This is a genomic window from Leclercia adecarboxylata, from assembly GCF_006171285.1.
Lineage (GTDB): Bacteria > Pseudomonadota > Gammaproteobacteria > Enterobacterales > Enterobacteriaceae > Enterobacter > Enterobacter barmai.
The window spans coordinates 1,952,226-2,874,971 of record NZ_CP040889.1; the positions used below are offsets into that span (position 1 = coordinate 1,952,226).

Annotated in this window: 830 protein-coding genes, 17 tRNA genes, 6 rRNA genes, 1 other RNA gene, 15 pseudogenes, 2 riboswitches and 1 other annotated feature (2 of these 872 running past the window's edge); of the genes and pseudogenes, 463 read left to right on the forward strand and 406 right to left on the reverse strand. The window is 56.0% G+C overall.

Translation table 11 applies throughout. From position 1 onward, the window contains the following. The 5 genes from FHN83_RS11125 to cpxP form a co-directional block, all read right to left on the reverse strand. Positions 1 to 739, reverse strand: the 5' portion of a protein-coding gene (locus FHN83_RS11125; protein ID WP_138370893.1) for a CDP-diacylglycerol diphosphatase. 5 nt of this gene lie to the left of the window's left edge; only the first 739 of its 744 coding nucleotides appear in the window; its start codon is at positions 737 to 739; its stop codon lies off the left edge, out of view. Positions 740 to 850: 111 nt separating this feature from the next. Further along, a complete protein-coding gene (locus FHN83_RS11130; protein WP_138370894.1) occupies positions 851 to 1,840 on the reverse strand; it encodes a sulfate ABC transporter substrate-binding protein in 990 nt (329 codons plus the stop codon). Positions 1,841 to 2,054: 214 nt separating this feature from the next. After that, the gene (gene pfkA / locus FHN83_RS11135; RefSeq protein ID WP_039032141.1) at positions 2,055 to 3,017 is read right to left on the reverse strand and encodes a 6-phosphofructokinase; all 963 of its coding nucleotides are present in this window, start codon (positions 3,015 to 3,017) and stop codon (positions 2,055 to 2,057) included. Between the two features lie 174 nt (positions 3,018 to 3,191). After that, complete coding sequence (fieF, locus tag FHN83_RS11140) at positions 3,192 to 4,097, reverse strand: CDF family cation-efflux transporter FieF (RefSeq protein WP_138370895.1); 906 nt, start codon at positions 4,095 to 4,097, stop codon at positions 3,192 to 3,194. A 153-nt stretch (positions 4,098 to 4,250) separates the two neighbouring features. Beyond that, on the reverse strand, positions 4,251 to 4,751 hold the full coding sequence (cpxP, locus tag FHN83_RS11145) for a cell-envelope stress modulator CpxP (RefSeq protein WP_138370896.1): 501 nt from the start codon (positions 4,749 to 4,751) through the stop codon (positions 4,251 to 4,253). Between the two features lie 150 nt (positions 4,752 to 4,901). On the opposite strand from cpxP, the gene cpxR reads away from it, so the two are divergent. Next, positions 4,902 to 5,600, forward strand: a complete 699-nt coding sequence (cpxR, locus tag FHN83_RS11150; RefSeq protein WP_039032144.1) for an envelope stress response regulator transcription factor CpxR — start codon at positions 4,902 to 4,904, stop codon at positions 5,598 to 5,600. Then, on the forward strand, positions 5,597 to 6,970 hold the full coding sequence (cpxA, locus tag FHN83_RS11155; RefSeq protein WP_039032145.1) for an envelope stress sensor histidine kinase CpxA: 1,374 nt from the start codon (positions 5,597 to 5,599) through the stop codon (positions 6,968 to 6,970). The genes cpxR and cpxA overlap by 4 nt, the downstream gene beginning before the upstream one ends. 25 nt (positions 6,971 to 6,995) lie before the next feature. On the opposite strand, the gene yiiM is transcribed toward cpxA, so the two are convergent. From yiiM to rhaS (FHN83_RS11175), 4 genes are all read right to left on the reverse strand, one after another. Further along, positions 6,996 to 7,679 (reverse strand): 6-hydroxyaminopurine reductase, encoded by a 684-nt coding sequence (gene yiiM / locus FHN83_RS11160; RefSeq protein ID WP_139563837.1) that lies wholly within the window; start codon positions 7,677 to 7,679, stop codon positions 6,996 to 6,998. Positions 7,680 to 7,755: 76 nt separating this feature from the next. Next, positions 7,756 to 8,376, reverse strand: a complete 621-nt coding sequence (gene sodA, locus FHN83_RS11165; protein ID WP_139563838.1) for a superoxide dismutase [Mn] — start codon at positions 8,374 to 8,376, stop codon at positions 7,756 to 7,758. 185 nt (positions 8,377 to 8,561) lie between these two features. Next, entirely contained in the window at positions 8,562 to 9,410 is an 849-nt protein-coding gene (rhaR, locus tag FHN83_RS11170) for an HTH-type transcriptional activator RhaR (RefSeq protein ID WP_139563839.1), read from the reverse strand. Between the two features lie 74 nt (positions 9,411 to 9,484). Further along, entirely contained in the window at positions 9,485 to 10,321 is an 837-nt protein-coding gene (gene rhaS / locus FHN83_RS11175) for an HTH-type transcriptional activator RhaS (RefSeq protein ID WP_139563840.1), read from the reverse strand. A gap of 303 nt (positions 10,322 to 10,624) precedes the next feature. On the opposite strand from rhaS (FHN83_RS11175), the gene rhaB reads away from it, so the two are divergent. The 9 genes from rhaB to rhaM all read left to right on the forward strand — a co-directional run bounded on the left by rhaB (position 10,625) and on the right by rhaM (position 20,475). Continuing rightward, positions 10,625 to 12,094 (forward strand): rhamnulokinase, encoded by a 1,470-nt coding sequence (gene rhaB, locus FHN83_RS11180; RefSeq protein WP_139563841.1) that lies wholly within the window; start codon positions 10,625 to 10,627, stop codon positions 12,092 to 12,094. After that, positions 12,091 to 13,350, forward strand: a complete 1,260-nt coding sequence (gene rhaA / locus FHN83_RS11185) for an L-rhamnose isomerase (RefSeq protein ID WP_139563842.1) — start codon at positions 12,091 to 12,093, stop codon at positions 13,348 to 13,350. The genes rhaB and rhaA overlap by 4 nt, the downstream gene beginning before the upstream one ends. A 96-nt stretch (positions 13,351 to 13,446) precedes the next feature. Next, positions 13,447 to 14,277, forward strand: coding sequence for a rhamnulose-1-phosphate aldolase (gene rhaD / locus FHN83_RS11190; protein WP_138370902.1), 831 nt, complete (start codon positions 13,447 to 13,449; stop codon positions 14,275 to 14,277). Between the two features lie 81 nt (positions 14,278 to 14,358). Beyond that, complete coding sequence (gene rhaS / locus FHN83_RS11195; protein WP_032615332.1) at positions 14,359 to 15,345, forward strand: rhamnose ABC transporter substrate-binding protein; 987 nt, start codon at positions 14,359 to 14,361, stop codon at positions 15,343 to 15,345. A 114-nt stretch (positions 15,346 to 15,459) separates the two neighbouring features. Further along, complete coding sequence (locus FHN83_RS11200) at positions 15,460 to 16,962, forward strand: sugar ABC transporter ATP-binding protein (protein ID WP_139563843.1); 1,503 nt, start codon at positions 15,460 to 15,462, stop codon at positions 16,960 to 16,962. Then, positions 16,962 to 17,966 (forward strand): ABC transporter permease, encoded by a 1,005-nt coding sequence (locus FHN83_RS11205; protein ID WP_039032157.1) that lies wholly within the window; start codon positions 16,962 to 16,964, stop codon positions 17,964 to 17,966. The genes FHN83_RS11200 and FHN83_RS11205 overlap by 1 nt, the downstream gene beginning before the upstream one ends. Continuing rightward, on the forward strand, positions 17,963 to 18,967 hold the full coding sequence (locus tag FHN83_RS11210) for an ABC transporter permease (protein ID WP_139563844.1): 1,005 nt from the start codon (positions 17,963 to 17,965) through the stop codon (positions 18,965 to 18,967). The genes FHN83_RS11205 and FHN83_RS11210 overlap by 4 nt, the downstream gene beginning before the upstream one ends. A gap of 99 nt (positions 18,968 to 19,066) precedes the next feature. Beyond that, on the forward strand, positions 19,067 to 20,164 hold the full coding sequence (gene fucO / locus FHN83_RS11215) for a lactaldehyde reductase (RefSeq protein ID WP_139563845.1): 1,098 nt from the start codon (positions 19,067 to 19,069) through the stop codon (positions 20,162 to 20,164). Continuing rightward, positions 20,161 to 20,475 carry an L-rhamnose mutarotase gene (gene rhaM / locus FHN83_RS11220; RefSeq protein WP_039032160.1) on the forward strand — a complete coding sequence of 105 codons (315 nt, stop codon included), beginning with the start codon at positions 20,161 to 20,163 and terminating at the stop codon, positions 20,473 to 20,475. The genes fucO and rhaM overlap by 4 nt, the downstream gene beginning before the upstream one ends. Here rhaM and FHN83_RS11225 read toward each other — a convergent pair. From FHN83_RS11225 to FHN83_RS11240, 4 genes are all read right to left on the reverse strand, one after another. After that, the gene (locus FHN83_RS11225; protein WP_139563846.1) at positions 20,463 to 21,737 is read right to left on the reverse strand and encodes an MFS transporter; all 1,275 of its coding nucleotides are present in this window, start codon (positions 21,735 to 21,737) and stop codon (positions 20,463 to 20,465) included. The genes rhaM and FHN83_RS11225 overlap by 13 nt on opposite strands. Before the next feature lie 44 nt (positions 21,738 to 21,781). Further along, on the reverse strand, positions 21,782 to 23,905 hold the full coding sequence (locus FHN83_RS11230; RefSeq protein WP_138370905.1) for an alpha-galactosidase: 2,124 nt from the start codon (positions 23,903 to 23,905) through the stop codon (positions 21,782 to 21,784). Positions 23,906 to 24,009: 104 nt separating this feature from the next. Further along, a complete protein-coding gene (locus FHN83_RS11235) occupies positions 24,010 to 25,005 on the reverse strand; it encodes a LacI family DNA-binding transcriptional regulator (protein WP_138370906.1) in 996 nt (331 codons plus the stop codon). A gap of 21 nt (positions 25,006 to 25,026) precedes the next feature. Continuing rightward, a complete protein-coding gene (locus FHN83_RS11240) occupies positions 25,027 to 25,575 on the reverse strand; it encodes a helix-turn-helix domain-containing protein (RefSeq protein ID WP_039032164.1) in 549 nt (182 codons plus the stop codon). 103 nt (positions 25,576 to 25,678) lie between these two features. On the opposite strand from FHN83_RS11240, the gene FHN83_RS11245 reads away from it, so the two are divergent. Further along, on the forward strand, positions 25,679 to 26,338 hold the full coding sequence (locus FHN83_RS11245) for an AzlC family ABC transporter permease (protein ID WP_139563847.1): 660 nt from the start codon (positions 25,679 to 25,681) through the stop codon (positions 26,336 to 26,338). After that, positions 26,338 to 26,661: an AzlD domain-containing protein gene (locus FHN83_RS11250; RefSeq protein WP_103825275.1), complete on the forward strand. Its 324-nt coding sequence runs from the start codon at positions 26,338 to 26,340 to the stop codon at positions 26,659 to 26,661. Before FHN83_RS11245 ends, FHN83_RS11250 begins: the two co-directional genes overlap by 1 nt. Positions 26,662 to 26,702: 41 nt before the next feature. Here FHN83_RS11250 and FHN83_RS11255 read toward each other — a convergent pair whose 3' ends face one another. Then, positions 26,703 to 26,915, reverse strand: coding sequence for a YdgH/BhsA/McbA-like domain containing protein (locus FHN83_RS11255; protein ID WP_039032168.1), 213 nt, complete (start codon positions 26,913 to 26,915; stop codon positions 26,703 to 26,705). A gap of 302 nt (positions 26,916 to 27,217) precedes the next feature. Between FHN83_RS11255 and FHN83_RS11260 the strand changes: the two genes are divergently transcribed. The 7 genes from FHN83_RS11260 to FHN83_RS11290 all read left to right on the forward strand — a co-directional run bounded on the left by FHN83_RS11260 (position 27,218) and on the right by FHN83_RS11290 (position 35,081). After that, entirely contained in the window at positions 27,218 to 29,821 is a 2,604-nt protein-coding gene (locus FHN83_RS11260) for a sigma 54-interacting transcriptional regulator (protein ID WP_139563848.1), read from the forward strand. A 175-nt stretch (positions 29,822 to 29,996) separates the two neighbouring features. After that, on the forward strand, positions 29,997 to 30,479 hold the full coding sequence (locus FHN83_RS11265; protein WP_139563849.1) for a PTS sugar transporter subunit IIA: 483 nt from the start codon (positions 29,997 to 29,999) through the stop codon (positions 30,477 to 30,479). Continuing rightward, entirely contained in the window at positions 30,476 to 31,654 is a 1,179-nt protein-coding gene (locus tag FHN83_RS11270; RefSeq protein WP_139563850.1) for a glycoside hydrolase family 88 protein, read from the forward strand. The genes FHN83_RS11265 and FHN83_RS11270 overlap by 4 nt, the downstream gene beginning before the upstream one ends. Before the next feature lie 14 nt (positions 31,655 to 31,668). After that, positions 31,669 to 32,166 carry a PTS system mannose/fructose/N-acetylgalactosamine-transporter subunit IIB gene (locus FHN83_RS11275; RefSeq protein ID WP_139563851.1) on the forward strand — a complete coding sequence of 166 codons (498 nt, stop codon included), beginning with the start codon at positions 31,669 to 31,671 and terminating at the stop codon, positions 32,164 to 32,166. A gap of 11 nt (positions 32,167 to 32,177) precedes the next feature. Next, on the forward strand, positions 32,178 to 32,978 hold the full coding sequence (locus FHN83_RS11280; RefSeq protein ID WP_139563852.1) for a PTS mannose/fructose/sorbose/N-acetylgalactosamine transporter subunit IIC: 801 nt from the start codon (positions 32,178 to 32,180) through the stop codon (positions 32,976 to 32,978). Then, positions 32,971 to 33,813 (forward strand): PTS system mannose/fructose/sorbose family transporter subunit IID, encoded by an 843-nt coding sequence (locus FHN83_RS11285; RefSeq protein ID WP_139563853.1) that lies wholly within the window; start codon positions 32,971 to 32,973, stop codon positions 33,811 to 33,813. The genes FHN83_RS11280 and FHN83_RS11285 overlap by 8 nt, the downstream gene beginning before the upstream one ends. Before the next feature lie 569 nt (positions 33,814 to 34,382). Further along, the gene (locus FHN83_RS11290; RefSeq protein ID WP_139563854.1) at positions 34,383 to 35,081 is read left to right on the forward strand and encodes an oligogalacturonate-specific porin KdgM family protein; all 699 of its coding nucleotides are present in this window, start codon (positions 34,383 to 34,385) and stop codon (positions 35,079 to 35,081) included. Positions 35,082 to 35,111: 30 nt separating this feature from the next. Here the strand turns inward: FHN83_RS11290 and FHN83_RS11295 are convergent, their stop codons facing one another. The 3 genes from FHN83_RS11295 to fdhD all read right to left on the reverse strand — a co-directional run bounded on the left by FHN83_RS11295 (position 35,112) and on the right by fdhD (position 37,923). Continuing rightward, on the reverse strand, positions 35,112 to 36,623 hold the full coding sequence (locus FHN83_RS11295) for a glycoside hydrolase 43 family protein (protein WP_139563855.1): 1,512 nt from the start codon (positions 36,621 to 36,623) through the stop codon (positions 35,112 to 35,114). A gap of 141 nt (positions 36,624 to 36,764) precedes the next feature. Then, on the reverse strand, positions 36,765 to 36,977 hold the full coding sequence (locus FHN83_RS11300; protein WP_139563856.1) for a YdgH/BhsA/McbA-like domain containing protein: 213 nt from the start codon (positions 36,975 to 36,977) through the stop codon (positions 36,765 to 36,767). A 115-nt stretch (positions 36,978 to 37,092) separates the two neighbouring features. Beyond that, complete coding sequence (gene fdhD, locus FHN83_RS11305) at positions 37,093 to 37,923, reverse strand: formate dehydrogenase accessory sulfurtransferase FdhD (RefSeq protein WP_139563857.1); 831 nt, start codon at positions 37,921 to 37,923, stop codon at positions 37,093 to 37,095. A 441-nt stretch (positions 37,924 to 38,364) separates the two neighbouring features. Between fdhD and fdnG the strand changes: the two genes are divergently transcribed. Genes fdnG through fdhE form a run of 4 tightly spaced genes read left to right on the forward strand, consistent with a single transcriptional unit; the run spans position 38,365 to position 43,888 of the window. Then, positions 38,365 to 41,415, forward strand: a complete 3,051-nt coding sequence (gene fdnG / locus FHN83_RS11310; RefSeq protein ID WP_139563858.1) for a formate dehydrogenase-N subunit alpha — start codon at positions 38,365 to 38,367, stop codon at positions 41,413 to 41,415. 12 nt (positions 41,416 to 41,427) lie between these two features. Continuing rightward, positions 41,428 to 42,330, forward strand: coding sequence for a formate dehydrogenase subunit beta (fdxH, locus tag FHN83_RS11315; RefSeq protein WP_039032172.1), 903 nt, complete (start codon positions 41,428 to 41,430; stop codon positions 42,328 to 42,330). Continuing rightward, entirely contained in the window at positions 42,327 to 42,962 is a 636-nt protein-coding gene (fdoI, locus tag FHN83_RS11320) for a formate dehydrogenase cytochrome b556 subunit (RefSeq protein ID WP_039032173.1), read from the forward strand. The genes fdxH and fdoI overlap by 4 nt, the downstream gene beginning before the upstream one ends. Next, entirely contained in the window at positions 42,959 to 43,888 is a 930-nt protein-coding gene (gene fdhE, locus FHN83_RS11325; protein ID WP_039032174.1) for a formate dehydrogenase accessory protein FdhE, read from the forward strand. The genes fdoI and fdhE overlap by 4 nt, the downstream gene beginning before the upstream one ends. Before the next feature lie 39 nt (positions 43,889 to 43,927). On the opposite strand, the pseudogene FHN83_RS28580 reads toward fdhE, so the two are convergent. Together FHN83_RS28580 and FHN83_RS11335 are read right to left on the reverse strand one after the other, a co-directional pair. Beyond that, a pseudogene (locus tag FHN83_RS28580) lies at positions 43,928 to 44,056 on the reverse strand (PIN domain-containing protein); the annotation flags it as partial. Then, complete coding sequence (locus FHN83_RS11335) at positions 44,055 to 44,297, reverse strand: CopG family transcriptional regulator (RefSeq protein WP_139563859.1); 243 nt, start codon at positions 44,295 to 44,297, stop codon at positions 44,055 to 44,057. The gene FHN83_RS11335 and the pseudogene FHN83_RS28580, both read right to left, overlap by 2 nt. 200 nt (positions 44,298 to 44,497) lie before the next feature. On the opposite strand from FHN83_RS11335, the pseudogene FHN83_RS11340 reads away from it, so the two are divergent. After that, positions 44,498 to 44,759, forward strand: a pseudogene (locus tag FHN83_RS11340) (alpha/beta hydrolase); the annotation flags it as partial. 172 nt (positions 44,760 to 44,931) lie between these two features. Further along, positions 44,932 to 45,492: an Ail/Lom family outer membrane beta-barrel protein gene (locus FHN83_RS11345; RefSeq protein ID WP_139563860.1), complete on the forward strand. Its 561-nt coding sequence runs from the start codon at positions 44,932 to 44,934 to the stop codon at positions 45,490 to 45,492. A gap of 63 nt (positions 45,493 to 45,555) precedes the next feature. On the opposite strand, the gene fabY is transcribed toward FHN83_RS11345, so the two are convergent. The 5 genes from fabY to typA form a co-directional block, all read right to left on the reverse strand. Further along, the gene (fabY, locus tag FHN83_RS11350) at positions 45,556 to 46,497 is read right to left on the reverse strand and encodes a fatty acid biosynthesis protein FabY (protein WP_039032178.1); all 942 of its coding nucleotides are present in this window, start codon (positions 46,495 to 46,497) and stop codon (positions 45,556 to 45,558) included. A gap of 44 nt (positions 46,498 to 46,541) precedes the next feature. Next, a complete protein-coding gene (gene dtd, locus FHN83_RS11355) occupies positions 46,542 to 46,979 on the reverse strand; it encodes a D-aminoacyl-tRNA deacylase (protein ID WP_138370912.1) in 438 nt (145 codons plus the stop codon). Next, complete coding sequence (locus FHN83_RS11360) at positions 46,976 to 47,857, reverse strand: virulence factor BrkB family protein (RefSeq protein ID WP_039032180.1); 882 nt, start codon at positions 47,855 to 47,857, stop codon at positions 46,976 to 46,978. Before FHN83_RS11360 ends, dtd begins: the two co-directional genes overlap by 4 nt. Next, positions 47,851 to 48,450 carry a glucose-1-phosphatase gene (gene yihX, locus FHN83_RS11365; protein ID WP_139563861.1) on the reverse strand — a complete coding sequence of 200 codons (600 nt, stop codon included), beginning with the start codon at positions 48,448 to 48,450 and terminating at the stop codon, positions 47,851 to 47,853. Before yihX ends, FHN83_RS11360 begins: the two co-directional genes overlap by 7 nt. Before the next feature lie 130 nt (positions 48,451 to 48,580). Beyond that, positions 48,581 to 50,404 (reverse strand): ribosome-dependent GTPase TypA, encoded by a 1,824-nt coding sequence (gene typA, locus FHN83_RS11370; protein WP_039032182.1) that lies wholly within the window; start codon positions 50,402 to 50,404, stop codon positions 48,581 to 48,583. A gap of 388 nt (positions 50,405 to 50,792) precedes the next feature. Between typA and glnA the strand changes: the two genes are divergently transcribed. The 4 genes from glnA (at position 50,793) to FHN83_RS11390 (ending at position 55,086) form a co-directional block, all read left to right on the forward strand. Continuing rightward, positions 50,793 to 52,202 (forward strand): glutamate--ammonia ligase, encoded by a 1,410-nt coding sequence (gene glnA / locus FHN83_RS11375; protein WP_039032183.1) that lies wholly within the window; start codon positions 50,793 to 50,795, stop codon positions 52,200 to 52,202. 188 nt (positions 52,203 to 52,390) lie between these two features. Continuing rightward, positions 52,391 to 53,440 (forward strand): nitrogen regulation protein NR(II), encoded by a 1,050-nt coding sequence (gene glnL, locus FHN83_RS11380; protein ID WP_139563862.1) that lies wholly within the window; start codon positions 52,391 to 52,393, stop codon positions 53,438 to 53,440. Between the two features lie 11 nt (positions 53,441 to 53,451). Next, complete coding sequence (glnG, locus tag FHN83_RS11385) at positions 53,452 to 54,864, forward strand: nitrogen regulation protein NR(I) (protein WP_139563863.1); 1,413 nt, start codon at positions 53,452 to 53,454, stop codon at positions 54,862 to 54,864. 111 nt (positions 54,865 to 54,975) lie between these two features. Continuing rightward, complete coding sequence (locus tag FHN83_RS11390; RefSeq protein ID WP_072036742.1) at positions 54,976 to 55,086, forward strand: YshB family small membrane protein; 111 nt, start codon at positions 54,976 to 54,978, stop codon at positions 55,084 to 55,086. Between the two features lie 75 nt (positions 55,087 to 55,161). Here FHN83_RS11390 and hemN read toward each other — a convergent pair whose 3' ends face one another. Together hemN and yihI are read right to left on the reverse strand one after the other, a co-directional pair. Beyond that, positions 55,162 to 56,535: an oxygen-independent coproporphyrinogen III oxidase gene (gene hemN, locus FHN83_RS11395; RefSeq protein WP_139563864.1), complete on the reverse strand. Its 1,374-nt coding sequence runs from the start codon at positions 56,533 to 56,535 to the stop codon at positions 55,162 to 55,164. A gap of 188 nt (positions 56,536 to 56,723) precedes the next feature. After that, on the reverse strand, positions 56,724 to 57,236 hold the full coding sequence (yihI, locus tag FHN83_RS11405; RefSeq protein ID WP_139563865.1) for a Der GTPase-activating protein YihI: 513 nt from the start codon (positions 57,234 to 57,236) through the stop codon (positions 56,724 to 56,726). A 581-nt stretch (positions 57,237 to 57,817) separates the two neighbouring features. Between yihI and yihA the strand changes: the two genes are divergently transcribed. Then, positions 57,818 to 58,444 (forward strand): ribosome biogenesis GTP-binding protein YihA/YsxC, encoded by a 627-nt coding sequence (gene yihA, locus FHN83_RS11410; RefSeq protein WP_139563866.1) that lies wholly within the window; start codon positions 57,818 to 57,820, stop codon positions 58,442 to 58,444. 312 nt (positions 58,445 to 58,756) lie between these two features. On the opposite strand, the gene polA is transcribed toward yihA, so the two are convergent. Further along, a complete protein-coding gene (gene polA / locus FHN83_RS11415; RefSeq protein WP_139563867.1) occupies positions 58,757 to 61,549 on the reverse strand; it encodes a DNA polymerase I in 2,793 nt (930 codons plus the stop codon). Between the two features lie 436 nt (positions 61,550 to 61,985). Between polA and FHN83_RS11420 the strand changes: the two genes are divergently transcribed. Beyond that, positions 61,986 to 62,894, forward strand: coding sequence for an acyltransferase (locus FHN83_RS11420; RefSeq protein ID WP_139563868.1), 909 nt, complete (start codon positions 61,986 to 61,988; stop codon positions 62,892 to 62,894). 15 nt (positions 62,895 to 62,909) lie between these two features. On the opposite strand, the gene dsbA is transcribed toward FHN83_RS11420, so the two are convergent. From dsbA to FHN83_RS11435, 3 genes are all read right to left on the reverse strand, one after another. Next, entirely contained in the window at positions 62,910 to 63,533 is a 624-nt protein-coding gene (gene dsbA / locus FHN83_RS11425; RefSeq protein WP_039032191.1) for a thiol:disulfide interchange protein DsbA, read from the reverse strand. A 27-nt stretch (positions 63,534 to 63,560) separates the two neighbouring features. Next, positions 63,561 to 64,547 carry a serine/threonine protein kinase gene (locus FHN83_RS11430; protein ID WP_139563869.1) on the reverse strand — a complete coding sequence of 329 codons (987 nt, stop codon included), beginning with the start codon at positions 64,545 to 64,547 and terminating at the stop codon, positions 63,561 to 63,563. A 75-nt stretch (positions 64,548 to 64,622) separates the two neighbouring features. Continuing rightward, positions 64,623 to 64,892: a YihD family protein gene (locus FHN83_RS11435; RefSeq protein WP_039032193.1), complete on the reverse strand. Its 270-nt coding sequence runs from the start codon at positions 64,890 to 64,892 to the stop codon at positions 64,623 to 64,625. A gap of 68 nt (positions 64,893 to 64,960) precedes the next feature. Between FHN83_RS11435 and mobA the strand changes: the two genes are divergently transcribed. Both mobA and mobB read left to right on the forward strand, forming a co-directional pair. Further along, positions 64,961 to 65,545 (forward strand): molybdenum cofactor guanylyltransferase MobA, encoded by a 585-nt coding sequence (mobA, locus tag FHN83_RS11440; RefSeq protein WP_139563870.1) that lies wholly within the window; start codon positions 64,961 to 64,963, stop codon positions 65,543 to 65,545. Next, positions 65,542 to 66,057, forward strand: coding sequence for a molybdopterin-guanine dinucleotide biosynthesis protein MobB (mobB, locus tag FHN83_RS11445; protein ID WP_138370918.1), 516 nt, complete (start codon positions 65,542 to 65,544; stop codon positions 66,055 to 66,057). Before mobA ends, mobB begins: the two co-directional genes overlap by 4 nt. A gap of 78 nt (positions 66,058 to 66,135) precedes the next feature. Here the strand turns inward: mobB and rrf (FHN83_RS11450) are convergent. The 5 genes from rrf (FHN83_RS11450) to FHN83_RS11470 all read right to left on the reverse strand — a co-directional run bounded on the left by rrf (FHN83_RS11450) (position 66,136) and on the right by FHN83_RS11470 (position 71,281). Further along, a 5S ribosomal RNA gene (rrf, locus tag FHN83_RS11450) occupies positions 66,136 to 66,251 on the reverse strand. Between the two features lie 65 nt (positions 66,252 to 66,316). Then, positions 66,317 to 69,218: ribosomal RNA gene (locus FHN83_RS11455) — 23S ribosomal RNA — on the reverse strand. Between the two features lie 196 nt (positions 69,219 to 69,414). Beyond that, positions 69,415 to 69,490: transfer RNA gene (locus tag FHN83_RS11460), tRNA-Ala, on the reverse strand. 105 nt (positions 69,491 to 69,595) lie between these two features. Further along, positions 69,596 to 69,672: transfer RNA gene (locus FHN83_RS11465), tRNA-Ile, on the reverse strand. Between the two features lie 70 nt (positions 69,673 to 69,742). Next, positions 69,743 to 71,281 (reverse strand): 16S ribosomal RNA (locus FHN83_RS11470). A 479-nt stretch (positions 71,282 to 71,760) separates the two neighbouring features. Here FHN83_RS11470 and FHN83_RS11475 point away from each other — a divergent pair. Both FHN83_RS11475 and mdtD read left to right on the forward strand, forming a co-directional pair. Further along, complete coding sequence (locus FHN83_RS11475) at positions 71,761 to 72,453, forward strand: FadR/GntR family transcriptional regulator (protein WP_039032197.1); 693 nt, start codon at positions 71,761 to 71,763, stop codon at positions 72,451 to 72,453. A 20-nt stretch (positions 72,454 to 72,473) separates the two neighbouring features. Further along, entirely contained in the window at positions 72,474 to 73,901 is a 1,428-nt protein-coding gene (mdtD, locus tag FHN83_RS11480; protein WP_139563871.1) for a multidrug transporter subunit MdtD, read from the forward strand. On the opposite strand, the gene rbsR is transcribed toward mdtD, so the two are convergent. The 7 genes from rbsR to kup form a co-directional block, all read right to left on the reverse strand. After that, positions 73,867 to 74,859, reverse strand: coding sequence for a ribose operon transcriptional repressor RbsR (gene rbsR, locus FHN83_RS11485; RefSeq protein ID WP_138370950.1), 993 nt, complete (start codon positions 74,857 to 74,859; stop codon positions 73,867 to 73,869). The genes mdtD and rbsR overlap by 35 nt on opposite strands. A gap of 3 nt (positions 74,860 to 74,862) precedes the next feature. Further along, positions 74,863 to 75,792, reverse strand: coding sequence for a ribokinase (gene rbsK / locus FHN83_RS11490; RefSeq protein ID WP_139565434.1), 930 nt, complete (start codon positions 75,790 to 75,792; stop codon positions 74,863 to 74,865). A 107-nt stretch (positions 75,793 to 75,899) separates the two neighbouring features. Continuing rightward, positions 75,900 to 76,790 (reverse strand): ribose ABC transporter substrate-binding protein RbsB, encoded by an 891-nt coding sequence (rbsB, locus tag FHN83_RS11495; RefSeq protein ID WP_039032200.1) that lies wholly within the window; start codon positions 76,788 to 76,790, stop codon positions 75,900 to 75,902. A gap of 27 nt (positions 76,791 to 76,817) precedes the next feature. After that, the gene (gene rbsC, locus FHN83_RS11500) at positions 76,818 to 77,783 is read right to left on the reverse strand and encodes a ribose ABC transporter permease (protein ID WP_039032201.1); all 966 of its coding nucleotides are present in this window, start codon (positions 77,781 to 77,783) and stop codon (positions 76,818 to 76,820) included. A gap of 4 nt (positions 77,784 to 77,787) precedes the next feature. Further along, positions 77,788 to 79,293: a ribose ABC transporter ATP-binding protein RbsA gene (rbsA, locus tag FHN83_RS11505; RefSeq protein WP_139563872.1), complete on the reverse strand. Its 1,506-nt coding sequence runs from the start codon at positions 79,291 to 79,293 to the stop codon at positions 77,788 to 77,790. A 7-nt stretch (positions 79,294 to 79,300) separates the two neighbouring features. Then, entirely contained in the window at positions 79,301 to 79,720 is a 420-nt protein-coding gene (gene rbsD / locus FHN83_RS11510) for a D-ribose pyranase (protein ID WP_039032203.1), read from the reverse strand. 213 nt (positions 79,721 to 79,933) lie between these two features. Beyond that, positions 79,934 to 81,802 (reverse strand): low affinity potassium transporter Kup, encoded by a 1,869-nt coding sequence (gene kup, locus FHN83_RS11515; protein ID WP_039032204.1) that lies wholly within the window; start codon positions 81,800 to 81,802, stop codon positions 79,934 to 79,936. Between the two features lie 222 nt (positions 81,803 to 82,024). Here kup and ravA point away from each other — a divergent pair, with 222 nt between their 5' ends. Then, a complete protein-coding gene (gene ravA, locus FHN83_RS11520) occupies positions 82,025 to 83,521 on the forward strand; it encodes an ATPase RavA (RefSeq protein WP_139563873.1) in 1,497 nt (498 codons plus the stop codon). Then, positions 83,515 to 84,966: an ATPase RavA stimulator ViaA gene (gene viaA, locus FHN83_RS11525; protein WP_139563874.1), complete on the forward strand. Its 1,452-nt coding sequence runs from the start codon at positions 83,515 to 83,517 to the stop codon at positions 84,964 to 84,966. Before ravA ends, viaA begins: the two co-directional genes overlap by 7 nt. Here the strand turns inward: viaA and asnA are convergent, their stop codons facing one another. Then, on the reverse strand, positions 84,967 to 85,959 hold the full coding sequence (gene asnA / locus FHN83_RS11530; protein WP_139563875.1) for an aspartate--ammonia ligase: 993 nt from the start codon (positions 85,957 to 85,959) through the stop codon (positions 84,967 to 84,969). A 150-nt stretch (positions 85,960 to 86,109) separates the two neighbouring features. Between asnA and asnC the strand changes: the two genes are divergently transcribed. The 13 genes from asnC (at position 86,110) to FHN83_RS11595 (ending at position 97,597) form a co-directional block, all read left to right on the forward strand. Continuing rightward, a complete protein-coding gene (gene asnC / locus FHN83_RS11535; protein ID WP_032615488.1) occupies positions 86,110 to 86,568 on the forward strand; it encodes a transcriptional regulator AsnC in 459 nt (152 codons plus the stop codon). Between the two features lie 90 nt (positions 86,569 to 86,658). Next, positions 86,659 to 87,108: an FMN-binding protein MioC gene (mioC, locus tag FHN83_RS11540; protein ID WP_039032208.1), complete on the forward strand. Its 450-nt coding sequence runs from the start codon at positions 86,659 to 86,661 to the stop codon at positions 87,106 to 87,108. A gap of 373 nt (positions 87,109 to 87,481) precedes the next feature. After that, a complete protein-coding gene (gene mnmG, locus FHN83_RS11545; protein ID WP_138370945.1) occupies positions 87,482 to 89,371 on the forward strand; it encodes a tRNA uridine-5-carboxymethylaminomethyl(34) synthesis enzyme MnmG in 1,890 nt (629 codons plus the stop codon). Positions 89,372 to 89,476: 105 nt separating this feature from the next. Next, positions 89,477 to 90,100 (forward strand): 16S rRNA (guanine(527)-N(7))-methyltransferase RsmG, encoded by a 624-nt coding sequence (rsmG, locus tag FHN83_RS11550; protein ID WP_139563876.1) that lies wholly within the window; start codon positions 89,477 to 89,479, stop codon positions 90,098 to 90,100. A 615-nt stretch (positions 90,101 to 90,715) separates the two neighbouring features. After that, positions 90,716 to 91,096: a F0F1 ATP synthase subunit I gene (gene atpI, locus FHN83_RS11555; protein WP_139563877.1), complete on the forward strand. Its 381-nt coding sequence runs from the start codon at positions 90,716 to 90,718 to the stop codon at positions 91,094 to 91,096. 8 nt (positions 91,097 to 91,104) lie between these two features. Further along, the gene (gene atpB / locus FHN83_RS11560; RefSeq protein WP_039032212.1) at positions 91,105 to 91,920 is read left to right on the forward strand and encodes a F0F1 ATP synthase subunit A; all 816 of its coding nucleotides are present in this window, start codon (positions 91,105 to 91,107) and stop codon (positions 91,918 to 91,920) included. A gap of 49 nt (positions 91,921 to 91,969) precedes the next feature. After that, positions 91,970 to 92,209: a F0F1 ATP synthase subunit C gene (gene atpE / locus FHN83_RS11565; protein ID WP_000429386.1), complete on the forward strand. Its 240-nt coding sequence runs from the start codon at positions 91,970 to 91,972 to the stop codon at positions 92,207 to 92,209. Positions 92,210 to 92,261: 52 nt separating this feature from the next. Then, positions 92,262 to 92,732 (forward strand): F0F1 ATP synthase subunit B, encoded by a 471-nt coding sequence (atpF, locus tag FHN83_RS11570; protein WP_032615498.1) that lies wholly within the window; start codon positions 92,262 to 92,264, stop codon positions 92,730 to 92,732. Between the two features lie 14 nt (positions 92,733 to 92,746). Further along, complete coding sequence (gene atpH, locus FHN83_RS11575; RefSeq protein WP_039032213.1) at positions 92,747 to 93,280, forward strand: F0F1 ATP synthase subunit delta; 534 nt, start codon at positions 92,747 to 92,749, stop codon at positions 93,278 to 93,280. 12 nt (positions 93,281 to 93,292) lie between these two features. After that, the gene (gene atpA / locus FHN83_RS11580; RefSeq protein WP_139563878.1) at positions 93,293 to 94,834 is read left to right on the forward strand and encodes a F0F1 ATP synthase subunit alpha; all 1,542 of its coding nucleotides are present in this window, start codon (positions 93,293 to 93,295) and stop codon (positions 94,832 to 94,834) included. Between the two features lie 50 nt (positions 94,835 to 94,884). Beyond that, entirely contained in the window at positions 94,885 to 95,748 is an 864-nt protein-coding gene (gene atpG / locus FHN83_RS11585) for a F0F1 ATP synthase subunit gamma (RefSeq protein ID WP_139563879.1), read from the forward strand. Between the two features lie 26 nt (positions 95,749 to 95,774). After that, positions 95,775 to 97,157: a F0F1 ATP synthase subunit beta gene (atpD, locus tag FHN83_RS11590; RefSeq protein ID WP_039032216.1), complete on the forward strand. Its 1,383-nt coding sequence runs from the start codon at positions 95,775 to 95,777 to the stop codon at positions 97,155 to 97,157. A 20-nt stretch (positions 97,158 to 97,177) separates the two neighbouring features. Then, positions 97,178 to 97,597, forward strand: a complete 420-nt coding sequence (locus tag FHN83_RS11595) for a F0F1 ATP synthase subunit epsilon (protein WP_039032217.1) — start codon at positions 97,178 to 97,180, stop codon at positions 97,595 to 97,597. Positions 97,598 to 97,937: 340 nt separating this feature from the next. Here the strand turns inward: FHN83_RS11595 and FHN83_RS11605 are convergent, their stop codons facing one another. After that, positions 97,938 to 100,028 carry a right-handed parallel beta-helix repeat-containing protein gene (locus FHN83_RS11605; RefSeq protein ID WP_139563881.1) on the reverse strand — a complete coding sequence of 697 codons (2,091 nt, stop codon included), beginning with the start codon at positions 100,026 to 100,028 and terminating at the stop codon, positions 97,938 to 97,940. 343 nt (positions 100,029 to 100,371) lie between these two features. On the opposite strand from FHN83_RS11605, the gene glmU reads away from it, so the two are divergent. The 7 genes from glmU (at position 100,372) to phoU (ending at position 108,638) form a co-directional block, all read left to right on the forward strand. Next, complete coding sequence (glmU, locus tag FHN83_RS11610; RefSeq protein WP_139563882.1) at positions 100,372 to 101,739, forward strand: bifunctional UDP-N-acetylglucosamine diphosphorylase/glucosamine-1-phosphate N-acetyltransferase GlmU; 1,368 nt, start codon at positions 100,372 to 100,374, stop codon at positions 101,737 to 101,739. Between the two features lie 189 nt (positions 101,740 to 101,928). Beyond that, a complete protein-coding gene (glmS, locus tag FHN83_RS11615) occupies positions 101,929 to 103,758 on the forward strand; it encodes a glutamine--fructose-6-phosphate transaminase (isomerizing) (RefSeq protein ID WP_139563883.1) in 1,830 nt (609 codons plus the stop codon). Positions 103,759 to 104,058: 300 nt separating this feature from the next. Continuing rightward, complete coding sequence (gene pstS, locus FHN83_RS11620; RefSeq protein ID WP_039032221.1) at positions 104,059 to 105,099, forward strand: phosphate ABC transporter substrate-binding protein PstS; 1,041 nt, start codon at positions 104,059 to 104,061, stop codon at positions 105,097 to 105,099. 128 nt (positions 105,100 to 105,227) lie between these two features. Further along, positions 105,228 to 106,187: a phosphate ABC transporter permease PstC gene (pstC, locus tag FHN83_RS11625; RefSeq protein WP_032615515.1), complete on the forward strand. Its 960-nt coding sequence runs from the start codon at positions 105,228 to 105,230 to the stop codon at positions 106,185 to 106,187. Further along, positions 106,187 to 107,077, forward strand: a complete 891-nt coding sequence (gene pstA / locus FHN83_RS11630; RefSeq protein WP_039032222.1) for a phosphate ABC transporter permease PstA — start codon at positions 106,187 to 106,189, stop codon at positions 107,075 to 107,077. Before pstC ends, pstA begins: the two co-directional genes overlap by 1 nt. A 47-nt stretch (positions 107,078 to 107,124) precedes the next feature. Continuing rightward, positions 107,125 to 107,898, forward strand: a complete 774-nt coding sequence (pstB, locus tag FHN83_RS11635; protein ID WP_039032223.1) for a phosphate ABC transporter ATP-binding protein PstB — start codon at positions 107,125 to 107,127, stop codon at positions 107,896 to 107,898. 14 nt (positions 107,899 to 107,912) lie between these two features. Then, entirely contained in the window at positions 107,913 to 108,638 is a 726-nt protein-coding gene (gene phoU / locus FHN83_RS11640; RefSeq protein ID WP_039032224.1) for a phosphate signaling complex protein PhoU, read from the forward strand. Between the two features lie 90 nt (positions 108,639 to 108,728). Here phoU and yieH read toward each other — a convergent pair whose 3' ends face one another. Further along, positions 108,729 to 109,394: a 6-phosphogluconate phosphatase gene (yieH, locus tag FHN83_RS11645; protein WP_039032225.1), complete on the reverse strand. Its 666-nt coding sequence runs from the start codon at positions 109,392 to 109,394 to the stop codon at positions 108,729 to 108,731. A 169-nt stretch (positions 109,395 to 109,563) separates the two neighbouring features. Here yieH and adeP point away from each other — a divergent pair, with 169 nt between their 5' ends. After that, entirely contained in the window at positions 109,564 to 110,898 is a 1,335-nt protein-coding gene (gene adeP, locus FHN83_RS11650) for an adenine permease AdeP (protein WP_138370942.1), read from the forward strand. A 114-nt stretch (positions 110,899 to 111,012) separates the two neighbouring features. Here adeP and FHN83_RS11655 read toward each other — a convergent pair whose 3' ends face one another. The 13 genes and pseudogenes from FHN83_RS11655 to FHN83_RS28980 form a co-directional block, all read right to left on the reverse strand. Further along, positions 111,013 to 111,579, reverse strand: a complete 567-nt coding sequence (locus FHN83_RS11655) for an NADPH-dependent FMN reductase (protein ID WP_139563884.1) — start codon at positions 111,577 to 111,579, stop codon at positions 111,013 to 111,015. A 38-nt stretch (positions 111,580 to 111,617) separates the two neighbouring features. Beyond that, on the reverse strand, positions 111,618 to 112,364 hold the full coding sequence (locus tag FHN83_RS11660; RefSeq protein ID WP_039032228.1) for a 4'-phosphopantetheinyl transferase family protein: 747 nt from the start codon (positions 112,362 to 112,364) through the stop codon (positions 111,618 to 111,620). Between the two features lie 143 nt (positions 112,365 to 112,507). Continuing rightward, positions 112,508 to 113,457, reverse strand: a pseudogene (yidZ, locus tag FHN83_RS11665) (HTH-type transcriptional regulator YidZ). Beyond that, entirely contained in the window at positions 113,426 to 114,601 is a 1,176-nt protein-coding gene (locus FHN83_RS11670; protein ID WP_139563885.1) for an MFS transporter, read from the reverse strand. The pseudogene yidZ and the gene FHN83_RS11670 overlap by 32 nt, the downstream one beginning before the upstream one ends. Positions 114,602 to 114,714: 113 nt before the next feature. Next, positions 114,715 to 115,972, reverse strand: a pseudogene (gene tnaB / locus FHN83_RS11675) (low affinity tryptophan permease TnaB). Between the two features lie 85 nt (positions 115,973 to 116,057). Then, complete coding sequence (gene tnaA, locus FHN83_RS11680) at positions 116,058 to 117,473, reverse strand: tryptophanase (protein ID WP_139563886.1); 1,416 nt, start codon at positions 117,471 to 117,473, stop codon at positions 116,058 to 116,060. 229 nt (positions 117,474 to 117,702) lie between these two features. Further along, complete coding sequence (tnaC, locus tag FHN83_RS28975) at positions 117,703 to 117,780, reverse strand: tryptophanase leader peptide (protein WP_138370951.1); 78 nt, start codon at positions 117,778 to 117,780, stop codon at positions 117,703 to 117,705. A gap of 194 nt (positions 117,781 to 117,974) precedes the next feature. After that, the gene (mnmE, locus tag FHN83_RS11690; RefSeq protein WP_039032233.1) at positions 117,975 to 119,339 is read right to left on the reverse strand and encodes a tRNA uridine-5-carboxymethylaminomethyl(34) synthesis GTPase MnmE; all 1,365 of its coding nucleotides are present in this window, start codon (positions 119,337 to 119,339) and stop codon (positions 117,975 to 117,977) included. A gap of 103 nt (positions 119,340 to 119,442) precedes the next feature. Continuing rightward, positions 119,443 to 120,812: pseudogene (gene yidC / locus FHN83_RS11695) on the reverse strand (membrane protein insertase YidC). A 2-nt stretch (positions 120,813 to 120,814) separates the two neighbouring features. Continuing rightward, positions 120,815 to 121,072, reverse strand: coding sequence for a membrane protein insertion efficiency factor YidD (yidD, locus tag FHN83_RS11700; RefSeq protein WP_072036746.1), 258 nt, complete (start codon positions 121,070 to 121,072; stop codon positions 120,815 to 120,817). Beyond that, positions 121,036 to 121,395 (reverse strand): ribonuclease P protein component, encoded by a 360-nt coding sequence (gene rnpA / locus FHN83_RS11705; RefSeq protein ID WP_014072458.1) that lies wholly within the window; start codon positions 121,393 to 121,395, stop codon positions 121,036 to 121,038. Before rnpA ends, yidD begins: the two co-directional genes overlap by 37 nt. A 16-nt stretch (positions 121,396 to 121,411) precedes the next feature. Then, positions 121,412 to 121,552: a 50S ribosomal protein L34 gene (gene rpmH / locus FHN83_RS11710; RefSeq protein ID WP_003849659.1), complete on the reverse strand. Its 141-nt coding sequence runs from the start codon at positions 121,550 to 121,552 to the stop codon at positions 121,412 to 121,414. 230 nt (positions 121,553 to 121,782) lie between these two features. Next, positions 121,783 to 121,833: pseudogene (locus FHN83_RS28980) on the reverse strand (hypothetical protein); the annotation flags it as partial. A gap of 323 nt (positions 121,834 to 122,156) precedes the next feature. On the opposite strand from FHN83_RS28980, the gene dnaA reads away from it, so the two are divergent. From dnaA to FHN83_RS11765, 11 genes are all read left to right on the forward strand, one after another. Next, positions 122,157 to 123,557 carry a chromosomal replication initiator protein DnaA gene (dnaA, locus tag FHN83_RS11715; protein ID WP_039032235.1) on the forward strand — a complete coding sequence of 467 codons (1,401 nt, stop codon included), beginning with the start codon at positions 122,157 to 122,159 and terminating at the stop codon, positions 123,555 to 123,557. Positions 123,558 to 123,561: 4 nt separating this feature from the next. Next, on the forward strand, positions 123,562 to 124,665 hold the full coding sequence (dnaN, locus tag FHN83_RS11720; protein ID WP_103177630.1) for a DNA polymerase III subunit beta: 1,104 nt from the start codon (positions 123,562 to 123,564) through the stop codon (positions 124,663 to 124,665). After that, a complete protein-coding gene (recF, locus tag FHN83_RS11725) occupies positions 124,665 to 125,738 on the forward strand; it encodes a DNA replication/repair protein RecF (protein WP_139563887.1) in 1,074 nt (357 codons plus the stop codon). Before dnaN ends, recF begins: the two co-directional genes overlap by 1 nt. A gap of 28 nt (positions 125,739 to 125,766) precedes the next feature. Continuing rightward, entirely contained in the window at positions 125,767 to 128,181 is a 2,415-nt protein-coding gene (gene gyrB / locus FHN83_RS11730; RefSeq protein ID WP_039032238.1) for a DNA topoisomerase (ATP-hydrolyzing) subunit B, read from the forward strand. 218 nt (positions 128,182 to 128,399) lie between these two features. Continuing rightward, positions 128,400 to 129,212, forward strand: coding sequence for a sugar-phosphatase (gene yidA / locus FHN83_RS11735; RefSeq protein ID WP_138370938.1), 813 nt, complete (start codon positions 128,400 to 128,402; stop codon positions 129,210 to 129,212). Positions 129,213 to 129,462: 250 nt separating this feature from the next. Further along, entirely contained in the window at positions 129,463 to 130,152 is a 690-nt protein-coding gene (dgoR, locus tag FHN83_RS11740) for a D-galactonate utilization transcriptional regulator DgoR (RefSeq protein ID WP_064324218.1), read from the forward strand. Further along, complete coding sequence (locus FHN83_RS11745) at positions 130,149 to 131,027, forward strand: 2-dehydro-3-deoxygalactonokinase (protein ID WP_139563888.1); 879 nt, start codon at positions 130,149 to 130,151, stop codon at positions 131,025 to 131,027. The genes dgoR and FHN83_RS11745 overlap by 4 nt, the downstream gene beginning before the upstream one ends. After that, positions 131,011 to 131,628: a 2-dehydro-3-deoxy-6-phosphogalactonate aldolase gene (locus FHN83_RS11750; protein WP_139563889.1), complete on the forward strand. Its 618-nt coding sequence runs from the start codon at positions 131,011 to 131,013 to the stop codon at positions 131,626 to 131,628. Before FHN83_RS11745 ends, FHN83_RS11750 begins: the two co-directional genes overlap by 17 nt. Next, positions 131,625 to 132,773 (forward strand): galactonate dehydratase, encoded by a 1,149-nt coding sequence (gene dgoD / locus FHN83_RS11755; protein ID WP_138370936.1) that lies wholly within the window; start codon positions 131,625 to 131,627, stop codon positions 132,771 to 132,773. Before FHN83_RS11750 ends, dgoD begins: the two co-directional genes overlap by 4 nt. 179 nt (positions 132,774 to 132,952) lie before the next feature. Further along, complete coding sequence (locus FHN83_RS11760) at positions 132,953 to 134,290, forward strand: MFS transporter (protein WP_039032244.1); 1,338 nt, start codon at positions 132,953 to 132,955, stop codon at positions 134,288 to 134,290. Positions 134,291 to 134,341: 51 nt separating this feature from the next. After that, positions 134,342 to 135,568, forward strand: coding sequence for a DUF3748 domain-containing protein (locus FHN83_RS11765; RefSeq protein WP_176556490.1), 1,227 nt, complete (start codon positions 134,342 to 134,344; stop codon positions 135,566 to 135,568). Here the strand turns inward: FHN83_RS11765 and FHN83_RS11770 are convergent, their stop codons facing one another. After that, entirely contained in the window at positions 135,569 to 135,901 is a 333-nt protein-coding gene (locus FHN83_RS11770; protein ID WP_039032246.1) for a YceK/YidQ family lipoprotein, read from the reverse strand. 308 nt (positions 135,902 to 136,209) lie between these two features. On the opposite strand from FHN83_RS11770, the gene ibpA reads away from it, so the two are divergent. The 6 genes from ibpA to FHN83_RS11800 all read left to right on the forward strand — a co-directional run bounded on the left by ibpA (position 136,210) and on the right by FHN83_RS11800 (position 140,305). Further along, positions 136,210 to 136,620: a small heat shock chaperone IbpA gene (gene ibpA / locus FHN83_RS11775; protein ID WP_039032247.1), complete on the forward strand. Its 411-nt coding sequence runs from the start codon at positions 136,210 to 136,212 to the stop codon at positions 136,618 to 136,620. Positions 136,621 to 136,757: 137 nt separating this feature from the next. Further along, positions 136,758 to 137,186: a small heat shock chaperone IbpB gene (gene ibpB, locus FHN83_RS11780; RefSeq protein WP_039032248.1), complete on the forward strand. Its 429-nt coding sequence runs from the start codon at positions 136,758 to 136,760 to the stop codon at positions 137,184 to 137,186. 194 nt (positions 137,187 to 137,380) lie between these two features. Next, positions 137,381 to 139,042, forward strand: coding sequence for a putative transporter (locus FHN83_RS11785; protein WP_039032249.1), 1,662 nt, complete (start codon positions 137,381 to 137,383; stop codon positions 139,040 to 139,042). A 72-nt stretch (positions 139,043 to 139,114) separates the two neighbouring features. Then, the gene (locus FHN83_RS11790) at positions 139,115 to 139,462 is read left to right on the forward strand and encodes a YidH family protein (RefSeq protein ID WP_039032250.1); all 348 of its coding nucleotides are present in this window, start codon (positions 139,115 to 139,117) and stop codon (positions 139,460 to 139,462) included. Then, positions 139,452 to 139,814: a DUF202 domain-containing protein gene (locus tag FHN83_RS11795; protein ID WP_039032251.1), complete on the forward strand. Its 363-nt coding sequence runs from the start codon at positions 139,452 to 139,454 to the stop codon at positions 139,812 to 139,814. The genes FHN83_RS11790 and FHN83_RS11795 overlap by 11 nt, the downstream gene beginning before the upstream one ends. Continuing rightward, the gene (locus tag FHN83_RS11800) at positions 139,811 to 140,305 is read left to right on the forward strand and encodes a radical SAM protein (RefSeq protein WP_039032252.1); all 495 of its coding nucleotides are present in this window, start codon (positions 139,811 to 139,813) and stop codon (positions 140,303 to 140,305) included. The genes FHN83_RS11795 and FHN83_RS11800 overlap by 4 nt, the downstream gene beginning before the upstream one ends. Position 140,306: 1 nt before the next feature. On the opposite strand, the gene dsdA is transcribed toward FHN83_RS11800, so the two are convergent. After that, positions 140,307 to 141,608 carry a D-serine ammonia-lyase gene (gene dsdA / locus FHN83_RS11805; protein ID WP_139563891.1) on the reverse strand — a complete coding sequence of 434 codons (1,302 nt, stop codon included), beginning with the start codon at positions 141,606 to 141,608 and terminating at the stop codon, positions 140,307 to 140,309. 211 nt (positions 141,609 to 141,819) lie between these two features. Here dsdA and dsdC point away from each other — a divergent pair, with 211 nt between their 5' ends. Next, complete coding sequence (gene dsdC / locus FHN83_RS11810; RefSeq protein ID WP_139563892.1) at positions 141,820 to 142,746, forward strand: DNA-binding transcriptional regulator DsdC; 927 nt, start codon at positions 141,820 to 141,822, stop codon at positions 142,744 to 142,746. Here dsdC and emrD read toward each other — a convergent pair whose 3' ends face one another. The 4 genes and pseudogenes from emrD to tisB form a co-directional block, all read right to left on the reverse strand. Beyond that, on the reverse strand, positions 142,747 to 143,931 hold the full coding sequence (gene emrD, locus FHN83_RS11815) for a multidrug efflux MFS transporter EmrD (RefSeq protein WP_138370930.1): 1,185 nt from the start codon (positions 143,929 to 143,931) through the stop codon (positions 142,747 to 142,749). 175 nt (positions 143,932 to 144,106) lie between these two features. Next, positions 144,107 to 144,940, reverse strand: a pseudogene (locus FHN83_RS11820) (EamA family transporter). A gap of 62 nt (positions 144,941 to 145,002) precedes the next feature. Further along, positions 145,003 to 145,449 (reverse strand): GNAT family N-acetyltransferase, encoded by a 447-nt coding sequence (locus FHN83_RS11825; protein WP_139563893.1) that lies wholly within the window; start codon positions 145,447 to 145,449, stop codon positions 145,003 to 145,005. A gap of 66 nt (positions 145,450 to 145,515) precedes the next feature. Continuing rightward, the gene (gene tisB / locus FHN83_RS11830) at positions 145,516 to 145,605 is read right to left on the reverse strand and encodes a type I toxin-antitoxin system toxin TisB (RefSeq protein ID WP_039032257.1); all 90 of its coding nucleotides are present in this window, start codon (positions 145,603 to 145,605) and stop codon (positions 145,516 to 145,518) included. A gap of 524 nt (positions 145,606 to 146,129) precedes the next feature. Here tisB and ivbL point away from each other — a divergent pair. The 3 genes from ivbL to ilvN (FHN83_RS11845) all read left to right on the forward strand — a co-directional run bounded on the left by ivbL (position 146,130) and on the right by ilvN (FHN83_RS11845) (position 148,307). Next, on the forward strand, positions 146,130 to 146,228 hold the full coding sequence (gene ivbL, locus FHN83_RS11835) for an ilvB operon leader peptide IvbL (RefSeq protein WP_138370925.1): 99 nt from the start codon (positions 146,130 to 146,132) through the stop codon (positions 146,226 to 146,228). A gap of 99 nt (positions 146,229 to 146,327) precedes the next feature. After that, the gene (ilvB, locus tag FHN83_RS11840) at positions 146,328 to 148,016 is read left to right on the forward strand and encodes an acetolactate synthase large subunit (protein ID WP_139563894.1); all 1,689 of its coding nucleotides are present in this window, start codon (positions 146,328 to 146,330) and stop codon (positions 148,014 to 148,016) included. Between the two features lie 3 nt (positions 148,017 to 148,019). After that, entirely contained in the window at positions 148,020 to 148,307 is a 288-nt protein-coding gene (gene ilvN / locus FHN83_RS11845; RefSeq protein ID WP_039032259.1) for an acetolactate synthase small subunit, read from the forward strand. Between the two features lies 1 nt (position 148,308). Here the strand turns inward: ilvN (FHN83_RS11845) and FHN83_RS11850 are convergent, their stop codons facing one another. Further along, entirely contained in the window at positions 148,309 to 149,100 is a 792-nt protein-coding gene (locus FHN83_RS11850) for a DeoR family transcriptional regulator (protein ID WP_139563895.1), read from the reverse strand. 323 nt (positions 149,101 to 149,423) lie between these two features. Here FHN83_RS11850 and rbsK (FHN83_RS11855) point away from each other — a divergent pair, with 323 nt between their 5' ends. From rbsK (FHN83_RS11855) to nepI, 7 genes are all read left to right on the forward strand, one after another. Then, positions 149,424 to 150,344 carry a ribokinase gene (gene rbsK / locus FHN83_RS11855; protein WP_039032261.1) on the forward strand — a complete coding sequence of 307 codons (921 nt, stop codon included), beginning with the start codon at positions 149,424 to 149,426 and terminating at the stop codon, positions 150,342 to 150,344. A gap of 29 nt (positions 150,345 to 150,373) precedes the next feature. Then, entirely contained in the window at positions 150,374 to 151,690 is a 1,317-nt protein-coding gene (fucP, locus tag FHN83_RS11860; protein ID WP_039032262.1) for an L-fucose:H+ symporter permease, read from the forward strand. 11 nt (positions 151,691 to 151,701) lie between these two features. Next, a complete protein-coding gene (locus FHN83_RS11865; protein ID WP_139563896.1) occupies positions 151,702 to 152,712 on the forward strand; it encodes an aldose 1-epimerase family protein in 1,011 nt (336 codons plus the stop codon). A 160-nt stretch (positions 152,713 to 152,872) separates the two neighbouring features. Beyond that, positions 152,873 to 153,877, forward strand: coding sequence for an alpha/beta fold hydrolase (locus FHN83_RS11870; protein ID WP_138370922.1), 1,005 nt, complete (start codon positions 152,873 to 152,875; stop codon positions 153,875 to 153,877). Between the two features lie 182 nt (positions 153,878 to 154,059). Beyond that, positions 154,060 to 154,512, forward strand: coding sequence for a DUF1198 domain-containing protein (locus FHN83_RS11875; RefSeq protein ID WP_139563897.1), 453 nt, complete (start codon positions 154,060 to 154,062; stop codon positions 154,510 to 154,512). Between the two features lie 97 nt (positions 154,513 to 154,609). Beyond that, the gene (locus tag FHN83_RS11880; RefSeq protein ID WP_039032267.1) at positions 154,610 to 155,119 is read left to right on the forward strand and encodes an SRPBCC domain-containing protein; all 510 of its coding nucleotides are present in this window, start codon (positions 154,610 to 154,612) and stop codon (positions 155,117 to 155,119) included. 168 nt (positions 155,120 to 155,287) lie between these two features. After that, positions 155,288 to 156,478, forward strand: a complete 1,191-nt coding sequence (nepI, locus tag FHN83_RS11885) for a purine ribonucleoside efflux pump NepI (RefSeq protein WP_039032268.1) — start codon at positions 155,288 to 155,290, stop codon at positions 156,476 to 156,478. A 99-nt stretch (positions 156,479 to 156,577) separates the two neighbouring features. Here nepI and FHN83_RS11890 read toward each other — a convergent pair whose 3' ends face one another. From FHN83_RS11890 to FHN83_RS11915, 6 genes are all read right to left on the reverse strand, one after another. Further along, complete coding sequence (locus tag FHN83_RS11890; RefSeq protein WP_139563898.1) at positions 156,578 to 157,483, reverse strand: DMT family transporter; 906 nt, start codon at positions 157,481 to 157,483, stop codon at positions 156,578 to 156,580. A 223-nt stretch (positions 157,484 to 157,706) separates the two neighbouring features. Continuing rightward, the gene (locus FHN83_RS11895) at positions 157,707 to 159,086 is read right to left on the reverse strand and encodes a carbohydrate porin (protein ID WP_139563899.1); all 1,380 of its coding nucleotides are present in this window, start codon (positions 159,084 to 159,086) and stop codon (positions 157,707 to 157,709) included. Positions 159,087 to 159,246: 160 nt separating this feature from the next. Next, positions 159,247 to 159,549: a PTS lactose/cellobiose transporter subunit IIA gene (locus tag FHN83_RS11900; protein ID WP_072250852.1), complete on the reverse strand. Its 303-nt coding sequence runs from the start codon at positions 159,547 to 159,549 to the stop codon at positions 159,247 to 159,249. A gap of 11 nt (positions 159,550 to 159,560) precedes the next feature. Beyond that, positions 159,561 to 160,946 carry a glycoside hydrolase family 1 protein gene (locus tag FHN83_RS11905; RefSeq protein WP_039030208.1) on the reverse strand — a complete coding sequence of 462 codons (1,386 nt, stop codon included), beginning with the start codon at positions 160,944 to 160,946 and terminating at the stop codon, positions 159,561 to 159,563. A 17-nt stretch (positions 160,947 to 160,963) separates the two neighbouring features. Continuing rightward, positions 160,964 to 162,289 (reverse strand): PTS sugar transporter subunit IIC, encoded by a 1,326-nt coding sequence (locus tag FHN83_RS11910; RefSeq protein WP_039030207.1) that lies wholly within the window; start codon positions 162,287 to 162,289, stop codon positions 160,964 to 160,966. 12 nt (positions 162,290 to 162,301) lie between these two features. Next, on the reverse strand, positions 162,302 to 162,616 hold the full coding sequence (locus FHN83_RS11915) for a PTS sugar transporter subunit IIB (protein WP_039030206.1): 315 nt from the start codon (positions 162,614 to 162,616) through the stop codon (positions 162,302 to 162,304). 294 nt (positions 162,617 to 162,910) lie between these two features. Here FHN83_RS11915 and FHN83_RS11920 point away from each other — a divergent pair, with 294 nt between their 5' ends. Then, on the forward strand, positions 162,911 to 163,858 hold the full coding sequence (locus tag FHN83_RS11920) for a LacI family DNA-binding transcriptional regulator (RefSeq protein ID WP_039030205.1): 948 nt from the start codon (positions 162,911 to 162,913) through the stop codon (positions 163,856 to 163,858). 36 nt (positions 163,859 to 163,894) lie between these two features. Here FHN83_RS11920 and FHN83_RS11925 read toward each other — a convergent pair whose 3' ends face one another. Continuing rightward, a complete protein-coding gene (locus FHN83_RS11925; protein WP_039030204.1) occupies positions 163,895 to 164,191 on the reverse strand; it encodes a YicS family protein in 297 nt (98 codons plus the stop codon). 322 nt (positions 164,192 to 164,513) lie between these two features. On the opposite strand from FHN83_RS11925, the gene FHN83_RS11930 reads away from it, so the two are divergent. Beyond that, positions 164,514 to 164,933, forward strand: coding sequence for a GNAT family N-acetyltransferase (locus tag FHN83_RS11930; RefSeq protein ID WP_139563900.1), 420 nt, complete (start codon positions 164,514 to 164,516; stop codon positions 164,931 to 164,933). Here the strand turns inward: FHN83_RS11930 and FHN83_RS11935 are convergent. Beyond that, on the reverse strand, positions 164,930 to 165,589 hold the full coding sequence (locus tag FHN83_RS11935) for a TetR/AcrR family transcriptional regulator (protein WP_139563901.1): 660 nt from the start codon (positions 165,587 to 165,589) through the stop codon (positions 164,930 to 164,932). The two genes, FHN83_RS11930 and FHN83_RS11935, sit on opposite strands and share 4 nt — an antisense overlap. 78 nt (positions 165,590 to 165,667) lie before the next feature. On the opposite strand from FHN83_RS11935, the gene FHN83_RS11940 reads away from it, so the two are divergent. The 4 genes from FHN83_RS11940 to nlpA all read left to right on the forward strand — a co-directional run bounded on the left by FHN83_RS11940 (position 165,668) and on the right by nlpA (position 168,919). Further along, positions 165,668 to 167,173: an MDR family MFS transporter gene (locus tag FHN83_RS11940; protein ID WP_139563902.1), complete on the forward strand. Its 1,506-nt coding sequence runs from the start codon at positions 165,668 to 165,670 to the stop codon at positions 167,171 to 167,173. 111 nt (positions 167,174 to 167,284) lie between these two features. Then, complete coding sequence (locus tag FHN83_RS11945) at positions 167,285 to 167,551, forward strand: antitoxin (RefSeq protein WP_139563903.1); 267 nt, start codon at positions 167,285 to 167,287, stop codon at positions 167,549 to 167,551. Then, on the forward strand, positions 167,548 to 167,946 hold the full coding sequence (locus FHN83_RS11950; protein ID WP_139563904.1) for a type II toxin-antitoxin system VapC family toxin: 399 nt from the start codon (positions 167,548 to 167,550) through the stop codon (positions 167,944 to 167,946). The genes FHN83_RS11945 and FHN83_RS11950 overlap by 4 nt, the downstream gene beginning before the upstream one ends. 169 nt (positions 167,947 to 168,115) lie before the next feature. Next, positions 168,116 to 168,919 (forward strand): lipoprotein NlpA, encoded by an 804-nt coding sequence (gene nlpA / locus FHN83_RS11955; RefSeq protein ID WP_039030200.1) that lies wholly within the window; start codon positions 168,116 to 168,118, stop codon positions 168,917 to 168,919. A gap of 14 nt (positions 168,920 to 168,933) precedes the next feature. Here nlpA and FHN83_RS11960 read toward each other — a convergent pair whose 3' ends face one another. Further along, positions 168,934 to 169,209, reverse strand: coding sequence for a type II toxin-antitoxin system RelE/ParE family toxin (locus tag FHN83_RS11960; protein ID WP_138370791.1), 276 nt, complete (start codon positions 169,207 to 169,209; stop codon positions 168,934 to 168,936). Between the two features lie 3 nt (positions 169,210 to 169,212). Further along, entirely contained in the window at positions 169,213 to 169,461 is a 249-nt protein-coding gene (locus FHN83_RS11965; RefSeq protein WP_138370792.1) for a CopG family ribbon-helix-helix protein, read from the reverse strand. A gap of 182 nt (positions 169,462 to 169,643) precedes the next feature. Between FHN83_RS11965 and FHN83_RS11970 the strand changes: the two genes are divergently transcribed. Both FHN83_RS11970 and FHN83_RS11975 read left to right on the forward strand, forming a co-directional pair. Further along, positions 169,644 to 170,423, forward strand: coding sequence for an MBL fold metallo-hydrolase (locus tag FHN83_RS11970; protein WP_139563905.1), 780 nt, complete (start codon positions 169,644 to 169,646; stop codon positions 170,421 to 170,423). 25 nt (positions 170,424 to 170,448) lie between these two features. Then, positions 170,449 to 171,402 carry a GlxA family transcriptional regulator gene (locus tag FHN83_RS11975; RefSeq protein ID WP_139563906.1) on the forward strand — a complete coding sequence of 318 codons (954 nt, stop codon included), beginning with the start codon at positions 170,449 to 170,451 and terminating at the stop codon, positions 171,400 to 171,402. Positions 171,403 to 171,430: 28 nt separating this feature from the next. On the opposite strand, the gene FHN83_RS11980 is transcribed toward FHN83_RS11975, so the two are convergent. The 4 genes from FHN83_RS11980 to FHN83_RS11995 all read right to left on the reverse strand — a co-directional run bounded on the left by FHN83_RS11980 (position 171,431) and on the right by FHN83_RS11995 (position 174,961). Next, positions 171,431 to 172,519: an AAA family ATPase gene (locus FHN83_RS11980; protein ID WP_139563907.1), complete on the reverse strand. Its 1,089-nt coding sequence runs from the start codon at positions 172,517 to 172,519 to the stop codon at positions 171,431 to 171,433. Between the two features lie 144 nt (positions 172,520 to 172,663). Beyond that, entirely contained in the window at positions 172,664 to 173,623 is a 960-nt protein-coding gene (locus FHN83_RS11985; RefSeq protein ID WP_139563908.1) for a YbgA family protein, read from the reverse strand. 102 nt (positions 173,624 to 173,725) lie between these two features. Further along, on the reverse strand, positions 173,726 to 174,136 hold the full coding sequence (gene uraH, locus FHN83_RS11990) for a hydroxyisourate hydrolase (protein WP_138370797.1): 411 nt from the start codon (positions 174,134 to 174,136) through the stop codon (positions 173,726 to 173,728). A gap of 99 nt (positions 174,137 to 174,235) precedes the next feature. After that, a complete protein-coding gene (locus FHN83_RS11995; RefSeq protein ID WP_039030195.1) occupies positions 174,236 to 174,961 on the reverse strand; it encodes a MerR family transcriptional regulator in 726 nt (241 codons plus the stop codon). Between the two features lie 117 nt (positions 174,962 to 175,078). Between FHN83_RS11995 and FHN83_RS12000 the strand changes: the two genes are divergently transcribed. Together FHN83_RS12000 and FHN83_RS12005 are read left to right on the forward strand one after the other, a co-directional pair. Further along, a complete protein-coding gene (locus tag FHN83_RS12000; RefSeq protein ID WP_138370799.1) occupies positions 175,079 to 175,603 on the forward strand; it encodes a lipocalin family protein in 525 nt (174 codons plus the stop codon). A 76-nt stretch (positions 175,604 to 175,679) separates the two neighbouring features. Further along, positions 175,680 to 176,678 (forward strand): class I SAM-dependent methyltransferase, encoded by a 999-nt coding sequence (locus FHN83_RS12005; RefSeq protein WP_139563909.1) that lies wholly within the window; start codon positions 175,680 to 175,682, stop codon positions 176,676 to 176,678. A gap of 66 nt (positions 176,679 to 176,744) precedes the next feature. On the opposite strand, the gene FHN83_RS12010 is transcribed toward FHN83_RS12005, so the two are convergent. The 6 genes from FHN83_RS12010 to FHN83_RS12045 form a co-directional block, all read right to left on the reverse strand. Beyond that, on the reverse strand, positions 176,745 to 177,044 hold the full coding sequence (locus FHN83_RS12010) for a helix-turn-helix domain-containing protein (RefSeq protein ID WP_139563910.1): 300 nt from the start codon (positions 177,042 to 177,044) through the stop codon (positions 176,745 to 176,747). Then, the gene (locus FHN83_RS12015; protein WP_139563911.1) at positions 177,041 to 177,391 is read right to left on the reverse strand and encodes a type II toxin-antitoxin system RelE/ParE family toxin; all 351 of its coding nucleotides are present in this window, start codon (positions 177,389 to 177,391) and stop codon (positions 177,041 to 177,043) included. The genes FHN83_RS12010 and FHN83_RS12015 overlap by 4 nt, the downstream gene beginning before the upstream one ends. Before the next feature lie 324 nt (positions 177,392 to 177,715). Continuing rightward, complete coding sequence (locus FHN83_RS12025; protein WP_138370801.1) at positions 177,716 to 179,017, reverse strand: TRAP transporter large permease; 1,302 nt, start codon at positions 179,015 to 179,017, stop codon at positions 177,716 to 177,718. Further along, on the reverse strand, positions 179,017 to 179,520 hold the full coding sequence (locus FHN83_RS12030; RefSeq protein WP_039030191.1) for a TRAP transporter small permease: 504 nt from the start codon (positions 179,518 to 179,520) through the stop codon (positions 179,017 to 179,019). Before FHN83_RS12030 ends, FHN83_RS12025 begins: the two co-directional genes overlap by 1 nt. A 47-nt stretch (positions 179,521 to 179,567) precedes the next feature. Continuing rightward, positions 179,568 to 180,554: a TRAP transporter substrate-binding protein gene (locus FHN83_RS12035; protein ID WP_139563912.1), complete on the reverse strand. Its 987-nt coding sequence runs from the start codon at positions 180,552 to 180,554 to the stop codon at positions 179,568 to 179,570. Between the two features lie 750 nt (positions 180,555 to 181,304). Next, on the reverse strand, positions 181,305 to 181,592 hold the full coding sequence (locus FHN83_RS12045; RefSeq protein ID WP_139563914.1) for a SymE family type I addiction module toxin: 288 nt from the start codon (positions 181,590 to 181,592) through the stop codon (positions 181,305 to 181,307). 135 nt (positions 181,593 to 181,727) lie between these two features. Between FHN83_RS12045 and FHN83_RS12050 the strand changes: the two genes are divergently transcribed. Continuing rightward, positions 181,728 to 181,919, forward strand: a complete 192-nt coding sequence (locus FHN83_RS12050; RefSeq protein WP_039030188.1) for a toxin-antitoxin system HicB family antitoxin — start codon at positions 181,728 to 181,730, stop codon at positions 181,917 to 181,919. Positions 181,920 to 182,260: 341 nt separating this feature from the next. Here FHN83_RS12050 and FHN83_RS12055 read toward each other — a convergent pair. Beyond that, positions 182,261 to 182,355 (reverse strand) — tRNA-Sec (locus tag FHN83_RS12055). A 283-nt stretch (positions 182,356 to 182,638) separates the two neighbouring features. Here FHN83_RS12055 and FHN83_RS12060 point away from each other — a divergent pair. Both FHN83_RS12060 and yicI read left to right on the forward strand, forming a co-directional pair. Next, the gene (locus tag FHN83_RS12060; protein WP_039030187.1) at positions 182,639 to 184,033 is read left to right on the forward strand and encodes a glycoside-pentoside-hexuronide family transporter; all 1,395 of its coding nucleotides are present in this window, start codon (positions 182,639 to 182,641) and stop codon (positions 184,031 to 184,033) included. Between the two features lie 12 nt (positions 184,034 to 184,045). Continuing rightward, positions 184,046 to 186,364: an alpha-xylosidase gene (yicI, locus tag FHN83_RS12065; protein ID WP_139563915.1), complete on the forward strand. Its 2,319-nt coding sequence runs from the start codon at positions 184,046 to 184,048 to the stop codon at positions 186,362 to 186,364. Between the two features lie 92 nt (positions 186,365 to 186,456). Here the strand turns inward: yicI and FHN83_RS12070 are convergent, their stop codons facing one another. Beyond that, positions 186,457 to 188,166: an AsmA family protein gene (locus tag FHN83_RS12070; RefSeq protein ID WP_139563916.1), complete on the reverse strand. Its 1,710-nt coding sequence runs from the start codon at positions 188,164 to 188,166 to the stop codon at positions 186,457 to 186,459. A 119-nt stretch (positions 188,167 to 188,285) separates the two neighbouring features. Further along, a complete protein-coding gene (locus FHN83_RS12075; protein WP_138370809.1) occupies positions 188,286 to 189,677 on the reverse strand; it encodes a nucleobase:cation symporter-2 family protein in 1,392 nt (463 codons plus the stop codon). Positions 189,678 to 189,901: 224 nt separating this feature from the next. Here FHN83_RS12075 and gltS point away from each other — a divergent pair, with 224 nt between their 5' ends. Continuing rightward, positions 189,902 to 191,104 (forward strand): sodium/glutamate symporter, encoded by a 1,203-nt coding sequence (gene gltS / locus FHN83_RS12080; RefSeq protein WP_039030183.1) that lies wholly within the window; start codon positions 189,902 to 189,904, stop codon positions 191,102 to 191,104. Here the strand turns inward: gltS and recG are convergent, their stop codons facing one another. From recG to gmk, 5 genes are read right to left on the reverse strand one after another with little or no spacing between them, the layout of a single operon-like run. After that, positions 191,105 to 193,186, reverse strand: a complete 2,082-nt coding sequence (gene recG / locus FHN83_RS12085; RefSeq protein WP_139563917.1) for an ATP-dependent DNA helicase RecG — start codon at positions 193,184 to 193,186, stop codon at positions 191,105 to 191,107. Between the two features lie 3 nt (positions 193,187 to 193,189). Beyond that, positions 193,190 to 193,879, reverse strand: a complete 690-nt coding sequence (gene trmH / locus FHN83_RS12090; RefSeq protein ID WP_039030181.1) for a tRNA (guanosine(18)-2'-O)-methyltransferase TrmH — start codon at positions 193,877 to 193,879, stop codon at positions 193,190 to 193,192. 4 nt (positions 193,880 to 193,883) lie between these two features. Continuing rightward, on the reverse strand, positions 193,884 to 195,995 hold the full coding sequence (gene spoT / locus FHN83_RS12095) for a bifunctional GTP diphosphokinase/guanosine-3',5'-bis pyrophosphate 3'-pyrophosphohydrolase (protein WP_039030180.1): 2,112 nt from the start codon (positions 195,993 to 195,995) through the stop codon (positions 193,884 to 193,886). Between the two features lie 19 nt (positions 195,996 to 196,014). After that, positions 196,015 to 196,290, reverse strand: a complete 276-nt coding sequence (rpoZ, locus tag FHN83_RS12100; RefSeq protein WP_039030179.1) for a DNA-directed RNA polymerase subunit omega — start codon at positions 196,288 to 196,290, stop codon at positions 196,015 to 196,017. Between the two features lie 54 nt (positions 196,291 to 196,344). Beyond that, complete coding sequence (gene gmk, locus FHN83_RS12105) at positions 196,345 to 196,968, reverse strand: guanylate kinase (RefSeq protein ID WP_039030178.1); 624 nt, start codon at positions 196,966 to 196,968, stop codon at positions 196,345 to 196,347. Positions 196,969 to 197,219: 251 nt separating this feature from the next. On the opposite strand from gmk, the gene ligB reads away from it, so the two are divergent. Beyond that, positions 197,220 to 198,890 (forward strand): NAD-dependent DNA ligase LigB, encoded by a 1,671-nt coding sequence (gene ligB, locus FHN83_RS12110; protein ID WP_139563918.1) that lies wholly within the window; start codon positions 197,220 to 197,222, stop codon positions 198,888 to 198,890. Here the strand turns inward: ligB and FHN83_RS12115 are convergent. The 3 genes from FHN83_RS12115 to FHN83_RS12125 form a co-directional block, all read right to left on the reverse strand. Next, entirely contained in the window at positions 198,887 to 199,504 is a 618-nt protein-coding gene (locus tag FHN83_RS12115) for a trimeric intracellular cation channel family protein (RefSeq protein ID WP_039030176.1), read from the reverse strand. The genes ligB and FHN83_RS12115 overlap by 4 nt on opposite strands. Before the next feature lie 165 nt (positions 199,505 to 199,669). Continuing rightward, a complete protein-coding gene (locus tag FHN83_RS12120) occupies positions 199,670 to 201,100 on the reverse strand; it encodes an acyltransferase family protein (RefSeq protein ID WP_139563919.1) in 1,431 nt (476 codons plus the stop codon). Then, positions 201,084 to 202,352, reverse strand: a complete 1,269-nt coding sequence (locus FHN83_RS12125) for an IS4-like element ISAeme4 family transposase (protein ID WP_110820574.1) — start codon at positions 202,350 to 202,352, stop codon at positions 201,084 to 201,086. The genes FHN83_RS12120 and FHN83_RS12125 overlap by 17 nt, the downstream gene beginning before the upstream one ends. 239 nt (positions 202,353 to 202,591) lie before the next feature. On the opposite strand from FHN83_RS12125, the gene FHN83_RS12130 reads away from it, so the two are divergent. Further along, positions 202,592 to 203,050, forward strand: a complete 459-nt coding sequence (locus tag FHN83_RS12130; protein WP_110820915.1) for a lysozyme — start codon at positions 202,592 to 202,594, stop codon at positions 203,048 to 203,050. Positions 203,051 to 203,060: 10 nt separating this feature from the next. Here FHN83_RS12130 and cadR read toward each other — a convergent pair whose 3' ends face one another. Beyond that, on the reverse strand, positions 203,061 to 203,525 hold the full coding sequence (gene cadR / locus FHN83_RS12135) for a Cd(II)/Pb(II)-responsive transcriptional regulator (RefSeq protein ID WP_110820914.1): 465 nt from the start codon (positions 203,523 to 203,525) through the stop codon (positions 203,061 to 203,063). Between the two features lie 243 nt (positions 203,526 to 203,768). Here cadR and FHN83_RS12140 point away from each other — a divergent pair, with 243 nt between their 5' ends. The 10 genes from FHN83_RS12140 (at position 203,769) to FHN83_RS12180 (ending at position 217,359) form a co-directional block, all read left to right on the forward strand. Next, positions 203,769 to 205,865 (forward strand): heavy metal translocating P-type ATPase, encoded by a 2,097-nt coding sequence (locus FHN83_RS12140; RefSeq protein WP_213014370.1) that lies wholly within the window; start codon positions 203,769 to 203,771, stop codon positions 205,863 to 205,865. 7 nt (positions 205,866 to 205,872) lie between these two features. Then, positions 205,873 to 206,307 carry a transglutaminase-like domain-containing protein gene (locus FHN83_RS28590; protein ID WP_244637377.1) on the forward strand — a complete coding sequence of 145 codons (435 nt, stop codon included), beginning with the start codon at positions 205,873 to 205,875 and terminating at the stop codon, positions 206,305 to 206,307. Next, positions 206,241 to 206,582 (forward strand): hypothetical protein, encoded by a 342-nt coding sequence (locus FHN83_RS28595; RefSeq protein ID WP_244637375.1) that lies wholly within the window; start codon positions 206,241 to 206,243, stop codon positions 206,580 to 206,582. Before FHN83_RS28590 ends, FHN83_RS28595 begins: the two co-directional genes overlap by 67 nt. A 948-nt stretch (positions 206,583 to 207,530) precedes the next feature. Beyond that, complete coding sequence (locus FHN83_RS12155) at positions 207,531 to 208,724, forward strand: TolC family protein (protein ID WP_213014369.1); 1,194 nt, start codon at positions 207,531 to 207,533, stop codon at positions 208,722 to 208,724. A gap of 2 nt (positions 208,725 to 208,726) precedes the next feature. Continuing rightward, a complete protein-coding gene (locus FHN83_RS12160) occupies positions 208,727 to 210,325 on the forward strand; it encodes an efflux RND transporter periplasmic adaptor subunit (protein ID WP_110820910.1) in 1,599 nt (532 codons plus the stop codon). A gap of 16 nt (positions 210,326 to 210,341) precedes the next feature. After that, the gene (locus FHN83_RS12165) at positions 210,342 to 213,536 is read left to right on the forward strand and encodes a CusA/CzcA family heavy metal efflux RND transporter (protein ID WP_110820909.1); all 3,195 of its coding nucleotides are present in this window, start codon (positions 210,342 to 210,344) and stop codon (positions 213,534 to 213,536) included. Between the two features lie 49 nt (positions 213,537 to 213,585). Beyond that, positions 213,586 to 213,969 carry a hypothetical protein gene (locus tag FHN83_RS12170; protein WP_110820908.1) on the forward strand — a complete coding sequence of 128 codons (384 nt, stop codon included), beginning with the start codon at positions 213,586 to 213,588 and terminating at the stop codon, positions 213,967 to 213,969. 416 nt (positions 213,970 to 214,385) lie between these two features. Then, positions 214,386 to 214,529, forward strand: a complete 144-nt coding sequence (locus FHN83_RS28220) for a hypothetical protein (RefSeq protein ID WP_176556491.1) — start codon at positions 214,386 to 214,388, stop codon at positions 214,527 to 214,529. A gap of 284 nt (positions 214,530 to 214,813) precedes the next feature. Then, entirely contained in the window at positions 214,814 to 216,010 is a 1,197-nt protein-coding gene (locus FHN83_RS12175) for an integrase domain-containing protein (RefSeq protein ID WP_111969658.1), read from the forward strand. Positions 216,011 to 216,093: 83 nt separating this feature from the next. Next, complete coding sequence (locus FHN83_RS12180; RefSeq protein ID WP_139563921.1) at positions 216,094 to 217,359, forward strand: IS4 family transposase; 1,266 nt, start codon at positions 216,094 to 216,096, stop codon at positions 217,357 to 217,359. On the opposite strand, the gene FHN83_RS12185 is transcribed toward FHN83_RS12180, so the two are convergent. Continuing rightward, entirely contained in the window at positions 217,356 to 217,919 is a 564-nt protein-coding gene (locus tag FHN83_RS12185) for an acyltransferase family protein (protein ID WP_139563922.1), read from the reverse strand. The genes FHN83_RS12180 and FHN83_RS12185 overlap by 4 nt on opposite strands. A gap of 173 nt (positions 217,920 to 218,092) precedes the next feature. Next, complete coding sequence (locus tag FHN83_RS12190) at positions 218,093 to 218,956, reverse strand: YicC/YloC family endoribonuclease (protein WP_139563923.1); 864 nt, start codon at positions 218,954 to 218,956, stop codon at positions 218,093 to 218,095. Between the two features lie 471 nt (positions 218,957 to 219,427). Here FHN83_RS12190 and FHN83_RS12195 point away from each other — a divergent pair, with 471 nt between their 5' ends. From FHN83_RS12195 to pyrE, 6 genes are all read left to right on the forward strand, one after another. Then, positions 219,428 to 221,128: a lysophospholipid acyltransferase family protein gene (locus FHN83_RS12195; protein ID WP_139563924.1), complete on the forward strand. Its 1,701-nt coding sequence runs from the start codon at positions 219,428 to 219,430 to the stop codon at positions 221,126 to 221,128. Positions 221,129 to 221,174: 46 nt separating this feature from the next. Further along, positions 221,175 to 222,140 (forward strand): HlyD family secretion protein, encoded by a 966-nt coding sequence (locus tag FHN83_RS12200; protein WP_138370867.1) that lies wholly within the window; start codon positions 221,175 to 221,177, stop codon positions 222,138 to 222,140. After that, the gene (locus tag FHN83_RS12205; protein ID WP_138370815.1) at positions 222,133 to 223,050 is read left to right on the forward strand and encodes an ABC transporter ATP-binding protein; all 918 of its coding nucleotides are present in this window, start codon (positions 222,133 to 222,135) and stop codon (positions 223,048 to 223,050) included. Before FHN83_RS12200 ends, FHN83_RS12205 begins: the two co-directional genes overlap by 8 nt. Continuing rightward, positions 223,037 to 224,176, forward strand: coding sequence for an ABC transporter permease (locus tag FHN83_RS12210; protein ID WP_138370816.1), 1,140 nt, complete (start codon positions 223,037 to 223,039; stop codon positions 224,174 to 224,176). Before FHN83_RS12205 ends, FHN83_RS12210 begins: the two co-directional genes overlap by 14 nt. A 96-nt stretch (positions 224,177 to 224,272) precedes the next feature. Next, entirely contained in the window at positions 224,273 to 224,989 is a 717-nt protein-coding gene (gene rph, locus FHN83_RS12215) for a ribonuclease PH (protein ID WP_039030171.1), read from the forward strand. 71 nt (positions 224,990 to 225,060) lie between these two features. Continuing rightward, the gene (gene pyrE, locus FHN83_RS12220; protein ID WP_138370817.1) at positions 225,061 to 225,702 is read left to right on the forward strand and encodes an orotate phosphoribosyltransferase; all 642 of its coding nucleotides are present in this window, start codon (positions 225,061 to 225,063) and stop codon (positions 225,700 to 225,702) included. Positions 225,703 to 225,743: 41 nt separating this feature from the next. Here pyrE and slmA read toward each other — a convergent pair whose 3' ends face one another. The 3 genes from slmA to coaBC form a co-directional block, all read right to left on the reverse strand. Next, on the reverse strand, positions 225,744 to 226,340 hold the full coding sequence (gene slmA / locus FHN83_RS12225) for a nucleoid occlusion factor SlmA (RefSeq protein ID WP_039030169.1): 597 nt from the start codon (positions 226,338 to 226,340) through the stop codon (positions 225,744 to 225,746). 116 nt (positions 226,341 to 226,456) lie between these two features. Beyond that, positions 226,457 to 226,915, reverse strand: a complete 459-nt coding sequence (gene dut, locus FHN83_RS12230) for a dUTP diphosphatase (protein WP_139563925.1) — start codon at positions 226,913 to 226,915, stop codon at positions 226,457 to 226,459. Continuing rightward, on the reverse strand, positions 226,893 to 228,104 hold the full coding sequence (coaBC, locus tag FHN83_RS12235) for a bifunctional phosphopantothenoylcysteine decarboxylase/phosphopantothenate--cysteine ligase CoaBC (RefSeq protein WP_139565435.1): 1,212 nt from the start codon (positions 228,102 to 228,104) through the stop codon (positions 226,893 to 226,895). Before coaBC ends, dut begins: the two co-directional genes overlap by 23 nt. A gap of 174 nt (positions 228,105 to 228,278) precedes the next feature. Here coaBC and radC point away from each other — a divergent pair, with 174 nt between their 5' ends. From radC to mutM, 4 genes are all read left to right on the forward strand, one after another. Continuing rightward, positions 228,279 to 228,944, forward strand: a complete 666-nt coding sequence (radC, locus tag FHN83_RS12240; protein ID WP_039030166.1) for a RadC family protein — start codon at positions 228,279 to 228,281, stop codon at positions 228,942 to 228,944. Between the two features lie 216 nt (positions 228,945 to 229,160). Further along, the gene (rpmB, locus tag FHN83_RS12245) at positions 229,161 to 229,397 is read left to right on the forward strand and encodes a 50S ribosomal protein L28 (protein ID WP_002436699.1); all 237 of its coding nucleotides are present in this window, start codon (positions 229,161 to 229,163) and stop codon (positions 229,395 to 229,397) included. A 22-nt stretch (positions 229,398 to 229,419) separates the two neighbouring features. Next, positions 229,420 to 229,587, forward strand: a complete 168-nt coding sequence (rpmG, locus tag FHN83_RS12250) for a 50S ribosomal protein L33 (protein ID WP_003024094.1) — start codon at positions 229,420 to 229,422, stop codon at positions 229,585 to 229,587. Positions 229,588 to 229,659: 72 nt separating this feature from the next. Beyond that, complete coding sequence (mutM, locus tag FHN83_RS12255; RefSeq protein WP_138370819.1) at positions 229,660 to 230,469, forward strand: bifunctional DNA-formamidopyrimidine glycosylase/DNA-(apurinic or apyrimidinic site) lyase; 810 nt, start codon at positions 229,660 to 229,662, stop codon at positions 230,467 to 230,469. 41 nt (positions 230,470 to 230,510) lie between these two features. Here mutM and coaD read toward each other — a convergent pair whose 3' ends face one another. The 7 genes from coaD to FHN83_RS12290 all read right to left on the reverse strand — a co-directional run bounded on the left by coaD (position 230,511) and on the right by FHN83_RS12290 (position 238,305). Beyond that, on the reverse strand, positions 230,511 to 230,990 hold the full coding sequence (gene coaD, locus FHN83_RS12260; RefSeq protein WP_139563926.1) for a pantetheine-phosphate adenylyltransferase: 480 nt from the start codon (positions 230,988 to 230,990) through the stop codon (positions 230,511 to 230,513). A gap of 3 nt (positions 230,991 to 230,993) precedes the next feature. Then, on the reverse strand, positions 230,994 to 231,764 hold the full coding sequence (locus FHN83_RS12265) for a glycosyltransferase family 2 protein (RefSeq protein WP_139563927.1): 771 nt from the start codon (positions 231,762 to 231,764) through the stop codon (positions 230,994 to 230,996). Then, positions 231,764 to 233,038, reverse strand: a complete 1,275-nt coding sequence (gene waaA, locus FHN83_RS12270) for a lipid IV(A) 3-deoxy-D-manno-octulosonic acid transferase (protein WP_039030212.1) — start codon at positions 233,036 to 233,038, stop codon at positions 231,764 to 231,766. The genes FHN83_RS12265 and waaA overlap by 1 nt, the downstream gene beginning before the upstream one ends. Before the next feature lie 154 nt (positions 233,039 to 233,192). After that, on the reverse strand, positions 233,193 to 234,827 hold the full coding sequence (locus tag FHN83_RS12275; RefSeq protein WP_138370822.1) for a sulfatase-like hydrolase/transferase: 1,635 nt from the start codon (positions 234,825 to 234,827) through the stop codon (positions 233,193 to 233,195). Positions 234,828 to 234,845: 18 nt separating this feature from the next. Next, complete coding sequence (locus tag FHN83_RS12280; RefSeq protein ID WP_039030161.1) at positions 234,846 to 235,817, reverse strand: glycosyltransferase; 972 nt, start codon at positions 235,815 to 235,817, stop codon at positions 234,846 to 234,848. 8 nt (positions 235,818 to 235,825) lie between these two features. After that, positions 235,826 to 236,809, reverse strand: a complete 984-nt coding sequence (locus tag FHN83_RS12285) for a glycosyltransferase (RefSeq protein ID WP_139563928.1) — start codon at positions 236,807 to 236,809, stop codon at positions 235,826 to 235,828. A 125-nt stretch (positions 236,810 to 236,934) separates the two neighbouring features. Further along, entirely contained in the window at positions 236,935 to 238,305 is a 1,371-nt protein-coding gene (locus FHN83_RS12290) for an O-antigen ligase family protein (RefSeq protein WP_139563929.1), read from the reverse strand. Between the two features lie 254 nt (positions 238,306 to 238,559). On the opposite strand from FHN83_RS12290, the gene FHN83_RS12295 reads away from it, so the two are divergent. Next, a complete protein-coding gene (locus tag FHN83_RS12295; RefSeq protein WP_139563930.1) occupies positions 238,560 to 239,663 on the forward strand; it encodes a glycosyltransferase family 4 protein in 1,104 nt (367 codons plus the stop codon). Here FHN83_RS12295 and FHN83_RS12300 read toward each other — a convergent pair. Genes FHN83_RS12300 through rfaD form a run of 5 tightly spaced genes read right to left on the reverse strand, consistent with a single transcriptional unit; the run spans position 239,642 to position 244,819 of the window. Next, positions 239,642 to 240,751: a glycosyltransferase family 4 protein gene (locus tag FHN83_RS12300; RefSeq protein WP_039030158.1), complete on the reverse strand. Its 1,110-nt coding sequence runs from the start codon at positions 240,749 to 240,751 to the stop codon at positions 239,642 to 239,644. The genes FHN83_RS12295 and FHN83_RS12300 overlap by 22 nt on opposite strands. Next, positions 240,748 to 241,851: a putative lipopolysaccharide heptosyltransferase III gene (rfaQ, locus tag FHN83_RS12305; RefSeq protein ID WP_139563931.1), complete on the reverse strand. Its 1,104-nt coding sequence runs from the start codon at positions 241,849 to 241,851 to the stop codon at positions 240,748 to 240,750. The genes FHN83_RS12300 and rfaQ overlap by 4 nt, the downstream gene beginning before the upstream one ends. Next, entirely contained in the window at positions 241,844 to 242,827 is a 984-nt protein-coding gene (gene rfaC, locus FHN83_RS12310) for a lipopolysaccharide heptosyltransferase RfaC (RefSeq protein WP_039030156.1), read from the reverse strand. The genes rfaQ and rfaC overlap by 8 nt, the downstream gene beginning before the upstream one ends. Before the next feature lie 3 nt (positions 242,828 to 242,830). Continuing rightward, the gene (gene rfaF, locus FHN83_RS12315; protein WP_139563932.1) at positions 242,831 to 243,877 is read right to left on the reverse strand and encodes an ADP-heptose--LPS heptosyltransferase RfaF; all 1,047 of its coding nucleotides are present in this window, start codon (positions 243,875 to 243,877) and stop codon (positions 242,831 to 242,833) included. Between the two features lie 9 nt (positions 243,878 to 243,886). Continuing rightward, a complete protein-coding gene (gene rfaD / locus FHN83_RS12320; RefSeq protein WP_039030154.1) occupies positions 243,887 to 244,819 on the reverse strand; it encodes an ADP-glyceromanno-heptose 6-epimerase in 933 nt (310 codons plus the stop codon). A 215-nt stretch (positions 244,820 to 245,034) separates the two neighbouring features. Between rfaD and kbl the strand changes: the two genes are divergently transcribed. The 3 genes from kbl to FHN83_RS12335 all read left to right on the forward strand — a co-directional run bounded on the left by kbl (position 245,035) and on the right by FHN83_RS12335 (position 248,210). Then, positions 245,035 to 246,231, forward strand: coding sequence for a glycine C-acetyltransferase (kbl, locus tag FHN83_RS12325; protein ID WP_039030153.1), 1,197 nt, complete (start codon positions 245,035 to 245,037; stop codon positions 246,229 to 246,231). A 9-nt stretch (positions 246,232 to 246,240) separates the two neighbouring features. After that, on the forward strand, positions 246,241 to 247,266 hold the full coding sequence (tdh, locus tag FHN83_RS12330; protein ID WP_039030152.1) for an L-threonine 3-dehydrogenase: 1,026 nt from the start codon (positions 246,241 to 246,243) through the stop codon (positions 247,264 to 247,266). A gap of 140 nt (positions 247,267 to 247,406) precedes the next feature. Beyond that, on the forward strand, positions 247,407 to 248,210 hold the full coding sequence (locus FHN83_RS12335; RefSeq protein WP_139563933.1) for a glycosyltransferase family 2 protein: 804 nt from the start codon (positions 247,407 to 247,409) through the stop codon (positions 248,208 to 248,210). Between the two features lie 21 nt (positions 248,211 to 248,231). Here the strand turns inward: FHN83_RS12335 and FHN83_RS12340 are convergent, their stop codons facing one another. The 3 genes from FHN83_RS12340 to gpmM are packed head-to-tail and all read right to left on the reverse strand — an operon-like array spanning position 248,232 to position 252,020. Continuing rightward, a complete protein-coding gene (locus FHN83_RS12340; protein WP_039030150.1) occupies positions 248,232 to 249,176 on the reverse strand; it encodes a divergent polysaccharide deacetylase family protein in 945 nt (314 codons plus the stop codon). Positions 249,177 to 249,179: 3 nt separating this feature from the next. After that, entirely contained in the window at positions 249,180 to 250,439 is a 1,260-nt protein-coding gene (gene envC / locus FHN83_RS12345) for a murein hydrolase activator EnvC (RefSeq protein ID WP_231568135.1), read from the reverse strand. Positions 250,440 to 250,472: 33 nt separating this feature from the next. After that, positions 250,473 to 252,020 (reverse strand): 2,3-bisphosphoglycerate-independent phosphoglycerate mutase, encoded by a 1,548-nt coding sequence (gene gpmM, locus FHN83_RS12350; protein ID WP_139563934.1) that lies wholly within the window; start codon positions 252,018 to 252,020, stop codon positions 250,473 to 250,475. 248 nt (positions 252,021 to 252,268) lie between these two features. Between gpmM and FHN83_RS12355 the strand changes: the two genes are divergently transcribed. The 5 genes from FHN83_RS12355 to cysE all read left to right on the forward strand — a co-directional run bounded on the left by FHN83_RS12355 (position 252,269) and on the right by cysE (position 255,386). Continuing rightward, the gene (locus tag FHN83_RS12355; RefSeq protein ID WP_039030147.1) at positions 252,269 to 252,700 is read left to right on the forward strand and encodes a rhodanese-like domain-containing protein; all 432 of its coding nucleotides are present in this window, start codon (positions 252,269 to 252,271) and stop codon (positions 252,698 to 252,700) included. Between the two features lie 14 nt (positions 252,701 to 252,714). Further along, positions 252,715 to 252,966, forward strand: a complete 252-nt coding sequence (grxC, locus tag FHN83_RS12360) for a glutaredoxin 3 (protein WP_032615744.1) — start codon at positions 252,715 to 252,717, stop codon at positions 252,964 to 252,966. A 32-nt stretch (positions 252,967 to 252,998) separates the two neighbouring features. Next, complete coding sequence (gene secB / locus FHN83_RS12365; protein WP_039030146.1) at positions 252,999 to 253,466, forward strand: protein-export chaperone SecB; 468 nt, start codon at positions 252,999 to 253,001, stop codon at positions 253,464 to 253,466. Beyond that, positions 253,466 to 254,485, forward strand: a complete 1,020-nt coding sequence (gpsA, locus tag FHN83_RS12370; RefSeq protein ID WP_039030145.1) for an NAD(P)H-dependent glycerol-3-phosphate dehydrogenase — start codon at positions 253,466 to 253,468, stop codon at positions 254,483 to 254,485. Before secB ends, gpsA begins: the two co-directional genes overlap by 1 nt. Before the next feature lie 79 nt (positions 254,486 to 254,564). Further along, complete coding sequence (cysE, locus tag FHN83_RS12375; protein ID WP_039030144.1) at positions 254,565 to 255,386, forward strand: serine O-acetyltransferase; 822 nt, start codon at positions 254,565 to 254,567, stop codon at positions 255,384 to 255,386. Here the strand turns inward: cysE and trmL are convergent. From trmL to FHN83_RS12415, 8 genes are all read right to left on the reverse strand, one after another. After that, a complete protein-coding gene (gene trmL, locus FHN83_RS12380; protein WP_139563935.1) occupies positions 255,383 to 255,856 on the reverse strand; it encodes a tRNA (uridine(34)/cytosine(34)/5-carboxymethylaminomethyluridine(34)-2'-O)-methyltransferase TrmL in 474 nt (157 codons plus the stop codon). The genes cysE and trmL overlap by 4 nt on opposite strands. A gap of 101 nt (positions 255,857 to 255,957) precedes the next feature. Continuing rightward, positions 255,958 to 257,145 (reverse strand): FMN-dependent L-lactate dehydrogenase LldD, encoded by a 1,188-nt coding sequence (lldD, locus tag FHN83_RS12385; RefSeq protein ID WP_039030143.1) that lies wholly within the window; start codon positions 257,143 to 257,145, stop codon positions 255,958 to 255,960. After that, the gene (gene lldR / locus FHN83_RS12390) at positions 257,142 to 257,915 is read right to left on the reverse strand and encodes a transcriptional regulator LldR (protein WP_139563936.1); all 774 of its coding nucleotides are present in this window, start codon (positions 257,913 to 257,915) and stop codon (positions 257,142 to 257,144) included. The genes lldD and lldR overlap by 4 nt, the downstream gene beginning before the upstream one ends. After that, positions 257,912 to 259,567: an L-lactate permease gene (lldP, locus tag FHN83_RS12395; RefSeq protein WP_039030141.1), complete on the reverse strand. Its 1,656-nt coding sequence runs from the start codon at positions 259,565 to 259,567 to the stop codon at positions 257,912 to 257,914. Before lldP ends, lldR begins: the two co-directional genes overlap by 4 nt. A 269-nt stretch (positions 259,568 to 259,836) precedes the next feature. Then, complete coding sequence (locus FHN83_RS12400; protein ID WP_039030140.1) at positions 259,837 to 260,199, reverse strand: YibL family ribosome-associated protein; 363 nt, start codon at positions 260,197 to 260,199, stop codon at positions 259,837 to 259,839. Positions 260,200 to 260,258: 59 nt separating this feature from the next. Next, entirely contained in the window at positions 260,259 to 260,849 is a 591-nt protein-coding gene (gene mtlR / locus FHN83_RS12405) for a mannitol operon repressor MtlR (protein ID WP_139563937.1), read from the reverse strand. Beyond that, positions 260,846 to 261,994: a mannitol-1-phosphate 5-dehydrogenase gene (mtlD, locus tag FHN83_RS12410; RefSeq protein WP_072036667.1), complete on the reverse strand. Its 1,149-nt coding sequence runs from the start codon at positions 261,992 to 261,994 to the stop codon at positions 260,846 to 260,848. The genes mtlR and mtlD overlap by 4 nt, the downstream gene beginning before the upstream one ends. A gap of 108 nt (positions 261,995 to 262,102) precedes the next feature. Next, positions 262,103 to 264,016, reverse strand: coding sequence for a PTS mannitol transporter subunit IICBA (locus FHN83_RS12415; RefSeq protein ID WP_139563938.1), 1,914 nt, complete (start codon positions 264,014 to 264,016; stop codon positions 262,103 to 262,105). 653 nt (positions 264,017 to 264,669) lie between these two features. On the opposite strand from FHN83_RS12415, the gene FHN83_RS12425 reads away from it, so the two are divergent. The 5 genes from FHN83_RS12425 (at position 264,670) to selB (ending at position 270,210) form a co-directional block, all read left to right on the forward strand. Next, positions 264,670 to 265,029, forward strand: a complete 360-nt coding sequence (locus FHN83_RS12425) for a DUF3302 domain-containing protein (RefSeq protein ID WP_139563940.1) — start codon at positions 264,670 to 264,672, stop codon at positions 265,027 to 265,029. Between the two features lie 2 nt (positions 265,030 to 265,031). Next, positions 265,032 to 266,168, forward strand: coding sequence for an HlyD family secretion protein (locus tag FHN83_RS12430; protein WP_139563941.1), 1,137 nt, complete (start codon positions 265,032 to 265,034; stop codon positions 266,166 to 266,168). Positions 266,169 to 266,261: 93 nt separating this feature from the next. After that, positions 266,262 to 266,870 (forward strand): glutathione S-transferase, encoded by a 609-nt coding sequence (locus FHN83_RS12435; protein WP_138370838.1) that lies wholly within the window; start codon positions 266,262 to 266,264, stop codon positions 266,868 to 266,870. 104 nt (positions 266,871 to 266,974) lie between these two features. After that, complete coding sequence (selA, locus tag FHN83_RS12440) at positions 266,975 to 268,360, forward strand: L-seryl-tRNA(Sec) selenium transferase (RefSeq protein ID WP_139563942.1); 1,386 nt, start codon at positions 266,975 to 266,977, stop codon at positions 268,358 to 268,360. Next, a complete protein-coding gene (selB, locus tag FHN83_RS12445) occupies positions 268,357 to 270,210 on the forward strand; it encodes a selenocysteine-specific translation elongation factor (RefSeq protein ID WP_139563943.1) in 1,854 nt (617 codons plus the stop codon). The genes selA and selB overlap by 4 nt, the downstream gene beginning before the upstream one ends. On the opposite strand, the gene FHN83_RS12450 is transcribed toward selB, so the two are convergent. Then, positions 270,207 to 271,094 (reverse strand): ROK family protein, encoded by an 888-nt coding sequence (locus FHN83_RS12450; RefSeq protein WP_039030131.1) that lies wholly within the window; start codon positions 271,092 to 271,094, stop codon positions 270,207 to 270,209. The two genes, selB and FHN83_RS12450, sit on opposite strands and share 4 nt — an antisense overlap. 166 nt (positions 271,095 to 271,260) lie before the next feature. On the opposite strand from FHN83_RS12450, the gene aldB reads away from it, so the two are divergent. After that, on the forward strand, positions 271,261 to 272,799 hold the full coding sequence (aldB, locus tag FHN83_RS12455) for an aldehyde dehydrogenase AldB (protein WP_139563944.1): 1,539 nt from the start codon (positions 271,261 to 271,263) through the stop codon (positions 272,797 to 272,799). Here the strand turns inward: aldB and FHN83_RS12460 are convergent. After that, on the reverse strand, positions 272,796 to 273,758 hold the full coding sequence (locus tag FHN83_RS12460; protein WP_139563945.1) for a LysR family transcriptional regulator: 963 nt from the start codon (positions 273,756 to 273,758) through the stop codon (positions 272,796 to 272,798). The genes aldB and FHN83_RS12460 overlap by 4 nt on opposite strands. A 119-nt stretch (positions 273,759 to 273,877) precedes the next feature. Between FHN83_RS12460 and FHN83_RS12465 the strand changes: the two genes are divergently transcribed. Then, a complete protein-coding gene (locus FHN83_RS12465) occupies positions 273,878 to 274,618 on the forward strand; it encodes a MipA/OmpV family protein (RefSeq protein ID WP_139563946.1) in 741 nt (246 codons plus the stop codon). Between the two features lie 50 nt (positions 274,619 to 274,668). Here FHN83_RS12465 and FHN83_RS12470 read toward each other — a convergent pair whose 3' ends face one another. Both FHN83_RS12470 and FHN83_RS12475 read right to left on the reverse strand, forming a co-directional pair. Continuing rightward, entirely contained in the window at positions 274,669 to 276,624 is a 1,956-nt protein-coding gene (locus FHN83_RS12470; protein WP_139563947.1) for a glycoside hydrolase family 127 protein, read from the reverse strand. A gap of 10 nt (positions 276,625 to 276,634) precedes the next feature. Then, positions 276,635 to 278,035: an MFS transporter gene (locus FHN83_RS12475; protein ID WP_139563948.1), complete on the reverse strand. Its 1,401-nt coding sequence runs from the start codon at positions 278,033 to 278,035 to the stop codon at positions 276,635 to 276,637. 226 nt (positions 278,036 to 278,261) lie between these two features. Here FHN83_RS12475 and FHN83_RS12480 point away from each other — a divergent pair, with 226 nt between their 5' ends. Both FHN83_RS12480 and FHN83_RS12485 read left to right on the forward strand, forming a co-directional pair. Beyond that, positions 278,262 to 279,080 (forward strand): helix-turn-helix domain-containing protein, encoded by an 819-nt coding sequence (locus FHN83_RS12480; protein ID WP_139563949.1) that lies wholly within the window; start codon positions 278,262 to 278,264, stop codon positions 279,078 to 279,080. Positions 279,081 to 279,206: 126 nt separating this feature from the next. After that, positions 279,207 to 279,677 (forward strand): 4Fe-4S dicluster domain-containing protein, encoded by a 471-nt coding sequence (locus tag FHN83_RS12485; RefSeq protein WP_139563950.1) that lies wholly within the window; start codon positions 279,207 to 279,209, stop codon positions 279,675 to 279,677. Positions 279,678 to 279,681: 4 nt separating this feature from the next. On the opposite strand, the gene avtA is transcribed toward FHN83_RS12485, so the two are convergent. Both avtA and FHN83_RS12495 read right to left on the reverse strand, forming a co-directional pair. After that, the gene (avtA, locus tag FHN83_RS12490; protein WP_138370852.1) at positions 279,682 to 280,938 is read right to left on the reverse strand and encodes a valine--pyruvate transaminase; all 1,257 of its coding nucleotides are present in this window, start codon (positions 280,936 to 280,938) and stop codon (positions 279,682 to 279,684) included. A gap of 174 nt (positions 280,939 to 281,112) precedes the next feature. Beyond that, positions 281,113 to 283,143 carry an alpha-amylase gene (locus tag FHN83_RS12495; RefSeq protein WP_139563951.1) on the reverse strand — a complete coding sequence of 677 codons (2,031 nt, stop codon included), beginning with the start codon at positions 283,141 to 283,143 and terminating at the stop codon, positions 281,113 to 281,115. A 313-nt stretch (positions 283,144 to 283,456) separates the two neighbouring features. On the opposite strand from FHN83_RS12495, the gene FHN83_RS12500 reads away from it, so the two are divergent. Further along, entirely contained in the window at positions 283,457 to 284,281 is an 825-nt protein-coding gene (locus FHN83_RS12500; protein ID WP_139563952.1) for a protein bax, read from the forward strand. Between the two features lie 35 nt (positions 284,282 to 284,316). On the opposite strand, the gene xylR is transcribed toward FHN83_RS12500, so the two are convergent. The 4 genes from xylR to xylF all read right to left on the reverse strand — a co-directional run bounded on the left by xylR (position 284,317) and on the right by xylF (position 289,301). Continuing rightward, positions 284,317 to 285,495 (reverse strand): D-xylose utilization transcriptional activator XylR, encoded by a 1,179-nt coding sequence (gene xylR / locus FHN83_RS12505; protein WP_039031153.1) that lies wholly within the window; start codon positions 285,493 to 285,495, stop codon positions 284,317 to 284,319. A 42-nt stretch (positions 285,496 to 285,537) separates the two neighbouring features. Beyond that, positions 285,538 to 286,719: a xylose ABC transporter permease XylH gene (gene xylH / locus FHN83_RS12510; RefSeq protein WP_039031152.1), complete on the reverse strand. Its 1,182-nt coding sequence runs from the start codon at positions 286,717 to 286,719 to the stop codon at positions 285,538 to 285,540. Continuing rightward, on the reverse strand, positions 286,697 to 288,238 hold the full coding sequence (locus FHN83_RS12515; RefSeq protein WP_139563953.1) for a xylose ABC transporter ATP-binding protein: 1,542 nt from the start codon (positions 288,236 to 288,238) through the stop codon (positions 286,697 to 286,699). The genes xylH and FHN83_RS12515 overlap by 23 nt, the downstream gene beginning before the upstream one ends. A 70-nt stretch (positions 288,239 to 288,308) precedes the next feature. Continuing rightward, the gene (xylF, locus tag FHN83_RS12520) at positions 288,309 to 289,301 is read right to left on the reverse strand and encodes a D-xylose ABC transporter substrate-binding protein (protein ID WP_039031150.1); all 993 of its coding nucleotides are present in this window, start codon (positions 289,299 to 289,301) and stop codon (positions 288,309 to 288,311) included. A gap of 371 nt (positions 289,302 to 289,672) precedes the next feature. Between xylF and xylA the strand changes: the two genes are divergently transcribed. Together xylA and xylB are read left to right on the forward strand one after the other, a co-directional pair. Beyond that, positions 289,673 to 290,995, forward strand: coding sequence for a xylose isomerase (gene xylA, locus FHN83_RS12525; RefSeq protein ID WP_139563954.1), 1,323 nt, complete (start codon positions 289,673 to 289,675; stop codon positions 290,993 to 290,995). Positions 290,996 to 291,054: 59 nt separating this feature from the next. After that, positions 291,055 to 292,509: a xylulokinase gene (gene xylB, locus FHN83_RS12530; protein WP_139563955.1), complete on the forward strand. Its 1,455-nt coding sequence runs from the start codon at positions 291,055 to 291,057 to the stop codon at positions 292,507 to 292,509. A 111-nt stretch (positions 292,510 to 292,620) separates the two neighbouring features. Here xylB and FHN83_RS12535 read toward each other — a convergent pair whose 3' ends face one another. Beyond that, positions 292,621 to 293,616 carry an acyltransferase gene (locus tag FHN83_RS12535; RefSeq protein WP_139563956.1) on the reverse strand — a complete coding sequence of 332 codons (996 nt, stop codon included), beginning with the start codon at positions 293,614 to 293,616 and terminating at the stop codon, positions 292,621 to 292,623. 198 nt (positions 293,617 to 293,814) lie between these two features. Between FHN83_RS12535 and FHN83_RS12540 the strand changes: the two genes are divergently transcribed. The 4 genes from FHN83_RS12540 to FHN83_RS12555 all read left to right on the forward strand — a co-directional run bounded on the left by FHN83_RS12540 (position 293,815) and on the right by FHN83_RS12555 (position 299,104). After that, a complete protein-coding gene (locus FHN83_RS12540) occupies positions 293,815 to 294,102 on the forward strand; it encodes a YsaB family lipoprotein (RefSeq protein ID WP_375540655.1) in 288 nt (95 codons plus the stop codon). 159 nt (positions 294,103 to 294,261) lie between these two features. Next, the gene (glyQ, locus tag FHN83_RS12545) at positions 294,262 to 295,173 is read left to right on the forward strand and encodes a glycine--tRNA ligase subunit alpha (protein WP_003860141.1); all 912 of its coding nucleotides are present in this window, start codon (positions 294,262 to 294,264) and stop codon (positions 295,171 to 295,173) included. A 9-nt stretch (positions 295,174 to 295,182) separates the two neighbouring features. Continuing rightward, on the forward strand, positions 295,183 to 297,252 hold the full coding sequence (glyS, locus tag FHN83_RS12550) for a glycine--tRNA ligase subunit beta (RefSeq protein WP_139563957.1): 2,070 nt from the start codon (positions 295,183 to 295,185) through the stop codon (positions 297,250 to 297,252). A 232-nt stretch (positions 297,253 to 297,484) separates the two neighbouring features. Then, entirely contained in the window at positions 297,485 to 299,104 is a 1,620-nt protein-coding gene (locus FHN83_RS12555) for an ABC-F family ATP-binding cassette domain-containing protein (RefSeq protein ID WP_139563958.1), read from the forward strand. 36 nt (positions 299,105 to 299,140) lie between these two features. Here FHN83_RS12555 and FHN83_RS12560 read toward each other — a convergent pair whose 3' ends face one another. Further along, positions 299,141 to 299,431 (reverse strand): HTH-type transcriptional regulator, encoded by a 291-nt coding sequence (locus tag FHN83_RS12560; RefSeq protein WP_039031143.1) that lies wholly within the window; start codon positions 299,429 to 299,431, stop codon positions 299,141 to 299,143. A 332-nt stretch (positions 299,432 to 299,763) separates the two neighbouring features. Between FHN83_RS12560 and FHN83_RS12565 the strand changes: the two genes are divergently transcribed. Continuing rightward, on the forward strand, positions 299,764 to 300,474 hold the full coding sequence (locus FHN83_RS12565) for a DUF3053 domain-containing protein (protein ID WP_039031142.1): 711 nt from the start codon (positions 299,764 to 299,766) through the stop codon (positions 300,472 to 300,474). 269 nt (positions 300,475 to 300,743) lie between these two features. Continuing rightward, entirely contained in the window at positions 300,744 to 300,956 is a 213-nt protein-coding gene (cspA, locus tag FHN83_RS12570; protein ID WP_032615822.1) for an RNA chaperone/antiterminator CspA, read from the forward strand. A gap of 55 nt (positions 300,957 to 301,011) precedes the next feature. On the opposite strand, the gene ghrB is transcribed toward cspA, so the two are convergent. The 6 genes from ghrB to FHN83_RS12600 form a co-directional block, all read right to left on the reverse strand. After that, a complete protein-coding gene (gene ghrB, locus FHN83_RS12575; protein ID WP_139563959.1) occupies positions 301,012 to 301,986 on the reverse strand; it encodes a glyoxylate/hydroxypyruvate reductase GhrB in 975 nt (324 codons plus the stop codon). 27 nt (positions 301,987 to 302,013) lie between these two features. Next, positions 302,014 to 303,294, reverse strand: coding sequence for an MFS transporter (locus FHN83_RS12580; RefSeq protein ID WP_139563960.1), 1,281 nt, complete (start codon positions 303,292 to 303,294; stop codon positions 302,014 to 302,016). A gap of 83 nt (positions 303,295 to 303,377) precedes the next feature. Beyond that, positions 303,378 to 304,316, reverse strand: coding sequence for a sugar kinase (locus FHN83_RS12585; RefSeq protein WP_139563961.1), 939 nt, complete (start codon positions 304,314 to 304,316; stop codon positions 303,378 to 303,380). Positions 304,317 to 304,320: 4 nt separating this feature from the next. Next, on the reverse strand, positions 304,321 to 305,070 hold the full coding sequence (locus FHN83_RS12590) for a sugar phosphate isomerase/epimerase family protein (protein ID WP_139563962.1): 750 nt from the start codon (positions 305,068 to 305,070) through the stop codon (positions 304,321 to 304,323). 102 nt (positions 305,071 to 305,172) lie between these two features. Next, positions 305,173 to 306,189 (reverse strand): LacI family DNA-binding transcriptional regulator, encoded by a 1,017-nt coding sequence (locus FHN83_RS12595; RefSeq protein ID WP_139563963.1) that lies wholly within the window; start codon positions 306,187 to 306,189, stop codon positions 305,173 to 305,175. A gap of 169 nt (positions 306,190 to 306,358) precedes the next feature. Then, positions 306,359 to 307,021, reverse strand: a complete 663-nt coding sequence (locus FHN83_RS12600) for an OmpA family lipoprotein (RefSeq protein WP_139563964.1) — start codon at positions 307,019 to 307,021, stop codon at positions 306,359 to 306,361. Positions 307,022 to 307,189: 168 nt separating this feature from the next. Here FHN83_RS12600 and FHN83_RS12605 point away from each other — a divergent pair, with 168 nt between their 5' ends. Beyond that, positions 307,190 to 309,517 carry a molybdopterin guanine dinucleotide-containing S/N-oxide reductase gene (locus FHN83_RS12605; RefSeq protein ID WP_139563965.1) on the forward strand — a complete coding sequence of 776 codons (2,328 nt, stop codon included), beginning with the start codon at positions 307,190 to 307,192 and terminating at the stop codon, positions 309,515 to 309,517. Here the strand turns inward: FHN83_RS12605 and FHN83_RS12610 are convergent. Both FHN83_RS12610 and tag read right to left on the reverse strand, forming a co-directional pair. Then, positions 309,480 to 309,926 (reverse strand): N-acetyltransferase, encoded by a 447-nt coding sequence (locus FHN83_RS12610; protein WP_139563966.1) that lies wholly within the window; start codon positions 309,924 to 309,926, stop codon positions 309,480 to 309,482. The two genes, FHN83_RS12605 and FHN83_RS12610, sit on opposite strands and share 38 nt — an antisense overlap. Further along, entirely contained in the window at positions 309,923 to 310,486 is a 564-nt protein-coding gene (gene tag, locus FHN83_RS12615; protein WP_139563967.1) for a DNA-3-methyladenine glycosylase I, read from the reverse strand. The genes FHN83_RS12610 and tag overlap by 4 nt, the downstream gene beginning before the upstream one ends. A gap of 178 nt (positions 310,487 to 310,664) precedes the next feature. Between tag and FHN83_RS12620 the strand changes: the two genes are divergently transcribed. The 10 genes from FHN83_RS12620 (at position 310,665) to dppF (ending at position 321,430) form a co-directional block, all read left to right on the forward strand. Continuing rightward, complete coding sequence (locus FHN83_RS12620) at positions 310,665 to 311,369, forward strand: autotransporter domain-containing protein (protein ID WP_139563968.1); 705 nt, start codon at positions 310,665 to 310,667, stop codon at positions 311,367 to 311,369. Between the two features lie 205 nt (positions 311,370 to 311,574). Next, a complete protein-coding gene (locus FHN83_RS12625; protein ID WP_139563969.1) occupies positions 311,575 to 312,777 on the forward strand; it encodes an MFS transporter in 1,203 nt (400 codons plus the stop codon). A 266-nt stretch (positions 312,778 to 313,043) separates the two neighbouring features. After that, positions 313,044 to 314,735: a kdo(2)-lipid A phosphoethanolamine 7''-transferase gene (gene eptB / locus FHN83_RS12630; protein ID WP_039031130.1), complete on the forward strand. Its 1,692-nt coding sequence runs from the start codon at positions 313,044 to 313,046 to the stop codon at positions 314,733 to 314,735. Between the two features lie 91 nt (positions 314,736 to 314,826). Further along, positions 314,827 to 314,903: transfer RNA gene (locus tag FHN83_RS12635), tRNA-Pro, on the forward strand. A gap of 35 nt (positions 314,904 to 314,938) precedes the next feature. Further along, positions 314,939 to 315,070, forward strand: a non-coding RNA gene (locus tag FHN83_RS12640) — RtT sRNA. Between the two features lie 645 nt (positions 315,071 to 315,715). Then, positions 315,716 to 317,323, forward strand: coding sequence for a dipeptide ABC transporter periplasmic-binding protein DppA (gene dppA, locus FHN83_RS12645; protein ID WP_039031129.1), 1,608 nt, complete (start codon positions 315,716 to 315,718; stop codon positions 317,321 to 317,323). Positions 317,324 to 317,500: 177 nt separating this feature from the next. Continuing rightward, positions 317,501 to 318,520, forward strand: coding sequence for a dipeptide ABC transporter permease DppB (gene dppB / locus FHN83_RS12655; RefSeq protein WP_039031128.1), 1,020 nt, complete (start codon positions 317,501 to 317,503; stop codon positions 318,518 to 318,520). A gap of 9 nt (positions 318,521 to 318,529) precedes the next feature. Further along, positions 318,530 to 319,426, forward strand: coding sequence for a dipeptide ABC transporter permease DppC (gene dppC / locus FHN83_RS12660; protein WP_139563970.1), 897 nt, complete (start codon positions 318,530 to 318,532; stop codon positions 319,424 to 319,426). 10 nt (positions 319,427 to 319,436) lie between these two features. Then, entirely contained in the window at positions 319,437 to 320,420 is a 984-nt protein-coding gene (dppD, locus tag FHN83_RS12665; protein ID WP_039031126.1) for a dipeptide ABC transporter ATP-binding protein, read from the forward strand. After that, positions 320,417 to 321,430 carry a dipeptide ABC transporter ATP-binding subunit DppF gene (gene dppF / locus FHN83_RS12670; RefSeq protein WP_139563971.1) on the forward strand — a complete coding sequence of 338 codons (1,014 nt, stop codon included), beginning with the start codon at positions 320,417 to 320,419 and terminating at the stop codon, positions 321,428 to 321,430. Before dppD ends, dppF begins: the two co-directional genes overlap by 4 nt. Positions 321,431 to 321,479: 49 nt before the next feature. On the opposite strand, the gene coaA is transcribed toward dppF, so the two are convergent. Continuing rightward, complete coding sequence (coaA, locus tag FHN83_RS12675) at positions 321,480 to 322,430, reverse strand: type I pantothenate kinase (protein ID WP_039031124.1); 951 nt, start codon at positions 322,428 to 322,430, stop codon at positions 321,480 to 321,482. Between the two features lie 337 nt (positions 322,431 to 322,767). Between coaA and FHN83_RS12680 the strand changes: the two genes are divergently transcribed. The 13 genes from FHN83_RS12680 (at position 322,768) to rpoC (ending at position 336,833) form a co-directional block, all read left to right on the forward strand. Further along, positions 322,768 to 322,843 (forward strand) — tRNA-Thr (locus FHN83_RS12680). Between the two features lie 8 nt (positions 322,844 to 322,851). Continuing rightward, positions 322,852 to 322,936, forward strand: a tRNA-Tyr gene (locus FHN83_RS12685). A gap of 117 nt (positions 322,937 to 323,053) precedes the next feature. After that, positions 323,054 to 323,128 (forward strand) — tRNA-Gly (locus tag FHN83_RS12690). Between the two features lie 6 nt (positions 323,129 to 323,134). Next, positions 323,135 to 323,210 (forward strand) — tRNA-Thr (locus tag FHN83_RS12695). Between the two features lie 118 nt (positions 323,211 to 323,328). Further along, positions 323,329 to 324,513 carry an elongation factor Tu gene (tuf, locus tag FHN83_RS12700; protein WP_114316183.1) on the forward strand — a complete coding sequence of 395 codons (1,185 nt, stop codon included), beginning with the start codon at positions 323,329 to 323,331 and terminating at the stop codon, positions 324,511 to 324,513. A 229-nt stretch (positions 324,514 to 324,742) separates the two neighbouring features. After that, a complete protein-coding gene (gene secE, locus FHN83_RS12705) occupies positions 324,743 to 325,126 on the forward strand; it encodes a preprotein translocase subunit SecE (RefSeq protein WP_003862342.1) in 384 nt (127 codons plus the stop codon). A gap of 1 nt (position 325,127) precedes the next feature. Beyond that, positions 325,128 to 325,673: a transcription termination/antitermination protein NusG gene (gene nusG / locus FHN83_RS12710; protein WP_003862341.1), complete on the forward strand. Its 546-nt coding sequence runs from the start codon at positions 325,128 to 325,130 to the stop codon at positions 325,671 to 325,673. Between the two features lie 155 nt (positions 325,674 to 325,828). Then, entirely contained in the window at positions 325,829 to 326,257 is a 429-nt protein-coding gene (gene rplK, locus FHN83_RS12715) for a 50S ribosomal protein L11 (protein ID WP_032615878.1), read from the forward strand. 3 nt (positions 326,258 to 326,260) lie between these two features. Then, the gene (rplA, locus tag FHN83_RS12720; RefSeq protein ID WP_006176745.1) at positions 326,261 to 326,965 is read left to right on the forward strand and encodes a 50S ribosomal protein L1; all 705 of its coding nucleotides are present in this window, start codon (positions 326,261 to 326,263) and stop codon (positions 326,963 to 326,965) included. Between the two features lie 291 nt (positions 326,966 to 327,256). Beyond that, a complete protein-coding gene (gene rplJ, locus FHN83_RS12725) occupies positions 327,257 to 327,754 on the forward strand; it encodes a 50S ribosomal protein L10 (protein WP_001207203.1) in 498 nt (165 codons plus the stop codon). A gap of 66 nt (positions 327,755 to 327,820) precedes the next feature. Next, complete coding sequence (gene rplL, locus FHN83_RS12730) at positions 327,821 to 328,186, forward strand: 50S ribosomal protein L7/L12 (protein WP_039028882.1); 366 nt, start codon at positions 327,821 to 327,823, stop codon at positions 328,184 to 328,186. A gap of 318 nt (positions 328,187 to 328,504) precedes the next feature. Beyond that, entirely contained in the window at positions 328,505 to 332,533 is a 4,029-nt protein-coding gene (gene rpoB, locus FHN83_RS12735; RefSeq protein WP_039028900.1) for a DNA-directed RNA polymerase subunit beta, read from the forward strand. A gap of 76 nt (positions 332,534 to 332,609) precedes the next feature. Continuing rightward, positions 332,610 to 336,833: a DNA-directed RNA polymerase subunit beta' gene (gene rpoC, locus FHN83_RS12740; RefSeq protein ID WP_039028883.1), complete on the forward strand. Its 4,224-nt coding sequence runs from the start codon at positions 332,610 to 332,612 to the stop codon at positions 336,831 to 336,833. 115 nt (positions 336,834 to 336,948) lie between these two features. Here the strand turns inward: rpoC and FHN83_RS12745 are convergent, their stop codons facing one another. From FHN83_RS12745 to FHN83_RS12785, 9 genes are all read right to left on the reverse strand, one after another. After that, positions 336,949 to 337,266 carry a PTS lactose/cellobiose transporter subunit IIA gene (locus tag FHN83_RS12745; RefSeq protein ID WP_039028884.1) on the reverse strand — a complete coding sequence of 106 codons (318 nt, stop codon included), beginning with the start codon at positions 337,264 to 337,266 and terminating at the stop codon, positions 336,949 to 336,951. Between the two features lie 3 nt (positions 337,267 to 337,269). After that, positions 337,270 to 337,575 carry a PTS sugar transporter subunit IIB gene (locus FHN83_RS12750; protein WP_039028885.1) on the reverse strand — a complete coding sequence of 102 codons (306 nt, stop codon included), beginning with the start codon at positions 337,573 to 337,575 and terminating at the stop codon, positions 337,270 to 337,272. 292 nt (positions 337,576 to 337,867) lie between these two features. Beyond that, complete coding sequence (thiH, locus tag FHN83_RS12755) at positions 337,868 to 339,001, reverse strand: 2-iminoacetate synthase ThiH (protein ID WP_139563972.1); 1,134 nt, start codon at positions 338,999 to 339,001, stop codon at positions 337,868 to 337,870. Continuing rightward, a complete protein-coding gene (thiG, locus tag FHN83_RS12760) occupies positions 338,998 to 339,768 on the reverse strand; it encodes a thiazole synthase (RefSeq protein WP_139563973.1) in 771 nt (256 codons plus the stop codon). The genes thiH and thiG overlap by 4 nt, the downstream gene beginning before the upstream one ends. Before the next feature lies 1 nt (position 339,769). Further along, positions 339,770 to 339,970 (reverse strand): sulfur carrier protein ThiS, encoded by a 201-nt coding sequence (thiS, locus tag FHN83_RS12765; RefSeq protein ID WP_139563974.1) that lies wholly within the window; start codon positions 339,968 to 339,970, stop codon positions 339,770 to 339,772. Beyond that, a complete protein-coding gene (gene thiF, locus FHN83_RS12770; RefSeq protein WP_139563975.1) occupies positions 339,954 to 340,709 on the reverse strand; it encodes a thiazole biosynthesis adenylyltransferase ThiF in 756 nt (251 codons plus the stop codon). The genes thiS and thiF overlap by 17 nt, the downstream gene beginning before the upstream one ends. Further along, a complete protein-coding gene (gene thiE / locus FHN83_RS12775) occupies positions 340,702 to 341,337 on the reverse strand; it encodes a thiamine phosphate synthase (protein WP_139563976.1) in 636 nt (211 codons plus the stop codon). The genes thiF and thiE overlap by 8 nt, the downstream gene beginning before the upstream one ends. Beyond that, a complete protein-coding gene (gene thiC / locus FHN83_RS12780; protein ID WP_139563977.1) occupies positions 341,337 to 343,232 on the reverse strand; it encodes a phosphomethylpyrimidine synthase ThiC in 1,896 nt (631 codons plus the stop codon). The genes thiE and thiC overlap by 1 nt, the downstream gene beginning before the upstream one ends. A gap of 76 nt (positions 343,233 to 343,308) precedes the next feature. Continuing rightward, positions 343,309 to 343,417, reverse strand: a riboswitch (TPP riboswitch). A gap of 53 nt (positions 343,418 to 343,470) precedes the next feature. Then, positions 343,471 to 343,968, reverse strand: a complete 498-nt coding sequence (locus FHN83_RS12785) for an Rsd/AlgQ family anti-sigma factor (protein ID WP_039028892.1) — start codon at positions 343,966 to 343,968, stop codon at positions 343,471 to 343,473. 95 nt (positions 343,969 to 344,063) lie between these two features. Here FHN83_RS12785 and nudC point away from each other — a divergent pair, with 95 nt between their 5' ends. The 6 genes from nudC (at position 344,064) to FHN83_RS12815 (ending at position 348,420) form a co-directional block, all read left to right on the forward strand. Then, a complete protein-coding gene (nudC, locus tag FHN83_RS12790; protein ID WP_138371052.1) occupies positions 344,064 to 344,837 on the forward strand; it encodes an NAD(+) diphosphatase in 774 nt (257 codons plus the stop codon). A gap of 42 nt (positions 344,838 to 344,879) precedes the next feature. Further along, complete coding sequence (hemE, locus tag FHN83_RS12795) at positions 344,880 to 345,944, forward strand: uroporphyrinogen decarboxylase (RefSeq protein WP_039028894.1); 1,065 nt, start codon at positions 344,880 to 344,882, stop codon at positions 345,942 to 345,944. Between the two features lie 9 nt (positions 345,945 to 345,953). Continuing rightward, the gene (gene nfi, locus FHN83_RS12800; RefSeq protein WP_039028895.1) at positions 345,954 to 346,625 is read left to right on the forward strand and encodes a deoxyribonuclease V; all 672 of its coding nucleotides are present in this window, start codon (positions 345,954 to 345,956) and stop codon (positions 346,623 to 346,625) included. A 41-nt stretch (positions 346,626 to 346,666) separates the two neighbouring features. After that, a complete protein-coding gene (locus FHN83_RS12805) occupies positions 346,667 to 347,257 on the forward strand; it encodes a YjaG family protein (protein WP_039028896.1) in 591 nt (196 codons plus the stop codon). Between the two features lie 186 nt (positions 347,258 to 347,443). Continuing rightward, positions 347,444 to 347,716 carry a nucleoid-associated protein HU-alpha gene (gene hupA, locus FHN83_RS12810; protein ID WP_002445246.1) on the forward strand — a complete coding sequence of 91 codons (273 nt, stop codon included), beginning with the start codon at positions 347,444 to 347,446 and terminating at the stop codon, positions 347,714 to 347,716. A gap of 11 nt (positions 347,717 to 347,727) precedes the next feature. Then, complete coding sequence (locus FHN83_RS12815; RefSeq protein WP_039028897.1) at positions 347,728 to 348,420, forward strand: DUF1481 domain-containing protein; 693 nt, start codon at positions 347,728 to 347,730, stop codon at positions 348,418 to 348,420. 44 nt (positions 348,421 to 348,464) lie between these two features. Here FHN83_RS12815 and purD read toward each other — a convergent pair whose 3' ends face one another. Both purD and purH read right to left on the reverse strand, forming a co-directional pair. Continuing rightward, positions 348,465 to 349,757, reverse strand: coding sequence for a phosphoribosylamine--glycine ligase (gene purD / locus FHN83_RS12820; RefSeq protein WP_138371050.1), 1,293 nt, complete (start codon positions 349,755 to 349,757; stop codon positions 348,465 to 348,467). 15 nt (positions 349,758 to 349,772) lie between these two features. Continuing rightward, entirely contained in the window at positions 349,773 to 351,362 is a 1,590-nt protein-coding gene (gene purH / locus FHN83_RS12825) for a bifunctional phosphoribosylaminoimidazolecarboxamide formyltransferase/IMP cyclohydrolase (RefSeq protein WP_039028899.1), read from the reverse strand. Between the two features lie 560 nt (positions 351,363 to 351,922). On the opposite strand from purH, the gene FHN83_RS12830 reads away from it, so the two are divergent. The 8 genes from FHN83_RS12830 to aceK all read left to right on the forward strand — a co-directional run bounded on the left by FHN83_RS12830 (position 351,923) and on the right by aceK (position 363,047). After that, positions 351,923 to 353,463 (forward strand): 16S ribosomal RNA (locus tag FHN83_RS12830). Positions 353,464 to 353,550: 87 nt separating this feature from the next. Continuing rightward, positions 353,551 to 353,625, forward strand: a tRNA-Glu gene (locus FHN83_RS12835). Between the two features lie 209 nt (positions 353,626 to 353,834). Then, a 23S ribosomal RNA gene (locus FHN83_RS12840) occupies positions 353,835 to 356,738 on the forward strand. A 64-nt stretch (positions 356,739 to 356,802) separates the two neighbouring features. Then, positions 356,803 to 356,918 (forward strand): 5S ribosomal RNA (rrf, locus tag FHN83_RS12845). Positions 356,919 to 357,132: 214 nt separating this feature from the next. Continuing rightward, positions 357,133 to 358,062 (forward strand): homoserine O-acetyltransferase MetA, encoded by a 930-nt coding sequence (gene metA, locus FHN83_RS12850; RefSeq protein ID WP_039031905.1) that lies wholly within the window; start codon positions 357,133 to 357,135, stop codon positions 358,060 to 358,062. A 270-nt stretch (positions 358,063 to 358,332) separates the two neighbouring features. Continuing rightward, the gene (aceB, locus tag FHN83_RS12855; RefSeq protein WP_139563978.1) at positions 358,333 to 359,934 is read left to right on the forward strand and encodes a malate synthase A; all 1,602 of its coding nucleotides are present in this window, start codon (positions 358,333 to 358,335) and stop codon (positions 359,932 to 359,934) included. Positions 359,935 to 359,966: 32 nt separating this feature from the next. Continuing rightward, the gene (gene aceA, locus FHN83_RS12860; RefSeq protein ID WP_039031907.1) at positions 359,967 to 361,271 is read left to right on the forward strand and encodes an isocitrate lyase; all 1,305 of its coding nucleotides are present in this window, start codon (positions 359,967 to 359,969) and stop codon (positions 361,269 to 361,271) included. 48 nt (positions 361,272 to 361,319) lie between these two features. Next, positions 361,320 to 363,047: a bifunctional isocitrate dehydrogenase kinase/phosphatase gene (gene aceK, locus FHN83_RS12865; protein ID WP_139563979.1), complete on the forward strand. Its 1,728-nt coding sequence runs from the start codon at positions 361,320 to 361,322 to the stop codon at positions 363,045 to 363,047. Between the two features lie 86 nt (positions 363,048 to 363,133). On the opposite strand, the gene iclR is transcribed toward aceK, so the two are convergent. Beyond that, complete coding sequence (gene iclR / locus FHN83_RS12870; protein WP_039031909.1) at positions 363,134 to 363,958, reverse strand: glyoxylate bypass operon transcriptional repressor IclR; 825 nt, start codon at positions 363,956 to 363,958, stop codon at positions 363,134 to 363,136. Between the two features lie 195 nt (positions 363,959 to 364,153). Here iclR and metH point away from each other — a divergent pair, with 195 nt between their 5' ends. Together metH and FHN83_RS12885 are read left to right on the forward strand one after the other, a co-directional pair. Continuing rightward, entirely contained in the window at positions 364,154 to 367,837 is a 3,684-nt protein-coding gene (metH, locus tag FHN83_RS12880; RefSeq protein WP_139563980.1) for a methionine synthase, read from the forward strand. A gap of 320 nt (positions 367,838 to 368,157) precedes the next feature. After that, positions 368,158 to 369,789 (forward strand): Na/Pi cotransporter family protein, encoded by a 1,632-nt coding sequence (locus FHN83_RS12885; protein ID WP_139563981.1) that lies wholly within the window; start codon positions 368,158 to 368,160, stop codon positions 369,787 to 369,789. Here FHN83_RS12885 and FHN83_RS12890 read toward each other — a convergent pair. After that, positions 369,786 to 370,073 carry an addiction module antidote protein gene (locus tag FHN83_RS12890; RefSeq protein ID WP_039031912.1) on the reverse strand — a complete coding sequence of 96 codons (288 nt, stop codon included), beginning with the start codon at positions 370,071 to 370,073 and terminating at the stop codon, positions 369,786 to 369,788. The two genes, FHN83_RS12885 and FHN83_RS12890, sit on opposite strands and share 4 nt — an antisense overlap. A gap of 6 nt (positions 370,074 to 370,079) precedes the next feature. Continuing rightward, on the reverse strand, positions 370,080 to 370,382 hold the full coding sequence (locus FHN83_RS12895) for a type II toxin-antitoxin system RelE/ParE family toxin (RefSeq protein WP_039031913.1): 303 nt from the start codon (positions 370,380 to 370,382) through the stop codon (positions 370,080 to 370,082). Positions 370,383 to 370,578: 196 nt separating this feature from the next. On the opposite strand from FHN83_RS12895, the gene rluF reads away from it, so the two are divergent. Next, a complete protein-coding gene (rluF, locus tag FHN83_RS12900; protein WP_039031914.1) occupies positions 370,579 to 371,454 on the forward strand; it encodes a 23S rRNA pseudouridine(2604) synthase RluF in 876 nt (291 codons plus the stop codon). Here rluF and FHN83_RS12905 read toward each other — a convergent pair whose 3' ends face one another. The 3 genes from FHN83_RS12905 to rtcR all read right to left on the reverse strand — a co-directional run bounded on the left by FHN83_RS12905 (position 371,455) and on the right by rtcR (position 374,420). Next, positions 371,455 to 371,727: a DUF3811 domain-containing protein gene (locus FHN83_RS12905; RefSeq protein WP_103177828.1), complete on the reverse strand. Its 273-nt coding sequence runs from the start codon at positions 371,725 to 371,727 to the stop codon at positions 371,455 to 371,457. It lies immediately after the preceding gene. A 63-nt stretch (positions 371,728 to 371,790) separates the two neighbouring features. Beyond that, positions 371,791 to 372,735 carry a ketopantoate/pantoate/pantothenate transporter PanS gene (panS, locus tag FHN83_RS12910; RefSeq protein ID WP_139563982.1) on the reverse strand — a complete coding sequence of 315 codons (945 nt, stop codon included), beginning with the start codon at positions 372,733 to 372,735 and terminating at the stop codon, positions 371,791 to 371,793. Between the two features lie 110 nt (positions 372,736 to 372,845). Beyond that, on the reverse strand, positions 372,846 to 374,420 hold the full coding sequence (gene rtcR / locus FHN83_RS12915; RefSeq protein WP_139563983.1) for an RNA repair transcriptional activator RtcR: 1,575 nt from the start codon (positions 374,418 to 374,420) through the stop codon (positions 372,846 to 372,848). 185 nt (positions 374,421 to 374,605) lie between these two features. On the opposite strand from rtcR, the gene FHN83_RS12920 reads away from it, so the two are divergent. Together FHN83_RS12920 and FHN83_RS12925 are read left to right on the forward strand one after the other, a co-directional pair. Further along, positions 374,606 to 375,832 carry an RtcB family protein gene (locus tag FHN83_RS12920; protein ID WP_139563984.1) on the forward strand — a complete coding sequence of 409 codons (1,227 nt, stop codon included), beginning with the start codon at positions 374,606 to 374,608 and terminating at the stop codon, positions 375,830 to 375,832. A gap of 4 nt (positions 375,833 to 375,836) precedes the next feature. After that, the gene (locus tag FHN83_RS12925) at positions 375,837 to 376,625 is read left to right on the forward strand and encodes a DNA polymerase beta superfamily protein (protein ID WP_139563985.1); all 789 of its coding nucleotides are present in this window, start codon (positions 375,837 to 375,839) and stop codon (positions 376,623 to 376,625) included. Positions 376,626 to 376,658: 33 nt separating this feature from the next. Here the strand turns inward: FHN83_RS12925 and lysC are convergent, their stop codons facing one another. Beyond that, positions 376,659 to 378,008, reverse strand: a complete 1,350-nt coding sequence (gene lysC / locus FHN83_RS12930; protein WP_039031920.1) for a lysine-sensitive aspartokinase 3 — start codon at positions 378,006 to 378,008, stop codon at positions 376,659 to 376,661. A gap of 304 nt (positions 378,009 to 378,312) precedes the next feature. Between lysC and pgi the strand changes: the two genes are divergently transcribed. Together pgi and psiE are read left to right on the forward strand one after the other, a co-directional pair. Next, on the forward strand, positions 378,313 to 379,962 hold the full coding sequence (gene pgi, locus FHN83_RS12935; protein ID WP_138370018.1) for a glucose-6-phosphate isomerase: 1,650 nt from the start codon (positions 378,313 to 378,315) through the stop codon (positions 379,960 to 379,962). Positions 379,963 to 380,137: 175 nt separating this feature from the next. After that, on the forward strand, positions 380,138 to 380,548 hold the full coding sequence (psiE, locus tag FHN83_RS12940) for a phosphate-starvation-inducible protein PsiE (RefSeq protein ID WP_103825384.1): 411 nt from the start codon (positions 380,138 to 380,140) through the stop codon (positions 380,546 to 380,548). Positions 380,549 to 380,642: 94 nt separating this feature from the next. Here the strand turns inward: psiE and malG are convergent, their stop codons facing one another. The 3 genes from malG to malE form a co-directional block, all read right to left on the reverse strand. After that, entirely contained in the window at positions 380,643 to 381,533 is an 891-nt protein-coding gene (gene malG, locus FHN83_RS12945) for a maltose ABC transporter permease MalG (RefSeq protein WP_039031923.1), read from the reverse strand. A gap of 14 nt (positions 381,534 to 381,547) precedes the next feature. After that, entirely contained in the window at positions 381,548 to 383,092 is a 1,545-nt protein-coding gene (malF, locus tag FHN83_RS12950; protein WP_039031924.1) for a maltose ABC transporter permease MalF, read from the reverse strand. Positions 383,093 to 383,209: 117 nt separating this feature from the next. Continuing rightward, positions 383,210 to 384,400 (reverse strand): maltose/maltodextrin ABC transporter substrate-binding protein MalE, encoded by a 1,191-nt coding sequence (gene malE / locus FHN83_RS12955; RefSeq protein WP_039031925.1) that lies wholly within the window; start codon positions 384,398 to 384,400, stop codon positions 383,210 to 383,212. Between the two features lie 369 nt (positions 384,401 to 384,769). Between malE and malK the strand changes: the two genes are divergently transcribed. The 5 genes from malK (at position 384,770) to ubiA (ending at position 389,896) form a co-directional block, all read left to right on the forward strand. Then, a complete protein-coding gene (gene malK / locus FHN83_RS12960; protein ID WP_039031926.1) occupies positions 384,770 to 385,879 on the forward strand; it encodes a maltose/maltodextrin ABC transporter ATP-binding protein MalK in 1,110 nt (369 codons plus the stop codon). A 71-nt stretch (positions 385,880 to 385,950) separates the two neighbouring features. After that, on the forward strand, positions 385,951 to 387,258 hold the full coding sequence (locus tag FHN83_RS12965; RefSeq protein WP_138370158.1) for a maltoporin: 1,308 nt from the start codon (positions 385,951 to 385,953) through the stop codon (positions 387,256 to 387,258). 102 nt (positions 387,259 to 387,360) lie between these two features. Then, a complete protein-coding gene (malM, locus tag FHN83_RS12970; protein WP_138370020.1) occupies positions 387,361 to 388,335 on the forward strand; it encodes a maltose operon protein MalM in 975 nt (324 codons plus the stop codon). Between the two features lie 181 nt (positions 388,336 to 388,516). After that, positions 388,517 to 389,014, forward strand: coding sequence for a chorismate lyase (ubiC, locus tag FHN83_RS12975; protein WP_039031929.1), 498 nt, complete (start codon positions 388,517 to 388,519; stop codon positions 389,012 to 389,014). Positions 389,015 to 389,026: 12 nt separating this feature from the next. Next, positions 389,027 to 389,896: a 4-hydroxybenzoate octaprenyltransferase gene (ubiA, locus tag FHN83_RS12980; protein ID WP_039031930.1), complete on the forward strand. Its 870-nt coding sequence runs from the start codon at positions 389,027 to 389,029 to the stop codon at positions 389,894 to 389,896. Positions 389,897 to 389,987: 91 nt separating this feature from the next. On the opposite strand, the gene plsB is transcribed toward ubiA, so the two are convergent. Next, positions 389,988 to 392,408 carry a glycerol-3-phosphate 1-O-acyltransferase PlsB gene (gene plsB, locus FHN83_RS12985; RefSeq protein ID WP_138370022.1) on the reverse strand — a complete coding sequence of 807 codons (2,421 nt, stop codon included), beginning with the start codon at positions 392,406 to 392,408 and terminating at the stop codon, positions 389,988 to 389,990. A 155-nt stretch (positions 392,409 to 392,563) separates the two neighbouring features. On the opposite strand from plsB, the gene FHN83_RS12990 reads away from it, so the two are divergent. The 4 genes from FHN83_RS12990 (at position 392,564) to FHN83_RS13005 (ending at position 395,384) form a co-directional block, all read left to right on the forward strand. Then, positions 392,564 to 392,932, forward strand: coding sequence for a diacylglycerol kinase (locus tag FHN83_RS12990; RefSeq protein ID WP_039031932.1), 369 nt, complete (start codon positions 392,564 to 392,566; stop codon positions 392,930 to 392,932). A 109-nt stretch (positions 392,933 to 393,041) separates the two neighbouring features. Next, positions 393,042 to 393,650, forward strand: coding sequence for a transcriptional repressor LexA (gene lexA / locus FHN83_RS12995; protein WP_039031933.1), 609 nt, complete (start codon positions 393,042 to 393,044; stop codon positions 393,648 to 393,650). Between the two features lie 63 nt (positions 393,651 to 393,713). Beyond that, positions 393,714 to 395,033 carry an MATE family efflux transporter DinF gene (dinF, locus tag FHN83_RS13000; protein WP_139563986.1) on the forward strand — a complete coding sequence of 440 codons (1,320 nt, stop codon included), beginning with the start codon at positions 393,714 to 393,716 and terminating at the stop codon, positions 395,031 to 395,033. A gap of 141 nt (positions 395,034 to 395,174) precedes the next feature. Continuing rightward, positions 395,175 to 395,384 carry a CsbD family protein gene (locus FHN83_RS13005; RefSeq protein WP_032615972.1) on the forward strand — a complete coding sequence of 70 codons (210 nt, stop codon included), beginning with the start codon at positions 395,175 to 395,177 and terminating at the stop codon, positions 395,382 to 395,384. Between the two features lie 68 nt (positions 395,385 to 395,452). Here the strand turns inward: FHN83_RS13005 and zur are convergent, their stop codons facing one another. Then, on the reverse strand, positions 395,453 to 395,968 hold the full coding sequence (zur, locus tag FHN83_RS13010) for a zinc uptake transcriptional repressor Zur (RefSeq protein ID WP_039031935.1): 516 nt from the start codon (positions 395,966 to 395,968) through the stop codon (positions 395,453 to 395,455). 114 nt (positions 395,969 to 396,082) lie between these two features. Between zur and FHN83_RS13015 the strand changes: the two genes are divergently transcribed. The 4 genes from FHN83_RS13015 to pspG all read left to right on the forward strand — a co-directional run bounded on the left by FHN83_RS13015 (position 396,083) and on the right by pspG (position 399,509). Continuing rightward, a complete protein-coding gene (locus tag FHN83_RS13015) occupies positions 396,083 to 396,571 on the forward strand; it encodes a cupin domain-containing protein (RefSeq protein ID WP_039031936.1) in 489 nt (162 codons plus the stop codon). A 165-nt stretch (positions 396,572 to 396,736) separates the two neighbouring features. Next, a complete protein-coding gene (locus FHN83_RS13020) occupies positions 396,737 to 398,047 on the forward strand; it encodes a conjugal transfer protein TraF (protein WP_255296732.1) in 1,311 nt (436 codons plus the stop codon). An 81-nt stretch (positions 398,048 to 398,128) separates the two neighbouring features. Beyond that, complete coding sequence (dusA, locus tag FHN83_RS13025; RefSeq protein WP_139563987.1) at positions 398,129 to 399,124, forward strand: tRNA dihydrouridine(20/20a) synthase DusA; 996 nt, start codon at positions 398,129 to 398,131, stop codon at positions 399,122 to 399,124. 142 nt (positions 399,125 to 399,266) lie between these two features. After that, a complete protein-coding gene (gene pspG / locus FHN83_RS13030; RefSeq protein WP_039031939.1) occupies positions 399,267 to 399,509 on the forward strand; it encodes an envelope stress response protein PspG in 243 nt (80 codons plus the stop codon). A gap of 182 nt (positions 399,510 to 399,691) precedes the next feature. On the opposite strand, the gene FHN83_RS13035 is transcribed toward pspG, so the two are convergent. Continuing rightward, positions 399,692 to 400,675 (reverse strand): quinone oxidoreductase, encoded by a 984-nt coding sequence (locus tag FHN83_RS13035; protein WP_039031940.1) that lies wholly within the window; start codon positions 400,673 to 400,675, stop codon positions 399,692 to 399,694. Positions 400,676 to 400,746: 71 nt separating this feature from the next. Between FHN83_RS13035 and dnaB the strand changes: the two genes are divergently transcribed. The 6 genes from dnaB to FHN83_RS13065 all read left to right on the forward strand — a co-directional run bounded on the left by dnaB (position 400,747) and on the right by FHN83_RS13065 (position 406,462). Continuing rightward, positions 400,747 to 402,159, forward strand: coding sequence for a replicative DNA helicase (dnaB, locus tag FHN83_RS13040; protein WP_032615986.1), 1,413 nt, complete (start codon positions 400,747 to 400,749; stop codon positions 402,157 to 402,159). A 68-nt stretch (positions 402,160 to 402,227) separates the two neighbouring features. Continuing rightward, on the forward strand, positions 402,228 to 403,307 hold the full coding sequence (gene alr, locus FHN83_RS13045) for an alanine racemase (RefSeq protein WP_139563988.1): 1,080 nt from the start codon (positions 402,228 to 402,230) through the stop codon (positions 403,305 to 403,307). A gap of 168 nt (positions 403,308 to 403,475) precedes the next feature. Further along, positions 403,476 to 404,669 (forward strand): aromatic amino acid transaminase, encoded by a 1,194-nt coding sequence (gene tyrB / locus FHN83_RS13050; protein ID WP_138370028.1) that lies wholly within the window; start codon positions 403,476 to 403,478, stop codon positions 404,667 to 404,669. Positions 404,670 to 404,860: 191 nt separating this feature from the next. Continuing rightward, positions 404,861 to 405,574 carry an acid phosphatase AphA gene (aphA, locus tag FHN83_RS13055; protein ID WP_039031943.1) on the forward strand — a complete coding sequence of 238 codons (714 nt, stop codon included), beginning with the start codon at positions 404,861 to 404,863 and terminating at the stop codon, positions 405,572 to 405,574. Between the two features lie 115 nt (positions 405,575 to 405,689). After that, positions 405,690 to 406,106, forward strand: a complete 417-nt coding sequence (locus FHN83_RS13060) for a secondary thiamine-phosphate synthase enzyme YjbQ (RefSeq protein ID WP_138370029.1) — start codon at positions 405,690 to 405,692, stop codon at positions 406,104 to 406,106. A 2-nt stretch (positions 406,107 to 406,108) separates the two neighbouring features. Then, complete coding sequence (locus FHN83_RS13065) at positions 406,109 to 406,462, forward strand: MmcQ/YjbR family DNA-binding protein (protein ID WP_039031945.1); 354 nt, start codon at positions 406,109 to 406,111, stop codon at positions 406,460 to 406,462. Here FHN83_RS13065 and uvrA read toward each other — a convergent pair whose 3' ends face one another. Further along, positions 406,463 to 409,288, reverse strand: a complete 2,826-nt coding sequence (uvrA, locus tag FHN83_RS13070) for an excinuclease ABC subunit UvrA (RefSeq protein WP_138370030.1) — start codon at positions 409,286 to 409,288, stop codon at positions 406,463 to 406,465. Between the two features lie 249 nt (positions 409,289 to 409,537). On the opposite strand from uvrA, the gene ssb1 reads away from it, so the two are divergent. Beyond that, a complete protein-coding gene (gene ssb1, locus FHN83_RS13075) occupies positions 409,538 to 410,065 on the forward strand; it encodes a single-stranded DNA-binding protein SSB1 (protein WP_039031947.1) in 528 nt (175 codons plus the stop codon). A gap of 84 nt (positions 410,066 to 410,149) precedes the next feature. On the opposite strand, the gene FHN83_RS13080 is transcribed toward ssb1, so the two are convergent. Beyond that, complete coding sequence (locus tag FHN83_RS13080; RefSeq protein WP_039031948.1) at positions 410,150 to 410,431, reverse strand: YjcB family protein; 282 nt, start codon at positions 410,429 to 410,431, stop codon at positions 410,150 to 410,152. A 547-nt stretch (positions 410,432 to 410,978) separates the two neighbouring features. Between FHN83_RS13080 and FHN83_RS13085 the strand changes: the two genes are divergently transcribed. Beyond that, the gene (locus FHN83_RS13085; protein WP_139563989.1) at positions 410,979 to 412,382 is read left to right on the forward strand and encodes a sensor domain-containing diguanylate cyclase; all 1,404 of its coding nucleotides are present in this window, start codon (positions 410,979 to 410,981) and stop codon (positions 412,380 to 412,382) included. Positions 412,383 to 412,721: 339 nt separating this feature from the next. Next, positions 412,722 to 414,308: an EAL domain-containing protein gene (locus tag FHN83_RS13090; protein WP_139563990.1), complete on the forward strand. Its 1,587-nt coding sequence runs from the start codon at positions 412,722 to 412,724 to the stop codon at positions 414,306 to 414,308. Here FHN83_RS13090 and soxS read toward each other — a convergent pair. After that, on the reverse strand, positions 414,305 to 414,631 hold the full coding sequence (gene soxS, locus FHN83_RS13095) for a superoxide response transcriptional regulator SoxS (protein ID WP_039031951.1): 327 nt from the start codon (positions 414,629 to 414,631) through the stop codon (positions 414,305 to 414,307). The genes FHN83_RS13090 and soxS overlap by 4 nt on opposite strands. Positions 414,632 to 414,729: 98 nt before the next feature. Here soxS and soxR point away from each other — a divergent pair, with 98 nt between their 5' ends. From soxR to FHN83_RS13115, 4 genes are all read left to right on the forward strand, one after another. Then, positions 414,730 to 415,188 (forward strand): redox-sensitive transcriptional activator SoxR, encoded by a 459-nt coding sequence (gene soxR / locus FHN83_RS13100; protein WP_039031952.1) that lies wholly within the window; start codon positions 414,730 to 414,732, stop codon positions 415,186 to 415,188. A gap of 275 nt (positions 415,189 to 415,463) precedes the next feature. After that, on the forward strand, positions 415,464 to 416,135 hold the full coding sequence (locus FHN83_RS13105; RefSeq protein WP_039031953.1) for a glutathione S-transferase family protein: 672 nt from the start codon (positions 415,464 to 415,466) through the stop codon (positions 416,133 to 416,135). Positions 416,136 to 416,433: 298 nt separating this feature from the next. Continuing rightward, on the forward strand, positions 416,434 to 417,783 hold the full coding sequence (gene ghxP, locus FHN83_RS13110) for a guanine/hypoxanthine transporter GhxP (RefSeq protein WP_039031954.1): 1,350 nt from the start codon (positions 416,434 to 416,436) through the stop codon (positions 417,781 to 417,783). A 151-nt stretch (positions 417,784 to 417,934) separates the two neighbouring features. Next, entirely contained in the window at positions 417,935 to 419,581 is a 1,647-nt protein-coding gene (locus FHN83_RS13115) for a Na+/H+ antiporter (RefSeq protein WP_039031955.1), read from the forward strand. A gap of 95 nt (positions 419,582 to 419,676) precedes the next feature. Here FHN83_RS13115 and FHN83_RS13120 read toward each other — a convergent pair whose 3' ends face one another. Further along, positions 419,677 to 420,564 (reverse strand): LysR family transcriptional regulator, encoded by an 888-nt coding sequence (locus tag FHN83_RS13120; protein ID WP_139563991.1) that lies wholly within the window; start codon positions 420,562 to 420,564, stop codon positions 419,677 to 419,679. Positions 420,565 to 420,665: 101 nt separating this feature from the next. On the opposite strand from FHN83_RS13120, the gene FHN83_RS13125 reads away from it, so the two are divergent. Beyond that, on the forward strand, positions 420,666 to 421,076 hold the full coding sequence (locus tag FHN83_RS13125; RefSeq protein ID WP_138370033.1) for a CidA/LrgA family protein: 411 nt from the start codon (positions 420,666 to 420,668) through the stop codon (positions 421,074 to 421,076). After that, positions 421,069 to 421,758 (forward strand): LrgB family protein, encoded by a 690-nt coding sequence (locus tag FHN83_RS13130; protein ID WP_039031958.1) that lies wholly within the window; start codon positions 421,069 to 421,071, stop codon positions 421,756 to 421,758. Before FHN83_RS13125 ends, FHN83_RS13130 begins: the two co-directional genes overlap by 8 nt. An 83-nt stretch (positions 421,759 to 421,841) precedes the next feature. Here the strand turns inward: FHN83_RS13130 and FHN83_RS13135 are convergent, their stop codons facing one another. Further along, the gene (locus tag FHN83_RS13135) at positions 421,842 to 423,122 is read right to left on the reverse strand and encodes an ABC transporter substrate-binding protein (protein WP_255296761.1); all 1,281 of its coding nucleotides are present in this window, start codon (positions 423,120 to 423,122) and stop codon (positions 421,842 to 421,844) included. A 71-nt stretch (positions 423,123 to 423,193) separates the two neighbouring features. After that, positions 423,194 to 424,489, reverse strand: coding sequence for a Gfo/Idh/MocA family protein (locus FHN83_RS13140; RefSeq protein ID WP_139563993.1), 1,296 nt, complete (start codon positions 424,487 to 424,489; stop codon positions 423,194 to 423,196). A gap of 46 nt (positions 424,490 to 424,535) precedes the next feature. Here FHN83_RS13140 and FHN83_RS13145 point away from each other — a divergent pair, with 46 nt between their 5' ends. After that, positions 424,536 to 426,113, forward strand: a complete 1,578-nt coding sequence (locus FHN83_RS13145; RefSeq protein WP_139563994.1) for a hypothetical protein — start codon at positions 424,536 to 424,538, stop codon at positions 426,111 to 426,113. A gap of 210 nt (positions 426,114 to 426,323) precedes the next feature. Here the strand turns inward: FHN83_RS13145 and actP are convergent, their stop codons facing one another. The 3 genes from actP to acs form a co-directional block, all read right to left on the reverse strand. Then, positions 426,324 to 427,973, reverse strand: a complete 1,650-nt coding sequence (gene actP / locus FHN83_RS13150) for a cation/acetate symporter ActP (protein WP_039031962.1) — start codon at positions 427,971 to 427,973, stop codon at positions 426,324 to 426,326. Beyond that, a complete protein-coding gene (locus FHN83_RS13155) occupies positions 427,970 to 428,284 on the reverse strand; it encodes a DUF485 domain-containing protein (protein WP_138370037.1) in 315 nt (104 codons plus the stop codon). The genes actP and FHN83_RS13155 overlap by 4 nt, the downstream gene beginning before the upstream one ends. Before the next feature lie 90 nt (positions 428,285 to 428,374). Then, positions 428,375 to 430,333, reverse strand: coding sequence for an acetate--CoA ligase (gene acs, locus FHN83_RS13160; RefSeq protein ID WP_139563995.1), 1,959 nt, complete (start codon positions 430,331 to 430,333; stop codon positions 428,375 to 428,377). A gap of 420 nt (positions 430,334 to 430,753) precedes the next feature. Here acs and gltP point away from each other — a divergent pair, with 420 nt between their 5' ends. After that, the gene (gene gltP / locus FHN83_RS13165; protein ID WP_139563996.1) at positions 430,754 to 432,067 is read left to right on the forward strand and encodes a glutamate/aspartate:proton symporter GltP; all 1,314 of its coding nucleotides are present in this window, start codon (positions 430,754 to 430,756) and stop codon (positions 432,065 to 432,067) included. Between the two features lie 89 nt (positions 432,068 to 432,156). Here gltP and FHN83_RS13170 read toward each other — a convergent pair whose 3' ends face one another. From FHN83_RS13170 to fdhF, 3 genes are all read right to left on the reverse strand, one after another. After that, positions 432,157 to 432,831 carry a tetratricopeptide repeat protein gene (locus FHN83_RS13170; RefSeq protein ID WP_039031965.1) on the reverse strand — a complete coding sequence of 225 codons (675 nt, stop codon included), beginning with the start codon at positions 432,829 to 432,831 and terminating at the stop codon, positions 432,157 to 432,159. Between the two features lie 117 nt (positions 432,832 to 432,948). Beyond that, complete coding sequence (locus tag FHN83_RS13175; protein ID WP_139563997.1) at positions 432,949 to 433,101, reverse strand: Hok/Gef family protein; 153 nt, start codon at positions 433,099 to 433,101, stop codon at positions 432,949 to 432,951. Between the two features lie 319 nt (positions 433,102 to 433,420). Continuing rightward, complete coding sequence (gene fdhF / locus FHN83_RS13180) at positions 433,421 to 435,568, reverse strand: formate dehydrogenase subunit alpha (protein WP_139563998.1); 2,148 nt, start codon at positions 435,566 to 435,568, stop codon at positions 433,421 to 433,423. 264 nt (positions 435,569 to 435,832) lie between these two features. Here fdhF and FHN83_RS13185 point away from each other — a divergent pair, with 264 nt between their 5' ends. Continuing rightward, positions 435,833 to 436,564: a response regulator gene (locus FHN83_RS13185; RefSeq protein WP_139563999.1), complete on the forward strand. Its 732-nt coding sequence runs from the start codon at positions 435,833 to 435,835 to the stop codon at positions 436,562 to 436,564. Here the strand turns inward: FHN83_RS13185 and FHN83_RS13190 are convergent. Genes FHN83_RS13190 through FHN83_RS13215 form a run of 6 tightly spaced genes read right to left on the reverse strand, consistent with a single transcriptional unit; the run spans position 436,561 to position 442,663 of the window. Beyond that, positions 436,561 to 437,574 carry a carbohydrate kinase family protein gene (locus FHN83_RS13190; RefSeq protein WP_138370043.1) on the reverse strand — a complete coding sequence of 338 codons (1,014 nt, stop codon included), beginning with the start codon at positions 437,572 to 437,574 and terminating at the stop codon, positions 436,561 to 436,563. The two genes, FHN83_RS13185 and FHN83_RS13190, sit on opposite strands and share 4 nt — an antisense overlap. Continuing rightward, entirely contained in the window at positions 437,571 to 438,431 is an 861-nt protein-coding gene (locus FHN83_RS13195; protein WP_039031971.1) for a ketose 1,6-bisphosphate aldolase, read from the reverse strand. Before FHN83_RS13195 ends, FHN83_RS13190 begins: the two co-directional genes overlap by 4 nt. A gap of 10 nt (positions 438,432 to 438,441) precedes the next feature. Continuing rightward, positions 438,442 to 439,128: a D-lyxose/D-mannose family sugar isomerase gene (locus FHN83_RS13200; RefSeq protein WP_139564000.1), complete on the reverse strand. Its 687-nt coding sequence runs from the start codon at positions 439,126 to 439,128 to the stop codon at positions 438,442 to 438,444. A 52-nt stretch (positions 439,129 to 439,180) separates the two neighbouring features. After that, complete coding sequence (locus FHN83_RS13205) at positions 439,181 to 440,122, reverse strand: ABC transporter substrate-binding protein (RefSeq protein WP_039031973.1); 942 nt, start codon at positions 440,120 to 440,122, stop codon at positions 439,181 to 439,183. 28 nt (positions 440,123 to 440,150) lie between these two features. Beyond that, complete coding sequence (locus FHN83_RS13210; protein ID WP_039031974.1) at positions 440,151 to 441,146, reverse strand: ABC transporter permease subunit; 996 nt, start codon at positions 441,144 to 441,146, stop codon at positions 440,151 to 440,153. Continuing rightward, positions 441,143 to 442,663, reverse strand: coding sequence for a sugar ABC transporter ATP-binding protein (locus FHN83_RS13215; protein ID WP_039031975.1), 1,521 nt, complete (start codon positions 442,661 to 442,663; stop codon positions 441,143 to 441,145). Before FHN83_RS13215 ends, FHN83_RS13210 begins: the two co-directional genes overlap by 4 nt. 232 nt (positions 442,664 to 442,895) lie before the next feature. On the opposite strand from FHN83_RS13215, the gene FHN83_RS13220 reads away from it, so the two are divergent. Continuing rightward, positions 442,896 to 445,178, forward strand: a complete 2,283-nt coding sequence (locus tag FHN83_RS13220) for a hybrid sensor histidine kinase/response regulator (protein WP_139564001.1) — start codon at positions 442,896 to 442,898, stop codon at positions 445,176 to 445,178. Between the two features lie 69 nt (positions 445,179 to 445,247). Further along, positions 445,248 to 445,574 carry a DDRRRQL repeat protein YjdP gene (gene yjdP, locus FHN83_RS13225; RefSeq protein ID WP_139564002.1) on the forward strand — a complete coding sequence of 109 codons (327 nt, stop codon included), beginning with the start codon at positions 445,248 to 445,250 and terminating at the stop codon, positions 445,572 to 445,574. Positions 445,575 to 445,653: 79 nt separating this feature from the next. On the opposite strand, the gene phnP is transcribed toward yjdP, so the two are convergent. The 16 genes from phnP to FHN83_RS13305 form a co-directional block, all read right to left on the reverse strand. After that, the gene (gene phnP / locus FHN83_RS13230; protein WP_139564003.1) at positions 445,654 to 446,412 is read right to left on the reverse strand and encodes a phosphonate metabolism protein PhnP; all 759 of its coding nucleotides are present in this window, start codon (positions 446,410 to 446,412) and stop codon (positions 445,654 to 445,656) included. 9 nt (positions 446,413 to 446,421) lie between these two features. Continuing rightward, positions 446,422 to 446,856 (reverse strand): aminoalkylphosphonate N-acetyltransferase, encoded by a 435-nt coding sequence (gene phnO / locus FHN83_RS13235; protein ID WP_039028371.1) that lies wholly within the window; start codon positions 446,854 to 446,856, stop codon positions 446,422 to 446,424. After that, positions 446,849 to 447,400 (reverse strand): ribose 1,5-bisphosphokinase, encoded by a 552-nt coding sequence (phnN, locus tag FHN83_RS13240; RefSeq protein ID WP_138370049.1) that lies wholly within the window; start codon positions 447,398 to 447,400, stop codon positions 446,849 to 446,851. The genes phnO and phnN overlap by 8 nt, the downstream gene beginning before the upstream one ends. After that, positions 447,397 to 448,533, reverse strand: a complete 1,137-nt coding sequence (gene phnM, locus FHN83_RS13245) for an alpha-D-ribose 1-methylphosphonate 5-triphosphate diphosphatase (protein ID WP_139564004.1) — start codon at positions 448,531 to 448,533, stop codon at positions 447,397 to 447,399. The genes phnN and phnM overlap by 4 nt, the downstream gene beginning before the upstream one ends. Beyond that, positions 448,530 to 449,210: a phosphonate C-P lyase system protein PhnL gene (phnL, locus tag FHN83_RS13250; RefSeq protein ID WP_139564005.1), complete on the reverse strand. Its 681-nt coding sequence runs from the start codon at positions 449,208 to 449,210 to the stop codon at positions 448,530 to 448,532. The genes phnM and phnL overlap by 4 nt, the downstream gene beginning before the upstream one ends. A 245-nt stretch (positions 449,211 to 449,455) precedes the next feature. Beyond that, positions 449,456 to 450,211: a phosphonate C-P lyase system protein PhnK gene (gene phnK, locus FHN83_RS13255; RefSeq protein ID WP_139564006.1), complete on the reverse strand. Its 756-nt coding sequence runs from the start codon at positions 450,209 to 450,211 to the stop codon at positions 449,456 to 449,458. Continuing rightward, the gene (gene phnJ / locus FHN83_RS13260) at positions 450,208 to 451,053 is read right to left on the reverse strand and encodes an alpha-D-ribose 1-methylphosphonate 5-phosphate C-P-lyase PhnJ (protein ID WP_039028376.1); all 846 of its coding nucleotides are present in this window, start codon (positions 451,051 to 451,053) and stop codon (positions 450,208 to 450,210) included. The genes phnK and phnJ overlap by 4 nt, the downstream gene beginning before the upstream one ends. Next, positions 451,046 to 452,110 (reverse strand): carbon-phosphorus lyase complex subunit PhnI, encoded by a 1,065-nt coding sequence (locus FHN83_RS13265; RefSeq protein ID WP_139564007.1) that lies wholly within the window; start codon positions 452,108 to 452,110, stop codon positions 451,046 to 451,048. Before FHN83_RS13265 ends, phnJ begins: the two co-directional genes overlap by 8 nt. After that, entirely contained in the window at positions 452,110 to 452,694 is a 585-nt protein-coding gene (phnH, locus tag FHN83_RS13270; RefSeq protein ID WP_139564008.1) for a phosphonate C-P lyase system protein PhnH, read from the reverse strand. Before phnH ends, FHN83_RS13265 begins: the two co-directional genes overlap by 1 nt. Then, entirely contained in the window at positions 452,691 to 453,143 is a 453-nt protein-coding gene (gene phnG, locus FHN83_RS13275) for a phosphonate C-P lyase system protein PhnG (protein ID WP_039028379.1), read from the reverse strand. Before phnG ends, phnH begins: the two co-directional genes overlap by 4 nt. After that, positions 453,144 to 453,869, reverse strand: coding sequence for a phosphonate metabolism transcriptional regulator PhnF (phnF, locus tag FHN83_RS13280; protein ID WP_039028380.1), 726 nt, complete (start codon positions 453,867 to 453,869; stop codon positions 453,144 to 453,146). Between the two features lie 20 nt (positions 453,870 to 453,889). Beyond that, positions 453,890 to 454,669 carry a phosphonate ABC transporter, permease protein PhnE gene (phnE, locus tag FHN83_RS13285; protein WP_139564009.1) on the reverse strand — a complete coding sequence of 260 codons (780 nt, stop codon included), beginning with the start codon at positions 454,667 to 454,669 and terminating at the stop codon, positions 453,890 to 453,892. Positions 454,670 to 454,769: 100 nt separating this feature from the next. After that, complete coding sequence (gene phnD, locus FHN83_RS13290) at positions 454,770 to 455,786, reverse strand: phosphonate ABC transporter substrate-binding protein (protein ID WP_139564010.1); 1,017 nt, start codon at positions 455,784 to 455,786, stop codon at positions 454,770 to 454,772. Positions 455,787 to 455,809: 23 nt separating this feature from the next. After that, positions 455,810 to 456,598, reverse strand: coding sequence for a phosphonate ABC transporter ATP-binding protein (gene phnC / locus FHN83_RS13295; RefSeq protein ID WP_139564011.1), 789 nt, complete (start codon positions 456,596 to 456,598; stop codon positions 455,810 to 455,812). A gap of 134 nt (positions 456,599 to 456,732) precedes the next feature. Beyond that, complete coding sequence (gene yjdN, locus FHN83_RS13300) at positions 456,733 to 457,164, reverse strand: VOC family metalloprotein YjdN (RefSeq protein ID WP_139564012.1); 432 nt, start codon at positions 457,162 to 457,164, stop codon at positions 456,733 to 456,735. A gap of 124 nt (positions 457,165 to 457,288) precedes the next feature. Next, entirely contained in the window at positions 457,289 to 457,624 is a 336-nt protein-coding gene (locus FHN83_RS13305; protein WP_039028385.1) for a zinc ribbon domain-containing protein YjdM, read from the reverse strand. Between the two features lie 207 nt (positions 457,625 to 457,831). Here FHN83_RS13305 and FHN83_RS13310 point away from each other — a divergent pair, with 207 nt between their 5' ends. The 3 genes from FHN83_RS13310 to FHN83_RS13320 all read left to right on the forward strand — a co-directional run bounded on the left by FHN83_RS13310 (position 457,832) and on the right by FHN83_RS13320 (position 461,447). Further along, on the forward strand, positions 457,832 to 458,017 hold the full coding sequence (locus FHN83_RS13310) for a hypothetical protein (RefSeq protein WP_039028386.1): 186 nt from the start codon (positions 457,832 to 457,834) through the stop codon (positions 458,015 to 458,017). A gap of 197 nt (positions 458,018 to 458,214) precedes the next feature. After that, positions 458,215 to 460,572, forward strand: a complete 2,358-nt coding sequence (crfC, locus tag FHN83_RS13315) for a clamp-binding protein CrfC (protein ID WP_139564013.1) — start codon at positions 458,215 to 458,217, stop codon at positions 460,570 to 460,572. Beyond that, positions 460,569 to 461,447 carry a diguanylate cyclase regulator RdcB family protein gene (locus FHN83_RS13320; RefSeq protein ID WP_039028388.1) on the forward strand — a complete coding sequence of 293 codons (879 nt, stop codon included), beginning with the start codon at positions 460,569 to 460,571 and terminating at the stop codon, positions 461,445 to 461,447. The genes crfC and FHN83_RS13320 overlap by 4 nt, the downstream gene beginning before the upstream one ends. A gap of 426 nt (positions 461,448 to 461,873) precedes the next feature. Here the strand turns inward: FHN83_RS13320 and kdgT are convergent, their stop codons facing one another. Continuing rightward, a complete protein-coding gene (gene kdgT, locus FHN83_RS13330; RefSeq protein ID WP_039028389.1) occupies positions 461,874 to 462,869 on the reverse strand; it encodes a 2-keto-3-deoxygluconate transporter in 996 nt (331 codons plus the stop codon). Positions 462,870 to 463,528: 659 nt separating this feature from the next. On the opposite strand from kdgT, the gene proP reads away from it, so the two are divergent. The 11 genes from proP (at position 463,529) to FHN83_RS13385 (ending at position 477,063) form a co-directional block, all read left to right on the forward strand. After that, positions 463,529 to 465,031, forward strand: a complete 1,503-nt coding sequence (gene proP / locus FHN83_RS13335) for a glycine betaine/L-proline transporter ProP (RefSeq protein ID WP_039028390.1) — start codon at positions 463,529 to 463,531, stop codon at positions 465,029 to 465,031. Positions 465,032 to 465,378: 347 nt separating this feature from the next. Then, positions 465,379 to 466,794, forward strand: a complete 1,416-nt coding sequence (locus FHN83_RS13340) for an undecaprenyl-phosphate glucose phosphotransferase (protein WP_139564015.1) — start codon at positions 465,379 to 465,381, stop codon at positions 466,792 to 466,794. After that, positions 466,784 to 468,070: an outer membrane beta-barrel protein gene (locus FHN83_RS13345; RefSeq protein WP_139564016.1), complete on the forward strand. Its 1,287-nt coding sequence runs from the start codon at positions 466,784 to 466,786 to the stop codon at positions 468,068 to 468,070. The genes FHN83_RS13340 and FHN83_RS13345 overlap by 11 nt, the downstream gene beginning before the upstream one ends. Position 468,071: 1 nt before the next feature. Then, positions 468,072 to 468,629 carry a polysaccharide biosynthesis/export family protein gene (locus FHN83_RS13350; protein ID WP_039028393.1) on the forward strand — a complete coding sequence of 186 codons (558 nt, stop codon included), beginning with the start codon at positions 468,072 to 468,074 and terminating at the stop codon, positions 468,627 to 468,629. Between the two features lie 2 nt (positions 468,630 to 468,631). Beyond that, positions 468,632 to 470,752, forward strand: a complete 2,121-nt coding sequence (locus FHN83_RS13355) for a GumC family protein (protein WP_139564017.1) — start codon at positions 468,632 to 468,634, stop codon at positions 470,750 to 470,752. After that, a complete protein-coding gene (locus FHN83_RS13360; RefSeq protein WP_139564018.1) occupies positions 470,749 to 471,960 on the forward strand; it encodes a lipopolysaccharide biosynthesis protein in 1,212 nt (403 codons plus the stop codon). The genes FHN83_RS13355 and FHN83_RS13360 overlap by 4 nt, the downstream gene beginning before the upstream one ends. After that, positions 471,957 to 473,333 carry a hypothetical protein gene (locus FHN83_RS13365; RefSeq protein ID WP_039028396.1) on the forward strand — a complete coding sequence of 459 codons (1,377 nt, stop codon included), beginning with the start codon at positions 471,957 to 471,959 and terminating at the stop codon, positions 473,331 to 473,333. Before FHN83_RS13360 ends, FHN83_RS13365 begins: the two co-directional genes overlap by 4 nt. After that, positions 473,330 to 474,328: a glycosyltransferase gene (locus tag FHN83_RS13370; RefSeq protein WP_138370061.1), complete on the forward strand. Its 999-nt coding sequence runs from the start codon at positions 473,330 to 473,332 to the stop codon at positions 474,326 to 474,328. Before FHN83_RS13365 ends, FHN83_RS13370 begins: the two co-directional genes overlap by 4 nt. Continuing rightward, positions 474,328 to 475,539 (forward strand): glycosyltransferase family 4 protein, encoded by a 1,212-nt coding sequence (locus tag FHN83_RS13375; RefSeq protein WP_139564019.1) that lies wholly within the window; start codon positions 474,328 to 474,330, stop codon positions 475,537 to 475,539. The genes FHN83_RS13370 and FHN83_RS13375 overlap by 1 nt, the downstream gene beginning before the upstream one ends. A gap of 1 nt (position 475,540) precedes the next feature. After that, complete coding sequence (locus FHN83_RS13380) at positions 475,541 to 476,653, forward strand: glycosyltransferase family 4 protein (RefSeq protein WP_138370063.1); 1,113 nt, start codon at positions 475,541 to 475,543, stop codon at positions 476,651 to 476,653. 2 nt (positions 476,654 to 476,655) lie between these two features. Beyond that, on the forward strand, positions 476,656 to 477,063 hold the full coding sequence (locus FHN83_RS13385; RefSeq protein ID WP_039028400.1) for a hypothetical protein: 408 nt from the start codon (positions 476,656 to 476,658) through the stop codon (positions 477,061 to 477,063). A gap of 41 nt (positions 477,064 to 477,104) precedes the next feature. Here the strand turns inward: FHN83_RS13385 and galE are convergent, their stop codons facing one another. Together galE and FHN83_RS13395 are read right to left on the reverse strand one after the other, a co-directional pair. Beyond that, positions 477,105 to 478,121, reverse strand: coding sequence for a UDP-glucose 4-epimerase GalE (gene galE, locus FHN83_RS13390; protein ID WP_138370064.1), 1,017 nt, complete (start codon positions 478,119 to 478,121; stop codon positions 477,105 to 477,107). Positions 478,122 to 478,242: 121 nt separating this feature from the next. Beyond that, entirely contained in the window at positions 478,243 to 479,169 is a 927-nt protein-coding gene (locus FHN83_RS13395) for a hypothetical protein (RefSeq protein ID WP_138370065.1), read from the reverse strand. Positions 479,170 to 479,397: 228 nt separating this feature from the next. Here FHN83_RS13395 and FHN83_RS13400 point away from each other — a divergent pair, with 228 nt between their 5' ends. Then, positions 479,398 to 480,822: a DUF4832 domain-containing protein gene (locus FHN83_RS13400; protein WP_419146412.1), complete on the forward strand. Its 1,425-nt coding sequence runs from the start codon at positions 479,398 to 479,400 to the stop codon at positions 480,820 to 480,822. Between the two features lie 120 nt (positions 480,823 to 480,942). Here FHN83_RS13400 and FHN83_RS13405 read toward each other — a convergent pair. Further along, positions 480,943 to 481,018 (reverse strand) — tRNA-Phe (locus tag FHN83_RS13405). Between the two features lie 171 nt (positions 481,019 to 481,189). On the opposite strand from FHN83_RS13405, the gene FHN83_RS13410 reads away from it, so the two are divergent. Together FHN83_RS13410 and FHN83_RS13415 are read left to right on the forward strand one after the other, a co-directional pair. Further along, a complete protein-coding gene (locus tag FHN83_RS13410) occupies positions 481,190 to 482,032 on the forward strand; it encodes an AraC family transcriptional regulator (RefSeq protein WP_039028403.1) in 843 nt (280 codons plus the stop codon). A 36-nt stretch (positions 482,033 to 482,068) separates the two neighbouring features. After that, entirely contained in the window at positions 482,069 to 482,659 is a 591-nt protein-coding gene (locus FHN83_RS13415) for a LysE family translocator (protein ID WP_139564020.1), read from the forward strand. Here the strand turns inward: FHN83_RS13415 and FHN83_RS13420 are convergent. The 5 genes from FHN83_RS13420 to aspA all read right to left on the reverse strand — a co-directional run bounded on the left by FHN83_RS13420 (position 482,656) and on the right by aspA (position 488,241). Further along, positions 482,656 to 483,231 (reverse strand): transcriptional regulator, encoded by a 576-nt coding sequence (locus FHN83_RS13420; protein ID WP_039028483.1) that lies wholly within the window; start codon positions 483,229 to 483,231, stop codon positions 482,656 to 482,658. The two genes, FHN83_RS13415 and FHN83_RS13420, sit on opposite strands and share 4 nt — an antisense overlap. 46 nt (positions 483,232 to 483,277) lie before the next feature. After that, positions 483,278 to 484,975, reverse strand: a complete 1,698-nt coding sequence (locus FHN83_RS13425) for a protein-disulfide reductase DsbD (protein ID WP_139564021.1) — start codon at positions 484,973 to 484,975, stop codon at positions 483,278 to 483,280. Further along, a complete protein-coding gene (cutA, locus tag FHN83_RS13430) occupies positions 484,951 to 485,274 on the reverse strand; it encodes a divalent cation tolerance protein CutA (RefSeq protein WP_039028406.1) in 324 nt (107 codons plus the stop codon). Before cutA ends, FHN83_RS13425 begins: the two co-directional genes overlap by 25 nt. A 114-nt stretch (positions 485,275 to 485,388) precedes the next feature. Continuing rightward, positions 485,389 to 486,690: an anaerobic C4-dicarboxylate transporter gene (locus FHN83_RS13435; protein WP_039028407.1), complete on the reverse strand. Its 1,302-nt coding sequence runs from the start codon at positions 486,688 to 486,690 to the stop codon at positions 485,389 to 485,391. Between the two features lie 114 nt (positions 486,691 to 486,804). After that, positions 486,805 to 488,241, reverse strand: a complete 1,437-nt coding sequence (aspA, locus tag FHN83_RS13440) for an aspartate ammonia-lyase (protein ID WP_039028408.1) — start codon at positions 488,239 to 488,241, stop codon at positions 486,805 to 486,807. Between the two features lie 335 nt (positions 488,242 to 488,576). Here aspA and FHN83_RS13445 point away from each other — a divergent pair, with 335 nt between their 5' ends. Beyond that, entirely contained in the window at positions 488,577 to 489,047 is a 471-nt protein-coding gene (locus FHN83_RS13445; protein WP_139564022.1) for an FxsA family protein, read from the forward strand. A gap of 78 nt (positions 489,048 to 489,125) precedes the next feature. Here FHN83_RS13445 and yjeH read toward each other — a convergent pair whose 3' ends face one another. After that, entirely contained in the window at positions 489,126 to 490,364 is a 1,239-nt protein-coding gene (gene yjeH, locus FHN83_RS13450) for an L-methionine/branched-chain amino acid transporter (protein WP_039028410.1), read from the reverse strand. 177 nt (positions 490,365 to 490,541) lie between these two features. Between yjeH and FHN83_RS13455 the strand changes: the two genes are divergently transcribed. The 3 genes from FHN83_RS13455 (at position 490,542) to FHN83_RS13465 (ending at position 493,017) form a co-directional block, all read left to right on the forward strand. Then, on the forward strand, positions 490,542 to 490,835 hold the full coding sequence (locus tag FHN83_RS13455; protein ID WP_032616151.1) for a co-chaperone GroES: 294 nt from the start codon (positions 490,542 to 490,544) through the stop codon (positions 490,833 to 490,835). Between the two features lie 44 nt (positions 490,836 to 490,879). Continuing rightward, the gene (groL, locus tag FHN83_RS13460) at positions 490,880 to 492,526 is read left to right on the forward strand and encodes a chaperonin GroEL (RefSeq protein ID WP_039028411.1); all 1,647 of its coding nucleotides are present in this window, start codon (positions 490,880 to 490,882) and stop codon (positions 492,524 to 492,526) included. A gap of 137 nt (positions 492,527 to 492,663) precedes the next feature. Beyond that, positions 492,664 to 493,017 (forward strand): DUF4156 domain-containing protein, encoded by a 354-nt coding sequence (locus tag FHN83_RS13465; RefSeq protein WP_039028412.1) that lies wholly within the window; start codon positions 492,664 to 492,666, stop codon positions 493,015 to 493,017. 45 nt (positions 493,018 to 493,062) lie between these two features. On the opposite strand, the gene yjeJ is transcribed toward FHN83_RS13465, so the two are convergent. The 5 genes and pseudogenes from yjeJ to FHN83_RS13490 form a co-directional block, all read right to left on the reverse strand. Further along, entirely contained in the window at positions 493,063 to 493,926 is an 864-nt protein-coding gene (yjeJ, locus tag FHN83_RS13470; RefSeq protein ID WP_138370069.1) for a YjeJ family protein, read from the reverse strand. Positions 493,927 to 493,949: 23 nt separating this feature from the next. Continuing rightward, positions 493,950 to 496,073 (reverse strand): peptidase domain-containing ABC transporter, encoded by a 2,124-nt coding sequence (locus tag FHN83_RS13475; RefSeq protein ID WP_139564023.1) that lies wholly within the window; start codon positions 496,071 to 496,073, stop codon positions 493,950 to 493,952. Then, positions 496,066 to 497,351 (reverse strand): annotated as a pseudogene (locus FHN83_RS13480) (HlyD family secretion protein). The gene FHN83_RS13475 and the pseudogene FHN83_RS13480 overlap by 8 nt, the downstream one beginning before the upstream one ends. Before the next feature lie 117 nt (positions 497,352 to 497,468). Beyond that, a complete protein-coding gene (locus tag FHN83_RS13485; protein ID WP_138370072.1) occupies positions 497,469 to 497,837 on the reverse strand; it encodes a hypothetical protein in 369 nt (122 codons plus the stop codon). 194 nt (positions 497,838 to 498,031) lie between these two features. Continuing rightward, positions 498,032 to 498,673, reverse strand: coding sequence for a fimbrial protein (locus tag FHN83_RS13490; RefSeq protein ID WP_255296733.1), 642 nt, complete (start codon positions 498,671 to 498,673; stop codon positions 498,032 to 498,034). Between the two features lie 88 nt (positions 498,674 to 498,761). Between FHN83_RS13490 and FHN83_RS13495 the strand changes: the two genes are divergently transcribed. After that, positions 498,762 to 499,679 (forward strand): IS5-like element ISEc35 family transposase, encoded by a 918-nt coding sequence (locus tag FHN83_RS13495; protein ID WP_072657383.1) that lies wholly within the window; start codon positions 498,762 to 498,764, stop codon positions 499,677 to 499,679. 45 nt (positions 499,680 to 499,724) lie between these two features. Here the strand turns inward: FHN83_RS13495 and FHN83_RS13500 are convergent, their stop codons facing one another. The 4 genes from FHN83_RS13500 to FHN83_RS13515 are packed head-to-tail and all read right to left on the reverse strand — an operon-like array spanning position 499,725 to position 504,015. Continuing rightward, complete coding sequence (locus tag FHN83_RS13500; RefSeq protein WP_139564025.1) at positions 499,725 to 500,111, reverse strand: hypothetical protein; 387 nt, start codon at positions 500,109 to 500,111, stop codon at positions 499,725 to 499,727. Positions 500,112 to 500,132: 21 nt separating this feature from the next. Then, positions 500,133 to 502,676, reverse strand: coding sequence for a fimbria/pilus outer membrane usher protein (locus FHN83_RS13505; RefSeq protein WP_139564026.1), 2,544 nt, complete (start codon positions 502,674 to 502,676; stop codon positions 500,133 to 500,135). Positions 502,677 to 502,706: 30 nt separating this feature from the next. Next, positions 502,707 to 503,390, reverse strand: coding sequence for a molecular chaperone (locus FHN83_RS13510; RefSeq protein WP_139564027.1), 684 nt, complete (start codon positions 503,388 to 503,390; stop codon positions 502,707 to 502,709). A 55-nt stretch (positions 503,391 to 503,445) separates the two neighbouring features. Continuing rightward, positions 503,446 to 504,015, reverse strand: a complete 570-nt coding sequence (locus FHN83_RS13515; RefSeq protein ID WP_138370075.1) for a fimbrial protein — start codon at positions 504,013 to 504,015, stop codon at positions 503,446 to 503,448. 261 nt (positions 504,016 to 504,276) lie between these two features. Between FHN83_RS13515 and FHN83_RS13525 the strand changes: the two genes are divergently transcribed. Further along, positions 504,277 to 505,308: an IS630-like element ISEc33 family transposase gene (locus FHN83_RS13525; protein ID WP_003033020.1), complete on the forward strand. Its 1,032-nt coding sequence runs from the start codon at positions 504,277 to 504,279 to the stop codon at positions 505,306 to 505,308. A 341-nt stretch (positions 505,309 to 505,649) separates the two neighbouring features. Next, entirely contained in the window at positions 505,650 to 506,192 is a 543-nt protein-coding gene (locus FHN83_RS13530; protein ID WP_139564029.1) for a transcriptional regulator, read from the forward strand. A 206-nt stretch (positions 506,193 to 506,398) separates the two neighbouring features. Here FHN83_RS13530 and epmB read toward each other — a convergent pair whose 3' ends face one another. Then, positions 506,399 to 507,427: an EF-P beta-lysylation protein EpmB gene (epmB, locus tag FHN83_RS13535; protein WP_139564030.1), complete on the reverse strand. Its 1,029-nt coding sequence runs from the start codon at positions 507,425 to 507,427 to the stop codon at positions 506,399 to 506,401. A gap of 40 nt (positions 507,428 to 507,467) precedes the next feature. Here epmB and efp point away from each other — a divergent pair, with 40 nt between their 5' ends. From efp to ecnB, 3 genes are all read left to right on the forward strand, one after another. Next, positions 507,468 to 508,034, forward strand: a complete 567-nt coding sequence (gene efp / locus FHN83_RS13540) for an elongation factor P (protein ID WP_010427766.1) — start codon at positions 507,468 to 507,470, stop codon at positions 508,032 to 508,034. Between the two features lie 94 nt (positions 508,035 to 508,128). Then, complete coding sequence (locus tag FHN83_RS13545; RefSeq protein WP_375540637.1) at positions 508,129 to 508,233, forward strand: entericidin A/B family lipoprotein; 105 nt, start codon at positions 508,129 to 508,131, stop codon at positions 508,231 to 508,233. A 107-nt stretch (positions 508,234 to 508,340) separates the two neighbouring features. Further along, positions 508,341 to 508,487: a lipoprotein toxin entericidin B gene (gene ecnB, locus FHN83_RS13550; protein ID WP_072036606.1), complete on the forward strand. Its 147-nt coding sequence runs from the start codon at positions 508,341 to 508,343 to the stop codon at positions 508,485 to 508,487. A gap of 66 nt (positions 508,488 to 508,553) precedes the next feature. On the opposite strand, the gene FHN83_RS13555 is transcribed toward ecnB, so the two are convergent. Continuing rightward, on the reverse strand, positions 508,554 to 509,132 hold the full coding sequence (locus tag FHN83_RS13555; RefSeq protein ID WP_139564031.1) for a LuxR C-terminal-related transcriptional regulator: 579 nt from the start codon (positions 509,130 to 509,132) through the stop codon (positions 508,554 to 508,556). Between the two features lie 271 nt (positions 509,133 to 509,403). On the opposite strand from FHN83_RS13555, the gene sugE reads away from it, so the two are divergent. Then, on the forward strand, positions 509,404 to 509,721 hold the full coding sequence (gene sugE, locus FHN83_RS13560; protein ID WP_032616159.1) for a quaternary ammonium compound efflux SMR transporter SugE: 318 nt from the start codon (positions 509,404 to 509,406) through the stop codon (positions 509,719 to 509,721). On the opposite strand, the gene FHN83_RS13565 is transcribed toward sugE, so the two are convergent. The 5 genes from FHN83_RS13565 to frdA all read right to left on the reverse strand — a co-directional run bounded on the left by FHN83_RS13565 (position 509,718) and on the right by frdA (position 513,628). Beyond that, on the reverse strand, positions 509,718 to 510,248 hold the full coding sequence (locus FHN83_RS13565; RefSeq protein ID WP_139564032.1) for a lipocalin family protein: 531 nt from the start codon (positions 510,246 to 510,248) through the stop codon (positions 509,718 to 509,720). The two genes, sugE and FHN83_RS13565, sit on opposite strands and share 4 nt — an antisense overlap. Before the next feature lie 86 nt (positions 510,249 to 510,334). Continuing rightward, positions 510,335 to 510,694 (reverse strand): fumarate reductase subunit FrdD, encoded by a 360-nt coding sequence (frdD, locus tag FHN83_RS13570; protein ID WP_039028426.1) that lies wholly within the window; start codon positions 510,692 to 510,694, stop codon positions 510,335 to 510,337. Between the two features lie 10 nt (positions 510,695 to 510,704). After that, positions 510,705 to 511,100 (reverse strand): fumarate reductase subunit FrdC, encoded by a 396-nt coding sequence (frdC, locus tag FHN83_RS13575; RefSeq protein WP_139564033.1) that lies wholly within the window; start codon positions 511,098 to 511,100, stop codon positions 510,705 to 510,707. A 10-nt stretch (positions 511,101 to 511,110) separates the two neighbouring features. Then, positions 511,111 to 511,845 carry a succinate dehydrogenase/fumarate reductase iron-sulfur subunit gene (locus tag FHN83_RS13580; protein ID WP_039028428.1) on the reverse strand — a complete coding sequence of 245 codons (735 nt, stop codon included), beginning with the start codon at positions 511,843 to 511,845 and terminating at the stop codon, positions 511,111 to 511,113. After that, complete coding sequence (gene frdA / locus FHN83_RS13585) at positions 511,838 to 513,628, reverse strand: fumarate reductase (quinol) flavoprotein subunit (protein WP_139564034.1); 1,791 nt, start codon at positions 513,626 to 513,628, stop codon at positions 511,838 to 511,840. Before frdA ends, FHN83_RS13580 begins: the two co-directional genes overlap by 8 nt. Positions 513,629 to 513,937: 309 nt before the next feature. Between frdA and epmA the strand changes: the two genes are divergently transcribed. After that, positions 513,938 to 514,915 (forward strand): elongation factor P--(R)-beta-lysine ligase, encoded by a 978-nt coding sequence (epmA, locus tag FHN83_RS13590; protein ID WP_138370079.1) that lies wholly within the window; start codon positions 513,938 to 513,940, stop codon positions 514,913 to 514,915. Between the two features lie 85 nt (positions 514,916 to 515,000). On the opposite strand, the gene mscM is transcribed toward epmA, so the two are convergent. The 3 genes from mscM to rsgA all read right to left on the reverse strand — a co-directional run bounded on the left by mscM (position 515,001) and on the right by rsgA (position 520,460). After that, positions 515,001 to 518,324, reverse strand: a complete 3,324-nt coding sequence (gene mscM / locus FHN83_RS13595) for a miniconductance mechanosensitive channel MscM (protein WP_138370080.1) — start codon at positions 518,322 to 518,324, stop codon at positions 515,001 to 515,003. 16 nt (positions 518,325 to 518,340) lie between these two features. After that, positions 518,341 to 519,309, reverse strand: coding sequence for an archaetidylserine decarboxylase (asd, locus tag FHN83_RS13600; RefSeq protein ID WP_139564035.1), 969 nt, complete (start codon positions 519,307 to 519,309; stop codon positions 518,341 to 518,343). Between the two features lie 98 nt (positions 519,310 to 519,407). Continuing rightward, positions 519,408 to 520,460 carry a small ribosomal subunit biogenesis GTPase RsgA gene (gene rsgA / locus FHN83_RS13605; protein WP_176556493.1) on the reverse strand — a complete coding sequence of 351 codons (1,053 nt, stop codon included), beginning with the start codon at positions 520,458 to 520,460 and terminating at the stop codon, positions 519,408 to 519,410. Between the two features lie 107 nt (positions 520,461 to 520,567). Here rsgA and orn point away from each other — a divergent pair, with 107 nt between their 5' ends. The 4 genes from orn to FHN83_RS13625 all read left to right on the forward strand — a co-directional run bounded on the left by orn (position 520,568) and on the right by FHN83_RS13625 (position 521,693). Next, on the forward strand, positions 520,568 to 521,113 hold the full coding sequence (orn, locus tag FHN83_RS13610; protein ID WP_039028434.1) for an oligoribonuclease: 546 nt from the start codon (positions 520,568 to 520,570) through the stop codon (positions 521,111 to 521,113). A 189-nt stretch (positions 521,114 to 521,302) separates the two neighbouring features. Next, a tRNA-Gly gene (locus FHN83_RS13615) sits at positions 521,303 to 521,378 on the forward strand. A 78-nt stretch (positions 521,379 to 521,456) separates the two neighbouring features. Further along, positions 521,457 to 521,532, forward strand: a tRNA-Gly gene (locus tag FHN83_RS13620). Positions 521,533 to 521,617: 85 nt separating this feature from the next. Continuing rightward, a tRNA-Gly gene (locus tag FHN83_RS13625) sits at positions 521,618 to 521,693 on the forward strand. Between the two features lie 270 nt (positions 521,694 to 521,963). On the opposite strand, the gene queG is transcribed toward FHN83_RS13625, so the two are convergent. Continuing rightward, positions 521,964 to 523,103, reverse strand: coding sequence for a tRNA epoxyqueuosine(34) reductase QueG (gene queG, locus FHN83_RS13630; RefSeq protein WP_139564037.1), 1,140 nt, complete (start codon positions 523,101 to 523,103; stop codon positions 521,964 to 521,966). Between queG and nnr the strand changes: the two genes are divergently transcribed. From nnr to hflC, 9 genes are all read left to right on the forward strand, one after another. Next, positions 523,102 to 524,628, forward strand: coding sequence for a bifunctional ADP-dependent NAD(P)H-hydrate dehydratase/NAD(P)H-hydrate epimerase (gene nnr / locus FHN83_RS13635; protein ID WP_139564038.1), 1,527 nt, complete (start codon positions 523,102 to 523,104; stop codon positions 524,626 to 524,628). The genes queG and nnr overlap by 2 nt on opposite strands. Beyond that, complete coding sequence (gene tsaE / locus FHN83_RS13640) at positions 524,621 to 525,082, forward strand: tRNA (adenosine(37)-N6)-threonylcarbamoyltransferase complex ATPase subunit type 1 TsaE (RefSeq protein WP_039028437.1); 462 nt, start codon at positions 524,621 to 524,623, stop codon at positions 525,080 to 525,082. The genes nnr and tsaE overlap by 8 nt, the downstream gene beginning before the upstream one ends. 16 nt (positions 525,083 to 525,098) lie before the next feature. Then, complete coding sequence (gene amiB / locus FHN83_RS13645; RefSeq protein ID WP_039028438.1) at positions 525,099 to 526,430, forward strand: N-acetylmuramoyl-L-alanine amidase AmiB; 1,332 nt, start codon at positions 525,099 to 525,101, stop codon at positions 526,428 to 526,430. 9 nt (positions 526,431 to 526,439) lie between these two features. Beyond that, positions 526,440 to 528,287 carry a DNA mismatch repair endonuclease MutL gene (gene mutL / locus FHN83_RS13650; RefSeq protein WP_139564039.1) on the forward strand — a complete coding sequence of 616 codons (1,848 nt, stop codon included), beginning with the start codon at positions 526,440 to 526,442 and terminating at the stop codon, positions 528,285 to 528,287. Next, positions 528,280 to 529,230 (forward strand): tRNA (adenosine(37)-N6)-dimethylallyltransferase MiaA, encoded by a 951-nt coding sequence (miaA, locus tag FHN83_RS13655; RefSeq protein ID WP_139564040.1) that lies wholly within the window; start codon positions 528,280 to 528,282, stop codon positions 529,228 to 529,230. Before mutL ends, miaA begins: the two co-directional genes overlap by 8 nt. 85 nt (positions 529,231 to 529,315) lie before the next feature. After that, positions 529,316 to 529,624, forward strand: coding sequence for an RNA chaperone Hfq (gene hfq, locus FHN83_RS13660; RefSeq protein WP_032616179.1), 309 nt, complete (start codon positions 529,316 to 529,318; stop codon positions 529,622 to 529,624). Positions 529,625 to 529,701: 77 nt separating this feature from the next. After that, positions 529,702 to 530,982, forward strand: a complete 1,281-nt coding sequence (gene hflX, locus FHN83_RS13665) for a ribosome rescue GTPase HflX (RefSeq protein WP_039028441.1) — start codon at positions 529,702 to 529,704, stop codon at positions 530,980 to 530,982. 101 nt (positions 530,983 to 531,083) lie between these two features. Further along, positions 531,084 to 532,340 carry an FtsH protease activity modulator HflK gene (hflK, locus tag FHN83_RS13670; protein ID WP_039028442.1) on the forward strand — a complete coding sequence of 419 codons (1,257 nt, stop codon included), beginning with the start codon at positions 531,084 to 531,086 and terminating at the stop codon, positions 532,338 to 532,340. 2 nt (positions 532,341 to 532,342) lie between these two features. Then, the gene (gene hflC, locus FHN83_RS13675; protein ID WP_139564041.1) at positions 532,343 to 533,344 is read left to right on the forward strand and encodes a protease modulator HflC; all 1,002 of its coding nucleotides are present in this window, start codon (positions 532,343 to 532,345) and stop codon (positions 533,342 to 533,344) included. Between the two features lie 69 nt (positions 533,345 to 533,413). Here hflC and FHN83_RS13680 read toward each other — a convergent pair whose 3' ends face one another. Continuing rightward, positions 533,414 to 533,704 (reverse strand): hypothetical protein, encoded by a 291-nt coding sequence (locus FHN83_RS13680; protein WP_139564042.1) that lies wholly within the window; start codon positions 533,702 to 533,704, stop codon positions 533,414 to 533,416. A gap of 368 nt (positions 533,705 to 534,072) precedes the next feature. Here FHN83_RS13680 and FHN83_RS13685 point away from each other — a divergent pair, with 368 nt between their 5' ends. The 4 genes from FHN83_RS13685 to rlmB all read left to right on the forward strand — a co-directional run bounded on the left by FHN83_RS13685 (position 534,073) and on the right by rlmB (position 539,264). Beyond that, positions 534,073 to 535,371, forward strand: coding sequence for an adenylosuccinate synthase (locus FHN83_RS13685; RefSeq protein ID WP_039028486.1), 1,299 nt, complete (start codon positions 534,073 to 534,075; stop codon positions 535,369 to 535,371). A gap of 191 nt (positions 535,372 to 535,562) precedes the next feature. After that, positions 535,563 to 535,988 carry a nitric oxide-sensing transcriptional repressor NsrR gene (gene nsrR, locus FHN83_RS13690; protein WP_039028444.1) on the forward strand — a complete coding sequence of 142 codons (426 nt, stop codon included), beginning with the start codon at positions 535,563 to 535,565 and terminating at the stop codon, positions 535,986 to 535,988. Positions 535,989 to 536,026: 38 nt separating this feature from the next. Further along, positions 536,027 to 538,468, forward strand: a complete 2,442-nt coding sequence (gene rnr / locus FHN83_RS13695) for a ribonuclease R (RefSeq protein WP_139564043.1) — start codon at positions 536,027 to 536,029, stop codon at positions 538,466 to 538,468. Between the two features lie 64 nt (positions 538,469 to 538,532). Then, complete coding sequence (rlmB, locus tag FHN83_RS13700) at positions 538,533 to 539,264, forward strand: 23S rRNA (guanosine(2251)-2'-O)-methyltransferase RlmB (protein ID WP_139564044.1); 732 nt, start codon at positions 538,533 to 538,535, stop codon at positions 539,262 to 539,264. Positions 539,265 to 539,380: 116 nt separating this feature from the next. Here the strand turns inward: rlmB and FHN83_RS13705 are convergent. Then, a pseudogene (locus FHN83_RS13705) lies at positions 539,381 to 540,670 on the reverse strand (MFS transporter). Between the two features lie 160 nt (positions 540,671 to 540,830). On the opposite strand from FHN83_RS13705, the gene FHN83_RS13710 reads away from it, so the two are divergent. Continuing rightward, complete coding sequence (locus FHN83_RS13710) at positions 540,831 to 542,453, forward strand: isovaleryl-CoA dehydrogenase (protein ID WP_139564045.1); 1,623 nt, start codon at positions 540,831 to 540,833, stop codon at positions 542,451 to 542,453. A 3-nt stretch (positions 542,454 to 542,456) separates the two neighbouring features. Here the strand turns inward: FHN83_RS13710 and FHN83_RS13715 are convergent, their stop codons facing one another. The 3 genes from FHN83_RS13715 to bsmA all read right to left on the reverse strand — a co-directional run bounded on the left by FHN83_RS13715 (position 542,457) and on the right by bsmA (position 545,308). Next, positions 542,457 to 544,382, reverse strand: a complete 1,926-nt coding sequence (locus tag FHN83_RS13715; RefSeq protein WP_139564046.1) for a methyl-accepting chemotaxis protein — start codon at positions 544,380 to 544,382, stop codon at positions 542,457 to 542,459. A gap of 172 nt (positions 544,383 to 544,554) precedes the next feature. Continuing rightward, positions 544,555 to 544,842 carry a DUF1471 family protease activator YjfN gene (gene yjfN / locus FHN83_RS13720; protein WP_039028450.1) on the reverse strand — a complete coding sequence of 96 codons (288 nt, stop codon included), beginning with the start codon at positions 544,840 to 544,842 and terminating at the stop codon, positions 544,555 to 544,557. A 136-nt stretch (positions 544,843 to 544,978) separates the two neighbouring features. Then, the gene (gene bsmA / locus FHN83_RS13725; RefSeq protein ID WP_072036607.1) at positions 544,979 to 545,308 is read right to left on the reverse strand and encodes a biofilm peroxide resistance protein BsmA; all 330 of its coding nucleotides are present in this window, start codon (positions 545,306 to 545,308) and stop codon (positions 544,979 to 544,981) included. A gap of 138 nt (positions 545,309 to 545,446) precedes the next feature. On the opposite strand from bsmA, the gene yjfP reads away from it, so the two are divergent. Then, positions 545,447 to 546,178 (forward strand): esterase, encoded by a 732-nt coding sequence (gene yjfP, locus FHN83_RS13730; protein ID WP_139564047.1) that lies wholly within the window; start codon positions 545,447 to 545,449, stop codon positions 546,176 to 546,178. Here the strand turns inward: yjfP and ulaR are convergent. Then, positions 546,175 to 546,930: an HTH-type transcriptional regulator UlaR gene (gene ulaR, locus FHN83_RS13735; protein ID WP_039028453.1), complete on the reverse strand. Its 756-nt coding sequence runs from the start codon at positions 546,928 to 546,930 to the stop codon at positions 546,175 to 546,177. The two genes, yjfP and ulaR, sit on opposite strands and share 4 nt — an antisense overlap. A gap of 109 nt (positions 546,931 to 547,039) precedes the next feature. Then, positions 547,040 to 548,104 (reverse strand): L-ascorbate 6-phosphate lactonase, encoded by a 1,065-nt coding sequence (gene ulaG / locus FHN83_RS13740; RefSeq protein WP_039028454.1) that lies wholly within the window; start codon positions 548,102 to 548,104, stop codon positions 547,040 to 547,042. Between the two features lie 353 nt (positions 548,105 to 548,457). Between ulaG and ulaA the strand changes: the two genes are divergently transcribed. Genes ulaA through FHN83_RS13770 form a run of 6 tightly spaced genes read left to right on the forward strand, consistent with a single transcriptional unit; the run spans position 548,458 to position 552,866 of the window. After that, complete coding sequence (ulaA, locus tag FHN83_RS13745; protein WP_138370092.1) at positions 548,458 to 549,858, forward strand: PTS ascorbate transporter subunit IIC; 1,401 nt, start codon at positions 548,458 to 548,460, stop codon at positions 549,856 to 549,858. A 12-nt stretch (positions 549,859 to 549,870) separates the two neighbouring features. Then, the gene (ulaB, locus tag FHN83_RS13750) at positions 549,871 to 550,176 is read left to right on the forward strand and encodes a PTS ascorbate transporter subunit IIB (protein WP_138370093.1); all 306 of its coding nucleotides are present in this window, start codon (positions 549,871 to 549,873) and stop codon (positions 550,174 to 550,176) included. 9 nt (positions 550,177 to 550,185) lie between these two features. Beyond that, a complete protein-coding gene (gene ulaC, locus FHN83_RS13755) occupies positions 550,186 to 550,653 on the forward strand; it encodes a PTS ascorbate transporter subunit IIA (RefSeq protein WP_139564048.1) in 468 nt (155 codons plus the stop codon). 13 nt (positions 550,654 to 550,666) lie between these two features. Then, positions 550,667 to 551,317: a 3-keto-L-gulonate-6-phosphate decarboxylase UlaD gene (locus FHN83_RS13760; protein WP_039028458.1), complete on the forward strand. Its 651-nt coding sequence runs from the start codon at positions 550,667 to 550,669 to the stop codon at positions 551,315 to 551,317. A 9-nt stretch (positions 551,318 to 551,326) separates the two neighbouring features. After that, positions 551,327 to 552,193: an L-ribulose-5-phosphate 3-epimerase gene (locus tag FHN83_RS13765; RefSeq protein ID WP_139564049.1), complete on the forward strand. Its 867-nt coding sequence runs from the start codon at positions 551,327 to 551,329 to the stop codon at positions 552,191 to 552,193. Then, positions 552,180 to 552,866 (forward strand): L-ribulose-5-phosphate 4-epimerase, encoded by a 687-nt coding sequence (locus tag FHN83_RS13770; protein WP_139564050.1) that lies wholly within the window; start codon positions 552,180 to 552,182, stop codon positions 552,864 to 552,866. The genes FHN83_RS13765 and FHN83_RS13770 overlap by 14 nt, the downstream gene beginning before the upstream one ends. A gap of 96 nt (positions 552,867 to 552,962) precedes the next feature. On the opposite strand, the gene yjfY is transcribed toward FHN83_RS13770, so the two are convergent. Next, entirely contained in the window at positions 552,963 to 553,238 is a 276-nt protein-coding gene (gene yjfY, locus FHN83_RS13775; RefSeq protein WP_039028461.1) for a DUF1471 family protein YjfY, read from the reverse strand. Positions 553,239 to 553,582: 344 nt separating this feature from the next. On the opposite strand from yjfY, the gene rpsF reads away from it, so the two are divergent. The 5 genes from rpsF to FHN83_RS13800 all read left to right on the forward strand — a co-directional run bounded on the left by rpsF (position 553,583) and on the right by FHN83_RS13800 (position 556,117). Further along, positions 553,583 to 553,978, forward strand: a complete 396-nt coding sequence (gene rpsF / locus FHN83_RS13780) for a 30S ribosomal protein S6 (protein WP_011915632.1) — start codon at positions 553,583 to 553,585, stop codon at positions 553,976 to 553,978. Between the two features lie 6 nt (positions 553,979 to 553,984). After that, positions 553,985 to 554,299, forward strand: coding sequence for a primosomal replication protein N (gene priB, locus FHN83_RS13785; RefSeq protein WP_039028462.1), 315 nt, complete (start codon positions 553,985 to 553,987; stop codon positions 554,297 to 554,299). Positions 554,300 to 554,303: 4 nt separating this feature from the next. After that, a complete protein-coding gene (gene rpsR / locus FHN83_RS13790; protein WP_000135199.1) occupies positions 554,304 to 554,531 on the forward strand; it encodes a 30S ribosomal protein S18 in 228 nt (75 codons plus the stop codon). A gap of 41 nt (positions 554,532 to 554,572) precedes the next feature. Further along, positions 554,573 to 555,022: a 50S ribosomal protein L9 gene (gene rplI / locus FHN83_RS13795; protein WP_032616202.1), complete on the forward strand. Its 450-nt coding sequence runs from the start codon at positions 554,573 to 554,575 to the stop codon at positions 555,020 to 555,022. A gap of 153 nt (positions 555,023 to 555,175) precedes the next feature. Next, positions 555,176 to 556,117 carry a DMT family transporter gene (locus tag FHN83_RS13800; protein ID WP_139564051.1) on the forward strand — a complete coding sequence of 314 codons (942 nt, stop codon included), beginning with the start codon at positions 555,176 to 555,178 and terminating at the stop codon, positions 556,115 to 556,117. A 23-nt stretch (positions 556,118 to 556,140) separates the two neighbouring features. Here FHN83_RS13800 and FHN83_RS13805 read toward each other — a convergent pair whose 3' ends face one another. Beyond that, complete coding sequence (locus tag FHN83_RS13805) at positions 556,141 to 556,782, reverse strand: OapA family protein (RefSeq protein WP_039028464.1); 642 nt, start codon at positions 556,780 to 556,782, stop codon at positions 556,141 to 556,143. A 231-nt stretch (positions 556,783 to 557,013) separates the two neighbouring features. Between FHN83_RS13805 and fklB the strand changes: the two genes are divergently transcribed. Next, a complete protein-coding gene (fklB, locus tag FHN83_RS13810; protein ID WP_039028465.1) occupies positions 557,014 to 557,634 on the forward strand; it encodes an FKBP-type peptidyl-prolyl cis-trans isomerase in 621 nt (206 codons plus the stop codon). A 308-nt stretch (positions 557,635 to 557,942) separates the two neighbouring features. Then, positions 557,943 to 559,352 carry a D-serine/D-alanine/glycine transporter gene (gene cycA, locus FHN83_RS13815; RefSeq protein ID WP_039028466.1) on the forward strand — a complete coding sequence of 470 codons (1,410 nt, stop codon included), beginning with the start codon at positions 557,943 to 557,945 and terminating at the stop codon, positions 559,350 to 559,352. 64 nt (positions 559,353 to 559,416) lie between these two features. Here cycA and ytfE read toward each other — a convergent pair whose 3' ends face one another. Continuing rightward, on the reverse strand, positions 559,417 to 560,079 hold the full coding sequence (gene ytfE / locus FHN83_RS13820) for an iron-sulfur cluster repair protein YtfE (RefSeq protein ID WP_103823313.1): 663 nt from the start codon (positions 560,077 to 560,079) through the stop codon (positions 559,417 to 559,419). Positions 560,080 to 560,321: 242 nt separating this feature from the next. Between ytfE and FHN83_RS13825 the strand changes: the two genes are divergently transcribed. Continuing rightward, on the forward strand, positions 560,322 to 561,971 hold the full coding sequence (locus FHN83_RS13825) for a methyl-accepting chemotaxis protein (protein WP_139564052.1): 1,650 nt from the start codon (positions 560,322 to 560,324) through the stop codon (positions 561,969 to 561,971). A 152-nt stretch (positions 561,972 to 562,123) separates the two neighbouring features. On the opposite strand, the gene FHN83_RS13830 is transcribed toward FHN83_RS13825, so the two are convergent. From FHN83_RS13830 to FHN83_RS13840, 3 genes are all read right to left on the reverse strand, one after another. Beyond that, a complete protein-coding gene (locus FHN83_RS13830; protein ID WP_139564053.1) occupies positions 562,124 to 563,089 on the reverse strand; it encodes a DMT family transporter in 966 nt (321 codons plus the stop codon). A gap of 76 nt (positions 563,090 to 563,165) precedes the next feature. Continuing rightward, positions 563,166 to 563,990 carry an AraC family transcriptional regulator gene (locus FHN83_RS13835; RefSeq protein WP_139564054.1) on the reverse strand — a complete coding sequence of 275 codons (825 nt, stop codon included), beginning with the start codon at positions 563,988 to 563,990 and terminating at the stop codon, positions 563,166 to 563,168. An 81-nt stretch (positions 563,991 to 564,071) separates the two neighbouring features. Beyond that, complete coding sequence (locus FHN83_RS13840; RefSeq protein ID WP_138370099.1) at positions 564,072 to 564,920, reverse strand: SDR family oxidoreductase; 849 nt, start codon at positions 564,918 to 564,920, stop codon at positions 564,072 to 564,074. 89 nt (positions 564,921 to 565,009) lie between these two features. Between FHN83_RS13840 and FHN83_RS13845 the strand changes: the two genes are divergently transcribed. Next, positions 565,010 to 565,390, forward strand: a complete 381-nt coding sequence (locus FHN83_RS13845) for a winged helix-turn-helix transcriptional regulator (RefSeq protein WP_039028470.1) — start codon at positions 565,010 to 565,012, stop codon at positions 565,388 to 565,390. Between the two features lie 130 nt (positions 565,391 to 565,520). Here FHN83_RS13845 and FHN83_RS13850 read toward each other — a convergent pair whose 3' ends face one another. Continuing rightward, the gene (locus FHN83_RS13850; RefSeq protein WP_139564055.1) at positions 565,521 to 567,464 is read right to left on the reverse strand and encodes a bifunctional 2',3'-cyclic-nucleotide 2'-phosphodiesterase/3'-nucleotidase; all 1,944 of its coding nucleotides are present in this window, start codon (positions 567,462 to 567,464) and stop codon (positions 565,521 to 565,523) included. 190 nt (positions 567,465 to 567,654) lie between these two features. Here FHN83_RS13850 and cysQ point away from each other — a divergent pair, with 190 nt between their 5' ends. Further along, positions 567,655 to 568,395: a 3'(2'),5'-bisphosphate nucleotidase CysQ gene (gene cysQ, locus FHN83_RS13855; protein WP_039028472.1), complete on the forward strand. Its 741-nt coding sequence runs from the start codon at positions 567,655 to 567,657 to the stop codon at positions 568,393 to 568,395. Here the strand turns inward: cysQ and FHN83_RS13860 are convergent. Then, positions 568,389 to 568,946, reverse strand: coding sequence for a YtfJ family protein (locus FHN83_RS13860; protein WP_039028473.1), 558 nt, complete (start codon positions 568,944 to 568,946; stop codon positions 568,389 to 568,391). The two genes, cysQ and FHN83_RS13860, sit on opposite strands and share 7 nt — an antisense overlap. Before the next feature lie 327 nt (positions 568,947 to 569,273). On the opposite strand from FHN83_RS13860, the gene FHN83_RS13865 reads away from it, so the two are divergent. After that, a complete protein-coding gene (locus FHN83_RS13865; protein ID WP_032616223.1) occupies positions 569,274 to 569,480 on the forward strand; it encodes a DUF1107 domain-containing protein in 207 nt (68 codons plus the stop codon). A gap of 58 nt (positions 569,481 to 569,538) precedes the next feature. On the opposite strand, the gene FHN83_RS13870 is transcribed toward FHN83_RS13865, so the two are convergent. Together FHN83_RS13870 and msrA are read right to left on the reverse strand one after the other, a co-directional pair. After that, a complete protein-coding gene (locus FHN83_RS13870; RefSeq protein ID WP_039028475.1) occupies positions 569,539 to 570,876 on the reverse strand; it encodes a hemolysin family protein in 1,338 nt (445 codons plus the stop codon). Between the two features lie 188 nt (positions 570,877 to 571,064). Further along, positions 571,065 to 571,706, reverse strand: coding sequence for a peptide-methionine (S)-S-oxide reductase MsrA (msrA, locus tag FHN83_RS13875; RefSeq protein ID WP_139564056.1), 642 nt, complete (start codon positions 571,704 to 571,706; stop codon positions 571,065 to 571,067). Positions 571,707 to 571,930: 224 nt separating this feature from the next. On the opposite strand from msrA, the gene tamA reads away from it, so the two are divergent. From tamA to FHN83_RS13900, 5 genes are all read left to right on the forward strand, one after another. Further along, positions 571,931 to 573,664: an autotransporter assembly complex protein TamA gene (gene tamA, locus FHN83_RS13880; RefSeq protein WP_139564057.1), complete on the forward strand. Its 1,734-nt coding sequence runs from the start codon at positions 571,931 to 571,933 to the stop codon at positions 573,662 to 573,664. Continuing rightward, positions 573,661 to 577,437: an autotransporter assembly complex protein TamB gene (tamB, locus tag FHN83_RS13885; protein WP_139564058.1), complete on the forward strand. Its 3,777-nt coding sequence runs from the start codon at positions 573,661 to 573,663 to the stop codon at positions 577,435 to 577,437. Before tamA ends, tamB begins: the two co-directional genes overlap by 4 nt. Before the next feature lie 2 nt (positions 577,438 to 577,439). Then, positions 577,440 to 577,784: a gamma-glutamylcyclotransferase family protein gene (locus tag FHN83_RS13890; protein ID WP_039028479.1), complete on the forward strand. Its 345-nt coding sequence runs from the start codon at positions 577,440 to 577,442 to the stop codon at positions 577,782 to 577,784. 210 nt (positions 577,785 to 577,994) lie between these two features. Continuing rightward, on the forward strand, positions 577,995 to 578,246 hold the full coding sequence (locus tag FHN83_RS13895) for an AbrB/MazE/SpoVT family DNA-binding domain-containing protein (protein ID WP_139564059.1): 252 nt from the start codon (positions 577,995 to 577,997) through the stop codon (positions 578,244 to 578,246). Then, positions 578,240 to 578,590 (forward strand): type II toxin-antitoxin system ChpB family toxin, encoded by a 351-nt coding sequence (locus FHN83_RS13900; protein ID WP_139564060.1) that lies wholly within the window; start codon positions 578,240 to 578,242, stop codon positions 578,588 to 578,590. The genes FHN83_RS13895 and FHN83_RS13900 overlap by 7 nt, the downstream gene beginning before the upstream one ends. 94 nt (positions 578,591 to 578,684) lie before the next feature. Here FHN83_RS13900 and ppa read toward each other — a convergent pair whose 3' ends face one another. Continuing rightward, entirely contained in the window at positions 578,685 to 579,212 is a 528-nt protein-coding gene (gene ppa, locus FHN83_RS13905; protein ID WP_032616230.1) for an inorganic diphosphatase, read from the reverse strand. Between the two features lie 309 nt (positions 579,213 to 579,521). Between ppa and ytfQ the strand changes: the two genes are divergently transcribed. From ytfQ to FHN83_RS13930, 5 genes are all read left to right on the forward strand, one after another. Beyond that, on the forward strand, positions 579,522 to 580,478 hold the full coding sequence (gene ytfQ / locus FHN83_RS13910; RefSeq protein WP_032616231.1) for a galactofuranose ABC transporter substrate-binding protein YtfQ: 957 nt from the start codon (positions 579,522 to 579,524) through the stop codon (positions 580,476 to 580,478). Between the two features lie 130 nt (positions 580,479 to 580,608). Next, positions 580,609 to 582,111, forward strand: a complete 1,503-nt coding sequence (ytfR, locus tag FHN83_RS13915; RefSeq protein WP_139564061.1) for a galactofuranose ABC transporter, ATP-binding protein YtfR — start codon at positions 580,609 to 580,611, stop codon at positions 582,109 to 582,111. A gap of 10 nt (positions 582,112 to 582,121) precedes the next feature. After that, positions 582,122 to 583,147: a galactofuranose ABC transporter, ATP-binding protein YtfT gene (gene ytfT, locus FHN83_RS13920; RefSeq protein WP_139564062.1), complete on the forward strand. Its 1,026-nt coding sequence runs from the start codon at positions 582,122 to 582,124 to the stop codon at positions 583,145 to 583,147. Next, a complete protein-coding gene (yjfF, locus tag FHN83_RS13925; RefSeq protein ID WP_039030620.1) occupies positions 583,134 to 584,135 on the forward strand; it encodes a galactofuranose ABC transporter, permease protein YjfF in 1,002 nt (333 codons plus the stop codon). The genes ytfT and yjfF overlap by 14 nt, the downstream gene beginning before the upstream one ends. Positions 584,136 to 584,228: 93 nt before the next feature. Then, a complete protein-coding gene (locus FHN83_RS13930) occupies positions 584,229 to 585,797 on the forward strand; it encodes a methyl-accepting chemotaxis protein (RefSeq protein ID WP_139564063.1) in 1,569 nt (522 codons plus the stop codon). On the opposite strand, the gene FHN83_RS13935 is transcribed toward FHN83_RS13930, so the two are convergent. Both FHN83_RS13935 and fbp read right to left on the reverse strand, forming a co-directional pair. Beyond that, positions 585,772 to 586,125 carry a LysR family transcriptional regulator gene (locus tag FHN83_RS13935; RefSeq protein ID WP_039030618.1) on the reverse strand — a complete coding sequence of 118 codons (354 nt, stop codon included), beginning with the start codon at positions 586,123 to 586,125 and terminating at the stop codon, positions 585,772 to 585,774. The genes FHN83_RS13930 and FHN83_RS13935 overlap by 26 nt on opposite strands. 150 nt (positions 586,126 to 586,275) lie before the next feature. Beyond that, positions 586,276 to 587,274, reverse strand: a complete 999-nt coding sequence (fbp, locus tag FHN83_RS13940; protein WP_039030617.1) for a class 1 fructose-bisphosphatase — start codon at positions 587,272 to 587,274, stop codon at positions 586,276 to 586,278. A gap of 179 nt (positions 587,275 to 587,453) precedes the next feature. On the opposite strand from fbp, the gene mpl reads away from it, so the two are divergent. Further along, positions 587,454 to 588,827: a UDP-N-acetylmuramate:L-alanyl-gamma-D-glutamyl-meso-diaminopimelate ligase gene (gene mpl, locus FHN83_RS13945; protein ID WP_139564064.1), complete on the forward strand. Its 1,374-nt coding sequence runs from the start codon at positions 587,454 to 587,456 to the stop codon at positions 588,825 to 588,827. 99 nt (positions 588,828 to 588,926) lie between these two features. On the opposite strand, the gene yjgA is transcribed toward mpl, so the two are convergent. After that, on the reverse strand, positions 588,927 to 589,478 hold the full coding sequence (gene yjgA / locus FHN83_RS13950; protein ID WP_138370108.1) for a ribosome biogenesis factor YjgA: 552 nt from the start codon (positions 589,476 to 589,478) through the stop codon (positions 588,927 to 588,929). Positions 589,479 to 589,573: 95 nt separating this feature from the next. Here yjgA and pmbA point away from each other — a divergent pair, with 95 nt between their 5' ends. Together pmbA and cybC are read left to right on the forward strand one after the other, a co-directional pair. Beyond that, the gene (gene pmbA, locus FHN83_RS13955; RefSeq protein ID WP_139564065.1) at positions 589,574 to 590,926 is read left to right on the forward strand and encodes a metalloprotease PmbA; all 1,353 of its coding nucleotides are present in this window, start codon (positions 589,574 to 589,576) and stop codon (positions 590,924 to 590,926) included. Positions 590,927 to 590,980: 54 nt separating this feature from the next. Further along, positions 590,981 to 591,364, forward strand: coding sequence for a cytochrome b562 (cybC, locus tag FHN83_RS13960; RefSeq protein ID WP_039030613.1), 384 nt, complete (start codon positions 590,981 to 590,983; stop codon positions 591,362 to 591,364). 68 nt (positions 591,365 to 591,432) lie between these two features. On the opposite strand, the gene FHN83_RS13965 is transcribed toward cybC, so the two are convergent. Beyond that, positions 591,433 to 591,588 (reverse strand): Hok/Gef family protein, encoded by a 156-nt coding sequence (locus FHN83_RS13965; RefSeq protein ID WP_039030612.1) that lies wholly within the window; start codon positions 591,586 to 591,588, stop codon positions 591,433 to 591,435. A gap of 419 nt (positions 591,589 to 592,007) precedes the next feature. Between FHN83_RS13965 and FHN83_RS13970 the strand changes: the two genes are divergently transcribed. The 12 genes from FHN83_RS13970 to FHN83_RS14025 all read left to right on the forward strand — a co-directional run bounded on the left by FHN83_RS13970 (position 592,008) and on the right by FHN83_RS14025 (position 601,203). Further along, positions 592,008 to 592,346, forward strand: a complete 339-nt coding sequence (locus FHN83_RS13970; RefSeq protein ID WP_039030611.1) for a glycine dehydrogenase — start codon at positions 592,008 to 592,010, stop codon at positions 592,344 to 592,346. 10 nt (positions 592,347 to 592,356) lie between these two features. Further along, positions 592,357 to 592,719 (forward strand): SFCGS family glycine-rich protein, encoded by a 363-nt coding sequence (locus tag FHN83_RS13975; RefSeq protein ID WP_032616243.1) that lies wholly within the window; start codon positions 592,357 to 592,359, stop codon positions 592,717 to 592,719. A gap of 2 nt (positions 592,720 to 592,721) precedes the next feature. Continuing rightward, positions 592,722 to 593,021, forward strand: coding sequence for a DUF4312 family protein (locus FHN83_RS13980; protein WP_006810338.1), 300 nt, complete (start codon positions 592,722 to 592,724; stop codon positions 593,019 to 593,021). A gap of 22 nt (positions 593,022 to 593,043) precedes the next feature. Beyond that, a complete protein-coding gene (locus tag FHN83_RS13985; RefSeq protein WP_039030609.1) occupies positions 593,044 to 593,820 on the forward strand; it encodes a DUF4311 domain-containing protein in 777 nt (258 codons plus the stop codon). Positions 593,821 to 593,833: 13 nt separating this feature from the next. Beyond that, entirely contained in the window at positions 593,834 to 594,475 is a 642-nt protein-coding gene (locus FHN83_RS13990) for a DUF4310 family protein (protein WP_039030608.1), read from the forward strand. A gap of 42 nt (positions 594,476 to 594,517) precedes the next feature. Further along, the gene (locus FHN83_RS13995) at positions 594,518 to 595,651 is read left to right on the forward strand and encodes an amidohydrolase/deacetylase family metallohydrolase (protein ID WP_139564066.1); all 1,134 of its coding nucleotides are present in this window, start codon (positions 594,518 to 594,520) and stop codon (positions 595,649 to 595,651) included. Further along, a complete protein-coding gene (locus tag FHN83_RS14000; protein WP_039030606.1) occupies positions 595,635 to 596,753 on the forward strand; it encodes a DgaE family pyridoxal phosphate-dependent ammonia lyase in 1,119 nt (372 codons plus the stop codon). Before FHN83_RS13995 ends, FHN83_RS14000 begins: the two co-directional genes overlap by 17 nt. Further along, on the forward strand, positions 596,750 to 597,490 hold the full coding sequence (dagF, locus tag FHN83_RS14005) for a 2-dehydro-3-deoxy-phosphogluconate aldolase (RefSeq protein ID WP_138370111.1): 741 nt from the start codon (positions 596,750 to 596,752) through the stop codon (positions 597,488 to 597,490). Before FHN83_RS14000 ends, dagF begins: the two co-directional genes overlap by 4 nt. A gap of 100 nt (positions 597,491 to 597,590) precedes the next feature. Further along, a complete protein-coding gene (locus FHN83_RS14010) occupies positions 597,591 to 598,679 on the forward strand; it encodes a lactonase family protein (protein WP_139564067.1) in 1,089 nt (362 codons plus the stop codon). A 19-nt stretch (positions 598,680 to 598,698) separates the two neighbouring features. Beyond that, the gene (locus FHN83_RS14015; protein WP_139564068.1) at positions 598,699 to 600,609 is read left to right on the forward strand and encodes a BglG family transcription antiterminator; all 1,911 of its coding nucleotides are present in this window, start codon (positions 598,699 to 598,701) and stop codon (positions 600,607 to 600,609) included. 77 nt (positions 600,610 to 600,686) lie between these two features. Continuing rightward, positions 600,687 to 600,929 (forward strand): type II toxin-antitoxin system RelB/DinJ family antitoxin, encoded by a 243-nt coding sequence (locus tag FHN83_RS14020; protein WP_039030603.1) that lies wholly within the window; start codon positions 600,687 to 600,689, stop codon positions 600,927 to 600,929. Next, entirely contained in the window at positions 600,919 to 601,203 is a 285-nt protein-coding gene (locus FHN83_RS14025) for a type II toxin-antitoxin system RelE family toxin (RefSeq protein ID WP_139564069.1), read from the forward strand. The genes FHN83_RS14020 and FHN83_RS14025 overlap by 11 nt, the downstream gene beginning before the upstream one ends. 3 nt (positions 601,204 to 601,206) lie before the next feature. Here FHN83_RS14025 and nrdG read toward each other — a convergent pair whose 3' ends face one another. From nrdG to treR, 5 genes are all read right to left on the reverse strand, one after another. Further along, on the reverse strand, positions 601,207 to 601,671 hold the full coding sequence (nrdG, locus tag FHN83_RS14030; RefSeq protein WP_139564070.1) for an anaerobic ribonucleoside-triphosphate reductase-activating protein: 465 nt from the start codon (positions 601,669 to 601,671) through the stop codon (positions 601,207 to 601,209). A 174-nt stretch (positions 601,672 to 601,845) separates the two neighbouring features. Next, positions 601,846 to 603,984: an anaerobic ribonucleoside-triphosphate reductase gene (nrdD, locus tag FHN83_RS14035; RefSeq protein ID WP_139564071.1), complete on the reverse strand. Its 2,139-nt coding sequence runs from the start codon at positions 603,982 to 603,984 to the stop codon at positions 601,846 to 601,848. Between the two features lie 372 nt (positions 603,985 to 604,356). Next, positions 604,357 to 606,012, reverse strand: a complete 1,656-nt coding sequence (treC, locus tag FHN83_RS14040) for an alpha,alpha-phosphotrehalase (RefSeq protein WP_139564072.1) — start codon at positions 606,010 to 606,012, stop codon at positions 604,357 to 604,359. Positions 606,013 to 606,061: 49 nt separating this feature from the next. Next, positions 606,062 to 607,480, reverse strand: coding sequence for a PTS trehalose transporter subunit IIBC (treB, locus tag FHN83_RS14045; protein ID WP_176556540.1), 1,419 nt, complete (start codon positions 607,478 to 607,480; stop codon positions 606,062 to 606,064). 130 nt (positions 607,481 to 607,610) lie between these two features. After that, positions 607,611 to 608,558: a trehalose operon repressor TreR gene (gene treR / locus FHN83_RS14050; RefSeq protein ID WP_139564074.1), complete on the reverse strand. Its 948-nt coding sequence runs from the start codon at positions 608,556 to 608,558 to the stop codon at positions 607,611 to 607,613. A 387-nt stretch (positions 608,559 to 608,945) separates the two neighbouring features. Here treR and mgtA point away from each other — a divergent pair, with 387 nt between their 5' ends. Next, the gene (mgtA, locus tag FHN83_RS14055) at positions 608,946 to 611,648 is read left to right on the forward strand and encodes a magnesium-translocating P-type ATPase (RefSeq protein WP_139564075.1); all 2,703 of its coding nucleotides are present in this window, start codon (positions 608,946 to 608,948) and stop codon (positions 611,646 to 611,648) included. 211 nt (positions 611,649 to 611,859) lie between these two features. Next, positions 611,860 to 614,244 (forward strand): beta-N-acetylhexosaminidase, encoded by a 2,385-nt coding sequence (locus tag FHN83_RS14060; protein WP_139564076.1) that lies wholly within the window; start codon positions 611,860 to 611,862, stop codon positions 614,242 to 614,244. 107 nt (positions 614,245 to 614,351) lie between these two features. Here the strand turns inward: FHN83_RS14060 and gbpA are convergent, their stop codons facing one another. From gbpA to FHN83_RS14085, 5 genes are all read right to left on the reverse strand, one after another. Further along, a complete protein-coding gene (gene gbpA / locus FHN83_RS14065; protein WP_138370118.1) occupies positions 614,352 to 615,803 on the reverse strand; it encodes an N-acetylglucosamine-binding protein GbpA in 1,452 nt (483 codons plus the stop codon). A 184-nt stretch (positions 615,804 to 615,987) separates the two neighbouring features. Then, a complete protein-coding gene (gene ridA, locus FHN83_RS14070; protein WP_039030594.1) occupies positions 615,988 to 616,374 on the reverse strand; it encodes a 2-iminobutanoate/2-iminopropanoate deaminase in 387 nt (128 codons plus the stop codon). 72 nt (positions 616,375 to 616,446) lie between these two features. Beyond that, positions 616,447 to 616,908 carry an aspartate carbamoyltransferase regulatory subunit gene (gene pyrI, locus FHN83_RS14075; protein ID WP_039030593.1) on the reverse strand — a complete coding sequence of 154 codons (462 nt, stop codon included), beginning with the start codon at positions 616,906 to 616,908 and terminating at the stop codon, positions 616,447 to 616,449. A 12-nt stretch (positions 616,909 to 616,920) separates the two neighbouring features. After that, positions 616,921 to 617,853, reverse strand: a complete 933-nt coding sequence (gene pyrB / locus FHN83_RS14080) for an aspartate carbamoyltransferase (protein WP_139564077.1) — start codon at positions 617,851 to 617,853, stop codon at positions 616,921 to 616,923. 34 nt (positions 617,854 to 617,887) lie between these two features. Beyond that, on the reverse strand, positions 617,888 to 617,992 hold the full coding sequence (locus FHN83_RS14085; RefSeq protein ID WP_138370120.1) for a pyrBI operon leader peptide: 105 nt from the start codon (positions 617,990 to 617,992) through the stop codon (positions 617,888 to 617,890). A 203-nt stretch (positions 617,993 to 618,195) separates the two neighbouring features. Between FHN83_RS14085 and FHN83_RS14090 the strand changes: the two genes are divergently transcribed. The 5 genes from FHN83_RS14090 to FHN83_RS14110 all read left to right on the forward strand — a co-directional run bounded on the left by FHN83_RS14090 (position 618,196) and on the right by FHN83_RS14110 (position 625,125). Continuing rightward, the gene (locus FHN83_RS14090; RefSeq protein WP_039030591.1) at positions 618,196 to 618,648 is read left to right on the forward strand and encodes a YhcH/YjgK/YiaL family protein; all 453 of its coding nucleotides are present in this window, start codon (positions 618,196 to 618,198) and stop codon (positions 618,646 to 618,648) included. A gap of 348 nt (positions 618,649 to 618,996) precedes the next feature. Then, positions 618,997 to 619,905, forward strand: coding sequence for a dihydrodipicolinate synthase family protein (locus FHN83_RS14095; RefSeq protein WP_039030590.1), 909 nt, complete (start codon positions 618,997 to 618,999; stop codon positions 619,903 to 619,905). A 15-nt stretch (positions 619,906 to 619,920) separates the two neighbouring features. After that, positions 619,921 to 621,888, forward strand: a complete 1,968-nt coding sequence (gene yagF / locus FHN83_RS14100) for a xylonate dehydratase YagF (protein ID WP_139564078.1) — start codon at positions 619,921 to 619,923, stop codon at positions 621,886 to 621,888. A gap of 228 nt (positions 621,889 to 622,116) precedes the next feature. Beyond that, a complete protein-coding gene (locus FHN83_RS14105; RefSeq protein WP_139564079.1) occupies positions 622,117 to 623,499 on the forward strand; it encodes an MFS transporter in 1,383 nt (460 codons plus the stop codon). 12 nt (positions 623,500 to 623,511) lie between these two features. Continuing rightward, positions 623,512 to 625,125 carry a glycoside hydrolase family 43 protein gene (locus FHN83_RS14110; RefSeq protein ID WP_139564080.1) on the forward strand — a complete coding sequence of 538 codons (1,614 nt, stop codon included), beginning with the start codon at positions 623,512 to 623,514 and terminating at the stop codon, positions 625,123 to 625,125. 4 nt (positions 625,126 to 625,129) lie between these two features. On the opposite strand, the gene FHN83_RS14115 is transcribed toward FHN83_RS14110, so the two are convergent. The 3 genes from FHN83_RS14115 to argL all read right to left on the reverse strand — a co-directional run bounded on the left by FHN83_RS14115 (position 625,130) and on the right by argL (position 627,361). After that, positions 625,130 to 625,888 (reverse strand): IclR family transcriptional regulator, encoded by a 759-nt coding sequence (locus FHN83_RS14115; protein ID WP_139564081.1) that lies wholly within the window; start codon positions 625,886 to 625,888, stop codon positions 625,130 to 625,132. 193 nt (positions 625,889 to 626,081) lie between these two features. Next, complete coding sequence (argF, locus tag FHN83_RS14120; protein ID WP_139564082.1) at positions 626,082 to 627,086, reverse strand: ornithine carbamoyltransferase; 1,005 nt, start codon at positions 627,084 to 627,086, stop codon at positions 626,082 to 626,084. Beyond that, positions 627,056 to 627,361 carry a putative translational regulatory protein ArgL gene (gene argL / locus FHN83_RS28985; RefSeq protein WP_405023070.1) on the reverse strand — a complete coding sequence of 102 codons (306 nt, stop codon included), beginning with the start codon at positions 627,359 to 627,361 and terminating at the stop codon, positions 627,056 to 627,058. Before argL ends, argF begins: the two co-directional genes overlap by 31 nt. Between argL and rraB the strand changes: the two genes are divergently transcribed. The 5 genes from rraB (at position 627,251) to FHN83_RS14145 (ending at position 630,862) form a co-directional block, all read left to right on the forward strand. After that, entirely contained in the window at positions 627,251 to 627,676 is a 426-nt protein-coding gene (gene rraB / locus FHN83_RS14125) for a ribonuclease E inhibitor RraB (protein WP_139564083.1), read from the forward strand. The genes argL and rraB overlap by 111 nt on opposite strands. 45 nt (positions 627,677 to 627,721) lie before the next feature. Then, positions 627,722 to 628,480: a tRNA isopentenyl-2-thiomethyl-A-37 hydroxylase MiaE gene (gene miaE / locus FHN83_RS14130; protein ID WP_139564084.1), complete on the forward strand. Its 759-nt coding sequence runs from the start codon at positions 627,722 to 627,724 to the stop codon at positions 628,478 to 628,480. Between the two features lie 16 nt (positions 628,481 to 628,496). Beyond that, positions 628,497 to 629,216 carry a topoisomerase II gene (locus tag FHN83_RS14135; protein ID WP_139564085.1) on the forward strand — a complete coding sequence of 240 codons (720 nt, stop codon included), beginning with the start codon at positions 628,497 to 628,499 and terminating at the stop codon, positions 629,214 to 629,216. A gap of 114 nt (positions 629,217 to 629,330) precedes the next feature. Further along, positions 629,331 to 629,415, forward strand: a tRNA-Leu gene (locus tag FHN83_RS14140). Positions 629,416 to 629,614: 199 nt separating this feature from the next. Continuing rightward, on the forward strand, positions 629,615 to 630,862 hold the full coding sequence (locus tag FHN83_RS14145; RefSeq protein ID WP_139564087.1) for a tyrosine-type recombinase/integrase: 1,248 nt from the start codon (positions 629,615 to 629,617) through the stop codon (positions 630,860 to 630,862). 173 nt (positions 630,863 to 631,035) lie between these two features. On the opposite strand, the gene FHN83_RS14150 is transcribed toward FHN83_RS14145, so the two are convergent. From FHN83_RS14150 to FHN83_RS14160, 3 genes are all read right to left on the reverse strand, one after another. Next, positions 631,036 to 633,528 carry a DEAD/DEAH box helicase gene (locus FHN83_RS14150; RefSeq protein ID WP_139564089.1) on the reverse strand — a complete coding sequence of 831 codons (2,493 nt, stop codon included), beginning with the start codon at positions 633,526 to 633,528 and terminating at the stop codon, positions 631,036 to 631,038. A 58-nt stretch (positions 633,529 to 633,586) separates the two neighbouring features. After that, complete coding sequence (locus FHN83_RS14155) at positions 633,587 to 634,822, reverse strand: type II restriction endonuclease (protein ID WP_139564091.1); 1,236 nt, start codon at positions 634,820 to 634,822, stop codon at positions 633,587 to 633,589. A gap of 94 nt (positions 634,823 to 634,916) precedes the next feature. Continuing rightward, positions 634,917 to 636,353, reverse strand: a complete 1,437-nt coding sequence (locus FHN83_RS14160; RefSeq protein WP_139564093.1) for a DNA cytosine methyltransferase — start codon at positions 636,351 to 636,353, stop codon at positions 634,917 to 634,919. Between the two features lie 949 nt (positions 636,354 to 637,302). Between FHN83_RS14160 and FHN83_RS14165 the strand changes: the two genes are divergently transcribed. The 3 genes from FHN83_RS14165 (at position 637,303) to FHN83_RS14175 (ending at position 639,598) form a co-directional block, all read left to right on the forward strand. Then, entirely contained in the window at positions 637,303 to 637,968 is a 666-nt protein-coding gene (locus FHN83_RS14165; protein ID WP_139564095.1) for a hypothetical protein, read from the forward strand. Further along, complete coding sequence (locus tag FHN83_RS14170; RefSeq protein WP_139564097.1) at positions 637,955 to 639,076, forward strand: helix-turn-helix domain-containing protein; 1,122 nt, start codon at positions 637,955 to 637,957, stop codon at positions 639,074 to 639,076. Before FHN83_RS14165 ends, FHN83_RS14170 begins: the two co-directional genes overlap by 14 nt. A 213-nt stretch (positions 639,077 to 639,289) precedes the next feature. Next, complete coding sequence (locus tag FHN83_RS14175; protein ID WP_139564099.1) at positions 639,290 to 639,598, forward strand: hypothetical protein; 309 nt, start codon at positions 639,290 to 639,292, stop codon at positions 639,596 to 639,598. Between the two features lie 72 nt (positions 639,599 to 639,670). On the opposite strand, the gene FHN83_RS14180 is transcribed toward FHN83_RS14175, so the two are convergent. From FHN83_RS14180 to FHN83_RS14220, 10 genes and pseudogenes are all read right to left on the reverse strand, one after another. After that, complete coding sequence (locus FHN83_RS14180; protein ID WP_139564101.1) at positions 639,671 to 640,243, reverse strand: inovirus-type Gp2 protein; 573 nt, start codon at positions 640,241 to 640,243, stop codon at positions 639,671 to 639,673. A gap of 175 nt (positions 640,244 to 640,418) precedes the next feature. Next, positions 640,419 to 641,506, reverse strand: a protein-coding gene (locus tag FHN83_RS14185; protein ID WP_088569307.1) for an IS3 family transposase whose coding sequence is annotated in 2 segments (ribosomal slippage) — positions 640,419 to 641,254 and positions 641,254 to 641,506 — 1,089 coding nt in all. Because the reading frame shifts where the segments join, the coding sequence is not laid out codon by codon here. Between the two features lie 65 nt (positions 641,507 to 641,571). Next, positions 641,572 to 641,994, reverse strand: coding sequence for a restriction endonuclease subunit S (locus FHN83_RS14190; protein ID WP_255296382.1), 423 nt, complete (start codon positions 641,992 to 641,994; stop codon positions 641,572 to 641,574). Next, positions 641,991 to 643,580, reverse strand: a complete 1,590-nt coding sequence (gene hsdM / locus FHN83_RS14195) for a type I restriction-modification system methyltransferase (RefSeq protein WP_139564103.1) — start codon at positions 643,578 to 643,580, stop codon at positions 641,991 to 641,993. Before hsdM ends, FHN83_RS14190 begins: the two co-directional genes overlap by 4 nt. Positions 643,581 to 643,651: 71 nt before the next feature. Next, positions 643,652 to 646,924 (reverse strand): annotated as a pseudogene (gene hsdR / locus FHN83_RS14200) (type I restriction-modification system endonuclease); the annotation flags it as partial. A 256-nt stretch (positions 646,925 to 647,180) separates the two neighbouring features. Further along, positions 647,181 to 648,185, reverse strand: coding sequence for an IS110-like element IS4321 family transposase (locus FHN83_RS14205; RefSeq protein ID WP_000427620.1), 1,005 nt, complete (start codon positions 648,183 to 648,185; stop codon positions 647,181 to 647,183). A gap of 63 nt (positions 648,186 to 648,248) precedes the next feature. Further along, positions 648,249 to 648,488: pseudogene (locus tag FHN83_RS28225) on the reverse strand (hypothetical protein); the annotation flags it as partial. Between the two features lie 217 nt (positions 648,489 to 648,705). After that, complete coding sequence (locus FHN83_RS14210; protein WP_139564105.1) at positions 648,706 to 649,284, reverse strand: class I SAM-dependent methyltransferase; 579 nt, start codon at positions 649,282 to 649,284, stop codon at positions 648,706 to 648,708. After that, the gene (locus tag FHN83_RS14215; RefSeq protein WP_139564107.1) at positions 649,284 to 650,297 is read right to left on the reverse strand and encodes an HNH endonuclease domain-containing protein; all 1,014 of its coding nucleotides are present in this window, start codon (positions 650,295 to 650,297) and stop codon (positions 649,284 to 649,286) included. Before FHN83_RS14215 ends, FHN83_RS14210 begins: the two co-directional genes overlap by 1 nt. A gap of 427 nt (positions 650,298 to 650,724) precedes the next feature. Then, positions 650,725 to 651,872, reverse strand: a protein-coding gene (locus FHN83_RS14220) for an IS3 family transposase (RefSeq protein WP_087794475.1) whose coding sequence is annotated in 2 segments (ribosomal slippage) — positions 650,725 to 651,635 and positions 651,635 to 651,872 — 1,149 coding nt in all. Because the reading frame shifts where the segments join, the coding sequence is not laid out codon by codon here. A gap of 134 nt (positions 651,873 to 652,006) precedes the next feature. On the opposite strand from FHN83_RS14220, the gene FHN83_RS14225 reads away from it, so the two are divergent. After that, positions 652,007 to 653,668: a DnaJ-like cysteine-rich domain-containing protein gene (locus tag FHN83_RS14225; protein ID WP_139564109.1), complete on the forward strand. Its 1,662-nt coding sequence runs from the start codon at positions 652,007 to 652,009 to the stop codon at positions 653,666 to 653,668. On the opposite strand, the gene FHN83_RS14230 is transcribed toward FHN83_RS14225, so the two are convergent. Together FHN83_RS14230 and symE are read right to left on the reverse strand one after the other, a co-directional pair. After that, a protein-coding gene (locus tag FHN83_RS14230; RefSeq protein WP_103255452.1) for an IS3-like element ISEc52 family transposase occupies positions 653,661 to 654,829 on the reverse strand; the annotation gives its coding sequence in 2 pieces (ribosomal slippage) (positions 653,661 to 654,580 and positions 654,580 to 654,829; 1,170 coding nt in all). The two genes, FHN83_RS14225 and FHN83_RS14230, sit on opposite strands and share 8 nt — an antisense overlap. A gap of 187 nt (positions 654,830 to 655,016) precedes the next feature. Next, positions 655,017 to 655,352 (reverse strand): endoribonuclease SymE, encoded by a 336-nt coding sequence (gene symE, locus FHN83_RS14235; RefSeq protein WP_138370140.1) that lies wholly within the window; start codon positions 655,350 to 655,352, stop codon positions 655,017 to 655,019. A 218-nt stretch (positions 655,353 to 655,570) separates the two neighbouring features. Here symE and FHN83_RS14240 point away from each other — a divergent pair, with 218 nt between their 5' ends. From FHN83_RS14240 to FHN83_RS14255, 4 genes are all read left to right on the forward strand, one after another. Continuing rightward, the gene (locus FHN83_RS14240; RefSeq protein WP_139564111.1) at positions 655,571 to 655,948 is read left to right on the forward strand and encodes a DUF1493 family protein; all 378 of its coding nucleotides are present in this window, start codon (positions 655,571 to 655,573) and stop codon (positions 655,946 to 655,948) included. A 29-nt stretch (positions 655,949 to 655,977) separates the two neighbouring features. Continuing rightward, complete coding sequence (locus FHN83_RS14245) at positions 655,978 to 656,895, forward strand: IS5-like element ISEc35 family transposase (protein WP_072657383.1); 918 nt, start codon at positions 655,978 to 655,980, stop codon at positions 656,893 to 656,895. A 168-nt stretch (positions 656,896 to 657,063) separates the two neighbouring features. Beyond that, complete coding sequence (locus FHN83_RS14250; protein ID WP_139564113.1) at positions 657,064 to 657,402, forward strand: helix-turn-helix domain-containing protein; 339 nt, start codon at positions 657,064 to 657,066, stop codon at positions 657,400 to 657,402. Continuing rightward, complete coding sequence (locus FHN83_RS14255; protein ID WP_327062086.1) at positions 657,389 to 657,655, forward strand: hypothetical protein; 267 nt, start codon at positions 657,389 to 657,391, stop codon at positions 657,653 to 657,655. Before FHN83_RS14250 ends, FHN83_RS14255 begins: the two co-directional genes overlap by 14 nt. Positions 657,656 to 658,616: 961 nt before the next feature. Here FHN83_RS14255 and FHN83_RS14270 read toward each other — a convergent pair. The 7 genes from FHN83_RS14270 to glaH form a co-directional block, all read right to left on the reverse strand. Continuing rightward, the gene (locus tag FHN83_RS14270; protein ID WP_139564118.1) at positions 658,617 to 659,756 is read right to left on the reverse strand and encodes a PAAR domain-containing protein; all 1,140 of its coding nucleotides are present in this window, start codon (positions 659,754 to 659,756) and stop codon (positions 658,617 to 658,619) included. Next, the gene (locus FHN83_RS28230; protein ID WP_176556495.1) at positions 659,753 to 659,917 is read right to left on the reverse strand and encodes a hypothetical protein; all 165 of its coding nucleotides are present in this window, start codon (positions 659,915 to 659,917) and stop codon (positions 659,753 to 659,755) included. The genes FHN83_RS14270 and FHN83_RS28230 overlap by 4 nt, the downstream gene beginning before the upstream one ends. Before the next feature lie 125 nt (positions 659,918 to 660,042). Then, positions 660,043 to 660,735, reverse strand: a complete 693-nt coding sequence (gene csiR / locus FHN83_RS14275; RefSeq protein ID WP_139564120.1) for a DNA-binding transcriptional regulator CsiR — start codon at positions 660,733 to 660,735, stop codon at positions 660,043 to 660,045. Positions 660,736 to 660,780: 45 nt separating this feature from the next. Beyond that, entirely contained in the window at positions 660,781 to 662,064 is a 1,284-nt protein-coding gene (gene gabT / locus FHN83_RS14280) for a 4-aminobutyrate--2-oxoglutarate transaminase (RefSeq protein ID WP_139564122.1), read from the reverse strand. Between the two features lie 23 nt (positions 662,065 to 662,087). Beyond that, complete coding sequence (gene gabD / locus FHN83_RS14285; RefSeq protein ID WP_139564124.1) at positions 662,088 to 663,536, reverse strand: NADP-dependent succinate-semialdehyde dehydrogenase; 1,449 nt, start codon at positions 663,534 to 663,536, stop codon at positions 662,088 to 662,090. 23 nt (positions 663,537 to 663,559) lie between these two features. Next, positions 663,560 to 664,828, reverse strand: coding sequence for an L-2-hydroxyglutarate oxidase (gene lhgO / locus FHN83_RS14290; protein ID WP_139564126.1), 1,269 nt, complete (start codon positions 664,826 to 664,828; stop codon positions 663,560 to 663,562). Positions 664,829 to 664,839: 11 nt separating this feature from the next. Then, complete coding sequence (glaH, locus tag FHN83_RS14295; RefSeq protein ID WP_139564128.1) at positions 664,840 to 665,817, reverse strand: glutarate dioxygenase GlaH; 978 nt, start codon at positions 665,815 to 665,817, stop codon at positions 664,840 to 664,842. Positions 665,818 to 666,164: 347 nt separating this feature from the next. Here glaH and FHN83_RS14300 point away from each other — a divergent pair, with 347 nt between their 5' ends. Both FHN83_RS14300 and patD read left to right on the forward strand, forming a co-directional pair. Continuing rightward, positions 666,165 to 667,646 carry an APC family permease gene (locus tag FHN83_RS14300; protein ID WP_139564130.1) on the forward strand — a complete coding sequence of 494 codons (1,482 nt, stop codon included), beginning with the start codon at positions 666,165 to 666,167 and terminating at the stop codon, positions 667,644 to 667,646. 32 nt (positions 667,647 to 667,678) lie between these two features. Then, complete coding sequence (gene patD, locus FHN83_RS14305) at positions 667,679 to 669,103, forward strand: aminobutyraldehyde dehydrogenase (protein ID WP_139564132.1); 1,425 nt, start codon at positions 667,679 to 667,681, stop codon at positions 669,101 to 669,103. A 70-nt stretch (positions 669,104 to 669,173) separates the two neighbouring features. On the opposite strand, the gene mcrC is transcribed toward patD, so the two are convergent. Both mcrC and FHN83_RS14315 read right to left on the reverse strand, forming a co-directional pair. After that, positions 669,174 to 670,277 (reverse strand): 5-methylcytosine-specific restriction endonuclease system specificity protein McrC, encoded by a 1,104-nt coding sequence (mcrC, locus tag FHN83_RS14310; protein WP_139565439.1) that lies wholly within the window; start codon positions 670,275 to 670,277, stop codon positions 669,174 to 669,176. Continuing rightward, positions 670,274 to 672,247, reverse strand: a complete 1,974-nt coding sequence (locus FHN83_RS14315; RefSeq protein WP_139564134.1) for an AAA family ATPase — start codon at positions 672,245 to 672,247, stop codon at positions 670,274 to 670,276. The genes mcrC and FHN83_RS14315 overlap by 4 nt, the downstream gene beginning before the upstream one ends. 179 nt (positions 672,248 to 672,426) lie before the next feature. Between FHN83_RS14315 and FHN83_RS14320 the strand changes: the two genes are divergently transcribed. The 10 genes from FHN83_RS14320 (at position 672,427) to FHN83_RS14365 (ending at position 679,816) form a co-directional block, all read left to right on the forward strand. Next, positions 672,427 to 672,711, forward strand: a complete 285-nt coding sequence (locus FHN83_RS14320; RefSeq protein ID WP_138370150.1) for a hypothetical protein — start codon at positions 672,427 to 672,429, stop codon at positions 672,709 to 672,711. Between the two features lie 11 nt (positions 672,712 to 672,722). Next, complete coding sequence (locus tag FHN83_RS14325) at positions 672,723 to 673,115, forward strand: hypothetical protein (protein ID WP_039030567.1); 393 nt, start codon at positions 672,723 to 672,725, stop codon at positions 673,113 to 673,115. 149 nt (positions 673,116 to 673,264) lie between these two features. After that, complete coding sequence (locus FHN83_RS14330) at positions 673,265 to 673,690, forward strand: FosA8 family fosfomycin resistance glutathione transferase (protein WP_139564136.1); 426 nt, start codon at positions 673,265 to 673,267, stop codon at positions 673,688 to 673,690. A 256-nt stretch (positions 673,691 to 673,946) separates the two neighbouring features. Then, on the forward strand, positions 673,947 to 674,189 hold the full coding sequence (locus FHN83_RS14335; RefSeq protein ID WP_139564137.1) for a hypothetical protein: 243 nt from the start codon (positions 673,947 to 673,949) through the stop codon (positions 674,187 to 674,189). Continuing rightward, positions 674,186 to 674,614 (forward strand): hypothetical protein, encoded by a 429-nt coding sequence (locus FHN83_RS14340; RefSeq protein ID WP_139564139.1) that lies wholly within the window; start codon positions 674,186 to 674,188, stop codon positions 674,612 to 674,614. The genes FHN83_RS14335 and FHN83_RS14340 overlap by 4 nt, the downstream gene beginning before the upstream one ends. Before the next feature lie 381 nt (positions 674,615 to 674,995). Continuing rightward, positions 674,996 to 676,237, forward strand: a complete 1,242-nt coding sequence (locus FHN83_RS14345; RefSeq protein ID WP_419146418.1) for an MFS transporter — start codon at positions 674,996 to 674,998, stop codon at positions 676,235 to 676,237. Between the two features lie 16 nt (positions 676,238 to 676,253). Beyond that, positions 676,254 to 677,405: a mandelate racemase/muconate lactonizing enzyme family protein gene (locus FHN83_RS14350; protein WP_139564142.1), complete on the forward strand. Its 1,152-nt coding sequence runs from the start codon at positions 676,254 to 676,256 to the stop codon at positions 677,403 to 677,405. Further along, the gene (locus FHN83_RS14355) at positions 677,399 to 678,295 is read left to right on the forward strand and encodes a dihydrodipicolinate synthase family protein (RefSeq protein ID WP_139564144.1); all 897 of its coding nucleotides are present in this window, start codon (positions 677,399 to 677,401) and stop codon (positions 678,293 to 678,295) included. Before FHN83_RS14350 ends, FHN83_RS14355 begins: the two co-directional genes overlap by 7 nt. Next, positions 678,292 to 679,185 carry a 2-dehydro-3-deoxygalactonokinase gene (locus tag FHN83_RS14360; RefSeq protein WP_139564146.1) on the forward strand — a complete coding sequence of 298 codons (894 nt, stop codon included), beginning with the start codon at positions 678,292 to 678,294 and terminating at the stop codon, positions 679,183 to 679,185. The genes FHN83_RS14355 and FHN83_RS14360 overlap by 4 nt, the downstream gene beginning before the upstream one ends. Further along, a complete protein-coding gene (locus tag FHN83_RS14365; RefSeq protein WP_139564148.1) occupies positions 679,175 to 679,816 on the forward strand; it encodes a 2-dehydro-3-deoxyphosphogluconate aldolase in 642 nt (213 codons plus the stop codon). Before FHN83_RS14360 ends, FHN83_RS14365 begins: the two co-directional genes overlap by 11 nt. Here FHN83_RS14365 and FHN83_RS14370 read toward each other — a convergent pair. The 5 genes from FHN83_RS14370 to FHN83_RS14390 form a co-directional block, all read right to left on the reverse strand. After that, a complete protein-coding gene (locus FHN83_RS14370; protein ID WP_139564150.1) occupies positions 679,748 to 680,443 on the reverse strand; it encodes a helix-turn-helix domain-containing protein in 696 nt (231 codons plus the stop codon). The genes FHN83_RS14365 and FHN83_RS14370 overlap by 69 nt on opposite strands. 134 nt (positions 680,444 to 680,577) lie before the next feature. Further along, positions 680,578 to 681,399, reverse strand: a complete 822-nt coding sequence (locus FHN83_RS14375; RefSeq protein ID WP_039030563.1) for an alpha/beta fold hydrolase — start codon at positions 681,397 to 681,399, stop codon at positions 680,578 to 680,580. Positions 681,400 to 681,429: 30 nt separating this feature from the next. Then, positions 681,430 to 683,040, reverse strand: a complete 1,611-nt coding sequence (locus tag FHN83_RS14380; protein ID WP_139564152.1) for an MFS transporter — start codon at positions 683,038 to 683,040, stop codon at positions 681,430 to 681,432. Beyond that, positions 683,037 to 683,444, reverse strand: coding sequence for a DoxX family protein (locus FHN83_RS14385; protein WP_419146419.1), 408 nt, complete (start codon positions 683,442 to 683,444; stop codon positions 683,037 to 683,039). The genes FHN83_RS14380 and FHN83_RS14385 overlap by 4 nt, the downstream gene beginning before the upstream one ends. 5 nt (positions 683,445 to 683,449) lie before the next feature. Continuing rightward, a complete protein-coding gene (locus FHN83_RS14390) occupies positions 683,450 to 685,321 on the reverse strand; it encodes an amidohydrolase (RefSeq protein WP_039030560.1) in 1,872 nt (623 codons plus the stop codon). Between the two features lie 236 nt (positions 685,322 to 685,557). On the opposite strand from FHN83_RS14390, the gene FHN83_RS14395 reads away from it, so the two are divergent. The 5 genes and pseudogenes from FHN83_RS14395 to FHN83_RS14415 all read left to right on the forward strand — a co-directional run bounded on the left by FHN83_RS14395 (position 685,558) and on the right by FHN83_RS14415 (position 692,829). Further along, positions 685,558 to 686,250 (forward strand): hydrolase, encoded by a 693-nt coding sequence (locus FHN83_RS14395; RefSeq protein WP_039030559.1) that lies wholly within the window; start codon positions 685,558 to 685,560, stop codon positions 686,248 to 686,250. Between the two features lie 59 nt (positions 686,251 to 686,309). Beyond that, positions 686,310 to 686,519, forward strand: coding sequence for a DUF1427 family protein (locus tag FHN83_RS14400; RefSeq protein WP_032616311.1), 210 nt, complete (start codon positions 686,310 to 686,312; stop codon positions 686,517 to 686,519). Then, positions 686,516 to 686,773 (forward strand): DUF1427 family protein, encoded by a 258-nt coding sequence (locus FHN83_RS14405; protein ID WP_139564154.1) that lies wholly within the window; start codon positions 686,516 to 686,518, stop codon positions 686,771 to 686,773. The genes FHN83_RS14400 and FHN83_RS14405 overlap by 4 nt, the downstream gene beginning before the upstream one ends. 26 nt (positions 686,774 to 686,799) lie before the next feature. Further along, on the forward strand, positions 686,800 to 687,168 hold the full coding sequence (locus FHN83_RS14410) for a response regulator (RefSeq protein WP_039030556.1): 369 nt from the start codon (positions 686,800 to 686,802) through the stop codon (positions 687,166 to 687,168). A 57-nt stretch (positions 687,169 to 687,225) separates the two neighbouring features. Next, positions 687,226 to 692,829, forward strand: a pseudogene (locus tag FHN83_RS14415) (trifunctional serine/threonine-protein kinase/ATP-binding protein/sensor histidine kinase). Here the strand turns inward: FHN83_RS14415 and FHN83_RS14420 are convergent. The 4 genes from FHN83_RS14420 to FHN83_RS28235 all read right to left on the reverse strand — a co-directional run bounded on the left by FHN83_RS14420 (position 692,821) and on the right by FHN83_RS28235 (position 695,540). Beyond that, positions 692,821 to 693,438, reverse strand: coding sequence for a response regulator transcription factor (locus tag FHN83_RS14420; RefSeq protein ID WP_139564156.1), 618 nt, complete (start codon positions 693,436 to 693,438; stop codon positions 692,821 to 692,823). The pseudogene FHN83_RS14415 and the gene FHN83_RS14420 overlap by 9 nt on opposite strands. Before the next feature lie 401 nt (positions 693,439 to 693,839). Continuing rightward, positions 693,840 to 694,226 carry a VOC family protein gene (locus FHN83_RS14430; RefSeq protein WP_139564158.1) on the reverse strand — a complete coding sequence of 129 codons (387 nt, stop codon included), beginning with the start codon at positions 694,224 to 694,226 and terminating at the stop codon, positions 693,840 to 693,842. Position 694,227: 1 nt separating this feature from the next. After that, positions 694,228 to 695,385: an MFS transporter gene (locus FHN83_RS14435; protein WP_139564159.1), complete on the reverse strand. Its 1,158-nt coding sequence runs from the start codon at positions 695,383 to 695,385 to the stop codon at positions 694,228 to 694,230. Further along, positions 695,382 to 695,540, reverse strand: coding sequence for a hypothetical protein (locus FHN83_RS28235; RefSeq protein ID WP_176556496.1), 159 nt, complete (start codon positions 695,538 to 695,540; stop codon positions 695,382 to 695,384). The genes FHN83_RS14435 and FHN83_RS28235 overlap by 4 nt, the downstream gene beginning before the upstream one ends. A 97-nt stretch (positions 695,541 to 695,637) precedes the next feature. Between FHN83_RS28235 and FHN83_RS14440 the strand changes: the two genes are divergently transcribed. Further along, positions 695,638 to 696,408 carry a DeoR/GlpR family DNA-binding transcription regulator gene (locus FHN83_RS14440; protein ID WP_139564161.1) on the forward strand — a complete coding sequence of 257 codons (771 nt, stop codon included), beginning with the start codon at positions 695,638 to 695,640 and terminating at the stop codon, positions 696,406 to 696,408. Here FHN83_RS14440 and FHN83_RS14445 read toward each other — a convergent pair. Then, positions 696,405 to 696,701, reverse strand: coding sequence for an SH3 domain-containing protein (locus FHN83_RS14445; protein WP_138370167.1), 297 nt, complete (start codon positions 696,699 to 696,701; stop codon positions 696,405 to 696,407). The two genes, FHN83_RS14440 and FHN83_RS14445, sit on opposite strands and share 4 nt — an antisense overlap. 208 nt (positions 696,702 to 696,909) lie before the next feature. Here FHN83_RS14445 and FHN83_RS14450 point away from each other — a divergent pair, with 208 nt between their 5' ends. From FHN83_RS14450 to FHN83_RS14490, 9 genes and pseudogenes are all read left to right on the forward strand, one after another. Next, positions 696,910 to 698,031 (forward strand): cupin domain-containing protein, encoded by a 1,122-nt coding sequence (locus FHN83_RS14450; RefSeq protein ID WP_139564163.1) that lies wholly within the window; start codon positions 696,910 to 696,912, stop codon positions 698,029 to 698,031. Between the two features lie 226 nt (positions 698,032 to 698,257). Further along, on the forward strand, positions 698,258 to 698,623 hold the full coding sequence (locus FHN83_RS14455) for a DUF3944 domain-containing protein (RefSeq protein ID WP_255296383.1): 366 nt from the start codon (positions 698,258 to 698,260) through the stop codon (positions 698,621 to 698,623). 21 nt (positions 698,624 to 698,644) lie between these two features. Next, positions 698,645 to 699,560 (forward strand): annotated as a pseudogene (locus FHN83_RS14460) (IS5-like element ISEc35 family transposase). A 73-nt stretch (positions 699,561 to 699,633) separates the two neighbouring features. Beyond that, positions 699,634 to 700,053: a ubiquinol-cytochrome C chaperone family protein gene (locus tag FHN83_RS14465; RefSeq protein WP_255296384.1), complete on the forward strand. Its 420-nt coding sequence runs from the start codon at positions 699,634 to 699,636 to the stop codon at positions 700,051 to 700,053. Beyond that, on the forward strand, positions 700,050 to 700,934 hold the full coding sequence (locus tag FHN83_RS14470) for a hypothetical protein (protein WP_139564164.1): 885 nt from the start codon (positions 700,050 to 700,052) through the stop codon (positions 700,932 to 700,934). Before FHN83_RS14465 ends, FHN83_RS14470 begins: the two co-directional genes overlap by 4 nt. A gap of 229 nt (positions 700,935 to 701,163) precedes the next feature. Continuing rightward, positions 701,164 to 702,096 (forward strand): ATP-binding protein, encoded by a 933-nt coding sequence (locus tag FHN83_RS14475; RefSeq protein ID WP_139564166.1) that lies wholly within the window; start codon positions 701,164 to 701,166, stop codon positions 702,094 to 702,096. 127 nt (positions 702,097 to 702,223) lie between these two features. Further along, entirely contained in the window at positions 702,224 to 703,372 is a 1,149-nt protein-coding gene (locus tag FHN83_RS14480; RefSeq protein ID WP_255296385.1) for a hypothetical protein, read from the forward strand. Further along, positions 703,369 to 705,003 carry a hypothetical protein gene (locus tag FHN83_RS14485; protein WP_139564168.1) on the forward strand — a complete coding sequence of 545 codons (1,635 nt, stop codon included), beginning with the start codon at positions 703,369 to 703,371 and terminating at the stop codon, positions 705,001 to 705,003. The genes FHN83_RS14480 and FHN83_RS14485 overlap by 4 nt, the downstream gene beginning before the upstream one ends. A gap of 8 nt (positions 705,004 to 705,011) precedes the next feature. After that, positions 705,012 to 705,680, forward strand: coding sequence for an OmpA/MotB family protein (locus FHN83_RS14490; RefSeq protein WP_139564170.1), 669 nt, complete (start codon positions 705,012 to 705,014; stop codon positions 705,678 to 705,680). A gap of 71 nt (positions 705,681 to 705,751) precedes the next feature. Here FHN83_RS14490 and FHN83_RS14495 read toward each other — a convergent pair whose 3' ends face one another. Further along, positions 705,752 to 705,937, reverse strand: a complete 186-nt coding sequence (locus tag FHN83_RS14495) for a DUF2767 family protein (protein ID WP_039030548.1) — start codon at positions 705,935 to 705,937, stop codon at positions 705,752 to 705,754. A gap of 210 nt (positions 705,938 to 706,147) precedes the next feature. Here FHN83_RS14495 and FHN83_RS14500 point away from each other — a divergent pair, with 210 nt between their 5' ends. The 3 genes from FHN83_RS14500 to foxA all read left to right on the forward strand — a co-directional run bounded on the left by FHN83_RS14500 (position 706,148) and on the right by foxA (position 709,728). Beyond that, a complete protein-coding gene (locus tag FHN83_RS14500) occupies positions 706,148 to 706,381 on the forward strand; it encodes a DUF2171 domain-containing protein (RefSeq protein ID WP_039030547.1) in 234 nt (77 codons plus the stop codon). A 137-nt stretch (positions 706,382 to 706,518) separates the two neighbouring features. Continuing rightward, on the forward strand, positions 706,519 to 707,499 hold the full coding sequence (locus FHN83_RS14505; RefSeq protein WP_255296386.1) for a helix-turn-helix domain-containing protein: 981 nt from the start codon (positions 706,519 to 706,521) through the stop codon (positions 707,497 to 707,499). Positions 707,500 to 707,619: 120 nt separating this feature from the next. Continuing rightward, the gene (foxA, locus tag FHN83_RS14510) at positions 707,620 to 709,728 is read left to right on the forward strand and encodes a ferrioxamine B receptor FoxA (protein WP_139564172.1); all 2,109 of its coding nucleotides are present in this window, start codon (positions 707,620 to 707,622) and stop codon (positions 709,726 to 709,728) included. Between the two features lie 94 nt (positions 709,729 to 709,822). Here foxA and FHN83_RS14515 read toward each other — a convergent pair whose 3' ends face one another. Then, positions 709,823 to 711,238 (reverse strand): PLP-dependent aminotransferase family protein, encoded by a 1,416-nt coding sequence (locus tag FHN83_RS14515; protein ID WP_139564173.1) that lies wholly within the window; start codon positions 711,236 to 711,238, stop codon positions 709,823 to 709,825. Positions 711,239 to 711,414: 176 nt separating this feature from the next. Here FHN83_RS14515 and FHN83_RS14520 point away from each other — a divergent pair, with 176 nt between their 5' ends. After that, positions 711,415 to 711,576, forward strand: a complete 162-nt coding sequence (locus tag FHN83_RS14520) for a DUF1127 domain-containing protein (RefSeq protein ID WP_139564175.1) — start codon at positions 711,415 to 711,417, stop codon at positions 711,574 to 711,576. Positions 711,577 to 711,679: 103 nt separating this feature from the next. Here FHN83_RS14520 and FHN83_RS14525 read toward each other — a convergent pair whose 3' ends face one another. After that, entirely contained in the window at positions 711,680 to 713,071 is a 1,392-nt protein-coding gene (locus FHN83_RS14525) for a PLP-dependent aminotransferase family protein (RefSeq protein ID WP_139564177.1), read from the reverse strand. Between the two features lie 101 nt (positions 713,072 to 713,172). On the opposite strand from FHN83_RS14525, the gene FHN83_RS14530 reads away from it, so the two are divergent. Next, a complete protein-coding gene (locus FHN83_RS14530; RefSeq protein ID WP_139564178.1) occupies positions 713,173 to 713,652 on the forward strand; it encodes a carboxymuconolactone decarboxylase family protein in 480 nt (159 codons plus the stop codon). On the opposite strand, the gene FHN83_RS14535 is transcribed toward FHN83_RS14530, so the two are convergent. Then, the gene (locus FHN83_RS14535; RefSeq protein WP_139564180.1) at positions 713,639 to 714,541 is read right to left on the reverse strand and encodes a LysR family transcriptional regulator; all 903 of its coding nucleotides are present in this window, start codon (positions 714,539 to 714,541) and stop codon (positions 713,639 to 713,641) included. The genes FHN83_RS14530 and FHN83_RS14535 overlap by 14 nt on opposite strands. A gap of 100 nt (positions 714,542 to 714,641) precedes the next feature. On the opposite strand from FHN83_RS14535, the gene FHN83_RS14540 reads away from it, so the two are divergent. The 4 genes from FHN83_RS14540 (at position 714,642) to FHN83_RS14555 (ending at position 717,608) form a co-directional block, all read left to right on the forward strand. After that, entirely contained in the window at positions 714,642 to 716,057 is a 1,416-nt protein-coding gene (locus tag FHN83_RS14540; protein WP_139564181.1) for an aldehyde dehydrogenase family protein, read from the forward strand. Between the two features lie 169 nt (positions 716,058 to 716,226). Beyond that, on the forward strand, positions 716,227 to 716,550 hold the full coding sequence (locus tag FHN83_RS14545) for an antibiotic biosynthesis monooxygenase family protein (protein ID WP_138370180.1): 324 nt from the start codon (positions 716,227 to 716,229) through the stop codon (positions 716,548 to 716,550). Then, entirely contained in the window at positions 716,543 to 716,938 is a 396-nt protein-coding gene (locus tag FHN83_RS14550; protein ID WP_039030539.1) for an amino acid-binding protein, read from the forward strand. The genes FHN83_RS14545 and FHN83_RS14550 overlap by 8 nt, the downstream gene beginning before the upstream one ends. Beyond that, entirely contained in the window at positions 716,913 to 717,608 is a 696-nt protein-coding gene (locus FHN83_RS14555; RefSeq protein ID WP_139564183.1) for an ArsR/SmtB family transcription factor, read from the forward strand. Before FHN83_RS14550 ends, FHN83_RS14555 begins: the two co-directional genes overlap by 26 nt. 83 nt (positions 717,609 to 717,691) lie before the next feature. Here FHN83_RS14555 and FHN83_RS14560 read toward each other — a convergent pair whose 3' ends face one another. Next, positions 717,692 to 718,213 (reverse strand): GNAT family N-acetyltransferase, encoded by a 522-nt coding sequence (locus tag FHN83_RS14560; protein WP_039030537.1) that lies wholly within the window; start codon positions 718,211 to 718,213, stop codon positions 717,692 to 717,694. Positions 718,214 to 718,216: 3 nt separating this feature from the next. Further along, on the reverse strand, positions 718,217 to 718,486 hold the full coding sequence (locus FHN83_RS14565; RefSeq protein WP_039030536.1) for a DUF1778 domain-containing protein: 270 nt from the start codon (positions 718,484 to 718,486) through the stop codon (positions 718,217 to 718,219). Between the two features lie 313 nt (positions 718,487 to 718,799). Between FHN83_RS14565 and FHN83_RS14570 the strand changes: the two genes are divergently transcribed. From FHN83_RS14570 to FHN83_RS14585, 4 genes are all read left to right on the forward strand, one after another. Further along, entirely contained in the window at positions 718,800 to 719,189 is a 390-nt protein-coding gene (locus FHN83_RS14570; RefSeq protein WP_139564185.1) for a hypothetical protein, read from the forward strand. Between the two features lie 96 nt (positions 719,190 to 719,285). Beyond that, positions 719,286 to 719,753 carry a MarR family winged helix-turn-helix transcriptional regulator gene (locus FHN83_RS14575; RefSeq protein WP_039030534.1) on the forward strand — a complete coding sequence of 156 codons (468 nt, stop codon included), beginning with the start codon at positions 719,286 to 719,288 and terminating at the stop codon, positions 719,751 to 719,753. Next, a complete protein-coding gene (locus FHN83_RS14580) occupies positions 719,753 to 720,820 on the forward strand; it encodes an HlyD family secretion protein (protein ID WP_139564186.1) in 1,068 nt (355 codons plus the stop codon). The genes FHN83_RS14575 and FHN83_RS14580 overlap by 1 nt, the downstream gene beginning before the upstream one ends. Beyond that, positions 720,810 to 721,907 (forward strand): DUF2955 domain-containing protein, encoded by a 1,098-nt coding sequence (locus tag FHN83_RS14585; RefSeq protein WP_139564187.1) that lies wholly within the window; start codon positions 720,810 to 720,812, stop codon positions 721,905 to 721,907. Before FHN83_RS14580 ends, FHN83_RS14585 begins: the two co-directional genes overlap by 11 nt. Here the strand turns inward: FHN83_RS14585 and FHN83_RS14590 are convergent. Genes FHN83_RS14590 through FHN83_RS14600 form a run of 3 tightly spaced genes read right to left on the reverse strand, consistent with a single transcriptional unit; the run spans position 721,881 to position 724,607 of the window. Next, positions 721,881 to 723,149, reverse strand: a complete 1,269-nt coding sequence (locus FHN83_RS14590) for a DUF445 domain-containing protein (protein WP_139564188.1) — start codon at positions 723,147 to 723,149, stop codon at positions 721,881 to 721,883. The genes FHN83_RS14585 and FHN83_RS14590 overlap by 27 nt on opposite strands. A 4-nt stretch (positions 723,150 to 723,153) precedes the next feature. Continuing rightward, positions 723,154 to 723,816, reverse strand: coding sequence for a LysE family translocator (locus FHN83_RS14595; protein ID WP_139564190.1), 663 nt, complete (start codon positions 723,814 to 723,816; stop codon positions 723,154 to 723,156). Between the two features lie 47 nt (positions 723,817 to 723,863). Then, a complete protein-coding gene (locus tag FHN83_RS14600) occupies positions 723,864 to 724,607 on the reverse strand; it encodes an AraC family transcriptional regulator (RefSeq protein ID WP_139564191.1) in 744 nt (247 codons plus the stop codon). Positions 724,608 to 725,229: 622 nt separating this feature from the next. Between FHN83_RS14600 and FHN83_RS14605 the strand changes: the two genes are divergently transcribed. From FHN83_RS14605 to FHN83_RS14625, 4 genes are all read left to right on the forward strand, one after another. Then, positions 725,230 to 725,922 (forward strand): hypothetical protein, encoded by a 693-nt coding sequence (locus tag FHN83_RS14605; RefSeq protein WP_139564193.1) that lies wholly within the window; start codon positions 725,230 to 725,232, stop codon positions 725,920 to 725,922. A gap of 244 nt (positions 725,923 to 726,166) precedes the next feature. Next, positions 726,167 to 726,646 (forward strand): Hcp family type VI secretion system effector, encoded by a 480-nt coding sequence (locus tag FHN83_RS14615; RefSeq protein WP_139564197.1) that lies wholly within the window; start codon positions 726,167 to 726,169, stop codon positions 726,644 to 726,646. A gap of 125 nt (positions 726,647 to 726,771) precedes the next feature. Beyond that, entirely contained in the window at positions 726,772 to 728,142 is a 1,371-nt protein-coding gene (locus FHN83_RS14620; protein ID WP_139564199.1) for an NAD-dependent succinate-semialdehyde dehydrogenase, read from the forward strand. Between the two features lie 205 nt (positions 728,143 to 728,347). Beyond that, entirely contained in the window at positions 728,348 to 730,885 is a 2,538-nt protein-coding gene (locus tag FHN83_RS14625; RefSeq protein ID WP_139564201.1) for a penicillin G acylase, read from the forward strand. Positions 730,886 to 730,972: 87 nt separating this feature from the next. On the opposite strand, the gene FHN83_RS14630 is transcribed toward FHN83_RS14625, so the two are convergent. From FHN83_RS14630 to hpaG, 37 genes are all read right to left on the reverse strand, one after another. Then, positions 730,973 to 731,518, reverse strand: a complete 546-nt coding sequence (locus tag FHN83_RS14630; protein ID WP_039030524.1) for a YfaZ family outer membrane protein — start codon at positions 731,516 to 731,518, stop codon at positions 730,973 to 730,975. A gap of 458 nt (positions 731,519 to 731,976) precedes the next feature. Then, entirely contained in the window at positions 731,977 to 732,930 is a 954-nt protein-coding gene (yjiA, locus tag FHN83_RS14635; RefSeq protein WP_139564203.1) for a GTPase, read from the reverse strand. A 10-nt stretch (positions 732,931 to 732,940) separates the two neighbouring features. Beyond that, positions 732,941 to 733,144, reverse strand: coding sequence for a YbdD/YjiX family protein (locus FHN83_RS14640; protein WP_032616354.1), 204 nt, complete (start codon positions 733,142 to 733,144; stop codon positions 732,941 to 732,943). 102 nt (positions 733,145 to 733,246) lie between these two features. Next, complete coding sequence (locus FHN83_RS14645; protein ID WP_138370339.1) at positions 733,247 to 735,400, reverse strand: carbon starvation CstA family protein; 2,154 nt, start codon at positions 735,398 to 735,400, stop codon at positions 733,247 to 733,249. Positions 735,401 to 735,608: 208 nt separating this feature from the next. Then, positions 735,609 to 736,505: a helix-turn-helix transcriptional regulator gene (locus FHN83_RS14650; protein WP_138370340.1), complete on the reverse strand. Its 897-nt coding sequence runs from the start codon at positions 736,503 to 736,505 to the stop codon at positions 735,609 to 735,611. Positions 736,506 to 736,709: 204 nt separating this feature from the next. Next, a complete protein-coding gene (locus FHN83_RS14655) occupies positions 736,710 to 737,954 on the reverse strand; it encodes a capsule biosynthesis protein (protein WP_039030520.1) in 1,245 nt (414 codons plus the stop codon). Between the two features lie 85 nt (positions 737,955 to 738,039). Then, complete coding sequence (locus FHN83_RS14660) at positions 738,040 to 740,043, reverse strand: capsular polysaccharide biosynthesis protein (protein WP_139564205.1); 2,004 nt, start codon at positions 740,041 to 740,043, stop codon at positions 738,040 to 738,042. A gap of 46 nt (positions 740,044 to 740,089) precedes the next feature. Beyond that, the gene (gene rfbC, locus FHN83_RS14665) at positions 740,090 to 740,638 is read right to left on the reverse strand and encodes a dTDP-4-dehydrorhamnose 3,5-epimerase (RefSeq protein WP_039030518.1); all 549 of its coding nucleotides are present in this window, start codon (positions 740,636 to 740,638) and stop codon (positions 740,090 to 740,092) included. A gap of 52 nt (positions 740,639 to 740,690) precedes the next feature. Then, positions 740,691 to 741,563, reverse strand: a complete 873-nt coding sequence (gene rfbA, locus FHN83_RS14670; RefSeq protein ID WP_138370342.1) for a glucose-1-phosphate thymidylyltransferase RfbA — start codon at positions 741,561 to 741,563, stop codon at positions 740,691 to 740,693. A gap of 149 nt (positions 741,564 to 741,712) precedes the next feature. Continuing rightward, positions 741,713 to 742,600 carry a dTDP-4-dehydrorhamnose reductase gene (gene rfbD / locus FHN83_RS14675; RefSeq protein ID WP_138370343.1) on the reverse strand — a complete coding sequence of 296 codons (888 nt, stop codon included), beginning with the start codon at positions 742,598 to 742,600 and terminating at the stop codon, positions 741,713 to 741,715. Next, the gene (gene rfbB, locus FHN83_RS14680; RefSeq protein WP_139564206.1) at positions 742,600 to 743,685 is read right to left on the reverse strand and encodes a dTDP-glucose 4,6-dehydratase; all 1,086 of its coding nucleotides are present in this window, start codon (positions 743,683 to 743,685) and stop codon (positions 742,600 to 742,602) included. The genes rfbD and rfbB overlap by 1 nt, the downstream gene beginning before the upstream one ends. An 89-nt stretch (positions 743,686 to 743,774) precedes the next feature. After that, on the reverse strand, positions 743,775 to 744,800 hold the full coding sequence (locus FHN83_RS14685) for a glycosyltransferase family 4 protein (protein WP_139564208.1): 1,026 nt from the start codon (positions 744,798 to 744,800) through the stop codon (positions 743,775 to 743,777). Next, on the reverse strand, positions 744,788 to 746,797 hold the full coding sequence (locus FHN83_RS14690; protein ID WP_139564210.1) for a glycosyltransferase family 2 protein: 2,010 nt from the start codon (positions 746,795 to 746,797) through the stop codon (positions 744,788 to 744,790). Before FHN83_RS14690 ends, FHN83_RS14685 begins: the two co-directional genes overlap by 13 nt. Positions 746,798 to 746,867: 70 nt before the next feature. After that, on the reverse strand, positions 746,868 to 747,776 hold the full coding sequence (locus FHN83_RS14695; protein ID WP_139565442.1) for a glycosyltransferase family 92 protein: 909 nt from the start codon (positions 747,774 to 747,776) through the stop codon (positions 746,868 to 746,870). A gap of 78 nt (positions 747,777 to 747,854) precedes the next feature. Further along, complete coding sequence (locus FHN83_RS14700; RefSeq protein ID WP_139564213.1) at positions 747,855 to 748,232, reverse strand: hypothetical protein; 378 nt, start codon at positions 748,230 to 748,232, stop codon at positions 747,855 to 747,857. Between the two features lie 130 nt (positions 748,233 to 748,362). Next, positions 748,363 to 749,907: an N-acetylneuraminate synthase family protein gene (locus tag FHN83_RS14705; RefSeq protein ID WP_139564215.1), complete on the reverse strand. Its 1,545-nt coding sequence runs from the start codon at positions 749,905 to 749,907 to the stop codon at positions 748,363 to 748,365. Next, the gene (locus FHN83_RS14710) at positions 749,904 to 750,602 is read right to left on the reverse strand and encodes an inositol monophosphatase family protein (protein WP_255296388.1); all 699 of its coding nucleotides are present in this window, start codon (positions 750,600 to 750,602) and stop codon (positions 749,904 to 749,906) included. The genes FHN83_RS14705 and FHN83_RS14710 overlap by 4 nt, the downstream gene beginning before the upstream one ends. After that, on the reverse strand, positions 750,589 to 751,293 hold the full coding sequence (locus FHN83_RS14715) for a cytidylyltransferase domain-containing protein (RefSeq protein ID WP_176556497.1): 705 nt from the start codon (positions 751,291 to 751,293) through the stop codon (positions 750,589 to 750,591). Before FHN83_RS14715 ends, FHN83_RS14710 begins: the two co-directional genes overlap by 14 nt. Before the next feature lie 37 nt (positions 751,294 to 751,330). Further along, positions 751,331 to 752,350, reverse strand: coding sequence for a hypothetical protein (locus FHN83_RS14720; RefSeq protein ID WP_139564218.1), 1,020 nt, complete (start codon positions 752,348 to 752,350; stop codon positions 751,331 to 751,333). Positions 752,351 to 752,399: 49 nt separating this feature from the next. Next, on the reverse strand, positions 752,400 to 753,905 hold the full coding sequence (locus tag FHN83_RS14725) for a glycosyltransferase 61 family protein (RefSeq protein ID WP_139564220.1): 1,506 nt from the start codon (positions 753,903 to 753,905) through the stop codon (positions 752,400 to 752,402). A gap of 15 nt (positions 753,906 to 753,920) precedes the next feature. Then, the gene (locus tag FHN83_RS14730; RefSeq protein ID WP_139564222.1) at positions 753,921 to 756,335 is read right to left on the reverse strand and encodes a glycosyltransferase family 2 protein; all 2,415 of its coding nucleotides are present in this window, start codon (positions 756,333 to 756,335) and stop codon (positions 753,921 to 753,923) included. A 2-nt stretch (positions 756,336 to 756,337) separates the two neighbouring features. Further along, on the reverse strand, positions 756,338 to 758,980 hold the full coding sequence (locus FHN83_RS14735; protein WP_139564223.1) for a class I SAM-dependent methyltransferase: 2,643 nt from the start codon (positions 758,978 to 758,980) through the stop codon (positions 756,338 to 756,340). A gap of 121 nt (positions 758,981 to 759,101) precedes the next feature. After that, entirely contained in the window at positions 759,102 to 760,346 is a 1,245-nt protein-coding gene (locus tag FHN83_RS14740) for a sugar transporter (protein ID WP_255296389.1), read from the reverse strand. Further along, positions 760,318 to 760,968 (reverse strand): ABC transporter ATP-binding protein, encoded by a 651-nt coding sequence (locus tag FHN83_RS14745; RefSeq protein WP_139564225.1) that lies wholly within the window; start codon positions 760,966 to 760,968, stop codon positions 760,318 to 760,320. The genes FHN83_RS14740 and FHN83_RS14745 overlap by 29 nt, the downstream gene beginning before the upstream one ends. Positions 760,969 to 760,980: 12 nt before the next feature. Then, entirely contained in the window at positions 760,981 to 761,781 is an 801-nt protein-coding gene (locus FHN83_RS14750) for an ABC transporter permease (protein WP_139564227.1), read from the reverse strand. Positions 761,782 to 761,835: 54 nt separating this feature from the next. Further along, complete coding sequence (locus tag FHN83_RS14755) at positions 761,836 to 763,599, reverse strand: polysaccharide biosynthesis/export family protein (RefSeq protein WP_039030505.1); 1,764 nt, start codon at positions 763,597 to 763,599, stop codon at positions 761,836 to 761,838. Positions 763,600 to 763,616: 17 nt separating this feature from the next. Then, a complete protein-coding gene (locus FHN83_RS14760) occupies positions 763,617 to 763,895 on the reverse strand; it encodes a hypothetical protein (RefSeq protein WP_251929681.1) in 279 nt (92 codons plus the stop codon). A gap of 581 nt (positions 763,896 to 764,476) precedes the next feature. Further along, complete coding sequence (locus FHN83_RS14765) at positions 764,477 to 764,989, reverse strand: 4-hydroxyphenylacetate 3-monooxygenase reductase subunit (protein ID WP_139564229.1); 513 nt, start codon at positions 764,987 to 764,989, stop codon at positions 764,477 to 764,479. A gap of 17 nt (positions 764,990 to 765,006) precedes the next feature. Next, the gene (gene hpaB, locus FHN83_RS14770) at positions 765,007 to 766,569 is read right to left on the reverse strand and encodes a 4-hydroxyphenylacetate 3-monooxygenase, oxygenase component (protein ID WP_039030502.1); all 1,563 of its coding nucleotides are present in this window, start codon (positions 766,567 to 766,569) and stop codon (positions 765,007 to 765,009) included. Positions 766,570 to 767,862: 1,293 nt separating this feature from the next. Continuing rightward, positions 767,863 to 768,753 (reverse strand): 4-hydroxyphenylacetate catabolism regulatory protein HpaA, encoded by an 891-nt coding sequence (gene hpaA / locus FHN83_RS14775; RefSeq protein ID WP_139564231.1) that lies wholly within the window; start codon positions 768,751 to 768,753, stop codon positions 767,863 to 767,865. Positions 768,754 to 768,762: 9 nt separating this feature from the next. Next, entirely contained in the window at positions 768,763 to 770,109 is a 1,347-nt protein-coding gene (gene hpaX, locus FHN83_RS14780) for a 4-hydroxyphenylacetate permease (protein WP_139564233.1), read from the reverse strand. 21 nt (positions 770,110 to 770,130) lie between these two features. Continuing rightward, complete coding sequence (gene hpaI / locus FHN83_RS14785) at positions 770,131 to 770,928, reverse strand: 4-hydroxy-2-oxoheptanedioate aldolase (RefSeq protein WP_139564235.1); 798 nt, start codon at positions 770,926 to 770,928, stop codon at positions 770,131 to 770,133. A 10-nt stretch (positions 770,929 to 770,938) separates the two neighbouring features. Then, positions 770,939 to 771,742 carry a 2-oxo-hept-4-ene-1,7-dioate hydratase gene (gene hpaH, locus FHN83_RS14790; RefSeq protein WP_039030498.1) on the reverse strand — a complete coding sequence of 268 codons (804 nt, stop codon included), beginning with the start codon at positions 771,740 to 771,742 and terminating at the stop codon, positions 770,939 to 770,941. A 72-nt stretch (positions 771,743 to 771,814) separates the two neighbouring features. After that, complete coding sequence (locus FHN83_RS14795; RefSeq protein ID WP_139564237.1) at positions 771,815 to 772,195, reverse strand: 5-carboxymethyl-2-hydroxymuconate Delta-isomerase; 381 nt, start codon at positions 772,193 to 772,195, stop codon at positions 771,815 to 771,817. A 9-nt stretch (positions 772,196 to 772,204) separates the two neighbouring features. Continuing rightward, entirely contained in the window at positions 772,205 to 773,056 is an 852-nt protein-coding gene (hpaD, locus tag FHN83_RS14800) for a 3,4-dihydroxyphenylacetate 2,3-dioxygenase (protein WP_039030496.1), read from the reverse strand. Between the two features lies 1 nt (position 773,057). Next, positions 773,058 to 774,524, reverse strand: a complete 1,467-nt coding sequence (gene hpaE, locus FHN83_RS14805; RefSeq protein ID WP_039030495.1) for a 5-carboxymethyl-2-hydroxymuconate semialdehyde dehydrogenase — start codon at positions 774,522 to 774,524, stop codon at positions 773,058 to 773,060. Continuing rightward, the gene (gene hpaG / locus FHN83_RS14810) at positions 774,524 to 775,810 is read right to left on the reverse strand and encodes a 4-hydroxyphenylacetate degradation bifunctional isomerase/decarboxylase (protein ID WP_139564239.1); all 1,287 of its coding nucleotides are present in this window, start codon (positions 775,808 to 775,810) and stop codon (positions 774,524 to 774,526) included. The genes hpaE and hpaG overlap by 1 nt, the downstream gene beginning before the upstream one ends. A 272-nt stretch (positions 775,811 to 776,082) precedes the next feature. On the opposite strand from hpaG, the gene hpaR reads away from it, so the two are divergent. Both hpaR and tsr read left to right on the forward strand, forming a co-directional pair. Further along, the gene (gene hpaR, locus FHN83_RS14815) at positions 776,083 to 776,523 is read left to right on the forward strand and encodes a homoprotocatechuate degradation operon regulator HpaR (RefSeq protein WP_139564241.1); all 441 of its coding nucleotides are present in this window, start codon (positions 776,083 to 776,085) and stop codon (positions 776,521 to 776,523) included. Between the two features lie 86 nt (positions 776,524 to 776,609). Next, entirely contained in the window at positions 776,610 to 778,274 is a 1,665-nt protein-coding gene (tsr, locus tag FHN83_RS14820) for a methyl-accepting chemotaxis protein (RefSeq protein ID WP_039030492.1), read from the forward strand. 117 nt (positions 778,275 to 778,391) lie between these two features. On the opposite strand, the gene opgB is transcribed toward tsr, so the two are convergent. From opgB to FHN83_RS14860, 8 genes are all read right to left on the reverse strand, one after another. Then, complete coding sequence (gene opgB, locus FHN83_RS14825; protein ID WP_138370368.1) at positions 778,392 to 780,683, reverse strand: phosphatidylglycerol--membrane-oligosaccharide glycerophosphotransferase; 2,292 nt, start codon at positions 780,681 to 780,683, stop codon at positions 778,392 to 778,394. A gap of 216 nt (positions 780,684 to 780,899) precedes the next feature. Then, positions 780,900 to 781,391, reverse strand: a complete 492-nt coding sequence (locus FHN83_RS14830; protein ID WP_139564243.1) for a DUF2501 domain-containing protein — start codon at positions 781,389 to 781,391, stop codon at positions 780,900 to 780,902. Positions 781,392 to 781,473: 82 nt separating this feature from the next. After that, positions 781,474 to 782,211, reverse strand: a complete 738-nt coding sequence (gene dnaC / locus FHN83_RS14835) for a DNA replication protein DnaC (RefSeq protein WP_039030489.1) — start codon at positions 782,209 to 782,211, stop codon at positions 781,474 to 781,476. After that, on the reverse strand, positions 782,208 to 782,753 hold the full coding sequence (gene dnaT / locus FHN83_RS14840) for a primosomal protein DnaT (protein WP_138370369.1): 546 nt from the start codon (positions 782,751 to 782,753) through the stop codon (positions 782,208 to 782,210). Before dnaT ends, dnaC begins: the two co-directional genes overlap by 4 nt. A 105-nt stretch (positions 782,754 to 782,858) precedes the next feature. Further along, a complete protein-coding gene (locus FHN83_RS14845; RefSeq protein ID WP_039030487.1) occupies positions 782,859 to 783,287 on the reverse strand; it encodes an organic hydroperoxide resistance protein in 429 nt (142 codons plus the stop codon). 30 nt (positions 783,288 to 783,317) lie between these two features. Beyond that, a complete protein-coding gene (locus FHN83_RS14850) occupies positions 783,318 to 783,959 on the reverse strand; it encodes a TetR family transcriptional regulator (RefSeq protein ID WP_139564245.1) in 642 nt (213 codons plus the stop codon). Between the two features lie 66 nt (positions 783,960 to 784,025). Beyond that, positions 784,026 to 784,499 carry a threonine/serine exporter gene (locus FHN83_RS14855; RefSeq protein WP_039030485.1) on the reverse strand — a complete coding sequence of 158 codons (474 nt, stop codon included), beginning with the start codon at positions 784,497 to 784,499 and terminating at the stop codon, positions 784,026 to 784,028. Further along, entirely contained in the window at positions 784,490 to 785,266 is a 777-nt protein-coding gene (locus tag FHN83_RS14860; protein ID WP_039030484.1) for a threonine/serine ThrE exporter family protein, read from the reverse strand. The genes FHN83_RS14855 and FHN83_RS14860 overlap by 10 nt, the downstream gene beginning before the upstream one ends. 485 nt (positions 785,267 to 785,751) lie before the next feature. Here FHN83_RS14860 and FHN83_RS14865 point away from each other — a divergent pair, with 485 nt between their 5' ends. Then, the gene (locus FHN83_RS14865) at positions 785,752 to 786,432 is read left to right on the forward strand and encodes a helix-turn-helix transcriptional regulator (RefSeq protein WP_052246196.1); all 681 of its coding nucleotides are present in this window, start codon (positions 785,752 to 785,754) and stop codon (positions 786,430 to 786,432) included. Further along, positions 786,432 to 787,067: a DNA-binding transcriptional activator BglJ gene (bglJ, locus tag FHN83_RS14870; RefSeq protein ID WP_039030483.1), complete on the forward strand. Its 636-nt coding sequence runs from the start codon at positions 786,432 to 786,434 to the stop codon at positions 787,065 to 787,067. The genes FHN83_RS14865 and bglJ overlap by 1 nt, the downstream gene beginning before the upstream one ends. Before the next feature lie 42 nt (positions 787,068 to 787,109). Here the strand turns inward: bglJ and FHN83_RS14875 are convergent, their stop codons facing one another. Further along, positions 787,110 to 787,568: a YbaK/EbsC family protein gene (locus tag FHN83_RS14875; protein ID WP_139564247.1), complete on the reverse strand. Its 459-nt coding sequence runs from the start codon at positions 787,566 to 787,568 to the stop codon at positions 787,110 to 787,112. 328 nt (positions 787,569 to 787,896) lie between these two features. Between FHN83_RS14875 and FHN83_RS14880 the strand changes: the two genes are divergently transcribed. Further along, positions 787,897 to 789,240: a PTS sugar transporter subunit IIC gene (locus FHN83_RS14880; RefSeq protein ID WP_039030481.1), complete on the forward strand. Its 1,344-nt coding sequence runs from the start codon at positions 787,897 to 787,899 to the stop codon at positions 789,238 to 789,240. Positions 789,241 to 789,760: 520 nt separating this feature from the next. On the opposite strand, the gene fhuF is transcribed toward FHN83_RS14880, so the two are convergent. Then, a complete protein-coding gene (fhuF, locus tag FHN83_RS14885; protein ID WP_139564249.1) occupies positions 789,761 to 790,549 on the reverse strand; it encodes a siderophore-iron reductase FhuF in 789 nt (262 codons plus the stop codon). A 156-nt stretch (positions 790,550 to 790,705) separates the two neighbouring features. Between fhuF and FHN83_RS14890 the strand changes: the two genes are divergently transcribed. Continuing rightward, on the forward strand, positions 790,706 to 790,936 hold the full coding sequence (locus FHN83_RS14890; RefSeq protein WP_039030479.1) for a DUF1435 domain-containing protein: 231 nt from the start codon (positions 790,706 to 790,708) through the stop codon (positions 790,934 to 790,936). A gap of 39 nt (positions 790,937 to 790,975) precedes the next feature. Here the strand turns inward: FHN83_RS14890 and FHN83_RS14895 are convergent. From FHN83_RS14895 to rsmC, 4 genes are all read right to left on the reverse strand, one after another. After that, positions 790,976 to 791,061 (reverse strand) — tRNA-Leu (locus FHN83_RS14895). Between the two features lie 32 nt (positions 791,062 to 791,093). Next, a tRNA-Leu gene (locus tag FHN83_RS14900) sits at positions 791,094 to 791,180 on the reverse strand. Positions 791,181 to 791,209: 29 nt separating this feature from the next. Continuing rightward, a tRNA-Leu gene (locus FHN83_RS14905) sits at positions 791,210 to 791,295 on the reverse strand. Between the two features lie 139 nt (positions 791,296 to 791,434). After that, complete coding sequence (gene rsmC / locus FHN83_RS14910) at positions 791,435 to 792,463, reverse strand: 16S rRNA (guanine(1207)-N(2))-methyltransferase RsmC (RefSeq protein ID WP_139564251.1); 1,029 nt, start codon at positions 792,461 to 792,463, stop codon at positions 791,435 to 791,437. A 102-nt stretch (positions 792,464 to 792,565) separates the two neighbouring features. Here rsmC and FHN83_RS14915 point away from each other — a divergent pair, with 102 nt between their 5' ends. The 8 genes from FHN83_RS14915 (at position 792,566) to FHN83_RS14950 (ending at position 798,975) form a co-directional block, all read left to right on the forward strand. After that, a complete protein-coding gene (locus FHN83_RS14915) occupies positions 792,566 to 792,979 on the forward strand; it encodes a DNA polymerase III subunit psi (RefSeq protein WP_039030477.1) in 414 nt (137 codons plus the stop codon). After that, a complete protein-coding gene (gene rimI, locus FHN83_RS14920; protein WP_139564253.1) occupies positions 792,948 to 793,391 on the forward strand; it encodes a ribosomal protein S18-alanine N-acetyltransferase in 444 nt (147 codons plus the stop codon). Before FHN83_RS14915 ends, rimI begins: the two co-directional genes overlap by 32 nt. Before the next feature lie 18 nt (positions 793,392 to 793,409). Continuing rightward, positions 793,410 to 794,087 (forward strand): pyrimidine 5'-nucleotidase, encoded by a 678-nt coding sequence (gene yjjG, locus FHN83_RS14925; protein WP_138370375.1) that lies wholly within the window; start codon positions 793,410 to 793,412, stop codon positions 794,085 to 794,087. 90 nt (positions 794,088 to 794,177) lie between these two features. Next, a complete protein-coding gene (prfC, locus tag FHN83_RS14930; protein WP_039030474.1) occupies positions 794,178 to 795,767 on the forward strand; it encodes a peptide chain release factor 3 in 1,590 nt (529 codons plus the stop codon). A gap of 314 nt (positions 795,768 to 796,081) precedes the next feature. After that, positions 796,082 to 796,699, forward strand: coding sequence for a molecular chaperone OsmY (gene osmY, locus FHN83_RS14935; protein WP_039030473.1), 618 nt, complete (start codon positions 796,082 to 796,084; stop codon positions 796,697 to 796,699). Between the two features lie 127 nt (positions 796,700 to 796,826). Next, positions 796,827 to 796,988: a DUF1328 domain-containing protein gene (locus FHN83_RS14940; RefSeq protein ID WP_002887716.1), complete on the forward strand. Its 162-nt coding sequence runs from the start codon at positions 796,827 to 796,829 to the stop codon at positions 796,986 to 796,988. 137 nt (positions 796,989 to 797,125) lie between these two features. Then, positions 797,126 to 798,196, forward strand: a complete 1,071-nt coding sequence (locus FHN83_RS14945; protein ID WP_139564255.1) for a patatin-like phospholipase family protein — start codon at positions 797,126 to 797,128, stop codon at positions 798,194 to 798,196. Then, entirely contained in the window at positions 798,193 to 798,975 is a 783-nt protein-coding gene (locus FHN83_RS14950; protein WP_139564257.1) for a metal-dependent hydrolase, read from the forward strand. The genes FHN83_RS14945 and FHN83_RS14950 overlap by 4 nt, the downstream gene beginning before the upstream one ends. Here FHN83_RS14950 and FHN83_RS14955 read toward each other — a convergent pair. Next, a complete protein-coding gene (locus FHN83_RS14955) occupies positions 798,970 to 799,830 on the reverse strand; it encodes a YjjW family glycine radical enzyme activase (protein WP_039030470.1) in 861 nt (286 codons plus the stop codon). The genes FHN83_RS14950 and FHN83_RS14955 overlap by 6 nt on opposite strands. Next, a complete protein-coding gene (locus tag FHN83_RS14960) occupies positions 799,802 to 801,352 on the reverse strand; it encodes a YjjI family glycine radical enzyme (RefSeq protein ID WP_139564258.1) in 1,551 nt (516 codons plus the stop codon). Before FHN83_RS14960 ends, FHN83_RS14955 begins: the two co-directional genes overlap by 29 nt. Before the next feature lie 261 nt (positions 801,353 to 801,613). On the opposite strand from FHN83_RS14960, the gene deoC reads away from it, so the two are divergent. From deoC to yjjJ, 5 genes are all read left to right on the forward strand, one after another. Beyond that, positions 801,614 to 802,393: a deoxyribose-phosphate aldolase gene (gene deoC, locus FHN83_RS14965; RefSeq protein ID WP_218015334.1), complete on the forward strand. Its 780-nt coding sequence runs from the start codon at positions 801,614 to 801,616 to the stop codon at positions 802,391 to 802,393. A 124-nt stretch (positions 802,394 to 802,517) separates the two neighbouring features. Then, on the forward strand, positions 802,518 to 803,840 hold the full coding sequence (deoA, locus tag FHN83_RS14970) for a thymidine phosphorylase (RefSeq protein ID WP_139564262.1): 1,323 nt from the start codon (positions 802,518 to 802,520) through the stop codon (positions 803,838 to 803,840). Positions 803,841 to 803,891: 51 nt separating this feature from the next. Then, positions 803,892 to 805,115, forward strand: coding sequence for a phosphopentomutase (gene deoB / locus FHN83_RS14975; RefSeq protein ID WP_139564264.1), 1,224 nt, complete (start codon positions 803,892 to 803,894; stop codon positions 805,113 to 805,115). Positions 805,116 to 805,204: 89 nt separating this feature from the next. Continuing rightward, positions 805,205 to 805,927 (forward strand): purine-nucleoside phosphorylase, encoded by a 723-nt coding sequence (gene deoD, locus FHN83_RS14980; RefSeq protein WP_014068806.1) that lies wholly within the window; start codon positions 805,205 to 805,207, stop codon positions 805,925 to 805,927. Positions 805,928 to 806,064: 137 nt separating this feature from the next. After that, positions 806,065 to 807,393: a type II toxin-antitoxin system HipA family toxin YjjJ gene (gene yjjJ / locus FHN83_RS14985; RefSeq protein WP_139564266.1), complete on the forward strand. Its 1,329-nt coding sequence runs from the start codon at positions 806,065 to 806,067 to the stop codon at positions 807,391 to 807,393. 60 nt (positions 807,394 to 807,453) lie between these two features. Here the strand turns inward: yjjJ and lplA are convergent, their stop codons facing one another. Together lplA and FHN83_RS14995 are read right to left on the reverse strand one after the other, a co-directional pair. Then, positions 807,454 to 808,470 (reverse strand): lipoate--protein ligase LplA, encoded by a 1,017-nt coding sequence (lplA, locus tag FHN83_RS14990; protein ID WP_139564267.1) that lies wholly within the window; start codon positions 808,468 to 808,470, stop codon positions 807,454 to 807,456. Between the two features lie 38 nt (positions 808,471 to 808,508). Further along, positions 808,509 to 809,153 (reverse strand): YtjB family periplasmic protein, encoded by a 645-nt coding sequence (locus FHN83_RS14995; RefSeq protein ID WP_039030464.1) that lies wholly within the window; start codon positions 809,151 to 809,153, stop codon positions 808,509 to 808,511. 121 nt (positions 809,154 to 809,274) lie between these two features. On the opposite strand from FHN83_RS14995, the gene serB reads away from it, so the two are divergent. The 3 genes from serB (at position 809,275) to nadR (ending at position 812,972) form a co-directional block, all read left to right on the forward strand. Beyond that, positions 809,275 to 810,243, forward strand: coding sequence for a phosphoserine phosphatase (gene serB, locus FHN83_RS15000; RefSeq protein ID WP_139564269.1), 969 nt, complete (start codon positions 809,275 to 809,277; stop codon positions 810,241 to 810,243). A 75-nt stretch (positions 810,244 to 810,318) separates the two neighbouring features. Next, positions 810,319 to 811,704, forward strand: coding sequence for a DNA repair protein RadA (gene radA / locus FHN83_RS15005; RefSeq protein WP_039030462.1), 1,386 nt, complete (start codon positions 810,319 to 810,321; stop codon positions 811,702 to 811,704). A gap of 35 nt (positions 811,705 to 811,739) precedes the next feature. Continuing rightward, on the forward strand, positions 811,740 to 812,972 hold the full coding sequence (gene nadR / locus FHN83_RS15010; protein WP_039030461.1) for a multifunctional transcriptional regulator/nicotinamide-nucleotide adenylyltransferase/ribosylnicotinamide kinase NadR: 1,233 nt from the start codon (positions 811,740 to 811,742) through the stop codon (positions 812,970 to 812,972). A 91-nt stretch (positions 812,973 to 813,063) separates the two neighbouring features. On the opposite strand, the gene ettA is transcribed toward nadR, so the two are convergent. Beyond that, complete coding sequence (gene ettA, locus FHN83_RS15015; RefSeq protein ID WP_039030460.1) at positions 813,064 to 814,731, reverse strand: energy-dependent translational throttle protein EttA; 1,668 nt, start codon at positions 814,729 to 814,731, stop codon at positions 813,064 to 813,066. Between the two features lie 220 nt (positions 814,732 to 814,951). Between ettA and sltY the strand changes: the two genes are divergently transcribed. Together sltY and trpR are read left to right on the forward strand one after the other, a co-directional pair. Then, complete coding sequence (gene sltY, locus FHN83_RS15020; protein WP_139564271.1) at positions 814,952 to 816,889, forward strand: murein transglycosylase; 1,938 nt, start codon at positions 814,952 to 814,954, stop codon at positions 816,887 to 816,889. A gap of 56 nt (positions 816,890 to 816,945) precedes the next feature. After that, positions 816,946 to 817,272, forward strand: coding sequence for a trp operon repressor (gene trpR, locus FHN83_RS15025; protein ID WP_039030458.1), 327 nt, complete (start codon positions 816,946 to 816,948; stop codon positions 817,270 to 817,272). A 61-nt stretch (positions 817,273 to 817,333) separates the two neighbouring features. Here the strand turns inward: trpR and yjjX are convergent, their stop codons facing one another. Beyond that, positions 817,334 to 817,849 carry an inosine/xanthosine triphosphatase gene (gene yjjX / locus FHN83_RS15035; RefSeq protein ID WP_039030628.1) on the reverse strand — a complete coding sequence of 172 codons (516 nt, stop codon included), beginning with the start codon at positions 817,847 to 817,849 and terminating at the stop codon, positions 817,334 to 817,336. Positions 817,850 to 817,898: 49 nt separating this feature from the next. Between yjjX and gpmB the strand changes: the two genes are divergently transcribed. Beyond that, positions 817,899 to 818,546 (forward strand): 2,3-diphosphoglycerate-dependent phosphoglycerate mutase GpmB, encoded by a 648-nt coding sequence (gene gpmB / locus FHN83_RS15040; protein WP_139564272.1) that lies wholly within the window; start codon positions 817,899 to 817,901, stop codon positions 818,544 to 818,546. Here gpmB and robA read toward each other — a convergent pair. Next, positions 818,543 to 819,412, reverse strand: coding sequence for an MDR efflux pump AcrAB transcriptional activator RobA (gene robA, locus FHN83_RS15045; RefSeq protein WP_039030456.1), 870 nt, complete (start codon positions 819,410 to 819,412; stop codon positions 818,543 to 818,545). The genes gpmB and robA overlap by 4 nt on opposite strands. A 212-nt stretch (positions 819,413 to 819,624) precedes the next feature. Here robA and creA point away from each other — a divergent pair, with 212 nt between their 5' ends. Genes creA through creD form a run of 4 tightly spaced genes read left to right on the forward strand, consistent with a single transcriptional unit; the run spans position 819,625 to position 823,631 of the window. Next, positions 819,625 to 820,095 (forward strand): protein CreA, encoded by a 471-nt coding sequence (gene creA, locus FHN83_RS15050; RefSeq protein WP_039030455.1) that lies wholly within the window; start codon positions 819,625 to 819,627, stop codon positions 820,093 to 820,095. Positions 820,096 to 820,109: 14 nt separating this feature from the next. Next, positions 820,110 to 820,799, forward strand: coding sequence for a two-component system response regulator CreB (creB, locus tag FHN83_RS15055; protein ID WP_139564274.1), 690 nt, complete (start codon positions 820,110 to 820,112; stop codon positions 820,797 to 820,799). After that, positions 820,799 to 822,223: a two-component system sensor histidine kinase CreC gene (gene creC, locus FHN83_RS15060; RefSeq protein WP_139564275.1), complete on the forward strand. Its 1,425-nt coding sequence runs from the start codon at positions 820,799 to 820,801 to the stop codon at positions 822,221 to 822,223. The genes creB and creC overlap by 1 nt, the downstream gene beginning before the upstream one ends. A 58-nt stretch (positions 822,224 to 822,281) precedes the next feature. Beyond that, positions 822,282 to 823,631 (forward strand): cell envelope integrity protein CreD, encoded by a 1,350-nt coding sequence (gene creD, locus FHN83_RS15065; RefSeq protein ID WP_139564277.1) that lies wholly within the window; start codon positions 822,282 to 822,284, stop codon positions 823,629 to 823,631. Between the two features lie 44 nt (positions 823,632 to 823,675). Here the strand turns inward: creD and arcA are convergent, their stop codons facing one another. Then, complete coding sequence (gene arcA / locus FHN83_RS15070) at positions 823,676 to 824,392, reverse strand: two-component system response regulator ArcA (protein WP_039030451.1); 717 nt, start codon at positions 824,390 to 824,392, stop codon at positions 823,676 to 823,678. Positions 824,393 to 824,487: 95 nt separating this feature from the next. Here arcA and yjjY point away from each other — a divergent pair, with 95 nt between their 5' ends. The 7 genes from yjjY to FHN83_RS15105 all read left to right on the forward strand — a co-directional run bounded on the left by yjjY (position 824,488) and on the right by FHN83_RS15105 (position 831,341). Then, positions 824,488 to 824,628 carry a protein YjjY gene (gene yjjY / locus FHN83_RS15075; RefSeq protein ID WP_001541509.1) on the forward strand — a complete coding sequence of 47 codons (141 nt, stop codon included), beginning with the start codon at positions 824,488 to 824,490 and terminating at the stop codon, positions 824,626 to 824,628. Between the two features lie 399 nt (positions 824,629 to 825,027). Next, a complete protein-coding gene (locus FHN83_RS15080; RefSeq protein WP_039030450.1) occupies positions 825,028 to 825,714 on the forward strand; it encodes a tRNA/rRNA methyltransferase in 687 nt (228 codons plus the stop codon). A gap of 212 nt (positions 825,715 to 825,926) precedes the next feature. Next, on the forward strand, positions 825,927 to 825,995 hold the full coding sequence (thrL, locus tag FHN83_RS15085) for a thr operon leader peptide (RefSeq protein WP_072036686.1): 69 nt from the start codon (positions 825,927 to 825,929) through the stop codon (positions 825,993 to 825,995). Next, positions 825,934 to 826,051, forward strand: a sequence feature (Thr leader region). It overlaps the preceding gene by 62 nt. Before the next feature lie 25 nt (positions 826,052 to 826,076). After that, positions 826,077 to 828,539, forward strand: a complete 2,463-nt coding sequence (gene thrA, locus FHN83_RS15090) for a bifunctional aspartate kinase/homoserine dehydrogenase I (protein ID WP_139564279.1) — start codon at positions 826,077 to 826,079, stop codon at positions 828,537 to 828,539. A 1-nt stretch (position 828,540) separates the two neighbouring features. Continuing rightward, entirely contained in the window at positions 828,541 to 829,470 is a 930-nt protein-coding gene (thrB, locus tag FHN83_RS15095; RefSeq protein ID WP_039030449.1) for a homoserine kinase, read from the forward strand. Between the two features lie 3 nt (positions 829,471 to 829,473). Next, positions 829,474 to 830,760, forward strand: coding sequence for a threonine synthase (thrC, locus tag FHN83_RS15100; protein WP_139564281.1), 1,287 nt, complete (start codon positions 829,474 to 829,476; stop codon positions 830,758 to 830,760). A gap of 293 nt (positions 830,761 to 831,053) precedes the next feature. After that, positions 831,054 to 831,341: a DUF2502 domain-containing protein gene (locus tag FHN83_RS15105; RefSeq protein WP_139564283.1), complete on the forward strand. Its 288-nt coding sequence runs from the start codon at positions 831,054 to 831,056 to the stop codon at positions 831,339 to 831,341. A gap of 30 nt (positions 831,342 to 831,371) precedes the next feature. On the opposite strand, the gene yaaA is transcribed toward FHN83_RS15105, so the two are convergent. Both yaaA and FHN83_RS15115 read right to left on the reverse strand, forming a co-directional pair. Continuing rightward, the gene (yaaA, locus tag FHN83_RS15110) at positions 831,372 to 832,145 is read right to left on the reverse strand and encodes a peroxide stress protein YaaA (protein WP_139564284.1); all 774 of its coding nucleotides are present in this window, start codon (positions 832,143 to 832,145) and stop codon (positions 831,372 to 831,374) included. Positions 832,146 to 832,211: 66 nt separating this feature from the next. Next, complete coding sequence (locus tag FHN83_RS15115) at positions 832,212 to 833,642, reverse strand: alanine/glycine:cation symporter family protein (protein WP_139564286.1); 1,431 nt, start codon at positions 833,640 to 833,642, stop codon at positions 832,212 to 832,214. A gap of 261 nt (positions 833,643 to 833,903) precedes the next feature. On the opposite strand from FHN83_RS15115, the gene tal reads away from it, so the two are divergent. From tal to FHN83_RS15130, 3 genes are all read left to right on the forward strand, one after another. Beyond that, on the forward strand, positions 833,904 to 834,857 hold the full coding sequence (tal, locus tag FHN83_RS15120; RefSeq protein ID WP_039030444.1) for a transaldolase: 954 nt from the start codon (positions 833,904 to 833,906) through the stop codon (positions 834,855 to 834,857). Between the two features lie 111 nt (positions 834,858 to 834,968). Further along, positions 834,969 to 835,556 (forward strand): molybdopterin adenylyltransferase, encoded by a 588-nt coding sequence (gene mog, locus FHN83_RS15125; RefSeq protein WP_139564288.1) that lies wholly within the window; start codon positions 834,969 to 834,971, stop codon positions 835,554 to 835,556. Positions 835,557 to 835,679: 123 nt separating this feature from the next. Next, complete coding sequence (locus tag FHN83_RS15130) at positions 835,680 to 836,969, forward strand: MFS transporter (RefSeq protein WP_139564289.1); 1,290 nt, start codon at positions 835,680 to 835,682, stop codon at positions 836,967 to 836,969. Positions 836,970 to 836,998: 29 nt separating this feature from the next. Here FHN83_RS15130 and FHN83_RS15135 read toward each other — a convergent pair whose 3' ends face one another. From FHN83_RS15135 to satP, 4 genes are all read right to left on the reverse strand, one after another. Next, positions 836,999 to 838,135 (reverse strand): ABC transporter substrate-binding protein, encoded by a 1,137-nt coding sequence (locus FHN83_RS15135; RefSeq protein WP_139564291.1) that lies wholly within the window; start codon positions 838,133 to 838,135, stop codon positions 836,999 to 837,001. A gap of 18 nt (positions 838,136 to 838,153) precedes the next feature. Then, positions 838,154 to 838,930 carry an ABC transporter ATP-binding protein gene (locus tag FHN83_RS15140; protein ID WP_139564293.1) on the reverse strand — a complete coding sequence of 259 codons (777 nt, stop codon included), beginning with the start codon at positions 838,928 to 838,930 and terminating at the stop codon, positions 838,154 to 838,156. Beyond that, positions 838,927 to 840,000, reverse strand: coding sequence for a FecCD family ABC transporter permease (locus FHN83_RS15145; protein WP_039030439.1), 1,074 nt, complete (start codon positions 839,998 to 840,000; stop codon positions 838,927 to 838,929). The genes FHN83_RS15140 and FHN83_RS15145 overlap by 4 nt, the downstream gene beginning before the upstream one ends. Before the next feature lie 252 nt (positions 840,001 to 840,252). Further along, positions 840,253 to 840,822 carry an acetate uptake transporter gene (satP, locus tag FHN83_RS15150; RefSeq protein WP_138370397.1) on the reverse strand — a complete coding sequence of 190 codons (570 nt, stop codon included), beginning with the start codon at positions 840,820 to 840,822 and terminating at the stop codon, positions 840,253 to 840,255. 296 nt (positions 840,823 to 841,118) lie between these two features. Here satP and dnaK point away from each other — a divergent pair, with 296 nt between their 5' ends. From dnaK to nhaR, 4 genes are all read left to right on the forward strand, one after another. Then, the gene (dnaK, locus tag FHN83_RS15155) at positions 841,119 to 843,038 is read left to right on the forward strand and encodes a molecular chaperone DnaK (protein WP_039030437.1); all 1,920 of its coding nucleotides are present in this window, start codon (positions 841,119 to 841,121) and stop codon (positions 843,036 to 843,038) included. A gap of 86 nt (positions 843,039 to 843,124) precedes the next feature. Continuing rightward, positions 843,125 to 844,258: a molecular chaperone DnaJ gene (dnaJ, locus tag FHN83_RS15160; RefSeq protein WP_039030436.1), complete on the forward strand. Its 1,134-nt coding sequence runs from the start codon at positions 843,125 to 843,127 to the stop codon at positions 844,256 to 844,258. Between the two features lie 172 nt (positions 844,259 to 844,430). Further along, positions 844,431 to 845,606, forward strand: a complete 1,176-nt coding sequence (nhaA, locus tag FHN83_RS15165; RefSeq protein ID WP_139564295.1) for a Na+/H+ antiporter NhaA — start codon at positions 844,431 to 844,433, stop codon at positions 845,604 to 845,606. A gap of 58 nt (positions 845,607 to 845,664) precedes the next feature. Beyond that, positions 845,665 to 846,564 (forward strand): transcriptional activator NhaR, encoded by a 900-nt coding sequence (gene nhaR, locus FHN83_RS15170; protein ID WP_039030434.1) that lies wholly within the window; start codon positions 845,665 to 845,667, stop codon positions 846,562 to 846,564. A 57-nt stretch (positions 846,565 to 846,621) separates the two neighbouring features. On the opposite strand, the gene rpsT is transcribed toward nhaR, so the two are convergent. Then, positions 846,622 to 846,885, reverse strand: coding sequence for a 30S ribosomal protein S20 (gene rpsT, locus FHN83_RS15175; protein ID WP_012015991.1), 264 nt, complete (start codon positions 846,883 to 846,885; stop codon positions 846,622 to 846,624). 101 nt (positions 846,886 to 846,986) lie between these two features. On the opposite strand from rpsT, the pseudogene FHN83_RS28605 reads away from it, so the two are divergent. The 6 genes and pseudogenes from FHN83_RS28605 to ispH all read left to right on the forward strand — a co-directional run bounded on the left by FHN83_RS28605 (position 846,987) and on the right by ispH (position 852,997). Further along, positions 846,987 to 847,205, forward strand: a pseudogene (locus tag FHN83_RS28605) (DUF2575 domain-containing protein). Positions 847,206 to 847,212: 7 nt separating this feature from the next. After that, complete coding sequence (gene ribF, locus FHN83_RS15190; RefSeq protein ID WP_138370399.1) at positions 847,213 to 848,151, forward strand: bifunctional riboflavin kinase/FAD synthetase; 939 nt, start codon at positions 847,213 to 847,215, stop codon at positions 848,149 to 848,151. A 33-nt stretch (positions 848,152 to 848,184) separates the two neighbouring features. Continuing rightward, complete coding sequence (gene ileS, locus FHN83_RS15195) at positions 848,185 to 851,001, forward strand: isoleucine--tRNA ligase (RefSeq protein ID WP_139564297.1); 2,817 nt, start codon at positions 848,185 to 848,187, stop codon at positions 850,999 to 851,001. Continuing rightward, on the forward strand, positions 851,001 to 851,501 hold the full coding sequence (lspA, locus tag FHN83_RS15200) for a signal peptidase II (RefSeq protein ID WP_039030431.1): 501 nt from the start codon (positions 851,001 to 851,003) through the stop codon (positions 851,499 to 851,501). Before ileS ends, lspA begins: the two co-directional genes overlap by 1 nt. A 94-nt stretch (positions 851,502 to 851,595) precedes the next feature. Then, a complete protein-coding gene (fkpB, locus tag FHN83_RS15205) occupies positions 851,596 to 852,066 on the forward strand; it encodes an FKBP-type peptidyl-prolyl cis-trans isomerase (RefSeq protein WP_138370401.1) in 471 nt (156 codons plus the stop codon). Next, positions 852,047 to 852,997: a 4-hydroxy-3-methylbut-2-enyl diphosphate reductase gene (gene ispH, locus FHN83_RS15210; RefSeq protein ID WP_039030429.1), complete on the forward strand. Its 951-nt coding sequence runs from the start codon at positions 852,047 to 852,049 to the stop codon at positions 852,995 to 852,997. Before fkpB ends, ispH begins: the two co-directional genes overlap by 20 nt. Positions 852,998 to 853,014: 17 nt before the next feature. On the opposite strand, the gene FHN83_RS15215 is transcribed toward ispH, so the two are convergent. Beyond that, positions 853,015 to 853,920 (reverse strand): LysR family transcriptional regulator, encoded by a 906-nt coding sequence (locus tag FHN83_RS15215; protein WP_139564299.1) that lies wholly within the window; start codon positions 853,918 to 853,920, stop codon positions 853,015 to 853,017. 92 nt (positions 853,921 to 854,012) lie between these two features. Between FHN83_RS15215 and FHN83_RS15220 the strand changes: the two genes are divergently transcribed. From FHN83_RS15220 to FHN83_RS15230, 3 genes and pseudogenes are all read left to right on the forward strand, one after another. Beyond that, entirely contained in the window at positions 854,013 to 854,657 is a 645-nt protein-coding gene (locus FHN83_RS15220) for an alanyl-tRNA editing protein (protein ID WP_138370403.1), read from the forward strand. Positions 854,658 to 854,757: 100 nt separating this feature from the next. Further along, a pseudogene (locus tag FHN83_RS15225) lies at positions 854,758 to 855,320 on the forward strand (glucose-6-phosphate isomerase family protein). Then, positions 855,313 to 856,083, forward strand: a complete 771-nt coding sequence (locus tag FHN83_RS15230) for a glucose-6-phosphate isomerase family protein (protein WP_138370405.1) — start codon at positions 855,313 to 855,315, stop codon at positions 856,081 to 856,083. Before FHN83_RS15225 ends, FHN83_RS15230 begins: the two are co-directional and overlap by 8 nt. 27 nt (positions 856,084 to 856,110) lie before the next feature. Here the strand turns inward: FHN83_RS15230 and FHN83_RS15235 are convergent, their stop codons facing one another. From FHN83_RS15235 to FHN83_RS15255, 5 genes are read right to left on the reverse strand one after another with little or no spacing between them, the layout of a single operon-like run. After that, positions 856,111 to 856,929 (reverse strand): PTS system mannose/fructose/sorbose family transporter subunit IID, encoded by an 819-nt coding sequence (locus tag FHN83_RS15235; protein ID WP_138370406.1) that lies wholly within the window; start codon positions 856,927 to 856,929, stop codon positions 856,111 to 856,113. Next, a complete protein-coding gene (locus FHN83_RS15240) occupies positions 856,929 to 857,726 on the reverse strand; it encodes a PTS mannose/fructose/sorbose/N-acetylgalactosamine transporter subunit IIC (protein ID WP_039030423.1) in 798 nt (265 codons plus the stop codon). The genes FHN83_RS15235 and FHN83_RS15240 overlap by 1 nt, the downstream gene beginning before the upstream one ends. A gap of 10 nt (positions 857,727 to 857,736) precedes the next feature. Beyond that, complete coding sequence (locus FHN83_RS15245) at positions 857,737 to 858,231, reverse strand: PTS system mannose/fructose/N-acetylgalactosamine-transporter subunit IIB (protein ID WP_039030422.1); 495 nt, start codon at positions 858,229 to 858,231, stop codon at positions 857,737 to 857,739. Between the two features lie 10 nt (positions 858,232 to 858,241). Further along, a complete protein-coding gene (locus tag FHN83_RS15250) occupies positions 858,242 to 858,670 on the reverse strand; it encodes a PTS sugar transporter subunit IIA (protein WP_139564300.1) in 429 nt (142 codons plus the stop codon). A gap of 2 nt (positions 858,671 to 858,672) precedes the next feature. Continuing rightward, positions 858,673 to 860,415: a class I mannose-6-phosphate isomerase gene (locus tag FHN83_RS15255; protein WP_139564302.1), complete on the reverse strand. Its 1,743-nt coding sequence runs from the start codon at positions 860,413 to 860,415 to the stop codon at positions 858,673 to 858,675. Positions 860,416 to 860,602: 187 nt separating this feature from the next. On the opposite strand from FHN83_RS15255, the gene FHN83_RS15260 reads away from it, so the two are divergent. From FHN83_RS15260 to FHN83_RS15285, 6 genes are all read left to right on the forward strand, one after another. Next, on the forward strand, positions 860,603 to 861,610 hold the full coding sequence (locus FHN83_RS15260; RefSeq protein WP_139564304.1) for a LacI family DNA-binding transcriptional regulator: 1,008 nt from the start codon (positions 860,603 to 860,605) through the stop codon (positions 861,608 to 861,610). A 132-nt stretch (positions 861,611 to 861,742) separates the two neighbouring features. Continuing rightward, on the forward strand, positions 861,743 to 862,564 hold the full coding sequence (dapB, locus tag FHN83_RS15265) for a 4-hydroxy-tetrahydrodipicolinate reductase (RefSeq protein WP_139564305.1): 822 nt from the start codon (positions 861,743 to 861,745) through the stop codon (positions 862,562 to 862,564). A 454-nt stretch (positions 862,565 to 863,018) separates the two neighbouring features. Then, positions 863,019 to 864,167, forward strand: a complete 1,149-nt coding sequence (carA, locus tag FHN83_RS15270; RefSeq protein WP_139564307.1) for a glutamine-hydrolyzing carbamoyl-phosphate synthase small subunit — start codon at positions 863,019 to 863,021, stop codon at positions 864,165 to 864,167. Positions 864,168 to 864,185: 18 nt separating this feature from the next. Next, positions 864,186 to 867,410: a carbamoyl-phosphate synthase large subunit gene (gene carB, locus FHN83_RS15275; RefSeq protein WP_039030416.1), complete on the forward strand. Its 3,225-nt coding sequence runs from the start codon at positions 864,186 to 864,188 to the stop codon at positions 867,408 to 867,410. A 126-nt stretch (positions 867,411 to 867,536) separates the two neighbouring features. Further along, positions 867,537 to 868,025: a toxin-antitoxin system YwqK family antitoxin gene (locus tag FHN83_RS15280; protein ID WP_039030415.1), complete on the forward strand. Its 489-nt coding sequence runs from the start codon at positions 867,537 to 867,539 to the stop codon at positions 868,023 to 868,025. 93 nt (positions 868,026 to 868,118) lie between these two features. After that, on the forward strand, positions 868,119 to 868,352 hold the full coding sequence (locus tag FHN83_RS15285; protein WP_039030414.1) for a YgdI/YgdR family lipoprotein: 234 nt from the start codon (positions 868,119 to 868,121) through the stop codon (positions 868,350 to 868,352). Positions 868,353 to 868,404: 52 nt separating this feature from the next. Here FHN83_RS15285 and FHN83_RS15290 read toward each other — a convergent pair whose 3' ends face one another. After that, positions 868,405 to 870,411: an autotransporter outer membrane beta-barrel domain-containing protein gene (locus tag FHN83_RS15290; RefSeq protein ID WP_255296413.1), complete on the reverse strand. Its 2,007-nt coding sequence runs from the start codon at positions 870,409 to 870,411 to the stop codon at positions 868,405 to 868,407. A 316-nt stretch (positions 870,412 to 870,727) separates the two neighbouring features. Here FHN83_RS15290 and FHN83_RS28610 point away from each other — a divergent pair, with 316 nt between their 5' ends. From FHN83_RS28610 to folA, 4 genes are all read left to right on the forward strand, one after another. After that, the gene (locus tag FHN83_RS28610; RefSeq protein ID WP_231568137.1) at positions 870,728 to 871,267 is read left to right on the forward strand and encodes a hypothetical protein; all 540 of its coding nucleotides are present in this window, start codon (positions 870,728 to 870,730) and stop codon (positions 871,265 to 871,267) included. Positions 871,268 to 871,668: 401 nt separating this feature from the next. Further along, the gene (kefF, locus tag FHN83_RS15295) at positions 871,669 to 872,199 is read left to right on the forward strand and encodes a glutathione-regulated potassium-efflux system oxidoreductase KefF (protein WP_039030413.1); all 531 of its coding nucleotides are present in this window, start codon (positions 871,669 to 871,671) and stop codon (positions 872,197 to 872,199) included. Further along, positions 872,192 to 874,057 (forward strand): glutathione-regulated potassium-efflux system protein KefC, encoded by a 1,866-nt coding sequence (kefC, locus tag FHN83_RS15300; protein ID WP_139564311.1) that lies wholly within the window; start codon positions 872,192 to 872,194, stop codon positions 874,055 to 874,057. Before kefF ends, kefC begins: the two co-directional genes overlap by 8 nt. A 114-nt stretch (positions 874,058 to 874,171) precedes the next feature. Beyond that, positions 874,172 to 874,651 (forward strand): type 3 dihydrofolate reductase, encoded by a 480-nt coding sequence (gene folA / locus FHN83_RS15305; RefSeq protein ID WP_039030411.1) that lies wholly within the window; start codon positions 874,172 to 874,174, stop codon positions 874,649 to 874,651. A 44-nt stretch (positions 874,652 to 874,695) separates the two neighbouring features. On the opposite strand, the gene apaH is transcribed toward folA, so the two are convergent. Genes apaH through lptD form a run of 6 tightly spaced genes read right to left on the reverse strand, consistent with a single transcriptional unit; the run spans position 874,696 to position 881,420 of the window. Continuing rightward, complete coding sequence (gene apaH / locus FHN83_RS15310; protein WP_039030410.1) at positions 874,696 to 875,544, reverse strand: bis(5'-nucleosyl)-tetraphosphatase (symmetrical) ApaH; 849 nt, start codon at positions 875,542 to 875,544, stop codon at positions 874,696 to 874,698. 2 nt (positions 875,545 to 875,546) lie between these two features. Further along, entirely contained in the window at positions 875,547 to 875,924 is a 378-nt protein-coding gene (gene apaG / locus FHN83_RS15315; protein ID WP_039030409.1) for a Co2+/Mg2+ efflux protein ApaG, read from the reverse strand. Positions 875,925 to 875,927: 3 nt separating this feature from the next. Then, the gene (rsmA, locus tag FHN83_RS15320) at positions 875,928 to 876,749 is read right to left on the reverse strand and encodes a 16S rRNA (adenine(1518)-N(6)/adenine(1519)-N(6))-dimethyltransferase RsmA (protein WP_039030408.1); all 822 of its coding nucleotides are present in this window, start codon (positions 876,747 to 876,749) and stop codon (positions 875,928 to 875,930) included. Then, positions 876,746 to 877,732, reverse strand: a complete 987-nt coding sequence (gene pdxA / locus FHN83_RS15325; RefSeq protein WP_139564313.1) for a 4-hydroxythreonine-4-phosphate dehydrogenase PdxA — start codon at positions 877,730 to 877,732, stop codon at positions 876,746 to 876,748. The genes rsmA and pdxA overlap by 4 nt, the downstream gene beginning before the upstream one ends. Further along, positions 877,732 to 879,018: a peptidylprolyl isomerase SurA gene (gene surA / locus FHN83_RS15330; RefSeq protein ID WP_139564315.1), complete on the reverse strand. Its 1,287-nt coding sequence runs from the start codon at positions 879,016 to 879,018 to the stop codon at positions 877,732 to 877,734. The genes pdxA and surA overlap by 1 nt, the downstream gene beginning before the upstream one ends. Before the next feature lie 53 nt (positions 879,019 to 879,071). After that, positions 879,072 to 881,420: an LPS assembly protein LptD gene (gene lptD / locus FHN83_RS15335; RefSeq protein WP_139564316.1), complete on the reverse strand. Its 2,349-nt coding sequence runs from the start codon at positions 881,418 to 881,420 to the stop codon at positions 879,072 to 879,074. A gap of 240 nt (positions 881,421 to 881,660) precedes the next feature. Here lptD and djlA point away from each other — a divergent pair, with 240 nt between their 5' ends. Beyond that, positions 881,661 to 882,479 (forward strand): co-chaperone DjlA, encoded by an 819-nt coding sequence (gene djlA, locus FHN83_RS15340; protein ID WP_039030404.1) that lies wholly within the window; start codon positions 881,661 to 881,663, stop codon positions 882,477 to 882,479. Between the two features lie 40 nt (positions 882,480 to 882,519). Here djlA and rluA read toward each other — a convergent pair whose 3' ends face one another. From rluA to araB, 6 genes are all read right to left on the reverse strand, one after another. Beyond that, entirely contained in the window at positions 882,520 to 883,179 is a 660-nt protein-coding gene (gene rluA / locus FHN83_RS15345; protein WP_039030403.1) for a bifunctional tRNA pseudouridine(32) synthase/23S rRNA pseudouridine(746) synthase RluA, read from the reverse strand. Positions 883,180 to 883,191: 12 nt separating this feature from the next. Further along, positions 883,192 to 886,098 (reverse strand): RNA polymerase-associated protein RapA, encoded by a 2,907-nt coding sequence (gene rapA / locus FHN83_RS15350; RefSeq protein WP_139564317.1) that lies wholly within the window; start codon positions 886,096 to 886,098, stop codon positions 883,192 to 883,194. A 129-nt stretch (positions 886,099 to 886,227) separates the two neighbouring features. After that, positions 886,228 to 888,585 (reverse strand): DNA polymerase II, encoded by a 2,358-nt coding sequence (polB, locus tag FHN83_RS15355; protein ID WP_139564318.1) that lies wholly within the window; start codon positions 888,583 to 888,585, stop codon positions 886,228 to 886,230. Positions 888,586 to 888,749: 164 nt separating this feature from the next. After that, on the reverse strand, positions 888,750 to 889,445 hold the full coding sequence (gene araD, locus FHN83_RS15360) for an L-ribulose-5-phosphate 4-epimerase (RefSeq protein ID WP_139564319.1): 696 nt from the start codon (positions 889,443 to 889,445) through the stop codon (positions 888,750 to 888,752). 51 nt (positions 889,446 to 889,496) lie between these two features. Then, positions 889,497 to 890,999, reverse strand: coding sequence for an L-arabinose isomerase (gene araA, locus FHN83_RS15365; protein WP_039030399.1), 1,503 nt, complete (start codon positions 890,997 to 890,999; stop codon positions 889,497 to 889,499). 10 nt (positions 891,000 to 891,009) lie between these two features. After that, entirely contained in the window at positions 891,010 to 892,719 is a 1,710-nt protein-coding gene (gene araB / locus FHN83_RS15370) for a ribulokinase (protein ID WP_139564320.1), read from the reverse strand. A gap of 336 nt (positions 892,720 to 893,055) precedes the next feature. Between araB and araC the strand changes: the two genes are divergently transcribed. After that, positions 893,056 to 893,901: an arabinose operon transcriptional regulator AraC gene (gene araC / locus FHN83_RS15375; protein ID WP_039030397.1), complete on the forward strand. Its 846-nt coding sequence runs from the start codon at positions 893,056 to 893,058 to the stop codon at positions 893,899 to 893,901. 129 nt (positions 893,902 to 894,030) lie between these two features. Next, on the forward strand, positions 894,031 to 894,798 hold the full coding sequence (locus FHN83_RS15380; protein WP_139564321.1) for a DedA family protein: 768 nt from the start codon (positions 894,031 to 894,033) through the stop codon (positions 894,796 to 894,798). 6 nt (positions 894,799 to 894,804) lie between these two features. Here FHN83_RS15380 and thiQ read toward each other — a convergent pair whose 3' ends face one another. The 4 genes from thiQ to sgrR all read right to left on the reverse strand — a co-directional run bounded on the left by thiQ (position 894,805) and on the right by sgrR (position 899,879). Further along, positions 894,805 to 895,500, reverse strand: coding sequence for a thiamine ABC transporter ATP-binding protein ThiQ (gene thiQ / locus FHN83_RS15385; protein WP_139564322.1), 696 nt, complete (start codon positions 895,498 to 895,500; stop codon positions 894,805 to 894,807). Then, positions 895,484 to 897,094, reverse strand: coding sequence for a thiamine/thiamine pyrophosphate ABC transporter permease ThiP (gene thiP, locus FHN83_RS15390; RefSeq protein ID WP_139564323.1), 1,611 nt, complete (start codon positions 897,092 to 897,094; stop codon positions 895,484 to 895,486). The genes thiQ and thiP overlap by 17 nt, the downstream gene beginning before the upstream one ends. Further along, on the reverse strand, positions 897,070 to 898,053 hold the full coding sequence (gene thiB, locus FHN83_RS15395; RefSeq protein ID WP_139564324.1) for a thiamine ABC transporter substrate binding subunit: 984 nt from the start codon (positions 898,051 to 898,053) through the stop codon (positions 897,070 to 897,072). Before thiB ends, thiP begins: the two co-directional genes overlap by 25 nt. Before the next feature lie 34 nt (positions 898,054 to 898,087). Beyond that, positions 898,088 to 898,187: riboswitch (TPP riboswitch) on the reverse strand. 36 nt (positions 898,188 to 898,223) lie between these two features. Beyond that, on the reverse strand, positions 898,224 to 899,879 hold the full coding sequence (sgrR, locus tag FHN83_RS15400; protein WP_139564325.1) for an HTH-type transcriptional regulator SgrR: 1,656 nt from the start codon (positions 899,877 to 899,879) through the stop codon (positions 898,224 to 898,226). An 87-nt stretch (positions 899,880 to 899,966) separates the two neighbouring features. Here sgrR and sgrT point away from each other — a divergent pair, with 87 nt between their 5' ends. Continuing rightward, positions 899,967 to 900,119: a glucose uptake inhibitor SgrT gene (sgrT, locus tag FHN83_RS15405; protein ID WP_139564326.1), complete on the forward strand. Its 153-nt coding sequence runs from the start codon at positions 899,967 to 899,969 to the stop codon at positions 900,117 to 900,119. A 103-nt stretch (positions 900,120 to 900,222) separates the two neighbouring features. Continuing rightward, complete coding sequence (locus tag FHN83_RS15410) at positions 900,223 to 901,401, forward strand: sugar efflux transporter (RefSeq protein ID WP_039030391.1); 1,179 nt, start codon at positions 900,223 to 900,225, stop codon at positions 901,399 to 901,401. Positions 901,402 to 901,456: 55 nt separating this feature from the next. On the opposite strand, the gene leuD is transcribed toward FHN83_RS15410, so the two are convergent. The 5 genes from leuD to leuL all read right to left on the reverse strand — a co-directional run bounded on the left by leuD (position 901,457) and on the right by leuL (position 906,319). Beyond that, on the reverse strand, positions 901,457 to 902,062 hold the full coding sequence (gene leuD / locus FHN83_RS15415) for a 3-isopropylmalate dehydratase small subunit (protein ID WP_139564327.1): 606 nt from the start codon (positions 902,060 to 902,062) through the stop codon (positions 901,457 to 901,459). 10 nt (positions 902,063 to 902,072) lie between these two features. Next, on the reverse strand, positions 902,073 to 903,473 hold the full coding sequence (leuC, locus tag FHN83_RS15420; RefSeq protein ID WP_039030389.1) for a 3-isopropylmalate dehydratase large subunit: 1,401 nt from the start codon (positions 903,471 to 903,473) through the stop codon (positions 902,073 to 902,075). Between the two features lie 2 nt (positions 903,474 to 903,475). Next, positions 903,476 to 904,567, reverse strand: coding sequence for a 3-isopropylmalate dehydrogenase (gene leuB, locus FHN83_RS15425; protein ID WP_039030388.1), 1,092 nt, complete (start codon positions 904,565 to 904,567; stop codon positions 903,476 to 903,478). After that, positions 904,567 to 906,138: a 2-isopropylmalate synthase gene (gene leuA / locus FHN83_RS15430; RefSeq protein ID WP_039030387.1), complete on the reverse strand. Its 1,572-nt coding sequence runs from the start codon at positions 906,136 to 906,138 to the stop codon at positions 904,567 to 904,569. The genes leuB and leuA overlap by 1 nt, the downstream gene beginning before the upstream one ends. A gap of 94 nt (positions 906,139 to 906,232) precedes the next feature. After that, positions 906,233 to 906,319 (reverse strand): leu operon leader peptide, encoded by an 87-nt coding sequence (gene leuL / locus FHN83_RS28990; RefSeq protein ID WP_139565444.1) that lies wholly within the window; start codon positions 906,317 to 906,319, stop codon positions 906,233 to 906,235. Between the two features lie 635 nt (positions 906,320 to 906,954). Between leuL and leuO the strand changes: the two genes are divergently transcribed. From leuO to murG, 14 genes are all read left to right on the forward strand, one after another. After that, on the forward strand, positions 906,955 to 907,899 hold the full coding sequence (gene leuO / locus FHN83_RS15440) for a transcriptional regulator LeuO (protein WP_039030386.1): 945 nt from the start codon (positions 906,955 to 906,957) through the stop codon (positions 907,897 to 907,899). A 385-nt stretch (positions 907,900 to 908,284) separates the two neighbouring features. After that, positions 908,285 to 910,009, forward strand: a complete 1,725-nt coding sequence (ilvI, locus tag FHN83_RS15445; protein WP_139564328.1) for an acetolactate synthase 3 large subunit — start codon at positions 908,285 to 908,287, stop codon at positions 910,007 to 910,009. Position 910,010: 1 nt separating this feature from the next. Continuing rightward, positions 910,011 to 910,502: an acetolactate synthase small subunit gene (gene ilvN, locus FHN83_RS15450; RefSeq protein WP_032616525.1), complete on the forward strand. Its 492-nt coding sequence runs from the start codon at positions 910,011 to 910,013 to the stop codon at positions 910,500 to 910,502. 179 nt (positions 910,503 to 910,681) lie between these two features. Beyond that, positions 910,682 to 911,686: a catabolite repressor/activator gene (cra, locus tag FHN83_RS15455; protein ID WP_039030384.1), complete on the forward strand. Its 1,005-nt coding sequence runs from the start codon at positions 910,682 to 910,684 to the stop codon at positions 911,684 to 911,686. A 599-nt stretch (positions 911,687 to 912,285) separates the two neighbouring features. Further along, positions 912,286 to 912,744: a division/cell wall cluster transcriptional repressor MraZ gene (gene mraZ / locus FHN83_RS15460; RefSeq protein ID WP_039030383.1), complete on the forward strand. Its 459-nt coding sequence runs from the start codon at positions 912,286 to 912,288 to the stop codon at positions 912,742 to 912,744. 2 nt (positions 912,745 to 912,746) lie between these two features. Continuing rightward, a complete protein-coding gene (gene rsmH, locus FHN83_RS15465) occupies positions 912,747 to 913,688 on the forward strand; it encodes a 16S rRNA (cytosine(1402)-N(4))-methyltransferase RsmH (protein ID WP_139564329.1) in 942 nt (313 codons plus the stop codon). Continuing rightward, positions 913,685 to 914,050, forward strand: coding sequence for a cell division protein FtsL (gene ftsL / locus FHN83_RS15470; RefSeq protein ID WP_039030381.1), 366 nt, complete (start codon positions 913,685 to 913,687; stop codon positions 914,048 to 914,050). Before rsmH ends, ftsL begins: the two co-directional genes overlap by 4 nt. Positions 914,051 to 914,065: 15 nt before the next feature. Next, on the forward strand, positions 914,066 to 915,832 hold the full coding sequence (locus FHN83_RS15475) for a peptidoglycan glycosyltransferase FtsI (RefSeq protein WP_039030380.1): 1,767 nt from the start codon (positions 914,066 to 914,068) through the stop codon (positions 915,830 to 915,832). Further along, on the forward strand, positions 915,819 to 917,306 hold the full coding sequence (gene murE / locus FHN83_RS15480) for a UDP-N-acetylmuramoyl-L-alanyl-D-glutamate--2,6-diaminopimelate ligase (RefSeq protein ID WP_139564330.1): 1,488 nt from the start codon (positions 915,819 to 915,821) through the stop codon (positions 917,304 to 917,306). The genes FHN83_RS15475 and murE overlap by 14 nt, the downstream gene beginning before the upstream one ends. Continuing rightward, positions 917,303 to 918,661, forward strand: coding sequence for a UDP-N-acetylmuramoyl-tripeptide--D-alanyl-D-alanine ligase (gene murF / locus FHN83_RS15485; protein ID WP_139564331.1), 1,359 nt, complete (start codon positions 917,303 to 917,305; stop codon positions 918,659 to 918,661). Before murE ends, murF begins: the two co-directional genes overlap by 4 nt. Beyond that, complete coding sequence (gene mraY, locus FHN83_RS15490; RefSeq protein ID WP_039030377.1) at positions 918,655 to 919,737, forward strand: phospho-N-acetylmuramoyl-pentapeptide-transferase; 1,083 nt, start codon at positions 918,655 to 918,657, stop codon at positions 919,735 to 919,737. Before murF ends, mraY begins: the two co-directional genes overlap by 7 nt. Before the next feature lie 2 nt (positions 919,738 to 919,739). After that, complete coding sequence (gene murD, locus FHN83_RS15495; RefSeq protein WP_139564332.1) at positions 919,740 to 921,056, forward strand: UDP-N-acetylmuramoyl-L-alanine--D-glutamate ligase; 1,317 nt, start codon at positions 919,740 to 919,742, stop codon at positions 921,054 to 921,056. After that, positions 921,056 to 922,300, forward strand: a complete 1,245-nt coding sequence (ftsW, locus tag FHN83_RS15500) for a cell division protein FtsW (RefSeq protein WP_039030375.1) — start codon at positions 921,056 to 921,058, stop codon at positions 922,298 to 922,300. Before murD ends, ftsW begins: the two co-directional genes overlap by 1 nt. Then, positions 922,297 to 922,746, forward strand: partial view of an undecaprenyldiphospho-muramoylpentapeptide beta-N-acetylglucosaminyltransferase gene (gene murG / locus FHN83_RS15505; protein WP_139564333.1) — the 5' portion only. 615 nt of this gene lie beyond the right edge of the window; 450 of the gene's 1,065 nt are visible here — the first part of the coding sequence; its start codon is at positions 922,297 to 922,299; its stop codon lies beyond the right edge, outside the window. Before ftsW ends, murG begins: the two co-directional genes overlap by 4 nt.

Genomic DNA, 922,746 nt, shown 5'->3' on the forward strand with positions numbered 1-922,746 from the left:
TCAGGATATCGCATTGATGATCCTGCAATTCCTCAGCAGATGCGCGGTTAAGCGTCAGCAGATTTCGCTCGGTTGCCAGCAGCACAAACGACCCGTCGGACTGCTGCGCCATCGCCAGCGCAAAACGCCCCATATGGTCGCGCGCTTCCGGCAGCTCTTCTGCCAGCATCATAAACGGACTGCGCTTCACCAGCTCAGCCTCCGTTACCCGACGCGCCAGATACTCATGCCCTTCCAGCCCGCCGGGGAACGGCAGCCACTGGGTGCTGATTTGGCCCTGATTCGCATTGAGCTTCTCGCGCACGTCCGGGTGCAGGCAGGAGATGTGGATATGAAAATGGTTTTGCGTGCGCCCGGTCGGGGAGTTGATGGTCAGCGAAACCGCGCTGTCAGGCACGCTGCTCCCCCGCTTCATGCTCATAAAGTTGCGCGACTGCCACGCCAGCCAGAAGAAATTCGGCGTATGAGCCTCGATCAGAAGCGGGCTTTCGGTACCGTTGATGCGGTACGTTGGCATCAGCAGATACTGCAGCGGCCCGTTGCGGTCTTTAAACACCACATATCCCGCATCCGTCTTAACCTGCGCGCAGGGTGCCGGGTTACGGTTTTGCATCTGATTGGGCACACACTGGTCAAGAACAATATGCCGTAGCGCATTTGGGTTACCCGTTTTCATCCACAGCCAGCCGCCCGCAGCGAGTACGATGATAACCAGCACCAGCACGATTATTTTTTTCACAGCGCGTTACCTGTATCCATTTGAAGTGAAAGAGTAACGCATAAAGATGACCAAATAAAAAACCCGGCGGATTTCTCGCACCGGGTCACCGTGTCGTTCTTTAAGAGACGATTAACGCTGGTTGATCTGATCGAAGGTGCCGCCATTCGAGAAGTGATCTTTCTGCGCTTTCGTCCAGCCGCCGAAGACCTGATCGATAGTGAACAGCTTCAGTTTCGGGAACGCGTTCTCATATTTCTTCGCCACCGCCTCATCACGAGGACGGTAGAAGTTCTTCGCGGCGATCTCCTGGCCTTCCGGGGTGTAAAGGTACTTCAGGTAGGCTTCAGCCACGGCCTGGGTGCCTTTCTTGTCCACTACTTTGTCGACAACGGAGACGGTTGGCTCAGCCAGAATGGATTCGCTTGGAGTGACGATTTCAAACTTGTCTTTGCCCAGCTCGTTGGTTGCCAGCAGCGCTTCGTTTTCCCACGCAATCAGCACATCGCCAATGCCGCGTTCAACGAAGGTGTTAGTCGCGCCGCGCGCACCGGAATCCAGCACTTCGACGTTCTTAAACAGCGCTTTTACGAACTCCTGAGCCTTGGCCTGATCCCCATTGTTATGGTGCAGGGCGTAACCCCATGCCGCCAGATAGTTCCAGCGTGCGCCGCCAGAGCTTTTTGGGTTCGGGGTGATGACCGACACGCCCGGCTTAACCAGATCGTTCCAGTCATGGATCTGTTTCGGGTTGCCTTTGCGCACCAGGAACACGATGGTGGAGGTATAAGGTGCAGAGTTGTCCGGCAGGCGTTTGATCCAGTTTTTATCGATACGGCCGCGTTCTGCAATGGCATCCACGTCATACGCCAGCGCCAGGGTCACGACGTCGGCTTCGATACCGTTAATCACCGAGGTCGCCTGCTTGCCGGAGCCGCCGTGAGACTGGCGGATCACGACGTTATCGCCGGTTTCCTGTTTCCAGTGTGCGGCGAACGCTTTGTTGTACTGGTCGTACAGCTCACGCGTCGGATCGTAAGACACGTTCAGTAACTGGATATCCTTTGCCAGAACGCTGGTCGATGCCAGCAATAAAGTTAACCCCACGCCCCATTTGTTCATCGTCCAACTCTCTTAATGTTGTGTTTGATGAATGCAGCGTGCCAGAAAGCAAACCAATGATTAAAGAATAAAAAAAGATTGGCTATAACTTGCGGGAATAAAAAGCAGTATTGTGCACAGAAAAAAGCCCGGTGGCGCACAGCGATCCGGGCCTACGAACCCTGCTTTTGTAGGCCGGGTAAGGCGCAGCCGCCACCCGGCAACAAGAGGCTGATTAGTAAAGCTTTTTCGCGCAGTCTAGCCAGTCACCTTTGAACGGACGCTTCATGTTTTCGATAGCGTCGATGATGTCATGGTGAACCAGTTTTTCGTTCTGAATACCGACGCAACGACCGCCGAAGCCCTGCTGCAGCAGCTCAATCGCGTAGGCACCCATACGGGAAGCCAGGATACGGTCGTAAGGACCCGGTGAGCCGCCGCGCTGGATGTGGCCGAGAACGGTAGCGCGGGTTTCGCGTTTGGTTTCGGTTTCGATGTACTTCGCCAGCTCGTCCACGTCGCAGATGTGCTCGGTGATGGCAACGATAGCGTGTTTCTTACCTTTGGCGATACCGGCTTTGATTTCTGCCACCAGGTCTTCACGGCTGAATTCCACTTCCGGAACCACCACGAACTCACAGCCACCAGCAATGGCTGCCGCCAGGGTCAGGTCGCCACAGTAGCGGCCCATTACTTCAACGATAGAGATACGCTGGTGAGAAGAAGAGGTGTCGCGCAGACGGTCAATCGCTTCAACAACGGTACCCAGCGCAGTGAAGTAACCGATGGTGTAGTCGGTACCTTTGATGTCGTTGTCGATGGTGCCTGGCAGACCGATGCACGGGAAGCCCATTTCAGTCAGGCGTTTTGCACCCATGTAGGAGCCGTCGCCGCCGATAACAACCAGCGCGTCCAGACCACGTTTTTTCATGTTCTCGATAGCCACTTCACGGATGCGCTCGTCGCGGAATTCCGGGAAGCGTGCGGAGCCCAGGAAGGTGCCGCCACGGTTAATCATGTCGGAAACACTGTAGCGGTCGAGCTGCACCATACGATCTTCATACAGGCCCAGATAACCGTCATAGATACCAAAAACTTCCAGACCTTCCGTCAACGCAGCACGAACCACGCCACGAATTGCTGCGTTCATGCCGGGCGCATCACCGCCGCTTGTCAACACACCGATTTTCTTAATCATGACTACCTCTGAACTTAGGAATGCAAAAATGAAATCTGTTGCCGGAAGACGTCTATCGACCAACGAATACTGCAAATAGTATATCAACCACTTCCAGCTGAATTGATTCAGGTCAGACCAAATGGCGGTTATTTTTCCACAAAATGCTGCCCTGGTTCACTTTTTTACAACGAATTACGAAAGCTCAAAATGTCCATTGCCTGGCTTAGGTACGACTGAGCAGGGATCCTGGTGAATAATGACGTCTGACCCCGGGAAACGCTGCAAAATCGCCTGCTCAACCTGTTCAGCCACCAGATGTGCCTGAACGAGCGGCAGGTTATCTTCCATTTCTAAATGAATCTGAATAAAGCGGGTCGGCCCTGACTGCCGCGTGCGAAGATCGTGAGCGCCACTGACGCCTGGCCAGGAGGTCACAATTTCAAAGATATCATGCCGTTCTGCGTCTGGCAGTGCGCGATCGAGCAGCGATTGCACCGCATCGTACCCCATACGTAACGCACTGTATAAAATATAGAATCCAATCCCTAACGCAAACAGCGCATCGGCCCGGTGCCAGCCATACCAGGCCAGACCGAGCGCAATAAGAATCGCGCCGTTCATCATAACATCAGACTGATAATGAAGCATATCCGCCCGTACCGCCTGACTTTGGGTTTTGCGTACCACCCAGCGCTGGAACGTTACCAGAACTAATGTGCTTATAAGTGCAATTATTGTCACCACTACGCCAACGCCGGGATCTTTCATTGGCGACGGGGTATACAGGTGCTGAATACCGGTCAAAAAGAGAAACAGCGCCGAACCGGAGATAAACATACTTTGCGCCAGCGCCGCCAGCGACTCCGCTTTGCCATGGCCAAAGGTATGCTCTTCATCTGCCGGCTGCAGAGAGTAGCGCACCACCCAGAGGTTAGTGACCGAGGCGGCAATATCCACCAGGGAGTCGACCAGCGCCGCCAGAATACTGACCGAACCGGTATACCACCACGCGAAGATTTTAATCACTAACAGGCACGACGCCATGATCGTCGCGGCGATTGCGGCCCGGCTGACCAGCCGTCCATAGGATTGATTCATAAACACTCCTGTCATGCTATGCCGCTAGTATAACGGATGCAGGGGAGTCAATAAGATGAATAAAGGGTTAACGCATTTTAATGATGGGCAAAAAAAACCCCCTCATCATGAGGGGGAAGACAGGGATGGTGTCTATGGCAAGGAAAACAGGGTCTACTGGTTACTACGGGTATTGCTACTAAAAAGCGTCGATTCGGCGTTCTTCTGCATCCGTGCAACCTCGCGCAACTGATCCATACGTTGCTGGTGTTTCTGGTTCAAAACCGCTTGCTGCTCTGGCGTTAGCAGGTGAAACATCTGGTTGCGGACCCGGGCCATCTCGACCTGGCGGGCAACCTGTTCCTGCGCCATCTTATCTGCCTGAGCGCGTACAGCGTTTTCGTCAAAATTTTCTGCGGTGACAAGGCGATGCATTGTCTCCATTTCGCTAACATTAACAGGGGGCTGGTCATGCCGGGCCCGCTGCATCAGATCTCGCATCTGTTGACGCTGATGTTCGGTTAAACTTATGCCGTCAAACATATGGCCCTGGCCGCTTTGCTGCGCAATCCCCTCTGCTGAGGAACGGTTATCGCCGGTGATAGCTCCAGCAGCCTGGCTAAATGCACTAAACGCCAGCGTTGAGGCCATGACGGCAGCGGTAACTATGCGCATCACTTACTCCCAAAATCTTTCGTGTCGCGATTCAACGAGAGACAGTCTACGATTCAGGCTGCAAACATGCGTCAGGGGGTGTAAAACAACGTAAAGTCATGGATTAGAGAGCCTTGATGACGTAATTTCTGCCTCGGAGGTATTTAAACAATGAATAAAATCCTGTTAGTTGATGATGACCGAGAGCTGACATCCCTTTTAAAGGAGTTGCTCGACATGGAAGGCTTTGACGTGTCGGTTGCCCATGATGGGGAACAGGCGCTGAGTCTACTCGACGATAGCATCGACTTGCTTTTGCTCGACGTCATGATGCCGAAGAAAAACGGTATCGACACCCTTAAAGAGCTACGCCAGACACACCAGACACCTGTCATTATGCTGACCGCACGCGGCAGCGAACTTGACCGCGTACTCGGCCTTGAGCTGGGCGCGGATGACTATCTGCCTAAACCTTTTAACGACCGCGAACTGGTTGCCCGTATTCGTGCGATCCTGCGCCGTTCCCACTGGAGCGAGCAGCAGCAGAACACCGACAACGGCTCACCTACGCTCGAAGTGGACTCCCTGAGCCTGAACCCAGGCCGCCAGGAAGCCAGCTTTGACGGCCAGGCGCTGGAGCTGACCGGCACCGAATTCACCCTGCTCTACCTGCTGGCACAGCATCTCGGCCAGGTGGTATCACGTGAACATCTGAGCCAGGAAGTGCTGGGTAAACGCCTGACGCCGTTCGACCGCGCCATTGATATGCACATTTCCAACCTGCGCCGTAAATTGCCGGAACGCAAAGACGGTCACCCGTGGTTTAAAACCCTGCGTGGACGCGGTTATCTGATGGTTTCCGCTTCATGATAGGCAGCTTAACCGCCCGCATCTTCGCCATTTTCTGGCTGACGCTGGCACTGGTTTTAATGCTGGTTTTGATGTTGCCAAAACTCGACTCACGCCAGATGACGGAGCTCCTTGATAGCGAGCAACGTCAGGGTGTGATGATCGAGCAACACGTAGAAGCAGAGCTGGCCATCGATCCGCCCAACGATTTGATGTGGTGGCGCAGGCTGTTTCGCGCGATTGAAAAATGGGCGCCTCCCGGGCAGCGCCTTCTGTTGGTCACCAGCGAAGGCCGCGTGATTGGTGCGGACCGCAATGAAATGCAGATCATCCGTAACTTCATTGGCCAGGCCGATAATGCCGATCATCCGCAGAAGAAGAAATACGGTCGTGTGGAGATGGTGGGGCCGTTCTCCGTCAATGACGGGGAGGATAATTACCAGCTCTACCTGATTCGCCCGGCGAGCAGTTCCCAGTCCGACTTTATCAACCTGCTGTTCGACCGCCCGCTGTTGCTGCTGATTGTCACCATGCTGGTGAGTTCACCGCTGTTGTTATGGCTCGCCTGGAGTCTGGCGAAGCCGGCTCGCAAACTGAAAAACGCTGCGGATGAAGTGGCACAGGGCAACCTGCGACAGCATCCTGAGCTGGAAGCCGGGCCGCAGGAGTTCCTGGCGGCGGGTGCCAGCTTTAATCAGATGGTAACGGCGCTGGAGCGGATGATGACCACCCAGCAGCGCCTGCTCTCGGATATCTCCCACGAACTGCGCACTCCGCTGACGCGCCTGCAGCTGGGTACCGCCCTGCTGCGTCGTCGCAGCGGTGAGAGCAAGGAGCTGGAGCGTATCGAAACGGAAGCGCACCGTCTGGACAGCATGATCAACGACCTGCTGGTGATGTCGCGCAATCAGCAGAAAAACGCCCTGGTCAGCGAAACGGTGAAAGCCAACCACCTGTGGCATGAGGTGCTGGATAACGCGGCATTCGAAGCGGAGCAGATGGGGAAATCCTTCACCGTCAACTTCCCGCCGGGCCCGTGGCCGCTGTACGGTAACCCCAACACGCTGGAAAGCGCGCTGGAGAATATCGTCCGTAACGCCCTGCGCTATTCGCATACCAAAATCGAGGTGGCGTTCTCGGTGGATAAAGACGGCATCACCATTAACGTGGATGACGATGGTCCTGGCGTCAGCCCGGAAGATCGTGAGCAGATTTTCCGTCCGTTCTACCGTACCGACGAAGCCCGCGACCGTGAATCTGGCGGCACCGGGCTGGGTCTGGCGATTGTCGAGACCGCCATGCAGCAGCATCGCGGCTGGGTCAAAGCGGACGACAGCCCGCTCGGTGGGCTGCGGTTAACCCTCTGGCTGCCGCTCTACAAACGTTCGTAACTGTTGTGCCGGGTAGCGGCTTCGCTTACCCGGCCTGGTTTCCCCACAATCTCCGGGAATTGTCTTCAATCTTGTTGCTAAGACGCCGCTTCTGCATGGTTCGCGTCCAGCTGGTCGACAGGCCCGCCGCAGACAGCAGGCGCTGATACTGTTCGTCGTCAAAGGGCATATGCCAGGCGATGGCGCAGGCGTCATGCACCGAAACGTCGCTCAGGCGGGAGACGAGCGTCAGCGGCGCATCCGCCGATACCTGCCCTGCCAGCACCACGCGATAGAGCCAGCCGGTTTTCGCCGCGTTCTGCATTTGCGTGGCCATGTCGTTAATGCCGAAATGGAAGTTGAGCTTGAAGCAAGGGGAACGCGGCTGGGTCACCTGGATCAGGGCCTCGCCCCAGCGAAAGATATCGCCGATAAAGACGTTCTTCTCCGTCAGCCCCTCGGTTGACAGGTTTTCGCCAAACGCCGGAGCGACGAACAGATCGGCCTGAGCGGGATATTCGCTCGCCCAGTGCTGATAATGCTCGCGCGGATAGTGACACAGCGCGCGCTCTGGCCCGCCGTGGATTTTCTTTTCCGCCTGCTCATCGCCCGCCAGACCCAGCTCGGTTAACGTCAGTTCGCCATCAACCTGCAGTTTGGCAATCGCGCTCGGGCGGCTACCCTCGTAGTCCCTTATTTTTCCGGTGAATACATTAACGTGATAGTCCATCGCGGCTCCTTGTGCAGATTGTGGGTATAAAAAAAGCGAGTCATCAGACTCGCTTCTCACAGAAGGCTTTGCAACCTTATTTTTTAGCAGCGAAACGTGCCGCAGCTTCGTCCCAGTTTACAACGTCCCAGAAGGCTTTGATGTAGTCCGGGCGACGGTTCTGGAATTTCAGGTAGTAAGCGTGTTCCCATACGTCCAGGCCCAGGATTGGGAAGCCGGATGCGCCAGAGATCGCTTCACCCATCAGCGGGGAGTCCTGGTTAGCAGTAGAAACTACCGCCAGCTTGTCGCCTTTCAGAACCAGCCACGCCCAGCCAGAGCCGAAACGGGTAGCAGCCGCTTTTTCGAACTCAGCTTTGAAGTTCTCAACGGAGCCGAAGTCGCGCTCGATAGCGGATTTCAGGTCGCCCTGCAGGGTGGTGCCGGTTTTCAGGCCTTTCCAGAAGAAGCTGTGGTTAGCGTGGCCGCCCGCGTTGTTACGCAGTACGGTTTTCTTGTCAGCTGGCAGCTGATCCAGTTTGGTGATCAGCTCTTCAGCAGACAGGTTGGCGAATTCTGGCAGGCTTTCCAGCGCCGCGTTGGCGTTGTTAACGTAAGTCTGGTGGTGTTTGGTGTGATGGATCTCCATCGTCTGCTTGTCGAAATGCGGCTCAAGGGCGTCGTAAGCGTACGGCAGGGATGGCAGGGTATAGCTCATAATCATCTCCATTATTGTCGGGCGGCAAACGTGTTAATGCCGCGTAAGCAGTTGGTTCATTATAGTTAATTAAATGATATTGAAAATGTTTATCAATGCCGTAGTTTTAATAAGGTTATAACTTTTCGTTATGTCACTGATCTGGCGGGGCGTGTGGAGAACTCAGGGGGTTGGTGAATATTCTATTACGCTGCGTTATGGCTGCGATGCCGCCACTGAACCGGCGTCATCCCCACCTCGCGGTTAAACACCACCGAGAAGTAGTTGCTGTCCTCAAAGCCGCACTGCATGGCCACTTCGCTGACCATCAGCTCGGTATGCTGCAGCAGATACTGCGCATGGCAGATGCGCAGCTGGCGCAGATAGTGGTTGACCGTCATGCCGGTCTGGGTACGAAACTGCTGGCGCAGGGCGCGCTCGCTGCACTGCTCCTGCTCGCAAAACTTCTCCAATACAAAGCTGCGGTTCAGGCTGCCGGAAAGGGCGGTGATGAGCTTATCCAGCAGCGCTTCCGGCTCGCTGGCTTCGGGGTTGTCCGGGGCGTAGCGGTAGCGTCTGAGCATGATCGTCAGCTGGGCAAACAGCAGTTCCGCCAGTTCAAACGCATGAGGGTCGTCCTTCAGGCTCTCCTGCTCCAGCTGGGCGATGACCTGGCGCACCTGAGCCATGCCGTTGCTGCCGAGCCGCCAGTGCGCCGCGCCGCGGGCATTCAGAAAGCCGGGGATGTTGGCCCCCCAGTCCACGTTGAGCTTCAGCCGGTCGGGGCAGTAGATGATGTTCTGCAGCACCAGATCGTTCACCGAGGCGTAGGAGTGTTTGTCCTCGGCGCGGATATAAAACAGGTCGCCGCGGGTGATGCGATAAGGGCGATCGTTGAGGATATGCAGGCCGTTGCCGCGCCACACCAGCACCAGCTCGCAGAAATCATGGGTGTGTTCGGCAAAGACATTTTGCGGATAGCGGTCCGCCACCGCGACGGCCTGAGCAGCGGATGCAAAAAAATCGGCTCTGCGAAGAATCAACTGTCCTGCCACGTCACAACCTCTACCGGGGAATAACCTGACATTATTACCCGCTTTGCGGCAATAAAACGGTGATTTTCCTCGCGTTACTGAAGGGAGGCATCCCGGCCCTGGCGAATATCGCGCGGCGACCAGTTGAACTCACGGCGAAACAGGGTCGAAAAGTGGTTACTGTCGCCAAAACCGCAGCGATAAGCGATATCCGTGACGCTGTCATCGGTATGGCGCAGCAAATGGCGGGCTTTGATCAGCCGCAGACGGTTCAGGTAGCGCTGGGGCGTCTGACCGGTGTGCTGCTTCAGCTGACGATGCAGGGTGCGCAGCGACAGCGAGAAGTTATCCGCCAGCGTCTCCCAGCAGACATCTTCCGCATAGTGATCTTCCAGCCAGGCCATCAGCTGATTGAGCCGGGCGTCGTTATTCGCGGCCCCTTCCACCAGACTGCCCCGGCGCAGCAGCACCAGCAGCTGCATAAACAGGATTTCGCGGCTGGCGAGAGCGTGGGTCTCCTGGCCCTCTTCCGACTGCTCCATCTGGCTTACCAGCTGGCGCACCTGTTGCAGCGTGGACTGGTTTACCCGCCAGTGTGACGGGTAGTGGCCATCCTGCTCCTGAGGCAACAGCTGGTTCAATCCCGACAAAAACTGGAACGCTTCCGGAGAGCGATAGAGCACATTTGTCAGGCACAGGTTGTCGGTATGTTCGTACATGTGCCGGTCGTGATCGCGCACAAAGCACACCGTCCCGCCGCTGATGGTGTACGGCTGCCCGTTAAAGACATGGATGCCCGTCCCGTGCTCCACGATCACAATCTCATGAAAATCATGATGATGTTCCGGAAACGCAGCCTGGGGCAGCCGCGGCTCAATCGCCACAGGCGAGTGGCCTGAAGGGAAAAAATCCACGCTGTGCAGTACGGTCATAACGGGTCACCACCAGATGATAAGAGTTCTCAAAATAGTAATTTAGGGTTCCCCGGCTCACCTTAAATTTTCGACAGCAAATGGCGCAAACCCTGTCGCTTTTTCAAGAAACGGCGGGAAAGATCCGGAAATGCGGACACCGTCACACCGCCTGTTTTTGCCGCTAAAAACCGAAATTGTGAACTCTCTCACGTTCATCTTTGAATTCTTGCCAGCGCCTGAAATGCGCTGTCACTGGCAAGAAGGTCGCTTTCCCTTCCCTTTTTTACACTCACCGGCAATGACTTCAATAAGGATCGGACCATGACTTTCCGCCATTGTGTGGCTGTCGATTTAGGAGCCTCCAGCGGCCGGGTGATGCTGGCAAGCTACCACCGCGAGGAGCGCACGCTTGTGCTTCGCGAAATCCACCGTTTCATTAACTGCCTGCAGAAGCAGGATGGTTTTGACTGCTGGGATATCGACACTCTGGAAGCGGAGATCCGCGCCGGGCTGAATAAGGTATGTGAAGAGGGCATTCGCATCGACAGCATCGGGATTGACACCTGGGGCGTGGATTACGTGCTGCTGGACAGCAACGGCCAGCGCGTGGGCCTGCCGGTCTCCTACCGTGATGACCGCACCGACGGAGTGATGACCCACGCCCTGGAGCAGCTCGGCAAAGCGGAGATCTATGGCCGCAGCGGCATTCAGTTCCTGCCCTTTAACACGCTCTATCAGCTGCGCGCCCTGGTGGAACAGCAGCCGGAACTGGTGGCGAACGTCGCCCACGCCCTGCTGATCCCGGACTACTTTAGCTACCGCCTCACCGGCCAGATGAACTGGGAATATACCAACGCCACCACTACCCAGCTGGTGAACATCAATTCCGATAACTGGGACGAGAACCTGCTCCGCTGGACCGGCGCGCCGCGCGACTGGTTTGGCACCCCGACCCATCCCGGCAATGTGATCGGTCACTGGATCTGCCCGCAGAAGCATGCCATCCCGGTGGTGGCCGTGGCCAGTCACGATACCGCCAGCGCGGTGATTGCCGCGCCGCTGGCCTCAAAGGATGCGGCGTATCTCTCCTCCGGCACCTGGTCGCTGATGGGCTTTGAGAGCAAAACCCCCTACACCAGCGATAGGGCCCTGGCAGCCAACATCACCAATGAGGGCGGCGCAGAGGGTCGCTACCGGGTGCTGAAAAATATTATGGGCCTGTGGCTGCTGCAGCGGGTGCTGAAGGAGCATCGCATCAGCGACCTGGCGACCCTGATTAGCGAGACGGAAGCCCTGCCGGCGTGCCGTTTCCTGATCAACCCTAACGACGACCGCTTTATCAACCCGGCCAACATGAGCGCCGAGATCCAGGCCGCCTGCCGCGACACCGCCCAGCCGGTGCCGGAGAGCGCCGCCGAACTGGCGCGCTGCATCTTCGACAGCCTCGCCCTGCTGTATGCCGAGGTGCTGCACGAGCTGGCGACCCTGCGCGGGAAGCCGTTCAGCGAGCTGCACATTGTCGGCGGCGGCTGCCAGAACCAGCTGCTCAACCAGCTGTGCGCCGACGCCTGCGGCATTCCTGTGTTAGCCGGGCCGGTTGAGGCCTCGACCCTCGGCAATATCGGCATCCAGCTGATGACTCTCGATGAATTGACCAACGTCGACCAGTTCCGCCAGGTGGTGACCGGCAACTACGGCCTGACCACCTTTAACCCGAATCCCGATCATGAGATTGCCCGCTACCAGGCGCAGTTTCAGCAACAACGACCGACTAAGGAGCTTTGCGCATGACCACTCAACTTGAACAAGCCTGGGAACTGGCTAAACAGCGTTTCGCCGCCGTGGGCGTGGATGTCGAGGAGGCTCTGCGTCAACTCGACCGTCTGCCCGTCTCTATGCACTGCTGGCAGGGCGACGACGTCGCCGGTTTTGAGAACCCGGGCGGCGCGCTGACCGGCGGGATCCAGGCCACCGGTAACTATCCGGGCAAGGCGCGTAACGCCGCCGAACTGCGTGCCGATCTGGAGCTGGCCCTGAGCCTGATCCCGGGCCCGAAACGCCTGAACCTGCACGCCATCTATCTGGAGTCCGACGAGCCCGTCGAGCGTAATGCCATCAAGCCGGAACATTTTAAGAACTGGGTTGAATGGGCGAAAACCAACAAGCTGGGGCTGGATTTTAACCCCTCCTGCTTCTCGCATCCCCTGAGCGCCGACGGGTTCACCCTCGCCCACGCCGATGAAGAGATCCGCCAGTTCTGGATTGACCACGTGAAGGCCAGCCGTCGCGTGTCGGCGTACTTTGGTGAGCAGCTGGGCACCCCGTCGGTGATGAACATCTGGATCCCGGACGGAATGAAAGACATTACCGTTGACCGTCTCGCCCCGCGTCAGCGTCTGCTGGCGGCGCTGGATGAAATCATCAGCGAAAAACTCAACCCGGCGCACCACATCGACGCCGTGGAGAGCAAGCTGTTCGGCATTGGCGCCGAAAGCTACACCGTCGGCTCTAACGAGTTCTACATGGGTTACGCCACCAGCCGCCAGACCGCGCTGTGCCTGGATGCGGGTCACTTCCATCCAACCGAAGTGATTTCCGACAAGATCTCCGCCGCGATGCTGTACGTGCCGCACCTGCTGCTGCACGTCAGCCGCCCGGTGCGCTGGGACAGCGACCACGTGGTGCTGCTGGATGACGAAACCCAGGCCATCGCCAGCGAGATTATCCGCCATGACCTGTTCGACCGGGTGCACATCGGCCTCGACTTCTTCGACGCCTCCATCAACCGCATCGCGGCATGGGTTATCGGCACCCGCAACATGAAAAAAGCCCTGCTGCGCGCCCTGCTGGAGCCTACCGCCGAGCTGCGCGCGCTGGAAGCCGCAGGGGATTACACCTCGCGCCTGGCCCTGCTGGAAGAGCAAAAATCACTGCCGTGGCAGGCGGTATGGGAGATGTACTGCCAGCGTAACGATGCCCCGGCGGGCAGCCAGTGGCTGGATAACGTCCGGGCGTACGAGCAGGACGTTCTCAGAATTCGCAAGTAAACAACATTGCCGGGTGGCGCTTCGCTTACCCGGCCTACGTTTAGCTGTAGGCCCGGCAAGCGAAGCGCCGCCGGGCATTTTCAAAGGAAACACAGAATGCAGACCATCACTCAATCCTGGTTCGTCCAGGGCATGATCAAAGCCACCTCCGACGCCTGGCTGAAAGGCTGGGACGAGCGCAACGGCGGCAACCTGACGCTGCGCCTGGATGAAGCGGATATCGCCCCGTTTGAGGCGGATTTCCACGCCAAACCGCGCTACATCGCCCTGAGCCAGCCGATGCCGCTGCTCGCCAACACGCCGTTTATCGTCACCGGTTCCGGCAAATTCTTCCGCAACGTGCAGCTCGACCCCACCGCGAATTTAGGGGTGGTAAAAGTGGACAGCGACGGCGCGGGCTACCACATTCTTTGGGGGCTGACTGACGAAGCGGTACCAACCTCTGAACTGCCGGCCCACTTCCTCTCCCACTGCGAGCGTATCAAGGCCACCAATGGGAAAGATCGCGTGATCATGCACTGTCACGCCACCAACCTGATCGCCCTGACTTTTGTACTGGAGAACAACTCAGACGTCATCACCCGCCAGCTGTGGGAAGGCAGCACCGAGTGTCTGGTGGTGTTCCCGGATGGCGTAGGCATTCTGCCGTGGATGGTGCCGGGTACCGACGAAATCGGCGAAGCCACGGCGGCCGAGATGCAAAAACGCTCCCTGGTGCTGTGGCCGTTCCACGGCGTGTTCGGCAGCGGCCCGACGCTGGATGAGACCTTTGGTCTGATCGACACTGCCGAGAAATCTGCCGAAGTGCTGGTAAAAGTCTATTCGATGGGTGGCATGAAGCAGACCATCACCCGGGAAGAACTGATTGCGCTGGGCAAACGCTTTGGCGTTAACCCTGTGCAGTCAGCGTTAGATCTGTACAAATAAGAACATCGCGCCCCGCTCATCGGGACGGGGCGAACCTACACCTGCAAACCCTACAAAACTCAATTAAGTGGAGTAAAAGCAATGAAAATAAAGACAAGCTTGATCCTCACCGTTGCCGCCCTGGCGTTGTCCGGTTCTGCTTTAGCTGAAGTGAAAATCGCCCTGGTGGCGAAATCGTTAGGTAATGGCTTCTTCGAAGCGGCAAACGTGGGTGCCCAGGAGGCAGCCAAAGAGTTGGGTGATGTAAAAGTGATCTATACCGGCCCGACCACCACCACCGCCGAAGCCCAGATCGAAGTGCTGAACGGGTTGATCGCCCAGGGCGTGGATGCGATCGCCATCTCCGCCAACGATCCTGATGCCGTGGTGCCGGTGCTGAAAAAAGCGATGCAGCGCGGGATCAAAGTGGTGTCGTGGGATTCCGGCGTGGCGAAAGCCGGTCGCCAGATCCATCTCAATCCGTCTAACAACGCGCTGATTGGCGAGACCAACGTCAAGCTGGCAGCTGAGGCGCTGAAAGCGCTGAACGTGGAGAAAGGCGACGTGGCGGTGCTGAGCGCCACGCCAACCTCAACCAACCAGAACACCTGGATTGCCGAGATGAAAAAGGTGCTGCCGCAGTACCCGTCCGTCAATCTGGTGACCGTGGCCTATGGCGACGATCTCTCTGACAAGAGCTACCGCGAAGCGGTAGGCCTGCTGAAAACCTACCCGGATCTGAAAGTGATCGTCTCGCCATCGTCGGTGGGCATCGTGGCGGCGGCGCAGGCGGTGAAAGATCAGGGCAAAATCGGCAAGGTGTATGTCACCGGCTTAGGGCTGCCGTCTGAAATGGCCGGCGCGGTGAAATCCGGCGCCAGCAAGAGCTTCGCCATCTGGAACCCGATCGACCTCGGGTATGCCGCTACCTACTTAGCGGATGACCTGGTGAAAGGCACGGCAACCAAAGAGGAAGCCAGCATGGGTAAACTGGGCAAAGTGAAGCTGGATGCCGACGGCAGCGGCGCCATGGCTGAGCCGTTTGTTTACGATGCCAGCAATATTGATAAGTTCTCGAAAATCTTCTAACAACTTCGCCCCTCACCCCGGCCCTCTCCCCATAGGGGAGAGGGTGTAATTGTTCCCTCTCCCCTTTGGGGAGAGGGTTAGGGTGAGGGGTAATGGAATTTCCGGAGAACTATCATGACCCCATTATTGGCGCTCAACGGCATTACTAAGGTTTTCCCTGGTGTGCGCGCCCTTGAGAACGTGCAGCTTGAGCTCTGGCCCGGCAAAGTCACCGCATTGATCGGTGAAAACGGCGCGGGCAAATCGACGCTGGTCAAAGTGATGACCGGCATCTACCAGCCCGACGCGGGCGAAATCCTCTATAAAGCGATCCCCATTCAGCTGCCAACCCCCGACTCGGCGCATAAGGTGGGCATTACCGCCATTCACCAGGAGACCGTGCTGTTCGATGAGCTGTCGGTCACCGAAAACATTTTTGTCGGCCAGTACCTCTATAAAGGCATTTTCAAAAAGCTCGACTGGCCGGAGATGCACCGCCGGGCGCAGGCGATCCTCACCCGTCTGGAGGTGCAGATTGATCCGCGCGCGACGCTGAAAACCCTGAGCATCGCCCAGCGGCATATGGTGGCGATCGCCCGGGCGCTGTCGTTTGACGCCCAGGTGGTGATCCTCGATGAACCCACCGCCGCCCTGTCCCAGCACGAAATCCTCGAGTTCTACCAGATCGTCGAACGCTTAAAGCAGGAGGGAAAAGCCATCCTGTTTATCTCCCACAAGTTCGACGAGATTTTTGAGCTGGCGGATCACTACACCATCCTGCGCGACGGCGTGTTTGTCGGCGCCGGGGCCATCAACGACATCACCGAAGAGCGGATGGTGGCGATGATGGTGGGCCGCGCGATAACCCAGACCTTCCCGAAAGTGGAATGCGAAAAAGGCGACATCGTGCTGGAGGTGAAGGATCTCTGCCACCCGACCGAGTTCGCCAACATCTCCTTTACCCTGCGCAAAGGCGAAATCCTCGGCTTCTACGGGCTGGTGGGCGCCGGACGTACCGAACTGATGCAGGCGCTCTCCGGCGTTTCGCGTCCCTCTTCCGGCAGCATTGTGCTGAACGGTAAAGAACAGCATTTCCGCCAGCCGGCGGACGCCATCAAAGCCGGGATCGTCTGCGTGCCGGAAGAGCGCCAGAAGCAGGGGGCGATTATTGAGCTGTCGATTGCGCAGAACATCAGCCTGCCGCAGCTCAGCAAGCTCAACGCCAACGGCGTGCTGAACGACGATCGCGAGTGGCAGCTGGCAGACGAATACGCAAAACGCCTGCAGGTGAAAGCCTTTAGCTGGAAACAGGCGGTGGAGACCCTTTCCGGCGGCAACCAGCAGAAAGTGGTGATCGGCAAATGGCTGGCGACCCACCCGGACGTCATCATTCTCGATGAACCGACCAAAGGGATCGATATCGGCTCCAAGGCGGCGGTGCACCAGTTTATGTCCGAGCTGGTGGGTCAGGGGCTGGCGGTGATCATGGTCTCCTCCGAACTGCCGGAAGTGATGGGCATGGCCGACAGAATTATCGTCATGCATGAAGGGTTAATGGTGGCGGAATACCAGGCGGGGGGCGCGACGGCGGAAACCATCGTCAGCGCCGCCAGCGGTGCCAGACAGGAGGCCGCATAATGGTGCAACAACTGCTTAAACACCGCGAAGCGCTGCTGGCGGCGGTGATCGTGCTGATGGTCATCGCCATCGGCACCCGCGTCCCGTCGTTTATCGCCCCGGGCAACCTGGTAGAGATGTTCAACGACACCTCGATTCTGGTCATTCTCGCTCTCGGGCAGATGATGGTGCTGCTGACCAAAGGCATCGACCTGTCGATGGCGGCAAACCTGGCCCTGACCGGGATGATTGTCGCCCTGATCAACTTTAACTATCCCGAGGTGCCGGTCTGGGTGCTGCTGATCCTGGCCACCGCCTTAGGGCTGCTGATGGGGGTCATCAACGGCCTGCTGGTGTGGAAGATGGGCATTCCGGCGATTGTGGTGACGCTCGGCACCATGAGCATCTACCGCGGGATCATCTTTTTGCTCTCCGGCGGCGGCTGGGTCAACTCTAACCAGATGGGGGCTGATTTTCTCGGCTTGCCGCGTGCGTCGGTGCTGGGGTTACCGGTACTGAGCTGGTGCGCCATTGCCGCCCTGCTGCTGGTGGGCTATTTCCTGCGCTACAGCCGTACCGGACGCGCGCTCTACACCGCGGGCGGTAACGCCACGGCGGCGTACTACACCGGGATCAACGCCGGCAAAATGCAGTTCGTCAGCTTCTGCCTCTCCGGGGCGCTGGCCGGGTTCTGCGGCTATCTGTGGATCTCGCGCTTCGCGGTGGCCTATGTCGATGTGGCGAACGGCTTCGAGCTTCAGGTGGTGGCGGCCTGCGTGATTGGCGGCATCAGCACCATGGGCGGTACGGGCCGGGTGTTAGGTTGCCTGTGCGGCGCGCTGTTCCTCGGGGTCATCAACAATGCCCTGCCGGTGATCGGCGTGTCGCCGTTCTGGCAGATGGCGATTTCCGGGACGGTGATTGTGATTGCGGTGCTGCTCAATGAACGCGGCAACAAACGCAAAGGACGGCTGATCCTGCGCGATGCGGCGCTGGCACGTCAAAAACAGGCGGTGAGATCATGAGTAAAATTATGACGTCTGAAGAGATCAAAAATACGCCCGCTGCGTCGGGCATTTTCCAGCGCCTGCTGTGCTGGGAAGGTTTTCTGCTGGCGGTCACCCTGGCCGTGTTCGTGGTCAACGCGCTGGCCTCCCCCTACTTCCTTAATATCTGGAACCTGTCGGACGCCACGTTCAACTTCACCGAGAAAGCGATCATCGTGCTGCCCATGGCGATGCTGATTATCGCCCGTGAAATTGACCTGTCGGTGGCCTCCACCATCGCGCTCAGCTCCACGGTGATGGGCTTTTGCGCGGCCGCCGGGCTGGATACGCCGTTGCTGGTCTGCGTGGGATTAGGCGTGGGCCTGCTGTGCGGGCTGTTCAACGGTCTGCTGGTGACCCGCTTCAACCTGTCGTCGATTGTCATCACCATCGGCACCATGAGCCTCTATCGCGGCATCACCTACATCCTTTTGGGCGATCAGGCGTTAAACACCTGGCCGGAGAGCTTCGCCTGGTTTGGCCAGGGGTACGTCTGGGGTGCGCTGTCGTTTGAGTTCGCGCTGTTTATCGTGCTGGGGGTGGTGTTTGCCTTCGTGCTGCACAAAACCAACTTCGGGCGTCGCACCTACGCCATCGGCAATAACCCGACCGGAGCATGGTATTCCGGCATCAACGTCAAGCGTCACAACCTGATCCTCTTTGCCCTGGTGGGGCTGATGGCCGGGCTGGCCTCGGTGCTGCTCACCTCGCGTCTGGGCAGTACCCGCCCGACCATTGCGATGGGCTGGGAGCTGGCGGTGGTGACCATGGCGGTGCTCGGCGGGGTCAATATTCTCGGCGGTTCCGGCAGCATGGTGGGCGTGATTATCGCCGCCTTCCTGATGGGGCTGGTCACCTTCGGCCTGAGCCTGCTCAACGTGCCGGGCATCGTGATGTCGGTGATTATCGGCGCGATGCTGATTGTGGTGATCTCCCTGCCGATTATCACCCGCCGGATTATGCAGCGAAGACGGATCTAAATGCCGGGTGGCACTGCGTTTACCCGGCCTACGAACCGTAGGCCCGCGCAAGCGCAGCGCCGCCGGGCATAAAAATCACCGTAATTAAGGAGAATTATCATGAGCTTTATGTTGGCGCTGCCGAAAATCAGCCTGCACGGCGCAGGCGCAATCGGCGATATGGTCAAGCTGGTGGCGAACAAACAGTGGGGCACCGCGCTGATTGTCACCGACGGTCAGCTGGTGAAAATGGGCCTGTTCGACGCGGTGTTCCCGAACCCGACGGAAGCGCTGGTGCAGCAGGGCTTTGCCGCGTTCCAGGATGGGCAGTGTGATTACATTATTGCCTTCGGCGGCGGCAGCCCGATCGACACCGCCAAGGCGATTAAGATCCTCACCGCCAATCCTGGCCCGTCTACTGCTTACTCCGGCGTCGGCAAAGTGCTCAACCCCGGCGTGCCGCTGGTAGCGATCAACACCACCGCAGGCACGGCGGCAGAAATGACCAGCAACGCGGTGATCATCGATTCGGCGCGTCAGGTCAAAGAGGTGATCATCGACCCGAACATTATCCCGGACATTGCCGTGGATGACGCCAGCGTGATGCTCGATATTCCGGCCGCCGTGACGGCAGCCACCGGCATGGATGCCCTGACCCACGCCATCGAGGCCTATGTCTCCGTCGGCGCCCACCCGCTCACCGACGCCAACGCGCTGGAGGCGATTCGCCTGATCGCCCATTGGCTGCCGGAGGCGGTCAGCAACGGCCACAACCTCGTGGCGCGGGAGCAGATGGCCTTCGGCCAGTATCTGGCGGGGATGGCCTTTAACAGCGCCGGTCTGGGGCTGGTGCATGCCCTGGCCCACCAGCCGGGAGCCACGCACAACCTGCCGCACGGCGTCTGCAACGCCATCCTGCTGCCGATCATCGAAAACTTTAACCGCCCGAACGCCGTGGAACGCTTTGCCCGCGTGGCGCAGGCGATGGGCGTGGATACCCGCGACATGAGCGACGAAACCGCCAGCATGGAGGCGATCAACGCCATTCGCGCCCTGAGCACCCGCGTCGGGATCCCGTCCGGCTTCAGCAAGCTGGGCGTGACCAAAGCCGACATCGAAAGCTGGCTCGACAAAGCCCTCGCCGATCCTTGCGCCCCCTGCAACCCGCGCAGCGCCAGCCGCGACGAGGTGCGCGAACTCTATCTGGAGGCATTATGATCCGCAAAGCCTTTGTGATGCAGGTAAACCCTGACGCACACGAGGAGTACGAACGTCGCCACAATCCGATCTGGCCCGAACTGGAAGCGGTGCTGAAAGACCACGGCGCGCACCATTACGCCATCTGGCTCGATAAAGAGCGTAACCTGCTGTTTGCCACGGTGGAGATTGAATCGGAAGAGCGCTGGAATGCGGTGGCCAACACCGACGTCTGCCAGCGCTGGTGGAAATATATGGGAGAAGTGATGCCCTCTAACCCGGATAACAGCCCGGTGAGCGCCGGGCTGAAAGAGGTGTTTTACCTGGCCTGATGTGTTAACGCTGCCGCGCTCGCGGCAGCGATCTCCCGCCTACCGCTCAACGTAAACGCCGACACCAGCGTAATCGCCAGCACAAAACAGCCCAGCATCAGATAGGTATCCTGGAAGCCGATCCGGTCATACATATTCCCGGCAAAAGCGGAGAGGAAAATCGCCGCCAGCTGCTTGGCAAAGTTAAAGCCAATCAGGTAGATGGTCGCTGACAGCCGGGTATCGAACACCCCGGTGATGTACTTAAATGCGCCCACCAGCAGGAACGGCACTTCCAGCGCGTGCAGCATCTTCAGGGCTACCACTTCCATGGCGGTGGTGGCAAATGACGACCCGATAATGCGCGTCGCCATAATCAGCCCCGCAATCAGCAGCGTATTTTTCGCGCCAATGCGGTTAATGATCCACGGCGAGCAGAACATGATGATGGCGTTGCAGATTTCGCCCGCGGTGGTCGCAAAACCAAACGCCCGTGTGCCCGCCTCCGGTGTGGCGAAGAAGGTTTTAAAGAAGGTGGCGAACTGCTGATCGAAGACGTCATACACGCAGGCCACGCCAATCACGTACAGAATGAACATCCACATTTTGCGCTGGCGGAACAGGTTAATCACCGTTCTGACGGTGATCTGCGGCTGGTTAGCGCCTAATGCGTTCATCACCTGGGCGGTCTGGTTGGGCTTCGGTTTTGCCACCACTAACAGCACCATCAGCACCAGCGCCGCGGCGGACCCCATCCAGAACACATACGAGGGATCAATGCCGAACAGGATGCCGCCCGTCGAGGCGCACAGCCCCCACCCCAGGCAGCCGAACATGCGCGCCTTGCCGTATTCAAAGTAGCTGTTGCGGCTTACGCGCTCGATGTAGGCCTCAATAGCCCCCGATCCCGCCGAGAAGACAAAGCCGATATAGAGCCCGCCACTCAGCGCCCCGAGCCAGATGTTGGTTTTCAGCAGCGGAGCGAAAACGTAGAGGAAGAACGGCGCGAAAAGAAACAGCAGCACCGCGATTATCCACAGCAGGTGTTTTTTCAGCCCCAGCTTGTCGGACACCACGCCCAGCACCGGCTGGAACGAGATGGCGGAGAGCGAGATGCAGGAGAAGACAATCCCGGTATGGGTTTTATTCAGGCCGATGATATCCGACAGCCAGATCGGCAGGAACGGAAAGCAGGTGGCCATGATGAAGAAGTAGAGAAAGAAGAACGATCCGAAGATCCAGAAGTTCGGATTGTCTTTGTGGGTACAGGCAGTCGTGTTCATTATTTTTATCCTCAACTCAGGGCCGCTTGCCCGGCCCATTGCCCTTATACGCGTTCAACGCCAATCAGAATGGCGGTTTCCGGATCCAGAACCGGCAGCGCCAGCCCCGCCTGCATCAGCCATTCGCCGCTCACCGTTTGCGGTGCCTCCATCCAGGCCGGCAGCTTGCGCATGGTATGTCCCCCTTCGCCGGTCAGGCGGATATTGGGGTGATCCAGCAGCGTGATGCGGTACCGGGCGTTGGCCGCCAGTCCCGGCATGCGCAGCGGCATCATCAGGGTGTAATCCGGCATCGCCATCTGAGTGACAATAAACAGCCCCTGGGCCTGATCCTGGCTCACAATCCCCTGCGCCAGGGTGGTGCTGTCGGGCATGTCCACGCGCCACTGGGTGCCGCGATGGATCACCTCGCGCCACTGCTTATGCAGCGCCGCATAGTGCCGGTAGCCCTCGCGCTCCTGCTCGTCCACGGCCAGCGGGTCCAGCTCCAGCCCCATATGCCCGAACAATGCCGTCAGGCCGCGGAAGGCGATGCTGTGCTGGCGGAAGGTGGCGTGGCATTTATGATGACCGATATGCGCGCCCATCACCTCCGGTGGGAAGAAGTAGCTCATGCCGCGCTGGATAGTATTCCGTTCCAGGGCGTCGTTGTTGTCGGACGCCCAGAAGCGATGGCAGCGGGTCAGCACTTCATAGTCGATACGTCCCCCGCCGGAGGAGCAGGACTCAAACTCCACGTGCGGGAAGCGCTCGCCCAGAGCATCCAGCAGGCGGTAGAACTGTCGGGTCTGGGCGTCGGCGGCGGCCTTGCCGTTATGCCCCGGCTGCACCAGCTCGCGGTTCATGTCCCACTTCACATAGTCAATCTTATGCTCACCCAGCAGCCAGCTCATCCGCTCCAGAAGGTAGTTGAAGGCGGCAGGAATGTTAAGGTTCAGCACCCACTGATGGCGTCCGGTGGCCTGTTCGTACCCCGGTAGGGCCAGCACCCAGTCCGGGTGTGCGCGGTAGAGATCGGAGTTGGGGTTAATCATCTCCGGCTCGACCCAGATACCAAACTCCATCCCGAGATCTTTCACGTGGTTAATCACCGGCGTTAAGCCGTTGGGGTATTTTTGCTCGTCGAGATACCAGTCGCCCAGCGCGGCCTGGTCATTGTTACGCCCCTTGAACCAGCCATCATCAATGATAAAGCGCTCGACGCCCAGCGAAGCCGCCTCGGTGGCCATGCGCATGATGTACTCAGGATCGTGGTTGAAGTAGATCCCCTCCCAGGTGTTGAGATGCACCGGGCGCGGTTTGTTCTCCGGGAAGCGAATGATGTTGCTGCGCAGATAGCGGTGGAACTGCTGGCTCATGCCGTTCAGCCCTTGCGCGGAGTAGCTGGCGTAGAGGCGTGGCGTCCAGAGGGTTTCGCCCTCGCTAATCGCCATCTCACCCGGCAGATAAAGCGCTTCGGCCTGCAGATAACGACGGCCATCGGTTTTGGCCTCGGCGCGCAGGCGATGGTTGCCGCTCCAGCCCAGATGCACGCCCCAGACGTCGCCCTGCATTTCGCTAAAGCCCGGCGTGCCGCTAATCAGCGCCGGGAAATGTTCGTGGGAGGTTTTCCCCCGGCGGTTTTCGAGAACAAAGCTGTCGTGCTCCAGCAGCAGGCGATGCGGCTGGAACTCGCGGATCCAGCGGCCATGAAACGCCATCACTTCTCGGGCACGTTCCGCCAGCGGCAGGGTGACGGCCAGGCGCTCAACCTGCCACGGCTGGCTTTTGAGATTGGTCAGGCCGTGGCGAACGGCCAGCACGCCGCTGTCATCAAGGGCAATCTCGCTGGTCAGACGCAGACCGGCATTTTGGTCTTCGGCGGTTAGGGTCAGGGTTTGCCCCTGCTGCGATACCGCAACGGTACTGAACTTCGGCGAACCATCCAGCCCCTGGCGGTGGCCTTCAATGCCCGGCGCGCCAAACAGGCCGTGGGCCAGCTCCGCCATCAGTGTAACCGGCGAGTCAACGTCCAGTCTGCCGTTGGCAACCGGGCGGGAAAGCGTGGCCGCATCCTGCGGCGAAAAGTGGCGAAGGTGGGGTCCCCAGTAAAGAATTTCGGCGAACGGGTGGGTTTTGATCACCACATCCACCGTTTCGCTCGCCAGTCGTAAAATAGCCTCTTGCATCGGACATCTCCTGTCATCGGGATATCCTGAGTTTTGATCCGAAACGTTTCGGATACAAACCAAAACGTTTCGGTTTTGTGATCGGCTTTAGAAATTGGGGAAAATTATGCCGTCTGGCCCGGAGAGAATTCCGGCTGCCACAGCACCTGCAGCTGGCTGAGTTCGCCGCCGTTAATCAGCTGCAGCACCATGTCGGCAATCTGCTTGCCCACCCCCTGACGAGTGGACTGGATCACCGCCGCCACGTCGATATCGACAATGCTGTCCTGCGGCAGGCCATCGTAGACCACCAGCGATACGGCGTGCTCGCCGGTTAAACGCCCCATCTGCGCCAGCGCCATCGCCGCGCCATCGCCGTGGGTGTTGCAGTCGGTGACGATCGCCGTCGGCGGGACATCCAGCGCCAGCAGTTCCTGCGTGGTGGTGTAGCCCGCGCGGCGTGAAGGCGGCATGGTGCGCAGCCATTCGCTGGAGAGTCCCGCCTCTTTCAGGGCAGCAAGGTAGCCCTGACGGCGCTGGGTGATGAACGCCTGATTGTGGCTTTCCCCCAGGTAGGCGATGCGCTGATGCCCGCGCGCAATCAGACGCTGGGCGGCGGTGTGGGTGCCCGCATAGTTATCAAAATCAAACCAGGCGTAGGGCTCCGGCAGATGGCTACGACCGAGCGCCAGGAAGGGGAACCCGGCGGCCTGCAGCTGTTCGAGACGCGGATCGTTATCGAGCGTGTGCGCCACAATCAGCGCATCCACGCGACGGCTTTGCACCATGCGCATATAGCTGTGCTTGTCGGCCAGGTCGTCGTCGGCAATCAGCAGTAAGTCGATCTCATGACGCGCTAACTCGTGGCTAATTTCGCCGACCATCTCCATAAAAACGCTGTTATTGAGCGGAACGGGATGCACCGGAAAGACCAGACCCACGGCGTCGATTTTGCCCATCTTCAGGCGGCGGGCAAGGGTGTTCGGCCGATAGCCACGTCGCTGCGCTTCGGCCTCCACGCGGGCGCGCGTCTCGCTGGAAACGTCAAAATAGCCGTTGAGGGCGCGGCTTACCGTCGTTACCGACAGTCCCAGTTCTTTAGCAATGGCTTTAAGCGACATGATTATCCGTGTCTTTGGGTATTAGTTTTGTTCCGACACCATGAGCGCATAGGTATCGGGCTCAAGGGCTTTGAAGATGTGCGCCTGGTCGGCAGGATAGCAAATATAGTCCCCCTGCCCCAGTTCCTCGGGTGCGTCGATCAGGCCAATCAGCGCCCGCCCCTTCATCACAATAATATGTTCGACCGAACCCGGCGGGTGCGGATGCGAGATACGGTCGGCGCCGGGCTGGGCCATCAGGATGTAGATATCGCGTCGGGCCCCCGGCGGGCAGGCCGCCAGTAAAATTGCCTCATAGTTTGCCTGTTCAGCCACCACTTTGGTGCCTTCGCCGAGGCGGATAACCTGGGTGGCAGGCTGATGAGGTTCAAGCAAACGGGCAAAGGGGATATCCAGCGCCACGCACAGCGACCACAGGGTTTCGAGGCTGGGATTGCCGTTGCCGGACTCCAGCTGCGAGAGTGTGGATTTGGCGATCCCGGCACGACGGGCAATTTCCGCCAGTGAAAGCCCGGTTCGCATGCGTTCTCGCACCAGACTTTTCGCGATCACGCTAATTGGCTGCGTCATAAAACGGTCTCTTTTACTGTTATATCGAACGAATCGTTCATCTTGATAAACGAATTTATTGCGTTCATTATAATGGATACTCGTTCGATATGGCTAAATTTGTATGAAACACTCTCTCTCAAGTCTTAAAGGCGACACCATCAAAGCGATTATTCTGGTGTGCCTGGCGGTGGGGGTCGTGGGAATGTCCTACGGCTCGCTGGCGATGGCGTATGGCTTTCCGCTGTGGGTGCCGTTTGTGCTCTCCATTTCGGTGCTGGCGGGCGCGTCGGAATTTATGTTTATCGGCATTGTTGCCAGCGGCGGCAATCCGCTTGCCGCTGCGGCCGCCGGGCTACTGGTTAATGCCCGCCATATGCCCTTTGGCGTAACGGTGCGCGAGCTGGTCGGCAAGCGCGGCGCCAGTTTGCTGGGCTGCCACATTATGAACGACGAAAGCGTGGTGTTTGGCCTGTCGCAAAAAACGCCGGAACAGCGCAAAGCCGCCTACTGGCTCTGCGGTCTGGGCGTGGCAATCATCTGGCCGCTGGGCACCCTGCTGGGGGCGATGGTCGGCAAGCTGCTGCCCGACCCGGAAACCATCGGGCTGGATGCGGTATTCCCGGCCATTTTGCTGGCCTTAGTGGTGCCCGCCTTTAAGAACCGCACGACGCTTATCCGCGCCTGTAGCGGTGCGGCGCTGTCGCTGGCCGCGGTTCCCTTTGCGCCGGTGGGCCTGCCGGTGTTGCTCTCTCTGCTTGGCCTTGCGACGAGGAAGAAATAATGGAAAACATGACCGTCTTTATTCTCGGCATTGCCCTGCTCTCTGCGGGCACCTATCTGATGCGTCTCGGTGGAGCAAAACTGGGCAGCCGGTTAGCGCTGTCGGAACGCTCCCAGGCGCTGCTCTCGGATGCGGCAACGGTATTGTTGTTTTCGGTGGCGCTGGCGACCACCTTCTACGAAGGGGAACATTTTGCCGGAATGGCGCGGGTGTTGGGCGTGGCGTTTGCGGTATTCCTCGCCTGGCGCAAGGTGCCGTTGATTTTCGTGATCGTGGCGGCGGCAGTGGTGACGGCGCTGTTACGCCTGGCGGGCATAAACTAAAAAAGCGCCCCGGGGGCGCTCTTTCGACAGATGCTTTGTGCTTATTTGCTCAGTTCAGCGGTCATGTGCACACGGTTACCGGTGAAAGCCTGAGTAATGGTGTAAGACGATGCGCCCGCCTGCTGAGCCTGAGCGGCAATTTTCGCTTCGGCGCCGTCAATGGTGCTGGCAGATGCGGTGACAGTCTGAGCAGCGAAAGAACCGAAAGAAGTAGCCAGAGCGATAACAGCGACAAAAGTTTTGATGTTTTTCATGATAGAGACCCTTGCGATAAGTTGTTTGTTGTAAGGCGTTGTGCCTTGATGTGATAAATAATAGGCCTCATCACCGACAACTGAAAGCGGAAGGATTTGCTAATATCATTCAAAATTACTGATTTAAATTCCTGCTTTTAATCCCATACAAAATTCCCGGCGATCGGGATCACATTCCAGTCAAAACAGGGTTTCATTTTCACGTCACGACGGGGAAAGTAATCAGTGTCGAATCATAAAGTTAGTGTCTAGCGTCTAACTACTTTCGACACTTTTTTCTACTCTACGCAGGACGATAACTGATGGCTCTGTCAGCGAAAGAAAAGTTATTCCACAAAATTTTAACGCATTATGCTGCCAGCCCTTCTGGTTTCACGGCTCAGGACTGCGCTGACTTTATGCCGGTTAACCGCAGCGTTCTGAGTCATTACCTGAACAGACTGTGCGATGACGGTCAGTTAAGTAAGGAAAATACCCGTCCCGTACGCTTCTATGTGCGCCAGAACCCCTCCGAAATGTCATCGACTTCGCATTTAGTGTCGAAAAGAGAGGACGTATTCCAGAATCTGATTGGTGCGCAAGGGAGCCTGGCAGAGGCAGTGGCGCTCTGTCGTTCTGCAGTTGATTACCCGGGTGAAGGTTTGCCGGTTTTGATCTCAGGTGAAAGCGGTGTGGGAAAAAGCCATCTGGCGATGCTCATTCATCGTTATGCGGTGGAGCGTAGCGTCGTTGCTGCGGAGAAACCTTTTGTTGAGCTTAACTGCGCAGATTACGCCAATAATCCTGAGTTACTGTCAGCCACCCTTTTTGGCTATACCCGTGGTGCTTTTACGGGGGCCGATCGTGAGAAGCGCGGCGCCTTTGATGAGGCCGACGGTGGTTTTCTGTTTCTGGATGAAGTACATCGCCTGTCGGCGGAGAATCAGGAGAAGCTCTTCCTGTTCATGGATAAAGGTTATTTCTATCGTCTGGGGGATAACCGAACCCGCCACCCCGCCTCGCTGCGTTTTATCTTCGCCACCACTGAAAACATCGATACGGTATTACTCAATACCTTCCGCCGACGGATCCCGGTACGCGTGACGCTACCCAACTACCTGTCGCGTTCGCTAACCGAACGGGTTGCCCACGTTAGCCATTTTTTACAGCAGGAAGCACGCAGCTTGCGGCGGGATATTCACCTCGATAATTCACTTATGCACCAGTTGGTGACCTCCCCGGTACGCGGGAATATCGGCGAGCTTAAAAACCAGATCAAAGTGATGTGCGCCAGCGCGTGGAGCGATCGTCGCGAGGCGGAGGTCATCTCGCTACGGAGCGCACAGACCAGCGGCGAAACCCTGGTGATTTCTGCCCGCCAGCCTGGTAATGCGCCTGATGCCAGCATAGTGATCCCGAAAGCCATGCACGATGCGGTGATCTTTCGCGAGTTCTGCCATAGCGGCAACGTCCTGTTATTGAACCGTAAGATGGAACAGTTGCTGACCTCGGTGAGCGGTATCATGGCGCCGGATGCCATTTATAGCGGCTATTTGTGGCAAAACACTATGCACGCAATAAATGAACTGGAAATCCAGACCGGTATTCCGTGCGGGCAGGAGATCCGTAAAGCGGTCTGGCTCTGTATGAGCTATGCGTTAAATACGCCCCATCAGCCAGACGCGGTCAGTGAGCTGCTAAACATATCAGATTACGTCTCAGGCAAAGCCCGACTGCTGGCCGAAGAGTGCCTCGCGCTGCTGGCAAAGCATGTAGTTAATCAGCCTCTGCCCTTGCTGATGCCGCTTCTGAGCTGCGCGTTTCACACCCAGGCCGGAGAAGATGACCTTATCCAGGGCATTATTGTCTCGCATGGCCGTTCTACCGCCTCCAGTATTGCTGGCATAGCCAACCAGCTTACCGGCGGCTATTACTTCAAAGCGTTTGATATGCCCAATGCGACATCTACACGGGAAATTATCGATTTATTGATCACGCATCTTTCCCGCCTCAGGCAAGGAGCGGGATTAATCATCCTGGTGGATATGGGGTCGCTGAAGGAGATCTACGAAGAGATTAAGCTTCATCTGCACGGCGAGCTGCTGGTGATTAATAACGTCAGCACCGCAATGGCGCTGGATATTGCCTCCAGAATTCAGGAGCAGCAGTCGATGGAAGCCATTATCGAAGAGACGAAAGGCGCTTATGAGGTGGAAGCACGCTACTACGCGGGGATGCAGCCCGGCAATAAAATCATCATTTCCTGCATCTCTGGTGAAGGCATCTCACGAAAGTTAAAAGATATTGTCCAGCGTTACCTCGTTCAGGAAAGCATCGACATCATCACGATGGAATATGACGACCTGAAATGGAAAATTACCCGCGCCGACCCGGCGCTGAACGGCACGCGCCTGATCATTACCACCACCGATCTGGAAGCGGGCTACATCCCGCTGATCAGCGTCGAGCAATTGATTAAAGAGAAGACCCAGGTCCTGAAACGCGACTACTTTCACGGGCTGCTGACGGACGGCGGACTTGAGCCGATGGTGGAAGAGGTGGTGAAACTCTTTACCGTAGAAGGCGTGGCCAGCCGGCTGAACTTCCTCAATCCCGTCGTCATCATCGATGAAGTGGAAGCGGTGATTAAACAGTACGAAGCATTCTATAAAATCCATTTCGAGAGCTATCTGCGCATCAACCTCTTTATGCACATTGCGCTGATGATTGAACGGGTCATGGTCAATAACGGCGTACGCCAGCGCGAAGAGGCGCAACTCACGCCAGAGCAGACAGCCTTCGTTGCCGTGCATGACACCTTTTTCCAGGCGCTGAATCGCAAATACAACATCACCCTCCCTCTCACTGAAGTGCTGATGATTTACGAAATTATGGAACCGTGGATCGCCCCCGATGCTCTTTCGTGATACGTGTCGCCAGCGCAGGCTGGCGCATGCTTCGACACTGCGTTAACACCTCTTTCCGACACTAAAATCAGCGTCCAGAAATGCAAATTAAATCATATATATCAATAAATTGAAAATATGGCACAGGGTTTGCACATCCATCATCAGATACCCTGGAAAGCGTAAGGAATACCCCATGCGAGAGATGTATGTCGCAACCCATGGCCGCTATGCCGAAGGCATTATTTCGGCTCTGAATTTGTTAATTGGCGACGATCATGGCATCACACCGGTTTGTGCATACTGCGGCGAGATTGGATCCACAGCAGAGCTGGCCGTTCGCTTTGATGCGATGGCCCGGCAGGCAGCCAGTCGAGGCAACGAGCTGGTGCTGTTTACCGATATGCCTGGCGGCAGCGTCAACAACACGGCCGTACAGATGATGATCAAATATCCCCACGTGCAGGTCGTCAGCGGGGCAAACCTGATCATGCTGATGGAATTCTGCATGTCCGAACATGACGAAACGGCTCTGCGCCTCCAGGACGCGATAGCGGCGGCCAGCGGGGCAATGCAATACATGAACGTCTTACCTGAGATCGCTTCGGCCCGTCAGGCGCAACATGCAGATGCCCGGGATGGCATTGACGATTTCTTTACCCTGGAGGATAGCCAGTGAAGGTCGCACTCGAAACGCTGGATACGCGATATAGCCTGCCGCAACCCGGTCTGGATCCTCGCTGGTTACAGGACGTGCTTGCTCAGGTTATTCGTCAGGTAGATGTGATGCTGCCACGATTTACAACCACCTTCCCTGCCGCCAGCGCGACGGAGGGCCGCTATCCGGCTGTCGAAAAGGTCGACTGGACGGAAGGATTCTGGACCGGAATGCTGTGGCTGGCCTGGGAAGTCACCGGCGATAACAAATATCGCGCGGTGGCAGAGGGCCTGCTCGACAGCTTCGAAGAGCGCCTCGATCGCAGAATTAAAGTTGATACTCACGACCTGGGTTTCCTGTATTCGCTCTCCTGCGTGAACGCCTGGAAACTCACTGGCAATACCCGCGCCCGCAACCTGGCATTACGCGCCGCAGAGTTGCTGTACCAGCGCTTTAACGCCACGGCAGGCGTGATTCAGGCATGGGGTGATCTGAGCGATCCGGCGCGCCAGGGCCGGATGATTATCGACTGCAATCTCAATGTTCCCCTGCTGTTCTGGGCTGCCGACGAGACGGGTAACCAGGCCTGGCGTGAAGCAGCCACCCGGCACCTGGCGCAGGCGGCACGCTACCTGGTGCGCGATGACGCTTCAACGTTTCACACCTTTTATATGGATATCCACAGCGGCAAGCCGCTGCGCGGAGATACCCATCAGGGCTTTAGCGACAGCTCGTGCTGGGCTCGCGGCCAGGCGTGGGGCATTTATGGTTTTGCCCTGAGCTTCACCCACACCGGCGACACCACCCAGCCGGAGCTTTCTCGCCGCCTGGCTCACTATTTCCTCAACCGCTTGCCCGAGGATTTCGTCTGCTACTGGGATCTGATCTTCACGCCCGACGATAAGGCCTGGCGCGATACTTCAGCAGCAGCGATTGCCGTTTGTGGGCTGGCTGAGTTGCTTAAACAGCTTCCCCTGACGGATCCGCTACGGCCTGCGTATGGCAATGCTATCACGCTGATTATGCAAAATTTACATCAACATTACTTCGCGGATCCGCAAGACGGCCTGCTTCGCGAAGGCGTTTATAACTTTGGCCGCAATATGGGGATTAACGAACCTAACCTGTGGGGCGACTACTTCTATTTTGAAGCCCTGGTTCGCCTTTCCCGCGTCTGGACACCCTACTTCTGCTAAACCGGAGCTATACCATGATTTCTTTAGTTCGTATTGATGATCGTTTGATACACGGCCAGGTTGCCGTGGTCTGGACCAAACATCTGGGCGTAAACCGCATTCTTGTTGCCAACGACCAGATCGTGAATAACGACGTGCAGAAAATGTCGCTACGCATGGCGGCACCCGACACGGCCAAATGCGCCATTATGGCGGTCAAAGACGCAGGTGATGTGCTGAACGATCCGCGTTCAGAAAGCATGAAAATAATGGTGATCGTGAATAACGCTGCGGATGCGCGCCGTCTGGTGGAGCAGGTTCCCGGTATTAAAACACTGAACGTCGCCAATTTCGGGCGTATTACTGACAACCTTGCTGCGAAAACACGTATCAGCGATACCGTCTATGTCACGCCAGAAGATGTGGCTGACTTTCAGGCTATTGCCGCACGCCATGTCGCTGTTGAATATCAGGTTCTGCCCTCTCATCCGGTGAAAAACCTGATTGAGATGCTGGCAAGCGCCGTCAATTAATCGAGGTCGCTATGTTAACGTCTGCATTTCTTGTCGCGTTGATCATGTTTCTGGTTAAAACCGCTGACCATACGCTGGGCCAGCCTCTGATTGAGCGTCCACTTGTCTGTGGCGCGCTGGTCGGCCTGGTACTGGGCGATCTTGAGCAGGGTATTATTATCGGGGCCACGCTGGAGCTAATTTTCCTGGGCACCATCACCATTGGTGGCTCTGTTCCGGCCGATCTGGCCGTGGGCTCCGTACTGGCGACGGCCTTTACTATCCTCACCCACGCCGAACCCCCGGTCGCCGTGGCGCTGGCGTTACCTATCAGTCTGCTGGCGGTCTTCGTTTATCAGGTGCTGAAGCTGGTCTATACCGGACTGGTCGAAAAATATGACGCCTTACTCGATCAAGGCCGGGACCGTACCGCCCTGGCGCTAACGCTGGGCATGACGTTGTTTTACGGTGTCCCCTTCGCCCTGATCGCCTTCTTTGGCATTCTGTTTGGCACCGATGTCATTCGTAGCCTGGTCGAAAGCATTCCGGGCACCGTAATGCGCGGTATGACGGCTGTTGGCGGCATTTTGCCCGCACTGGGTTTTGCCATTCTGTTGAAAGCGCTGTGGAACAGAAATATTGCCGCCTTCTTCTTTATTGGTTTCGCCATGGCAGCTTATTTGAAACTGCCGATTATGGGCATCGCCATTATTGCCGCCTCTGTCGCAGTCTATCTCTGCTTCAACGAGTTCAACCAGCTAAAAGCAAACAAACAGGCAGGGGTAGCCGCACCAGCTTCTGTTGATGATAAGGATGGGTTCTTCAATGACTGATATCCAGATGAAAGACGTTACTGATAGTCGCGAGGACAGAAGCGAGAAACAATTATTCCGTCAGCTTTTTATTCGTCAGTTCCCGCTGCTGGGAACCATGAATTTTACCCGTATGGAAGGGTTAAGCTACGGCTGGGCGCTGGCACCGATGTTGAAAAAAATCTATGCCAACGATCCCCATCGCTATCTTGAGGCGCTTAAACGCAACAGCCAGTTTTTCAATACCAACCAGCATCTGGCGCCGTTTATTATGGGCCTGACGCTGTCGATGGAAAAAGAGAACGCGGCTAATCCCAACTTTGATACCTCCAGTATTAACGGGATCAAAGTGGCGCTGATGGGTCCTTTTGCCGGTGTGGGCGACTCCTTCTTCTATGGTGTGCTGCGTATTATTGCCACCGGCATTGCAATCGGCCTGGCATCTCAGGGGAATCCGCTGGGTCCCTTACTGTTCCTGTTGCTTTATAACATTCCAAGCTATCTGCTGCGTTATTACGGCGGCGTAATGGGTTATCGTCTCGGCTCAAAATATATTGCCGAAGCGACGCAGTCGGGATTATTAAGTTGCATTACCAAAGCCTCATCGATAATGGGATTAATGATGGTGGGCGCAATGAGCGCCAGCATGGTGAAGTTCACCACCACCTTTCAGACCACCATTGCCGGGCAGCCTTTTGTCTTACAGGATATTCTCGATAAAATTTGTGTAGGCTTAATACCGCTGATATTGGTTCTGGGATGCCTGAAACTTCTCAATAAGAAAGTCAGCCCAAATAAAGTGCTACTGCTGTTAATCGCCCTTGGCTTTGCCGCTGCGGGGATTGGAATAATCTAAAATCCTCAGCCCCTTTCTCAGGAAGGGGCTAATTATCTGGAGTGAAAATGACCTGACAAGCCGCTTGCTTTTCAAATCAGCCTGAGAAGTTTCATCAGGTTTACCTTCCTCTTCGTATCGATCACATCAGCTCCCGTATCAACTTCTTACCGGATCTTATTTCAATAGAAAACATCGACACTTTTTCCTGCGCTACGGCGCCATATTTATCAATACCGGCTGTCACTAAGCCAGAACCACCAGTAGCATCTTCACTTCTCTATGCTCTGCCAAATGTCCATCTCATCAGCCATATTTTAGGTTCTCAGATTAATGAAACGCGTCGCCTGGTTAATTATATTTTTGACCAGTTTCTGCTGTGGCTAAAAAACTCATTGTCTCAATTAAATGTGATGACATTCTCAAAGAGTGTTTGTATTGCGTCTAAAAAAAATGAAAATCGCGACTTTATTTATAAAGTGTCTAACTGTCAGCCATAACCCCCTATAAACAATAGAAATAATTTCCTGGCATGCTCCTTGCTATTTATTCAGAGCATTACCCTATTTTAAATAACGACAGGAATAAAAATGAAAAAGTCACATGCGTTAGTGCTTGGATTTCCGCTTGCCTGTTTTTCACTGAACACGCTGGCAGCCGCTACCTGGATTGATAATCGATATGCCCATACAACCGCCTCAGAAAAGAATCAATATAAAGTCGGTCTTGGGCATATTTTTGATAATGGTGCAGGCGTTTTAGCCTCCGCTATGTACGATTTAGGCCAGGACTTTGATCAAATGAAAAGCACCTTTCAGGAATTTGAGGGCTGGTACCCCTTACCATTAAATGAAAAATGGTCCGTGACACCTGGCGGCTTGACGGATATTGATTCAAACGGAACTAAACTGGCTCCATATATCAGTCTGGATTATAAGTTCAGCAAACAGTTAAGCTTCAGCGGTCGTTATCGTTATAACCATATGACCCATAAAGAACGCGATTTTAAAGGTGAGATGGATTATAACGACAGCCACCAGTTCGATTTATTTATGAACTATCAGGCAACCGAGAAATTATGGTTACAACTCAACCCGGAATTTTTCGTTAATACCAATGATTTTAATGCTGCCAACGGCCAAAAAACCCACTGGGAGCCGAGTATTGTTGCCCGCTATCGCATGGATAAACACTGGCTACCTTATGCGGAAATCGCCTGGCTGGATCAGGATCAGAACCATGACGATCAGGTTCGCTTCCGCCTCGGTATTCGCTATTACCTGGACTAAATATTTTGGGGCAGCAATGCTGCCCCTGTTTCAACGCATAGCCACCGTAAAGCGGGAAAAGCGCACGTAGCCAGGGCGATCGCTGTTCTGACCGCGGGCGTAAATGCCCATCCTGGCACCAATCCATTTCCCTGCCGCTGCTGAAAATTGTGGGGCGACTTCATTCCATTCCGCGCCTGGCAGTTGATAGCCGAAATGCACGATGCCGTCATAATCAACCCGTAAACCAAGCACAACCTGCTTTTCATCAAACATATCGACGATGGGTATAGACGTCGAATTCAGCTCGCCTTTATCGTCTATCCAGCCGTGATCCAGACAAAGTTGCGCCCCTGTTTTGCCATTCACGGCACGCAGGGCAGCAAAGCGCTGACCGTATACCACCAGCCCGCCCTCCTCCATATCATGACAAAACTCAAGCGACAGGGGAGTTCGCACCGAAAAACGTTCGGCCGGGAAGTTTTGCAATAAAAGCTGTGGAAGATGATAAATAGCGTGATTGTTTTCTGACGAGGTACAGGTTAAATGCAGACCTTTCTCCCCCTCGGTTAACCACTCCTTTTGGGGGTTCGCCTGCCACTGCCACTGTAGCCCAGGCTGCCCGTTAGCAAAATCATCACTGGTTTGTAGCGAACAGGGTGACAGCGGAAGCTGAGGCACCAGATGAACACCGACGGGCTGCCCTTTATGCATGCCATCAAGACATTCCCCAATCTGTGGCCAACCGTCGCTCATCCAGCGCAGCGGCTGAAGGTGAATAATGCGCCCGTAGACCCCCTTATCCTGAAAGTGGAAAAACCAGTTTTCGCCATTTTCCAGTTCGATCCAGGCACCCTGATGCGGACCGTTAACGGCACTATTTCCCTGATGCAGCACATCACGACTTTCCCATGGTCCCTCCAGGGTGGCAGCACGTAGCACCGTCTGCCAGCCACGTTTCACGCCGCCTGCCGGTGCAAATATCCAGTACTCGCCGTTACGCTTATACAGCTTCGGCCCTTCCAGGGTAGGAAGCGAGGGTGTGCCATCAAAAATAATGCGACCATCGTCGAGCAGCCTGGTCGCATCGGGTGACATTTCGAAAAGCTGCAGCTTGTTTTTCACGCCGCTGCGGCTGAAAGCAAATGCATGGATCAGCCATGCGCGGCCATCATCGTCCCAGAACGGACAGGGATCTATCCAGCCCGGGGCCGCTTTAAGGCAATAAGGTTCACTCCACTCACCCAGCGGATCATCAGCATGTGAAACATAGATCCCTTCATCCGGTAGACTGTAAAACACCCAATAACGGCTGTTATGAAAGCGGATCGCCGGAGCCCAGACGCCTTTGCCCGGCTGGGGGGCATCGTATTCAGGCGACTGGAGTCTTTTTACAATGTGGTTGACGATTCTCCAGTGAATGAGATCGCGTGAATGGAGCAGCGGTAAACCAGGCAACAGATGAAAACTGGACGTCACCATCCAGAAGTCGTCCCCCTGTCGAATGACATCAGGGTCGGCAAAATCGGCATGAATAATCGGATTTTGGTAGAGCAGCGGCATATCGGAACCTTATGTTAGTTAATCTTCCCTGCGCTGCAATTTTCAGACCATCAAAAAATAACATTACTAAACAATGGATTAACCATGATTTAGACACAAAAAAAGCGCCCCTGGGGCGCTCTTTCGACAGATGCTTTGTGCTTATTTGCTCAGTTCAGCGGTCATGTGCACACGGTTACCGGTGAAAGCCTGAGTAATAGTGTAAGACGATGCGCCAGCCTGCTGAGCCTGAGCGGCAATTTTCGCTTCTGCGCCGTCAATGGTGCTGGCAGATGCGGTGACAGACTGAGCAGCGAAAGAACCGAAAGAAGTAGCCAGAGCGATAACAGCGACAAAATTTTTGATGTTTTTCATGATAGAAACCCTTGCGATAAGTTGTTTGTTGTAAGGCGTTTTGCCTTGATGTGATAAATAATAGGCCTCATCACCGACAACTGATAGCGGAAGGATTTGCTAATATCATTCAAAATTACTGATCAATAATCAGGCGTTGCGGATGGGTATATACCGTGGCTTTTCCTGGCTTACAGAAACCCACCAACGTCAGGTTGCAGCGCTCGGCCACCTCAACCGCCAGGGTGGTGGCTGCGGATACCGCAAACAGGATCTCCACGCCGCACATCGCCGCTTTTTGCACCATCTCATAGCTTGCCCGGCTGGAGACCAGCGCGGCCCCCTGCTGCCAGACGGCGCTTTCGCCAGCCCGACGGCCCAGCAGCTTATCCAGCGCCACGTGGCGTCCGACATCTTCATGCCCGCCCGCAATTTCGCCCGACGGTAGTACCCAGGCGGCGGCGTGGGTACACCCGCTCAGGTTCCCTACCGGCTGTACCGAGTTAAGATTTTGCAGCGCAATATTGAGGTTGGTCAGGGTAAAGGTCTGGGTGAAGGGCAGCGGCGAGATGGGTTTGCCGATGTCGTTCAACTGCTCCACACCGCAAACACCGCAGCCGGTCCGCCCGGCCAGCGCGCGGCGGCGCTCCTTGAGGGCCATAAAGCGTCGGCTAGAGAGCTCGATTTGCACTTCCATGCCGTTGCAGACCGGGACCACATCCATCCCGTAGATCTCCTGCGGGTGGTCGATAATCCCTTCCGAGAGGGAAAAACCGAGGGCAAACAGGGGCAGATCTTTTGGCGAAGCCATCATCACGACGTGCGAGATACCGTTATAAACCAGCGCCACGGGCACTTCCTGCGCCAGCCAGTCCGCAACGGGCTGGTTGAGCTGCGGGGGTCTGCGCACCTCACAGGTCACAACGCCGACGGGCTGGGAGGGGGTATCTCGGTTCTCTTTTGACACGACTTCATTCCTGGGCAACTTCGCAAGTAAGGGCGCTATTGCACCATAAATAGCGGGACTTCGCGCCGGAGATGGATCAATTTTTCAGTAGAGCAACTGTCAGGCGGCGTTACTCCCTGTGGGGGAGCCCCTCGCGCGGGTTGCTACAGCCTTGTAACACGCAGGGTTAATAAAGTGATTTAGTTCACATTTTTAAATTAGCACGCTTAGATTTCGTTCACGTTGTTTTAACTCCATTCAAACAAGCCTACCGACAATGTGGTATTCTGAGCCATATCCCTCGCGGAATTGAGGGAATAAAAGATCCCATCCCTTTCCGGTTATTTTGTAACCGTAAAGTAAAACTATATGCACCTGAATAATGCGCGTTGCAGGTAAGCAGCAAAACGCACCTGCGACACGCCCTGTAAAAGGTGGCAATGTCGAAACAAGGAGTGACCCATGCAGGTCAGCAGAAGGCAGTTCTTTAAGATCTGCGCTGGCGGTATGGCAGGCACCACGGCAGCAGCACTGGGCTTTGCGCCCGGCGTCGCGCTGGCGGAAACACGGCAGTACAAACTGCTGCGCACCCGCGAAACCCGTAATACCTGTACGTACTGCTCCGTCGGTTGTGGGCTGTTAATGTATAGCCTCGGCGACGGTGCGAAAAACGCCAAAGCATTTATTTTCCATATCGAAGGCGACCCGGATCACCCGGTTAACCGCGGCGCGCTGTGCCCGAAAGGGGCAGGTCTGGTGGACTTCATCCACTCGGAAAGTCGTCTGAAATTCCCGGAATATCGCGCTCCTGGCTCCGACAAATGGCAGCAAATTAGCTGGGAAGAGGCGTTCGATCGCATTGCTAAGCTCATGAAGCAAGACCGCGATGCTAACTTTATAGCGCAAAACGCCGAAGGCACCACCGTCAACCGCTGGCTCTCCACCGGCATGCTGTGTGCGTCTGCCTCCAGTAACGAAACCGGCTATTTAACGCAGAAATTCACGCGCGCACTCGGTATGCTCGCGGTCGACAACCAGGCGCGTGTCTGACACGGACCAACGGTAGCAAGTCTTGCTCCAACATTTGGTCGCGGTGCGATGACCAACCACTGGGTCGACATGAAAAACGCCAACCTCATCGTTGTGATGGGTGGGAACGCGGCAGAAGCGCATCCGGTGGGGTTCCGCTGGGCGATGGAAGCCAAAATCCACAATGGCGCGAAGCTGATTGTCGTCGATCCGCGTTTCACGCGTACGGCGTCGGTTGCCGACTTCTATGCTCCAATTCGTTCCGGTACTGACATTACCTTCCTGTCAGGGGTATTGCTGTACCTGCTGACTAACGAAAAATATAACCGTGAATACACCGAGGCCTACACCAACGCCAGCCTGATCGTGCGTGAGGATTACAGCTTCGACGACGGCCTTTTCAGCGGCTATGACGCGCAGGCACGCAAGTACGACAGAACCAGCTGGAACTACGAGCTGGATGAAAACGGCTTTGCGAAACGCGATACCACCCTGCAACATCCGCGCTGCGTGTGGAACCTGCTGAAAACGCACGTCTCCCGCTATACGCCGGAGATGGTCGAGACCATCTGTGGTACGCCGAAGGCCGACTTCCTGAAGGTGTGCGAGTACATCGCCGAAACCAGCGCTCACGACAAAACCGCGTCGTTCCTCTATGCCCTGGGCTGGACGCAGCACTCCGTCGGCGCGCAGAACATCCGTACCATGGCGATGGTGCAGCTGCTGCTCGGCAACATGGGGATGGCAGGCGGCGGCGTTAACGCCCTGCGCGGTCACTCCAACATTCAGGGCCTGACCGACCTCGGCCTGCTGTCGCAAAGCCTGCCGGGCTATATGAACCTGCCGAGCGAGAAACAGACCGATCTTCAGACCTACCTGACGGCCAGCACGCCTAAGCCGCTGCTGGAAGGCCAGGTTAACTACTGGAGCAACTACCCGAAATTCTTCGTCTCGATGATGAAGGCTTTCTATGGGGATAAAGCCACAGCCGAGAACAGCTGGGGCTTTGACTGGTTGCCGAAGTGGGACAAGGGTTACGACGTCCTGCAGTACTTCGAGATGATGAACCAGGGCAAGGTCAACGGCTATCTGTGCCAGGGCTTTAACCCGGTGGCCTCGTTCCCGAACAAGAACAAGGTTGTGGCGTCGCTGTCGAAGCTGAAGTTCCTGGTGACCATTGACCCGCTCAACACCGAAACCTCGACCTTCTGGCAGAACCACGGCGAGTCGAACGACGTTGATCCGTCGAAGATTCAGACCGAAGTGTTCCGTCTGCCCTCCACCTGCTTCGCGGAAGAGAACGGCTCTATCGTTAACTCCGGTCGCTGGCTACAGTGGCACTGGAAAGGTGCGGACGCCCCGGGTATCGCCATGAACGACGGCGAGATCCTGGCCGGTATCTTCTTGCGTATGCGTAAGATGTACGCGGCTGAAGGCGGCGCTAATCCGGAGCCGGTGCTGAACATGACCTGGAACTACGCGACGCCGGAAAATCCGCAGCCAGAAGAAGTGGCGATGGAGAGCAACGGCAAGGCGCTGGCGGACGTGATCGACCCGGCCACCGGCACCGTGCTGGCGAAGAAAGGCGATCAGCTCAACACCTTCGCCCACCTGCGCGATGACGGCACCACCTCCAGCGGCTGCTGGATCTTCGCCGGTAGCTGGACGCCGAAAGGCAACCAGATGGCCAACCGCGATAACGCCGACCCGTCGGGCCTCGGCAATACGCTGGGCTGGGCATGGGCGTGGCCGCTGAACCGCCGCATTCTCTATAACCGTGCCTCCGCAGACCCACAGGGCAAGCCGTGGGATCCGAAGCGTCAGCTGCTGAAGTGGGACGGCGCGAAGTGGGGCGGCGTGGATATTCCGGACTACAGCGCCGCCGCACCGGGCAGCGATGTCGGGCCGTTTATCATGCAGCCGGAAGGGATGGGCCGCCTGTTTGCCATCGATAAGATGGCGGAAGGGCCGTTCCCGGAACACTACGAGCCGTTTGAGACGCCACTGGGCACTAACCCGCTGCACCCGAACGTGATCTCTAACCCGGCAGCCCGTATCTTTAAGGGCGATCTTGAAGCGCTGGGTAAAAAGGACAAGTTCCCGTACGTGGGCACCACCTACCGTCTGACCGAGCACTTCCACTACTGGACCAAGCACGCGCTGCTCAACGCTATCGCGCAGCCGGAACAGTTCGTGGAGATCGGCGAGAAGCTGGCGAACAAGCTTGGCATCGTTCAGGGCGATACCGTGAAGGTCTCCTCCAACCGCGGCTATATCAAGGCCAAAGCGGTGGTGACCAAGCGTATTCGTACCCTGAACGTTCACGGACAGCAGGTGGATACCATCGGTATCCCGATCCACTGGGGTTACGAAGGGGTGGCGAAGAAAGGGTTTATTGCCAACACCCTGACGCCTTTCGTCGGCGATGCGAACACGCAGACGCCGGAGTTTAAGGCCTTCCTCGTGAACGTGGAAAAGGTGTAACGGAGACGACTTATGGCTTATCAATCGCAAGACATTATTCGTCGTTCCGCGACTAACGGTCTTACCCCCGCGCCTCAGGCGCGGGACCACCAGCAGGAAGTGGCGAAGCTTATCGACGTGACCACCTGTATCGGCTGTAAAGCCTGTCAGGTGGCCTGTTCGGAGTGGAACGATCTGCGTGATGAAGTGGGTCACAACGTCGGGGTTTACGATAACCCTGCCGATCTGACCGCCAAATCCTGGACGGTAATGCGCTTCTCGGAAGTGGAGCAGAACGACAAACTGGAATGGCTGATCCGCAAGGATGGCTGTATGCACTGCGCCGATCCGGGCTGCCTGAAGGCCTGTCCGTCTGAAGGCGCTATCATTCAGTATGCCAACGGTATCGTCGACTTCCAGTCTGAGCAATGCATTGGCTGCGGCTACTGCATCGCCGGCTGTCCGTTTGACGTGCCGCGACTGAACCCGGAAGACAACCGCGTCTACAAATGTACGCTGTGCGTCGACCGCGTGAACGTCGGCCAGGAGCCGGCCTGCGTGAAGACCTGCCCAACCGGCGCTATCCACTTTGGCTCCAAAGAGGATATGAAAACGCTGGCGGGCGAGCGCGTAGCCGAGCTGAAAACCCGTGGTTACGACAACGCAGGCCTGTACGATCCGGCCGGTGTTGGCGGTACGCACGTGATGTACGTGCTGCACCACGCCGACAAGCCGAATCTCTATCACGGCCTGCCGGAGAACCCGGAAATCAGCGCCACGGTTAAATTCTGGAAAGGCATCTGGAAACCTCTGGCCGCCGTTGGCTTTGCGGCAACCTTCGCTGCCAGCATCTTCCACTATGTCGGTGTCGGTCCGAACCGTGCAGACGAGGATGAAGACAACCTGCATGAAGAGAAAGACGAGGTGCGCAAATGAAAAGACGTGACACCATCGTGCGCTACACGGCGCCGGAACGTATCAACCACTGGGTCACCGCCTTCTGCTTCATGCTGGCGGCGATAAGCGGACTGGGGTTCTTCTTCCCCTCCTTCAACTGGTTGATGCAGATCCTGGGTACGCCGCAGCTGGCGCGCATCCTGCACCCGTTCGTCGGGGTGGTGATGTTCGCTTCATTCATCATCATGTTTTTCCGCTACTGGCACCACAACCTAATCAATCGGGATGATATCTTTTGGGCGAAGAATATTCGTAAGATCGTCGTCAACGAGGAAGTGGGTGATACCGGGCGCTATAACTTCGGCCAGAAATGCGTATTCTGGGCGGCGATTATCTTCCTGGTACTGCTGCTGGTGAGTGGCGTGATCATCTGGCGTCCGTATTTCGCACCTGCTTTCTCAATCCCGGTGATCCGATTTGCGTTAATGCTGCATTCATTTGCAGCAGTGGCGTTAATTGTGGTTATCATGGTGCATATTTACGCCGCCCTCTGGGTGAAAGGCACCATTACCGCGATGGTGGAAGGCTGGGTAACCAAGACGTGGGCGAAGAAACATCACCCACGCTGGTACCGGGAAGTCCGCCAGAAACAGGAAAAGCCATCTGAATGAGTATTCGCATAATCCCGCAAGATGAGCTGGGTTCGAGCGAGAAACGCACGGCGGAAGTGATTCCGCCGTTACTGTTCCCCAGACTTAAAAACCTCTACAACCGCCGCGCGGAACGCCTGCGCGAGCTGGCTGAGAGCAACCCACTCGGCGACTATCTGCGCTTTGCGGCGCTGATCGCCCACGCCCAGGAAGTGGTGCTGTACGACCATCCGCTGCAGATGGACCTGACCGCGCGCATCAAAGAGGCGAACGCGCAGGGCAAACCGCCGCTGGATATCCACGTTCTGCCGCGCGATAAACACTGGCACAAGCTACTGCACTCCCTGATTGCCGAGCTGAAGCCAGAGATGAGCGGCCCGGCGCTGGCGGTGATCGAGAACCTCGAAAAAGCCTCTGAGCAGGAGCTGGAGCTGATGGCGAGCGCGCTGTTTGCCTCAGATTTTGCCTCCGTCAGCAGCGACAAGGCCCCGTTCATCTGGGCGGCGCTGTCGCTCTACTGGGCGCAAATGGCCAGCCTGATCCCCGGAAAAGCTCGTGCTGAGTACGGCGAAGCGCGTCAGTTCTGCCCGGTGTGCGGTTCGATGCCGGTGTCGAGCATGGTGCAAATCGGTACCACCCAGGGCCTGCGCTATCTGCACTGCAACCTGTGTGAAACCGAGTGGCACGTGGTGCGCATCAAATGCAGCAACTGCGAGCAGACCCGCGACCTGCACTACTGGTCGCTGGAAAACGAACAGTCTGCGGTGAAAGCCGAAAGCTGCGGCGATTGCGGCACCTACCTGAAGATTCTTTATCAGGAAAAAGACCCGAAGGTGGAGGCCGTCGCCGACGATCTCGCCACGCTGATTCTGGACGCAAAAATGGAGCAGGAAGGCTTTGCCCGCAGCTCTATCAACCCGTTCCTGTTCCCGGGTGAAGGGGAGTAATTTCCTGTAATCGTGCCGGGCGGCGCAGGCTTGCCCGGCCTACAGTTGATAAGGCGAAACGACCCCTGCTATCCCGGCGAAATCTTTTGTATTTCGTGAGATTAATGGGCAATTTCTGCTTTGAGCTGTAGCCAGAATGATGGCATCCGGCAGTTTCATTCCATGCTCACCACTCATCACGCAGTTTACGCTCGTACTCAAGCCCGTCTTCTTGCTCATTACCCCAAAGACCCAGCGCATCACGAATAACTGAAGAACTTTGCTGGTCGAGATACTGCTCTATTGCTTCTCGTAGCAACTCAGCGCGAGGCTGGTTTCGCAGTTGTTTGAGGTTATCGAGTCGCTGAATGACGTTATCCGACAAATCGATCAGTATTCTGCCCATTTCAAGTTTCGCCAATAGAGTCATATATCATCCCAGCATCTCGTCAACGGTTAATTTTCAGGCAAAATACACGTTATTAATTTGTGGTTAAAGCGAATTATTGAGGCAGCGCGCGCTTTTGCGAGCCGCTTTCCAGATTTAAATCCCCACCAAAATCCTCTGTTATCATCTGCATAAAACCAGGCTATAAAACTGTTTATTCATACAGGTAAAGGAAAGCACTCATGGCACTGGAAAAAGGTATTGATCAACTGGTTCAGGAGTTTATCGCCGCAGGGAAACCCTCTTCGCGTAGCCAGAGTATTGATGACCGGAGAGCAGGCTACGTTGCCAGTACGGTGCTTGCCGGGGAGAGTGAAACTCGTGTTCAGGCAACAACGCAGGAGCTCGACGGAATCACTTTTCGCATTTTTTTCGCCGCTCAACGCACCTGAAAGGCTGCCCGCCATTATCTATTATCACGGCGGGTGTTTTGTCAGTAAGGGGAATAAATTAAGAATAACCATAATGACGATAAAGTAATTAAAGTTTGCACCGCCAAAATCTGCACAGCAGAATAAATCGCCCAAAGCAATGTGATAAAGGAAGAATAATCATCACATTCCCCTCCCACCATTATTGTTAATTATCTAACTTCTTTGATTAATGGATTATATCAATGAATAAATTTTCTCTGGCGATTTTACTGACAGCCTCCCTCACCAGCAGTATGGCACTGGCAAATAATCACACTTTTTCTGTTGGTTTTGCGCACAGCGAAGTGCACGGCTTTGACAACCTGAACGGCGTAAATGCCCAGTACCGCTATGAATTCAGCTCACCATTTAGCCTGCTTGGCTCGTTCTCCTGGATGAAAGCGCACGCTAAGCAGGCATATTTAACGGGCAGCGATATTGTTCATAATGATATAGATCTGAATTATTACTCTTTGCTGGCAGGCCCGGCGTATCGTTTAAATGATTACGTCTCTTTCTATGCCGTTGGCGGCACAGCCTGGGTGAAGGCAACCGGAAATACTCGCTGGATGACTTACGGTAATAATGAAGTGAACCATAACGGTATTTCTGAAAAATCAGCGTCTTTTGCGTGGGGCGTCGGAATGGTAATGAACCCGTTCAACGCGCTCTCTATTAATCTCGGCTATGAAGGCACGAAAGCAAATCTGGATCGCAACAAAGCAATAAATGGTTTCAACGTCGGCATGGGCTACCGTTTTTAAACCAGCGGGCTGGCTTTAAACGAGAGTTACCCGTTTCACCTGGGTAACTCTCAACGCTGGATATTACTCTTCCTCGTTCCCGCCCTCTTCATAGGCGCCAAACGGCTTCGCGGGCAGCACGATATAGGTTCCTTCAAACACCGCGCCTGAGGTCTCGTCGCCGAACAGCTCCACCAGCATCTGCACGCGGGCTTTGCGACCGCGCGCCAGGCGATCGAGATCGCCGCTCAGGGAGCCTAAATCAGCCACGGCACTCGGTTTACCGGTGATGGGACGACTGTAGCGGATATGGGCGTCGGCCAGAATGATGGTGCCGCCAAGGTGGCGCTCACGCAGCATCAGCCAGATAAGCCCCCAGCCGGTAAGCGTGGCCAGCGAGAACAGGCTGCCGGCAAACAGCGTGTGGTGCGGATTCTGGTTGCCGATTTCCGGCATGGTGGTGATAAATTTCTGCCCGGTATACTGCTGAATGCGCACACCCATCTTTTCACTCAGGGGAATGTGCTGATACCAGGCCTGCTGCAGCTGACCGCACCAGTCGGCGCGATGGAGAATATCATCCAGCGAGGCGATAGGTTTGATCATCAAAAAGTGACGAATCGGGGTGGTTTGCGGCGCGGTGATTTCGCCCTGATTAATGAAACCCAGCTTGGCAAAGAACTCCACCGCGTCTTCACGCGCGCTACAGGTGACGCGCTTCACGCCCTCCTGACGGGCCACGGACTCCAGCGTCATCGCCATCAGCGTGCCGAGACCTTTATCCTGCACGGAAGGGTGCACCGCCATAAAGCGGATAGAGGCTTCATTATCGGCATTGATATACAGCCGTCCTACGGCGACAAGGTTGCCCTCTTCATCCATCACCATCTGGTGATGCGCCATGGCGTCCCAGGCGTCGCGTTCCGACCCTTTCGGCTGATGTAATGGCTTACGCAGCATCTCCCAGCGGAACTGGTAGTAAAGCGCTAACTCTTCTTCTGTTTGCGGTACTCGAAGGTGATACATAGCTGTACTCTCTCTGGTTACCCGCGGCCATACCGTCAGCTCACTCATATCTGGAGCCAGAAAGTGACAGGGCCATCATTGACCAGCGAAACCTGCATATCTGCAGCGAATCGTCCGGTCTGTGTATGCATCTCTTGCTGGCGGCAACGCCCGACAAAATAGTCATAAAGCGCTTCTGCCCGATCCGGCGCAGCCCCTTTAGAGAAGCCCGGGCGCATGCCGCGCTCGGTATCGGCTGCCAGCGTAAACTGTGACACCACCAGCACGCTGCCACCCGCCTGCTGGACGTTAAGGTTCATTTTGCCATCCGCATCGCTGAAGATGCGGTAACCCAACACGCGCTCGCACAGGCGGTTGGCTTTTTGCTCGTCGTCATCCCTTTCGACACCCAACAGGACTAAAAGTCCCGGACCAATTTCGCCCGTCACGTCCCCCTCCACGGTGACGCTGGCACGGGTTACGCGCTGAATCAATGCAATCATGGTTGGTCTGCTTCTCGTTGTTTTTCGGCTTCTGCTGCTTTTTTTAGCTCGCGGTATACCCCGAGAGTGACAGTAATTTCCGCGCCAAGCAAGACGATACACCAGGTCCAGTATACCCAGACGAATAAAATGGGGATCACCGCCAGCACGCCATAAATCAGCTGATAGGAGGGGAACATGGTGATGTAAAGCGCGAACCCTTTCTTGCCCAGTTCAAACAGCAGAGCGGCAACCAGCGCCCCTGTCATCGCATCCCGGTTAGGCACGCGCGTCGTCGGAACAATGCTGTAAAGCAGCCAGAAAGAGAGCCACGAGAGGAGAAGCGGGAAGATACGCAGCACATCGTCAATCACGCTGTTGAGTTCGCTGGCCCAGCGTAACGAGAGCAGATAGGAGCTGATCGCCAGGCTGGCCCCGGCCAGCAGCGGCCCCAGGGTCAGGATCATCCAGTAAACCGCAAACGAATACACTTTCGGACGCGCGCGGGTGCTGCGCCAGATAGTATTCAGCGCACTGTCAATGGCATACATCAGCAGCAGCGCGGTGACGATAAGCCCGCAGGCACCTACCGCCGTCATCTTGCTGGAGTTAGCAACAAACTGCTCAATGTAATTCTGGATGACATCACCGGTTGCCGGCATGAAATTAGCAAACACAAAATGCCGCAGCTGCAGGCTGACATCAGAAAACATCGGAAAGGCGGCAAAAAGGGCAAAGATGACAGCCACCAGCGGCACAAGGGAGAGCAGCGACACGTAGGCAAGATTGCCTGCCAGCGTCGTCATGTTGTCCTCGTCGATGCGGTGCCAGAGAAGTTTTAGCCACGCACGAAACGGCCTGGTGTGGTGGCTTGCTTTTTGATGAACGTTTTTTAGCATAACTGCTTCGCAAAGTAGTCGGGTATCGTCTGTTTTCCGGTCACCAGAATTGACGTGATACCCAACTGGTTAGCTCCCTCTATATTATCGACGTTATCGTCAAAAAAGACGGCATCCCCGGCAGAGAATCCTTCAGCCTGTAGAACGGCCTGGTAGATGCGCGCTTCCGGCTTACGCATTCCCATCTCCTGGGAGAGATAGATCTTGTCCGCTGCTGCCTTCACTTCTGGATACTCTTCCGGCCAGAAGGTAGTGTGCAGACGATTGGTATTGGAGAGCACCACCACCCGATGCCCCTGCTCGCGCAGTTTGTGCATGATGGCAATCACGTCAGGGCGGATACCGACAAAGATAGCCTGCCAGCCGTGGGAAAATTGTTCGTAACTGAGCGAAAGCTCCATCTCCTGACAGAGCTTTTCGGCAAAGACTTCATCGGATATCTCCCCGCGCTCATGCTGATGGAAAGCCTCGCCCATGGTAAAACTTTGCTTTAGCGTGGCCAGCGGAACGCGGCTGAAATTACTCCATGCACCCAGCACACGATTGAAGTCGATATCGACGATTACGTTTCCTAAATCAAAGATATAGAGCATGTATTTCTCCTTTTCGCCGTGAAAAGTAACTGTAGCGGGAAAGAAGATGTTTGGCTATGAGGCGCGGAGCACCCCTGAAAAGAAAAAACCCCGCCAGAAGGCGGGGTTTCAGAGGACGGAGAGAAGAAAATTAATCTTCTTTCGGACCGCGCATTGCGCGTTTACGATCGTTCTCAGTCAGGTGACGTTTACGGATACGGATAGACTGTGGAGTCACTTCTACCAGTTCGTCGTCATCGATGAATTCCAGAGCCTGTTCCAGAGTCATCTTAACCGGTGGAACCAGAACCGTTGCTTCGTCAGTACCGGACGCACGCATGTTGGTCAGTTTCTTACCGGTCAGGCAGTTTACAGTCAGGTCGTTAGAACGGCTGTGAATACCGATGATCTGGCCTTCATAAACTTCTGCACCGTGACCCAGGAACAGCTTACCGCGATCCTGCAGGCTGAACAGGGCGAACGCAACCGCTTTACCCTGACCGTTGGAGATCAGAACGCCGTTGTTACGCTGGCCAACTTCGCCCGGACGAACGTCGTCGTAGTGGCTGAAGGTGGAGTACAGCAGACCAGTACCGGAAGTCATGGTCATGAACTCTGAACGGAAGCCGATCAGACCACGGCTTGGGATCACGTAGTCGAGACGTACGCGGCCTTTGCCATCTGGATTCATGTTTTTCAGGTCGCCTTTACGCTCACCCAGTGCCTGCATTACAGAACCCTGGTGCTGCTCTTCGACGTCCAGCGTTACGTTTTCGAACGGCTCTTGTTTACGGCCGTCGATTTCGCGGAAGATAACTTTCGGACGGGAAACCGCCATCTCGAAACCTTCACGACGCATGTTTTCGATCAGAACTGACAGGTGCAGCTCACCACGACCGGAAACACGGAATGCGTCAGCATCCGGCGTTTCTTCAACACGCAGCGCAACGTTGTGCACCAGCTCTTTGTTCAGGCGGTCAAGGATCTGACGGGAGGTAACGAACTTACCTTCTTTACCACAGAACGGAGAGGTGTTGACGTTGAAGAACATGGATACGGTTGGTTCATCAACGGACAGGGCCGGCAGCGCTTCGACGTTCTGCGGATCGCAGATGGTGTCGGAGATGTTCAGCTCACCCAGACCGGTGATGGCGATGATGTCGCCCGCTTCAGCGATGTCGCTATCGATACGCTCCAGACCCAGGTGAGTCAGAACTTTACCGACTTTACCGTTACGGGTTTTGCCTTCGCTATCGATGATAGTAACCTGCTGGTTAGGCTTCACTTTACCGCGCTTGATACGACCAATGCCGATTACACCAACGTAGTTGTTGTAGTCGAGCTGAGAGATCTGCATCTGCAGGGTACCGTCGAGATCGACGTTTGGCGCAGGAACACGGTCAACAATCGCCTGGTACAGCGGGGTCATGTCTTCAGCCATGTCTTCGTGGTCCAGACCTGCGATACCGTTCAGCGCAGAAGCGTAAACGATCGGGAAGTCCAGCTGTTCGTCGGTGGCGTCCAGGTTTACGAACAGGTCGAAGACCTGATCAACAACCCAGTCAGGACGCGCGCCAGGGCGGTCAACTTTGTTGATAACCACGATTGGCTTCAGACCATGGGCAAATGCCTTTTTGGTTACGAAGCGCGTCTGCGGCATTGGGCCATCCATTGCGTCAACGACCAGCAGCACGGAATCGACCATGGACATTACACGTTCAACTTCACCACCGAAGTCGGCGTGCCCCGGGGTATCAACGATGTTGATACGGTAGTCATTCCATTTGATAGCGGTGTTTTTAGCGAGGATGGTAATCCCACGCTCTTTCTCCAAATCGTTGGAGTCCATCACGCGTTCTTGAGTTTCGGCACGCGCATCGAACGTACCGGATTGCTGCAGCAGCTTATCAACCAGGGTAGTTTTTCCATGGTCAACGTGCGCGATGATGGCGATATTACGCAGATTTTCGATCACAACTTTGCCTCAGGCATTTAGAAATAGCGCGTTATTGTACACGGATTAATCGCACTACAAAACAGGATCACAAACATCCCCCGCAAACAAGTATCGCAGAGATGCTTTGTGATCGCTTTCACGGAGCGGTAAAGGGGCACTTTAACGTAAATTGCACCAATATGGTGCTCAATGTTCACATTGAAGCACTATACTGGTGCAACAAAACCATCCTGGTGCAGCCCTTTTGCACTATGGTGCGCATGATAACGCCTTTTTGGGGTGTTTTAAAAGTTGGCACAGATTTCGCTTAGTAAAAATACGGCAACAAAAGGCAACATCGCCTGCCTTACACAGAATTTGAAGACCTCGTTACCACGACGACAATGACCAATCTGGAGAGTTAAGTATGTCCGCTGAACACGTTTTGACGATGCTGAACGAACATGAAGTGAAGTTTGTTGATCTGCGCTTCACCGATACCAAAGGTAAAGAACAGCACGTCACTATTCCTGCTCATCAGGTGAATGCCGAATTCTTTGAAGAAGGCAAAATGTTTGACGGCTCCTCGATTGGTGGCTGGAAAGGTATCAACGAATCCGACATGGTACTGATGCCTGACGCATCTACCGCGCTCATTGACCCGTTCTTCGAAGAGTCTACCCTTATCATCCGTTGCGACATCCTCGAGCCAGGCACCCTGCAGGGCTACGACCGCGACCCACGCTCCATCGCTAAACGCGCTGAAGAGTACCTGCGCTCCACCGGCATCGCAGACACCGTTCTGTTCGGGCCAGAGCCAGAGTTCTTCCTGTTCGACGACATCCGTTTTGGTGCGACCACGTCCGGTTCCCACGTTGCTATCGATGATATCGAAGGCGCATGGAACTCCTCCACCAAATACGAAGGCGGTAACAAAGGTCACCGTCCAGCAGTCAAAGGCGGTTACTTCCCGGTTCCACCGGTTGACTCTTCACAGGACATCCGTTCTACCATGTGTCTGATCATGGAAGAGATGGGCCTGGTTGTTGAAGCGCACCACCATGAAGTTGCAACTGCTGGCCAGAACGAAATCGCCACCCGTTTCAACACCATGACCAAAAAAGCGGACGAAATTCAGATCTACAAATACGTTGTTCACAACGTTGCGCACCGCTTCGGTAAAACCGCGACCTTCATGCCAAAACCAATGTTTGGCGACAACGGTTCCGGTATGCACTGCCACATGTCCCTGTCCAAGAACGGGACTAACCTGTTCGCTGGTGACAAGTATGCGGGTCTGTCCGAGCAGGCTCTGCACTACATTGGCGGCGTAATCAAACACGCTAAAGCGATCAACGCCCTGGCGAACCCAACCACTAACTCCTACAAGCGTCTGGTCCCAGGCTACGAAGCTCCAGTTATGCTGGCGTACTCTGCCCGTAACCGTTCTGCTTCTATCCGTATTCCAGTGGTTGCTTCCCCGAAAGCGCGTCGTATCGAAGTGCGCTTCCCGGACCCGGCTGCTAACCCATACCTGTGCTTCGCAGCGCTGCTGATGGCTGGTCTTGACGGTATCAAGAACAAGATCCACCCGGGCGAAGCAATGGACAAAAACCTGTACGACCTGCCGCCAGAAGAAGCGAAAGAGATCCCACAGGTTGCAGGTTCTCTGGAAGAAGCCCTGCTGGAGCTGGACAAAGACCGTGAGTTCCTGACTGCAGGCGGCGTGTTCACTGACGAAGCGATCGACGCTTACATCGCCCTGCGTATGGAAGAGAACGACCGCGTTCGCATGACTCCGCACCCGGTTGAGTTCGAACTGTACTACAGCGTCTAATCATTAATCCCTGTCGCGCGGCCTTTTTCCGCGCGAGATTGATAGCCGTTTTTTTGTTGCCGTGGAAACTTTTCAGCCCATCTTCGGATGGGCTTTTTTCACCGTCAACAAGCTGATCTCACGCGCTTTTTACCGCGGAAACGCTATACTGCACTAAAATGGTGCAAACGACTCCAGGAGACTGCTGAATGGCAACTGGCACGCTGCCCGATGCTGGGCAGATCCTCAATTCTCTCATCAACAGCATATTACTGGTCGACGACGAGCTGGCGGTGCATTACGCCAATCCCGCGGCCCAGCAGTTGCTGGCGCAAAGCTCGCGCAAACTGTTTGGCGCGCCGCTGCCCGAGCTGTTGAGTTATTTTTCCCTGAACATCGGCCTGATGCAGGAGAGCCTGCAGGCAGGACAGGGCTTTACCGATAACGAAGTTACGCTGGTGATCGACGGGCGCTCGCATATTCTGTCCCTGACCGCGCAGCGGCTGCCGGAAGGGCTGATTCTGCTGGAAATGGCGCCCATGGATAACCAGCGCCGCCTGAGCCAGGAGCAGCTTCAGCATGCCCAGCAGATTGCGGCCCGCGATCTGGTGCGTGGCCTCGCCCATGAGATTAAAAATCCGCTTGGCGGCCTGCGCGGTGCGGCACAGCTGCTCACCAAAGCCCTGCCCGACCCGGCGCTGGCGGAATACACCAACGTTATTATTGAGCAGGCCGATCGCCTGCGTAACCTGGTGGACCGCCTGTTAGGGCCGCAGCAGCCCGGCATGCACGTTACCGAAAGCATTCACAAAGTGGCCGAGCGCGTCGTGAAGCTGGTGTCGATGGAGTTGCCGGACAACGTCAGGCTGATTCGCGATTACGATCCCAGCCTGCCGGAACTGCCGCACGATCCCGACCAGATTGAGCAGGTATTGCTGAATATCGTGCGCAATGCCCTGCAGGCATTAGGCGCGGAAGGCGGAGAAATTATTCTGCGCACCCGCACCGCGTTCCAGCTGACGCTGCACGGCACGCGCTACCGCCTGGCGGCACGTATCGACGTTGAAGATAACGGTCCGGGCATCCCTTCCCATTTACAGGACACGCTGTTTTACCCGATGGTCAGCGGCCGTGAAGGCGGGACCGGGCTTGGCTTATCGATTGCCCGTAATTTGATAGATCAGCATTCCGGCAAAATTGAATTTACCAGTTGGCCGGGTCATACCGAGTTTTCGGTTTACCTGCCAATCAGGAAATAGAGGGTTAGGTTATGCAACGAGGGATAGTCTGGGTAGTTGATGACGATAGCTCCATCCGCTGGGTGCTCGAACGGGCGCTTACCGGAGCAGGTTTAAGCTGCACCGCGTTTGAAAGTGGCGCTGAGGTGCTTGATGCCCTCACCACCAAAACCCCGGATGTGCTGCTGTCCGATATCCGTATGCCGGGGATGGACGGGCTGGCGCTGTTAAAACAGATCAAGCAGCGCCATCCGATGCTTCCGGTCATCATAATGACCGCCCACTCCGATCTGGATGCGGCCGTCAGCGCCTATCAGCAGGGGGCGTTCGATTATCTGCCAAAACCGTTCGATATTGACGAAGCGGTGGCGCTGGTTGAGCGCGCCATTAGCCACTATCAGGAGCAGCAGCAGCCGCGCAATGCCCCGGTTTTCGGCCCCACCACCGACATCATTGGCGAAGCGCCGGCAATGCAGGATGTGTTTCGCATCATTGGCCGCCTGTCGCGCTCGTCCATCAGCGTATTGATTAACGGTGAGTCAGGTACCGGTAAGGAGCTGGTCGCGCATGCCCTGCATCGCCACAGTCCGCGTGCCAAAGCCCCGTTTATCGCCCTGAATATGGCGGCGATCCCCAAGGATTTGATTGAGTCCGAACTGTTCGGCCATGAAAAAGGCGCCTTTACCGGGGCCAATACCATCCGTCAGGGTCGCTTTGAGCAGGCCGACGGCGGGACGCTGTTCCTGGATGAGATTGGGGATATGCCCCTCGACGTCCAGACACGTCTGCTGCGCGTGCTGGCGGACGGACAGTTTTACCGCGTGGGCGGCTATGCGCCGGTTAAAGTGGATGTGCGCATTATTGCCGCCACCCACCAGAACCTCGAACTGCGCGTCCAGGAGGGGAAATTCCGTGAAGATTTATTCCACCGCCTGAACGTCATTCGCGTTCACCTCCCGCCGCTGCGTGAGCGTCGTGAAGATATTCCGCGTCTGGCGCGCCATTTCCTGCAGGATGCCGCCCGCGAACTGGGTGTCGAAGCCAAACTGCTGCACCCGGAAACCGAAGCGGCGCTGACGCGTCTGGCCTGGCCGGGCAACGTGCGTCAGCTGGAGAATACCTGTCGCTGGCTGACGGTGATGGCTGCCGGTCAGGAAGTATTGATTCAGGATCTCCCGCCAGAGCTTTTCGAAACCCATGTTCCGGAAAGCAGCACCGGGCAGAGCCTGCCCGACAGCTGGGCGACGCTGCTGGCGCAATGGGCCGATCGCGCCCTGCGTTCCGGTCATCAAAACCTGCTTTCTGAGGCACAGCCCGAGATGGAACGCACGCTGCTTATCACCGCGCTGCGCCATACTCAGGGCCATAAACAAGAGGCAGCACGCCTGCTTGGTTGGGGTCGCAATACCCTGACGCGTAAGTTAAAAGAGCTGGGGATGGAGTGATGCTCTCTTGCAGTGTAAAGAGAGTTAATCGAACGCAAACTGGTGTTATTTTGCGCTTTACTGTTCCGATGAGTTAAGTATGATCTCGCCCGGGAAAACGGGGGGATCATCATGCTGGAATCAATCGTGAATATGTTGTCTGGCGCAGCAGTCGAAAGCCATACGCCGCAAACGGCCGTTGCCGCGGTATTGTGTGCGGCGCTGGTTGGGCTGTTTAGTTAGATGCTTCGCTTACCCGGCCTGCATTTCGCGCTTTTGTAGGCCGGGTAAGGCGAGGCCGCCACCCGACAGTACGGCTTAAATCACGCGCGAGAACTGCTGCATACGGGCTTTCTGCCGCAGATAGGCGTCAAAGCACATACAGATATTACGAATCAACAGGCGTCCTTTCGGCGTCACCTCAATCGCACTCTCCGTCACATCCACCAGCCCGTCTTTCGCCAGCGGCGCCAGCAGCTTCATGTCTTCCACAAAGTAATCGGTAAAGTTGAGATCCCACTGCGCTTCGACCGCGCTGAAGTCGAGACGGAAGTTGCAGATCAGCGCTTTGATCACGTCCCGGCGAATGCAGTCGTCGCGGGTTAGCGCGATGCCGCGCCACAGGGCGTTGCCGGTCGCATCCACCTGCTGGTAGTAGAGCTTCAGCTCTTTCTGGTTTTGCGCATAGCAGTCGCCAATCATACTGATGGCCGAGACGCCCATCCCCAGCAGATCCGTATCGCCCTGAGTGGTATAACCCTGGAAGTTGCGGTGCAGGACACCTTCGCGCTGGGCAATGGCCAGTTCGTCATCCGGACGGGCGAAGTGATCCATACCGATAAACTGGTAGCCGGTCTGGGTCAACGAGGTGATGGTTTCCTGCAGGATATCCAGCTTTTGCTGGGCGGAAGGCAGGTCGGCATCCTTGATTTTACGTTGGGCAGCAAACAGCGTCGGCAGATGTGCATAGTTAAACACGCTCAGGCGATCCGGATTCAGCTCCGCCACGCGCTTCAGCGTAAAGGCAAAGCTCTCAGGCGTCTGCTTCGGCAGGCCATAAATCAGGTCAATATTGGTGGAGGTGAAGCCAATCTCCCGGGCATGATTCAACAGGGCAAAGATAAACTCTTCATCCTGCTCGCGGTTGACCAGGCGCTGGACCTCTTTGTTAAAGTCCTGCACGCCCATACTCAGGCGGTTAAAACCTTCGGCACGCAGATGATCGAGCACATCCAGCTCGATTTCGCGCGGATCCACTTCGATAGAGATCTCAGCATCCGCATTGAAACGGAAGTTATCCCGCAGCAGGGTCATCAGGCGGCTGATTTGCGCTTTATTCAGATAGGTTGGCGTACCGCCGCCCCAGTGCAGTTGGCTGACATGACGGCCGGCAAACTGCGGCGCACGATGCAGGATCTCCTGTTCAAGCGCATCCAGATATTGGTCCGCCTTATGCTGCTGACGGGTCACAATTTTATTGCAGCCACAGAAATAGCAGAGCTTGTGACAGAACGGGATATGAACGTACAGAGAAAGCGGGCGGTCAGGATAACGCGCCACGGCCTGCTGAAATTGGCTATCACCGAAGGCGTCGGAAAACTCCAGCGCAGTAGGATAAGAGGTATAACGCGGCCCGGAATAGTTATATTTCTGGATGAGGGCCAGATCCCAGTCGATGGTTGGTACAGACATGCTCACTCCTTCCGTTGGTGTCGCGTTCGTATACGGCGGCCCGTTCTGACCCCTGTGCGGGCCACGAATCGGGTGCGCAGCCACTTCTGTCGCCGCGACAACCGCCGTAGTTTAACGAATAACCACACCAGATAACATATAACCGGAAGGGTTATAAGCAGGACGAGTGAGCCTGCCGGGTGCAAATGTTAGTTTCCACCTTTCAACAGGCGCATCATATCTTCCTGTTTCTCTTCTTCTTCATCTTCGTCTTCATCATCATAGGAGAGACCCAACTGTTGCATCAGTTCATCGATACGATCCAGTTTGGCATCAACCCATGATTGCTCTTCAGCATTCAGGGCTTCGCCCTCTTCAAGACGTTCCAGCAGCGCGTCCAGGCGCTCATCGTTCTCCAGCATATCCAGCTCGGCCTGCGGTGAAAGCATAGGTTTCTCGCTCTTCGGTTTGTGCTGCCTGGTGACCGGGGCATCGGTCACGCCTAATGGAACAGGTGTTTTACTGCCGATACGCGGGTCTTTCTGCTGTTTGTTCTTCGCAGACGCGCCCGAAGTACCGCCACTCGCGCGGCTACCCGCAGCATGACCACGATGCTTTTTATCGCGTTTGCGATCGCGCGCTTCCTGATTCAGTTCTTCGCGCGTTTTGCGGCGTGCTTTTGCAGGACGTTTAGCGCCTGCAGCGGAGGTCGGTTTTTTCATGTTGTTTTGTCTTTAAGTCGTTTTCTTCAGTATAGAATTGCGGCGAAATCTAGCAGAAAGCAAGCAAAGAAAAAAGGCGACAGAGCAATCTGTCGCCTTTTTTCCTGACTCATAACCCATTACGGGTCTGACAATCCCTGTTTGCTTACAACTCACCCTGTTTGTCCGTTAGCAGGTACCGTCCGTGATATGTTCCGTTTCCCTTTAAAACGCCTCCAGGCGTACGTCTTCCTGACTGTCCTGTGTCTTCGCCTCCTGGCGCTCCTGACCCTCATCCTTGAGTCCGGTTCCTGTCGGCATCCTCGCCGTTGAGCGCTACTTTACCGTTTCCAGCTGTACGCACAAGCCACAAAGGCCGTTTATCCACGACTTTCAGACTAAGACTAAACGTTAATAGATTGATTTTAATGGTTTTGAAATTTTAGAGCTCTGCGATTTTTCTTAAATCTCCCATAGTTCAAATGGCAGATCTCTCACAAAGCCAGGGGTTTTTACTTACAGCCGTATTGCCGATGGGAAAAGCCTTTTCTCTCTGTTCAGGTATAATCCCCCCAACGTTACGAATTTCTGGAGACAACCACGTGACCAACCTGAATTATCACCAGACGCATTTTGTTCTTAGTGCGCCTGATATTCGCCATTTACCCGCCGATACGGGTCTCGAAGTGGCATTTGCTGGCCGGTCTAACGCGGGGAAATCCAGCGCTCTGAATACCCTGACCAATCAGAAAAGCCTGGCCCGTATCTCTAAAACGCCTGGCCGTACCCAGCTAATCAACCTGTTCGAAGTCGCGCCGGGCAAGCGCCTGGTGGACCTGCCAGGTTACGGCTATGCAGAAGTTCCGGAAGAGATGAAGCTCAAGTGGCAGCGCGCCCTGGGTGAATATCTGGAAAAACGCCTGTGCCTGAAGGGCCTGGTTGTCCTGATGGATATTCGTCATCCGCTTAAAGATCTCGATCAGCAGATGATCTACTGGGCCGTCGAAAGCGGGATCCAGGTGCTGGTGTTGCTCACCAAAGCCGACAAGCTGGCCAGCGGCGCGCGTAAAGCGCAGGTAAACATGGTGCGCGAAGCGGTTCTGGCGTTTAACGGTGACATCCAGGTCGAAGCGTTTTCTTCGCTGAAGAAGCAGGGCGTGGATAAACTGCGTGAGAAACTGGATACGTGGTATAGCGAACTGGAACCCGCTACAAAAGGGGATCAGTAAAGATGAGCGCGGCGATGTCCGCGCTTTTTTTTGCGCTGTTATTTTCTTTGCCGCAATAAAAAACGCCCCAGTCATTACTGACTGGGGCGGCTAAAATATTCAGCCAAATCCGATTACGTGAAGTAAAAGGTCTGAAAGATAGAACATCTTACCTCTGTACCCTACGTGAATAACTCTACCCTTTTTTAGACTACAGACAAAGCACTTTTTGTAGTTTTTTTTCATTCTTTACATAGGGAATTCTAATGATCATCACAAAACGTTCATGGATATGTTGCTTACTTACAGAAACAGTTGATATGCCATAAACACTTAGTGAGCTTGATCCCAGTTTTCTCCGTGACCCACTTCCACCAGCAACGGCACGTCCAGTTTCACGCTGTTCTCCATCAATTCGTGGATCTTTTTCGACACGGATTCCAGATCGTCTTTATGCACTTCGAACACCAGTTCATCGTGAACCTGCATGATCATCCGCACCCGCGGCTGCTCTTTCTCCAGCCAGGCGTCAACAGCGATCATTGCACGTTTAATGATGTCCGCAGCCGTTCCCTGCATTGGGGCGTTGATTGCAGCACGCTCAGCGCCGGCACGTCGGGCAGCATTGCTGGATTTGATGTCCGGCAGATAGAGGCGACGCCCTTCCAGGGTCTCGACATAGCCTTTTTCTTTCGCCTGAGCACGCGTATTTTCCATATATTGCAGAACGCCCGGATATCGCTCGAAATAGAGATCCATATACTTCTGCGACTCTTTACGCGGAATGTTGAGCTGGCGGGAGAGACCAAAGGCGCTCATGCCGTAGATCAGACCAAAGTTGATCGCTTTAGCACTGCGACGCTGTTCGCCGGTAACGCTCTCCAGCGACATACCAAATACTTCCGCCGCCGTTGCCCGGTGAATGTCCTGCCCTTCAGCAAAGGCGGTCAACAGGCCTTTATCCCGGGAGAGGTGCGCCATGATGCGCAGCTCAATCTGTGAATAGTCAGCAGAGACAATGATGTAATCCTCTGGCGCAATAAACGCCTGACGAATACGACGCCCTTCTTCATTACGCACCGGAATGTTTTGCAGGTTAGGATCGGTTGAGGACAGGCGCCCGGTGGCCGCCACGGCCTGATGATAAGAAGTATGCACGCGGCCCGTCTTCGGGTTGATCATCAGCGGCAGCTTATCGGTGTAGGTCGATTTCAGCTTTGCCAGGCCACGGTACTGAAGGATCACTTTTGGCAGCGGATAGTCCAGCGCCAGCTCCTCAAGCACCTCTTCTGAGGTGGACGGCGCGCCGCCAGGGGTTTTCTTCAGCGGCTTGATACCCTGCTTTTCAAACAGGATGGTCTGCAGTTGTTTGGTGGACGAGAGGTTGAACGGCTCGCCGGCAATCTCATGCGCTTTTTGCTCCAGCTCGTTCAGGCGCAGGGCGATCTCCTCCGAGTGCTTATGCAATACAGCCGGATCGATCTTAACGCCGTTGCGCTCGATGCGGGACAGCACCGGCACCAGCGGCATCTCGATATTCTGGAACACGTTCAGCGGCCCGGCGTCTTTTTCGAGCTTAGGCCACATCTTCAAATGCAGTTGCAGGGTGACATCGGCATCTTCCGCAGCATAGTGTCCGGCCTCTTCCAGCGCGATCTGGTTAAAGGTCAGCTGATTCTTGCCCTTACCCGCGATCTGTTCAAAGGTAACGGTTTTATGCTTTAGCCAGCGGTCAGAGAGGGAATCCATATCGTGACGACCGGCTACGCTGTCGAGGATATAAGACTCCAGCATGGTATCGAACGCAATACCGCGCAGCTCGATGCCGTAGTTTTGCAGGATACCGCGATCGAACTTCAGGTTTTGCCCAACCTTCAGTGCTTTTTCATCTTCAAGGAGCGGCTTGAGGAGTTCGAGCACGCGTTCACGTGTGAGCTGCACAGGTGCGTCGAGATAGTCGTGAGCCACCGGCACATAGGCGGCGACGCCAGGTTCTGTTGCAAATGAGAGGCCCACCATATTGGCGGAGACGTTATCAAGGCTGTCGGTTTCGGTATCAAACGCGAATACCGGCGCCTGCTTTAATTTTTCGATCCAGCCCAACAGCTGCGCTTCATCAAGGACGGTTTCGTAATGCTCGGAAGAGAGAATGCTGGCGGCTTCTTCTACCGCATCTTCTGCATCAATCACCAGGGTCTCTTTTGGCTTGATCGCCGGTTTAGCCCCTTTCGCCTGCAGCCATTTCCCCGCTTCAACATCGGTGATCCAGCGTTTGAACTCATATTGCTTAAACAGACCCAGCAGCTCTTCGGCAGCAGGTTGCTGCACTTCAAGCTGATCGCAGGTCAGTTCCAGTTCGACGTCCGTTTTGATGGTTGCCAGCTGATAGGAGAGGTATGCCACCTCTTTGTTCTGCTCAAGCTTCGCGGCCATGGTTTTTGCACCGCGGAAGGTCAACCCGGCAATTTTATCCTGCTCGCTGTACAGCGTATCCAGCCCGCCCAGCCCCTGCAGCAGCGCCTGAGCCGTCTTCTCACCCACGCCCGGCACGCCAGGAATGTTATCGGAGGAGTCGCCCATCAATGCGAGGAAATCGATGATCAGTTCTGGCGGCACGCCATACTTCGCCACCACCTCTTCCGGTCCAAGAATGGTGTTGGTCATGGTATTAATCAGGGTGATCCCCGGCGTGACCAGCTGCGCCATGTCTTTATCGCCAGTACTGATCAGTACCGGACGGCCCATCTTCTCGGCTTCTCGCGCCAGCGTACCGATAACGTCGTCAGCCTCTACGCCCGAGACGGCCATTAAAGGCAGCCCCATCGCTTTTACCATCTTATGCAAGGGTTCAATCTGCGCGCGCAGATCGTCCGGCATCGGCGGACGATGGGATTTGTAATGCTCGAACAGCTCATCCCGGAAAGTTTTGCCTTTCGCATCGAAGACTACGGCAGCATGGCTCGGCTGATACTGCATGATCAGACTACGCAGCATATTCAGCACGCCATACATTGCGCCCGTAGGCTCTCCTGCGCTGTTAGTCAGCGGAGGAAACGCATGATACGCCCGGTAGAGGTAAGACGAACCGTCGACGAGAATAAGCGGATTTTCGGGGATCTGAACCATAATGTCCGTGCCTTTAAGGAATTTATGGATAAAGGATGCCACAGAAGGATGAAAACATCAGTTTTTCACGGTCAATACAGCCAAAGATTTTGTGATCCTCAGGATCGCTCGCAAATCAAATCTGTGGATAAGTTTGTGAATACTTTCTAACACCTGGATTAATTGTGCTGAAAGTGGATCGTTTATCTAAATATTATTATTAATAATCAGATAATTATCATTCGATCGCGATCTCATATTTTCGGTTGATGACAATTTACTCCATGTGGATATAAGCCACGCCATTTTGGCGACACAGGATTTTTCTCCACAACGCGTGCAAATCATTCGTCCCGCCAAGTTAAAGCGCCATCATTTGGCAGTTTTCTGGTAAAATCAGCGCCCGGTGTCTGTTTATCAGGCGCTTACCATAGCTAACTACCTGAAAACATTCATCATGCCTAGACTGCTGGCTGCGATCATACTCCTGTTAAGCATCGCATTAACTATTCTGGTCACCATTGCCTGTTCTGTGCCGATCATCATCGCCGGAATAATTAAACTGCTTTTACCCATTCCCGTCGTCTGGCGTGCTGTATCTGCATTCTGCAACTTTATGATGTACTGCTGGTGTGAAGGCCTGGCGGTACTGCTCCGCCTTAACCCGCATCTGAAATGGGACGTTCAGGGTCTGGATGGTCTCAACAAGAAAAACTGGTATTTGCTCATCTGCAACCACCACAGCTGGGCCGATATCGTGGTGTTATGCGTGCTGTTCCGCAAACATATTCCGATGAACAAGTATTTCCTCAAGCAGCAGCTTGCCTGGGTACCCTTTATTGGACTGGCCTGTTGGGCGCTGGATATGCCTTTCATGAAGCGCTACTCCCGCAGCTATCTGATTCGCCATCCTGAACGCCGCGGCAAAGATGTTGAAACAACCCGTCGCTCTTGCGAGAAGTTTCGCGCGCACCCCACCACCATCGTCAATTTTGTTGAAGGCTCTCGCTTTACCGAAGAGAAAAAGCAGCAGACCCGCTCATCCTATAGCAACCTCCTGCCACCAAAAGCGGCCGGCATCGCCATGGCGCTGAACGTACTGGGTCAACAGTTCGATAAATTACTGGACGTGACGCTGTGTTATCCGGAAAACGATAAGACCCCGTTTTACGATATGCTCAGCGGTAAGTTAACGCGGATCGTGGTGCGTATTAATCTGGTGCCAGTGGCGGAAGAGTTACATGGGGATTATGTTAACGATAAAAACTTTAAGCGACGTTTCCAGCTCTGGCTGAATACGCTATGGACGGAAAAAGACGCGCTAATCACCAGGATTAAAGCCCAATACAAAAACGCCGGTCATTGACCGGCGTTTTCTTTATTACTTCTTCTCAACCAGATATTTCACGGTGTCAGCATACTGCTGCACGAAGATGTCCATGCTGCTGGTATCCATACCCTGCATATTCAGCTGGTATTTACCGTTAACGTACATGGCCGGAACACCACGCAGTTGCAGATCGGCCGCCGCTTTTTCCTGCTGCGCGACCAGGGATTTCACCACAAAGCTATTCCAGGCTGCATCGTATTCTTCACCCTTCACACCCGCATCGACAAATACTTTACGGATATCGGCAGTGGTTTGTACGGCCTGAGTTTTCTGCACGGCTTCAAACATTGGCGCAGTGATTTTGTCTTCCACACCCAGGGCCATCGCTACCGCCCACGCCTGCGTTAAGTCTTTACCCAGCGGGCCAAGGAACTCAACGTGATACTTGGTCATTTTGGTGCCTTCTGGCAGCTTTTTCTTCACGTTATCGGAAACATGAAGAACCTGCTCGAACTCATAGCAGTGCGGGCAATAGAATGAGAAGAACTCGAGAACCTGAGGTTCTCCGGCAACAGGTTTGTCGAGGGTAATGTACTGCTTACCATCGGTGAACTGTGCAGCCGAAGCGCTAAATGCCAGAATCATACCTGCCAGCGCCAGCCATATTTTTTTCATGATCAACTCTCTCCTGGATGTGTTCGATTAATACATTGGCGTTAATTGCAAAGGGGGTTCCTGCAGAACCTTTACCTGTTCAATAAATGTGGATATCTGGTTACGCCAGTAATCTTCCCCGGTAAGCCACGGGAAGTTTCTGGGGAACGCGGGGTCGTCCCAACGCCTGATTAACCATGCAAGATAATAAACAAAACGCATGGCGCGTAAAGGTTCGATTAATGCAATTTCGTCTGAATTAAAGGGGCTGAACTCTTCATAAGCTTCGATAATCGTCTCAAGCTGCATCCGCTGCTCGGCTTTATCGCCATTCAGCAGCATCCAGAGATCCTGAATAGCAGGTCCCATTCTCGCATCATCGAGATCGACAAATAATGGCCCGTCACGCCAGAGGATATTTCCGGCATGGCAATCGCCGTGCAGGCGCAGCGTTTTGACGTTGTTATCCCAGCGCGCGATAACGGCATTAATTAAGCCGTCCGTCGCGGCAAGAAAATCAGCTTTCAGACCTGAAGGGATAAGCGAGGATGTTTCAAATACCTGACGCGGTTCGAGGAGATATTCCTGTATCCCGATGGTGGGGCGTGAGGTAAAGGCGCTTTTCTTTCCCGTCTGGTGAATGCGCCCTAAATAACGGGCAACCCATTCCATCTGATCGATATTATCGGCTTCAAATTGTCGGCCACCGAGGCTTGGGAATACAGAAAAATAAAATCCCTGGTGCGACAGCAGCGTCTGGTCATTGAATTTAATGGGTGCAGCAACGGGAACATCATCGGCGACCATGTCGAGCGCGAACTGATGCTCTTCCTGAATCTGATCGGCTGACCAACGCTGCGGGCGATAAAATTTCACGACGAAGCGCTGACGATCCTCATCCTGAAACTGGTAGACGCGGTTTTCATAGCTGTTTAATGGGGTCAGACCTGAGTCCACCCGGATGCCCTGCTCAAACAGAGCATCCATAATGGTATCCGGGTGTAAGGTCTGGAAAGTAAAGGCCTGGTCGTTCATCCGATCATCCGGAAATTATACGAATGATTCAGGATATCATTTAACGGCGATTACGGTGGCGCCTCTTACAAGCTTTTACTCTTTAATTACGCCACGCGCGCGCAGCAGGGCTGTTTTGAAATCCTCTTCATAATCTTTCTGAATACCGGGGATCACGGCATCTTTGCCGGAATCGCGCATTTTCAGGTGATAGATCAGGATGTCATCAGAAAGGTCGGCCAGTTCACCCTCGTAGCCTGACTCCTGCGCCAGTTTCTGTAAGAATTGCACCAGGTTAAGTTCTGGCTCTTTTTGCCAGGCTGGCTGGAGAAGTTCGATAACTTCATTCAGACGTTTACATTTCATGGTAATACTCCTTTCATTTAGAGTGACACGTTATCAGGGTCAATCCCACAAGAAAAGAGGCGATATTCGTGAGCCAGATAAGCACGATCACCGGTGTGATTTTAGCCGGCGGCAAGGCGTCCCGTATGGGCGGAGTTGATAAAGGTCTGCAGGAGCTGAACGGCATACCGTTATGGCAGCATGTTGCACAGAGGCTAAGTAAACAAGTGAGCTCACTCGCTATTAGTGCCAACAAAAATCTCGCCGTTTATCAGGCAAGTGGATATCCCGTCTATCCCGATTTGCTGGCAGATTTCCCCGGGCCGCTGGCTGGCATGCTTTCCGTTATGCAGCAGTGTGACGCGGAGTGGTTTCTGTTTTGCCCCTGCGATACGCCGTTCATTCCTGATTATCTGGCTGAACGCTTTGTTCAACAGAGGGAAGCGGCAGCCGTTGTCTGGGCGCATGACGGCGAGCGCGATCATCCAACCATCGCGCTAATGCACCGTAGGCTGATGCCAGAATTACAGAACTACCTGGCTGCGGGAGAGCGTCGGGTGATGGTCTTCATGCGGCAGGCTGGCGGACATCCTGTCGATTTTAGCGAGATGAAACAGGCATTTATTAATATAAATACCCTCGAACAGATAGACACTATGCAGAGGCACCAATGATACCTGTTTTAGCGATCGCCGCCTGGAGCGGTACGGGTAAAACCACCCTTCTAAAAGCCATTATTCCGGCACTTTGTGCCAGGGGCGTGCGTCCGGGGCTTATCAAACATACCCACCACAATATGGATGTCGATATTCCCGGTAAAGACAGTTATGAACTACGCAAAGCTGGCGCGGCACAAACTATTGTCGCCAGCAGTCAGCGTTGGGCATTGATGACCGAGACGCCGGATGAAAGGGACGTTGATCTTCCTTATCTCATTAGCCGGATGGATCATTCGACGCTGGATCTGGTTCTGGTTGAAGGTTTTAAGCATGAGCCCGTGGCAAAGATCCTGCTGTTTCGCAGCGATACAGGGCATGACATTAATGAATTAACGCTTGATGAACATGTTATCGCGGTAGCCAGCGACATTTCACTGTCGCTTCAGGTACCGGTATTAGATATCAATGATGTGGAGGGCGTTGTCGATTTCATTCAACAATGGATGAGGTCTTTCCAGGCCGGGTAAGGCGGAGCCGCCACCCGGCTTTTCCGCGCATACGGCAAAAAACCCCGCACCTTGCGGTACGGGGTTTCTTTAATTGATGCCTGGCAGTTCCCTACTCTCGCATGGGGAGACCCCACACTACCATCGGCGCTACGGCGTTTCACTTCTGAGTTCGGCATGGGGTCAGGTGGGACCACCGCGCTACAGCCGCCAGGCAAATTCTGTAATCTGTATCAGCTGAAAATCGTCTCAAATCCCACCGAAACAGCTTCGGCGTTGTAAGGTTAAGCCTCACGGTTCATTAGTACCGGTTAGCTCAACGCATCGCTGCGCTTACACACCCGGCCTATCAACGTCGTCGTCTTCAACGTTCCTTCAGGACCCTTGAAGGGTCAGGGAGAACTCATCTCGGGGCAAGTTTCGTGCTTAGATGCTTTCAGCACTTATCTCTTCCGCATTTAGCTACCGGGCAGTGCCATTGGCATGACAACCCGAACACCAGTGATGCGTCCACTCCGGTCCTCTCGTACTAGGAGCAGCCCCCCTCAATTCTCCAGCGCCCACGGCAGATAGGGACCGAACTGTCTCACGACGTTCTAAACCCAGCTCGCGTACCACTTTAAATGGCGAACAGCCATACCCTTGGGACCTACTTCAGCCCCAGGATGTGATGAGCCGACATCGAGGTGCCAAACACCGCCGTCGATATGAACTCTTGGGCGGTATCAGCCTGTTATCCCCGGAGTACCTTTTATCCGTTGAGCGATGGCCCTTCCATACAGAACCACCGGATCACTATGACCTGCTTTCGCACCTGCTCGAGCCGTCACTCTCGCAGTCAAGCTAGCTTATGCCATTGCACTAACCTCCTGATGTCCGACCGATTAGCTAACCTTCGTGCTCCTCCGTTACTCTTTAGGAGGAGACCGCCCCAGTCAAACTACCCACCAGACACTGTCCGCAACCCGGATTACGGGTCCACGTTAGAACACCAGCCATTAAAGGGTGGTATTTCAAGGATGGCTCCACGCAGACTGGCGTCCACGCTTCAAAGCCTCCCACCTATCCTACACATCAAGGACCAGTGTTCAGTGTCAAGCTATAGTAAAGGTTCACGGGGTCTTTCCGTCTTGCCGCGGGTACACTGCATCTTCACAGCGATTTCAATTTCACTGAGTCTCGGGTGGAGACAGCCTGGCCATCATTACGCCATTCGTGCAGGTCGGAACTTACCCGACAAGGAATTTCGCTACCTTAGGACCGTTATAGTTACGGCCGCCGTTTACCGGGGCTTCGATCAAGAGCTTCTCCTTACGGATAACCCCATCAATTAACCTTCCGGCACCGGGCAGGCGTCACACCGTATACGTCCACTTTCGTGTTTGCACAGTGCTGTGTTTTTAATAAACAGTTGCAGCCAGCTGGTATCTTCGACTGATTTCAGCTCCACCCGCAGGGGCTTCACCTACATATCAGCGTGCCTTCTCCCGAAGTTACGGCACCATTTTGCCTAGTTCCTTCACCCGAGTTCTCTCAAGCGCCTTGGTATTCTCTACCTGACCACCTGTGTCGGTTTGGGGTACGATTTGATGTTACCTGATGCTTAGAGGCTTTTCCTGGAAGCAGGGCATTTGTTGCTTCAGCACCGTAGTGCCTCGTCATCACACCTCAGCGTTAACAAGGTACCGGATTTACCTGGAACCTCCGCCTACATGCTTAAACCGGGACAACCGTCGCCCGGCCAACATAGCCTTCTCCGTCCCCCCTTCGCAGTAACACCGAGTACAGGAATATTAACCTGTTTCCCATCGACTACGCCTTTCGGCCTCGCCTTAGGGGTCGACTCACCCTGCCCCGATTAACGTTGGACAGGAACCCTTGGTCTTCCGGCGAGCGGGCTTTTCACCCGCTTTATCGTTACTTATGTCAGCATTCGCACTTCTGATACCTCCAGCAAACCTCACAGTTCACCTTCAACGGCTTACAGAACGCTCCCCTACCCAACAACGCATAGCGTCGCTGCCGCAGCTTCGGTGCATGGTTTAGCCCCGTTACATCTTCCGCGCAGGCCGACTCGACCAGTGAGCTATTACGCTTTCTTTAAATGATGGCTGCTTCTAAGCCAACATCCTGGCTGTCTGTGCCTTCCCACATCGTTTCCCACTTAACCATGACTTTGGGACCTTAGCTGGCGGTCTGGGTTGTTTCCCTCTTCACGACGGACGTTAGCACCCGCCGTGTGTCTCCCGTGATAACATTCTCCGGTATTCGCAGTTTGCATCGGGTTGGTAAGCCGGGATGGCCCCCTAGCCGAAACAGTGCTCTACCCCCGGAGATGAGTTCACGAGGCGCTACCTAAATAGCTTTCGGGGAGAACCAGCTATCTCCCGGTTTGATTGGCCTTTCACCCCCAGCCACAAGTCATCCGCTAATTTTTCAACATTAGTCGGTTCGGTCCTCCAGTTAGTGTTACCCAACCTTCAACCTGCCCATGGCTAGATCACCGGGTTTCGGGTCTATACCCTGCAACTTAACGCCCAGTTAAGACTCGGTTTCCCTTCGGCTCCCCTATACGGTTAACCTTGCTACAGAATATAAGTCGCTGACCCATTATACAAAAGGTACGCAGTCACACCACAAGGGTGCTCCCACTGCTTGTACGTACACGGTTTCAGGTTCTTTTCACTCCCCTCGCCGGGGTTCTTTTCGCCTTTCCCTCACGGTACTGGTTCACTATCGGTCAGTCAGGAGTATTTAGCCTTGGAGGATGGTCCCCCCATATTCAGACAGGATACCACGTGTCCCGCCCTACTCTTCGAGTTCACAGCAAGTGTGCTTTCATGTACGGGACTATCACCCTGTACCGTCGGACTTTCCAGACCGTTCCACTAACACACAAGCTGATTCAGACTCCGGGCTGCTCCCCGTTCGCTCGCCGCTACTGGGGGAATCTCGGTTGATTTCTTTTCCTCGGGGTACTTAGATGTTTCAGTTCCCCCGGTTCGCCTCGTTAACCTATGTATTCAGTTAACGATAGTGCAACGGATTGCACTGGGTTTCCCCATTCGGACATCGCCGGGTCAAAGGTTCATATCACCTCGCCGGCGCTTTTCGCAGATTAGCACGTCCTTCATCGCCTCTGACTGCCAGGGCATCCACCGTGTACGCTTAGTCGCTTAACCTCACAACCCGAAGCTGTTTCACTTCGCGTTGTGAAAATTTGAGAGACTCGAACACACTTACCATCTGTTCTTATTACGGAGAACAGACACAGTGTGTCGTTTCAATTTTCAGCTTGATCCAGATTTTTAAAGAGCAAAACTTCGCAGCGCACCTTCGCAGGTACACTCTGAAGTTTTCATGTTGTCGCAGTAAAGATGGTGGAGCTATGCGGGATCGAACCGCAGACCTCCTGCGTGCAAGGCAGGCGCTCTCCCAGCTGAGCTATAGCCCCATCGTGGTCATCTCTGTACCGGTAATTTTTTCTGAGGCAAGGCGTGGTGACACGAAGCATACTGAAGTATGTGAGTGTCGCCGCAACGCAGCATCAGTAAAAATTTGGTAGGCCTGAGTGGACTTGAACCACCGACCTCACCCTTATCAGGGGTGCGCTCTAACCACCTGAGCTACAAGCCTGCAGAGATTTTTTACTGCTAATTTTCATCAGACAATCTGTGTGAGCACTGCAAAGGCAGGTTCTTTAAGGTAAGGAGGTGATCCAACCGCAGGTTCCCCTACGGTTACCTTGTTACGACTTCACCCCAGTCATGAATCACAAAGTGGTAAGCGCCCTCCCGAAGGTTAAGCTACCTACTTCTTTTGCAACCCACTCCCATGGTGTGACGGGCGGTGTGTACAAGGCCCGGGAACGTATTCACCGTAGCATTCTGATCTACGATTACTAGCGATTCCGACTTCATGGAGTCGAGTTGCAGACTCAATCCGGACTACGACGCACTTTATGAGGTCCGCTTGCTCTCGCGAGGTCGCTTCTCTTTGTATGCGCCATTGTAGCACGTGTGTAGCCCTACTCGTAAGGGCCATGATGACTTGACGTCATCCCCACCTTCCTCCAGTTTATCACTGGCAGTCTCCTTTGAGTTCCCGGCCTAACCGCTGGCAACAAAGGATAAGGGTTGCGCTCGTTGCGGGACTTAACCCAACATTTCACAACACGAGCTGACGACAGCCATGCAGCACCTGTCTCAGAGTTCCCGAAGGCACCAAAGCATCTCTGCTAAGTTCTCTGGATGTCAAGAGTAGGTAAGGTTCTTCGCGTTGCATCGAATTAAACCACATGCTCCACCGCTTGTGCGGGCCCCCGTCAATTCATTTGAGTTTTAACCTTGCGGCCGTACTCCCCAGGCGGTCGACTTAACGCGTTAGCTCCGGAAGCCACGCCTCAAGGGCACAACCTCCAAGTCGACATCGTTTACGGCGTGGACTACCAGGGTATCTAATCCTGTTTGCTCCCCACGCTTTCGCACCTGAGCGTCAGTCTTTGTCCAGGGGGCCGCCTTCGCCACCGGTATTCCTCCAGATCTCTACGCATTTCACCGCTACACCTGGAATTCTACCCCCCTCTACAAGACTCTAGCCTGCCAGTTTCGAATGCAGTTCCCAGGTTGAGCCCGGGGATTTCACATCCGACTTGACAGACCGCCTGCGTGCGCTTTACGCCCAGTAATTCCGATTAACGCTTGCACCCTCCGTATTACCGCGGCTGCTGGCACGGAGTTAGCCGGTGCTTCTTCTGCGAGTAACGTCAATTGCTGAGGTTATTAACCTCAACACCTTCCTCCTCGCTGAAAGTACTTTACAACCCGAAGGCCTTCTTCATACACGCGGCATGGCTGCATCAGGCTTGCGCCCATTGTGCAATATTCCCCACTGCTGCCTCCCGTAGGAGTCTGGACCGTGTCTCAGTTCCAGTGTGGCTGGTCATCCTCTCAGACCAGCTAGGGATCGTCGCCTAGGTGAGCCGTTACCCCACCTACTAGCTAATCCCATCTGGGCACATCTGATGGCAAGAGGCCCGAAGGTCCCCCTCTTTGGTCTTGCGACGTTATGCGGTATTAGCTACCGTTTCCAGTAGTTATCCCCCTCCATCAGGCAGTTTCCCAGACATTACTCACCCGTCCGCCACTCGTCACCCGAGAGCAAGCTCTCTGTGCTACCGTTCGACTTGCATGTGTTAGGCCTGCCGCCAGCGTTCAATCTGAGCCATGATCAAACTCTTCAATTTAAGTTTGATGCTCGTGAATTAAACTTCGTAATGAATTACGTATGTTCACTCAGAGACTTGGTATTCATTTATTGTCCGGAGACATTAAGAATCCATGTCACTTTGAGTGCCCACACAGATTGTCTGATAAATTGTTAAAGAGCAGTGCAACGCGGCTTTCGCTCACCGTTGCGAGGTCCCGTATATTACGTTTTCCTCATTCAGAGTCAAGCGATTATTTTCACTTTTCTCTGCCGGCGTTCATCGCTGAACCCCGCTGACCCGGCGGCTTGCGTGCCGTTGTTCCGTGTCAGTGGAGGCGCATTATAGGGAGTTCTCCGGCGCTGACAAGAGCAAAATTAAAATAAATTACCGACCGTGCTTTTTTTCACCAAAAGCCTCATCTTTTAGCCAGAAATCACCCTAATTGTCGTTTTAGCAACCACAACCCGCCTGCAGGTGGCATACTTACTGGCATCAAGACTTAAGGAATCTGCGTTATGCCTTTAAGCGCGCAACAGCTGGCGGCCCAAAAAAACCTCTCTTATGTGCTGGCAGAAAAGCTGGCCCAGCGGATCCTGGAAGGTGTTTACGCACCAGGTAGCATCCTGCCGGGCGAGCTGGAACTGGGTGAACAGTTTGGCGTGAGCCGAACCGCCGTCCGTGAAGCCGTGAAAACCCTGACTGCGAAAGGGATGGTACTTCCCCGTCCGCGCATCGGTACACGCGTCATGCCCCAGGGTAACTGGAACTTCCTCGATCAGGAGCTGCTCTCCTGGTGGATGACAGAAGATAACTTCCAGCAGGTCATAGAGCATTTCCTTGTCATGCGCAGCAGCCTCGAGCCGCAGGCCTGCCTGCTGGCCGCCACGCTCGGAACGGCTGAGCAGAAGGCCCGCTTAAATACCCTGATGGATGAGATGGTTCATCTGAAGAAGAACTTCAATCGGGAACGCTGGATAGATGTGGATATGGCCTGGCACGAACATATCTATGAGATGAGCGGTAATCCGTTCCTGACCTCTTTTGCCTCGCTCTTTCACTCTGTTTATCACACCTACTTTACCTCTATTACTCAGGATGAGGTAGTGAAGCTGGATTTACACCAAGCAATTGTCGACGCCATTCAGGACAGTGATGGGCTACGCGCTATGGCAGCCAGCCAGGCACTGCTTGCCCCACCAGCACGGTAGCAATAACAACAGGAATACGAATGACAGTAAAAAAAGCACGCAGTATGGCGGGCCTGCCGTGGATAGCGGCGATGGCCTTCTTTATGCAGGCGCTTGATGCGACCATCCTTAACACCGCCCTTCCGGCAATAGCCCAAAGCCTGAACCGTTCTCCGCTGGCCATGCAGTCGGCCATCATCAGTTATACCCTGACCGTGGCGATGCTGATCCCGGTTAGCGGCTGGCTGGCCGATCGTTTCGGCACCCGCCGTGTCTTTATGATGGCGGTATCCCTGTTTACGCTGGGTTCACTGGCCTGCGCCCTTTCCAGTTCGTTGGGCGAGCTGGTTGTCTTTCGTGTGATTCAGGGGATTGGCGGCGCGATGATGATGCCGGTCGCGCGTCTGGCGTTGTTACGTGCTTATCCACGCAGCGAGCTGTTGCCGGTGCTTAACTTTGTCACCATGCCGGGCCTGGTCGGGCCGATCCTCGGGCCGGTGCTGGGCGGGGTGCTGGTTACCTGGGCCAGCTGGCACTGGATATTCCTGATTAATATTCCCATTGGGGTTGCCGGGATTTTCTATGCCCGCAAATTTATGCCGAACTTCACCACCCCGCGGCGTAAATTCGATATGGGCGGGTTCTTCCTGTTTGGCCTAAGCCTGGTGCTGTTCTCCAGCGGTATGGAACTGTTCGGTGAGAAGGTGGTGGCGACCTGGCTGGCCATCTCCATTATCTTCAGCGGCATTCTTCTTTTTCTTCTCTATATACGTCATGCACGCCGCCACCCGACGCCGCTCATTTCCCTCTCGCTGTTTAACACCCGCACCTTCTCGGTAGGTATTGCCGGCAACATCGCTTCGCGGCTGGGCACTGGCTGTGTTCCTTTCCTGATGCCGCTGATGCTGCAGGTCGGGTTTGGTTATCCGGCGCTGATTGCGGGCTGCATGATGGCACCTACGGCGGTGGGTTCGATCCTGGCCAAGTCCGGCGTGACGCAGCTGTTACGCCGGATGGGCTACCGCAGGACGCTGGTTGGGGTGACGATATTTATCGGGGTGATGATTGCGCAGTTCTCACTGCAGTCGGCTGCACTGCCGGTGTGGATGCTGATCCTGCCGCTGTTTGTGCTGGGGATGGCGATGTCGATCCAGTTCACCTCGATGAACACTATTACCCTTGCCGATCTCAACGATGAGAATGCCAGCGGCGGTAACAGCGTCCTGGCGGTCACGCAGCAGCTGTCGATCAGTCTGGGGGTGGCGGTGAGTGCGGCGGTCCTGCGTTTTTACGAAGGGTTCGACAGCACGAATACTGTCGAACAGTTTCACTCGACCTTTATCACCATGGGCGTACTGACGGTTGTCTCTGCCCTTGTGTTTATGCTGTTAAAGCCGAAGGACGGTCGCAACCTCATTAAAGAGCGCCACAAAACTAAACAGACCCCCGTTCCATCAGAACAGGAGTAAGCTGCAGCCGCTGCTGTTGCAGGGCGGGCTGGGCGATACGGTGGATCAGCACATCAATCGCCAGCTCGCCCAGTTCATCTTTAGGCTGATGAATGGTGGTGAGCGGCGGCGTCATATACTGCGCCAGTTCGATATCGTCATAACCCACCACGGCGATATCGTCCGGAATACGCAGTCCCGCCTGATATAGCGCCTTATAAGCGCCCACTGCCATGGCATCATTACCAATAAAGACCGCCTGCGGGCGCTCTTTCTGCGCCAGTAGCGCCTGCATCGCCTCATACCCGCCGCTAAATTCGAAGTCACCGGTAATTTGATACCCTTCAGGCACCGGCAAACCGGCGCGCGCCATAGCAACCAAAAAACCTTCCAGCCGCAGGCGGGCGGGGGTTTTATCCAGCGGACCGGTAATGCAGGCGATGCGGGTGTGGCCTTTATCAATCAGATGCTGCGTCGCCATGTCTCCGCCCAGCAGCGAGTTATCCTGGATCAGATCGCTGGTACCGTCGAACGGCGCCCAGTCCATCATCACCGTGGGAACAGAAGGGTAGCGCTGCATAATCTCGGGGGAGGGTTGATGCGTTTCGGTGCACAGTAACAGCAATCCGTCGACGCGCTTTTGCATCAGCGTCTCCAGATTGCGGTTCATACGCTGTTCGTCACCTTCAGTATTGCATAACACCAGGCTGTAGCCGCGCTCAAAACAGCTGCGCTCCACGCCGCGCACCAGCTCGGAGTAAAAGGGGTTAGTACTGGCGGTAATGAGCATGCCAATGGTGCGCGTCTGGTTGAGCTTCAGACTGCGTGCCAGGGCGGAAGGCGCATAATTGAGGGATTTAACGGCAGCCTCGACCTTCTCCCGGATCGCGTCGCTGACGAAGCGATCGTTATTGATGACGTGGGAGACCGTCGAAGTAGAGACGCCCGCCATGCGGGCGACATCTTTCATTGTGGCCAAGCGTTACCTCTGCTGACTTAAAAATTCATCGATCTCATTGCGCCATGGAACAGAAGGCTGCGCGCCCGGGCGGGTGACCGCAATGGCTGCCGCCGCATGGGCAAAGCGAATCGCGGTATCCAGCTGCTCACCTTCCAGCAGCGCCGTCACCAGCGCGCCATTAAAGGTATCGCCCGCGGCAATGGTATCGACCGCTTTCACCTTAAAGCCAGGAACGCGGCGACCTTCTCCCTCGACGCTGGCCCATACGCCACGGCTGCCAAGGGTGATGATAACGGTATTGATGCCTTTATCGTGCAGGGCTTTCGCCGCGCGCGCCGCATCCTCATCGTTTTCAACGCGAATGCCCGTCAGCTTTTCGGCTTCGGTTTCATTCGGGGTGATGATGTCCACCAGCGCCAGAAGCTCGTCTGATAATACACGGGCCGGCGCAGGATTTAGTACGACAGTGGTATGATTTTTATGCGCAATTTTAGCTGCCGCCAGCACGCTTTCTACCGGCGATTCCAGCTGCATCAGCAGGGCATCGGCACCGGCGATAAGCGCCTTTTGCGCCACCACACGATCTGGCGTCAGCGCCGCGTTTGCTCCCGCATGAATACCGATGACATTCTCACCTTCCGCGTTGACAAAAATCAGTGCCACGCCGGTTGATTCGCCTTCGACCACGCTCACTGGCGCAATGTCGATGTTGTCGCTTGCCAGCTGGTTGCGAACGCGCTCCCCGGTATCGTCATCACCCGTACAGGCGATAAAGGCGATGTTTGCCCCGCTGCGCCCGGCGGCGACCGCCTGGTTAGCGCCTTTGCCGCCAAAGGCGACCTGGTAGCGATTGCCGGTTACGGTTTCGCCCGGGGTAGGGAAAGTATCAAGGTTGAGAATGTGATCGGCATTAATACTGCCAAGGACGACGAGCTTGCCTGCGGTTTTCATATTGGAGATGTCCATCAGAGAGTGCCACCGGGATGCCCCGGTGGCGTATGCCACTCTTTTCTTTATATGTTGTCCTTCAGGCAGCTAACGACCGCCTGAATCGCATATTACTGCTTGATGACCAGCTTCAGGTCAACAGGGTATTTAGCCTGAACTTTCTCGCCCTTCAGCACTTTGTCAGCAGTCTGCACGCCAGTCGCGCCGATCTGCTCCGGCAGCTGAGCAATGGTCGCAGCCAGTTTGCCATCGTTTACGGCTTTTTCACCATCAGGCGTGCCGTCAAATCCAACCACCATCACATCAGATTTACCCGCAGTCTGCAGGGCACGCAGCGCGCCCAGCGCCATTTCGTCGTTCTGGGCGAATACTGCTTTAACGTCCGGATGCGCGGTCAGCAGGTTCTGCATAACGTTCAGACCTTTAGTACGGTCGAAGTCTGCCGGCTGGCTGGCCAGTACGTTGAATTTGTGAGCCGCAACGGCCTGCTGGAAGCCTTCGCCACGCTCACGCGCTGCGGAAGTCCCGGCGATGCCCTGCAGTTCGATAACTTTGGCGCCTTCGCCCGCTTTCTTGGCGATGTAGTCACCGGCGATTTTGCCGCCCAGCACGTTGTCAGACGCAATGTGGCTGACCACTTCGCCTTTGTTCGCCTGACGGTCCAGGGTGATCACCGGGATGTTCGCCTGGTTCGCCATCTTCACGGCGTTACCTACCGCATCGGAATCGGTCGGGTTGATCAGCAGAATTTTGGTGCCGCGAACGGTTAAGTCCTGCACGTTAGCCAGCTCTTTGGCCGGGTTGTTCTGGGAGTCGAGGATCACCAGGTTGTAGCCCAGTTTGTCGGCTTCTTTCTGCGCGCCATCCTTCAGGGAGACGAAGAACGGATTGTTCAGGGTAGAAACCACCAGCGCGATGGTGTCTTTCGCCATGGCGTTTGCACTCACAGTTGCGCTCAGCGCGACAGCAGAAACCAGGGTAGCCAGTTTTTTCATGTTCATATCAAAGATGTCCTGTAGTGTCGTCAGTTACTGTTTTTTGTTGTCTACCAGTACCGCCAGCAAAATCACTACCGCTTTGACGATCATCTGGTAATAGGAAGAAACACCTAACAAATTCAAACCATTGTTCAGGAAGCCGAGGATCAGCGCACCGATCAGCGTCCCCACGATACGACCTTTACCGCCTGCCAGGCTGGTGCCGCCCAGCACGACCGCGGCGATGGCATCCAGTTCATAGCCTGTACCCGCCGTCGGTTGCGCAGAGGAGAGACGCGCCACTTCGATAATCCCCGCCAGCGAAGCCAGCAGGCCGCACAGGGAGTAGACGATAATTTTGACTTTATTGACGCTGATGCCGGACAGACGCGTCGCCGCTTCGTTACCGCCCAGGGCATAGACATAGCGACCCAGACGGGTGTGATGCAACATGTACCACGCCGCCAGGAAGACCAGACCCATGATCCAGACCGGCGTCGGAATTCCCAGCGGGCGGCCGATACCAAACCAGCCAAACAGATCGGCGTTGTCGGTAAAGCCGGTGTTGACCGGGCTGCCGTTGGTATACACCATCGTCACACCGCGCAGCAGCAGCATCATCACCAGGGTGGCGATAAAGGCCTGAACGCGGCCTTTCGCCACGATCATCCCGGTGACCGCACCGATCGCCGCGCCCAGCGCCAGCGCAGCTGCAACGGCCACCAGCGCGTTGACTTCAATCCCGACGATCGAAGCGGCCACCGCGCCGGTGAGCGCCAGCAGGGAACCGACGGACAGGTCGATACCCGAGGTCAGGATCACCAGCGTCATGCCCACCGCCATAATGGCGTTCACGGACGTCTGCTGGAGGATGTTGAACAGGTTATTAACGGTAAAAAAGTTCGGGCTCATGGTGGAAACAATCGCGATCAGCACCAGCAGGGCAATCAGCGATTTTTGTTCCATCAACCATGCCTTAGTGAAATAACGGCGTCCAGAAACAGCCTGGGTAGTCATCTTCTTACTCCTGATCCACGCGATTAAGCTTGCCCACAGCGGCAGCCATCAGAATTTCCTGGGTGGCCTGCTCGCGACTGAATTCACCGCCGAGATGCCCTTCATGCATGACGATAATGCGATCGCTCATGCCTAATACTTCTGGCATCTCGGAAGAGACCAGAATGATGCTCAGCCCGTCAGCCTTAAACTGGTTAATGAGCTGATAAATCTCTTTTTTGGCGCCAACATCCACGCCGCGCGTCGGTTCATCGAGGATCAGCACCTTCGGACGGGTCATCAGACCGCGGGCAATCGCCACCTTCTGCTGGTTGCCGCCGGAGAGCAGCCCGATGGCCTGTTCCATCGACGGCGTTTTGACGTTAAACAGGCGGATAAAATCGCTGACGGCCTGCTGTTCGTCTTTGTGCTTCAGGCTTCCGCCGCTGCGGCTGAAGTAGCGCAGCGCGGTTAAGGACATGTTCTCTTTCACCGACATGCCCAGCACCAGGCCATCGCGCTTACGGTCTTCGGAGATATAGACGATGCCGTTCGCCAGACCATCCTGCGGAGAGCGGGTGACAACTTCGTGACCATCGAGGGTGACATAGCCGCTGGTGCGTGGATACGCACCATACAGCACCTTCATCAGCTCGGTACGTCCGGCCCCCATCAGCCCGGCCACGCCGAGGATCTCCCCCTGGCGCAGGGTAAAGCTGACATCATTCACCCCAGGACCACACAGGTTATCGACCTTCAGGCGGATATCGCCCGGGGCTTTATCGATGCGTGGATACTGGTCTTCCAGCTTACGTCCCACCATCATCTCAATCAGCGTGTCTTCGGTCAGCGTCGCCACTTCACGCTCGGCAATAAACTGCCCGTCGCGGAAAACAGTGACATCATCGCAAATCTCGAAGATCTCTTTCATGCGGTGAGAGATATAGACAATGCCGCGCCCCTGCGCTTTCAGCTCACGGATGACGCGGAACAGGGAGTCGGTTTCGGTATCGGTGAGGGCGTCGGTCGGTTCATCCATCACGATAACCCGGGATTCAAAACTCAGGACCTTGGCGATTTCGACCATCTGCTGATCGCCGATAGAGAGTTCGCCCACCAGACGATCGCTTTTAAAGCGTAGGTTCAGCTTCGCCAGCAGTTTGTCGGCTTCGGCATACATCTGCTTCCAGTCGATTTTGCCGAAGCGGTTCACGAACTCGCGCCCCAGGAAGATGTTCTCCGCGACGGACAGCTGCGGGATCAGGTTCAGCTCCTGGTGGATGATGCCGATCCCGGCTTCCTGAGAGGATTTCGGGCCGTTAAAGGTGGTCTCTTTTCCCAGCCACAGCAGCGAACCGGCATCGCGTTGATAGATACCGGTAAGCACTTTCATCATCGTGGATTTGCCAGCGCCGTTTTCGCCCACCAGCGCCATGACGCGTCCGGGGTAGACATTCAGCGCTGCGCCGGAGAGGGCTTTGACGCCCGGGAACGATTTATCGATCCCTTTCAGTTGCAGTAGTGCGTCCATGGTGGCCTCAGAAGGTGACGCCAGCACAGAGAATGATATTCGCATACGGGGAACACTCCCCGCTGCGGATAACCGCCTGGCTGTCAGCGGTGTTTTTCTTGAACTGCTCGTGCGTTATGTAACTTATTTTTATGGTGTTTCCCTGGTGTTGTTGCAGTTGCTTGATATGGCCAAGCAACGTTTCGTGGAGCTGCGGATTATGTTGTTGGATTTCCGTAGCGAGAATGGCTTCCTCAACCTGCATCTCGGTTGTCACCACATCCAGCACCTGCATAAACGTGGGCACGCCCTGCGTTAATGCCAGATCGATACGCGTTGTGCTGTGGGGAATGGGTAAACCCGCATCACATACCACCAGCGTATCGGTATGCCCGAGACGGGAGATGACCGATGAGACTTCAGAGTTGAGTACTGTGCCTTTCTTCATATTCTTGCTCCACTAGCGAAACGTTTCGCTGACGTCAGTTTAATCTTACCGATGCGCAGAAAACCACCATGGCGTTGCAGATTTGTGATCGTCGTCGAAACGTTTCGCTAAGTGAAATGCGGACCGGAGAATTTGCCCGGCGGCGCTCCGCTTGCGCGGGCCTACGGGTATGGTAGGCCGGGTAAGCGAAGCGCCACCCGGCATGTTGAAAGGTTAAATCTCGACCTGGGTTCCTAACTCGATCACGCGGTTAGGCGGGATTTCGAACTGGTCGGGCGCACGCAGGGCGTTACGCTGGAGGATAAGATAGAGCTTACCGCGCAGGCGTAGATACCACGGCCGTTTGCCGACAATCAGCGACTCGTGCGACATGAAGAACGAGGTCTCCATCATCCGGCAGCTTAAGCCCTCAAGACCGCAGCGGTGGAATACCTCTTCCACGTTCGGAGTCTCACGCCAGCCGTAGCTGGCCACCACGCGCCAGAAGGTAGGCGACAGCTGCTCTATCTGCACGCGACGGACGTTATGCACATACGGCGCATCTTCGGTGCGCAGGGTCAGCAGGATCACCCGCTCGTGCAGCACCTTGTTGTGCTTGAGGTTATGCATCAGGGCAAACGGGATCACGTTCAGCGCGCGGGACATATAGACAGCGGTGCCCGGCACGCGTACCGGCGGCGATTTCTCCAGCGAGGCAATCATCGCCTCCAGAGAGTTACCGTGCTCGTGCATCCGGCGCAGCAGGCGGAAACGCTCGCTCTTCCAGGTGGTCATCACAATGAACATCACCAGACCCAGCGTCAGCGGCAGCCAGCCGCCGGAGACAATCTTGTCGAGATTGGCGGAGAACAACGGCACGTCAATACAGAGGAAGCCGACCAGAATCATCGCCACGAGGAATTTATTCCAGTGCCAGTTCCGGTACGCCACCGTGGTAGAGAGGATTGAGGTCAGCACCATGGTACCGGTGACGGCAATACCGTACGCCGCCGCCAGGTTGCTGGAGTGCTCGAAGCTGACGATAACAATCACTACCGCGAAGTAGAGCAGCCAGTTAACGAAAGGTATGTAGATCTGGCCCGACTCCATCTCGGAGGTGTGGATGATGCGCATCGGCGACAGATAGCCCAGGCGCACCGCCTGACGGGTAAGGGAGAAGACCCCGGAAATGACCGCCTGGGAGGCGATCACCGTTGCCAGCGTGGCGAGGATAAGCATCGGTACCAGCGCCCAGTCCGGCGCCAGCAGGAAGAACGGGTTTTTAATCGCTTCCGGGTGTTTGAGCAGCAGCGCGCCCTGGCCAAAGTAGTTCAGCACCAGCGACGGCAGCACCACAATAAACCACGCCACGCGGATAGGCAGCTTGCCGAAGTGGCCCATATCCGCATACAGCGCTTCAACGCCGGTAATAGAGAGCACGACCGCGCCCAGCGCCACAAACGACACGACTTTATATTCAAGGAAGAAGTGCACCGCCCACATTGGATTGAGCGCGTGCAGCACGTCCGGGTTAGCAATAATGCTGCGTAACCCCAGCGCCGCCAGGATCAGGAACCAGGAGAGCATAATCGGGGCGAAGAGTTTGCCCACCAGCCCGGTCCCGTGTTTCTGGATGACAAACAGCAGGGTCAGAACGATGATGGCCAGCGGGACCACCCATTCATCGAGCTGCGGCGCGATAATCTCAAGCCCCTCTATCGCCGAGAGTACCGAGATGGCCGGAGTGATCACCACTTCACCATAGAAGAAGCTGCCCCCTACCAGGCCAATAATCACCAGGAACGAGGTCATCCTGGCGGACGTATTGCGTCCGGCAAGCGACATCAGGGTCAGGATCCCACCTTCACCGGCGTTATCTGCGCGCATGACGAAGGAGAGATATTTAACGGAAACCACCAGGATCAGCAGCCAGAAAATCAGGGACAGAAAACCAAACACCGCGTCGCGTTCAACGCCAAAACCAAACTGGCCGGACAGACATTCACGCAACGTATAAAGCGGGCTGGTGCCGATATCACCGTAGACAACCCCGATCGCCGCGAGCGTAACTGCGGGTAATGATTGCTTATTATCAGTGCTCATAGACTAGTCTTTTCGTTTGAATAACAAATGTGTGCTTAGTCCCTTGGCCCACAAAAAGCGCACAGTATGCACGATTAATCTTAGAATCGTACCCCTAAATGCAACCTCATTAACGTAGCGCAAAGAAAATAGCACCGCAGTTCAGTCTATTACCAGCCCGGAACGAAACGTCTATACTCGCTTCAATTAGCCGGGGTTACGGCGAAAGGATGCAAAACAATTATGGCTCACACTCATTTATTAGCAGAAAGAATTTCCCGCCTCAGCGGCGCACTGGAGAAAGGGCTCTACGAACGTAGCCACGCCATTCGCCTCTGTTTACTGGCGGCCCTGAGCGGCGAAAGCGTATTTCTGCTGGGGCCGCCCGGCATCGCAAAAAGTCTGATTGCCCGCAGGCTGAAGTTCGCCTTTCAGCACGCCAGAGCGTTTGAATACCTGATGACCCGCTTTTCCACGCCGGAAGAGGTCTTTGGCCCGCTCTCTATTCAGGCGTTAAAAGATGAAGGGCGGTACGAACGTTTAACCGCAGGCTATCTGCCGGAGGCGGAAATCGTCTTTCTCGATGAGATCTGGAAAGCCGGCCCGGCGATCCTCAATACCCTGCTCACCGCCATTAACGAACGCCGGTTTCGCAACGGGGCGCATGAGGGGAAAATCCCGATGCGCCTGCTGGTGGCGGCCTCCAACGAACTGCCTGAAGCCGACAGCAGCCTGGAGGCGCTTTACGACCGCATGTTGATTCGCCTGTGGCTCGACAAGGTGCAGGACAAAGCCAATTTCCGCTCTCTGCTGATAAGCCAGCAGGATGAGAACGATAACCCGGTGCCTGCCGGGCTGCAGGTCACCGACGAGGAGTATCAGCAGTGGCAGCAGGACATCGGCAAAATCAAACTGCCGGATGCGGTGTTCGATCTGGTGTTCATGCTACGCCAGCAGCTGGATGCCCTGCCGGGTGCGCCTTACGTCTCCGATCGCCGCTGGAAGAAAGCCATTCGCCTGCTGCAGGCCAGCGCCCTGTTCAGCGGTCGCGACGCGGTTGCCCCAATCGATCTGATTCTGCTGAAAGATTGCCTCTGGCATGACGCCAGCGGCATGAATCTGATGCAGCAGCAGCTGGAAGTATTGATGACCGGGCACGCATGGGGGCAGCAGGAGATGCTGAACCAGCTCGGGGCCATTACCCAGCGCCGTCTTCAGCTCCAGCAGCAGCAAAGCGATAAAACCGCCCTGCGCGTCAATCGTCAGAGCGGCATGTTCGCCCGTCGTCCGCACTACGAATTACCGGCCGAACTGAGCGATACCACCCTGACGCTGCTTCTCCAGCAGCCGCTTAAGCTCCATGATATGCAGGTTATTCACATCACCATCGAGCGTGAAGCCCTGGCGCAGTGGCTGAGCAAAGGCGGTGAGATCCGCGGCAAACTCAACGGCATCGGTTTTGCCCAGCAGCTTAATATGGAGGTAGACGGCAGCCTGCATCTGGTTATCCGCGACGTCAGCCTGCAGGGATCGCGCCTTGCCCTGCCCGGCACCGCCTCTGAAAGCGTGCCGGAAGAGATCAAACAGCAGCTGGAAGCGCTGGATAACCAGTGGCATCTGCAGCACACGCGCTTCAGCGAGCAGCAAAAATGCCTGTTTATCCACAGCGACTGGCTGGGGCGAATTGAATCCAGCCTGCAGGATGTGAGCGCGCAGATCAAACAGGCGCGTCAATGCTGACGCTGGATACCCTCAATGTGATGCTTGCCGTCGGCGAGGAGGGGTTGATCGAAGAGATCATCCTCACCCTGCTGGCCTCGCCGCAGCTGGCGATCTTTTTCGAAAAATTCCCCCGGCTTAAAACGGCCATTACCGACGATCTCCCGCGCTGGCGGGAGAATTTACGCAAAAGGCTGAAAGATACCCGCGTGCCGCCGGAGCTCACCGAGGAGGTGATGTGCTATCAGCAGAGCCAGCTGCTCTCCACGCCCCAGCTGATCGTCCAGCTGCCGCAGATTTTAACCCTGCTGGATAAGGTACACTCCCCGTTCGCCAGCCAGGCGCGGCAGCTGGTGGTGGATAACGCCACCTTTACTCCCGCCCTGCATACCCTGTTTTTACAGCGCTGGCGGCTGAGCCTGGTGGTACAGGCCACGTCGCTTAATCAGCAGCTGCTGGAAGAGGAGCGCGAACAGCTGCTCAGCGAAGTGCAGGAGCGCATGACCCTGGCCGGGGCGCTGGAGCCGGTGCTGGTGGAGAACGAAAACGCCGCTGGCCGCCTCTGGGATATGAGCGCCGGCCAGCTTAAGCGGGGGGATTATCAGCTTATCGTTCGCTATGGCGATTTTCTGGCGCAGCAGCCGGAGCTGATGCAGCTGGCGGAACAGCTGGGCCGTTCGCGGGAGGCGAAGTCGGTGCCAAAAAAGGATGCCCCGCTTGAAACCTTCCGCACCCTGGTGCGCGAACCGGCGACGGTACCGGAGCAGGTAGACGGCCTGCAGCAGAGCGATGACATTCTGCGCCTGTTGCCGCCCGAGCTGGCCACCCTCGGCATAACGGAACTTGAGTACGAATTTTACCGTCGGCTGGTGGAGAAACAGCTTCTTACCTACCGTCTGCACGGCGATGCCTGGCGCGAGAAGGTGAGCCAGCGCCCGGCGGTGCATCAGGATTTCGACGAACAGCCCCGCGGGCCGTTTATCGTCTGCGTGGATACATCCGGTTCGATGGGCGGTTTCAATGAGCAGTGCGCCAAAGCCTTTTGTCTGGCGCTGATGCGCGTGGCGCTCGCCGACAGGCGGCGCTGCTTTATCATGCTGTTTTCCAGCGAGGTGGTGGGCTACGAACTCTCGGGCCAGCACGGTCTAGAGCAGGCGATCCGCTTCCTGAGCCAGCGCTTTCGTGGCGGCACCGATCTCGCCAGCTGTTTTCGCGCCATTATCGAGCGGATGCAGGGTGGGGAGTGGTATGACGCCGACGCGGTGGTGATCTCAGACTTTATTGCCCAGCGGCTGCCGGATGAGGTGGTGAGCAAGGTAAAGGTGCTGCAGCAGGTCCATCAGCATCGTTTTCATGCCGTGGCGATGTCCACACATGGAAAACCCGGCATCATGCGCATCTTCGATCATATCTGGCGCTTTGATACCGGGTTGCGTAGCCGCCTGCTGCGGCGCTGGAAACGCTAATTACAGCAGGGCGTCGACGCTGTCACGAACCTGCTGCGGCCATACGCCACACTGAACCTGGCCGATATGAGAGAGCTGCAGCAGTAACATGGTCAGACGAGACTGGCCGATACCGCCGCCGATGGTCTGCGGCATCTCGCCACGCAGCAGCGCCTGGTGCCACTCCAGCTTGAGACGATCTTCGTCACCGGTGATCCCCAGCTGACGCTGCAGCGCGTCGGCATCCACGCGGATCCCCATAGAAGAGAGCTCAAACGCATCTTCCAGAACCGGGTTCCAGACCAGAATATCGCCGTTCAGGCCCGCCAGGCCGCTTTCACCTTCGCTGCTCCAGTCATCATAATCCGGCGCACGAACGTCGTGGCGCTGACCGTGAGACAGCTGGCCGCCGATCCCAATCAGGAATACGGCGCCCAGCTCTTTGGCGATCGTACGTTCACGGCCTTTGGCATCCAGATCCGGGAAGCGGCTCAGCAGCTCCTGGCTGTGGACAAAGTGGATCGTCTCCGGCAGGAACGGGGTCAGACCAAACTCTTTGCTGACCGCCGCTTCGGTTTCTTTGATCCCGGCATAAATGGCTTCTACCGTCGCTTTCAGCGTACCGGTATGACGTTCGCCATCACCCATTACGCGTTCCCAGTCCCACTGGTCAACGTAGACAGAGTGAATAGCGGTAAGGCGGTCTTCATCGGGGCGAAGAGCTTTCATGTGCGTGTAAAGCCCTTCGCCCGCGCTGAAGTCGTGTTGTCCCAGGGTTTGACGCTTCCACTTCGCCAGGGAATGAACCACTTCGAACTGGGCGTCTGGCAGTGTTTTCACTTTCACCTGTACCGCTTTTTCGCAACCAGACAGGTTGTCCTGCGTCCCGTCGCCCACGCGGCTTAAGATAGGAGCCTGGACTTCAATCAGGCCCAGCTTCTCTTCCAGCTGGCGGGAAAAGTGGGATTTTACGAAACTGATCTGGCGTTGTTGTGCGATGTAAGCGGTTTTCATTATTTATACTCCTGCGTCCTGTTGGCATTGATTAAGCAACAAAAAAGAGTCTCTTTCAATAATCCAACAATAAAACTCCCACCTCACTTTTAAATCGATAAAATTACCCGCTAAAATAGAGTGATTCATTAATCTTCATAAGAAAAAGCTATGGAAAATTATCAGATCGACAATCTGGACCGCGGCATTCTTGAGGCCCTGATGGCCAATGCGCGTACGGCCTACGCCGAACTGGCCAAACAGTTTGGCGTCAGCCCGGGAACCATTCACGTGCGCGTAGAGAAGATGAAGCAGGCGGGAATCATCACCGGTGCCCATATCGACGTCAGCCCGAAACAGCTGGGTTACGATGTCTGCTGCTTTATTGGCATTATCCTCAAGAGCGCCAAAGACTATCCTTCCGCGCTGGCAAAGCTGAACGCCCTGGATGAAGTGACCGAGGCTTACTACACCACCGGCCACTACAGCATCTTTATTAAGGTGATGTGCCGATCGATCGACGCCCTGCAGCAGGTACTTATCAACAAGATCCAAACAATCGATGAAATTCAGTCCACCGAGACGTTGATCTCCCTGCAGAACCCGATCATGCGTACCATCCGCCCGTAACAGGGCAAAATAATTACCACATTTTCCACAGGTAGATCCCAGCTCGCTCACAGCGTACAATGTTCGCCTGTTTATCTGAGCGAGCGATCAATGGCGGACATTACTCTTATTAGCGGCAGCACCCTTGGCGGCGCTGAATATGTCGCGGAACACCTGGCCGAAAAGCTGGAAGACGCAGGCTTTTCTACTGAAACGCTGCACGGACCGTTATTAGAGGATCTCCCGCTCGACGGGATCTGGCTGTTGATCACCTCCACGCACGGCGCGGGCGATCTTCCGGATAACCTTCTTCCTTTATATGAAGAGTTAAAAGAGCAGCAGCCTGACCTGGCGAACGTCCGCTTCGGCGCCATCGGCATTGGCAGCCGGGAGTACGATACCTTCTGCGGTGCGGTTGAGAAGGTTGAGACCGAACTGAAGTCCTGTGGGGCTCAACAGATCGGTGAAACGCTGAAGATCAACATCCTCGATCATGATATTCCGGAAGATCCAGCGGAACTTTGGCTGGCTGAATGGAAAAATTTACTCAAAAACGATTAAAGATCGTGCGATCAGATGTGGATAACTCTGGTTAAAACCTTGGATCAACCGGTAGTTATCCCAAGAACAACCCTTGATGACTTTTTGTGCTGTGTATAACATCGCGATCTGATCCCAGCTTATACGTTGCAGGATCACCGATCATTCACAGCAAACGATCCTCTCTAAGCACATGATCTTCTTTGGGAGATCCGGCTTATCCACAGAAACCCGCGATCCTAATAAGAGATCACAATAAAACAGATCTCTAAATAAAAAGATCTTCTTTTTAATAGCCAGGATCCCAGTGCTTTCTCGATCGACTAAAGTTGAGTAGAATCCACGGCCCGGGCTTCAATCCATTTTCTTACCGCTTTACGCGAGGCAGACCACCATGTTTTATCAGGATCCTTTTGACGTCATTATCATTGGCGGGGGTCATGCAGGCACCGAGGCCGCAATGGCCGCGGCGCGAATGGGTCAACAGACCCTGCTTTTGACACACAATATCGACACGCTAGGACAGATGTCCTGTAATCCGGCGATTGGCGGCATTGGGAAAGGACACCTGGTAAAAGAAGTGGATGCACTTGGCGGCCTGATGGCAACCGCGATCGATCATGCGGGCATCCAGTTTAGGATACTAAACGCGAGCAAAGGCCCCGCCGTTCGTGCGACCCGGGCTCAGGCCGACCGCGTGCTCTATCGCCAGGCCGTACGTACCGCACTGGAGAACCAGCCTAACCTGATGATCTTCCAGCAGGCGGTTGAGGATCTGATTGTTGAAAACGATCGTGTTGTCGGCGCCGTGACCCAGATGGGTCTGAAGTTCCGTGCCAAAGCCGTCGTGCTGACCGTCGGGACTTTCCTCGATGGCAAAATTCATATTGGACTGGACAACTACAGCGGTGGCCGTGCTGGCGATCCGCCGTCTATTCCGCTTTCGCGCCGTCTGCGCGAGCTGCCGCTGCGCGTCAGCCGCCTGAAAACCGGTACGCCGCCGCGTATCGACGCCCGTACTATCGATTTCAGCGTGCTGGCTCAACAGCACGGTGATAACCCGATGCCGGTCTTCTCGTTCATGGGCAACGTGGATCAACACCCGCGCCAGGTGCCGTGCTATGTCACGCACACCAACGAGAAAACCCATGACGTGATCCGCAGTAACCTCGATCGCAGCCCGATGTATGCCGGTGTGATCGAAGGGATCGGCCCACGTTACTGCCCGTCGATCGAAGACAAAGTGATGCGCTTTGCCGATCGTAACCAGCACCAGATTTTCCTGGAGCCGGAAGGGCTGACCTCCAACGAGATCTACCCGAACGGTATCTCCACCAGCCTGCCGTTCGACGTGCAGATGCAGATCGTCCGCTCCATGCAGGGGATGGAAAATGCGAAGATCGTCCGTCCGGGCTATGCCATTGAGTATGACTTCTTCGATCCGCGCGACCTGAAGCCGACCCTGGAGAGCAAATTTATCCAGGGGCTGTTCTTCGCGGGCCAGATCAACGGCACCACCGGTTACGAAGAGGCCGCCGCGCAGGGACTGCTGGCCGGTCTGAACGCCGCGCGCTTCTCTGCCGAGAAAGAGGGCTGGGCGCCGGGTCGTTCTCAGGCTTATCTGGGCGTGCTGGTGGATGACCTCTGCACCCTGGGTACCAAAGAGCCGTACCGCATGTTTACCTCTCGCGCGGAATATCGTCTGATGCTGCGTGAAGATAACGCCGACCTGCGCCTGACCGAAATCGGTCGCGAGCTGGGTCTGGTGGACGATGCCCGCTGGGCGCGCTTCAACGAGAAGCTGGAGAACATCGAGCGCGAACGTCAGCGCCTGAAGTCGACCTGGGTCAACCCAACTGCCGAGTCTGTAGACGAAGTGAATGCTCACCTGTCTGCGCCGCTGTCGCGTGAAGCCAGCGGGGAAGATCTGCTCCGTCGTCCGGAAATGACCTACGACCAGCTGATCCAGATGACGCCATTCGCGCCGGGTCTGGAGGACGTTCAGGCTGCTGAGCAGGTTGAAATCCAGGTGAAATACGAAGGCTATATCGCCCGTCAGCAGGATGAGATCGAGAAACAGCAGCGTAACGAGAGCACGATCCTGCCGGCCACGCTGGATTACCGCCTGGTTAACGGCCTCTCTAACGAGGTGATCGCCAAGCTGAATGACCATAAACCGTCGTCCATCGGTCAGGCATCGCGTATTTCAGGCGTCACGCCTGCGGCTATCTCCATTCTGCTGGTGTGGCTGAAAAAACAGGGTATGCTGCGCCGCAGCGCATAATGTGTAAAATTGCCCGGTGGCGCTGAGCTTACCGGGCCAACAGAACTCCGTAGGGCGGGTCTGCGTAGCGCCACCCGCCAACACCTATCTCAACAGGTATTCACCGTGCTCAACAAACTCACTCGACTGCTGGATCAAGCCGGTATTTCGCTCACCGATCACCAGAAAAATCAGCTGGTGGGGTATGTCGACATGCTGAACAAATGGAACAAGGCCTACAACCTTACTTCGGTTCGTGACCCGAACGAGATGCTGATTCGTCACATCCTCGACAGCATCGTGGTGGCGCCGCATCTCAAAGGTGAGCGTTTTATTGATGTGGGTACTGGTCCGGGCCTGCCTGGCATTCCGCTCTCTATCGTGCGTCCTGAGAGCCATTTCACGCTGCTGGACAGCCTGGGTAAGCGCGTACGCTTCCTGCGCCAGGTTCAGCATGAGCTGAAGCTGGAAAATATTCATCCGGTGCAGAGCAGGGTAGAGGAGTTTCCCGCCGAGCCGCCGTTTGACGGCGTGATCAGCCGGGCCTTTGCCTCACTTGATGACATGATTAGCTGGTGTAAGCACCTGCCTGCGGAAAATGGTCGCTTTTATGCCCTGAAAGGCGTGTTACCGGAAGATGAGATTGCGCAGATGCCTGAAGGCTTTGTGGTTGAGGACGCGATCAAATTGCACGTTCCGCAGCTGGAAGGTGAGCGTCATCTGGTGATAGTTAAGCCAAACAATTTTTAAAAATATAATAAAAAATGTGGAATTTGTGCTGTTCTTAGTATGTTAAAAATTACGCGGCAGGCTAAGAAATAAACAGCACTAATTTAACCGCTTTTTTACTATGGATTTTCTTTGGGTTAACCAGGGCCTGTAGTTAACCCAAAATATAATAAACCATGAAAATATCAGCTTGCTAAAAGTAGGTCAGAGTAACCAGATTGTAATGTTAAATATTTATTAAAAATGTCAATAAAAGGTTTTTGTTGTATACAGGGCTGTTTTGAGAATAGTTGCTGAAATTAATCTTTAATATCAAAAAGATGAAATATAAAGATTTACTGCTTTGATTTATTCGACCTTATCGTAAATGTGTATTTTGTGATCTCGTGCACGCTTTATCGTCAACGTTTCCGCGTTGTTTGCAGTTTTCACGTCTCATTCTTCGTTTGTCGAAAAGTTAAGAAATAGCGCCGGGGAAAAATATTTAAACATTTATTCACCTTTTCGCTACTTATTGTTTGAAATCACGGGGACGCACCGTATAATTTGTCCGCTTTTTGCTGCTTGACTCTGAGCCCTAAAGGACGTTTTATACGACACGCGACATACCTCGAAGTGAGCAGGAGTAAAAACGTGATGTCAGTGTCGCTCTTGAGTCGAAACGTTGCTCGTAAGCTTCTGTTCATTCAGTTTCTGGCGGTGATAGCAAGCGGATTGCTGTTCTGCCTCAAAGACCCCTTCTGGGGCATCTCTGCGGTAAGCGGAGGTTTGGCAGTGGTTGTGCCAAACATGTTGTTTATGATTTTTGCCTGGCGTCATCAGGCGCATACACCTGCCAAAGGCCGCGTGGCCTGGTCCTTCGCCCTCGGCGAAGTGTGTAAGGTGTTGCTGACCTTTGCCCTTCTGGTGGTGGTGCTGGCGGTTTTTAAAGTGGTATTTTTGCCGCTGATAGTGACGTGGGTTTTGGTGCTGGTGGTACAAATTCTGGCGCCAGCTGTAATCAATAACAAAGGGTAAAAGGCATCATGGCTTCAGAAAATATGACGCCGCAGGATTACATAAGTCACCATCTGAACAACCTTCAGTTGGACTTACGTACATTCTCGCTGGTGGATCCGCATAACCCCCCAGCCACCTTCTGGACGATTAATATCGACTCCATGTTCTTCTCGGTGGTACTGGGTCTGTTGTTCCTGGCCATTTTCCGCGGCGTTGCGAAACGTGCGACCAGCGGCGTTCCAGGGAAATTCCAGACGTTCATCGAAATGATCATTGGCTTCGTCCACGGTAGCGTCAAAGACATGTACCACGGCAAGAGCAAGGTGATTGCACCGCTGGCGCTGACCGTCTTTGTCTGGGTCTTCCTGATGAACCTGATGGACCTGCTGCCGATCGACCTGCTGCCGTTTATCGGCGAGCATATCTTCGGTCTGCCTGCCCTGCGTGTGGTGCCGTCTGCTGACGTGAACATCACCCTGTCTATGGCACTGGGCGTATTCATCCTGATTCTTTTCTACAGCATCAAAATGAAAGGCGTAGGCGGCTTCGTGAAAGAGCTTACCTTGCAGCCGTTCAACCACTGGGCGTTTATTCCGGTCAACCTGATCCTGGAAGGCGTTAGCCTGCTGTCCAAACCGATTTCCCTCGGTCTGCGACTGTTCGGCAACATGTATGCGGGTGAGCTGATTTTCATTCTGATCGCGGGTCTTCTGCCGTGGTGGTCACAGTGGGTTCTGAATGTGCCATGGGCCATTTTCCACATCCTGATCATTACGCTGCAAGCCTTTATCTTCATGGTTCTGACGATCGTCTATCTGTCGATGGCGTCTGAAGAGCACTGATTCTTTACCAACACTACTACGTTTTAACTGAAACAAACTGGAGACTGTCATGGAAAACCTGAATATGGATCTGCTGTACATGGCTGCCGCTGTGATGATGGGTCTGGCGGCTATCGGTGCTGCGATCGGTATCGGCATCCTCGGGGGCAAATTCCTGGAAGGCGCAGCGCGTCAACCGGATCTGATTCCTCTGCTGCGTACTCAGTTCTTTATCGTTATGGGTCTGGTGGATGCTATCCCGATGATCGCTGTAGGTCTGGGTCTGTACGTGATGTTTGCTGTCGCGTAGTAAGTCGTTTAAACCCTAAGCCACAGTTGTAAATTTAAAGAGGTATTGTGCTGTGAACATGAACGCAACAATCCTCGGCCAGGCCATCGCGTTTGTTATCTTTGTCTGGTTCTGCATGAAGTATGTATGGCCGCCTTTAATGGCTGCCATCGAAAAACGTCAGAAAGAAATTTCTGACGGTCTGGCTTCTGCAGAACGCGCTAAGAAAGATTTGGACCTTGCACAGGCCAACGCGACCGACCAGCTGAAAAAAGCGAAAGCGGAAGCCCAGGTAATCATCGAGCAGGCGAACAAACGTCGTTCTCAGATCCTGGACGAAGCGAAAGCTGAAGCAGAACAGGAACGTACTAAAATCGTGACACAAGCGCAGGCAGAAATTGATGCCGAGCGTAAACGTGCTCGCGAAGAGCTGCGTAAGCAGGTCGCGATTCTGGCTGTTGCTGGCGCCGAGAAGATCATCGAACGTTCCGTGGATGAAGCTGCTAACAGCGACATCGTGGACAAACTTGTCGCTGAACTGTAAGGAGGGAGGGGCTGATGTCTGAATTTGTTACGGTAGCTCGCCCCTACGCCAAAGCAGCTTTTGACTTTGCTATCGAACACCAAAATGTCGATCGCTGGCAGAACATGCTGGCGTTTGCCGCTGAGGTAACGAAAAACGAACACATGGCTGAGATGCTTTCTGGCGCCCTGGCGCCTGTAACCCTCGCCGATTCGTTCATCGCCATTTGCGGTGAGCAGCTGGACGCCAACGGCCAGAACCTGATTCGGGTAATGGCTGAAAATGGTCGTCTGAAAGCGCTCCCGGATGTTCTCGAGCAGTTCGAGCACCTGCGTGCCCTCAGTGAAGCCACCGTTGAAGTTGATGTAACTTCTGCGACTGAACTGAGTAACGAACAGCTTGCGAAAATCACCGCCGCGATGGAAAAACGTCTGTCACGCAAAGTGAAGCTGAATTGCAATATCGATAAGTCTGTAATGGCGGGCGTAATCATCCGAGCGGGTGATATGGTCATTGATGGCAGCGTACGCGGCCGTCTTGAGCGCCTTGCAGACGTCTTGCAGTCTTAAGGGGACTGGAGCATGCAACTGAATTCCACCGAAATCAGCGAACTGATCAAGCAGCGCATTGCTCAGTTCAGTATTGTGAGTGAAGCTCACAACGAAGGTACTATTGTTTCTGTAAGCGACGGTGTTATCCGCATCCACGGCCTGGCCGATTGTATGCAGGGTGAAATGATCTCCCTGCCGGGTAACCGTTACGCTATCGCACTGAACCTGGAGCGCGACTCCGTAGGTGCAGTTGTGATGGGTCCGTATGCTGACCTCGCCGAAGGCATGAAGGTTAAGTGTACTGGCCGTATTCTTGAAGTTCCAGTTGGCCGTGGCCTGCTGGGTCGCGTGGTGAACACCCTGGGTGCGCCAATCGACGGTAAAGGCCCGGTTGATAACGATGGCTTCTCGCCAATCGAAGTTATCGCACCAGGCGTAATCGACCGTCAGTCCGTCGACCAGCCGGTTCAGACCGGTTATAAATCCGTCGACGCCATGATCCCAATCGGCCGTGGCCAGCGTGAGCTGATCATCGGTGACCGTCAGACCGGTAAAACCGCGATGGCAATCGATGCGATCATCAACCAGCGCGATTCCGGCATCAAATGTGTGTACGTGGCTATCGGCCAGAAAGCGTCCACCATTTCTAACGTGGTTCGTAAACTGGAAGAGCACGGCGCGCTGTCCAACACCATCGTTGTTGTGGCGACCGCTTCTGAATCTGCTGCACTGCAATACCTGGCACCGTATGCCGGTTGCGCAATGGGCGAATACTTCCGTGACCGCGGTGAAGATGCACTGATCGTTTATGATGACCTGTCTAAACAGGCCGTTGCTTACCGTCAGGTTTCCCTGCTGCTCCGTCGTCCACCAGGACGTGAAGCATTCCCGGGCGACGTATTCTATCTGCACTCCCGTCTGCTGGAGCGTGCATCCCGCGTTAACGCGGAATACGTTGAGAACTTCACCAAAGGTGCAGTGAAAGGCCAAACCGGTTCTCTGACCGCGCTGCCAATCATTGAAACCCAGGCGGGTGACGTTTCTGCGTTCGTTCCGACCAACGTAATCTCCATTACCGATGGTCAGATCTTCCTGGAAACCAACCTGTTTAACTCCGGTATTCGTCCGGCGGTTAACCCGGGTATCTCCGTATCCCGTGTTGGTGGTGCAGCGCAGACCAAGATCATCAAGAAACTGTCCGGTGGTATCCGTACCGCGCTGGCACAGTATCGTGAACTGGCAGCGTTCTCCCAGTTTGCATCCGACCTTGACGATGCAACCCGTAAACAGCTTGACCACGGTCAGAAAGTGACCGAACTGCTGAAACAGAAACAGTATGCCCCGATGTCAGTCGCACAGCAGGGTCTGGTACTGTTCGCAGCAGAACGTGGTTATCTGGGGGATGTAGAACTGGCGAAAATCGGTAGCTTCGAAGCCGCTCTGCTGGCTTACGCTGACCGTGACCATGCTTCACTGATGCAAGAGATTAACCAGTCCGGTGGCTATAACGACGAAATCGAAGGCAAGCTGAAGAGCCTGCTCGATTCCTTCAAAGCAACCCAGTCCTGGTAACGTCTGGCGGTCTGTCTTAGGGCAGACCGCAAGGCATTGAGGAGAAGCTCATGGCCGGCGCAAAAGAGATACGTAGTAAGATCGCAAGCGTCCAGAACACGCAAAAGATCACTAAAGCGATGGAGATGGTCGCCGCTTCCAAAATGCGTAAATCGCAGGAGCGTATGGCGGCCAGCCGTCCTTATGCAGATACCATGCGCAAAGTGATTGGTCACCTTGCGAGCGGTAATCTGGAATATAAGCACCCTTACCTGGAAGAACGCGACGTTAAGCGCGTGGGCTACCTGGTGGTGTCGACCGACAGTGGTTTGTGCGGCGGCTTGAACATTAACCTGTTCAAAAAGCTGCTGGCGGATATGAAAGCTTGGTCCGATAAAGGCGTTCAGAGCGATATCGCGATGATCGGCTCTAAGGGCGTCTCTTTCTTTAATTCCGTAGGTGGCAATATTGTCGCCCAGGTGACCGGTATGGGTGATAACCCGTCCCTGTCCGAACTGATCGGCCCGGTTAAAGTGATGTTGCAGGCCTATGATGAAGGCCGTCTGGACAGGCTGTACGTTGTCAGCAACAAATTTATTAACACCATGTCTCAGGCTCCGACCCTCACTCAGCTGCTGCCGTTACCGGCGTCAGACGAGCCAGAGTTGAAGCATAAATCCTGGGATTACCTGTATGAACCGGATCCAAAACCGCTGCTGGATACCCTGCTGCGTCGTTATGTTGAATCCCAGGTTTATCAGGGCGTGGTAGAAAACCTGGCCAGCGAGCAGGCCGCACGTATGGTGGCGATGAAAGCCGCGACCGACAATGGCGGCAGCCTGATTAAAGAGCTGCAGTTGGTATACAACAAAGCTCGTCAGGCCAGCATTACTCAGGAACTCACCGAGATCGTCGGTGGTGCATCCGCGGTATAACCAGGTTAATTCGTAGAGGATTCAAGATGGCTACTGGAAAAATTGTCCAGGTAATCGGCGCCGTGGTTGACGTCGAATTCCCTCAGGATGCCGTACCGCGCGTGTACGATGCTCTTGAGGTTCAGAATGGTAATGAGAGCCTGGTGCTGGAAGTTCAGCAGCAGCTCGGCGGCGGTATCGTGCGTACCATCGCCATGGGTTCTTCCGACGGTCTGCGTCGTGGTCTGGAAGTTAAAGACCTCGAACACCCAATCGAAGTACCAGTAGGTAAAGCAACCCTGGGTCGTATCATGAACGTCCTGGGTCAGCCGATCGACATGAAAGGCGATATCGGCGAAGAAGAGCGTTGGGCTATCCACCGCGCAGCACCTTCCTACGAAGAGCTGTCAAGCTCTCAGGAACTGCTGGAAACCGGCATCAAAGTTATCGACCTGATGTGTCCGTTTGCGAAGGGCGGTAAAGTTGGTCTGTTCGGTGGTGCGGGTGTAGGTAAAACCGTAAACATGATGGAGCTGATCCGTAACATCGCGATCGAGCACTCCGGTTACTCCGTGTTTGCAGGCGTGGGTGAGCGTACTCGTGAGGGTAACGACTTCTACCACGAAATGACCGACTCCAACGTTCTGGACAAAGTATCCCTGGTTTACGGCCAGATGAACGAGCCACCTGGAAACCGTCTGCGCGTTGCGCTGACCGGTCTGACCATGGCTGAGAAGTTCCGTGACGAAGGTCGTGACGTACTGCTGTTCGTTGACAACATCTACCGTTATACCCTGGCCGGTACGGAAGTATCCGCACTGCTGGGTCGTATGCCTTCTGCGGTAGGTTATCAGCCAACGCTGGCGGAAGAGATGGGTGTTCTTCAGGAACGTATCACCTCTACTAAAACCGGTTCTATTACCTCCGTTCAGGCGGTATACGTACCTGCGGATGACCTGACTGACCCATCTCCAGCAACCACCTTTGCTCACTTAGATGCAACCGTGGTACTGAGCCGTCAGATCGCGTCTCTGGGTATCTACCCGGCCGTTGACCCGCTGGACTCCACCAGCCGTCAGCTGGATCCTCTGGTTGTTGGTCAGGAACACTACGACACCGCGCGTGGCGTACAGTCCCTGCTGCAGCGTTATCAGGAACTGAAAGACATCATCGCCATCCTGGGTATGGATGAACTGTCTGAAGAAGACAAACTGGTGGTAGCACGTGCGCGTAAGATCCAGCGCTTCCTGTCCCAGCCGTTCTTCGTAGCAGAAGTATTTACCGGTTCCCCGGGCAAATACGTTGCGCTGAAAGACACCATCCGTGGCTTTAAAGGCATCATGGAAGGCGAATACGATCACCTGCCGGAGCAGGCGTTCTATATGGTGGGTTCCATCGACGAAGCCGTGGAAAAAGCCAAAAAACTTTAACGCCTTAATCGGAGGGTGATATGGCAATGACTTACCACCTGGACGTCGTCAGCGCAGAGCAACAAATGTTCTCTGGTCTGGTCGAGAAAATCCAGGTAACGGGTAGCGAAGGTGAACTGGGTATTTTCCCGGGTCACGCCCCGCTGCTCACCGCCATTAAGCCTGGTATGATCCGCATCGTTAAACAGTTCGGTCATGAAGAGTTTATCTATCTGTCTGGCGGCATTATTGAAGTGCAGCCTGGCAGCGTGACCGTACTGGCTGATACCGCAATTCGTGGCCAGGATCTCGACGAAGCGCGAGCTCTGGAATCGAAGCGTAAAGCAGAAGAGCACATTAAGAGCTCTCATGGCGACGTGGATTACGCTCAGGCGTCTGCAGAGCTGGCCAAAGCGATCGCGAAACTGCGCGTTATCGAGTTGACCAAAAAAGCGATGTAACACCGGCTTGAAAGTACGAAAGCCAGTCTGGTCTCCAGACTGGCTTTTTTTATGGTTCCGTTTCACTAAATCTGAAACTAAAACGATGTTTTATTATTTTGTGATTTACGTCACAAAAAGATTGATCGGCGAAATGGTCAGGAGTAGACTTCGTTTTGTGATGAATATCACAAAACTGAACTCCAAAAATATCAGGATGCCATCATGAAAACCATCAACAAAATCATCGCCCTTTTCAGCAACATGAACGTCTCTTTCGGTACGTTCAATAACTAAGTGCTGATATGCCGGGTGGCGCCACGCTTACCGTAGTGTGATAAGCGAAGCGCCTCTCTGGCGATTACATTTTTACCTGCGTTTTATCCAGTTCCTTCCCGTCACTGTTCACGCTTTTACCCTTCGCAATAAAGTAGTTGGTGTTATCAACGGTTCCCACCACCGCATCGTCATACTCGCCTGGCTTATTACGAATCGACAGGTTGCCGGTAAAGATTCCCTGGGTTGAGACATCTCCGTACGGGCTCGGGCGGAAGATATAGTTGAAGCGCTGGTTATCCACAGCGATGTTGTTCTCCACCACCAGCTTGCCGGGGTTAAAGTTATCGGTGAAACCGTCCAGGTGATTGCCCGTGGCTTTGCTGTTGCGGATCTGGTGCGCCACCGGCTGCCCTTCCCCGCCGAGCTTAAAGCCGTTACTGGTGTTATTGCTGGCCACCGAGTTCTCGATCACCACCACGCCGTTTGCGCCATCTTCAATCTTGTTGAACAGATCAAAACCGTCGTCGATATTATCGTGGGCATAGCAATGCTCCAGCCGGTTACCTTCCCCGACCCGCATCTTCACCGCAAAGCCATCGGCGTTAATCTTGCCGGGATCCTCATTGGCATAAGATTCGGAATCCACGACCCGGTTGTAGCTCGCCCATAGTGGCCGGCCGATCTTCTCCGGAGAGGAGATCTGGATCCCGGTGTCGTCATTGCGGTATGCCGTGACGCGCTCGATCAGGTTATGGCTGCCCTGGACGCGCAGGCTTTTCCCGGTGACGTCGATACCCTTGATATGCCAGTAGCTGGCATCCAGCAGCAGACCGTGGATCACCACTTTCCCGTCAGCCTCCAGCGTTTTGAGCTTGTCGTGGGTGCCGCTGGCAGAGAGCGGGATTTCGCTGCGCGGGTAATCGCCGCTTTTTAGCATCAGTTTGCCGCCGGGTGCCACCAGCGTGATGGCGGTGGCGAGATCCAGTGGCGCATCGGCTGTGCCTTTCGCATCTGCTTTTCCTTCCGGGGCGACGTACAGCAGCGCCGTATCTCTGTCCGCAACGCGTTCCACGGTAAGTTGCTGATTTACGGATTTTCCGTCAGCAGGGGTGAAGGTCAGCGTAAAGGTGCTGGTCTGCTCGACGCGGGCTGGCAGGGTATACATCTCACCCGCTTTCACCGCTTTCTCATTACCGATCACCACTTCGTTTTGTCTTACGCTGAATACCCCGTCCTCATTGGCCCGGGCCTGCAGCAGATAATCTGACGAAGTACTCACGGTGCCGGACGCCAGCTGCACCACGACCGGCAGCGGCTCTGCCTGCCAGGGCGCGGAAGGCACGGTATGGGCGCTGGTGGTGGTCAGCGAGGCGTTAGTCACCGTAATTTTGGCATTGCGGGACGCAAAGAAGCCGACGTAATAGTGATCCTTGTTTTGCACCGAAATCAGGTCGGCGCGCGGCACGCTCTTGCTGACCCAGGCGTCGCTGTCCAGCGGAGCCCAGGCGGTAATAAACCCGTCGTCGGTTCGCTGGAGTTTGAGACGAAACTCTGGTGTCTGGCTCAGGTCCACCTCTTCCTTGTAACTCTGTTTTTTAATCGCGGCCCCGGCATCTCCCCAGGGATGGCTGATCCCCTCCCGGGTGATGGCCTGCAGCTTCACCCGCTGATGATCTTTTTTATCCTGGGTCATGATGGCGTTCATCACCTGGTTCGATGCCGCCGGGAACTCTTCATAGCCGGTTTTCAGCGGCTCCTGACGCGGGTTGCCGAGGACATCGCGTACCAGCAGCCCGGCGCCTTCCTGCGCGGCGGGTTTTGCGCCGTTCTCCGGTCCAAACTGGTCGACCCGAATATTGGCCTGCAACACGAAATTCTCGCTCGCAGGTAACTCGGTATAGAAAAAGGTTAATCCGTCGTGGGAGTTGGCGATTTTGCCGCCCCGACTTTCCAGGGTAATGGCTTTTGTCAGATCGGCGCTCTCCTGCACGGAAAGCTTTTTCCCGTCGATGGTGACATCGTTAGTGCCGATTTTTTCGGGCAGGACGTTCGAGGAAAAATTCAGATCCGTTGATTGCCCAAAGGCAATGGCTTTCCAGACATGCGGTTGTTCCGTTGCCATCGCGGAAAAGGCGCTACACATCATCAGGGCCAGAGGTATTGTAGACTTCATCTTATTCTCCTGAGTAATAATTGAGCGCTATTATTATCAGAATAAAACGGTGTTTCTTTTTTACGCGTCACACATTTCGATAATTAAAACAGCGTTTTGGTTACGGAAGGCTTTATTTCTGCAGCGAAAAAATCACTAACGTGTTGTGAGGGCTGGAGACTTCGCTAAAGGAGGCTATATTTCACAGGCAAAGCCCCTTAATTTGCGGTAAAAAGAACCTTTATAACGCCCGAAGCAGGCGACATTGCGCGCTTTACCACCACTCCATTTTATGGCGCAAAATATGTAGAATTTTCAACGCCAAAGGGTTTTACTTTTCACTCAAATTACAGTCAGGACGTGTATGTTGAACACTGCAATGAGCGTGGTCATTCTTGCCGCAGGCAAAGGCACCCGCATGTATTCCGATCTTCCTAAAGTGCTGCACACCCTGGCAGGGAAAGCGATGGTGCAGCATGTTATTGATGCCGCTAATGAAATGGGCGCGAGCCAGGTGCATCTGGTTTACGGCCACGGCGGCGATCTGCTGAAGCAGACGCTGCGTGATGACAAGCTCAATTGGGTGCTGCAGGCTGAACAGCTGGGTACCGGCCACGCCATGCAGCAGGCTGCCCCGTTCTTCTCCGACGACGAAGACATTCTGATGCTCTACGGCGACGTGCCGCTGATCTCCGTCGAGACGCTGGTTCGCCTGCGTGCCGCGAAGCCGCAGGGCGGCATTGGTCTGCTGACCGTCAAGCTGGACGATCCGTCCGGGTATGGCCGTATCACGCGTGAAAACGGCAAAGTGACGGGCATTGTCGAGCATAAAGATGCCACCGATGCGCAGCGTGAAATCCAGGAAATTAACACCGGTATACTGATCGCCAACGGCGCAGACATGAAGCGCTGGCTGTCGCAGTTGAACAATAACAACGCCCAGGGCGAGTTCTACATCACCGATATCATCGCGATGGCGTATCAGGAAGGGCGTGAGATCGTTGCCGTTCATCCGGCGCGCATCAGCGAAACGGACGGCGTGAATAACCGCCTCCAGCTTTCCCGTCTTGAACGTATTTACCAGTCCGAGCAGGCTGAAAAACTGCTGCTGGCTGGGGTTATGCTGCGCGATCCGTCGCGTTTCGATCTGCGTGGGGTGCTTAACCACGGGCGCGACGTCGAAATCGATACTAACGTTATTCTGGAAGGCAACGTAACGCTGGGTAACCGCGTCAAAATCGGTACTGGTTGCGTGATCAAAAACAGCGTGATTGGCGATGACTGCGAAATCAGCCCGTACAGCGTGGTGGAAGATGCCCATCTGGAAGCCGCCTGCACCATCGGGCCTTTTGCCCGTCTGCGTCCGGGCGCTGAGCTGCTGGAAGGCGCACACGTCGGCAACTTCGTTGAAATGAAAAAAGCGCGTCTGGGCAAAGGCTCCAAAGCCGGGCACCTGACCTATCTGGGTGATGCGGAGATCGGCGACAACGTCAATATTGGCGCGGGTACCATCACCTGTAACTACGATGGCGCAAACAAGTTTAAAACCATCATCGGTGACGATGTGTTTGTAGGTTCAGATTCCCAGCTGGTGGCGCCAGTGACCATCGGTAAAGGGGTCACCATTGCCGCCGGGACCACCGTCACCCGCAATGTGGCGGATAACGAGCTGGTGATCAGCCGTGTGCCGCAGGTGCACAAGCAGGGCTGGAAACGTCCGGTGAAGAAGTAAGATTTTTGTAGGCCTGATAAGGCGTAGCTGCATCAGGCAGACAGGGTTGAGGGGATAACATAATCCCCCGCCCAAAGGCAGTAACTAAAAATATAACCCCACTCTCTACAAGGCTCGGGGCGCCCGTAAAAAGGGCAAAACAGGTCAGCGACAACGCATGGCATAATGCCAAAATCAGGAAATCTAACTATGTGTGGAATTGTTGGCGCAGTCGCGCAGCGTGATATTGCTGAAATCCTTCTCGAAGGGTTACGTCGTCTGGAGTACCGTGGTTATGACTCTGCCGGTCTGGCAGTGGTGGATGCCGAAGGGAATATGGCCCGTCTGCGTCGTCTCGGTAAAGTAAACATGCTGGCGCAGGCCGCAGAAGAGAACCCGCTGCACGGTGGTACAGGCATTGCCCATACCCGCTGGGCGACCCACGGTGAACCTTCGGAAGGCAACGCGCACCCGCACGTCTCTGAACACATTGTGGTGGTGCATAACGGCATCATTGAAAACCACGAACCGCTGCGCGAAGCGCTTACCGAGCGTGGTTATACCTTCGTCTCTGAAACCGACACCGAAGTGATCGCCCACCTGGTTCACTGGGAGCTGGAGCAGGGCGGTACGCTGCGTGAAGCCGTCCTGCGCGCCATCCCACAGCTTCGCGGCGCCTACGGCACCGTGATCATGGACAGCCGCGATCCGTCCACCCTGCTGGCAGCCCGCTCTGGCAGCCCGATGGTGATTGGTCTGGGGATGGGTGAGAACTTTATCGCTTCCGATCAGCTGGCGCTGCTGCCGGTAACCCGTCGCTTCATCTTCATGGAAGAGGGTGATATTGCGGAAGTGACCCGTCGCGACGTTAAAATCTTTGATAAATCTGGCGCGCCGGTAAAACGTCAGGATATCGAATCCAACCTGCAGTACGACGCGGGCGACAAAGGCGCTTACCGTCACTACATGCAGAAAGAGATTTACGAACAGCCGAACGCCATCAAAAACACCCTGACCGGGCGCATCAGCCACGGTGAAGTGGATCTGAGCGAGCTGGGCGCTAACGCCAACGAAATGCTGGCAAACGTTGAGCACATTCAGATCGTGGCCTGCGGCACCTCCTACAACTCCGGTATGGTTTCCCGCTACTGGTTCGAAGCCCTGGCAGGCGTACCCTGTGATGTGGAGATCGCCTCCGAATTCCGCTATCGCAAATCGGCCGTGCGTCGTAACAGCCTGATGATCACCCTGTCCCAGTCCGGCGAAACGGCTGATACCCTGGCGGCGCTGCGTCTGTCTAAAGAGCTGGGTTATCTGGGCTCGCTGGCAATCTGTAACGTGCCGGGCTCCTCGCTGGTGCGTGAATCCGACCTGGCGCTGATGACCAAAGCCGGCACCGAAATCGGCGTGGCCTCCACCAAAGCGTTCACCACCCAGCTGACGGTACTGCTGATGCTGGTGGCGAAACTGGCCCGTCTGAAAGGCCAGGATGCGGCGATTGAGCATGACATCGTTCATGGTCTCCAGGCGCTGCCAAGCCGTATTGAGCAGATGCTCTCCCAGGACAAGCGCATTGAAGCTCTGGCGGAAGATTTCTCCGACAAGCATCACGCTCTGTTCCTCGGACGTGGCGATCAGTATCCGATTGCCCTGGAAGGCGCGCTGAAGCTCAAAGAGATCTCCTATATCCACGCAGAAGCCTATGCGGCAGGCGAGCTGAAGCACGGCCCGCTGGCGCTGATCGACGCGGATATGCCGGTTATTGTTGTGGCACCGAATAACGAACTGCTGGAAAAACTGAAGTCCAACATCGAAGAAGTGCGTGCCCGTGGCGGTGTGCTGTATGTCTTCGCCGATAGCGATGCCGGCTTTACCAGCAGCGACAACATGCACATCATCGAGATGCCGCATGTGGAAGAGGTGATTGCGCCAATCTTCTATACCGTTCCGCTGCAGCTGCTGGCCTACCACGTCGCGCTGATCAAAGGCACCGACGTCGACCAGCCGCGTAACCTGGCGAAGTCCGTGACCGTAGAGTAATCCCTTCAGGCTCCACCTTCGGGTGGAGCTTTTTTATCCGCTTTATCCCGCCTTTTTTAATGACAAACTGTCATCTTCAGCTAACTTTTTCAGTGTCACAGAAAGAAAATTTTTCTGAAATCTTAATGTCATAATGATGCTCAAGATACTGATATTAAAGAGTTATTTTAATATTCCCAAAGCGAAATTCTCGCTGTCATAAAACTGTCATAATTCGTACATTTATCTGTCACCTCTTTGTCCTATTTTGCTCATCGTAGCCACTAAACAACGATTTACGAAAATCTTGCAGGAGACATTATGAAAGTTATGCGTACCACTGTCGCAACTGTTGTCGCCGCGACCTTATCGATGAGCGCGTTCTCTGTGTTTGCAGAGGCAAGCCTGACTGGCGCTGGTGCAACCTTCCCTGCGCCGGTGTATGCCAAATGGGCTGATACCTACCAGAAAGAGACTGGTAACAAGGTGAACTACCAGGGTATCGGCTCCTCCGGTGGCGTTAAACAAATTACCGCAAATACCGTTGATTTCGGCGCATCTGACGCTCCGCTGTCTGATGAAAAACTGACGCAGGAAGGCCTGTTCCAGTTCCCGACCGTTATCGGTGGTGTTGTGCTGGCGGTGAATATCCCTGGCCTGAAGTCCGGCGAACTGGTGCTCGATGGCAAAACCCTGGGTGATATCTACCTCGGCAAAATCAAAAAATGGGATGACGAAGCCATCACTAAACTGAACCCGGGCGTGAAACTGCCTTCGCAGAACATCGCTGTGGTTCGTCGTGCTGACGGCTCCGGTACCTCCTTCGTCTTCACCAGCTACCTGGCGAAAGTGAACGAAGAGTGGAAATCCAAAGTCGGTTCTGGCTCTACCGTTAACTGGCCAACCGGTCTGGGCGGTAAAGGTAACGACGGTATCGCCGCGTTCGTACAGCGTCTGCCTGGCTCAATCGGCTACGTAGAATACGCTTACGCCAAGCAGAACAACCTGGCCTACACCAAACTGGTTTCTGCCGACGGCAAACCTGTCAGCCCGACCGAAGAGAACTTTGCTAACGCTGCCAAAGGCGCTGACTGGAGCAAATCTTTCGCTCAGGATCTGACGAACCAGAAAGGCGAAGACGCATGGCCAATCACCTCTACCACCTTCATCCTGGTCCACAAAGATCAGAAGAAGCCAGAGCAGGGCGCTGAAGTGCTGAAGTTCTTCGACTGGGCATACAAAAACGGCGGCAAACAGGCTAACGACCTGGATTACGCCAGCCTGCCGGACAGCGTGGTTGAGCAGATTCGTGCTGCATGGAAAACCAACGTGAAAGACAGCAGCGGTAAAGCGCTGTACTAACAGGATATTTTTGACGAAGATGGCGGGTGGCGCTAACGCTAACCCGCCCTACGGTTCCGACTGTAGGCCCGGTAAGCGCCAGCGCCGCCGGGCATATTCGTAAGACGTCTCAAACAGAAGAGTAATTTATGGCTGCAACCAAGCCTGCATTTAACCCTCCGGGTAAAAAAGGTGACATGATTTTCAGCGCGCTGGTAAAACTGGCTGCGCTGATTGTGCTATTGCTGCTGGGTGGCATTATCGTGTCCCTGATTTTCTCCTCCTGGCCGAGCATCCAGAAATTTGGTTTCTCCTTCCTGTGGACCAAAGAGTGGGATGCGCCGAACGATATCTACGGTGCGCTGGTACCGATCTACGGCACTCTGGTCACCTCGTTTATCGCCCTGCTGATTGCAGTGCCGGTGAGCTTCGGTATCGCCCTGTTCCTGACCGAACTGGCGCCGAACTGGCTGAAGCGTCCGCTCGGTATCGCCATTGAGCTGCTGGCGGCGATCCCAAGTATCGTTTACGGCATGTGGGGCCTGTTTATTTTTGCCCCGCTGTTTGCGACCTACTTCCAGGAGCCTGTGGGCAACGTCCTTTCCGCTATCCCGTTCGTGGGCGCCCTGTTCTCCGGTCCGGCTTTCGGTATCGGCATCCTGGCGGCAGGCGTGATCCTCGCCATCATGATTATTCCGTACATTGCGGCGGTTATGCGCGATGTCTTTGAACAGACCCCGGTGATGATGAAAGAGTCGGCCTACGGTATCGGCTGCACCACCTGGGAAGTTATCTGGCGTATCGTCCTGCCGTTCACCAAAAATGGGGTGATCGGCGGCATTATGCTGGGTCTGGGTCGGGCGCTGGGTGAAACCATGGCGGTGACCTTTATCATCGGTAATACCTACCAGCTCGACAGCGCCTCGCTCTATATGCCGGGTAACAGCATCACCTCTGCGCTGGCTAACGAATTCGCCGAAGCGGAATCCGGCCTGCACGTTGCTGCGCTGATGGAACTGGGCTTAATTCTGTTTGTTATCACCTTCATCGTTCTGGCGATCTCTAAAGTGATGATCATGCGCCTGGCGAAAAATGAGGGGGCACGCTGATGGCTACGCTCGAAATGCAAAATACCGTGGCGCTGGCGGAATCCCGCCGCAAAATGCAGGCAAAACGCCGCATGAAAAACCGCCTCGCCCTGACGCTCTCCATGGCAACCATGGCATTTGGTCTGTTCTGGCTGATCTGGATTTTGTTCTCCACGGTGACGCGCGGTATCGACGGTATGTCCCTGGCGCTGTTCACCGAGATGACGCCGCCGCCAAATACGGCGGGTGGCGGTCTGGCTAACGCCCTGGCGGGCAGCGGCCTGCTGATCCTCTGGGCGACCGTCTTCGGCACGCCGCTTGGCATCATGGCGGGGATTTATCTGGCGGAGTACGGCCGTAAATCCTGGATTGCGGAGGTGATTCGTTTTATCAACGACATCCTGCTCTCTGCCCCATCGATTGTGGTCGGCCTGTTCGTTTACACCATCGTAGTGGCGCAGATGGAACATTTCTCCGGCTGGGCGGGCGTGATTGCGCTGGCGCTGCTGCAGGTGCCTATCGTCATCCGTACCACCGAGAACATGCTGAAACTGGTGCCGGACAGCCTGCGTGAAGCGGCCTACGCTCTGGGCACGCCAAAGTGGAAGATGATTTCTGCCATCACCCTGAAAGCCTCCGTCTCGGGGATCCTGACAGGCGTGCTGCTGGCCGTTGCCCGTATCGCCGGTGAAACGGCCCCGCTGCTCTTCACCGCGCTCTCCAACCAGTTCTGGAGCACGGACATGATGCAGCCGATCGCCAACCTGCCGGTGACGATCTTTAAATTTGCGATGAGCCCGTTTGCCGAATGGCAGTCACTGGCCTGGGCCGGGGTACTGATTATTACCCTGTGCGTACTGTTACTGAACATTCTGGCGCGCGTTATTTTCGCGAAGAAGAAACACGGTTAATTATTGACGGCGTGGCACTCTGCGGCGCCGGATGAGGAAATGAGTCAATGAGTATGGTTGATACTGCCCCGGGTATTCTTTCGGTTCGTGATCTGAACTTTTACTACGGTAAGTTCCATGCCCTGAAGAACATCAATCTGGATATTGCCAAAAACCAGGTAACGGCGTTTATCGGTCCGTCTGGCTGCGGTAAGTCCACGCTGCTGCGTACCTTTAACAAAATGTATTCGCTCTATCCGGAGCAGCGTGCCGAAGGCGAAATCCTGCTGGATGGCGACAACATTCTCACCAATACCCAGGATATCGCCCTGCTGCGCGCGAAAGTGGGTATGGTGTTCCAGAAACCGACGCCGTTCCCGATGTCCATTTATGACAACATCGCTTTTGGTGTGCGCCTGTTTGAGAAGCTCTCCCGCGCCGATATGGATGAGCGCGTGCAGTGGGCATTGACCAAGGCCGCATTATGGAACGAAACCAAAGATAAACTTCACCAGAGCGGGTACTCTCTCTCCGGTGGTCAGCAGCAGCGTCTGTGCATTGCGCGCGGTATCGCTATCCGTCCTGAAGTGTTGCTGCTGGATGAGCCGTGCTCAGCGCTGGACCCGATCTCCACCGGGCGTATCGAAGAGCTGATCACCGAGCTGAAAGCGGATTACACCGTGGTGATCGTGACGCACAACATGCAGCAGGCTGCCCGTTGTTCCGACCACACTGCATTTATGTACCTGGGCGAGTTGATTGAGTTCAGTAAAACGGACGACCTGTTCACCAAGCCTGCGAAGAAACAAACAGAAGACTACATCACCGGACGCTACGGCTGATTCAGGAGTGCGCAATGGATAATCTCAATCTTAATAAACACATTTCCGGCCAGTTTAACGCCGAGCTGGAAAGTATCCGCACCCAGGTGATGACCATGGGCGGTATGGTAGAGCAGCAGCTCTCTGACGCGATCACCGCGATGCACAACCAGGACAGCGAGCTGGCGAAGCGCGTGGTGGAAGGCGACAAAAACGTCAACATGATGGAAGTCGCTATCGATGAGGCCTGCGTGCGCATTATCGCCAAGCGTCAGCCAACGGCGAGCGACCTGCGTCTGGTTATGGCGATCATCAAAACCATCGCCGAGCTGGAACGTATTGGCGACGTGGCGGACAAAATCTGCCGTACTGCGCTGGAAAAATTCTCCCAGCAGCACCAGCCGCTGCTGGTGAGCCTGGAGTCGCTGGGCCGCCACACCGTGCAGATGCTGCATGACGTGCTGGATGCCTTTGCGCGTATGGATCTGGATGAAGCGGTGCGTATTTACCGCGAAGACAAGAAAGTCGACCAGGAATATGAAGGCATTGTGCGTCAGCTGATGACCTACATGATGGAAGACACGCGTACCATTCCAAGCGTACTGACCGCGCTGTTCTGCGCTCGCTCTATCGAGCGTATCGGTGACCGTTGCCAGAACATCTGCGAATACATCTTCTACTTCGTGAAGGGGCAGGATTTCCGTCACGTCGGCGGGGATGAACTGGATAAAATGCTCGCGGGTAAAGATCCGAAAGAGTAACTTGCTTTAACATGCCCGGTGGCGCTGCGCTAACCGGGCTGACATCATTCACAGGCCGGATAAGCGCTAACGCTATCCGGCTTTGTTTTTTTAGCGGGTGATATTCCAGCCGCGCGCTTTCCACAGTTCCGGCAGCTGCGCCAGCTCGGTGAAGACAGTGACCTTTGGATGGTCGAGCGGCGGGTTGTGCGGATCGGCACAGAAGTAGAATACCTCCATGCCTGCGGCGATCCCCGCCTGCGCGCCTGCGCTGGAGTCATCCACCAGGATGCAGTTCTCCACGTTGACGTTCATCGCTTTCGCCGCATGGAACATCATCGCCGGATCCGGCTTCCAGCGCTGGATATCGTAACCGCTGAACAGTTTTTCCGGGAAATGGTGCAGCATCTGCAGCTTGCCAAGGGAGTGCTGCATTTTGCTGACCGGGCCGTTAGAGACCACGCACATCGGCACCGCCATGGCATCCAGCAGGGTGTTCGCACCTGCGATGACTTCCAGTTCGGAGTCGAAAAGGCGTGCGACCTCGGCGCGGTAAACAGGCTCCAGATCCGCTTTCGCGAGGCTAACGCCGTGTTCAGCGTTGATGATGTCGATGATCTCGTAGAGCTTCACGCCCTTAAAGCGTTTGAACGTCTCTTCGAGATCGAGCGTGATACCAAATTCCTGGAACATGGTGACATACGCCCGGGAACAGATGACCTCACTGTCGACCAGCGTACCGTCGCAGTCGAAAAATACCGCTTCAATCTGAGACATGCATTTCCCTTTTTTTAACAAGTTTAACGTTTACGTACTACATAACGTTGAGACGCAATCGTTGCCGTATAAGCAAATTCAATGAAAAAAAGTGCCTCTCAACCGCCCTTATTGTCGCATTTTGGTATAGGATAGCGACGGATTTTCCCTCCTTGTTCGGAAATAGATGATGAGTCAACAACACACTACCCAGTCTTCTGGCGCGGGTTTGCTTGAGCGCGTGTTTAAACTGCGCGAACACGGCACGACGGCACGCACCGAAGTGATCGCCGGTTTCACTACCTTCCTGACGATGGTCTATATCGTTTTCGTGAACCCACAAATTCTGGGCGTTGCTGGCATGGATACCAGCGCCGTCTTTGTTACTACCTGTCTTATCGCCGCCTTCGGCAGCATCCTGATGGGGCTGTTCGCTAACCTGCCGGTTGCTCTGGCACCGGCGATGGGTCTGAACGCCTTCTTCGCCTTCGTCGTGGTTCAGGCGATGGGCCTGCCGTGGCAGGTGGGCATGGGGGCTATCTTCTGGGGTGCCGTCGGTCTGCTGATCCTGACCATTTTCCGCGTGCGTTACTGGATGATTGCCAATATCCCGGTCAGCCTGCGCGTGGGCATCACCAGCGGTATCGGCCTGTTCATCGGCATGATGGGGCTGAAAAACGCCGGTGTGATCGTGGCGAACCCGGAAACGCTGGTCAGCATCGGTAAACTGACCTCCCACAGCGTGCTGCTGGGGGTGCTGGGCTTCTTCATCATCGCTATTCTGGCCTCGCGTAATATCCACGCGGCGGTGCTGGTGTCGATCATCGTCACCACCCTGCTGGGCTGGATGCTGGGCGACGTGCACTATAACGGCATCGTCTCCGCGCCGCCGAGCGTCACCACGGTGATTGGCCATGTCGATCTGGCGGGCTCGCTGAACCTGGGTCTGGCTGGAGTGATCTTCTCCTTCATGCTGGTGAACCTGTTTGACTCCTCCGGTACGCTGATTGGCGTGACTGACAAAGCCGGTCTGGCAGATGAAAAAGGCAAATTCCCGCGCATGAAGCAGGCGCTGTTCGTGGACAGTATCTCCTCCGTGACCGGCTCCTTTATCGGTACATCCTCTGTAACCGCCTACATCGAATCTTCTTCCGGGGTTTCTGTCGGTGGCCGTACCGGTCTGACCGCGGTGGTTGTCGGCCTGCTGTTCCTGCTGGTGATCTTCCTCTCCCCGCTGGCCGGTATGGTGCCGCCATACGCCGCCGCCGGTGCGCTGATCTACGTGGGCGTGCTGATGACCTCCAGCCTGGCGCGCGTGAAGTGGGATGACCTGACCGAAGCGGTTCCGGCCTTTATTACCGCAGTGATGATGCCGTTCAGCTTCTCCATTACCGAAGGGATTGCGCTGGGCTTTATCTCTTACTGTGTGATGAAGGCGGGTACCGGACGCTGGCGTGAGATCAGCCCGTGCGTGATGGTCGTTGCGCTGCTGTTCATTCTGAAGATTGCGTTTATTGATGCTTAACAAAAGCAAAACAGCAACGTAAGTTGCTGTTTTTAGTGTTTGCACCCTCTCCCTGTGGGAGAGGGCCGAGGGTGAGGGCATCAGGCCGCACCCACCCCTTACCTCGAACCCACCTTACGCTTTAACCCGCTGAATATACTTCCCGAATGCGCTCAGCTGGCCGCTCAGATGATCCAGCGTGCTCTGGTCAACAACTTCACCCGTCTGTGGGTCGACCTTGTTCTGAATCACACCGCCCATAAACTCCGGCTTGTTCATCACCATCGCATCCATGAACACCAGGATCTGACGCAGGTGATACTGGCAACGCGCGCCGCCGATAGCCCCCATTGAGCTGGTCTGGATCAGCACCGGTTTACCCGCCAGCGGCTGTTCCGGCAGGCGAGAGAGCCAGTCAATGGCGTTCTTCAGGCCACCCGGCACGGAATAGTTGTATTCCGGGGTGACAATCACCACGCCGTCTGCCTGACGGATCTGCTCTGCCAGCGCTTCTACCGCAGCCGGGAATCCCTCTTCCTGCTGCACATCCGCGTCGTACAGCGGAATATCACCGATCGACGGCAGGGCGGTAATTTCCATCCCCTCAGGTGCCAGCTTCGGCAGGGTGCGGGCAACCATCCCGTTAAATGAACCCTTGCGCAGGCTTCCCAGTAACGTAACAACATTCAACGTATCAGACATCACTACTCCTTCTTCATCATGATGGCCCTGCTGAAGGGTCAGGTGAGGATAATCGCTTTTTCCGCCGGTAGACTGGTCAGCCGCATCAGGCGAGCCGCCGGTTCGTTGGCGCGGGCGGGAACGTCCGGCAGGCTTTGCCATCCAAGGCGGCCGTCGAACTCCCAGATTTTTAGCCTTTCAATGGCCGGGGTGACGGCAATCGACCAGATCAGCACGTCTTCGGCGTCGCTTAAGGCTTCGACCTGCGCGGCTCTGGAGGCCCGCAGACGACCGGAGCCCGGTAACAGTTGCAGCAGGCTGGCGCAGTCGTTGGCCTCGCCTGACAGCTTACGGATGCACTGGCGCAGGGTAATCAGCTGCGCTCTGGCTTCATTGGGGTCGTTCTGATTACGCACCCATAAGTTCTCGTTGCTGGACAGCGGGTAGGTGTCATGCGCGTGGGTACCATCCAGGCTGCGAATGGTTCGCTGCAGCTCCATATCCAGACCGCAGTCGCCCTCGGTGGTCAGCACCAGGCCCACGATATTGCCGGCGTAGGCAATGGAAAAACGGGGAAGCTCTGGATCGGCAAACACCGGGCGACCCTCAGGTTCGGTAATCACTTCCGGCAGCTCGCTGGTGCCGTAAAGCATAAACATCAGCTCCGCGAGCAGCGCCCGGGAGGCCAAAAAACGTATTCGACGATGTTCAGGAAGCTTTCGCGCTTCGTTGTGGCAGGATGGCGAGAGCCTGGTCGAAACCACCCATCCCTCGGTCAGCGTCCCTCTTGCAAAATGCGTAGCCATTTTTCACTCCATGATAATGGTTAGTCGTCAGGTTAAACGGTTACATGATTATCGCTTAACTTGCTTACTGTTTTAATGGCTAAATGGGGGTAATGGAAGTTTTGCGGCGGAACTTTACATTTTCTTAGCCAAAAACCAGACATTTAGCGCAACGGCGAACCATACAGCGCCTTAATGGTTTCTCTCAGCCAGAGGGTTTTGGGGTTGTGGCTGTTACGCTTATGCCAGATCAGGGTAAAAGGCACGGTGAGCTTTTGCGCCTGCGCTTCATCAATGGGGATCGGCAGGGTAACCAGCTTACGCTGGTGAAGCTGATTATAGTGATGGCAGTAGTGCGGTGCCGTCGCAATGTAGTTATGACCCGGCTGCGCCGCCATAAACATCGACTGCTCGAATCCGGGCAAGCTCATGGCGATATTACGCGTCCGCCCCATCTCTCTCAGCACCTCATCCAGCGCCCAGGTGTCGCTACGCTCCCAGAAAATGCTGATATGCGGATAGCGCAGGAACGTCTCCAGGTTCCACTCTTCCTGGAGGGCCGGGTGATCCTCGCGCAGATAGACGCACGGACGGTCGCTGAACAGAATTTCGACGGCATCAGCTTCAGCAATTCGCGGGAGCGGGGGTGCGTTTCACGGCCGGTAAAACCGAGGTCGACCTCTCCGCGGGTAATAGCGTCCAGCGAATCGTAATCCCAGTGGCGCATCTTCACGGTCGCCTGGGGATAACGCTGATTCACCTGCTCCAGCAGGGCGTTAAAGCGGATCAGCATTAGCGGCGTTTCTGCCGCCAGCTCAAAGGTCAGGCCGCCGGGGGAGTCATGGTGGAATTTATCGAGGATCTGGTTGCCAATCTGCATCCAGTCGGCCAGATCCTGCTCCAGACTCACCGTCAGCGGGGTTGGCAGCAGCCCCAGCGGGGTCTTCACAAACAGCGGATCGTCGAACCAGTCGCGCAGCTTCGCCAGCGATTTACTCACCGCGGACGGCGTGACGTTCATCCGTTTCGCGGCTTTGGTGACGCTGCGCTCCTGTAGCAAAAGCTGCAGGCACAACAACAGGTTAAGATCGAGATTGCTGAGGGGCTTCTTCATGTTGCGCTGCGGGCCGAATGACCATAAGTAGGATGATGCAGAGCATGCTACAGCCAATCAGAACCCCGATCAGCATATTCAATGCATTCAGCCCAATTATTGCTGCCAGCCAAATCCACAGCGATGAGCCGCAAACCTGAGTGATGCCCAGCACCGAACTGGCCACGCCCGCGCGCAGCGCAAACGGGCCTAACGCCTGGCTCATCGCCACGCCAAAGCCCACCGAGAACCCGGCGCAAATCAGGGTGATACCTGCCAGCATCAGGGCTGATGAGCTGGCGGTCGCCAGAAGCATGCCTGCCGCCAGGAACAGCACCTGAGAGGTGAGCATCAGCGTGCGCTGGCTGAAGATATTCAGCGCAAACGGCGTCGAGAAGGATACGGCCATGCTGACCAGGGCGGTTAACGCCATCACCGTGGAATATTCCCCGCGATCAAAACCCATGATTTCCATTAATAACACCGGGGAAACGTTTACATAGGTCAGGATCACCGCCACGCTCAGGGTGGTGATCAGCAACCGGCTGATGAAGAAGCGGTTGAGCAGCTTCTCTTCCGGCGGCACCGACGCGGTATGACCCCGGTTTTGTGCCCCGGGATGGGTCTCTTTCAGCACCGCGATCGACAGGATAAAGACCAGCATCCCCATTGCCGCCATCGTCCAGAACAGGCTCTGCCACGGAAATTGCAGCATGATCAGGTAGCCCACCACCGGCGCCAGCACCGGGATAATGCAGGTGATGCCGTTCATCATGGAGAGCACTTTGGCGCGGCGCTGGGTGCTTAAGGTATCGCGCAAAATCGCAAAGGCCACCACGTAGCAACCGCCCGCGCCGATGCCCTGGATAAAGCGCCCGGACAGGAACAGGGTGCTCTCCTGCGCCATTGAACAGAGCACCGAGGCGAGGGCGAAAATCACGGCACCGGTAATGGCGATGGGCTGTCGCCCGGCTTTGTCGGCAATCTTTCCGGCAAACACCATCGATGACGCCATCCCCGCAAGGTAGGCTGAAAACGCGATATGCAGCTGCGCTTCGCTGGCGCCCAGATCCCGGGCGATGTGCGGCAGCCCCACCAGATACATATCGATGCCTGATGGATAAAGCAGCACCAGCGCAAAACTACAAAACAGAAAACGAGCCATAAAACCCCCATAAATGCAGGCAAGAAGAATAGGGGGAGAGAGCGTTATTAGCGAGTTGCCATTTGGACAAAGGTGATTTCCTCGCAGGAAATCACCTCAGAAAAGGGGCGGGCTCAACCAAAGCGCGGCAGGAAATTAAAGACATTGCCGAACCAGCAAACAATGACCGCGACCCCGAACAGGATCACCAGCGAGGGGATCATCATCCCGCCCCAGACGGTAAACATCTTATTCGGGAACTTCTTTCGCGCTTTCAACGCCAGAACCGCTGGGATAATCACCGCCCAGATGGTCGCACACAACCCTGCGCCGCCAATACCGTAGATAAACCCGTTCGGGAAGATCAGGTACAGAATCGTAGGGGGCAGGAAGGTCAGCATGACTGTTTTCAGACGACCTGACGGGGAATTGTCGAGCTTAAAGAGGTCGGCAAGATAGTCGAATAACCCCAATGTAACGCCAAAGAAGGAGCTGGCTACGGCCAAATTGGAGAATACCAGTAAGCAAAATTCGATAACCCCGTGCTGCCGGGTACCGAGGAAGGATTTCACCAGTGAATCGACGTTGCCCCCTGACGAGATGATCTCGTTGAAGCTGTCGCGGGTAATATTCCCCATCGTGCAGTACAGCCAGAACAGGTAGATAAACAGCGCCAGCAGCGAGCCGAACACCAGGCTTTTGATCAGCTTATCTTTCCGCTTGCCATAGCAGATGATGAGACTGGGAATGTTGCCATGAAAACCAAAGGACGCCAGACAGACGGGCAGGGCCATAAAGATATAGGGGAAGTAGGAGTTGTTGCTGGCTGAGGTGACGTTGATATCTCTTAATATCGAGTAGTCAACCTGGAAGAAAAAGGAGCCAAATACAACGATAAAGGCGATGATCTTAATGCCTAAAAACAGCGAGGTAATTCTACTGGCGGCTAATGAGCTAAACCACAATACGGCAGCGACGAAGAGCGCTGTACTGACACCCACAATGCGGGGATTGACGTGCGTCCCCTGATTCATGGCGATGGTTTCGCTGATTATTGCGCCGTTGGCGGAAATATAGGCATACGTCAGGATATAAAGAACAAATGCAACCGTTAAACCGCTGACTATATTCCACTTGTTACCAATCAGATCTTTGGTGACCGTATTAAAACTTGAGCCGACAGGATAATTTAAATTTGCTTCCAGTAATAACAGCCCGGAGTGAAGCATCGAAAACCAGGCAATAATTAAAATAAACGCGCCCCAAAAAAACCACGCCCCTGCCAAATCCACGGGTAAAGCAAACATCCCCCCCGCCAATAACCGTACCTGCTATAACCATGACACCCCACACCGAGGAGTGTTTAGTCTCTAACTCTAAAGTCTGTTCCATGGTGCCCCCATCAATGTGGCAAGCTTGACGTTGTTAATCGTTTTTTGCGGGTGGCTAACGTTATTTAGCCACCCGGGGAGAGACGTTAAACTTCTTTGAGTTTTGCAGTGAAGTGGCGCAATACTTTCGGTTCGTAGGTAAAGGTTAATCCCTTAATATTCATCGCATTTTCTTTAACGTGCTTAAAGGCTTCGACGATGAAATCCATATGGGATTGCGTGTAGGTTGCGCGCGGAATGGTTAAACGCAGCAACTCTGCCGGGCAGGGTAACTGTTTGCCGGTTTTCGGATCGCGGCCTAACAGGAACGAACCGATTTCAACTGCGCGAATACCTGCGACTTTATAGAGCTCACAGGCCAGCGCCTGCGCCGGGAACTGCTCTGCCGGAATATGCGGCAACAGCTTGCCCGCATCCACAAAGGCAGCATGGCCGCCCGCCTGCTGGCAAACCACGCCGATGGCTTCCAGACCGTCGACCAGGTATTGCACCTGATTAATGCGGTATGCCAGCCAGTCCTGGCCCATGCCGTCATGCAGGCCGACAGCCAGACGCTCCATGGCGCCCCCTTCAAGGCCGCCGTAAGTCGGGAAGCCTTCCTGAACGACGCACAAGGTTCTGCATTCGGTATAGACGTCGAAGTAGTCGTCATTCTTGATGCACAGCAGCCCACCCATCGGCACCATGGCATCTTTTTTCGCCGACATGGCCAGCATATCCGCATACTTGTAGGTTTCGCGGGTAATTTCCGCGATGGTCCAGTCTTTATATTCCGCCTCACGTTTCTGAATAAAGTACGCGTTTTCAGCGAAGCGCGCGGAATCCATGACCACCGGGATATCGTATTTTCTGGCAATCGCATACATCGCCTTCAGGTTTGCCAGCGACACCGGCTGCCCACCGGCGGAGTTGCTGGTGATGGTCGCGACAATATAAGGCACATTGCTCGCACCCACTTCCTCGATGCCGTTTTCCAGACCCTGCAGGTCAAAGTTGCCTTTAAAATCGTAACGGATGCCGGTATCAAAGGCTTCCTTGATATAGACGTTGCGCACGGTGCAGCCGTTTATCTGGCTGTGGCCCTGGGTGGTATCAAAGAAGTAATTTGAGAAGGCGACCATCTTCGAGCGGTCTAACCCCTTTTCCTGCTCGCGTTTTTTGATTAAGACAGGAATATAAATCTGCTCAGCGCCGCGACCCTGGTGGGTTGGGATAGTATATTGATAGCCGAAAATCTCATTCACGGCGTTGGACAGCGCATAGTAGCTGCGGCTTCCGCTATAGGCTTCGTCACCGCGCAGCATGGCGGCCTGCATATTTTGGGTGACCGCGCCGGTGCCGCTGTCGGTCAGTAAATCAATAAACACGTCTTCGCTATCCAGCAGGAACGGGTTCATGCCTGATTTAATAATAGCGTTTTCGCGATGCTCCCTTGTGGTACGTTTAACCGGCTCAATAACTCTGATGCGAAATGGCTCTGGTAAATGTTTGAAGTTTTCCATTATATAATTCCTGTTTTTATCGCAGCGGTGCTGGTGGTTATTTTAAATAACCATAAATAGCGGCAAGCCTGAGCTGGATATAACGCCACGCAGTAGGGAGAATAATTCTCACCAACACAGACGTGCAGAGGCGCTATTGCGGTTCTACAAGCGCAATGATTTCAGGCATACCGGATAAATAGAGTGTTAGTCTATTCAGGTTGCATAGAGAAAATGAGGCGAAGGGAGATTACGGATGGTGATTGACAATTTTATTGTCAATATTGAACCACTTAGAGGTGATGTATGTATTTAAGATAATCGTCATTGATTTATCCTCATTAGACACGCTACTACATTATTCGAATGAGAATATTTGTCTATGTGCAGAGATATTAATTGTGATTGTAATCACAGAGAATATAGCTGATATATTTGGTATTTATTCGGGTAATACAGAAAAGAAAAAAGCCGCAATAACATGAACGTTATGCGGCTTTTTAACAGAGGGCTGAAACGGACTTATTTCCCGATACAGAAGCTGGAGAAGATCCGCCCCAGCAAATCATCCGAGGTAAACTCCCCGGTGATTTCGCTTAACGCCTGCTGGGCCAGACGCAGCTCTTCCGCCAGCAGTTCTCCGGCCCAGGCGCCGAGCAGCTGCGCTTTGCCCTGATCCAGATGCTGTGCCGCCTCTTCCAGCGCCTGCAGATGGCGACGACGGGCGAGGAAGCCGCCCTCCATGCTGGTATCGAAGCCCATGCTCTGCTTCAGATGGTTGCGCAGCTCATCCACACCCTCGCCGGTACGCGCCGACAGGCGAATGAGTGAGTGACCGTTCACATCGCTGAGGCCCAGCGTTTCACCGGTCACGTCCGCTTTGTTACGCACCACGGTGATCGGCAGTTTTGCCGGCAGGCGGGCGATAAAGTCCGGCCAGATCTCTGCCGGGTCGACGGCGGCGGTGGTGGTACCGTCCACCATAAACAGCACCCGATCGGCCTGCTCGATCTCCTGCCAGGCGCGCTCGATACCGATGCGCTCCACTTCGTCGCTGGCATCACGCAGTCCCGCGGTGTCGATGATATGCAGCGGCATACCGTCGATATGAATATGTTCCCGCAGCACGTCGCGGGTAGTACCGGCTATGTCGGTCACAATCGCCGCTTCACGCCCCGCCAGGGCATTCAGCAGGCTCGATTTCCCGGCGTTCGGACGTCCGGCAATTACCACCTTCATCCCTTCACGCAGCAGGCTGCCCTGACGCGCCTCGGCGCGCACCGCGTCGAGATCGGCCATCACGTCGTTAAGCTGGGCTTCGATTTTGCCGTCGGAGAGGAAGTCGATCTCCTCATCCGGGAAATCAATGGCCGCTTCCACGTAGATCCGTAGGTGAGTGAGTGCTTCCACAAGATGGTTTACGCGAGCGGAGAACGCCCCCTGCAGCGAGTTCAGCGCGGAGCGCGCGGCCTGCTCGGAGCTGGCGTCGATCAAATCGGCAATCGCTTCAGCCTGGGCCAGATCCAGCTTGTCGTTGAGAAACGCCCGCTCGGAGAACTCGCCCGGTTTGGCGATGCGCACGCCCGGCAGGGTCAGAATGCGTTTCAGCAGCAGGTCGAGGATCACCGGCCCGCCGTGGCCCTGCAGTTCGAGCACGTCTTCACCGGTGAAGGAGTTCGGGCCCGGGAACCACAGCGCGATACCCTGATCCAGCGCCGTACCGTCGTTATCCTTGAAAGGCAGATAGTCGGCGTAGCGTGGCTTTGGCAGTTTGCCCAGCACCGCTTCTGCCACCTCGCGCGCCTTCAGGCCGGAGATACGCAGAATACCCACACCACCGCGTCCCGGTGGGGTTGCCTGGGCGACGATAGTGTCGTTATGGCTCATGGTTTGTCTCTTCTTAATGCAATAAAAAAGGCGGTCAATAGACCGCCCTGTCATCACTGTTCTTTATGCCGGGTGGCGCTTCGCTTACCCGGCCTACTGAGGATCAGGAATTTTTCTTTTCGCGGCTATGCAGGCCACGTTTTTCCAGACCACGGTAGATCAGCTGCTGCTGAAGGATGGTCACCAGGTTGCTGACGATATAGTACAGCACCAGACCTGACGGGAACCACAGGAAGAACACGGTGAAGATGACCGGCATAAAGGTCATGATCTTCTGCTGCATCGGGTCGGTCACGGTGGTTGGCGACATCTTCTGGATGAAGAACATCGTCACGCCCATCAGGATCGGCAGGATGTAGTACGGGTCCTGTGCGGACAGGTCATGGATCCACAGAGCGAACGGCGCATGGCGCAGCTCAACGGAGCCCATCAGCATGTAGTACAGCGCAAGGAAGATTGGCATCTGGATCAGCAGCGGGAAGCAGCCACCCAGTGGGTTCACTTTCTCGGCTTTGTACAGGGCCATCATCTCCTGGCTCTGACGCTGTTTGTCATCGCCCAGACGCTCACGCATCGCCGCAATCTTCGGCTGCAGCATACGCATCTTCGCCATGGAGGTGTACTGCGCTTTGGTCAGCGGGTACATGATGCCACGAACGATAAAGGTGATAACGATGATGGAGAAGCCCCAGTTACCCAGGAAGCTGTGGATCCACTTCAGCAGTTTGAACAGCGGCTGAGAGATGAACCACAACCAACCGTAGTCTACGGTCAGATCCAGGTGCGGTGCCACGGCAGCCATTTTGTCCTGGATTTCCGGACCAACCCACAGGGTGCTGGCCAGGCTACCGGTTTGACCCGGCTGAACCAGAACCGGCTCAGACTTATAGCCGATCGCGGCAATACCGTTACCGAGGTTCGCAGTGTAGAAATTATTGGAACCCGCGTTATTCGGTACCCATGCGGTCGCGAAATACTGTTGCAGCATCGCCACCCAACCGCCTTTCGAGCTGACGTTCAGGTTTTCGTTATCGGCGATGGTGTCGAATTTGTATTTCTCGTACTTGGTATCTGGCGTGGAGTACGCCGCGCCACGGAAGGTGTGCAGCGCGAAGTTGCTGCATCACGACCGGTCAGGCCGCTCTGTGCCTGGTAGATAAACTGCGGCGTGGTTTCCAGTAACTGGAACGGCTCGTTAGAACCGAGCTCTTTCGGGTAAGTCACCAGCTGCGCCTGCTCAACATCACCACCACGGGTGTTGATAGTCAGCTCAAGCACATCGGTCTTAACCGTAATCAGTTTACCCTGGCCACTGGCCGGTACGCCCTGGTCGGCGGCGCTACCCGCTGCGGTGGTCGTTGTCTGCGTGACCTGCTGCTGAGGTTGAGGATTTTTGTCCTGCTCCCAAGCCTGGAAGATCATGAAAGACACGAACAACAAAGCGATGATAAGAAGATTGCGTTGCGAATCCATCGTTAGTGTTCTCTGGTATCAAAAGGTCCTGGAGGGACGGGATCGTCTCCACCTGGGTGTAAAGGGTGGCATTTTAATACGCGTTTCACCGTCAACCAACTGCCTTTTATCACTCCAAACCTGCGCAATGCCTCAATTCCGTATTGCGAACAGGTCGGTCTGAAACGGCAGTGTGGCCCGAGTAGCGGACTAATCAGGCGTTGATAGACCCGGATAAGGCCGATCAGGACCCGTGAGCCAGGCGACAGTGGCGGCGCCATAATTTTTCCAACGCTTCCGAGAGAGCACGGTTATCGAGGTCGGCAACCCCTTTTTTAGCCACCACCACGAAATCCATTGAAGGCAGTTCATGTTGACGTAAACGGAAGCTTTCACGCGTCAGACGTTTAATCCGGTTGCGTTCATGCGCACGCTTAACGTTTTTCTTGGCGACAGTGAGACCGATACGGGGATGCCCCAGCGAATTTTGGCGGCCGAGGATGGTGATTTGCGGCGTGCCAGCCCGTTGTGGCTGCTGGAAGACGAAAGTGAAATGAGTGGGAGTTAACAAACGTAACTCCCTGGGAAATGCTAGCTTAACCACTCAGGGGTTAGCTTAATTACTTGGAAACGGTCAGACGTGAACGGCCTTTAGCACGACGACGTGCCAGAACCTGACGACCATTTTTAGTAGCCATACGAGCACGGAAGCCGTGAGAACGGTTGCGCTTCAGTACAGACGGTTGAAAAGTGCGTTTCATGGCGATTTCTACCTAAACTTGAATAAATTCAATGACTTTTTATGGAGTCCGAACGAATAACGAACGATGGACGCCGAAGCCATGGGTGATTAAAGAGGCCGGATTGTAATAATTGTACACTCCGGAGTCAATTCTCTTTCCTTATTTCCCGCGTCTTTCCGCACGTTTTTAGCGTGCAAATTGAGCTGCGTCAGACGCAGGAAATCGAGTCCCACGCGCCGGGTGGGGAATTATACGGGCTCCAGGGCAAATCGCAAGGATCGTCCAGGATCTTCGTTAGATCATTTAAGCAAAAAATTGTCGTTACTCATTAATTTTTCCAATATGCGGCCTAAATCGCGGGGTCGCTTCGCCAGGATCGTTTACACTTACCCGGTTTCGGATCCTCCTGTGGATAAATCTGGAAGAAACTGTGAGAAACAGAAGATCTCTGGCGCAGTTTAGGCTATGATCCGCGGTCCTGATCGCGATCCCAGGATCCAGAGCAGGTAAAAAAACCGCAGATAGCGGTTCGCACGTCCCCCTTAACGCCGGGTTCTTTCGACGTGTGTCTACAATCACGACTATTCAATAGCTTTCTTTTTATGTTCGAGTGGAGTCCGCCGTGTCACTTTCGCTTTGGCAGCAGTGTCTTGCCCGATTGCAGGATGAGTTACCAGCCACAGAATTCAGTATGTGGATCCGCCCGTTGCAGGCGGAACTGAGCGATAACACGCTGGCTTTGTATGCGCCAAACCGTTTTGTGCTCGATTGGGTCAGGGACAAATACCTCAATAACATCAATGGACTGCTAAACGAATTTTGCGGTGCCGATGCCCCACAGCTGCGTTTTGAAGTGGGCACTAAACCGGTCACCCAAACTCTCAAAGAGACCGTTAACGTCGCCGCTGCACCCGCGCAAACCGCGCAGGTTCATATGCCGCGCGTCGCGCCTGCGCCGCGGGCTGGCTGGGATAACGTCCCGGCACCGGCAGAGCCGACCTACCGCTCTAACGTTAACGTCAAACACACCTTTGATAACTTCGTCGAAGGTAAATCGAACCAGCTGGCCCGCGCGGCCGCCCGTCAGGTAGCGGATAACCCGGGCGGCGCCTATAACCCGCTGTTCCTTTATGGCGGAACCGGTCTGGGTAAAACGCACCTGCTGCACGCGGTGGGCAACGGCATCATGGCGCGCAAGCCTAATGCCAAAGTGGTGTATATGCACTCCGAGCGCTTCGTTCAGGACATGGTAAAAGCCCTGCAAAACAACGCGATCGAAGAGTTTAAACGCTACTACCGTTCCGTTGATGCGCTGCTGATCGATGACATTCAGTTCTTTGCTAATAAGGAACGATCCCAGGAAGAGTTTTTCCACACCTTCAATGCGCTGCTGGAAGGCAATCAGCAGATCATTTTGACCTCGGATCGCTATCCAAAAGAGATCAACGGCGTTGAAGATCGTCTCAAATCCCGCTTCGGCTGGGGTCTGACCGTGGCGATCGAGCCGCCGGAGCTGGAAACCCGCGTGGCGATCCTGATGAAAAAAGCGGACGAGAACGACATTCGCCTGCCGGGCGAGGTAGCGTTCTTTATCGCCAAGCGTCTGCGTTCCAACGTTCGTGAGCTGGAAGGCGCGCTGAACCGCGTCATCGCTAACGCCAACTTCACCGGACGGGCGATCACCATCGATTTCGTGCGTGAAGCGCTGCGCGATCTGCTGGCGCTGCAGGAAAAATTGGTCACCATCGACAATATTCAGAAGACGGTGGCGGAGTATTACAAAATTAAAGTGGCAGATTTGCTGTCGAAACGCCGTTCCCGCTCGGTAGCGAGACCGCGTCAGATGGCGATGGCGCTGGCAAAGGAATTAACCAACCACAGTCTGCCGGAGATCGGCGATGCGTTTGGTGGCCGTGACCACACCACCGTGCTGCACGCCTGCCGTAAGATTGAGCAGCTGCGTGAAGAAAGCCACGACATAAAAGAAGACTTCTCCAATTTAATCAGAACATTATCATCGTGATGCTATGAAATTTACCGTTGAACGTGAACACTTATTAAAACCGCTGCAACAGGTGAGTGGCCCCTTAGGCGGCCGCCCGACGCTGCCAATCCTCGGTAACCTGCTGCTGCAGGTCGCAGACGGCACGCTGTCGCTGACCGGCACCGACCTCGAGATGGAGATGGTCGCACGCGTGACGCTTTCCCAGCCTCACGAAGCGGGCGCAACCACCGTTCCGGCGCGTAAGTTCTTTGATATCTGCCGTGGCCTGCCTGAAGGGGCAGAAATTGCCGTGCAGCTGGAAGGCGACCGCATGCTGGTGCGCTCCGGCCGCAGCCGTTTCTCGCTCTCCACGCTGCCTGCTGCTGATTTCCCGAACCTGGACGACTGGCAGAGTGAAGTCGAATTCACCCTGCCGCAGGCCACCATGAAACGCCTGATCGAAGCCACTCAGTTCTCCATGGCGCATCAGGACGTTCGTTACTACTTAAACGGCATGCTGTTCGAAACCGAAGGGGAAGAGCTGCGTACCGTGGCCACCGACGGCCACCGCCTGGCGGTCTGCTCCATGCCGGTTGGCGTGACGCTGCCGAACCATTCGGTGATCGTACCGCGTAAAGGCGTGATTGAGCTGATGCGTATGCTCGACGGCGGCGAAACCCCGCTGCGCGTGCAGATTGGCAGCAACAACATCCGCGCCCATGTCGGTGATTTCATCTTTACCTCTAAGCTGGTGGACGGTCGCTTCCCGGATTATCGCCGCGTATTGCCGAAGAACCCGGACAAAACGCTGGAAGCGGGCTGCGATATCCTCAAGCAGGCGTTTGCCCGTGCGGCGATCCTCTCCAACGAGAAGTTCCGCGGCGTGCGTCTGTACGTGAGCGAAAACCAGTTGAAAATCACGGCGAACAACCCGGAGCAGGAAGAGGCCGAAGAGATCCTCGATGTCACCTACGCGGCGGGCACCGAAATGGAAATCGGCTTTAACGTCAGTTACGTGCTGGATGTGCTGAACGCGCTGAAGTGCGAGAACGTACGTATTCTGCTGACCGACTCCGTGTCGAGCGTACAAATTGAAGATGCGGCCAGCCAAAGCGCGGCTTATGTTGTCATGCCAATGAGACTGTAATGTCGCTCACCCGCCTGTTGATCCGCGACTTTCGCAATATCGAAAGCGCGGATCTTGCTTTATCCCCCGGCTTTAATTTTCTGGTTGGCGCCAACGGCAGCGGCAAAACCAGCGTGCTGGAAGCCATCTATACGCTCGGCCATGGCCGGGCGTTTCGCAGTTTGCAGATTGGTCGCGTTATTCGCCACGAGCAGGAAGCGTTCGTGCTTCATGGTCGATTGCACGGCGAAGAGCACGAGACGGCCATCGGGCTGACCAAAGACAAGCATGGCGACAGCAAGGTGCGCATCGACGGCACCGACGGCCACAAAGTGGCGGAGCTGGCGCTGCTGATGCCGATGCAGCTAATCACTCCCGAGGGGTTTACTTTACTCAACGGCGGCCCCAAATACAGAAGAGCCTTCCTCGACTGGGGATGCTTCCATAACGAAGCTGGCTTCTTCACCGCCTGGAGCAACCTGAAACGGCTGCTGAAGCAGCGCAATGCCGCACTGCGCCAGGTGACCCGCTACGCCCAACTGCGGGCGTGGGACAAAGAACTTATCCCGCTGGCGGAGCAGATCAGCCGCTGGCGTGCGGAATACAGCGCCGGGATCGCGGAAGACATGGCGGATACCTGCCAGCAGTTTTTACCCGAGTTCTCCCTGAGCTTCTCCTTCCAGCGCGGCTGGGAGAAAGAGACGGATTATGCCGAGGTGCTGGAGCGAAGCTTCGAGCGCGATCGCATGCTGACCTACACCGCGCACGGCCCGCACAAGGCGGATTTCCGCATTCGTGCCGACGGTGCGCCGGTAGAGGACACCTTATCACGCGGGCAGCTCAAGCTCCTGATGTGCGCGCTGCGCCTGGCGCAGGGCGAGTACTTAACCCGTGAAAGCGGGCGACGCTGTCTGTATCTGATTGATGATTTTGCCTCGGAACTTGACGACGCGCGGCGCGGACTGCTTGCCAGCCGCTTAAAAGCCACACAGTCGCAGGTTTTCGTCAGCGCGATTAGCGCTGAACACGTAATGGACATGTCGGACGAAAATTCGAAGATGTTTAACGTGGAAAAGGGTAAAATAACGGATTAACCCAAGAATAAATGAGCGAGAAACGTTGATGTCGAATTCTTATGACTCCTCCAGTATCAAAGTCCTGAAAGGGCTGGATGCGGTGCGTAAGCGCCCGGGTATGTATATCGGCGACACGGATGACGGCACCGGTCTGCACCACATGGTATTTGAGGTGGTAGATAACGCTATCGACGAAGCGCTCGCGGGTCACTGTAAAGACATCGTGGTGACCATCCACGCCGACAACTCCGTCTCCGTTACCGATGATGGCCGTGGCATCCCGACCGGTATTCACCCGGAAGAGGGCGTCTCTGCGGCGGAAGTGATCATGACCGTCCTGCACGCAGGCGGTAAGTTCGATGATAACTCCTATAAAGTGTCCGGCGGCCTGCACGGCGTGGGCGTCTCTGTGGTTAACGCCCTGTCGCAGAAGCTGGAGCTGCTGATCCGCCGCGAAGGCAAAGTGCATCAGCAAACCTACGTCCACGGCGTACCTCAGGCTCCGCTGGCGGTTACCGGTGAAACTGACGTGACCGGGACTCAGGTCCGTTTCTGGCCAAGCCTCGAAACCTTCACCAACGTCACCGAGTTTGAATATGACATTCTGGCCAAGCGTCTGCGCGAGCTGTCATTCCTGAACTCCGGCGTCTCTATCCGCCTGCGCGACAAGCGCGACGGCAAAGAAGACCACTTCCATTACGAAGGTGGTATCAAGGCGTTCGTTGAGTACCTGAACAAGAACAAAACGCCCATTCACCCGAACATCTTCTATTTCTCCACCGAGAAAGACGGTATCGGCGTGGAAGTGGCGCTGCAGTGGAACGACGGTTTCCAGGAAAACATCTACTGCTTCACCAATAACATCCCGCAGCGCGACGGCGGTACGCACCTGGTGGGCTTCCGTACGGCGATGACCCGTACCCTGAACGCCTACATGGACAAAGAAGGCTACAGCAAAAAAGCGAAAGTCAGCGCCACCGGTGACGATGCCCGTGAAGGCCTGATCGCTGTGGTCTCGGTAAAAGTGCCGGATCCGAAGTTCTCCTCTCAGACCAAAGACAAGCTGGTCTCCTCAGAGGTGAAATCGGCGGTTGAGCAGCAGATGAACGAACTGCTGAGCGAATACCTGCTGGAAAACCCGTCCGACGCCAAAATCGTGGTTGGCAAAATTATCGATGCGGCGCGTGCCCGTGAAGCGGCGCGTAAAGCCCGTGAAATGACCCGTCGTAAAGGCGCGCTGGACTTAGCAGGCCTGCCGGGCAAACTGGCAGACTGCCAGGAACGCGACCCGGCGCTGTCCGAACTGTACCTCGTGGAAGGGGACTCCGCGGGCGGTTCTGCGAAGCAGGGCCGTAACCGTAAGAACCAGGCGATCCTGCCGCTGAAGGGTAAAATCCTCAACGTTGAGAAAGCGCGCTTCGACAAGATGCTCTCTTCTCAGGAAGTGGCGACGCTGATCACCGCTCTGGGCTGCGGCATTGGCCGTGACGAGTACAACCCGGACAAGCTGCGCTATCACAGCATCATCATCATGACCGATGCGGACGTCGACGGCTCGCACATTCGTACGCTGCTGTTGACCTTCTTCTACCGTCAGATGCCGGAAATCGTCGAGCGTGGCCACGTCTACATCGCCCAGCCGCCGCTGTACAAAGTGAAGAAAGGCAAGCAGGAGCAGTACATCAAAGACGACGAAGCGATGGATCAGTACCAGATCGCTATCGCCCTGGATGGCGCGACGCTGCACGCCAACTCAAGCGCCCCGGCGCTGGCGGGTGAACCGCTGGAGCGTCTGGTGTCTGAGTACAACGCGACCCAGAAGATGATTGGCCGCATGGAGCGTCGCTTCCCGCGCACGCTGCTGAAAGCGCTGGTCTATCAGCCGACGCTGTCCGAAGCCGATCTCGGTAACGAGCAGGCCGTGACCCGTTGGGTGAACACCCTGGTGACCGATCTGAACGAGAACGAGCAGCACGGCAGCCAGTGGAAGTTCGATATCAACGAGAACACCGAGCTGCAGCAGTTCGAGCCGGTGATCCGCGTGCGCACCCACGGTGTGGATACCGACTACCCGCTGGATCACGAGTTTGTGACCGGTGCGGAGTACCGTCGTATCTGTACGCTCGGCGAGAAGCTGCGCGGCCTGATCGAAGACGATGCCTTCATCGAGCGTGGCGAACGCCGTCAGCCGGTTGCCAGCTTCGAGCAGGCGCTGGAGTGGCTGGTGAAAGAGTCCCGTCGTGGCCTCTCCATTCAGCGTTATAAAGGTCTGGGCGAAATGAACCCGGATCAGCTGTGGGAAACCACCATGGATCCGGAAAGCCGCCGCATGCTGCGCGTGACCGTGAAAGACGCCATTGCTGCGGATCAGCTGTTCACCACCCTGATGGGCGATGCGGTTGAACCACGTCGTGCCTTCATTGAAGAGAACGCCCTGAAAGCGGCGAATATCGACATCTAAGTCGTTTGTTCCCCTCACCCTAACCCTCTCCCATAGGGGAGAGGGGACTGCCCGGTGCGGTCTTTGCTCTCTCGCCCCTATGGGGAGAGGGCCGGGGTGAAGGGAATAATGCTGCGCAAAAGAGGAATCCTCCTCTGAACCCCATCCCCCTTTTCTTTACTGTTTTTTGAGCGGAATCGCGTTAGCATGAGGAAAGACTCATTCCAACCGGGGATCCCATGGCTATCAAACTCATTGCAATCGATATGGACGGCACCCTGCTGCTGCCGGACCACACCATCTCTCCCGCCGTTAAAAGCGCGATTGCCGCAGCCCGTGCCAAGGGCGTGAACGTGGTGCTGTGCACCGGTCGTCCGTACGCAGGTGTTCATAACTACCTCAAAGAGCTGCACATGAATGAACCGGGTGATTACTGCATTACCTACAACGGCGCGCTGGTGCAGAAAGCGGCCGACGGTAGCACCGTGGCGCAAACGGCGCTGAGCTATGACGATTACCGCTATCTGGAACAACTCTCCCGCGAGGTGGGCTCACACTTCCACGCGCTTGATCGCAACACGCTCTACACCGCTAACCGCGACATCAGCTACTACACGGTGCATGAATCCTTCGTTGCCACCATCCCGCTGGTGTTCTGCGAAGCAGAGAAGATGGACCCGGCCACCCAGTTCCTGAAAGTGATGATGATTGATGAGCCAGAGATCCTCGACAAAGCTATCGCCCGTATCCCGGAAGAAGTCAAAGAGAAGTACACCGTGCTGAAAAGTGCGCCGTACTTCCTCGAAATCCTCGATAAACGCGTCAATAAAGGCACCGGCGTGAAGTCGCTGGCCGAAACGCTGGGGATCAAGCCGGAAGAGATCATGACCCTGGGCGATCAGGAAAACGACATTGCGATGCTGGAATATGCTGGCTTAGGTGTGGCGATGGAAAACGCAATCCCGTCGGTGAAAGAGGTGGCTAACTTCGTTACCAAATCTAACCTCGAGGACGGCGTGGCGTATGCCATTGAGAAGTTTGTTCTGAATTAAGACCCCGCAAAATGCGCGTCCCATAACCCGCACCCGTTGCGGGTTTTTTTATCCCCGCAGGAACCTTTCTTTAACATTCCTTTCACTGATTGTTCTTTTTGTGATCCAGATTGTAGTACAACACAATGTGATTGTACTACATTACAACCACGGCAATGACGAATGGCATCACGTTTGTACTGCAAAATTGAGGCGAAATTCAGCGGTCGCGGTAAAGTAGTGGTGGACCTACAGAGCACAAGGACTCTCCATGACTCTCAATAAAACCGATCGCATCGTCATCACGCTGGGCACCCAAATTGTGGGTGGCAAGTACGTTCCCGGGTCACCGCTGCCCGCAGAGGCCGAGCTGTGCGAAGAGTTTGAAACCTCGCGCAACATCATCCGGGAAGTGTTCCGCTCGCTGATGGCGAAGCGGCTGATTGAAATGAAGCGTTATCGCGGTGCCTTTGTCGCCCCGCGTAACCAGTGGAACTACCTCGATACCGACGTCCTGCAGTGGGTGCTGGAAAACGACTATGACCCGCGACTCATCGGGGCGATGAGTGAGGTACGAAACCTGGTAGAGCCCGCGATAGCCCGCTGGGCGGCAGAACGCGCCACCTCAGGCGACCTGGCGCAGATTGAGTCGGCCCTGAACGACATGATCGCCAACAACCAGGACCGGGATGCCTTTAACGAGGCGGATATCCGTTACCACGAAGCGGTGCTGCAGTCGGTGCATAACCCGGTGTTACAGCAGCTGAGCGTGGCGATCAGCTCGCTACAGCGAGCAGTATTTGAACGAACCTGGATGGGTGATGAGGCCAACATGCCGAAGACGCTCCAGGAACATAAAGCGCTGTTCGATGCGATACGCCATCAGGACAGCGATGCGGCAGAGCAGGCGGCGCTCACCATGATCGCCAGCTCGACACGAAGGTTGAAGGAAATCACATGACATCTCGCTACATCGCAATTGACTGGGGATCGACCAATCTGCGCGCCTGGCTGTACCAGGGCGAGCAGTGCCTGGAGAGCAGGCAATCAGAAGCAGGCGTCACGCGCCTGAACGGCAGATCCCCTGAAGCGGTGTTAGCAGAGGTGACACAAAACTGGCGCGACAGCGCCACGCCGGTGGTGATGGCGGGGATGGTTGGCAGCAACGTGGGCTGGAAGGTTGCTCCTTATCTGCCGGTTCCTGCCCATTTCTCTGCCATTGGCGAACAGTTAACGTCCGTTGGCGACAATATCTGGATCGTGCCAGGGCTGTGTGTCTCCCGCGACGATAACCACAACGTGATGCGCGGCGAAGAGACCCAGCTACTCGGCGCACGCACGCTCTCTCCTTCTTCTGTCTACGTCATGCCCGGTACACACTGCAAATGGGTGCAGGCCGATACTGAGCAGATCGTTGATTTTCGCACCGTGATGACCGGCGAACTGCACCATTTGCTGCTTAAGCACTCGCTGGTGGGTGCCGGTCTGCCGGAGCAGTCAGCCTCACCGGAAGCATTTGCCGCCGGGCTTGAGCGCGGGATCGCATCCCCTGCCGTTTTGCCGCAGCTTTTTGAGGTTCGCGCCTCGCACGTGCTGGGAAACCTTCCCCGCGAGCAGGTGAGCGAATTTTTATCGGGCCTGCTGATTGGCGCAGAAGTCGCCACCCTGAGCGAGCAGTTCGCCGGGCAGCAGGCCATCACCCTCGTCGCGGGTTCATCGCTGACCGCACGCTACCGCCAGGCGTTCCACGCCATCGGCCGGGACGTGCAGGCGGTGGAGGGCGACACGGCATTTCAGGCTGGTATAAGGAGCATCGCTCATGCAGTGGCAAACTAATCTTCCCCTTATCGCGATCCTGCGCGGCATCACCCCTGACGAGGCCTTAGCCCACGTTGGCGCGGTGATTGACGCCGGATTCGACGCGGTGGAAATCCCGCTCAACTCCCCGGAGTGGGAAAAAAGCATTCCGGCGGTTGTGGACGCGTATGGCGACAGAGCGCTGATCGGCGCGGGCACCGTGCTGAAACCGGAGCAGGTGGACCGCCTGGCGAAGATGGGCTGCAGGCTTATCGTCACGCCTAATATCAACCCTGAGGTGATCCGCCGCGCGGTGGGCTACGGCATGACCGTCTGCCCGGGATGCGCCACGGCGACAGAGGCCTTTACTGCCCTCGATGCGGGCGCGCAGTCGCTGAAAATTTTCCCGTCGTCGGCCTTTGGCCCGGATTACATCAAAGCGCTGAAAGCGGTGTTACCCGCCAGCGTACCAGTCTTTGCCGTGGGCGGCGTCACGCCAGAAAACCTGGCCCGGTGGATGAAAGCCGGCTGTGTGGGCGCGGGCCTTGGCAGCGATCTCTATCGCGCCGGGCAGTCCGTTGAACGTACCGCGCAGCAGGCGGCAGCATTTGTAAAAGCGTATCGAGAGGCAATGCAATGAAAATAACCAAACTCACCACCTACCGTTTACCGCCGCGTTGGATGTTCCTGAAAATCGAAACCGACGAAGGGGTGGTTGGCTGGGGCGAGCCGGTGATTGAGGGCCGCGCGCGCACCGTGGAAGCGGCGGTGCATGAGCTGGGCGAATACCTGATTGGTCAGGATCCGGCGCGCATTAACGACCTGTGGCAGGTGATGTACCGTGCGGGCTTCTACCGCGGCGGCCCGATCCTGATGAGCGCCATCGCCGGTATCGACCAGGCGCTGTGGGACATTAAAGGCAAAGTGCTGAATGCCCCGGTCTGGCAGCTGATGGGTGGCCTGGTACGCGACAAGATTAAAGCCTACAGCTGGGTGGGCGGTGACCGTCCGGCAGAGGTGATCGACGGTATCAACAAGCTGCGCGGCATCGGTTTCGACACCTTCAAGCTCAACGGCTGCGAAGAGATGGGCGTTATCGACAATTCGCGGGCGGTGGATCGGGCGGTGAATACCGTAGCGCAAATCCGCGAAGCCTTCGGCAATGAGATTGAGTTTGGACTCGATTTCCACGGTCGCGTCAGCGCGCCGATGGCGAAAGTGCTGATCAAAGAGCTGGAGCAGTATCGGCCGCTGTTTATCGAGGAGCCGGTGCTGGCCGAGCAGGCCGAGTACTATCCGAAACTGGCGGAACAGACCCATATTCCTATCGCAGCGGGTGAACGTATGTTCTCGCGCTTCGAGTTCAAACGCGTACTGGAAGCGGGCGGGATTGCCATCCTGCAGCCGGATCTCTCCCACGCGGGCGGCATCACCGAATGCTACAAAATTGCCGGGATGGCAGAAGCCTATGACGTGGCGCTGGCGCCGCACTGCCCGCTGGGCCCGATTGCGCTGGCAGCCTGTCTGCACGTGGACTTTGTCTCGCGCAACGCGGTGTTCCAGGAGCAGAGCATGGGCATTCACTACAACAAGGGCGCGGAGCTGCTCGACTTTGTGAAGAACAAAGAAGATTTCAACATGGAGGGCGGTTTCTTTAGACCGTTAACGAAGCCGGGCCTTGGCGTGGACATCGACGAAGCCAAAGTCATTGAGCTGAGTAAAAATGCGCCGGACTGGCGTAACCCTTTATGGCGTCATGAAGACGGCTCCGTAGCCGAGTGGTAATGCGCGTCATACTTCGCGCCGGTGGTGCGTTGGCTGCGTTTTCTTACCCCGGTCACATACTTTTGTATGCTCCCGGGGATGCGAAAACTTGCCGCCTTCCCCCGATACGAATTATTTAGCGCATTCCGGTTACGTTTTTAATTAAAAAAATCAAACACACCCTCTGTAAATTACAGGGCATGGTGAGCGGCTTCGCTATGCCCAAAATCTGGAGACAGATTGCGATGGATATTCCAGTTACAGCTACCAAAACCGGGCGTCGCCGTTACCTGACGCTGATTATGATCTTTATTACCGTGGTCATCTGCTATGTCGACCGTGCCAACCTCGCCGTGGCATCGGCCCATATTCAGGAAGAGTTCGGTATTACCAAAGCGGAGATGGGCTACGTCTTCTCGGCGTTTGCCTGGCTCTATACGCTGTGCCAGATCCCGGGCGGCTGGTTCCTCGACCGCGTCGGCTCGCGCCTGACCTACTTTATCGCCATTTTCGGCTGGTCCGTGGCGACCCTGTTCCAGGGGTTTGCTACCGGCTTAATGTCGCTGATTGGCCTGCGCGCCATCACCGGGATTTTTGAGGCACCGGCGTTCCCGACCAATAACCGCATGGTGACCAGCTGGTTCCCGGAACATGAGCGCGCCTCTGCCGTCGGGTTCTATACCTCCGGCCAGTTTGTGGGCCTCGCGTTCCTGACCCCGCTGCTGATCTGGATCCAGGAGCTGCTGAGCTGGCACTGGGTGTTTATCGTCACCGGTGGGATCGGCATCATCTGGTCGTTTATCTGGATTAAGGTCTATCAGCCGCCCCGTCTGACCAAAAGCATCAGCAAAGCCGAGCTGGATTACATCCGCGACGGCGGCGGCCTGGTAGATGGCGATGCGCCGGTGAAAAAAGAGGCGCGTCAGCCGCTGACCAAAGCTGACTGGAAGCTGGTGTTCCACCGTAAGCTGGTGGGCGTGTACCTGGGCCAGTTCGCCGTGACCTCCACGCTGTGGTTCTTCCTCACCTGGTTCCCGAACTATCTGACCCAGGAGAAAGGCATCACCGCGCTGAAGGCGGGCTTCATGACCACCGTGCCGTTCCTGGCGGCCTTCTTTGGCGTGCTGCTCTCCGGCTGGCTGGCGGACAAGCTGGTGAAAAAAGGTTACTCCCTCGGCGTGGCGCGTAAAACGCCGATCATCTGCGGGCTGCTGATCTCCACCTGCATCATGGGCGCAAACTACACCAACGATCCGGTGTGGATTATGACCCTGATGGCGGTCGCCTTCTTTGGTAATGGCTTTGCCTCTATTACCTGGTCGCTGGTGTCGTCCCTGGCGCCGATGCGTCTGATCGGCCTGACCGGTGGCGTGTTTAACTTCGTTGGCGGCCTGGGCGGGATCACCGTTCCGCTGGTGATTGGCTATCTGGCGCAGGACTATGGTTTCGGTCCGGCGCTGGTCTATATCTCTGCGGTAGCCCTGATCGGCGCGCTCTCCTACATCCTGCTGGTGGGCGACGTGAAACGGGTAGGCTAATCCCCGGCAATGCTATACCCTGATGCGACATCCGCGCATCAGGGTATCCTCATGAAACAAATCACTTTCGCACCCCGCAACCATCAGCTCACCAACACCCGCACCTGGAGTGCAGACAGCCAGTGGCTGGCCTTTGACGTCCGTCCTTCCGGGGCGTCATTTACCGGCGAAACCATTGAGCGGGTTAATGTTAAAACCGGCGAAGTCGAGGTGATTTATCGCGCCAGCAACGGCGCCCATGTGGGGGTTGTCACTGTCCATCCAACGGACAATAAGTATGTTTTCATCCACGGCCCCCAGCATCCGGATGCCCACTGGCAGTACGATTTTCACCACCGCCAGGGGGTGATTGCAGCGCACGGGCAGGTGAGCAATCTCGATGCGATGGATATCACCGCGCCCTTTACCCCCGGCGCGCTGCGCGGCGGCAGCCATGTCCATGTGTACAGCCCGGACGGGCAGTTCGTCAGCTTTACCTATAACGACCATGTGCTGCATGAGCGCGATCCGAAGCTGGATTTACGCAACGTGGGGGTGGCCGCGCCTTTTGGTCCGGTGACGCCTGCGGGCCACCATCCGCGAGAATATGCCGGAACGCACTGGAGCGTGCTGGTCAGCAGCACCACGCCTGTGCCGCAGCCGGGCAGCGATGAGATAAACCGCGCCTATGAGGAAGGCTGGGTGGGTAACAGCCGTCTGGCCTTTATCGGCGATACCCTTTCCACCAGCGGCGACAAAGTGCCAGAGCTGTTTATCGTCGATCTGCCAAAAGACGAACAGGGCTGGAAACAGGCGGGCGAGACACCGCTTCAGGGCACAGCGGATCGTATGCCCGCTCCCCCTGCCGGGGTGATGCAGCGCCGGTTAACCTTTACCCACGACAGCCGCTATCCGGGGCTGGTGAACGTGCCGCGCCACTGGGTGCGCAGCAATACGCAGGCGACGCAAATCGCGTTTCTGATGCGGGATGATAACGGCGTGGTGCAGCTGTGGCTGATTGCGCCAGAAGGGGGAGAGCCCCGTCAGCTCACCCATAACGCAAGTGATATCCAGTCGGCCTTTAACTGGCATCCGGCGGGTCATTCGCTGGGGTTTGTGCTGGAAGATCGCATTGCGACCTGTGATGCGGCGTCCGGCGCGGTGACGTTTTTGACGTCCGATCACGGCAATCCGCCGTCGGGCGATGCGGTGGTTTACTCCCCGGACGGGCACACCATTGCCTGGATGGAAGAGACAGACGGTTTCCGGCAGCTGTGGGTAACAGAGACCGGACGCTAATCAGCGCGCGGGCATTCCGGCGGGCGGGATCACGGCGTTGGTCGCCAGCGTCTCCTGCTCGCTCTGCTCCACGCGGGAACGAACGGAACTATCGGTACGGAAGAAGTCCCACGGCAGCAGCAGGGTATCAACAACCGCCGTAAACGGCATATCCAGCACTACCAGGGATTTGGTGCCCCAGTTGGTGTCGTCATCGGCCAGCATGTTCGCGCTGGCTCGGGTCCCGGGATAGGTTCCTTCTTTACCGCCGGTGTGAGACATCACGCTCGAACACCCGCAAAGTAAAACCACCGTACTGAACGTCGTCAGCTTTATCAGAACATTTTTCATCATTAGTCAGTCATCATTAATGGCAGTAAGACCTGCAACCCGGTTTATAACGGGCCATTCTTAAAATGAATAGTTGAAAAGTACCGCTCTGTGGCACCTATCGCAATTTAACCTTACGTGCTGTGGACTCAGTCTATTCCAGTACCCGCAAAGTGCAAAAAAATCTCGCATCGGCACGCTTGAAAAGGCCACAAGCGGACCCATTTTAAGAGTGTATCGATGAACAAGCGTGCCTGAGGGGCGTTTGTGATACCCCAGCCTGTCCACGGTGGAAGGCGACAATTCTTGCTGATTTCAGGAGTTTTAACTGTATGCGTAACTTTGATCTTTCTCCGCTTTATCGTTCAGCCATTGGTTTCGACCGTCTGTTCAGTCATTTAGAAAACAACCAAAGCCAGAGCAATGGCTACCCTCCATACAATGTTGAGCTGGTTGATGAAAACCACTACCGCATTGCGATTGCCGTGGCCGGTTTCGCGGAAAGCGAACTGGAGATCACCGCCCAGGACAACCTGCTGGTGGTGAAAGGCGCGCATGCGGGCGAGCAGAAAGAACGTACCTACCTGTATCAGGGCATCGCGGAACGTAACTTTGAACGTAAGTTCCAGTTAGCTGAGAACATTCACGTTCACGGCGCGAACCTGGTTAACGGCCTGCTGTATATCGATCTGGAACGTGTGATTCCGGAAGCGAAAAAACCGCGCCGTATCGAAATTAATTAATTATCCGGGTCGCCGCTGCGGCCCAAACAGGAATGCTTGCCGATATCGGGAGCATATGTGAATCCATTCGGATTTGCAGGAACAACTGCGTACAAAAATAAATTGTACGGAACTCGCTTCTCAGAAGGAGATTTAGTATGCGTAATTACGATTTATCCCCGCTGCTGCGTCAGTGGATCGGTTTTGACAAACTGGCCTCCGCGCTGCAAAGCACCACCGAAAGCCAGACCTTCCCGCCGTATAACATTGAAAAGAGCGACGATAACCACTATCGCATTACGCTCGCGGTGGCCGGCTTCAGCCAGCAAAACCTCGATATTCAGCTGGAAGGCACGCGCCTGACGGTGAAAGGCACTCCGGAAAAACCGGAAACCGAAACCAAATGGCTGCACCAGGGGCTGGTGACCCAGCCGTTTAGCCTGAGCTTTACCCTTGCTGAACATATGGAAGTGACGGGCGCCACCTTCACCAACGGGCTGCTGCATATCGATATCACCCGTAACGTGCCGGATGAGGTTGCTCCGCAGCGGATCGCCATCAGCGAACGCCCGGCGTTGAACAGTTAATTTGGGTTTGTGCGGCCTGATGCCCTCACCCCAACCCTCTCCCACAGGGAGAGGGCGCAAACACCAAAAACGGCCACCTTCGGGTGGCCGTTTTGCTTTTACCTCGGGCTTTTTTGTGCGCCATCGCCCATACAACCCGCCTGTGCTCTGCGAGAATCCCTGCTAATAATAATGTTATTCACAGGGATGCCGTCATGAGTGATATAGCGTTAACTGTCAGTATTCTGGCGTTGGTTGCGGTGGTCGGGCTGTGGATAGGCAATGTCAAAATCCGGGGCGTCGGCTTTGGCATTGGCGGCGTGCTGTTTGGCGGAATTTTTGTCGGCCACTTTGCCGACCAGTTGGGCATCACGCTCAGCGCGGAAATGCTGCACTTCATTCAGGAATTTGGCCTGATCCTCTTCGTTTACACCATCGGCATTCAGGTCGGGCCCGGCTTTTTCGCCTCGCTTCGCGTCTCCGGCCTGCGCCTGAACCTTTTCGCGATGGGCATTGTGGTGATGGGCGGGCTGGTCACCGCCCTGCTGCACAAACTCTTCGCCATCCCGCTCCCGGTGGTGCTTGGCATCTTCTCCGGGGCGGTAACCAACACGCCCGCGCTGGGTGCCGGGCAGCAAATCCTGCGCGATCTGGGCATCGCGCCCGACATTGTGGATCAGATGGGCATGAGCTACGCCATGGCCTACCCGTTCGGCATCTGCGGCATCCTGCTCACCATGTGGCTGATGCGCATCTTCTTTCGCGTGGACGTCGAGCAGGAAGCCCGGGAACACGAATCTACTCTCACCCAGGGACAGGCGCTGATTAAGACCATCAACATCCGCGTTGAAAACCCCAATCTGAACAACATGCCGATCCAGGATGTGCCGATCCTCAACAGCGCCAACATTATCTGCTCGCGGCTGAAGCGGGAGGAGACGCTGATGGTGCCCCTGCCCGGCACGGTGATCCAGACGGGAGACCTGCTGCACCTGGTGGGGCAGCCGGCAGACCTGCACAATGCACAGCTGGTAATTGGTCAGGAGGTCGATACCTCGCTTTCCACCCGCGGCACCGATATGCGCGTCGAGCGCGTAGTGGTCACCAATGAGAAGGTTTTAGGCAAGAAAATCCGCGAACTGCAGGTAAAAGAGCGTTATGACGTGGTGATCTCCCGCCTGAACCGCGCCGGGATCGAGCTGGTGGCAAGCCCGGATGCCAGCCTGCAGTTTGGCGACATTCTCAACCTCGTCGGACGCCCGGCCTCCATCGACGCCGTCGCCAATATGGTGGGCAACGCGCAACAAAAACTGCAGCAGGTGCAGATGCTGCCGGTGTTTATCGGCATCGGGCTCGGCGTCCTGCTCGGCTCCATCCCGCTCTACGTGCCCGGATTCCCGGTGGCGCTCAAGCTGGGGCTGGCTGGCGGACCGCTGATTATGGCGCTGATCCTCGGACGTATCGGCTGCGTGGGTAAGCTCTACTGGTTTATGCCCCCGAGCGCTAACCTTGCCCTGCGCGAGCTGGGGATTGTGCTGTTTCTGGCGGTGGTGGGGCTCAAATCGGGCGGCGATTTTGTCGAGACGCTGGCCCGCGGCGACGGGGTGAGCTGGATTGGCTACGGTATCCTCATTACCGCCGTCCCGCTGATCACCATGGGGCTTCTGGCGCGGCTGCTCGCGAAGATGAACTACCTGACCCTGTGCGGCATGCTGGCCGGTTCGATGACCGATCCCCCGGCGCTGGCCTTCGCCAACAACCTGCATGCCACCAGCGGCGCGGCGGCGCTCTCCTACGCCACGGTCTATCCGCTGGTGATGTTTATGCGCATTATCACCCCGCAACTGCTGGCGGTGCTGTTCTGGGGGATGGGTTAGGGCAGGCATTACGCGCCTGGATGCGTTAACATTGCCGGAGTTTTGTACGATGTTAGCCAGACAGGAGTAGTCATGAAAATTTCCCGCCTCGGCGAAGCGCCGGATTATCGCTTCTCGCTGGCAAACGAGCGTACCTTCCTGGCGTGGATCCGCACCGCGCTGGGTTTCCTGGCGGCCGGCGTGGGTCTTGACCAACTGGCCCCCGATTTCGCAACGCCTGTGATCCGCCAGCTGCTGGCGCTGCTGCTGTGTCTCTTTTCCGGTGGGCTGGCAATTTACGGCTACCTGCGCTGGCTGCGTAACGAAAAGGCGATGCGCCTGAAGGAAGATCTGCCCTATACCCGCAGCCTGCTGATTATCAGCCTGATCCTGATGGTGGTCGCGGGGGTTGCGATGGGCCTGGTGCTGTATGGCGGATAGCCGTAAAGCCCGCCGTCTGGCCGATCCGGGGCTACAGCCGGAACGCACTTCGCTGGCCTGGCTGCGCACGTTGCTGGGCTACGGTGCGCTGATGGTGCTGGCGGTCAGGCATAACTGGCAGCAGGCGGGCCCGCTGTTCTGGGTGGCGCTGGGCGTACTGGCGACGGTGGCGCTACTGCTCTGGCATTACACCCGCAGCCGCGCAAAGATGGACGTCTCGCTGTACGATTTTTCAGCATCCCGACCCGTACGTATTAAATTTATGATCTCCCTCGCAGTGTTATCCCTCGCATTACTGTTTGCTGCCAGTCATGTTCACCATCTCATTATCTTTATCAGGGATATTGCATGATCGGATGTCAGGCCAGAGTGCTCGTCACGGTTATTAACCGCCATAACTGTCATCAGCCGGAGCAGATGTACCGCTATCTGCGCGATCTGGGCACGCCGTACCTGCATTTTATTCCGTTACAGGCGGGCGATAACCCGGAATCGATCACCGATCGGCAGTGGGGCGATTTTCTCACAGGCGTGTTTGATGTCTGGGTGCGGGAAGATATTGGCCGCGTCTTTGTGCAACCCTTTGATTCGACGCTGGGAATATGGCGAGGCCAGCCACCACAGCCGGATGATTTCTCCCCGCCTGACGAATGCCGGGCCTGCCCGGTGCGGTATCTGTGCTGCGGCGACGGCTCAACGGCTGAAGAAGGCAAAAGCGCGCTCTGTGCGGGGTATCAGGCATTTTTCCGCCACTCAGCCCCGCATATGCGGGTGATGCGCGATCTGCTTAGCCATCACCGCTCGCCCATGGAACTCATGGCCCTGTTACGCCAGAGCCAGTAAGTTACCGCCCCTTCGCCAGATACGTCGCCATCTCCTCTTCCGGCACCATGCCGCCGCCGGTCGCCCATACGAGGTGGGTGGCATTATCCAGCGCATAGTGTCCGGATGCGGCGAGGCGTACCTGCCCGGCCATGCCCGCCAGCGCGGATGGTTCAAGACGGATATTCTCCTCCTGCGCCAGCCAGCCCAGCATGTCGTACATGCTCCGATCCGAGAGGGTGTAGAACCCGTCGAGCAGGCGCTCCATGGCGCGGCCGACAAAACCGGATGCGCGGCCTACCGCCAGACCATCCGCTGCCGTCACGTTATCAATGCCGAGATCCTGCACCGCAATCTGGTCATGCAGCCCGGTATAGACCCCCAGCAGCATGCACGGCGAGTGGGTCGGTTCGGCAAAGAAGCAGTGAACGTGGTCGCCAAAGGCCAGCTTCAACCCAAACGCCACCCCGCCAGGGCCGCCGCCCACGCCGCACGGCAGATAGACAAACAGGGGATGATCCGCATCCACCACGCGGCCCTGCGCTGAAAACTGCGCTTTCAGTCGCGCGCCTGCCACGGCATAGCCTAAAAACAGGGTGCGGGAGTTTTCGTCGTCAATGAAAAAGCAGTTGGCATCGCTCTCTGCCGCTTTGCGTCCTTGCTCCACCGCCACGCCGTAATCTTGCTCATATTCCACCACCGTCACGCCGTGGCTGCGCAGTTTGGCCTTTTTCCATTCACGGGCGTCGGCGGACATATGCACCGTCACCTTAAAGCCGAGGCGGGCGCTCATAATGCCGATGGACATCCCCAGGTTACCGGTCGAGCCTACGGCGATGCTGTACTGGCTGAAGAAGTCTTTAAAGCGCGGCTCCAGCAGAATGCTGTAATCGTCGTCGACGCTGAGCAACCCGGCGGCCAGGGCCAGTTTCTCCGCGTGGGTCAGCACTTCATAAATCCCACCGCGAGCTTTAATGGAGCCGGAGATCGGCAGATGGCTGTCTTTTTTCAGCAGCAGCGTGCCGGGAAGGGGGGTATCGAACTCCGCTTCCAGCCGTTTATGCATTGCCGGGATAGCCACCAGCTCAGACTCAATAATCCCCTGAGTGGCCGCCGTTTCCGGGAACGCCTTCGCCAGATACGGCGCAAAGCGCGCCAGGCGCGCGTGGGCATCATCCACATCGGCCTGGGTCAGGCCGACATGCGGCAGCCCTTCGGCCAGGGTAGTGGCTTTCGGGTTAAGCCAGGTGGTCTCTTTCAGGGCGATCAGATCCTCAACCAGAGGATACTGTGCGATTAAGGTGGTGATGTTTGCGTTTTCCATACGAGATCTCTTCGCGCCAGAAAATGAAAGCAGGATCGTGCAGCCAATGGCACCGGGATGACAAACGATATTAATGGCGGTTCACATGAGCCAGATTGAATCAAAAGAATAACACTGCGATAAAAAATGTATTTTTATCGTCGCTGGGTCACATTTTTTCACCCTGAACCGCTATTCTGGGCGCGATAAAGAGAGGAAGGAGGGCGGCGTGATGAACGAGGGGAGAGAGGCGAAGAATCGCTTACTGAACGGCTGGCAGCTGTCGAAGATGCATACCTTTGAGGTGGCGGCACGCCATGAGTCGTTCGCGCTGGCGGCGGAAGAGCTTTCCCTCAGCCCGAGCGCGGTAAGCCACCGAATCAACCTGCTGGAAGAGGAGTTGGGGATTGCGTTGTTTATTCGCTCGCACCGCAAAGTGGAGCTGACCCAGGAGGGAAAACGCATTTACTGGACCCTGAAATCGTCGCTGGATACGCTGAATCAGGAGATCCTCGACATCAGGAACCAGGCCCTGTCCGGCAGCCTGACCGTCTACTCACGTCCGTCACTCGCCCAGTGGTGGCTGGTGCCCATGCTGGGAGACTTCACCCGCAGCTATCCGTCGATCTCTCTCACGCTGTTGACCGGCAATGATTACGTCAATATGCAGCGAACCGGCGTCGACCTGGCGATTTATTTCGACGATATGCCGCCAAACCAGCTCTCCCATCACTTTTTGATGGACGAGGAAATCCTGCCGGTCTGCTCACCGGAGTATGCCCGGGAGCGTCAGCTGCCCGCCAGCCTGGATAATCTACGTCACTGCACTCTGCTGCATGACCGACAGGCATGGAGCAACGATTCCGGTACGGACGAGTGGTGTAGCTGGGCGCGTCATTATGCGGTGAATTTGCCGCCATCATCGGGGATGGGTTTCGATCGTTCCGATTTGGCGGTAAATGCGGCGATAAATCATGTCGGGGTGGCGATGGGGCGCAAGCGGCTGGTGCAAAAGCTTCTTGAGCGCGGGGAACTGATTGCGCCCTTTGGCGAGAAGACGCTGAAATGCCACCAGCACTATTACGTCTCCACGCTCCCCGGGCGCCAGTGGCCAAAGATTGATGCCTTTATCCACTGGCTCAAGGAAAAAGCTGGCTGATCACACCGCCTGCTCGTGGTGCGAGGCGCGGGAGGCCAGCGGCAGCCAGCAGAGCACAATCAGCAGGCCCATAAGCAACATTAGCAGCCCGAGGCTCGCCTGGCCGTTTTGCGGCATCATCGCCGAGAGCCAGGCCAGCGCGCCGGAGCCGATATTCTGCAAACCCCCCACCAGCGCCCCGGCGGTGCCGGCGAGGTACGGGAACGGCTCCATCGCGCCGCTGGTCGCCAGCGGGAACAGCATCCCCGCGCCAAAGAAGAACAGCGCGGCCGGGATCAGCAGGGTCCAGACGTTCATTACCCCGAACAGCCCCGGGATCCACATCATCAGCCCCGCCAGCAGGCAGCTCAGCACCGACTGCCACATCAGGGTGGAGAACCTTTTGTTGGCGCGACCGGCAAACCAGGCGCCGAAAAACGCCGCCGGGATCGGCAGGATAAACAGAATGCTCACCACCATACTGCTGAGACCGAGCCCGGCACCCAGCAACACGCCCGAACTGGCTTCGAATACCGCGATACCCGCCAGGCCCCCCACCAGCATCAGCACGTAGCAGTTAAACGCCCCGTTGCCGAAGAGGATTTTGTAGCTGGTGAGAAGCTTTGTGCGCGGCGCTTCGGCGGGCCGGGTTTCCGGCATCCAGCGCGCCATGCTGAAGGTGACGATGACGCACAGCACCAGCAGAAAACCATAGCAGGCGCGCCAGGACCAGGCGGTATCCAGCAGGCCGCCAATCAGCGGGGCCAGCAGCGGGCTGACCAGAATGCCCATGTTCAGCAGGCTGTTGGCATGACGCAGCTGGCTGCCTTCATAGAGATCGCGCGGCAGGGTGCGCGCCATCACGCCGCCGACGCCGGTGCCAACGCCCTGCAGCGCGCTGGCGGCAATCAGCACGCTCAGGCTGTGGGTGGTCATGGCGATGACCGTAGCTACCATAAAAATGGTCATCCCGACCAGGATCACCGGACGGCGGCCGACGCGATCCGAGAGCGGGCCGTAAAAGAGCTGCGACACGCCATAGGTCAGCAGATAGGCGCCCATCACGCTCTGGACCGCCCCTTCACGCACCTGGAGTTCCTTCGCCATGTCCGCAATGGCCGGGATATAGATGGTTTGCGCCATCTGACCGACGGCCACCAGCAAGATCAACATCAAGAGTAAATTAACGTTCCGCTGCCTTTTCATGTCGCTGAATACTTTTGCCAAAAGTGAGAAATAAAGAATAAGTGACTGCGCATTCCCATAAATGCGCGAGGAATCTACCACAGTGAGATGACAAGTTAAGCCTTGCGGTGGTGAATGGAGGAGGGCAGAAAGGCAGGATAAGTAAACAAGAACGGCAACTAATGTTGCCAGCGGATCAGGCCAGGCGCAGCAATATTGCGCCAGCGGCAATGCCCACCGCGGCCGCGATGCGCAGTGCGGCAACCAGCTCTTTTAAAAGTATAAAAGCGATAAGCGCGCCAAAGAGAATAGAGGTTTCACGCAAAGCCGCCACTACCGCCAGCGGTGCCTGAGTCATCGCCCAGAGCGCCAGCCCTTAGGAGCCCATGGTGGCCACGCCGCCGAGCAGCCCCTTTTTCCAGTGCAGGCGCAGGTAGCCGGACGCCTCCCGGCGGTGCGTCACCATCGCCCAGCACAGCAGGCAGAAGCCGTTCATAAAGAAGGTCCAGAACGTGTAGCCCAGGGCGGTATTCGATAACCGTACTCCGGTGCCGTCCACCAGGGTATATCCGGCGATAAAGCAGGCGTTAATCAGCGCCAGCCAGATCCCCTTGCGCGATTGCATTCGGCCGTTTATCGCCATCACCAGAATCGACAGACAGATAACGGCGATGCCAGCCCATGCCAGCCCGGATAACGTATCGCCCAGGGTGAACACGCTAATCAAGGCCACCAGCAGCGGCGCGGTGCCGCGCATCAGCGGGTAGGTCTGGCTCATATCGGAGACCTGATAGGTCTTCGCCACCAGCACCGTGTAGACCACCTGCAGTGCACAGGAGACGATCAAATAAGGCCAGCTGGCCGCCGAGGGCTGGGGCGAGAAAGGGAGGCAGATCAGGGCGATAAGCGTTGCGGAGCCGCTCACACTGATGGCGGAGTAGAGTTTGTCCGTCCCGGCTTTGACGATGGCGTTCCAGCTGGCGTGCAGCAGCGCGGCAAAAAGCAGAATGCAGAAAACGGTCAGGGTCATGGCGTGTCTGGTGATGTATTGTCACCAGAACTTAACATTCATGGCTGAGGTGTGCCAGCCAGTTACACCGCGCAGAACAGGCGGTGCGTCACGCGCGGCTCATCCACGACCAGCGTAAAGCCAGCCCGCTGGTAGAAGGCCCAGGCGGTCTGGGGCGCATGGGTATTGAGAAAATCGAACCAGACGCTGGCATCGGCCATCACCACGGCGAGCAGCTGTTTGCCGATACCCAGCCCCCGGCAGCTTTCGCTGATATAGAGATGGCGGATACGACCAGCCCGCGGCTGCTGGCTGAACGGATCGCGGTTTAGCCCGCAAATTCCCACCAGTTTGCCGTTCAGAAACGCCCCCAGCAGCTTTTCACCCGGGGCGTTAAAGCGATTTTCACCCCGTTCCCAGTTCTCTTCGAGCCTGCGCAACATATTGAAGTTGCGCGCGGTGCTCTCGGTTTTCAGCGCGATATACCCCGGTTCGTCCGGCGTAACGGGCTCAATTAACAAACGCAACATAGCGCATTCCCTCGTTATTAAAGAGGGGCGGTTTCCCGCCCCTCTTCGGTGCGGCTTGAACCTGAATCACTTAACGTATTTCAGGACAGCATCAAGCAGTTGCAGTGCTGCAACAATGAGTTTGAGGATAAGTACAACCATATCCACTACGCTCATACGCGTCTCCTCTGGTTAAGGAGCACGATGCTGGCGTACCTTTCCGCCGCCTGTGACCAGCACCTTTGTTGACGTAACACAGTGTGCTCAGGTGGGGAGTGGAGGCGCTGACGGCACCACCCGTTTCAGCCAGGACTTCGTTGCGCCGGTGTACTACGAGCGGCTCCCCTCACACCCTGTGAACACACCCAGTATAGATAAATACTGTATATATGAACAGTAATTTATGGACAAAACGTGAAGAGCGATCCATACTCAAATGCGTCAAAATTCGTGCCGAAAATTGCGCGTTCCTGTGCGATCGCGTATACTTCGTGCGTTGACGTAACACAGTGTGCTCTGCGGTCACCAGCCGCAAACGCTGTAAAAAAAACCTCGCTCCGGCGGGGTTTTTTGTTTTCATCACCCGACAAACGAAACGTGATCCCTGACACATTTTCAGGCAGATGAAAATAATTCCATTGTCTCGTCTGTAAACCTGTGCTTGTATAAATCCACTCAATGATTCCAGAGACAGGTTCCTAATGACCTCTTCCATGCTGACCTCGACCCTACTAAAAACTGCGCACCCAGCCGCAGTGGTCGTCGTGCGTGTGGTGGTCGTCGTCGGCAATGCGCCGTAGGGACTGGATCAACACACGATTCCAAACCCCGCCGGCGCAAACCGGCGGGGTTTTTGTTTAAAGCCTCCCGGAAAGTCGGCCCATAAGAAGGACTGGAGCATGGCAAGTTCGGGCACAACATCACACAAGACGCGTTTCACAGGCGCGCAGTTAATCGTTCATCTGCTGGAACGTCAGGGCATTACCACGGTTGCGGGTATTCCTGGCGGGACGGTACTCCCGCTGTATGACGCTTTAAGCCAGAGCACGCAGATCCGCCACGTGCTGGCGCGACACGAGCAGGGCGCAGGCTTTATCGCCCAGGGCATGGCGCGTACGCAGGGCAAACCGGCGGTCTGTATGGCCTGTAGCGGGCCAGGGGCCACCAATCTGGTGACCGCCATCGCCGATGCGCGCCTCGACTCCATCCCGTTAGTCTGCATTACCGGCCAGGTGCCCGCCTCGATGATCGGCACCGACGCATTTCAGGAAGTAGACACCTACGGCATCTCTATCCCCATCACCAAGCACAACTACTTAGTGCGTGATATCAGCGAATTACCGCAGGTTATCAGCGATGCGTTCCGCATCGCCCAGTCCGGTCGTCCGGGTCCGGTGTGGATAGACATTCCTAAGGATGTGCAGACCGCTGAAATTGAGATCGACGTGCTGCCTGAGCCGGGCACCCGCGCGCCATCGCCGGAATTCAGCGCTGACAGCGTGCGCGAAGCCGCAGCCATGATTAACGCCGCGCAGCGCCCGGTGCTCTATCTGGGCGGCGGGGTGATTGATGCGCCTGACGCGGTGCGCAGCCTGGCTGAAAAAGCGAATCTGCCGACCACCATGACCCTGATGGCGCTGGGCATGCTGCCAAAAGCGCACCCGCTGTCGCTGGGCATGCTCGGGATGCACGGCGCGCGCAGCACCAACTTTATTCTGCAGGAAGCCGATCTGCTGATCGTTCTCGGGGCGCGTTTTGATGACCGGGCGATTGGCAAAACCGAGCAGTTCTGCCCGAACGCCAAAATCATTCACGTGGATATCGACCGCGCGGAGCTGGGTAAAATCAAGCAGCCGCACGTCGCGATTCAGGGCGATGTTAACGAGGTGCTGGCGCAGCTGCTGCCGCACATTGACGCCACTCCGCGCACCGCGTGGCGTGAGCAGGTGACCGGCCTGCAGCAGGAGTTCCCGGGGGCCATCCCGACTGAAGGCGATCCACTCAGCCACTACGGGCTGATTAACGCCGTAGCCGCCTGCGTGGACGACAGCGCCATCATCACCACCGACGTGGGCCAGCATCAGATGTGGACCGCCCAGGCCTATCCGCTGAACCGTCCGCGCCAGTGGCTGACCTCCGGCGGTCTGGGCACCATGGGCTTTGGCCTGCCTGCGGCGGTGGGTGCGGCGCTGGCGAACCCGGATCGCAAGGTGATCTGCTTCTCCGGCGACGGCAGCCTGATGATGAACATTCAGGAGATGGCCACCGCGGCGGAAAACCAGCTGGATGTGAAAATCATCCTGATGAATAACGAGGCGCTGGGCCTGGTGCATCAGCAGCAGAGCCTGTTCTACAAGCAGGGGGTGTTTGCCGCCACCTATCCGGGCACGATCAACTTTATGCAGATTGCCGCCGGGTTTGGCCTTTACACCTGCGATCTGAACGCCGAAGCGGATGCGCAGGCCGCGCTGCAGGAGGCGATTTCACGTCCGGGCCCGGCCCTGATCCACGTGCGTATCGATCCACTACAAAAAGTTTATCCGATGGTACCGCCGGGTGCGGCCAATACAGAAATGGTGGGGGAATAAGCCATGCAGAAGCAAAATGATAACGTCATTCTGGAACTCACCGTCCGCAACCACCCTGGCGTCATGACCCACGTCTGCGGGCTGTTTGCCCGCCGGGCGTTCAACGTGGAAGGCATTCTTTGTTTGCCCATTCAGGGCAGCGAGCACAGTCGCATCTGGCTGCTGGTGAATGACGATCAGCGTCTGGAGCAGATGATGGCGCAGATCGACAAGCTGGAAGACGTGGTGAAAGTGGTGCGTAACCAGTCCGATCCGACCATGTTTAACAAAATTGCGGTGTTCTTCGAGTAACTTACTCCCCGGCGGCGTCCGGGGTAATAATCTTCACAAAACCGTTCCGGCAGTGGGCCGGATAGTCTGCCGGAAGCGGGCGGTCGCTGATCAGCACGTCAAACGCCGACAGCGGCCCGATGCTGGCGGGCGCCACTTCATCAAACAGGGCGTAGCGGGCCAGCAGGATCTTACGGATACCGTGCTGAATGGCTTTGCGCTTGGTGGCCAGGTCGTCAAGGTTAAACCAGGTCACGCCGTAGTGCTCATGCACGCCGCTGGCCGAGATAAACACCTTGCGCGGGTTGAGGGAGTCCAGCACCGACGGGTTGCTGGTGTCGTAAAACGCATCGCTTTTTGCCCGGTAGGTGCCGCCGCACAGGATCGCGGTGGCGTTCGGTTTCTCATTGAGCGCCATAAACACGCGATGGGAATAGCAGATGCCGGTAAAGGTGATGTCGTCGGGGATCATGCTGATGACCAGCGGCATTTCCGGGCCATTATCGAAAAACACTAAATCGTTTTCCGCCACCATGCCGGCCGCCAGAATGGCGATCGGCAGGTCGTCGGGATGATGCGTCTGGCTGCGCATCACGGGTGCTGTGGGGGCGGTGGCCGGTTTATTGACCATCACGATATAGCCGCCCAGCAGGGTGAGGGGCAGGACGGTATCATGGTTGTCCGGGCTGAGATCGCGTCGGATGGTCATGACGGAGACTTCCAGCATCCGGGCGGCATCTTTCAGGTGAATGCGGTCGGTTTTCTTTAACAGCTCAACCAGACGCCGGATTCGTTCTTTTTGCTTCGTCTCCATTCACCCTCTCCGCACGGTGTGATGTTCCTTAAAACACATTGATGATGCGTCAGGAACATTTTTGTTGCGTCATACTATACTGCCGCCCGGCCGGAAAGAAAAGTCACTTCTCAAACTGCGTTTACCACTCAATCTATTGTAATTAATGGTTTAATTTTGAATTCCCGTCGTTCCATCTCACTTTCTACTCCGCGAGTTGATTAATCATTAAACAGCGTTAATGGATCTGCTAATCGCGATCGCAGTCACAAATGATACGGAAATAACATGATAATGTTACGATAATATCATTGTTATGTGATTGTTTCAGAGAGGTAGTAAACATGGATATCGCGGTTATCGGCTCCAACATGGTGGATCTCATCACCTACATTAATCAGATGCCGAAAGAGGGCGAAACCCTCGAAGCCCCGGCCTTTAAGATTGGCTGTGGCGGCAAAGGGGCGAATCAGGCGGTGGCAGCGGCCAAGCTCAACTCAAAAGTGATGATGCTCACCAAAGTCGGTGACGATATCTTTGCCGATAACACCATCCGTAACCTGGAATCCTGGGGCATCAATACCACCTATGTGGAAAAAGTGCCGTGCACCAGCAGCGGCGTGGCGCCCATCTTTGTGAACGCCAACTCCAGCAACAGCATTCTGATTGTGAAGGGTGCCAATAAATTCCTCTCGCCGGAAGATATCGACCGCGCGGCAGACGATCTGAAAAAGTGTCAGCTTATTGTCCTGCAGCTCGAAGTGCAGCTTGAGACGGTTTATCACGCCATTGAGTTTGGTAAAAAGCACGGTATTCAGGTTTTATTAAATCCGGCCCCGGCGCTGCGTGAATTAGACATGTCCTACGCCTGTAAATGTGATTTCTTTGTGCCGAATGAAACCGAGCTGGAAATTCTGACCGGTATGCCGGTAAACACTTACGAGAATATTTGCCTGGCTGCCCGCTCGCTGGTGGATAAAGGGCTGAACAATATTATCGTCACCATGGGTGAAAAAGGGGCGCTGTGGCTCACCCGTGATAAAGAAGTCGTGGTCCCGGCCTTTAAAGTGAATGCCGTTGACACCAGCGGAGCGGGCGATGCCTTTATTGGCTGCTTTGCCCACTATTACGTCCAGAGCGGCAACGTCGAAGCCGCCATGAAAAAAGCCGCTCTCTTTGCCGCGTTCAGCGTCACCGGGAAAGGTACTCAGTCGTCTTACCCCAGCATTGAACAATTCAATGAGTTCCTGGCATTGAACGAATAATAAAACCCTGCGAAATAAAAGGTAGCACTATGAACGATAAAAACATCATTCAGATGCCTGACGGCTATCTGAATAAAACCCCTCTGTTCCAGTTTATTTTGTTATCCTGCTTATTCCCGTTATGGGGATGCGCTGCTGCTTTAAATGATATTTTAATTACGCAATTTAAAAGCGTCTTTGCACTGAGTAATTTTGCTTCAGCGCTGGTGCAAAGCGCGTTTTATGGCGGCTATTTCCTTATTGCTATTCCTGCCTCTCTGGTCATTAAAAAGACCAGCTATAAAGTGGCGATCTTAATCGGCTTAACGCTTTATATTGTGGGCTGCACGCTCTTTTTCCCCGCCTCGCACATGGCAACCTACACCATGTTCCTGGCGGCGATATTTGCCATCGCTATCGGTCTGAGCTTCCTCGAAACGGCGGCTAACACCTATAGCTCGATGATCGGCCCGAAAGCCTACGCCACGCTGCGCCTGAACGTCAGCCAGACCTTCTACCCGATTGGCGCTGCCGCCGGCATCCTGCTGGGTAAATATCTGGTCTTCTCCGAAGGCGACAGCCTGGAAAAACAGATGGCGGGCATGAACGCCGAGCAGATCCACAACTTTAAGATTTTGATGCTGGAGAACACCCTGGAGCCCTACAGGTACATGATTATGGTCCTGGTGGTGGTGATGGTTCTGTTCCTGTTAACCCGCTTTCCGACCTGCAAAGTGGCACAAACCGCGGAGCATAAACGCCCGTCGGCGATGGATACCCTGCGCTACCTCGCCACCAATGCCCGCTTCCGTCGCGGTATTGTGGCGCAGTTCCTCTATGTGGGCATGCAGGTGGCGGTGTGGTCGTTCACCATCCGTCTGGCGCTGGAGCTGGGCGATATCAACGAGCGCGACGCCTCTAACTTCATGGTCTACAGCTTTGCCTGCTTCTTCATCGGCAAGTTTGTCGCCAACATTCTGATGACCCGCTTTAACCCGGCGAAGGTGCTGATCATGTACTCGGTGATCGGCGCGCTGTTCCTGGCTTACGTGGCGCTGGCCCCGAGCTTCAGCGCGGTCTATGTCGCGGTGCTGGTGAGCATTCTCTTCGGGCCATGCTGGGCAACCATCTACGCCGGTACCCTTGATACCGTGGACAACGAGCATACCGAAATGGCCGGGGCGGTGATCGTGATGGCGATTGTCGGCGCGGCGGTAGTGCCAGCGGTTCAGGGCTACGTGGCCGATCTGTTCCACTCCCTGCAGGCCTCGTTCCTGGTATCAATGCTGTGCTTTGTTTATGTGGGCTTCTACTTCTGGCGTGAGAGCAAAGTGCGCCGCGAGCTGACCGAAGCCACCGCTTCCTGAGGAGGATCACCATGACGCAACTTCCCCTGTGGCGCGCGCTCTTTACCGAACAGCCGCGCACCCTGCTGCAAAACGATGACTTCACGGTAACGGCGTTTCGCTACGCCAGCGGCGTGGAGGGGCTGCGGGTGCAAAACCGCCGTGGACATCTGGTGATCCTGCCCTGGCTGGGGCAGATGATCTGGGATGCGGAGTTCGACGGTCACGACCTGACGATGCGCAATATGTTCAGCCAGCCCAAAGCGGCAAAAGAGGTGGTCGAAACCTATGGCTGCTTCGCCTTCCACTCTGGCCTGCTGGCAAACGGCTGCCCGTCGCCGGAGGACAGCCATCCGCTGCACGGCGAAATGCCCTGTGCGCCCATGGATGAAGCCTGGCTGGTGCTGACCGACGACAGCCTGACGGTGACCGGGCGCTATGAGTATGTGATGGGATTTGGTCATCACTACCAGGCGCAGCCCGCCGTCACGCTGCGCAAGGACAGCGCTCTGTTCGATATCGCCATGTCGGTAACCAACCTGGCGTCGGTGCCGATGCCGCTCCAGTACATGTGCCACATGAACTATGCCTACGTGGCGGGGGCGACCTTCAGCCAGAACGTGCCGGATGAGGCGATCGCGCTGCGGGAGTCGGTTCCGGCACACGTGAAGCCCACAGAACAGTGGCTGGCGTTCAATCAGCGTTTGCAGCAGGGCGAAGCCTCCCTGAAGGCGCTGGACGAGCCGCACTATTACGATCCGGAAATCGTCTTTTTTGCCGACAGGCTCGATCGCTACACCGCACAACCGGAGTTTCGCATGACCGCCCCGGATGGCGTCACGTTCGTGACCCGCTTTGCCAGCGCGGAGTTGAATTACGCCACCCGCTGGATCCTCTACAACAGCGACCAGCAGGTGGCGGCCTTTGTGCTTCCCGCCACCTGTCGCCCGGAAGGGTTCCTCGCGGCCCGGCGCAGCGGCAGCCTTATTGAACTGGCTCCGGCTGAAACCCGCCGTTTTACGGTGACAACCGGGATCCTCTGACGGCGACAGTGCCGGATGGCGTTACGCCGCCATCCGGCGCTTTCACACCCTTGCCCTGGCTTTACCCCGCTTTACACACCCGCCCCGCCTCATGCTCTACAGTTTTATTTTGCTGCCGCCTTTCGCGCAGCCTTAGCCCCTTTGCTAATGGAGAGCTTGCATGTTGACCCGACGATTGTCCTGCCTGGCGCTGCTGGTGGCGCTTGCCTCACCCGCGATGGCTGCGGATACCCCCGCCTACGGCGAGAAGCTGGAAGGTTTTGACTACGCCTGGCCGGTGAAACACTTCACCTTTACCTCGCAAAACCAGTCTCTGGATATGGCTTATCTGGACGTGAAGCCGGAAAAAGCCAACGGCCGCACCGTAGTGCTGATGCACGGTAAAAACTTCTGCGCCGGTACCTGGGATGCCACCATCCGGGCCCTTACCGCCAGCGGCTACCGCGTGGTGGCTCCCGATCAGATCGGTTTTTGCAAATCCACCAAGCCCGAGCGGTATCAGTACACTTTCCAGCAGTTGGCGGATAACACCCATGCCTTGCTGAAAGAGCTGGGTATCGATCGTGTCACCGTCATCGGGCACTCCACTGGCGGCATGCTGGCCACCCGCTATGCGCTGATGTGGCCGCAGCAGGTAGAGCAACTGGTGATGGTCAACCCGATTGGCCTTGAGGACTGGAAGGCGCGCGGCGTGCCGCATATCACCGTTGACCAGTGGTATCAGCGCGAGCTGAAAACCAGCGCCGACGGCATCCGCCAGTACGAGAAAAACACCTACTACGCCGGGGAGTGGAAGCCGGAATATGAACGCTGGGTCACTATGCTCGCCGGGCTGAATAACGGGCCGGGCAAAGAGCGCGTGGCCTGGAACTCGGCGCTGCTCTACGACATGATCTACACCCAGCCGGTTATCTATGAATTCAGCGAGCTGAAGATGCCGGTGTTATTGATGATCGGCACGAAGGACAATACCGCCATCGGAAAAGATCTCGCCCCGCCTGAGATCCGCAAAACCCTTGGCAACTACGCGGTGCTGGGCAAAGAGACGGCGAAGCGGATCCCACAGGCCACGCTTGTCGAGTTTAACGATATGGGTCACGCCCCGCAGATGCAGGATCCTTCGCGTTTCCATGAGGCGCTGCTGAAGGGGCTTCAGACGCGCTGACTGGTCTCCAGCAGCAACCCGCGCAGCCACGCCTGCGCGGGATTGCGGTGCGTTCTTCCAGGGTGCGGATATCCGTTTTCATCGCCTTGTACCACCTGTTTTGTGCGCATTAATACGACTTTGTACGCTGTCGACGCGCTGCGTTTCCCGATATTATGCTCGCCTAATCGTAAGGAGAGTGCATGGTCTGGATAATGCTGGCTACGCTTGCCGTGGTGTTTATGGTGGGCTTTCGCGTAATGACGTCGGGTTCCCGGCGCGCCATTCGTCGTCTCAGCGAACGTCTGGGGATCACCCCTGTGCCGCTGGAGTCGATGATCGACCAGTTTGGCAAAAGCGCCGGCAATGAGTTTATCCGCTACCTTGAACGCCCCGACGAAGCGCATCTGCAAAATGCCGCCCAGGTGCTGCTGATCTGGCAGGTGTGCATTGTCGACAGCAGCGAAAATAATCTTCTTACCTGGTATCGCCTGCTGCGCAAGGCGCGTCTCGCCGCGCCCATCACCGATGCCCAGGTTCGCCTGGCGCTCGGCTTTATGCGCGAAATGGAGCCCGATCCGTACGACCTTAACGCCTTCCAGCTGCGCTATAACCAGCTCTTCCTGCCGGAAGAGGGGGTCTTTTTCCTGCACTGATATCACCAACCGTGATGAGGATTATAAATCATCGTCATTAGATTTATACCACTGCCCGGCGCACCATTGCCTCATCAACAACAGGATGAGGTGAACCATGAAACAATCAGCCATTATCTGGCCGCAGGACTTCCTGCCAGGCACGACCGACAACTTTGCATCCAACGAAATCATCGTCGCCGGGCTGACCGCCCAGGCAGTCTGGGATCAGCTCAATGACACCTCCCGGTGGCCGGGATACTACAGCAATGCCGAAGACATTCGCTTTCACGACGGCAGCGGCCCGGCGTTAAGCGCCAACGCCCGCTTTCGCTTCACTACCTTTGGCTTCCCGGTAGAAGCGCAGATCACTGAATACGTGCCGCCGGTGGCAGGGCAGGCCGCGCGTATTGCCTGGCACGGCTGGGTGGAAGGGGATGCGAATTCGCGCCTCGACGTTATCCACGCCTGGCTGTTTGAAGACTTGCCCGGCAACCGGGTACGCATCCTGACCCAGGAGTCGCAGAAAGGCGTTCCGGCGCAGGAGTTGGCGCGCACCGTGCCGAATCCGATGATCAACGGCCATCAGGAGTGGATTGTCGGGCTGGCGAAGGCGGCGCGAGGGTAATTTTTTGCCCGGTGGCGCTACGCTTACCGGGCCTACGAGACCTGTAGGCCGGTGCAAGCGCAGCGCCGCCCGGCAAAAAGTGCCAAAAGTTGTCTAAACGTTAAATAGATCACACTTTAACTGTTAAACTGCACGGCTTTCCCGCTCGTTTTCTCCTCAGGTGATGCCATGACAGAACAGATCCAATCCGCCCCTTCGCCCCATGCCAAAGCGGTCTCCCGCCCAAACTGGTCGGCGGTTTTTTCCGTGGCGTTTTGCGTCGCCTGCCTGATTACCGTGGAGTTTTTGCCGGTCAGCCTGCTGACGCCGATGGCGCAGGATCTGGGCATTTCCGAAGGGTTGGCGGGTCAGTCCGTCACCGTTACCGCGTTTGTCGCCATGTTTGCCAGCCTGTTCATCACTCAGGCGATTGGCACCACCGATCGCCGCAAGGTGGTGATCCTCTTTTCTGTCCTGCTGACGCTCTCCTGTCTGCTGGTCTCGTTTGCCGATAACTTCACCCTGCTGCTGTTAGGGCGTGCCTGCCTCGGGCTGGGACTCGGTGGGTTCTGGGCGATGTCCGCCTCGCTCACCATGCGCCTGGTGCCGGCGCGTACCGTGCCAAAAGCGCTGTCGGTGATCTTCGGTGCTGTTTCCATCGCGCTGGTGATTGCCGCGCCGCTGGGCAGTTTCCTCGGGGGCATCATCGGCTGGCGCAACGTCTTTAACGGCGCGGCGGTGATGGGCGTGCTCTGTATTCTGTGGGTGTGGAAAGCGCTGCCGTCGCTGCCGGGCGAAGCCGCGCATCACAAGCAGAACATGTTCAGCCTGCTGAAACGCCCCGGCGTGCTGGCGGGGATGACCGCCATCTTTATGGCCTTCGCCGGGCAGTTCGCCTTCTTTACCTATATCCGTCCGGTGTTTACGACCCTGGCCGGATTTAATGTCGACGGCCTGACGCTGGTGCTTTTAAGCTTCGGTATCGCCAGCTTTGTCGGCACTTCGCTCTCGGCGCAGTTCCTGAAACGTTCCCTGAAAGTGGCGCTGGCGGGCGCACCGCTGGTACTGGCCATTAGCGCTGCCGTGCTGATCCTGTGGGGGAGTGACAAGTGGGTGGCCTCGGCGATTGCCATTATTTGGGGCTTTGCCTTTGCGCTGATCCCGGTGGGCTGGTCGACGTGGATCACCCGTTCCCTTGCCGATCAGGCCGAAAAAGCCGGTTCCATTCAGGTGGCGGTGATCCAGCTGGCGAACACCTGCGGCGCGGCGGTGGGCGGTATCGCGCTGGATAATTTGGGGCTGACATCACCGCTGGTGATTTCCGGTACGCTGATGCTGCTGACGGCCCTGCTGGTGGCGGGGAAAGTGAAGGCGCAGTAGGTAATTTTCCCCTCACCCCGGCCCTCTCCCCAACGGGGCGAGGGAGAAAAGACAGTTCCCTCTCCCCTGTGGGGAGAGGGTTAGGGTGAGGGGTAATGGCTACCCAGACTTCTGAACCCGTCTTCTCGAATCCATCGAAATCAGCACCACCGACGACACAATCAGCAGCGTGCCCAGCCAGTCCGGCAGGGTAAACGCCACCCCCAGTAAAATCACTGACAGCAGAGCGCTGCTCAGCGGCTCGGCGCAGCTCAGAATGCTCGCTTTCGGCCCGCCAATCATCTGGGCGCCTTTCAGATACAGGCTGAAGGTCACCGCCGTGCCGATCACCACCAGATAGAAGAACGCCAGCAGTATGCTGCCGTCGATGACGAAGCTGGTGCCGCGCCCGGCGTAGAACGGCGTCAGCATTAATCCGGCCAGCAGCATACTCCAGCCGACAATCGGCAGCGTGCCGTAGCGGGCGATCAGCGTGGACGGGTAGGTGGTGTAAAACGCTGCGGCGAAGGCGGAGGCGATACCCCAGGCCAGCGCGGCCGGAGAGATGGTCAGCGAGGTGGGATCGCCGTGGGTGACCAGTAAAAAGGTGCCGATAAGCGAGGTCATGATCGCCGCCAGCACAAAGATGCCCGGTCGCTTTTTGCGCGCCAGCGCGAACCACGCCACGATAATGGTCGGCGACAGGAACTGCAGCACGGTGGCGGTAGCGGCGTTGGATTTTTCAATCGTCACCAGGAAGGTGAGCTGGACGATAAGCGCCCCGAACAGGGAAAAAATCAGCAGGCTGAGGGCGTCTTTGCGATTTTTGATGACCGTGAAAATCTTGTCACCGTGGACGAATGAGAGTGTCAGCAGGATCACGCCGGCAAACAGCAGGCGGATCATGGTCAGATACGGCGAAGGGATCTGACTTTTCTCCATGATGTACTGCGCGCAAACCCCCGAACTGCCCCATAAAATGGCGGCGATCAGGACGTTCAGCATCCCTTTTTTTGTGGCACCCATGTTCTCCCCTGCAATATTGGCTTTTCAAAGGCCAGCAGCATAACACGGGTCTTGCCGGGTGGCGCTACGCTTACCCGGCCTACGAATTTAGTAGGCCCGTGCAAGCGCAGCGCCGCCGGGTGCAATGGGGGTGTGCGGCCTGATGCCCTCACCCCGGCCCTCTCCCACCGGGAGAGGGTGCAAACACTAAAAACGGCAACCTGGTTGCCGTTTTGCTTTTACCTCAGAACCACGCCTCCCACATCGCGCCGACGTTGAAGTCGTCGAGGGTTTCGTCTTTGGTGTTGTTCACGCGGGCGGTGCGTTCGTTATCCACCTTGCCGCCGGTGACGTAGAAGCGCAGCATCGGGCGGAATTCCGGGCCCATGGCGATGGACATGTTCTGCGACAGGGTCAGCTTCCAGCCCTTGTTGTCGCCGCCGTTGTCGTAATCAACATGCTGCCAGCCCGCTTCCAGCCAGGTGGAGTGCACGTCGTTCCACCAGTGCATCGGGCGCACGATGGCATTGTAGTTCTTGCGGTTGTCGGTCTTGTCGCGGCTGTTATCAAAGTCGTGGAAGGCCAGAATGTACTCCACCTGGGTCGCCTGGGTGAACTTGTGCAGCCCTTCGAAGCTGGCGTACACCGTGGTCAGATCCTCGGTTTTGTTGAACACGCTGTTGTCCGAGTTATCGGAGTAGCGGGCGATCACCTTGTTCACGCCGCTGTCGTTGGTGTGGCTCAGCACCACGCCGCCCTGCCAGGCGTTGGTCCGCTCTTCGGTGTCGATGGCCTTCGAGTCAAAGCCGTAGTTGGCGTACAGCTCGAGGTCGATCGGGCCGAGCTTCATGCCGTGAATTTTGGAGGTGGCCGCGTAGTTGCCCTTGTCCCCGGTGCCGGAGCCGCCGGTACAGGTGATGCGCGACGGGTTGGCCTCATCGTCCATCACTTCCGGGCTGCAGGATTCGACCGCCGCCACGGTGGCCACGTCAAACTGCACGCCGCCGATGTCGAAGTTCTTCACCCCGGCGCCCTGGCCGTCGTGGTTCATCCAGAAGTAGTCGTTGATGCCCTGCTGCGGACGCTGGTGGAAGTCACGCCCCGCCCAGATATAGGCGTTCGGGTTGGATTCCAGAATGTTGGTCACCCCCGCGTAGGCTTTTTTCAGGTTAACTTCGTCGCCCCAGTGGTCGATCATCACGTTGACGTCCCAGATGGCGCCGTTTTCGCCCTTGAAGGCCTTGGAGAGCTGGAACTCACCGCCGTTGCCTTCGTTACCCAGACGGCCGATTGCCGAGGCGCCGTTGTAGGAGCCGTCCACCGCCACGTACTTCTGATCCGCAGCCTGGAAGTGCGCCCCGTAGCGGGCATAGCCGGTAAATTTAATCCCGAACGGAATAGCCATATCCGGGGACTGGGCGGCGCTCTGCGGCTCGTTAATAACGTCGGCTTTTTTCGCCACCGCGGCATCCATTTTCGCCTGGCGTTCTGCCAGGGCTTTATCCACCGCTTTGGCCACAATGGCGTCGATTTGCTCCTGAGTAAATTCTTGGGCGAGGACAGAAATCGGGCAAAGCGCGGCGATAACCGCCATTGTTAATGGAAGTTTTTTAATCATATTCATGGTTATCTCAATATATTTAAATTTTATTCAGACAATAACCACCCCGTTCCGGATTGACAGAATATGTCGCTATCATCAGAACAAGTTGATTTTATATTTTATGGGTACAGAGGCTTTACACTATTATCGTAAGACTATCTCCATCACTGATATTTAAATATTAGCGCTGATATAAATGAATAATCTCTTCGGATAATTCACGGGCCAGCAGCGAGTTCATTAAATGATCCTGAGCGTGCACCATAATTAAGGTCATCGGCTGACGGGCTTCGCCCGCGTCCTGCTCGATGAGTTTGGTCTGCATATGGTGCGCCTGGCGCGCGTAACCATCGGCTTCGCGCAGCAGGCTTTTCGCTTCGTCAAAGTTGCCCTGCCGCGCAGCATGCAGTGCTTCAAAGCACAGGCTGCGCGACTGACCAGCATTGACGATGATTTCCATTACGGCTTCTTCTAAGGCAATCATCATCTCTTACTCTATTTATCGAAACTATTATTCAGAGAGGTTTGGGCAAACCATTCTCCGCTCTTTTTAATGGTGCGCTGCTGCGTCTCTAAATCGAGCTGGACAAAACCATAGCGGTTTTTATATGCGTTGCACCACGACCAGTTATCAATAAATGTCCACATATGGTAGCCAAGACAATTACTGCCTTCGCTAATACCTTTATGCAGCCATTTAAGATGTTCAGAAATAAAGTCGATACGATATTGGTCGTTAATCTGGCCGTTCTCAATAAAACGCTGCTCGTTTTCGACGCCCATTCCATTTTCAGAAATAAAACAGCGTGGGTTGCCGTAATTATCGCGCAGGTTAATGAGAATATCGTAAATACCCGGCTCGTAGATTTCCCAGCCGCGATACGGGTTCATCTTGCGTCCCGGCATCTCGTAGCTGTCGAAGAACCATTCCGGCATAAACGGCGCGTTCGGATTAATGGCCGTATCACGACACTTCACCCGACGCGGCTGGTAGTAGTTAATGCCCAGCAGGTCGATTTTACCGTCAGCAATCAGCGCGCTGTCTTCTGGCAAACAGGCTGGCAGCTGATCGTGCGCTTTCAGCATCGCCACCAGGTCCGCCGGGTATTCACCGCACAGCACCGGGTCGAGGAAGCTGCGGTTAAACAGCAGATCGCAATGGTGCGCGGCTTTCACGTCCGCCGGGTTCTGTGAACGCGGATAGGACGGGGTCAGGTTCAGCACGATGCCAATCTCACCGGGGTGATGCCCGGCGCGAAAGGCGCGAACCGCCTGCGCATGGGCCAGTACGGTGTGATAAGCCACCGTGGCCGCACGACGGAAATCGACCACGTTCGGGTAGTGGAAATCATACAGATACCCGCCCTCTACCGGCACAATCGGCTCGTTAAAGGTAAACCAGTGCATTACCCGATCGCCAAAAAGCTTAAAGCAGGTTTCTGCGTAACGACCGTAGGCCGCCACTACATCCCGGTTTTCCCAGCCGCCAATCTCCTGCATCGCCATCGGCATGTCGAAGTGGAACAGGGTGATAAACGGCTTGATGCCCTGGGCGATCAGTTCGTCGATCACCTGGTTGTAGAAGGCCACCGCCTCCTGATTCACTTCCCCGGTGCCGTCCGGGATCAGGCGCGCCCAGCTTATCGAGGTGCGAAAGCTATTGTGGTTCAGCTGCTTTAACAGCTGAATGTCGGCTTTCCAGTGCTGATAAAACGTGGACGTATTCTGCGGCCCCACCCCGTTGTGAAAGCGATTCGGCTCTGTGGCAAACCAGTGATCCCAGATGGATAATCCTTTACCACTGCTTTGGCTTTCCCCTTCGGTTTGAGTTGCAGAACAGGCGCTACCCCACCAGAAGTTCTCGGGAAATGCATATTTCATAAATCGTCCTCTTTGACTTAATTGCCGACGGTCTCTGCTGCACCTACGGTCGCCTGCGCTTTCTGCTCTTCGGTTTTCACCAGAGAACGCTCATAAGCACGCAGGAACGGTAAATACATCAGCGCCGACATCACCATACAAATGACGCACATCACCACCGGACTCAGGGCCCAGTTTGCCGCCCAGGAGGCACCAATCGGAGCCGGGGTCGTCCACGGCGTCAGCGACACAACCTGTGCCAGCCAGCCGAGTTTGGTGGCGGTATACGCCAGACAAGCGTTGATCATCGGAACGAACACGAACGGAATAAACAGCATCGGGTTCATGATGATCGGCGCACCGAACAGAATAGGCTCGTTGATGTTAAAGAAACTTGGCACCACGCCCATTTTACCAATGGTACGCAGGTGCGTTACGCGGCTACGCAGCAGCAGGAAGGCCAGCGGCAGGGTAGAGCCAACGCCGCCGATCAGCAGGTAGTGGTCCCAGAAGCCCTGCAGATAGACGTGCGGCAGCGCAGCGCCGGCAGCCAGCGCGGCCTGGTTGGCGGAGAGGTTAGCCATCCAGAATGGGTTCATAATCCCGGTCACGATCAGCGCGCCGTGGATGCCAGCGAACCAGAAGATCTGGCACAGCAGCACGGAGAGCAGGATAGCGGGCAGGGAATCCGAAGCGGAAACCAGCGGCTCCAGCAGGTGCATAATCGCCTGCGGGATGATCATACCGGTCTGGGCTTCGATAAACAGGTTCAGCGGGTGCAGGGTACCGATAATGACCACGACCGGGATCAGGATCTCAAACGAACGCGCCACGCCGGTCGGCACTTCCTTCGGCAGACGGATGGTGACTTTGTGATCCTTCAGCCACGCGTAAACGCGGGTGGCATAGATAGAGGTGATAAGCGCGGTGAAGATCCCCTGGCCCGACAGATACTGGGTGGAGATTTTGCCGTCGGCATACGGGGCGGCCACCAGCAGGAACGCCATAAACGCCAGCAGGCCGGACATCACCGGATCCAGGTTAAACTGACGCCCGAGGCTCGCACCAATGCCCACGGAGATAAAGAAGGTCATCACGCCCATGCTGAGGTTAAACGGCAGCATCAGCTGTTCACGGTAGGTCTCAGAAAAGTCCAGCCAGCCGCGGGCAAAGCTGTTGGTGGTATCCGCGGAGAACGGCGGGAAGATGAACACCAGCATAAACGAGCCGATGATCATGAACGGCAGCGCGGCGGTAAAACCGTCGCGGATGGCAATCACGTACTTCTGCTGGCCCAGCTTGCCCGCCAGCGGCGCGATGGACTGCTCAATGACGGCAACCATAGATTGATATAACGAACTCATGAGAACACCTTCTTAGTGTGCCGCTTCAATGAGCGACAGAGCATAGTCCAGCACCTTATCACCACGTTGCATACCGTAGTCCATCATATCAATGGCTTGTACCGGCACACCTTGCGTAGCAGCCTTGTCTGAGAGCGTTTTTAACATGTATTTGACTTGCGGTCCGAGAAGCACGACCTGGTATTGCGGAAACTGTGTATCAAATTCTGCAACACCGTAAGCATCGATTTTGACAGGTAAACCGCGTTCGTCCGCGGCTTCGACCATTTTCCGTACCAGCAGACTGGTGGACATCCCGGCAGAACAGCACAGCATAATCTTGAACATCGACAACCATCCTCAAAATGTAAATAGTTATTGCGGAGATGATTGGATAACATATGGAAACCGGTTTCCATCCATATAAGACAGAAGTGTGACAGCCATCAAGATCCATTACTTATGGGGCCTGTTAATCGGATTTGGGTCACATATTTTGGCTGCTTTTGCATCAGTTAGAGTGGAAACGGAAAATCGGTTTCCATGGAAAACGGAAACAGATATACTCCTGAATGGCTATAATATGAGCCGAAGTGGGATCGGGAATTACAGGGGCCAGGAGAGACCTGTCAGGGGAAAAAGATGTCTACAATCAACGATGTATCACGTCTGGCCGGGGTGTCTAAAGCCACGGTATCACGGGTGTTGAGCGGGTCGCGCGGCGTGAAGGAAGCCAGCCGCCAGGCCGTACTGAAAGCAGTGGAAGAGCTGAACTATCGGCCAAACGTGATTGCCCAGTCGCTGCTCAGCCAGTCAACCGGCTGTATCGGGGTGATCTGCGCCCAGGACAACATTAATCAGACCACCGGTTATCTGTACGCGCTGGAAAAACATCTCAGCCAGCACCAGAAGCACCTGCTGCTTCGCTTCGCCAATTCCAAAGCCGACGTCATGAACGCGCTGGAAGAGCTCTCCTGCGGGTTATGCGATGACATTCTGATTATCGGCGCCCGTTTCCCGCTGCACATCGATCAGGAGAACGTCATCCTGGTGGACTGCATGGAAACCAACAACGTCAACAGCATCCAGTACGACCATGCTTTTGCCGCGGAAACCGCCTGTAACTTTCTCGCCAGCCAGGGGCGCCGTCAGATTGCCCTGATCCACCCGCACGGCAGCGGTTTTGCCGATCAGGTGCTGCTGGGCTACAAGCATGGGCTGGAGAAAAACTTCCTGCCGTTTAATCGCAACCTGGTCTTTATGGACGCCACCTCCTCCTCCGTGGCGCTGCAGGAGCTGCTCAACAACGCCAGTACGGTCAATTTCAACGCCTTACTGGTGGCCGACGAGCAGGAAGCACAGCGGGTGATCCCGCAGCTGCAGGCTTTCAACCGGTCCGTACCGGGGGACATCATGGTGTTCAGCCTTGCGGGATCGCTGCATCTGCCGGGTATTCCGACCATTCCGGCGATTGAGTACTCGATGGATGCCATGGCGGCACGGATCGTCAGCTGGCTGAATGAGAAGACCCAGATGCTCGGGTCGTATGTGCTGCGCGGGGATTTAATTATTCCGGATGTGCGGCGCTAAAAAACTAAGGGGGCTTAATGGCCCCTTTATGCGTAATCAGTAATCCTCCATGCAGTCCACCTGATTGACGGCATCCCAGTAACCTTCCTGATTGTTCCGCTCCATCGCCACCACCGCGTTTTTGACCAGCATCTGATTCGCCTCAGAAGCCATGATCATCGCCTGCCACTCTTTATCGGTTTGCTTGCGTTGCGGGGAACAGGCTTTCTTCACATCCTTTAAAACCGCCTGTTTCATCTGCTCTAATTTTACCGGGTCGTTCATCTCCTGAGCATGAACGAAGGCGGCGAAAAGCAGGCAGACGATGAGGCAAAACAGGTGCGCTGACTTCATGGAAACCTCCGGAAAAAAACACACACGTTTATGAAATATATCGTTACATCCGCCTTTGCGACCCAAGCCGAAAGTATTAATTTTGCCAATAGTTGCGCAGGGGTACGACTAAGCGTAGCCGCAGAATTTGGGGTACAGGCAAGCCCGGAAGAAAAATTTGTGACGGCGGGGGACGGACAGCGAACAAAGGGTGATGCTGCTCGCAAAGGGGGTTTTACGTTGATTGCACTTACATTTTTTTGCCAGCACAACGCCAGAATTTAGCGATTGTATCCTGGGCTCAGTGTGCGATAGTCGATGTGCAACGTAACGGGGGAATGATATGCAACTGAGTATTACCGACACCATTACTGAACATGAACAGGAAGAGTTACTGCAGGGACTGCGGATCTATAACAGCCAGTTTATTAGTTTCTCCCGCGTGGCGAGTGATATCGCCGTTTATGCCCGTGATGAGAACGGAAAAATGCGCGGGGGTCTGATCGGCAACCGTCAGGGCGAGTGGCTGAACATTAAATATCTGTGGGTTAGCGACGAAATACGCGGCAACGGGCTTGGGGGCCAGCTGATGCAGGTCGCCGAAGACGAAGCGCGGAAACAGGGATGCCGGCATGCGCTGGTGGATACCTTCAGTTTCCAGGCGCGTCCGTTTTATGAAAAGCAGGGCTATCAGGTGACCATGACGCTGGAAGATTTTCCGTACGAGGGAATACAGAGCCATTACCTGTCGAAGGCGCTTTAAGCGCCAATACCGCTACCGATCACCGCCAGCGCATGACGTACGATCTGCTCAGGCGAGAGGACGCGTAACCTCTCGTCATTGCGCATCCGCGAAAAGGGCACCAGCACCAGGCTTAACAGGGTGGTGAACAGCAGCTCCGGCGCCAGGTCGCGGTTCAGTTTGCCCTCCTGCTGCCAGCGGGCGACGGTTTCGAGCGTCGCCTGATATTTCTCATCGCCAAACCGGGCCTGCAGATGCGCACGCAGCACCGGCATTTCACCAATCACCTCCTGCATCCACAGCGGTGCGAACCAGTGGTGTTCCACGGCCAGTTCGGCCAGCTTTTCAACCATTAACGTTAGGGCAGTCACCGGATCGTCCGGGTGGGCGCTGAAAAGCGTGGCGATGGCGCTGCGCAGCGGCAAAAAGCGCTCCTCGATCATTGCGTCGAGCAGTTGCTCCCGGGAGTTAAAGTAGTAGTGGAGCATCGCGGGCGTCACACCGGCCTCTCTGGCAATGGCGTTGAGTGACGTGCGGGCAATCCCCTGACGGGCAAAGAGATCCAGGGCGATATCCAGCAGCTGTTCCCGGCTGGTGGCGGTGGGTTTGCTCCCGCGCGGACGACCGGGGCGGCGGGCCTGTGGCGTGGGCTCAGAATTATCTTTATGTGCTGACATGCGCGGAGGATCCCTTGACCTGATTCATAACTTCATTAAATATTAATTATCCAATTAATTAATTTCAAGCGGTGTTTCATGGTGTCCGATTCGACAACGCAAACCAAAAACGCGCCCTCGGTGCGGCTGCTGTTCAGCGCGCTGCTGCTGGTGATGCTGCTCTCGGCCCTCGATCAGACCATCGTCTCCACGGCGCTGCCCACCATTGTGGGTGAGCTGGGAGGGCTGGATAAGCTCTCCTGGGTCGTTACGGCCTATATTCTGAGTTCCACGATAGTGGTGCCGCTATACGGCAAGTTTGGCGATCTCTTTGGCCGCAAAATTGTCCTGCAGATCGCCATTGTCCTGTTTCTGGTGGGCTCAGCCCTGTGCGGGCTGGCGCAGAACATGACCCAGCTGGTGCTGATGCGCGCCCTGCAAGGGCTGGGCGGCGGCGGGCTGATGGTGATCAGCATGGCGGCGGTGGCCGACGTGATCCCCCCTGCGGAGCGCGGTCGTTATCAGGGTTTATTCGGCGGGGTCTTTGGTCTCGCGACGGTGATCGGCCCGCTGGTGGGCGGCTTTCTGGTGCAGCATGCCTCCTGGCGCTGGATCTTCTACATCAACCTGCCGCTGGGGCTGTTTGCCCTGCTGGTGATCGGCGCGGTATTCCACGGCAGCGCGAAGCGCAACAAGCATGAGATCGACTATCTGGGGGCGATTTACCTCAGCATGGCGCTGCTGTGCATCATCCTGTTTACCAGCGAAGGGGGCACGGTACGCGAGTGGAGCGACCCGCAGCTGTGGTGCATTCTGGCCTTTGGCCTGACGGGGATCGCCGGGTTTATCTATGAGGAGCGGCTGGCCTGGGAGCCGATTATTCCGCTGTCGCTCTTCCGGGATCGCAGCTTCCTGCTCTGCAGCCTGATTGGCTTTATCATCGGTATGTCGCTGTTTGGCTCGGTGACCTTCCTCCCGCTCTATCTGCAGATTGTCAAAGAGGCCACCCCGACCGAGGCCGGTCTACAGCTCATCCCTCTAATGGGTGGGCTGTTGCTGACCTCGATTATCAGCGGGCGCATTATCAGCCGCACCGGGAAATACCGCCTGTTCCCGATCCTCGGCACGCTGCTGGGTGTGGTGGGCATGGCCTTGCTTACGCGGATCACTATTGCGTCGCCTGTCTGGCAGCTGTACCTGTTTACCGGCGTACTGGGGGCGGGGCTGGGCCTGGTAATGCAGGTGCTGGTGCTGGCGGTGCAGAACAGCGTGTCTGCGGATCAGTACGGAGTGGCGACGTCCGGCGTGACCCTGTTCCGCTCCATCGGCGGGGCAATTGGCGTGGCGCTGTTTGGCGCGGTCTTCACCCACGTGTTGCAGTCGGGCCTGATGGCGCGCATTCCCGAGGGCACCGAGTTGCCGCGGGAGATGAACCCGACTGCCATCCATCACCTGCCGGATGCTCTGCGCCTGGACTATCTGGACGCCTTTGGCTCCGCCATTCATGCGGTGTTCCTGATGGCTGCCGGGATTATGGTGCTGGCTTTTGTGCTGTCGTGGTTTTTGCGCGAGGCGCCGCTGCGCAAGGGAGAAGCAAGGAGTTAGCGATTCGGCTATTTGTTGCGAGTCGCTTTCCGAATTTGAACGCTGCGGCTTGTCTTCCTTCCCTGTGCTGGCGCATGCTTTGGCTTGGTCAATAAAGCAGCAGAGGTGGCAATGGAACGCAAAGCAAAAGTGATCAAAAAGGGACGCAATCAGGCGGTGCTCCTGCCTGATGAATTCGCCTTTGAGACGGAGAGTGTGTACATCCGGCGGGATGAAGAGGGGAATGTTGTTTTGGCTGCAGAACCTGCTCAGGAAAAAAGCTGGGATAAGTTTTTCAGGTTGTTGGAAAACCTAACCGTACCCGATTCATTTTTGAGTCCAGAGGAGAGAAATCAGAGCATTACAAAGAGGGACCCTCTGGATGGAGTTCAGGTATGAGGCATATGCTGGATACGAATATTGTGAGCCATTTATTTAGAAGGCATCCCGGTGTCGTAAACAGAATGGCCAACCTGGCACCTGCAGACGTGTGTATTTCAAGCATCACAGAAGCGGAATTGCTGTATGGTGCAGATAAAAAACAAAGCGGTGAGTTAAAAAAGACTATAAGGGAATTTCTTAGCACTATCACCATCTGTGACTGGGACAGTGACGCCGCGGCAATATACGGCAAGCTACGTGCCGATATGGAAAAGCGCGGGAAAGTCATGGGCGATCTCGATCAGTTGATCGCAGCGCATGCGCTCAGTCGGGGAACGACGATTGTGACTAACGATCAGGCCTTTGGGATGGTGCAGGAACTGACAGTCGAAGACTGGACTACCGCAGCATGACGTACCACGCCCGGTGGCGCTACGCTTACCGGGCCTACAAAACCCCGGCACGCAGTCACCCGGCAAAACCTGCATATAACTTATCCTTCTTATTGATTCCTTTTCGTTTTTTAACCTGCCGCTGGGTTGCCGATATAGTCGATAAAACATTTATCAAAAGGACTGACCGGTGAAACTTCGATTGGGTGCGCTTCTTCTCGCTGGCCTGCTGCTGGCGGGCTGTGACCAAAGCAGCAGCGATGCTAAACACATTAAAGTCGGCGTGATTAACGGCGCCGAGCAGGACGTGGCGGAAGTCGCCAAAAAAGTGGCGAAAGAGAAGTTCGGCCTCGACGTCGAGCTGGTGGGGTTTAGCGGCTCGCTGCTGCCAAACGACGCGACCAACCACGGCGAGCTGGATGCCAACGTGTTCCAGCATCGCCCATTCCTGGCGGAAGACAACAAAGCGCACGGCTACAAGCTGGTGGCCGTCGGTAATACCTTTGTCTTCCCGATGGCGGGCTATTCCCGCAAGATCAAATCGGTGTCTGAGCTCAAAGATGGCGCAACCATCGCCATCCCCAACGACCCCACCAACCTGGGCCGCGCGCTGTTGCTGCTGCAAAACGAAAAGCTGATCGCCCTGAAGCCGGACGTGGGTCTGCTGCCGACAGCGCTGGACATCACCGCTAACCCAAAAAACCTGAAAATCATGGAGCTGGAAGGGGCGCAACTGCCGCGCGTGCTGGACGATCCGAAAGTGGATGTGGCGATTATCAGCACCACCTATCTCCAGCAAACCGGGCTGTCGCCGGTGCATGACAGCGTCTTTATCGAAGATAAAAACTCGCCGTACGTGAACATCGTGGTGACGCGGGAAGACAATAAAGATGCGGAAAACGTGAAGGAGTTTATCCAGTCTTATCAGTCACCTGAGGTGGCGAAGGCCGCAGAGACCATCTTTAACGGCGGCGCTGTGCCGGGCTGGGAATAAAATAATGCAGGGCGCTAGCGATCTTCCCGACGATGCCAGAGGTCGAGAATATAGAGTGCAGTGCCCTGTATTTCATAATGCACTTCATATTCATCAAAAAGCATTTTTCTGACTTCACGCGGTGCATAGCGGGGTTGATAAACACCCATAGCAGGGCACTCTCCGAGGTTCGTTGTTCCTTCCATAAGCCTGTCGAGTACGTTATTGGCGTGTTGACGACTGTACTGAAGTGCAAACTGGTAAATCCTTTCAAGATCGTCCTGAGCTTTCCGTGTCCAGAATATTTCCATGAATTACTCTTTTTTCAGGCGTGCCGCAAAATCCAGAATTTCTGAGTGGCTGACTACCCGCCCGGCATCGACATCGGCCATTCCGGACAGAATATCGTTATGGCGGCGTTCCCGTTCAGCGAGCATAAACGTCAGCGCCTCTTTGATGATCCAGCTTTTTGAGCGATCCAGCTCCTGAGCCAGCTTTTCGATAGCCAGCGCCAGCTCTACAGGAATTTGGGCGCTGATGGTCTGTTTAGCATGCGAAGGCATGATTGACCTCACTTAATAACAGTTAATAACTTTTATTAATTTAGCATAGCTTTGGCGGGAATCGCAGCATGAACATAGTTCAGTAACTTTTGGCCCAATCCCATCGCTTAATGCCCTTTAGCCCACATCCTGCTGTTGGCCCTCCAGCTATTCTTTTTGCATCACAGACCGGAGAACAGCCCATGAACATCACCCACATTCGTAACGCGACACAGCTCATTACCTACGCCGGAAAGCGCTTTCTGGTTGACCCGATGCTGGCACCCAAAGACGCATACCCTGGTTTCCCCGGCACCGCGCGGGAGGAGATTCGCAACCCGATGGTAGAGCTGCCCTGCGCGGTTGAGACCCTGCTGGATGTCGATGCCGTTATCGTGACCCATACCCACCCCGATCACTGGGATCAGTATGCGATTGAGCAGATCGCCAAAGACAAGCCGATCTTCGTGCAGAACGATGAGGACGCGCAGCTGCTGCGCAGCCAGGGTTTTACCAAACTGACGGTGCTGACGGACAACAGCCGGTTTGGCGACATCCAGCTCAGTAAAACCGACGGCGGTCAGCACGGTACCGATCGCGCCTATGCGGTGCCGGAGCTGGCGGAGCGGCTGGGCGAAGCCTGCGGTGTGGTGTTTCGTCACCCTGACGAAAAGACGCTCTGCATTGCCGGGGATACCATCTGGCGCGAGGCGGTGGCGACCGATCTGCAAAAGCATCAGCCGGATGTGGTGGTAATCAATGCCGGTTATGCCCATGTCATCGGTTTTGGGCCGATCATTATGGGTCAGGAGGATGTGCTCAACGTCCACTTCCTGTTACCGCAGGCGAAAATTGTGGCGGTCCACATGGAGGCCATCAACCACTGCCTGCTGACCCGCAGCGCGTTGCGCCAGTACGCAGAGGACAACCAGGTCAGCGAGGTGCTGACCATTCCCCAGGACGGCGAAACCGTTATATTCTGAGGTTTTCAGGGGAAAGGAGAGAACAATGCCGCTTACAAAGGTCGCGATTGTCGCCGTGGACGGCTTTAGCCCGTTCCACTACTCCGTCCCCTGCATTCTGTTTGGTGATTCGGTTTCGGGTGAAAAGCGCTTTAATGTCACGATCTGCGCCGAAAAACCGGGATTACTGACTTCGCCAGACGGCTTCGCACTCAACGCCACGCAGGATTATTCTGCGATTGGGCAGGCGGATATCGTGGTGGTGCCTTACTGGCAACACGTGCTGGAGCGTCCGCCGCAGGCGCTGCTCGACAGCCTGGTGCAGGCTAGGGACAACGGGGCGGAGATTGTCGGGCTCTGTCTGGGGTCGTTTGTTCTCGGATACGCAGGCATTCTCGACGGTAAACGCGCGGCTACACACTGGGAGTTCGAGCGCCAGTTTCAGACGCTTTTCCCGGACGTGCAGCTCGATATCAACGCCCTTTACGTCGACGACGACCGTATCATTACCTCTGCCGGCACCGCCGCCGCGCTGGACTGCTGCCTGTATCTCATCCGTCAGCGCTTTGGCGGCGCGGTGGCAAACCAGATCGCCCGGCGGATGATCGTGCCGCCGCACCGCGAGGGCGGGCAGGCGCAGTTTATTGCCCAGCCGGTGCCGGAAACGACCCGGGATGTGCGGATTAACAACCTGATCGACTATCTCCAGCGTAATATCAGCCAGCCGCTCAGTCTGGATGTCCTGGCAGACAGCGTGGCGATGAGCCGCCGCACGCTGACCCGCCATTTTATGAAAGCCACCGGGATGAGCGTCATCGAGTGGATCACCGCCGAACGCCTGCGGCGTAGCCAGCTGCTGCTGGAGAGCAGCAATCTGCCGATGGAAGCAGTGGCAGAGCAGGTGGGATATCTTTCAGCAGTGACCTGGCGTCAGCAGTTTAAGGCCCGCTTTGGCGTCAGCCCGGCGGAGTGGCGCAAAACCTTTCGTATGCGATCGTAGGCCGGGTAAGCGTAGCGCCACCCGGCATTTACCCCAGCCGCGCCATCTTCGTCTCTCCCTCCACCATCGAGAGCTGATAGAGCGAAAACGACCGGTGCTTCTCGATCAGGTTCGCCAGCTCCGGCGAGTGGCTGGTAAGCCAGATCTGCGAATAGCGGCTGGCCTCGGCAATCAGGCTCGCCAGGGCAGGCAGCATCTGCGGGTGCAGGCTGTTTTCCGGTTCGTTGAGGGCGATAAAGGCGGGCGGACGCGGGCTGAGCAGCGCCACCGCCAGGCACAGAAAACGCAGCGTGCCGTCGGAAAACTCCGCAGGCTCCAGCGGTCGGCTTAAACCTTCGCGCTGCATCATCATGCGAAAGCGCCCCCCGGTGTTGTCGCTGTAAAACACGCAGCCCGGGAACGCCTGGTCGAGAATGCGCATCAGCAGCAGCTCGTCGCCAATCTCGACGATGGTCTGAAACGCGGCCGCCAGGTTTGCGCCGTCGCTTGCCAGCACCGGCGAGCGGAACCCCACCTGCGGGGCGCGCATGGCCGAACCGGACGCGACGGAAAACTCATGATAAAAGCGCCAGTTACGCAGGGACTCGCGCATCTGCGACACCTCCGGGTAGAGGTGCGGCTCGCCGAGCTGCCCGAACACCGATTCGTTTTCATAGAGGGTGCCGCTGTGGGTCACCTTCTCGTGGTGAACGTTATTGAGAAACACCGTCTGGTTTTTACGTTGCATCAGGCGCGCAGAGGGGCGGCGCTGATGGCCGCTCAGCCAGATGGACTCCTCTTTGATCACCGGATCGAGTTGAAACTGCGAGGGATAGGGCAGCTTCTCAACAAAGCCCACCTGCAGTTCGTATTCCCAGGTCTCGGTTTCCACCGCTAGGTTCATGCGCCGCAGCTGGTCGCTGCGGGTTTTGCCCGCCCAGAACACCTTAAGAATGCCGCCTTCGTTCGCCAGCGCCTGGGAAAACTGCCCCTGCGCCGCGCTGTGCATCAGGTGGATCGCCTTATAGATGTTGGATTTTCCGGTGCCGTTCGGGCCGAAAACGATGTTGAGCTGCTCCAGATCCAGCGACATGTCGCGGATCGAGCGATAGTTTTGAATGTGCAGGGTGTTGATCATCAGCGTACCCCTTTGCGGTCTTAGAACTGTATAAAGTTACAGTATTTTAAGTAAACTGCAAAAAAAAGACGACAGTGAGGGTGTCGTCTAAAAGGGGTATTGTTCGGGCCTCTGTGGGTCAACGGGGCCTTCGCATTTTTATCTTCATGTCACGGCCAGACGCAGACCCAAATCATCAGGATAGGGATCAAAGTAGTTTTGCGTCATCAGATAGCGGTCGGGGTATTCCGCCAGGTAGTGCTTCAGCAGCGTGAGCGGGGCGAGAATGGGCAGCAGCCCGTCGCGATAGTGCAGGATCACGTCCCGGAGTTCGCCGCGCTGACGGCTGTTCAGCTGATTACGGAAATAGCCCTGAATATGCATCAGCACGTTGGTGTGATTTTTCCGCGAGGCGGGCTGCTTAAGGATCGCCATCAGCTTTTCGCGGTACGCCTCGAAGAACGCGTCCAGGTCTTCCCACTCGTGCAGCGAGGCGACAAACGGGCCAATCTCACGATAGCCTGCCTGATGGTGGGCCAGCAGCTGGAGTTTGTAACGGCTGTGGAAATCCAGCAGCGCGCGGCGCGTCAGTCCCTGGGCGCGCAAGGTATTCAGTTCGTGAAGGGCGAAGACGCGCTCCACGAAGTTCTCCCGCAGCACCGGATCGTGCAGGCGTCCATCTTCCTCCACGGGGAGCCACGGCCAGGTTTCAAGAAGGGCGGCGGTGAACAGCCCGACCCCCTCCTTGCGGCCCCGGTTGCCGTTTTCATCATACAGCCGCACGCGCTCCATGCCGCAGCTTGGGGATTTGGCACAAACGATAAATCCGTCCAGATCGCCGATCTTCGGCAGATAACCCGCCGCAAAGTCGGCCATCTTTTGCGTAACGTCTTCATGAGGTGCTTTGCTGAACCGCATCTGCGTCTCACCGCTGTCGGTCAGCGTCAGGCGCAGCGCCGGACGCGGCGTCGGCAGGCCAATGGCCATTTCCGGACAGACGGGCCTGAAGGTGACCCACTGGGCCAGCTCGTCCATGACAAAGCCCATACGCTTATGCCCGCCGTCGAAGCGAACGGCGGAACCGGTCAAACATCCGCTAATACCCAGCACAGGTTTCGTTGTCATGGTGTGTACCTCCAGAGCCGATATCTAAAAGTTACACAAATTGACTATTTTGTCCAAGTATTGGCAGGGTTATTTTTTATTACCGATAAATATCAATGGCTTTTAACTGCCCTTATAGGTCGAATAACCGTACTGGCTGAGCAGCAGCGGAATGTGCAGCTTTTCGTTGGTGCGGGTCACGGTAAACAGCACAGGGATCTCCGGGAAGAACGAGGTCAGCTTGTTCGCCTGGAAGTAGTCGGCGGTTTTAAAGGTCACTTTATAGACGCCAGGCTGCATATCCTGATCTTCGGGATAGAGCGACTTGATGCGGCCGTCCTGGTCGGTTTTACCGCTGGCGACGGTGGTCCATTTGTCCTGCTGCTGTTTTTCCAGCGTGACGCTGACGCCCGGCGGCGGCGTGCCGGTTTGCTGGTCAAGAATATGCACGCTCAGCGTGCCGACAGGGGCACTAAAGGCGACAGGGGCGAAGGCCAGAGAGGCCAGGATCAGCAGAGGGGCAGTCTTTTTCATTGGGTTTTCCTGTGGAGTGGTTAGTCACAGGAAAACGTTAGCATCTGCCGCGCGGGAAAATATTCAACTTTTCGTGAAGATTCCCACAGGAGAAAATCATCAGAGGATAATCACCTCAAGGGAAACCTGCTGCTGCCACTGCTCAACCTGCTTTTTGCGCGCGGCGTTGAGTTTACCGCTGGTGACCAGCAGCCACTGGCGGTCCGGGAAAATCTCCGGGGCCAGCGCGGCAGGGGGAATGGGCAGGATGTTGATCCGATGGCCCTGACCGGTACGGCTTAAGGCCTCGAGCCAGATTTCGCACGGGTCGTTCAGGTGCCAGCCGCTGAGCAGAAGGTTATCGCCCGGCGCTTTCTTATCGCCCTCAAGACAAAACGAGGTGTAGGCGATGATGATGCCGTCGAGGATCTCGCGCAGGGTCATGGCGGCGGCAACGTTGGCCGAGACCTGGCTGCGCAGGGGGCGTAACACCTTCGCCACCAGTTCCGGCCGCGGATATTCGCGACCGGCGTCGTAAATCATCTGGCGCAGGGATTCTATTTTCCCTTCCTGCAGACGTTGCAGCATGCTCATTTGCAGCGTCAGCCAGTTGTTGGTGCGGTTCGGGGAAGGGCGCTCCAGCAGCGGCTTCACCTGACCAATGGGGACGCCTTTTTTCACCCAGTCGAGGATCTTCAGCGCCTGCTGGACGTCCTCTTCGCTGTACTGGCGATGGCCGCCCTCGGTGCGCTGCGGCTTGAGTAAACCGTAGCGGCGCTGCCACGCGCGCAGGGTGGTGGCGGTGATGCCGCTGAGTCTGGCGAATTCGCCGATGGAGTAGGCCATGTCTGCGTCCGAAGGGATGGAATAATCTCAATATACTACGAATATTTGCCTGCGGGATGAAGCACCAGACCGGTGCACTACACTTTACTTCCATACGCGCAAATGAAAGGAGTTCTCATGAAACTATGGCCTGTTGTGACCGGTGTCGCCATTGCGCTGACTCTGGTTGCCTGCAAATCCCCAACGCCGCCGAAAGGCGTGCAGCCGATCACCAATTTTGACGCCAGCCGCTATCTCGGCAAATGGTATGAAATCGCCCGTCTCGAAAACCGCTTCGAGCGTGGGATGGAGCAGGTGACCGCCACCTACGGCAAGCGCAGCGACGGCGGGATCAGCGTGCTCAACCGGGGATACGATCCGGTGAAGCGCAAATGGAATGAGAGCGAGGGGAAAGCCTATTACACCGGTGCGCCAACGACCGCCGCGCTGAAGGTCTCGTTCTTCGGCCCGTTCTACGGCGGATATAACGTGATCAAGCTGGACGACGACTACCAGTACGCGCTGGTCAGCGGCCCGAACCGCGACTACCTGTGGATCCTGTCGCGTACGCCGACCATTCCGGACGCAGTGAAACAGGATTACCTGAACACCGCGCGCAGCCTGGGCTTCCGGGTCGATCAGCTGGTATGGGTGAAGCACTAAAGATCGTGCTTTCTTCCTGGGGCGGTGAGCGAACAGGGAAGTAGACTTCCGTCATGGGCACATGGGAGATGAACTTATGCACTGGCAACCCTTTCGCGGCACCGCGCCGTCCACCATGACCATCCACAGCGCGTCGTTTCCCGATATCAGCGATAACTGGCCGATGAAAGACGAGGTGACGCGCGAACTCAACGCCTTCGACCGGGCGTTAAAAGCGGACCCGCAGCTGATGCCGCCCATCGTGGAAAAGGATGCCCGCGGAGAGAAAACCCTCAAATGCCAGCACAGCTGGTCTGAAAAGGCTTTTACCAATCGCCCCGCCGTTGTGGCCTGGCGCACCCGGCTGGTGCCCACGGCGCTGGCTCTGTACGCCATCCAGAACCCGCTGGACGAACACCTTCCCGACGGCACCCGGATGGACAGCAACAGCCGCCAGTGGTTTATTCACGCCAACGACGCTATCGGCATCCGCTCCCGCGCGAAGGTGATGGCCGTGCTGGCGGAACAGTACCTGCGTAACGATATCGACAACGTCTGGGTCAGCCTCGCCAGCGGGGCGGCCGTTCCGGTGCTGGAGGCGCTGCGCGGCGCGCATCTCGACGGGCAAAAGGTGCATCTAACCCTGGTGGACTACGATCCCGTCTCCCTGAAATGGGCGGAGAAAATGACCGCCGCCGAGGGGCTGAGCGTCGGAGAGCAGGTCACGATATTGCAGCGCGATCTGAAAGATTGCCTGATCCACAGCGACAAACTGGTGCAGGAATTGGGCGAAGGCCACGTCGAGCTGGTGGATGCGCTGGGGATCTTCGAATATTTCAACGACACCGAGGCGGTGACCTTCCTGAAACACGTCCTGCGGCTGGTGAAACCCGGCGGGGCGATCATCGTCTCGAACATGCTGACCAGCAGCCCGCAGATCGATTTTGCCCTGCGCTGTATCGGCTGGACGCCAATATTTCCCCGTACTCTGCAACAGCTCCAGGATATCCACCTGGCGGCGGGCATTCCGGCGGAAAACGTCACGGTGATCGTGCCGAAGGATGGGGTGTATGCGGTGATGGAGGTGCGGGTTTAGATTCCCTCTCCCGTTGGAGAGAGGGGCTGGGTGAGGGTCAAAAAGGGCAAGTTCACCAATGATTTCCTAAATGTGAAAAGCCACGCGTTTTCCGGTCGGGAGTTCAACATCCAGGCTTAATTTACCGCCCATTGCCTCGATGTAGCGTTTCAGCGTGGCGATTTTGAGCTCATTGCCACGCTGCTCAAGCTGTGTGATAGCGGGCTGGCTGATCCCCATCACCTCCGCAACGTGTTTTTGAGACAGCTTCAGTTCTTCGCGCATCATTTGCAGACCCGTTTCCAGAATCATTTCGTCAGCCATTTCTTTGATACGTTTTTGGCTTTCCGGTGAACGAGAAGCGATCGCTTCATTCAGACTTTTCAATTTCTTGTCTCCATTGCTGCCAGATGAGCTGAAAATTCATCATCTGCGATACGGATGAGTCGCTCATAGAATTTTTTGTCGTTACTTTTATCGCCAGCGCAAAGCACAATAGCCTGGCGAACGGTATCGAAGGCAAAGAGTGCACGAATCGGACGGCCAGCATATTGAATACGTAATTCTTTCATATTGTTATGTCGTGATCCTCTGATTGTGTCGGCATAGGGGCGTGAAAGACTGGGCCCATAGGTTTGCAGGTTAATGAGATCTGCGAATACCTTTTCCTGAACGCCTTCTTCCTGGTCCTGCAGCCACGTTTCAAACACTTTTCCTAAGAGTACCGTCCACATGATGTCATCCTTGATAAGTTGTAGCTTATACCAGGAATCGTATAAGCTACAACTTATCAATGCACGTACTAACACCTGAATGAGATCCTTTTTACGACCATGCTCGCATCATGAAAATCGAACCCTCAGGGCGTTGGGTTCTATCGTCCTATGGGGTTTGAGCAGACTGGTCGCTTAGAGCTGGACGGGTAGGGTAATCCATTTCCATTACTGCGTATGCGGTACGAGGGCTAATTCCCGCCCAACGCCGGGTGGCGGCTTCGCCTTACCCGGCCTACAAAAACCAAAACCGTAGGCCGGGTAAGCATCGTGCCAGCGCGAACGTTACATCAGCCCCAGCGTCCGGGGAATAAACAGGGAAATCTGCGGGATGTAGGTGATCAGCATCAGCGCGATCAGCAGTGCGGCATAGAACGGCAGCAGCGGCTTGATCAGGTGCTGGATTTTCACCCCTGAAATCGAACAGCCGACGAACAGGGCGCTGCCCACCGGCGGCGTCAGCAGGCCGATACACAGGTTCGCCACCATCATGATGCCGAAGTGGACCGGGTCCATCCCCAGCTCCTGAGCAATAGGCAGGAAAATCGGGGTGAAGATCAGCACCGCAGGCGTCATATCCATGAAGATGCCGACAATTAACAGCACGATGTTGATCAGCAGCAGGATGATCAGTGGGTTATCCGAAATCCCCATCAGCGTGTCGCTGATCATGTACGGGATATCGGCATTGGTCATCGCCCATGACATACCTACCGAAAAACCAATCAGCAACAACACGATGGACGTGGTGACCACCGATTCCAGAATCAGCTTCGGCAGCTGATGCCACTTCACTTCACGGTAGATCAACACCGACAGGATGAAGGTATACACCACCGCAATCGCCGAGGCTTCCGTGGCGGTAAACACGCCGCCCAGAATGCCGCCCATCACGATGACCACCAGCAGCAGGCTTGGCAGGGCGTCCAGCAGCGCTTTCGCCGCCTGGGCGCAGGTCGGGCGTTCGGAGAGGGGGTAATTGCGTCGTTTGGCGATGATGGCGCAGACCACCATGATGGCCAGCCCCATCAGAATGCCTGGCAGATAGCCCGCCATAAACAGGGACGCGACCGACACGCCACCCGCCGTCAGCGAGAAGACAATCAGCACGTTTGACGGTGGGATCAGCAGCCCGGTAATACAGGAAGAGACGTTCACCGCCGTTGAGAATGCCGGATCGTAGCCCTGCTTTGTCTGGATTGGGTTGAGCGTCCCGCCCACTGCCGCCGCGGCGGCAACGGCTGAACCTGAGATTGAGCCGAACATCATATTCGCCAGCACGTTTACGTGGCCCAGCGAACCCGGCACGCGGCCGACCATCACCTGCGCCAGGTTAATCAGCCGTATCGCTATTCCCCCACTGTTCATCAGCGTCCCGGCGAAAATAAAGAACGGGATCGCCAGCAGGGCGAAGTTATCCAGCCCGTTTGCCAGACGCTGGGAGACGGTGATCACCGCGATGTCCCACGGGAACATCAACAGCATCGAGGCGAAGGTGGCAATGCCGATAGAAAACGAAATAGGCAAGCCGATAAACACCAGCACAAAGAAAGTGCCGAACAGTGTTAATGCGATCGTTCCATCCATCAGTGAACTCCTTCCTGCGGCCGGGACAGGCCGCGAATGCCGGTAGCGATAAAGTACAGGGCGTAGAACATCATTACCGCGCCGCACAGGGGCAGGATGACGTAGACGTAACCCATCGGGATTTGCATGGCGGCGGAGACCTGGGATGTCGCCAGGGTTTTATCAATCAGCTTCAGGCCGCCGGTAACGATAACCAATCCTGAGAAGAGGAAAATCAGCACGTTAATGACAATATTCAGAAGCGCCTGCTTTGGGCCTTTCAGCATCATGGCGAACAGATCGATAGAGAGATGCCGCTGCGCCCCGACGGTATACGCCGCGCCCAGGAGCCCTACCCAAATCATCAGGTAGCGGGCCAGTTCATCGGTCATCGTGCTTGGCTTGTTCAGCACATAGCGGCTGAACACCTGCCACACCACGCAGACCACCAGCGCGATCATCACTGCGACGGAAAAGGCCGCAATAGTGCGATCAACCAGCGTTTTTATGCGGTCAATTATCATAGGTTATTCCCTGGAGAAGCGGGCCTGCAGGCAGGCCCGGAGGTGCGTTATTCAGCGGCTTGTTCGAATTTTGCGAGCAGGGCGGCCTGCTTAGGATCTTTTTTGAAGTCGTCGTACAGCGGCTGTACGGCTGCGCGGAACGGCGCTTTATCGACCGTAACAAACTTACCGCCCATCGCTGTGGCCTGCGCACGCGTTTCTGCTTCGATCTTATCCCAGGCTTTCTGCTGCCAGGCCTCAGAGTCCTTCGCGGCTTTAGTAAGGACCTGCTGCTGCTCCGGCGTCAGCTTGTTCCAGGTTTTCGTGGAGATAACCAGGAAGTCCGGAATGGAAGCATGCTCGTCTTCGGAAAAGACGTTAGCGATTTCAATGTGACGGGTCTGCACCCAGGACGGGACGTTATTTTCAGCGCCATCCACCACACCCTGCTGCATGGCGGTATAGACTTCGCCGAACGAGATTGGCGTCGGGGAACCGCCCATCAGCTCAACCATTTTCAGGGTCGTCGGGCTTGCCTGAACACGAATTTTCAGCCCTTTTAAATCGGCTGGCGTGGTAATGGGTTTTTTAGCATAGAAGCTGCGGGTCCCGGCGACATAGGCGGAAAGCGCAAAGAAACCTTTATCTTTACTGGCATCCATAATTTCTTTGCCGACGCTGCCAAAGACCACTTTATTAAAATGCGCCTGATCCTTAAACAGGTACGGCAAATTATAAATGGCATACGTATTATCAAATGACTCCAGATCGCTGGCGGAGCCTTTGGTCATATCCAGCGCGCCGTTTTGCAGTAATTCCATGGTTTCTCGGGCGCTGCCCATTTGACTGCTCGGATAAATACGCAGCGTCATATTGCCATTGGAAAGTTGTTTGACCTCTTTAGCCATCTGCTCAAAGGCCTGATGAACGACGTGGCTGCGTTCAAGATTATGTGCCAGTTTTAACGTGACTTTTTCTGCTGCACTCGCCCCGGTAGCCAGCAGTGCAAACAGAGATGCGCCCAGAAGAGTTCGGGTGAATAAAGGTGATTTCATGATGTGCTCCATGCTGAAATTATATACGTTTGGTTTATATCTGGTGGCTATTAAACTATTTCTGTATGACATCTTATCCTGGTTGTCAGACAGCAATGGATAATCTGCGTCACACTTTTTCCGCAGACGATGAATTTGTGTCGCTTTTTGTGCGCTGGGTTAAATTTATTTAAGAAGCATGATGTGCGAATTATTAATAGTGGAAATATAACGGATGAAATACACAGGTAATATCGATGGGTTGATTCATTATTAACGAGGTTAAATATTTTTTGGTGGTGGTATAGGAAATACCGAATATTTAATCAGGAATTACTGGGGGTGATGCCTGAGCATTGGCACGATCGGCTCCCTCTCCTCTTTGGGGAGAGGGATGGGGTGAGGGGGAGCATGCCGCACCGGAGGTTATGGGGTTCAGTGCGTATCGCGCCCCCTTTACAATCCCGGCTCCCGGCAAAGAAAATCGCCGCTTCGCGGATTGTTCGCCCCACCCCTGGGGCTCACCCCTTTGGGGCCAGCGCAAGCGCTGTCCAAAATTGCTCCCGGAAATTTTGTCCTCAGCTTATTCCCTCCGGCTTTCGGGTCGGGCGTGATCCTGGATCCATCCAGGTCACGCCCTCTCGGCGCGTCCCTGCGCCTCGCCCCGGCCTACAGGAAACGCTTCGGCGATTTTCAGTCGGACCATGGCGCCGCGGTTAGTTTTTTGATTTATTGTGGTTTATTCGTTGCTGTGAGTTCGTTATCAGGTATTTAAGCCAGAGCCAGCGCTCCTTCAATGCCTTTTAATTTCTGCTGCGCCTGTTTTAATTCGCTCAGCAGCATCTTTTCATATGGGTTGTGCGCCATCACGACGATACAGCCATCCATGACTTTTAACGTCACCTTATCGCCAGTATCAAACCCCGCCGCACGCAGCCATTTGCCGGAAAGGATCAGGTTTGGCGTACTGCGATCGCGACCTTGCGGGCGATATCCCACTATTAATGTACGCTCAGTTCCGGTTGCGGTGGTGTCTGGGGTAGAATGCGAATCAGCCATAATCAACTCCTTGATAGTTGGTGAGGTTAGCTCTCGTCGGGTATTGCAACTACCGGACGAGGGCGTTTCGACTCAGGTTATACTGTGATAAGGTACGTACCTGAATGGTTAGATATTGCTCTTACAGGTACGTACATGTCAACAGCTAAACGCGATCCAAATCAGTCAAAATCCGGTAAGGCACCGACTTTTCAGATTCGAATTACGCCAGAGTTGAAGGCGCAGTTTGAGGCGGCGGCTAAGGCGGAGGGGATGAGTTTGGGGAATTGGCTAAAGACCTTGGGACGAAAAGAATTAAATAATTTAGGCATTGAGCCAAAATCTTAAATTAATTATCCATCAGTTACATTTTATTATGATGGTTTTCATAATAGAATCAACATCCATTTTTTAAGTTATTCATAGAATGCGAAGGGAGTAATATTAAAAGCCCTGGCATGATCTTTAAGAAAGAGAGATACATTTTCTCAAGTAACGCTTAACCTACTAAAAATAAAGATTTTAAGCTTCTTTTTTTAGAAATGTTTTCCAAAATTTTTTTGTATTCTTACAGCGAGAAACGGGTGCAATAAAATAGCAAAAAAATTATCTTCATTGCATATCATTTTATGCATCAGGAAATTTAGGACTAGAGAGATAAAAATCGAATATGGGATAAATAGAAATTTTGGCGGAAGATCACAGGAGTCGAACCTGCCCAGGACCGCTGGCGGCCCCAACTGGATTTGAAGTCCAGCCACCTCACCGGAGATGACGATCTTCCGCGCCTCGATTGCTACATGGAGGCGGGGCGCATTATATCTACTTTCAATCATTTACCCCAACCTTTCGCACACATTTTTTAGTCCTCTTTTGACCTGCATCCCCCCTTTTAAGGCAATTCTTAAGAAAATCCTCAGGTTACATTTTCCTTCCACGCACTTTTAACGCGATCACAAAAAACAAGAATCGTAAAAACGTAACCAGAAAACGCAATACCTGACGGGCGGGGCATGGTTTACAAAACATGTAACCGGTCTCAGCGCCCTACGCGTGAAGGAAAAATAATGAAAAGCGAAGTCTTATCCGTCAAAGAGAAAATTGGTTACGGCATGGGTGACGCCGCAAGTCACATCATCTTCGACAACGTCATGCTCTACATGATGTTCTTCTACACCGATATCTTCGGTATTCCCGCCGGGTTTGTCGGCACCATGTTCCTGCTGGCGCGCGCGCTGGATGCCATATCCGACCCGTGCATGGGGCTGATTGCCGACCGCACCCGCAGCCGCTGGGGTAAGTTCCGCCCGTGGATATTGTTCGGTGCCATCCCGTTTGGCCTGGTCTGCGTGCTGGCCTACACCACGCCGGACCTCAGCCTGAACGGCAAAATGATCTACGCCGCCGTCACCTACACCCTGCTGACCCTGCTCTATACCGTGGTCAACATCCCTTACTGCGCGCTGGGCGGGGTGATCACCAACGACCCGACGCAGCGTATCTCCCTCCAGTCATGGCGCTTTGTGCTGGCGACGGCGGGCGGCATGCTCTCCACAGTGCTGATGATGCCGCTGGTGAATATGATTGGCGGCGAGGATAAAGCGTTCGGCTTCCAGGGCGGCATCGCGGTGCTGTCGGTGGTGGCATTCCTGATGCTGGCGTTCTGCTTCTTCACCACCAAAGAGCGCATCCAGGTGCCGCCGAGCACCACCTCCATGCGTGAAGATCTGCGCGACATCTGGCACAACGACCAGTGGCGCATCGTCGGGCTGCTCACCATCCTCAACATTCTGGCGGTGTGCGTGCGCGGCGGCGCGATGATGTATTACGTCACCTGGATCATGGGCTCGCCGGAGCTGTTCGTCGCCTTCCTCACCACCTACTGCGTCGGCAACCTGATTGGCTCCGCGCTGGCGAAACCCCTCACCGACTGGAAGTGCAAAGTCAGCGTCTTCTGGTGGACCAACGCCCTGCTGGCGGTGGCAAGCGTGGCGATGTTCTTCGTGCCGATGCAGGCCAGCATCACCATGTTCGGCTTTATCTTCGTGATTGGCGTGCTGCACCAGCTGGTGACGCCGATCCAGTGGGTAATGATGTCCGATACCGTCGATTATGGCGAGTGGACCAACGGCAAACGCCTCACCGGCATCAGCTTCGCGGGGACGCTGTTCGTGCTGAAGCTGGGCCTGGCGCTGGGCGGGGCGTTAATCGGCTGGATGCTGGCAGGCGGCGGCTACGATGCCGCAGCCAAAACCCAGAACAGCGCCACCATCAGCATCATCATCGCTCTGTTCACCCTGGTACCGGCCGCGTGCTACCTGCTGAGCGCGGTGATCGCCAAACGCTACTACAGCCTGAAAACGCCATTCCTGGTCAAAATCATGAGCGATCTGGCGCAGGGCGCGCGTCGTAATGAGCAGGAGTTTAATACCCTGCCGGTCAGCAAAGAATTGCAGAACTAAGAGGACGAAAGCATGAAAATCAGTGACGGAAACTGGCTCATTCAACCGGGCCTGAACGTAACCTGTCCGGTTCAGGTGTTTGATGTGGAACAGCAGGGCAACGATCTGGTGGTCTATGTCGCCCCGCGCGACGTGCGTGAGCGCACCTGGCAGCTGGATACCCTGATGTTCACGGTGCGCCTGTTCTCGCCGCAGGAGGGGATTGTCGGGGTGAGGATCGAGCACTTCCAGGGCGCGCTCAATAACGGCCCGCACTACCCGCTCAACGTTCTGAAAGACGTTAACGTGCAGATTGAAAACAACGCGGAGTTGGCTGAGCTGAAAAGCGGCAACGTCAGCGTGCGCGTCACCAAAGGCGAGTTCTGGTCGCTGGATTTCTTCAGGAACGGGCAGCGCATCACCGGCAGCCAGCTGAAAAACAACGGCTACGTGCAGGACGGCAACACCGATCGCAACTACATGTTTGAGCGTCTGGATCTGGGCGTGGGCGAAACCGTCTACGGCCTCGGCGAGCGCTTTACCGCCCTGGTGCGCAACGGCCAGACGGTCGAAACCTGGAACCGCGACGGCGGCACCAGCACCGAGCAGTCGTACAAGAATATCCCGTTCTATCTCACCAACCGCGGCTACGGCGTGCTGGTGAACCATCCGGAAAACGTCTCGTTTGAAATCGGCTCCGAGAAGGTGTCGAAGGTGCAGTTCAGCGTCGAGGGCGAGTATCTGGAGTATTTCGTCATCGACGGCCCGACGCCGAAAGAGGTCCTGAACCGCTATACGCAGTTCACCGGCCGTCCGGCGCTGCCGCCTGCGTGGTCGTTCGGCCTGTGGCTCACTACCTCATTCACCACCAACTACGACGAAGCGACGGTGAACAGCTTTATCGACGGCATGGCCGAGCGCGACCTGCCCCTGCACGTCTTCCACTTCGACTGCTTCTGGATGAAGGCCTTCCAGTGGTGCGACTTCGAGTGGGACCCGGTGACCTTCCCGGACCCGGAAGGGATGATCCGCCGCCTGAAGGAGAAAGGGCTGAAGGTCTGCGTGTGGATCAACCCGTACATCGGGCAGAAATCGCCCGTCTTTAAAGAGTTGAAAGAGAAGGGCTATCTGCTGAAACGCCCGGACGGCTCCCTGTGGCAGTGGGATAAATGGCAGCCGGGGCTGGCGATCTACGACTTCACTAACCCCGAAGCCTGCAAATGGTACGCCGACAAGCTGAAAGGCCTGGTGGATATTGGCGTCGACTGCTTCAAAACCGACTTCGGCGAGCGCATCCCGACGGACGTGCAGTGGTTCGACGGCTCCGATCCGCAGAAGATGCACAACCACTACGCCTACATCTACAACGAACTGGTGTGGAACGTGCTGAAAGAGACGGTAGGCGAGGAAGAGGCGGTGCTGTTTGCCCGTTCGGCGTCGGTGGGTGCGCAACAGTTCCCGGTGCACTGGGGCGGCGACTGCTACGCCAACTATGAGTCGATGGCCGAAAGCCTGCGCGGCGGGCTGTCGATCGGGCTCTCCGGGTTCGGGTTCTGGAGCCACGATATCGGCGGGTTCGAGAACACCGCTCCGGCACACGTCTATAAACGCTGGTGCGCGTTCGGGCTGTTCTCCAGCCACAGCCGCCTGCACGGCAGCAAATCCTACCGCGTGCCGTGGGCGTATGACGACGAGTCCTGCGACGTGGTGCGTCACTTCACCCAGCTGAAATGCCGGATGATGCCGTACCTCTATCGCCAGGCGGCGCTGGCCCGTGAGTTCGGCACGCCGATGCTGCGGGCGATGATGCTGGAGTTCCCGGACGATCCGGCCTGCGACTACCTCGACCGCCAGTACATGCTGGGGGATTCAGTGCTGGTTGCACCGGTGTTCAGCGAGGCGGGGGACGTGCAGTTTTACCTGCCGGAAGGGCGCTGGACGCACCTGTGGCATAACGACGAAATCCAGGGCAGCCGCTGGCACAAACAGCAGCATGATTTCCAGAGCCTGCCGGTCTACGTGCGGGACAACACCCTGCTGGCGTTGGGCAATAACGACCAGAAGCCGGACTATGCCTGGAACGAAGGCACCGCCTTCCAGCTGTTTAACCTGGCCGATGGCGCTACGGCGGTGAGTGAAGTCCCTGCGGCAAACGGTGCCGTCGCCTTTACGCTTACCGCAACGCGTAGCGGCGATACCCTGACGCTAAAAGGGAGCGGCGAGGCGCGGGGCTGGTCGGTCTGTTTGCGCAATGTGCAGCAGATCGGCGGGGTGAAAGGGGCGTCAAACGTCGGCAGCGAGTGGGGGGTGGTGGTGAAAGCGGAGGGGAACGAGGTGGTGGTTCACCTCTGAGTCCCCTCACCCTAACCCTCTCCCCATAGGGGAGAGGGAATAGTGAGTGCTCATCTTTAAGCGGGTGAGGACGGGTTTTCTCCCTCTCCCTTTTAGGGAGAGGGCAGGGGTGAGGGTTCTGCAACCGTGCTCACCGCTCCGCCCGTCATCGTCTGCGTCACCTGCTGTTTATCCATATTTACTGCGCTAAGTCTGCCGTTGACCGTCGGTTTCAGCGGGGAATCCTTCTGCACGTTGCCGCTGGCGGTGAGCTGAATATTGCCATCGCCTGCGATCGGCAGCGCTGGCCAGCCCCACTGCTGGATCACATTCAGCGGCACGCCGCGCCCGGTCAGGTTGACGGTGGTCTGGCGCACCGGCGTCTGCGATACCGTCGCTTTCGCTTCCAGAATGCCTTTTTCGGTAAAGGCGCTCAGTTCATTGATAGAAATTGTCGAAGCGTTGGCTGACAAGGAGAGCGACGGACGGCGCACGTCCACGCGGTTAAAGGTGGCGGCCGCGCCGTTCAGCGTGGCGGTACCCGCCCATACGCCCCACTGGCGATCTTTCGCCAGCTGCAGGTTGGTGCCGTAGCCGTCCAGGGCGGTGATCTGCCACGGGAACAGGGTGTCGACGTCGATCACCAGGTTACGGCTCAGGCCAAACTTGCGCAGCGTGACGCTGTTCAGCCACTCCGGCAGGGTATCCAGCCACTGCGTTTTCCAGTTTTCCGGCAGGGTGTATTCCAGCCCGGCGACGGCGACATCATCCAGCACCAGCGCTTTACCGCTGCGCAACCAGTTGCCGGAAGTGCGCACCATCCCGCCTTCCCAGCGCGAGGTGAACTGACGCAGGGCAATCCCCTGCGGGGAGAATTCGGCGTTCAGGATCGGGTCGAACAGGTGCAGGGAACCATAGATAAATTCGCTGGCGTTCATCGACAGGCGACCGTCCTCGCTCTGCCAGTCGCCCTGGCTCAACGTAAGGTTGCGCAGGCTTAAATCGAGATCGGTGACCGCCCAGTCCGGACCCTGCAGGCGGGCGTCGGTCACGTCCAGGCGACCAATCTGCAATGACGGCAGGGTGGTGATGGGGGCAAAGAAGTCGGCCAGGGATTTATCGCTCTGCAGGCGGATATCGTTCAGGCGCATGTTGTCCACCTTCCAGCCGCCGTTGGCGTCGCGCCGCGCGGTGCCGGTGAGCGAGCCCCGGGCCATATCTGCGCCGATGGTGGTCAGCACCACCTCTTTATCACTCAGCTCGCCTTCAATCAGCACGTTGCTGGCCGGTACGCCATTCAGCGTCAGCGACCCGGCGCTGATCTGGATCTGCGCTTTTTTGCCCAGTACGTTACCCGCTTCAGGGTCCCAGGGACGCACGCCGCCGGTCACCTTCTGGGCGCTCAGATCCCACGCGGTATTCGGGCTGTTGAACGCCATGTTATTCAGCAGCAGGCGATCGGCCTGGAAGGGAAGAGGGGCGGTCTGCGGCGAGAGGTTCAGCGTGCCGTCAAACAGGGTGATGGTATCCATGTGCAGCGGATCGGTGAGCTGGCGGCTGCTCACGCCAATATCGACCATTTTTGCGACCAGCGTCGCGGGCTGGCCGTCGCGCCCGAAGGTGACATTTTTCAGTACCAGGTGCGTGGGCGACGAGAAGCGGTGATCCATCAGGTCGAAGTTGAGTTCGTAATCGGTGTTTACCGTGATCCAGCTGCTGACCTGCGCTGCGCCCCAGCGCGTCTGGACAAGGATATAGAGCGCGAGGATCGCAATAAGCAGAACGGCCAGAATACCGACGAGAAGCTTTCCAATAAATTTCATGGTCTTCCATCACGTAAAACGCACATAAAGGAGTTATGCACGATTTATGCGCAATGCTCAAGGCGGGAATGGTGTAATTACGTGTCACGGCAGCAGTTGCCTGCTGCCGTAAAAGGGGATCAGTTCTTTTCTGGCGGGAAAATCAGGTTCAGGACGATAGCGGTGATCCCACCGGCGGCGATGCCGGAAGAGAGCAGGTTCTTCACCCAGTCCGGGGCGAACTGCAGGATCAGCGGCTGCTGAGACACACCCAGACCCACCGCCAGCGACAGGGCGATGATCATGATGGCGCGGCGGTTCAGCGGCTCGCGGGAGACGATACGCACGCCCGATGCCGCGATGGTGCCGAACATCACCAGCGTTGCGCCGCCCAGGACCGGCTCAGGGATGTGCTGCACAAAGCCGCTCACCGCCGGGAAAAGACCGAGCACGATCAGCATCAGCGCCACGACAAAGCCCACGTAGCGGCTGGCAACGCCGGTCAGCTGGATCACGCCGTTGTTCTGGCCGAAGCAGGAGTTCGGGAAGGTGTTGAACACGCCGGATACAAAGGAGTTCAGGCCGTTTGCCAGTACGCCGCCCTTCAGGCGCTTCATGTACAGCGGGCCAGAGACCGGTTGTTCAGAAACGTCAGACGTTGCGGTGATGTCGCCGATAGTTTCCAGGGAGGTGATCATGAATACCAGCATCAGCGGCAGGAGCAGGTTCCAGTCAATGCCCAGGCCGTAGTAAAGCGGCGTCGGGACCATAATCAGCGGGCTGTCGGTCGGTGCGCCGGACTGCGGCAGCATGCCCATCGCCCAGGCTGCCAGGTAGCCTGCGGCCATGGCAATCACCAGCGACGCGACGCGCAGGTACGGGTTACGCTGACGGTTGAGCAGAATAATGATCGCCAGCACGATACCCGCCAGCAGCAGGTTTTTCGGCGCGCCGAAGGTGTGATCATTCATCGCCGCATAGCCGCCGCCGATGGAGGTCAGGCCCACCTGAATCAGCGACAGGCCGATAATCATCACCACTACGCCGGAGACCAGCGGGGTAATGATGCGGCGCGCCAGGTGCAGAACGCGAGAGATGACCATCTCGGTGCAGCTCGCCAGCATCAGGGTGCCGAACAGCGCCGCCATCATCGTTGGCACATCCGCGCCGCCGGTTTTCAGCGCCGTACCGCCCATGATCAGCGGGGCGACAAAGTTAAAGCTGGTGCCCTGGATCGACAGCAAACCGGAACCCACCGGGCCCCAGGCTTTAATCTGAATGATGGACGCCACGCCCGAGGCAAACAGCGACATGCTGATGATGTGTTGCGTGTCCTGCGCCGGTAAACCGAGCGCCTGGCAGATCAGCAGAGCGGGAGTAATCACGGCCACAAACATGGCCAGCAGATGCTGACAGGCGGCGAACAAGGTCTGCGCCAGCGGCGGACGGTCTTCAAGACGGTAAATCAGTTCACTGTTTTGCGTCTGCGCAATCGGTTGCGCATCCTGCTGTTCAACGGCGTTAACGGACATCTGCTGCGACCCCTGGAGGAAAAGCGGGCATTTTAGCCGAGTGGATGAGAAAAGCAAACGATTGCCAACAAAAAACGCAGAGAAATTCTACTGCAAAATACGCCTTTTTCTGTCCCGGGGCGGCAAAGTTCATTACACTCCTGCTCCCGATTGTGGTTATAACGCGCAATCGTTACAGGAAAACGCGCATGTTGATGGAGCACGTGCCTTTAAAGGAGCCCACTATGATTCATCTCGATACGTTGTCGACCCTCGTTGCGGCAACACTCGTTTTACTGCTTGGCCGTAAACTGGTTCACAGCGTCCCTTTTCTCAAAAAATACACCATCCCGGAGCCCGTCGCGGGCGGATTACTGGCAGCCATTGCGCTGCTGGTGCTGAAAAAAAGCATGGGTTGGGAAATCAACTTCGATATGACCTTAAAAGACCCGCTGATGCTGGCCTTTTTCGCCACTATCGGCCTGAACGCCAACCTTGCCAGCCTGAGATCTGGCGGTAAGGTGCTGGGGGTGTTCTTAATTGTGGTGGTTGGACTGCTGGTAATGCAGAACGCCATCGGTATCGGTATGGCGTCGCTGCTGGGACTGGATCCGCTGATGGGTCTGCTGGCCGGTTCGATCACCCTGTCGGGCGGTCACGGTACCGGCGCGGCCTGGAGCAAGCTGTTTACTGAACGCTACGGCTTCCAGAATGCCACTGAAGTAGCTATGGCCTGCGCCACCTTCGGGCTGGTGCTGGGCGGCCTGATTGGCGGGCCGGTGGCTCGCTATCTGGTGAAACACTCCACCACGCCGGACGGCAGGCCGGATGACGAAATGGTGCCGTCGGCATTTGAAAAACCGGACGTCGGGCGCATGATCACCTCTCTGGTGCTGATTGAAACCATTGCGCTGATCGCCATCTGCCTGACGGTAGGTAAAGTGATTGCACAATTGCTGGCGGGTTCCGCGCTGGAGCTGCCGGTCTTTGTTTGTGTGCTCTTTGTCGGGGTGATCCTCAGCAACAGTCTCTCACTGCTGGGCTTTTATCGCGTCTTTGAGCGGGCGGTATCGGTATTGGGTAACGTTTGCCTGTCGCTGTTCCTGGCGATGGCGCTGATGAGCCTCAAGCTGTGGGAGCTGGCGTCGCTGGCCCTGCCAATGCTGGCGATTCTGGGGGTACAAACCCTGTTTATGGCACTCTACGCTGTCTTCGTCACCTGGCGACTGATGGGTAAAAACTACGATGCGGCAGTGCTGGCGGCAGGACACTGTGGCTTTGGTATGGGGGCAACGCCGACGGCGATCGCCAACATGCAGGCCATTACCGAGCGCTTTGGCCCGTCGCATATGGCGTTTCTGGTGGTGCCGATGGTGGGGGCGTTCTTTATTGATATCGTCAACGCGCTGGTCATCAAACTCTATCTGATGCTGCCGATGTTTGGCTGATCAGGCGTTCGAGTAACGCCCGGTCTCTGGCATCCAGCGGTCGATTAACGCTGCCGCCTGTTCGAGGTAGCGTTCATGAATATGGCGTGCCAGACGCTGAACTTCAGGGATCATGCCCTGATCGCGCAGTAAATCTGCCACTTTAAACTCGGCGTTACCGGTCTGACGGGTGCCGAGTAGCTCACCCGGCCCGCGGATCTCCAGATCCTGTTGCGCAATCACAAAGCCGTCGTTGCTGTCGCGCAATACCTGCAGGCGCTTCTGTGCCGTTTTCGACAGCGGTGCTTTGTAGAGCAGCACGCAGTGAGAGGCCACCGCGCCACGTCCGACGCGACCACGCAACTGGTGCAGCTGGGCCAGACCCAGACGCTCCGGGTTCTCGATGATCATCAGGCTGGCGTTAGGCACGTCTACCCCCACTTCAATTACCGTGGTGGCGATCAGCAGATGCAGTTCGCCCTGCTTGAAGGCCTGCATTACCGCCTGTTTCTCCGCAGGCTTCATGCGGCCATGCACCAGCCCGACGTTCAGCTCCGGCAGGGCCAGCTTAAGCTCTTCCCAGGTGGCTTCCGCCGCCTGCGCTTCCAGCAGGTCGGACTCCTCAATCAGCGTGCAGACCCAGTAAGCCTGACGGCCTTCCTGCAGACAGGCGTTGCGCACGCGCTCGATGATGTCGCTGCGGCGCGTGTCCGGGATAGCGACGGTGGTTACCGGCGTACGCCCCGGAGGCAGTTCGTCGATGACGGAGGTGTCGAGATCGGCATAGGCGGTCATCGCCAGGGTGCGCGGGATTGGCGTCGCGGTCATGATCAGCTGATGCGGATGGTATCCCTGCTGGAGCCCTTTCTCCCACAGCGCCAGACGTTGATGCACGCCGAAGCGGTGCTGCTCATCAATGATCACCAGCGCCAGCCCGTGAAACTGCACCTGCTCCTGGAAGATGGCATGGGTGCCGACAATCATCTGCACCTGACCGCTGGCAATCGCCTCCTGCTGCGCCTGTCGCGCCTTGCCTTTTTGCTTCCCGGCCAGCCAGCCCACTTCAACGCCCAGCGGCGCAAACCAGTTGCGGAAATTGTTCGCGTGCTGCTCGGCCAGCAGTTCGGTCGGCGCCATCAGGGCCACCTGTCTGCCGTGAGCAATGGCGCGCAGAGCGGCCAGGGCGGCCACCAGCGTTTTGCCCGAGCCCACATCGCCCTGAACCAGGCGCATCATCGGCACGTCCAGCGCCATATCGCGCTCGATCTCGGCGGTGACGCGGGCCTGGGCCCCGGTGGGTTTAAACGGCAGCGAGGCCAGCAGTTTATCTTTTAAATCATTACGGGCCGGGAGCGGCAGGGCATGAAAACGCTGTGCGCCGGCGCGTAACGCCAGCATGCTCAGGTTATGCGCCAGCAGCTCTTCGAGGATAAGGCGTCGCTGTGCCGGATGCTGCCCGCTCTCTAAATCGCTGAGCTGCAGCGTCGGCGGTGGTCGGTGCAGGGTGCGCAACGCGTCCGGCAGACTCATCATCCCCTGTGCCAGCTCGGGCGGCAGCAGTTCGGCTATGGCGCAGGTGTCGAGCAGCTCCAGCGCCTGATCGGTCAGCTTGCGCAGCGTCGCCTGCTTCACGCCTTCAGTCGTCGGGTAGACCGGGGTCAGCGTCTCCTGCAGCTCCGGCGTGCTGAGATCGCCCTGTACGCGGTACTCCGGGTGGATCATCTCCGCGCCGTATTTGCCGCGTTTGGCTTCGCCGTAGGCCAGCACCCGTCGCCCGGTAGCGAGGCTGTTTTTCATTGCCGCGCTGAAGTTAAAGAAACGCATCGTCAGAATGCCGGAGCCGTCGCTGATCTGGCAGGTCATCATCCGGCGGCCGCCGAAGGTGATGTTGCAGTTGAGGACTTCGCCTTCAACGGTGGCGTAAATGCCAGGCAGAAGTTCGCCAATCTGATAAAGCTGGGTACGGTCTTCGTAACGCAGGGGGAGGTGCAGGAGGAGATCCTGCACGGTATGCAGGCCAATTTTTGCCAGTTTGCTGCTCTGGGCCGCGCCAACGCCCGTCAGGGAATTGAGCGGCACAGCATCCAGCAGGCGGCCTTGCATGATTTACTTCGCCGCCTGCATGGTGGCCCACCACGTCGCATCGGCTTCAATTTCGCCCTGCAGATTCACGTGGGGGTAGGGTAATTTTTTCTGCTTCGCCACTCTGGCCAGCACCGGATAACCGCCTTCAAACAGCAGGCGCTGCTGTTCGTCCTCCGGCAGCATGCTGTTCTCGCGTTCGTACATCCCGGCATTTTGTCGCTGACGCTGGGCTTCATACAGAATGAGCGCCGAGGCCACGGAAACGTTCAGGGACTGCACCATGCCGATCATCGGAATGATGATGTCCTGATCCGCCAGATCTAACGCTTCCCGGGTGATCCCCGTTTTCTCCTGACCCATCAGAATGCAGGTCGGGCGGGTGTAATCAATTTCGCGGAAATCGACGGCTTTGTCGGAAAGATGCGTCGCCAGTACCTGCATGCCGCGCCCTTTCAGATGCGAAATAGCTTCGCCAATGGTGTCGTGGGCTTTGACCTGTACCCAACTGTTGCTGCCTGCGGCAGCCGAGGCCATAGGACGCATTCGCGTCCCCTTCCAGACGGCGTGCACTTCATGCACACCGACGGCGTCTGCGGTACGGACGATAGCAGCGACGTTATGAGGTTTATGGACCTGCTCCATGCAGACCGTAAGATCGGGCTGACGCCTGGCGAGCATCTCACAGATACGTGCATAACGCGTTGCATTCATAACACTAGTTTCGGTTACGGGTGACTTTAATGACGTCGGCCATCACGCGGATTTTGCGCATGATATTCGCCAGATGCACGCGGTCCCGCGCCGTCAGACGAATAAAGGCGCTGTACACACGGCCATCCTTCTCTTCGGTATTCAGGCTATGAATATTGGAAGAGGCGGTATTGATTGCCGCCGTCAGGTTCGCCAGTGCGCCCTGGTGGTTGAACATATCCACCTTGATCTCGGTGATAAATTCCTGCTCGGTCTCTTTATCCCACTCGACCGCCATAAACTTCTCGGGCTCTTTCTGGTAGCCGCGAATGTTACGACAGGATTCGTGATGGATAACCAGACCTTTACCCGGGCTGACGTGGGCAATAATCGGGTCGCCAGGGATAGGGCGGCAGCACTTGGCAAAGGTGATCAGCACGCCGTCGGCGCCCTTGATCGGCAGATGCCCGTGGCTGGTGGACGACGGCTGCGGTACAGAGGTTTCACCCTGCTGCAGGTTCTTCGCCACCACGACGCTCATTGCATTACCAAGACCGATCTCCGCCAGCAGATCGTCAAGCGTGGCGAGCTTCATACGCTCGATTTCACGCTGCACGTTCTCTTTCGGGATCTCGGCCAGCTTGCGGCTTCCGCCAAGTGCATGGTTGAGCAGACGGCGGCCCAGGCTAACGGAGTCGTCGCGTTTGAGGTTTTTCAGCAGCTGGCGGATCTTGGCGCGAGCTTTTGAGCTCACAACAAAGTTGAGCCACGCCGCGTTCGGACGTGCGCCAGGCGCCGTAATAATTTCTACTGTCTGGCCGCTGGTCAGCGGCTGTGACAGCGGGTACGGCTGGCGGTCGACACGTGCCCCCACGCAGGCATGACCGATATCGGTATGCACGGCGTAGGCGAAGTCGACCGGCGTGGCACCAGCAGGCAGTTCAACAATGCGCCCTTCTGGTGTGAAAACGTAAATCTCATCCGGGAAGAGATCGGATTTAACGCTCTCGATAAATTCAAACGAGCTACCGGCGCTCTGCTGCAGTTCCAGCAGGCTTTGCATCCAGCGCTGGGCGCGGATCTGCGCGGTGGTGCTGGTTTCACCGTGCTCTTTATAGGCCCAGTGCGCGGCAACACCCATCTCGGCCATCTGATCCATATCTTCGGTACGGATTTGCACTTCAACCGGCACGCCGTGCGGGCCAATCATTGAGGTGTGCAGAGACTGATATCCGTTCGCTTTTGGAATAGCGATGTAATCTTTCATCCGACCTGGACGCGGTTTGTACAGGCTGTGCATCTGACCGAGTACGCGATAGCAGGTGTCGGAGTCGTGGACGATCACGCGAAACGCGTAGATATCCATGATCGAGTGAAAACGCTGCTCTTTGAGCACCATTTTGCAGTAGATCGAGTACAAATGCTTTTCGCGACCGCTGACGCGGCAGGGGATACCGGCTTCCTGCAACCGTCCTTCGATTTCTGAGAGGATCTTCTGAATCATCTCTTTACGGTTGCCACGCGCGGCTTTCACCACCTCTTTAATCACGCGGAAGCGGTTCGGGTACAACGCTTCAAAACCCAGCTCTTCCAGCTCGGTTTTAATGTGATGAATACCTAAACGGTGCGCCAGCGGGCTATAGATTTCGAGGGTTTCACGGGCAATGCGACGACGTTTGTCCGGGCGAAGAGAGCCCAGCGTGCGCATATTGTGGGTACGGTCGGCGAGTTTGATCAGAATGACGCGGATATCCTGCACCATCGCCATGATCATCTTGCGGAAGTTTTCGGCCTGCGCCTCTTTCTTGTCGCGGAAATTCAGCTTATCAAGTTTAGAGACCCCTTCCACCAGCTCGGCAACGCTTTTGCCAAACAGCTGTTCCATATCCTGGTAGGTGGCAGGGGTATCTTCGATCACGTCATGCAGCAGGGCGGCCATCAGCGTTTCATAGTCGAGTTTCATCTCGGCCAGAATACAGGCCACCGCTACCGGGTGCGTGATATAGGGTTCACCGCTTGAACGTGTCTGGCCCTCGTGAGCGTCACGTGCAACGAGATACGCCTGCTGGAGACGTTTAATCTGATCTACCGGCAGGTAGGTTTGAATCAGTTGATTCAGGCTTTCAAACAGATACAAGGGCGACCCGCAGGTTTAACTAACGACGACCTTCAGCAATGGCGGTAACGGCCTGCAGTTCTGCGGCTTCCTGCTCTTGCTGCTCCTGGCGCTCACGAACATCGAGGATCTGGCTGTTGATCAGGCCTTCTTCGATTTCGCGCAGTGCGATAACGGTAGTTTTATCGTTTTCTTCCGGTACCAGTGGATCTTTACCGCCTGACTGCATCTGACGAGCGCGACGCGCGGCGACCAGCACCAGGTCAAAACGGTTACCAATTTTCTCTACAGCGTCCTGAACAGTTACGCGTGCCATACTTAAAATGCTCCACAGATGAAGAAATGACTGGGCATGATACTGAATGTGGGTTCAGTCTGCCAACAGTTTGGTGATTAATGCGTCATGTCGCTGCTTCTGGCGGCACATGCGCAGACGTTCGGCGCGAAGGATAGTTTTGAGATCGCTCAGGGCGGCATCAAAATCATCATTCACAATCAGGTAATCATATTCGGCGTAATGGCTCATTTCCGCAACTGCCTGGGCCATACGTTTTGCGATAACCTCTTCGCTATCCTGACCGCGGCCGCGGAGACGACGATCCAGCTCATCTTTTGACGGCGGTAAAATAAAGATGCTGCGTGAATCAGGCATTTTCTTGCGGATCTGCTGTGCGCCCTGCCAGTCGATATCAAGGAACACGTTTACGCCGGTCGATAATACCTGCTCAATGGTTTCACGCGAGGTGCCGTAATAGTTCCCGAAGACCTCAGCGTGTTCAAGAAACGCGTCTCTGCCAATCATCGTTCTGAATTCGTCGTGATCGACAAAGAAATAATGTTCACCGTGTACCTCACCCGGACGCGGCGCGCGCGTGGTGTGAGAAACAGAAACCTGCGTATCATACAACGGTTGGGTTTTTAACAGCGCCTGAATCAGGCTGGATTTACCCGCGCCACTTGGGGCAGAAACAATATAAAGCGTGCCTTGAGCCATGAGAGTCTTTTGTATGTGTTAGCGAAGAAAGTCCTACATACGGGCTTATTATACACGTCGCCGCTGCGTGACGTAGCCTTTGTCACACTTTTTCCACGCTTTGGTTGATTTTTGCGAGCCTTTTTCCTGTTTTCTGTGGTGTTTGCTGCAACAAAAATTCAATTCTGATGTTGCCTCGTAAAGTCGGGTTTTGGGTGTCGCCTGCGGCGGCGCATCGCGTTATATCCCTTGTAAAATAGGGAGGGATAACGATGTGGCGATATGTTGGCGTGCTGTTGTGGATCTGGAGCAGCGTGGGGCTGGCGGTATGCCCGGTCTGGTCTCCAATGCAGGCAGAACAGGAGATAGCCAGGCTTAGCGCGCAAATCGCCCGCTGGGATAAGGCGTACTGGCAGCAGGGCGTCAGCGACGTGAATGACGAAGTGTATGACCAGCTGGCGGCGAGGCTGAAACAGTGGCGGCACTGCTTTGGCGATGAGCAAGCGTCAGAGGCGCTGGCGGGTGTGGGGGGCGCGGTTAAACACCCGGTAAGCCATACCGGGGTTCCAAAGATAGCCGATAAAGCGGCACTCCGGCAGTGGATACAGGCGCGCCGTGACCTGTGGATCCAGCCGAAAGTGGATGGCGTGGCGGTGACGCTGGTCTACCGGCAGGGGCAGCTTGTGCAGGCGACAAGCCGGGGTAACGGCCTGAAAGGTGAAGACTGGACGGAGAAGGTCAAACGTATCGCCTCGGTGCCCGGGCAGGTAAAAGGCCCGCTCGCAAATAGCGTGCTGCAGGGCGAACTCTTCCTGATGCGCGATAACCATATCCAGCAACAGATGGGGGGAATGAATGCCCGGGCAAAAGTCGCCGGGACGATGATGCGACACGACACCGGCGCAGGGCTGGATAACATCGGTATCTTCATCTGGGCGTGGCCGGATGGCCCCGCCTCGATGCCTGAACGTCTGCAGGCGTTAACCCGGGCGGGCTTCACCCTTACCGGTCAGTGGACGCATAAAGTCAGTTCGGTAGAGGAGGCTGAAAAATTACGTGACCGCTGGCATAAGTCACCGCTGCCCTTTGTGACCGATGGCATTGTGATCCGCGCGGCGCAGGAGCCCGCAGGCAACCGCTGGCTGCCCGGTGAAGGCAGCTGGGTGGTGGCATGGAAATATGCGCCGGTCGCGCGGGTTGCTGAGGTTCGGGCCATCCATTTTACCGTGGGGCGTACCGGCAGGATTGCGGTGGTCGCCACTCTTGAGCCCGTGCAGCTTGATGATAAAAGGGTGCAACGCGTCAACCTGGGATCGGTGAGGCGCTGGCAGACGCTGGATATTGCGCCGGGGGATCAGATTCAGGTCAGCCTGGCCGGGCAGGGGATACCGCGCGTCGATAAAGTCGTCTGGCGAGGGAGCGAACGACGCAAACCCGTGCCGCCCGAAACGCGCTTTACGCCGCTCACCTGTTTTTATGCCACGCCGGAATGTCACGGGCAGTTTATGGCCCGGCTGACGTGGTTGAGTTCATCGTCAGTGTTGAATATCGAAGGGCTGAGTGAGGCTGGCTGGCAGTCGCTGCATCAGGCGCACCATTTTGATCACCTTTTTTCATGGCTGGCGCTCAGTCAGGAACAGTTGCAGCAGACGCCCGGTATAACGTCGCAGCGCGGCCTGCGGCTCTGGCATCAGTTCAATCTGGCCCGTCGCCAACCTTTTACTCGCTGGCTTGATGCGCTGGGCGTTCCCCTGCCGCGCATGGCCATGCGCGCGCTCAGCGATCGGCACTGGCAGCAGTTGCAGAGCAGGGATGCGTTACGCTGGCATCAGGTTCCGGGCGTCGGCCCGGAAAAGGCGCGCAGGCTGGTGGAGTTTGTGCATCATCCCACCGTGAATGCCCTGACGTCCTGGCTGGGCGAGCAGGGCGTGCAGGGTTTTTAATGGCTGTCGTGTGTGTAATAAAACACGGGTAATCCCAGCTTCAAACGCAGCGCCAGCAGGCGGGCGGTAAAGCCAAACAACAGCGTGGAGATGATCACCACGTCCTGATTGCTCACGTAGTGCTGAAGTGCGACGTACAGCACGGCGGAGGCAAAGGAAACGCCAGCATAGAGCTCTTTCTGGAAGACCAGCGGAATACGCTTGCAGAACATGTCGCGCAGCACACCGCCAAATACGCCGGTGATCACCGCCGCGATAGTGGCGATGACCGGGCCATGACCCATATCCAGCGCGACCTGGGCGCCAATAATGGAGAATACGATCAGACCGAGGGCATCCAGCACCAGAAACAGACGGCGCAGATGGGGCATAACCGGGGCGGCAATGGTTGTCAGCACGGCGGCGACGGCCACGATAATCACGTATTCAGGGTGTTGTACCCAGCCGAGCGGATAGTGGCCCAGCAGGATATCCCGGACAGACCCGCCGCCCAGCGCCGTGGCGGTGGCAATAATAATGACGCCAAAGGTATCCATACGACGACGCCCGGCGGCCAGGGCACCGGTCATGGCTTCAGCGGTAATACCGATCAGATACAGGATATGCAGCAGCATGTTACCCCCAGAGTTAAGGCCGTCAGGGTAACGTTTTGTGCTCTGGCTCACGATTTAGATTTTCTTGTGCGAGTGGTTAAGCCTTATTTTATCTAATGACACTTTGGCTTAAATAGAGCGATTCGGGGTTTTTACTTCAGAAATAGCATTAGATTTATTTAGCTTTTAATCCCGTTGGCGGGTAAAAACCTGCCGGAACATCGGCACCAGAACTTTATTACCGGTTTCGCTGAGGTGGTTATCATCGAAATACCACGGCTGTAAGTTTTTGCTGCCCATACAGCGGCTCGCCGTACAGAGCCATGCGGTGGGATCGAGAACCTGAACGCCACACTGTTTAGCTGCACGTGCCTGTGCCTGCAGAATGACCGCGTTTTGTTTAGTGTAAGTCGCAGTGGGGATGGATAAGTCGTGCGTGGTTCTGCCGGTCATCAGCCGATGAGATAACGTGCGAGGCACATTCTGCGCCATTTCCGGGATCGGGTTGACCAGATATACGGGGCGCGTGCTGTTAAGCGAGCATGCCATGTCCACTATCGCATCCGAATACTGACGCAGGTAGTCCTGCTGGTTTTGCGACCCGGTACCGAAGTTGACGAGGCGCTTTTCGGCATAGTGCGTGAGTCGGTTCACAATCACCACCGGCACGTCAGGCGGGTAATCCTTCAGCCTTGAAGGAAGAGAGCGGTTAAATGCCCCGCAGCGATTTTGTTCTCCCAGTTCGCCTCTCGCCAGCGTCGGACAACCAGAGGAGGTGATCCCGATAACCGAACCTTTATCTTTTGCTGCTTCTGCCAGCGCGGTGGCGGTAGCTTCCGCATGGCTGTCACCAACGATGATGGCCACAGGCTGACCTGTACCGTAAGTGCTCAGGTGCGTTTTAGGGTTGGCAGCGTAGTTTTTATTGGTGGCTTCCAGCGCGATTTTGTTCACCAGCGGGTCGGGCTGGCTGACAACAATCTGGTTTTTCACCAGATAACTAAACAGCCAGGCGACACCCACGCAGGCAAACAGGATCAGCCAGAAGGCGCGAGTTGAACGCTGGCTAAGGTAATTTTTGCCGGGTTGCTCGATAAGCACCCACGACAGCCAGCCGGCAGCAAAGGAGAGCGCAATCGCGCTCATGACCCACAGCCCGTTATGCTGCTTTCCGCAGTAGAGCAGAAACACCGCAACAGGCCAGTGCCATAAATAGACGGAATACGAGCTCAGCCCCGCCCAGCGAAAATTGCGGTCAAACAGACTCACCAACGGCTGGTAGTCACTGTAGATCACCAGCATCGCGCCCATGACGGGCAGTAAGGTCAGGGGCCCCGGCCAGGCTTGCTCAGCGGTGATGAAAAAGAGAGAAAACAGGATCAGTGCGTAGCCCGCAAGCGCCGCAACCGGGCGAAGCATAAACGGCATGACAAAGCGCTGAGCGGCGTACCACACCAGTCCACCACACAGCATCTCCCAGGCGCGATAAGGCATCAGGTAAAAGCTGGTGGCCGCATTGGTGGGCGTGTGCGTAATACTCACGATAAACGCCGCGATGGTGAGCACCGCCAGGCATAAGCCGGTGTTCATATACAGGACCTTAAGAAAACACTTCATTTGAAACTCCTTCTAAGGTCCTGTTCTGTATCGATTTTCGCTGCTTGGTTCGACGGGCATTTTTCGCCAAGTAAACGGCAGCCCATTCCAGACGCTCTCTTATTTCCTCCAACGCCCGATGAGCAACCGCTTCCAATAACGGGAACCACCAGGTTCCGCTATTTTTCGCCGCTTTCAGTGTGGATAAACCGTCCCCCATCAGCGTCTGAGCTACCCGTCTTTTCATCACCAGCGACAACAGGCTGGCCCACACCAGCCCCTCGGCAATGGCTTTCTGACCTGTCACAAAGCCCTTGAGCCGGTTGTGCGACTTCCACTCCTTAAACAGCAGCTCCACCTGCCAACGACAGCGGTACAGGCTCATCACCCGCTCTGCTGGCCATGCCTCTCGTGGCAGATTGGTCATCCAGATACAGAACCGTTTCTCCTCGGCAAACCAGCGTCGGATCAGCCGATACTCGAACTTGCCCGATTTCACCACCATATCCAGTACCTCTGCCCGACAGTGCCGCCGTCCAGCATCCTTGAGTGACAGGCCCGCCAGCTTCGGCACTTCCCGTTCGGCACCGCGCCATGCCCGGATAATCTTCGGGTTCAGGCTCTTACTACCCCTGACCAGATAGAAACCGCCCGCCTCGTTTACCTTCGCAAAGTAGGCCATATCGATGTAACCCGCGTCCGCCAACAGCAGGCTGTTATTGAGCCGCTCGGGCTCAGGCAGGAACTGGCGCTCTGACGCCGTATCGGCAGAGACCTGCATGCAAACTGGACGCTGCTCCAATAGAGACATGAGCATATGACACTCGATTGCCGCCGGGCTAATGGTCTTGAACCTTCCCGGAAACACTTCGGCCAGGCTTTTGTGGACGGCAAAGGAAGTACCATCCTGCAACAACACCTGTTTGAATGCGCCAAGGGATGCAGTCTTCATCTGTTGGCCGATACGCAAGGCGATAGCCCGTTCAACCAGCGCCTTCATGAACAGGGCGAACGACGCTTTGCGCAACTGGTTGTGAAAGGGCTTGTAGGAAACCTGATGGGCATCAACCAGTTGCAAGGCATTGAAATGATGGTGCAATCCAGCGATACCATCGACCTGGTCGCAGCCAAGTGCCCGCAAGAGTGCAGTCACCAGCATGGCAGGCGTAATGGCTCGTTTGCGCAAGCAAAATTGGCAGTCACGGGCAATGCGGTCGAGTTCGGCAGGAGAGAGAAGTTGCTCAAGATAGTGGTTGGCATCGATAATGGTCATGGCTTCGTGCGTGGCGGTTTTGTTTGGCGATAAAATCAGATCACAATCGAAGCCATTTTTATATCTATTTCAATTTGTTGCTGCTAAAGATCCTGTACATGAACAGTCGCTGCCGCCGTGACAGGGGGCGCAGGATGGGGTGTGGCCATCCTGTATGCCTGGACGGAGGCAGACCAAGCCCTATGGGCCGGGGTGCTGAACTTCTGGTTCCTCGGGCGCGTGTTCGACCGGGTGCGTTCGTGAGCGAGGTGCCGAAAGCGGCCATCGAGCTGGCCAAACGCTTCGAGGGGTTCCACCGCGTGCCGAAGGCCGATCCTGGACGGGCACACCCGTACATCTGTCCTGCAGGGTACTGGACGATTGGGTACGGCCATCTGTGTGATCCGAAGCATCCGCCGATCACGGAAACCGAAGCCGAGGTCTATCTGGCCCGCGACCTGCAAACAGCGCTCGCCGCGACGCTGCGCTACTGCCCGGTGTTGGCTACCGAACCCGAGGGACGACTCGCGGCCATCGTTGATTTCACCTTCAACCTTGGTGCGGGGCGGCTACAGACATCGACGCTTCGGCAACGAGTGAATCAACGAGACTGGCCGAGCGTAACGCACGAGCTGCAGCGCTGGATCTATGGTGGCGGACGTGTGCTGCCAGGACTTGTCTCCCGACGTGACGCCGAGGTACGACTACTACTTGGCTGACGCTGTTCGTTCAACGCTTTCCTTTGAGGCTGTGTGCCCCGTGAACATGCACTCTGCTGGTAGCTGACTCGCAATCGCTGCGTGATGCTGTGGACAATTCGGTCAAAATTCCGCATTGGCTGGCCTGTTGAGACTCACGGCAGTTTTCTCTCAACGCCTTAAGTTGTCGTTCCAGCGCTTTCAACTCTTTGATGCGGGAGGCCACATGGCCAATGTGTTCGTCAAGCAGGTCGTTTACCTGAGCACAGTTCTCGTGAGGCGAGTCCTTGAAGCGCAGTAGGACTCGGATTTCATCCAGCGTCATATCCAACCCTCGGCAGTGCCGAATGAAGGATAGCCGGTCAACGTGTTCGCTGCCGTATACCCGATAGTTTCCTTCAGTGCGAGCCGTTTCTGGCAGCAATCCTTCGCGTTCGTAATACCGGATAGTCTCAACCTGAGTGTGAGCAGCCTTGGCCAGTTCGCCGATTTTCATATCTTCACCTTGCGCAGTGGCAGGAAAGTTGCATAGTCTTATTTTGTAGGCGCTTGACATTGTAGTGGCTACAGGTTTTTTAATCCATCCTACAAGGAGAAGATCATGAACCCTACTCACCAATCCCAACAAGTTGACACTGCCTGCGGTTGTGGGAGTGGATGCGCTGCATCGCCTGCTGTGGGTGGGCCAGTGGCGTCTGCTGCAACGGCTGTTGAGTCACGGCGATTCCGGATCGCAAACATGGACTGCGCGTCGGAAGAGTCAGAAATCCGTCGAGCGCTGGATGGCGTGGCAGGTATTCACGGCTTGCAGTTCGACTTGGGCAACCGCGAGTTGGGCATCGCTGCTGAGGATCATGCTCTGCGGTTGGCACTGGATGCGATTCGCAAGGCAGGCTTCAAACCAGAACCTATCAAGGTCAAAGACAAATCCGAGGGTGCTAATAAGGCACCGCCAACAGGTTTCTGGGCCTCATGGGGCAAATTGATTGCTGCATTGGGACTGGCCGTGGCGGCTGAAGGCTTGGCCTTCGCTTTTCCAGATAGTTGGTCAGGAAAAGCCCTTGGAATGGGGCTGGCCGCAGTGGCCATCGCCCTGGCGGGCTTTTCTGTCTACGGTAAAGGGCTTTCCGCACTGCGGCAAGGTCGCTTGAACATCAACGCCCTGATGACGGTGGCCGTGACAGGCGCCTTTTTGATAGGCCAGTGGCCAGAAGCTGCCATGGTGATGGCCTTGTATGCCATAGCCGAGGCCATCGAGGCTCGAGCGGTGGATCGGGCGCGTAACGCCATCAAGAGCTTGTTGGCGCTGGCACCGGAGCAAGCCGAGGTGCGTCAAGGTGACGGCAGTTGGACGCGCGTCGGCGTCAAAGGGGTCGCCGTCGATGCGATAGTGCGCATCCGTCCAGGAGAGCGCGTTCCGCTCGATGGCGTCGTGACGCTTGGACAGAGTGCCATCGACCAGTCTCCCGTGACTGGGGAAAGCCTGCCTGTAGACAAGGTTCCTGGCGACGAAGTGTACGCAGGCACCATCAACCAGTCTGCCGCCTTGGAATTCCGGGTTACCGCGCCCGCTTCGGACAGTACCCTGGCTCGCATCATTCACGCGGTCGAGCAAGCGCAGTCGTCACGCGCGCCAACTCAGCGCTTTGTAGATCGGTTTGCCGCGATCTACACCCCGGCAGTGTTCATCCTGGCTGTCTCCGTCGCGCTGTTAGCACCGTGGATCACGGATTTAACCTGGATGCAGGCTGTTTACAAAGCCTTGGTGTTGTTGGTCATCGCCTGCCCCTGTGCCCTGGTTATTTCCACGCCTGTCACGGTCGTCAGTGGCTTGGCGGCCGGGGCAAGACGGGGGATTTTGATCAAAGGCGGCGTTTACTTGGAGGATGCGCGAAAGATCAAAGCTGTGGCCCTGGACAAGACAGGCACGATCACGGAAGGTAAGCCCAAACTGGTGGCCTTCGAGCCCGTAGATACAGGTCTTGATCAACGGGTGCTGGAGGGTCTTGCAAAGAGTCTCGCGGGCCGGTCGGATCACCCAGTATCCAAAGCCATCGCAGAGGGGCTGTCAACCATCGCTCAAGAAGTAGGAGAGTTTCAAGCCGTTGCAGGGCGTGGAGTGCAAGGTGTCATCGGCAATCATTCCTATGCGCTGGCCAACCACCGTTGGATCGAGGAGCGTGGGCAATGTTCGACTGAACTCGAAACCCGCCTCGCAGTTCATGAGAAGGCAGGTCGCACGGTCACACTCCTTGCTAACAGCGAACGTGTTATGGCGATCTGTGCGGTGGCGGACACCATCAAGCCAACATCCGCGCAAGCCGTAGCCGACCTGAAGTTGCTTGGTGTGACACCGGTCATGCTGACAGGGGACAACATCGCGACTGCGCGCACCGTCGGCTCACAGGCGGGCATAGGCGAGGTGCGAGGCAACTTGCTACCCGAAGACAAGTTGCAGGCCATCGGCGAACTTCAACAACGCCTGGGCATCACGGCGATGACAGGTGATGGCATCAATGATGCGCCAGCACTTGCTAAGGCCGACATCGGATTCGCAATGGGCGGCGCGGGCACCCACACGGCGATGGAGGCTGCCGACGTGGTGGTCATGAATGACGATCTGCGCCGCCTGCCGGAAACGATTCGACTCTCGAAGCGCACCCACGCTGTTCTGTGGCAGAACATCAGTCTCGCGCTAGGCATCAAGTTGGTGTTCTTACTTCTGGCCATCTTCGACAATGCCTCCATGTGGATGGCCGTCTTCGCCGACATGGGGGCCAGTCTGCTGGTGGTCTTCAACGGCCTGCGCCTGCTGCGCAGCGCCCAACGAAACTGAGTCGATCATGGACACCGAACCGCGCCTGCTGCAGCCCACCCGACTTCTCGACTTCACGCACCCTGCCATCGATACCCTGGTCGAGAGGCGGGGCTGGCGACAGCTGCCCGCGTTCGATCGGATCGGTGCGGTCTACGACTTCGTGCGCAACGAGATCGCCTTTGGCTACAACGCCCGCGACGAACTGCCTGCCTCGGCCGTGCTCGCCGACGGAGTCGGCCAGTGCAACACGAAGAGCACGCTGCTGATGGCCCTGATGCGCGCCGTCGGCATCCGCTGCCGATACCACGGCTTCACCATCGACAAGCCGCTGCAGAAGGGCGCGATCACCGGCATCGCCTACGCGCTGGCCCCCCGCGGATCATCCACAGTTGGGTGGAAGTCGACTTCGACGGGCGCTGGGTCAACCTCGAAGGCTTCATCCTGGACGCACCCTACTTAACCAGCCTCCAGCGGCGGTTTCCGGACCGCCGGCGCTTCTGCGGCTACGGGGCCGCCACGCCCGACCTGTCCGCGCCCGCGGTCGAGTGGCGCGGCCAGGACACTTACATCCAGAGGGACGGCATTGCCGACGACTTCGGTGTCTTCGACAGTCCCGACGAGTTCTATGCCCGGCACGGCTCGAACCTCTCCGGGCTTAAGCGATGGCTGTACTCGCATGTGATCCGGCACCGCATGAACGCTCAGGTTCGGCGCATCCGTGTCGAAAAGTGGTGATGCCGGTCACGGCGATCAGCTAGTGACCCATGCCCGAACCCTGTAGCGGCTAGACTCTTCCACATGCGCAGCCCGCTTGCCATCCTCATGCTCGCTGTGTTGCCGCTTCAGTTCGACAACGCCTCCATGTGGATGGCGGTGTTTGCGGACATGGGGGCAAGCTTACTGGTGGTCTTCAATGGGCTAAGGTTGCTTGGAAAGCAATCGAGCAAGTAGAAAAGATGGACGGGGAAGTCTATAGCTGCTACACTGTTTCACATATGCGTAAATGGTTGGCAATCCTTTTGTTGGTATTTATGCCGCTTCAGCTTAGCTGGGCGGCTGCAGCCAGCTATTGCCAGCACGAAAGCGGAACCGCAGCCAAGCACTTTGGTCACCATGACCACCAGCACAAGACTGCGGATGGCAAAGACGCATCCTCCGATCCAGCCAAGACCACCGGTGGTGATCCTGATTGCGCGTCCTGTCACGCGGGATGTTTGTCAGCCTTGCCTGGGGCAGTCACGATTGCAGCGCTGGCAGACTCGTCTCTGGGCGCAGCAGATTATTGGGCTCGTCTCACGTCGCCCCCTTTTGAACGCCTCGAACGCCCTCAGTGGCGTGTCCTCGCCTGATCGGCGGGGAGCGCGTTCCTTTCCCTTCGTCATCACCAATGCATGGATACGCCTAGCGCGTGACCGTGTCAAGCCGACTTCGTGCGGTTGATGTGATGGCGTCGTAGGCGATCATTTGGATCGCTCTCCGCCGATTCCCTCGTGTATTTGAATATCACTGGAGAATCGGATGTTGAAGAGTCATTACAATTACAAACGACGGAAGTCAGTTTCCGTCCTCTGCACATTAAGAGTTGCGGCTGCTACGAGTTTGCTCGTAGCGCTCACTGCAGGGGCAGCTTTCGCTCAGGCGCTGCCAGCAGCACGAGACAATCATCCAGCCGTCAGAAGCGGCTTGCAGAGCGAAGCGGCAACCATCCTGACGCTGCAAAAGGCCATCGATTTAGCCCTGGACAGCAATCTTGATCTGGCTGTCGCAAGGCGGGAAATCGAGGCAACGCAAGGTCAGGTGATCCAGGGGCAAGCGCATCCCAATCCCGAACTGGCGTACTCACTGGAAGACCAACGGGCACCGACCCGGACACAAAGCGTGCAGATCAATCTGCCGGTCGAAATGGGTGGCAAGCGCGCTGCCCGTATCACGGCGGCAGAGCGAGGACGTGACATTGCGGTCGAAGAACTTAACGTGCGCCGCGTCGAAATTCGTGCCGCCGTGGTCGCTGCCTTCTTCGACACTTTGGCGGCACAGGAACGCGCTGCATTGGCTCAAGCCAGCGTCGAACTGGCACAGCGCGCCACGGACGCCGTTGCCAAACGCGTGGCAGCTGGCAAGGTTTCGCCGGTCGTAGAAACCAAGGCACGGGTAGCCGAAGCAGGTGTGCGAGTCGAATTGGCACAGGCCCAGAGCGAGCAACGCAATGCTCGGGCACGCTTGGCCAGTTTGCTAGGGGCCAACCCACCGCGATTTACTCTCGTGTCGGGCAACGTGGAAGAGCTTCCGGCTGTCCCTTCGCTCGACAACGTCCAGCAGCGCCTGTCCACTTCGCCAACGCTGCGCCGTATGCAGCTGGAGGTTGAGCGCCGCAGGTCGTTGGTCGATGTAGAGCGCAGCAAACAGATACCCGACGTCACATTCAGCCTAGGGGTGAAACGCCCCACCGAACTGCAGCGCGATCAACTGCTGTTCGGTGTTTCCGTCCCCTTGCCGCTGTTTGATCGCAATCAGGGGAACTTGTTGGAAGCGTTGAAGCGCGAAGACAAGGCGCGGGACGAACTCCAAGCTTTGAACATACGAGTCAGCACGGACGTATTGCAAGCCCGCGAGCGGCTGGAATCCATTCGTAGGGAAGTCGACGTCTTGCAACAAGATGTTTTACCTGGGGCCAAAAGTGCCTACGACGCGGCCACCGTCGGATTTGAAAACGGCAAGTTCAACTTCTTGGAAGTGCTGGACGCACAGCGCACCTACTTTGCCGCCAAGTCTCAATACCTCAAAGCATTGGCTGAGGCGCATCGCACGGCTGCGGACATTGACCGCGTGCTCGGCGAATCTGGCGCAAATGCTACCCAGCCAGCGAATAAGGAATAAACATGAAAATCGATACCAACAAACTGAATGTCAGCAAGAAGCATCTGATCGCCATTGCCGTGATCGTTGCGACGGGCGTTGTACTGGGCAGCGCCATTCTCGGCGGCAAAGCAACCAAGACAGCCGAAGATGACGGCCACGGTCACGGCAGCCACGTTGAAGCCAAGGCACACAGTGATGGTGAGCATCACGGCAAGGAGAGTGGAGACAAACACGACCACGACAAGGGTCATGCGGACGGCGAACACCACGAGGCCCCGACCAAGGGGCCGCATGGAGGCAAGCTGTTCAAGGAGGGGGATTTCGGGCTGGAAGCGTTACTCGCTGAGGAAGGCGGTGAGCCTCGTTTGCGAGTCTGGTTGTATGACAAAGGCAAGCCTCTTCCCACCAGCGCTGCAAAGGTCAGCGCGACCATCACGCGTTTGACCGGAGAGAAACAGACACTCAATTTCGCGACTGAAAAAGACAGCCTGTTGAGCCGGGAGGTCGTGCCGGAGCCGCACGCGTTCGAGATCAGCATCGTTGCCCAGACAGCCAACGAACCCTTCATGTTCGTTCTCAAACAAGAAGAGGGGAAAGTCGAACTCAGTGATGCGCAAATTAAAGCGGCATCTATTGGCATCGACACAGCAGGTGCTGCACGAATCAAGACAGCCCTGCTAATGCCGGGGGAAATTCGCTTGAACGAAGACCGGACGTCCCACGTTGTCCCACGCATTGCGGGTGTGGTCGAGAGCGTGCAGGCCAGCTTGGGACAAGCCGTCAAGAAGGGGCAGGTCCTGGCCGTCATTGCCAGCCCGGCTGCGTCTGAGCAGCGCAGCGAGTTGCAAACAGCGCAAAAGCGCCTGACCTTGGCCAGTACCACGTTTGAGCGTGAAAAGCGGCTCTGGGAGCAAAAGATTTCCGCAGAGCAGGACTACCAGCAAGCAGGGCAAGCGCTGCACGAGGCTGAAGTAGCTGTGGCCAACGCTCAACAGAAGCTCTCCGCTTTGGGCCTAGCCACCGTTTCTAAGGGGGGGCTTAACCGCTTTGAATTGCGTGCGCCCTTCGATGGCTTAGTGATTGAAAAGCATCTCAGCCTCGGCGAAGCCGTCAAGGAGGATGCTGCCGTGTTTACCGTCTCCGATCTGGGGCAGGTTTGGGCTGAAATCAACGTGCCAGCCAAGGACTTGCCGCTGGTCAGAGTCGGCGAAAAAGTGACCATCAAGGCCACTGCATTCGATGCCAGCGCTACTGGCGTTATCACCTTTGTTGGGTCGCTGATTGGCGAACAAACCCGTATGGCCAAAGCCCGAGTGGTCTTGTCCAACCCGAAAGGTGCTTGGCGTCCTGGGCTGTTTGTCAACGTGGAAGTGACCTCCTTAGAGGCTGACGTACCCGTGACAGTGGCCAGTGACGCCATTCAGACCGTTGGCGACAAGCCGGTCGTATTCCTGAAGGTGAATGGGGGATTCATCGCTCAGCCTGTGCAGTTGGGCCGCAGTGATGGCAAGCGTGTCGAGGTGTTGCAAGGGCTCAGAGCCGGGGCACCTTATGCGTCGGCAGGCAGTTTTGTCGTGAAGTCAGAGCTTGGCAAAGCCTCTGCCGAACACACCCATTGATACCGGAGCGACATACATGTTTGAAAAACTTATTCGCGCAGCCATTGAGCACCGATGGTTGGTGTTGCTGGCGGTCTTTGGTATGGCTGCCATCGGCGTGTTCAACTACCAAAAGTTACCTATCGATGCCGTCCCGGACATCACCAATGTCCAAGTGCAGATTAACACCCAAGCGCCGGGATATTCCCCTATGGAAACCGAGCAGCGGGTGACTTACCCGATTGAAACCGTGATGGCGGGTCTTCCCAATCTGGAGCAGACCCGTTCCTTGTCTCGCTACGGGCTGTCGCAAGTGACTGTGATCTTCAAGGACGGCACCGACATCTACTTCGCGCGCCAGTTGGTCAATGAACGCATCCAGGAGGCCCGCGACAAACTGCCTCCCGGAATCACTCCTGCGATGGGGCCCATATCGACAGGCTTGGGTGAGATTTACCTCTGGACAGTCGAGGCCAAGGATGGTGCGAAAAAACCTGATGGCCAGCCCTACACGGCCACCGATCTGCGCGAGATTCAAGACTGGATCATCAAGCCACAGTTGCGCAATGTGCCCGGCGTGACGGAAATCAATTCGATTGGTGGTTTTGCAAAGGAATACCAAATCTCACCGATACCCGAGCGACTGGCCTCGTTGGGCGTCACCCTGCAGGACATTGTGACGGCTCTGGATCGCAACAACGGCAACGTGGGCGCAGGTTATATCGAAAAGCGAGGTGAGCAGTACCTAATTCGAGCCCCCGGGCAGGTTAAGACACTTGAGGACATCGGCAATGTCATCCTCAGCAGTGCGGGTGGCGTGCCGATTCGGGTGCGTGATGTTGCCGAGGTCGGCATCGGACGTGAACTTCGCACCGGTGCTGCTACTGACAACGGCCGTGAAGTGGTGCTGGGTACCGTCTTCATGCTCATCGGTCAAAACAGCCGAACGGTATCAACAGCCGTCGACAAGAAGATGATCGAGGTCAACCGCAGCCTGCCCGAGGGTGTACATGCGGTGACCGTATACGACCGCACCGTCCTAGTGGATAAGGCCATCAACACGGTCAAAAAGAACTTGTTAGAAGGCGCGATCCTGGTGATCGTGATCCTGTTCTTGTTCCTCGGCAACATCCGCGCCGCCATCATCACGGCCACCGTGATTCCCTTATCGATGCTGTTCACCTTCACAGGAATGGTGAGCTACAAGGTCAGCGCTAATTTAATGAGCCTCGGCGCACTGGACTTCGGCATCATCATTGATGGTGCGGTGGTGATCGTCGAAAACTGTGTTCGCCGTCTTGCCCATGCGCAAGCTCACTACGGCAGGCCATTGACTCGGGCGGAACGTTTTCACGAGGTTTTCCTTGCATCCAAGGAATCACGTCGCCCGCTGCTATTTGGGCAGTTGATCATCATGGTGGTGTACTTGCCCATCTTTGCCCTGACCGGCGTCGAAGGGAAGATGTTTCATCCGATGGCGTTCACGGTGGTGGCGGCGCTTGTGGGAGCCATGATTTTGTCGGTGACCTTCATTCCGGCTGCGGTCGCACTGTTCATTGACAACCGTGTCAGCGAAAAGGAAAACTTCTTGATGGTGCAAGCCAAGCGCTGGTTCGGTCCCTTGCTAGATCGCGTGATGGCAGCCAAGGCTGTTGTGTTGGCTGCCGCAGCCGTGGCAGTGGTGTTGTGCGGTTTGATCGCAACGCGCATGGGCAGTGAGTTCGTGCCCAGCTTGAACGAAGGAGACTTCGCCATTCAGGCCTTGCGCATTCCTGGCACCAGTTTGTCGCAATCGGTGGCGATGCAGCAGCAACTGGAAGCAACGCTGAAAGCCAAATTTCCAGAGATCGACCGTGTCTTTGCGCGCACTGGAACGGCGGAAATTGCCTCCGACCCCATGCCGCCGAACATTTCTGATGGCTACATCATGCTCAAGCCAATGTCTGAGTGGCCCGAGCCGCGGAAGTCTCGTGACGAGTTGCTGGCCGCCGTGCAGGAGGTCGTGGGCAAGATACCGGGTAACAACTACGAGTTCTCCCAGCCGATCCAACTTCGATTCAACGAACTGATCTCGGGTGTGCGAAGCGATGTGGCGGTGAAGATTTTCGGGGACGACATGGATGTCTTGAACAAAACAGCCGAAGAAGTCTCGTCCAAGTTGGAAAAAATCCCTGGTGCGTCAGAGGTCAAGGTGGAGCAGACCACCGGATTGCCGATGCTCACGGTCAACATTGATCGTCAGAAGTCTGCGCGCTACGGGCTCAATGTGGCTGACATCCAAGATGCTGTGGCCACGGCTATCGGAGGGCGTGAAGCCGGTACCCTGTTTGAAGGCGACCGTCGATTCGACATCCTGGTTCGCTTGCCAGAGTCCCTGCGCAACGACCTGGAGAGCATGAAACGTTTGCCGATTCCTTTGCAACGCGGTTCGGGCGGCGTCGAAGGACGAACCAATTTCATCCAACTGGCCGAAGTGGCTAGCTTCGAGCTGGCACCGGGGCCTAATCAGGTTAGCCGCGAGAACGGCAAGCGTCGCATTGTGGTGAGTGCAAACGTGCGTGGCCGTGATGTCGGTTCCTTTGTGGCCGACGCGGAAGCTGCTTTGGCGCAGGTCAAGATTCCCGCAGGCTACTGGACGAGCTGGGGTGGCACATTTGAAAACCTGCAGTCCGCGACACAGCGATTGCAAATCGTCGTCCCTGTGTCGTTGCTCCTGGTCTTCGTGTTGCTGTTTGCAATGTTCGGCAACGTCAAGGATGGCCTGCTGGTATTTACCGGCATTCCATTTGCGTTGACCGGCGGCATTTTGGCGCTGTGGCTGCGTGACATTCCAATGTCGATTTCCGCCGCAGTGGGTTTTATCGCCCTGTCAGGTGTTGCAGTGCTCAATGGCCTCGTGATGATTTCTTACATCCGCAGCTTGCGAGAAGAGGGAGCCCAATTGGACGCAGCCATCCGTGAGGGAGCGTTGACTCGTTTGCGCCCTGTATTGATGACAGCCTTGGTGGCATCGTTGGGCTTCATTCCAATGGCAATCGCCACGGGAACCGGCGCGGAGGTACAGCGTCCTTTGGCCACCGTGGTGATTGGCGGCATCCTGTCCTCCACATTGCTGACGCTGCTCGTGCTTCCGATTCTGTATCGGCTGGCCCATCGTCCGGACGAGGAATTGGAGGACGTCACTGCCGAACCGGTGCATCCGCAGGCTGCGGCTGCTTCGCAGAATTCATAAGCCAGTCTTTAGATCTGATTCTTAACCTGTACTTTTGAAAGGAAAACTCATGAAACTGATCTCCACCACACTGGCGTTAATGTTGATGACATCTGGCACCGCATTCGCTGCAGACAAACATGCTCATGGCCATGAGGACAAGCCCCTCCACGGAGGCTTGATCACGGAAATCAAGGATGTGGACTACGAGCTTGTAGCCAAACCCGATGTGCTGCAGCTGTACGTGCGCGATCACGGGAAACCGGTTGATGTCAGCAAGGCAACAGCAAAAATCACTTTGCTCTCAGGCAGCGACAAGCAAGAGATTGATTTGAAACCATCGGGTGACAAGCTTGAAGCAAAAGGCAGTTTCAAAGTCGCGCCCGGCACGAAGGTTGTCGCGCAGGTGAATCTTGCAAGCAAGGCAGCGACGGCACGATTTGTTCTGAAATGAATTCAGGGCCGAGAACGGCCTTCTCGGCATTTCTTTCCAACGCTCTTGAGAGGCAACTATGAAAACGCTTGTTAAAGGTATTTTTTTATCACTCGCAATACTTGCTTTGGCTGGCTGTGCGACGCCGGTTGATCGGTATGCTGAGAAACCCTACTGTCACACAGACCGTGGCAGAAACGCCTACTGCACCAAGGAAAATGCACCGAGTCTCAGCAAAGACGAGGAGGCAAAGCTATTTCCCTCTGATCCTGGCGCACTCACCGTATATGTCGTTCGTTACTGGGGTGACGGACACCATCCTTTGGACATATTGATCGATGGTGCGACGTCGATGGAGACTGTCCCAAACTCAATGATTCGGTTGCGACTAAGGCCGGGAAGCCATCGAATTTCCTTTGCGGTGGCCGGGAAATCCTATGACCGAACAGTCAATGGGCTTACGGGGGACGTCAAACTTCTCGGTGTCACTGGCACTGATTGGTCTTGGGGAAGTTCTCCCCATGCATGGGCTGACGATTCTGATGATCAAGTCAAGCGGCAAGCTCGCCGATCTCGTTTGATCAAAGACGTTTCGCTTCTGTGACCAATTCGGCCAAATCGTCAAATCCATGCTCTCAAGGCCTAAGTGTTACCATTCAGCTCTGAAAGCGGACGCGGGTTCGGTTCCGTGTTCCACCACCAAATACCGGTCCGATGAGGACCAAAGCGATACGAAAACCCGCATGGCATAAGGCCTTGCGGGTTTTTTCTTATCCGGTACTGTCCGATGACATCCATTGCGAACCAACCCTTTTAGGCATATCGTTAGGCATATAGCACTGTATGCCTTCAGGAGCGTATGCCTATGCCTCGAGTCACTCGTCCACTCAGTACAACAGAGATCAAAGCTGCTAAGCCAAAGGAAAAGGACTATTCCCTCTGTGATGGTGGTGGTCTGGAGATCTGCATCAAGGCTAATGGCTCCAAGCTATGGCGGTTCCGTTACTACCGCCCAGTCTCCAAACAGCGGAACATGATCAGCTTTGGCTCATGGCCAGAGATGGGCCTATCAGAAGCCAGAGATGCCCGCAGTAAAGCGAAGTCACTCTTGCAGCAAGATATAGATCCGCAATCGCATCGCGAAGAAAAACTGGCGGCAGTCAAAGCTGAGACCGAAAATACTTTTTTTGCTGTTGCCGAACGCTGGTTCAACGTCAAGAGGTCATCGGTTACACCAGCTTATGCTGAAGATCTATGGCGCTCGCTTGAGCTATATCTATTTCCTGATATCGGCCAAAAACCAATCACTGAGGTTAAAGCCCAAACGACTATTCAGATCATCCAGCCGATTGCCGCTGCAGGCAAACTGGAAACCGTCCGGCGTTTAGCCCAGAGAGTAAATGAGATCATGACGTATGCCGTGAACTCAGGGCTGATAGATGCCAATCCCTGCGCGGGGATCAGCAAGGTTTTTCAAAAACCCGAGAAAAACCACATGCCAACGCTGACCCCTAATCAGTTACCAGAACTAATGAACAAACTTGCCAAGGCCAGTATCAGTCTGCAGACAAGGCTGCTGATCGAATGGAGTCTGCATACTCTCGTCCGGCCAAGCGAAGCGGCAGGAGCCAGCTGGAAGGAAATTGACTTCGAAAACAAACTTTGGCGGATCCCTGCCGAGCGGATGAAGAAACGCAAGTCGCACAATATTCCTCTTACCGAACAGAGCTTGGCACTACTGGAGTTGTTACGGCCAATCAGCGGTCATCGCGAATTTCTCTTTCCTGGGCAACGAGATCCGAAGACCCATACCAATGAACAGACAGCTAATGCCGCGCTTAAGCGTATGGGGCTAAAAGGGCAGCTGGTTGCTCACGGTCTACGAGCTTTGGGCAGTACAACCCTCAACGAGAAGGGGTTTGATGCGGATGTTATCGAAGCTGCGCTGGCACACTCAGATAAAGACGAAGTGCGTAGCGCCTACAACCGCACAGATTATCTGGAACGACGCCGAGAGATGATGGCATGGTGGTCTAAACACATTCATGTACAGGATCTTTAGCAGCAACAAATTGAAATAGATATAAAAATGGCTTCGATTGTGATCTGATTTTATCGCCAAACAAAACCGCCACGCACGAAGCCATGACCATTATCGATGCCAACCACTATCTTGAGCAACTTCTCTCTCCTGCCGAACTCGACCGCATTGCCCGTGACTGCCAATTTTGCTTGCGCAAACGAGCCATTACGCCTGCCATGCTGGTGACTGCACTCTTGCGGGCACTTGGCTGCGACCAGGTCGATGGTATCGCTGGATTGCACCATCATTTCAATGCCTTGCAACTGGTTGATGCCCATCAGGTTTCCTACAAGCCCTTTCACAACCAGTTGCGCAAAGCGTCGTTCGCCCTGTTCATGAAGGCGCTGGTTGAACGGGCTATCGCCTTGCGTATCGGCCAACAGATGAAGACTGCATCCCTTGGCGCATTCAAACAGGTGTTGTTGCAGGATGGTACTTCCTTTGCCGTCCACAAAAGCGGCCGAAGTGTTTCCGGAAGGTTCAAGACCATTAGCCCGGCGGCAATCGAGTGTCATATGCTCATGTCTCTATTGGAGCAGCGTCCAGTTTGCATGCAGGTCTCTGCCGATACGGCGTCAGAGCGCCAGTTCCTGCCTGAGCCCGAGCGGCTCAATAACAGCCTGCTGTTGGCGGACGCGGGTTACATCGATATGGCCTACTTTGCGAAGGTAAACGAGGCGGGCGGTTTCTATCTGGTCAGGGGTAGTAAGAGCCTGAACCCGAAGATTATCCGGGCATGGCGCGGTGCCGAACGGGAAGTGCCGAAGCTGGCGGGCCTGTCACTCAAGGATGCTGGACGGCGGCACTGTCGGGCAGAGGTACTGGATATGGTGGTGAAATCGGGCAAGTTCGAGTATCGGCTGATCCGACGCTGGTTTGCCGAGGAGAAACGGTTCTGTATCTGGATGACCAATCTGCCACGAGAGGCATGGCCAGCAGAGCGGGTGATGAGCCTGTACCGCTGTCGTTGGCAGGTGGAGCTGCTGTTTAAGGAGTGGAAGTCGCACAACCGGCTCAAGGGCTTTGTGACAGGTCAGAAAGCCATTGCCGAGGGGCTGGTGTGGGCCAGCCTGTTGTCGCTGGTGATGAAAAGACGGGTAGCTCAGACGCTGATGGGGGACGGTTTATCCACACTGAAAGCGGCGAAAAATAGCGGAACCTGGTGGTTCCCGTTATTGGAAGCGGTTGCTCATCGGGCGTTGGAGGAAATAAGAGAGCGTCTGGAATGGGCTGCCGTTTACTTGGCGAAAAATGCCCGTCGAACCAAGCAGCGAAAATCGATACAGAACAGGACCTTAGAAGGAGTTTCAAATGAAGTGTTTTCTTAAGGTCCTGTATATGAGCCGGTGTTCAGCTTTTTTCGCAGGGGATAGAGCGCCATCATAATGAAAGGCAATACCAGATAAAATTGCCATTCAACGGACAAAGACCAGGTATGTAAAAACCAGTTCTCATGGGAGTCGAGGGCAAAATAGTCCCCGGACTCTTTATTCAGTTTCAAATTGGAAATAAATAAGGCGGCATAGCCAATGTAATTTCCGAGCTTCTGATACTCATTTGTCGGTAACCAGAAAAACGTCGTAACGGCGACAATCAGGCACATCGCCAGCAGCGCGGGAATTATTCTTTTGCAGCGGGCGGCATAAAACTGAAGAAGATTAAAGCTGTTTCGTTCCAGTCCGGTAGCGATGATTTTGGTCATCAAAAAGCCGGAGATAACGAAAAACACATCCACGCCAGCGAAGCCGCCGGGCAGCAGCGTGGCGGTAAAGTGGTAAAACACGACAGATAGAATGGCTATTCCGCGCAGCAGGTTAATGTCCTGCCGGAAATCGCGGTCAACTGAGAGGCTTGAGGCTTCCTCTAAGGATAAGTTGATGTTTGCCATTATGATTCCTGAAGGGAGAGATCAGAATAGTGAATGCGGGATGCATTCTAACAAAAACAGTAAAAGAGTTCTTATGTTCTGATGCGCAGGTGGGATTCAGGACATACTCAAGCCAGTAATTGACAATGGTCCCTTAGCGGGACCATTAATAAAACAATAACGCACGTTACGGTTTATTCGATGTTCTGGATCTGCTCGCGCATTTGTTCAATCAGCACTTTCAGTTCAATCGCAGAGTTGGTTACTTCGGCATTGATTGACTTAGACGCCAGGGTGTTCGACTCACGGTTGAACTCCTGCATCATAAAGTCGAGACGACGACCGACGGCCTCTTTCTTCTTCAGAATGTTGTAGGTCTCTTTGACGTGCGCTTCCAGACGGTCGAGCTCTTCCGCAACATCGATACGCTGAGCCATCAACACCAGCTCCTGCTCGAGGCGGTTGTTCTCCAACTGGACTTCGGCATCTTCCAGCTTGGCAACCAGACGCTCGCGCTGCCACTGGAGGATCTCCGGCATGTGGGCGCGGACTTTCGCCACTTCGCCGCTAACGCCTTCCAGACGCTGCTCGATGAGCGTTTTCAACGCCTGACCTTCGGTTTCACGGGCGAGGATGAAATCGTCCAGCGTGCTGTCCAGCGCGCTAAGGATCTCGGCGGTAATTGCATCCAGATCCTGTTCGCCTGCGGCCATCACGCCAGGCCAGCGCAGAATATCCACCGGGTTGATTTCGCCTTCGTCGCTCTGCATTTTGACCCAGTTAGCCGCATTCACCAGCTGTTTAGCCAGCTTCTCGTTGAGGATCAGTTCCCCTTGTGCGCTCGCATCGGGCTCAAAACGCAGATTGCATTCAATCTTTCCGCGGGTCAGGCGAGCGCGAATACGCTCACGCACCACCGGCTCAAGGCTGCGGAACTGCTCTGGCATACGGAAATAGGTTTCAAGATAGCGTTGGTTTACCGAGCGCATTTCCCAGGTAGCGCTGCCCCAGCTACCCTTGATTTCACGGCGGGCGTAGGCGGTCATACTGCGGATCATAGATGTTCCTGTTTTCGTAATAATGAATGCAGAGGATTATAGCTATGCGAACGAGGACTTAACAGGAATAGTGATGAAATACTTGGATATGAATTCTTTTCTACCGCAAGGGTATAATGTGCTTAAAAGTAGCTGCTTAAAGTTTAGCGATATTTGATATGCTAAATAACAGGTTAATGTTTTTATTCTATTATTCATGCTTGTTGCAAATATATTTCGTTACTCACAATCAAAACATAATCTTGAAAAATGAAATGGGGGTTTGCATTAAGCATTTTATATATATTGTTCAAAACTATTCATACAAGTGAAATTAAGTCGCGCATTAATTTTATTTCCTTTATGAATACTATCAATTTAATTATAAGTATGATTTTGCATAAGGTTTTTTTAAGTTTTCGTAGTATTGCTCGCAGATAGGATACCGGGTATAGTCCCTGTCAGGAAAGTTATTATAAAAAGGATTTTAAGATGGATGTTATTTTTAACAAAGTCATCAGGGAATTCTTCCCCGATACTAAACTACCTTTTTGGAAAAATTGGCTTTTCAGACGAGCATTTTGTAATAAAGCGTTTTCACGTTTGATTCATGATGATCAAATTTTTAATAAAAAAGGGATCTCCTGGGTTAATTCAGTTATTGATTTTTTCAAAGTAAATTGTGTAACGGATATCTGCGATTACAATAACATCCCTCGACATGGTGCTGCGGTTGTTATTTCAAACCATCCCACCGTTATGGATGGTTTGTCCTTAATACATACTGTGTCCAGGGTCCGTAAAGATATAAAAATAGTTGCGAACCACATTTTACCTATTATCTTCCCACAGGTATCAGAGCTTAAGATTGGAATTAAAAATATGGCTGGAAAAATGAGTCATAAGAAGTTCCGAGAGATGAACGACCATCTAAAAAATGGTGGTGTATTAATTATTTGTCCCGCTGGCAAATTGGCCAGTTGGTCACTTTCTGGATTACAAGAGCATGCATGGAATCCTGGTTTTTTACAGTTGGCGATGCGAAATGATGCGGCGCTAGTGCCTGTTCATATTACTGGTGCGAATAGTAAAACCTATTATTTTATGGCAACAATCTGGCGACAGTTATCCAACCTTATGATTATTCGCGAGTCTTTACGCCATCGCGGAAAAACCATTAAGGTTAAAATAGGACAGCAAATTTGCTTATCGTCCTTCGAGAAATATAACAAAGATCTCTCTGCAGCAGCCAATGCGTGTTCAATGCATCTCCAGAGCACCGGTAAGAATGGACCTGCGCTACTGGATACTGTCTCCCCGCAAGAACATATCGAAAGCAAAAGTGCATTAATCAATGCGATAAATGAGTGCGAAATCCTGAGACAGTTTAATGATGGTAAAAAGTTACTGATTTATCGTCGCAACACTGCCGGTAACTCGCCAATTATTGATGAATTAGGGCGCTTACGTGAACGCTGTTACCGCGATATTGGATCAGGTTCTGGTAAAGATAAAGATAACGATATTTTTGATGATAGCTATTTTCATGTCATTTTATGGGACCCCTCTGACACAGAAATCCTCGGTGCGTATCGAGTGATACCCGTCGGCGAGCAATTAGCCCGTAAGGGAGTCACAGGTCTCTACAGCAATAGCTTGTTTGAATATCACGAAGGGGCCTACACCTGCTTAGAAAAATCTGTGGAAATTGGTCGTGGATTTATCCAGAAACCCTATCAAAAAAGTATCGCACTTGATTATTTATGGCGAGGAATTTTTGATTTTGTTAAAAAATATCCTGTCTATAAATATTTGTTAGGTGTTTTGACGATTCCAGGATCTTTTCCAGAAGATATACAAAAGCTCATCGTGAACTTTTATAACATATATTTTTCAACGACAAATCAATTTTGCACGCCTGTAGATTTGTTTACGGCAGACGAGCCTCAGTTCTCTAACCATTTCTCCGGTAAAGATTTCAAAAATGACTGGATCATGCTCAACAATCTCCTGAGAGAAAGAGGTTATGAACTGCCATGGCCTTTCAAGCAGTGTGCTAAGTGGTTTTCGCCTGGAGGATCGGCGGTCATATGTTTTACAAAAGACGTCTCTTTTAACTCCATAGCAGGATTGAACCTTAGCGATATTGAAAAGCTAAATCAAATTTATTTCAAACATTATTTTAAGGATTAAATTATACATCACTGTATAAATATTATAGGCATATGGATGTGTGATGATGCAAAAGCCAAAAAAGACATTTTTAGCGCTGATAGCGGTACTGGTAATAACAGGCTGTGATAGCAAACCAGACAACATTTTCTCTGGATATTCACATGGAGAATTTGTATACCTCTCTTATTCTGGTACTGCGAGAATTGAACGGTTGTTAGTAAACAAAGGAGATGAAGTCACAAGCGGGCAAGAGTTGGTTAAGATTGAGTCATTTGATGCCCAAAATACTCTCTTGCAGGTTGAGGAAAAGCTGTCAGCTGAAAACGCATTATTGCGAAATTTAGCATCGGGAGAACGGCCTGAAGAGTTAGATATAATACGTGCTCAGATTAAAAAATCACGATCTTCAGAATCACAGGTTAAGCGCCAGCTTGAACGTTATCGTGATCTTTATGCCAAACAAGCCATATCACGGGCGGAATGGGAAGATATCAGCGATGAATTAACGCAAAAAGGCGCACAGGTTGAAGAGTTAATTAACCAGTTAAAAGCGCGCCAGCTGCCTGCCCGTCAGGATGAGATTAATAAACAGCTTGCGCAGGTAGAAGCCGTCAGGCTTGAACGGGATAAGGCTCTTTGGGATGTTCAGCAGACTACAATTGTTTCTCCGGTTAATGCCAGGGTCTTTGATACCATTTATCGAGCCGGGGAACGCCCTTCTGCGGGCAGCCCAATAATCAGCCTGCTACCGCCCGATAATATCAAGGTACGCTTCTTTATACCCGAAGCGATGCTCGGTAAATTTAAAGTCGGAACGAAAGTTAAGCTTTCATGTGATGGCTGTTCAGAGGCAATCCCTGGCATAATTAATTATATAAATCCTGAAGCCGAATTTACGCCCCCCGTTATTTACAGCACGAAACGCCGCGAGAAACTCATTTTCATGGCTGAGGCTATTCCTGCCCGGGAACAGGCTGCGCGTATGAAAATCGGTCAACCGTTTGATGTGGAAATCATTCCGGATGCATAATCTTTGTATTGATGTAAAAAACCTCAATAAGCATTTTGGCGAGCATCATGCCGTAAAAGATTTTTCTCTTCAGGTGGCAAAAGGGGAAATTTATGGTTTCCTCGGCCCAAACGGTAGCGGAAAAACAACGTCTATCCGGATGATGTGCGGTTTGATCACCCCAGATTCAGGAGAAGGCTCTTGTCTGGATATGGACATTTTTACCCAACGGGAAGAAATCAAAAGAAATATTGGCTACATGACCCAGTATTTCTCCATGTGGGGAAGTTTGACTATTCGGGAAAACTTACTTTTTATCGCCCGGTTATATAGTCTCGACCAACCTAAAGCACGGGTTGAACGCGCACTTTCAGAGTTAGGTCTTACCTCCCGACAGCATCAACTGGCGAAGGTCCTTTCTGGCGGCTGGAAGCAGAGAATGGCCCTTGCGGCATGCATGCTGCATGAGCCTGTTTTGCTGTTTCTGGATGAACCTACCGCTGGCGTGGATCCAAAGGCGCGACGCGAGTTCTGGCAGATGCTGCATCAGCTATCTGACAGGGGAATATCGATACTGGTCAGCACGCACTATATGGATGAGGCTGAGCGCTGCCATAAGGTTGCCTATCTGTCTTATGGCCGATTACTGGCGAATGGGACTATTCCTTCCATTATCGCGGCGCAGAATCTGATTACCGTGAGAACCAGCGGTGCCGGATTGACGGCACTTGAAAGCCAGTTGCAGCGTCTACCGGAGATTGAACAAACCGTTATTTTTGGCAATCAGCTTTATATTACCTCCACAGATGAGGCGAAGTTAAAAGCCACGCTTTTTGCATTTACCCAAAAGGGCTATGAGTTCTGCCAGGTTGATACCAATCTGGAAGATGCATTTACCTATTTAATGAAAAGTGACTGTGAAAAAAATTAATATAAACTTCTCCATAACCCGCTGGATTGGCGTGGTTATCAAGGAAATTCACGAATTGCGTCGTGATAAAGTCAGTATCGGCATGGTGATCCTTACGCCTATTTTTCAGCTGATTATCCTTGGCTATGCAATAAATATGGATCCCCATAATTTGCCAACTGCGTTATTAAATTACGATACCGAACGCATGAGCCAGGTTTTTGTGACGAGTGCGCAAAATACCGGATACTTTTCGATGATACCTGTTGAGTCTGAAGAGGCTGCGCATAAAGCGTTTGTCCGGGGAGACGTCACCTTTATCGTGACTATTCCGGAAGGGTTTACACGTAACCTGCTCCGCGGCGACAAGCCTCAACTGTTAATTCAGGGCGATGCTATCGACCCAATGACAACGGGGAATGCGCTAAGCGCGCTGGTACAGGTTGCAAAATCGGCATTTCGGCAAGATTTGCCGGGAAACATGCGCGTAGCGCAAAAAGAGGATGATTTCGATCTGGTTATACATCGAATGTTTAACCCAGAAGGAATTACCCAGTTTAATACTATACCCGGTATTATGGGGTCGATACTCAGCACGACATTGATTCTCATGACAGCCTTGTCTATTACGCGTGAACGAGAAAACGGCGCGTTAGAAAATTTGCTGGTCTCTCCGTTGACCGGGTTGGAAGTGATTGTTGGGAAAATAACGCCTTTTGTTATCATTGGCCTTTTTCAGGCGACGTTAATACTGATCGCCGCCGTTCTGTTGTTCGATATCCCTCTTCACGGCAGCGTTTTCCTGCTGTTTATGGTGTTATTGATTTATGTTTTTCTTTGCCTTTCCATTGGCATTGGCATTTCTGGCCTGGCGCAAAATCAGTTGCAGGCGCTGCAAATGTCGTCCTTTTACTTTATCCCTTCAATCATGCTTTCCGGCTTTATCAGCCCCTTTATTAGTATGCCGGATTGGGCGAAAGCGATTGGCTCCTGTTTACCGCTGACCTATTTTATCCGGCTGGTTAAGGGCATTATGCTGAAAGGATATTCTGCAGCGGCATTGCTACCCGATCTTTTGCCGCTGATTGGCCTTGCGGTGGGTGTGATTGCCATAGGCTTGAAATCCTATCGCAAAACGCTGGACTGACATTATGTGTGTGCCCGGCAGGGGTTGGCATAGGCTTTTAGCCATGAAATTCGTATAATGCCGCCCACACATTCGTTTCAAGCCGGAGATATCATCATGCGTCCATCAGGCCGTAGCGCTAATCAGGTGCGCCCCGTCACCCTGACCCGTAACTATACAAAACACGCTGAAGGCTCCGTGCTGGTTGAATTTGGTGATACCAAAGTGCTGTGCACCGCCTCCATCGAAGAGGGCGTGCCGCGCTTTCTGAAAGGCCAGGGTCAGGGCTGGATCACTGCCGAATACGGCATGCTGCCGCGTTCCACCCACACCCGTAACGCTCGCGAAGCGGCGAAGGGTAAGCAGGGTGGCCGTACCATGGAGATCCAGCGTCTGATCGCACGTGCCCTGCGCGCCGCGGTTGATCTGAAAACCCTGGGCGAGTTTACCATTACCCTGGACTGCGACGTGATCCAGGCGGACGGCGGCACCCGAACTGCCTCTATTACCGGTGCCTGTGTGGCGCTGGCCGATGCCCTGAACAAGCTGGTTGCAGCCGGTAAGCTGAAAGCGAACCCGATGAAAGGCATGGTTGCGGCGGTGTCTGTGGGTATCGTCAACGGCGAAGCGCTGTGCGATCTGGAGTACGTTGAAGACTCGGCGGCAGAAACCGACATGAACGTGGTGATGACCGAAGACGGTCGTATCATCGAGGTTCAGGGCACCGCAGAAGGTGAGCCGTTTACCCACGAAGAGCTGCTCTCCCTGCTGGCGCTAGCCCGAGGGGGAATCGAATCTATCGTAACGACGCAGAAGGCGGCGTTAGAAAATTGATTTTAAAGGCGACTGATGAGTCGCCTTTTTTTTGTCCGTAGAAAAGCAAAAGTAAGATGAGGAGCGAATCCATGAAACCGTATCAGCGCCAGTTTATTGAGTTTGCGCTTAGCAAGCAGGTACTTAAGTTTGGCGAATTCACGCTGAAATCCGGGCGCAAGAGCCCCTATTTCTTTAACGCCGGGCTGTTTAATACCGGGCGCGATCTGGCACTGTTAGGCCGCTTCTACGCCGAAGCGCTGGTGGATTCCGGAATTGAGTTCGATCTGCTGTTTGGCCCGGCGTATAAGGGCATCCCGATTGCAACCACCACCGCCGTGGCGCTGGCGGAGCATCACGATCGCGACGTGCCGTACTGCTTTAACCGTAAAGAGGCCAAAACCCACGGTGAAGGCGGTAACCTGGTCGGTAGCGCGCTGCAGGGCCGTGTGATGCTGGTAGACGACGTGATCACCGCCGGTACCGCTATCCGAGAATCCATGGAGATTATTCAGGCCAACAATGCCACGCTTGCGGGCGTGCTGATCTCGCTGGACCGCCAGGAGCGCGGACGTGGCGACATCTCCGCTATCCAGGAAGTGGAGCGCGACTACAACTGCAAAGTGACCTCAATCATCACCCTGAAAGACCTGATTGCCTATCTGGAGGAGAAGCCGGAGATGGCTGACAGCCTGACGGCGGTGCGTGCGTATCGCGAAGAGTTCGGCGTCTGAGTTAATTGCCCGGTGGCGTTTCGCTTACCGGGCCTGCAATGTTATTGCAGCTGGGCCGCCACTAACGGCCAGCGAGCATCGAAATCGTCCGTTGGACGATATTTGAATTCGCTGCGCACAAAGCGAGAGAGCATCCCTTCACAGAACGCCAGTACTTGTCCCGCAAGCAGCGATTCATCTGTGCTGAAACCTTCGCCTTCGCGCATCTTCTTTTCGCGTAATACCTGGCGCAGCTGCGCTTCAATACGTTCGAAAAGCTGGTTGATACGCCCCTGCAGTCTGTCCTGTTCAAACATCAGCGCGTGGCCGGTCAGGATACGGGTTAAACCCGGATTGCGCTCGCCGAAACCGAGGATCAGCAGGACAATCAGACGCAGCCGTGCGGTGGTGTCTTTTTCATCCTTCAGGATCAGGTTGATACGCGTGATCAGGCTATCTTCGATAAACTCGATCAGGCTGTCGAACATCCGCGTTTTGCTGGGAAAATGACGGTAAAGCGCCGCTTCTGACACGCCCACTGAGGCGGCCAGTTTTGCGGTGGTGATGCGTTGACTACCATCGCTGGATTCAAGCATCAGAGCCAGAGATTGAAGTATTTCTTCGCGACGATTCCTTTTCGCTGTTTGTTTTTCTGCCATGTTACAAAATACCCCTGAAAATAAGCACCTGTCAGGCTGGCATCCACACAACGACCGCAAACGGATGTTTGCGGTTTGTTATTACGTTATGCGTTGTGGAATGCGTATAGCCGGGTTTATTTACGCCCGGAATGGCCAAAGCCGCCTTCGCCGCGATCGGTCGCGTCGAAATCTTCTACCAGATTAAATTCAGCCTGTACCACCGGGACGAACACCATCTGGGCGACACGCTCGCCGGGCTGAATGGTGAAGCTGTCCTGGCCACGGTTCCAGACGGAAACCATCAGCTGACCCTGATAGTCAGAATCGATAAGTCCCACCAGGTTGCCCAGCACGATACCATGCTTATGGCCCAGGCCGGAACGCGGCAGGATCACCGCTGCCAGAGAGGCATCGGCAATGTGGATCGCAAGGCCGGTCGGCAGCAGCGTGGTGGCGCCCGGTGCCAGCTCTACGGCGTCGTCGAGGCAGGCACGCAGGTCAAGACCGGCAGAGCCGGAAGTGGCATAGGTCGGCAGTGGAAATTGCTGACCAACACGCGGGTCCAGAATCTTAACGTCGATTTTTTTCATCATAACGGGTAACGATCTCGTCCAGTAATTGTTGGCCCAGGAGTTCCTTGCGCTCAAGCGGTAAGACTTTATCTCCATCCTGCCAGAAAAGGTGCAATGCGTTGCTGTCGCTGTTGAATCCTTGTGAGGCCAGCGATACGTCGTTCGCGCAAATCAAATCGAGGTTTTTGCGGGTACGTTTTTGCCGGGCATATTCTTCCACATTATTCGTTTCAGCGGCAAACCCAACGACGTAAGGGCGACGATCTTTTAGTGCGGCGACCCCGGCAACAATATCGGGATTTTTCACCATTTTCAGTGTGATTTCATCGCCTTGCTTTTTGATTTTCTCATCCGCTATGGCGGCAGCGCGGTAGTCCGCCACGGCGGCACAGCCAATAAAAATCTGCTGCTGTTGCGCCTGGGCCTGCACTGCGGCTTCCATTTCCAGCGCGGTGGTAACGTCGATGCGCTGCACGCCCGGCGGTGTAGGTAGCGACACCGGGCCGCTCACCAGCGTGACCTTTGCCCCGCGCAGTGCGGCGGCGGCGGCAATCGCAAAGCCCATCTTGCCGGAGCTCTGGTTGGTGATATAGCGCACCGGATCCAGCGGTTCACGCGTCGGACCCGCGGTAATCATGATGCTGAGATGTTGCAGATCGTTGACAGGTGAAAAATGGCTGGCGGCCAGATCCACAATTGCCAGCGGATCCAGCATGCGGCCCGGGCCGATGTCGCCACAGGCCTGGCTGCCGCTGTCCGGCCCCCAAATCAGCAGTCCGCGAGAGGCGAGGGTCGCCAGGTTATGCTGGGTTGCGGCGTTGCGGTACATCTGCTGGTTCATGGCAGGGACCACGGCGACAGGCGCCGGCGTGGCCAGGCAGATAGTGGAAACCAGGTCGTTGGCCATGCCGGCGGCAACGCGGGCGATGAGATCGGCGGTAGCCGGGGCGAGGATGACTAAATCGGCCCACTTACCCAGCTCGATGTGGCCCATCGCGGCCTCTGCCGCAGGATCGAGCAGGCTGTCCGAGACCGGGTAGCCTGAAACGGCCTGCAGGCTCATTGGCGTAATAAACGCTTTGCCCCCTTCGGTTATTGCCACCCGCACGTCCGCCCCGCGCTCGCGTAAACGGCGCACCAGTTCTGGCGCTTTGTAGGCTGCAATGCCGCCGCTCACGCCAAGAACGATTTTTTTACCGGCCAGGCTCATCATGATTCTTTCCTGTTGGGTTCACCTGAGAGGCGGGCATTTTATCACAATCCGAAAAGCATCGTGATGTTGTCCATCCGCCACTTTGCGAGGCGTTACGCAAGACGAGAAATCCGTCGTCGTGAGGCGTCGGGGTCTGTGGCAGCATAGCCTGGTCATGGAGGAGGAGAGAGTATGGAGACGTTATCCCCGCTGTTGCCGCGGGAAAAACTGCTGCGCGATGGCGCGATGCTGCTGACGGACGAAGAGCTGCTGGCGCTGTTCCTGCGTACCGGGACCCGGAGTAAAAATGTGTTTGCCCTTGCCAGAGATCTTTTGCAGCATTTCGGCTCTCTGCATGGTTTGTTGTCCGCAGAGATGAAGGATTTCCGGCGGGTAGAGGGTATTGGTCTGGCGACATTCGCTCAGCTGAAAGGCATTGCTGAGCTTGCTCAACGCTACTACTGCTCGGGGATACGAGGCATCAACCCGCTGAAAGATCCGCAGATGACCCGGGAGTTTGTGCGCAGCCAGCTGGCGGAAGAGGAGCGCGAGATCTTTATGGTTATCTTCCTCGATAATCAAAATCGGGTACTGAGCCACAGCCGCTTATTTTCAGGAACCCTGAGCCATGTTGAGGTGCATCCACGGGAAATTGCACGCGAAGCGATAAAAGTGAATGCCGCGGGCGTGATCCTCGCGCATAATCACCCCTCAGGGCGCGCCGAACCGAGCAAAGCCGACAGAGACGTGACCGCACGCATCATCAAATGCTGTCAATTCATGGACATTCGTGTTCTTGATCATCTGGTCATTGGCCGCGGAGAGTACGTTTCGTTTGCTGAACGTGGGTGGATTTAAGCCATTTCTCGCGATCCATCGGGATCTTTGTCTGTTCGGGACTTGAGCACATCCTCGAGTCAGCGTATACTACGCCACCTTTGAGAATCTCGGGTTTGGCATTTGGGCCTGGCAATCGATGGTTCACTTAGAATCGCGATGACTGGGCTGTAAAGCCTGACGAGGCGCCGATACCCCATACGAAGCTCGAGCTAATTTGATTTTTGGAGAATAGACATGTCCCGAGTCTGCCAAGTTACTGGCAAGCGTCCGGTGACCGGTAACAACCGTTCCCACGCACTGAACGCGACTAAACGCCGTTTCCTGCCGAACCTGCACTCTCACCGTTTCTGGGTTGAGAGCGAGAAGCGTTTTGTCACCCTGCGTGTATCTGCTAAAGGTATGCGTGTTATTGATAAGAAAGGCATCGATACAGTTCTGTCCGAACTGCGTGCCCGTGGCGAAAAGTACTAAGTACTTAAAGAGGAAATAAATCATGGCTAAAGGTATTCGCGAGAAAATCAAGCTGGTTTCTTCTGCTGGTACAGGTCACTTCTACACCACCACGAAGAACAAACGTACTAAGCCGGAAAAACTGGAACTGAAAAAATTCGATCCAGTTGTACGCCAGCACGTACTGTACAAAGAAGCTAAAATTAAATAATTTTAGAATCCTTGTATTGAAAAACCCCGCATCTGCGGGGTTTTTTGCATTCTGCATCCCAACGGAGGAACCATGCCTGAATTACCTGAGGTAGAGACCAGCCGCCGTGGCATTGAGCCTCACCTGGTCGGTGCGACCATTCTTCATGCTGTTGTCCGCAACGGTCGTCTGCGCTGGCCGGTGTCTGATGAGATCCACGCCCTGAGCGATAAACCCGTCCTTAGCGTGCAGCGCCGTGCAAAATACCTGCTGCTGGAGCTGCCCGACGGCTGGATCATCATTCACCTGGGGATGTCCGGGAGCCTGCGCATCCTCAGCGAAGAACTGCCTGCTGAAAAGCACGACCACGTCGATCTGGTGATGAGCAACGGCAAAGTGCTGCGCTATACCGATCCGCGCCGCTTCGGGGCCTGGCTGTGGACGAAGGAGCTGGAAGGGCATAACGTGCTGGCGCACCTGGGGCCGGAGCCGCTCTCAGACGCGTTCAACGCGGAGTACCTGAAGGCGAAGTGCGCAAAGAAGAAAACCCCTATCAAACCCTGGCTGATGGATAACAAGCTGGTGGTCGGCGTGGGGAATATCTACGCCAGCGAATCGCTGTTTGCCGCCGGGATCCATCCCGATCGGTTAGCCTCATCGCTTTCCGCCCAGGAGTGCGAACTGCTGGTCAGGGTAATTAAGGCGGTGCTGCTGCGCTCAATTGAGCAGGGCGGAACCACCCTGAAGGATTTCCTGCAAAGCGACGGCAAGCCGGGCTACTTTGCCCAGGAGCTGCAGGTCTATGGCCGTAAAGATGAGCCGTGCCGGGTGTGCGGTACGCCGATTGTGGCAACGAAGCACGCCCAGCGCGCCACGTTCTATTGCCGTCAGTGTCAGAAGTGATGAGCAGGCCGGGCAAGCGCAGCGCCGCCCGGCAAGAAGAGTTATTTCAGCTTATCCATCAGCGCCTGATGCACGCTGGCCGGTAAGAAATGGGTGACATCGCCCTCGTGGCGCGCCACCTCTTTCACCAGGGACGAAGAGATAAACGACCACTCTTTGGATGGCATCAGGAAGACGCTTTCCAGCTCGGGCATCAGGTGGCGGTTCATGTGCGCCAGCTGCATCTCATATTCAAAGTCGGCCACCGCGCGCAGCCCACGAATTAAGATATTGGCCTGCTGAGCGCGGGCAAAATTCGCCATCAGATCGCTAAAGCCCACCACGTCCACATTGGGCAGGTGCGCCGTTGCGGCTTTTGCCAGCGCAACGCGCTCATCGAGATCAAACAGCGGCTTTTTGCTGGGGCTGGCGGCAATCGCCAGGATCACCGTATCAAACATGCTGGCGGCACGGGTGACGATATCAATATGGCCGTTGGTGATGGGATCGAAGGTACCCGGATAAATCGCTTTTGTGCTCATGGCTCACGCTTTCTCTGAGTAGCCGCGGCTCAGCGCCCACAGCTCGGTGTATTTATTAAAAGTATACTGGGCGTTAACCACCGCCAGTAACCAGCCCTGTTTCCCGTCCAGCACGCCACCACGCAGCACCAGCGTCTTCAGAAACGCCCCTGCGGTGTGGCTGAAAATTCCTGCCAGTGAGGTTCTCTTGCCGCGCTGGTGACGCTCCTGGGCCCACGCCGTGGCGTAATTAAGCTGTTTACGCTGGAAGCTGGCGAAATCACGGCAGGTGAGATGCAGCAGATCGCCGTCGAGGGCAATCACGGTCGAACCGTCGCAGGCCAGCGATTCATGAACCAGGTTATCGTTGTACTGATAGCGCGTGCGCGGGTAAAGGCGCATCACGCGATCGGGATACCAGCCGCTGTGTCGCATAAAGCGGCCGAGGAAGTAGTTGCGCCGGGCGATGCTGTAGACGGCGTCGGGCTGAGGGGCAGCCAGTACGCGCTGGATGGCCTGTTGAAGCTCAGGCGTGACGCGCTCGTCGGTGTCGATCATCAGGACGTAATCGCCGGTGGCGAACTGCTGCGCCCGCTGGCGCTGGATGCCATAACCCTGCCAGTCGGTATTAACATGCACCTGTACACCGGCGGCGCGGGCGACGTTAACCGTGTCGTCGGTACTGCCGGAATCAAGCAGGACAATCTCATCGGCCCATGCCACGGAGGCAAGGCAGTCCGGCAGCAGGTCAGCGGCGTTTTTGGCGATCATGACCACCGAAAGACGCGCAGGCATCAATGGCTCCGCACGGGCAGGTAAGGCTGCAGAAGTTGCAGCAGGCGGGTCAGCGCCCCCTGGTTCTGATGAAGCACTTCAACGGCGTGGCGGCCATACCACAGACGATAGTCTTCGTCGGTCAGCAGGGTGGAAATTTCCTTCACGACAGAGTTCGCATCGGTGACCGTAATCAGCCCGTCAGCCTGCTGCAGTTTGGCGCAGATATCTTTGAAGTTGAAAGTATGCGGCCCCATCAGCACCGGAATGGCGTGGGCTGCGGGCTCCAGCGGGTTATGCCCGCCACGCTCCACGAGGCTGCCGCCAACAAACGCCAGGTCGGCAATACCGTACAGCAGCATCAGTTCACCCATGGTATCGCCAATCACCACCTGGGTGCTGGCGGACGGGATTTCACCGCTGCTGCGCATCGTGAAGCTGAACCCGCCCTTTTGCACCATCTCGCGGGCGTCTTTAAATCGCTCAGGATGACGTGGCACCAGAATTAACAGCAGATCCGGGAAGGTTTCCAGAAGCTGGCGATGCGCCTGCAGGATAATCTCTTCTTCACCGTCGTGGGTGCTGGTGGCGATCCACACTTTGCGGCGCGGTGCCCACTGGCGACGCAGGGTCACTGCACGGGCTGCCAGCTCCGGCGTAACCGAAATATCAAACTTCAGGCTGCCGGTGACCGCCAGCTGGTTGCGCTTCAGGCCCAGCGACAGGAACCGGGCGCCATCTTCTTCATTTTGTGCCGCAATCAGGGTGATTTTGCTCAGCAGGCGGCGCATAAAGTTGCCCAGCTTGCCGTACCCCTTCGCGGAGCGCTCCGACAGACGGGCGTTGGCTACCACCAGCGGAATTTTGCGGGCGTGCAGGGCGGAAATCATATTCGGCCACAGCTCGGTTTCCATCACGATCACAAGCTTAGGGCGCACGGTGTTGAGGAAACGGTTCATGGCGCAGGGTAAATCATACGGCAGATAGACGTGATGCACGTCTTTGCCAAAGGCGGACATGGCGCGTTCGGAACCGGTTGGCGTCATGGTGGTGACGGTGATCGGCAAAGACGGATAGCGGTGGCGCAGGGCGCGGACCAGCGGAATAGCGGCCAGCGTTTCGCCCACCGAAACGGAGTGGAGCAGGATACCGTCCGGCGCAACTTTGTTGCGGCAATAACCATAGCGTTCAGCCCAGCGTTTACGGTAGGCAGGCGCTTTACGGCTACGCAGTAGCAGTCGTAGCCACACCAGTGGCTGAATAATATAGAGCAGAGCGGTATACAACAATTCCAAGCGATTATCCGTTTTTTCAGTTTCGGCGGGCAAATTCTAAGCATTTAGGCCGTTTAAAGCTATCCCTTTGGCGCTTTTGCTCAGCCATTTGCCTGTGTTACGTGCGTTCACAGATAAAAAAACGGGCATTAGCTGCCCGTTTAATTATTTCTGCTTAACGTTCCGCTTCCGGCAGCTCGTTCAGGTGATAGGTGACGCGCTCCGACAGTCCCCGAATATCACCCCCGGTGATGTAGTAGCTGTCGTCTTTCTGGTTCGGGTTACTGACCGCATACCCCAGCATCTTGTTGATCAGCGTCGCCATCTGGTAATGGTTGAGCGGGACCTGCGGGCTAATGTCGCTCATCGTATACGCCGGGTCGTTGCTGAAGTAGAGGAACGGCACCTGGGCAATGGGCATCTCGACGATGGAGTGACCGAACAGACCGCCATCGCCCACGCGTTCGCCGTGATCCGAGGTAATAAAGACCAGTACCGGCAGTTTGGATTTTGCCATCGCAGTCCGGATCGCCGACGCCAGCTCTTTGTCATACAGGCGCACGGCATCATCGTACTCGTTCTTCTTCTGCGCCACGTCATCACTCAGGCGTGGGGTAGAGAATTTGGCAAAGCCCTGCGGGATATTGCGCTCGTAAGGGATGTGCGGCGCACGGCTGTTCAGCACCATCAGGAAGGGTTTGTTCCAGTCCAGCTTCGCCTGCTCAACGGAAGGGGTCAGCACCACATCGGCACCCACGTCCGGCGCCGGGCGGATCTGCGTATCTTCCCACAGGTCGATATCGTGGATGCCAATCCAGTTGCTCAGCCCTTCCAGGCCCTGGGCGGAGATAAACGCCGTCTGGTAGCCCTGCTTTTTGGCATTGGTGAAGATGTTGGTCGACTTCGACTTATAGGCGGCGTAGTTGTCCGGCTCGCGCAGGTTGTTGACCAGCATCGGGATCGCCACACGTGTGGAGACCGCGTTCGAGACGATCAGACGGCCGGTCCCCTGATACTGCTGCATCAGCGCGTTCAGCTCAGGCGTGGTGTCGCGCTCATAGCCCAGCGCGCTGACGTGGTGCGGATTCAGGCTCTCGCCAATCGCCAGGATGATGGAGTATTTCCCGACCTGGCTGCCTTCAACCGGCTTAACCTCATAGGGCTCATAGTGCGCGATGTTCTGGTTCTCACCGGAAAGGGCTTCCGGGATCAGGCGAATGGCGCTGTAGCTCATGGCCGACAAACCGTTACGCAGCAGGGAGTGGCGCAGATCCGGGTTGAATTTGTACATCTGCCCGTCGATGGCTTTGTAGAACTGACCGGCAAACATCACCACGATAGCCAGCAGGCACGGCATAGCCACCCACTTATGCCACTGCGGCGCAAGGCGACGGGTAAAGACCAGCGCGAAGATCACCGCGACGGCCATGATGATAAAGTAGATCCCAAGCGATCCCAGACTGTCCGTAATGCCGCTGGCGATATCTTTGGTTTCGACAAAGGCCAGCCACACTTCGCTCGGGCCATAAAACTGGCCGTAGAACTGGTAATAGACCGCTTCCGATATCTGCACGATAAAGGTGACCGCCAGCAGGAGCCGGGTCAGGAAGTAACGGGCGCTGACGGCCGCCAGCAGGGAGATAATCAGGTACAGCGACATGTCGCTGGATTTCGGCTGGTACACATGGTCTTTCAGCAGGATGATGATTTCACACAGTGAAAACAGCACCAGGAATACCAGGGTTAATATCAGAGTACGCAGAATATTGCGGCGTGGCGTCAATGACGATCGTAAGGATGCTTTAAACATAAATGGACTCAAAGTAACTCAAAACTTCTTAGTCAGCGGGCGAATGGCTTTACCGAAACCAAAACGCAGTGCACGAACCAGGGTAGGGCGTTTATGCAGTCCTTTACGCCAGATATCTTCAAACAGGCTGAACCAGCGCGCGGCGACCGCTTCGCGGGAGTAGACCTGCAGACGCTTGTCACCCTGCTCACGCATCTGACGATAGAGTTCAGGGTGGTTTTTCAGCCGCATAATGGCATCGAAGGCTTCATCAGGCGTTTTGGCGATCAGGTAATCGAGTTCGCTTTCGCGAATAGCGCGATAGGACGGTTCATCGTCGCAGATCATCACCGTTTTGCCGAGCCAGTTGTTAATCAGCTTGCTGGCAGGTTTGCGGGCCAGTTTGTGGTCATGTGATTTACGGAAACTGATACAGACGTCGACGTCCTGGTAGTTGGTCCAGTTATCGAAGGAGATACGCAGGTCTATGCCTTGCTCAGCCAGACGCTGTTTGAAAGCCTCGCTGCGGAACGCCTCCGGGAAGCTGTCCACGCGGCCAAAAAAGGCCACGGTTTTAATGGTTTCATCGGTACGTTCGCGCGGTTTCACCCCCGGCTGCGGCCAGTAGGGGACGAAAACGCCGTTGCTGCGGTTGCCGGCTTCCGGGTTCTGATCCACCACCACGTCAGCGCCAATCACCGGTGGGCGGTCAGCACGGGCCACGACGGTCACGCCACGCCAGGGTTTAACGCGCGAGCCAAAATCATCGTTGTGCATCAGGTTGATGGCATCCGGGCGACACTCTGATCCAAAAGAACACTCAATGTCATCGCCGTAATAGTGCTTCAGCGCCAGGGTGGTCTGGAACGTCCAGCCGCCGCGCCCGCCACAGTAAAAACGCTCCGGAATGGTGTCCGGGTTTACGCGGTTATCCAGCAGCGTCTGGAAATCTGCATAGTTTTTAGCGATGAAATCAGCGCGGGAGACTGCGTGTAATTTAAGTTTGCTCATAATATCCGTTAGCCGATGATTTTCTTAAGACGGAAGTAACGACGCCCCAGGCGCCAGCGCTGACGCAAACCACGCGCGTTTTGCCAGATCATCGACCAGATGCCGCGATCGAACAGTTCCTGGGTGATTTCACGTTTTTTCGCGCTGTCTTCGATGTTGTTAATGCTGTGCAGAATACCCAGACCCTCTTTGGCGATTTGCCACTGACAGGCCGGGACACGCTTCACCTGTTCCGGGTGGCGCTTATTAATGGCGTCCAGCATTTCGAGGATCTTCATATAGTGACGTGACGAACGCATACGGGTGTCGTCGGTGCCAGGCGTATGGGAGACCGATGCAGAGTGGATCAGATAGTCGTAATAGACTTCGTCAATATACTGAACGCGTTTCGCGGTAAGCAGCACTTCTGTAGTCCAGGGAATATCCTGATGGCGCAGGCCATGCTCGAAGGTAAAACCCTGGGCTTTGATAAAGGCGTGGCGATAAATATTCAGCCAGGTGACATGCAGGAATTTGCGCGAGGCCAGCGCCATCTGCAGCCATTCGGGGCCGTCCAGTACGCCGGTTGAGGCCAGTTTGTCGGATGGGAAAATCTTTTTCGACGGGCGGCCATCGTCATAAATATAGGTGCCGTTGCAGGTCGCGACATCCAGCTGGCCCGCAAAGGCGATCTCCAGCAGGCGCGGATACATGCCAGGGTAAATAACGTCATCAATATCCGGGAACGCAACGTATTCGCCGGTAGCCACGGCAAGGCCGGTATTGCGCGCGGCTGATACGCCGCCATTAGGCTGGTTAATGACCTGAAAATGGGTAAATTCGTCGGCATAGCGGGAAATAATTTCAGCTGAGCGATCCGTCGAGCCGTCATTAACAATAATCAGTTCCAGACTCGGTAAATTCTGCTGTTTAATGCTGTCAAAAAAAGCGCTCAGGAATTTTTCGCCATTATAAACGGCAACGATGAGGCTTAATTGAGGCGTTTCAGACATGCTTTCTCCGTAAAAATACGCAGCAATTAAAAGGGTATAACCATTACATTCAACGGCATTTCGACAGCCGACAGGCTAAAGCGTTCCGCGCCAGAGTGTTAAACACCTCTGGCGCGGATAAATTATCAGGATGTTAGCTTTTCAGTCGGCGCAGGGCGTAGCGCGCACATGCCAACCAGCAGGCCGGTCAGTAACATATACTGCTCAAGATAGTGATCTTTGAGGTTATGGTCGACCATGGTTCGGCAGAAGAAGCCGACGGTAAAGAGCAGCAGGAACATCCCTACCATCATTTTACCGCGACGGAACTCCCGCCAACCGATATACCAGCAGCCCACCAGCAGGAGCAGCCAGCCCGCGATGCCGACAACACCGTTCTGAATACCGAATTCAATCAGGCCGTAGTGGCTGTGGGGAATGTTAATGCGGTTATCCTGGGTATCCCGGCGCAGCACATAGCGGAAGGCCTCTTTTTTGGCTCCTACGCCTGCCGGGTGTTCGGCAATTAACATCCAGCCCTGGTGGAAGAAGCTGGCCCGACAGCCATTAGAATGGTTCATCGGTACACCCAGACTGTTTACCGGTACGGCACCGTCTGTTTTGTTATAGCAAAAGCTGGTGAAAGGAGCATTCCAGCCAGCAATGGCATCACTTTCAAGGGTTTGCCAGCGTGGGTCAGTTTTCCAGGAGGCATAGCCGAGCAGCGCAGAGGCAACAATAAGGCCAACCAGAATACCACCGGTGACGATAACCCGGCTGCGGCGCATGCTGTGCAGGCTCAGCAGGATAAATGTAGAGAAAAGGCTACCGACCAGACCGATGGTGCCCCAGCGGGTATCCACCAGCGCGGTACAGACCAGGTTGCTCAACAGGATCAGCGTCAGGAACGGGGTTTTCAGGCGCAGGAAGCGTTGTTTTAACAGACCGCGCGCCAGCAACTCCGCAAGGATAAAGCCGGTGATCATGTTGATCTGGAAGCTCATGCGGGTGCGGTTATAGACAATCCGCGTTTCGCCCCAGTGAATAAAGCCGTCACGCCAGTAGAGCCAGAGAGTATCAAGCAGATGGACGCAGACCACGCCCCAGAAAAAGAGGATCACCAGCGTAAAGTAGCGCGCGGCGGTCACGGAAGGGTATGTCCTTTGGATCGCCGGTAATAGTACCAGGCCCGCACAGAACAGTAATACCGGACGTAACCACTGGCCGCTCCAGGCAGAAACCATCTCTTTTATGTCTGGCGCGACAAAAAAACCATTAATCAGAATAAAGAAAGTTAACGCCCATATAACAATAAGAACGAACTTAATTTTGCTTAAATCCAGCCGTTGTCTGGTAGTGCTTTTGCTAAAAAACAGACCAAGGGCGACAGCAACAATGGGATAAATCAAACCATTGCGGTGAAACGGCAGCTGATCGTTGGGAATAGGCCAGACAAAACATAAAGCCAGTACAGCAAGGACTAACAGACCTGTCAGAATGTTACGAGTATTTGTCATATATTTTGGGCTGGTTAAGGATTTTCGGTTCTTACCGGCTAATTAACAATGCAGTGAGCGATTTCCACGGTTTTTCAGTGGGAAATAAAAAGCCAAAGAAAACTATCACAAATACCTGACCTACAGAAGGACAATGTTTGTAAGCAAGAATAATCCCTATCGCGCCTTCAGGTACCGGGAGTTTATGTATTACCGGGGCCGTAACGGTTATAATTTGTTGTTATGCCAGCTATTGCACAATAACCAGGAAAAGTATGCATATTGTTCACACTGAAGCAGACGGGGGTAAGGGCGGCCAGCCGTTACGCATTATTAATGAATCTCTTGGGATGATTCAGCACGGCCATCAGGTGACCATACTTTGCCCGGAAAGTGCCCCGCTGCACGCCCTGGCACGCGATGCCGGGTTAACGGTGGTCACCATGCCGTTAAGGCGTAAAAATCTTCATAGCCTGCAGCAGCTGCGCGGCTGGCTGAAAGCGAACCGCCACTCTGTTGATGTCATAAACAGTCACAATTCTGCCGATACCTGGCTGGTGGCGCTGGCTAATCTCACCCTGTCGAATCCGGTCCCGCTGGTGCGTACCCGTCATGCCTCCGGCGTCCCGCGCAATAACTGGACCACCCGCTGGCTGTTTCGTAAAGCCTGCGCCCATATCGTGACCACCGGAGAGGCGCTGCGTCAGCAAATGGCGGACATCGGCGTGCCGATGGCCCAGAGCACGTCAGTACCCAGCGGCGTGGATACGCAGCGTTTTCATCCGGCGGATAAACAGCAGGCCCGGGCGCACTGCGGTCTGTCGCAGGAGGATTTCTGGCTGGGGGTAGTGTCGCATCTGCGTCCAAACAAAGGCCATAGCGTGCTGTTACGCGCTCTCGCTGCCATTGATAACCCGCACATTAAGCTGGCGATTGTCGGTGAAGGGCCGCATAAAGCGACGCTGGAGCAGGAGATCGTGGCGCAGGGGTTACAGGAGCGGGTGGTGATGGCGGGGCACCGCAGCGATCCGGAGCGCTGGTTCCCGGCGTTTGATATCGCGCTCAGTCCTTCGCACGATATGGAGGGCGTTCCGCAGGGGGTACTGCAATCGCTGGCCTCGCGGATCGCGACCATTGCCACCGACGCAGGCGGCACGGCAGATGCGGTGATTAACGGCCAGACCGGGATGTTGATTGCGCAGCGCGACGAAGCGGCGCTGCGCGAGGCGATTGTGAAGCTGTATGAGGACGCTTTGCTGCGCGAAACGCTGGCGCAGCAGGGTTACGATTACCTGTGCAGCCATTTTACCCGGGAGTGCATGCTTGAGTCGATGGAGAAGGTCTTCTCCACCGCGGCTCAGCGCAGCAGTTCGCGATAGAGTGCCTGCAGCTCTTTCGCCATTCGCTCCAGGGTATAAGGCTCAGCAGTCGCGCGTGCTGCTGCTGAGTAATCAGTGCCCTGCCTGCGTCCTTCAAGCCAGAGTCCGATTGTCTGCTGATAACCGTCGCTGTCGAGCGCGTCGCGTACCCAGCCGTTTACCCCCTCTTCAATCCACTCCGCCGCACCGCAGCCATGGCTGGTGAGCAGCGGCAGGCCGCAGGCCAGCGCTTCGACACAGACGTTCGGGAAGGGATCGTAAAGCGTCGGCAGGATCAGCGCGTCGGCGGTGCCGTAAACCTGGCGCACGTCGGCAACCGGCCCCAGAAAACGTACCCGGGATGCCACACCGAGCGTCTGCGCCAGCTTTTCAAATTTGCGGGCGTGCTTGTCGCGCCCGGCAATCAGCAGCCAGACGTCAGGATGCGGCACAATGGCCCGCAGCGCCGTCGCCACCCCTTTACGGCTGAAGCCGGAACCCACATAGGCCAGAACAGGCGCATTCTGTGGGATCCCCTGCGCATCGCGCAGAGAGTGCGTGCGCACCGCCGGGCTGAAGTGGTTGGTATCCACACCGTTGTAGATCACCGTCAGCTTGTCATCCGTCAGGCCAAAGCGGCGGGCAATATCGTCCCGCACCATCTTCGAGTTGCAGATCACTTTGCGCAGTGCAGGGTGAGTAAACATCTGCGCTTCCGCCCGCAAAATATAGCGATGGTAGCGGCTCAGGGACTGCGCCCAGCGCGCCAGCGGCGACTGGATGCGGTTGTACTGCTCAAGCCAGGTGGCGTGTACGCCGTCACCGGCCCGGAAGATGGTTGCCCCCGGAATGCGCTCGTGGCTCTGCACGATATCGAACTGCGCAAACTGCGCCGCCGCGGCGTCGGCAAAGCCCGATTCGCGGTCAAGGCGGTTACGGAATGAGGGATTAACGGTCAGCGTTTTCCAGCCAGCGGCATCTTCCCACTGGCGGGCGATCAGCGTGACGTCCAGGGCCGTATCCTGAGCCAGGACGTTCAGCGCGCGGGAGACGAAGCGCTCCGCGCCGCCGTTAGGGTTATAGGTCTGTCGGACGATAGCCAGCTTCATGCCGGATTTTCCAGCAGCAGGGTATCAATGGCGCTCAGCACCATTTGCGGGGTGATGGCCGTAATACAGTCGGAGACGCCGCTGTCGCCGCAGCCCGCTTTACCGCAGGGCTGACAGGTAAATCCGGCGGTGATGACGCGGTAGTTCACCCCCCACGGCGCCCATTTGATCGCCCCGGTCGGGCCGAAGATGGCGACGGTCGGGGTGCCCACGGCGCTGGCGAGGTGCATCGGCATAGAGTCGACGCCGAAATAGATCCGTGCATGCTTCATCAGCGCACCCAGCTCTTTCAGGTTCAGCTGGCCGCTCAAATCAAACACCGGCTGGGTGAGCGCGGCGCGCAGCTCATCCATATAGGCGGTCTCTTCTTTTGACGGCGCGGCGGAGAGGATAATGGGCAGGCCGCGGGCCGCCAGCGTATCGATGGTCGCCGCCAGCTTGTTGATATCCCAGGCCTTAAACATCCAGCGCGACGTGGGATGGACCAGAATATAAGAGCCGCTGCTCAGCCCGAATCCGGCCAGTTTCTCCGCAATCGACGCTTCTGCCGCGTCGCCCGGCACAAACAGGGTATGTTTGTCGGCATCGGTCTGCGGATGAATGCCGATCCGCCGCAGCGCATCCAGGTTCACCTCCACCATATGGCGGCTGTTATCCTGGATCGCCGGATAGAGGGTGGTAAAGGATTTCACCCAGCGACGACGCGCCAGCCCGCCACGCTTATCAGGCTTAAAGCCGACGGAGACGCGGGGCTTCAGCCGACGCGCCAGACGGGCGCCGTGCCAGTGTTCGGTCAGGTTGATCAGCACGTCGTAGTCACGCCCTTTCAGGGTGTTCAGCAACGCACGGTACAGCCGGAACTGCGCGAACCAGCCTTTTTTACGCCAGTTACGCCCGATGGTGTGCACCTGGTCGATAAACGGATGGCTGGTGAGCATCGCCTGGGTGTCGTCATACACCAGGGCATCCACTTCGACGTTGGGATAGTTAGTTTTCAACACCGTAAAGACCGGCGAGGTCAGCAGAACGTCACCGTGATGACGCAGCTTAACGATCAGCACGCGCTTCGGTGGGCGCTCCGCTGAGAAAAAATCAGACATAGGCTCTCTCTGCTGCCAGCAAAGGCTCTAATTGCGCAAATACCGCAGTGGCGGACAGGTCGCTCAGCTGCGATGAATGTTCCGGGCGGCAGATATATTGATTTTTGCCGTAGCCGCCAATCAGACCCGGATCCGTCGGGCCGTAAAGCGTAATATTAGGACGATCCAGCGCCGCCGTCAGGTGGCTGAGTCCGGTATCAACCGAGACGACTGCCGTTGCTCCCGCCAGCTCCTGCGCGACGCCATCCAGCTTCATGCGGGGCAGCACGTCCACGTATGCAAACCCTTCTGCCAGACGTTTCGCCCTCGCCTCTTCGTGCGGGGCGCCCCATGGCAGCCGGATGCGCAGGCCCGCGTTGCCCAGCAGGCCGATAAGCTCACGCCAGTGCGCTTCCGGCCAGTGTTTATCATCCCGGGTGGTGGCGTGCAGGAAGATGAGATAAGGCGCGTCTGGTTTTGCATCGTGCAGGAAATGCTGCGAAATCGCATAGTCGCCCTGCATCTCTGGTCTGGCATAACCCAGGCTTTTGGCGAACAGCTCCCGGGTGCGTTCTACCGCGTGCTGCTGTTTAGCGATGGCGTGACGGCGGTTGTAGAACAGGCTGGCCAGCGGTTCGCGGGCGCTCTGCCAGTCCATGCCGTGCTTCACGCCGTGCGCCAGCCGGGTGACCAGCGCCGCGCTTTTCACCAGCCCCTGGGCATCGATAATGGCGTCGTAACGCTGCGCCTGCACCGCGTCGCGAAAGGCCTTACGCTCGGCCTTGATCGGGGCGGAGAACCAGGCTTTGCGCCAGCGACGGATCGCCACCGGGATCACCCGGTCGACGGCGGCATGCCAGGTGGGGATCTGCGCGAAGCCTTCTTCAACTACCCAGTCAAAACGGATGCCCGGAATCGCCTGCATGGCGTCAGTGAGCGCGGGCAGGGTGTGCAGCACATCGCCCATGGAGGAGGTTTTAACGATCAGTACCCGCATCCGTTACCCTTCTTCGCTCAACAGCAGTTCGTTGAGCTCGTCGAGGACACGCTGCGGGGTAATGTCGATCAGGCTCTGGTGATAGCCTTCGGCGGCGTCACCTTTACGCACTTTGTGGTAGCCGGTGATTAGACGAATGACGCGCGCCTTACTGGACAGCGGCGGCGTGAAGTCCGGGCTGCTCGGGCCGTACAGCGCCACCAGCGGGCGATTCAGCGCCGCGGCTACGTGCATCAGGCCGGAGTCGTTTGTCACCACCGCCTTACAGGCGGCGAGCAGGATCACCGCCTGCTCCAGCTGGGTCTCCCCGGCCAGGTTACGGCACCAGGCCTGCTGCTCGATGCTCAGGGCGGCGAGAATTTCATTGCCCGCCTCGTGATCTTTCGCCGAGCCGAACAGGACAATCTGATAGCCTTCATCGATCAGCTGCTTCGCCAGATCGGCATAGTGATAGTGCGGCCAGCGCTTCGCCGGGCCGAACTCCGCGCCGGGGCAGAAGCCAATCATCGGGCGATCGGCCAGCAGGCCAAAGGTGTTGCAGGTGTGGGATTTCTCACCCTCGTTGACCTGAAGCTGCGGCCAGAGCAGCGGCTGCGGCAGATCTTTCGCGCTGCGCATCACCCCTTTGTCGTAGGCCAGCGCCACGTAGCGCTCTACCATCAGCGGCCAGGCCTCTTTATCCAGTACGCGGGCGTCATTCAGCAGGCCGTAGCGCATCTCGCCGCGCCAGCCGGTGCGGTGCGGCACCCCCGCAAAGAACGGGACAAGGGCAGACTTAAAGGAGTTAGGCAGCACGAAGGCGCGGTCGTAGCGTTTGTCGCGCAGGTTATGGCCGAGCTTGCGGCGCTCTGCGAGCTCCAGCGCCCCGTGGCCGAGCGGCATCGGGATCGCCTCGTTAACTTCTGGCATCCGCGATAACAGCGGACGGCACCACGCGGGTGCCATCACGTCAATTATCGCCTGGGGATAGCGCGCCTTGAGCGTGCGATAGAGACTTTGCGACATCATCATGTCGCCCACCCATGACGGGCCGATCACCAGTATCTTCATGCTTATTTCTTACGCCTTGCGGTTCAGCCAGGCCATATATTCCGTTACCCCTTCGGCAACGGTCTTGAACGGCTTGTCATAGCCCGCAGCGCGCAGGTTGGTCAGATCTGCCTGAGTAAATGCCTGATAGCGGCCTTTCAGCTTATCCGGGAACGGGATGTACTCAATGCTGCCTTTCTGGTGGTACGCCAGGGTTGCGTCAGCCACCGCCTGGAAGGACTCTGCGCGACCGGTCCCCAGGTTGAAAATGCCGGAAACGCCGTTTTCCCAGAACCACAGGTTAACTGCCGCCACGTCACCCACGTAGACGAAGTCACGCTTGAAGCCATCGCTGCCTTCGAACAGTTTCGGGGTTTCGCCGTTGTTCAACTGGGTATTGAGGTGGAAGGCCACGCTCGCCATGCTGCCTTTGTGGCCTTCGCGCGGTCCGTAGACGTTGAAGTAGCGGAAGCCGACAATCTGGGAGTTCGCTTCTGGCAGCACCTGGCGCACGTATTCGTCGAACAGGAACTTGGAGTAGCCATAAACGTTCAGCGGCTGCTCGTATTCGCGGGATTCGATGAAGTCGGAGGTGCGTCCGCCGTAGGTCGCCGCAGAAGAGGCGTACAGGAACGGAATTTCGCGCTCCAGGCAGTAGTGCAGGATCTCTTTAGAGTACTGGTAGTTATTGTCCATCATATACTTGCCGTCCCACTCGGTGGTGGAGGAGCAAGCACCTTCATGGAAGATTGCGTCGATATCGCCGAACTCTTCGCCCGCCATAATCTGGATCAGAAAGTCTTCTTTATCCATGTAGTCGGCAATGTTCAGATCCACCAGGTTTACGAACTTGGTGCCGTCTTTCAGGTTGTCCACCACCAGAATGTCGGTGATGCCTTTGTCATTGAGGGCCTTGATAATGTTGCTGCCGATAAAGCCCGCGCCGCCGGTAACGATGATCATAACTGTAACCTTTGAAGTGTGGAGCCCGGGGACAATCCCGGGCACTAATATTCATATCATATCATTAGTATGACCACCCTTCAGCCATTCACCGACTTAGCGCAGGGGTACACGTGATTTATGCTGCAAAAACGATAACAGTTAAAGCGTCATCTCGTATCAACGTATAGCTTTGGGTAATATGTGCCAAAATTTGTTGAGTCTGGAGAATTGCAATGCGTGGTGATTTTTACAAACAGTTAACCAGTGACCTGGAAACCGCGCGGGCGGAAGGGTTGTTCAAAGAAGAGCGAATCATTACTTCCGCTCAGCAGGCGGATATCACCGTTGCCGACGGCAGCCAGGTGATTAACTTCTGCGCCAACAACTACCTGGGTCTTGCGAATCACCCTGAGCTGATTGCCGCTGCGAAAGCGGGCATGGACACCCACGGTTTTGGCATGGCCTCCGTGCGTTTCATCTGCGGTACCCAGGACAGCCACAAGGCGCTGGAGAGCAAGCTGGCCGCCTTCCTCGGGATGGAAGACGCCATTCTGTACTCGTCCTGCTTTGACGCCAACGGCGGTCTGTTCGAGACCCTGCTCGGCGCGGAAGATGCGATTATTTCCGATGCCCTGAACCACGCGTCGATCATCGACGGCGTGCGTCTGTGTAAAGCGAAGCGTTTCCGCTACGCCAATAACGACATGGTTGAGCTGGAAGCGCGTCTGAAAGAGGCCCGTGAAGCCGGTGCGCGTCACGTGCTGATCGCCACCGACGGCGTGTTCTCCATGGACGGCGTGATCGCCAACCTGAAAGGCGTCTGCGACCTGGCGGACAAATACGATGCGCTGGTGATGGTTGATGACTCCCACGCCGTCGGCTTTGTCGGCGAAAACGGCCGTGGATCCCACGAATACTGCGACGTGATGGGCCGCGTGGACATCATCACCGGCACCCTGGGGAAAGCCCTCGGCGGCGCGTCTGGCGGCTATACCGCGGCGCGCAAAGAGGTGGTGGAGTGGCTGCGTCAGCGTTCCCGTCCGTATCTCTTCTCCAACTCCCTGGCCCCGGCCATCGTTTCCGCCTCCATTAAAGTGCTGGAGATGGTGGAATCGGGTGCCGATCTGCGCGACAAACTGTGGGCCAACGCCCGTCTGTTCCGCGAAAAAATGACCGCCGCAGGCTTTACGCTGGCCGGTGCCGATCACGCCATTATCCCGGTCATGCTGGGTGACGCCGTGGTGGCGCAGAACTTCGCCCGCGAACTGCAGAAAGAGGGTATTTACGTCACCGGTTTCTTCTTCCCGGTGGTGCCAAAAGGTCAGGCGCGTATCCGCACCCAGATGTCTGCGGCGCATTCCCCTGAACAAATTGAGCGTGCGGTGGAAGCCTTTACCCGCATCGGCAAACAACTGGGCGTGATTGCCTGAGGACGTGTGATGAAAGCGTTATCCAAACTGAAAGCGGAAGAAGGCATCTGGATGACCGACGTTCCGGAGCCGGAAGTCGGTCATAACGATCTGCTGATTAAAATTCGTAAAACCGCCATCTGCGGTACTGACGTACATATCTACAACTGGGACCAGTGGTCGCAGAAAACCATTCCGGTCCCGATGGTGGTCGGTCACGAATACGTCGGCGAAGTGGTTGGCATCGGTCAGGAAGTGAAAGGCTTTAAAATTGGCGATCGCGTCTCCGGCGAAGGCCATATCACCTGCGGCCACTGCCGTAACTGCCGCGGCGGACGCACCCACCTGTGCCGCAACACCGTCGGCGTGGGCGTTAACCGCCCGGGCTGCTTCGCAGAATACCTGGTGATCCCGGCGTTCAACGCCTTCAAAATCCCGGACAACATCTCTGACGATCTGGCCTCCATCTTCGACCCATTTGGTAATGCGGTGCACACCGCGCTGTCGTTCGATCTGGTGGGCGAAGACGTACTGGTTTCCGGTGCAGGCCCAATCGGCATCATGGCGGCTGCCGTGGCGAAACACGTCGGTGCGCGTAACGTGGTGATCACCGATGTGAACGAATACCGTCTGTCCCTGGCGCGCAAAATGGGCGTTACCCGTGCGGTGGACGTCTCTAAAGAGAACCTGAACGACGTGATGGAAGAGCTGGGCATGACCGAGGGCTTTGACGTCGGTCTGGAGATGTCCGGTGCGCCGCCGGCGTTCCGCACTATGCTCGACACCATGAACCACGGCGGACGTATTGCAATGTTAGGTATTCCGCCGTCGGACATGTCCATCGACTGGAACAAAGTCATCTTCAAGGGTCTGTTCATCAAGGGTATTTACGGCCGCGAGATGTTCGAAACCTGGTACAAGATGGCGGCGCTGATCCAGTCTGGTCTGGATCTCTCCCCAATCATTACTCATCGCTTCTCCATCGATGAGTTCCAGCAGGGCTTTGACGCGATGCGTTCAGGCCAGTCAGGGAAAGTTATCCTGAGCTGGAATTAAGTAAAAAAGCGCCTGCGGGCGCTTTTTTTTCGCTGGCCTCACGTTTTTTAGTCCACAACCGGAATGCCACCAACTTTTCTTCGCTTTTTTCCCCCTGCGCTTATAGAGTCTTTGGAAGTTTACTCAACTTTACAGCGCCTATGTTCAAGCTCACCGTTTGTTTATTGACCTGTAACTCAGCGCGACTGCTGCGAGAGGTATTGCCTCCGTTGATGGTGGTCGCCGATGAGATCGTTGTCCTCGACTCCGGCAGTCACGACGGCACGTTAGCCATTTGCCAGGAGTACGGCATCAGCACCCATCATCACCCTTATGCCATGCATGGCGTACAGATGAATCACGCCATCGATCTGGCGAGCAACGACTGGGTGTTATGCATGGACAGCGATGAGATTCTGGATGCGGAAACCGTGGATTTCATCCTGCAGCTGAAGGCGGGCGAGGAACCTCATCCGCAGCTGGCGTGGCGCATCTCCCGCTACTGGCACGTGCTGGGGGAAGAGGTACGCACTATTTATCCCATCTCTTCACCTGACTTCCCGGTACGGCTGTTTAACCGCACCCAGGCGCGCTTTAATCAGCGGCCGGTGGATGACAAAGTGGAAGGGGCGATCCAGTCGGTAAAAATCCCGGGCCGCGTGCGCCATGACACCTTCTATTCCCTGCATGAAGTGTTCAACAAGCTCAACAGCTACACCACTCGCCTGGTGAAGTACCAGACCATCAGGCCGTCGATTGCGCGCGGTGCAATCAGCGCCATCGGCGCGTTCTTCAAGTGGTATCTGTTCAGCGGCGCGTGGCGCCAGGGGAGAGTCGGCGTAGTGACTGGTCTTTACGCCACCTTTTACAGCTTTCTGAAATATTTCAAAGCCTGGTATCAGCATAAGGAACAAAAGGCGTCCGCGAGCAAAAAAAAGCACGCGGACTCCCACGTCATTGAGTAAGCCATCCCGCCTGAGGTGGAATTAACTTTTCTTACCCCATCCCTGCCACTGCAGCTGAACATATTTCACCAGCGTGCTCTGGCTGATGCTTTCACCAATCACCGAGAAGTAGCGGGTAACGTAGACCGGCTCCGGCGGCTGTTTAGGTGCGCAAAGCGTCACGCCACGGAAAGGGTTACGCGGTTTTGTGCCAGGCGCAGCGCCGGCGGGCGGCGGGCTGACCGGCCGGGAGGTATCCACCTGCGGCTCGTTGAGCAGGCTGCTCGCCGGAACCAGGGTGATATCCGCAGGCAGGGATGGCAGCATCTGCTGCAATACGCGAACGGTGGACGGATGCGGGTGACCAATAGCGATAGCCGAACCTGAGCGACGGGCTACCTGCACGGCGCGGTTAAACTGGAAGCGGATATCGGCTTCGTTCTGCGTGTCATCGAGGAACACTTTGCGCTTAATCACCTTCACGCCGGTGCCCTGGGCAGCGCGCATCGCCTGGCTGTTGCCGATGGTCATGCTGTCCAGAAAGTAGAGGTTATAGCGCGCCAGGGACTGCATCACCTTCTGCATGCCAAACAGGCTGGAGGTCATGGCGCTGCCCATATGGTTGTTCAACCCTACCGCGTAAGGCACTTTGTTGTACGCCTCGCGGATGATGCGGTCGATCTCGTCACTGCTCATCTCCGGGCGCAGCGTGTCTTTTTCCAGCGGCTGTTTACTGAGCGGCGCCATCGGCAGATGGATCAACACTTCGTGCCCGCTGTTATGGGCTTTGGTGGCCATTTCATGCGCGTGAGGCGCGTTTGGCAGGACGGCGACAGAGACGGCGGACGGCATCGCCAGGACCTGATTTTCTGTGTGTGGACGATAACCGAAGTCATCAATAACGATAGCGAGTTTACCTGCGTAAACCGGCATCGCCAGCGCCAGTGCGCTGACGAGGGGAAAAACCATACGACGAAATTGAAGCAAAACTTATCTTCCCAACCACGGCTGTGGATTGACCGCCTGACCCTGGCGACGAATTTCGAAATAGAGTGACGGGCGGCCCTGACCGCCACTGCTGCCCACAAGGGCGATAGCCTGACCGGCCCGCACCTGGGTACCAACGCTGACCAGCGCGCTCTGGTTGTAGCCGTAAAGACTCATGTCGCCTTTACCGTGCTCAACCACGACCACCAGGCCGTAACCCTGCAGCCAGTCGGCGAGGATCACCCGGCCATCGGCGATAGCTTTCACTTCGCTGCCTTCCGATGCGCCGATTACAATCCCCTTCCAACGTAGCTCACCCTGCAGCTGTTCGCCATAGCGATGCAGAATTGAGCCCCGTACCGGCCAGTAGGCCTGACCACGCGGAGAGCCCAGACCGCCGGTGCGGGACATCAGCGAGCGTTCGTTTTCGGTGGGTTTGTAGGTGGTGCCTTTGCGGGAGGCTTCCTGCTGCTTGTCGCGCACGGCCTGCGCTTCACGGGCCTCTTTCTCGGCGCGCGCTTTGGCGGCCGCTGCCGCGCGGGCGATGCTGTTGCGCAGTTTAGATTCGTTAGCGCGCATTTCGCTCAGCTGGCTCTGGCCTTCCTGAATGGAGGACTCCAGCCCGGCAAGGGTTTTCTTACGCTCGTTGCGCGCCTGCTCGAGTTTGGCCTGCTGGGCCTGCTGATCGTAAAGCAGAGTTTGCTGCTGGCTCTGCTTCTCTTCCAGCTCCGCTTTTTGCGTGGTGACCTCTTCCCGCGTCTGCTTCAGCTGGGCGATGGTCTCCTGGCGGGACTGGTTGAGATAGCCGAAATAGGCCTGCAGGCGCTGACCGCGCTGGCTCTCTTCGCCGCTGAGGATCAACTGAACGCCGGTGTGTTCACCCTGGCGAAAGGCCGCGTCTAACTGGGCGGCAAGGCTGCGCTCCTGAGCCGCACGCTGGCGCTCAAGTTTGGCGATAGACGCATTCATCTCGTCTATTTGTTTATTCAACTGGGCGAGGGTGTTCTGGGTTTCTCGTAGCTGACGTGCGGCGGCGGAGATGGCCTCTTCCTGCTTTTTAAGCTGGGCAAGCAGGGAGGAGCGCTGCTGCTGCTGCTGGCGTACCGCGCGCTCTTTGGCGGCGATATCGGCCTGAATGGTTTTGAGCTGATCGCGCTCGTCCGCGTGTACGGATGCAGCGCACAACAATACGCCAGCGCTGAGTGCGCTGGCGTACAGTAAAGGCCTGACTGATAACCGTAACGGCTTCACGACCCATGTGATTGAAACAATCGCCTTTCCCCTCATGGGGAGGGATTATTCCACGATGAACAGCGGCTTACCAGTCATCTCTTGCGGGATTTCCATGCCCATCAGGGCCAGCATGGTCGGGGCAACGTCCGAAAGCTTACCGCCATCCACTGCTTTGACTGATTTATCACCGACATAAATCATTGGTACCGGCAGGTTAGTATGCGCAGTGTGCGCCTGGCCGGTGGCCGGGTCGCGCATCTGTTCGGCGTTTCCGTGGTCGGCGGTGATCAGCATCTGGCCGCCCGCCGCTTCTACTGCTTTGGTCACCTTCGCAATGCACTCGTCCAGCGCTTCAATGGCTTTGATTGCCGCTTCCATCACACCGGTGTGGCCAACCATGTCGCCGTTCGGGTAGTTACAGATGATGGTGTCATATTTGCCGCTTTCGATAGCCGCGATCAGCTTCTCGGTCAGCTCGGCAGAGCTCATCTCTGGCTGCAGATCGTAGGTCGCTACTTTCGGCGAGTTGATCAGAATGCGATCTTCGCCTTTGAACGACTCTTCAACGCCGCCGTTAAAGAAGAAGGTAACGTGAGCATATTTCTCGGTTTCGGAGATGCGCAGCTGGGTCTTGTCGTGCTTCGCCATCCACTCGCCGAAGGTGTTCGCCAGGGAAGACGGCGGATAGGCGCATGGCGCTTTGATGTCGGCCGCGTATTCGGTCAGCATCACGAAATCGCCGAGCTTAACCTCTTTTTTACGGGCGAAGCCGTCGAAGTCGGCATTCACGAAGGCGCGGGTAATTTCGCGGGCGCGGTCGGCGCGGAAGTTCATGAAGATCAGCGCATCGCCATCTTCCATCGCGGCATCGGCCTGGCCTTCAGCACGGATGACGGTCGCTTTCACGAATTCGTCGTTTTCATCGCGGGCGTAAGCGGCTTCCAGCGCGGCAACGGCGGTGTCTGCCTGGAACTCGCCTTTGGCTTCAACCAGCAGGTTGTAGGCCTGCTCAACGCGATCCCAACGGTTGTCGCGGTCCATGGCATAGTAGCGGCCAATGATGGAGGCCACGCGGCCTTTGCCCAGCGCGGCAAACTTCTCTTCAAAAGCTTTCAGGGAAGATTCAGCGCTGCGCGGCGGGGTATCGCGGCCATCGAGGAAGGCGTGCAGATAGATTTTGTCCGCCCCTTTTTCCGCAGCCAGCTCCACCATCGCCATGATGTGATCTTCGTGGCTGTGAACGCCGCCCGCAGAGAGCAGGCCCATAATGTGCACGGCTTTGCCCGCTGCCGCCGCTTTCTCAACCGCGCCGGTCAGGACCGGGTTAGCAAAGAAGGTACGTTCTTTAATTTCAACATCCAGACGGGTCAGATCCTGATAAACAATGCGGCCCGCGCCCAGGTTGACGTGTCCAACTTCGGAGTTGCCCATCTGGCGATCCGGCAGACCCACTTCCAGGCCGGAAGCATCGATCAGCGTATGTGGACGTTTTGCCCACAGCGCATCCATGACCGGGGTTTTAGCGTTGAAAATGGCGTTATCCTGCTGATCTTCGCGATAGCCATAGCCGTCCAGAATCATCAGTACCATAGGTTTTTTAGAAACCGACATTGCGACAACCTCTTTGCTCAAAAGACAAAAAATTTGCGTAATTTTACTACAGCTGAATCGATCAAATAGCCGCAGAAGATCAAAGAAACCGCCGGGCCAAGGGTAAGGATAGGGGAATTTTGGTCTTTTTTTTCGTGGCAGTACGCAGAAAATGGATTAGCTTATTGTCGCTGGCTGTATTTGCCACAACGCACAGGTATACTCCTGTCCTGGTTTTTTATTCACTCAGTCGGGAGTCGTTACCCCCCATGCAAGAAATTATGCAATTTGTCAGCCGCCACCCCATACTTTGTATCGCGTGGATTGGTCTACTGGCAGCAGTACTGTTCACCACTTTTAAAGGCCTCACTTCGAAAGTGAAGGTGATCAACCGCGGCGAAGCAACGCGTCTCATCAATAAAGAAGAGGCCGTCGTTGTCGACCTGCGTCAGCGCGACGATTTCCGTAAAGGTCACATTGCAGGCGCCATTAACCTGCTGCCGACCGAAATCAAAGCCAATAACCTTGGCGAACTGGAAAAGCATAAAGATAAACCCGTTATTGTCGTTGATGGCACCGGTATGCAGGCTCAGGAGCCGGCAAATAACCTCGTCAAAGCAGGCTTTGCTAACGTCACTGTCCTGAAAGACGGCATCTCTGGCTGGAGCGGCGAGAATCTGCCTCTGGTTCGCGGTAAATAAACAGGAGTTGAGTCATGGCCAATATCGAGATCTACACCAAAGCGACCTGCCCGTTCTGCCATCGTGCAAAAGCGCTGCTGGACAGCAAAGGCGTTGCTTTTCAGGAGTTGCCTATTGATGGCGATGCTGCAAAGCGTGAAGAGATGATTAAACGTAGTGGCCGTACGACGGTTCCGCAGATTTTTATCGATGCGCAGCACATTGGTGGCTGTGATGACTTGTATGCGCTTGATGCGCGTGGTGGACTTGATCCCCTGCTGCGCTAAGGCGTTTTAGGACAATTAAAAAGGGTTTTTCCATGTCAGAACAAAACAATACCGAAATGACTTTCCAGATCCAGCGCATCTACACCAAAGATGTCTCCTACGAAGCACCTAATGCGCCGCACGTTTTCCAGAAAGACTGGCAGCCAGAGGTTAAACTTGATCTGGATACCGCTTCCACCCAGCTGGCGGAAGATGTGTATGAAGTCGTGCTGCGTGTTACCGTAACCGCCTCTCTGGGCGAAGAGACTGCATTCCTGTGTGAAGTACAGCAGGGCGGCATCTTCTCCATCGGCGGCATCGAAGGTAATCAGATGGCGCATTGCCTGGGCGCATACTGCCCGAACATCCTGTTCCCGTATGCCCGTGAATGCATCACCAGCCTGGTTTCCCGCGGTACGTTCCCGCAACTGAACCTTGCGCCGGTGAACTTCGATGCGCTGTTTATGAACTATCTGCAGCAGCAAGCTGGCGAAGGTACTGACCAACATCAGGATGCCTGATGAGTACTGTCAATGCGTCAATGACTGTGATCGGTGCCGGCTCTTACGGCACCGCTCTTGCTATCACCCTGGCAAGAAATGGTCACGAAGTGGTTCTCTGGGGCCACAATCCTGAACATATCGCGACGTTAGAAGCCGATCGCTGCAACGTTGCGTTTCTCCCCGATGTGCCTTTCCCTGACTCACTACATCTTGAAAGCGACCTTGCGACTGCGCTTGCTGCCAGCCGTAATATTCTGATCGTGGTGCCGAGCCATGTCTTTGGCGAAGTGCTGCGTCAGATTAAACCGCTGATGCGTGATGATGCCCGCGTGGTCTGGGCGACCAAAGGGCTGGAAGCCGAGACTGGCCGCCTGCTGCAGGATGTCGCCCGTGAAGCGCTTGGGGATGCTATTCCGCTGGCGGTGATCTCCGGCCCGACCTTTGCGAAAGAGCTGGCGGCAGGGCTGCCAACGGCTATCTCGCTGGCGTCCACCGACGAGACCTTCGCTGACGATCTGCAGCAGCTGCTGCACTGCGGTAAAAGCTTCCGCGTCTACAGCAACCCCGATTTTATCGGCGTCCAGCTTGGCGGCGCGGTGAAGAACGTGATCGCTATCGGCGCGGGCATGTCCGACGGCATCGGCTTTGGCGCGAACGCGCGTACCGCCCTGATCACCCGCGGGCTGACTGAAATGTCCCGCCTTGGCGCGGCGCTCGGTGCCGATCCGGCCACCTTTATGGGGATGGCAGGGTTAGGCGATCTGGTGCTGACTTGTACCGACAACCAGTCCCGTAACCGTCGTTTCGGCATGATGCTCGGCCAGGGCATGGACGTGATCGGCGCGCAGGAGAAGATCGGCCAGGTGGTGGAAGGCTACCGCAATACCAAAGAAGTCCGCGAGCTGGCACACCGTTTTGGTGTCGAAATGCCAATAACCGAGGAAATTTATCAGGTATTGTATTGCGGAAAAAATGCGCGCGAGGCAGCATTGACCTTATTAGGTCGTGCACGCAAGGACGAGCGTAGCAGCAGTTAACTGCAGGAAAGCGTTGTCACCTGAATGACCCGGCTGGCAAAGAACTGGCCGGTCATTATCATTACGTCTGGAGTAAGCAATGCCGTGTGAAGAACTGGATATCGTCTGGAACAATATTAAAGCCGAAGCCCGGGCTCTGGCTGACTGTGAGCCTATGCTGGCCAGCTTCTACCACGCGACGCTACTCAAGCACGAAAACCTCGGCAGCGCCCTGAGCTATATGCTCGCCAATAAACTGGCTTCACCGATCATGCCCGCTATCGCCATTCGCGAAGTAGTGGAAGAGGCCTATGCGGCAGACCCGGAGATGATCGCCTCCGCCGCCTGTGATATTCAGGCGGTACGCAACCGCGACCCGGCGGTGGATAAATACTCCACGCCGCTGCTCTATCTGAAAGGTTTTCACGCCCTGCAGTCCTACCGTATCGGCCACTGGCTGTGGAACGAAGGTCGCCGCGCGCTGGCCATCTTCCTGCAAAACCAGGTTTCCGTGACCTTCCAGGTGGATATCCACCCGGCGGCGAAAATTGGTCGTGGCATCATGCTCGACCACGCGACCGGTATTGTGGTGGGTGAAACGGCGGTGATTGAAAACGACGTCTCGATCCTGCAGTCCGTAACCCTCGGCGGGACCGGGAAAACCAGTGGCGACCGTCACCCGAAAATTCGTGAAGGGGTGATGATTGGCGCAGGCGCGAAGATCCTCGGCAATATCGAAGTGGGACGCGGCGCGAAGATTGGCGCCGGTTCAGTCGTGCTGCAACCTGTGCCCCCGCATACCACCGCCGCAGGCGTTCCGGCGCGTATCGTCGGCAAGCCGGACAGCGATAAACCGGCGATGGATATGGATCAGTTCTTCAACGGCATCCACCATACCTTTGAGTATGGTGACGGGATTTAACGTCTGAGAATGGCGCCAGGGTATCCCAGCTGGCGCCAGGCCTCATACACCACCACCGACACCGCGTTCGACAGGTTCATGCTGCGGCTGTCCGGCATCATCGGAATACGGATTTTTTGTTCAGCGGGCAGGGCATCAAGAATGGTGGCCGGCAGGCCGCGCGTTTCCGGGCCAAACAGCAGATAGTCGCCTTCCTGATAGCTAACCGCGCTGTGGGCAGGCGTGCCTTTAGTGGTCAGGGCAAAGATCCGTTCCGGCTTTTCCGCTTCCATAAATGCGGCCTGATCCTTATGGCGGATCACGGCGGTAAACTCATGATAATCCAGCCCGGCGCGGCGCAGACGCTTGTCGTCCCACGTAAAGCCCATCGGCTCGATGATGTGCAGACGAAAACCGGTGTTGGCGCACAGGCGGATAATATTGCCGGTATTAGGCGGAATTTCTGGTTCGAATAAGACGATGTTAAGCATGCTGCCCCATTTCATTAGGCTCTGAAATTGCGGGGGGCAGCTTACCATCCCCTCTCCCCTTTGGGGAGAGGGTCAGGGTGAGGGGATCAGACCGCATCAACCTAAGCCGCATTTCCCTGCGCCAGCGGTGCCAGCCCGGCAGGGATCTTACTCAACTCCTGCACCAGCATCTCCTTGCTGATTTCCGGGATGGTTTTCGCGCCGGTCAGCGTCATCGCCACCTTCATCTCTTTCTCGATCAGATTCAGCAGATTCGCTACTCCCGCCTGACCGTGGGTCGCCAGAGCGTACAGATACGCCCGGCCCAGCAGGACGGTGTCGGCCCCGAGGGCAATCATGCGCACCACGTCCAGACCGTTGCGGATCCCGGAATCTGCCAGAATGGCGATATCGCCCTTAACCGCATCGGCAATGGCGGGCAGGGCGCGGGCCGAGGAGAGCACGCCGTCGAGCTGGCGACCGCCGTGATTCGACACCACAATCCCGTCCGCGCCAAAGCGCACCGCATCCCGGGCATCTTCCGGATCGAGGATCCCTTTGATCACCATTGGGCCATCCCAGAACTCGCGGATCCACTCCAGGTCTTTCCACGAGATCGACGGATCGAAGTTATTCGCCAGCCAGCCAATGTAATCTTCCAGTCCCGTCGGTTTACCCAGATAGGCGGAGATATTCCCCAGGTCATGCGGGCGACCGTTCACCCCCACATCCCAGGCCCATTGCGGATGCGTCACCGCCTGCCAGTAGCGGCGCATCGCTGCGTTCGCACCGCTCATCCCGGAGTGGGCATCGCGGTAACGTGCGCCGGGCGTCGGCATATCCACGGTAAAGACCAGGGTCGAACAGCCTGCCGCTTTGGCGCGCTCCAGGGCATTGCGCATAAACCCGCGATCGCGCAGGACGTAAAGCTGGAACCACATCGGGCGCTTGATGGTCGGGGCGACCTCTTCAATCGGGCAGACCGAGACGGTGGAGAGGGTAAAGGGAATGCCTTTCGCATCCGCCGCCGCTGCGGCCTGCACTTCACCGCGGCGGGCGTACATGCCGCACAGCCCGACCGGGGCGAGGGCCACCGGCATGGAGAGCGTTTCGTTGAACAGTTTTGTCTCAAGGCTCAGGTCAGACATATTCTTCAGCACGCGCTGACGCAGGGCCACTTCCGACAGGTCTTCCACGTTGCGACGCAGGGTGTATTCGGAATAGGCTCCGCCGTCGATATAGTGAAACAGGAACGGCGGCAGAATGCGCTGGGCGGCGGCGCGATAATCACTGGCTGCGGAAATGATCATGGATTGTTCTCCCTGGAAATAGCGTTGTCGCCAGGCAGACGGGTAATACGCGCCTGCCGGGCCTGATCTTCATCGAATCGTTTAATGGTGGTGTGGACGAAGCCCAGATGCGCCATCATCGCTGCGCGTGCGGCTTCGGCATCACCGGCAAGAATGGCGTTGAGTACCGCCTCGTGCTGCTCGGTCAGCCTGGCAAAAACGGGGGGCACCAGGTACATGCGCTGGCGGCTCTGCTTAACGGAGGATTGCAGCAGGTCGAAGAAGCCGCGCATGGTCTGGAGCAGAACGACGTTGTGCGAGGCCTCGGCGATGGCCAGATGAAAACGCACGTCCGCCTGCGAGGCGATATCCGGATCGCTGCTTTGCGTGGCGTCAAAGCAGGCCTTGAGCTTCTCTTTATCCGCCTCGGTCGCCCGCATGGCCGCATGCCAGGCGGTGCTGGTTTCGATGGCGTGGCGGGCTTCGAGGATATCGAAGCTGTAGTCCGGGTCGTTCTCCATCAGGGTTTTCAACGGCTGAACAATGTTCTGTCCGGACCAGTCATCATGCTGCCAGCGCACAAAGGTGCCGCCACCGCGGCGGCTCACCAGAACCCCTTCGCTGACCAGGGTCGCTAAGGCTTCGCGCAGCGAGTTGCGCGACACGCCAAGCTGGGTGGCAAGCTGGCGCTCGGCGGGCAACTTCATGCCCGCCTCCAGCTGCATCTCTTCAATCAGCGCCCGCACGCGAGAAGCGATCTCGTCGGACAGGCGTCTGGGCATCACTATCATGGGATCATCCAGGTTAAGACATAGGCCTGCAGGGTGGTGATCACCCCGACCATGCAGGTAAATATCAGGCTGTGTTTAACGGTAAAGCGGAACAGATCCGACTCTTTGCCCACCAGGCCTACCGCCGCACAGGCAATGGCGATGGACTGAGGCGAGATCATCTTGCCGGTCACGCCGCCGGTGGTGTTGGCCGCCACCAGCAGCACATCCGACACGCCAATCTGCTGGGCGGCCGTGGCCTGCAGGGCCGCAAACAGGGCGTTCGACGAGGTATCTGACCCGGTCAGGAACACCCCCAACCAGCCGAGGAACGGCGAGAAGAAGGTAAACGCGGAGCCGGTATGGGCCAGCGCCAGCGCCAGCGTCGATGACAGGCCGGAATAGTTCGAGATAAACGCGAACGCCAGCACCATGCCGATGGAGTAGATCGGCAGCATCAGCTCTTTAAGGGTAGCGGCAAACGTCTGCACCGCAGCAGCCGGCTTCATGCGCAGCCACACCACGGAAAGGAGAGCGGCAAACAGGATTGCCGTGCCGGTGGCAGAGAACCAGTCGAACTTGAATACCGCCGCGTACGGCGTGGCGTCGTGCACCACCGGCGGCATACGCGCGACCATCTTGTCGAGGAACGGCACGGAGATATTCACCACCATGTCGTACAGCGCGCCGTTCGGAGCGAACAGGGCTTTAAACGGCGGAATACTCCACAGGGTAACGGTCGCGGTCAGGAACAGGAACGGCGACCAGGCGCGGACAATCTGTCCCGGCGTGTAGCCGGTGCGGGCCAGGGTCTGATCGACCTGCGAGGCGCCCATATCGGCAAAGCGGAAGATACGCACCGGCTGCCAGCGTTTCAGGAACAGCGTCAGGCAGACCAGAGAAACCAGGGACGAGATAATGTCCGGCAGTTCCGGGCCGAGGAAGTTGGAGCTCAGGTACTGGGCGATAGCGAACGAGCCACCGGCGACCATCACCGCAGGCCAGGTCTCCTTCACGCCGCGCCAGCCGTCCATAATCGCCATGATCCAGAACAGCACGATAATGGTCAGGAACGGCAGCTGACGGCCCACCATCTGGCCAATCTCAAAGCTGTCCAGCCCGGTCACCTGCCCGGCGACCAGAATCGGAATGCCCATCGCACCAAACGCCACCGGCGCGGTGTTAACGATCAGACACAGCCCGGCGGCATACAGCGGGTTAAAGCCCAGCCCGACCAGCAGGGCGGCGGTGATGGCCACCGGCGCACCGAATCCGGCGGCCCCTTCAAGGAACGCGCCGAAGGAGAAGCCGACGATCAGCATCTGCAGGCGCTGGTCCGGCGTAATGGAAAGAATCGACGAGCGGATAATGTCGAACTGCCCGGTCTTGACCGAGATTTTATAGACGAAGACCGCAGCAATGATTATCCAGGCGATCGGCCACAGGCCGTAGAAGAAGCCATAGACGACAGAGGCCAGCGCGCGATCGACCGGCATTTTGTAGAAGAACAGCGCGACCATCAGGGCAATAGCGACGGTGTACGTCGCGGCAAGGTATCCCTTCAGCTTGAGTTTAATCAGGGCGAAGAAGAAAAACAGGATAGGAAGCGAGGCGATCAGGCTCGACAGCCAGATGTTTCCTGCCGGATCGTAGTTTTGTTGCCAGAGGCTCATTGCAGGTCTCCTGAGGACCACACCCGTTGTGAGGCGGTGAGTCTGTGCTCATCTCTGCGTCACATTCAGTGTAAAAGTGGTCCTGCCAATAGTATGATGTAGGGTTAATGACAACAAATGGTTAACCAAATGTTATTGGTCGGCAATGATTTTGTAAGTGAAGATTATGGAAGTGTGAACCAGGGAAGGGTTGGTTGCGGAATTGGTTGGGCCAATTTTAGACGTGACAGAAAGGTAGGCCGGGTAAGCGCAGCGCCACCCGGCAAAAATCAGAACTCAGTCTTGCAAAAACCGGTCATCTCTTTCAGACCCATTTCACGACCCAGCTCGGTCATCGGGTGTACAACCACCAGGCCACGCACGCTTTTCTTCAGCTTGCCCATATCGGCCTGCTCTTTTTTGGTGATGGCACGGCGGAAAGGCAGTTTGGACAACTTCTGCGCTTCTTTGCTCAGCTTCTGCTCTTTCACGCCGCGCAGGCGCTCGATTTCGGTTTCCAGCGTCGCTTTCTCTTTTTCCAGCTCGGCGTACTTCTCGGCGGCGTCAACCAGCGACAGGCTGGCCTGCTGGTGGCGGATCAGATCCAGGCGATCGCTCAGGCGTTTGATTTCACTCTTTTCGACTTCTTTCATGACAAATGGCTCTAAAAACAGGGGGAATTACTACAAATGATACACGAATGTGCGCAGGCTTACTTCTGAAACGCTTTTTTTAAGCTGATTCGGGAAATCAGCTCGGTCAGGGAGAGTACCATCGTGGAGCGAACGATCTGCTGGTAACGCTGTTTCTGCATGGCGTACAGCTCAGGATCGCTGGTATCAAAATGCGGTGCCGGGGGCAGGGAGGTGACGCAGTGCAACTCGCCCAGCGGGCCGAGGATCTCATCGTCGGTAAAGGCATACTCGTTGCCGTCGTGATTCAGCTCTTCACGCAATGCCATCAGCAGTTCGGCATCTTCATACTCGTGACGGCTGATGACGCCCAGGCCATAGATCAGTTTCATACGCACGGATAAATCGCCCAAGGGGCCGTCACCGTCGAGCAACGGTTCAACTGCGTATTTCACCGCGTAGTCGTCTTTGCGAAACACCTGAAGCACCAGGATATTCACCGCCTCGGTTAATAACTCGACGGCGGATATCAGGAAGCTTCGTACGGTTTTGCCAGCATTCAGACGCTCCAGCACACGGTTTTCAAAGGCCTGGGTTTGTTCCATTATTGCCTGCATATCTGACAATCTATCTTCCGGGCGCAGGATGACCTGCGCCAGTTCCTGCATCATTTGGTTGCGTTATAAACGTTCACCGCCTCCACAACCACGTTGCTGTTGGCATCCAGACCGGATACCTGCGCCAGCGCGGCCTGTGGACCTTTCTCGGCAATTAGCTGCGCCAGCTCCTGCGCCTGCGGATCTTCTTCGCTGCGGTAGTGCATCGCGGCGGCAATGCCCTGAACCAGGTTGCTGTGCGGCAGACCGTATTCCAGGGTGCCAAGCAGCGGTTTGATCAGGCGATCGCCCGCACTCAGTTTGCGCAGCGGCTGACGGCCAACGCGCTCAACGTCATCTTTCAGATACGGGTTTTCAAAACGACCGAGGATTTTCTGAATATATGCCGCATGCTTATCGGCATCAAAACCGTAGCGTTTAATCAGTACCGCGCCGCTCTCATCCATTGCACCTTTTACCACGGCGCGGACGTTCTCATCGAGAATGGCGTCACGAATGGTCTGATGACCGGCTAATTTACCGAGGTAGGCGGTTATAGCATGCCCGGTGTTCAGCGTGAAGAGCTTACGCTCGACAAATGCCATCAGGTTATCAGTTAATTCCATCCCGGCGATCTCAGGCAGCGCGCCCTTGAACTGGGTTTTATCGACGATCCACTCGCTGAAGGTCTCAACGGTCACTTCCAGCGGATCGTTAGTGGCGGATTCTGACGGGGGAACGATGCGGTCCACGGCGGAATCGACAAAGCCGACATGCTCTTCAACCCAGGCTTTATCTTCTTCAGCCACTGCGGCCATGACGTGGCCTTTCAGTTGGGTGGTGCCGCGCACCATGTTTTCACAGGCGATGATGTTCAGCGGGGCCTCGTTGCCCTGAGCTTTACGTTTTGCCAGACCTTTCGCCACCGCCGGCGCGATACGCTCCAGAACCACCGGACCGACGGCGGTGGTGACCAGGTCAACCCCGGCAATCAGATCGATAACGTCGTCGCCAATGCTGCTAACCGCGTTCACGCCGCTTACGGTTTCGACCTGCTCGTTTTCACCTACCACATGCACCTGATAGCTATGACGTGCATTCAGGGCATCAAGTACCGTCTGATTTACATCGGCGAATGTCAGCGTAATGCCCGCGTCTGCCAGCAGTTTGCCGATAAAGCCACGACCGATGTTACCTGCGCCAAAATGTAATGCTTTCATAGTATTAACCTTCATCAATGTTTTTACCCGAGAGGGCTGGGGTGAGGAACCACGTTAATTTCCCCTCACCCTAGCCCTCTCCCCAACGGGGAGAGGGAGGTACAGAACTTACTTGTTCAGCAGCGCCAGAACTTCTTCGACGCTGGAGGTGTTAGCAAGACGTTCGATAACGGTCTCGTCGTCCAGGGCATTGGTCAGGCTGGTAATCACCTGGATGTGCTCGTTGTTACGGGCCGCGATACCAATCACCAGACGGGCGATGTCGTCTTCTTCTTCACCGAAGCGCACGCCTGCCGGGTACTGACAGAACACCACGCCGGTTTTCAGGACGCGATCTTTCGCTTCAACCGTACCGTGCGGCACCGCAATGGATTCGCCCAGGTAGGTCGGGGTCAGTTTTTCACGTTCCAGCATCGCTTCAACATATTCTGGCTGAACGTAGCCGCCTTTCACCAGCTGCTCACCGGCGAAGCGAATCGCTTCTTCTTTATGACTCGCGGTACGGCCAAGGAAGATGTTCTCCGCACCCAGCTTGAACAGGTGGCTGTTGCTCTCGTCGAAGCTGTCCTGCAGGCTGGTACGCACTTTCACTTCGTTATCTTCGTGGCGCTGCGCCGCAACCAGACGTTCGGTCAGGCTGGTGTACAGGCCGCTGTCGAGGAAGTTGGTCAGAGAAATATGCTGCGCCTGCGGTACCTGACGCATCGCACGCTCGGTCAGATCGCGGTGGGTGATGACCAGGTCAACATCCGGCGGCAGGCTGTTAATCGCGCTGTTGGTTACGGAGATCTGGGTCAGACCCGCATCCGCCACTTTCTTACGCAGGACGCCTGCACCCATGGCGCTGGAACCCATACCGGCGTCGCAGGCGACGATGATTTTACGTACGTGGCTCAGGTCGTTAGAGACATCGCCCGCCGCCAGCGGCGTTGCAGCAACACCTTTAGACTGGGATTTCATGTCCTGCATACGACGGGTTGCCGCTTCGATATCGTCTTCTTCTTTCACCTTGCTGGTTTTCAGCAGGATTGCAGAGACCACGAAGGAGACCGCCATGGCCGCGAAGATTGCCGCCAGGTTAGCGAAGTAAGCGCCTTTCGGGGTCATCGCCAGTACCGCCAGGATAGAACCCGGGGATGCCGGAGAAACCAGGCCGCCACCCAGCACGCTCAGGGTGAACACGCCAGTCATACCGCCGAGGATAACGGCGAGGATCAGACGTGGGTTCATCAGCACGTACGGGAAGTAAATTTCGTGGATACCGCCCAGGAAGTGGATGATTGCCGCACCGCCCGCAGACTGTTTAGCGCTACCGCGACCGAAGAAGATGTACGCCAGCAGGACGCCCATACCCGGACCCGGGTTAGCTTCGATCAGGAAGAAGATAGACTTGCCGAGATCGTGAGACTGCTGAATACCCAGCGGTGAGAAGATACCGTGGTTAATGGCGTTGTTCAGGAACAGGATTTTCGCCGGTTCAACAAAGATGGACGCCAGCGGCAGCATGTCGTGGGCAACCATGAAGTTAACGCCCGCCGCCAGAATTTTGGAGAGCACTTCAACTGCCGGGCCAATGCCGAGGAACGCCAGAATCGCCAGGATCATACCGATGATGCCGGCAGAGAAGTTGTTCACCAGCATTTCGAAGCCGGATTTGATCTTGCCATCAACCCAGACGTCAAATTTCTTAATGGCCCAGCCGCCCAGAGGACCGGCAATCATTGCGCCGAGGAACATCGGCATATCCGCACCGACGATAACACCCATGGTGGTGATCGCACCGACCACGCCGCCACGGTCACCGCCTACCAGACGACCACCGGTATAACCGATGAGCAGCGGCAGCAGATAGGTGATCATTGGGCCAACAAGTTTCGCCAGCGTTTCGTTAGGCAACCACCCTGTCGGAATAAATAACGCGGTGATGATACCCCACGCGATAAACGCGCCGATATTTGGCATCACCATGTTGCTGAGGAATCGACCAAAGCTTTGTACTTTGATCTTAAAATCGGATGACATAAAACACCCCTTCTTCTGTTTACGCAGGCCTTGAGCCCGAGGTTTGTTGTTAATGCGGCGGCAGAGGTTGCCCTGTTCTGATGCGTGAAATCTGGCACTTAATTGTTTAGCTGTCCAGACAGGCCAAATTTGTGTGATCTGAGTCACGTAAATGTAGGGGGTGTGGTGAGAAATGAAGTGATCAATATCACAAAACGGACGTGTAAAAAAAATACAATGCGCGTAAAAGCGGCACTTCAGGTCATTAAATGTGAAATAAATCACATTTCGTCGTCGCGAGTTTGTTTCCGGAGTGTGATCAATTCCACAAAATATTTTTATGCGGATTTCTCTGGATGTGATCGCTGGCAACATCTGCTCTTGCAATCGACGCCAGGCTGTAACTCAGCAACACGTATCGCTAAAAAAGCGTAGCCTTAATGTGGTATGGCGAAAAGTTCTAAGCTGGATTAAGCTCAACTGTAAACTTAAGTCTATTATTATTCAGGATATATTTTGTCACGCTTCTAAACTTGCATGGAGATATAAGAAAAAACCATACTCCCCGGCTCTGAAATTAATGAGTTTAAGCTCTTGTTCTTACCAATGAATTAATGTGGCTGCTTACCATTTTATTAATTTAATGAGTTTACGTTTTATTTAGTGAGGCAAATATGTTTCTCAACTATTTTGCGCTGGGTGTGTTGATCTTTGTCTTCGTGGTTCTTTTTTATGGGATCATCGCTATCCATGATATTCCGTATAACATGGCCAAAAAGCGCAATCATCCCCATGCTGATGCTATTCATACGGCGGGGTGGATTAGCCTGTTTACGCTCCATGCTATCTGGCCGTTTCTGTGGATTTGGGCAACGCTCTATCAGCCAGAGCGCGGCTGGGGTATGCAAAACCACATCCAACCGCCGCCGGACCGCAGCCCGGACGTTGATGCGCTGGCGAAGCGCGTAGCCGAGCTGGAACAAAAACTGGCCGCAGTGCCCCCCACTGCTGATAAGAATACGCCGGAGCACTAATCATGGATCTGTTGATCGTATTGACCTATGTCGCGTTTGCATGGGCCATCTTTAAAATATTCCGAATCCCGGTAAACCAGTGGACGCTGGCAACTGCAACCCTGGGCGGGGTATTTCTCGTGGCCGGGCTTATTTTATTAATGAACTATAACCACCCGTATACGTTCACGGCGCAGAAAGCGGTTATCTCTATTCCGATTACGCCGCAGGTAACGGGAGTTGTTACGGAAGTCACGGATAAAAATAACCAGCTTATTAAAAAAGGCGAAGTGTTATTTAAAATCGATCCGGGCAGGTATAAAGCCCGCGTCGATCGCCTGCAGGCGGACCTGGTGACGGCGACACACAATATTGATGTCCTGAAAGCTCAGCTGGCGGAAGCCCAATCGAATACCACCCGCGTGTCGGCCGAACGCGATCGTCTGTTAAAAGACTATCAGCGTTATGTAAAAGGCAGCCAGGCGAAGGTGAATCCCTTCTCAGAAAGCGATATTGATAACGCGCGGCAAAATTACCTGGCGCAGGACGCCATGGTGAAAGCGTCGGTGGCGGAACAGGTTCAGATCCAGAGCCAGTTAGAGAGCATGTCTAACGGTGAGCAGTCGCAGATTGCCTCCCTGCGCGCCCAGTTAGCGGAAGCGCAATACAACCTGGACCAGACCGTCATCCGTGCGCCGAGCAACGGCTACATCACCCAGGTGCTGATTCGCCCAGGTACCTACGCGGCTTCACTGCCGCTGCGTCCGGTGATGGTCTTTATCCCTGAGCAGAAACGCCAGATTGTGGCGCAGTTCCGCCAGAACTCGTTACTGCGTCTGAAACCAGGCGATGAAGCCGAAGTGGTATTTAATGCCCTGCCGGGCCAGGTCTTCTCCGGTAAGCTGACCAGCATTCTGCCGGTGGTGCCCGGCGGTTCCTACCAAGCGCAGGGGGTGCTGCAGGCGCTGACGGTGGTGCCGGGTACCGACGGTGTGATTGGTACCATCGAACTGGATCCGAACGCCGACGTGGACGCCCTGCCTGACGGCATTTACGCCCAGGTGGCGGTCTATTCCGATCACTTCGCCCACGTTTCCGTGATGCGTAAAGTCCTGCTGCGTATGACCAGCTGGATGCACTACCTCTATCTCGACCATTAATCCCCAAAAAGGCAGGTATGCGATCCGCGTCCCTGCCTTTTTTTCTATGCCTGGGCCATACTTATCCTTTTGTTGGCGGATAAGGAGCAGGCAATGAAACTCATCGGCAGTTATACCAGTCCCTTCGTGCGTAAAATCTCCATTCTCCTGCTGGAGAAAGGCATCACTTTTGAATTTATTAATGAACAGCCCTATCAGGCTGAAAGCGGTGTCGCGCAGTACAATCCCCTGGGTAAAGTCCCGGCCCTGGTCACCGACGAGGGTGAGCACTGGTTCGACTCGCCGATCATTGCCAGCTACATCGAACTGCTGGATATCGCCCCGGCTATGATCCCCCGTGAACCCAAAGCGGCGCTCGTTATCCGGCAAATTGAGGCGCTGGCGGACGGGATTATGGATGCGGCGCTGGCTTCCGTGCGTGAACAGGCCCGTCCGGCGGCACAGCAGTCTGAAACGGAGCTGCTGCGCCAGCGCGAAAAAATTGTCCGCAGTCTCGACCACTGTGAACAGCTGATCCGCGAGGGGAAAATTGCCACCGACAGCGTCAATCTGGCGACCATCGCTATCGCCTGCGCCATCGGCTACCTCAATTTCCGCCGCGTTTCGCCGGGCTGGTGCGTCGATCGTCCGCTGCTGGTTAAGCTGGCGGAAACCCTCTTCCAGCGCGAAAGTTTCGCCCGTACCGAACCGCCAAAGGCTTGACGTAGCCCGTTAACACTTCCCTGCCGGACGCGCTACAATCGCACCTGACATTGACTCCCTCTCCCGTCGGGAGGGGGGAAGATACCTAACCGTCAGGCGCATTCATGACTATTCAGCACGCTCTCTACAGCCAACTCCCCGCGACCGATCGTCTGCTTCGCGATGCCCGTCTTACTCCCGTTATTGCCCGCTTTGGTCACAGCCGAACGGTGGAGACCTTGCGCCTGCTCCAGGACGAAGCCCGCGCCGGGATCCGCGCCGACAATCACCTGCCGGCCTGGTGTGACGACTGGGCGCAGGAGACCGAAAAACGGCTGGCGCAGGATGAAGCCCAGGGGCTGCGGCAGGTGCTGAACCTGACGGGTACGGTGCTGCATACCAATCTGGGGCGCGCGCTGCTGCCTGAGGAAGCGGTTGCCGCCGTTACCCAGGCGATGCAGGTCCCGGTGACCCTGGAGTACGATCTCGACGGCGCCGGACGCGGCCACCGCGACCGGGCCCTGGCGGCGCTGCTGTGCCAGCTCACCGGGGCGGAAGATGCCTGCATCGTGAATAATAACGCCGCGGCGGTGCTGCTGATGCTGGCTGCCACCGCGAGCGGTAAAGAGGTGGTGGTCTCGCGCGGTGAGCTGGTGGAGATTGGCGGCGCGTTTCGCATCCCGGATGTGATGACCCAGGCCGGGTGCCAGCTTCGGGAGGTGGGCACCACCAACCGCACCCACGACCGGGATTACGCCGCAGCCATCAATGAAAATACCGCCCTGCTGATGAAGGTCCATACCAGTAATTACCAGATCGAAGGCTTCACCCATGCCGTCGACGAGGCGGAGCTGGTGCGTATCGGGCAGGAGAAGAGCGTGCCGGTGATTGTCGATCTGGGCAGCGGTTCGCTGGTGGATCTCACCCGCTACGGCCTGCCAAAAGAGCCGATGCCGCAGGCGCTGATTGCCGCAGGCGTCAGCCTGGTGAGCTTCTCGGGGGACAAATTACTGGGCGGTCCGCAGGCCGGGATTATCGTGGGCAAGCGCGATCTGATTGCCAGATTGCAACAGCACCCACTGAAACGCGCCCTGCGGGCGGATAAAATGACCCTCGCCGCGCTGGAGGCGACCTTGCGCCTCTATCTCCACCCGGAGACGCTGGCCGAACGGCTGCCGACGCTGCGCCTGCTGAGTCGCGATGCCGCCGCTATTCACCGTCAGGGGGAGCGGCTGCTGACGCAGGTCGCCGCCCACTACCCGGATTTTGAGGTTCGTGTGGAAGAGTGCCTGTCCCAGCCGGGCAGCGGGTCGCTGCCGGTGGATCGTCTGTCGGGCGCCGCTCTGACCTTCACCCCGCGCGACGGGCGCGGCGGTCAGCTGGATGCGCTGGCGTTGCGCTGGCGATCGCTGCCCGTGCCGGTGCTGGGGCGGATCAAGGACGGGCGACTGTGGCTGGATTTACGCTGTCTGGAAGATGAAGCACTGTTTCTGGAGATGTTGTTGAAATGATTATTGCCACTGCCGGTCACGTTGACCACGGCAAAACGACGTTGTTGCAGGCGATCACCGGCGTCAACGCCGACCGCCTGCCGGAAGAGAAAAAGCGCGGCATGACCATCGATCTGGGTTATGCCTACTGGCCGCAGCCGGATGGCCGGGTGCTGGGGTTTATCGACGTGCCGGGGCACGAAAAGTTTCTGTCCAACATGCTGGCGGGGGTGGGCGGTATCGATCACGCCCTGCTGGTGGTGGCCTGCGATGACGGGGTGATGGCGCAGACGCGCGAGCACCTGCAGATCCTCAATCTCACCGGCAATCCGCAGCTGACGGTGGCGCTGACAAAAGCCGACCGCGTTGATGACGCCCGGGTGGAGGAGGTGCGCGAAGAGGTGCTGGCCACCCTGCGCGACTATGGCTTCGCGGATGCCACACTGTTTGTCACCGTCGCCACCGAAGGGCGGGGCATTGATGCCCTGCGCACCCATCTGCAACAGCTTCCTGACCGCGCCCATGCGGATCATCACCGTTTTCGCCTGGCTATCGACCGCGCCTTCACCGTTAAAGGGGCGGGGCTGGTGGTGACCGGTACGGCGCTCTCTGGCGAAGTGCGCGTGGGCGACAGCCTGTGGCTGACCGGAGTTAATAAGCCGGTGCGTATTCGTGGCCTTCACGCGCAGAATCAGCCTGTGGAACAGGCCCACGCCGGGCAGCGCATCGCCCTGAACCTGGTGGGTGATACGGAAAAAGCCGAGCTTAACCGCGGCGACTGGCTGCTGGCCGACGCACCACCAGAGCCGACCACGCGCGTGATTGTCACCCTGCAGAGCGACGTGCCGCTCACCCAGTGGCAGCCGCTGCATATTCACCATGCCGCCAGCCACGTTACCGGCCGCGTCTCGCTGCTGGAAGGCCGTCTTGCGGAGCTGGTCTTCGATACCCCGTTGTGGCTGGCCGACAACGATCGTCTGGTGCTGCGCGATATCTCTGCCCGCGTCACCCTGGCCGGGGCGCGGGTCGTGACACTCAATCCACCGCGTCGCGGGAAGCGTAAGCCGGAGTACCTGAGCTGGCTGGCGACGCTGGCAACGGCGACGGATGACCACGACGCGCTGCTGGCGCATCTGGCGCGCGGGGCGGTTAATCTGGATGAGTTTGGCTGGGCACGCCAGCTCAGCGGGGAAGGTCTGCGCCAGCTGGTCCAGCAGCCGGGTTTTATCCAGGCCGGTTCCAGCCTGCTCAATACCCCTGTTGCCGCCCGCTGGCAGCGTAAAATTCTGGATGTGCTGGCGACCTACCATCAGCAGCATCAGGATGAGCCCGGACCCGGACGTGAGCGCCTGCGTCGCATGGCGCTGCCGATGGAAGATGAAGCCCTGGTGCTGCTGCTGATCGAGCGGATGCGCGAGAGCGGGGAGCTGCACAGCTACCACGGCTGGCTGCATCTGCCGGATCATAAAGCAGGCTTTACCCCGGAGCAGCAGGCCATCTGGCAAAAAGCGGAGGCGCTGTTTGGGGACGAACCCTGGTGGGTACGCGACCTGGCGCGTGAAACCGCCACCGATGAGCAGACCATGCGTCAGGTGTTGAAGCATGCGGCGCAGCAGGGGCTGATCACGGCGATCGTCAAAGATCGCTACTACCGCCACGATCGCATCGTCACCTTCGCCAACCTGATCCGGGAGCTGGACAGCGAGCGCGGCTCCACCTGCGCGGCGGATTTCCGCGATCGGCTTAACGTCGGGCGCAAGCTGGCGATCCAGATCCTCGAGTACTTCAACCGCATTGGCTTCACCCGCCGCCGAGGCAACGATCACCTCCTGCGTGACGCGCTGCTCTTTAGCGGGGAGGCACAGCCTTAAGTCTCGCTTCTGGCAAGCTTCTGTTTTGCCAGCCACACGGCGCCCAGCCTGCCCGCCTGGTTACCCAACTGGCAGGGCAGGATCGGCACCTGCAGCGATTCCCACTCTTCAAAGGTTCGCAGGTGCCTGTCGAGCAGCTGATAAATTTTCTCCTGCTCGCTGATACCGCCGCCAATCAGCACTACCTGCGGGTCGAACATCGAAATCACGCTGTAGACCCCGCGCGCCAGAAACAGCGCCCACTCTTCAACGGCTTCGCGCAGGTGCAGGTCGTTCTCCATGCGCTCGAACAGCTCTTCGCCTTTCGGCATATCATCCCCGGAAACCCCCAGCGCCCGGCGGCAGGTCTCCATCAGCCCTTTGGCCGAGGCGACCTCATGCATCCCTTCGCCGTTCTTACCGACCGGTATCACCCCGAACTCCCCGGCGCGGTAGTGCGAGCCGCGGTAGAGATCGCCCCCGAGCACAATGCCGCCGCCGATCCCGGTACCGAGCGTCATGCAGACAAAATTCTCATACTCACGCCCCGCGCCGCGCCAGCGCTCACCCAGGGCGGCGCAGCTGGCGTCATTGTCGGCCACCAGCGGCAGATCGGTCAGCTCTGCGAAAAGGTCATACAGGTTGACGTTATCCAGGTACTCCAGCGCGCCCGCCTTCGCGGCCTCGCCGGTATGGGTATTGATGTGCCCCGGGATGCTCACTCCGATCGCCACGATCTCATGTTCGTCCTGGTAAGCTTTGACCACCTCACGCCACTGTTTTTTGAAACTCTCTTCATCCTCTGGCGTATCAAACTGATCGGTGGTGAGTTCGTTGCCGTCCTCGTCGATCACGCCGTGTTTAATGTGGGTTCCGCCCACGTCAAAGCCGATAAAAAGCCGCATTTATCCTTACCTCCGCCCGGTTTATGCGCTTTAAGTATGGCTCAGCGCCGGAAACCAAACGTAAAGTAAGGTAATGCGTGAAGGGGCTCGCAAAGCAGATGACAACTGGCGATATTTTCACCGTCGCGGTCTACCTTTGAATGACACTACACACAAGGAGACAGTCATGACGAACAACCCTCCATCAGCACGTATCCTGCCTGGCGAATATGGTTTTCCTCTCAAGCTTAAAGCCCGTTATGACAACTTTATCGGCGGCGACTGGGTTCCTCCGGCCGACGGCGATTACTACCAGAACCTCACCCCGGTGACCGGCCAGCCGCTGTGCGAAATCGCCAGTTCCGGTAAGCGCGATATCGATCTGGCGCTGGACGCCGCCCATAAAGCGAAAGAGAAATGGGCGCACACCTCGGTGCAGGATCGCGCCGCGGTATTGTTCAAAATCGCCGATCGCATGGAGCAGAATCTGGAGTTGCTGGCGACGGCAGAAACCTGGGACAACGGGAAACCGATCCGTGAAACCATGGCCGCCGACGTGCCGCTGGCTATCGACCATTTCCGCTATTTCGCCTCCTGTATTCGTGCCCAGGAAGGGGGGATCAGTGAGGTGGATAAAGACACCGTGGCCTATCACTTCCATGAGCCGCTGGGCGTGGTCGGGCAGATCATCCCCTGGAACTTCCCGCTGCTGATGGCCGCCTGGAAAATGGCCCCCGCGCTGGCGGCAGGGAACTGCGTGGTGCTGAAGCCGGCGCGCTTGACGCCGCTGTCGATACTGCTGCTGATGGAAGTGGTGGGCGACCTGCTCCCGCCGGGCGTGGTGAACGTGGTGAACGGCGCGGGTGGCGAAATCGGTGAATATCTGGCGACCTCCAAACGGATTGCCAAGGTGGCGTTTACCGGCTCCACCGAAGTGGGCCAGCAGATCATGCAGTACGCCACCCAGAACATCATCCCGGTGACGCTGGAGCTGGGCGGTAAATCGCCGAATATCTTCTTCGCCGACGTGATGGACGAAGAGGACGCCTTCTTTGATAAGGCGCTGGAAGGCTTTGCGCTCTTTGCCTTCAACCAGGGCGAAGTCTGTACCTGTCCAAGCCGGGCGCTGGTACAGGAGTCCATTTACGAGCGCTTTATGGAGCGCGCCATTCGCCGCGTGGAGTCGATCCTCAGCGGCAACCCGCTGGATAACGTCACCCAGATGGGGGCGCAGGTCTCCCACGGGCAGCTGGAGACGATCCTCAACTACATCGATATCGGCAAGAAAGAGGGGGCGGATATCCTGACCGGCGGACGGCGCAAGATGCTGGCCGGTGAGCTGAAAGAGGGGTACTACCTCGAGCCGACCATCCTCTCCGGTAAAAACAACATGCGCGTTTTCCAGGAGGAGATCTTTGGCCCGGTGCTGGCGGTAACCACCTTCAAAACCATGGAGGAGGCGCTGGAGCTGGCTAACGATACGCAGTATGGCCTGGGGGCGGGCGTCTGGAGCCGTAACGGCAATCTGGCGTATCAGATGGGGCGCGGGATCCAGGCGGGTCGCGTGTGGACCAACTGCTATCACGCTTACCCTGCCCATGCCGCGTTTGGCGGGTATAAGCAGTCGGGTATTGGCCGTGAAACGCACAAGATGATGCTGGAACACTACCAGCAGACCAAGTGCCTGCTGGTCAGCTACTCCGATAAACCGCTCGGCCTGTTCTAACCTTTCAGCGCAGGCCGCCCATGGGTGGCCTGCTCAATCTGCTTACGCAGGGTATTCAGCACGCCATCCAGCACAAACTGCACCCGCCACGGCTGATAGTCACGTTTACGGAAGATAGCCACCAGATCCAGCCACCACTCCTCCTGATGGGTGAAGCAGGGCACCATCAAGCCCTGTTCAATCTCCTTGTTCAGGCTCTCTTTGGGCGCAAAGACGATCCCCAGATGATTGCGCGCCAGTTCCAGCGCCGTCTGGGTGTTGTCGCAAATATAGTTTCCGGTGACTTTATAATCCTGGACCTGCTTGCTGTGATTCGAGCGAAAACGCCAGATGTTAGCGTCATCGACGATCATTGAATCAATAAGAATGCAGGAGTGGTTAATTAAATCGTCAGGGTGATTAATAGGGTGCTTCTTAATATATTCTGGGGTGGCAAAAGCGGTAACAGAATATTTCGTTAAGGTCGTGGCAACCAGGTTTTCATCTTTCGGTTGAGCATAGGAAATTAAAATATCGCAATCGTCGGGAAAAATGACGCCTTCGAAATATTCATTCCGGTCGAGGTTGCAGGTTTTCAGGCTAATGCGAATATCGCCGATATTTTCGATCTCATGAATCACGTGGCGGGCCAGATAGGTAATGATCCCCGTCGGCCCATAAATGGTCACCTTGCCGCGTTTTTCATGCTTATAATCTGCAATAAAATTAACCAGTTGGTCGTTCTTTTCCAGCGAGGCGTTGATGAAGGGCAGCAGTGCCTCGCCGAACTGGGTAAGCGCCAGATGGCGGGTGGTGCGCTCAAACACCTTCAGCCCAACGCGGGTCTCAAAATCAGAGAGATATTTACTCACATTGGCCTGGGCCATGCCTAACAATGCGGCAGCGTCACCGATACTGTGCGTCGCGGCAATGACGGAAACAATTTTTAATTCTCTCGGTTTGATTTGCAGCTTGTTCATTGCCTGACGCTCATCTATATGAATTTATATATAATATTATACAAATATCAAAATTGCATTGCGATTTTTGTAACCATTATTATGCGCCGGGTCGTATGACATTTAATGGATTACAAACAATGAAGTTAAAAAATAATTTACTTATCGCGGCCGCTTTATTTACGGCGACGTCCGCAATGGCCGATGATTTTTCAATTGGCGCGGGCGCCGTGTTTAATGAGTCACCTTATAAAGGCTATAACGAGAATGTCTCCGCGGTTCCGTTAATTAGCTACGAAGGGGAACACTTCTACGTGCGTCAGGCTACCGGCGGCTGGATCGTCTGGAAAGATGCCAAAAACGAATTCAGCCTCACCGCCTCCTGGATGCCGCTGAGCTTCGACCCGGAAGATAACGACGACCATGCCATGAAGCAGCTGGACGAGCGCAAAGCCTCCGCGATGCTGGGCGGTGCGTACTACCATCACGAAAGCTGGGGTAGCCTGAAGTTTGCGCTTGCCGCCGATGCGATGGATGAGAGCGGTGGCGTGATGGGTGAAATGTCTTACTTCCGTCCGTTCCGCATGGAGCGCCTGACCCTGACGCCATCGGTGGGCGTGCTCTTCCACGATGAGAGCTTCAACGACTATTACTACGGCGTCTCTGCGAAAGAGTCCCGTCGCAGCGGTCTGCAGCAGTACACCGCAGGTGAAACCGTCACCCCGTACCTGGGCGTAGCGGCGAAATACCAGCTGACGCAGAACCTCTGGCTGAACGCCAGCGCCGTCTATACCGTGCTGCCTGACGACGTGAAAAACAGCCCGATGATCGACCGTGACGACAGCTTCGCGCTGATGACCGGGCTTAGCTGGAAATTCTGAGTTTCCAAAAATCAGCCCTCAGGGACGAGGGCTGCCTCAGCGGTTACTGCTTACGCCTCATCCACCCAGATCCGCATCTCCCCTTCGCCACGGTTCGCCCAGCTAAACCACGGAATAAAGGTCAGGGTCTGCGCCTGTTGCGTGGTGGGTGCCCTGTCGTACTGCCACAGCGGCTGTTGTTCAGCGTCCGCGGCATGGCGGGTAAAGCCTTGCGTCTGGATCAGCATCTTGTGAGCAAAAATCCCTTTGCCTTCAAACAGCTTAAATTCGCTGTCCGCCGGAAGCGCCAGGTTGTGCAGCCCCGCGCCGTTATCCGCTTCTTCAAGACAGTAAACCAGCGGTCCGCGCTGCAGGGCCACTTTCCCGGCCTGCTGGCGCACCTGCGGATTACCGTAAACCCGGCGGACCGGCATCGGCAGGGTTAAGAGCAGCGTATCGCCCTCCTGCCAGCGGCGGGTCAGGTAGAGATAGCCCTGACGCACTTCTCCCGTGACGGCTTCGCCATTCAGCGTGAGCCGTGGCGCGTCGCACCAGTCCGGCAGACGCAGGGCCAGGGTATGGTCGATGGCCACAGGTGAGACGATCTCAATTTTGACCTGCTCCTGCCACGGATAATTCCCGCTAATCCGCACCTGCAACTCCTCCTCGCCCACCGGGAACGCCATGCTGTTGCCGATGTAGAGGTTAATAAACAGGGCGTCGTCGCGAAGGGTATAGATGTAGTGACCAATCGAGGTCAGGACGCGGGCGATGTTCGGCGGACAGCAGGCGCAGCCGAACCAGCGCTGGCGAACCGGCTTCACGTGATCGTAGATATGGTTAAACTTCAGCGTCTTCGGATGCACTTCCAGCGGATTGACGTAGAAGAAGTGCTTGCCGTCCAGCGCCATGCCGCCGAGAACGGTGTTGTAGAGCGCGCGCTCCATCACGTCGGCGTACTGGCTGTTGGCCTCCATCTCCAGCATCCGGCGGGCAAACATCATCAGGCCGATCGAGGCGCAGCTTTCGGCATACACGGTGTCGTTGGGCAGATCGTAATCGCTGCTGAAGGCCTCGCCGCTGCTCTGGGAACCAATCCCGCCGGTGATATACAGCTGGCGTCGGGCCATATTGTTCCACAGGCGCAGGCAGTCCTGGCGTTTGCCTTCGTCCTGGCTCAGACGGGCCAGGTGCGCGACGCCGGTCATCAGATAGACGAAGCGCACCGCATGGCCGATCGCCGTTTGCTGTTCGGCCAGCGGCTGATGCGCCTGGCTGTAGGCTTTATCCTGCACCATCCACGCCGGGCCGTAGGTGTTCCAGTAGGAGGTTTTGCCCCGCTTCTCATATTCAATGTCGTAGAAGTGCGGCTGGGTGCCGCGCTCCTCGACGAAATACTTCACCAGCGCCAGATAGCGCGGCTCCTGGGTGACATCGAACAGGCGCATCAGCGCCAGCTCGATCTCCGGGTGGCCGGGATAGCCGTGCAGCTGCTGCTCGCCCGGGCCAAAGACGCTGTCGATATGGTCGGCCAGCCTGCACACCACCTCCAGCAGACGGCGTTTGCCGGTGCCCTGGAAGTAGGCCACGCCTGCTTCAATCATGTGTCCGGCGCAGTAAAGTTCATGGCACTCCGCCAGATTGGTCCAGCGTTCTTCCGGCGCTTTTACCGTGAAGTAGGTGTTCAGATAGCCATCGTCGCACTGCGCGGCGGCCACCAGCTCGATCACCTCATCGGCGGTCTTTTCCAGTTCCGCGTCGGGCTTCTGGCACAGCGACCAGGCGACCGCCTCCAGCCATTTCGCCACGTCGCTGTCCTGAAAGACCATTCCGTAAAACTCACCGCTCTGCTGGCCTGCCGCGATGCGAAAGTTGCTGATGGCATGGCTCGGTTCGGCCTCCTCGATGCGATCGTTCAGGGCATCCCACTGGTAGGGAATAACGACGTCGCGCACCAGCTGTTGATACTGCCCCAGAAACGGGTCGCTGATTTTCAGTTTATGCAGGTCGGGTTCCATTATGGACATCATGTTCTCCTCAGGAGTGAGCGTGACGCTGGCGCAGGTCGGTGGCAATGCGCGCCATCATCGGGTTATCGAGTCGGCACTTGCGGATCGCCAGCGCCAGCAGCAGATGGAAAAGGGCAGGCAGCAGGGTTTCCATGGCGGTGATGCCCTGCAACGAAGCGGGAGTCTGGTTGCCCGCGCCCGGCTGGTAGGCCACGAAGATAAACACCAGGCTGATGATCCCGGCGCTGGAGGCCCATGCCAGCTTGATAAAGAACAGGTTAAAGGCGAAGTTCATGCCGGAGGAACGCACGCGGGTTTTCCACTCGCCGTAGTCATCGGCAAAGGCCATCAGCGCGAAGTGCAGCGGCAGGGTAAAGCCGAGGATCACGCCGTTCGCCAGAATAACCACCAGCCACAGGGTCTGATGCGCCGGGCCGCCGGGCAGGAACCACATCCCCAGCGCCAGTACTGCCAGCACCAGGTTGGTGTAGTAGTAGAGTTTGACGGTATCGCTGCGGCGCGACAGCAGGTTAACGATCACCGCCCCCAGAATGGCGGCAAAGGTCACCATGGTGAAGAACAGCGAGGTGTAGGCGGTGCTGCCTTCCAGCACGTAGGTGATGAAATACATATAGCCGCCGCCGCGAATGTTAAAGACGTTGATCAGCAGGAAGGACATCACCAGCATCAGCAGCAGCTGGTCGTTCTGACGCAGACCGGCGAGGTGCTCCCTGAGCGTAAATCTTCCCATCATCGCCAGCGGTACCCGCTCGCGCACCCAGAAGAAGCAGCACAGGAACATCACCACCGCAATGGCGCACAGCACCCCGACGCCCAGCTGATACCCCTGCGCCACGTTGCCCTTGCCGAGCAGATCAACCAGCCAAGGCAGGCCGACGGAGACCAGGAAACCGGCCACGCCGCACAGCACAAAGCGCCAGGACTGGCAGGAGAGCACTTCGCTGTGGCGGGTGGTCATGGTGTTGATCAGCGCGCAGTAGGGCACGTTGATGGCGGTATAACCCACCGAGAGCAGCAGATAGGTGCCGAAGGCCCAGGCGATTTTGACCCCCATGCCCGCGTCCGGCACGGTGAAGGTCAGCACGCCGATAATGCCAATCGGCAGGGCGACCCAGAGCTGCCACGGGCGAAAGCGCCCCCAGCGGCTTTGGGTCCGGTCGGCGATGACCCCCATTACCGGATCGGATATCGCATCAAACACGCGCAGGGCGATAAACAGCGTACCGACCAGCGCCGGGGTTAAGCCAAAGACATCGGTATAGAAAAAGGTCAGGAAGTTCATGATCAGACAGGTGATCACCGTTCCGCCGGCATCGCCCAGGCCGTAACCGATTTTTTCTCGCACCGTCAGGCGATCGTTGACGGTCTGTTGGGCAAGCTCTGTCTGTGTAATCGGAGTAGAAGTCATGAGGTAACTCCTCGGGTTATCGGATTTTTTATGTTGTTTTGCAGAGTACCCGATTAATTTTGCACTCTTCCCCGGGTCCAACAAGGTAAGGGAAAAGTATAAAAAGATAAGGATTCCGACCTTGTTCGCAAAATGTGATTTAGATCGGGAAGAAGGGGAAATAGCTGTTAATAATCAGGGATAAAGAAAAATAAATCGTTCATTAATAGCGAGAAAGTGAATAACCATGCTCGAATTATCCATAGCGCTTCCGCTTCAGGTGCAAAACGGCGGCTACTTCATCTCCCGTGGCGTAGGGCGACACCCGGCGCGCAGGCTCGACTCGTGGGAAGTCATCTTTGTGGAAAAGGGGACGTTAACGATCCAGGAGGAGACAACGGTTTTTGAGGTCCATGCGGGGGAAAGTTTGCTCCTCTGGCCTCATCGTCGGCATAAAGGTATCGAGGATTTTCCCGCCGACTTACGCTTTTACTGGCTGCATTTTGAGGTGCAGGAACAGGCCTCAGCGTCACCCTGGAGCACGCTGCTGTCGGTGCAGCAGCATGGTAAAACCAGCGATCCGCAGGCGATGACCGCGCTTTTCCGCCAGTTTCTGAGCGAACAGGAGAAACTTCAGCGCAGCCCGGCGCTGGAGTTTATTTTGCTGCTGATCCTCCAGCAGCTCTCCCTCACGGCCGGGCAGGAGCCGTCGCCGGATGAAGCGGGCGTCAACCTGGCGTGGAAGGCGCGGCAGCTGATCGGCACCCAGTTTCACCTGCCGCTGTCGACGTCGCAGCTCGCCCGGGAGCTGCACTGCAACGCCGACTATCTCGGGCGGGTGTTTCGTCGGGTCTTTCATCTGACGCTGACCGAGGCGATCCACCGTCAGCGGGTCAGGGCTGCGGAAAAGTTACTCCTCAACGACGCCGTGTCGCTCAAGGAGGTCGCGATGCGCTGCGGGTTTAACGATGTAGGCTATTTCCGGCAGATCTTTCGCAAACACACGGGGCTAACGCCCGGCGTCTGGAAGCGTCGCTACTGCAAGGAGCACATTAATTCCACCTGATTTCTGGGGCAGATGGCCAGTTTTCGCGGCAGGGTGCACAAAAGTGGTCTTTTTCCCTGTCTGATCAAAGCGCACTCCCTGAACACTCTGGCAACCTGCATTTTTTCAGCAAGGATGGAGCAGGCGATGAACCCGTTTATTGTTGCGGACCCGGCAAAATGTATTGGCTGTCGCACCTGCGAAGTGGCCTGCGTGGTGTCCCATCAGGAGAGTCAGAATTGTGCGGCAGTGACGGCAAGGACGTTCAGCTCCCGCATTCGGGTGGTGAAAGGCGGAACTTTTACTACGGCGGTTACCTGTCACCAGTGTGAAGATGCCCCCTGTGCTAACGTCTGCCCGACCCAGGCGATTCAGCGTGAGAAGGGCGTCTGGCAGGTAGATCAGCAACGCTGTATCGGCTGTAAAAGCTGTATGGTTGCCTGCCCGTTCGGGGCGATGCAGGTGACGGCGGATGCGGGGCGGGTTCAGGCCCTGAAGTGCGACCGCTGCTCGCACCGCGAAGGCGGACCCGCCTGTGTGGAGGCGTGCCCGACCCGCGCGTTAAGCTGCGTCGATCCTGCCAGATTACGCGCCGAACGGCTGCGTTATCTGGCGTAAATCGCTACTGACCGTTTTCCCGCCAGGCGATGTCGATCTCTTCTGCAAGGATCTTCACACCGGCTTCGATTTTCTCCGGGTCTGGGACGTAATTCATGCGCATGCACTGGTGAGTGTGCGGCCACGGCTTATCCAGCCCCGGGAAGAAGTAATCTCCCGGCACCATCAATACCCCACGCTTTTTCAGGCGCTGGTACAGCAGCTCGGTGGTGATGGGTAGATCCTTAAACCACAGCCAGAGGAAAATCGCCCCTTCGGGTTTGTGGATCAGGCAGCGCTCTTCCGGCAGATAGCGGCGGATGGTCGCGATGGTCTCGTGGACGCGCTGATAATAGAACGGCTTAATCACCTCGTTGGACAGGCGCAGCAGGTCGTTGCGCTTAATCATCTCGCACATCATTGCCGGACCAATCCCGCCAGGGGAGAGGCTGATGATACCGTTCATATTGGTGATGGCGGTGATGATTTTCTCGTTGGCGATGATGATCCCGCAGCGACTGCCCGGCAGCCCCAGCTTGGACAGGCTCATGCACAGCACAATGTTCGGGTTCCACAGCGGGCGCGCTTCGCTGAAGATGATGCCCGGGAAGGGCACGCCATAAGCGTTATCAATCACCAGCGGAATACCGTGCTGGTTCGCCAGCGCATCCAGCTTGATCAGCTCTTCATCGGTGATGACGTTGCCGGTCGGGTTGGTTGGGCGCGAGACGCAGATCATCCCGGTCTCTTCGCCAATATGCAGATGCTCAAAATCGACGTGATACTTGAACTGGCCTTCCGGCAACAGCTCAATGTTCGGACGCGCGGAGACGAAAAGATCGTCCTCCAGGCCGGAATCGGCATAGCCGATATACTCCGGCGTCAGCGGGAACAGCACCTTTTTGGTGGTGCCGTCGGCGCGCCGGCCCGCGAAGAGGTTAAATAAGTAGAAAAACGCGCTCTGGCTGCCGTTTGTCAGTGCAATGTTCTGTGGTTCGATCTCCCAGCCGAGGGTGTCGCGCAGCATCTCCGCCAGCGTGGCAAGCAGCTCGGTTTTGCCCTGCGGGCCGTCGTAATTGCACAGCGCATCAGTGGCTTTGCCATTTTCCAGCATATCCGCGAGGAGCGTCTGAAAATAGGCGTTCATCTCGGGGATTTGTGCCGGATTACCGCCGCCGAGCATGATGGCGCCCGGTGTGCGCAGCCCGTCGTTGAGATCCTCCATCAGGCGGGTGATGCCTGAATGGCGGGTGAATTTGTCGCCGAAAAGTGAAAAAGTCATAGCAGGTGTTCTGTCGAGCCTATTCTAAGTGTGGCTCACCATAACGCTACAACTGCGCGGGTGCAAATCAGCGTCGAAACGAAGAAGGGTGGCTTTGTGTTGCCAGTTTGCCATCAGGTAGCGAATTATCCTGTAACCCCCTCTCCTGATGGTAGAGGGGGTTATCGATGACGATCAGCGATTGCCCGCCCACACCACCATCACCTTATCGCCCTGATGCTCACGCACAAAGCCGTAGCCCTGCGGCATCGTCAGCGTGGTTTGTGTGCCTGCGCCCACCGCCGGATGGCGGGCCCGGAACTGGCCGAGCCTTTGCCAGTGGGCGACGGTTTCTGCCTGCGAACCGCTGATATCCTGCCAGTTCATGTCCGAGCGCGTACCCTGTAAGGGGTCGGAGCCCGTTGGGCCAAAGGGTCTTGCTGATTCATCCCCGTAATAGATCTGCACACTACCCGGCGCCAGTAACAGCAGCTCGGCCGCACGCTGGTCGCCCTCGCGGAACAGGCGGGTATCGTGGGAGGAGAGGTAGCTCAGGACGTTAAAGCTCTGCAGCTTCTCTGCCATCTGCTGCCAGGTGAGGTCCATACTGGACAGGCAATCCACCGCTTTGGCCGCCTGCTCCTGATAATCAAAATTGATCATCGCATCGAAGCCATGACGGTAGTAATCGCTCTGCATTACCCCGTGCCCCCAGGATTCACCGGTCATCCAGAACGGCGCATCGTCGAGTTTTTTATCCGGGTTGGCCGCTTTCCATGCCTTTAGCGCCTCACTGGCCCGATCCTTCAGCTGCTGCCAGCCGGCCAGCTCAACGTGCTTCGCGGTATCGACCCGGAAACCGTCAATACCGTATTCACGCACCCATTGGCTCAGCCAGTGGGTAAGGTAATCCCTGGGCGTGTAGCCGTCGATGGCTTTTGCACCGGTATCAGGTTTATGGCGATAGAAATTCGGCAGGCCCGATGGGGTGGTGGATTCCGTTTTCAGATCCGGCAGGAAGGCCAGCGACATGGTCAGATCGTCAAAGCCGGGGTTGTCGTAATCGCCAATGTCGGTGCGCACCCACTTCTTGCCCCACCACTTTTCCCAGCCCGCTTTATCGCTGAAGTTGATGTAGTCGTTAAAGCTGTGCCAGCTCTGTCCGGCGGCCGGTTTCCAGTCGGTCCAGCGTTCACCGAGGGTTTTCTTCAGCTCGTCGCCCTGCAGATAGAGGGCACCGAACTGATACTCCTGCATGTCTGCCAGCGTCGCATAACCGGTGTGGTTCATCACCACGTCAAACAGGATACGGATCCCCCGGCGATGGGCTTCATCCACCAGCTTGCGTAAATCGTCCTCGGTGCCCATGTTGGCATCGAGCCGGGTCCAGTCCTGGGTGTAGTAACCGTGATAGGCGTAATGGGGGAAATCCCCCTTTGTGCCGCCGCCGACCCAGCCGTGGATCTGCTCCAGCGGGGAGCTGATCCACAGGGCGTTAACCCCGAGCTGTTGCAGGTAATCCAGCTTGCTGGTGAGCCCTTTCAGATCGCCGCCATGGAAGGTGCCGATCTCCTGCATGCCGTCCTTATGGCGTCCATAACTATTGTCGTTAGACGGGTCGCCATTCTCAAACCGGTCGGTAAGGACAAAATAGACGGTGGCGTTTTGCCAGCTGAACGGGGCAGGCTTGTCTGTCTCTGCACGCTCGAGTAACAGCAGGCCGTTGCTGCCCGGTGCAGGTTGCAGGGTGATTTTGCCCTGCTGCACGGTGGCGGTCTGTTTGCTGTAGAAATCCCGCACCACGCTCCCTTCCGGGAAGGTATTGCCGACGTCGAGCGTTAAGGGTTTGCCATCCCATTTGGGGCACTGGCGAACCACCGAGGTCACCGCTTTTTCGCTTGTGCTGGCGACGGTCAACATCAGCGTTGGCGTGCCGGAACGGGTATCAATCCGTGCCTGATAATCACCATCGCGGAAGATGCGCCACTGCACCGGATCGCCTTCGCACGGCTTCAGGGACATCATCTCGTTGAGTTTAATGGCGTTTGTGGGCTGCCAGCACGCCTTGTCAAGATTCAGCGTGAGCGGCCGGGTACCCTTCGTCAGCTTTGCCTGTGACGTGAAAATCCCCGAACCTTCAGCGGTAAAGGCCAGAAAACCCGGGACGGACCAGTCGGCGCTGGCTATTGCAGGCAAGAACAGAAGAGCGAGAGCAGAACGTTTCATACCATTTTCCTGTCACAGCATTTTGCTCAGTTTGCCATCTATTTTAGTGGGCAGACTCATCCCCTGGCACTAACGCGCAGGGAGGAGCAAAGAGGGTGAGTGATCTCACGCTAAATACGCAGATTAACTGCGATATTGAGCACATTTTGATGAAAATGATGCTTAAGCGAGCGAATTTCAGGTGACAGGGTTTCGGATTTGGACTATTTATTTGGATGCTCTTCTCGACTATTTTTGCTAGGATCTGAGATTCGCCTCTCATTTTACGAAAAAAATAAGGTGTTGGAATGTTTCTATCCGACCAGGAGACCTAATGATATCGACTCCCATTCGACGATATGGGGCCGCGATACTCATGTTACTCACCATGGCAATTTCTGGTGAGGTGCTTGCGAAGACGCACACGGATACAACGAGTAAGAAAGCCCACGTCATAAAGACGACAAGTAGTAAGGTTAGCAGTAAACAAGAGTATTCTCGCAATAGTGCAAAGAGTAGTTCACTTCCTGATTTGCGAAAATACCCTTCCGGGACACCAAGGAAAAAAGCGTTTCTCCGGACGGTAATGCCTTACATAACAAGTCAAAATGCCGCGATTACTGCGGATCGTAATTGGTTGATCTCCAAACAGTACGATAGCCGCTGGTCGCCATCAGAACGCACGCGTCTGAAAGAAATATCAAAACGCTATAAGGTGAGCTGGAACGGAAACACGCGTCGTGTGCCGTGGAACTCACTGTTAGAGCGCGTAGATATTATTCCAGGCAGCATGGTCGCAACGATGGCTGCAGCCGAAAGTGGCTGGGGCACCTCGAAGCTCGCACGCAGTAATAACAACCTCTTCGGCATGAAATGTGCGAAAGGTCGTTGTAACAATGCGCCGGGCAAAGTGAAAGGCTACTCACAGTTTGAATCGGTAAAAGATTCCGTGAGTGCGTATGTTGTGAACCTGAACACGCACCCCGCTTACAAATCCTTCCGTAAGTCTCGTGCGCAGCTGCGTAAAGCAGACCAGGAAGTGACGGCGAGCAACATGATCCATAAGCTGAAAGGTTACTCAACCCAGGGCCAGCGCTATAACAACTATCTGTTTGCGATGTACCAGGATAACCAGCGCTTAATTGCCGCACATATGTAATCGTAAAAAAGGCCTTCCATCCGGAAGGCCTTTTTTTATATCAGCACTTCACTGTAGCGGTCGCGATACTCTTTCGGCGTGGTGTCATACTCTTTTTTAAACACCGAATAGAAATACTGCAGCGATGGATAACCGCACATCTGTGAAATCTCGTTAATAGACAGCGACGTCGAAATCAGCAGGCTGCGGGCTTTCTCCAGTTTCTCCGCATGAATAACCGCATGAATCGTCTCCCCCACCTCTTCTTTAAAGCGCTTCTCCAGGTTTGAACGAGAAATGCCTACCGCATCCAGCACCTGATCCACTTTGATGCCTTTGCAGGCGTGGTTACGAATGTAATGCATCGCCTGAATGACGGCCGGATCGTTCAGCGAACGGTAATCGGTTGAGCGCCGCTCCACAACGCGGACCGGCGGCACCAGCAGACGCTGCAGAGGCAGATTTTCGTTATCCAGCAGTCGGTGCAGCAGCTTGGCTGCCTGATAGCCCATCTGACGTGTTCCCTGGGCTACGGACGACAGCGCCACGCGTGACAGGTAGCGGGTGAGCTCTTCATTATCGATCCCAATGACGCACAGCTTTTCCGGCACCGGGATATGCAGATGTTCGCATACCTGCAGCACGTGACGGGCACGGGCATCGGTCACGGCGATAATACCGGTCTGCGGCGGCAGGGTTTGCAGCCAGTCGGCGAGACGATTCTGCGCGTGTTGCCAGTTTTCCGGTGCCGTTTCCAGCCCCTGATAAACCACGCCGCGATACTTCTCCTTTGCCACCAGCTGGCAGAAGGCATACTCCCGTTCCGCAGCCCAGCGTTTACCGCTGGACGCGGGCAGGCCATAAAAGGCGAAGCGGTGAACCCCTTTTTCTTTGAGATGAAGAAACGCGCTCTCTACCAGGGCGTGGTTGTCGGTCGCGATATAGTGAACGGCAGGGTAGTTATCCGGCTTGTGGTAAGAGCCGCCGACGCCGACGATGGGGACGTCGACATCGACCAGCATTTGCTGGATAACGGCGTCGTCAAAATCCGCAATGACGCCGTCACCCAGCCAGTCTTTGATATTTTCGATTCGCGTGCGGAAATCTTCTTCGACGAAAATATCCCACTCGGATTGCGACGCCTGCAAATATTCTCCAACGCCTTCGACTACCTGGCGGTCGTAAGCTTTGTTGGCATTGAATAACAACGTAATGCGGTGACGCTTCTCAAACATGGCGCTATTTTTCCAGAATCAGTGACAGATGATAGGGCATCCTCAGGCGCGCCGTTTGGTTGCGGAATCCATCCATACCGCCAGCAGCAAAATGGCACCCTTGACGATATATTGCCAGAATGTCGGGACGTCCATCATACTCATTCCGTTATCCAGCGACGCCATTATAAATGCCCCCATGACCGCCCCGGCGACGCTGCCGATCCCCCCGGCAAGACTGGTTCCGCCGATGACGCAGGCGGCGATGGCGTCGAGTTCGGCAATATTCCCTGCAGACGGTGAACCCGCACCCAGACGCGAGCTTAAGATCAGACCCGCCACGGCAACCATCAGGCCATTGATAGCAAAGACAGCCAGCTTGGTGCGTTCAACATTGATACCGGACAGACGTGCGGCTTCGAGGTTGCCCCCAATGGCATAGATCCGACGACCAAAGGCGGTGCGGGTAGCCATAAACATCCCCGCCAGCAGCAGCAGAACCAGTAGCAGCACCGGGGTCGGCACGCCACGGTAGTCGTTCAGCAGCCAGATCGCCCCAAGAACAATCACCGCCGTTAACGCCTGACGCCCGACGACAGAGGTGGAAGGGGTGGTGGCTAAACCTAACGTCTGACGGCGCATTCTGCCGCGCCACTGCCAGGCGACAAATGCCATCAGGCCAATCGCGCCCAGGGTAAAACCGACGCCGCCGGAGAGATAACTCTGACCAATCTGCGACATGGATGCGCTGGTAGGAGAGACGGTGGTACCGTTGGTGATGCCGATCAGGATGCCGCGGAAGGCCAGCATCCCCGCCAGCGTGACGATAAACGACGGCACCTTGCGGTAGGCCACCCACCAGCCGTTCCAGGTGCCGAGCAGTAAACCAAGCAGCAAGGTGACTACGATAGTCAGCGGTAGCGGCCAGCCCAGCCAGACGTCGAAAATCGCCGCCACGCCGCCAAGCAAGCCCATCATCGAGCCCACGGAGAGGTCGATTTCCGCAGAGATAATTACAAACACCATCCCGACCGCCAGAATGCCGGTAATGGCGGTCTGGCGGAGCAGGTTGGAGACGTTACGCGCGCTGAGGTAAGAGCCATCGGTCATCCAGGTGAAGAACAGCATGATCGCCACAATGGCGGCAATCATGACGAATACCTGCAGATTGAGCGATTTCAGCCCGGAAAACAGGCCCGGCGCGGGTGCCGTAACCTTTAACTCAGAGGGGTTGCTTTTCGACATGGCGTTCGCTCCTTAGTGCGGCTTCCATCACCTGTTCCTGCGTCAGGTTCTGGTTTATCAGGTTGGCTTTCAGTTTTCCTTCGTGCATCACCAGTACCCGGTCGCTCAGACCCAGCACTTCGGGCAGCTCCGAGGAGATGACAATCACGGCGATACCCTGCTGGACCAGCTGGTTGATCAGCTTATAGATTTCATATTTGGCACCGATATCGATCCCGCGGGTGGGTTCATCGAGGATCAGGATGCGCGGGTTGAGCAGCAGGCAGCGGGCGAGGATCGCCTTCTGCTGATTACCGCCGCTCAGACGCCCAATCGCCAGCTCCGGCGAGGACGTTTTGACTTTCAGCCGCTGTAAAGACTGCAGAATGCAGTGTTGTTCCGCAGCGTCATCGAGGCTGCTCAACTTGCCGCTGAACTGATCTAAGGCGGCAAGGGTGATATTTTTGCCCACCGCCATGACCGGCACGATGCCATCTTTTTTCCTGTCTTCCGGCACCATCGCGATCCCCTGGGCAATGGCCTGCTGACAGTTTTTAATCTCAACCGGCTTGCCATCAATAAAGATGCTGCCTTCCCAGCGACCGGGCCAGACGCCGAACAGGCACTGTACGGCCTCGGTGCGTCCGGCACCGACCAGCCCGGCCACGCCAAGGATTTCCCCGCGATGCAGCGAGAAGGAGACGTCATTCACCCGTTTGATATGGCGGTTCACCGGATGCCAGGCGGTAAGATGCTCCACGCGCAGCACCTCTTCCCCCAGGGTATGGGGTTCGTTCGGGTAGAGCGCGGTCAGCTCACGTCCCACCATCATGGTGATAATGTCGTCCTCGCTCATCCCCTGCGCTTCGCGGGTGCCGATATGCTGCCCGTCGCGAATGACGCACACCGTGTCCGAAATCGCTTTCACTTCGTTGAGCTTGTGGGAGATATAGATGCAGGCAATCCCGTGGTGTTGCAGGTCACGAATGATGTCCAGCAATACCGCGGTTTCCTGTTCCGTCAGCGAGGCTGTCGGCTCATCGAGGATCAGCAGGCGCACCTGCTTATTCAGCGCTTTGGCGATCTCCACCAGCTGCTGCTGCCCCAGGCCTAAATCGCCCACCCGGGTATCGGGGGAGATCGCCAGGCTCACCTGCGCCAGCAGCTTTTCACAGCGCAGGGTCATGGTGTCGTAATCCAGCACGCCATGACGGGCGATCTCCGCGCCGAGGAAGATATTCTCCAGCACGGTCAGATGCTTCACCAGCGCCAGCTCCTGGTGAATGATGGCGATCCCTTTGCGCTCGGTGTCGCGAATGTGCGTGGCCTGCAGCGTTTCGCCAGCAAAAACAATCTCACCCTCGTAGCTGCCGTGAGGATAGATGCCGCACAGCACCTTCATTAGGGTGGATTTGCCCGAGCCATTTTCGCCGCACAGCGACACGATCTCGCCGGGGTTTAAGCGCAGGCTGACGTTGTCGACGGCTTTCACCGCGCCAAACGCTTTGGTGATACTTTTCATTTCAAGTAAATAAGACATAACTGCCCCGCATGACCCGGTGAAAACGGTACAAGTCGATGCGCCCCCGCAAGGCAGGGGCGATAATGGATTACAGTTCGCTCTTTTTGTGGAAACCGTCTTTCACAACGGTGGCGTCAATATTCTCTTTATTGACTTCGATAGGGGTGAGCAGACGGGATGGTACATCCTTCAGGCCATTGTTTAAGCTGGCGTCTGCTTTAGGCTGTTGGCCATTGCCCAGCTCAACGGCAATTTCCGCCGCGGTGGTGGCAAGTTCGGTGATCGGCTTATACACGGTCATGGTCTGGGTGCCCGCCACGATGCGTTTCACCCCGGCCAGGTCTGCATCCTGCCCGGAGATCGCCACTTTTCCGGCCAGCCCTTGGGCGCTGAGTGCCTGAATGGCGCCGCCAGCGGTTGCATCGTTAGAAGCCACCACGGCATCGATTTTGTTATTGTTAGCTGTTAAGGCGTTTTCCATAATTTTCAACGCGTTTTCAGGTAACCAGCCGTCCGCCCACTGGTCGCCAACGATCTTGATTTTGCCCTCATCAACATAGGGCTTCAGCACCTTCATCTGTCCGGCGCGGAAGAGTTTGGCGTTGTTATCTACCGGCGAGCCGCCCATCAGGAAGTAATTACCCTGCGGCACTTTTGCGACCAGGCTTTGCGCCTGTAATTCACCGACTTTTTCATTGTCGAAGGAAATATAATAATCGATATCCGCATTATTAATCATGCGGTCATAGGCCAGCACTTTAATGCCTTCTTGTTTGGCCTCTTTTACCACGTTACTTAAAACCTGGCCGTTATAGGGAATAATAACCAGCACATCGACGCCACGGTTTATCATATTTTCGATTTGCGACATCTGCGTTTCTTCATTGCCATTGGCAGATTGTACAAAAACTTTTGCACCTAATGCCTCTGCCTTATTGACAAAAATATCGCGATCTTTTTGCCAGCGCTCCAGACGGAGGTCATCAATCGCCATGCCGATTTTTACTTCTTTTGCATGACTCGCCGTACTCGCCAGCAGCAGCGATGCACAAAGAGTGAGGCACAGGTTCTTTATCTTCATAATTGTATTGCCTTTTTGTAGGGTTAGGTTGCTGAGATAAAAGAAACAATCATTGCAAGAGACGTAGCAAATTCTTAACGGGGAATGGCAGGCTGGCAATTACAGATTTTTATCTTCTCGTTATGATATTTGGTTTATTTTCGAATTTATGACCGCGATCGAATTTTAAATTACATAACTTCTTAATTACACATGATTATGGAATTTGCGCTGTGAAATTCGTTTGTCTACAAATTGATTTTGCGAGCCAGCGCACGTTTGTGCATTCTCTCAATAGCAGTGTGAAATAACGTAATTGAGCAACCTGCGATCACTATTCACTATTACTCCAGTATCTACTTTTCGCCGCACCCCTTATTATGGAGCTCAATATGCAAGCTTATTTCGATCAACTCGAGCGCGTTCGTTATGAAGGCCCGAAATCCTCTAATCCTTTAGCGTTTCGTCATTACAACCCGGACGAGCTGGTGCTGGGCAAGCGCATGGAAGATCACCTGCGTTTCGCTGCCTGCTACTGGCACACCTTCTGCTGGAACGGTGCCGACATGTTTGGCGCGGGCTCGTTCGACCGTCCATGGCAGCAGCCAGGCGAAGCGCTGGAGCTGGCGAAACGTAAAGCGGATGTCGCCTTTGAGTTCTTCCATAAGCTGAACGTGCCTTACTACTGCTTCCACGACGTGGACGTCTCACCGGAAGGCGCATCGCTGAAAGAGTATCTGAATAACTTTGCGCAGATGGTCGATGTGCTGGGCGAAAAACAGCAGCAGAGCGGCGTGAAGCTGCTGTGGGGTACCGCCAACTGCTTTACCCATCCACGCTATGGTGCAGGCGCTGCCACTAACCCGGACCCGGAAGTGTTCAGCTGGGCGGCCACCCAGGTGGTGACGGCGATGAACGCCACCCACAAGCTGGGCGGTGAAAACTACGTGCTGTGGGGCGGACGTGAAGGTTACGAAACGCTGCTGAACACCGACTTGCGCCAGGAGCGTGAGCAGATTGGCCGCTTCATGCAGATGGTGGTGGAGCATAAACACAAGATCGGTTTCCAGGGCACGCTGCTGATCGAGCCGAAACCGCAGGAGCCGACCAAGCATCAGTACGACTACGACGTGGCGACGGTGTACGGCTTCCTGAAGCAGTTCGGGCTGGAAAAAGAGATCAAAGTGAATATCGAAGCCAACCACGCGACCCTGGCTGGTCACTCGTTCCATCACGAGATCGCCTCCGCTATCGCGCTGGGCATTTTCGGCTCCGTGGATGCCAACCGCGGCGATCCGCAGCTGGGCTGGGATACCGACCAGTTCCCGGTCAGCGTGGAAGAGAATGCGCTGGTGATGTACGAAATTATCAAAGCGGGCGGCTTTACCACCGGTGGCCTGAACTTTGACGCCAAAGTGCGTCGTCAGAGTACCGATAAGTACGATCTCTTCTATGGTCATATTGGGGCCATGGACACCATGGCGCTGTCGCTGAAAGTGGCTGCCCGCATGATTGAAGATGGTGAGCTGGATAAGCGCGTGGCGAAACGCTACGGCGGCTGGAACAGTGAGCTGGGCCAGCAAATTTTGAAAGGCCAGTTATCGCTTACCGAGCTGGCGAAGTACGCTGAACAGCATAACCTGGCGCCGCAGCACCAGAGCGGTCATCAGGAGCTGCTGGAAAACCTGGTGAATCATTACCTGTTTGATAAGTAATAGGTATTGCCGGGCGGCGCTTCGCTTGCCCGGCCTACATTTTTTAAGGAGCCCAGGGCATGTATATCGGGATCGATCTTGGCACGTCGGGTGTGAAAGCCATTCTGTTAAATGAACAGGGCGAGGTGCTGGCAACGCAAACAGAAAAACTGCACGTTTCACGGCCACATCCGCTCTGGTCTGAACAGGATCCTGAAGCCTGGTGGCTGGCCACGGATCGCGCCCTGAAAGCGCTTGGCGAGAAACACTCCCTGCGCGAAGTGAAAGCGCTGGGGATTGCCGGACAGATGCATGGCGCCACGCTGCTGGATAAGGACAACCGCGTCCTGCGCCCGGCGATTCTATGGAACGATGGCCGCTGCGCTGAAGAGTGCGCCCTGCTGGAAGAGCGGGTGCCGACCTCGCGTGAGATCACCGGCAACCTGATGATGCCGGGCTTTACCGCCCCGAAATTGCTGTGGGTCCAGCGTCATGAACCCGAGATTTTTAGCCAGGTGGCGAAGGTGCTGCTGCCAAAAGATTATCTGCGTCTGCGTATCACCGGCGAGTACGCCAGCGATATGTCCGATGCCGCAGGCACGATGTGGCTCGACGTGGCAAAACGCGACTGGAGCGAGACGATGCTCGAAGCCTGCCATCTCACCCGCGACCATATGCCCGCGCTGTTCGAAGGCTGTGAGAAGACCGGTACGCTGCTGCCGTCGGTGGCTGAACAGTGGAATATGCCCGCCGTTCCGGTCGTGGCCGGTGGCGGAGATAACGCTGCGGGCGCGGTTGGCGTGGGCATGGCCGATGCCGGACAGGCGATGCTGTCGCTGGGCACCTCCGGCGTCTATTTCGCCGTGAGCGACGGCTATCGCAGTAATCCTGACAGCGCGGTACACAGCTTCTGCCATGCGTTGCCGGGGAAATGGCATCTGATGTCGGTGATGCTCAGCGCGGCGTCCTGTCTGGACTGGGCGGCTAAGCTGACCGGGCTAGAGAGCGTGCCGGCTCTGCTCGATGCCGCGCAGCAGGCCGATGAAAACGCGGGTACCCTCTGGTTCCTGCCTTATCTTTCCGGCGAGCGCACGCCGCATAACAACCCCCAGGCAAAAGGGGTATTTTTTGGCTTAACCCATCAGCACGGCCCGGCCGAACTGGCGCGCGCCGTCCTCGAAGGGGTGGGCTATGCGTTGGCCGATGGCATGGATGTGGTGCATGAGTGCGGGCTACAGCCGACCAGCATTACGCTGATTGGCGGGGGGGCACGCAGCCCTTACTGGCGGCAGATGCTCGCGGATATCAGCGGGCAGAAGCTGGATTACCGTACCGGCGGGGATGTCGGGCCTGCGCTCGGAGCTGCACGTCTGGCGCAGATTGCGATGAATCCGGGTAAGCCGCTGTCAGAGCTGTTGCCACAGCTGGCGCTGGAACAGCAGCACACCCCGGACCCGGTCAGGCATGCTCGCTATGCCGAACGTCGCGAAGTGTTCCGCAAGATCTATCAGCAGCTTCTGCCACTGATGTCGTGAAACAGCGCCGGGTGGCGGCTTCGCCTTACCCGGCCTACGATCGTTGCTTGCCCGGCAAGCGAGGTTTTGTAGGCCCGGCAAGCGAAGCGCCGCCGGGCAAGCAGGCCGCATCTAACTGACAAACCTGCGCGTATCAATCCGCTGCAGCAGCATCGACAGCAGCAGGCTAACCGCCACCGTAATCGAGAAGATCCAGACGATATCTAACAGCGGCCAGCTTTTTAACTCCACGCCACGGGTGCGCAGGGCGTGGATCACCAGCGCATGAAAACCGTAGATCCCAAGCGAGTTACGTGAAATTAACCCCAGCAGCGGCAGCGGGCGTGTATTCAGGGTGTTTTTCACCAGCGTGAACAGCGAAACGGCGCAGATAAAGACCATCGGGCCGCAGTAGAGATACCAGGTGTCAGCGAAGGTGCCGCGCCACTGCAGTTCATGCAGCGTACCGCGGGAGATAACGGCGACCGCAGCAATAAACAGGGCGGCGCAAAGAACATTCATCCAGCGTCTGCGGGTATCCATCATGCCCAGCGCGCGGCCCAGCATGCCGTAAAGCACGTAATAAAAGGTGTCGCCGTTGATATAGAGATTGATCGGCAGCCACTCAAATCCGCCAATTTTTTGCGAGACCGTGTTGGGATTTGCCACGATGCCGATAACGATCATTAGCGCCAACAGCATTTTGCCGCTCGCGCTTTTTACCTGCAGCAGCGGGGAGAGCAGGTAAATCACGATAATGGCGAAGAAAAACCACAGGTGATAGAACACCGGTTTTTGCAGCAGGTATTTCAGCGACAGCTCGCTGTTAATGGACGTGAACAGCACGATATAGAGAAACGCCACGGTGCTGTAAAACAGCAGACAGAGGGCGATACGTAAAAAGTGGCGCGGCTGCGCGCTCCGTTCGCCAAAAAAGAGATAGCCGGAGATCATGAAAAACAGCGGTACGCTCACACGCGAGGCAGAGTTGAGAACGTTGGCAACATCCCAGTTAACGAGGCTGATGCTCGGGGCATTAGTAATGTACCAGGTGGTGGTATGGATCATTACCACCATCAAACAGGCGATCCCCCGCAAATTATCAATCCAGTTAATTTTGTCCTGCATCCATCCCTCTGTTTACGCATTAAAAAGAGTCTGACCGTGATATTGATTCAGACGCTCGTTGGAAAATTCTGAGTTTGCATCGTCCTGCTTGTGCCGGAACGGTGAGATTCGCAGAATGCCGGGCCATACTCTATAAAGTTTAGATATTAAAAATAACAGCCACAGCACAGGGCGGTAATATAAATGATGATACGCGCGATGTTGCTTCTGCTTCCGGCGTTACTGGCCGGTTGCGCGGCTCAGGAGACGTCCCCGGCGCAAAAAGCGCAAACCAAAAAAGTCAGTCCGGTGCGTTCGCTGGATATGGAACAGCTGTGTAAGGATCGGGCGGCGCAGCGCTACAATACCGGCGCGCAAAAGATAGACGTCACTGCCTTCGAGCAGTTTCAGGGCAGCTATGAAATGCAGGGCTTTACTGCCCGCAATGAGAGTTTCATCTGTTCTTTCGACGCAGACGGCCATTTTTTACACCTTTCGATGCGTTAATAGCGCCGCGTAACGAGCTGGCTGCGTCTGCAGGGCGCTGTCAGCTATGCTTATTTCCCAATTTTCCCTAAACAACCCCGTTTCGTACTGTATATCTTGCACTCAGCGGGTATACTGAACCCTTCCATTTAAAACCACACGTATCCAGCACGAAATCCTATGCAAAAGTTTGATACTAAGACCTTCCAGGGCCTGATCCTGACCTTACAGGATTACTGGGCTCGCCAGGGCTGCACCATCGTTCAACCATTGGACATGGAAGTGGGCGCCGGCACCTCACACCCGATGACCAGCCTGCGTGCACTGGGGCCAGAGCCGATGGCAACCGCCTATGTACAGCCATCCCGCCGCCCGACCGATGGTCGCTACGGTGAAAACCCGAACCGCTTACAGCACTACTATCAGTTCCAGGTGGTGATTAAGCCGTCTCCGGACAATATTCAGGAGTTGTACCTCGGGTCGCTGAAAGAGCTGGGTATGGATCCGACCATTCACGACATTCGTTTCGTGGAAGATAACTGGGAAAACCCGACGCTGGGTGCCTGGGGTCTGGGTTGGGAAGTGTGGCTGAACGGTATGGAAGTGACGCAGTTCACCTACTTCCAGCAGGTTGGCGGTCTTGAATGTAAACCGATCACCGGTGAAATCACCTACGGTCTGGAACGTCTGGCCATGTACATTCAGGGCGTAGACAGCGTTTACGACCTGGTCTGGAGCGACGGCCCGCTGGGTAAAACCACCTACGGCGACGTGTTCCATCAGAACGAAGTGGAGCAATCCACCTATAACTTCGAATACGCGGACGTGGACTTCCTGTTCACCTGCTTCGAGCAGTACGAGAAAGAAGCCCAGCAGCTGCTGGCGCTGGAAACTCCACTGCCGCTGCCAGCCTACGAGCGTATTCTGAAGGCCGCCCACAGCTTCAACCTGCTGGACGCCCGTAAAGCGATCTCTGTCACTGAACGTCAGCGCTACATTCTGCGTATTCGTACCCTGACCAAAGCCGTTGCAGAAGCTTACTACGCGTCCCGTGAAGCCCTTGGCTTCCCGATGTGCAACCGAAACAAATAAGAGGCGGCCATGTCTGAGAAAACTTTCCTGGTGGAAATCGGCACCGAAGAGCTGCCACCAAAAGCCCTGCGCAGCCTGGCGGAATCCTTTGCTGCGAACGTCACCGCGGAGCTGGACAATGCTGGCCTCGCACACGGCAAAATTGAATGGTTTGCTGCTCCGCGTCGTCTGGCGCTGAAAGTGGCAAATCTGGCCGCTTCCCAGCCCGATCGCGAAGTAGAAAAGCGCGGCCCGGCGATTGCCCAGGCGTTTGACGCCGAAGGTAAACCGAGCAAAGCGGCAGAAGGCTGGGCGCGTGGCTGCGGGATCACCGTTGACCAGGCCGAGCGTCTGACCACCGACAAAGGCGAATGGCTGCTCTATCGCGCCCACGTGAAAGGCGAAAGCGCAGAAGCGCTGCTGCCAAACATGATCGCCACATCGCTGGCGAAGCTGCCAATTCCAAAACTGATGCGCTGGGGCGCAAGCGACGTGCACTTCGTGCGTCCGGTTCACACCGTGACCCTGCTGCTGGGTGATACCGTTATTCCTGCCACCATTCTGGGTGTCGCATCCGATCGCGTGATCCGCGGCCACCGCTTTATGGGCGAGCCGGAGTTCACCATCGATAACGCCGATCAGTACCCTGAAATCCTGCTGGAACGCGGTAAAGTCATTGCTGACTACGAACAGCGTAAAGCCCGTATTAAAGCGGACGCGGAAGAAGCGGCACGTAAGATTGGCGGTAACGCTGACCTGAGCGACAGCCTGCTGGAAGAAGTGACCTCGCTGGTAGAGTGGCCAGTCGTGCTGACCGCGAAGTTCGAAGAGAAATTCCTCGCCGTTCCGGCCGAAGCGCTGGTTCACACCATGAAGGGCGACCAGAAGTACTTCCCGGTCTATGCTAACGACGGCAAGCTGCTGCCGAACTTCATCTTCGTGGCGAACATCGAATCCAAAGATCCGATCCAGATCATCTCCGGTAACGAGAAAGTGGTTCGCCCGCGTCTGGCGGATGCGGAGTTCTTCTTTAATACCGACCGTAAAAAGCGCCTGGAAGATCACCTCCCGCGCCTGCAGACCGTGCTGTTCCAGCAACAGCTGGGAACGCTGCGCGACAAGACCGATCGTATCGCGGAGCTGTCCGGCTGGATCGCCCGTGAAATCGGGGCTGACGTTAACCACGCTACCCGCGCAGGCCTGCTCTCCAAGTGCGACCTGATGACCAACATGGTGTTCGAATTTACCGACACCCAGGGTGTGATGGGCATGCACTACGCGCGTCACGATGGCGAAGCGGAAGACGTCGCCGTGGCCCTGAATGAGCAGTATCAGCCGCGCTTTGCCGGTGACGATCTGCCGTCCAACCCGGTTGCCTGTGCGGTGGCGATTGCCGATAAGATGGACACCCTGGCGGGTATCTTCGGTATCGGACAGCATCCGAAAGGCGACAAAGACCCGTTCGCGCTGCGTCGTGCTGCGCTGGGCGTGCTGCGTATCATCGTTGAGAAGAACCTGAACCTGGATCTGCAGACCCTGACTGAAGAAGCGGTGCGTCTGTACGGTGAGAAGCTGACCAACGCCAGGGTGGTGGATGACGTCATCGACTTTATGCTGGGCCGTTTCCGTGCCTGGTATCAGGACGAAGGCTATACCGTCGACACCATTCAGGCCGTTCTGGCGCGTCGTCCGACCCGTCCGGCAGACTTCGATGCACGTATGAAGGCGGTGTCCCACTTCCGTACCCTGGAAGCGGCATCGGCGCTGGCTGCGGCCAACAAGCGTGTCTCCAACATCCTGGCCAAGTCCGATGAGAAGCTGAACGAGCGCGTTAACGCCGCGACGCTGAAAGAGCCGGAAGAGATCGCCCTGGCGATGCAGGTTGTGGTGCTGCGCGACAAGCTGGAGCCGGTCTTCGCGGAAGGTCGCTACCAGGAAGCGCTGGTGGAACTGGCCGAACTGCGTGATGTCATCGACGCCTTCTTCGAGAAAGTGATGGTAAACGTAGAGGATAAAGATCTGCGTATTAACCGTCTCTCCATGCTCGAAAAACTGCGCGAGCTGTTCCTGCGCGTGGCGGATATTTCGCTGCTGCAGTAAGGTGCGAATGCCCGGCGGCGCTATGCCTGCACGGGCCTACAGATGCTTAAACCCGCTTCGGCGGGTTTTTTTATGGTTGAAACGGTCAATAAAAAACCGTTATTCTGGTCCCCGTTAACTTTCTCTCCCTGGAGCGCCCCCCAAAAATGAACAACCACGACTGATGAATTTCGATCCTTGCTAAACGCCACCGCGTCGGCAGGGGATGTTTTGATTTCATTCAGGAGTGCTTATGGCTCATTTTGCGCAGTCCCCTTCTTTTATTTTGCATCAGGTCACCTGCCAGTTTCCGACAGGCGATACCCTTTTTGGTCCGCTGAATTTATCACTTGAGCCGGCGCTGTGCGCGCTGGTGGGCCGTAACGGCAGCGGCAAGACCCGTCTCCTGCGTCTGCTGGCCGGTCTGGACACACCCGCCAGCGGCCATATCGAACGCTTCGGCACGCACAGCTATGTGGCGCAACAGCACGATATCTCCCCGCACACCACGCTGGCGCAACTGCTTGGCTACGAGGCTATCTTCGCGGCCCGCAAACGCATCGACAGCGGGGAGTATCTGCCTGAGGATCTGGAGTGCCTGGACGGTTACTGGGACTTAGCCGAACGGCTGAGCGAGGCATTTATCAGTGCCGGACTTCCGGCGTTTGAGCCCGACAGGCTGGCCTCTGAACTGAGCGGCGGCGAGCGGGTCCGCGCTCTGCTGTGCGGCGCGTTTACGGCGAATGCGGATTATCTTCTGCTGGATGAGCCCACCAACCACCTCGACCGGCAGGGGCGGGCGTGGTTTTACGCCCAGCTTGCCCGGCAGACCGGCGGCGTGCTGATCGCGTCACACGATCGTGAGTTGCTGACTCAGGTGCCGCGCATTCTGGAACTCAGCGCGTCCGGTTTGCACAGCTACGGCGGAAACTACGCGGACTATCAGCGCCAGCGGAATGCGGAGCAGCAGGCCGCCCGCGCGGCGCTGGAGCATGCAACGACCGAGCGTAAACGCACCCGCGCACGTCAGCAAAAGGAGCATGACGACAGCCTGCGCCGTTCGGCGAAAACCCTGCGTACGGTCGATACGCTCAATATCGCCTCCTTTGAGCGCGTCAAATATAAAGGGGCGGCAAAGGAGCGCCCGGGTGCGTGGCGCAAACAGCATCATGACCAGCAGGATGCGCTGAACGCGGCGGTTAACCAGGCGCGGGATCGGGTGGAGGAGGATAACCCGGTGATGTTTACCCTGCCGGGCAGCCAGATAGCAGAGGGCAAGCAGGTGCTGGTGCTTGAAGAGATGGTGCTGCAGCACGTCACGATGGCGCCGCTCAACTGGCGCATGGATGGGCCGATGCGGGTGGCGTTGCGCGGGCCTAACGGCTGCGGGAAATCTACCCTGCTGAAAGCGATCCTCGGCGAGTGCCAGCCCATCGCCGGTTCCTGCCGGGTGTCGGTCAACGTGGCGTACCTCGACCAGCATTTATCCCAGCTGGATCTGACGCAATCCGTTATCTCCCATCTCAATCTGCATAACACGCCGCTGGAGGAGGGGGTACTGCGCAGTCGCCTGGCTCAGCTTCAACTGGGTGCCGATCGGGTTACGCTTCCGCTCTCAGCGCTCAGCGGCGGCGAGCGCTTAAAAGCGGCGCTGGCCTGCGTGCTGTGGCGGGAAGAGGCGACGCAGCTCCTGCTGCTTGATGAACCCACCAATCACCTGGATCTGGCATCCACAACGGCTATCGAGGCGGCGCTGGCAGGCTTTGCAGGCGCACTGCTGGTGGTGTCCCATGACGAGGCTTTTCTGGATGGATTGAAGCTGACGCATGAACTGGTGTGGCTGGACGGGGAGTGGCGCGGTGAAAGACGGTAAACACAAACCCCCGCAAATGCGGGGGCTAAATCAAAACTATTCAGTCAACTGCTTGCGGAGTGCCGGGTTAGCCTGAATCAGACTCATCAGCTTCAGCTCGGTCATGGAGGGCTTCACTCTTTTCGATTCCCACTCCTGAACCATCGCTACGCTGACACCCATTGCTCGGGCGAAATCATCAGTTTTCATCCCTGTCCCTTTGCGTAAGCGCTCAAATTCCGTAAAGGGGTTAGACTTTTGCTTAAGGGCAACCGTCTGCGGTACATCTTTAAAAACAATCTGCTCCAGACTGCTTAACAGATCGAACATAGGATCTTTTAATTCCATTGAGAACTCCTCTTAAATCACACTGCGGGATCGTGAACATAGAGAGCAATTTAAGAATAGTCGCTAAAACTCACAGGAGATCGTAACGTGCGTGATTAATTGTCAGAGATACGTTTCGCTGGCGGGTTTTTCGAAGCGATTAACTATGCTAATGACTTGATTATTCAGTAGCGCCATAGCACCAGGTATTTTTTTGTAAATCGTAAGAATTTATATGGCAATAGTCGTTTTACATGAAAAGAGTATCTTGCCGGCCTGACCTGGACTATTCTTGTCACCGTTGGGCACGCGTGTGCCGGTGTGCGCTTTTTTGGGTGAAAGGAGTAATAACAATGGCGACAGGAAAGCCCTGCTCTCGCTGGTTTGCGCCGCTTGCGGCGTTGTTAATGGTAGTGAGCCTGAGTGGGTGTTTCGATAAGGAAGGCGATCAACGCAAAGCGTTTATCGATTTCCTGCAAAATACTGCGATGCGCAGCGGCGAGCGTTTGCCAACGTTGACTGCGGATCAGAAAAAACAGTTTGGTCCCTTCGTTTCTGACTATGCGATTTTGTATGGCTATTCACAGCAGGTGAATCAGGCGATGGACGCCGGTCTGCGTCCGGTGGTGGACAGCGTGAATGCGATTCGCGTGCCGCAGGATTATGTGACCCAGCGTGAGCCGCTGAGCCAGTCAAACGGCGCACTGGGTGTGCTGGGCCAGCAGCTGCAAAACGCCAAAATGCAGGCTGATGGCGCGCACTCCGCGCTGAAGCAGGGCGACGATCTGAAACCTGTGTTCGACAAAGTGTATGACAAGGTCGTGACCAAACCTGCCGATGCGCTGCAGCCGCTGATTCCGGCCGCGCAGATCTTCACGCAGCAGCTGGTGCAGGTGGCGGACTTTATTTCGCAGCAAGGCACCCAGGTGAGCTTTGTCTCTAACGGCATTCAGTTCCCGACCTCGCAGCAGGCCAGCCAGTACAATGCGCTGATTGGGCCGCTGGCAGCGCAGCACCAGGCGTTCAGCCAGGCGTGGGGCGCGGCGATGGCCGCCACGGAATAACGTCAGACGTCCAGATTGCATGAATAAAAACCCCGCTGAAAAGCGGGTTTTTTATGTTCTCAGAAAATAAAGCTTGTCTTTGATCCGCTAACTATGTCTTAATACACCCCGTCGGTTTGTTACACAGACCTAAAGCAGTTTAGTAAAGCAGTCCAGATGCGTTATCCTTAGATACCCTTCGTAGTGACCCTTCCTTCATCGCTTAAAAATCTGTAACACATTCCATCATCGCGCCGGAAGGCAAAACAAATTTTTAAAAGGTAATCTCTATGTCTGGTAAAATGACTGGTCTGGTAAAATGGTTCAACGCTGATAAAGGTTTCGGCTTCATCACTCCTGACGATGGCTCAAAAGACGTGTTCGTACACTTCTCTGCTATCCAGAACGATGGCTACAAATCTCTGGACGAAGGTCAGAAAGTTTCCTTCACCATCGAAAGCGGCGCTAAAGGCCCAGCAGCTGGTAACGTTGTAAGCCTGTAAGCTTCCAACTCAGCTACAAGAATTTAAAAACCCGCCTCTGGCGGGTTTTTTTCGTTCAGGGTTTTGCCTGCGGATTGACGCAGTTTTTATCGACCTTGCCCTGCAGGGCGTCGATCAGGTTATCCACCGCACAGGCCGCCATGTTGTAGCGTGTTTCGTGCGTGGCAGAGCCAATGTGCGGCAGCGCCACCACGTTAGGCAGCTTCAGCAGCTCTGAGCTGGCCGGCAGCGGCTCCTGCTCGAACACATCCAGCCCCGCCGCGTGGATCTCGCCGTTTTTCAGCGCCGCAATCAGCGCCCCCTCATCCACTACCGGCCCGCGTCCCGCATTAATAAAGATGGCGGACTTCTTCATCTTCTCAAACTGCGCTTTGCCGATCATATGGTGCGTTTCATCCGTCAGCGGCAGGATCAGGCAGACAAAGTCCGCTTCCTGCAACAGGGTATCCAGGTCACAGTGGCGGGCGTTAAAACGTTCCTCGGCTTCTTTATGCTGGCGGCGCGCGTTATACAGAATCGGCATGTTGAAACCAAAGTGGGCGCGCTGGGCCAGCGCCAGGCCGATGCGGCCCATGCCAACGATACCCAGCGTTTTGCCATGCACGTCGGTGCCGAACCAGTCCGGACCAATGCTTTTGGTCCATTCGCCGGCTTTGACGCGTTCGGCCACTTCCACCACGCGACGCGCGGTGCTGAGCACCAGCGCCATCAGCGTATCCGCCACGGTTTCGGTGAGTACGGTTGGCGTATGCATCAGCACGACATTGCGGGCATTCAGCGCATCGACGTCGAAGTTGTCATAGCCCACCGAAATGGTTGAGGTTGCACGCAGCGCAGGCATTTTCTCCAGCAGCGCGGCATCCACTTTTTCGCTGGAGCCGAGCAGCCCGACAGCACCGGCGAACGCCTCAGCATGCTGCTGCACCGTCTCCGGGCTCAGGTTGTTGACCCGGGTAACAGTGAAATGATCTTCAAGGCGCTGCTGTAACGCATCAGGCAGGGCTTTATACAAAATGACGGACGGCTTCATGCTAATCTCCGTTGATTTTAAAAGGATTCAGGCGTGGCGTGCGCCGACGGGAATGTTTTGATTATTAGCAGGCTTAACAATTAAAGTAAGCCACACTGAGGCAAAAAGCGCCACCCCCATAAAGATGTACGAGGCCGACGGGCCGCCGGTCACACCGTTCAGATACCCCACAAACCATGAACCAAAGAATGAACCCAGCGCACCCATGCTGTTGATCAGCGCCATCGCGCCGCCCGCCACGTTACGCGGCAGCATTTCCGGGATGATGGCAAAGAACGGACCGTACGGGGCGTACATGGCAGCACCGGCGATCACCAGCAGGGTGTAAGAGACCCAGAAGTGGTTTGCGCCCACCGCCCAGGAACCAATAAAGGCACAGGCAGCAATCAACAGCAGCGGCCAGACGAACAGCTTGCGGTTTTGCAGTTTATCCGACGCCCAGGAGACCACAATCATGGCGATGGTTGCCGCCAGATACGGCACGGAAGAGAGCCAGCCCACCTCGACCATACCGAGGTTGTCGCCCGCGCTACGGATGATGGACGGCAGCCACAGCACAAAACCGTAAACCCCGATGCTCCAGGTGAAGTATTGCATGCACAGCAGCACCACGTTACGGGAGCGGAAGGCTTCGCCGTAGTTACGCACCGCTTTCAGACCCTGCTGCTCTTTATCCAGTTGCGCCTGCAGGGCTGCTTTTTCATCTTCCGAAAGCCATTTGGCCTGGGCCGGTTTGTCTTTGACCAGCACCCACCAGCAGAAGGCCCAGATCACCGCCGGCACGCCTTCAATAATGAACATTTCGCGCCAGCCGAAGGACTGGATCAGATATCCGGAGACCACCGACATCCACAGCACCGTGACCGGGTTGCCAAGAATAAGGAAGGTGTTGGCACGCGAACGTTCGGATTTGGTAAACCAGTTGCTGATGTAGATCAGCATCGCCGGCATTACCGCCGCTTCCACCACGCCGAGAATAAAGCGAATGGCCGCCAGCGCCGGGATGTTATTCACCACCCCGGTGAGTGACGCACAGGCACCCCAGAGGATCAGGCAGATGAAGATCAGCTTGCGGACGCTGCGGCGTTCGGCATAAATCGCGCCGGGGATCTGGAAAAAGAAGTAACCGAGGAAGAAGAGGGCGCCCAGCAGCGAGGAGACGCCTTTGGTGATCCCCAAATCTTCCGTAATGCCTGCGGCAGACGCGAAGCTGAAGTTCGCACGATCAAGATATGCCAGACTGTACGTGATAAACACGACGGGCATGATGTACCACCAGCGTTTTACTGCGTTTGTTGCACTGTTCATAGGCTTGCCTCTGTGGTTGAGGATATGACCGCCGCTGTCTGTAGGGTACAGGGTAGTCTGTATGTTTATTCCCGAGAGGGGATTTATTCCCCTAACTGTTCCCGGGTGGGGAGTCCTTCGCTGTCGCCCTGAACCTGAATCGCCAGCGAACCAATAACATTGCCGCGCGTGACGGCCTGATGCAGCGTTTTGCCTTCCAGCAGAGCGCTGACCACGCCCACCGCGAAGCCGTCACCCGCGCCGACGGTATCGACAACGTTCTCGACCTTCACCGCCGCCACCGCACCCTGCTCGCCGTCGGCGGTTTTATACCAGGCTCCATCGGCACCGGTTTTCAGGATCACGGCTTTCACGCCCTTGTTCAGATAAAAATCAGCGATCCCTTCCGGGGTTTTTTCCCCGGTCAGGATGAAACCCTCTTTCAGGCCGGGTAACACCCAGTCGGCCTGGAAGGCGAGATGGTTCAGCTTTTCCACCATCTCCGCTTCGCTCTTCCACAGCACCGGACGCAGGTTCGGATCGAATGAGATGGTTTTACCTGCGGCTTTCATCGCGCCCGCCGCGTGATCGAGCAGGGCGTAAGAGCTGGTGGACAACGCCGCCGCCACGCCGCTCAGGTGCAGATGCCTTGCGGCGGTAAACCAGATCGGATTGAAATCTTCTACGGACAGATGGCTGGCAGCAGAGCCTTTGCGGAAATACTCCACAGTGGGATCGGTTCCATCGGTGACTTTCGATTTCAGCTGAAAACCGGTGGGGTAGCGTCCATCCAGGGTCACGCCTGCGGTGTCGATACCCTCTTTTTTCAGGGTGTCGAGCACGAACTGGCCGAAGCTGTCATTGCCGACGCGGCTCACCCAGCCCACCTTCAGGCCAAGGCGTGCCAGCCCGGTGGCAACGTTCAATTCCGCACCCGCAACGCGCTTCATAAAGTGGTCGACTTCGCTTAAGTCGCCGGTGTTGGTAGCCACAAACATGGCCATAGCTTCACCAATGGTGATGACATCCAGAGCATTCGGCATCGCGTTACTCCTCACGCAGCAAATTGACGTAGTGACGGGTGACAGCCGTCAGGTCTGGCCCTTCAAGAGGAAATTCGATCCCACGCGGCACATCGGCGGGGAGTTGCTCCAGCAGGGCCTGCCAGCGGGTGCTGTCGTTGTCCGGCGGCACGGCGCGATACTGCTGCTTATGCGGGACGGCAGCCTTAACGTGAATGTAGCTCACCGCAGGAGCCAGATGCTTCGCGGCCTCTTCCGGAGATTCGCCCACCCACAGCCAGTTGCCCATATCAAACGTCAGCGTGACCGGTAGGCTCATCACCCGGCAGGCCGCTTTGAAGCGCTGCATCGGTGCCAGCTGGCCGCAACGGGTCTGGTCGTTTTCTACCACCAGCGTCATACCGGTTTCATCCAGCAGGGCACGGAGCGCGTCAAGCTGCTGCTTGTCGCTGAAGTTACCAAGGGAGACTTTCAGCCACAGGGCGTTGAGTGTCGCGGCTTCGGCAAGGTAGCGGGGCAGCATCGGGTTGAGAGCGCCATCCGGGGTAAACAGGGCATCCGGGGCGGAATAGCAGGCCAGCAGGCCGAGCAGTTCAATGGATCCGGCAAGCGTGGGTAAGGATGCCAGTTCGGCATCGCTGAATAACTCCCGGCGGATCTCGACGCCATCGGCGCCTGCTCCGGCGATCACGTGCAGCATGGCGCGCTGGCCCCCTGCTTCACGTACCTTGTCAGCGCCATAGGCGGCGGTGACGACAATAATTTTTCTGCCCATCGGCGGACTCCATCACGTAGCTGATACTCTTTACGCTAGATGGAACCGGTTCCAAAGAAAAGTTCAGGATGCTGGATTTATGATCGCCATCACGAAGGGGGGTTAACGGGCCGTGGAGCCGCGGACGATTAGCTCGCCGGAGAAGACCTGCTCGCGGACGGCATCATCGGCACCGTTGATCCGGCGCACGACCTGCTCGACGGCGGCGAAGCCAATCTGCCAGGTGGGCTGTTTGAGGGTGGTAATGCCGACACCGGCCAGCTCGGCCCACTCCAGCTCGTCAAAGCCCAGCAGACCGATATCGCTGCCCCAGTGCAGGCCAATGCGCTTGAGCGATCGGGCAACCTGCAGCGTCAATGCGCCGTTGGCGGAGATGACCGCCTTGCGCATCCCGCGGTGGCGGGTATGGAACTGGCGCAGGGCGTTGTCCAGTTGCTCAGACTCATGAAGCGGGATTTCGACGTTCTCGGCGACCACGCCAGCATAGCGGGCGAGGGTGGCGCGGAATGCGCTCAGGCGTTCGCGGCGGGTATTGACCATTCCCAGCGGCTCGCTCAGGAACAGAATCGCTTCAAAGCCTTGTTCTATCAAGTGTTCGGTGGCGGTGGTAGCGGCCTGAGTATTATCCAGCCCGACCACATCACAGGCGAAGTCCGGGATTTTGCGGTCAATCAGCACCATCGGCAGGGCGGACTGTTGCAGGCGGTTCAGCCCCTCTTCGCGCATTCCCACGGCGTTAACCACGATGCCCTCTACCTGATAGCTGCGCAGCAGATCGAGGTAGTGCAGCTCCTGGTCGAGTTCGTTGTTGGTGTTACATACCAGTGGGGTGAAGCCTTTTTCCCGGCAGGCCGCTTCGATGCCGCTGAGGACGTTAACAGAGTAGGGGTTGGTGATGTCGGCGATGATGAGCCCGATCAGGCGGGTACGGCCACGCTTCAGGCCCCGGGCCATCAGGCTTGGGCGATAGTCGAGGTCGGCGATAGCCTGTTCAATGCGGGCCAGCAGCGCGTCGGAAAGCAGGTTTTTTTCACCGTTGAGGTAACGGGAAATACTGGTTTTACCGGTTTTTGCGGCTTTCGCTACGTCGCTGATGGTGGGCCGTGTTGATTTGCTCATCGCTGATTTCCTTGCCTTGGTTGAGCATACCTTAGCGCGAAAATGCCCGGTGGCGCTACGCTTACCGGGCCTGGGGTTTGTGCGGCCTGATGCCCTCACCCCGACCCTCTCCCACGGGGAGAGGGCGCAAACACTAAAAACGGCAAACAGGTTGCCGTTTTGCTTTTACCTACTGCACCGGACTTAAAGTGATCTCAACGCGGCGGTTCTGCGCTTTGCCTTCCGCCGTGCTGTTGCTGGCGATCGGATTCGCCGGGCCCATGCCGCTGGTGCGAATGCGGTTCACCGCCACGCCCTGGGTGATGAGCGAGCTGGCCACCGCGTCAGCACGCTGCTGGGAGAGACGCATGTTCAGATCCTGGCTGCCGGTGCTGTCGGTATAGCCCAGCACGTTCACCGCGGTTTTTTCGTACTCTTTCAGCACCATCGCCACGCCGGTCAGGGTGTTGGCACCCGCCGGTTTCAGCGTTGCGCTGCTGCTGTCGAAGGTAACGTTGTTTGGCATGTTCAGAATGATGTTATCGCCGCTGCGGGTCACGCTTACGCCGGTACCCTGCATTTTGTCGCGCAGCTTCGCTTCCTGCACGTCCATGTAATAACCCGCGCCGCCGCCCAGCGCTGCGCCTGCTGCGGCACCAATCAGGGCGCCTTTGCCGCGATCTTTCTTCGAGGAGGAGAGCGCGCCAACACCTGCGCCCACCAGGGAGCCGATGCCTGCGCCAATGCCTGATTTACCCGCTTCGCGTTCGCCGGTGTAAGGGTTCGTTGTGCAGCCTGAAACAGCCAGGGCGCCGCTCACTACGGCGGCAATCATAAGTGCGCTTTTTTTCATCTTCTTTCCTTAAGCTTTTTTATTCTTTGCCACGACGGGCGTGGCGGTTGATTATGACGTCCAGTTACGGAGAAAATTCCGGGGATAACTCTTAAATTTGTGTCAAATCATAAACAGTCTCAATGAAGGCTGAGAAAACCTGCAACCGGCAATCCAGGAGCACACGCTGTGACCACTTCAACAAAAACCATTCTGACTGCAGCCCACTGGGGGCCCATGCTGGTCGATACCGACGGCGACAGGGTGCTCTCTTCCCGTGGCGCGTTGCCGACAAAGCATCCGAATTCCCTGCAGACCGCGGTGCGCGACCAGGTGCACAGCAAAACACGCGTGCGCTGGCCGATGGTGCGTAAAGGCTTTCTCGCCTCGCCGGATAATCCACAAGGGGTGCGCGGACAGGATGAATTCGTGCGCGTCAGCTGGGACGAGGCGCTGACGCTTATCGATGCGCAGCATAAACGCATTCGCCAGAGCTATGGTCCATCGTCCATTTTCGCCGGTTCGTACGGCTGGCGCTCCAACGGCGTGCTGCACAAAGCGGCCACCCTGCTTCAGCGCTATATGAGCCTGGCGGGCGGCTACACCGGCCATCTGGGGGATTACTCAACCGGCGCGGCGCAGGCCATCATGCCGTATGTGGTGGGCGGCAACGAAGTCTATCAGCAGCAGACCAGCTGGCCGCTGGTGCTGGAGCACGCCGAGGTGGTGGTGCTGTGGAGCGCTAACCCGCTCAACACCCTCAAGATTGCGTGGAACGCCAGCGACGAGCAGGGAATACCGTATTTTGACGCGCTGCGTAAAAGCGGCAAGCGCCTGATCTGCATCGATCCGATGCGCTCCGAAACCATGGATTTCTTTGGCGACAGCGCCGAGTGGATCGCCCCGCACATGGGCACCGATGTGGCAATGATGCTCGGTATCGCCCATACGCTGGTAGAAAACGGCTGGCAGGATGAAGCCTTCCTGGCGCGCTGCACCTCTGGCTATGAAAAGTTTGCCGACTACCTGACCGGGGCGACAGACGGTATCGCCAAAACCGCCGAATGGGCTGCCGACATCTGTGGCGTTCCGGCCGATAAAATTCGAGAACTGGCGGCGTTGTTCCACCATAACACCACGATGCTGATGTCCGGCTGGGGCATGCAGCGTCAGCAGTTTGGCGAGCAGAAACACTGGATGCTGGTTACGCTTGCGGCAATGCTCGGCCAGATTGGTACGCCCGGCGGCGGATTTGGGCTTTCGTATCACTTTGCCAACGGCGGTAACCCGACGCGTCGCGCGGCGGTGCTGGCCTCGATGCAGGGTTCGGTCAAGGGCGGTACCGACGCGGTGGATAAATTCCCGGTCGCCCGCATTGTTGAAGCCCTGGAAAATCCCGGCGGTTTTTATCAGCACAACGGTCTGGATCGCCATTTCCCGGATATTCGCTTTGTCTGGTGGGCGGGCGGTGCCAACTTTACTCACCATCAGGACACCAACCGCCTGATCCGCGCCTGGCAAAAACCGGAGCTGGTGGTCATCTCCGAGTGCTTCTGGACGGCGGCGGCGAAGCATGCCGATATCGTGCTGCCGGCCACCACCTCGTTTGAGCGCAACGACATGACCATGACCGGGGACTACAGCAACCAGCATATGGTGCCGATGAAGCGGGTTGTGGCCCCGCGCGATGAAGCGCGTGACGATCTTGATGTGTTTGCCGAGCTGAGCGAACGCTGGGAGCAGGGCGGCGGCGAGCGTTTCACCGAAGGCAAAACCGATCTGGAGTGGCTGGAAACGTTTTATGAGATTGCCGGGCAGCGCGGTGCGGCTCAGGGCGTGACCTTAGCGCCCTTTGCCGAATTCTGGGAGGCCAATGCCATCGTCGAAATGCCGGAATCCGAGGACAACGCGAAATTCGTGCGCTTCGCTGATTTTCGTCGCGATCCTGAAAGTCATCCGCTTAAAACCGAGAGCGGCAAACTCGTGATTTATTCAGATCGCATTGCCGGCTTCGGCTACGCCGACTGTCCGCCTCACCCGATGTGGCTGGAGCCGGACGAGTGGCATGGCAACGCCGAGCCGGGGCAACTGCAAATTCTTTCTGCTCACCCGGCGCACCGTCTGCACAGCCAGCTTAACTACTCTTCCCTGCGCGAGCAGTACGCGGTGGCCGGGCGCGAGCCGGTGACGCTGCACCCGGATGATGCGAAGGCGCGCGGCATTGCCGACGGCGACGTGGTTCGCGTCTGGAACCATCGCGGCCAGGTGCTGGCAGGCGCGGTGGTCAGCGAGGGCATCAAGCCGGGGGTGATCTGCATTCACCAGGGGGCATGGCCAGACCTGGATCCTGATAACGACGGGATTTGTAAGAACGGGGCGGTCAACGTGCTGACCAAAGATCTCCCCAGCTCGAAGCTGGGGAATGGCTGCGCGGGGAATACCGCGCTGGCGTGGCTGGAAAAATACCAGGGGCCGACGCTTACGCTGACGGCGTTTGATCCGCCTGCCAGCTCATAAGCCAGGTTGGGTGCTGGGTATCTTCCTGCCAGGCGCTGTCTTCAATGCGAAAGCCCTGAGCATGATAGAAATTCACCGCCCGATTGTTCTTCTGGTAGACCTCAAGGCTTAAATACGGGTGGCGCTGCTGAACATGGTTTATCAGCGCATGCCCGATGCCCTGGCCGGCCCAGGCGGGATCGACAAACAGCGCCCCGATGAACTTTGACTCCATCACGCTGATAAACCCGCGAAGCGCGCCTTCCTCTTCCCATACCCATGTCTCGGCCGAAGGCAGGTAAACTTCTCGCACCACCTCCTCGCTCTCTACCCAGTACTGCGCATCGATAAACGGATGGGCGACGGTGGTGCTCTCCAGCCAGAGCGTCAGCAGGGGCTCGACGTCGTCGCTGAGCCATTTGCGGATCATGTATGACCTCCCGGGTAGCAGTGGCAGGTGGTGACGTGATCGTTGACCAGCCCGCAGGCCTGCATAAAGGAGTAACAGATGGTGGTGCCGACGAACTTGAAGCCGCGCTTTTTCAGCGCCTTAGAGAGGGCGTCCGAGGCGGGCGTCGAGGTAGGGATCTCCGCCAGCGTTGCCGCCCGGGTCACCTGCGGGGTGTTATCAACAAAGGACCAGACAAAATCGGAGAACCGCTCGCCGTTCTCTTCCATTGCCAGATAAGCCCGGGCGTTGCCGATAATGGCTTCGATTTTACCCCGGTGGCGAATAATGCCGGCATCCAGCACTAACCTGTCGACATCGGCAGTTGTCATCCCGGCGACCAGAGCCGGATCGAACTGGTGAAAAGCCTGACGATAATTTTCCCGCTTTTTAAGCACGGTGATCCAGGATAAACCGGCCTGCTGGCCCTCGAGACAGATCATCTCGAATAAATGTTTTCCGTCAGTTTCCGGCACTCCCCACTCTTTATCGTGATAGGCGATATAAAGCGGATCCTGGCTAACCCAGCCACAACGTTGCATCGGTTCTCTCCCTTTTGCTACTGAAATGACAAAAATTTCAATCGACCCGGCTTGACGTGTCATCTAAAGAGACAATAGTTAATACAGGCTGATACGCAACATCCCTCATGTCGCAACCTGGCCTCAATTATACAATCACAAATATCGCCGAATTCGGCTCTTCTCTGGAGTCGCTTTGATGATTATAAAAAAAATAAGTGGCCGCCATGCCGTTACCGGTCTGGTGAGTTTCCTCGCCTGTCTGCTGACAGGCAACACAGCAAACGCCTGGCAACAGGAATATATCGTTTCGGATACAAAAAGTAATACCACTGAGCGTTATACATGGGACGACGATCACCAACCGCGTTATGAGGACATTCTCAAAGAGCGGATCCTCTCTTCGCAGAATACGTCCGGTTTAGCGCTGAATTTACCAGATGCGTCGCCCGTGGAAGCGACCAGCTCCATGAGCGTGGGCTGGAGTATTCCCGTGGCCCGCCGTTTTACCACCGGACCGGTTGCCGCCTGGCACTATGACGGCTCCACGCCCAATATGTACAACGAGTTTGGCGATAGCGTGAACACGCAGTCGCTAATCGATCCGCTATGGCATGCCAGCGTCAGTACGCTCGGCTGGCGCGTTGATACGCGCGTGGGCGATCTGCGACCCTGGGCGCAAATCAGCTATAACCAGCAGTTCGGCGATAATCAGTGGAAAATGCAGTCCGGCCTGGGACGCCTGGCACCGTCCACGCAATATGGTAACTGGATGGATGTCACCGTCGGGGCCGACATGCTGATCAACCCGTATATGGCGGCCTATGCTTCCATGTCGCAGGCCGAAAATATGACCACCGGCGAAGATTATCTTTATACCCTCGGCGTTAGCGCCAGGTTCTGAATTGAGCGCATAAGTGACCTGTGCAGCACCGGAAGTTAGCCTTCTCCGGTGCGGTTCAGACGGGAGTCCAGGTCATTCATTCCTGATTTTCGGCATTTCATTCCACGCCCTCTGCATTTCATGCCGTTTTACCCCTGGTAAGTTGGGGTTTTAGTTATCGTTGTCAGCAGTGAATTTCCCTTTCTTCTGCTGCAGGACAACTGCCATGAACACATCATCTTACAACCGCACTCGCTGGCTGACCCTTATCGGCACCATCGTGACCCAGTTTGCGCTGGGTTCGGTCTACACCTGGAGCCTGTTTAACAGCGCGCTCTCCGATAAACTCGATGCACCGGTCAGCCAGGTGGCTTTCTCCTTTGGCTTGCTGAGCCTGGGCCTGGCGCTCTCCTCGTCCATTGCCGGTAAATTACAGGAGCGCTTCGGCGTTAAGCGCGTCACCATGGCCTCCGGGATTTTACTGGGGGTTGGCTTCTTCCTGATCGCGCACTCCAGCAATCTGATGATGCTGTGGCTGAGCGCCGGGGTGCTGGTAGGGCTGGCGGATGGCGCGGGCTATCTGTTAACCCTGTCGAACTGTGTGAAATGGTTCCCGGAACGTAAAGGGCTGATCTCCGCCTTTGCCATTGGTTCTTACGGTCTTGGCAGCCTGGGCTTCAAATTTATCGACAGCCATTTGCTCGCCACCGTCGGCCTTGAAAAGACCTTTATGATCTGGGGCGCCATCGTGCTGGTGATGATCCTGTTCGGTGCCACCCTGATGAAAGATGCCCCGCAGCAGGAAGTGAAATCCGTTAACGGTGTGGTCGAGAACGACTTTACGCTGGCCCAGTCAATGCGTAAGCCGCAGTACTGGATGCTGGCAGTGATGTTCCTGACCGCCTGCATGAGTGGTTTGTATGTGATTGGCGTGGCAAAAGATATCGCCCAGGGGATGGTAAAACTGGACGCGGCAACAGCGGCCAACGCGGTGACCATTATCTCTATCGCCAACCTTTCTGGCCGCCTGGTGCTGGGGATCCTGTCTGATAAAATTGCCCGAATCCGCGTCATTACTATCGGCCAGGTGGTTTCGCTGGTGGGGATGGCGGCACTGCTCTTCGCCCCGCTCAACGAAGTGACCTTCTTTGCGGCTATTGCCTGCGTCGCGTTTAACTTTGGCGGCACCATCACCGTCTTCCCGTCGCTGGTGAGTGAGTTCTTCGGCCTTAATAACCTGGCGAAAAACTACGGCGTTATTTATTTAGGCTTTGGTATCGGCAGTATTTGCGGTTCGCTTATTGCTTCGCTGTTCGGCGGCTTTTATGTGACCTTCTGCGTAATATTCGCCCTGCTTATCCTTTCCTTGGCGCTTTCCACCACCATTCGCCAACCGCAGCGCGAAATATTTAAACAAGCGCATGCCTGAGTAAATTCCCTCTAAGGGCCGGATATTCCGGCCTTTTTTTTTCGCTGCACTCCGTAAAAAACAGGCCGGTGGTATGTCATCGGACTTGTTTTTTTGTAAATATTTGCAGGGATCACATTCTCTGCTGCCACTTTTTCTTTTCCCTGTGGTCTACTTACCGCGCTTACAGACGTTTCCTATAACGTACTCCCAGGCAATGAAATATGTTGTTCACTTTTTAACCAAGAGTGAGACGGCTCTACATTATCTTTTTCCAGGTTGCATTAATGAAATATATCAAAGCGATGACGCAACAAAAGCTCAGCTTTTTGCTCGCGTTGTACATCGGTCTGTTTATGAATGGCGCGGTTTTTTTCCGTCGGTTTGACGGTTATGCGCAAGACTTTACCGCCTGGAAAGGAATCGCTGCGGTCGTTGAACTGGTTGCCACTGTGCTGGTCACCTTCTTTTTACTGCGTTTGCTGTCGCTGTTTGGCCGCCGGATATGGCGCGTTCTCGCCACGCTGGTGGTGCTGTGCTCGGCGGGTGCCAGCTATTACATGACTTTTATGAACGTGGTGATCGGCTACGGCATTATTGCCTCGGTGATGACCACGGATATTGACCTCTCGAAAGAGGTGGTCGGTATCCACTTTGTTCTCTGGCTGGTTTGCGTCAGCATCCTGCCGCTGCTGCTTATCTGGAACAACCGCTGCCGCTATACGCTGTTGCGCCAGCTGCGTACCCCAGGGCAGCGCATCAGAAGCGCCGCGGTGGTCGTCCTGGCGGGACTGATGGTCTGGGGACCTATCCGCCTGCTGGATTTACAGCAGAAGAACGTTGAACGTACCTCCGGCGTGGATATGCCGAGCTACGGCGGCGTGGTGGCGAACTCCTATCTGCCGTCCAACTGGATCTCCGCGCTGGGGTTATACGCCTGGGCGCAGGTGGACGAGTCGTCCGACAACAAATCGCTGATGAACCCGGCGAAGAAATTTACCTATCAGGCGCCTGCGGATATTGATGACACCTATGTGATCTTCATTATTGGTGAAACCACGCGCTGGGATCATATGGGTATGCTGGGCTATGAACGGGATACTACGCCGAAGCTGGCGCAGGAGAAAAACCTCGTCGCCTTCCGCGGTTACTCCTGCGATACCGCCACCAAGCTCTCGCTGCGCTGCATGTTCGTGCGTGAGGGTGGGGCAAGCGATAATCCACAGCGTACGTTGAAAGAGCAGAATGTCTTCGCGGTGCTGCGCCAGCTGGGCTTTAGCTCCGACCTCTACGCGATGCAAAGCGAGATGTGGTTCTACAGCAACACCATGGCCAACAACATCGCCTATCGTGAGCAGATTGGCGCTGAGCCGCGTAACCGCGGTAAGAGCGTGGACGATATGCTGCTGATCGACGAGATGCAGCGCTCCCTGCAGGGCAACCAGGACGGTAAGCATATGATCATCCTGCATACCAAAGGGTCGCACTTTAACTATACCCAGCGTTATCCGCGCAGCTTTGCGAAATGGACGCCGGAGTGTAAGGGTGTGGATAAAGACTGCAGCAAACAGCAGCTGATTAACTCCTATGACAACTCGGTGACCTATGTGGATCACTTTATCGACAGCGTGATTGACCAGGTGCGTGATAAGAAAGCCATTGTCTTCTACGCCGCCGATCACGGTGAGTCGATTAACGAGAAAGAGCACCTGCACGGTACGCCGCGCAAGATGGCGCCGCCGGAGCAGTTCCGCGTCCCGATGATGGTATGGATGTCTGACAAGTATCTGGAGAACCCGGAGAAAGCTAAAATGTTTGCCCACCTCAAAGAGCAGGCGGATATGAAAGTGGCGCGTCGTCATGTGGAGCTGTATGACACCATTCTCGGTTGCCTCGGTTATACCTCGCCAGACGGTGGGATTAACGAGAATAACAACTGGTGTAAAGTGCCGGACAGCGCTGCGAAAGCCGCGAAGTAACGGGCCTGGCGACTTTATAGCCGATCGAATGGCTTTTTCAGAATAAGGGATTGACGGGGTTGCAGCGTAGCAGTAAGATGCGCTCCGCATTCGGCGAGTAGCGCAGCTTGGTAGCGCAACTGGTTTGGGACCAGTGGGTCGGAGGTTCGAATCCTCTCTCGCCGACCACATTCGAAACCCCTGCTCTTTGAGCAGGGGTTTTTTGCATCTGAAGGTTATGAGGATGAGGACCTCCGGGGCAGGAGGTTCGACTCGAGCGAAGCGAGAGAACGTTGCTTCAGCAACGGCCCGAAGGGCGAGTCACGAAGTGACGAGTTATCCTCTCTCGCCGACCACATTCGAAAACCCCGCTTTTTGAGCGGGGTTTTTTGCATTTATCACCCGCAGAAATTACTTCCTCAAAAGACTTAATTCTCTTAATTAGCCAAAATACGCTTTACCTTAGTTTCACTCTGCCTGGTAACGATTATGTGACATATTCCATTGTATTTTTTTATATATGGAATGATCTTTTTTCGCGTTGCTTATACATAACCTCAGCATTTTCCCCTGTGCGTTTTAACGTTCACGGCATTTAGTGCGCAGATAATCGCCATTCTGTAAGAAAATTTACGCGGGTTGGATAAATGTTAATCACTGGTTGTAGGAGAATGCGCAGAGAGTTGTGCTGCATCATGGCGGGTAGCATAAATTTCCCTGCTGAAAATACGCCCCGGTAGTTTTTTTAATCTTTGTTTGCCGATTCTCACACTTAGCGTAAATCCCCGTCACCTGTATTGACGTTTTCACATTCTGTTGACAGATTGTAGGGCACGAGGGGCAATTCAGGGAGGATCTGCGCTGCAACTCAGTCGCTCTTCTGAAAGGAATCTCCATCCCTTATAACGCCTTAGGGCAGCACCGACCGGACCGGGTAAAAAATAAATTAAAGGTCAGGCGGAGTAACACAACAAAAAACATCACATTGGAGCAGAATAACAATGAGTATTTCCTTGAAGAAGTCAGGGATGCTGAAGCTTGGTCTGAGCCTGGTAGCCATGACTGTCGCAGCAAGCGTACAGGCAAAAACCCTGGTCTACTGTTCTGAAGGCTCGCCGGAAGGCTTTAACCCACAGCTCTTTACCTCTGGTACAACGTACGATGCAAGCTCTGTACCTATCTATAACCGTCTGGTTGAATTCAAAACCGGTACCACGGAAGTTATTCCGGGTCTGGCAGAGAAGTGGGAAGTCAGCGAAGACGGTAAAACCTATACCTTCCACCTGCGTCAGGGCGTGAAGTGGCAGGACAGCAAAGAATTCAAACCTACGCGCGATCTGAATGCAGACGACGTGGTGTTCTCCTTCGACCGCCAGAAAAATGCCCAGAACCCGTACCACAAAGTCTCCGGCGGCAGCTATGAGTACTTCGAAGGTATGGGTCTGCCGGATCTGATCAGCGAAATCAAAAAAGTGGACGACAAAACCGTTCAGTTCGTGCTGACCCGTCCGGAAGCGCCATTCCTGGCTGACCTGGCCATGGACTTCGCCTCTATTCTCTCTAAAGAGTATGCGGACAACATGCTGAAAGCCGGCACCCCGGAAAAAGTTGACCTGAACCCAATCGGTACCGGTCCGTTCCAGCTGTTGCAGTACCAGAAAGACTCCCGCATCCTGTACAAAGCGTTCGAAGGCTACTGGGGCACCAAGCCGCAGATCGACCGTCTGGTCTTCTCCATCACGCCTGACGCCTCCGTGCGTTACGCCAAGCTGCAGAAGAACGAATGCCAGGTTATGCCGTACCCGAACCCGGCAGACATCGCGCGCATGAAGCAGGACAAAAACATCAACCTGCTGGAGCAGGCGGGTCTGAACGTTGGCTATCTCTCCTTCAACACCGAGAAGAAACCGTTTGATGACGTGAAAGTGCGTCAGGCGCTGACCTACGCGGTGAACAAAGAAGCGATCATTAAAGCGGTTTACCAGGGCGCTGGCGTTGCTGCCAAGAACCTGATCCCACCAACCATGTGGGGCTACAACGACGACGTTAAGGATTACACCTATGACGTTGAGAAAGCGAAAGCGCTGCTGAAAGAAGCAGGCCAGGATAAAGGCTTCACCGTTGAGCTGTGGGCAATGCCAGTCCAGCGTCCATACAACCCGAACGCTCGCCGTATGGCCGAGATGGTTCAGGCTGACTGGGCTAAGATCGGCGTCCAGGCCAAGATCGTGACCTACGAGTGGGGCGAGTACCTGAAGCGTGCTAAAGCCGGTGAACACCAGGCTGTGATGATGGGCTGGACCGGTGACAACGGGGATCCGGATAACTTCTTCGCAACCCTGTTCAGCTGCGCCGCGGCGAAAGACGGTTCTAACTACTCTCGCTGGTGCTACAAGCCGTTTGAAGACCTGATTCAGCCGGCACGTGCTGCAGAAGATCACAACAAGCGTATCGAGCTGTACAAACAGGCTCAGGTTGTGATGCATGACCAGGCTCCGGCGCTGATCGTGGCTCACTCCACCGTATATGAGCCAGTGCGTAAAGAAGTTAAAGGCTACGTGGTTGACCCACTGGGTAAACACCACTTCGAAAACGTCTCTGTTGAATAATTAAAAGCAACGCCAGGCGGCGCTGCGCTTGCACTGGCCTACGGCATGTAGGCCGGGTAAGCGTAGCGCCACCCGGCAGCAGTGCTTTATTCCCTCTCTGAAAGGGGAGGGAATAAGATTTGTGAGCAATACAGACGTCACGCCTTCCGGCGAGCGTCATTAGAGAGAATCCGGGTTATGTTGCAGTTCATCCTCCGACGTCTGGGACTTGTTATCCCCACGTTTATCGGTATCACCCTTCTCACCTTCGCTTTTGTCCATATGATCCCCGGTGACCCGGTAATGATTATGGCGGGCGAGCGTGGCATTTCTCCTGAACGTCATGCACAGCTGTTGGCCGAACTGGGGCTGGATAAGCCGATGTGGCAGCAGTATCTCCACTATATCTGGGGTGTGATGCATGGTGATTTAGGTATCTCGCTGAAAAGCCGTCTTCCGGTGTGGGAAGAGTTCGTACCACGATTTAAAGCGACGCTGGAACTCGGTGTCTGCGCCATGATTTTTGCCGTCGCCGTGGGTATCCCGGTGGGCGTGCTGGCTGCAGTAAAACGTGGCTCTATCTTTGATCACACCGCCGTTGGCCTGGCGCTGACCGGTTACTCCATGCCTATCTTCTGGTGGGGCATGATGCTGATCATGCTGGTATCGGTGCAGTTGAACCTGACTCCGGTCTCAGGGCGCGTCAGCGATATGGTCTTCCTTGATGACACCAACCCGCTGACCGGCTTTATGCTGATCGACACGGCTATCTGGGGCGAAGAGGGCAACTTTATTGATGCGCTGGCGCACATGATCCTGCCTGCGATGGTGCTCGGGACAATCCCGCTGGCGGTTATCGTGCGTATGACCCGTTCGTCGATGCTGGAAGTGCTGGGCGAGGATTATATCCGTACTGCCCGCGCCAAAGGGCTGACCCGCATGCGCGTGATTATCGTCCATGCGCTGCGTAACGCCATGCTGCCGGTGGTAACGGTTATCGGCCTGCAGGTGGGTACGCTGCTGGCAGGGGCGATCCTGACCGAAACTATTTTCTCCTGGCCGGGCCTGGGTCGCTGGCTGATTGACGCACTGCAGCGCCGTGACTATCCGGTTGTGCAGGGCGGTGTGCTGCTGGTGGCGACGATGATTATCCTCGTTAACCTGCTGGTCGATTTGCTGTACGGCGTGGTGAACCCGCGTATTCGTCATAAGAAGTAAGGGGCCATCATGTCACAAGTTACTGCAAATAAAGCTGCACCGGTGCCAATGACGCCGCTGCAGGAGTTCTGGCACTACTTCAAGCGCAACAAAGGCGCAGTGGTGGGGCTGGTTTACGTTTCCATCATGATTTTGATTGCGGTGTTTGCGAACGTGCTGGCGCCGTATAACCCGGCGGATCAGTTCCGCGACGTGCTGCTGGCCCCGCCAGCCTGGCAGGAGGGTGGAACATTTGCCCACCTGCTGGGGACCGACGACGTGGGCCGCGACGTGCTCTCCCGTCTGATGTACGGTGCACGTTTGTCACTGCTGGTTGGCTGTCTGGTGGTGGTACTCTCGCTGATCCTCGGCGTGGTGCTGGGCCTGATCGCCGGTTACTTTGGCGGCCTGATTGATAACACCATTATGCGTGTTGTCGACATCATGCTGGCCCTGCCAAGCTTGCTGCTGGCGCTGGTGCTGGTGGCGATCTTCGGCCCGTCAATCGGCAACGCCGCGCTCGCCCTGACGTTCGTTGCGCTCCCACACTACGTGCGATTAACCCGTGCGGCGGTGCTGGTGGAAGTGAACCGCGACTACGTCACCGCGTCTCGCGTGGCGGGTGCCGGTGCGATGCGCCAGATGTTCGTCAACATTCTTCCTAACTGCCTTGCGCCGCTGATTGTCCAGGCGTCGCTCGGTTTCTCTAACGCCATTCTCGATATGGCCGCTCTTGGCTTCCTTGGCATGGGTGCGCAGCCGCCAACACCGGAGTGGGGCACCATGCTCTCCGACGTGTTGCAGTTCGCGCAAAGCGCCTGGTGGGTCGTGACCTTCCCGGGTCTGGCGATCCTGCTGACGGTGCTGGCATTTAACCTGATGGGTGATGGTCTGCGTGATGCACTTGATCCCAAACTGAAGCAGTAAGAGGCACGAGATGGCGTTATTAAATGTAGATAAATTATCGGTGCACTTCGGTGACGTAGGCTCCGAGTTTCGCGCCGTAGACCGTGTTAGCTACAGCGTAAATCAGGGTGAAGTGGTCGGCATTGTTGGTGAGTCTGGTTCCGGTAAGTCGGTGAGCTCATTGGCTATCATGGGACTGATTGATTTTCCCGGCCGCGTGATGGCGGAAAACCTGGAATTTAACGGGCAGGATCTGAAGCGCATTTCTGAAAAAGAGCGCCGCAATCTGGTCGGCGCCGAAGTGGCGATGATCTTCCAGGATCCGATGACCAGCCTTAATCCGTGCTACACCGTCGGCTTCCAGATCATGGAAGCGATCAAGGTGCATCAGGGCGGTAACAAGAAAACCCGTCGCCAGCGGGCGATCGACCTGCTGAACCAGGTGGGTATTCCTGACCCGGCCTCGCGTCTGGATGTCTATCCGCACCAGCTCTCCGGCGGGATGAGCCAGCGTGTGATGATCGCTATGGCGATCGCCTGCCGTCCAAAACTGCTGATTGCCGATGAACCGACAACCGCGCTGGACGTGACCATTCAGGCACAGATCATCGAGCTGCTGCTGGAGTTACAGCAGAAAGAGAACATGGCGCTGATCCTGATCACCCATGACCTGGCGTTAGTGGCCGAAGCGGCGCATAAGATCATCGTGATGTATGCCGGGCAGGTAGTGGAAACCGGCAGTTCGCACGATATCTTCCGCGCGCCGCGTCACCCCTATACCCAGGCGCTGCTGCGTGCCTTGCCGGAGTTTGCCCAGGATAAGGCGCGTCTGGCGTCACTGCCGGGCGTGGTACCGGGGAAATACGACCGCCCGACCGGCTGTCTGCTGAACCCGCGTTGCCCGTATGCCACGGACAAATGCCGCACCGATGAGCCGGATCTCTATACGCTCAGCGACGGTCGTCAGTCTAAATGTCACTACCCACTCGATGATGCCGGGAGGCCCACACTATGAGTACGCAAGAGGCCACCATGCAACAGCCGCTGTTGCAGGCTATCGATCTGAAAAAACACTATCCGGTGAAGAAGGGGATGTTTGCCCCTGAGCGCCTGGTGAAAGCGCTGGATGGCGTCTCCTTTACCCTCGAGCGCGGTAAAACGCTGGCGGTGGTGGGGGAGTCCGGCTGTGGGAAATCCACGCTGGGCCGTCTGCTGACCATGATTGAAACCCCGACTGGGGGCGAGCTTTACTATCAGGGGCAGGATCTGCTCAAGCACGATCCTAACGCGCAGAAACTGCGTCGCCAGAAAATCCAGATTGTGTTCCAGAACCCGTATGGTTCGCTGAACCCGCGTAAAAAGGTGGGGCAGATTCTGGAGGAGCCACTGCAGATCAACTCTACGCTGAGCAAAGAGCAGCGTCGCGAGAAGGCGCTGGCGATGATGGCCAAGGTGGGGCTCAAGACCGAGCACTACGATCGCTATCCGCATATGTTCTCCGGCGGCCAGCGTCAGCGTATCGCTATCGCCCGTGGTCTGATGCTCGACCCGGACGTGGTGATCGCCGATGAACCGGTCTCCGCGCTGGACGTTTCCGTCCGTGCGCAGGTGCTGAACCTGATGATGGATCTGCAGCAGGATTTAGGTCTGTCGTACGTCTTCATCTCTCACGACCTGTCGGTGGTGGAACACATTGCGGATGAAGTGATGGTGATGTATCTGGGCCGCTGCGTGGAGAAGGGAACCAAGGATCAGATCTTTAATAACCCGCGCCATCCGTATACGCAGGCGTTGCTCTCTGCGACGCCACGTCTGAACCCGGATGCACGTCTGGAGCGCATTAAGCTGACCGGCGAGCTGCCAAGCCCGCTTAATCCGCCGCCGGGTTGTGCCTTCAACGCCCGCTGCCGTCGTCGCTTTGGGCCGTGCACCCAGCTGCAACCGCAGTTAAAAGACTACGGCGGACAACTGGTAGCCTGCTTTGCGGTCGACCAGGACGAAAACGGGGAGAAGCCTCAGGCGTAAGTCATAAAAAAACCGGCGAATTCGCCGGTTTTTTATTGGATGCGCGACACTATTTTCGTAATCGGATCTGGTCGACAGCGTGTTTTTCACTTTTGGTGAGGATCAGGCTGGCGCGCTCACGCGTCGGGAGAATGTTCTCTTTCAGGTTCACGTAGTTGATCTCATTCCACAGTGCGGTCGCCACATTAACAGCCTCTTCTTTTGAGAGCTGGGCGTAGTTGTGGAAATAAGAGTCAGGATCGGTGAACGCCCCTTCGCGGAACTTCAGGAAGCGGTTGATGTACCAGTTTTGCAATAAGTCTTCCGGGGCATCGACATAAATAGAGAAGTCGACAAAGTCAGAGACAAAGACATGATGCGGGTCATGAGGGTAGTCCATCCCGCTTTGCAGAACATTTAACCCTTCCAGAATCAGAATGTCCGGCTGCACCACCGTTTTGTCCCCGTCCGGGATGCGGTCGTAGATCAGATGCGAATAGACCGGAGCCGTAACGTTCGGCGCGCCGGATTTCAAATCTGAAACGAATTTCACCAGACGATGCATATCATAAGAGAGCGGGAAGCCTTTCTTCTTCATCAGGCCGCGTTCTTTTAACACTTCGTTGGGGTGCAGGAAGCCGTCGGTGGTGATCAGCTCAACGCTGCGATGCTCCGGCCAACGGCTCAGCAGCGCCTGCAGCACGCGCGCGGTGGTGCTTTTACCCACGGCCACGCTGCCGGCGATACTGATGATATAAGGAATGCGCTGCCCATTAGTCCCGAGGAACTGCTCCAGGACGGCCTGTCGACGAAGGTTGGAACTGATATAGAAATTCAGCAAACGCGACAGAGGCAAATAAATTTCGGCGACTTCTTCAAGCGACAGGTCTTCGTTTATCCCTTTTAACCGTGCGATTTCGCCTTCCGTTAAGGTCATCGGGACGGAATCACGCAGAGCAGCCCACTGGCTGCGGCTAAACTGGAGATAAGGCGTCATTAACGTTTGCTCTTTTTTGCTCATAAGCATGCTTGAGTGAGGCGTCTCATCCCACAACAGAGGCTAGCCATGCGGGGTATGGCGCATCACATAATAGTTAATTTTGGACAATGGGCAGGAGGGTAACACCAGATGAGCCGAATAATAAGAAAAAATATGGCTCCATGTTACGTTAAGCGGGAATCGTCACAGACCGGGTTTGGGCCCCTTTCACGGCAGTATATGGTGAATATTTGCGCGTGCTTGCCTGAAAATACAGCGTTATTCTCTCTTCTCGCACAAAATGTGAGCGAAAGAACAATTTATGCAAATTTTTAGTTGCATGACTGCCCATGTCTCCATAGAATGCGCGCTACTTGATGCCGACTTAGCTCAGTAGGTAGAGCAACTGACTTGTAATCAGTAGGTCACCAGTTCGATTCCGGTAGTCGGCACCATCAAGTCCGGTGGGGTTCCCGAGCGGCCAAAGGGAGCAGACTGTAAATCTGCCGTCACAGACTTCGAAGGTTCGAATCCTTCCCCCACCACCACTTTCTGGCAGCGTTAACGCCGCCGGAGTTGGTTGAAAAAATTAACCAGCTCGAACTTAAAAAGAGAGAAATCTCTTTTTTTGTTACAGAAAGAACTGGGTAGCCGAGTTTCAGGATGCGGGCATCGTATAATGGCTATTACCTCAGCCTTCCAAGCTGATGATGCGGGTTCGATTCCCGCTGCCCGCTCCAATACGTGCTGATATGGCTCAGTTGGTAGAGCGCACCCTTGGTAAGGGTGAGGTCCCCAGTTCGACTCTGGGTATCAGCACCACTTCACTTCTCCCTCCCGTTTCTCTCTGTTTCAATTTAAATGTATTCAACAGTTCAGGCATTTCGCCTGGTTGATGTGGTGATATCACCGATTTATCCGTGTCTTAGAGGGACAATCGATGTCTAAAGAAAAGTTTGAACGTACAAAACCGCACGTTAACGTCGGTACTATCGGCCACGTTGACCATGGTAAAACAACGCTGACCGCTGCAATCACTACCGTTCTGGCAAAAACCTACGGTGGTTCTGCTCGTGCATTCGACCAGATCGATAACGCACCAGAAGAAAAAGCTCGTGGTATCACCATCAACACTTCCCACGTTGAATACGACACCCCGACTCGCCACTACGCACACGTAGACTGCCCGGGCCACGCCGACTATGTTAAAAACATGATCACCGGTGCTGCGCAGATGGACGGCGCGATCCTGGTTGTTGCTGCGACTGACGGCCCGATGCCTCAGACCCGTGAGCACATCCTGCTGGGTCGTCAGGTAGGCGTTCCTTTCATCATCGTGTTCCTGAACAAATGCGACATGGTTGATGACGAAGAGCTGCTGGAACTGGTAGAAATGGAAGTTCGTGAACTTCTGTCCCAGTACGACTTCCCGGGCGACGACACTCCAATCGTTCGTGGTTCTGCTCTGAAAGCGCTGGAAGGCGAAGCTGAGTGGGAAGAGAAAATCATCGAACTGGCTGGCTACCTGGATTCTTACATCCCGGAACCAGAGCGTGCGATTGACAAGCCATTCCTGCTGCCAATCGAAGACGTATTCTCCATCTCCGGTCGTGGTACCGTTGTTACCGGTCGTGTAGAGCGCGGTATCATCAAGGTTGGTGAAGAAGTTGAAATCGTTGGTATCAAAGAGACTGCGAAGTCTACCTGTACCGGCGTTGAAATGTTCCGCAAACTGCTGGACGAAGGCCGTGCCGGTGAGAACGTTGGTGTTCTGCTGCGTGGTATCAAACGTGAAGAAATCGAACGTGGTCAGGTTCTGGCTAAGCCAGGCTCAATCAAGCCACACACCAAGTTCGAATCTGAAGTGTACATTCTGTCCAAAGACGAAGGCGGCCGTCATACTCCGTTCTTCAAAGGCTACCGTCCACAGTTCTACTTCCGTACTACTGACGTGACCGGTACCATCGAACTGCCAGAAGGCGTTGAGATGGTAATGCCAGGCGACAACATCAAAATGGTTGTTACCCTGATCCACCCAATCGCGATGGACGACGGTCTGCGTTTCGCAATCCGTGAAGGTGGCCGTACCGTTGGCGCGGGCGTGGTTGCTAAAGTTCTCGGCTAATTGCTGATAACATTTGACGCAATGCGCATGAAAAGGGCATCATTTGATGCCCTTTTTGCACGCTTTCACATCAGAACCTGGCTCATCAGTGATTATTTTTGTCATAATCATTGCTGAGACAGGCTCTGCAGAGAGCGTATAATCCGAAAAGCGATTAAGCGTTTCGATTTGGTTTGCCTCGCGCTCGCGGGGTGAAAATGTTTGTAGAATACTTCTGACAGGTTGGTTTATGAGTGCGAATACCGAAGCTCAAGGGAGCGGGCGCGGCCTGGAAGCGATGAAATGGGTAGTGGTAGCCGTATTGTTGATCGTGGCAATCGTTGGCAACTACCTGTATCGCGACATGATGCTGCCGCTACGCGCGCTTGCAGTGGTAATTCTGATTGCTGCAGCGGGTGGTGTCGCGCTGTTGACGACCAAAGGTAAAGCGACCGTCGCTTTTGCCCGCGAAGCGAGAACGGAAGTCCGTAAGGTCATTTGGCCGACTCGCCAGGAAACATTGCACACCACGCTGATCGTAGCTGCGGTTACCGCTGTAATGTCACTGATCCTGTGGGGACTGGATGGTATTCTGGTTCGCCTGGTATCCTTTATCACTGGCCTGAGGTTCTGAGATGTCTGAAGCCCCTAAAAAGCGCTGGTACGTCGTTCAGGCGTTTTCCGGTTTTGAAGGCCGCGTAGCAACGTCGCTGCGTGAGCATATCAAATTACACAACATGGAAGAGTTGTTTGGTGAAGTTATGGTTCCGACCGAAGAAGTGGTCGAGATCCGTGGCGGCCAGCGTCGCAAAAGCGAGCGCAAATTCTTCCCGGGTTACGTGCTTGTTCAGATGGTGATGAACGATGCAAGCTGGCACTTAGTGCGCAGCGTCCCGCGCGTAATGGGCTTTATCGGCGGCACGTCTGACCGTCCGGCGCCAATCAGCGATAAAGAAGTTGATGCGATTATGAACCGCCTGCAGCAGGTTGGTGATAAGCCGCGTCCGAAAACGCTGTTTGAACCGGGTGAAATGGTACGTGTTAATGACGGTCCGTTTGCTGACTTTAACGGCGTGGTTGAAGAAGTGGACTACGAAAAGTCCCGCCTGAAAGTTTCTGTTTCTATCTTCGGTCGTGCGACCCCGGTAGAACTGGACTTTGCCCAGGTAGAAAAAGCCTAAGAAGCCGATCAAAAAAGCGACGATTTAAACGTTGCACAGGGCGCGAGATTGGAATACAATTTCGCGCCTTTTGTTTTTATGGATCGTATCCGTAAAACGAATTTTATCACGGGGAGCCTCCTTGAGGCGCTATAACCCAATCAGAGGATTTTAGAATGGCTAAGAAAGTACAAGCCTACGTCAAGCTGCAGGTTGCAGCTGGTATGGCGAACCCAAGTCCACCAGTTGGTCCAGCTCTGGGTCAGCAGGGTGTGAACATCATGGAATTCTGTAAAGCGTTCAACGCGAAAACCGAATCCCTGGAAAAAGGTCTGCCAATCCCAGTTGTAATCACTGTTTACGCTGACCGTTCTTTCACTTTCGTTACCAAGACCCCGCCGGCAGCAGTTCTGCTGAAAAAAGCGGCTGGTATCAAGTCTGGTTCCGGCAAGCCGAACAAAGACAAAGTTGGTAAAATTTCCCGCGCTCAGCTGCAGGAAATCGCGCAGACCAAAGCTGCCGACATGACTGGTTCCGACGTTGAAGCGATGACTCGCTCCATCGAAGGTACTGCACGTTCCATGGGCCTGGTAGTGGAGGACTAAGAAATGGCTAAACTGACCAAGCGCATGTCCGTGATCCGTGACAAAGTTGATGCGACCAAACAGTACGACATCAACGAAGCTATCGCTCTGCTGAAAGAACTGGCTACCGCTAAGTTCGTTGAAAGCGTTGACGTTGCCGTTAACCTGGGCATCGACGCTCGTAAATCCGATCAGAACGTTCGTGGCGCAACTGTACTGCCACACGGTACTGGCCGTTCCGTTCGCGTAGCTGTATTTGCTCAGGGTGCAAACGCTGAAGCTGCTAAAGCTGCCGGCGCTGAACTGGTAGGTATGGAAGATCTGGCCGATCAGATCAAGAAAGGCGAAATGAACTTTGACGTTGTTATTGCATCTCCAGATGCAATGCGCGTTGTTGGCCAGCTGGGCCAGGTTCTGGGTCCACGCGGCCTGATGCCAAACCCGAAAGTTGGTACTGTAACCCCTAACGTTGCTGAAGCGGTTAAGAACGCTAAAGCAGGTCAGGTTCGTTATCGTAACGACAAAAACGGCATCATCCACACCACCATCGGTAAAGTGGACTTTGACGCTGACAAACTGAAAGAAAACCTGGAATCTCTGCTGGTTGCGCTGAAAAAAGCTAAACCAACTCAGGCGAAAGGCGTGTACATCAAGAAAGTTAGCATCTCCACCACCATGGGTGCAGGTGTTGCAGTTGACCAGGCTGGCCTGAGCGCTGCTGCAAACTAATGCCTTTACGTGGGCGGTGGATTTGTCTACAATCTTACCCCCACGTTTGCTAACAATAGTTAGCGGCTAAAAGATTTGTTCGTTGGAGCCTGGCCTAATCCAGGCCTCCGTCGAAGACCGCAGGTGTTTCGTAAGAGACTTAATCCCCTGCGTAGACGGTGACAGAACGCTAAGATTATTTTTGGATACTCTGGCTTGTTTCTGCTCACCGTATTAAGACGCTCCTCCCGTTGGGAAGAGTGAAGTGAGTTCCGGAACATGAGTTCCGGCAAACATCCAGGAGCAAAGCTAATGGCTTTAAATCTTCAAGACAAACAAGCGATTGTTGCTGAAGTCAGCGAAGTAGCCAAAGGCGCGCTGTCTGCAGTAGTTGCGGATTCCCGTGGCGTTACTGTAGATAAAATGACTGAACTGCGTAAAGCAGGTCGTGAAGCTGGCGTTTACATGCGTGTTGTTCGTAACACCCTGCTGCGCCGCGTAGTTGAAGGTACTCAGTTCGAGTGCCTGAAAGACACGTTTGTTGGTCCAACCTTGATTGCATACTCTATGGAACACCCGGGCGCTGCTGCTCGTCTGTTCAAAGAGTTCGCGAAAGCGAATGCAAAATTCGAGGTTAAAGCTGCAGCCTTTGAAGGTGAGTTGATCCCGGCATCGCAAATCGATCGCCTGGCAACCCTGCCGACCTACGAAGAAGCAATTGCACGCCTGATGGCAACCATGAAAGAAGCTTCGGCTGGCAAACTGGTTCGCACTCTGGCTGCTGTTCGCGATGCGAAAGAAGCTGCTTAATAGCAGTCATCTTTATCAAGTATTCGCTTACGTATAAACTTATTCTGATTTTCAGGAACAATTTAAATGTCTATCACTAAAGATCAAATCATTGAAGCAGTTGCAGCTATGTCCGTAATGGACGTTGTAGAACTGATTTCTGCAATGGAAGAAAAATTCGGTGTTTCTGCTGCTGCTGCTGTAGCTGTAGCTGCTGGCCCGGCTGAAGCTGCTGAAGAAAAAACTGAATTCGACGTAATTCTGAAAGCTGCTGGCGCTAACAAAGTTGCCGTAATCAAAGCAGTACGTGCTGCAACTGGCCTGGGTCTGAAAGAAGCTAAAGACCTGGTAGAATCTGCTCCAGCTGCGCTGAAAGAAGGCGTGAGCAAAGACGACGCAGAAGCACTGAAAAAATCTCTGGAAGAAGCTGGCGCTGAAGTTGAAGTTAAATAAGCCAACCCTTCCGGTTGCAGCCTGAGAAATTAGGCTGATGGCTGGTGACTTTTTAGTCACCAGCCTTTTTGCGCTGTAAGGCGCCAGTAGCGTTTCACACTGTTTGACTGCTGGTTGTCCTGACAATGCTTGTTTCTATCGACGTCTTAATATACTGCGACAGGGTGCTCGCTCTGGGTAAATCGCAATGAAATGGTTTAAGCGTGATAGCAACAGGCATTGCGGAAAGTGTTCGATTTTCCGATCAACAAAATGGTGTTGCACAAACTGTCCGCCAATGGACAGATGGGTCGACTTGTCAGCGAGCTGAGGAACCCTATGGTTTACTCCTATACCGAGAAAAAACGTATTCGTAAGGATTTTGGTAAACGTCCACAAGTTCTGGACATTCCATATCTCCTTTCTATCCAGCTTGACTCGTTCCAGAAGTTTATCGAGCAAGATCCTGAAGGGCAGTACGGCCTGGAAGCAGCCTTCCGTTCCGTGTTCCCGATTAAAAGCTACAGCGGTAATTCCGAGCTGCAATACGTCAGCTACCGCCTTGGCGAACCGGTATTTGACGTTCAGGAATGTCAAATCCGTGGCGTGACCTACTCGGCACCGCTGCGCGTTAAACTGCGTCTGGTGATCTACGAGCGCGAAGCGCCGGAAGGCACCGTTAAAGACATTAAAGAACAAGAAGTCTATATGGGCGAAATCCCGCTCATGACTGACAACGGTACTTTCGTTATCAACGGTACTGAGCGTGTTATCGTTTCCCAGCTGCACCGTAGCCCGGGCGTCTTCTTCGACAGCGATAAAGGTAAAACGCACTCATCCGGTAAAGTACTCTATAACGCGCGTATCATTCCTTACCGTGGTTCCTGGCTGGACTTCGAGTTCGATCCGAAAGACAACCTGTTTGTCCGTATCGACCGTCGTCGTAAACTGCCTGCGACCATCATTCTGCGTGCACTGAACTACACCACTGAGCAGATCCTTGACCTGTTCTTTGAGAAAGTTGTCTTTGAAATTCGCGACAACAAGCTGCAAATGGAGCTGGTGCCAGAGCGTCTGCGTGGTGATACCGCGTCGTTCGACATCGAAGCCGACGGCAAAGTGTATGTGGAAAAAGGCCGCCGTATTACTGCGCGCCACATCCGTCAGCTGGAAAAAGATGAAATCAAACACATCGAAGTTCCGGTTGAATACATTGCTGGCAAAGTTGCAGCAAAAGACTACGTTGATGCATCAACTGGCGAGCTGATCTGCCCGGCTAACATGGAGCTGAGCCTGGATCTGCTGGCTAAGCTGAGCCAGTCTGGCCACAAGCGTATCGAAACGCTGTTCACCAACGATCTGGACCACGGTCCGTACATGTCCGAAACCGTACGTGTCGACCCAACCACAGATCGTCTGAGCGCGCTGGTAGAAATCTACCGCATGATGCGCCCGGGTGAGCCACCAACTCGCGAAGCGGCTGAAAGCCTGTTCGAGAACCTGTTCTTCTCCGAAGACCGCTACGATCTGTCCGCGGTTGGTCGTATGAAGTTCAACCGTTCTCTGCTGCGTGACGCGATCGAAGGTTCCGGTATCCTGAGCAAAGAAGACATCATCGAAGTGATGAAGAAGCTCATCGATATCCGTAACGGTAAAGGCGAAGTGGACGATATCGACCACCTCGGCAACCGTCGTATCCGTTCCGTAGGCGAAATGGCGGAAAACCAGTTCCGCGTTGGCCTGGTACGTGTTGAGCGTGCGGTTAAAGAGCGTCTGTCTCTGGGCGATCTGGATACCCTGATGCCTCAGGATATGATCAACGCCAAGCCGATCTCCGCAGCAGTGAAAGAGTTCTTTGGTTCCAGCCAGCTGTCTCAGTTTATGGACCAGAACAACCCGCTGTCTGAGATCACGCACAAGCGTCGTATCTCTGCACTTGGCCCAGGCGGTCTGACCCGTGAACGCGCAGGCTTCGAAGTACGAGACGTACATCCGACTCACTACGGTCGCGTATGTCCAATCGAAACGCCTGAAGGTCCAAACATCGGTCTGATCAACTCCCTGTCCGTGTACGCACAGACTAACGAATACGGTTTCCTTGAGACCCCGTATCGTAAAGTGACTGACGGTGTTGTAACCGACGAAATTCACTACCTGTCTGCTATCGAAGAAGGTAACTACGTTATCGCCCAGGCGAACACCAACCTGGACGAAGAAGGTCGCTTTGTTGATGACCTCGTTACCTGCCGTAGCAAAGGTGAATCCAGCTTGTTCAGCAACGACCAGGTTGACTACATGGACGTTTCCACCCAGCAGGTGGTTTCCGTCGGTGCGTCCCTGATCCCGTTCCTGGAACACGATGACGCCAACCGTGCATTGATGGGTGCGAACATGCAACGTCAGGCGGTTCCAACTCTGCGCGCTGATAAGCCGCTGGTTGGTACCGGTATGGAACGTGCTGTTGCCGTTGACTCCGGTGTAACTGCAGTTGCTAAACGTGGCGGTACCGTTCAGTACGTGGATGCTTCCCGTATCGTTATCAAAGTTAACGAAGACGAAATGTACCCAGGCGAAGCGGGTATCGACATCTATAACCTGACCAAATACACCCGTTCTAACCAGAACACCTGTATCAACCAGATGCCATGTGTGTCTCTGGGCGAGCCAGTTGAGCGCGGCGACGTGCTGGCAGACGGTCCGTCCACCGACCTCGGTGAACTGGCGCTCGGTCAGAACATGCGCGTAGCGTTCATGCCGTGGAACGGTTACAACTTCGAAGACTCCATTCTTGTCTCCGAGCGTGTGGTTCAGGAAGATCGTTTCACCACTATTCACATCCAGGAACTGGCCTGTGTGTCCCGTGACACCAAGCTGGGGCCAGAAGAGATCACTGCTGACATCCCTAACGTGGGTGAAGCTGCGCTCTCCAAACTGGATGAATCCGGTATCGTTTACATCGGTGCGGAAGTGACCGGCGGCGACATTCTGGTTGGTAAGGTAACGCCGAAAGGTGAAACCCAACTGACGCCAGAAGAGAAACTGCTGCGCGCGATCTTCGGTGAGAAAGCGTCTGACGTTAAGGACTCTTCTCTGCGCGTACCAAACGGTGTTTCCGGTACGGTTATCGACGTTCAGGTCTTTACTCGCGATGGCGTAGAAAAAGACAAACGTGCGCTGGAAATCGAAGAGATGCAGCTGAAGCAGGCTAAGAAAGACCTGTCTGAAGAGCTGCAGATCCTTGAAGCTGGCCTGTTTGGTCGTATCTACGCGGTGCTGGTTTCCGGTGGTGTTGAAGCTGAGAAGCTCGACAAGCTGCCGCGTGACCGCTGGCTGGAACTGGGCCTGGCCGACGAAGAGAAACAGAATCAGCTGGAACAGCTGGCTGAGCAGTATGACGAACTGAAACACGAGTTCGAGAAAAAACTCGAAGCGAAACGCCGCAAAATCACTCAGGGCGACGATCTGGCACCGGGCGTGCTGAAGATTGTTAAGGTCTATCTGGCCGTTAAACGTCAGATCCAGCCTGGTGATAAGATGGCAGGTCGTCACGGTAACAAGGGTGTTATCTCTAAGATCAACCCGATCGAAGATATGCCGCACGATGCTAACGGTACGCCGGTAGATATCGTACTGAACCCGCTGGGCGTACCGTCTCGTATGAACATTGGTCAGATCCTTGAAACCCACCTGGGTATGGCTGCTAAAGGTATCGGCGACAAGATCAACGCCATGCTGAAACAGCAGCAGGAAGTCGCGAAACTGCGCGAATTCATCCAGCGTGCGTATGATCTGGGTACTGATGTTCGTCAGAAAGTCGACCTGAACACCTTCAGCGATGAAGAAGTGCTGCGTCTGGCAGAGAACCTGAAAAAAGGTATGCCAATCGCAACGCCTGTCTTCGATGGTGCGAAAGAGTCTGAAATCAAGGAACTGTTACAGCTGGGTGGCCTGCCAAGTTCTGGCCAGATCACTCTGTTCGACGGTCGTACCGGTGAGCAATTCGAGCGCCAGGTTACCGTTGGCTACATGTATATGCTGAAACTGAACCACCTGGTTGATGACAAGATGCACGCGCGTTCTACCGGTTCTTATAGCCTGGTTACTCAGCAGCCGCTGGGTGGTAAGGCGCAGTTCGGTGGTCAGCGCTTCGGGGAGATGGAAGTGTGGGCGCTTGAAGCATACGGCGCGGCATACACCCTGCAGGAAATGCTCACCGTTAAGTCTGATGACGTGAACGGTCGTACCAAGATGTATAAAAACATCGTGGACGGCAACCATCAGATGGAACCGGGCATGCCAGAGTCCTTCAACGTACTGTTGAAAGAGATTCGTTCGCTGGGTATCAACATCGAACTGGAAGACGAGTAACTCTCGCTCAAACAGGTCACTGGTGCCGGAGTCATTTCCGGCATCAGATTGTGCTAACTCCGACGGGAGCAAATCCGTGAAAGACTTATTAAAGTTTCTGAAAGCGCAAACTAAAACCGAAGAGTTTGATGCGATCAAAATTGCTCTGGCCTCGCCAGACATGATCCGTTCATGGTCTTTTGGTGAAGTTAAAAAGCCAGAAACCATCAACTACCGTACGTTCAAACCTGAGCGTGACGGCCTTTTCTGTGCGCGTATTTTCGGGCCAGTAAAAGATTACGAGTGCCTGTGCGGTAAGTACAAGCGCCTGAAACACCGTGGTGTGATCTGTGAGAAGTGCGGCGTTGAAGTGACCCAGACTAAAGTGCGTCGTGAGCGCATGGGCCACATCGAGCTGGCGTCTCCGACTGCCCACATCTGGTTCCTGAAATCTCTGCCGTCCCGTATCGGTCTGCTGCTGGATATGCCGCTGCGCGATATCGAACGTGTTCTGTACTTCGAATCTTATGTTGTTATCGAAGGCGGGATGACGAACCTGGAACGTAACCAGATTCTGACCGAAGAACAGTATCTGGACGCGCTGGAAGAGTTCGGTGACGAATTCGACGCGAAGATGGGTGCGGAAGCTATCCAGGCCCTGCTGAAAAGCATGGATCTGGAGCAAGAGTGCGAGCAGCTGCGCGAAGAGCTGAACGAAACCAACTCCGAAACCAAGCGTAAAAAGCTGACCAAGCGTATCAAACTGCTGGAAGCGTTCGTTCAGTCTGGTAACAAACCAGAGTGGATGATCCTGACCGTTCTGCCGGTTCTGCCGCCAGATCTGCGTCCGCTGGTTCCACTGGATGGTGGTCGTTTCGCGACTTCTGACCTGAACGATCTCTATCGTCGCGTCATTAACCGTAACAACCGTCTGAAACGTCTGCTGGATCTGGCTGCGCCGGACATCATCGTACGCAACGAAAAACGTATGCTGCAGGAAGCGGTAGATGCCCTGCTGGATAACGGTCGTCGCGGTCGTGCGATCACCGGTTCTAACAAACGTCCTCTGAAATCTTTGGCCGATATGATCAAAGGTAAACAGGGTCGTTTCCGTCAGAACCTGCTCGGTAAACGTGTTGACTACTCCGGTCGTTCTGTAATCACCGTAGGTCCATACCTGCGTCTGCATCAGTGCGGTCTGCCGAAGAAAATGGCACTGGAGCTGTTCAAACCGTTCATCTACGGCAAGCTGGAACTGCGTGGTCTCGCCACCACCATCAAAGCCGCTAAGAAAATGGTTGAGCGTGAAGAAGCTGTCGTTTGGGATATCCTGGACGAAGTTATCCGCGAACACCCGGTACTGCTGAACCGTGCACCAACCCTGCACCGTCTGGGTATTCAGGCCTTTGAGCCAGTCCTGATCGAAGGTAAAGCTATCCAGCTGCACCCGCTGGTTTGTGCGGCATATAACGCCGACTTCGATGGTGACCAGATGGCTGTTCACGTACCGCTGACGCTGGAAGCCCAGCTCGAAGCGCGTGCGCTGATGATGTCTACCAACAACATCCTGTCTCCAGCGAACGGTGAACCAATCATCGTTCCTTCTCAGGACGTTGTACTGGGTCTGTACTACATGACCCGTGACTGTGTTAACGCCAAAGGCGAAGGCATGGTGCTGACTGGCCCGAAAGAAGCTGAGCGTATTTATCGCGCTGGCCTGGCCTCTCTGCATGCGCGCGTTAAAGTGCGTATCACCGAATATGAAAAAGATGAAAACGGCGAATTCGTGGCGAAAACCAGCCTGAAAGACACGACTATTGGCCGTGCCATTCTGTGGATGATCGTACCGAAAGGTCTGCCTTTCTCCATCGTCAACCAGGCGCTGGGCAAGAAAGCTATCTCCAAAATGCTGAACACCTGTTACCGCATTCTGGGCCTGAAGCCGACCGTTATCTTCGCTGACCAGACAATGTACACCGGCTTTGCTTATGCAGCGCGTTCAGGTGCCTCTGTTGGTATTGATGACATGGTCATCCCAGAGAAGAAACACGAGATCATCTCTGAAGCAGAAGCTGAAGTTGCCGAGATCCAGGAGCAGTTCCAGTCTGGTCTGGTAACCGCGGGCGAACGCTATAACAAAGTTATCGATATCTGGGCTGCGGCGAACGATCGTGTATCCAAAGCGATGATGGATAACCTGCAGACCGAAACCGTTATTAACCGTGACGGCGTCGAAGAGCAGCAGGTCTCCTTCAACAGCATCTACATGATGGCCGACTCCGGTGCGCGTGGTTCCGCAGCACAGATTCGTCAGCTGGCAGGTATGCGTGGTCTGATGGCGAAGCCAGATGGCTCCATCATCGAAACGCCAATCACCGCGAACTTCCGTGAAGGTCTGAACGTACTCCAGTACTTCATCTCCACTCACGGTGCGCGTAAAGGTCTGGCGGATACCGCACTGAAAACAGCTAACTCCGGTTATCTGACGCGTCGTCTGGTAGACGTTGCGCAGGATCTGGTTGTTACCGAAGACGATTGTGGCACCCTCGAAGGTATCACCATGACCCCAGTTATCGAGGGTGGTGATGTTAAAGAGCCGCTGCGCGATCGCGTACTGGGTCGTGTGACCGCTGAAGACGTTCTGAAGCCGGGTACTGCAGACATTCTGGTTCCGCGTAACACCCTGCTGAACGAGCAGTGGTGTGATCTGCTGGAAGTGAACTCTGTTGACTCCGTGAAGGTACGTTCCGTTGTATCTTGTGACACCGACTTTGGTGTATGTGCGCACTGCTATGGTCGTGACCTGGCGCGTGGCCACATCATCAACAAAGGTGAAGCAATCGGTGTTATCGCGGCACAGTCCATCGGTGAACCGGGTACACAGCTGACGATGCGTACGTTCCACATCGGTGGTGCGGCATCTCGTGCGGCTGCTGAATCCAGCATCCAGGTGAAAAACAAAGGTAGCATCAAGCTCAGCAACGCGAAGTCGGTTGTGAACTCCAGCGGTAAACTGGTTATCACCTCCCGTAACACCGAGCTGAAGCTGATCGACGAATTCGGCCGTACCAAAGAGAGCTATAAAGTGCCTTACGGCGCCGTAATGGCGAAAGGCGACGGCGAGCAGGTTGCAGGCGGCGAAACCGTAGCAAACTGGGATCCGCACACCATGCCGGTTATCACCGAAGTGGCGGGCTTCATTCGCTTTACCGATATGATCGACGGCCAGACGATTACTCGTCAGACCGACGAACTGACCGGTCTCTCTTCCCTGGTGGTTCTGGATTCTGCAGAACGTACCGCGGGTGGTAAAGATCTGCGTCCAGCACTGAAAATCGTTGATGCTAACGGCAACGACGTTCTGATCCCTGGCACCGATATGCCGGCTCAGTACTTCCTGCCAGGTAAAGCGATTGTTCAGCTGGAAGATGGTATTCAGATCGGTGCGGGTGATGCCCTGGCGCGTATTCCTCAGGAATCCAGCGGTACCAAGGATATTACCGGTGGTCTGCCACGCGTTGCGGACCTGTTCGAAGCACGTCGTCCGAAAGAGCCGGCAATCCTGGCTGAAATCAGCGGTATCATTTCCTTCGGTAAAGAGACCAAAGGGAAGCGCCGTCTGGTGATCACGCCGCTGGATGGCAGCGATCCGTACGAAGAGATGATTCCAAAATGGCGTCAGCTCAACGTGTTTGAAGGTGAACGTGTAGAACGTGGTGACGTGGTTTCCGACGGTCCGGAAGCGCCACACGACATTCTGCGTCTTCGTGGCGTCCACGCGGTAACGCGTTACATCACCAACGAAGTACAGGACGTTTACCGTCTGCAAGGCGTTAAGATCAACGATAAGCACATCGAAGTTATCGTTCGTCAGATGCTGCGTAAAGCCACCATCGTGAATGCCGGTAGCTCCGACTTCCTCGAAGGTGAGCAGGTTGAATACTCTCGCGTTAAGATTGCTAACCGCGATCTGGAAGCGAACGGCAAACTCAGTGCGACCTTCGCACGTGACCTGCTGGGTATCACCAAAGCGTCTCTGGCAACCGAGTCCTTCATCTCCGCGGCATCGTTCCAGGAGACCACTCGTGTGCTTACCGAAGCAGCCGTTGCGGGCAAACGCGACGAACTGCGTGGTCTGAAAGAGAACGTTATCGTGGGTCGTCTGATCCCGGCTGGTACCGGTTATGCGTACCACCAGGATCGTATGCGCCGTCGCGCAGCAGGCGAAATCCCAGCTGCACCGCAGGTTACTGCTGAAGATGCATCTGCCAGCCTGGCAGAGCTGCTGAACGCAGGCCTGGGCGGTTCTGACAACGAGTAATCGTATCGTCAGCCCATAAAAAAACCCGCTTCGGCGGGTTTTTTTTTGCTTAACTGATACGGCTGTTGCCGGGTGGCGCTGCGCTTACCCGACCTACGGTTCGGGTCGGGGCGTTTTAGTTCACCAGCGGCAAGCGGCGATAAAGCTCGATCATATCTCCCGCCAGATCCTGAATCACCATCGCGTTCATCAGGTGATCCTGCGAGTGAACGGTGATCAGGTTTACCGGCAACTTACCGGTACCTTCATCAAGACCAATCAGTTTCGTCTGGATAGAGTGCGCCTGCTTAACGAATTCCCGTGACTCTTCCATCGCTTTTTCAGCTTCGGCAAAATCACCTTTACGCGCCATCTGCAGCGCGGTTAATGCTGAGCTACGGGCTGCACCGGCGTTGACCAGCAGCTCCATAATGATCGTTTCTAAATCTTCCACGGGTCACTCCAGCAGTTTGAGGGCTTTTTCCAGTACGGCATCACCTTTCATCATGCCGTAATCCATCATGTCGATAACCGCGACCTTTTTACCCAGCGGTTCAGCCTGAGCCTGAAGATTATTAAGTTCGTATTTGACCTGCGGGCCAAGCAACACAATGTCGGCTGCGGCGATTTCATCTTTAAACTCAGCAACCGGTACGGCTTTAATGGTTACTTCGACCCCTTTTTTCTGCGCGGCGTCTTTCATGCGTTGAACCAGCATGCTGGTGGACATTCCCGCTGCACAGCATAAAACGATGTTCTTCATAGTCAGCCTCAATGTACATGTGTTTATTGATAATTATCCTGCACCGTCCGCTTCGACAACCGCGTTACCGCGATTGTGTGTGAGTCATCACAAAGAAACCTGCATTTTCTGAAACCGGTTACAACTGTAACAGCATGGGGAAAGGCAGGGCGAAACGAGGAAGAAGCTTTCCGCCCTGGTCAGCATCCCCTGCTGACGAAATAAGCGTAAAAAAAACGGGCGCGTTATGACAATGGCCCGTTGATAAGGTTACGTGACGCCTCGTAATAACTTCTCTGCGTTACCGCTTTTTTCAGCCATGTTGCGAGGCGCGTCCCAGCCAGCTGTCCCAGTCTTTCCAGACGGGCTGCAATCCCTGATGGCTGAGCGCTGCGGCAACGTCTTCCGGACGGCGGTTGTCGTGCGGCGCAAACTGCTCCAGCTCGGGATGGTCATCGGCATAGCCGCCAGGCTGAGTTTTTGAAAATGCGCTGACGTTGTTGATGGCCAGAGGAATGACGCGATCGCGAAACGCGGGAGATTCCCGGGTCGACAGCGACAGCTCCACCTCCTGTGCCAGCAGACGAAACGCGCAGATGGTCTGCACCAGCTGGCGTTCATCCATGATCGACGCGGGCTGGATCCCTCCGGCGCAGGGGCGCAGCCGGGGAAAAGAGATCGAGTACCGGCTCTGCCAGTAGTGCTGCTGTAGCCACAGCAGATGCTCCGCCACCATAAAGTTATCCACCCGCCAGCTGTCAGAAAGCCCGGTCAGCGCCCCGAGGCCGATCTTGTCGATCCCGGCGCGGCCCAGCCGATCCGGGGTCTCCAGCCGCCAGAAGAAGTCCTGTTTTTTACCTTTCAGATGGTGCCGGGCATACACCGCTTCGTGGTAGGTCTCCTGATAGACCAGCACGCCATCCAGCCCCAGCGTTTTCAGCTCGCCATACTCTGCCTCTGAAAGCGGTTGAACTTCCATCTGTAAAGAGGCGAACCGGCGGCGAATGGCTGGCATATGACGGCGAAAATAGTCCATCCCGACTTTAGTCTGATGTTCGCCGGTGACCAGCAACAGATGCTCAAAACCCATCTCGCGGATCGCGGTGCACTCCCGGGCAATCTCGTTTTCATCCAGCGTTTTGCGCTTGATGTGGTTGCTCATTGAGAAGCCACAGTAGGTGCAGTCGTTGGCGCACAGATTGGAGAGATAGAGCGGGACATAAAAGCTCACCGTGTTGCCAAAGCGCTGGCGGGTAAGGCGCTGCGCCCGCTGCGCCATCTGCTCCAGATAGCCGCTGGCGGCAGGGGAGAGCAGGGCCATCATATCCTCCCGGGTCGGCTGACGGGCGTTTAATGCCCGCTCCACGTCCACAGGCGTTTTTGCGTTGATGCGCAGGCGAATATCGTCCCAGTCGAGCTGGCGCCAGCGATCGGTAAAGGTTTTCATGATAACGCCTCCAGAAACCCGGTTAACGGGCTGGTGGCATGGGCTTCAACGCTCCGGGCGCCGGGACCAGACTGGCGAGCCAGTAGGCCAGCCTCTACCGCCAGACGAAACGCCCGCGCCATGGTGACCGGATCGTCCGCGACCGCCATGGCGGTATTCACCAGCACGGCGTCGGCGCCCATTTCCAGCGCCTGAGCGGCATGGCTGGGCACGCCGATCCCGGCATCCACGATCACCGGCACGGTCGCCTGCTGGATGATAATCTCCAGCATCGCCCGGGTTTCCAGCCCCTGATTGGAGCCTATCGGCGCGCCGAGGGGCATTACCGCCGCACAGCCAGCCTCTTCTAGCCGCTTGCACAGCACCGGATCGGCACCACAGTAGGGCAACACCGTGAACCCTTCTTTAACCAGTATCTCCGCCGCTCTCAGCGTCTCGATGGGATCGGGCAGCAGCCAGCGGGCATCGGGATGGATCTCCAGCTTGAGCCAGTGCGTGCCCAGCGCCTCGCGCGCCAGCCGGGCAGCGAACACCGCCTCTTCCGCAGTTTTGGCCCCGGAGGTGTTGGGCAGCAGGCTCACGCCCGCGTCCAGCAGCGGTGCCAGGATAGCGTCGTTGTGATTACGCAGATCGACCCGCTTCATAGCCAGCGTCACCAGCTGGCTGCCGCTCTCCCGGATCGCGCCTACCATCAGCTGCGGCGAGGCAAATTTGCCGGTACCGGTAAACAGATGTGAATCAAAGGTTTTATCAGCAATACGTAACATCTCAGCCTCCGGCAATCACCTGAAAGAGCAGGATCTGATCGCCTTCGCGTACCTGCTGTTTTTCCCACTGCTCGCGCGGCAGGATCTGTTGATTCAGGGCCAGCGCGACCCCGGGTTTTAACTGGCGCAGCTGGGAGAGCAGGGTGGCGACGGTGATGCCTTCCACGCACTGCATCGGTTCGTCGTTAAACTGGATCCGCATGCTGCCCCCCACATACCTGACAGCCGCTGGCGCGCTGCAAAGCCAGCTGCCGCCAGCTTCCTGCCCGGGCGTCGAACAGACGTAGCGCATTGCGCGGGGCCTCGATGCCGCTGAGCAGCTTGATCGCCTCCAGCGCCTGCAGGGTGCCCATCACGCCAACCACCGGCCCGACAACACCGGCGGTGCGGCAGTTGCGCTGCGGCTCGTCATCATCCGGCCAAAGGCAGCGGTAGCAGCCCTGCGTCCAGGGAGGCGTCAGCACCATCATCTGTCCGCCAAAGCCCACGGCGCTGGCGGTGATAAGCGGAGTGTTGAGCATCACGCAGGCGGCGTTGATCGCCTGGCGGGTGGCCATGTTGTCGGTGCAGTCCAGCACCACGTCGGCGCGGGCGATCTCCTCCTGCAGCGCGTTGCCTTCCAGCCGGGTCTGCAGGGCAATCAGCCGGATATCGGGGTTGAGCTGCTGCAGGCGACGCTGCGTTACCTGCGCTTTCGGCTGGGCAATATCGTCGGTGGTGAAGAGGATCTGCCGCTGCAAATTGCTCAGATGAACCTCGTCATCGTCGGCCAGCACCAGCGTGCCGATCCCGGCTCCGGCCAGGTATAGCGCCGCCGGGGCGCCCAGTCCACCGAGGCCGATCAGCAACACCCGGCTGGCGAGCAGCTTTTGCTGCCCGTCGATGGCGATATCGTCCAGCAGGATCTGGCGGCTGTAGCGCATAAAGTCACGGTCATTCATCGCCTGTCCCCGCCAGTTGCAGCAGCTGCGCCGTCGCTGCCTGCCAGTCCCCGGCCTGGGTGATGGCGCTCACCACCGCGATGCTTCCCACGCCGGTCGCCAGGACCGCAGGCGCGCGTTCGAGGCTTATACCGCCGATGGCGACGGTGGGATAATCCCCGAGCCGTTCGATATGACGGGCCAGCTGTTCAAGCCCTTGCGGAGCTGAAGGCATCTGCTTGGTCTGGGTCGGAAAAACGTGTCCCAGGGCGATGTAAGACGGACGTGCCGCCAGCGCCACGTCGATCTCCATGTCGTCATGCGTCGACACGCCAAGACGCAAGCCGGCGCGACGAATGGCTTCCAGATCGGTGGTCTCCAGATCCTCCTGACCCAGATGCACGCCGTAAGCCTGGTGCTTAATCGCCAGACGCCAGTAGTCATTGATAAACAGGCGGGCGTCATAGCGACGCCCCAGGGCAATGGCCGCCACAATATCGGCCTCAACCTCATCATCCTGCTTATCCTTGATGCGCAGCTGCAGGGTTTTTACCCCGGCGGTCAGCAGACGCTCAAGCCACGCCACGCTGTCGACCACCGGGTAAAGCCCCAGACGAAACGGCACTGGCGGAAAGTTGGGCTGATACATTACGCCTCCTCTTTTTTGAGGTAGATTTCGCCGCCCCGGGCGCGGAAGGTCTCTGACATATCGGCCATTCCCACTTCGATAGTCTGCGCCGCGGCGTAATCACGCACCTCCTGGCTGATTTTCATCGAGCAGAATTTCGGCCCGCACATGGAGCAGAAGTGCGCCACTTTACCGGACTCCTGCGGCAGGGTTTCGTCGTGATAGGCGCGGGCGGTGAACGGGTCGAGGGCGAGGTTGAACTGATCTTCCCAGCGGAATTCGAAGCGCGCTTTCGACATGGCGTTATCGCGGATCTGCGCCCCCGGATGGCCCTTCGCCAGGTCGGCGGCGTGGGCGGCAATTTTGTAGGTGATCAGCCCCTGCTTCACGTCCTCTTTGTTCGGCAGACCGAGATGCTCTTTCGGCGTCACGTAGCAAAGCATCGCGCAGCCGAACCAGCCAATCATCGCCGCGCCAATGCCGGAGGTGAAGTGGTCGTAACCCGGTGCGATATCGGTGGTCAACGGCCCCAGGGTATAGAACGGCGCTTCGTGGCAGTGCTCAAGCTCTTCGGTCATGTTGCGGCGGATCATCTGCATCGGCACATGGCCCGGGCCTTCAATCATCACCTGAACGTCATACTCCCAGGCAATTTTGGTCAGCTCGCCCAAAGTGTGCAGTTCGGCAAACTGCGCTTCGTCGTTGGCGTCGCGAATGGAGCCCGGACGCAGGCCATCGCCCAGCGACAGCGAAACGTCGTAGGCGGCGCAGATCTCGCAGATTTCGCGGAAGTGCTCATACAGGAAGTTCTCCTGATGATGGGACAGGCACCATTTCGCCATGATAGAACCGCCACGTGAGACGATGCCGGTCAGGCGTTTAGCGGTCATCGGCACGTAGCGCAGCAGCACGCCCGCATGGATGGTGAAGTAATCCACACCCTGTTCGGCCTGCTCCAGCAGGGTATCCCGGAAAGCCTCCCAGGTGAGGTCTTCCGCGATGCCGTTCACCTTCTCCAGCGCCTGGTAGATGGGGACGGTACCAATCGGCACCGGGCTGTTACGCAGGATCCACTCACGGGTCTCGTGAATATAGCGACCGGTGGAGAGGTCCATGACGGTGTCCGCCCCCCAGCGCGTCGACCAGACCAGTTTTTCCACCTCTTCTTCGATGGAGGAGGTGACCGCTGAGTTACCGATATTGGCATTCACTTTCACCAGGAAGTTACGCCCGATGATCATCGGCTCCGATTCCGGATGGTTGATGTTGGCGGGGATGATGGCGCGGCCGGCGGCCACTTCGTCACGCACAAACTCCGGGGTGATGTTCTCCGGCAGACGAGCCCCAAAGCCTTCACCCGGATGCTGGTGGCGCAGCACCTCGCCACGGATGCGCTCGCGGCCCATGTTTTCGCGAATGGCGATAAACTCCATCTCCGGCGTGACGATCCCCTGACGGGCGTAGTGCAGCTGGGTGACGCATTTGCCCACCCTGGCACGCTTCGGCGTGAGAAGACCGGTGAAGCGCAGCTCGTCCAGGCCATCATCGGCCAGGCGTTCGCGGGTATAAGCCGAGCTTTGCTCGTTCAGCGCTTCGCTGTCGTCACGCGCGTCAATCCACGGCTGGCGCAGTTTCGCCAGCCCCTGCTGGACATTAATGGCCACCGCCGGATCGCCGTAAGGCCCGGAGGTGTCGTAGACCGGCACCGCTTCGTTCTCTTCAAACTGCGGGTTTTCTTTACTGCCGCCGATGAGCGTCGGGCTGAGCTGGATCTCGCGCATCGGTACGCGGATATCATCCCGGGAGCCGGTCAGATAGATGCGTTTAGAGTTTGGGAAAGCGGTGCCTTCCAGGGTATCGATGAAGTGTTGGGCGTGTGCGCGCTGTTCGCGGCGGGTCATTTTTGTGGCAGACATAGCTCGTTCCAGTAAGTTCAGGAAGTGGCTTGTCAGACGACGGATGAAGCAAGAGAGGATCGCCCGGGGGCGATACAGTAAATTGACTCTTGTTCCCTTCGCAGGTCTTAACCTGATCAGGTTCCGCGGATCCCGAATTAACGGTCTCAGCCCGGCTTTCGCACTGGGCACTCCGACAAGAATTTGCTCCCCTACAGCGGGAGCAGTAAATGTAAATTACGCGTTAACGATAAATAACTCAAGCCGGTCGGGCGACGTTATCTTCGTTGCTGGCTTTCAGATTGTGATCCAGCGCGAGGGCGATCAGGTTGTCTTCCAGCGTAAATCGTTGCTCCAGCGCCTCGCCGATATCAGAAAGTGCCTGCTGAAATTCCAGATAGTTGTCCTGATCGATGGCATTTTCGAGCGTGGAGTCGTAATAATCCATGATCTGCTGAGTGTTGGCTTCCAGCAGAGGGTAGAGTTTGGTGGCCGCTAAAAACGGGCTGTTACCTTCCATTTCACCGATAATGCGTTCATAAATATTGAAATGACCATTGGAAAGGTAGTCGACCAGGCTCTGGCAAAAATCGTCCAGCGCTTTTTCATTCAGGCGCATGTAGGACTCTTTACCCGGCTTAATGCCAACGAGATTGTAGTAGGCAACGAGCAGATGTTTACGTACGTGCAGCCAGCGATCGACCAGTTTGTTACTTCCGCCAACGCGCTCTGTCAGGTTTTCTAGCTGGTTTAGCATGTTTGACTCCGCAAGGTTAAGATTAAAAGCTGCCCACCCAAAATGTAATAGTATTGTTACCAACATGCCTGTGAAGCAAAGGTAGTGCAATAGATATGGATCGTATAATTGAAAAATCGGATCGCGGCTGGTGGTTAGTCAGCCATGAACAAAAATTATGGTTGCCCGGTGGTGAATTACCACATGGCGAAGCCGGAAATTTCGATCTTGCGGGTCAACCCGCACTAAACATTGGCGAGTGGCAGGGCGATTCTGTGTGGTTGATCCAACAAAATCGTCGCCACGATATGGGATCGGTTCGCCAGGTGCTCGATCTCGATGTCGGCCTGTTCCAGCTGGCCGGCCGCGCTGTGCAGTTGGCCGAGTTTTATCGCTCGCATAAATACTGCGGCTACTGCGGCCACACCATGCACCCAAGCAAAACCGAATGGGCCATGCTCTGCAGCCACTGCCGCGAACGCTACTATCCGCAAATCGCGCCGTGCATCATCGTCGCTATCCGTCGTGAAGACACCATCCTGCTGGCGCAACATACCCGTCATCGCAACGGGGTGCATACCGTGCTGGCCGGGTTTGTGGAAGTGGGCGAAACGCTGGAGCAGGCCGTTGCGCGTGAAGTGATGGAAGAGAGCGGTATCAAAGTGAAGAACCTGCGCTACGTCACCTCCCAGCCGTGGCCGTTCCCGCAATCGCTGATGACCGCCTTTATGGCCGAGTACGACAGCGGCGAGATCGTCATCGACCCGAAAGAGTTGCTGTCAGCCGACTGGTATCGTTACGACGATTTACCGCTGCTCCCACCGCCCGGCACCGTGGCGCGCCGCCTGATAGAAGATACCGTGGCAATGTGTCGGGCTGACGATATCTGAGACGTGATACACTGGGAATAAGACGCTTAAGGAACTGCAAAAATGACCGAACTGAAGAACGATCGTTATCTGCGTGCGCTGCTGCGCCAACCCGTTGATATCACCCCGGTATGGATGATGCGCCAGGCGGGCCGCTATTTGCCGGAATATAAAGCCACGCGTGCGCAGGCGGGCGATTTTATGTCGCTGTGCAAAAATGCGGAGCTGGCCTGCGAAGTGACCCTTCAGCCGCTGCGCCGCTATCCGCTGGACGCGGCGATCCTCTTCTCAGATATCCTGACCATCCCGGATGCGATGGGGCTTGGTCTGTACTTTGAAACCGGCGAAGGTCCGCGCTTCTCTTCTCCCATCAAGAGCAAAGCGGACATCGACAACCTGCCGATCCCGGACCCGGAGCAGGAACTCGGTTATGTGATGAACGCGGTGCGCACTATTCGCCGCGAGCTGAAAGGCGAAGTACCGCTGATTGGTTTCTCCGGCAGTCCGTGGACGCTGGCGACCTACATGGTCGAAGGCGGCAGCAGCAAAGCCTTTACCGTTATCAAGAAGATGATGTACGCCGATCCGCTGGCGCTCCATGCCCTGCTCGAAAAGCTGGCGAAAAGCGTCACCCTCTATCTGAACGCGCAGATCAAAGCGGGCGCGCAGTCGGTGATGATCTTCGACACCTGGGGCGGAGTGCTGACGGGCCGCGATTATCAGCAGTTCTCGCTCTACTACATGCATAAAATCGTCGATGGCCTGCTGCGTGAAAACGAAGGGCGCCGCGTGCCGGTAACGCTGTTCACCAAAGGCGGAGGCCAGTGGCTGGAAGCGATGGCAGAGACCGGCTGTGATGCGCTGGGCCTCGACTGGACCACCGATATCGCCGATGCGCGCCGTCGCGTGGGGGACAAAGTCGCCCTGCAGGGCAACATGGATCCGTCTATGCTGTATGCTCCGGCCGCCCGTATTGAAGAAGAAGTCTCGACCATTCTGGCAGGCTTCGGTCAGGGCGAGGGCCATGTCTTTAACCTGGGGCACGGTATTCATCAGGATGTTCCGCCAGAGCATGCAGGCGTGTTTGTGGAGGCGGTACACCGACTTTCTGCCCAGTATCACCCGTAAGGAGTCGTTATGGATCTTGCGTCACTTCGCGCTCAACAACTTAAACTCGCTGCGTCTGTATCCCGTGAGGATCGTCTGGATAAAGACCCGCCCACGCTGATTGCGGGGGCCGATGTCGGGTTTGAGCAGGGCGGAGAGGTGACGCGGGCGGCGATAGTGCTCCTGACGTACCCCGGGCTGGAGCTGGTCGAATACCAGGTGGCGCGCATCGCCACGACCATGCCCTATATTCCCGGCTTCCTCTCATTTCGTGAGTATCCCGCGCTGCTGGCCGCGTGGGATCAGCTCTCGCAAAGGCCCGATCTGCTGTTCGTTGACGGGCATGGGATCTCCCATCCGCGCCGTCTCGGCGTCGCCAGCCATTTTGGCCTGCTGGTGGATGTGCCGACCATCGGCGTGGCGAAGAAACGCCTCTGCGGCAAGTTTGAGCCTCTGTCGCCCGAACCCGGGGCGCTGGCGCCATTGATGGATAAAGGCGAGCAGCTGGCTTGGGTCTGGCGCAGCAAAGCCCGCTGCAATCCGCTGTTCATCGCCACCGGTCATCGCGTCAGTACCGACAGCGCCCTGGCGTGGGTCCAGCGCTGTATGCGGGGCTATCGGCTGCCGGAACCGACCCGCTGGGCCGATGCGGTGGCTTCCGGGCGTCCGGCTTTTGTTCGTTGGCAGGAAATTCAGCGCTGATTCAGGTAAACTGCGGCCAATTTTCGATTCGAGACATCATCATGTTACAAAACCCGATTCATCTGCGCCTTGAGAAGCTGGAAAGCTGGCAGCACGTCACTTTTATGGCCTGTCTGTGCGAACGTATGTATCCGAACTACGCCATGTTCTGCAAGCAGACTGAATTTGGTGATGGTCAACTGTATCGCCGTATTCTCGATCTGGTGTGGGAAACGCTGACGGTCAAAGATGCCAAGGTGAACTTCGACTCCCAGCTCGATAAGCTGGAAGAGGCGATCCCGGTTGCTGATGACTATGATGTCTATGGCGTCTACCCGGCCATTGATGCCTGTGTGGCCTTAAGTGAACTGATTCACTCGCGTCTGAGTGGCGAAACTCTGGAACATGCCATCGAAGTCAGCAAGGCCTCTATCACCACTGTGGCGATGCTGGAGATGACTCAGGCAGAGCGTGAAATGACCGATGAAGAGCTCCGTCTGAACCCGGCCGTTGAGCAGGAATGGGATATCCAGTGGGAAATTTTCCGTTTGCTGGCCGAGTGTGAAGAACGCGATATCGAACTGATTAAAGGTCTGCGTGCAGACTTGCGTGAGGCAGGCGAGAGTAACATTGGTATAAATCTTAACCAGTGAGACAACAAAACGTGATTTAACGCCTGATTTGTCATGCCTCTACTCTTCCCTTCTGCCCCCCGTCTGGTCTACATTTGGGGGGCGAAAATAAGTGGCTATCGGTGCGTGTATGCAGGAGAGTGCTTTTTTGGCATTTTCGTCGCACTCGATGCTTAGCAAGCGATAAACACATTGAAAGGATAACTTATGAACAAGACTCAACTGATTGATGTAATTGCGGACAAAGCTGACCTGTCTAAAGTACAGGCTAAAGCTGCTCTGGAATCCACCCTGGCTGCAATTACTGAGTCTCTGAAAGAAGGCGATGCTGTACAACTGGTAGGTTTCGGTACCTTCAAAGTGAACCACCGCGCTGAGCGTACTGGCCGCAACCCGCAGACCGGTAAAGAAATCAAAATCGCTGCAGCTAACGTGCCAGCATTTGTTTCTGGCAAAGCACTGAAAGACGCAGTTAAGTAAGCCGCGTAGCAGTGAACAGTTTTATCGAGGGGGCGGTTTCGCCCCTTTTGTCTGTCTGGCGCCAGGCACTGGCGCTGGCGGGCGTGCTTGTACTGACCGCCTGCAGTCATGACTCCTCCCTGCCGGCTTTTACTGCCAGCGGCTACGCTGACAATCAGGGCGCGGTACGCGTCTGGCGTAAAGACTCAGACGACGAAGTGCATCTCCTCTCCGCTTTTAGCCCCTGGCATAGCGGAAGTACTACTACCAGTGAATACCGCTGGCAGGGCGATACGCTCGCTTATATCGACGTAAACATCTACAGCAAAGTCCCCGAGCATGTGCGGGTACGTTTTGACGACCACGGTGAGCTGAGCTTTATGCAGCGCGAAATCGGCGGTCTTAAACAGCAGCTTTCTACCGATCAAATCGAACTTTACCGCTACCGGGCCGATCAAATTCGCCAGACCAGCGATGCGCTGCGACAGGGAAGGGTGGTGCTGCATCAGGGGCGCTGGCATGCCGACGGCACCGTCACTACGTGCGAAGGCCAGACCCTGAAACCGGATCTCGATAGCTGGGCAACGGAACACATTGCACGCCGTCAGAGCCACTCCTCTATGGAAGTGAGCGTGGCGTGGCTGGAAGCGCCTGAAGGGTCACAGCTGCTGCTGGTGGCTAACGAAGATTTCTGTACCTGGCAGCCGACAGAGAAGAGTTTTTAAGTTCCCTCCCCCCGATGGGGAGAGGGTCAGGGTGAGGAGAAAAATTACTTCCCCTGCTCGCGCGCAATCGCACGATAACCAATATCATTACGGCTGAAGCTGCCGTTCCAGTGAATATCCGCCATCAGCGCATAGGCGCGTTGCTGCGCTTCTGCAACGGTATTGCCCAGCGCCGTGGCGCACAGGACGCGTCCACCGTTGGTCAGCACAAGTTCGTCATCAGAGAGCCTGGTGCCTGCGTGGAACACTTTCGCACCATCGATTTCTTCCAGCGGCAGGCCGTGGATTTGATCGCCGGTGTTGTAGTTGCCCGGATAACCGCCCGCAGCAATCACCACGCCCAGAGACGCGCGCTCATCCCACTCAGAGGTTTTCTGGTCCAGCTTGCCTTCGCAGGCGGCCAGGCACAGCTCCACCAGATCGGATTTCATGCGCAGCATGATCGGCTGAGTTTCCGGATCGCCAAAGCGGCAGTTGAACTCGATAACCTTAGGGTTGCCCTGTTTGTCGATCATCAGGCCCGCGTACAGGAAGCCGGTGTAGGTGTTACCTTCCGCAGCCATTCCTTTCACGGTTGGCCAGATGATGCGATCCATGGTGCGCTGGTGTACTTCGTCGGTGACCACCGGAGCAGGGGAGTATGCGCCCATGCCGCCGGTATTCGGGCCGGTATCGGCATCGCCGACGCGCTTATGATCCTGACTGGTGGCCATCGGCAGGACGTGCTCGCCGTCGACCATGACGATAAAGCTCGCCTCTTCCCCGTCGAGGAACTCTTCGATCACGATACGGTGGCCCGCATCGCCAAAAGCGTTCCCTGCCAGCATGTCCTGGACAGCGGCTTCTGCTTCTTCGAGAGTCATCGCCACGATAACGCCTTTACCGGCGGCCAGGCCGTCGGCCTTGATCACAATCGGCGCGCCTTTTTCACGTAAGTAAGCCAGCGCTGGCTCCACTTCGGTGAAGTTCTGGTATTCCGCGGTCGGAATGTTATGACGCGCCAGGAAATCTTTGGTGAAGGCCTTCGAGCCCTCGAGCTGCGCGGCGCCTTCGGTCGGCCCGAAGATGGTCAGGCCCGCCGCGCGGAACGCGTCAACCACGCCAATCACCAGCGGCGCTTCCGGGCCGACGATGGTCAGGTCGATTTTCTCGTTCCGGGCGAAGTTCAGCAGCGCCGGGATATCGGTTACGCCGATAGCCACGTTCTGCAGGGCAGGCTCGAGAGCCGTACCGGCGTTACCCGGCGCCACAAAGACGGTTTTTACCTGCGGAGACTGCGCCGCTTTCCACGCCAGGGCGTGCTCACGCCCGCCGTTACCAATCACTAATACTTTCATTCTCTGCTCCGGAAATTAATGGCGGAAATGACGCATGTCGGTGAAGATCATCGCGATGCCGTGTTCATCAGCGGCAGCAATCACTTCGTCATCACGGATAGAGCCGCCAGGCTGGATCACACAGGTGATACCCACAGCGGCAGCCGCGTCGATGCCGTCACGGAACGGGAAGAAGGCGTCAGAGGCCATAGCAGACCCTTTCACTTCCAGACCTTCATCGCCCGCTTTAATACCGGCGATTTTCGCGGAGTAGACGCGGCTCATCTGGCCTGCGCCTATGCCGATAGTCATGTTCTCTTTGGCATATACGATGGCGTTGGATTTCACGAACTTAGCCACTTTCCAGCAGAACAGCGCATCACGCAGCTCCTGCTCGCTCGGCTGACGCTTAGTAACCACGCGCAGGTCGGCTTCTGTCACCATACCCAGGTCACGATCCTGAACCAGCAGACCGCCGTTCACACGCTTGAAGTCCAGGCCCGGAACGCGTTCCGCCCACTGACCGCAAACCAGTACGCGCACGTTCTGTTTTGCCGCAGTGATTTTCAGCGCTTCTTCGGTGGCAGAAGGGGCGATGATCACTTCAACGAACTGGCGGGAGATGATCGCCTGGGCGGTTTCGGCATCCAGCTCGCGGTTAAAGGCAATAATGCCGCCAAACGCAGAGGTCGGGTCGGTTTTATAAGCGCGATCGTAAGCATCCAGAATAGAGGTGCTTACCGCCACGCCGCATGGGTTTGCATGCTTAACGATAACGCATGCTGGCTCGCTGAACTCTTTCACGCACTCCAGCGCCGCGTCGGTGTCAGCGATGTTGTTATAGGAGAGCGCCTTGCCCTGAACCTGCTGTGCCGTGGCAACGGAGGCTTCTTTTACCTCTTCTTCTATATAGAAGGCTGCCTGCTGGTGGCTGTTCTCACCGTAGCGCATATCCTGCTTCTTGATGAAGTTCAGGTTTAAGGTGCGGGAGAAGCGGCCGGAAGGTTCGTTGCTTTCGCCGTGATAGGCAGGTACCAGGCTACCGAAGTAGTTGGCGATCATGCTGTCGTACGCGGCGGTATGTTCGAAGGCCTTAATGGCGAGGTCGAAACGGGTCCCGAGATCCAGCGAACCTTCGTTGGCATCCATCTCTTTAATAATGGCATCGTAGTCACTGCTCTTTACGACGATGGCGACATCTTTATGGTTCTTCGCCGCGGAGCGCACCATGGTTGGGCCGCCGATATCGATGTTCTCTACCGCATCTTCCAGAGAGCAGCCTTCACGGGCAACGGTCTGGGCGAACGGATAAAGGTTAACAACGACCATGTCGATCGGCGCGATCCCATGTTGCTCCATAATTCCGTCGTCCTGACCGCGACGACCCAGAATGCCGCCGTGAACTTTCGGGTGCAGGGTTTTGACGCGTCCATCCATCATTTCCGGGAAACCGGTGTAATCGGACACTTCGGTTACCGGCAGGCCTTTATCTGCTAACAGGCGAGCAGTGCCACCCGTAGACAGCAGCTCTACGCCACGTGCAGAAAGTGCCTGAGCGAATTCGACGATACCGGCTTTATCAGAAACACTGAGCAGAGCGCGGCGGACTGGACGACGTTGTTGCATGGTAAATCCCCTGGATTTGACGATTACAGAGAGCGTTAGGTGAATTTTCCTCATAAAAACTCAACTAACACACCTGGCGGGGTCGCTTTATTAAGCGCGAGCATTTTAACGAAAACGTTTGCGCAACGCTCGCACATTTTCACTTTTTCGTCGCATTGTGGATAAGTCTGTGTGTAAACAGGTATAAGGCGGGGTTTTGCTGGGGAATGCAGCAGTCAGTCATTTTTCTGTCATTTAAGGGTTGCGGCCTGAAGAGAACTCCCTATAATGCGCCTCCATCGACACGGCGGATGTGAATCACTTCACACAAACAGCCGGGCCGGTTGAGGAGAAAAGCGTGAAATAATCGCTTGACTCTGAAAGAGGAAGGCGTAATATACGCCACCTCGCAACGGTGAGCGAAAGCCGCGTTGCACTGCTCTTTAACAATTTATCAGACAATCTGTGTGGGCACTCAAAGTGACATGGATTCTTAATGTCTCCGGACAATAAATGAATACCAAGTCTCTGAGTGAACATACGTAATTCATTACGAAGTTTAATTCATGAGCATCAAACTTAAATTGAAGAGTTTGATCATGGCTCAGATTGAACGCTGGCGGCAGGCCTAACACATGCAAGTCGAACGGTAGCACAGAAGAGCTTGCTCTTCGGGTGACGAGTGGCGGACGGGTGAGTAATGTCTGGGAAACTGCCTGATGGAGGGGGATAACTACTGGAAACGGTAGCTAATACCGCATAACGTCGCAAGACCAAAGAGGGGACCTTCGGGCCTCTTGCCATCAGATGTGCCCAGATGGGATTAGCTAGTAGGTGGGGTAACGGCTCACCTAGGCGACGATCCCTAGCTGGTCTGAGAGGATGACCAGCCACACTGGAACTGAGACACGGTCCAGACTCCTACGGGAGGCAGCAGTGGGGAATATTGCACAATGGGCGCAAGCCTGATGCAGCCATGCCGCGTGTATGAAGAAGGCCTTCGGGTTGTAAAGTACTTTCAGCGAGGAGGAAGGTGTTGAGGTTAATAACCTCAGCAATTGACGTTACTCGCAGAAGAAGCACCGGCTAACTCCGTGCCAGCAGCCGCGGTAATACGGAGGGTGCAAGCGTTAATCGGAATTACTGGGCGTAAAGCGCACGCAGGCGGTCTGTCAAGTCGGATGTGAAATCCCCGGGCTCAACCTGGGAACTGCATTCGAAACTGGCAGGCTAGAGTCTTGTAGAGGGGGGTAGAATTCCAGGTGTAGCGGTGAAATGCGTAGAGATCTGGAGGAATACCGGTGGCGAAGGCGGCCCCCTGGACAAAGACTGACGCTCAGGTGCGAAAGCGTGGGGAGCAAACAGGATTAGATACCCTGGTAGTCCACGCCGTAAACGATGTCGACTTGGAGGTTGTGCCCTTGAGGCGTGGCTTCCGGAGCTAACGCGTTAAGTCGACCGCCTGGGGAGTACGGCCGCAAGGTTAAAACTCAAATGAATTGACGGGGGCCCGCACAAGCGGTGGAGCATGTGGTTTAATTCGATGCAACGCGAAGAACCTTACCTACTCTTGACATCCAGAGAACTTAGCAGAGATGCTTTGGTGCCTTCGGGAACTCTGAGACAGGTGCTGCATGGCTGTCGTCAGCTCGTGTTGTGAAATGTTGGGTTAAGTCCCGCAACGAGCGCAACCCTTATCCTTTGTTGCCAGCGGTTAGGCCGGGAACTCAAAGGAGACTGCCAGTGATAAACTGGAGGAAGGTGGGGATGACGTCAAGTCATCATGGCCCTTACGAGTAGGGCTACACACGTGCTACAATGGCGCATACAAAGAGAAGCGACCTCGCGAGAGCAAGCGGACCTCATAAAGTGCGTCGTAGTCCGGATTGGAGTCTGCAACTCGACTCCATGAAGTCGGAATCGCTAGTAATCGTAGATCAGAATGCTACGGTGAATACGTTCCCGGGCCTTGTACACACCGCCCGTCACACCATGGGAGTGGGTTGCAAAAGAAGTAGGTAGCTTAACCTTCGGGAGGGCGCTTACCACTTTGTGATTCATGACTGGGGTGAAGTCGTAACAAGGTAACCGTAGGGGAACCTGCGGTTGGATCACCTCCTTACCTTAAAGAACCTGCCTTTGTAGTGTCCACACAGATTGTCTGATGAAAAGTAACGAGCAAGACGGCTGCGAAGTCGTGACACATCGTGTCCCCTTCGTCTAGCGGTTAGGACTCCGCCCTTTCACGGCGGCAACAGGGGTTCGAATCCCCTAGGGGACGCCACTTGCTGGGTGTGAGTGAAAGGCACAACCAATCAGTATCTCAAAACTGACTCTCTGAGTTATGTTTGAGATATTTGCTCTTTAAAAATCTGGATCAAGCTGAAAATTGAAACGACACACTGTGTCTGTTCTCCGTAACAGGAACAGATGAAGGTGTGTTCGAGTCTCTCAAATTTTCACAACGCGAAGTGAAACAGCTTCGAGTTGTGAGGTTAAGCGACTAAGCGTACACGGTGGATGCCCTGGCAGTCAGAGGCGATGAAGGACGTGCTAATCTGCGAAAAGCGCCGGCGAGGTGATATGAACCTTTGACCCGGCGATGTCCGAATGGGGAAACCCAGTGTGTTCCGACACACTATCGTTAACTGAATACATAGGTTAACGAGGCGAACCGGGGGAACTGAAACATCTAAGTACCCCGAGGAAAAGAAATCAACCGAGATTCCCCCAGTAGCGGCGAGCGAACGGGGAGCAGCCCGGAGTCTGAATCAGCTTGTGTGTTAGTGGAACGGTCTGGAAAGTCCGACGGTACAGGGTGATAGTCCCGTACATGAAAGCACACTTGCTGTGAACTCGAAGAGTAGGGCGGGACACGTGGTATCCTGTCTGAATATGGGGGGACCATCCTCCAAGGCTAAATACTCCTGACTGACCGATAGTGAACCAGTACCGTGAGGGAAAGGCGAAAAGAACCCCGGCGAGGGGAGTGAAAAGAACCTGAAACCGTGTACGTACAAGCAGTGGGAGCACCCTTGTGGTGTGACTGCGTACCTTTTGTATAATGGGTCAGCGACTTATATTCTGTAGCAAGGTTAACCGTATAGGGGAGCCGCAGGGAAACCGAGTCTTAACTGGGCGTTAAGTTGCAGGGTATAGACCCGAAACCCGGTGATCTAGCCATGGGCAGGTTGAAGGTTGGGTAACACTAACTGGAGGACCGAACCGACTAATGTTGAAAAATTAGCGGATGACTTGTGGCTGGGGGTGAAAGGCCAATCAAACCGGGAGATAGCTGGTTCTCCCCGAAAGCTATTTAGGTAGCGCCTCGTGAACTCATCTCCGGGGGTAGAGCACTGTTTCGGCTAGGGGGCCATCCCGGCTTACCAACCCGATGCAAACTGCGAATACCGGAGAATGTTATCACGGGAGACACACGGCGGGTGCTAACGTCCGTCGTGAAGAGGGAAACAACCCAGACCGCCAGCTAAGGTCCCAAAGTCATGGTTAAGTGGGAAACGATGTGGGAAGGCACAGACAGCCAGGATGTTGGCTTAGAAGCAGCCATCATTTAAAGAAAGCGTAATAGCTCACTGGTCGAGTCGGCCTGCGCGGAAGATGTAACGGGGCTAAACCATGCACCGAAGCTGCGGCAGCGACACTATGTGTTGTTGGGTAGGGGAGCGTTCTGTAAGCCGTTGAAGGTGAACTGTGAGGTTTGCTGGAGGTATCAGAAGTGCGAATGCTGACATAAGTAACGATAAAGCGGGTGAAAAGCCCGCTCGCCGGAAGACCAAGGGTTCCTGTCCAACGTTAATCGGGGCAGGGTGAGTCGACCCCTAAGGCGAGGCCGAAAGGCGTAGTCGATGGGAAACAGGTTAATATTCCTGTACTCGGTGTTACTGCGAAGGGGGGACGGAGAAGGCTATGTTGGCCGGGCGACGGTTGTCCCGGTTTAAGCATGTAGGCGGAGGTTCCAGGTAAATCCGGTACCTTATTAACGCTGAGGTGTGATGACGAGGCACTACGGTGCTGAAGCAACAAATGCCCTGCTTCCAGGAAAAGCCTCTAAGCATCAGGTAACATCAAATCGTACCCCAAACCGACACAGGTGGTCAGGTAGAGAATACCAAGGCGCTTGAGAGAACTCGGGTGAAGGAACTAGGCAAAATGGTGCCGTAACTTCGGGAGAAGGCACGCTGATATGTAGGTGAAGCCCCTGCGGGTGGAGCTGAAATCAGTCGAAGATACCAGCTGGCTGCAACTGTTTATTAAAAACACAGCACTGTGCAAACACGAAAGTGGACGTATACGGTGTGACGCCTGCCCGGTGCCGGAAGGTTAATTGATGGGGTTATCCGTAAGGAGAAGCTCTTGATCGAAGCCCCGGTAAACGGCGGCCGTAACTATAACGGTCCTAAGGTAGCGAAATTCCTTGTCGGGTAAGTTCCGACCTGCACGAATGGCGTAATGATGGCCAGGCTGTCTCCACCCGAGACTCAGTGAAATTGAAATCGCTGTGAAGATGCAGTGTACCCGCGGCAAGACGGAAAGACCCCGTGAACCTTTACTATAGCTTGACACTGAACACTGGTCCTTGATGTGTAGGATAGGTGGGAGGCTTTGAAGCGTGGACGCCAGTCTGCGTGGAGCCATCCTTGAAATACCACCCTTTAATGGCTGGTGTTCTAACGTGGACCCGTAATCCGGGTTGCGGACAGTGTCTGGTGGGTAGTTTGACTGGGGCGGTCTCCTCCTAAAGAGTAACGGAGGAGCACGAAGGTTAGCTAATCCTGGTCGGACATCAGGAGGTTAGTGCAATGGCATAAGCTAGCTTGACTGCGAGAGTGACGGCTCGAGCAGGTGCGAAAGCAGGTCATAGTGATCCGGTGGTTCTGTATGGAAGGGCCATCGCTCAACGGATAAAAGGTACTCCGGGGATAACAGGCTGATACCGCCCAAGAGTTCATATCGACGGCGGTGTTTGGCACCTCGATGTCGGCTCATCACATCCTGGGGCTGAAGTAGGTCCCAAGGGTATGGCTGTTCGCCATTTAAAGTGGTACGCGAGCTGGGTTTAGAACGTCGTGAGACAGTTCGGTCCCTATCTGCCGTGGGCGCTGGAGAATTGAGGGGGGCTGCTCCTAGTACGAGAGGACCGGAGTGGACGCATCACTGGTGTTCGGGTTGTCATGCCAATGGCACTGCCCGGTAGCTAAATGCGGAAGAGATAAGTGCTGAAAGCATCTAAGCACGAAACTTGCCCCGAGATGAGTTCTCCCTGACCCTTCAAGGGTCCTGAAGGAACGTTGAAGACGACGACGTTGATAGGCCGGGTGTGTAAGCGCAGCGATGCGTTGAGCTAACCGGTACTAATGAACCGTGAGGCTTAACCTTACAACGCCGAAGCTGTTTCGGTGGATTTGAGACGATTTTCAGCTGATACAGATTACAGAATTTGCCTGGCGGCTGTAGCGCGGTGGTCCCACCTGACCCCATGCCGAACTCAGAAGTGAAACGCCGTAGCGCCGATGGTAGTGTGGGGCCTCCCCATGCGAGAGTAGGGAACTGCCAGGCATCAATTAAAAAAACCCCGTACCGCAAGGTACGGGGTTTTTTGCCGTATGCGCGGAAAAGCCGGGTGGCGGCTCCGCCTTACCCGGCCTACGATCTACCTTCCTTGAAACTTTCTCACCTTTCGTCTGCGTACTCGACATTTGCCTGATTCCTGGTTATTGTCAGCTATCTGGATGTCTAAACGTTTATACGTATGCTGTGAGGATATAAGGTTATGCCGATTCGGGTGCAGGACGAGCTACCAGCCGTCAATTTCTTGCGTGAAGAAAACGTCTTTGTCATGACGGCTTCGCGCGCTACAGGTCAGGAAATTCGTCCTCTGAAGGTGCTTATCCTTAACCTGATGCCAAAGAAGATCGAGACGGAAAATCAGTTCCTCCGCTTGCTGTCGAACTCTCCATTGCAGGTCGATATACAGCTGCTGCGTATTGATGCGCGCGAGTCCCGCAATACGCCCTCAGAGCATCTCAATAACTTCTACTGTAATTTTGACGACATCCGTAACGAGAACTTCGATGGACTGATCGTGACCGGCGCACCGCTTGGCCTGGTGGAATTCAACGACGTTGCCTACTGGCCGCAGATCAAGCAGGTGCTGGAGTGGGCCAAAGATCATGTTACCTCGACGCTGTTCGTCTGTTGGGCTGTCCAGGCGGCACTCAACATTCTGTACGGCATCCCTAAGCAAACCCGCACCGAAAAGCTCTCTGGCGTCTACGAGCACCATATTCTGCATCCTCATGCGCTGCTGACCCGGGGTTTTGATGACTCCTTCCTCGCCCCTCACTCGCGCTATGCCGATTTCCCGGCGGCATTGATTCGTGACTACACCGATCTGGAGATCCTGGCGGAAAGCGAAGAGGGCGATGCCTATCTGTTTGCCAGCAAAGACAAGCGCATTGCCTTCGTCACCGGCCATCCGGAATACGATCCTGATACCCTGGCGAGCGAATATTTCCGTGATGAAGAGGCGGGTTTAAATCCGGACATACCGTACAACTATTTCCCGCAAAACGATCCGCAGAACAAACCGCGTGCGACCTGGCGCAGCCATGGCAACCTGCTGTTTACTAACTGGCTCAACTACTACGTCTACCAGATCACACCATACGATCTGCGCCACATGAATCCAACGCTGGATTAATCCTCTGACGATCTTCGTCCTGTAGCGTTTCAGCTCTCCAGTTAAGGCACCTTCGGGTGCCTTTTTTATTTCCGAAATTCACTCCGTCTCAATAAATATTTTTAATTTCATTTATATCAATAGGTTAATTGCTATTTAAATTAAAAATGGAAATAGTTTTTGATTTTGACGCAAAGCAAGATAGTCTTAATTTTGCTGAACGAAAACTACACAACGATCTTTCGTTCGCGTGGGGGAAATGAATTCGGATCAACGACGAGGAGCAGTGCAATGAATCAACAGGCAATCATTATCGATGAACTGGCCTTTACTCAACCTCATGGCGAGCAGGAAAAGCAGATCCTGACCGCCGAAGCCGTTGAGTTCCTTACCGAGCTGGTGACCCGCTTCACGCCAAAACGTAATAAATTACTGGCGGCACGTATCCAGCAGCAGCAAGACATTGATAACGGAAAGCTGCCTGATTTTATTTCGGAAACCGCTTCCATTCGTGAAGGTGACTGGACGATCCGTGGTATTCCGCAGGATCTGCAGGACCGACGCGTCGAGATCACCGGCCCGGTAGAGCGCAAAATGGTGATCAACGCCCTGAATGCCAATGTGAAGGTCTTTATGGCGGACTTTGAGGATTCACTGGCGCCAGACTGGAACAAAGTGATTGAAGGCCAGATCAACCTGCGTGATGCGGTTGACGGCACCATCAGCCACACCAATGAAGCCGGGAAAATCTATCAGCTTAAGCCCAACCCGGCGGTACTGGTCTGCCGCGTGCGTGGCCTGCATTTACCGGAAAAACATGTCACCTGGAACGGTGAAGCGATCCCCGGCAGCCTGTTCGACTTTGCGTTGTACTTCTTCCATAACCACAAAAACCTGCTGGCAAAAGGCAGCGGGCCTTACTTCTATCTGCCCAAAACGCAGTCCTGGCAGGAAGCGGCCTGGTGGAGTGAGGTGTTCAGTTATACCGAGGATCGTTTTGAACTGCCGCGCGGCACCATCAAGGCCACGCTGCTGATTGAAACCCTGCCGGCGGTTTTCCAGATGGACGAAATTCTGCATGCCCTGCGTGACCATATTGTGGGCCTGAACTGTGGTCGCTGGGATTACATTTTCAGCTATATCAAGACGCTGAAGAATCACTCGGATCGCGTTCTGCCGGATCGTCAGGTGGTGACAATGGACAAATCCTTCCTGAATGCCTACTCGCGCCTGCTGATCAAAACCTGCCACAAACGCGGCGCCTTTGCGATGGGGGGAATGGCGGCGTTTATTCCCAGCAAAGACAGCGAACGTAACGCCCAGGTGCTGAATAAAGTGAAGGCCGATAAAGAGCTGGAAGCCAGCAACGGCCATGACGGCACCTGGGTGGCTCATCCGGGGCTGGCAGATACCGCTATGGAGGTGTTTAACCGCATCCTGGGCGATAACAAAAACCAGCTCCACGTGACCCGCGAAGAAGACGTCCCCGTCACCGCAGCACAGCTCCTGGAGCCCTGCCAGGGCGAGCGCACCGAAGAGGGGATGCGCGCCAATATCCGCGTGGCCGTGCAGTACATCGAAGCGTGGATCTCCGGTAACGGCTGTGTGCCGATTTACGGTCTGATGGAAGATGCCGCTACCGCCGAGATTTCCCGTACCTCTATCTGGCAGTGGATCCATCATCAGAAAACGCTCAGCAACGGCAAGCCCGTTACCAAAGCCCTGTTCCGCCAGATGCTTTCGGAAGAGATGCTGAACATTCAGGAGGAGCTGGGCGAGCACCGCTTCAGCAGTGGTCGCTTCGACGCCGCCGCGCGCCTGATGGAACAGATAACCACTTCAGATGACTTAATCGACTTCCTGACGCTGCCTGGCTACCGCCTGCTGGCCTGATTTCACCACATAACAATATGGAGCATCTGCACATGAAAACCCGTACCCAACAAATCGAAGCATTACAAAACGAGTGGACTCAACCGCGCTGGGAGGGCATTGAACGTCCTTATAGCGCCGAGGACGTGGTGAAATTACGCGGTTCGGTTAATCCGGAATGCACCCTGGCCCAGTTGGGTGCCGCCAAAATGTGGCGTCTGCTGCACGGTGAGTCGAAGAAAGGCTACATCAACAGCCTCGGCGCGCTGACGGGCGGCCAGGCGCTGCAGCAGGCGAAAGCGGGGATTGAGGCGGTCTATCTGTCTGGCTGGCAGGTAGCGGCCGACGCTAACCTGGCTTCCAGCATGTACCCGGATCAGTCGCTCTATCCGGCAAACTCGGTCCCGGCAGTGGTGGAGCGGATCAACAACACCTTCCGCCGAGCGGATCAGATCCAGTGGGCATCCGGCATCGAGCCGCAGGATCCGCGCTTTGTGGACTACTTCCTGCCGATTGTGGCCGACGCCGAGGCGGGCTTTGGTGGGGTGCTGAACGCCTTTGAGCTGATGAAATCGATGATTGAAGCCGGTGCAGCGGCCGTACACTTCGAAGATCAGCTGGCATCCGTGAAGAAGTGCGGGCATATGGGCGGCAAAGTGCTGGTCCCGACGCAGGAAGCGATCCAGAAACTGGTGGCTGCGCGCCTGGCTGCTGACGTGATGGGTGTCCCTACGCTGGTAATTGCGCGTACCGACGCCGATGCCGCAGACCTGATCACCTCCGATTGCGATCCCTACGACAGCCAGTTCATTACCGGCGAACGCACCAGCGAAGGGTTCTATCGTACCCATGCCGGCATCGAGCAGGCGATCAGTCGCGGCCTGGCCTACGCTCCGTATGCTGACCTGGTGTGGTGTGAAACCTCCACCCCGGACCTGGCGCTGGCGAAACGCTTTGCTGATGCCATCCATGCCAAATACCCGGGCAAACTGCTGGCCTACAACTGCTCGCCATCCTTCAACTGGCAGAAAAATCTGGACGATAAAACTATCGCCAGCTTCCAGCAGGAGCTGTCGGACATGGGCTACAAGTATCAGTTCATCACCCTCGCGGGCATTCACAGCATGTGGTTCAACATGTTCGACCTGGCGCACGCCTACGCCCAGGGCGAGGGCATGAAGCACTACGTCGAGAAAGTCCAGCAGCCGGAGTTCTCGGCCAGCCAGAAGGGCTATACCTTCGCCTCACACCAGCAGGAAGTGGGAACGGGCTACTTCGATAAAGTGACCACCATCATCCAGGGCGGCGCTTCCTCTGTGACGGCCCTGACCGGGTCGACCGAAGAAGCGCAGTTTTAATCTTTTTCCCCTCTCCCCCAGGGGAGAGGGTCAGGGTGAGGGGAATCTATGTCGCGTGGTCTGGAATTACTGATTGCCCAAACCATCCTGCAGGGCTTCGACGCGCAGTATGGCCGTTTTCTGGAAGTGACGGGCGGGGCGCAGCAGCGCTTCGAGCAGGCGGACTGGCACGCCGTGCAGCAGGCCATGAAACAGCGTATTCACCTCTACGATCACCATGTGGGCCTCGTGGTGGAACAACTGCGCTGCATTACAGGCAGCATCACTATTGATGCTGCTTTTTTGCTGCGGGTGAAAACCCATTACACCCAGTTGCTGCCGGATTACCCGCGTTATGAGATTGCGGAAAGCTTTTTCAATTCCGTTTACTGTCGGCTGTTTGATCACCGCTCGCTGTCACCGGAGCGGCTCTTTATTTTCAGCTCTCAGCCCGGACAACGTTTTCGTACCCTGCCGCGTCCGCTGGCGAAAGACTTCTTTCCCGATCAGGGCTGGGAGGCGTTGTTAACCAAAGTGTTGGCCGATCTGCCCTTGCGTCTGCCCTGGCAAAACCGTCCGCGTGATGTCGGGTATATCATCGCCCATCTGTCTGAAACGCTCGGTGCGGATAAGCTGCAAAATTGCCATCTGCAGGTCGCGAACGAGCTGTTTTACCGCAACAAAGCCGCCTGGCTGGTCGGGAAACTGATAACCCCGGACGCCACGCTGCCATTTTTACTGCCCATTCACCGCAGCGATGAAGGGGAACTGGCGGTAGATACCTGCCTGACCACCAGCGCCGAAGCCAGCATTGTTTTCGGCTTCGCCCGTTCCTATTTTATGGTTTATGCCCCGCTGCCGGGCGCGCTGGTGGAGTGGCTGCGCGAGATCCTGCCCGGTAAAACCACCGCCGAGTTGTATATGGCGATAGGGTGTCAGAAGCACGCCAAAACTGAGAGCTATCGGGAATACCTGCACTATATCGCCCATGCGGATGAGCAGTTTATCGAGGCGCCAGGCATTCGCGGCATGGTGATGCTGGTCTTTACCCTGCCGGGTTTTGACCGGGTCTTTAAGGTGATTAAGGATAAATTCGCCCCGCAGAAAGAGATGTCTGCCGCCCACGTGCGCGCCTGCTATCAACTGGTTAAGGAGCACGATCGCGTCGGGCGCATGGCGGATACCCAGGAGTTTGAAAACTTCGTTCTCGATAAGCGGCAGATCGCGCCAGAACTGATGGCGCTGCTGCTCCAGGAAGCGCCAGAAAAAATCAGCGATCTGGGGGACAAAATCGTCATCAGCCATCTCTACATTGAACGGCGGATGGTGCCGCTCAACATCTGGCTGGCGCAGTCGGAAGGGCAGGCGCTGCACGATGCGATAGAAGAGTACGGCAACGCTATCCGTCAGCTGGCGGCAGCCAATATCTTCCCGGGGGACATGCTGTTCAAGAACTTCGGCGTCACCCGGCACGGGCGGGTCGTGTTCTACGATTACGACGAAATCTGCTACATGACGGAGGTGAATTTCCGCGAGATCCCGCCGCCGCGTTATCCGGAAGATGAACTCGCCAGCGAGCCGTGGTACAGCGTTTCGCCGGGGGATGTCTTTCCGGAGGAGTTTCGCCACTGGCTATGCGCTGACCCGCGCATTGGAAGGCTGTTTGAAGAGATGCACGCCGATCTGTTTCGCGCCGATTACTGGCGTGGCCTGCAGACGCGGATCAAGAACGGCCATGTGGAAGATGTCTACGCTTACCGGCGTAAGCAGCGGTTTAGCATCAGATTTGGCATTTAACGCCCGGTGGCGCTGCGCTTACCGGGCCTACGGTTCGAATGTAGTTGTAGGCCCGTGCAAGCGCAGCGCCGCCGGGCATTAAAGACTTAACGCAACCCACCATACGCCAGCGTCACCTCTTTCGCCGCCTTAATCACCAGCGCCCCCAGTTCGGTCACACGGTCATCGGTCATGCGTGAGATAGGGCCGGAGATGGAGATGGCGGCGAACGGCTCGCGGTGCTCGTCAAAAATGCAGGCGGCAAGACAGCGCAGACCGAGCGCATGCTCTTCGTCATCAAAGGAGTAGCCGCGCTTACGCGTCAGAGCCAAATCCTCTTTCAGATGGACCGGGGAAACCAGCGTCGCGTGGGTGTAGGCGTGTAAACCTTTGCGGTGCAGCAGACCCGTGACCTGCTCTTCGCTGAGCTGGGACAGGAACGCTTTCCCCGCCCCGGAGGCGTGCATCGGCAGTTTGCCGCCAATCGGGGCAGACATGCGCATCAGCTGCGTGCACTGGACCTGGTCGATAATAATCGCCTGATGATCGCTCTGGTCGAGCACCGCCAGGTTAACCGTCTCGCCGGAGTCTTCCATCAGCTTGCGCAGGATCGGGTGGACGATAGCGAGCAGATTTCGGCTCTGTAAAAAGCTGCTGCCGACGATAAATGCATGGGCACCTACGGACCAGTGGCCCAGCTCGCCCACCTGACGGACAAAGCCCAGCTGCTGCATGGTGGTCAGCAGGCGGTGGGTGGTGGAGTTCGGCAGGCCTGCCTGCTGGGCCAGCTCGGTCAGCGCCACGCTGCTGTGCGACTCGGCTATCCATTCAAGGAGCTTTAATCCCCGGGTCAGGGACTGAACTTGACCGCCCGCCTGGGCGGTCGCGGCGGCGGGTTTTCTGCCGCGTTTAGCGGGAACGGTGGCGACCATGGCGAGCTCCTTTTTTCTGTATCGTGGAAATCATTTTCGTTTTATTTGGCTGTTTTGCAACCGCTATCCGCACTGATCGGAGGAGTTATGGTGAACATGTCTCATGTTACCCTGGTGTGACTTTTCCCCTTTGCAAGATTATGCCAGTATGGTCTGCTGGCCTTTTGGCCTGGTTGAGCGTTGTCGGGAGCAAGTGTGAGCAGCAAAGTAGATCAACTGCGTGCGCAGTTAAATGAACGCATTCTGGTGCTGGATGGCGGTATGGGCACCATGATCCAGAGCTATCGTCTGAGTGAAGACGACTTTCGCGGCGACCGCTTCGCCGACTGGCCCTGCGATCTGAAAGGTAACAATGACCTGCTGGTGCTCAGCAAGCCAGAGATTATCGCCGCCATTCACTACGCCTACTTCGAGGCGGGCGCGGATATCGTTGAGACCAACACCTTTAACTCGACAACCATCGCCATGGCGGATTACGAGATGGAATCCCTCTCGGCGGAGATCAACTACGAGGCGGCCAGACTCGCGCGTGCCTGTGCCGATGAGTGGACGGCCCGCACGCCAGAGAAACCACGTTACGTGGCGGGCGTGCTCGGCCCGACCAACCGCACCGCCTCTATCTCACCGGACGTAAACGATCCGGCTTTTCGAAATATCACCTTTGACCAGCTGGTGGCCGCGTACCGCGAATCCACAAAAGCGCTGGTAGAAGGCGGTTCCGATCTGATCATGATTGAAACGGTCTTCGATACCCTCAACGCCAAAGCTGCCATCTATGCGGTAAAAGAGGAGTTCGAAGCCCTGGGTGTCGATCTGCCGATCATGATCTCCGGCACCATCACCGATGCCTCTGGCCGTACGCTATCCGGCCAGACGACCGAAGCATTTTATAACTCCCTGCGCCACGCCGATGCCCTGACCTTTGGCCTGAACTGTGCCCTGGGGCCGGATGAACTGCGCCAGTATGTGCAGGAGCTGTCGCGCATTGCGGAATGCTACGTCACCGCTCACCCGAACGCCGGCCTGCCGAACGCCTTTGGTGAGTACGATCTCGACGCCGCGACCATGGCGGCGCAGATCCGCGAGTGGGCCGAATCCGGGTTCCTGAATATCGTCGGCGGCTGCTGCGGCACCACGCCGGAGCACATCGCTGCCATGAGCAATGCAGTCGCGGGCCTGGCGCCACGCAAGCTACCTGAGCTACCGGTGGCCTGCCGACTGGCCGGTCTCGAGCCGCTGAACATCGGCGATGACAGCCTGTTTGTGAACGTCGGTGAACGTACCAACGTGACCGGCTCCGCGAAGTTCAAGCGCCTGATCAAAGAAGAGAAGTACAGCGAAGCGCTGGACGTTGCCCGCCAGCAGGTGGAGAGCGGCGCGCAGATCATTGATATCAACATGGACGAGGGGATGCTCGACGCCGAAGCGGCGATGGTGCGTTTCCTCAACCTGATTGCCGGTGAGCCGGACATTGCCCGCGTGCCGATTATGATCGACTCCTCGAAATGGGAAGTGATCGAAAAAGGGCTGAAGTGCATTCAGGGCAAGGGCATCGTTAACTCCATCTCGATGAAAGAGGGGGTTGAGCCTTTCATCCATCACGCGAAGATGGTGCGCCGCTACGGTGCCGCCGTGGTGGTAATGGCCTTTGACGAGGTCGGGCAGGCGGATACCCGCGAGCGCAAAATAGAGATTTGCCGCCGCGCGTATCAGATTCTGACCGAAGAGGTCGGCTTCCCGCCGGAAGACATTATCTTTGACCCGAACATCTTTGCTGTCGCCACCGGTATCGAGGAGCACAACAACTACGCCCAGGACTTTATCGGCGCCTGTGAAGACATCAAACGCGAATTGCCGCACGCGCTGATCTCCGGCGGGGTTTCCAACGTCTCGTTCTCGTTCCGCGGCAACGACCCGGTGCGTGAGGCGATCCACGCGGTGTTCCTCTATTACGCCATTCGTAACGGGATGGACATGGGGATCGTTAACGCCGGTCAGCTGGCGATTTATGACGACCTGCCGGCGGAGCTGCGCGACGCGGTGGAGGATGTGATCCTGAACCGCCGCGACGATGCTACCGAGCGCATGCTGGAACTGGCTGAAAAGTATCGCGGCAGCAAATCCGATGACAGCGCCAACGTGCAGCAGGCGGAATGGCGCTCCTGGGACGTGAAAAAACGCCTCGAATACTCGCTGGTAAAAGGCATCACCGAGTTTATCGAACTGGATACCGAAGAGGCACGCCAGCAGGCCGCGCGTCCGATTGAAGTGATCGAAGGGCCGCTAATGGACGGCATGAACGTGGTCGGCGACCTGTTCGGCGAAGGCAAAATGTTCCTGCCGCAGGTGGTGAAATCCGCCCGCGTAATGAAGCAGGCGGTGGCCTATCTGGAACCCTATATTGAAGCCAGCAAAGAAAAAGGCTCCAGTAACGGCAAGATGGTGATCGCCACCGTGAAAGGCGACGTGCATGACATCGGCAAAAACATCGTCGGCGTGGTGCTGCAGTGTAATAACTACGAGATTATCGATCTTGGCGTGATGGTGCCGGCGGAGAAAATCCTCAAAACCGCGCGCGAAGTGAATGCCGACCTGATTGGCCTCTCGGGGCTCATCACCCCGTCGCTGGATGAGATGGTTAACGTGGCGAAAGAGATGGAGCGTCAGGGCTTTACCCTGCCGCTGCTGATTGGCGGCGCAACCACCTCGAAAGCGCATACGGCGGTGAAGATCGAGCAAAACTACAGCGGGCCGACGGTGTACGTGCAGAACGCCTCACGCACGGTTGGCGTGGTCTCAGCGCTGCTGTCAGCGACCCAGCGCGACGACTTTGTCGCCAGAACCCGCAAAGAGTATGAAACGGTGCGCATTCAGCACGGGCGCAAAAAGCCGCGCACCCCGCCGGTGACCCTGGCGGCGGCGCGGGATAACGATCTGGCCTTTGACTGGTCAAGCTATACGCCGCCGGTCGCCCATCGCCTGGGCGTTCAGGCGGTGACGGCCAGCATCGAAACCCTGCGTAACTACATCGACTGGACGCCGTTCTTTATGACCTGGTCGCTGGCCGGGAAATACCCGCGCATTCTGGAAGATGAAGTGGTAGGTGAAGAGGCGCAGCGCCTGTTCAAGGATGCCAACGATCTGCTCGACAAGCTCAGCGAGGAGAAGACTCTAAACCCGCGCGGCGTGGTGGGGCTGTTCCCGGCGAACCGGGTGGGCGATGACATCGAAATCTACCGGGATGAAACCCGCACGCACGTGCTGGCGGTCAGCCATCACTTGCGTCAGCAGACCGAGAAGATTGGCTTTGCTAACTACTGTCTGGCGGATTTCGTCGCGCCGAAGCTGAGCGGTAAAGCCGACTACATCGGCGCGTTTGCCGTGACCGGCGGGCTGGAGGAGGACGCGCTGGCGGACGCCTTCGAAGCGCAGCATGATGATTACAACAAAATCATGATCAAGGCGATTGCCGACCGTCTGGCAGAAGCCTTTGCTGAATACCTGCATGAGCGGGTGCGTAAGGTGCACTGGGGCTACGCGGCCAATGAGAACCTCAGCAATGAGGAGCTGATCCGCGAGAACTACCAGGGCATTCGCCCGGCACCAGGCTACCCGGCCTGCCCGGAGCATACCGAGAAAGGCACCATCTGGCAGCTTCTGGATGTCGAGGCCCATACCGGCATGAAGCTCACCGAGTCTTTCGCCATGTGGCCGGGCGCCTCGGTTTCCGGCTGGTATTTCAGCCATCCAGACAGCAAGTACTACGCTGTGGCGCAGATCCAGCGCGATCAGGTGGAAGATTATGCCCTGCGTAAAGGGATGAGCGTGGCAGAAGTGGAGCGCTGGCTGGCACCTAACCTCGGCTACGACGCAGACTGACCTGGCTTACTTGCCAGCTTACACCAGGGCTGTCCTCACTCGGGTCACGTACTTTGTGTACGCTCCCCTCACTGCGGGCAGTCCGTGTGCAATCTGACTGCGCCGCCGACGGTCAGTGTCTGGTTCACGTCACGTTTCCTTACAACAAACAGGGCACCCAATGGGTGCCCTGTCTCTTTATTACATTTAAGCCCTTATACTGGAAGAAGGTTCAGCAATCTGCGCTACAACCCAGGCCGGATAAGGCGTAGCCGCCATCCGGCAATACCGCGCGCAACGAACCTCAGGAAAACGTATGACGAAAAGGAGAACCTGTATCCGTGCTGACTCTGCTACATCTGCTTTCTGCCGTGGCGCTGCTGGTCTGGGGCACTCATATTGTCCGTACCGGCGTAATGCGCGTTTTTGGCGCCCGCTTACGTACCGTTCTCAGCCGCAGCGTTGAGAAAAAACCGCTCGCGTTCTGTTCCGGCATTGGCGTAACCGCGCTGGTGCAAAGCAGCAACGCCACGACTATGCTGGTCACCTCGTTTGTGGCCCAGGATCTGGTGGCGCTGACGCCTGCGCTGGTGATTGTTCTCGGTGCCGATGTAGGGACCGCGCTGATGGCGCGGGTGTTAACCTTCGATCTCTCCTGGCTGTCGCCGCTGCTAATCTTCATCGGCGTGATATTTTTCCTTGGCCGGAAACAGACCCGGGCCGGACAGCTCGGGCGCGTCGGGATCGGCCTGGGGCTGATTCTGCTGGCGCTGGAACTGATCGTCCAGGCCGTCACCCCCATTACGCAGGCGAGCGGCGTGCAGGTGATTTTCGCCTCGCTGACCGGCGACATCATGCTGGATGCGTTGATTGGTGCGGTGTTTGCGCTTATCAGCTACTCCAGCCTGGCGGCGGTGCTGTTAACCGCGACGCTGACCGCGGCGGGGATTATCTCCTTCCCGGTAGCCCTCTGTCTGGTGATTGGCGCGAACCTTGGCTCCGGCCTGCTGGCGATGCTCAATAACAGCGCCGCCAACGCCGCAGCCCGTCGCGTGGCGCTCGGCAGCCTGCTGTTTAAGCTGGTGGGGAGCCTGATCATTCTGCCGTTCGTTAACCCGCTGGCGAATCTGATGGATAACCTGTCGCTGCCGGAATCGGAGATGGTGATCTACTTCCACGTCTTCTACAACCTGGTGCGCTGCGTGGCGATGGTGCCTTTTGCCGGGCCGATGGCGCGCTTTTGTGAACGTATTATCCGCGACCAGCCTGAGCTGGATATGCGACTCAAGCCAAAACATCTGGACTCATCCGCCCTTGATACGCCGGCGCTGGCGCTGGCCAATGCCGCCCGCGAAACGCTGCGCATGGGCGATGCGATGGAGCTGATGCTGGAAGGGCTGAAAAAGGTGATGCATGGCGAGCCGCGGGAAGAGAAAGATCTGCGTAAGCTCGCCGACGATATCAACGTGCTTTATACCGCCATCAAACTCTATCTGGCGCGGATGCCGAAAGACGAGCTGGCGGAAGAGGAGTCCCGCCGCTGGGCGGAGATCATCGAGATGTCCCTCAACCTTGAGCAGGCCTCCGATATCGTCGAGCGCATGGGAAGTGAAATCGCCGACAAATCGCTGGCGGCCCGCCGGGCGTTCTCCCTTGAGGGCGTCAAAGAGCTGGATGCACTGCACGATCAGCTGCTTGCTAACCTGAAGCTGGCGATGTCGGTCTTTTTCTCCGGGGATCTGCCCAGCGCCCGTCGTCTGCGCCGCAACAAACACCGGTTCCGTATCCTCAACCGCCGCTATTCCCACGCGCACGTTGACCGACTGCACCAGCAGAACGTGCAGAGCATCGAGACCAGTTCCCTGCACCTGGGGCTGCTGGGCGACATGAAACGCCTCAACTCCCTGTTCTGCGCGGTGGCGTACAGCGTGATGGAGCAGCCGGATGAGGACGACGATCGGGATGAGTATTAACTGTTCACATGTTTGATGGTTAAGCCAAGGCCCAGCGCTTTCATCACGGCGAGCGTGGTTTTAAGCGTTGGGTTGCCTTTTTCACTGAACGAGCGGTAGAGCTGCTCTCGTGATAATCCCGTTTGTTCTGCAATGGTCGACATGCCTTTAGCGCGAGCAACCACTCCCAGTGCCTCAGCGATAAAGGCAGGATCGCCAGTTTCGAGCGCGTCAGTTATAAAGATGGCGATCTGCTCATCGTCTATCAGAGCATTCGCGGGATCGTAGGAGGTTAATTTATTCATGGAGGATTACTCCTGCAGTTTTAAGGTTCTGGCAAGCACCCTGGCCAGAAGGATATCTTTGTCCTGACTACTTTTGTCGCCGCCGCATAACAGCAGAATGATGCGCTTGCCATGCTGTTTGAAGTAGATCCTGTAACCAGGACCGACGTGGATCCTAAGCTCGCTTACGCCTTCACCTACAGGTTTCACGTCACCCGGTAATCCGTTTGCCAGCCGGAACAGGCGGGCTGCTATCACTGTTTTCGCACGTCGGTCTTTTAAATTTTGCTCCCAGCAGCGAAAGGGTTCTGTCTGAACGAGCTCTTTCATACTACTCCCTGTTGTTTATAAACTACAAAACTATATGCACAGGGAATGAAAATAAAAGTGATAGGGTGAACCCGTAAAGCCTCAAACTTCAAATGCTGAAAGCGCTTCGCAAACAACTCAACCTCGCTTTTTCGCCAGCGGCTGATCTTTTTACCAGCCCAAACCTAAGGTATATTTCGCCTCTACAGGAGAAATTATGCTGCCAACTCAATCCACCCGATTAAACAAATATATTAGCGAGAGCGGGATCTGCTCGCGTCGCGAGGCTGACCGTTATATCGAACAGGGCAACGTGTTTATCAACGGTAAACGCGCCACCATTGGCGATCAGGTCGCCCCTGGCGACGTGGTCAAAGTAAATGGTCAGGCGATCGAGCCGCGTAACGCAGAAGACCTGGTATTTATCGCGCTGAATAAACCGGTTGGCATTGTCAGTACCACGGAAGATGGCGAGCGCGACAACATCGTTGATTTCGTTAACCACAGCAGCCGTATTTTCCCGATTGGCCGCCTGGACAAAGACTCTCAGGGGCTGATTTTCCTCACCAACCACGGCGATCTGGTGAACAAAATCCTGCGGGCCGGTAACGACCACGAGAAAGAGTACATCGTCACGGTCAACAAACCGGTAACTGACGAATTCATTCGCGGGATGGGGGCGGGAGTACCGATCCTCGGCACGGTGACGAAAAAGTGCAAGGTGAAGAAAGAGGCGCCGTTCGCGTTCCGCATCACCCTCGTTCAGGGGTTAAACCGCCAGATCCGCCGCATGTGCGAGCATTTCGGTTTTGAAGTGACGAAGCTGGAACGCACGCGCATCATGAACGTCAGCCTTACCGGCATCCCGCTGGGCGAGTGGCGCGATCTGACCGATGACGAACTGATTGAGCTGTTTAAGCTGATTGAGAACTCATCCTCTGAAGCGAAGCCAAAAGCCAAAGCGAAACCGAAAACCCAGGGCATCAAACGCCCGGTGGTTAAAGCGCCGCAATCAGAAGAGAAAAGCCGGGCGAAGCCTGCCGGAAACGGAAAACGCTTTACTTCGCCAGGACGCAAAAAGAAAGGGCGCTGATCAGCGCCTTCCACGGGTTGGAGTATTGGCCGACCAGGAAAACGTCGCCTCTTTATCCACCTTATAAGCCTGCTCTTTGCGAAGTTTGCGGGCTTTTTTAGCGTCCAGCTCACGCTGCGCCATCAGTTTGTCGATGTACTCTTTTTTGAGGTGATTGGTTTCGGCGTTGGTCAGCAGACGGCCATGGGCGATACGCGCGCGATCGAGCAGGGTTTTCAGTTCGCGCTGCTCGCTTTCCGTCATCTCTTTCTGGGTCAATCTTGGTGTGGACATACCTGAAGCCTCCTGTGAAAGAGGCTTCAGTGTAAAGCATGCCTTCGCTGCGGCGAAGCTGAATTAACCTTCCTTCACCACATCGCTTTTCTTTTGTTCATCGAGGGGCTTACCCGACCAGTAACCCGCCAGCAGGGAGCCGGAAAGGTTATGCCATACCGAGAACAGCGCGCCAGGCAGAGCCGCCAGCGGTGAGAAGTAAATTTTGCCCAGCGCAGCGGCCAGACCCGAGTTCTGCATCCCGACCTCAATCGCCAGCGTGCGGCAGGTGGATTCGTCAAAGCCGAACAGCTTCCCGCCCCAGTAACCGCCCAGCAGACCGATTGTGTTATGCAGCACCACGGCGATAATCACCACGAAGCCCACAGAGGCGATATGCGCCGCAGAACCGGCCACCACCGCGCTGATGATTGCCAGAATACAGATCATGGAAAACGCTGGCAGGTACGGCTCAACGGCTTTCACTACCCGCGGGAACAGGTGATGGATAACCAGCCCCAGCGCAATCGGGATCACCACGATTTGCAGAATGCTCAGCAGCATCCCCATCACGTCCACCTGAATGTGGGCATCCACATACAGACGCGTCAGCAGCGGGGTGGCAACCACGCCCACCAGGGTGGAGACGGAGGAGATGGTCACCGACAGCGCCACATCCCCTTTTGCCAGATAGATCATCACGTTGGAGGCGGTGCCGCTGGCCACGCTGCCCACCAGCACCATGCCTGCGGAGAGGTCAGGCGGCATCTTAAAGGCGATAGCCAGCGCCCATGCCGCCAGCGGCATCACCAGATAGTGCAGGAAAATACCTGCCGCCACCGGGGCCGGACGCGACAGCACGCGTTTGAAGTCGTCGATCTTCAGGTGCACGCCCATGCCGAACATGATCAGCATCAGCAGCGTGGTGACCCACGGACCGATAGCGGTAAAGGTGGATGGCGTATAATAGGCTAAAACAGAGAGCAGCAGCGCCCATAACGGGAACAGCCGGGTGATGGCGGATAACATACGGATTCCTTGCGATTTGTTGTGTCATGTAGTTATAAAAAAGCCGGGATCGAGCCCGGCTTAGAGATAGTGTTTATCCTGCTAATGAATTTTGTTCAACCAAATTTTCTTCATGATCCCGGATGGAGGCCTTCCCAGCTCAGGCCAAAACGGGTGAGATATTTGCGCAGCCTGTCGGCATCGTTAGGCACGGCCTTTTTCATTCGGGAGACGGCAAAGAGCTCGCGTCCTGCCTCGGATAATGAGGCGCTACGGCGACACACCTCCAGCACGGTTTCCAGCTGTCGCTGGTCAAAGAGATCCAGCGCCATCGCCGCTAACGGTGTGGCGGTTTGCCAGCTCTCCTGCAGCCTGAGGATCTCTTCCTCAACAAGCGCTAAGGTGATGCGCCCCTGTTCGGCAAGCGTGGCCATTCGCGCCACGGAGGAACCCAGTTCACGAAAGTTACCGCGCCATAACGCCTGAGGCGAGTCAGCAAAACGCAGATAGCGCTCTCGTGCCTCTTTATCGAAGCGAACCTGAGATTGCGCTTCGGCCGCAAAGCGCTGCAGTTCGTACTCCACGTTCGGGGCGATATCTTCCCGGCGCTGCGCCAGGCCGGGCAGGGCAAAACTCCACATATTGATCCGGGCGTAGAGATCTTCGCGGAAGCGACCTTCCGCCACCCACTGGCGCATATCCCGGTGCGTGCCGGCAATCAGCTGAAAATCGCTCCTGACCTCTTTATCGGAGCCAAACGGAAAGAAGGTTTTTTCTTCGATAGCTTTCAACAGCATGGCTTGTTCGTCGAGGCCAAGCTCGGCTATTTCATCTAAAAATAGCACGCCGCCGTCCGCCTCGCGTAGCAGCCCGGCGCGGGCCGTGGCTGCCCCGGTAAATGCCCCTTTGACATGGCCGAAAAGTGTCGACATGGCGTTATCACCCCGCAGCGTGGCGCAGTTTACCGCGACCAGCCTGCCAGCCAGCTGATGGCGGGATTGCTTCAGCTGATAGATGCGGTTTGCGAGAAAGGATTTTCCGGCCCCCGTTGGGCCAGTCAGCAGAACCGGGGCGGTCGAGCGCAGCGCCACACGCTCAATCTGATCGATCAGGGCGTTGAAAGTGGCATTGCGGGTATCAATTCCGGCTTTCAGGAACGAAACGGATTCCTGCTGTTCGCGCTGAAAGCGGCTGGTCAATGTGGCGTAGCGGCTTAAATCCAGGTCGATGATTGAGTAACGTCCGACGGGGACGGCCTCTTCGGGCGCATCCCTGCTGGCGGGACCGGTCTGGATCAGGCTGGCGGGGAGATACCGCGCTTCGGTTAACAAAAACCAGCAGATCTGCGCCACGTGGGTGCCGGTGGTGATATGCACCAGGTACTCTTCATGTTCGGTGTCAAACTTGTAGTGTGTGGCGAAGTCGAGAAACGCGGCGTAGACCTCTTCAAAATCCCAGGGATCGGCAATAGTAACGGGATACGGGCGCACAGTGGTATGGGGTGAAAGCAGCCTGATATCTTCCGTTATCTGTTCCGCCATCCCCCGATCCTGGGGCTGGTGGAGCAGTTCAAGCCGGTCGACAGGGAGATCGGGCTGCTGGCAAAGCCCGACCGTCGGGCGCCATTTGCGCAGGCGGTTGGCCCGCTTCCCGCGTTTGTCCATCACCGTGCCCAGTACCCCAATCACTACCCGCCGCTTTTTCATGTTTATCCTGCAAGATAAAGTTCGATACTAAAAGATAAAAATAATCTGTAGGTTAAGCAATCTCCGGCGAAAGAGATAAAATAAATAGCAATATAATCATACGGATAGATTTTTTTATGCAGTATGAAGATTCTGGCACGCTTCTGGCAATACTACTGGTAACAGACCGCCCTGAGGATGAGCAAATGAAACAGAACGATTTTGACGTTTTAACGGCGCAGCACAGCGCACCGGTAAAAATGTGGACGCACGGGGTGCCCGTTGAGCCAGAGGCGCGTGAGCAACTGCTGAATACCGCAAAGATGCCCTTTATTTTTAAACATCTGGCGGTGATGCCGGATGTGCATCTCGGCAAAGGTTCCACCATTGGCAGCGTGATCCCCACCAAAGGGGCCATTATTCCCGCGGCGGTGGGTGTAGATATCGGCTGCGGGATGATCGCCGTGCGGACATCGCTGCTGGCAGGCGATCTGCCGGACAACCTCCACGGATTGCGCAGCGCCATTGAACAGGCGGTGCCGCATGGGCGCACCAGTACCCGCTCCCGTCGAGACAAAGGGGCGTGGGAAAAGACCCCGGATGTTGTGGATAGCCACTGGGCGCAGCTGGCCCCGCGCTTTAAACGGCTGACGGATAAATATCCCCAGCTGCTGAAAACCAATAACCATCAGCATCTGGGAACGCTGGGGACCGGTAACCACTTTATTGAAATCTGTCTGGACGAAGCGGATCGCGTCTGGGTCATGCTGCACAGCGGCTCGCGTGGTGTGGGCAATGCGATCGGCAATGTGTTTATCGCCCTGGCGCAGCAGGATATGCAGCAGCACATCGCCAACCTGCCTGACAGAAATCTGGCCTATTTCCAGGAGGGAAGCCGGCACTACAACGACTACATCGAAGCCGTGGAGTGGGCGCAGGATTTTGCCCGCCATAACCGCGAGGTGATGATGTCGCGCGTGCTGGCCGCGCTCTCGCGCAGTGTGCCAAAGCCGTTCCTGACCCAGCAGGAGGCGGTGAATTGCCATCACAACTATGTGCAGAAAGAGCGTCATTTTGGTGAGGACGTACTCGTCACGCGCAAAGGGGCGGTGTCGGCGCAGAAGGGCGAGATGGGGATCATCCCCGGCTCGATGGGGGCGAAGAGCTTTATCGTGCGCGGCCTGGGCAATGAAGAGAGCTTCTGCTCCTGCAGTCACGGCGCAGGGCGGGTGATGAGCCGCACGGCGGCCAAAAAACGCTTCACCGTTGCGGATCAGATCCGCGCCACGGCCCACGTCGAGTGCAGAAAAGACAGCGAGGTCATCGATGAGATCCCGATGGCCTATAAAGACATCGATGCCGTCATGGCGGCGCAAGCTTCACTGGTCGAAATCGTCCATACCTTGCGCCAGGTGGTCTGTGTAAAAGGATAAAAAGATGGCTAATAACGGTGTAGATGCCGCCATGCGCGAGCGCGTGCGGCAGCAGCTCAATGAAATAGAGCAACGATTCAATGTGACCGTGCTGTACGCCTGTGAATCGGGCAGCCGGGGCTGGGGCTTTGCGTCGCCGGACAGCGATTATGACGTGCGATTCCTGTATGTGCATAAACCGGACTGGTACTTGCGCGTGGAGCCGCAGCGGGACGTCATCGAACTGCCCATCGATGACGAACTGGACGTGAGCGGCTGGGAGTGGCGTAAGGCGCTTGGCTTGCTGAAAGCGGCCAACCCCACGCTTATCGAGTGGCTGGATTCGCCGGTTGTCTATCAGCAGAACGAAACGGTGGTAACGCAGTTACGCGCGCAGGTGCCCGCCTGGTTTTCCCCGGTGCGCGCGCGCTGGCACTACTACTCTATGGCGCGCAAAAACTTCCGTGGATACTTACAGGGGGAAGAGGTTAGGCTGAAGAAGTACTTTTACGTCTTACGTCCACTGTTAGCGGTGCGGTGGGTGGAAGCCGGGAAAGGTGTGCCGCCGATGCGCTTTGCCGAACTGCTGGCGGGAAGTGGGCTTGATGCGCCGTTACGTCAGGAAATCGATGACTTAGTGGCGATAAAGCAGCGTGCCGGAGAAGCGCAATACGGCTCCAGACGCCCTTTGTTGCATGCTTTCATCACCCGGGAGCTGGCGCGAGGCGAAAACCCGCCGACGCTGCCTGACAGCCGCGACGGTGATATCAGATCGCTGGATTCGCTCCTGATGAGAACGGTGCTGGCAGAATAAAAAAATGGCCCGGATATCCGGGCCATTTTTCTGTTATTCGAACAGATTATGATGCAGTTTCTGCACAACCTGCTCCGCTTCGGCGCCCGGCACCAGGAAGCACAGGTTGTAGCTGGATGCGCCGTAGCAAATCATGCGGATGTTGAACGGCTCCAGCACGCCAAACACCTCTTTGCCCACGCCGCTGGCGCGGGACAGTTCGTTACCGATGATTGCCACCAGGGCGAGATCTTCTTCCACCTCAACGCGGCACAGCTCAGAGAGCTCCATCAGCAGGGACTGCGTCAGCAGGGTGTCGCCGGTGGAGGTTGAGCCGGTGGTATCCAGCGTCAGGGCGATGTTCACTTCTGAGGTGGTTACCAGGTCCACGGAGATGCTATGGCGCGCCAGAATGCTGAACACTTCGGCCAGGAAGCCGCGGGAGTGGAGCATGCTCAGGCTATGCAGGGTGAGCAGGGTCTGCTTGCGGCGCAGCGCCAGGGCGCGGAACAGCGGTGGGTTTTCGGTGGTATTGCACACCATGGTGCCGCCCGCTTTTGGATCTTTACTGGAGCCGACGAACACCGGAATGTCGCTGCGCACTGCCGGCAGCAACGTCGCCGGGTGCAGCACTTTCGCGCCAAAGGTCGCCATCTCGGCGGCTTCTTCAAAGGCGATCACGTCAATACGTTTTGCGGTAGGCACCACGCGTGGATCGGTGGTGTAGATACCCGGCACGTCCGTCCAGATATCCACGCGGGAGGCCTGCAGCGCTTCGCCCAGCAGGGCGGCGGTGTAGTCGCTGCCGCCACGGCCCAGGGTGGTGGTACGGCCTTTCGCTTCGCTACCGATAAAGCCCTGGGTGATGACAATCCCTTCCGCCAGACGCGGTGCCAGCTGTTGGGTGGTCAGTTCGGCGATGGCGGCAACGTCCGGCTCGGCGCGACCAAAACGGTCGCTGGTGCGCAGCACTTTACGCGCGTCGAACCACAGCGACTGCACGTTACGCTCGCGCAGCACTTCAACAAACAGCAGGGTGGACATCAGCTCACCGTGGCTGACCAGCTCGTCGGTCAGGGCGGTGGAGGTGGCCAGAGAGGCGGCTTCGGCCAGGGTGATGATATTTTCCAGCAGGCGCTCAATCTCTTCGCTGATCACGCTCGGATCGCGCAGACGGCCAAGGATGTCGAACTGAATTTTGTGCAGGGCAGCCAGCTTCTCCTGGCGCTCGCTCGCTTCCAGCCCTTCTGCCAGGGCAACCAGCAGATTAGTGACGCCAGCCGAAGCGGACAACACCACCAGCCGGGTATCAGGATCGGCCAGCACCACATCGGCGCTGCGGTTCATGGCATCAAAATCGGCCACGCTGGTACCGCCAAATTTGGCGACAACAAAACTCGTCATAACAACCTCGTGTCAGGGAAGGAAAAGAGCGACCATGGCACAAGGACAAAATAGCTTTATCGGTGCAGGCGCAAATACCGTGTGTATAAATAAAATGTGTGAAGGATCCTGTCAACGCCGGGATTATGCGGATTTTTCATGCTGCATTCCATATGAGAAACAGGACTTATAACAGCTATACTTTTGGAGCTTTTGCGCTGCACTTGATGCAGGCCAGGCCAATGGCATAAAAACCATCACAATTTTTAGCGACAGAGGCTACAATCGACCGAGGTCACAATTCTCAATTCAGAAGAGTATTGCTATGAAAAATATCAATCCAACGCAGACTGCAGCCTGGCAGGCATTACAGAAACACTTTGATGAGATGAAAGACGTCACTATCGCGGAGCTGTTCGCGAAAGACGGCGATCGTTTCAATAAGTTCTCCGCGACCTTCGACGATCGGATGCTGGTGGATTTTTCCAAAAACCGCATCACCGAAGAGACGCTGGCAAAACTGCAGGATCTGGCGAAAGAGACCGATCTGAGCGGTGCCATCAAGTCCATGTTCTCCGGCGAGAAGATCAACCGCACCGAAGATCGTGCCGTGCTGCATGTGGCACTGCGTAACCGTAGCAATACTCCGATTATCGTTGACGGCAAAGACGTGATGCCGGAAGTCAACGCCGTGCTGGAAAAGATGAAAACCTTCTCTGAAGCAATCATCTCAGGCCAGTGGAAAGGCTACACCGGCAAACCGATCACCGACGTGGTGAACATCGGTATCGGCGGCTCCGACCTCGGCCCCTTCATGGTGACCGAAGCGCTGCGTCCGTACAAAAACCACCTCAACATGCACTTTGTCTCTAACGTTGATGGTACCCACATCGCCGAAGTGCTGAAAAAAGTGAACCCGGAAAGCACCCTGTTCCTGGTGGCGTCCAAAACCTTCACCACCCAGGAAACCATGACCAACGCCCACAGCGCGCGCGACTGGTTCCTGAAAACGGCCGGTGACGAGCAGCACGTGGCGAAACACTTCGCGGCGCTCTCCACCAACGCTAAAGCCGTAGGCGAGTTCGGTATCGACACCGCCAACATGTTTGAATTCTGGGACTGGGTTGGCGGTCGCTACTCCCTGTGGTCCGCAATCGGCCTGTCCATCATCCTCTCCGTGGGCTACGACAACTTTGTTGAGCTGCTCTCCGGCGCGCATGCGATGGATAAGCACTTCTCCACCACCGCCCCCGAGAAAAACCTGCCGGTGCTGCTGGCGCTGATCGGGATCTGGTACAACAACTTCTTTGGTGCAGAAACCGAAGCGATCCTGCCGTACGACCAGTACATGCACCGTTTCGCAGCCTACTTCCAGCAGGGCAACATGGAATCCAACGGCAAATACGTTGACCGTAACGGCAACGCCGTGGATTACCAGACTGGCCCAATCATCTGGGGTGAGCCAGGCACCAACGGCCAGCACGCGTTCTACCAGCTGATCCACCAGGGCACCAAAATGGTACCTTGCGATTTCATCGCCCCGGCCATCACCCATAACGCGCTGTCTGACCACCATCCGAAGCTGCTGTCGAACTTCTTCGCGCAAACTGAAGCGCTGGCGTTCGGGAAAGCGCGTGATGTGGTTGAGCAGGAGTATCGCGATCAGGGTAAAGATCCGGCAACCCTGGATCACGTGGTGCCGTTCAAAGTGTTCGAAGGTAACCGTCCAACCAACTCCATCCTGCTGCGTGAGATCACCCCGTTCAGCCTGGGCGCGCTGATTGCCCTGTATGAGCACAAAATCTTCACCCAGGGCGCAATCCTGAATATCTTCACCTTTGACCAGTGGGGCGTAGAGCTGGGCAAACAGCTGGCGAACCGCATTCTGCCGGAGCTGGGTGACGATAAGGACATCAATAGCCATGACAGCTCTACTAACGGTCTGATTAACCGTTATAAAGCCTGGCGCGCATAATTTTGCGGTTGTGAACAACGCCGGGCGGCACTCCGTTTGCCCGGCCTACAGGTCTTGTAGGCCCGGTAAGCGCAGCGCCACCGGGCTTTTTTGCACAAAATATAAACAAAAAATATAGATCCCCGTCACATTTTTGCGTTATACAGGAACCTCGCCCCGGAGAATGAGGTGCTGTATGACATCCCTGACTCGCCCGCGTGTTGAGTTCATCTCAACCATTCTGCAGACCGTGCTGAACCTGGGTCTGCTGAGCCTTGGCCTGATCCTGGTCGTCTTCCTCGGTAAAGAGACGGTGCATCTGGCTGATGTGCTTTTTGCCCCTGAGCAAACCAGCAAATACGAGCTGGTTGAAGGGCTGGTGGTCTACTTCCTCTACTTTGAATTTATCGCCTTGATCGTGAAGTACTTTCAGTCTGGCTTTCACTTCCCGCTGCGTTACTTTGTCTACATTGGCATTACCGCGATTGTGCGACTGATTATCGTCGATCATAAATCGCCCCTCGACGTGTTGCTCTATTCGGCGGCGATCCTGCTGCTGGTAGTGACGCTCTGGCTGTGCAACTCGAAGCGACTGAAACGGGAATAAAAAAGGGCGGCCCGAGGGCCGCCGAAAACAGTCACAAGTTTTGGATTAATACATCAAGGCAAAGTTGAGGGTTGCAGTGGAATAACAATGAAACTTAACCTTTCACGCCCCCCGCCGTCAGGCCGTTCACCAGCCAGCGCTGGGCCAGCAGGAACACGACGGTGATCGGGATAGCAGAGAGCACGGCGGCTGCGGCAAAGTCGCCCCACAGGTAGTTTTGCGGGTTGAGGTATTGCTGCATCCCTACCGCCAGCGTGTAGCTGTTCACATCACGCAGCAGCAGCGAGGCCACCGGCACTTCGGTGATGGCGGCGATAAACGACAGAATAAACACCACCGCCAGAATCGGGACCGAGAGCGGCAGCAGCACCAGACGGAACGCCTGCCACGGCGTCGCGCCATCCAGCGAGGCCGCTTCTTCCAGCGAGTTGTCGATGGTTTCGAAATAGCCTTTGATGGTCCAGACGTGCAGCGCAATCCCGCCGAGGTAGGCGAAGATCACCCCGCCGTGGGTGTTCAGACCGATAAACGGCACGTACTGGCCGAGGCGGTCAAACAACGCGTACAGGGCCACCAGCGACAGCACCGCAGGGAACATCTGGAAAATCAGCATCCCTTTCAGCAGCGTCGCTTTACCCGGGAAGCGCATACGGGCAAAGGCGTAGGCGCAGGTGGTGGAGAGCGTCACGATACCGATCGCGGTAATGGTGGCGACTTTCACCGAGTTCCACAGCCACAGCAGCACCGGGAACGGCGGCGGCGTGACGCGGCCGTCGGCGTGCTCAACGCTGAAGCCCAGCGCCAGCTTCCAGTGCTCCCAGGAGATTTCGTCCGGGATCAGGCTGCCGGTGGCGAAGTTCCCCGAACGCAGGGAGATGGCGATAACCATCAGCAGCGGGAACATGATCGCCGCGATAAAAATCAGCAGCCCTAAGTGCGTCACGAGGAGGCGCAGTTTCTGAGATTTGGGTTGTACCATAGCCATAATATGTGCCCTCCTTAGTCAAATTTCATGCGGGTGGCTTTCAGGTTCACGATAGCCAGCGCGCCTACCAGCAGGAAGATCAGGGTGGCGATGGCCGCCGCCAGACCGAAGTCCTGACCACCGCCGCCTTCGAAGGCGATACGGTAGGTGTAGCTGACGAGCAGGTCGGTGTAGCCTGCTGGCGTGGTGGTGCCGAGACGGTCCGGGCCACCGTTGGTCAACAGCTGAATCAGCACGAAGTTGTTAAAGTTAAAGGCGAAGCTGGCGATCATCAGCGGCGTCAGCGGCTTGATCAGCAGCGGAAGCGTAATCTTGAAGAAGTTCTGGAACGGGGTCGCACCGTCCATGGCCGAGGCTTCGTACAGGTCATCCGGGATCGCCTTCAGCAGCCCCATGCACAGGATCATCATGTACGGATAGCCGAGCCAGGTGTTAACGATGACGATCATGCTGCGGGCGGTGGTCGGGTCGCTGAACCACGCCGGTTTGATGCCAAACAGGCTGCTCAGCATCATGTTGATCTCACCAAAGCTCTGGTTGAACAGCCCTTTGAAAATCAGAATCGAGATGAACGACGGTACGGCGTACGGCAGGATCAGCAGGACGCGATAGATCGCTTTGCCTTTCAGGGACTCCCACTGCACCAGGCAGGCCAGCACCATGCCCACCGCCACGGTCAGGATCACGGTGAGTACCGAGAAGACCACGGTCCAGACAAAGATAGCGAAGAACGGTTTCTGGATGCCTTCGTCGGTAAAGACGCGGGTGAAGTTGTCCCAGCCGATGGTCACGGTGTAGCCCGGGCTGAGCTTATCGTCACCCCAGTTGCCGTCGGCATTCACGGACTGGTAGAAGCCGATGTCGTTATTCGGGCGGTACTTCACGCCGGTCTGGTTGTTGGTAAGCGTGCTGTCATCGCCCAGCGTATACAGCGGGCGGGTGCCGGAGAACTGGCGCAGCGAGCTCATAATGACTTTGCTTTCGTCCGGCAGCTCAGCGGTCAGCTGGGTCAGCGCCTGACGATTCTGGGTGATGATACGCAGGTTGGCGCGTTCGCCTTCCGGCAGCGCGTCGGCTTCTTTCAGCGCCAGTTTCTGCTCGCCGCCAAATTTAAAGGCGTCGGAGACGTAGTATTTGCCCGCGGCATCGTCGGTCAGCGCCAGCTTCCACTCGTCGCCAGCAGGGTAGAGACCAAAGTTAAAGGTCTTACCGGCCTGATAGGAGCGATCCATCAGCACCTGCTGGGCGCGCTCCTGAGCGAGCTGGTTGGTGCTGCTGTAGTTGGTAAAGGCGATGGCGATGGTGCAAATGAGGGGGAACAGGACAAACAGCCCCATCCCGGCCACACCCGGATAAACATAGCGCCAGGCATAGGCTTTGCGGTTAGCAAAAATATAGAGGCCGATTGAGCTTAAAATCAGCGTCATCGCGGCAAACAGGTACTCCCCCTGGGCGTACATCAAAACAACAAGGTAACCCACCAGCAAGCCCAGCAGACCAATCACTGACCATTTCAGCGTGTCGCTTTGCCACCAGTGTTTCTTTTTAACGACATCCATGGGGTTCTTCCTCTACAACTGTGAAAACTTATTGTCAGGTGGCGCTCCGCTTACCTGACCTACGGTCCGAGCCGTAGTTGTAGGGCGGGTAAGCGAAGCGCCACCCGCCACTGTGACTTACTTGGTAATACGGCCCTGTGCATCTTTCAGCGCGGCATCCACGGTCTGACGACCGCTTGCTGCGTTGATGACCGCAGTACGGGTGGCATACCAGAAGGCAGCCATCTGCGGGATGTTCGGCATGATTTCGCCTTTCTCGGCGTTGCTCATGGTTGCCGCGATACGTGGATCTTTCGCCAGGGTTTCCTGGAAGGATTTCAGCGCGACAGCGCCCAGCGGTTTGTCCTTGTTAACTTCTTCCAGACCCTGATCGGTCAGCAGGTAGTTTTCGAGGAACTCTTTCGCCAGCTCTTTGTTCGGGCTGGCGGCGTTGATACCGGCACTCAGCACGCCAACGAATGGTTTAGACGGCTTGCCTTTGAAGGTTGGCAGCACCGCGACGCCGTAGTTGATTTTGCTCTTGTCGATGTTGGACCACGCCCACGGACCGTTGATGGTCATCGCGGTTTCGCCCTTGTTGAAGGCCGCTTCGGCGATGGAGTAATCGGTATCCGCGTTCATCTGTTTGTTCTTGATCAGGTCAACCAGGAAGGTCAGACCCGCTTTCGCGCCTGCGCTGTCCACGCCGACGTCTTTCACGTCGTATTTGCCGTTTTCAAACTTGAACGCATAACCGCCGTCGGCAGCAATCAGCGGCCAGGTGAAGTACGGCTCCTGCAGGTTGAACATCAGCGCGCTCTTACCTTTCGCCTTCAGCTCTTTATCCAGCGCCGGGATCTCTTCCCAGGTTTTTGGCGGGTTCGGTACCAGGTCTTTGTTGTAGATCAGGGAGAGCGATTCAACCGCGACCGGGTAAGCAATCAGCTTGCCGTTGTAACGCACGGCGTCCCAGGTGAACGGGAACAGCTTGTCCTGGAAGGCTTTATCCGGAGACACTTCCGCCAGCAGGCCAGACTGCGCGTAGCCGCCGAAACGGTCATGCGCCCAGAAGATAATGTCCGGGCCGTCGCCGGTGGCCGCAACCTGCGGGAATTTCTCTTCCAGCTTGTCCGGGTGCTCAACGGTGACTTTGATGCCGGTATCTTTCTCGAATTTTTTACCCACTTCGGCCAGACCGTTATAGCCTTTGTCGCCGTTAATCCAGATTACCAGCTTACCTTCTTCAATTTTGGCGAGCGCCGGAGCGGAAATCATCATTGCTGCCAGGGCGGACAATGCGAAAACGCGTGCGCCAGTCTTGATATTCATATCTGCCATCCTTTTTGGTGATGTGCTGTGGATACATTAAGGTGGTTCAACGTCGCTCAGTCTCCTTATTTGACATCCTCTTTCCATCCTCCTGTCCCCTACGCCCCACCCCCTCTTTATGTGATCTGCGTTGCATAACTTTCAGTTATGTGTCCCAGCGCACATAAAACCGCGGTCAATTTTGCCAGTGACATCACGAATTTAGCCTCAGCCCCCTGGGCGCGCTGTCTGAGTCCACTCTCTCATCCTCCCGCCTCCTCCCCCATAAAAAAGGCTGGGGGTGGAGGATTCGCGAGGCGGCCCGATACCGCATAGTCAGCCCATATTGAATGTTTCTGTTGATGACAGGCTGTAACAAGGGAGTAGGGCATGGCGAGCGTAGAACTGCGTAACGTAACGAAAGCCTGGGGCGACGTGGTGGTATCGAAAGATATCAATCTCGATATCCAGGAAGGTGAATTCGTGGTTTTTGTTGGCCCGTCAGGCTGTGGTAAATCCACGCTGCTGCGCATGATTGCCGGTCTGGAGACCATCACCAGCGGCGATCTGATGATTGGCGATACCCGGATGAACGATATCCCGCCTGCGGAGCGCGGCGTCGGGATGGTATTCCAGTCTTACGCACTTTATCCCCATCTCTCCGTTGCCGAGAACATGTCGTTCGGCCTCAAGCTGGCTGGCGCAAAAAAAGAGACCATTAACCAGCGCGTGACCCAGGTTGCCGAAGTGCTGCAGCTGGCGCACCTGCTGGAGCGTAAGCCGAAGGCGCTCTCCGGTGGTCAGCGTCAGCGTGTGGCGATTGGCCGTACGCTGGTGGCAGAGCCGCGCGTGTTCCTGCTCGATGAGCCGCTGTCGAACCTCGACGCCGCGCTGCGCGTGCAGATGCGTATTGAGATCTCCCGTCTGCACAAACGCCTTGGGCGCACCATGATTTACGTCACCCACGATCAGGTCGAAGCGATGACCCTGGCCGACAAGATTGTGGTGCTGGATGCCGGTCGCGTGGCGCAGGTCGGTAAACCGCTGGAGCTCTATCACTACCCGGCAGACCGCTTTGTTGCGGGCTTTATTGGCTCGCCAAAGATGAACTTCCTGCCGGTGAAAGTCACCGCGACCGCCATCGATCAGGTTCAGGTCGAACTGCCTAACCGCCAGCAGGTGTGGTTACCGGTAGACAGCGCGAACGTCAACGTAGGGGCCAACATGTCCCTTGGTATCCGCCCTGAGCATCTGCTGCCAAGCCACATCGCCGATGTGACTCTTGAAGGCGAGGTTCAGGTGGTTGAGCAGTTAGGTCATGAAACACAGATTCATATCCAGATCCCAGCCATTCGTCAGAACCTGGTCTACCGCCAGAACGACGTGGTGTTGGTAAAAGAGGGTGCCACATTCGCTATCGGCTTGCCGCCAGAGCGCTGCCATCTGTTCCGTGAGGATGGCACCGCATGTCGTCGGCTGCATCAGGAGCCCGGCGTTTAAGCAATCCCAATAATAAGCACGAAACCATCAGGTGAAGTGTTCAAAGAAAAGCAATGATCTCAGGAGATAGAATAATGATTACTCTGCGCAAAGTCCCTCTGGCACTCGCCATTGCGGCAGGCATCATGTCTGCCCAGGCCGGCGCTGTAGACTTTAAAGGTTATGCTCGTTCCGGCATTGGCTGGACCGGGAGTGGTGGCGAACAGCAGTGTTTCCAGGCAACAGGTGCACAAAGTAAATACCGTCTCGGTAACGAATGTGAAACCTATGCTGAGATTAAACTGGGCCAGGAAGTGTGGAAAGAGGGCGACAAGAGCTTCTACTTCGACACCAACGTAGCCTACTCCGTTGCACAGCAGAATGACTGGGAAGCGACCAGCCCGGCCTTCCGTGAAGCAAACGTGCAGGGTAAAAACCTGATCGAATGGCTGCCAGGCTCCACTATCTGGGCCGGTAAGCGCTTCTATCAGCGTCATGACGTTCACATGATCGACTTCTACTACTGGGATATCTCCGGTCCTGGTGCAGGTATCGAAAACATCGATCTGGGCTTCGGTAAACTGTCTCTGGCAGCGACCCGTTCTTCTGAGTCCGGCGGCTCTTCCGCGTTCTCAGACTTCGATACTGATGGCAACCGCGTTTACGACAATATCGTGCCAAACGACGTCTTTGACGTTCGTTTAGCGGGCATGGAAATCAACCCGGGCGGTACCCTGGAGCTGGGCGTTGACTACGGTCACACCAACATTCCTGACGACTACTACCTGCAGCCTGGCGCCTCTAAAGATGGCTGGATGTTCACCGCTGAACACACCCAGAGCATGCTGAAAGGCTTTAACAAGTTTGTGGTTCAGTACGCAACGGACTCTATGACCTCCAACGGTAAAGGTATCCCGCAGGGTGCGAGCCTGAACAACGACGGTTCTCTGATCCGCGTTCTCGACCACGGTGCGATCACCCTGGCTGACCAGTGGGATCTGATGTACGTCGGTATGTACCAGAACATCGACCGCGACAACAACAACGGTACCGAATGGTGGACCGTGGGTGTTCGTCCGATGTTCAAATGGACACCAATCATGTCCACCCTGCTGGAAGTTGGCTACGACAACGTCAAGTCTCAGAAAACTGACGACACCAACAGCCAGTACAAAATCACCCTGGCGCAACAGTGGCAGGCAGGCGACAGCATCTGGTCCCGTCCGGCTATCCGCGTCTTCGCAACCTACGCCAAGTGGGATGAGAAATGGGGTTACGCAGACAACGGTGACACTGGCTACACCTCTGGCGTAGCGTATAACGACACCTCTGCGAAAACCTTCAGCCGTGGCGACAACGATGAGTGGACCTTCGGTGCCCAGATGGAAATCTGGTGGTAATACGTAACTGACCTAAAAGAGGGGCGCAAGCCCCTCTCTTCTTAGGGTACTGCGCGCTATTGCCTGGCCAACGCAGTGCTAACGCAATCTGAGGTAATAACAATGAAAATGAAAAAAAGTCTCGTCGCGCTGTGCCTCTCTGCAGGGCTGCTGGCAAGCGTTCCAGCCGTTACCCTCGCCAGCGTCAATTTCGTACCGCAAAACACCAGCGCCGCGCCTGCTATTCCGGGAGCCGCGCTCCAGCAGCTGGTCTGGACGCCTGTTGATCAGTCCAAAGCCCAGACAACCCAACTCTCTACCGGTGGCCAGACCTTAAACGTGGCGGGGATCGCCGGTCCGGTGGCTGCCTACAGCGTGCCGGCTAACATTGGCGAAATCACTCTGACGCTGACAAGCGTTGTGGATAAACAGACCAGCGTATTTGCACCGAACGTGCTGATTCTGGACCAGAATCTGACACCATCGGCCTACTTCCCGAGCGAATACTTCACCTACCAGGAACCGGGCGTGATGAGCGCCGATCGCCTGGAAGGGGTGATGCGCCTGACGCCAGCGCTGGGCCAGCAGAAATTGTATGTGCTGGTGTTCACCACCGATAAAGATCTGCAGCAAACCACCAAACTTCTCGATCCGGCTAAAGCCTATGCCAAAGGCACCGGCAACGCCGTACCGGATATCCCGGACCCGATTGCCCGTCACGTGACGGATGGCCAGCTGAAGCTGAAAGTGTCTACCAATAACGCCTCCAGCGTGCTGGTTGGCCCACTGTTTGGCTCTTCCGGCCCGGGCCCGGTCACGGTCGGTAATACCGCCGCACCTGCACCTGTATATGCCGCACCGGCCCCAGCGCAAGCCGCCGCCCCGGTTGCCGCGCCAGCCGTTGCCCCGACTCCGGCTCCGGCGAAGAAGAGCGAGCCGGTACTGAACGATACCGAAACCTACTTCAATCAGGCCATTAAACAGGCAGTCGCAAAAGGTGACGTCGATAAAGCGCTGAAACTGCTTGATGAAGCAGAGCGTTTAGGCTCAACCACTGCCCGTTCCACCTTTATCAGCAGTGTAAAAGGCAAGGGGTGACCGTCTCCCCACAGTGCTGATTTTGTCAGTAGTTTGGTGCGCCCTTCCGGGCGCACTTTTTTTGCGCGGGATGCTGCTGTTGCATCTCTGTTGCGATAATGATCGCTAACTTGCGTTTGCCCGCCCTCATTGCCCGTTTCTGCGATACAATAGCTTTACGTTATGTATCGGAGAGTCTGGCATGTCACACCCCGCGCTTTTGCTCCTGCGTGCGCTGCGCTATTTCGACGAAATCCCCGCGCTGGAACCGGAGCAGCTCGACTGGCTGCTGCTGGAAGATTCCATGACCAAACGTTTTGAGCAGCAGGGCAAGAAAGTCACCGTTACCCTCATTCAGGAGGGGTTTGTCACGCCTGACGCGGTTGCGGATGAACTGCCGTTACTGCCGAAAGAGGCGCGCTACTGGCTGCGGGAGATCCTGCTGTGTGCCGACGGCGAGCCGTGGCTGGCCGGGCGCACCGTGGTGCCAGAGTCCACCCTCACCGGGCCGGAGATGGCGCTGCAGCAGATGGGCAAAACCCCGCTGGGACGTTATCTGTTCACCTCCTCCGAGCTGACCCGTGATTTTATTGAAATTGGGCGCGATGCCGGGCTGTGGGGACGCCGTTCCCGCCTGCGCTTAAGTGGTAAACCCTTGATGCTGACCGAGCTGTTTTTACCGGCGTCACCGTTGTATTAAGAGGAAGAGAAAATGGAGTGGAGTCTGAAGCAGAACAAGCTGCTGGCGTACCACCGCCTGATGCGAACGGATAAGCCGATCGGTGCCTTATTGCTGCTGTGGCCGACCTTGTGGGCGCTGTGGGTGGCTACCCCCGGGCTGCCGCCGCTGTGGATCCTGGCGGTATTCGTGGCGGGCGTCTGGCTGATGCGTGCCGCAGGCTGTGTGGTTAACGACTATGCCGATCGCAAATTTGACGGCCACGTGAAACGCACGGCCAACCGCCCGCTGCCGAGCGGCGACGTCACCGAGAAAGAGGCGCGCACGCTGTTTGTGGTGCTGGTCCTGCTCTCGTTCCTGCTGGTGTTAACCCTGAACACCATGACTATTCTGCTCTCCGTGGCAGCGCTGGCTCTGGCCTGGGTCTATCCGTTTATGAAGCGCTACACCCATCTGCCGCAGGTGGTGCTGGGAGCCGCCTTTGGCTGGTCGATTCCGATGGCGTTTGCCGCCGTCAGCGAAAGTGTGCCGCTGAGCTGCTGGCTGATGTTCCTGGCTAACATCCTCTGGGCGGTGGCCTACGACACCCAGTACGCGATGGTGGATCGCGACGACGATCTGAAGATTGGCATCAAATCGACCGCCATTCTGTTTGGTCGTCAGGACAAACTGATTATCGGGATTTTGCAGGTGGCGGTGCTGGCGCTGATGGTGGCGATTGGCTACCTGAACCAGCTTGGCGGAGCGTTCTACGCGGCGGTTGCGGCGGCGGGCGTGCTGTTTATCTACCAGCAAAAGCTGATTGCCAACCGCGAGCGCGAAGCCTGTTTTAAAGCGTTTTTGAATAACAACTATGTGGGGCTGGTGTTGTTTGTCGGGTTAGCGATTAGCTACTGGGCATAAAAAAGCCCGGTGGCGCTAGCGCTTACCGGGCCTACAGGTTCTGTATCGTAGGCCGGGTAAGGCGAAGCCGCCACCCGGCATTTTTTATGCACTACTCGCCCTGCGTCGCGCTCTCAATCGTTAAGCGCACATCGGAGGTAATCAGGTCCGCCAGCATCTGGTAAACCTTCATTGTCTCTTCCGGCTCGGCATCGCCGCTGTCACTGATATAACCCTCGTCACGCAGCGTCAACACCAGTGAACTGAAGACCGCTTTGTCGAAGAACTCCGGTGCGTTGATGCCGTGCAGCATCGACAGGCGCTGTGCCAGCGTGCGGCTCTCTTTCTCCAGCGTCCCGCGGTTGATCGACGGGTTGGCGCTCAGCAGCCAGAAGGTAATGGCGTAGCGCTGGACGGTTTCGCGTGCACCCGCTGCCAGCAGCTGCAGCGTACGTGAGTGGGCGGTGTTGATCACCAGCACGTCATCTTTCAGCGTTATCAGCCCCTGGCGAACCAGCTCTTCGATATGCTTATCCAGCACCTCAGCCAGCTCGTCGCTGTTCCAGCGCAGGAACAGTTCGGCTTTCAGCATCGGATAGAGCGTCGTGACATTATCCAGCAGCGCCTGACGGGTGATCTGGCGATGTTGGGTCACGATGGCCGCCATCAGCGATGGCACCATCAGCATATGGGCGATGTTGTTGCGGTAGTAGGTCATCAGTACCGCCTGCTCGCGCGGCAGAATGATGATATCGCCGATGGTGTCTTTCTCGACCTCGAACTTGTTCATCTGCAGGGCGTGATCGATGAGCTCGCTGGCGCTGGCGGTGGGTACCGTGGCGTCTGAGGCATAGGGCACGTTGCGCATCAGGTTCAGGTAGCAGTCGATCTGCTCGGTCAGCTGCTCGCGGGTGAGCGAACGCTGGCGCGAGGCAAGCAGGGCGGTGCAGCACAGGTTCATGGCGTTGGCCGCCCCGGCGTTGTTAATCCGCACCATCAGATCGGCAGCAATGGCGTTAACCGTCGGCGTCAGCCAGGCCGGACGCACCGCTTCGATGGGATCGATAGACTCGCGCCACTCCGGTACCCGGTTGTTAAGGTAGGTCATCAGCGGCATCGGTTCGCCGAAGTTAACATACCCCTGGCCGAGGTTACGCAGCTTGCTTAAGCCGCGCAGCATCTGCAGCAGGCTCTCTTTTTCTTTGGTAGCACCGCGCAGCTCTTTGGCGTAAGTGCCCACTTCCATCACGTGCTCGTAACCGATGTAAATCGGCACCAGGGTGATAGGGCGCGTGCCGCCGCGCAGCATCGCCTGAATGGTCATCGACAGGGTGCCAGTCTTCGGATCGAGCAGACGCCCGGTACGGGAACGGCCGCCCTCCACGAAGTACTCGACGGAATAGCCGCGGCTGAACAGCTCACCAAGGTATTCACGGAACACGGTGGAGTAGAGCTTGTTGCCTTTGAAGGTACGACGAATAAAGAACGCACCCAGTCGACGGAAGATCGGGCCTGCTGGCCAGAAGTTGAGGTTAATGCCCGCCGCAATGTGCGGTGGCACCAGCCCCTGATGGTAGAGCACGTACGAGAGCAGCAGATAGTCCATGTGGCTGCGGTGGCAGGGCACGTAGACGATCTCATGGCCGTCGTGGGCCAGCTGGCGCACGCGCTCGGCGTTGTGCACGTTGATGCCCTGATAGAGACGGTTCCAGGTGAAGCTCAGGATACGGTCGCTCAGGCGGATCATCTCGTAGGAGAAGTTGGCGGCAATCTCTTCCATCAGGGCGATGGCGTTTTGTTGCGCCTTCTCATGGGAGATCTTTTTGCTGCGCGCTTCGTCTTCGACGGCACGGGCGATGGCTTTTGACGCCAGCAGTTTGTTGAACAGATCCTGGCGAGCAGGCAGGCGCGGGCCTACCGCGGCAAGACGCTGACGGGCAAAGTGCATACGCGCCACGCGGGCCAGCTTCTGGGCGATGGTTTTATCCGTACCGTGCTCATCGGCCATGCGGCGCAGTGAAACCGACGGTGAAAAACGGACAAAGCTGTCGCGGCCCAGCCAGTTGACGGCGAAAAACTTCTGTACCCCGTTAAGCATGCGCAACGGCGGGTTCTCTTCGCCTTTGTCGCGCCCCGGGCGACGGCCAAACATCACTGATACCGGCACCATCTGCACATCCAGCAGCGGATTGCTGCGGTGCAGGTCGAGGTAGTCATGGAACAGCTTGATCGACTCTTCTTTCGGCGTGTACCAGGTGAAGACGCGAGGACCGCCGTGGATAAAGATGTAGCGTGGCAGCAGGGTGCCGTCGATCTCCAGCGGCTCCAGCGGATCCGGGAGATCGTGCGCCAGGCACTGGGCGCGCAGCGTCAGCAAGTCGGCCTTCGAGTTGTAAGGCAAAACGTACATAATAGGACGCGAGGTATCGAGTCCCAATTCCAGGGTTGGAACCGCCGGAATAGACTTGCTTTTTACCAGGACGCTTAATGGTAAATTAAGTAATTTGTAGTAAATTCGTGGCCAGCCAGACATAAACGATGTAAAGCCTCTGGTTAAAAATGCAATTGCGGCGCAAGGATAACAGAAAGCGCGCAAAATTTCTGTTGTTACCCGTCATACTTCCGGTGGCTGCGCCAGGCGCTTAAACCACCGTTTCTGACGCTATTTTCGAAGAAAGGTTTCTTTTAATGGCCAACAATACCACTGGGTTAACCCGAATTATTAAAGCTGCCGGCTATTCATGGAAAGGCATTCGTGCTGCCTGGATCAATGAAGCCGCTTTTCGCCAGGAGGGGGTTGCTGTCATCGCGGCGATTATTATTGCCTGCTGGCTGGACGTTGATCCCATCACCCGCGTACTGCTGATTGGCTCGGTGATGTTGGTGATGATAGTCGAAATTCTGAACAGCGCGATCGAGGCGGTGGTCGATCGTATTGGTAGTGACTACCACGAGCTGTCGGGGCGGGCGAAAGACATGGGCTCCGCCGCTGTGCTGATGGCGATTATCGTTGCCCTGTTTACCTGGGTCACGCTGCTTTGGGGACATTTGCGATAAGCCTTCAGAAACCGAACAAGTCTCTGGTTTTTTATGCGGTTTGTGGTTCCAAAATCACCTTTAGCTGTATATACTCACAGCATAACTGTATATACACCCAGGGGGCGGAATGAAAGCGTTAACGACCAGGCAGCAAGAGGTGTTTGATCTCATTCGGGATCATATCGGCCAGACGGGAATGCCGCCGACGCGTGCAGAAATTGCGCAGCGTCTGGGCTTCCGTTCTCCAAACGCCGCTGAAGAGCACCTTAAAGCCCTGGCGCGTAAGGGTGTGCTTGAGATTGTGTCCGGCGCTTCGCGTGGTATCCGTCTGCTGGTTGAAGCAGAAGAGGGCCTTCCGCTCGTCGGTCGCGTCGCTGCGGGGGAACCGCTGCTGGCGCAACAGCACATTGAAGGCCACTATCAGGTCGATCCTGGCATGTTCAAACCGAGCGCGGACTTCTTGCTGCGCGTCAGCGGGATGTCCATGAAGGATATCGGGATTCTGGACGGCGATCTGCTGGCGGTACATAAAACGCAGGACGTGCGCAACGGCCAGGTCGTTGTGGCGCGCATCGATGACGAAGTCACCGTTAAGCGCCTGAAGAAACAGGGCAACACGGTGCAGCTCCTGCCGGAAAACAACGAGTTTTCCCCGATTGTTGTCGATCTGCGTGAACATAACTTCTCCATCGAAGGGCTGGCGGTAGGCGTCATCCGCAACGGTGAATGGTTATAACGTCTTCCTGACAGACTGCGGCAACGCCGCAGTCTGCTTTTCCCGTCTCTCCCGGTCATACACATGTCTCTGCTGACTGCTTCAGACAAGGCGTTATGGCGTCTTGCCCTCCCGATGATCGTCTCCAATATCAGCGTCCCTCTGCTGGGGCTGGTGGACACTGCCGTCATCGGTCATCTGGATTCTCCTGTCTATCTTGGCGGTGTCGCCATCGGTGCGACGGCGACCAGCTTCCTGTTTATGCTGCTGCTCTTTTTGCGCATGAGCACCACCGGCCTGACTGCCCAGGCGTATGGCGCGAAAGATCCGCTGCGTCTGGCCCGGGCGCTGGTGCAGCCGCTGATCCTGGCTCTCGGTGCCGGGCTGCTGATTGTGCTGCTGCGCACGCCGCTTATCGACCTGGCGCTGCATATCGTAGGCGGCAGCGAGGATGTACTGCATCAGGCGCGACGCTTCCTTGAGATCCGCTGGCTCAGCGCCCCGGCATCGCTGGCTAATCTGGTGCTGCTCGGCTGGCTGCTGGGGGTCCAGTATGCCCGCGCGCCGGTGATCCTGCTGGTGGTGGGGAACCTGCTCAATATCGTGCTGGATCTGTGGCTGGTGATGGGGCTACAGATGAACGTCCAGGGCGCAGCCCTGGCGACCGCTATCGCCGAATACGCCACTTTGCTCATAGGCCTGTGGATGGTCTGGCGGGTACTGGCCCTGCGCGGTATTTCGCTGGCGCTGCTGAAGGCGAGCTGGCGCGGGAATATCCGCAAGCTGCTGGCCCTCAATCGCGACATCATGCTGCGCTCGCTGTTGCTACAACTCTGCTTCGGGGCGCTGACGGTGCTGGGCGCGCGGCTGGGGCCGGAGATTATCGCCGTCAACGCCGTTCTGATGACGCTGTTGACCTTTACCGCCTACGCGCTGGATGGCTTTGCCTATGCGGTTGAGGCGCACTCCGGGCAGGCCTATGGCGCACGCGAAAGCGGCCAGCTGCGCGAGGTGTGGCGGGCAGCCTGCCGTCAGTCTGGTATGGTGGCGCTGGCCTTCGCCCTTGTCTATGCTCTGGCTGGCAACCAAATCGTTGCGCTGCTGACCTCTTTGCCCGAGCTGCGGGCGCTGGCGAGCCATTACCTTATCTGGCAGGTGGTTCTGCCGATGGTGGGCGTCTGGTGCTATCTGCTGGATGGCATGTTTATCGGCGCAACCCGGGGAGCCGAGATGCGCAACAGCATGGCCGTCGCGGCCGCCGGTTTTGGCCTCACGCTCTTTACCCTGCCGTGGCTCGGCAACCACGGCCTGTGGTTGGCGTTGAGCGTCTTCCTGGCCCTGCGGGGCCTGTCTCTGGCCTGGATCTGGCGGCGTCACTGGCGCAACGGCACCTGGTTTCAGTAGCGGCTTCGTCTGACGAAATGGTAAAAGATTCCGAATAACAAACCCAACGCCGCAGGCTTATCTATAATTATTATCACGTCCAGCACGAAATGAACTTCAGGACGAACTTAACCTTAACGACCGAACGAAGAGGAATCGATGATGAATAAAGACCAAGTCGGCGGTAACTGGAAGCAATTCAAAGGTAAAGTAAAAGAACAGTGGGGTGACCTGACTGACGATGACATGACCGTTATCGAAGGTAAACGTGACCAGCTGGTGGGTAAAATTCAGGAACGCTATGGATACGAGAAAGACCAGGCGGAGAAAGAAGTTGGTGACTGGGAAACCCGTAACAACTACCGCTGGTAAGTAACTACTACCCGCAGGTACATGGATGTGCGCCCAGGGCGACCTTAAGGTCGCCCGTTTTTTTGTGCTCAGCGCGGCTTCTTTTTCAGCTGGATAGAGTGATCGTGTTGACAATTTTCCTGATGGCGGCAGGCCTCGACTTCAACGCAGTTGCGGCACAGGCCGTGCGCTTCAATCACGTTGTGGCGTAGGGCAAAGCCCATCTTTGCCGCCAGAGTATGCATAATATCTTCCACCCCTTCGGCACCTTCTTCCTTCACGCTGCCGCAGCGATCGCAGATAAACATCGCTGAGGTGTGGGTCGGCTGATCGAACAGGTGACACAGCACGTAGCTGTTGGTCGATTCCACCTTATGCACAAAGCCCTGCTCGAGTAAAAAATCGAGCGCCCGATAAACGGTTGGAGGCTTCGCCTGCGGCTCGCTTTCGCGCAGCAGGTCGAGCAGATCGTAGGCGCTGATGGCCCCGTTCTGCAGGCTCAACAGACGCAACACTTCAAGGCGCTGCGGAGTCAGGCGCACATTGCGTTGCGCGCAGAGCTTTTCGGCTTGCGCTAACAGTGCCTGCATTGTGGTCGTTTCCATTTTGCACCTCGAATAACGTCGAATGAGAAACCCTCACTTTATCATGTTCTGGTCCAAACGCCGAGATCCACCGGGTATGCTATACCTGACGAAAACCCGCAGGAGAATAAAACCATGAAAAGACCTGACTGCATTCGACACTGGCGCGACGTCGAAGGCCCGGACAACTCCACCTATCCCGACAGCACAGAGCATTTTTCCATTGGTGCGCCGCTGGCCCGCGCGCTGGGGCTCAGCCGTCTCGGTATCCACCACGAACGTCTGCCGCCGGGACGTCGCACCTCCTATCCGCATGCCGAAAGCGATGAAGAAGAATTTATCTTTGTACTGGAGGGTTATCCTGAAGCCTGGATCAACGGTTATTTATGGAAACTTGAACCGGGAGACAGCGTGGGATTTCCGGCCGGAACGGGCGTCTGCCACACCTTTATTAATAACACCACGGAAGAAGTGCGGTTATTAGTCGTGGGCGAAGCGAATAAAAAATATAACCGAATTTATTATCCGCTGAATGCGGTATATGCCGCTACTCGGGAAGATCGCTGGATAGATCATCCGCCACAATTTTTTGGTCCTCATGATGGAAAACCAGGGCGAAATTAATTTCTTGTTCTATACCTACTTAAAGCCATAAGGAAATCAACAGCTTAATCTAATACGAAAGTTTAAGATATATTCGGCTCCTAATACTTTTTTCACAGAGGACGTATTCCCCTGCGCGGCATATAGCCGCGGGGGTTAATTCACCCAAAATAAGTCAGGTGTCCTGTGAAAATAAAATTCAAACTTTCTGTGGCTGGAATTGCCACCACCTTTCTATTGGCTAATCAGGCTGGAGCAGCCAATACCTGGACGGAAGCACGTGGTGATGCAATGGGCGGGACAGGCGTTGCGTCGGCGCATTATAGCAGCGGGGTATTAATTAATCCGGCCCTGCTGGCAAAATCGAAAGATGAAGATGATATTGCGATTATTTTCCCCTCGGTGGGGGCGCAAATAAGCGATAAAGATAATTTGCAGGATAAGATCGACGAAATCAGCGATGAGATCAGCGAGGATCGGCAGATGATCGACGATCTCACCGTGGCGGGGATCCTGGCCGATCCTCAGGGCACGCTCAGGGAGCTGCAGGGGGCTGCAGGCAACCTGGCCGACCAGCTGGAGTTTCTCGAAGGTAAAACCGCCCACGCCAACGCCGGAGGTGGGATAGCCGTCAGTATACCGGGCTCGGGACTGTCGATGGCGTTTGTCGCCAAGGCCAATGCCCACGGGCGTGTCAGCTCGGAGATCGATCGGCAGGATATCGATTTTTTGCGCCGACTGCAGGGTAGCCCGGTGATGACTAACCAGATGGCGCTCGGGGCGGCGCGAAACGGCAGTGACGTGATTACCCGCAATCTTAACTCTGTCGCCATGGGCCGGGGGGCTATCGTCTCCGACTACGGTGTGGCAATCGCCCGTCAGTTTGAATTCAACGACCTGCCGGTTTCGGTGGGCGTGACGCCAAAGCTGCAGCAAACCTGGCTCTGGAACTACACCACCTCCATTTATACCTACGACAGCAGCGACTTTAGCAGCAGCCGCTACCGTAATGACGATACCAGCTTTAACGTCGATGTCGGCGTCGCGGTGGACTTCGGTGAAAACTGGACGGTGGGCCTGAGCGGGCAAAACCTCTTCTCGCGTGATATCGATACCAAAGACATCCGCATTCTCAACGGTCGTACCGGGCAGGAGGTGAGCTATCAGGACACCTACCAGATCCGCCCTCTGGTTACGGCCGGCGTGGCCTGGCACACCGGTCTGCTCACCCTCAGCGCCGATGGCGATCTGACCGAAACCAAAGGCTTCAAAAGTGAAGATAACGCCCAGTACGTCGGCGTGGGGGCGGAAATCACCCCACTGGGCTGGCTGGCGGTGCGCGGCGGCTTTCGCGCTGACGTGAGGGGCAACGACAGTAACGTCTTTACCGGCGGGTTAGGCTTTGCGCCCTTTAATACGGTCCATATCGATCTGACCGGCATTTACGGCGAAGACGAAACCTGGGGCGCCGGAGCGCAGTTCAGCGTGTCCTTCTGACGGGATCCGGAGGCGCTCTGCCTCCGGCGAAGTATGTGCTATAGTAGCGCCCCATTTTCACCAGATGCTTAAAACTTCGCCATGTCGTCAGAAAACTCGTCCATCTACCTAGCCCACCGTTTTTCCATCGCGCCGATGCTCGACTGGACAGACAGACATTGCCGCTACTTCCTGCGCCAGCTGTCGCGCCACACCCTGCTCTATACCGAGATGGTGACCACCGGGGCAATTATTCATGGCAAGGGCGACTATCTCGCCTACAGCGAAGAGGAACATCCGGTGGCGTTGCAGCTGGGCGGCAGCGATCCGGCCGCGCTGGCGCACTGCGCGAAGCTGGCAGAGGAGCGGGGTTACGACGAGATCAACCTCAACGTCGGCTGTCCTTCCGACCGCGTGCAGAACGGCATGTTTGGCGCCTGCCTGATGGGCAATGCGCAGCTGGTGGCCGACTGCGTGAAAGCGATGCGCGACGTGGTCTCCATTCCGGTGACGGTCAAAACCCGTATCGGCATCGACGACCAGGACAGCTACGAGTTTCTCTGTGATTTCATCGGCACGGTGGCCGGGAAGGGCGAGTGCGAGATGTTTATCATTCATGCCCGTAAAGCCTGGCTCTCTGGCCTGAGCCCGAAAGAGAACCGTGAGATCCCGCCTCTGGACTACCCCCGCGTCTATCAGCTGAAGCGCGATTTCCCGCAGCTGACGATGTCCATTAACGGCGGCATCAAGTCGCTGGAAGAGGCGAAAGCGCACCTGCAGCATATGGATGGCGTGATGGTGGGCCGTGAGGCGTACCAGAATCCGGGCGTGCTGGCGGCGGTGGACCGTGAAATCTTTGGTATGGATGTTGCCGATCGCGATCCGGTGGCGGTGGTACGGGCGATGTTCCCTTACATCGAGCGCGAGCTGAGCAACGGAACCTATCTGGGCCATATCACCCGCCATATGCTGGGCCTGTTCCAGGGTATACCGGGCGCGCGCCAGTGGCGACGTTACCTGAGTGAAAATGCCCATAAAGCGGGTGCCGATATCGAGGTGCTGGAGCAGGCGCTGCGTCTGGTGGCAGACAAGCGATAATTTTCACCAAAACTTCGTCAAATTCACCACGCCCGGCGCCGCATCGCCGGGCGTTTTGCTTTCATATCAATATCTTATTTTTGGCATGGATCTTGTAATGGTCATAGCAGCGTATCGTTGTGATGCATTTGGGGAGAGAGCCATGCTGGAACTACTTTTTGTGATTGGATTTTTTGTCATGCTGTTGGCAACCGGCGTCTCGCTGTTAGGGATCATTGCCGCACTGGTGGTCGCCACTGTGGTGATGTTTATCGGGGGATTATTTGCCCTGATGCTGAAACTGTTGCCGTGGCTACTGCTGGCAGTGGCGGTGGTGTGGGCGATACGGGCGATTAAATCGCCAAAACTCCCACGCTATCAGCGCAATAACCGTTTTCGTTACTAAGGTATTGAGCGGTTCGTCACATCCTTGCAACTTTTACGGCAGCATTCCTTAGAACAGAATAGGATTTAGTTATCGAATCTGTCACTATGACCGCCGTTAAAGAATTCATCGAGCTGTACCCTACATACAGCCGAACAAAAAAAGAAAAGAAAAGGGCTTCCCACGGGAAGCCCAATTTCTTATTAGGGGATCAGTAAACTCGACCCCTGTGTCGCCCGGCTCTCCAGCACTTCATGCGCACGTTGCGCATCGCTCAGCGGATACTTCTGCGCCTCTGCCACATCCACCTTTATCACCCCGCTGGCAATCAGCGAGAACAGCTCGTTGCTGGCCTCAACCAGTTCGTCGTGGTTGGTGATATAGCCCTGCAGCGAAGGGCGGGTGGCGAACAGCGAACCCTTCTGGTTCAGAATGCCCAGGTTCACCCCGGTCACCGGGCCGGAGGCGTTGCCGAAGCTGACCATCAGCCCGCGGCGTTGCAGACAGTCCAGCGAGGCTTCCCAGGTGTCTTTCCCCACCGAGTCATACACCACGCGCACCTTCTTGCCGCCGGTGATCTCTTTCACGCGTTCGACAATGCTCTCTTCGCGGTAGTTAATCACCTGCCAGGCACCCGCCTGCAGCGCCCGCTGGGCCTTTTGCGCATTGCCGACCGTACCGATCAGTTTTGCCCCCAGCGCTTTGGCCCACTGGCAGGCGATGAGGCCCACACCACCGGCGGCGGCGTGGAACAGGAACTGTTCGTCAGGTTTGATCTCATAGGTTTTGCGCAGCAGGTAGAAGACCGTCAGCCCCTTCAGGAAGGAAGCTGCTGCCTGCTCATACGAGATGGCGCCGGGGAGGATCGCGGCTTTGTCAGCCGGGACGTTGTGAACGGAGCTGTAGGCCCCGAGAGCCGATTGCGCATACACCACGCGATCGCCCTCTTTAATATGTTTTACCGCGCTGCCGACTTTAACCACCACGCCCGCCGCCTCGGTGCCCAGACCGCTTGGCAGAGCAGGGGGCGGATAGAGCCCGCTGCGGATGTAGGTGTCGATATAGTTAATACCAATGGCTTTGTTTTCGACCTGGATTTCGTTATCACCAGGCGCGGCAGGAGTGAACTCTACTGCCCTGAGAACGTCCGGGCCACCGTGCTTATGAAATTCAATACGCGTTGCCATGCTCCCTCCATTAGAATTAGAAAATATGGTAATCTTTCGACCCACTCTCTATCTCGGTAACTCCATTCACTATGGCAGGAAACAAACCCTTCAACAAACAGACTGAACCCCGTGAACGCGATCCGCAGTTAGCCGGGTTAAAGGTCCCGCCGCACTCGATTGAAGCGGAACAGTCGGTGTTGGGCGGTTTAATGCTGGATAATGAGCGCTGGGACGACGTCGCCGAGCGCGTGGTCACCGACGATTTCTATACCCGTCCGCACCGCCATATCTTTACCGAAATGGCGCGACTGCAGGAATCCGGCAGCCCCATCGACCTGATCACGCTCGCGGAATCGCTGGAGCGTCAGGGGCAACTGGAGTCAGTCGGCGGCTTTGCCTATCTGGCTGAACTGTCGAAAAACACGCCAAGTGCGGCGAACATCAGCGCCTATGCCGATATCGTGCGCGAACGTGCCGTCGTGCGCGACATGATCTCCGTTGCCAACGAAATCGCCGAAGCCGGTTTCGATCCCCAGGGCCGAAACAGCGACGAACTGCTCGACCTGGCCGAGTCCCGGGTGTTTAAAATCGCCGAAAGCCGCGCCAATAAGGACGAAGGGCCGAAGAACATCGCCGAAGTGCTGGACGCCACCGTCTCGCGTATCGAACAGTTGTTCCAGCAACCGCATGACGGCGTGACCGGGGTTAACACCGGCTATGACGATCTGAATAAAAAGACCGCGGGACTGCAGCCCTCGGATCTGATTATCGTCGCTGCGCGTCCATCGATGGGTAAAACGACATTTGCGATGAACCTCGTCGAAAACGCGGCGATGTTGCAGGATAAGCCGGTACTCATCTTTAGTCTGGAGATGCCCTCCGAGCAGATCATGATGCGTTCTCTGGCCTCGCTGTCGCGCGTGGACCAGACCCGGATCCGTACCGGCCAGCTGGACGACGAAGACTGGGCGCGGATCTCCGGCACCATGGGCATTCTGCTGGAAAAACGGAACATCTATATCGATGACTCCTCCGGCCTGACGCCAACGGAAGTGCGCTCCCGCGCGCGCCGTATTGCCCGTGAACATGGCGGCATCGGCCTTATCATGATCGACTACCTCCAGCTGATGCGCGTCCCGTCTCTCTCTGACAACCGTACGCTGGAGATCGCCGAAATCTCCCGCTCGCTGAAAGCGCTGGCGAAAGAGCTGCAGGTGCCGGTCGTGGCGCTGTCGCAGCTTAACCGCTCCCTGGAACAGCGCGCCGACAAGCGTCCGGTCAACTCCGACCTGCGTGAATCCGGCTCCATCGAGCAGGATGCCGACTTGATCATGTTCATCTACCGTGACGAGGTTTATCACGAGAACAGCGACCTGAAAGGTATCGCGGAAATTATTATCGGTAAGCAGCGTAACGGCCCAATCGGTACGGTGCGTCTGACCTTTAACGGACAGTGGTCGCGTTTCGACAACTATGCCGGTCCTCAATATGATGATGAGTAACTCTCCGTCATCCTTCACGTCCCTGCAACGCGAATGATTTTGGTGAGTCTTTTTATTAAGGAAATCAAATGCAAGCGGCAACAGTAGTTATTAACCGCCGCGCTCTGCGTCACAACCTGCAACGCCTGCGTGAACTGGCGCCCGCCAGCAAACTGGTTGCAGTCGTGAAAGCGAACGCTTACGGACACGGTCTCATCGAGACCGCGCGAACGCTCCCCGATGCCGACGCCTTTGGCGTCGCCCGTCTCGAAGAAGCCCTGCGCCTGCGCGAAGGGGGAATCACCCAGCCGATCCTGCTGCTCGAAGGCTTCTTCAATGCCGCCGATCTGCCGACCATTGCAGTGCAAAAGCTGCATACCGCCGTGCACAATAGGGAACAGCTCGAGGCGCTGGAAAACGCCGCGCTCAGCGAGCCCGTTACCGTGTGGATGAAGCTCGACACCGGCATGCACCGTCTGGGCGTGCGCCCGGAGCAGGCAGAGGCGTTTTATCAGCGCTTGAGCCAGTGCAAAAACGTTCGCCAGCCGGTCAATATCGTCAGCCATTTTGCCCGCGCCGATGAGCCCGAATGCGGTGCCACCGAGCAGCAGCTCGATATCTTCAACACCTTCTGCGAAGGCAAGCCAGGGAAGCGCTCTATCGCGGCATCCGGCGGCATTTTGCTCTGGCCGCAGTCCCATTTCGACTGGGCGCGTCCGGGCATTATTCTCTACGGCGTCTCGCCGCTGGAGGGTAAACCCTGGGGGCAAGATTTCGGTTTTCAGCCGGTGATGTCGCTCACCTCCAGCCTGATTGCGGTGCGCGAGCACAAAGCCGGGGAGCCGGTCGGCTACGGCGGAACCTGGATCAGCGAGCGCGACACCCGTCTGGGCGTGGTGGCGATGGGCTACGGCGACGGCTATCCCCGCGCGGCGCCATCCGGTACCCCGGTACTGGTGAATGGCCGTGAAGTTACGATTGTTGGGCGCGTGGCGATGGACATGATCTGCGTTGACCTCGGGCCAGAGGCGCAGGAGAAAGCGGGCGATCCGGTGACCCTGTGGGGCGAAGGTTTACCCGTCGAACGGATTGCAGAAATCACAAAAGTAAGTGCTTACGAACTTATCACGCGACTGACGTCGCGGGTCGCGATGCACTATCTCGACTGATGGCTATGTTCCCTCTCCCCTGTGGGGAGAGGGTCAGGCTGAGGGGAAACAGACCGCACCGCAGGTTCTGTCGCCCACACCCCATCTTCCTTAACATCCTCTCGATCTTCTGCCGCTTCCGGTTTATTGTTGAATTCCCTGCCTCATTATTATCCGGAGAACCATCGCGTGTTCCAGAAAGTCGACGCCTATGCTGGCGACCCCATCCTCTCCTTAATGGAGCGTTTCAAAGAAGATCCGCGCAGCGATAAAGTTAACCTCAGCATCGGTCTGTACTACAACGAAGCGGGCATTATTCCGCAGCTGCAGGCGGTGGCCAAAGCCGAAGCGCGTCTGAACGCCACGCCGCACGGCGCGTCGCTCTATCTGCCGATGGAAGGGCTTAACAGCTACCGTCACACCATTGCCCCGCTGCTGTTTGGTGCAGACCATCCGGTGCTGGCACAGAAGCGTGTCGCCACTATCCAGACCCTGGGCGGTTCCGGTGCGCTGAAAGTCGGTGCCGACTTCCTGCACAAGTATTTTCCGGAATCCGGCGTCTGGGTAAGCGATCCGACCTGGGAAAACCATGTTGCCATCTTTGAAGGCGCAGGTTTTACGGTGAACACCTATCCGTGGTTCGACGACCAGACCAACGGCGTGCGCGTGGCCGCGCTGCTGGAAAAACTGAACACCCTGCCGGAGCGCAGCATTGTGCTGCTCCATCCGTGCTGCCATAACCCGACCGGGGCCGACCTGACTAACGATCAGTGGGATGCGGTTATCGAGGTGCTGAAAGCCCGCAACCTGATCCCGTTCCTCGACATTGCCTATCAGGGCTTTGGCGCCGGGATGGAAGAGGATGCCTACGCCATTCGCGCCATCGCCAGCGCAGGCCTGCCGGCGCTGGTCAGCAACTCCTTCTCCAAAATTTTCTCGCTGTACGGCGAACGTGTCGGTGGCCTGTCCGTGGTCTGCGAAGATCAGGAAGCCGCCGGGCGCGTGCTCGGCCAGCTGAAAGCCACCGTACGCCGCATCTACTCCAGCCCGCCAAACTTTGGTGCGCAGGTGGTGGCGACCGTACTGGGCGATGACGAACTCAAAGCCGAGTGGCTGGCAGAGGTGGAAGCGATGCGTACCCGCATTCTGGCCATGCGTCAGACGCTGGTGGATGTGCTGAAGGACGCCGTTCCGGGGCACAATTTCGACTACCTGCTGCAGCAGCGCGGCATGTTCAGCTATACCGGCTTCAGCGCGCAGCAGGTGGATCGCCTGCGCGAGGAGTTTGGCGTCTATCTGATAGCCAGCGGGCGTATGTGCGTTGCCGGCCTGAACAGCAGCAACGTTCAACGCGTGGCGAAGGCCTTTGCTGCTGTAATGTAAGCACTTACTCACGGCCTCCTTCCTTCAGTGAAGGAGGCTGTAATGGGTCAAACCGCGCGTTGTTATACTCCTCTTTTATTGCGGCTTAGATAAAAATTCTTCTTTCATTCCCCTCCCTCAGCGGTTATTTTCGATGAGGTTTTGACCATCCATTCAAAATAAAATAACGGTTTGAATATTCAGGGGAAAATATGCGCAAGATCACACTGGCGCTCAGCGCTGCCTGCTTATTGCTCTCGCTCAGTCATCCGGTCGCGGCTCGTCCCTCTTCACCTCCACCGTTATATCCCGGCACGACCGTTGCCCGACTGGCTGAGCAGGCCCCCATTCATTGGGTTTCCATCGCGCAAATTGAGAACAGCCTGACGGGCCGCCCGCCCATGTCGGTGGGGTTTGATATTGATGACACCGTGTTGTTCTCCAGCCCCGGCTTCTGGCGGGGTAAAAAAACCTGGTCACCGGATAGCGAGGATTACCTGAAAAACCCGGCCTTCTGGCAGCAGATGAACAACGGCTGGGATGAGTTCAGCATTCCCAAAGAGGTTGCCCGGGCGCTGATTGCCCTTCATCTGAAGCGCGGCGACAACATCTGGTTTATTACCGGGCGTCATCCCACTAAAACCGAAACCCTCACCAAAACCCTGCAGCAGGCTTTTCTGATCCCTGCGGCGCAGATGAATCCGGTGATTTTTGCCGGGGAGAAGTCCGGCAAGAATAACAAAACCCCGTGGATCGAACAGAAACAGATCAAGATTTACTACGGCGATGCGGATAGCGACATTACTGCCGCCCGCGAAGCCGGGGCCAGAGGTATTCGGGTGCTGCGCGCCTCCAACTCAACGTATAAACCGCTGCCGCAGGCGGGGGCGTTTGGGGAAGAGGTGATCGTTAATTCAGAATACTGAATGCCTGTTTGGTGCAGGAAAGAACACTTTTTAAGCAGATTTACCCGCTACGGGTTTTACCTTTCGTCGTATTGCTGCACACTTAGAAGGATTATCCTGCAAAACGGAGCAGCACATGTGGTATCAGCAAACCCTGACCCTGCGCGCCAGGTCTCGCGGTTTTCATCTGGTGACGGACGAGGTCATTGGACAGATCCGCGATCTTCCCCGCATCAACGTCGGTTTACTGCATCTGTTGCTGCAACACACGTCAGCCTCTCTCACGCTTAATGAGAATTGCGATCCTACCGTCCGTTCCGATATGGAACAGCATTTTCTCAAATCCGTTCCCGATAATGCCCGCTGGGAACATGATGACGAGGGGCCAGACGACATGCCTTCCCATATTAAATCCTCCATGCTGGGCGTCTCTTTGCTGCTGCCGGTGAATCACGGGCGCGTGCAGCTCGGCACCTGGCAGGGGATCTGGCTGGGAGAACATCGTATCCACGGCGGGTCGCGCAAAATCATCGCCACGCTACAAGGGGAATAATGATGACAATTTCGGAGATACTTCAGTACTGCATGAACAAGCCAGGTGCGGAGCAAAGCGTGCACAGCGACTGGAAGGCCACCCAGATTAAGGTCGCAGATGTGCTGTTTGCGATGGTGAAAGATGTGGAGGGGCGTCCGGCGGCCTCGCTAAAAACCAGCCCTGAACTGGCGGATCTGCTGCGCCAGCAGCACAACGACGTGCGTCCCAGCAAGCACCTGAATAAAGCGCACTGGAGCACGGTCTATCTGGACGGGTCGATTCCGGATTCGCAGATTTACTATCTGGTGGATGCGTCTTACAAGCAGGCGGTGGAACTGCTGCCGGAGATGACCCGGCAGCAGCTGTCAGTGTAACTACTTCAGAAGAGGTTTAAGGAAGCGGGCGGTGTGCGAGGCTTCGCACTCCGCGACGGTTTCCGGGGTGCCGGAAACCAGGATTTCGCCGCCACCGCTGCCGCCTTCCGGGCCGAGATCGACAATCCAGTCCGCGGTTTTAATCACGTCCAGGTTATGCTCAATCACCACGATGGTGTTGCCCTGATCGCGCAGCTGGTGCAGCACGTCAAGCAGCTGCTGGATATCGGCAAAGTGCAGACCGGTGGTCGGTTCATCCAGAATGTACAGCGTCTGACCGGTGCCGCGTTTGGAGAGCTCACGCGCCAGCTTCACGCGCTGCGCCTCCCCGCCCGACAGCGTGGTCGCCGACTGGCCCAGACGAATGTAGGTCAGACCGACATCCATCAGGGTCTGGAGCTTACGCGCCAGCGCCGGGACGGCATCAAAGAACTCGCGTGCTTCTTCGATGGTCATATCCAGCACTTCGTGGATGGTCTTGCCTTTGTACTTAATCTCCAGCGTTTCGCGGTTATAGCGCTTGCCTTTGCACTGGTCGCACGGCACGTAGATATCCGGCAGGAAGTGCATCTCAACTTTGATCACCCCATCGCCCTGACAGGCTTCACAGCGTCCGCCGCGCACGTTAAAGCTGAAGCGGCCCGGCGTATAGCCGCGTGAACGCGATTCCGGCACGCCGGCAAAAAGTTCACGTACTGGCGTAAACACGCCGGTATAGGTGGCCGGGTTGGAGCGCGGGGTGCGGCCAATCGGGCTCTGATCGATATCGATCACCTTGTCGAAATGCTCCAGGCCGTGGATCTCGCGATACGGCGCCGGTTCAGCCAGGGTTGCGCCGTTAAGCTGAGTCTGCGCAATCGGGAACAGGGTGTCGTTAATCAGCGTTGATTTACCGGAACCCGACACCCCGGTAATGCAGGTGAACAGGCCGACCGGCAGGGTGAGCGTGACGTCTTTCAGGTTGTTGCCGCGCGCGCCGGTCAGTTTCAGCACTTTTTCCGGGTCGGCAGGGACACGCTGTTTCGGCACTTCAATCTTCCGCTTGCCGCTCATGTACTGGCCGGTAAGGGATTCCGGTACCGCCATAATGGCGTCCAGAGGCCCTTCCGCCACCACCTCACCACCATGGACGCCAGCGCCCGGACCGATGTCGATCACGTGGTCTGCCGCGCGGATGGCGTCTTCATCGTGCTCAACCACAATCACCGTGTTGCCAAGGTTACGCAGGTGGATCAGCGTCCCGAGCAGGCGCTCGTTGTCGCGCTGGTGCAGACCGATAGAGGGTTCATCCAGCACGTACATGACGCCCACCAGACCCGCACCAATCTGGCTCGCCAGACGGATACGCTGGGCTTCGCCGCCGGAGAGCGTTTCTGCGGAGCGGGAAAGCGTCAGGTAGTTCAGGCCGACGTTGACCAGGAACTTGAGGCGATCGCCGATCTCTTTCAGCACTTTCTCGGCGATTTTAGCCCGCTGGCCGGAGAGCTTCAGGTTGTTGAAGAAGTCCATCGCGTGGCCGATGCTCATGTCTGAGATGGTCGGCAGCGGCGTGTTTTCTACATACACGTGACGCGCTTCGCGACGCAGGCGGGTGCCGTCACAGGTGGCGCAGGAGCGGTTGCTGATGAACTTCGCCAGCTCTTCACGCACCGCGCTGGATTCCGTCTCTTTGTAACGACGCTCCATATTGTGCAGCACGCCTTCGAACGGATGACGGCGCACCGACGTATCGCCGCGATCGTTCATGTATTTGAACTCGATGTTCTCTTTGCCGGAACCGGACAGGATCACTTTGTGCACGGTTGGGCTCAGGCTGCCCCACGGCGCTTCGACGTCGAACTTATAGTGTTCCGCCAGCGACTTCAGCATCTGGAAATAGTAGAAGTTACGCTTATCCCAGCCGCGGATCGCGCCGCCAGCCAGCGACAGTTCCGGGTTCTGGATCACCCGGTCAGGATCGAAGTACTGCTGCACGCCCAGGCCATCACAGGTCGGGCAGGCGCCCGCCGGGTTGTTGAACGAGAACAGACGTGGTTCCAGCTCGCGCATGCTGTAGCCGCAAATCGGGCAGGCGAAGTTGGCGGAAAAGAGCAGCTCTTCCGCTTTCGGATCGTCCATATCGGCGACCACCGCCGTACCGCCGGAGAGATCCAGCGCGGTTTCGAACGACTCCGCCAGGCGCTGGGTCATGTCGTCACGCACCTTGAAGCGGTCGATCACCACCTCGATAGTGTGTTTCTTTTGCAGCTCCAGCTTCGGCGGATCGGAGAGATCGCACACTTCGCCGTCGATACGGGCGCGGATATAACCCTGGCTTGCCAGGTTCTCCAGCGTTTTGGTGTGCTCGCCCTTACGCTCTTTAATGATTGGCGCAAGCAGCATCAGGCGTCGGCCTTCCGGCTGCGCCAGCACGTTATCCACCATCTGGCTGACGGTCTGCGCCGCCAGCGGGACGTCGTGGTCCGGACAGCGCGGCTCGCCTACGCGGGCATAGAGCAGACGCAGGTAGTCATGGATTTCGGTGATGGTACCGACGGTGGAGCGCGGGTTATGGGAGGTCGACTTCTGCTCAATAGAGATAGCCGGCGACAACCCTTCGATATGGTCGACGTCCGGTTTTTCCATCAGCGACAGGAACTGACGCGCATAAGCAGAGAGCGATTCAACGTAACGACGCTGTCCTTCGGCATACAGCGTGTCGAAAGCCAGAGAAGATTTGCCTGAGCCTGACAGCCCGGTCACGACGATCAGTTTGTCGCGAGGGATGACGAGGTTGATATTCTTGAGATTGTGGGTGCGGGCGCCCCGAACTTCGATCTTATCCATTCACCTTTCCCGGTAGGTAGATACACGGAATGCCTGGTTTGTTTGAAGGACAACCGGCAGAAACGGCTAATTATGACACAAATTGAACTGGCTGGATATACAGTATTGGAATGCAAACTCTGATTAAGTGTGCAACAATGTACAGTTCGTGAGAACTCTGGAAGATGCTCCGCAACTATCGGAAGACCACGTGGAAATGGTACACTCGCGCGCTTACACTATTCAGAAATGTTTTCAGGAGACACGATCATGGCCAGCAGAGGCGTAAACAAGGTGATTCTCGTCGGTAATCTGGGCCAGGACCCGGAAGTACGCTATATGCCGAGTGGTGGTGCAGTGGCCAACATTACGCTGGCTACTTCCGAATCCTGGCGTGATAAAGCGACCGGTGAGATGAAAGAGCAGACCGAATGGCACCGCGTTGTGCTGTTTGGCAAACTGGCCGAGGTGGCCGGTGAGTATCTGCGTAAAGGTTCTCAGGTCTATATCGAAGGCCAGCTGCGTACCCGTAAATGGACCGATCAGTCCGGCGCAGAAAAATACACCACCGAAGTGGTGGTCAACGTCGGCGGCACCATGCAGATGCTGGGTGGCCGTCAGGGCGGCGGCGCACCGGCAGGTGGCGGCCAGCAGCAGCAGGGCGGTTGGGGTCAGCCTCAGCAGCCACAGGGCGGCAACCAGTTCAGCGGCGGCGCGCAGTCTCGTCCGCAGCAGCCGTCTGCGCCAGCGCAGTCCAACGAACCGCCAATGGATTTCGACGACGATATCCCGTTCTGATCGCCAGAACCTGCGATTCGCAAAAACAAAAAACCCAGACAAGCGTCTGGGTTTTTTTATATTCAGCGTAAATGCCCGCAGGCATCAGGTGTACATCATCGGCCAGTCCGGCGGGGTGTGGCTCATCGCCTCTACCATGATCGTTTTGACGTTATTCCAGACCGCAGCCATATCCAGCAGGGTAATGCCCAGCAGGCCGGTGGCAAACCAGCATGCCGCCGCCAGCCCCAGACAGGTGCTGATCACCGCCAGCGCCGCGTAATCTGATTTTTTAAACTGAATGTTCAGCGTGCTGGCCAGAAACATCAGCACAGCGCTCAACAACTCCCAGCGTGCCAGGACAACACCGGTGGTAATAGCTGCCATAAAACGATCCTCAAAGATAACCGCCGCCGGGTATAGCGCGACGTTGCCCGGACATGGCAAACTGGCTATCGGCAAGCTCAGACTCATCAAAATGAAACGATGTTTTGTGTTACATCGGAATGTGTGAACTATATCACACTTGTTCTTTTATTCGCCAGTGGGCAAACGCACGAAAAAAGCGTTTTTTAACCACTCGATGATTGTGGATATATCGCCGAAGAATATATCTTTAGTCTGCTAAGTGCCGTAGTCGCGATAACTTCATTGATAATTCATTGAGATAAGAAAACATGTACAGGCCACGGGGCGATGTACAATATTTACAGCCTCAGGGCTATAGATTATGCTTCATCCGGTTACTTAATTTGCCCGTAATAAATAAATCAGGTTTTAACTGGTTATTATTTTTCTGTACTTTTAATTTTACACACGCGTTCTTATTCGACAGGCCTACAGCCGCATTAATTGATGCTGACTGAATTACCCTGCACCCCTGATTTATTCGTTGCGACATTTTTTATCTCGTTAACGAGCTACGAATAAAACGATGAAGCAAGCAAATCGAGAGAATATAAATGACAGTGCACGGGCCCTGCACGCATTAGCTAAATTAATGCCAAAACTATCGTCGCAGCGGACCTTAATGGATCTCCTGCAGACGATTAATCATACCTTTGGCGCCCAGCTCAGTTGGGTAATGATGGAGGATGAAGCAGGCCAGCAGCAGTTTGTCAGTACTGGTGAATTAACCTGTTATCCAACGGAAATTAAAGCCTTTCTCGCCAGCACGTTATTGCAGCGTCATCACCAGGCGTGGCGGGTAATCTGCTGGAAAGAAAATTCAGGCACGCTGATATTCCCTCCCTCGCATCCGGGACATACGCAATTACAGTGCGGCGTGCTGTATAAATTGTCCCCGCAACATGACCCGTGCAACGGCTACTTCTTCCTCGGTTTTACGCAACCGCAAGAGAGCATCACCGTGCTGAAAGAGGTGGTGGTAATTCTGGTTGAAAAGCTGAAGGACTATCTGACCGGTCTCGTTGCCCGCGAGCGCACGGCCAAAGAGATGCAGCGAGTGATCACCCAGTATAAAACGCTGTTTGAACGGGCACCGGTGCTGATGAACTCGTTTGACCGGCACAGCCGCTGCGTATTATGGAATGCCGAGTGCGAAAAGGTATTTGGCTGGACGATGGCGGAAATCAACGCCCATACCGATCCGCTGGCGCTCTTTTATCCTGACCCTGAGGTGCGCCGCCGGGTGCGCGAGTCGGTCAATACCACGCCCCTGAACGACATGTACGAATGGCATCCGGTGCGGCGGGACGGCGTGCAGCTGACGATCCTCTGGTCGAACATCTCCCTGCCGGACGGCTCCATCCTTAATATCGGGCTCGATATTACTGCGCGTAAGAAAGCGGAGCAGCAGCTGCATATGAAGGCCACCACCGACGATCTGACGCGCTGCCTGAACCGCTTTGCCATCCTGCAGCAGATTGGCGCGGCGCTGGAGGCCTGCCGACGCGAGGAGGCCGACAGCCACTTCTGCGTTATGATGCTCGACCTGGATTTCTTCAAACAGATTAACGACAAGTGGGGCCATCTGGTGGGCGATGCCGCGCTGGTCCATTTTTGCGACTGCCTGCGGGCGCTGATGCCGCCGGGCTCGGCGTTGGGTCGGGTTGGCGGCGAGGAGTTTCTACTGCTGCTGCCCAAAACCCGCAGCGACGCGGCGGTGCAGCTCTCAATAGCGCTGCGCCAGGCGCTCTCGCTTACGCCGCTTAAGGTCGGCAGCCGATCCTTAACCCTCTCTTTCAGCGCTGGCGTGGTGGAGGTGTGCGGAAAACCGCGCGATACCTCATCGCTACTCATTAGCGCAGATAAGGCACTTTACGATGCCAAGCGCGGCGGAAGAGGAAAAACAATCGTCGCGGTTGATTATTTATAAATCACTTTAATGAGGCTCACGGGATAAATAGCACAAAATTTCATGATGAAGTTGCGCTTCTTTCACTCTCCCGGTAGTTTGCCTTAATCAACAACGTTCTGTTGAGTAATCCGGGAGCTTGGCTTTGTCGTCCGATAATTATTTTTCTGAATAAAGACGAAACGAATACTTTCAGTTTGGCTTACGGACAAATATTATCGGCATAACTAAATATTAGGTTATTGGCGTTAAAAGTCAGTTGCTAACTTCGCATGATTCATGCAACGTAATCACCTGTTTAGCAAAGCATCCGGCCTTCATGACTACAGGCACATAAAAAGCAGGGATAATAGGGCGGAAATGAATCGTAACGCACGGGACAAGGTGCTGAAGATAGTCGGGGTTATCATGGTAGTTTTGCTACCTGTGATGCTTGCGCTATGGTTTGCTCAGCAACGCGCGGTCAACGAAACAGGCAGTCAACTTCGCTCATTTGCTGCCCTTGCTTTAGACAAAACTGAACTGGTTATTCAGCAGGTTGAACTGGCCCGTCATGAGGCGGAAAAATACTCGGGTGATATTTGCACACCGGAACACCGGCAATATATGTTAAATGTTGTCCGTGGACGACTCTACATTGCCGACCTGGTGTATGCCCAGGGTAAAGAGTTTCTCTGTTCAACGACCAGCACCCCTGAAAACCCCTATATAATTTCTGCTGCCAATTACCAACGCGCGCCTGACGTCTCTATCTATTATTATCGCGATACGCCGTTTTACGCGGGATATAAAATGACCTATATGCAGGTCGGTAATTATGTGGTGGTGGTTAATCCCCTGACCTATAGCGAAGTGATGTCATCAGACCGTTCCCTGGCATGGGGCGTATTTGACACGGTGAATAACGATTTTTTCTCTATCAGCGAACAGGCCAATGAGAATGAATTAAAAAAGCTGACTGGTGATAATGACGCTATTTTCCAGAACGAAGGCCGCTTTTACACCATCGTTCGCTCGGACAAACGTCCGATTGCCGCGATTGTTTCCACCACCAGTCAGCGCTTTTATGAAGTGCTTTATCATCAGGCAACATTAACTCTGCCGCTGGGGATGATCAGCAGCATTATTATTTTACTGATGTGGTCGCGAACGCGACGCGAATTTAATTCGCCGGGTCGCTTATTGCATCGGGCACTAAATAAGAGACAGCTTTGTCTGCATTACCAGCCGATTATCGACATCAAAACCAATGAGTGTGTAGGGGCAGAAGCGCTGTTACGCTGGCCGGGGTTTAACGGCCCGGTAATGAGTCCGGTAGAGTTTATCCCGCTGGCAGAAAAAGAGGGGATGAGTGAACGCATCACCGACTACGTCGTAGAAGAAGTATTCAACGACCTGGGCCATTTCCTGGCCTGTAACCCGCATCTCTATATCTCCATTAACCTCTCGGCGACGGACTTCCACTCTTCACGCCTGATTGCGATGATCACCGATAAGGCCCGGCACTACAACGTGCGGGCGCAGCAGATTAAGATCGAAGTAACGGAGCGCGGTTTTATCGACGTCCCCAAAACCACGCCGGTGATTCAGGCCTTCCGCCAGGCGGGATACGAAGTAGCGATTGATGATTTTGGTACCGGCTATTCCAACCTGCACAACCTCTACTCGCTGAACGTGGACATCCTGAAGATCGACAAGACCTTTATCGATACGCTGACCACCAACAGCACCAGCCATCTCATCGTCGAGCACATTATCGAAATGGCCCAGAGCCTGCGCCTGAAAACCATCGCGGAAGGGGTGGAAACCGTTGAGCAGGTAATGTGGCTGAACAAGCGCGGCGTGCAGTATTGCCAGGGCTGGCACTTTGCCAGGGCGATGTCACCGCAGGATTTCATGACCTGGCAACATCAGCCCGTCGCGGCAGCCCTTGCCCATAGCCACTAGTTGAGCTGATGGCGATAGTCGCTGGGGGTGCGATCAAACTCGCGGCGGAAGACGCGGGAGAAGGTCTGCTGGGAGACATAGCCTAAATCCATCGCGATATCAAAAATGGGCCGCTGGGTGGTGCGTAGCGCCTGGGCAGCCAGCAATAATCTGCGCTGACGAATGTACTCGCCCAGCGTCTGGTGCATGACCGCGCGGAACATTCTCTGTAAATACCACTTCGAGTAACCCGACTTCTTAGCCACCACATCGATACTCAAAGGTTGATCGATATGGTCATCCATCCATTCAATAAGTGTCTGAATAATTTGTTGATGCGACATAGAGTAGCCTCTCTCTGGATACACCTGTATCGGTTGATTCGTGGTTTTGTCTGCGGGCGAGTATAATTCCTCAAGTTAACTTGAGGTAAAGAGGTTTTATGGAAAAGAAATTACCGCGGATTAAACCGCTGCTGTCCCCGGGCGAGGTGGCAAGGCGTAGCGGCGTGGCGGTCTCCGCACTGCATTTCTATGAAAGCAAAGGGTTAATTAAGAGCATCCGCAACACCGGCAACCAGCGGCGCTATACCCGCGACGTGCTGCGCTATGTCGCCATCATTAAGATCGCCCAGCGCATTGGCATTCCGCTGGCGACCATCGGCGAGGCGTTCGGCATTTTGCCGGAGGGGCATACCCTGAGCGCGAAGGAGTGGAAAGCCTTGTCCTCCCAGTGGCGCGATGAGCTGGACCGGCGTATTCATACCCTGGTGGCGCTGCGTGATGAACTGGACGGCTGCATCGGCTGCGGATGCCTGTCGCGCAGCGACTGCCCGCTGCGTAACCCGGGGGATAAGCTGGGCGAACAGGGAACCGGCGCGCGACTGCTGGAAGAGGATTAGCCCGGCGCATAAAAAACTAAAGCGCCACAACAGGGCGCTTTAGTTTATTCCCGGTCTTTGTCTTTCTCTCTATCCCGCTGGTTCACAGGAGGGTTTCCCCCGACATCAACACCCCTCAGTCGAGCATCTGGTGGAGGTTCCGGTTTGTGCTGACAATTTAAGTCTAGGCCGCAGCATCAGGTTTTCCAGCCTCATCGCGCAAAATCTCGGCAAAATTTTTTCGCCGGGTTGTGCAATTTTCTATAGTTAGTGAGTACATCTAACTGGAGATAACGATGATTACGGTCCACCACCTCAATCAGTCCCGATCGCAGCGCGTGCTCTGGGCGCTGGAAGAGCTCTCTCTGCCTTACCAGATCGTTCGTTATCAGCGCGATAAAACCATGATGGCCCCCGCCACGCTGCGCAAAGTCCATCCGCTGGGGAAATCCCCGGTGCTGGAGGACAACGGCCTGATCCTGGCGGAATCGGGCGCTATCCTCGAATATTTGCAGGAGACTTACGACCACGGTTCTCAGTTAAAGCCGCAGGATCGCGAGCTGAAGCTGCAATACCGTTTCTGGCTCCATTACGCGGAAGGCTCGCTGATGCCGCTGCTGCTGATGAAGCTGGTCTTTGCCAGCCTCGGTAAACCGCCCATCCCGTTTGGCCTGCGTTCGCTTGGCAAGGTGCTGGGGCAGGGGGTGCAGAAGGCGTATCTCAACCGTCAGCTGGAAACCCACGCCCGTTTTCTGGAGTCCTCACTTGCGGATCACCGCTGGTTCGCCGGGGATCATCTCAGCATGGCGGACGTGCAGATGAGCTTTCCCGTTTTCGCCCTGCTTGAACGTGGCGGTATAGAGGATCTGCCTCGCCTGCAAGCCTGGAAGAAAAACGTCGAAATGCGTCCCGCCTGGCAGCGGGCGATCCAGCAGGGCGGTCCGTTCGAAATCCCTGGCGAACCATGAAAATGTTATCAAATTGCGCATTCACGATAACGTTTGCGCATACTCTGCTCACTTCTTCACCGCCTCGCACGCAATTTGGCGAAAAACGTCAAAGTTAAGTTGAAAAGGCCCGCGTTTAGACCGGATAATCGTTTGCCTTCATTTTTACACCCGTTTTGTCAGCGCAAAGCTAAACGTTTGCTTTTTTTATGACGCCCCTATTTGTCATAAACGCAGCACATGGATATGACGTTTTGCCGGTCGTGGAGTGTCCGTCACGCTGACAGACGACAATTATAATTTTCAGGGGATGTTTTCTATGTCTACGCCATCTGCGCGTACCGGCGGTTCACTCGACGCCTTCTTTAAAATTTCTGCCCGCGGCAGTACCCCACGTCAGGAGATCGTTGCCGGTCTGACGACCTTCCTGGCCATGGTCTACTCGGTGATCGTCGTGCCGGGCATGCTGGGCAAAGCCGGTTTCCCACCGGCGGCAGTCTTTGTCGCTACCTGTCTGGTTGCCGGTGTCGGCTCTATCGTGATGGGTCTGTGGGCTAACCTGCCGCTGGCGATCGGCTGTGCTATCTCGCTGACTGCCTTCACCGCTTTCAGCCTGGTGCTGGGCCAGCAGATCAGCGTCCCGGTTGCGCTGGGCGCCGTGTTCCTGATGGGTGTGCTCTTTACCATCATCTCTGCCACCGGTATCCGCAGCTGGATCCTCCGCAATCTGCCGCAGGGCGTTGCGCACGGAACGGGGATCGGTATCGGCCTGTTCCTGCTGCTGATTGCCGCTAACGGCGTGGGCCTGGTTATCAAAAACCCGCTGGACGGTCTGCCGGTTGCGCTGGGTAATTTCGCCAGCTTCCCGGTGATCATGTCGCTGATTGGCCTCGCGGTCATCATCGGTCTGGAAAAACTGAAAGTGCCGGGCGGCATCCTGCTGACCATCATTGGCGTCTCTATTGTTGGCCTGATTTTCGATCCTGCCGTGCACTTCTCCGGCGTGTTCGCGATGCCTTCCCTGAGTGATGAAAACGGCAAATCGCTGATCGGCAGCCTGGATATCATGGGCGCGCTGAATCCCGTGGTGCTGCCAAGCGTGCTGGCGCTGGTGATGACCGCGGTCTTCGATGCCACCGGCACCATCCGCGCGGTAGCCGGTCAGGCTAACCTGCTGGATAAAGATGGTCAGATTATCGATGGCGGCAAAGCGCTGACCACCGACTCCCTGAGCAGCGTCTTCTCGGGCCTGGTGGGTGCAGCCCCGGCGGCGGTATACATCGAATCGGCGGCGGGTACAGCGGCAGGCGGTAAAACCGGTCTGACGGCTGTCACCATTGGCGTGCTGTTCCTGCTGATCCTGTTCCTTGCTCCGCTTTCGTATCTGGTGCCGGCCTACGCTACCGCCCCTGCGCTGATGTACGTTGGCCTGCTGATGCTGAGCAACGTGGCGAAAATTGATTTTGCCGACTTCGTTGATGCGATGGCTGGCCTCATCACGGCGGTCTTCATCGTGCTGACCTGTAACATCGTTACCGGCATCATGATCGGTTTCGCCTCCCTGGTGATTGGCCGTGTGGTTTCAGGCGAATGGCGCAAGCTGAACATCGGTACGGTGGTGATTGCCGTCGCGCTGGTGGCGTTCTACGCGGGCGGCTGGGCGATCTAAGCTGTCAACTGCATAAAAAGACGGGTGGCTCAGGCCGCCCGTTTTTATTTTCAGGACACATCTCGTTGTCTTATGCGTTACTCTGGGAAAGGTACATTAAGGCAAGATGCCCATGGCCTAAACGAACCGAATCATCGCAAACAGGGAACGCATGGAAATTTTCTTCACAATACTCATCATGACCCTTGTGGTCTCACTTTCCGGGGTAGTCACCCGCGTACTGCCCTTTCAGCTACCGCTGCCGCTCATGCAGATTGCCATCGGTGCTCTGCTGGCGTGGCCGACGTTCGGATTGCATGTCGAGTTTGATCCGGAACTGTTTCTGGTGCTGTTTATTCCTCCTTTGCTGTTTGCCGACGGCTGGAAAACGCCCACGCGCGAGTTTCTCGAACACGGGCGCGAGATCTTCGGCCTGGCGCTGGCGCTGGTGGTTGTCACCGTGGTGGGGATCGGTTTTCTCATCTACTGGGTGGTGCCGGGTATCCCGCTGATACCTGCCTTTGCGCTGGCGGCGGTGCTGTCGCCAACCGATGCCGTGGCGCTGTCCGGCATCGTCGGTGAAGGACGGATGCCGAAAAAAATCATGGGGATTTTGCAGGGCGAGGCGCTGATGAACGACGCCTCCGGCCTGGTGGCCCTGAAGTTTGCCGTCGCCGTGGCGATGGGCACCATGATCTTTACCGTCGGCGGCGCCACCGTCGAGTTCTTCAAAGTGGCAATCGGCGGCATCCTCGCCGGGTTTGTGGTGAGCTGGCTGTACGGCCGTTCGCTGCGCTTCCTCAGCCGCTGGGGCGGCGATGAACCCGCTACGCAGATTGTCCTGCTGTTCCTGCTGCCGTTCGCCTCTTATCTGATTGCGGAACATATTGGCGTGTCGGGCATTCTGGCCGCGGTGGCGGCGGGGATGACCATCACCCGTTCCGGCGTGATGCGTACCGCGCCGCTGGCGATGCGCCTGCGCGCCAACAGCACCTGGGCGATGCTGGAGTTTGTCTTTAACGGCATGGTGTTCCTGCTGTTGGGCCTGCAGCTGCCGGGCATTCTCGAATCCTCGCTGGTGGCGGCAGAGGCCGACCCGAACGTCGAAACCTGGATGCTGTTTGCCGACATCGTGCTGATTTACGCCGCGCTGATGCTGGTGCGCTTCGGCTGGCTGTGGACGATGAAAAACTTCAGCGTGCGTTTCCTGAAAAAGAAACCGATGGAGTTTGGCTCCTGGACCACGCGCGAGCTGCTGATCTCGACCTTTGCGGGTGTGCGTGGGGCGATCACCCTGGCCGGTGTGCTCTCCATTCCGCTGCTGCTGCCGACCGGCGACGTCTTCCCGGCGCGCTACGAGCTGGTGTTCCTGGCGGCGGGGGTGATCCTGTTCTCACTGTTTGTCGGCGTGGTGATGCTGCCGATCCTGATGCAACACATGGAGGTGGCCGACCACGTCCAGCAGCATAAAGAGGCGCGCATTGCCCGGGCAGCGACCGCTGAGGTGGCGATTGTCACCATTCAGAAGATGGAGGAGCGTCTGGCGGCCGATACCGAAGAGAACATCGATACCCAGCTACTGAAAGAGGTGAGCTCGCGGGTGATTGGTAACCTGCGCCGCCGTGCGGATGGCCGCAATGACGTTGAGAGCTCGCTGCAGGAGGAGAACCTCGAACGCCGCTTCCGCCTGGCCGCGCTGCGCGCTGAACGCGCGGAGCTGTACCACCTGCGCGCCACCCGGGAGATCAGCAACGAGACGCTGCAAAAACTGCTGCACGATCTCGATTTGATGGAAGCATTGCTGATAGAGAAGCAGTAGCCGCGAATACCCCTCACCCTGACCCTCTCCCCATAGAGGAGAGGGGATAATCGGGCACGGTGCGGCTTTTTTCCCTCTCCCCTATGGGGAGAGGGCTAGGGTGAGGGGCCCCAAAACCCCTCACAACATTTTAACCACGCCTGGGCGCTGTGCGACAGGTACACCCCTTCCCGCCAGATCATCCCCAGCTGCCAGTGCAGATCGCTCTGCAGGGGGATCCAGCGCAGCGTGTTTTTATCCAGCCGCTCGCAGATGGGCTGGGGCAATATCGCAATCCCGACTCCCGCCTGCACCATCGCCGCCAGAAAATCCCACTGCCCGCTGCGCACCGCGATGCGCGGCTTGACGCCGTGCTGGTTGAACAGCTGCATCAGCTGACGGCTGAGGGCAAAATCTTCGTTGTAGATCAGCAAAGGATGCTCGGCCAGCAGTTCAGGATTGATGGCGTCAAGCTTCAGCCAGTTGCCGGAGCGCGGCACCAGCACACACAGCGGATGGCTGAACAGCGGCAGGGCGGTCAGGCCGCTATCCTCCTCCACCGGCAGGGCGGTCATTGCCAGATCCAGCTCGCCGTTGATCACCGCCTGCTGGACGGTTAAGCCGCCAAATTCAGAAATTTTCAGCTCCACGCCGGGATAGCGCTGGCGAAACAGGCTGATGGGCCCGGCCATCATCATGCCCACCATCGGCGGGATGCCGAGGCGCAGGACGCCTTTGTTCAGATGGTTGATGTCACCAAGCTCCGCCTCCAGCTGGCGAAACTCCGCCAGGATCGCCAGCCCGCGCTCAAACACCACGCGCCCGGTGTCGGTTAAGAGCAGCTTGCGGCCGTCGCGGATCAGCAGGGTACAGTTCAGTTCATCTTCGAGGTTTTTTAGCATTTTGCTGATGGTGGGCTGGGTGACAAAGAGCTTCTCCGCGGCGCGGGTAAAACTCTGCTGGCGGACCACTTCGACAAAGTAACGCAACGTGCGTATGTCCATGACTATTCCTCGAAACTATACCTTTGATGATTTTAATTCATTTCAGTGAATTACGGGCGCTGACTATACTGGCGCTTCATCTCATTTTGAGGAAATCTCCCATGACCGTGGCGCTAAGTCGCGTTACGCCTGCCGTCGTGCAACGACTCCAGGTACCGGTTCAGGTACTGCTTTATGCGGGTCTGTTTGTCTTCGCTGAATATCTTGTGAGCTGGCTGCACCTGCCGCTGCCGGCCAATCTGGTCGGGATGGTGCTGATGTTCAGCCTGATCCTCTGTCGCGTTATTCCTCTCAACTGGGTGCGGGCGGGCTCGCGCTGGCTGCTGGCCGAGATGCTGCTGTTTTTCGTTCCGGCGGTGGTGGCGGTGGTCAATTACGTTCAGCTGCTGATGGTGGATGGCTGGCGCATCTTTGCGGTGATCGCCCTGAGCACCCTGATGGTGCTGGGTGCGACCGCGTGGGTGGTGGATAAAGTGTACCGCTTCGAAATCAGCAGGCAGAAACATGACTAACTTTCAGGTCAGCGTCCTCTGCCTGGTGGTGACGCTGGCGATCTACTTCGCCAACAAACGCCTCTATCGCCGCTTTCGCAAACTGCCCCTGATGCCGCTGGTTTTCACCCCGATTTTGCTGGTGATGATGCTGGTGTGGGGCCATATCTCCTGGCAGAACTATATCGGTGAAGCGCACTGGCTGCTGTGGCTGCTGGGCCCGGCGACCATCGCCTTTGCGGTGCCGGTGTACGACAATCTCGCGGTGATCAAACGCCACTGGATGTCGCTCTCCGCCGGGGTGATCACCGCCACGGTGGTGGCCGTCACCAGCTCCGTCTGGCTGGCGCGGTTATTTACCCTGTCGGATGAGATCCAGCGCAGCCTGGCGGTACGCTCCGTCACCACGCCCTTTGCCCTGGCGGCGGCAAAACCGCTCGGCGGACAGCCGGATCTGGTGGCGCTGTTCGTGGTGGTGACCGGGGTGTTTGGCATGGCGGTAGGGGACATGCTTTTTCTGCGCCTCTCCATCCGCGAAGGGATGGCGAAAGGGGCCGGATTTGGCGCGGCATCCCACGGCGCAGGCACCGCCCGCTCTTACGAGCTGGGCCAGCAGGAGGGCGTTGTCGCCAGCCTGGTGATGATGCTCTCCGGCGTGGTGATGGTGCTGGTGGCGCCATTGGTGGGCTGGTTGATGTTCTGAGACTTTTATTGCCGGGTGGCGCTGCGCTTACCCGGCCTACAGAACCGTAGGCCCGTGCAAGCGCAGCGCCGCCGGGCAATACGCTAACGGTTAAGTCTGCGCACAATCCGCTCCACCTTCTGGCGGAAATCTGCCGCGACCTGGGCGGGCGGCTGACCCTGCTCCAGCTTTTCCCGCGCCGAGGTGAACTGGTCGATCACCTGCAAATCTTCGATGTAGGGCGTGGCGACGACCGTGGTGTGCAGGGACTGCGCCTGACGCAGGCCCGCAATTACCGGATCGCCCGGGTCAATCACCCCTTTCTCCGTTAGCTGCGTTTTTGCCGCCTTGTTGAGCGGAATGCCCCGTTCCAGCCCCAGAGCCTGCACCGACTGCGGATCGTTGAGCAGGTAGTTCACCAGAATGGCCGCCTCTTTCGGGTGTTTAGTGGATTTCGCCACCGACAGCATCTGCGCCGTTTTGAAGTATACCCCGGACTCCTGCGTGCCGGGCTGCATCACGTAGTCGCCCAGCACCAGCTTCGCCGGTGGCGTCATGTTGTTGGCAAACATGCGGATGGTGATGTTCCAGGTGAACAGGCCGCCCCACTCGCCGTTGATCCACGGCTTCATTTCATAGAGGTTGCCTTTGCCGTAGGAGGAGAGGGTTTTTGGCGACGGCAGAATGTGGTCGTCGCTCAGGCGCTTCACAAAGCCGAAGGCCTCGACCCACTGGGCGTCGTTCCAGGCGAAGGTGCCGTCGCTGTTGAACATCGGCTTCTGATGGATCTGCATCATGTATGCATTGAGCAGCAGAATGACATCCTGATCGACCATGGCGTAGGGGTAGTAGTTGTTGCCCAGCTTCTGCTGGAAGATCTTCCCGGCGGCGAAGAAGTCATCCCAGGTTTTAGGATACGCCAGCCCGGCTTTCTGCCAGGTAACGTCGTTATAATAAAAGACCGGAGCGTTGACCGAAATCGGCAGGCCGTTGAGCTTGCCTTTCACCGTGGTCGACTGCAGATCCTGCGCCTGGTACTGACTTAAATCGAGCTCCGCTTTCAGCTTATCCAGGTCGTAATACCCTTCGCCGTTTTTGGAAAAAATAATCAGCCACGGCCAGTTGGTCTGCATCACATCCGGCTCGGTGCCGCTCGCCATCTGGGTGGTCAGGCGCGAAAGATGTCCGTCCCAGCCGGTGTATTCGGCCTTCACTTTGATCTCCGGATGAGCTTTCTCAAAGGCTTCCAGCGCCTTTAATGTGGCCTGGTGACGGCTGTTGCCACCCCACCACGACATGCGTAATTCAACGGGCGACTGCGCCCAGACAGAGGTACAGGAAAATAACAGCGATGCGATGACACCTGACAGGAGTTTATTCATTATTTTTCTCCGGGACTTTTATTCGTAAACAGGTGAGTAACGGCGCAGCCTTCTGCCGCGCCTTTGTCATGCTCTTAACGTTTCGTCAGACGGGAAACCAGCTCAAACTCCTTGAAGTTCACCGGGCGCTGCTGCTGCATGGAGAGGTTGCCCGCAATCCCGGTAAGGATAGACATGGCACCGGCGCGATGGTCGGCCGCGCGCTGGAGCGGATCCTCTCCCGGCGTGCCAAACAGGTCGGCCAGCATGGCATTGTCGCCGCCGCCGTGGCCCCCTTCACCGAGGCTGAACTCCGCTTTCCACGGTTCGGCGAACATCGGGAAGACGGTGAGATCGCACTGCTCGAGGCTGCCCTCGTTTTCCCGTTCGCCCCCGGCGTTGACGTAGGACTTCTCAACGATTTTCATCTCCAGTCGCCCTTCGGTGCCGTTAAAGACCACGTTCAGCCCTTCCCACGGCAGATAGGCGTTGAGGGAGTAGGTGAGCTGGACCTGGTTCTGGTATTTCACCAGCACCGATAGGGTGTCTTCGATGGTGATCCCGTCGCTGAACACGCTCTGGTCGCGGAAGTAATTATCTTCATGCTCGGCATCCAGATAGAGCGCCTTAAGCTGCGCGTTCTCTGCCATATTCAGCGCAAAAGGATCGTCTTTGGCTTCGGCAAAGCCGTGGGCGCGCGGGTAGAACTGCGTCACGCCGCGCTGCTCAGCATTCTCCCTGCCGTAGAACTGCAGGCTGCCCTCGGCGTAAACCCGCTCCGGGTAGCTGCCGAGCCAGAAGTTCATCAGGTCGAAGTGGTGGGTGGATTTATGCACCAGCAGGCCGCCGCTGTTGCGTTTTTCCCGGTGCCAGCGGCGGAAGTAATCCGCGCCGTGTTCGGTGTTGAGCAGCCACTCAAAGTGAACGGAGGTCACCTTGCCAATCACCCCCTGCATCAGCAGTTCGCGCACTTTGCTGTGGTGCGGGGCGTAGCGGTAGTTGAAGGCCACGCGCACGGTGCGGCCGGTCTCTTCGATGGCGTCGAGAATGCGCAGGGCGCGCTGCTCGTCGATGGTCATCGGCTTTTCGGTGATCACATCGCATCCGGCGTGCAGCGCGCGCACGATGTAATCATCGTGGGTGCGGTCCATGGTGGTGACAATAACCACATCGGGACGCGTCTCGCGGATCATCTCTTCAAACTGGGTTGCCTGCCAGGTGGAAACCGGCGCCGCCCCTTCGTTTTTTAATAACTGGTTGGCGTAGTGCATGCGCGTCTTGTTAGTATCACAGAACGCGACCAGTCTGGCATTTTCCCGCCAGGCGCCACCGATGGCGGAAATATATAAACCCGCGCGACCGCCGGTTCCGACCAGAGCATATTTTTTCATGGCATCCTCGATTGAATAGCGAAATAAATATCAGCAAGGTGACGCAATGAAACGTATTCCCCATCAACTGATGGAGCTGAACAGCACTTTTATCTGGCACTGGCCCTGGTTTATTCAGGGCGTAAAAAGCGCGAAACAGCACGGCTTCACCGGCATCATCCTGCACCAACAGGAACTGCTTTCAGTACTTGCGACGCCCTCGCCGTTAAGCCAGAAACTCAACGTCGAGAACCTTATTCATCAGCAACATTACGCCCTGCACTATTTAAAGCGGGTCGACAGTTATCTGGCGGAAAATAATTTATCGTTCTGGCTTCAGGGTGAGGCCGCGCCCAATGACGACATTATTAAGCGTAAATTTCCTGAACTGACCTTCGACGAAAAAAGCGCGCCCGATTTCTGGCAGCATTTTTATGCCGCGATATTGCATCCGTTATTACCTGCGCTGCCCCATCTCGGCGGAATTATTCTCAGCCTGACGACGCCGGACTTTCAGACCAGCCGCTGGCAGCAAAGCCTGCATGATGTCTGGAGCCTGCTGCGCGCCCGGGGAAAGAAGCTCATCCTGCGCGACTTTATCGACAACAGCTGGCCGCGGCAGCAGCTCTCAAACATGCTGGCGACGCTCCCGGACGACGTGCGCGCATCGGTAAAAGCCACCGAGCTGGATTACCATCCCGGCTTTGCCAACCACCCGCACATCGCTACCCTGCCGGGGCATAAAAAGTGGATCGAGTACGATCTCTTCGGCACCGGCTACGGCTGGACCGCGCTGCCGTGCTATCTGGCCGATGAGATCGGCGGCCGCTTAAGCTGGGCGCTCAGCGCCGCAGAGAACGAAATCGAAGCCATCACCTCCCGGGTGAGCTGGCAGTGGCTGCCCGACAGCCGGGTGATGGACTCCGTCAACGCCATCAACCTCTTCGGCCTCTCTGCCGCCAACCAGGCCGCCGATGCGGCGCTGCCGGGTACTTTCACGCGCTGGGCCGAGCATCATCAGCTGGGCTTTCGCTCCCTGCAGGACAAGCATCAGCTCGCGACTATCCTCCACGCCAGCTACGACTGGCTGTGTAAAACGCCAAACTTTCTTGGCCGACGGCTGCACTACCAGAGCCAGATCCCGGAGAGCATTGCCCAGGCGCAGCAGCTGCTGCATATGGATACCCGCAGCGCCAACTGGCTGCACGCCTGGCAGCCGCTGATGCCCGCTGACGATCCTGCGGCTGGCAAAGAGCAGCGTGAGCGGGTGGCGCTGGAAAAAGAGGCCGCCTGCTTCCTCGCATCACGCACGCTGCAAAACCTGCGGGAGCTGATGCCGCGCATGACCTGCCCGGACGACACCCTGGAGATCCTGCTGGCCGCCTGGCGCAGCGCGGAGATCTACAGCCAGATGTTTTCCCATGTGGCCGCCGCCGTTACCGACGTGCTGTGGCTTGACCACTACGGCGCAAGCAGCCTGCCCGCTGATACCCTGCAGAAGCATCAGCAGCGCCTGCTGCACTACGCCCATACCCTGGAACGCTGGCTGGCGAACCCGCCCGGCAGCGGCCCTTTGTTCCTGCCGCTGCTGCTGAGCCCGGAGCGCCTGCAGCGCTTTGCCAGAAGCCTCAGCGAGTCGCGGTAACTAAAGCATAAAAACTGCGGCCAGGGTTGTCTGTATTGCGCGCGGAGGGAAAGCGGAGGAACGGCATGAAATCGGGAAAAGTGTGATGGTCTTAGCGGATTGCAGATAAAGCCTGTGATGCGCGTCGGCTTTTTCTGTTTTGGTGACGTGATTAACGTCACCTGAAGGGGGAAAAAATGTGATCCCCGACCAGCGGCCGGGGAGGGGATTTTAGTGCGCGCGGCCCTGCTCAACGCCGAGGCCAGTCTGGGAACGGATAAACTGGGCGCGGAACTTCTCACGCTCCAGATTCCCTTCCGCCGAGTTATCCGTGGCGGAGAAGATCCAGATCCCAATGAACGCCACCGCGATGGAGAACAGCGCCGGGTATTCGTAAGGGAAGATGGCTTTTTCGTGACCGAGGATCTGCACCCAGATGGTCGGGCCGAGGATCATCAGGATCACCGCCGTCAGCAGGCCCAGCCAGCCGCCAACCATCGCACCACGGGTGGTCAGTTTTGACCAGTACATGGAGAGCAGAATGATCGGGAAGTTACAGCTCGCCGCAATCGAGAAGGCCAGTCCCACCATAAAGGCGATGTTCTGGTTTTCGAACAGGATACCCAACAGGATCGCCACCACACCCAGCACCAGGACGGTGATTTTGGAGACTTTCAGCTCATCGCGCTCGGAAGCGCCTTTACGCCAGACGTTGGCATAGAGGTCGTGGGAGACCGCAGAGGCTCCGGCCAGGGTCAGGCCCGCCACCACCGCCAGGATGGTGGCGAAGGCCACGGCGGAGATAAAGCCGAGGAACAGGTTGCCGCCCACCGCGTCAGCCAGGTGCACCGCCGCCATGTTGTTGCCGCCAATCAGCGCGCCCGCCGCATCCTTGAAGGCCGGGTTTGCACCCACCAGCATGATGGCGCCGAAGCCGATGATAAAGGTCAGGATATAGAAGTAACCCATAAAGCCGGTGGCATAGAGCACGCTCTTACGCGCTTCACGCGCATCTGACACGGTGAAGAAACGCATCAGAATGTGCGGCAGGCCCGCAGTACCAAACATCAGGCCGAGGCCTAACGACAGCGCCGAGATCGGATCTTTCACCAGCCCGCCCGGGCTCATGATGGCTTCGCCTTTCGGGTGAACCGCCATTGCTTCGCTGAACAGGTTATTGAAGCTGAAGCCGACGTGCTTCATCACCATAAAGGCCATAAAGCTGGCACCGAACAGCAGCAGCACAGCTTTGATGATCTGCACCCAGGTGGTGGCGAGCATGCCGCCAAACAGGACGTACATCACCATCAGCACGCCCACCAGCACCACCGCGACATGGTAGTTCAGGCCGAACAGCAGCTGGATCAGCTTACCGGCACCTACCATCTGGGCGATCAGGTACAGGGCCACCACCACCAGCGAGCCGCAGGCGGAAAGGGTACGGATCGGCCCCTGCTTCAGGCGATAGGAGGCCACGTCGGCAAAGGTGTAGCGCCCGAGGTTACGCAGACGTTCGGCGATCAGGAACAGAATAATTGGCCAGCCGACGAGGAAGCCGAGGGAGTAAATCAGCCCGTCGTAGCCGGAGGTGTAGACCAGCGCGGAGATGCCAAGGAACGAGGCCGCCGACATAAAGTCACCGGCAATCGCCAGCCCGTTCTGGAAACCGGTAATGTTGCCGCCCGCGGTATAGTAATCGTTGCGGGAGCGCACGCGTTTTGACGCCCAGTAAGTAATGTACAGCGTCAGCACCACGAAGATCAGGAACATCACAATCGCCTGCCAGTTGGTTGGCTGGCGTTCCACCGCGCCGCCAATGGCATCGGCGGCATTTGCCGCAAAGGGGAGGGTGGCGGCAAGCGCCGTCAGGACTCTCTTCATGATGCTTTTACCTCACGCAGAACCGCTTTATTCAGACGGTCGAACTCACCGTTAGCACGAATGACATACACCGCGGTCAGCACGAACGAAATCACGATCACGCCGATACCGATAGGGATGCCGCGGGTCACGCTGGTACCCGCATGTAATGGGGTACCGAGCCAGTGTGGGGCGAAGGCAATAAGCAGAATAAAGCCAACGTAAATGATTAACATGATGATAGATAACATGAAGGCAAACCGTTGCCGTTTATCCACGAGCTCCCTGTAGTGCGCACTGTTCTCTATCTGCTGACAAATATTTTCATTCATCACAGAATCTCCAAAGGTAAGGTTGGTTTTTTTTAGTCCCCTCTCCCCTTTGGGGAGAGGGTTAGGGTGAGGGGAGAGGGAGAAAACAAATTACGATGGCATTGCGATGGCCTGCTTCTCTTCGAGCAGCTTGTCCACCACGCCAGGATCGGCGAGCGTTGATGTGTCGCCTAAATTGCTGGTATCGCCCGCCGCAATCTTGCGCAGAATACGGCGCATGATCTTGCCGGAGCGGGTTTTCGGCAGCGAGTCGGTCCAGTGCAGCACGTCCGGGGTGGCAAGCGGGCCAATCTCTTTACGCACCCAGTTACGCACTTCGGTATACAGCTCCGGCGACGGCTCTTCGCCGTGGTTCAGCGTGACGTAGGCGTAGATCGCCTGGCCTTTGATGTTGTGCGGAATACCGACCACGGCCGCTTCGGCAATCTTCGGATGCGACACCAGCGCCGATTCAATCTCTGCGGTACCCAGACGGTGGCCGGAGACGTTGAGCACGTCGTCCACGCGACCGGTGATCCAGTAGTAACCATCTTCATCACGGCGCGCGCCGTCGCCGCTGAAGTACATGTTTTTGAAGGTGGAGAAGTAGGTCTGCTCAAAGCGATCGTGATCGCCAAACAGGGTACGCGCCTGGCCAGGCCAGGAGTCGACGATCACCAGGTTGCCCTCGGTGGCACCTTCCAGCGGTGTGCCTTCGTTATCTACCAGCGCAGGCTGGACGCCAAAGAACGGACGGGTCGCAGAGCCGGCTTTCAGCCGGGTCGCCCCCGGCAGCGGGGTGATCATGAACCCGCCGGTTTCGGTCTGCCACCAGGTGTCGACCACCGGGCACTTCTCATTACCGATCTTCTTCCAGTACCACTCCCAGGCTTCCGGGTTGATCGGCTCGCCCACGGACCCGAGGATGCGCAGGGAGGAGCGGTCGGTGCCTTCGATCGCCTTGTCGCCTTCCGCCATCAGGGCGCGAATAGCGGTCGGGGCGGTGTAGAGAATATTGACCTGATGTTTGTCCACCACCTGGCTCATACGCGCCGGGGTCGGCCAGTTTGGTACGCCTTCGAACATCAGGGTGGTAGCGCCACACGCCAGCGGGCCGTAGAGCAGGTAGCTGTGACCGGTGACCCAGCCCACGTCGGCGGTGCACCAGTAGATATCGCCCTGATGATAATCAAAGACATACTTAAAGGTGGTGGCCGCATAGACCAGATAGCCGCCGGTGGTGTGCAGCACGCCCTTCGGCTTGCCGGTAGAGCCGGAGGTATAAAGGATAAACAGCGGATCTTCGGCGTTCATCGCTTCCGGCTGGTGCTGGTCGCTGGCCTGCTCAATCAGGTCGCTCCACCACAGGTCGCGGCCTTCATGCCATTCAATGGCATTGCCGGTGCGCTTCAGCACAATCACGCTGTTAACGCTGTTCACATTCGGGTTTTTCAGCGCGTCATCGACGTTCTTTTTCAGCGGAACGGCACGGCCTGCACGCACGCCTTCGTCGGCGGTGATCACCAGTTTTGAACTGGAGTCGATAATACGTCCGGCCACCGCTTCCGGTGAAAAGCCGCCAAAGATTACGGAATGCACCGCACCGATGCGGGCGCAGGCCAGCATCGCCACGGCCGCTTCCGGCACCATCGGCATATAGATAGCCACCACGTCGCCTTTCCGGATGCCCTGGGCCAACAGCACGTTGGCAAAGCGGCAGACGTCGCGGTGCAGTTCGCGGTAGGTGATATTTTTGCTCTGGGTGGCGTCGTCGCCTTCCCAGATGATTGCCGTCTGGTCCCCGCGCTCGGCAAGATGGCGATCCAGGCAGTTAGCGGCCAGGTTCAGGGTGCCGTCTTCATACCATTTAATCGAGACGTTGCCTGGGGCAAAAGAGGTGTTCTTGACCGTCTGGTACGGGGTGATCCAGTCAAGGATTTTGCCCTGCTCGCCCCAGAAGGCGTCAGGGTTGGTGATGGACTGCTGATACTTCTCCTGGTACTGCTCCGGGTTAATCAGGCAGCGGTCCGCAATATTTGCGGGAATGTCGTGTTTATGGACTTGGCTCATGGTTTTTGTTCTCCTTGTAGGATGTTAATAATATGTCGCAAAAACGTTAATTGTAGGGGCTTTGCCAGCTTTGTTTACTTTTTGGGCGACAGATCACGCAAATGTTACAGAGTACAAAAAACGAGCAAATGACACTTTGAAGAAAAATAATTGCTCTTAAGGATTATTTGCTTTTATGGATAAAAAAGTTTTTTTATAACAAAAGGTTATTTTTCATCATCAACACAAATTAGCGTAACAACCTCTTTTGTCAGTCAAATGCCTTGTTCTGAAAGGCTTGCGCAGCATGCCGTGCAAGTGGTACTGATACCGCGCGTTAAAAAACCCCATAAATGAACGCAACACAATTCATACCCTTTCAGTATGTGTCGTCCCCTTCGTTTTACGAGTACGAACACTTCATTGAGGAAGTTTCTTGTCATGAAAAATTTGAAAGTCAGCCTGGCCTGGCAAATTTTGCTGGCCCTTGTGCTGGGTATCTTGCTGGGTAGTTATCTGCATTATCACAGTGACAGCCGCGAATGGCTGATCGCCAACCTCCTGTCGCCTGCCGGTGATATCTTTATTCATCTGATCAAGATGATTGTGGTGCCGATTGTCATCTCGACGCTGGTGGTAGGGATTGCCGGGGTCGGTGACGCGAAGCAACTGGGTCGCATCGGCGCAAAAACCATCCTTTATTTCGAAGTGATCACTACGGTGGCCATCATTCTTGGTATCACGCTGGCGAATGTGTTCCAGCCTGGCGCTGGCATTGATATGTCGCAGCTGGCGACGGTGGATATTTCGAAATACCAAAGCACGACCGCCGATGTGCAAAGCCATTCTCATGGCCTGATGGGCACTATCCTGTCGCTGGTGCCGACCAATATCGTGGCGTCGATGGCGAAGGGCGAAATGCTGCCGATCATCTTCTTCTCGGTGCTGTTCGGTCTGGGGCTGGCGTCGCTGCCGTCCACCCACCGCGAGCCGCTGGTGACCGTGTTCCGCTCCATCTCTGAAACCATGTTCAAAGTGACCCACATGGTGATGCGCTATGCCCCGGTCGGCGTCTTTGCGCTGATCTCGGTGACGGTGGCGAACTTCGGTTTTGCCTCCCTGTGGCCGCTGGCGAAGCTGGTGATCCTGGTTCACTTCGCGATTATCTTCTTCGCGCTGGTGGTGCTGGGGCTGGTGGCGCGCATGTGCGGGCTGAGCATCTGGATCCTGATCCGCATCCTGAAAGACGAGCTGATTCTGGCGTACTCTACCGCCAGCTCCGAAAGCGTACTGCCGCGTATTATCGAGAAGATGGAAGCCTACGGGGCACCGGCGTCGATCACCAGCTTCGTGGTGCCGACCGGGTACTCCTTTAACCTCGACGGTTCGACGCTGTACCAGAGTATCGCCGCTATCTTCATCGCCCAGCTGTACGGGATCGACCTCTCCCTGTGGCAGGAGATCGTGCTGGTGCTGACCCTGATGGTGACCTCAAAAGGGATTGCCGGCGTGCCGGGCGTGTCCTTTGTGGTGCTGCTGGCGACCCTGGGAAGCGTGGGTATTCCGCTGGAAGGTCTGGCGTTTATTGCCGGTGTTGACCGTATCCTCGACATGGCGCGTACCGCGCTGAACGTGGTGGGTAATGCCCTGGCAGTGCTGGTGATTGCCAAGTGGGAACACAAATTCGACCGTAAGAAAGCGCTGGCGTACGAGCGCGAAGTGCTGGGTCGTTTTGATAAGACCGCTGACCAGTAAATAAAAAAGCCGGGTGGCGCTAGCGCTAACCCGGCCTACGGTCCTGTAGGCCGGGCAAGCGAAGCGCCCCCGGCAGACAGACCGCACGGTTACTCCCCGCTTAACGCATCAAACTCCTCGCATCCGGTATCAAACCCTTCGCTACAGCTCAGATTTAACCAGTACAGCGCCTTCTGTTTATTTGGAGTGATAAACCCGGCCTCGCCCTGCTGAAACACCTGACCCGCCCAGTATTCCGCGTAGCCCGTACGCGAGAGGGTAGAGCTCTGCTTAAACCACTGCGCGGCCTGCACGTCATCCTGCGCCACCTCCACGCCGTTGGCGTAGATCAGCCCCAGCAGCAACCGGGCATCGACGGCGGCGTCATCTTCGGTATTCTCTGCGACTTTATGCAGCAAGCTCAGCGCCTGCGGATAGTCGGTTTTCCCCGCCCTGGTATTGACCAGCAGCCGCGCCAGCATCACGGCCCCCGGCGAACTGTCCGCCACGGTGGCCTGCTGCGCCAGCCCTTTCGCCTGCGCCAGATCGCCGTGCTTAAACTTAATCTGTGACAGCAGCGCCATGGCGTCCACGTCGCCGCCTTTGGCCGCTTTTTCGGCCCACATTTCGGCCTGCTTATCATCGCCCGAACTGTAATACGTTTCGGCAAGATAATACTGGGCACGGCTGTCGCCCGCCTCGGCCTGCTTCAGGTACTGACCGCCAATCTCCTCGGCGTTCGCAAGTGAAGTAAAAAGTATCAACAACAGATAAAGGTGTTTCATGCGTTATTTTCTTAGGGGTACATAGCGGGCAGTATAAGCGCGCTATGTGAAGAAAAAAATGGGTGCATTAAGACCTCAACCTCCCACAAGCCGGGCGGGTTTCCCCGCCCACTAAAGTTAGCCTGCAGCGCAGGCTAATTTAGCCGCCACTTCATGGTGTTCGCTCTTTATTGTCAGTTCGCATAACGTACCGCGATTAATAAAGGCGAATATCACTATGGTCAGGCAGACAATAATAACGATGCCTAACGTAGTTTTTAATGGCGTCATGCCTTTTACTCCTTGCTAATAAAAGAATAAGAGGCTACTCTCAACTTGTTGGTGTTGAGGGGTAGCCTCGGTTAATGGAAACATTACCGGGGCTTTCCACTTTCTGTCCCTCAACACGGCTTAAGACAGAAAGTCTTAAGCACCCGCCGTTAATCTTATCCTCATGAAGTAAAAAGAAAAGATGTAATCCACTTTGTGCGAAATTACATTTCTCTGGAATCATGCTCGCAAAATAATATTCGTTTTTTAAATTCTAAAAGCCCAAATAAAAAAGGAGTGAATATTTCACCCCCTTTTATTCGTGGTTCCGTTAATTAAATTAACCCATTGCGGTTTCCCGTAACCGTTTTTTCAGCGCGTTATATTCATCGATAACATACTGCTCGGCGGCAGCCTGATCCGCTATCGGCTCGACGCGTACGGCACAATATTTATATTCCGGCGTTTTGGTTATCGGGCTCAGGTTTTCCGTCACCAGCTCGTTGCAGGCGCCAATCCACCACTGGTAGGTCATATAGACCGCACCTTTGTTGGGACGATCGCTCACCTGCGCCCGGGTGATCACCCGGCCCTTGCAGGAGTTAACCCATACCAGCGCCTCATCCTCAATGCCCAGCTGTTTGGCATCTTCAGTGTTGATTTGCACATAGCCGGGCTCATCGGCCAGCGCCGACAGCGCCGCACAGTTGCCGGTCATGGAGCGGCAGGAGTAATGGCCCACTTCGCGCACGGTGGAGAGCACCATCGGATACTCCGGCGAGAGCTTGTCCATCGGCGCCATCCAGTCGCAGGTGAAGAACTGCGCCAGCCCGTTCGGGGTATCAAATTTCTCCGCGAACAGGTACGAGGTGCCCTGGTCCTCCGGGGACTCGTCCCGGCACGGCCACTGGATATAACCCAGCTCGCCCATCTTCTCGTAGGTCGCCCCTTTGAAGCCCGGACAGAGCTGGCGCAGCTCATCCCAGATCTGCTGCGTGTTGTCGTAGTGCATCGGATAACCCATCCGGGTCGCGATCTCGCTGATAATCTGCCAGTCGGTTTTCAGATCCCACTTCGGATCCACCGCTTTGAAGAAGCGCTGGAAGCCGCGATCGGCTGCGGTGTAGACCCCTTCATGCTCGCCCCAGGAGGTGGACGGCAGGATAACATCCGCCGCCGCCGCGGTTTTGGTCATAAAGATATCCTGGACAATCACCAGCTCCAGATCGTCAAAGGCCTTACGCACCGCCGACAGTTCGGCATCCGTTTGCAGCGGATCTTCACCCATGATGTACGCCGCCCGCACCTCTTTGTGGGCAGCGCGGTGTGGCAGTTCGCTGATACGGTAGCCGGTGTGCGCAGGCAGGCTCTCCACGCCCCAGGCTTTGGCGAATTTCTCGCGGTTTTCCGGAAACTTAACGTACTGATAGCCTGGATAGGTATCCGGCAGGGCTCCCATATCGCAGGCCCCCTGAACGTTATTCTGCCCGCGCACCGGGTTGACCCCGACATGGGCTTTGCCAAGATTACCGGTCAGCATGGCGAGGCTGGTCAGCGCCCGCACCGTCTCCACACCCTGCCAGAACTGGGTGACGCCCATTCCCCACAGCAGGGTGGCCGTTTCCGCCCCGGCATACAGGCGCGCGGCCTGACGGATCTCCCGGGCGCTTACGCCGGTAATGGCTTCCACCGACTCCGGCGTATAGCTTTCGACGATTTTTCTGTATTCCTCAAAGCCTTCCGTGCGGGTGGCAACGAAAGCCCGATCGTAGAGATCCTCTGCAATAATCACCTGCCCGATGGCATTGAGCAGGGCGATATTCGAGCCGTTTCGCAACGCGATATGCATATCGGCAATGCGCGCGGTTTCAATGCGCCGCGGATCGCAGACGATAATTTTCGCCCCGTTCTGCTTTGCGCGCAGAATGTGATTCGCAACGATGGGGTGCGAATCCGCCGGGTTATAGCCGAAAATAAACACTAACGCAGTATTATCAATCTCGTTGATGGCATTGCTCATGGCGCCATTACCGACCGACTGGTGCAGACCTGCAACCGAGGGGCCGTGTCAGACGCGCGCGCAGCAGTCGACGTTATTGGTGCCGATAACGGCGCGGGCAAACTTCTGCATCAGGTAGTTGGTTTCATTCCCGGTGCCGCGTGAGGAGCCGGTGGTCTGGATCGCGTCGGGGCCGTGCTTTGCTTTGATAGCGCTGAGACGGCTGGCGACATAATCCAGCGCGTCATCCCAGGAGACGGCTTCCAGCTTGCCGCCGCGTTTTCTGCGGATCATCGGGGTTTTCAGGCGCGGGGTCAGGATTTGGGTATCGTTGATAAAATCCCAGCCAAAGTAGCCCTTCAGGCACAGCTTGCCCTGGTTGGTTTTGCCGTCGGCGGCCTCCGCCCGGACAATATTGCCGTTATCGACCACCAGGTTGATCTTGCAACCTGATGCACAATAGGGGCAAACCGTGATGACGTTTTTCATCGCTCTCGCTCCATGTCAAATGATGCTGATGTGTCGGTGTAGTATGCAGCTTCTATGCCACATCCTTGTTGTGGTTTTTCCCAGACTTTACGGGGGAATCCTGGTCAAAACCCTGACCAGAAGCAGGCGAGCTGCAAAAAATGTCGCAGCGGAAGTGACGGGGATGTGACGGCGGTTGAAGATCCGAGACGGAAAGGGCGTTTGGGCTGGAGCCTTGCACAGAATGGGCCAGACTGATTGTTATCTTCTCTATGGGATCCCGTGATGAAACCAGCAATTCTGGTGGTCGATGACGACACCGCGGTCTGCGAACTGTTGCAGGACGTCCTCAACGAGCACGTCTTTACCGTCCATGTGTGCCACAACGGTCAGGATGCCCTGCGTCTGGCCCGGCAGCCGGATATTGCCCTGGTGCTGCTGGATATGATGCTGCCGGATATCAACGGCCTGCAGGTGTTGCAGCAGCTGCAAAAGCAGCGTCCTGAGCTGCCGGTGATCATGCTCACGGGCCTTGGCAGCGAGTCGGATGTGGTGGTGGGCCTTGAGATGGGGGCCGACGATTATATCGGTAAACCCTTCAACCCCCGGGTGGTGGTGGCCCGCGTCAAAGCCGTGCTGCGCCGCACCGGCGCGCTGGCGGCGGAACCCGCGGCCGTCGCCCGGGCGGGAGGGATCAGCTTTAACGGCTGGACGCTGGATACCGCCCGCTGTGAGCTGATTGACGCCGCGCGCAGCGTGGTCCCCCTGACCCAGGGTGAATACGGTCTGCTGCTGGCGCTGACGCAAAACGCCCGTCGGGTGCTGAGCCGGGAACAGCTTCTGGAGCTGACCCACAGCGAAAGCGCGGAGGTGTTTGACCGCACCATTGATGTGTTGATCATGCGCCTGCGCCGCAAAATCGAAATCAACCCCCACCAGCCGCTGTTGATTAAAACCATCCGCGGGCTGGGTTACGTGTTTGCCGCCGACGTCCAGCATGGCGACAGGGCGGCCTAAACCAGACGGTTTTCGGCGATAAACAGCTGTAATTCCTGCAACGTTTTCGCCCCGTCGATGGCGTTAGCCGCCAAAAGGCTCGCCCGCGCGCAGGCGTGCGCCAGCTGAATACTCTCCGTCAGCGACATCGACTCGTGACAGCCATATAAAAAACCGGCGCAGAAGGCATCGCCCGCGCCGACGCTGCCGACAATCTCCGCCTGCGTCAGCCGCCACGAGGGGATCCAGCTCCCTTCCTGGCCCGGCTCCTGACCCCATGCCCCTTCCGGACAGTGGATCACCACCCTGGCGTTGACCCCCGCCTTCAGCAGTTGCTCTGCGGCAGTGGCGATGTGGGCGATCGCCGGGGCATCGTTATCGTCACGCATGTGCAGGCCGCTGAATTCGCCCGCCTCCAGCTCGTTGATCACCAGATAGTCGAGATGACGCAGGGCAGGGAGCACCAGCGGCTGATAGCGCGGATCGCCCTTGCGCGACACCAGGTCGAGAGAGGTCTTAAACCCCGCAGCGCGCATCTGGGCCAGCAGCCGCGCGCTGCGGGTGCCGAACTCCTCGTCCGGCATATCCAGGCTGTCGAGCAGCAGCAGATAGCCCAGATGGAAAATCTTCATGCTGAGATCGAGCCGGTCAAAGGCGGGCAGATCCAGCAGGCGGTTGGCCCCCGGCGAGTGGAAAAAGGTGCGCTGGCCGCTGGGGTCGGTCATCACCTGCGACATGGAGGTCGGGGCGAAGGTGGTGCGCTGCACCCGCTGGCGGTTGACGTGATACTGGTCGAGCATGGCGAGAATATAATCCCCGTCGTGATCGTCTCCTACCAGCCCGACCGCCTGCAGTGGCATCCCGGCGTGCATTTTCGCCAGGGTTAACAGCACGTTGAGCGGTGCGCCGCCGGTAGCGCGCTCGCTGTGGGTGATCTCCGCCAGCCAGCCGCGCTCCGGCCACTGCACAATCTGGTGGACGTGATCCACCAGCATATTCCCCGCTGCGATAATCCCCCGGCGTTCCATCAGGCAAACCCCGCGCTGCCAAAGGTTCGCATCTGCGCGGCGACGGTGTCGGTAATGGCCTCTTCGATGCCCAGCAGCAGTTCGGCAAACTCATCGTACAGCGGCTGTCGGTTGGCCATGCGCTGTTCCACCGCCGCCAGCGCCGCCTGGGACATGCCGGTGTAGAAGTTGATTTTGTGGATCCCGAGCTCAATGGCGCGGCGGAAATCGGCGTCGCTGATCCCGGAGCCGCCGTGGAGTACCAGCGGCAGGCCGGTCTGCTGGCGGATGGCGTCAAGGCGCGCAAAATCGAGTTTTGGCTCGCCCTTGTACTTGCCGTGGGCATTGCCGATGGCCACCGCCAGGGCGTCGATGCCGGTCTGGTCGACATACTCCCGCGCCAGGGCAGGGTCGGTGAAAAAGGCTTCGTCGGCGTGGCCGTACAGGGCACCGCCCTCATCGCCACCTACCGCGCCCAGCTCCGCCTCCACCGACACGCCAACCGCGTGGCACATCTTCACTACCTCCCGCGTCTGGCGAATATTCTCCTCGTAGCTGAGCGCTGAGCCATCGAACATCACCGAGCTGAACCCTAAGCGCAGCGCCCGTACCACCGCCTCGAAATGCAGGCCGTGATCGAGATTGAGCACCACCGGAATGTCATGCCGGGCGGCTTCGAACTTCACCGCCTCCACCAGGGAGTCGAGCGAGACGTACTTAAAATGCACTTCGGCAATGTTGATGATAAAAGGCGAGTTCTCCTGGCGGGCCGCGGCAAACAGCGCGCGCAGGAAGTGAGAGTCGAGGACGTTAAAGGCCCCCAGCGCGTAACGGTGTTCCCGGGCGTGCGCCAGCCCTTCAGCAAGAGAGATAAGCGGCATCAGTGACTCCTTACGGGCGAAACAGGCTGTACTCGTTACACAACACCAGCACGGCCGGTTCGTCTTCATCAATGTGGTTATAGCGGGCGGTGGGTTGCAGGAAGTGGTTGTCGGTGTCGTCGTCATTCACCGAAGAGACCTCTCCCACCAGCACATCACCAAAGCCCGCTTCACCCCAGAAGCTGTGGTACAAACCGGGCGGCAGGCAGATGCTCTCTCCCGGTGTGAGACGGATATGGCTGCCCGCGACGTGGGTCTGCTGGCATCCGTCGACGGAGACGATGATATCGCCATCCTCTTTCTGCTCGTTCTCATCGGCGTTCCACAACTCCACAATCAGATTGCCGCCGCCGCGGTTAATGATGTCCTCGCGCTTGCGCCAGTGGAAGTGCAGGGGCGTTACCTGGCCGTCGCGCACGTGCATGATCTTTTCCGCGTAGCATCTGGCCCACGGCTTGCCGCCGGGCGAACCGTTACGCAGGGTAAACAGGGTCAGCCCCTGCGCCGCAAAATTGTCCCCGCCGAAGGCGGTCACGTCCCAGCCGAGACGTAGCTCGAACACTTCGCGCCAGGCGTCAGCCTCAAGCTGCTGCCAGCGGGCAGGGGGAAAGCTGGCAAAAGGGGGCAGATGCACATCGTGCATGGAGAAAAACTGCCGCGTGTGGCCGAGGATTTCGTTGATTTCGGAGCGTTTCATAAAGACCCCTCACCCTGACCCTCTCCCCACAGGGGAGAGGGAACGTGAACATTTACTTCACCGTCCAGCCCTTATAGGTGCCGACGCTGCTCTTATCGATCATCGTCACCGGGATCAGAACCGGCTCTTTCGGCGCAGGTTTGCCCTGCAGAATGTCGTAGCCGATCTCCACCGCTTTCGCCGCCATCACCTGCGGATCCTGGGCAGGTGTTGCGATAAATAGAGAGTTTTCACGCTTCAGGGCCTCTTCGGCATCCGGTGAGCCATCCACGCCAACGATAAAGAACTCGCTACGTTGCGCCTGTTTGGCTGCCAGATCGGCACCGATCGCCGTTGGATCGTTGATCGCAAACACGCCGTCGATCTTCGGATTGGCCGCCAGCAGGGAGGTCATGACTTCCAGCCCGCCTTCGCGGCTGCCTTTGGCGTTCTGGTTATCCGAGAGCACCTTGATATCCGGATGCTTTTTGAACTCATTCTGGCACCCTTCCACACGGTTCTGTACCGCAGAGACCGGCGGTCCGTTGATGATCACCACGTTGCCTTTGCCTTTCAGACGGTCGGTAATCAGCTTACAGGCTATCTCACCGGCCTGGGTGTTGTTGGAGGTGATAGTGGCATCGGCACCTTCTGCCGCCACGTCAACCGCCACCACCACAATCCCGGCATCTTTCGCGCGCTTCACCGCCGGGCCGATCCCTTTCGAGTCTGCGGCGTTGAGAATTATCATATCGACCTTCGCCGCGATAAAATTATCAATCTGAGAAACCTGCTGGCCGAGATCGTAACCGCTGGAGACCAGGGTCACTTTTACGTTATCGCCTGCCAGCTTGCGCGCTTCCAGCTCCGCCCCCTTGGTGATCTGCACAAAGAACGGGTTCGCCAGATCGCCCACCGTCACGCCGATGGATTTCAGCTCTTTGGCCTGGACAAACGGGCTTGCTGCAAGCAGTGCGCCAGCGCAGAGCGCGGTAACTAAGGGCTTCAATTTCATGCTGTATTCCTCACGTAGGGTATTGTTGTTATGCACTTTGATGGTGTCGGGTACGGTATTTGTCGATCAGTACCGCAATGATGATCACCGCCCCTTTGATCACCAGTTGCCAGAAGTAGGAGACGCCCATCAGCGTCATGCCGTTGTTGAGGGTAGCGATGATCAGCGCCCCCACCAGCGTGCCGGTGATGGTGCCGATGCCGCCGACGAAGCTGGTGCCGCCGAGGATCACCGCCGCGATGGCGTCCAGCTCATAGCCGGTGCCCAGGTTGCCGTTGGCGCTGTAGAGCCTGGAGGCGCTCATCACCCCGCCGAGACCCGACAGCAGGCCGCTCATGCCGTAGACAAACAGCAGCACCAGCCAGACCTTAATCCCCGTTAAGCGCGCGGCCTGCATGTTGCCGCCCACCGCGTAGATATGTACTCCAAGGGTGGTGCGGCGCAGGATGAACCAGCAGACGGCAATCACCGCCAGGGCAATCACCACCAGCCACGGCACCGGCCCGAGGTAGTTATTGCCGATCCACTCAAAGCTGATGCTGGAGTTGATAACCGTCGTGCCATCGGCCAGCAGGTAGGCCGCCCCGCGCAGCGCCGTATAGGTGCCGAGCGTGACGATAAAGGGCGGTAGCCCGGCAAAGGCCACCAGCGCCCCGTTGAACAGCCCCAGCACCATACCGAGCATCAGTGCCGCCGGGACCGAGAGCATGGACAGCTCCGGCATCAGCGACACCACCATCGCCGCCACCGCCGTGGTGCCCAGAATCGACCCCACCGAGAGGTCAATGCCGCCGGTCAGAATGATGAAGGTCATCCCCGCCGCCAACACGATGTTGATCGACGCCTGACGGGTGATGTTCAGCAGGTTGCTTTCGGTAAAGAAGTTAGGCGCGATAAAGCCAAATACCGCGACAATCAGGATCAATATCGGCAGGATACCGATGGTTTGCATCAGATCGCCCATCAGCATTTTTTTAGCGGAGGCCGCTTTGGCCACCTGTTGCGGACTGTTTTGTTGGCTCATGATTTTACCGCCTGGTGATGAGAGTCGTTCACGCCGGTTGCCAGCGTCATTATATTTTCCTGAGAGATATCGCTCCGGTGCAGCTCCCCGGCAATGCTCCCTTCGCGCATCACATACACGCGATCGCTCATGCCGACCACTTCCGGCAGTTCGCTGGAGATCATCAGGATCGCCACCCCTTTGCGCGCCATCTGGTTCATGATCCGGTAGATCTCGCTTTTGGCGCCGACGTCCACGCCGCGGGTCGGTTCATCGAGGATCAGAATGCGCGGGCCAATCGCCACCCAGCGGGAGATAAGCAGCTTTTGCTGATTGCCGCCGGAGAGCCCGCCCGCCCGCACCTGGGAATGCGGCACGCGAATATTGAGCAGGGCGATGGCGTCATCGGAGATCGACTGCGCTTTTTTGCGGTTGAGCCAGCCGAAAGTGGCGTCACGCTCCAGCGTCGCCATGGTGATGTTCTCCTGCGCCGCCAGCTCGAGAAACAGCCCCTGCTCCTTGCGGTTCTCGGTTAAAAAACCGATCCCGTGGTCGATGGCGGCGCGCGGGGAGTGGATCACCACCGGTTCGCCATCCACCTCTATCATGCCGCCCGTCGCTTTGCGCACGCCGAAAATCAGCTGGGCCAGCTCCGAACGCCCGGCCCCCACCAGCCCGGCGAGGCCGACGATTTCGCCGGAGCGCACCAGCAGGCTGCAGGGCTGAACTTTGCTGCCGTCGGTGAGGTGATGGACGTTAAGACGCGGGCTGCCGAGCGGGATATCGCGCTCCTTGTTAAACAGATCGCTTAAGGGCCGTCCGACCATCATCCGCACCAGCTCGGAGGCGTTGAGCTTGTCGCGGGTCAGGCTGCCGACATACTGGCCGTCACGCAGCACGCTGACGCGGTCCGACAGTTCATAGACCTCCGCCATACGGTGGCTGATATAGATAATCGCCATCCCCTCATCGCGCAGACGCATAATCAGCTCAAACAGACGGTGGGTTTCGCGTGACGAGAGGGCGGCGGTGGGTTCATCCATCACCAGAATGCGGCTGTTGCGGTGCAGCGCCCGGGCAATCTCCACCTGCTGCTGCTCGGCGATGGTCAGTTTCATCACCAGGTCGGTGGCCTTAAAGTGAGCGCCGAGGCGGTCAATCACCGCCTGGGCCTGGGCCGCCATCTCTCTGCGCTGCACCAGCCCGCCGCGCGACAGCTCGCTGCCGAGGAAGATGTTTTCGGCCACGGTGAGATTCGGTGCCAGCTGCATCTCCTGATAAATCAGGGTGATGCCCGCCGCCAGCGCGTCCTTCGGGCCTTTGATGTGAAACGGCTTGCCGTCGATCAGGATCTCGCCGCTGGTGGCGATGTAAGCCCCGGCGAGAATTTTCATCAGCGTGCTTTTTCCGGCGCCGTTTTCACCCATTAAAGCGTGGATCTCACCGGGAAAGACCGTCAGATCCACACCCTTCAGCGCGTGGAAGCTGCCAAAGGTTTTGGCAATGTTGCGCATCTCTAAAACCGGGGTCCTGCTCATGGCGGATCTCCTGTGACGTTCGATATCCGCACTTCATCACAGCCCGGTAAATGCAAAATGTCAGAAGTCGTTCATATTTGTCATAGTTCTGAATAGTTAACCGCCGTCACAATTCCCCGCTTTTTCCCCCTCTCCCTGTGGGAGAGGGTGTTCAAGTTCCCTCTCCCCTATGCGGAGAGGGCTAGGGTGAGGGGTGAGGGGAAAATACATGCTTACAGCGGAGCTAAAATTAATGCCCTCACGCCGTCCCCCCTTCTTCGCCAGCGCCCGTGGCCGCCTGCTGATCTTTAATCTGCTGGTGGTGGCGGTGACGTTAATGGTCAGCGGCGTGGCAGTGCTGGGCTTTCGCCACGCCAGCCATATTCAGGAGGAGGTGCAGCGCCAGACCCTGGACGACATGAACGGCAGCATGAACCTGGCGCGGGAAACCGCCAACGTGGCGACGGCGGCGGTGCGGCTGTCGCAGGTGGTGGGGGCGCTGGAGTATAAAGACGAAGCCAACCGGCTCAAGCAGACCCAGACCGCGCTGGGCCATTCGCTGGAGCAGCTTGCCTGGGCTCCTCTGGCGCAGCAGGAGCCGGCGCTGGTGGCGCGGATCATCCGGCGCAGCAACGAGCTGCAGCGAAGCGTAACCGGGATGCTGGAGCGCGGGCAGCGTCGCCATCTGGAGCGTAACGCCCTGCTGAGCTCGCTCTACCAGAGCCAGAGCTATCTCCGTCATCTGCAGGACATCAACCGTCGCTTCGCCAGCAACGTCCCCGACGCCCGGTTGCTCAGCGAGATGGACCGCCTTATCGTCGCCGCCATCGAAACCCCCTCGCCGCGGGCGACCATTCAGCAGCTGGACAGGGTGACGGCGATGTTGCCTCAGGGGGTCACGCAGCCGGTGGTGAGCCTCGTCCTGCCTGATTTTAACGCCGAGCTGAACAAGCTCGGCCCGCTCTCCAGGCAGCTGGAGGAGAGCGATCTCTCCATCAGCTGGTATATGTTCCACATCAAAGCGCTGGTGGCGATCCTCAACAGCGACATCAATCAGTACGTGGAGCAGGTGGCGCAGGCCTCGCAGCTGCGCACCGCCGAGAGCTATCAGGAGCTGCGCTCCATCAGCGTCTTTATCACTGTTTTTGCCGTGCTGGCGCTGATCATCACCGCCTTTGCCTGCTGGTACATCTACCGCAACCTGGGCACCAACCTGACCGCCATCTCCCGGGCGATGTCGCGGCTGGCTCACGGCGAGCAGGATGTCTCGGTGCCTGCGCTGCAGCGCCGGGATGAGCTGGGCGAGCTGGCGAGGGCGTTCAACGTCTTTGCCCGCAATACCGCGTCGCTGGAGCACACCACCCGGCTGTTAAAAGAGAAGACTTCGCAGATGGAGGTGGATCGCATTGAACGTCAGGGGCTGGAAGAGGCGCTGCTGCACAGCCAGAAGATGAAGGCGGTGGGCCAGCTGACGGGCGGGCTGGCGCATGATTTCAACAATCTGCTGGCGGTGATCATCGGCAGCCTGGAGCTTGCCGATCCCCATTCGCCGGACGCGCCGCGCATCAGCCGGGCGCTGAAGGCCGCCGAGCGCGGGGCGCTGTTAACCCAGCGCCTGCTGGCCTTCTCCCGCAAGCAGTCCCTGAACCCGCACGCGGTGGAGATGAAGCCCCTGCTGGAGAACCTGGCCGAGCTGATGCGCCACTCTCTGCCCGCCACTATCGCCCTGGAGATCGAAGCGCAAACCCCGGCGTGGCCAGCGTGGATTGACGTCAGCCAACTCGAGAACGCCATTATCAACCTGGTGATGAACGCCCGCGATGCGATGGAAGGGCACGCCGGCACCATCAAAATCCGCACCTGGAACCAGCGCGTCACCCGCAGCGACGGCCGCAGGCAGGATATGGTGGCGCTGGAGGTGATCGACCACGGCAGCGGCATGTCGCAGGCCATCAAATCCCGGGTCTTTGAACCCTTCTTCACCACCAAGCAGACCGGGAGCGGCAGCGGGCTGGGGCTGTCGATGGTATATGGTTTCGTGCGCCAGTCCGGCGGGCGGGTGGAGATCGAAAGCGCTCCCGGACAGGGCACCACCGTGCGGCTGCATCTGCCTCGCGCCACGCAGCAGGCGCTTCCCCAGCCGGAAACGCTGGCGGCAGCCGCAGCGGCGCAAAGCGACCGGCTGGTACTGGTGCTGGACGATCAGAGCGATGTCCGCCAGACCCTGTGCGAACAGCTGCACCAGCTGGGCTATCTGACGCTGGAGGCCGAAACCGGCGAGCAAGCATTACAGATGCTGAGCGCCTCGGCGGATATCGAGATGTTTATCAGCGACTTAATGCTACCCGGCACGCTGAGCGGCGCGGAGGTGATCCAGCAGGTCCGCCAGCAGTTCCCGCATCTGCCGGCGCTGTTGATGAGCGGCCAGGATCTGCGTCCGGCTCACAACCCGCAGCTCCCGGACGTGGAGCTGCTGCGCAAACCCTTTACCCGGGCGCAGCTGGCGCAGGCGCTACAAAAAGCGATGAGAATTTGAGATTCCTCCGCTACTCGCTCCACCCGCCGTTTATTACCGTAAAGCCAGCCCCCCTGCGAGACTGGCTTTATGAAACGTTACTCTACCGCTCTGTTATTTGGTCTGCTCTCTTTAACCAGCCATCTGGCTCATGCCGATATCGTTGACGATACGATCGGCAATATTCAGCAGGCCATCAACGACGCTTACAATCCTGACAGCAATAATCGTAATTCCGACGACGATCGCTACGAAGATAGCCGTCGCAGTAATGACAGCCGACAGTATGAAGATCGTCGCAGACAGCTTGAGGACCGGCGCCGTCAGCTGGACGATCGTCAGCGGCAGTTGGATGAAGAGCGACGTCGTTTAGAAGATGACGAGCGTCGTTTGGAGGATGATTACGATCGGCGGTAACGCCCGGCGGCGCTTCGCTTGCACGGGCCTACAAAACCGTAGGCCGGGTAAGCGCAGCGCCACCCGGCGATGCGATGCCTCAATCCAGCATCAATACCATCCCGTCATACCCCGCCTCAAACCCCTCCGGCAGCGGGTTGTCCATCATCCAGACGTCAAACTCATGGCTGATATGGGTCAGGATCACCTGCGGACAGCCAATCACCTGATTGAGCGCGATAACCGTATTCAGGTCGCAATGGTTGCGCGGCGTCTCTTCCCGCGGCGGGTGGCTGCAGTCAATCACGATGGCCTGCGGCTGGTTGTTGAGTAAAAACTTCACCGTTTTATCCGGCAGTCCGGCGGTATCGGACAGCCAGGCCACTCGGCTGTGGGCGCTCTCCAGCAGATAGCCAAAGGTCAGCTTCGAATGGTTGAGCGGCAGCGGCGTTACCCGCAGGCCCTGCAGTTCAAACACCACAAAGGGCTCCAGGGTGTGGCTAAAGTCGAGGATGCCGGGATGCTTAAACAGATCGTCGCAGCCGCTGTCGTCCGGTGGGCCGTACACCGGAATGGTCGCTCCCACGCCCCAGCGCAGCGGGAACAGCCCCTGGACATGATCCATGTGGTAATGGGTGAGCAAAATCTGCTGAAAACTGCCCGCTGGCCAGTCGTCCATCAGGTGCGGGATCCCCGCATCGAGCAGCGTCACCGCATCATTGAATTTGACCACCGCGCTACAGGGGCGACGGCGATGATCCTCCTGCAAACGCGCCCGGCGACAGGCCGGACAGTCGCAGCCAAAGGCGGGCACCAGCTGGGCGCCACCGGTTCCTGTTAACGTAATGGTCAGACTCATAGCGCCCCCTTACAGCGGTTTGGTAAAGCGGAAATGGCTCTGTGTGTACCCTTCACGAAGATAAAAACGGTGCGCGTCGAGGCGCCTGACGCTGGTGGAAAGCTCGGTCATCTCCGCCCCGGCATGGCGGGCCTCCTCTTCCGCCCAGGCCAGCAGCTGGCTGCCAACCTTCAGGCCGCGCGCCTGGGGCATCACCACCAGCTCCTGGATTTCACCGATCCAGTTGGCGTGATGGAGATGAAACTGCATGTGCAGGCCGATCATCCCGATGATGTGTCCATCCCGTTCGGCCAGCTGGTAACGCATATTGTGATCCTGCAGATTGGCCGCGAACCCGGCATGAAACGCCGACCGATCAAGCTCCGCCTGTTTTAATTCGCAGATCAGGCCATAGACCGCATCGACGTCCTCCGGGGTGGCGGGACGCAACTCACACTCAGGCATGGTTTTTCTCCTTCTGGCTAATGAGTGACAGGAAGTTATCGACAGACTGATGCAAACTTCCGTCGTTATTCAGAACAGGGCAGTGGGAGGGCGTATAGCGGGCGGCGCGCTCCAGCCGCTGGTCGATCTCTTTTGCGCTCTCCCGACCCCGGTCCTGCAGGCGTTGACGCAGGATCTCCGGCGACACCTGCAGGCAGATCGGCAGCAATGCCTGCGCATACCGCGCCTGCGCCTGGGGCAGATGGGCGCGCGAGCCGTTTACCACCACGTCAAACCCGGCATGCAGCCACAGGTCGATCTCCAGGCCCACCCCATAATAATAGCCGTTGGCGTGCCAGCTCAGGGCAAACAGCTGCTGCCCGGCGCGGGTAAAAAACTCGGGCTCGCTGAGGGCGATATGGTTTTCGCTCCCGGCGCTGGCGGGGCGGGTAATGTAGCGATGCGCCACCAGCATCTGCGGCTGTGACTGCTGGCGCAACGCCGCCAGCAGGCTATCCTTTCCGGAGCCGGACGGCCCCATTAACCAGATCACTCTTCCCATCAGAACACCCGTTTTCCCTGACGCCAGACGTGGTCGATATGAATGTGCTCGCCTTTACGGTGCGCCAGCACCAGGTCGGCCCGCTTGCCTTCGCCAATCACCCCGCGATCGTGCAGGTTCAGCGCCTGCGCCGGGTTTCGGGTCACCAGGCGGATCGCCTGCGGCAGGGTAAATCCGTTGCCTTCGTCATCCGCCACGCCGAACGCGGCATCCAGCAGGCTGGCGGGGTAGTAATCGGACGACAGGATATCCAGCAGGCCGAGGGACGCCAGCCTGCTTGCCGCCACGTTGCCGGAGTGCGATCCGCCGCGCACGATGTTCGGGGCGCCCATCAGCACGTTCATTCCGTGCTGGCGCGAAGCCTCTGCGGCCTCGAACGTGGTGGGAAATTCGGCGATAACGCTGCCAAGCTGGTGGGATTCCCGGACATGATCCGCCGTGGCGTCGTCATGGCTGGCAAGAGCGATATTGCGCTCCCGGCACAGCGCGGCAATGGCCTGACGATTGGGCTGCGACCAGCGGGCGGCAAGCGCCAGCTGCTCCTCTTCGTAGCGCGCCATCTGCGCGTCGTTGAGGGAGTACTTGCCCTGATAGTATTCGCGATACTTTTCGATGTTGGCGAACTGGCGCTGACCCGGGGAGTGGTCCATCAGCGATACCAGGGTCACCGGCTCGCGGCCCGCCAGCTTTTCGAACAGCGGCAGGGTGGTGTGATGGGGCAGTTCGCAGCGCAGGTGCAGACGGTGCTCGGCGCGGTTGAGGCCGCGCTTCTGCGTCTCTTCCACGGCGTTGATCATCTTCTCCAGATTCTCCAGACGGTCGCCGCCGTCGCGCACGTCGCCAATCGCCACCGCGTCCAGCACGGTGGTGATGCCGCTGGCGACCATCATCCCGTCGTGGCTGCTCATCGCCGAATGGGCGGGCCAGTCAACTTTGGGGCGCGGGGTGAAGAACTTGTCCATGTTGTCGGTGTGCAGCTCGATCAGCCCCGGTAGCAGCCAGCCGCCTTCACCGTCCATCGCCTCGGGCAGGCGGCTCTGGGTTTCGGCAAAGGCGCGAATGACGCCGTCCTGAACGTCGATGGAGCCGTCAACGACTTCGTTTTCCAGCACCAGTTTTACGTTGTTTACGATCATGCTGTGATCCCCATCGGGTGCAGACGATCCGCCACGCGATCCCGCACGGCGTCGTCGTGGAAGATCCCGACGATCGCCGCGCCGCGCGCTTTGGCTTCTTCGATCAGTTCAATCACCGCGGCGCTGTTTTTCGCATCCAGCGAGGCGGTCGGTTCATCGAGCAGTAAAATCGGGTAATCGACGATAAAGCCGCGGGCGATGTTCACCCGCTGCTGCTCCCCGCCGGAGAAGGTGGAGGGGGCGAGATGCCACAGGCGATCCGGCACGTTCAGGCGCGTCAGCAGGCTGGCGGCCTTGGCGGCGCAGGTGTCGCGCGGCACGCCGAGATCCAGCAGGGGCTGCATCACCACTTCCAGGGCCGGAACGCGCGGGATCACCCGTAAAAACTGGCTGACCCAGCCGATGGTGGTACGGCGCACATCGCGCACCTTGCGCGCCGGGGCCTGCACCAGATCCACCCATTCGTCGCCGTGGCGGATATGGATATGGCCTTCGTCCGGCAGATAGTTGGCGTACAGCGAGCGCAGCAGGGTCGATTTGCCGCTGCCGGAGTGGCCGTGCAGCACCACGCATTCGCCATTTTTTACCTCAAGGGAGGCGTTTTGCAGCACCGGCAGGCGGACGCCGTTTTGCTGGTGGAGCACAAAGGTTTTACTGACGTTTTCAACGCGGATCATGTTGGCCTCGTGGTTCGGGATGCCGGGTGGCGCTTCGCTTACCCGGCCTACAAGGAGCTGGATTTATTGCCGGGTGGCGGCTGCGCCTTACCCGGCCTACAAGGTGCTGGATTCATTGCCGGGTGGCGGCTGCGCCTTACCCGGCCTACAAGGTGCTGGATTAATTGCCGGGTGGCGGCTAGGCCTTACCCGGCCTACAAAATCGTAGGCCCGTGCAAGCGAAGCGCCGCCGGGCAACAGCAATCTCAATTCTGCAAAACGGACGACACCAGCAGCTGGGTGTAAGGGTGATGCGGGTCGTCGAGTACCCGGTCGGTCAGCCCACTTTCCACCACCTCGCCGCTCTTCATCACCAGCAGACGGTCCGCCAGCAGGCGGGCGACGCCCAGATCGTGGGTGACAATCACCACCGCCAGGTTCAGCTCCACCACCAGACCACGCAGCAGATCCAGCAGACGGGCCTGCACCGAGACGTCGAGCCCGCCGGTGGGTTCGTCCATAAACACCAGCTTCGGATGGGTGACCAGGTTGCGGGCGATCTGCAGACGCTGCTGCATGCCGCCGGAGAAGGTGGTGGGCAGGTCGTCGATGCGCGAGGACGGGATCTCCACCTCCTCGAGCCAGTGTTTCGCCGTCGCGCGGATCTCACCGTAATGGCGCGCGCCGGTGGCCATCAACCGTTCGCCGATATTGCCCCCCGCCGACACCTGGCGGCGCAGGCCGTCCATCGGGTGCTGGTGCACCACGCCCCATTCGGTGCGCAGCAGGCGGCGGCGCTCCGCCTCGCTCATGCCGTACAGCGAATCGCCGTCATAGAGAATCTCGCCGTTCTGCGGGGCCAGACGGGCGGAGATGGACTTCAGCAGGGTGGTTTTGCCGGAGCCGGACTCGCCGACAATCCCCAGCACTTCGCCCGGCCACAGGTCGAACGACACGTCGCTGAAGCCTTTGCCCGGCGCATAAAGGTGGGTCAGGTTATTGACCGAAAGCAGCGGTTTCATTGGCTGTTGGCCTCGCTCTGTTGGCGGCAAAAATCGGTGTCGGAGCAGACAAACATCCGCTTGCCGGTGTCATCCAGCACCACTTCATCCAGATAGCTGTGTTTCGATCCGCAGATGGCGCAGGGCTCGTCCCACTCCTGCACGGTAAACGGGTGGTCGTCGAAATCGAGGCTTTCGACACGCGTGTAGGGCGGCACGGCGTAGATGCGTTTCTCGCGCCCGGCACCGAACAGCTGCAGTGCAGGCATCATGTCCATCTTCGGGTTATCGAATTTCGGGATCGGCGACGGGTCCATGACGTAGCGGCCGTTGACCTTCACCGGGTAGGCGTAGGTGGTGGCGATATGGCCGAAGCGGGCGATGTCCTCGTACAGCTTCACCTGCATCACGCCGTACTCTTCCAGGGCGTGCATGGTGCGGGTTTCGGTCTCGCGCGGCTCGATAAAGCGCAGCGGCTCCGGGATCGGCACCTGGAAAATCAAAATCTGATCTTCGGTGAGCGGGGTTTCCGGGATGCGGTGGCGGGTCTGGATCAGGGTGGCGTCTTCGGTGCGCTCGGTGGTGTTCACCCCGGTCACGCGCTGAAAGAACTGGCGGATCGACACGGCGTTGGTGGTGTCGTCGGCCCCCTGGTCGATGACCTTCAGCACGTCCGCCTCGCCAATCACGCTGGCGGTGATTTGAATGCCGCCGGTGCCCCAGCCGTAAGGCATCGGCATTTCACGGCCACCGAACGGCACCTGATAGCCGGGGATGGCTACCGCTTTTAAAATGGCGCGGCGGATCATGCGTTTGGTTTGCTCATCCAGATAAGCAAAGTTGTAGCCGCTGAGGTTAGCCATTTTTGCGCTCCTGTTGCAGACGTTTAAGCAGCTCCAGTTCAGCCTGGAAATCGACGTAGTGCGGCAGCTTGAGGTGCGAGACGAACCCGGCAGCCTCGACGTTATCCGCGTGGGCCAGCACGAACTCCTCGTCCTGCGCGGGGCCTGCGAGGTTCTCGTCGTAGTCCGGCGCCTGGAGGGCGCGGTCAACCAGCGCCATCGCCATCGCCTTGCGCTCGCCCATGCCAAACACCAGCCCGTAGCCGCGGGTAAAGTGCGGCGCGTTGTTGTCCGGGGTGACGAAGCCGTTAACCATTTCGCACTCGGTCACCAGCAGTTCGCCGACGTTCACCGCAAAACCCAGCTCTTCCGGCACAATGTTGATATCGATGTGGCCGCTGCGAATTTCACCGGCAAAGGGGTGATTGCGTCCGTAGCCGCGCTGGGTGGAGTAGGCCAGCGCCAGCAGGTAGCCCTCGTCGCCGCGCATCAGCTGCTGCAGGCGCGAGGCGCGGGAGCAGGGGTAGACTGGCGGGGTGCGGGTGATGTCGTCCGGCTCCTCGCCGCTGTCCTCTTCCGCCTTCGCCAGCCCCTGGCTGGCCAGCAGGCTAAAGACGTGCGGGGCGGCGTCCTGCTGCGGCTCTGCCCTGTTCAGTTCCGGCGTTTCACCGTTTGCCAGCAGGGTGAAATCGAGCAGGCGATGGGTGTAGTCGTAGGTCGGGCCGAGCAGCTGGCCGCCGGGGATGTCTTTATAGACGGCAGAAATCCGGCGCTCGAGGCGCATCTCTGCGGTATTCACCGGCTCGCTCACCGCCAGCTTTGCCAGGGTGGTGCGGTAGGCGCGCAGCAGGAAGATGGCTTCGACGTTATCGCCGCTGGCCTGCTTCAGCGCCAGCGCCGCCAGCTCGCGGTCGGCAATGCCGCCTTCGGTCATTACCCGGTCGACGGCGAGGTTCAACTGTTGTTCAATCTGGGCCACGCTCAGCTCGGGAAGCTGGTCATCCCCCCGGCGTCGGTGCTCCTGCAGCGCGTGGGCGGCGGCGATCGCCTTCTCGCCCCCTTTGACGGCAACGTACATCAGCACACCTCCACGTGGGTGGTACGCGGGATCGCCAGCAGGCGCTCGCCGCAGGTCAGCAGCAGGTCGATCCCCAGCGGGAACGGGTGCGGGCGCTCGGTCAGCTCATGAATGATGCACTCCGGCAGCTGCGGGGCGACCATCCGTTCTTCGGCGATCCCGGCGCCGGTCAGGCGCAGCATGCGTCCGCCGCTCAGGCTGGAGACCTGCAAAATCAGGGTGGCGCTGGTCACGGGGGCCACGGCGGTGCCTTCGCTCAGGGCGTTGAGCTGCTCGTGGCTGATGTGCTCGTCGGCGACGGCGAACACCGCCTGCTGGGGCTGATCCACCAGCGGGGCGCTGGTATGAAAACGCAGGTTGCTGCTGACGATATCGTTGCTGACGGCGCCCGACAGCCACACCGGGGTGTCGTTATCGGCCAGGGTCAGCAGCACGCTGGTGGTGGCAAGGTTCAGCGGCTGCCAGCCATGCTTGAGCTGATGCAGCGAGACGATGACGCCCGGTTCGCTCATGGCTTTCAGCAGACGACGAAAACTGTGCTGGGCATCCTGCACGGCGAGGGTAAAAGCGGGATGAAGGGTCATGCGTTGTCTCCGCGAACGAGCGTAAAGAAGTCGACCCGGCTGGTGTTCACTTCGGCCTGACGGGCAGCAAGGCGTGCGGCGCGATCGGCTTCCAGCGGGGCAATAACGGTTTCCATCAGGGCCTGAAAATGGGGGGCTTCCTGCAGCAGGGCGTCCACGACGGCGCACTGCTCGGCGTGGGTTTTGTTGCGCCCGAGCAGGTAGCTGTAGCCGAGCGTGCCGCTGGCGAGGCGCACCACGGCGCGGGTCAGGGTGGCGTCGCCGGCAAAGTAGCGTGCGCCGGTGCCGCCCATCCGGGCCTGGATCTGCACCAGCCCGCTCTGTGGGGCGCGGATCAGCTCATAAACCGGGGTCAGGCTCAGGGCCGACATCCGCGCCGCAAGTGCCGCAGGCTGGCTGTGGGCGAGCACGGCCATCCAGTGCTGACGGGTGGAGGTATCGAAGTGCATTCAGTGCTCCATGGTGAATTCAATCATGTCGGCGCGGGTCAGGCTGACGGAGTACTCCGTCGCGTTCACCTCGTCGTCACGGTGGTTAAGGGTGCGCACGCAGAGCAGGGGCGCCATGTTGGGGATCTCCAGCACCTTGCTCTCTTTAGCCTGGGCGCGGCGGGCGCTGATCCGCGTCTGGGTACGCTTCAGGGCGATCCCGGTGGCGTCGAACAGAAAGTCGTGCAGCGAGCCGCTGGTGAAATTTTGCAGCACCGGCCAGAGGGCCAGGTCCGCGAAGTAGTGGTCGATCTGGCAGACCGCCACGCCGTTGACCCGGCGCAGGGTGCGCAGGTGAACGACGTTGTCGCCCTCCGAAATCCCCAGCGCGTCGGCGACGTGGCTGGAGGCCGGACGCAGCACCGAGAGCAGTTTTTCGCTGGTGGGGTGGCTGCCCTGATCGAGCAGGTTCTGGCTGAAGCGCGCCTGGGCGTTGAGCGGGTAGTCGAACGGACGCATCAGCACCAGCACGCCGATGCCCTGACGGCGCTGGACCCAGCCGCGCTCCACCAGCTGGTCAATGGCGCGGCGCAGAGTATGGCGGTTGACCTCATAGCGGTCGGCAAGCTGCTGTTCCGCAGGCAGGTAGTCGCCGCAGCGGTAGTGGGTACGCAGCTCCACTTCAAGCTTCGCGGCGATCTCTTGCCAGCGGGTCGGGTAACTGGTCGGATGTCTGGATAAGTGCATATAAAACAATGCCTCGCTACTCAGATGAAGTGCTTACGCAAACGTTGAGAGAGGAAGTCCAGCAGGCTGACGGTGATGATGATGAGCACCATCAGGGCGCAGGTTTGCTGGAACTGGAAGCCGCGAATCGCTTCCCACAGGGTGACGCCAATTCCGCCCGCGCCCACCATGCCGACCACCGTCGCCGAGCGGACGTTGGACTCAAAGCGGTAGAGGGAGTAGGAGATGAGCAGCGGCATGACCTGCGGCAGGACGCCGTAGAGGATCTCTTCCAGCTTGTTGGCGCCGGTGGCGCGAATGCCTTCGACCGGGCCGGGCTCGATGGCTTCCACCGCTTCCGAAAGCAGTTTGGAGAGCACGCCGGTGGTGTGAATAAAAAGCGCCAGCACCCCGGCGAAGGGACCGAGACCGACGGCGACCACGAACAGCATCGCAAAGACCATTTCGTTGATGGCGCGGCAGGCGTCCATCAGGCGACGCACCGGCTGGTAAATCCACCAGGGCACAATGTTATCGGCGCTCATCAGGCCAAACGGAATGGAGAGCACCACGGCCAGGGCGGTGCCCCAGACGGCGATTTGCAGGGTGACGGCCATTTCGCCGAGGTAGTCCTGCCACTGGCTGAAGTCCGGCGGGAAGAAGTCGGCGGCGAAGGTCGCCATGTTGCCGGAGTCACGTACCAGCGTCAGCGGGTCCATTTCCGCGCCTTTCCAGGAGACGACGAGCACCGCCAGCAGAACGGCCCAGCCGATCAGCGAAAACCAGCCGCGCTTTGGCGGTGGGAGAGTGATGGTTTGCATGTGTTATTCCGTGGCTCTTTGTGTGCCGGATGGCGCTACGCTTATCCGGCCTACGATCCGTAACGTAGGCCCGGTAAGCGAAGCGCCACCGGGCAAGGGGTTATTGCACCGCTTTACTTACGCTTGTCATGGCGCCCAGCGCGGCGGTCAGGCGGTCGAGATCGTCCAGCTGGGCCTGAATTTCAGACATCTTGCTGCTCTTCTCTTCCTCTTTCAGACCCTTGTTGTCCTTCACGCCCTGGATCTGTTTGAACAGCGCCAGCTGGCGGATAGGTACCAGCTGAAGGTCGCTGGAGGCGCGGAACGGTGCCCAGCCCAGACGTTCCAGCACGGTTTTCTCTTCCGGCGTTTTGCCGTAGTTCATAAAGAAGTCGTACACCTTGTCCTTGGTGCTTTCGGAGAGGTTTTTACGCCACACAATCGGGTCGCCCGGGATCAGCGGAGATTTCCAGATTACCTTCAGCTCTTTCAGCTTGTCCGGAGCGGACGTCTTCAGCTTGTCGAGGTTTTCGGTGTTGTTGGTGGCCACATCCACCTGCTTGTTGGCGACGGCCAGGGCATTGGTTTCATGCCCGGCGTTGACCGTGCGTTTGAATTCGCTGGTGGAGACGTTGTTTTTGGCGAAGACGTAGTAGCCAGGGACCAGGAAGCCCGAGGTGGAGTTCGGGTCGCCGTTGCCAAAGGTGAGCTCTTTACGTTTTGCGAGCATGTCCTGAAGGTTGTTGATCGGGCTGTCTTTGTTGACGATCAGCACGCTCCAGTAACCCGGGGAGCCGTCGGCGGCGACGGTTTGCGCAAAGACCTGACCGTTAGCGCGATCCACCGCTTCCATGGCGGAGAGGTTGCCGTACCAGGCGATGTCCACTTTGTTAAAGCGCATTCCCTGGATGATGCCCGCGTAGTCCGGGGCGAAGAAGGCGTTCACTTTGATCCCCAGTTTGGTTTCCATATCCTTCAGGAAAGGTTCCCACTGTGGCTTCAGGTTCTGCTGTGATTCCGTCGAAATGATGCCGAAGTTCAGCGCTTTTTCCTGCTCCTCAGCGAACGCCGGGCTTAACAGGGTGCTGATGCTGAACATGCTGGTGAAGGCCAGCGCGGCAACCGTTTTATAGCTCATTTCCATTCCTCATTGTGGGGACGTTAAGCAGCCTGCGCGCTCTCTTCGACGCGATTTATGCTGCGGTAGAGATGGTCAAAACGTTCGTTATCAAACTGATGGCTGGCGCCATCGAAGAAGACGTGGTCCTGACGCAGGGCGACGATGCGCTCGCAGTAGCGCAGGGCGTAATCCACCTGATGCAGCGTCACCACGATGGTGATGCCGTCTTTCTGGTTGATGTCGCGCAGGGTCTCCATGACGATGCGCGCCGACTCCGGATCCAGCGAGGCAATCGGCTCATCGGCGAGAATGATTTTGGCTTTCTGCATCAGCGCCCGGGCAATTGCCACGCGCTGCTGTTGTCCACCGGACAGGGTGGAGACGCGCTGGTGGGCGAAATGGGCCATGCCGACGCGGGCCAGCGCCTGCAGCGCCTCCTGCTTCTGGGCTGGGGAGAACCAGCGCAGGCAGGTGCGCCAGAACGGGGTGCTGCCGAGGGCGCCGATCAGCACGTTCTCCAGCACCGTCAGGCGATTCACCAGGTTGAACTGCTGGAAGATGTAGCCGGTCTGGGCGCGGCTTTTACGGATATCACTCGCCAGACGGCCCGCGCGCTGCACGGTGTTGCCCAGCAGCTCTACAAAGCTTTCCGACGTTTTATCGCAGGTGATAAGGCCGCTTAGGTGGCGCAGAAGGGTGGATTTACCGGAACCGGACGGCCCGAGCAGCGCTACCATTTCGCCCTGATGGACGGTCAGATCAACGGCATGCAGAGCCTTGTTATGATGGAAGGTCTTGCTCAGCTTCTCGACGCGGATGACAGTGTGCATGGGTGAGGCCTCGATTCGAATGTGGCCTCATGCTGGCGGATCAATGTGACATTTAGGTTAAGTGTTAGTTGCGGGAGTTTGAAGAGTTGAGGTGAAAGCGATGACAGGCGGAGGCATGGCCCCCGCCGACGGGATCACGGTTGTTTAACGACGTTGATCATCCAGGGAACGCCGAACTTATCGGTCACTTTACCGAAACCGTGCGCCCAGAAGGTCTCCTGCCAGGCCATATCAACCGTGCCGCCTGCGGCAAGGCTGTCGAACCAGCGTTTGCCCTCGGCCACGTCCTGGGTATCAAGTACCAGGGTAAACCCGGCGTAGGTGCCATTACCGCTGAGCGTGCCGTCGCTCATCATGATGTCGCTGCCGGCGATGCGGACGTTGGAGTGGGCGATAGCGGAGTCGGGGAACTGCATGCCGGACGGACAGCCCTCTTCGCTGTTGTCGTCTTTGGGCATGTCACCGAAGGTCATTTTATAAAGGAGTTCTGCGCCAATGGCCTGCTGGTAGAAGGCGATGGCCTCTTCGCAGTTGCCGGCGAAAGAGATGTAGGGACTTAACGGCATAATCGTTACCTCAGGTAAGAGAAGCTCAGTAAGTCTAGTCATTGTAGGCCCGGATCGCTGCGCGCCACCGGGCGCTTTTGCCGGATGCGCTACGCTTATCCGGCCTACAAAACTACAAAACAAATCAGTTCTTTTTCACGAACTCGGATTTGAGCTTCATTGGGCCGAAGCCGTCAATTTTGCAGTCTATGTTGTGATCGCCCTCGACCAGACGAATGCCTTTCACTTTGGTGCCGATCTTCAGCATTGACGAGCTGCCTTTTACCTTCAGATCTTTAATGACGGTGACGTTATCGCCATCCGCCAGCAGATTGCCGTTGGCATCTTTGACGATCAGTTCGTCGCTCTCTGCTGCGGGCTCTGCGTTATTCCATTCGTAAGCGCATTCCGGGCAGATAAACATACCGTTATCTTCGTAGGTGTATTCAGAGTTGCATTTTGGACAGTGTGGAAGCTGCATGGTGTTCTCCTCAAAATAGTGCGAACCGGCGGCAATAAGGCCCGCCAAAAATCGACAGGTTGTCGAAAAAGGCGGCAAGTATAGCGCATGTCCTTACTGTTGTCGGTGATATTATTTTTCGCTTTTGTCCAAAAAAGCGTTTTCAGTGACATTGTTTGTCAGTGACTCAGGTAATGATAAGTCTCAGGCACAGGAGGAGAAACTCTTATGAATGAAAGCAATAATATTTATTGCGGCAAATTGATACGCCGTACTATTTCAGATAAGGTTAAGGTGCTAATGATATTCACCGTAAATGTTTTTAAAGCCATCCCCGATCCACAAAGGGGTGAATTACCCCTCATTTTTGGTGGGCGATTAAAGATGGTTTATCCTGAAATTTCGTCAATTTGAGCTACGCTCTTTATCTTTCGGTTTCCCTGACCGAAGGAGCGTGCTCCGCTGCTTTACGCGCCGGAAGAATATATTTTATTGCCATCAAGCAATTATATTGCGTCGAACATATTTGCTACACGGAATCATATAAGCCGATCCTTCATTCTTAAAATAATTCGGTTATATAAAATTTGTGTTAAGGGAAGGCTTTTACCATGCACACACAAACAATATTTGAGTTAAGCCAGGAAGCAGAAAGGCTGCTGCAACTCTCCTTGCAGAATCTCGATGCGCTGAGCGCCATGCCTGTTGCGATGCTGGACAACGCGACGTCGGCCCTTACCGGCGAAACCAGTAACATATTACCTCTGCACTTTAGTGCCCGTGGCTTAGAAGCGCAGCAGTCGATGCTGAATAATGAGCTGCGCAAAATTACCCGTCTGGAGATGGTGCTGGCGATCGTGGGCACCATGAAAGCCGGGAAGTCCACCACCATCAACGCCATCGTGGGCACCGAGGTGTTGCCCAACCGCAACCGCCCGATGACCGCGTTGCCGACGCTGATCCGCCATACCCCGGGCCAGAAAGAGCCGGTGCTGCATTTTTCTCACGTGGCGCCGATCGATACATTAATAAAACAGATGCAAAAGAAGCTCGCCAATTTCGATCGTGGCAAGCTGGCCCAGCAACTTGAAATTGATAAAGATATGAATGCGCTGCTGGGGCGCATTGAATCCGGCGAGGCATTTGAAAAACATTATTTGGGTGCGCAGCCAATATTTAACTGTTTAAAAAACCTTAACGATTTAGTGCGCCTTTCCCAGGCGCTGGGAACCGATTTTCCGTTTTCGGCCTATGCCGCAATTGAAAATATCCCGGTTATTGAAGTGGAATTTGTTCATCTGGCCGGGCTGGACGCGCATCTGGGGCAATTAACCCTGCTGGACACCCCGGGGCCGAACGAGGCCGGGCAGCCTCATCTGCAAAAAATGCTCACCGAGCAGCTCTCACGTGCCTCGGCGGTGCTGGCGGTGATGGACTATACGCAGCTGAAGTCGATTTCGGATGCCGAAGTGCGGCTGGCTATTTCTGCCGTCAGCAAATCGGTCCCGCTGTATGCGCTGGTCAATAAATTCGATCAGAAAGACCGTAACAGCGACGATGAAGAGCAGGTGCGGGCGATGATATCCGGCACCCTGATGAAAGGCCACATCTCTCCGGGCCAGATCTTCCCGGTGTCGTCGATGTGGGGATACCTGGCGAACCGCGCCCGTCATGAGCTGACGCAGCACGGTAAGCTGCCGGATCACCAGGAGCAGCGCTGGGTGCAGGATTTTGCCGAAGCCGCGCTGGGCCGCCGCTGGCGGACTGCCGATCTGGACGATATTGAACATGTTCGCCACTCCGCCGATCTGCTGTGGGAGGACTCCCTCTTCGAGCAGCCGATCCGCAAGCTGATTCACGCCGCCTACGCTAACGCCTCGCTCTACGCGCTACGTTCGGCGTCGCATAAGCTGCTGAACTATGCCCAGAACGCCCGCGAATATCTGGATTTCCGCTATCAGGGGCTGACGGTGGCCTTTGAGGAGCTGGAGCTAAATATCGCCCGGCTGGAAGAGGATATGGCGCTGCTGCAGTCCCGCCAGGCGTCGGTGAGCGATGAGGTGAGGCATGAGGTTAGCCAGGCGCTGACGGCAACCGATCTGTTTATCAGCACCCAGCAGAGCGATATCAAACTTGCGGTAAAGCACATCTTCAACCCGGACAATTTGCTGGATCTGGCCGGGTTTAATCCGCATACGCTGCATGCCGATGCGTTAGCGACGCCCGGCCAGCTGGTGCTTGAGGATGAAGGCCAGGCGCAGATCCTGCTGAGCAAAATCCGCTCCTCCTGCGAAATGATCATGCTGGATGCGCAGGCCAAAATCGGCCGCGAGCTGGCGCTGCGGTTTGACCAGCTGGAAACCACTCTGGCCCGCTCGCTGAACGACGCCATGCGTCCGATTGAGACGCGCATTAAAGAGGAGTTAAGCCACGCCGGTTTCCGCGCGCGGATCAGCTTCCCGGCGTTTCAGGCGAACCAGCTTAACTTCAACACCCGGAGCCTGTTCAGCGACGCTATCGCCCAGGAGAGTCAGCCCGCCAGCCAGGCGCAGGGAGCCAGCAGCGCGTTGCGCGAGACGGTCTCCCGCTGGTTGAACAATCCGGGCTGGGGCTGGGAAGATTACGTGATGACGCGGACGCGATACGTTATCAACGTGTCACAGCTTCATGAAAAATTTAAACAGCATATAGATCACTTTTGTGAACAAATTCGTAAAGCTTTGGCGGCGCAGGTCGATGTCTCTGTTACAGCAGGTATGGCAACATTCTTTGCGGAATTCTCGTTATGCCTTGCTGGGTTACAGGAAAGCTTGCGTGATAGCCTCGCAGTGCGCCAGCAAAATGAGCATGCCACACGGGCGCTCAGCCAGCTGCTGCAGCAATGTATTACCACTGCGACGTGGATTCAGGAAGATACCCGACTGTTACGCGATGATATTCAAACGCTATTCGCGGCAGAGCAACCATGACAAAACACTTACTGGACGGTCCCGGACGGACGCTGGAATGTATCCATCCTAAATTTATGGTCGACCTGGTACAGGGGGCTGACGCGCAGCGTCATACCTCTGTGGCGTCGCAACAGCAGCACTTTCGTGAACGTTTAACCCAGGAGATCATGGCGCAGACTCAGCTTCGCCAGTGGGCCATGGGGGGAATGTTCAGCGAAAATGCTGTGCTGCGGCTCGGGCTGGCAGAGAAGCTGGCGGGGATGTTTGACCCCGGCCATCTGGCATTGACCCGGATGACGCAAATCCTCACCACCCTGCGCCAGCAGGCCAGCCTGCGTAATCAGCCAGCCATCGGGCTGGTGCATCAGTACGAGACCCTCGCTGCCCATTTCCAGCAACGTGCACAGTTTAAAGAGAAAGCCTTAACCCAGCGCGGATTAACGGTGCAGGCCGGCGTTCACAGCGAGCAGATTTTTACCCGCTGGCGGGCCGGACACTATGACGGCTGGTCGCTGGCCGGGCGCGGTTATGTGGCGCTGGAGGAGCTGCGCTGGGGAGCGTTTGGTGACGCCTGCCGGCTGGCGAATGCGGACGTCAGCGCCATGCTGAAAGATAACCTGTGCAGCATGGTGGCGAACTATCTGGCACAGGGGATCAACGCCGCGCCCAACACCCGTCATTTCTATCACCAGTGGCTGACCACGCCCGGTACGCCGGGGATTATCGATCATAAAGACATGCTGGGCTGGCTGGGGGACTGGTGTGATACCGACAGGCATCCGGTGTGCTGGTCGGTGACGCAGAGCTGGCAGAACGTGGCATTGGGGATGCCGAGGCTGTGTTCGGCGGCCAGGCTGGCAAAAGCGATGGTGGGTGAGGTGTTTGGGGAGTAAGGGTTGGCACGGTTAGCCCCCTCTCCCTTGAGGGAGAGGGTTGGGGTGAGGGGGAATATGCGGCACCGATGGTTTTTCCGTTCACTTCCAGAGCAGCGCTCCTTTGTAAACAACGTCAACTGTGAACGTGTTAAGGGGGCTATCGCGCCCCTTAACAATCCCGGCTCCCGGCAAGAAAATCGCCGCTTCGCGGTACCCTCAGCTTATTCCCGCAGGCTTAGGGTCGGGCGTGATCCTACATCCCTGTAGGTCACGCCCTCTCGGCGCATCCATGCGCCTCGCCCCGGCCTGCGGTCAACGCTTCGGCGATTTTCAGCCGGACCAGGGCGCCGCTGTAAGTCATTTATTATCCTGTAATGACTTCCTTGCTACAAATACAAAGCCCCCTCCCTGTAGGGGAGAGGGCTAACGTTTAGGGTTTACCTGTTAGTGGTGCAGTGACTCCACCGCTTGCGGTTCTTCGGCTTTTGCCGGGACCTGACCAAAGCGTTTGGCATACAGCGCGGTAATAATCGGAACCAGAATCGCGGTGACGATGACGCTTGCGGCAACCAGTGCGGTAGCGGAAGCGGCAACCGGTTCGAACGCCGGGTTAATCTGGGCGATAATCACCGGGTTTGCCACCGCAGCGCCTGCTGCTGAAGAGGCGGCCACACCCGCAGTACCGTTCCCCCCACCGATAACACGGTCGGCAATAATCAGCGGAATACCGGTGATAACGATAACCGCCACACCCAGAACAATACCCAGCAGGCCAGTGTCGAGGATCACGTTCAGGTTGATGGTGTTACCCAGCGCGAAGCCGAAGAACGGGATCAGAACCGGTGTTGCTTTGCTGAAGAAGTCGCGCAGATCGTGGTCGAGGTTGCCGAGGGCAAAACCGATCAGGAACGGCAGGACGGCGCCAACAAAGTGGTGTGGTTCAAAGGACGCCAGACCTGCGGAGCCGAGGATCAGCATGGTCATCAGCGGGCCGGACTCCAGAGACATCAGAACGAAAGCACCGGACTCTTCTTTGGTGCCGTACTGGTTCATCAGGCTGGCGTACAGACCGCCGTTGGTCATGTCCATTGCAGAGACAATCGCCAGCACCGAGAGGCCCGCGAAGAAGCCGGTCTGAATGCCGTTTTCCGGAATAAACATCGCGCAAACCATCGCCACAATCCACGCCACGGCAATTTTGGTAATAACCAGCGTACCGGATTTACGTAATACCGTACCCGTTGCACGTAAATTAATGGAGGCGCCGATACAGAAGAACCATACCGCAAGAATTGGAACTGTGCCGGTAATCATACCTTTGGTGAACCCACCAAAATAGGCCCCGGTATTTGGTGCTAAGGTATTTAAAATTGCGCCCAGAACCAGCGGAACCAGCATCATCCCACCGGGGATGCGTTCAATCGCGGCTTTAATCTTCATCATCAACCCTCACATCTCATCGCGCATCGCCGGCGGACAAGTCATAATTAATAATCTAATGAATACAACGAATTGCTGCTCATTGACGTCAGGCGATTCGTTATTCATACAGCAGATATAAAACAGTTCGGCTCATTAAACCTTCATTTGAAGGAGGCCTGACTCGTTCTGACGGACTTATGATGCGATCGTTGGAATGATGATTCAATCAAAATAAAACACCGTTTTAGTTATCTTCATCACATATTTTAAGGAAACAGGATATTTGCCTCTTGATTATTAAAGCGGCTGTGAATGTCTTGTAAAAAAATGTCGTTCTTTTTTAATTTCACCGCAAATAATAACGCGCGGAAGGGTATTTACAGAGGCAGACATAAGAAACAACTAATGGTCATGGTTTTACAGTTTTTACACTTCTGGTGATAAACTGAAAAATATATGTGAAGTTGATCACACATATAAACGCTGGTAGGGTATTGAGGTCATCAACAAGCCCAGACAGGCGTCAACAGGTTCGGTTGTACCGGTCAAAAAAGGTCAGTGTAAGTAAACCTGCTACGCTTGAGTGAGGAGAATGCGCATGAGGCGCTTCCCGGGTTCCACAGAGTGCTTTTTTTGAGCGCTGTGGGGAGAGCTGGGCTCAGTCTACGAGGATAGCAATGCTTAAAAGGAAAAAAGTTAAACCGATCACCCTGCGCGACGTCACCATTATTGATGACGGCAAACTGCGCAAAGCGATCACCGCCGCCTCGCTCGGTAATGCGATGGAGTGGTTCGATTTTGGCGTGTATGGCTTTGTGGCCTATGCGCTGGGTAAAGTCTTCTTCCCCGGTGCCGATCCCAGCGTGCAGATGATTGCCGCCCTCGGGACCTTCTCTGTGCCTTTCCTTATTCGTCCGCTGGGCGGCCTGTTCTTCGGGATGCTGGGGGACAAGTACGGACGTCAGAAAATCCTCGCGATAACCATTGTGATTATGTCGGTCAGTACCTTCTGTATCGGCCTGATCCCGTCGTATGAGAGCATTGGTATCTGGGCGCCGATCCTGCTGCTGCTGTGTAAGATGGCTCAGGGCTTCTCGGTTGGGGGCGAGTACACCGGTGCGTCGATCTTCGTCGCCGAGTACTCTCCGGACCGTAAGCGCGGCTTTATGGGCAGCTGGCTCGACTTTGGCTCCATTGCCGGGTTCGTGCTCGGCGCGGGCGTGGTGGTGTTACTCTCCACCGTGGTGGGCGAAGAGAACTTCCTCTCCTGGGGCTGGCGTATTCCGTTCTTCCTGGCGCTGCCGTTAGGCATCATCGGCCTCTATCTGCGCCACGCGTTAGAAGAGACCCCGGCGTTCCAGCAGCACGTTGATAAGCTGGAGCAGGGCGATCGCGAAGGTCTGCAGGAAGGGCCTAAAGTCTCGTTCAAAGAGATTGCCACCCGTCACTGGCGCAGCCTGCTGACCTGTATCGGTCTGGTGATCTCCACCAACGTGACCTATTACATGCTGCTCACCTACATGCCGAGCTACCTGTCGCATAACCTGCACTACTCAGAAGATCACGGCGTGCTAATCATCATCGCTATCATGGTCGGGATGCTGTTTGTGCAGCCGATTATGGGCCTGCTGAGCGACCGCTTCGGCCGTCGTCCCTTCATTATTTTCGGCAGTGTCGCGCTGTTCGTGCTGGCTATCCCGGCCTTCATTATGATCAACAGTAATGTGATCGGCCTGATTTTTGCCGGTCTGCTGATGCTGGCGGTGATCCTCAACTGCTTTATCGGCGTGATGGCCTCGACCCTGCCAGCGATGTTCCCGACGCACATTCGCTACAGTGCGCTGGCAGCGGCGTTTAATATCTCGGTGCTGATTGCCGGTATTACCCCTACGCTGGCGGCATCGCTGGTAGAGAGTACCCAGAACCTGATGATGCCCGCGTACTACCTGATGGTGATTGCGGTCATCGGCCTGGTTACCGGCATTTATATGAAAGAGACGGCGAACCTGCCGCTGAAAGGGGCGACGCCTGCTGCGTCTGACCTCCAGGAAGCGAAGGAGATCCTGCGTGAGCATCACGACAATATCGAGCAGAAGATTGAAGATATCGATGCTGAAATCGCGGAGCTGCAGGCGAAGCGGTCCCGGCTGGTGGACCAACACCCCCGCATAAACGAGTAAATTAAAAACCCGGCCTCGGCCGGGTTTTTTTATGCCTTTAGTTTGCGTAATCGCTTTTTTCATTCCTGAACGGAATACAACTAAAGTTTGTTGGCGGTTTTATTGAATAGTGCTTACGCTGTATATAAACAGATGTCTCTATAACACCGACGCTTCAGCGCTATAAGGGATGTGTATGCCGAGTCTTACACCGACATAGCAGTGAACCCAGCCAGACCCTAAAATGCTGACTCATTTAGGTTGCGCCTCCCTGCGCGGACCCGTGTTTTATTATTTTACTACGCTTACCGGTGCAATTAGCACAACAAAAAAATAATACCGATGCTTAATTATAAGTAGGTCAGGACATGCTGAGAAATTCGCAAAAGATCACCCATGGAGGTTACTCAGTATTCATTAAATTAATTGATTTCTTCTCAATTAATTTAATTCTGATGCTCAGTGGTTGGTGGTTGAAAATGGAGTCTTTCGACACTGTAATTTTGATCAGCCTATTATACTCCACCGCATTTTTACTGTTTGGCGAGTACACGCAGTGTTATTTGTATCGACCTAAAAACAACAAGTTACGCAACCAACGGCGGCTTTTCCTGACGGCTTTTTTCGCCATTCTGTTTATCGGCATGGTACGCATTCTCGTTGCCAAATTATATTCGTTGGGCTACTTAACCTTTATCGACGTGCGCAACATTCCCGCGATGCCGTTATGGTATGCCTCGCCAATCCCTTTTCTTTATGTCGTCCGCCTGATTATTTTCAAACTTTCCGCTAAAAAGCGCATCAGAGTTGCCATTATCGGGATTACCGATAACGGCCTGGCCGCGGAAAAGGCGTTGCGTCTGGAATATGCGGACGTGCAGCTGGAGCTGGCCTTCTACGATGAACGCGGCCCGGAGCGACTGGGCGAACTGGCGAAAAGAATTACCAGTCCTTATAACGGGCCCGTAATTAAACTGGTCGAAGAAGCCAAGGCTGGCAGGGTCGACGAAATCTACATTGCCCTGCCGATGGTGGCGCTGGAGCGCATACGCCATTTCCTGGCCATGATGTCCGATACCACGGTAAATACCTGGATCGTGCCGGACTTTTACGCCTACAGCACCAATACCTCGCAGATACGCTCCATCCATAACTTACAAACCATCGGTATTTTTACCTCGCCTCTGGATGGCGGAGGGGCGTTTATAAAACGCGCAGAAGATCTGGTGCTCGGCAGCGCGATTATGGTAATGATTGTCTCGTTAATGATCGTCATTGCCATTGGTATCAAGCTCACCTCACGCGGGCCGGTTTTCTTCAAACAGGATCGCTATGGTCTGAGCGGGCAGAAGATCAAAGTCTGGAAGTTCCGGACCATGAAAGTTATGGAAAATACCGACACGGTGAAACAGGCGACACGAGATGACCCCCGGGTCACGCGCTTTGGAGCATTCTTACGTCGGACATCTCTGGATGAGCTACCGCAGTTCATCAATGTTATTCAGGGAAATATGTCGATTGTCGGCCCACGGCCCCATGCCGTGGCGCACAACGAGCTTTACCGTAAGCAGGTCGAGAACTACATGATTCGCCATAAAGTGAAGCCTGGGATCACAGGTTTAGCGCAAATTAATGGCTATCGTGGCGAAATTGATGCGCTATATAAAATGGAAAAGCGAGTCCAGTACGACATTGAATATATTCAGAACTGGTCCTTTTGGTTAGATATAAAAATCATCATCAAAACCATTTTTAAGGGATTTGTCGGTAAGAATGCATACTAAAATTATTATTATCGCTGGGATTATGGCGTCTCCGGTCGCGTTAGCAGAATTAACGCCAAAATCACACATTGGCTGGGCGGGTATCGACTTTCAAAGCAATGTCGGGGTGAACTATGGGCATAACGATAATGTGACCTTCCAGCCTCAGGATAGCGACGCGAAAGGCTCCGACTTTCAGAGCCTCAAGCCGGTCTTGTCCCTGAACGGCGAGCGTGGCCAGGACAAGTATCTGCTGATGTACACGGGGGATTATCGTCACTACTCCAGCGATTCTGCGGATGATTATGACGATCACTTTTTCCGCTTCAAGGGCGACTGGCGTTATGGTCTGATGCATGGCCTGAGCCTGACGCTGGAAGATTCCCTCGGCCATGAGGAGCGCGGGCGTGGCGTGACGGAAGGGTTCCTGCCGGAACAGTTCCGGGAATTTGGCGTAACGTCGCCGTTAACCACCAATTTGTTCAACAGCGAGCTGCGCTATAGTTATGGTGCACCCGACGGACGGGGAAGGGCTGACCTGGCGTTAATGCACCGCAGATGGTCTTTTGGTAATACCGGCCAGGTTGAAAGCAAGGATGAGGACTTTGCACAATATATCCGCGAGCAGGAGTGGACCGAAAATACCCTGATTGCAGAAATTTTCGATCAGTACACATCTAAGACGCGTTTTCGCTATAGTTTTATTACTAACCAGTTTCATTACGATCATGACTCACAAAAAGACAGTAATGAATATTATTTGCGTTACGGCATTCAGTCCCAGCTTACGGGCAAAACGAATGTTGATATGAACGTGTCGTGGCTCTATAAAACTTTTGAGAATAACCCCGGTTCGAAGGATTTCAACGGGATTAACTGGGATATATTGGGTGAGTGGAGACCGCTTCAGCAGTCGCTGTTTACGTTAAGAACATCACAAAGTATTAAGGATCCTTCCGAAGCGGGCGGATATAATTTACTTACTGAGTACGGCATTTCCTACAAACATTTATGGATGAACGACCGGTTAACGACGTTGCTTGATTACGCATATATTACAGAGGATTACAAAGATCAGAACAAGGACCGCCACGACAAAAATAGCGTGTTTTCAATTATCGTAGGTTATGACTTCACCCCATCGTTTAACGTTGGTGTGGAATATCATTTTGATACGCTTAAGTCTAATAAAGATACAGATACGTTTACCATCGGCCCCAACGACGATCGCATCGTGACTGAAACGTTGGGCTATGATCAATCTTTGATTATGCTTACAGCTAAGGTTCAGATTTAAAATGAAAATAATGAAACTGTGCGCATTTTTACTCCTCAGCCTTGTTTTCGCTGGCTGCAAATCACCGCAGCCGACGTTAATGGACAATAGCGTAGTGGATTCAGGAAATTATTTACTGGGCTCGGGTGATATCGTCAACATTAACGTTGCCGGGCAGCCTGACCTGACCATGAAAGTAGTACTTGATAACAGTGGGGCTATTAATTACCCCTATATTGGCAAGCTGGAATTAAAGGGCAAAACCGCCAGCCAGGTGGATGCGGAAATTACGCAACGCCTGCGCAAAGGTTTTGTGCTTAATCCCATGGTGACGGTCAATATCGCTGAATTCCGTAAGTTTTATATCTCTGGTGAAGTTGAGAACCCGAATGGCTATTCCTACGAGCCAGGTATGACCGTGGAGAAATCCATCGCCCTTGCTGGGGGTTATACCGATCGTGCAGACCGTACGGATCTCAAAATTCGTCAATCATCCACCGGTGAGTTACTCGAAAATGTTGATGTTACGCACTCCGTACTCCCGGGCGATCTCGTCATTATTGGCACAGGATTCTTCTGACCATGAAACTATCAATAGTGGAAAATGGCAAAAAGCGAGAAAGCGCTATCGATATCGCAAGATTTGCCAGAGAAATTAAAAAGAACTCCTGGAAAATCCTTCTCTCCGGCATCGTTGCCGGAGCGATTGCCTGGCCACTAATGAGTTTGATGTCATCGAAGTACGTTTCCACCGCCACGGTACTGATCAAAGCTCAGCCGGACAATGTTTCACCATTCCAGAAAGTGGAAGGCTATGACTCCACCCGTAACGGATATTACGAAACGCAAACCGCGCTGATGCAGTCGCGCGTGGTGCTTGAGCAGGCCATTCGCACGCTGAAACTCGATCAGAACCCCGCGTTTAACGGCGAGGGGGCGGGCATTGGCGCAACCCCTGAGAACGAACAGCAGCGGGTAGATCATGCCCTGAAAACGCTGATGAAAGATCTCACCATCAGCAACGTGCGCACCACCCATCTGTCCACCGTCTCCTATGAATCCACGTCGCCGCAGCTGGCGGCGGATGTGGCTAACGGCGTCGCCGAGTCGTTTATCAATTACACCCTGGCCCTCAAGCAGCAAAAAACGGCGAAGGCGAGAGATGATAACCAGCAGAAGCTGCAGGAACTTCAGCAGCAGATGGCGCAACAAAAGTCCGCTCTGGATGGCTATCTGGCGAAAGAGGGGTTATTGACCTTCCGCGGCGTGGATGGTTTTGAGACGGAACAGATGGGCATTATTACCAACCGTCTGGCGAATGCGACCGAGCGCCGGGTGGCGGCTGAATCTGTCTATAACGAGATTCGTTCCGGCGGGGGGAGAGCCATCTCGCTGCCGTCGATTTCAAACCATGCCCAGATCCAGGATTTACGCATCGCCCTGATCCAGGCCAACAGCGAGCTTTCGCAGCTGGAAAAAACCTACGGGCCCCAGTACGACAAAGTGATCCAGGCCCGGGCCCGTATCAGCGCGATCCAGGCGCAAACGGCGATGACGCTCAGGGAGCAGGAAGCCGGATTACGCCAGAACTACGAGGCGGCGCTGGCGGACGAAAGAAATTATCAGAAGCAGCTGGAAGAACAGAAAGCGAACTTCCAGAAGTTGTCTATGAAACGTGATGGATACAACGACCTGAAGCTGGCGCTGGATAAAACGGAAGAGATGTACAAGATGGCCTATCAGCGCACGCAGGAGCTGGCGTTACCCGGCTCTTATTCCGATGCCGATGCGGAGATCTACGATCCGGCCGTACCCGCTGCGCTTCCGGCCAAACCGAATAAGCCGCTGCTGATGTTGATGATTGTGCTGCTGGTGATGCTTTTCTACACGATGTACATCATGGTGAAAACCGCCACGGACAAATCGGTGAATACCCTCAGCCAGATGCAGAAACGACTGAATCTGCTGCCGCTGGGTGAGATCCGCCGCTTTAAAGGGGTGGGCGGGCGCAGCAAAATCCGCGATCTGATCGCCAGCGATCCGCTGAATGCCGACATCATTCACAGCATGCGCACGCAGATCATGCTGAACAGCCATCCGCTGCAGGTCATTGCCGTGACGTCGGCGGAAGGCGGAGAGGGGCGGACGCTGCTGGCGAACCTGCTGGCCAACTCCTTCAGCTTCGACCAGAAAACGCTGCTTATCGATATGGATTTCTTCAACAGCGACGGTCTGTCGGGCGAGCTGGGCTCACCGAAGGCGCCGGGCGTGGCAGAAGTGCTGCGCGGCGACAGTGCGACCGAAAACGTGCTGGTGAAGATGAGCGAGAATCTCGACTTCCTGCCGCGCGGCAATACCCCGGTCTCGGCGCTGCTGCTGCTGTCGCCTGAACGGCTGAAACCGCTGATCGATTCGCTGCGTGGCCGCTACCAGCGCATTATCGTCGATGTGGCGGCGGTGAATCAGAGCCAGGAAGTCCAGCTGGTGAGCCAGGTGACGGATGGCCTGATCTTTGTCCTGAAAGCGGGTCTGAACGCGGCCGACACGATTGGACCAGCCATTGAGAAAGCGACCAACGACCACAACGTGATTATCGGCGGGGTGCTGAATCAGGTGGTGGATAAAAATCTGGAGAGCAAAGAGGGGCTGCGTTCGCTGAATTACCATACCCACGAACTGATGAATAACACAGGCCAGGCATGAGTCTCCTTAAGAGCGCCTCCACGATCGCGGGGTCATCAGTCATATCACAACTGATTGGTGCCCTGTCGATCTGGCTCATTTCGCATAAGTACGATCTTGGCGAGGTGGGGCTCTACGCGCTCAACTACAGCATTGCCCTGATCGGGGCCCAGGTCTGTACCTTTGCCTCGCAGCTGTTGATCCCCAGGCAACAGGATGACGAGCTGGCCCAGAACGTGGTCTTTTGTCTCCTGCAAAGCCTGACCGTCGCCATTCCGTATGCCGTACTGACGGGCTGGCTGTTTCATCAGAATATCCTTTTCCTCTACCTGCTCACGCTCTCGAATACCTGGGTGCTGATAGCCGAGAACCTGTCGCTGCGCACGGCGAACTTTCGCTTTCTGGTGGTGCAACGCATCTCCGTCTCGGTGGTGGTGGTGGTGTCCGTGCTGCTCACCCACCAGGTGATGGCGTTTTACTGGATGTGGGCGATCCTGATGATGGCGCTGACCAGCGCCTGCATCCTGCGGGCATTTGATATTCGCACCGTCGCGCTGCATCACCTGTCGCCCTCCAGTAACCTGGCGTTCCTGCAAAAAAATATCCACCACATCACCAAAGTGGGCAGTGCCGAAGTGCTGGCGATGGCTAACAACAACCTGCCGATCATGCTGATCAACTTCTGGTTCTCAGCCTTAACGGCGGGCTACTTCTCGGTGGTCAGCCGCTTCTGCCTGGCCCCGGTGGTGATTGTCGGCAATGCGGTGCGCAATACCATTTTCTCGAAATGGTCGATTGATTTCAGAAACAACGTCTTCAACTACGAAGAGTACACAAAGGTCCGCCTGCTGCTGTTGGTGCTGGGCGTGATCTGCACCCTGGGCGTCTTTATCTTCTATCCGATTGTGATGAATCTCGGTTTCAGCGAGGAGTGGATCGCCTCCGTACCCACCTCGCGCTACATGCTGCCGTACCTGTTCCCGGCGCTGGCGGTCTGTCCGCTGACGGTAATCGAGCTGATTTTCGGCTCGCACCGCTACTTCCTGCGGATCCAGCTCGAACAACTGGCGATCGTGGGGATCGCGTTTGTCGTTGTCCCGTACTTCTACAATGACTATGCGACCTCCATCATCATATTTTCGATTCTGACGTTCATTCGCTACGCCTTCATCTATCTGAAGGTGAATAAGCGCGCCGATATTCTGAAAAACGGGTCAGTGGCATCATGAATCTTAATACCGGACATTACCTACAAACGTTCACCCTGCTGACACTCATCTTCTGCGGGCTGGTGCAGTATTTTACCGGTGAGCTGACGGTGCTGTGGCTGCCCTTCTTCTTAACGATGCTGATGGCGGCTTTCCTGCTTCTGCAGACCCGTCACGAACCCGTGCGCCTCGATGCGCAGGAAGCCATTGTCCTGACGCTGTATCTCTCTTTTATCCTGCTCGCAGGGATCTCGACCCTGTTTCAGGGCGGGGCGCTCATCACCCTTATCGGGTTTAAGAATGAGATTGCCCTCTCGCTGGTGATGCTCTGCCTGCTGCTGGGGTTCTGCCGGGAATCGCAGATCTACCAGGTCACGCGCGGCCTGTACTGGATTTTTTATCTCCAGTTCCCGGTTGCGCTCTACCAGCTCATCTTTGTGGTGCCGCAGCGCGTGGCGTTGCATGGCGAAGAGGAAAAATGGGACTCCGTGGTGGGAACGTTCGGGGGCGACCCGATGGGTGGGGGAAACACCGCAGCGATGGGCTTGTTCTGCCTGCTGATCATGCTGCTGAAAGTCTCGGAGTATAAGCATGGGCTGACCAGCTTTAAAAACATGGCCTTGCATATCATCCTGGGTTTTGTGATGTGCATTATTGGTGAAGTGAAGTTCGTGATCCTGCTGTCGCCGTTATTGCTGGGGTGGGTGTGGATCATGCCTTCCTGGGTCAAAGAGGCGAGCAAGGTGAATCTGGCCGTGCTGCTGTCTATTCTGGTGTCGATGGTGCTGTTGATCGGCCTGGCCATTGTCATCCTGGCCTACAGCTATAGCGCCGCCTATGGCATCGACACGTCGGAAAACCCCTTCGCCGTGTTCTTTGACTCACTGGGCTACATTTTCGACCCGAACTTCATCCTGCCGGGCGGGGAGATAGGGCGTTTTACCACCCTGACGTTCTGGTTACAGCATAACGACCTGTCGGGGTTGCCGGGCACGCTGTTCGGCTACGGGCTGAATGCCACCAACAGCGGCAGCTTCCTCTCGCCGGGTTTCCTGAACCAGATCTACAACCTGACCCTCGACAGTACCGCCATGAGTATGCTGCTCTGGGAAGTCGGGGTGGTGGGGACCGTCATCTTTATCGGGCTGTTTGTCTATATTCTGAAAGTGGTTCAGCCTGAACCGCTGCTGTCGGTTGACCAGATTGATGAGCAGGATCTCCGGCTGCTGAGCTTTGCGCCGGCCTTTAACGTTTTTTCAATCGCCTGTCTGCTCAGTATTCCCTACAGCCAGATACTGATGATCGTGCCAATGCTGCAATTCTTGTTCTATTTATCATTAGGTTCCAGCTTGATCATTCGCCGGACCGTACGCCGTTATACGGGGCTCTATTGATGTACAAACCGTTTATTACCGTAAGTATTAAGACGTTTAACGAAGCCGAATGTATAGAGAAAACCATCGACAGTATTCGCAGCCAGATTGCTGAGTATCCGCATAAAATTATCGTTGCCGACAGTCTTTCGACGGATAACACCCAGCAGTTGGCCAGCGATAAAGGAGTGATGGTGGTGTCGTTAACCGAACCGGCAGACCGCTGCTGCGGCGTCGGGCATCAGCTGGGCTACCTTCACAGCGAAGGTGAGTTCATCCTGCTGATGGATGGCGATATGGAGCTGGAGCCGGGGTTCATCGATCGGGCGGTGGCGTTTCTGCAGGAAAATCCTGGGTACGCTGGCGTGGCCGGAACGGTGGAGATGGACGACGCTTCAAACTATGAATTCACCTCCCGCAAGCAGCGCATCAATAAGATCTACCCCCTGGGCGACTGCGACCATCTGGGCGGCGGCGGACTGTACCGCCTGTCGGCGATTGCCGATATTGGCTACTTAACCAACCGCAGCCTGCACGCCTATGAAGAGGCGGAGCTGGGGATCCGCCTGTTGACTGCGGGTTACAAACTGCATCGCCTGAACGTGCCCTATTTCCGGCACACCTCCTACACAATGCCGACCTTCAAAATGCTGCGCTATCGCTGGAAGAGCGGTTTCCATCAGGCGCCGGGGGAGCTGCTGCGCAGCGCGTGGGGTAAACCCTGGTTCCGCGACGCGCTGATGCTGGTGAAAAACGAAGTCATCTTCGCAAGTTACATTCTTATCGTGCTGATTGTGTTCTTTACCTTCGACGTCAGCCTGATCGATATCGCGCTGTTGCCGCTGCTGGCCTTTATCCTGCTGAAAACCATTCGCAACCGCTCATTAAAAAACGGCCTCAACAGCGTAATCAATCTGGCGGTGCTCTCTGCCGGGCTGGTCAAAGGGCTTTTTCATCCGCTCCGCGACCCCAGGGTGCCACCGGGCAATAAAGTTATTCGTGAGCAGGGAGAGTAATGAAAGTCTTACTGGTGAATAAGTTCTTCTTTATCAAAGGAGGAGCTGAAACGGTCTATTTTCAGGAACGCAACATGCTGAAAGAGGCCGGCGTGGAGGTGATCGATTTCTCGATGCAGCATGAGAAAAACTTTCCCTCTGACTATGCGGACTACTTTGTCACCAACGTGGATTACCATACAGAGGGTGGTCTGCTGGCGGGGGCTAAAACCGCCATCAACTTTATTCACAACCGGGAAGCCTGCAAAAAAATGCGGGCGCTGCTGGAGCAGACGCGCCCGGAGATCGTCCACTTCCACAATATCTATCACCAGCTGACGCCAGCGCTGATCAAGGTCGCCCGGGATTTTGGCTGTAAGACGGTGTTAACCGCCCACGACTATAAAATTATGTGCCCGTCGTACTCCATGCTGCGCGACGGCAAGGTGTGCGATGCCTGCGTGACCGGCACCGTGTTCAATGCGTTTCGCTATCGCTGCCAGGAGGGTTCGGCGGCGAAGAGCCTGCTGCTCTCCTTAGAGGCCACCTGGCAGTACATCGCGCAAAATTACCAGGCGCTGGACGTGATTGTCTCCCCGAGCGAATTTTTGCGTAACGAGCTGAAGCGCTCGCTGCCGAAGTCCCGTATCGAGGTCATTGTGAACGGCATCGACGACGGTAAGCCGCCAGAAGAGAGCCCCGATGAGTCGTATCTGCTCTACGTCGGGCGCCTGAGCCGCGAAAAAGGGGTGCCGACGCTGACCCGGGCGCATCAGCTTATGCGCAACAAAATGCCGTTAAAAGTGGTCGGCCACGGGCCGCTGCATGACGACATGGTTAAGAACTTCCCCGATGCGGAATTCCTGGGCTATGTGCAGCAGGGACCGGGGCTGGATGCGTTGATTAAAAACGCCCGGGCGGTGGTGCTGCCCTCAGAATGTTATGAGAACTGCTCGATGGCGGTGCTGGAGGCGATGTCGTTCGCCCGGCCGGTGGTGGGGGCCCGCATTGGCGGCATCCCGGAGCAGATTCGACACGGTGTGGAAGGATTGCTGTTTGAACCTGGCAACGCTCAGGATCTGGCCGATGCGCTGGACGTGATAGCGGAAAACCCGCAGCAGGCCCGGGAGATGGGGCTGAGAGGCCGGGAACGGCTTTGCCAGAAATACTCACTGCGTAAGCACATGGAAACGTTGCAGTCGCTGTACCGCGAGCTGCTCGACGGGCGATAACATGGCAAAAAAAATCACGGTGTTGGGTACCCGCGGGATCCCCGATGTATTGGGCGGCGTCGAAACCCACTGTCAGCATCTCTATCCGGCTATTCGCCAGCAGTATGACGTGGAGATTTGCGTCATTGCCCGGTCTCCCTATGTACCTTACCGGCGCTCGAGCTACAAAAACGTCGAGACGCTGGCGCTGTGGGCACCTAAAAAACGCAGTTTTGAGGCCATCGTGCACTCTGTTATCGCTGCGTTGAGGACATTCTTCGATCGATCCGATATTGTTCATGTTCACGCCATCGGACCCGGCCTCGTGGTGCCGCTGTTACGCCTGCTGGGCAAACGCGTGGTCTTTACCCATCATGGGCCGGACTACGATCGCCAGAAGTGGGGCAAGACGGCGAAAAAAATCCTGATGCTCGGTGAGAAAGTGGCGGTGAAGTACGCCAGTGAAGTGATTGTGATTTCCGAGGTGATCAACCAGCTGATCCAGCAGAAATACTACCGCTATGATGCGCATCTGATTTATAACGGCGTGAAGGTGCCAGAACCGCTGGATAACGAGACGATTGACAGGATCCTCGGGCGGTATGATCTGCAGCCCGGGGGCTATATCGTGATGGTCGGGCGATTCGTTGAAGAGAAGGGGATGCATGACGCCATCGCCGCGTATCAACAGTCGGGCCTGACGTTGCCGCTGGTGCTGGTGGGGGATTCGGATCACCCCTCGGAATACAGTTTGCGTCTGAAGCAGCTCGCGTTTGAGACGCCGGGCGTGGTGATGACGGGATTTTTAAAAGGTGAGGAGTTGCAGGTTGTCTTCTCTCAGGCTTCACTCTTTGTGATGCCGTCGTACCATGAGGGGCTGCCCATTGCGCTACTGGAGGCGATGTCCTACTCGCTCCCGGTGGTGGTAAGCGATATTCTGCCCAATCTCGAGGTCGGCTTACCGGATGAGACCAGCTTTAAGCTGGGGAACATCGCGGATTTAGCCCGGAAAATGGCAAGCCAGGCGAACCTGCCGCGCGTGGATTACGGTGATTTTCTGAAGCGTTACAACTGGGACGAAATCGCCAGAAAAACCGTCTCTGTCTACCATAAAATAGATAAAACAATAGGTTAAAATTGACCAGTAAGCCCAGAAACCCGATAGTTATCGATCGTTTTTATGAAGTGCTTGATAAGAACGTTGCCGCTCAGCTGACCCCAGAGCAAAAAGAGGAGATTGAGGACGCCATCGTTTCGATTACCCTGGCATCGCGGCATAGGATCGATTTCCGTAAAAGTTTTCCTTTCTTCGGCAAACGCCTCTATATGGTGTTCTTACTGGGACGGGACCTCCGCGCGCGTTCCCGCCCGGAGTCAAAACTGTCACGCATCGTGGTGACCTTCCTCATCCTGTTCGCCACGCTGTTCCTGCTGTGCTGCGTGCTGCTGACGCTGTACATGATCAAATCGGCGCTGGGAATAGACGTCTTCCAGAACTTCCACGTCGGGATCTGGGACTGGTGGCTCAGTCTTAAATATCAGTAAAAAAACAGGTGCCTGATGGCACCTGTTTGCTCAGCTGAACGTCAGGCGTTGTAACCCCCGGGATTGTTCTTCTGCCAGTTCCAGGCGTCGCGCATCATCTCGTCCAGGTTGCGCGTGGCCTGCCATCCCAGCTGCTGGCGCGCCAGCGACGAATCCGACCAGCACTCTGCCACGTCGCCGGAACGCCTGCCGACGATGCGGTAATTGATCCTGGTCTGGGCGGCTTTTTCGAATGCCTTGATCAGGTCAATTACCGAATACCCGACGCCGGTGCCGAGGTTGATGACCTTGAACGCCTCGCCTTCGTCTTTATGATCCAGCGCGGCCAGATGGCCGTGGGCCAGATCCATCACATGAATGTAATCCCGAACGCCGGTTCCGTCAGGCGTCGGATAGTCGTCGCCGAAGACGGTCAGGCACTCCAGCTTGCCGATAGCAACCTGAGAAATATAGGGCACAAGATTATTGGGAATACCGTTCGGATCTTCTCCCAGGCGCCCGGAAGGGTGCGCACCCACCGGATTAAAATAGCGCAGACAGGTGATCCTGAATTGCGGTTGCGCGGCCGCGAAATCCCGCAAAATCTGCTCTACCATCAGCTTGGAGGTGCCGTACGGGTTCGTGGTACCGCCGGTGCGGGACTTCTCGCTCAGGGGAACGGCGTCAGGATTGCCATAAACCGTGGCCGACGAGCTGAATATTAAACTGGTCACGCCTGCCCGCTGCATTTCATCCAGAAGGACCATCGTCCCGACCACATTGTTTTCATAATAGGCGAGCGGCTGGGCGATAGATTCGGAAACAGATTTAAGGCCCGCGAAGTGGATAACGTCGGTAATGGTATGTTGAGTGAAAAGCGTTTTTAACGCGTCGCGATCGAGAATATCAGCGATATGAACCACCGGCTGTTTTCCCGTTAATTCTGCAACCCGGATTAACGACTCCTGCGAAGCATTAGAGAGATTATCTATGACAACGACCTCTTCTCCTCGCTCCAGTAATGTCAGCACCGTATGTGAACCAATATAGCCTGCACCGCCCGTAACCAGAATTGCCATAATAAATCCCCCAAAAAGCCCGCATCCGTCCGCGCACCGGGGTGGCGGAATATAGACGCTCTTTTGCAGTTTTTTATCCTGTGACACTGGTTAGGTTAGTGCTAATTCCCCATATTGTCACTTAGCTAAAAAGACGCTTTCGGTGATTAACCATAACTTTATACGTCAGCTTTTTAAGCGTGGAGAGCAGGCTGAAGGTCAGGTGTTTTGTATCGTAGACAATATAGTTATCGGTAAAGTTTAAGGTGTGAATACCGTCACTGTTATTAATCGACGAACTTATTTTGCCTACCAGTTTCTCTTCATATTTATGCGGAGTCAGGCTGGTCAATTCCTTGATGAAGATAGACTTTCCATAAAAGCCAGGATTGCACTCCTGGGTAAAGAGGTAGGTTTTGTCGTTGATCGAGTACGGCTTGCCGGCACCTCTGGCATGAACATTACAGATATCCAGGGCCGGGGAGATTTGCTTCCAGTCGCCGAGAATGCCCTCTGAGGTGTGGATCACCAGCTCGTTATCCAGCGTGGTGGAGACCAGGTAGTTCACGCCGTTCAGCTCAAAGACCACGTTATCCGTCACGGCTATATCGGAGACCAGCACTTTGACCTTTTCCCAGCGCGCGGGGAAATCGACGGACTGGAAAAGAATGACCTCTTTTCTCTCTGACGACTCGGGGATCATGAACAGTTTACCCTCGAGTTCAAACAGGAACGGAAAAGAGAGATGGCATTTTAAGTCGTCAAAGCCTTCAAGCTTAACGTCGTCCATCTCCTGAAGGTCTTTATTCAGGATACGGCAACGCAGAATGCCCTTAGAGTTGAGGAAGGAGAAAGCTTCATAAAAAACATACAGTCGATCGCCTTTATCTATAATAAAAGGATCGGCCTGGAAGATATATTTTTTATCAAGCTGCTGTGCTTTAGCGTTACAAAGAATATCCAGCGTGTTTTCCGGGAAAACATGCTGGCCGTGGCTGTTTATGACCATGATGTCCCAGGACTCATGGAAGAACAGCTTTTTGATTAGCTTGTTATTTTTATTGAACATTTCACCATGCTACTCATGATAAAAATTGATAAAACCAGAAATAAGCGGTGTCTGTTAGCCCAGAGGTATGATAGATGAATCCTGACACTCACTTTTCCCGCGCAGTAACATATCAACATTAGTTCCTTTCAGGTTTATGGAAATAGTCAATTCGTGTGAGTCCGGGAATATATTCTGTGAAATAAAATGTTATTTATAAGAAGTAAGTCACTGTAAAAAGGGGATTCAATGCGCTTAAACGATCTGCCATGCAGTAAAAATGGGTTGTTACTGCTTATCGCCGGAGCGCTGATGTTCTCTTCGGGTTGGGCCTGCGCTGAAAGTGCAGAAACCTTGCAGACGGTGAATCCGCCCGCCATTAGCGGCCCCCTGGCTAATCCCGGGAACGGCGTGGCCCGTTTTCACGATCAGGACTTAAACCTTGCGGATTATCCGGCGACGGGCCTCGAATATCGGCGCTATTACTGGAGCGAGGTTGAACCGCGAGAAGGGCAGTACAATTTTGCGCTGGTGGATGAGGGGTTTGCGGCGGCGGCTGCGCATCAACCGCCCATGAACGTCGGGCTGCGCTTTATGATCCTCGATGGGCCGGAGTCAGGCTCTGAGATCCCCCAGTGGCTGATCGACAAAGGGATTAAAGGCACCTGGACGCCGGATCATAAAACCTTTGCCCCCGATCTGGACGATCCTACCTATATTGCCTACGCCCGGCGGCTTCTGCAGGCGTTTGGCGCGCGGTACAACAATAACCCGGAGCTGGCTTTCATCGACATTGGGATGGTGGGCGCCTGGGGGGAGTGGCATAACAGCAACTTCCCGAACCTGCCGCCGTTGCAGGAGCGCTATTCCCCCGCGCTGCTCAACCGTTACGTTGATATGCATTTCAGTGCCTTCCCTGACACGCCTAAGATCATGCTGATCAACGGCTATGATTCCGTCGCCTATGCAGCGAAAAAAGGGGCGGGCTGGCGGGCGGACTGCTGGGGAGACTGGCGCAACTTCAGCCCTACCTGGAGCCATATGGCCAATGATTACCCGGAGCGTATTACGGCGGCGCAGGCGGCCTGGCCGGGATTCAACGACGCCTGGAAAAAAGCGCCCGTCAGCCTGGAGATTTGCGGCCATATGGCGGAATGGCTGACCGAGCAAAAGTACTCTCGCGAAGAGGTACAGGCGACCTTTGACTGGGCGCTGGCGCAGCATGCCAGCACCCTGAATATCAAATCCACTGAAATACCGAAGGTGTATCGCGATATCGTCGACAAGGCGCTGACTAAAATAGGTTACCGCTTCCGGGTGGTGTCGCTGACGCATCCGGCGAGTGCGCGTGCGGGGCAGGCCCTGTCGCTCACCAGTCAATGGTCAAACGATGGCGTGGCGCCGATTTATCTGCGTTATACCCTCGCCTGGCGCCTGCAGGACCAGCGCGGGAGCACGGTCGCCCAGGGCAGCGCCGGGGATGATATCCGCCAGTGGCTGCCGGGCAGGCACAGTTCGGCTTATCAGCTGGCAACGCCGCGTAACCTTTCGGCCGGACGCTATCAGCTGGACGTGGCGCTGGTGGATAAAAACAACACAGCGCGGATCCAGCTCGCTAACGAGGGGAAACTGAGTGATGGCTGGTATCGGCTGTCGTCGGTCGTGATTAACTGAAGGATTTGGCTGAAAGCTGAAAAGCAAAAAACCAGCCCTAAGGCTGGTTTTTCTAAATAGTGGTGCCAGTCCGGCTCTGTAAAAGCAAAAACCCGCCTAAAAGGCGGGTTCTTTAAATAGTGGTGCCCGGACTCGGAATCGAACCAAGGACACGGGGATTTTCAATCCCCTGCTCTACCGACTGAGCTATCCGGGCAACGAGGCGCATTAAACCGTAATCGCGTACGGTCGTCAACCTTATTTCGGGAAACCCTGTTCAACTGCTTAAGATTGCGGCAATCTGTCGGTTTGCGCGGCGATTTTGCACAAATCTTCCAGACAGAAAGATACGCTCGGGCAATGCTGGCAGCGAAAAAGGGGAGCGACAGTGAACGACTGGCTTGAACTGCGACAGCATGCGGATACAGGAATTGAAACGATCAAGGCGCACTTTGAAGGGCATGCCTACGATCCGCACTGGCACGACAGCTATCTGGTGGGCATCACCCTGAGCGGTACCCAGCAGTTCCATTGCCGTCGTGAGCGCCATCGTAGCCATCCGGGTGATGCGTTTCTGCTTGAGCCGGGTGAGATCCACGACGGCGACGCTCCTGTCGCAGGCGGCTTCACCTATCTGACCTTCTACCTCGACGAGCGCTGGCTGACCGATACCCTGCATGGCCTGTATGAATCCACCCCCGGCAGTTATTCCCTGCATTTCACGCAAACCTTGACCCGCGAGCCGCAGCTTGTGCGTATCATTGGCGACACCTTTGCCACGCTGCACAACGACGAGATGAAAATCGTGCAGCAAAGCACGATGGATAATCTGCTGGCCCAGCTCACGTCACACTGCTACTGGCGCAAAAAACTCCCCTCGCAACTGCAGAGCGCGGCGGTAGCGCACCGGGCGCGGGACTATCTCTATGCGCATCTGGGCGACAATATTGGTCTTTCCGATCTGGCACGGGAGACCGGCACCGATCGCTTTACGCTTACCCGCTGCTTCAAGCGCGAGTTTCATCTGGCGCCCCATGCCTGGCTCATTCAGCTGCGGCTGGCAAAAGCACGGCAGCTTCTGGCGCGTGGGGATCAGCCTGTCGATGTGGCGGCGGCGCTGGGGTTTGCCGATCAAAGCCATTTAGGGCGCTGGTTCCAGCGTGCCTATCGCATTACGCCCGCCCACTACCGGCGGTTATGCACAAACCTTCCAGACGTTTCCAGAAAATAGCGGCAATGTCAGGGCTCTTATCAAAAGGAGCCACCTGTGAATCTGATCCCGTTTCTGCTGTTTGCTTTTGTCGCCTCGATAACGCCGGGCCCTACCAATATCCTGATTCTGACCAACAGTCAGCACCACGGTGTGAAGGCAACCCTGCCTGCGCTGGTTAGCGCCTGCGCGGCAGCCAGTGCCATTGTGCTGATTTCGGGGGCCGGAGCGGGTGAGCTGCTGCATCAGTATCCGCTGGTGCGTCAGGGGATGAGCTGGGCCGGGGTGTTGTGGTTGAGCTGGATGAGCTGGCAGTTGTTTTGCGCACCCGCGGCTAACTTATCCGGTAATACGCCTACCCGGTTTACCGCGCGTGCGGCGGCACTCTTGCAGGTGATCAATCCTAAAACCTGGATGATGGCGCTGGCGGTAGTCAGCCTGTTTGCTCCTGCGGGGGGGCATGTATTACGGGACGTCGCGCTGATGGCGCTCTGGTTTTTACTGATTTCAGTGGCCTGCCTGCTGTGCTGGGCATGGCTGGGAAAAGCAGTGAACAGGCTGTTTCGCACCACTGCGGCAATGGTGCGTTTCCAGCGCCTGATGGCGCTGTGCCTCTTTATTTCTGCCTGGGCGGGAATGCTGGCTTAAGTCAGCGCCCCCCCTTTACGACATTGTGCGAAGTGCAGAATGTCCTCCGCCAGTCGCTGGGCGGTGTCGACATCTGCCTGGCTGCGGTTCACCAGCATCCGGCTGAGGCAGCCCTCCAGGATTAGATCCATCTGCTTTGCCACCATCGCCGGGTCGTCCACTTCAAGCGTGGTCAGCAGCTCATGGGTAAAGTCATGTGAGGCGCGTTTTTGCTGGTCGGCAAGCTGGTGAATAGGGTGGCCCGGATCCGGGAAAAAGGTACAGGCGGCAATAAACAGACAGCCTGGGTAGCGGTGATTGCGCACGCAGTCGGTGAGCGCGGAATAGCGCGCCATTAACTTTTGTTCCGCCGAGAGGTCAGGGTTAAGCATCAGCTGCCTGCGCCAGATGTCCACCTGCTGGCTGAGGTAGCGCAGGGCATCGTACAGCAGAGCCTCTTTATCGGGCCAGAAACGGCGGAGTTCATCCAGAGGATAATTAATACGTTCAGCGACCATTTCCAGCGAGGTACTGGCTATCCCTTGAATTTCAAGCAATTGCAGGGTTGCGCCCAGAACATCTTCACGTTGCACGGTTTTCTCCTCCGTTACTTTCGTACTTTCCCGCTTAAAGTGTCGTTTACGGTTGGCGATCGCGCAAATGCGCGCTGAATGCGGCGGCATCCATAAAGCCCGTTACCCGTTGAGCGGACTGCTCCTTACCCTGAGCATTAAAAAACAGGATGGTAGGCAGGCCGAGCACCTTAAGCTCATTCAGCAGGACCTTATCCTCCGGGCCGTTCGCCGTGACGTTAGCCTGCAGGAGGACGGTATCTTTCAGCGCGTTTTGCACCTGTGGGTCGCTAAAGGTGTATTTTTCAAACTCTTTGCAGGCGACGCACCAGTCGGCGTAGAGGTCGAGCATCACCGGTTTGCCCTGCGCCTGCGCCAGCGCGTGATGTAATTCGTCGACGTTCCTGACCGGCGTGAAATTCAGGTGCGCCTGGCTTTGCGCGGCCGGCGCGCCAAACACCCAGTCCTGTAGCGGGCGCACGCTAACCAGCGCGGCAGCCAGCAGCAGGATCTGCACAACGCGGACCCACGGCTTGCGGGCACTGAGGCTGCTGATAAATGCCCAACTAAAGAATGCCACCCCCAGCATGGCCCACAGGCGCATCCCCCAGACATCGCCGATCACGCGTTCCAGCAGGAACACCGGCAGCGCCAGGATCACAAAGCCAAACGCGGTTTTGACCGTTTCCATCCACGGGCCACTTTTGGGCAGCAGGCGGTTGCCGAATACCGTCACCAGAATCAGCGGCAGACCCATTCCCAAGGCGTAAAGATAGAGCGTGCCGCCGCCGAGCCACATATTACCGCTCTGGGCGATATAGAGCAGGATCGCGCTGAGCGGGGCGGTGGTGCAGGGCGAACAGATCAGCCCGGCGATAGCGCCCATCGCAAATACCCCGCTCATGGAACCACCCTGCTGACGGTTACTCATCAGGGTTAAGCGGGTTTGCAGGGAAGAGGGCAGCTGCAGGCTGAAGAGGCCAAACATGGAGATCGCCAGCAGGATAAACACCACTGACAGCCCGATAAGCACCCACGGATGCTGCAGTGCGGCCTGGAACTGGAGCCCGGCTGCCGCCACGATCAGGCCAAGCGCGGTATAGGTAAGCGCCATCCCCTGTACGTAGATAAACGCCAGCAGCAGCGCGCGGGCGGTGGAGAGACGTTGCTTGCCCCCGAGCACGATGCCGGAGATAAGCGGATACATCGGCAATACGCAGGGGGTGAAGGCGATGCCGATGCCGATCAGAAGGGCCCAGAGGGCGGAGAAGGGCAGTTCACTGCCGCTTTCGCCCGTCACCCCTGAGGGGAGAGGGGAAACTGCCGGTTGGTCAGTTGCGGTAACTTCGCTCAGCGGCACGACTTTGGTTTCTGGCGGATAGCATAAGCCCGCGTCGGCACAGCCCTGATAGGTGACCGTCAGGGTGGCACCTTTATCAGCCTGAGTGACCGTTACCGGGACAGACAGCTGGCCGCGGTAGATTTCGCTTTTACCGTAAAATTCGTCTTCGTGCGCCACGCCTGCGGGCAGCTGGAGCTCACCGACCTGTGCCTGAGCGGGCGTAATGCTGATCTGTTTGCGATAGAGGTAGTAACCCTCCTTCACAGTCCAGTTGAGATTCAGTTCATGTTGGTTTTGCTGAAAGTCGAACACGAAAGCCTGATCGGCTGGCGTGAAGTTCGAGCGGCCGGGTGCATCAAACAACCCGGCAAAAACTGATGTGCTGCACAGCAGCAGGATCAGCGTAAGGACGCGTTGAGCCATGAGAGATAGTCGTTATCACCGTGGAGCACTGGCAGCACCAGCAGTTCCGGGGTCTGGTAAGGATGATGCGATTTGAGGCAGTCGAGGAGTGCTTGCTGATGGGCCACGCTGGATTTAAGCAGCATCTGCACTTCATACTCCTGTTCCAGCTTGCCTTCCCAGTAGTAAAGGGAGGTGGCGCCGGGGAGGATGGTCACGCAGGCCGCGAGCTTTTCTGCCAGGACTTTGGCAGCCAGATCCTGAGCGGTAGCTTCATCAGGGGCGGTACAGAGTACAACAACAGTGTCAGGCATATTCACAGGTCGACCTCGTTATCGCGAAAAAAAATCACTATATCACGACGGGCCGCTGCTCATTAATGAATCGGGCCGCTAAGCGGCCCGACTTTAACTCTTTTTACAGCCAAAAAAGGTTTACAGCACAATCCCGCCGATGATGAAGCCGAGGATCACGCACAGGGTAATAGCAATCACGCCCGGGATCAGGAAGGCGTGGTTAAACACGTATTTACCAATGCGGGTCGAGCCGGTGTCATCCATTTCGACGGCTGCAAGCAGGGTCGGGTAGGTTGGCAGCACAAACAGCGCGGAAACGGCAGCAAACGAGGCGATTGCAGTCAGCGGAGAAACGCCCAGCATCAGTGCCGCAGGCATCAGCGCCTTGGTGGTGGCCGCCTGAGAGTAGAGCAGGGTAGCCGCAAAGAACAGCACCACCGCCAGCAACCACGGGTAGTTATGCAGCAGGTCGCCCGCAACGGTCTGGATATCGGTGATGTGGGCTTTGACGAAGGTATCGCCCAGCCAGGCCACGCCCAGTACGCACACGCAGGCGCTCATACCGGATTTGAAGGTGCTGGCATTAAGCACTTCGCTGGTGTCGATTTTACAGGTGATGCTAATCAGCGTAGCGATGGTCAGCATGAACACCACGATGGCTTCGTTACGCGGCAGGACCGGATTCTGGATCAGCCCAACGGTATCGCTGATGGCGGTTGCATAGAACATCACCGCGACGATGCCGATCAGGAACAGCAGCACGGAGCGTTTAGCGTGTGGCTTCAGGATAAACGCCTGGCTACCGCGCAGTTTCACTTCACCTTTTGCCAGACGCTCCTGATAAACCGGATCGTCTTTCAGTTCGGCGCCGAGGAAGTTACAGACCACTGCGGTGATCATCACCGCAATCAGGGTCACCGGAATACAGATCGCCAGCAGCGTCAGGTAGCTCACGCCCAGCGGTTCAAGAATACCGGCAAAGAACACCACTGCCGCCGAGATTGGCGAGGCGGTAATCGCAATCTGCGAGGCGACAACGGCAATAGAAAGCGGACGGGACGGACGGATGCCCTGCTCTTTCGCCACTTCGGTAATCACCGGCAGGGTAGAGAACGCGGTATGGCCGGTACCGGCCAGGATGGTCATAAACCAGGTGACCAGCGGAGCAAGGAAGGTGATGTATTTCGGGTGGCGGCGCAGCATACGCTCCGCCAGGCTCACCAGGTAATCCATACCGCCTGCAACCTGCATGGCTGCGATAGCGGCGATAACCGCCATGATGATTTCAATAACGTCAAACGGGATAGCGCCTGGTTTAATTTGAAAAAAGAGAGTGAGGACAAGCACGCCGAGGCCGCCGGCGAAACCGATACCGATCCCTCCGAGCCTTGCGCCTAAGTATATCGCCAACAAGACGATGACGAGTTCTGCTCCGAACATAAGTGCCTACCTTGCTTATTAACAAGTTGATATTAAATTGTTGTGTTTTGGTAACGCCTAAAAAGAAAAAAGGCACGTCATCTGACGTGCCTTCATGAAGTTTAACCTGAACTGTTATTGTTCACTTTCATCCGTATATCTTTTTGCTTTATAGGCCGGGTGCATTAAGTTTTGCGCCGAGAAGATATCATCCAGCTCGGCTTCTGTCAGCAGTCCGCGCTCAAGTACGACCTCTCGTACGCTCTTACCGGTTTCAGCACAGATTTTACCGACGATGTCGCCGTTGTGGTGACCGATGAACGGGTTAAGGTAAGTCACGATACCGATAGAGTTATATACATAACTTTCACAAACCGCTTTGTTGGCCGTGATGCCGTTAACGCATTTTTCCAGCAGGTTGTAGCAGGCGTTAGTCAGGATGTGGATGGATTCGAACATCGCCTGGCCAATCACTGGCTCCATTACGTTCAGCTGCAGCTGGCCCGCTTCGGAGGCCATGGTAACGGTAATGTCGTTGCCGATGACTTTAAAGCACACCTGGTTTACCACTTCCGGCACGACCGGGTTCACTTTGGCTGGCATGATGGACGAGCCCGCCTGCAGTTCCGGCAGGTTGATTTCGTTCAGACCGGCACGTGGCCCGGAAGAGAGCAGACGCAGGTCATTACAGATTTTGGACAGTTTCACCGCCAGGCGTTTCAGCGCGCTGTGCACCATTACGTAGGCACCGCAGTCGGAGGTGGCTTCAATCAGGTCTTCCGCCGGCACAACGGCCAGGTTGGAGACTTCGGCCAGCTTCTGCACCGCCAGCTGCTGATAGCCATCCGGGGTATTCAGGCGCGTACCAATCGCCGTTGCCCCAAGGTTCACCTCAAGCAGCAGTTCAGAGGTGCGCATCAGGTTGCGGGTCTCTTCATTCAGCAGCACGTTAAACGCGTGGAACTCCTGACCGAGGGTCATTGGTACCGCGTCCTGCAGCTGGGTACGCCCCATTTTCAGGATGTCCTGGAATTCGACAGCCTTGTTCTGGAAACCTTCCCCCAGCTGGTTAATCGCATCAACCAGCTTCACGACAGAGGCGTACACGGCGATACGGAAACCGGTCGGGTAGGCGTCGTTGGTGGACTGGCATTTATTGACGTGATCGTTCGGGTTCAGGTACTGGTACTCACCTTTCTGGTGGCCCATCAGCTCAAGGCCGATGTTTGCCAGTACCTCGTTGGTATTCATGTTCACTGATGTACCCGCGCCGCCCTGATAGACGTCGACCGGGAATTGGTCCATGCACTTGCCGTTGTTCAGCACTTCATCGCAGGCGGCGATGATGGTATTGGCGATGTTTTTAGGAATGGTTTGCAGCTCTTTGTTCGCCATGGCTGCCGCTTTCTTCACCATCACCATGCCACGGACAAACTCAGGGATGTCGCTGATTTTGCTGTTGCTGATGTAGAAGTTTTCAATCGCTCTCAGAGTGTGAACACCATAGTAGGCATCCGCTGGAACTTCCCTGGTACCCAACAAATCTTCTTCGATACGAATGTTGTTTAACATGTGAACCTTCTTTTCAAGCTGCCGATTGATGTACTAAACACACAGTACATATGTGGTTATGTCTATTTTCTGACCGACGATTATCCCCTGAATCGACCAGATACCCGGAATGATATGCTGATGATAGCGAAATGCCGTAACCTGGATCACTTATTATGGAGCCCGCGACATGATATTTATTAATCTGTGAAATGAATCACCGCTTTAATATTTCCAGAAAAAATATCCGTGCAAACCGATTGAATTTTGACTAAACGCCTCCATTTCTGACAGACGCGAATCGCAAATTGATACCGACAGGGGCCATAAAGGCGTCTGCCACACAGGAGAAGCCAGTGCGCTGGATACCGTTAGCTGCAATCTTTCTCTATGTTTACATAGAGATTTCTATTTTTATTCAGGTCGCCCACGTATTGGGCGTCCTGCTGACGCTGATACTGGTGATTTTTACCTCGGTAATTGGCATGTCGCTGGTGCGCAATCAGGGTTTCAAAAACTTCCTGTTAATGCAGCAGAAGATGGCCGCAGGGGAGAGTCCGGCTGCGGAGATGATCAAAAGCGTATCGCTGATTATCGGCGGTATTTTGCTGATTATTCCCGGATTTTTCACCGACTTCCTCGGCCTGCTGCTGCTTGTCCCGCCAGTGCAAAAGCTCCTGACGCTGAAGCTGATGCCGCATTTGCGTTTTAACCGTATGCCGGGCGGTGGTTTCAGCACCGGTACGGGCGGTGGCGAGACGTTTGACGGGGAATATCACCGTAAGGATGATCAGCGCGACCGTCTGGACCATAAAGACGACCGTTGATTTTTTGCCGGATGGCGCTGCGCTTATCCGGCCTGGGGAATCTGTAGGCCCGGTAAGCGAAGCGCCACCGGGCGTAACTTACACCGCACTCCGCTTCGGCAAAAACAGCCACAATCCCGCCAGCATCACGATAGCGTAGAGACTCTTCCATCCCACCATCGCCAGCAGCAGCAAACAGAGTACTCCGCCAATCACCGCCAGCGCTTTATAGCGGCCTTTCAGCAGACGACATCCCGCCAGCATGCACAGCAGGTAGATCATAATGAAAATGCCGTTGGCATAGACGATAAGCGCGTCGAGGTTGATGTCCAGCCAGTAGATAGCCAGCGTACTTAGCACACAGCAGCCCAGCACCGTATTCAGGGCGTTGAGCGGCAGCTGACGTTTCGACAGTCGTGCGAGACGGCTTTCCGGCTTGTATAGGGCCTGGGACCAGACCAGTCGGGCAAAGCTCTGGATGTAAATATTCAGGCTGGCAAAGCAGGCCAGATAGCCAATGACGCAGGCAATCCACAGCGCCTTCACGCCAAACAACTGTACCACGATGGCAGGAAGCGAAGCCGCTGCCGCCATCTCGGCACCGTAGGCGGTAAAGTGGAGTACCAGCACCGTACAGGCCCAGTAGACCGTGCCTGCCAGCAGCAGACCGATCATCAGGGCGCGCGGAAAATCCCGTTCCGGCTGTTTAAATTCGGAAGCCAGATGGGCAAAAGCCTCGAGGCCGACAAAACACCAGAACATCACAGAAAGCGCCGCGAAAAGCTGCGAGTGGTTGATATCTGTGACCGCAGGGAAGGGGATCTTTGAAACTTCAATATCTCCCGCCCACCAGATGGCGGCAATCAGCGCCACAATCAGAATGGCGACCAGGGTTTGCAGGTTGGCGCTGGAGCTGGCTCCACGTGAGCCAACCCACCAGACGATGGCCAGGGTGCCCAACTCGGCCAGTAACAGCTGCGCGTCGTGCCAGCCAAAGAGGGCCTGACCGAAGCCCGTCGCGATATGCAGAGCGGCAGGCAAACCCACGGGAATGACGGAAAGGAACAGCCAGCCGGTGACGCGCTCCAGACGCGGGCCAAACGCCATCCCGACAAAGTGCGCTACACCACCCGCGCTCGGGAAGTGACGCCCGAGAATGGCAAAGACAATTGCCACCGGGAAGACCAGCACGATGAGCACCGGCCACGCCCACAGGCTGTTATCACCCGCCACCAGGGCTGCCAGCGCAGGCACGGCAAAAACCCCCGTACCTAATAAAGACGTTGAAAGTAAGCCAACACCCTGCGCGAGTCCCAGCTCCTGTTTGAGTCCACTCATTCCATTGTCCTGCCGCCAACAAAAGAGAGGCGATGGTAACACTTTCACAAATTTTTTTTCGACTACCCCTTGAAGGGGTAAAACCCCATCCCCATCTCTCAGGGCACTAGCCGGAAAACCGCTTACGGCCCGGCGTCACCCATAACTGATAATGACTTTCTCAAAGGAGAGCTATCAATGAGTATTCGTCCGTTACATGATCGTGTGATCGTCAAACGTAAAGAAGTTGAAACCAAATCTGCGGGCGGCATCGTTCTGACCGGTTCTGCAGCAGCAAAATCAACTCGTGGCGAAATCATCGCTGTCGGTAAAGGTCGCATTCTGGAAAACGGTAATGTGCAGCCGCTGGACGTTAAAGTTGGTGACATCGTCATTTTCAACGATGGCTACGGTGTTAAGTCCGAGAAGATCGACAACGAAGAAGTGCTGATCATGTCCGAAAGCGACATTCTGGCAATTGTTGAAGCGTAATCCGCGAACGACACTGAACATACGAATTTAAGGGAAAGATTAAAATGGCAGCTAAAGACGTAAAATTCGGTAACGACGCTCGTGTGAAAATGCTGCGCGGCGTAAACGTACTGGCAGACGCAGTTAAAGTAACCCTGGGCCCGAAAGGCCGTAACGTGGTTCTGGACAAATCCTTCGGCGCACCGACCATCACCAAAGATGGCGTTTCCGTAGCGCGTGAAATCGAACTGGAAGACAAGTTCGAAAACATGGGTGCCCAGATGGTGAAAGAAGTTGCCTCTAAAGCGAACGACGCTGCAGGCGACGGCACCACTACTGCAACCGTACTGGCGCAGGCAATCATCACCGAAGGTCTGAAAGCCGTTGCTGCGGGCATGAACCCGATGGATCTGAAACGTGGTATCGACAAAGCTGTCCTTGCTGCTGTTGAAGAGCTGAAAGCGCTGTCCGTACCGTGCTCTGACTCTAAAGCCATTGCTCAGGTTGGTACTATCTCCGCTAACTCCGACGAAACCGTAGGTAAACTGATCGCAGAAGCGATGGATAAAGTCGGTAAAGAAGGCGTGATCACCGTTGAAGACGGTACCGGTCTGGAAGACGAACTGGACGTGGTTGAAGGTATGCAGTTCGACCGCGGCTACCTGTCCCCATACTTCATCAACAAGCCAGAAACTGGCGCTGTTGAGCTGGAAAGCCCGTTCATCCTGCTGGCTGACAAAAAAATCTCCAACATCCGCGAAATGCTGCCAGTTCTGGAAGCCGTTGCGAAAGCAGGCAAGCCGCTGGTTATTATCGCTGAAGACGTTGAAGGCGAAGCGCTGGCGACCCTGGTGGTTAACACCATGCGTGGCATCGTGAAAGTGGCTGCGGTTAAAGCACCTGGCTTCGGCGATCGTCGTAAAGCTATGCTGCAGGATATCGCGACCCTGACTGGCGGTACCGTGATCTCTGAAGAGATCGGTATGGAGCTGGAAAAAGCGACCCTGGAAGACCTGGGTCAGGCGAAACGTGTTGTTATCAACAAAGACACCACCACCATCATCGATGGCGTGGGTGAAGAAGATGCAATCCAGGGCCGTGTGACTCAGATCCGTAAGCAGATCGAAGAAGCGACCTCTGACTATGACCGTGAAAAACTGCAGGAACGTGTTGCTAAACTGGCAGGCGGCGTTGCAGTTATCAAAGTCGGTGCAGCTACCGAAGTTGAAATGAAAGAGAAGAAAGCACGCGTTGACGATGCCCTGCACGCGACCCGTGCTGCGGTAGAAGAAGGCGTGGTTGCTGGTGGTGGCGTTGCTCTGGTTCGCGTTGCAGCGAAACTGGCTGGCCTGACCGCTCAGAACGAAGACCAGAACGTGGGTATCAAAGTTGCGCTGCGCGCAATGGAAGCTCCACTGCGTCAGATCGTTTCCAACGCCGGTGAAGAGCCGTCTGTTGTGGCAAACATGGTGAAAGCGGGCGAAGGTAACTACGGTTACAACGCTGCTACCGAAGAGTACGGCAACATGATCGACTTCGGTATCCTGGACCCAACTAAAGTGACCCGTTCTGCTCTGCAGTACGCGGCATCTGTTGCTGGCCTGATGATCACCACCGAGTGCATGGTCACTGACCTGCCGAAAGGCGATGCGCCTGACTTAGGTGCTGCTGGTGGTATGGGCGGCATGGGTGGTATGGGCGGCATGATGTAATCATGTTGTTCTGCACCTCGCAGAAATGAATAAACCCCCGGTCAGAAATGATCGGGGGTTTTTCTTTTGGTCATCTTTTTAGTATAAGGTTTAGACGCGGGCAGCACGTGCCCAGCTTATTGAAAACGAGGAATAACATGCGCGTTAAAGTGGGTGCAGGGATAGTAGCAGCAGCGTTGCTGCTGGCGGGTTGTAGTTCCGGTAACGAACTGTCTGCTGGTGGGCAGAGCGTTCGCTTTGTGGAAGATAAGCCGGGCAGTGAATGTCAGCTGGTCGGTACCGCAACCGGTAAACAAAGTAACTGGCTCTCAGGGCAGCATGGCGAAGAGGGCGGTTCGATGCGCGGCGCGGCAAACGCGCTGCGTAATCAGGCGGCAGAGATGGGCGGAAACGTGATTTATGGCGTGAGCAGTCCGACACAAGGGATGTTGTCGAGCTTTGTCCCGACCGCCAGCGAGATGCAGGGTCAGGTTTATAAGTGCCCGAACTAAGGTGATACTCCTCTCTCCGTTTGAGTAGAGAGAGGAGTATGGCTATCATGAATTAAGCGTAGCTTGTGTTTCAAGGTAGAAAGCGTGAAGAGGCCGCAGGCACTCTTCCAGGGTCAGCATTTTTCCGGAATGTGAAGAAATAATTCTGCTAAATATCTGGCAGGGTTCAGCGTCGTTATGCATTGATTTTAGTTTAGGGCTTTTGTCGATTAAACTCATTACAATACTATTTTCAGTTTCAGATAAATGCGGGGCACTAGTTTTGATCACTGCACCAGAAATTATCTTTTTACCGGCTGTTGTTTCACAACAGAATAATACTCCAAGGTAATGGGTAAATAAGTTAAGTTTCCAACTATCCTGCGTATACTGCTGATAATCAATATTTGGGACTTTTGTTAAATCCACTGCATATAACATCAGAAATTCAAGATTTGAACTTAGGTATTTAATTATATTATTATCTTCAGAATTTTCTAATGCCTGCCGAATACCTACCAACAATGCTTCCACCTGCATATCATCAATACGTAATGATACGACTTCTTCATTTTGTAAAACCAAAATAATGGTGCACCATGTTTCAGCAGGTTTCAGAGTAATAGACATAATACGCTGAGCAGGATTTGGTTGCTCAATTTCAGACATATCAATCAATGGGGTATGTGTTACAAAATCTTCATTATAGGTAATCAGTTCAGATTTATAATCATCACCTTTATGTTCAAGGCGCTGAATAATAATCTGAAGGCGGCTTTGCAAAATTAATAGAAGATCCGAAAGAATATTTGCCTGTAAATAATATGTCTGGCAAAATTGGTTATTAAGCTTGATTTTTAACATTAACGCTAGAAAATTTCCAGCATGCGTAATACTTGCAGTATTGAATCCGATAAATTTTTCTTGCATGGGCTTTTCCTTTTTCCCGATAACTATACTGTTAACAGCGAATGAGCTTTAGACAGATCGATAATACGATCAGCTGAAGCAATAGTTGATGGTCTATGGGCTACAATGATCCTGGTAATACTTAAAGAGGATATGGATTCATTGATTACAGACTCATTACTAAGATCGAGATGACTGGTTGCTTCATCCATAAATAAAATACTTGGTTTACGGTAGAGCGCTCGAGCAATTAGTATGCGTTGCTTTTGACCACCAGAAATCCCCAGGCCTAACTCACCAACAATGGTTTCATAACCCATTGGCATTTTCATGATTTCTTCATGAATATTGCAGCGTTGGGCACACTCAATAATAAAATCAAGATCAGCATTATCTTCAAAACCGCTAATATTATCAATAAGCGAACCGGAGAATAAGCGATCCTCTTGAAGTACGCAGGCCGTTCCTAGTCGATAGTTATTAAGACCAATTTTAGTAATGTCCAGATTATCCGCCATTATATCGCCACTCGTCGGAGTGAGCAGGCCACACATCACTTTCAGGAGTGTTGTTTTACCCACACCAGAGGGACCAATAAGTGCTACGGATTCGCCCGGCTCAACAGTAATATTTAAATTAGAAAATATCGGCTGAGAAAATGGATCATATTGATAAGTTAAATTTTTAACTTCAAGCTTTGCACCTTTATTCTCATCGAATACCTTGCGGAAAGGAAGTTCTTTTTCTGGCTCGCTAAAAACAATTTCAGAAAGACGTTCATTATGCAAGGAAAGCATTCGCAATTGCATTATCAAATCGATTGAACTTGATGCTCGCTGAGAAAATTGACCACGATATGCATTAAAGGCCATAAACATCCCGAGGGTCATCTCATTATCAATAACCATAATGGCACCCAACCATAAAACCGCGACCTGATCGATTGAAGTAATAAAGGTATTAATACCACCAAACATCATATCGAAACGGGTTTGTTTTATACCGGCGTTACAGGCATCAATATTTATATTAAGCCAATGTTTAGATCGACGTTCTTTTAAGTTTAATGCCTTAATGGTTGAAATACCGTACAGAGATTCCATGAAATGCGAACCGGAACGTGCACCTTTTACTACTTGCTCTTCGGCCACCTGGCGATAGAAACGATAGGTAATCAGACGCATGATTGCGTAACATAAGGTGAAGCCTACCACTACCCACACTAACCAGCCACCGTAAAGGGTGAGCATCACCAGCAAACCAATCGTCATTATAGAGTCTATAATGCCGCTAACTATACTGTTGGTAAAGATTGAGCGAATAGTATCCAACGACGAAAAACGAGATTGAATATCGCCCAAATGCCGCTTCTCGAAAAAAGATAACGGTAAGCTACTTAAATGGTCAAAGAGAGTCGTTTTCCATTGGATATCGGTCAACGTATTTAGGGTGAGAGATGTCCAGGCACGTAGCATGCTGATAAAAGTGCGAAACAGGGTAAAAATCACCAGGCCAATACAAATAACTGAAAGCAGGCTCTGGTCATGAGCCATAATGACATGGTCCGTTACCAGTTGGGTGCCAATAGGCATTAGTAAGCCGATAGTTTCAATGACCACGGAAAAGGCGAATATTTTTACCAGAGCAGATTTCAAGCCCACAATATTACGCATCAAATCGATTAGGCGCAGGCGGGATTTAGCTTGCTCTTGCTGAAAACTGTGATCGGGCCATAGCTCTAAGGCTACACCAGTGAAATTATTAGACATTTCCTGCAGACTAATGATGCGTTTACCAAGTGCCGGATCGTGTACGATGAAGCTGGATTTACGCACCTTAGTCAGGACCACAAAGTGGTTCATACCCCAGTGAAGAATGCACGGCAACTTAAGCTGGTTTATTTCATCCAGATCAAGAGCAAGGGCACGGCTTTTTAAGCCAGCATTCTCTGCAGTTTTACTCAGAGATACTAATGTCGTTCCTTGAGATGGGCTGCCGAAGCGTTGGCGAAAGTTAAACAGGTCAATATCTAGCCCATAAAAGCTACAAATCATCGCCAAACTGGCTATTCCGCATTCGGTAGCTTCTGCTTGCAGAATGACCGGTATTTTCTTTGTAAATGAAAAATTAAGTTTGGCTACAATAGATTCAAAAAGATCTTTAGTCATGAATAGGTCCGCTTACGCTCTGGGCAATTTTATAAAATGGGGTAAACATCCACATATAAAGAGGACGCTCTTCAAGAAATACTATCGCCCGTGCTTTTAATCCGTTCGATAAATTGAGGTTTTTTCCATTATAACTAAATGTCTTATTTTTAATTTTTACTATTGTTTTATAAAGAGCAAATTCTTGCTGATTAGTACCATTGTTGACATTAGTGTATTCAGACATCTCTTGACGAGAAGTCGGCACGGAAGATATAGAAAGTATCTCTCCTGGGAATTGTCCAAATTTATCCGATGGAAATGCGTCATAACGGATGTTAATAGTGTCTCCAGGCTTAACGTAAGGTATAGTGTTATTTGGTAGCCATAAAACAAGAAAATATTCAACGTTACCGGTTGGTTTTATTTGTGCCAAACTACTGCCATTTTCTACCATTTGACCTTTTGTGACTGAAAGCGATTCGATGCGACCATCGATAGTTGCTTTGATAACTAAATTACCATTCGCATTGGACTCAACGAGTTGATTTTTATAGTCATTTGTTTGATTGAGCTGGCTGGAAATTTGGTTATCAAAATCGGCATTCTTAGTTATTTTGTCGCTATTAAGCTGTGTGATCTGTGATTCAAGCTGTAACTTCTGGCTCACCAGTGACTGGTACGCACTTTGTTGTTGAAAGTAAAGTGAGTGTTGATAATTATATTGGTCTTTGTTAATTAAACCCCGTTTTAGATAATCATTATAACTAGATAAGTTATCCTGCATTTTTTTTAACCCAGATTGGGTGTTTTTCAGCATGCGGTTGGTTTCATTAAGCGAATCACTGACTGTTTTAAGTTGCTTATCTAATGCCTTTATTGTTTCAAGCTTATTGTGCTGTAATTTTGAAATTATGTCTTGAGAGTTGTTGATTTTTTCATTGATAACAGCAGTCTGTGCTTTGCTTACGTTTCCGGTTATCGTTGAACGTGAAACATCGATTTCATATAAAGGCTGTCCTTTTTTTACTAATGCTCCAATCTGGACATGCTGATTAACGACAAATCCATGCTGTGGAGCAAACACGTTAACAGAATGAGGTAAAGTAATCACTTCTCCACTGACGTCTATACGTTGAGTGAATGTGCAAAAAATAAGCGCAGAAAGAAGTAAAATAAAAAAACACTTGCGATGAGGCAAATTAGCCATACAGGTAATCCGGCTAATAAGAGAGCTTTTCCCTTCCAGTGGGCTCTTTTATAATCAATCGCTTCCTTGCGATAAATATTTTTCAACATTTTCACTTACTTTTAATAAAAAGATAGAAATTTGGGAACCAAATTTCTATCTTAAATAATTTAGAATAAACCTAATTCAAATTCTAACCATGAGAATTTATAGTTAGATTTTAAGTATTAGGACCAGAAGTTAATGGTGCCGTTGATACCACCTTCGAGAGCCATCGTACCGTATTTATAAACATCATCGAAGCCGATTAAAGCGCCACAGACTCCGCCACCGATAATGCCGACAACCAGGCCCCAAATCATGCCTACACCCTGACCGATGCTACCAACACCCAGAAGTCCACCGCCTGCACCACCCCAACGACCACCGATAATAGAACCGATCATGCCTGCAGCAGCAGCTCCACCAATGGCACCAGTTGTAGCAGAGATTGCATTACCAGCCAGGGTAGATAGTGTGCTGCTGACAGAAGAAAAATCCCAAGTATAGGCGCCACCAGCGATTGATTCCATTTCAAATACAGTTAATTGTTTCATGTTTAATCCTTTAATGAAATATATTATTAATTAATAGACCATGACGTTTGGTCCGCCGATAAGATAACGGTTGTAGTAAGTATTGGCAACTGAATTAATTATGAAGAAACATTGAAAAGTAACAGTCAGAGTATTTTTTCTTTTTATAAAAAAAAGAGTGGCGTGAATACCACTCTCTGAAATTTAGGATAGCACTACTCCTCCTGAATAATGACTTCCATCATTGCCTTGACATTCCCTGATGTTATTTCTGATGCATTATCACTAAGTTTGTAATAATCCGCAGTAAAATTTATCGATTGAGAGTTTTTTAAGCTGTCAATACGATATTTATCCGTATCGTAAAAGACTATCGGATTGTTATCTTTTTTAAAGATAATACCAACCATGGTAGCTGCCGTCGCTCCTGTTAGCATATTTTCTATTATGCCATTTCCTGATGAACTGCTTCCTGATATTGGGTTGAACCAATAACTTAAGGTATTGCCAATTGAGTTCATTGGGCAAATTATATTCATTGTAATTGTTTTCTGCGATGGTGTAGCTGCACCCCGAGAAACTGATAAAAGAACATTCTTTTCAATTTTGTTTAAGGTTATTTGTTTAGGGCCTGAAACTGAGATATCACAAGAACTATCCTGAAAGTTTATACTCTGAAACTTTACATTTGCAGTTAGTAGCAACCTATCACTGGGTCTCGGGTTGGTGTTTAAATTTCCCGCAGAAAATTTTATATAGGGATTCGATGACGTTCCTGCTGTATCGATTACTGCTTTCGTTTTTACCAGCCATAGTGTGATAAATTTGTAATCGTTATCAGATTTCTCTTTCGGCACCAATACTGAACGGCGTTGTTGCTCAAATCAGGGAACTATCCCGCAGTTTGGTGATCTGATCTCTTAGGTTCACCACCGGGAGCGCCAGATGGGCAAGTCCAAGCACAAGATCAGCAACTGGAAACAGTACAACCAAGCCTTGGTGCAACGTGGTTCGTTGACCGTCTGGATGGATGAGCAAGCCATCCAGCAGTGGCATTGCCAGACCCATCATGGCCGCCGAGGGCGAGGCTTCCATTACAGCGACTCCGCCATTGAAACCGCGCTGATGCTCAAGGCGGTATTCAAGCTACCGCTGCGTGCCTTGGAAGGCTTCATCAACTCGCTGTTCCAGCTGATGAATGTGCCCTTACAGTCGCCGGACTACAGCTGTATCAGCAAGCGCGCCAAGACGGTCGAAATCAAGTACCGCCTACCGAGCCATGGCCCAGTAGCTCACCTGGTCATCGATGCCACCGGACTCAAGGTCTATGGCGAGGGCGAATGGAAAATTCGCAAGCACGGCAAGGAGAAACGCCGCGTCTGGCGCAAGCTTCACCTGGCCGTAGATGCGGCGACCCATGCCATCGTCGCAGCCGAAGTCAGCCTGGAAACGGTGGGCGATAACGAGGTGCTGCCCACGCTGCTCAACCCCTTGCGCCGCAAGATAGAACAAGTCAGCGCCGATGGTGCCTATGACACCAAAGCCTGTTATGCCCTACTACAAAAGAAGGGCGCCAAGGCCACCATACCGCCGAGAAAAAATGCGGCATTCTGGAAGACAGGCCATCCACGCAACGAGGCGGTTGCCGCGCTCAAGGCAGGAGAGCTGGAGCAATGGAAAAAGGACTCTGGCTATCATCAGCGCTCGATAGCTGAGACCGCCATGTATCGCTTCAAGCAGCTCATCGGTCCGAAACTGAGTCTGCGGAGCTACAACGCCCAGGTGGGTGAGATCCTGGCTGGGGTAAAAGTCATGAACAAGGTCATAGGGCTTGGTATGCCCATTCGGCAGGCCGTCAACTAAGCCCGCCCGGCGGGTTGGGGAGCGAGTATCCGACTTTGGATTTGATCAACAAGGCCATACTGAACCCGCAACTGCGGGAGTAAGTGAGCCATTTTTGCTGGTTAAAATATCAGACACTTGAAAACCGAGACCATCTATACCAGTTTCATACACAGGTTTTCCTTGAATACCGGTTACTCCAGCTACTACAGGTGTGGAGGATTCAATAATGTACTGATCGCTCATAATTTTTTTGCATTCAAAAGTTTTATAAGGACCGGTAGTTATTTTTTTTGTATAAAGTATTGAACCCACAGGAATAGTGGGGTCGGTTGCTATTTTAGGGGATAAAGATATAGTGACAATTTCGGAAGTGCCATTGTAAGTACACTTCGCTACAGCTTCGCCGTAGTAACAGACTAGCCCTAATATAAAGACGATCTTGTTAATCATTTGTAATTCCTTGACTAATGATTAGCGACAAATTGCTTCGGTTTGGATGATGCCGGTAGCTGTGTCTTCCCTTAACGGTAACTTAAAGGGGGCCCGGCATTGCTGATTTTCGTTTTTTCCCCATTGCACATTAAGAATACCGGTCTGTTTTAAGCCGGACATATAGACTATTCCGGCATCACTGACGATATTCGTTTTTTTGGTTAAGTCGGCATCAAGCAATACTGTGGCTCCAAATGGAATATCTTTTCCTTCAGAATTTTTGAGATGAATAAAGGCGCGCTGGCCGATACTTCCTGCATAATTCGCGCGCACAATAGCACCGCGAGTTGGAACGACAGACTGTGTAGTTTGAGGTAACTCCATGTTATCGCTAAGGGTAGCGCTATCCAGAGTAATATCTGTCCGGCGGTATGGAGTGACATACGGAACGATGGCATAGCCGCGATGATCTGTAGAGATCGAATTATCCGTTACTAATCTGACATCATTTAATCCAGGTGCTTTAACCAGTACCGCCGCATCGGTAATATCCTGACCAAAGGTAATGCCGTCCCTATGAGCGATCAGACTTCCACTCGCACCGTAATCAATACGCTGGCTATCACGATCATAGCTATACCCTGCATTAATACTGCCTCGAGAGCCATTATAGGTTGCGCGCATATCTCCACTGTAGTATTCACGGTTGCTGTATCCCTGTTGAATACTCCAGTCCAGGCTATCGTTTTCAAGAGCAACACCTCCAATGGCAACTGATTGATCGGTAGCCCCCGGATTACTGTTTGTAAGCTGATAACTGGTATAGGTGCTAGGTAGCCAGTTACTCATCGGAACTGTAAGAGTAAAACTGATACGCTGGTCGTCCTGGGCTGTCTTGTCTGAATTACTGCTGTTCCAGGTGTAGCGGTTGTAGCTGTAGCCGATATAGTAATTTATATTTCTCCAGCCACCGTTATAACCGATGCTAATAGACTTGTTGGTTCGCTTGTTATCCCAATAATCTTCAATCAGTCCGCTAACCGATATGCTTCCAAGACCGTAACCCAAGCTTTGGTTTACGGTAAGATTTGTTCTGTTACGTAATGAACGACTAGTAGCATTGCTGCCGTCGTTCGAATAAGTATCAAGTACATCGCTAAGCGAATTAAAGCCCTTTGTAGAGTAGCGATAACCAGCGATGGTCACGTTAGTTCCTGTTTCTAATATATTTTTACCATAGCGAATTCGCCAAGATTGACCCGACGTTTTATCTTGATCTTGTTTTTTGGACCATGCTTGAATGACATCCGCAGAAATCGCACCTAAATCACCTAAGTTATAGCCCAGGCCTGCTGACAGTGATTGGTAGTGCGAAGAAAACTGTGTGCCGCCATAGACAGTCGTGCTACTGGTAGCACCATAGCTCGCTGTCGCCTGTGTGAATGGCGTTTCATCGACTTTGTTATCGTATGGACGATATTTACCCGAGGTAACTTCATACTCAAATTGGTTCTCTCTGAGCATGAGCGGTAGTGTGGCGAATGGGACGATAAAGTTCTGAGTCGTCCCGTCGGTTTCCTCGACTGAAACGTAGAGATCGCCGCTACCCCCACTTGGATACATGTCTGTTATTTCAAAAGCACCCGGAGCGACATAGGTCTGATAGACCTGATAGCCGTTTTGTTTAATAACCACCCGGGCATTTGTTTTTGCAATACCGCGCACAACTGGAGCGTAGCCACGCATACTTTCTGGCAGCATGGAGGTATCTGTCGCCAGTTGAATACCAGTAAATGGCACACTGTCAAAAATACTTGATAAGGATGAGCTTTCACCTAAAACGAGATTACTATTAAGCTTGTGAATACTACGCTGCATATAAAGATAGGCAGAATCCCACTTTCCAGAATCACTTTGACTTTTATTCCAGGTGCTTAAATTACGTACGCGCCACGGTCCGATGTTTAGACCAGACTGAAGATTCAAACTGTAATACTCATCTTTGGCTTCATAATCCTCTGAGCCGCTGAACTGGTAGTTCACCATTAAGGCATTTATACCATCATCAAATTGCTCGGGAGGAATGTATCCCTGCGCAATATTCAATAAGGCAGCCTGAGGAATAGAGATGCTCAGTCGTTGTGTTGTAAAGTCAAATACAGCTTTGGTATCCGGGATAGCATTTAGTCTGGCGCAACCTTGCGAATTTTCTTTTAACATAGTAAAAGAATTTACCTTAACGCCATATTCAGATAGCGTCTGCAGACTTATACAAGGGGCAAGTTTGATTTGATCATCACTTTTATTATCTTCTTCATCAATAATGAAGGTGATGTTCTTCGTCTCCAGATATCGACCGTTTAAAATGATATCAACACGGTACTCGCCTGGTGCTTGGGCATATTTTGTCTGGAATACTGATAAGTCTAGCGTATCAGATGAATTATTATTTACAGCATTAATGAATGCCGGGTCAAAAAAATCGCGCGCATGTACTTTGTTATTCAGATCAGGATATAATGCGGAGATCGTTGCCAGACAAAGGGTCGATAATCTTAACAGATCTTTTTTTCTATGTTGCATAGATACATCCCTTATATATACAAGCCGCTATCACAGCGAAGAAGAATATAGAGAGCCAGCACCGCCATAATCGTTCACTATTTTCCAAGTGATTTTAGATTCGTTACTTTGTTTAACGGTGATTTCTTGTGTTGTAAATGGTGGAATTGTTTTGATATCTTTTTTTATTTCCATGTTCCCTAGTTTTACAGTATTAAAGTAAAAAAAGAATGGTGTAGGGTTTTTCAGGATTATTTTATTACCAGTTTTACGCCACTCAAGTTTTTTAGCTTCTATGTTAGGGGTTAAGCTAAGAAGCGATTTCGGGCGAAAAATCAAACGCATACGATGTCGAACTGCAAGTTGAATGGTATTGTTTCTTGCCTGCGCTTCATCTGATGGTGGGATCGCCATGACATTAAAATAGAATAATGACTCACGGTCCTTTGGAGCGTTAATATTACCGGCTGAAAAAATACGTACCGTGTTTTGCTGCTTAGCTTCCAGGCGAAATAGTGGAGGTGTAGCCGTAAATGCTGGTGAGCTTCCAAGGTTAGTTTCTACCCAAGATTTTATTAAATAGGGCATATCATCTTTATTTTCAATTTGTGAGGTAATTTCCCTCGCGCCTTCTTTATAAAGATAACGGGTTGATTCAATCACAATTCCCGCATGAGCGAGGCTACCTGCCAGCAGTATATATGCAATGGTGGCATTAAATAGTGTCCTAAACATATGTGTTTCTCAAAAATAAAGAGAGCCCGAGCATTGCCCAGGCTCTCGGGTGTCATTACTTGGTGGTGTAATCAATGGTGAAGGTTGCTACAGCTTTAACCGGGCCTTCGGTCACTGGAGTCGCAGCATTTACTTTGACATAGCCAGCCAGGTATTCCAGCGCAGTCACATTGCCTACGGTGTATGTTTCTGACATTGAAGTGCCATCGAAAGAGATACGACTAGCATCACTGACCTTCTGCATGCCAATGCCGATACCTTCAGCTCCGCTTTCAGCTGTGTTATCAAGAATATTATTGTTGGCGCTGCTGGTGCCATTAACTGCTACAGTCAGGCCGTTAACGTTAGCGGCATTGGTGCTACCCAGAGCACAATCCTTAACTTCAAAACCGAACTTCTGTGGTTTAAAGAGAGTGTTAGCTGCCTGAGAGTTTGCTTCGCTGGTTGTTACGGTTGCCAGGCGTACAACGCCATTATTGAGGGTACCAGTCGGAGTAACAACGCAGGAAGTGGCGGAGTCGGATACTTCACCCAGAACAGTCACTTCAGCGGTATTGTTTGCCAGTGCTTGTGCGCTTAATACTGCAGATGCAGCGACCATTACAGCTACAATTGATTTTTTCATTTTAGTATTCCATATATTGAAGTTACATTGTCCTTAAAATGCTATGTACCACGATTACAGTCTTACTAAAGGTTGTAATAATACCGTTCGACATGGACATGACATTTTCAACTTGCAGGGATTAGGTTAAGCGCATTGTAGTTTGCTGCATAAACATCTAAATAGCTGCGCGGAATAGTAGATCACTGAAAGGGAACTCAGCCCGGATTGCGCGATCTGATCATTCGCCAAACCAACCAAAACCACCAACCGGACTGAGCGATGCCGATCATAGCACCAATACCCCGTGGCGAACGACGCCTGATGCAGAAAGCTATTCATAAAACGCGCGATAAAAATCATGCCCGCAGACTCACGGCCATGCTGATGCTTCATCGGGGTGAACGGGTCAGCGATGTTGCCAGAACTCTCTGTTGTGCCCGTTCATCCGTTGGTCGCTGGATTAACTGGTTTACGCACTCAGGTATTGAAGGCCTGAAATCCTTACCCGCAGGGCGCTCCCGACGCTGGCCTTTTGAACATATCTGCACCCTGTTACGTGAGCTGATAAAGCATTCTCCCGGCGATTTTGGTTATCAACGTTCACGCTGGAGCACCGAATTACTGGCAATAAAAATCAATGAGATAACCGGTTGCCAGTTACATGCAGGAACCGTTCGCCGCTGGTTGCCATCTGCGGGGCTTGTATGGCGCAGGGCCGCGCCAACTCTGCGCATCCGTGACCCACATAAAGATGAAAAGATGGCGGTAATCCACAAAGCGCTGGATGAATGCAACGCAGAGCATCCGGTATTTTATGAAGATGAAGTGGATATTCACCTTAATCCTAAAATCGGTGCGGACTGGCAGTTGCGCGGACAGCAGAAACGGGTAGTGACGCCGGGGCAGAACGAAAAATACTATCTGGCCGGCGCACTGCACAGTGGCACGGGTAAAGTCAGCTACGTGGGCGGCAACAGCAAAAGTTCAGCGCTGTTTATCGCTCTGCTGAAGCACCTGAAAGCCACTTACCGGCGGGCGAAAACAATCACGCTGATCGTTGATAACTACATTATCCATAAAAGCCGCGAAACACAGCGCTGGTTGAAAGCAAATCCCAAGTTCAGGGTAATTTACCAGCCGGTTTACTCGCCGTGGGTGAATCATGTGGAACGGCTATGGCAGGCACTTCATGACACGATAACCCGTAATCATCAGTGCCGCTCAATGTGGCAGTTACTGAAAAAGGTCCGCCATTTTATGGAAACCGCCAGCCCATTCCCCGGAGGAAAACATGGTCAGGCAAAAGTGTAGCGGTATTAGGCGCAGCTATTTAGCCCCCTTAAGAGCGAAGATAATATAATGCAATAACTTGGTGGGTGTTTGTGAATTATGTTGAATGTTCTATTCAGGTGTGGGTTTTGGTTGCATTAAGAATTTCTTAAACTAATTTTAAGCGTGGTGTAATGTTAATATATATGATTATGTTAATCTCATGTGGCCGTGATATTCTAATTTTAACAAAGATCACGGCTGTTTGCTTTTAAAAAGTGCTGCGCTTAACTCTTTGTATAATTTGGATTTTTATCGCGCCATTTGATGAAGTAGTTTGCTTTTTTATTTGCGTGATTCAGTATGGATAACTGAGGGGATATATGGCATTCAAGAAATTTATGATTAATGGTGAAGTTATTTTTGATGCTGATTCAAATGAGTTGAAATCAATCATCGGAAATGAAGAATGCATCATGCTGAATGCACCAACAGCGCGTTGCTTACAGTTATTATTGGAAAGGCGAGATCAAGTGATTTCCCGTGAGGTCTTTCTTGAGGAGGTGTGGCGCTCAAGAGGTATCGTAGTATCTGAAAATACTTTTTATCAGAATATATCCTTACTAAGGAAGTCGTTAATAAGGGTGGGGATAACAGAAGATATTATCGTTACAATCAGACAAAAAGGTTTCATCATTTCTGAAAGTTCTAATATCACTCCCATTGCTCATGAGAAAACGGAATATTCCTTGTCTACATATCATGAGCAAATTGAAGATGATGCATCTGAGATATTATCAAATAATAATTTTAAGGGGGAGATGAAAAATAGGGAAACATTTAACACTTTCCGCTTATCTAAATGGATATTAATTGCCTGTTTTATATTGATTATTATCGATATTTTTACTTTATTTTTCAAATAATTCATTATGAGGGCGATTTGTAGTGTTGCTTATAGCGATTGCTTTAAGTTGATATAATATTGACGGAAGAGCAGGACGTGCTTGCACAGGCTGGCACTCTTGCTCGTTAGTAAAATAGTGAGCATCTATCCCCTTAAAACATACTTTGATTTCATAGATGCTCACCAAATCACTAGCGCTCGCGAAAATCTTTTATAAATAATGAGTTAGCGTTGTGTTAAATGAAGGTCTAATGGTGTTTTGCTCGGCTCCCCGCCAATTTCACGTGCCAGCTTCGGCACCATGTAACCGGATACCAGGGTAAGCAGTTCGCGCATAATGGCGCGAGCTTCATCATCACCCACCATAAAGTGCGCAGCACCCTGTACTTTATCCAGCACGTGGATGTAGTAGGGCATTACTCCGGCATCAAACAGCGCATTACTCAGATCGGCTAACGTCGCGGCATTGTCATTCACACCACGCAGCAGGACGCTTTGGTTGAGCAGGGTCACGCCGGCCCGGCGCAGACGACCCATTGCGTCCCGGAACGCCTCATCAATCTCGTTGGCATGGTTGATATGGTTCACCAACAGGATTTGTAGTGATGACTGTTCCAGGCGATGGGCCAGCTCATCGGTAATACGCGCCGGGATAACAATCGGTAAACGGCTATGAATTCGTAACCGTTTAATATGCGGGATCGCTTCCAGCTCTGTAATCAGCCAGTCCAGTTCGTGATCTTTCGCCATCAATGGATCGCCACCGGAGAAGATGATCTCATCCAGCTCAGGATGGGAGGCAATGTAATCAAGCGCCGTCTGCCAGTTACGTTTGTTGCCCTGATTATCGGCGTAGGGGAAGTGGCGACGGAAACAGTACCGGCAATTTACCGCACAACCGCCTTTAACCAGCAGCAGGGCGCGATTGCGGTACTTGTGCAGTAAACCGGGCACCACGCTGTTCTGCTCTTCAAGGGGATCGGTGCTGAAACCGGGGGCGGCGATAAACTCTTCCTGCGAAGTAAGCACCTGTTTTAAGAGTGGATCCTCAGGATTACCTTTCTCCATACGTGCAACAAAAGCACGTGGAACACGCAGCGCAAAGAGGCGCTTCGCTTCTCGTCCTGCAAGAAGTTTTTCGTCAGCGTCTACATTTAAGAGACGCAGCAGTTCATCCGGACTGGTGATTACATCTGCAAGTTGCAATAACCAATCTTCTCTGGATGGGGTGTTTAGGGTTACAATATGCGCCATTTTGTGGCTTAGCTACCAGTTAACAATTTCAGAGGGCCTTATGGCGACTTACTATAGCAACGATTTTCGTGCCGGTCTTAAAATCATGATGGACGGCGAACCGTACGCGGTTGAAGCCAGTGAATTCGTGAAACCAGGTAAAGGCCAGGCTTTCGCACGCGTTAAGCTGCGCCGCCTGCTGACCGGTACCCGTGTTGAGAAAACCTTCAAATCCACCGACTCCGCTGAAGGCGCAGACGTAGTGGATATGAACCTCACCTACCTGTACAACGACGGTGAGTTCTATCACTTCATGAACAACTCTACTTTCGAACAGCTCTCCGCTGATGAGAAAGCGGTCGGTGACAGCGCTAAATGGCTGCTGGATCAGGCTGAGTGCATCGTGACTCTGTGGAACGGCCAGCCTATCGCTGTGACCCCGCCAAACTTCGTTGAGCTGGAAATCGTTGAAACCGATCCAGGTCTGAAAGGTGATACCGCAGGTACTGGCGGCAAGCCAGCTAAGCTGTCTACCGGTGCAGTGGTTAAAGTTCCACTGTTCGTACAGACTGGCGAAGTGATCAAAGTAGACACCCGCTCTGGTGAATACGTTTCTCGCGTGAAGTAATTCATCTCGGGATGCAGGGCGCAGCACTTTTGCTGCGCCTTTCCGACCTTAAAAAGGCTCATGGACGATGCAGCGCACAATCAAAATTGTTCTGATGATGGTTATTGCCAGCACAATGCTTTCCGGATGCAACACGGCCCGTGGCGTTGGGGAAGACATTAAAAGCCTGGGCAATGCTATTTCGCACGCCGCCTCCTGATACTTTCTACTTTTCTTAAAAATTCTTCCTTTTCCGTCATCTGACGAAATCCTGTCCTATGCTTATGTGGCTGTACACAATAACTTTGGCTAAAAAAGGAAGACATTATGCTTAAGAAAACATTTGTAGCGATCTTTTCTGTCCTCGTGCTTTCTTCAGTTTTAACCGCCTGTAACACCACCCGTGGTGTTGGTGAGGATATCTCTCAGGGTGGTAGCGCAATCTCTGGCGCAGCAACTAAAGCACAGAACTAAAGCACAGGCATAATTTTGGGCGGTACGGTGCTAAATATCGAGTCGCCGTACCCTCAGTTTTGCTCATCACGGTAGCGACAGAAACGGCGAGTACCGCGTATCCATGTGCAATTTCATCCTGATATTGCGCTTGTAGGTATAAACCGTTTTTCCATGAATACTCAGCTTGCTGGCAATTTTCTGGTTGCTGGCTCCATCCATCCACAGCGTTAACACTTTTTCCTCCTGACGCGTCAATAATGGCGTAGCGACAGGCCCGGATTCACTACCCTCATGTGCTGCCAGCGCCTCATTAATCACCTTTGCAAGCGCCTCCAGCGGGGTCGTTTTAGGTAACGATGCGCATAAAGGAAATGTGCCCGTGAAGGCTGACATTTCAGGCGTCTCATCTGTGTGAAGCAAAATGAAAGGCACGGTTTCGCTGGCGTTCATCACTGAAGAGAGTTGCTGGATGTCGGAGGCGAACCCCTGAAAATCTGCGATAACTAACGCTGGTTTCCACTGCAGGATATGCTCTTTGGCAAGAAAGAGGTTATTAAGGCCTGTCACCAACACAGGTGAAGGAAACAGCCCTGAATGATTGATCCACATTTCCAGGCCCATGCGGGTGTAATGACACCGGTCAATCAAGAGAATTTTGAACATGTTATTTCGCAATCGGCAAAGTGTAGTCGCTTCCTGCTATCAGGAAGAGCCTCATCATAAAGAAGTCGGATGAGTAATAAATGACTGAATTTCGCTTCGAATTGCGCCTATTTCTGGGCTTCAATGCCGCAACTGCTACCTTAAACAAACAAGTTGAAAAAAGAGTTCATGCTCTTCACAATAAGTAATTCATATATCTTGCAGGACGACCTGTAAGCATTTCTCTCACCGGGGACGGCCCCAGACTGTTATTTAAGTTAAGGAGCCTGATATGTCCTGGATCATTCTTTTTATTGCCGGTTTACTCGAAGTGGTATGGGCCATCGGCCTGAAATATACCCACGGGTTTACGCGTCTTACGCCCAGCATCATTACCGTTTCCGCCATGATTGTAAGCATTGTGCTGCTCTCGTGGGCGATGCGTTCGCTGCCTGTAGGAACGGCTTATGCCGTTTGGACGGGGATTGGTGCGGTAGGCGCAGCCATTACCGGCATTTTACTGCTGGGCGAATCTGCAAGCCTGGCGCGTATTGCCAGTCTCGCGTTGATTGTTGCCGGTATTATCGGGCTGAAGCTCAGCACCCATTAATGGGTCTGCTCAACCCAGATGAGTTTGCTGACATCAAATCCCTGACGCGTTGCAGAATTCAGTAACGTCTGTTTCATCTCATCTGAAATCGTCGGTGTGCGGGAGAGGATCCACAGGTAATCGCGATCCGGCCCGCACACCAGCGCATGGCGGTAATTTTTATCCAGCCCAATCACGTTATAGCTGCCATAAAAGGGGCCAATGAAAGAGACTTTCAGCGCTGCAGTATCAGACGCGCCGGTAAAGTACGCTTTTCCCGTCACCTTTTGCCACATGCCACGTTCAGGATTATAACCCCGGTTGATAACCTGAATGCCGCCGTCGTTCATCTGGCTGTAATTCGCTGTCACTTTTTCCAGACCACGCTCAAAACGGTGGTCAAAGCGGGCAATTTCATACCATGTGCCCAGATATCGCTGGACGTCGAAGGGATGGACAACCGTCACGCCCCGGGGTGGGATAGGGGAGCTGCAGGCAACAACCAGAAACGCAACGGTAACTGCGGCGATGACAGGCAGGATGCGCATAGGATTATCCTTACAGGATTTTTGTTAAGTGTAGAACCTGTCAGGAATTTTGCTCTCCCACCGGTGGGCGGGAGAGCGAGGAAGCATTACATAAAGACTACGGCAACCAGCGTAACCACGCTCAGGATAGCCGCCAGACCGTAGAACACCCATTTACCGTTAGGAACGTGGATCTTCAGGTCATGCATGGCGTGATGAATACGGTGCAAACCACACCACAGCGGCAGAACAATCATCAGAAAGATGAATACCCTGCCAATAAAGCTGTGGGCAAAGGCCAGCACCCGCTCGTAGCTCAGCGCATCCCCGGGATAGAGCCCCAGCGGCAGCATAATGCCCACCAGCAGAATGATGACCGGCGCGATAATGGCGCACCACATGCCGCCTGCCCCAAAGAGCCCCCAGAAGACGGGCTCATCGGAACGTTTTGGATTTGGATTAATCACAGTGGTCTCCTTACCAGAACAGGGCTACGCCGAGCATTACCACGGTCACCACCGCAGTCACCACCCAGAGTCCTTTGATAATTGGCTCTGGCCCAAGTTTTTCGTTTTTCACGATAATATTTGCTGCTTTTGGCGCGAGTTCAAACCAGGTTTTGGTATGCAACAGCGCCGCTGCCAGCACGATGATGTTCAGGATCACCACAATCGGGTTCTGCAGGAACCCGACAAAACCGGCCCAGGTTTCAGGGCCGTGTTTGAGGGCAAACAGGCCGTACATCAGTTCAATACTGAACCACACCGCCGGTACTGCCGTGCCTTCACGCAGCATATAGAAGCGATAAAACGGCAGATTTTTCCACCAGGTGGACGGCATCGGCCGCACATAGGCTTTGCGTTTAGTCGTCATCATGCACTCCTTAGCGTGGTTTCAGGGTGGCAATAAGAAAGTCTTTCGAGCTTTCCACTTTACCCTGCTGGATCGCGGCGGCCGGGTCGACGTGCTTCGGACAGACTTCCGAGCAGTAGCCGACAAAGGTACAGGTCCATACGCCGTTCTGACCGTTCAGCTGCGCCATACGTTCTTTCTTACCGTGATCGCGGCTGTCTTCGTTGTAGCGATGCGCCAGGGTAATGGCTGCCGGTCCGATAAACTCCGGATTCAGACCAAACTGCGGGCAGGCGGCATAGCACAGGCCGCAGTTAATACAGCCGGAGAACTGGTGATACTTGGCCATCTGCGCCGGGGTCTGCTTGTTAGGCCCTTGATCCGGCGTGCGCGGGTTACCAATGATGTACGGCTTAATGGCTTCCAGACTTTCGATAAAGTGGGTCATGTCGACCACCAGATCGCGCTCAATCGGGAAATTGGCCAGGGCTTCGACTTTCATCCCCTTCGGGTATTCACGCAGGAAGGTTTTACAGGCCAGCTTAGGCACCTTGTTGACCATCATCCCGCAGGAGCCGCAGATCGCCATACGGCAGGACCAGCGGTAGCTCAGATCCGGTGCCAGGTTGTCTTTGATGTAACCCAGCGCATCCAGCAGGGAGGTCTGCTCATCGTAAGGGACTTCATAGAAAGTGCTGTGCGGAGCGCTGTCCACTTCCGGGTTATAGCGCACCACTTCAACTTTCAGAGTTTGCATCTCAGCCATTCGCCGTCTCCTTCTTATCGGCTGCTTCCGCTTCTGCACCGTAAACGCGTTTCGCCGGTGGCAGCGTGGTGATCTTCACGTCGCTGTAGTCCAGACGGGTTGAGCCGTCCGCGTCGCGATAAGCGAGGGTATGCTTGAGGAAGTTAACGTCGTCACGCTCCGTGCAGCCTTCGTCCAGACGCTGGTGTGCACCGCGTGATTCTTTACGCGCCATGGCGGAGTGCGCCATACATTCGGCAACGTTCAGACCGTGGCCCAACTCAATGGTGTAGAGCAGATCGGTGTTGAACACGCTGGAGGTGTCGGTCACCCGCACGCGTTTGAAGCGCTCCTGCAGCTCGGCCAGCTTATCGATGGTTTTCTGCATCAGCTCCGGCGTACGGTAGATCCCGCAGCCTTCCTCCATGGAAAGACCCATCTCATCGCGGATCTTCGCCCAGTTTTCACTGCCTTCCTGATTAACCAGTTTTTTCAGACCCTGCTCGACATCTGCTGCCTGCGCATCGAGCGCGGCATCGTTCGCTACCCCGGCAGTCGCGGCGCGCGCCATGGCCTGCTCACCGGCCAGACGACCAAATACCACGAGCTCCGCGAGCGAGTTTGAACCCAGGCGGTTAGCCCCGTGCAGGCCGACGGAGGAACATTCGCCCACCGCAAACAGGCCCTGAATTCGGGTTTCACACTGCTGATCGGTTTCGATACCGCCCATGGTGTAGTGCGCGGTTGGGCGTACAGGAATTGGCTCTTTAACCGGGTCGACGCCGACATAGGCCCTGGACAGCTCGCAGATGAACGGCAGACGCTCCAGCAGCTTTTTCTCACCCAGGTGACGCAGATCGAGGTAGACCACATCGCCGCGTGGAGTTGGGATAGTGTTGCCTTTGCGCCACTCATGCCAGAAGGCCTGAGAGACTTTATCGCGCGGGCCAAGCTCCATGTATTTGTTCTTCGGCTCGCCGAGCGGGGTTTCAGGGCCCATGCCGTAATCCTGCAGATAGCGGTAGCCGTCTTTATTGACCAGAATACCGCCTTCACCGCGGCAGCCTTCGGTCATCAGAATGCCGGAACCCGGCAGACCGGTTGGATGATACTGCACAAACTCCATATCGCGCAGCGGTACGCCGTGGCTGAGCGCCATACCCATTCCGTCGCCCGTTACGATGCCGCCGTTGGTGTTGTAGCGATAGACACGTCCGGCCCCGCCGGTCGCCATCACCACAGCATTGGCGCGGATCTGGACCAGCGTACCTTCCATCATGTTCATGGCCACCAGGCCGCGAGCCTGACCGTCATCAACCAGAATATCGAGGACGAAGTGCTCGTCGAAGCGCTGGATCTGGGGGAACTGCAGTGAAGTCTGGAACAGGGTGTGGAGCATATGGAAGCCGGTCTTATCGGCGGCAAACCAGGTACGCTCAATCTTCATACCGCCGAAGCGACGCACGTTGACGCTGCCGTCATCCCGGCGGCTCCACGGGCAACCCCACTGCTCCAGCTGGGTCATTTCCGTCGGGCAATGGTGGACGAAATAATCGACGACATCCTGTTCGCACAGCCAGTCACCGCCGGCCACTGTGTCGTGAAAGTGATAATCAAAGCTGTCATGATCCTGCGCAACGGCGGCGGATCCCCCCTCAGCGGCAACCGTATGGCTGCGCATAGGGTATACTTTTGAAATCAGGGCGATTTTAGCGTTTGGATTAGCCTGGGCTGCAGCTATTGCTGCGCGTAATCCTGCTCCGCCAGCGCCAATTATGGCAAGATCGGCTTGAAAGGTATGCACGACATTCCTCCAGATTTTTGATATTTCGCATCGTAACGACCTAAGGTAGTGCACGGCCCGGGAGGGCGAATGCGAAAGCGATTCCACTGCTCCTTTATGGGTAACGCAGTATAGCCGCAGGGAAAGAAGGGAAATTTGACGTGTTCGATTTTTTTGCGGTTATTTCTCTGGATTTATCACCGCAATTGATGAATTGCGTCACGTAATTATTGTCGGTTATGAAAACCCCAAAATTCACTGTGCAAAATTTGTCTCCGCCATGGGTTACGAGTAGACTTCGTCCCCTTGTCTGAAATCGGAGAAATTCTCATGAGCGAAACGGCCACCTGGCAGCCGAGCGCATCCATCCCCAATCTGTTAAAACGCGCAGCAATTATGGCGGAGATCCGCCGCTTCTTTGCCGACCGCGGTGTGCTGGAGGTGGAAACGCCCTGCATGAGTCAGGCGACGGTGACCGACATTCATCTTGTGCCGTTTGAAACCCGTTTTGTTGGCCCTGGTCACTCCCAGGGGATGAATCTCTACCTGATGACCAGCCCGGAATACCACATGAAGCGCCTGCTGGCAGCGGGGTGTGGACCGGTTTATCAGCTGTGCCGCAGCTTCCGTAATGAAGAGATGGGACGTCATCACAACCCGGAATTCACCATGCTGGAGTGGTACCGCCCGCATTATGATATGTATCGCCTGATGAACGAGGTGGACGATCTGCTGCAGCAGGTGCTGGAGTGCCCGGAAGCCGAGACGCTCTCTTATCAGCAGGCTTTCCAGCGCTATCTGGAGATTGATCCGCTCTCTGCGGACAAAACCCAGCTGCGTGAAGCGGCAGCGAAGCTGGATCTCAGCAATATTGCCGATACCGAAGAAGATCGCGACACGCTGCTGACGATGCTCTTTACCTTTGGCGTTGAGCCGCAGATTGGCAAAGATCGCCCGACCTTCGTCTATCACTTCCCGGCAAGTCAGGCGTCACTGGCGCAGATCAGCACGGAAGACCACCGCGTGGCGGAGCGTTTCGAGGTTTACTTTAAAGGTATTGAACTGGCGAATGGTTTCCATGAGCTGACCGATGCCCGTGAACAGCAGCAGCGTTTCGATCAGGATAACCGCAAGCGTGCCGCGCGCGGCCTGCCGCAGCAGCCAATCGACCACAATTTGCTGGGCGCGTTAAAAGCCGGCCTGCCGGACTGCTCCGGCGTGGCGCTGGGTGTCGATCGTCTGGTGATGCTGGCGCTGGGCGCCGAGCAGCTGGGTGATGTGATTGCGTTTACTGTAGATCGCGCCTGACGGTTTTTTTGCCCGGCGGCGCTGCGTTTGCACGGGCTTACTATTTTCGTAGGCCGGGTAAGCGAGGCGCCACCCGGCATTTGCACTACAAACTCCCCGCCGGGCGCGTCTTCGCCGCTGACGTCAAGGTTCTTCCCGTCTTACGTCCGTCCAGACTTTCCAGACGCATCTGGAACGGTGGGAACGGCAAATCAATACCGTGTTCACGGAAGCCCGCCAGAATCAGCTGGTGGATTTCATGACGCAGCGGCATACGATGCCCCATTTCCGCAGCATAAATACGCAGCTCGAAAATCTGGATCCCCTGCTGTAAATCTACCAGGAACACTTCCGGCTCTGGTGTGCTGATCACCAGCGAGCAGCGCTCCGCCGCCGTGTAAAGGATCTGCGTCACCTCTTCGCTGTTGGCATCCGACGGGGCAGGTACGGTCAGGACCACACGCGTGACGGAGTCGGACAGCGACCAGTTAATAAACTGCTCGGTGATAAACGCCTTATTAGGGACGATGATCTCTTTACGGTCCCAGTCACTAATGGTGGTGGCACGGGTGTTGATTTTGGAGATGCTCCCGGTCAGATCGCGGATCGTCACGGTATCGCCGATACGGATCGGCTTTTCAAACAGGATAATCAGGCCAGAGATAAAGTTGGCGAAGATCTCCTGCAGCCCAAACCCGAGCCCGACACCCAGTGCGGCAACCAGCCACTGCAGCTTCGACCACTCAATCCCGATCATCGAGAAGCCCACCAGCCCGCCAAACAGCATCAGCAGGTATTTGGTGATGGTGGTGATGGCGTATCCGGTTCCGGGGGTTAAATCCAGGTGCTGCAACAGGGCCAGCTCCAGCAGCGCCGGGAAGTTACGGATCAGCTGAGTAGTGATGATGAACACCAGAATCGCAATCAGTACGGCCCCGAGCGTAATAGGTTCCAGGCTCTCCACGCCCTGTACCGTCGAGGTCACATCCCAGAGGGTGATGTTCTCGAGGAAGCCAAACGCCGAGTGAATTTCCGACCACAGCACGATAACGGAGAGCAGGGCGACCAGCATCAGGATGGAGCGCACCAGGCGCAGTGACTGGGTACTGATGGCATCCAGATCCAGCTCGGTTTCATCGACCTCTATCGCCCCTTCGGTGCTGAGCGTATGGGCCGGCTCTTCTTCACCGCGCGCACGCTGGGCGAGTATTTCGGCCCGGCGGTTCTTGGCCCGATCAAAGGCCAGACGACGGCGCTGAATCAGCATCCAGCGGCGAATGACGTGATAGACCACCAGCAGCAGGAACCAGATCGCCACCGATGTCTCGAGGCGCGCCAGCAGCGCCTGGGCGGTGGCCAGATAGCCAACGGCCGCCGCGAGAATCGCCGCCAGCGGGGCGCTGAGCAGCAGGTTCCACAGCATACGGTTAAGCATGTTATCGCCGCTGCCCTCTTTGTCGAGGTAGAGCGGGATCCCGGCCTTCTTCAGGCTCAGCGTCACCACCGCCAGCGCACCGCAAATCAGCATAAAGCAGAGGCGACCGAGCGAGCCGGAAAACTCCCGGTCGTTCAGGTTATCGAACATGATCAGCGCCATAATCAGCGGCACGATCAGCCCGATGCTCATCAGGTAGTAGCGCATGGCTCGCGCCACGCGATTACGCGGCCAGCCAAAGTGGGCGACGAACAGCCCGTTAGGACGGGCGAAGGTGGCACAGATCATCACCACCCACAGCAGCGGCACGGTGGCCGTCACCCCGGCGCCAATGGCCACCGCCAGCGGATAAGGCCAGGCTTCGCGCAGGCCATAACCCAGCGTCATCCACAGTACCGGCAGCGGGGAGGCGACCAGAATCGACCAGAAGACCGTGCGCAGCGTGAGCCAGAAATGATCTTGGGTCACTTTGCCGACCCGCGCGCTGGAACGGTCAAGGAAGCGGGTGAAGTGGCGGCGCGAGTAAATGCTGAACCCCACCAGAATCAGTGCCCCCAGCAGCGGGAAAATCGTCTCCTTGCTGGTGAGCATCATGACGCTGGCTTTGCCGAGCTGGCTGAAGGTATCCAGCGAAATTAAGCGCCGCAGATCCTGAACAATATCAATCGGCCAGGAGAAGGAGACCGGCCGCACGTCCGAGGTCCAGAACAGATAGCGGTGCGTCGCCTCGTTGACCTCTTTTAACGCATCTTCCAGCTGGCTGTTGGAGACTTTCAGTTTGGTCAGCTCAAGCAGGAGGGTATCGCCGCCCTGCAGCAGAGAGTTCAGCAGCTCGCGCTGCGTTCGTAACTGGGCTTCCAGGATCCGGTTTTGCTCGGCGGTCAGCGGTTTGCCGTCCGGCTGGTGGACTTGTCGCAGCTGAGGCTGCTTGTTGAGCAGATCTTCAAAGTGCAGGCGCTGGACGCGAAGCTGCGCCATTTCGGTGTCGAGCTGCTGGGGTTTAGGCATCTCGGGCAGACGAGCCACCTGTGCGCGCAGCGCTTCGCCGAGCAGATTCGACGAACCCAGCCACTGGGACTGTTCGCGCAGGGTGTTCAGTGCCTGACGCACCTGCAGGGTCTGGTTCGTGGCCTGGCGTTGCTGCGAGGCCACCAGATCCATGCGCTGCGCCTGCTGGTTCAGCGCGGCCGAAAGCTCACGGTTAACCTTGAATTGCTCAACGATGCCGGCCGGCAGGTTCTCGCTGTTTTCCGCCAGCAACTCGGTGCTTTCCAGCGCCCGTTCTGCTTCGCGCTGGCGCTGGCTGTTCAACTGATTGCGCAGCGCCTGGAGATAAGCATCCAGCTGTTCACCCTGCTTCTTCGCCAGCTCAGAGCGCATACGCGCCAGCTCCTGACGGTTGTTGGCCGACAGTTGCGCCAGCTCCAGCTCATCCACAAGGGCTTTTAACCTGGCGGATTCCGCCTGCATGCCGAGACTCTGCGCCTGGTTAAGAGGCGTATTGCCGGTTTGCGCCCCGGCCCGGCGTTCTACCTCATTAAGCTGACGACGGGCATCGGTTTGCTGCTGGGGCAGCTGGCTCAGGGAGTCGGCGATATCACGGGCACGTTCCTGCTCCTGCTGCGCCTGGCGGGTTTTTTCCAGTAACTGGCTGCTGACCTGCAGGATCTCCTGATTGAGTGCGTCTGAGGTCAGGCCCGCAGGCACCTGGCGCGGCTCTTCACGAATATCGCTCAGCTGCGTGCGCAGGGTCTGTGAAAGTTTGGGGAAATTATCGATAACTTGCTGATACTGCGTGGCGCGCTCAAGGGAGCCTTTCCGCTCCTCAAGGGCGTTCAGCGCAGCCTGGAGCGCCTCGACGGCTTCCGGCTGGGCGGGTTTTGCCGCCTTCGCCTGCTCCAGTTCTTGGGTGATTTGTTTGGTATCGGGGGCCGTCGCTGCGTACGCCCCCATGCTGAGGCACCAGGCCATCAGAAAAGTGATAATCAGGCGCACGTCAGTTTACCTTTACTTAGCTTTCGTCTTTCTTGTCGTCAACCAGCGGGCTGGCGTCGAGTTCGGCGGCAATTTCTTCTTCTGACAGCGGCGCAGGCTCTGCATCCGGCGTGACGAAGGGTTCCGTCGATACCGCCAGCGGCTGGCCGAGTTTGGTCACGGAGAGGCTTTCGAGCTGCTCTGCCAGCTGCACTTTGCCTGGGGCAAACAGGTTGATAACGGTGGAGCCGAGCTTGAAGCGTCCCATCTCCTGGCCTTTCAGCAACGCCACCGAGCCTTCGCTTTCGCCCGCAGGCCACGTCCAGCGTTTGATCACGCCTTCACGCGGTGGCGTAATGGTGCCAGCCCAGACCGTTTCAATGCTGCCAACAATGGTCGCACCCACCAGAATCTGCGCCATCGGGCCAAACTCGGTATCGAACAGGCAGATAACGCGCTCGTTACGGGCGAACAGGTTCGGTACGTTTTGCGCCGTCAGGTGGTTAACCGAGAACAGGTCGCCCGGCACGTAGATCATCTCGCGCAGGATGCCGTTGCACGGCATATGCACGCGGTGATAGTCGCGCGGCGACAGGTAGGTGGTGGCAAACGTACCGTTGCGGAACAGATCCGCCATTATGTAGTTACCGGCCAGCAGGGCTTCGAGGCTGTAGTTGTGGCCTTTAGCCTGCAAAATCTTGTCGTTTTCGATAGCGCCCAGCTGGCTGATCACGCCGTCGGCAGGCATCACCAGCACGTTCGGGTCAGTATTCAGGGGACGCACTTCGTCGCGCAGTGGGCGGACAAAGAAATCATTGAAGGTGCGGTAGCTGGCAGTATCCGGCTTCTGCGCTTCCTTCATATCGACCTTGTAGTATTTCACGAACAGATCGATTACCAGCTTCGTCAGCCAGCCCGCTCGTTTGCTCGCGCCCCAGCCCGCCAGGCGAGTGAGCCACAGTTTCGGCAGAATGTATTGAAGCGAAAGTTTAAATGAGTTTAACAAGGTAGCCTCCAGGCCATTGTTTTGTCGTTCCTGATCCGGCCGTCAGACAGCCGGAACCTGAAAAAAGGGGACGATTTTAGCGACGCTTAGCTTAGTTGTCAGTCATCAGATTCAGAAAAGCTTTTACGCGTTTTTACCTGCGCCATGCTTTCTAGAATATGGTGATAATTCGCAAAGCGGGTTTCCGCAATTTCACCGTTTTCAACCGCGGCACGAATGGCGCAGCCGGGGTCGTTATCATGCTTACAGTCGCGGTATTTACACGCGCCTAGATAGTCGAGGAATTCGACAAAGCCGTTAAAGATCTGATCGGGTTCGAGATGCCACAGACCAAATTCACGCACCCCCGGGGAGTCGATCACGTCCCCGCCGTGCGGGAAGTGATACAGACGTGAGGCGGTAGTGGTGTGCTGACCCAGACCCGAGTTATCAGAAACGTCGTTAGTCAGGATTTCTTGCTGCAAGCCGAGCAGGTTGTTCAGCAGGCTGGATTTACCCACCCCGGACTGGCCGGCAAAAATGCTGATGCGGTCGGTCAACGCCTCTTCGAGCGGCGTCAGCCCATCCTGCGTACGGCTTGAAACCATCAGCACGCGGTAGCCAATCTTGCGATAGATATCCATCTGCTCGTTAACGAAGCTCATGCCGTCGTCGTCGAGTAAATCAATCTTGTTCAGCACGATCAACGGTTCTACCTGCAGAGTTTCACAGGCGACGAGATAACGGTCGATAATGTTCAGCGACAGTTCCGGCAAAATGGCAGAGACAATCACGATCTGATTGATATTGGCGGCAATCGGTTTTACGCCGTCGTAGAAGTCAGGGCGCGTTAATACCGACGTGCGCTCATGCACGGCTTCCACGATCCCTTTCACCGCTACGCCTTCTGCGGCAGCTTTGCCCGGACGCCATACCACGCGGTCACCGGTGACCAGCGAGCGGATGGTGCGGCGAATGTTACAGCGGTGAACGTCGCCATCGGCAGACTCCACGTCGGCATGCATACCGAAGCGGCTAATCACGACGCCTTCCGCGGGCTCGCCAAACAGGTTGTCGTCGTAGTCGACCTTCTCCGAAGTGGTTTTAAGGCGGCGCTGATGATTGGCTTTTACGCGGCGCTGCTGCCCTTTGGAGAGTTTATTTTTACTCAATCGTGCTGGCTCCTGGTCGCCCATATTGGGCAAAACCTCTATGATACACACTAATTAATACTAGTTAACCTGCCACGGCCGGTTATGCGAGAAGGGTGGAAAATAACATGAGTGCAGATGAAAACAATCTGATTTGGATCGATCTGGAGATGACCGGACTGGATCCCGAGCGCGATCGCATTATCGAGATCGCCACGCTGGTGACCGACGCGAACCTGAATATCCTGGCGGAAGGGCCAACCATTGCCGTACATCAGTCCGACGAACAGCTGGCGCTGATGGATGACTGGAACGTGCGTACCCACACCGGCAGCGGGCTGGTGGATCGCGTGAAAGCCAGTACCCAGGGCGACCGCGAAGCTGAGCTGGCAACAATCGAATTTCTGAAGCAGTGGGTGCCGCAGGGCAAGTCGCCGATTTGTGGCAACAGCATCGGCCAGGATCGCCGCTTCCTGTTTAAGTACATGCCGGAGCTGGAGGCTTATTTCCACTACCGTTATCTTGATGTCAGCACCCTGAAAGAGCTGGCGCGTCGCTGGAAACCAGAAATCCTCGACGGCTTTAAGAAGCAGGGCACCCATCAGGCCATGGACGACATCCGTGAGTCTGTGGCGGAACTGGCTTACTACCGCGAACATTTTATTAATTTATAAGCACTCTTCCCGGCAGCACTGCGCCTGCCGGGTCATAATGCTTTAAAACTGCGCAATGTGATGAATATTGCAGCACTTGAACTAAATTTATAAAAAAACGCTTTTTGGGGGGTTGCAGCAGAAAGGATTTCTCGTATAATGCGCCTCCCGTAACGACAGAGAATTCATCGTTACGACAGCACAGATTTTGCGGGAATAGCTCAGTTGGTAGAGCACGACCTTGCCAAGGTCGGGGTCGCGAGTTCGAGTCTCGTTTCCCGCTCCAAATCTGTTTGCTGCGCAGTAAGACCACCAATCGCAGGATTTCGAGTTGCAACAAGGCGGCTTGAAAGACGAAGATTAAGCGGGAATAGCTCAGTTGGTAGAGCACGACCTTGCCAAGGTCGGGGTCGCGAGTTCGAGTCTCGTTTCCCGCTCCAAAATTTAAAAGGTATCGCAAGATACACACCACCAAAATCGCAGGATTTCGAGTTGCAACAAGGCGGCTTGAAAGACGAAGATTAAGCGGGAATAGCTCAGTTGGTAGAGCACGACCTTGCCAAGGTCGGGGTCGCGAGTTCGAGTCTCGTTTCCCGCTCCAAATTTTATCTCCTCCTCCAGATATCCACAGCGGAAAGCCCCGCCAGGGATGATTTGTTTCATTTCTGACAAACTCTTCTTAACAGACTTATCCACAGCTTTGTCTTTTTCTGACGATTACTCAATTACTTCGCCTGATGAATAGTAACTTTATAATTCCTTGAAAATTATAAATAAAATTTCATTTCAAATTGTTAAGCCGATCACTTGACCTGTAGCCGCACCCAGAGTACTTCTGGCTTTTAATTTTTATTCACAGCCTGTGGAAACATCATGCATCGCGCGGCAGCCCTTTTTCGATCACGCGTACCAGCCTGATTTTCTGCGGTAATTGCACCTCCACCACACAGGCGTTTCGCTTGTCTATTTGCTGCGCAACCGCCCACTCTATGTGCTCATCGAGAAGTGGGTGCTCACCCCGGCGACTTTCCAGCGCCTGAATATTGGCCTCATCCCAGGGGGCATTTCCCAGCGCAACGGCGACATTACGCAGCCAGCGCAGGTGACCAATACGGCGAATCGCCGATCCTTCTGTCACTTTCAGGAACCAGGCTTCGCTCCAGGCGAACAGTTCGATCAGCGGAGGCGCGTGCAATGCCTTGCGGGGGCTGAAGTCGTCCTCTTCCGTTAACTGCGAGTAACGGTTCCACGGGCAGATCAACTGACAGTCATCGCAACCGTAGATGCGATTGCCGATTAAGGGACGAAACTCTTCCGGGATGGCCCCTTCAAGTTCAATGGTCAGGTACGAGATGCAGCGGCGGGCATCGACGGTATACGGCTCGACAATGGCCCCGGTGGGGCAGATAGTCATACAGGCCACGCAGCGGCCGCAGCCTTCTTCGACCGGTTTATCCACCGGTAAAGGGATATCAACCAGCAACTCGCCAAGGAAGAAGAAAGAGCCGGCGTCGCGGCTGAGGATAAGTGAGTGCTTACCTGTCCAGCCGAGCCCGGCTTTTTCAGCCAGCGGGCGCTCGAGAACAGGCGCAGAATCGACAAAGGGTCTAAAATTCAGCGTGGCGCACTGCTCCTGAATCCTTTCCCCAAGCTTTTTGAGTCGGTTACGCAAAAGTTTATGATAATCACGCCCCAGGGCATAACGGCTGACATAGCCCAGCGACGGATTTTTCAGCGTACTGGCAAAAGCAGCCCCGGTGGGAAGGTAGTTCATACGCACGCTGATCACGCGCAGGGTTCCCGGCAAGAGTTCATGCGGGCGGGCGCGCATCATGCCGTGGCGCGCCATCCACTCCATCTCGCCGTGGTATTGATTATCCAGCCATGCCTGCAGCTTTGGCTCGCTGGCAGAGAGATCGGTATCGGTGATACCCACGTGTTGAAAACTAAGCTCAGCGCCCCACTGTTTAATGTTTTGCGCTAACTGATTGAGATCGAGGGGCTGTGACATGACGGACCATACTGTGAAGAAAAACCCTGCAAGTATACCACACTCTGTCTGGCCCGCGGATGACCTGCGGCGCGCCGAAAAAGAGGCGGCAGACAGTCTCGGCATAACCCTTTACGAACTGATGCAGCGCGCGGGCGAGGCGGCTTTTACCGTTGCCCGCACGGCATACCCGCAGTCCCGCCACTGGCTGATCCTGTGCGGTCATGGCAATAACGGCGGCGATGGCTATGTGGTTGCCCGCCTGGCGCTTGCCGCAGGCATTACCGTCACGCTGCTGGCGCTGGAAAGCGACAAACCCCTTCCGGAAGAGGCAACCAACGCGCGGCAAGCCTGGCTGGACGCGGCGGGAGTGATCCACGCTGCGGATACGCCCTGGCCGGAAGGTATCGACCTGATCGTCGACGGCCTGCTGGGAACCGGTTTACACAGCGCACCTCGCGATGAGGTCGCCGGATTAATCACCCATGCAAACCAACATAAAGCGCCCATCGTGGCGCTGGATATTCCCTCCGGGCTGGTTGCCCAGACGGGCACCACGCCGGGTGCGGTCATACAAGCCGACCATACGGTGACCTTTATCGCCCTTAAACCCGGCCTGCTGACCGGTAAAGCGCGCGATGTGGTCGGGACGTTGCATCATAACGCCCTTGGACTGGAGGGGTGGCTCGCCGGGCAGGAGACGGGTATTACGCGCTTTGATGCCTCGCATCTGGCGCAGTGGCTGCCGCCACGCCGTCCCACATCCCATAAGGGCGATCACGGCAGGCTGGTGATTATCGGCGGCGACCACGGCACTGCGGGCGCTATCCGCATGACCGGCGAAGCGGCACTGCGTACGGGGGCGGGGCTGGTGCGCGTGCTGACGCGCAGCGAAAATATCGCGCCGATCGTCACCGCCCGGCCTGAACTTATGGTGCATGAGCTGACGCCAGAGTCGCTGGACGACAGCCTGGATTGGGCCGATGTGGTGGTGATTGGACCTGGTCTGGGGCAGGAGTCATGGGGGAAAGAGGCATTACGCAAGGTCGGGAATTTCCGGCATGCGATGCTGTGGGACGCTGACGCGCTGAACCTTCTGGCAATCAACCCGGATAAACGTCACAATCGCATCCTGACGCCGCACCCCGGCGAAGCCGCGCGGCTGCTTAACTGCAGCGTTGCAGAAATTGAAAGCGATCGCTTACATTCTGCCCAGCGTCTGGTAAAACGTTACGGTGGTGTTGTGGTTCTGAAAGGCGCCGGTACCGTCGTCGCCAGCGAGAGCGGAGTGGCAGGCATCGTGGATGTCGGCAATGCCGGAATGGCGAGCGGCGGAATGGGCGACGTGCTCTCGGGTATTATCGGAGCGTTGCTCGGACAGAAACTGGCGCTTTATGATGCCGCCTGCGCAGGCTGCGTCGCGCATGGTGCAGCTGCCGACAGGCTGGCGGACCAGTACGGCACGCGCGGCATGCTGGCAACCGATCTTTTTGACGCGCTGCGGCGTGTCGTTAACCCAAGAATAATTGACGTAGAAAATGATTAATCGAGTGATCCCTTTACCCGACGAACAGGCAACTTTAGATCTCGGCCAGCGCGTGGCGCAGGCCTGCGAGGGCGCAACCGTCATCTATCTGTATGGCGATCTTGGTGCGGGTAAGACCACCTTTAGCCGGGGCTTCTTGCAGGCGCTGGGGCATCAGGGAAATGTGAAAAGCCCAACCTACACGCTGGTTGAGCCCTACACCCTGGAAAACCTGATGGTGTACCACTTCGATCTCTATCGCCTTGCCGATCCTGAAGAGCTGGAATTTATGGGGATCCGTGACTACTTCGCCAACGATGCCATTTGCCTCGTCGAATGGCCGCAGCAGGGTACCGGCGTCTTGCCTGAACCCGACGTTGAAATTCACCTGGAGTATCAGGCGCAAGGGCGTGAGGCCCGCGTGACTGCTGTCTCTGCATCAGGAAAATCGATACTGGCGCGTTTAGCCGGTTAAGTTAAGAGATAACGGGATGATTAATCGCGTTAAAAGTTGGTTGATAGCAGCAACGGTGCTGTTTTGTGCACAGGCCGGGGCGGCAACATTGTCCGATATTCAGGTTTCCAACGGAGACAATCAGGCCCGGATCACCTTCAGCTTTATGGGCGATCCTGAGTATGCGTTTTCGCAGGTCGATAAGCGCAGCGTTGCGCTGGATATCAAACAGACCGGCGTCATCAAAGGGCTGCCGCTCCAGTTCAGCGGCAATAACCTGGTGCAAAGCATCCGTTCAGGTACGCCAAAAGACGCGCAGTCCCTGCGTCTGGTGGTCGATTTAACCCAAAACGGCAAGACCCGGGCGGTGAAGCAGCAGAACGGTGCGAACTACATGGTGGTCTTTACCATCAACGCCGATGCGCCACCGCCGCCTCCTCCGCCACCGGTGGTGGTGAAGCGTATGGAGGAGCCTGTCGTTGCGCCGCGCCCTTCAGAGCCAGCGCGAAATCCGTTTAAATCCGGCAGCGATCGTATTACCAGCGTCACCAGCAGCAACACGGTGACCCGTCCGGCAGCGCAGGCGCGCCGTCAGGTAAACGGCGATAAAGTCATTATTGCGATTGATGCCGGACACGGTGGCGATGATCCTGGCGCCATCGGACCGGGTGGTACGCGTGAGAAGAACGTGACCATTGCCATTGCCCGTAAGCTGCGGACCTTGCTGAACGACGACCCGATGTTTAAAGGTGTGTTAACCCGTGACGGCGATTATTTTATCTCGGTCATGGGCCGCTCAGACGTGGCGCGCCAGCAGAACGCTAATTTCCTCGTCTCTGTGCACGCCGATGCCGCTCCCAACCGCAACGCGACGGGGGCATCCGTATGGGTGCTTTCCAACCGTCGTGCTAACAGCGAAATGGCAAACTGGCTTGAGGAACATGAAAAGCAATCCGAGCTGTTAGGCGGGGCAGGTGACGTACTGGCGAACAGCCAGTCGGATCCCTACCTGAGCCAGGCGGTGCTGGATTTACAGTTCGGCCATTCCCAGCGCGTCGGGTATGATGTGGCGACTAACGTCCTGAGCCAACTGCAAAGCGTGGGTTCCCTGCATAAGCGCCGTCCGGAACATGCCAGCCTGGGCGTGCTGCGCTCTCCGGATATCCCGTCCATCCTGGTGGAGACGGGCTTTATCAGTAATAACGGTGAAGAGCGCCTGCTGGCCAGCGACAGCTATCAGCAGCAGATTGCCGAAGCGATTTACAAGGGCCTGCGTAAGTACTTTGATGCGCATCCGCTCCAGTCTGCACCACAGGGTGGCGCGGAGCAGACCGCCATGTTACCGGGCGAGTCGTCCTCGACCCATTAAGGAGATTTCATGCCGATTCAGGTTCTGCCGCCGCAGCTTGCGAACCAAATCGCCGCCGGTGAGGTGGTGGAACGTCCTGCATCGGTCGTGAAAGAACTGGTGGAAAACAGTCTCGATGCGGGCGCGACCCGCATCGATATTGATATCGAACGCGGCGGTGCGAAACTCATTCGAATTCGCGATAACGGCTGCGGTATTAAAAAAGAGGAGCTGGCACTGGCGCTGGCTCGCCACGCCACCAGTAAAATTGCCTCCCTCGACGACCTTGAAGCCATCATCAGCCTCGGTTTTCGCGGCGAAGCGCTGGCCAGTATTAGCTCTGTCTCCCGCCTGACGCTCACCTCCCGCACCGCTGAACAGCAGGAAGCCTGGCAGGCTTACGCCGAAGGCCGGGATATGGACGTGACGGTGAAACCTGCCGCGCACCCGGTGGGTACAACGCTGGAAGTGCTGGATCTCTTCTATAACACCCCCGCGCGGCGCAAGTTTATGCGTACCGAGAAAACCGAATTCGGCCACATCGACGAGATCATTCGCCGTATCGCCCTGGCGCGCTTCGATGTCACCATCAATTTGAGCCACAACGGCAAGGTGATGCGTCAGTACCGCGCCGTGGCGCAGGGCGGGCAGAAAGAGCGTCGGCTTGGCGCCATCTGCGGAACCCCGTTCCTGGAACAGGCGCTGGCCATTGAGTGGCAGCATGGCGATCTGACCCTGCGCGGCTGGGTAGCGGATCCGAAAGCGAACAGTTCCGCATTTGCCGAGATCCAGTATTGCTACGTGAACGGCCGCATGATGCGTGACCGTCTCATCAACCATGCGATCCGCCAGGCGTGCGAGGATAAACTGGGCGCCGGCGAGCAGCCCGCTTTTGTGCTGTATCTGGAGATCGACCCGCATCAGGTGGACGTCAACGTCCATCCGGCGAAACATGAAGTGCGTTTTCATCAGTCGCGGCTGGTACATGACTTTATCTATCAGGGCGTGCTGAGCGTATTGCAGCAGCAGGCCGAGCCGGGCTTGCCGTTGAGCGAAGAGGTGCCCGCTCCACGTCCGATCCCGGAGAACCGTGTTGCGGCGGGCAGAAACCAGTTTGCTGAACCCGCGGTGGCGCGGGAACCTGCCGCCCCGCGTTTTTCGTCTGGCGGCTCAGCCCCCCGGGCGTCTGGCGCGAATTATCCTCATGCCCAGCCGGGCTACCAGAAGCAGGCGGGAGCGGTATATCGCACCTTGCTCGACACTCCTGCTCCGGCGCAAAAAGCGGATGAGGTCGTCCCCACGACGCCAGCGCTGGCGAGCCATAGCCAGAGTTTTGGCCGGGTGCTGACCATCGTCGCGCCCGATGCGGCGCTGCTGGAGCGTGACGGTCAGCTGGCGCTGCTCTCCCTGCCGGTCGCCGAACGCTGGCTGAAACAGGCGCAGCTGGCGCCGGGTCCGCATCAGGCCTGCGCACAGCCGTTGCTGATCCCGGTGCGGATAAAAATCTCACCGCAGGAGACGCAGGTTGTGCAGCGTCATCAGGCTGCCCTTGCTGAAATGGGTATTGAAATGGTGCAGGAGTCGCATCATGTCACGCTTCGTGCCGTGCCTTTACCCTTACGCCAACAAAATTTACAAAACTTGATTCCTGAACTGATAGGCTACCTGGCGCAGCAGACAACGTTTGATGCCGCCAATACCGCGCAGTGGATCGCCCGCCAGCTGGCAAGCGACCACCTGACGTGGAGCATGGCGCAGGCTATCACCGTGCTGGCAGAGGTCGAACGTCTCTGTCCGCATCTGGTGAAAGCGCCGCCGGGTGGTTTGTTGCAACTTATAGATTTACAACCGGCAAAGACCGCCCTTAAAAATGAGTAACTTGAGTAATACCAGCCTGCCAAAGGCGATATTTTTGATGGGGCCAACGGCCTCGGGCAAAACTGCGTTAGCCATTGAGTTACGTAAAGTTTTGCCAGTAGAGTTGATTAGCGTTGATTCCGCCCTTATTTATCAGGGGATGGATATTGGTACGGCAAAGCCTAACGCAGACGAGTTACGCGCGGCACCGCACCGATTACTGGACATTCTCGACCCGGCGCAGGCTTATTCGGCGGCTGATTTTCGTCGCGATGCGCTGGCGCATATGGCTGAGATCACAGCAGCAGGACGTATCCCGCTGCTGGTGGGCGGAACAATGCTGTATTTCAAAGCCTTACTGGAAGGGCTGTCACCGTTACCTTCGGCCGATCCCGCAGTAAGAGCAAAGATTGAGCATCAGGCAGCAGAGCAGGGGTGGGGTGCGCTGCATGAGCAACTGGCAGAGATCGATCCGGTTGCTGCAGCACGTATTCATCCAAATGATCCGCAAAGGCTTTCCCGGGCACTGGAAGTTTTTTTCATTTCGGGTAAAACTTTAACGGAACTGACGCAAACGTCAGGAGAGGCTCTGCCGTATCAGGTGCATCAGTTCGCCATCGCCCCGGCGAGCCGTGAACTGCTCCATCAGCGAATTGAGCAGCGTTTTCATCAGATGTTGGCTTCAGATTTTGAAGCAGAAGTGCGGGCGCTATTTGCCCGTGGAGATTTGCATACGGACATGCCTTCCATTCGTTGTGTGGGTTATCGCCAGATGTGGTCATACATTGAAGGTGAAATATCACATGATGAAATGGTTTATCGAGGTATTTGCGCCACGAGACAGTTGGCGAAGCGCCAGATAACCTGGTTGCGCGGTTGGGACGGGGTTCACTGGTTAGACAGTGAAAAGCCGCAACAGGCGTTACACGATGTATTACAGGTTGTTGGTGATATCGCAGACTGAATGTGTACAATTAAGCCGTATCGTGCGCAATTTTTCAGAATCGCAAGGTTCTAAGTACAAAACAAGCATATAAGGAAAAGATAGAATGGCTAAGGGGCAATCTTTACAAGATCCGTTCTTGAACGCACTGCGTCGGGAACGTGTTCCAGTTTCTATTTATTTGGTGAATGGTATTAAGCTGCAAGGTCAGATTGAATCTTTCGATCAGTTCGTGATCCTGTTGAAAAACACGGTCAGCCAGATGGTCTACAAGCACGCGATTTCTACTGTTGTTCCGTCTCGCCCGGTATCTCATCACAGCAATAACGCTGGCGGCGGCTCCAGTAACTACCATCACGGCAGCAACGCACAGGGCTCTTCAGCGCCTGCGCAGGACAGCGAAGAAACCGAATAAGGTTACTGGCTGTTATTTCCATATCGGGGAGCCAGGTTTTCTGCGTTCCCCGCTGATCTTTTTTGAGGGGTTTACGCTTGTTTGACCGTTACGATGCCGGTGAGCAGGCGGTGCTGGTACACATCTATTTTTCGCAAGACAAAGATATGGAAGATCTCCAGGAGTTTGAATCTCTGGTCTCTTCCGCCGGTGTCGAAGCAATGCAGGTGATTACCGGTAGCCGTAAAGCGCCGCACCCAAAGTATTTTGTTGGTGAAGGTAAAGCAGTAGAGATTGCGGATGCCGTTAAAGCGACTGGCGCATCAGTCGTGCTGTTCGATCACGCGTTGACACCGGCCCAGGAACGCAACCTGGAACGTCTGTGCGAATGCCGGGTTATCGATCGGACGGGTTTGATTTTAGACATTTTTGCCCAACGTGCACGTACCCATGAAGGGAAACTGCAGGTTGAGCTGGCGCAGCTGCGCCATCTGGCGACGCGCCTGGTGCGTGGCTGGACACACCTTGAACGACAAAAGGGCGGGATTGGTTTGCGCGGCCCGGGTGAAACCCAGCTCGAAACCGACCGTCGCTTGCTGCGCGGCCGTATTACCCAGATCCTCTCACGACTGGAAAAAGTTGAGAAGCAACGCGAGCAGGGGCGCCGCTCCCGACAGAAAGCTGACATCCCGACGGTGTCGCTGGTCGGTTATACCAACGCCGGTAAATCCACCCTGTTTAACCAGATAACCGAAGCCCAGGTTTACGCCGCAGACCAGCTGTTTGCGACCCTGGATCCGACGCTGCGCCGCATAGACGTGACGGACGTCGGTGAAACTGTGCTGGCGGATACCGTTGGGTTTATCCGTCATCTGCCGCACGATCTGGTGGCCGCGTTTAAAGCGACTTTGCAGGAGACCCGTCAGGCGACGTTGCTGTTACACGTCATTGACGCTGCGGATGTCCGCCTGCAGGAAAATATTGATGCAGTGAATATCGTGCTGGAAGAGATTGATGCCCACGAGATCCCGACGCTGCTGGTAATGAACAAGATCGATATGCTGGACGGTTTTGAGCCACGTATCGACAGGAATGAAGAGAACATACCGATTCGGGTCTGGCTATCTGCTCAGACCGGTGTTGGTGTACCACTGCTTTTCCAGGCCTTAACAGAACGTCTTTCTGGTGAAGTGGCTCAGCACACGCTGCGTCTCCCGCCAGAAGAAGGCCGACTGCGCAGCCGTTTTTATCAGCTTCAGGCGATAGAAAAAGAGTGGATGGAGGATGACGGCAGCGTGGGGTTGCAGGTACGTATGCCAATCGTTGACTGGCGTCGCCTCTGTAAACAAGAACCTGCGCTGGTCGACTACGTCGTCTGACCGGAAAGGAGATGCCTGAAGGATTTTGCCCTTTGGGATACCCGCATCGCTGCACAGGCGTTTGAGGGTATATCACCGCATAACAAATATGGAGCACATACATGGCGTGGAATCAGCCCGGTAATAACGGACAAGACCGCGACCCGTGGGGGAGCAGCAATAATCAAGGCGGCAACTCCGGGGGAAATGGCAACAAAGGTGGTCGCGAGCAGGGGCCACCCGATCTGGATGATATCTTCCGCAAGCTGAGTAAAAAGCTGGGCGGACTTGGCGGTGGTAAAGGCACTGGCGGTGGTACTGGCCAGGGGCCGCGTCCTCATATGGGCGGTCGCGTGGTGGGCATTGTTGCAGCAGCAGCGGTGATCATCTGGGCAGCCAGCGGATTCTACACAATCAAAGAAGCCGAGCGCGGTGTTGTCACCCGTTTTGGTAAATTCAGCCATCTGGTTGAGCCTGGCCTGAACTGGAAGCCAACCTTTATCGATGACGTCACGGCGGTGAACGTTGAATCGGTACGTGAACTGGCGGCTTCTGGCGTGATGCTGACGTCCGATGAGAACGTCGTGCGCGTTGAGATGAACGTGCAGTATCGCGTAACCGATCCGCAACACTATCTGTTCAGCGTGACCAGCGCAGATGACAGCCTGCGTCAGGCTACCGACAGCGCCCTGCGTGGCGTAATCGGCAAATACACCATGGATCGCATTCTGACCGAAGGTCGTACCGTTATTCGTAGCGATACCCAGCGCGAGCTGGAAGAGACCATTCGTCCGTACAACATGGGTATCACCCTGCTGGACGTCAACTTCCAGGCCGCTCGTCCGCCGGAAGAGGTGAAGGCCGCGTTTGATGATGCGATTGCTGCACGTGAAAACGAACAGCAGTACATCCGTGAAGCGGAAGCGTACATCAACGAAGTACAGCCGCGTGCTAACGGTCAGGCACAGCGTATCCTCGAAGAGGCGCGCGCCTACAAGACTCAGACCATCCTCGAAGCACAGGGTGAAGTGGCGCGTTTTGCGAAGCTGCTGCCTGAATATAAAGCCGCACCGGAAATTACCCGTGAGCGTCTGTATATCGAGACCATGGAGAAAGTGCTGAGCCACACCCGTAAGGTGCTGGTCAATGACAGCAAAAATGGCAACCTGATGGTTCTGCCGCTGGATCAGATGCTGAAAGGCGGTAACGCCGCGGGCGCGAAGAACGACAACAGCGGGGCGAATAACCTGCTGCGTCTGCCACCTGCGTCAACGGGTAATTCCAGCGCCAACACCAGCTCTTCTTCAAGCGATGGTGACATCATGGACCAACGCCGCGCCAACGCGCAGCGTAACGACTACCAGCGTCAGGGGGAATAACGATGCGTAAGTCAGTTATTGCGATCATCATCATCGTGCTGGTCGTGCTTTATACCTCTATTTTTGTCGTAAAAGAGGGTGAGCGCGGTATTACCCTGCGTTTTGGCAAAGTTCTGCGTGACAACGAAAACAAACCGCTGGTTTACGAGCCGGGTCTGCACTTTAAGATCCCAATGATCGAATCGGTAAAAACCTTGGATGCCCGTATCCAGACTATGGATAACCAGGCCGATCGCTTTGTGACCAAAGAGAAGAAAGACCTGATCGTCGACTCCTATATCAAATGGCGTATCAGCGACTTCAGCCGTTACTACCTGGCGACAGGCGGTGGCGATGTTTCACAGGCAGAAGTGCTGCTGAAACGTAAGTTCTCTGACCGTCTGCGTTCTGAAATCGGCCGTCTGGACGTGAAAGACATCGTCACCGACTCCCGCGGCCGTCTGACCCTGGAAGTGCGCGATGCACTGAACTCCGGCTCTGCGGGCACGGAAGATGAAGTGACAACGCCAGCGGCTGACGATGCGATTGCGAAAGCGGCTGAGCGTGTTCAGGCTGAAACCAACGGTAAAGTCGCGGTCATTAACCCGAACAGTATGGCGGCGTTAGGTATTGAAGTGGTTGACGTGCGTATCAAGCAGATCAACCTGCCGACTGAAGTGTCTGAAGCGATCTACAACCGTATGCGTGCAGAACGTGAAGCGGTAGCGCGTCGGCATCGTTCACAAGGTCAGGAAGAGGCAGAGAAACTGCGTGCGACCGCGGACTATGAAGTGACCAAAACGCTGGCAGAAGCGGAGCGTCAGGGTCGTATCCAGCGTGGTGAAGGCGATGCCGAAGCCGCGAAACTGTTCGCCGATGCGTTCAGCCAGGATCCGGACTTCTACGCCTTTATCCGTAGCCTGCGTGCTTATGAGAGCAGCTTTAAGAGCAATCAGGACGTGATGGTTCTAAGCCCGGACAGCGATTTCTTCCGCTATATGAAGTCACCGACAACCACTCGCTGATTTCCCGGCTTCAAAAAATGATAATGGCGCCTCTCTAAGGCGCCATTTTTTTGCATGCTACTGTGTCACTCAGTTGCCAAGCCATTTATTCAGCAGGTTACCGACAACCGGAAGATTTGCCAGGGTAGATTCAATGGTTCCGCCCACGGTTTTGCCAACAGAAGTACCCAAGTTTTTGCCCAGATCCGGGGCAAGAGTGGCAAGATTGATGGTACCAAACAGCGGCAGCTCAACTGTCAGCTGATCAGAGCCCATTGACCACGCTTTTTCACCAATTTTACCGCCCAGAGATGCCAGTCCATCCTGCAGCCAGCCCGCACCACCAACGTATTCCATTTCTACGATTGTTAATTCTTTCATTTTAATCATCCTAATTAATGAGTTTATGCCGCCCCCTCATGGGGCGCGAAAGGATCCTGACAACCTTTTAAATATTCAGCAATACCAGTGGTTTATGAATTTTATTTCATCTCGTTAAATCACATTTACTCATAACAGGAAGCGGTAACGTCTAACGATGAAACAAAAGCGGTTATCACTTCATCCTGTTTTTATGCGGTCTGTACCGCACCGCTTGTGATGAAAATCGGCACGTCACACAAGATATTGAGGTAATCGTTTAACTGGCGAGGAACCCGCCAATTTCGCCGAAATTTGTATACAAAAAAAGCTGAACATCATCAAAACCGATGGTAGAATCCATTTTTAAGCAATCGGTGATTTTGAAAATGGGTAACAACGTCGTCGTACTGGGCACCCAATGGGGTGACGAAGGTAAAGGGAAGATCGTCGATCTTCTGACTGAACGTGCTAAATTTGTTGTACGCTATCAGGGTGGTCATAACGCTGGCCATACTCTCGTAATCAACGGTGAAAAAACCGTCCTCCATCTTATTCCATCAGGTATTCTTCGTGACAATGTGACCAGCATCATCGGTAACGGTGTTGTGCTGTCTCCTGCTGCGCTGATGAAAGAGATGAAAGGCCTGGAAGACCGTGGCATCCCGGTTCGCGAGCGTCTGCTGCTCTCCGAAGCCTGTCCGCTGATCCTCGACTACCACGTTGCGCTGGACCTGGCGCGTGAAAAAGCGCGCGGCGCGAAAGCGATCGGTACAACCGGTCGTGGTATTGGCCCGGCTTACGAAGATAAAGTTGCCCGTCGCGGCCTGCGCGTTGGCGACCTGTTCGACAAAGCCACTTTTGCTGAAAAACTGAAAGAAGTGATGGAATATCACAACTTCCAGCTGGTGAATTTCTACAAAGTTGACGCTGTTGACTACCAGAAAGTGCTGGATGATGTCATGGCAATCGCTGACATCCTGACCGGTATGGTTGTTGATGTGTCCGATCTGCTGGACCAGGCGCGCAAACGTGGCGATTTCGTCATGTTCGAAGGTGCGCAGGGTACGCTGCTGGATATCGACCACGGTACCTATCCCTACGTAACCTCCTCTAACACCACCGCAGGTGGCGTGGCAACCGGCTCTGGCCTGGGTCCGCGTTATGTGGATTACGTTCTGGGGATCATCAAAGCTTACTCCACTCGCGTGGGTGCCGGTCCATTCCCGACCGAGCTGTTTGATGAAACCGGCGAGTTCCTGTGCAAGCAAGGTAACGAGTTTGGCGCGACCACCGGTCGTCGTCGTCGTACCGGCTGGCTGGATGCAGTTGCTGTGCGCCGTGCGGTGCAGATCAACTCCCTGTCTGGCTTCTGCCTGACCAAGCTGGACGTGCTGGACGGCCTGAAAGAAGTGAAAATCTGTGTTGCCTACCGTATGCCGGATGGCCGCGAAGTGACGACCACTCCGCTGGCTGCAGACGACTGGCAGGGTATTGAGCCAATCTACGAAACCATGCCAGGCTGGTCTGAGACCACCTTTGGCGTGAAAGAGCGTAGCGGCCTGCCGCAGGCGGCGCTGGACTACATCCAGCGTATTGAAGAACTGACCGGTGTGCCGATTGATATTATCTCTACCGGCCCGGATCGTTCTGAAACGATGATCCTGCGCGACCCGTTCGACGCATAATCTTCGTGAATACTGGCCTGCGGGGTGACCCGTAGGCCGGATAAGCGTAGCGCCATCCGGCGACCGCTTCTGGATCCCCGCTTTTTCGCCCCGTCTGTCAAATAAATTCGCCGTTGACTATCTGGCTGGTTTATCATCATTAATGAATATCTCTGCGGAACTCCCGCGTTTTACCCTTTCCTGAGGTTGATGTGCAGTTAACAAGTTTCACCGATTACGGATTACGCGCGCTGATCTACATGGCGTCGTTACCCGATGGGAAAATGACCAGTATCTCTGAGGTGACAGAGGTGTACGGTGTGTCCCGTAATCATATGGTCAAAATAATCAATCAACTTAGCCGTGCCGGATACGTTGCTGCCGTCCGCGGGAAAAATGGCGGCATTCGCCTGGGTAAACCGGCACAGAGTATTCGTGTTGGTGATGTGGTGCGCGAACTGGAGCCATTGTCTCTGGTGAACTGCAGCAGCGCGTTCTGCCACATTACCCCCGCCTGTCGACTGAAACAGGCGCTTTCTAAGGCCGTGCAAAGTTTTCTCATGGAGCTGGATAACTACACGCTGGCCGATTTGGTTGAAGAGAATCAACCGCTGTATAAATTATTGCTGGTGGAATGAAGAAAACGTCCACCGGAGATGACAACGGAGGAACCGATATGTCACAAGATCCTTTCCAGGAACGCGAAGCTGAAAAATACGCGAACCCTATCCCCAGCCGCGAGTTCATCATTGAACACCTCACAAAACGCGAAAAGCCTGCCAACCGTGAAGAACTTGCCGTTGAATTAAACATTGAAGGCGAAGAGCAAATCGAAGCCCTTCGCCGTCGTCTGCGCGCAATGGAGCGCGATGGGCAACTCGTCTTTACCCGCCGCCAGTGCTATGCCCTGCCAGAACGTCTCGATCTGCTGAAAGGCATGGTGATTGGCCACCGTGATGGTTTCGGTTTCCTGCGCGTCGAAGGTCGCAAGGACGACCTGTACCTCTCCTCTGAACAGATGAAGATGTGCATTCACGGCGACCAGATCCTGGCCCAGCCGCTGGGTGCAGACCGCAAAGGCCGTCGTGAAGCGCGCGTCGTGCGCGTGCTGGTGCCAAAAACCAGCCAGATTGTGGGCCGCTACTTCACCGATGCCGGTGTAGGTTTTGTGGTACCGGACGACAGCCGCCTGAGCTTTGACATCCTTATTCCACCTGAAGAGGTGATGGGCGCGCGAATGGGCTTTGTGGTGGTCGTTGAACTGACCCAGCGTCCAACCCGCCGCACCAAAGCGATCGGTAAGATTGTCGAGGTGCTGGGCGATAACATGGGTACCGGCATGGCCGTGGATATGGCGCTTCGCACCCATGAAATCCCACACGTCTGGCCAAAAGCGGTTGAAGAGCAGGTTGAAGGCCTGAAAGAGCAGGTGCCGGAGTCGGCAAAAGCGGGCCGCGTGGATCTGCGCAGCCTGCCGCTGGTTACCATTGATGGCGAAGACGCCCGCGACTTTGATGACGCCGTGTACTGCGAGAAAAAACGCGGTGGCGGCTGGCGTCTGTGGGTAGCCATTGCCGATGTGAGCTACTACGTCCGTACCGGTACGCCGCTGGACGGTGAAGCGCGTAACCGCGGCACCTCGGTTTACTTCCCGTCGCAGGTAGTGCCGATGCTGCCGGAAGTGCTCTCTAACGGTCTGTGCTCGCTCAACCCGCAGGTTGACCGTCTGTGCATGGTTTGTGAAATGACCATCTCCAACAAAGGGCGTTTAACCGGTTACAAATTCTATGAAGCGGTGATGAGTTCACATGCGCGTCTGACCTACACCAAAGTGTGGCATATGCTGCAGGGTGACCAGGATCTGCGTGAGCAGTATGCTCCGCTGGTGAAGCACATCGAGGAGTTGCACAACCTCTATAAGGTGCTGGATCAGGCACGTGAAGAGCGCGGCGGTATCTCATTTGAGAGTGAAGAGGCGAAGTTCATCTTTAACGCCGAGCGTCGTATTGAGCGTATCGAACAGACCCAGCGTAACGATGCTCACAAGCTGATTGAAGAGTGCATGATCCTGGCGAACATCTCTGCGGCACGCTTTGTTGAGAAAGCCAAAGAGGCTGCGCTGTTCCGTATTCACGATAAACCGACCACCGAGGCAATCACCTCCTTCCGCACCGTACTGGCGGAGCTGGGCCTTGAGCTGCCCGGCGGCAATAAGCCGGAGCCGCGCGATTACGCCGAGCTGCTGGAATCTATCGCCGATCGTCCTGACGCAGAAATGCTGCAAACCATGCTGCTGCGCTCTATGAAGCAGGCGATTTACGATCCTGAAAACCGCGGTCACTTTGGTCTGGCGCTGCAGTCGTATGCGCACTTCACCTCGCCTATCCGTCGCTATCCGGATCTCTCCCTGCACCGTGCCATTAAGTATCTGCTGGCGCATGAGCAGGGGCATAAGGGCAACACCACGGAGACCGGTGGTTACCACTACTCCATGGAAGAGATGCTGCAGCTGGGCCAGCACTGTTCAATGACCGAACGCCGTGCTGATGAAGCGACGCGCGACGTTGCTGACTGGCTGAAGTGTGACTTCATGTTGGATCAGGTTGGAAACGTGTTTAAAGGCGTGATTGCCAGCGTCACCGGCTTTGGCTTCTTTGTCCGCCTTGATGAACTGTTTATTGATGGCCTGGTTCATGTTTCATCCCTGGACAACGACTACTACCGGTTTGACCAGGTCGGTCAGCGCCTGATTGGTGAATCTGGCGGTCAAACGTATCGCCTGGGCGATCGCGTTGAAGTGAAGGTTGAAGCCGTCAACATGGACGAGCGTAAAATCGACTTTAGCCTGATCTCCAGCGAACGTGCGCCGCGCAACGTGGGTAAAACCGAGCGCGAGAAAGCGAAGAAAGGCGCTGCCGGTAAAACCAGCGGCAAACGCCGTCAGGCCGGTAAGAGAGTAAACTTCGAGCCGGATAGTGCGTTCCGCGGTGAGAAAAAACAGAAGCCGAAGGCCGCGAAGAAAGAGGCCAGAGCGGCGAAAAAGCCGTCGGCAAAGACCCAGAAAATAGCTGCCGCGACCAAAGCGAAGCGGGCAGCGAAGAAAAAAGTGGCGGAGTAATTCTCCCCTGACCATGATCCTCTCCCGGCAGGGAGAGGTGAACAGTAATTAATGAGAACCATCAATGAGTGAAATGATTTACGGCATCCACGCGGTGCAGGCCCTGCTGGAGCGCGCACCGGAGCGTTTTCAGGAAGTATTTATTCTGAAAGGGCGTGAAGACAAACGCCTGATGCCGCTGATCCACGCGCTGGAAGTGCAGGGCGTGGTGATCCAGCTGGCGAACCGTCAGTATCTGGATGAGAAAAGCGAAGGCGCGGTACACCAGGGGATCATCGCCCGCGTGAAGCCGGGCCGCCAGTATCAGGAGAACGATCTGCCGGATCTCATTGCCGCGCTGGATAACCCGTTCTTCCTGATCCTCGACGGCGTGACCGATCCGCACAACCTCGGTGCCTGCCTGCGTAGCGCCGATGCGGCGGGCGTCCATGCGGTGATCGTGCCGAAAGACCGCTCCGCGCAGCTCAACGCGACGGCCAAAAAAGTGGCCTGCGGCGCGGCGGAGAACGTGCCGCTGATCCGCGTGACCAACCTGGCGCGCACCATGCGTCAGCTGCAGGAAGAGAACATCTGGATTGTCGGCACCGCGGGTGAAGCGGACCATACCCTGTTCCAGAGCAAAATGACCGGCCGTCTGGCGCTGGTGATGGGTGCTGAAGGGGAAGGCATGCGCCGCCTGACGCGCGAGCACTGCGACGAGCTGATCAGCATTCCGATGGCGGGCAGCGTCTCGTCCCTGAACGTCTCCGTAGCAACCGGCATCTGCCTGTTTGAAGCGGTGCGCCAGCGCGGGTAAGGCTTTGTGGTTTTGCCGGGTGGCGGCTACGCCTTACCCGGCCTACAAAACATAAACCCGGCACAACAATATGCACGGTCCCGTAGGCTGGGTAAGCGCAGCGCCACCCGGCACTGTCACTCCTCCAGCGACCGCAAATGGTCATCCTTCTTCAGCGTCATCAGCGCAAAAATACTTACCACCGCCGTCGCCATTACGTAATACGCCGGAATATCCAGGTTCCCCGTCTCTTTAATCAGCCCGGTAATGATTAACCCCGCACAGCCCGAGAAAATAGCGTTCGACAGGGAATAGGCCAGCCCCAGCCCGGTATAGCGCACCCGCGTCGGGAACATCTCTGACAGCATGGCCGGTCCTGGTCCTGCCAGCATCCCCACCAGACCACCGGCAATGAGCACCACTATCGCTTTCACCGCCAGCGTGCTGGACTCCGCCTGCAGAATTTTCAGCAGCGGCAGGGCGAGGATCAGCAGCAACGCGGCGGCAATCACCATTACCGTCCGGCGTCCGATGCGGTCGCTGAGCATGCCCGACGGGATAATGGTCAGCGCAAAGCCGATATTCGAGATCACCGCAATCAGCAGCGCCTGGTTAAAGCCGGTATGCAGGGCTGATTGCAGGTAGGCGGGCATGATCACCAGATAGGTATAGCCCGCGGCGGATCACACCATCACCCGGCCGATGCCCATGACAATGGCCTTCAGCGTGTCGCGGGTGCGCGCCTTTACGGCCACCGGTTTGGTTTGCTGCTTCACGAAGCTCGGCGTCTCTTCCATGCTCACCCGCAGCCACAGGGCCACCGCCCCCAGCGGCAGGGCGATAAAGAACGGAATGCGCCAGCCCCAGTCGTGCAGAGCTTCTGGCGTCAGCAGCGCAGAGAGCAGCGCCACGATGCCCGCTCCGGCCAGCAGGCCCAGCGCAACGGTAAAGGACTGCCAGGCGCCGTACAGCCCGCGCTTACCGCGCGGGGCGAACTCGGTCATCAGCGACACCGCACCGCCATATTCGCCGCCAGCGAAAAGCCCCTGCAGGATCCGCAGGCCGGTGATAATCAGCGGTGCGGCAATGCCGATGCTGGCATACACCGGCACGAGGCCGATTGCCGCCGTTGCCAGCGTCATCATCACCAGCACGATAATCAGCGTGGGCTTGCGCCCGATGCGATCGCCAATCCGGCCAAATACGATGGCACCCAGCGGGCGGAAGAAAAAGGCGATGGCGAACGAGGCGTAGGTGAGGATCAGGCTGGTCAGCCCCGCTTCACCGCTGAGCTGAAAGAAGTTTTTCGCAATCACGGTGGCCAGAAAACCGTACACCGCAAATTCGTACCATTCTATGAAGTTGCCGATGGAGCCAGCAATCAAAGCGCGTTTGTGGGCATCCGGCGCCCGTTGTGTGTTGTGCATTGTTATTCTCTCCATGAGTCGAGAATAAATTATTCACCATAACATCCGATAAGAAATTTATTATTCGCTCATTGTGTGACCATGTTCACGCTTGAGAGTGGCGGTAATGTGGCCCGGTCTGTCCATACTTACTCCGTTGCCACAGATGGAGGGATACACTATGCACTGGCAGACACACACTGTTTTTAATCAGCCTGCGCCACTCACCAACAGCAACCTTTTTCTTTCCGATCGTGCCCTGTGTGAAGCGGTCAATCGTGAAGGTGCCGACTGGGACGCTGACCTGCTCGCCAGCATCGGCCAACAGCTGGGGACGGCAGAATCTCTGGAGCTTGGTCGCCTGGCTAACGTCAATCCGCCCGAACTGCTGCGCTATGATGCCAGCGGAACCCGGCTGGACGATGTGCGCTTTCACCCCGCCTGGCACCTGCTGATGCAGGGGCTCTGCGCCAACCGGGTACATAACCTGGCGTGGGAAGAGGAGGCGCGAAAAGGGGCCTTCGTGGCCCGGGCGGCACGTTTTATTCTGCATGCCCAGGTGGAAGCCGGCACGCTCTGCCCGATCACCATGACCCATGCCGCCACGCCGCTGTTGCAGCAGGCCCTACCGCGGGCGTTTCACGACTGGCTGACGCCGTTGCTGAGCGACCGCTACGACTCGCATCTCGCGCCGGGCAACCAGAAGCGCGGCCTGTTAATCGGGATGGGGATGACGGAGAAGCAGGGCGGGTCGGATGTCCTGAGCAACACCACCCGGGCAGAGCGCTGCAGCGACGGTAGCTACCGGCTGGTGGGGCATAAGTGGTTTTTCTCGGTGCCGCAAAGCGATGCGCACCTGGTGCTGGCCCAGGCCAAAGGCGGCCTGTCGTGCTTCTTCGTTCCCCGTTTTCTGCCCGACGGCCTGCGCAATGCCGTGCATCTGGAGCGTCTGAAAGACAAGCTGGGAAACCGCTCGAACGCCAGCAGCGAAGCCGAGTTTCTCGACGCCACCGGCTGGCTGCTGGGGGAAGAGGGGGAAGGGGTGCGCCAGATCCTGAAGATGGGCGGCCTCACCCGTTTCGACTGCGCCCTCGGCAGCCACGGCCTGATGCGCCGGGCCTTCTCAGTGGCGTTGTACCACGCCCACCAGCGACAGACCTTTGGTAAAAACCTGATCGATCAGCCGCTGATGCGCGACGTGTTAAGCCGCATGGCGCTGCAACTGGAAGGCCAGACGGCGTTTCTGTTCCGCCTGGCGCGGGCCTGGGATCGCCGGGATAACGAGCACGAGGCGCTGTGGGCGCGGCTGTTTACCCCGGCCGCGAAGCTGGCGATCTGTAAAGCGGGCATCCCGTTCGTAGCGGAAGCGATGGAGGTGTTAGGGGGGATCGGCTATTGCGAAGAGAGCGAATTGCCGCGCCTGTACCGCGAAATGCCGGTCAACAGCATCTGGGAAGGCTCGGGCAACATTATGGGGCTGGACGTGCTGCGGGTGCTGGCCAAGCAGCCAGGTGTGCTCGATCTGCTCGCGGCGGATTTTGCCGAGGTCAAAGGCCAGGATCGCCATTTCGATCGCAGCTGGCGGCAGCTCCAGCAGAAACTGCGCAAACCGCAGGAGGCGCAGGGCAGGGAGATCGCCCGGCAGATATACCTGCTGGGCGCGGGCGCGCAGATGCTGCGCCATGCCTCCCCGCCGCTGGCGCAGGCCTGGTGCCGTGAAATGCTCGACGCCCGGGGCAGATCCCTGCTCAGCGAGCAGATACAGGACGACCTGCTGCTGCGCGCCACGGGCGGCGTGGCCTGAGTTTTACAGGCGGAACAGACTGACCAGATCGGTCAGGTGCGAACCCTTCTCCCGCAGGGTTTGCGCCGTCTGTTCGCTGCGCGAGACGCGGTCGGCGTTGATGTGCGACGCTTCGCCGATGTGCGTCATCGCCAGATTCACCTGACCGATACCTGCCGACTGCTCGCGGGAGGCGTGGTTAATTTCCGTGACCAGCTGGTTGATGTTGTCGATGTGCTCGATGATGCTCTCCATCGCCTGACGGGTCTGCTCCGACAGGGCGTGGCCCTCGCTCACCTTACTGAGCGTATCGCCAATCAGCTGTTCAATCTCCTTCACCGCGTTGGCGCTGCGTGCCGCCAGGGCGCGAACTTCCTGGGCGACCACGGCGAAGCCTTTACCGTGCTCACCTGCCCGGGCCGCTTCTACGGCGGCGTTCAGCGCCAGAATATTGGTCTGGAAGGCAATGCTCTCAATCACCCGCGTGATGGCTTCGATACGTTTCGATGCCTCGCGAATATCATCCATGGTGGAGACAGCATTGCTGACGGTCTCCCCGCCCTGATGCACCGCCCGGGAGGTTTCGCCCACCAGCTGCTGAGTCTGCTCCATATTGGCCGCGTTCTGCTGCACGGTGGCCGCCAGCTGCTCCATACTGGCAGAAGTCTCTTCCACGCTGCTGGCCTGCTTGTTGATCTGCTCGGAGATCTCGCCGGTATCCGCCGCCAGGGCGTTGGTTCCCAGATGAATATCCCCCGCGGCTTCCCGCACCTGCAGCACGATTTTTTGCAGGCCGCCGCCAATGCCGTTGATGGCGTTGATCAGCTGGCCAACCTCATCCTGACGGGTGGCAGGCAGGGTGGCGCGCAGATCGCCTGCGGCATACTGTTCCGCCAGACCAATGACATCGCGCAGCGGGCGTGACAGCCAGCGGCGGATAATAAACACGAACAGCATGGCAAAGAGCGCCGACAGCGCCACACCCGCCAGCAGGAAGCGATCGCGCAGGCGGGTCACGTCGGCCAGCAGTACGCTTTTATCCACTTCTCCCACTATCGTCCAGTTCCAGCCCGGCAGCGGCGTCCAGGCCATAATCAGCGTGCTGCCATCAGCGCTCTTGCGCTCCAGGGTACCGGAGTGATCCCCCAGCAGCTGTTGCTGAACGGCGTTATCCCACTTCGGCAGTTGCCCCTCTTCGGCGCTGTGGAACAGATATTGGCCGTGATTTTTGCCATTGCTGCGGTCCAGCACAAAGAAGTGACCGCTTTCGCCCAGACGGCGGCTGAGGATCTTCTCGCGCATGACGTTCCACGAGTGGGTAATGTCGACGCCGACGAAGATAATGGCGATCACCTGTCCGCCCGCGTCTTTTACCGGCTGATACTGGGTGATATAGCGTTTGCCGAACAGCAGGGCGAGGCCGCGATAGACCTCGCCTGTGTTGACCACCGCCCAGGCCGGGCTGGCACGATCGAGAACGGTGCCGATAGCCCGGTCGCCGTTCTCTTTACGCAGCGAGGTCGCCACGCGGACAAAATCGTCGCCGCTGCGAACAAACAGGGTCGAGATGGCCCCGGTGTGATTCTGAAAATCATCCGGCGTGGCGTTGTTCTCGTGGAGTTCCGTCTCGCCGCCCTTCAGCAGCGGAACGTTCTGACCGTTAATCGCGCGGGTCTGGCTGGCATCAAGGTTCAGCGGCTGCGGCAAGAAGGTGGTGAACAGACGGGTATAGCTCTCCACCTCTTCGGTGAGGCTGGCATTGAACATCTGCACCATATCCATCACGCCGGTGGATTGATTATGCAGGTCTTCAATGGCCAGCGATTCGAGTTTTTGACTGGTGTTGTAGCTAAGGAGAAAAGTGAAAAGCAGAAAGAGCGTGGCAACGCTCAAGCCGGTAAGCAGCGACAGCTTAGTGCCCAGACCTGCACGGCGAAAAAAATTGATCATAAATTGCTCATTGTTAAAAAGGTATCGCTTTTCAACGGCAGAGCGGGGATAACATTTATTTGGTTTATGTAACAAAATGTTACAAAGATATCTCTGGGCAGTAACGGCAAGGATAATAAAATTGTAAATATTAAAAAGCCACTCCTTTTTAGTGGCTTTTTATTGGCGCTTTTCAGGCATAGATAATGGCCTGTGCCCGCCAGCGATCGACATGGCTCTCTTCCTGCATTTTAATGATGCGATACCAGGAGGCACCCTGCTCATCAGCTTTTAGCGCAATCATGCGCTCTACGTCCTGCGGGCTCCCTGAGATATCACTCACGGAGATCAATCCAATTTCATTTAAACCTGTCACACAATCCGCGCTGGCAAATTCAGCTGACTGTGCAGCCGTACTCAGCAGACCCGCTGAGAGCAGCAGTGAGGTCAAAGCAAGAGATCGTTTCATCGTTAGCTCCATTTTACGTATCCCCGGAATCCGCCGGGCAATCCTTCGCTAATAAACTCACTTCCATTGTCACAGGCATGGAGTTTATTGTGGACAGGAAAACGTCTATGGACGCAAAGCAGTGTAAATGTCGTTTAAATACCGCGCGTTATTTACGGTATAAAATGGCCTGCGAATACCACTGCCCTGTTACGATAGTTTCATCGATAAGGGTAATGACGTAATAATCTGCATTCGCGGCGACAGCTTTTGCTTTAATGGCATCTTCCACATCGTCGGGAGAGCCGCGCTCAAGTGCGGTCACGGTACCCATTCGCTGTAATCCTTCCGTCTGATTGCGACGAATTTCCTGGGGGTGATCGGCGACCGGTGGTGCGGGCTGTGGCGTACCTTCCAGCACGCTACATCCGGCTAACAGCAGCATCAGCGTTAAAGCAGCAACCCTTCGCATAACCATATCTCGTTTCCTGATAGCCATAGTGTAGATCTCTGTTGATTTGACATTGGGGGAATGTTCCCAAATTGTTATCTGAGACGTAAATTTCGAATGAAAATTGTGTGAAAACGTAAGCCAGTTCTCAACATTATGATTCACCCTAAAGTATGAGGCTCACTGATGATTGAAATTGAAGTCCGGCAGCTTGGCGACCATGAGATTGTACATGCCGTTCCGGCGGGAAAACGGACTGAACCGTTGCCGGTTGTTATTTTTTATCATGGCTTTACCTCATCAAAGCTGGTCTACAGCTATTTTGCGGTGGCGCTGGCACAGGCAGGTTTCAGAGTGGTGATGCCGGATGCGCCCGACCACGGCGCGCGCTTTACGGGTGATGAGCAGGCCCGTCTGGGGCAGTTCTGGCCGATCCTGCATGGCAGCCTCACCGAGTTTGCCGCGCTGCGGGATGCCCTGTATCAGGCCGGGCTGGTGGCCGATGAACGCCTTGCGGTGGCCGGGGCCTCGATGGGCGGCATGACCGCGCTGGGGATTATGACGCGCCACCCTGAGGTGAAGTGTGTGGCAAGCCTGATGGGCTCTGGCTACTTTACGTCGCTGGCCCGGACGCTGTTTCCGCCGCTGCAGCCTGAGGCATTCGCGGCGATGGTCTCTCCGCTTGCCGACTGGGAAGTGACAACCGCGCTACCGCGTCTGGCCGACCGCCCGCTGCTGCTGTGGCATGGTGAGGAAGATGATGTAGTGCCTGCCGGAGGAACATTCCGTCTGCAGCAGGCGTTACGGCAGGAAGGGCTGGATAAAAATCTGACCTGCCTGTGGGAGGCGGGGGTGAAACACCGCATTACCCCGACCGCGCTCGACGCCACGGTGGCGTTTTTCCGCCAGCACCTTTAAACGCGCAGGATCGTCACGCCCTGATCTTCCAGTTTCTGGAGGATCTGCGGGTTGGCATTTTTGCCGGTGATCACCATGTCTATCTGCTCGGCACGGCTGAACAGCATGCCCGCACGCTCGCCGACCTTGCTGCTGTCCACCAGCACCACCAGCTTGCCGACCACGTTCAGCATGTTCTGCTCCGCCATCGCCGTCAGCATATCGGTTTTATACAGCCCTTCGGCGGTGAGCCCTTTGCCGCTGGTAAACATCCAGTGCCCGGCATAGAGCGTGTTCTCGCTGTCCTGCGGGCTTAAGGTGATGGACTGGCTCTTATTGTACTGGCCGCCCATGATCACCACGCTTTCATGCTCCTGATCGATCAGGTAGTTGGCCAGCGGCAGGTAGTTAGTGATGATCTGCACCGGTTTGCCGCACATTTCACGGCCCAGCAGGAAAGCGGTGGAACCGCAGTTAATCACCACGCTTTCGCCGGGATTGACCAGCTGGGAGGCGGCTCTGGCGATACGCACTTTCTCGTCGTGGTTCTGCGCCTGATGAATATTCATCGGCGACCAGCGTGGGCGCTGCTGGCTGATCCCTTCGGCGCCGTTACGCACCTTTTTCAGCTTGCCGCTTTCATCAAGTTTGTTGATATCCCGGCGCGCGGTGGCGGGAGAAACGCCCAGCCGGGCAATCACCTGCTCAACGGTGACAAACCCGGTTTGCGCCAGGAGATCCAGTAAAATTTGATGCCGCTGTGCTTCCGTCATGAGCTATTCCGAAATAAATTGATGTTAAAAGATGATATTTGAAATAGCCTGAAAATACTAAGCAAAATGTTCTATCGCCAGGCAAGGCGCCTGGCGATCGCCTGAAAGATTACAGGAAAGATTTAAATGGCAGGTCGGGCTCAATGGTGAAGCAATCATCAAAGCCGCGCGGGTAGTGATACTCAAAATTGTCTTTATCCAGCGGCCAGGTAAATTTGCCGCCCACCTGCCAGATAAACGGCTTAAAGCCATACTTCAGCCGGTCTTTTTTCATCTCCCACAGCACGCGGATCTCCTGCGGATCGGCCTGGAAATTTGACCAGATATCGTGATGGAACGGGATCACCACCTGGGTGTTCAGGGCTTCCGCCATGCGCAGAATGTCGGCGCTGGTCATCTTGTCGGTGATGCCGCGCGGGTTCTCGCCGTAAGAGCCCAGCGCCACGTCGATATGGTGCTCATTACCGTGTTTGGCGTAATAGTTGGAGTAGTGTGAGTCACCGCTGTGGTACAGCGTGCCGCCCGGGGTCTTGAACAGATAGTTCACCGCGCGCTCGTCCATCCCGTCCGGTAACACGCCGGCTGCCTTCCGATCGGCCGGCAGGGTAATCAGTGCGGTGCGGTCAAACGCGTCAAGGGCATGAATTTCGATGTCTTTGATTTTTACCACGTCACCCGGTTTCATGACGATGCAGCGCTCTTTTGGCACGCCCCAGCCGATCCATAAATCGACACAGGTTTGTGGCCCGATAAAGGGCACGTCTTGCGGACAGTTCTGCATTACCGCTGCCGCAACGTTGACGTCGATATGATCGTTATGATCGTGGGTCGAAAGAACGGCGTCGATCTGACGAATCGCAAAAGGATCGAGGACAAACGGCGTGGTGCGAAGGTTCGGCTGCAGTTTCTCGACACCTGCCATACGCTGCATCTGATGGCCTTTTTTCATCAGCGGGTTGCCATGGCTCTGTTTGCCGGTGCCGCACCAGAAATCAACGCAGACATTGGCGCCGCCCTGAGACTTCAGCCAGATGCCGGTACAGCCCAGCCACCACATCGCGAATGTGCCCGGCGCGACCTGCTCCTGTTCGATCTCTTCATTCAGCCAGCTACCCCATTCCGGGAAAGTGCTCAGGATCCATGATTCGCGGGTAATGGTATTCACTTTACTCATTGTCAGACTCCCTATCTATCAAAAGTAATCATTTGGTGATGTGTTTTGATTTATAGTGTCACCGATGAATCAGCAATGCAATGCCGTTTTGCGAGGGTTGCGGCAAACTCAGGCGACTACCCTGAAAATTCCTGAATGTGATTTTGTTACTTATATTTATATAATTTATTGATTTACAATGAATTTATAGAGTGGCTGTGAATGCATATAAAGGCATTAATCTTTACGGGGAAATAATTTGCGTGATGCGTCACAAATAATCAAAATCAATCTTGTGGTGATTATTTGTGATTAATAGAGTGGGGGCTGTTGTACGAGCATTACGCATCGTACTGCCTTTACCGGAGAGTGTTATGGAGATCCTCTACAGCGTCTTTACCGTCTTTTTTAATCAGGTAATGACCAATGCCCCGCTGCTGCTGGGTATCGTGACCTGCCTGGGTTATATCCTGCTGCGTAAAAGCGTGAGCGTGATAATCAAAGGCACCATCAAAACCATCATCGGTTTTATGCTGCTTCAGGCGGGTTCAGGCATTTTAACCAGCACCTTTAAGCCCGTTGTCGCCAAAATGTCGGAAGTTTATGGCATTAACGGCGCGATTTCAGACACCTACGCCTCAATGATGGCCACCATCGAACGCATGGGCGATGCCTATAGCTGGGTGGGATACGCCGTCCTGCTCGCCCTGGCGTTGAACATCATTTACGTTCTGCTGCGTCGGATCACCGGCATCCGCACCATCATGCTGACCGGCCACATCATGTTCCAGCAGGCCGGGTTGATTGCGGTTTCCCTCTATATTTTCGGCTATTCGATGTGGACCACCATTATCTGTACGGCGGTGCTGGTCTCACTCTATTGGGGGATCACCTCCAATATGATGTACAAACCCACACAGGAAGTGACCGACGGCTGCGGTTTCTCCATCGGCCACCAGCAGCAGTTTGCCTCATGGATTGCCTATAAGGTTGCCCCGTATCTGGGTAAAAAAGAGGAGAGCGTTGAGGATCTGAAGCTGCCCGGCTGGCTGAATATCTTCCACGACAACATCGTCTCTACGGCGATCGTGATGACCATCTTCTTTGGCGCCATCCTGCTCTCCTTCGGCATTGACGTTGTGCAGGCCATGGCGGGTAAAACCCACTGGACCATCTACATCCTGCAAACCGGCTTCTCCTTCGCCGTGGCGATTTTCATCATCACCCAGGGCGTCCGCATGTTCGTAGCGGAGCTGTCTGAGGCCTTCAACGGTATCTCTCAGCGTCTGATTCCCGGCGCGGTGTTAGCGATTGACTGTGCGGCGATTTATAGCTTCGCGCCGAACGCGGTGGTGTGGGGCTTTATGTGGGGCACCATCGGCCAGCTGATTGCGGTTGGCATCCTGGTGGGCTGCGGCTCGTCCATCCTGATTATTCCTGGCTTTATCCCGATGTTCTTCTCAAACGCCACCATCGGCGTGTTTGCTAACCACTTCGGCGGCTGGCGCGCGGCGCTCAAGATCTGCCTGGTGATGGGCATGATTGAAATCTTCGGCTGCGTGTGGGCGGTCAAGCTCACCGGTATGAGCGCCTGGATGGGGATGGCGGACTGGTCGATTCTGGCGCCGCCGATGATGCAGGGCTTCGCCTCTGTCGGCCTGATCTTTATGGGCGTCATCATTCTGATTGCACTGGCTTATATGTTCTTCGCTGGCCGTTCGCTGCGGGCTGAAGAAGATGCGGAACAACAAACAGCAGAAGTTTCTGCTCACTAAGGAGTTTTGATTATGACCGTACGTATCCTGGCCGTGTGTGGCAATGGGCAAGGGAGCTCCATGATCATGAAGATGAAAGTGGACCAGTTTTTAACCCAGTCAAAAATTGACCACACGGTGAACAGCTGCGCGGTGGGTGAATACAAAAGTGAACTGAACGGCGCGGACATCATCATCGCCTCAACCCACATCGCCGGTGAGATTAACGTTACTGGCAATAAATACGTGGTGGGCGTGCGCAACATGCTGTCGCCTGCGGACTTTGGCCCAAAACTGCTGGAAGTGATCAAAGCGCATTTCCCGCAAGACGTGAAGTAAAGAGGCTTTATGAAACTACGTGATTCGCTGGCAGAGAATAACTCCATCCTTTTACAGGCCGAGGCCAGTACCTGGCAGGAGGCGGTAAAGCTGAGCGTCGATCTGCTGGTTAAGGCTGACGTTGTAGAGCCGCGCTATTACCAGGCCATTCTTGATGGCGTCGAGCAGTTCGGGCCGTACTTTGTGATTGCCCCGGGGCTGGCCATGCCGCATGGCCGTCCGGAAGAGGGCGTCAAAAAAACCGGTTTCGCCCTGGTCACCCTGAAAACGCCGCTGATGTTTAACCATGACGATAACGACCCGGTGGACATCCTGATCACCATGGCCGCCGTGGATGCCAACACCCATCAGGAAGTGGGCATTATGCAGATCGTCAATCTGTTTGAAGATGAAGCCAATTTTGACCGTTTACGCGCCTGCCGCACCGCGCAGGAAGTGCTGGATTTAATCGACAACGCCACAGCGGCGGCAGTTTAAGAGGGATTTGAAAATGTCATTACCTATGTTGCAGGTTGCCCTGGATAACCAGACCCTGAACCACGCTTACGAAACCACGCGTCTTATCGCCGAAGAAGTAGACATCATCGAAGTGGGCACCATCCTGTGTGTCGGCGAGGGGGTTCGCGCCGTCCGCGACCTGAAAGCCCTCTATCCGCATAAAATTGTGCTGGCCGACGCCAAAATTGCCGATGCGGGCAAAATCCTGTCGCGGATGTGCTTCGAAGCCAACGCCGACTGGGTCACGGTGATCTGTTGCGCGGATATCAACACCGCCAAAGGCGCGCTGGAAGTGGCAAAAGAGTTTAACGGTGACGTGCAGATCGAACTTACCGGCTTCTGGACCTGGGAGCAGGCCGAAGAGTGGCGCGCCGCAGGCATTCAGCAGGTGGTCTATCACCGCAGCCGCGATGCGCAGGCCGCGGGCGTTGCCTGGGGCGAAGCGGATATTAGCGCCGTTAAGCGTCTGGCGGAGATGGGCTTTAAGGTGACGGTTACCGGCGGACTGGCGCTGGAAGATCTGCCGCTGTTCGCGGGGATTCCGATTCACGTCTTTATTGCCGGTCGCAGCATCCGCGATGCCGCCTCGCCGGTAGAAGCGGCACGCCAGTTCAAACGTTCCATCGCCCAACTGTGGGGATAAGGAGCGGCTATGTTAAGCAAACAGGTGCCGCTTGGCATCTATGAAAAGGCGCTCCCCTCGGGGGAGTGCTGGCTCGAACGACTGAAACTGGCGCAGTCGCTGGGGTTCGATTTCGTCGAGATGTCGGTGGATGAGACGGACGAGCGCCTCTCCCGTCTCGACTGGAGCCGCGAACAGCGTCTGGCGCTGGTGAACGCCGTCGCCGAAACCGGCGTGCGCGTGCCATCCATGTGCCTTAGCGCCCACCGTCGCTTCCCGCTCGGCAGTGAAGATGACGCCGTGCGGGCAGAGGGCCTTGAGATCATGCGTAAAGCGATTCGCTTTGCCCAGGACGTAGGGATCCGCGTTATCCAGCTGGCCGGTTATGACGTCTACTATCAGGAAGCCAATGACGAAACGCGCCGCCGTTTCCGGGATGGGCTGAAAGAGAGCGTGGAAATGGCCAGCCGTGCGCAGGTGACGCTGGCGATGGAGATCATGGATTACCCGCTGATGAACTCCATCAGCAAGGCGCTGGGCTATGCCCACTACCTGAATAATCCGTGGTTCCAGCTCTATCCCGATATCGGCAATCTCTCGGCGTGGGATAACGACGTGCAGATGGAACTGCAGGCAGGCATCGGCCATATCGTGGCGGTCCATGTGAAAGACACCCGCCCCGGCGTCTTCAAAAACGTGCCTTTCGGCAGCGGGATAGTCGATTTTGAACGCTGCTTCCAGACGCTAAAACAGAGCGGCTACTGCGGGCCTTATCTGATCGAAATGTGGAGCGAAACCTCAGCCGATCCGGTTCGCGAAGTGGCGCTGGCGCGCGACTGGGTGCGTGAGCGGATGGCGCGAGCCGGGCTCGGAGAGGATCAGCATGAAGCAGCTTAAACAGCAGGTATTTGAGGCAAACATGGATTTGCCTCACTACGGTCTGGTCACTTTCACCTGGGGAAACGTCAGCGCCATCGATCGGGAGCGTGGGCTGGTGGCGATCAAACCCAGCGGGGTCGCCTACGAGACCATGCGCGTCGATGACATGGTGGTGGTGGACCTCAGCGGCAACGTGGTGGAAGGGCAATGGCGCCCTTCGTCTGATACCGCGACCCATCTGGCGCTGTACCGGCGTTACCCCTCTCTTGGCGGGGTGGTGCATACCCACTCGACCCATGCGACCGCCTGGGCGCAGGCAGGGCTGGCGATCCCGGCGCTCGGCACTACCCATGCCGACTACTTCTTTGGCGATATCCCCTGTACCCGGGCCCTAACCGAAGCAGAAGTGCAGGGCGAGTACGAGCTCAACACCGGCAAGGTGATCATTGAAACGCTGGGAGAGGGTGAACCGCTGCACAGACCGGGCATTGTGGTGTATCAGCATGGCCCCTTTGCCTGGGGAAGCGATGCTCACGATGCCGTGCATAATGCCGTAGTCATGGAAGAGGTTGCGAAAATGGCGTGGATAGCTCGCGGCATTAATCCGCACCTGAAGCCCGTCGACAGCTATCTGATGAACAAACATTTTATGCGCAAGCATGGTGCCAATGCCTATTACGGCCAGAAGTAAGAGAAGTAAAAGAAGAAAAAAAGCCCCCGGGCAGGGGGCTAATCAGACTATGACAATTTTTTCGTTGTTGGCTTTCCTGGTGCTAGCGTCAAAGCGTTACCGATAGATATCTGCGCTGACGTGCATATTGCCGTTGCTGCCCGGTTCACGGGTGAGCATGACGTGATAGTAGCGGGCATCCCGCGCATCGGCTTCTGCATTAATGGCTTCAGTCGCTTCACTTTCCGTGGCGAAGTTATGGTTGATATAAATGACGCCCAGGCTTTGCACATCATCCATATTTCTGGCCTGTCGGCCGTCAACCTGAATGGCTGCAGTCGCGTTTGCACTCAGCAAAAGCGCAGCCAGAAGGGCAATGGTGATCTTTTTCATGATATGCGCTCCACGACAAACTACGGTGCGACGATATTCACGGCTGTCTTTTGTCCTGAGACAGGGTCTGATTAAAGTGTAAGCATGAATCTCACAGGCTATGGCGACCATTTCTGATGCTGTTGTTCAAAAAAACGCCGCGATCGTCCGTGAGCAATGGTAAATCACCCACTTAGACCCGCTTTGCGCTTTGTGCGAATTATTTGCGCAATCAGCTTGAGTTTCCTGGGGTGCGCAAGTATTATGACGCGTCAATTTTTCAGCCGACCTTTAACACGTTCCTTGCCTCCCCGGGCCTCGGCTGACCCAGACAGGAGGCTGAATAATCCGTAAGGAGCAATTCGATGCGTCATTACGAAATCGTTTTTATGGTCCATCCTGACCAGAGCGAACAGGTTCCGGGTATGATCGAGCGCTACACTGGTGCAATCACTGCAGCAGAAGGCACGATCCACCGTCTGGAAGACTGGGGCCGCCGTCAGCTGGCTTATCCGATCAACAAACTGCACAAAGCTCACTACGTTCTGCTGAACGTTGAAGCGCCGCAGGAAGCGATCGATGAGCTGGAAACTAACTTCCGCTTCAACGATGCCGTTATCCGCAGCATGGTTATGCGTACCAAAAACGCAGTGACCGAAGCATCTCCGATGGTTAAAGCGAAAGACGAGCGCCGTGAGCGTCGCGATGATTTCGCAAACGAAACCGCAGATGATTCTGATGCTGGGGATTCTGAAGAGTAATTTCTGATGACCAACCGTCTGGTGTTGTCCGGTACCGTGTGCAGGACCCCACTTCGCAAGGTCAGCCCATCAGGAATTCCTCACTGCCAGTTCGTGCTTGAGCATCGTTCAGTGCAGGAGGAAGCCGGGTTTCACCGGCAGGCGTGGTGCCAAATGCCCGTTATTATTAGCGGACACGAAAACCAGGCCATTACTCACAGTATAACGGTCGGTAGTGCAGTAACGGTTCAGGGGTTCATCTCTTGCCACAAGGCAAAGAACGGCCTGAGCAAACTAGTTCTGCATGCCGAGCAGATTGATTTGATAGATTCTGGAGACTAGCCAAATGGCACGTTATTTCCGTCGTCGCAAGTTCTGCCGTTTCACCGCGGAAGGCGTTCAAGAGATCGACTATAAAGATATCGCAACGCTGAAAAACTACATCACCGAAAGCGGTAAGATTGTCCCAAGCCGTATCACCGGTACTCGTGCAAAATACCAGCGTCAGCTGGCTCGCGCTATCAAACGCGCTCGCTACCTGTCCCTGCTGCCGTACACTGATCGTCATCAGTAATCGGGCACGGTCCATTAATACGACTTTAAGAGGATAAGGTAATGCAAGTTATTCTGCTTGATAAAGTAGCAAACCTGGGCAGCCTGGGTGATCAGGTAAACGTTAAAGCGGGCTACGCTCGTAACTTCCTGGTTCCACAGGGTAAAGCTGTTCCTGCTACCAAGAAAAACGTAGAGTTTTTCGAAGCACGTCGTGCTGAACTGGAAGCCAAACTGGCTGACGTTCTGGCGGCTGCTAACGCTCGCGCTGAAGAAATCAACGCACTGGGCACCGTTACTATCGCGTCTAAATCAGGCGACGAAGGTAAACTGTTCGGTTCCATCGGTACCCGCGATATCGCTGATGCAGTAACTGCAGCTGGCGTTAAAGTGGCTAAGAGCGAAGTTCGTATGCCGAACGGCGTTCTGCGTACCACCGGTGAGCACGAAGTGGACTTCCAGGTTCACAGCGAAGTATTCGCGAAACTGGTTGTTAACGTTGTTGCTGAGTAAGTAATTACTCTTCACCACGTCGAAGCGCCGGCCTTGTGCCGGCGTTTTGCTTTTTAACGCGACCTGCCCCCCTCTTTGTGACTTGTATGGTGGCTATTCCTTGCGCATTCCCTGATAATAAAATGAAACGACATTTTATCTTTGGGATTTGTCATGGACACCGCTCTGCCTGCACCGCTTTTCTCTCGTAAAAACATCGTCTTCGCCAGCGCGACGCTGTGCTGCCTGTTATGGGGTAGCTCCTATCCCGCCATTAAGAGTGGCTATGAACTCTTTCAGATCGCCGCCAACGACATTCCGTCAAAAGTGGTCTTTGCCGGTTATCGCTTTGTTTTTGCAGGCCTGCTATTGCTGCTGTTAGCCCTGGCTCAGCGCAAGCCGATTGGTCGGCTCAGCCCGCGACAGTTCGGACAGCTGACGGCCCTTGGCCTGACGCAGACTGCCATTCAGTACACCTTCTTTTATATCGGCCTCGCCTACACAACGGGTGCTAAAGGCTCGATCATGAACGCGACCGCCACCTTCTTCAGCGTTTTGCTGGCGCACTTCATCTATCAGAACGACAGGATCAGCTACAACAAGGCCCTCGGGTGTATCCTCGGTTTTGCCGGGGTGATGATCGTGAACTTTAACAGCGGCTTGCAGGACTTCCACTTTGTCTGGAACGGGGACGGTTTTGTGGTGCTGGCGGCGTTTATTCTCTCTGCCGCCACGCTCTACGGTAAACGCATTTCTCAGACGGTCGACCCGATGGTGATGACCGGCTGGCAGCTGGCGATTGGCGGGGTGATGCTGGTGGTGGGCGGTTACATCACCGGCGGAACGCTGGCCGTCCCCAGCTTCAAGGCGGCGGCTATCCTCGGCTATCTGACCCTGCTCTCCTCGGTGGCGTTTGCTCTGTGGAGTTTGCTGCTGAAACATAACCGCGTAAGCATGATCGCCCCATTCAACTTTTTAGTGCCGGTCGCCGGAACCGTGCTCTCGGCCATTTTCCTCGGTGAAAATATCCTCGAGATCAAATATGCCGTGGCGCTGGTGCTGGTCTGCTCAGGGATCTGGTGGGTCAATAAAGAGAGTGGAAAGCAGGCCCGGTAAGCCTTACGCCACCGGGCGAACTGCTATTTAGCGCGGATAAAGCTGCCGTCAGACTGACGGGTAAACAGCACCTGCTGGCCGTTTCCGCTGTCAATGGTCAGCCCGGTTACCACGCCGCTCGCATTCTGGCGGATCTGCACCATCTGGCCGTTTTGCAGATTGCTCAGCGGCTTGCCAGCACCTTCAACCTGCGCCATGGCATAGACATCGGTCGGCGGCAGGTTATGATCGCGGAACAGCTGCGCCAGGGTTTTCCCCGGCTCTACCCGATAGGTCCGCCACTGCTGCTCAATACCGGGAGGGGATTGCCGGGACTGGACAGGCGCGGCGGCCTGCTCCTGGGGTTGATCCTCCTGAATCGGCTCCGGCTCAACAGGGGCGATCTGGCCGGGATCGTTAGACGGGGCCACCAGCTGCGTCTGCATCGGCTGTGCGTCGGGCTGCGGCTGCGTCTGCGAACGAATATCCAGTTCGGCATCGCGACGAACCGGCGTCGTCGCGCTGTCGTCCGCGCCGCCTGGCAGCAGAAATCCGACAATCACCATCAACGCACCAATAATAATGCCTCTGCGGTGCAGGGGCGGCAGCGGGTCCATGATGCGAAAGTTATCCGGCGCATGCCAGATTTTCGTCAGGGTAGGTTTTAGTTCAAATGGCCCGGGCATGGCTCTCCTCCTGCTCCGCGTCTTTTTTCCTGTCCCGAGAAGTATAGTTTGCTAACTGCCTGATGAGCGTAACAAAGCCGGCTTCCGTGACACGCATTCGGGAAAAATCCAGATAGTCTCTATTGTTTCCGTTTCGTCGCAATTTGTCATCTTTCCATAAGACAAAGTTTTACCGGATGGAAGGTGGCTGTTATGCTGCCCGCTACTTTAAATGTGATGGAAGGAAATCCCATGACCACCCCGACTTTTGACACAATCGAAGCGCAAGCAAGCTACGGCATTGGTTTGCAGGTAGGACAGCAGCTGAGCGAATCAGGTCTGCAGGGTCTGCTACCTGAAGCGCTGGTGGCGGGTATCGCCGATGCGCTGGAAGGTAAACAACCGGCGGTTCCGGTAGATGTGGTTCACCGCGCGCTGCGTGAAATCCACGAACGTGCTGACTCCGTGCGTCGCGCTCGTTTCGAAGAGATGGCTGCGGCAGGCGAAAAATTCCTCGAAGAGAACCGTGAGCGTGAAGGCGTGAACAGCACCGAAACCGGCCTGCAGTTCCGCGTACTGACTCAGGGTGAAGGCCCAATCCCGGCGCGTACCGACCACGTCCGCGTGCATTACACCGGTAAACTGATCGACGGTACCGTGTTCGACAGCTCCGTTGCCCGCGGCGAACCGGCAGAATTCCCGGTAAATGGCGTGATCCCAGGCTGGATCGAAGCCCTGACCCTGATGCCGGTTGGCTCTAAATGGGAACTGACTATTCCGCAGAACCTGGCCTACGGCGAGCGCGGCGCTGGCGCGTCCATCCCGCCATTCAGCACCCTGGTCTTCGAAGTTGAGCTGCTGGAAATCCTGTAAGCGACCTGCCTCTTCCTCTCCCCGACAGGGGAGGGGAAATCAGTTAAAAAACCTATAGTTACGCGCCAATCAACAGATTATCTTGCAAAAGGTCACAGTAAGTGTATTTTTGTGAGCTGTTTTGCGTTGTTTAAGTGATATGACACTCAGTTTCAACATGTTGTTAACATAATATTTAAATCATAGTATTCATCCCGCCGATTCTTACCTAATATCGATGAGTCCTTAATCGGGGCCGTCGCTTTTCGATGTAATAAAGGGCCAGAAGAGCCTGAACAACACAGGTAGTCACAACAGGAAAACATCACATGGTAGATCAGGTAAAAGTCGTTGCCGACGAAGAGGCACCGTCTGAACAGTCGCTACGGCGCAATCTCACAAACCGTCATATTCAGCTTATCGCCATCGGCGGTGCTATCGGCACCGGGCTGTTTATGGGGTCAGGTAAAACCATTAGCCTTGCCGGTCCGTCGATCATTTTTGTCTATATGATCATCGGCTTCATGCTCTTTTTCGTGATGCGTGCAATGGGAGAGCTGCTGCTCTCGAATCTCGAATACAAATCCTTCAGCGACTTTGCCTCCGACCTGCTCGGGCCGTGGGCGGGTTACTTTACCGGCTGGACCTACTGGTTCTGCTGGGTTGTTACCGGCATGGCCGACGTGGTCGCCATTACGGCCTATGCGCAGTTCTGGTTCCCGGGGCTGTCTGACTGGGTAGCCTCGCTGGCGGTCATCGTCCTGCTGCTGAGCCTTAACCTCGCCACCGTGAAAATGTTCGGTGAAATGGAGTTCTGGTTCGCGATGATCAAAATTGTCGCCATCGTTGGCCTGATCGTGGTCGGCCTGGTGATGGTGATGACGCACTTCACCTCTCCGAGCGGCGTGCAGGCTTCGTTTACCCATCTGTGGAATGACGGCGGCTGGTTCCCGAAAGGGCTGAGCGGATTCTTCGCCGGCTTCCAGATTGCGGTCTTTGCCTTCGTGGGGATTGAGCTGGTGGGCACCACTGCCGCAGAAACCAAAGATCCTGAGAAGTCGCTGCCACGGGCAATTAACTCCATTCCCGTGCGTATCATCATGTTCTACGTCTTCGCGCTGATCGTCATTATGTCGGTTACGCCGTGGAGCTCCGTCGTCCCTACCAAGAGCCCGTTCGTTGAGCTGTTTGTGCTGGTAGGCCTGCCGGCTGCGGCGAGCCTGATTAACTTCGTGGTGCTGACGTCAGCGGCCTCTTCGGCCAACAGCGGCGTGTTCTCCACCAGCCGTATGCTGTTTGGTCTGGCCCAGGAAGGCGTAGCGCCGAGCGCGTTCGCGAAGCTCTCTAAGCGTGCAGTTCCGGCGAAAGGGCTGACCTTCTCCTGTATCTGCCTGCTGGGCGGCGTGGTGATGCTCTACGTGAACCCAAGCGTGATTGGCGCGTTCACCATGATCACCACCGTCTCTGCGATCCTGTTCATGTTCGTCTGGACCATCATCCTGTGCTCGTACCTGGTGTACCGCAAACAGCGTCCGCACCTGCATGAAAAATCGATCTACAAGATGCCGCTTGGCAAGCTGATGTGCTGGGTCTGCATGGCATTCTTCGTGTTCGTACTGGTTCTGCTGACGCTGGAAGAGGATACCCGTCAGGCGCTGATCGTTACGCCGCTGTGGTTTATCGCGCTGGGGCTGGGCTGGCTGTTTATCGGTAAGAAACGTATGGCAGGTGTAAGGTAAAAGCAAAACGGCAACTTCGGTTGCCGTTTATAGGCCCGGTAAGCGTTAGCGCTACCGGGCTTTTTTATTCCCCGGCAAGCGCCCGCGGGAACAGCACGTTATTCTCAAGACTAATGTGTTCCATCAGGTCGTCAATCATCTCGTTAATCCCGTTATACATCGCGCGCCAGGTGGTGCAGGCATCCGCAGGCGGGGTCACGTTATGGGTGATGTGCTTAATCACTTCGACCAGTTCACCGGCGTCGTCGTGTTCGCTTTCCATCACGCTGATAGGCCCCATCGCCTGGCTACCCATCCCCTGTTTGATCATCGGGAACAGGATCTGCTCCTCTTTCATCATGTGGCTGGAGAGCTCTTCATGCAGCAGGGTCAGGTTTTTCGCCAGGCCGCGCGGAACGGAGGCTTTTTCGGCATGGACGCGCTCAACCTTGGTGGCCTGCAGGATCAGCTCCGGCAGCTGTTCGCGGTGGCGGTCATGGAAACGCACGATGATGTGGTCGATGATCTCTGCCAGCGCCACGCTGCGCCAGTCTTTTTCCAGCGGCTGCTCGGCCAGTTTTGCCAGTTCAGCTTCGATGAGGTCCAGATCCAGTTCCTTGCGCGATGCGGCACGCGCCAGGGTCTGCTTACCGCCGCAGCAGTAATCCATATCGTATTTACGAAACAGCGCGGAAGCGCGTGGGATGGAGAGCGCCAGCTCGCCTAAAGGTTGGTCGCGGAAGGCCATGGTCGTTACCTCATCGTTACTTGATAAGATGTATTTTAAATGCATCTTTAAGGTGAAGATATAACCCTTTAGGAGCAGAGGATTAAAAAGGGGGCAATTCACAAAAGTTTCTTATGATTTAACTTGCTGAATGGATTTGATAATTTCCAAATAATAGGGGTGGTTAGACCACGATTTGTTAAATAACACGCCCTCCCTGCCGATATACCCCTCAGACAATATCCTGCTAAAGAAGACTGAGAATGTTTAAACGTATTAAAGTAATCACCCTGTTAGTCTCGGTGCTGCTGGTGCTGGGGGTGATGCAAATCATCGCGGCGTCGGTATTTATCAATGCCCTGAATAACGATAAGGACAATTTCACCGTCTCCCAGCTCTCAAGCCAGAACGTGGCGGAGTTTACCGACGCGTGGATCAGCCTGAACCAGGCGCGCGTCACCCTTAACCGCGGCATGCTCCGTCTGCAGAGCAGCACGGCGAGCGAAATCAACGGCGGCCAGTTGGGCGAGCTGGTGACGGCGGGCAAAAACCTGCTGGCAGAAGCCCAGGGACACTACGACAAATATTACGCCCTGCCGGAAACGCCGGGTCTGGATGAGAAGCTGGCCGATCGGCTGGAAGAGCAGTACCGCGCTTACCACACCACGCTGACAAAAATGAACGAGCTGCTGGCCCAGGGCAACCTAGACGACATGTTCAGGCAGAATGCCGAGCAGAAGCAGGTGGCAATGCAGGCTGTTTATCGTGAATGGCGTGAAGCCCAGGCGAAGCTGGCCAGCGCAGGCATTGTCGACAACGAGAACGACTACCAGCGGATTCTGTGGATCCTGACGGCAATTATGGTGATTGTGGTGGCGGTGATTGTCGCCAGCTGGATCGCCATGCGCAACGTGCTGCTGAAGCCGCTGCACGAGGTGATTGCCCATATTCGCGCCATTGCCGCAGGGGATCTGACCCAGCCCGTTAACGCCGAAGGTCACAATGAAATGGCGATGCTGGCGCATAACGTACACGAGATGCAGAAGGCGCTGGCTAACACCGTGGGCGTGGTTCGCGATGGGGCAGATACCATCTATACCGGTGCCGGTGAAATCTCCGCAGGCAGCAACGACCTCTCTTCCCGTACCGAGCAGCAGGCGGCCTCGCTGGAAGAGACCGCCGCCAGCATGGAACAGCTGACCGCCACCGTGAAGCAGAACGCCGATAACGCCCGTCAGGCGTCACGCCTGGCGCTGGATGCCTCCAGTACCGCGAAGAAGGGCGGGAACGTGGTTGAAGGCGTAGTGCGCACCATGGACGAGATTGCCAACAGCTCCAGCAAAATCGCCCAGATCACCAACGTGATTGACGGTATCGCCTTCCAGACCAACATCCTGGCGCTGAACGCGGCGGTAGAAGCGGCGCGTGCCGGAGAGCAGGGACGCGGGTTTGCGGTGGTGGCTGGGGAAGTGCGTACGCTGGCCCAGCGCAGCGCCCAGGCGGCGAAAGAGATTAAAGGGCTGATCGACGACTCTGGCGCGCGCGTCAGCGCCGGTTCCGCGCTGGTGAACGAAGCCGGGGAGACGATGGCGGAGATCGTCAGCGCCGTTACCCGCGTTACCGATATCATGGGCGAAATTGCTTCCGCTTCTGATGAGCAGAGCCGGGGTATCGATCAGGTCGGTCAGGCGGTGGCCGAGATGGATCGCGTGACCCAGCAGAACGCCTCGCTGGTTGAGGAGTCTGCGGCGGCGGCGGCGGCGCTGGAAGAGCAGGCAGCGCGCCTGAACGAGGCGGTGGCGGTGTTTAAGATTACGAAGAGCCAGACGGCGAAGGCCGCGCCGGTGAAAACCTATACCGCAAAAGCGAAGCCGGTGCTGGCGACGACGGACGCGAACTGGGAAACCTTCTAAAACCTGCCGGGTGGCGCTTCGCCTTACCCGGCCTGGGAAGTGTGCGGCCTGTTGCCCTCACCCCAACCCTCTCCCACCGGGAGAGGGAGCACACATTAAAAACGGCAACCCCGGGGTTGCCGTTTTGCTTTTACCTCGCCGCCGGGCGATACCTACAGCTCCGAAGCCGGAACAACCAGGGGTTTTTCCGGTTTCGCGCTCACCGCAATCACCACGCCTACCACCAGCAACACAATCCCCGTGCCGGTTAACAGCGGCGGCAGACTCTGGCGCATCAGGAAGGTATACAGCAGCCCGGCCAGGGTTTCGAAGACAATCAGCGGCCCTAAAACCACCGTCGGTAATTTCTGGCTGGCAACGTTCCAGCATAGCGCACCCACCCACGAGCAACAGACGGCAATCGCAACCATCAGCCCAAGGAAGACCCACGGGCGCGGCCCCAGCGGAAGCGCAAAGTCCGGCTGCTGCACGTTCAGCCATGCGCAGGCGGCGAGATACCCCACCACCGAGACCGGCAGCGTCACCAGCGCCTGGGCGGTGGCCCACATCATCGGATGCTTGTCGGGGTTTTCCCGCAGCCAGCGGGCGTTACGCAGGGCATACCATGCCCAGCAGACCACCGACACCGACGCCAGCAGGATCCCGGACACATAGCGCCAGCCGCTGCCCCCGGCCACACCATGACGCAGCTCGGCGATATTCACGCACACCAGCCCCAGCGCAATGGCAAGCAGTCCGGGGACCATCTTCGACCACGGCAGTTTACCGTCGCGCTGGCTGTAGAGCAGATTGGCGAACACCGGGATCACCACCGGCAGGGTGCCAATGATCATCGTCGAGACGGGTGCCCCGGTACGCTGGATTGCGCTTGCCAGGCAGATGTAATAGATCACATTGCCCATCATGGTCAGCGACAGCGCGGTCAGCCAGTCCCGGCCTTTAAGCTGGCGCAACCGTACCCGGCCCAGCCAGGCGATTGGCAGGGCGATAAGCCCCAGCGCCAGATAGCGTCCCATCGACTGCAACGCCGCCGGGTATTCCGGGACGATCAGCGGACCAACAAAAATCAGCCCCCACATCAACCCTGCAAGCAGGGCATACAACACGCCGCTAATCATTTTTCCATCCATCTTATTTGAACCTACTGGCAGTGTAGAAAGACAAAAGGGGGGACGTATTGTATGAGATTGCGCATTAGCGCTGCGTTACCTGTTTCTGGTAGCGCACGGGAGTGATGCCGTACCGACGCGTAAACGCCCGGGTCAGGTGCGACTGATCGGTCAGGCCCGTCGCAGCGGCAACTTCTGCCGCAGGCAGTCCCTGGGTGAGAAAGGCTTTGGCGCGCCACAGGCGGATGGCCATCAGCATCTGATGGGGTGTGACGTGAAAATGGGCCTTGAACTGGCGCTGGAAATGGTACGGACTGAGCGACACCACCTGCGCCAGCTCATCGAGGGTCAGGGAGTGCATATAGTTGTCATGCAGATAGTCGCGCACCCGCTCGAAGCGATGTGCCCCTTCGTGCAGGACAGGCGCATGGCGCGCCAGCGGTTTAAAGGTATCAATCAGGTCCAGCAGCAAGCCTTTTTGCGCCAGCGGATCGTCGGTGTGCCACAGGCCATAAATGAGCTGGCAAATCTGCTGCGAACGGCGGGGATCGTGGCGGGTTACGTCGCTGAACCACCAGTGGCGGATGCCGGTCACCTCTTCAAGCAGATCCGGTTCGAGATAGATCATCCGGTAGCGCCAGCCGTCGGCGGTCTCGGCCTCGCCGGTGTGAAGTTCATCAGGGTTCATGGTGACGACGGAGTGGACCGGGGCGACATACTGCGTCCCGCGATAGCGAAAGCGTTCGGCACCGGCTTCAATGGCGCCGATCCCGAAGGCCTCGTGGGTATGGGGCTCAAACGCGTAGCGGGAGATATGGGCGTGATACAGTTCGACGCCAGGCACCTGCGCCAGATGGCGAAAGCGCGCGCTGTCTCTCTCATCGAAGAACTGTTCGGGTACGCCTTGCACGGTGAGCCTCCTCGCGGGTCAGACTGTCATTATCAGAGATGACCCGCGGGGATGCCACACTAATTAACGACATTTTAACAATTACAGGATGCCCTTCACGCTCTCAGCAAGCGTTGTGGTCGGGCGACCCAGCAGCGCGCTCAGGGTGCGGCTTTCATCAAACAGACCGCCTTTCGAGGCGCCCACGTCGGAGTCGGCCAGCATATCCGCCAGGCCCGCCGGTAAGCCAACGCCCTTCAGCGCGGCGGCAAAATCGGCTTCGCTCAGGTTCTGATAGACCACGTTTTTACCGCTCTGGCGGCTGAGTTCGGCTGCAAGTTCTCCTAATGTCCACGCGTGGTCGCCCGCCAGCTCATATACTTTACCGGCATGGCCCTCTTCGCTGATGACGCGGGCGGCGGCAGCGGCATAGTCGGCGCGGGTGGCAGAGGCGATTTTGCCTTCACCGGCGGCACCGATGAAGACGCCGTGCTCCAGTGCAGGCGGGGCGCTGGCGAGATAGTTTTCGGTATACCAGCCGTTACGCAGCAGGGCATAAGGAATGCCCGACTCTGCCAGGGCGCGTTCGGTGGCGACATGCTCCACGTGCAGGCCCAGCGGCGAGGTATCGGCATGCAGCAGGCTGGTATAGGCGATGAACTTCACGTCCGCCGCTTTTGCCGCGTTAATAACGTTCTGATGCTGCGGGGCGCGCTGGCCCACTTCGCTGGAGGAGATGAGCAGCAGCTTATCCACCCCTGCGAGCGCACGGGTGAAGGCGGCCTGGTCGGTGTAATCGGCCTGACGCACGGTCACGCCCTGCTGGCTCAACGCCTCAGCCTTTGCCGGGTTGCGTACAATGGCGACCAGTTGGCTGGCCGGAACGGTTTTCAGGAGCTGTTCAATAACGAGTTGGCCGAGCTGGCCGGTAGCGCCGGTGATTGCGATCATGATGATTATCCTTCGTATCGGGTGACTGTTGTGGCACACTATCACTCAAACTAACTTTTAGTAAGTACGCACAAAAAGGTAAGTATCAAATGACGAATCAGACCCTCAGCGAGCAGCTGCGCGACGGCAACCTGTTTGCCGAGCAGTGTCCTTCCCGGGATGTGCTCAAGCATGTGACCAGCCGCTGGGGCGTGCTGATTCTGGTGGCGCTGCGTGATGGAACGCATCGCTTCAGCGATCTGCGTCGCAAGATGGGTGGGGTGAGCGAGAAGATGCTGGCCCAGTCGCTGCAGGCGCTGGAGCAGGATGGCTTTATCAACCGGGTGTCGTATCCGGTGGTGCCCCCGCACGTGGAGTACAGCCTGACCCCGCTGGGGGAAGAGGTAAGCGAGAAGGTGGCGGCGCTGGCCGACTGGATAGAGCTGAACTTACCGCAGGTGATGAGTAACAGGGGGGAGCGGGCGGCGTGATTATATAAAATTGTGCGGCCTGATGCCCTCACCCCAACCCTCTCCTTTGGTCCGAGGGCGCAAACACTAAAAACGGCAACTTGCGTTGCCGTTTTGCTTTTACCTCGCCTTACCCGGCCTACATAAACGACTATTTGCTCAAATCTAATTGATAAATCGCAAATCCGATCTCATCGGTGGCGACCTGCTGCATCGGGTACTGCGCTTTCTCTTTGATAAACGCCGCCGCTTTTTCCGTTGGCGCGGTCTCAAAGCGAACATCCAGCTTCACGTCGCTGTGGATGGGGGCCAGACGCCAGTTGTTGTCCGCTGCCGGATGGATTTCGCCACGCTTCTTCGACTGCTCGCCAATCCACGCCGCCAGCACCGAGCGGTTCTCATCCGGTGAGGCGAAGGCGATATGGCTGTCGCCGGTTCCGGCAAACTTCCCGCCGTAGGCGCGGTAGTTGTTGGTCGCCACCAGGAAGGTCGCTTTCGGGTCGATCGGCTTGCCGTTAAAGGTCAGGTTCCTGATGCGCTCGGCCTGGGCATTCACCACCTGGCATTCGCCGTCATATTTCGCCGGCTGCGACACGTCAATCTGGTACTCCACGCCGTCGATCACGTCGAAGTTATAGGTGCGGAAACCGTCCCAGTTAATCAGCGACTGCGGTTTGCTGCTGTGGGTATCGATCTGGTTGAACTGTCCGGCGGAACACTCCAGCCACTCCTTCACCTCCTGGCCTGTGGCTTTGACCACCACCAGGGTGTTCGGATAGAGATAGAGATCGGCGGCGTTACGGAAGGTCAGCTGGCCTTTCTCCACTTCGACGTAGCTGGCCGGATCGTTTTTACGTCCACCCACCTTAAACGGCGCGGCGGCGGAGAGCACCGGCAGTTTCGCCAGGTCCGGGTCGCCCTGAATATATTTCTCCACGTAGGCTTTCTGCGCCATGTTCACAACCTGTACGGTAGGATCGTCCTGCACCAGTGACAGGTAGCTGTACATGTTGTCGGCGGATTTACCGATCGGTTTGCTGACAAACTCGCGGGTGGCGTCGTGATCGTGCTTCAGCACCTCAACGATGTGCTTATCCTCGGCCACCAGCGCTTTTTTGGCGGCCAGATCGTAAATCGGTCGGGCTTCGGCTTTCGACTGCGTGACCTGCCATTTCCCGGCGTCGTTATTCAGCACCAGATCGACCACCCCAAGGTGATCCCCCCACATGCCCGGCATCACCGCTGGCACGCCGTTCAGGGTTCCTTTCGCAATGTCGGCCCCTTTGATGCTGGCGAAATCTTTGCCCGGGAACACCGCGTGGGCGTGGCCGAAGAGAATGGCGTCCACCCCTTTGACTTCGCTGAGGTAGTAGACCGAGTTTTCCGCCATCGCCTGGTATGGGTCGGCAGAGAGACCCGAGTGCGCCACCACTACCACCAGATCGGCGCCTTTCTCGCGCATCTCCGGCACATACTTGCGGGCGGTTTCGGTGATGTCGTTGACCGTCACTTTGCCGCTCAGGTTAGCCTTATCCCAGGTCATGATCTGCGGCGGGACAAAACCGATATAGCCGATCTTCAGGGTCTGCTGTTTGCCATCCTGATCGACGACTGTCGTTTCTTTAATTAAGTAAGGCGTAAACAGCGGTTTGTTGGTCTTAACGTCGATGATATTGGCGTTAACGTACGGGAATTTGGCCCCGGAGAGCGCCATGTGCAGATAATCCAGCCCGTAGTTAAACTCGTGGTTACCGAGGTTGCCCACTGCGTAATCCAGGGTGTTCAGCGCCTTATAAACCGGATGCACATCGCCCTTTTTCAGACCTTTCGCCGCCATGTAATCCCCAAGCGGACTACCCTGAATTAAATCGCCGTTATCGACCAGCACGCTGTTTTTCACTTCGCTACGGGCGGCATTAATCAGGCTGGCGGTGCGCACCAGGCCAAACTTTTCCGTCGGGGCGTCTTTGTAGTAGTCGAAGTCCATCATATTGCTGTGCAGGTCGGTGGTTTCCATTATGCGGAGATCGACCGTCGCCGCCTGTACGCTCGCTGCAATCAGCGTCGCCAGGAGCGTTGCGCTAAACTTAATCATCAGAGGAGTCCTTTTTTAGATCCAGGCCACAAAAGAATATGTATCTATATTTTTTTGCTTACAGAATTGTGAATCCTGCCAGAAAAAAGGGCCCTGAAACCGGAATTGCTTCACAGATAGCGGATTTATTCACAATGCGATATAAATAAAACAAAGAGTTAAACCCACTGTGTTAACAAAGAGGTGGAGAATGTTAGATAAAATTTGTCAGCTCGCACGGGATGCGGGCGATGCCATTATGCAGGTCTACGATGGCAAGATCCCAATGGACACGATCCGTAAAATCGACGACTCCCCGGTCACTGCAGCCGATCTCGCGGCGCACGGGGTGATCCTGCAGGGTCTGCAGGCGTTGACGCCCGATATTCCGGTGCTGTCCGAAGAAGATCCTCAGCCCTGGGACCTGCGCCAGCACTGGCAGCGTTACTGGCTGGTGGATCCGCTGGACGGCACCAAGGAGTTCATCAAACGTAACGGTGAATTCACGGTAAACATTGCTCTGATTGATAAGGGCAAAGCGGTGCTGGGCGTGGTCTATGCCCCGGTGCTGAAGGTGATGTACAGCGCCGCAGAAGGAAAAGCGTGGAAAGAAGAGTGCGGGGTGCGCAAGCAGATCCAGGTCCGTGACGCCCGGCCACCGCTGGTGGTGATCAGCCGCTCGCATTCGGATAATGAGCTGGAGGAGTATCTGCATCAGCTGGGTGAGCACCAGACGACGTCCATCGGCTCATCGCTGAAGTTCTGCCTGGTGGCAGAAGGGCAGGCGCAGCTTTACCCGCGCTTCGGGCCGACCAACGTCTGGGATACGGCGGCAGGCCATGCCGTTGCCGCCGCTGCGGGTGCACACGTTCACGACTGGCAGGGCAAGCCGCTCGACTATACCCCGCGTGAATCTTTCCTCAATCCGGGCTTCCGGGTCTCGCTTTACTGACCGAGCAGCTTGTGCAGCAGGGCAACCACCTGCTGCACCTCTTCCTGGGTCAGGGCACCGTCTTTCGCCCACTGCACGTTACCGTTTTTATCCAGCACCACGACTGCCGAACTCTCTTCTTCCAGCTGCCAGGCACTGCGCGCGGCACCGTTGCTGTCGACGATGAACTGTGACCACGGATAGAGCTTTTTATTGCTCTCGAGGCTACTGCGCACGAACATGCCGGAGCCCGGGATCGCATCATCGGTGTTCACGACGGTAGTGGTCTGATAAGTATCTTTTGGTAAATGTGCCGCCTTGATCGCTTCAATCAGGGTTGCGTTTTTCTCTTTTGCCGATGTGCGACCGGCAATATGTAGCACCACTCGCACTTTGCCCACGAGCTGCGCGCTATTCCAGGTTTTATAGCTAAACTCATTATTGTCGAGGATCAATTCTCCCCGGTCGGCAATGCCCACCGGCGGCACACGTTGTCCCTTCTCAAAATTATGTGCGGAAGCCATCAGTGGCAGCATCAGGCAGGCAGTTGCCAGGATGTTACGTAAGGTCATGGTGTTTTCCTTTTTGTTTTTAGCAGGTGATCCGACCACTTGGTCTGACGTTTTAATCATAAGTGCGATCGCGGCGCTTTACCCGCAATCCCGGTGCCAGAGTGAGGGGGAACGCACATATCTGCACAAAAACGATGGCTTATACTGCCTGAAAGTTACGTTTGCAAAGAATATTCTGATTATTTGTCATCAAAAGGTAAATAAACTTATGCAGACTGGGTATCACCTTTTTTCTCGTCTATAGTCATTGGGCAACAAAATTTGCGCTCCAGAGGGTCGGCCCGATTGTGGTGCCGCAAGAGCGTATGATTCGCAGGAGATAATAGAATGAAAATTTTCCAACGCTACAATCCGCTTCAGGTAGCTAAATACGTAAAAATCCTGTTCCGTGGACGGTTGTATATCAAGGATGTTGGCGCTTTTGAGTTTGATAAGGGCAAAATCCTTGTCCCAAAAGTGAAGGATAAACAGCACTTTTCTGTGATGTCCGAAGTCAACCGTCAGGTTATGCGTCTGCAAACTGAGATGGCTTAACCAACGTGCTATGCAGTAAAAGAAACGGCTCCCGATGGGAGCCGTTGATGTTTCTGGCTTAGGCCGATACGTTCTCTTCGGCGTCCGGCAGTTTTGGTACCAGCACCGTCGGCTTGTTGTCGATGCGGGTCACCAGCAGCTGGTCGATGCGGTAGTTGTCGATATCCACCACCTCGAACTTGTAGCCCGAGAACTTCACCGAGTCGGTGCGTTTCGGGATCTTACGCAGCATGAACATCATAAAGCCGCCGATGGTCTCGTAGTTGCCCGACTGCGGGAACTCGTCGATATCCAGCACGCGCATGACGTCGTCGATAGGCGTGCCGCCGTCCACCAGCCATGAGTTCTCATCGCGGGCCACAATCTGCTCTTCCAGACCCTGGCCCACCAGATCGCCCATCAGGGTGGTCATCACGTCATTCAGGGTGATGATACCCACCACCAGCGCGTATTCGTTCATGATCACCGCGAAGTCTTCCCCGGCGGTTTTGAAACTTTCCAGCGCTTCGGAGAGCGTCAGGGTGTCCGGGACAATCAGGGTATTGCGGATCTGCACGCCGCTGTTCAGCGCCAGGCTCTGGTTTGCCAGCACGCGGTTGAGCAGGTCTTTGGAGTCGACATAGCCGATGATGTGGTCGATATCTTCATTACACACCAGGAACTTGGAGTGCGGATGTTCCGCCACCTTGGTCTTCAGGCTCTGCTCGTCTTCGTGCAGATCGAACCAGATCACGTTCTCACGCCCGGTCATGGATGACGGCACGGTACGGGATTCCAGCTCAAACACGTTCTCGATCAGCTCATGCTCCTGCTTACGCAGCACCCCCGCCAGCGCGCCGGCTTCGAATACCGCGTAAACGTCATCAGAGGTGATGTCATCTTTACGCACCATCGGCAGCTTAAACAGGCGGAATATGGTATTGGCCAGGCCGTTAAAGAACCACACCAGCGGGCGGAACACGAACAGACAGAAGCGCATCGGGTTGATGATGCGCAAAGCCACGGCTTCGGGCGCAATCATACCGATGCGTTTCGGGGTCAGGTCGGCAAACAGAATGAACAGGCCCGTCACCAGCGAGAAGGAGAGAATAAAGCTCAGCTGCTCGGAAAGCTCCGGAGAGAAGTACTTTGAGAAAAGGGCGTGGAATACCGGCGAGAAAGCAGCATCACCGACAATACCGCCAAGTATGGCGACCGCGTTGAGGCCGATCTGCACCACGGTAAAGAACATCCCCGGGTTTTCCTGCATTTTCAGGACGCGTTGGGCATTCAGGTCGCCATCATCGGCGAGCAGTTTAAGTTTGATTTTACGGGATGCGGCCAGCGAGATTTCTGAAATTGAGAAAAATGCACTGACGGCAATGAGACAAAGTATTACTAAAATACTGTTTAACATATCTTATCCAGCTTATCGCCGGATCCTCGGAGGGAAGTTGGTCATACAGGTGTGTAGAGATTTTGAACACCGGTCCGAAGCAGTAGGCCGGTTATTTCAGCGGCTAGTATAGCGTAAATGTCTGTAAACCCGCCAGAGATCACTTTTTGAGCCGGTTTTGCTCGTAAACGGGCAAAACCGGCTTACTGTTATGCCAGTTGAGGTGGCAGGCAAACGCCGATGCCGCCGATACCGCAGTAGCCGTACGGATTTTTATGCAGATACTGCTGGTGGTCGTCTTCCGCGTAGTAGAACGGCAGCGCGCTGGCGATCTCAGTGGTCACAGGGCGATCGTCACCGGAAGCATGCATCGCCTGCTGGAAACGCGCCAGGCTGTCGCGGGCGGCGGCATCCTGCTCTGGCGTGAGCGGATAGATCGCCGAGCGGTACTGGGTACCGTGGTCGTTGCCCTGACGCATACCCTGCGCCGGGTCGTGGTTTTCCCAGAACACCTGCAGCAGCTGTTCGTAGCTGATGACGTTCGGGTCATACACCACGCGTACCGCCTCGGCGTGGCCGGTCTGGCCGGAGCAGACTTCACGGTAGGTCGGGTTCGGGGTATAACCGCCGGTGTAGCCGGCCGCGGTGCTGTAGACGCCCGGCAGCTGCCAGAACAGGCGCTCGACGCCCCAGAAGCAGCCCATCGCGAACAGGGCGACCGCCATACCGTCCGGAACGTTGGTCATGGAGTGTCCGTTAACCGCGTGCAGGGTGGCGACTGGCATAGGGGTGTTACGTCCCGGTAATGCATCCGCCTGAGCAACAAGGTTTTTTTTATCAAATAAACTCACGGTGTGGCCTCCGGGTAGGTGATGTTTGGGTTAAGGTTGTCACGACGCGTTTAATTGAACACAATAAATGCGGTGAATGAGTCTAGATTTAAACATAAGAAATATTAGGTTGTTTAACCATTTTTCAACCCGTCTATTGGGTTTTGGGCTTAATGCCGTGATTTGCTGCGGAGCGGCACTTCATATGCTTCCAGGGGTGGAAACAAGGATATTCAGGAGAAAACGTGCCAAAAATCCGCCAGTTATGTTTAGTCAGTGTCTTGCTGACAAGCGGAGTCGCCAGCGCGGCGAATGTTCGTTTGCAGGTTGAGGGGCTATCCGGGGCGCTGGAAAAAAACGTACGCGCACAGCTCTCCACGATCCAGAGCGACGAAGTGACGCCAGACCGTCGCTTTCGCGCGCGCGTGGACGACGCCATCCGCGGCGGTTTAAAAGCGCTCGGCTATTACGAACCGACCATCGACTTCGATCTGCGTCCACCTCCTGCCAAAGGGCGGCAGGTGTTGATTGCCCGCGTCAAGCCGGGCGTACCGGTACTGATCGGCGGCACGGACGTGGTGCTGCGCGGCGGCGCGCGCACGGATCATGACTATCTGGATCTGCTGAACACGCGGCCAAAAAACGGCACCGTGCTCAACCACAGCGACTATGACGGCTTCAAAAAAGATCTGACTAAGGTCGCGCTGCGCAAAGGTTACTTCGACAGCCAGTTCAATAAAAGCCAGCTCGGCATCGCCCTCGACAGGCATCAGGCGTTCTGGGATATCGACTACGACAGCGGGGAACGCTACCGCTTTGGCGACGTCACCTTCGAAGGCTCGCAGATCCGCGACGAGTACCTGCAAAGCCTGATCCCCTTTGAAGAGGGGGATTACTATGAATCAAAAGATCTGGCGGAGCTGAACCGCCGTCTGTCAGCCACCGGCTGGTTTAATTCGGTGGTCGTGGCGCCGGAGTTTGATAAGTCGCGGCAGACAAAAGTGCTGCCGCTGCACGGCGTGGTTTCGCCGCGCACCGAGAACACCATCGAGACCGGGGTGGGCTACTCCACCGACGTCGGCCCGCGCGTAAAAGCGTCGTGGAAAAAGCCGTGGATGAACTCCTACGGCCACAGCCTGACCAGCAACCTCAGCCTTTCCGCGCCGGAACAGCAGCTCGATTTCAGCTATAAAATGCCGCTGCTGAAAAACCCGCTTGAGCAATATTACCTGGTGCAGGGCGGCTTTAAGCGCACCGATCTTAACGATACCGAAGCGGACTCCACGACCCTCGCCGTGTCGCGCTACTGGGATCTCTCCAGCGGCTGGCAGCGCGCCATTAACCTGCGCTGGAGCCTCGACCACTTTACCCAGGCCAACGTCACCAACACCACCATGCTGCTCTATCCGGGGGTGATGATCAGCCGGACCCGCTCCCGCGGCGGGCTGATGCCGGACTGGGGCGACTCCCAGCGCTATTCGATAGACTACTCCAATACCGCCTGGGGCTCGGATGTGGATTTCTCCGTGGTACAGGCGCAGAACGTCTGGATCCGCACCTTCTATGACCGCCATCGCTTTGTGGTGCGCGGCAACCTCGGCTGGATCGAAACCGGTGATTTTGAAAAAGTGCCGCCGGATCTGCGCTTCTTCGCCGGGGGCGATCGCAGCATTCGTGGTTATAAATACAAATCCATCGCGCCAAAAGATGACGACGGCAAGCTGATCGGGGCCTCGAAGCTGGCCACCGGCTCGCTGGAGTATCAGTACAACGTCACCGGAAAGTGGTGGGGTGCGACCTTTATCGACAGCGGAGAGGCGGTGAGCGATATCCGCCGCAGCGACTTTAAAACCGGCGCGGGCGTCGGGGTGCGCTGGGAATCACCGGTCGGGCCAATCAAGCTCGATTTCGCCGTGCCGGTGGGCGACAAAGAGGAACACGGTTTGCAGTTCTACATCGGTCTGGGGCCTGAATTATGAGTTTATGGAAGAAAATCAGCCTCGGCGTACTGGTGTTTATCCTGCTGCTGCTGGCTGCGGTGGCTTATCTGGTGGGGACCACCAGCGGCCTGCATCTGCTGTTTAAGGCGGCAGACCGCTGGGTGCCGGGGCTGGAGATCGGCCAGGTCACCGGCGGCTGGCGCGACCTGCATCTGAAAAACGTCCGCTACGACCAGCCGGGCGTGGCGGTGAATGCCGGGGATCTGCATCTGGCGGTGAAGCTCGGCTGCCTGCGCGACAGCAGCCTGTGCATTAACGATCTGTCGTTAAAAGATGTATTTGTGACGATAGATTCGAAAAAAATGCCGCCGTCGGCGCCGGTCGCCGAAGAGGAGAGCGGGCCGCTGGATCTCTCCACGCCGTACCCGATTGCGCTCTACCGGGTGGCGCTGAATAACGTCAACGTCAAAATCGACGACACCACCGTATCGGTGATGGATTTCACCTCCGGCCTGCGCTGGCAGGAGAAAAACCTGACCTTAACCCCGACCAACCTGCAGGGGCTGCTGATTGCCCTGCCGAAAGTGGCGGAAGTGGCGCAGGAGGAGATCGTCGAGCCAAAAATTCAGAACCCGCAGCCGGAAGAGAAACCGCTCGGCGAAACTCTGAAAGATCTCTTCTCTAAACCGGTCCTGCCGGAGATGACCGACGTCCATCTGCCGCTGAACCTCAATATCGAAGAGTTCAAGGGCGAGCAGCTGCGCCTGACCGGTGACACCGATCTGACGGTCTTCAACATGCTGCTGAAAGTGAGCAGCATCGACGGCAACATGAAGCTCGACGCGCTGGATATCGACACCAACCAGGGCAGCGTCAACGCCACCGGCAATGCACTTCTGAAGGATAACTGGCCGGTCGATATCACTCTCAACAGCACCCTGAACATCGACCCGATTAAAGGCGAGAAGGTGAAGCTGAAGGTTGGCGGCGCCCTGCGCGACCAGCTGGAGTTTGGCGTTAACCTCTCCGGCCCCGTAGACGTGGTGCTGCGCGGCCAGACCCGGCTGGCGGAGGCGGGCCTGCCGCTCAACCTGGAGGTGGTCAGCGAGCAGCTGTACTGGCCGTTTACCGGCGAGAAGCAGTACCAGGCCGATGACGTGAAGCTGAAGCTCACCGGCAAGATGACCGACTACACCCTGTCGTTCCGCACGTCAGTGAAGGGGGAGGGGCTGCCGCCTGCGGGTATCACCCTGGATGCGAAAGGCAACGAGCAGCAGATTAACCTCGATAAGCTGACGGTCGCGGCGCTGGAGGGCAAAACCGAGCTGACGGCGCTGCTCGACTGGCAGAAAGCGATCAGCTGGCGCGGCGAGCTGAAGCTCACCGGGATCAACACCGCCAAAGAGGTGCCGGACTGGCCTTCGAAGCTCGACGGCCTGATTAAGACGCGCGGCAGTCTGTACGGCGGCAGCTGGCAGATGGAGGTGCCGGAGCTGAAAATCACCGGCAACGTGAAGCAGAATAAAGTGGATGTGAACGGCTCGCTGAGGGGCAACAGCTACCTGCAGTGGGTGATCCCGGGCCTGCACGTCGCGCTCGGTCGCAACACCGCCGACATCAAGGGCGAGCTGGGGGTGAAAGATCTCGATCTCGACGCCACCATCGACGCGCCGAATCTTGATAATGCCCTGCCTGGACTGGGCGGCACCGCGAAAGGACTGGTTAAGGTGCGCGGTACGGTCGAAGCGCCACAGCTGCTGGCGGATATCACCGCCAACAGCCTGCGCTGGCAGGAGCTCACCATCGCCCGCGTGCGGGTGGACGGCGACGTGAAATCCACCGACCAGATCGCCGGGCATTTGAACCTGCGGGTGGATCGGATTTCCCAGCCGGGCGTTAACCTTGACCAGGTGACGCTGGAGGCCAAGGGCAGCGAGAAGCAGCACGACCTGCAGCTGCGCATTCAGGGTGAACCGGTTTCCGGCCAGCTGCATCTGGCGGGCAGTTTTGACCGCAAAGAGACGCGCTGGAAAGGGACTCTGGATAACACCCGCTTCGCCACCCCGGTGGGGCCGTGGTCGTTAACCCGGTCGATTGCCCTGGATTACCGCAACGCGGAGCAGAAAATCAGCATCGGGCCACACTGCTGGACCAACCCGAACGCCGAGCTGTGCGTGCCTCAGACCATTGACGCGGGCGCAGAAGGGCGGGCGGTGGTTAACCTCAACCGCTTCGATCTGGCGATGCTCAAGCCGTTCATGCCGGACACCACCCAGGCGAGCGGCGTCTTCAGCGGCAAGGCGGATGTCTCCTGGGATGCCACCAAACCGGGGCTGCCGGAGGGTAACGTCACGCTCGCCGGGCGTAACGTGAAGGTGACCCAGGTGGTGAACGATGCGCCGCTACCGCTGGCGTTCGATACCCTGAATCTCACCGCCGATCTGCATAACAACCGCGCCGAGCTGGGCTGGCTGATCCGTCTTGCCAACAACGGCCAACTGGACGGCCAGATCCAGGTGACCGATCCGCAGGGACGGCGCAATCTGGGCGGCAACGTTAATATCCGCAATCTCAACCTGGCGATGGCCAACGCCATCTTCTCCCGCGGTGAGAAGGCGGCAGGCATGCTGAATGCCAACTTACGTCTGGCGTGCAGCGCGCAAAGCCCGCAGCTGTTTGGTCAGTTGCAGCTGAACGGGGTGGATATCGACGGCAACTTTATGCCGTTCGATATGCTGCCGAGCCAGCTGGCGATGAACTTCAACGGCATGAGCTCGACCCTGGCGGGCACCGTGCGCACCCAGCAAGGGCAGATCAACCTCAGCGGCGATGCGGACTGGAGCCAGCTTGATAACTGGCGCGCGCGCGTCGCGGCCAAAGGCAGCAAGGTGCGTATCACCGTGCCGCCGATGGTGCGTTTAGACGTCTCGCCGGACGTGGTCTTTGAGGCCACGCCACAGCTGTTCACCCTTGATGGCCGCGTTGATGTGCCGTGGGCGCGTATCGTGGTGCATGAGCTGCCGGAAAGCGCGGTGGGCGTCTCCAGCGATGAGGTGATGCTCAACAACAACCTGCAGCCGGAGGAGCCGCAGAGCGCCTCTATCCCGATCAACAGCAACCTGATTGTGCACGTGGGCAACAACGTCCGTCTGGATGCGTTTGGGCTGAAGGCAAGGCTGACCGGCGATCTGAAAGTCGCGCAGGATAAGCAGGGTCTGGGCCTGAACGGGCAGATCAACATCCCGGAAGGGCGCTTCCATGCCTACGGCCAGGATTTGATTGTGCGTAAAGGCGAGCTGCTGTTCTCCGGTCCGCCGGACCAGCCGCTGCTGAATATCGAAGCGATCCGTAATCCTGAGGCCACCGAAAATGACGTGATCGCCGGGGTGCGCGTGACCGGCACCGCGGATGAACCGAAAGCGGAAATTTTCTCCGACCCGGCAATGTCCCAGCAGGAAGCGCTCTCATACCTGCTGCGCGGGCAGGGGCTGGACAGCAATCAGAGCGACAGCGCGGCGATGACCTCAATGTTAGTCGGCCTGGGGGTTGCACAAAGTGGTCAGGTTGTGGGTAAAATCGGCGAGACCTTTGGCGTAAGCAACCTGGCGCTGGACACCCAGGGGGTCGGTGACTCCTCTCAGGTGGTGGTCAGCGGTTATGTACTGCCGGGTCTGCAGGTGAAATATGGTGTGGGGATCTTTGACTCGCTGGCGACGCTCACGTTACGCTATCGCCTGATGCCTAAGCTATATCTGGAAGCGGTGTCTGGCGTAGACCAGGCACTCGATTTGCTCTATCAGTTTGAGTTTTAGCAATGCGAATATTTGTCTACGGCAGTTTAAGAACGAAGCAGGGCAACAGCCACTGGATGACCAACGCCCAGTTGCTGGGTGATTACAGTATCGAAAACTACCAGCTGTACAGCCTGGGCCACTATCCAGGCGCCGTTCCGGGGGAAGGAGCAGTACAGGGTGAGGTTTATCGTATTGATAATGCCACGCTGGCCGAACTTGATGCCTTGCGCACCAAAGGCGGGGAATACGCTCGCCGGTTGATCCAGACGCCCTACGGCAGTGCATGGATGTACGTGTACCAACGTTCGGTGGAAGGTTTAACGCTGATTGAAAGCGGTAACTGGTTAGACAGAGACCAGTACTGATACGGATAACGCCACCTTCGGGTGGCGTTGTTTTTTGCGCGTTACCTCGTATTTTGCCCTGCAAGTTTTGGCTTTCTCTCATTTTTCTTTGCCGCGCTTTCCTGAATCACTCTGCAAATAAATTTTGTGCTGGCCTGCAAATCTGCACTGGCGTAAAACAGTCATCGCACCTTTTTGAGTTATACTTTGTATAACTCTGGAGGAGCTGTGATGCGTATTACAATCAAAAAATGGGGCAACAGTGCGGGTGTGGTCATTCCCGGCGTTGTCATGCAGGAACTCAATATGCAGGTGGGCCAAAGTATGGATGCTCAGGTGGTAGACAATCAGCTGGTGCTGACGCCGGTAAGTAAAGGTTATTCTCTGGAGGCGTTGCTGGCGCAATGCGATATGACTGCGCCAGAGATTGGCGAAGAAGCGCTGTGGGGCAAGTCAGACCCGACAGGCAATGAAGTATGGTAAAGGCCCGTGGTTTTGAGCGGGGCGATATCGTCCGGGTCAGGTTTTCACCTTCATCGGGCCATGAGCAGCAAGGCGAAGGCCGTCCGGCGCTGGTGCTTTCCGTCAGCGCATTCAATCAGCTCGGCATGGTGCTCGTCGCGCCCATTACCCAGGGCGGGAATTTTGCCCGCTACGCTGGGTTTTGTGTGCCCGTCAGCTGTGAGGAGGGAGACGTGCAGGGCGTCATTATGGTCAATCAGATCCGCATGATGGACCTGAAGGCCCGGCAGGCCATAAAGATTGCGGTTGCGACGGATGACGTCGTGCAGGATGCGCTTATGCGCCTGCAGGCAATCGTTGATTAATGGTTGGTAGGCCGGGTAAGGCGCAGCCGCCACCCGGCAACCGACAGGCACAAAAAAGCCCCGGCTCGCGGGGCTTTATTAGCAGCGGTAAGAATTACTTCTTAGCGCGCTCGAAGGAGGCAATGATTTCGGCTTTCGCCGCTTCTGCATTGTCCCAGCCTTCCACTTTCACCCATTTGCCTTTCTCGAGATCTTTATAGTGCTCGAAGAAGTGGGCGATCTGCGCTTTCAGCAGCTCTGGCAGGTCGTTCACATCTTTGATGTGATCGTACTCTTTGCTCAGCTTGGTGTGCGGTACCGCAACCAGTTTCGCATCTTCACCGGCTTCGTCGGTCATTTTCAGCACGCCAACTGGACGGCAGCGAATGACGGAGCCCGGCTGCAGTGGGTACGGCGTTGGGACCAGAACGTCTACCGGGTCACCGTCCAGAGACAGGGTGTGGTTGATGTAACCGTAGTTGCACGGATAGAACATCGCGGTAGACATGAAACGGTCAACGAACAGTGCGCCGGTGTCTTTGTCGATTTCGTATTTGATAGGATCAGCGTTCGCCGGGATTTCGATAACTACGTAGATGTCTTCCGGCAGTTCTTTACCCGCTGGGACGTTGAGTAAGCTCATGTCTGTGTCCTTTAAAATGATTGGTAATCAAGTGGCGAGTATTATAGCCAACTGGCGCGGAATGTCTCCGCCTGTTTTCGCCATTCCCTTCACCTGAAGGCCACTATCAGCCCATTCTCATGACAAGATAATCCATAAACTCAGCCGCTTTTTTCATGGGTGAGTGAAAGCGATTACAAACTTGTGATTAACGTTTTATTCACTTTTCCGAAGTGTGATGTAACACACTCCGTTACATCTCGCATTGTCTATAGTTTGGTCGCAGAACATCTTTTACCCAACAATAAACTACCCTACGAGGACGCACTTATGTGGAAGCGCTTACTTCTTGTCACAGCAGTTTCGGCAGCCATGTCGTCTATGGCGATGGCCGCCCCTTTAACCGTAGGATTTGCGCAGGTCGGCTCCGAGTCCGGCTGGCGCGCCGCTGAGACCAACGTCGCGAAGAGCGAGGCCGAAAAGCGCGGTATCACGCTGAAAATCGCCGATGGTCAGCAAAAACAGGAAAACCAGATCAAAGCGGTACGCTCTTTTATCGCCCAGGGCGTTGACGCCATCTTCATTGCCCCGGTCGTGGCGACGGGCTGGGAACCGGTCCTGAAAGAAGCGAAAGATGCTGAAATTCCGGTCTTCCTGCTCGATCGTTCCATCGATGTAAAAGACAAATCTCTCTATATGACCACCGTCACCGCCGACAACGTGCTGGAAGGCAAATTGATCGGTGAGTGGCTGGTGAAACAGGTGGATGGCAAGCCGTGTAACGTGGTTGAGCTGCAGGGCACCGTCGGCGCCAGCGTGGCTATCGACCGTAAGAAAGGCTTTGCCGACGCCATCTCCAAAGCGTCAAACATCAAAATCATCCGCTCCCAGTCCGGCGACTTTACCCGCAGTAAAGGTAAAGAGGTTATGGAAAGCTTTATCAAAGCTGAGAACAACGGCAAGAACATCTGCATGGTTTACGCCCATAACGACGACATGGTGATCGGTGCCATCCAGGCCATTAAAGAAGCGGGCCTGAAGCCGGGTACCGACATCCTGACCGGCTCCATCGACGGCGTTCCGGATATCTATAAAGCGATGATCGACAAAGAGGCCAACGCCAGCGTTGAGCTGACGCCAAACATGGCAGGCCCGGCCTTCGACGCGCTGGAGAAATTCAAGAAAGACGGCACCATGCCGGAGAAAGTCACCATCACCAAATCCACGCTCTATCTGCCTGATACGGCTAAAGAAGAGTTAGAGAAAAAGAAAAATATGGGCTACTGATCCCTTGCCCCTCACCCCGCCCTCTCCCCAGAGGGGAGAGGGAGAAAGGCAGGGCGGAGCTGGAAATTAACAATTGGCACGATCAATCCCCTCTCCCCTCCGGGGAGAGGGTTAGGGTGAGGGGGAAATCATGACCACCAACCAACACCAGGAAATCCTCCGCACAGAAGGATTGAGCAAGTACTTTCCCGGCGTAAAAGCGCTGGATAGCGTCGATTTCAGTCTGCGCCGTGGCGAGATCATGGCCCTGCTGGGAGAGAACGGCGCCGGGAAATCGACCCTGATTAAAGCCCTGACCGGCGTGTATCACGCCGATCGCGGCACTATCTGGCTGGAAGGCCATGCTATATCGCCAAGAAATACCGCCCATGCCCAGCAGCTGGGGATCGGGACGGTCTACCAGGAAGTGAACCTGCTGCCGAACATGTCGGTAGCGGATAACCTGTTTATCGGCCGCGAGCCGCGACGTTTTGGCTTTTTGCGCCGCAAAGAGATGGAAGCCCGCGCCACCAGGCTGATGGAGTCTTACGGCTTCTCCCTCGACGTGCGCGAGCCGCTGAACCGTTTTTCGGTGGCGATGCAGCAGATCGTCGCCATCTGCCGCGCCATCGATCTCTCCGCCAAAGTGCTGATCCTCGATGAACCCACCGCCAGCCTGGATACCCAGGAGGTGGAGATGCTTTTCACCCTGATGCGCCAGCTGCGCGACCAGGGGGTAAGCCTGATTTTCGTCACTCATTTCCTCGATCAGGTGTATGAGGTGAGCGACCGCATTACCGTCCTGCGTAACGGCAGTTTTGTCGGCTGCCGCGAAACCCGCGAGCTGCCGCAGATCGAGCTGGTCAAAATGATGCTCGGCCGCGAGCTGGAGACCAACGCCCTGCAACGGGCGGGCCGCACGCTGCTTAGCGAGAAACCTATTGCGGCGTTCAAGGATTACGGCAGGAAGGGCACCATCGCGCCCTTTGACCTTGAGGTGCGTCCGGGCGAGATTGTCGGTCTGGCGGGTCTGTTAGGCTCAGGCCGTACCGAAACGGCGGAGGTGATCTTCGGGATCAAACCTGCCGACAGCGGCACGGCGATGATCAAAGGCAAACCCCAGGCGCTGCGCTCTCCGCATCAGGCTTCCAGCCTCGGGATCGGCTTCTGCCCGGAAGACCGTAAAACCGACGGTATTATTGCCGCCGCCTCGGTGCGCGAGAACATCATTCTGGCCCTGCAGGCCCAGCGCGGCTGGCTGCGGCCCATTCCGCGTAAAGAGCAAAACGCCATTGCCGAGCGCTTCATTCGCCAGCTCGGTATTCGTACCCCGAGCGCGGAGCAGCCTATCGAGTTCCTCTCCGGCGGTAACCAGCAGAAGGTGCTGCTGTCGCGCTGGCTGCTGACCAAACCGCAGTTCCTGATCCTCGACGAACCGACCCGTGGTATCGACGTGGGGGCGCACGCGGAAATTATCCGCCTGATCGAAACCCTCTGCGCCGACGGTCTGGCGCTGCTGGTTATCTCCTCGGAGCTGGAGGAGCTGGTGGGGTATGCCGATCGGGTGATCATCATGCGCGACCGTCAGCAGGTGGCCGAGATCCCGCTGGACGCGCTCTCCGTTCCGGCCATCATGAACGCCATTGCGGCATAAGGAGTAGATCGTGATGCCACGTTCACTTTCTCAAACCGGCGAGCCGAAGCGCCGCTTCAGCTGGCCCACCGGCACGCCGCAAATCATTGCCCTGGTGCTGGTATTGCTGGTGGATAGCCTCGTTTCGCCGCATTTTTATCAGATTATCCTCCAGGATGGCCGCCTGTTCGGCAGTCCGATTGATATCTTAAACCGCGCCGCGCCGGTGGCCCTGCTGGCGATCGGCATGACGCTGGTGATTGCCACCGGCGGTATCGACCTGTCGGTGGGGGCGGTGATGGCCATTGCGGGCGCGACGGCGGCGTCGATGACCGTGGCTGGACACAGCCTGCCGGTGGTGCTGCTGGTAACCCTCGGCACCGGGGTGCTGGCGGGACTATGGAACGGCATCCTGGTGGCGCTCCTCAAGATACAGCCCTTCGTTGCGACCCTGATTTTAATGGTCGCCGGACGCGGGGTGGCGCAGCTGATCACCTCCGGGCAGATCGTCACCTTTAACGCCCCTAATCTGGCGTGGATCGGCAGCGGTTCGCTGCTGTTCTTCCCGACGCCGGTGATTATCGTGGTGGTCACGCTGATCGCCTTCTGGCTCTTTACCCGCAAAACCGCCCTCGGGATGTTTATCGAAGCGGTAGGGATCAACATACGCGCCGCGAAAAACGCCGGGGTCAGCACCCGCCTGATGGTGATGCTGACCTACGTCTTAAGCGGGGTGTGCGCCGCCATTGCCGGGGTGATTGTCGCGGCCGATATTCGCGGGGCGGATGCCAATAACGCCGGTCTGTGGCTGGAGCTGGACGCGATCCTCGCGGTGGTGATTGGCGGCGGCTCGCTGATGGGCGGGCGCTTCAACCTGCTGCTGTCGGTGGTGGGGGCGCTGATTATCCAGGGGATGAACACCGGTATTCTGCTGTCTGGCTTCCCGCCGGAACTCAACCAGGTGGTGAAAGCGGTGGTGGTGCTCTGCGTGCTCATCGTGCAGTCGCCGCGCTTTATCAGTCTCATTAAGGGGATGCGTGGTCATGATAAAACGTAATTTACCGCTCATGATAACCCTGGGCGTGTTTGTGCTGGGGTATCTCTACTGTCTGACGCAGTTCCCCGGCTTTGCCTCAACGCGGGTGATCTGCAATATCCTGACCGATAACGCCTTTCTGGGGATCATCGCCGTCGGCATGACCTTCGTGATCCTCTCCGGCGGGATCGACCTCTCCGTCGGGTCGGTCATCGCCTTTACCGGCGTCTTTCTGGCAAAAGCGATTGGCTACTGGGGGATCTCCCCGCTGCTGGCCTTCCCGCTGGTGCTGGCGATGGGCTGCGCCTTTGGCGCCTTTATGGGGCTGCTGATCGACGCCCTGAAAATTCCGGCATTCATTATCACCCTCGCCGGGATGTTCTTCCTGCGCGGCGTCAGCTATCTGGTGTCGGAGGAGTCGATCCCGATTAACCATCCGGTATACGACACCCTCTCCAGCCTGGCGTGGAAAATCCCCGGCGGCGGCCGTCTGAGTATTCTCGGTCTGGTGATGCTGGGCGTGGTGGTGATCGGTATTTTCCTCGCTCACCGCACCCGTTTCGGCAACGAAGTGTATGCCATAGGCGGCAGCGCCACCTCGGCTAATCTGATGGGGATCTCCACCCGCAGCACCACCATCCGGATCTACATGCTCTCTACCGGGCTGGCGACGCTGGCGGGGATTGTCTTCTCTATCTATACCCAGGCGGGCTACGCCCTGGCAGGGGTTGGCGTGGAGCTGGACGCGATTGCCTCGGTGGTGATTGGCGGCACGCTGCTCAGCGGCGGGGTCGGCACGGTGCTGGGCACGCTGTTCGGGGTGGCGATCCAGGGGCTGATCCAGACCTATATCAACTTCGACGGCACGCTCAGCTCGTGGTGGACCAAGATTGCGATTGGCATTCTGCTGTTCATCTTTATCGCCCTGCAGCGCGGCCTGACCGTACTCTGGGAGAACCGCCAGAGCTCGCCTGTCACCCGGGTGAGCATCACCACCAGTAAGGGATAACTCCCTGAATTTGCGTAAAGTCTAAATCTTTTCCGGTAGCGGCCGATAACCCTTAATTCTGTCCAGATTTATCTCGCTACCGGAAATTACATCATGCTTAAAACGCTATCGATTCGTACCGGCTTGCTTTCATTACTGGCCGTCATGACCCTCCTGCTGCTGCTCGTCAGCGGTATTGGCATTTATGCCCTCACGCAGAGTTCCTCCTCCCTGCAGCGCATTAATCACCTTCAGGGTGAACAGCTGGTGCAGCTCAATTCGGGCTACACCCTGATTTTGCGCGCGCGCAACGAGGCGGGGCAGGCCGTCCGCATGATGGAGGTGGGCCTGCTGGATGACGCCGCCAAATCGGTGAAGAACATCAATGACGAAATCAAACAGGCGCAAGCCACGCTGAAAAGCGTGATCGATGGCGGCGTGAACGATCCCGAAGGGGAGCAGCTGCTGAAGAAGGTGGCGGAGAGCCTGGCGGCATACAACGCCCAGGGGATTGTGCCGATGCAGAACGCCCTGAATGCGCAGAATGCGGATGACTATTACGATCTGCTGGAGAACCGTCTGGTGCCGGTAGCGCGTCAGTTTGACAACGACATGCAGGCCTTCCAGATCTGGAGCGACGCCCGGGGCAAAGCCGAAGTCGCCGCGGTGCAGGCGAGTAAAGACCGGGTGATGATGCTGATTATCGTCGCCGCGCTGCTGACCGCCGGCATTATCGTGCTGGCCTGGCTGGCGCTGCGCCATATGTTGCTCAAGCCACTCTCCACCTCTATCGCCCAGCTTGAACACGTGGCCGCCGGGGATCTGACCCACGCCCTGACCCGCCCCGCCAGCCAGGAGTTTAATCGTCTGAATGCCGCCATCGAGGAGATGCGCCAGTCGCTGATGGGCTCGGTGCTGCGGGTGCGCGACGCCAGCTCGCAAATCGACACCGGCAGCCGGGAGCTGACCGCAGGCAACATGCACCTTGCCCAGCGGACCGAATCCACCGCCACTTCCCTTGAGCAGACTGCCGCCAGCATGGAAGAGCTCACCGCCACGGTGAAACAGAACGCCCACAACGCCGAGCAGGCGCATCAGGTGGCGAAGACGATGTCCGATACTGCCGACCGCGGCAGCGAAATGGTGTGCTACGTGATTGAGAAGATGCGCGACATCTCCGGCAGCGCCGACCGCATCGCCGACATTCTCAGCGTCATTGACGGCATTGCCTTCCAGACCAATATTCTGGCGCTGAACGCCTCGGTCGAGGCCGCCCGCGCGGGTGAGCAGGGGCGCGGTTTTGCGGTCGTCGCCGGGGAAGTACGTATCCTCGCCAGCCGCAGCGCCGATGCGGCAAAAGAGATCCGCACCCTGATTAGCGATTCACAGGCACACGTCAGCGAAGGCAGCGAGCTGGCCCAGCAGGCGGGTGAAACGATGGACGAGATCGCGACCGAGGTGATGCGCATGACCCGCCTGATGCGTGAGATCGCCAACGCGTCGCACGAGCAGAGTCGCGGTATTGAGCAGGTGAATATCGCGGTCAATCAGATGGATGAAACCGCGCAGCAAAACGCGGCGCTGGTCCAGCAATCCTCCGCCGCGACGCGCTCGCTGGAAGAACAATCCCGCGAGCTCATCGAGGCGATGTCATCGTTTAAGCTGTCGTTACAGCAGGCGTAGCCTTATCACGTTCCGGCGCCGCTGGCGTCGGGACGCTCTCCGCGTTCTCCGGGGTGCTGGCGATATGATCGTGAATTGAAGCCAGCAGCTTTTCCATCTCGGCGGTCAGCTTCAGCGCGTGTGGCGTTGGCTCCAGGAACAGCCCCTTGCGGGTAAACAGCGGCTCATTAAACAGCATACCAAAGCGTTTCAGCGCCAGGCTCACGGCGGGCCTGGACATATCTAGACGTAAAGAGGCTTTGGCCATGCTCCCGCATCTGACGACTTCAATAAATACCGGAATAAGATTGAGATCGATTCCAGTGGATGAGCGAGAGTAGTTTTTCATTTCTGCTGATTCCCGTTGAACACTATTTGAACGCCGTAATGATGACGGATAGCGCCGGAGGGTTACAGCAGCATTTTTATATAGTGTTATACCGACACAGGTATAAATCTTTGGAAAAACAAAAGGGCCTGGCGGCCCTTTTGGTCAAACTCAGGCGTCCGGGTATTCGCGGATCAAACGTTCGACGTCTTCAACCATATGATCGTTGCCGACGAAGAACGAGCGGCGCTGGTGCAGGCTTTCAGGAATGATATCCATAATCCGCTCTTTGCCGTCGCTGGCTTTACCACCCGCCTGCTCGGCGAGGAAGGCCATCGGGTTGCACTCGTACAGCAGGCGCAGCTTGCCTTCCGGGTGGCTGGCGGTGCTTGGGTAGAGGTAGATACCGCCCTTCAGCAGGTTGCGGTGGAAATCCGCCACCAGGGAGCCGATATAGCGCGAGGTATAAGGGCGCTGGGTGGCTTTATCCTCTTCCTGGCAGAATTTAATGTACTTCTTCACGCCCGACGGGAATTTAATGTAGTTCCCTTCGTTGATGGAGTAAGTGCTGCCTTTCTGCGGATAGCGCATGCGCTCCTGACACAGGCAGAACACGCCCAGCGACGGATCGTAGGTGAAGGCATGTACGCCGCAGCCGGTGGTGTAGACCAGCATGGTGGAGGAGCCGTAAACCACATAGCCCGCAGCAACCTGCTTGTTGCCCGGCTGCAGGAAATCTTCTTCGGTTACCGGCGTGCCGACAGGGGTAACGCGACGGTAAATGGAGAAGATCGTGCCGACAGAGACGTTAACGTCGATGTTGGAGGAGCCATCCAGCGGATCCATCAGTACGACATACTTCGCGTGTTCACACCCTTCAAAGACGACGATTTCATCTTCTTCTTCCGAGGCGATCCCCGCAACGATGTCGCGTGCGCGCAGTGCAGCTTTCAGTTTTTCGTTCGCGAACAGATCGAGTTTCTGTTGAACTTCGCCCTGCACGTTCTCAGCACCGCTGGCACCCAGGATATCGACCAGACCGGCCTTGTTGATATCGCGATGGATGATCTTGGCGCCCAGCTTTATTGCCGACAACAAAGCAGTGAGCTCACCGGTAGCATGCGAGAACTCGTGCTGCTTTTCGACAATAAATTCACCTAACGTTTTCATAACACTTTCCCTGCATTGGATGTTGAGTAAAGTTGTTGATGCCCAACAATCTTAACAAACTTTCAAATAGTGTCGCAGAGGTGAATCGCGCCAGCTTGCTACAGATTTTCCTGAAATGCGTTTCTCTGCTGCTGACATATGCGTAAAATGTGCGCCACATTGAAGAAGGATAGTGACGTATGCGCATTCATATATTGGGGATTTGTGGCACTTTCATGGGCGGCCTGGCTATGCTGGCGCGCGCTCTTGGCCATGAGGTGACAGGTTCGGACGCCAATGTGTATCCGCCGATGAGCACGCTGCTGGAAAACCAGGGCATCGATTTGATTCAGGGTTACGACGCCAGCCAGCTGGAGCCGCAGCCGGATCTGGTGATCATCGGTAACGCCATGACCCGTGGTAATCCCTGCGTAGAAGCCGTGCTGGAAAGGAATATTCCCTACATGTCAGGCCCGCAGTGGCTGCATGATTTTGTCCTGCGCGATCGCTGGGTTGTTGCTGTTGCGGGGACGCACGGTAAAACCACCACCGCCGGAATGGCGACCTGGATCCTCGAAGCCTGTGGCTACAAGCCGGGCTTTGTGATCGGCGGCGTACCGGGTAATTTCGACGTCTCTGCCCGCCTGGGCGAGAGCCCGTTCTTTGTCATTGAAGCAGACGAATACGACTGCGCGTTCTTTGATAAACGCTCCAAATTTGTCCACTACTGCCCGCGCACGCTGATCCTCAACAACCTTGAGTTCGATCACGCGGACATTTTCGACGACCTGAAAGCGATCCAGAAACAGTTCCACCACCTGGTGCGCATCGTGCCGGGACAGGGGCGGATCATCCTGCCGGAAAACGACATCAACCTGAAGCAGACCATGGCGATGGGTTGCTGGAGCGAGCAGGAACTGGTGGGCGAGCAGGGCCACTGGCAGGCGAAAAAGATGACCAACGATGCCTCTCAGTGGGAAGTGCTGCTGGAAGGCGAAAAGGTCGGGGAAGTGAACTGGGCGCTGGTGGGCGAACACAACATGCATAACGGCCTGATGGCGATTGCCGCTGCCCGTCATGTGGGCGTGCTGCCTGCCGATGCGGCCAATGCGCTGGGCTCCTTTATCAACGCCCGTCGCCGTCTTGAGCTGCGCGGCGAAGCTCATGGCGTCACGGTGTATGACGATTTTGCCCATCACCCGACCGCGATCCTGGCGACCCTGGCTGCCCTGCGCGGCAAAGTGGGCGGCACGGCACGCATCCTGGCCGTACTGGAACCGCGCTCAAACACCATGAAAATGGGCGTCTGCAAAGACGATCTGGCGCCTTCTCTGGGCCGTGCGGATGAGGTCTTCCTCCTGCAGCCGCAGCACATTCCGTGGCAGGTGGCGGAAGTGGCGGAAGCCTGCGTCCAGCCAGCGCACTGGAGCGCCGATGTGGATACCTTAGCGGAGATGGTGGTGAAGACCGCGCAGCCGGGCGATCACATTCTGGTGATGAGCAACGGCGGGTTTGGTGGGATCCATCAGAAGCTGCTGGACGGTCTGGCGAAGAAAGCACAGGCCGCAGAATAACCCTCACCCTAACCCTCTCCCTAAAAGGGAGAGGGAACAATTCCTCCCTCGCCCCTTTGGGGAGAGGGCCGGGGTGAGGGGAAACAAACGGCTCGGTTCTTAACCTTCCGCTTCCGCCAGTTCGCGCAGATACTGGAAAATCAGACGCGCAGATTTCGGCGGCTTGTTTCCCTCTTTCTCTTTCTTCGCGTTGCGGATAAGCGTTCGCAGCTGCTGGCGGTCGGCGTCCGGCCACAGGTTCAGCACTTCTGCCAGGGCATCATCACCATTATCAATAAGGCGATCGCGGATCTGCTCCAGCTTATGGAACAGCGCAACCTGCTGGTTGTGGCGGTTTTTCAGCTTATCCAGCGCCTGGCGGATCGGATCCACATCGCGCTGACGCAGCAATTTACCAATCAACTGAAGCTGGCGACGGCGGCCCTCTTTCTTGATGCGTTGTGCCAGTTCGATGGCGGCACGCAGATCGGGATCGAGCGGGATTTTGTCCAGCGCGTTTTTACCCAGCTCTACCATTTCCGCACCAAGCTGTTTTAACTCTTCGGCGTCGCGTTTAATTTCACTTTTACTGACCCAGATGATCTCATCATCTTCGTCTTCGATGTCATCACCGGGAACGTCGTCGAGCCAGTCTTCGGGCTGCTTAGTCATGTCAGGCTCCTTAAAAAAAGAGGCTAATGTTACCAGTTTAGACGCGTACTGAGAAACGGTTCTCTGTTAGACTTCAGCTAACTACACCTTACATTATGGCATTTACGATGAAAGTGATCTCACAAGTTGCAGCGCAGCGTAAAGCACTGGAAGAGGCCGTCTCCATGGCCCTGGAGCTGGCGTCAGCGAAATCCGACGGGGCAGAAGTCGCCGTCAGCAAGACCACCGGCCTGAGCGTCAGCACCCGCTATGGTGAAGTGGAAACCGTTGAATTTAATAGCGATGGCGCGTTAGGGATTACTGTTTATCACCAGAACCGTAAAGGCAGCGCCTCCTCGACCGACTTAAGCCCGGACGCTATTGCCCGCACCGTGCAGGCGGCGCTGGATATCGCCAGCTATACCTCCCCGGACCCTTACGCTGGCGTCGCAGATCGGGAATTGTTGGCTTTCGAGGCCCCGGATCTGGATCTGTTCCACCCGGCGGAAGTGACCCCGGACGAAGCCATTGAGTTTGCGGCCCGCGCGGAACAGGCCTCCCTTAACGCCGATAAGCGCATCACCAACACCGAAGGCGGCAGCTTTAACAGCCACTACGGCATCAAAGTCTTCGGCAACAGCCACGGCATGCTGCAGGGCTACAGCTCAACCCGTCACTCGCTCTCCAGCTGCGTGATTGCCGAAGAGAACGGCGACATGGAGCGCGACTACGCCTACACCATTGGCCGCGCGATGGGCGATTTGCAGTCGCCTGAGTGGGTTGGGATGGAGTGCGCAAAACGCACATTATCCCGCCTCGCTCCGCGAAAACTGTCTACCATGAAAGCACCGGTGATCTTCGCCAATGAAGTGGCGACCGGGCTGTTCGGACATCTGGTGGGCGCCATTGCGGGTGGAGCGGTGTACCGTAAATCTACCTTCCTCCTCGATGCGCTGGGCACGCAGATCCTGCCGGAGTGGCTGACCATTGAAGAGCACCCGCACCTGCTGAAAGGGCTGGCCTCCACGCCGTTCGACAGCGAAGGCGTGCGCACGGAGCGTCGCGATATCATCAAAGACGGCATCCTGACCCAGTGGCTGCTGACCAGCTATTCCGCGCGCAAACTGGGTCTTAAGAGCACCGGCCATGCGGGCGGGATCCACAACTGGCGCATTCCGGGCCGTGGCCTGAGCTTTGAGCAGATGCTCAAAGAGATGGGCACCGGGCTGGTGGTGACCGAGTTGATGGGCCAGGGCGTCAGCGGCGTGACCGGCGACTACTCGCGCGGGGCGTCTGGCTTCTGGGTGGAAAACGGTGAGATTCAGTATCCGGTGAGCGAAATTACCATCGCCGGTAACTTAAAGGATATGTGGCGCAATATCGTGACCGTGGGCAACGATATCGAGACGCGCAGTAATATTCAGTGCGGATCCGTACTGTTACCGGAGATGAAGATCGCCGGTCAGTAACATTCAAGCGCACTCCGGTGCGCTTTTTTTTGATAATAAAAAAGGAAGTGAGCAATGCGTAAAACCCTGTTAGCTATCCTCGCAGCGTCATCGCTGGTAATGAGTACGTCGGTCTTTGCCGACCTGGAAGACAATATGGACACCCTCAGCGAAAACCTGAAGGTGGTGCAAAAAACCGATAATGCCGGAGAGATGAAAGAGGCGTTAACCAAAATGCGTACCGCGGCGGTGGATGCGCAGAAAGAGACCCCGCCGAAGCTGGAAGGCAAAGCGGAAGACAGCCCGGAGATGAAAGATTTCCGCCACGGTCTTGAGACGCTGGTGGGCCAGATCGACGGCGCGCTGAAGCTGGCGAACGAAGGCAAAGTGAAAGAGGCCCAGGCGGCAGCCGACGGGTTTGTCACCACGCGCAATACCTATCACAAAAAATACCGTTAATGGGTGCCTGAGCCTTACGCCCTGTCCCCGTGTGCGGAGGCGCACTAAACGCCTCCGCCTGTTTGCTCCTACGATCCGGAGCGACACTCCATTTGCGCAATCACTTCAAGCGAACCGTTTCGAAAACGGATCTCGCACAGCGTTTTCCGCGTCACCAGAGTTAAGATGATTATCGTCAAAGAAATAATCATCAAAACCCCGATACTGGGATCTCTGCGTTTCATGGATGCCTCCTTGCTTTAAAAGCGGGCGAGGTAGCGAACTCCACGTGGTTGGACGTGTCGTTTCGAGCCCCCGCCCTGATTTTTAGTCAGGCGGGGCTTTCCACTTTCCGTCCCATGCAAGAGACGGTCAGTCTCAAGCACCCAGGGCCACTCTACCCAATCCGCATAAGAAAACCTTATCCAGCTCACATTTCTACGAGTCTGCTCGTAAACTTTTCCACTTCCAGACCGCCGTATTCGCCGTTCAGATGCGTGATATTCGTCACGTAAATCCAGTTCAAAATCATTATTCAGAGCAATTATGTGGCACAGATCACTGGTGCCGCTCTCCTTTCCACTTCGAAGTGGAAAATAACTCGCTACAAACCCATAACAGCTGGCGTTAGTTTTATCCCAGAGCCAATAACGGGGTAAGACGAGTGATTAACGGAACGGTAATAAACGACACTGGAGACCAGGCGGCACAAACTGAACAGCTCGCCGACAGCATGCTCAGGCAGACTTTCGCGCTGCTTAGTCATCACAACATTATCCCCAATGCCGTTCAGGAGCAGATGCTGACCTCCCACGTTCGCGCCATGGCGCACCGGTCAGTTACCGGCGAACCCTTGCCGGAGGTCGAAGCTGACCTGTTTGACGAAATCTCACCAGAATCCATGCGGCTTGCCCGTGAAGTGGTCGCGCAGTTTGGCAATCTTCCTGATGAAGAGGCCTGGCTGCTCTCCGTTCACTTCGAAGTCGCAAAAGACAACCTTTAAGGAGCACATCATGGAACAAATTACAGTTGTCATCGGCGATCGCCTGGGCAAAGGCCAGAAGGTTGCAGCAGGGGTTGAAAAAGCAGGTGGCCGCGCGGTCGTGGTCCCTGGCATGGCGGCGGATATGAAGCTCGGCGACGTGATGAAAGCGGAAAACGCCACCTTCGGTATCTCTTTCTGCGGCAGCGGCGGCGCGGGTGCTATCACCGCCCAGACCAAATATGGCTACAAAGCGAAGTACGGCATGCGTTCGGTGGAAGAGGGCGTGACCGCCATCAACGAAGGCTGCAACGTGCTGGGCTTTGGCTTTATGGATAAAGAAGAGCTTGGCGAGCGTCTGGTTCAGGCGTGGCAGAAGAAGCACGGCGCATAAGCATGAAAGAACAGTTCACCACCACGGTGAGAGTGAAAGGCAAAGGTGACGCCAAAGCGCGCGCCTTTGCCGACGCGCTGAACCACGTTCAGGCCGCGGTGATGAAAGCATCGCCGCATATCTTACTGCGTATTGAGCCACAGGATGTGCAGGTTGTTCAGGCGCAAGAAGCGGTGCGTAAAGAGGCGTTTCTGTTCTTCTTTTTGCGCCGGGAAAGACGCACCTACAGCGTGGAGCTGGACGTGACCGTCAACGTGACTGCCATCAATCTCGACCAGGTGGACTTTGTCACGCAACGCTGATTCTTACTAATAGGGCAGACTAATGTTCCTGATAATTTTAATAAAATCGCTCATCATCGGCGGCCTGGTTGGCGTCGGCGTTGGTGCCGGGGCTGCACGCATGTTTCATGCGCCTACCACACAAGGTATGGGCGCGTTTCGTACGTTGGGGGAGCTGAACTCCTGTGAAGGGGATCCGGCGTCCCACTTCTCCTTTGGGTTAGGCTTCTTCTTTAACGCCTGGGCGTCGTCAGTGGCGGCCGGTTCCTTCACCCAGGACGTAGACCACCGCATCATCCCTAACTGGGGTGCCGCGGCATTGATGATCAAAAACCGCAACGTCGGCGAGACCCTGCACGATCCCCGCAAAATGGCGATTGCCTGCGGGGTGATCGGCATGATTGTCGTCACCTTCCTGAACCTCACCGCCTCGTCCGTTCCGGCCGCGCTGCAGGTAACCGCCGTTAAGGTGCTGGTGCCGGCGGCTAACCTGCTGGTCAACACCGTGATGCCGGTGATCTTCTGGCTGGCGGCCATCGACGCGGGCAAAAAATCGGGCTTCTGGGCCACCGTCTTTGGCGGCGCGGCGCAGCTGATTATGGGTAACGCCGTACCGGGTCTGGTGCTGGGCATCCTGATCGGCAAGGGCGTGGAAGAGAGCGGCTGGAACCACGTCACCAAAGTGATGATGGCGGCCATCGTTCTGCTGTTCGTGCTGAGCGGTTTCTTCCGCGGCTTCGACATGAAGATGATTGAATCCTTCCATCTGACCGTGCCGAACTGGCTCGACATGATCCACAACTCGCTCAGCGGCAAGTAACAGGAGCCTCTAAATGGAACAGAATAAAGGTTTTTGGTATGCCGACTGGTCGTTCCCGATCTTCGTTGGCCTGCTCTCCTCCGGCGTGTTCGCCGGGACGCACATGTACTACCTCTACGGCATCGGTGCCTTTAACGAAGTGGCCTTCGTGGCGATGCTGAAAGCGGGGATCGATACCGGGGCTTACGGCGCGGTGGCGGCGTTTGGCGCCAGTTTCCTGTTCGCCCGTATTATCGAAGGTTCGCTGGTGGGGATCCTCGATATCGGCGGCGCGATCCAGACCGGCGTGGGCTTAGGCGTTCCGGCGCTGCTGCTGGGCGCGGGCATCATGTTCCCGGTGACCAACTTTGCCGCCTCGCTGGCAACCGGCCTGGTGATTGGCCTGGCGATTGGTTACGTCATCATCCTGGCGCGTAAGTTCACCATCAACCAGAGCAACTCCACCTACGGGGCAGACGTGATGATGGGGGCCGGTAACGCCTCCGGCCGCTTCCTCGGGCCGTTGATTATCCTCAGCGCGATGACCGCGTCGATTCCTATCGGCATTGGTTCGCTGGCGGGCGCACTGCTGTTCTATATCTGGCAGAAGCCGATCACCGGCGGCGCCATCCTCGGTGCAATGCTGTTGGGCTGGCTGTTCCCGGTCGCCCTTTAATACCCGCGGGCGCTCAGGCGCCCGACTTATCAGGAGAACCCCATGTTTGATTTACTCCTGCGCCGTGCGCGCCTCACCGACGATACCCTGACCGATATCGCCATTCAGGACGGGAAGATCGCGGCGACGGGCGACATCACCGAGCCCGCCCACCGCACCGTTGAGCTTAACGGCGACACTTACGTCAGCGCAGGCTGGATCGACTCCCACGTCCACTGCTACCCGAACTCGCCGATTTACCACGACGAGCCTGACAGCGTCGGCATCGCCACCGGCGTCACCTCCGTGGTCGACGCGGGCAGCACCGGGGCGGACGACGTGGACGATTTCTACGCCATCACCCGCAAAGCCTCCACCGAGGTCTTTGCCCTGCTGAACATCTCCCGCGTGGGGCTGATTGCCCAGAACGAGCTGGCGAACATGGCCAACATCGACGCCGACGCGGTGAAGCAGGCGGTACAACGCCACCCGAATTTTATCGTCGGCCTGAAAGCGCGCATGAGCAGCAGCGTGGTGGGCGAGAACGGCATTACGCCGCTGGAGCGCGCCAAAACCATCCAGAAAGAGAACGGCGACCTGCCGCTGATGGTCCACATCGGCAACAACCCGCCGAACCTCGATGAGATTGCCGACCTGCTGAGTTCCGGGGACATCATTACCCACTGCTACAACGGCAAACCGAACCGCATTCTGACGCCATCCGGCGAACTGCGCGCCTCCATCACCTCCGCCCTGAAGCGCGGCGTGCGTCTGGACGTGGGCCACGGCACGGCGAGCTTCAGCTTTGAAGTGGCGAAACGCGCCATCGCGATGGGCATTCTGCCGCACACCATCAGCTCGGATATCTACTGCCGCAACCGCATCAACGGTCCGGTGGGCTCGCTGGCAAGCGTGATGTCGAAATTCCTCGCCATCGGCATGTCGCTGCCGCAGGTGATTGAGTGCGTGACCGCCAACGCCGCCGACGGCCTGCGTCTGACGCAGAAAGGGCGCATTCAGCCGGGTCTCGATGCTGACCTGACGCTGTTCACCCTTAAGCGCCAGCCGACGGTGCTGGTGGATGCCGAAAACGACAGCCTGCAGGCTGAACACATTCTGGTGCCGCTTGCCGCGATCCGCGCGGGCAAGGGCTACATGACCGAACAAGGGAGCACGGAACATGCCTTCAATTTTTGAGAAATACAATTTAAAACAGGTGATTAACACCTCCGGACGCATGACCGCGCTCGGCGTCTCCACCCCGCGCCCGGAAGTGGTGCAGGCGGCAATGGACGGCATGAACCAGTACTTCGAGATGAAGGATCTGGTGAACAAAACCGGCGAATACATCGCGAAACTGCTGGATGTGGAAGGGGCGACCGTCGTCTCCTGCGCCTCGGCGGGCATCGCCCAGTCGGTGGCGGCCGTGCTGGTAAAAGACAGCGACTGGCTGCTGGAAAACCTGCACGTCACCCCGATTGAGAACAACGAGATCGTCCTGCCGAAGGGCCATAACGTCAACTTTGGTGCCCCGGTCGGCACCATGGTGGCGCTGGGCGGCGGCAAACTGGTGGAAGCGGGCTATGCCAACGAATGCTCCGCCGATCAGCTGGCGGCGGCGATCACTCCGCGCACCGCGGCGATCCTCTACATCAAATCTCACCACTGCGTGCAGAAGAGCATGCTCAGCGTGGAGCAGGCGGCCGTGGTGGCGCGTAAGCACGACCTGCCGCTGATCGTCGATGCGGCGGCGGAAGAGGATCTGCATACCTACTACCGCTCCGGCGCGGACCTGGTGATTTACAGCGGCGCAAAGGCCATTGAAGGCCCAACCAGCGGCCTGGTGATCGGCAGGACCCAGTACGTGGAGTGGGTGAAGCGCCAGACGGCGGGCATTGGCCGCGCCATGAAGGTGGGCAAAGAGGGGATTCTCGGCCTGACCTGCGCCATCGAACACTACCTGACGGCCACCAAAGAGAGCGGTGCTGAGATGGTGGCGAAGATGACCCCGTTTATTGACGCGCTCAACACCCTGAACGGCGTCACCGCCCGCGTGGTCTGGGACAGCGCCGGTCGCGATATCGCCCGTACCGAAATCAAGTTCGACGAAGCCGCCACCGGCGTCGGCACCGGCGACCTGGTGCACGCCCTGAAGCAGGGCGAATACGCCATCTATTTCCGTGGCTACAAGGCCAACGAAGGGATCATCGAAGCGGACGTGCGCAGCGTCAGCGCCGACCAACTGAATATTGTCTATCGCCGCATCAGCGAAGTATTAGGCCAGGAGAAAAAGGCATGAAACTGACCCCCAATTTTTACCGTGACCGCGTCTGCCTGAACGTGCTGGCCGGATCGAAAGCCAACGCCAGCGCCATCTATGAAGCGGCAGAAGGCCATGTGCTGGTGGGCGTGCTCTCCAAAAACTACCCGGACGTCGACAGCGCCGTGGCCGATATGCGCGAGTATGCCGCGCTAATCGATAACGCGCTCTCCGTGGGCCTGGGCGCGGGCGATCCGAACCAGTCGGCGATGGTGAGCGAAATCTCCCGCCAGGTACAGCCGCAGCACGTCAACCAGGTCTTTACCGGCGTGGCGACCAGCCGCGCGCTGCTGGGGCAGAGCGAGTCCGTGGTCAACGGTCTGGTCTCGCCGACCGGCACCGTCGGCATGGTGAAAATCTCCACCGGCCCGCTGAGCAGCGCGTCGCCGGACGGCATTGTCCCTGTAGAGACGGCGATTGCCCTGCTGAAGGATTTCGGCGGCAGCTCGATCAAATACTTCCCGATGGGCGGCCTGAAGTGCCGTGACGAATACAAAGCGGTGGCGGAAGCCTGCGCCCGTCACGATTTCTGGCTGGAGCCGACCGGCGGCATCGATCTGGAAAACTACGAAGAGATTCTGCAGATCGCCCTGGATGCGGGCGTGAGCAAGATCATCCCGCATATCTACAGTTCGATCATCGACAAAGCCAGCGGCGACACGCGTCCGGAAGACGTGCGCACGCTGCTGGAAATGACGAAGAAACTGGTTAAATAGAGCGAAACTTACCCCTCACCCCAGCGGTGTAATCGTCCCCTCTCCCCTGTGGGGAGAGGGTTAGGGTGAGGGGAACAAACCGCACAATCTCAGGATCCCCATGCATACCCAACATCAGCAATACGCCTGGGTCGGCACTTACCATACCCACGGCGAAGGCTTATACCGCTTTACCCTCGACCCCATCACCGGCGCGCTCAGCAACAAAACCCTGGCGCATACCCTGACAAACGCCGCGCAGCTGGCTATTGCGCCGGATGGCAATACGCTCTATCTGGCAAGCGAAGTAGAGCAGGGCGTTGTTCAGGCGCTGCGTATTGATGACGCCGGAGAATTGCATCTGCTGAACGAGGTGGCGTCCGGCGGCGCAGGCCCGGTATCCCTGTCGTTGACCCCTACCGGACGTTACCTGCTGGTGGCCAACTACGGGAGCGGGTCGGTGGCCGTTCTGCCGGTGAAGGCAGATGGCAGCCTGAGTGAGGCCAGCGACGTTCATCTGCATCGGGGCGAACCGGGTGTGGCAAAACCGGAAGCCGCCGTGGAGGGCAGTTTTGCCATCTGCGGGCATAGCGGCCCGCATGCCCACATGATCGCCGCCGATCCGCGCGGGAAGTTCGTTTTTTCAACCGATCTGGGGCTGGATCGCATCCATCAGTACCGTTTTGACGATCAAAGCGGCAAGCTCACCCCGAACGATCCGCCGTTTATCAGCGCCTCCTCGAAAGGGGCTGGGCCGCGCCATTTCGTCTTTACGCCAAAAGGTGATGCCCTGTGGCTGATTAACGAAGAGGCGTCTACGCTGACCCATTATGCCGTGGATGCCAGGGGCACGCTGAAAGAGGGCAAAACGGTCTCCGCGCTGCCGGAAGGTTACAAAGGCACCAGTTTTGCCGCCGGGCTGGCATTAAGCACCGATGGAAAACAGCTGTATGTTGCTAACCGTTTGCATAACAGCATCGGGCACTTTACCGTAACGGCGGACGGCATCCTGACCCATCAGGACGATGTCTGGACGCGGGGCGATTACCCGCGCACCCTGACGCTGGATAAAGAGGGACGCTGGCTGTACGTCATGAACCAGCGCAGCGACAACATCACCCGTTTTCGCGTGGCGCAGGACGGCAGGCTGAGCTTTGAGCCAGACTACACCCCGGTAGGCAGTCCATCCCAGATGGTCATTTCACCCTGAGCAGTAAGAGGACAACCCCGTGCGATTTCCCAACCAACGTTTAGCGCAACTGTTCGAGATGTTGCAAAACGAAACGCTGCCGCAGGATGAACTGGCGCAGCGGTTGTCGGTATCCACGCGTACCGTCCGGGCGGACATTTCCGCGCTCAACGCGCTGCTGGCGGGGAACGGGGCGCAGTTTATCCTCAGCCGCGGGAACGGCTACCAGCTGAAGATCGACGATCCGGCGCGCTATCAGCTGCTGCAGGATTCCCACCCACGGATGCTGCGTATTCCGCGCACCGGCCCGGAGCGGGTGCACTACCTGGTGGTGCGTTTTCTCACCTCGGCGTTCTCCCTCAAGCTGGAAGATCTGGCCGACGAGTGGTTCGTCAGCCGCGCTACGCTGCAGAGCGATATGGCGGAGGTGCGGGAGTGGTTTCACCGCTACCGCCTGACCCTGGAGACCCGTCCGCGTCACGGCATGAAGCTGTTTGGCAGCGAGATGGCGATCCGCGCCTGCCTGACCGATCTGCTGTGGCAGCTGGCGCAGCAGGACAATCTCAACCCGCTGGTGACGGAGGTGGCGCTGAATGCGGGCGTGCCGGAGCAGCTTGCCGCCGTCCTGCATGAGACCTTTACCCGGCACCATATTCGCCTCACCGATGAGGGCGAGCTGTTTTTACGCCTCTACGGCGCGGTGACGGTGCGGCGCATCAGCGAAGGCTATCCGCTGCCGGAATTTAACGCCGAAGAGGTGGCCGAGAACGTGCGCGACGCCGCGCGGGATATCGCCAGCGCCATCGCCCGGCTGGCAGATAAAACGCTGGCACCGTCGGAAGTGACCTGGCTGGGGGTGCATATCGCCGCGCGCCAGGTGCAGGAGATCTCCCCCAGCGCCATCAACGCCGATGATGAAGAGGCGCTGGTGAACTACATCCTGCGCTATATCAACACCCACTATAACTACAACCTGCTCGACGACGCCCAGCTGCACGCGGATCTGCTGACCCACATTAAGACCATGATTACCCGGGTGCGCTACCAGATCATGATCCCCAATCCGCTGCTGGATAACATCAAGCAGCACTACCCGATGGCCTGGGACATGACCCTCGCGGCGGTCTCCAGCTGGGGCAAATACACTCCGTATGCGATCAGCGAAAACGAGATTGGCTTCCTGGTGCTGCATATCGGCGTCGGGCTGGAGCGCCACTACAACATCGGCTATCAGCGCCAGCCGCGGGTGATGCTGGTGTGCGACGCGGGCAACGCCATGGTGCGGATGATCGAGGCGGTGTTGCAGCGCAAGTATCCGCAAATCGAGGTCACCCGCGTTCTGACGCTGCGGGAATATGAGCAGTGCGAAAGCATCAGCGAAGATTTTGTCATTTCCACCGCGCGCGTCGGCGAAAAAGCCAAGCCGGTGGTGATGATCGCCCCGTTCCCAACCGACTATCAGTTAGAGCAGATTGGCAAGCTGGTGCTGGTGGACAGAACCCGCCCGTGGATGCTGGAGAAGTATTTCGACGCCAGCCACTTCCGCGTGATTGAAAAACCCATCGACCAGCAGACGCTGTTCCAGGAGCTGTGCGGCCAGCTGCAGGAGGAGGGGTTCGTCGATGCGGAGTTTCTCGACTCGGTGGTCGAGCGTGAGGCCATCGTCAGCACCCTGCTCGGCGACGGCATCGCCCTGCCGCACTCCCTCGGTTTGCTGGCGCAAAAGACCGTGGTTTACACCGTGCTGGCCCCACAGGGCATCCAGTGGGGGGATGAAACCGCGCACGTCATCTTCCTGCTTGCCATCAGCAAAAGCGAGTATGAAGAGGCAATGGCCATCTACGATATCTTCGTCACCTTCCTGCGCGAACGGGCAATGACCCGGCTGTGCGGCTGCCAAGACTTTGCGGAATTTAAATCCGTGGCAATGGAGTGTTTGAGCCGGTTTTGAGAGGCACTATCCAGAATTCGATGTAATGCGAATGTAATGCTAAACTGCATTACAATTTCGCTTTTACCGGAGGCATAATGGCCACACTTAACGTCCGTCTGGATGACACGCTCAAAAACGAGGCTTATGCCGTGCTGGAAAAACTGAATATTACCCCGACGGAAGCCGTCCGGCTTCTGTTCCAGTATGTCGCGGAAAATGGCCGTATGCCGGTTAAAACCGTAACGGTGAGCGACAGCGAAGATCAACTGCTCAGGACGGTCAGGGAGCGGCTGGCGGATCCGCAAAAAGGGATCAAGGTTAGTCTGGATGATCTATGAGCTGGAATTCGATCCGCGTGCGCTAAAGGAGTGGCAGAAGCTGGGCGAAACCGTTAAGAGCCAGTTTAAAAAGAAACTGGCTCTTATACTGTCCAACCCGCGGATAGAATCTTCCAGACTCCATGATTTACCTGACTGCTACAAAATAAAGCTCAAATCGTCCGGCTATCGGCTGGTATATCAGGTCAGAGATAAGATCGTGACCGTTTACGTGGTGGCGATAGGTAAGCGTGAAAGATCCGCCGTCTATCAGGACGCCGACAGACGTCTCTGACACTCAACGCAAATGATGCACCACCTGGTTACTGCTGCCGCGCCAGATAAGCATCGGATCTTTCAGATCCTGCACGAACTTGCCGTCGATCAGCACGTTGATGAGATCCACCACCTGCAGCTGGGCGTCGTTCAGTTCGTCCAGCTTGTAGCCGGTCCACATCCAGATATCTTTTCCCGGGCATTCGGCGCGGATGCGCTGTACCAGTTTTAAGATATCCGGCACGTTTTGCGGATGCAGCGGATCGCCGCCGGATAACGAAATGCCCTGACGTTTAATGCGCGTGTCGTTGAGATCGTCGATGATCCGCTGCTCCATCTCTGCGGTAAACGGCATCCCGGAGTTCAGCCGCCAGGTGCTTTTGTTGTAGCAGCCGGGGCATTCGTGGATGCAGCCCGAAACAAACAGAGTGCAGCGGGTGCCGGGGCCGTTGACGATGTCGACGGGGTAGTATTGGTGGAAGTTCATTTTCGCTTCTCAATTAACGCCATTACTGCGTTGGCTGCACTCGCTTGCCGCCTTGTCCTGGCGCGAGCTGCTTTGCGAAAACGCCGGGTGGCGCTACGCTTACCCGGCCTACAAAAGAGCGCGGTCCGTAGGCCCGGTAAGCGCAGCGCCACCGGGCATGAAGGCGGCAGCGAATTACCCGATCTGCCCATTCCCTAAATGCTTAACCCGGCGCTTCACCTCTTCCTGCTTACCGGCGTTGAACGGACGGGCGTCCGGGCTACCCAGATAACCGCACACGCGGCGGGTCACGGAGACGCGGGCGGCGTCGTGGTTACCGCATTTCGGGCAGGTGAAGCCTTTGCTGGTGCATTCGAACTCACCGGTAAAGCCGCACTCGTAGCACTCGTCGATTGGCGTGTTGGTGCCGTAATAAGGCACGTGCTGATAGCTGTAATCCCACACGTCTTCCAGCGCCTTCAGGTTGTGCTGGATGTTCGGGTATTCGCCGTAACAGATAAATCCGCCGCTCGCCACCGGTGGGTAGGCCGCTTCGAAATCGATCTTGTCGTACGGGTTCACCTTCTTCTCCACGTCGAGGTGGAAGCTGTTGGTGTAGTAGCCTTTATCGGTCACACCCTCCACCACGCCAAACTCGGCGGTATCCAGACGGCAGAAGCGGTCGCACAGGTTTTCGCTCGGGGTGCTGTAGAGGCTGAAGCCGTAGCCGGTTTCGTCTTTCCACCGATCCACCGCGTCGCGAAGGCGCTGCACGATAGCGATGCCTTTCTCACGCAGGGCTTCGCTGTCATAGATGTGCTTGTCACCACAGAGCGCATTAATGGTTTCATGAATGCCGATATAGCCCAGCGAAATGGACGCCCGGCCATTCTTGAAGATCTCAGACACATCGTCGTCGGCCTTCAGACGCACGCCACAGGCCCCTTCCATATACAGAATTGGCGCGACGCGGGCCTTGACCCCTTCCAGACGGGCGATACGGGTCATCAGCGCTTTACGCGCCAGCACCAGACGCTCGTCCAGCAGTTTCCAGAAGGCCGCTTCGTCGCCTTTGGCTTCCAGCGCGATGCGCGGCAGGTTGAGGCTGATGACGCCCAGGTTGTTACGCCCGTCGTGGATCTGCTCGCCGTTTTCATCTTCGTAGACGCCGAGGAAGCTGCGGCAGCCCATCGGGGTTTTGAACGAGCCGGTGACTTTCACCACCTGGTCATGGTTCAGAATGTCCGGGTACATGCGCTTGCTCGCGCACTCCAGCGCCAGCTGCTTGATGTCGTAGTTGGCATCGCCGAACTTGTGGTTCAGGCCGTCGCGGATGGCGAACACCAGCTTCGGGAACACCGCGGTTTTGCGGTTTTTGCCGAGGCCGGAGATACGGTTGCGCAGAATAGACTGCTGGATCAGGCGCGACTCCCAGCTGGTGCCCAGGCCAAAGCCAAAGGTGACAAACGGCGTCTGGCCGTTGGCGGTGTGCAGGGTGTTCACTTCGTATTCCAGCGACTGGAAGGCGTCGTAGCACTCTTTCTCGGTGCGGGAGCGGGCATAGCCGTCCGCATCCGGGATCTGCCACTCTTCTGCCACCTGACGGTGCTTGTTAAAGCTGGCGGTCACAAACGGGGCCAGCACTTCGTCGATACGGTTGATGGTGGTCCCGCCATAAATATGGCTGGCAACCTGGGCGATGATCTGCGCGGTTACCGCAGTGGCGGTGGAGATCGACTTTGGCGGCTCAATCTCTGCGTTGCCCATCTTAAAGCCGTGGGTCAGCATGCCTTTCAGGTCGATCAGCATGCAGTTGAACATCGGGAAGAACGGGGAGTAGTCGAGATCGTGATAGTGAATATCCCCGCGCTCGTGGGCCTGCACCACGTCGCGCGGCAGCAGGTGCTGACGGGCATAGTGTTTGGCGACGATACCCGCCAGCAGGTCGCGCTGGGTCGGGATCACCTTGCTGTCTTTGTTGGCGTTTTCGTTGAGCAGCGCGGAGTTGGTCTGTTCGACCAGGCCACGGATCTCCTGGTTCAGACGACCGCGTTTTTCACGTTCGATATCCCGGTCGTGACGGTATTCAATGTAGGCGCGCGCCAGCTGCTTGTACGGGCCAGACATCAGCTGGTTTTCCACCGCGGTCTGGATCTCGTTGATGTCGACCTTGCTGCGGTCATGCATCTGATTGCTGACGACTTCTGCGACGGTGGCGCAATAGTCTGCGTCATCGACTCCCGCTGCTTTAGCTGCACGCAGAATCGCTTCCTTGATGCGCTCTGATTTGAAAGGCACGTTACAGCCATCTCGTTTCATCACATGCGGTGTCATGATCACTCCATTTTAAGAACAGGTTATCCACAGAAGCAGGGAAAAGGGTCGGGGCCGTAACTGCCGACGCGCGCGCGATTTCTCCTGATATCGACCCTTTTTATCCACAAACGGGTGCAGTCTGGGTTGCAAAGTCTTGTGGCAATAATAGACGATGAATACAACATCTTGGGTCGGCGAGCATTCTAAGTTCTATATGTAGTGATTTGCATCAAACTTGTTTGCGATTTATTTGATTCAGGACAAGGTAAAAAACGAAGTGTACAGATGACGGGCGATCCGGGATTTGTAAATTCTTCAAGCGCTAATCTGGTTGATTTTCCACCAAAAAAAGCGTGCGCCGGGCAAGGGTGCGCTGCCCGGCGGATAACATCAGTTTTGCAGCCACCACACCGCTTCAAAGGGACGCAGGGTCATGGCGCCAGGCTGCCGGGACACCTCGGCATAGTTGCTCATCGCCACCTGCCATTTGCCGTCCACCGAATGCGGCTGCCACGGCTGGCACTCGCGGCTCAGGTTCGCGACCACCATTAGCGTCTGGCCCTGCCACTGGCGGCGATAGCACCACAGCGACGGGTGATCCGGGAGCAGATCCTGATAATCCCCCCAGGTCAGCACCGGCAGGGTTTTACGCAGCTGGATAAGCGCCTGGTAGGTGTAAAACACCGAGTCGGGATCGGCCAGCGCCGCGTCAACGTTGATCGCCTCTGCGTTATCGCCCAGCCCAATCCACGGCTCGCCGGTGGTGAATCCGGCGTTGGGGGAGGCATCCCACTGCATCGGCGTGCGGCTGTTATCCCGGGACTTACTTGCGAGGATCGCCAGCAGGTCGTCGGCATCCCGTCCCTGGTTGCGCAGTTCGGCGAACATGTTGTGGCTCTCCACGTCGCGATAATCGGTGATGCGGCTGAAGTGCGGGTTGGTCATGCCAATCTCTTCACCCTGGTAGATGTAGGGCGTGCCCTGCATCCCGTGCAGCACCATCGCCAGCATCTTCGCCGCCGGGACGCGGTACTCTCCCTCATCGCCAAAGCGCGAGACGATGCGCGGCTGATCGTGGTTACACCAGAACAGCGCGTTCCACGCCCGGTTGTGCATCCCCTGCTGCCAGTGGCTGAACAGGCTTTTCAGCGCCACATAGTCCGGCTTTGCCAGGGTCCACTTCTCGCCGTTGGGATAATCTACCTTCAGATGATGGAAGTTAAAGGTCATCGACAGCTCGCGCCCGTCCAGCGCCGCGTACTGCTGGCAGTGTTCCAGGCTGGTAGAGGACATCTCGCCCACCGTCATCAGGTTGCGCGGGATGAAGACGTCCCGGCTCATCTCCTGCAGGTAGTTGTGAATGCGCGGCCCGTCGGTATAGAAGCGGCGACCGTCGCCGATGTTGTCTTCCGGGAAATCCTGATCTTTTGAAATCAGGTTGATCACGTCGAGGCGCAGGCCGTCCACGCCGCGATCGGCCCAGAACTCGCACACCTTTTTCAGCTCGGCGCGCACCTCGGGGTTCTCCCAGTTCAGGTCCGCCTGTTCCGGGGCAAAAAGGTGCAGATAGTACTGCTCGCTCTCGGCATGCCAGCGCCAGGCGTTGCCGCCAAACTTGGAGCGCCAGTTATTAGGCGCCTGCTCCGGGGTGCCGTCGCGCCAGATATAGAACTCGCGGTACGGGCTTTGCGGGTTCAGCGACTCGCGGAACCACGCGTGCTGGGTGGAGGTGTGGTTAAACACCATATCCAGCACGATGCGCATTCCGCGGCGATGGGCTTCGGCCACCAGCTCGTCGAAGTCGTCCAGCGTGCCGTAGGCCGGATCGATGCTGATGTAGTTCGCCACGTCGTAGCCGTTATCCACCTGCGGAGAGATATAGAACGGCGTCAGCCAGAGGGCATCAATGCCGAGGGTTTTGAGGTAGTCGAGACGCGACGTCACGCCGCGCAGATCCCCGGTGCCGCGCCCGGTGGTGTCCTGGAAGCTCTTCGGGTAGATCTGATAGATGACGCCGTTTTGCCACCAGTGAGGAAGGGTATTCATTATGCGTTCCTGCAAATGCGAAGGGGGCGCAACTGCGCCCCGAAGAAGATTAAACCGCCTGTAACGCGCCCTGACGGTACTTGCGCTGATAGACAACGGTGGTCAGCGCCATCGGAACGATGATCGCTACGGCCATTGCCAGGGAGAACACCTGCCAGTAGGTCGGCTGGATGGAGAGGATGCCCGGCAGGCCGCCGACGCCAATGCCGTTGGCCATCACGCCGTTCAGTCCGCACAGCAGGCCCGCCAGCCCGGAGCCGATCATCGCGCACAGCATCGGGAAGCGGTACTTCAGGTTGATACCGTACATCGCCGGTTCGGTGACCCCGAGGTAGGCGGAGATGGCCGCCGGAACCGAGATTTCACGCTCGTTATGCTTGCGGCTGACGATGATGATGCCGGTGACCGCCGAGGCCTGGGCAATGTTCGACAGGGCAATCAGCGGCCACACCGGGGTACCGCCGAGGCTCTGGATCATCTGCATATCAATGGCCAGGGTGGTCTGATGCACGCCGGTGATCACCAGCGGGGCATACAGGAAGCCAAACAGCGCGGCGCCAATCGGGGCGAAGCTGCCGGTCATCAGGTGACGCACCGCGTAAGCAACGCCGTCGCCAATCATGCGGCCAAACGGACCTATAAAGGCGTGGGCGAGGAACACCGCGAGGATCAGGGAGCAGACCGGCACCACCACCAGATAGAGATAGTCCGGCACCATGCGCTTGAGGCGGGTTTCAATCATCCCCAGCGCCAGGCCAGCCAGCAGGGCCGGGATCACCTGCGCCTGATAGCCCACTTTGGCGATGGTAAACAGGCCGAAGTTCCACACCTCAGGCACCTGCTGTCCAAGTAAGTAAGCGTTCATTAACTGCGGAGAGACCAGCGTCACGCCCAGCACGATACCCAGGATCGGCGTACCGCCCATTTTGCGCACCGCCGACCAGCAGATGCCCACCGGCAGATAGAAGAAGATGGCCTCGCCAATCAGCCACAGGAAGTCATAGATGCTCTGTAGAGCCGGATACATCTGGGCCAGGGTTTTGCCGTCGCTCATCGGCACATCGCCAATCACGTTACGGAAGCCGAGGATCAGGCCTCCGCTGATCAGCGCCGGCAGCAGCGGGAAGAAAATCTCTGCGAAATGTGAAATGAGCTGTTCATGCCACTTCATGTTCTGGCGCGCCGCTTTCTTGGCCTGCTCTTTATCAGCCGAGGAGTGGCCGGTGGTCGCCAGCAGCGCCTTGTAGTAGTCGCCCACTTCGGTGCCGATCACGACCTGGAACTGTCCGGCATTGGTGAAGCAGCCTTTTACCATCGACAGATCTTCGATGGCTTTGGGGTCGGCTTTGGCCGGGTCGTTTAACACAAAACGCAGGCGGGTAATGCAATGGCTGACCGTGGCGATATTGTCACGTCCGCCAACCAGCACGATCAGCTGGTCGATATCCGTTTGTTTTACTTTGCTCATCATGAAACCTCATGACACTCGTTCAGGGGGAGGAAGATAACTGGTGGCAAGCCTACTCTTAACCTCAATTAACGAAAATGGGAACGTTCCCGAAATCGGGCGAGGATCACAATAAAGCGTCTTTTGACGCTCAGGAAAGGGTGGCGGGAATGACGATCTGGCGTGGTTTGCTGCGGCCGTTGATCTGCTCGATCAGTTGCAGAGCGGCCTGACGGCCGGAGTCGGCGTAGCCGGGATCGACGGTGATGATCTCCGGGTGCAGGAACTTCATCAGCGGCGTGTTGCCCACGCTTGCCAGTTGCAGGCTGTCGATGCGCTGTTCTTGTAAGTACTTACTTGCGCCCAGAGCCAGTGTATCCGTGGCACAGACCAGCGCGGTGGTCTGCGGGGTCAGCACGTCGGCTACCTTCTCATAGCCCTGTTTCATCCCCAGACCGGGTAAGGCGGCGACCGCAGGCAGCGCGTGCTGTTTGCAGAATTCCAGATACGCAGCATGGCGGCGCTGGCCGGTGGTGACGTCGCTGTGGGGCACGCCAAGATAGCTGATATGGCGATGGCCGCTCTCATACAGGCGCTGCATCAGGATGTGGATCGCCCCTTCATCGTCATAGCATACCGAGGCAAACCCGCGGGCATCGCGCGCCAGCAGTACCAGCGAGGACTGCCACGGGGTGAGCATCTCTTCACTGATGCCGGTAAAGCCAAACAGCACCACGCCGTCGATATTGCGGCGCTTGAGCATCCCGAGATGCTCTTCCACCATCTGCGGCGAGAACTTACTCTCCATCATGATCGGATCGTAGCCCTGTTCGTAGAAGGCGGGCAGCATGGTCTGGACGGCCAGGTTTTCCGACAGCGAATCCAGACGGGTGACGATGATTGCCACCACCTTGTCGCTCTGGCCACGCATGGCGCGCGCCGAGCGGGAAGGGGAAAAGCCGTGCTGATCCATTACCGCCTCGACGCGCTCGCGCGTGCGCTGGCTGACACCACTTTCGTTATTCAGCACCCGCGAGACGGTGGATTTACCCACGCCGCTCAGACGGGCAATGTCTTTAATGGTGAGGCGGTTCTGCATGCTTTATATCCTGTTATGCATCAATGAAATAATCAGTAAGCCTAAATCGGGTATCGCGATGTGCAATGGGCAATGTCTGGTTTACGTTTGGTTTAATGCCAGGGCGGTATCATACCGCCCGAATTGTCACTCACGGTATGGTTAAAACACTATACTGCGCGCCGACTTACCTTTTTTTACTTACCGGAGGCCGTATGGATCCCGATCCCACCCCTCTCCCGACAGGGAGAACCCTTTTACTCCGGTAAGTCTCTTCCTGCCTTACCGGATGCGTAAGGCAGTGACGTTTTATCCGTCCCTGCATAATTGATATCGCCGCTCAGGCGTGGCTTTGTCACGTCTGATGGCAAGACTGCGCCCGTTTTTTACGGGTGCGGGGGACTTATTATGTTCAAAAATTTCACCCAACAGCTGTTCACCCGGCTGAGCCGCCATCTGCCGCGTCGTCTGGTGCAGCGTGCGCCAATGGCAACCGGTAAAACCGATGCCGCCGTTCCCGGCGCGCTTGCCGCCCACTGCCTGCGGGTCGCCGCAATGAAAGAGAATGCGCTCTGGCACGCATTCGCCAGCCACCCGGAAGGGTTGAATGCCACAGAGGTGGGGATCGCCCGCGCCCGCCATGGCAAGAATGAAATCCCGGCGCAAAAGCCGGCCCGCTGGTGGGTTCATCTCTGGACCTGCTACCGCAATCCCTTCAACCTGCTGCTGACGGTGCTGGGGGTTATCTCCTATGCCACCGAAGACCTGTTTGCCGCCGGGGTGATCGCCCTGATGGTGGGCATCTCCACGCTGCTGAACTTCATTCAGGAAGCCCGCTCAACCCGCGCGGCGGATGCCCTCAAGGCGATGGTCAGCAACACCGCCACCGTCCTGCGCACCCTCAACGACAAAGGCGAAAGCGGCTGGCAGGAGATACCCATCGATCAGCTGGTGCCAGGGGATCTGGTCAAGCTGGCGGCCGGGGACATGATCCCGGCGGACCTGCGTATCCTCCAGGCACGCGACCTGTTCGTGGCGCAGGCCTCGCTGACCGGCGAATCCCTGCCGGTGGAGAAAGTGGCCCACAGCCGCGATCCGCAGCAGAGCAACCCGCTGGAGTGCGACACCCTGTGCTTTATGGGCACCACGGTGGTGAGCGGTACGGCGCAGGCAATGGTGATCGCCACCGGGGGCAACACCTGGTTTGGACAGCTGGCCGGGCGGGTCAGCGAGCAGGAGAGCGAGCCGAACGCCTTCCAGCAGGGGATTGGCCGCGTCAGCATGCTGCTGATCCGCTTTATGCTGGCGATGACCCCCATCGTGCTGCTGATTAACGGCTACACCAAAGGCGACTGGTGGGAAGCGGCGCTGTTTGCCCTCTCGGTGGCGGTGGGGCTCACCCCGGAGATGCTGCCGATGATTGTCACCTCGACCCTGGCGCGCGGGGCGGTAAAACTCTCGAAGCAAAAGGTGATCGTCAAACACCTCGACGCCATTCAGAACTTTGGCGCGATGGACATCCTCTGCACCGACAAAACCGGGACCCTGACCCAGGACAAGATCGTGCTGGAGCACCACACCGACGTTTCGGGCAAGATTTGCGAGCGGGTGCTGGAAACCGCGTGGCTGAACAGCCACTACCAGACCGGGCTGAAAAACCTGCTCGACGTTGCGGTGCTGGAAGGGGTGGACGAAGCCGCCGCCCGCACCCTCTCGACCCGCTGGCAAAAAGTGGATGAGATCCCCTTTGACTTCGAGCGTCGCCGCATGTCGGTGGTGGTGAGTGAAGAGCAGGGCGTGCATCTGCTGCTCTGCAAAGGGGCGCTGCAGGAGATCCTGAATGTCTCTACCCAGGTACGGCATCACGGGGAGATTGTCCCGCTGGACGAGAGCATGCTGCGGCGCATCCGGCGCGTGACCGACAACCTCAACCGCCAGGGGCTGCGCGTGGTGGCGGTGGCCAGCAAGTTTCTGCCGGCCCGCGAGGGCGATTACCAGCGCATCGATGAATCGGATCTGATCCTCGAGGGCTACATCGCCTTCCTCGATCCGCCGAAAGAGACCACGGCGCCAGCGTTAAAGGCGCTGAAAGAGAGCGGCATCACGGTGAAAATCCTCACCGGCGACAGCGAGCTGGTGGCAGCGAAAGTGTGCCGCGAAGTGGGTCTGGATGCGGGCGAGGTGGTGACGGGCAGCGAGATTGAAGCGCTGACTGACGACGCGCTGGCACTGCTGGCGAAGCGCACCACGCTGTTTGCGCGCCTGACCCCGATGCACAAAGAGCGCATCGTCACCCTGCTGAAGCGCGAGGGGCACGTGGTGGGCTTTATGGGGGATGGCATCAACGATGCCCCCGCGCTGCGTGCGGCGGATATCGGTATTTCGGTGGACGGGGCGGTGGATATCGCCCGGGAAGCGGCGGATATCATTCTGCTGGAGAAGAGCCTGATGGTGCTGGAAGAGGGGGTGATCGAAGGCCGCCGCACCTTCGCCAACATGCTCAAGTACATCAAAATGACCGCCAGCTCCAACTTCGGCAACGTCTTCAGCGTGCTGGTGGCGAGCGCGTTCCTGCCGTTCCTGCCGATGCTGCCGCTGCATCTGCTGATCCAGAACCTGATGTACGACATCTCCCAGGTAGCGATCCCGTTTGATAACGTCGACGAGGATCAGATCCAGAAGCCGCAGCGCTGGGATCCGGCAGAACTGGGCCGTTTCATGCTCTTTTTCGGCCCGATCAGCTCCATCTTCGACATTCTGACCTTCTGCCTGATGTGGTTTGTGTTCCACGCTAATACCCCGGAACAGCAGACCCTGTTCCAGTCCGGCTGGTTCGTGGTCGGGCTGCTGTCGCAAACGCTGATTGTGCATATGATCCGCACCCGCCGCATTCCGTTCCTCCAGAGCCGTGCCGCCTGGCCGCTGATCCTGATGACCGGCCTGGTGATGGTGCTCGGCATCGCGCTGCCGTTCTCGCCGCTGGCGGGCTATCTGCAACTGCAGGCGCTGCCGCTCAGCTACTTCCCGTGGCTGGTGGCGATCCTCGCCGGGTATATGGTGCTGACGCAGCTGGTGAAAGGATTCTATAGCCGCCGGTACGGGTGGCAGTGAAAAATCTACCCCTCACCCTAACCCTCTCCCCATAGGGGAGAGGGGACGATTACACCCTCGCCCCTTTGGGGAGAGGGCCGGGGTGAGGGGCTCCGTTTTCTCCCAAATTCAACAACCTGTGATCTCCGTCATCCGCCGTGCTTGACGCTAATTTGCACACATGTTAACAGAATGTTTTGCCTTTTTTCGGCCCGTCAAATAAGGAACATTCATGTTACGGTACAGCCTCTTAACCGCCGGGCTTATGCTCGGCTTTTCTGCGTTTGCCGCCCCGGCAGGCGATCTCCCCCTGATGCCCTGGCCTGCAAAGGTTGAACGTCCTGCGACCCAGGGGGCGCTGGTCATCAACAATAATTTCCAGGTCAGCGTTTCCGGGGACGATCTCGGCGATGCGGTTGCCCGTCTGCGCCAGCGCTTGGCGCTGCAAACCGGCTGGACGCTCCAGCCTCAGGCGGATAAGCCGGAAAAACCGACCGTCACCATCGCCATCGCCCGTAAGGTGGCCCCGCTGCCGAAACCGGACAGCGATGAAAGCTATAAGCTCACCGTCGACGCCAGCGGAGTTTCCATTACTGCCAACACACGTTTCGGCGCGCTGCGGGGGATGGAAACCCTGCTCCAGCTGATCCAGAACGGGCCTGAAAATACCTTTCTGCCGTGGGTCGCCATTGAGGATGCCCCACGCTTCCCGTGGCGCGGCCTGCTGCTCGACTCCGCCCGCCACTTTATTCCGCTGGATGACATCAAACGCCAGATCGACGGCATGGCGGCGGCGAAGCTCAACGTGCTGCACTGGCATTTAACCGACGATCAGGGCTGGCGATTTGCCTCGAAGCGCTACCCGAAACTGACCGAACTTGCCAGCGACGGACTGTTCTACACCCAGGATCAGATGCGCGACGTGGTGCGCTACGCCGCCGCGCGTGGCGTTCGCGTGGTGCCGGAAATTGACATGCCCGGCCACGCCTCGGCCATTGCGGTGGCCTATCCGGAGCTGATGAGCGCCACGGGGCCGTATCAGATGGAGCGCCACTGGGGCGTGCTCAAGCCGGTGATGGATCCCACCAAAGAGGCCACCTACGCCTTTGCCGGGGCGATGATCGCCGAACTGGCGGCGATCTTCCCGGATCCCTATCTGCACATCGGCGGCGATGAGGTGGACGATACTCAGTGGAAAGCCAACCCGGCCATCCAGCAGTTTATGCGCGAAAACAAGCTGGCCGACAGCCACGCACTGCAGGCGTACTTCAACCGCAAGCTGGAGACGATCCTCGAGAAAAACCAGCGCCAGATGGTGGGCTGGGATGAGATCTACCACCCGGATCTGCCGAAAAGCATTCTGATCCAGTCCTGGCAGGGGCAGGACGCGCTGGGCGAGGTGGCAAAAAAAGGCTACAAGGGGATCCTCTCGACGGGCTTTTACCTCGATCAGCCCCAGTACACGGCCTATCACTACCGCAATGAGATCGTGCCGCAGGGGCTGAACAATGTGGACGTCATTACCGACAGCGACAGCGCCCAGAGCTGGTCATTCACCCTGCCGCGCCTGAAGGGCAAGCCGGTGGAGGGCAGCTTTACGCTGGTGAAAGGCGAGGCGGGCTGGCGCGGCTTTATCGATTTCAGCGGCAAATCCCGGCGGGCGGTGCAGGATATTGAATGGCGCAGCGACAACCAGGTGAGCTTCACCGTGGACACCTGGATGGGGGAGACCCGTCCGGTGGTGACGGTGAAAGACGACAAGATTGAGGGCTATTTCCTGCTGGGCAACAGCCGTTACCCGGTGACGGGCCAGCGGCTGGACGCGGTGCCGGAAGGGATCGCCCCGGCGGTGCCGGATGCCAGCCAGCAGGCCAATCTGCTGGGCGGCGAGGCGGCGCTGTGGGCGGAAAACGTCTCTGCACCGGTGCTGGATATCAAGCTCTGGCCGCGGGCGTTTGCGGTGGCGGAGCGGCTGTGGTCGGCCCAGGAGGTGAACGATATCGACAACATGTACACCCGCCTGCAGGCGATGGACAGCTGGTCGACAGTGTCGGTGGGGCTGCAGCAGCATGCCCGCCAGCAGGTGCAGTTCACGCGGCTCGGCAACACCACCGACACGCTGGCGCTGACGATCCTCGCCCAGGCGCTGGAGCCTGCGCAGTATTACACCCGTAACCATCTCAAGTTCCAGGCCGGGAATTACGATCTGTTTGAGCCGCTGAACCGCCTGGCCGACGCGCTATCGCCCGAGAGCAATACGGTGCGGCAGATGAACCACTGGGTGGAACGGCTGGTGAGCGATGCCGAAGACAGCGAAAGCGCGGAGTCGCTGCGCCATCTCTTTACCCGCTGGCAGACCAACACTCCGGACGCGCTGGCGCTGGCTGAAAACAGCTATCAGCTGAAAGCGATCAAACCGGTGATTCAGACGGTGGATAAGCTGGCAACAATTGGGCTGCGCTTAACGGATCTGGTGGCGCGTCAGGGCACGCTGGATGATACGGAGATTGCGTCGATTCAGGGGGAGCTGGATAAAGCGGCGCAGATTCAGGATGAAGTGGTGATCGCGGCGGTCTATCCGCTGGAGAAACTGCTGCGCGCAACGCGCAATCAGTGAAAAACGCCCGGTGGCGGCTTCGCCTTACCGGGCCTGGAAAAGCGCAGTCACGTAGGCCGGGCAAGCGAAGCGCCGCCCGGCACACAGACCGCACAATCCTCAACGTATTACTTCAGAGTCCACGCCATCTGCCAGTGAGAACCGACACCCGGTTCGAACTGGTTAGAACCAGCGGAATACTGCACGCAGTAGCCGCTGTATGGCGCTTTCTTACACTGGTACGTTTTGCCATTTTTCGGCTGCAGTACCACGGTGCCTGCCTTGTAGGAAGAGAGGTTCTGCGGGAAGGTATAGTCGTATTTACCCGCGGTATCGGATGACGCTTCGTTTTCCAGCATCATATCGATCACATCCTGCGCGAACAGCACGCCATCTTTGTTGGTGGCGAAGTATTTCAGCATGTGGTGTCCGGCAGTCACGTCAGTCAGGTTCATGGTCACGTCCTGGTTGGCGTTGTTCATGTCCTGCTTCAGGTAGCCTTTTTCCGCACCCGCGTGGTTTAACGCACTGGCTTCCAGGCTGACATCACCCTGGGTGTTCACGTGGAAGGTTACGGTTGCTGCGCCGTTCTTGATTTTGGAGAACTGCACGTTGGTGACGGCGATGTTTTCGCTCACCTGCGCCTGCTGCTCTTCATAGGAGATCGCCACGGATTTCAGCGTGCTGCCATCTTTCACATAGACGTTGTTCGCGCCGTGAACCGGGTTCACCACGCCGCTTTCGTCCTTCACACCGACACGGACATCGCTGTGCGCGGCGTTAATCGCCTGCGCCAGATCGAAGGACCACTGGCTTGCCTGACCCTGGGATGCAGAAGCCACGGTCAGTTCGGTACGCATGGAGGCGACTTCGCCGTTAGCATCGAAGAAGCGGGCAATGATTTTATCGCCTGCATTCACGTTATTCCCGGCGATCTGGCCGTCCAGGGTTTTCGTCCACTCGGATACCTGAGCCGGAGTCTCATCGTCAGGGATCACGTTGCCGCCGTTACCGAAATCAACGTCGATAGCCTGATAGAAGCTGTTAGTGGTATCTGCAATTTCCCATACCGCGTAAATAACCTGGTAGCCGGTACGCTGTGGCACGTTACAGGTCATATCCTGACGAACAGCTGGCGTCTGGCCATTACCGTTAACGGTACAGAATGGTGTGGATTCAAATTGATCGCGGGTCAGCGGTTTATTAGGATTCCAGTCTTGTTTGGTAATATACCAGCGCCAGTTGGTGGTTTTATGCGGAGCGGTGTGATACCAGGTAAATTTATTCGCACCCGCAGTAATAGGCGTTTTAGTCCAGGCGTTCATGCTCTGACGATCGAGCTGGGAATACTGGGAGATACCGGCGCTGGCCAGCTGACCATCTGGCGGCAGTGCGCCCGTCGGGAAGCCAGATGTGCGTTCAACACTCTGTGGTTCATATTGTACAGAACCGCAATCGATATTCTTACCGAGCTTACACATATAGGCACGGCTGGCCGGAGTATCAACATAACCATGCGCTAAAGCCGATGAAGCAACCGTGAGTGTGGCAAGTGCCAACGCAATTTTAGACAGTTTCATTTTTATTCCATTAAAGAGGGGATTAATTATTTAGGCAGGGCTAGTCTCCTCTGGAATAAAAAATTAATCATTTCAAGCGGCGGCGAAAAATAACGGTGAAAATGCTTGAAGAATATTATTTGCTGTGTATTCAGAAAATAAAAAAGGCAGCGCAGGCTGCCTTTTTATTCATCAAAATCAATAATTAGCGGCGCACGGCGATCGCTTCGATTTCGATTTTCACGTCTTTTGGCAGACGCGCCACTTCCACGCAGGAGCGCGCCGGGAAGCTGGCGTTATGCTCGGTGAAGAAGGCTTCGTATGTAGCGTTAACGGTGGCGAAGTCGTTGAGATCTTTTACGAATACCGTTGTTTTAACGATATCGCCCACTTTCAGGCCAGCGGATTCGACGATCGCTTTGACGTTTTCCAGCGACTGACGCGCCTGAGCGGAGACGTCTTCCGGCACTTCACCGGTTTTTGGGTTTACCGGGATCTGGCCGGAGGTGATGATCATGCTGCCAAGATCAACGCCCTGAACGTATGGGCCGATAGCTGCAGGTGCATTTTCCGTCGCGAGTACTTTGGTCATGATTTCTCCTGAATAACAGCGTTATGAATGTCCCGGCCATTATAAAGAGCCGGGAAGGCATTACCACCGGGATTAGTTGGCCAGCACCACATTGTGGGAAAACTCTTTTTCACAGTATTTGCATTTGAGCGCGATGTCATCGGCGCGTTTTTTCACTGCAAAACTGGAATTTACCGGCTCAGCGTGGCTGATGCAGTTGCTGTTCGGGCACACCAGCACGCTCTCAATGCGCTCCGGCAGGCTCGGGCGGGATTTACCCACCACTTCGTAGTCGTCGATGCGGTTGACGGTGGCTTCCGGGGCGTACAGCGACAGCTGGTTTACCTGCTCGTCGGTCAGGAAGGTGTTTTCGATTTTAATCAGGTCCTTACGGCCCATCTCGCCGGAAGGCAGGTTCAGGCCGATGGTGATACGCTGGTCGGTTTCGGTCAGTTTGAACAGGGTCAGCAGCTTAAAGCCCACCTGCGCGGGGATGTGGTCAATTACGGTGCCGCGTTTGATGGCTTCGACCTGGAGTTTGTTATCGTGTGTCATTGTCATTTCCCCTTACAGAGCTAAATCGCGATTCAGAACCAGTGCCAGTAACGCCTGGCGGGCGAAGATGCCGTTCCCGGCCTGCTGGAAGTACCAGGCGTGCGGCGTCTTATCCACGTCGGTGGTGATCTCATCGATACGCGGCAGCGGGTGCAGCACCTTCATGTTGTTGCGTGCGCCTTCGAGGTCGCTGGCGCGCAGAACGAACTGCGCCTTGACGTTGGCGTACTCCGACGGATCCAGACGCTCTTTCTGCACGCGGGTCATATAGAGAATATCCACGTCGCCCATCACCTCTTCGATGCTGGCGTGCAGGCTCCACGGGATCCCTTTCTCATCCAGCATATCGAGGATGTATTGCGGCATCGCCAGCGCGTCCGGGGCGATAAAGTAAAAGCGGTTGCCGTTGAACTTCGCCAGCGCCTGGGTCAGGGAGTGCACGGTCCGGCCATATTTCAGGTCGCCGACCATGGCGATGTTCAGGTTCTCAAGCGTGCCCTGGGTCTCCTGAATGGTGAACAGATCCAGCAGGGTCTGGGTCGGATGCTGGTTAGCCCCGTCACCGGCGTTCAGCACTGGAATACCGCCGGAAAACTCGGTCGCCAGACGGGCCGCGCCCTCCTGCGGGTGACGCATCACGATAGCGTCGACGTAGGTGCTGATCACCGAGATGGTGTCCGCCAGGGTTTCGCCTTTTTTACCGAGCGACGTGTTGCTGCTGTCGGAGAAGCCCACGACGCTTGCGCCCAGACGGTGAATGGAGGTCTCAAACGACAGGCGGGTACGGGTGGAGGCTTCGAAGAAGCAGCTGGCGATCACCTTGTGCTTCAGCAGCTCCGGTTGCGGATTGGCTTTCAGTTTTGCCGCGGTTGCCAGAACCAGCTCCAGCTCTTCACGGCTGAGGTCGTTGATGGAAATGATGTGTTTTTGATAAAGCGGATTCATTTTTCTCTCCTGACGCCGGGCAAAAAAAAGCCCCTCAAATGAGGGGCTTCTGGAATAGGGATTGCAACGGGAAGAAAAACGGCAGGCCAGCGTCTGATTTAAGACGCGCTGGGGCACTCTGTCGAACATGTTTGAGCATGCTTCCTCCTGGCAAATTGTGGGGCATTATACGCAGCCTGAATCATCGATCAAGCGAATAATGCACACTTTACGCAACGTAAAGGTTTCCGCATGCATGGTTATGCGCAAGAGCAAATCCCCACTAAAAAGTGGTGGTATGGCAGCTGAAATTCTCGTATAAAAGTTGAAAATGAAACGGTGTTTTATATTGAGGATTTAAACATGATCGTTGGCAACATCCACAACCTCCAGTCCTGGCTGCCGCAAGCGCTGCGTCAGGCGATCGAACACGTTAAAGCGCATGTGACAGACGCCACCCCGACCGGCAAACACGACATCGACGGCAACAACCTGTTCTATCTGGTCTCCGAAGACATGACCCAGCCGTTCGCCGAGCGTCGCGCGGAGTATCACGCCCGCTATCTGGACATTCAGATCGTGCTGAAAGGCCAGGAAGGGATGACCTTCAGCACCTTGCCAAACGGCACGCCGGACACCGACTGGCTGGCGGACAAAGACATCGCGTTCCTGCCGGAAGGCGAGCAGGAGAAAACCCTGGTGCTGAGCGAAGGCGATTTTGTGGTCTTCTACCCGGGCGAAGTTCACAAGCCGCTGTGCGCGGTGGGCAACCCGGCGCAGGTGCGCAAGGTGGTGGTGAAGATGTTGGTAGGGTAAATACCCTTCACCATCACCCCTCACCCTAACCCTCTCCCCAGAGGGGAGAGGGGACTGCACGATGCGGTCTTTTCCCCTCGGCCCTTTGGGGAGAAGGGACTGCACGGTGCGGTCTTTTCCCCCTCACCCCTTTGGGGAAAGGGGACTGCACGGTGCGGTCTTTTCCCCCTCGCCCCTATGGGGAGAGGGCCGGGGTGAGGGGAAAAAAAATTTGTGATCCAGCTTAAATTTCCCGCACTCCCTGTTCTCCTCTCATTTACCTGCGCTTTTTCTGCGTCATAGTATGATCGTTAAATAAACGAACGCTGTTCTATAATGTAGAACAAAATGATTCAGCAAGGAGATCTCATGCAGCAGACCGTGCAGTTCTCGGGGATTATCCCCCCTGTCTCCACCATCTTCACCGCCGACGGTAAGCTGGATAAACCGGGCAGCGCCGCGCTCATCGACCATATGATCGACGCCGGTGTCGATGGCCTGTTCTTCCTGGGCAGCGGCGGCGAGTTTTCGCAGCTCAACACCGCCGAGCGCAAAGCGATTGCTGAATTTGCCATCGCCCACGTGAACCGTCGCGTGCCGGTGCTGATCGGCACCGGAGGCACTAACGCCCGGGAGACTATCGAGCTGAGCCAGCACGCCCAGCAGGCGGGTGCCGACGGCATCGTGGTGATCAACCCCTACTACTGGAAAGTCTCTGAAGCGAACCTGATCCGCTACTTTGAACAGGTGGCCGACAGCGTGACCCTGCCGGTGATCCTCTATAACTTCCCGGCGCTGACCGGGCAGGATCTGACCCCGCAGCTGGTCAAAACCCTGGTGGACGCCCGCGCCAATATCGTCGGGATCAAAGACACCATCGATTCCGTGGCTCATCTGCGCAGCATGGTCCTCACCGTTAAAGCGGCGCATCCGCACTTTGTGGTGCTGTGCGGCTACGACGATCACCTGTTCAACACCCTGCTGCTGGGCGGCGACGGGGCGATCTCCGCCAGCGGTAACTTCGCGCCGCAGGTGTCGGTCAAACTGCTGCAGGCGTTCCGCGACGGCGACCTGGCCCGGGCGGCGCAGTATCATCAAACCATGCTGCAAATTCCGCAGATGTATCAGCTGGATACACCGTTTGTGAACGTGATCAAAGAGGCGATTGCCCTCTGCGTACGCCCGGTCTCCACCCACGTGCTGCCGCCAGCCGGTCCGCTGAACGACGCGCGCAAGGCGCAGCTGAAAACGCTGCTGCAACAGCTCAAGCTCTGCTGAAGCCGGAAGGTCACGATGTCGATAGAAACCATTTTTACCCCGCAGGATGACGCCTTCTATTCGGTGATCACCCACGCGGCCGGGCCGCAGGGGGCGCTGCCCCTGACCCCGCAGATGCTGATGGAATCCCCCAGCGGCAATCTGTTTGGCATGACGCAAAACGCCGGAATGGGCTGGGATGCGAATAAGCTCACCGGCAAAGAGGTGCTGATTATCGGCACCCAGGGCGGGATCCGCGCGGGAGATGGCCGCCCCGTCGCGCTGGGTTACCACACCGGACACTGGGAGATTGGCCTGCAGATGCAGGCGGCGGCAAAAGAGATCACCCGCAACGGCGGTATCCCCTTTGCCGCCTTCGTCAGCGATCCGTGCGACGGCCGCTCCCAGGGCACCCACGGGATGTTTGACTCCCTGCCGTACCGCAACGATGCGGCAATCGTGTTTCGCCGCCTGATCCGCTCCCTGCCCACGCGCCGGGCGGTGATTGGCGTCGCCACCTGCGACAAAGGCCTGCCCGCCACCATGATCGCCCTGGCCGCGATGCACAACCTGCCGACCATTCTGGTGCTGGGTGGCGCCACGCTGCCGCCGACGTTCGGCGAAGATGCGGGTAAAGTGCAGACCATCGGCGCGCGCTACGCCAACCATGAACTCTCTTTGCAGGAGGCCGCCGAACTGGGCTGCCGCGCCTGCGCCTCGCCGGGCGGCGGCTGTCAGTTCCTCGGCACCGCAGGCACCTCACAGGTGGTGGCCGAAGCCTTAGGCCTGGCGCTGCCGCACTCGGCGCTGGCGCCGTCAGGCCAGGACGTGTGGCTGGAGATCTCCCGCCAGTCCGCCCGGGCGGTATTTGAGCTGGATAACCGCGGCATCACCACCCGGGATATTCTCACCGATAAAGCGATTGAGAACGCGATGGTGATCCACGCCGCGTTCGGGGGCTCCACCAACCTGCTGCTGCACATACCGGCCATCGCCCACGCGGCGGGCTGCACCATTCCTGACGTGGAGCACTGGACGCGGATCAACCGCAAGGTGCCGCGGCTGGTGAGCGTCCTGCCGAACGGGCCGGATTATCACCCGACGGTGCGGGCGTTCCTCGCGGGCGGCGTGCCGGAGGTGATGCTCCATCTGCGCGATCTCGGCCTGCTGCATCTGGATGCCATGACCGTTACCGGCCAGACGGTGGGGGAAAACCTCGACTGGTGGCAGGGCTCTGAACGGCGGGAACGCTTCCGCCAGTGCCTGCGCGAGCAGGACGGCGTCGAACCGGATGATGTGATCCTGCCGCCGGAGCGCGCTAAAGCCCGCGGGCTCACCTCCACGGTGGCCTTCCCGATGGGCAACATCGCCCCGGAAGGCTCGGTGATCAAGGCCACGGCCATCGACCCGTCGGTGGTGGGTGAGGACGGCGTCTACCGTCACACCGGCCGGGCGCGGGTGTTTGTCTCGGAAGCCCGGGCGATCAAGGCGATCAAAAGCGGCGAGATTGAGCAGGGCGACATCATGGTGGTGATCGGCGGCGGGCCGTCCGGTACTGGCATGGAAGAGACCTACCAGCTGACCTCGGCGCTGAAACACATCTCCTGGGGTAAAACGGTGTCGCTGATCACCGATGCCCGCTTCTCGGGCGTCTCCACCGGCGCCTGTTTTGGTCACGTCGCCCCCGAAGCGCTGGCCGGCGGGCCGATTGGCAAGCTGCGGGACAACGACATTATCGAAATCGCGGTGGACCGTCTGGCCCTGACCGGCAGCGTGAATTTTATCGGCACGGCACAGGTACCGCTCACCCCGCTGGAGGGGGCGATGGAGCTGGCCCGTCGTGAGCCACACCCTGAACTGCACGCCCATGAATTTTTACCGGACGATACGCGCCTGTGGGCCGCATTACAGTCGGTCAGCGGCGGCACCTGGAAAGGCTGTATTTACGACACCGATAAAATCATTGAGGTAATTAACGCCGGCAAAAAAGCGCTCGGACTTTAATTATATTTATCACTTTTGTCGTCTGCGGAAATATTCCGCGGACGGCTTTGTTGTGTCTGTCGTTAATTACATAAAAACAGTCATTTATCTTATTTCGAGGAGTATCACAAAAGCAAAATAACATAATTCAGAAACAAGATATGACCATTGCTGGTTAATTGAACAGCTCATTACACTCTATTAACACGATGTTGTGAATTCAGCACACTAAATAAGGGTGTATTTCTGATGATGCAATTAACCATGAAAGATAAAATTGGCTACGGGCTGGGTGACACCGCCTGCGGCTTTGTCTGGCAGGCGACCATGTTCCTGCTCGCCTATTTCTACACCGATGTGTTTGGCCTGTCGGCCGGGATTATGGGCACGCTGTTTTTGGTCTCCCGCGTGCTGGATGCGGTGACCGACCCGCTGATGGGGCTGCTGGTGGACCGCACCCGCACCCGCCACGGCCAGTTCCGCCCGTTCCTGCTGTGGGGGGCGATCCCGTTTGGCATCGTCTGCATGCTCACCTTCTACACCCCGGATTTCTCCGCCAACGGCAAAATTATCTACGCCTGCGTCACCTACATCCTGCTGACCCTGGTTTATACCTTCGTTAACGTGCCGTACTGCGCCATGCCGGGGGTGATCACCGCCGATCCGAAAGAGCGTCACGCTATGCAGTCGTGGCGATTCTTCCTTGCGGCAGCCGGATCGCTGGCGATCAGCGGCATTGCCCTGCCGCTGGTGGGGATCATCGGTAAAGGCAACGAACAGCTCGGCTACTTTGGCGCGATGTGCGTGCTGGGGCTCTGTGGCGTGGTGCTGCTCTACGTCTGCTTCTTCACCACCAAAGAGCGCTACACCTTTGAGGTACAGCCGGGCTCGTCGGTCAAAAAAGATCTCAAGCTGCTGCTCGGCAACAGCCAGTGGCGGATCATGTGCGCCTTCAAGATGATGGCGACCTGTTCCAACGTGGTGCGCGGCGGGGCGACGCTCTACTTCGTGAAATACGTGATGGATCACCCGGAGATGGCGACCCAGTTCCTGCTCTACGGCAGCATCGCCACCATGTTTGGCTCGCTCTGCTCCTCGCGCCTGCTGGGCCGTTTCGACCGGGTGAAGGCCTTCAAGTGGATCATCGTCATTTACTCCCTGATCAGCCTGCTGATCTTCTTCACCCCGGCCGAACACATGGCCCTGATTTTTGCCCTCAACATCCTGTTCCTGTTCGTCTTTAACACCACCACGCCGCTGCAGTGGCTGATGGCCTCCGACGTGGTGGATTACGAAGAGAGCCGCAGCGGCCGTCGTCTGGACGGGCTGGTGTTCTCCACCTATCTGTTCAGCCTGAAGATTGGCCTGGCTATTGGCGGCGCGGTGGTGGGTTGGATTCTGGCGTACGTGAACTACTCCGCCAGCAACAGCGTGCAGCCGGTTGAGGTGCTAACCACCATCAAAATTCTGTTCTGCGTGGTGCCGGTGGTGCTCTACGTGGGCATGTTCACCATGCTGTCGTTCTATAAGCTCTCGGATGCGCGGGTCGAAGCCATCAGCAAGCAGTTACTTAAGCATCGCGCGGCACAGGGGGATGCGATCCCTGACGCGGCGACGGCGGCATCTCATTAAGCAGGAGGCACTATGTACACCATTACCAACCCGATCCTGACCGGCTTCAACCCGGACCCGTCGATGTGCCGTCAGGGCGAGGATTACTTCATCGCCACCTCGACCTTTGAGTGGTTTCCGGGCGTGCGTATTTACCACTCCCGCGACCTGAAAAACTGGCGGCTGGTGAGCACCCCGCTGGATCGCGTATCGATGCTGGATATGAAGGGCAACCCGGACTCCGGTGGGATCTGGGCCCCGTGCCTGAGCTACGCCGACGGGCAGTTCTGGCTGCTCTACACTGATGTGAAAATTGTCGATTCCCCGTGGAAAAACGGGCGCAACTTCCTTGTGACCGCTCCCTCCATTGAGGGGCCGTGGAGCGAGCCGATCCCGATGGGCAACGGCGGGTTCGATCCGTCTCTGTTCCATGACGACGATGGCCGCAAATACTACCTCTACCGCCCGTGGGGGCCGCGCCACCACAGCAATCCGCATAACACCATCGTGATGCAGGAGTTTGATCCGCAGACCCGCACGCTGTCGCCCGAGCGGAAAACCCTCTTCACCGGCACGCCGCTGTGCTACACCGAAGGGGCGCATCTCTACCGCAAGGAGGGCTGGTACTATCTGCTGGTCGCCGAGGGGGGCACCAGCTACGAGCACGCAGTGGTGGTGCTGCGGGCCAGAAACATCGACGGGCCTTATGAGCTGCACCCCGATGTGACGATGATGACCAGCTGGCACCTGCCGGAAAATCCGCTGCAAAAAAGCGGCCACGGCTCGCTTCTGGAAACCCACACCGGCGAGTGGTATATGGCGTATCTCACCAGCCGCCCCCAGCGCCTGCCGGGCATTCCGCTGCTGGCCTCCGGCGGGCGGGGCTACTGCTCCCTGGGGCGTGAGACGGGGATCGCGCGCATCGAATGGCGCGACGGCTGGCCATACGTCGAAGGGGGTAAACATGCTCAGGTGACGGTGCCGGGCCCGCAGATGACCGAGAGCGCAGCCGTGACGCAGGACGCCTGGCGGGACGACTTCGACGGCGAGCGCCTCGACCCGGAGCTGCAGACGTTGCGTATTCCGTTCGACGACTCACTTGGCTCGCTGCGGGCGCGTAAAGGCTTCCTGCGGCTGTACGGCAACGACTCGCTTAACTCGACCTTTACCCAGTCCACCGTGGCGCGCCGCTGGCAGCACGTCGCCTTTCGCGCCGAGACGCGCATGGCGTTTTCGCCGCGTCACTTCCAGCAGAGCGCCGGGTTAACCTGCTACTACAACAGCAAAAACTGGAGCTACTGCTTTGTCGATTATGAGGAGGGGAAGGGCAGAACCCTGAAGGTTATCCAGCTCGACCACAACGTGCCGTCATGGCCGCTGCACGAGCAGCCGATCCCGGTACCGGATGAGGCGCAAAGTGTGTGGCTGCGGGTGGATGTCGATCGTCTGGTCTACCGCTACAGCTACTCCTTTGACGGCGAGACGTGGCAGACCGTGCCGGTCACGTATGAGGCGTGGAAGCTGTCGGATGACTATATCGGCGGGCGTGGATTCTTTACCGGGGCCTTTGTCGGGCTGCACTGCGAAGATATCAGCGGCGACGGGTGTCACGCCGACTTCGACTACTTCACCTACGAGCCGGTATAACGGCTCAGGCCGGGTAGCCCAGCGCGCGTGAGAGCTGGCGCCCGGCCTCCTGCAGCTGCTCGCGAAAGCGGGCCAGTTCGTCGTCGTCCACGCGGGAGGTTAAGGTCGACAGGCTCAGGGCGGCGATGACCCGGGACTCATGGTTACGCACCGGGACCGACACGCAGCGCACCCCCTGTTCGTTCTCTTCGCTGTCCAGGGCATAACCCTGCTCGCGGGTTTGCGCCAGCGCGGCCAGCAGCGCCTCGCGGGAGGCCAGCGTCGCCGGAGTAAAGGTGGTGTACTGATAGCCTTCCAGCAGGGTGTTCAGCTCAGCGTCGCTCAGCCAGGCGATCAGCACTTTGCCGATGGCGGTGGCATGTACCGGCAGGCGACGGCCAATGCGCGAATAGGCGATGGCCGCCAGCTTGCCTTCAATCTTTTCGATATAGACCCCTTCGCGCCCGTCCAGAATGCCCAGATGGGTGGTCTGCCCGGTGCGCTCCGACAGCTCGGTCAGAAAATGCTTCGCCTTCTGGCGAATATCCATGGTGCTCACCACGAAGTGACCGCGCTCGACCAGCTTCATGCCCGGGCGATATTTGCCGTTCTCCGGGTTCTGATCGATATAGCCGTGCAGCTGCAGCGTTTTGAGCAGCGAGTGAAGGGTGCTTTTACTCAGGCCCATCTGTTTACTGATGTCGGTGATTTTAAGTTCCGTCGCCTGTTCGTTAAACAGATCGAGGATCTGCAAGGCACGTTCAACAGATTGAATAATAGGCATGAGATCGGCTTATCTGCGCTGGAATTAAGGCGAAAACGTACCTTTTTTGGGCAGGAAAATCAATTGAGTGGCACGATCTGCCCCTGTACCTGTGCAAGGTAAACGCAAAACGGCAACATCGTTGCCGTTTTTAGTGTTTATTCCCTCTCCCTGTGGGAGAGGGTCAGGGTGAGGGCACCAGACCGCAGAGGACTTAACCCCCAAGCGTCGCTACCATCACTGCCTTAATGGTGTGCATGCGGTTTTCAGCCTGATCAAATACCACGCTTGCCGCAGATTCAAATACCTCGTCCGTCACTTCCATCCCGCCGTGCAGATCGAACTCTTTCGCCATCTGCTTGCCGAGCGTCGTCTGATCGTCGTGGAACGCTGGCAGACAGTGCAGGAACTTGACGTCCGGGTTGCCGGTGAGCGCCATCATTTGGGCATTCACCTGATAGCCACGCAGCAGGGCGATACGTTCAGCCCACTTCTCTTTGGGCTCGCCCATCGACACCCACACGTCGGTGTAGATAAAGTCCGCGCCCTTCACACCTGCCGCCACGTCTTCCGTCAGGGTGATTTTGCCGCCGTTCTTTTCTGCCAGCGCGCTGCACTCTGCTACCAGGCTCGCTTCCGGCCAGCAGGCTTGTGGCGCAACCAGACGCAGATCCAGCCCGGTGAGCGCCGCCGCTTCCAGCATCGAGTTACCCATGTTGTTACGCGCATCGCCGGTATAGACCAGCACCATCTCGTTAAACGCCTTGCCCGGCAGATGCTCCTGCATGGTGAGCAGGTCCGCCAGCAGCTGGGTCGGATGGAACTCGTTGGTCAGCCCGTTCCACACCGGCACACCGGCAAATTCCGCCAGGGTTTCGACCACTTCCTGACCATGACCGCGATACTGAATGCCGTCGTACATCCGGCCCAGCACGCGAGCGGTATCTTTAATTGATTCTTTATGCCCAATCTGGCTGCCGCTCGGCCCGAGATAAGTGACGCGTGCGCCCTGGTCAAATGCGGCAACTTCGAAAGAGCATCGGGTACGGGTCGAGTCTTTTTCGAAGATGAGCGCGATGTTTTTGCCAGTAAGTTTCTGTACTTCAGTGCCTTTTTTCTTATCGGACTTCAGCTGTGCCGCCAGCGCAAGAAGAGACGTGAGTTGTGCAGGGGTAAAATCGAGCAATTTCAGGAAGTGTTTTTTATACAGTTCAGACATTTTATCCTCACATGGCAAAGGCCACTTATTGAATTAAAATTCACTTTATAAGTATTAATATTCACTTGCAACCCCGTTTCACAAATCTTTCTTACAAAGGTGGAGGCAAACACATCCGTGTGTGAAAATAGAAGTATCTGCCGCACTTTAAAGAGGAACGAGCCATGGCAAACCCAGAACTGCTGGAAGAACAGCGCGAAGAGACGCGACTGATTATTGAAGAACTGCTGGAAGACGGCAGCGATCCGGATGCGCTGTACACCATCGAGCATCATTTCTCTGCGGATGATTTCGAAGCGCTGGAAAAGCTGGCGGTTGAAGCGTTCCGCCTGGGTTACGAAGTGACGGAGCCGGAAGAGCTGGAAGTGGAAGAGGGCGATACCGTCATCTGCTGCGATATCCTGAGCGAAGGCGCGCTGAAGGCAGAGCTGATCGACGCCCAGGTTGAACAGCTGATGGACCTGGCCGAACGTTTTGAAGTGGAATACGACGGCTGGGGCACCTACTTCGAAGATCCGAACGGCGAAGAGGGTGACGAGGAAGACGACGAAGATTTCATCGACGAAGATGACGACGGCGTGCGTCACTAAGTGTTATTTGCGGCAGCTTCGGCTGCCGCTATCTTAAGGCAGAAAATGGATTACCCGCAGATACTCGCCCCTGTTTTAAACTTCCTCCAGTGTCCGACCCCGCCAGCGTGGATTGATAAAGCCCGCGACCCGGCGAACCTGCCGCTGCTGCTCACCGACCACATGGTGTGCGAGCTCAAAGCCGCCCAGACCGCGCTGCTATTAGTGCGAAAATACGTCGCCGATGAGAGCGGAGCCGACGCACTGCTCGAGTGGCTCAGACCCTACGAAGCTTTTACCTTCCGCGAAGGTCCGGAACCGGATTTTGTCGCCCTGCACAAGCAGATTGGCAAAAGCGTGATGCCCAAGACCGACGATCCCTGGGGCCAGGCGCTCATCGACAGCATGGTGCTGTTGATTAAAGAGGAGCTGCACCATTTCTGGCAGGTGCGGGAGGCGATGCTGATGCGTAACATTCCCTACATCAAAATCACCGCCAGCCGCTACGCTAAAGGGATGCTGAAAGCCGTGCGCACCCACGAGCCGCTGACGCTAATCGACAAGCTGATTTGCGGCGCCTATATCGAAGCGCGCTCCTGTGAACGCTTCGCCGCGCTGGCGCCGTTCCTCGACGAGGATCTGCAGAAGTTTTATCTGTCGCTGCTGCGCTCCGAGGCGCGGCACTATCAGGACTATTTGCGTCTGGCGCAGCAGGTCAGCGATGACGACATCACCCCACGCGTGAAGCTGTTTGGCGAGGTGGAGGCGGAACTTATCTTATCGCCCGATACCGAGTTCCGCTTCCACAGCGGGGTGCCGGTTTAATAACAAAAGGCAGGGAATGATGAAAAAGGGTTTACGTATCGCCATCGCCGTCGTGGTGGGTATGGTGGCAGCAGGTTGGTTTTATCGCGACAACGCGCCCAGCACCGAACAGCAGCTGGATACCGCGCTCAGCAGCATGCCGGTGTGGCAGGTGATCAAGGAGCAGGAGCCGGCCTTCCGCAAACAGGTGCAGGACGAGATGCTGGCTCTACAGAAAGCGGGTAAAAATGAGCAGCAGATTATCGACACCCTGCAGCCAAAGATTCTGAAGCTGCAGATGGCGCGCCTGCAAACCGCTCCGGACGCCAACGTGGTGGCGTATATGAAGCTCAACATGGAGCAGACCGCCGCCATGCAGAAGGTGAGCGATGACAGCTGCTTCCGCTTCCTCTACCCGGAGGTGAAGGGCGGCGTCAACCCGATGCGTCTGCTGGATAAGGATCTGATGCAACGCCGCATGCAGGCCGACGTCGACATGATGCGCGCCGCCGTTGGGCCGCATAAACACACGGTGACGCCGCAGGAGATTAAACAGGCCGAGACGGATGTGGTACCGATTGTCCAGAAGCTGACGACGAAGTACGGCGACGATATCGAGCTGCTGCAGGCCCCGCAAAAAGGGCAGGGCAAAGAGAAGCAGAGCTGCGACCTGGTGCAGGATCTGTGGAACAACGTGCTGGCCCTGCCGGAACCGAACGCCGCCGGGCTGATACGCTATGCGGTGTCGGACCTGTAAGGGCAAGATAGGTTACGCTGGTTTTTTGGACACTTAGCGAAACAACCGTACGTCGCCGCTTGCATGGCGGCGTGCGACAGGTATAATCCACAACGTTTCCGCATCCCCTTCAGTGCCGAAGTGGCGAAATCGGTAGACGCAGTTGATTCAAAATCAACCGTAGAAATACGTGCCGGTTCGAGTCCGGCCTTCGGCACCATCGGAACATCAATAGACGTCAACGGACGTCTTTTTTTGTGCCTGAAATCCGCGCCACACAAGGCTTTCCGCGATTTTCCTTTCAACAGAAGTCAATCTGAGTCAACCCACATCAAGTCGCTTGTGAGTATAGAACCGAGTATATATGCTGGTTCGATAATGGTTGTATACTCACATCAGTACATGGAAGGATAACTTTTATGGCTCTGACAGATATCAAAGTGCGTTCTGCGAAACCGCAGGAAAAGGAGTACACCCTTGTCGATGGGGATGGCATGTTTTTGCTTATTCACCCTAACGGCTCAAAATACTGGCGGTTCCGCTTTCGCTTTGGTGGAAAGCAGCATCTGATGGCGTTTGGGGTTTATCCTGAAACGTCATTAGCTGATGCTCGCCAAAAGAGGGAAGAGGCCAGAAAGCTTGTTGCTGCAGGCATCGATCCCCGTCAACACAAACGTGCGGTGAAAGAAGAGCAGGCGAAAGAAGCCATTACCTTTGAGTCAGTTGCCAGAGAGTGGCATGCAACTAACAAGAAATGGTCAGAGGAACACAGTCGACGGGTGCTTAAAAGTCTTGAAGATAATCTGTTCCATGCAATTGGCAAATGTAGTATTGAGAAGCTGAGAACCCGCGATCTGCTTGCTCCTATTAAAGTTGTAGAAACTACAGGCCGTTTTGAAGTTGCTTCTCGTCTTCAGCAACGGACAACTGCCATCATGCGGTATGCAGTTCAAAGTGGCTTGATTGATTACAACCCGGCCCAAGAGATGGCTGGAGCAGTTGTTTCTAGTAACCGTGTCCATCGCCCTGCACTTGAGCTGAAACGCCTACCTGAACTGCTCCACCGAATTGACGGTTACACGGGACGAGCTATGACCCGCTTGGCCGTTGAGCTCACCTTGTTGATCTTTATTCGTTCCAGTGAATTGCGCTTTGCGCGTTGGTCTGAAATCGATTTTGAAACGGCAATGTGGACTATACCGGCAGAACGAGAAGCTATCGAAGGAGTGAAGCATTCACAACGAGGGTCTAAAATGCGCACACCTCATCTTGTGCCGTTATCTCGGCAAGCACTGGACATCCTCAAACAGGTTCATAAGCTCAGTGGAAATCGTGATTTTGTTTTTGTTGGCGATCATAACCCTCGTAAGCCCATGAGTGAAAATACGGTCAATAAGGCACTGCGCGTTATGGGATATGACACTAAGGTAGAGGTTTGTGGGCATGGATTCAGGACAATGGCCTGTAGCTCGCTGATTGAGTCAGGGCTTTGGTCGAGAGATGCAGTTGAACGGCAGATGAGCCATATGGAACGTAACTCAGTGCGGGCTGCTTACATTCATAAGGCGGAGCACTTAGATGAGCGAAGATTGATGTTGCAATGGTGGGCTGATTATTTAGATGCAAACCGAACAAAGGAAGTTAGCCCATTTAGTTTTGAAAAGTAGGATATTGATTTGTTTCAATCGTTAAGATACAAGTGTTATTTAATAAAGAAAAAGTTTTGTAATATTACGACAAGAAATTTCTAGAAATGCGGTTAAATCCTTAATTAGTATCTCAAGGCTTCTTCATGTAGTTTAATACCCCTCCCTCCCAAACAATAGGAGGGAGGGTATTACTATCTTTGATTGAATGGTTTTGTATATTGTTCAACAAGATCCGTTGATTGCAATTTAAAGAAAGCCAGTTTTTGTCTTATTGCATCAATATTACCGAGTTCGCTATTGGCTACAAGAGCATTAAAGAAAGATTGGATATTGCTTTTAAAATAGCTCAGTTTTTCAGCGTCCATGATTCTAGAGTTTGGTTCCAAAGATGCGGCTGACTCGATATTTATGGATGGATGGATTAATATTGGAGTCATTTTGCTAAAATGATCATAATTATTTTTAAACCAAATTCCTGAGCCATTAAGTTGATTGCAATAATACTTTGAAATGGTTTCATTAGTAGCTTCATTTTTACATTCAATAACCAGATACTCTCCTTTATTAATTGCCCAAAGGTTATCGGGGCCTTCCTTGTATTTCTCTTCAGGTCTTTCACTTTCATAACCGATTAGCTTTCCAATCTCATAAATAGCAGCTTCAAATCGATTAGATGAGCTAGGTTTGAATTGAAGATCATCTAATATAGAATTTAAATGAATGAGAAGGTTGTTGCTTGAATTATATCGTTCTTGTACGTAATTATTTAGTTTCAACGCTTGAACTTGTAATTCTTGATCGATTTTATTGAATTGTATACCTTGAATAGGTTTTAGAAGTCTTTGATTTAATTCATTAGCCGACTTTAATATTTTTTGTGATTCGCTTGGGTCGTAAAAATTAGTATATTCAGCTAGTATTTGTTTAGCATATCCCTTTAGCTTTTTATCTGAACAAGAGTTACAATAGTCTTCAATTATTCTGCATGCGGCTGGGTAACTATTTCTGCTAGCTAAGGAAAAAGCCTTAAACAGCATGTTATTAAAGTTATTTTCGTTTAGTGGCTGTTGGTATGTTAATTTAGATAGGACACCTTTACTTGCTGCCATCCATTGTTCATTACGTGATAAACAATAATCCATAACTTGGATTATTTCATCTGGACTAGGAGATGTTAATTGCTGTGCAATTTGTTCAGATAATTCAATTTGAGATTTAGTGGCAGGTGAAAAATAATTTTTAGCATCATTAACATATAATAAATTAGCTAGTTGCGGTCCTAACAACATCACAACACAATAGTCATCATTAGATCTAACCCCTCTCCCCATACCCTGCTCAATCCGCTGAATGGTTCTAATACTTCCTTCTTTGCTTCCTAACAATATACCATTTTTAATTTTTTCAATGTTATTTCCGTCATTAGGTAACCCATCGACGACAAGTAAACGGCAAGCATCTTTAGGTAAATCAATTCCATCATAGCGATTTATTAAAACGGTTAAGCCAACATGACTAGTTTTTAGTTTATGGATTCCATCATTTAAATTTTCTCCTTTCAGTGTTTGGTGTGAAATATCAGCCCACTCTTTTGCTCTATATTCAGAAGGGCAAATAACGACAACATTATGCCTTGATGAAATTTTCTGACATATTTCTTTAATATCTTTATCATATATTTTAGGGTTGAGGACTTGAGGTAAGATGATTAGGCGTTCACCAATATCACCTGCTCTTTCTGGAGTTATACAATTTTTTACCTCATTAGGCTGCACTCCGAAATGTGTTGATAAGATACTATCGTCTGCGAGTGTTGCTGTCATATATATTTTTCGGTAGGCATTCTCTAGAGAAGGAAAAATATCAATAGGTACAATATGAGGAGTGATTTCTATACTTTTAGCACTAATTACACATTTGCAAAGGCTAAGTTTTTCTTTTATGAGGGGTAATGAAAATAAAAGGTCTTCGCATTTATTATGCTGGACTAATAACTGGGTGACTTCCTCTATTTTTTGTTGCCAAGCCCAAAATGAAATTTCCTGCAGTGCAGCATAATCATCATTTAGTATCTCACTATATTTTACATAATTTTGATTTGCCATGTCATGTGAGAAAATAGATAGTAGTTGATGATATAAATCACCTTTCTCTCTTTTAATTATGCGGGCTGTAAATTGAGATTCAACAGTGTTGAGGCAAGCATGCGCATCATCAATAATAATGCTACCAATTGGGATCTTAATTCCTTCGCTACCAACTCCGAACCTGCTTTTTCCATTTACTAACTTATAAATGTTCGCTACTAAAATATCATTTCCGGCTAAAAAACCTACAGATGTCTCATCGGTTGTAACTGATATTCCTAGCTTATTTGCTTCATTAATAACTTGTTGAACTAGATAATTGTCTGGAACTAAATAGACAGCAGGCCCTTTTTTTTCATTTAAGCAACTTTTTAGGATTATTAGGCCAACAACTGTTTTCCCACCTCCTGTATTCATTTTTATAATAGTATTCGTTGAATCCCTGCTGTCCTGCCATTTAGTCCATACTTCCGATTGAACATCTCTTGGGTATTGAAAGTTTGCATTATCCTTTTTAGGTAATGCTTGAAATATCTCACGTGGTGAATATGATGTGTTTACTACATTGCCAACACCTATTTTATCAAAGTTTAACATTATGCCTCCAGTGCAGTTTGTTTGTAATGGTCTTTACTTTGTTAAGTCAATTCTGTACTTAATTTTTGGCTAAAACTAAAGCTATGAATTGCTTTAAACTAATTAGTTCAACCCTTACGCTCTCAGGGTAGGACTCCCATAATTGATATGGAACAACGAGTTGAAGAGATTTACTCTTCATTTCTGATAATTGTGAGTGACTTATGCCTGGCTGTATTGTTACAAGATGCTTGTTGGGCACTCGATCGCCTTCAGCTAAAACTTGCCTCCATCTATCTTTACATGTTGTCTTTGCACCAAGTAAAATAAGTTTCTCAGGAGGATAAGATATATCATGGTATGCCTTAAATGATGGAAAAAGGAAATCAGGTTTTGACTTGTTTTCAGTTGTATTTTTTGATGAACCTTTTTCAAACGTTAAGCCGTGTAATTTGAATAAATGGCTTAAATGGTTTTCGAAGGCAAAACCAACTCGTGATTTTCTTCGATTTTGAACGCTTAAAGAGAAATCGACGAACGCATCAACATCACCCCCATCATGCCCAAATCCTTGGAGTAATCGATTGCGAACAAGATACCGCTCATAAGTCCTAAATAGAAGTTCTTCTTCTGCTAACCAGGTCATTAATGCTTCATCGGGGTGGGCTAATGGACTTGCTGGTCGACGACTCCTCGCCAGTTCTGAAAATTCATGTGATTTAGGTAAACCTTGTGGAAAGAGCTCAAGTAAAGTTCCTAGTAAAACTTCATTTTCTTCATGTTCTAGTTCAAAGTTTATACCTACCTGCTCCAGTAAAAGCTGTACTGGAAGAAGAAGTTGCTTGTCGCTAATTTTAGAAGATTGAAATTTTTCTTCAAGCTGGTTAGTAAGTCCGAATAGATTCCTTAGCTGAGCTTCTATGCTTGTGTCAGCAGGGGCAAAACACATCAAGAAATTACCATTTGTTTGCTGAGCGATTAGGAAAAAGTCCCCTTCTTGTATTAGTTCAGTGACAGAATTGTCATGATAGTAAAGCCTGTATTCAGGAGAACGGTGGGGGGATTTACGTCGAGAATCATACCAAGTGACATGATCGTCTTCTATCAGTGGTTCTTCCATTTCATCAGTGATGTAAACCATCTTACAGGCAAATCTAAATGCTTCTTCTTTCCCTGGCCTGCCGAGCACCTCACCAAAACCGACTTTTACAAGCCCTCCTATCTCATGTTGATGAGATCGAGAAAGATCAGCATCCACAGCACTTAAATGCTTGCCTGCAGCGACTCGAAAAATATCTCTTAGCCTGTGATCCATAAGGATTTATCCTCTAACAGAAGAAATACTAATCTAACCTTTTAGAAAAAAAAATGAAATGCAATGTGCCTGCATTTTGCAGGCACATTGCATGTTATCCTGCTTTTTTTAGATCTTTATCGGTTTTGTTGACCGCTTTTAGAATGTAGGGTTCAAGTAACTTAGCTACAGCCTCAAAGACAGGGACTACGACTGAATTACCAAACTGGCGATAGGCTTGTGTATCAGATACTGGGATACGAAATTTGCACTCACCTGGTTTTTCAAATCCCATTAACCGAGCACATTCGCGTGGTGTTAAACGGCGTGGTCTCTTAACAAGGTTATCTTCATCATGAAAGTTTTGTTCACCTATAGCTTTATTCCATCCTCTATCAATGAGGATTTCTGAACCATCTTTATGATATCGGGCAGAAAGCGTTCTAGCTACGGCCTGTTCATCTTCTGGAGATACCAAACCGAAACCAAAGCCATTTCCTTTCGCTTGATGTTTTTTAGCGTAATTATAAAGGTATTCCCAGAGTTTAACTGTCAGGACGTACTTATTATCAACATCATCATCAAGCAGTTCCTTAAACATTGGCCTATTTTGAGGATAGAAGCTTTTTATATTTTGTAGAGTGAAATTCTCAGCTAATTCAAGATCTCTACGAAAACCAACTAGAACAATTCGCTCACGATGTTGAGGAAGAAAATGTTTACCATCAATTATTTTAGGGTCTGCAGAGCCGGTACAATCTACATCGGCTATATCGTAGCCCAGTTCATCTAATGTTTCTTGAATCACTTTAAAAGTCTTACCTTTATCATGGCTTTTTAGATTTTTTACATTTTCAAGGACGAAGATTGATGGTTTTTTAACTGCTATTATTCGAGCTACATCGAAGAATAGCGTACCTTGAGTCTCACATTCGAATCCGTGAGCCCTTCCTAAAGAATTTTTTTTACTAACGCCTGCGAGACTAAATGGTTGGCAAGGGAACCCCGCAAGCAGCACATCATGCTGAGGAATATTTTTATCAATATTCTCATAAGCTTCTTGTTCTGGAACGTCACTCTTGTCACTCAGCGTAATTTCGCGGATATCGGAGTTGAAAATATGCTCCTGAGGGTCACTATACCAGTTCGCTTTGTATGTCCTGACCGCTTGCTCATTCCATTCACTGGTAAACACACACTGTCCTCCTATAGATTCAAATCCGCTACGAATACCTCCAATTCCAGCGAATAGATCAATAAAGCGAAATTGGTAATTAGGATGACAAGAGGGCGGCTGAGGTAGCAGGTTACGTAGCATTTTTATTTCAACTTCAATGAGCTGCTTGGGAGCCACTTTCCCATTTATCCATCGATTAATGGATTCCCTTGTCCAATCATTACCGCTGACAGAGCGTAAGCATTCTGCGACAGTTTTTTGATCATAGATTTCAAGAACTTGCTTGAGAAGCGCGAAATCTTCTGCCATACGTGCTTGGGAGGCTTGCTGAGATTCTTCCATCAACTGTTTGACGATTGGCTGCAATTCTTTCATTTTATTCATCTTCTGGGTTAAATTAGTGACATGATATCACAAAAACAAACCCTGTACATGCATACATGATCTATTGTAAATAACTATTGTTGGTGCGTTCTATAAAAGTAGATTGCATCAAAAGTGTGACAGAAGAAGAACTCATACTACTTTACAAGTTATTGTCACGACGGCACTGTATGTTGCCTTATTGAGCTGACCAGCCCCCACAGAACGTTTTAATAAGTGTGATGCATCCATCAAATGAACTCACGGCGAAAAGCGGATATTAACCGAGAGAGTAAGAGGCCGTCATCTGAGCAAGGACACGGCACTTACCGAGCTAAGGTAAACTGTCGGAAAATATTTTTATAGGTTAGTGGGTGCGTATTGATAAGCATTCTTTTTCAGGATGTTAGATATCTATTGTTTCCGCATATGGCTGGTAATATGCTCTAAAAAATGCGCGTTTTCGTCGGAATCAGCCTGCCCGGTGGCACAATGATGTAGGCTCCACCTTTCTGATTTCTCTACCAGTTTAGAAGAGCCCGTTAAAGTTTTCTCTCGCGCAGTTCGGCTGCCGTTAGCCATTCCGGTACCAGCGCAGTGCTTAGTCCGTCTAGGGTTACCTACAAAAAAAGCGTCTGAATTATCCGACTGCAATGGCTATTTGGTCTTGGGGGCGCGCTTGCTGAATCGTTGGTTAGTATCCATTCAGGCCTGTCGGTGTTGCTGCTAGATTTCAGATAGCTATAAGCACTTAAACCTTTCGGTCGCAGGAGAGCAGATTTGTATGAGGCAATCTGACGAGGCGACCTGCTTAGTCGATGCTGTATCTCCCTGTGAGAAAAGCTTTTAAGGCTAATCCTGAAAGATTCTACGCGGTAGACAAGTCAAAAATGACTAGTTGACAAACCAAGAAAAAAACGAAAAGATATGGTTTACTAATTCACGATATGGCGAAAAGATTATGTCAGCGTATTCGAAAAATTTGAAGCCTTGCTTTGCTATCAATACTAATTTAGACCAAATATCTGTTGATATCTTACTGTCGAACATCGCTGATGTACTTGGGCAACTTTGGGCCAACAAGCACAAGCTCGATTCAAATTGGATTACAGGCTGCCGTGCGTATGGTTGGGTAAAAGAGTATATCGAACAAAATCACCTTAGTTTACCTGGAGTTAAGGTTGTCAGTACTTCTATGGATTTTGTCTTTTCGCTTAATGAGGTTCCATTGCAGTTTGTCACTGATAGACTGGATCGTCCAAGAAAGCTCCACCGCCTTCTTCGTAATGAAAAAGAACAGCGCCAGATATCCATTTTCGATGAGGAAGATACCAGCAATAGTTTAATTTGGCGCGTTTATGCTGAAAGGTTTATCGATGATGTTACGGACAAAGATGCACCTCCTACTTGGATAATTACTATGGTTGGCTTAGATGAAACGGGCCGCAAGGTTAGTCTTTATGAGCATATATCTAAAGTAATTACGCCTATATCTTCTGCATCTGAAGATATAAATTCAGATCAAATTAATCAGCTTCCAGCGCCTAATGAAATACCTCCTACTAAACTCAAACGTAGAAGCATAAAAGACGACAAAGACCAAAGTGGTAAAAATGGGACTCTTTGACTCTCTAACTCAGTACCGGGGCGACCGCGTGAAATTAGCCAGGTTAGCTAAGGGCATGTCCGGAGAGGATGTGGCTAACGCCCTCGGTGTTACCAAGCAATTTATTTCGAAACTTGAAAGAGGCTACCCGCCTGCGGATGCCATGTTGTCGCAACTTGCTAATGTTTTGGGCGTATATGATTCATTTTTCTTTACGCCTCGCCCCCATCCTCTGGATGGGGAGCATTGTCATTTTCGCAGTAAACGCTCAAGAACTCAGACATTGGCGAATACTGTCATGGCTAGGGCGGAGATACTGGATGAATTTATTCGCAGGTTAGAGATTGAAGTTGAGTTTCCGGTTCTAGATTTACCAGATGTCTCAGAATTGCCGTTGCAGTCACCTTCTGATATTGAACGTATCGCTGAGGAGTGTCGACGTTATTGGGGGTTGGGCTTAGGCCCGATTAACTCAATGTCTAATTTCGTCGAAAGCATAGGTATTGTAATTGCTCATGTTTCAGATGTTGATGACAGAATTGATGCTTTTACCGTTAACAACGTTCGTCCAATCATAATTCGTAACAACGCAAAAAAGAGCATTTGTCGTTACCGGTCAGATATTGGGCATGAGTTAGGTCACCTAGTTCTGCATGAGGGGGTAATTACTGGCGATAAAGTAACCGAGAACCAAGCTGACCATTTTTCAAGTGCTTTCATGATTCCAAGGGTTTCATTTATCAATGAGTTTCCCAAAATGCGAGGGTCTCATTTGGATTGGAACGCTCTGGAGGATTTCAAAGTTCGTTGGAAAATAAGCTTGCGTATGTCCCTATATCGCGCCTGTTTGTTAGGGTTAATAACCCCAGAAAAAATGAGGACGGGGTTTATTCATCTCAACTCTAAAGGTTTTGTATCTACAGAGAAAGGGGACGATCGCATCACTGGGGACTCTCCAGGGATGATACAACAAGCTATCAGTATGCTTGATGATTATTCTTGGGAAGCTGTATTGGAAGATGCAATGATTAAGCCCGAATTTGTACGTGACAACTTCGATATTAACAGACCGATAGTTCCTCAGGGCGGCAACTTGGTTTCAATTTATAAGTATAAAAATTTTGGCTAATATGCGTCATCATACAAACAAACACTGCTGTGATTTGACTAATAACTAGTTAAACACCTCCGTAGCTACTTAATATATAAGCCCCGCTAATATGCGGGGTTTTATTTAGATATTGGGAATTCTCCTCCCATTGCCCTTATGGGGAATATCATAAGGTATTGATTTATAGCAAGTTGTAGCCATGCGATCATCGGAAAACCCAGTTTCAGTAGTATGTCGAAATATTCATCTACTGATTTTTGGAGGTCTTTAGATGGCTCGCTGATTTTGGACTATGGCTTTACCGAAAAGACCAAAAAGCGGTCGTGGGGGCAGATGCAACATTATCACGGTAACCAGTTCGCTCGCGGGCAAATAACACTCGTTCTGGCCGTAGTAACGGGAGGTAACATGTTATCAATTCTGGCTTTCAACCGGCTAAATGGCACTGTAAAAGCGTTCTTATCTGAACGGCTGATGATGAAAGATGACATGCTGGTAACGTTATCATCCGCTCCTGCCACTGTCCACCACGCATTGTGAGTTCAACGGGGCGATGCAACGCTAGCCTTAATCGAAGGAGAACGTTGCCATGAAACGAAGAACGCATATCAATTACATAGTCGGACAACTCTTGGCAAAAGCAACAGGTGAGGTTATTTGCAATGCTGCATCTCGTAACTCTGCATAACGTTTATCGAAAGCTGTTGGCATCGTTCTCTCTACCCGATGTGCTTTTATTTCCGTTAATTCCCCGCCCGGTTCTGCTTCACGCCATGCAGCCACCAGCAACGACATGACTTCCTGAATTCCATCCGATGCAGAAGAGTCATGTCGGGGATGACTGCAAACAGTCTGATTGAATAGCATCATCATCCGACATGTTGAAATACTTTCAGCCTCCCACAACCAGCGAAGAAGCGTAGGCTGAGACGGTTTACCCGCTTCAATACGTATCTTTGAATAATCGCCAATTCTGCAATAGGCTTCAGCGTGAAAACGTAGCAACTGGGCATTACTTTGTTGTTCGTTGTCGCAGGAGTGGCAATTCGCATACTGTAGAGTAAACCCCAGCGCAGCCAGTCGTGGGTAATGATCAGTCGCCTGCTGCAACACTCTACGAATAAGCATGACATTGTTACCATCAGAGTTCGTCTTTAACGCTTCATTTTCAGCGCAATTGTTCATCGGTTTCTCTTTCAATAATGGAAATAAGGGGCGTGTGTAAAAGGGGACGTTGTGGCCGAATAAGTCGTTTTCTGCTTTTGACGCGGGTTACTGCGGTTAGGAACATTCCACGTTCGGGCATGCCATGAAATCGGCTGGTAATCCCCCCATTTTTAGCAGAGGTCAATAGTAGAACTTAGGCTGTGCGCAGCTCATGTTGTCTTGGCGTATAACCACCCAGTGCCATATTCGGCCTTTCGTGATTATAAAACCACTGCCATTCTGTCGCGTAGCGTTGTAATTCATCCAGCGAACAAAATAAATACTGCCCCAGCCAGTCATAACGCACTGTCCGGTTATAGCGCTCAATATAAGCGTTTTGTTGCGGATTTCCCGGCTGAATAAAGTTGAGTTTTATTCCGTTATCCTCCGCCCAGTTTATTAATTCGTGGCTCGTGTATTCCGGGCCGTTGTCACATCTGATTGCGGCGGGTTTACCTCGCCATTCAATGATCTGCTCAAGTGTGCGTTTTACCCGACTGGACGGCAGCGAGAAGTCCACTTCTATTGCCAGGGCTTCCCGGTTGAAGTCATCAATAATGTTCAAAAGCCGAACTGAACGGCCATCTGAAAGCTGATCATGCATGAAGTCCATTGACCAGCATTCGTTGCTGTATTCCGGCACCGCAAGCGGCTCTGGCTTATCACGCTTCAGCCTCTTTTTAGGTTTGATCCGCATATTCAGTGATAATTCGCAGTAAATTCGATAAACGCGTTTATGGTTCCAGCGAAAACCTTTCACATTACGCAGGTACAAAAAGCACAAACCAAAACCCCAGTTCCGCTGGCTGCCTGTAATGCGCAGTAGCCAGCCAGCAATACGCTGATTTTCTACAGAAAGACGTGGCAGATATCGATAGCACGTTTCACTGACAGAAAAAATCTGGCAGGCCAGGCGGATACTGATTTGCTGCGTGCTGACGGCGTGTCTGGCCATCTGTCGGCGTTGAGATGGCCTCACCACTTTTTTGACATAGCTTCCTGAATAACTTCAGCTTTAAGTCGCTCTTCGGCATACATTTTCTTAAGACGCCGATTTTCATCTTCCAGTTCTTTGAGACGCGCCATCAGAGAGGCATCCATCCCGCCAAACTTTGACCGCCATTTATAGAAGCTGGCGCTGCTGAAGCCATGTTCCCGGCACAGCTCAGGGACCGGTGTTCCGGCTTCAGCCTGTTTCAGAATGGTCATGATTTGGCTGTCGGTGAAACGTGATTTTTTCATAGAGATCTCCTCAGTTGAGATTACGAGAAAATTCTACTTATGAACACACTGCTTTTTCGGGAGGATTACCGAGGGAGATCTATTTCCCAAGCCTCCATTCCTGCTTTAGTTATATGCGGCATGGCTACGCCATGAGCTGATGCCTTAAGTGCTTCTGTAATATTCCACAATGCATAATAAGCAAATTGCTTATATAGTACTGAGGATGTTTCAATTTTCCAGATATGGTAATGGTAAATTAGTTTGTGATCCCACTTCGACCAATATGGACCAAATGTAGCGGACCAAGCATAAAGAAGATCATCTTTGTAGCAATATTTATCTTCCGCTAGGTCTAAGTTAGAGTAAAACCATTTATTTCCTCCATTCAAATTTTGAATTCTGAGAATAGGCACACCTTCAGTGAGCATCTCTTCTTTCTTATATGCTCGGCCATTGATGAGTTTTAAAACATCACCCAACTGGCATCTTTGCCAATTTTTACTCATGCCTTCACCTCACCAAACGCTTCACTCAGTAACTGGCGTTGTGCATCCGCTTCATCGCCCGCACCCAGCTCGCGCATCAGCGCATCCAGCTCACCCAGCGCCTGCACTAGCTCACCCATCGCTTCTGCTGCCAGCACGTCCGGCTCCGGCAGATTATCGGCATCGATGCTGTCCTTATCCTTCAGCCAGGAGATATCTAGCGAATCGGATTTTGCCGTGCGGATCCATTCGCGACTGAACTTACGCCAGCGGCTGGTGGCCTGATGCTGGTCAGTGTTTTTATTCTCTTCACTGTCGGCGACTTCGCTCTCTTCGGCGTTAAAGCTCCACTCGCCCTCGGTACGCGGGCTTAAGCCGTGCGGATCTTCACCGTAGACGGTTTCAAACGGCTGCAGGTGCAGTTCGGTAAACGGCGTACGTTTGCCGAAGCTCGGCATATTGGTACGCAGGTCATACACCCACACGTCATCGGTGCAGTTTTTATCCTGATGCGGATTAGCGACCGTGCCTTTGGTAAAGAACAGCACGTTGGTTTTGACGCCCTGGGCGTAAAAGATGCCGGTCGGCAGCCGCAGGATGGTATGCAAATGGCACTTGTCCATCAGGTCGCGACGAATGTCGGTGCCTCTGCCGCCTTCAAACAGGACGTTATCCGGCACAACCACCGCCGCACGGCCGCCGGGGTGCAGAGTTTCAACAATATGCTGCATAAAGCACAGCTGTTTGTTGCTGGTCGGATGCACGAAGGTGCGGGTAATGTTGGTGCCTGCGGCGCTGCCAAAAGGTGGGTTGGTAGCGACAATATGCGCTTTCGGCAGATTTTCGCCGTCGCTGCCCAGTGTGTTGCCCAGACGGATGGCACCGCCGTGGTCGAGGTTACCTTCAATATCGTGCAGCAGGCAGTTCATCAGTGCCAGACGACGAGTGCCGGGCACCAGTTCGAGGCCGACAAAGGCGCGGTGGATCTGAAAATCCTGAGTATCGCCATCAAGGTCATCGAGATCGTTGGTCTGTGATTTTACGTAGCGGTCGGCTTCAATCAAAAAGCCCGCGGTTCCGGCGGCCGGATCCTGCACCACTTCGCGTGGCTGCGGCTTCAGCAGATGGATAATGGTTTTAATCAGCGGACGTGGGGTGAAGTACTGGCCCGCGCCGGATTTTGTTTCGTTGGCGTTCTTCTGCAGCAGCCCTTCGTACATATCGCCGAAGTCGTCGCGGGACTTACCGTGACTTCCGTTATACCAGTCCAGCGAGTCCATATAGCTGACCAGTTCAGTCAGCTGTTTTGGATGTTCAATGGTGGTGCTGACATTATGAAATACCGCCTGCACCAGCTTTTTGTCGTCTGCGCCAAGCTGAACCAGCAGGTTACGGTAGAACTGCATCTGATCCTGACCAATGCGCGATTTCAGATCATCCCAGCGGTAGCCTTCCGGGAGGTAGTCCGCTTCCTGGCCGGTCTCTTTACACATTTTCAAAAACAGCAGCGAGGCGAGTTCATTGACGTAGTTTTGATAGGAGACGCCGCCGTCGCGCAGGTTGTCGCACAGTTTCCACAGTTTGGCGACCAGATCGTTATTGTTCATTGAAGATCCCATGTAAAACAGCGGCCCTTATCGGGGCCGCAGAAGAAGAAATAGCCGGGGATGATAACGCGTCAGGCGAGCTCATCCCAGATGTAATCGCTGAACTTATCCAGCACACTGTCGAGATTGTCGTCAAAGGTGCGCTGTAACATTGGCTTACCGCCGCGGCGGTGGAAATTGCCGGTTTTGAAAACTTCGTCGTCGAGCACCACTTTCTCTTTCAGCGCCTGCGCTAAGCGGTCGAGCCAGCTTAACTGTTCGTCGCTCCAGTCGTTCTCGCCTTTGATGCGCGCCAGCGCGTGGTCGACACGCTCGTCGAACTGTTTGAGCGCATCGCCCACCGCCGCGCGGCGGATGTGGCCGATCAACCTAGCGGCGATATCCTGATTGCGCGTCGCTTTCCACGCGCTGCGCAGGGAGGACTCTTCAAAATGCTGGCGGTCAAACCACTCCTGCAATTCTACCAGCCCCTTACGGGTAAGATCGCGCGGGCGATTGATTACCGCCTGCAGTGCGGGCTGGGCGTTCGGGGCGCGCTGCACCAGCGCATCGAACGCTTCGAGGAAATCCTGCGGCGTGTCGTAGTCACCGTACAGCGATTTGACGCTCACCACCTCATCGTCAATGTCGAGGAAGATCGGCGCATCGCGCAGGGCGTTGATATCGGTTTTCAGCCTTTCGAGGCGGGCGATAAAGCCGGGAAGCTTATTGAAAATCTCGGCGCTCCAGTGCGGCCCTTTTTCCCGCAGGCGCGAAGCCAGACCGCCAAAGTTGACGCCCGCAGCATCCAGGCACAGCTCGTCTAGGCGGCGAACCTGCTTATCTACCGCTTCGCTACGGTCGCGGTTAAAAGTGGCGAGGCCGATGATCCGCTGCAGCTTGGCGACCAGCTGTTCATGGCTGTGTTCGGCAAAGCTGCGGCCATCCGCTTCGATGGTTTTATACGTTTCTGAGTCGGTAATTTCATTGACCAGCGTTTGCAGCTCAACCTGCGGACGCACAACCACCGGGCGCATGGTATCGACGCTTTCCAGCGAGCTGTAGATATCGACACAGTCGAAAATCTTAAAGCTGGTTTTCCCTACTGACGGGCACAGACGCGTGGCGCGGCCCTTCATCTGCTCGTAGAGAATGCGGCTTTTGACTTTGCGCAGGAACACAATATTGCAGATAGACGGAATATCCACACCGGTGGTCAGCAGATCGACGGTGACCACAATATTGGGCAACCGCTCTTTGTTGAAGCGAACGATCATGCTTTGCACTTTCTTCGCGTCTTTATCGGCATCGCCAGTAATCTTGATAATAGCGTCGTGCTCAAGCTGCGGATACTTTTTCTTAAACGCGGTGCGCAGCTCGTCAACCACCATGTCGGCATGGGCGTTGGTGACGCAGAACACCAGCGTTTTTTGCTGTCCGGTGGGATCTAGGTATTTAGTGAGCTCACCGCATACCGCACGGTTAAACGCCGGGATCACCAGGCCGCGGTTAAAATCGGCGACCTCAAAATCCTGATCGTCGGCCAGCGTGTCGTTGATCAGCTCGCCCTGTGGGTTCAGGCGTTCCACCTGCTCGCCTTCAGAAAGATAAACTCCGTCCTGCGCGTTGCGGGTCACGATCTGAATCGGCGGATCTTGATCAATTAAGAAGCCGTCGATAACCGCCGTACGGTAGGTGTAGCGATAAACCGGTTCGCCGAAAATATCCACCGTATGCAGGGCTGGCGTGGCGGTCAGCGCAATCTTCACCGCATCAAAATGATCAAGAATGCGGCGGTAAGCGGAAACATAATCCAGCTGGCTGCGGAACTGCAGCTCACCTTCAGTCTGCTCTTTATCGAGAATGTAGCCGCGGTGTGCTTCGTCGACGACAATACAGTCGTAGCGGCCGACCGGCATCGGTTCATCGGATTGCAGCGTGCGTTTGACCAGCGACTGAACCGTGGCGACATGAATTTTGGTGCTGTCTTCCGGGAATTTATCGGTCAAGCCTTTGATATCGAAAATGCTATTAAAGGTATCACCATTAATTCGCGTGTCTTCAAACGCACCCAGCGCCTGCTCGCCAAGTGAGCGGCGATCGACCAGGAACAGGACGCGCTTGAAACGCTGAGACTGGATAAGGCGGAACATCATGGCGATGGCGGTACGGGTTTTACCGGTACCGGTCGCCATCGCCAGCAGGATTTCTTGCTGGCCGTTAACAATAGCGTTCTCTACCGCGCGGACGGCATCTTCCTGATAATAGCGCAAGCCCAGCTCGCTCATATCAGGGTTATCTGTGAACCATTGGTTCTGAAGCTGAGGATCGCTACCCAGCATGGTGACTAACTCTTCAGGGCGATGCCATTCTGGCAGCGCTTTCGACATGTTGGTCGCGTGGCGTACGTCGCGATACCAGATACCGCTTTTGGTCTTCATCGCCGCGCGATATTCGCGCCCGTTGGTGGAGTAGCAAAAGGGGATTTTAAAACGCTGTGTGCCGCTGGTGTCCTGCCAGCTAATTTCGTAAGCAGGTACCGCTTCATGTACTTCATCAGGAGAGTAGTGTTCTAACAGCGTGTCGCGTAAGAACGCGTTATCGAAGTATTTACTGTAGCGATACGATTCGTTGAGTTTGCCGGGAATATCGATATTTTTACGTTTTGCTTCGACCACTGCGATAGGCTTAAGGCCCACGAACAGAACATAATCCGCAAAACCTTGCTTCCCGGTTTCATCTTTGCCAGTTGGCCATTCGGCAATGGCTTTATTTACACCCGGTTCTGGACGCTCGCCTTTGGAGAAACGTAACGTTTTACTATCGGCCTGCCAGCCCGCTTTACGCAGTTGGGCATCAATCAGGAAGCGGCTTTCTTCCTCGCTGAGATTAAGGGTGCGCTTAACGGCCTGGTCTGTAATTTCTTTATGATATGCTTTGCGCTCACGTTCAGTCTGTTTCGCCAGTTCTGCATCTTTTACCGCAAGTTGAGCTTCCAGCGCGGCAACACGAGCTTTGGTTTGCGCCTCGGTTTCCTGCTGTTTGCCTTCTAGAATGGCAATATAGCCATTGAGCGCAACTAGCCTCTGTTGCTGAGCTTCCAGTTCAGCCTGACTATGCGCTTTTTCCTGGGCTTGTTGTTCCAGTTGCTGTTTGAGCATGAGGACTTCTGCATGATAAAGATTCTCGCCATGTTCAGGCAGAACAAAGACCGGAACCGGGAAATCGTAGTCCTTGGTCACCAGTCGGTAGTACCAGACGCCAAGACGAAAACCGAGACGTAGGCACATCTGGGCATCGTCAAGATCGTTATGATATTCGTGAACGGCTTGATTACCGATACGGCGCAGCTTATGGAAAACGGAATCTATGGTCACTCCCGTTTTTGCAACACCGATTTTGACGATAAATTGGCTTGCTTGAATCTATCCGGCGTCTGAATGGGATTTTATTCCCGCGCCTCGATGAGTTCCGCGCCTGATGAACCTCCAGAAAATATACGGCTTCAATGAGCCTTTCCGTTTTACAGGTTCCTCAACAGGCCGGTGGGCCGTTAGTATCATCAATATCAGTATTCGCAAAACCAGATCAGTGATTCTTTAAACCGGTGTATTTCTGCCGTTATGCTACATAAGTTTGCTGTCGTGCCGTTAGGGCCCAGGCTATTCTGGCCAGCTTGTTTGCCAGAGCACAAGTGACGACAAAGTTGCTTTTCCTACACAGTAGATCCCTGACCCAATCGGCCAATTTGCCAGACTGGTGTTCCAGTTTTTGTATGAATACCCTGGCACATTGAACCAACAAAGTTCGGATCTTTTTGTTACCTCGCTTACTAATTCCCAGCAATGTCGTCCGACCTCCCGTGCTGTACTGTCGAGGCACTAGCCCTGTTGCCGCCGCAAAGTCACGACTGCTGGCGTACTGCTTCCCGTCGCCAATCTCAGTTGAAATAGTACTCGCTGTCAGTGTTCCGACGCAGGGAATGCTCAGCAAGCGCTGTCCAATCTCATCTTCGTCCAACTTTCGTTTCAACTGGGATTCCAAATCTTTAATCTGCTCAACAAGATAGTGATAATGCTGTTGTAATTTCAGCAATAACTGGCTGAGGTATAGAGGCAAACTATTGTCCTCAAGAAGGGTACTCAGTCGGCTAATAACGGCAGCTCCTCGTGGAACGCTGATGCCAAATTCCAGCAGAAAAGCATGCATCTGATTGGTTGTTTTTACCTTATCCTGAACCAAGGATTCACGGACACGATGCAGCGCACGCATTGCCTGCTGAGATTCAGTTCTGGGCTGTACAAAACGCATAGACGGACGCGATGCAGCTTCACAAATAGCTTCGGCGTCGACAAAGTCGTTTTTGTTACTTTTAACGAATGGACGGACAAATTGTGGTGATATCAGCTTAGGAAAATGCCCCAACTCTTCCAACTTGCGTGCCATAAAGTGAGAGCCACCACAGGCTTCCATTGCGATGGTTGTAGCGGGGCATGTCGCCAAAAATTCGATTAACTTTGGCCGTGTAAATTTTTTACGGTAAACAGCCTTGCCGCGACGATCTTGGCAATGAATATGGAAAGAGTTTTTACCCAGATCGATACCAATGAGCGCAATGTTTTCCATGATAGTTCTCCGAATGAAAGCCTATCCTCAGCATAGTACCGGGAAGGAGGGAGTGACCATCTCATTAAGGATGCTGTCATCAACGAAGGCGATTTTACCGAGTTCGCGCAGGAGATCGTGTTGATTCTCGCAGGAGGGAATATCCAGTAGCTGACCCAGATGTTTAGCCGTCGCTTCGCCAAACATACGCATTTTTACAAGTGTTGTATTAGGATCATCCGGATAGTTGTTTTCAGCGGCGCAGGCGATGGCGTAAATAAAGTCGTTTGCGCCTTTCAGGAAATCGAAATTGGATTTATTCATTATTTTTAATCCACAGCTTTGCGGTAAAAATGGCGTTATTATCCTATACACTAAAAGGATTTAAAGTTTTCACATCTTAACTTTCGATTACGAAATAGACAAGCTTATAACTTATTAATCTATTTAAAATTTAATGAGTTATCAAAAATTACGTAGTGTTTTTTGCAAATGCAGAAGATACTGATTCTTGGAATGATGACACTGAGTAAATATGTCATTACTCCTTTCTCAGCACACCATTAATCCAAACCTCATCCCTCAAAGGGCGTTTGTCTTGAGTGGCCCAGAGTGAAATCACGTCTATCATCGCAACAGTGTTCAAAAGCGCTCGTAACCTTCCCTCATCCATATCCGTAAACCTCCTTCCATCGACCTCCCGCTCTCCCTCCCCATACTTAAACGACACATACCAAACCCCACCCGGCTTCAGCGCATCCGCAAGCCTCTTCATTACCACGGGAAGCTCAAGCGAGGGAACATGCAACAACGACGCACAGCACCAAATCCCGTCAAACTCTTCCTTCCAGTCCACATCTGCAAAGGTCATCAGCTGAACAGGCAACCCGGTATGCTCCCGCGCCAGTTCAACCATCGCAGAGGATGCATCAAAAGCCTCGACCTGATATCCCATCACTTTGAACGCCTTTGCATCGCGTCCTGAACCGCACCCTGCATCCAGTACCCGAGCTCCAGGTGCAAGATGGCGAGTAAAGGTCTCGTAGAGCGACGACATATCGACATTCACTGTCCCGTCGAAGAAGGTTTGCGCATTGTCCTGATAGTATTTAAGCGTCATTAGAATGTGGCCTCGCCTTCAGCTTTAGGTTCCCAGGTATGGAATAGCCTCACTTTGGCAGTGTTCCAGTTATTTTCAAGAAAGTTTTTCCGCGTGGCGGGCTGCTTTCCGGTCTGCTGGACAATGGTTTCATGCAGTGGAAGTTTGCTCTGGATGAAATACTCGTTGCGCGCATTTAACCGTCCCAGCAGTCTGCTTCCCGGCAGGCGAGCGGATTTGCCCTCAACGCCGCGATTGCAGCATTTGCAGGCCAGCACAAGATTCCACACACCATTGATATTGGCGACTTCATCGCGTGCCGCCCACGGAATGAAGTGGTCAACATCAGCCAGTTCAGGATCGCCCGGTATCAGGCTGATGGGTTTGAAACAGTAGAAGCAGCGTCCTTTCTGGTAGCCGTTGAGACTATCGCGACAGCTGGTGATATCAACCCGACGCGCATTCACGCGGCTAAACAGCAACTGATTGTCTACATCGAACTCAACGCCAACAAGGTTGCGGGAAACGCCCATCGCCCAGGCCTGTTCAACCATGTTCCAGCGCGCAGTGGTTTCAAAAGCCAGGTTCTGATACTGCAGACGCTCGCCCAGATGGAAGAAATTATCCGTCAGGCGGATGCCGTTATGGGTTTTACGCTCATCAATGAAAAACCGTTTTTCGATCTCGCCGCCATTCACATTGTGGAAGGCATCAATCACGTTGACAAAGCCGCGCCGTACCGTGGTTTCAATCAGCTGGTTATGAGAAATTTCATTGTTATTAAACTGCACGCAGGTTTCCAAAAACTGGCTGCGGCTCGAGGTGATCTGCTTTGGAGCGTGTTTCAGGTGCTCGCAAAGATGGCGGCTGAACGGCACGGCGAGTTCGTCGAGGGTGATGATGTCGCTGCCCGACTTATCGATCTCATACAGAGCATGGGCAAGCGCGAACTTGTAGGATGCGACGTTCTTTCCAAAAAGAATCACCCCGCGCCAGTAGTTCTCCAGCGTTGGGTCAGCCTGGTAAAATTCCATCAATGAAATCCTGTTACGGTGGGAGAGGTAGCTAACTACCGAAACCTGTAACGGGATCACATAACAAATGAAAGGTGATGTAAACCGTGAATCAATGGATTTGATGAATTTGTGACCGGGTGCAGTGGAAAAGTGATGCACCGGACGAGTGGCACACTGGAAAGGCGACCATCGGCGTCTTACGCGACATTAGTTGCATGCAGCCTTCACCCATGCTGTCGTTCTCGTATTAAATGGCTGAAGCAGTAAGAGTGCACTAACAACAATTCATATTTACAAGGCTTTTTTCAGTCTAATCAAACGCACGGCCAAATTAATTCTTAACGCTAAACAACTAGTATTTCATATCCATTCCAACGCATTTTATATACGCTAAACACCCCATATTTACTCCCCAACTCCGTTTATTTGAATCGCCACGGATAATCTAGACACTTCCTAGCCGTTGATAATACTGGTTTTCATATTCGGTCGGTGACATCTGATCGCTGGAACCATGCCGACGCTTACTGTTATAAAACATTTCGATGTAATCAAAAATATCGCTGCGGGCTTCTTCCCGCGTTCCGTAGATCTTTTTCTTTATCCGTTCGCGTTTCAACAACTGGAAAAAGCTTTCTGCAACCGCATTATCATGGCAGTTACCGCGACGGCTCATGCTGCCCTCCAGGCCGTGTGATTTCAGGAACGACTGCCACTCATGGCTTGTGTACTGACTGCCCTGATCCGAATGAACCAGCACCTGTTTTTGGGGATTACGGCGCCATACAGCCATCAGCAGTGCGTTCAGGACAATGTCCTTTGTCATCCGGGATTGCATGGACCAGCCGATAATTTTGCGTGAGAACAGATCAACAACCACGGCAAGATACAGCCAGCCTTCGTGGGTCCTGATGTAGGTTATGTCCGTTACCCAACGCTTATCCGGAGCATCCGGATTGAACTGTCGCTGGAGCCTGTTGGGCGACACGATACTGGCCTCGCCTTTACGTGCCCGCGGGCTCCGGTATCCGACCTGAGCCTTTATCCCGACACGTTTCATCAGTCGCCAGACTCTGTTCACTCCGCACTGTTGCCCGCTGTCCCGCAGATCCAGATGGATTTTGCGATAACCATAGACGCATCCCGATTCCAGCCAGAACTGTTTAATCTGTCCTGTCAGTCTCAGGTCTGCCTGATGGCGTTGTGAATGCGGCTGCTGAAGCCAGGCGTAAAAACCACTGGGATGAACATCCAGCACCCGACAGAGCAGGCGAACAGGCCAGCAACAGGTGTTGTCACGGATAAAGGCGTACCTCAGTCGGACAGCTTTGCGAAGTACGCCGCGGCTTTTTTTAATATGTCCCGTTCGTCGGTAACCCGCTTCAGCTCTTTCTGGAGACGGCGGATCTCGGCCTGAGCATCTGACTGTTCTTTATTAGCGGAAGAATCCGGACCGTACTTCTTTATCCAGGCATAAAGGCTGTGGGTGGTGATATCGAGACGTGTTGCAACGCTGGCAACAGAATAACCGCGATCAACAACCTGTTTGACTGCTTCAGTTTTAAACTCTTCGGGATAACGCTTACCGCTCATGGGCACCTCTCTTTAAGCCATCTTAAATGACTCTGAGGTGTCTGTTAAACCCGTGGCGATTCAATTAGTAGTTGCCTGACGTATGCAAAACCCTATCATTCTGCTGATAACAAATCTCACTCCAGGTAATAAAGATGAAAGACGCGTGGCTGGATACGTGCTCTACAACCATTCAAAACTTCGTGGAACGCTCGACGAGGCTACAGCCAGATAATCTTGAACTGGACCTGGTCGAAAAAATCGATTTTGACTACCAGATTAACTTAAGTCTCCATTTTCGTATTGAGACGACAGATCACACTCAGGTGGGAAGAGTCAGCGCCGGAAGCGGCACCCGCGTTTTTACCAGTACTTTCCAGTACGCCGAGGCTCTCCAGGCTGAAACCAGCGCTGTTTTATCTCGAGCAGAAACACTTCGTGAAGCTCAGGCACTGGTGCTTTCCCACCCTTACGGTGCGCTTCAAAAAGAGCAAGAAATCTATTCCCATCCTACGCGCCTCTGTTTAACTGAAAACTGCACTAACTGTAATGGACGCGGACAGGTCAATTGCTCCTGGTGCTATGGCTCTGGTCGCGTGAGCTGCACAACCTGTGGAGGAAGTGGACAGGTACTGGAACAGCGAAGCCATTTCGATCACTACACCAATCAGTACCGCACGGAGAGCCATTACCGGATGTGTTACACCTGCACAGGCGGTAGGGTGAACTGCAACCACTGTAGCGGTTCGGGAAACCAGCGCTGTTCACCCTGTGAGGGAACGGGCGAAACAACCCGCATTACCCGGCTTTCCAGTGTTGCCGTGCCTCATTACCAGTTGATCTACCATCGTGAGGATGTGCCGACGTTCATTAAAGATGGCCTCTACAAAGCGGGCATCCCGGAACTGGCAAGTTATGGTGCCGTTGAGCTGGCAGATTCCAGTATTGATGAGGGGTTGCGTAACGTTAACTTTATCTACAGCGCCAGCGTACCCTTTGCCCGATTTACGAGTCAGCTGCGCCAGGCTCAGCTTGCTGAACAACCTGTTAACTGGATCGTTTACGGTCGTCATCCGCAGATACTGGATGCGGGACATGTCGTTGAGTTGATGCTGAAAAACGATCTCAATGAGCTTGTCTATCGAAGCACAAAAGGAAAGTTGCTGAACCCGCTTGTTGCTGCGTGTAGCCGTAAAACGGTGGCCACATTTATGGAATCGGAAGCCCATCAGGAGATGCTGGATGCGAACCGCAAGGGTAAATCCGGGGAGATGCTCCGCGAAGCGATGAATCGTGGGGTCACTACGACCTATATTGATGAAGCCCTGACCAGCCTGAAAGCCATTACGCAGGCGGTCCAGAACTGGTCGGTGGTGAAGTGGGCAATCTTCAGCGCGGTCATTATCTATCTATTTATGCCTCTGTACACGGCCTATGGCGACTTCTGGTTCAACGACATGACAGGACGGGTCTATCTTACCCCGCTCCTGCGCTGGGATAACCAGCATAATTTACTCGCTTCCCTGGAGGTGCTGGCGCGTTACTGTGGCTTGTTTATTGCTATCGCTGCCGTTGTTATCTCTTTCCTGGGGTATTTATGGCGCAGGGGCTGGGTCCGCTGGCGAATGGGCCAGCATCTGGCTAGCTGGGCGGTGAATAAAAAGATTTTACGTAGCGGTTGGTTTATGAGCCTTCTTCTGACCAGCTTGCTTACTGTTTGTCTGTTACTCTTTTTCCCGATCTGGGTGACAAATGAGGGAGAACTCTTTGGACAGTATTCCTTAATTGAATTACTTCGCTGTGTTGTGGTCAACTAAAACTGGCCACCGCGTTAGAGTTTTTCCAGTATCGGTTTTCTGATTCGTTTGGTGGTAACCCACCATTATATTCGTGCGGTCTTAGTGCGCTGTAATATCCAACGATATAGTCCGTTATTGCGTGAGCTGCATCGCTGAAGCTTACATAGCCCGTCGCTGGCACCCATTCGTTCTTCAGACTCCTGAAGAAGCGCTCCATTGGGCTGTTATCCCAGCAGTTTCCACGCCGACTCATACTCTGCCTGATCCGGTATCGCCACAGTAACTGCCGGAACTGCCTGCTCGTATAATGACTGCCTTGATCGCTGTGGAACATCACCCCGACGGGCTTACCACGGGTTTCCCATGCCATTTCCAGTGCTTTCATGGTAAGCCTGCTGTCCGGCGAGAACGACATGGCCCAGCCCACTGGTTTTCTTGCGAACAGGTCGAGAACAACGGCGAGGTACGCCCAGCGCTTACCCGTCCAGATATAGGTCACATCACCGCACCACACCTGATTTGGTTCCGTTACGGCGAACTGTCGCTCAAGATGATTCGGGATAGCAACGTGCTCATGACCGCCACGCTTATACCGGTGAGTCGGCTGCTGGCAACTGACCAGCCCCAGCTCTTTCATGAGTCTGCCAGCAAGCCAGCGCCCCATCTGGTAGCCTCTCTGGGTTGCCATTGTGGCGATGCTTCTTGCTCCGGCAGAGCCGTGGCTGATGCCATGCAGTTCAAGTACCTGGCTGCGTAATACAGCCCGTCTGCCGTCTGGCTTTTCAGGACGGTTTTTCCAGTATTTGTAGCTGCTGCGATGGACCCCGAACACATGGCAGAGAGTGGCCACAGGATAACGCGCCCTGAGTTTCCCGATTATCGAGAACTGTTCAGGGAGTCTGACATCAAGAGCGCGGTAGCCTTTTTTAATATTTCATTTTCCATTTCAATACGTTGTAGCTTTTTCCTGAGCTCACGGATTTCAATTTGTTCCGGGGTAATGGGGGAGGCTTTTGGTGTTTTTCCCTGCCGCTCATCACGTAATTGTTTCACCCATCGCGTCATTGTGGAAAGGCCGACATCCATAGCGCTGGCTGCATCTGCCACGGTGTAATTCTGGTCAACGACCAGTTGAGCGGATTCGCGTTTAAACTCTGCGCTGAAATTTCTTTTTTTCATTATGGCACCTGTGTTGTTCTGAGGTGAGCATATCACCTCTGTTCAGGTGGCCAAATTCAGTAAACCACTTCAGCTGGGTTGCTCAGTTCATAAGATAATAATACGACCATGGCTCCCGGTATGTTTTCAGGGAGCTTTTCGCAACCAACAAAAAAGGCGCCCATCGGCGCCTTAGTCATTCAATCTTTTATTCAGCCTTTCGAAGCTGCCCCGATATCACCCCAACAAAGTCCATCACCTGTTTCTGCTTACTCGCGGACAGCTGGCTCACCTCGCGCATCAGCGTCTCAATCTCCGGTTCGGACTCCCGGGACGTCAGTATCATGCAGCCCTTCATCACCTTCACGTCCACCTTCGTTCCGGTGCTGAATCCGGCTTCATTTAGCCACAGGCCTTTCATGATGAAGGCGGGTATGCGGGTGTAATCCCCATAGCGCGTCGCATAACTTACGGTAAAAACGCGGTCGTCAGCGGCAAAGACTTCTGGTTGCAGTGATTCTGCAATACAATCGATATTAGTCATGGTTACTATTCTCTCTAAATAGTGATTGTGATGAGCGATACGGGCATGTTGGCGCATGCCCGTATTGCGTTAAATTAGCCTGTGAATCTAACCAGTAAATATAAATAAGTCCAGATTAATATAAAACGTAATAAGCGTTATTCGGCTGTTTTCGAATGTCCATTAAATATATTAATTCGCTGTGATTTATAATTTGACGCATAAGGAAATGATAAGTTATGACCGGGAATATCGAACAACGTATCTATGCGCTTGCCAGACGTTATAACGGCGTGTACCTCATTAATAACGAGAAAAACCAACAATTACTCAATGCCAGTATAGACCTCGATACGGATATGTTGCTGGATGTCGACGAAGCTGAAGAACTTATGGAGGAATTTTTTAGAGAATTTGACGTTAATAGAGGGAGCTTTAATATAAAAAGCTATTATCCCGACGTGCCTTTTTCCTGGAATCCATTCAAGAAATCAGCCCATGTTCCTGTTCCCGATTTTACGATTAGCATGTTGATCGAATCAGCTAAAGCCGGGAAATGGTTGTTCGACGGCGTTGTTGCTCAAATCAGGGAACTATCCCGCAGTTTGGTGATCTGATCTCTTAGGTTCACCACCGGGAGCGCCAGATGGGCAAGTCCAAGCACAAGATCAGCAACTGGAAACAGTACAACCAAGCCTTGGTGCAACGTGGTTCGTTGACCGTCTGGATGGATGAGCAAGCCATCCAGCAGTGGCATTGCCAGACCCATCATGGCCGCCGAGGGCGAGGCTTCCATTACAGCGACTCCGCCATTGAAACCGCGCTGATGCTCAAGGCGGTATTCAAGCTACCGCTGCGTGCCTTGGAAGGCTTCATCAACTCGCTGTTCCAGCTGATGAATGTGCCCTTACAGTCGCCGGACTACAGCTGTATCAGCAAGCGCGCCAAGACGGTCGAAATCAAGTACCGCCTACCGAGCCATGGCCCAGTAGCTCACCTGGTCATCGATGCCACCGGACTCAAGGTCTATGGCGAGGGCGAATGGAAAATTCGCAAGCACGGCAAGGAGAAACGCCGCGTCTGGCGCAAGCTTCACCTGGCCGTAGATGCGGCGACCCATGCCATCGTCGCAGCCGAAGTCAGCCTGGAAACGGTGGGCGATAACGAGGTGCTGCCCACGCTGCTCAACCCCTTGCGCCGCAAGATAGAACAAGTCAGCGCCGATGGTGCCTATGACACCAAAGCCTGTTATGCCCTACTACAAAAGAAGGGCGCCAAGGCCACCATACCGCCGAGAAAAAATGCGGCATTCTGGAAGACAGGCCATCCACGCAACGAGGCGGTTGCCGCGCTCAAGGCAGGAGAGCTGGAGCAATGGAAAAAGGACTCTGGCTATCATCAGCGCTCGATAGCTGAGACCGCCATGTATCGCTTCAAGCAGCTCATCGGTCCGAAACTGAGTCTGCGGAGCTACAACGCCCAGGTGGGTGAGATCCTGGCTGGGGTAAAAGTCATGAACAAGGTCATAGGGCTTGGTATGCCCATTCGGCAGGCCGTCAACTAAGCCCGCCCGGCGGGTTGGGGAGCGAGTATCCGACTTTGGATTTGATCAACAAGGCCTTGTTCGACTAATCACAACCCAAAGGTACCGTGAAAGCGAAGGAGTTTTATTGTTCCATAAACGGATTATAACTACCTCAAATGACCTGTTAATGGAACAAAGAGGCCTGTGATGGCAAAACCCTCTACCCGAAATTATTCCCGCCATAGCCGCGACGCTGCACGACTGCTGGGGTTAATGCTTCGTACTGCGCGTATTGAACGTCAGCTCACGGTTGAAGGGCTTGCTGAACGTGCAGGCGTCTCAAGCGGGCTTGTTTATCGTGCTGAAGAAGGTGACATGGGGTGTGCAATTGGCGCGGTGTTCGAGCTGGCGACCATTTTAGGCGTTCCACTTTTTATCCCTGACCCGGCATCAATGGCATTACATACCGCAAATGCAGAGAAAACATTATCTCTGATGCCACGTTCAGTGCATCGCTTCAGGAAGGTGATAGATGATGATTTCTGATAACAATTCTGACCGCGCCTATGTATGGATCTGGTTGCCTGGTGCAACGCAGCCGGTTGTTGCGGGGGTGCTTAACCGGGATGGTGACAGGTTTATATTTAACTACGGGCGCAGCTATCTGGAAAGGGAGGATGCGATCCCTGTCTATGAACCGGAACTCCCGCTGGTCCGGGGCGCGATTTTCACGGCACCGGGTCTGCAACAGGCGAGTGCATTACGTGATGCTGCCCCGGACGCCTGGGGCTGCGGATAGTCTTCGCCGCCCGCGTCGGGCACGGCCATTGAGTAACAAGGAACTGAAAGAATATGATTTTTTAGAACATCCGGGTGGAGCGGAACCGGGAATGAGTTAATTGCACCTGAAAAAGCGCTTTAACTGGATAATGTCTTTTTTAAGGTGCATTCTCCTCTTCGGCTCGCCAATCTAACACTCACTTTATAACCAGAATTAGCGCTAAAAAAGGCCAGTATTCACCAGCCTTATCAGAACCTAAATATAAGATGACTCTAAAATTTTACTTGCATGTGGTATTCCATATCATCTTACCTTTTTGAAGATAAAAATGATCAAAGGAACGCACACAGCAAATCCCAGAGAAGACGCTAATGCAGAGTCATTATGGTTTTGAAGAAGTGTTTTCACGAGCCAGGCACATTGCGAGGACCTTAAATCCCCTCCCTGGCTCATGGTTTCAGAAAAGTTAACAGCGAAGACCAGATCGTAATAAAAGACGACAAGGTAGTACACCGCGCAGATCAGCAGGATGCTGACCCATCTGAACCAAAATTTTTTATTCATTATCATAAGTACTACCTAATGAGCCACCTACTGCCCCGCCTGAATAGGGTGAAGCTGAACCCACAACAGCAGAAGCATTAGCAGTTGCTTGTTGAGGCTGCACACTTGCGCGATCGATGGTGACTCTATAATTTTACTTTCATGCGATATCCCACATCATCTTACCTTTTTAAAAATAAGCAGAATGAGGGGTACGCAAATCACAAACCCGTAAATCGCTGCATTAAAAACTATATCCGTAGCTTGCAGGATAGAATCAACAGAAGCATGGTATTCATTCAATGGCACTGGATTAGAAAAGCGCATACTTTCCCTTTCACTAAAAGCAGAAAATGAGAATGTAGCCAGCGCCAACCCGATAAAGTAGCAAAGCGATACGAGGCAAATTCCGCCCCATCGGAGCACAGTTTTAGTTCTACTTGTCATTGTCATAGGATCCACCTAATACGCCGCCCACTGTACCGCCTGAATAGGGAGATAATGAATCTCCTGCAGCTGCACCATCCGCAACGATATGCTGAAATTTACCACCGGGATTTTCCTGGAAAGGTTGCAAGTTTCCTGAATTTGGATATTGCTCTTTGAATGCATTCGTCATTTCAACGACAAGCATTGATGACATATCACTACCCCTAGCGGCGAGGAATTTTTGCAGAGAGACCGGAACGGTGAAGTCTTCTTCGGCTTCGACAGAAAGTTGTGTAGTCATTGACGTGTAGCCGTGTTCGAATACTGCCGAACCAGCAAATTTAATGCCTGCAACTGAATGAGTGGTGCAGTTACTACCAGTCACATCATACCCGTTAATAGTACGGCCTCTTCTTCGGGTCGTTTCAGGCATATTTGCCGTTTGGATAGCTGGCTTGCCGTTGTTCCACAGGTTTTCAAAAAACTGTCTTGTCCTCACCGGATCTGCGTCGTTTATGCGAAATACACGGGCACCCATTTGATACAATTCACCACGATAATAAACCCTTGCGTCTTCATCCTGCAGGAAGTTAAGAATACCATCCCCGGTAAACCCTCCAGGATCGGTTCTTCCGTAACGCCCGTATGTGTAGAGAGATATATTGTTATTCTCATGCACCGAAACAAAAGCGTGACCTGCATTTTTGGTTTCAGTCCAGATATACACGCCGTTCAACAGCGCGTTATCTTCTGGCTTGCAAGTGCCAGCAAAATGATTTTGCTTATTCATCGTTTGAGCATGCTGTTCCGGTTCAACAGATATATCAGCCCATGAAGGAGAATTAACTTCAACTGTGGCTGGAGCAATCAGGAAGTTTGTTCCGGCAGGGCAACCGCAGGCAACAGGGGAACCATCTACGGCAACTTCTATCCCCATATTAGACTGTCTTACATCACCTGCTGCTATGACTCCAGGTTCTCCACATTTGGGGCAGGGGGAAGTTTTGTCGCCGATATAGAGTTGTAGTTTTCCCATCACTGAAAACCCGGTTCGGCTTGCGTAACACGTTGCGCCCGTCGACGTTTTATCACCATCAAGGCCAGCGTTTTTATCATGAACAATACAGCCTCTATTTACCGTTATCATCGCAGAGCTCCTTTATTTCCTGCGATGAGGTCGAAAGCATTTATTTGAGCGCAAAGAGGTCTGAATTTTTCGCTCGTAATTGTAAGAGAGGCGATGGTGAAAGGAGTCAGGTCAAATCCAACCAGCATATTGGAAGAAAGTTTATCGATATATTGCTGCATAAGTCCCTCTGCGTATTGTTAATGTTATCCTGATGGTCATTTTACAATCATTAACCATAAGAACAATACGCATTAAACTTAAGTGAAAATGTATCAGGCAGTTCTCGTCATTCAAGAAATATATATTACCCAGGTAAGATATATGTACTGTCCCCCATCGCCCCCCTGATTATAGGAATCGGCGTCAGCAAATGCTGATACATCAATTCCCCCGCCTTATCCGCATCCCGCGCCAGCACCGCGTCCATCAGCTTCTGATGCTCCACATGCTTCTCTTCTAACATCGCCACCGACAGCACCGTCTTCCGCAACCACACATACCGATACCTTGCCGCCAGATCGAACAATCTTTCCCGCATCTGCATCAAATACTGCGATCCACACCCCGCCACAATGGCGGTATGAAACGCCTGATGCCGCTGGTCCCACTCGTCCAGCATGGTCTCGCTGGCGTCGCGGGATTCCAGCTTGTTCAGCAGATGCATGCGGGCCAGGAGGTCGGCTTCCCACTCTTCGCCGCCGCGTTCGATGGCGAGGCGGACCAGCATCGCCTCCATGTTGGCGCGCGCGTCAAAGATATCGAGCAGCTCCTGTTCGGACATCGGCGCCACCCGGTAGCCTTTCTGGTTGATGACCGTGACCAGCCCTTCGGCAACCAGCTGCGACAGCGCTTCACGCAGCGGGCCGACGCCCAGCTCATAGCGGGAGGTCAGCAGGCTCATGCGCAGCTTCTCATCCGGCTGATAAACGCCGCGGATAATGTCGTTTTTCAGCCAGCGGTATCCGTCTATGGCCGTCGCCTGGGAAATGATGGTCATGGTCCTGCTCCTTAAAAACTGCCCGGCTTACACCGGGCGTAAAATCTAACCCTGCTTCGCCTCGTCAAAACACGCGGCGATGATCGCCAGCCCCTGCTGAAGCTGCGCCTCTTCCACGGTCAGCGGCACCAGGATGCGCAGCACGTTGTAGTATGGGCCGCAGGAGAGCAGGATCAACCCTTTATCCCGCGCCCGGGCGACAATCTGCGCCGTCAGGGCAGCGTTCGGTTTATTGTGGTCGCCGTCTTCAAACAGCTCGATGGCGATCATCGCCCCCAGGCCGCGCACGTCGCCGATCTCAGAGTGTTTTTCGGCGATAGCCAGCAGTCCCTCGCGCAGGGTGTTGCCCAGCTTATTGGCTTTGCCCAGCAGATCTTCCTGCTCGAACACCTTCATCACCGCCAGCGCGGCGGCACAGGCGATGGGGCTCCCGGCGTAGGTACCGCCCAGCCCGCCCGGGGCGATGGCGTCCATCACGTCGGCGCGTCCGGTGACGCCCGCCAGCGGGAAGCCGCCGGCAATGGATTTAGCGAAGGTGGTGATATCCGCCGCCACGCCCATCTGCTCCATAGCGAAGAAGGTCCCGGTCCGGCCCGCGCCGCTCTGCACTTCGTCGGCGATCAGCATAATGCCGTGCTCGTCGCATAGATCGCGCAGGCGTTGCATAAAGGCAGGGGAGGCGGCATAGAATCCGCCTTCACCCTGCACGGGTTCGATCACGATGGCGGCGATATCTTCTGGCGCGGCATCGTTTTTAAAGATGCGGTGGATGCTGGCGATGGCGTCGTCATCGCTCACGCCGTGCAGGGCGCACGGATAGAGCGCGCGATAGACGTGGCCCGGCATCAGCCCCATGCCCGCTGAGTAAGGGTTCACTTTCCCGGTCAGCGAGAGGGTGTAGTGGGTGCGGCCGTGATAGGCCCCGGTAAAGGCGATGGTGCCGTTGCGCTTCGTGGCGGCGCGGGCAATTTTCACCGCGTTCTCCACCGCTTCGGAGCCGGTGGTCACCAGCAGGGTTTTTTTCGGGAAATCGCCCGGCACTTTCTGGTTCAGGGTTTCGCAAAGCTCCAGATAGGGCTCGTAGGCCAGCACCTGGAAGCAGGTATGCGTCAGCTTTTTCAGCTGCTCTTCCACGGCGCTGACCACCTCCGGGTGCAAGTGCCCGGTGTTCAGCACCGCGATGCCGCCGGCGAAATCAAGATATTCACGGCCTTCAACGTCCCACACCCGGCTGTTCTCGGCGCGGGCGGCAAAAATCGGGTGGATCTGGCCCACGCCGCGGGGAATGGCATTGCTACGACGCTGCATTAACTCTTTATTGCTGCTCATTGAAATCTCCTGAATCACATAAGTTAAAGGCCGATGCACATATATTTGATTTCTAAGTAATCTTCGATGCCGTATTTAGAACCTTCCCGACCCAGACCGGAGGCTTTGATCCCGCCGAACGGGGCCACTTCGTTAGAGATAATGCCGGTGTTAATGCCGACGATGCCGTACTCCAGCGACTCGCCGACGCGGAACACGCGGCTCAAATCGCGGGCATAGAAATAGGCGGCGAGGCCGAACTCGGTATCGTTGGCCATCGCGATAACGTCCGCCTCATCCTGAAAACGGAACAGCGGGGCCAGCGGGCCGAAGGTCTCCTCTTTCGCCACTTTGGCATCACCGGGCACATCTACAAGAATAGTCGGCTGGAAGAAGTTGCCGCCCAGTTTATGCAGCGATCCGCCGGTAATTACCCGCGCGCCTTTATCCACCGCGTCAGCAATGTGTTCTTCAACTTTCGCCACCGCCTTGCTGTCGATCAGCGGCCCGGTGGTCACACCCGGCGTCATGCCGTCGCCGAGCTGGAGTTTATTCACCGCCTGCTGGAGTTTTTCGGCAAAGCGATCGTAAACGCCGTCCTGTACGTACAGGCGGTTGGCGCACACGCAGGTCTGCCCGGCGTTGCGGAACTTGGAGGCCAGCGCCCCTTCCACGGCTTTGTCCAGGTCGGCATCGTCAAAGACGATAAAGGGCGCGTTGCCGCCCAGTTCCAGCGACACTTTTTTGATGTCTTTTGCGCACTGGGCCATCAGCTGGCGACCAATCTCGGTCGAGCCGGTAAAGGAGAGCTTGCGTACCAGCGGGTTGCTGGTCAGCTCGTTACCGATGTCCGACGCTGAGCCGGTCACCACGTTGAACACCCCTTCGGGGATGCCCGCGCGGCTCGCCAGTTCGGCCAGCGCCAGGGCGGAGTAGGGGGTCTGGCTGGCGGGTTTGAGCACCATGGTGCAGCCTGCCGCCAGCGCCGGGCCCGCCTTGCGGGTGATCATCGCCGCCGGGAAGTTCCACGGGGTGATGGCGGCGGTGACGCCAATCGGCTGCTTTATCACAATCAAGCGCTTGTCCGCCTGATGGCCGGGAATGGTGTCGCCGTAGACGCGTTTTCCCTCTTCGGCGAACCACTCTATAAAGGAGGCGGCATAGCTGATTTCACCTTTCGCTTCCGCCAGCGGTTTGCCCTGTTCGAGGGTCATCAGCTGAGCCAGATCGTCCTGGTTGGCCATCATCAACTCGAACCAGCGGCGCAGGATGTTGGCGCGTTCTTTGGCAGTGAGCGCTCGCCAGGCGGGCAGGGCGCGGTTCGCCGCCTCAATCGCGGTGCGGGTTTCATCGGCGCCCATCTTCGGCACGCTGCCCAGGGTCTGGCCGTTTGCCGGGTTGGAGACGGTAATCGCCTCGCCGCGGTGCGCGTCGCACCACTTTCCTTCTATATAGGCCTGCTGGCGGAATAAGCTGGGATCGTTGAGTTGCATGATGGCTTCCTGTCTCAGAATGTTTAACGGGTACAGGCGGCGTGGAGTGTGTCCACGCTTCTGGCTGCCCGCAGTGCGCGGCCGGGGTTGTGTTGACTGGCGAGCAGGGTCTGAACCTTGCTGACAATATGCGCGCCAATGGGGATCGCCGAGGTCGCCGCCGGTGAGGGCGCATTACAGGTATGAATGGTTCGCGGCGTGGTGACAAATAAAAAGTCGTCGATGAGCTTCCCGTCTGGCGAAACTGCTTGCGCCCTCACACCCGCAGGCCAGGGGTGCAGATCTTTCACCGTCAGGCTCGGGCAATATTTTTGCACCAGCCGCAGGTAGCCGCTTTTGCACAGGGAGTTTTTCATCTCGCTTAAGCCCGAGCGCAGGTTGTTTTGCAGCACCCGGCGAATGCCGGAGGAGCCGATAATTTCCAGCATATCGGTTAAGGAGATATCCCCCTTGCGATAGCCCTCGCGCTTAAAAGCCAGCACCGCGTTGGGCCCCACCGTGACGCTGCCGTCGATCATGCGGGTGAGATGCACGCCCAAAAACGGCATGGCCGGATCGGGGATCGGGTAGATCAGGTGGTTAACGATCTGATTATGTTCCGGCGCGAGGCGGAAATACTCCCCCCGGAACGGGCAGATAATAAAGCCCGGATCGATGCCGAGCATGTTGACCAGCCTGTCGGCCATCAGCCCGGCGCAGGCAATCATGGTCATAGTTTCAAACTCGCGCCCGTCGCGGGTGTGGATGACTACGCCGCTGGCGTGCTCCTTCAGGGCGCTGACCTCGGCGTTGAAAATCACCTCGCCGCCTTTCGCCTGGAAGCGTTTTGCCATCGCCGCTGTCACCTCGCGATAGCTGACAATCCCGCTGGAGGGGACAAAAATCCCGCCCAGCCCGGTGATGTTAGGCTCGCGCTCGCGCAGTTCGGCGGCGCTCAGCCACTCGCGCTCGATCCCGTTGGCGGCGGTGCGATCCCACAGGGCCTGCATCCGTTCCATCTCAAGCGCAGAGGTGGCAACCAGCATCTTGCCGCAGGTGTCATAGCGAATCTGGTTCTCATCGCAAAAGGCTTTGGTGGCCCGGTTCCCGGCCAGGCAAAACTGCGCCTTCAGGCTGCCGGGGGTGTAATAGACCCCGGCATGGATCACGCCGCTGTTGCGCCCGGTCTGGTGGCAGGCCGGGCCTGCCTCCTTTTCCAGCAGCGCGATGCGGGCGTCCGGGTAGAGCTCCATCAGCTGCATGGCGGTCGACATGCCGATGATGCCGCCGCCGGTAATCACGAAATCATACATCCGCGCAATCCCTACTGATGAGTCTGATAGTGGCTGGTGGCGTAACTGATATACCCCCGCTGGCGCATCAGCTCCCGACGCAGATCCGGGTGCGGGGTGAAGCGGTCCCGGCCGTGCAGCCAGAACATGTTGTTGATCAGCAGGAATTTACCCACCGGCACCGGAATGGAAATGATGTGTTTACTGCTCTCCAGTGCGTCAGAAAGTTCGCTCAGCCACACCCCCTCTTCAAAATCTTTCGGCTGCACGAACTGGTCGATATAGCGCATTACCGGGCGGCCCTGCTGGTCGACGTCGAACACCGGATGAAACACATCCTGCGCGACGTTTTTGCTTGGCGGTGCCGTCCAGCGTAACGGGCGGCGGGCCAGCGGATGGCTGAAGAATTTTTCCAGCGACTCCCAGTCATCAAGGTGCAGCAGCAGAGAGTTGCCGCCCTGCATGTTCTGCTCGTCGATTTTCATCATCAGCACGTAGTCGGTCACTTCATCGACGAAGGTGCCGTCGTTGTGCAGCTCCAGCACGCGATGGGGCTGGCGCAGATAGCTGTCTGAGTTATCGACGTTTTTCACCGTAAAGCGGGCATAATACTGGCCGCTCATGGCGTCATAGTTCGAGCGTCCGATCAGGTGCGCCACGGCGGTGGCGATCTTCACCATCTCGTCGGCCAGGGCGACGTTATCCACTCCCTCGGCGTCAATCAGCAGGGCACCCTCGCTGCGGCTGAGGATCGTGTTCAGCAGCAGGGGCTGGAGCTGGTTGCCGCACAGGTCATCGAGGATCTTCGCCACCCGAAAGCGCAGGAAGGATTTGTACTCCAGCGCCTGGATGGGCCACTGCTCCACCTCCCGCAGGAACTGCTGCGTGACGTCCGCTGAGAACGTCAGCTCCAGCAGGCGCGGAGACTGCACGGAGGGCGCGATACGAAAACCGGTGATGGTGCGGGATAACGCCTCGTCGGGCTGTTTTACGGCGGTCAGTGCATTCATCAGAATCAATCCTCTCAGAAAGTATTCAGGGAACGGGGTGTTTCGTAGCCATAAATTAAAAATATCTACATTTTGGATAAATGGGCACATACCAGGCAGATTGTTTAGATTTTGTGATGCAGGCGTAAAAATTGACCGAATTGAGCGGAAAAAACGGGAAAAGAGGGGGATGTGAACCTGGCGCAGTGATGGCGCTCACGGAAAATGCGGTGTGACCTTAACAAAAACGTGACATATCCATACAAATCTTAACAAATCGCGAGGGCGGTGCTGTACGGCGTTCAGGCGCTCTTCTATACCTTGATTCGTGTTACCTGCGACACCAACTCAACACAGAGAATAAACGTATGGAACAGACTTCTGGCAAGAAAAGTGAAGCAATTCATAGCGATACTACACAGCAATTTAACCGCTCCATCGGTCTCATCTCTAACTTTTCGCTTGGGTTCACCTACCTCTCGCCGCTGACGGCGGTCTACTCCCTGTTTGCGCTGGCGGTGACGCTGGCGGGGCCTCCGGCCATCTGGTGGATCCCGATTGTCGCCTGCGGGCAACTGCTGGTGGCGCTGGTGTTTGGCGAAGTGGCGTCGCAGTACCCCATTACCGGCGGGTTGTACCCCTGGGCGCGCCGTCTGTGGGGCAAAAAATATGCGTGGATCGCCGCCTGGATCTACCTCTGGGCGCTGGTGGTGACCATCACCTCGGTCGCGGAATACACCGCCACCTTCGTCGGCTCCCTGTTCGGCTTTGAAATCTCGCCCGGTAACATGCTGATCACCTCGGTCGTGCTGCTGCTGATGATGATGGCGATAAACATGTCGGGCACTAAAAACCTCGCCCGGGTCGCCAGGATTGGCTTTTGGTGCGAGATCGTCAGCGTGATTGCGCTCGGGATCTACCTGCTGATTTTCCACCGCGCCCAGCCGTTCTCGGTGGTGTTTGATTCGATGGGGGTGATTGCCAAAGACGGTAGCTACCAGCCGGCGTTTATGGCGGCGGCGCTGATCGGCCTGTTCATGTTCTTCGGCTTTGAGGCCTGCGGCAACGTGGCGGAAGAGGTGAAAAACCCGAGCAGGAAGATCCCGGTGGCGATGATCCTCAGCATCGTGTTTGGCGCTATCTCGGCGATTATCTCGATCCTCGGCTACCTGCTGGCCTCCCCGAATCTGATGAACATCGTCAACGGTAAGATTGCCGATCCGATCCCGGCGATCCTCAACGAGGCCCTGGGGGAAACCGGCGCCACGGTGTTTATCATCATCGCGGTGATCGCCATGCTGTCGTGCATTCTCTCCCTGCAGGCCGCGCTGAGCCGCCTGATCTTCTCCTTCTCCCGCGACCAGATGCTGCCGGGCAGCGCCTGGATGTCGAAGCTGTCGAAAAACAGCGTTCCTGACAACGCGATGATCGTCAGCTGCCTGCTGCCGGTGCTTATCTGCGTGTGGGTTTACTTCCAGCCGGATAACCTGGCGCGCATCACCGCCTTTGCGGTTATCGGCATCTACATTTCGTTCCAGATGGTGGTGCTGGCGGCGCTGCGCCAGCGTCTGAAAGGCTGGAAACCGGCCGGGGAGTGGAGCGTCGGTGGCTGGGGAATGCTGGTTAACGTGCTGGCGCTGGCCTATGGCCTGTGCGGCATCTGGCTGCTGGCACAACCTGCCGAGAGCAGCGACTTTATCGACCGCTGGACGGTGCTGGTGGGGCTGTCGGTGGTGGTGATTTCCGGGCTGGTGTACATGGCGCTGGCCCGACCGTTCGGACGCTCAAACGCGCCGGAAAACGACGCGATCGAGCATGCAAAACGCCTGAACGCGGGACAATCTCTCTAATCACTCAGAACATAAAAACAATGGAGTCGGCTATGCAACACAACTTACTGATTAATGGCGAACTGGTTGCGGGTTCAGGTGAGATGCAACCCGTGTACAACCCGACCACCGGCGAGGTGCTGCTGGAGATCGCCGAAGCCAGCCCGGAGCAGGTAGACGCCGCGGTGCAGGCCGCCGATCGCGCTTTCCGCACCTGGGGTCAGACCACGCCAAAAGCGCGTGCCGAATGCCTGCTGAAGCTGGCGGACGTGATTGAGCAGAACGCCGACAGCTTCGCCCGCCTGGAGTCGCAGAACTGCGGCAAACCGCTGCACTGCGTGCTGAACGACGAGATCCCGGCCATTGTCGATGTGTTCCGCTTCTTCGCGGGGGCAACCCGCTGCCTGAACGGCCTGGCCGCCGGGGAGTATATGGAGGGACACACCTCGATGATCCGCCGCGACCCGGTGGGCGTCGTCGCCTCTATCGCCCCCTGGAACTACCCGCTGATGATGGCGGCCTGGAAGCTGGGCCCGGCGCTGGCGGCGGGCAACTGCGTGGTGCTCAAACCCTCTGAAATCACCCCACTCACCGCCCTGAAGCTGGCCGAACTGGCGAAAGATATCTTCCCGGCCGGGGTGATTAACGTGCTGTTTGGCAGGGGTAAAACCGTCGGCGACCCGCTGACCGGCCACGACAAAGTGCGCATGGTCTCCCTGACCGGCTCCATCGCCACCGGGGAGCATATTATTGCCCACACCGCGCCGTCGATTAAGCGCACCCATATGGAGCTGGGCGGTAAAGCGCCGGTGATCGTCTTTAACGACGCCGACATCGATGCGGTGGTGGAGGGCGTGCGCACCTTTGGCTTCTACAACGCCGGGCAGGACTGCACCGCCGCCTGCCGGATCTACGCGCAAAAAGAGGTCTATAACGCGCTGGTCGAAAAACTGGGCGTCGCCGTCGCCAGCCTGAAAATGGGCGCTCCGGATGATGAAACCACCGAGCTTGGCCCGGTCAGTTCCGCCGCCCATCTGACCCGCGTCAGCGAGGCGGTCGAGCGCGCGAAAGCCCTGCCGCACATTCACGTGGTCACCGGCGGCAACAAGGCCGAAGGTAAGGGGTATTACTATCAGCCGACCCTGCTGGCCGGGGCGAAGCAGGGGGATGAGATCATCCAGCGCGAAGTCTTCGGCCCGGTGGTGAGCGTCAGCGTGTTCGACGACGAAGAGCAGGTTCTGGAGTGGGCCAATGACTCCCAGTACGGCCTGGCCTCATCGGTCTGGACCCAGGACGTTGGCCGGGCACACCGCATGAGCGCCCGCCTGCAGTACGGCTGCACCTGGGTGAACACGCACTTTATGCTGGTAAGCGAAATGCCGCACGGCGGGCAGAAGCTCTCCGGTTACGGCAAGGATATGTCGATGTACGGGCTGGAAGATTACACCGTGGTACGGCATGTGATGGTGAAGCACTAACGGCATTGCCCGGCGCTACGGTTTTGTCCTTTCGTAGGCCGGGTAAGCGCAGCGCCACCCGGCGTAAAGGTCATGACTGTGCGCAACGATGAACCAAATCCAGTAACTGGTTTTTTATCGATTGTGCATCCGCCGCCATATCGACTGTCGCAAAATGGATCTTATGTCCTTGCGTGACGATAAATTCATGCAGCATATACCCAACGGCAGGGTGCAACAGCATGCCTGCAGCCTGAAGGGATAACGGATCGTCATTGTTCTCCTGCGTGCGCAGATAAGTATACAGCTGATAAATATAGCCACTGCGCAACGTGGTATCACGGTGCCAGCCCTTCGTGAGGATCGCATTAAATTTGGTATCAATAATGATGCGTTTCTCATTCACCCGGTGTTCAAGAACGATATCTGACTGCATCGTCGGAAAGATATCGGCGCTCCGCGCGCTTTGATCGCTCAATGCCCATTTCAGCTCTTTCCCGGCCGCGACATGCCAGATCGCTTTTTCCAGATGGACGCGATAAAAGCCCGCAATACCTTTCTCAAATAGTCTTCTCATCCAGGCCTGATTATTTGAAGGGGCGGGTAAAAGGTGTAGCCCTTGATCCTCGGTAGGTAACAGCAACTGAAAGGCCAGCTGCGCGGCATCTACCATCGGTTTATCGGCCGCGTCATGGCGACCAAAGCGCGTCACCGAGGGCAGTTCACGGTTGTCAGGGTACTCACCGTTTATACCTTCCCGGCGCAGCGCCATTGCCGCAAAGCGGCAATCTGCGGCCAGTGCAGGTTTGGTAATGAGCGAGGTGAGGCGTTCTAACGCACAGCGAACGAAGCGATTTCGTGGGGTATCGAGCGTCATCTCCTGGAACTCACAGGCGACCCGGCCCCGATCTAACAGCTGATGGCTGGCCGTATGCAAAATATCAATGCGTCCCCGCACCCGGTTCAGAGAGGCATGCCGGGTTTGATAACCCATGCTTAAATTACGACGGCGGCGCAGCGCAATTTCATGAAGCAGGATCTTCGCCACCAGATCGGGGATCTCATCCGGGTTATCTTCCACGGCCACATTGCGCCGCCCCAGCTCCCGAAACAAGTCGGAAGCGTACAGCATCAGTAGCCAGAGATTACGCACGGGAATGCGTGCCGTCTTATGTTGCTCGCTCCCGGAAGTCATGGTGCTAATAATACTTTTCTTGCGTCGTTGACCTTGCTCGGAGCATCGAACCAGTATTCGGCGAGTAACGGGCAAATCTCCGTCTCGACTACCTGTTCATACCAGGCAAGGGCTTCACCAATCTTCTGGCCGGTTGCCGGGGTGACATAGCTGTGTCCGATACAGAATTGTGGCCCCAGGGCGACGTCATCTGCCAGTTTCTCGTTTAATGCTGTCAGTCGCGATTCGATTAAATTTAAAACGTCTAAGTCGACCGCAAATTTTTGGTTTACCCATTTTTTCCACGCATCGTTAAACATTGGCTTCAGGTCGATAAACGCGAAACGACGGCGCAAGGCTAAATCGAGTAACGCCAGAGAACGGTCGGCTATATTCATCGTGCCGATGATGTATAAGTTTTCGGGAATATAGATTTTTTCATCCGGCTCCTTGCGATAGGAGAGCTCAAGCGCCTCAGTCGGGGTGCGTTTATCGGCCTCCATCAGGGTGAGCGTTTCACCGAAAATTTGCGCCGGATTGCCGCGATTGATCTCTTCAATAATCACCACATATTTCGCTGCAGGATTATTAAGCGCTTTGTTAATAGCGTTCACGAAGGGTCCATCGATCAGCTCCAGGCGCCCCTCTTTTCCCGGGCGCCAGCCGCGAATAAAGTCTTCATAAGAGAGGTTTGGATGGAACTGCACCGCGCTAATCCGCTCGGGGGCTTGCTCACCCATCAGGCAGTACGCCAGACGGCGCGCCAGCCAGGTTTTTCCGGTGCCAGGGGGACCTTGCAGGATCAGGTTCTTTTTGTCTTTTAACCGTTGAAGGGTGAATTGAATCTTCTCTTCATCCAGGAAGCAGCCTTCTTCCAGCAGTTTACTAGTGTCGTAAGGTAAATGAGGGTTTTTAGGGGGCGGCGCGCTCTCTTCGACCGTATCCTCGGTAATATTCTGCGTCTCGGTTTTATCAAAGTTCAGGTATTCATAATTGCCAGCATTGAGGAACTTTAATTCATCATCCTTACGTAATATCTGCAGATAATAATAAATAGAATTTTCAACCGTATTGTTATTCGGATGATCGGCTTTTATTTCGTCCAGATAGTTTTCTTTGAGTTCCTGATAGGTGAAATAAGGGCTGTCTTTTTTCAGGCATAACGCCTTAATTTTGTTGAGCAGATAAACTTTCCATGTCCGATTTTCTACCTCATCTTTTGACTGGGTGACATCCGTATTCCACGCGGTCAACGAGAGTTCCGGGAAACTATGCACAGGGAAATTTGGCTGGGTAAAGGCCTGTTTAAGCGCACGTGTAATGTTCAGATAGTCATGCGCGCTACAGCGGCCTTTTACGCCGTTTTTGAGGATCTGGATGTTTAAAACTTTCTGGATGTACTTCTGCGACTGGCTATCTAACGTGGGGTAGAACCACGGACGAGCCCAGTATAAACCCATCGTCAGGTTCCAGCCGACGTTGTGTATATTTGACGTGGCATCATATACGATTGAAAAACCTTTAGTTTTATCATCCTCATTCTCTGCTGCATCTATATTATCCGCTAGCCTGATAGCCAGCGAAAACATTGCCCAGAGAATATCGATGTCATCAGTGGTACGGGTTCTCTCATACGCAAAAAACCACGACTTTTGGTTATTGAGCACGGGGATGCCGTCAAATGAATCGGGTACAGGTTCGTCTACGCCCAGCAAATCCGCCAGCCTGGCGGCAATAATTTGTCGATTACCAACGGTGAGATTGCGATTGAATAACCCCATCGTGGTGAAGGGGCAAATATCTTTTAGAGGATGAGGTTCGCCCTCAGCAGGCTTATCCTGCAGATGGGACATGCCGCCGACGTCAGCGGCAATCCGATGAATACCTGCGACCAGCTCTTCTCTTCGGTCTTGCCAGGTCAGCAGTTTACTCGCAAAAGCCTGATAAAAAGCCGCCCAGGCAAACCGGGTATCATGTTCAGCCGCGTCCATATGCTCTCCAGTAAATTTTATGTACTTATCATTCTGTTGCCGGAATTTTACGGGATCATAAGACACAATGCCTAACTACCGAAAACAGGGATCATCGATAGGGTTATATACATTCTATATGGATCATTTTTTCACCTCTCTATATACTTTGCATATAGCGGTAAAGAAGAGAGGTTATCATGCCCACCCCAACACGCACTGCACCTAAAAAATTCCTGTTCCAGCTCCGTTCCGTTGACAACGAATTCGGCGTAAGTGAAGAGACGTTTGCCCGCCTGATGGCTGAGCTATCCCTGAACCAGACTGAGTTAGTCCACAAGGCGTTACGCAACCTCGCCAAAGAGGTGTTGCCCGCCTACGAACAGGACGATGGCCCGTTGACCGAAGCGCAACACAACGCGGTCAGAAAAATGTCAGGCCTCGATATCTCAGAGGACGATCTGGACTCTCCATTATTTAAATAAGCAGGACGCTTATGACTAATAATTACAACCCGTTACCGGCAATCGGTGACATCATCTGGTGTCGATTTCCTCAACATGAGGATCTGGGGCATCCGGGGCCGAAAGCGCGTCCCGGACTGATTTTGAACGTCTTTCCGGATCTGCATGCCGTCCTGATTGTCTATGGAACCTCCCGGACGGACCACGTCTATCAGGGCGAATTTGTCATCGACGATCAGCTTGATACGGCAGGGCTAAGCTGGCCGACAAAGTTTGATCTTAATCGCCTGCAAAAATTGCCTTTTAATACCGAGTGGTTTGCGGTGGCACCAGGCGTGGAGATTGCTTCACCGTTGCCCAAAATGGGCGTCATTCCACCGGTGTTTATTCCCGTAATGCGTGCCGCCTGGTCTAAAAGACGGTAGCAGCCATTGCCCGGCGGCGCTTCGCTTGCACGGGCCTACGGTTTTGTCATTTCGTAGGCCGGGTAAGCGCAGCGACACCCGGCGCTTCTGTTTATACGTCAATAAACATGCTAAAGAAGTGAGGTTAACCTCTATACGGAACTGACCTCATGCTCAACGCCCTTAACCATCTGACCCTTGCCGTCAGCAACCTGCCTGCCAGCATCGCATTCTGGCGCGATCTTCTCGGCCTGCGGCTGCACGCCGAATGGCACACCGGGGCTTACCTTACCTGCGGCGATCTCTGGCTCTGCCTGTCTTATGACGAAACACGAACATTCATCCCGCCGCAAAACAGCGACTACACCCACTACGCCTTCTCAGTTGCACCGGAAAACTTCGAAGTTGTCGCGCAAAAGCTGATAGACGCTGGCGTAACGGTCTGGAAAGAGAACAAAAGCGAAGGGGCGTCGTTCTATTTTCTCGACCCGGACGGGCACAAGCTGGAATTGCACGTGGGGGATCTGGCCGCGCGGCTGGCGGCGTGTCGGGATAAGCCTTATGCGGGGATGGTTTTTACGTCGGATAAGGGTTAAGAGGGAGAGTAGGCCGGGTAAGCGCAGCGACACCCGGCGTGAAGACTGATGAGTAGTAGAAAGATATTTTCCCTTCCTCCATAACCCCGAAATAATTAAGAAAACTATGGTAACTGTATATTCCGCCTTAAGCAGACGTTATAAACGATCAATTATCTTTATCGGGTTAAATTCCGAATGATTAAGTCTGATATAGACAATTCCAAAATAGAGTACGTACTATCAGACCTGATTCTATTCCCATCAGGTGAAACCAGTGAGTCATGAGTCTGCGTTACGGCGTTGGGATTATTATGGCGCTGTCGGTTCTTTTAAAAATCCAGGTTTTAAACCCATTATTTTTCCCGATCTGGACGACCCCTGCGTTAAGCATGAGCCATACATCGCTGAACTCCCAATGTTTATGAAATGGTTGTATCCCTGGGATGACTTTACCTCTGGCATCGTTAATGTTCTTACCGAAAATGGTACATCATTTGGGTATACAGGGATAAGATGATGCTCTCTAAATTTATCCGCTACCTCATAGCTCTATCCCTCACAGCCTTAATTCTCTGCTTTCTGTTCATCTACCTCATCGCATCTGACATTAACGAGATGATGGTCTACAAAGAAACCGACCGCTACCGCTATTACTCGCTCACCGACAAAGAAATTAAAAACGCACCGAGAATATCGCAAAACTATTATTTCGAATCTCAACCCGGCGATGGATATGCGCCTTCAAATGCCATTATTTTCAAGGACGCCACTAACCCCGGACTGCTTCGGGATTATCTTGCTGGTTCAGGTTACGTCCGGGAGCAACGAAAGGCGCGTGAAATGGAAGTGTGGTGCCAGCCCAAAAACGCGTGCAGGTCCCGCTTCTATATATACGTCGATAAACATGCTAAAGAAGTGAGGTTAACCTCTATACGGAACTGAACCTCATGCTTAACGCCCTTCTGGCGGCGTGTCGGGATAAGCCTTATGCGGGGATGGTTTTTACCTCAGACGACACATAATTTGCCCGGCGGCGCTTCGCTTGCACGGGCCTACGGTTTTGTAGGCCAGCGACCACTTTTCTCCCACTGTTTCACTATGTGAAACATTTCCCGCAACGCTTCTTTGATACCCCTCACGCATCCCGAACCCCCGCTCGTCAGCCTCTGCGAATTCCTTACACTCAGCTTCATAACAAACACGTCACATTCGTTGACACCTTTCCTGGCCTCAGGAGGTTACATGGCTAATACCGACTCTGAATTCGCGGGTGATTACGCATCTGCCGGGCAGCACGCGCCAGCCCAAACCAGAACCAAAATGATGCTCTCGGCGGGCATCGGCCATTTTATCGAGTGGTTTGATTTCGGTCTTTACGGCACGCTGGCGGCGATTATCGCCACTAACTTTTTCGCCAGCGGCGATCCGGTTATCGGACTGCTGAAATCCTTCGCGGTCTTCGGCTCCGGCTTTCTGATGCGTCCCCTGGGCGGGCTCTTCTTTGGCTCGATGGGCGATCGCTTAGGGCGGCGCAAAGTGCTGGTGACCGTCATCGTCATCACCTCCTGCTCCACCTTCGTGATGGGCATTTTGCCCACCTGGCATCAGGTGGGGATCCTTGCCCCGGTGCTGTTGGTCATCACCCGCCTGGTGCAGGGCTTTGCCGCTGGCGGTGAAAGTTCTGGCGTCATTACCTATCTGGCCGAAAGCGCCAAACCCAGCCGTCGCGCCACGCTGACCTGCTGGAGCGAAAACTTCAGTTTTATGGCCTTCGTCTGTGGCTCGGGGCTGGTGCTGTTTCTCACCCATACGCTCGGCGAAAGCGCCATGAACGACTGGGGCTGGCGCATTCCGTTCCTGCTGGCGGCCCCGCTGGGATTAGGCGGGCTCTATATGCGCCGCAATATGGAAGACTCCAGCGAATTTAAAAAGCTCAAACAGACCGGCAAGCTGGAGAAATCCCCCCTGCGCAAATCGCTCGCCACCTCTTCACGCGCCCTGTTGTTCTGCACCGGCTTCGTGGTGGTAAAAGCGGTCAGCAGCTGGGTATTGCAGTCCTTTATGCCGGGCTATCTCTCCACCCATTTGCACTACAGCAAAACCGACTCGTATCTCATTACCACCCTCGGCTTACTGAGCGTCGCGGTCTGTATGCCGATCACCGGCTACCTCTCCGATATCTGGGGGCGCCGCCCGCTGATGCTGATGGGGTGCGGCGGTTTCATTCTGCTGACCTACCCGGCGATGCTGGTGATGAGCCAGGGCTCGGTGGGCACCTCTATCGCGGCGATGAGCATGCTGGGCGTCTTTGTCGCCATGTTTAACGGCGGCTGCGGTGCGGCGATGGTTGAACTGTTCCCGACCGCCATTCGCTACGGCAGCATCGCCATCGCCTACAACCTCACGGTGGCGATCTTCGGTGGCGTTACGCCACTGGCCTCTGCCAGCCTGATCTCGTTAACCGGCGATCCGCTCTCGCCTGCGTGGTACGTGATGATCACCGCGCTTATCTCATTCATTGCCGTGTGGCTGGCGAAAGAGACCGCCGGCAAAGTGCTGGATTAACCGTCCCGGAGTTATTATGAAAATTAGTCGCGTTGAATGTTTTCCGCTGAAGATCACCCCAAAGCAGGCCTATCTGGGGGGCAGCGTCGAAGGGCATGAGAGTGATTACTACTATCGCCCGGAGTACCGCTGCGTCTACTCGCGCAAAATGGAGACCTGCCTGGTCAAAATCACCACCGACGACGGCTGCGTCGGCTGGGGTGAAGCGCTGGCCCCGGTAGTGCCGCAGGTGATTGCGGAGCTGATAACCCAGCTCTTCGCACCGCTGCTGAAAGGGCAATCGCCTCTCTCAAGCGGCGTGCTGAACGCCCGCATGTACGACGCAATGCGCGATCGCGGCCATATCACCGGCTACCACATCGACGCCCTTGCGGCCGTGGATATCGCCCTGTGGGATCTCAAAGGCAAGCTGCTCGGCCAGCCGGTCTGGCAACTGCTGGGCGGCGCGTACCGTGACACCATTCCTTGCTACGTTTCAGGCCTGCCTGAGCCCGACCTGCCTGCGCGTTGCCAGCTGGCGAAACGCTGGCAGGAGAAAGGCTTTAACGCCGTCAAGCTGGCGCTTGGCTACGGCGTGCGGGAAGACATTGCCAACGTGCGGGCCATTCGTGAAACCCTGGGCGACGAGGCGAAAATCTTCCTCGATGCCCACTGGAATTACAGCGTGGCGGACGCCGCAGAGCTGGCCACGGCGCTGCGCGAATTCGGCGTCGGTTTCCTTGAAGCACCGCTGTTGCCGGAGGACGTGGCAGGGCACCGCGAGCTGCGCAGCAAAAGCCCGGTGGCGATCGCGCTGGGCGAAACCGAGCGCACCCGCTACCAGTTCAAACCCTTTATCGAACAGCGTGCGGCCGACATTTTGCAGCCGGACGTGGGCCGCACCGGCATCAGCGAGCTAATGCACATCGCCTCGCTGGCGGAGACCTGGAACCTGTTGGTCGCCCCGCATCTGAGCGTCGGGCTTGCGCCCTGTATCGCCGCCTCGCTGCACGTCGCGGCCGCCATCCCCAATCTCTACATGCTGGAGTATCAGCCCCCGGTCTTTGAGATTGCCAACCAGCTTCTCACCACGCCGCTCGTCTGCCAGCAGGGGGCGTATCAGCTGCCGCAGGGGCCGGGGCTGGGTATTGAAATCAATGAAGACGCCGTCATGGAGGCAACATGTTAAAAGGCAACGTACCGATTCTGGCCACCGCGTTTGATGCTGAAGGCGAGGTGGATTTCGCCTCGATTGAGCGGCTGGTGAAATTCCTGCTGCAACAGGGCATAGATGGCCTGGCGCTGTTCGGCAATGCCTCCGAAGGCTATGCCCTGACCCAGGGTGAAAAAGAGGCGCTGTTCGCCTGCGTCAGGAGGCTGACCGGCGATCTGCCGCTGGTGGCCGCCGCCGGGGGCGCTGCCTCTGGGGTGGCGATTGAAGAGATCACCCGGGTACAGCGCTGGGGGGCTCAGGTCGCGATGGTGAATCCCCCGTCGGTGGTAAAGCCGGGCCCTGAGGAGATCGTCAGTTTTTACCGGGATATCTGCGAGGCCTGCGACATTGAGATCATGATTCAGGATGCGCCACTGATGACCGGGGTCAACATCCCGGTGGCCACGCTGGTTAAGCTCTGCCAGTCGTTTCCGGCCATCAAGTACATCAAAGTGGAGCAACCGCCTACCACGTTGAAAATCTCCGCCCTGAAGCAGGCTCTGGGCGACAGCGTGGGCTTGTTCGGCGGCCTGAACGCCGGTTTTCTCTACGAAGAGCTGCGTCGCGGCGTGATCGGCACCATGCCCGCCTGCGAATTCCCGGACGTCATCAACATGATTTTGCAGGCCTGGCAGCACAACCCGCGGGAAGCACAGTCGCTCTTCTACCGCTATCTGCCGTTCCTGCGCTACGGCGTGCAGCCGGGGATCGGCGTGGCGATCCACAAAACCGTCCTGCACCGGGCGGGGATCTTCACAACCGACGTGGTGCGCGAACCGGCCAAACGGCTGGACGCGGTCACCCGCGACGAGTTGCAGGATCTCACTGACGCGCTGCCGCTGGCGGTGTTCGGAGCGCGGGTATGAATTACATCGCCGTTGACTGGGGAACCAGCAATTTTCGGGCAATCAGCGTGCGTGACGGCCAGGTGATCCGCACCGTGCAGGACACCTGCGGCGTGGCAACCTGCGAGCGCGGCGAATTACCGGCGATTTTGCGCCAGCAGCTGTTGCGGCTGGAAGAGGCCTGGGACCCGCATCTGCCCGTGCTGCTATGCGGCATGATTGGCAGCAATATTGGTATTGCCGATGCGGGCTATATGACCTTACCGCTCAGCTTCCGCGAGCTGCTGGGCAAGGGACGCGAACTGCCCGGCATCCTCAAAAACCCGCTGACCCTGCGGCCAGGCATCTGCGATCCGCAGGCCAACGAGATCTGCCGGGGCGAAGAGATGCAGCTAGCCGGGGCCATCGCCCTGACGGACGCCAGCACCTTTGCCGCAGTGGGCACCCACAGCAAATGGATGACCATCGATCGCCCGCAGCAGCGCGTGACGGGTCTGCGTACCCTGATGACCGGCGAGCTCTATCACCTGGTGCTCAATCACTCGGTGGTGGGCAAAGGCCTTCCTCCACAGGTTACTTCCGCCAGCGCCTTCAGCGAGGGGGTTGGCGTGGCGCAATCGACAGAGGCCGGACAGGGCGATCTGGTGAGCGAGCTGTTTCGCTGTCGGGGGCGGTACATTCTGGGGAAACTCGACCCGGCTTTCGCCGCAAGCTGGCTCTCCGGCCTGCTGATAGGCCACGAGGTTCTGCGCGGTCATCCGGTGAAAGAGAAGGTCTGTTTTATCGGCAGCCAGGCCCTGCTTCCTCTCTACCAGCAAGCCTGCGAGCAAATCGGGCTGCCCTGCGCCACGCTGGGGGCGGAAACCGCGCTGATTGCCGGGCTGAACGAGGTATTCCGCCATGATCGCTAACGCCGACATTATTGCCATTTTACGTGGCATCACCCCTGCCGAGTGCGTGGAGCAGGTGGCCTGCCTGCGGCATCATGGCCTCACCACCGTTGAGATCACCACCAACTCGCCGGAGTGGATCGCCAGCCTGCGACGGCTGCGTGCCGCCTTTGGCGATGAGGTGACGGTGGGGGCGGGAACGGTCTTAACCCCGGAACATGTTGCCGCCAGCGCCGCCGCCGGGGCGCGGTTTATCCTCACTCCCAATCTTGATCCGGAGGTGATCCACGCGGCAAAACGTCACGATCTGGGGGTGTGCGCAGGGGTGATGACCCCCAGCGAGATTTTCAGCGCCTGCGAGGCGGGGGCCGACGTGCTGAAGATTTTTCCGGCCAGCGTCATGCCGCAAAACTATCCGCAATTGATCAAGGGCCCGCTCTCCGCGCCGGTACGCTTTTCGGCGGTAGGCGGGGTGGACGTTAATAACGCCGCCGACTACCTGCGCTACTACGACAGCGTCGGGATCGGCAGCGCGCTCTACAAGCCCGGGCAGACAGTGGCGATCACCGCAGCGCGTTGCGCGCTACTGCTGGAGCGCCGGGAGCGCGGAGCCGCTGATTTTACGCGCGGCAGAGATCAGGAAATGGCGTAGTTTGTCGATGTCCAGCTTATCGCCCTGAATGTTCGACAGGGCGATGGCGGCCTGCATGCCCGGAATAATGCAGGCCATGCGGTAATCTGTTTCGTTAAAGGTTTTACCAAACACCTGATGACGCCGGGCTTCTTCGATATCGCGCCTGAGCAACTGGTAATCGTGTACGCCGAGGCGAGCCACGATCTCCTCGTCACTCATCGCCGACAGCAATTTGATGCCAATCACCGAGTCATGCACCGGAAAAGATTCGTAGTTTCCGATGGCCCTGGCGATGCTTTTGCCGCCGCGAGTGTGGATGAGATAGACCACGTTTTTGCCGCTCAGCACCCCCACGACAATCGACACCGAGTGGCTGCCGGTCTCCTCCAGCATCTCCAGCACGGCGGTATAAAACGCCGAATTATGGATCGCGTTCGCCGAGAGCCGGTGGATACCCATTCCCAGGCTGTACTTGCGTCTGGCGTCCTGCTGCACCATCTCCAGCGCCAGCAGGGTTTGCATCAGGCGGGAGACTTTCGCCGGATCCAGCCCCATCTCACGGCCAATTTCGCGAATACCAAAAGCGCGATTACCCGTCGCCAGCAGATTAAGGCAACGAAATGCGTCAAAGACAGTGCTGTTCATCTCACCTTCCGGGAATGTATTCAGTGTCTTAAGTGTAAGGGGAGAAGGGGAGGAAAAGTATTGTCGGCAGCGACGAGTGTGAACGTGACAGGAAAAAAGGTAACCGGGGAGCCAGTGCCCCCCGATCCACAGCCTTACAGCCCCTTCACAAACGTCAGCAGGTCTTCGTTCAACTGGTCCTGATGCGTCAGCGCAAAGCCGTGCGGCGCGTTGTCGTACACTTTCAGCTCCGCATTGCTAATCAGCTCCGCCGCCACTTTACCGGTGGTTTCGAACGGGACGATCTGGTCGTTGCTGCCGTGGATCACCAGCGTCGGCACGTCGACTTTGGCCATATCCGCACGGAAGTCGGTTTCGGCAAAGGCGGTCACGCAGTCCAGCGTCCCTTTCAGGGAGGCCAGCAGGGCGATGTTCAGGGTCTGGGTCAGGCCGCCTTCAGACACTTTCTGTCCGGCGTTGAGGCCGTAGAACGGGGTGGCGAAATCGCTGATGAACTGGGCGCGATCTTTCAGCAGCCCGTCGCGAATGCCGGCGAAGACCGACTGATCCACACCCTGCGGATAAGAGTCAGACTTACCGAAGATCGGCGTTACCGCACCCAGCAGCGCCAGCCCGGCCACGCGGTCGGTGCCGTAAGTGCCGATATAGCGGCTCACGTCGCCGCCGCCCATGGAGAAGCCCACCAGGGTCACGTCGCGCAGATCGAGCGCCGTGATCAGGTCGTTGATGTCGGAGGCAAAGGTGTCGTAGTCATAGCCGTTCCACGGCTGATCCGAACGGCCAAAGCCGCGACGGTCGAAGGCGATGGCGCGGAAGCCGCGCTCGGCCAGATAGTTAAGCTGGCTGTCCCACATGTCGGCATCCAGCGGCCAGCCGTGGCTGAACAGCACCGGCTTACCCGCGCCCCAGTCTTTGTAGTAAATCTGCGTGCCGTCTTTCGCTTTGATCGTAGCCATAGTCTCTTCCTCAAAATGTTGTTTTAGGTTTTAAACCGGCGCCACCAGATAACGGGTCGCCGGGGGTGCATCGCCCTGATGAAAAGCCAGCACGCGGCTTTGCAGCAGGTGGTCGTTCATGGTGTGGCGCTCCTGCAGACGCAGGTGTTCAACCCACGAGCCCAGCAGGAAGGTCTCGATATAGAGGCCCGGCCGGTCGATATCCTCATACACCGCCCAGCTCATGGCGCCCGCCCGCCGCCTGACCCGGCGCAGCTCGTGGACCGCCTGCAGAAAATCGTTTACCGCGTCGGGATCAACCAGATATTCGCAGGAGACCAGCACCGGGCCGCGCTCGTTGGGGATGTTCTCCCGGGCGTCGTCGGCAATCAGGCCGCTGGTGTCGAGGTTCAGGTTGGGATCTTTCTCCAGCTTCCAGCGCAGCACCGTGGCGCTCGCCAGCAGCATCCCCACCGTCGCCACGCAGAGTGACGTATAGGTGTTGAAGTGCGAGGCAATCTGTCCCCACAGGGCGCTGCCCGCGGTCATCGAGCCGAAAAAGACCGTCAGATAGACCGCCAGCGCCCGGGCCTTCACCCAGCGTGCGGCGCTGCGTTGCGCCCCCAGGTTGAGCGTGGACAGCACCGCAATCCACGCAAAGCCGGTGAAAAACTCAAACAGGTTCAGCAGCCAGAAGTGGCGCACGAAGGCCAGGGCCAGCATGGTGAGGGCGAAGACCAGGCTTGCCGCCACCATCAGCCGGTCGGCGTTCAGGCGCTGGCGCAGTCGCGGCAGCAGCACCGCCCCGGCAATCGCCCCCAGCCCGATGCAGGCCAGCATGATGCCGTACCCCGCCGGGCCAAGGCCCAGCTCCCGGCGCGCCACCAGCGGCAGCAGCGCCCAGCCCGCGCTGGCGAACACGAAAAACGCCACGGTGCGAATCAACACATTACGCAGCACCGGGGCGGCGTGGACGTAGCGCACCCCGGCGCGCACTGCCGAGAAAAAGTGCTCCGGCGGCAGGCGCTGCACCGAGAGCGCAGGCTTCCAGCGCCACAGCACCCAGGCCACGCCCAGCACCGACAGGGCATTGAGCAGAAACACCATCCACGGCCCGGCCAGCGAGAGCAAAAAGCCGCCCAGCGCCGGGCCGATGGCGCGACTGATGTTCACCCCCAGCGAGTTGAGGGCAATCGCCGGGCCCAGCTCCGCCTTGCTCACCAGATCCGGCACCACCGCCTGGAACGGCGGCGAGCTCATGGCGCTGCCGACGCTCAGCAGAAACGCCGCCACCAGCAGCACCGTCGGCGTCACCTGGCCGGTAAACGACAGAATGGTCAGCCCGGCGGCGGCGATAAACACCCACAGTTGCGAAAACAGCAGGTACTTGCGCCGGTCGACGATGTCCGCCATCACCCCGGAGGGCAGGGCGAAGAGGAACATCGGCAGGCTGCTCGCCGCCTGCACCATGGCGATATCCAGCGGGTCGGCGCTCAGCGTCAGCATGCTCCAGTTGATCCCGACGTCGCTCATCCACGAACCAACGTTCGACACCACCGTGGCGATCCACAGCATGCGGAACACCCGCTGGTGCAGCGGCTGCCACGTCGACATCGCCGGGGCAGGCGGGTGCTCAATGTGCGCGTCGGTCACCTGGGTCATGCGAATCTCTCCGTGGCACGCGAGCGTAACCGCCACGCGCCGGGGCCGGTGATGGCAAGGGTGGTGAAGATAATCAGCAGCAGCCAGCCAAACTGACCTTCGGCAATCGACCAGTCAGGGTGCACCGCCAGCATCGCCACCAGCAGCACGGCGATAATCGGCACGCAGGCCAGCCGGGTCGCCACGCCGAACAGGATCAGGATCGGGCAGATCACCTCGGCGAAGATCGCCGGGATCAGGCTGAAATACGGCCCGAAGCCAAAGGGATCTTCGATCCGCGTCAGTTCTTCGCTAAAGTGCAGCACCTTCGGCAGGCCGTGAACGTAGAGCAACAGCAGGCTGCCGGTGATGCGCAGGAAGAACAGCCCCAGGTCGATCCGGGGCAGGGGTTGAGTTGAGTTCATCATGATCAGAACGCGAAGCAGCTGCAGCCCAGCGCTCCCCAGAAGGCGTTATCGTCGGCCACCGGCATCTCTGCGCTGCGGGCAAAATCGTGGGCGTGGTTATGCACGCCGCACGGCCCGCTGCAGTGGTGCACGGCGCTCATCCCCACCCGGGCGGCCTGCGGTGGCGCGGATCGGTAGTGTCCCGGCACCTTGACCACCGGCGACCACTCCGGCAGTACCGGGATGGCAGGCGGCGCCAGCGGGCCGAAAGCGCCTGCGGCATAGACGATATCGCCGTCCACCACCGTCAGCACCGACTCGATGCCCTTGATCTCCTCTTCCGGTACGCGGAAGAAGTCTTTGCTCAGCACCGCGAGATCCGCGAGCTGGCCCTTTTTGATCTGCCCTTTCTGGTTCTGCTCGTTCGAGAACCACGCGCTGCCCTGGGTCCAGAGCATCAGGGCGGTATCGCGATCCAGACGGGCGCTGTGATCGTACATCTGCATGCCGCCCACGGTGCGCCCGGAGACCAGCCAGTAGAGCGCGGTCCAGGGGTTGTAGCTCGCCACGCGGGTGGCGTCGGTCCCTAAGCCTACCGGCACGCCGGTCTCCAGCATGCGGGTTACCGGCGGGGTATGGCGGACAGCCTCCATCCCGTAGCGCTCGGCGAAGTACTCGCCCTGGAAGGCCATGCGGTGCTGCACGGCGATGCCGCCGCCCAGGGCCTTGATGCGGTCGATGTTGCGCTGGGTGACGGTCTCGGCGTGGTCGAAGAACCAGTGCAGGCCGTCGAACGGGATCTCGCGGTTCACCTTCTCGAAAACGTCGAGCATCCGGCTGATGGACTCGTCATAGGTGGCGTGCAGGCGGAACGGCCAGCGGTGTTCCACCAGATGGCGCACCACGCGCTCCAGCTCGTCCTCCATGCCGGGGGCCAGATCCGGGCGCGGCTCGAGGAAATCCTCGAAGTCGGCGGCGGAGAAGACCAGCATCTCCCCCGCGCCGTTATGGCGGAAGAAGTCGGTGCCCTGGCCCGGCTTGAGCATGTCGGTCCACTTCTCGAAGTCCTCCAGCTCGTGGCCGGGACGCTGGGTGAAGAGGTTGTAGGCGATGCGGATGGTCATCTGCTTTTTGTCGTGCAGCTCGGCGATCACCTCGTAGTCTTCCGGGTAGTTCTGGAAACCGCCGCCCGCGTCGATGGCGCTGGTCAGCCCCAGACGGTTCAGCTCGCGCATAAACTGGCGGGTGGAGTTCACCTGCTGCTCCAGAGGCAGTTTCGGCCCTTTGGCGAGGGTGGCGTAAAGGATCATGGCATTCGGACGGGCGATCAGCATCCCGGTCGGGTTGCCGTTGGCGTCGCGCTGGATCTCGCCGCCCGGCGGGTTCGGCGTCTCTTTGGTGTAGCCCACCACCTTCAGCGCCGCGCGGTTGAGCAGGGCGCGATCGTAGAGGTGCAGGATAAAGACCGGGGTATCCGGCGCGGCCTCGTTGATCTCATCCAGGGTCGGCATGCGGCGCTCGGCAAACTGGAACTCGCTCCAGCCGCCCACCACGCGCACCCACTGCGGTGACGGGGTGCGCAGGGCCTGCTCTTTCAGCATCCGCAGGGCATCGGCGAGGGATGGCACCCCTTCCCAGCGCAGCTCGAGGTTGTAGTTCAGCCCGCCGCGGATCAGGTGCAGGTGCGAATCGTTAAGACCGGGGATGGCGGTATGGCCTTTGAGATCCACCACTTTGGTGGCCTCGTCGTGGTACTGCATCACGTCGGCAACGGTGCCGACGGCAAGGAATTTGCCGTCACGTACGGCCACCGCTTCGGCGAGGGGATTTTCACGGTCGACGGTATGAAACTGGCCATTCACCAGAATCAGATCTGCTTTAGCAGAGGAAGTCATAACTGCTCCTGACTGAGAGGGGTTTGGTCAGGATTATTGGAACCGGTTACCGAAAAAAACCAGTTATACAAAGGGATAGGTATACCAAAGTATAACTATACTGACGTATAACTATACGAAAGGTTAATTATACAAAGAGATAATTACCTCCGGGGCGAGAGAGACATAGGATGCAGTCAACGCATCGTCAAAGGTGGTGCGGCGGATTTCACCTGTTAACCTCACTGGATACCATTATGTCTAACTCAAAGCTCGAAGTGTTAACCCCGGATAACTGTCAGATTATCTTCATCGACCAGCAGCCGCAGATGGCGTTTGGCGTGCAGTCTATCGACCGTCAGGTGCTGAAAAACAACGTGGTAGCGCTGGCGAAATCGGCCAAAGTGTTCAACATCCCGACCACCATCACCACCGTTGAAACCGAAAGCTTCTCCGGCAACACCTTCCCGGAACTGCTGGACGTCTTCCCGGGTAAAGACATCCTTGAGCGCTCCTCCATGAACTCCTGGGATGACCAGAAAGTGCGTGACGCCCTGAAAGCCAACGGCAAGAAGAAAGTGGTGGTCTCCGGCCTGTGGACCGAAGTGTGCAACAACACCTTCGCCCTGTGCGCGATGCTGGAAGGCGACTACGAGATCTACATGGTGGCGGATGCGTCCGGCGGCACCTCGAAAGAGGCCCACGACTTCGCGATGCAGCGCATGATCCAGGCCGGCGTGATCCCGGTAACCTGGCAGCAGGTGATGCTGGAGTGGCAGCGTGACTGGGCGCGTAAAGAGACCTACAACGCGGTAATGGATATCGTGCGTGAGCACTCCGGTGCCTACGGCATGGGCGTGGATTACGCCTACACCATGGTGCACAAAGCACCGTCTCGCCAGAAGAGCGAGCACGAAACCCTGGCCCCGGTTCCGGCCCCGGTCCGCTAAGTTCGACGCGGCAGGCTGGGCCCTCATCCGGCCTGCCGCTGACCTCCCTGGAGTTCACCATGAGTACTGGGTTAATTTCCCTCGCGGCAGGCGTGCTGATAGGCCTGCTCTACGCGCTGCTGAAAGTGCGTTCCCCCGCGCCGCCCGCGCTGGCGCTGATTGGCCTGCTGGGAATGCTGGCCGGCGAACAGGCGACCCGCCATTTTCTGCACGCTGACGACACCGCGCAAAAAGCGCCCGTCACCCTCTCAACAGGAGCCTCGTCATGAAAGCCTGGGTCATTTCACTGAGCTGTGGAATTCTGGCAGGGGTTATTTATGCCGCAATTGATGTACACTCGCCCGCGCCGCCCGTTGTTGCGCTGATGGGGCTGTTTGGCATGCTGATGGGGGAGCAGCTGATCCCGATTGGCCGCCGTCTTTTCAGCCGCCAGCTAACGATGACCTGGTTTCGTCACGAATGCGTTCCCAAAATCAGCGGCACTCCGCCTCCACCCCGTCCCGGCGACGGCAGTGAGGGTTAATCACGATTCATTTGAGGAACACGAGCATGCCGCAGCGCATAGCCATCATTGATGATGAACGGTCTGTTCGCAGCGGGTTAAGCAACCTGCTGCAGTCGGAGGGGTACGCCACCGAAGCCTTCGACTCGGCGGAGGGGTTTCTCAGCCACCCCACCGCGCTGACCGACGCGGCGCTGGTGATTGCCGACATCCGCCTGCGGGGGATGAACGGTCTGGAGATGCTCGACAGGCTGCACCTCATCGCCACTTCGCCCCCGCCGCTCATTTTTATCTCTGGTCATGCGGATGACAACATAGAGCGCTACGCTGTTGAGAATGGCGCCGTTGTTTTTCTGCGCAAACCCATTAATGTCGATGTGCTGCTGGCGCATATTCAGCGCGCGCTCGCCACCTGACAACACCTTTACCTGTTTCCCACGAGAACCATTAATGAAGAAAAATAAGGAACGTGGATGACTAACCCATCGCTGCCTGAGATCTGGCCCGCCCCCGGAAATTTATCCGAAGGGCGGGCTTTTGTGCTTAAAGAAGACGTTATTTTTACCCCGCTGGGGCAGGAGGGGAGCCTCTGCTGGCTCAACGCCCGACTGCCCCGTTCCGGCGGAGCCTTTATCATCGCCACCGCCGTGAGTGATGAAGAAGAGGCCAGCGCAACGCGCCTGCTGCGCAACGAGTTTGCCCTGCGGGAGTACCTGAGCGACGACTGGGCCGTGCGTCCGGTCGCCAGCACCCAGTACCACGGGCGCTTTGCACTGGTTTATGCCCCTTTTTCCTTTGTGCTGCTGACGCGCATCGTGGGCGCGCCGATGGCCTGCATCCAGAGCTTTCTGGAGCTGGCGATCCGCATCAGCCTGCCCCTGCGCCTGATGCATCTGCGCAACCTGGTGCATGGAGATATCAAACCGGGAAATATCTTTATTCACGAGGACAATACCTGTCGGCTGGGGGGCTTTGGCCTGTCGTCCGGCACCTCGGAAGAGCTGCAGTAGTCGAGGCTGGCGGTGGTGGGCGGCACGCCTGCCTACATGTCGCCGGAACACACCACCCGCACCCATCGCGCGGTGGACAGCCGCAGCGATCTCTACAGCCTCGGGGTGGTGCTTTACGAGCTGCTTACCGGCAGCCTGCCGTTTGAGCTGGGCGGCCAGGATCAGGGCAAGTGGGCGCACTATCACATCGCCTCGGAACCGCGATCGCCAGGAGAGGTCAGCCCCGGCGTGCCCGCCATGCTGTCGGCCATCGTGCTGAAAATGCTGGCGAAAAAACCGGAGAACCGTTACCAGACCATCGATGGCCTGATTGCCGACCTGCGCCGCTGCCAGGCCACCCTGAGCGACGAGGGGGATATTGCCGCCTTCACGCCGGGTTTGCAGGATCGCTCGCCGGCGTTTCATCTCACCGATACCCTCTACACCGCCCATCCTCAGGCGGCGGATCTGATCCACGCCTTTGACCGGGTGAGCCGGGATGGGATTGCCGGATTTGTGGCCATCAGCGGCCCGTCGGGGATCGGTAAGTCGTCGCTGATCGCCTCGGCGCTGAAGGCCTTACAGCACCGCAGCGCGCTGCTGGCGGTGGGCAAGGTGGATCAGTTTTCCCCTACGCTGCCCTATGCCGCCCTGACCTCGGCGTTTCGCACCCTGGCGCTGCACCTGCTGGGGCTCCCGGCGGTGGAGGTGGCGCACTGGAAGATCCGCCTCTCAAGGGAGCTGGAGGGCTACGAAGAGCTGGCCGTCAGCCTGGTGCCGGAGCTGCGGCTGCTGCTGGACAACAAGCCGCGCTTCTCCAGCGATACCTTCTCCATCGACGCCCGGGCGCGCTTCAGCCACATGGTGCTGGCGCTGGTCAAAACCTTCGCCAGCGCGGGCGCTCCGCTGGTGCTGCTGCTGGACGATATCCACTGGATCGACCCCGCCAGCCTGCAAATTCTCGAATACCTGCTGACCCACGGCACTAATATGCCGCTGCTGATGGTGGTGGCGCACCGGGACGCCTGCTCGCTGCCGGATAACACCCTGCATCAGCAGCTGGCGAACCTGCACCTGGCGTCGCGCAACACCACCGAGCTGCGCCCGGAGCCGCTGTCGGTGAAGGCGGTCTCCCGCTGGCTGGCGAACATCTTCCATACCCGCTCCGCCAGCACCGCCGATCTGGCCGGGCTGATCCACGAGAAAACCGGCGGCAACCCGCTGTTCGTGCATGAGTTCTTCCGCCGCATCGTCGATGACGGGCTGGTGACGCACAATAAATATCAGGACAAGTGGCACTACGATCTGCACGCCATCCGCACCCGGCACTACACCGAAAACGTGGTCACCCTGGTGCTGCAGCAGCTGGAGGAGATGCCTGAAGAGGCCCGCCGCCTGCTGGGCAGCATCGCCTGTCTGGGCGGCAGCGGCGAGCTGGAGATGGTCTGCCGGGTGGTGTCGATGTCGGTGGCGGAGATCCGCTATGCCCTGCACCCGGCGGTGACGGCGCAGCTGATCACCCTCAGCGCCGACGGCTATGCCTTTACCCACGACCGGGTTCAGGAGGCGGCATTTGCCCTGCTGGATAACGCCGAGCGCAGCCGCCTGCACCTGACCACCGCCAGCCTGCTGGCGGAGTCGGCCCGTCAGGCGGCGGGCAACGAGATCCTGTTCCGCGCCGTCCACCACGTCACCGCGGCGCTGGACTGCATCCAGCCTGCGCCCCAGCGCCAGATGTTCCGCGAGCTGAGCCTGCTGGCCGCCCGACGCGCCCGGCGCTCGGGGGATTATCTGTCCGCCCTGAGCTACATCCAGACCGCCCGGGCGCTGGGCAACGCCGGTGCCGCGCCCGAGAGCGCCAGCGATTTTATCCTCGACAGCGAAGAGGCCGGGTGCGAGTTCGCGCTGGGTAATCTTGAGACCACCCGCAGGCTGTGCGACCGCATTCTCGGCTCCCCCGGCGGGCTGGCGGAGAAGGCGCTGGCGGCCAACCTGCTGGCGGAAGTCTATATGCGCCAGTCCGACAACCGGCTGGCGCTGGAGGCGGCCCTGTGCTGGCTGGCGGTGTTTGGCATTCACGTCAGCCGCTTCCCGGAGACCGCCGAGTGCGACGAGGCCTGGCAGAGCCTGTGCAACCGCGTTGGCGATAATCCGCAGAGCCATTTCAACCGGCTGCCGCTGATGAAGGATGGCGATACCGAGGCGGTGATGAACCTGCTCAACAGCGCCAGCCTGTTCGCCAGCTTTACCAGCTCGCGCCTGCATTTCGTGCTGCTGTGCCGGATGATGCACCTGACCCTCGATCACGGCATTACCGGTGCCTCCACCACTGCGATGGCGTGGTTCGGGGTGCTGATTGGCCACCGCTACGCCGAATACCGGCTCGGCTTCCAGTATGGCACCCTGGCCCGGGAGCTGGTGAACCGCCACGGCTACGACGCCTTTGAGGCCAAAACCCTGCTGCCGCTGGATCAGCTCAGCGTCTGGACCCAGCCGCTGGGCTACACCATCGAGTGCGCTAAAGCCTGCTTCACCTCCGCTGTGACCCACGGGGACATGACCGTGGCCTGCTTTGCCGCCTGTCATCAGGTGATCAACTTCCTGACCCGGGGCGATCACCTCGACGCGGTACTGATGAGCATCGAGCGCGGGCTGGCCTTCGTGCGCAAAACCCATTTCCAGGACGTGGAGGCGATCCTGCTGATGCAGCGCCACTACGTGGAGCACCTGCGCACCCCGGTGAGCGGCCCCTGGAGCGCCAGCGAGGTGCTGCCGCAATCCCTGCTGCCCGGCGCTACAGGGCAGGCCACGGAGCAGACCTCCACCATGCTGTTCTGGTTCTGGCTCTATCGCGGAATGGCCCACTTCGCCTGCGGCGAATTCCCGCAGGCGGCGGAGAACCTGGCCCAGGCCGGGCGGTTTGCCTGGTCCGCGCCGGGCCATATTCATCTGCTGGACTACCACCTCTACAGCGCGCTAACCCTCTCGCAGCAGCTGACCCCGGAGACCTTTACCGCCGATCTGCGTCGCCAGATCCACCTCCATTACGACAAAATCGCCCTCTGGGCGCGGATCAACCCCGGCACCTTCGCCGATAAAGAGGCGCTGATCTACGCCGAGATTGTGCGCCTCGACGGCATGAACAGCATCGCCCTCGAACAGTACGAAAAGGCGGTGCGCCTGTCCCGCGAAGGGGGCTTCAACCCGTTCAACGCTCTGGCTCATGAGCTGGCGGGCCGCTTCGCCCACGCCTGCGGCTACACCACCGCCGCCGATGCCCACTTCCGCGGGGCGATAACCGCCTGGGTGCGGGCGGGGGCGCAGTCGAAGGTGCGCCAGCTGGAGCGGGATTTCCCCTGGCTGATTGCGCCCGGGCAGGCCAACGCCTGGGACACCGTGGCCTTTGCCCGCAACGAGGAGATCCGCGATCTGCAGAGCGTGATCAAGGCGTCGCGCGCTCTGTCGGAGGAGATCAACCTCGAACGGCTGATCGAAACCCTGATGACTATCCTGCTGGAGCGTGCCGGGGCGCAGCGCGGCTTTTTGATCCGGGTGAACGACAACAACATTCCGGAGATCGAGGCCAGCGCCAGCACCACCACCGACGGGGTGCGGGTGCAGATCCGCAAAGACGTGCCGATGGCGACCGAGATGCCGCTGACGGTGCTGGCGGCGGTGATCCGCACCGGGCAGGAGATCCACACCGGCAAACCGGAGGAGTTCCACCCCTTCAGCCAGGATCCGTATCTGGTCACCTCCGGCGCGGCGGTGATGTGCGTCCCGATGTTTAAGCAGGCGCGGCTGGTGGGGGGGCTGTATCTGGAAAACCGCCTGATGCCGGAGGTCTTTACCGTCGAGCACTCCCGGGTGGTGAGCCTGCTGGGGGCCCATGCCGCCATCTCGCTGGAGACCGCCCGGCTCTATGCCGAGCTGCTGGAGGAGAACCAGCAGCGCCGCCGGGTGGAGAAAGAGCTGCGGGCAAGCCAGACCTCGCTGATGCTGGGGGAGCAAATCAGCCACACCGGCAGCTGGCGCTGGGAGCTGCAGCAGGATCTGATGTTTATGTCGGAGGAGTACGCCCGCATTCTGGGCCTGCCGGAGAAGCAGAAGATGATCTCGATGGCGGAGTTCCTGACGTTTGTGCATCAGGATGACTATCCGCGCATCAGCACCCTGGTGACCGAGAGCGTGCGCGACGGCCTGACCATGCGCGCCGAGTTCCGCATCATCCGCGCCGACGGCGCCGTGCGCACTATCCTGGGGATTGGCGATCCGGTGGGGGTGGGCAGCGAAGTGAACGAGTATTACGGCATCATCACCGACATCACCACCCAGCGCACGGCGGAAGACGCCATGCGAGTGGCCCAGGCGGAGCTGGCCCGCGTCTCGCGCGCCACTACCGTCGGGCAGTTAACCTCGTCCATCGCCCACGAGATCAACCAGCCGCTGATGTCGATTGTTGCCAACGCCGGAGCGAGCCTGCGCTGGCTGAACCGCGAACCGGCCCGGCTGGATAAGGCGCGAATTGGGCTGGAGGAGATTGTCTCCGAGGGCGAGCGGGCGGGGGAGATCATCCGTAGCCTGCAGTCGCTCACCCGCAAGCAGGATCCGGCCTTTACCCGCATCGATCTGCACCATCTGGTGCGGCACATCATCACCCTGTCGCGCAGCGAGCTGGATCGCCGGAGTATCAGCGTCAGCTTTGCCCTGGCGGCAGAAAACAGTTTTATCGTGGCTGACAGCGTGCAGATCCAGCAGGTGCTGCTGAACCTGGTGATGAACGCGGTGGAGGCGATGGCGGAGATCAAGGATCGTCCCGGCACGCTGCTGCTGTCGACGTCGAATCCGGAAAAGGGCGGGATCAAATTTGAGATTGCCGACAGCGGGACCGGCATCGCGCCGGGGCAGGGCGAGCGCATTTTTGACTCGTTCTACTCCACCAAAGCCCAGGGGATGGGGGTGGGGCTGACCATCAGCTACAGCATTATCGAGCGCCACCGCGGCAAGCTGACGGCCAGCAACCGCCAGCCGCACGGCTGCGTCTTCGCCTTTACCCTGCCGCTGGCAGAGGGCGAGACGTCACTCTGAGGGCTGGCTTCTGGTCAGGCGCTCTGCGGCCCTGACCAGATCCGCCAGCGAGCGGGCCTGCATCTTCTCCATCACCCGACGGCGGTGGACTTTGACGGTAATTTCACTTACCCCCAGCTCGGCGGCGATCTGCTTGTTCAGCATCCCGCTGATCGCCAGCTGCAACACCTCCTGCTCGCGCGGCGTCAGCGAAAGATGGCGCTGCTTCAGGGAGTACTGCTCCCGCAGTTGCATGGCGTTCTCTTCCGCCAGCTTCAGCGCGTCGCCAATGGAGTTCAGCAGGTCATTCGACGCCACCGGTTTGGTGAGAAACTCGTACGCGCCGCCCTTCATCGCCTTCACCGTCATCGGGATGGTGCCGTGACCGGTAAGATAGATAATCGGGATTTCGCGTCCGCTGGCCTTCAGGGAGTCCGCCACCTCAAACCCGCTGATGGTCGGCATCTGCATATCGAGGATCACGCAGGAGGGCACGTCTTCAAAGGTGTGTTGTAAAAAGGATTCTGCCGAGGAAAAGTCGAGGGCGTTCAGCCCGGCAGACTCCAGCAGCCCAACCACGGACCGCCTGACAGCGTGATCATCATCAACGACGTAGACAATATGTTCCATTAATAGCCCCAATGATTCAGCCTGACAGAGATGAGAGGATTTCGCTCAGCGTGAAAACTACCTCCCTCATGTTCAAGCGGTTATGGCGGCAGTTTTATGAACGCAGTCACTTTAACACATTAATTATCATTATCATTATCATTTAACTATATGATAACTGTATGAATGCGGTAGATGAGTTTTCAAAACCGCTTTTCACATTGGGTAAGCGTAGGTTAAAAATGGTTGAATTGTAGTCAATAAGATGAGGGGTATGGTCGATCTGCCACCCGGCTTTTTATTACGCACCGTGCCCGGATTGGGTAACGCCCGGCGGCGCGTTGCTTGCCGGGCCTGGGGCTTTTGTAGGCCGGGTAAGGCGTAGCCGCCACCCGGCGATGCTCCCTTATTGGCACGGTGGATCACTCCCCCACCAGCTCAATCCGGTTCCCGTCCGGGTCCGCAATTACCGCTTCATAATAACCATCACCCGTCATTCGTGGGGCGCTCAGGAGCGTGTTACTCACCCGCGCCTGCTCCGCCATCCGATCCACATCCGCCTTGCTGCCGACGTTCAGGGCGATATGCGCCCAGCCGACAAACTCCGGGTGCGACGGGCTGTCCGGCAGATCCGGCACCGTCATCAGCTCGATGGTCGGCCCGTCGGAAAGCGTTATAAAGTGCGACTCAAACCCCGGCCGATTTTTGCTGAGGTAGCGTTCGTTACTCTGGCCGCCAAAAACGGTCTGCCAGAAGTGAACTTGGGCGTCCAGATTACGGGTCCAGAGTGCGACGTGTGCAATATTCATCTTATCCCTCGCTGCGGGCAGGTTGAGAGGCGGTGACGGTCACGGACAGCGCTGCGACGACCAGCATCAGCACCATAATGACCATAAACGCCTGGGTTAACGAGGTGGCGTGGGCCACGTAACCGATAATCGCGGGCCCGGCGAGTACGCCGAGATAGCCAAGCGTGGTGATGGCCGGGACGGCAACCGCCTGCGGCATGCGGGTCTGGCGGCCAACGGCGGAGAACATCACCGGCACGATATTGGCGCAACCGGCGCCCACCAGCACATAGCCCAGCAATGACAGCTCCCACTGCGGGACAAACGTCACCAGCGCAAAGCCTGCGGCGGCAACGATCGCGCCACCCACCACGGCGCGCAGGGGGCCGGTGCGGGCGATCAGTTTGTCGCCGGTTAAGCGGAACAGGGTCATCGCTATCGAGAAGCAGGTGAAGCCGAGGCCGCCCAGCGATTCAGGCACGCCGCGCACCTCGGTGAGGAATACCGCGCTCCAGTCCAGCACCGTGCCTTCGGCGAGAAACACCGCAAAGCAGATCAGGCCAATCAGCAGCACCACGCCGCGCGGCACCGCGAAGGCCGGGCCGGATGCGGGATTGGCCCAGGGCAGCAGCCCTTTCAGGCTGAAGGCCAGCAGGATCACCACGCTGAGAAGGATAACCAGGCAGGCGACAAAGGCGCTGGCCCCGAGGGTCAGCAGCAGGGTCATCGCCCCGGCACCGGCAATCCCACCGACGCTGTACATGCCGTGGAAACCGGACATCACCGGCTTTGGCGAGTCGCGCTCGACGATAATCGCCTGAATGTTCATGGCGCAGTCCGTCACCCCGACTCCGACGCCAAACAGCAGCAGGGCAGCGGCGAGCAGGCGCGGATCGGGAATGATCGCAAGCAGTGGGGTGGTGAGCACGACGATCGCCATCGCGGTGATAATCACCCGGCGGCAGCCGTAGCGGCTGGTGAGCATCCCGGTGAGCGGCATCGCAATCAGCGCCCCCATCCCAAGACAGAGCAGCAGCGAGCCGAGCGTGGCCTCGTTAACGCCGGTATTCGCTTTGGCGTAAGGCACTAGCACCGCCCAGGTGGCGGTAACGTAACCGGCAATAAAAAAGACGATCCGGGTGGCAAGCCGCTGGACGGCTCCGGTGGTCTGAGAGGTCATTTCACATCCTTATAAGGTTTCAGTAACGGGGAGGCCGCGCTCTTTTGCTGCACCTTTTCCCCGGCACGAGCGCGTGTGTTCACAGGTTCAAACAGGAAGCCGTCGTGCGGTTTCGTGGCGGGTACCTGCTGGTGGTAATCATCATAGCGCTTCATCGTGACGCTCCCATGAGGGTGACAGGAATTGACAGAGCCCGTCGTCATGCAACATTATGCACGTTGTTGCTCGATTCAAATCCAGAGAAGATAATTTATGCTCGATTATGCAGCTTTCCCGGAACAACGACAAGATCTGATCCGCCAGATCCTGCAGGAAAATGGCCGGGTGGTATGCGCCGAACTGGCGACCCGGATGCAGGTGTCGGAACACACCATTCGCCGGGATTTACATGAGCTTAGTAAAGAAGGGATCTGTAAGAAGGTCTACGGTGGGGCGGTGCTGCAGTTGGCGGATGCCGGAAATTTCATCAGCCGCGAGCAGAAAAACCACGCAAAAAAAATCACGATCGCGCAGAAAGCGGCAACGCTAATCAAAGCCGATAGCTGCATTTTTATTGATACCGGCACAACCAACCTCGCCCTGGCGAAGGCGCTGCCGTCAGATCTGGCCGTTACCGTGGTGACCAACTCTCCGGCCATCGCCGCCGAGCTGCTGCGTCATCCGCTGTGCGAGGTGATCATCACCGGCGGGCAGATCCAGCGTTCGTCTGGCGGTGCGGTGGGGACCACGGCGGCCAGCCAGATCCAGGGGATTATCTTCGATCAGGCGTTTATCGGTGGCTGTGCGATGGATCCCGGCATGGGGCTGACCGGGTTCGACTTTGCCGACTGCGAGTTCAAGAAAGCGGTGATTAGCCAGAGCAGCCAGACCATCGTGGCGCTCACCACCGACAAAATCCCCGGCGTGGCGCGCTTTGTGGTCGCGAAAAGCAGCGAAATCGACGTGCTGGTGGTGGAAGCCGATATGGATGGTGAAGTGATCGAAGCGTTCGCGGCGCAGGATGTGCGGGTGATCAGCGCCTAACGCACCTCAAATACCACCGCCTTCCAGTTAACGCGGGTTACCGGCGGAAACTCGGGGTAGGGCTCGACGCGGGTGCAGGCACCCGCCCAGATAAACGTCTCATCATCAATCCGGTACCAGTGCGGATTGCCCTGCACCGCATCGCCCAGCACCGCCGCCTGGATGCGCACCAGGCTCCCCTCGGGCAGTTCACCGGCCACCGGGGAGTAAACGGACGGGCTCTCCTTACGGGTATAGACCGCCATCAGGGTCTTCACGCTGGCGGAAACCGGAAGTTCAATGAATGGGCTCATGGCACGCCTCATAACAATACGCTCTTAGTGATTAACGATATAAGTCGCTCTGTAACTCGCGCTCACGATAAAGCGTGAAACTGACAGGCTGTGTCATACGAATGGCTGAATGCGGTAGGTTTTCATCCCTGCTTGACCCACGACAAGGCAGCACGCTGCCGCCTCTTCCTATAATCACACCCGTTTGTCTTTTTAACTGGTGCTAACCATGGCGTATCAACTCAACCTGAACTGGCCGGAATTTTTAGAAAAATACTGGCAAAAGAAACCCGTTGTCTTAAAGAACGCACTGCCGAATTTTATCGATCCAATCAGCCCGGATGAGCTGGCAGGGCTGGCGATGGAGCCGGAAGTGGACAGTCGCCTGGTCAGCCATAAAGAGGGCAAATGGCAGGCCAGCAATGGTCCGTTCGAGCACTTCGAGGGCTTAGGCGAAACCGGCTGGTCGCTGCTGGCGCAGGCGGTAAACCACTGGCACGCGCCTGCCGCCGAGCTGGTGCGTCCGTTCCGCGTGCTGCCGGACTGGCGTCTGGACGATCTGATGATCTCCTTCTCGGTGCCGGGCGGCGGCGTGGGCCCGCATATCGATCAGTACGATGTGTTTATCATCCAGGGGATGGGCAACCGTCGCTGGCGCGTGGGTGACAAGCTGCCGATGCGTCAGTTCTGTCCGCATCCGGCGCTGCTGCATGTCGATCCCTTTGAGCCGATCATCGATGAAGATCTGGCCCCGGGGGATATCCTCTACATTCCGCCTGGATTCCCGCACGACGGCTTTACCCATGAGACGGCGCTCACCTACTCCGTCGGCTTCCGTGGGCCAAACGGCCGGGATCTGATCAGCAGCTTTGCCGACTACGCGCTGGAAAACGATCTGGGCGGCGAGCACTACAGCGATCCGGATCTCACCTGCCGCGAGCATCCGGGCCGGGTGGAGGCTTACGAGCTGGAGCGTCTGCGCAAGATGATGATCGACATGATCAGCAAGCCGGAAGACTTTAAGCAGTGGTTTGGCAGCTTCATCTCCACGCCGCGTCACGAGCTGGATATCGCCCCGGCGGAACCAGAGTACTCACCAGAAGAAGTGCTCGACGCGCTGACGGGCGGCGAAACCCTGACCCGCCTGAGCGGACTGCGGGTGCTGAACGTCGGCGGCAGCGTCTTTATCAACAGCGAACTGCTGGAGACGGTGGATGCCAACGCGGCAGATGCGCTGTGCCGCTACACCGAGCTGGGCCAGGCGGAGCTGGGCGCTGCCCTGCAAAACCCGGCATTTGTGGAAGAGCTGACCGGACTGATTAACCAGGGGTACTGGTTCTTCGACGAGTGATTTTGTACCTAAAACATACGGCTTTTGCTAACTGCAAAGGCCGTTTTTTTTGCCCGTTAGCAACTGACACTTTCTGTCATCCTGTGCGGTTATTCTCATCCCTCGCAAAATCTAAGGAATTTCATTGTAGTTTTTGGTGCAGATGCCGTTAACCCTTATCAGGGCACCAGATTTAAAACAAATTACGCAATAAAAAATGAAAACAGCATTCGGATGGTAAAGAATAATGGGAAAATTCAGAACAGATAAAGATCTGGAACTGCTCCGCTACTCGGATAATGAGATGCTGGAAGTATTAGTGAATTATCTTACTAAGGATAAAGACGGCTCGACGCGTTACACCGAATCATTAACGGGAGATAAGGCTTTTCAGGAAGCAGGCAAAGATTATAAACAGGTCTGGCAGCTTATTGCGGCTGAGTTGCAGCATTTTGGCGGGGATACTTTTGTTAATCTCTTCCGCGGGAATGGCGTTGTTTATAAAGAAATCCTTATCGATGTGTGCAAAAAATTATCTGTTAAAACCGATTTCTCTGGGCGTTGTTGCTCAAATCAGGGAACTATCCCGCAGTTTGGTGATCTGATCTCTTAGGTTCACCACCGGGAGCGCCAGATGGGCAAGTCCAAGCACAAGATCAGCAACTGGAAACAGTACAACCAAGCCTTGGTGCAACGTGGTTCGTTGACCGTCTGGATGGATGAGCAAGCCATCCAGCAGTGGCATTGCCAGACCCATCATGGCCGCCGAGGGCGAGGCTTCCATTACAGCGACTCCGCCATTGAAACCGCGCTGATGCTCAAGGCGGTATTCAAGCTACCGCTGCGTGCCTTGGAAGGCTTCATCAACTCGCTGTTCCAGCTGATGAATGTGCCCTTACAGTCGCCGGACTACAGCTGTATCAGCAAGCGCGCCAAGACGGTCGAAATCAAGTACCGCCTACCGAGCCATGGCCCAGTAGCTCACGGTCATCGATGCCACCGGACTCAAGGTCTATGGCGAGGGCGAATGGAAAATTCGCAAGCACGGCAAGGAGAAACGCCGCGTCTGGCGCAAGCTTCACCTGGCCGTAGATGCGGCGACCCATGCCATCGTCGCAGCCGAAGTCAGCCTGGAAACGGTGGGCGATAACGAGGTGCTGCCCACGCTGCTCAACCCCTTGCGCCGCAAGATAGAACAAGTCAGCGCCGATGGTGCCTATGACACCAAAGCCTGTTATGCCCTACTACAAAAGAAGGGCGCCAAGGCCACCATACCGCCGAGAAAAAATGCGGCATTCTGGAAGACAGGCCATCCACGCAACGAGGCGGTTGCCGCGCTCAAGGCAGGAGAGCTGGAGCAATGGAAAAAGGACTCTGGCTATCATCAGCGCTCGATAGCTGAGACCGCCATGTATCGCTTCAAGCAGCTCATCGGTCCGAAACTGAGTCTGCGGAGCTACAACGCCCAGGTGGGTGAGATCCTGGCTGGGGTAAAAGTCATGAACAAGGTCATAGGGCTTGGTATGCCCATTCGGCAGGCCGTCAACTAAGCCCGCCCGGCGGGTTGGGGAGCGAGTATCCGACTTTGGATTTGATCAACAAGGCCATTTCTCTGTAGACGTCGTGGATATTGAGCAGGCATTGCTGGCTAAATTGTTCACAGATTCCTGGGAAAAAATGAATGAGGATGAGCGCAGGAATATCCGTAATCAATTCAAAATAGATGGCAACCTTGCCAGTAGCGCTGCGCTCACTGCGATCATTACGTCTATTCGTATGGGCGGTTTTATGTCTTATCAGGTGGCGATGATTGTGGCCAATGCCGTAGCTAAAGCGATCCTCGGCAAAGGGTTAACGTTCGCCGCGAACGCTGGCCTTGCGCGAATGATTGGCATCTTTACCGGCCCGGTAGGCATGGCAATCACAGCCTTACTCACTATCCCTGCAATCAGTGGTCCTGCGTTTCGTGTGACGTTGCCCGCAGTCGTACAAATTGCTGCAATGCGTCAGCAAATGCTCAGTAAAAAGGAGGATTTCTTTTGAAAGAGACCTTACTGACCATTGACTGGGTCAACGTATATAAGGAAGTGAAAAGTGCTCTGGAAACAGGGCATGCCGTCATTCGGGATGGTGTCGCATATTGGCATTCCCTGTCCGGAAAAAGCGGTATCGCTCAGCACCTTCCTCTAAAAGAGGTGGTGCTTGATACCGCTTCTATCGGAGAAATCAAGCAGTTGATGCAAATGGCGCAAAGCATGCAGCTGGCGGCGGTGGGCTTATCAACAGGCGTCATTGTGGGCGCGATGGTTATGCAGACCATGTATCTGGCGCAAAAAATTGATAAGTTGCAGCAAAGCATGGACCTTATCTCAGAAGATGTTCATGCCCAGAACGTCATTTTCTATATGGGAAAATTGTCGCGCTATTATGGCGTTGTTGAGTCTGCACGGGTGATGTTACTGGATAGAAGAGTGGCAGAAGAAACCCATGACGTTGCGGCAACGCTTATCGCTCAGATGGGGAATGAGAGGAATGAGGTTCTCTCTTTTATTGATAACTTACTCTCCTATGCTGGTAAGCTCAGCGACAGACATTTAGATCAGGTTCTGGATTTTATTAACATCATGCTCGATCTAATGCCAAAGGCTATCTATATCGAAAGCCAGCTTTGTGACCGGTACGGGAAATTCAGGCTGGCTGAACATCTGATGCGTGAAAATTCGCGACGTTATGCCGCCACGCTGGAACATTACCGTCAATGGTGTAATGGCAAAGTGAAGGATAGTATCAGCGGGCGCGCCGACCCGCAGGCGCTGGCATTTACCCGTAAACAGGAGGATCTACGCCTGTTATTCAAATCGGAAGATAACGCTCTGTTGTTGCAGGAACTGGTTTCTTTCGCACCGCTCACCCTGAAAGCCTGATCCCAATAATGCCTGGAAACAGTCCGGGCATTGATCAAATTTTTATTCTGCCGGTATGTTCTGACACGATATGTCAGTCCTCTCTTCTACTTTTTACTCCATAGACCAATATTGGTAGTTCTGCTGAATACATTATAAAAATTAACTGTAGTTTTTTTAGAGGCTGCCGTTAACCCTATGACGCCCGTAACTTAATTTAAATTTGTTATAGCCCATGATGAGGTAATAAATGTCCCTGGGACGTATCCGGCCGCAATTTACGCAGGGGCTAGATAAACCACCTGCCAACGAAGAAAAAAAAGCGTTTACTTCCGCCGTTACCCCGCGATTTACGCTGGAAGGTGATGTGGCACTGACGGCACAGGTCATTGCCCAGCTTGATGAAGCCAGGGCTAAAATCGACTATTTCCATAAAATCTATGTTGAATGGGGATTTGCGGCCGTCGACCCGGTTGGCAATGGCATTGTGCTTAACTTCTTTGGTCCACCGGGTACCGGGAAGACCCTGACGGCTGAAGCGCTGGCGGGGAGTCTTCAACGTAATATCATGACTGTCAGTATCGCCGATCTCGAAAGCAAATTTATGGGGGAGACCTCCAAAAATATTGCTGCGCTTTTCCGTCAGGCTACTGATGAAAATGCAGTGCTATTCTTCGATGAAGCTGACACCTTGTTGGGAAAACGTCTCTCCTCTGTCACCCAGGGGATCGATAACGAAGTGAATGCGATGCGATCGACTTTGCTAATCGAACTGGAAAAACATACCGGTATCGTCATCTTCGCCACAAACTTTGTCAAAAACTACGACAGCGCCTTCCTGAGTCGCATCACTCATCATATTGGTTTCACGTTACCTGCTGACGACGAACGTTTTCGCATTTGGGCGAAACTGTTCGTCTCTGCTATCCCGCTTGCTGAAGCGCGGGAAACCATGCTGGAACAGGCCGCGTCGCTCTCGGAAGGCTTGTCTGGCCGTGATATCCGTAATGCTATGCGTCTGGCATTGCCTAAGGCCGTACTGGAATCAGAACAACAACTTACGCTGAAGCATATCGAAAGCGCGTTAACGCAAATTCGTGATGCCTACGGCGCGATTTCAGACGCGTCCTCATCCATTCCTCCCCACATTAACACAGCAAAAAAAATGCTCGGTTTGAGCTAAGGATTTAGTCATGGGTTTCTGGAGTAGTATTGGTTCTTTCGCTTCTTCTGTCGTGTCTTCATTTAGCAGTGCTGTTTCTTCAGTAGTCAGTAAAGCCAAAGAAGTCGCCGGTAGAGCGATCAATTTTATGGCAGAGAAAGCGGAAGGCTTCATCGGAAAAGTCAGCCAGATGTGGCAGCGCATTAAGCCTCATATCGCCACCGGGCGAAAGATCCTCCAGGTGTTAGGCGGATTTATCGGCCATCCATGGGTGAAAGCAGCGCTGGTCGGGCTGGATCGTGCCCTGGCGTGGCTGGAAAAACTCGATAAACAACCGCTGGTGAAAAAGCTGCAAAAAGCGCTTGAGTGGGTCATTAACTGGTGCAAAGACGCTCGTCAGAAGCAGATGGAGGAGGAAGAACTGGCAGAGGCGCGTCGTCACGCGCAGGCGATGGCAGAAGCCGAACGCGAACTAAACGGAGAAGAGAAAGAGGCGGTATCGGCATTCTCCATCGTGAATAACTACCTGATTGCCAAAGCGGAAGTAAACATCGCCGTAAAACGCGACACCCTGCAGGATTTCGAATATTTCCTGCGTTTGCGTGCGGTGCAAAAGCTGCTGGCCTTCTATGAAACCCGTATGCAGGCCGTTAATACCATCAGCGATATTGATGCCGATATGCATTTTATGGTTTACGCGGCAAACGCGCTGATCCAGCAGGATGCGGAGTTCAGCGACGCAGACACGATGCGCCTGGATGAACTGACTCAGCGCCAGTTTGGCAAGCCGATTATCCCGTTTGTATTTGAAGAGATGATCATTGCCTGGGAGAAAAGTCGTCAGCTGTTGGAAGAGGAGTGGGAGAAGAAAAACAGCGCCCTTGCAAAAGATCAACTGCTGCATAAGCGTCTGGTTCGCGCACAGAAATATGAGGAGCTGGAACCTGCGGAAGTGAGCGCCCTGAACGATCTGAAAATCACGCTGCCGCGTGACACGGTAGATCTGGAGCAATTAGGTGACGATCTGCAGGCGCGTCGCAGCTATGTGAACGCGGCGGAAGGATTCCTGCAGATGCTGGAAAAAGATGAACAGCAGCTGATTGCTGAAGGGAAAGAATACCTGCTCGATCAGGGCGCTACCGTCGGCGCATTACTGATCGACTGCTCACAGAACGATCGTGCCTGGTCCTCACTTTCGCTAAGTGAACAAAGCCTGATCACCGATTTTGCCAATATCTTTGGCGCTGATTGCCAGAAACGTACCGAAACGGGTCTGCTGGTTGAGGTGATGGCATGAATCTGTTAATTGAGATTGGTCACTTTTTAATTCCTGGCTTCGATGCGCTGCAGTTGGGCTTTTTTGCCGTTATGCTGCTGGCCGTACTGTATACCTGGCTGAATGTCAGACGTTATGCTCAGGAGTCATACTGGCAGCAGGCCTGGGAGCGAAGTGGGTTACAGGCGGCGCAGCCGGGGATGAGCGCTGAAATGGGTTCGGCCGCTGAGCTGAGCCAGTCGCTGGCGACCAAAGCCGAGAAAATGGCCGCTATCATGCCAGGTATGCTGTTGATCCTCGGCCTGCTGGGGACGTTCCTCGGGCTGGGGCTGGCGCTCGATAAAGCCTCAAGCATTTTGCATAACTCCGGGAACAGTATCGGGGCGATGGATTCCTCAATGCGCGATCTGATGGAGATGATGCAAGGACTCGGGACGAAATTTAAAACCTCCACCTGGGGGATCATCGCCTTTATCGTGCTCAAAATCTGGGAGTCGAAAAATGGCTATGAAGAGCGCCGTCTGAACTGGTGTATGACCAAACTTCAACAGACGCTGACTGAAGAACATGCATTGCAGACCGCGGAAAATGTCTCCCGTCAGCAGCTGCGAGAAGCCGGACGTAACGCGGCAACTGAGCGTCTGGTTGAGGCGATGGCACTGCAAACGACCGCTCTGCGCGAAGAGTTCCGCCAGCAGGCGGCACGCAGTGAAGAGCAGGAAGCACAGCGCCATCAGTACCATCTCGCAGCATTGAACGAGATTGCGGAGATCAACAACCAGTCGCGTAATCTGCTCGAAACCTACACCCGTAACAGTGAAGAGAACCTGGCGGCACTGCAACAAGCGGCCGCAACCATGAGCGCGGCTTCGCAGCAGGTTTCCGGTTCGGCGGTGAGTCTTGAAAAGGTGGTCTCGACGCTGGGCAGCGATCTTGGTGATGTGATGACCGAGATTAAGCGTGAGCTGTCGCAGGTGGTGAATGACATGAATGCCGACTTCACCCGCAACGTGCAGCAAATGAGTGACAAGCTGGCGGATTCTACCAGCCAGCTCAGTACTACCATGAATCAGATTGAAATTTCTCTGAACAACGCCATCACCAGTATGGATGAGTCATTCAGCGGCAACATGGTCCAGATGGCCGACAAGCTGGAGTCAGCGACATCGCAGATCAGCGAATCGGTCAACAACATGTCGTCACAGATCCACTCCACCATGACTACGGTGAAAGAGACGACCGAAAAAGCGGCCGATATTCAGCGTAAGGTGATGTATGGATTCACCGAAACCAGTGATACGTTGAATGAGAAGGTCACCTCGATGACCACCTACATCGAGCGCGTCACGAAGGAGATCACCGGTGGCCTGGCGGCGGTGTCAGAAGGTAACCGCAAGATGGAGTACTACATCAAACGCTTCAGCGAGGCCTTTGATCTACTGGGGACGCTGCCTGCAACCATTGAGCACATCACCACAAACGTTACTGAGCTGTGCGCGCGCATCGATAAGCAGATTTCAGCACAGCAGTCGGCCGACGAACGCAGCACGATCGTCCGCTCTCTCATGGATATCAACCGCAATATGAGCACGCTGGCCACTGATGCTCAGTATTACAGAGGGCTCCTTGAGTCCGAACGCGCTGAGGCCTGATATATTTTATGAAAGAAAAACCGAATGAGTGGATATCCATTTCCGATCTGATGGCAGGCGTTATGGCTGTGGTGATGCTGATGCTGGTGTTATCGGTGCTGCAAAACAAAGTGGCTGAAGTGAAACGCGAGCAGGAAAAAAATAGCGGCCAGGCGGCTGCTCAGCAAAAGCTGAACGCCATGATGCACAGTATGCAAAAGGAGATGGAAGATAAGGGCGATGCGGCGCTGGTGGGGTTTGATATCGGCACCGGTAAAATCACCCTGCGTGATAAAATTTTTGCCCGCGGCAGCGCCTGCATTACCGATCAGGCCAGAGATGCTCTGGCAAGACTGGCACCACGGATTCAGGAGTTCGTTAGCGGTTCAACCAATACGCAGGTCTTTGTGGAAGGCCATACTGATAATCTCGGTGTGAATAACCCGGTAGTGGATTACGCCCGTTTTTGCACGGTGTATGACGACAACTACACGCTGTCAGCTGCCCGGGCACGTGAAGCACGTAAGCTCCTGATAGCTAACCTCAATGACCAACAGTCGCATCGGGTCATTGTGGCCGGTTTTGGCGATTCCCAGCCTCTGAAAGGGATCTCGCCGGAAGATGAGCGCAACCGTCGGGTTGAAGTGCAGTTCCTGACGCATGCGTCTGCGCGTCAGGAGCAGGATACCAGTCTGTAAACCATCGCCAGCCTTATGGATTGCGAGGGACCGTAAAGACGGCGCGGGACACAAACCCCGCGCCGCCTGACTTACGCTGCGAGGATGTGACAGGCTTTCCAGTAATCAAGAAGGCGCTCGTCATCTTTCTCTCGCTCCGCTTTCGTTTTCATGGCCCGTGCCAGATTCTCTCTCGACACCTCCTGGCCTTTTTGTACGACATCTAAAACCGCTTCACCAAGAGCCAGGGATATTTCGGTGCGATTCGCTTCTACCATATATGCCTCCGTGTTGAGTGCGTGACTTTAATTATGAGGCATAATCGCCACCCTATAATATTCTCAGTTTATTCTTATATATTTCGCCAGACCCTTAAACGCTTCGGGAAATAATGTTTCGAAATGCTAATGAAGCGGTAGAAACGTTATTTATGGACTACAGTTAGTTTCGTGCAACAACCCGTGGAAACCTAATGAGGAGAATTAATTATGGTAAACAAGAGTGAAATCAAGGACCATGCTCAGGTAATGGCTAGCTGCGGTACCCACGTCGGCACGGTTGACCATCTCGACGGTGAACGTATTAAGCTGGCAAAAAATGATTCTGAATCCGGCGGCAAACACCATTATATTCCGCTGGAGTGGGTCGATAAAATTGACGGCAATAATGTGGTGCTGACTAAAAACCATAAAGAGGTCTTTGCCGGCTGGCAAGAAGCCTGATAATCGAAGCCGCAACGTAAACATATTTAAGCTCCGACAATATGTTGGAGCTTTATATTTATTAAATTAGCCTGCATTGCCGCCGCGTTAAAGGAGTGATACTGTTTTATTTTTAATATGCTTCTCCAGGCGCAGGTATGTCCAACACAATGCTCCCTCAAACGACCCCCACAACGAAAAAGACCTTTTCCGTTGCTGACTTTAAGGTCTTCGGCGAGCGCTACGGCATCGACTACCGTTTTCCGCTGCTGACGGATACCTGTGCCAGCACCAGCCCGGTTCTGCACGGCGATGTCGAAGAGATGACCCTGCCGTCCGGCATCTCCTTAACCCACTCCGATGTGCGCGTTCTGCAACCCTATGAAACCACCTCCCGCCACAGCAGCCCGCTGTATGTGCTGGTGGTGCTGGAAGGCTGCGTGACCCTGACCCTCAGCGGCGAAGTTTATGCGGTTCGTCCGGGCATGGCCTTCAGCGCCAGGCTGAGCGAACAGCAGGCGATGTCGGCCCGTCATGATGCGGATATCGCCCTGAAAACCCTCTCTTTTGGTGTCTACCCCGACGATGCCCGCCGGGAAACGCTCCTCGCCTCTCTGCTTAAGCAGTGGGAGAGGCTCAACGCGCCGACCTTTGTCTGGCAGGTGCCGGACTTTGTGCTGGCCGGGATCCAGCACGCCCGCCAGCGGGAGCGGAGCAGCCTGTCGCGCCAGCTGCTGCTGGAAGGGGTGATGTATCAGCTGCTGGGCCACGGCCTGCATCTGCGCGAGCAGGAGGGTGCGGCGCGGGTAAGCGCGTCCGGCGGGGAGCATGCCCGGCTGGAGCAGATCCGCCACCTGCTGGAGAGTGCTCCGGAGCAGGAGTACAGCCTCGCCCAGCTGGCGGCCCGGGCGGCGATGAGCCCCAGCAGCCTGCGCAGCAAGTTCCGCCAGGCCTACGGCTGTACGGTGTTCGACTACCTGCGCGACTGCCGCCTTGGGCTGGCGCGCCGCTATCTGCTGGAGGGCCACAGCGTGCAGCAGGCGGCCTGGATGTCCGGCTATCAGCACGCCACCAACTTTGCCACCGCGTTTCGCCGTCGCTACGGTATCTGCCCCGGCGCGGTCCGCAAAGGCTGCTAATCCGCTTTTCTCTAATCGCCAACGCCATTCGTGCGGTTTGGCATTGCGCATACGTTCTCTGGCAGCGCGCATAGCTATCTTCTAAATGAAAAAGGTAATAATTCTCATTAATAATTAGAAATAGCTCTGGAGATTTTCATGTTCGCTAAATCGCGGCTGGCACTGCTGGTGGGATGGGTAACCGGGAGCGTCGCGCTTCCCCTGATGGCGCAGGATACGCCGAAAACGGAAACAGTTGTGGTGACCTCGCAGATGCAGAGCGGCGCGACCAAGCTGGAGACGCCGGATATCGAGACCCCGCAGGCGGTGTCGATTGTGACCCGCGAGCAGTTTGAAGAGCAGGGCGCCACCAGCGTTCGCCAGGCGGTGAGCTACACGCCTGGCGTCTACAGCAACCAGATTGGTGCCTCGAACCGCTTTGACTACATCGTGCTGCGCGGCTTCTCCGACGGCAGCCTGGACAACGTCTATCTCGACGGCCTGAAGATGATGGGCGACACCAACTCCCACAGCTCGCTGGTGGTTGATCCCTGGTTCCTGGAAAATATCGAAGTGGTGCGCGGCCCGGCCTCGGTGCTGTATGGCCGCTCGTCGCCGGGCGGGATCGTGGCGCTCACCTCGCGCAAACCCTCGTTCGATCCGGGCGGTGAGATCAAGCTCTTCGCCGGGAATAACGATCAGCGCGGGGCGATGTTTGACGTCACCGGCGCGCTGGACGACAACGACCGCGTGGCGGCCCGTCTGAGCGGCATGACCCGCTACGCCGACTCTCAGTTCGATCCGCTGAAAGAGGAGCGTTACGCTCTGATGCCAAGCCTGACCTGGCGCATCACCGATAACACCCGTCTGGATCTGATGGCCTATCTGCACCGCGATCCCGAGGGCGGCAGCCACTCCGGCCTGCCATACGACGGCACCGTGGTGCCGCACAACGGGAAGATGATCTCCAACACCTTCTTTGAGGGCGAGGACGACTACGACAAGTACGATCGTCGCGAGGAGATGGTCGGCTACAACATCGAGCACATGTTTGACAGCGGCTGGTCGGTGCGCCAGAAGCTGCGCTATCTGCACACCAAAGTGGAGCTGAACCAGGTCTATGCCGCAGGCTGGCTGAACGATACCGAACTTAACCGCGGTTACTCCGGCTCTGACGAGAAGATGGATGCCATCACCATCGACAACCAGGTCGACGGCAGCTTTGACACCTGGGCGGTGAACCACCGCGTGCTGATTGGCCTCGATTACCAGGATCGCAGCAACAATACTACCGGCTACTACGGCGGCTTCCCGCCGATCGACGCCTTCCACCCGGTGTATGGCGCGAAGCCGGACTACATCACCATGTACAGCCAGGAGAAGCACAAGCTGCGTCAGACCGGCTACTACCTGCAGGATCAGCTCTCGCTGGATAACTGGCGTCTGACCCTGGGCGGTCGCTACGATCAGGTGAGCGTGTCGAATATCGACAAGCTGAACGATACCCGCAGCGATCTGGACAAGAACAACTTCAGCAGCCGTGCGGCGCTGCTCTACCTGTTTGATAACGGGATCGCGCCGTACATCAGCTACTCCACCGCCTTCACCCCGACCAGCTTTGCCGATGCCAACGGCGATCTGCTGGATCCGATGAAAGGCAAGCAGTGGGAAGCGGGCGTGAAGTTTGAGCCGGAGGGGATGAACAGCCAGTTCAGCGCCTCGGTGTTCCGCATCAACCAGAAAAACATCGCCACCAAAGAGGAGCCGACCGATCCGTACCGCTCTATCGGTGAGATCGAATCCGAAGGGGTGGAGCTGGAAGCGGTAGGGCAGCTAACCGACAGCCTGCGCCTGCAGGCGGCGTACACCTATACCGACATCCGCTACAAGAAGAGCAGCCCGGAGGAAGAGGGCAAGCGTGCGGTCTATGCCCCGCGCAATATGGCCAGCGGCTGGCTGAGCTATGACGTCAAAACCGGGCCGCTCGATGGCCTGACGGTGGGCTCCGGCGTGCGTTACGTTAATGGCGTGACCAGCGATCGCATGAACACCCATACGCTGCCGTCCTACACGCTGGTGGATCTGGCGGTGGGCTATGACCTGTCGAAGGTGGGGCTGACCGGGGTGAGCGCGCAGTTGAACGTCAACAACCTGACGGACGAAAGCTACGTCGCGGCCTGTAACTCGCTCTCCTACTGCTACTTTGGTGCCGAGCGCAGCATTGTCGGCAGCGTGTCGTGGAAGTTCTGATGTAAAACTGCCCGGTGGCGCTGCGCTTACCGGGCCTACGGTTTTTTCCCTCTCCCCTTTGAGGAGAGGGTCAGGGTGAGGGGAACAGGCCGCACTAACCTGCCATCGCGATATTCACCGCTTCCCCCATCTGTTCCACCGCCGCGCGGTGCTTCTCGTTGGGCGGCAAGGCACAGTTAATCCGCAAACAGTTCCGGTATTTGCCGGAAGCCGAAAAGAGCGATCCGGCGGCGATCTGAATGTTAAACCGGGTTAACTCCCGCGAAACGCAAACCATGTCCACATGTTCAGGCAGCTCCACCCACAGCATGTAACCCCCCATCGGGCGCGTCACGCAAATCCCACAGGGGAAAAACTGCCGCACCCAGCAGGTGTAGGTATCAATATTCTGCTGGTAGATCTGGCGCATCCGCCGCACGTGGCGATGGTAATACCCTTCCCGGATAAAGGCGGCCAGCGCCAGCTGGCTGACGGGTACGTTGGTGCCGCTGGCGGCATACTTCATGTGCATGATCCGGTCGTGATAGCGGCCCGGGGCGATCCATCCCACGCGCAGACCGGGGGCGACGGTTTTGGTAAAGGAGTTGCACAGCAGCACCCGGCCATCGATGTCCAGCGAGTGGATGCTGCAGGGACGCGGATATTCAAACGCCAGCTCGCCGTAAATATCGTCTTCAAAGATCACGATATCGTGGCGCTGGGCCAGCGCCAGCAGCTGACGCTTGCGGGCTTCGGGCATGATAAACCCGAGCGGGTTGTTGCAGTTGGGCACCACAATCACCCCTTTGATCGGCCACTGCTCCAGGGCCAGCTCCAGCGCTTCCACGCTGATCCCGGTCACCGGATCGGTGGGGATCTCGATCGCCTTGATCCCCAGACCACGCAGCATCTGCATGGTGCCGTAGAACGAGGGGGATTCCAGCGCCACGATGTCGCCGGGCTTACAGATCGTCAGCAATGCCAGGGAGAGGGCGCTGTGACAGCCGCTGGTGATGATGAGATCGTCGGCGGTGACCACCGATCCGGCGTCCAGCATCAGGCGGGCGATCTGCTCGCGCAGCTCACGTCGCCCGGCGAGCTCGTCGTAGCTTAAGATCTCTTTGACGCTGTGCTGCGCCAAACGGCTCAGCTCTTTCCACAGGGGCTTGAGGCTCGGCTGGGTCAGGTCCGGCTGGCCGCCGCCAAAGGCGGTGATGTCGTTTTTGGTACGCCCCTCCATCAGGGTCAGCACTTCATCCCACTGGGTCACCTCCACCGGACGCTGCACCGGGCGCGACATCGCCGGCACCGGCGGCTGGGCCTTACGCGGAGCAACAAAATAGCCCGAGCGCGGCTGGGGGGTGATCAGCTGTAAGTTTTCGAGGATCTGATAGGCCTGCTGTATGGTGCTGATGCTGACGCCGTGCTCCTGGCTTAGCGCACGCACCGAGGGTAAACGCTCTCCGCTGCGATACAGCCCCTGCTCAATGCGTTCCGCCAGAAGATTGGCCAGATGTTGGTAGCGCGTCATGCTGTATCCCTTATTGTCACCATACAGAAAATAAAACCAGTACAGATGGCGATAAAAATCGCCATGCAGTTCTTGTTTTAGACGATCTGTATGTTAAAAAAAAGTAATTTTTGAATCTGTATTGCAAGGTGCGTAATCCGTGATGATAACCCCTCAGACAACCTGAGGAGAACATCATGGAATTCAATGAAAATCGTGCCAGACGTCCTTTTGCCATTTTTATCCTGACGGGAAGAATTTTTGCCCGCTGGTATCGCATCAACCGCACGCGCAGGATTTTGAGCAAGTTAAGCGATGAGCATCTGAAGGATATCGGACTGTCGCGACATGATTTGTAACTTGCGGGGGTATCGCCCGGTGGCGCTACACTTACCGGGCCTACGGATCGTGCGGCCTGGGGTTTCGTAGGCCGGGTAAGGCGTAGCCGCCACCCGGCGCGTTTCAGCGCAACAGTTCAAGCGTCTGCTGCTTCGGCCGTTCCAGCAGGGCGATTGCCTCCTGATACGACCGCACGTTGTTATACCCCATCACCAGCCCGTAGCGCTTGCCCGACCCGCTGTACCACGCCGACAGGGCATTCACCTGCAGCTGCTGCTGTTGCCAGCAACGGGCGATCTCCAGGTCGCAGCTGCCTCTGGTTAAGAACGCCACTATGTGCATCCCGCCGTCGTTCTGCTCGGTGAAGAAGCGATCCCCGTAGACCTCGTGCAGGGCGGCGATCATCCAGTCGCGCCGCTGCTGGTAGAGGGCGCGCATCTTTTTCAGGTGGCGGAAGAAATGACCCTCGTTGATAAAGGCGGTGAGGATCTTTTGCGTCAGCACCGGCTGGCCGCTGGCGAGCAGATCGGCGCAGTCGTTAAAGGCCGACACCGTGCTGGCGGGCATCACCACATAACCCAGGCGCAGGGACGGCATCACAGTTTTGCTGAAGGTGCCCATGTAGATCACCCGATCCTGACGATCGAGGCTTTTCAGTGACGGCAGCACCTTGCGGGTGTAGTGAAACTCGCCGTCATAGTCATCTTCAACTATCCACGCCTCGTTGCGGGTGGCCCAGTCGAGCAGCTGCTGTCTTCGCGGCAATGAGAGAGTGACCGCCAGCGGGCTCTGGTGCGACGGCGTGACGATGGCAAACCGGGCGTCGGCGTGGTGGCGCAGCAGGTACTCCGTGTCCATCCCGGCGCGATCTACCGGCACCGTATGCAGACGCGGCACGATGCGCCGGAGCAGCTGCTGGCCCATAAAATAGCCCGGATCTTCAAATACCACCTTGTCGTTGCGGCTGGCGAGAGTGTCGAGGATCAGGCGCAGGCTGCCGCTGTAGCCGCTGGTGATCAGCACCTGATCCGGCGTGCAGGCGAGCCCGCGGGAAATGTTCAGGTAGCTGGCGATGGCCTGGCGCAGGGGAGCCCAGCCCATCACCGGCGGGTTGAGCATCTCCTCCTGGCGCATGGCCCGCACCGCCTGTCCCGCCAGCAGCAGCCATTTCTTGTACGGAAAGCTGTCCAGCGCCGGGATGCCGGGGCGCAAAAATCCCGCGCGTTCCCGCTGGCTGACCAGCGATTCCGGAAGCGTGCCGGTGACGGGATCGTCTGACACGGGGGCCGCGACCGGCAGGTTTAAGTCCGGGTTCACCCGGGTGCCGCGCGCCCCCTGGCTTACCAGATAGCCCTCGCCGATCAGAATGGCATAGGCGGTTTCAACCGTTTTGCGCGCCACCTTCAGCTCTTCCGCCAGCACGCGAATGGCAGGTACCTTGTCGCCGGGCTTGAGTACGCCGCGGGTGATGTTGTCCCGATAGCGGGTGTAGATCTGGTGATAGCCCGGCTTCATGTCCTACCTCGTTTCGCGCTTTTTGTATCTTTTTACTATGTCATGAACGGCGTAAATTTACCCCATCGCATGACCCATCCCGCACAAAAAGAGGTAAGACAATGAGCACTCGCGTTAACCACCATAAAGCCACACCTGCCCTCGCTAAAGCCCTGTCCGACCTGAGCATGGCGGTGGGCCAGACCTCCATCGACCCGGCGCTGAAGCACCTGATCGACATCCGCGTCTCCCAGCTCAACGGCTGCACCTTCTGTCTGGATATGCATTCGAAAGAGGCCAAAATTGCCGGTGAGCGCGAGCTGCGTCTCTACCATCTGACCGCATGGCGCGAGTCGCCGCTGTTCAGCGCCCGTGAAAAAGCGGCGCTGGCCTTCACCGAAGCGCTGACGCAGATCGGCCCGCACGGGGTCAGCGACGTGCTCTACCGCAGCGTGGCGGAACATTATTCGGAAGTGGAGATTTCGGAGCTGAACTTCGCCATCGTGGCGATCAACGCCTGGAACCGCTTAGGCATCACCTCCCGCATGGAACCGGGCTCGCTGGATGCCGCCTACGGCCTGAACAAGGCTAACCTCGAGTAAGACCGCGCTCGCGGATCATTGCCACCAGCGCCTGCAAACCCGGCGGGACGTGGCGATGGCCGGGGTAATAGAGCCGCAGTCCGGCAAAGGGCTGCGTCCACTCCTCCAGCACGCTCACCAGCTCTCCGCTTTTCAGCTCCTGCTGTATATAGAGTTCCGGTAAAAATCCCACCCCCAGCCCGGCCTTTACCGCCCGGATCGAGGCAAACAGATCCGAGGTGGCAAAACGCGGCGGCACCGCCAGGGCGATCTGCTCCCCGCGCCGCTCCAGCTCCCAGCGATAGATCCCCCCGTGCGCCATGCGCATGCCGATACCCTGATGCTGCAGCAGATCGTCAGGAGTTTCTGGCGTGCCATGACGGGCAAAATAGTCCGGCGTGGCGGTGACGAGCTGGCGGATATCCGGGGTAAGCCTGATGGCGATCATGTCCTGCGGCACCGACTCCGCCAGGCGCACCCCCGCGTCGTAACCTTCCGCCACGATATCGATCATCCGCGCTTCGCTCACCGTTTCGACGCGCATTTTCGGGTAGCGGATCATGTAGTCGATCAGCAGTTCGTCCAGGAACAGGGTTCCCACGTTATTCGGCACGTTCAGACGCAGGGTGCCGGCAGGTTCGTCGGCATCGCTGTGGATCTCACTGCTTGCCTGGCGGATCTCCTGCAACGCAGGGCCGACGCGGGCCACAAAGCGCTGCCCCGCCTCGGTGAGCGCCACGCTGCGGGTGGTACGGTGAAACAGGCGGGTTTGCAGGCGGCTTTCCAGCCCGGCAACGGCGTTACTCGCGGCGGTGGGCGACATCCCCAGCTCCTGTGCGGCGGCGCGAAAACTGCCGCGACGCACGACGGCCATCACCACTTCCAGCTCTGTCAGTCCTGAACGGTGCATAGATTATCCTGAAAATCGAAACAACCTTTGCAGCATAGCGTGGATTATCGTAACGGAGAAGGCGTGCCAGACTCTCTCCATCCAGTCTGAGGAGGTCGTTATGCATCACATCGAACAGATTTATATCAACGGTGAATTTGTCACCCCACACGGCAGCGAGCGCTTCGATCTGTTTAACCCGGCGACGGCACGGGTTATCGGGCAGGTACGTCTGGCCGACGCGGTGGATGCCGAACGCGCCATTGCCGCAGCAAACGCGGCGTTTCCGGCATGGGCAAAAACCACAAAGCAGGAGCGCATCGCCGCCCTGCAACGGATGCATGCTGCCGTGGCCGCCCGCCACGACGATCTGCTGGAGGCGGTGATTGAAGAGTATGGCGCGCCCGCGTCGCGCTCGGCGTGGATGGCGAGCTATCCGGCCGAGGTGATTGCCCAGGCCATTGAGGCGCTGGAGGCGTTTGAGTTCACCCTGACGGCGGGTGCTGCAAAGGTTGAGATGACGCCGCTCGGCGTGGCCGGGCTGATTACCCCCTGGAACAGCGATGCGGGCTTTATCTGCGGCAAACTGGCGGCGGCGCTGACGGCAGGCTGCACTGCGGTGATCAAACCCAGCGAGATGAGCGCCCTGCAGACGCAGATTGTGACCGAGGCGCTGCACGCGGCAGATCTGCCGCCGGGGGTGTTTAACATCGTTACCGGGCGCGGCGACACGGTGGGGGAGACGATAAGTCGTCACCCGGATGTGGCAAAAATCTCGTTTACCGGCTCGACCCAGACCGGCAAAGCGATCCTGCGCAACGCGGCGGAGAACTTTACCCGCGTCACGCTGGAGTTAGGCGGTAAATCGCCGACGGTCGTGCTGGATGATGCCGATTTGTCGCAGGCCATTCCGCTGGCGGTGCAGGCCGGGCTGATGAACAGCGGCCAGGCGTGCGTGGCCGGAACGCGCATTCTGGTGCCGCAGTCGCGTAAGGCTGAAATCGAGCAGGCGCTGGCCCGGGCCATCGCGGCGGTGCAGTCGGGGGATCCGCGCGATGCGGCCACCGAGGTCGGCCCGATGGTGAGCGAGAAACAGTGGCTGCGGGTGCAGGGATACATTCAGAAAGGGCTGGCGGAAGGGGCGCGTCTGCTGGCGGGCGGGGAGGGGCGGTCGGAGGGCACCCGTGACGGCTGGTTTGTCCGCCCGACGCTGTTTACCGACGTGCACAACCAGATGGCCATCGCCCGGGAAGAGATTTTTGGCCCGGTGCTGTGCGTGATCGCGTATCGCGATGAGGCAGAGGCCATCGCCATTGCCAACGATACAGAATACGGCCTGAGCGCGATGGTGCTGGGCGGCGACGCGGAGCGCGCCCGTCGGGTGGCGCAGCAGATCCACGCGGGTCGCGTGCTGGTCAACACCCTCGCCCACGAGCCCAAAGCGCCGTTTGGCGGATTTAAGCACTCCGGTGTAGGGCGCGAGATGGGCGCATGGGGCATCAGCGCATTTATGGAACCGAAGTCAGTCCTCGGCTAAAAAACGCCCGGCGGCACAAGCTTGCCGGGCCTACATGTGGCCCGTAGGCCGGGTAAGCGCAGCGCCACCCGGCATCCCCGGCGCAGAAATGCCACATTTCGCTTTTCACCGAAGCATTCTCCTGCTCACTCCTGCACTCTCTCCTTAACCTCACAATGGAGAGAACATCATGATTGCAGTCCTGTTTGAAGCCAAAGCAGCCCCCGCGCACCAGGCGCGCTACCTGCAACTGGCCGCCGAGCTAAAGCCACTCCTGGCGGATATCGACGGTTTTATCGATATCGAACGTTTTCAGAGCCTGACCACTGACGGCAAAATCCTCTCCCTCTCATGGTGGCGGGACGAGGAGGCGATCTGCCGCTGGAAGCAGAACGTATTTCATCAGGCGGCGCAGGCCGAAGGACGGGCATCGATCTTTACCCACTACCGCATCCGCGTGGCGGAGGTGGTGAGGGAATACAGCTCTGAAACCGGAGGGCACGCCGATGTATGACGTTCATGTGATATTCAACGATACTCCCGGCGAACTGGCGCGTTTTGGGCAGCTTCTGGGGTGCAACGGCGTTGGGCTTGAGGGCGGCGGCGTGTTTGGCGTGGATGCGCACTTTCTGGTGGCAGAGGGCGAAAAAGCCCGGCGCGTGCTTGTTGATGCCGGTTTTAACGTGCAAATGGTGCGAAAGCCGCTGATTCGTAAGCTGAAGCAGGAGCGCCCTGGCGAACTGGGCGAGATCGCCGCCGCGCTGGCAGCGCAGGGGGTGTCTATCCTGACGCAGTACAGCGATCATGCGAATCACCTTATTCTGCTGACGGATAATGATAAGCTGGCCGCAGAGATCACCGAGCCGTGGGCTGCCCATGCTAAAGACGAGTTTACCTCCTGATAACAGTGCCGCGCTGGAGCTGGCCGTTGCTGCTGTCGCGGCGGCGATGGCCGATCCGTCGCGGGTCAAAATGCTCTGTGCGCTGATGGACGGGCGGGCGTGGACCGCGACAGAGCTCAGCGCCGTGGCGGATGTGGCCCCCTCAACCGCCAGCGGACATCTCGCCCGGCTGGTGGACGGCAGACTGATAACCTGTCTTTCTCAGGGTCGGCATCGCTACTATCGCCTGGCGGGGCACGACGTGGCGGAGCTGGTGGAGCAGATGATGGGCCTGTCCTGGGCGCGCATCACGCCGCCGCAGACAACAGCGCCAGAGTCGATGCGTCTCGCGCGCACCTGCTACGACCATCTGGCGGGCACGGTCGCCGTGCAAATCTATGATTTTATGCAGGCGGATAGCTGGCTGATGGGGGACGGTTCAGCCCTCACCGTGAAAGGTCGCGAGGCGTTTCTGGCAATGGGGATTGTGCTAAAGGCTAACCCCCGGCGTAAAGCCTGCTCCGCCTGCCTGGACTGGAGCGAGCGCCGCTTTCATCTTGGCGGCGAGGCGGGCGCAGCGCTGCTGATTCATCTTGAAACCCAAGGCTGGATCCAGCGAGTAGCAGGCTTTCGCGAGGTGACAATAACCGCGTCAGGACGACGGGCCATTGATAAGCACTTTGGCCGCTGAAACATTGCCCGGCGGCGCAAGCTTGCCGGGCCTACATGTGGCCGTAGGCCGGGTAAGCGTCGCGCCACCCGGCGAATTACCGCTTACCCTGCAAACAGTTTCTCGATTGATTTTGTCGGGTAAAAAAGGGAATTAACGTTGCTGCCTGTTAAAGCAACAAAGCCGAGCTTCAGGTAAAAATCTTTCGCCCTGTCGTTGAGCGCATCCACAAACATGCCATGAATGCCAACAGCCTGTGAGGCTAGGTGCACCACTTTCATGGCATGGGTCACCAGCGTCATTCCCCAGCCCTGGCCCTGTAAATCCTGATGGATGGCGAGACGCCCTAACGTGACGCTGGGAACATTGACGTAGGGTACTTTGCGCTGTTGGGTTTTCGAGGGCAGGCTCTCTTTCTCAAAACAACTGCCGGACAACGTATAGTAGCCCAGCACTTTTGGCACGGGATCGTCGGTGATGAGCAGGTAAGCACGCAGCAGGCGCCCGCCGTGTTGGCGCGCAAGGTGATCAAACAGAAAACGGTTCAGGGTACTTTCCCCGCAGTCGAATTCGGTTAAATCATATTGCGTCTCATGTGAAAACATCCTTATCGTCAGATTAGCCACGCCTTACTCCATGTTTTGCAGACGTTTTGCTGCGCGTTTCAGCCTGTCGTTCGGCTCTGGCGGGTTGTCGAGTGCATCCATCACTCTGTTCCACGAATTTTCATTGAGGATCAGACGGCGGTGCTGCTCAATGACTTCTGCAGCACGTTCCGAGGCACTGTTAACCATAAACTGGGTGATCGTCTGGTTAGTCATCGCCGCAGCTTCTTCGATCAGATCCTTGTCTTCATCCGTTAACCTGAGGTCGATGCGCTGTTTTTTCAGTGCTGACATTTTTACTCCACGTTTTTTCTTGTACGGATTTCTTCCGTACATTTGACTATACCGCTTAAAGAGGGATTTTTCAATTACGCATTATTTTCGGCAGCATGCCTGGCCGCACGATAAATAATACAGGTCATCTATGCTTTAAACTCAATTCATTCTTATTGCTTATGTGTTTTTAATTAGAATTGTCTTATATCAACATTTAATATTATTGCGATTGCCAGGTCTCAATATTTATGAAAAGTTAACGCTCACAACAGCCGCCGTAATATTGAGCTGTTGGCATAATGGAATGTATTAACAGGGAACGCTATAAACCATGTCAAAATTAAAAAATTACGCAGAAAGCGTGTTATTCCAGTGCGTTATTTCACACTCGGGCAAGCCATGTACGCCGGATAGCCTTGCTGCATTGTCAGAAAACTATATTTCCCGCCTTGGCAGTAACGATCTGCCGGCCACTCTGCGAAAAACCCTTAAGGATATTAAATTAAATCTTATATGGCTGAGTGATAAAAATAAGAACCAGCCCTTCACCCATGAAGTCTGGGAAAATAAAACCCACACGCTTATGACCCTGCTCACCGAACTTTATACCGAGGTGGTGGCGTGGAATGCCGTTGAGCAATATCTGTCGGCTTCCGAGTTTCTCCTGTTTTCCCAGGAGCAAAAGGCGTTTCATAGCACCCTGCATAAAGTGATCAACTAGCCTGACCGTTTCGCAATTCCTGCTCTTAACATCCTCGTTTCTTGATACTTACCCTGATAACTATTATCTTCTCAGCGTGTGAAGCGAGGATCCCCCATGCGTGAAGAAGATCTGTTCTGCCGCAGGCCGATGGGCATGCGGATGGCAATGATTGTGCGTCAGTGGCGCGCGGTCATTGACGATGCCATTCTCGATACCGGGTTAACCCAGTCGAGCTGGACGGTGATGATGCAGCTTAAGCAACTGGGGGATAACGTCTCGGTGAGCGAACTGGCGGAGGTGCAGGGTATCGAACTGCCGCCGCTGATGCGCACCCTTTCACAGCTGGAAAAGCAGGGCTACCTGCTGCGCACCACATCGCCTTATGACAAGCGTATCCGGCTGCTGACCCTCACACCCGAGGGTAACGCGGTGCTGAAAACCCTGACGCAGGTTATCGAGACGTTCCAGGAGCGGGTATCGCAGAATATCGCCCCGGACCATCTCGAGATTTTCAGCGCCACACTTAATCAAATCGCCTGCAATCTGCGGACTATCCGCGAAGAAGATAACAAGACCAACTAATCATGACCCCTGAACAAAAGTTTGCCCGCTGGGTAAGGGTAAGTATTGCCTCTTTCCTGCTGATGTTTGTCTATTTCATTATCGCCGATATCTGGATCCCGCTGACGCCGGACTCCACGGTGATGCGCGTGGTCACGCCGGTGTCCGCCCGCGTCTCCGGCTATGTGGCGGCGGTACACGTGCACAATAACAGCCAGGTGAAGAAGGGCGATCTGCTGTTTGAACTCGATCCGACTCCGTTCCGTAATAAGGTGGATGCGGCGCAGATCGCGCTGGAGCAGGCCCGCCTCGCCAACCAGCAGCTAGACGCGCAAATCGTCGCGGCCCAGGCGAACCTGAAAACCGCCCAGCTCACCGCCCGCAACGACAAGGTCACCTTCGATCGCTATCAGAAACTCAGCACGTTGCAGAACGTCTCGCAGGCGGATCTGGATAAAGTCCGCACCACCTGGCAGGGCAGCGAGCAGGCCGTGGCGAATCTGGAAGCCAACATCCATCAGCTGCGCATTGAGCGCGGCGAGCGCGATGAAAAGCGTAACGTGACGCTGCAAAAATACCGCAACGCGCTGGAAGAGGCCGAGCTGAATCTGGGCTGGACCAGGATCTACGCCGAGGCGGACGGGACGGTCAGCAACGTGCAGCTGAGCCCCGGCTTCTACGCCACCTCCGGCACGGCGGCGCTGGCGCTGGTGAACAACCAGAGCGATATCGTCGCCGATTTCCGTGAAAAGAGCCTGCGCCATACCCGCCAGGGCACCGACGCTGCGGTGGTGTTTGACGCCTTCCCGGGCCACGTTTTCCGCGCCCACGTCACCAGCAGCGACGCCGGTATTCTCGCCGGGCAGGAAGCGGTGAACGGCCAGCTGTCAGAGCCGGAGACCTCCAACCGCTGGGTGCGTGACGCGCAGCGCATGCGCATTCACGTGGCGCTGGACGAGCCGCTGCCGAAGCATCTGCCGACCGGGGCGCGCGCCACCGTGCAGCTCTATAACAGCGAAGGTCCGTTTGCCCGCTTCTTCTCCGGCATGCAGATCCACCTCGTCAGCCTGCTGCATTATGTCTATTAACACTCTGGCGCGGGTTTTTACCCCGCACGGCAACATCGTCTACAGCGCCAACGACTTTCGCCAGACGCTGCGCATCGTCTTTGCCGGGATGATCGCGCTCAGCGTGTCGAGCTTCTACAACACCAGCTACGGCGTTTTTTTCGTGATCTACCCGATCATGCTCCTGTCGCTGGTGCCGGTCTTTAACCGCCACGTGGCAAAACAGTTTGTGTTTAGCTCGGCGCTGAACTGCGTCGAAATGGTGCTTATCATCGGTTATCTGGCGCAGTGGCCGGTGATTATGACCCTGGTGGTGTTTGGTCTCTACGTGATGCGCTTTCGCTTTATGAGCCAGGGGCCGCTGTTCCTCTTTGGCTCGATGGGGGTGGTGTGTCAGAGCACCATGCTCAACTTTATGAGCTATCCCACCACCAACTGGCACACGCTGCTGTTCTCCAACCTTGAAGCCAGCGTGATGGCGGTATGTTTAAGCGCGCTGATGCACTATCTGCTGCCGGACGTTGAGCCGCGCACGCCGCCACCGCGTCTGGAGAAAGACGCCGCCCGGGTGCGCCATGAATCGCTGCTCTCCGGCAGCGTGGCGACGCTGATTTTTGTGGTGTTCCAGATAAGCGATCTCAGCGATTCGCTGTCGGCGCTGATGGCGGGGATCCTGATCCTCTTCCCGATGCACTATCGCGGCGCGGTGATGAGCTCCCTGTGGCGCGTGGTCGGGGTGGTGCTCGGCTGCCTCTATATTCTGCTGGTGCAGATGGTGCTCTACGATCACAGCAGCCACATGCTGCTGATGATGCCGCTGATTGGTCTCGGGCTGGGGTTTGGCGCCCGCCTGCACGTGATGGAGAAGGTGGGGGCCGGGGTCGGTTTTGCCAGCATCACCACCATCGGGATTATGTTCGGCCAGAATATGCACCCGGACGGCGACCTGGTGTTCAGCGATCTCTACCGCATCGTTTCGGTGACGGTGGCGCTGGCGGCGACCCTGACGATGGTGTTCCTTATGCACCTGTTTCTCAACTGTTTTGGCCCTACCCGCTACATGATTAACCCGCCTCAGGTCTCAGTGGAGAAACGTCGGGATAGTTGACAGCAGGAATAAAATCAGCCCGATGGTGCCGCCCACCAGGGTGCCGTTGACGCGGATAAACTGCAGATCCTTGCCGATGTTCAGCTCAATCTGGCGGGACATATCTTTGGCATCCCAGCCTTTGACCGTGTCGCTGATGTGGCGGGTGAGGAAGCGGGCAAAATCCGGGGCCACGCGGTGCGCGGCCTGCTCCAGATGTTCGTTCAGCGAAGCGCGCAGGTTGGTGTCCGCCACCAGGGTTTCACCGAACCACAGCCCGGCGTTGGCGAGGCGCTGCTTCACGCGGGAGTCGTCGCGCTGCATATCGGCCTTCAGCCACTGGCGCAGGTCGGCCCACATCTCGCCCAGATAGCGGTTAAAGGCCTCGTCGTTCTTCAGATAGGTTTTGATGTTCTCGGCTTTGGCCGCGGTTTCCGGATCGTTTTTCAGGTTATCGACCAGCTTAAGCACCGCGCGGTCGAAGGCCTGACGGATCTGATGGGTGCGGTCGTGGCTGACGTCATCCAGAATGGCATTCACCGCATTCGACACCAGCTCGGCGCTCTGATCCCCCAGCCATTCGGTGGGTAAAATCATCGCCTTACGCGGGTGCTCGGTCTTCAGCCAGTGAACGATCTGCGCGGCGATTAAGTCGCGGGTGCTGTCGCGCTGCAGGAGCGTGATCATGCGGTTAATCACCGCGTCCAGCAGCACCTGGTGACGGTTGTTTTTGGTCATGCTCTCCAGCATCGCGGCGCTGGTTTCGCTGAAATCGACCTTATCCAGCGCCTTATGCACCGCCCGTTTCAGCATGCGCTGAATGCGTCCGTCGTCGGTCAGCTCCAGGAACCCGCTCATCACCTGCATGATATGCAGCCCGACGCGCTGGGCGTTATCCGGCTTGCTGAACCAGTTGCCGATAAGCAGCGCCGGTTCGTGCTTACGGATAAGCGCGACCAGCGACTGGGTATCGAGAAATTTCTCCTGTACAAACTGGCCGAGATTGTCGCCAATCCGGTCCTTATTGCGCGGGATAATTGCCGTATGTTTCGAGATAAACGGGATCGGCACCCGGCGAAAAAGTGCTACCACGGCAAACCAGTCCGCCAGCGCGCCGACCATCGCCGCTTCGGCAATGGCCTTCACCCCGCGCACCCAGAAGGTCTGGGGCAGGAACAGGGTTACGATAAAAGTCGCGGCGGCAATCAGCAGCAGCGACAGCGCCAGGAGCTTGGCGCGTTTGAGTTCAGCGAGTTTTTCCATAGGGTTAAGGATAGAGGGAAGCGGCAAGAAGGTAAAAAAATTGCCACAGGATCCAGCCGCCAAACGCGATCAGCACCACCCCCGCCGCGCGCTCCATCTTCCAGATATGGTTGCTTAGCCGCCGCTGAATGGCAGGCAAGGCGATAACGGAAACCACCGCCAGATCCCACACCAGCACCACCGTCACCATCCAGATGCCGCTGACCGACTGCTGGAGCAGGGTAACGTTCGGGCCCAGCAGCGCGGTCATCAGCGCCAGATAGAAGAGCGCATTTTTCGGATTTAATACCGCCGATCCCAGACCAAGCAGGAGTTGCCTGCGTAAGCCTGGACGCTCCGTCTGCGAATTATCCAGCGCCAGAGTACGGGCGCGGCTGTGGATCAGATGCCAGCCGATCCACAGCAGATACAGGGCTCCCAGTAGCTCAATGACGTTAAAAAGCAGGGTGAACTGGCGCAGCGCGCTCCAGCCGAGTATCACCAGCAGGATGTAGAGCCCGTTACCCAGGGCGATCCCCACGCACAGCCCGGCGCTGCCGCGCAGACGGTGGCGGGCGGCAAATCCCATCAGCAAAAAGAAGTCCGGGCCTGGGCTGAGCAGGGCGACGAAATGCGCCAGCGCAAGGGCCAGAAAAGCGGGCGGAAAGAGAGTGGTGAGCAGTTCCATAGTGACCTCATCAGCAAAACTGAGGTCAGGCTACAGAGGGGCGGGCGCTAATTATTGTCGGATATTGATCGCCCGGTGGCGTACTGGCGCGGCGTGGCGGCAGCGTAGCTGACAAAGGTTTTATGGAAATGGCTCTGATCGGCAAAGCCGCTCTGGTAGCTGACGTCGGCGATGTCATCCCCGGCGCGCAGACGCGCTTTGGCGAACTCGACTCGGGAAATTGCCAGGAAAGTGCCGGGCGTCAGGCCGGTATCCTGCTTAAAGGTTCTGATAAGTGTCTCTTTGCGCAGTGAAAAGCGCCGGGCCAGAACATCCAGCGAGGGCGGTTCCTGCAGGCTGTGGCGTAAGGTCTGCAGCAGGGCAAGGCTTGAGGGACGAAGAGGGTCAGGCGGAGCGCTATTTTCTGTAAGCCCCGAGAGCAGAGTAGCGATCGCCTCGGGGGAGAGGGTGTCAACCACCGCCAGATACTGGCGGAACAGCGCCTCGCTGCGGATCACCTGCATGGCGGGCTCAATATCGGTATCGAGATAAAGCATGTGATAGCTGCGGGGCTGCCCCTCAACGGGGTTACAGCTGTGGGCCATATGCGCCGGAATGACAATCAGATCGCCCGGGTAGAGGGTGAACGGTTCGCCGTTGCAGGTGCAGCAGGTTTGCCCCTCAAGGATCGCGCCAATAGAAAGCTGCGCATGGCTGTGACGCTTATAGGCCTGGGTGCTCTGCCAGGTACTGCGCAACTCCACGCCGGGCTGGCGGATAAAGGTCTGATTGACGTGACGGGTATGGGTCATGGCGACTACCGGTTGGAGGGGTATGGGGGTTATAACATGCTGTGCGATCAAAACAAGAATTAACCTCGGTGGAATTTTCCCCCCGGTGGCGCTGTGCTTACCGGGGCTACAGGACCGTAGGCCTGATAAGCGAAGCGCCATCAGGCGTTTTTCCCCGGTGGTGCTACGCTAACCGGGGCTACAGGACCCGTAGGCCTGATAAACGAAGTGCCATCAGGCGCTTTCCCCCGGTGGCGCTGCGCTTACCGGGGCTACAGGACCCGTAGGCCTGATAAACGAAGTGCCATCAGGCGCTTTCCCCCGGTGGCGCTTTGCTTACCGGGGCTACAGGACCCGTAGGCCTGATAAGCGAAGCGCCATCAGGCGCTTTTCCCCCGGTGGCGCTGCGCTTACCGGGGCTACAAAGTGTGTGCCGGTTTGCTTTTGTGTTTCTGGATGACCCCGTTTTATACTCAACTATTTTAATTACCCAAAATAGTAAAAACACATATGGCTAATTTTGGTGATATAAATAATTTATTTATAGATGACATGAATGTTATTTTTAGCTCGCAAATAATTATTTGTTTAAGGCGAATGAAGTGATATAAAGTTTAAGGCTTATAAAAAGGAGGTAGATATCATGGTAGATACTGCTATTTTCATTGGAGATATAGCTACAGATGATGTGAAAAAAATCGCTAACCGAATAGTTGATATTCTTGTATCACCGGGTGTCATTCCTGGCTTAATAAATGGAGCGCTTACTGTTCCTCTTGACCTTGGATACCTTGCCATAGGCTATTTTGACACAGACTCTCGCTTTAAGCATCAAACTGAACGAATCCGCATGGCGGAGGCAATTCATAACGATATTTTAAATTATGACCACGTTACAAACGCAGTTGTGATGATCTTTGAAAAATTTAATAAATATCTCTCTATAAGCCAGCAAAATAGTGTTTATCGTGGCGTTGTTTCATCCGTTGCAGGTCGCTTAGTCACCGCGAAAATTATCTCTTCTATAGGAGCAGCCGTTCTGACACGTGTCTCGTTTATTGGCGCTGCGTCCGCTAACAGCTGGATCGGTAAGGTCACCATGCTGTTGCTTATAGGGGGGATGGCGGAGCGTTCCATAAGTGTGTCAGAAGAGCTTTCTATCAAAGTGCCTGAAATTTATCAATTACTTCGTCCACATGATTACGATCTGTCTTATTTTCTTTTTGAGCCTGCTGTAAAACCATTTGTTGAAGCAATCCATATAGCTAATCAACTGGGACAGCCTTACTTCAATAAAATAATTGAGATCGTTGAGAGCCAATTAAATGTCAATTAACAACCTCTCTTCAGGCTTTAAAAAAATTTCACGCACGCTTGTATCAAGCATTGTCTTTATCTGGAATTTCATCGAGTCAGCATTATTTATAGGTGGCTTAATAATGAGCATCATGCTGCCTGTCGCATGGCCTATGAAGTTTTTTTATGCTGCTGTATGGCTGGTCTTATTCTACATATGTTCGAAAGTAGTTGGTATGTTAGAAAATTATCGTAACAGGAAAAATTGAAAAGAGGGAAATGATATGTCAAATCCAGCTTATTTATGGTTAACGGATGAAAATGGCTCTCCTGTAGTTGGAGGGTGTTGCGTCCTGGGGCGTGTAGGATCTATCGAGATAAAGTCGTTGTCACATCACATGACTATTCCAACAGATTCGAGTACGGGGAAGTTAACCGGTACGCGTATCCATACGCCAATTTTGTTTCAAAAAGAGTTTGACCGGGTAACCCCTCTTTTATATCGCGCTATTAGTCGTGGATATACCCTCAAATCAGCAGAAATAAAAATGTATCAAATAGTAGATGCAGGCAGGGAGGTCGAATATTTTAATATCTTTATGGAAAACGTAAAAATCACGGGTATTACACCCAGCCTTCATCCGGGTTCCGGTACTGGAACACATTTAGAAAACATTGAGCTTCGCTACGAGTCTATTCAGTGGAAGTATGTTGATGGAAACATCGCCTTTAAGGACAGCTGGAACGAACGCTGTGTGGCATGAGTGCCCTGTACTCAACAAAAACATGCCACCTCCGGGTGGCCCCCCTCTTTTATACCCAACTTTACCTTCATACCCAGCTATTTTGACTACCCTTAATACCCCAAGCGGTAAAAAAGGAGGCAACAATGGCCTATCAGACAGTGAATCCTGCCAACAACAAACTCATCAAAGAATATCCTTCTCATACTGATGCTGACGTCGAAGCGGCGCTGAAAACGGCTGATGCGCTCTACCATTCCGACTGGTCAAAAGGCAGCATCGACAAGCGCCTGGCGGTGCTGCACAAGCTGGCGGATCTCATTGATTCCCGCAGCGAAGAGCTGGCAAAAATCGCCAGCGTGGAGATGGGGAAACTCATTGCCCAGAGCCGCGGCGAGGTAAAACTCTGCGCGCAGATCGCTCGTTACTATGCGGATAACGCGAAGCAGCATCTCGCCCCGGTGAAATACCCGTCGGAGCTCGGCGAGGCGTGGGTTGAGCATCACCCCATCGGCGTGGTGATGGCCGTGGAGCCGTGGAACTTCCCCTATTACCAGCTGATGCGCGTGCTGGCCCCGAACCTCGCGGCAGGTAACCCGGTGATCGCCAAACATGCCAGCATCGTGCCGCACTGTGCCGAAACCTTCGCCCACCTTGTGCGTGAAGCCGGTGCCCCGGACGGAGCCTGGACCAACCTGTTTATCTCTTCAGATCAGGTAGCGAAGATCATCGCGGACGACCGTGTGCAGGGTGCAGCGCTCACCGGGTCTGAAAAGGCCGGTAGCGTGGTGGCGGCTCAGGCGGCGAAGCACATCAAAAAATCGACCCTCGAACTGGGCGGTAACGACGTATTCGTAGTGCTCGACGATGCAGACCTGGAGAAGGCGGTGAAGATTGGCGTCAACGCGCGCCTTGCCAACGCCGGGCAGGTCTGTACCGCGGCTAAGCGCTTTATTCTGCACGAGAAAATCGCGGAGCAGTTCCTGACTAAATACACCGAGGCCTTTAAGCAGGTGAAGATCGGCGATCCGCTGGATGAGAGCACCACGCTTGGCCCGCTCTCCTCAAAAGACGCGCTGGAAACCCTGACCAGACAGGTAGAAGAGGCGGTGAAAAACGGCGCGACGCTGCACTACGGCGGCAAGCCGGTGCAGGGTGAGGGCAGCTTCTTTGAACCGACCATCCTGACCAACATCACTCGCGATAACCCGGCGTACTTCGAGGAGTTCTTCGGGCCGGTGGCGCAGATCTACGTGGTGAAAGACGACGAGGAGGCGGTCAAACTCGCCAACGACTCGCACTACGGTCTGGGCGGCGCGATCTTCAGCAAAGACACCGATCGCGCTAAAAAGATGGCCTCGAAAATCGAGACCGGGATGGTGTGGATCAACTGGCTCACCGATACCGCCGCAGAGCTGCCGTTTGGCGGCGTGAAGCGTTCCGGTTACGGGCGTGAGCTGTCGGATCTGGGGATCAAAGAGTTTGTGAACCAGAAGCTGGTGGTGATCCGCCGATAGGCATTTATCCGACCCTCTCCCCACAGGGGAGAGGGAATAAACCCGCGCCTTAAAGTGATTCGCATAAATGTGACATAAGATTATATCTGTGTCATTAATTAGCTAGCGCCCTCACAATTCACAGAGAAACAATCCCCTGTTTCTGGATAAGCATTGACCTGTTGCTAGTATGAAACCGCTAATCATACACCTGCAAGAGGATACAATGATAAACAGAAACCGTATGATCGTGAACTGTATTGTGGCATCCCTGGCCTGCACATGGACCCTGACAGCGCGAGCTGAAACCCCCTCAACCGAAGTCAAAATCGTGCGCGATGAGTACGGCATGCCGCATATCTACGCCGATGATACCTACCGCCTGTTCTATGGTTACGGCTATGTCGTCGCCCAGGATCGCCTGTTCCAGATGGAGATGGCGCGACGCAGCACCCAGGGACAGGTGGCGGAAGTGCTGGGCCAAACCTTTGTTAAATTCGACAAGGACATTCGCCAGAACTTCTGGCCGGAGACGATCCGCGCGCAGATTGATGCCCTGGACGCCGATGACAAAGCCATTCTGCAGGGCTATGCCGACGGGATGAACGCCTGGATAGACCAGGTCAACCGCGATCCCGGCAAGCTGCTGCCAAAGCAGTTCACCACCTTCGGCTTTGCGCCAAAACGCTGGGAAGCCTTCGACGTGGCGATGGTGTTTGTTGGCACCATGGCGAACCGTTTTTCGGACGCTAATAGCGAAATCGACAATCTGGCTCTGCTCACCGCGCTAAAAGATAAATACGGCGAAAAAGGGATGGCGGTGTTTAACCAGCTGAAATGGCTGGTGAACCCGGCGGCGCCCACCACCATCGCCCCGCAGGAGAGTCAGTATCCGGTTAAATTCGATCTGACCACCACCCAGACCGCCGCGCTGCTGCCGCGCTACGACATGACGCCGCCGATGCTGGACCGGCCAGCGAAAGGGGATGATGGCGGGCTGCTGGCGCTGACCTCGGCGCAAAACCGCGAGACTATCATGGCGCAGTTCGTCCACGGTGGCGCTAACGGTCTGGCGGGGTATCCCACCACCAGCAACATGTGGGTGCTGGGCAAAAGCAAATCACAGGACGCCAAAGCGATCATGGTCAATGGCCCGCAGTTTGGCTGGTATGCGCCAGCCTACACCTACGGCATCGGCTTACACGGCGCGGGCTATGATGTGACGGGGAATACGCCGTTCGCCTATCCGGGGCTGGTGTTTGGCCATAACGGCACCATCTCCTGGGGATCGACCGCCGGGTTCGGCGATGATGTCGACATCTTTGCGGAACAACTCTCTGCCGATAAACCCGGCTACTACCTGCATAACGGCGAGTGGGTGAAGATGCTCAGCCGGGAAGAGACGATCAAGGTCAAAGACGGGCAGCCGGAGACCTTTACCGTTTACCGCACCCTTCACGGCAACGTGATCAAGACCGACACCGCCACCCAGACGGCCTATGCCAAAGCCCGCGCCTGGGAGGGTAAAGAGGTGGCGTCTCTGCTGGCCTGGACCCATCAGATGAAGGCCAAAAACTGGCAGGAGTGGACGCAGCAGGCGGCGAAGCAGGCGCTGACCATCAACTGGTACTACGCGGATATCGACGGCAATATCGGCTATGTCCATGGCGGGGCCTATCCGAAGCGCCAGCCGGGGCACGATCCGCGCCTGCCGGTGCCGGGTACCGGCAAGTGGGACTGGCAGGGGCTGCTGTCGTTCGATCTCAATCCAAAGGTCTACAACCCGAAATCGGGCTATATCGCCAACTGGAACAACTCTCCGCAGCAGGGGTATCCGGCCTCGGATCTTTTTGCCTTCCTGTGGGGCAGTGCGGATCGCGTGACTGAGATCAGCCAGCTTATCGATAAACAACCCACCTTCACTTACGAACAGGCCTGGGATCTGATTAAGCAAACCAGCCGTCAGGATCTGACCCGTCGGCTGTTTTTACCTTCCCTGCAAAATGCCACTGCGCAACTGCCGGGAGAGGATCCGCGTCAGCAGATGGTGAAATTGCTCAGCGACTGGGACGGGGAGAACCTGCTCAATGACGACGGCAAAACCCTGCAACAGCCGGGCTCGGCGATCCTCAATGCCTGGCTGACCAGCATGCTGAAGCAGACCGTCGCGGCGGCGGTACCGCAGCCGTTCGACAAGTGGTACAGCGCCAGCGGGTATGAAACCACCCAGGACGGGCCGACCGGTTCGCTGAACATCAGCGTGGGGGCGAAGCTGCTGTATGAGGCATTGCAGGGGGACAAGTCCGCGATCCCGCAGACGGTGGATCTGTTTAACGGCAAGCCGCAGCAGGAGGTGATTTTAGCCGCCCTGCAAGAGGCCTGGCAGACGCTGTCGAAGCAGTACGGCAACGACATCGCTCAGTGGAAAACCCCGGCGATGGCGCTGACCTTCCGCGCGAACAACTTCTTTGGCGTGCCCCAGGCGGCCCCGGAAGAGGCGGTGCATCAGGCGGAGTATCAGAACCGCGGTACGGAGAACGACATGATTGTCTTCTCGCCGACCTCGCAAAAAGCGCCGGTGCTGGCGTGGGATGTGATGGCCCCCGGGCAGAGCGGTTTTATCGCTCCGGACGGTACGCCGGATAAGCACTATCGCGATCAGCTTAAGATGTATGAAACCTTCGGGCGTAAACCGCTGTGGTTAACCCCGCAGGAGGTGGCGGCGCATCAGGAGTCGCAGGAAGTGTTGCAGGTGCAACGGTAAGAGTGAGTGCAGTTTTGCCCGGCGGCGCTGCGCTTGCACGGGCCTACGTGATCCGTAGGCTTGATAAGCGCAGCGCCATCAGGTGCTTTAGAAGCTTACGCCGCCGCCAACGTAGGCGCCGTCAATCAGGGTGTGGTTCGGGCGGCCGTCTTTGCCATCAACGCTCACGTGGCGGTAACCCACTTTCAGCGTGACGGGTTTGACCGGGGTCCAGCTCACGCCGCCGTTGGCTTCAACGTAGTTTTTCACGCTGTTGTTCAGCCCTTCCGGGGCGACATAACCTTCACCGAACACGTTAATGCTGTCGGTCAGAGCAACGTTTACGCCGCCGCCGACAGGGAACGCCACGCCGTTATCGCCTTTTTTTGGCCCGATGTAGATGGCTTTTGCCCCCGCATTCAGCATTACCGGGCCCACTTCAACGTTGTAGCCCGCGCCAACGCCGCCGGTCTGGGTGCCGTCGTCGGTGTTTTTCAGCCAGTTGCTTTCGGCATACAGACCTGAGGAAGATTTACCCATCTCAAGGTTCAGGTTGGTAAAGTTTTTGCTCTGCTCAATGCTGCCGCCCATCGCCATCGCGGAGCCAGAGATCGCGGTCAGTGCAGAAAGAATGAAGATATTAAGCTTTTTCATGTTTTATGCCTCGTCATCTAATTTGTCTGCGCACACCCTAACAGGCGAGGTTTACGGCTGCAAATGTGACCATGAGCGAGGTTTTATGCTGATTTTGTTTGGAAATTGTGCTGATGATGTGTTTGAAAGGTTTCGATACCGCCGCGTCAATCGTTAAGTTTTTCACGTTGAGAGGCGGTTTAGATTATTGGCTAAATAGAAGCTGAACGGTGGGGAAAAACTGGTTAGCCATGAATTAATTGGAGTTCTTATAATTTCCAATAATGTTTCTGATGTAACAGATAAATACGTGGATTTACATTTTGAGCGGTAACTTTACTGCCTTTCGCCCGGCTGCCCCCGGTGGCGCTGCGCTTACCGGAGCTACATGACCGTAGGCCTGATAAGCGCAGCGCCATCAGGCATTTTCCCCTCACCCTAACCCTCTCCCCATAGGGGAGAGGGGACAGTCTGTGCGGCTATTTACGCAACGCCGCGAACCCCGCCCGGATCTCATCTTCCGGCAATTCTAAACCGATAAACACCATCACGCTGTGCGGCGGCTCGTCGCCCCACGGGCGGTCCCAGTCGGCGCTGTACAGGCGCTGCACGCCCTGGAACAGCAGGCGGTTCGGTTCGCCGTCGATCCACAGCATCCCTTTGTAGCGCAGTAGTTTGTCGGCAAACGACAGCAGCAGGTTCTCCATTACCCGTGAGACCTCGCTGATATCCACCGGGTAATCCAACTCGACGACAATCGAGGAGACGTCGTTCTGCTTGTCGGCCATAAAGTGGAAACGCGGTCTGGTGGTGACGTTCTCTTCCAGCATAAAGCCGTTGGTGTTGAACAGCTGTGCCAGGTCGATATCGCCAAAGGTGACGGTATAGATTGGCGCGCGCGAGTTGATGCGCGTCAGGCGTTCGCGGAGTTTATCGCTCTCGCCCGCCACGTCGGTTTTGGTCAGCAGGATGCGGTCGGCGTAGCCCACCTGCGACTGGGCGATGGTGAACTGGTTCATCTGGTCGTCGGCGTGCACCGCGTCGACCAGGGCGATCACGCCGTCCAGCAGATAGCGCTGACAGAGGAGCTCGTGGGAGAAAAAGGTCTGGATAATCGGGCCAGGGTCGGCCATGCCGGTGCACTCAATCACCAGGCGGTCGAAATCGATCTCACCGCGATCGCGGCTGTCGAGCAGGTCGAGCAGGGCATCTTCAAGTTCGTTTGAGCGGGTGCAGCAGATGCAGCCGTTGGTCAGGGTTTTGATCTGGGTTGCGCGATCGCCAATCAGCTGGTCGTCCACCGAGACTTCACCGAACTCGTTCTCGATAACCGCGATTTTGAAGCCGTGCTGTTCGTTGAGGATGTGGCGCAGCAGGGTGGTTTTGCCGGCGCCGAGAAAGCCGGTGAGTAGGGTAACTGCAATCGGTGTCATGGTTTCTCCTTCAGCAGCAGCGTACGCCGCCTTCTCCACCTCCGCCGTAGCGCGCTTCCTGACGCTCGCGGAAGAATTCGTTGTAGGTCATGTACGGCTTATCCGGATGGTTGGTCTTCATATGCTCAACGTAGTTGTCATAGTCCGGAATGCCAATCAGCATTTTCGCCGCCTGACCGAGGTATTTTTTTGCTTCGCCTAAGTTACCAAACATAACCCATCCTGATAAGAAAAAGCCCGGCGAGGGGGAATCGCCGGGCGTTGTTTCCCCTCACCCCGGCCCTCTCCCCAAAGGGGAGAGGGGGAAGAGAGTGGATTAATGGTGTGAAGAGGTCTTCACGCCGCCTTCAGGAACCGGGACGTACGGGGTCTCTTTATCGGTACGGCCGTCGGCGTTACGCACTTTCATCCAGGTTTTGATGCCGTAGAAGATGATGCTGTAGACCACCACCAGGAACAGAATGCTCAGACCCGCGTTGGTGTAGTTGTTCACCACGATATGGTTCATGTTGGCAACCTGCTGGGCCGTCAGCTCACCGCCGCCTGCGGCAATCTTCTCTTTGTACTGGTTAGCCATGAAGAAGAAGCCTTCCAGCTGCGGGTTGGTGCTGAACAGTTTCAGACCCAGCGCCCAGGTGGTGCAGAGCAGCAGCCAGAGGGCTGGCACCACGGTCACCCAGATGTATTTAGTGCGCTTCATCTTCACCAGCACCACGGTGCCGAGCACCAGGGCGACCGCCGCCAGCATCTGGTTAGAGATACCGAACAGTGGCCACAGGCTCTTCACGCCGCCCAGCGGGTCGACAACGCCCTGATAAAGCAGATAACCCCACAGGCCAACGCAGCCCGCGGTGCCCAGGATACCCGCCACCAGCGAGTCGGTTTTCTTCAGGAACGGCACGAAGTTACCCAGCAGATCCTGCAGCATAAATCGGCCTGCACGGGTACCGGCGTCCAGCGCGGTGAGGATGAACAGCGCCTCGAACAGAATACCGAAGTGGTACCAGAAGCCCATGTCCGCCCATGGCAGCACTTTGTGGAACACGTGAGCGATACCGACCGCCAGGGTCGGTGCGCCACCGGCACGGTTCAGAACCGACGGTTCGCCGATGTCCTTCGCGGTCTGCATGATCTGCTCAGGGGAGATCACAAAGCCCCAGGAACTGACGGTCGCCGCCGCGTGGGCGCTCGCATCTTTCAGCTGCGCCATGATCAGCGCCGCGTTGTCACCGCCCATCTCATGCAGGTTCGGCATGGTGATGCCCAGGCCTGCTGGTGGGGTGTTCATCGCGAAGTAGAGACCCGGCTCGATGATGGACGCTGCCACCAGCGCCATGATGGCCACGAAGGACTCCATCAGCATTGCGCCGTAGCCGATCAGACGGGCGTCGTTTTCGTTCGCCAGCAGTTTTGGCGTGGTGCCGGAGGCGATCAGGGCGTGGAAGCCAGAGACCGCACCGCAGGCGATGGTGATAAACAGGAACGGGAACAGCGCGCCTTTCCACAGTGGACCGGTACCGTCAACGTACTGGGTCACCGCAGGCATTTTCAACTCAGGGTTGATGATCACGATGCCGATCGCCAGCCCGACGATCACGCCGATTTTCAGGAAGGTCGCCAGATAGTCGCGCGGCGCCAGAATCAGCCATACCGGCAGCAGGGCAGAGACAAAGGCATAGCCAACCAGTACGAAGGTGATGGTGGTGTCTTTAAAGGTCAGCGCCGGGCCCCAGTACGGGTCGTGGGCAATCACGCCGCCGAAGTAAATCGACGCCACCAGCAGCACAATCCCGATCACCGACACTTCACCCACGCGGCCAGGACGCAGGAATCGCATGTAGATCCCCATGAACAGCGCAATCGGCACGGTTGAGCAGACGGTGAACACGCCCCACGGGCTTTCCGCCAGCGCTTTCACCACGATCAGCGCCAGCACCGCAAGGATGATGATCATGATCAGGAAGCAGCCGAACAGGGCGATGGTGCCCGGCACGCGGCCCATCTCTTCTTTGATCATCTCACCCAGAGATGCGCCGTTACGGCGGGAAGAGATAAACAGCACCATAAAGTCCTGCACCGCACCCGCCAGCACCACGCCCGCGAGCAGCCACAGGGTACCCGGCAGGTAGCCCATCTGCGCCGCCAGGACCGGGCCGACCAGCGGACCCGCGCCTGCGATGGCCGCAAAGTGGTGACCAAACAGCACGTAGCGGTTGGTTGGCACGTAGTTCAGGCCGTCATTGTTGATGACCGCCGGGGTGGCGCGGGTCGGGTCGAGCTTCATGACCTTCTGCGCGATGTAGAGACTGTAGTAGCGGTACGCCACCAGATAGACCGACACGGAGGCCACGACGATCCACAGGGCGCTGATGTGCTCGCCGCGGCGCAGGGCGACGACGGCCAGACAACAGGCACCGAGGATCCCGAGCAGCAGCCAGGGAACGTGCTTAAGTAGTTTTTTGATATCCATAATAAGACCTGGTTTTTTAGATGAAAAAAGCGTCAGGGTTCGCTGTGAGAGATGTTGGTTATTGCTGCGGCGATCTTGCCAGAGCCTCGCGCGTGTAAAGGAAGGTAAATCTGTGAGTGGTTATATGGCGGGATGAACGGTCAACAGCGAGGGCGAGTGGTTCAGGCTCGCCGTCGGTAGGGGAAATAGTGTGAAGCGGATCACGATGTCAGGGGGAGCACTCCACCTCAGCCAGATAGGTTTCCAGAGTGGCAACGAACTTCTGCCTCAGCCAGGCCGGTTCCAGCACCTGAATGTTGGGCAGCCAGTAGAAGAGCAGGGGCAGGATCTGGTTTTCATGGGCCGCGTGGCAGCGCAGGGTAATGCCGTGTTTGTCTTCCGCCAGAACCTCCTGGCCGGGCAGCAGATCGCGGCGTTTAAAATAGTGCGCGATGGCGGCGGGAATAAGGACATCCACTTCGAAAGTCTCTTCGCTGACCCACGGGTCGGGATTCTTTTCCAGCAATTCGAGGGTGTCGTTATCCGGAGTGAAGGTTTCGCTGCGAATATCCAGCCACTGGATCAGGCTTAAAGAAAACGATTTCAATCTGCCGTTTTCGGTGGCTTGTAAATACCATATATTCTTTTTGTTAATTACTTTATAAGGATTAACCTGTCGGGTCTTTCCTTTATACAGGATCTGGCAAACCTGCTGGCTCTTAATCGCCTTTTCGAAGGCCGCCAGCTGGGCGTGAATATCCCATTTCTCTTTTCGCTCGGCATCGCCACCGAGGATCATAATATGGTTTTCTTCCGCTCTTGCCTCCAGTTTCTCCCAGAAATCGCCCCCCTTTTCAGGGAAATAGTCATCCACATTCAGGAAGTTAGCAATGACGTGATGCAGCCCCTGACCGGCATGACCCTGCGGGGCATGAATAAGCCGGTACTGCCCGTCTCCGGTGTACTCCACAATCGGCGAAAGTGCATTCAGATCGCGATAGACGGTGCGCTCAGTAATATTAAATTTATGCATCAATGCCTGGCGGTTAACCACGCCGTGTAAATGAAGCTCCAGCAGAATATCTACCAACCTTTCAGCCGAGCGACTCCTGGTCGGAATTGTCATATAAGCTTTCCCGTGAACTAAAACATTGCTGTGAATTATGCCGGTGCAGGCTGACAAAATATGTCAGTGCAGGGTTCGGCAAATAAATTTGTCTTAGGTTATAACGGCCAGGTTTAGGATAAACATTAGGGATTTTTACAACGAGGGGATAAAAGCGAGGGGCAGATCGGATCCGCCGGGGCAATTTCCCCGGCGCGCAGCGAATTAGTGTTCGGGTTCGGAATCGGTAAGGGCTTCCGGCAGGGGAAGGGCCGTCGGGACGTTGAGCCAGTCGGACTTCCCGTAAAACACGGCGTTGATCTGCGTGTGATAGAGCAGATGGGTACGAAAACGCTGGAACAGCTGTTTGTCCGGGGCGAAGTTCGCCTGCCAGAACTGGTTCAGCGGCCCCTGCCAGGTTAAGCCGTCGATGTCGTACAGCGCTTTGCCCATTACCTTCAGCGGTTTGTTGTGGATCAGCGCCGACAGCCCGGCGGTGCTGTTAACGGTGATCACCCCCCGGGTGTGGGTCAACAGGGCGGGCAGGGAGAGGTCGTGGATATAGATCACCCGGCCAGCGATGCCGTATTTCTCGCACAGGGTGTTAATCAGCACGCCATAAAAACGGTGACCACGATCCATCGGGTGATGCTTGAACACCAGATGGCGCTCCTTCGGCGCATGGCGGGCAAAGGAGCGGATCACGGTTTCGATATAGTCACGCACGTCTTTATACGGGCTGTGGTGAATAATCTGGCTGTCGTTATAGACCTGCAAAATCGCCAGGTAGTACTCGTTATCCAGCGTCTGGGTGATATGGCTCAGCATGTGGCGCTGCTTCCAGCGGTACCACAGCTTGCGGCGACCGGCACGGAACCAGCAGCGCATCTCATACCACGGGGAAAACGACTTGTGGTGGCGGTAGCCGCGATAGCGATGGCGGCCAAACCAGCCCGCCGCGTAGTAGAGCATGGCGTGGGCGGCGCGGTTAAAGGCGCTCGGCTTCCACGGCGTCGGGGTCGGCAGCTCCGGCAGGGGCTGTTCGCGGTAGTATTTCGCGTCGATGGGCATCGAGGAGAAGGCGTTCACGCCGCCTTTTTCGAGGGTGATATAGAACGGACGGAAATACCCCTCCTCAAACGCGAGAAAGTCGATGGATTTACTGCGCGCCCACTTCTTCGCTTCGATATGCATCGGACGGCAATCGCCGAAGCAGACGATGGTATCGAAGGCGTAGTCTTTGTGCAGATCGCGCAGCCAGAAGGCAAAGTTTTTCACCGGGCCGGTGTAGTGCAGCGACGTCTCTTTCGCGGCATACCAGGCATCTCCGGCATTAAAGCAGACCTGCTTCACTTCGCGGTGGCTGTGCTGCAGCCAGGTCGCCAGACGCGCAAAGCAGGGGCCCATCGGTCCTTGTAACAAAAGATATCGGCGGCCATTGAGTAAATGGCGGATAGCTTGCTCTTCCATTTCGTTTCCCAGATCCGTTTGATGAGACAGGTGAGTTAACGGCTTGATGACCGCTTTTCTTTAATTTTCAGGGATAAATAGTTTTCTAACGAAGCGTCTGCGCCAGATAGCTCAGTTTGAGCTGCCAGCGCTGCCAGCGGCTGGCTTTTTGCGATGAGGAGTTACCCTGCACGGCCAGCTGGCGTATTAACTGTTCCGGGCTCATCCACAGCCCGCTCTGCCAGTCGATGTAGCGCGGATAGGCCACCAGCGTCAGATAGACCAGCGCTGCCAGGGGCAAGGTGCGCTGGCGACGCGGGGCAGGGTGCATATCTTCGGTCAGCCCCCAGCCGCTGTAGAACGGCTGGCCCCAGGTGGTGACCTTCACCCCCTGCACCAGCGCTTCGAACCCGCTCAGCGAGGTCATGGTGTGCAGCTCGTCCACGTGGGGATAGAGGCTGGTGAGACCCAGATCCAGCACCTGGCTGTCGACGCAGCTGGCCAGACAGGCGTCCGAGATGGCGCCTGCCCGGTTGCCCGCCACCACGTCCGGGTGCGGTTTAAACAGGATGTGCGCCTCCGGTCTTGCGGCGCGTACCGCCCACAGCAGCGCTTCGTTGCTGCGCACGACCGGGCTGCCGGTGAGGATCGAGGCATCGCCATCCACCTGGCCCACCACCAGCACCAGCGTTCGACCGTCCCCCGGTGGGGTAAACGGCTGGACGGTGCCAACGTTGTATTTGCTCACCCCGTGCCGGCGAAGCAGATCCACCAGCGCGGCACCGCGGGTTAACTCCTGGTCGGTGAGCTGATGCTGATTAAGCAGCTGCTCCAGCCCGCTCGGACGGCGGCTGTCGAAGTAGATCCCCACCGGGTCGATGGAGAGCGACGACGGGCGGCACAGGTTCGAGCCCAGCCCCCGGGAGCGGATAAAGCCATCTTCCACCCGGATGGCGCTCTGGAGTTCAGGGTGGCGGCTGCCCCACACCAGCACCTGCTCGTCGGCGGCCAGCTGTTGCGGTAACGTGCGCACAAAGCGCAGCTCCTCGGCCAGCGGCTGGCAGAAGGCGCGCATAAAGGCGCGCTTCCACAGCGAGAAGCCCACCATGTAGAGGCGGCGATACTGTGGCGCAGGACTCTGCTGACCGGCAACGATCTCCAGTACCTGCTCCACTTCGCAGCGCTGGCCCAGCACTGGGTCCAGATAGCGTGGATAGAGGATCAGCGCCGCCGCTACCAGCTGGGGCAGGCTGACCTGCGTCTGGCGACGCGGGCAGGATTTGCTGTCGTGGGTTAATCCCCACCCGGCGTAAAACGGCATGCCGAAGCAGTACACCGTTTTGCCGAGCAGCAGCGCTTCAAAGCCCATCTGGGAGGAGACGGTATAGACCGCCTCCACCTCGTTCAGCAGGGCGTGGGGATGGCAGTGATCGGCCACCACTTCCACGTCATCCAGTTCCAGACGCGCCAGCACGCCGCTCTTTTTACCCAGCCGGGTATCCGGATGGGTACGCAGCAGCAGGCGGGCGCCCGGGTGGTTACGTCGCGCCGCCGCCACCATCTCAACAAAATCGTCTTCGCTCGCCAGCGCGCCGGGGATGGAGAGATCCCCCGCCACCTGGTCGATCAGCAAGATTTTCGGGCGCGCGTCGCCGTGCAGACGTGCCGCCAGGGCGTCGGGTAAACCGCTGCCCGCGGCATAGCAGTTGTACTTGGTGATGCCGTGTCGCAGCAGCGCAGACACCAGTGCCTCAGCGCGGACCAGCATCTTGTCATCGCATGGCGTGGCAATCAGCTGCTCAAGGCGGCTCGGCTGGCGGGCGTCGTAGTAAATACCTACAGGATCGGCGATCAGGGAGACGGCTTTGCCCCCTCGGGCGGGATGGCCAATATACCCGATAAAGCCATCTTCCAGCTGCCAGTACGGCAACCCGAGTTCATGGGCTTTTTGTTTGATCTGGCGGGTATTGGCTTTCTGGCCCCAGCCGACCAGGACATCGTCTTGCGCCAGCGGCATGCTGGATTTGAAGGCGTGTAACGGGCGGCCCAGCATCGGCTCGAGCTGCGCTTTTCGGGCCAGGATCCCGGCTGAACCTGTATAGAATTTCATTTGTGCTCTGTCAGAAAACGCCCCGCGTCACTGCGGGGCGTGGGACTCAGAAGTACTCTGCGTCAGGGAAGGATTTGGCAACGCTGTCTTTGGCGGAGGTGAGGATCTCGGTGTCGATTTCAGGCCAGGTAATACCAATGGTCTCATCGTTCCAGCGGATGCCGCGGTCGCTCTCCGGCGCATAGTAGTTGGTGGTTTTGTACAGGAACTCGGCGGTGTCGCTCAGGGTCATGAAGCCGTGGGCGAAGCCTTCCGGGATCCACAGCTGACGCTTGTTCTCGCCAGACAGGTGCACGCCCACCCACTGACCAAAGGTCGGGGAGCTTTTACGGATATCCACCGCCACGTCGAACACTTCACCGGCCACGCAACGGACCAGTTTGCCCTGCGCATGCGGCGCCAGCTGGTAGTGCAGACCACGTAACACGCCTTTTGACGATTTGGAGTGGTTGTCCTGCACGAAGTTTACGCTGCGGCCAATGGCGGCTTCGAACTGCTGGTGGTTAAAGCTTTCGAAGAAGAAGCCACGGTCATCACCAAACACTTTTGGCTCAAAGATGAAGACGTCGGGAATTGCGGTCTGAATTACGTTCATGATTACGGCCTGATTCTTAAATGGGGCATGACGCCCCAGGAGTTAATGATGACTACTTGAGCATTTTCAGCAGATATTGCCCGTAAGCATTCTTGGCCAGCGGCGCGGCTAATTTGCGCACCTGATCGGCATCGATAAACTTCAGACGGTAGGCAATCTCTTCAGGACAGGCCACTTTCAGCCCCTGACGGGTTTCGATGGTCTGGATGAAGTTGCTGGCCTCAATCAGGCTCTCATGGGTGCCGGTATCAAGCCAGGCGTAACCACGACCCATCATGGCGACCGACAAGTTCCCCTGCTCCAGGTAGATACGGTTCACGTCGGTGATTTCCAGCTCGCCGCGCGGGGACGGTTTCAGGCTTTTGGCAATCTCAACCACGCGGTTGTCGTAGAAGTAGAGCCCGGTTACAGCATAGTTGCTCTTCGGCTCCAGCGGTTTCTCTTCCAGAGAAATGGCGGTGCCTTCGCGGTCGAACTCCACCACGCCGTAACGCTCAGGATCGTGAACGTGATAGGCAAAGACGGTCGCGCCTGCGGGTTTCGCCGCAGCGGCTTCCAGCTGTTTCTGCAGGTCGTGACCGTAGAAGATGTTATCGCCCAGCACCAGCGCGCAGTCGTCGTCGCCGATGAACTCTTCGCCGAGGATAAAGGCCTGAGCCAGACCGTCCGGGCTTGGCTGCACTTTGTACTGCAGGTTCAGGCCCCACTGGCTGCCGTCGCCGAGCAGCTGCTCAAAGCGCGGGGTGTCCTGCGGGGTGCTGATGATCAGAATGTCGCGGATACCGGCCAGCATCAGGGTGCTCAGCGGGTAGTAGATCATGGGTTTGTCATAGATTGGCAGCAGCTGCTTGCTCACCGCCATCGTCACCGGATACAGACGAGTGCCTGACCCACCGGCCAGAATAATACCTTTACGCTTGCTCATAATCCTTCAATTCTTCTCTGTTGCTCTGGAGGGCGGCGAAACGCCACCCCTGGCATATGTTTGATTGCTGCAGAGGGAGCTAAAAACGCCGCTCCCCGACAAATGTCCATGTCGATAAAACAAGGCATGCATAGCATACCCTGATGCGTTTACTTGCCAAGGATTTCAGCAAGCATGCGATCGACGCCGATAGTCCAGTCCGGCAGCGTCATCCCGAAGGTGCGCTGGAACTTGCTGGTATCGAGACGGGAGTTATGCGGACGTTTAGCCGGCGTCGGGAACGCGCTGGTTGGCACCGCATTGACCTGAGTCACCGCCAGCTCAACGCCTGCCGCACGCGCGGTTGCGAACACCCGCTGGGCATAGTCGAACCAGGTGGTGGTGCCGGAGGCGATCAGGTGATAAAGACCGGCAACCTCCGGTTTATCCTGGGCGATACGGATCGCATGCGCCGTGCAGTCGGCCAGCAGCTCTGCCCCGGTCGGCGCACCAAACTGATCGTTGATCACCGACATCTCGCTACGCTCTTTACCGAAGCGCAGCATGGTTTTGGCGAAGTTCGCGCCACGGGCAGCATAGACCCAGCTGGTGCGGAACACCAGGTGACGGGAGCAGAGGGCCGCAGCCTGCTCCCCCGCCAGCTTGGTTTCGCCGTAGACGTTCAGCGGCGCGGTCTGGTCGGTTTCTACCCAGGGTTTTTCACCGCTGCCGTTGAAGACGTAGTCGGTGGAGTAATGCACCAGCCAGGCGCCCAGCGCTTCGGCTTCTTTGGCGATGGCGGCTACGCTTGTGGCGTTGAGCAGCTCGGCAAAGTCGCGCTCGCTCTCGGCTTTATCCACCGCGGTATGGGCGGCGGCGTTGACGATGACGTCCGGCTTCAGCAGACGCACGGTCTCGGCCACGCCTTCCGGGTTGCTGAAGTCGCCACAGTAATCGGTAGAGTCAAAATCCACCGCAGTAATACGACCCAGCGGCAGCAGGGCGCGCTGCAGCTCCCAGCCCACCTGGCCATTTTTGCCGAACAGCAGAATATGCATCAGTTACGCTCCTGGTAGTTCTTCGCGATCCAGTCCTGATAACTGCCGCATTTGACGTTGTTGACCCACTGCTGGTTATCCAGGTACCACTGCACGGTTTTGCGGATGCCGGACTCGAAGGTCTCCTGCGGCTGCCAGTTCAGCTCGTGGCTCATTTTGCTGGCATCGATAGCGTAGCGGCGGTCGTGGCCCGGACGGTCAGTCACGTAGGTGATCTGGTCGCGGTAGGAACCGGTCTTCGGCACTATCTCGTCGAGCAGGTCGCAGATGGTGTGGACCACGTCCAGGTTCTGCTTCTCGTTATGGCCGCCGATGTTGTAGGTCTCGCCCACCACGCCGGTAGTCACCACGGTGTAGAGGGCACGGGCATGATCTTCCACGTACAGCCAGTCGCGGATCTGATCGCCTTTGCCGTAGATTGGCAGCGCTTTGCCGTCCAGCGCGTTGAGGATCACCAGCGGGATCAGCTTCTCAGGGAAGTGATACGGGCCGTAGTTGTTGGAGCAGTTGGTGACGATGGTCGGCAGACCATAGGTACGACGCCACGCGCGCACCAGGTGATCGCTGGAGGCTTTTGACGCGGAGTACGGGCTGCTTGGCGCGTATGGCGTGGTTTCGGTAAAGAGCGGCAGCTCGGTACCCGCGCTCACTTCATCCGGGTGTGGCAGATCGCCGTACACTTCGTCGGTAGAAATGTGGTGGAAACGGAACGCCTGCTTGCGGGCTTCGTCCAGCTCGCTCCAGTAAGCGCGGGCCGCTTCCAGCAGCGTGTAGGTGCCGACGATATTGGTTTCGATAAAATCGGCCGGGCCGGTGATGGAGCGATCCACGTGGCTCTCGGCGGCCAGATGCATGACGGCATCCGGTTGATGGGCAGCAAAGACCCGATCCAGCTCTGCACGATTGCAGATATCCACCTGTTCAAAGGCGTAACGGTCGCTTGCTGCGACCTCGGCCAGCGACTCCAGGTTGCCCGCGTAGGTAAGCTTATCAAGGTTGATCACCGCATCCTGAGTATCACGGATGATATGGCGAACAACAGCAGAACCGATAAAACCGGCTCCACCGGTTACAAGGATTTTCATAAGCGATTTTTACTTTTCTATTGGATGAAATGGTCACCAGAACACAATCACTGCTATCCGTTCAGACCGTGTTTTAGCGTCAGGCAGTTTTAACTGATTAACGAGTATGAATATTCCTTCGCATTATTCGCCAGGGTCTGACGTTTCTGCCCGGAATTTACCAGCAGCGCCAGCGTGTCGATCCACTTCTGCGGATCGTTATTCAGCAGCACGCCATTGATATTTTGTTCGATAAAGTCACTGTAGGGCGCGCAATTGCTGTAAACACCCACCGCGCCCATGCGGACGAAATCATAAAATTTTACCGGCCCGCGCGCCATATTAAATTCAGATTCGAGTAAAGGTGCCAGCCCGATATCGATCTGGTGATGCTGGGTGTAATCCAGATAGTTCTGCCAGCTCATGGGATGCAGGACCGTCACGCGGGGCAGGTCGCGATAGAGCTTATAGATTTCGTGCTCGCCAAAGATCTCAAAACTGGCCTGCGGACACTGGGCCAGCACGCCTTCCATCACCTCGCGCAGCCAGTACTTTTCTGCCTGGTGCGAGCTTGAGCCGTGGTAGGCAATCTTCACCGGCTTTTTAACCGCCAGCAGCTTTGGTGTGGGCTGCGCGGGCACCACATCGGGGTTGAGGTGGGCATATTTATTGGCCAGGTACGGCGTCGACACCCAGATGGTGTCGCAGTGCGAGGTGATCCAGCGATGCTGGGCCGCAGAGCGACGGATGATTTTGGTCCGGTAGGCTTTCGGCAGCGCCCCTAACGCGGACGGATCGAACAGGTCGTCATCCATGAAATAGACCACCTGCGACAGATCGTCGATATTGCGCGCAATCTCGCGCTGCCACAGGGTGGAGATAAAGCGAATAACCACAATGGCCGCCCCTTTATCCACATCGATTGCGGGCGTGGTTAAGGTATCCACCAGCTGACAGACCGCGCCGGGGAAACGGCTGCGGATGGCCGCTTCGAAATAGGCCAGCGTCGGTGAATTCCCTTCATGCAGAATCAACAGCGAGCGGCACTCAGGCCAGATGTCCGGATGCGCCTCGCTGCTTTGCTTATTCAACCTCAGATAGGGTTTAAAGAGTGCCTTTCTGATCAGTTCGTCCATGGCAGCACCACATTAGGAGTATGACTTAGCGAGAAATCGGGTCGGTCATAGCTCAGGTTGGGATTGTATGCAGGATCGTGTGTGAGCCGCTGCGCCCAGCGCTTTTTCATGTAACGCAGTTCACCCTGGGAGCGCGCCAGCTGTTCTGGCGTGACATCTTTGCCGCGCGATACCGACTCGTGGTGGTACAGCTCGGCAAACGGCGTCCAGACGATCCGCCAGCCTGCCTCGCCGACCCGCAGACAGTAATCCACGTCGTTAAAGGCCACCGGCAGGTTCACTTCATCTAAGCCGTTAAGGGACAAATAGAGCTGGCGATGGGTGAGCAGGCAGGCCGCCGTCACGGCGGACAGCTCCTGGGCACTCACCGCCCTGCGCTGGTAGCCGGGTTCATCGGCAGCCAGGCCACTGTGAAAATGATCGGCGCAGCCACCCGGCCCGACGGCATCGCCCGCATGCTGAACGCGGCCATCACCGTAGAAGAGCCGCGCCCCAACAATGCCGACGCCCGGACGCAGCAGGTGAGAGACCATCTCATCGAGCCACAGGGGGTTAATCACTTCGGTGTCGTTGTTGAGCAGGCAGATAAGCTCGCCCGTGGCCTCACGCACCCCGGCATTGTTGATCGCCGAGTAGTTAAACGGATGATCCCAGGAGATAACCCGCACCCCGTACTCCCGGGTAATGCACTCAAAATAGGCCAGCGTATCGGGGTCGTCGCTCTGGTTATCCATCACCATGATTTCAATGTTCGGGTAACGGGTGTGCTGCACCAGGCTTTCAATACATGGGCGAAGGTGCGCCAGACCATTGCGGGTGGGAATGATCACCGATACCCGCGGAAGCTGTTCCGGCAGCGGCCAGCGCCAGCGGCAGATGCCATGCGGAGCCGACTCCAGCGTGACCCCGACGGGCAGGTTTTGCAGCTGGCTTGCCAGGGTTTCATAGCCATCCTGCTGAGGAAGCGCGTCCGGGACGTGCATCAGCAGGGCAGGGATGTGCGCGATCTCTTTAGGGGCAAGCTGGTGGGCCAGCTGTAGCCACCCGCGATAGCTTTCGGCTCCGTCCTGCGGGATGGCTGACGTGCCCTGTTCCCGCCAGAGGCCACTCCAGCCGATATAGTTCTGGCTGTGCAGCAGGGTTTCGTTCCAGTCTGGCTTGAAGTCCGGCGAGTGGCGCTTACCTTTTTCATCCAGCAGATCGTGATCGCCGTAGATCCATTTTGCCTCTGGCGTCTGTCGCAGCTGGTGCGCCAGCCATACCAGCGCGGCCGGAGCGAGTTCCGCCCCCACCGGAATGGCCCACTGCCATTCATCCACTGGCCTGACTTCGGCAGAGGGCTGTTCCAGCACGGTGATATGGGTGGCCGGATAACAGAGCGCCTCGATGCTGGCGAGCGTGCGCTGGCGTGCCGCCTCATCGCCACCGTTCACCAGATGCAGGCAGACGCGTGGCAGGTTGCCCCAGCGGGCCAGCAGACGGTCGATCAGACGGCGTTCGCCGGGCTGCACGATATCGAAATTCGCCAGCCAGTGTTCATAGGCGTGCAGCGGCCTGTCGTCGCGGATCTTGCCCACCAGGTCGTAGGCCTGCTGTAAATCGGTAAACCACAGGTGCCAGGACAGCCCCAGACGCCGGCGCTTTTGCGCATTCAGACGCTGATAAAAAGGCCACACCCGGCGCAACCGACGCCAGACGCTGTTGGCCGCTGACACCTGAGCAAAACGGGTAATATTAAGCTGGCATTCTGCCCCTTCGCTGCTGGCGAGCAGCCCCACCTGACAGGCACCCACCGGCAGCCAGACCAGCTCCTGCAGGGTGCCACGACGAGTGATGGGGAGGATCTGCTCATGCCAGACACCCTGACACTGCCAGCGCAGGCGGGTTTCACCTCGCGGCTGACGGGCGCGCAGGGTGCCCTGGATCAGGAACCAGCCCGCGCGCAATAAAGAAGAGTCTGGCAGCGCCAGAGGGTGCCAGTGGTAATCGCTTTGCATTAGTGGATTCACTACCCGGAAGCGGGGGAGACCCGCTTCTGACTCCTGTCGAAATATGAAAAAACGTAGATTAGCCGATTAATTTTTTGACGCGCGTTGCCAGCCAGGAGTCGCTTTTCTGTGGGCTCTCTTCTGCTGGCAAGGCATCCAGCTGTGCCTGTATCGCGGCCATTTCTGCTTTGACTTTAGGGGCCAGAGCCGCCGCCAGCAGACAGGTCTCGTCGTTGCGATCGTGGGCTTTGAAATAGGCTTTGTGTTTTACGCGGTTGGCCGAGGCTGCACTGCCGCGCAAATGTTTACCGAGTAAAAACTCTTCCAGCGATTTGACCGCGTAATGGTTGACCCGCACGCCGTTCCAGACCACTTCGGCACTGACGCCAGGACCATGTTTTGGGTGTAAAACCATGTCATTGCCCAGCGCATCGATATAGCGACCGTAGCGCAGATCGGCATAATGTGGGTTATGAAAATGGTTTACGCGCTCGGGTTTCACCACGCTTTTCATGTTGTGGTGGACGTTAAATTTCACAGTGGCGCGATGTGTAAAACGCTCCGTCACCAGGCCTTCTTCGGCAAAGAGTTCGCCGCTGGAACCAAAAATGGCCCAGTTAAGCGCAATAGCGCTGACGCTTTCGTCATTAAAATGTTTAGCGAAGAAATCGACCAGGTTTACATCAGGCGACAAGGGCAATAAAAATTCATCAGCATCGATAAAGGCCAGCAGGTCAATATCGCGGGGGCAGCTACGTAAAATGCGCTCGTAAGCCGGGAGCTGCGGTTTTTGATTAATCACATCCGGTTGGTCGAGAACGGTCACTATCCCAAGACGCGCCAGGGAAGAGAGCAACTCGCGGCTTCCGTCACGACTGCCATTGTCGGCAATCATAAATCCGGTTACGCCCAACACCCGGTGATACGCTATCCATTCAAGCAGGCCTGCAAATTCATCTTTAACGATGGCGGCAATATAGAGGTTCACTTTGTTATCCAACCGATTATCGGAATACCGTGCCAGCATCAGCAGACCTCTGAAAGCTGGCACAAGGTAAAACTGTTATCAGGCTGGGGAGAAATTTAACTCCGTCAGCCAGGTAATCAGGCCATCGGACTCCAGTCCGAGGGTGATTTTAGAAGAGAAGGGCACGTTAATCCTGAACCCACAGCTTAAACGAGGGTGATTATCCTCAGGTTGCTGCAGGATAGCAGCTATTACATCAGGGCGTTTGACATTGAATGGATAGCTATAGGTAGCGTAATCATTCTTGATGGCGATACGTGGAGAACGTTCGCCTTCTGCCAGTAGCCAGCCGTGAAGTTCGATACGACCATTCGCGAGCTGAAGAGGCCCCTGGTTTGATGAGGTATCAATGTTCCAGCGTAACTGCGCATTCGAGGTAATGAGTGGTGTTGTAATAAGCGAGTAATTATTGGCCATTCTATTCCGACACTCTAGATATCATAAATATTATTATTATCGTTGGATAAGCCACTTGCAAAGCAAGTGGCTTAGTTTTTTCTAAAGTGTTCAAGCCAGGTATGAAAATGATTACATCAGCTTCAATGCGTTATTTCGGAGCGATCCAATATTTATGGTGCTCTGTTGCCTGGATCTCTTTCACTTCACTTCCAACAATACGTTCAGCCTTACGCACATCTGTTACAAACTTGGTGAAATCGCCATTAACCAGGTCAATAGCCACTTCATCGAAGTGAGACCAGGCTACATCGCCAAACTTAACGTGCTTTTCAATCATTCTGGCACCGGCTGCGATCGCCATCATAGAACAAAGGCTACCGATATCATGGCTGGAAAAACCCGGGATAATACGTGGTTCTTTTTTCGATAGATTGTAATAGTGTCTGATTACACCAATCTGCGTATCCTCAGTCGGTGTTGGATAGGCAGAAGTACATTGCAACAGATAGATGTTTCGAGCCTTGGTAAAGCTATTGAGAATGAAATCCTCGTAAGCTTCATCTGTATAACCAGTTGAAATTACAACGTCTTTTGTGAAGTCGGCTGCAACTGCGGCCAGATAATCTTTATGCTCAGAGATTGTGGACGGCAACTTAATCATGTCCGGCTCAAACTGCCTGATAAAGTCATAAGAAGGCATATCCAGAATCGAAGCAAACCAGCCAATCCCAATCTCTTTACAGAACGTATCAACAAAAGCGAATTGCTCTTTATTCAACTCAATACCATGACGGTATTCGCGGAAAGTCGTTCCGAATGGCGAATTATACGGAGAATCTAATTTTTCCTTACTATAGAAACTTTCTACATCACGTTTCTGCAGTTTGATGTAATCGGCGCCTGCCTGTTTAGCTGCAACGATCATAGACTTCAAGCGATCCATATCACCGAAGTGGTTAGTCGTGATCTCTGCAATCACTTTTACGTCATAGTTTTTCGCTGTGTTTTGTACAGGACTGCTTTGTGGCAGCGTCACGCCACGATGACGAGCAGTAAAGACCTGGTTAAAGGCATCAACAGAATAGACGCTATAAGGTTTGTTACCCACATGGCTGATATTGATATTCAGCCGTGATTTCTCTGCCAACAGCATCTTCAGAAGTTGTTCCTGACTGCTGATGATGCGTTCCTGATATTCAGGCTCAGCATGCATCGCTGCTGTTGGGATTTTATTAGTGAAGCCGTCTTTCGTCGTGAAATCAAATCCAAGCAGGTAGACGTTTTTAGTGGCGTTTTCTAGTTTGGCAATTTGATTCGCGATCTTCAGTGCCGATACGACGATAGCACTTTCAATGTAAATAGTTTCTTCGAAGAAACGATGAATCAGGAAGTCTGCTGATTCCGGGGTATATGGTACATACTCAGCCGCAATATGTTTCGTGCCTGGTGGCAACGAACGGTCTGAAACATACAATTTACATTGTGGAGCATGCTCATCAAAGATATCGAGAACCCAACCGTGGTGGAACACAGCTACATCCCCAGGGTAAATAAGTTCTGAATCGTTGGTGTTAATAACAATACAATTTTTTAATAGAGAGAGATCAATACTGTCAACGCTTGGCCCTTTACCAATGATAACAATATCACGGCCAGACTTATTAGAAATTGACTCTTTTAAAATATGGTTCATGCGATATCCTTATGCTGTTTCTTAATGTTGATCTTATATTTTTGAGTAGGAAACAGTATTTGCCCTTGATAGGCCTTGCCATCAACTAATGCTTCACAATCATGTTCCAGGGCAAAGTTAAGACCAGGTAAAATATCCCAGCAGTTAACACCCTTAACGTTTTCGAAGCTTGCATAAGCGCCACGAACTGCTGCGAGCATATTATACATTGAGCAACCGATAATGCGGTATTCAAAGCCTTCTTCCAGCTGTAATAAATCTTGCTTGGTGAGAGACGAGGACAGCCCACGAATTCGGGAACGATGATGCATCATCGGCATGCCGGTAATGTGATAATCGTTAAGTTCAGGCAGGAAAATGCAAGACTCTTGATGAACACCATTGGTATATATACTGATACCAATACCCCATTCTTTAAGCCCGGACACAAAATTTTCGGTGCCATCAATAGGATCCAGAACAACATAACTGCCTTGTTCATTCCAAATAACATCGGTAAACGGTGCCATTTCTTCAGAGATTAATTGGTGATCTGGTAAGGCTTCGTTTAGATAATCTAAAACCAAATCTTGTACCAGTAAATCTCCTTTGCTGACATAACTACCATCTGGTTTTTGCGAAAAATCGGAGCGAAGCGCAACGATTTTATCCAGTTGGGCTGACAGCAATGTGACCAATTCTTTAGAGATACTCACTGACTAACTCCGGGTTATTTTCAATGATGTTTTTAACCACTTCGAAATCGAAACGATCATCAATATCCAATCCACATTTGCTGTTTGTTTCAACTGCGTAGACTGAACGACCTAAGAAATCAGGACCAAAATTATTGCCTTTGAAGCGGAATACGTCAGTACTGAATACTTTATATTCTGGACGCATATCCTGTCGGCGCATCATGGATTTACCTAAATCATCAAAAGCCGGTGTAAGTACGCCTTCTTTAAGATGATAAAGTCTGTTCTCTGCTCGTACTACCGTTCTTGCTGCGGTAGCTTGTGCATTGGATTTAAGTATTTCAATACATTGTTCAACATCAGATACAGAGCGAAAAACGAAAGTTGGACGGAGCCAAACCAAAATATCGGGTTCAGGAATATTATGTTCAGCAAACTTTACTCGTAAATCTGCAAGAATATGCTCTTCCATCGCCGTATCTGCTGCAGCTTCGCTTGAACGTAGGAAAGGAACATCTGCGCCATATTTTCTGGCTATTTTGGCGTACAGTTCACTATCAGTAGAACAGATGATTTTTGAAACATTTTTGAGCTTTTTTGCAAATTCAATACTATAAGATAATAAAGGCTTGCCATCAATGTCGCGAATGTTTTTATCGGGTAATCCTTTTGAACCTGAGCGGGCTGGGATTAATGCATAGACTATCAATTTATTTATCTCCGATTGGGGTTTTTAACGCATTGTTTTATTTAGAGACTGAATTTTGATTTATGCTTCTACAATCTCTTTTTAAATCATCACAAAACTTAGTTTGATAAAAACTCCAAGCCTCTCTGAAATATTCACTATTTTTTAAGTTTCCATGAAATATAGAGTTTTTTTCATTCATGGCTTTTTTTATTAATACTTGGAAAAAGTTCAAAATTAAAGGGGTACTTTTCAAATTTTCATAGGCTCTAGTTAAATATACATCTAATGCATCATCTGCTTCTAATTTGTTTGCAAGCATCCCATCCCAAATAGTATGTTGGATTTTAGGGTTAAGATGAATTGAATTATTATCTTTACTTAAGGGGTTTAATGTTTGAGAAAAACGTTCATGAAACATAAACATTGATAAATTAAGTGCTGCGCATCGTTCAAGAGGTGTTGAAAAATCAGCTATAGTATCGGTAATAGAAAATAAATTCCTAGCAGAAAGGTTGTTAAATATAGTTTCCCTGAAGGTTGAGATGATATTATAGAATAATTCCCAGTCACTCTCTTTATAACTATAATTAATCCCTGAAAATTGGCCGCGCCATCCTTTAGCTCTTTTATTTCTACGCAATCTAATTAGAAGTATTTTTAATGCTAATAAATGAGGGTAGTCTTTTAATACTAATTCAGTAGATTTTTCCATAATGGAAAAATCATCGCGGGGAACCTCAAATCTGTCAAATTGAAGCTTTGTTTCATCTTTTTCAGCATATAAAAATGAATGGGTTACTCTCTCCTCTCCATCCTCTCTCATTAGTTCAATAAATATGAAGTCGCCTTCCCTAACCCCGTATGCCTTCGCATTAAATGAGAAACCACACGCTCCTGTTTTATGTAAACCAACAGATTTAACATCAGGTCGAATATTATTTGCGGATTGCTGATGAATGATTTCGTTAGGCGTCTTTATGATAACTTTAAAAACAATATCAGCACTTCCATTATCTGCCGCAACCCAACCATTTATAAGACCAATATCAAATAGTTTATCTATAGCAAACTTCATACATAATCCATTTTCATGTTATTAGTGAATGCCGTTAAATGTTTATCAATTAATTTTTTGCTAAAGATTTAACTTCTATTGTGCATAATATTATTGATTTGCTTTGATAGCTTACTGAAATACAGTATTCGCTATCAAACTCCACAAGTTTTGAGAACCCGCACTTATTTAACTTATCATTACTTTGTTGGCCTAGTATGGCTTTTACGACATCTGGTCTGTTGATGTTAGGTGAGATATTATATATGGACCCGCTCTTGCTAACTATTTGCAAGGAATAATCAACATCTTTATTGATCAAATCTTCATCTAAAATAAACCAACCGCTGATGTTTATATCTTTATAGCTAATTGTCTCGCTCGAGCCTTTAGGCGGGAAATCAATACACCAAGCAATAATTGGTTGTGGACCTATGGAAGAAGCATTTTCTGTTCGGATTACAGTATGCTTTTCGGGTAAATAAAAATCTCTAAATACCAATTTCTCGATTTTATTAAATGTGGAATTATTGTCGATTGAGCTTTTTTTTGCTTCAAATATCGAAAAGCCAATCTCATCTAAAATTGATTCATATTTAAGTTTTTCAAGATCAATAATAGCTCCAGTTTCAATCTCAATAAATTTAATGAAGTCTTGCATATCATTAAATTTACTCATTTTATTATGAGGAGGAGCATTGCACTCTATAAAACTAACATTCGAATAAGTTGTTACATCAACTGACTTATGCTCAAGAATGAATTTAATATAATCAAAGTTAGTTAATTCTCTTCGCATTATCAGTATTTGACGAGAATTTATATTAGGCAGCAGTTCTAGTAAATGTACAGCGCTCCCTTCTTCCCAAATGATTTCTTTTGCAGAGCAGATGAATTGTAATTGTTGTGGAATTGTATACTTTTCAGGTATGAATTCATAAAAACCCTTTTTGCTAAGCTCTGCAACAACATAGTCCATTCCAGCCACACGGCCATGGTTTTTAAAGTAACGCCTAGAAATAAATATTTTTTTTGGTAATGTTGGGTTCTCGAAAAAACATGGGTTAGCTTGCTCATTTAAAAAATCTTTATAATATTGCTGAGGTAAATCTCCAGTTAAACAACCTTGTTCTGGCACAATAATAGTGTCCACAACAGAGAATTCTTTTATAAATATAATATCTTTGCGTACAAGTTTTAATAATTCAAGAGTAAGTTCAACATACTTTTCTCCACGGCCACCACTATCTGGTAATATAATTATCCCATCAATTTTTAAATTAAGGCTAGGCGCTAATGCCCAGTATCGTGATATACATTCTGAAAAAAAATGACCGAAATGAGAGCTGGCAGCTCCTAAATATAAATAGGTGCCATGAATTCGGATAGGGCAAGTAGTATCTTTTAAGTGTTTTCTATTTTGTATGTCAATAAGTTGACGTCCGAACTTATACTGACCAACCATTATTTCATGATTGTCCTCGGTATCGATGCCGTGCGTATATAAACCACCTTTCCAATCGTTTGTTGCAGGATATAGGAGTGCGTTATTAATATATTTTAAATGATTATTCATTTTTATTGATACTTCTCACAGAGAAAAGTCTTCTTTGTCTTTAGTCAGATTGTTGCTATAAAATGGATCAATCTCAAGACATTTACCCCATTTAGTCTTCATAAAGTTAACTTCTTGAGCAAAACGGGCAATTTTCTCAGGAGAGTCTTCTGCGCCACGACTTATCGACTCATAATGATAAAGTTCTGCGTAAGGCGTCCAGAGGTTGCGATAACCGGCTTCACGTACCTTGAGGCAAAAATCCACATCGTTAAACGCAACCTTGAGATTTTCTTCATCAAGGCCAGAAACTAAATCGAAGATCTCTTTACGAATCAGCAAACACGCGGCAGTAACTGCGGAGAGTGATTGGGGCAGTACTAGCCGACTAAAATAGCCAGGATGCTGGCGAGGGAAGTGTTTATGCGAATGCCCACCGACACCACCAATTCCAAGGATAACGCCACCGTGCTGTACTGTATCGTTGCTGTAGTAGAGCTTGGCACCGACACAACCAATTTCAGGTCGCAGACATTGGCTTACCATTTCGGTTAACCATTCTGGGTTGATCACTTCGACATCATTATTTACTAAGCCAATCACGGAACCTTTAGCATGGCGCGAACCGAAGTTGTTAATCGCTGAGTAGTTAAACGGGAAGTCATACGCCAGCACTTTAACGCGACGATCTTCTAACTGGATATCACGGAAAAATTCCAGGGTATCGGCTTCGACGCTGCCGTTATCCAGAATAAGAATCTCGAAATTGGTATAGGTACTTTTCTCAAGGATACTGCGCACTGCCGTCTCAGTCAGTGAACGACGGTCACGAGTAGGAATTAACAAGCTAACCAATGGTGCGGGCTTGGGTATTGGGTAACGTACCCGATAGGTGTTTGGTACCAGACCGGCATCAACTTCTACGCCTGGTTGCTGGGTTGCAAAATAATCGCGTAACGCTTTAATGCCCGCATCGGTGGTATAGCTTTTCTCACCTGAAGCCAGTGCTGTAGAGCCTTCAATGGTACGCCAGTGATACAGCACGCGAGGGATATGTACGATCTGATCTGCTTGCACATGCGGCAGGCAACGCAGCAGAAGATCCTGATCCTGGCTGCCTTCTACACCCAGACGGAATCCACCGATTTTCTGAAGCAGATTGCGGCGATAAACCCCAAGGTGAGAGACGTAGTTTTGTGAGAAGAACAGATCCGGGTTCCAGTCGCTTTTGAAATGAGGATCAAAACGTTCACCTCGGCCGTTGAGCTTGTCTTCATCGCTGTAAAGAATCTGGGTTTCTGGCTGCGCACTAATGCTTTGAGCCATAAACAGTAGGGCATGCTCTGGGAGAGCATCATCGTGATCCAGTAACGCCACAAAATCGCCTTTGGCAATTTCCAGGGCACTGTTAGACGCTGCTGAAATGTGCCCATTCTGTTGGCGGTAGACCACTTTAATACGCTTATCTTTGGCTTCGTATTCCCGCAGCACGCGCTGAACATGTTCTTTTGGGGATTTGTCGTCAGCGATGCACAGTTCCCAGCGAGGGTAGCTTTGTGCAATGACTGAATCTAAGCAGGCGCGTAGGTAGATCTCTGCCGGGTTATAGACAGGCATCACTACTGAAATAACGGGCGGTGTAGCCATCGTCGCCAGTATCGCGGCAACTTCTTCCCGATTGGGCAGGGATGGCGTTTCGACGGTTTCAATCCACTCTTCATAGTCCACGGAAGGTAGCGTGAAACTAAAGGTCTCGTTGTAGAGGGACACAAGGCGATCCATCGACAGGCTACCGCTTTCAGAAGAGACAGACTCCTTGATCATCGTCAATTCCATATTGCGATAGCTTTGGTGTTCCTGCTGAATGCGTGCCAGCAATGCAGGTTCTATTTGGCTGTCGCTGATTGCCGTGATTTCGAACTGACTAACTGAGAATGCACCTTCTTGTTCCAGGGGATCAAAGCGCAGCGCAACCAGCGGAGAATCGAGATAAAAAAGGCGGCTCGCCGTTACTGCTTTTTTGTATGGCAGAGTCACGGTTTCAAATTCATTAAATCCTTTTCCGGTATCCAGATAGAACTTGGCTAACCCTTGTTTTCCGGAGCAATCCAGCGTCAGGTTAAACTGATACCACCCTTTTCCTGTTTGAGACAGGTGCTCTAAATCAAGGATGAAATAAGGGTCATTCCCTTCTGAAGTCCACCCATGCATGCGCTCAGGATCTACGGAAAGTTGGTTCAGTGCGATCCAGGGTAGATGTACTGCTGGTGCCACTGGACTCAGTGCCGAAATTACCCAGTCAGCACAAGGTTTACGTCCCAGCAGCCTACCATAGCGTTTGAAATGTTCTCTGGCAGGTAATCCTGTCTGGCTTACGTCCCGATAGGTCTGTAAATACCATTGCTCATCAAAATGCGTGAGCAGCTCGTCCTTGTTGTATTCAACTGTCATTGTTATTTTCTCGTGTTGTCTGGCAGGCAATGACGCTGTTCTGCCTTTCCGTGCAGTATGTAATGAAGTAATGGATTGATAGAGCCTTGCGCTACGTCCGCATAAGTCTGCAAGTACCAGCGCGTATCAAATAAAGCACTCGGGCTATAACCTTTATCAGCACCAATCTGGATAAAGTGCTCAATGGCCGACAGACCGGAGTCCGCAACTTCCGGATAACGATGCAAATACCAGAGTTCGTCGAACAGGCCAGATGCCGCAATACGTTCTGCATTGCTCATGGAAACCGCTGGTGTGGCTGTTGGATTTTCTTTAAATGTGCGGCCCAGGGCGCGCACGGGGGCGGTCAGTTTCCAGGACACGGTCTGCTTCAGGTTTTGAGCGCGATCTTTCGCTTTCTGAAGTTGCTGTTCTTTTTGTTGCAGTTCGCGAGTTAATTGCTCGGTATGGCGTGTCATGGTTGCCAGTTCGCGGAAACGTTCGCTGATACTGGATTCCAGCGCTTCGTTTTGCTTAACCAGATCATTAATACGCGACCCAAGCTGAGCTTGCTGCTGCGTGGCTTGCTGCTTGAGGGTCGTTAGTTGCTGTTGCAGGTCTGTAGTACTCTGGGTCAGGCTGGCTTGCTCTTTGAGCCATGCTTGCTGATGATCGTTGTATTCTTCAGCCGCTTTAATTGCTGCCTGGTCACGCTCTTCCAGGTAGCGGGTCAGTGTTGCGATCTCAGTAGCCTGTTCACTCAGCGTTTGTCTCAGTACGTTCAGCTGCTGTTGATGTTCTTCTGTCAGTTTTCTCTGTTCATTGACTGACGTCTGCTCACGTTCTTCCAGCCATTGGGTCAGCGTTGCGATCTCCGTAAACCGTTCGCTCAGGCTTTGATTTAGCTGGCTCAACTGCTGCTGAGATTCCGCTTGTTCCGCATGGTGTCGCTGCAGCAATACCGCGAGTTCATCACGGGCCAGCTCAAGCTCATTATTCTGCTTATCGATTGTCTGAGTGCTTTCTGCGAGGCTCTGGGTGAGATGATTAATTTCACGATCACGAGCATCTAAGGCGCCATCCAACTCCTGCTCGCGCGTCTGCCATATTTGCTGTGCCGCTTCAAACTGCTCCAGCACAGCGCAACTTGCCGCGAGATCGGTGGTCAGGGCGTTACACTTATTCTGTAGCTCATCATGCGCTTCAGTCAGTGTTTGTTTCTGCTGTTGCCATTGGCTGGCTTCGGTCGCCAGAGTCTGGCTGAGTTGATCCTGCTGCTGATGTGCTGCAGTCAGTGCGGTAGTCAGCTCATCAATCTGCTGCTGCAATGCGCTGAGCTGTTGTGAATACTCACTGAGCACTACGTTGTTTTTATTGAGTGCGAGGGTCAGTTGCGCGGCACGCTGGGTTTCTTCATTAAGGTGCAATGTTTGCTCATGCAGTTGCTGTTGCAGGGCGTTCTGCTGTTCCTGCGCTTCTGTTTGTTGTTCCTGCAGCGTTTGCTTTTCTTGTGCAATCAGGTCACGTTCGGCAACCGCCTGGGTAAATTGCTCTCGGGTTTCTGCGAGCAGAGTTTCCAGGTTTTGCTGGCTTGCCAGACTTTCGTCTCGTTGTTGTTCACAAAGTGTGAGGGTCGTTTGCAGTTCGGCGGCATGCTGGCTGGATGTCTCCAGCTCTGTGGTTAACGCACTAATCTGCTGCTTCTGAAGAGTAAGTTCAGCGGTTTGATCGGCCTGTTGCGCGAGCTTTTCTTCCAGCGCTTTAATGGTGTGATTCTGAGCAGTGATGCGCTCCGCCAGGCGTCCCCTTTCCAGGGCCTGTTGCTCCATCACATTCTGAGTTTCTGCTTGCTGGCTTGATTGCAGCGCAACCATCTGGCGCTTTATTTCGCTGTTTTCCCAGCTATAACCACAGGCTTTACCGAGACGAGAGAAGACTTCTTGTACCTGTCTGGTAGCAGACGGATTATCTGAGAGACCATACAGGCTCATCATCTCTGATGATTGCTCGCTGCCGACACCAATCACGCCCAGCCCGTGCCCATGGGCAAACTCAAAATGAGGGTACTGCTGCTTAAGCTCATCCAGAAGCTGGAATACCCCAAAGCCGCGCTCACGTACGTTGGTGTCATGCATGATGACAACGGCTCTATCAGAGAGCTTCGGCAACCAGCTCTCAAAATCATGACGTACAGCTTCCAGGGTATGCAGGCCATCGATATGCAGCAAATCAATGCTGCCCTGCGGGAAGTGTTCCAGTGCCTGATCGAATGTGCTGCGCACAAGTGTGGAGAAGTCTGAGTAGTGTTGCTGGTTGTATTCAGAAACCTGACGATAAACCTCTTCGCCATACTGGCCTGCATGTTCATCACCGCCCCAGGTATCTACCGCATAGCATTGGGTTTGGAGATCCAGCTTCGTCACGGCCTGGCAGAAAGAAAAATAGGAGCTGCCGTAATGGGTACCCAGCTCAACAATCTTGCGGGGTTGCAGGGTGTCAATTAACCAGAAAGCAAACGGAATATGTTCTAACCAGGCGGATTGTGCAATGTAGGAAGGGCGCCAAAAAATAGGGCGCTTAAAAATAAAATCCAGCTCGGTTTTTGTTTGTTTTTCGGATGCTTGTTTTAGGCGCGCCTGTGAACGGCTGCTTTGCTGAGTGCCCATGGGATATCCCTTCAATATGAGAACAATGGTTAATTAGCGTGATCGGCAGGTTGACCACTTTATGATTGTTGCGTGTGAGCCAGATCCCCTGGTTGGGTTCTGGCTCAATCACAGGATGTTGTTAGTCCTGATGCTCTCGCAGAGTTGCCAGGCCCATCACGATCAAACCGTATAACAGGCACAGCAGAACGCCGATGGTAGCCAGGTTATAAAGGCGACGTGGGTATTCGGCATCTTCAGCCAGCGTTGGCTGACTGATAACCAGCAGGTGTTTAAGTTTGCGGTACGCTTCAATTCTGGCTTGCTCCAGGCTGATAAGGCCTGTTTTATAGAGGTCCGCCGCAAGTGTGGCCTGCGTTTGAACATCCATATAGCTGGCGGTCACTTCGTTCATTGAGTTTTTATCCGCCCCGGTGAGTCGGGCTTGTTCTTGCGCTAACTGCTCGGTTAACGCATCGACTCGAGCCTGAACGGAAACAACAGCAGGTGCGGTTGATTTCATATAGCTTTGCAGCTGTTTTAATTGGGCCTGTTGCTGTGCTAGTTGAGCTTCAATCTGGCTTACTACACCCATGCGGGCCGTGCTGGTTGATTCTGGACTAATAAGGTGATGGGTATTTTGAAACTCCAGCACTTTGGCTTTTTCGGTCTGTAATCGTTGATAGGCGTGATCAACTTCTTTTTCAACAAAGGCCAATTGTTCCAGTGCGACCTGGTGTCCTAGTTTATTGATAAAGCCTTCGGACTCTTTAAGCATTACTCCAACCACTTTTTGCCCATAGGCAGGGTCAAAGGCCTGAAGCTCAATCGTCAGCACACCGGAGATATCATCCAGACGCAATGTAAGATGTTCACGGTAGTATTTAAGAAATTCTTCGCGGCTGACATTGTCTGGAAGGCGAGAGAAGTAATCGACTTTGTGGCTTTGATAATGAGCTTTCAGTCCAAGCTCTTTGTCCAGTTTATTAAGAAGATCGGCAGATTTAAGATAGTCCTGAATCAGTAGCATATCCTGATGATTGTTGCCGCCCAGCCCCAACATCGATAGGGCATCCGGCAGCATTTTAATCTGGTCAGATTGTTTCACGACTAACTCCGCTCGGCTTACATAACGATCCGAGGCAATGAACCCGAAGTAGATAACGGCGATGGCAAAGCAAGCCACTACCCACTGAAAGCTACCGAGCTTGAGGCTTTGTTTCCATGAACGGTGAGCAAATTTATAACCGCTGGAATCAATAATGAAATGTTTAGGTTTAGTTTTTAATTTATTCAGTTTGCGCATCAAACCTGAATGTTTATTAAAGCGGGATGGCTGGGTCATTTTTTTGGGCTTGTTATAGTTTCTGATAAATGCTGATTGCATCTTCAATATTGTCAAACATCTCAAGAGTGCTGTTACGTAGCACAATTCCCATGTCACATTGTTGACGTAAGTTTTTCATATCGTGAGACACCATAATCAGGCTGGCTGTTTCGCGCTTTTGGTTAAAAACATCAATGCATTTCTGTTTGAAGCGGGCATCGCCTACGGAAGTAATTTCATCGGTTAGATAGATTTCAAAATCAAAGGCCATACTGACAGCAAATGAGAATTTAGAACGCATTCCGCTGGAATAGGCCTTAATAGGTAATTCGAAATGTTGGCCTATTTCAGAAAAATCTTTTACCCATTCTTCAATGACCTGCGTATCACGTACACCATGTATTCGGCAGACAAAGCGAGTGTTTTCTCTTCCGGTCATACTGCCTTGAAACCCCCCTCCTAATGCAAGAGGCCATGAGACTCTACATTGACGGGTAACTTTTCCTTTACTCGGCGCGTCCATGCCACCTAGCAGGCGGAGCAGCGTTGATTTTCCTGCACCATTGGCACCTAAAATACCTATATTTCGATCGCGAGGGAGGATGATATTCACATCACGCAACACATAATTACGCCCAAATTTGGTGGGGTAATATTTAGATACGTTATCAAGTATGATCATATTAACTCAGCTTTAGCTGGCTATCAGACGACGGTGGCTTAGACGATAACAACTCATTGCAAATGTCAGTATTACCAAGGTAACGCTCGATAAAAAAAGCCAGCTCACATCAGGGCTGACGTAGCCAGCAATCCAGCCAGCACGAATTAACTCAACAGCATGCACCAAAGGATTCCATAAAAACCAGTGTTGGTACTGCGCCGGTATGCTCGCAAGGGGATACATCACACAGGAAACAAACATTAGCGGCATCATAATTAAGCTTAGAAACTTGTCTGCTTCTTTAAATAAACTGCCCAGAACACAAAAAATAACACCCAACGAAAATGAAAAGATCATTAGTAAAGAGTAGATTAAAATAACTTGTAAAGGATCGTTGGGGATAGCATCAAAACCAAACCAAAGTAATCCTAATACAAGTACACAACCTACAACCAAACCAATAATAGCTTCAAGAATAAATCGGGCAATAAAAGTTGCGAAGGGTGTAACTTGTCGGTAGCAGAAAAGTCCCATGTTGGCATTAACAGCAGATTTCAACTGGCTGACCACTTTGTTGAAAAACATGAAAGGCAAATAGCCTGCAGTTATAAAAATTTGCACTGGCACACCACCAAAACCGCTCTGGCTACGCATCCCAAAAATCGCGCTAAACAAACCAATCATCAACAACGGATCCAACAGCGCCCAGGCATACCCCAGCCGGTAACTCCCAAATCTCGTTTTCAGTTCACGAATAAGCAGGCCAAACGTCACATCGCGCAGCACCTGGAACGAGCTGCGGGGCGTTTGATTGAGAACAGGTTTAAGCATAAGAAGGCCGATGTAACAGAAAGGGCCCGCGATGACGCGAGCCCGCTTTGAGGGTTAATTCAGGACCACGTTGGCCGCCACGGCAACCTGATAGATGACCTGAGTGATGTCCTTGATGGACTGCATCATTTTGCTGTCCACTTTCGGCATGACCAGAATCTGATCGCCCGGCATCACATCACCGCCGTCTTTAAACTCCATCAGCCCGTTGGCATGTACCACGGCAATACGCTGGTCGTTCGCACGGTCGGTAAAGCCGCCTGCCCAGGCCACGTAGTCTTCCAGGCTGGCGTTTTTGTTGAAGACCACCGCCTGCGGCATCATCACTTCGCCACCCACCTGAATCAGGTCGGTTTTGTTCGGGATCACAATCTGGTCGCCCTGTTCCAGCAGGATGTTGGCGATCACGCCCTTATCTGACACCACCACTTTACCCAGCGGCTGGATCTTGCGGGCTTTTTCCACAAAGCGCATCACCAGCTCGGCTTCTTTGGTACGGATGGAGGCTTCACCGTCAGAGCTGGCTGGCGCGGTAAACACGCTGCGCTCCAGGCGGTTGAGGGAGTCTTCCAGCATCTCTTTCTGCCGCGCGGCCACGCTCTTACGCATGATGTAGATCGAGCCGTAATCCGCCATGTTCGGGTCAATCGGGATGTGGTTCAGCAGATCGTGCAGACGGGTCTCTTTACGCACGGTGAAGTAAGATGGCCCACGGTAGCTGCCCATCACCTGCACGTCGTACACCTGCGCATGCATGTCGTCGTTGAACAGCACTTTGTCGCCGTCGCTCAGCTGAATGCGGTCGAAATCTTTATACGGCATATAGACCGAGAACGGACCGTTGGAGCGATCGCCAATCACGCCCACGTGGCTCACCTTGGCGAGCGGCAGGGCGTAGTCGATCAGCTCAGAGCCCAGCGCGGTGCTGTTCTTCAGCTCGAAGCGGAACGGGTTACGCACTTTCCCCGCCACGTTGATCATCGGCCCCTGAGGTTCAACCAGGATCACGTCCTGATCTTTCAGCGACAGCTTCGGCATTCTGCCCTGCTGCATAAACTCGTAAAGGTCGATCTGCTGGATCACGCGGTTCTGGCGCAATACTTTAATGTGACGATAGCTTCCGCGGTCGGAATCGATCCCTCCCGCGCGTTTCAGAAAATATAAAACGCTGTCGGATGACTGTCCGGCATATTGTCCAGGGCGGATCACCGGTCCGGTGACATATACGCTGACCGGCGTCGCGGTCAATAAATTAACGTAAACATTAACGTTATTGGTGAATACTTCGCTGATGTGGCTGGTGACTAAGTTATTAACCTTGCTCGCCGCAACGTTTTTAACGTTAATTGGCCCGACATCAGGAATGAAAATATTACCCTGATTATCCACGGTCACGACGTTGGAGAAATTCACTGCACCCCAGATCCAGATATTCAGCTTGTCGCCGGGGGCAATCAGGTAATTATCGTTCAGGCCGTCGCTGCGCTCGGTTTCATAGCCACCGGCAAACAGGTTGGCACCGTAAGGAGGGGGCAGGCCGGACTCGGACTGCGGGAGGAGTTTACGCACGTCGGACTCGCCCGGCAGTAACATGCCCTGACGGTTTTGCTGCGCGAAAGTCCCGGTGGTGGAGGAGGTGTTCGCCTGGCCGCTCATCGCCTGCTCGCCGCCAAGTTGCAGTCGGCCATCGCCGTTATCTGCCGGGGTGTTCATCCCAAAAGCCTGGGCTTCTTGCTGGGTGGGGGCGGCTAAAGATGCGCAGGAGACGCAGGCCAGCAACAGAACGGCACTCAATTGCCGTAAATTCGTTATCTTCACAACATTTCTCTTCAAAATTATTGCACGGCAAGCAGGTTACTGGCGGAAGCCTGTTCCAGCTGCGGTACCAGATACCAGGTATCACCGTTCTTGCAGGTCACACCGCGCTGGGACTGGTTGTAGTTGCGGTTACGCAGCAGTTCAATGCATTCCAGCCCAAGGGCAGAGACATAGCGCTGGCCTAAAGTGTAGGTATTGCCATTGGCGCTGAGCGATGCGCCCTGCGGCAGCGTGTTCAGAGGTTGTTGCAGGTTGGCTGCCATAGCCTGGAGGTCGGTAGAAGCAGTCTGATTCACAAGCGGTCGGGATGCTTCAACCTGCTTCGGGGAATATGCGCAGCCACTCAGCATGAGGGCGAGCGAAATCACCAGAAGGCGAGTTGCATTCTTCATAAGATCAATATTTTCCAACAATTCTAAAACTGGAATGTGAAATAAAACTTTGATGATATTCGGCTGATTTTAATAGCAAATCAGCGGAGAAATCTTGCAGGCGCAGGAGATGCAAAAACGCAGGCGTAAGTAAGAGAATCCAAAAAAAGGGTAGGCTACCGCACGGAAAAGTCCCATTCCGGCTAAAAATTGTGCAGCTTTTATTGTAATGACGCAGGGGTACTATTCAGCCAACAACTAATTTGACTTTTATTATTCACTAAAATGTTTGCGTGACGGAGATTACATAATTAGGACGATTCTGTCATTTGAAATTCATTCAATTTGCGTATCGATCGCGGAAAAATAGCAAAAGCCTATTAACTCTGGTGGGGGCGAGAAAATTCTTATTGGGCTATGAGAATTAATGTCAGTGATTATTTCTAAGGTAAACTAAATCGTATGAAAAATAGCCAGCCGCGAAGGCGGCTGGCTGGGGGAGGGAATTAAACGGTTAATTCTTGCTCAATTAACACCGGATGAAATCTGCGTTTAAAGTAAATCAGCCCGTGTCCGTCCTCACTTAAGTGGATATTTTTGATTGCCACCAGGTAGACCAGGTGGGTGCCGATGGTCTGTACCTGGCTAATCTCACCTTCCAGGCTCGCCAGCGCTCCGCTTAACACCGGCTGGGCCAGCACCCCTTTTTGCCAGCAGGAGAGGGTGAACCGCTCCTCCATCGCCATGCCGGTCATTCCGGCAAAATGCCGCGCCATCAGCTCCTGTTCGTGGTTGAGCACGTTAATGCACAGCTTGCCGTTCCCCTGGAAAACCGGGTTCATGGCGCTGTTGGCATTCAGGCACACCATCACCGACGGTGGGGTATCCGTTACCGAGCAGACGGCGGTAGCGGTGATGCCGCAGCGTCCGGCTTCGCCGTCGGTGGTAATGACGTTGACCGCCGCAGAGAGGCTGGCCATCGCGTCGCGAAAACGCAGGCGTTGTTCATCATGTTGCATGTTTACCTCCCGCTGCCTTATTTCAGCAGCTTGTCCAGCAGGTTGATATCGGTGTTGTTGTGCAAGTGCGGAACCGTCCAGCCGTTCTGGTCGTACTCAGACAGGCAGCGGTCGACCATCGCCATCATCTTGTCCATGTTGCCGGAGGTCTGCGCCTGGCGCAGGCACTGCAGGCGGATCTCATCCTGGCTACCGGAGTAGTTGATCTCGTACAGCTCGTGGCGACCGCCGAACTCGCTGCCGATGGCATCCCACATCAGTTTTAAGATCTTGATGCGCTCCACGTGGTCCATGCCGTTAGAGCCGCGCACGTATTTCGCCAGGTATTTGTCGATCTGCGGATTGTTCAGATCCCGGGCGCTGGACGGCAGGTAAATCAGGCCGCTGGTGACGTTGCGCTCGATAATGTTTTTGATCTTCGCGTAGGCCATCGGGGCCATCACGCGGTAGGTTTGCAGCGCCGCGTGGTCCGGCAGGTACGCGCCGTTGACCCACGGGGTGGCTTCTGAACACATGGAGTCGCTCAGCGCCCAGAACATGTTGCGCCAGGCCACCACTTCGCCCAGATCGGCCTGCACGCCGCGGAATTCGGCGGTGCCGGTACATTCCAGCGACTTTTTAAGCAGCCCGGTGATGAAGTCGAGCTTCACCGCCAGGCGCACGCACGCCTGCAGGGGATACATGCGGGCGAAACCGCCTTCCATGGTCCAGCGACGGCAGCGGTCGAAGTCGCGGTAAATCAGCACGTTCTCCCAGGGGATGAGCACGTTATCCATCACCAGGATCGCATCGTTCTCGTCAAAGCGGCTGGTGAGCGGGTAGTCGTAAGGGGAGCCGGTCGCGCCGGCCACCAGTTCGTAAGAGGCGCGGGAGATCAGCTTCACCCCTTCGGCATCCATCGGCGCGACGAACATCAGGGCGAAGTCCGGGTTATCGCCCATGACCTGCGCCGAGCCAAAGCCGATCATGTTGTAGTGGGTCAGCGCCGAGTTAGTGGCAACCACTTTTGCGCCGCTGACGATGATCCCCGCGTCGGTCTCTTTTTCCAGCTTGATGTAGACGTCTTTCACTTCGTCGGCCGGTTTATGGCGGTCGATCGGCGGGTTGACGATAGCGTGGTTAAAGTACAGGCCGGTTTCCTGAATGCGGGTGTACCAGTTCCGGGCGTTCTGCTCGAATTGACCATAAAACGCCGGGTTAGCGCCCAGCGCGCAGCCGAAGGCGGCTTTGTAGTCCGGGGTGCGTCCCATCCAGCCGTAGCTCAGACGGGACCACTCGGCGATGGCGTCGCGCTGCTGGCGCAGATCGCTGGCACTTTTCGCCACGCGGAAGAACTTATGGGTGTAACCGCCGCTGCCGGTATCGGTGTTCCAGCACAGCGTATCCTGCATGTCAGGTTTGTGCAGCGCATCGTACAGTTGCGCGACTGAGGCCGCCGCATTGCGAAACGCCGGATGGGTGGTCACATCTTTCACGCGCTCGCCGTAGATGTAGATCTCACGGCCATCCTGCAGGCTCTTCAGATACTCTTCGCCGGTTAACGGACGTTGGGTGCTCGCGCGGAAATCTTCAGGTTTCATAGGGACCTCGTATCGGAATAGGGTTGTTAAATTTATGTGTTGTTTTTGTTGTTTAATTGAAGCGTGAGAGAGGCGGGCCGTGAAGGGACGAATGGGTCAACGACGGGTACTTTTCAGGCGGGTTTGAGAATTGTGATCGGGGTGGGGTTTGAGGGTGGGAATTGTGTTTTTCCCTCTCCTCTATGGGGAGAGGGTTAGGGTGAGGGGAACAGGCGGCTCAGGTGGTGGTTCCGTTCACTTCCAGAGCCGTGCTTCTCTGTTAATACGGAACCGGTGAACGTGCCAGGGCGGCTCAATCGCCACCGCCCTGGCGACCCGGGCTACCGGCAAGAAAATCGCCGCTTCGCGGTGCCTTCGTCTTATTCCTTCCGGCTTTCGGGTCGGGCACCAGCCTGCATCCATGCAGGCTATGCCCTCTCGGCGCGTCCATGCGCCTCGCCCCGGCCTGCAGGAAACGACTCAGCGATTTTCAGCCGGACCAGGGGGCGGCTTCAGGTTTGTTGCTTTCAGCTGCACTGAAATCGCTGAATTAACAGCTTTCAAACTCCTGATTAGCTTGCTTCTGTAAGCATGCTTCGCAGGCGCTAAACCAGCTTCGTTATCTGTGTGATGTCGATTTAGCACCGCATCTCGTCGAGCAACTGGTGTACCTGGCCGTGCAGTGATCCTGTGCGGTCTGCCTGCCGGGTGGCGCTGCGCTTACCCGGCCTACGTGAGTGTGCGGGTTTGTTCCCTCTCCCCAGTGGGGAGAGGGTTAGGGTGAGGGGAACAGGCGGCTCAGGTGGGGGTTCCGTTCACTTCCAGAGCCGTGCTTCTTTGTTAATACGGAACCGGTGAACGTGCCAGGGCGGCTCAATCGCCACCGCCCTGGCGACCTGGGCTACCGGCAAGAAAATCGCTGCTTCGCGGTACCTTTCAGTTGCACTGAAATCGCTGAATGAACAGCTTTCAAACATTGATCCTGTGCGGCCTGCCTGCCGGGTGAAGCGCAGCGATCCCGGCCTACGTGAGTGTGCGGGTTTGTTCCCTCTCCCCAGTGGGGAGAGGGTTAGGGTGAGGGGATCAGGCCGCACTCTATAACCACCTGCTTCTGGAAGCATGCTTTGCAGGCGCTAAACCAGCTTCGTTATCTGTGTGAAGAGTACTTACGGCCGCATCTCGTTGAGTAGCTTATGCACCTGACCGTGCAGTGATCCTGTGCGGTTTGCCTGCCGGGTGGCGCTACGCTTACCCGGCCTACGATTCGTAGCCCCGGTAAGCGCAGCGCCACCGGGGAAGAAGGCCGCAGAGGAGTCAAGACACCGGCACCTTCTGCGCCCGATACATGCTCGGCGAGCACCCCACTAACCGGTTAAAAAACCGCGCGAAATAGGCCGGGTCTTTAAATCCCAGCAGCCAGGCGATCTCGTTCACCGCGCTGTCGGAAAAGACCAGCAGCCGTTTGGCTTCGCGCAGCTGGCGGTCGAAGATGAGCCGTTTCGGCGGGCGGTTGGCGAAGCGGCGGCAGATATCTGTCAGGCGCGATTCGGTAAGGTGCAGTTCGCTGGCGTAATCGGGCACCGTCCAGTGCTGGTGGAAGTGCCCGTCGACCATCTGGTTGAAGCGCTGGAACAGCTTCAGTTCGCCGCGCATGCCGTTAGCCGCATGATCGTCGAGCTTCGCATTGCGCAGCAGCAGGGTGAACACCGCCTGCGCCAGCAGGACCAGGGTGTGTTCCCGTCCGGGCAGATCCCCGGTGGACTCCCGTTCAATCAGCCGCCAGTAATAGCTGAGCGCCGCCAGCTCGTCCGGTTTATCGGCGAGTGACAGGCAAATGCCCGGCAGCCCGAAGGTCTCCCGGGTCCCGGGGTAGAGCACTTCCAGCAGCGGCCAGATCAGATCTTCGTGCACCGTCAGCACGTGCCCGTCGCTGTCCGATTCGGTGAAAAACGCGTGCGGCACCGACGGCGGGGTAAGGACAAACAGCGGGGCCTGCACCGAGTAGCGGTGATCGTCCAGCTGGAGCTCGATCTGCCCGGTATCAAGAAAGTGCATCTGAAAATAGTGGTCGTGGCGATGGGCCTGCATATCGCGGCCAAAAAAGGCCGCCATGCGGGCAAAGGACTGGTAGTGCACATCGTCAGTACCCAGACTCTCGTCGTACTCTTTGCTGATGTCGATATTGGCAATCGGGCTCTGGCACATAGCTGCTCCTCAGTGGATCTTCTGCGTCGCCATGTCCGGCACGCTTTCCCGGCTCTCCTGCCGGGTCATCGGAATACGCGTCAGCACCAGCGCACCCACCACCAGCAGCCCGGCCACAAACCACAATCCTGAACTGAAGCTGCCGGTGGCGTCGCGCAGAATGCCGATCAGCAGCGGGCTGACGGCGGAGCCGACGTTGCCGATGGCGTTGATCACCGCCAGCGCCACCGCCCGGGACTGCAGGCTAATAACCTGATCCGGGGTGGTCCAGAAGATCGCCATGGCGGTAAATGACCCGGTTGAGGCCATGATGATGCCAAGCAGCTGGATCAGACTGTGATCCGTCGCCGACGCCAGCAGCCATCCCGCCGCCGCGAACAGGTATGGCAGGATGGTGTGCTTTTTTCGCTCTTTCAGCCTGTCGGAGCGGCGGCTCCACCAGATCATCCCGAGGATGGTGCAAAACTGCGGGATCGCCGCCAGCAGGCCAATCACGATATTGCTGCTGCCGGTGTTAAAGCTCTGCAGGATCTGCGGCGTCCAGATGTTGATGGCGCTCAGGGTGTTGGTCAGGCAGAAATAGGCCAGGGTGTAGAGCAGCACCGCCGGGGTCAATACCTCGCGAAGCGTCGAGCGCGGTGTCGCGGCGTGGGCAATGGCGTTCTCCTGCTCCCGGGCGATCATCGTCTTCAGAGTCTGCTTCTCTTCATCGTCCAGCCAGGTGGCCTGATCCGGTGTGTCGTTGAGGAAGAACCAGGTCACCACGCCGAGCACCACCGACGGCAGCCCCTCCAGCAGGAACAGCCACTGCCAGCCCTTCAGGTTCCACAGGCCGTCCATCGCCAGAATGTAGCCCGAGAGGATCGAGCCCAGCATCATGGTCACCGGCATGGCGATCATAAACAGCGCGTTGGCGCGGGCGCGGTGATAGGCGGGGAACCACCAGGTGAGATAGACCAGGATCCCCGGCAGGAAACCGGCTTCGGCAATGCCCACCAGCATGCGCAGGACGTAGAGCGTTTGCGGGCTGGTGGCGAACATGGTGCAGGTGGAGGCGATGCCCCACACCACCATGATCCCGGCGATCCAGCGGCGGGCGCCGATCTTCGCCAGCATGATGTTGCTGGGGATCCCGCACAGTACGTAGGTAACGTAAAACAGGGTTGCGGCCAGGCCAAACATGGTGGAGGTGAGACCCAGATCTTTGCCCATCGTCAGCCCGGCGAAGCCGATGTTGATGCGGTCGAGAAACGAAAAGACAAACAGGATAAAGAGAAACACGATCAAGCGACGAAACAGCTTATTAATCACGCGATGTTCAACGGCTTTACTGTCTTGTGTTTGTAGGGTCGTCATGGTGCGCTCCAGATCTTACGTTTAGTAGACGGATTTATTGTTATTAACTGACGTAACCGGGGTATCGATAAAGCGTGCTGCCAGGGCTTCGGCGCCGCGGGCGAGCAGGGTGGTGTCCACGCCGACGGCGACAAACAGCGCCCCGAGTTCAAGGTAGCGACGGGCCAGCTGTTCGTTGGCCATCAGGATGCCGGGGGCTTTGCCCGCAGCACGGATCTGCGCGATGGCCTGTTCAATGGCGGCCTGCACCTCCGGGTGCTGCGGATTACCGGCAAAGCCCATGTCGGCGCTGAGATCCGCCGGGCCGATAAAGACGCCGTCCACCCCTTCGACATCCAGGATCTGCGGCAGATTTTTCAGTGCCTCACGGGTTTCAATTTGCACCAGCACGCACATGGCGTCGTTGGCCTGTTGCAGGTAATCCGGGACGCGGTTCCAGCGCGAGGCGCGGGCCAGAGCGCTGCCGACGCCGCGAATGCCCGCGGGAGGATAACGGGTCGAGCGCACCGCCAGCCGCGCTTCGTCGGCGTTTTGCACCATCGGCAGCAGCAGGGTTTGCGCCCCGACGTCCAGCAGCTGTTTGATCTGCACCGGATCGTTCCACGACGGGCGCACCACCGGCTGGCTGGGGTAGGGGGCGATGGCCTGCAGCTGGGTCAGAACGGTCTGCACGCTGTTGGGCGCGTGCTCGCCGTCGATCAGCAGCCAGTCGAAACCGGCTCCGGCCAGCAGTTCGGCGCTGTAGCTGCTGGTGAGCCCCAGCCATAAGCCGATCTGCGGTTTGCCCGCTTTCAGCGCGTCTTTGAATCTGTTTTCCATGCGCTTCTCCTTAGACAAAGCGGCAGCTGATGGAGCCCATGTTGCCGTAATCGACATGGAAGGTGTCGCCCTTGCTCGCCGCCACCGGACGGGTAAAGGAGCCGCCGAGGATGATCTGGCCGGGTTCCAGCTGCACGTCGTAGGGTGCCAGCTTGTTCGCCAGCCACGCCACGCCGTTCGCCGGGTGGTTCAGCACGCCAGCGGCGACGCCGGTCTCCTCGATCACGCCGTTGCGGTAGAGCAGGGCGGAGATCCAGCGCAGATCCAGCTCGTCAGGGCGGATCGGGCGACCGCCGAGGATCACCCCGGCGTTGGCGGCGTTATCGGAAATGGTGTCGAACACCTTGCGCGGGCGCTGGGTTTCCGGGTCGATGTTGTGGCAGCGGGCGTCGATCAGCTCCAGCGCCGGGATCACGTAATCCGTGGCGTTGTAGACGTCGAACATCGTGCAGTTCGGGCCGCGCAGGGGTTTGGCCAGCACGAAGGCCAGCTCCACTTCAATGCGCGGGACGATAAAGCGGTCGGTGGGGATATCGCTGCCGTCATGGAAAAACATGTCGTCGAGCAGGGCGCCGTAGTCCGGCTCGCTGATCTGCGAGCTGGCCTGCATCGCTTTTGAGGTCAGGCCGATTTTGTGGCCCTTGAGCACGCGGCCTTCGGCGATCTTCAGGCTCACCCATTCGCGCTGGACGGCGTAGGCGTCCTCGATGGTGATGGACGGGTAATCCAGCGAGATCGCACGGATCTGCTCCCGGGTCTGTTCCGCCTGATGCAGGCGATGGGCAATCAGGGTATGGGTGTGTTTATCGAGCATGGCGGTATCCTGTGACGGTATTATCCCCTCTCCCCTGTGGGGAGAGGGTCAGGGTGAGGGGCAAGCAGACGGCTACTTAAACAAGGCGTGCACGTTGTTCTGCTTGAAGTTCAGCGTCGGGTGCAGCTCTTCGATCTCAAACGACAGCGCCAGATAGCGCGCCGCCATCAGCCCGGCGAAATGGTCTTTAATCAACCCAAACAGCATCTCGCCCACCTGCTGACGGCTCTCCAGGCTGCGGCCGGTGCCGATTTTCAGCGTCATATGCACAAACGCATAATCGTGCTTGCCGTCGGCCATCTGCCAGGTATCCACCCAGTGCGCGCGGCTGCGGATACCGCCGAGGGGGAAGATCCCGGTGGCGGCCAGCGCCTCGTTAACCTGAGCAAACAGGCCCGGCAGGTCCGCCTGGTCGCGGATGTTCTCGGTACATTCGACAATAAAGTGCGGCATGGGGCGTCCTTATGCGGGCAGAGGGAAAACGGCGTTAACCTGACCGGTGCCGGAGCTCGGGAACAGCTCGGTGAGAAACTCCACCTTGCCGTCGTAGCTGTCCCAGCCGAGCATGCCCAGCAGCATCACCGTGTCGTGCATATTGCCCTCGCCGTAACAGTAGTCGGCGTACTCCGGCAGCATGCTGCAAAACTCTTTGAACTGGCCTTCGCGCCACAGCTTCACCACGCGCTCGTCCATCTGCCGGTCGAACTCGCGGGTGTAGCTGTTCATCCCCTCTTCGGCGCGCTGGTCGTCAATAAAGCGGTGCGACAGCGAGCCGCTGGCGAGCACCGCCACGGTGCCGTCATATTTTTCGATGGCGCTGACGATGGCCTCGCCCAGCCTGCGGCTGTCGGCAAAGTCATGCACGGTGCAGAAGGCGGAGATCGACACCACTTTGAAGTGCTTATCCGCGTTCATGTAGCGCATCGGCACCAGGGTGCCGTACTCCAGCTTCAGACTCGGGATGTTGTGCGCTTTGGCGCGCACGCCCTTTGCCACCGCTTCGTCGGCGATCAGCTGGCCCAGCGCCGGGTTGCCGTCGTAGTCGTAGGTCATGTCGCGGATAAAGTGCGGCAGCTCGTTGCTGGTGTAGACGCCTTTAAAATGATCCGCACAGTTGATGTGATAGGCGCTGTTCACCAGCCAGTGGGTATCGAACACAATGATGGTATCAACACCCATCTCGCGACAGCGCCTGCCGATCTCTTTATGTCCGTCGATGGCCCCCTGACGGCAGCCAAAGTTTTTGCCCGGGATCTCAGAGAGATACATCGACGGAACGTGCGTGATTTTTGCTGCTAACGCTAACTTGCCCATTTCACACCCCCCATTTTGGGATCGGATGGTCGCCCATCGAGATACAGACGTTTTTCATCTCGGCGAACACTTCAAAACTGTACTCACCGCCTTCGCGGCCGGTACCGGAGGCCTTCACGCCGCCAAACGGCTGACGCAGATCGCGCACGTTCTGGGTATTCACAAACACCATGCCCGCTTCGATGTTGCGCGCCAGGCGCAGCACTTTGCTGATGTCCTGAGTCCAGATGTACGACGCCAGGCCGTATTCCACGTCGTTAGCCAGACGCAGCCCTTCGGCTTCATCCTTAAACGGCAGCAGGCAGGCCACCGGCCCGAAGATCTCTTCCTGGGCGACGCGCATGCGGTTGTCGACATCCGCCAGCACCGTCGGGCGCAGGAAGTGGCCGTTTTTCAGGTGCGCAGGCAGATCGGATGGTTTGTCCGGGCCGCCCGCCAGCAGGGTGGCGCCCTCTTCAATGCCGAGACGGATATAGCCGGAGACTTTCTCCCAGTGCTGTTGGCTGATAAGCGCCCCAACCTGGGTGTTCGGATCGGTCGGATCGCCCACCCGCAGGCGGTTGGCGCGTTCGGCAAAGCGCTTGACGAATTCCGGGTAGATGCTCTGCTGAATAAAGATGCGCGAGCCCGCGGTGCAGCGTTCGCCGTTGATGGAGAAGATGGTGAACAGGGCGGCGTCCAGGGCGCGTTCGATGTCGGCATCTTCAAACACCAGCACCGGCGATTTACCGCCCAGCTCCATGGAGTATTTTTTCAGTCCGGCGCTCTGCATGATGCGGCGTCCGGTGGCGGTGCCGCCGGTGAACGACACGGCGCGCACGTCATGATGACGCACCAGTGCGTCGCCCGCCGTCGCGCCATAGCCCTGCACCACGTTCAGTACGCCCGCCGGAATACCGGCTTCCAGCGCCAGCTCCCCCAGACGGTCGGCGGTCAGCGGCGAGAGTTCCGACATCTTCAGTACCGCGGTGTTGCCCAGCGCCAGGCAGGGCGCAACCTTCCAGGTGGCGGTCATAAAGGGCACGTTCCACGGCGAGACCAGGGCGCAAACCCCCACCGGCTGCACCAGGGTGTAGTTCAGCATCTTGTCGTCGACCGGGTAGGTCTTGCCGTTCATCTGCTGGCACACTTCGGCAAAAAACTCGAAGTTGTGCGAGGCGCGCGGGATCAGCACGTTTTTGGTCTGGTGGATCGGCAGGCCGGTGTCGGCGGTCTCCATGGCGGCGATCTCCGGCACGTTCTGGTCGATCAGATCGCCCAGACGGCGCATCAGGCGCGCGCGCTCCTTCATCGGCAGGTTGGCCCATTTCGGGAACGCCGCTTTCGCCGCCTCTACCGCCTGGTTTATCTCGGCTTCGCCGCCGGAGGCCACTTCCGCCAGCACCTCGCCGGTGGCCGGGTTGGTGGTGTGGAAGTAGTCGTTACCCGCTACGTTTTTACCGTTGATCCAGTGGTTAATCTTTTTCATTACCGTGTCTCCTCGCTGACAATCCGGTTGACCAGACGGCCAACGCCTTCCACTTCCACTACCACTTCATCCCCCGGGCGTACGTCGGCCAGCCCTTTCGGCGTGCCGGTGGCGATCATGTCCCCCGGCTGCAGGGTCATAAATTCACTCAGGTACGCGATCAGGAACGGGACGCTGAAGATCAGATCCCGGGTGCTGCCCTGCTGGCGCAGTTCGCCGTTGACCCAGGTGCGCAGGGTGAGGTTGTGCGGGTCGGCAATCGCCGATTTATCCACGATATCCGGGCCGATGGGCGTCAGGCCGTCGCGGCTTTTTACCCGCAGGTTGGGGCGGTAGTAATTCTCCAGATAGTCGCGGATCGCGTAGTCGTTACAGACCGTGTAGCCCGCCACATAGTCCATGGCGTCGGCCTCAGAGACGTTGCGGGCGGTTTTGCCGATCACCACCACCAGCTCGGCTTCATAGTGCATGTACTCGACGTTGTCGGGGCGCACCGAGGTCTGGTTATGTTCGTTAAAGGTGTTTGGCGCTTTGATAAACACCAGCGGCTCGGTGGGCGGCTTAAAGTCCAGCTCGCTGGCGTGATCGGCGTAGTTCAGCCCCAGGGCAAACAGGGTGCCGCTGGTGGAGAGCGGCCAGGCAAAGGTGCGGTTTTCCGGCAGCTCGCGGGCGTTGATCACGCTGTTTTCCAGGGTCGGCAGGCCTGCGGCCAGCACGCGTACGCTGTCGCCCGGGTGCAGGGCCACGCGGGACTGCGGGGTGCCCAGCAGAATGGCGTCGCCGGGGTTCAGGGTGGCGAAGGCGCTCAGCTCGCTCAGCAGGGTGGCGGCGTTGCGCTGCAGATCGGCGGTGTTCCAGCGATCCACTTCCCGGCCGTTGATCTCGGTAGTGATGGTCAGGTTATCGACGCTGTTTATCGTCGCCATCTCGCCTACGGGGCAAAAACCGTCCCGGCATTTGGCTTTGATCGCCGGGCGGTAGAAGCTCTCTTCCGGCAGGCTCACTTCGTTTGCGAGGGCGTAACCGGCGATGTATTGCGCCGCCTCTTCCGGGCGGATTTTTGTCGCGGTTTTGCCCACAATCAGCGCCACCGTGGCGCCGCTCAGCACCTGTTCCCCTTCCGGATGCGGGATGGCATCGCCGGAGCGGACCAGGGTGTTGCGCGGTTTGATAAACCAGACGGCGGTTTTTGGCGGCGTGTTGTAAGGGGGCTGGTTAAATGCGTCGCGCCAGGCGTCGAGCTGGCTGCGGTGATTGAGTGCCACCGCGAAAACAGTACCTTTCATTCCTTTCTCCTCTGGCCCGCGAATCGGGTTTTGAGTTCATTAATATGTTAATGAATAGGTTTTAGCCCTCCGGTCTGCGTTTGGCAAACAGAAGTAAATAATTTGTGATAGTGATAACAATAAATTTACATGTATATATAATTAGTGTTATATATCAGTAAGTTAATTTTTTAATGTGATATCTGTTAGACTTTTCAGTCGCGCCGCTGGCGTGCAGATGCAGCATTATGCATTGATTGTTTCGTTATTAATGATGTTGAGGTGGGAGCGCCATGCACGATTCGTTAACTATCGCACTACTCCAGGCGCGGGAAACCGCGATGACCTTTTTTCGCCCGATTATCAAGCAGCAGAATCTGACGGAGCAGCAGTGGCGGATCGTGCGCGTGCTGGCGGAACATCCGTCGATGGATTTTCACGACCTGGCGTTTCGCACCTGCATTCTGCGCCCGAGCCTGACCGGCATTCTCACGCGGATGGAGCGTGACGGGCTGGTGCTGCGCTTAAAGCCGCTCAACGACCAGCGCAAGCTGTACGTGTCGCTTACCAGCGAGGGTAACGCGCTGTATGAACGCGCCCAGGCGCAGGTGGAAGAGGCCTATCAGCGGATTGAGGCGCAATACACGCCGGAGAAAATGCAGCAGCTGACGGCGCTGCTGCAGGAGTTTATTGCTCTGGGTGACGGAACGGGGATGCCAGAAGAAGAGGAGTAGATCGCTGCGGTCATCAACACAATTTCCGTAAAGTTTTCCTGTTTCAGGCCGAAAATTCTGTACCAGTCTGGTGGGAAAGAGAAATCATGTTAAAACGTATCAAAATTGTTACCAGCTTATTGCTGGTCTTAGTTATTTTTGGCCTTTTACAGCTCACATCCGGTGGTCTTTTCTTTAATGCCCTGAAGCATGACAAAGAAAACTTCACCGTCCTGCAAACCATTCGTCAGCAACAGTCCACGCTTAACGGCAGCTGGGTAGCGTTGCTGCAAACCCGTAACACCCTGAACCGCGCGGGTATCCGCTACATGATGGATCAGAACAACATCGGTAGCGGCGCGACCGTAAACGATCTGATGCAGATTGCGGCGGCTTCCCTGAAGCAGGCGGAAAAGAACTGGGCGGATTACGAAGCTCTGCCGCGCGACCCGCGCCAGAGTGAAGGTGCCGCGCTGGAAATCAAACGCAACTATGATATCTATCACGGTGCGCTGGCCGAACTGATCCAGCTCCTGGGTGCGGGCAAGATCAACGAGTTCTTCGATCAGCCGACCCAGAGCTACCAGGACGGCTTTGAGAAGCAGTACGTGAACTATCTGCAGCAGAACGATCATCTGTATCAGACCGCCGTGGATGACAGCAACAGCTCCTACAGCCAGGCTATCTGGATCCTGTTAAGCGTGCTGATCCTGGTGCTGGTGGTGATCGTCGGCGTCTGGCTGGGTATCCGTCACTCGCTGATCTCTCCGCTGAACCGCCTGACCGACAGCATTCGCCACATCGCCAGCGGCGATCTGGTGAAACGCATCGAAGTTGACGGCTCTAACGAGATGGGCCAGCTGGCCGATACGCTGCGTCATATGCAGGCTGAACTGATGCGTACCGTGGGCGACGTGCGTAATGGCGCGAACGCCATCTACAGCGGCGCAAGCGAAATCTCCATGGGTAACAACGATCTCTCCTCCCGTACCGAGCAGCAGGCGGCCTCGCTGGAAGAGACCGCTGCGAGCATGGAAGAGCTGACCGCCACCGTGAAGCAGAACGCCGAAAACGCCCGTCAGGCGAGCCATCTGGCGCTGAGCGCGTCCGAGACCGCGCAGAAGGGCGGTAAAGTGGTGGATAACGTGGTGCAAACCATGCGTGACATCGCCGGCAGTTCGCAGAAGATTGCCGACATCATCAGCGTGATCGACGGTATTGCCTTCCAGACCAACATCCTGGCATTGAACGCGGCGGTCGAAGCGGCGCGTGCCGGTGAGCAGGGTCGTGGTTTTGCGGTGGTGGCGGGTGAAGTGCGTAACCTGGCCCAGCGCAGCGCCCAGGCGGCACGCGAAATTAAGAGCCTGATCGAAGACTCTGTAGGTCGCGTTGAGCTGGGCTCCACGCTGGTGGAAAGCGCCGGTGAGACCATGGGTGAAATCGTCAGCGCGGTGACCCGCGTGACCGACATCATGGGCGAGATCGCCTCTGCCTCTGACGAGCAGAGCCGCGGTATCGACCAGGTGGGTCTGGCGGTGGCCGAGATGGATCGCGTCACGCAGCAGAACGCCTCGCTGGTGCAGGAATCTGCAGCGGCAGCGGCGGCACTGGAAGAGCAGGCGAGCCGCCTGACTCAGGCGGTGGCGGTGTTCCGTATTCAGCAGGAGCAGCAGAAAGCCCGTGCCAACGCAGCGGTGAAAACCGTGGTGTCGCCGGTCACGACGCGTAAAGCGGCCGTAACCGACAGCGGTGATAACTGGGAAACCTTCTGATGTAAAAAGCGCCCTGTTCAGGCAGGGCGCTGTTTGTGCCCGGCGGCGCTTCGCTTGCACGGGCCTACGGTTTTGTAGGCCGGGTAAGCGCAGCGCCACCCGGCATCCACACCGCAATTACCCTTCGGCGTTAACCACTTTGATCTCCACCATCCCAATCCCCAGCTGGCGCGGAGAGTGGCCGAGAATATTCCCTTCGTTGGTGGACTCCGGTGCAGGCGGCACAATCACCAGCGTGCTGCTGCGCGACGGGTTGTCGAAATGCAGCGTGGTGGTGGTGACGTCATGACCCAGCGTCAGGGTCTGTTCTTTATCGCCAATGCGCACCGGGATCGGCTTGTTGACGTTCGGCCCCCAGGCTTTGGCGGTGATCACCAGATCGAATTTCGCCGGCAGCGGCTGGTTGTATTCGATCTTCACCTCATTGCCCAACTGGGCGTTGGACCAGCGGCCCCAGGTTTCCGGACGTGAAATCCCGCTGAACTGCTTCACCTCTTCTGGCGCGCCGGCCACGTTAAAGACAAAACTGTCGGCCTTGTAGCGGATGTCGTTGTCGGACACTTTCAACAACTCGACGTTACGCTGATAGCGATCGGTGCTGATCACCGTATCCTTAAACGCCGTCTTGCCTTTCCACTGCGCTTTATCGACGTGCTGCACGGTCTGCTCGCCGCCCAGCTGGCCCTGAGAAACGCACCAGTCGGTGGAAAGCGCCAGCGGCTGCGACCACAGCTGGCCCATCTTGTAGCAGCGATCGACCCAGACGAAGTTGTCCCGCGGGGCAAAGTCCGCCAGCTGATAGCGCAGCGGAGCGGAGTACTCGCTTTCCGGCAGCGGTTCGACCCGCTTATCGGAGACGCGCAGCAGCAGCGGCAGACGGAAATGGCTGCCAGAGAAGGCCATCATGTTTTTCTGGCTGTCGATGGTGAAGTCTTTCAGCTCTTTCGGGAAGTTCCACAGACGGATCACGTCCGGTTTCCACGCCAGCACCTTTTCCTTCATGTTAAGGAACACTTCGGAGAGCGACTGCCCGGAGAGGCTACTGCGCCCGAGGCCGATAAAGTTATCCCCGCCGAGGATATCCAGCACCGTGGCGCCGTTATCCATGGTGTTGCGCTTCACCGCCATCACCTCCTGCTGGGGCTTATCGCCACGCAGAATAAAGAACAGGTTGCTGCGATCGAGTTTGTTCAGCGCATCCCAGGCGGTGTTTTTCATCGCCAGATGGTCGGAAGAGACCACAATCACCGTGTTTTTAAAGTATGGCGAGGCTTTGATTTTTTCGATCAGCGCCGCGATATGCTCCTGGCTGCAGCCCACCGCGCTGAACGACTGGTTCGGTTTGCCGTCAATCGCGTAGCGCTTGCGCTGACAGGTGCGGGAGATAAAGCCGTCCGGGTGGTGGGTGTCTACCGTCAGGGCAAACAGCGAGAAACGCTTGCCGGACTTCGACAGCTCCTCGAATTTTTTCCAGGTTTCATCCAGCACCGTATCGTCGTAGAAGCCCCAGTCGTTGCGGTACTTAGGGTCTGCCACGGTGGTTTTCAGCTCTTCTGCGCCATACAGATGGTCAAAGCCGTGGGACTGCAGGAACACGTCTTTCCCGGCGAAACGCAGGTTGGCGCCCTGCATGAAATAGTTCTGATAACCGGAGTTTTTCAGGATATCGCCGAGGCAGATATTCTGCGGGAAGAAGCTGGACACCGACGCGGAGGCGTTGCCTTCAAACGGGGCGAACAGCGGAATACCGCACTGGGAGGCAACCATCCCGGCGATGGTGTAGTCGGTGCCGGGCAGCTGCGCGGTATGGCTGAAATCGATCCCTTCGTTCTTGATAGCACCCAGCTCCGGGGCGAGATCCGGGAAGGCGTCGTTATCAAAATAGGTCCGCTCCAGGCTTTCGCCGTAGATATAGACCAGATTGAGCTTCGGATTGGGAATGGTTTTACCCGGCTCTTTGTAATACGCAGCAAAGTCCGGATCGCCATCGCGGGACTGCGATTTCACCAGCTCGGTGATCTGGTGAAACGCCGGGCTGGCGTCCACCGAGGCGAGGGCCAGCACCAGCGCCAGAAGGCTGTAGCCGAGATGGTGCGGATGATGGCGACGGCGGCGCAGGATCCAGCCCAGCAGGCCGAACACCGTCACCAGCGCTACCACGATGCCAACACCAGGAAGTATGTACTTACTAACCCCTGCGCCGGTCAGGCTGTTGGTCAGGGTGTAGAGAACAGCATCGTTGATGCCGTCGCCGGTAAAGTAATCACTGGCGTAGAGGGTAATGTTTAAAACGACAAAAAGCCCCAGCACCATAAGGGTGACGGCAAACCACCAGGTGTTACGACCCGCTTTGCGGGAATAGATAACGACCGAGGCGATAAACAGGGCAACAGAAATAAACTCTGACAACAGCTTATCCTCAACAAAGGCATCCGCAGATCAGCGGATTAACTGTTTAATTTTTGGGTGATCCAATGTAATGGCGATGCCATCAAGCTGCAATTGTAGTGTCACGTAATTGTGCTGTTGTTAGGATTTGGTTTAGAAAATCGAATGTTTGACCGGCGTCGCTTTCTGAGGGGGATGGGGGTAAACGCCGCGGCAAGGGACGCGGCGTTTCGGGGATCAGGAGATAAAGCTCATGCCCTGTTTCAGGACAAAATCACAGGCCTGGGCTTTGACCTTTTTCGCCAGCGGTGAGTTGCCGATGGTTTCCAGATTCAGCTGCTCGCCGTTATTGGCATTCAGCAGACCCTGGATGCCCTCCAGATAGTTGGTGTCCTGCTGCTGCTCTTGCGGGGTATCGATACCCAGTTTACCCAGCACCTGGTTTTTAATATTGGTGGCATCGGTCATCGAGGCCAGCTTCTCTTTGGCGCAGTACTCGAGGATCCCGGCGGCGTTATTCATGTTGCTGGCGGAGAGCGACTCGGTGCCGCTGCTCAGCAGCCCGGTCAATGCGGAAGCGGAGAGGCCGCCGCTCTGGGAAGAGGTGCTGCCCGCGCTAAGCTGGTTGGCGGCGCTGTTAAGCGTGTCCTGCCAGGAGGAGGCTGCCTGTGCTGCACCCGTCATCAGAAGGGCGCTGACTGCGGCGCTGAGAAGAAAATGTGTTTTCATAAAGCATGCTCTGTCGATTGCCCGTCGGGCGGAATGGCAGCCAGTATAAACCTCATGCTTGTGCGCTTCGCGGTAAACAATCCTAATACTCTTTACCGGTAACGCGGCTGCGATAGCTTTCCCAGTCAAAAATCACATACAGGCTGTTGCCGAGCTTCATGCGATCCATCACCCGCTCGCCCAGCAGACGCGTCATTTCATCAACGTTATGGTTGGTGAGCATGCCGGTCGGGCGCTTGGAAGAGGAGCGGCGATCGACGATCTGGTTGATGATCACTTTTTCATAGCGCGATTCGGTCTGCACGCCAATCTCGTCAATCACCAGCAGGTCGACGTTGCTGAGATCGTTAAGCAGCTGCTCCTCGCTGGTCTCCCGGTTGCTGAAGGTATCCTTCATGGCTGACATGATGTCGGCCACGGTGATAATCAGCACCGATTTACCGCGCAGCAGCAGCTCGTTGCAGATGGCCGCCGCGAGATGATTTTTGCCGGTGCCCGGCTTGCCGCTGAAGATAAAGCTGGCGATGTTGCCGTCGAACTCTTCGACGTACTGGCGCGCCTGCTGCAGGGCTTTCAGCTGCCCCTGACTCTCCACTTTGTAGTTATCGAAGGAGCAGTTCTGATGCAGGGGACGAATGCCGGAGCGGTTAAAGGTGCGCTGCATTTTCATGGCGCGGTTTTCCCGTGCCAGCGCCGCCGCGCGGATTTCTCCCTGCTCTTTTTGCCACGCCAGTAGCTCTTCGCCGGTGGTAAAGGCCGGTTTGACGTTGGCCGGCATCATCTTTTGCAGACGCTTCATCAGTTCGCCGAACTCTTTCATTTGGCACCTCGGAATCCGTGGGGGATCTGTTTATCCGGTTCTGAAAAGGTATTCACATCGCGTTTGGCCTGACCGCCGTTGCTGGCCCGGTTGATTTGCACGCTGCGCGCCAGCTTTTGCTGCCACTGGATATGATGAAACACTTTCCCTTCCGCCTGCCAGTAGGCGGTGAAGGCGGCCAGCTCTTCCGGGGCAACAGGCTGGGTGAGGGCGATGCCCCACAGCGCCGCCTGGCGTTGAAAGTCCGGGTCAGGTTGCCAGCCGTTATACATGGCGAATTTCCCCATCGGCACCGCAACCGGCGCGCTGGTGGGTTCGTCGAAGAATTGGGTATCCAGAGTGACATCGCTGGTCGGGCGCGACAGGCGCGCTTCCGTTTCCAGCAGCTCGGCCAGACGCTGCGGCGTGATCGCATAAAACGCCGGTGCGTTATCGGCAAATACGGCGACGGTACCGCCTTGCGCATTCGCCAGCACGCCGCGGGGATCGTGCATAAAGGCATCAATGCCAGTGACGCTGGTGGTCAGGATTCTGGAGGACATAGCACTTCTCTACTGAATTACTGCGGACGAGATATGGGCTTATGGTAGCACAGAGAGGAGGGGGCAGGCAGGGGTCTGAGACCCGCTCCCTGACCCCCTGAAAAGTCAGGAGATAATATTCAGCGTCACGTCAATATTGTTGCGGGTGGCGTTAGAATACGGGCAGACAATGTGTGCCGCATCGACCAGTTTTTTCGCCTCGGCGGCGTCCATCCCCGGCAGGTGAATATTCAGTTTTGCTTCGATGCCAAACCCGGTTGGCAGCGGCCCAATTCCCACTTCGCCTTCAATAAAGGCATCCTGCGGCATGGTGATTTTGTCGCGCCCGGCCACGAACTTCATCGCGCCGAGAAAACAGGCTGAATAGCCCGCCGCAAATAGCTGTTCCGGGTTGGTGACTTCACCGCCCGCGCCGCCCATCTCTTTGGGCACGCCCAGCTTCACATCGAGTACGCCATCGGACGAGGTGGCGCGACCATCACGGCCACCGGTGGCTTTGGCTTTGGCGGTATAGACAACTTTTTCTAAAGACATGGTTGGTTCCTTATCTCAGGGTTGTGTGAGCTAAGGACAGGTATAACGCAAGGCAACCTGAACCGCCATTTTTCGGTAGTGTTGCCGCTGGGCCTGTTCATCGGCCCCGTCCTCAAACAGCAGGGTGAAGGTGTAGCTGTTAGCCACATAGTGAAAGCTGAAGCTGCTGATCAGGCGGTGCAGATCCCGGGCGTTTACCGTTTCGTTAAACAGCTGCTTCTCTTTGCCGCGGTTGAGGATGGTTTCCAGCAGATCCAGGGCGCTGCGGTTGACCTGGCGCAATAAGGCCGACTGCTGCATATAGCGGCCGCGCTGCATGTTCTCCATGCAGATGATACGAATGTAGTCGGGATGATCGGCGTGATAGTCAAAGGTGGTTTCCACCAGCTGCACCAGCGCTTCTACCGGCGGCATCGCCTCCAGGCTGAGCTGCTTTTCACTGGCGCGGATCTGGGTGTAGACATACTCCAGTACCAGCAGGTAGAGGTTCTCTTTGGTCTTAAAGTGATACACCACCATTCGCTTGGTGGTGCCCGCTTTCTCAGCAATCTGCTCCATGCGCGCGCCGTTAAGCCCGTACTCGGCAAACAGCGAGAGGGCGCTGAGGAAGATTTTATCTTTCAGGCGGGATCCGTCGCTGTTTTCTGCGTTTTCGCTGCCAGGGTTAGCCACATCCGCTCCTTACTTAGCCATATGAGAACAGAGGATTATCGCCACGGCTGCGGGAGAACACAACTCTCAGACCCGGGGACGCTTGCGGTAGAGCCAGAGTCCGGGTATCGACAGCCCGATTGAGAGGGCGCCGACAATCGACGAGGCCTTCAGGAAATTGGTCAGCAGCATGATCATCTGCGCTTCGCTGTAGCCAAAATGGCTAATCTTCACCGCCGAAATCATCGCGGTATAAGCTGAGATCCCCGGAAACATCGGGATCACCGCGGCGACGGTGAAGACTTTCGGGTGCGCCAGATACCAGCGCGACCACTGGATCCCGATGCTACCGACCAGCATTGAGGCCATAAAGGTCGACCATTCGATATTCATTCCTGCGGTCATCATCGCCATGCGCGAGCCGTGGCCGATAGCCCCCAGCAGCGCGCACCACGGCAGGGCGCGACGGGGAACGTTAAACACCATGGCAAACCCCACCGCCGGAATGGCCGCCAGGATCATGTCCTGGGCCAGCGCCCAGAGAAAATCGATTACGCCCATCCGCGAAGCCCCCATAAGGTCATGGCCATCACCACCCCGATACAGGTGGCGAGGGTCAGTAAGCTGGCAATCGCCCAGCGTGCCAGGCCGGTATTAATGTGTCCTTTAAACATATCCGCCACGGCATTGATCAGCGGAAAGCCCGGCACCAGCAGCAGCACGCTGGCGGCCATGGCGATGGTGGGTGTCGTGGCGAAACCCGGCAGTCGCAGCAGCAGCCCTGAGACGGTGGTTGCGACGAACGCGGTGATGCAGAAGTTTATTTGCGGGTGCAGATGCCGGCCTGTCAGCACCTGTCGTACGTACATGGCGAGGGTACTGGCGATAAAGGTGATCAGGGCGCCGTCCCAGCCGCCGTTATTGAGCTTGCAGAAGCAGGCGCAGGAGAGGCCCACCATCAGCACCACCAGCCAGCGTGGATAGCGCAACGGCCTGATCTGGCTAAAGCGTTTTTCGACGCCCTGCATATCCAGTAGCTTGTGTTCCGCCATGATCACGATGTGTTGCACCTCGGTGACGACGTGCATGTTGATCCCGCGATCGTGGTTTTTTCGCGTTGAGGTCAGGCACTGGCCCCCTTTGATGGTGGTCAGCACAATGGCGTTGGAGGAGATGGAACTTTCTACGCTGTCCATGCCCAGCGCCAGCCCCAGGCGGGTGGAGAGCTCTTCGACCAGGGCGCTTTCGGCGCCGTGTTGTAATAAAAAAAGGCCGCACTGAATACACAGTCGCGTGGCGGCGCGTTGTGGGGACTGATCTGCCTGCATCTGTTGCCCTGAGGGAGAGTTGGTGTTGAATGGCCGGAATGTCTACTTTTAGCACACAACCCTGTGGCGCTTGCGCTGGGCCAGATCAAGGTTTAAGCAGATTGGTGCTGTCACCAGGCGTTATTTTCAGATGATTAATTATTAATTTCTATGTTTTTTATATTTTTATATTTATTAAATTTATATTTAGAGTATCTAATTTACTCTTTCTGAAAATATCACGGGGCAAGGGTTAACATTTAGTCATTATTTTGCGATATTAACGCCGTTTTGGCGGTGTATACATTTGTGATGCTGGTTCTTATCGCACTCTCATTTTGCTCAGCTAACGAAAAAGGAAAAACATTACATTTTTACGTCGCCATTTTAAATGATCAGGTATTTCAACTGGATGAAAGACACGGAATGGCCGTATGAATGGATTCGGAACACAAGTACCGACAATAGCTTGTAAAAGCGTAATAATAATTGGTAAATCACCCATAATGCAAACCGGTATCGGGAGCATTATGTCACGCTATTTCCCAGACTACGAACGTTCATACTGCCGCTCCCATGAAGAACTCACGCTTCTTCAACTGCGTCGCGCCATTGTGATCATCGTTGATATTTCAGGTGAACAGCATAATCCGCGTAATATTTGCAATCAGTATTACGCATTACAAAATCAGTATAGAGATATTCACTGGATATTTTTGGTTTCTCGCGCATTTTATCCTCTTGCCGTTGAACTTCTTATGCGACCAGAAAGTACGTTACTGTCTGACGCAGAACCTGTCGAAGGCCTGGTTAAGGCAGTTCGTTCCGGCAGTGAACATGCCGAACGTATTAGTCAGACGTTATTAAGACCCGATCCGGAAGAGTTTTATGACAATCAGGACGATGTCATGTTGACGTTCTCGGAGCGTAAAGTATTACGCTTGCTTGGGAAAGGATGGGGAATTAATCAAATCGCCGCATTGCTCAAAAAGAGTAATAAAACGGTAAGCGCGCAAAAAAATAGCGCAATGAGAAGACTCGCCTTAACGAGTAACGCCGAAATGTATGCGTGGATTAACAGCACCAAGGGAATGAAAGAGCTGAGTTTATTCTCTGCCTATGGAGAGCAAGACGAATGGAAAAGAGCGCTACAAAAAGACATATCGCTATCGTCGAAAAGTGCATGATGAGTGCTATGGGGCTGAAGCATCTTTTTGCCAGTCCGGCATTCAAAGGTTATGAAGTCCATCTGTTTAGTAATATTGCCAGTTTTCAGTCCTCACTTAATTTTGTTCCGTACGCGTCTTTGATTTATTCGCTCTCTGATGAGCGTGAAGAGCGGCGTAACTGTCTGGTATGTATTAAGGAAATTTCAGCCACTCACGGTGCTATCCAGCGAATTGTGCTGGCATCGGATGCGTCAGAAGCAAGCCTGATTAATCAGCTTTCGCCGTCACGTCTGCACGGGGTCCTTCTGAAATCCGCGCCGCTGGCCGACCTGCAGGAGCAACTGAGCAAATTATTGAGCGAGAATCGGCGGGTAAATGACTGCCACAACAACCACTGGAATATTCACCGTGGGCGTTTGCTAAGCCCGACTGAACGCGCCATTTTGCAGTTCATGTCTTGCGGCTTTTCCATCCCGGAAATCGCCATCCGACTGGATCGCAACATTAAAACCATTCGTGCGCATAAGTTTAATGCCATGCTTAAGCTTGGTGTTCGTTCTGACGTGGGGTTACTGCACGCGGCAGATATCCTGACGCATTTCCCCGTACCGGATCACCGCGCGCCGCGCTTTATTGTTCCGCATTTTTCATAATCGGCATATAAGACTGCGCCAGAATAATGTCTGGCGCGGGTCTTACAGACAAACGTCCACCCATGTAGCCTGAGTGAGCTCCGCCATTCTTTCCGGAGAAATGCGCACCGCGCTGTGGATCGCCCCGGCGGCAGGCAAAACTTCCGCATACTCCCTGAGCGAGATATCACAGTAAACCGCCAGCGGCGTTTCCAGTCCAAACGGGCAGACGCCACCAACGGGATGTCCCGTTACTGTCACCACTTCATCGCTGCTAAGCATCCGGGCTTTTGCGCCAAACGTCTGCTTCAGCTTTTTGTTATCAAGGCGCGCATCGCCTTTGGCGACCACGAGGATCACCTCGTCTTTAATTTTCAGCGACAGCGTTTTCGCTATCTGTCCCGGCGCAACGTTGTGCGCTTCGGCCGCCAGCGCAACGGTGGCGGTACTCTGACCCAGCTCGATGACTTCAACATCCGGGGCGTGATCAGCAAAAAACTGGCGCACAGACTGCAAACTCATTGTTTCCTCCAGAAAAATACTCTGCGTAATCTGTCATAAGAAATTATGCTCTGTAAATATTTCCTAAGTCACCCACTTCTGATATCAGCGATTTCTGGATCCTCTTCACAATCACGGAAACCGGTTACAGTAACCGGTTGCAGACCATGATGCGGAGATTAATACTGATTACGTCATTTCCCCTGTATCCAATAATAAGAGTCGATTATGAAACCTATCCGTTTGAGCAGTACCGCTGGTATGCGAACCAGCAAGGTGGTGAAAGTGGTATATGGAACAACGTGCGGCGTAACAGCGCCCGAACCGATCGTCTGACAGGAGAGCCGTTATGTCTGCCAACCATGCTGCGTTTAACCTGATATTCCGCTTTGTCGAAAACTATGTCAGCCCCATTGCCGGACGCATCTCTTCCCAGCGTCACGTGATGGCGATCCGCGACGGCTTTATCTCCGCCATGCCGTTTATGATTGTCGGCTCGTTCTTATTAGTGTTTGCCTACCCGCCGTTTTCACCGGACACCACCCTGGGCTTCGCCCGCGCCTGGCTGGATATGGCGAAACAGTTCGAAGGCCAGATCCTCACCCCCTTCGATATGACGATGGGCGTGATGTCCCTCTATATTTGTGCCGCTATCGCTTACAACCTCGGCAAGCATTACGTTAAGTCGCATCAGCTCGATCCCTTCATGTGCGCCATGCTGTCGCTGATGGCCTTCCTGCTGATTGCCGCGCCAAAAACCAAAGGTGCGTTGCCGGTGGATAGCCTCGGCGGCACGGGGATCTTCACCGCCATTCTGGTGGCGATCTACTGTGTTGAGATGATGCGTTTTCTGAAGGCTCACAACATCGGTATTCGCCTGCCCGATCAGGTGCCGCCGATGATCAAAAACTCTTTTGATCTGCTGATCCCGGTGCTGGTGGTGGTGTTAACCCTCTATCCGCTGAGCCTGCTTATTCAGTCACAGTTTGGCATGCTGATCCCGCAGGCGATCATGGCCATCTTTAAACCGCTGGTGGCAGCGGCGGACTCGCTGCCAGCGATACTGCTGGCGGTGCTGATTGGTCACCTGCTGTGGTTTGCGGGCATTCACGGGGCGGCGATTGTCTCCGGGATGCTGCAGATGTTCTGGCTCACCAACCTGGGGATGAACCAGACCGCGCTGGCACAAAGCACGCCGCTGCCGCACATCTTTATGGAGGCGTTCTGGACCTTCTTCATTGTGATTGGCGGTTCCGGGGCGACAATGGGGCTGGTGTTCTGCTATCTGCGTAGTCGCTCGGCGCATCTGCGGTCCATTGGGCGTCTGAGCGTGGTACCGAGCATTTTCAACATCAACGAACCGGTGATCTTCGGTACGCCAATCGTCATGAACCCGGTGTTCTTTATCCCGTTCCTGCTGGCGCCAATGGTTAACGCCGTGCTGGCGTGGGCGGCGATGAAGCTGGATCTGATTGGCCGTGTAATTTCCGTTGTTCCCTGGACCGCGCCTGCGCCTGTAGGAGCCGCATGGGCGCTGGGCTGGGACTTCCGTGCGGCGATCCTCGTGGTGCTGCTCGCGGTGGTTTCCGCCATCATCTACTACCCGTTCTTTAAGGTGTATGAGAAACAGCTCCTGGCGCAGGAGGCCGAAGAGGCCCAGCGCACAGAAGAGGAAAGCCAGCAGGTGGCATAGGTAAACGCAAAACGGCAACTCACAGGTTGCCGTTTTTGGTGTTTGTACTCTCTCCCGGTGGGAGAGGGAGCACCTGTAATTTCGTATGCTTATCGCGATAAAATAATTTCAGGATAATAAAGAACCTACAGCGACTCCCTCGTCCGGCTGAAAATCGACGAAGCGTTTCCTGTAGGCCGGGGCGAGGCGCAGGGATGCGCCGAGAGGGGGCGACCTACATGGATGTAGGATTGCCCCCGACCCTAAGCCTGCGGGAATAAGCTGAGTGCACCGCGTAGCGGCGATTTTCTTTGCCGGGAGCCGGGGTAGCCAGGGGGGAGGCGGCGAGCCCCCCTGGCACGTTCACGGGTGACGCAGCTGACAGAGAAGCACAAAACATACAGTGAACGGAACCACCACCACAGTCGCATGCTCCCCCTCACCCCAGCCCTCTCCCTGAATGGAGAGGGGGCCGACCGTGCCACTATTTTTTTGTGGGGATCCCTCAACCCGATGGGAGAAGGCAACAGACCGCACAACGCTACTTAAGCGTACAGTCGCCGCACTGTTGAACATCCGGCAGGCGATAGCGCTGACAGCAGGTGCGGCGCACCAGCAGCCCGTCGCGTGGAACGACGGTGCGGTAAAGCGGGTTGTCACGGCCATCAGAAAGCTGGCGGGCAAAGAAAATTCCCTGACGCAGGGCGTCCACTTTCTCATCCCCCAGCAGGGTTTTCATTTCGGTCAGATACCAGTGAATTAAGTAGCCGGTATTGCTCCAGATAAGTTTGGCGTTGATCTCGCCCGTCTCTTCCAGCGCTTCCACAACCGGGATCAGCGCGCGGGTAATCAGCACGTCCATCCGCTGCTGCGCCGAAAGCGAGGTCGTCTGGCTGTCTTCGTGGACGTCGATCCAGAAGCAGGCGGCGCGCCCGGTCTCATGGAACTCAACGTGGAAGTGCTCAGGAGAAAGATCCAGCGCCACGTCCTGGGTAAGCAGGGCCAGCATCAATGGCGGCACCATCAGCCCGATATACCACTGCGCCCACAGCGACAGCAGCGGCTTGTTCTCGCGCGCCAGCGTAGGCTGATTACGGTAAATATGATCGGAGTAGGTCGCCAGCAACGACTGCAGCTCGGCAGGGCGTTGCCACTGTGCCAGCGTCCGGGCGTGATGCGGATGGGGTTCGTCCAGCTTGATGACATCCAGCAGATAGGCACGCGTCCCGGCAATGGTCTCACGCACCGCGTCCGCAAGCCCTGAAGGCCTGGTCGGGAGGGGAGTTTGCCAGATGATATTCTCGACGGCTTGTGCAGAACGTATGGCCATAAGTTAGCTGGATAAAAATCTAAATGATAATGATTTCCAATCCTAACTATAGATAAAACCGTTCGCAAGGAATTTTACGTATTCAGACTCAACGCTGACAAATGAGAAAATCTATCATATGATATTGGTTATCATTATCGAGCTGAGAGACGGATCATGTTGAGCAGGGCGTTAGGAAGTGGATGGGGAGTGATACTGCCGGGAATGGTGATTGCCGGGCTGGCGTGTACCGATCTGTCGCTGGCGGTCTGGAAAGTGATTATTGCGTCGGGATTGCTGATTTCATCTGCCATGATCTGGCATAAACAACTGCGGCATTTCGTGCTGCTGCCATCATGTGTCGCGCTGATTGCGGGCATGTGGGTTCTGGTGATGAATCTGAACTAACGGGAGAAAGAGAGAATTTCTAAGGAGAGATAAGATAATTGGTGCGAGGGGGGGGACTCGAACCCCCACATCCTAAGGACACTAACACCTGAAGCTAGCGCGTCTACCAATTCCGCCACCTTCGCACAGTCATCTTATTTTGTTGATATCGCCTCGTTGGTGCGAGGGGGGGGACTCGAACCCCCACATCCGTAAGGACACTAACACCTGAAGCTAGCGCGTCTACCAATTCCGCCACCTTCGCCCAGTGCGAGCAATATCAATCATGGTTATTGGTGCGAGGGGGGGGACTCGAACCCCCACATCCTAAGGACACTAACACCTGAAGCTAGCGCGTCTACCAATTCCGCCACCTTCGCATACCATCGATACAAAAAAAGTATCGTAACCACGGAGGCGCATTCTAGATGTTTTCAGCTGTTCGTCAACAGATAATTGTGCCGGATGTTTTATTTGTTGCAAAAATGGCCTGATCGGGCGGATCAGGCCTGGGGGGCGTTATTTCTTCGCCTGGCGGGTCATGATCGCGCGGTAGATCTTAAAGCGGCCGGTTTGCGCAAGCACTTCGTGGAAACCAAAGACTTCGTCCAGCACTTTCGGGTACGGCAGGAAGGCGTTTGCCACGATACGCAGCTCGCCGCCGCTGTTCAGATGACGCACCGCGGTGCGGATCAGGGTCTGCGCCGCTTCGAGGGTGGTTTCTACCCCATCATGGAACGGCGGGTTAGAGATAATCATATCGAAACGGCCGGTCACGTCGGACAGAACGTTGGAAGCAAACACTTCGCCTTCAATGCCGTTGGCCGCAAGGGTGGCGCGGCTGGCTTCGATGGCTGATGCGCCAACATCCGTCAGGGTTAAACGCACTTTCGGTGAGTGGCTGGCCAGCACGGCGGAGAGCACGCCTGCGCCACAGCCGACGTCCAGCACTTTGCCTTTGGTGTGCGGCGTGAAGGTGGAGAGCAGCAGCTGGCTGCCCACGTCCAGACCGTCACGGCTGAAGACGCCCGGCAGGGTTTTGATGGTCAGGCCATCAAGCTGATATTCGCCCCAGTATTTTTCCGCGTCGAAGGACGGTTTTTTGTCCAGACGGCCATGATAGAAGCCGCAGCGACGGGCGCTGTCGATTTTGGTCAGGGTGGCGTACTCCGCCAGCATCTGCTCAGCGCTGCGCACGCCGCTGCGGTTTTCACCGACAACGAAGATATCGCAACCCACCGGCAGCAGGGAGAGCAGGTTCATCAGCTGGAACTGGGCTTCGGGTTTGTTCTTCGGCCAGTAGTAGATCAGCGTGTCGCAGTCGGCCACGTCGGCCTGTTCGGCCACCAGGCTGAAACGGACGCGCTCGCCCATCTGACGGCTCAGCACCTGCCAGTGGTGATACTGCTGGGTGTGCGCACGGCTGTCGGCACACTCGAAACGGGCAGGCAGGTCATCCTGCATATCTCCGGCAAACAGAATACGGCTTTGTTCGAAATCATCACTGTGGCGCAGCAAGACTTCACTTGCCGGGGTAAATGCAGACATGAATTGTTCCTCTATAAACTCAGGCGGGGATTATAGTAGGTAGATGGCGCAGATTCGACACATTTGGTATATTTGCGCGCCTGACAAACAGGAGTTTTGGCAATGGCATCCCGACGAGACAGGCAATTACAGCAACTGGGCATTACCCAGTGGGCGCTGCGCCGCCCGGCGGCATTGCAGGGCGAAATCGCCATCTCGCTTCCGGCGCATATTCGTCTGGTAATGGTGGCGAAGAGCCTGCCCGCGCTGAGCGAGCCGGTGGTGGCCGACGTGCTGCGCGCGCTGAGGCTGGGTGCCGATCAGGTGCTGCAGCTGACGCCCGATCGCGTCGCCATGCTGCCCGAGGGCAGCCGCTGCAACAGCTGGCAGCTTGGCGTACAGGAAGAGATTGCTCTGGAGGGCGCGAGCATGGCCACGCCAGCCCTGGACGAACTTAACGTAAACCCGGCGGCACGTCGCGCGCTGTGGCAACAAATCTGCGAACATGAACACAATTTCTTCCCTCACGACGACTGATTTAGCGCAGGCTTTTGACATCGAAAAACGCGCCCACGCCTTTCCGTGGAGTGAAAAAACCTTTGCCAGCAACCAGGGTGAGCGTTACCTGAACTATCGGCTGGATGTCGATAATCAGCTGGCGGCATTTGCCATCACGCAGGTCGTTCTGGATGAAGCGACGCTGTTTAACATCGCTGTAGATCCTGCTTTCCAGCGCCGTGGGCTGGGCAGAGAACTGCTGGAACATTTAATTCGCGAGCTGGAAGCACGAGACGTGTTCACGCTGTGGCTGGAAGTACGGGCCTCGAACGTCGCCGCCATCGCACTCTATGAAAGCCTGGGCTTTAACGAGGCGACGATCCGCCGTAACTATTACCCCACCGCAGAAGGACGTGAAGACGCCATCATCATGGCTCTGCCGCTTGGATAACTTATAAAGGTTGTAACGATGAACTGGGACTGGATTTTCTTTGATGCTGACGAAACGCTGTTTACCTTTGACGCGTACGGCGGCTTACAGCGGATGTTTCTCGACTACAGCGTGACCTTTACCGCTGAAGACTTCCAGGATTACCAGACGGTGAATAAACCGCTGTGGGTGGACTACCAGAACGGCGCTATCACCGCGTTACAGCTTCAGCACCAGCGTTTCCAGGGGTGGTCGGATCGCCTTAACGTTCCGCCAGGCGATCTCAACAATGCCTTCCTGAATGCGATGGCCGAGATCTGCGCCCCGCTGCCGGGCGCCGCGTCGCTGCTCGCCTCCCTGAAGGGCAAGGCGAAGCTCGGGATCATCACCAACGGCTTTACCGCGCTCCAGCAGATCCGCCTTGAGCGGACCGGTTTTCGTGACTACTTTGATTTATTAGTGATTTCAGAACAGGTGGGCGTGGCAAAACCGGCCCCGCAAATCTTCGATTATGCGCTGGCTCAGGCCGGGAACCCTGACCGGTCAAAAGTGCTGATGGTAGGGGACACGGCGGAGTCCGATATCCTTGGCGGGATGAACGCCGGGCTGTCAACCTGCTGGCTGAACGCGCACAATCGCACCCTGCCTGAGGGAATCAAACCGACCTGGACCGTGACCTCCCTCGGCGAACTGGAGCAACTCCTGTGTAAACATTGATTGCCTGCCCCCCATTGATGGGTAAAATAGCCGCATTTTCGTATTCATGATGCGCGGCCTGCTGTCGCGCTTTTTAAAGAAGATTTAATTATGACGTTGTCTCCTTATCTGCAAGAGGTGGCGAAACGCCGTACTTTTGCCATTATCTCTCACCCGGATGCCGGTAAAACGACAATCACCGAGAAGGTGTTGCTGTTCGGACAGGCGATCCAGACCGCCGGTACGGTAAAAGGCCGTGGCTCCGCCCAGCATGCAAAATCGGACTGGATGGAGATGGAAAAGCAGCGTGGTATCTCGATTACCACCTCCGTGATGCAGTTCCCGTATCACGACTGCCTGGTGAACCTGCTGGACACCCCGGGTCACGAAGACTTCTCCGAAGATACCTACCGTACCCTGACGGCGGTGGACTGCTGCCTGATGGTTATCGATGCCGCAAAAGGCGTTGAGGATCGTACCCGTAAGCTGATGGAAGTCACCCGTCTACGCGATACGCCGATCCTGACCTTCATGAACAAACTCGACCGCGACATCCGCGATCCGATGGAAGTGATGGATGAAGTGGAGCGTGAGCTGAAGATCGCCTGTGCGCCAATCACCTGGCCGATTGGCTGCGGCAAGCTGTTCAAGGGCGTTTACCACCTCTACAAAGACGAAACCTACCTGTATCAGACCGGTAAAGGTCACACCATCCAGGAAGTGCGCGTCGTGAAAGGGCTGGATAACCCGGATCTGGACGCGGCGGTAGGCGAAGAGCTGGCAGGCCAGCTGCGTGATGAGCTGGAGCTGGTCAAAGGCGCTTCCCACGAATTTGACCAGGAGCTGTTCCTGAGCGGCGAAATTACCCCGGTCTTCTTCGGTACCGCACTGGGTAACTTCGGCGTAGACCATATGCTTGACGGCCTGGTTGAGTGGGCGCCGCAGCCGATGCCGCGCAACACAGACACCCGTGAAGTGGTCGCCAGTGAAGAGAAGTTCACCGGCTTCGTCTTTAAGATTCAGGCCAACATGGACCCGAAACACCGCGACCGCGTGGCGTTTATGCGTGTGGTGTCCGGCAAATATGAAAAAGGCATGAAGCTGCGCCAGGTGCGCACCGGTAAAGACGTGGTGATCTCGGATGCGCTGACCTTTATGGCCGGCGACCGTTCCCACGTGGAAGAGGCGTACCCGGGCGACATCATCGGTCTGCATAACCACGGCACCATCCAGATTGGTGACACCTTTACCCAGGGCGAGATGATGAAGTTCACCGGTATTCCGAACTTCGCACCAGAACTGTTCCGCCGTATCCGCCTGAAGGATCCGCTGAAGCAGAAACAGCTGCTGAAAGGGCTGGTTCAGCTGTCGGAAGAGGGCGCGGTACAGGTGTTCCGTCCAATCGCCAACAACGACCTGATCGTGGGCGCCGTGGGTGTGCTGCAGTTTGACGTGGTGGTTGCCCGCCTGAAGAGCGAGTACAACGTTGAAGCGATTTACGAATCGGTGAACGTGGCGACCGCCCGCTGGGTAGAGTGTTCTGACGTGAAGAAATTCGAAGAGTTCAAGCGTAAGAACGAGATCCAGCTGGCGCTCGACGGCGGTGATAACCTCACCTATATCGCCCCGACCATGGTTAACCTGAACCTGGCGCACGATCGTTATCCGGATATTCAGTTCCGCAAAACCCGCGAGCACTAATCCCTTCCCGGAGCACGGCAGCCGCCGTGCTCTGCTTAAATCTCTTTAAATCCCTGCCTTATTAATCCCTTGCGGAATGTTCTTAATTCAACGGCTTTTGCTGCTTATTGCTCGTTTTTTGCCCGATTCTGAAAGCGCGCCTGTGAGAGTGATCTATATTTAACTCAGTGTTTAACACCGGGCGCAGATGAAAGCTCCATTCAATGCGTGTTGATAAGGTTCTCATCTCGCCCGAGTGTTGATTGGTAGTAATAAAGACTACTTGCACGTAATGATTGACGCTCGAAGTCGGAGCAAAACACAGGAATACATCGATGAATACTAAAAAACTGAAGATTTCGAAAACTCTGCTGGCGGTAATGATGGGTAGCGCACTGGTATGCGGTTCTGCGATGGCGGAAACCACTGCAACCGACAAAGCGCAATCCACAGCCAATACCGCTGGTGAAAAAATCGATAACTCTATGAATAAAGTCGGTAACTTCATGGATGACAGCTCTATCACAGCAAAAGTAAAAGCTGCGCTGGTGGATGCTGATGACATTAAGAGCACCGATATTTCCGTAGAAACCGATAAAAACGTCGTTACGCTGAGTGGCTTTGTAGAAAGCCAGGCGCAGGCTGAAAAAGCCGTTAGCGTGGCGAAAGGTGTTGAAGGTGTGAAATCCGTCAGCGATAAACTGCATGTCCGTGATGGCAAAGAGCAATCTGCCAAGGGCTATGCCGGTGACGCAGCGACCACCAGCGAAATTAAAGCCAAACTGCTGGCCGATGACATCGTCCCATCACGTCACGTGAAAGTGGAAACCACTGACGGCGTGGTACAGCTGAGCGGTGAAGTAGAGTCAAAAGCACAGAGCGACCGTGCTGAAAGCATCGCCAAAGCTATTGATGGCGTGAAAAGCGTTAAAAACGATCTGAAAGTGAAATAAAAATCGATAATTCGTCCTTCTGGCTGAGGCCAGAAGGCGAGATAAGAATTAAACATGTAGATATCGCCGTGAGCAAACCTGAGCGCTCACCATGCGGTCGACATTAACTATGGTAAAGGAGAGTCATATGTTTCGTTGGGGCATCATTTTTCTGGTTATCGCGTTAATTGCCGCCGCTCTGGGTTTTGGTGGTCTGGCGGGTACCGCGGCGGGTGCGGCGAAAATTGTCTTCGTCGTCGGTATTATCCTGTTCCTGGTAAGCCTGTTCACCGGACGCCGTCGTCCATAGCTCAGGTAACCGTTATGCTGAAGAAAAGGCCCATGTTAAGCATGGGCCTTTTTATTTGACGTACATCCGGTTTGGGAAAACCGGCGGGTGTGCGCTACTGTGTAGGGATATAACAAATAAAAAAACAGGAAGCAGAGGTGGGGCAGCGAATTCCGGTAACGCTCGGCAATATTGCGCCGTTAGCACTGAAACCCTTTCGGCCAGGCCAGATTGCGCTGGTATGTGAAGGCGGTGGGCAGCGAGGGATCTTCACAGCCGGCGTGCTGGATGAGTTTATGCGCGCGCAGTTTAACCCGTTCGATCTCTTTTTTGGCACTTCCGCCGGAGCGCAAAATCTCTCGGCCTACGTCTGTAATCAGCCGGGTTACGCCCGCAAAGTGATCATGCGTTACACCACCTCCCGCGATTTCTTCGATCCGGTGCGCTTTGTGCGCGGCGGCAATCTTATCGATCTCGACTGGCTGCTGGACGCCACCGCCAGCAAAATGCCGCTGGCGATGGACAGCGCCTCGCGCCTGTTCGATGCCGGCAAAGCCTTCTGGATGTGCGCCTGTCGCGGCGATGACTACTCGGCAAGCTACTTTTCGCCGCAAAAAGAGAACTGGCTGGATATTCTTCGCGCCAGCAGCGCCATCCCCGGTTTCTACCGCACGGGGGCGCTGCTGGACGGGATTAGCTATCTGGACGGCGGCGTCAGCGATGCGATCCCGGTGCAGGAGGCGGCCCGACGCGGCGCGAATACCATCGTGGTGATCCGCACCGTGCCGTCGCAGATGTACTATACGCCGCAGTGGTTTAAGCGGATGGAGCGCTGGCTGGGTGAAAGCAGCCTGCAACCGATGCTCAACCTGGTTTCGCACCATGAGGCGAGCTATCACGCCATCCAGCATTTTATTGAAAAGCCGCCGGGCAAACTCAGGATCTTCGAAATCTATCCGCCAAAACCGCTTAACAGCATGGCGCTGGGCAGCCGCATCCCCGCTCTGCGTGACGACTACAAAACCGGACGTCTGTGCGGGCGCTATTTCCTGGCGACGGTGGGCAAACTGCTGGCCGAACAGCCGCCGCTGCGCCGCCACCAGCGGATCATCGCCCCGGCCACGGTGGTGGTTCCTCCGGCAAGCGTGGCCAGCGATGCGCTTACCACCCCGCTCGTGGATGCCCCGCAGGCCAATGACACCCTGTTTGATAACGAGGATCTGGCGTGACTTACCGCTTTATTGATACCCATTGTCACTTTGATTTCTCCCCCTTTACCGGTGATGAGCCCGCCAGCATCCAGCGTGCCGCTGAGGCGGGCGTTATGGCCATCGTGGTTCCGGCCATAGATGTGGCGAGCATCGATCGGGTGCTGGATCTCGGGGCGCGCTACCCGGCGCTGTATATGGCCCTGGGTCTGCATCCCATTGTGATTGAATCCCATCAGGATGCGCATCTGGACACGCTGGAAGCGGCGTTGGCGGCAAAGCCGGAAAGGCTGGTGGCGGTGGGGGAGATCGGCCTCGATCTCTATCGCGAGGATCCTCACTTCGAACGACAGGAAGCGATCCTCGATGCCCAGCTGAAGCTGGCGAAACGCTACGATCTGCCGGTGATCCTCCATTCCCGGCGCACCCACGACAAGCTGGCGATGCACCTCAGGCGCCACAATCTGCCGCGAACCGGGGTGGTCCATGGCTTTGCCGGAAGCCTGCAGCAGGCCCAGCGTTTTGTGGAGATGGGCTATAAAATTGGCGTCGGGGGCACCATCACCTATCCCCGCGCGAGTAAAACCCGCGATGTGATGGCGCAGCTACCGCTCTCCGCCCTGTTGCTGGAGACCGACGCCCCCGATATGCCGCTTAACGGTTTTCAGGGCCAGCCGAACCGCCCCGAGCAGGCGGCGAGGGTATTTACCACGCTGTGTGAACTGCGCCCGGAGCCCGCGGATGAGATCGCCCAGGCGCTGCTGGATAACACCCGGGCGCTGTTCAACCTGCCGCTATAGATAGAGCGCCGGGCGGATCACTGCGATCTGCTCCCGCTCCAGCAGCTGCGCCAGCGGTTCGACATCATCGGCCGTCGCGCTGCGCCAGTGACGGGCTTCGCCGTAGACGCCATGGGCATGAAAAGCGTTGATCCTGACCGGAACATCCCCCAGCTGACGGATAAATTTGACCAGTTCGCGATGGTGCGTCAGGTAATCACAGCGATCCGGGATCACCAGTAAACGCAGCTCGCTCAGCCGGTGGTGTGCCGCCAGCCAGCGAATGCTGTGCTTGATAAGCGCGTTGTCGCGCCCGGTCAGAAAACGGTGATGGGCGTTGTCCCAGGCCTTAAGATCGACCATTGCGCCATCAAACACCGGGAGCAGCTTTTGCCAGCCGGTTTCGCTTAGCAGGCCGTTACTGTCCACCAGACAGGACAAATGCTGCAGCTGCGGATCGGCTTTCAGCGCGGAAAACAGCGCCACCAGAAACGGCAGCTGGGTGGTGGCTTCCCCGCCGCTGACGGTGATGCCGGAGATAAAGGGCGCGACCTTGCGGATCTGCACGATGACCTCCTCCACGCTTAACCGCTGCGCCATGGGCGTCGCCTGCTGCGGGCACATTTGCAGACAGGTATCGCACTGCTGGCAGGTCGCGTCATCCCACCAGACCCGTCCGGCCTGAATATTCAGCGCATCGTGCGGGCAGTGCGGCACGCAGGCGGCGCAGTCGTTGCAGCGCCCGATGGTCCACGGGTTGTGGCAGGTTTTGCAGCGCAGGTTGCACCCCTGCAGAAACAGGGCCAGGCGGCTGCCGGGCCCGTCAACGCAGGAGAACGGGATAACCTTACTGACTAAAGCGCATCTGCTGTTCATGGCTTATCACGCGCGGCTGGCGCTCCAGTATGCGGGTGTTGCGGGCGGCCTCTTCGCCCAGCCAGGTGGTGTTGGTGCGCGAGCCTTCGGCGCGGTATTTTTCCAGATCGGACAGCCGCACCATATACCCCGTCACACGAACCAGATCGTTCCCTGAAACGTTAGCGCTGAATTCGCGCATCCCGGCGCGGAAAGCGCCCAGACAGAGTTCCACCACCGCCTGCGGATTGCGCTTCACGGTCTCGTCCAGGGTCAGGATGTCGCTGATCCCGGCGCGATAGTGGCGATGATGCGGCGCGACCGCCAGCAGGTGGCTAATCGGATCCGGCTCATCGCCATACGGCAGACGCGCCCCCGGCGTGGTGTCCACGTCAGAGCTGATCCCCGACTGGGCATGGAGCATGGCGCGGTGTCGCCAGCCATATTTGACCGGGGTGGCTTCCACAAAGGCCGCCAGCTGCTCGCTGATGCGATACCCCAGCGCATTGGCCTGGTCATCTTTGCCGTAGCGCCCGTTAATCCCCGCTTTCTCGCACAGCACGTTCACCGCTTCGGCGAGGCCGTACATGCCGAACATGGGCACAAAACGGTTGGGATCGATCAGCCCTTCTTTCACCAGGAAGCTATTCTCAAAGAAGCCGGAACGCTGATACAGGAACTCGCAGCGGGCATCGATGATGGCGATCTGCTGCTGACAGTAGTGCGGCAGGGTGCGGGTAAAGAACGCCTCGAGGGTTTCGCTCTGCTCCGCGATGGCCTTCAGGTTGAGGCGCACAAGGGTGCTTCCCCCGCCTGCCAGCGGCAGCGAGTTGTAACAGCTGACCACGCCAAAGCCATTTTTTGTGAAAATTTTATCATTTACCTGCCCGTTGGAGATATGCGGTTTACTGCATTCGCAGATGTTCTTCGCCACCTCCAGCAGCAGATCGTCCGGCGTGATTTTGGGATCGTAAATAAAGGTGAGATTGGGTGAAACCTGCTTAAGCTCTGCATCGGCGCGTAAAATGGCGCGCGTTATCGGGCCGTCTGCCGGGCCGATATTGGCATGGACGAAGGCATCCGGCAGGGTGCGATCGAGGTAGCGCCAGAAACGTTTTATTCGAATATCGATTTCTTCTTGTGTTAGAATTCTAACATATGGCTGCAGCAGCGTATCGAGATGGCCGAGGAACACCGGCATGGCGGTAACGGACGGAACATGGTGGTAAAGGATGGTCAGCAGCGACAGCGCATCATCCAGATCCTGAGCGCCTTCCAGTTCCAGCCACTCTGAACCCTGTTTCAGAAACAGCGCATAGTCAGGCAACACGTAGCGCGGTTTGTAAGGCGCGTGGCCTTCAAACATATCGCAGATAAATCCCCCGGCCAGGGCCAGACGCGCATCATTATCCAGGGCCGGGTAGGGCAGATTGTTTTCCGCCTCCAGCGCCAGAAAGTGGCGTTTTTGTTCGGGGCTTAACACCGGGCTTGTCACAATTTTCTGGCAACGTTGTTGCAGGGCGGCGGGGGTGGATGGGGACATTGTCGCTTCCTTATTCTTCTGCATGGACAGGGGAAGATTGTAGAAAGACTCCTGCCAGCTGCTTTTGATCCTGCGCGGGTGCCTGACGCTTTAATCAGCAGTTGTAGCTAAATTATTTGAAGTTGATCTCATTATGGTTATGCAAATTTGTATGCATATTTCATTAACTGTGATGAATGTCGAAGTGAGAAAGCGGGTGAATGTTAGAATACTCACAGACCCGCAAGGTGAAATTTTACGGCTATACGCCCGGAGAATGTTATGACCGATTTAACCGCAAGCAGCCTGCGTGCTTTAAAACTGATGGATCTGACCACCCTGAATGACGACGACACGAACGAGAAAGTGATCGCCCTGTGTCATCAGGCGAAAACCCCGGTGGGCACCACGGCGGCTATCTGTATCTATCCGCGTTTCATTCCGATCGCGCGTAAGACCCTGAAAGAGCAGGGCACGCCGGACGTGCGTATTGCCACCGTGACCAACTTCCCACACGGTAACGACGACATCGAAATCGCGCTGGCAGAGACCCGCGCCGCCATCGCTTACGGCGCTGACGAAGTTGACGTGGTCTTCCCTTACCGCGCGCTGATTGCCGGTAACGAGCAGGTGGGCTTTGAGCTGGTGAAAGCCTGTAAAGAGGCCTGCGCAGCGGCAAACGTGCTGCTGAAAGTGATCATCGAAACCGGCGAGCTGAAAGAAGAGGCTTTAATCCGTAAAGCGTCTGAAATCTCTATTAAAGCGGGTGCAGACTTCATTAAAACCTCCACCGGTAAAGTGCCGGTCAATGCCACCCCGGAAAGCGCACGCATCATGATGGAAGTGATCCGCGATATGGGCGTGGAAAAAACCGTGGGCTTCAAACCGGCGGGCGGCGTGCGTACCGCAGAAGACGCGCAGCAGTTCCTGGCGATTGCCGATGAGCTGTTCGGTGCCGACTGGGCTGATTCCCGCCACTACCGTTTTGGCGCATCCAGCCTGCTGGCCAGCCTGCTGAAAGCACTGGGCTACGGCGACGGTAAGAGCGCAAGCAGCTACTAATAGCACTATTCGTTGTAGGCCGGATAAGGCGTAGCCGCCATCCGGCGTTGTTCCGGTTCGCCGGGTGGCGCTACGCTTACCCGGCCTACGGTTAGCCTTCGACTCACTTCCTCAGGGGGTTATTTTGTTTCTCGCACAAGAAATTATTCGTAAAAAACGTGATGGTCATGCTTTAAGCGACGAAGAGATCCGTTTCTTTATCAACGGCATTCGCGACAATACCATCTCTGAAGGGCAGATTGCCGCCCTGGCGATGACCATTTTCTTCCACGATATGGCGATGCCGGAGCGCGTGTCGCTGACCATGGCGATGCGGGATTCAGGAACCGTTCTGGACTGGAAGAGCCTTAACCTTAATGGCCCGATCGTGGACAAACACTCCACCGGCGGCGTGGGCGATGTCACCTCGCTGATGCTGGGGCCAATGGTCGCTGCCTGCGGCGGCTACATTCCAATGATTTCCGGGCGCGGCCTCGGTCATACCGGCGGCACGCTCGACAAACTGGAAGCCATTCCGGGCTTCGATATCTTCCCGGATGACAACCGCTTCCGCGACATTATTAAAGATGTGGGTGTGGCGATTATCGGCCAGACCAGCTCTCTTGCTCCGGCGGACAAGCGTTTTTACGCCACGCGTGACATTACCGCGACCGTCGACTCCATCCCGCTGATCACCGCTTCGATCCTTGCCAAGAAACTGGCCGAAGGTCTGGATGCGCTGGTGATGGACGTGAAAGTGGGCAGCGGCGCCTTTATGCCGACCTACGAACTCTCAGCGGCGCTTGCCGAAGCGATCGTTGGCGTTGCCAATGGCGCTGGCGTGCGCACCACCGCACTGCTTACCGACATGAACCAGGTGCTGGCTTCCAGCGCGGGTAACGCGGTTGAAGTGCGCGAAGCGGTACAGTTCCTGACAGGTGAATACCGCAACCCGCGCCTGTTCGAGGTGACCATGGCGCTGTGCGTCGAGATGCTCATTTCAGGCAAACTGGCGAACGATGACGCCGACGCCCGGGCGAAACTGCAGGCGGTGCTGGATAACGGCAAAGCGGCGGAGATCTTTGGCCGCATGGTTGCTGCCCAGAAAGGCCCGACCGATTTCGTGGAAAACTACGCCAAATACCTGCCAACCGCGATGCTCAGCAAAGCGGTGTACGCGGATACCGAAGGCTTCGTCTCGGCGATGGACACTCGCGCGCTGGGTATGGCGGTGGTCTCCATGGGCGGCGGTCGTCGTCAGGCTTCCGACAGCATTGATTACAGCGTCGGCTTCACCGATATGGCCCGTCTGGGCGACAGCGTTGACGGTCAACGTCCGCTGGCGGTGATCCACGCGAAAGATGAAAACAGCTGGCAGGAAGCGGCGAAAGCCGTGAAGGCTGCCATTACTCTGGCGGATAATGCCCCAGAAAGCTCGCCTTCGGTCTATCGTCGTATTACCGAATAGCGGTATACTGATCTGATCGCTTTTTTATGAAGCACTGAGTACGGAGAACATATGAAACGTGCATTTATTATGGTGCTGGACTCTTTCGGCATCGGGTCTACAGAAGATGCAGATCGCTTTGGTGACACCGGTGCAGACACCATGGGTCACATTGCTGAAGCCTGTGCAAAAGGCGAAGCGAACAACGGTCGTCAGGGCCCGCTGAATCTGCCAAACCTGACCCGTCTGGGCCTGGTTAAAGCCCATGAAGGTTCCACCGGTAAAGTGGCAGCCGGTATGGACGCCAACGCCGAAGTGGTTGGCGCATACGCCTGGGCGCACGAGCTCTCTTCCGGGAAAGACACCCCGTCAGGCCACTGGGAAATCGCCGGTGTGCCGGTTCTGTTCGACTGGGGCTATTTCTCCGATCACGAGAACAGCTTCCCGCAGGAGTTGCTGGATAAGCTGGTTGAGCGCGCAAACCTGCCGGGCTATCTCGGCAACTGCCACTCTTCCGGCACCGTCATTCTGGACCAGCTCGGCGAAGAGCACATGAAAACCGGCAAGCCGATTTTCTACACCTCTGCTGACTCCGTGTTCCAGATTGCCTGCCACGAAGAGACCTTTGGCCTGGATCGTCTTTACGAGCTGTGCGAAATCGCCCGTGAAGAGCTGACCGAAGGCGGCTACAACATTGGCCGCGTGATCGCGCGTCCGTTTGTGGGCGACAAACCGGGCAACTTCCAGCGTACCGGCAACCGTCACGATCTGGCCGTAGAACCGCCAGCGCCGACCGTGCTGCAGAAACTGGTTGAAGAGAAAGACGGCCAGGTGGTTTCCGTCGGTAAGATTGCGGATATCTACGCTAACTGCGGCATCACCAAAAAAGTGAAAGCCACCGGTCTGGACGCGCTGTTTGACGCTACCGTGAAAGAGATGAAAGAGGCGGGCGACAAGACTATCGTCTTCACCAACTTCGTCGATTTCGACTCCTCCTGGGGTCACCGTCGCGACGTCGCTGGCTACGCTGCGGGTCTGGAGCTGTTCGACCGCCGTCTGCCGGAGCTGATGGAGCTGGTGGGTGAAGATGACATTCTGATCCTGACCGCCGACCACGGCTGCGACCCGACCTGGACCGGTACCGACCACACCCGCGAGCACATTCCGGTGCTGGTGTACGGCCCGAAAGTAAAACCAGGCTCTCTGGGTCACCGTGAATCCTTCGCGGACATCGGCCAGACCATTGCGAAATACTTTGGTACGTCTGATATGGAATATGGCAAGGCCATGTTCTGAATTATGTTGGGTGCGGTCTGATGCCCTCACCCCGGCCCTCTCCCACAGGGAGAGGGTGAAAAGAATAAACAATGTAAAAGGAACTGAAGATGGCAACTCCTCACATTAATGCAGAGATGGGTGATTTCGCTGACGTCGTATTGATGCCTGGCGACCCGCTGCGTGCGAAGCACATTGCAGAAACCTTCCTCGAAGACGTGCGTGAAGTGAACAACGTTCGCGGCATGCTGGGCTTCACCGGGACCTACAAAGGCCGCAAAATTTCCGTAATGGGTCACGGTATGGGTATCCCATCCTGCTCCATCTACACCAAAGAGCTGATCACCGATTTCGGCGTGAAGAAGATCATCCGCGTGGGCTCCTGTGGCGCCGTGCGTATGGACGTGAAGCTGCGTGACATCGTTATCGGGATGGGTGCCTGCACCGACTCCAAAGTTAACCGCATGCGCTTCAAAGACCACGACTTCGCGGCAATCGCTGACTTCGGCATGGTACGCGACGCCGTTGACGCAGCCAAAGCGCTGGGCGTTGACGCTCGCGTGGGCAACATCTTCTCCGCGGACCTGTTCTACGCGCCAGACGGCGGCGAGATGTTCGACGTGATGGAGAAATACGGCATCCTGGGCGTGGAGATGGAAGCGGCAGGTATCTACGGCGTAGCGGCTGAGTTCGGTGCGAAAGCCCTGACCATCTGCACCGTGTCTGACCACATCCGTACACACGAGCAGACCACTGCCGCTGAGCGTCAGACCACCTTCAACGACATGATCAAAATCGCGCTGGAATCCGTTCTGCTGGGCGATAAAGAGTAAGACTCTTCCTCGGGGGCGTTCTGCCCCCGCTTTTCAATCTATTCATCTTTATCTTTCTGCTTAGCTATTTCTCTTTGCATTTCAGCTGAATATAGTACTAAATTTATTCAAGTATCTATTCATGAAACCATTCACTGATGACGACGATAAGTGACCTGTTACTGCAGGGACCGCGTGCGGCTCCCGAGCTTCGCCAGCAGCTTGGCATCAGCCAAGCGACATTTTCACGTCTGGTTTCCGCCCAGGATCGAGTGATCCAGTTTGGAAAAGCACGCGCCACTCGCTACGCCCTGATAAGGCCGGTGCGGGGCGTCAGCGCGTTTCCATTCTGGCAGGTGAATGCCCAGGGAAAGGCCGTTAAAGGTGGCGAGATTTACCCTATCTGGCCCCAGGGAAGTTGTCTGGTGCTGCAGGCTGATGGGCAATGGCAATGGTTTGATGGTCTTCCCTGGTACCTGACCGATCTCCGTCCTCAGGGCTTTTTAGGACGCGCCTGGGGTCGTCGTATGGCGCAGCAATTCTCACTCCCGGAAGATATCCGCCTGTGGCAGGAAAACGATGTGCTTTATGCGCTAAGCCAGTTTTCAGGTGAGCACTCTGGCGGCTGGCTGGTAGGGGAAGAAAACTATCAACGCTGGCTCTCTGCGACGCCGCCTGATGCTATCGCCGACGATCAAAAAAATCGGATTTATACGCAGCTATCCCGCGAGGCGCTGGCGGGGGAGATCGTGGGATCTTCGGCAGGCGGGGAACAACCTAAGTTCTCCTGCTTTTCCCGAACGGTATCGGGTGATGCGCATGTGCTGGTTAAGTTTACCGCCCCGCAACTGAGCGCGGTTTCAGTACGCTGGGGCGATCTGCTACTGGCGGAGGCAATCGCCCTCAGAACCCTGGCATCTGCGGGGCTGGCAGCCAGCGATGCCGCAGTGCTGCAGGGTGAAAACGGACAGGTTTTTCTTGAGGCGAAACGCTTTGACTGCGAAGGCGTAACGGGCAGACGGGCCATCGTGTCTCTGGAGGCAGTACAAAGTGAATTTGTCACCGCCAGTGGGGCATGGCCGCACACGGTCGATAAGCTGGTACAGGCTGGGATCGTGGAGGACACCGCCGCCGGGCAGGTCGAAAAAATCTGGGCATTTGGTCGCCTTATTGCTAACAGCGATATGCACGCGGGGAACCTCTCTTTTTATTATTCTGCGTTCCCGTTATCCCTGACGCCCGTTTATGACATGTTGCCCATGGCGTTTGCGCCTTCCAGTGCAGGTATGATGCGGGAAAAAGCATGTGAGTTGCGTTTCGACAGCACGATATCGCGTCAGGCCTGGGAGTTTGCCCTGCCGCTGGCGACACAGTTCTGGGAGCGGGTAACGGCGGAGAAACGAATAAGTGAAAACTTCCGCACAATCGCAGCGGGCATGAAAGCGCGGTTAGATGACATTGCGGGAATGGTGCAGAGAATGGCCTGAGGAGAGCTGCCCGGTGGCGTTTCGCTTACCGGGCGTACAGTTTTCCATCCGGCTTTTTTATTACCGCACCGCCCCCGCAATCCACGCCGACAGCTCCCGTAGCTCTTTTTCCTGTTCCGGGAAGTCGCCAGTCAGGGCATCACACTCCTGCTGCAACATATCCGCCCGATACAGGCAGCCCTGCAGACGCGCCGCCAGCGCCTCTAACGGGGCCGGGTTCAGGCTGTCGGTAAAGACTTGCGTGCGTGAGATATGGCCCTTCTCGACGTCGAAGTGCAGCTCTACGCCGCCCCAGGTAAAGCGTTCATCCAGCAGATGCGAGAAGGCAGGCGCCTGACCAAAGTTCCACTCCCAGCTGCTCTGGCGGGCAAAGGTTTCGGCGAAGTTCGGCAGATCCGGCGTTTTGTCAGGTGAAATGACTTCGGCTTCAACGCGCTCGCCATAGTGGGCAAAAAACGCCTCTGTAACAGCCTCGCAGATCCGCTCATGGGTGATGCCCGGCAGCAGATCCACCAGATTCGCCACCCGGCCACGCACGGAGGTGATGCCCTTGGCCTGCAGCTTTTTCTGGTCGGGATTGAGGTAGTTCGCCAGGCGGCTGAGATCGGCATTCAGCAGCAGGGTACCGTGGTGAAAACCGCGGTCCATAGTTTCGCGGTAGGCCGAGCCGGAGACCTTCCGGTCGCCCTCTGCCGTTTTCACCACCAGGTCGTTACGCCCGGAGGCTTCCGTCGTGGCGCCCAGCGCCTGCAGCGCATTCAGCACAATGCGGGTGGAGATGGTTTTGTCGTACTCCGGCTTTCCGGCCATAAAGGTAAAGCAGGTATTGCCGAGGTCGTGAAATACCGCGCCGCCGCCGCTGCTGCGACGCGCCAGGCGCACGTTGTCCTCTTCCATGCGTCGCGTGTTGCACTCTTTCCACGGGTTTTGCGCCCGGCCAATCACCACCGTGTCGGCGTTGCGCCACAGGAACAGCACGCGCGGGGTGGCGGGCATCTGGCGGAAGATGCACTCTTCCACCGCAAGGTTAAACCAGGGATCGTATGAATCTGAGATAAGCAGACGCAATGTAGACATGCAGATTTCCTTTCCTGAAACGGTTATCGACAAAACCACTAGGTTTTCTTTTCGCTCTCTTCCTCTTCGGGTACCGATTTACTGGCGGTGAGCAGGAACGGCGACTGCTGCCAGCGGGTGCGTTTGCCCTGCAGCAGCGTGCGGGTCAGCACCACGCCAATCGCCAGCGACAGCAGCAGCATCAGGCGCAGAATATTGGTGGTGTTATCCACCTGTTTGGCCTCGGTGGCCAGGGTATGGGTGTCGAGCGTCAGGCGCAGATAGCCGAGCGGACCGTTTTTGCCCTGAATCGGCTCCACCAGCTGCTGGTTAAAGTAGCCGCCGGCTTTTTTACCGTCCAGTGCCAGCCGGTCGCGTACCTCGACCTGCTCCCCTGAGCGGGCAATCAAGCCACCTTCTTCGTCGTAAACGCTGGCGTCGAGGATGCGGCTCTCTTCCGTCAGAACATGCAGCACCTGGCTGATGCGCTTCTCATCCGGCGTTTCGGTTCGCATCAGCGGGGCGATGTTGAGCGACACCTGTCGCGCCAGCGTGTGCGCCAGCTCTTCAAGCTGCGGATTGCGCTGCCGTTGATGATTCTGGCTGAACCACGATGCGCCCTGCATCAGCGCCACTAACAGGGCGAGACAGGAGAGGACAATCACGGCACGATGAAGCCGGAATTTCAGTTTTGCACGAGCCATATTCCACCTGCTGAAAATTTTCGGGGTTAATGTTGCCAGAAGTGATGGTTACAAGGTAGCCTCATGCGTTATTTTCACCCCCTGGATGATTCCCGGCGCGAACGATTTTACAGGAGCTTTAATGCCAAACATTACCTGGTGCGACCTGCCCAATGATGTCTCTCTCTGGCCAGGATTGCCGCTCTCATTAAGTGGCGATGAGGTAATGCCACTGGATTACCATGCTGGCCGTAGCGGCTGGCTGCTGTATGGACGCGGCCTGGATAAACAGCAGTTAACAACCTATCAGCGCAAGCTGGGCGCGGCGATGGTGATCGTGGCGGCCTGGTGCGTGGAAGACTACCAGGTGATCCGCCTGGCCGGCTCCCTGACCCAGCGCGCCACCCGTCTGGCGCACGACGCGGGCCTCGATGTGGCACCGCTGGGTAAAATCCCGCACCTGAAAACCCCAGGACTGCTGGTGATGGACATGGATTCTACCGCCATTCAGATCGAATGCATCGACGAGATTGCTAAACTTGCCGGTACGGGCGAGATGGTGGCCGAAGTGACCGAGCGCGCCATGCGTGGCGAACTGGACTTCACCGCCAGCCTGAAACAGCGCGTGGCGACCCTGAAAGATGCTGATGCGAATATCCTGATGCAGGTGCGTGAAAAGCTACCCCTGATGCCGGGCCTGGTGCAGCTGGTGCTGAAGCTGGAGACCCTGGGCTGGAAAGTGGCTATCGCCTCCGGCGGCTTCACCTTCTTTGCCGAGTATCTGCGCGACAAGCTGCGTCTGGACGCCGTAGTCGCCAACGAGCTGGAGATCCGCGACGGCAAACTTACCGGGAACGTGATTGGCGAGATTGTCGATGCTCAGTTCAAGGCCAACACCCTGACGCGTCTGGCGGAAAAATATGACATCCCGGTTGCCCAGACGGTGGCGATTGGCGACGGCGCGAACGATCTGCCGATGATTAAAGTTGCCGGGCTTGGCATTGCCTATCATGCCAAACCGACCGTCAACGAAAAGACGGAAGTTATCATCCGTCATGCTGACCTGATGGGGGTGTTCTGCATTCTCTCCGGCAGCGTAAACCAGAAATAGTTGTATAGGCCTGCTTGCCGGGCAAGCGAAAGCGCCACCCGGCAAGCAGGCCGCGCAGAAATAAAGAGGTAAAACGTGGCGAAAGCTCCAAAACGCGCATTTGTCTGTAATGAATGTGGGGCGGATTATCCGCGCTGGCAGGGGCAGTGCAGCGCCTGTCATGCCTGGAACACCATCACCGAAGTGCGCGGCATTGCCGCTTCGCCAACCGTTGCCCGTAACGAGCGTCTGAGCGGTTATGCGGGCAATGCGGGCGTATCGAAAGTCCAGAAACTCTCCGAGATCAGCCTCGAAGCCCTGCCGCGCTTCTCCACCGGTTTTAAAGAGTTTGACCGGGTGCTGGGCGGCGGCGTGGTGCCGGGCAGCGCCATTCTGATTGGCGGTAGCCCGGGGGCGGGTAAATCGACCCTGCTGCTGCAAACCCTCTGCAAGCTCGCGTCGCAGATGAAAACGCTCTACGTCACCGGGGAAGAGTCGCTGCAGCAGGTGGCGATGCGCGCCCACCGGCTGGGGCTGCCCACCAACGACCTCAATATGCTCTCTGAAACCAGCATCGAGCAGATCTGCATGATTGCTGAAGAAGAGCAGCCGAAGCTGATGGTGATCGACTCCATTCAGGTGATGCACATGGCGGACGTCCAGTCGTCGCCGGGCAGCGTCGCCCAGGTGCGCGAAACCGCCGCCTACCTGACGCGCTTTGCCAAAACGCGCGGCGTGGCAATCATCATGGTCGGCCACGTCACCAAAGATGGCGCCCTGGCCGGCCCGAAGGTGCTCGAGCACTGTATCGACTGCTCGGTAATGCTGGATGGCGATGCTGATACCCGTTTCCGCACCCTGCGCAGCCACAAAAACCGCTTTGGCGCGGTGAACGAGCTGGGCGTCTTTGCCATGACCGAGCAGGGGCTGCGTGAAGTCAGCAACCCGTCGGCCATCTTCCTGAGCCGCGGCGATGAAGTCACCTCCGGCAGTTCGGTGATGGTGGTCTGGGAAGGGACGCGCCCGCTGCTGGTGGAGATCCAGGCCCTGGTCGATCACTCGATGATGGGCAATCCCCGTCGCGTCGCGGTGGGCCTTGAGCAAAACCGTCTGGCGATCCTGCTGGCGGTACTGCACCGTCACGGCGGCCTGCAGATGGCGGATCAGGATGTGTTTGTGAACGTGGTCGGTGGGGTCAAAGTCACCGAAACCAGCGCCGACCTGGCGCTGCTGCTGGCGATGGTATCCAGCCTGCGCGACCGTCCGTTGCCGCAGGATCTGGTGGTCTTTGGCGAAGTCGGTCTGGCCGGAGAGATCCGTCCGGTGCCGAGCGGTCAGGAGCGCATTTCCGAGGCGGCAAAACACGGCTTCCGCCGGGCGATTGTGCCCGCCGCCAACGTGCCGAAAAAAATCCCCGAAGGGATGAAAGTGTTTGGGGTGAAGAAACTCGCAGATGCGTTAAACGTCTTTGACGACTTATAATTATTTATTCGATGTTGCAGGAGGCACCGTAATTTATGTCGTCATTTGACTATATCAAGACCGCAATCCGCCAGAAAGGCTGCACCCTGCAGCAGGTGGCGGAAGCCAGCGGTATGACCAAGGGCTATTTAAGCCAGCTGCTGAATGCCAAAATCAAAAGCCCCAGCGCGCAGAAGCTGGAAGCGCTGCACCGCTTTCTGGGGCTTGAGTTTCCGCGGATGCAGAAGAACATCGGCGTGGTGTTCGGCAAGTTTTATCCGCTGCATACCGGGCATATCTATCTGATCCAGCGCGCCTGTAGCCAGGTGGACGAGCTGCATATCATCATGGGCTATGATGAGAAGCGCGATCGGGAGCTGTTCGAAGCGAGCGCCATGTCCCAGCAGCCCACCGTCCCCGACCGCCTGCGCTGGCTGTTGCAGACCTTTAAGTACCAGAAAAATATCCGCATTCATGCCTTTAACGAAGAGGGCATGGAGCCGTATCCGCACGGCTGGGACGTGTGGAGCAACGGCATCAAAGCCTTTATGGAAGAGAAGGGCATCCAGCCTAACTTTATCTACACCTCTGAAGAGTCTGACGCCTCGCAATATCCCGAACATCTGGGCACGGAAACGGTGCTGATCGACCCTAAACGCACCTTTATGAACATCAGCGGGGCGCAGATCCGTGAGAACCCGTTCCGCTACTGGGAGTACATCCCGACGGAAGTGAAGCCGTTCTTTGTGCGCACGGTGGCGATCCTCGGCGGCGAGTCCAGCGGTAAATCGACCCTGGTCAACAAGCTGGCCAACATCTTCAATACCACCAGCGCCTGGGAGTATGGCCGGGATTATGTCTTCTCGCATCTTGGCGGCGATGAGATGGCGCTGCAGTATTCCGACTACGACAAGATTGCGCTGGGGCACGCCCAGTACATTGATTTCGCGGTGAAATACGCCAATAAAGTAGCGTTTGTCGATACCGATTTCGTCACCACCCAGGCGTTCTGCAAAAAATACGAAGGGCGCGAGCATCCGTTTGTGCAGGCGCTGATCGATGAGTACCGCTTCGACCTGGTGATCCTGCTGGAGAACAACACCCCCTGGGTGGCGGACGGGATGCGCAGCCTCGGCAGTTCGGTGGACAGAAAAGAGTTCCAGACCATGCTGGTAGAGATGCTCGACGCGAACAATATCGACTTTGTGCACGTGGAAGAGGCGGACTATGACAACCGCTTCCTGCGCTGCGTGGAGCTGGTGAAAGAGATGATGGGGGAGAAGGGGTAGGTTTGTGCGGCCTGATGCCCTCACCCTGGCCCTCTCCCACAGGGAGAGGGCACAAACACTAAAAAAGGCAACCGAGGTTGCCTTTTTGCGTTTATTTCGAAATACGCTTGTACTTGATACGCTTCGGCTCCAGGGCGTCGGCGCCCAGGGTGCGTTTCTTGTACTCTTCGTACTCGGTGAAGTTACCTTCGAAGAACTCCACTTTACCTTCATCCTGGTAATCCAGAATGTGGGTAGCGATACGGTCGAGGAACCAACGGTCGTGGGAGATAACCATTGCGCAGCCCGGGAACTCCAGCATGGCGTTTTCCAGCGCGCGCAGGGTTTCGATGTCCAGGTCGTTGGTCGGTTCATCGAGCAGCAGGACGTTACCGCCAACCTGCAGCAGTTTCGCCAGATGCAGACGACCACGCTCACCGCCGGACAGCTCGCCCACGCGTTTACCCTGATCAACACCTTTGAAGTTGAAGCGGCCTACATAGGCACGGCTTGGCATTTCAGTGTTGCCGATACGCATGATATCCAGGCCGCCGGAAACTTCTTCCCAGACGGTTTTGCTGTTATCCATTGCGTCACGGAACTGGTCAACGGATGCCAGCTTCACGGTTTCGCCGAGGGTGATAGTGCCGCTGTCAGGCTGTTCCTGACCGGACATCATGCGGAACAGGGTCGATTTACCCGCGCCGTTCGGACCGATGATCCCAACGATAGCGCCTTTCGGTACCGAGAAGCTCAGATCGTCGATCAGAACGCGGTCGCCGTAGGATTTACGCAGGTTGCTGACCTCAACGACTTTATCCCCCAGACGTGCTCCAGGCGGAATAAACAGTTCGTTGGTTTCGTTACGTTTCTGGTATTCGGTGTTGTTCAGCTCTTCAAAGCGTGCCAGACGGGCTTTGCCCTTAGACTGACGGCCTTTAGTGCCCTGACGAACCCACTCCAGCTCTTTCTCAATCGACTTACGACGCGCCGCTTCCTGAGAAGCTTCCTGCGCCAGACGCTGATCTTTCTGCTCCAGCCAGGAGGAGTAGTTACCTTCCCACGGAATACCTTCACCGCGGTCCAGCTCCAGGATCCAACCGGCAACGTTATCGAGGAAGTAACGGTCGTGGGTGATCGCCACAACGGTCCCTTCGAAGTCGTGCAGGAAGCGTTCCAGCCAGGCTACGGATTCCGCATCCAGGTGGTTCGTTGGTTCGTCGAGCAGCAGCATGTCTGGCTTTTCCAGCAGCAGACGGCACAGCGCGACGCGGCGGCGTTCACCACCGGACAGCTTTTCAATTTTTGCATCCCAGTCTGGCAGGCGCAGGGCATCGGCCGCACGCTCCAGCTGCACGTTCAGGTTGTGACCGTCGTGTGCCTGGATGATCTCTTCATATTTACCCTGCTGGGCAGCGAGCTTGTCGAAGTCCGCATCCGGCTCGGCGTACTTCGCGTACACTTCGTCCAGACCCTTCAGCGCGTTAACCACTTCGGAAACGGCTTCTTCAACGGATTCGCGAACGGTGTGTTCCGGGTTCAGCTTCGGTTCCTGTGGCAGGTAACCGATTTTGAGGCCAGGCTGCGGGCGGGCTTCACCTTCGATGTCTGTATCGATGCCCGCCATGATGCGCAGCAAGGTGGACTTACCGGCACCGTTGAGACCCAGCACACCAATTTTTGCGCCCGGGAAGAAGCTCAGCGAGATATTTTTAAGAATATGACGTTTCGGCGGTACCACTTTGCCGACACGATGCATGGTATAAACGAATTGAGCCACGTTGGACTTCGCCTCTTTTATCGTGATGAGAATAGTGGCGAAGTGTAGCCTTTTTCCCCGCCTAATCCCAGCCATCGACGTCTGGAGTGTTAAAACGCGCAAGAAAGGTAAAAATGTGTCGGTAACGTGGCGCGTTGGGGGATGCCTGGTTAGCATAAGTTAATTACGCTTTTGCGCGGCACGATGCTGCATTTAATGACGATTAACAGAGGATGAGCGTGTGGTAAAAGCCAAACAAGTGGGCTGGCGACTGTTGGCTGCCAGCGTCTGCGTGCTGACAATCAGCAGCGCAGCGCGAGCCGATTCACTGGATGAACAACGTAACCGCTATGCACAGATCAAACAGGCATGGGATCAGCGACAGATGGAGACAGTGCAGGCCCTGATGCCGACGCTGAAAGCGTATCCGCTCTATCCCTATCTGGAATACCGTCAGCTTACCGACGATCTGATGAACCAGCCGACGATCACCGTCAAAAACTTTATTCAGGCCAACCCGACGCTGCCCCCGGCGCGCACCCTGCAGTCGCGCTTTGTGAACGAGCTGGCGCGACGTGAAGACTGGCGCGGCCTGCTGGCCTTTAGCCCGGATAAACCGGGTACCACCGAAGCGCAGTGTAACTACTATTACGCGAAATGGGCGACGGGCCAGCAGGATGAGGCATGGAACGGCGCCAAAGAGCTGTGGCTCACCGGTAAAAGCCAGCCTAACGCCTGCGACTCGCTGTTTGGCGCCTGGCGCGCTTCCGGCAAACAGGATCCTCTGGCGTATCTGGAGCGTATTCGTCTGGCGATGAAAGCGGGTAATACCCGTCTGGTCACCACCCTTGCCGGGCAGATGCCGTCGGATTATCAGACCATCTCCAGCGCCCTGATCCAGCTGGCGAACGATCCGAAAACGGTGATGGACTTCGCCCGCAACACCGGCGCGACCGATTTTACCCGTCAGATGGCGGCGGTGGCCTTCACCAGCGTGGCGCGGGATGACGTGGAAAACGCCCGGCTGATGATCCCAACCCTCGCTCAGGCGCAGCAGCTTAATGAGGATCAAACCCAGGAGCTGCGCGATATCGTGGCGTGGCGACTGATGGGCAATGACCTCACCGACGAGCAGGCACGCTGGCGTGATGACGCCATCATGCGTTCAAACTCCACCTCGCTGGTGGAGCGTCGTGTGCGCATGGCATTGGGGAACGGCGATCGCCGCGGCCTGAACACCTGGCTGGCGCGTCTGCCGATGGAAGCAAAAGAGAAGGATGAATGGCGCTACTGGCAGGCGGATCTGCTGCTGGAGCGGGGGCGTAATGAGGAGGCAAAATCGATCCTGCGCAGCCTGATGCAGCAGCGCGGTTTCTATCCGATGGTGGCGGCCCAGCGGCTTGGCGAAGAGTACACCCTTAAGATTGATAAAGCGCCGTCCGGCGTCAACGCCGCGCTGGTGCAAGGGCCGGAGATGGCGCGGGTGCGCGAGCTGATGTACTGGAATCTGGATAACACCGCCCGCAGCGAATGGGCGAACCTGGTCACCAGCCGTACCGTAGATGAAAAAGCCCAGCTTGCGCGCTATGCCTTCGATAATCACTGGTGGGATCTCAGCGTGCAGGCGACGATCGCCGGCAAGCTTTGGGATCATCTCGAGGAGCGTTTCCCGCTGGCCTATAAAGATCTGTTCGATCGTTACACCAGCGGGAAAGACATTCCCCAGAGCTATGCGATGGCGATTGCCCGTCAGGAGAGCGCCTGGAACCCGAAAGTGCGCTCGCCGGTCGGGGCCAGCGGTCTGATGCAGGTAATGCCCGCTACGGCTGCCCACACGGTGAAGAAGTTTGGTATTCCGGGCTACTCCAGTCCGTCGCAGCTGCTGGATCCAGAAACCAATATCAACATCGGCACCACCTATCTGCAGAGCGTTTACGACCAGTTCGGCGACAACCGCATCTTCGCCTCGGCGGCCTATAACGCCGGGCCGGGACGCGTGCGCACCTGGCTTGGCAACAGCGCTGGACGCATCGACGCGGTGGCGTTTGTTGAGAGCATTCCGTTCTCGGAAACCCGCGGCTATGTGAAGAACGTGCTGGCGTATGATGCTTACTATCGCTACTTCATGGGGCAGAAAGATACCCTGATGAGCGACAGTGAGTGGCAGCGACGTTACTGATCGGTGAGGGTTATGTTATGCTTGTACTCGTTTAAGAGTACGAAAGGCGGCATAACATGACCCAGAATTCACCTTACTCATCGGCGATGGCCGAGCAGCGTCATCAGGAGTGGCTTCGTTTTGTGGAGCTGCTTCGCCAGTCATATGAACAGGATCTGCATCTGCCGCTGCTGCAGCTGATGCTCACCCCCGACGAGCGCGAGGCGCTGGGTACCCGTGTGCGCATCATTGAGGAGTTGCTGCGCGGTGAAATGAGCCAGCGCGAGCTGAAAAGCGAGCTGGGGGCGGGGATCGCGACCATCACCCGCGGCTCAAACAGCCTGAAGTCCGCGCCGGTAGAATTACGCCAGTGGCTTGAGAATGTGCTGCTGAAAAACGCCTGATGGCGCTGCGCTTATCAGGCCTACGCCCCAGGCCGGATAAGGCGAAGCCGCCATCAGGCAATTAACGGTAAATCGCGTTATGAAACGGGCTTAACGCCAGGATCACCGCCTGGTGGTAAACGCTTGAACGCGTGAGCGCGCCGGCGGTAAACACCCCAATCGCCCCCTCTTTACGTCCGATCTCATCGATGCCGGTGTATTTCGACATCACCGGCCCAAGGGCTTCCCCTTCGCGTACTTTATCCAGAATGATCGCCGGTAACGGCAGGGTGGCGGAACGTGCTTCACCGCGCTGATGTGCGCTTTCGATCACCACCCAACTGAAGGTGCTGCCTTCGTCGATCCCGGCTTCAATGGCGACCCAAAAGTCCGCTTGCGGATATGCCTGCCTGGCGTTTGCCACGCGATTCCGTGCGCCAGCGCGGGTTTCTTCGCTGCCGATTGGCTGTTCCGGGACGCCGCTCTCGACGTTGACGGATTCGATATGGCAGGATCCTTCGCCGAAGATCTCGGCAAATGCCCTTAGAATTGCCTGAATTTTGGCAGGATTAGTGGTAGCTGAGACAACCTGGTGCATAATTAAGCCTAACTCTAAAAATATCATCGCAGTATAACGGAAAAAAAGCATGTTACAGGTATACCTTGTTCGCCACGGTGAAACGCAGTGGAACGCCGAGCGACGTATTCAAGGCCAGTCAGACAGTCCACTCACTGCCAAGGGCGAGCAACAGGCCTGGCAGGTTGGCGAACGTGCCAAAACACTGGGCATCACCCACATCATCGCCAGCGATTTAGGCCGCACGCGACGCACAGCGGAGATCATCGCGCAGGCCTGCGGCTGCGATGTCACTGTGGATGCCCGCCTGCGCGAGCTGGATATGGGGGTGCTGGAACAGCGTCTTATCGATACCCTGACCGAAGAAGAAGAGGGCTGGCGTCGTACGCTGGTCAACGGCAGCGAAGATGGCCGTATCCCGCAAGGCGAATCGATGCTGGAGCTGAGCGAGCGTATGCACGCGGCGCTGGCGGCCTGCCTGGATCTGCCGCAGGGGAGCCGACCGCTGCTGGTCAGTCACGGGATGGCGTTGGGCTGTCTGGTCAGCACCATTCTCGGGCTTCCGGCATGGGCTGAACGCCGCCTGCGTCTGCGCAACTGCTCGCTTTCCCGCATCGACTATCAGCAGAGTCCGTGGCTGGCTTCAGGCTGGATTGTGGAGATGGCAGGGGATATCTCGCATCTCGATGCCCCTGCGCTAGATGAGCTGCAGCGTTAACGGCGGACAGGAATCAGGTATTCGCAACGCAGTTCGATAGGACCTTCTTCCGGTTTCAACTCAGTGGCAGGATAGTAACGTTCAATATCCTGCCCCTTTCTGCGGTTCAGGTTCAGCATCGGCATGCAGGTGCCGTAGACCGTCAGGATAAAGTCCTGCACGCCGGTCCCCAGCCCTTCGTAGGTGAACATCACGTATTCACCGCCTTCCAGCACAACCGGTTTCGACCCCTGAATATAGCCATTGGCCATTTCCGGCGTTAACGCGGTGGTGTAGAAGACCTCCTGCTCGTCGTCTTTTTCCAGACTTGGACGCGTCTCGTTCAGGCCATACAGCAGCGGCGGGATGGCCGGCGCGTGACTGAGGAACTCGCGCCAGAACTGGACGCGCATCTGATGACGGAATTCGGAGATCTGCTCCAGCGAGCAGGAGTAGCTCTGCGTGGTGCCGATCAGGTGGGTCTCTGGGAGAGTGATGAACTCATGCTGCGGCATGGTGAACTCGCCGAGGCGCAGCGGCGGACGCATGCCGAACGAGCTCCAGTCCGGCGAGCGGCGATAGAGCGCAGGCGTCAGCGAGAACTGTTTTTTGAACGCGCGGGTGAAGGTCTGCTGTGAATCAAAACGGTACTGCAGGGCGATATCCAGAATGGGACGCGCAGTCAGGCGAAGCGCCACGGCGGATTTGGAAAGACGACGGGCGCGGATATAGGCGCCAATGGCGTGACCGGTGACATCCTTAAACATCCGCTGTAAATGCCACTTAGAATATCCCGCTTTTGCCGCTACATTATCGAGTGACAAAGGCTGATCCAGATGGCCTTCCAGCCAGGTAAGAAGATCGCGAATAATTCCAGCCTGATCCATATACTATCCTCATCCTTAAAACAGCAGGTACCCTGCTAACAGGTTAGCGGATAATAGCATTTTTTGATGTTTTAGCATTCAGTGTTTTTTTTGCGCTTAAATGCGATTTTCCTGATGATCCGGAAGGATATTTTCTAATGCTGTGATCTTGCTGCTTTTTTTATATGATTGTTGAATAATTACGCAGTTCAATTTTCAAATATGGTAACAATATGAAATACAAGACATTGATCGTCACGGCGCTGCTGGTATTAACCGGTCAGGCCGCGCAGGCAGAGGAAATTGGCTCTGTTGATACCGTGTTCAAGGTTTTCGGGCCGGACCACAAAATTGTCGTTGAAGCCTTTGACGATCCCGATGTGAAGAACGTGACCTGCTATATCAGCCGGGCAAAAACCGGCGGGATAAAAGGGGGCCTTGGGCTGGCGGAAGACACCTCTGATGCCGCCATCTCCTGCCAGCAGGTGGGGCCAGTCGAGCTGAGCGAGAAGATCAAAAACGGTAAATCCCAGGGTGACGTTGTGTTCCAGAAACGCACCTCGCTGGTGTTCAAAAAACTGCAGGTAGTGCGTTTCTATGATGCGAAACGTAACACCCTGGCTTACCTGGCCTACTCGGATAAAGTCGTCGAAGGTTCGCCGAAAAACGCGCTGAGCGCGGTGCCAATTATGCCGTGGCATTAATTCAGGGATACAGCATGCAGCAACCTGTGGTCTGGCTGGTTGAAGATGAAATCAGCATTGCCGATACGCTGATCTATATGCTCCAGCAGGAGGGGTTTGCGGTGACGGCCTTTGAGCGTGGCCTGCCGGTGCTGGAGGAGGCGCGCCGACAGATCCCGGCGATCGCCATCCTGGACGTGGGGCTGCCGGATATCAGCGGGTTTGAACTGTGCCGTCAGCTTCTGACCCTGCATCCCTCGCTGCCGGTGCTGTTCCTGACGGCCCGCAGCGATGAGGTGGATAAGCTACTCGGGCTGGAGATCGGCGCGGATGATTACGTCGCCAAACCCTTTTCCCCCCGGGAGGTATGCGCCCGGGTGCGGACCATTTTACGGCGCATGCAAAAATCCGCCGCGCCTTCAGAGATCGTTCGTATCGGCCAGTTTGAGCTGAACGAATCTGCCGCCAGGATCAGCTGGTTTGGTGAGCCCTTACCCCTGACGCGCTACGAGTTTCTGCTGCTCAAAACGCTGCTGAACGCGCCGGGCCGCGTCTTTTCTCGCCAGCAGCTGATGGATAAAGTGTGGGGGGAAGAGGGCGACAGTTTCGATCGCACCGTCGACACCCATATCAAAACTCTGCGCGCCAAGCTTCGGGCGGTAAACGATCGGCTCTCCCCCATCAGTACCCATCGCGGCATGGGCTATAGTCTGGGACTGTATTAATGCGCATCGGCATGCGGCTGTTGCTGGGCTACTTCCTGATCGTGGCCATCGCCGCGTGGTTTGTGCTGTCGATCTTTGTTCAGGAGGTGAAGCCCGGCGTGCGCAGGGCCACCGAAGGGACGCTGATTGACACCGCGACGCTGCTGGCGGAGGTGGGGCGAGACGACTTGCTCTCGGACAACCCGCAGGAAGGCAAGCTGGCCCAGGCCTTTTCCCGCCTCCATCAGCGTCCGTTTCGCGCCAATATTGGCGGCATCCACAAAGTGCGTAACGAGTATCACGTCTACATGACCGATGCCCGCGGCAGGGTGGTATTTGACTCCGCCGGACGTGCGGTGGGCGAGGATTACTCACGCTGGAACGACGTCTGGCTGACCCTGCGCGGGGAGTACGGCGCCCGCAGCACTCCGGGCAATCCGCAGGATCCTGAGAGCACGGTGATGTACGTTGCCGCGCCGGTGGTGGATCAGGGCAAGATCATCGGCGTGCTGTCGGTCGGAAAACCCAACAGCGCGATGGCGCCGGTGATCCAGCGCAGCGAGCGGCGGATCCTGTGGGCCGGCGGGGCGTTACTGGGCCTGGCGTTGCTCATTGGTCTGGCGGTGGCCTGGTGGATCAACCGCTCGATTAACACCCTGTCGCGCTATGCCGACTCGGTGACCACGGATACCCCTCTGCCGTTGCCCGATCCGGGCAGCAGTGAACTGCGCAAGCTGGCGCAGGCATTAGAGAATATGCGCGTTCGCCTGGAGGGGAAAAATTACATCGAACACTATGTGCACGCGCTCACCCACGAGCTGAAAAGCCCGCTGGCCGCCATTCGCGGGGCGGCGGAGATCCTGGCAGAGCAGCCCCCGCCGCAGGTGGCGGGGCGGTTTATCGATAACATTCTGGTGCAAAACGCCCGCATGCAGTCGCTGGTGGAAAAACTTCTCGCCCAGGCGCGGCTGGAAAATCGGGTCGAGATTGTTCCGGTCAGCGTCAGCATTGACGAGCTGTTCTCGCGACTTGCCGATGCGCGCGCGGCGACGCTGGCCTCCGCACAGATCGCCCTGAACTGGCATAAGAGCGGGTGCTGCGTGGAGGGGGATGCCGATCTCCTTGAGCAGGCGCTGGGCAATTTACTGGATAACGCTATCGACTTCACGCCGCAGGGTGGAACGATCCAGCTTGCGGCCAATCAGTCTCACAGGCAGGTTGAGATCGCCGTGACCGATACCGGAAGTGGGATACCGGATTACGCCCGGCCGCGAATTTTTGAACGCTTCTATTCGCTCCCGCGCCAGAACGGGCTGAAAAGCAGCGGGCTGGGGTTGGCGTTTGTGCAGGAGGTGACGCGTCTGCATCAGGGGAGTATCGATCTGCAAAACCGTACTGACGGCGGCGTGATCGCCACGCTGACACTTCACCGTCCCTTCACATAACTTCAAACTGGCCCCACATAGCGTTGTTAGGCTCTCCCCATCACAAAGGAGACCTGATATGAAATCCCCCCTGTTCTGGAAAGTCACTACCCTGTTGGGGTGCATCCTGCTGTTACTCGTCCCGCTGATGATGGTGGGCAACCTGATTTCGGAGCGCGAGAGCTACCGCGACGAGGTCGAAAATACCCTGCGTCAAAGCACCAGCGGCCCGCAGCAGCTGGTCGGCCCGCTGATCGCCATTCCGGTGACGGAGGTCTATTACAAGCAGGAGGACGCGAAAAAGGTGGAGTACAAGAAGCGTTATATGCACTTCATTCTGCCGGAGACGCTGCTTGTCAACGGCAAGCAGCACGTGCAGACGCGAAGCATCGGCATTTATGACGGGCAAATCTGGAATAGCGATCTCAACATTAAGGCGCAGTTCACCACGGAAAAACTGGCGGAGCTTGAGGGTGAGACGATGACGCTCGGCAAGCCGTTTATCGTGGTCGGCGTGGGTGACGCGCGCGGGATTGGCGCAGTGAGCATCTCAAAAATCAATGGTGAGACGCTTAACATCGAGCCCGGCGCTGGCGTGTATGGGGCGTTATCCGGCATTCATATTCCGCTGACCGACAAGGCGCTGGAGTCTAAAACCCTCTCACTGGAGATGTCGCTGAATCTGGCCGGCACCGGCAGCTTTGCGGTGGTTCCGGTGGGACGTAACAGCGAGATGACCCTTACCAGCAACTGGCCGCACCCGGGCTTTATGGGCAATTACCTGCCGGTTAAGCATGAGATTAGCGCGTCCGGTTTCCAGGCGAACTGGAAGAGCAGCTGGTTTGCGAACAATCTGGCGGGCTGGTTCAACGACAATGAGGTTCCAGAATGGAGCGCGATCCCGGCGTTCAGCGTCACGGTTGCGACCCCTGCCGACCAGTATCAGCTGACCGACCGGGCGATTAAGTACGCCATTTTACTGATTGCGTTGACCTTTATGGCCTTCTTCGTCTTCGAAACCTTAACCGGGCTGCGGCTGCACCCGATGCAGTATCTGCTGGTGGGGCTGGCGCTGGTGCTGTTCTACCTGGTGCTGCTGGCGTTATCTGAGCATGTGGGATTCACCCCGGCGTGGATTATCGCCAGCCTGGTGGGAGCATTAATGAACGGTGTCTACCTGCAGGCGGTGCTGAAAAGCTGGAAACGCAGCGGCCTGTTTGTGCTGGCGCTGCTGGGGCTGGACGTGGTGATGTGGTTCCTGCTGCGTTCGGAAGACAGCGCGTTGCTGCTGGGTTCAGCCGTACTGGCACTGGCGCTGTTTGCGGTGATGTACCTTACGCGGCACTTTGACTGGTACTCGCTCTCCCAGCCGAAACGCACGGAGCCACCGGCGTCACCGGATAAAGATGCGATGCGGATATGGAAATAAAAAAACGGCGCGAAAGCGCCGTTTTTTATGGCTTGCGAGCGGGATTACTCCTGCAGGTCGCCGCAGAAACGATAGCCTTCACCATGAATGGTGGCGATGATTTCTGGGGTATCCGGCGTGGATTCGAAGTGTTTACGAATACGGCGGATAGTTACATCGACGGTACGGTCGTGCGGCTTCAGCTCACGGCCGGTCATTTTTTTCAGCAGTTCTGCACGGGACTGGATCTTGCCCGGGTTTTCGCAGAAGTGCAGCATGGCGCGGAATTCACTGCGCGGCAGCTTGTACTGGTCGCCCTGTGGGCTCACCAGAGAACGGCTATTGATATCAAGTTCCCAGCCGTTGAATTTGTAGCTCTCTACGCTACGACGCTCTTCGCTGACCGTGCCCAGGTTCATGGTGCGGGACAGCAGGTTGCGTGCACGAATGGTTAACTCGCGTGGGTTAAACGGTTTGGTGATGTAGTCATCCGCGCCGATTTCCAGGCCAAGAATTTTATCAACTTCGTTGTCGCGGCCGGTCAGGAACATTAACGCAACGTTCGCCTGCTCACGCAGTTCACGCGCCAGCAGAAGGCCGTTTTTACCCGGCAGGTTAATGTCCATGATAACCAGGTTGATATCATTTTCAGAAAGGATCTGATGCATCTCTGCGCCATCGGTCGCTTCAAAGACATCGTAGCCTTCTGCTTCGAAAATGCTCTTTAACGTGTTGCGTGTTACCAACTCGTCTTCAACGATAAGAATGTGCGGGGTCTGCATGTTTGCTACCTAAATTGCCAACTAAATCGAAACAGGAAGTACAAAAGTCCCTGACCTGCCTGATACATGCCACAAATTAACATGACCGGCGTAACGTGACTAAAGTACGTAATTGCGTTCTTGATGCACTTTCCATCAACGTCAACAACATCATTAGCTTGGTCGTGGGTACTTTCCCTCTGGACCCGACAGTGTCAAAAACGGCTGTCATCCTAACCATTTTAACAGCAACATAACAGGCTAAGTGACACCGGACACCCAATAAAACTACGCTTCGTTGACATATATCAAGTTCAATTGTAGCACGTTAACAGTTTGATGAAATCATCGTAGCGGATTGCTAGCCTTTGTCACAAATTTTCAATAAACCAACTAGTTGCAGTTGTTTATTAATAAACAAGGTGAATCCAATGTCAACATTGAGCCTGAGAAACTATTATCATTATTAAACATAAGGATAAGCGTTGTTCTTTAACATTATCGCGTAAAGTTCATTCATGAAATAGTTTAGTGTTTTTAATTTGTAGTGAAACGCTATTTCGGTGATTTCTGTTGCAAATTTGTAAATTCGTGATGCGTAATATGATGATGCCCATCACATTTTTATCGGCTAACTGCCTAAAAAGAGAGCGTAAATGCATTTGTCTATCGTACTGGTTTCCCCAGCAAGAGCAGAGAATATCGGCGCCGCCGCACGGGCCATGAAGACCATGGGGTTTACCGATTTACGTATTGTCGCCAGTGAAGCGCACGCTGAGCCTGCGGCGCGTCGTGTCGCGCATGGATCGGGAGATATCCTCGATAATTTAACCACTTACGAAACGCTTGCCGACGCGCTGCACGATATTTCTTTTACCGTAGCGACGACCGCCCGCGGTCGCTCAAAGTTCCATTACTACGCCACGCCCGCTGAGCTGGTGCCTTTACTGGCAGAAAAAAGTCAGTGGCTGCCCAAAATGGCGCTGGTTTTTGGCCGCGAAGATTCCGGCCTGACGAACGAGGAACTGGAACTTGCGGACGTGCTGACCGGCGTGCCGATGGTGGCAGATTATCCGTCGCTGAATTTGGGTCAGGCCGTGATGGTCTACTGCTATCAATTAGCATCCTTGATGCAAAACCCTGCTTCGCCTCCGGCTGAGGTGGATGAAAACCAACTTTCTGCCTTGCGTTCGCGCACTGAACGTCTGTTGACGTCGCTGAATGTCGCCGACGACCAAAAAATGGCGGAGTGGTTACAGCAGCGGTTGGGTCTGTTAGGACAGCGAGACACGGCAATGTTGCACAGATTACTGCACGATATCGAAAAAAAACTGGCAGAGTAAAACGCTGTCATAGTTTTTCGTTATGGTTGAATGCTCCAAAAAGTGAGCTGTACGCGGTCTGATCTGGACGGAAATAAAAACTCAGGCAGAGAGACGTGAAAGGGCCGGAAAATGTGATCAAATTAGAAATTCGTTGACTTACCGGCAGGTTTGCTTTAACCAATAGAGTCAGACAGCACAGACAGATAAAAATTACAGAGTACACAACATCCATGAAACGCATCAGCATCACCACCATTACCACAACCATCACCATTACCACAGGTAACGGTGCGGGCTGACGCGTACAGGAAACACAGAAAAAAGCCCGCACCTGAACAGTGCGGGCTTTTTTTTCGACCAAAGATTACGAGGTAACAACCATGCGAGTGTTGAAGTTCGGCGGTACATCAGTGGCAAATGCAGAACGATTTCTGCGTGTTGCCGATATCCTGGAGAGTAATGCCAGGCAGGGGCAGGTGGCGACGGTACTCTCTGCCCCGGCTAAAATTACCAATCACCTGGTGGCGATGATTGAGAAAACCATCGGGGGTCAGGATGCGCTGGTGAACATCAGCGACGCTGAGCAGATTTTTGCCAGCCTGTTGCAGGGCCTGGCAGATGCACAACCTGGTTTTCCTCACGCCCAGCTCAAGGCCTTTGTTGAGCAAGAATTCGCCCAGATCAAACACGTTCTGCATGGTATCAGCCTGTTGGGGCAGTGCCCGGACAGCATTAACGCGGCGCTGATCTGCCGCGGTGAAAAACTCTCTATCGCCATCATGGCGGGCCTGCTGGAAGCGCGCGGCCATAACGTCACGGTGATCGATCCCGTCGAAAAACTGCTCGCTGTTGGTCATTACCTCGAATCCACCGTAGATATCGCCGAATCTACCCGCCGCATTGCGGCAGGCAAAATCCCTGCCGACCATATGATCCTGATGGCGGGCTTCACCGCCGGGAATGAGAAAGGGGAGCTGGTGGTGCTGGGCCGTAACGGCTCTGACTACTCCGCCGCCGTGCTGGCCGCCTGTCTGCGCGCCGACTGCTGTGAAATCTGGACCGACGTCGACGGCGTCTATACCTGCGACCCGCGCCAGGTGCCCGATGCCCGCCTGCTGAAGTCGATGTCTTATCAGGAAGCGATGGAGCTCTCCTACTTCGGCGCCAAAGTGCTTCACCCTCGTACCATCGCCCCTATCGCCCAGTTCCAGATCCCTTGCCTGATTAAAAATACCGGCAATCCGCAGGCGCCAGGTACGCTGATTGGCGCCAGCAGCAATGAAGATGGGCTGCCGGTGAAAGGCATCTCCAACCTCAATAACATGGCGATGTTCAACGTCTCCGGGCCGGGCATGAAAGGCATGGTCGGCATGGCGGCGCGCGTGTTTGCGGCTATGTCGCGCAACGGTATCTCGGTGGTGCTCATCACCCAGTCCTCGTCTGAATACAGCATCAGCTTCTGCGTCCCACAGGTGGACTGCCTGCGTGCCCGCCGCGCGCTGGAAGAAGAGTTCTATCTGGAGCTGAAAGAAGAACTTCTGGAGCCGATGGCAATTCAGGAGCATCTGGCGATCATCTCCGTGGTGGGTGACGGCATGCGCACCCTGCGCGGCATCTCTGCGAAGTTCTTTGCCGCGCTGGCGCGGGCGAACATCAATATTGTCGCCATTGCCCAGGGCTCCTCGGAGCGTTCTATCTCCGTGGTGGTGAATAATGACGATGCCACTACCGGCGTGCGCGTGACGCACCAGATGCTGTTCAACACCGATCAGGTCATCGAGGTATTCCTGATTGGCGTCGGCGGCGTCGGTGGAGCGTTACTGGAGCAGCTTAAGCGCCAGCAGGAGTGGCTCAAGAAAAAGCATATCGACCTGCGCGTCTGCGGTATTGCCAACTCCAGAGCCCTGCTGACCAATGTCCACGGGCTAAATCTGGAGAACTGGCAGGCAGAGCTGGCGGAAGCGAAAGAGCCGTTTAATCTTGGCCGCCTGATCCACCTTGTGAAAGAGTACCATCTGCTGAACCCGGTGATTGTCGACTGTACCTCCCATCAGGCGGTGGCCGATCAGTATGCCGACTTCCTGCGCGAAGGTTTCCACGTGGTGACGCCAAACAAAAAGGCCAACACCTCGTCGATGGATTACTACCATCAGATGCGCCATGCGGCGGCGAAATCACGGCGTAAGTTCCTGTATGACACCAACGTTGGTGCCGGGCTGCCGGTTATCGAAAACCTGCAAAACCTGCTCAATGCCGGTGATGAACTCCAGCGTTTTTCCGGCATCCTGTCGGGCTCGCTCTCCTTTATCTTTGGCAAGCTGGACGAGGGCATGAGCCTGTCGGAAGCGACCAAAGTGGCGCGTGAGCTGGGTTACACCGAACCCGACCCGCGTGACGATCTCTCCGGCATGGATGTGGCGCGCAAGCTGCTGATCCTCGCCCGCGAAACGGGCCGTGAGCTGGAGCTGTCGGATATCGTCATCGAACCGGTCCTGCCGGAAGGTTTTGACGACTCGGGCGATGTCGCGACTTTTATGGCTAACCTGCCGCAGCTGGATGACGCTTTTGCGTCCCGCGTCGCAAAAGCCCGTGATGAAGGCAAGGTATTGCGCTATGTTGGCAACATCGAAGAAGACGGCGTCTGCCGGGTCAAAGTCGCGGCGGTAGACGGTAACGATCCGCTGTTCAAAGTGAAAAATGGCGAAAACGCCCTCGCGTTTTACAGCCACTATTATCAGCCACTGCCGTTGGTCCTTCGCGGCTATGGCGCGGGGAACGATGTTACGGCGGCGGGGGTGTTTGCCGATCTGCTGCGTACCCTGTCATGGAAGTTAGGAGTTTAACATGGTCAAAGTTTATGCCCCGGCTTCCAGCGCCAATATGAGCGTCGGGTTTGATGTGCTGGGCGCGGCGGTGACGCCGGTGAATGGCGCATTGCTGGGTGATACGGTTACGGTAGAGGCCGCGGAGAGCTTCAGTCTGAACAACGTCGGGCGTTTCGCCAGCAAGCTGCCGACCGACCCGCGCGAGAATATTGTCTATCAGTGCTGGGAGCGTTTTTGTCAGGAGATCGGTAAAAACGTGCCGGTCGCCATGACGCTGGAAAAAAGCATGCCGATTGGCTCCGGGCTGGGTTCGAGCGCCTGTTCGGTGGTCGCCGGGCTGGTGGCGATGAACGAACATTGCGGCAAACCGCTGAATAACACCCGTCTGCTGGCCCTGATGGGCGAGCTGGAAGGGCGCATCTCCGGCAGCATTCATTATGATAACGTCGCCCCTTGTTTCCTGGGCGGTATGCAGCTGATGATTGAAGAGAACGGCATCATCAGCCAGCAGGTGCCAGGCTTTGACGAGTGGCTGTGGGTACTGGCGTATCCGGGCATTAAAGTGTCGACCGCGGAAGCGCGCGCCATTCTGCCGGCGCAGTATCGCCGTCAGGACTGCATCGCGCACGGTCGTCATCTGGCGGGCTTTATTCATGCCTGCTATACCCGTCAGCCGCTTCTGGCGGCAAAACTGATGAAAGATGTTATTGCTGAGCCGTACCGCACCAAACTGCTGCCTGGCTTCAATGAAGCCCGCAGCGCCGCGCTGGATATCGGCGCGCTGGCCTGCGGTATTTCCGGTTCCGGGCCAACCCTGTTTGCGCTCTGCGACAAGCCGGATACGGCTGAGCGGGTTGCGGGTTGGCTGGAGAAAAACTACCTGCAAAATCAGGAAGGCTTTGTTCATATTTGCCGTCTGGATACGGCGGGCGCACGAGTACTGGGATAAACGATGAAACTCTACAATCTTAAAGATCATAACGAGCAGGTAAGCTTTGCACAGGCCGTAACGCAGGGGCTGGGCAAAAACCAGGGGCTGTTCTTCCCGCACGACCTGCCGGAATTCGGTCTGACCGAAATCGACGACATGCTGAAGCAGGATTTCGTCACCCGCAGCACCAAAATTCTCTCTGCCTTTATCGGCGACGAGATCCCGCAGGAACTGCTGGAAGAGCGCGTCCGCGCGGCCTTTGCCTTCCCGGCACCGGTAAGCCAGGTGGAGCCGGACGTTGGCTGTCTTGAGCTGTTCCACGGCCCGACGCTGGCCTTTAAAGATTTCGGCGGCCGCTTTATGGCGCAGATGCTGACCCACATCAGCGGCGATAAGCCGGTGACCATCCTGACGGCCACCTCCGGCGATACCGGTGCGGCGGTTGCGCATGCCTTCTACGGCCTGAAAAACGTCCGCGTGGTGATCCTCTATCCGCAGGGGAAAATCAGCCCGCTGCAGGAAAAACTGTTCTGTACTCTCGGCGGCAACATTGAAACCGTCGCCATCGACGGCGATTTCGATGCCTGTCAGGCGCTGGTTAAGCAGGCCTTCGATGATGAAGAGCTGAAGGTGGCGCTGGGTCTGAACTCCGCGAACTCCATCAATATCAGCCGCCTGCTGGCGCAGATCTGCTACTACTTCGAAGCGGTGGCCCAGTTGCCGCAGGAAGCGCGTAACCAGCTGGTGATCTCGGTGCCGAGCGGCAACTTTGGCGACCTGACCGCAGGCCTGCTGGCGAAATCTCTGGGCCTGCCGGTGAAACGCTTTATCGCCGCCACCAACGCCAACGACACCGTTCCGCGCTTCCTGAAAGAGGGCAAGTGGACGCCAAACGTTACGCAGGCCACCCTGTCTAACGCGATGGATGTATCCCAGCCTAACAACTGGCCGCGTGTGGAAGAGCTGTTCCGCCGTAAAATCTGGCGTCTGAACGAACTGGGCTACGCGGCGGTGACCGACGAAACCACCAAAGAGACCATGCGTGAGCTGAAGCAGGTGGGTTATACCTCTGAACCGCACGCTGCGGTAGCCTATCGTGCCCTGCGCGATCAGCTGAACCCGGGCGAGTACGGCCTGTTCCTCGGCACGGCGCATCCGGCGAAGTTCAAAGAGAGCGTGGACGAGATCCTCGGTGAATCTCTGCCGCTGCCGAAAGAGCTGGCCGAGCGCGCCGATCTGCCGCTGCTGTCGCACAACCTGCCGGCCGATTTTGCTGCGCTGCGTAAGTTGATGATGACCCGCGGGTAAGCGCTTTTTGCCGGGTGGCGGCTTCGCCTTACCCGGCCTACACGAGCTCGAGTTGTAGGCCCGGCAAGCACCGCGCCGCCGGGCATCAGGCCGCACAATCCAGCCGGGTACGCCTCTGCGCCACCCGGCTTTTTTATGAAGAAATTAAGGAGAAAAATAGCAGGGAAAAAGTAGAAATTCCCAATAAATGCGGTCACTTACAGAATAGGATTGCAGAGAATAACATCCTCCATGCCCCTCACGTAATCTCCTTACATCGGCCCACAACGGGCAGGATTAATAAGGAGTAACCTATGTCTAAACTGAAACCTGTGCTTATCGCGCTTTCTCTGATGCTGGTGGCTCCGATGGCGGTTCAGGCCTCTGAAATCACCCTGGTTCCGGCGGTCAAATTACAGATTGGCGATCGGGATAAACAGGGACACTACTGGGATGGCGGCCGCTGGCGCGACCATGACTGGTGGAAGTCACATTATGAGTGGCGGGACAACCGCTGGCACCCGCATGATGAACATCATGATAATCGCCACAACGATCGTCATGACGATCACCGTCCGGGACCGGGCTGGAAGCATCATTAACAAAACCCCGCCAGGTGGCGGGGTTTCGCATTACTGCTCGTGACGCTTAAAGACCAACTCGCCTTTTCCTGAAGCTTCTTCATCAAAGAAATAACCTTCGCTGTTAAAGGCGGTCAGTTGCTCTGGCTTCGTCAGGCGATTTTCAATGATGTAGCGGCTCATCAGTCCACGCGCCTTCTTGGCATAGAAGCTGATGACTTTAAACTTGCCGTTTTTCTCGTCGAGGAAGACCGGCTTAATAATCTCTGCATTCAGCTTCTTCGGTTTGACGGCTTTGAAATACTCATCCGACGCCAGATTGATGACAATGTTGTCACCCTGGACTTCCAGGGCATCGTTCAGCTTGTTGGTGATGGTCTCGCCCCAGAACTGATAGAGATCTTTCCCTTTCGCATTTTCCAGGCGGATCCCCATCTCCAGACGGTAAGGCTGCATCAGATCCAGCGGGCGCAGCACGCCGTACAGGGCGGAGAGCATACGCAAATGCTGCTGGGCGAAATCAAAATCCGCTTCGCTAAAGGTTTCTGCCTGCAGGCCAGTGTAGACGTCGCCTTTGAAGGCCAGAATCGCCTGACGCGCATTCGACGGCGTGAAATCCGGCTGCCAGTCGTGAAAACGGGTGGCATTGAGATCCGCCAGCTTGTCACTGATGCTCATCAGGGTCGCAATTTGCGGGGCCGAAAGCTTACGCGCTTCGCGGATCAGCTGTTGCGAATGATCCAGCAGTTCCGGCTGGGTATAGCGCCCGGTGGCAAGTGGGCTCTGGTAGTCGAGCGTTTTAGCAGGTGAAATCAGAATCAGCATATCCAGTCCTTGCAGGGGAAGTGGTGCGACTTTATCAAAAAAACCGCCTCGAGTGATCGATGGCTGTTATCGACGCGGCAAATCATCCCAGGCGCCGGGAGCAAGCTGCTCTTCAATTTCGGGATAACGCGAGACGTCGAAAACCGGCTGAACCCCGAGCTTGCGCTGGCGCAGATAGTCCCGGGCGATCAGGGTCACCACCGGGGAGAGCAGCAGGATGGCCGTCAGGTTAGTGATCGCCATCAGCGCCATGATGATATCCGCCAGCTGCCAGACCGTCGGCAGGCTCAGCAGCGATCCGAGCAGCACCATCACCGCAATGCCGCCCCGCAACAGCCAGCGCGAGCGCCGGGCATCAGGGTGCAAAAAGAGCAGGTTGTTTTCGGCATAAATGTAATTCACCACAATTGAGCTGAAGGCGAACAGGATGATGATGAATCCCACGAATCCGGCGCCCCAGCCTCCGGTCAGATTTATCAGCGCCTGCTGTATTATCTGTATGCCTGCGGTATCTGCCGGGAGATCCACCGGGCCTGCCAGCAGCACAATCATGGCGCTGGCGGTACAGATGATGATGGTATCGACGAATACGCCGATCATCTGCACGATCCCCTGGGAGGCCGGGTGAGGGGGCCAGGACGCGGCAGCTGCGGCGGCATTGGGGGTTGAGCCCATACCCGCTTCGTTGGAAAACATGCCGCGCTGAAAACCTGCCGTCAGGGCCTGACTCAGGGTGTAGCCCAGCGCTCCGGCAGCCGCTTCGCGCCAGCCAAAGGCGCTTTTAAAGATCAGGTTGAAAACCGCCGGTAACTGTTCGGCATGCCAGGCACAGATAAGCAGGCTGGCCATCACCCACAGCAGCGCCATCACCGGCACCATCCACTGCATCAGCCTGGCGACGCCTTTAATACCGGTGACGACCACCACCAGGGTGAGCGCGGCCAGCGTGCCGCCGGTCAGGATCTCAGGGCAATCGAAGGCAAAGCGCAGCGCGTGGGCGACAGAGTGGGCCTGAACGGTGTTGAAAATGAGACCGTAGGCGACGAGCAAAAAGATCGAAAACAGCACGCCCATCCAGCGCATGCCGAGGCCCCGGGCCATATACCAGGCCGGGCCGCCGCGAAACTGCCCCTGTTTATCCGCTTCTTTATACAGCTGCGCTAACGAGCACTCCGCGAAGGAGGTCGCCATGCCGATAATGGCGGTCATCCACATCCAGAATATTGCCCCTGGACCACCGGCGGAGATCGCCAGCGCGACCCCGGCTAAATTCCCGCTGCCGACCCGGGCCGCCAGGCTGGTGCAGAGCGCCTGGAACGAGGTTAAACCTCCCGGCTGGGGGCTCAGGCTATTTTTCAGATTCTTTCGCAGTTGGGGAATAGAGCGAAACTGAATAAAGCCGCTGCGAACGGTGAACCAGATACCTGCTGCAAAAAGCAGGTAAATCATCATCGAACCCCACAGGACTTCATTAATAAACGACAGATAATCAGGCATTAACGTCCCTCTTGTTGATGCCAAAGTGAATAGGTAATCGTTTCGAATGATTGGGCAAACAGTTAATTAGCAGCCAATTAATTTGAGGAGTTTATCACAGTATTCTTCAGCGCATTGTCTGCGGTTGCGCTGACATTCCGTCGTGTTATCATCAGGGCAGACCGGTTACATCCCCCTAACAAGTAAACCTGTCATTTTTCCGTTTCTGGCATCCTGCTGGTAACGCGAATTATCCAGGGCAAGTTAAAGAGAAACACTATCATGACGGATAAATTAACCTCCCTTCGTCAGTTCACGACTGTTGTCGCTGACACCGGAGATATCGCGGCAATGAAGTTGTACCAGCCGCAGGATGCCACAACGAACCCTTCTCTGATCCTTAACGCTGCACAGATCCCTGAATACCGCAAACTGATTGATGAGGCTGTTGCCTGGGCGAAAAGCCAGAGCGATTCCCGCGATCAGCAGGTTGTTGATGCGACCGACAAACTGGCCGTTAACATTGGTCTGGAGATCCTGAAGCTGGTTCCGGGCCGTATCTCTACCGAAGTGGATGCGCGTCTGTCCTACGACACCGAAGCGTCCATCGCTAAAGCCAAACGCCTGATCAAACTGTACAACGATGCTGGCATCAGCAACGACCGTATCCTGATCAAACTGGCTTCCACCTGGCAGGGCATCCGCGCTGCAGAACAGCTGGAAAAAGAAGGCATCAACTGTAACCTGACCCTGCTGTTCTCCTTCGCGCAGGCGCGCGCATGTGCAGAAGCGGGCGTGTTCCTGATCTCTCCATTCGTGGGCCGTATTCTGGACTGGTACAAATCCAATACTGATAAGAAAGAGTACGCGGCAGCTGAAGATCCGGGCGTGGTTTCCGTTACCGAGATTTACGAATACTACAAGCAGCACGGCTATGAAACCGTGGTGATGGGCGCAAGCTTCCGTAACGTGGGCGAGATCCTGGAACTGGCTGGCTGTGACCGCCTGACCATCGCACCTGCGCTGCTGAAAGAGCTGGCTGAAAGCGAAGGCGCAATCGAGCGTAAGCTGAGCTTCAGCGGCGAAGTGAAAGCCCGTCCAGAGCGCATCACTGAATCCGAGTTCCTGTGGCAGCACAACCAGGATCCAATGGCGGTAGACAAACTGGCGGACGGTATCCGTAAGTTTGCAATCGACCAGGAAAAACTGGAAAAAATGATCGGCGAACTGCTGTAATCATTCTGGCGTGACCGGGCTCCCGGTCACGCTACCTCTCTCGTATCCTGTCTCAATCTCTTTCCTGCGTGTATCATTCTCCTCAATCTGTATTGTTTGAATGGAATGAATATGAATACCTTACGCATTGGCTTAGTTTCTGTCTCTGACCGCGCCTCCAGCGGTGTTTATGAAGATAAAGGCATTCCTGCGCTGGAAGCCTGGCTGGCTTCTGCTCTGACTACGCCGTTTGAAGTGCAAACGCGTCTGATCCCGGATGAGCAGGCCGTCATCGAGCAAACCCTGTGTGAACTGGTTGATGAAATGAGCTGTCATCTGGTGCTGACCACGGGCGGAACAGGGCCCGCGCGCCGGGATGTGACGCCGGACGCAACCCTTGCCGTTGCCGACCGTGAAATGCCGGGCTTTGGCGAACAGATGCGCCAGATCAGTCTACACTTTGTGCCAACGGCAATCCTGTCACGCCAGGTCGGGGTGATCCGCAAGCAGGCGCTGATCCTCAACTTACCGGGCCAGCCGAAGTCGATCAAAGAGACGCTGGAAGGCGTAAAAGAGGCTGACGGCAAGGTGGTGGTGGCGGGGATTTTTGCCAGCGTACCGTATTGTGTACAGCTTCTGGAAGGGCCTTACGTCGAAACCGATCCGCAGGTGGTAGCAGCTTTTCGCCCGAAAAGCGCAAGGCGTGAAATAATCTCCTGAAATTAACAATAATGTGACATAAGCTGTAACGACGGTATCCTGCTAATTGATTTACGGTATAGTAATTTTTTCTTTACGATTGCTGTAAATATAACTCAACAATTCAGCCCATAATGGTTCGCTATGTCACACTACACCCGGCCTCTCAATCGTCAGGATTATAAAACCCTCACGCTTGCCGCTCTCGGCGGCGCGCTGGAGTTTTATGACTTCATCATCTTCGTCTTTTTCGCCGCTGTCGTCGGGGAGCTGTTCTTCCCGGCAGACATCCCCGAATGGCTGCGTCAGGTTCAGACCTTTGGCATTTTCGCCGCCGGTTATCTGGCGCGCCCGCTTGGCGGCATCGTGATGGCCCACTTTGGCGATCTGGTGGGGCGCAAAAAGATGTTCACCCTCAGCATCCTGCTGATGGCGGTACCGACTCTGGCGATTGGCCTGCTGCCGACCTATGCCTCGATGGGCATTCTCGCGCCGGTACTGCTGCTGCTGATGCGCATCCTGCAGGGAGCGGCGATTGGCGGTGAAGTGCCGGGCGCGTGGGTGTTTGTGGCGGAACATGTTCCGGCCCGGCGGATCGGCATTGCCTGCGGCACGCTGACCGCAGGGCTGACCGTAGGCATTCTGCTCGGCTCGGTGGTGGCGACGCTGGTCAATACCAGCATGACCCAGCAGGCGGTGCACGACTGGGGCTGGCGTATTCCGTTCCTGCTGGGCGGGGCCTTTGGTCTGGTGGCCATGTATCTGCGTCGCTGGCTACAGGAGACGCCTGTATTTCTTGAGATGCAGCAGCGCAAGGCGCTGGCGCAGGAGCTGCCGGTTAAAGCGGTAGTGGTGCGGCACAGAAAGGCGGTGGTGGTATCGATGCTGCTGACCTGGCTGCTGTCGGCGGGCATCGTGGTGGTGATCCTGATGTCGCCGGTCTGGCTGCAAAAACAGTACGGCTTTGCCCCGGCGGTGACGCTGCAGGCCAACAGTATCGCCACCATCATGCTGTGCTTTGGCTGCCTGATTGCCGGTCTGGCGGTGGATCGTATCGGCTCCAGCCTGACCTTTATCATCGGCAGCCTGCTGCTGGCCGGGTCGAGCTGGGCGTTTTACCATCTGGCGGGCAGCCATCCCGAACAGCTGTTCCTGCTCTACGGTACGGTGGGGCTTTGCGTGGGCGTGGTGGGTGCGGTGCCTTACGTGATGGTTCGCGCCTTCCCGCCGGAAGTGCGCTTCACCGGTATTTCATTCTCCTATAACGTTTCATACGCCATCTTCGGCGGGCTGACGCCGGTTGCCGTCACCCTGTTGATGGGCGTGTCGCCGATGGCGCCCGCGTGGTACGTGCTGGCGCTGTCGCTCATGGGGCTGGCGCTGGGGATCTGGCTGCGTCAGAAACCGGTGGAAGTACCGGTCCTCGCGGGATAAAAAATGCCGGGCTCTGCCCGGCATTTTTATTAGTGCGAAGGGGTGTAGCTCAGGATGATGTTGTCATCCGGGATGTGGGTGAAATCAGTGATGATGGCGTGGTAATCCGCCTGCGGATCCACATCCTTAAACAGCGTTGGATAGAAGATTTTGCTCAGCGTCTCGATGGCGACGATGTTGTATGGGTTGTTATAGAAGTGGTGATAGAGCGCCCCGGTATGGCCCTGAGCTACCGCCGGAATGCTGGCCACTCCCTGACGCCCAACCAGCGCGTTGAACGCCGTCGTTACTTCGCCTGTCGGAACGTTATAGCCAAACGGGATTATGGCCATGCCCTTGCCCGGACGTTTTGAGCCGGTCATCAGGTAGTAATCCGGATTGAGGGAGATAATCTTCTCCACCGAGATATTCCCGGTCGCGCCGGGCAGCAACTGTGACCCGATATTGCTCCCGCCCGCGGCTTCTACCAGTCCGCCCCAGCCGTTACGCGCATGGGTAAAGCAGCAGCCATTATCCAGCCCGCCGACGCCGGCAATAGGTTCGATAAAGACCAGCGGTTTTTTGCTGGCGGTTGCCAGACGCTGGTGGATTTTATCCAGACGCTGCTGATAGAAATCGATGTAGGCCTGGGCGCGGTCGGTCTGGCCCAACACCTTACCCAGCAGGGCAATGCTCGGCAGGGTGTTCTCTACCGGGTGCAGCTCGTAGTCAACGAAGATGACCGGAATGTGCAGGGCTTCGAGCTTCGTGAGCACGCCGGACTGCACCAGCGAGGGCTTAGCGCGCAGCTGGGCGATCATCAGGTCCGGCTGGCGGGAGATCACCGTTTCGAGATCGACATTTCCCTGGTCGGAAAACTTCATGTCGAGGATCTTCTCCGCTTCCGGCCACTTGCCCTTCAGCACATTCCAGGTTTCGGTATCCTGCTTTTTCGGCAGATTGTTCCACGCCACCACTTTCGCGAACGGGTTATCGCGCTCCAGCAGCGCCAGGGCGAAGATGTCGCGTCCGTCCTGCAAAATGATGCGCTGCGGTTCGTGCTCCACCGTGACCGTGCGGTTATCCATATCCTTGACCGTTACCGGCCAACTTTGCGCCTGGGCGATGAGCGGCGTAATGAACAGTGCCAGCCCCCCGGCGGCGGCGATGAGTTTTTTTAGCGTCATGTTTTCCCCGTCTTTTTCTTATGGTGTTAACCCGTCGACCACCACATGGGGCAGTCCGCGGGAGCAGTATTCAACCCGGCCGTCCACGCCATACACCGCAGCCAGATTGACGGGCGTGACCACCTCTCCCGGCAGGCCGCTGGCGATCAGCTCGCCGGCTTTCAGCATCAGGGCATAGTCCGCATGGCGCAGGGCAATGTTGATGTCGTGGATCACCACGACGGTGACGATGTTGCGCAGCCGCGTTTCGCGGGCGACGATGTCCATCACTTGGAACTGGTAGTTAAGATCGAGGGCGCTCAGGGGCTCGTCCAGCAACAGCAGGTCGGGCTGGCGGATCAGAGACTGCGCGAGGCCAATCAGCTGCTTTTGCCCGCCGGAAAGTTGATCCAGAAAACTCATTGCCAGATGGGCGACGCCCAGCTTTTCAAGAATGGCGTACGCCTCCTGCTCAACGTTTTGCGTATTCACGCTGCCGCTGGCACGACGGGCGACGATCACCGATTCCAGCGCATGCAAATGCACGCCCTGAGGCAGGGATTGCGGGAGATAAACCACCTTCTGCGCCCGCTTTGCCGGGGGCAGGGTCATCAGATCCTCGCCGTTAAGCAGTAACTCGCCCTGAGCGGGATTCAGGTCTGCCAGCGCGCGCAGCAGGGTCGATTTACCCGAGCCGTTCGGCCCCAGCAGGGCGGTGATCTGTCCGCGAGGAAGTCGTGGGGTGGTTAGCCCGCTGATGACTTTTTTCTTGCGATAGCCGGTGTGCAGCTCCCGGACGCGAAGGCCGTCGGTCATACGTTCCCCCGGTTACGAATAATGATGCTCAGGAAGAACGGCACCCCCACCAGCGAGGTGACAATGCCAACAGGAATGATGACGCCGGGAACGATGTTCTTGGAAAACACGGAGGCCAGCGAAAGCACCAGAGCGCCAATCAGCATGCTGCCGGGCAGATAAAAACGGTGATCCTCGCCAAACATCATGCGCGAGATATGCGGCGCCACCAGGCCAATAAAGCCTACCGGCCCGACAAAGGCGACGGTCAGCGCCGAAATAATGCTGATGCGTAGCAGCGTCGCCAGGCGCAGCTTTTTGACGTTAATCCCGAAGCTGACGGCGCGATCTTCTCCCAGACGCAGCGCCGTTAGCTTCCAGGCGTTTTTCAGCGACAGCGGCACGATAATCAGCAGCGCCACGGCCAGAATAGCCAGCTTATCCCATGAGGCCCTTGCCAGGCTGCCCATTGTCCAGAAGACCAGCCCCTGCAGGGTGTCTTCACTGGCAACGAACTGCAAAATGGAAATCAGGGCGTTGAAGGTAAAGACCAGCGCGATGCCGAACAGCACCACGCCGGACGTCGCCACGCGGGTCCAGCGGCTGATGCCATCCAGAATAAAGCAGGCCAGCAGGGCAAAGACAAAGGCGTTTGCCGGAATAAACCACTTATCGGCAATACCGGGAATGCCCAGCCCGAGCACAATCGCCAGGGCAGCGCCGAAGGAGGCGGCAGACGACACCCCAAGCGTGAACGGGCTGGCGAGCGGGTTGTTAAGGATGGTTTGCATCTCGGCTCCGGCAAGCCCCAGCGCCATACCGACGGCGACCGCCATCAGCGCAAACGGCAGCCGCAGCTCCCAGACAATGACGCGCGTACCGGCATCGACTGAAGCGGCATCGACTAAGGTGTGCCAGAGCGTAGAAACGGAGATGCCCGAAGGACCGAGCGTGAAATCGAGGATCAGGGAGCAAAGTATAAAGAAGAGCAGCACGCCTGCCAGGGTAAAACGCCTGACAAGGACTTTACGGTAATGCGACGCGATAATGGCTTCGCCAGTTTGCTCGCGGGCGGCAAGGCTGGAATTCATCAGATAACCCTATGCAACACAAAAGAATCATTTATCCCCTGCTGGTTCCATTTTAGTGGCTGCCTGATATCCATTATCCGGGATGCGCGGGTCACACTATTCGCAATGATAATGCTTATCAATTAAATGAGGTGATTATTGCCGTTCTGTTTACGTATCGTTTCTGATGCGGCTAAAAAACAGTCAGATTTAAAAAGGGGAAAGCACAACCGCAGAGGGGAGTTCGTGCCCGCATGGCGGGCACGAAAGGGATCAGTGTTTTTCACCAATCGGCAGTACGGTACGACCGAACTGCTCGTTCAGGACTTCACCCATTGCCAGGTAAATGGCGCTGGCGCCGCAGACCAGGCCAATCCAGCCCGCCACGTGAATAATGGCTTCGCCGTTGCTCACCAGGTGACCCACGCACAGCAGGGCGAACAGCACGGTCAGGCTCAGGAACACGAACTGCAGCGCGCGGTTACCCACCAGCGTGCCGAAGAACATGAACAGCGTGAAGACACCCCACAGGCCCAGATAAACGCCCAGGAACTGCGGGTTAGCGGCGTCGGTCAGACCCATTTTCGGCATCAGCAGAATGGCGACCAGGGTCAGCCAGAATGAACCGTAAGAGGTGAACGCGGTTAAACCAAAGGTGTTGCCTTTCTTATATTCCAGCAGGCCCGCGAAGATCTGTGCGATACCGCCATAAAAAATGCCCATCGCCAGGATAATGCCGTCCATCGGGAAGAACCCGATGTTATGCAGGTTCAGCAGGATGGTGGTCATGCCAAAACCCATCAGGCCCAGCGGAGCCGGATTAGCCAACTTAGTGTTGCCCATAAGTCCTCAAAAAAATCATCATTAATATGGTGAAATGGTGAATCCCACGCCAATTCTCCCTGGCGGGGCGCGGCATCATAATGGGCGCTATCGATGCCGTCTATGATCTAATCAGGGTGAAATTAAAAATTTTTTTATCCGCCCCCCTTGATGGTTGCCGTTGCGACCCCATCTTGTAGTCAACCGCAGTGTGTGGACCTGAAAAAATTCAAATCTGGACAGTTGAAAAAGCATCTTCTGCCCTTATTACAGGTACACAACCACATGTTGACCGAATTTATAGTGGAGACGTTTAGATGGGTAAAATTATTGGTATCGACCTGGGTACTACCAACTCTTGTGTAGCGATTATGGACGGCACTACTGCACGTGTGCTGGAGAATGCCGAGGGCGATCGCACCACGCCTTCTATCATTGCCTATACCCAGGATGGTGAAACTCTGGTTGGTCAGCCGGCTAAACGTCAGGCAGTGACAAACCCGCAAAACACACTGTTTGCGATCAAGCGCCTGATTGGCCGTCGCTTCCAGGACGAAGAAGTGCAGCGCGATGAAGCCATCATGCCGTACAAAATCATCGGCGCTGAAAACGGCGACGCCTGGATTGATGTTAAAGGTCAGAAAATGGCACCGCCGCAGATCTCTGCTGAAGTGCTGAAAAAAATGAAGAAAACCGCTGAAGATTACCTGGGTGAGCCGGTAACTGAAGCCGTTATCACCGTTCCAGCTTACTTCAACGATGCTCAGCGTCAGGCGACTAAAGACGCCGGCCGTATCGCGGGTCTGGAAGTCAAACGTATCATCAATGAACCAACCGCAGCGGCACTGGCCTACGGTCTGGATAAAGAAGTTGGCAACCGCACCATCGCGGTATACGACCTCGGTGGTGGTACTTTCGATATCTCTATTATCGAAATCGACGAAGTTGACGGCGAAAAAACCTTCGAAGTTCTGGCAACCAACGGTGATACCCACCTGGGTGGTGAAGACTTCGACAGCCGCATGATCAACTATCTCGTTGACGAATTTAAGAAAGATCAGGGCATTGACCTGCGTAACGACCCGCTGGCCATGCAGCGCCTGAAAGAAGCCGCAGAAAAAGCGAAAATTGAGCTCTCTTCTGCCCAGCAGACCGACGTGAACCTGCCGTACATCACTGCAGACGCGACCGGTCCAAAACACATGAACATTAAAGTGACTCGCGCGAAACTGGAAAGCCTGGTAGAAGACCTGGTTAACCGTTCCATCGAGCCGCTGAAAGTTGCTCTGCAGGACGCAGGTCTGTCCGTATCCGAAATCCAGGACGTTATCCTGGTCGGTGGTCAGACGCGTATGCCAATGGTTCAGAAGAAAGTGGCTGAATTCTTTGGTAAAGAGCCGCGTAAAGACGTTAACCCGGACGAAGCCGTTGCTATCGGTGCTGCCGTTCAGGGTGGTGTACTGACCGGTGAAGTGAAAGACGTACTGCTGCTGGACGTTACCCCGCTGTCTCTGGGTATCGAAACCATGGGCGGTGTGATGACGGCGCTGATCGCCAAAAACACCACCATCCCGACCAAGCACAGCCAGGTGTTCTCTACCGCTGAAGACAACCAGTCTGCGGTAACCATCCATGTGCTGCAGGGTGAGCGTAAACGTGCCGCGGATAACAAAGATCTGGGCCAGTTTAACCTCGATGGTATCAGCCCGGCGCCGCGCGGCATGCCACAGATCGAAGTCACCTTCGACATCGATGCTGACGGTATCCTGCACGTTTCCGCGAAGGACAAAAACAGCGGTAAAGAGCAGAAGATCACCATCAAGGCCTCTTCCGGTCTGAATGAAGAAGAGATCCAGAAAATGGTTCGCGAAGCAGAAGCGAACGCCGAGTCTGACCGTAAGTTTGAAGAGCTGGTTCAGACCCGCAACCAGGGTGACCATCTGCTGCACAGCACCCGTAAGCAGGTTGAAGAAGCAGGCGATAAACTGCCAGCTGACGACAAAACGGCTATCGAGTCTGCACTGAGCGCGCTGGAAGCGTCCCTGAAAGGCGAAGACAAAGCCGACATCGAAGCGAAGATGCAGGCGCTGGCGCAGGCTTCCGAGAAGCTGATGGAGATCGCTCAGCAGCAACACGCACAGCAGCAGGCTGGCGCGGGTGCTGACGCTTCTGCCAACAACGCGAAAGATGACGATGTTGTCGACGCAGAGTTTGAAGAAGTGAAAGACAAAAAATAATCGCCCTTTGAACGGGTAATACACTGGCACGGGCGAAGAGGTTTCCTCTCCGCCCGTGCACGCATGTTAGGGGCAGATAAAACAAGATGGCAAAGCAAGACTATTACGAGATTTTGGGCGTTTCCAAAACAGCGGAAGAGCGTGAAATCAAAAAGGCGTATAAGCGCCTGGCCATGAAATATCACCCGGACCGCAACCAGGGTGACAAAGAGGCCGAAGCCAGGTTTAAAGAGATCAAAGAAGCCTACGAAATCCTGACCGATGCGCAGAAACGTGCAGCATACGATCAGTACGGCCATGCCGCGTTTGAACAGGGCGGTATGGGCGGCGGCGGATTCGGTGGCGGCGGCGCAGATTTCAGCGATATCTTTGGTGACGTGTTCGGCGACATCTTCGGTGGCGGCCGCGGTCGTCAGCGTGCAGCCCGTGGCGCAGACCTGCGTTACAACATGGAGCTGACGCTGGAAGAGGCGGTGCGTGGCGTGACGAAAGAGATCCGCATCCCGACTCTTGAAGAGTGCGACGTCTGCCACGGCAGCGGCGCGAAAGTCGGCACCAAGCCACAGACCTGTCCAACCTGTCACGGTTCAGGCCAGGTTCAGATGCGCCAGGGCTTCTTCGCGGTGCAGCAGAGCTGTCCGCACTGCCAGGGTCGCGGTACGCTGATCAAGGATCCGTGCAACAAATGTCACGGCCATGGTCGCGTCGAGAAGACCAAAACCCTGTCGGTTAAAATCCCGGCGGGCGTGGATACCGGCGATCGTATTCGTCTGTCTGGCGAAGGTGAAGCAGGGGAGCACGGCGCGCCGGCAGGCGATCTGTACGTTCAGGTGCAGGTGAAGCAGCATGCAATTTTTGAACGTGAAGGCAACAACCTGTACTGCGAAGTGCCGATCAACTTTGCCATGGCGGCAATGGGCGGCGAGATCGAAGTGCCAACGCTGGACGGTCGCGTAAACCTGAAAGTGCCTGGTGAAACCCAGACCGGCAAGCTGTTCCGCATGCGCGGTAAAGGTGTGAAATCCGTCCGTGGCGGCGCTCAGGGCGACCTGCTTTGCCGCGTGGTGGTGGAAACCCCGGTTGGCCTGAACGAGAAGCAGAAGCAACTGCTGCGAGAACTGCAGGAGAGCTTTGGCGGCCCGACGGGTGAGAACAACAGCCCGCGTTCCAAAAGCTTCTTTGATGGCGTAAAAAAGTTCTTTGACGATTTGACTCGCTAACGCTGAGCTGATGTCGTTCCCGAAGCCCGGAAGCGATTCCGGGCTTTTTTATACCTGCTAAATTTAGATCGGAAAAACTGAATCAACAGTCAATATTAACCTGCTTTTACCGATGAATTTCCGCGCGTATGATGGTTTTAACGAAGGATTGTCGTAAAAAGAGAGAGTAATAGTGAAACTTCTGAATCGTTTTTTCCAGAATGAGGCCGCGGGCGGCATCATTCTTATCCTGGCCGCAGCCATCGCCATGCTGCTGGCAAATCTGGGCGCGACCCGCGACCTGTACCACGCTTTTCTGGAAACCCCCGTTGAGTTACGGGTCGGCGTGCTGGAAATCAACAAGAACATGCTGCTGTGGATCAACGATGCCCTGATGGCGGTCTTTTTCCTGCTGGTGGGGCTGGAGGTCAAGCGTGAGCTGATTCAGGGCTCCCTGGCAAGCCGTCAGCGTGCGGCATTCCCGGTGATTGCCGCTATTGGCGGGATGGTCGTCCCGGCGCTCATCTATCTGGCGTTTAACTATCAGGATCCTATTGCCCGTGATGGCTGGGCTATCCCGGCGGCCACGGATATTGCCTTTGCATTAGGCGTCCTGGCGCTGTTAGGCAACCGCGTGCCGATGGCGTTGAAAATCTTCCTGATGGCGCTGGCAATCATCGATGACCTGGGCGCGATAGTTATTATTGCCCTGTTCTATACCAGCGAGCTGTCGATGCTGTCCCTGGGCGTGGCGGCGGCAGCTATCGCCGCACTGGCGCTGCTGAACATCTTCAACGTGCGTCGGATTGGTATCTATGTGCTGGTGGGAATGGTGCTGTGGACGGCCGTACTGAAATCGGGCGTGCATGCCACCCTTGCCGGGGTGATTGTCGGCTTCTTCGTGCCGCTGAGGCCGCAGCAGGGTAAATCACCGGCGAAGCAGCTGGAGCACGTGCTGCATCCATGGGTCGCTTTTATGATCCTGCCGCTCTTCGCCTTTGCTAACGCCGGTGTCTCCCTTAAGGGCGTCACGCTGGATGGAATGATGTCAATGCTGCCGCTGGGGATCATCGCCGGGCTGTTTATCGGTAAGCCGCTAGGGATCAGCCTCTTCTGCTGGCTGGCGCTGAAGCTGAAGCTGGCCACCTTGCCGCACGGAACCACCTGCCGCCAGATCATGGCCGTTGGCGTCCTTTGCGGGATTGGCTTTACAATGTCGATCTTTATTTCCACGCTGGCGTTTGGCGCGAGTGCACCTGAGCTCATCGACTGGGCTAAGTTGGCTATCTTAACCGGATCGCTGTTGTCGGCATTCACTGGCTATGCCTTACTGAAAACGAAATTGCCGGGGCAGGTGCATCCGGAGTAACGGGACTCCGGGAGGGCAGGCCGCCCTCCCGTTAACACTATCAGGGAGCGAGGAGCGTATGTCTCATCTTAACTACAACCATCTTTACTATTTCTGGCATGTCTATAAAGAGGGCTCGGTTGTCGGCGCGGCGGAGGCGCTCTATCTGACGCCACAGACCATTACCGGGCAGATCAAAGCCCTTGAAGAACGCCTGCAGGGGAAGCTGTTCAAGCGCAAAGGGCGCGGTATCGAGCCAAGCGAACTGGGCGAGCTGGTGTTTCGCTACGCGGACAAAATGTTCACCCTGAGTCAGGAGATGCTCGATATCGTCAACTACCGCAAAGAGTCGAACCTGCTCTTCGACGTGGGTATTGCGGATGCGTTGTCAAAACGGCTGGTCAGCGGGGTGCTGGATGCGGCAGTGGTGAAGGATGAGCAGATACACCTGCGCTGTTTTGAATCCACGCACGAGATGCTGCTGGAGCAGTTGAGCCAGCACAAGCTGGATATGATTATCTCCGACTGCCCTATCGACTCCACCCAGCAGGAAGGTCTTTTCTCAGTGAAAATTGGCGAGTGCGGCGTCAGCTTCTGGTGCAGCAATCCGCCGCCAGAAAAGCCGTTTCCCGCCTGTCTGGAAGAGCGGCGTTTACTGGTGCCCGGTCGTCGTTCGATGCTGGGCCGCAAGCTGCTGAACTGGTTTAACTCTCAGGGGCTGAACGTTGAAATTCTGGGTGAGTTTGACGATGCCGCGCTAATGAAAGCCTTCGGTGAGGCGCATAACGCGATTTTTGTCGCCCCAACGCTGTATGCCCAGGATCTGTATGCGGACGAGAAAATTACCGAGATAGGGCGGGTGGACAACGTGATGGAAGAGTATCATGCGATATTTGCTGCAAGAATGATTCAGCATCCGGCGGTGCAGCGTATCTGTAACCAGGATTACAGCGCGCTGTTTACGCCACCGGCACTCTGAAGGTATAAAAAAACCCGCGTTAAGCGGGTTCTTTAAACAAGCAACAACAAGTGGCGATTAAGCCAGTTTGCTGATCTGCGCGGTCAGGTTTGCTTTATGACGCGCTGCTTTGTTTTTGTGGATCAGACCTTTAGCAGCCTGACGATCCACGATTGGTTGCATTTCGTTAAATGCGTTCTGCGCTGCAGCTTTGTCGCCAGCTTCGATTGCTGCGTATACTTTCTTGATGAAAGTACGCATCATAGAGCGACGGCTTGCGTTGTGCTTACGAGCCTTTTCAGACTGAACGGCACGTTTCTTAGCTGATTTGATATTAGCCAAGTCCAACTCCCAAATATGATCTATGTGGACAATTCAAAGGCCGAGGAATATGCCCTCTTTGCCCTCTTTTGTCAATGGATTTGTGCAAATAAGCGCCGTTAATTAGCGACGCTACGTTACGTAGTGATGGCGCAGGATTCTACCAGCTTGTCTCTCCTGAATACAGCTTTTCGACACAAAAAACGTCATCTGTAGACAGATTTTTTCGCTGTGAAAGGCAACCCTGATGAAATCATTACGGCTTTCTGTTTTGCGTGAACAATCGCCGGTTAACCTTAACCGCTGTACAAGGTATACTTTGGCGATTTTCACTGTTTTGAGCCAGTCATGAAGCTGATACGCGGCATACATAATCTGAGTCAGGCCCCGCACGGGTGTGTGCTGACTATTGGTAATTTCGACGGCGTGCATCGTGGGCATCAGGTGCTGTTGCAGGGATTGCGTGAAGAAGGGCGGGCTCGTGGTCTGCCGGTTGTAGTCATGATTTTTGAGCCGCAGCCGCTGGAGCTGTTTGCCAGCGATAAGGCGCCTGCACGCCTGACCCGCCTGCGTGAAAAATTACGTTATCTCGCGCAGTGCGGCGTGGACTATGTCCTGTGCGTCCGTTTCGACCGACGTTTTGCCGCGCTGACGGCACAAAATTTTGTCGGCGACCTGCTGGTCGATCGTCTTGGCGTGCAGTTTTTGGCTGTGGGCGATGATTTCCGCTTTGGCGCTGGTCGTCAGGGGGATTTCTTGCTATTACAGAAGGCTGGCCTGGAGTATGGCTTTGACGTCACCAGCACCCAGACCTTTTGCGAAGGCGGCGTGCGCATCAGCAGCACGGCGGTTCGTCAGGCGTTAGCCGATGACGATCTCGATACCGCAGCAAAACTGCTCGGACGCCCGTTCTCCATTTCCGGGCGTGTGGTGCATGGCGATGAACTGGGTCGCACCATTGGTTTCCCTACGGCGAATTTACCGTTGCGCCGTCAGGTTTCCCCGGTCAAAGGGGTTTATGCGGTAGAAGTGACGGGGCTCGGCGATAAGCCTTTACCCGGCGTCGCCAATATTGGCACCCGTCCGACAGTGGCTGGCATACGCCAGCAGCTCGAAGTGCATTTGCTGGACGTTGTAATGGACCTCTACGGTCGCCATATAGATGTAATCCTGCGTAAAAAAATACGCAATGAGCAGCGATTCGCCTCGCTTGATGAGCTGAAAGCGCAAATCGCGAGAGATGAATTAACAGCCCGCGACATTTTTGGGCTATCAAACCCGGCTTAATGCCTGAGATATAAATACGGAACCGAGAATCTGATGAGTGACTATAAATCAACCCTGAATTTGCCGGAAACAGGGTTCCCGATGCGCGGCGACCTCGCCAAGCGTGAACCGGGAATGCTGGCGCGTTGGACCGATGATGACCTGTACGGCATCATCCGTGCAGCCAAAAAAGGTAAAAAAACTTTCATTCTGCATGATGGCCCTCCCTATGCGAATGGCAGCATTCATATTGGTCACTCTGTAAACAAGATTCTGAAAGACATTATCGTTAAGTCCAAAGGCTTAATGGGCTATGACTCGCCTTACGTTCCAGGCTGGGACTGTCACGGTCTGCCGATCGAGCTGAAAGTGGAGCAGGAGTTCGGCAAGCCGGGTGAGAAGTTCACCGCTGCTGAATTCCGTGCCAAATGCCGCGAATACGCCGCTACCCAGGTTGACGGTCAGCGCGAAGACTTTATCCGTCTGGGCGTGCTGGGCGACTGGTCGCACCCGTACCTGACCATGGACTTCAAAACCGAAGCCAACATCATCCGTGCGCTGGGCAAAATCATCGGCAACGGCCACCTGCACAAAGGCGCCAAGCCGGTGCACTGGTGCGTGGACTGCCGCTCTGCGCTGGCTGAGGCGGAAGTTGAGTATTACGACAAAACGTCTCCATCCATCGACGTGGCCTTTGAAGGTGTCGATCAGGATGCGCTGCAGGCCAAGTTTGGTCTGCCGGGCGTCAATGGCCCAATCTCACTGGTTATCTGGACCACCACGCCGTGGACCCTGCCTGCTAACCGCGCGATCTCCCTCTCTGCGGAGTTCGAATACGCGCTGGTACAGGTTGAAGGCCGCGCGCTGATCCTGGCAAAAGATCTGGTTGAGAGCGTGCTGAAGCGCGCCAACATCACCGATTACAAAATCCTTGGCACCGTGAAGGGTGCTGAGCTGGAGCTGATGCGCTTTAAACACCCGTTCCTTGATTTCGACGTTCCGGCAATCCTGGGCGAGCACGTTACCCTGGAAGCGGGTACCGGTGCGGTACATACCGCCGGTGGTCACGGTCCGGATGACTACAACATCAGCCTGCAGTACGGTCTGGAAATCGCTAACCCGGTTGGCCCGGACGGCGCTTACCTGCCAGGCACGTACCCGGCGCTGGACGGCATCAACGTCTTTAAAGCCAACGACATCATCGTCAACCTGCTGCGCGACAACGGCTCGCTGCTGCACGTTGAGAAAATGCAGCACAGCTATCCATGCTGCTGGCGCCACAAGACGCCGATCATCTTCCGTGCGACCCCGCAGTGGTTCGTCAGCATGGATCAGAAAGGCCTGCGCGCGCAGTCCCTCTCCGAGATCAAAGGCGTGCAGTGGATCCCTGACTGGGGCCAGGCGCGTATCGAATCCATGGTCGCGAACCGTCCTGACTGGTGTATCTCCCGTCAGCGTACCTGGGGCGTACCTATGTCCCTGTTCGTCCATAAAGAGACCCAGGAGCTGCACCCGCGCACCCTGGAGCTGATGGAAGAAGTGGCCAAACGCGTTGAGGTTGACGGCATTCAGGCGTGGTGGGATCTCGACTCCCGCGACATCCTGGGCGACGACGCTGATACCTACGAGAAAGTGCCGGATACCCTGGACGTCTGGTTCGACTCCGGTTCTACCCACTCCTCCGTGGTTGACGTGCGTCCGGAATTTGCCGGTCACGCCGCCGACATGTATCTGGAAGGTTCTGACCAACACCGTGGCTGGTTCATGTCATCTCTGATGATCTCCACCGCCATGAAGGGCAAAGCGCCATACCGTCAGGTACTGACTCACGGCTTCACCGTGGATGGTCAGGGCCGCAAGATGTCCAAATCTATCGGTAACACCGTTTCTCCGCAGGACGTGATGAACAAGCTGGGCGCGGATATTCTGCGTCTGTGGGTGGCATCCACCGACTACACCGGCGAAATGGCGGTCTCCGACGAGATCCTGAAACGTGCTGCCGACAGCTATCGTCGTATCCGTAACACCGCGCGCTTCCTGCTGGCAAACCTCAACGGTTTCGATCCGGCAAAAGATATGGTGAAACCGGAAGAGATGGTGGTGCTGGATCGCTGGGCGGTAGGCTGTGCCCAGGCGGCGCAGGAAGACATCGTTAAAGCGTATGACTCCTACGATTTCCACGAAGTGGTGCAGCGCCTGATGCGCTTCTGCTCCATCGAGATGGGCTCTTTCTACCTCGACATCATCAAAGACCGTCAGTACACCGCCAAAGCGGACAGCGTGGCGCGTCGCAGCTGCCAGACTGCGCTGTATCACATCGCGGAAGCGCTGGTGCGCTGGATGGCACCGATCATGTCCTTCACCGCAGATGAGATCTGGGGCTATCTGCCAGGCGACCGTGAGAAGTATGTCTTCACCGGCGAGTGGTATGAAGGCCTGTTTGGTCTGGCTGAAACTGAAGCCATGAACGATGGCTTCTGGGACGAGCTGCTGAAAGTGCGCGGCGAAGTGAACAAGGTGATCGAACAGGCGCGTACCGACAAGAAAGTGGGCGGCTCTCTGGAAGCGGCAGTGACCCTGTATGCCGAGCCAGAGCTGGCGGCGAAGCTGACGGCGCTGGGCGATGAATTACGATTTGTCCTGTTGACCTCCGGTGCGAAAGTTGCGGATTATGCCGACGCGAGCGCTGATGCCCAGCAGAGCGAACTGCTCAAAGGGCTGAAAGTGGCGCTGGTGAAAGCCGATGGTGATAAGTGCCCGCGTTGCTGGCATTACACCACCGATGTCGGCAAGGTGGCGGAACACGCAGATATCTGCGGACGCTGTGTCAGCAACGTCGCCGGTGATGGCGAAAAACGTAAGTTTGCCTGATGAGTAAATCACTCTCTTCAACAGGGCTGCGCTGGCTGTGGCTGGTGGTAGTCGTGCTGATTATTGATTTGGGCAGCAAGTACCTGATCCTCCAGAACTTTGCTCTGGGGGATACCGTACCGCTGTTCCCGTCGCTTAATCTGCACTATGCGCGTAACTATGGCGCGGCGTTTAGCTTCCTGGCCGACAGCGGCGGCTGGCAGCGCTGGTTCTTTGCAGGTATCGCGCTCGGTATCTGTGTGGTGCTGGCTGTGCTGATGTACCGCGGGAAAGCCACGCAAAAGCTGAACAACATTGCCTACGCGCTGATCATTGGCGGTGCGCTGGGTAACCTGTTCGACCGTCTGTGGCACGGCTTTGTGGTCGATATGATCGACTTCTACGTCGGCAACTGGCACTTCGCCACCTTCAACCTGGCCGATACGGCGATTTGTATCGGTGCGGCGCTGATTGTGCTGGAAGGCTTCTTGCCGAAACCCGCAGCGAAAGAGCAGGCGTAACAGTAAACGCCGGGCGGCACTGCGTTTGCACCGGCCTACGATTTTGTAGGCCCGGTAAGCGCAGCGCCACCGGACAAACCTCAGGCTAAATTGCATGTCTAAATCCGTACAGTCCAACAGCGCGATGCTGGTTCATTTCACGCTGAAACTTGATGATGGCTCCACGGCGGAGTCCACCCGCAATAACGGCAAACCGGCGCTGTTCCGTCTGGGTGATACCTCTCTGTCTGAAGGTCTTGAGCAGCAGCTGCTGGGGCTGAAAGAAGGGGATAAAAAAACCTTCTCTCTGGAGCCGGATGCCGCATTTGGCGTGCCGTCCCCGGACCTGATCCAGTACTTCTCGCGTCGTGAATTCATGGATGCGGGGGAACCTGAGATTGGGGCGATTATGCTCTTTACCGCTATGGATGGCAGCGAAATGCCAGGCGTGATCCGTGAAATCAACGGCGACTCGATTACCGTCGATTTCAACCACCCCCTCGCCGGGCGTACCGTCCATTTTGATGTTGAAGTGCTGGAAATCGACCCGGTACTGGAGGATGTGAATGCAGATCCTGTTGGCTAACCCGCGCGGCTTCTGCGCCGGTGTAGACCGCGCTATCAGCATTGTTGAAAACGCGCTGGAGCTTTACGGCGCGCCTATTTATGTCCGTCACGAAGTGGTACATAACCGCTACGTGGTGGATAGCCTGCGCGCACGCGGGGCAATCTTTATTGAGCAGATCGACGAAGTGCCGGATGGCGCGATCCTGATCTTCTCCGCACATGGCGTCTCTCAGGCGGTGCGTAACGAAGCGAAAAATCGCGATCTGACCGTTTTCGACGCCACCTGCCCTCTGGTGACCAAAGTGCATATGGAAGTGGCCCGTGCCAGCCGTCGTGGTGAAGAGTCGATTCTGATTGGTCACGCAGGCCACCCGGAAGTGGAAGGGACCATGGGACAGTACAGCAACCCGGAAGGGGGCATGTATCTGGTCGAGTCCCCTGAAGATGTGCTGACGCTGAACGTCAAAAACGAAGCCAAACTGTCGTTTATGACCCAGACCACGCTTTCCGTGGATGATACGTCCGACGTTATCGATGCGCTGCGAAGCCGCTTCCCGAAAATCGTTGGCCCGCGTAAAGATGACATCTGCTACGCCACCACCAACCGTCAGGAAGCGGTGCGCGCCCTGGCGGAGCAGGCGGATGTGGTGCTGGTTGTCGGCTCGAAAAACTCCTCTAACTCCAACCGTCTGGCCGAACTGGCGCAGCGAATGGGGAAAGCCGCGTTCCTGATCGACGATGCTACCGATATTCAGGAAGCCTGGGTAAAAGAGGTGCAGTGCGTTGGCGTGACGGCCGGTGCCTCGGCGCCGGATATTCTGGTGCAGAACGTGATTGCGCGTCTGCAGGAGCTGGGCGGCGGGGAAGCCATTCCGCTGGCGGGCCGCGAAGAGAATATCGTCTTCGAAGTGCCGAAAGAGCTGCGTATCGACGCGCGAGAAGTCGAGTAAGGTTTAAAAAATGCCAGTCACTTAATGACTGGCATTTTTTCATTCAGATAGTTGATCATTGCCCGCATTCTGGCTGGCATATGTTTGTTGCGCGTCCACAGCAGCCAGAGGTCGCCCGTATAGCTGCTGATAAACTCCCAAGCCGGCAGAACCTGCACAATCTCCCCTCGTTCCAGAGCCTCTCGCGCGGTAAACAGCGGTAAACTCCCGATGCCGACATGCTGTTTGACCGCATCCAGCCGCACGCCCGTGTGGTTAGCAGCGTAGCGTCCGTGCGTCTGGACGATCTCCGTTTTCCCCTGCAAGGTGAATTTCCAGCGTGAATCGGCTGGGGTTTCACCGAGCGAAATACAGCTATGTGCCCGCAGGTCGTGCGGATGCTGTGGCGTACCTCTGCGACGAAGGTATTCTGGCGTGGCGCAAATAACATGGGTTACCGGCATCAGCGGTTTTCCATACAGGCCAGGAGAGGGTGTCCTGGTGATGCGTAATGCCAGATCGACACCATCCTCGATCAGGTCCATGTAACGATCTTCCAGACGCAGGCAGACGTCAATTTGCGGGTAGCGCTCAAGGAACGCCGGGATCAGCGGATGGATCACAAACCGTCCTACGGCTTTCGGCACGCTCAAGGTGAGCTTTCCCTGGGCAACGGTTTGCAGACTGCTACCGGAATCTATTGCCTGTTGCGCCGCTTCCAGCATATCCAGCGCGTGTTCATAAACCGATTTTCCGGTTTCGGTAAGGGCCAGCTTGCGCGTGGTGCGGTGCATTAACTTACATCCCATCTCCTTTTCGAGGCGTGAAACACAGCGGCTGATCGCCGAGGGCGTTGCTCCCGTAATACGGGCAGCCGTTGAAAAGTTGCCGTGCTCTACGATGGTCACGAAGGTAGCAAGATCGGGCAGGAGTGCAGGTTTCATTTGTGTCTGCCAGGCAATAGTGCATTGTTTGAAAGCAGGATTATCGATGCGTAAGTAATGAATATACTGTCAGGGTACAGAGGAGGACAACCATGACAGAACGACTTTATTACATAAGTGACGCGACAGAAGGCCACGCGAAGGTGGTCCGATGCACATCCGAGCCTGATGGCCGCTACGCCGTTGAGCTGGATCGGACCCTTTTCCATCCGCAGGGTGGCGGACAGCCAGCGGATCGGGGGGCGATCGCGGGGATTGCGGTGGAGGGAGTGAGCCTGCGCGGGGAGACTGTTATTCACATTCTGGCTCAACCGCTTGCGCCAGGCGCGGTGGTGGAAATGCAGATCGATAAAAGTACGCGAGCGCGTCATTCCCGCTGGCACAGCGCAGGTCATTTGATTGGTTACGCCGGTGAGCGGTTTGGTTGGGAGCCAGTAAAAGCCCATCACTGGCCCGGTGAGGGACGAATTACTTTTATCCCCCGGGAGCAACAGATATCGATGCCTGATGCCAACGCGCTGCTCGCGATGATTAAAGGCTGGCAAGCGGACAACCTGCTTCTTTATACCGACATTGAAGCGGGCAGGCGCAAGGTTCGCTTTGGCGATCTTCCTGCCTATTCGTGTGGTGGAACGCATGTTAAACAGCTGGCTGAAACCGATGGGATGCAGATCCTAGGGCTGAAAATGAAAAAAGGGCAGCTGGTGGTGACTTATGCCCTCCATGAGCAGGCATAACAGGCGTGTGATTAACCCGACAAAGCGGGCGGCTTCTCAGGAGGATAACGGGTTAATTTGGTAAGCTTGCCATGTTGTTCTCCTCGGGCCGGAGATAAACATGAATCCTGACGTAATCCTGCCACCCCAGGTGGCGTGGGCCAGCGGTGTATTCGCTAATGCTCCACTGATCCGCAAGACGACACGCCTCGCCGATCTGCCAGACCTTTTCAGTGATAACAACGCCTGGCGTGGCTGCGATCCGCAGCAGCGCCTCTATGACGTTGAAACGATCGACTCCCCGTCGGGTGAAGGGGCGCTGTACGTCGGCGTTACCCATCTGTATGCGGGCAAAATCGGTGACGAGTTTTTTATGACGCGCGGTCATTTTCACCAGCGCCGTGAACAGGGCGAGGTCTATTTTGGCCTGTGCGGACGCGGCCTGCTGCTGCTTCAGACGGCGTCCGGTGAGGCGCGCCTTGAGCGCGTGAAGCCCGGCTCTGTGCACATCATCCCCTCCTTTACTGCGCACCGTCTGTTTACACCGGCGATGAGACGCTTTCTGCGCTGGCGGTCTGGCCCAGCGTGGCCGGGCATGACTATGCGGCTTTGGCCGGTGGTTTTGCGCTTCGCGTATTTGCCTCTGACCATCACTTGCAGGAATGGGAGGCGCGCAATGATTAATTTCGGACTGGATATGACCATCGCGCATCGACCATTGGGCTTCAGCTACGGAGATGACGTTACCGGCCCGATGCCGGAAATTCGCACCCTGGATCAGATCCGTCCGTCGCTGCGCAATCCCGACTGCGAAGGGCCGGAGCAGGTTTATGCTATCGCGATGGACGTGGCGCGCCTGGCGGACAGGCAAGAGCTCGAAAAACGGATGCTGCTGTTTGGCGTGGTGACCTACGCCGCAGGCACGCTCGGCGATGAGCCGGTCCGCAGCCAGGGGCATGTGCACCGTATCAGCCAACACAGCGGATGGTCGCCCCCTGAGCTGTATGAAATCTGGCAGGGTAAAGCGATTATCTATATGCAGGAGTTTGTTGATGACGATCCGGGACGCTGCTTTGCGGTGCTGGCGGGACCGGGTGAAAAAGTGCTGGTTCCGCCCGGATGGGGCCATGCAACCATTTCAGCCTCTGCCGGGGAGCCGCTGACCTTTGGCGCGTGGTGCGATCGGGAATATGGCTTTGAGTATGACGCCGTGCGTGCGCGCAAAGGGCTGGCATGGTATCCCCTGGTTCAGGGCGATCATATTGTCTGGCAGCAAAATAGCCACTACAGGCCGGGGCGATTACAGATGATTACGCCGCGCGGTTATTCGGAATTCGGTATTACCGATGCACCTATTTATCAGCAGTTTATCGACGATCCGGCGCGGTTTCAGTTTATCTCACGACCGGATAAAACCGCCGGGCTGTGGGAAAACTTCCATCCATAAAGTGACCGGGGCCTCGCCCCGGTTCTCTTATCCGGCGAACAAACCTGACGCCACGCCAAGTGCGGCCAGAACCAGCAGTAATAGCATGGCCTTAACCGGCGACACGCCGCGTTTTGCCATCAGATACCAGGTTCCCAGCACCACCGTCAGCGGAAGCAGCTGCGGGAAAATACCGTCCAGCATCTGCTGCACGTGAATGTTAACCCCGTCCCGGGTGATGAACTCCAGGCCGGTGCCGAGCTTCACGTAGCTGGCTGCCACGCCGCCCATAACGAACACCCCGAGGAGGGAGAGCGCCTCCCGAAGCCGGGTGGATTTACTGCTGACCAGCATCTCCACGGAGCCTGAGCCCATCTGGTAGCCTTTGAGAAACAGAAACCAGGAGCCAGGAATGATAATGGCCAGCCAGGCGACGGTGTAAAACAGCGGGCCGAGGATGTTTCCGCCTGCCGCCAGCGCCATCCCGATACTGAGGAGGATCGGGATCAGCATGCCCGGGATCATAGAATCGCCGATGCCGGCGATGGGTCCCATCAGGCCTACCTTCAGGGTGTTAATGGTTTCACCATCAATTGGCTCGCCGTTGGCTTTTTTCTCCTCCAGACCCAGCGCCATACCGTTGACGATCGCGCCAATTTGCGGCTCTGTGTTGTAGAACGACGCGTGACGGCGCAGCATTTCAGTGCGTTGAGCCGCATCAGGATAGAGTTTTTTTGCCACCGGCAGCATGCTCAGGCAGAAGCCGAAGGATTCCAGACGTTCAAAGCTCATGGAGGAGAGGTTATGCATCATCCACGCCCGCCAGCAGCGGCGCAGATCTCTGCGGGTAAGTTTATGTTCTTCCATCAGAATTCATCCTCGTCGTCAGCGACCGGCGCAGAAGCCACGGCCTGCGGCGTTTCAGGTTTGTAGTTGTAATGGATGAGTGCCAGCAGGGCGCCCACGATCACCAGCGCAACCATATTGAGTTTGAGAAATACGATGCAGACGAAGCCCACCAGGAAGTAGATGAGCATGGTATAGCTTTTGATGATCTGCTTAAGCAGGATGGCGATACCGACGGCGGGTAAAATACCGCCCAGCACGTTCATGGTGGAGAGGACGATCTGCGGCAGGCTATCCATAAAGCCGCTGATGTACTGCGCGCCGAAAAAGACGGCAATAAAGGTCGGGACAAAGCGCAGTACAAAGTTCATCGCCTGCGGCCAGATGGCGCTGTTGAGGTAGATCCCGCGCTCGTCGCCGTGCTCAAGCGCCACATCCGCCCGATGGTTCCAGAATGAGTTTAGTACCATCATCGCATTAAACAGAATGGTGCCAGCGATGCCGATAGTGGCAGCCAGCGCCACCGCGACCTCTGGCCCTTTGCCGGAGAGGATCCCCAGCGCGATGGCCGGATAGGCCACGAAGTTTAAATCTGCTGGCATCGAGCCGCCGGGGGTCACCATCGCGATATAGACCGCCTGCACGGCTACGCCAATGATAATCCCGGTTTTGATATCGCCCAGGATCAGGCCAACCAGCATCCCGGAGATGAGCGGGCGGGAGATGAGATACCAGCCGCCAGTCAGCCCCAGAAGCCACGGGCTGCTGAGGGCGCCCAGATAACAGAGCAAACCAATTAACGCCGCTTCGATAATCATGATCCGCTCCTTATTTCAGCTTCAGTCTGGCGTCCTGCCAGCGGTAAAAACTGGCATCGGGAACCAGGCGAAATTCAATTTCGTGCCCCTGGCCGGTTAGCCACTCGAAGGCCGCGGCTTCCTCGTTCGTTACCGACTGATTCGGGCCGATGGTAATCGTGTTCGCCCGGGCGCTCATCGGCCCTACGTTAATTTTGCCATTGCTGTTTTTCAGGCTGATACCCGCCTGTTCAATGCGCTGTAGCGTGAGCGGCGATTTACCAATCACAAAATAGCGTTTCTCGCTGGCGATCACTTTTGGCAGTTTTTCAATGGCCGTTGCCGTATCAAAAAGCCACACTTTGGTGTCAGAGACGGCTCCTTTCATGACTGACGACAGCAGCGGATCGGCCGCAACGGCATCGTCAATGGCAACGATGCCGTCACAGGGCAGCTCCCTGGCCCAGCGTGTAATGAGCTGCCCGTGGATGACGCGATCGTCAATACGTACAAAAGAAATACTCATATGCGGCTCCTCAAAAATCGTCTGTCTGTACAGACTCTGTCGGCGTTGCCTGAACCAGCGTCGGCAGAGTGAGTTCGATTAGTTGCGCGGCGGCGTGATGGACATCGCTTGCCGCCATCACCTCGTCGGTTTGCAGTAGCATCGGTAAGTTGACCCCCGCCACCACGGCGACCGGGGGCTGCGTTTGCGGATTAAAGGCGACCTCGCACGCCACGTTCCACGGCGTGCCGCTTTGCATATCGCACAGCACCAGCACGCCGTCGGCATCGGCGCTTGCGGCTTCCAGCGTGGCGCAAAAATCCCGGCGAAAACCCTCAATTCCCGCCTGTTCGCTCAGGCAGACGGCGTGCACGCCGGGCAGGTCGCCGTACACCATCCGGCCACTCTCAAGCAGCGCGGCGGCAAGCGGGCCGTGGGTTGCAACTATAAAATGAATCATCGTTAGCTCCTCACCCAGGCTTTGATGGTGGCCAACTGTTGTCCAGACGCGCTGGCGGCAGGCGAAATGCGATATTCACCCACCCTTGCCGGGATAATGAAAGTTTCGGCGTAATGGACGGTAAACGGCGCGAAAGCGCCGGTAGGGCTGTCGACAATCGCTTCGTCGCCCTCAATAAGATTGAGCACATTCACACCACCCGCGGTGTTATGGATAACGGGTTCGCTAAACCAGTGGCGACGCGTTTCGATAAATTCACGCTCGTGCAGGCCGGTGCGTTCTTCGCGCCAGCGCTCTCCTTGCGCAATGGGTTCAAACTGATTCACCAGATGCTGATGGACCCACTGCGTGTCGCGCTGCCAGTCGATGACCTGTTCACCATGTTCCAGATGTACCGGACGCGGCAGGCCGTCCAGGCCCAGGCGGCCCCAGTCCCACAGTTTGAAGGTAAAGATGTATGGCGTGGCGCTGATCTCCAGCACCATTGTTCCAGCGCCGGAGCAGTGCACCGTACCTGCAGGGATCAGAAAATGGTCGTGTTTTTTCGCCGGGATCTGATTAACGAACCGGGCGTCATCAAAAGATTTTTCACCGCGCCCGGCACGCCTGAGGTCGTCCATCATTGCCCGGGGATCGGTACCGGTTTTGGTGCCCAGGTAGACCACGGCACCCGGCCCGGCTTCCAGGATGTAATAGCTCTCATCCTGGGTGTAGTGCATCCCAAACTGCTGCTGGATGTACTCGGTAACAGGGTGGACCTGGAAGCTCAGGTTCTGGCCACCGATGGTATCCAGGAAGTCAAAACGGATCGGGAACTCTGCGCCGAAACGCGCGTGAACTTTCTCGCCCAGCAGCGCACGAGGCTCAAGTAAAACCAGGTCCTGAGAGGGGATCTCGATCCGCACCGCGCCAAAACGCAGTAACAGGCTGTTTTCCTCGGGCACGCAGTCAAAACACCATGCGTAATTGGGTGCTGAGGGATCGAGATCGAATTGCTGTTTCATCCACTGGCCGCCCCAGACGCCGGGATCGAAAAATGGCACCACGCGAAATGGCTGGGCAGTGGTCTGTGCCAGACCGGCCCGCAGCGCCTTGCCGGTGACCATCGCAGGAAGCGCTTTGCGGGTGGTATCCAGTAAAAAATCGGCGCGCCTGAGCAGGGGGGTTTTATGGCGATCGAAGACGCGCCACTCAACAAAAAAAGCCCGCTTGTAGCGACGAAGCATATCCTCGTGCTGATTCTCTGCCCCCCAGTTGCCCATCTCACCGCTGCGCATACGCTGCTGGATCTCCCAGCGCGGAAGATCGGCGTACACCAGCACGTCACCCGGATGAATAAGCGCCGCACCGGGCCCGTAAATGACAATCAGCCCTGCGGAACACTGGCTCACCTGAGTCTGCAATGCCTCCAGACGCGCGGCGTCAAAAAATTCAACCAGCTGGTGGCAGGAGAGCACGCCAAAGACGCGATCGTCGGTGAGGTTGCGGGCAATCATCTCATGGATGGCCTGCTCACCCTGGCGTGCCTGCCCGGCATTAATCGTCAGCGCCGGGCGTAGGCGCGGCAGCACGTTGTCTTCAAGTTCGGTCATGCGCACGCCCGGATAACAATCGATCACCAGTACGGTGCGGCTGCGCGGCTGGGTTTTTGCTTCAAGGGTTCGGGTAATCGCCTCCCATCCTTGCCAGGCGCTGTCGTCATAACCCTGGATCGTCACCGTGGGGAATTTGTCGTAGGCAGTCATTTTATCCTCCATAATCGTGAATTAAGGTTATTCGATTAACCGCGTTTGAGAAGAGTGGTTAACGCGATTAACCCGCCATAAATGGCAATGTAATCCCGATCGGTAGCGGTAATGTGAAGAGACTCACAGGGAAAAATGCATAAAAAAGGTTATTCGATTAATCTTGTATGAAACGCAAGGAGACAGCATGACGGGAATGACACTGGCAGACGTCGCGAAACGCGCTGGCGTATCAACGGCAACGGTCTCAATGGTGCTCTGTAACAAAGGCCGTATTTCGCAAAGTACGCGCGAGCGCGTGCTAAAGGCGCTGGATGAGACGGGCTACGTCTATAACCAGACGGCGGCCAATTTACGTAATCGCCGCAGTAACCAGGTGGGTCTGCTTTTGCATGATATCACCAACCCTTTTTACGGAGAGATGACCGCAGGGCTAAGCCATGAAATGGAACGCCATGAGCTGCTGCTTTTTCTGGCCAACAGCGAGGAGTCCGCAGAGCGACAGCAAAAATTTGTCGATTCGCTGATGCGCAATAACGTGGGAGGGATGGTGCTGTGTGCGGCCCGCGAAACGCCCCAGGCATTTTTTGATGGGCTAAAGCGGCGCAACATTCCGGCTATCATGGTTGTGCGCCCGCTGAAGGATCCGGATTTTGATTTTGTCGGAACGGACAACTTCCTGGGCACGCAGATGGCGACAGAGCATCTGCTCAGAATGGGCCATCGGCATATTGCGTTTATCGGGGGGAGCCAGAACTCGGGTTCGCGGGCGCAGCGTATCGGTGGTTTTACCAGCAAGCTGCTGGAATTCGGCGTGACGCCGAATCCTGCATGCATCAGGACGTCGCAGGCCAGCCAGAGCGATGGCGCGCGCGTGGCGGAGGCGTTACTCCTTGATAATCCAGAAATCAGCGCTGCAATTTGCTACCAGGATATTGTGGCGCTGGGGGTGATGCAAAGTTTACGCAAGATGGGCCGCGAACCGGGGCGTGATTTTGCGCTGATCGGCTTCGATGACATTACCGAAGCGGCTCTGGTCCAGCCGGCATTGACCACCGTGTCGGTGGCGGCAAAGGAGATTGGCCGCAAGGCGGGGGAGCTGCTGTACAGCCGCATCCAGGGCAATGACGAACCCGCCAAACGGATCATCCTGCCGCCTGCGCTGGTGGTGCGGGAATCATGCGGTTTTCGCTGACGATCATGTCTTTAACTGATATCTATCCCTGTTTATCATTAAATTCTAATTATTGGCGTTTTCTGTGGCGGCCTTTGCGAAGGCTGGTTAATCTGAAAACGGTTTACATCATTTTAACGTAAGAGAATAACTATGCATGATGCACAGATCCGTGTCGCCATTGCCGGCGCGGGTGGTCGTATGGGCCGCCAGTTAATTCAGGCGACATTGCAGATGGATGGCGTCACGCTTGGCGCGGCGCTGGAGCGTGAAGGCTCCTCGCTGTTGGGTGCCGATGCTGGCGAACTGGCGGGCGCAGGCAAGTCAGGCGTCACCGTACAGAGCAGCCTTGAGGCGGTTAAAGACGACTTCGATGTCTTCATCGACTTCACTCGCCCGGAAGGCACGCTGCACCACCTGGCGTTTTGTCGTCAGCACGGCAAAGGCATGGTTATTGGTACTACCGGTTTCGATGATGCCGGTAAGCAGGCCATTCAGGATGCGGCAAAAGCGATCCCTGTCGTGTTTGCAGCCAACTTCAGTGTGGGCGTGAACGTGATGCTCAAGCTGCTGGAGAAAGCGGCGAAGGTAATGGGGGATTACACCGACATCGAGATCGTTGAAGCTCACCACCGCTATAAAGTGGATGCGCCGTCCGGCACCGCGCTGGCGATGGGCGAGGCGATTGCCCAGGCGATGGATAAAGATCTGAAAGAGTGTGCCGTCTATACCCGCGAAGGGCATACCGGTGAACGCGTTCCTGGCACCATTGGTTTTGCCACCGTGCGTGCCGGCGACATTGTTGGTGAACATACCGCCATGTTTGCCGACATCGGTGAGCGCGTTGAAATTACCCATAAGGCATCCAGTCGCATGACTTTTGCAAATGGGGCTGTTCGTTCTGCAATGTGGTTGAAAGGCAAAAAAGATGGTCTTTATGACATGCGAGATGTGCTCGATCTCAACAATTTATAATCATAGTTACCCTTCGTGATGTGGTTATTGCAGTCTTAATTACTTGATTGCAGAGGGCAATAAATTATTGCCCTTTAATTTTACAAGTTTGAGGTTTTTTTTATTCTAAACGCGATAAAAAATAACTTATACCATGATTTTTTGTTTCAATATTGTGAATTTTGACCAAGTGGTCCACTTTTTCAGGCCGGGTCAGATGTTTTAACAACAAACTCGTCTCGCAAGCGTTTTCCTGAGTGATTTAGTTGATCTTTTTAGCCATTAATAATCCTCCGCCCGGTCAGTGACACGAAAACCACAAACAAAACCCACTTTTTAAGTTGACTTCTCCCGGGTAAATCTCCAGAATGCCGCCGTTTGCCGAAAATCCACTGGCAGCAGATTTGCATTGATTCAGACTGTGGTTATGAATTAATATGCAAATAAAGTGAGTGAATATTCTCTGGAGGGTGTTTTGATTAAGTCAGCGCTATTGGTTCTGGAAGACGGAACCCAGTTTATCGGTCGGGCCATTGGGGCAACAGGTTCGGCGGTTGGGGAAGTCGTTTTCAATACTTCAATGACCGGTTATCAAGAAATCCTCACTGATCCTTCCTATTCCCGCCAAATCGTCACTTTAACTTATCCCCATATCGGTAATGTCGGCTCTAACGCCGCTGATGAAGAGTCCTCCCAGGTACATGCACAAGGTCTGATCATTCGTGACCTGCCGCTGATTGCCAGCAACTACCGCAATACTGAAGACCTCTCTTCCTACCTGAAGCGCCATAACATCGTGGCGATTGCCGATATCGATACCCGTAAACTGACGCGTCTGCTGCGTGAAAAAGGTGCCCAGAACGGCTGCATCATCGCTGGCGACAACCTGGACGCGGCCCTGGCGCAAGAAAAAGCCAAAGCCTTCCCGGGTCTGAACGGCATGGATCTGGCAAAAGAAGTGACCACAGCTGAATCCTACAGCTGGACGCAGGGTAGCTGGACGCTGGCAGACGAACTGCCGGAAGCGAAAAAAGAAGACGAGCTGCCGTTCCACGTGGTGGCCTACGACTACGGCGCCAAGCGCAACATCCTGCGTATGCTGGTTGACCGCGGCTGCCGCCTGACCGTTGTGCCGGCTAAAACCCCGGCAGATGAAGTGCTGAAGATGAATCCGGACGGGATCTTCCTCTCTAACGGCCCGGGCGACCCGGCACCGTGCGACTATGCTATCGACGCGATCAAGACCTTCCTTGAAACCGACATTCCGGTGTTCGGCATCTGTCTCGGCCATCAGCTGCTGGCGCTGGCGAGCGGTGCGAAAACCGTGAAGATGAAGTTCGGTCACCACGGTGGTAACCACCCGGTGAAAGATATCGACAACAACACGGTGATGATTACCGCGCAGAACCACGGTTTTGCCGTCGATGAAGCCTCCATGCCTGCCAACCTGCGCGTTACGCACAAGTCGCTGTTCGATGGCACCCTGCAGGGCATCCATCGTACCGACAAACCGGCGTTCAGCTTCCAGGGTCACCCGGAGGCAAGCCCAGGCCCGCACGATGCCGCGCCGCTGTTCGATCACTTCATCGAACTTATCGAGCAATACCGTAAGACCGCTAAATAATCAGGAGCCGAGAAGACAATGCCAAAACGTACAGACATAAAAAGCATCCTGATCCTTGGCGCTGGCCCGATTGTTATCGGCCAGGCCTGTGAATTCGACTACTCTGGCGCACAGGCGTGTAAAGCGCTGCGCGAAGAGGGCTACCGCGTTATCCTGGTGAACTCCAACCCGGCCACCATCATGACCGACCCGGAAATGGCTGATGCCACCTACATCGAGCCAATTCACTGGGAAGTCGTGCGCAAAATCATCGAAAAAGAGCGTCCGGATGCGGTGCTGCCGACCATGGGCGGCCAGACGGCGCTGAACTGCGCGCTGGAGCTGGAGCGTCAGGGCGTGCTGGCCGAGTTCGGCGTGACCATGATTGGCGCCACTGCCGATGCGATTGATAAAGCAGAAGACCGCCGCCGTTTCGACGTGGCGATGAAAAAAATCGGCCTCGACACAGCGCGCTCCGGTATCGCACACAATATGGAAGAAGCGCTGGCGGTTGCCGCTGACGTGGGTTATCCGTGCATCATCCGTCCTAGCTTCACCATGGGCGGCACCGGCGGCGGTATCGCGTACAACCGTGAAGAGTTCGAAGAGATTTGCGCCCGTGGTCTGGACCTCTCTCCAACCAACGAACTGCTGATTGACGAATCGCTGATCGGCTGGAAAGAGTACGAGATGGAAGTGGTGCGTGATAAAAACGACAACTGCATCATCGTCTGCTCCATCGAAAACTTCGACGCCATGGGGATTCACACCGGTGATTCCATCACCGTGGCACCGGCCCAGACCCTGACCGACAAAGAGTACCAAATCATGCGTAACGCCTCGATGGCGGTACTGCGTGAGATTGGCGTCGAAACCGGCGGCTCTAACGTTCAGTTCTCGGTTAACCCGAAAAACGGTCGTCTGATTGTTATCGAAATGAACCCGCGCGTATCTCGCTCTTCTGCGCTGGCATCGAAAGCCACCGGCTTCCCGATTGCGAAAGTCGCGGCGAAGCTGGCGGTAGGTTACACCCTCGACGAACTGATGAATGACATCACCGGCGGACGTACTCCGGCATCCTTTGAGCCGTCCATCGACTACGTTGTGACAAAAATTCCTCGCTTCAACTTCGAGAAGTTTGCCGGCGCCAACGACCGTCTGACTACCCAGATGAAATCTGTTGGGGAAGTGATGGCGATTGGCCGTACCCAGCAGGAATCTCTGCAGAAAGCGCTGCGCGGCCTGGAAGTGGGCGCCACCGGTTTCGACCCGAAAGTGAGCCTGGACGACCCGGAAGCGCTGACCAAAATCCGCCGCGAGCTGAAAGACGCGGGCGCCGAGCGTATCTGGTACATCGCCGATGCTTTCCGCGCTGGCCTGTCCGTCGATGGCGTCTTCAACCTGACCAACATCGACCGTTGGTTCCTGGTGCAGATTGAAGAGCTGGTGCGTCTGGAAGAGAAAGTCGCTGAGATTGGCATCAACGGCCTCGACGCTGACTTCCTGCGCATGCTGAAGCGTAAGGGCTTCGCCGATGCGCGTCTGGCAAAACTGGCGGGCGTGCGCGAAGCGGAGATCCGCAAGCTGCGTGACCAGTATGACCTGCACCCGGTCTACAAGCGCGTGGATACCTGTGCGGCAGAATTTGCGACCGACACCGCGTACATGTACTCCACCTATGAAGACGAGTGCGAAGCGAACCCGTCCGTTGACCGCGACAAAATCATGGTGCTGGGCGGCGGTCCAAACCGTATCGGCCAGGGCATCGAGTTCGACTACTGCTGCGTACACGCCTCACTGGCGCTGCGCGAAGACGGTTACGAGACCATCATGGTCAACTGTAACCCGGAAACCGTCTCAACCGACTACGACACTTCCGACCGTCTCTACTTTGAGCCGGTAACTCTGGAAGACGTGCTGGAAATCGTGCGCATCGAGAAGCCAAAAGGCGTTATCGTGCAGTACGGCGGCCAGACGCCGTTGAAGCTGGCGCGCGCGCTGGAAGCGGCAGGCGTACCGGTCATCGGTACCAGCCCGGATGCGATTGACCGTGCGGAAGACCGCGAGCGTTTCCAGCATGCCGTTGACCGTCTGAAGCTGAAACAGCCGGCTAACGCCACCGTCACCGCCATTGAGCAGGCGGTTGAGAAGGCCAAAGAGATCACCTACCCGCTGGTGGTGCGTCCTTCCTACGTGCTGGGCGGCCGTGCGATGGAAATCGTCTACGACGAAGCCGACCTGCGCCGTTACTTCCAGACTGCGGTCAGCGTCTCTAACGACGCACCGGTACTGCTGGACCGCTTCCTGGATGACGCAGTCGAAGTGGACGTTGATGCTATCTGCGACGGCGAAATGGTGCTGATTGGCGGCATCATGGAGCACATCGAGCAGGCGGGCGTTCACTCCGGCGACTCCGCCTGTTCTCTGCCAGCCTATACGCTGAGCAAAGAGATTCAGGACGTGATGCGCGACCAGGTGAAGAAGCTGGCCTTCGAGCTGCAGGTTCGCGGTCTGATGAACGTGCAGTTTGCGGTGAAAGACAACGAAGTCTACCTGATTGAAGTCAACCCGCGTGCGGCGCGTACCGTACCGTTCGTCTCCAAAGCAACCGGCATCCCGCTGGCGAAAGTGGCGGCGCGCGTGATGGCTGGCCAGACGCTGGCACAGCAGGGCGTGACCAAAGAGATTATCCCGCCGTACTACTCGGTGAAAGAAGTGGTGCTGCCGTTCAACAAATTCCCGGGCGTTGACCCGCTGTTAGGGCCAGAAATGCGCTCTACCGGTGAAGTCATGGGCGTGGGCCGCACCTTCGCAGAAGCGTTCGCCAAGGCGCAGCTGGGCAGTAACTCCACCATGAAGAAACAGGGCCGTGCGCTGCTGTCCGTGCGTGAAGGAGATAAAGAGCGTGTGGTCGACCTGGCGGCGAAACTGCTGAAACAGGGCTTCGAACTGGACGCCACCCACGGTACCGCGATTGTGCTGGGTGAAGCCGGTATCAACCCGCGTCTGGTGAACAAGGTGCATGAAGGTCGTCCGCACATTCAGGACCGTATCAAGAATGGCGAATACACCTACATCATCAACACCACCGAAGGACGTCAGGCGATTGAAGACTCCAAGCTGATTCGCCGCAGTGCGCTGCAGTACAAAGTGCACTACGACACCACCCTGAACGGCGGTTTTGCAACAGCGATGGCGCTGAACGCGGATGCCACCGAGAAGGTGATTTCGGTGCAGGAGATGCACGCCCAGATCGCGAAGTAATCGCTTCAGATTGTTCTCAAAACCCGCTTAGGCGGGTTTTTTTATGCCTTTCCGACCAATTTTGGCGGTTGTGCCGCCTCTTTATACAGCGCACTTTACGGTGATACCTGATAAAAGGAGTTCACAGTGAAACAGGCCCTTACGTTAATCCCTCTGGTCGTACTGCTTGCTGGCTGCGCTGATTTTGCCTCGTCGGTGACCAATACTATCGATGGAATGGGAATGACCCCCGACTATGCAAAAGGCTTAAAGGACGATCTGGAACCGCAGAAAAAATTAGCCACGCCGGTGGTGAAGGTGGCGGATACCGTGCCTGAGGGCAAGCTCGTCGAGAAATATGACAATGGTAATAAGAAGTTTGAGACGGTGATTAAAAACCGCTGCTTTAACGACTATATCGACGTCTATTACCCGAACGGCGTGCTGCGAAGCCACACGCCGCTGGTGAACTGCCAGGCGGAAGGGCTGTCGCAGGGGTATACCCAGCAAGGAAAATTGCGTTCGACGATCACCTTTAAGCAGAGCGTGGCCAATGGCGAGGCGAAAACCTATGACGCAAGCGGCAAAGTGGTGCAGACGGTGATCTATAAAGATGGCTTCCCGCAGAAGAGCTAACCTTCGGAGTGTTCTGCATTTATCTCTGAGCAAGGTGTATTCCGCTAAAGTTTAGTACGCATGATAAAAATGACGACTAACAGGGAGCATATGATGCAAAACAAAATTCTGCTGGCTTCGATCTTCGCGGCTGCGACGCTGTTCACCGTAGCCGGTTGTTCATCTAACCAAGCGGTGAAAACCACCGATGGCAAAACTATCGTCACCGACGGTAAACCGCAGGTGGATGATGATACCGGTCTGGTCTCCTATGAAAATGCGGAAACCGGGCAGACCGAGCAGATCAACCGCGATCAGGTTAAATCCATGGGTGAACTGGATAACTGATAAAAAAAATGCAGTGGCCTGGGCCACTGCATCGGTCATTGCGGAAAAGGCCTTACCAGCGGTGATTTAACAGGATATGGCCGCCGTAGGCGTCATAGCTGTTTTCGCCCCATTCGCCGCTGGCGCGCAGGGAGATCAGCGTGGTTTCGTTCAGCTTGCCGGTTACGCCCAGCTCCAGCTGGCCGCGGTCGTCCGGGGTGTCGTTGCTGAACGCTTCGCCGTTAAAGGCCAGGTCATTCTGTCCGGCTCCTTTCAGCCAGTTCACCGCCACATACGGCTGCCACGCCTGTACGTCTTTCTGGTTAAAGTAGCTGGATTTCACACCCAGGCGACCCAGTATGCTGTCGTTATCGAGGGTGGTGATACGTACGCCGTCGGCATCAGTATGATCGTCCTGATCAAGATAGCTGTAGACCGCCTGGATCTGCGGCTCGATTTTCCAGGTTCTCTCGTTTTCTGAATCCACAATCCACGCATGGCCTGCTTCCAGCGACACGGCAAAGCCGCTGCTGTTGTAGGATTCATTGTCACGTCCGTCGCTTCTCAGCTTGTTGTGATACCAGCCGTAAGAGGCCCAGCTGTCGATATAGCTGCCTTTACGCAGCTGCTGATCTTCCTGCCATGTCGCGTATACCCCGAAGTTCACACCATCGACCTTGCCGTGCGCGGAACGCTTGCTGCCCACCGAGGTGGAGTCGGTTTTGGCCTGGCCTGCACCAAACATCATCCCGCCATGCAGTACGCCGGTATCCAGCTGTTTGCTGATGAAATCGCTGCCGACCTGCATGACGTACTGGGTGGTGTCGTAGTTTACTTTCCCGCCCGCCACGTCGTTGTCATGATAACGGCCTTTGACATACATCCAGGTGTTCAGATCGTCGGCGTCGCGGAGGGTGAGCTGATCGCGATCGTCACGCTTATGCAGGAACATGCCCTGGGCGGCCAGATAGTTGCCGAGATAGGCGCCGACTTCAGGAGCCATCACCTCAGGATTGGCCTGCTTTTTGTCATCGTTATTACCGTTACCGCCACCATTGTTGTCACCGTTTCCGCCGTTGTTGTTATCTCCGCCGTTGTTGTTATCTCCGTCGTTGTCGGTGCTGCTGCCGTCATCATCGTCGCCGTTGTTCTGACCATCATCTGAAGGTGGCGTTTTCGATTCCAGGTACCAGTTGCCATCGCTCTTCTGATTCAGGTTGTATTCCCAGGCGCCCACCACGGCAGGTTTCGCCAGGGTAAAGGCCGCATCAGAGTTTCCGCCGACGTTGATAATTTCTATCCCGTTGACCGTCTGCGCCCCGAGGCCGCCAATATTGTTGAGTTTGATGCCTGACTGACCCGCGCTGTTGCCGGTGATGGTCAGATGATCGGTCCGGGAACTGTCATCGCCCAGGATGCTGTTCATGACGATCTTGCTGCCGCTCTGGCCGGTATAGTCGCCGTTGACGGTGAATTTATTGCCGACGTGGTCGTTGAGGCCGCTGATTTGCAGCGTGCCGCTGTTGTTGACGTTGCCGTTGATGGTGTTGGCCGTTGTGGAAAGGGTGTCGTTATTGCCGGATACCGCATTCCACGAGGCCAGCACGCCGCCGCTCAGGATATCAACGTTGTTGTTAACAGCCCCTGCGCTGGCGAAGGTGGCGCCATCCGCTACCGTCACGGTCGCGGTGTTGCCTGCGCTGCCAAGCGTTGCGCCTTCCGCAACCAGCGTCGTGCCGCTGTTCAGAAGCGTATTGCCCGCATAGCTGTTATTGCCGGACAGTATTAACGTATGGGCATCCATTTTTTGCACGTTGCCGCTACCGGTAATGTCCGTCGCGAAAGTGGAGTCGGAGCCCTGATTAAAGATCAACGTGCCGTTATTGCTCACTGTGCCGGTCAATGAACCGGTATTCGTGCCGTCACCCAACTGTAGAGCTGCATCGTTGGCGATCAGGGTGTTTCCGGCGCTGTTTTTCACATCGCCTGCCAGCGTCAATTTACCGGTGTTGACCTTAATCGAGTTGTTGGAGCCGATCACATCGACATTGCCGGTCAACGTCCAATCGTTACCGCTCATAGTCAGGGAAGCGAAGCCGTCACCCGCATTCATGCCACGGAAGTTACTGTCTTCTGAGCCCGTGCCTCGTAATGTTAAAGTGTTGGTTCTGGAGTTCGTCGAGATGACATCGCCATTAAGTATGGAACCAGTATCCAATGTTAGCGTGTTAGTTTGGTTACTTGCAAAGGTGATTGCGCTGTCTGAACCACTTATCATCCCGCTATTACCGAGCTGAAGTCTGTGAGCGTCGGACACGATAACACCATTCAGCCCACCATCAATCACTCCGGCAGTACTATTATTAAGATTACTTTTTCCAGCAGTAGTTAGCTCTATGCCATTACCGCCGTTGCTTTTTAAAAGGCCCTCATTATTGATTATGACGCTAGCTTCTGCGAAGAGCGCTGTTTTACCTTCGAGAGTGCCGGTATTAGCGACGTTGACGTTGCTTGAGTCTTCCAGAATCTTAATGCCGAACTCAGCACCACTAATCTTGCCTGCGTTATTTATTTCCCCGCCCATATTGGCAACGGTAATTCCGTTGGCACCAGTAGAGTTAATGAGTGCATTTTCCTGGTTTGTTACGACAATTTGCTGGGATCCTGTAGAGATGAGCATCCCATCACCCTTGCCAGTAATCTGCCCGCCATTCGTGACGCTGACGATGATGCCATCCGTAATAGTGACTGAGGGCAAAATGGAATCAGGGGTAATGTTGATCCCTTCCGGGATGATGTATGAGGTATCCGATGAAAAGACCTGTACTGCGTCCGTAGAACCGCTAATTGTAGTTTCTGCGAATCCCATTAGTGGAGTGAATGCAATTAACGCTGATAAGGCCGGAAAAAGACTTTTAAGAAATGTTGTCGTCTGATTTAATTGCGGTGTTCTTGTTTTCATTGCCACATCCATTTTGTGATTATAAAAATGTCTATTTAGATAACAACCTTTTAACTATCTGTTTTTTAAGACTTAAATGGCAGCTTAAAAGCAAAATTATTGGTTCTTAACTATTTCTTGTATAGCTATTCATTTTAAATTTTTGATTAATTTTAATTTAATTATTCCATTGCTTTTATTATTTCTGATTAATTGGTTTGAATAATAAATATTATATTTTCTTGATATATTTTTAATGGAAATGATTATTCTGACCAGAAAGTGATTTATCAATCTTTGCGGTTAACCCCGGCAAGGGCACAGAGCCCTTCAAACGCCTCCCTTTCCTGTCTACACTGACTCTTACAACAAGAAAGCAGTTAAACCAGGTTAATCATGATACTCATTGTCTATGCGCATCCTTATCCGCACCATTCCCATGCGAATAAGCGGATGCTTGATCAGGTAAGGACACTTGAAGGGGTGGAAATCCGCTCTCTTTATCAACTCTATCCGGATTTCAATATCGATATCGCCGCCGAACAAGAGGCGATATCCCGTGCCGATCTCATCGTCTGGCAGCATCCGATGCAGTGGTACAGCATACCGCCGCTGCTGAAGCTGTGGATCGATAAGGTGTTCTCTCACGGCTGGGCATACGGCCATAACGGCAGGGCGCTGAAGGGCAAAAGTCTGCTCTGGGCGGTGACGACCGGTGGCGGTGAAAGCCATTTTGATATCGGTTCTTTTCCGGGGTTTGAGGTGCTGGCGCAGCCGCTGCAGGCCACCGCGCTCTACTGTGGGCTGAACTGGCTCCCGCCGTTTGCCATGCACTGCACGTTCGTCTGCGACGACGAAACCCTTCAGGCGCAGGCGCGTCACTATAAACAACGTTTACTCGACTGGCAGGAGGCGCACCATGGATAGCCATACGCTGATTCAGGCGCTGATTTACCTGGGCGCCGCGGCGCTGATTGTGCCCGTTGCCGTGCGCCTTGGGCTTGGCTCGGTGCTGGGCTATCTGATCGCCGGCTGCGTCATTGGCCCGTGGGGGCTACGGTTGGTCACCGATGCCGAGTCGATTCTGCACTTTGCGGAAATCGGCGTAGTGCTGATGCTCTTCGTCATCGGTCTGGAGCTGGATCCGCGTCGCCTGTGGAAGCTGCGCGCCTCGGTATTTGGCGGCGGGGCGTTGCAGATGCTGGCCTGCGGCCTGCTGCTGGGCGGGTTCTGCATCCTGCTGGGCATGGACTGGAAAGTGGCGGAGCTGATCGGCATGACCCTGGCGCTCTCGTCCACGGCCATCGCCATGCAGGCCATGAATGAACGCAACCTGACGGTTTCCCAGATGGGGCGCAGCGCCTTCTCGGTGCTGTTGTTCCAGGATATTGCCGCTATTCCGCTGGTGGCGATGATCCCGCTGCTGGCTACCTCCGGAGCGTCTACGACCCTGGGCGCCTTTGCGCTTTCAGCATTAAAAGTCGCCGGGGCGCTGACCCTGGTGGTACTGCTGGGCCGGTACGTCAGTCGACCATTACTGCGTTTTGTTGCCCGTTCCGGCCTGCGGGAAGTGTTCAGCGCCGTGGCCCTGTTCCTGGTCTTCGGTTTTGGCCTGATGCTGGAAGAGGCCGGGCTCTCTATGGCGATGGGCGCGTTCCTGGCAGGCGTGCTGCTGGCGAGCTCCGAGTATCGCCACGCGCTGGAAAGCGATATTGAGCCCTTCAAGGGCCTGCTGCTGGGGCTGTTCTTCATCGGCGTGGGGATGTCCGTTGACTTCGGGACGCTGGTGACCCATCCGTTGCGCATCGCCATCCTGCTGGTGGGCTTCCTGGTCATTAAAATGGCCATGCTCTGGCTGGTGGCTCGCCCGCTGAAGGTTCCAGCAAAACAGCGTCGCTGGTTTGCGGTGCTGCTGGGCCAGGGGAGTGAGTTTGCGTTTGTGGTCTTTGGCGCAGCGAACATGGCGAACGTGCTCGATCCTGAATGGGCGAAGGCGCTGACGCTGGCGGTCGCACTGTCGATGGCGGTAACACCGCTGCTGCTGGTGGTGTTGACGCGACTGGAGGCCGCCGACAGTGGTCAGCAGCACGAGGCTGATGAAATTGACGAAGAACAGCCGCGGGTGATCATCGCCGGGTTTGGTCGCTTCGGCCAGATTGCAGGCCGTCTGTTGCTCTCCAGCGGCGTGAAGATGGTCATTCTCGATCACGATCCTGACCACGTTGAAACCTTGCGCAAGTTTGATATGAAGGTCTTTTATGGCGATGCCACCCGGGTTGATCTGCTCGAGTCCGCCGGGGCGCAGAAGGCCGAAGTGTTAATCAACGCAATAGACGATCCGAAGAACAGCCTGCAGCTGGCGGAGCTGGCGAAGACGCATTTTCCGCATCTGAGGATCATCTCCCGCGCACGCGATGTTGATCATTACATCCAGCTCCGCCAGATGGGTATCGACGCGCCGGAGCGTGAAACCTTCGAAGGTGCGCTCAAATCCGGTCGGCTGGCGCTGGAAAGCCTCGGTCTCGGGGCTTATGAGGCCCGCGAGCGCGCCGATCTGTTCCGCCGGTTTAATACGGAGATGGTCGAAGAGATGGCGGCGATGGTTGAAAACGATGCTACCTCGCGCGCGGCGGTGGTGAAACGCACCAGCGCCATGCTGACGGAGATCATCAATGAAGACCGAAATCACCTCTCGCTGACCCAGCGCCATGGCTGGCAGGGAACCGAAGAGGGTAAGCATACCGGCGATCCGCAGGATGAGCCGGAGAGTAAACCTGTAGCGTGAAGCGGGGTTGCCAGCAAATATAAAAAATTTCCTGTTCTTTACTCTGCCGCCAGTCGACGAAAGATTAAGCTTTCCGTATAGTGGCGGCAATTTTTTGCATCCGGGAAATAACCAATGATCAGTCTGATTGCGGCGCTTGCGGTAGATCGCGTGATTGGCATGGAAAACGCCATGCCGTGGAATCTGCCTGCCGATCTCGCGTGGTTTAAACGTACAACGTTGAACAAGCCGGTAGTAATGGGTCGCCTGACCTGGGAGTCAATCGGGCGCCCGTTGCCGGGCCGTAAAAACATCGTAATAAGCAGCCAGCCCGGCACCGATGAGCGGGTTGAGTGGGTTAAATCCATTGACGAAGCCATTGCTGCCTGCGGCGATGCTGAAGAGATAATGGTGATTGGCGGGGGGCGCGTGTATGAGCAGTTCCTGCCGAAAGCGCAGAAGTTATATCTGACCCATATTGATGCTGAAGTGGAAGGGGATACCCATTTCCCGGACTACGATCCTGACGAGTGGGAATCGGTATTCAGCGAATTCCACGACGCTGACGCGCAAAATTCGCATAGCTACTGCTTCGAGATCCTTGAACGCCGCTAATGTGTTAACTGCACCTTTCCCGCCGGGAGAGGTGCAGCTCTCTTCTACGACGCTACTGCTTCATTCTCACCTGAATCCTGGTGCCGGTTCGAAGGCTGCATAAAGTAGGCTTTATCTTCCCAGCGCAGACAGGTGAGTTCTCCGCCCCAGCAGCAACCCGTATCCAGCCCATAAATACCTTCAGGCGTGCCTCTCCCTTCCAGCGATGCCCAGTGTCCGAAGATCACGCTGTACTGGTCCGTCACCGGCCCGGGGATAGCAAACCACGGCTTGAGCGGGGTCGGCGCGTTTTCCGGCACATCCTTGCAGTACATATCCAGCTGACCGTTCGGGAAACAGTAGCGCATGCGGGTGAAGGCGTTCGTGATAAAACGCAGGCGCGCAACGCCGCTCAGCTCCGCGCTCCAGTTGTTGGGCATGTCGCCATACATCGCATCGAGGAAGAACGGGTATGAGTCGCTGGAGAGCACCGCTTCGACGTCACGGGCGCACTCTTTTGCGGTTTGCAAATCCCACTGGGGGGTAATGCCCGCGTGGGCCATCACCAGCTTTTTCTCTTCGTCGATCTGTAGCAACGGCTGGCGACGCAGCCAGTTAATCAGCTCATCGGCGTCAGGCGCATCCAGCAGCGGGGTGATCCTGTCTTTCGGTTTATTACGGCTGATCCCGGCATAAACGGCCAGCAGATGCAGGTCGTGGTTGCCAAGGACGATCCGTACGCTGTCGCCCAGAGATTTAACATAGCGCAGGACGTCCAGCGAGGCAGGGCCGCGGGCAACGAGATCGCCCGTAAGCCACAGCGTGTCTGTACCCGGGGTAAAATCCACCTGCTTTAACAATGCGATCAGTTCATCGTAGCAACCGTGAACGTCGCCAATGAGATATGTAGACATGTTTAGTGAATGAGTGTTGGTACAGCCAGACGGAAAACAGGAATGGCAATGCGGAATGCATTACCCTCGGCATCGACCATTTCATAATGGCCTTGCATGGTACCCAGCGGCGTTTCGATTACCGCGCCGCTGGTGTACTGATACTCTTCGCCGGGCGCAATGTGCGGCTGTTCACCCACCACACCTTCGCCCTGCACTTCAATTTCACGGCCGTTGCCGTTGGTGATAAGCCAGTAACGCCCCAGCAGCTGCACAGGGGTTCGCCCGAGATTGCGAATGGTCACGGTGTAAGCAAAAACAAAACGTTCTTCATCCGGCGTGGATTGAGACTCGATATAAAGGCTTTGCACCTGAACACATACGCGGGGCGAATTAATCATGGCTTAGCTCTCCTTCGGCGGCGCATTTTCGCTGATGTAATTAGCCAGCTTGCAGTACTGTTCTACGGAAATGTTCTCCGCACGCATTGCCGGGTCGATACCCAGCCCGGCTAACACTTCAACGGTAAACAGATTGCCAAGGCTGTTACGAATCGTTTTACGACGCTGGTTAAAGGCTTCGGTGGTGATGCGGCTCAGCACGCGCAGCTCTTTGACCGGATACGGCTTCGTTTTATGCGGCACCAGGCGCACCACCGCAGAGTCAACTTTCGGCGGCGGCGTAAACGCTGACGGCGGCACTTCGAGTACCGGGATCACGTTACAGAAATACTGTGCCATCACGCTTAAACGACCATACGCTTTACTGTTCGGCCCTGCAACCAGTCGATTAACGACCTCTTTTTGCAACATGAAGTGCATGTCCGCAATGGCATCAGTATAGCTAAACAGGTGGAACATCAGCGGCGTGGAGATGTTATACGGCAGGTTGCCGAAAACGCGCAGCGGCTGACCCATTTTCTCCGCCAGTTCGCCGAAGTTCATGGTCATGGCATCCTGCTGATAAATCGTCAGCTTTGGCCCAAGGAACGGGTGCGTCTGCAGGCGGGCTGCCAGATCTCGGTCCAGTTCGATGACGGTCAGTTCATCGAGGCGCTCACCAACCGGTTCGGTCAGTGCAGCCAGACCCGGCCCGATCTCGACCATCGCCTGGCCTTTTTGTGGATTGATAGCCGAAACAATACTTTCGATCACGAACTGATCGTTGAGGAAGTTTTGCCCGAAACGTTTACGGGCTAAATGGCCCTGGTGGACGCGATTATTCATTGAGTATTAACAATCATTTTGATGGCGAGATTAAGCGCCGTAATAAAACTGCCGACATCTGCTTTTCCCTGGCCTGCTAAATCGAGTGCAGTACCGTGGTCAACAGAAGTTCGAATAAAGGGTAAACCGAGGGTGATATTCACGCCGCGGCCAAAGCCCTGGTATTTTAGCACGGGAAGGCCCTGATCGTGGTACATCGCCAGCACGGCGTCGGCATTATCAAGGTATTTCGGCTGGAAAAGGGTATCTGCAGGCAGCGGCCCGCTGAGATTCATTCCCTGAGCACGCATCTCATCCAGTACCGGAATGATGGTATCGATCTCTTCCATTCCCATATGCCCGCCTTCGCCCGCGTGCGGATTCAGGCCACACACCAGCACGTGCGGGCTGGCAATACCGAATTTGGTGCGTAAATCGTGATGCAGAATGGTGATGACGTCGTGCAGCAGATCCGGCGTAATGGCGTCGGAAACGGCTTTGATCGGCAGGTGCGTGGTGGCCAGAGCAACCCGCAGCTCCTCGGTTGCCAGCATCATCACCACTTTAGGGCTATGCGAACGCTCTTCAAAAAATTCGGTATGACCGGTAAAGGCCACGCCGGCGTCGTTGATCACCCCTTTATGAACGGGGCCGGTGATCAGCGCGGCAAATTCCCCGCTCAGACAGCCATCACAGGCGCGCGCCAGCGTCTCCACCACATAATGGCCATTTTCGGTACTCAGTTGACCTGGGATAACCGGGGCACGAAGCGGAATGGGCAACAGCGTTAAGGTACCCGCTTGCTGGGGGAGGGGGGCGTTTTCAGCCTGATACGGCAGAAGCGTGAGCGGCAGATTAAGCTGCTTCGCCCGCGCTTCGAGCACGCTGGCATCGGCACAGATCACCAGTTCGACCGGCCAGCTGCGCTGGGCAAGCTGGACGACCAGGTCGGGACCAATCCCGGCGGGTTCGCCGGGAGTGATGACAACACGATGTTGTTTCATTAGTTGCTCAGAACTTTGACGTAGGCGCTGGCGCGTTGTTCCTGCATCCAGGTCGCTGCTTCTTCAGAGAACTTACGGTTGAACAGCATGCGGTAGGCGCGATCTTTTTGCGCCGCATCGGTTTTATCCACGTTACGGGTGTCCAGCAGCTCAATCAGGTGCCAGCCGAAGGTGGAGTGAACCGGGTCGCTCAACTGACCTTTGTTCATTTTCATCAGCGCATCGCGGAAGGCCGGATCGTAAATATCCGCTGCCGCCCAGCCCAGATCGCCGCCCTGATTGGCTGAACCTGGATCCTGGGAGAACTCTTTCGCCGCGTTAGCGAAGGAGGTTTTTCCGCTGCGGATGTCGGCGGCAATCTGCTGCAGTTTCGCCCGCGCCTGATCGTCATTCATCAGCGGGGAAGGTTTCAGCAGAATGTGGCGGGCATGCACTTCGGTAACGGAGATGCTCTGGCTCTGGCCGCGCAGATCGTTCACTTTCAGAATGTGGAAGCCAACGCCGGAACGGATTGGACCCACGATATCGCCTTTCTTCGCCGTGCTCAGCGCCTGGGCAAAGATAGAAGGCAGCTCCTGAATACGACCCCAGCCCATCTGGCCGCCTTTCAGCGCCTGCTGGTCAGCCGAATAGGTGATCGCCAGTTTACCGAAATCACCGCCGTTACGCGCCTGATCGACGATAGAGCGAGCCTGGCTTTCCGCCTCGGCTACCTGGTCAGAGGATGGGTTTTCTGACAGCGGGATCAGGATGTGGCTCAGGTTCAGTTCGGTGCTGGCATCGTTCTGATTGCCAACCTGCTTAGCCAGCGCATCCACTTCCTGCGGCAGGATGGTGACGCGACGACGCACTTCGTTATTACGCACTTCTGAAATCAGCATCTCTTTGCGGATCTGATTACGGTAGGTCGAATAGCTGATGCCGTCATAGGCCAGACGGCTGCGCATCTGGTCGGCGGACATGTTGTTCTGCTTCGCAATGTTGGCGATAGCCTGATCGAGCTGCTCATCAGAGATCTTCACACCCATCTTCTGACCCATCTGCAGAACGATCTGATCCATGATCAAACGTTCAAGGATCTGATGACGCAGTGTGGAATCATCCGGAAGTTGCTGACCTGCCTGACCCGCGTTGAGCTTCACAGACTGCATTAAACCATCAACGTCGCTCTCAAGTACCACACCGTTGTTCACAATGGCAGCGACTTTGTCGACAACCTGTGGGGCCGCGAAGCTGGTATTCGCGACCATAGCGATACCGAGCAGCAGCGTTTTCCAGTTCTTCATACTTTTTCCATATCAATTAACCGCAAAGCGGATTACGTGTTAAATCAAGTACATCATAATGAACTACGGTACGGCAGAATCGGTGAGCGCAGCATCTGCTGAGTACCCAGACCATAGTTGGAACTCAGGCCACGCAGCTCGATGTTAAAGCCGATGACGTTATCGTACTCGCTCTGACCTTTGTCAGGATCCCAGCCGTTCAGCTTACGCTCGTAACCGACGCGGATCGCGTAACAGCAGGAGTTATACTGCAGACCCAGCATCTGATCCGCCGACTTACTCTGATTGGTGTCAAAGTAGTACGCGCCGACGATTGACCAGCGATCGGCAATAGGCCAGCTTGCCGTGCCACCCACTTGCGAAATGCCCTCTTTGTACTGTTCGGCCGTCGAGAAGTTAGGTAACGTTGCCTGGATATACTCCGGGCTGGCGTAACGGTAGCTCAGCTGCACCATACGGTCTTCATCACGGCGATACTCAACGGTGGCACTGCTGGTGGCAATGTTATCCAGACGCGTATCGTACTGCAGGCCGCCACGCAGCCCCCAGCGATCCGTCATGCGCCAGTAGGTATCACCCGCCCAGACCAGGGAGCCGGTTTTGTCGTTTTTCTCCCAGTTGATGTTGTCATCGCCAGTACGCGATTCGGTGAAATAGTAGATTTGACCAATGGAAGCATTAAAACGTTCAACCGCAGCATCATCAAATACGCGGGTTGTGACACCGGTGGTCACCTGGTTAGCCGAGGCAATGCGGTCCAGACCACCGTAAGTACGGTCGCGGAACAGGCCGCTATAGTCGGATTGCAGCAGAGAAGAGTCGTAGTTATTGATGTTGCTCTGATCGCGATACGGCACGTACAGGTACTGCGCGCGCGGCTCCAGCGTCTGGGTATAACCTTCGCTCCAGTTCATGTCGCGCTCGAAGATGAGCTTACCGTCCATCTTGAACTGCGGCAGCGTACGGTTTACGGACTCTTCCAGATGGGTACCGTTATTGGCGTTGTACGTCTCCAGATTATCCTGCTGATAGTGGGTCGCCATCAGCTTCACTTCGGTATCCAGGCTCGCCCAGTCGTTTGACACCGGCAGGTTAATGGTCGGCTCAAGGTGAATACGCGTCGCTTCCGGCATATCGGAGTTGGTATTGACGAAATGCACGGCCTGGCCGTAGATGCGGGTATCAAACGGACCGACGTCGTTCTGGTACCAGTTGACGTCCAGCTGCGGTTCCGCACCGTAGGTGCTGGCGTTCTGGCTGCTGAACACCTGGAACTGACGGGTCGATACGGTAGCGTCAAAGTTTTTGACCGCGTAGCCTGCGCTGAAGATCTGCGTGGCGTAGCCGTCGGTACTTGAACCGTATTTCGAGGTGAAATCGTTGAAATAGTAAGGATCGCTGACTTTGGTATAGTTAACGTTGAAGCGCCATACCTGATCCATTACCCCGGCGTGCTGCCAGTAGTACAGCCAGCGGTGTTTATCGCCTTCTGTTGGATGCTCGTCCTGGAAGACCTTATCCGATGGCAGATAGTCCAGCTCCATCAGACCTTCACCCGCTTGCGTCAGATAGCGGAACTCGTTTTCCCACATGATGTTGCCGCGCTTGTGGATATAGTGCGGCGTGATCGTGGCGTCCATGTTGGGCGCGATGTTCCAGTAGTACGGCAGATAGAACTCAAAATAGTTTGAGGTGCTGTACTTGGCGTTGGGGATCAGGAAACCTGAGCGACGTTTATCGCCCACGGGTAACTGCAGATACGGGCTGTAAAAGACCGGTACCGGGCCGAGCTTAAAGCGGGCGTTCCAGATCTCCGCCACTTGCTCTTCGCGGTCGTGGATCACTTCGCTACCGACCACGCTCCAGGTATCTGAGCCTGGCAGACAGGAGGTAAAGGTCCCGTTCTCAAGAATGGTGTAGCGGTTTTCACCGCGCTGTTTCATCAGGTCGGCTTTACCGCGGCCCTGACGGCCTACCATCTGGTAATCACCTTCCCAGACGTTAGTGTCCTTGGTATTCAGGTTTGACCAGGCTTTCGGACCTTTCAGGATGACCTGATTATCGTCATAGTGCACATTACCCAGCGCATCCACCGTTCGTACCGGTTCGGCCGCGCCTTCTGGCTGTTTCTGGTGCAACTGAACTTCATCGGCCTGCAGGCGGCTGTTACCCTGGTTAATATCTACATTCCCGCTAAACACGGCGTCGTCAGGATAGTTCCCTTTCGCGTTGTCAGCGGTGATGGTAACCGGTAGCGTGTTCGTATCACCCTGAACCAGCGGGCGATCATAGCTGGGAATACCCAACATACATTGCGAGGCGAGATCGGCTGCCAGAGCCTGTTGACTATACAGAGCCGTAGCTATCATCGTGGCCAGGAGGGTGGGGATACGTTTTTTCATACGTTTTATTTATTGTTCCGTCATCAGTGGCTTATCGCTGGCAAACGGTCAGAGACTATCTTACTCATCATCACAGTGCCAGCGTTAATCCTGCCCGTAAACAAGCCATGGTGATAGGCTCGTTATTGAATGACGAGTATGATAATGCAAATTATAGGCGATGTCCTTCACTTGACCGTGGCCAGGCCACCGGAATGATGGCGTTGCGCTGGTTTAAATACATCACCATTTGGGGAGTATATGCAGTATTGGGGAAAAATTATCGGCGTGGCGTTCGCTTTACTGATGGGCGCGGGCTTCTGGGGTATCGTTCTGGGGCTGCTTATCGGCCATATGTTTGATAAAGCACGAAGTCGTAAGATGGCCTGGTTCGCCAACCAGCGTGAACGCCAGGCGCTTTTTTTTGCGACGACGTTCGAGGTTATGGGCCATCTGACCAAATCGAAAGGGCGGGTGACCGAGGCCGACATCCACATCGCCAGCCAGTTTATGGATCGCATGAACCTGCACGGCGACTCCCGGGCGGCGGCGCAACACGCATTTCGTATCGGCAAGGCGGACAACTATCCCTTGCGCGAAAAAATGCGTCAGTTCCGCAGTATCTGCTTCGGGCGCTTCGACTTAATTCGGATGTTTCTGGAGATTCAAATCCAGGCAGCGTTTGCCGACGGTTCACTCCACCCGAACGAACGTGAGGTGCTGTATGTCATCGCCGAAGAGCTGGGCATCTCCCGAACCCAGTTCGATCAGTTCCTGCGCATGATGCAGGGCGGGGCGCAGTTTGGCGGCGGCTATCAGCAACAGCAGGCGGGCGGTGGCGGCTGGCAGCAGGCGCAGCGCGGACCAACCCTGGAAGATGCCTGTAACGTGCTGGGCGTGAAGCCGACCGATGAGCCAACGACCATCAAGCGCGCCTACCGCAAGCTGATGAGCGAGCATCACCCGGATAAGCTGGTGGCGAAAGGGTTACCGCCAGAGATGATGGAGATGGCGAAGCAAAAAGCGCAGGAAATTCAGAAAGCCTACGAGCTCATTAAAGAGCAGAAGGGTTTTAAATAAGAGGGTATGCCCGGCAAGCGTCGCACCGCCGGGCAAGTCGTCAGAAATCCGCCGGTGCCTTAAAGGTCATCGGCGTGCCATATTCCGGATGGGTGATGGTGAGCATCTCAGCGTGCAGCTGCAGGCGCGGCGCCATGGCCAGTGCTTCTGGCGTGGCATAAAAGCGATCCCCCAGAATTGGATGGCCCAGCGCCAGCATATGCACGCGCAGCTGGTGCGAGCGACCGGTAATGGGTTTTAACAGCACGCGGGCGCTGTTGTCCGCCGCGTACTCCAGCACTTCATACTCGGTTTGCGCCGCCTTGCCGGTCTCGTAGCAGACCTTCTGCTTTGGGCGATTAGGCCAGTCGCAGATAAGCGGCAGGTCAACCAATCCTTCAGACGGCTGTGGATGTCCCCAGACGCGCGCAAGGTACTGCTTCTTCGGCTCGCGCTCACGAAACTGACGCTTCAGCTCGCGCTCTGCCGCCTTGGTCAGCGCCACCACAATCACACCGCTGGTCGCCATGTCCAGACGGTGGACGGACTCTGCCTGCGGATAATCGCGCTGCACGCGCGTCATCACGCTGTCTTTGTGCTCATCCAGCCTGCCCGGCACGGACAACAAGCCGCTCGGCTTGTTGACCACCATAATGTGCTCATCCTGATACAGAATGACCAGCCACGGATCCTGCGGCGGATTGTAGGGTTCCATCAACATGTTTCGCTCCGCTTACTGATGCGTCACAACGATAAGGCGCAGCGCATCAAGACGCCATCCTGCCTGCTCGAGGCTCTCAAGCACCTGCTGGCGATTGGTTTCAATCGCCGCCAGTTCATCGTCACGAATATTCGGATTCACCGCACGCAGGGCCTCCAGACGCGACAGCTCCGCCGACAGTTTTTCATCCGCTTCGCTACGCGCTGCGTCAATGAGGGCACGCGCCGCTTTCTCGATCTGAGGTTCACCCTGCTGGAGAATGGTATACACGTCCTGCTGCACCGCGTTTACCAGCTTGCTGCCGGTATGGCGATTCACCGCGCTCAGCTGACGGTTAAAGCTTTCAAACTCGACCTGCGCCGCCAGGTTGGTTCCGTTCTTATCCAGCAGCAGACGTACCGGCGTGGCCGGCAGGAAGCGGTTGAGCTGTAGCTGTTTCGGCGCCTGGGCTTCAACCACGTAGATCAGCTCCAGCAGCAGGGTGCCGACCGGCAGCGCCTTGTTCTTCAGCAGCGAAATGGTGCTGCTGCCGGTGTCGCCGGAGAGGATCAGATCCAGACCGTTGCGGATCAGCGGATGCTCCCAGGTAATGAACTGCGCGTCTTCGCGGGAAAGCGCCACGTCACGCTCGAAGGTGATGGTGCAGCCATCTTCCGGCAGGCCCGGGAAGTCCGGCACCAGCATATGGTCGGACGGGGTCAGCACAATCAGGTTCTCGCCGCGATCGTCCTGGTTGATACCGACGATATCAAACAGGTTCATGGCGAAGCTGATCAGGCTGGTGTCGTCATCCTGCTCTTCAATGCTCTCGGCCAGCGCCTGGGCCTTTTCGCCGCCGTTGGAGTGGATCTCCAGCAGACGGTCGCGGCCCTGTTCCAGCTGCGCTTTCAGGGCGTCATGCTGTTCACGGCAGGTTTTGATCAGATCGTCGAAACCGTCGGTGTTTTCCGGTGAGGCCAGATAGCCTGTCAGCTCGCTGTGCACGCTGTCGTAAATGGTACGGCCGGTCGGGCAGGTATGTTCAAACGCATCCAGTCCTTCGTGGAACCAGCGCACCAGCACGGACTGGGCGGTTTTTTCCAGATACGGGACGTGGATCTGAATGTCGTGCGCCTGACCGATACGATCCAGACGGCCGATACGCTGCTCCAGCAGATCCGGGTTGAACGGTAAATCGAACATCACCAGACGGCTGGCAAACTGGAAGTTACGCCCTTCGGAGCCGATTTCGGAGCAGAGCAGCACCTGCGCGCCGCTGTCCTCTTCGGAGAACCATGCCGCCGCGCGGTCGCGTTCGATAATGGACATGCCTTCATGGAACACCGCCGCGCGAATACCTTCCCGTTCGCGCAGAACCTGCTCCAGCTGAAGCGCGGTAGTGGCTTTGGCGCAGATAATCAGCACCTTCTGGGAACGGTTGGCGGTCAGATAACCCATCAGCCACTCAACGCGCGGGTCGAAGTTCCACCAGGTGCCGCTGTCGCCTTCAAATTCCTGATAAATCTGTTCCGGATAGAGCATATCCCGGGCGCGCTCTTCCGCCGTTTTGCGTGCGCCCATGATGCCGGAGACCTTGATGGCCGTCTGGTACTGGGTGGGCAGCGGCAGACGGATGGTGTGCAGCTCGCGTTTCGGGAAGCCTTTCACCCCGTTACGGGTGTTACGGAACAGGACGCGGCTGGTGCCGTGGCGGTCCATCAGCATGGAGACCAGCTCCTGGCGAGCGGCGTCGGCGCCGTCACGATCGCTGTTGGCGGCCTGCAGTAACGGCTCGATATCCTGTTCACCAATCAGATCGCTCAGGGTGTTGAGCTCTTCGTTGGAGAGGTGTTTGCCTGCCAGCAGCAGGGCAACGGCGTCGGCCACCGGGCGGTAATTTTTCTGCTCTTCGACAAAGAGGTCAAAGTCATGGAAACGGTTTGGATCCAGCAGGCGCAGACGCGCAAAGTGGCTCTCCAGACCCAGCTGTTCCGGGGTTGCGGTCAACAGCAGCACGCCAGGCACGCGCTCGGCCAGCTGTTCAATAGCCATGTATTCGCGGCTTGGGGCATCGACGCTCCACACCAGATGGTGCGCTTCATCGACCACCATGATGTCCCATTCGGCATCGCACAGGTGCTCAAGACGCTGCTTGCTGCGGCGCACGAAGTCCAGGGAGCAGATCACCAGCTGTTCGGTTTCGAACGGGTTATCGGCATCGTGCTGGGCTTCGGCGTAGCGCTCGTCGTCAAACAGGGAAAAACGCAGGTTGAAGCGACGCAGCATCTCCACCAGCCACTGGTGCTGCAGGGTTTCTGGCACCACAATCAGCACGCGCTCGGCCGCGCCGGAGAGCAGCTGTTGATGCAAAATCATGCCCGCTTCGATGGTTTTACCTAAGCCGACCTCATCCGCCAGCAGGACGCGCGGCGCATGGCGACGGCCCACGTCATGAGCGATGTTTAGCTGATGGGGGATCAGGCTGGTGCGCTGGCCGCGCAGGCCGCTCCAGGGCATACGGTACTGCTCGCTCTGGAACTTACGCGCGCGGTAGCGCAGCGAGAAGCGATCCATGCGGTCAATCTGACCGGCGAACAGGCGATCCTGAGGCTTGCTGAACACCAGCTTGCTGTCGAGCAGCACTTCGCGCAGCATCACATCGGTCTCGTCGGTATCAAGACGGGTACCAATATAGGCGAGCAGTCCATTCTCTTCTTTTACGTCTTCAATCTTCAGCTGCCAGCCTTCATGGCTGGTAACGGTGTCGCCCGGGTTGAACATCACGCGGGTCACAGGGGAATCATTGCGCGCATACAGACGGTTTTCACCGGTGGCGGGGAAAAGGAGAGTCACCATACGCGCATCCAGCGCCACGACAGTTCCTAACCCAAGTTCGCTTTCTGTGTCGCTGATCCAGCGTTGACCAAGTGTAAAAGGCATATTTGTTCGGCTCTAATCTTTAATTGCAGGCAATAGTTCAACCACCGTCGGGAAATGACGGTAATCGAATAATGGGTCCGGGAATGGAAAGGGCGCTATGGTACTGGATGGCAGCGATTTCGTCACCTGTCAAAATAGCCCCAACTGACCTGTCATCAGTGTAGCAAAGTCGTCGTCCATGAACGGTAAAATTCCCTCCGCGACGGGCTGTAGCTGGCGCGTAAGGTAGTGGTCATAGTCAAGGGGCGAACGCTGATAATCCACCGGCTCCGGGCCGCTGGTGGTCCAGACATATTTGATGGTGCCGCGGTTCTGATACTGCGGCGCGCGCCCGAGGCGGACGTTCTCTTCATCGGCAAGCCGGGCGGCGCGGACGTGGGGCGGGACGTTGCGCTGATACTCCGCAAGCGGGCGGCGCAGGCGCTTGCGGTAGACCAGCTGCGCATCCAGTTCGCCCGCCATCAGGCTGGCGATGGTCTCGCGCACAAACTCCTGATAGGGCTCGCGACGGAAGATTTTCAGATAAAGCTCCTGCTGGAAGCGCTGCGCCAGCGGGGTCCAGTCGGTACGCACGGTTTCCAGCCCTTTGAACACCATCCGCTGCTTTTCCCCCTCCTGGATAAGCCCGGCGTAGCGTTTCTTGCTGCCCTGATCGGTTCCCCGGATGGTGGGCATTAAAAAGCGGCAGAAGTGGGTCTCATATTCCAGCTCCAGGGCGCTGGTCAGGCCCGCGTTCTGCAGTTGGGTTCGCCACCAGCTGTTAACGTACTCCACCAGCGACCGGCCGATGGCGGCAGCCTCCGCTTCGCTTTTCGCGCCCTTCAGCCAGACGAAGGTGGAGTCGGTGTCGCCATAAATCACGTCATAGCCCTGAGACTCCACCAGCACTTTGGTCTGGCGCATGATCTCATGGCCGCGCATGGTGATCGACGAGGCCAGGCGCGGATCGAAGAAGCGGCAGGCGCTGGTGCCAAGCACGCCGTAAAAGGCGTTCATAATGATCTTCAGGGCCTGGGAGAGCGGTTTATTGCCGTGGCGTTTGGCCTCTTCACGCCCGTACCAGATCTGGCTGACGATCTCCGGCAGGCAGTGTTTTTCCCGGGAGAAGCGCGCCCCGAGGAATCCTTCGGTGCTGTGCTGCTCATCCGGTTGTGCGAGGCCTTCCACCAGCCCGACCGGATCGATAAGAAAGGTGCGAATGATCGACGGATAAAGGCTTTTATAATCCAGCACCAGCACCGAGTCGTACAGGCCGGGGCGGGAGTCCATCACGTAGCCGCCGGGGCTGGCCTGGGGCGGCACGTCACCGAGATTCGGGGCTACATAGCCCGCCCGGTGCATGCGCGGAAAGTAGAGATGGCTGAAGGCGGCCACCGAGCCGCCGTGCCGGTCGACCGCCAGGCCATTGACCGTGGCGCGCTCCAGCAGAAACGGCATGATCTCTGTTTTGTGAAAAATGCGCGTGACCAGCTCGCAGTCTTTCAGGTTATAGGTGGCCAGAGCAGGTTTATCTTCCGCGAACCGGCGGTCAATTTCGTCCATCCTGTCCCACGGGTTGTCGATGGATTTGCCCTCGCCGAGCAGCTCCTGCGATACCGACTCCAGCGAAAATGACGAGAAGCTCCAGAACGCCGATTTCAGCGCCTCGATGCCGTCGATAATCAAGCGCCCGTTAGCCTGGGCAAAGAAGACGCCGTTTTTAAACCCGTGCTCTCGCCACTCCAGCTCGCTGTTGCCGCGCCCGAGCAGGAGAGGAATGCGGTAGCGTTCGGCGTGTTTTTGTAGAACCCGCAAATCGAACTGCACCACGTTCCAGCCGATGATGACGTCCGGATCGTGCTGCGCAAACCAGGCGTTAAGTTTCTCGATCAGCTGCGGGCGGCTGTTGACGTACTCCAGCTGAAAATCGAGCCCGGAGGCGTCCCCATTCGCCGGGCCCAGCATATAGACAACCCGCTGGCCGCAGCCTTCAATGCCGATGCAGTAGAGCTCGCCGTGGCGGGTGGTTTCAATATCCACCGACGCCCATTTCAGGGGCGGGCGATAGTGCGGGTTGGGCTTGAGGCGGGCATCGATCAGCCGACTGCCCTGGGGCGTACCGTCCACCCACACCGGGGCGGTGATAAAGCGCTCCATTAGAAAGCGCTCCGGGGGACGAACATCGGCTTCGTACAGGGTCACGCCTGCCTCGCGGAGCAGCTTTTCATAGCGCATCAGCTGGCGATGGGCGCGACAGTAAAGGCCGTACACCGGACGGCGGTGGAAATCTTTCAGTTCAAGCGGGGTCAGCCGCCAGCCGTTTTCACCCTGCAGCAGCTGGCGGGCTTTTTCGACGTCAGGCTCAGGTATAAACGCGACGGACTCCTGGGCTGGCAGGGTGACGTTCAGCGGACCGTTATCGGTCGCCAGCCAGAATTCAACTTCGGTACCCTGGGGGGTATCCCGCCAGTGCCGGGTGAGTAAAAAGCCTTGTTGCGCCTGCGCCACGCCGTTCTCTCATAAAACAAAACCAGGCCTGATTATAGCCTGGTTGCGGGTGTATTGCTGGGGTTTTATACAGTTATCCCCTCACCCTAACCCTCTCCCCAGAGGGGCGAGGGGACGATTACACCCTCTCCCCTTTGGGGAGAGGGCCGGGGTGAGGGGTGTTTTTACTGCCCGTAATACGCCTTCGCGCCGTGCTTGCGCAGATAATGTTTATCCAGCAGGGTTTGCTGCATATCCGGCAACTGCGGCGCCAGCTGGCGGCAGAAGATGCCCATATAGGCCACTTCTTCCAGCACAATAGCGTTATGCACCGCGTCTTCGGCGTTTTTACCCCAGGCAAACGGACCGTGAGAGTGAACCAGCACCCCCGGCATCTGCGCGGCGTCGATTCCCTGTTTCTCAAAGGTTTCGACAATCACGTTACCGGTTTCCCACTCATACTCGCCGTTGATCTCGGCATCGGTCATCTTGCGGGTGCAGGGGATGGTGCCATAGAAGTAGTCGGCGTGGGTGGTACCGGTCGCCGGGATCGGCTGCCCTGCCTGCGCCCAGATGGTGGCATGACGGGAGTGGGTGTGAACAATGCCGCCAATCGACGGGAAAGCCTGATAGAGCAGGCGATGGGTTGGCGTATCGGAGGAGGGCTTTTTCTTCCCTTCCACCACTTCGCCGGTGGCGAGACTGACCACCACCATGTCGTCGGCGGTCATCACCCGGTAGTCGACGCCGGACGGTTTAATCACGAACACGCCTGCTTCGCGGTCGACGGCACTGACGTTGCCCCAGGTCAGGGTAACGAGGTTATGTTCCGGCAGGGTCAGGTTAGCTTCAAGCACCTGACGTTTGAGATCTTCCAGCATGTATCCTCCAGGAAAAAAGGCCCGCCCTGCGGCAGGCCAAAGGTTCCCCTGTTAACGTTTTGAACCGTAGTAGACTTCGTTCCAGCGCAGCGCATCTTTGAAGGCCGGCAGACGGGTGTCGTTATCAATGACCGTCAGTTCGATGTCGTGCAGCTCCGCGAACTGACGCATGTCGTTGAGATCCAGCGCATGGCTGAAGACGGTGTGGTGCGCGCCGCCCGCCACGATCCAGGCTTCGGACGCGGTCGCCAGATCCGGCTGGGCTTTCCACAGGGCGTTGGCGACCGGCAGTTTCGGCAGGGAGTGCGGGGTTTCAACGGCGTCAACGCAGTTCACCAGCAGGCGGAAACGATCCCCCAGATCGATCAGGCTGGCGTTGATGGCCGGGCCGGTACGGGTGTTGAAGATCAGACGCGCCGGATCGGCTTTGCCACCGATGCCAAGATGCTGCACGTCAAGGATCGGTTTTTCATCCACGGCGATCGACGGGCAGACTTCCAGCATGTGCGAGCCCAGCACCAGATCGTTGCCGTTCTCGAAGTGGTAGGTGTAATCCTCCATAAAGGAGGTGCCGCCCTGCAGACCGGTCGACATCACTTTCATGATGCGTAGCAGAGCGGCAGTTTTCCAGTCGCCTTCACCGGCAAAGCCGTAGCCCTGCTGCATCAGACGTTGTACCGCCAGGCCCGGCAGCTGCTTGAGGCCGTGCAGATCTTCGAAGGTGGTGGTGAACGCATGGAAGCCGCCCTGTTCCAGGAAGCGCTTCATACCCAGCTCAATACGGGCCGCATCCAGCACGTTCTGGCGCTTATCCCCGTTAACCTGTGCCGCCGCCGTCAGGCGATAGCTGCTTTCGTACTCATCCACCAGCGCATTAACGTCGCCGTCGCTGATTTCATTGACCACCTGCACCAGATCGCCCACCGCCCAGGTATTGACGGAAAAACCAAACTTAATCTGCGCGGCCACTTTATCGCCGTCGGTCACCGCCACTTCGCGCATGTTGTCGCCGAAGCGCACCACTTTCAGCTGACGGGTATCCTGTTTCGATACTGCCTGGCGCATCCAGGAACCGATGCGTTGATGAGCCTGTTTGTCCTGCCAGTGGCCGGTTACCACCGCGTGCTGCTGGCGCATACGCGCGCCGATGAAGCCGAACTCACGGCCGCCGTGTGCGGTCTGGTTCAGGTTCATAAAGTCCATGTCGATGCTGTCCCACGGCAGCGCCGCGTTGAACTGGGTATGGAACTGCAGCAGCGGTTTGTTGAGGATGGAAAGACCGTTGATCCACATCTTGGCCGGGGAGAAGGTGTGCAGCCATACCACCAGACCCGCGCATTTGTCGTCGTAGTTGGCGTCGCGGCAGATGTGGGTGATTTCATCCGGGGAGGTCCCCAGCGGTTTAAGCACCAGCTTGCACGGCAGTTTTGCTTCCGCATTCAGGGCATTGACCACATGTTCTGCATGCTGTGTTACCTGGCGCAGGGCTTCCGGCCCGTAAAGATGCTGGCTACCAATCACAAACCACACTTCATAATTATTAAAAATCGTCATTATCGTGTCCTTAATGTGTCAGGGTTGCCGTGGATTCCGGGATGCTCTTAACCGGGGCGGCGACAGGGAGATAGTGCTGCTCAGCGCTCTTCGCCCACTGCTGGTAGCGCTGATAAAGCTGTTCAAAACGTTGCGCCTGCTGCGCGCGCGGCTGCAGGGTGCTTTCCACCTTGCTCGCCATATGCTGCTGGGCCGTCGGGATATCGGCGTGCACGCCTGCCGCCACTGCGGCGAAGATCGCCGCGCCCAGGGCACAGCACTGATCCGAGGCGACAATCTGCAGCGGACGGTTCAGCACGTCGCAGCAGGCCTGCATGATCACCGGGTTTTTACGGGCGATACCGCCCAGGGCCATCACTTCGTTAACGGCGATCCCCTGTTCGGTGAAGCACTCCATAATGGCGCGCGCGCCGAAAGCGGTGGCTGCCACCAGCCCGCCAAACAGCGCCGGGGCGTCGGTGGCGAGGTTGAGATCGGTAATCACCCCCTTCAGGCGCTGGTTAGCATTCGGTGTGCGGCGGCCGTTAAACCAGTCGAGAACGACCGGGAGATGATCAAGGGAAGGATTTTTCGCCCAGGCTTCTGTCAGCTGAGGCAGCAGCTGTTTTTTGCTCTCGGCAATCTGGGTTTTCAGTTCCGGATGCGCAGCCGCCAGCCGATCCAGCGGCCAGCCCAGCACGCGGCCAAACCAGGCGTAGATGTCGCCGAAGGCGGACTGACCCGCTTCCAGGCCGATAAAATCAGGCACTACGCTGCCATCGACCTGGCCGCAGATACCTTTCACCGCGCGATCGCCGACGCTGGCTTTATCCGCCGTCAGGATGTCGCAGGTAGAGGTGCCGATCACTTTCACCAGTGTGTTGGGCTGAGCCCCCGCGCCAACCGCGCCCATGTGGCAGTCGAAGGCGCCGCCGGAGATGGCAACGGTCTGCGGCAGACCCAGACGTTCCGCCCACTCGGCGCACAGCGTGCCGACCGGGATATCCGCAGTCCAGGTATCGGTAAACAGGGGGTAGTCCAGGCTCTGGTTGATAATCGGATCGAGTTCGTCAAAGAAGGCGGCAGGCGGCAGGCCACCCCAGCTCTCATGCCAGAGGGATTTATGCCCGGCGCTGCAGCGACCGCGACGGATATCCTGCGGGCGGGTGGTGCCGGAGAGCAGGGCCGGAACCCAGTCGCACAGCTCAATCCACGACACAGCCGCTTGCGCCACCTGCGGATCCTGACGGGTAACGTGCAGGATTTTCGCCCAGAACCACTCGCTGGAGTAAATGCCGCCAATGTAGCGGGAGTAGTCGTTTTTGCCGGGCTGATGGCACAAACGGGTGATGGCTTCGGCTTCTTCTACCGCGGTATGGTCTTTCCACAGCACGAACATGGCGTTCGGGTTATCGGCGAACGCCGGCTGCAGCGCCAGGACGTGGCCGTCGGCGTCAATCGGTGCCGGGGTTGAACCGGTACTGTCCACGCCAATCCCGACGATCTGAGCGCGCTGCGCTTCACTTAACTCTGCCAGCACGGTTTTGATCGCCGCTTCCATCGACTCGATATAGTCACGCGGGTGATGGCGGAACTGATTGTTCGGCGCATCGCAATAGCGCCCCTCTTGCCAGCGCGGATACCACTCGACGCTGGTCGCTATCTCCTGACCCGTTGTGCACTCCACTGCCAGGGCGCGTACTGAGTCACTGCCAAAATCGAGGCCAATCGCAATTGCCATGGTGTTGCTCCATCAAAAAAACAGATATGAATGAACATTAGAGAGTGAGGGGAAAAATCGTCAGGCAGGATCCGCTAATCTTATGGATGATTTTGCTGTGACATGAGAAAGTGTGACGCCGTGCAAATAATCTATGTGGACATTTCTGCCGTGGTTATAGACACTTTTGTTACCGCCGACCCGCCCGATGTTACGGATAAATCGCAACGGAAGCGTGATGATGGCGGACCTAAAAACGGGCTGATGCCTTTTGGATCTTTGAGCGCCCCGTTTTTATGCCGCTTTTGATGATATGGACAAATGGTTTCCTTCAGGACTGCCAGGAGTACTGAAAATATGGCTGAAACGCAAAGTGATCCCCTGCTGCCGGGCTACTCGTTTAACGCCCATCTGGTTGCAGGACTGACGCCCATTGAGGCGGAAGGCTATCTCGATTTTTACGTTGATCGACCGCTGGGGATGAAGGGCTATATCCTCAACCTGACCGTGCGCGGAGAGGGGGTCATCAAGAATGGCGAGCAAACCTTTGTCTGCCGTCCGGGGGATATTTTGCTCTTTCCGCCGGGTGAAATTCACCACTACGGCCGTCATCCCGATGCCCGGGAGTGGTATCACCAGTGGGTCTACTTTCGCCCCCGCGCCTACTGGCAGGAGTGGCTGGCCTGGCCGTCGATGTTTGCCCATACCGGCTTCTACCGTCCGGACGAAGCGCATCAGCCGCAGTTTCGTGAACTGTTCGCCCAGATCATCGAGGCCGGACAGGCCGGGGGACGCTATGCCGAGCTGCTGGCCATCAATCTGCTGGAACAGCTCCTGCTGCGCCGGATGGAGGCGATCAACGAATCGCTGAACCCACCGCTGGATCACCGGGTGCGCGAAGCCTGCCAGTACATCAGCGATCATCTGGCGGACAGCCAGTTCGATATCGCCAGCGTCGCCCAGCATGTCTGCCTGTCGCCGTCACGGCTGTCGCACCTGTTCCGGCAGCAGCTGGGGGTGAGCGTGCTGAGCTGGCGCGAAGATCAGCGTATCAGCCAGGCCAAGCTGCTGCTCAGCACCACCCGCATGCCGATTGCCACCGTCGGGCGCAACGTGGGCTTTGAGGATCAGCTCTACTTTTCCCGGGTCTTTAAAAAATGCACCGGGGCCAGCCCGAGCGAATTCCGCGCGGGGTGTGAATAAAAGGTAAATAAAACTAAACAAGATCACTCGATCCTGCTCACACCCGGTAAACTATTCAGACAATTGTTGTCTTGACGCAGCAGGCCTCTGTTCGCAGAATCCCTGCTTCGTCACCTGACCGGAACTGTTATGCAGGCATTGCTGGAACATTTTATTACTCAGTCCGTTACCTATTCGCTCATCGCCGTGGCGTTAGTGGCCTTTCTGGAATCCCTGGCGCTGGTCGGACTGATCCTGCCCGGCACGGTGCTGATGGCCGGGCTCGGCGCGCTGATTGGCAGCGGCGAGGTTAACTTCTGGCAGGCGTGGCTGGCGGGGATCGTCGGTTGCCTGCTGGGGGACTGGATCTCATTCTGGCTGGGCTGGCGCTTCAAAAAGCCGCTGCACCGCTGGTCATTCATGAAGAAAAACAAAGCGCTGCTCGATAAAACCGAGCATGCCCTGCATCAACACAGCATGTTTACCATTCTGGTGGGCCGCTTTGTGGGCCCGACGCGTCCGCTGGTGCCAATGGTGGCGGGGATGCTCGATCTGCCGGTGTCGAAATTTATCGTGCCGAACCTGATTGGCTGCCTGTTGTGGCCGCCGTTTTACTTCCTGCCGGGCATTCTGGCCGGGGCAGCAATTGATATTCCTGCCGATGTTCAGAGCGGGGGCTTTAAATGGCTGTTGCTGGCAACCGCGCTGCTGCTGTGGCTGGCGGCCTGGCTCTGCTGGCGGCTGTGGCGCAGCGGAAAGGCGGCGTCGGATCGCCTGAGCGATTACCTGCCGCGTGGACGCCTGTTCTGGCTTGCGCCCGTCACCCTGGGTGTTGCGGTGGCCGCGCTGGTGATGCTGGTTCGCCACCCGCTGATGCCGGTCTACGGCGAGATCTTATTGAAGGTGGTCAGCCGCTGACCCTTGTCAGTGGATCCCCAGCAGGCGCGACGCGCTCGCTTTCCCACTTGCCAGCTGTTCCGTATCGCCATCCCAGGCGATACGGCCATCGGCAATCACCACCGACCGTCGGGCGATTCTGACCGCATCTTCCACGCTGTGCGACACCATCAGCATCGTTAGCTGCTGGCGCTCGCACACCTCTTTGACCAGCAGCAGCATCTCCTGACGTAACGCGGGATCGAGCGCCGAAAAGGGCTCATCCAGCAGCAGGATGGGCTGTTCGCGCACCAGACAGCGCGCAAGGGCAACACGCTGGCGCTGACCACCCGAGAGCTCCCCCGGCAGGCGTTCCAGCAGATCGTCTATCCCCATCTGAAGCGCGATGTCGCTTAGCTTCTGCTGCTGGGCAGCTTTCAGCTTCATGCCCGGATGCATGCCGAGGCCAATGTTCTGACGCACGGTCAGATGAGTGAAAAGATTGTTTTCCTGAAACAGCATCGACACCGGGCGCTGTGACGGCGGCGTGCGGGTATGGTCATGGCCGTTAATCGTGATGCTGCCGTTGGCCGGTTGCAGAAAACCGGCGATCAGGTTGAGGAGCGTGCTTTTCCCCGCGCCGCTGGGGCCGAGCACGGCGATAAGTTCGCCCTGGCCCACGGACAGGGTAAAGCGCATCGGCAGGTGCTGATAAAGCCAGGTTACATCAGTCAGTTTTAACATCACGCCCCGGAAGTTTTTCGATAACGGTAAATAACGCAAAGCATAGCAAGAGCAGCAGCAGCGCCGTGACGGCACCGTCCTGGCTGCGATACGAGCCAATTTGCTGGTAAAGCCAGAACGGCAGGGTGCGGAAATCATCGTTGCCAAACAGCGCCACCACGCCGAAATCACCGATAGACAGCACGCAGGCAAAGGCCAGCGCCTGGGCCAGAGGGCGTTTCAGGGCGCGCAGCTCCACCACCTTCAGCCGCTGCCAGCCGTGCATTCCCAGGGAGTCGCAGAGCAGGGTATAGCGGGCGCTGAGATCGCGCATCGGGTTTTCCAGCACTTTCAGCGCGTAGGGGATCGCCATCAGGGCGTTGGTAAAGATGACTATGCCATCGGCCGATTCAGGCAGGCCGACAGTGCTGTTGAACAGCAGGAAAAAACCGCTCGCCAGCACGATGCCGGGCATCGCCAGGATCAGCATCCCGCTGAGATCCAGCGCCTGTCCGGCTACGAACGCCTGGCGGGCATACAGCTCCCGGCTGGTCCACAGCAGCATCATGGTCAGCAGCACGCAGAGCAGCCCGGCACCCAGCGCAATGCGCAGCGAGGTGCCCAGCGCCTGCCAGAGCACCGGCTGTTGCAGCACCGACAGCAGGTTGAGATTCAGACCGTCGACCACCACCGCCAGCAGCGGCGGGATCAGCAGCAGTAGCGCCAGGGCGATCAGCAGGCCATCGGTCAGACGGCTACGCAGGTTGTCCTGCGGATCGCGCCAGCCTGCGAGCTGGTTACTGCCGACGGGGATGGCTTTTCCCAGCCGCTGGCTCAGCATCACCAGCCCCAGACAGCAGACCATCTGCACGATGGCAAGCAGTGCCGCACGGCCCGGATCATAGTCGTAGCTCAGGGCCTGATAGATAGCGAGCCCGATGGTGGTGGCCTGCGGCCCGCCGCCGAGCGAGAGCACGGTGGCGAAGCTGGCAAAGCAGAGCATGAAGATCAGCGCCGCAACCGGCGGGATCTGACGGCGTAGCCAGGGCCACTCAACGAAGCGGAAAAATGACCAGCCGCGCATTCCGAGCTGGGCCGCAAGCTGGCGCTGCTCGCCGGGGATATTCTCCAGCGCCTGCAGCAGCAGACGCGTGGCCATCGGCATGTTGAAAAAGACGTGCGCCAGCAGGATCCCCTGCAGGCCATAGGGCGAGAAGGTCCACTCAAGTCCGAGCGCCTGGCACAGGACGGCCAGCCAGCCCTGACGTCCGTAGACGCTGAGAATGCCAAATATCGCCACCAGCACCGGCAGGATCAGGGTCATGGCGCACAGGCGCAGCAGCGCCTGCCTGCCCGGGAACCGTCGCCGGTAGAGGGCGCGGGCAAGAAATATTGCGGGGGTCACCGAGAGCAGGGCGGAGAGAAACGCCTGCCAGAAAGAGAAGCGGATAACGTGCCACAGATAGCTGTCGTGCAACAGCGCCGCGACGTCGGTGGCTGGCGCGTTAAACCACAGCGCCAGAAAAGCCCCCAGGGCGACGGACACCATCAGGATGGCGGCCAGAAGCCCCGGGAGTAACCAGCCGGCGATTAGCGGCTGACGGCGCGTTGCCATTCACCGATCCAGGCAGCACGTTTCCCGGCCACTTCCTGTGGGGTAAATTCCAGCGTGGTTTGCGGTTTCACCAGGGTGTCAAAACCGGCCGGTAACGTCACGTTGGTCACCGGGTACATCCAGTTGCCGGTCGGGATGGCGTTCTGGAACGACGGGGAGACCATAAATTTCAGGAACTTTTCGGCCAGTTCCGGCTGTTTGCTGGCGGCAGTACGGGCGGCGACTTCCACCTGCAGATAGTGGCCTTCAGCAAAGTCCGCGGCAGCGTAGTTCTCTTTTTTCTCTGAAATAATGTGATACGCCGGAGAGGTGGTGTAGCTCAGCACCAGGTCGCTTTCGCCTTTCAGGAACAGACCGTAGGCTTCGCTCCAGCCTTTGGTCACGGTGACGGTTTTAGCGGCCAGCTTCTGCCAGGCTTCCGGCGTTTTGTCGCCGTACACTTTTTGCATCCACAGCAGCAGACCCAGCCCCGGGGTGCTGGTGCGCGGATCTTCGTAGATCACGCGCCATTTTTTATCGCTCTCAACCAGCTCTTTCAGGCTTTTCGGTGGGTTTTTCAGCTTGTTTTTGTCATAGACAAAGGCGAAGTAGCCGTAATCGAAGGGCACAAAGGTGTCGTTTTTCCAGCCGCCAGGGACGTTAACCGCATCGGTCGGCACGCCGCTTTTGGCGAACAGCCCGGTCTGCGTCGCCGCTTCCAGCAGGTTGTTATCCAGACCCAGCACCACGTCGGCTTTGCTGTTTTTACCTTCCATGCGCAGGCGGTTCAGCAGCGAGACGCCATCCTCCAGCGCCACAAACTTCAGCTCGCACTTGCAGTCGGCTTCAAAGGCTTTTTTGACCGCCGGGCCAGGGCCCCAGTCGGCAGCGAAAGAGTCGTAGGTGTAGACCGTCAGCACAGGACTGGCTACGGCAGGCAGCGCAACCAGCGCCAGCAGGGGAAGAACAGTTTTGAACACTTTGCACCTCATTGTTTGAGAGTGGCAAAGGATTTTGAGCGACAGCCTCAAATCCCTTCGCCGGCGTTATCCGGATCAGGTTCGACGGGTATTTTCTCAGCACACGCTTTCGCGCAGCACCCCGTTGAGAACGGCGGTATTGTAATGATTTGGTGAATATTACGAAAGTGTTATGGTTCCGGCGGCGCAAACCACGCCGATTTAAAGTCAAACCAGCCCAGCGTATTCATGCGTAAGCCGCGCATACTGCGCTGCCCCTGGATCATCAGCCAGTGGTGGATCAGCGGGACAATCGCCTGCTGGGCCAGCAGCTGCTGGCACCAGACCGCAAGATTCATCTCCCCGGCGCGCCACTGGGCGGCGTCCTGCTGCCAGTCCCGCGCGATGCAGTTTTGCAGAAGCGGTACCTCATACAGATGGGAGAACAGCGAGAAATCCAGCGGCAGGGTGAAGTTGACGCTGTTGAGCCAGATGTCGCTAACGATCTCTCCCCGATGCCACTCCTCGTAGCTGACCTCCTGAATGTTGAGCATCACCTGCTCGGCGGCCAGCAGCTCGCTCATCATTCTGGCGATCACCCGGTGTTCAATATGTTCGCGGTAGAAGGTCAGGGTGATGCTCTCCAGCCCGGCCGGTTTATCGCCGCGTCCCGGGCGGGCATGGTGCCAGCGCGGCAGCAGGCCATACGCCGGGAACCAGTAGGACTGGTACATCTCTTCGGCCTGATAGATCAGATTGGCAGGAGAGAGGATCCGGCTTATCCACTGGCGCACCTCGCCGCTGGCACCGCGATGGGAGCGGGCATCGAACAGCAGATAGTAGCACCCCTCTTCGAGGCGGCTCTCTACCGCCTTTTCTCCCTCTGTTGGCCCTTCGAGGGTCAGGCCGACGCTCAGCTCTTCGTTGAGATCCGGCAACACCCAGACGTTCACTTCGTCAATCAAGGCCCGGTAGCCAAAGTAATCCTCGAAGGCGCGGATCTTCAGCTGATTATTGTTGTTGCGGGAAACGGCGTAAGGCCCTGTGCCTACCGGATGGCCGGCAAAGTTGGGCATGGTTTCCCACTCGCGCGGCAGGATCATCGAGGGTACATACCCCAGCAGCCACGGCAGCCAGCGGTCGGGCTGAGAGAGCTGAATATCCAGAGTCCAGGCCGTGGGAGACTGGATCCGGCTGATGTGCGAGTAAAGAGGCAATTCGCGGGCGCGCTGCAACGTGGCGATGACGTCGGCCATCTCCAGCTCGCGTCCGTGATGGAAATGGATGCCGGGCCGTAAAAAAAATCGCCAGTGCAGCGGGGAAAGCTGCTGCCAGTGGTGGGCAATGTCGGCTTCCAGTTCCCCATTTTCCTCATTTATGCGCGTCAGGCCGCTAAAAATCTGCCGCGCCATGTGGGTTTCAGATCGCCGTAATGCGCTGCCCGGTAACAGGTTTTTCATCGGACGATAGTAGAGCACCCGCAGGATGTGCTTGCCCTGACGGAAGCTGCGTCCGAGGTGGGAAACCAGCATCTGGCGCACCGCGGCTTTATCGCCCACCAGCTGCACCAGCTGTTCGATGCGATCCTGCTCGAGCAGATCTTCCGCCCGCTGCTGCTGAAGCGCGAGGCCGGTGTAGAGAAAGGTGAGGCGCGAACGCTTGCCGCGCCCGGCTTCGGCTTCCCAGCTCAGCCATCCCTGCTGCTGCATGGTGTTAAGCAGGGTCCGCATATGGCGACGCGAACAGCTGAGCAGATCGGCCAGCTCGCTGAGCGTGGTGTCCCGGGTCTGGCCGTCACAGCACTGCCACAGGCGGATGAATTGTTGTTGCAGACGACCAGAAGGCATAAAAGGGGAACTCCTGACAAAAAATCAGCAATTTATTAATCCCTATATTAAGCCAATAATTCACTTCGATGAAGCGAGGAGGTGAATATGAAGAGGTCTGCCACAAATCAGTTTTACCAACAGTACTTCTCAGCGACAAAGGGAATGTCCTGGCTGGCCCGCCGGTGTGCAGAGCAGCGGCTGAAAATACTGGAAGATCTGATGCAGTGGGAGGTGACAACGTCGACCTCGGAACGCTGAATTGCTTCGATCATGTGTGACTGAGTATTGGTGCTAATCACCACGCCAGCAGGTATTATCTGCTGGCTTTTTTCGTTTTCACGTGCGCTAAAGGGAACAGTGAATGCTCTGGTTAATGACGATGGGACGCCGTCTCAACGGTGTTTATGCCGCTTTTTTAATGGTGGCTTTTATGATGGGCGTAGCCGGGGCACTGCAGGCGCCGACCCTGAGTCTGTTCCTGAGCCGCGAGGTGGGCGCTCAACCTTTCTGGGTGGGACTGTTCTATACCGTCAACGCCGTCGCCGGGATCCTGGTCAGCCTCTGGCTGGCGAAGCGTTCCGACAGCCAGGGCGATCGCCGCAAGCTGATCCTTTTTTGCTGCGCGATGGCGATTGGCAACGCGCTGCTGTTTGCCTTTAACCGTCATTATCTGACCTTATTAACCTGCGGCGTGCTGCTGGCCTCACTTGCCAACACCGCCATGCCGCAGTTGTTTGCTCTGGCGCGGGAATATGCCGACAGCTCCGCGCGTGAAGTGGTGATGTTCAGCTCGGTGATGCGTGCCCAGCTTTCGCTGGCGTGGGTTATCGGCCCGCCGCTGGCGTTTATGCTGGCGCTTAACTACGGCTTTACCGCCATGTTCTCCATTGCGGCGGCCATTTTTGCCATCAGCCTGGGGCTGATTGCCTTCGCGCTGCCTTCCGTTGCGCGGGTGGAATCGGCGACCGCCGTGCCGGTGACCGAGGTCAGCGGCTGGAAAAACAAAAATGTCCGCAGGCTCTTTATCGCCTCCACGCTGATGTGGACCTGCAACACCATGTATATCATCGACATGCCGCTGTGGATCAGCAGCGATCTGGGCCTGCCTGACAAGCTGGCCGGGATCTTAATGGGCACCGCCGCCGGGCTGGAAATCCCGGCGATGATCCTTGCGGGCTACTACGTGAAATATTTCGGCAAGCGCCGGATGATGGTGGTTGCGGTAGCTGCGGGTGTGCTGTTTTATCTGGGATTGATCCTGTTTCACAGCCGTGAAGCGCTGCTCGCCCTGCAGCTGTTTAACGCGGTCTTTATCGGCATCATCGCCGGGATCGGCATGCTCTGGTTCCAGGATTTGATGCCGGGACGTGCGGGCTCTGCCACGACGTTATTTACCAATAGCATTTCAACCGGCGTGATTCTGGCGGGGATCGTCCAGGGGGCGCTGGCGCAAAGCTACGGTCATTCTGCGGTTTACTTGGCTATTGCGGGGATTTCGCTGGTAACGCTGGTGCTCACCTGGCGGGTTAAAGATGTCTGAATAAAAAAGAGTCCATTGCTCGTGCAATGGACTCTTTATCGTGCGGGTTAAATCTTTAGCTCATAAAGGCTGGCTGTTTATTCTCGTAGGCGGAAATCGCCTCTTCGTGCTGCAGGGTCAGCCCGATGCTGTCCAGACCGTTGATCATGCAGTGGCGGCGGAAGGCGTCGATGTTAAAGCTGTAGGTTTTCTCCCCGGCTTTGACCACCTGCGCTTCCAGATCCACTTCGAAGGTGATGCCCGGATTGCTCTGCACTAATGTAAACAGCTCATCGACCTGCTCGTCGCTCAGGGTGACCGGCAGGAGCTGGTTGTTGAAGCTGTTGCCGTAGAAGATGTCGGCAAAGCTCGGCGCAATCACCACTTTGAAACCGTAATCGGTCAGCGCCCACGGTGCATGCTCGCGCGATGAACCGCAGCCAAAGTTTTCCCGCGCCAGCAGGATCGACGCCCCTTTAAATGCCGGTAAGTTCAGCACGAACTCCGGATTTGGCACTTCGCCTTTGTCATCCAGAAAACGCCAGTCGTTAAACAGGTGGGCACCAAAACCGGTGCGGGTCACCTTCTGCAAAAACTGCTTCGGAATGATGGCGTCGGTATCGACGTTAGCCGCGTCCAGAGGGACCACCAGGCCAGTATGTTGGGTAAATTTCTCTGCCATGATGGTCTCCTTATTTCAGGCTGCGAATATCAGCGAAATGGCCGGTCACTGCGGCGGCCGCGGCCATCGCCGGGCTAACCAGATGTGTGCGCCCACCGCGTCCCTGACGACCTTCAAAGTTACGGTTGCTGGTGGAGGCGCAGCGCTCGCCCGGATTCAGGCGGTCGTTGTTCATGGCCAGGCACATGGAGCAACCCGGCAGACGCCACTCGAAGCCTGCTTCGATGAAAATCTTGTCCAGTCCTTCGGCTTCTGCCTGCGCTTTTACCGGGCCGGAGCCAGGAACCACCAGCGCCTGTACGCCCGGTGCCACTTTACGGCCTTTCGCCACTTCTGCCGCCGCGCGCAGATCTTCAATGCGCGAGTTGGTGCAGGAGCCAATAAACACTTTATCAATGTTCACGTCGGTCAGCGGCACGCCCGGTTTCAGACCCATATAGGCCAGCGCTTTCTCTGCGCTGGCGCGCTCAACCGGATCGGCGAACGAGGCCGGGTCAGGAATGTTGTCGTTTACGGAGATCACCTGGCCCGGGTTAGTGCCCCAGGTGACCTGAGGCGCAATCGCTTCGGCCTGCAGGGTGACAACGGTGTCGAACACCGCGCCTTCGTCGGTTTTCAGGGTTTTCCAGTAGGCGACCGCGTCGTCGTAATGCTGACCTTTAGGGGCATGCAGACGATCTTTCACATAGGCGAAAGTGGTCTCATCCGGCGCAACCAGACCGGCTTTCGCCCCCATTTCAATGGCCATGTTGCACAGGGTCATACGACCTTCCATGCTCAGGGCCTGAATTGCGCTGCCGCAGAACTCCACCACATGCCCGGTACCGCCTGCGCTACCGGTTTTACCGATGATCGCCAGCACGATGTCTTTGGCGGTGATGCCCGGGGCGGCCTCGCCGGTAACTTCAATTTTCATGGTCTTCGCGCGGCCCTGTTTCAGGGTCTGAGTCGCCAGCACATGTTCTACTTCAGAGGTGCCGATACCGAACGCCAGGGCACCGAACGCGCCGTGGGTCGCGGTATGGGAGTCGCCGCAGACGATGGTCATCCCTGGCAGGGTGATGCCCTGCTCAGGACCCATCACGTGGACAATCCCCTGATACGGGTGATTCAGGTCGTACAGCTCAACGCCGAACTCTTTACAGTTCTTGATCAGCTCCTGCATCTGAATTCGCGCCATCTCACCGGAGGCGTTAATGTCTTTGGTCTGCGTCGAGACGTTATGGTCCATCGTCGCAAAGGTTTTACCAGGCTGACGCACCGGGCGATGGTGCGCGCGCAGGCCATCAAACGCCTGCGGGGACGTCACTTCATGCACCAGGTGGCGGTCGATATAGAGCAGCGGGGTTTCGTTCGGCGCTTCGAAGACCACGTGCGCATCAAACAATTTTTCGTACAACGTCTTCGCCATGATTACACCCCTTCAGCGACATAGCGGGCGATGATATCACCCATTTCATCAGTACCGACTGCGGCCGCACCACGGGCCAAATCACCGGTGCGAATGCCTTCTTCCAGCGCGCGGTTGATGGCGTTTTCGATGGCCGTCGCCGCGTCGTCAGCGTTCAGGCTGTAGCGCAGCAACAGCGCCAGAGAGAGGATCTGCGCAATCGGGTTCGCAATATTTTTGCCTGCGATGTCCGGGGCGGAGCCGCCTGCCGGTTCGTACAGGCCAAAACCTTCTTCGTTCAGGCTGGCGGACGGCAGCATCCCCATAGAGCCGGTGATCATCGCGCACTCGTCGGAGAGAATGTCGCCGAACAGGTTGGAGCACAGCAGTACGTCGAACTGGGACGGATCTTTAATCAGCTGCATAGTGGCATTGTCGATATACATATGCGCCAGCTGAACGTCCGGGTACTCCTGAGCGATCTCGTTGACGATTTCGCGCCACAGGATCGAAGATTGCAGCACGTTCGCTTTATCAATTGAAGTCACTTTATGGCCGCGTTTGCGGGCAGATTCGAACGCAATACGGGCGATACGTTCGATCTCAAAACGGTGATACACCTCGGTATCAAACGCTTTTTCGTGCTGGCCGCTGCCTTCACGGCCTTTCGGCTGACCGAAGTAGATGCCGCCGGTCAGTTCACGGACGCACAGAATGTCGAAGCCGTTGGCGGCGATATCGGCGCGCAGCGGGCAGAACTCTTCCAGACCCTGATACAGTTTGGCCGGACGCAGGTTGCTGAACAGCTTGAAGTGTTTACGTAATGGCAGCAGTGCGCCGCGCTCTGGCTGCTCGGCCGGCGGCAGGTGTTCCCATTTCGGGCCACCCACGGAACCGAACAATACCGCGTCGGCATTCTCACAGCCGGTAACCGTTGCCTGCGGCAGAGGCGTACCCTGGTTATCGATCGCGATACCGCCCACGTCGTAGTGGCTGGTGGTAATTTTCATCGCAAAACGGGTGCGGACAGCTTCCAGAACCTTCAGCGCCTGTGCCATAACTTCCGGGCCAATTCCGTCACCCGGCAACACAGCAATATGGTAATTCTTCGACATTACACGGTTTCCTTATTGTTCTCTTTATTCTGAGCTTTGCGTTGCAACTCTTTTTCAACTTCCGCGGCGCGCCAGATATTGTTCAGGACGTGAACCATGGCTTTAGCGGAGGATTCGACGATATCGGTCGCCAGGCCCACGCCGTGGAAGCGACGGCCGTTATAGTTGACCACGATGTCGACCTGACCCAGCGCGTTTTTGCCCTGGCCTTTCGCCGTCAGGTCATATTTGACCAGCTCAACGTCGTAATCGGTGACGCGGTTAATGGCCTGGTAGATGGCATCGACCGGACCGTTGCCATTAGCCGCTTCGGCTTTAATCTCTTCACCGCAGGCCAGCTTGACGGAGGCGGTGGCGATATCGCTTGAACCCGACTGCACGCTGAAGTAGTCCAGACGGAAATGCTCTGGCTCTTCCTGCTGCTTGTTGATAAACGCCAGCGCTTCCAGATCGTAATCAAAGACCTGACCTTTCTTATCGGCCAGCTTCAGGAAGGCGTCGTACAGGTGATCCATGTTGTAGTCGGTATCTTTGTAACCCATCTCTTCCATGCGGTGTTTTACCGCCGCACGGCCAGAGCGGGAAGTCAGGTTCAACTGCACCTGATTCAGACCGATAGATTCCGGGGTCATGATTTCGTAGTTTTCACGGTTCTTCAGCACGCCGTCCTGGTGGATACCGGAGGAGTGGGCGAAAGCACCGGTGCCAACAATCGCTTTGTTCGCCGGGACCGGCATGTTGCAGATCTGGCTGACTGTCTGGCTGGTGCGCCAGATCTCCTGGTGATTGATGCGGGTCTGCACATTCATGATGTCTTTGCGCACTTTGATCGCCATGATCACTTCTTCCAGCGAACAGTTACCGGCGCGCTCGCCGATACCGTTCATGGCGCCTTCAACCTGACGTGCGCCGGCATGGACCGCGGCAATGGCGTTACCCACCGCCAGGCCTAAATCGTCGTGGGTGTGAACAGAGATAATCGCTTTATCAATGTTCGGCACGCGCTCATACAGGCCGGTAATGATGTTGGAGAACTCGAACGGCATGGTGTAGCCGACGGTGTCCGGGATGTTGATGGTGGTGGCGCCGGCACGGATGGCTGCTTCGACCACGCGGGCCAGATCGTCAATCGGCGTACGGCCTGCATCTTCACAGGAGAACTCAACGTCGTCGGTATAGTTACGGGCGCGTTTTACCATATAGATGGAGCGCTCGATCACCTCATCCAGCGTGCTGCGCAGCTTGGTGGCGATATGCATCGGCGAGGTGGCAATAAAGGTATGAATACGGAAGGCTTCGGCGACTTTCAGCGACTCCGCGGCGACATCAATATCTTTCTCGACGCAGCGAGCCAGCGCACAGACCCGGCTGTTTTTAATGGTGCGGGCGATGGTCTGAACGGACTCAAAATCACCTGGAGAAGAGACCGGGAAGCCCACTTCCATTACGTCTACGCCCATACGTTCAAGGGCCAGAGCAATCTGCAATTTCTCTTTGACGCTCAGGCTTGCCTGTAATGCCTGTTCACCGTCACGTAAGGTCGTATCGAAAATAATGACTTGCTGGCTCATGGTTTAGGTCCTTGTCTGAATTTGGGCGCCTTGCTACGAGCATAAAAAAACCCGCGCAGTGGCGCGGGTTTTTTGTCTTAACCGGGGGAACGATTCAACGCTGAATTTCGCCCGCCAGTTTACCGCGCACAGTGGATGCGTTTAGTAGTAGTAGACCGGTGAAACGAGTGCTGTGAATCATGAGTCATGCCCCATAGAAATAAGATATGCTTTTAGTGGTACTGGATACGCGGTTTGATGTCAACCCCTCAGATGTGAAAACGGCCCTTTGCTCCCCTGACATGTCAGAATGAAATTAGCTTATTGTGCTGGTTTTTCCCTGTCAGACAATTTTGTTCTTCTGATTTATGTCGGCGAATTTAACGGTGGAATTATTTAAATATATTTAATTGCAATTGTTTAAACTTTCGAAACAATAAGCCTGGCTTTTGAATTCTTTAACTTTCATTAAGTTACCATGATGAAACAGTCGAGAAAGATGGGAAAGTAATTTTCCCGATAATGAAATGTTAATTAATTTAATTATTTTACTGTTAATCTTTCATTAGTACTTAATTGGACCTTAACGAAATGCCATGTTGTTTATTTGTGTGATCTATGGTTTCATTCGCAATATAAACTAATTGATATGTTTTGTTGTTTTTTGAACATGTTCTCTTATCTTATGCCTTAGTCCTGTCACTGCTGACGGGTATTTATATATTCCTAATTTGTAACATTTCTCTTTAGCTTGTTTTATATGCGTGATAAATCATATTTTTTAAATTTATTGTTGCACACGAGAAAAGGGAGTTCAGCGTGACAGTGGAGCAGGATATGTCTGAAGAAAGTAGCGAAAAATCGCCTGTGTCAGAGGGGACGAAACCCCAACTTCGTACGGTGGATCTGAACCTTTTAACTGTCTTTGATGCGGTGATGCAGGAGCAAAATATTACGCGCGCCGCCCAGTCTCTGGGGATGTCGCAGCCCGCTGTCAGCAATGCTGTCGCAAGACTCAAGGTCATGTTTAACGACGAATTATTTGTTCGTTATGGCCGCGGTATTCAGCCTACTGCCCGGGCCTATCAGCTGTTTGCATCGGTACGCCAGGCGCTACAGCTGGTGCAGAATGAACTGCCGGGATCGGGATTCGACTCAAGCAGCAGCGAGCGTATTTTCCATTTATGCGTTTGTAGCCCTCTGGATAATTATCTCACCTCGCTTATTTATAATAAGGTTGAGGAGGTTGCACCTAATATTCAGCTGGTTTTCAAATCATCCCTTAACCAGAATACGGAACATCAGCTGCGGTATCAGGAAACGGAGTTTGTTATTGGCTACGAAGAGTTTCGTCGCCCGGAGTTTTCCTGCGTGCCGTTATTCAGAGATGAAATGGTGCTGGTGACCAGCAAAACCCATCCGCGCCTGAATGGTATGTTGCTGGAAAGCGATATTTATCGCGAACAGCATGCGGTTGTCGCCCTCGATCGCTACGCTTCATTTAGCCAGCCATGGTACGACACGCCAGATAAGCAGGCCTGTGTGGCCTATCAGGGAATGGCGATGGTCAGCGTATTGAATATTGTCTCGCAAACCCACCTGGTCGCCATTGCCCCGCGCTGGCTGGTTGAAGAGTTTGCCGAGCCGCTGAACCTGCGAATTATGCCGCTGCCGCTGAACCTTAACTCGCGTACCTGCTATCTCTCATGGCATGAAGCAGCCGGTCGCGATAAAGGCCATCAGTGGATGGAGGAGTTGCTGGTCAGCGTCTGCCGACGATAAACACCGTCAGGATAAATTTCAGTGTTATTGTTATTTATCCTGACTATCTGATTATTTCTGAAATTTTATTCTGTTGGTGAATTTTTTATTGTTATTGTCTGGCAGTAAAAATGCATGAATTCCTGCGCCTCCCCCTTTTCAAATGACGAACGCTCACTCCTCCTCGTTATCGTAGTAGATTTATCCATAACAAATATTAATACCTCTTATTTCTTCTTTTTGGTTTATGCACCAGCCGAGGTTTGCTAATTGCCTGCCTTCCGGCGAGCGGTTATGGTAACTGTCACTCTGCACAATAAAAATCGCCAGGGGTAACCCTGACAAAAACGACGGCTCAGAACCTGGATCTCCTGTCCGTCTGAAACGATAAGCCTGGAGGCAAATCATGGAGATGTTGTCTGGCGCCGAAATGGTCGTCCGATCGTTAATCGATCAGGGCGTGAAGCAAGTGTTCGGTTACCCTGGGGGCGCGGTCCTCGATATTTACGACGCACTACATACCGTTGGCGGTATCGATCACGTCCTGGTGCGTCATGAGCAAGCTGCCGTGCATATGGCCGACGGACTGGCGCGTGCGACAGGTGAGGTGGGCGTTGTGCTGGTGACATCCGGTCCTGGCGCGACCAACGCTATTACCGGGATCGCCACGGCCTATATGGATTCCATCCCGATGGTGGTGCTCTCCGGTCAGGTTGCGACCTCGCTGATTGGCTACGATGCCTTTCAGGAGTGCGACATGGTTGGCATCTCGCGTCCGGTGGTGAAACACAGTTTCCTGGTCAAGCAGACGGAAGATATTCCGGGCGTGCTGAAAAAGGCCTTCTGGCTGGCGGCCAGCGGACGTCCGGGGCCGGTGGTGGTTGACCTTCCCAAAGATATTCTGAATCCGGCAAACAAATTGCCTTATGTCTGGCCAGAGTCGGTCAGCATGCGTTCTTATAACCCAACCACTCAGGGGCACAAGGGCCAGATTAAGCGCGCCCTGCAAACCCTGGCGACGGCCAAAAAGCCGGTGGTGTACGTTGGCGGCGGAGCGGTCAATGCCCAGTGTGAAACACAGCTGCGGACGCTTATCGAAAAGCTGAATCTGCCGGTAGCCTCTTCATTAATGGGACTCGGGGCGTTCCCGGCCACGCATCGCCAGGCGCTTGGTATGCTCGGCATGCATGGCACGTATGAAGCTAACATGACGATGCACAATTCCGATGTCATCTTTGCCGTGGGGGTGCGTTTTGACGATCGCACTACCAATAACCTGGCGAAATACTGCCCCAATGCCACGGTGCTACACATCGACATCGATCCTACCTCTATTTCCAAAACCGTTCCGGCGGATGTGCCAATTGTGGGCGACGCACGTCAGGTTCTGGATCAGATGCTGGAGCTACTGGCGCAGGAAAACTATGTCCAGCCGCTCGATGATATTCGTGACTGGTGGCTGCAAATTGAGCAGTGGTGTGCGCGTCAGTGTCTGAAGTACGACACCCAAAGCGAGAACATCAAACCGCAGGCGGTGATTGAAACCATCTGGCGGCTGACCGACGGCGAGGCTTACGTTACGTCTGACGTCGGCCAGCACCAGATGTTCGCCGCGCTCTATTACCCGTTTGATAAGCCACGTCGCTGGATCAACTCCGGCGGCCTCGGCACCATGGGCTTTGGCCTGCCTGCCGCGCTGGGCGTTAAGCTGGCGTTACCGGAAGAGACGGTGGTCTGCGTGACCGGCGATGGCAGTATCCAGATGAACATCCAGGAGCTCTCCACCGCGCTGCAGTATGAGCTGCCGGTGCTGGTGCTCAACCTGAATAACGGCTATCTGGGCATGGTGAAGCAGTGGCAGGACATGATCTATTCCGGTCGTCATTCGCAGTCTTACATGAACTCGTTGCCTGATTTTGTCCGTCTGGCAGAAGCTTACGGCCACATTGGTATGCGCATCAGCAATCCGGCAGAGCTGGAAGCGAAGCTCAGCGAAGCCCTTGAGCACGTTAAAAATAACCGTCTGGTCTTTGTCGATGTGGTTGTGGATGGCACTGAACATGTTTATCCGATGCATATTCGCGGCGGCGGTATGGATGAAATGTGGTTAAGCAAAACGGAGAGAACCTGATATGCGCCGGATATTATCTGTATTACTGGAAAACGAGTCCGGGGCGCTGTCTCGCGTGATTGGGCTCTTTGCACAGCGCGGCTATAACATCGAAAGCCTGACGGTTGCTCCGACGGACGATCCGACGCTTTCCCGCATGACCATTCAGACGGTGGGTGATGCGAAGGTGCTGGAGCAGATCGAAAAGCAGCTGCATAAGCTGGTGGATGTCTTACGCGTCAGCGAGCTGGGGCAGGGGGCTTACGTTGAACGCGAGATCATGCTGGTGAAAATTCAGGCCACCGGCTACGGGCGTGAAGAGGTGAAACGCAACGCGGATATTTTCCGTGGGCAGATCATCGATGTCACCCCGTCTATCTACACCGTTCAGCTTGCCGGTACCAGCGATAAGCTGGATGCCTTCCTTGCCTCGGTGCGGGATGTGGCAAAAATTGTTGAAGTGGCGCGTTCTGGCGTCGTGGGGCTCTCTCGCGGTGACAAAGTGATGCGTTAAGGATAAAAAGTTCGCCTCTCTATTGCCCGGTGCGATTAACCGGGCTTTTTTTTGCGCACCGATGCCGTTGTACGGACAAAAGCGGTTGCCGCACAGACTATTCTGCGCTTAGATGTTACAAGATTTAGTCTTAACCCTGACAAGGTCATGGACTCTTTTATACTTTTTAAGGGGCAATTGTGAAACTGGATGAAATCGCCAGGCTCGCCGGCGTGTCGCGAACAACGGCAAGCTATGTGATTAACGGTAAAGCGAAGCAGTATCGGGTCAGCGACAAGACCGTTGAGAAAGTGATGGCCGTGGTTCGTGAACATAACTACCATCCGAATGCTGTCGCGGCAGGTTTACGCGCCGGCCGCACCCGTTCGATCGGCCTGGTGATCCCGGATCTGGAAAACACCAGTTACACCCGGATCGCAAACTACCTTGAGCGCCAGGCGCGTCAGCGCGGCTATCAACTGTTGATCGCCTGTTCGGAAGATCAGCCCGATAATGAAATGCGTTGTATTGAGCACCTGCTGCAGCGTCAGGTCGATGCCATTATCGTTTCAACTTCACTCCCGCCGGAGCATCCGTTCTACCAGCGCTGGGCCAATGATTCCTTCCCTATTGTCGCCCTCGACCGTGCATTAGACCGCGAGCATTTCACAAGCGTAGTGGGTGCCGATCAGGATGATGCCGAGATGCTGGCGGCGGAGCTGCGGACCTTCCCGGCGGAAAACGTCCTCTATCTGGGCGCCTTACCTGAGCTTTCCGTGAGCTTCCTGCGCGAGCAAGGGTTCCGCACCGCATGGAAAGACGATCCCCGCGAAGTGGACTTCCTCTATGCCAACAGCTACGAGCGTGAAGCCTCGGCGCAGCTTTTTGAGAAGTGGCTGGAAACCCATCCGATGCCGCAGGCGCTGTTCACCACCTCTTTTGCGCTGCTGCAGGGGGTGATGGATGTGACGTTGCGCCGCGAGGGCAAGCTGCCTTCGGATCTGGCGATTGCGACCTTCGGCGATCACGAGCTGCTCGATTTCCTGCAGTGTCCGGTGCTGGCCGTTGCCCAGCGTCATCGCGACGTGGCAGAACGGGTGCTGGAGATCGTACTGGCGAGCCTCGATGAGCCGCGTAAGCCTAAACCAGGGCTAACGCGCATCCGTCGTAATCTCTACCGTCGCGGCATATTAAGCCGTACGTAAGGGTGGCAGGGCAGTGAAAGCTGCCCTGAATTTATTGCCATTACTATGCGCAGGAATTCCCTTATTATTTTTAAGATAATTCTCTAAAACACATCGCCTGCTATGCTTTTTATTTCCCCTGGCTATTTAAAACTTCTTTTCATGTTTATTTAATTGCCATAGATGACATCAATTGTATTATTTTGTTACATAACCGATCGCTATTGCTGAATTATCAGCCATTTTTTTCCTTGCACTATCCCACTCTCTGTTTACGCGCTACCGGCATGGCGGCCGCGTTGAATCTGGCGCTGTTATCCCCTGAGAATATGGCTTAAAATGCCGCCCGCGTCGCAAACTGACACTTTATATTTCGTTGCGATGAGATGAGTGATTTTTAACGCTGGTATGCATATCTGAGTTTTTTCTCGCAAATATTCATCACGTTAATTTTGCCTCGCCAGTTGTACGGTTAATAGCCTGATTAACTTCCGTTCGTAAATCAGTAACATTTAGACTGATGTCGCGGAAGTCCTGGCTTGACAAGCTTTTCCATCGCTCCGTAAACTCCCTTAAGTGGGAATTTGTGGGTAAAAGTGGTGAGGAGGGGTGAGACTGGCATGTTCCGTGGAGCGACGTTAGTCAATCTCGACAGCAAAGGGCGTTTATCGGTCCCAACACGATATCGCGATCGGCTGAACGAGAGCGCTTCTGGTCAAATGGTCTGCACCATTGACATCAACCACGCCTGCCTGCTGCTTTACCCCTTGCCTGAATGGGAAATCATTGAGCAAAAGCTGTCTCGACTGTCGAGCATGAACCCGCAGGAACGCCGCGTGCAGCGGCTGTTATTGGGTCATGCCAGTGAATGTCAGATGGATAGCGCGGGGCGTCTGTTGATTGCGCCTGTGCTGCGGCAACATGCCGGTCTGACAAAAGAAGTGATGCTGGTCGGACAGTTCAATAAATTTGAACTGTGGGATGAAACGGCCTGGTATCAACGGGTCAAGGAAGATATCGACGCAGAGCAGTCTGATTCCGCGACATTGTCGGAACGATTGCAGGATTTGTCTCTATAAATATGATGGAAAATTATAAACATACGACGGTGCTACTGGATGAGGCCGTCAATGGCCTGAATATTCGTCCTGATGGCATCTATATTGATGGCACTTTTGGCCGGGGTGGTCACTCACGATTGATCCTCTCCCAACTGGGAGCGGAAGGCCGTTTGCTGGCAATCGATCGCGATCCACAGGCGATTGAGGTGGCAAAAACCATCGATGACCCACGCTTTTCCATCGTTCACGGTCCTTTTTCCGCGTTGGCTGATTACGTCAGCGAGCGTGGTTTAACCGGCAAGATCGACGGCATTCTTCTCGATCTTGGCGTCTCCTCACCGCAGCTTGACGATGCTGAACGCGGCTTCTCCTTTATGCGCGATGGTCCACTGGACATGCGCATGGATCCAACGCGCGGCCAGTCCGCCGCCGAGTGGCTGCAAACCGCCGAAGAAGCCGATATCGCCTGGGTGATCAAAACCTTTGGTGAAGAGCGTTTTGGCAAGCGTATAGCCCGAGCCATCGTTGAGCGCAACCGCATTGAGCCGATGACCCGCACCAAAGAGCTGGCGGAAGTGATCGCCGCGGCAACCCCGGTGAAGGACAAATACAAACATCCCGCCACCCGCACCTTCCAGGCCGTTCGCATCTGGGTGAACAGCGAGCTGGACGAGATCGAGCAGGCGCTGAAGAGTTCGCTTGGCGTGCTTGCCCCGGGTGGTCGCCTGTCGATTATCAGCTTCCACTCGCTGGAAGATCGCATCGTGAAGCGCTTTATGCGCGAGCAAAGCCGCGGTCCGCAGGTTCCGGCCGGGTTACCGATGACGGAAGAGCAGCTCAAAAAGCTGGGTGGTCGTCAGCTGCGCGCGTTGGGCAAATTAATGCCGGGCGAAGCAGAAGTGGAAGAGAACCCACGCGCCCGTAGTTCAGTGCTGCGTATTGCAGAAAGGACGACCGCATGATTGGCAAGGTGGCAGATACCTTCAGCAAGGTTAAAGATTCGCTTAGCAGCAACGAGCGTCATGCCTTGCCCGGCGTCATCTGGGACGATCTGTTGCGTTTCGGCAAGCTGCCACTGTGCCTGTTTATTTGCATCATTGTGTCGGCGGTCACGGTCGTGACCACCGCTCACCATACCCGTTTGTTAACGGCGCAGCGCGAACAGCTGGTGCTGGAGCGTGATGCGCTGGATATCGAGTGGCGAAATCTGATCCTCGAAGAAAATGCGCTCGGCGATCATAGCCGGGTTGAACGGATCGCAACGGAAAAGCTGCAGATGCAGCATGTTGATCCTTCTCAGGAAAATATCGTAGTACAAAAATAAGGAAAAACGCGACGCATGAAATCGGCGGCGAAGGCGCTAAAACCAAAACGTCAGGAAGAACAGGCCAGCTTTATCAGCTGGCGTTTTGCGTTGCTGTGCGGCTGCATTTTACTGGCGCTGGGTTTCCTGCTGGGACGCGTGGCGTGGCTGCAGATCATTGCGCCCGACATGCTGGTGCGTCAGGGTGATATGCGCTCCCTGCGCGTTCAGGAAGTCTCCACTTCGCGCGGCCTGATCACCGACCGCTCGGGTCGTCCGCTGGCGGTCAGCGTGCCGGTAAAAGCGATCTGGGCGGATCCTAAAGAGCTGCATGACGCCGGTGGGATCTCGCTGGATAACCGCTGGAAAGCGCTGTCAGACGCGCTGAAAATGCCGCTCGATCAGCTGGCGGCGCGCGTGAATGCCAACCCGAAAGGGCGCTTTATCTATCTTGCGCGTCAGGTTAACCCTGACATGGCCGACTACATCAAAAAACTGAAGTTGCCCGGCATTCACCTGCGTGAAGAGTCACGTCGCTACTACCCATCCGGGGAAGTGACTGCCCACCTGATCGGCTTCACTAACGTCGACAGTCAGGGTATTGAAGGCGTTGAAAAGAGCTTCGATAAGTGGCTGACCGGTCAACCGGGCGAGCGCGTGGTGCGTAAAGACCGCTACGGCCGCGTAATTGAAGATATCTCCTCAACGGATAGCCAGGCGGCGCACAACCTGGCTCTGAGCATTGACGAACGTCTGCAGGCGCTGGTGTATCGTGAGCTGAATAACGCCGTGGCCTTTAACAAAGCGGAATCCGGCAGTGCGGTACTGGTGGATGTCAGCACTGGCGAAGTGCTGGCGATGGCCAGCAGCCCGTCCTACAACCCGAACAATTTTGCCGGAACGGCTAAAGACGCCATGCGCAACCGTTCGATCACTGACGTCTTCGAGCCGGGTTCAACGGTCAAACCGATGGTGGTGATGACGGCCCTGCAACGCGGCATCGTCAATGAAAATACCGTACTCAACACCATTCCTTACCGAATTAACGGTCACGAAATCAAAGACGTGGCGCGTTACAGCGAATTGACCCTCACCGGGGTTTTACAGAAGTCGAGTAACGTCGGCGTTTCTAAGCTGGCGTTAGCGATGCCGTCCTCAGCGTTAGTAGAAACTTACTCACGTTTTGGGCTGGGAAAAGCGACCAATTTGGGGTTGGTCGGAGAACGCAGTGGCTTATATCCTCAAAAACAACGGTGGTCTGACATAGAGAGGGCCACCTTCTCTTTCGGCTACGGGCTAATGGTAACACCGTTACAGTTGGCGCGAGTCTATGCAACGATTGGCAGCTATGGCGTCTATCGCCCGCTCTCAATTACCAAAGTTGACCCCCCGGTTCCCGGTGAGCGCGTCTTCCCGGAATCGATCGTCCGTACCGTCGTTCACATGATGGAAAGCGTGGCGCTGCCCGGCGGCGGCGGCGTGAAGGCGGCGATCAAAGGCTATCGCATCGCGATCAAAACCGGTACGGCGAAAAAAGTCGGTCCGGATGGCCGCTACATCAATAAATATATTGCATACACCGCAGGCGTTGCGCCTGCGAGTAATCCGCGTTTTGCGCTGGTGGTGGTCATCAACGATCCACAGGCGGGTAAATACTACGGTGGCGCCGTTTCCGCGCCGGTCTTCGGTGCCATCATGGGCGGCGTACTGCGCACCATGAACATCGAGCCGGATGCGCTGGCAACAGGCGAGAAAAGTGAATTTGTAATTAATCAAGGCGAGGGAACAGGTGGCAGATCGTAATTTGCGCGACCTTCTTGCTCCGTGGGTATCAGGTTTACCTGCGCGAGTACTGCGAGAGATGGTACTCGACAGCCGTTTGGCTGCGTCGGGCGATCTTTTTGTGGCAGTAGTGGGTCATCAGGCGGACGGGCGTCGGTATATCCCGCAGGCGATAGCGCAAGGTGTAGCTGCCATTATTGCTGAGGCAAAAGATGAGGCCACTGACGGTGAAATCCGTGAAATGCACGGCGTGCCGGTCATCTATCTCAGCCAGTTGAATGAACGTCTCTCTGCGCTGGCGGGACGTTTTTATAACGAACCCTCTGACCGACTGCGTCTGGTTGGCGTCACCGGGACTAACGGTAAAACCACGACCACGCAGCTGATGGCGCAGTGGGCACAATTGTTGGGTGAAACCAGTGCGGTGATGGGGACCGTAGGCAACGGCCTGCTGGGCAAAGTCAACCCAACGGAAAACACCACGGGCTCTGCGGTCGACGTCCAGCACGTGCTGGCGGGTCTGGCAGGGCAGGGCGCGACCTTCGCGGCAATGGAAGTCTCTTCCCACGGGCTGGTACAGCACCGTGTTGCGGCCCTGAAATTTGCGGCCTCCGTGTTCACTAACCTGAGCCGGGACCATCTCGATTACCATGGCGATATGGAAAACTACGAAGCGGCGAAATGGCAGCTGTATGCCACACATCACTGCGGTCAGGCGATTATCAACGCCGATGACGAAGTGGGACGCCGCTGGCTGGCTAAGCTGCCGGATGCCGTTGCGGTCTCCATGGCCGACCATATCAACCCGAACTGCCACGGCCGCTGGCTGAAAGCCACCGACGTGACCTATCACGACAGCGGGGCGACCATTCGCTTTACCTCCTCATGGGGCGAAGGCGAAATCGAAAGCCGCCTGATGGGGGCCTTCAACGTCAGCAACCTGCTGCTGGCTCTCGCCACCCTGCTGGCGCTGGATTATCCGCTGGCGGACCTGCTCAGCACCTCCGCGCGCCTGCTGCCGGTCTGTGGTCGTATGGAAGTGTTCACTGCCCCTGGCAAACCGACCGTGGTGGTGGATTATGCCCACACGCCGGACGCACTGGAAAAAGCGCTGGAGGCCGCGCGCCTGCACTGTGCCGGTAAGCTGTGGTGCGTCTTTGGCTGCGGCGGCGATCGCGACAAAGGCAAACGCCCGCTGATGGGGGCTATTGCCGAGCAGTTCGCGGACATCGCGGTAGTTACCGATGACAACCCGCGCACCGAAGAGCCGCGCGCTATCATCAACGACATTCTGGCCGGTATGCTGGATGCGGGCCGCGCCCGCGTGGTGGAAGGCCGCGCAGAAGCGGTGACCAACGCCATTATGCAGGCTAACGAAAACGACGTAGTGCTACTGGCCGGTAAAGGCCACGAAGACTATCAAATTGTCGGTACCAACCGTCTGGATTACTCCGACCGTGTGACCGCGGCGCGTCTGCTGGGAGTGGTGGCATGATTAGCGTAACGCTAAACCAGCTGGCGAGGATCCTGGGCGCTGACGTCAGCGGCGACGATCTGACCTTCGATGCTGTTACCACCGACACGCGCAAAATCACTCCTGGCTGCCTGTTTGTGGCGCTGAAGGGTGAGCGTTTCGATGCCCACGATTTTGCAGAACAGGCGAAAGCCGCCGGTGCTGGCGCACTGCTGGTAAGCCGTAAGCTGGATATCGACCTGCCGCAGGCGGTAGTGAAAGATACCCGTCTGGCGTTTGGTGAGCTGGCGGCATGGGTTCGCCAGCAGGTTCCGGCGCGCGTTGTGGCGCTGACCGGCTCCTCCGGTAAAACCTCCGTTAAGGAGATGACCGCCGCCATCCTCTCGCAGTGTGGCAACACGCTTTATACCGCAGGCAATCTGAACAACGACATCGGCGTGCCGATGACGCTGCTGCGCCTGACGCCCGAGCACGAGTTTGCGGTGATCGAGCTGGGGGCTAATCACCAGGGTGAAATCGCCTGGACCGTCAATCTGACCCGTCCGGAAGCGGCGCTGGTGAATAACCTTGCTGCGGCGCACCTCGAAGGTTTCGGCTCACTTGAAGGCGTGGCGAAAGCGAAAGGCGAGATTTATACCGGCCTGCCGGCAAACGGCATCGCCATTATGAATGCCGATAACAACGACTGGCTGAACTGGAAAAGCGTCATAGGGGATCGTAAAACCTGGCGCTTCTCGCCGAATGCTGCCAACAGCGACTTCTCCGCGACCAACATCCACGTGACCTCCCACGGCACCGAATTTACGCTCCAGACCCCAACCGGCAATGTGGATGTGCTGCTGCCTCTGCCGGGTCGCCACAACATCGCCAATGCCCTGGCGGCAAGTTCGCTGGCGATGGCCGTCGGCGCGCCGCTGTCGGCTATCAAAGCCGGGCTGGCAAACCTCAAAGCCGTCCCTGGACGCCTGTTCCCTGTTCAGCTGGCAGAAAACAAACTGCTGCTGGATGACTCCTACAACGCCAACGTCGGCTCTATGACCGCCGCCGTACAGGTGCTGTCTGAGATGCCGGGCTATCGCGTGATGGTGGTCGGGGATATGGCCGAGCTGGGTGATGAGAGCGAAGCCTGCCACACCGAGGTGGGTGAGGCGGCGAAAGCCTCCGGTATCGATCGCGTGTTAAGCGCCGGTCATCTCAGTAAAAATATCAGCCAGGCCAGCGGCGTCGGTGAGCATTTTGCCGATAAAGCGGCGTTGATCGCCCGCCTCAGGGCGCTGGTTGCAGAACAACAAATAGTGACAGTTTTAGTGAAAGGTTCACGCAGTGCCGCCATGGAAGAGGTTGTGCACGCTTTACAGGAGAATGGGACATGTTAGTTTGGCTGGCCGAGCATTTGGTCAAATATTATTCCGGCTTTAACGTCTTTTCCTATCTGACGTTTCGCGCCATCGTCAGCCTGCTGACTGCGCTGTTCATCTCGCTGTGGATGGGCCCGCGCATGATTGCCCGTCTGCAAAAACTCTCTTTCGGTCAGGTTGTGCGTAACGACGGTCCGGAATCACACTTCAGCAAACGCGGTACGCCGACCATGGGCGGCATTATGATCCTTACCGCGATTGTGGTGTCGGTGCTGCTGTGGGCTTATCCGTCAAACCCGTACGTCTGGTGCGTGCTGGTGGTGCTGGTCGGGTACGGGATTATCGGTTTCGTCGATGACTACCGCAAAGTGGTGCGCAAAGACACCAAAGGCCTGATCGCCCGCTGGAAGTATTTCTGGATGTCGGTGATTGCGCTGGGCGTGGCGTTTGCGCTCTATCTGGCAGGCAAAGACACGCCAGCCACCGAACTGGTGGTGCCGTTCTTCAAAGACGTGATGCCGCAGCTGGGCCTGTTCTACATCCTGCTGGCCTACTTCGTGATTGTCGGTACCGGTAACGCAGTAAACCTGACTGACGGCCTCGACGGCCTGGCGATTATGCCTACCGTCTTCGTGGCGGCGGGCTTTGCGCTGGTGGCGTGGGCGAGTGGCAACATGAACTTCGCCAGCTATCTGCATATTCCGTATCTGCGTCATGCCGGTGAACTGGTGATCGTCTGCACGGCGATTGTCGGGGCAGGTTTAGGGTTCCTGTGGTTTAACACCTACCCGGCGCAGGTCTTTATGGGCGACGTGGGTTCGCTGGCGCTGGGCGGCGCGCTGGGCATTATCGCCGTGCTGCTGCGCCAGGAGTTCCTGCTGGTGATCATGGGTGGCGTGTTTGTGGTTGAAACCCTGTCGGTGATCCTGCAGGTGGGTTCATTCAAGCTGCGCGGACAGCGCATCTTCCGGATGGCGCCTATCCATCACCACTATGAACTGAAAGGCTGGCCGGAACCGCGTGTCATCGTGCGTTTCTGGATTATTTCGCTGATGCTGGTGCTGATTGGCCTGGCAACGCTGAAGGTACGTTAATCATGGCAGATTACCAGGGTAAAAAAGTCGTTATCATCGGGTTAGGCTTAACCGGCCTCTCCTGCGTGGACTTTTTCCTCGCGCGCGGCGTCACGCCTCGCGTGATGGATACGCGTGTCTCTCCGCCTGGTCTGGACAAACTGCCGGAACAGGTTGAACGCCACCTTGGTGGTCTGAATGAAGAGTGGCTGAAAGCCGCCGATCTGATTGTCGCAAGCCCAGGTATCGCCCTGGCGCACCCGGCCCTGAGCGCTGCCGCCGAGACGGGCGTTGAGATCGTCGGCGATATCGAACTGTTCTGCCGTGAAGCCCAGGCGCCAGTTATTGCCATTACCGGTTCAAACGGTAAAAGCACCGTCACTACGCTGGTCGGTGAGATGGCGAAAGCGGCGGGCGTCAATGTGGGGGTCGGCGGCAACATCGGCCTACCGGCACTGATGCTGCTCGATCCTGCGCGTGAGCTCTACATCCTTGAGCTCTCCAGCTTCCAGCTGGAAACCACTTCAAGCCTGCAGGCGGTGGCGGCGACCATCCTCAACGTCACCGAAGATCATATGGATCGCTATCCGTTTGGTCTGCAGCAGTACCGCGCCGCCAAGCTGCGCATCTATGAAAATGCCCGCGTGTGCGTAGTGAATGCCGATGATGCGTTGACCATGCCGGTACGCGGCGCGGATGAGCGCTGCGTGAGCTTTGGCATCAATATGGGCGACTATCACCTTAACCGTCAGCAGGGCGAAACCTGGCTACGGGCAAACGGTGAAAAGGTGCTGAACACTAAAGAGATGCCGCTTTCGGGCCAGCACAACTACACCAACGCCCTTGCGGCGCTGGCGCTGGCGGACGCTGCGGGATTACCCCGCGCCACCAGCCTGAAAGCCCTCACCACCTTTACGGGCCTGGCGCACCGCTTCCAACTGGCGCTGGAGCATAACGGCGTGCGCTGGATCAACGATTCAAAAGCCACCAACGTCGGCAGTACGGAAGCGGCGCTGAATGGCCTGCACGTTGACGGCACCCTGCACCTTCTGCTGGGTGGCGACGGTAAATCCGCCGATTTCTCTTCGCTGAAACAGTATCTCAGCGGCGATAACGTGCGTCTTTACTGCTTTGGCCGTGACGGTGCCGAACTGGCAGCGCTGCGTCCGGACATCGCCGAACAAACCGGGACCATGGAACAGGCGATGCGGCTGATCGCCCCGCGCGTGAAGCCGGGCGATATGGTGCTGCTCTCTCCGGCCTGCGCCAGCCTCGATCAGTTTAAGAATTTCGAACAGCGGGGCGATCTCTTCACCCGCCTGGCGAAGGAGTTAGGCTGATGCGCTTCTCTCTCCCTCGCCCGAAAATGCCGCGCCTGCCAGGATTTGGCATCCTGGTGTGGATCTCGTCGGCGTTAAAAGGCTGGGTCATGGGCTCCCGGGATAAAGATTCCGATAGTCTGGTGATGTATGACCGCATGCTGCTCTGGCTTACGCTGGGGCTGGCGGCGATTGGTTTTATTATGGTGACCTCGGCCTCGATGCCTGTCGGGCAGCGTCTGGCGAACGATCCCTTCCTGTTTGCCAAGCGTGACGGACTGTACATCATCCTCGCGTTCTGTCTGGCGATGGTGACCTTACGTCTGCCGATGGCGTTCTGGCAGCGCCACAGTACCGCGATGCTGATCGCCTCGATCGTCATGCTGCTGATCGTACTGGTGGTGGGTAGCTCGGTGAACGGGGCATCGCGCTGGATTGCCTTCGGCCCGCTGCGTATCCAGCCGGCGGAATTTACCAAGCTGTCGCTGTTCTGCTATCTCGCCAACTACCTGGTGCGTAAGGTTGATGAGGTGCGTAACAACCTGCGCGGCTTCTTAAAACCGATGGGCGTGATCCTGGTGCTGGCGGTTCTGCTGCTGGCCCAGCCTGACCTCGGTACCGTGGTAGTACTGTTCGTCACTACGCTGGCGATGCTGTTCCTGGCGGGGGCGAAACTGTGGCAGTTCATCGCCATCATCGGAATGGGGATCTCCGCGGTCGTGCTGCTGATCCTCGCCGAGCCGTATCGTATCCGCCGCGTGACCTCTTTCTGGAACCCCTGGGAAGATCCGTTTGGCAGCGGTTATCAGCTGACACAGTCGCTGATGGCGTTTGGCCGCGGTGAAATGTGGGGTCAGGGGCTTGGGAATTCAGTCCAGAAACTGGAGTATTTACCCGAGGCACATACCGACTTTATCTTCTCCATTATTGGGGAAGAACTGGGTTATATCGGTGTGGTATTGGCGCTTTTAATGGTATTCTTCGTCGCTTTCCGTGCGATGTCGATCGGTCGTAAAGCGCTGGTGATTGACCACCGTTTCTCGGGCTTTTTAGCCTGTTCGATCGGTATCTGGTTCAGTTTTCAGGCATTAGTCAACGTAGGTGCAGCAGCAGGTATGCTGCCGACCAAAGGTCTGACGTTGCCGTTAATCAGTTACGGTGGTTCGAGTCTGTTGATCATGTCGACCGCCATTATGTTTTTGTTGCGCATAGATTATGAAACGCGTCTGGAGAATGCCCAGGCGTTTACACGAGGTTCACGATGAATCAACCGAAGCGGTTAATGGTGATGGCGGGCGGTACCGGCGGACATGTTTTCCCGGGGCTCGCGGTTGCACACCATTTAATGGATCAGGGCTGGCAGGTACGCTGGCTGGGAACCGCAGACCGCATGGAAGCCGATCTGGTGCCAAAACACGGTATTGAGATCGACTTTATTCGTATTTCTGGCCTGCGCGGTAAGGGGATCAAAGCCCAGGCGCTGGCGCCGGTGCGTATTTTCAACGCCTGGCGTCAGGCGCGGGCGATCATGAAGCGCTTTAAGCCGGACGTGGTGCTGGGGATGGGCGGTTATGTCTCGGGTCCTGGCGGACTGGCGGCGTGGTCGCTGGGGATCCCGGTTGTGCTCCACGAGCAGAACGGTATTGCGGGCCTCACCAATAAATGGCTGGCAAAAATCGCCAGCAAAGTGATGCAGGCATTCCCGGGCGCA

Coding starts and splice junctions, on each gene's coding strand:
- FHN83_RS11130 (WP_138370894.1), bottom strand. CDS start 1,840: ATGAACAAATGGGGCGTGGGGTTAACTTTATTGCTGGCATCGACCAGC.
- pfkA (WP_039032141.1), bottom strand. CDS start 3,017: ATGATTAAGAAAATCGGTGTGTTGACAAGCGGCGGTGATGCGCCCGGC.
- fieF (WP_138370895.1), bottom strand. CDS start 4,097: ATGAATCAATCCTATGGACGGCTGGTCAGCCGGGCCGCAATCGCCGCG.
- cpxP (WP_138370896.1), bottom strand. CDS start 4,751: ATGCGCATAGTTACCGCTGCCGTCATGGCCTCAACGCTGGCGTTTAGT.
- cpxR (WP_039032144.1), top strand. CDS start 4,902: ATGAATAAAATCCTGTTAGTTGATGATGACCGAGAGCTGACATCCCTT.
- cpxA (WP_039032145.1), top strand. CDS start 5,597: ATGATAGGCAGCTTAACCGCCCGCATCTTCGCCATTTTCTGGCTGACG.
- yiiM (WP_139563837.1), bottom strand. CDS start 7,679: ATGGACTATCACGTTAATGTATTCACCGGAAAAATAAGGGACTACGAG.
- sodA (WP_139563838.1), bottom strand. CDS start 8,376: ATGAGCTATACCCTGCCATCCCTGCCGTACGCTTACGACGCCCTTGAG.
- rhaS (WP_139563840.1), bottom strand. CDS start 10,321: ATGACCGTACTGCACAGCGTGGATTTTTTCCCTTCAGGCCACTCGCCT.
- rhaB (WP_139563841.1), top strand. CDS start 10,625: ATGACTTTCCGCCATTGTGTGGCTGTCGATTTAGGAGCCTCCAGCGGC.
- rhaA (WP_139563842.1), top strand. CDS start 12,091: ATGACCACTCAACTTGAACAAGCCTGGGAACTGGCTAAACAGCGTTTC.
- rhaD (WP_138370902.1), top strand. CDS start 13,447: ATGCAGACCATCACTCAATCCTGGTTCGTCCAGGGCATGATCAAAGCC.
- rhaS (WP_032615332.1), top strand. CDS start 14,359: ATGAAAATAAAGACAAGCTTGATCCTCACCGTTGCCGCCCTGGCGTTG.
- FHN83_RS11200 (WP_139563843.1), top strand. CDS start 15,460: ATGACCCCATTATTGGCGCTCAACGGCATTACTAAGGTTTTCCCTGGT.
- FHN83_RS11205 (WP_039032157.1), top strand. CDS start 16,962: ATGGTGCAACAACTGCTTAAACACCGCGAAGCGCTGCTGGCGGCGGTG.
- FHN83_RS11210 (WP_139563844.1), top strand. CDS start 17,963: ATGAGTAAAATTATGACGTCTGAAGAGATCAAAAATACGCCCGCTGCG.
- fucO (WP_139563845.1), top strand. CDS start 19,067: ATGAGCTTTATGTTGGCGCTGCCGAAAATCAGCCTGCACGGCGCAGGC.
- rhaM (WP_039032160.1), top strand. CDS start 20,161: ATGATCCGCAAAGCCTTTGTGATGCAGGTAAACCCTGACGCACACGAG.
- FHN83_RS11225 (WP_139563846.1), bottom strand. CDS start 21,737: ATGAACACGACTGCCTGTACCCACAAAGACAATCCGAACTTCTGGATC.
- FHN83_RS11230 (WP_138370905.1), bottom strand. CDS start 23,905: ATGCAAGAGGCTATTTTACGACTGGCGAGCGAAACGGTGGATGTGGTG.
- FHN83_RS11235 (WP_138370906.1), bottom strand. CDS start 25,005: ATGTCGCTTAAAGCCATTGCTAAAGAACTGGGACTGTCGGTAACGACG.
- FHN83_RS11240 (WP_039032164.1), bottom strand. CDS start 25,575: ATGACGCAGCCAATTAGCGTGATCGCGAAAAGTCTGGTGCGAGAACGC.
- FHN83_RS11245 (WP_139563847.1), top strand. CDS start 25,679: ATGAAACACTCTCTCTCAAGTCTTAAAGGCGACACCATCAAAGCGATT.
- FHN83_RS11250 (WP_103825275.1), top strand. CDS start 26,338: ATGGAAAACATGACCGTCTTTATTCTCGGCATTGCCCTGCTCTCTGCG.
- FHN83_RS11255 (WP_039032168.1), bottom strand. CDS start 26,915: ATGAAAAACATCAAAACTTTTGTCGCTGTTATCGCTCTGGCTACTTCT.
- FHN83_RS11260 (WP_139563848.1), top strand. CDS start 27,218: ATGGCTCTGTCAGCGAAAGAAAAGTTATTCCACAAAATTTTAACGCAT.
- FHN83_RS11265 (WP_139563849.1), top strand. CDS start 29,997: ATGCGAGAGATGTATGTCGCAACCCATGGCCGCTATGCCGAAGGCATT.
- FHN83_RS11275 (WP_139563851.1), top strand. CDS start 31,669: ATGATTTCTTTAGTTCGTATTGATGATCGTTTGATACACGGCCAGGTT.
- FHN83_RS11280 (WP_139563852.1), top strand. CDS start 32,178: ATGTTAACGTCTGCATTTCTTGTCGCGTTGATCATGTTTCTGGTTAAA.
- FHN83_RS11285 (WP_139563853.1), top strand. CDS start 32,971: ATGACTGATATCCAGATGAAAGACGTTACTGATAGTCGCGAGGACAGA.
- FHN83_RS11290 (WP_139563854.1), top strand. CDS start 34,383: ATGAAAAAGTCACATGCGTTAGTGCTTGGATTTCCGCTTGCCTGTTTT.
- FHN83_RS11295 (WP_139563855.1), bottom strand. CDS start 36,623: ATGCCGCTGCTCTACCAAAATCCGATTATTCATGCCGATTTTGCCGAC.
- FHN83_RS11300 (WP_139563856.1), bottom strand. CDS start 36,977: ATGAAAAACATCAAAAATTTTGTCGCTGTTATCGCTCTGGCTACTTCT.
- fdxH (WP_039032172.1), top strand. CDS start 41,428: ATGGCTTATCAATCGCAAGACATTATTCGTCGTTCCGCGACTAACGGT.
- fdoI (WP_039032173.1), top strand. CDS start 42,327: ATGAAAAGACGTGACACCATCGTGCGCTACACGGCGCCGGAACGTATC.
- fdhE (WP_039032174.1), top strand. CDS start 42,959: ATGAGTATTCGCATAATCCCGCAAGATGAGCTGGGTTCGAGCGAGAAA.
- FHN83_RS11335 (WP_139563859.1), bottom strand. CDS start 44,297: ATGACTCTATTGGCGAAACTTGAAATGGGCAGAATACTGATCGATTTG.
- FHN83_RS11345 (WP_139563860.1), top strand. CDS start 44,932: ATGAATAAATTTTCTCTGGCGATTTTACTGACAGCCTCCCTCACCAGC.
- fabY (WP_039032178.1), bottom strand. CDS start 46,497: ATGTATCACCTTCGAGTACCGCAAACAGAAGAAGAGTTAGCGCTTTAC.
- dtd (WP_138370912.1), bottom strand. CDS start 46,979: ATGATTGCATTGATTCAGCGCGTAACCCGTGCCAGCGTCACCGTGGAG.
- FHN83_RS11360 (WP_039032180.1), bottom strand. CDS start 47,857: ATGCTAAAAAACGTTCATCAAAAAGCAAGCCACCACACCAGGCCGTTT.
- yihX (WP_139563861.1), bottom strand. CDS start 48,450: ATGCTCTATATCTTTGATTTAGGAAACGTAATCGTCGATATCGACTTC.
- glnA (WP_039032183.1), top strand. CDS start 50,793: ATGTCCGCTGAACACGTTTTGACGATGCTGAACGAACATGAAGTGAAG.
- glnL (WP_139563862.1), top strand. CDS start 52,391: ATGGCAACTGGCACGCTGCCCGATGCTGGGCAGATCCTCAATTCTCTC.
- glnG (WP_139563863.1), top strand. CDS start 53,452: ATGCAACGAGGGATAGTCTGGGTAGTTGATGACGATAGCTCCATCCGC.
- FHN83_RS11390 (WP_072036742.1), top strand. CDS start 54,976: ATGCTGGAATCAATCGTGAATATGTTGTCTGGCGCAGCAGTCGAAAGC.
- hemN (WP_139563864.1), bottom strand. CDS start 56,535: ATGTCTGTACCAACCATCGACTGGGATCTGGCCCTCATCCAGAAATAT.
- yihI (WP_139563865.1), bottom strand. CDS start 57,236: ATGAAAAAACCGACCTCCGCTGCAGGCGCTAAACGTCCTGCAAAAGCA.
- polA (WP_139563867.1), bottom strand. CDS start 61,549: ATGGTTCAGATCCCCGAAAATCCGCTTATTCTCGTCGACGGTTCGTCT.
- FHN83_RS11420 (WP_139563868.1), top strand. CDS start 61,986: ATGCCTAGACTGCTGGCTGCGATCATACTCCTGTTAAGCATCGCATTA.
- dsbA (WP_039032191.1), bottom strand. CDS start 63,533: ATGAAAAAAATATGGCTGGCGCTGGCAGGTATGATTCTGGCATTTAGC.
- FHN83_RS11430 (WP_139563869.1), bottom strand. CDS start 64,547: ATGAACGACCAGGCCTTTACTTTCCAGACCTTACACCCGGATACCATT.
- FHN83_RS11435 (WP_039032193.1), bottom strand. CDS start 64,892: ATGAAATGTAAACGTCTGAATGAAGTTATCGAACTTCTCCAGCCAGCC.
- mobB (WP_138370918.1), top strand. CDS start 65,542: ATGATACCTGTTTTAGCGATCGCCGCCTGGAGCGGTACGGGTAAAACC.
- FHN83_RS11475 (WP_039032197.1), top strand. CDS start 71,761: ATGCCTTTAAGCGCGCAACAGCTGGCGGCCCAAAAAAACCTCTCTTAT.
- mdtD (WP_139563871.1), top strand. CDS start 72,474: ATGACAGTAAAAAAAGCACGCAGTATGGCGGGCCTGCCGTGGATAGCG.
- rbsK (WP_139565434.1), bottom strand. CDS start 75,792: ATGAAAACCGCAGGCAAGCTCGTCGTCCTTGGCAGTATTAATGCCGAT.
- rbsB (WP_039032200.1), bottom strand. CDS start 76,790: ATGAACATGAAAAAACTGGCTACCCTGGTTTCTGCTGTCGCGCTGAGC.
- rbsC (WP_039032201.1), bottom strand. CDS start 77,783: ATGACTACCCAGGCTGTTTCTGGACGCCGTTATTTCACTAAGGCATGG.
- rbsA (WP_139563872.1), bottom strand. CDS start 79,293: ATGGACGCACTACTGCAACTGAAAGGGATCGATAAATCGTTCCCGGGC.
- rbsD (WP_039032203.1), bottom strand. CDS start 79,720: ATGAAGAAAGGCACAGTACTCAACTCTGAAGTCTCATCGGTCATCTCC.
- kup (WP_039032204.1), bottom strand. CDS start 81,802: ATGAGCACTGATAATAAGCAATCATTACCCGCAGTTACGCTCGCGGCG.
- ravA (WP_139563873.1), top strand. CDS start 82,025: ATGGCTCACACTCATTTATTAGCAGAAAGAATTTCCCGCCTCAGCGGC.
- viaA (WP_139563874.1), top strand. CDS start 83,515: ATGCTGACGCTGGATACCCTCAATGTGATGCTTGCCGTCGGCGAGGAG.
- asnA (WP_139563875.1), bottom strand. CDS start 85,959: ATGAAAACCGCTTACATCGCACAACAACGCCAGATCAGTTTCGTAAAA.
- asnC (WP_032615488.1), top strand. CDS start 86,110: ATGGAAAATTATCAGATCGACAATCTGGACCGCGGCATTCTTGAGGCC.
- mioC (WP_039032208.1), top strand. CDS start 86,659: ATGGCGGACATTACTCTTATTAGCGGCAGCACCCTTGGCGGCGCTGAA.
- mnmG (WP_138370945.1), top strand. CDS start 87,482: ATGTTTTATCAGGATCCTTTTGACGTCATTATCATTGGCGGGGGTCAT.
- atpI (WP_139563877.1), top strand. CDS start 90,716: ATGTCAGTGTCGCTCTTGAGTCGAAACGTTGCTCGTAAGCTTCTGTTC.
- atpB (WP_039032212.1), top strand. CDS start 91,105: ATGGCTTCAGAAAATATGACGCCGCAGGATTACATAAGTCACCATCTG.
- atpE (WP_000429386.1), top strand. CDS start 91,970: ATGGAAAACCTGAATATGGATCTGCTGTACATGGCTGCCGCTGTGATG.
- atpH (WP_039032213.1), top strand. CDS start 92,747: ATGTCTGAATTTGTTACGGTAGCTCGCCCCTACGCCAAAGCAGCTTTT.
- atpA (WP_139563878.1), top strand. CDS start 93,293: ATGCAACTGAATTCCACCGAAATCAGCGAACTGATCAAGCAGCGCATT.
- atpG (WP_139563879.1), top strand. CDS start 94,885: ATGGCCGGCGCAAAAGAGATACGTAGTAAGATCGCAAGCGTCCAGAAC.
- atpD (WP_039032216.1), top strand. CDS start 95,775: ATGGCTACTGGAAAAATTGTCCAGGTAATCGGCGCCGTGGTTGACGTC.
- FHN83_RS11595 (WP_039032217.1), top strand. CDS start 97,178: ATGGCAATGACTTACCACCTGGACGTCGTCAGCGCAGAGCAACAAATG.
- FHN83_RS11605 (WP_139563881.1), bottom strand. CDS start 100,028: ATGAAGTCTACAATACCTCTGGCCCTGATGATGTGTAGCGCCTTTTCC.
- glmU (WP_139563882.1), top strand. CDS start 100,372: ATGTTGAACACTGCAATGAGCGTGGTCATTCTTGCCGCAGGCAAAGGC.
- glmS (WP_139563883.1), top strand. CDS start 101,929: ATGTGTGGAATTGTTGGCGCAGTCGCGCAGCGTGATATTGCTGAAATC.
- pstS (WP_039032221.1), top strand. CDS start 104,059: ATGAAAGTTATGCGTACCACTGTCGCAACTGTTGTCGCCGCGACCTTA.
- pstC (WP_032615515.1), top strand. CDS start 105,228: ATGGCTGCAACCAAGCCTGCATTTAACCCTCCGGGTAAAAAAGGTGAC.
- pstA (WP_039032222.1), top strand. CDS start 106,187: ATGGCTACGCTCGAAATGCAAAATACCGTGGCGCTGGCGGAATCCCGC.
- pstB (WP_039032223.1), top strand. CDS start 107,125: ATGAGTATGGTTGATACTGCCCCGGGTATTCTTTCGGTTCGTGATCTG.
- phoU (WP_039032224.1), top strand. CDS start 107,913: ATGGATAATCTCAATCTTAATAAACACATTTCCGGCCAGTTTAACGCC.
- yieH (WP_039032225.1), bottom strand. CDS start 109,394: ATGTCTCAGATTGAAGCGGTATTTTTCGACTGCGACGGTACGCTGGTC.
- adeP (WP_138370942.1), top strand. CDS start 109,564: ATGAGTCAACAACACACTACCCAGTCTTCTGGCGCGGGTTTGCTTGAG.
- FHN83_RS11655 (WP_139563884.1), bottom strand. CDS start 111,579: ATGTCTGATACGTTGAATGTTGTTACGTTACTGGGAAGCCTGCGCAAG.
- FHN83_RS11660 (WP_039032228.1), bottom strand. CDS start 112,364: ATGGCTACGCATTTTGCAAGAGGGACGCTGACCGAGGGATGGGTGGTT.
- FHN83_RS11670 (WP_139563885.1), bottom strand. CDS start 114,601: ATGGCTCGTTTTCTGTTTTGTAGTTTTGCGCTGGTGCTGCTTTATCCA.
- tnaA (WP_139563886.1), bottom strand. CDS start 117,473: ATGGAAAACTTCAAACATTTACCAGAGCCATTTCGCATCAGAGTTATT.
- tnaC (WP_138370951.1), bottom strand. CDS start 117,780: ATGACGATTATCTTAAATACATACATCACCTCTAAGTGGTTCAATATT.
- mnmE (WP_039032233.1), bottom strand. CDS start 119,339: ATGAGCCATAACGACACTATCGTCGCCCAGGCAACCCCACCGGGACGC.
- yidD (WP_072036746.1), bottom strand. CDS start 121,072: ATGGCGCCGCCACTGTCGCCTGGCTCACGGGTCCTGATCGGCCTTATC.
- rpmH (WP_003849659.1), bottom strand. CDS start 121,552: ATGAAACGCACTTTTCAACCGTCTGTACTGAAGCGCAACCGTTCTCAC.
- dnaN (WP_103177630.1), top strand. CDS start 123,562: ATGAAATTTACCGTTGAACGTGAACACTTATTAAAACCGCTGCAACAG.
- recF (WP_139563887.1), top strand. CDS start 124,665: ATGTCGCTCACCCGCCTGTTGATCCGCGACTTTCGCAATATCGAAAGC.
- gyrB (WP_039032238.1), top strand. CDS start 125,767: ATGTCGAATTCTTATGACTCCTCCAGTATCAAAGTCCTGAAAGGGCTG.
- yidA (WP_138370938.1), top strand. CDS start 128,400: ATGGCTATCAAACTCATTGCAATCGATATGGACGGCACCCTGCTGCTG.
- dgoR (WP_064324218.1), top strand. CDS start 129,463: ATGACTCTCAATAAAACCGATCGCATCGTCATCACGCTGGGCACCCAA.
- FHN83_RS11745 (WP_139563888.1), top strand. CDS start 130,149: ATGACATCTCGCTACATCGCAATTGACTGGGGATCGACCAATCTGCGC.
- FHN83_RS11750 (WP_139563889.1), top strand. CDS start 131,011: ATGCAGTGGCAAACTAATCTTCCCCTTATCGCGATCCTGCGCGGCATC.
- dgoD (WP_138370936.1), top strand. CDS start 131,625: ATGAAAATAACCAAACTCACCACCTACCGTTTACCGCCGCGTTGGATG.
- FHN83_RS11760 (WP_039032244.1), top strand. CDS start 132,953: ATGGTGAGCGGCTTCGCTATGCCCAAAATCTGGAGACAGATTGCGATG.
- FHN83_RS11765 (WP_176556490.1), top strand. CDS start 134,342: ATGAAACAAATCACTTTCGCACCCCGCAACCATCAGCTCACCAACACC.
- FHN83_RS11770 (WP_039032246.1), bottom strand. CDS start 135,901: ATGATGAAAAATGTTCTGATAAAGCTGACGACGTTCAGTACGGTGGTT.
- ibpA (WP_039032247.1), top strand. CDS start 136,210: ATGCGTAACTTTGATCTTTCTCCGCTTTATCGTTCAGCCATTGGTTTC.
- ibpB (WP_039032248.1), top strand. CDS start 136,758: ATGCGTAATTACGATTTATCCCCGCTGCTGCGTCAGTGGATCGGTTTT.
- FHN83_RS11785 (WP_039032249.1), top strand. CDS start 137,381: ATGAGTGATATAGCGTTAACTGTCAGTATTCTGGCGTTGGTTGCGGTG.
- FHN83_RS11790 (WP_039032250.1), top strand. CDS start 139,115: ATGAAAATTTCCCGCCTCGGCGAAGCGCCGGATTATCGCTTCTCGCTG.
- FHN83_RS11795 (WP_039032251.1), top strand. CDS start 139,452: ATGGCGGATAGCCGTAAAGCCCGCCGTCTGGCCGATCCGGGGCTACAG.
- FHN83_RS11800 (WP_039032252.1), top strand. CDS start 139,811: ATGATCGGATGTCAGGCCAGAGTGCTCGTCACGGTTATTAACCGCCAT.
- dsdA (WP_139563891.1), bottom strand. CDS start 141,608: ATGGAAAACGCAAACATCACCACCTTAATCGCACAGTATCCTCTGGTT.
- dsdC (WP_139563892.1), top strand. CDS start 141,820: ATGAACGAGGGGAGAGAGGCGAAGAATCGCTTACTGAACGGCTGGCAG.
- emrD (WP_138370930.1), bottom strand. CDS start 143,931: ATGAAAAGGCAGCGGAACGTTAATTTACTCTTGATGTTGATCTTGCTG.
- FHN83_RS11825 (WP_139563893.1), bottom strand. CDS start 145,449: ATGTTGCGTTTGTTAATTGAGCCCGTTACGCCGGACGAACCGGGGTAT.
- tisB (WP_039032257.1), bottom strand. CDS start 145,605: ATGAGCGTAGTGGATATGGTTGTACTTATCCTCAAACTCATTGTTGCA.
- ivbL (WP_138370925.1), top strand. CDS start 146,130: ATGACCTCTTCCATGCTGACCTCGACCCTACTAAAAACTGCGCACCCA.
- ilvB (WP_139563894.1), top strand. CDS start 146,328: ATGGCAAGTTCGGGCACAACATCACACAAGACGCGTTTCACAGGCGCG.
- ilvN (WP_039032259.1), top strand. CDS start 148,020: ATGCAGAAGCAAAATGATAACGTCATTCTGGAACTCACCGTCCGCAAC.
- FHN83_RS11850 (WP_139563895.1), bottom strand. CDS start 149,100: ATGGAGACGAAGCAAAAAGAACGAATCCGGCGTCTGGTTGAGCTGTTA.
- rbsK (WP_039032261.1), top strand. CDS start 149,424: ATGGATATCGCGGTTATCGGCTCCAACATGGTGGATCTCATCACCTAC.
- fucP (WP_039032262.1), top strand. CDS start 150,374: ATGAACGATAAAAACATCATTCAGATGCCTGACGGCTATCTGAATAAA.
- FHN83_RS11865 (WP_139563896.1), top strand. CDS start 151,702: ATGACGCAACTTCCCCTGTGGCGCGCGCTCTTTACCGAACAGCCGCGC.
- FHN83_RS11870 (WP_138370922.1), top strand. CDS start 152,873: ATGTTGACCCGACGATTGTCCTGCCTGGCGCTGCTGGTGGCGCTTGCC.
- FHN83_RS11875 (WP_139563897.1), top strand. CDS start 154,060: ATGGTCTGGATAATGCTGGCTACGCTTGCCGTGGTGTTTATGGTGGGC.
- FHN83_RS11880 (WP_039032267.1), top strand. CDS start 154,610: ATGAAACAATCAGCCATTATCTGGCCGCAGGACTTCCTGCCAGGCACG.
- nepI (WP_039032268.1), top strand. CDS start 155,288: ATGACAGAACAGATCCAATCCGCCCCTTCGCCCCATGCCAAAGCGGTC.
- FHN83_RS11890 (WP_139563898.1), bottom strand. CDS start 157,483: ATGGGTGCCACAAAAAAAGGGATGCTGAACGTCCTGATCGCCGCCATT.
- FHN83_RS11895 (WP_139563899.1), bottom strand. CDS start 159,086: ATGAATATGATTAAAAAACTTCCATTAACAATGGCGGTTATCGCCGCG.
- FHN83_RS11900 (WP_072250852.1), bottom strand. CDS start 159,549: ATGATTGCCTTAGAAGAAGCCGTAATGGAAATCATCGTCAATGCTGGT.
- FHN83_RS11905 (WP_039030208.1), bottom strand. CDS start 160,946: ATGAAATATGCATTTCCCGAGAACTTCTGGTGGGGTAGCGCCTGTTCT.
- FHN83_RS11910 (WP_039030207.1), bottom strand. CDS start 162,289: ATGAGTTCGTTATATCAATCTATGGTTGCCGTCATTGAGCAGTCCATC.
- FHN83_RS11915 (WP_039030206.1), bottom strand. CDS start 162,616: ATGTTCAAGATTATGCTGTGCTGTTCTGCCGGGATGTCCACCAGTCTG.
- FHN83_RS11920 (WP_039030205.1), top strand. CDS start 162,911: ATGTCTACAATCAACGATGTATCACGTCTGGCCGGGGTGTCTAAAGCC.
- FHN83_RS11925 (WP_039030204.1), bottom strand. CDS start 164,191: ATGAAGTCAGCGCACCTGTTTTGCCTCATCGTCTGCCTGCTTTTCGCC.
- FHN83_RS11930 (WP_139563900.1), top strand. CDS start 164,514: ATGCAACTGAGTATTACCGACACCATTACTGAACATGAACAGGAAGAG.
- FHN83_RS11935 (WP_139563901.1), bottom strand. CDS start 165,589: ATGTCAGCACATAAAGATAATTCTGAGCCCACGCCACAGGCCCGCCGC.
- FHN83_RS11940 (WP_139563902.1), top strand. CDS start 165,668: ATGGTGTCCGATTCGACAACGCAAACCAAAAACGCGCCCTCGGTGCGG.
- FHN83_RS11945 (WP_139563903.1), top strand. CDS start 167,285: ATGGAACGCAAAGCAAAAGTGATCAAAAAGGGACGCAATCAGGCGGTG.
- FHN83_RS11950 (WP_139563904.1), top strand. CDS start 167,548: ATGAGGCATATGCTGGATACGAATATTGTGAGCCATTTATTTAGAAGG.
- FHN83_RS11960 (WP_138370791.1), bottom strand. CDS start 169,209: ATGGAAATATTCTGGACACGGAAAGCTCAGGACGATCTTGAAAGGATT.
- FHN83_RS11965 (WP_138370792.1), bottom strand. CDS start 169,461: ATGCCTTCGCATGCTAAACAGACCATCAGCGCCCAAATTCCTGTAGAG.
- FHN83_RS11970 (WP_139563905.1), top strand. CDS start 169,644: ATGAACATCACCCACATTCGTAACGCGACACAGCTCATTACCTACGCC.
- FHN83_RS11975 (WP_139563906.1), top strand. CDS start 170,449: ATGCCGCTTACAAAGGTCGCGATTGTCGCCGTGGACGGCTTTAGCCCG.
- FHN83_RS11980 (WP_139563907.1), bottom strand. CDS start 172,519: ATGATCAACACCCTGCACATTCAAAACTATCGCTCGATCCGCGACATG.
- FHN83_RS11985 (WP_139563908.1), bottom strand. CDS start 173,623: ATGACAACGAAACCTGTGCTGGGTATTAGCGGATGTTTGACCGGTTCC.
- uraH (WP_138370797.1), bottom strand. CDS start 174,136: ATGAAAAAGACTGCCCCTCTGCTGATCCTGGCCTCTCTGGCCTTCGCC.
- FHN83_RS11995 (WP_039030195.1), bottom strand. CDS start 174,961: ATGGCCTACTCCATCGGCGAATTCGCCAGACTCAGCGGCATCACCGCC.
- FHN83_RS12000 (WP_138370799.1), top strand. CDS start 175,079: ATGAAACTATGGCCTGTTGTGACCGGTGTCGCCATTGCGCTGACTCTG.
- FHN83_RS12005 (WP_139563909.1), top strand. CDS start 175,680: ATGCACTGGCAACCCTTTCGCGGCACCGCGCCGTCCACCATGACCATC.
- FHN83_RS12015 (WP_139563911.1), bottom strand. CDS start 177,391: ATGTGGACGGTACTCTTAGGAAAAGTGTTTGAAACGTGGCTGCAGGAC.
- FHN83_RS12025 (WP_138370801.1), bottom strand. CDS start 179,017: ATGGATGGAACGATCGCATTAACACTGTTCGGCACTTTCTTTGTGCTG.
- FHN83_RS12030 (WP_039030191.1), bottom strand. CDS start 179,520: ATGATAATTGACCGCATAAAAACGCTGGTTGATCGCACTATTGCGGCC.
- FHN83_RS12035 (WP_139563912.1), bottom strand. CDS start 180,554: ATGAAATCACCTTTATTCACCCGAACTCTTCTGGGCGCATCTCTGTTT.
- FHN83_RS12045 (WP_139563914.1), bottom strand. CDS start 181,592: ATGGCTGATTCGCATTCTACCCCAGACACCACCGCAACCGGAACTGAG.
- FHN83_RS12050 (WP_039030188.1), top strand. CDS start 181,728: ATGTCAACAGCTAAACGCGATCCAAATCAGTCAAAATCCGGTAAGGCA.
- FHN83_RS12060 (WP_039030187.1), top strand. CDS start 182,639: ATGAAAAGCGAAGTCTTATCCGTCAAAGAGAAAATTGGTTACGGCATG.
- yicI (WP_139563915.1), top strand. CDS start 184,046: ATGAAAATCAGTGACGGAAACTGGCTCATTCAACCGGGCCTGAACGTA.
- FHN83_RS12070 (WP_139563916.1), bottom strand. CDS start 188,166: ATGAAATTTATTGGAAAGCTTCTCGTCGGTATTCTGGCCGTTCTGCTT.
- FHN83_RS12075 (WP_138370809.1), bottom strand. CDS start 189,677: ATGTCCGTTAACGCCGTTGAACAGCAGGATGCGCAACCGATTGCGCAG.
- gltS (WP_039030183.1), top strand. CDS start 189,902: ATGATTCATCTCGATACGTTGTCGACCCTCGTTGCGGCAACACTCGTT.
- recG (WP_139563917.1), bottom strand. CDS start 193,186: ATGCAAGGCCGCCTGCTGGATGCTGTGCCGCTCAATTCCCTGACGGGC.
- trmH (WP_039030181.1), bottom strand. CDS start 193,879: ATGAATGCAACGCGTTATGCACGTATCTGTGAGATGCTCGCCAGGCGT.
- rpoZ (WP_039030179.1), bottom strand. CDS start 196,290: ATGGCACGCGTAACTGTTCAGGACGCTGTAGAGAAAATTGGTAACCGT.
- gmk (WP_039030178.1), bottom strand. CDS start 196,968: ATGGCTCAAGGCACGCTTTATATTGTTTCTGCCCCAAGTGGCGCGGGT.
- ligB (WP_139563918.1), top strand. CDS start 197,220: ATGTGGCGATATGTTGGCGTGCTGTTGTGGATCTGGAGCAGCGTGGGG.
- FHN83_RS12115 (WP_039030176.1), bottom strand. CDS start 199,504: ATGCTGCTGCATATCCTGTATCTGATCGGTATTACCGCTGAAGCCATG.
- FHN83_RS12120 (WP_139563919.1), bottom strand. CDS start 201,100: ATGAAGTGTTTTCTTAAGGTCCTGTATATGAACACCGGCTTATGCCTG.
- FHN83_RS12125 (WP_110820574.1), bottom strand. CDS start 202,352: ATGACCATTATCGATGCCAACCACTATCTTGAGCAACTTCTCTCTCCT.
- cadR (WP_110820914.1), bottom strand. CDS start 203,525: ATGAAAATCGGCGAACTGGCCAAGGCTGCTCACACTCAGGTTGAGACT.
- FHN83_RS12140 (WP_213014370.1), top strand. CDS start 203,769: ATGGACTGCGCGTCGGAAGAGTCAGAAATCCGTCGAGCGCTGGATGGC.
- FHN83_RS28590 (WP_244637377.1), top strand. CDS start 205,873: ATGGACACCGAACCGCGCCTGCTGCAGCCCACCCGACTTCTCGACTTC.
- FHN83_RS12160 (WP_110820910.1), top strand. CDS start 208,727: ATGAAAATCGATACCAACAAACTGAATGTCAGCAAGAAGCATCTGATC.
- FHN83_RS12165 (WP_110820909.1), top strand. CDS start 210,342: ATGTTTGAAAAACTTATTCGCGCAGCCATTGAGCACCGATGGTTGGTG.
- FHN83_RS12170 (WP_110820908.1), top strand. CDS start 213,586: ATGAAACTGATCTCCACCACACTGGCGTTAATGTTGATGACATCTGGC.
- FHN83_RS28220 (WP_176556491.1), top strand. CDS start 214,386: ATGACCGAACAGTCAATGGGCTTACGGGGGACGTCAAACTTCTCGGTG.
- FHN83_RS12175 (WP_111969658.1), top strand. CDS start 214,814: ATGCCTCGAGTCACTCGTCCACTCAGTACAACAGAGATCAAAGCTGCT.
- FHN83_RS12180 (WP_139563921.1), top strand. CDS start 216,094: ATGACCATTATCGATGCCAACCACTATCTTGAGCAACTTCTCTCTCCT.
- FHN83_RS12185 (WP_139563922.1), bottom strand. CDS start 217,919: ATGGCAAACATCAACTTATCCTTAGAGGAAGCCTCAAGCCTCTCAGTT.
- FHN83_RS12190 (WP_139563923.1), bottom strand. CDS start 218,956: ATGATCCGCAGTATGACCGCCTACGCCCGCCGTGAAATCAAGGGTAGC.
- FHN83_RS12195 (WP_139563924.1), top strand. CDS start 219,428: ATGGATGTTATTTTTAACAAAGTCATCAGGGAATTCTTCCCCGATACT.
- FHN83_RS12200 (WP_138370867.1), top strand. CDS start 221,175: ATGCAAAAGCCAAAAAAGACATTTTTAGCGCTGATAGCGGTACTGGTA.
- FHN83_RS12205 (WP_138370815.1), top strand. CDS start 222,133: ATGCATAATCTTTGTATTGATGTAAAAAACCTCAATAAGCATTTTGGC.
- rph (WP_039030171.1), top strand. CDS start 224,273: ATGCGTCCATCAGGCCGTAGCGCTAATCAGGTGCGCCCCGTCACCCTG.
- pyrE (WP_138370817.1), top strand. CDS start 225,061: ATGAAACCGTATCAGCGCCAGTTTATTGAGTTTGCGCTTAGCAAGCAG.
- slmA (WP_039030169.1), bottom strand. CDS start 226,340: ATGGCAGAAAAACAAACAGCGAAAAGGAATCGTCGCGAAGAAATACTT.
- dut (WP_139563925.1), bottom strand. CDS start 226,915: ATGATGAAAAAAATCGACGTTAAGATTCTGGACCCGCGTGTTGGTCAG.
- coaBC (WP_139565435.1), bottom strand. CDS start 228,104: ATGAGCCTGGCCGGTAAAAAAATCGTTCTTGGCGTGAGCGGCGGCATT.
- radC (WP_039030166.1), top strand. CDS start 228,279: ATGGAGACGTTATCCCCGCTGTTGCCGCGGGAAAAACTGCTGCGCGAT.
- rpmB (WP_002436699.1), top strand. CDS start 229,161: ATGTCCCGAGTCTGCCAAGTTACTGGCAAGCGTCCGGTGACCGGTAAC.
- rpmG (WP_003024094.1), top strand. CDS start 229,420: ATGGCTAAAGGTATTCGCGAGAAAATCAAGCTGGTTTCTTCTGCTGGT.
- mutM (WP_138370819.1), top strand. CDS start 229,660: ATGCCTGAATTACCTGAGGTAGAGACCAGCCGCCGTGGCATTGAGCCT.
- coaD (WP_139563926.1), bottom strand. CDS start 230,990: ATGAGCACAAAAGCGATTTATCCGGGTACCTTCGATCCCATCACCAAC.
- FHN83_RS12265 (WP_139563927.1), bottom strand. CDS start 231,764: ATGCCTGCGCGTCTTTCGGTGGTCATGATCGCCAAAAACGCCGCTGAC.
- FHN83_RS12275 (WP_138370822.1), bottom strand. CDS start 234,827: ATGTTTAAAGCATCCTTACGATCGTCATTGACGCCACGCCGCAATATT.
- FHN83_RS12280 (WP_039030161.1), bottom strand. CDS start 235,817: ATGAGCAAACTTAAATTACACGCAGTCTCCCGCGCTGATTTCATCGCT.
- FHN83_RS12285 (WP_139563928.1), bottom strand. CDS start 236,809: ATGTCTGAAACGCCTCAATTAAGCCTCATCGTTGCCGTTTATAATGGC.
- FHN83_RS12290 (WP_139563929.1), bottom strand. CDS start 238,305: ATGACAAATACTCGTAACATTCTGACAGGTCTGTTAGTCCTTGCTGTA.
- FHN83_RS12295 (WP_139563930.1), top strand. CDS start 238,560: ATGCATATTGTTCACACTGAAGCAGACGGGGGTAAGGGCGGCCAGCCG.
- FHN83_RS12300 (WP_039030158.1), bottom strand. CDS start 240,751: ATGAAGCTGGCTATCGTCCGACAGACCTATAACCCTAACGGCGGCGCG.
- rfaQ (WP_139563931.1), bottom strand. CDS start 241,851: ATGTCTGATTTTTTCTCAGCGGAGCGCCCACCGAAGCGCGTGCTGATC.
- rfaC (WP_039030156.1), bottom strand. CDS start 242,827: ATGCGGGTACTGATCGTTAAAACCTCCTCCATGGGCGATGTGCTGCAC.
- rfaF (WP_139563932.1), bottom strand. CDS start 243,877: ATGAAGATACTGGTGATCGGCCCGTCATGGGTGGGCGACATGATGATG.
- rfaD (WP_039030154.1), bottom strand. CDS start 244,819: ATGATCATCGTTACCGGCGGCGCGGGCTTTATCGGCAGCAACATTATC.
- kbl (WP_039030153.1), top strand. CDS start 245,035: ATGCGTGGTGATTTTTACAAACAGTTAACCAGTGACCTGGAAACCGCG.
- tdh (WP_039030152.1), top strand. CDS start 246,241: ATGAAAGCGTTATCCAAACTGAAAGCGGAAGAAGGCATCTGGATGACC.
- FHN83_RS12335 (WP_139563933.1), top strand. CDS start 247,407: ATGTTCAAGCTCACCGTTTGTTTATTGACCTGTAACTCAGCGCGACTG.
- gpmM (WP_139563934.1), bottom strand. CDS start 252,020: ATGTCGGTTTCTAAAAAACCTATGGTACTGATGATTCTGGACGGCTAT.
- FHN83_RS12355 (WP_039030147.1), top strand. CDS start 252,269: ATGCAAGAAATTATGCAATTTGTCAGCCGCCACCCCATACTTTGTATC.
- grxC (WP_032615744.1), top strand. CDS start 252,715: ATGGCCAATATCGAGATCTACACCAAAGCGACCTGCCCGTTCTGCCAT.
- secB (WP_039030146.1), top strand. CDS start 252,999: ATGTCAGAACAAAACAATACCGAAATGACTTTCCAGATCCAGCGCATC.
- gpsA (WP_039030145.1), top strand. CDS start 253,466: ATGAGTACTGTCAATGCGTCAATGACTGTGATCGGTGCCGGCTCTTAC.
- cysE (WP_039030144.1), top strand. CDS start 254,565: ATGCCGTGTGAAGAACTGGATATCGTCTGGAACAATATTAAAGCCGAA.
- trmL (WP_139563935.1), bottom strand. CDS start 255,856: ATGCTTAACATCGTCTTATTCGAACCAGAAATTCCGCCTAATACCGGC.
- lldD (WP_039030143.1), bottom strand. CDS start 257,145: ATGATCATTTCCGCAGCCAGTGATTATCGCGCCGCCGCCCAGCGCATT.
- lldR (WP_139563936.1), bottom strand. CDS start 257,915: ATGATAGTGATGCCCAGACGCCTGTCCGACGAGATCGCTTCTCGCGTG.
- lldP (WP_039030141.1), bottom strand. CDS start 259,567: ATGAGCCTCTGGCAACAAAACTACGATCCGGCAGGAAACATCTGGCTG.
- FHN83_RS12400 (WP_039030140.1), bottom strand. CDS start 260,199: ATGAAAGAAGTCGAAAAGAGTGAAATCAAACGCCTGAGCGATCGCCTG.
- mtlR (WP_139563937.1), bottom strand. CDS start 260,849: ATGATGCAGGAACTGGCGCAGGTCATCCTGCGCCCGGAAGATAGATTG.
- mtlD (WP_072036667.1), bottom strand. CDS start 261,994: ATGAAAGCATTACATTTTGGCGCAGGTAACATCGGTCGTGGCTTTATC.
- FHN83_RS12415 (WP_139563938.1), bottom strand. CDS start 264,016: ATGTCATCCGATTTTAAGATCAAAGTACAAAGCTTTGGTCGATTCCTC.
- FHN83_RS12425 (WP_139563940.1), top strand. CDS start 264,670: ATGTTTCTCAACTATTTTGCGCTGGGTGTGTTGATCTTTGTCTTCGTG.
- FHN83_RS12430 (WP_139563941.1), top strand. CDS start 265,032: ATGGATCTGTTGATCGTATTGACCTATGTCGCGTTTGCATGGGCCATC.
- FHN83_RS12435 (WP_138370838.1), top strand. CDS start 266,262: ATGAAACTCATCGGCAGTTATACCAGTCCCTTCGTGCGTAAAATCTCC.
- selA (WP_139563942.1), top strand. CDS start 266,975: ATGACTATTCAGCACGCTCTCTACAGCCAACTCCCCGCGACCGATCGT.
- selB (WP_139563943.1), top strand. CDS start 268,357: ATGATTATTGCCACTGCCGGTCACGTTGACCACGGCAAAACGACGTTG.
- FHN83_RS12450 (WP_039030131.1), bottom strand. CDS start 271,094: ATGCGGCTTTTTATCGGCTTTGACGTGGGCGGAACCCACATTAAACAC.
- aldB (WP_139563944.1), top strand. CDS start 271,261: ATGACGAACAACCCTCCATCAGCACGTATCCTGCCTGGCGAATATGGT.
- FHN83_RS12460 (WP_139563945.1), bottom strand. CDS start 273,758: ATGAACAAGCTGCAAATCAAACCGAGAGAATTAAAAATTGTTTCCGTC.
- FHN83_RS12465 (WP_139563946.1), top strand. CDS start 273,878: ATGAAGTTAAAAAATAATTTACTTATCGCGGCCGCTTTATTTACGGCG.
- FHN83_RS12470 (WP_139563947.1), bottom strand. CDS start 276,624: ATGTCCATAATGGAACCCGACCTGCATAAACTGAAAATCAGCGACCCG.
- FHN83_RS12475 (WP_139563948.1), bottom strand. CDS start 278,035: ATGACTTCTACTCCGATTACACAGACAGAGCTTGCCCAACAGACCGTC.
- FHN83_RS12480 (WP_139563949.1), top strand. CDS start 278,262: ATGCTCGAATTATCCATAGCGCTTCCGCTTCAGGTGCAAAACGGCGGC.
- FHN83_RS12485 (WP_139563950.1), top strand. CDS start 279,207: ATGAACCCGTTTATTGTTGCGGACCCGGCAAAATGTATTGGCTGTCGC.
- avtA (WP_138370852.1), bottom strand. CDS start 280,938: ATGACTTTTTCACTTTTCGGCGACAAATTCACCCGCCATTCAGGCATC.
- FHN83_RS12495 (WP_139563951.1), bottom strand. CDS start 283,143: ATGAAACGTTCTGCTCTCGCTCTTCTGTTCTTGCCTGCAATAGCCAGC.
- FHN83_RS12500 (WP_139563952.1), top strand. CDS start 283,457: ATGATATCGACTCCCATTCGACGATATGGGGCCGCGATACTCATGTTA.
- xylR (WP_039031153.1), bottom strand. CDS start 285,495: ATGTTTGAGAAGCGTCACCGCATTACGTTGTTATTCAATGCCAACAAA.
- xylH (WP_039031152.1), bottom strand. CDS start 286,719: ATGTCGAAAAGCAACCCCTCTGAGTTAAAGGTTACGGCACCCGCGCCG.
- FHN83_RS12515 (WP_139563953.1), bottom strand. CDS start 288,238: ATGTCTTATTTACTTGAAATGAAAAGTATCACCAAAGCGTTTGGCGCG.
- xylF (WP_039031150.1), bottom strand. CDS start 289,301: ATGAAGATAAAGAACCTGTGCCTCACTCTTTGTGCATCGCTGCTGCTG.
- xylA (WP_139563954.1), top strand. CDS start 289,673: ATGCAAGCTTATTTCGATCAACTCGAGCGCGTTCGTTATGAAGGCCCG.
- xylB (WP_139563955.1), top strand. CDS start 291,055: ATGTATATCGGGATCGATCTTGGCACGTCGGGTGTGAAAGCCATTCTG.
- FHN83_RS12535 (WP_139563956.1), bottom strand. CDS start 293,616: ATGCAGGACAAAATTAACTGGATTGATAATTTGCGGGGGATCGCCTGT.
- FHN83_RS12540 (WP_375540655.1), top strand. CDS start 293,815: ATGTTGCTTCTGCTTCCGGCGTTACTGGCCGGTTGCGCGGCTCAGGAG.
- glyQ (WP_003860141.1), top strand. CDS start 294,262: ATGCAAAAGTTTGATACTAAGACCTTCCAGGGCCTGATCCTGACCTTA.
- glyS (WP_139563957.1), top strand. CDS start 295,183: ATGTCTGAGAAAACTTTCCTGGTGGAAATCGGCACCGAAGAGCTGCCA.
- FHN83_RS12555 (WP_139563958.1), top strand. CDS start 297,485: ATGGCTCATTTTGCGCAGTCCCCTTCTTTTATTTTGCATCAGGTCACC.
- FHN83_RS12560 (WP_039031143.1), bottom strand. CDS start 299,431: ATGGAATTAAAAGATCCTATGTTCGATCTGTTAAGCAGTCTGGAGCAG.
- FHN83_RS12565 (WP_039031142.1), top strand. CDS start 299,764: ATGGCGACAGGAAAGCCCTGCTCTCGCTGGTTTGCGCCGCTTGCGGCG.
- cspA (WP_032615822.1), top strand. CDS start 300,744: ATGTCTGGTAAAATGACTGGTCTGGTAAAATGGTTCAACGCTGATAAA.
- ghrB (WP_139563959.1), bottom strand. CDS start 301,986: ATGAAGCCGTCCGTCATTTTGTATAAAGCCCTGCCTGATGCGTTACAG.
- FHN83_RS12580 (WP_139563960.1), bottom strand. CDS start 303,294: ATGAACAGTGCAACAAACGCAGTAAAACGCTGGTGGTACATCATGCCC.
- FHN83_RS12585 (WP_139563961.1), bottom strand. CDS start 304,316: ATGCCGAATGCTCTGGATGTCATCACCATTGGTGAAGCTATGGCCATG.
- FHN83_RS12590 (WP_139563962.1), bottom strand. CDS start 305,070: ATGGGCAGAAAAATTATTGTCGTCACCGCCGCCTATGGCGCTGACAAG.
- FHN83_RS12595 (WP_139563963.1), bottom strand. CDS start 306,189: ATGAGCAAATCAACACGGCCCACCATCAGCGACGTAGCGAAAGCCGCA.
- FHN83_RS12600 (WP_139563964.1), bottom strand. CDS start 307,021: ATGAAAAAAAGCGCACTTATGATTGCCGCCGTAGTGAGCGGCGCCCTG.
- FHN83_RS12610 (WP_139563966.1), bottom strand. CDS start 309,926: ATGATCCGCAAATGGCTCAGCGACGACGTCGAGCCCCTGCTGACGCTC.
- tag (WP_139563967.1), bottom strand. CDS start 310,486: ATGCAACGTTGTGGCTGGGTTAGCCAGGATCCGCTTTATATCGCCTAT.
- FHN83_RS12620 (WP_139563968.1), top strand. CDS start 310,665: ATGATTATAAAAAAAATAAGTGGCCGCCATGCCGTTACCGGTCTGGTG.
- FHN83_RS12625 (WP_139563969.1), top strand. CDS start 311,575: ATGAACACATCATCTTACAACCGCACTCGCTGGCTGACCCTTATCGGC.
- eptB (WP_039031130.1), top strand. CDS start 313,044: ATGAAATATATCAAAGCGATGACGCAACAAAAGCTCAGCTTTTTGCTC.
- dppA (WP_039031129.1), top strand. CDS start 315,716: ATGAGTATTTCCTTGAAGAAGTCAGGGATGCTGAAGCTTGGTCTGAGC.
- dppB (WP_039031128.1), top strand. CDS start 317,501: ATGTTGCAGTTCATCCTCCGACGTCTGGGACTTGTTATCCCCACGTTT.
- dppC (WP_139563970.1), top strand. CDS start 318,530: ATGTCACAAGTTACTGCAAATAAAGCTGCACCGGTGCCAATGACGCCG.
- dppD (WP_039031126.1), top strand. CDS start 319,437: ATGGCGTTATTAAATGTAGATAAATTATCGGTGCACTTCGGTGACGTA.
- dppF (WP_139563971.1), top strand. CDS start 320,417: ATGAGTACGCAAGAGGCCACCATGCAACAGCCGCTGTTGCAGGCTATC.
- coaA (WP_039031124.1), bottom strand. CDS start 322,430: ATGAGCAAAAAAGAGCAAACGTTAATGACGCCTTATCTCCAGTTTAGC.
- tuf (WP_114316183.1), top strand. CDS start 323,329: ATGTCTAAAGAAAAGTTTGAACGTACAAAACCGCACGTTAACGTCGGT.
- secE (WP_003862342.1), top strand. CDS start 324,743: ATGAGTGCGAATACCGAAGCTCAAGGGAGCGGGCGCGGCCTGGAAGCG.
- nusG (WP_003862341.1), top strand. CDS start 325,128: ATGTCTGAAGCCCCTAAAAAGCGCTGGTACGTCGTTCAGGCGTTTTCC.
- rplK (WP_032615878.1), top strand. CDS start 325,829: ATGGCTAAGAAAGTACAAGCCTACGTCAAGCTGCAGGTTGCAGCTGGT.
- rplA (WP_006176745.1), top strand. CDS start 326,261: ATGGCTAAACTGACCAAGCGCATGTCCGTGATCCGTGACAAAGTTGAT.
- rplJ (WP_001207203.1), top strand. CDS start 327,257: ATGGCTTTAAATCTTCAAGACAAACAAGCGATTGTTGCTGAAGTCAGC.
- rplL (WP_039028882.1), top strand. CDS start 327,821: ATGTCTATCACTAAAGATCAAATCATTGAAGCAGTTGCAGCTATGTCC.
- rpoB (WP_039028900.1), top strand. CDS start 328,505: ATGGTTTACTCCTATACCGAGAAAAAACGTATTCGTAAGGATTTTGGT.
- FHN83_RS12750 (WP_039028885.1), bottom strand. CDS start 337,575: ATGAAGAACATCGTTTTATGCTGTGCAGCGGGAATGTCCACCAGCATG.
- thiH (WP_139563972.1), bottom strand. CDS start 339,001: ATGAAAACCTTTACCGATCGCTGGCGCCAGCTCGACTGGGACGATATT.
- thiG (WP_139563973.1), bottom strand. CDS start 339,768: ATGTTACGTATTGCTGATAAAACCTTTGATTCACATCTGTTTACCGGT.
- thiS (WP_139563974.1), bottom strand. CDS start 339,970: ATGCGGATCCAGTTTAACGACGAACCGATGCAGTGCGTGGAAGGCATC.
- thiF (WP_139563975.1), bottom strand. CDS start 340,709: ATGAATGACCGTGACTTTATGCGCTACAGCCGCCAGATCCTGCTGGAC.
- thiE (WP_139563976.1), bottom strand. CDS start 341,337: ATGTATCAGCCCAACTTTCCGCCAGTGCCGTTTCGTCTGGGGCTTTAC.
- thiC (WP_139563977.1), bottom strand. CDS start 343,232: ATGTCTGCCACAAAAATGACCCGCCGCGAACAGCGCGCACACGCCCAA.
- FHN83_RS12785 (WP_039028892.1), bottom strand. CDS start 343,968: ATGCTAAACCAGCTAGAAAACCTGACAGAGCGCGTTGGCGGAAGTAAC.
- nudC (WP_138371052.1), top strand. CDS start 344,064: ATGGATCGTATAATTGAAAAATCGGATCGCGGCTGGTGGTTAGTCAGC.
- hemE (WP_039028894.1), top strand. CDS start 344,880: ATGACCGAACTGAAGAACGATCGTTATCTGCGTGCGCTGCTGCGCCAA.
- nfi (WP_039028895.1), top strand. CDS start 345,954: ATGGATCTTGCGTCACTTCGCGCTCAACAACTTAAACTCGCTGCGTCT.
- FHN83_RS12805 (WP_039028896.1), top strand. CDS start 346,667: ATGTTACAAAACCCGATTCATCTGCGCCTTGAGAAGCTGGAAAGCTGG.
- hupA (WP_002445246.1), top strand. CDS start 347,444: ATGAACAAGACTCAACTGATTGATGTAATTGCGGACAAAGCTGACCTG.
- purD (WP_138371050.1), bottom strand. CDS start 349,757: ATGAAAGTATTAGTGATTGGTAACGGCGGGCGTGAGCACGCCCTGGCG.
- purH (WP_039028899.1), bottom strand. CDS start 351,362: ATGCAACAACGTCGTCCAGTCCGCCGCGCTCTGCTCAGTGTTTCTGAT.
- metA (WP_039031905.1), top strand. CDS start 357,133: ATGCCGATTCGGGTGCAGGACGAGCTACCAGCCGTCAATTTCTTGCGT.
- aceB (WP_139563978.1), top strand. CDS start 358,333: ATGAATCAACAGGCAATCATTATCGATGAACTGGCCTTTACTCAACCT.
- aceA (WP_039031907.1), top strand. CDS start 359,967: ATGAAAACCCGTACCCAACAAATCGAAGCATTACAAAACGAGTGGACT.
- aceK (WP_139563979.1), top strand. CDS start 361,320: ATGTCGCGTGGTCTGGAATTACTGATTGCCCAAACCATCCTGCAGGGC.
- iclR (WP_039031909.1), bottom strand. CDS start 363,958: ATGGTCGCCACCGTTCCCGCTAAACGCGGCAGAAAACCCGCCGCCGCG.
- FHN83_RS12890 (WP_039031912.1), bottom strand. CDS start 370,073: ATGAATAAATTAACCTCCTACGATCCCGCGAATGCTCTGATAGACGAT.
- FHN83_RS12895 (WP_039031913.1), bottom strand. CDS start 370,382: ATGAAAGAGCTCGTTCAGACAGAACCCTTTCGCTGCTGGGAGCAAAAT.
- rluF (WP_039031914.1), top strand. CDS start 370,579: ATGCTGCCAACTCAATCCACCCGATTAAACAAATATATTAGCGAGAGC.
- FHN83_RS12905 (WP_103177828.1), bottom strand. CDS start 371,727: ATGTCCACACCAAGATTGACCCAGAAAGAGATGACGGAAAGCGAGCAG.
- panS (WP_139563982.1), bottom strand. CDS start 372,735: ATGTTATCCGCCATCACCCGGCTGTTCCCGTTATGGGCGCTGCTGCTC.
- rtcR (WP_139563983.1), bottom strand. CDS start 374,420: ATGAAAAAGCGGCGGGTAGTGATTGGGGTACTGGGCACGGTGATGGAC.
- FHN83_RS12920 (WP_139563984.1), top strand. CDS start 374,606: ATGAAACAGAACGATTTTGACGTTTTAACGGCGCAGCACAGCGCACCG.
- FHN83_RS12925 (WP_139563985.1), top strand. CDS start 375,837: ATGGCTAATAACGGTGTAGATGCCGCCATGCGCGAGCGCGTGCGGCAG.
- lysC (WP_039031920.1), bottom strand. CDS start 378,008: ATGACGAGTTTTGTTGTCGCCAAATTTGGCGGTACCAGCGTGGCCGAT.
- pgi (WP_138370018.1), top strand. CDS start 378,313: ATGAAAAATATCAATCCAACGCAGACTGCAGCCTGGCAGGCATTACAG.
- psiE (WP_103825384.1), top strand. CDS start 380,138: ATGACATCCCTGACTCGCCCGCGTGTTGAGTTCATCTCAACCATTCTG.
- malG (WP_039031923.1), bottom strand. CDS start 381,533: ATGGCTATGGTACAACCCAAATCTCAGAAACTGCGCCTCCTCGTGACG.
- malF (WP_039031924.1), bottom strand. CDS start 383,092: ATGGATGTCGTTAAAAAGAAACACTGGTGGCAAAGCGACACGCTGAAA.
- malE (WP_039031925.1), bottom strand. CDS start 384,400: ATGAATATCAAGACTGGCGCACGCGTTTTCGCATTGTCCGCCCTGGCA.
- malK (WP_039031926.1), top strand. CDS start 384,770: ATGGCGAGCGTAGAACTGCGTAACGTAACGAAAGCCTGGGGCGACGTG.
- malM (WP_138370020.1), top strand. CDS start 387,361: ATGAAAATGAAAAAAAGTCTCGTCGCGCTGTGCCTCTCTGCAGGGCTG.
- ubiC (WP_039031929.1), top strand. CDS start 388,517: ATGTCACACCCCGCGCTTTTGCTCCTGCGTGCGCTGCGCTATTTCGAC.
- ubiA (WP_039031930.1), top strand. CDS start 389,027: ATGGAGTGGAGTCTGAAGCAGAACAAGCTGCTGGCGTACCACCGCCTG.
- plsB (WP_138370022.1), bottom strand. CDS start 392,408: ATGTCTGGCTGGCCACGAATTTACTACAAATTACTTAATTTACCATTA.
- FHN83_RS12990 (WP_039031932.1), top strand. CDS start 392,564: ATGGCCAACAATACCACTGGGTTAACCCGAATTATTAAAGCTGCCGGC.
- lexA (WP_039031933.1), top strand. CDS start 393,042: ATGAAAGCGTTAACGACCAGGCAGCAAGAGGTGTTTGATCTCATTCGG.
- dinF (WP_139563986.1), top strand. CDS start 393,714: ATGTCTCTGCTGACTGCTTCAGACAAGGCGTTATGGCGTCTTGCCCTC.
- FHN83_RS13005 (WP_032615972.1), top strand. CDS start 395,175: ATGAATAAAGACCAAGTCGGCGGTAACTGGAAGCAATTCAAAGGTAAA.
- zur (WP_039031935.1), bottom strand. CDS start 395,968: ATGGAAACGACCACAATGCAGGCACTGTTAGCGCAAGCCGAAAAGCTC.
- FHN83_RS13015 (WP_039031936.1), top strand. CDS start 396,083: ATGAAAAGACCTGACTGCATTCGACACTGGCGCGACGTCGAAGGCCCG.
- dusA (WP_139563987.1), top strand. CDS start 398,129: ATGTCGTCAGAAAACTCGTCCATCTACCTAGCCCACCGTTTTTCCATC.
- pspG (WP_039031939.1), top strand. CDS start 399,267: ATGCTGGAACTACTTTTTGTGATTGGATTTTTTGTCATGCTGTTGGCA.
- FHN83_RS13035 (WP_039031940.1), bottom strand. CDS start 400,675: ATGGCAACGCGTATTGAATTTCATAAGCACGGTGGCCCGGACGTTCTC.
- dnaB (WP_032615986.1), top strand. CDS start 400,747: ATGGCAGGAAACAAACCCTTCAACAAACAGACTGAACCCCGTGAACGC.
- alr (WP_139563988.1), top strand. CDS start 402,228: ATGCAAGCGGCAACAGTAGTTATTAACCGCCGCGCTCTGCGTCACAAC.
- aphA (WP_039031943.1), top strand. CDS start 404,861: ATGCGCAAGATCACACTGGCGCTCAGCGCTGCCTGCTTATTGCTCTCG.
- FHN83_RS13060 (WP_138370029.1), top strand. CDS start 405,690: ATGTGGTATCAGCAAACCCTGACCCTGCGCGCCAGGTCTCGCGGTTTT.
- FHN83_RS13065 (WP_039031945.1), top strand. CDS start 406,109: ATGACAATTTCGGAGATACTTCAGTACTGCATGAACAAGCCAGGTGCG.
- uvrA (WP_138370030.1), bottom strand. CDS start 409,288: ATGGATAAGATCGAAGTTCGGGGCGCCCGCACCCACAATCTCAAGAAT.
- ssb1 (WP_039031947.1), top strand. CDS start 409,538: ATGGCCAGCAGAGGCGTAAACAAGGTGATTCTCGTCGGTAATCTGGGC.
- FHN83_RS13080 (WP_039031948.1), bottom strand. CDS start 410,431: ATGGCAGCTATTACCACCGGTGTTGTCCTGGCACGCTGGGAGTTGTTG.
- FHN83_RS13085 (WP_139563989.1), top strand. CDS start 410,979: ATGAAGCAAGCAAATCGAGAGAATATAAATGACAGTGCACGGGCCCTG.
- FHN83_RS13090 (WP_139563990.1), top strand. CDS start 412,722: ATGAATCGTAACGCACGGGACAAGGTGCTGAAGATAGTCGGGGTTATC.
- soxS (WP_039031951.1), bottom strand. CDS start 414,631: ATGTCGCATCAACAAATTATTCAGACACTTATTGAATGGATGGATGAC.
- soxR (WP_039031952.1), top strand. CDS start 414,730: ATGGAAAAGAAATTACCGCGGATTAAACCGCTGCTGTCCCCGGGCGAG.
- FHN83_RS13105 (WP_039031953.1), top strand. CDS start 415,464: ATGATTACGGTCCACCACCTCAATCAGTCCCGATCGCAGCGCGTGCTC.
- ghxP (WP_039031954.1), top strand. CDS start 416,434: ATGTCTACGCCATCTGCGCGTACCGGCGGTTCACTCGACGCCTTCTTT.
- FHN83_RS13115 (WP_039031955.1), top strand. CDS start 417,935: ATGGAAATTTTCTTCACAATACTCATCATGACCCTTGTGGTCTCACTT.
- FHN83_RS13120 (WP_139563991.1), bottom strand. CDS start 420,564: ATGGACATACGCACGTTGCGTTACTTTGTCGAAGTGGTCCGCCAGCAG.
- FHN83_RS13125 (WP_138370033.1), top strand. CDS start 420,666: ATGACCGTGGCGCTAAGTCGCGTTACGCCTGCCGTCGTGCAACGACTC.
- FHN83_RS13130 (WP_039031958.1), top strand. CDS start 421,069: ATGACTAACTTTCAGGTCAGCGTCCTCTGCCTGGTGGTGACGCTGGCG.
- FHN83_RS13140 (WP_139563993.1), bottom strand. CDS start 424,489: ATGAAAAAATATGCTCTGGTCGGAACCGGCGGTCGCGCGGGTTTATAT.
- FHN83_RS13145 (WP_139563994.1), top strand. CDS start 424,536: ATGAAACGTATTCCCCATCAACTGATGGAGCTGAACAGCACTTTTATC.
- actP (WP_039031962.1), bottom strand. CDS start 427,973: ATGAAGAGAGTCCTGACGGCGCTTGCCGCCACCCTCCCCTTTGCGGCA.
- FHN83_RS13155 (WP_138370037.1), bottom strand. CDS start 428,284: ATGAATGAAAATATTTGTCAGCAGATAGAGAACAGTGCGCACTACAGG.
- acs (WP_139563995.1), bottom strand. CDS start 430,333: ATGAGCCAAGTCCATAAACACGACATTCCCGCAAATATTGCGGACCGC.
- gltP (WP_139563996.1), top strand. CDS start 430,754: ATGAAAAATTTGAAAGTCAGCCTGGCCTGGCAAATTTTGCTGGCCCTT.
- FHN83_RS13170 (WP_039031965.1), bottom strand. CDS start 432,831: ATGAAACACCTTTATCTGTTGTTGATACTTTTTACTTCACTTGCGAAC.
- FHN83_RS13175 (WP_139563997.1), bottom strand. CDS start 433,101: ATGACGCCATTAAAAACTACGTTAGGCATCGTTATTATTGTCTGCCTG.
- FHN83_RS13185 (WP_139563999.1), top strand. CDS start 435,833: ATGAAACCAGCAATTCTGGTGGTCGATGACGACACCGCGGTCTGCGAA.
- FHN83_RS13195 (WP_039031971.1), bottom strand. CDS start 438,431: ATGCCGCTTATCTCTCTTGCTGAAGGGCTGGCGCACGCCCGGGAACAC.
- FHN83_RS13200 (WP_139564000.1), bottom strand. CDS start 439,128: ATGAAACGCTCCGAAATCAACGAAATCCTCGGCCACACGCGGCAGTTT.
- FHN83_RS13205 (WP_039031973.1), bottom strand. CDS start 440,122: ATGAAATTGAAGCCCTTAGTTACCGCGCTCTGCGCTGGCGCACTGCTT.
- FHN83_RS13210 (WP_039031974.1), bottom strand. CDS start 441,146: ATGAGCCAACAAAACAGTCCGCAACAGGTGGCCAAAGCGGCCTCCGCT.
- FHN83_RS13215 (WP_039031975.1), bottom strand. CDS start 442,663: ATGAGCAGGACCCCGGTTTTAGAGATGCGCAACATTGCCAAAACCTTT.
- FHN83_RS13220 (WP_139564001.1), top strand. CDS start 442,896: ATGCCCTCACGCCGTCCCCCCTTCTTCGCCAGCGCCCGTGGCCGCCTG.
- yjdP (WP_139564002.1), top strand. CDS start 445,248: ATGAAACGTTACTCTACCGCTCTGTTATTTGGTCTGCTCTCTTTAACC.
- phnP (WP_139564003.1), bottom strand. CDS start 446,412: ATGAGTCTGACCATTACGTTAACAGGAACCGGTGGCGCCCAGCTGGTG.
- phnO (WP_039028371.1), bottom strand. CDS start 446,856: ATGCCTGAGTGTGAGTTGCGTCCCGCCACCCCGGAGGACGTCGATGCG.
- phnM (WP_139564004.1), bottom strand. CDS start 448,533: ATGATCGTAAACAACGTAAAACTGGTGCTGGAAAACGAAGTCGTTGAC.
- phnL (WP_139564005.1), bottom strand. CDS start 449,210: ATGATCCGCGTTGAAAACGTCAGTAAAACCTTTGTGCTCCACCAGCAA.
- phnK (WP_139564006.1), bottom strand. CDS start 450,211: ATGAAACCGCTGCTTTCGGTCAATAACCTGACCCACCTTTATGCGCCG.
- phnJ (WP_039028376.1), bottom strand. CDS start 451,053: ATGGCTAACCTCAGCGGCTACAACTTTGCTTATCTGGATGAGCAAACC.
- FHN83_RS13265 (WP_139564007.1), bottom strand. CDS start 452,110: ATGTACGTTGCCGTCAAAGGGGGCGAGAAGGCGATCGCCGCCGCCCAC.
- phnH (WP_139564008.1), bottom strand. CDS start 452,694: ATGACCCTTCATCCCGCTTTTACCCTCGCCGTGCAGGATGCCCAGCAC.
- phnG (WP_039028379.1), bottom strand. CDS start 453,143: ATGCACTTCGATACCTCCACCCGTCAGCACTGGATGGCCGTGCTCGCC.
- phnF (WP_039028380.1), bottom strand. CDS start 453,869: ATGCACTTATCCAGACATCCGACCAGTTACCCGACCCGCTGGCAAGAG.
- phnE (WP_139564009.1), bottom strand. CDS start 454,669: ATGCAAACCATCACTCTCCCACCGCCAAAGCGCGGCTGGTTTTCGCTG.
- phnD (WP_139564010.1), bottom strand. CDS start 455,786: ATGAGCTATAAAACGGTTGCCGCGCTGGCCTTCACCAGCATGTTCAGC.
- phnC (WP_139564011.1), bottom strand. CDS start 456,598: ATGCACACTGTCATCCGCGTCGAGAAGCTGAGCAAGACCTTCCATCAT.
- yjdN (WP_139564012.1), bottom strand. CDS start 457,164: ATGCCGTTAAGTCCCTACATCTCTTTCGCCGGCAACTGCGAAGAGGCC.
- FHN83_RS13305 (WP_039028385.1), bottom strand. CDS start 457,624: ATGCAGCTTCCACACTGTCCAAAATGCAACTCTGAATACACCTACGAA.
- FHN83_RS13310 (WP_039028386.1), top strand. CDS start 457,832: ATGAATGAAAGCAATAATATTTATTGCGGCAAATTGATACGCCGTACT.
- crfC (WP_139564013.1), top strand. CDS start 458,215: ATGCACACACAAACAATATTTGAGTTAAGCCAGGAAGCAGAAAGGCTG.
- FHN83_RS13320 (WP_039028388.1), top strand. CDS start 460,569: ATGACAAAACACTTACTGGACGGTCCCGGACGGACGCTGGAATGTATC.
- kdgT (WP_039028389.1), bottom strand. CDS start 462,869: ATGAAGATTAAAGCCGCGATTGAACGCATCCCCGGTGGGATGATGCTG.
- proP (WP_039028390.1), top strand. CDS start 463,529: ATGCTTAAAAGGAAAAAAGTTAAACCGATCACCCTGCGCGACGTCACC.
- FHN83_RS13340 (WP_139564015.1), top strand. CDS start 465,379: ATGCTGAGAAATTCGCAAAAGATCACCCATGGAGGTTACTCAGTATTC.
- FHN83_RS13345 (WP_139564016.1), top strand. CDS start 466,784: ATGCATACTAAAATTATTATTATCGCTGGGATTATGGCGTCTCCGGTC.
- FHN83_RS13350 (WP_039028393.1), top strand. CDS start 468,072: ATGAAAATAATGAAACTGTGCGCATTTTTACTCCTCAGCCTTGTTTTC.
- FHN83_RS13355 (WP_139564017.1), top strand. CDS start 468,632: ATGAAACTATCAATAGTGGAAAATGGCAAAAAGCGAGAAAGCGCTATC.
- FHN83_RS13360 (WP_139564018.1), top strand. CDS start 470,749: ATGAGTCTCCTTAAGAGCGCCTCCACGATCGCGGGGTCATCAGTCATA.
- FHN83_RS13365 (WP_039028396.1), top strand. CDS start 471,957: ATGAATCTTAATACCGGACATTACCTACAAACGTTCACCCTGCTGACA.
- FHN83_RS13375 (WP_139564019.1), top strand. CDS start 474,328: ATGAAAGTCTTACTGGTGAATAAGTTCTTCTTTATCAAAGGAGGAGCT.
- FHN83_RS13380 (WP_138370063.1), top strand. CDS start 475,541: ATGGCAAAAAAAATCACGGTGTTGGGTACCCGCGGGATCCCCGATGTA.
- galE (WP_138370064.1), bottom strand. CDS start 478,121: ATGGCAATTCTGGTTACGGGCGGTGCAGGCTATATTGGTTCACATACG.
- FHN83_RS13395 (WP_138370065.1), bottom strand. CDS start 479,169: ATGTTCAATAAAAATAACAAGCTAATCAAAAAGCTGTTCTTCCATGAG.
- FHN83_RS13400 (WP_419146412.1), top strand. CDS start 479,398: ATGCGCTTAAACGATCTGCCATGCAGTAAAAATGGGTTGTTACTGCTT.
- FHN83_RS13425 (WP_139564021.1), bottom strand. CDS start 484,975: ATGGCTCAACGCGTCCTTACGCTGATCCTGCTGCTGTGCAGCACATCA.
- FHN83_RS13435 (WP_039028407.1), bottom strand. CDS start 486,690: ATGTTCGGAGCAGAACTCGTCATCGTCTTGTTGGCGATATACTTAGGC.
- aspA (WP_039028408.1), bottom strand. CDS start 488,241: ATGTTAAACAACATTCGTATCGAAGAAGATTTGTTGGGTACCAGGGAA.
- yjeH (WP_039028410.1), bottom strand. CDS start 490,364: ATGAGTGGACTCAAACAGGAGCTGGGACTCGCGCAGGGTGTTGGCTTA.
- FHN83_RS13455 (WP_032616151.1), top strand. CDS start 490,542: ATGAGTATTCGTCCGTTACATGATCGTGTGATCGTCAAACGTAAAGAA.
- groL (WP_039028411.1), top strand. CDS start 490,880: ATGGCAGCTAAAGACGTAAAATTCGGTAACGACGCTCGTGTGAAAATG.
- FHN83_RS13465 (WP_039028412.1), top strand. CDS start 492,664: ATGCGCGTTAAAGTGGGTGCAGGGATAGTAGCAGCAGCGTTGCTGCTG.
- yjeJ (WP_138370069.1), bottom strand. CDS start 493,926: ATGCAAGAAAAATTTATCGGATTCAATACTGCAAGTATTACGCATGCT.
- FHN83_RS13475 (WP_139564023.1), bottom strand. CDS start 496,073: ATGACTAAAGATCTTTTTGAATCTATTGTAGCCAAACTTAATTTTTCA.
- FHN83_RS13485 (WP_138370072.1), bottom strand. CDS start 497,837: ATGAAACAATTAACTGTATTTGAAATGGAATCAATCGCTGGTGGCGCC.
- FHN83_RS13495 (WP_072657383.1), top strand. CDS start 498,762: ATGGGCAAGTCCAAGCACAAGATCAGCAACTGGAAACAGTACAACCAA.
- FHN83_RS13500 (WP_139564025.1), bottom strand. CDS start 500,111: ATGATTAACAAGATCGTCTTTATATTAGGGCTAGTCTGTTACTACGGC.
- FHN83_RS13505 (WP_139564026.1), bottom strand. CDS start 502,676: ATGCAACATAGAAAAAAAGATCTGTTAAGATTATCGACCCTTTGTCTG.
- FHN83_RS13510 (WP_139564027.1), bottom strand. CDS start 503,390: ATGTTTAGGACACTATTTAATGCCACCATTGCATATATACTGCTGGCA.
- FHN83_RS13515 (WP_138370075.1), bottom strand. CDS start 504,015: ATGAAAAAATCAATTGTAGCTGTAATGGTCGCTGCATCTGCAGTATTA.
- FHN83_RS13525 (WP_003033020.1), top strand. CDS start 504,277: ATGCCGATCATAGCACCAATACCCCGTGGCGAACGACGCCTGATGCAG.
- FHN83_RS13530 (WP_139564029.1), top strand. CDS start 505,650: ATGGCATTCAAGAAATTTATGATTAATGGTGAAGTTATTTTTGATGCT.
- epmB (WP_139564030.1), bottom strand. CDS start 507,427: ATGGCGCATATTGTAACCCTAAACACCCCATCCAGAGAAGATTGGTTA.
- efp (WP_010427766.1), top strand. CDS start 507,468: ATGGCGACTTACTATAGCAACGATTTTCGTGCCGGTCTTAAAATCATG.
- FHN83_RS13545 (WP_375540637.1), top strand. CDS start 508,129: ATGATGGTTATTGCCAGCACAATGCTTTCCGGATGCAACACGGCCCGT.
- ecnB (WP_072036606.1), top strand. CDS start 508,341: ATGCTTAAGAAAACATTTGTAGCGATCTTTTCTGTCCTCGTGCTTTCT.
- FHN83_RS13555 (WP_139564031.1), bottom strand. CDS start 509,132: ATGTTCAAAATTCTCTTGATTGACCGGTGTCATTACACCCGCATGGGC.
- sugE (WP_032616159.1), top strand. CDS start 509,404: ATGTCCTGGATCATTCTTTTTATTGCCGGTTTACTCGAAGTGGTATGG.
- FHN83_RS13565 (WP_139564032.1), bottom strand. CDS start 510,248: ATGCGCATCCTGCCTGTCATCGCCGCAGTTACCGTTGCGTTTCTGGTT.
- frdC (WP_139564033.1), bottom strand. CDS start 511,100: ATGACGACTAAACGCAAAGCCTATGTGCGGCCGATGCCGTCCACCTGG.
- FHN83_RS13580 (WP_039028428.1), bottom strand. CDS start 511,845: ATGGCTGAGATGCAAACTCTGAAAGTTGAAGTGGTGCGCTATAACCCG.
- epmA (WP_138370079.1), top strand. CDS start 513,938: ATGAGCGAAACGGCCACCTGGCAGCCGAGCGCATCCATCCCCAATCTG.
- orn (WP_039028434.1), top strand. CDS start 520,568: ATGAGTGCAGATGAAAACAATCTGATTTGGATCGATCTGGAGATGACC.
- nnr (WP_139564038.1), top strand. CDS start 523,102: ATGACGGACCATACTGTGAAGAAAAACCCTGCAAGTATACCACACTCT.
- queG (WP_139564037.1), bottom strand. CDS start 523,103: ATGTCACAGCCCCTCGATCTCAATCAGTTAGCGCAAAACATTAAACAG.
- tsaE (WP_039028437.1), top strand. CDS start 524,621: ATGATTAATCGAGTGATCCCTTTACCCGACGAACAGGCAACTTTAGAT.
- amiB (WP_039028438.1), top strand. CDS start 525,099: ATGATTAATCGCGTTAAAAGTTGGTTGATAGCAGCAACGGTGCTGTTT.
- mutL (WP_139564039.1), top strand. CDS start 526,440: ATGCCGATTCAGGTTCTGCCGCCGCAGCTTGCGAACCAAATCGCCGCC.
- miaA (WP_139564040.1), top strand. CDS start 528,280: ATGAGTAACTTGAGTAATACCAGCCTGCCAAAGGCGATATTTTTGATG.
- hfq (WP_032616179.1), top strand. CDS start 529,316: ATGGCTAAGGGGCAATCTTTACAAGATCCGTTCTTGAACGCACTGCGT.
- hflK (WP_039028442.1), top strand. CDS start 531,084: ATGGCGTGGAATCAGCCCGGTAATAACGGACAAGACCGCGACCCGTGG.
- hflC (WP_139564041.1), top strand. CDS start 532,343: ATGCGTAAGTCAGTTATTGCGATCATCATCATCGTGCTGGTCGTGCTT.
- FHN83_RS13680 (WP_139564042.1), bottom strand. CDS start 533,704: ATGAAAGAATTAACAATCGTAGAAATGGAATACGTTGGTGGTGCGGGC.
- FHN83_RS13685 (WP_039028486.1), top strand. CDS start 534,073: ATGGGTAACAACGTCGTCGTACTGGGCACCCAATGGGGTGACGAAGGT.
- rnr (WP_139564043.1), top strand. CDS start 536,027: ATGTCACAAGATCCTTTCCAGGAACGCGAAGCTGAAAAATACGCGAAC.
- rlmB (WP_139564044.1), top strand. CDS start 538,533: ATGAGTGAAATGATTTACGGCATCCACGCGGTGCAGGCCCTGCTGGAG.
- FHN83_RS13710 (WP_139564045.1), top strand. CDS start 540,831: ATGCACTGGCAGACACACACTGTTTTTAATCAGCCTGCGCCACTCACC.
- FHN83_RS13715 (WP_139564046.1), bottom strand. CDS start 544,382: ATGATCAATTTTTTTCGCCGTGCAGGTCTGGGCACTAAGCTGTCGCTG.
- yjfN (WP_039028450.1), bottom strand. CDS start 544,842: ATGGAGCTAACGATGAAACGATCTCTTGCTTTGACCTCACTGCTGCTC.
- bsmA (WP_072036607.1), bottom strand. CDS start 545,308: ATGGCTATCAGGAAACGAGATATGGTTATGCGAAGGGTTGCTGCTTTA.
- yjfP (WP_139564047.1), top strand. CDS start 545,447: ATGATTGAAATTGAAGTCCGGCAGCTTGGCGACCATGAGATTGTACAT.
- ulaR (WP_039028453.1), bottom strand. CDS start 546,930: ATGACGGAAGCACAGCGGCATCAAATTTTACTGGATCTCCTGGCGCAA.
- ulaG (WP_039028454.1), bottom strand. CDS start 548,104: ATGAGTAAAGTGAATACCATTACCCGCGAATCATGGATCCTGAGCACT.
- ulaA (WP_138370092.1), top strand. CDS start 548,458: ATGGAGATCCTCTACAGCGTCTTTACCGTCTTTTTTAATCAGGTAATG.
- ulaB (WP_138370093.1), top strand. CDS start 549,871: ATGACCGTACGTATCCTGGCCGTGTGTGGCAATGGGCAAGGGAGCTCC.
- ulaC (WP_139564048.1), top strand. CDS start 550,186: ATGAAACTACGTGATTCGCTGGCAGAGAATAACTCCATCCTTTTACAG.
- FHN83_RS13760 (WP_039028458.1), top strand. CDS start 550,667: ATGTCATTACCTATGTTGCAGGTTGCCCTGGATAACCAGACCCTGAAC.
- FHN83_RS13765 (WP_139564049.1), top strand. CDS start 551,327: ATGTTAAGCAAACAGGTGCCGCTTGGCATCTATGAAAAGGCGCTCCCC.
- FHN83_RS13770 (WP_139564050.1), top strand. CDS start 552,180: ATGAAGCAGCTTAAACAGCAGGTATTTGAGGCAAACATGGATTTGCCT.
- yjfY (WP_039028461.1), bottom strand. CDS start 553,238: ATGAAAAAGATCACCATTGCCCTTCTGGCTGCGCTTTTGCTGAGTGCA.
- rpsF (WP_011915632.1), top strand. CDS start 553,583: ATGCGTCATTACGAAATCGTTTTTATGGTCCATCCTGACCAGAGCGAA.
- priB (WP_039028462.1), top strand. CDS start 553,985: ATGACCAACCGTCTGGTGTTGTCCGGTACCGTGTGCAGGACCCCACTT.
- rpsR (WP_000135199.1), top strand. CDS start 554,304: ATGGCACGTTATTTCCGTCGTCGCAAGTTCTGCCGTTTCACCGCGGAA.
- rplI (WP_032616202.1), top strand. CDS start 554,573: ATGCAAGTTATTCTGCTTGATAAAGTAGCAAACCTGGGCAGCCTGGGT.
- FHN83_RS13800 (WP_139564051.1), top strand. CDS start 555,176: ATGGACACCGCTCTGCCTGCACCGCTTTTCTCTCGTAAAAACATCGTC.
- FHN83_RS13805 (WP_039028464.1), bottom strand. CDS start 556,782: ATGCCCGGGCCATTTGAACTAAAACCTACCCTGACGAAAATCTGGCAT.
- fklB (WP_039028465.1), top strand. CDS start 557,014: ATGACCACCCCGACTTTTGACACAATCGAAGCGCAAGCAAGCTACGGC.
- cycA (WP_039028466.1), top strand. CDS start 557,943: ATGGTAGATCAGGTAAAAGTCGTTGCCGACGAAGAGGCACCGTCTGAA.
- ytfE (WP_103823313.1), bottom strand. CDS start 560,079: ATGGCCTTCCGCGACCAACCTTTAGGCGAGCTGGCGCTCTCCATCCCA.
- FHN83_RS13825 (WP_139564052.1), top strand. CDS start 560,322: ATGTTTAAACGTATTAAAGTAATCACCCTGTTAGTCTCGGTGCTGCTG.
- FHN83_RS13830 (WP_139564053.1), bottom strand. CDS start 563,089: ATGATTAGCGGCGTGTTGTATGCCCTGCTTGCAGGGTTGATGTGGGGG.
- FHN83_RS13840 (WP_138370099.1), bottom strand. CDS start 564,920: ATGATCGCAATCACCGGCGCTACCGGCCAGCTCGGCCAACTCGTTATT.
- FHN83_RS13845 (WP_039028470.1), top strand. CDS start 565,010: ATGACGAATCAGACCCTCAGCGAGCAGCTGCGCGACGGCAACCTGTTT.
- FHN83_RS13850 (WP_139564055.1), bottom strand. CDS start 567,464: ATGATTAAGTTTAGCGCAACGCTCCTGGCGACGCTGATTGCAGCGAGC.
- cysQ (WP_039028472.1), top strand. CDS start 567,655: ATGTTAGATAAAATTTGTCAGCTCGCACGGGATGCGGGCGATGCCATT.
- FHN83_RS13860 (WP_039028473.1), bottom strand. CDS start 568,946: ATGACCTTACGTAACATCCTGGCAACTGCCTGCCTGATGCTGCCACTG.
- FHN83_RS13865 (WP_032616223.1), top strand. CDS start 569,274: ATGAAAATTTTCCAACGCTACAATCCGCTTCAGGTAGCTAAATACGTA.
- FHN83_RS13870 (WP_039028475.1), bottom strand. CDS start 570,876: ATGTTAAACAGTATTTTAGTAATACTTTGTCTCATTGCCGTCAGTGCA.
- tamB (WP_139564058.1), top strand. CDS start 573,661: ATGAGTTTATGGAAGAAAATCAGCCTCGGCGTACTGGTGTTTATCCTG.
- FHN83_RS13890 (WP_039028479.1), top strand. CDS start 577,440: ATGCGAATATTTGTCTACGGCAGTTTAAGAACGAAGCAGGGCAACAGC.
- FHN83_RS13895 (WP_139564059.1), top strand. CDS start 577,995: ATGCGTATTACAATCAAAAAATGGGGCAACAGTGCGGGTGTGGTCATT.
- FHN83_RS13900 (WP_139564060.1), top strand. CDS start 578,240: ATGGTAAAGGCCCGTGGTTTTGAGCGGGGCGATATCGTCCGGGTCAGG.
- ppa (WP_032616230.1), bottom strand. CDS start 579,212: ATGAGCTTACTCAACGTCCCAGCGGGTAAAGAACTGCCGGAAGACATC.
- ytfQ (WP_032616231.1), top strand. CDS start 579,522: ATGTGGAAGCGCTTACTTCTTGTCACAGCAGTTTCGGCAGCCATGTCG.
- ytfR (WP_139564061.1), top strand. CDS start 580,609: ATGACCACCAACCAACACCAGGAAATCCTCCGCACAGAAGGATTGAGC.
- yjfF (WP_039030620.1), top strand. CDS start 583,134: ATGATAAAACGTAATTTACCGCTCATGATAACCCTGGGCGTGTTTGTG.
- FHN83_RS13930 (WP_139564063.1), top strand. CDS start 584,229: ATGCTTAAAACGCTATCGATTCGTACCGGCTTGCTTTCATTACTGGCC.
- FHN83_RS13935 (WP_039030618.1), bottom strand. CDS start 586,125: ATGAAAAACTACTCTCGCTCATCCACTGGAATCGATCTCAATCTTATT.
- fbp (WP_039030617.1), bottom strand. CDS start 587,274: ATGAAAACGTTAGGTGAATTTATTGTCGAAAAGCAGCACGAGTTCTCG.
- mpl (WP_139564064.1), top strand. CDS start 587,454: ATGCGCATTCATATATTGGGGATTTGTGGCACTTTCATGGGCGGCCTG.
- yjgA (WP_138370108.1), bottom strand. CDS start 589,478: ATGACTAAGCAGCCCGAAGACTGGCTCGACGACGTTCCCGGTGATGAC.
- pmbA (WP_139564065.1), top strand. CDS start 589,574: ATGGCATTTACGATGAAAGTGATCTCACAAGTTGCAGCGCAGCGTAAA.
- cybC (WP_039030613.1), top strand. CDS start 590,981: ATGCGTAAAACCCTGTTAGCTATCCTCGCAGCGTCATCGCTGGTAATG.
- FHN83_RS13965 (WP_039030612.1), bottom strand. CDS start 591,588: ATGAAACGCAGAGATCCCAGTATCGGGGTTTTGATGATTATTTCTTTG.
- FHN83_RS13975 (WP_032616243.1), top strand. CDS start 592,357: ATGGAACAAATTACAGTTGTCATCGGCGATCGCCTGGGCAAAGGCCAG.
- FHN83_RS13980 (WP_006810338.1), top strand. CDS start 592,722: ATGAAAGAACAGTTCACCACCACGGTGAGAGTGAAAGGCAAAGGTGAC.
- FHN83_RS13985 (WP_039030609.1), top strand. CDS start 593,044: ATGTTCCTGATAATTTTAATAAAATCGCTCATCATCGGCGGCCTGGTT.
- FHN83_RS13990 (WP_039030608.1), top strand. CDS start 593,834: ATGGAACAGAATAAAGGTTTTTGGTATGCCGACTGGTCGTTCCCGATC.
- FHN83_RS13995 (WP_139564066.1), top strand. CDS start 594,518: ATGTTTGATTTACTCCTGCGCCGTGCGCGCCTCACCGACGATACCCTG.
- FHN83_RS14000 (WP_039030606.1), top strand. CDS start 595,635: ATGCCTTCAATTTTTGAGAAATACAATTTAAAACAGGTGATTAACACC.
- dagF (WP_138370111.1), top strand. CDS start 596,750: ATGAAACTGACCCCCAATTTTTACCGTGACCGCGTCTGCCTGAACGTG.
- FHN83_RS14010 (WP_139564067.1), top strand. CDS start 597,591: ATGCATACCCAACATCAGCAATACGCCTGGGTCGGCACTTACCATACC.
- FHN83_RS14020 (WP_039030603.1), top strand. CDS start 600,687: ATGGCCACACTTAACGTCCGTCTGGATGACACGCTCAAAAACGAGGCT.
- FHN83_RS14025 (WP_139564069.1), top strand. CDS start 600,919: ATGATCTATGAGCTGGAATTCGATCCGCGTGCGCTAAAGGAGTGGCAG.
- nrdG (WP_139564070.1), bottom strand. CDS start 601,671: ATGAACTTCCACCAATACTACCCCGTCGACATCGTCAACGGCCCCGGC.
- nrdD (WP_139564071.1), bottom strand. CDS start 603,984: ATGACACCGCATGTGATGAAACGAGATGGCTGTAACGTGCCTTTCAAA.
- treC (WP_139564072.1), bottom strand. CDS start 606,012: ATGAATACCCTTCCTCACTGGTGGCAAAACGGCGTCATCTATCAGATC.
- treB (WP_176556540.1), bottom strand. CDS start 607,480: ATGAGCAAAGTAAAACAAACGGATATCGACCAGCTGATCGTGCTGGTT.
- treR (WP_139564074.1), bottom strand. CDS start 608,558: ATGCAGAACCGCCTCACCATTAAAGACATTGCCCGTCTGAGCGGCGTG.
- mgtA (WP_139564075.1), top strand. CDS start 608,946: ATGTTCAAAAATTTCACCCAACAGCTGTTCACCCGGCTGAGCCGCCAT.
- FHN83_RS14060 (WP_139564076.1), top strand. CDS start 611,860: ATGTTACGGTACAGCCTCTTAACCGCCGGGCTTATGCTCGGCTTTTCT.
- gbpA (WP_138370118.1), bottom strand. CDS start 615,803: ATGAAACTGTCTAAAATTGCGTTGGCACTTGCCACACTCACGGTTGCT.
- ridA (WP_039030594.1), bottom strand. CDS start 616,374: ATGACCAAAGTACTCGCGACGGAAAATGCACCTGCAGCTATCGGCCCA.
- pyrI (WP_039030593.1), bottom strand. CDS start 616,908: ATGACACACGATAACAAACTCCAGGTCGAAGCCATCAAACGCGGCACC.
- pyrB (WP_139564077.1), bottom strand. CDS start 617,853: ATGAATCCGCTTTATCAAAAACACATCATTTCCATCAACGACCTCAGC.
- FHN83_RS14085 (WP_138370120.1), bottom strand. CDS start 617,992: ATGCTCAAACATGTTCGACAGAGTGCCCCAGCGCGTCTTAAATCAGAC.
- FHN83_RS14090 (WP_039030591.1), top strand. CDS start 618,196: ATGATCGTTGGCAACATCCACAACCTCCAGTCCTGGCTGCCGCAAGCG.
- FHN83_RS14095 (WP_039030590.1), top strand. CDS start 618,997: ATGCAGCAGACCGTGCAGTTCTCGGGGATTATCCCCCCTGTCTCCACC.
- yagF (WP_139564078.1), top strand. CDS start 619,921: ATGTCGATAGAAACCATTTTTACCCCGCAGGATGACGCCTTCTATTCG.
- FHN83_RS14105 (WP_139564079.1), top strand. CDS start 622,117: ATGATGCAATTAACCATGAAAGATAAAATTGGCTACGGGCTGGGTGAC.
- FHN83_RS14110 (WP_139564080.1), top strand. CDS start 623,512: ATGTACACCATTACCAACCCGATCCTGACCGGCTTCAACCCGGACCCG.
- FHN83_RS14115 (WP_139564081.1), bottom strand. CDS start 625,888: ATGCCTATTATTCAATCTGTTGAACGTGCCTTGCAGATCCTCGATCTG.
- argF (WP_139564082.1), bottom strand. CDS start 627,086: ATGTCTGAACTGTATAAAAAACACTTCCTGAAATTGCTCGATTTTACC.
- rraB (WP_139564083.1), top strand. CDS start 627,251: ATGGCAAACCCAGAACTGCTGGAAGAACAGCGCGAAGAGACGCGACTG.
- argL (WP_405023070.1), bottom strand. CDS start 627,361: ATGATGCTCGATGGTGTACAGCGCATCCGGATCGCTGCCGTCTTCCAG.
- miaE (WP_139564084.1), top strand. CDS start 627,722: ATGGATTACCCGCAGATACTCGCCCCTGTTTTAAACTTCCTCCAGTGT.
- FHN83_RS14135 (WP_139564085.1), top strand. CDS start 628,497: ATGATGAAAAAGGGTTTACGTATCGCCATCGCCGTCGTGGTGGGTATG.
- FHN83_RS14145 (WP_139564087.1), top strand. CDS start 629,615: ATGGCTCTGACAGATATCAAAGTGCGTTCTGCGAAACCGCAGGAAAAG.
- FHN83_RS14150 (WP_139564089.1), bottom strand. CDS start 633,528: ATGTTAAACTTTGATAAAATAGGTGTTGGCAATGTAGTAAACACATCA.
- FHN83_RS14155 (WP_139564091.1), bottom strand. CDS start 634,822: ATGGATCACAGGCTAAGAGATATTTTTCGAGTCGCTGCAGGCAAGCAT.
- FHN83_RS14160 (WP_139564093.1), bottom strand. CDS start 636,353: ATGAAAGAATTGCAGCCAATCGTCAAACAGTTGATGGAAGAATCTCAG.
- FHN83_RS14165 (WP_139564095.1), top strand. CDS start 637,303: ATGTCAGCGTATTCGAAAAATTTGAAGCCTTGCTTTGCTATCAATACT.
- FHN83_RS14170 (WP_139564097.1), top strand. CDS start 637,955: ATGGGACTCTTTGACTCTCTAACTCAGTACCGGGGCGACCGCGTGAAA.
- FHN83_RS14175 (WP_139564099.1), top strand. CDS start 639,290: ATGTCGAAATATTCATCTACTGATTTTTGGAGGTCTTTAGATGGCTCG.
- FHN83_RS14180 (WP_139564101.1), bottom strand. CDS start 640,243: ATGAACAATTGCGCTGAAAATGAAGCGTTAAAGACGAACTCTGATGGT.
- FHN83_RS14190 (WP_255296382.1), bottom strand. CDS start 641,994: ATGAGTAAAAATTGGCAAAGATGCCAGTTGGGTGATGTTTTAAAACTC.
- hsdM (WP_139564103.1), bottom strand. CDS start 643,580: ATGAACAATAACGATCTGGTCGCCAAACTGTGGAAACTGTGCGACAAC.
- FHN83_RS14205 (WP_000427620.1), bottom strand. CDS start 648,185: ATGGAAAACATTGCGCTCATTGGTATCGATCTGGGTAAAAACTCTTTC.
- FHN83_RS14210 (WP_139564105.1), bottom strand. CDS start 649,284: ATGACGCTTAAATACTATCAGGACAATGCGCAAACCTTCTTCGACGGG.
- FHN83_RS14215 (WP_139564107.1), bottom strand. CDS start 650,297: ATGGAATTTTACCAGGCTGACCCAACGCTGGAGAACTACTGGCGCGGG.
- FHN83_RS14225 (WP_139564109.1), top strand. CDS start 652,007: ATGAAAGACGCGTGGCTGGATACGTGCTCTACAACCATTCAAAACTTC.
- symE (WP_138370140.1), bottom strand. CDS start 655,352: ATGACTAATATCGATTGTATTGCAGAATCACTGCAACCAGAAGTCTTT.
- FHN83_RS14240 (WP_139564111.1), top strand. CDS start 655,571: ATGACCGGGAATATCGAACAACGTATCTATGCGCTTGCCAGACGTTAT.
- FHN83_RS14245 (WP_072657383.1), top strand. CDS start 655,978: ATGGGCAAGTCCAAGCACAAGATCAGCAACTGGAAACAGTACAACCAA.
- FHN83_RS14250 (WP_139564113.1), top strand. CDS start 657,064: ATGGCAAAACCCTCTACCCGAAATTATTCCCGCCATAGCCGCGACGCT.
- FHN83_RS14255 (WP_327062086.1), top strand. CDS start 657,389: ATGATGATTTCTGATAACAATTCTGACCGCGCCTATGTATGGATCTGG.
- FHN83_RS14270 (WP_139564118.1), bottom strand. CDS start 659,756: ATGATAACGGTAAATAGAGGCTGTATTGTTCATGATAAAAACGCTGGC.
- FHN83_RS28230 (WP_176556495.1), bottom strand. CDS start 659,917: ATGCAGCAATATATCGATAAACTTTCTTCCAATATGCTGGTTGGATTT.
- csiR (WP_139564120.1), bottom strand. CDS start 660,735: ATGACCATCATTTCCCAGGCGACGGCCATAGACGGATACCGCTGGCTG.
- gabT (WP_139564122.1), bottom strand. CDS start 662,064: ATGAGCAGCAATAAAGAGTTAATGCAGCGTCGTAGCAATGCCATTCCC.
- gabD (WP_139564124.1), bottom strand. CDS start 663,536: ATGCAACTCAACGATCCCAGCTTATTCCGCCAGCAGGCCTATATAGAA.
- lhgO (WP_139564126.1), bottom strand. CDS start 664,828: ATGTATGATTTCGTGATTACCGGCGGCGGCATCATCGGCATGTCGACC.
- glaH (WP_139564128.1), bottom strand. CDS start 665,817: ATGAATGCACTGACCGCCGTAAAACAGCCCGACGAGGCGTTATCCCGC.
- FHN83_RS14300 (WP_139564130.1), top strand. CDS start 666,165: ATGGAACAGACTTCTGGCAAGAAAAGTGAAGCAATTCATAGCGATACT.
- patD (WP_139564132.1), top strand. CDS start 667,679: ATGCAACACAACTTACTGATTAATGGCGAACTGGTTGCGGGTTCAGGT.
- mcrC (WP_139565439.1), bottom strand. CDS start 670,277: ATGACTTCCGGGAGCGAGCAACATAAGACGGCACGCATTCCCGTGCGT.
- FHN83_RS14315 (WP_139564134.1), bottom strand. CDS start 672,247: ATGGACGCGGCTGAACATGATACCCGGTTTGCCTGGGCGGCTTTTTAT.
- FHN83_RS14320 (WP_138370150.1), top strand. CDS start 672,427: ATGCCCACCCCAACACGCACTGCACCTAAAAAATTCCTGTTCCAGCTC.
- FHN83_RS14325 (WP_039030567.1), top strand. CDS start 672,723: ATGACTAATAATTACAACCCGTTACCGGCAATCGGTGACATCATCTGG.
- FHN83_RS14330 (WP_139564136.1), top strand. CDS start 673,265: ATGCTCAACGCCCTTAACCATCTGACCCTTGCCGTCAGCAACCTGCCT.
- FHN83_RS14340 (WP_139564139.1), top strand. CDS start 674,186: ATGATGCTCTCTAAATTTATCCGCTACCTCATAGCTCTATCCCTCACA.
- FHN83_RS14345 (WP_419146418.1), top strand. CDS start 674,996: ATGCTCTCGGCGGGCATCGGCCATTTTATCGAGTGGTTTGATTTCGGT.
- FHN83_RS14350 (WP_139564142.1), top strand. CDS start 676,254: ATGAAAATTAGTCGCGTTGAATGTTTTCCGCTGAAGATCACCCCAAAG.
- FHN83_RS14355 (WP_139564144.1), top strand. CDS start 677,399: ATGTTAAAAGGCAACGTACCGATTCTGGCCACCGCGTTTGATGCTGAA.
- FHN83_RS14360 (WP_139564146.1), top strand. CDS start 678,292: ATGAATTACATCGCCGTTGACTGGGGAACCAGCAATTTTCGGGCAATC.
- FHN83_RS14365 (WP_139564148.1), top strand. CDS start 679,175: ATGATCGCTAACGCCGACATTATTGCCATTTTACGTGGCATCACCCCT.
- FHN83_RS14370 (WP_139564150.1), bottom strand. CDS start 680,443: ATGAACAGCACTGTCTTTGACGCATTTCGTTGCCTTAATCTGCTGGCG.
- FHN83_RS14375 (WP_039030563.1), bottom strand. CDS start 681,399: ATGGCTACGATCAAAGCGAAAGACGGCACGCAGATTTACTACAAAGAC.
- FHN83_RS14380 (WP_139564152.1), bottom strand. CDS start 683,040: ATGACCCAGGTGACCGACGCGCACATTGAGCACCCGCCTGCCCCGGCG.
- FHN83_RS14385 (WP_419146419.1), bottom strand. CDS start 683,444: ATGAACTCAACTCAACCCCTGCCCCGGATCGACCTGGGGCTGTTCTTC.
- FHN83_RS14390 (WP_039030560.1), bottom strand. CDS start 685,321: ATGACTTCCTCTGCTAAAGCAGATCTGATTCTGGTGAATGGCCAGTTT.
- FHN83_RS14395 (WP_039030559.1), top strand. CDS start 685,558: ATGTCTAACTCAAAGCTCGAAGTGTTAACCCCGGATAACTGTCAGATT.
- FHN83_RS14400 (WP_032616311.1), top strand. CDS start 686,310: ATGAGTACTGGGTTAATTTCCCTCGCGGCAGGCGTGCTGATAGGCCTG.
- FHN83_RS14405 (WP_139564154.1), top strand. CDS start 686,516: ATGAAAGCCTGGGTCATTTCACTGAGCTGTGGAATTCTGGCAGGGGTT.
- FHN83_RS14410 (WP_039030556.1), top strand. CDS start 686,800: ATGCCGCAGCGCATAGCCATCATTGATGATGAACGGTCTGTTCGCAGC.
- FHN83_RS14420 (WP_139564156.1), bottom strand. CDS start 693,438: ATGGAACATATTGTCTACGTCGTTGATGATGATCACGCTGTCAGGCGG.
- FHN83_RS14430 (WP_139564158.1), bottom strand. CDS start 694,226: ATGAATATTGCACACGTCGCACTCTGGACCCGTAATCTGGACGCCCAA.
- FHN83_RS14435 (WP_139564159.1), bottom strand. CDS start 695,385: ATGACCTCTCAGACCACCGGAGCCGTCCAGCGGCTTGCCACCCGGATC.
- FHN83_RS28235 (WP_176556496.1), bottom strand. CDS start 695,540: ATGAAGCGCTATGATGATTACCACCAGCAGGTACCCGCCACGAAACCG.
- FHN83_RS14440 (WP_139564161.1), top strand. CDS start 695,638: ATGCTCGATTATGCAGCTTTCCCGGAACAACGACAAGATCTGATCCGC.
- FHN83_RS14445 (WP_138370167.1), bottom strand. CDS start 696,701: ATGAGCCCATTCATTGAACTTCCGGTTTCCGCCAGCGTGAAGACCCTG.
- FHN83_RS14450 (WP_139564163.1), top strand. CDS start 696,910: ATGGCGTATCAACTCAACCTGAACTGGCCGGAATTTTTAGAAAAATAC.
- FHN83_RS14455 (WP_255296383.1), top strand. CDS start 698,258: ATGGGAAAATTCAGAACAGATAAAGATCTGGAACTGCTCCGCTACTCG.
- FHN83_RS14475 (WP_139564166.1), top strand. CDS start 701,164: ATGTCCCTGGGACGTATCCGGCCGCAATTTACGCAGGGGCTAGATAAA.
- FHN83_RS14480 (WP_255296385.1), top strand. CDS start 702,224: ATGGCAGAGAAAGCGGAAGGCTTCATCGGAAAAGTCAGCCAGATGTGG.
- FHN83_RS14485 (WP_139564168.1), top strand. CDS start 703,369: ATGAATCTGTTAATTGAGATTGGTCACTTTTTAATTCCTGGCTTCGAT.
- FHN83_RS14490 (WP_139564170.1), top strand. CDS start 705,012: ATGAAAGAAAAACCGAATGAGTGGATATCCATTTCCGATCTGATGGCA.
- FHN83_RS14495 (WP_039030548.1), bottom strand. CDS start 705,937: ATGGTAGAAGCGAATCGCACCGAAATATCCCTGGCTCTTGGTGAAGCG.
- FHN83_RS14500 (WP_039030547.1), top strand. CDS start 706,148: ATGGTAAACAAGAGTGAAATCAAGGACCATGCTCAGGTAATGGCTAGC.
- FHN83_RS14505 (WP_255296386.1), top strand. CDS start 706,519: ATGTCCAACACAATGCTCCCTCAAACGACCCCCACAACGAAAAAGACC.
- FHN83_RS14515 (WP_139564173.1), bottom strand. CDS start 711,238: ATGACGCGCTACCAACATCTGGCCAATCTTCTGGCGGAACGCATTGAG.
- FHN83_RS14520 (WP_139564175.1), top strand. CDS start 711,415: ATGGAATTCAATGAAAATCGTGCCAGACGTCCTTTTGCCATTTTTATC.
- FHN83_RS14525 (WP_139564177.1), bottom strand. CDS start 713,071: ATGAAGCCGGGCTATCACCAGATCTACACCCGCTATCGGGACAACATC.
- FHN83_RS14530 (WP_139564178.1), top strand. CDS start 713,173: ATGAGCACTCGCGTTAACCACCATAAAGCCACACCTGCCCTCGCTAAA.
- FHN83_RS14535 (WP_139564180.1), bottom strand. CDS start 714,541: ATGCACCGTTCAGGACTGACAGAGCTGGAAGTGGTGATGGCCGTCGTG.
- FHN83_RS14540 (WP_139564181.1), top strand. CDS start 714,642: ATGCATCACATCGAACAGATTTATATCAACGGTGAATTTGTCACCCCA.
- FHN83_RS14545 (WP_138370180.1), top strand. CDS start 716,227: ATGATTGCAGTCCTGTTTGAAGCCAAAGCAGCCCCCGCGCACCAGGCG.
- FHN83_RS14550 (WP_039030539.1), top strand. CDS start 716,543: ATGTATGACGTTCATGTGATATTCAACGATACTCCCGGCGAACTGGCG.
- FHN83_RS14555 (WP_139564183.1), top strand. CDS start 716,913: ATGCTAAAGACGAGTTTACCTCCTGATAACAGTGCCGCGCTGGAGCTG.
- FHN83_RS14565 (WP_039030536.1), bottom strand. CDS start 718,486: ATGTCAGCACTGAAAAAACAGCGCATCGACCTCAGGTTAACGGATGAA.
- FHN83_RS14570 (WP_139564185.1), top strand. CDS start 718,800: ATGTCAAAATTAAAAAATTACGCAGAAAGCGTGTTATTCCAGTGCGTT.
- FHN83_RS14575 (WP_039030534.1), top strand. CDS start 719,286: ATGCGTGAAGAAGATCTGTTCTGCCGCAGGCCGATGGGCATGCGGATG.
- FHN83_RS14585 (WP_139564187.1), top strand. CDS start 720,810: ATGTCTATTAACACTCTGGCGCGGGTTTTTACCCCGCACGGCAACATC.
- FHN83_RS14590 (WP_139564188.1), bottom strand. CDS start 723,149: ATGGAAAAACTCGCTGAACTCAAACGCGCCAAGCTCCTGGCGCTGTCG.
- FHN83_RS14595 (WP_139564190.1), bottom strand. CDS start 723,816: ATGGAACTGCTCACCACTCTCTTTCCGCCCGCTTTTCTGGCCCTTGCG.
- FHN83_RS14600 (WP_139564191.1), bottom strand. CDS start 724,607: ATGACCCATACCCGTCACGTCAATCAGACCTTTATCCGCCAGCCCGGC.
- FHN83_RS14605 (WP_139564193.1), top strand. CDS start 725,230: ATGGTAGATACTGCTATTTTCATTGGAGATATAGCTACAGATGATGTG.
- FHN83_RS14615 (WP_139564197.1), top strand. CDS start 726,167: ATGTCAAATCCAGCTTATTTATGGTTAACGGATGAAAATGGCTCTCCT.
- FHN83_RS14620 (WP_139564199.1), top strand. CDS start 726,772: ATGGCCTATCAGACAGTGAATCCTGCCAACAACAAACTCATCAAAGAA.
- FHN83_RS14625 (WP_139564201.1), top strand. CDS start 728,348: ATGATAAACAGAAACCGTATGATCGTGAACTGTATTGTGGCATCCCTG.
- FHN83_RS14630 (WP_039030524.1), bottom strand. CDS start 731,518: ATGAAAAAGCTTAATATCTTCATTCTTTCTGCACTGACCGCGATCTCT.
- yjiA (WP_139564203.1), bottom strand. CDS start 732,930: ATGACACCGATTGCAGTTACCCTACTCACCGGCTTTCTCGGCGCCGGC.
- FHN83_RS14640 (WP_032616354.1), bottom strand. CDS start 733,144: ATGTTTGGTAACTTAGGCGAAGCAAAAAAATACCTCGGTCAGGCGGCG.
- FHN83_RS14645 (WP_138370339.1), bottom strand. CDS start 735,400: ATGGATATCAAAAAACTACTTAAGCACGTTCCCTGGCTGCTGCTCGGG.
- FHN83_RS14650 (WP_138370340.1), bottom strand. CDS start 736,505: ATGACAATTCCGACCAGGAGTCGCTCGGCTGAAAGGTTGGTAGATATT.
- FHN83_RS14655 (WP_039030520.1), bottom strand. CDS start 737,954: ATGGAAGAGCAAGCTATCCGCCATTTACTCAATGGCCGCCGATATCTT.
- FHN83_RS14660 (WP_139564205.1), bottom strand. CDS start 740,043: ATGAAATTCTATACAGGTTCAGCCGGGATCCTGGCCCGAAAAGCGCAG.
- rfbC (WP_039030518.1), bottom strand. CDS start 740,638: ATGAACGTAATTCAGACCGCAATTCCCGACGTCTTCATCTTTGAGCCA.
- rfbA (WP_138370342.1), bottom strand. CDS start 741,563: ATGAGCAAGCGTAAAGGTATTATTCTGGCCGGTGGGTCAGGCACTCGT.
- rfbD (WP_138370343.1), bottom strand. CDS start 742,600: ATGCATATTCTGCTGTTCGGCAAAAATGGCCAGGTGGGCTGGGAGCTG.
- rfbB (WP_139564206.1), bottom strand. CDS start 743,685: ATGAAAATCCTTGTAACCGGTGGAGCCGGTTTTATCGGTTCTGCTGTT.
- FHN83_RS14685 (WP_139564208.1), bottom strand. CDS start 744,800: ATGGACGAACTGATCAGAAAGGCACTCTTTAAACCCTATCTGAGGTTG.
- FHN83_RS14690 (WP_139564210.1), bottom strand. CDS start 746,797: ATGCAAAGCGATTACCACTGGCACCCTCTGGCGCTGCCAGACTCTTCT.
- FHN83_RS14700 (WP_139564213.1), bottom strand. CDS start 748,232: ATGGCCAATAATTACTCGCTTATTACAACACCACTCATTACCTCGAAT.
- FHN83_RS14705 (WP_139564215.1), bottom strand. CDS start 749,907: ATGAACCATATTTTAAAAGAGTCAATTTCTAATAAGTCTGGCCGTGAT.
- FHN83_RS14720 (WP_139564218.1), bottom strand. CDS start 752,350: ATGAAGTTTGCTATAGATAAACTATTTGATATTGGTCTTATAAATGGT.
- FHN83_RS14725 (WP_139564220.1), bottom strand. CDS start 753,905: ATGAATAATCATTTAAAATATATTAATAACGCACTCCTATATCCTGCA.
- FHN83_RS14730 (WP_139564222.1), bottom strand. CDS start 756,335: ATGACAGTTGAATACAACAAGGACGAGCTGCTCACGCATTTTGATGAG.
- FHN83_RS14735 (WP_139564223.1), bottom strand. CDS start 758,980: ATGGGCACTCAGCAAAGCAGCCGTTCACAGGCGCGCCTAAAACAAGCA.
- FHN83_RS14740 (WP_255296389.1), bottom strand. CDS start 760,346: ATGCAATCAGCATTTATCAGAAACTATAACAAGCCCAAAAAAATGACC.
- FHN83_RS14745 (WP_139564225.1), bottom strand. CDS start 760,968: ATGATCATACTTGATAACGTATCTAAATATTACCCCACCAAATTTGGG.
- FHN83_RS14750 (WP_139564227.1), bottom strand. CDS start 761,781: ATGCTTAAACCTGTTCTCAATCAAACGCCCCGCAGCTCGTTCCAGGTG.
- FHN83_RS14765 (WP_139564229.1), bottom strand. CDS start 764,989: ATGCAACATGATGAACAACGCCTGCGTTTTCGCGACGCGATGGCCAGC.
- hpaB (WP_039030502.1), bottom strand. CDS start 766,569: ATGAAACCTGAAGATTTCCGCGCGAGCACCCAACGTCCGTTAACCGGC.
- hpaA (WP_139564231.1), bottom strand. CDS start 768,753: ATGTGCCAGAGCCCGATTGCCAATATCGACATCAGCAAAGAGTACGAC.
- hpaX (WP_139564233.1), bottom strand. CDS start 770,109: ATGACGACCCTACAAACACAAGACAGTAAAGCCGTTGAACATCGCGTG.
- hpaI (WP_139564235.1), bottom strand. CDS start 770,928: ATGGAAAACAGATTCAAAGACGCGCTGAAAGCGGGCAAACCGCAGATC.
- hpaH (WP_039030498.1), bottom strand. CDS start 771,742: ATGCTCGATAAACACACCCATACCCTGATTGCCCATCGCCTGCATCAG.
- FHN83_RS14795 (WP_139564237.1), bottom strand. CDS start 772,195: ATGCCGCACTTTATTGTCGAATGTACCGAGAACATCCGCGACCAGGCG.
- hpaD (WP_039030496.1), bottom strand. CDS start 773,056: ATGGGCAAGTTAGCGTTAGCAGCAAAAATCACGCACGTTCCGTCGATG.
- hpaE (WP_039030495.1), bottom strand. CDS start 774,524: ATGAAAAAGATTAACCACTGGATCAACGGTAAAAACGTAGCGGGTAAC.
- hpaG (WP_139564239.1), bottom strand. CDS start 775,810: ATGAAAGGTACTGTTTTCGCGGTGGCACTCAATCACCGCAGCCAGCTC.
- hpaR (WP_139564241.1), top strand. CDS start 776,083: ATGCACGATTCGTTAACTATCGCACTACTCCAGGCGCGGGAAACCGCG.
- tsr (WP_039030492.1), top strand. CDS start 776,610: ATGTTAAAACGTATCAAAATTGTTACCAGCTTATTGCTGGTCTTAGTT.
- FHN83_RS14830 (WP_139564243.1), bottom strand. CDS start 781,391: ATGAAAACACATTTTCTTCTCAGCGCCGCAGTCAGCGCCCTTCTGATG.
- dnaC (WP_039030489.1), bottom strand. CDS start 782,211: ATGAAAGAGTTCGGCGAACTGATGAAGCGTCTGCAAAAGATGATGCCG.
- dnaT (WP_138370369.1), bottom strand. CDS start 782,753: ATGTCCTCCAGAATCCTGACCACCAGCGTCACTGGCATTGATGCCTTT.
- FHN83_RS14845 (WP_039030487.1), bottom strand. CDS start 783,287: ATGTCTTTAGAAAAAGTTGTCTATACCGCCAAAGCCAAAGCCACCGGT.
- FHN83_RS14855 (WP_039030485.1), bottom strand. CDS start 784,499: ATGGGCGTAATCGATTTTCTCTGGGCGCTGGCCCAGGACATGATCCTG.
- FHN83_RS14860 (WP_039030484.1), bottom strand. CDS start 785,266: ATGCAGGCAGATCAGTCCCCACAACGCGCCGCCACGCGACTGTGTATT.
- FHN83_RS14865 (WP_052246196.1), top strand. CDS start 785,752: ATGCAAACCGGTATCGGGAGCATTATGTCACGCTATTTCCCAGACTAC.
- bglJ (WP_039030483.1), top strand. CDS start 786,432: ATGAGTGCTATGGGGCTGAAGCATCTTTTTGCCAGTCCGGCATTCAAA.
- FHN83_RS14875 (WP_139564247.1), bottom strand. CDS start 787,568: ATGAGTTTGCAGTCTGTGCGCCAGTTTTTTGCTGATCACGCCCCGGAT.
- FHN83_RS14880 (WP_039030481.1), top strand. CDS start 787,897: ATGTCTGCCAACCATGCTGCGTTTAACCTGATATTCCGCTTTGTCGAA.
- fhuF (WP_139564249.1), bottom strand. CDS start 790,549: ATGGCCATACGTTCTGCACAAGCCGTCGAGAATATCATCTGGCAAACT.
- FHN83_RS14890 (WP_039030479.1), top strand. CDS start 790,706: ATGTTGAGCAGGGCGTTAGGAAGTGGATGGGGAGTGATACTGCCGGGA.
- rsmC (WP_139564251.1), bottom strand. CDS start 792,463: ATGTCTGCATTTACCCCGGCAAGTGAAGTCTTGCTGCGCCACAGTGAT.
- FHN83_RS14915 (WP_039030477.1), top strand. CDS start 792,566: ATGGCATCCCGACGAGACAGGCAATTACAGCAACTGGGCATTACCCAG.
- rimI (WP_139564253.1), top strand. CDS start 792,948: ATGAACACAATTTCTTCCCTCACGACGACTGATTTAGCGCAGGCTTTT.
- yjjG (WP_138370375.1), top strand. CDS start 793,410: ATGAACTGGGACTGGATTTTCTTTGATGCTGACGAAACGCTGTTTACC.
- prfC (WP_039030474.1), top strand. CDS start 794,178: ATGACGTTGTCTCCTTATCTGCAAGAGGTGGCGAAACGCCGTACTTTT.
- osmY (WP_039030473.1), top strand. CDS start 796,082: ATGAATACTAAAAAACTGAAGATTTCGAAAACTCTGCTGGCGGTAATG.
- FHN83_RS14940 (WP_002887716.1), top strand. CDS start 796,827: ATGTTTCGTTGGGGCATCATTTTTCTGGTTATCGCGTTAATTGCCGCC.
- FHN83_RS14955 (WP_039030470.1), bottom strand. CDS start 799,830: ATGAACAGCAGATGCGCTTTAGTCAGTAAGGTTATCCCGTTCTCCTGC.
- FHN83_RS14960 (WP_139564258.1), bottom strand. CDS start 801,352: ATGTCCCCATCCACCCCCGCCGCCCTGCAACAACGTTGCCAGAAAATT.
- deoC (WP_218015334.1), top strand. CDS start 801,614: ATGACCGATTTAACCGCAAGCAGCCTGCGTGCTTTAAAACTGATGGAT.
- deoB (WP_139564264.1), top strand. CDS start 803,892: ATGAAACGTGCATTTATTATGGTGCTGGACTCTTTCGGCATCGGGTCT.
- deoD (WP_014068806.1), top strand. CDS start 805,205: ATGGCAACTCCTCACATTAATGCAGAGATGGGTGATTTCGCTGACGTC.
- yjjJ (WP_139564266.1), top strand. CDS start 806,065: ATGACGACGATAAGTGACCTGTTACTGCAGGGACCGCGTGCGGCTCCC.
- lplA (WP_139564267.1), bottom strand. CDS start 808,470: ATGTCTACATTGCGTCTGCTTATCTCAGATTCATACGATCCCTGGTTT.
- FHN83_RS14995 (WP_039030464.1), bottom strand. CDS start 809,153: ATGGCTCGTGCAAAACTGAAATTCCGGCTTCATCGTGCCGTGATTGTC.
- serB (WP_139564269.1), top strand. CDS start 809,275: ATGCCAAACATTACCTGGTGCGACCTGCCCAATGATGTCTCTCTCTGG.
- nadR (WP_039030461.1), top strand. CDS start 811,740: ATGTCGTCATTTGACTATATCAAGACCGCAATCCGCCAGAAAGGCTGC.
- trpR (WP_039030458.1), top strand. CDS start 816,946: ATGACCCAGAATTCACCTTACTCATCGGCGATGGCCGAGCAGCGTCAT.
- yjjX (WP_039030628.1), bottom strand. CDS start 817,849: ATGCACCAGGTTGTCTCAGCTACCACTAATCCTGCCAAAATTCAGGCA.
- gpmB (WP_139564272.1), top strand. CDS start 817,899: ATGTTACAGGTATACCTTGTTCGCCACGGTGAAACGCAGTGGAACGCC.
- robA (WP_039030456.1), bottom strand. CDS start 819,412: ATGGATCAGGCTGGAATTATTCGCGATCTTCTTACCTGGCTGGAAGGC.
- creA (WP_039030455.1), top strand. CDS start 819,625: ATGAAATACAAGACATTGATCGTCACGGCGCTGCTGGTATTAACCGGT.
- creB (WP_139564274.1), top strand. CDS start 820,110: ATGCAGCAACCTGTGGTCTGGCTGGTTGAAGATGAAATCAGCATTGCC.
- creC (WP_139564275.1), top strand. CDS start 820,799: ATGCGCATCGGCATGCGGCTGTTGCTGGGCTACTTCCTGATCGTGGCC.
- creD (WP_139564277.1), top strand. CDS start 822,282: ATGAAATCCCCCCTGTTCTGGAAAGTCACTACCCTGTTGGGGTGCATC.
- arcA (WP_039030451.1), bottom strand. CDS start 824,392: ATGCAGACCCCGCACATTCTTATCGTTGAAGACGAGTTGGTAACACGC.
- FHN83_RS15080 (WP_039030450.1), top strand. CDS start 825,028: ATGCATTTGTCTATCGTACTGGTTTCCCCAGCAAGAGCAGAGAATATC.
- thrA (WP_139564279.1), top strand. CDS start 826,077: ATGCGAGTGTTGAAGTTCGGCGGTACATCAGTGGCAAATGCAGAACGA.
- thrB (WP_039030449.1), top strand. CDS start 828,541: ATGGTCAAAGTTTATGCCCCGGCTTCCAGCGCCAATATGAGCGTCGGG.
- thrC (WP_139564281.1), top strand. CDS start 829,474: ATGAAACTCTACAATCTTAAAGATCATAACGAGCAGGTAAGCTTTGCA.
- FHN83_RS15105 (WP_139564283.1), top strand. CDS start 831,054: ATGTCTAAACTGAAACCTGTGCTTATCGCGCTTTCTCTGATGCTGGTG.
- yaaA (WP_139564284.1), bottom strand. CDS start 832,145: ATGCTGATTCTGATTTCACCTGCTAAAACGCTCGACTACCAGAGCCCA.
- FHN83_RS15115 (WP_139564286.1), bottom strand. CDS start 833,642: ATGCCTGATTATCTGTCGTTTATTAATGAAGTCCTGTGGGGTTCGATG.
- tal (WP_039030444.1), top strand. CDS start 833,904: ATGACGGATAAATTAACCTCCCTTCGTCAGTTCACGACTGTTGTCGCT.
- mog (WP_139564288.1), top strand. CDS start 834,969: ATGAATACCTTACGCATTGGCTTAGTTTCTGTCTCTGACCGCGCCTCC.
- FHN83_RS15130 (WP_139564289.1), top strand. CDS start 835,680: ATGTCACACTACACCCGGCCTCTCAATCGTCAGGATTATAAAACCCTC.
- FHN83_RS15135 (WP_139564291.1), bottom strand. CDS start 838,135: ATGACGCTAAAAAAACTCATCGCCGCCGCCGGGGGGCTGGCACTGTTC.
- FHN83_RS15140 (WP_139564293.1), bottom strand. CDS start 838,930: ATGACCGACGGCCTTCGCGTCCGGGAGCTGCACACCGGCTATCGCAAG.
- FHN83_RS15145 (WP_039030439.1), bottom strand. CDS start 840,000: ATGAATTCCAGCCTTGCCGCCCGCGAGCAAACTGGCGAAGCCATTATC.
- satP (WP_138370397.1), bottom strand. CDS start 840,822: ATGGGCAACACTAAGTTGGCTAATCCGGCTCCGCTGGGCCTGATGGGT.
- dnaK (WP_039030437.1), top strand. CDS start 841,119: ATGGGTAAAATTATTGGTATCGACCTGGGTACTACCAACTCTTGTGTA.
- dnaJ (WP_039030436.1), top strand. CDS start 843,125: ATGGCAAAGCAAGACTATTACGAGATTTTGGGCGTTTCCAAAACAGCG.
- nhaR (WP_039030434.1), top strand. CDS start 845,665: ATGTCTCATCTTAACTACAACCATCTTTACTATTTCTGGCATGTCTAT.
- ribF (WP_138370399.1), top strand. CDS start 847,213: ATGAAGCTGATACGCGGCATACATAATCTGAGTCAGGCCCCGCACGGG.
- ileS (WP_139564297.1), top strand. CDS start 848,185: ATGAGTGACTATAAATCAACCCTGAATTTGCCGGAAACAGGGTTCCCG.
- lspA (WP_039030431.1), top strand. CDS start 851,001: ATGAGTAAATCACTCTCTTCAACAGGGCTGCGCTGGCTGTGGCTGGTG.
- fkpB (WP_138370401.1), top strand. CDS start 851,596: ATGTCTAAATCCGTACAGTCCAACAGCGCGATGCTGGTTCATTTCACG.
- ispH (WP_039030429.1), top strand. CDS start 852,047: ATGCAGATCCTGTTGGCTAACCCGCGCGGCTTCTGCGCCGGTGTAGAC.
- FHN83_RS15215 (WP_139564299.1), bottom strand. CDS start 853,920: ATGAAACCTGCACTCCTGCCCGATCTTGCTACCTTCGTGACCATCGTA.
- FHN83_RS15220 (WP_138370403.1), top strand. CDS start 854,013: ATGACAGAACGACTTTATTACATAAGTGACGCGACAGAAGGCCACGCG.
- FHN83_RS15230 (WP_138370405.1), top strand. CDS start 855,313: ATGATTAATTTCGGACTGGATATGACCATCGCGCATCGACCATTGGGC.
- FHN83_RS15235 (WP_138370406.1), bottom strand. CDS start 856,929: ATGGAAGAACATAAACTTACCCGCAGAGATCTGCGCCGCTGCTGGCGG.
- FHN83_RS15240 (WP_039030423.1), bottom strand. CDS start 857,726: ATGATTATCGAAGCGGCGTTAATTGGTTTGCTCTGTTATCTGGGCGCC.
- FHN83_RS15245 (WP_039030422.1), bottom strand. CDS start 858,231: ATGAGTATTTCTTTTGTACGTATTGACGATCGCGTCATCCACGGGCAG.
- FHN83_RS15250 (WP_139564300.1), bottom strand. CDS start 858,670: ATGATTCATTTTATAGTTGCAACCCACGGCCCGCTTGCCGCCGCGCTG.
- FHN83_RS15255 (WP_139564302.1), bottom strand. CDS start 860,415: ATGACTGCCTACGACAAATTCCCCACGGTGACGATCCAGGGTTATGAC.
- FHN83_RS15260 (WP_139564304.1), top strand. CDS start 860,603: ATGACGGGAATGACACTGGCAGACGTCGCGAAACGCGCTGGCGTATCA.
- dapB (WP_139564305.1), top strand. CDS start 861,743: ATGCATGATGCACAGATCCGTGTCGCCATTGCCGGCGCGGGTGGTCGT.
- carB (WP_039030416.1), top strand. CDS start 864,186: ATGCCAAAACGTACAGACATAAAAAGCATCCTGATCCTTGGCGCTGGC.
- FHN83_RS15285 (WP_039030414.1), top strand. CDS start 868,119: ATGCAAAACAAAATTCTGCTGGCTTCGATCTTCGCGGCTGCGACGCTG.
- FHN83_RS15290 (WP_255296413.1), bottom strand. CDS start 870,411: ATGAGCGGTAACGATTGGACGTTGACCGGCAATGTCGATGTGATCGGC.
- FHN83_RS28610 (WP_231568137.1), top strand. CDS start 870,728: ATGCCATTACCGCCGTTGCTTTTTAAAAGGCCCTCATTATTGATTATG.
- kefF (WP_039030413.1), top strand. CDS start 871,669: ATGATACTCATTGTCTATGCGCATCCTTATCCGCACCATTCCCATGCG.
- kefC (WP_139564311.1), top strand. CDS start 872,192: ATGGATAGCCATACGCTGATTCAGGCGCTGATTTACCTGGGCGCCGCG.
- folA (WP_039030411.1), top strand. CDS start 874,172: ATGATCAGTCTGATTGCGGCGCTTGCGGTAGATCGCGTGATTGGCATG.
- apaH (WP_039030410.1), bottom strand. CDS start 875,544: ATGTCTACATATCTCATTGGCGACGTTCACGGTTGCTACGATGAACTG.
- apaG (WP_039030409.1), bottom strand. CDS start 875,924: ATGATTAATTCGCCCCGCGTATGTGTTCAGGTGCAAAGCCTTTATATC.
- rsmA (WP_039030408.1), bottom strand. CDS start 876,749: ATGAATAATCGCGTCCACCAGGGCCATTTAGCCCGTAAACGTTTCGGG.
- pdxA (WP_139564313.1), bottom strand. CDS start 877,732: ATGAAACAACATCGTGTTGTCATCACTCCCGGCGAACCCGCCGGGATT.
- surA (WP_139564315.1), bottom strand. CDS start 879,018: ATGAAGAACTGGAAAACGCTGCTGCTCGGTATCGCTATGGTCGCGAAT.
- lptD (WP_139564316.1), bottom strand. CDS start 881,420: ATGAAAAAACGTATCCCCACCCTCCTGGCCACGATGATAGCTACGGCT.
- djlA (WP_039030404.1), top strand. CDS start 881,661: ATGCAGTATTGGGGAAAAATTATCGGCGTGGCGTTCGCTTTACTGATG.
- rluA (WP_039030403.1), bottom strand. CDS start 883,179: ATGTTGATGGAACCCTACAATCCGCCGCAGGATCCGTGGCTGGTCATT.
- rapA (WP_139564317.1), bottom strand. CDS start 886,098: ATGCCTTTTACACTTGGTCAACGCTGGATCAGCGACACAGAAAGCGAA.
- araD (WP_139564319.1), bottom strand. CDS start 889,445: ATGCTGGAAGATCTCAAACGTCAGGTGCTTGAAGCTAACCTGACCCTG.
- araA (WP_039030399.1), bottom strand. CDS start 890,999: ATGACGATTTTTAATAATTATGAAGTGTGGTTTGTGATTGGTAGCCAG.
- araB (WP_139564320.1), bottom strand. CDS start 892,719: ATGGCAATTGCGATTGGCCTCGATTTTGGCAGTGACTCAGTACGCGCC.
- araC (WP_039030397.1), top strand. CDS start 893,056: ATGGCTGAAACGCAAAGTGATCCCCTGCTGCCGGGCTACTCGTTTAAC.
- FHN83_RS15380 (WP_139564321.1), top strand. CDS start 894,031: ATGCAGGCATTGCTGGAACATTTTATTACTCAGTCCGTTACCTATTCG.
- thiQ (WP_139564322.1), bottom strand. CDS start 895,500: ATGTTAAAACTGACTGATGTAACCTGGCTTTATCAGCACCTGCCGATG.
- thiP (WP_139564323.1), bottom strand. CDS start 897,094: ATGGCAACGCGCCGTCAGCCGCTAATCGCCGGCTGGTTACTCCCGGGG.
- sgrR (WP_139564325.1), bottom strand. CDS start 899,879: ATGCCTTCTGGTCGTCTGCAACAACAATTCATCCGCCTGTGGCAGTGC.
- sgrT (WP_139564326.1), top strand. CDS start 899,967: ATGAAGAGGTCTGCCACAAATCAGTTTTACCAACAGTACTTCTCAGCG.
- FHN83_RS15410 (WP_039030391.1), top strand. CDS start 900,223: ATGCTCTGGTTAATGACGATGGGACGCCGTCTCAACGGTGTTTATGCC.
- leuD (WP_139564327.1), bottom strand. CDS start 902,062: ATGGCAGAGAAATTTACCCAACATACTGGCCTGGTGGTCCCTCTGGAC.
- leuC (WP_039030389.1), bottom strand. CDS start 903,473: ATGGCGAAGACGTTGTACGAAAAATTGTTTGATGCGCACGTGGTCTTC.
- leuB (WP_039030388.1), bottom strand. CDS start 904,567: ATGTCGAAGAATTACCATATTGCTGTGTTGCCGGGTGACGGAATTGGC.
- leuA (WP_039030387.1), bottom strand. CDS start 906,138: ATGAGCCAGCAAGTCATTATTTTCGATACGACCTTACGTGACGGTGAA.
- leuL (WP_139565444.1), bottom strand. CDS start 906,319: ATGATTCACAGCACTCGTTTCACCGGTCTACTACTACTAAACGCATCC.
- leuO (WP_039030386.1), top strand. CDS start 906,955: ATGTCTGAAGAAAGTAGCGAAAAATCGCCTGTGTCAGAGGGGACGAAA.
- ilvI (WP_139564328.1), top strand. CDS start 908,285: ATGGAGATGTTGTCTGGCGCCGAAATGGTCGTCCGATCGTTAATCGAT.
- ilvN (WP_032616525.1), top strand. CDS start 910,011: ATGCGCCGGATATTATCTGTATTACTGGAAAACGAGTCCGGGGCGCTG.
- mraZ (WP_039030383.1), top strand. CDS start 912,286: ATGTTCCGTGGAGCGACGTTAGTCAATCTCGACAGCAAAGGGCGTTTA.
- rsmH (WP_139564329.1), top strand. CDS start 912,747: ATGATGGAAAATTATAAACATACGACGGTGCTACTGGATGAGGCCGTC.
- ftsL (WP_039030381.1), top strand. CDS start 913,685: ATGATTGGCAAGGTGGCAGATACCTTCAGCAAGGTTAAAGATTCGCTT.
- FHN83_RS15475 (WP_039030380.1), top strand. CDS start 914,066: ATGAAATCGGCGGCGAAGGCGCTAAAACCAAAACGTCAGGAAGAACAG.
- murF (WP_139564331.1), top strand. CDS start 917,303: ATGATTAGCGTAACGCTAAACCAGCTGGCGAGGATCCTGGGCGCTGAC.
- mraY (WP_039030377.1), top strand. CDS start 918,655: ATGTTAGTTTGGCTGGCCGAGCATTTGGTCAAATATTATTCCGGCTTT.
- murD (WP_139564332.1), top strand. CDS start 919,740: ATGGCAGATTACCAGGGTAAAAAAGTCGTTATCATCGGGTTAGGCTTA.
- ftsW (WP_039030375.1), top strand. CDS start 921,056: ATGCGCTTCTCTCTCCCTCGCCCGAAAATGCCGCGCCTGCCAGGATTT.